The organism is Sphingomonas sp. PAMC26645 (genome assembly GCF_004795835.1).
Taxonomy (GTDB): Bacteria; Pseudomonadota; Alphaproteobacteria; order Sphingomonadales; family Sphingomonadaceae; genus Sphingomonas.
In genome coordinates this window covers 972,329-1,895,074 of record NZ_CP039249.1, presented here as the reverse complement: position 1 = coordinate 1,895,074, position 922,746 = coordinate 972,329, and the positions used below count along the sequence as shown (strand labels likewise).

At 65.6% G+C, this 922,746-nt stretch carries 843 protein-coding genes, 11 tRNA genes and 4 pseudogenes (2 of these 858 only partly in view); 395 read left to right on the top strand and 463 right to left on the bottom strand.

Features of this window, described 5'->3' with window-relative positions; translation table 11 throughout:
* Positions 1–45: the 5' end (the start) of a hypothetical protein gene (locus tag E5673_RS08960; protein WP_136189721.1), read on the bottom strand. The gene continues 555 nt to the left of window position 1, outside the view; only the first 45 of its 600 coding nucleotides appear in the window; its start codon is at positions 43–45; its stop codon lies off the left edge, out of view.
* Positions 46–239: 194 nt separating this feature from the next.
* Here E5673_RS08960 and E5673_RS08955 point away from each other — a divergent pair, with 194 nt between their 5' ends.
* Positions 240–2,456, top strand: coding sequence for a phage tail tape measure C-terminal domain-containing protein (locus E5673_RS08955; RefSeq protein WP_136189720.1), 2,217 nt, complete (start codon positions 240–242; stop codon positions 2,454–2,456).
* Between the two features lie 47 nt (positions 2,457–2,503).
* Here the strand turns inward: E5673_RS08955 and E5673_RS08950 are convergent, their stop codons facing one another.
* Positions 2,504–3,130: a hypothetical protein gene (locus tag E5673_RS08950; RefSeq protein WP_136189719.1), complete on the bottom strand. Its 627-nt coding sequence runs from the start codon at positions 3,128–3,130 to the stop codon at positions 2,504–2,506.
* A 187-nt stretch (positions 3,131–3,317) separates the two neighbouring features.
* The gene (locus tag E5673_RS08945) at positions 3,318–3,710 is read right to left on the bottom strand and encodes a hypothetical protein (RefSeq protein ID WP_136189718.1); all 393 of its coding nucleotides are present in this window, start codon (positions 3,708–3,710) and stop codon (positions 3,318–3,320) included.
* A 203-nt stretch (positions 3,711–3,913) separates the two neighbouring features.
* Between E5673_RS08945 and E5673_RS08940 the strand changes: the two genes are divergently transcribed.
* Positions 3,914–4,429, top strand: coding sequence for a hypothetical protein (locus tag E5673_RS08940; protein ID WP_136189717.1), 516 nt, complete (start codon positions 3,914–3,916; stop codon positions 4,427–4,429).
* 511 nt (positions 4,430–4,940) lie between these two features.
* Here the strand turns inward: E5673_RS08940 and E5673_RS08930 are convergent.
* Positions 4,941–5,450: an AlpA family phage regulatory protein gene (locus E5673_RS08930; protein ID WP_247599636.1), complete on the bottom strand. Its 510-nt coding sequence runs from the start codon at positions 5,448–5,450 to the stop codon at positions 4,941–4,943.
* A gap of 144 nt (positions 5,451–5,594) precedes the next feature.
* Here E5673_RS08930 and E5673_RS08925 point away from each other — a divergent pair, with 144 nt between their 5' ends.
* Entirely contained in the window at positions 5,595–7,400 is a 1,806-nt protein-coding gene (locus tag E5673_RS08925) for a hypothetical protein (protein ID WP_136189716.1), read from the top strand.
* A gap of 266 nt (positions 7,401–7,666) precedes the next feature.
* Positions 7,667–8,083, top strand: a complete 417-nt coding sequence (locus E5673_RS08920; RefSeq protein WP_136189715.1) for an HIRAN domain-containing protein — start codon at positions 7,667–7,669, stop codon at positions 8,081–8,083.
* A 21-nt stretch (positions 8,084–8,104) separates the two neighbouring features.
* Here E5673_RS08920 and E5673_RS08915 read toward each other — a convergent pair whose 3' ends face one another.
* Positions 8,105–8,863 carry a molybdopterin-binding protein gene (locus E5673_RS08915; RefSeq protein ID WP_136189714.1) on the bottom strand — a complete coding sequence of 253 codons (759 nt, stop codon included), beginning with the start codon at positions 8,861–8,863 and terminating at the stop codon, positions 8,105–8,107.
* Between the two features lie 51 nt (positions 8,864–8,914).
* Between E5673_RS08915 and map the strand changes: the two genes are divergently transcribed.
* A complete protein-coding gene (map, locus tag E5673_RS08910; RefSeq protein ID WP_136189713.1) occupies positions 8,915–9,742 on the top strand; it encodes a type I methionyl aminopeptidase in 828 nt (275 codons plus the stop codon).
* Between the two features lie 2 nt (positions 9,743–9,744).
* On the opposite strand, the gene E5673_RS08905 is transcribed toward map, so the two are convergent.
* Positions 9,745–10,143 carry a DUF1842 domain-containing protein gene (locus E5673_RS08905; protein WP_056062662.1) on the bottom strand — a complete coding sequence of 133 codons (399 nt, stop codon included), beginning with the start codon at positions 10,141–10,143 and terminating at the stop codon, positions 9,745–9,747.
* A gap of 200 nt (positions 10,144–10,343) precedes the next feature.
* On the opposite strand from E5673_RS08905, the gene purL reads away from it, so the two are divergent.
* The 4 genes from purL (at position 10,344) to bfr (ending at position 15,624) form a co-directional block, all read left to right on the top strand.
* Complete coding sequence (gene purL, locus E5673_RS08900) at positions 10,344–12,572, top strand: phosphoribosylformylglycinamidine synthase subunit PurL (protein ID WP_136189712.1); 2,229 nt, start codon at positions 10,344–10,346, stop codon at positions 12,570–12,572.
* 930 nt (positions 12,573–13,502) lie between these two features.
* A complete protein-coding gene (locus E5673_RS08895; RefSeq protein ID WP_136189711.1) occupies positions 13,503–14,753 on the top strand; it encodes a DUF418 domain-containing protein in 1,251 nt (416 codons plus the stop codon).
* A gap of 81 nt (positions 14,754–14,834) precedes the next feature.
* Positions 14,835–15,005 carry a (2Fe-2S)-binding protein gene (locus E5673_RS19970; protein WP_082441433.1) on the top strand — a complete coding sequence of 57 codons (171 nt, stop codon included), beginning with the start codon at positions 14,835–14,837 and terminating at the stop codon, positions 15,003–15,005.
* A 103-nt stretch (positions 15,006–15,108) separates the two neighbouring features.
* Complete coding sequence (gene bfr / locus E5673_RS08885) at positions 15,109–15,624, top strand: bacterioferritin (protein ID WP_056486959.1); 516 nt, start codon at positions 15,109–15,111, stop codon at positions 15,622–15,624.
* Between the two features lie 71 nt (positions 15,625–15,695).
* Here bfr and E5673_RS08880 read toward each other — a convergent pair whose 3' ends face one another.
* From E5673_RS08880 to secG, 10 genes are all read right to left on the bottom strand, one after another.
* Positions 15,696–16,136 (bottom strand): Hpt domain-containing protein, encoded by a 441-nt coding sequence (locus E5673_RS08880; RefSeq protein WP_136189710.1) that lies wholly within the window; start codon positions 16,134–16,136, stop codon positions 15,696–15,698.
* 84 nt (positions 16,137–16,220) lie between these two features.
* A complete protein-coding gene (locus tag E5673_RS08875; protein ID WP_348769895.1) occupies positions 16,221–16,430 on the bottom strand; it encodes a sulfurtransferase TusA family protein in 210 nt (69 codons plus the stop codon).
* A 14-nt stretch (positions 16,431–16,444) separates the two neighbouring features.
* Complete coding sequence (gene der / locus E5673_RS08870) at positions 16,445–17,830, bottom strand: ribosome biogenesis GTPase Der (protein WP_136189709.1); 1,386 nt, start codon at positions 17,828–17,830, stop codon at positions 16,445–16,447.
* Between the two features lie 191 nt (positions 17,831–18,021).
* Positions 18,022–19,344, bottom strand: coding sequence for a PQQ-binding-like beta-propeller repeat protein (locus E5673_RS08865; RefSeq protein ID WP_136189708.1), 1,323 nt, complete (start codon positions 19,342–19,344; stop codon positions 18,022–18,024).
* On the bottom strand, positions 19,341–20,081 hold the full coding sequence (locus tag E5673_RS08860) for a tetratricopeptide repeat protein (protein WP_133018941.1): 741 nt from the start codon (positions 20,079–20,081) through the stop codon (positions 19,341–19,343). Before E5673_RS08860 ends, E5673_RS08865 begins: the two co-directional genes overlap by 4 nt.
* Before the next feature lie 72 nt (positions 20,082–20,153).
* Positions 20,154–21,014: a 3-methyl-2-oxobutanoate hydroxymethyltransferase gene (panB, locus tag E5673_RS08855; RefSeq protein WP_136189707.1), complete on the bottom strand. Its 861-nt coding sequence runs from the start codon at positions 21,012–21,014 to the stop codon at positions 20,154–20,156.
* Positions 21,015–21,062: 48 nt separating this feature from the next.
* Complete coding sequence (locus E5673_RS08850) at positions 21,063–21,497, bottom strand: hypothetical protein (RefSeq protein ID WP_244186737.1); 435 nt, start codon at positions 21,495–21,497, stop codon at positions 21,063–21,065.
* A 199-nt stretch (positions 21,498–21,696) separates the two neighbouring features.
* Complete coding sequence (locus tag E5673_RS08845) at positions 21,697–24,138, bottom strand: TonB-dependent receptor (RefSeq protein WP_136189706.1); 2,442 nt, start codon at positions 24,136–24,138, stop codon at positions 21,697–21,699.
* A 123-nt stretch (positions 24,139–24,261) separates the two neighbouring features.
* Positions 24,262–25,896, bottom strand: a complete 1,635-nt coding sequence (locus tag E5673_RS08840; protein WP_056050854.1) for a CTP synthase — start codon at positions 25,894–25,896, stop codon at positions 24,262–24,264.
* 85 nt (positions 25,897–25,981) lie between these two features.
* Positions 25,982–26,377: a preprotein translocase subunit SecG gene (secG, locus tag E5673_RS08835; RefSeq protein ID WP_056050855.1), complete on the bottom strand. Its 396-nt coding sequence runs from the start codon at positions 26,375–26,377 to the stop codon at positions 25,982–25,984.
* A 246-nt stretch (positions 26,378–26,623) separates the two neighbouring features.
* On the opposite strand from secG, the gene E5673_RS08830 reads away from it, so the two are divergent.
* From E5673_RS08830 to eda, 8 genes are all read left to right on the top strand, one after another.
* Entirely contained in the window at positions 26,624–26,956 is a 333-nt protein-coding gene (locus tag E5673_RS08830; RefSeq protein WP_136191419.1) for a MarR family transcriptional regulator, read from the top strand.
* Entirely contained in the window at positions 26,931–27,302 is a 372-nt protein-coding gene (locus E5673_RS08825; protein ID WP_247599635.1) for an SH3 domain-containing protein, read from the top strand. Before E5673_RS08830 ends, E5673_RS08825 begins: the two co-directional genes overlap by 26 nt.
* Complete coding sequence (gene argC, locus E5673_RS08820; RefSeq protein WP_136189705.1) at positions 27,299–28,222, top strand: N-acetyl-gamma-glutamyl-phosphate reductase; 924 nt, start codon at positions 27,299–27,301, stop codon at positions 28,220–28,222. Before E5673_RS08825 ends, argC begins: the two co-directional genes overlap by 4 nt.
* Positions 28,223–28,267: 45 nt before the next feature.
* Positions 28,268–29,731 (top strand): glucose-6-phosphate dehydrogenase, encoded by a 1,464-nt coding sequence (gene zwf / locus E5673_RS08815; RefSeq protein ID WP_120299111.1) that lies wholly within the window; start codon positions 28,268–28,270, stop codon positions 29,729–29,731.
* A 171-nt stretch (positions 29,732–29,902) separates the two neighbouring features.
* Positions 29,903–30,607: a 6-phosphogluconolactonase gene (gene pgl / locus E5673_RS08810; protein WP_136189704.1), complete on the top strand. Its 705-nt coding sequence runs from the start codon at positions 29,903–29,905 to the stop codon at positions 30,605–30,607.
* A gap of 2 nt (positions 30,608–30,609) precedes the next feature.
* Positions 30,610–32,424, top strand: a complete 1,815-nt coding sequence (gene edd / locus E5673_RS08805; protein WP_136191417.1) for a phosphogluconate dehydratase — start codon at positions 30,610–30,612, stop codon at positions 32,422–32,424.
* Between the two features lie 116 nt (positions 32,425–32,540).
* A complete protein-coding gene (gene glk, locus E5673_RS08800; RefSeq protein ID WP_056486103.1) occupies positions 32,541–33,509 on the top strand; it encodes a glucokinase in 969 nt (322 codons plus the stop codon).
* Entirely contained in the window at positions 33,506–34,114 is a 609-nt protein-coding gene (eda, locus tag E5673_RS08795) for a bifunctional 4-hydroxy-2-oxoglutarate aldolase/2-dehydro-3-deoxy-phosphogluconate aldolase (RefSeq protein ID WP_136189703.1), read from the top strand. The genes glk and eda overlap by 4 nt, the downstream gene beginning before the upstream one ends.
* Positions 34,115–34,268: 154 nt before the next feature.
* Here eda and mltG read toward each other — a convergent pair whose 3' ends face one another.
* The 6 genes from mltG to fabD all read right to left on the bottom strand — a co-directional run bounded on the left by mltG (position 34,269) and on the right by fabD (position 39,172).
* Positions 34,269–35,237: an endolytic transglycosylase MltG gene (mltG, locus tag E5673_RS08790; protein WP_136189702.1), complete on the bottom strand. Its 969-nt coding sequence runs from the start codon at positions 35,235–35,237 to the stop codon at positions 34,269–34,271.
* 71 nt (positions 35,238–35,308) lie between these two features.
* A complete protein-coding gene (fabF, locus tag E5673_RS08785; protein ID WP_056050875.1) occupies positions 35,309–36,571 on the bottom strand; it encodes a beta-ketoacyl-ACP synthase II in 1,263 nt (420 codons plus the stop codon).
* 121 nt (positions 36,572–36,692) lie between these two features.
* On the bottom strand, positions 36,693–36,929 hold the full coding sequence (locus E5673_RS08780; RefSeq protein WP_031393971.1) for an acyl carrier protein: 237 nt from the start codon (positions 36,927–36,929) through the stop codon (positions 36,693–36,695).
* A 77-nt stretch (positions 36,930–37,006) separates the two neighbouring features.
* The gene (gene fabG / locus E5673_RS08775; RefSeq protein ID WP_136189701.1) at positions 37,007–37,747 is read right to left on the bottom strand and encodes a 3-oxoacyl-[acyl-carrier-protein] reductase; all 741 of its coding nucleotides are present in this window, start codon (positions 37,745–37,747) and stop codon (positions 37,007–37,009) included.
* A gap of 3 nt (positions 37,748–37,750) precedes the next feature.
* Positions 37,751–38,179, bottom strand: coding sequence for a GxxExxY protein (locus E5673_RS08770; RefSeq protein WP_136189700.1), 429 nt, complete (start codon positions 38,177–38,179; stop codon positions 37,751–37,753).
* Between the two features lie 33 nt (positions 38,180–38,212).
* Entirely contained in the window at positions 38,213–39,172 is a 960-nt protein-coding gene (gene fabD, locus E5673_RS08765; protein ID WP_136189699.1) for an ACP S-malonyltransferase, read from the bottom strand.
* Positions 39,173–39,372: 200 nt separating this feature from the next.
* Here fabD and E5673_RS08760 point away from each other — a divergent pair, with 200 nt between their 5' ends.
* From E5673_RS08760 to rplI, 4 genes are all read left to right on the top strand, one after another.
* Positions 39,373–39,732 carry an RcnB family protein gene (locus E5673_RS08760; protein ID WP_136189698.1) on the top strand — a complete coding sequence of 120 codons (360 nt, stop codon included), beginning with the start codon at positions 39,373–39,375 and terminating at the stop codon, positions 39,730–39,732.
* A 169-nt stretch (positions 39,733–39,901) separates the two neighbouring features.
* Positions 39,902–40,336 (top strand): 30S ribosomal protein S6, encoded by a 435-nt coding sequence (rpsF, locus tag E5673_RS08755; protein WP_056050884.1) that lies wholly within the window; start codon positions 39,902–39,904, stop codon positions 40,334–40,336.
* 2 nt (positions 40,337–40,338) lie between these two features.
* Positions 40,339–40,563 carry a 30S ribosomal protein S18 gene (gene rpsR / locus E5673_RS08750; protein ID WP_031393978.1) on the top strand — a complete coding sequence of 75 codons (225 nt, stop codon included), beginning with the start codon at positions 40,339–40,341 and terminating at the stop codon, positions 40,561–40,563.
* Between the two features lie 11 nt (positions 40,564–40,574).
* Positions 40,575–41,171 (top strand): 50S ribosomal protein L9, encoded by a 597-nt coding sequence (gene rplI / locus E5673_RS08745; protein ID WP_056050886.1) that lies wholly within the window; start codon positions 40,575–40,577, stop codon positions 41,169–41,171.
* Positions 41,172–41,572: 401 nt separating this feature from the next.
* Here the strand turns inward: rplI and rmuC are convergent, their stop codons facing one another.
* The 3 genes from rmuC to recR all read right to left on the bottom strand — a co-directional run bounded on the left by rmuC (position 41,573) and on the right by recR (position 44,649).
* Positions 41,573–43,024: a DNA recombination protein RmuC gene (rmuC, locus tag E5673_RS08740; protein WP_136189697.1), complete on the bottom strand. Its 1,452-nt coding sequence runs from the start codon at positions 43,022–43,024 to the stop codon at positions 41,573–41,575.
* A 455-nt stretch (positions 43,025–43,479) separates the two neighbouring features.
* The gene (gene def, locus E5673_RS08735) at positions 43,480–44,004 is read right to left on the bottom strand and encodes a peptide deformylase (RefSeq protein WP_056062589.1); all 525 of its coding nucleotides are present in this window, start codon (positions 44,002–44,004) and stop codon (positions 43,480–43,482) included.
* A 48-nt stretch (positions 44,005–44,052) separates the two neighbouring features.
* A complete protein-coding gene (gene recR / locus E5673_RS08730; RefSeq protein WP_056052820.1) occupies positions 44,053–44,649 on the bottom strand; it encodes a recombination mediator RecR in 597 nt (198 codons plus the stop codon).
* A gap of 52 nt (positions 44,650–44,701) precedes the next feature.
* Between recR and fmt the strand changes: the two genes are divergently transcribed.
* The gene (gene fmt, locus E5673_RS08725; RefSeq protein ID WP_136189696.1) at positions 44,702–45,628 is read left to right on the top strand and encodes a methionyl-tRNA formyltransferase; all 927 of its coding nucleotides are present in this window, start codon (positions 44,702–44,704) and stop codon (positions 45,626–45,628) included.
* Positions 45,625–46,365 carry a tRNA pseudouridine(38-40) synthase TruA gene (gene truA, locus E5673_RS08720; RefSeq protein WP_136189695.1) on the top strand — a complete coding sequence of 247 codons (741 nt, stop codon included), beginning with the start codon at positions 45,625–45,627 and terminating at the stop codon, positions 46,363–46,365. The genes fmt and truA overlap by 4 nt, the downstream gene beginning before the upstream one ends.
* Positions 46,366–46,437: 72 nt before the next feature.
* Here the strand turns inward: truA and E5673_RS08715 are convergent, their stop codons facing one another.
* The 11 genes from E5673_RS08715 to dapA form a co-directional block, all read right to left on the bottom strand.
* Positions 46,438–47,631, bottom strand: coding sequence for a class I SAM-dependent RNA methyltransferase (locus tag E5673_RS08715; RefSeq protein ID WP_136189694.1), 1,194 nt, complete (start codon positions 47,629–47,631; stop codon positions 46,438–46,440).
* A gap of 8 nt (positions 47,632–47,639) precedes the next feature.
* Positions 47,640–49,124, bottom strand: coding sequence for an NAD(P)H-hydrate dehydratase (locus tag E5673_RS08710; RefSeq protein WP_136189693.1), 1,485 nt, complete (start codon positions 49,122–49,124; stop codon positions 47,640–47,642).
* Positions 49,121–49,528 (bottom strand): hypothetical protein, encoded by a 408-nt coding sequence (locus tag E5673_RS08705; RefSeq protein WP_168711591.1) that lies wholly within the window; start codon positions 49,526–49,528, stop codon positions 49,121–49,123. Before E5673_RS08705 ends, E5673_RS08710 begins: the two co-directional genes overlap by 4 nt.
* A complete protein-coding gene (gene ilvD / locus E5673_RS08700; protein WP_136189692.1) occupies positions 49,509–51,230 on the bottom strand; it encodes a dihydroxy-acid dehydratase in 1,722 nt (573 codons plus the stop codon). Before ilvD ends, E5673_RS08705 begins: the two co-directional genes overlap by 20 nt.
* A 248-nt stretch (positions 51,231–51,478) precedes the next feature.
* The gene (locus E5673_RS08695) at positions 51,479–51,829 is read right to left on the bottom strand and encodes a response regulator (protein ID WP_136189691.1); all 351 of its coding nucleotides are present in this window, start codon (positions 51,827–51,829) and stop codon (positions 51,479–51,481) included.
* A gap of 49 nt (positions 51,830–51,878) precedes the next feature.
* A complete protein-coding gene (locus E5673_RS08690; protein WP_136189690.1) occupies positions 51,879–54,254 on the bottom strand; it encodes a response regulator in 2,376 nt (791 codons plus the stop codon).
* 337 nt (positions 54,255–54,591) lie between these two features.
* Complete coding sequence (locus E5673_RS08685; protein ID WP_136189689.1) at positions 54,592–56,625, bottom strand: M13 family metallopeptidase; 2,034 nt, start codon at positions 56,623–56,625, stop codon at positions 54,592–54,594.
* 120 nt (positions 56,626–56,745) lie between these two features.
* Complete coding sequence (locus E5673_RS08680) at positions 56,746–58,812, bottom strand: M13-type metalloendopeptidase (protein ID WP_136189688.1); 2,067 nt, start codon at positions 58,810–58,812, stop codon at positions 56,746–56,748.
* Positions 58,813–58,895: 83 nt separating this feature from the next.
* Positions 58,896–59,390, bottom strand: coding sequence for a DUF2062 domain-containing protein (locus tag E5673_RS08675; protein ID WP_136189687.1), 495 nt, complete (start codon positions 59,388–59,390; stop codon positions 58,896–58,898).
* Between the two features lie 94 nt (positions 59,391–59,484).
* Positions 59,485–59,967 carry an SsrA-binding protein SmpB gene (gene smpB / locus E5673_RS08670; RefSeq protein WP_055879372.1) on the bottom strand — a complete coding sequence of 161 codons (483 nt, stop codon included), beginning with the start codon at positions 59,965–59,967 and terminating at the stop codon, positions 59,485–59,487.
* A gap of 170 nt (positions 59,968–60,137) precedes the next feature.
* Positions 60,138–61,022: a 4-hydroxy-tetrahydrodipicolinate synthase gene (gene dapA / locus E5673_RS08665; RefSeq protein ID WP_136189686.1), complete on the bottom strand. Its 885-nt coding sequence runs from the start codon at positions 61,020–61,022 to the stop codon at positions 60,138–60,140.
* 90 nt (positions 61,023–61,112) lie between these two features.
* On the opposite strand from dapA, the gene E5673_RS08660 reads away from it, so the two are divergent.
* The 4 genes from E5673_RS08660 (at position 61,113) to E5673_RS08645 (ending at position 65,064) form a co-directional block, all read left to right on the top strand.
* Complete coding sequence (locus E5673_RS08660) at positions 61,113–63,110, top strand: lytic transglycosylase domain-containing protein (RefSeq protein WP_136189685.1); 1,998 nt, start codon at positions 61,113–61,115, stop codon at positions 63,108–63,110.
* Between the two features lie 90 nt (positions 63,111–63,200).
* Entirely contained in the window at positions 63,201–63,677 is a 477-nt protein-coding gene (greB, locus tag E5673_RS08655; RefSeq protein WP_136189684.1) for a transcription elongation factor GreB, read from the top strand.
* 231 nt (positions 63,678–63,908) lie between these two features.
* Positions 63,909–64,289 (top strand): DoxX family protein, encoded by a 381-nt coding sequence (locus E5673_RS08650; protein WP_136189683.1) that lies wholly within the window; start codon positions 63,909–63,911, stop codon positions 64,287–64,289.
* A 10-nt stretch (positions 64,290–64,299) separates the two neighbouring features.
* The gene (locus E5673_RS08645) at positions 64,300–65,064 is read left to right on the top strand and encodes an NYN domain-containing protein (RefSeq protein ID WP_136189682.1); all 765 of its coding nucleotides are present in this window, start codon (positions 64,300–64,302) and stop codon (positions 65,062–65,064) included.
* 121 nt (positions 65,065–65,185) lie between these two features.
* Here E5673_RS08645 and E5673_RS08640 read toward each other — a convergent pair whose 3' ends face one another.
* The 6 genes from E5673_RS08640 to E5673_RS08610 form a co-directional block, all read right to left on the bottom strand.
* On the bottom strand, positions 65,186–66,598 hold the full coding sequence (locus E5673_RS08640; protein WP_247599668.1) for an MATE family efflux transporter: 1,413 nt from the start codon (positions 66,596–66,598) through the stop codon (positions 65,186–65,188).
* 575 nt (positions 66,599–67,173) lie between these two features.
* Positions 67,174–70,122: a valine--tRNA ligase gene (locus E5673_RS08630; RefSeq protein WP_136189680.1), complete on the bottom strand. Its 2,949-nt coding sequence runs from the start codon at positions 70,120–70,122 to the stop codon at positions 67,174–67,176.
* A gap of 66 nt (positions 70,123–70,188) precedes the next feature.
* Complete coding sequence (locus E5673_RS08625; protein ID WP_210731825.1) at positions 70,189–70,764, bottom strand: DUF2497 domain-containing protein; 576 nt, start codon at positions 70,762–70,764, stop codon at positions 70,189–70,191.
* 35 nt (positions 70,765–70,799) lie between these two features.
* Positions 70,800–72,329 carry a TolC family outer membrane protein gene (locus E5673_RS08620; RefSeq protein ID WP_136189679.1) on the bottom strand — a complete coding sequence of 510 codons (1,530 nt, stop codon included), beginning with the start codon at positions 72,327–72,329 and terminating at the stop codon, positions 70,800–70,802.
* 10 nt (positions 72,330–72,339) lie between these two features.
* On the bottom strand, positions 72,340–72,993 hold the full coding sequence (locus tag E5673_RS08615; protein ID WP_056063358.1) for a protein-L-isoaspartate O-methyltransferase: 654 nt from the start codon (positions 72,991–72,993) through the stop codon (positions 72,340–72,342).
* A gap of 340 nt (positions 72,994–73,333) precedes the next feature.
* On the bottom strand, positions 73,334–74,356 hold the full coding sequence (locus E5673_RS08610; RefSeq protein ID WP_136189678.1) for an AraC family transcriptional regulator: 1,023 nt from the start codon (positions 74,354–74,356) through the stop codon (positions 73,334–73,336).
* Positions 74,357–75,071: 715 nt separating this feature from the next.
* Between E5673_RS08610 and E5673_RS08605 the strand changes: the two genes are divergently transcribed.
* The 12 genes from E5673_RS08605 (at position 75,072) to E5673_RS08545 (ending at position 85,902) form a co-directional block, all read left to right on the top strand.
* Positions 75,072–75,575, top strand: a complete 504-nt coding sequence (locus E5673_RS08605; protein ID WP_136189677.1) for a hypothetical protein — start codon at positions 75,072–75,074, stop codon at positions 75,573–75,575.
* Positions 75,572–75,781, top strand: a complete 210-nt coding sequence (locus tag E5673_RS08600) for a hypothetical protein (protein ID WP_136189676.1) — start codon at positions 75,572–75,574, stop codon at positions 75,779–75,781. Before E5673_RS08605 ends, E5673_RS08600 begins: the two co-directional genes overlap by 4 nt.
* Before the next feature lie 456 nt (positions 75,782–76,237).
* A complete protein-coding gene (locus E5673_RS08590; protein WP_136189674.1) occupies positions 76,238–78,469 on the top strand; it encodes a prohead protease/major capsid protein fusion protein in 2,232 nt (743 codons plus the stop codon).
* Between the two features lie 162 nt (positions 78,470–78,631).
* Positions 78,632–78,973, top strand: a complete 342-nt coding sequence (locus E5673_RS08585; protein WP_136189673.1) for a hypothetical protein — start codon at positions 78,632–78,634, stop codon at positions 78,971–78,973.
* A gap of 3 nt (positions 78,974–78,976) precedes the next feature.
* Positions 78,977–81,475: a tape measure protein gene (locus E5673_RS08580; protein WP_136189672.1), complete on the top strand. Its 2,499-nt coding sequence runs from the start codon at positions 78,977–78,979 to the stop codon at positions 81,473–81,475.
* Entirely contained in the window at positions 81,472–81,942 is a 471-nt protein-coding gene (locus E5673_RS08575) for an HK97-gp10 family putative phage morphogenesis protein (RefSeq protein ID WP_136189671.1), read from the top strand. The genes E5673_RS08580 and E5673_RS08575 overlap by 4 nt, the downstream gene beginning before the upstream one ends.
* 334 nt (positions 81,943–82,276) lie before the next feature.
* Complete coding sequence (locus E5673_RS08570) at positions 82,277–82,561, top strand: hypothetical protein (protein WP_136189670.1); 285 nt, start codon at positions 82,277–82,279, stop codon at positions 82,559–82,561.
* A 173-nt stretch (positions 82,562–82,734) separates the two neighbouring features.
* A complete protein-coding gene (locus E5673_RS08565) occupies positions 82,735–83,340 on the top strand; it encodes a hypothetical protein (protein ID WP_136189669.1) in 606 nt (201 codons plus the stop codon).
* Positions 83,333–83,596, top strand: a complete 264-nt coding sequence (locus tag E5673_RS08560) for a hypothetical protein (RefSeq protein ID WP_136189668.1) — start codon at positions 83,333–83,335, stop codon at positions 83,594–83,596. The genes E5673_RS08565 and E5673_RS08560 overlap by 8 nt, the downstream gene beginning before the upstream one ends.
* Positions 83,589–84,596, top strand: a complete 1,008-nt coding sequence (locus E5673_RS08555) for a tyrosine-type recombinase/integrase (RefSeq protein ID WP_136189667.1) — start codon at positions 83,589–83,591, stop codon at positions 84,594–84,596. The genes E5673_RS08560 and E5673_RS08555 overlap by 8 nt, the downstream gene beginning before the upstream one ends.
* Before the next feature lie 94 nt (positions 84,597–84,690).
* Positions 84,691–84,764: transfer RNA gene (locus E5673_RS08550), tRNA-Cys, on the top strand.
* Positions 84,765–85,383: 619 nt separating this feature from the next.
* Positions 85,384–85,902 carry a general stress protein gene (locus tag E5673_RS08545; protein WP_136189666.1) on the top strand — a complete coding sequence of 173 codons (519 nt, stop codon included), beginning with the start codon at positions 85,384–85,386 and terminating at the stop codon, positions 85,900–85,902.
* Between the two features lie 205 nt (positions 85,903–86,107).
* Here E5673_RS08545 and E5673_RS08540 read toward each other — a convergent pair whose 3' ends face one another.
* From E5673_RS08540 to E5673_RS08525, 4 genes are all read right to left on the bottom strand, one after another.
* On the bottom strand, positions 86,108–86,344 hold the full coding sequence (locus E5673_RS08540) for a hypothetical protein (protein ID WP_136189665.1): 237 nt from the start codon (positions 86,342–86,344) through the stop codon (positions 86,108–86,110).
* A 196-nt stretch (positions 86,345–86,540) separates the two neighbouring features.
* Complete coding sequence (locus E5673_RS08535; protein WP_136189664.1) at positions 86,541–86,768, bottom strand: hypothetical protein; 228 nt, start codon at positions 86,766–86,768, stop codon at positions 86,541–86,543.
* Complete coding sequence (locus tag E5673_RS08530; RefSeq protein WP_136189663.1) at positions 86,768–86,959, bottom strand: hypothetical protein; 192 nt, start codon at positions 86,957–86,959, stop codon at positions 86,768–86,770. The genes E5673_RS08535 and E5673_RS08530 overlap by 1 nt, the downstream gene beginning before the upstream one ends.
* A gap of 139 nt (positions 86,960–87,098) precedes the next feature.
* The gene (locus tag E5673_RS08525) at positions 87,099–87,503 is read right to left on the bottom strand and encodes a BLUF domain-containing protein (protein ID WP_136189662.1); all 405 of its coding nucleotides are present in this window, start codon (positions 87,501–87,503) and stop codon (positions 87,099–87,101) included.
* A 273-nt stretch (positions 87,504–87,776) separates the two neighbouring features.
* Here E5673_RS08525 and E5673_RS08520 point away from each other — a divergent pair, with 273 nt between their 5' ends.
* Positions 87,777–88,100: a hypothetical protein gene (locus E5673_RS08520; protein ID WP_136189661.1), complete on the top strand. Its 324-nt coding sequence runs from the start codon at positions 87,777–87,779 to the stop codon at positions 88,098–88,100.
* 377 nt (positions 88,101–88,477) lie between these two features.
* On the opposite strand, the gene E5673_RS08515 is transcribed toward E5673_RS08520, so the two are convergent.
* On the bottom strand, positions 88,478–88,915 hold the full coding sequence (locus E5673_RS08515; RefSeq protein WP_136189660.1) for a (deoxy)nucleoside triphosphate pyrophosphohydrolase: 438 nt from the start codon (positions 88,913–88,915) through the stop codon (positions 88,478–88,480).
* A gap of 31 nt (positions 88,916–88,946) precedes the next feature.
* Between E5673_RS08515 and E5673_RS08510 the strand changes: the two genes are divergently transcribed.
* On the top strand, positions 88,947–89,150 hold the full coding sequence (locus E5673_RS08510) for a Flp family type IVb pilin (protein WP_136189659.1): 204 nt from the start codon (positions 88,947–88,949) through the stop codon (positions 89,148–89,150).
* Positions 89,151–89,276: 126 nt separating this feature from the next.
* Entirely contained in the window at positions 89,277–89,450 is a 174-nt protein-coding gene (locus E5673_RS08505) for a Flp family type IVb pilin (protein WP_056063336.1), read from the top strand.
* A 100-nt stretch (positions 89,451–89,550) separates the two neighbouring features.
* Here E5673_RS08505 and E5673_RS08500 read toward each other — a convergent pair whose 3' ends face one another.
* Genes E5673_RS08500 through E5673_RS20160 form a run of 4 tightly spaced genes read right to left on the bottom strand, consistent with a single transcriptional unit; the run spans position 89,551 to position 93,379 of the window.
* Positions 89,551–90,498: an acetyl-CoA carboxylase carboxyltransferase subunit alpha gene (locus E5673_RS08500; RefSeq protein ID WP_136189658.1), complete on the bottom strand. Its 948-nt coding sequence runs from the start codon at positions 90,496–90,498 to the stop codon at positions 89,551–89,553.
* Between the two features lie 31 nt (positions 90,499–90,529).
* The gene (locus E5673_RS08495; RefSeq protein ID WP_281727890.1) at positions 90,530–91,429 is read right to left on the bottom strand and encodes a tyrosine-type recombinase/integrase; all 900 of its coding nucleotides are present in this window, start codon (positions 91,427–91,429) and stop codon (positions 90,530–90,532) included.
* Positions 91,426–93,261: a hypothetical protein gene (locus tag E5673_RS08490; protein WP_136189657.1), complete on the bottom strand. Its 1,836-nt coding sequence runs from the start codon at positions 93,259–93,261 to the stop codon at positions 91,426–91,428. The genes E5673_RS08495 and E5673_RS08490 overlap by 4 nt, the downstream gene beginning before the upstream one ends.
* A complete protein-coding gene (locus E5673_RS20160; protein WP_258191373.1) occupies positions 93,245–93,379 on the bottom strand; it encodes a hypothetical protein in 135 nt (44 codons plus the stop codon). Before E5673_RS20160 ends, E5673_RS08490 begins: the two co-directional genes overlap by 17 nt.
* Positions 93,380–93,480: 101 nt before the next feature.
* On the opposite strand from E5673_RS20160, the gene E5673_RS08485 reads away from it, so the two are divergent.
* The 3 genes from E5673_RS08485 to E5673_RS08475 are packed head-to-tail and all read left to right on the top strand — an operon-like array spanning position 93,481 to position 95,281.
* Positions 93,481–94,044, top strand: coding sequence for a shikimate kinase (locus E5673_RS08485; RefSeq protein WP_120299144.1), 564 nt, complete (start codon positions 93,481–93,483; stop codon positions 94,042–94,044).
* Positions 94,041–95,141, top strand: coding sequence for a 3-dehydroquinate synthase (gene aroB / locus E5673_RS08480; RefSeq protein ID WP_136189656.1), 1,101 nt, complete (start codon positions 94,041–94,043; stop codon positions 95,139–95,141). The genes E5673_RS08485 and aroB overlap by 4 nt, the downstream gene beginning before the upstream one ends.
* Complete coding sequence (locus tag E5673_RS08475) at positions 95,141–95,281, top strand: DUF2256 domain-containing protein (protein ID WP_082444318.1); 141 nt, start codon at positions 95,141–95,143, stop codon at positions 95,279–95,281. The genes aroB and E5673_RS08475 overlap by 1 nt, the downstream gene beginning before the upstream one ends.
* Before the next feature lie 84 nt (positions 95,282–95,365).
* Here E5673_RS08475 and E5673_RS08470 read toward each other — a convergent pair whose 3' ends face one another.
* The 7 genes from E5673_RS08470 to radA all read right to left on the bottom strand — a co-directional run bounded on the left by E5673_RS08470 (position 95,366) and on the right by radA (position 101,146).
* A complete protein-coding gene (locus E5673_RS08470; protein WP_136189655.1) occupies positions 95,366–95,695 on the bottom strand; it encodes a DUF423 domain-containing protein in 330 nt (109 codons plus the stop codon).
* On the bottom strand, positions 95,692–97,455 hold the full coding sequence (locus tag E5673_RS08465; RefSeq protein ID WP_136189654.1) for a cation:proton antiporter: 1,764 nt from the start codon (positions 97,453–97,455) through the stop codon (positions 95,692–95,694). The genes E5673_RS08470 and E5673_RS08465 overlap by 4 nt, the downstream gene beginning before the upstream one ends.
* Entirely contained in the window at positions 97,455–97,886 is a 432-nt protein-coding gene (locus E5673_RS08460; RefSeq protein ID WP_136189653.1) for an iron-sulfur cluster assembly scaffold protein, read from the bottom strand. Before E5673_RS08460 ends, E5673_RS08465 begins: the two co-directional genes overlap by 1 nt.
* The gene (locus E5673_RS08455; protein WP_136189652.1) at positions 97,883–98,464 is read right to left on the bottom strand and encodes a CvpA family protein; all 582 of its coding nucleotides are present in this window, start codon (positions 98,462–98,464) and stop codon (positions 97,883–97,885) included. The genes E5673_RS08460 and E5673_RS08455 overlap by 4 nt, the downstream gene beginning before the upstream one ends.
* Before the next feature lie 59 nt (positions 98,465–98,523).
* Positions 98,524–99,084 carry a YkgJ family cysteine cluster protein gene (locus E5673_RS08450; protein ID WP_136191412.1) on the bottom strand — a complete coding sequence of 187 codons (561 nt, stop codon included), beginning with the start codon at positions 99,082–99,084 and terminating at the stop codon, positions 98,524–98,526.
* A gap of 48 nt (positions 99,085–99,132) precedes the next feature.
* Positions 99,133–99,453, bottom strand: a complete 321-nt coding sequence (locus E5673_RS08445; RefSeq protein WP_210731823.1) for a hypothetical protein — start codon at positions 99,451–99,453, stop codon at positions 99,133–99,135.
* 322 nt (positions 99,454–99,775) lie between these two features.
* On the bottom strand, positions 99,776–101,146 hold the full coding sequence (gene radA, locus E5673_RS08440; protein ID WP_136189650.1) for a DNA repair protein RadA: 1,371 nt from the start codon (positions 101,144–101,146) through the stop codon (positions 99,776–99,778).
* A gap of 103 nt (positions 101,147–101,249) precedes the next feature.
* On the opposite strand from radA, the gene E5673_RS08435 reads away from it, so the two are divergent.
* Complete coding sequence (locus tag E5673_RS08435) at positions 101,250–102,401, top strand: glycosyltransferase family 1 protein (protein WP_136191411.1); 1,152 nt, start codon at positions 101,250–101,252, stop codon at positions 102,399–102,401.
* A 156-nt stretch (positions 102,402–102,557) separates the two neighbouring features.
* Here E5673_RS08435 and E5673_RS08430 read toward each other — a convergent pair whose 3' ends face one another.
* Positions 102,558–102,848, bottom strand: a complete 291-nt coding sequence (locus E5673_RS08430) for a DUF2218 domain-containing protein (RefSeq protein WP_136189649.1) — start codon at positions 102,846–102,848, stop codon at positions 102,558–102,560.
* Positions 102,845–103,432 (bottom strand): PadR family transcriptional regulator, encoded by a 588-nt coding sequence (locus E5673_RS08425; protein ID WP_136189648.1) that lies wholly within the window; start codon positions 103,430–103,432, stop codon positions 102,845–102,847. Before E5673_RS08425 ends, E5673_RS08430 begins: the two co-directional genes overlap by 4 nt.
* Before the next feature lie 233 nt (positions 103,433–103,665).
* Between E5673_RS08425 and E5673_RS08420 the strand changes: the two genes are divergently transcribed.
* The 8 genes from E5673_RS08420 (at position 103,666) to E5673_RS08385 (ending at position 110,492) form a co-directional block, all read left to right on the top strand.
* Positions 103,666–104,985, top strand: a complete 1,320-nt coding sequence (locus E5673_RS08420; protein WP_136189647.1) for a replication-associated recombination protein A — start codon at positions 103,666–103,668, stop codon at positions 104,983–104,985.
* Complete coding sequence (locus tag E5673_RS08415; RefSeq protein WP_136189646.1) at positions 104,982–105,323, top strand: MmcQ/YjbR family DNA-binding protein; 342 nt, start codon at positions 104,982–104,984, stop codon at positions 105,321–105,323. The genes E5673_RS08420 and E5673_RS08415 overlap by 4 nt, the downstream gene beginning before the upstream one ends.
* Entirely contained in the window at positions 105,307–106,182 is an 876-nt protein-coding gene (locus E5673_RS08410) for a hypothetical protein (protein WP_210731822.1), read from the top strand. The genes E5673_RS08415 and E5673_RS08410 overlap by 17 nt, the downstream gene beginning before the upstream one ends.
* A gap of 31 nt (positions 106,183–106,213) precedes the next feature.
* Positions 106,214–106,289 (top strand) — tRNA-Thr (locus E5673_RS08405).
* 13 nt (positions 106,290–106,302) lie between these two features.
* Positions 106,303–107,706 carry an integrase arm-type DNA-binding domain-containing protein gene (locus E5673_RS08400; protein ID WP_247599634.1) on the top strand — a complete coding sequence of 468 codons (1,404 nt, stop codon included), beginning with the start codon at positions 106,303–106,305 and terminating at the stop codon, positions 107,704–107,706.
* A 13-nt stretch (positions 107,707–107,719) separates the two neighbouring features.
* Positions 107,720–108,493 carry a helix-turn-helix domain-containing protein gene (locus E5673_RS08395; protein ID WP_136189645.1) on the top strand — a complete coding sequence of 258 codons (774 nt, stop codon included), beginning with the start codon at positions 107,720–107,722 and terminating at the stop codon, positions 108,491–108,493.
* Positions 108,494–108,789: 296 nt separating this feature from the next.
* Positions 108,790–109,404, top strand: a complete 615-nt coding sequence (locus tag E5673_RS08390) for a hypothetical protein (RefSeq protein WP_136189644.1) — start codon at positions 108,790–108,792, stop codon at positions 109,402–109,404.
* An 11-nt stretch (positions 109,405–109,415) separates the two neighbouring features.
* Complete coding sequence (locus tag E5673_RS08385) at positions 109,416–110,492, top strand: ImmA/IrrE family metallo-endopeptidase (RefSeq protein ID WP_136191408.1); 1,077 nt, start codon at positions 109,416–109,418, stop codon at positions 110,490–110,492.
* Between the two features lie 131 nt (positions 110,493–110,623).
* Here the strand turns inward: E5673_RS08385 and E5673_RS08380 are convergent, their stop codons facing one another.
* Positions 110,624–111,895: an integrase arm-type DNA-binding domain-containing protein gene (locus tag E5673_RS08380; RefSeq protein WP_136189643.1), complete on the bottom strand. Its 1,272-nt coding sequence runs from the start codon at positions 111,893–111,895 to the stop codon at positions 110,624–110,626.
* 65 nt (positions 111,896–111,960) lie between these two features.
* Here E5673_RS08380 and E5673_RS08375 point away from each other — a divergent pair, with 65 nt between their 5' ends.
* Positions 111,961–112,836 carry a hypothetical protein gene (locus E5673_RS08375; RefSeq protein WP_136189642.1) on the top strand — a complete coding sequence of 292 codons (876 nt, stop codon included), beginning with the start codon at positions 111,961–111,963 and terminating at the stop codon, positions 112,834–112,836.
* Positions 112,837–112,956: 120 nt separating this feature from the next.
* The gene (locus E5673_RS08370) at positions 112,957–113,472 is read left to right on the top strand and encodes a hypothetical protein (RefSeq protein WP_136189641.1); all 516 of its coding nucleotides are present in this window, start codon (positions 112,957–112,959) and stop codon (positions 113,470–113,472) included.
* A gap of 138 nt (positions 113,473–113,610) precedes the next feature.
* Here E5673_RS08370 and E5673_RS08365 read toward each other — a convergent pair whose 3' ends face one another.
* From E5673_RS08365 to E5673_RS19640, 27 genes are all read right to left on the bottom strand, one after another.
* Positions 113,611–114,555 (bottom strand): DNA adenine methylase, encoded by a 945-nt coding sequence (locus E5673_RS08365; protein ID WP_348769894.1) that lies wholly within the window; start codon positions 114,553–114,555, stop codon positions 113,611–113,613.
* A 188-nt stretch (positions 114,556–114,743) separates the two neighbouring features.
* Positions 114,744–114,968 carry a hypothetical protein gene (locus E5673_RS08360; RefSeq protein WP_136189640.1) on the bottom strand — a complete coding sequence of 75 codons (225 nt, stop codon included), beginning with the start codon at positions 114,966–114,968 and terminating at the stop codon, positions 114,744–114,746.
* On the bottom strand, positions 114,958–115,371 hold the full coding sequence (locus E5673_RS08355) for a hypothetical protein (protein WP_136189639.1): 414 nt from the start codon (positions 115,369–115,371) through the stop codon (positions 114,958–114,960). The genes E5673_RS08360 and E5673_RS08355 overlap by 11 nt, the downstream gene beginning before the upstream one ends.
* The gene (locus tag E5673_RS19965) at positions 115,368–116,249 is read right to left on the bottom strand and encodes a glycosyl hydrolase 108 family protein (protein ID WP_247599633.1); all 882 of its coding nucleotides are present in this window, start codon (positions 116,247–116,249) and stop codon (positions 115,368–115,370) included. The genes E5673_RS08355 and E5673_RS19965 overlap by 4 nt, the downstream gene beginning before the upstream one ends.
* Positions 116,250–116,288: 39 nt before the next feature.
* Positions 116,289–116,492, bottom strand: a complete 204-nt coding sequence (locus E5673_RS08345) for a hypothetical protein (protein ID WP_136189638.1) — start codon at positions 116,490–116,492, stop codon at positions 116,289–116,291.
* The gene (locus tag E5673_RS08340) at positions 116,489–116,761 is read right to left on the bottom strand and encodes a hypothetical protein (protein WP_136189637.1); all 273 of its coding nucleotides are present in this window, start codon (positions 116,759–116,761) and stop codon (positions 116,489–116,491) included. The genes E5673_RS08345 and E5673_RS08340 overlap by 4 nt, the downstream gene beginning before the upstream one ends.
* Before the next feature lie 129 nt (positions 116,762–116,890).
* Entirely contained in the window at positions 116,891–118,753 is a 1,863-nt protein-coding gene (locus E5673_RS08335; RefSeq protein WP_136189636.1) for an SGNH/GDSL hydrolase family protein, read from the bottom strand.
* An 11-nt stretch (positions 118,754–118,764) separates the two neighbouring features.
* Positions 118,765–119,019, bottom strand: a complete 255-nt coding sequence (locus tag E5673_RS08330) for a hypothetical protein (RefSeq protein WP_136189635.1) — start codon at positions 119,017–119,019, stop codon at positions 118,765–118,767.
* Positions 119,016–120,878: a hypothetical protein gene (locus tag E5673_RS08325; protein WP_136189634.1), complete on the bottom strand. Its 1,863-nt coding sequence runs from the start codon at positions 120,876–120,878 to the stop codon at positions 119,016–119,018. The genes E5673_RS08330 and E5673_RS08325 overlap by 4 nt, the downstream gene beginning before the upstream one ends.
* Before the next feature lie 185 nt (positions 120,879–121,063).
* Positions 121,064–121,381 (bottom strand): hypothetical protein, encoded by a 318-nt coding sequence (locus tag E5673_RS08320; RefSeq protein WP_136189633.1) that lies wholly within the window; start codon positions 121,379–121,381, stop codon positions 121,064–121,066.
* A gap of 151 nt (positions 121,382–121,532) precedes the next feature.
* Positions 121,533–123,266, bottom strand: coding sequence for a hypothetical protein (locus E5673_RS08315; protein ID WP_136189632.1), 1,734 nt, complete (start codon positions 123,264–123,266; stop codon positions 121,533–121,535).
* Positions 123,266–123,700, bottom strand: coding sequence for a hypothetical protein (locus tag E5673_RS08310; RefSeq protein ID WP_136189631.1), 435 nt, complete (start codon positions 123,698–123,700; stop codon positions 123,266–123,268). Before E5673_RS08310 ends, E5673_RS08315 begins: the two co-directional genes overlap by 1 nt.
* A complete protein-coding gene (locus tag E5673_RS08305; protein ID WP_136189630.1) occupies positions 123,697–124,305 on the bottom strand; it encodes a hypothetical protein in 609 nt (202 codons plus the stop codon). The genes E5673_RS08310 and E5673_RS08305 overlap by 4 nt, the downstream gene beginning before the upstream one ends.
* Positions 124,305–124,907, bottom strand: a complete 603-nt coding sequence (locus tag E5673_RS08300; RefSeq protein WP_136189629.1) for a hypothetical protein — start codon at positions 124,905–124,907, stop codon at positions 124,305–124,307. Before E5673_RS08300 ends, E5673_RS08305 begins: the two co-directional genes overlap by 1 nt.
* On the bottom strand, positions 124,904–126,307 hold the full coding sequence (locus E5673_RS08295; protein ID WP_136189628.1) for a phage tail tube protein: 1,404 nt from the start codon (positions 126,305–126,307) through the stop codon (positions 124,904–124,906). The genes E5673_RS08300 and E5673_RS08295 overlap by 4 nt, the downstream gene beginning before the upstream one ends.
* Before the next feature lie 28 nt (positions 126,308–126,335).
* Positions 126,336–126,776 (bottom strand): hypothetical protein, encoded by a 441-nt coding sequence (locus E5673_RS08290; protein WP_136189627.1) that lies wholly within the window; start codon positions 126,774–126,776, stop codon positions 126,336–126,338.
* A 3-nt stretch (positions 126,777–126,779) separates the two neighbouring features.
* Entirely contained in the window at positions 126,780–127,487 is a 708-nt protein-coding gene (locus tag E5673_RS08285) for a DUF6441 family protein (RefSeq protein ID WP_136189626.1), read from the bottom strand.
* Between the two features lie 6 nt (positions 127,488–127,493).
* On the bottom strand, positions 127,494–127,790 hold the full coding sequence (locus E5673_RS08280) for a hypothetical protein (protein WP_136189625.1): 297 nt from the start codon (positions 127,788–127,790) through the stop codon (positions 127,494–127,496).
* 10 nt (positions 127,791–127,800) lie between these two features.
* Positions 127,801–128,073 (bottom strand): hypothetical protein, encoded by a 273-nt coding sequence (locus E5673_RS08275; RefSeq protein ID WP_136189624.1) that lies wholly within the window; start codon positions 128,071–128,073, stop codon positions 127,801–127,803.
* Between the two features lie 69 nt (positions 128,074–128,142).
* Positions 128,143–129,180: a major capsid protein gene (locus E5673_RS08270; protein ID WP_136189623.1), complete on the bottom strand. Its 1,038-nt coding sequence runs from the start codon at positions 129,178–129,180 to the stop codon at positions 128,143–128,145.
* Between the two features lie 77 nt (positions 129,181–129,257).
* The gene (locus E5673_RS08265; protein ID WP_136189622.1) at positions 129,258–129,941 is read right to left on the bottom strand and encodes a head decoration protein; all 684 of its coding nucleotides are present in this window, start codon (positions 129,939–129,941) and stop codon (positions 129,258–129,260) included.
* Positions 129,942–129,999: 58 nt separating this feature from the next.
* On the bottom strand, positions 130,000–131,490 hold the full coding sequence (locus tag E5673_RS08260; RefSeq protein ID WP_136189621.1) for a S49 family peptidase: 1,491 nt from the start codon (positions 131,488–131,490) through the stop codon (positions 130,000–130,002).
* The gene (locus tag E5673_RS08255) at positions 131,487–133,169 is read right to left on the bottom strand and encodes a phage portal protein (protein ID WP_168711590.1); all 1,683 of its coding nucleotides are present in this window, start codon (positions 133,167–133,169) and stop codon (positions 131,487–131,489) included. The genes E5673_RS08260 and E5673_RS08255 overlap by 4 nt, the downstream gene beginning before the upstream one ends.
* 1 nt (position 133,170) lies before the next feature.
* Positions 133,171–133,419 (bottom strand): hypothetical protein, encoded by a 249-nt coding sequence (locus E5673_RS08250; protein WP_136189619.1) that lies wholly within the window; start codon positions 133,417–133,419, stop codon positions 133,171–133,173.
* A gap of 9 nt (positions 133,420–133,428) precedes the next feature.
* Positions 133,429–135,570, bottom strand: coding sequence for a terminase gpA endonuclease subunit (locus tag E5673_RS08245; RefSeq protein ID WP_168711589.1), 2,142 nt, complete (start codon positions 135,568–135,570; stop codon positions 133,429–133,431).
* A 34-nt stretch (positions 135,571–135,604) separates the two neighbouring features.
* Complete coding sequence (locus E5673_RS08240) at positions 135,605–136,207, bottom strand: hypothetical protein (protein WP_136189617.1); 603 nt, start codon at positions 136,205–136,207, stop codon at positions 135,605–135,607.
* A 158-nt stretch (positions 136,208–136,365) separates the two neighbouring features.
* A complete protein-coding gene (locus tag E5673_RS19640; protein ID WP_168711588.1) occupies positions 136,366–136,539 on the bottom strand; it encodes a hypothetical protein in 174 nt (57 codons plus the stop codon).
* A gap of 240 nt (positions 136,540–136,779) precedes the next feature.
* Here E5673_RS19640 and E5673_RS08235 point away from each other — a divergent pair, with 240 nt between their 5' ends.
* Positions 136,780–136,995 carry a hypothetical protein gene (locus E5673_RS08235; RefSeq protein ID WP_136189616.1) on the top strand — a complete coding sequence of 72 codons (216 nt, stop codon included), beginning with the start codon at positions 136,780–136,782 and terminating at the stop codon, positions 136,993–136,995.
* A 107-nt stretch (positions 136,996–137,102) separates the two neighbouring features.
* On the opposite strand, the gene E5673_RS08230 is transcribed toward E5673_RS08235, so the two are convergent.
* The 8 genes from E5673_RS08230 to E5673_RS08195 form a co-directional block, all read right to left on the bottom strand.
* Positions 137,103–137,780, bottom strand: a complete 678-nt coding sequence (locus tag E5673_RS08230) for a hypothetical protein (RefSeq protein ID WP_136189615.1) — start codon at positions 137,778–137,780, stop codon at positions 137,103–137,105.
* Positions 137,777–138,415 carry a DUF3164 family protein gene (locus E5673_RS08225; protein WP_136189614.1) on the bottom strand — a complete coding sequence of 213 codons (639 nt, stop codon included), beginning with the start codon at positions 138,413–138,415 and terminating at the stop codon, positions 137,777–137,779. Before E5673_RS08225 ends, E5673_RS08230 begins: the two co-directional genes overlap by 4 nt.
* On the bottom strand, positions 138,412–138,597 hold the full coding sequence (locus E5673_RS08220) for a hypothetical protein (RefSeq protein ID WP_136189613.1): 186 nt from the start codon (positions 138,595–138,597) through the stop codon (positions 138,412–138,414). Before E5673_RS08220 ends, E5673_RS08225 begins: the two co-directional genes overlap by 4 nt.
* Positions 138,598–138,609: 12 nt before the next feature.
* Positions 138,610–138,999, bottom strand: coding sequence for a hypothetical protein (locus tag E5673_RS08215; protein WP_136189612.1), 390 nt, complete (start codon positions 138,997–138,999; stop codon positions 138,610–138,612).
* Between the two features lie 98 nt (positions 139,000–139,097).
* The gene (locus E5673_RS08210) at positions 139,098–139,622 is read right to left on the bottom strand and encodes a hypothetical protein (protein WP_136189611.1); all 525 of its coding nucleotides are present in this window, start codon (positions 139,620–139,622) and stop codon (positions 139,098–139,100) included.
* A gap of 81 nt (positions 139,623–139,703) precedes the next feature.
* Positions 139,704–140,177 (bottom strand): hypothetical protein, encoded by a 474-nt coding sequence (locus E5673_RS08205; protein WP_136189610.1) that lies wholly within the window; start codon positions 140,175–140,177, stop codon positions 139,704–139,706.
* A gap of 196 nt (positions 140,178–140,373) precedes the next feature.
* Positions 140,374–140,781: a hypothetical protein gene (locus E5673_RS08200; protein ID WP_136189609.1), complete on the bottom strand. Its 408-nt coding sequence runs from the start codon at positions 140,779–140,781 to the stop codon at positions 140,374–140,376.
* Entirely contained in the window at positions 140,774–140,989 is a 216-nt protein-coding gene (locus E5673_RS08195) for a hypothetical protein (protein WP_136189608.1), read from the bottom strand. The genes E5673_RS08200 and E5673_RS08195 overlap by 8 nt, the downstream gene beginning before the upstream one ends.
* A 615-nt stretch (positions 140,990–141,604) precedes the next feature.
* Between E5673_RS08195 and E5673_RS08190 the strand changes: the two genes are divergently transcribed.
* Positions 141,605–142,267 (top strand): hypothetical protein, encoded by a 663-nt coding sequence (locus tag E5673_RS08190; RefSeq protein WP_136189607.1) that lies wholly within the window; start codon positions 141,605–141,607, stop codon positions 142,265–142,267.
* Between the two features lie 36 nt (positions 142,268–142,303).
* On the opposite strand, the gene E5673_RS08185 is transcribed toward E5673_RS08190, so the two are convergent.
* Both E5673_RS08185 and E5673_RS08180 read right to left on the bottom strand, forming a co-directional pair.
* Positions 142,304–142,519: a hypothetical protein gene (locus tag E5673_RS08185; RefSeq protein ID WP_136189606.1), complete on the bottom strand. Its 216-nt coding sequence runs from the start codon at positions 142,517–142,519 to the stop codon at positions 142,304–142,306.
* A gap of 318 nt (positions 142,520–142,837) precedes the next feature.
* Positions 142,838–143,986 carry a hypothetical protein gene (locus tag E5673_RS08180; protein WP_136189605.1) on the bottom strand — a complete coding sequence of 383 codons (1,149 nt, stop codon included), beginning with the start codon at positions 143,984–143,986 and terminating at the stop codon, positions 142,838–142,840.
* 816 nt (positions 143,987–144,802) lie between these two features.
* Between E5673_RS08180 and E5673_RS08170 the strand changes: the two genes are divergently transcribed.
* The 9 genes from E5673_RS08170 to E5673_RS08135 all read left to right on the top strand — a co-directional run bounded on the left by E5673_RS08170 (position 144,803) and on the right by E5673_RS08135 (position 149,180).
* Positions 144,803–145,096 (top strand): YdaS family helix-turn-helix protein, encoded by a 294-nt coding sequence (locus E5673_RS08170; RefSeq protein WP_136189604.1) that lies wholly within the window; start codon positions 144,803–144,805, stop codon positions 145,094–145,096.
* A 256-nt stretch (positions 145,097–145,352) separates the two neighbouring features.
* Positions 145,353–145,841, top strand: a complete 489-nt coding sequence (locus E5673_RS08165) for a hypothetical protein (RefSeq protein ID WP_136189603.1) — start codon at positions 145,353–145,355, stop codon at positions 145,839–145,841.
* Between the two features lie 92 nt (positions 145,842–145,933).
* Complete coding sequence (locus E5673_RS08160) at positions 145,934–146,119, top strand: hypothetical protein (protein WP_136189602.1); 186 nt, start codon at positions 145,934–145,936, stop codon at positions 146,117–146,119.
* Positions 146,116–146,529, top strand: a complete 414-nt coding sequence (locus tag E5673_RS19635) for an XRE family transcriptional regulator (RefSeq protein WP_210731820.1) — start codon at positions 146,116–146,118, stop codon at positions 146,527–146,529. The genes E5673_RS08160 and E5673_RS19635 overlap by 4 nt, the downstream gene beginning before the upstream one ends.
* Positions 146,530–146,564: 35 nt before the next feature.
* Positions 146,565–146,708, top strand: a complete 144-nt coding sequence (locus tag E5673_RS19630) for a hypothetical protein (RefSeq protein WP_168711587.1) — start codon at positions 146,565–146,567, stop codon at positions 146,706–146,708.
* Positions 146,705–146,941: a hypothetical protein gene (locus tag E5673_RS08150; RefSeq protein WP_136189601.1), complete on the top strand. Its 237-nt coding sequence runs from the start codon at positions 146,705–146,707 to the stop codon at positions 146,939–146,941. Before E5673_RS19630 ends, E5673_RS08150 begins: the two co-directional genes overlap by 4 nt.
* Positions 146,938–147,159 (top strand): hypothetical protein, encoded by a 222-nt coding sequence (locus tag E5673_RS08145; protein ID WP_136189600.1) that lies wholly within the window; start codon positions 146,938–146,940, stop codon positions 147,157–147,159. The genes E5673_RS08150 and E5673_RS08145 overlap by 4 nt, the downstream gene beginning before the upstream one ends.
* A gap of 369 nt (positions 147,160–147,528) precedes the next feature.
* Positions 147,529–148,212, top strand: coding sequence for a hypothetical protein (locus tag E5673_RS08140; RefSeq protein ID WP_136189599.1), 684 nt, complete (start codon positions 147,529–147,531; stop codon positions 148,210–148,212).
* The gene (locus E5673_RS08135; protein WP_136189598.1) at positions 148,209–149,180 is read left to right on the top strand and encodes a CHC2 zinc finger domain-containing protein; all 972 of its coding nucleotides are present in this window, start codon (positions 148,209–148,211) and stop codon (positions 149,178–149,180) included. The genes E5673_RS08140 and E5673_RS08135 overlap by 4 nt, the downstream gene beginning before the upstream one ends.
* 68 nt (positions 149,181–149,248) lie before the next feature.
* Here E5673_RS08135 and E5673_RS08130 read toward each other — a convergent pair whose 3' ends face one another.
* Positions 149,249–149,635, bottom strand: coding sequence for a hypothetical protein (locus tag E5673_RS08130; RefSeq protein WP_136189597.1), 387 nt, complete (start codon positions 149,633–149,635; stop codon positions 149,249–149,251).
* A 74-nt stretch (positions 149,636–149,709) separates the two neighbouring features.
* Here E5673_RS08130 and E5673_RS08125 point away from each other — a divergent pair, with 74 nt between their 5' ends.
* The 4 genes from E5673_RS08125 to E5673_RS19960 all read left to right on the top strand — a co-directional run bounded on the left by E5673_RS08125 (position 149,710) and on the right by E5673_RS19960 (position 153,799).
* Positions 149,710–151,260, top strand: coding sequence for a recombinase family protein (locus E5673_RS08125; RefSeq protein ID WP_281727889.1), 1,551 nt, complete (start codon positions 149,710–149,712; stop codon positions 151,258–151,260).
* A complete protein-coding gene (locus E5673_RS08120; RefSeq protein WP_136189595.1) occupies positions 151,257–152,135 on the top strand; it encodes a plasmid partitioning protein RepB C-terminal domain-containing protein in 879 nt (292 codons plus the stop codon). The genes E5673_RS08125 and E5673_RS08120 overlap by 4 nt, the downstream gene beginning before the upstream one ends.
* Positions 152,132–153,016 (top strand): plasmid partitioning protein RepB C-terminal domain-containing protein, encoded by an 885-nt coding sequence (locus E5673_RS08115; RefSeq protein WP_136189594.1) that lies wholly within the window; start codon positions 152,132–152,134, stop codon positions 153,014–153,016. Before E5673_RS08120 ends, E5673_RS08115 begins: the two co-directional genes overlap by 4 nt.
* A gap of 570 nt (positions 153,017–153,586) precedes the next feature.
* A complete protein-coding gene (locus E5673_RS19960; RefSeq protein ID WP_136189592.1) occupies positions 153,587–153,799 on the top strand; it encodes a DUF5818 domain-containing protein in 213 nt (70 codons plus the stop codon).
* 295 nt (positions 153,800–154,094) lie between these two features.
* Here E5673_RS19960 and E5673_RS08100 read toward each other — a convergent pair whose 3' ends face one another.
* Positions 154,095–155,261, bottom strand: a complete 1,167-nt coding sequence (locus E5673_RS08100) for a hypothetical protein (protein WP_136189591.1) — start codon at positions 155,259–155,261, stop codon at positions 154,095–154,097.
* An 83-nt stretch (positions 155,262–155,344) separates the two neighbouring features.
* On the opposite strand from E5673_RS08100, the gene E5673_RS08095 reads away from it, so the two are divergent.
* From E5673_RS08095 to E5673_RS08085, 3 genes are read left to right on the top strand one after another with little or no spacing between them, the layout of a single operon-like run.
* Complete coding sequence (locus E5673_RS08095; RefSeq protein WP_136189590.1) at positions 155,345–156,406, top strand: N-acetyltransferase; 1,062 nt, start codon at positions 155,345–155,347, stop codon at positions 156,404–156,406.
* Positions 156,384–156,806 carry an ASCH domain-containing protein gene (locus E5673_RS08090; protein ID WP_136189589.1) on the top strand — a complete coding sequence of 141 codons (423 nt, stop codon included), beginning with the start codon at positions 156,384–156,386 and terminating at the stop codon, positions 156,804–156,806. Before E5673_RS08095 ends, E5673_RS08090 begins: the two co-directional genes overlap by 23 nt.
* A complete protein-coding gene (locus E5673_RS08085) occupies positions 156,807–157,667 on the top strand; it encodes an AAA family ATPase (protein WP_136189588.1) in 861 nt (286 codons plus the stop codon).
* A gap of 474 nt (positions 157,668–158,141) precedes the next feature.
* Here E5673_RS08085 and E5673_RS08080 read toward each other — a convergent pair whose 3' ends face one another.
* The 4 genes from E5673_RS08080 to E5673_RS08065 are packed head-to-tail and all read right to left on the bottom strand — an operon-like array spanning position 158,142 to position 161,492.
* A complete protein-coding gene (locus E5673_RS08080) occupies positions 158,142–158,756 on the bottom strand; it encodes a peptidoglycan-binding protein (RefSeq protein WP_136189587.1) in 615 nt (204 codons plus the stop codon).
* Positions 158,753–159,835, bottom strand: a complete 1,083-nt coding sequence (gene hxsC, locus E5673_RS08075) for a His-Xaa-Ser system radical SAM maturase HxsC (protein ID WP_136189586.1) — start codon at positions 159,833–159,835, stop codon at positions 158,753–158,755. Before hxsC ends, E5673_RS08080 begins: the two co-directional genes overlap by 4 nt.
* Positions 159,832–161,244, bottom strand: coding sequence for a His-Xaa-Ser system radical SAM maturase HxsB (gene hxsB, locus E5673_RS08070; protein WP_136189585.1), 1,413 nt, complete (start codon positions 161,242–161,244; stop codon positions 159,832–159,834). Before hxsB ends, hxsC begins: the two co-directional genes overlap by 4 nt.
* Positions 161,241–161,492 (bottom strand): hypothetical protein, encoded by a 252-nt coding sequence (locus E5673_RS08065; RefSeq protein ID WP_168711586.1) that lies wholly within the window; start codon positions 161,490–161,492, stop codon positions 161,241–161,243. The genes hxsB and E5673_RS08065 overlap by 4 nt, the downstream gene beginning before the upstream one ends.
* 290 nt (positions 161,493–161,782) lie before the next feature.
* On the opposite strand from E5673_RS08065, the gene E5673_RS08060 reads away from it, so the two are divergent.
* A complete protein-coding gene (locus tag E5673_RS08060; RefSeq protein WP_136189583.1) occupies positions 161,783–162,310 on the top strand; it encodes a hypothetical protein in 528 nt (175 codons plus the stop codon).
* Positions 162,311–162,648: 338 nt separating this feature from the next.
* Here the strand turns inward: E5673_RS08060 and E5673_RS08055 are convergent, their stop codons facing one another.
* Positions 162,649–163,929 carry a three-Cys-motif partner protein TcmP gene (locus tag E5673_RS08055; protein ID WP_136189582.1) on the bottom strand — a complete coding sequence of 427 codons (1,281 nt, stop codon included), beginning with the start codon at positions 163,927–163,929 and terminating at the stop codon, positions 162,649–162,651.
* 178 nt (positions 163,930–164,107) lie between these two features.
* Here E5673_RS08055 and E5673_RS08050 point away from each other — a divergent pair, with 178 nt between their 5' ends.
* The 3 genes from E5673_RS08050 (at position 164,108) to E5673_RS08040 (ending at position 167,903) form a co-directional block, all read left to right on the top strand.
* Positions 164,108–164,848, top strand: a complete 741-nt coding sequence (locus tag E5673_RS08050; RefSeq protein WP_136189581.1) for a phage Gp37/Gp68 family protein — start codon at positions 164,108–164,110, stop codon at positions 164,846–164,848.
* Positions 164,848–166,011 (top strand): three-Cys-motif partner protein TcmP, encoded by a 1,164-nt coding sequence (gene tcmP, locus E5673_RS08045; RefSeq protein ID WP_168711585.1) that lies wholly within the window; start codon positions 164,848–164,850, stop codon positions 166,009–166,011. The genes E5673_RS08050 and tcmP overlap by 1 nt, the downstream gene beginning before the upstream one ends.
* A 92-nt stretch (positions 166,012–166,103) precedes the next feature.
* Entirely contained in the window at positions 166,104–167,903 is a 1,800-nt protein-coding gene (locus E5673_RS08040) for a TniQ family protein (protein WP_136189579.1), read from the top strand.
* Between the two features lie 251 nt (positions 167,904–168,154).
* Here the strand turns inward: E5673_RS08040 and E5673_RS08035 are convergent, their stop codons facing one another.
* On the bottom strand, positions 168,155–171,259 hold the full coding sequence (locus E5673_RS08035; RefSeq protein ID WP_136189578.1) for a TonB-dependent receptor: 3,105 nt from the start codon (positions 171,257–171,259) through the stop codon (positions 168,155–168,157).
* A 246-nt stretch (positions 171,260–171,505) separates the two neighbouring features.
* On the opposite strand from E5673_RS08035, the gene E5673_RS08030 reads away from it, so the two are divergent.
* From E5673_RS08030 to nagE, 6 genes are all read left to right on the top strand, one after another.
* Positions 171,506–172,480, top strand: a complete 975-nt coding sequence (locus tag E5673_RS08030; RefSeq protein ID WP_210731854.1) for a N(4)-(beta-N-acetylglucosaminyl)-L-asparaginase — start codon at positions 171,506–171,508, stop codon at positions 172,478–172,480.
* Entirely contained in the window at positions 172,477–173,277 is an 801-nt protein-coding gene (locus E5673_RS08025) for a copper homeostasis protein CutC (RefSeq protein ID WP_247599629.1), read from the top strand. Before E5673_RS08030 ends, E5673_RS08025 begins: the two co-directional genes overlap by 4 nt.
* Positions 173,278–173,358: 81 nt before the next feature.
* Positions 173,359–174,435 carry an SIS domain-containing protein gene (locus E5673_RS08020; RefSeq protein ID WP_136189575.1) on the top strand — a complete coding sequence of 359 codons (1,077 nt, stop codon included), beginning with the start codon at positions 173,359–173,361 and terminating at the stop codon, positions 174,433–174,435.
* Positions 174,432–175,574: an N-acetylglucosamine-6-phosphate deacetylase gene (gene nagA / locus E5673_RS08015; protein WP_136189574.1), complete on the top strand. Its 1,143-nt coding sequence runs from the start codon at positions 174,432–174,434 to the stop codon at positions 175,572–175,574. The genes E5673_RS08020 and nagA overlap by 4 nt, the downstream gene beginning before the upstream one ends.
* Positions 175,575–175,647: 73 nt before the next feature.
* Entirely contained in the window at positions 175,648–178,143 is a 2,496-nt protein-coding gene (gene ptsP, locus E5673_RS08010; RefSeq protein ID WP_136189573.1) for a phosphoenolpyruvate--protein phosphotransferase, read from the top strand.
* Positions 178,140–179,843 carry an N-acetylglucosamine-specific PTS transporter subunit IIBC gene (nagE, locus tag E5673_RS08005; protein WP_136189572.1) on the top strand — a complete coding sequence of 568 codons (1,704 nt, stop codon included), beginning with the start codon at positions 178,140–178,142 and terminating at the stop codon, positions 179,841–179,843. The genes ptsP (E5673_RS08010) and nagE overlap by 4 nt, the downstream gene beginning before the upstream one ends.
* Positions 179,844–180,006: 163 nt before the next feature.
* Here the strand turns inward: nagE and galA are convergent, their stop codons facing one another.
* Both galA and E5673_RS07995 read right to left on the bottom strand, forming a co-directional pair.
* Positions 180,007–182,919 carry a beta-galactosidase GalA gene (gene galA, locus E5673_RS08000; RefSeq protein WP_136189571.1) on the bottom strand — a complete coding sequence of 971 codons (2,913 nt, stop codon included), beginning with the start codon at positions 182,917–182,919 and terminating at the stop codon, positions 180,007–180,009.
* Positions 182,920–182,940: 21 nt separating this feature from the next.
* Positions 182,941–183,678: a GntR family transcriptional regulator gene (locus E5673_RS07995; protein WP_056062350.1), complete on the bottom strand. Its 738-nt coding sequence runs from the start codon at positions 183,676–183,678 to the stop codon at positions 182,941–182,943.
* Between the two features lie 251 nt (positions 183,679–183,929).
* Here E5673_RS07995 and E5673_RS07990 point away from each other — a divergent pair, with 251 nt between their 5' ends.
* From E5673_RS07990 to E5673_RS07950, 9 genes are all read left to right on the top strand, one after another.
* Positions 183,930–186,251, top strand: a complete 2,322-nt coding sequence (locus E5673_RS07990; RefSeq protein WP_136189570.1) for a family 20 glycosylhydrolase — start codon at positions 183,930–183,932, stop codon at positions 186,249–186,251.
* A complete protein-coding gene (locus E5673_RS07985) occupies positions 186,251–188,836 on the top strand; it encodes a glycoside hydrolase family 2 protein (RefSeq protein WP_136189569.1) in 2,586 nt (861 codons plus the stop codon). Before E5673_RS07990 ends, E5673_RS07985 begins: the two co-directional genes overlap by 1 nt.
* Positions 188,833–191,367 (top strand): glycoside hydrolase family 3 C-terminal domain-containing protein, encoded by a 2,535-nt coding sequence (locus E5673_RS07980; RefSeq protein WP_136189568.1) that lies wholly within the window; start codon positions 188,833–188,835, stop codon positions 191,365–191,367. Before E5673_RS07985 ends, E5673_RS07980 begins: the two co-directional genes overlap by 4 nt.
* An 11-nt stretch (positions 191,368–191,378) precedes the next feature.
* The gene (locus E5673_RS07975) at positions 191,379–192,809 is read left to right on the top strand and encodes a glycoside hydrolase family 125 protein (protein ID WP_136191404.1); all 1,431 of its coding nucleotides are present in this window, start codon (positions 191,379–191,381) and stop codon (positions 192,807–192,809) included.
* The gene (locus E5673_RS07970) at positions 192,806–195,103 is read left to right on the top strand and encodes a GH92 family glycosyl hydrolase (protein ID WP_136189567.1); all 2,298 of its coding nucleotides are present in this window, start codon (positions 192,806–192,808) and stop codon (positions 195,101–195,103) included. Before E5673_RS07975 ends, E5673_RS07970 begins: the two co-directional genes overlap by 4 nt.
* Positions 195,104–195,121: 18 nt before the next feature.
* Positions 195,122–197,044, top strand: coding sequence for an alpha-L-fucosidase (locus tag E5673_RS07965; RefSeq protein WP_136189566.1), 1,923 nt, complete (start codon positions 195,122–195,124; stop codon positions 197,042–197,044).
* Between the two features lie 51 nt (positions 197,045–197,095).
* A complete protein-coding gene (locus E5673_RS07960; RefSeq protein WP_136189565.1) occupies positions 197,096–197,389 on the top strand; it encodes a DUF1330 domain-containing protein in 294 nt (97 codons plus the stop codon).
* Between the two features lie 129 nt (positions 197,390–197,518).
* The gene (locus tag E5673_RS07955) at positions 197,519–197,815 is read left to right on the top strand and encodes a hypothetical protein (protein ID WP_133018882.1); all 297 of its coding nucleotides are present in this window, start codon (positions 197,519–197,521) and stop codon (positions 197,813–197,815) included.
* 77 nt (positions 197,816–197,892) lie between these two features.
* Positions 197,893–198,444, top strand: a complete 552-nt coding sequence (locus E5673_RS07950) for a glycine zipper 2TM domain-containing protein (protein WP_136189564.1) — start codon at positions 197,893–197,895, stop codon at positions 198,442–198,444.
* Between the two features lie 133 nt (positions 198,445–198,577).
* Here E5673_RS07950 and E5673_RS07945 read toward each other — a convergent pair whose 3' ends face one another.
* Entirely contained in the window at positions 198,578–200,707 is a 2,130-nt protein-coding gene (locus tag E5673_RS07945; RefSeq protein WP_136189563.1) for a prolyl oligopeptidase family serine peptidase, read from the bottom strand.
* 58 nt (positions 200,708–200,765) lie between these two features.
* Here E5673_RS07945 and E5673_RS07940 point away from each other — a divergent pair, with 58 nt between their 5' ends.
* Positions 200,766–202,181: an MFS transporter gene (locus E5673_RS07940; protein ID WP_136189562.1), complete on the top strand. Its 1,416-nt coding sequence runs from the start codon at positions 200,766–200,768 to the stop codon at positions 202,179–202,181.
* 341 nt (positions 202,182–202,522) lie between these two features.
* Here E5673_RS07940 and E5673_RS07935 read toward each other — a convergent pair whose 3' ends face one another.
* Positions 202,523–204,262, bottom strand: a complete 1,740-nt coding sequence (locus E5673_RS07935; RefSeq protein ID WP_136189561.1) for a DUF885 domain-containing protein — start codon at positions 204,260–204,262, stop codon at positions 202,523–202,525.
* Positions 204,263–204,387: 125 nt separating this feature from the next.
* On the opposite strand from E5673_RS07935, the gene E5673_RS07930 reads away from it, so the two are divergent.
* Positions 204,388–205,212, top strand: a complete 825-nt coding sequence (locus E5673_RS07930) for an alpha/beta hydrolase (protein ID WP_136189560.1) — start codon at positions 204,388–204,390, stop codon at positions 205,210–205,212.
* A gap of 139 nt (positions 205,213–205,351) precedes the next feature.
* Here the strand turns inward: E5673_RS07930 and E5673_RS07925 are convergent, their stop codons facing one another.
* Complete coding sequence (locus E5673_RS07925; protein ID WP_235518634.1) at positions 205,352–205,636, bottom strand: septum formation initiator family protein; 285 nt, start codon at positions 205,634–205,636, stop codon at positions 205,352–205,354.
* 66 nt (positions 205,637–205,702) lie between these two features.
* Positions 205,703–206,983 carry a phosphopyruvate hydratase gene (gene eno / locus E5673_RS07920; protein ID WP_136189559.1) on the bottom strand — a complete coding sequence of 427 codons (1,281 nt, stop codon included), beginning with the start codon at positions 206,981–206,983 and terminating at the stop codon, positions 205,703–205,705.
* Between the two features lie 142 nt (positions 206,984–207,125).
* Here eno and E5673_RS07915 point away from each other — a divergent pair, with 142 nt between their 5' ends.
* The 5 genes from E5673_RS07915 to E5673_RS07895 all read left to right on the top strand — a co-directional run bounded on the left by E5673_RS07915 (position 207,126) and on the right by E5673_RS07895 (position 209,082).
* Positions 207,126–207,614, top strand: a complete 489-nt coding sequence (locus E5673_RS07915) for a hypothetical protein (protein WP_136189558.1) — start codon at positions 207,126–207,128, stop codon at positions 207,612–207,614.
* 4 nt (positions 207,615–207,618) lie between these two features.
* Positions 207,619–207,972, top strand: coding sequence for a phage holin family protein (locus E5673_RS07910; RefSeq protein WP_243649696.1), 354 nt, complete (start codon positions 207,619–207,621; stop codon positions 207,970–207,972).
* Positions 207,969–208,241 (top strand): hypothetical protein, encoded by a 273-nt coding sequence (locus E5673_RS07905; protein ID WP_056486297.1) that lies wholly within the window; start codon positions 207,969–207,971, stop codon positions 208,239–208,241. Before E5673_RS07910 ends, E5673_RS07905 begins: the two co-directional genes overlap by 4 nt.
* Positions 208,242–208,310: 69 nt before the next feature.
* Positions 208,311–208,790, top strand: a complete 480-nt coding sequence (locus E5673_RS07900) for a hypothetical protein (RefSeq protein WP_056486302.1) — start codon at positions 208,311–208,313, stop codon at positions 208,788–208,790.
* A gap of 64 nt (positions 208,791–208,854) precedes the next feature.
* On the top strand, positions 208,855–209,082 hold the full coding sequence (locus E5673_RS07895; RefSeq protein WP_136189556.1) for a DUF4170 domain-containing protein: 228 nt from the start codon (positions 208,855–208,857) through the stop codon (positions 209,080–209,082).
* A 350-nt stretch (positions 209,083–209,432) separates the two neighbouring features.
* Here E5673_RS07895 and E5673_RS07890 read toward each other — a convergent pair whose 3' ends face one another.
* The 5 genes from E5673_RS07890 to carA form a co-directional block, all read right to left on the bottom strand.
* Positions 209,433–210,083 (bottom strand): rhomboid family intramembrane serine protease, encoded by a 651-nt coding sequence (locus tag E5673_RS07890; RefSeq protein ID WP_136189555.1) that lies wholly within the window; start codon positions 210,081–210,083, stop codon positions 209,433–209,435.
* Positions 210,084–210,088: 5 nt separating this feature from the next.
* Positions 210,089–210,565 (bottom strand): transcription elongation factor GreA, encoded by a 477-nt coding sequence (gene greA / locus E5673_RS07885; RefSeq protein ID WP_056052861.1) that lies wholly within the window; start codon positions 210,563–210,565, stop codon positions 210,089–210,091.
* A 75-nt stretch (positions 210,566–210,640) separates the two neighbouring features.
* A complete protein-coding gene (gene carB / locus E5673_RS07880; RefSeq protein ID WP_136189554.1) occupies positions 210,641–213,973 on the bottom strand; it encodes a carbamoyl-phosphate synthase large subunit in 3,333 nt (1,110 codons plus the stop codon).
* Positions 213,973–214,200 carry a hypothetical protein gene (locus tag E5673_RS07875; RefSeq protein ID WP_136189553.1) on the bottom strand — a complete coding sequence of 76 codons (228 nt, stop codon included), beginning with the start codon at positions 214,198–214,200 and terminating at the stop codon, positions 213,973–213,975. The genes carB and E5673_RS07875 overlap by 1 nt, the downstream gene beginning before the upstream one ends.
* 64 nt (positions 214,201–214,264) lie before the next feature.
* The gene (gene carA, locus E5673_RS07870) at positions 214,265–215,572 is read right to left on the bottom strand and encodes a glutamine-hydrolyzing carbamoyl-phosphate synthase small subunit (protein WP_136189552.1); all 1,308 of its coding nucleotides are present in this window, start codon (positions 215,570–215,572) and stop codon (positions 214,265–214,267) included.
* 141 nt (positions 215,573–215,713) lie between these two features.
* Here carA and E5673_RS07865 point away from each other — a divergent pair, with 141 nt between their 5' ends.
* The 4 genes from E5673_RS07865 (at position 215,714) to rpoD (ending at position 220,594) form a co-directional block, all read left to right on the top strand.
* Positions 215,714–216,166: a GatB/YqeY domain-containing protein gene (locus E5673_RS07865; protein ID WP_136189551.1), complete on the top strand. Its 453-nt coding sequence runs from the start codon at positions 215,714–215,716 to the stop codon at positions 216,164–216,166.
* 65 nt (positions 216,167–216,231) lie between these two features.
* Positions 216,232–216,714, top strand: a complete 483-nt coding sequence (locus E5673_RS07860) for a DUF559 domain-containing protein (RefSeq protein WP_136189550.1) — start codon at positions 216,232–216,234, stop codon at positions 216,712–216,714.
* Positions 216,705–218,567: a DNA primase gene (gene dnaG, locus E5673_RS07855; protein ID WP_136189549.1), complete on the top strand. Its 1,863-nt coding sequence runs from the start codon at positions 216,705–216,707 to the stop codon at positions 218,565–218,567. Before E5673_RS07860 ends, dnaG begins: the two co-directional genes overlap by 10 nt.
* Positions 218,567–220,594: an RNA polymerase sigma factor RpoD gene (gene rpoD, locus E5673_RS07850; RefSeq protein WP_136189548.1), complete on the top strand. Its 2,028-nt coding sequence runs from the start codon at positions 218,567–218,569 to the stop codon at positions 220,592–220,594. The genes dnaG and rpoD overlap by 1 nt, the downstream gene beginning before the upstream one ends.
* A gap of 132 nt (positions 220,595–220,726) precedes the next feature.
* Here the strand turns inward: rpoD and E5673_RS07845 are convergent, their stop codons facing one another.
* Together E5673_RS07845 and E5673_RS07840 are read right to left on the bottom strand one after the other, a co-directional pair.
* Positions 220,727–221,479, bottom strand: a complete 753-nt coding sequence (locus tag E5673_RS07845; protein ID WP_136189547.1) for a hypothetical protein — start codon at positions 221,477–221,479, stop codon at positions 220,727–220,729.
* The gene (locus E5673_RS07840; protein ID WP_136189546.1) at positions 221,476–222,090 is read right to left on the bottom strand and encodes a hypothetical protein; all 615 of its coding nucleotides are present in this window, start codon (positions 222,088–222,090) and stop codon (positions 221,476–221,478) included. Before E5673_RS07840 ends, E5673_RS07845 begins: the two co-directional genes overlap by 4 nt.
* A gap of 176 nt (positions 222,091–222,266) precedes the next feature.
* Here E5673_RS07840 and E5673_RS07835 point away from each other — a divergent pair, with 176 nt between their 5' ends.
* Positions 222,267–222,806, top strand: coding sequence for a pseudouridine synthase (locus tag E5673_RS07835; RefSeq protein WP_136189545.1), 540 nt, complete (start codon positions 222,267–222,269; stop codon positions 222,804–222,806).
* A 962-nt stretch (positions 222,807–223,768) separates the two neighbouring features.
* Here E5673_RS07835 and rplS read toward each other — a convergent pair.
* Positions 223,769–224,161 (bottom strand): 50S ribosomal protein L19, encoded by a 393-nt coding sequence (rplS, locus tag E5673_RS07830; RefSeq protein WP_031395442.1) that lies wholly within the window; start codon positions 224,159–224,161, stop codon positions 223,769–223,771.
* Positions 224,158–224,889 (bottom strand): tRNA (guanosine(37)-N1)-methyltransferase TrmD, encoded by a 732-nt coding sequence (gene trmD / locus E5673_RS07825; protein ID WP_136189544.1) that lies wholly within the window; start codon positions 224,887–224,889, stop codon positions 224,158–224,160. The genes rplS and trmD overlap by 4 nt, the downstream gene beginning before the upstream one ends.
* Before the next feature lie 108 nt (positions 224,890–224,997).
* On the opposite strand from trmD, the gene E5673_RS07820 reads away from it, so the two are divergent.
* The gene (locus tag E5673_RS07820; protein ID WP_136189543.1) at positions 224,998–225,903 is read left to right on the top strand and encodes an NAD(P)/FAD-dependent oxidoreductase; all 906 of its coding nucleotides are present in this window, start codon (positions 224,998–225,000) and stop codon (positions 225,901–225,903) included.
* Positions 225,904–225,930: 27 nt separating this feature from the next.
* Here E5673_RS07820 and rimM read toward each other — a convergent pair whose 3' ends face one another.
* From rimM to ffh, 3 genes are all read right to left on the bottom strand, one after another.
* Entirely contained in the window at positions 225,931–226,497 is a 567-nt protein-coding gene (rimM, locus tag E5673_RS07815; RefSeq protein ID WP_136189542.1) for a ribosome maturation factor RimM, read from the bottom strand.
* Between the two features lie 293 nt (positions 226,498–226,790).
* Entirely contained in the window at positions 226,791–227,219 is a 429-nt protein-coding gene (gene rpsP, locus E5673_RS07810; protein WP_136189541.1) for a 30S ribosomal protein S16, read from the bottom strand.
* Between the two features lie 68 nt (positions 227,220–227,287).
* A complete protein-coding gene (gene ffh / locus E5673_RS07805; protein ID WP_107952269.1) occupies positions 227,288–228,844 on the bottom strand; it encodes a signal recognition particle protein in 1,557 nt (518 codons plus the stop codon).
* A 323-nt stretch (positions 228,845–229,167) separates the two neighbouring features.
* On the opposite strand from ffh, the gene E5673_RS07800 reads away from it, so the two are divergent.
* The 4 genes from E5673_RS07800 to E5673_RS07785 all read left to right on the top strand — a co-directional run bounded on the left by E5673_RS07800 (position 229,168) and on the right by E5673_RS07785 (position 234,101).
* Entirely contained in the window at positions 229,168–230,793 is a 1,626-nt protein-coding gene (locus tag E5673_RS07800) for an EAL domain-containing protein (protein ID WP_136189540.1), read from the top strand.
* 328 nt (positions 230,794–231,121) lie between these two features.
* The gene (gene mtaB / locus E5673_RS07795) at positions 231,122–232,369 is read left to right on the top strand and encodes a tRNA (N(6)-L-threonylcarbamoyladenosine(37)-C(2))-methylthiotransferase MtaB (protein WP_136189539.1); all 1,248 of its coding nucleotides are present in this window, start codon (positions 231,122–231,124) and stop codon (positions 232,367–232,369) included.
* A complete protein-coding gene (gene ftsY, locus E5673_RS07790; RefSeq protein ID WP_136189538.1) occupies positions 232,366–233,301 on the top strand; it encodes a signal recognition particle-docking protein FtsY in 936 nt (311 codons plus the stop codon). Before mtaB ends, ftsY begins: the two co-directional genes overlap by 4 nt.
* A 182-nt stretch (positions 233,302–233,483) precedes the next feature.
* Positions 233,484–234,101: a septation protein A gene (locus E5673_RS07785; RefSeq protein WP_281727888.1), complete on the top strand. Its 618-nt coding sequence runs from the start codon at positions 233,484–233,486 to the stop codon at positions 234,099–234,101.
* Positions 234,102–234,174: 73 nt separating this feature from the next.
* Here the strand turns inward: E5673_RS07785 and E5673_RS07780 are convergent, their stop codons facing one another.
* From E5673_RS07780 to E5673_RS07755, 6 genes are all read right to left on the bottom strand, one after another.
* Complete coding sequence (locus tag E5673_RS07780; RefSeq protein ID WP_136189536.1) at positions 234,175–234,789, bottom strand: superoxide dismutase; 615 nt, start codon at positions 234,787–234,789, stop codon at positions 234,175–234,177.
* Positions 234,790–234,890: 101 nt separating this feature from the next.
* Positions 234,891–235,688 carry an SDR family oxidoreductase gene (locus E5673_RS07775; protein WP_136189535.1) on the bottom strand — a complete coding sequence of 266 codons (798 nt, stop codon included), beginning with the start codon at positions 235,686–235,688 and terminating at the stop codon, positions 234,891–234,893.
* Positions 235,689–235,703: 15 nt separating this feature from the next.
* Positions 235,704–236,468, bottom strand: coding sequence for an SDR family oxidoreductase (locus E5673_RS07770; RefSeq protein ID WP_136189534.1), 765 nt, complete (start codon positions 236,466–236,468; stop codon positions 235,704–235,706).
* 125 nt (positions 236,469–236,593) lie between these two features.
* A complete protein-coding gene (locus E5673_RS07765) occupies positions 236,594–237,637 on the bottom strand; it encodes a phosphotransferase family protein (protein WP_136191403.1) in 1,044 nt (347 codons plus the stop codon).
* A gap of 17 nt (positions 237,638–237,654) precedes the next feature.
* A complete protein-coding gene (locus E5673_RS07760; protein ID WP_136189533.1) occupies positions 237,655–238,737 on the bottom strand; it encodes a Zn-dependent alcohol dehydrogenase in 1,083 nt (360 codons plus the stop codon).
* A gap of 130 nt (positions 238,738–238,867) precedes the next feature.
* The gene (locus tag E5673_RS07755) at positions 238,868–240,151 is read right to left on the bottom strand and encodes an acyl-CoA dehydrogenase family protein (protein ID WP_136189532.1); all 1,284 of its coding nucleotides are present in this window, start codon (positions 240,149–240,151) and stop codon (positions 238,868–238,870) included.
* 156 nt (positions 240,152–240,307) lie between these two features.
* Between E5673_RS07755 and E5673_RS07750 the strand changes: the two genes are divergently transcribed.
* Positions 240,308–241,552, top strand: a complete 1,245-nt coding sequence (locus E5673_RS07750) for a TetR/AcrR family transcriptional regulator (protein WP_136189531.1) — start codon at positions 240,308–240,310, stop codon at positions 241,550–241,552.
* A gap of 98 nt (positions 241,553–241,650) precedes the next feature.
* On the top strand, positions 241,651–241,968 hold the full coding sequence (locus E5673_RS07745) for a hypothetical protein (protein ID WP_136189530.1): 318 nt from the start codon (positions 241,651–241,653) through the stop codon (positions 241,966–241,968).
* 87 nt (positions 241,969–242,055) lie between these two features.
* On the opposite strand, the gene E5673_RS07740 is transcribed toward E5673_RS07745, so the two are convergent.
* From E5673_RS07740 to E5673_RS07730, 3 genes are all read right to left on the bottom strand, one after another.
* On the bottom strand, positions 242,056–243,357 hold the full coding sequence (locus tag E5673_RS07740; RefSeq protein WP_136189529.1) for an MFS transporter: 1,302 nt from the start codon (positions 243,355–243,357) through the stop codon (positions 242,056–242,058).
* 662 nt (positions 243,358–244,019) lie between these two features.
* Complete coding sequence (locus E5673_RS07735; RefSeq protein WP_107952256.1) at positions 244,020–244,751, bottom strand: hypothetical protein; 732 nt, start codon at positions 244,749–244,751, stop codon at positions 244,020–244,022.
* A gap of 93 nt (positions 244,752–244,844) precedes the next feature.
* The gene (locus E5673_RS07730) at positions 244,845–245,459 is read right to left on the bottom strand and encodes a glutathione S-transferase family protein (RefSeq protein ID WP_210731819.1); all 615 of its coding nucleotides are present in this window, start codon (positions 245,457–245,459) and stop codon (positions 244,845–244,847) included.
* 73 nt (positions 245,460–245,532) lie between these two features.
* Here E5673_RS07730 and E5673_RS07725 point away from each other — a divergent pair, with 73 nt between their 5' ends.
* The 5 genes from E5673_RS07725 (at position 245,533) to E5673_RS07705 (ending at position 250,670) form a co-directional block, all read left to right on the top strand.
* Positions 245,533–247,119 carry a class I adenylate-forming enzyme family protein gene (locus E5673_RS07725; RefSeq protein WP_136189527.1) on the top strand — a complete coding sequence of 529 codons (1,587 nt, stop codon included), beginning with the start codon at positions 245,533–245,535 and terminating at the stop codon, positions 247,117–247,119.
* Positions 247,116–247,892, top strand: a complete 777-nt coding sequence (locus E5673_RS07720) for a thioesterase family protein (RefSeq protein WP_136189526.1) — start codon at positions 247,116–247,118, stop codon at positions 247,890–247,892. The genes E5673_RS07725 and E5673_RS07720 overlap by 4 nt, the downstream gene beginning before the upstream one ends.
* Positions 247,893–248,018: 126 nt before the next feature.
* Positions 248,019–248,525 carry an EF-hand domain-containing protein gene (locus E5673_RS07715; protein ID WP_168711584.1) on the top strand — a complete coding sequence of 169 codons (507 nt, stop codon included), beginning with the start codon at positions 248,019–248,021 and terminating at the stop codon, positions 248,523–248,525.
* 68 nt (positions 248,526–248,593) lie between these two features.
* A complete protein-coding gene (locus tag E5673_RS07710; RefSeq protein ID WP_136191401.1) occupies positions 248,594–249,313 on the top strand; it encodes a response regulator in 720 nt (239 codons plus the stop codon).
* A gap of 10 nt (positions 249,314–249,323) precedes the next feature.
* On the top strand, positions 249,324–250,670 hold the full coding sequence (locus E5673_RS07705; protein ID WP_247599628.1) for a HAMP domain-containing sensor histidine kinase: 1,347 nt from the start codon (positions 249,324–249,326) through the stop codon (positions 250,668–250,670).
* A gap of 117 nt (positions 250,671–250,787) precedes the next feature.
* Here the strand turns inward: E5673_RS07705 and E5673_RS07700 are convergent, their stop codons facing one another.
* The 4 genes from E5673_RS07700 to E5673_RS07685 form a co-directional block, all read right to left on the bottom strand.
* The gene (locus E5673_RS07700) at positions 250,788–252,077 is read right to left on the bottom strand and encodes an MFS transporter (RefSeq protein ID WP_136189524.1); all 1,290 of its coding nucleotides are present in this window, start codon (positions 252,075–252,077) and stop codon (positions 250,788–250,790) included.
* The gene (locus tag E5673_RS07695) at positions 252,077–254,209 is read right to left on the bottom strand and encodes a M3 family metallopeptidase (RefSeq protein ID WP_136189523.1); all 2,133 of its coding nucleotides are present in this window, start codon (positions 254,207–254,209) and stop codon (positions 252,077–252,079) included. The genes E5673_RS07700 and E5673_RS07695 overlap by 1 nt, the downstream gene beginning before the upstream one ends.
* Before the next feature lie 103 nt (positions 254,210–254,312).
* On the bottom strand, positions 254,313–254,495 hold the full coding sequence (locus E5673_RS07690; RefSeq protein ID WP_348769893.1) for a hypothetical protein: 183 nt from the start codon (positions 254,493–254,495) through the stop codon (positions 254,313–254,315).
* A gap of 53 nt (positions 254,496–254,548) precedes the next feature.
* Positions 254,549–255,265, bottom strand: a complete 717-nt coding sequence (locus tag E5673_RS07685) for a Crp/Fnr family transcriptional regulator (RefSeq protein WP_056063303.1) — start codon at positions 255,263–255,265, stop codon at positions 254,549–254,551.
* A 131-nt stretch (positions 255,266–255,396) separates the two neighbouring features.
* Here E5673_RS07685 and gntA point away from each other — a divergent pair, with 131 nt between their 5' ends.
* Complete coding sequence (gene gntA / locus E5673_RS07680; protein ID WP_136189522.1) at positions 255,397–256,083, top strand: guanitoxin biosynthesis heme-dependent pre-guanitoxin N-hydroxylase GntA; 687 nt, start codon at positions 255,397–255,399, stop codon at positions 256,081–256,083.
* The gene (locus E5673_RS07675) at positions 256,076–256,663 is read left to right on the top strand and encodes an urea carboxylase-associated family protein (protein WP_136189521.1); all 588 of its coding nucleotides are present in this window, start codon (positions 256,076–256,078) and stop codon (positions 256,661–256,663) included. Before gntA ends, E5673_RS07675 begins: the two co-directional genes overlap by 8 nt.
* Positions 256,664–256,667: 4 nt before the next feature.
* On the opposite strand, the gene E5673_RS07670 is transcribed toward E5673_RS07675, so the two are convergent.
* The 3 genes from E5673_RS07670 to E5673_RS07660 all read right to left on the bottom strand — a co-directional run bounded on the left by E5673_RS07670 (position 256,668) and on the right by E5673_RS07660 (position 259,077).
* A complete protein-coding gene (locus tag E5673_RS07670) occupies positions 256,668–257,339 on the bottom strand; it encodes a cell wall hydrolase (protein ID WP_136189520.1) in 672 nt (223 codons plus the stop codon).
* Positions 257,340–257,426: 87 nt separating this feature from the next.
* Positions 257,427–257,511: transfer RNA gene (locus E5673_RS07665), tRNA-Leu, on the bottom strand.
* 57 nt (positions 257,512–257,568) lie between these two features.
* A complete protein-coding gene (locus E5673_RS07660; protein ID WP_136189519.1) occupies positions 257,569–259,077 on the bottom strand; it encodes a YifB family Mg chelatase-like AAA ATPase in 1,509 nt (502 codons plus the stop codon).
* Positions 259,078–259,261: 184 nt separating this feature from the next.
* Here E5673_RS07660 and E5673_RS07655 point away from each other — a divergent pair, with 184 nt between their 5' ends.
* From E5673_RS07655 to dapE, 10 genes are all read left to right on the top strand, one after another.
* The gene (locus E5673_RS07655) at positions 259,262–259,510 is read left to right on the top strand and encodes a hypothetical protein (protein WP_247599627.1); all 249 of its coding nucleotides are present in this window, start codon (positions 259,262–259,264) and stop codon (positions 259,508–259,510) included.
* 87 nt (positions 259,511–259,597) lie between these two features.
* Complete coding sequence (gene rpmH, locus E5673_RS07650) at positions 259,598–259,732, top strand: 50S ribosomal protein L34 (protein WP_031393806.1); 135 nt, start codon at positions 259,598–259,600, stop codon at positions 259,730–259,732.
* 2 nt (positions 259,733–259,734) lie between these two features.
* Complete coding sequence (gene rnpA / locus E5673_RS07645) at positions 259,735–260,127, top strand: ribonuclease P protein component (RefSeq protein WP_136191399.1); 393 nt, start codon at positions 259,735–259,737, stop codon at positions 260,125–260,127.
* 180 nt (positions 260,128–260,307) lie between these two features.
* Positions 260,308–260,553, top strand: coding sequence for a membrane protein insertion efficiency factor YidD (gene yidD / locus E5673_RS07640; protein WP_056051180.1), 246 nt, complete (start codon positions 260,308–260,310; stop codon positions 260,551–260,553).
* The gene (gene yidC / locus E5673_RS07635) at positions 260,550–262,259 is read left to right on the top strand and encodes a membrane protein insertase YidC (protein WP_136189517.1); all 1,710 of its coding nucleotides are present in this window, start codon (positions 260,550–260,552) and stop codon (positions 262,257–262,259) included. Before yidD ends, yidC begins: the two co-directional genes overlap by 4 nt.
* A 59-nt stretch (positions 262,260–262,318) precedes the next feature.
* Positions 262,319–262,936 (top strand): ribosome biogenesis GTP-binding protein YihA/YsxC, encoded by a 618-nt coding sequence (gene yihA, locus E5673_RS07630; RefSeq protein WP_093399584.1) that lies wholly within the window; start codon positions 262,319–262,321, stop codon positions 262,934–262,936.
* Positions 262,937–263,116: 180 nt separating this feature from the next.
* Positions 263,117–264,568, top strand: coding sequence for a S41 family peptidase (locus E5673_RS07625; RefSeq protein WP_247599625.1), 1,452 nt, complete (start codon positions 263,117–263,119; stop codon positions 264,566–264,568).
* A gap of 263 nt (positions 264,569–264,831) precedes the next feature.
* Positions 264,832–265,737, top strand: coding sequence for a phosphatase PAP2 family protein (locus E5673_RS07620; RefSeq protein ID WP_247599624.1), 906 nt, complete (start codon positions 264,832–264,834; stop codon positions 265,735–265,737).
* Between the two features lie 10 nt (positions 265,738–265,747).
* On the top strand, positions 265,748–266,419 hold the full coding sequence (locus tag E5673_RS07615; protein ID WP_136189515.1) for a glutathione S-transferase family protein: 672 nt from the start codon (positions 265,748–265,750) through the stop codon (positions 266,417–266,419).
* Positions 266,416–267,531: a succinyl-diaminopimelate desuccinylase gene (gene dapE / locus E5673_RS07610; protein ID WP_136189514.1), complete on the top strand. Its 1,116-nt coding sequence runs from the start codon at positions 266,416–266,418 to the stop codon at positions 267,529–267,531. The genes E5673_RS07615 and dapE overlap by 4 nt, the downstream gene beginning before the upstream one ends.
* Before the next feature lie 216 nt (positions 267,532–267,747).
* On the opposite strand, the gene E5673_RS07605 is transcribed toward dapE, so the two are convergent.
* From E5673_RS07605 to E5673_RS07595, 3 genes are read right to left on the bottom strand one after another with little or no spacing between them, the layout of a single operon-like run.
* On the bottom strand, positions 267,748–268,374 hold the full coding sequence (locus tag E5673_RS07605) for a Smr/MutS family protein (RefSeq protein ID WP_136189513.1): 627 nt from the start codon (positions 268,372–268,374) through the stop codon (positions 267,748–267,750).
* The gene (locus E5673_RS07600; protein ID WP_247599623.1) at positions 268,349–269,710 is read right to left on the bottom strand and encodes a murein transglycosylase A; all 1,362 of its coding nucleotides are present in this window, start codon (positions 269,708–269,710) and stop codon (positions 268,349–268,351) included. Before E5673_RS07600 ends, E5673_RS07605 begins: the two co-directional genes overlap by 26 nt.
* An 11-nt stretch (positions 269,711–269,721) precedes the next feature.
* Positions 269,722–270,366 (bottom strand): Tim44/TimA family putative adaptor protein, encoded by a 645-nt coding sequence (locus E5673_RS07595; protein WP_132833291.1) that lies wholly within the window; start codon positions 270,364–270,366, stop codon positions 269,722–269,724.
* Positions 270,367–270,534: 168 nt separating this feature from the next.
* Between E5673_RS07595 and secB the strand changes: the two genes are divergently transcribed.
* Genes secB through trpS form a run of 3 tightly spaced genes read left to right on the top strand, consistent with a single transcriptional unit; the run spans position 270,535 to position 273,655 of the window.
* Positions 270,535–271,047, top strand: coding sequence for a protein-export chaperone SecB (gene secB / locus E5673_RS07590; RefSeq protein WP_056062172.1), 513 nt, complete (start codon positions 270,535–270,537; stop codon positions 271,045–271,047).
* 25 nt (positions 271,048–271,072) lie between these two features.
* Positions 271,073–272,638, top strand: coding sequence for a murein biosynthesis integral membrane protein MurJ (gene murJ / locus E5673_RS07585; protein ID WP_136189511.1), 1,566 nt, complete (start codon positions 271,073–271,075; stop codon positions 272,636–272,638).
* Positions 272,639–272,647: 9 nt separating this feature from the next.
* The gene (gene trpS, locus E5673_RS07580; protein WP_136189510.1) at positions 272,648–273,655 is read left to right on the top strand and encodes a tryptophan--tRNA ligase; all 1,008 of its coding nucleotides are present in this window, start codon (positions 272,648–272,650) and stop codon (positions 273,653–273,655) included.
* 217 nt (positions 273,656–273,872) lie between these two features.
* Here trpS and dnaA read toward each other — a convergent pair whose 3' ends face one another.
* From dnaA to mutM, 3 genes are all read right to left on the bottom strand, one after another.
* The gene (dnaA, locus tag E5673_RS07575; RefSeq protein ID WP_136189509.1) at positions 273,873–275,387 is read right to left on the bottom strand and encodes a chromosomal replication initiator protein DnaA; all 1,515 of its coding nucleotides are present in this window, start codon (positions 275,385–275,387) and stop codon (positions 273,873–273,875) included.
* 427 nt (positions 275,388–275,814) lie between these two features.
* Complete coding sequence (gene rpsT / locus E5673_RS07570; RefSeq protein WP_031394736.1) at positions 275,815–276,078, bottom strand: 30S ribosomal protein S20; 264 nt, start codon at positions 276,076–276,078, stop codon at positions 275,815–275,817.
* 94 nt (positions 276,079–276,172) lie between these two features.
* A complete protein-coding gene (gene mutM, locus E5673_RS07565; RefSeq protein WP_136189508.1) occupies positions 276,173–276,988 on the bottom strand; it encodes a bifunctional DNA-formamidopyrimidine glycosylase/DNA-(apurinic or apyrimidinic site) lyase in 816 nt (271 codons plus the stop codon).
* Positions 276,989–277,044: 56 nt separating this feature from the next.
* Between mutM and E5673_RS07560 the strand changes: the two genes are divergently transcribed.
* The 8 genes and pseudogenes from E5673_RS07560 to E5673_RS07525 all read left to right on the top strand — a co-directional run bounded on the left by E5673_RS07560 (position 277,045) and on the right by E5673_RS07525 (position 284,867).
* Positions 277,045–277,809, top strand: a complete 765-nt coding sequence (locus E5673_RS07560; protein ID WP_056051226.1) for a class I SAM-dependent methyltransferase — start codon at positions 277,045–277,047, stop codon at positions 277,807–277,809.
* A gap of 7 nt (positions 277,810–277,816) precedes the next feature.
* Positions 277,817–279,348: pseudogene (gene ubiB / locus E5673_RS07555) on the top strand (2-polyprenylphenol 6-hydroxylase).
* Between the two features lie 4 nt (positions 279,349–279,352).
* Positions 279,353–280,495: a hypothetical protein gene (locus E5673_RS07550; RefSeq protein WP_136189507.1), complete on the top strand. Its 1,143-nt coding sequence runs from the start codon at positions 279,353–279,355 to the stop codon at positions 280,493–280,495.
* 9 nt (positions 280,496–280,504) lie between these two features.
* Complete coding sequence (gene coaBC, locus E5673_RS07545) at positions 280,505–281,692, top strand: bifunctional phosphopantothenoylcysteine decarboxylase/phosphopantothenate--cysteine ligase CoaBC (RefSeq protein WP_136189506.1); 1,188 nt, start codon at positions 280,505–280,507, stop codon at positions 281,690–281,692.
* Complete coding sequence (gene dut / locus E5673_RS07540) at positions 281,689–282,126, top strand: dUTP diphosphatase (protein ID WP_136189505.1); 438 nt, start codon at positions 281,689–281,691, stop codon at positions 282,124–282,126. Before coaBC ends, dut begins: the two co-directional genes overlap by 4 nt.
* On the top strand, positions 282,123–282,548 hold the full coding sequence (locus E5673_RS07535; RefSeq protein WP_136189504.1) for a hypothetical protein: 426 nt from the start codon (positions 282,123–282,125) through the stop codon (positions 282,546–282,548). Before dut ends, E5673_RS07535 begins: the two co-directional genes overlap by 4 nt.
* Positions 282,545–283,312, top strand: coding sequence for a molybdopterin-synthase adenylyltransferase MoeB (gene moeB, locus E5673_RS07530; protein ID WP_136189503.1), 768 nt, complete (start codon positions 282,545–282,547; stop codon positions 283,310–283,312). The genes E5673_RS07535 and moeB overlap by 4 nt, the downstream gene beginning before the upstream one ends.
* Positions 283,313–283,460: 148 nt before the next feature.
* Positions 283,461–284,867: an exopolysaccharide biosynthesis polyprenyl glycosylphosphotransferase gene (locus E5673_RS07525; RefSeq protein WP_247599622.1), complete on the top strand. Its 1,407-nt coding sequence runs from the start codon at positions 283,461–283,463 to the stop codon at positions 284,865–284,867.
* 60 nt (positions 284,868–284,927) lie between these two features.
* Here E5673_RS07525 and galU read toward each other — a convergent pair whose 3' ends face one another.
* Positions 284,928–285,800, bottom strand: a complete 873-nt coding sequence (gene galU / locus E5673_RS07520; RefSeq protein WP_136189501.1) for a UTP--glucose-1-phosphate uridylyltransferase GalU — start codon at positions 285,798–285,800, stop codon at positions 284,928–284,930.
* A 109-nt stretch (positions 285,801–285,909) separates the two neighbouring features.
* Between galU and wecB the strand changes: the two genes are divergently transcribed.
* Both wecB and wecC read left to right on the top strand, forming a co-directional pair.
* Positions 285,910–287,034, top strand: coding sequence for a UDP-N-acetylglucosamine 2-epimerase (non-hydrolyzing) (gene wecB, locus E5673_RS07515; protein WP_136189500.1), 1,125 nt, complete (start codon positions 285,910–285,912; stop codon positions 287,032–287,034).
* Positions 287,018–288,337 (top strand): UDP-N-acetyl-D-mannosamine dehydrogenase, encoded by a 1,320-nt coding sequence (gene wecC / locus E5673_RS07510; RefSeq protein WP_136189499.1) that lies wholly within the window; start codon positions 287,018–287,020, stop codon positions 288,335–288,337. Before wecB ends, wecC begins: the two co-directional genes overlap by 17 nt.
* Here wecC and E5673_RS07505 read toward each other — a convergent pair.
* Positions 288,294–289,313 (bottom strand): M48 family metallopeptidase, encoded by a 1,020-nt coding sequence (locus E5673_RS07505; RefSeq protein WP_247599621.1) that lies wholly within the window; start codon positions 289,311–289,313, stop codon positions 288,294–288,296. The genes wecC and E5673_RS07505 overlap by 44 nt on opposite strands.
* Before the next feature lie 205 nt (positions 289,314–289,518).
* Here E5673_RS07505 and E5673_RS07500 point away from each other — a divergent pair, with 205 nt between their 5' ends.
* A complete protein-coding gene (locus E5673_RS07500; RefSeq protein WP_136189498.1) occupies positions 289,519–290,313 on the top strand; it encodes a metallophosphoesterase family protein in 795 nt (264 codons plus the stop codon).
* 199 nt (positions 290,314–290,512) lie between these two features.
* Positions 290,513–290,746 carry a hypothetical protein gene (locus tag E5673_RS07495; RefSeq protein ID WP_176501462.1) on the top strand — a complete coding sequence of 78 codons (234 nt, stop codon included), beginning with the start codon at positions 290,513–290,515 and terminating at the stop codon, positions 290,744–290,746.
* Positions 290,747–291,352: 606 nt separating this feature from the next.
* On the opposite strand, the gene E5673_RS07490 is transcribed toward E5673_RS07495, so the two are convergent.
* Together E5673_RS07490 and rpsU are read right to left on the bottom strand one after the other, a co-directional pair.
* Positions 291,353–291,949, bottom strand: a complete 597-nt coding sequence (locus E5673_RS07490; RefSeq protein WP_056486570.1) for an FKBP-type peptidyl-prolyl cis-trans isomerase — start codon at positions 291,947–291,949, stop codon at positions 291,353–291,355.
* A gap of 126 nt (positions 291,950–292,075) precedes the next feature.
* Positions 292,076–292,282, bottom strand: coding sequence for a 30S ribosomal protein S21 (rpsU, locus tag E5673_RS07485; RefSeq protein WP_055878578.1), 207 nt, complete (start codon positions 292,280–292,282; stop codon positions 292,076–292,078).
* Between the two features lie 177 nt (positions 292,283–292,459).
* Between rpsU and cysS the strand changes: the two genes are divergently transcribed.
* Positions 292,460–293,893, top strand: coding sequence for a cysteine--tRNA ligase (gene cysS, locus E5673_RS07480; protein ID WP_136189497.1), 1,434 nt, complete (start codon positions 292,460–292,462; stop codon positions 293,891–293,893).
* A 174-nt stretch (positions 293,894–294,067) separates the two neighbouring features.
* On the top strand, positions 294,068–295,006 hold the full coding sequence (locus E5673_RS07475) for a D-2-hydroxyacid dehydrogenase (protein ID WP_136189496.1): 939 nt from the start codon (positions 294,068–294,070) through the stop codon (positions 295,004–295,006).
* Here E5673_RS07475 and E5673_RS19625 read toward each other — a convergent pair.
* Positions 295,000–295,164 carry a hypothetical protein gene (locus tag E5673_RS19625; protein ID WP_162236723.1) on the bottom strand — a complete coding sequence of 55 codons (165 nt, stop codon included), beginning with the start codon at positions 295,162–295,164 and terminating at the stop codon, positions 295,000–295,002. The genes E5673_RS07475 and E5673_RS19625 overlap by 7 nt on opposite strands.
* 204 nt (positions 295,165–295,368) lie before the next feature.
* Here E5673_RS19625 and E5673_RS07470 point away from each other — a divergent pair, with 204 nt between their 5' ends.
* Positions 295,369–296,742, top strand: coding sequence for a 3-deoxy-7-phosphoheptulonate synthase class II (locus E5673_RS07470; RefSeq protein WP_136189495.1), 1,374 nt, complete (start codon positions 295,369–295,371; stop codon positions 296,740–296,742).
* Between the two features lie 99 nt (positions 296,743–296,841).
* Positions 296,842–296,916: transfer RNA gene (locus tag E5673_RS07465), tRNA-Glu, on the top strand.
* A gap of 382 nt (positions 296,917–297,298) precedes the next feature.
* On the opposite strand, the gene yghU is transcribed toward E5673_RS07465, so the two are convergent.
* Both yghU and E5673_RS07455 read right to left on the bottom strand, forming a co-directional pair.
* Complete coding sequence (yghU, locus tag E5673_RS07460) at positions 297,299–298,192, bottom strand: glutathione-dependent disulfide-bond oxidoreductase (RefSeq protein ID WP_136189494.1); 894 nt, start codon at positions 298,190–298,192, stop codon at positions 297,299–297,301.
* A 226-nt stretch (positions 298,193–298,418) separates the two neighbouring features.
* Positions 298,419–301,799 (bottom strand): TonB-dependent receptor, encoded by a 3,381-nt coding sequence (locus tag E5673_RS07455; RefSeq protein ID WP_168711583.1) that lies wholly within the window; start codon positions 301,797–301,799, stop codon positions 298,419–298,421.
* 153 nt (positions 301,800–301,952) lie between these two features.
* Here E5673_RS07455 and E5673_RS07450 point away from each other — a divergent pair, with 153 nt between their 5' ends.
* The 4 genes from E5673_RS07450 to E5673_RS07435 are packed head-to-tail and all read left to right on the top strand — an operon-like array spanning position 301,953 to position 307,850.
* Positions 301,953–303,455, top strand: coding sequence for a tryptophan halogenase family protein (locus tag E5673_RS07450; protein WP_136189492.1), 1,503 nt, complete (start codon positions 301,953–301,955; stop codon positions 303,453–303,455).
* Positions 303,452–304,852, top strand: a complete 1,401-nt coding sequence (locus tag E5673_RS07445) for a tryptophan 7-halogenase (protein ID WP_136189491.1) — start codon at positions 303,452–303,454, stop codon at positions 304,850–304,852. Before E5673_RS07450 ends, E5673_RS07445 begins: the two co-directional genes overlap by 4 nt.
* Positions 304,849–306,366: a tryptophan halogenase family protein gene (locus tag E5673_RS07440; protein WP_136189490.1), complete on the top strand. Its 1,518-nt coding sequence runs from the start codon at positions 304,849–304,851 to the stop codon at positions 306,364–306,366. The genes E5673_RS07445 and E5673_RS07440 overlap by 4 nt, the downstream gene beginning before the upstream one ends.
* Positions 306,363–307,850 (top strand): tryptophan halogenase family protein, encoded by a 1,488-nt coding sequence (locus E5673_RS07435; protein WP_136189489.1) that lies wholly within the window; start codon positions 306,363–306,365, stop codon positions 307,848–307,850. Before E5673_RS07440 ends, E5673_RS07435 begins: the two co-directional genes overlap by 4 nt.
* 193 nt (positions 307,851–308,043) lie before the next feature.
* Here the strand turns inward: E5673_RS07435 and E5673_RS07430 are convergent, their stop codons facing one another.
* Positions 308,044–309,084, bottom strand: coding sequence for a cupin-like domain-containing protein (locus tag E5673_RS07430; RefSeq protein WP_136189488.1), 1,041 nt, complete (start codon positions 309,082–309,084; stop codon positions 308,044–308,046).
* Between the two features lie 230 nt (positions 309,085–309,314).
* Between E5673_RS07430 and E5673_RS07425 the strand changes: the two genes are divergently transcribed.
* Positions 309,315–309,797: a pyridoxamine 5'-phosphate oxidase family protein gene (locus E5673_RS07425; protein WP_136189487.1), complete on the top strand. Its 483-nt coding sequence runs from the start codon at positions 309,315–309,317 to the stop codon at positions 309,795–309,797.
* 39 nt (positions 309,798–309,836) lie between these two features.
* Here the strand turns inward: E5673_RS07425 and phaZ are convergent, their stop codons facing one another.
* Positions 309,837–311,069, bottom strand: a complete 1,233-nt coding sequence (phaZ, locus tag E5673_RS07420) for a polyhydroxyalkanoate depolymerase (RefSeq protein WP_136189486.1) — start codon at positions 311,067–311,069, stop codon at positions 309,837–309,839.
* A gap of 162 nt (positions 311,070–311,231) precedes the next feature.
* Here phaZ and E5673_RS07415 point away from each other — a divergent pair, with 162 nt between their 5' ends.
* Entirely contained in the window at positions 311,232–313,007 is a 1,776-nt protein-coding gene (locus E5673_RS07415; protein WP_136189485.1) for an ABC transporter transmembrane domain-containing protein, read from the top strand.
* Here the strand turns inward: E5673_RS07415 and E5673_RS07410 are convergent.
* On the bottom strand, positions 313,004–313,342 hold the full coding sequence (locus E5673_RS07410) for a TfoX/Sxy family protein (RefSeq protein ID WP_136189484.1): 339 nt from the start codon (positions 313,340–313,342) through the stop codon (positions 313,004–313,006). The two genes, E5673_RS07415 and E5673_RS07410, sit on opposite strands and share 4 nt — an antisense overlap.
* Before the next feature lie 104 nt (positions 313,343–313,446).
* Here E5673_RS07410 and E5673_RS07405 point away from each other — a divergent pair, with 104 nt between their 5' ends.
* Positions 313,447–314,604 (top strand): saccharopine dehydrogenase NADP-binding domain-containing protein, encoded by a 1,158-nt coding sequence (locus tag E5673_RS07405; protein WP_136189483.1) that lies wholly within the window; start codon positions 313,447–313,449, stop codon positions 314,602–314,604.
* On the opposite strand, the gene E5673_RS07400 is transcribed toward E5673_RS07405, so the two are convergent.
* The 3 genes from E5673_RS07400 to E5673_RS07390 are packed head-to-tail and all read right to left on the bottom strand — an operon-like array spanning position 314,605 to position 317,595.
* The gene (locus E5673_RS07400; RefSeq protein WP_136189482.1) at positions 314,605–314,946 is read right to left on the bottom strand and encodes a hypothetical protein; all 342 of its coding nucleotides are present in this window, start codon (positions 314,944–314,946) and stop codon (positions 314,605–314,607) included. It lies immediately after the preceding gene.
* Positions 314,936–315,232 (bottom strand): hypothetical protein, encoded by a 297-nt coding sequence (locus tag E5673_RS07395; protein WP_056486607.1) that lies wholly within the window; start codon positions 315,230–315,232, stop codon positions 314,936–314,938. The genes E5673_RS07400 and E5673_RS07395 overlap by 11 nt, the downstream gene beginning before the upstream one ends.
* A gap of 50 nt (positions 315,233–315,282) precedes the next feature.
* Positions 315,283–317,595 carry an RNB domain-containing ribonuclease gene (locus tag E5673_RS07390; RefSeq protein WP_136189481.1) on the bottom strand — a complete coding sequence of 771 codons (2,313 nt, stop codon included), beginning with the start codon at positions 317,593–317,595 and terminating at the stop codon, positions 315,283–315,285.
* Between the two features lie 52 nt (positions 317,596–317,647).
* On the opposite strand from E5673_RS07390, the gene glpD reads away from it, so the two are divergent.
* Together glpD and E5673_RS07380 are read left to right on the top strand one after the other, a co-directional pair.
* Complete coding sequence (glpD, locus tag E5673_RS07385) at positions 317,648–319,123, top strand: glycerol-3-phosphate dehydrogenase (RefSeq protein WP_136189480.1); 1,476 nt, start codon at positions 317,648–317,650, stop codon at positions 319,121–319,123.
* Between the two features lie 65 nt (positions 319,124–319,188).
* Positions 319,189–319,458 carry a hypothetical protein gene (locus tag E5673_RS07380; RefSeq protein ID WP_056486616.1) on the top strand — a complete coding sequence of 90 codons (270 nt, stop codon included), beginning with the start codon at positions 319,189–319,191 and terminating at the stop codon, positions 319,456–319,458.
* A 668-nt stretch (positions 319,459–320,126) separates the two neighbouring features.
* Here E5673_RS07380 and E5673_RS07375 read toward each other — a convergent pair.
* The 4 genes from E5673_RS07375 to E5673_RS07360 all read right to left on the bottom strand — a co-directional run bounded on the left by E5673_RS07375 (position 320,127) and on the right by E5673_RS07360 (position 325,519).
* Positions 320,127–320,846, bottom strand: a complete 720-nt coding sequence (locus E5673_RS07375; protein WP_136189479.1) for an SPOR domain-containing protein — start codon at positions 320,844–320,846, stop codon at positions 320,127–320,129.
* Positions 320,846–322,570 (bottom strand): arginine--tRNA ligase, encoded by a 1,725-nt coding sequence (argS, locus tag E5673_RS07370; RefSeq protein WP_136189478.1) that lies wholly within the window; start codon positions 322,568–322,570, stop codon positions 320,846–320,848. Before argS ends, E5673_RS07375 begins: the two co-directional genes overlap by 1 nt.
* Positions 322,571–322,820: 250 nt before the next feature.
* A complete protein-coding gene (locus tag E5673_RS07365) occupies positions 322,821–323,975 on the bottom strand; it encodes a DUF1501 domain-containing protein (RefSeq protein ID WP_136189477.1) in 1,155 nt (384 codons plus the stop codon).
* A gap of 2 nt (positions 323,976–323,977) precedes the next feature.
* Positions 323,978–325,519: a DUF1800 domain-containing protein gene (locus tag E5673_RS07360; protein ID WP_136189476.1), complete on the bottom strand. Its 1,542-nt coding sequence runs from the start codon at positions 325,517–325,519 to the stop codon at positions 323,978–323,980.
* Between the two features lie 216 nt (positions 325,520–325,735).
* Here E5673_RS07360 and E5673_RS07355 point away from each other — a divergent pair, with 216 nt between their 5' ends.
* Positions 325,736–326,029 (top strand): hypothetical protein, encoded by a 294-nt coding sequence (locus tag E5673_RS07355; protein WP_056060211.1) that lies wholly within the window; start codon positions 325,736–325,738, stop codon positions 326,027–326,029.
* A gap of 174 nt (positions 326,030–326,203) precedes the next feature.
* On the opposite strand, the gene E5673_RS07350 is transcribed toward E5673_RS07355, so the two are convergent.
* From E5673_RS07350 to E5673_RS07255, 20 genes are all read right to left on the bottom strand, one after another.
* Positions 326,204–327,370: a deoxyguanosinetriphosphate triphosphohydrolase gene (locus tag E5673_RS07350; protein WP_136189475.1), complete on the bottom strand. Its 1,167-nt coding sequence runs from the start codon at positions 327,368–327,370 to the stop codon at positions 326,204–326,206.
* Complete coding sequence (locus E5673_RS07345; RefSeq protein ID WP_136189474.1) at positions 327,367–329,547, bottom strand: SPOR domain-containing protein; 2,181 nt, start codon at positions 329,545–329,547, stop codon at positions 327,367–327,369. The genes E5673_RS07350 and E5673_RS07345 overlap by 4 nt, the downstream gene beginning before the upstream one ends.
* A gap of 256 nt (positions 329,548–329,803) precedes the next feature.
* Entirely contained in the window at positions 329,804–331,381 is a 1,578-nt protein-coding gene (gene ftsZ / locus E5673_RS07340) for a cell division protein FtsZ (RefSeq protein ID WP_136189473.1), read from the bottom strand.
* Positions 331,382–331,494: 113 nt separating this feature from the next.
* Positions 331,495–332,757, bottom strand: a complete 1,263-nt coding sequence (ftsA, locus tag E5673_RS07335; RefSeq protein WP_056051322.1) for a cell division protein FtsA — start codon at positions 332,755–332,757, stop codon at positions 331,495–331,497.
* Position 332,758: 1 nt separating this feature from the next.
* Positions 332,759–333,733 carry a cell division protein FtsQ/DivIB gene (locus E5673_RS07330; protein ID WP_136189472.1) on the bottom strand — a complete coding sequence of 325 codons (975 nt, stop codon included), beginning with the start codon at positions 333,731–333,733 and terminating at the stop codon, positions 332,759–332,761.
* Positions 333,730–334,683 (bottom strand): D-alanine--D-alanine ligase, encoded by a 954-nt coding sequence (locus E5673_RS07325; RefSeq protein WP_136189471.1) that lies wholly within the window; start codon positions 334,681–334,683, stop codon positions 333,730–333,732. The genes E5673_RS07330 and E5673_RS07325 overlap by 4 nt, the downstream gene beginning before the upstream one ends.
* Positions 334,680–335,687, bottom strand: a complete 1,008-nt coding sequence (murB, locus tag E5673_RS07320) for a UDP-N-acetylmuramate dehydrogenase (protein WP_136189470.1) — start codon at positions 335,685–335,687, stop codon at positions 334,680–334,682. The genes E5673_RS07325 and murB overlap by 4 nt, the downstream gene beginning before the upstream one ends.
* Before the next feature lie 83 nt (positions 335,688–335,770).
* Positions 335,771–337,189, bottom strand: coding sequence for a UDP-N-acetylmuramate--L-alanine ligase (murC, locus tag E5673_RS07315; protein ID WP_136189469.1), 1,419 nt, complete (start codon positions 337,187–337,189; stop codon positions 335,771–335,773).
* The gene (gene murG, locus E5673_RS07310; protein WP_136189468.1) at positions 337,186–338,328 is read right to left on the bottom strand and encodes an undecaprenyldiphospho-muramoylpentapeptide beta-N-acetylglucosaminyltransferase; all 1,143 of its coding nucleotides are present in this window, start codon (positions 338,326–338,328) and stop codon (positions 337,186–337,188) included. The genes murC and murG overlap by 4 nt, the downstream gene beginning before the upstream one ends.
* Positions 338,325–339,506: a putative peptidoglycan glycosyltransferase FtsW gene (locus E5673_RS07305; RefSeq protein WP_136191396.1), complete on the bottom strand. Its 1,182-nt coding sequence runs from the start codon at positions 339,504–339,506 to the stop codon at positions 338,325–338,327. Before E5673_RS07305 ends, murG begins: the two co-directional genes overlap by 4 nt.
* A 71-nt stretch (positions 339,507–339,577) precedes the next feature.
* Positions 339,578–340,954: a UDP-N-acetylmuramoyl-L-alanine--D-glutamate ligase gene (gene murD / locus E5673_RS07300; protein WP_136189467.1), complete on the bottom strand. Its 1,377-nt coding sequence runs from the start codon at positions 340,952–340,954 to the stop codon at positions 339,578–339,580.
* Entirely contained in the window at positions 340,951–342,021 is a 1,071-nt protein-coding gene (mraY, locus tag E5673_RS07295; RefSeq protein ID WP_056051331.1) for a phospho-N-acetylmuramoyl-pentapeptide-transferase, read from the bottom strand. Before mraY ends, murD begins: the two co-directional genes overlap by 4 nt.
* Positions 342,022–343,413, bottom strand: coding sequence for a UDP-N-acetylmuramoyl-tripeptide--D-alanyl-D-alanine ligase (gene murF / locus E5673_RS07290; RefSeq protein ID WP_136189466.1), 1,392 nt, complete (start codon positions 343,411–343,413; stop codon positions 342,022–342,024).
* A gap of 127 nt (positions 343,414–343,540) precedes the next feature.
* Positions 343,541–344,956 carry a UDP-N-acetylmuramoyl-L-alanyl-D-glutamate--2,6-diaminopimelate ligase gene (locus tag E5673_RS07285; protein ID WP_136189465.1) on the bottom strand — a complete coding sequence of 472 codons (1,416 nt, stop codon included), beginning with the start codon at positions 344,954–344,956 and terminating at the stop codon, positions 343,541–343,543.
* Between the two features lie 10 nt (positions 344,957–344,966).
* On the bottom strand, positions 344,967–346,685 hold the full coding sequence (locus tag E5673_RS07280; protein ID WP_056060247.1) for a penicillin-binding protein 2: 1,719 nt from the start codon (positions 346,683–346,685) through the stop codon (positions 344,967–344,969).
* Entirely contained in the window at positions 346,682–347,380 is a 699-nt protein-coding gene (locus E5673_RS07275; protein ID WP_136189464.1) for a hypothetical protein, read from the bottom strand. Before E5673_RS07275 ends, E5673_RS07280 begins: the two co-directional genes overlap by 4 nt.
* Positions 347,377–348,327 (bottom strand): 16S rRNA (cytosine(1402)-N(4))-methyltransferase RsmH, encoded by a 951-nt coding sequence (rsmH, locus tag E5673_RS07270; protein WP_136189463.1) that lies wholly within the window; start codon positions 348,325–348,327, stop codon positions 347,377–347,379. Before rsmH ends, E5673_RS07275 begins: the two co-directional genes overlap by 4 nt.
* The gene (locus tag E5673_RS07265) at positions 348,324–348,851 is read right to left on the bottom strand and encodes a division/cell wall cluster transcriptional repressor MraZ (protein ID WP_247599619.1); all 528 of its coding nucleotides are present in this window, start codon (positions 348,849–348,851) and stop codon (positions 348,324–348,326) included. The genes rsmH and E5673_RS07265 overlap by 4 nt, the downstream gene beginning before the upstream one ends.
* Positions 348,852–349,274: 423 nt before the next feature.
* Positions 349,275–349,514: a hypothetical protein gene (locus E5673_RS07260; RefSeq protein WP_082441338.1), complete on the bottom strand. Its 240-nt coding sequence runs from the start codon at positions 349,512–349,514 to the stop codon at positions 349,275–349,277.
* An 89-nt stretch (positions 349,515–349,603) separates the two neighbouring features.
* The gene (locus E5673_RS07255) at positions 349,604–350,572 is read right to left on the bottom strand and encodes a cysteine synthase A (RefSeq protein ID WP_136189462.1); all 969 of its coding nucleotides are present in this window, start codon (positions 350,570–350,572) and stop codon (positions 349,604–349,606) included.
* A 127-nt stretch (positions 350,573–350,699) separates the two neighbouring features.
* Between E5673_RS07255 and E5673_RS07250 the strand changes: the two genes are divergently transcribed.
* From E5673_RS07250 to aat, 4 genes are all read left to right on the top strand, one after another.
* Entirely contained in the window at positions 350,700–350,912 is a 213-nt protein-coding gene (locus E5673_RS07250) for a hypothetical protein (protein ID WP_136189461.1), read from the top strand.
* 110 nt (positions 350,913–351,022) lie between these two features.
* On the top strand, positions 351,023–351,406 hold the full coding sequence (locus E5673_RS07245) for a hypothetical protein (protein ID WP_056486670.1): 384 nt from the start codon (positions 351,023–351,025) through the stop codon (positions 351,404–351,406).
* A gap of 107 nt (positions 351,407–351,513) precedes the next feature.
* Entirely contained in the window at positions 351,514–352,236 is a 723-nt protein-coding gene (locus tag E5673_RS07240) for a ParA family protein (RefSeq protein ID WP_136189460.1), read from the top strand.
* Positions 352,233–352,964, top strand: coding sequence for a leucyl/phenylalanyl-tRNA--protein transferase (gene aat / locus E5673_RS07235; protein ID WP_056060265.1), 732 nt, complete (start codon positions 352,233–352,235; stop codon positions 352,962–352,964). The genes E5673_RS07240 and aat overlap by 4 nt, the downstream gene beginning before the upstream one ends.
* A 35-nt stretch (positions 352,965–352,999) precedes the next feature.
* On the opposite strand, the pseudogene E5673_RS19955 reads toward aat, so the two are convergent.
* The 5 genes and pseudogenes from E5673_RS19955 to E5673_RS20220 form a co-directional block, all read right to left on the bottom strand.
* Positions 353,000–353,233 (bottom strand): annotated as a pseudogene (locus tag E5673_RS19955) (DUF2155 domain-containing protein); the annotation flags it as partial.
* Positions 353,234–353,430: 197 nt separating this feature from the next.
* Complete coding sequence (locus E5673_RS07225; protein WP_056060269.1) at positions 353,431–353,823, bottom strand: NADH:ubiquinone oxidoreductase subunit NDUFA12; 393 nt, start codon at positions 353,821–353,823, stop codon at positions 353,431–353,433.
* A 327-nt stretch (positions 353,824–354,150) separates the two neighbouring features.
* Positions 354,151–354,579: a DUF192 domain-containing protein gene (locus E5673_RS07220; RefSeq protein ID WP_210731852.1), complete on the bottom strand. Its 429-nt coding sequence runs from the start codon at positions 354,577–354,579 to the stop codon at positions 354,151–354,153.
* Between the two features lie 68 nt (positions 354,580–354,647).
* Positions 354,648–355,235 carry a cold shock domain-containing protein gene (locus E5673_RS07215; RefSeq protein WP_136189458.1) on the bottom strand — a complete coding sequence of 196 codons (588 nt, stop codon included), beginning with the start codon at positions 355,233–355,235 and terminating at the stop codon, positions 354,648–354,650.
* Positions 355,236–355,328: 93 nt separating this feature from the next.
* On the bottom strand, positions 355,329–356,135 hold the full coding sequence (locus E5673_RS20220) for a RecX family transcriptional regulator (RefSeq protein ID WP_348769892.1): 807 nt from the start codon (positions 356,133–356,135) through the stop codon (positions 355,329–355,331).
* Here E5673_RS20220 and E5673_RS07205 point away from each other — a divergent pair.
* Entirely contained in the window at positions 356,122–357,885 is a 1,764-nt protein-coding gene (locus tag E5673_RS07205; protein WP_136189457.1) for a fatty acyl-AMP ligase, read from the top strand. The genes E5673_RS20220 and E5673_RS07205 overlap by 14 nt on opposite strands.
* Before the next feature lie 200 nt (positions 357,886–358,085).
* Positions 358,086–360,413 carry an EAL domain-containing protein gene (locus tag E5673_RS07200; protein ID WP_348769891.1) on the top strand — a complete coding sequence of 776 codons (2,328 nt, stop codon included), beginning with the start codon at positions 358,086–358,088 and terminating at the stop codon, positions 360,411–360,413.
* A 15-nt stretch (positions 360,414–360,428) separates the two neighbouring features.
* On the opposite strand, the gene E5673_RS07195 is transcribed toward E5673_RS07200, so the two are convergent.
* Complete coding sequence (locus tag E5673_RS07195) at positions 360,429–361,718, bottom strand: M28 family metallopeptidase (protein ID WP_136189455.1); 1,290 nt, start codon at positions 361,716–361,718, stop codon at positions 360,429–360,431.
* Positions 361,719–361,887: 169 nt separating this feature from the next.
* Between E5673_RS07195 and E5673_RS07190 the strand changes: the two genes are divergently transcribed.
* The gene (locus E5673_RS07190; RefSeq protein WP_136189454.1) at positions 361,888–362,559 is read left to right on the top strand and encodes a PAS domain-containing protein; all 672 of its coding nucleotides are present in this window, start codon (positions 361,888–361,890) and stop codon (positions 362,557–362,559) included.
* A 12-nt stretch (positions 362,560–362,571) separates the two neighbouring features.
* Here E5673_RS07190 and E5673_RS07185 read toward each other — a convergent pair whose 3' ends face one another.
* Entirely contained in the window at positions 362,572–363,027 is a 456-nt protein-coding gene (locus E5673_RS07185) for a universal stress protein (protein WP_056060288.1), read from the bottom strand.
* 122 nt (positions 363,028–363,149) lie between these two features.
* Here E5673_RS07185 and E5673_RS07180 point away from each other — a divergent pair, with 122 nt between their 5' ends.
* From E5673_RS07180 to E5673_RS07160, 5 genes are all read left to right on the top strand, one after another.
* Positions 363,150–364,502, top strand: coding sequence for a pyruvate dehydrogenase complex dihydrolipoamide acetyltransferase (locus E5673_RS07180; protein ID WP_136189453.1), 1,353 nt, complete (start codon positions 363,150–363,152; stop codon positions 364,500–364,502).
* A 10-nt stretch (positions 364,503–364,512) separates the two neighbouring features.
* The gene (locus E5673_RS07175; RefSeq protein WP_247599618.1) at positions 364,513–364,743 is read left to right on the top strand and encodes a hypothetical protein; all 231 of its coding nucleotides are present in this window, start codon (positions 364,513–364,515) and stop codon (positions 364,741–364,743) included.
* A gap of 44 nt (positions 364,744–364,787) precedes the next feature.
* Entirely contained in the window at positions 364,788–365,129 is a 342-nt protein-coding gene (locus tag E5673_RS07170) for an acyl-CoA thioesterase (RefSeq protein ID WP_107952653.1), read from the top strand.
* Between the two features lie 18 nt (positions 365,130–365,147).
* Positions 365,148–366,542 (top strand): dihydrolipoyl dehydrogenase, encoded by a 1,395-nt coding sequence (lpdA, locus tag E5673_RS07165; RefSeq protein ID WP_136189451.1) that lies wholly within the window; start codon positions 365,148–365,150, stop codon positions 366,540–366,542.
* A gap of 428 nt (positions 366,543–366,970) precedes the next feature.
* Positions 366,971–368,395: a hypothetical protein gene (locus tag E5673_RS07160; RefSeq protein ID WP_136189450.1), complete on the top strand. Its 1,425-nt coding sequence runs from the start codon at positions 366,971–366,973 to the stop codon at positions 368,393–368,395.
* A gap of 18 nt (positions 368,396–368,413) precedes the next feature.
* Here the strand turns inward: E5673_RS07160 and E5673_RS07155 are convergent, their stop codons facing one another.
* The 4 genes from E5673_RS07155 to E5673_RS07140 all read right to left on the bottom strand — a co-directional run bounded on the left by E5673_RS07155 (position 368,414) and on the right by E5673_RS07140 (position 371,583).
* The gene (locus E5673_RS07155) at positions 368,414–369,532 is read right to left on the bottom strand and encodes an RcnB family protein (protein WP_168711582.1); all 1,119 of its coding nucleotides are present in this window, start codon (positions 369,530–369,532) and stop codon (positions 368,414–368,416) included.
* 125 nt (positions 369,533–369,657) lie between these two features.
* A complete protein-coding gene (locus E5673_RS07150) occupies positions 369,658–370,152 on the bottom strand; it encodes a GAF domain-containing protein (protein WP_136189448.1) in 495 nt (164 codons plus the stop codon).
* 270 nt (positions 370,153–370,422) lie between these two features.
* Positions 370,423–370,848 carry an alternative ribosome rescue aminoacyl-tRNA hydrolase ArfB gene (gene arfB, locus E5673_RS07145; protein WP_136189447.1) on the bottom strand — a complete coding sequence of 142 codons (426 nt, stop codon included), beginning with the start codon at positions 370,846–370,848 and terminating at the stop codon, positions 370,423–370,425.
* A 15-nt stretch (positions 370,849–370,863) separates the two neighbouring features.
* On the bottom strand, positions 370,864–371,583 hold the full coding sequence (locus tag E5673_RS07140; RefSeq protein WP_136189446.1) for an RNA pseudouridine synthase: 720 nt from the start codon (positions 371,581–371,583) through the stop codon (positions 370,864–370,866).
* Positions 371,584–371,630: 47 nt separating this feature from the next.
* Between E5673_RS07140 and E5673_RS07135 the strand changes: the two genes are divergently transcribed.
* Positions 371,631–372,377: a M15 family metallopeptidase gene (locus E5673_RS07135; protein ID WP_136189445.1), complete on the top strand. Its 747-nt coding sequence runs from the start codon at positions 371,631–371,633 to the stop codon at positions 372,375–372,377.
* A 157-nt stretch (positions 372,378–372,534) separates the two neighbouring features.
* On the opposite strand, the gene E5673_RS07130 is transcribed toward E5673_RS07135, so the two are convergent.
* Entirely contained in the window at positions 372,535–373,017 is a 483-nt protein-coding gene (locus tag E5673_RS07130; protein WP_136189444.1) for a hemerythrin domain-containing protein, read from the bottom strand.
* Between the two features lie 364 nt (positions 373,018–373,381).
* Here E5673_RS07130 and rpoB point away from each other — a divergent pair, with 364 nt between their 5' ends.
* From rpoB to E5673_RS07110, 4 genes are all read left to right on the top strand, one after another.
* Entirely contained in the window at positions 373,382–377,536 is a 4,155-nt protein-coding gene (gene rpoB / locus E5673_RS07125) for a DNA-directed RNA polymerase subunit beta (RefSeq protein WP_136189443.1), read from the top strand.
* Positions 377,537–377,705: 169 nt separating this feature from the next.
* Positions 377,706–381,992, top strand: a complete 4,287-nt coding sequence (gene rpoC, locus E5673_RS07120) for a DNA-directed RNA polymerase subunit beta' (RefSeq protein ID WP_056060318.1) — start codon at positions 377,706–377,708, stop codon at positions 381,990–381,992.
* A gap of 558 nt (positions 381,993–382,550) precedes the next feature.
* Positions 382,551–383,834, top strand: coding sequence for a glycosyltransferase (locus E5673_RS07115; RefSeq protein ID WP_136189442.1), 1,284 nt, complete (start codon positions 382,551–382,553; stop codon positions 383,832–383,834).
* A 92-nt stretch (positions 383,835–383,926) separates the two neighbouring features.
* Positions 383,927–384,715: a hypothetical protein gene (locus tag E5673_RS07110; protein ID WP_136189441.1), complete on the top strand. Its 789-nt coding sequence runs from the start codon at positions 383,927–383,929 to the stop codon at positions 384,713–384,715.
* Positions 384,716–384,863: 148 nt separating this feature from the next.
* Here the strand turns inward: E5673_RS07110 and E5673_RS07105 are convergent, their stop codons facing one another.
* Both E5673_RS07105 and E5673_RS07100 read right to left on the bottom strand, forming a co-directional pair.
* Positions 384,864–385,646 (bottom strand): metallophosphoesterase, encoded by a 783-nt coding sequence (locus E5673_RS07105; protein WP_247599617.1) that lies wholly within the window; start codon positions 385,644–385,646, stop codon positions 384,864–384,866.
* 1 nt (position 385,647) lies between these two features.
* A complete protein-coding gene (locus E5673_RS07100; protein WP_136189440.1) occupies positions 385,648–386,742 on the bottom strand; it encodes a catalase family protein in 1,095 nt (364 codons plus the stop codon).
* Between the two features lie 123 nt (positions 386,743–386,865).
* On the opposite strand from E5673_RS07100, the gene E5673_RS07095 reads away from it, so the two are divergent.
* The 5 genes from E5673_RS07095 (at position 386,866) to E5673_RS07075 (ending at position 391,752) form a co-directional block, all read left to right on the top strand.
* Positions 386,866–387,540, top strand: coding sequence for a fumarylacetoacetate hydrolase family protein (locus E5673_RS07095; RefSeq protein WP_210731818.1), 675 nt, complete (start codon positions 386,866–386,868; stop codon positions 387,538–387,540).
* A 42-nt stretch (positions 387,541–387,582) separates the two neighbouring features.
* Positions 387,583–389,202, top strand: coding sequence for an OFA family MFS transporter (locus tag E5673_RS07090; RefSeq protein ID WP_136189438.1), 1,620 nt, complete (start codon positions 387,583–387,585; stop codon positions 389,200–389,202).
* A 59-nt stretch (positions 389,203–389,261) separates the two neighbouring features.
* Positions 389,262–390,155, top strand: a complete 894-nt coding sequence (locus E5673_RS07085; RefSeq protein WP_136189437.1) for an SDR family oxidoreductase — start codon at positions 389,262–389,264, stop codon at positions 390,153–390,155.
* Positions 390,156–390,400: 245 nt separating this feature from the next.
* The gene (locus E5673_RS07080) at positions 390,401–391,534 is read left to right on the top strand and encodes a PepSY domain-containing protein (RefSeq protein ID WP_136189436.1); all 1,134 of its coding nucleotides are present in this window, start codon (positions 390,401–390,403) and stop codon (positions 391,532–391,534) included.
* The gene (locus E5673_RS07075; RefSeq protein WP_136189435.1) at positions 391,531–391,752 is read left to right on the top strand and encodes a hypothetical protein; all 222 of its coding nucleotides are present in this window, start codon (positions 391,531–391,533) and stop codon (positions 391,750–391,752) included. Before E5673_RS07080 ends, E5673_RS07075 begins: the two co-directional genes overlap by 4 nt.
* Before the next feature lie 76 nt (positions 391,753–391,828).
* Here E5673_RS07075 and E5673_RS07070 read toward each other — a convergent pair whose 3' ends face one another.
* On the bottom strand, positions 391,829–392,467 hold the full coding sequence (locus E5673_RS07070; RefSeq protein WP_210731817.1) for a hypothetical protein: 639 nt from the start codon (positions 392,465–392,467) through the stop codon (positions 391,829–391,831).
* 110 nt (positions 392,468–392,577) lie between these two features.
* Here E5673_RS07070 and E5673_RS07065 point away from each other — a divergent pair, with 110 nt between their 5' ends.
* Together E5673_RS07065 and E5673_RS07060 are read left to right on the top strand one after the other, a co-directional pair.
* Positions 392,578–393,243, top strand: a complete 666-nt coding sequence (locus E5673_RS07065; protein WP_136189434.1) for a response regulator transcription factor — start codon at positions 392,578–392,580, stop codon at positions 393,241–393,243.
* A gap of 181 nt (positions 393,244–393,424) precedes the next feature.
* Positions 393,425–394,831 carry a HAMP domain-containing sensor histidine kinase gene (locus tag E5673_RS07060; protein ID WP_136189433.1) on the top strand — a complete coding sequence of 469 codons (1,407 nt, stop codon included), beginning with the start codon at positions 393,425–393,427 and terminating at the stop codon, positions 394,829–394,831.
* Between the two features lie 2 nt (positions 394,832–394,833).
* On the opposite strand, the gene araD1 is transcribed toward E5673_RS07060, so the two are convergent.
* Positions 394,834–395,829, bottom strand: a complete 996-nt coding sequence (gene araD1 / locus E5673_RS07055; protein ID WP_136189432.1) for an AraD1 family protein — start codon at positions 395,827–395,829, stop codon at positions 394,834–394,836.
* A 162-nt stretch (positions 395,830–395,991) separates the two neighbouring features.
* Positions 395,992–397,308: a sugar MFS transporter gene (locus E5673_RS07050; RefSeq protein ID WP_136191393.1), complete on the bottom strand. Its 1,317-nt coding sequence runs from the start codon at positions 397,306–397,308 to the stop codon at positions 395,992–395,994.
* Positions 397,309–397,450: 142 nt separating this feature from the next.
* Here E5673_RS07050 and E5673_RS07045 point away from each other — a divergent pair, with 142 nt between their 5' ends.
* Positions 397,451–398,596: an aldose epimerase family protein gene (locus E5673_RS07045; protein WP_136189431.1), complete on the top strand. Its 1,146-nt coding sequence runs from the start codon at positions 397,451–397,453 to the stop codon at positions 398,594–398,596.
* 24 nt (positions 398,597–398,620) lie between these two features.
* Positions 398,621–400,411 carry an IlvD/Edd family dehydratase gene (locus E5673_RS07040; RefSeq protein WP_136189430.1) on the top strand — a complete coding sequence of 597 codons (1,791 nt, stop codon included), beginning with the start codon at positions 398,621–398,623 and terminating at the stop codon, positions 400,409–400,411.
* Here the strand turns inward: E5673_RS07040 and E5673_RS07035 are convergent.
* The 5 genes from E5673_RS07035 to E5673_RS07015 all read right to left on the bottom strand — a co-directional run bounded on the left by E5673_RS07035 (position 400,405) and on the right by E5673_RS07015 (position 406,267).
* Positions 400,405–400,866, bottom strand: coding sequence for a MaoC family dehydratase (locus tag E5673_RS07035; RefSeq protein ID WP_136189429.1), 462 nt, complete (start codon positions 400,864–400,866; stop codon positions 400,405–400,407). The genes E5673_RS07040 and E5673_RS07035 overlap by 7 nt on opposite strands.
* Entirely contained in the window at positions 400,866–402,704 is a 1,839-nt protein-coding gene (locus E5673_RS07030; RefSeq protein ID WP_136189428.1) for an acetyl/propionyl/methylcrotonyl-CoA carboxylase subunit alpha, read from the bottom strand. Before E5673_RS07030 ends, E5673_RS07035 begins: the two co-directional genes overlap by 1 nt.
* Positions 402,705–402,863: 159 nt before the next feature.
* The gene (locus E5673_RS07025; RefSeq protein ID WP_136189427.1) at positions 402,864–403,346 is read right to left on the bottom strand and encodes a nuclear transport factor 2 family protein; all 483 of its coding nucleotides are present in this window, start codon (positions 403,344–403,346) and stop codon (positions 402,864–402,866) included.
* 4 nt (positions 403,347–403,350) lie between these two features.
* Positions 403,351–404,952 (bottom strand): carboxyl transferase domain-containing protein, encoded by a 1,602-nt coding sequence (locus tag E5673_RS07020; protein ID WP_136189426.1) that lies wholly within the window; start codon positions 404,950–404,952, stop codon positions 403,351–403,353.
* 148 nt (positions 404,953–405,100) lie between these two features.
* On the bottom strand, positions 405,101–406,267 hold the full coding sequence (locus E5673_RS07015) for an isovaleryl-CoA dehydrogenase (protein WP_107961668.1): 1,167 nt from the start codon (positions 406,265–406,267) through the stop codon (positions 405,101–405,103).
* A gap of 123 nt (positions 406,268–406,390) precedes the next feature.
* Between E5673_RS07015 and E5673_RS07010 the strand changes: the two genes are divergently transcribed.
* Positions 406,391–407,284, top strand: a complete 894-nt coding sequence (locus E5673_RS07010) for a LysR family transcriptional regulator (RefSeq protein WP_136189425.1) — start codon at positions 406,391–406,393, stop codon at positions 407,282–407,284.
* Between the two features lie 46 nt (positions 407,285–407,330).
* Here E5673_RS07010 and E5673_RS07005 read toward each other — a convergent pair.
* A tRNA-Ala gene (locus E5673_RS07005) sits at positions 407,331–407,406 on the bottom strand.
* 83 nt (positions 407,407–407,489) lie between these two features.
* On the bottom strand, positions 407,490–407,816 hold the full coding sequence (locus tag E5673_RS07000; protein WP_031395784.1) for a TIGR02300 family protein: 327 nt from the start codon (positions 407,814–407,816) through the stop codon (positions 407,490–407,492).
* A gap of 99 nt (positions 407,817–407,915) precedes the next feature.
* Between E5673_RS07000 and aroA the strand changes: the two genes are divergently transcribed.
* A complete protein-coding gene (aroA, locus tag E5673_RS06995) occupies positions 407,916–409,250 on the top strand; it encodes a 3-phosphoshikimate 1-carboxyvinyltransferase (RefSeq protein ID WP_136189424.1) in 1,335 nt (444 codons plus the stop codon).
* Between the two features lies 1 nt (position 409,251).
* Positions 409,252–409,887 (top strand): (d)CMP kinase, encoded by a 636-nt coding sequence (gene cmk, locus E5673_RS06990; RefSeq protein WP_136189423.1) that lies wholly within the window; start codon positions 409,252–409,254, stop codon positions 409,885–409,887.
* A 283-nt stretch (positions 409,888–410,170) separates the two neighbouring features.
* On the opposite strand, the gene E5673_RS06985 is transcribed toward cmk, so the two are convergent.
* Complete coding sequence (locus E5673_RS06985; RefSeq protein WP_136189422.1) at positions 410,171–410,428, bottom strand: SemiSWEET family transporter; 258 nt, start codon at positions 410,426–410,428, stop codon at positions 410,171–410,173.
* 275 nt (positions 410,429–410,703) lie between these two features.
* Here E5673_RS06985 and rpsA point away from each other — a divergent pair, with 275 nt between their 5' ends.
* From rpsA to E5673_RS06970, 3 genes are all read left to right on the top strand, one after another.
* Positions 410,704–412,422, top strand: coding sequence for a 30S ribosomal protein S1 (gene rpsA, locus E5673_RS06980; protein ID WP_056060414.1), 1,719 nt, complete (start codon positions 410,704–410,706; stop codon positions 412,420–412,422).
* A gap of 175 nt (positions 412,423–412,597) precedes the next feature.
* Positions 412,598–412,876: an integration host factor subunit beta gene (locus tag E5673_RS06975; protein ID WP_056060417.1), complete on the top strand. Its 279-nt coding sequence runs from the start codon at positions 412,598–412,600 to the stop codon at positions 412,874–412,876.
* Positions 412,877–412,976: 100 nt separating this feature from the next.
* Positions 412,977–413,060: transfer RNA gene (locus tag E5673_RS06970), tRNA-Leu, on the top strand.
* A 33-nt stretch (positions 413,061–413,093) separates the two neighbouring features.
* Here the strand turns inward: E5673_RS06970 and E5673_RS06965 are convergent.
* From E5673_RS06965 to E5673_RS06955, 3 genes are read right to left on the bottom strand one after another with little or no spacing between them, the layout of a single operon-like run.
* Positions 413,094–414,146: a patatin-like phospholipase family protein gene (locus tag E5673_RS06965; RefSeq protein WP_136189421.1), complete on the bottom strand. Its 1,053-nt coding sequence runs from the start codon at positions 414,144–414,146 to the stop codon at positions 413,094–413,096.
* Positions 414,143–415,159 carry an SDR family oxidoreductase gene (locus E5673_RS06960; protein WP_168711581.1) on the bottom strand — a complete coding sequence of 339 codons (1,017 nt, stop codon included), beginning with the start codon at positions 415,157–415,159 and terminating at the stop codon, positions 414,143–414,145. Before E5673_RS06960 ends, E5673_RS06965 begins: the two co-directional genes overlap by 4 nt.
* 5 nt (positions 415,160–415,164) lie before the next feature.
* The gene (locus tag E5673_RS06955) at positions 415,165–415,830 is read right to left on the bottom strand and encodes an HAD family hydrolase (RefSeq protein ID WP_168711580.1); all 666 of its coding nucleotides are present in this window, start codon (positions 415,828–415,830) and stop codon (positions 415,165–415,167) included.
* Positions 415,831–416,378: 548 nt separating this feature from the next.
* On the opposite strand from E5673_RS06955, the gene E5673_RS06950 reads away from it, so the two are divergent.
* The 4 genes from E5673_RS06950 (at position 416,379) to E5673_RS06935 (ending at position 419,012) form a co-directional block, all read left to right on the top strand.
* A complete protein-coding gene (locus E5673_RS06950; RefSeq protein WP_136189418.1) occupies positions 416,379–417,551 on the top strand; it encodes a zinc-dependent alcohol dehydrogenase in 1,173 nt (390 codons plus the stop codon).
* Positions 417,552–417,631: 80 nt separating this feature from the next.
* On the top strand, positions 417,632–418,090 hold the full coding sequence (locus tag E5673_RS19840; RefSeq protein ID WP_210731816.1) for a hypothetical protein: 459 nt from the start codon (positions 417,632–417,634) through the stop codon (positions 418,088–418,090).
* An 86-nt stretch (positions 418,091–418,176) separates the two neighbouring features.
* Positions 418,177–418,686 (top strand): ferritin-like domain-containing protein, encoded by a 510-nt coding sequence (locus E5673_RS06940; protein WP_136189417.1) that lies wholly within the window; start codon positions 418,177–418,179, stop codon positions 418,684–418,686.
* A 74-nt stretch (positions 418,687–418,760) separates the two neighbouring features.
* A complete protein-coding gene (locus E5673_RS06935) occupies positions 418,761–419,012 on the top strand; it encodes a hypothetical protein (protein ID WP_056060437.1) in 252 nt (83 codons plus the stop codon).
* 48 nt (positions 419,013–419,060) lie between these two features.
* On the opposite strand, the gene E5673_RS06930 is transcribed toward E5673_RS06935, so the two are convergent.
* Positions 419,061–421,160, bottom strand: coding sequence for a phospholipase C, phosphocholine-specific (locus E5673_RS06930; protein WP_136189416.1), 2,100 nt, complete (start codon positions 421,158–421,160; stop codon positions 419,061–419,063).
* A 349-nt stretch (positions 421,161–421,509) separates the two neighbouring features.
* Here E5673_RS06930 and E5673_RS06925 point away from each other — a divergent pair, with 349 nt between their 5' ends.
* The 5 genes from E5673_RS06925 to E5673_RS06905 all read left to right on the top strand — a co-directional run bounded on the left by E5673_RS06925 (position 421,510) and on the right by E5673_RS06905 (position 425,876).
* Positions 421,510–422,946: an NAD-dependent succinate-semialdehyde dehydrogenase gene (locus tag E5673_RS06925; protein ID WP_136191392.1), complete on the top strand. Its 1,437-nt coding sequence runs from the start codon at positions 421,510–421,512 to the stop codon at positions 422,944–422,946.
* A 167-nt stretch (positions 422,947–423,113) separates the two neighbouring features.
* Positions 423,114–423,404: an I78 family peptidase inhibitor gene (locus tag E5673_RS06920; RefSeq protein WP_136189415.1), complete on the top strand. Its 291-nt coding sequence runs from the start codon at positions 423,114–423,116 to the stop codon at positions 423,402–423,404.
* A 28-nt stretch (positions 423,405–423,432) separates the two neighbouring features.
* Positions 423,433–423,789: a hypothetical protein gene (locus E5673_RS06915; RefSeq protein WP_210731815.1), complete on the top strand. Its 357-nt coding sequence runs from the start codon at positions 423,433–423,435 to the stop codon at positions 423,787–423,789.
* 171 nt (positions 423,790–423,960) lie between these two features.
* Positions 423,961–425,445: an ABC transporter substrate-binding protein gene (locus tag E5673_RS06910; protein ID WP_247599616.1), complete on the top strand. Its 1,485-nt coding sequence runs from the start codon at positions 423,961–423,963 to the stop codon at positions 425,443–425,445.
* Positions 425,446–425,450: 5 nt separating this feature from the next.
* Positions 425,451–425,876, top strand: a complete 426-nt coding sequence (locus E5673_RS06905) for a DUF4112 domain-containing protein (protein ID WP_136189413.1) — start codon at positions 425,451–425,453, stop codon at positions 425,874–425,876.
* Positions 425,877–426,011: 135 nt separating this feature from the next.
* On the opposite strand, the gene E5673_RS06900 is transcribed toward E5673_RS06905, so the two are convergent.
* Positions 426,012–427,466 (bottom strand): L,D-transpeptidase family protein, encoded by a 1,455-nt coding sequence (locus tag E5673_RS06900; protein ID WP_247599615.1) that lies wholly within the window; start codon positions 427,464–427,466, stop codon positions 426,012–426,014.
* A 170-nt stretch (positions 427,467–427,636) separates the two neighbouring features.
* Between E5673_RS06900 and E5673_RS06895 the strand changes: the two genes are divergently transcribed.
* From E5673_RS06895 to E5673_RS06850, 10 genes are all read left to right on the top strand, one after another.
* Positions 427,637–428,362: an endonuclease/exonuclease/phosphatase family protein gene (locus tag E5673_RS06895; RefSeq protein ID WP_136189412.1), complete on the top strand. Its 726-nt coding sequence runs from the start codon at positions 427,637–427,639 to the stop codon at positions 428,360–428,362.
* Between the two features lie 35 nt (positions 428,363–428,397).
* The gene (locus tag E5673_RS06890) at positions 428,398–430,686 is read left to right on the top strand and encodes a patatin-like protein (RefSeq protein ID WP_136189411.1); all 2,289 of its coding nucleotides are present in this window, start codon (positions 428,398–428,400) and stop codon (positions 430,684–430,686) included.
* Between the two features lie 105 nt (positions 430,687–430,791).
* Positions 430,792–431,139, top strand: a complete 348-nt coding sequence (locus E5673_RS06885) for a lipopolysaccharide assembly protein LapA domain-containing protein (protein ID WP_056060459.1) — start codon at positions 430,792–430,794, stop codon at positions 431,137–431,139.
* Positions 431,136–431,810, top strand: coding sequence for an orotidine-5'-phosphate decarboxylase (pyrF, locus tag E5673_RS06880; protein ID WP_136189410.1), 675 nt, complete (start codon positions 431,136–431,138; stop codon positions 431,808–431,810). The genes E5673_RS06885 and pyrF overlap by 4 nt, the downstream gene beginning before the upstream one ends.
* 64 nt (positions 431,811–431,874) lie before the next feature.
* Positions 431,875–432,510 (top strand): phosphoribosylanthranilate isomerase, encoded by a 636-nt coding sequence (locus E5673_RS06875; RefSeq protein ID WP_136189409.1) that lies wholly within the window; start codon positions 431,875–431,877, stop codon positions 432,508–432,510.
* Positions 432,511–432,671: 161 nt separating this feature from the next.
* Positions 432,672–433,913 carry a tryptophan synthase subunit beta gene (trpB, locus tag E5673_RS06870; protein WP_056060469.1) on the top strand — a complete coding sequence of 414 codons (1,242 nt, stop codon included), beginning with the start codon at positions 432,672–432,674 and terminating at the stop codon, positions 433,911–433,913.
* Positions 433,914–434,037: 124 nt separating this feature from the next.
* Positions 434,038–434,850, top strand: coding sequence for a tryptophan synthase subunit alpha (gene trpA, locus E5673_RS06865; protein WP_210731814.1), 813 nt, complete (start codon positions 434,038–434,040; stop codon positions 434,848–434,850).
* The gene (accD, locus tag E5673_RS06860) at positions 434,847–435,698 is read left to right on the top strand and encodes an acetyl-CoA carboxylase, carboxyltransferase subunit beta (protein WP_056060473.1); all 852 of its coding nucleotides are present in this window, start codon (positions 434,847–434,849) and stop codon (positions 435,696–435,698) included. The genes trpA and accD overlap by 4 nt, the downstream gene beginning before the upstream one ends.
* Positions 435,699–435,815: 117 nt before the next feature.
* Entirely contained in the window at positions 435,816–437,135 is a 1,320-nt protein-coding gene (locus E5673_RS06855; protein ID WP_136189407.1) for a folylpolyglutamate synthase/dihydrofolate synthase family protein, read from the top strand.
* A gap of 68 nt (positions 437,136–437,203) precedes the next feature.
* The gene (locus tag E5673_RS06850) at positions 437,204–437,680 is read left to right on the top strand and encodes a DUF6628 family protein (protein ID WP_247599614.1); all 477 of its coding nucleotides are present in this window, start codon (positions 437,204–437,206) and stop codon (positions 437,678–437,680) included.
* Here the strand turns inward: E5673_RS06850 and E5673_RS06845 are convergent.
* The gene (locus tag E5673_RS06845; protein WP_136189406.1) at positions 437,670–439,040 is read right to left on the bottom strand and encodes an AmpG family muropeptide MFS transporter; all 1,371 of its coding nucleotides are present in this window, start codon (positions 439,038–439,040) and stop codon (positions 437,670–437,672) included. The two genes, E5673_RS06850 and E5673_RS06845, sit on opposite strands and share 11 nt — an antisense overlap.
* A 52-nt stretch (positions 439,041–439,092) precedes the next feature.
* Positions 439,093–439,524 (bottom strand): response regulator, encoded by a 432-nt coding sequence (locus tag E5673_RS06840; RefSeq protein ID WP_056060487.1) that lies wholly within the window; start codon positions 439,522–439,524, stop codon positions 439,093–439,095.
* A gap of 120 nt (positions 439,525–439,644) precedes the next feature.
* Between E5673_RS06840 and E5673_RS06835 the strand changes: the two genes are divergently transcribed.
* Entirely contained in the window at positions 439,645–441,225 is a 1,581-nt protein-coding gene (locus E5673_RS06835; protein WP_136189405.1) for a pseudouridine synthase, read from the top strand.
* Entirely contained in the window at positions 441,225–441,767 is a 543-nt protein-coding gene (gene rsmD / locus E5673_RS06830) for a 16S rRNA (guanine(966)-N(2))-methyltransferase RsmD (protein ID WP_136189404.1), read from the top strand. The genes E5673_RS06835 and rsmD overlap by 1 nt, the downstream gene beginning before the upstream one ends.
* A 33-nt stretch (positions 441,768–441,800) precedes the next feature.
* On the opposite strand, the gene E5673_RS06825 is transcribed toward rsmD, so the two are convergent.
* From E5673_RS06825 to rpsJ, 26 genes are all read right to left on the bottom strand, one after another.
* Positions 441,801–443,060, bottom strand: coding sequence for an MFS transporter (locus E5673_RS06825; protein ID WP_136189403.1), 1,260 nt, complete (start codon positions 443,058–443,060; stop codon positions 441,801–441,803).
* 171 nt (positions 443,061–443,231) lie between these two features.
* Positions 443,232–444,578: a HAMP domain-containing sensor histidine kinase gene (locus E5673_RS06820; protein ID WP_056486867.1), complete on the bottom strand. Its 1,347-nt coding sequence runs from the start codon at positions 444,576–444,578 to the stop codon at positions 443,232–443,234.
* Complete coding sequence (locus E5673_RS06815; RefSeq protein ID WP_056050249.1) at positions 444,575–445,267, bottom strand: response regulator transcription factor; 693 nt, start codon at positions 445,265–445,267, stop codon at positions 444,575–444,577. The genes E5673_RS06820 and E5673_RS06815 overlap by 4 nt, the downstream gene beginning before the upstream one ends.
* A 442-nt stretch (positions 445,268–445,709) precedes the next feature.
* Positions 445,710–446,360 (bottom strand): adenylate kinase, encoded by a 651-nt coding sequence (locus E5673_RS06810; RefSeq protein ID WP_136189402.1) that lies wholly within the window; start codon positions 446,358–446,360, stop codon positions 445,710–445,712.
* Between the two features lie 52 nt (positions 446,361–446,412).
* Positions 446,413–447,777, bottom strand: coding sequence for a preprotein translocase subunit SecY (gene secY, locus E5673_RS06805; RefSeq protein ID WP_055872627.1), 1,365 nt, complete (start codon positions 447,775–447,777; stop codon positions 446,413–446,415).
* Positions 447,778–448,169: 392 nt separating this feature from the next.
* Positions 448,170–448,712, bottom strand: coding sequence for a 50S ribosomal protein L15 (rplO, locus tag E5673_RS06800; protein ID WP_056047631.1), 543 nt, complete (start codon positions 448,710–448,712; stop codon positions 448,170–448,172).
* Between the two features lie 120 nt (positions 448,713–448,832).
* Positions 448,833–449,009, bottom strand: coding sequence for a 50S ribosomal protein L30 (gene rpmD / locus E5673_RS06795; protein ID WP_055872633.1), 177 nt, complete (start codon positions 449,007–449,009; stop codon positions 448,833–448,835).
* A 6-nt stretch (positions 449,010–449,015) separates the two neighbouring features.
* The gene (gene rpsE, locus E5673_RS06790; RefSeq protein ID WP_060524133.1) at positions 449,016–449,810 is read right to left on the bottom strand and encodes a 30S ribosomal protein S5; all 795 of its coding nucleotides are present in this window, start codon (positions 449,808–449,810) and stop codon (positions 449,016–449,018) included.
* A 3-nt stretch (positions 449,811–449,813) separates the two neighbouring features.
* Positions 449,814–450,170 carry a 50S ribosomal protein L18 gene (gene rplR, locus E5673_RS06785; RefSeq protein ID WP_031393749.1) on the bottom strand — a complete coding sequence of 119 codons (357 nt, stop codon included), beginning with the start codon at positions 450,168–450,170 and terminating at the stop codon, positions 449,814–449,816.
* Positions 450,170–450,703: a 50S ribosomal protein L6 gene (rplF, locus tag E5673_RS06780; RefSeq protein WP_056047628.1), complete on the bottom strand. Its 534-nt coding sequence runs from the start codon at positions 450,701–450,703 to the stop codon at positions 450,170–450,172. The genes rplR and rplF overlap by 1 nt, the downstream gene beginning before the upstream one ends.
* Entirely contained in the window at positions 450,703–451,098 is a 396-nt protein-coding gene (rpsH, locus tag E5673_RS06775; RefSeq protein WP_031393751.1) for a 30S ribosomal protein S8, read from the bottom strand. Before rpsH ends, rplF begins: the two co-directional genes overlap by 1 nt.
* Positions 451,099–451,108: 10 nt before the next feature.
* Positions 451,109–451,414 (bottom strand): 30S ribosomal protein S14, encoded by a 306-nt coding sequence (gene rpsN, locus E5673_RS06770; protein WP_056015537.1) that lies wholly within the window; start codon positions 451,412–451,414, stop codon positions 451,109–451,111.
* A gap of 65 nt (positions 451,415–451,479) precedes the next feature.
* A complete protein-coding gene (gene rplE, locus E5673_RS06765) occupies positions 451,480–452,043 on the bottom strand; it encodes a 50S ribosomal protein L5 (RefSeq protein WP_082441396.1) in 564 nt (187 codons plus the stop codon).
* A 52-nt stretch (positions 452,044–452,095) separates the two neighbouring features.
* The gene (gene rplX, locus E5673_RS06760) at positions 452,096–452,413 is read right to left on the bottom strand and encodes a 50S ribosomal protein L24 (RefSeq protein ID WP_056047623.1); all 318 of its coding nucleotides are present in this window, start codon (positions 452,411–452,413) and stop codon (positions 452,096–452,098) included.
* Positions 452,413–452,781 carry a 50S ribosomal protein L14 gene (gene rplN, locus E5673_RS06755; protein WP_031393755.1) on the bottom strand — a complete coding sequence of 123 codons (369 nt, stop codon included), beginning with the start codon at positions 452,779–452,781 and terminating at the stop codon, positions 452,413–452,415. Before rplN ends, rplX begins: the two co-directional genes overlap by 1 nt.
* A gap of 163 nt (positions 452,782–452,944) precedes the next feature.
* A complete protein-coding gene (rpsQ, locus tag E5673_RS06750; protein WP_031393756.1) occupies positions 452,945–453,217 on the bottom strand; it encodes a 30S ribosomal protein S17 in 273 nt (90 codons plus the stop codon).
* A 10-nt stretch (positions 453,218–453,227) separates the two neighbouring features.
* Positions 453,228–453,434: a 50S ribosomal protein L29 gene (rpmC, locus tag E5673_RS06745; protein ID WP_055872644.1), complete on the bottom strand. Its 207-nt coding sequence runs from the start codon at positions 453,432–453,434 to the stop codon at positions 453,228–453,230.
* 4 nt (positions 453,435–453,438) lie between these two features.
* Positions 453,439–453,873, bottom strand: a complete 435-nt coding sequence (rplP, locus tag E5673_RS06740; RefSeq protein ID WP_031393758.1) for a 50S ribosomal protein L16 — start codon at positions 453,871–453,873, stop codon at positions 453,439–453,441.
* 15 nt (positions 453,874–453,888) lie between these two features.
* Positions 453,889–454,596 (bottom strand): 30S ribosomal protein S3, encoded by a 708-nt coding sequence (gene rpsC / locus E5673_RS06735; RefSeq protein ID WP_055872646.1) that lies wholly within the window; start codon positions 454,594–454,596, stop codon positions 453,889–453,891.
* Positions 454,596–454,973 carry a 50S ribosomal protein L22 gene (gene rplV, locus E5673_RS06730; protein ID WP_136189401.1) on the bottom strand — a complete coding sequence of 126 codons (378 nt, stop codon included), beginning with the start codon at positions 454,971–454,973 and terminating at the stop codon, positions 454,596–454,598. The genes rpsC and rplV overlap by 1 nt, the downstream gene beginning before the upstream one ends.
* Positions 454,973–455,248: a 30S ribosomal protein S19 gene (rpsS, locus tag E5673_RS06725; protein ID WP_031393761.1), complete on the bottom strand. Its 276-nt coding sequence runs from the start codon at positions 455,246–455,248 to the stop codon at positions 454,973–454,975. Before rpsS ends, rplV begins: the two co-directional genes overlap by 1 nt.
* Position 455,249: 1 nt before the next feature.
* Complete coding sequence (gene rplB, locus E5673_RS06720) at positions 455,250–456,089, bottom strand: 50S ribosomal protein L2 (RefSeq protein ID WP_055872649.1); 840 nt, start codon at positions 456,087–456,089, stop codon at positions 455,250–455,252.
* Between the two features lie 4 nt (positions 456,090–456,093).
* Positions 456,094–456,408, bottom strand: coding sequence for a 50S ribosomal protein L23 (locus tag E5673_RS06715; RefSeq protein WP_056047618.1), 315 nt, complete (start codon positions 456,406–456,408; stop codon positions 456,094–456,096).
* Positions 456,401–457,027, bottom strand: a complete 627-nt coding sequence (gene rplD / locus E5673_RS06710) for a 50S ribosomal protein L4 (RefSeq protein ID WP_056047616.1) — start codon at positions 457,025–457,027, stop codon at positions 456,401–456,403. Before rplD ends, E5673_RS06715 begins: the two co-directional genes overlap by 8 nt.
* A 2-nt stretch (positions 457,028–457,029) precedes the next feature.
* Positions 457,030–457,776, bottom strand: a complete 747-nt coding sequence (rplC, locus tag E5673_RS06705) for a 50S ribosomal protein L3 (RefSeq protein ID WP_136189400.1) — start codon at positions 457,774–457,776, stop codon at positions 457,030–457,032.
* A gap of 288 nt (positions 457,777–458,064) precedes the next feature.
* The gene (gene rpsJ / locus E5673_RS06700; RefSeq protein ID WP_007406109.1) at positions 458,065–458,373 is read right to left on the bottom strand and encodes a 30S ribosomal protein S10; all 309 of its coding nucleotides are present in this window, start codon (positions 458,371–458,373) and stop codon (positions 458,065–458,067) included.
* A gap of 211 nt (positions 458,374–458,584) precedes the next feature.
* Here rpsJ and E5673_RS06695 point away from each other — a divergent pair, with 211 nt between their 5' ends.
* Positions 458,585–458,959, top strand: a complete 375-nt coding sequence (locus E5673_RS06695; protein WP_136189399.1) for an endonuclease domain-containing protein — start codon at positions 458,585–458,587, stop codon at positions 458,957–458,959.
* Between the two features lie 88 nt (positions 458,960–459,047).
* Here the strand turns inward: E5673_RS06695 and E5673_RS06690 are convergent, their stop codons facing one another.
* From E5673_RS06690 to E5673_RS06665, 6 genes are all read right to left on the bottom strand, one after another.
* Positions 459,048–459,434 (bottom strand): hypothetical protein, encoded by a 387-nt coding sequence (locus tag E5673_RS06690; RefSeq protein ID WP_136189398.1) that lies wholly within the window; start codon positions 459,432–459,434, stop codon positions 459,048–459,050.
* A 161-nt stretch (positions 459,435–459,595) separates the two neighbouring features.
* Positions 459,596–460,789 carry an elongation factor Tu gene (gene tuf, locus E5673_RS06685; protein ID WP_132741515.1) on the bottom strand — a complete coding sequence of 398 codons (1,194 nt, stop codon included), beginning with the start codon at positions 460,787–460,789 and terminating at the stop codon, positions 459,596–459,598.
* A 213-nt stretch (positions 460,790–461,002) separates the two neighbouring features.
* On the bottom strand, positions 461,003–463,099 hold the full coding sequence (fusA, locus tag E5673_RS06680; protein ID WP_133031704.1) for an elongation factor G: 2,097 nt from the start codon (positions 463,097–463,099) through the stop codon (positions 461,003–461,005).
* Between the two features lie 147 nt (positions 463,100–463,246).
* Positions 463,247–463,717 carry a 30S ribosomal protein S7 gene (rpsG, locus tag E5673_RS06675; RefSeq protein WP_031393769.1) on the bottom strand — a complete coding sequence of 157 codons (471 nt, stop codon included), beginning with the start codon at positions 463,715–463,717 and terminating at the stop codon, positions 463,247–463,249.
* A 134-nt stretch (positions 463,718–463,851) separates the two neighbouring features.
* The gene (gene rpsL, locus E5673_RS06670) at positions 463,852–464,223 is read right to left on the bottom strand and encodes a 30S ribosomal protein S12 (RefSeq protein WP_010164594.1); all 372 of its coding nucleotides are present in this window, start codon (positions 464,221–464,223) and stop codon (positions 463,852–463,854) included.
* Between the two features lie 413 nt (positions 464,224–464,636).
* Positions 464,637–465,635 carry an alpha/beta hydrolase gene (locus E5673_RS06665; RefSeq protein WP_247599613.1) on the bottom strand — a complete coding sequence of 333 codons (999 nt, stop codon included), beginning with the start codon at positions 465,633–465,635 and terminating at the stop codon, positions 464,637–464,639.
* A gap of 181 nt (positions 465,636–465,816) precedes the next feature.
* Between E5673_RS06665 and E5673_RS06660 the strand changes: the two genes are divergently transcribed.
* The 3 genes from E5673_RS06660 (at position 465,817) to nusG (ending at position 467,214) form a co-directional block, all read left to right on the top strand.
* Positions 465,817–465,893, top strand: a tRNA-Trp gene (locus tag E5673_RS06660).
* Positions 465,894–466,466: 573 nt separating this feature from the next.
* Complete coding sequence (secE, locus tag E5673_RS06655; protein WP_056047594.1) at positions 466,467–466,664, top strand: preprotein translocase subunit SecE; 198 nt, start codon at positions 466,467–466,469, stop codon at positions 466,662–466,664.
* 13 nt (positions 466,665–466,677) lie between these two features.
* Positions 466,678–467,214: a transcription termination/antitermination protein NusG gene (nusG, locus tag E5673_RS06650; RefSeq protein ID WP_055872668.1), complete on the top strand. Its 537-nt coding sequence runs from the start codon at positions 466,678–466,680 to the stop codon at positions 467,212–467,214.
* A gap of 262 nt (positions 467,215–467,476) precedes the next feature.
* On the opposite strand, the gene E5673_RS06645 is transcribed toward nusG, so the two are convergent.
* The 3 genes from E5673_RS06645 to E5673_RS06635 are packed head-to-tail and all read right to left on the bottom strand — an operon-like array spanning position 467,477 to position 470,005.
* On the bottom strand, positions 467,477–468,070 hold the full coding sequence (locus E5673_RS06645) for a hypothetical protein (RefSeq protein ID WP_136189397.1): 594 nt from the start codon (positions 468,068–468,070) through the stop codon (positions 467,477–467,479).
* A gap of 11 nt (positions 468,071–468,081) precedes the next feature.
* Complete coding sequence (locus E5673_RS06640; protein ID WP_136189396.1) at positions 468,082–469,239, bottom strand: M48 family metallopeptidase; 1,158 nt, start codon at positions 469,237–469,239, stop codon at positions 468,082–468,084.
* 1 nt (position 469,240) lies between these two features.
* Positions 469,241–470,005 carry a hypothetical protein gene (locus tag E5673_RS06635; RefSeq protein ID WP_247599666.1) on the bottom strand — a complete coding sequence of 255 codons (765 nt, stop codon included), beginning with the start codon at positions 470,003–470,005 and terminating at the stop codon, positions 469,241–469,243.
* A gap of 562 nt (positions 470,006–470,567) precedes the next feature.
* On the opposite strand from E5673_RS06635, the gene E5673_RS06630 reads away from it, so the two are divergent.
* The 7 genes from E5673_RS06630 to rplL all read left to right on the top strand — a co-directional run bounded on the left by E5673_RS06630 (position 470,568) and on the right by rplL (position 475,294).
* Positions 470,568–471,809 (top strand): EAL domain-containing protein, encoded by a 1,242-nt coding sequence (locus E5673_RS06630; RefSeq protein WP_136189395.1) that lies wholly within the window; start codon positions 470,568–470,570, stop codon positions 471,807–471,809.
* Complete coding sequence (locus E5673_RS06625) at positions 471,799–472,083, top strand: hypothetical protein (RefSeq protein ID WP_056060523.1); 285 nt, start codon at positions 471,799–471,801, stop codon at positions 472,081–472,083. Before E5673_RS06630 ends, E5673_RS06625 begins: the two co-directional genes overlap by 11 nt.
* A 171-nt stretch (positions 472,084–472,254) precedes the next feature.
* Positions 472,255–472,686, top strand: a complete 432-nt coding sequence (rplK, locus tag E5673_RS06620) for a 50S ribosomal protein L11 (protein WP_056047586.1) — start codon at positions 472,255–472,257, stop codon at positions 472,684–472,686.
* A 4-nt stretch (positions 472,687–472,690) separates the two neighbouring features.
* Positions 472,691–473,383, top strand: a complete 693-nt coding sequence (gene rplA, locus E5673_RS06615) for a 50S ribosomal protein L1 (protein WP_136189394.1) — start codon at positions 472,691–472,693, stop codon at positions 473,381–473,383.
* Between the two features lie 322 nt (positions 473,384–473,705).
* Positions 473,706–474,062: a GFA family protein gene (locus E5673_RS06610; protein WP_136189393.1), complete on the top strand. Its 357-nt coding sequence runs from the start codon at positions 473,706–473,708 to the stop codon at positions 474,060–474,062.
* Positions 474,063–474,339: 277 nt separating this feature from the next.
* The gene (gene rplJ, locus E5673_RS06605) at positions 474,340–474,855 is read left to right on the top strand and encodes a 50S ribosomal protein L10 (protein WP_055879768.1); all 516 of its coding nucleotides are present in this window, start codon (positions 474,340–474,342) and stop codon (positions 474,853–474,855) included.
* A 64-nt stretch (positions 474,856–474,919) separates the two neighbouring features.
* Positions 474,920–475,294 carry a 50S ribosomal protein L7/L12 gene (gene rplL / locus E5673_RS06600; RefSeq protein ID WP_056047577.1) on the top strand — a complete coding sequence of 125 codons (375 nt, stop codon included), beginning with the start codon at positions 474,920–474,922 and terminating at the stop codon, positions 475,292–475,294.
* Between the two features lie 464 nt (positions 475,295–475,758).
* Here the strand turns inward: rplL and E5673_RS06595 are convergent, their stop codons facing one another.
* Both E5673_RS06595 and E5673_RS06590 read right to left on the bottom strand, forming a co-directional pair.
* Complete coding sequence (locus E5673_RS06595; RefSeq protein WP_136189392.1) at positions 475,759–477,177, bottom strand: hypothetical protein; 1,419 nt, start codon at positions 477,175–477,177, stop codon at positions 475,759–475,761.
* A gap of 286 nt (positions 477,178–477,463) precedes the next feature.
* Positions 477,464–478,735 carry an amidohydrolase family protein gene (locus E5673_RS06590; RefSeq protein WP_136189391.1) on the bottom strand — a complete coding sequence of 424 codons (1,272 nt, stop codon included), beginning with the start codon at positions 478,733–478,735 and terminating at the stop codon, positions 477,464–477,466.
* A 129-nt stretch (positions 478,736–478,864) separates the two neighbouring features.
* Here E5673_RS06590 and E5673_RS06585 point away from each other — a divergent pair, with 129 nt between their 5' ends.
* The 3 genes from E5673_RS06585 to E5673_RS06575 all read left to right on the top strand — a co-directional run bounded on the left by E5673_RS06585 (position 478,865) and on the right by E5673_RS06575 (position 481,884).
* Complete coding sequence (locus E5673_RS06585; protein WP_136189390.1) at positions 478,865–481,249, top strand: hypothetical protein; 2,385 nt, start codon at positions 478,865–478,867, stop codon at positions 481,247–481,249.
* 88 nt (positions 481,250–481,337) lie between these two features.
* The gene (locus E5673_RS06580) at positions 481,338–481,568 is read left to right on the top strand and encodes a hypothetical protein (RefSeq protein WP_056047557.1); all 231 of its coding nucleotides are present in this window, start codon (positions 481,338–481,340) and stop codon (positions 481,566–481,568) included.
* A 28-nt stretch (positions 481,569–481,596) separates the two neighbouring features.
* Positions 481,597–481,884: a hypothetical protein gene (locus E5673_RS06575; protein ID WP_056047554.1), complete on the top strand. Its 288-nt coding sequence runs from the start codon at positions 481,597–481,599 to the stop codon at positions 481,882–481,884.
* 151 nt (positions 481,885–482,035) lie between these two features.
* On the opposite strand, the gene zwf (E5673_RS06570) is transcribed toward E5673_RS06575, so the two are convergent.
* The 4 genes from zwf (E5673_RS06570) to E5673_RS06555 all read right to left on the bottom strand — a co-directional run bounded on the left by zwf (E5673_RS06570) (position 482,036) and on the right by E5673_RS06555 (position 487,731).
* Positions 482,036–483,535: a glucose-6-phosphate dehydrogenase gene (zwf, locus tag E5673_RS06570; RefSeq protein ID WP_247599612.1), complete on the bottom strand. Its 1,500-nt coding sequence runs from the start codon at positions 483,533–483,535 to the stop codon at positions 482,036–482,038.
* Positions 483,536–483,618: 83 nt separating this feature from the next.
* A complete protein-coding gene (locus E5673_RS06565) occupies positions 483,619–485,166 on the bottom strand; it encodes a sodium:proton antiporter (protein WP_168711579.1) in 1,548 nt (515 codons plus the stop codon).
* Positions 485,167–485,410: 244 nt separating this feature from the next.
* Complete coding sequence (locus tag E5673_RS06560; protein ID WP_107952090.1) at positions 485,411–486,196, bottom strand: SapC family protein; 786 nt, start codon at positions 486,194–486,196, stop codon at positions 485,411–485,413.
* Between the two features lie 62 nt (positions 486,197–486,258).
* Positions 486,259–487,731: an FAD-binding oxidoreductase gene (locus E5673_RS06555; protein ID WP_247599611.1), complete on the bottom strand. Its 1,473-nt coding sequence runs from the start codon at positions 487,729–487,731 to the stop codon at positions 486,259–486,261.
* A gap of 76 nt (positions 487,732–487,807) precedes the next feature.
* Here E5673_RS06555 and E5673_RS06550 point away from each other — a divergent pair, with 76 nt between their 5' ends.
* The 3 genes from E5673_RS06550 (at position 487,808) to E5673_RS06540 (ending at position 490,876) form a co-directional block, all read left to right on the top strand.
* A complete protein-coding gene (locus E5673_RS06550) occupies positions 487,808–488,290 on the top strand; it encodes a hypothetical protein (protein ID WP_136189387.1) in 483 nt (160 codons plus the stop codon).
* A 373-nt stretch (positions 488,291–488,663) separates the two neighbouring features.
* Complete coding sequence (locus tag E5673_RS06545) at positions 488,664–490,352, top strand: DEAD/DEAH box helicase (protein ID WP_136189386.1); 1,689 nt, start codon at positions 488,664–488,666, stop codon at positions 490,350–490,352.
* Between the two features lie 5 nt (positions 490,353–490,357).
* Positions 490,358–490,876 carry a thioredoxin family protein gene (locus E5673_RS06540; RefSeq protein ID WP_136191385.1) on the top strand — a complete coding sequence of 173 codons (519 nt, stop codon included), beginning with the start codon at positions 490,358–490,360 and terminating at the stop codon, positions 490,874–490,876.
* Positions 490,877–491,385: 509 nt separating this feature from the next.
* On the opposite strand, the gene E5673_RS06535 is transcribed toward E5673_RS06540, so the two are convergent.
* The 7 genes from E5673_RS06535 to E5673_RS06505 form a co-directional block, all read right to left on the bottom strand.
* A complete protein-coding gene (locus E5673_RS06535) occupies positions 491,386–492,000 on the bottom strand; it encodes a glutathione S-transferase family protein (RefSeq protein ID WP_136189385.1) in 615 nt (204 codons plus the stop codon).
* 163 nt (positions 492,001–492,163) lie between these two features.
* On the bottom strand, positions 492,164–493,033 hold the full coding sequence (locus tag E5673_RS06530; RefSeq protein ID WP_136189384.1) for a dienelactone hydrolase family protein: 870 nt from the start codon (positions 493,031–493,033) through the stop codon (positions 492,164–492,166).
* Between the two features lie 34 nt (positions 493,034–493,067).
* Positions 493,068–494,132, bottom strand: a complete 1,065-nt coding sequence (locus E5673_RS06525; protein WP_136189383.1) for an MBL fold metallo-hydrolase — start codon at positions 494,130–494,132, stop codon at positions 493,068–493,070.
* A 434-nt stretch (positions 494,133–494,566) separates the two neighbouring features.
* On the bottom strand, positions 494,567–495,244 hold the full coding sequence (locus tag E5673_RS06520) for a DUF1013 domain-containing protein (protein WP_056484483.1): 678 nt from the start codon (positions 495,242–495,244) through the stop codon (positions 494,567–494,569).
* Positions 495,245–495,343: 99 nt separating this feature from the next.
* Entirely contained in the window at positions 495,344–496,366 is a 1,023-nt protein-coding gene (locus tag E5673_RS06515; RefSeq protein ID WP_136189382.1) for a glycosyltransferase family 1 protein, read from the bottom strand.
* Between the two features lie 160 nt (positions 496,367–496,526).
* On the bottom strand, positions 496,527–497,411 hold the full coding sequence (locus E5673_RS06510) for a UDP-2,3-diacylglucosamine diphosphatase (RefSeq protein ID WP_136189381.1): 885 nt from the start codon (positions 497,409–497,411) through the stop codon (positions 496,527–496,529).
* 328 nt (positions 497,412–497,739) lie between these two features.
* Positions 497,740–498,720 carry an NAD(P)H-quinone oxidoreductase gene (locus tag E5673_RS06505; protein WP_136191384.1) on the bottom strand — a complete coding sequence of 327 codons (981 nt, stop codon included), beginning with the start codon at positions 498,718–498,720 and terminating at the stop codon, positions 497,740–497,742.
* A 123-nt stretch (positions 498,721–498,843) separates the two neighbouring features.
* On the opposite strand from E5673_RS06505, the gene E5673_RS06500 reads away from it, so the two are divergent.
* The 14 genes from E5673_RS06500 (at position 498,844) to E5673_RS06435 (ending at position 513,221) form a co-directional block, all read left to right on the top strand.
* Positions 498,844–499,038, top strand: coding sequence for a DUF1192 domain-containing protein (locus tag E5673_RS06500; RefSeq protein WP_056060574.1), 195 nt, complete (start codon positions 498,844–498,846; stop codon positions 499,036–499,038).
* 143 nt (positions 499,039–499,181) lie between these two features.
* Positions 499,182–501,500: an ATP-dependent Clp protease ATP-binding subunit ClpA gene (clpA, locus tag E5673_RS06495; protein WP_056060577.1), complete on the top strand. Its 2,319-nt coding sequence runs from the start codon at positions 499,182–499,184 to the stop codon at positions 501,498–501,500.
* 285 nt (positions 501,501–501,785) lie between these two features.
* Complete coding sequence (locus E5673_RS06490) at positions 501,786–503,471, top strand: diguanylate cyclase (protein ID WP_247599610.1); 1,686 nt, start codon at positions 501,786–501,788, stop codon at positions 503,469–503,471.
* Positions 503,472–503,532: 61 nt separating this feature from the next.
* Complete coding sequence (locus E5673_RS06485) at positions 503,533–503,730, top strand: hypothetical protein (RefSeq protein WP_136189380.1); 198 nt, start codon at positions 503,533–503,535, stop codon at positions 503,728–503,730.
* A gap of 73 nt (positions 503,731–503,803) precedes the next feature.
* Positions 503,804–504,043: an exodeoxyribonuclease VII small subunit gene (locus tag E5673_RS06480; protein ID WP_056060585.1), complete on the top strand. Its 240-nt coding sequence runs from the start codon at positions 503,804–503,806 to the stop codon at positions 504,041–504,043.
* Positions 504,044–504,056: 13 nt separating this feature from the next.
* Positions 504,057–504,947, top strand: coding sequence for a polyprenyl synthetase family protein (locus tag E5673_RS06475; protein ID WP_136189379.1), 891 nt, complete (start codon positions 504,057–504,059; stop codon positions 504,945–504,947).
* 22 nt (positions 504,948–504,969) lie between these two features.
* Entirely contained in the window at positions 504,970–505,476 is a 507-nt protein-coding gene (coaD, locus tag E5673_RS06470; RefSeq protein ID WP_136189378.1) for a pantetheine-phosphate adenylyltransferase, read from the top strand.
* A 213-nt stretch (positions 505,477–505,689) separates the two neighbouring features.
* Complete coding sequence (locus E5673_RS06465; protein ID WP_136189377.1) at positions 505,690–506,418, top strand: peptidylprolyl isomerase; 729 nt, start codon at positions 505,690–505,692, stop codon at positions 506,416–506,418.
* Positions 506,419–506,425: 7 nt separating this feature from the next.
* Positions 506,426–507,451, top strand: coding sequence for a tRNA preQ1(34) S-adenosylmethionine ribosyltransferase-isomerase QueA (gene queA / locus E5673_RS06460; protein WP_136189376.1), 1,026 nt, complete (start codon positions 506,426–506,428; stop codon positions 507,449–507,451).
* 8 nt (positions 507,452–507,459) lie between these two features.
* Positions 507,460–507,915: an EF-hand domain-containing protein gene (locus tag E5673_RS06455; RefSeq protein WP_247599609.1), complete on the top strand. Its 456-nt coding sequence runs from the start codon at positions 507,460–507,462 to the stop codon at positions 507,913–507,915.
* Position 507,916: 1 nt separating this feature from the next.
* The gene (tgt, locus tag E5673_RS06450; protein ID WP_136189374.1) at positions 507,917–509,068 is read left to right on the top strand and encodes a tRNA guanosine(34) transglycosylase Tgt; all 1,152 of its coding nucleotides are present in this window, start codon (positions 507,917–507,919) and stop codon (positions 509,066–509,068) included.
* On the top strand, positions 509,065–509,262 hold the full coding sequence (locus E5673_RS06445) for a hypothetical protein (RefSeq protein ID WP_197978314.1): 198 nt from the start codon (positions 509,065–509,067) through the stop codon (positions 509,260–509,262). The genes tgt and E5673_RS06445 overlap by 4 nt, the downstream gene beginning before the upstream one ends.
* An 8-nt stretch (positions 509,263–509,270) precedes the next feature.
* Positions 509,271–512,102, top strand: a complete 2,832-nt coding sequence (locus tag E5673_RS06440) for a pitrilysin family protein (RefSeq protein WP_136189373.1) — start codon at positions 509,271–509,273, stop codon at positions 512,100–512,102.
* A gap of 144 nt (positions 512,103–512,246) precedes the next feature.
* On the top strand, positions 512,247–513,221 hold the full coding sequence (locus E5673_RS06435) for a cell wall hydrolase (RefSeq protein ID WP_136189372.1): 975 nt from the start codon (positions 512,247–512,249) through the stop codon (positions 513,219–513,221).
* A gap of 131 nt (positions 513,222–513,352) precedes the next feature.
* On the opposite strand, the gene E5673_RS06430 is transcribed toward E5673_RS06435, so the two are convergent.
* The 7 genes from E5673_RS06430 to E5673_RS06400 all read right to left on the bottom strand — a co-directional run bounded on the left by E5673_RS06430 (position 513,353) and on the right by E5673_RS06400 (position 517,531).
* Complete coding sequence (locus tag E5673_RS06430) at positions 513,353–513,583, bottom strand: hypothetical protein (RefSeq protein WP_056060610.1); 231 nt, start codon at positions 513,581–513,583, stop codon at positions 513,353–513,355.
* 105 nt (positions 513,584–513,688) lie between these two features.
* The gene (locus tag E5673_RS06425; protein ID WP_031394996.1) at positions 513,689–513,901 is read right to left on the bottom strand and encodes a cold-shock protein; all 213 of its coding nucleotides are present in this window, start codon (positions 513,899–513,901) and stop codon (positions 513,689–513,691) included.
* Between the two features lie 278 nt (positions 513,902–514,179).
* Positions 514,180–514,593: a glycine zipper 2TM domain-containing protein gene (locus E5673_RS06420; protein ID WP_156362209.1), complete on the bottom strand. Its 414-nt coding sequence runs from the start codon at positions 514,591–514,593 to the stop codon at positions 514,180–514,182.
* A gap of 77 nt (positions 514,594–514,670) precedes the next feature.
* Complete coding sequence (locus tag E5673_RS06415; RefSeq protein WP_136189371.1) at positions 514,671–515,117, bottom strand: DUF3597 domain-containing protein; 447 nt, start codon at positions 515,115–515,117, stop codon at positions 514,671–514,673.
* Positions 515,114–516,454 (bottom strand): hypothetical protein, encoded by a 1,341-nt coding sequence (locus tag E5673_RS06410; RefSeq protein WP_136189370.1) that lies wholly within the window; start codon positions 516,452–516,454, stop codon positions 515,114–515,116. Before E5673_RS06410 ends, E5673_RS06415 begins: the two co-directional genes overlap by 4 nt.
* Positions 516,451–516,693, bottom strand: coding sequence for a hypothetical protein (locus E5673_RS06405; RefSeq protein ID WP_136189369.1), 243 nt, complete (start codon positions 516,691–516,693; stop codon positions 516,451–516,453). The genes E5673_RS06410 and E5673_RS06405 overlap by 4 nt, the downstream gene beginning before the upstream one ends.
* Before the next feature lie 508 nt (positions 516,694–517,201).
* Positions 517,202–517,531: a hypothetical protein gene (locus E5673_RS06400; protein ID WP_136189368.1), complete on the bottom strand. Its 330-nt coding sequence runs from the start codon at positions 517,529–517,531 to the stop codon at positions 517,202–517,204.
* Between the two features lie 171 nt (positions 517,532–517,702).
* Between E5673_RS06400 and E5673_RS06395 the strand changes: the two genes are divergently transcribed.
* From E5673_RS06395 to E5673_RS06385, 3 genes are all read left to right on the top strand, one after another.
* A complete protein-coding gene (locus tag E5673_RS06395; protein WP_136189367.1) occupies positions 517,703–517,975 on the top strand; it encodes a BrnT family toxin in 273 nt (90 codons plus the stop codon).
* Positions 517,935–518,234: a BrnA antitoxin family protein gene (locus E5673_RS06390; RefSeq protein WP_136189366.1), complete on the top strand. Its 300-nt coding sequence runs from the start codon at positions 517,935–517,937 to the stop codon at positions 518,232–518,234. Before E5673_RS06395 ends, E5673_RS06390 begins: the two co-directional genes overlap by 41 nt.
* 190 nt (positions 518,235–518,424) lie before the next feature.
* Positions 518,425–519,303: a DUF4365 domain-containing protein gene (locus E5673_RS06385; protein ID WP_168711578.1), complete on the top strand. Its 879-nt coding sequence runs from the start codon at positions 518,425–518,427 to the stop codon at positions 519,301–519,303.
* Positions 519,304–519,519: 216 nt separating this feature from the next.
* Here E5673_RS06385 and uvrA read toward each other — a convergent pair whose 3' ends face one another.
* Positions 519,520–522,417 carry an excinuclease ABC subunit UvrA gene (gene uvrA, locus E5673_RS06380; protein WP_136189364.1) on the bottom strand — a complete coding sequence of 966 codons (2,898 nt, stop codon included), beginning with the start codon at positions 522,415–522,417 and terminating at the stop codon, positions 519,520–519,522.
* Between the two features lie 203 nt (positions 522,418–522,620).
* Between uvrA and E5673_RS06375 the strand changes: the two genes are divergently transcribed.
* Both E5673_RS06375 and E5673_RS06370 read left to right on the top strand, forming a co-directional pair.
* Positions 522,621–523,439 (top strand): energy transducer TonB, encoded by an 819-nt coding sequence (locus tag E5673_RS06375; protein ID WP_136189363.1) that lies wholly within the window; start codon positions 522,621–522,623, stop codon positions 523,437–523,439.
* Between the two features lie 102 nt (positions 523,440–523,541).
* Positions 523,542–524,129 carry a hypothetical protein gene (locus E5673_RS06370; protein ID WP_136189362.1) on the top strand — a complete coding sequence of 196 codons (588 nt, stop codon included), beginning with the start codon at positions 523,542–523,544 and terminating at the stop codon, positions 524,127–524,129.
* 45 nt (positions 524,130–524,174) lie between these two features.
* On the opposite strand, the gene E5673_RS06365 is transcribed toward E5673_RS06370, so the two are convergent.
* The 13 genes from E5673_RS06365 to E5673_RS06305 all read right to left on the bottom strand — a co-directional run bounded on the left by E5673_RS06365 (position 524,175) and on the right by E5673_RS06305 (position 538,275).
* The gene (locus tag E5673_RS06365) at positions 524,175–525,326 is read right to left on the bottom strand and encodes a GGDEF domain-containing protein (protein ID WP_136189361.1); all 1,152 of its coding nucleotides are present in this window, start codon (positions 525,324–525,326) and stop codon (positions 524,175–524,177) included.
* 783 nt (positions 525,327–526,109) lie between these two features.
* Positions 526,110–527,504, bottom strand: coding sequence for a dihydrolipoyl dehydrogenase (gene lpdA / locus E5673_RS06360; RefSeq protein WP_136189360.1), 1,395 nt, complete (start codon positions 527,502–527,504; stop codon positions 526,110–526,112).
* 1 nt (position 527,505) lies between these two features.
* Positions 527,506–527,865 carry a DUF5615 family PIN-like protein gene (locus E5673_RS06355; RefSeq protein ID WP_136189359.1) on the bottom strand — a complete coding sequence of 120 codons (360 nt, stop codon included), beginning with the start codon at positions 527,863–527,865 and terminating at the stop codon, positions 527,506–527,508.
* A 3-nt stretch (positions 527,866–527,868) separates the two neighbouring features.
* Positions 527,869–528,105 (bottom strand): DUF433 domain-containing protein, encoded by a 237-nt coding sequence (locus E5673_RS06350; protein ID WP_056060652.1) that lies wholly within the window; start codon positions 528,103–528,105, stop codon positions 527,869–527,871.
* A gap of 7 nt (positions 528,106–528,112) precedes the next feature.
* Positions 528,113–529,363: a 2-oxoglutarate dehydrogenase complex dihydrolipoyllysine-residue succinyltransferase gene (odhB, locus tag E5673_RS06345; RefSeq protein WP_136189358.1), complete on the bottom strand. Its 1,251-nt coding sequence runs from the start codon at positions 529,361–529,363 to the stop codon at positions 528,113–528,115.
* Positions 529,364–529,464: 101 nt separating this feature from the next.
* The gene (locus E5673_RS06340) at positions 529,465–532,401 is read right to left on the bottom strand and encodes a 2-oxoglutarate dehydrogenase E1 component (protein ID WP_136189357.1); all 2,937 of its coding nucleotides are present in this window, start codon (positions 532,399–532,401) and stop codon (positions 529,465–529,467) included.
* Positions 532,402–532,561: 160 nt separating this feature from the next.
* Positions 532,562–533,446, bottom strand: a complete 885-nt coding sequence (sucD, locus tag E5673_RS06335; RefSeq protein WP_056047458.1) for a succinate--CoA ligase subunit alpha — start codon at positions 533,444–533,446, stop codon at positions 532,562–532,564.
* A 34-nt stretch (positions 533,447–533,480) separates the two neighbouring features.
* On the bottom strand, positions 533,481–533,771 hold the full coding sequence (locus E5673_RS06330) for a GIY-YIG nuclease family protein (RefSeq protein ID WP_136189356.1): 291 nt from the start codon (positions 533,769–533,771) through the stop codon (positions 533,481–533,483).
* 90 nt (positions 533,772–533,861) lie between these two features.
* A complete protein-coding gene (gene mdh / locus E5673_RS06325; RefSeq protein ID WP_056060667.1) occupies positions 533,862–534,824 on the bottom strand; it encodes a malate dehydrogenase in 963 nt (320 codons plus the stop codon).
* Between the two features lie 127 nt (positions 534,825–534,951).
* Entirely contained in the window at positions 534,952–536,043 is a 1,092-nt protein-coding gene (gene zapE / locus E5673_RS06320) for a cell division protein ZapE (RefSeq protein ID WP_136189355.1), read from the bottom strand.
* A gap of 135 nt (positions 536,044–536,178) precedes the next feature.
* Positions 536,179–536,643, bottom strand: a complete 465-nt coding sequence (locus E5673_RS06315) for a PaaI family thioesterase (RefSeq protein ID WP_136189354.1) — start codon at positions 536,641–536,643, stop codon at positions 536,179–536,181.
* Between the two features lie 122 nt (positions 536,644–536,765).
* Positions 536,766–537,560 carry a succinate dehydrogenase iron-sulfur subunit gene (locus E5673_RS06310; protein ID WP_136189353.1) on the bottom strand — a complete coding sequence of 265 codons (795 nt, stop codon included), beginning with the start codon at positions 537,558–537,560 and terminating at the stop codon, positions 536,766–536,768.
* A gap of 133 nt (positions 537,561–537,693) precedes the next feature.
* Positions 537,694–538,275 (bottom strand): ATP-dependent Clp protease proteolytic subunit, encoded by a 582-nt coding sequence (locus E5673_RS06305; RefSeq protein ID WP_136189352.1) that lies wholly within the window; start codon positions 538,273–538,275, stop codon positions 537,694–537,696.
* A 99-nt stretch (positions 538,276–538,374) separates the two neighbouring features.
* Between E5673_RS06305 and E5673_RS06300 the strand changes: the two genes are divergently transcribed.
* Positions 538,375–538,623, top strand: a complete 249-nt coding sequence (locus E5673_RS06300) for a type II toxin-antitoxin system prevent-host-death family antitoxin (protein WP_128454289.1) — start codon at positions 538,375–538,377, stop codon at positions 538,621–538,623.
* Complete coding sequence (locus E5673_RS06295; RefSeq protein WP_133031653.1) at positions 538,610–538,903, top strand: type II toxin-antitoxin system RelE/ParE family toxin; 294 nt, start codon at positions 538,610–538,612, stop codon at positions 538,901–538,903. The genes E5673_RS06300 and E5673_RS06295 overlap by 14 nt, the downstream gene beginning before the upstream one ends.
* A 104-nt stretch (positions 538,904–539,007) precedes the next feature.
* On the opposite strand, the gene E5673_RS06290 is transcribed toward E5673_RS06295, so the two are convergent.
* The 4 genes from E5673_RS06290 to sdhC are packed head-to-tail and all read right to left on the bottom strand — an operon-like array spanning position 539,008 to position 541,878.
* Positions 539,008–539,283: a hypothetical protein gene (locus E5673_RS06290; protein WP_136189351.1), complete on the bottom strand. Its 276-nt coding sequence runs from the start codon at positions 539,281–539,283 to the stop codon at positions 539,008–539,010.
* Positions 539,283–541,085, bottom strand: coding sequence for a succinate dehydrogenase flavoprotein subunit (sdhA, locus tag E5673_RS06285; protein WP_136189350.1), 1,803 nt, complete (start codon positions 541,083–541,085; stop codon positions 539,283–539,285). Before sdhA ends, E5673_RS06290 begins: the two co-directional genes overlap by 1 nt.
* On the bottom strand, positions 541,082–541,468 hold the full coding sequence (sdhD, locus tag E5673_RS06280; RefSeq protein ID WP_120299369.1) for a succinate dehydrogenase, hydrophobic membrane anchor protein: 387 nt from the start codon (positions 541,466–541,468) through the stop codon (positions 541,082–541,084). Before sdhD ends, sdhA begins: the two co-directional genes overlap by 4 nt.
* Positions 541,468–541,878 (bottom strand): succinate dehydrogenase, cytochrome b556 subunit, encoded by a 411-nt coding sequence (sdhC, locus tag E5673_RS19950; protein WP_281727887.1) that lies wholly within the window; start codon positions 541,876–541,878, stop codon positions 541,468–541,470. Before sdhC ends, sdhD begins: the two co-directional genes overlap by 1 nt.
* A 267-nt stretch (positions 541,879–542,145) precedes the next feature.
* On the opposite strand from sdhC, the gene E5673_RS06270 reads away from it, so the two are divergent.
* The 3 genes from E5673_RS06270 to E5673_RS06260 all read left to right on the top strand — a co-directional run bounded on the left by E5673_RS06270 (position 542,146) and on the right by E5673_RS06260 (position 545,173).
* Positions 542,146–543,489: a methyl-accepting chemotaxis protein gene (locus tag E5673_RS06270; RefSeq protein WP_056061736.1), complete on the top strand. Its 1,344-nt coding sequence runs from the start codon at positions 542,146–542,148 to the stop codon at positions 543,487–543,489.
* Positions 543,490–543,558: 69 nt separating this feature from the next.
* The gene (locus tag E5673_RS06265) at positions 543,559–544,248 is read left to right on the top strand and encodes an SDR family oxidoreductase (protein WP_136189349.1); all 690 of its coding nucleotides are present in this window, start codon (positions 543,559–543,561) and stop codon (positions 544,246–544,248) included.
* Positions 544,238–545,173: a 50S ribosomal protein L11 methyltransferase gene (locus E5673_RS06260; RefSeq protein ID WP_136189348.1), complete on the top strand. Its 936-nt coding sequence runs from the start codon at positions 544,238–544,240 to the stop codon at positions 545,171–545,173. Before E5673_RS06265 ends, E5673_RS06260 begins: the two co-directional genes overlap by 11 nt.
* 223 nt (positions 545,174–545,396) lie before the next feature.
* Here the strand turns inward: E5673_RS06260 and phhA are convergent, their stop codons facing one another.
* A complete protein-coding gene (gene phhA / locus E5673_RS06255) occupies positions 545,397–546,275 on the bottom strand; it encodes a phenylalanine 4-monooxygenase (protein WP_136189347.1) in 879 nt (292 codons plus the stop codon).
* A gap of 22 nt (positions 546,276–546,297) precedes the next feature.
* Between phhA and E5673_RS06250 the strand changes: the two genes are divergently transcribed.
* Together E5673_RS06250 and E5673_RS06245 are read left to right on the top strand one after the other, a co-directional pair.
* On the top strand, positions 546,298–546,963 hold the full coding sequence (locus E5673_RS06250) for a TIGR02117 family protein (RefSeq protein ID WP_136189346.1): 666 nt from the start codon (positions 546,298–546,300) through the stop codon (positions 546,961–546,963).
* Between the two features lie 119 nt (positions 546,964–547,082).
* Positions 547,083–547,640: an alpha/beta hydrolase gene (locus E5673_RS06245; protein ID WP_247599663.1), complete on the top strand. Its 558-nt coding sequence runs from the start codon at positions 547,083–547,085 to the stop codon at positions 547,638–547,640.
* 118 nt (positions 547,641–547,758) lie between these two features.
* On the opposite strand, the gene E5673_RS06240 is transcribed toward E5673_RS06245, so the two are convergent.
* Positions 547,759–548,037 carry a hypothetical protein gene (locus E5673_RS06240; protein ID WP_056060708.1) on the bottom strand — a complete coding sequence of 93 codons (279 nt, stop codon included), beginning with the start codon at positions 548,035–548,037 and terminating at the stop codon, positions 547,759–547,761.
* Positions 548,038–549,042 (bottom strand): glycerophosphodiester phosphodiesterase, encoded by a 1,005-nt coding sequence (locus tag E5673_RS06235; protein WP_136191381.1) that lies wholly within the window; start codon positions 549,040–549,042, stop codon positions 548,038–548,040. It lies immediately after the preceding gene.
* 141 nt (positions 549,043–549,183) lie between these two features.
* Between E5673_RS06235 and E5673_RS06230 the strand changes: the two genes are divergently transcribed.
* From E5673_RS06230 to E5673_RS06205, 6 genes are all read left to right on the top strand, one after another.
* Positions 549,184–549,747, top strand: a complete 564-nt coding sequence (locus E5673_RS06230) for a 2Fe-2S iron-sulfur cluster-binding protein (protein WP_082441359.1) — start codon at positions 549,184–549,186, stop codon at positions 549,745–549,747.
* On the top strand, positions 549,744–550,724 hold the full coding sequence (locus tag E5673_RS06225) for a xanthine dehydrogenase family protein subunit M (protein WP_136189344.1): 981 nt from the start codon (positions 549,744–549,746) through the stop codon (positions 550,722–550,724). The genes E5673_RS06230 and E5673_RS06225 overlap by 4 nt, the downstream gene beginning before the upstream one ends.
* A 2-nt stretch (positions 550,725–550,726) precedes the next feature.
* On the top strand, positions 550,727–552,958 hold the full coding sequence (locus E5673_RS06220; protein WP_136189343.1) for a xanthine dehydrogenase family protein molybdopterin-binding subunit: 2,232 nt from the start codon (positions 550,727–550,729) through the stop codon (positions 552,956–552,958).
* 215 nt (positions 552,959–553,173) lie between these two features.
* Complete coding sequence (locus E5673_RS06215) at positions 553,174–555,378, top strand: xanthine dehydrogenase family protein molybdopterin-binding subunit (RefSeq protein WP_136189342.1); 2,205 nt, start codon at positions 553,174–553,176, stop codon at positions 555,376–555,378.
* Between the two features lie 143 nt (positions 555,379–555,521).
* Positions 555,522–556,445 carry an XdhC family protein gene (locus E5673_RS06210; protein WP_136189341.1) on the top strand — a complete coding sequence of 308 codons (924 nt, stop codon included), beginning with the start codon at positions 555,522–555,524 and terminating at the stop codon, positions 556,443–556,445.
* On the top strand, positions 556,432–557,049 hold the full coding sequence (locus E5673_RS06205) for a nucleotidyltransferase family protein (protein WP_133031643.1): 618 nt from the start codon (positions 556,432–556,434) through the stop codon (positions 557,047–557,049). Before E5673_RS06210 ends, E5673_RS06205 begins: the two co-directional genes overlap by 14 nt.
* Here E5673_RS06205 and E5673_RS06200 read toward each other — a convergent pair.
* The 4 genes from E5673_RS06200 to E5673_RS06185 form a co-directional block, all read right to left on the bottom strand.
* Positions 557,024–558,232: an ABC transporter permease gene (locus tag E5673_RS06200; RefSeq protein ID WP_136189340.1), complete on the bottom strand. Its 1,209-nt coding sequence runs from the start codon at positions 558,230–558,232 to the stop codon at positions 557,024–557,026. The genes E5673_RS06205 and E5673_RS06200 overlap by 26 nt on opposite strands.
* Positions 558,233–558,395: 163 nt before the next feature.
* On the bottom strand, positions 558,396–559,052 hold the full coding sequence (locus E5673_RS06195; protein WP_136191380.1) for an ABC transporter ATP-binding protein: 657 nt from the start codon (positions 559,050–559,052) through the stop codon (positions 558,396–558,398).
* 70 nt (positions 559,053–559,122) lie between these two features.
* Entirely contained in the window at positions 559,123–560,505 is a 1,383-nt protein-coding gene (locus tag E5673_RS06190; RefSeq protein WP_136189339.1) for an efflux RND transporter periplasmic adaptor subunit, read from the bottom strand.
* On the bottom strand, positions 560,505–561,977 hold the full coding sequence (locus E5673_RS06185; RefSeq protein WP_136189338.1) for an efflux transporter outer membrane subunit: 1,473 nt from the start codon (positions 561,975–561,977) through the stop codon (positions 560,505–560,507). The genes E5673_RS06190 and E5673_RS06185 overlap by 1 nt, the downstream gene beginning before the upstream one ends.
* Before the next feature lie 658 nt (positions 561,978–562,635).
* Between E5673_RS06185 and otsB the strand changes: the two genes are divergently transcribed.
* The 3 genes from otsB to E5673_RS06170 are packed head-to-tail and all read left to right on the top strand — an operon-like array spanning position 562,636 to position 566,593.
* Positions 562,636–563,415 (top strand): trehalose-phosphatase, encoded by a 780-nt coding sequence (otsB, locus tag E5673_RS06180; RefSeq protein WP_247599608.1) that lies wholly within the window; start codon positions 562,636–562,638, stop codon positions 563,413–563,415.
* Positions 563,412–565,208, top strand: coding sequence for a glycoside hydrolase family 15 protein (locus E5673_RS06175; RefSeq protein WP_136189337.1), 1,797 nt, complete (start codon positions 563,412–563,414; stop codon positions 565,206–565,208). The genes otsB and E5673_RS06175 overlap by 4 nt, the downstream gene beginning before the upstream one ends.
* Positions 565,205–566,593 carry a trehalose-6-phosphate synthase gene (locus E5673_RS06170; protein WP_056060743.1) on the top strand — a complete coding sequence of 463 codons (1,389 nt, stop codon included), beginning with the start codon at positions 565,205–565,207 and terminating at the stop codon, positions 566,591–566,593. The genes E5673_RS06175 and E5673_RS06170 overlap by 4 nt, the downstream gene beginning before the upstream one ends.
* A 132-nt stretch (positions 566,594–566,725) precedes the next feature.
* Here the strand turns inward: E5673_RS06170 and E5673_RS06165 are convergent, their stop codons facing one another.
* Positions 566,726–567,799 carry a mechanosensitive ion channel domain-containing protein gene (locus E5673_RS06165; protein ID WP_168711577.1) on the bottom strand — a complete coding sequence of 358 codons (1,074 nt, stop codon included), beginning with the start codon at positions 567,797–567,799 and terminating at the stop codon, positions 566,726–566,728.
* A gap of 113 nt (positions 567,800–567,912) precedes the next feature.
* On the opposite strand from E5673_RS06165, the gene E5673_RS06160 reads away from it, so the two are divergent.
* The 3 genes from E5673_RS06160 to E5673_RS06150 all read left to right on the top strand — a co-directional run bounded on the left by E5673_RS06160 (position 567,913) and on the right by E5673_RS06150 (position 571,088).
* Positions 567,913–568,653, top strand: coding sequence for a phosphocholine cytidylyltransferase family protein (locus E5673_RS06160; RefSeq protein ID WP_136189335.1), 741 nt, complete (start codon positions 567,913–567,915; stop codon positions 568,651–568,653).
* Positions 568,650–569,765, top strand: a complete 1,116-nt coding sequence (locus E5673_RS06155; protein WP_136189334.1) for a hypothetical protein — start codon at positions 568,650–568,652, stop codon at positions 569,763–569,765. The genes E5673_RS06160 and E5673_RS06155 overlap by 4 nt, the downstream gene beginning before the upstream one ends.
* Before the next feature lie 198 nt (positions 569,766–569,963).
* Positions 569,964–571,088, top strand: coding sequence for a CDP-alcohol phosphatidyltransferase family protein (locus E5673_RS06150; RefSeq protein ID WP_136189333.1), 1,125 nt, complete (start codon positions 569,964–569,966; stop codon positions 571,086–571,088).
* A 137-nt stretch (positions 571,089–571,225) separates the two neighbouring features.
* Here E5673_RS06150 and asnB read toward each other — a convergent pair whose 3' ends face one another.
* Positions 571,226–573,154, bottom strand: coding sequence for an asparagine synthase (glutamine-hydrolyzing) (asnB, locus tag E5673_RS06145; protein WP_247599607.1), 1,929 nt, complete (start codon positions 573,152–573,154; stop codon positions 571,226–571,228).
* 114 nt (positions 573,155–573,268) lie between these two features.
* Between asnB and E5673_RS06140 the strand changes: the two genes are divergently transcribed.
* The 8 genes from E5673_RS06140 (at position 573,269) to E5673_RS06105 (ending at position 579,710) form a co-directional block, all read left to right on the top strand.
* Positions 573,269–574,621 (top strand): lipopolysaccharide biosynthesis protein, encoded by a 1,353-nt coding sequence (locus tag E5673_RS06140; protein WP_136189332.1) that lies wholly within the window; start codon positions 573,269–573,271, stop codon positions 574,619–574,621.
* An 86-nt stretch (positions 574,622–574,707) separates the two neighbouring features.
* Positions 574,708–575,169 carry a DUF2141 domain-containing protein gene (locus E5673_RS06135; RefSeq protein ID WP_136189331.1) on the top strand — a complete coding sequence of 154 codons (462 nt, stop codon included), beginning with the start codon at positions 574,708–574,710 and terminating at the stop codon, positions 575,167–575,169.
* Between the two features lie 85 nt (positions 575,170–575,254).
* Complete coding sequence (locus E5673_RS06130; protein WP_168711576.1) at positions 575,255–576,346, top strand: diacylglycerol kinase family protein; 1,092 nt, start codon at positions 575,255–575,257, stop codon at positions 576,344–576,346.
* Positions 576,343–577,251 carry a hypothetical protein gene (locus tag E5673_RS06125; protein ID WP_136189329.1) on the top strand — a complete coding sequence of 303 codons (909 nt, stop codon included), beginning with the start codon at positions 576,343–576,345 and terminating at the stop codon, positions 577,249–577,251. The genes E5673_RS06130 and E5673_RS06125 overlap by 4 nt, the downstream gene beginning before the upstream one ends.
* Positions 577,248–578,012 carry a nucleotidyltransferase family protein gene (locus tag E5673_RS06120; protein ID WP_136189328.1) on the top strand — a complete coding sequence of 255 codons (765 nt, stop codon included), beginning with the start codon at positions 577,248–577,250 and terminating at the stop codon, positions 578,010–578,012. Before E5673_RS06125 ends, E5673_RS06120 begins: the two co-directional genes overlap by 4 nt.
* Before the next feature lie 93 nt (positions 578,013–578,105).
* Complete coding sequence (gene dapB, locus E5673_RS06115; protein ID WP_136189327.1) at positions 578,106–578,876, top strand: 4-hydroxy-tetrahydrodipicolinate reductase; 771 nt, start codon at positions 578,106–578,108, stop codon at positions 578,874–578,876.
* Between the two features lie 4 nt (positions 578,877–578,880).
* Positions 578,881–579,582, top strand: coding sequence for an endonuclease III (nth, locus tag E5673_RS06110; RefSeq protein WP_136189326.1), 702 nt, complete (start codon positions 578,881–578,883; stop codon positions 579,580–579,582).
* Positions 579,583–579,633: 51 nt separating this feature from the next.
* Positions 579,634–579,710 (top strand) — tRNA-Arg (locus E5673_RS06105).
* Between the two features lie 182 nt (positions 579,711–579,892).
* Here E5673_RS06105 and E5673_RS06100 read toward each other — a convergent pair.
* From E5673_RS06100 to rpiA, 13 genes are all read right to left on the bottom strand, one after another.
* Positions 579,893–581,089 (bottom strand): acyltransferase, encoded by a 1,197-nt coding sequence (locus tag E5673_RS06100; RefSeq protein ID WP_168711575.1) that lies wholly within the window; start codon positions 581,087–581,089, stop codon positions 579,893–579,895.
* A gap of 362 nt (positions 581,090–581,451) precedes the next feature.
* Positions 581,452–581,835 (bottom strand): lysozyme inhibitor LprI family protein, encoded by a 384-nt coding sequence (locus E5673_RS06095; protein WP_168711574.1) that lies wholly within the window; start codon positions 581,833–581,835, stop codon positions 581,452–581,454.
* Between the two features lie 72 nt (positions 581,836–581,907).
* A complete protein-coding gene (locus E5673_RS06090; protein ID WP_136189323.1) occupies positions 581,908–582,369 on the bottom strand; it encodes a YaiI/YqxD family protein in 462 nt (153 codons plus the stop codon).
* Positions 582,370–582,505: 136 nt separating this feature from the next.
* Positions 582,506–584,275 (bottom strand): DEAD/DEAH box helicase, encoded by a 1,770-nt coding sequence (locus E5673_RS06085; RefSeq protein WP_056055171.1) that lies wholly within the window; start codon positions 584,273–584,275, stop codon positions 582,506–582,508.
* Positions 584,276–584,331: 56 nt separating this feature from the next.
* Positions 584,332–585,540: an NAD(P)/FAD-dependent oxidoreductase gene (locus E5673_RS06080; RefSeq protein WP_136189322.1), complete on the bottom strand. Its 1,209-nt coding sequence runs from the start codon at positions 585,538–585,540 to the stop codon at positions 584,332–584,334.
* Positions 585,541–586,007: 467 nt separating this feature from the next.
* Positions 586,008–586,190, bottom strand: coding sequence for a hypothetical protein (locus E5673_RS06075; RefSeq protein ID WP_055881387.1), 183 nt, complete (start codon positions 586,188–586,190; stop codon positions 586,008–586,010).
* Entirely contained in the window at positions 586,190–586,657 is a 468-nt protein-coding gene (locus E5673_RS06070) for a GreA/GreB family elongation factor (protein WP_136189321.1), read from the bottom strand. Before E5673_RS06070 ends, E5673_RS06075 begins: the two co-directional genes overlap by 1 nt.
* A gap of 4 nt (positions 586,658–586,661) precedes the next feature.
* Entirely contained in the window at positions 586,662–587,405 is a 744-nt protein-coding gene (locus tag E5673_RS06065) for an HAD-IIB family hydrolase (protein WP_136189320.1), read from the bottom strand.
* Positions 587,402–588,229: a Cof-type HAD-IIB family hydrolase gene (locus tag E5673_RS06060; RefSeq protein ID WP_348769890.1), complete on the bottom strand. Its 828-nt coding sequence runs from the start codon at positions 588,227–588,229 to the stop codon at positions 587,402–587,404. The genes E5673_RS06065 and E5673_RS06060 overlap by 4 nt, the downstream gene beginning before the upstream one ends.
* Positions 588,226–589,209: a phosphogluconate dehydrogenase (NAD(+)-dependent, decarboxylating) gene (gnd, locus tag E5673_RS06055; RefSeq protein WP_060527244.1), complete on the bottom strand. Its 984-nt coding sequence runs from the start codon at positions 589,207–589,209 to the stop codon at positions 588,226–588,228. Before gnd ends, E5673_RS06060 begins: the two co-directional genes overlap by 4 nt.
* Positions 589,210–589,337: 128 nt before the next feature.
* On the bottom strand, positions 589,338–590,462 hold the full coding sequence (gene tal / locus E5673_RS06045; RefSeq protein ID WP_136189317.1) for a transaldolase: 1,125 nt from the start codon (positions 590,460–590,462) through the stop codon (positions 589,338–589,340).
* Positions 590,462–592,552 (bottom strand): transketolase, encoded by a 2,091-nt coding sequence (gene tkt, locus E5673_RS06040; protein ID WP_136189316.1) that lies wholly within the window; start codon positions 592,550–592,552, stop codon positions 590,462–590,464. Before tkt ends, tal begins: the two co-directional genes overlap by 1 nt.
* Positions 592,553–592,621: 69 nt before the next feature.
* On the bottom strand, positions 592,622–593,302 hold the full coding sequence (gene rpiA, locus E5673_RS06035; RefSeq protein ID WP_136189315.1) for a ribose-5-phosphate isomerase RpiA: 681 nt from the start codon (positions 593,300–593,302) through the stop codon (positions 592,622–592,624).
* 543 nt (positions 593,303–593,845) lie between these two features.
* Between rpiA and E5673_RS06030 the strand changes: the two genes are divergently transcribed.
* The 7 genes from E5673_RS06030 (at position 593,846) to E5673_RS06000 (ending at position 608,741) form a co-directional block, all read left to right on the top strand.
* A complete protein-coding gene (locus E5673_RS06030) occupies positions 593,846–595,072 on the top strand; it encodes an efflux RND transporter periplasmic adaptor subunit (RefSeq protein ID WP_247599606.1) in 1,227 nt (408 codons plus the stop codon).
* Positions 595,073–595,078: 6 nt separating this feature from the next.
* Positions 595,079–598,363 (top strand): multidrug efflux RND transporter permease subunit, encoded by a 3,285-nt coding sequence (locus E5673_RS06025; RefSeq protein ID WP_136189313.1) that lies wholly within the window; start codon positions 595,079–595,081, stop codon positions 598,361–598,363.
* On the top strand, positions 598,360–599,958 hold the full coding sequence (locus E5673_RS06020) for an efflux transporter outer membrane subunit (RefSeq protein WP_136189312.1): 1,599 nt from the start codon (positions 598,360–598,362) through the stop codon (positions 599,956–599,958). The genes E5673_RS06025 and E5673_RS06020 overlap by 4 nt, the downstream gene beginning before the upstream one ends.
* A gap of 133 nt (positions 599,959–600,091) precedes the next feature.
* Positions 600,092–602,746: an EAL domain-containing protein gene (locus E5673_RS06015; RefSeq protein WP_136189311.1), complete on the top strand. Its 2,655-nt coding sequence runs from the start codon at positions 600,092–600,094 to the stop codon at positions 602,744–602,746.
* Positions 602,747–603,126: 380 nt separating this feature from the next.
* Positions 603,127–603,852, top strand: coding sequence for a haloacid dehalogenase type II (locus tag E5673_RS06010; protein ID WP_136189310.1), 726 nt, complete (start codon positions 603,127–603,129; stop codon positions 603,850–603,852).
* A 118-nt stretch (positions 603,853–603,970) separates the two neighbouring features.
* Entirely contained in the window at positions 603,971–606,076 is a 2,106-nt protein-coding gene (locus E5673_RS06005; RefSeq protein WP_210731813.1) for a PAS domain-containing protein, read from the top strand.
* 745 nt (positions 606,077–606,821) lie between these two features.
* Positions 606,822–608,741, top strand: a complete 1,920-nt coding sequence (locus tag E5673_RS06000; RefSeq protein ID WP_136189309.1) for a ribonucleoside-diphosphate reductase subunit alpha — start codon at positions 606,822–606,824, stop codon at positions 608,739–608,741.
* 139 nt (positions 608,742–608,880) lie between these two features.
* On the opposite strand, the gene E5673_RS05995 is transcribed toward E5673_RS06000, so the two are convergent.
* Positions 608,881–609,141 (bottom strand): DUF2171 domain-containing protein, encoded by a 261-nt coding sequence (locus tag E5673_RS05995; protein WP_056055125.1) that lies wholly within the window; start codon positions 609,139–609,141, stop codon positions 608,881–608,883.
* Between the two features lie 56 nt (positions 609,142–609,197).
* Between E5673_RS05995 and E5673_RS05990 the strand changes: the two genes are divergently transcribed.
* From E5673_RS05990 to E5673_RS05980, 3 genes are all read left to right on the top strand, one after another.
* Complete coding sequence (locus E5673_RS05990) at positions 609,198–609,401, top strand: hypothetical protein (RefSeq protein ID WP_132736349.1); 204 nt, start codon at positions 609,198–609,200, stop codon at positions 609,399–609,401.
* Positions 609,402–609,463: 62 nt separating this feature from the next.
* Positions 609,464–610,516: a ribonucleotide-diphosphate reductase subunit beta gene (locus tag E5673_RS05985; protein WP_056060836.1), complete on the top strand. Its 1,053-nt coding sequence runs from the start codon at positions 609,464–609,466 to the stop codon at positions 610,514–610,516.
* Between the two features lie 5 nt (positions 610,517–610,521).
* On the top strand, positions 610,522–612,267 hold the full coding sequence (locus tag E5673_RS05980; RefSeq protein ID WP_136189308.1) for an ATP-binding protein: 1,746 nt from the start codon (positions 610,522–610,524) through the stop codon (positions 612,265–612,267).
* Here the strand turns inward: E5673_RS05980 and E5673_RS05975 are convergent.
* From E5673_RS05975 to E5673_RS05965, 3 genes are read right to left on the bottom strand one after another with little or no spacing between them, the layout of a single operon-like run.
* Positions 612,226–612,726 (bottom strand): hypothetical protein, encoded by a 501-nt coding sequence (locus E5673_RS05975; RefSeq protein ID WP_136189307.1) that lies wholly within the window; start codon positions 612,724–612,726, stop codon positions 612,226–612,228. The two genes, E5673_RS05980 and E5673_RS05975, sit on opposite strands and share 42 nt — an antisense overlap.
* A gap of 24 nt (positions 612,727–612,750) precedes the next feature.
* Complete coding sequence (locus E5673_RS05970; RefSeq protein ID WP_136189306.1) at positions 612,751–613,764, bottom strand: cupin-like domain-containing protein; 1,014 nt, start codon at positions 613,762–613,764, stop codon at positions 612,751–612,753.
* Positions 613,764–614,447 (bottom strand): SapC family protein, encoded by a 684-nt coding sequence (locus E5673_RS05965; protein ID WP_136189305.1) that lies wholly within the window; start codon positions 614,445–614,447, stop codon positions 613,764–613,766. The genes E5673_RS05970 and E5673_RS05965 overlap by 1 nt, the downstream gene beginning before the upstream one ends.
* A 323-nt stretch (positions 614,448–614,770) precedes the next feature.
* On the opposite strand from E5673_RS05965, the gene E5673_RS05960 reads away from it, so the two are divergent.
* From E5673_RS05960 to E5673_RS05940, 5 genes are all read left to right on the top strand, one after another.
* Complete coding sequence (locus tag E5673_RS05960; RefSeq protein WP_210731850.1) at positions 614,771–617,776, top strand: TonB-dependent receptor; 3,006 nt, start codon at positions 614,771–614,773, stop codon at positions 617,774–617,776.
* A 63-nt stretch (positions 617,777–617,839) separates the two neighbouring features.
* Complete coding sequence (locus E5673_RS05955) at positions 617,840–619,381, top strand: tryptophan halogenase family protein (protein ID WP_136189304.1); 1,542 nt, start codon at positions 617,840–617,842, stop codon at positions 619,379–619,381.
* Positions 619,382–619,399: 18 nt separating this feature from the next.
* Positions 619,400–621,352: a sialate O-acetylesterase gene (locus E5673_RS05950; protein ID WP_136189303.1), complete on the top strand. Its 1,953-nt coding sequence runs from the start codon at positions 619,400–619,402 to the stop codon at positions 621,350–621,352.
* A 76-nt stretch (positions 621,353–621,428) separates the two neighbouring features.
* Positions 621,429–624,089, top strand: coding sequence for a glycoside hydrolase family 3 C-terminal domain-containing protein (locus E5673_RS05945; RefSeq protein ID WP_247599605.1), 2,661 nt, complete (start codon positions 621,429–621,431; stop codon positions 624,087–624,089).
* 5 nt (positions 624,090–624,094) lie between these two features.
* Positions 624,095–625,990, top strand: a complete 1,896-nt coding sequence (locus E5673_RS05940; protein ID WP_247599662.1) for an NPCBM/NEW2 domain-containing protein — start codon at positions 624,095–624,097, stop codon at positions 625,988–625,990.
* A gap of 130 nt (positions 625,991–626,120) precedes the next feature.
* Here the strand turns inward: E5673_RS05940 and E5673_RS05935 are convergent, their stop codons facing one another.
* The 8 genes from E5673_RS05935 to E5673_RS05900 all read right to left on the bottom strand — a co-directional run bounded on the left by E5673_RS05935 (position 626,121) and on the right by E5673_RS05900 (position 637,646).
* Positions 626,121–627,686, bottom strand: a complete 1,566-nt coding sequence (locus tag E5673_RS05935) for a glycoside hydrolase 43 family protein (protein ID WP_136189301.1) — start codon at positions 627,684–627,686, stop codon at positions 626,121–626,123.
* On the bottom strand, positions 627,683–628,741 hold the full coding sequence (locus E5673_RS05930) for an alpha/beta hydrolase-fold protein (RefSeq protein ID WP_348769889.1): 1,059 nt from the start codon (positions 628,739–628,741) through the stop codon (positions 627,683–627,685). The genes E5673_RS05935 and E5673_RS05930 overlap by 4 nt, the downstream gene beginning before the upstream one ends.
* Positions 628,742–628,760: 19 nt before the next feature.
* The gene (locus E5673_RS05925) at positions 628,761–631,103 is read right to left on the bottom strand and encodes a glycoside hydrolase family 95 protein (protein WP_136189299.1); all 2,343 of its coding nucleotides are present in this window, start codon (positions 631,101–631,103) and stop codon (positions 628,761–628,763) included.
* 7 nt (positions 631,104–631,110) lie between these two features.
* The gene (locus tag E5673_RS05920) at positions 631,111–632,649 is read right to left on the bottom strand and encodes an alpha-L-arabinofuranosidase C-terminal domain-containing protein (protein ID WP_136191374.1); all 1,539 of its coding nucleotides are present in this window, start codon (positions 632,647–632,649) and stop codon (positions 631,111–631,113) included.
* Between the two features lie 172 nt (positions 632,650–632,821).
* Positions 632,822–634,285, bottom strand: a complete 1,464-nt coding sequence (locus E5673_RS05915; protein ID WP_136189298.1) for a family 43 glycosylhydrolase — start codon at positions 634,283–634,285, stop codon at positions 632,822–632,824.
* A gap of 1 nt (position 634,286) precedes the next feature.
* The gene (locus tag E5673_RS05910) at positions 634,287–635,012 is read right to left on the bottom strand and encodes an acetylxylan esterase (protein WP_247599604.1); all 726 of its coding nucleotides are present in this window, start codon (positions 635,010–635,012) and stop codon (positions 634,287–634,289) included.
* Between the two features lie 23 nt (positions 635,013–635,035).
* Positions 635,036–635,956: an alpha/beta hydrolase gene (locus E5673_RS05905; RefSeq protein WP_136189297.1), complete on the bottom strand. Its 921-nt coding sequence runs from the start codon at positions 635,954–635,956 to the stop codon at positions 635,036–635,038.
* Positions 635,957–635,990: 34 nt separating this feature from the next.
* Positions 635,991–637,646, bottom strand: a complete 1,656-nt coding sequence (locus E5673_RS05900; RefSeq protein ID WP_136189296.1) for a carboxylesterase family protein — start codon at positions 637,644–637,646, stop codon at positions 635,991–635,993.
* A 218-nt stretch (positions 637,647–637,864) separates the two neighbouring features.
* On the opposite strand from E5673_RS05900, the gene E5673_RS05895 reads away from it, so the two are divergent.
* From E5673_RS05895 to E5673_RS05865, 7 genes are all read left to right on the top strand, one after another.
* Positions 637,865–640,426: a glycoside hydrolase family 9 protein gene (locus E5673_RS05895; protein ID WP_136189295.1), complete on the top strand. Its 2,562-nt coding sequence runs from the start codon at positions 637,865–637,867 to the stop codon at positions 640,424–640,426.
* An 8-nt stretch (positions 640,427–640,434) separates the two neighbouring features.
* Positions 640,435–642,078 (top strand): glycoside hydrolase family 43 protein, encoded by a 1,644-nt coding sequence (locus tag E5673_RS05890; protein ID WP_136189294.1) that lies wholly within the window; start codon positions 640,435–640,437, stop codon positions 642,076–642,078.
* A gap of 150 nt (positions 642,079–642,228) precedes the next feature.
* On the top strand, positions 642,229–643,377 hold the full coding sequence (locus E5673_RS05885; RefSeq protein WP_136189293.1) for a glycoside hydrolase family 43 protein: 1,149 nt from the start codon (positions 642,229–642,231) through the stop codon (positions 643,375–643,377).
* Positions 643,377–644,822 (top strand): xylulokinase, encoded by a 1,446-nt coding sequence (gene xylB, locus E5673_RS05880; protein ID WP_136189292.1) that lies wholly within the window; start codon positions 643,377–643,379, stop codon positions 644,820–644,822. The genes E5673_RS05885 and xylB overlap by 1 nt, the downstream gene beginning before the upstream one ends.
* A 6-nt stretch (positions 644,823–644,828) precedes the next feature.
* Entirely contained in the window at positions 644,829–646,139 is a 1,311-nt protein-coding gene (gene xylA, locus E5673_RS05875) for a xylose isomerase (RefSeq protein ID WP_136189291.1), read from the top strand.
* Positions 646,140–646,252: 113 nt separating this feature from the next.
* On the top strand, positions 646,253–648,394 hold the full coding sequence (locus E5673_RS05870) for a right-handed parallel beta-helix repeat-containing protein (protein WP_210731812.1): 2,142 nt from the start codon (positions 646,253–646,255) through the stop codon (positions 648,392–648,394).
* Positions 648,395–648,539: 145 nt separating this feature from the next.
* Complete coding sequence (locus E5673_RS05865) at positions 648,540–649,340, top strand: FadR/GntR family transcriptional regulator (RefSeq protein ID WP_136189290.1); 801 nt, start codon at positions 648,540–648,542, stop codon at positions 649,338–649,340.
* Between the two features lie 9 nt (positions 649,341–649,349).
* On the opposite strand, the gene uxuA is transcribed toward E5673_RS05865, so the two are convergent.
* The 5 genes from uxuA to E5673_RS05840 form a co-directional block, all read right to left on the bottom strand.
* The gene (gene uxuA, locus E5673_RS05860; RefSeq protein WP_210731811.1) at positions 649,350–650,522 is read right to left on the bottom strand and encodes a mannonate dehydratase; all 1,173 of its coding nucleotides are present in this window, start codon (positions 650,520–650,522) and stop codon (positions 649,350–649,352) included.
* A 108-nt stretch (positions 650,523–650,630) separates the two neighbouring features.
* Positions 650,631–651,401 carry a FadR/GntR family transcriptional regulator gene (locus E5673_RS05855; protein ID WP_247599660.1) on the bottom strand — a complete coding sequence of 257 codons (771 nt, stop codon included), beginning with the start codon at positions 651,399–651,401 and terminating at the stop codon, positions 650,631–650,633.
* 133 nt (positions 651,402–651,534) lie between these two features.
* A complete protein-coding gene (locus tag E5673_RS05850) occupies positions 651,535–654,153 on the bottom strand; it encodes a glycosyl hydrolase 115 family protein (RefSeq protein ID WP_247599602.1) in 2,619 nt (872 codons plus the stop codon).
* Positions 654,154–654,405: 252 nt separating this feature from the next.
* A complete protein-coding gene (locus E5673_RS05845; RefSeq protein WP_136189288.1) occupies positions 654,406–657,672 on the bottom strand; it encodes a TonB-dependent receptor in 3,267 nt (1,088 codons plus the stop codon).
* A 510-nt stretch (positions 657,673–658,182) separates the two neighbouring features.
* Entirely contained in the window at positions 658,183–658,935 is a 753-nt protein-coding gene (locus E5673_RS05840; RefSeq protein ID WP_136189287.1) for a dienelactone hydrolase family protein, read from the bottom strand.
* Positions 658,936–659,218: 283 nt separating this feature from the next.
* On the opposite strand from E5673_RS05840, the gene E5673_RS05835 reads away from it, so the two are divergent.
* The 4 genes from E5673_RS05835 to E5673_RS05820 are packed head-to-tail and all read left to right on the top strand — an operon-like array spanning position 659,219 to position 665,248.
* On the top strand, positions 659,219–659,551 hold the full coding sequence (locus E5673_RS05835) for a hypothetical protein (protein ID WP_136189286.1): 333 nt from the start codon (positions 659,219–659,221) through the stop codon (positions 659,549–659,551).
* 55 nt (positions 659,552–659,606) lie between these two features.
* Positions 659,607–660,869: a TolC family protein gene (locus E5673_RS05830; RefSeq protein WP_136189285.1), complete on the top strand. Its 1,263-nt coding sequence runs from the start codon at positions 659,607–659,609 to the stop codon at positions 660,867–660,869.
* Complete coding sequence (locus E5673_RS05825; RefSeq protein WP_136189284.1) at positions 660,866–662,020, top strand: efflux RND transporter periplasmic adaptor subunit; 1,155 nt, start codon at positions 660,866–660,868, stop codon at positions 662,018–662,020. The genes E5673_RS05830 and E5673_RS05825 overlap by 4 nt, the downstream gene beginning before the upstream one ends.
* A gap of 3 nt (positions 662,021–662,023) precedes the next feature.
* Positions 662,024–665,248 carry a CusA/CzcA family heavy metal efflux RND transporter gene (locus E5673_RS05820; RefSeq protein WP_136189283.1) on the top strand — a complete coding sequence of 1,075 codons (3,225 nt, stop codon included), beginning with the start codon at positions 662,024–662,026 and terminating at the stop codon, positions 665,246–665,248.
* A 580-nt stretch (positions 665,249–665,828) separates the two neighbouring features.
* On the opposite strand, the gene E5673_RS05815 is transcribed toward E5673_RS05820, so the two are convergent.
* From E5673_RS05815 to E5673_RS05795, 5 genes are all read right to left on the bottom strand, one after another.
* A complete protein-coding gene (locus tag E5673_RS05815) occupies positions 665,829–666,539 on the bottom strand; it encodes a hypothetical protein (RefSeq protein ID WP_136189282.1) in 711 nt (236 codons plus the stop codon).
* 10 nt (positions 666,540–666,549) lie between these two features.
* A complete protein-coding gene (locus E5673_RS05810) occupies positions 666,550–667,209 on the bottom strand; it encodes a response regulator transcription factor (protein ID WP_247599601.1) in 660 nt (219 codons plus the stop codon).
* A 156-nt stretch (positions 667,210–667,365) separates the two neighbouring features.
* Positions 667,366–672,816 (bottom strand): AAA domain-containing protein, encoded by a 5,451-nt coding sequence (locus E5673_RS05805; RefSeq protein WP_210731810.1) that lies wholly within the window; start codon positions 672,814–672,816, stop codon positions 667,366–667,368.
* A complete protein-coding gene (locus E5673_RS05800; RefSeq protein ID WP_136189281.1) occupies positions 672,813–673,988 on the bottom strand; it encodes a M48 family metalloprotease in 1,176 nt (391 codons plus the stop codon). The genes E5673_RS05805 and E5673_RS05800 overlap by 4 nt, the downstream gene beginning before the upstream one ends.
* Before the next feature lie 519 nt (positions 673,989–674,507).
* Positions 674,508–674,600, bottom strand: a tRNA-Ser gene (locus E5673_RS05795).
* Between the two features lie 285 nt (positions 674,601–674,885).
* Here E5673_RS05795 and E5673_RS05790 point away from each other — a divergent pair.
* On the top strand, positions 674,886–675,671 hold the full coding sequence (locus E5673_RS05790; RefSeq protein ID WP_136189280.1) for a DUF1134 domain-containing protein: 786 nt from the start codon (positions 674,886–674,888) through the stop codon (positions 675,669–675,671).
* Between the two features lie 182 nt (positions 675,672–675,853).
* A complete protein-coding gene (locus tag E5673_RS05785) occupies positions 675,854–676,201 on the top strand; it encodes a hypothetical protein (RefSeq protein WP_136189279.1) in 348 nt (115 codons plus the stop codon).
* 111 nt (positions 676,202–676,312) lie between these two features.
* Here E5673_RS05785 and pyrC read toward each other — a convergent pair whose 3' ends face one another.
* Complete coding sequence (gene pyrC, locus E5673_RS05780; protein ID WP_136189278.1) at positions 676,313–677,347, bottom strand: dihydroorotase; 1,035 nt, start codon at positions 677,345–677,347, stop codon at positions 676,313–676,315.
* A gap of 133 nt (positions 677,348–677,480) precedes the next feature.
* On the opposite strand from pyrC, the gene E5673_RS05775 reads away from it, so the two are divergent.
* Complete coding sequence (locus E5673_RS05775; RefSeq protein WP_247599600.1) at positions 677,481–678,218, top strand: folate-binding protein; 738 nt, start codon at positions 677,481–677,483, stop codon at positions 678,216–678,218.
* 5 nt (positions 678,219–678,223) lie between these two features.
* Here E5673_RS05775 and E5673_RS05770 read toward each other — a convergent pair whose 3' ends face one another.
* From E5673_RS05770 to queG, 11 genes and pseudogenes are all read right to left on the bottom strand, one after another.
* On the bottom strand, positions 678,224–679,042 hold the full coding sequence (locus E5673_RS05770) for a shikimate 5-dehydrogenase (protein ID WP_136189277.1): 819 nt from the start codon (positions 679,040–679,042) through the stop codon (positions 678,224–678,226).
* A gap of 574 nt (positions 679,043–679,616) precedes the next feature.
* Positions 679,617–680,738 carry an OmpA family protein gene (locus E5673_RS05765; protein ID WP_136189276.1) on the bottom strand — a complete coding sequence of 374 codons (1,122 nt, stop codon included), beginning with the start codon at positions 680,736–680,738 and terminating at the stop codon, positions 679,617–679,619.
* 119 nt (positions 680,739–680,857) lie between these two features.
* Positions 680,858–681,361: a DUF2793 domain-containing protein gene (locus E5673_RS05760; protein WP_136189275.1), complete on the bottom strand. Its 504-nt coding sequence runs from the start codon at positions 681,359–681,361 to the stop codon at positions 680,858–680,860.
* A 22-nt stretch (positions 681,362–681,383) separates the two neighbouring features.
* Positions 681,384–683,105, bottom strand: a complete 1,722-nt coding sequence (locus tag E5673_RS05755; RefSeq protein ID WP_247599599.1) for a phage tail protein — start codon at positions 683,103–683,105, stop codon at positions 681,384–681,386.
* Between the two features lie 230 nt (positions 683,106–683,335).
* Positions 683,336–683,482 (bottom strand): annotated as a pseudogene (locus E5673_RS05750) (phage tail tube protein); the annotation flags it as partial.
* 26 nt (positions 683,483–683,508) lie between these two features.
* A complete protein-coding gene (locus E5673_RS05745; protein ID WP_281727886.1) occupies positions 683,509–683,859 on the bottom strand; it encodes a DUF3168 domain-containing protein in 351 nt (116 codons plus the stop codon).
* A gap of 29 nt (positions 683,860–683,888) precedes the next feature.
* Positions 683,889–684,437, bottom strand: a complete 549-nt coding sequence (locus tag E5673_RS05740) for a hypothetical protein (RefSeq protein WP_136189272.1) — start codon at positions 684,435–684,437, stop codon at positions 683,889–683,891.
* 123 nt (positions 684,438–684,560) lie between these two features.
* Positions 684,561–685,562: a phage major capsid protein gene (locus tag E5673_RS05735; protein ID WP_056052664.1), complete on the bottom strand. Its 1,002-nt coding sequence runs from the start codon at positions 685,560–685,562 to the stop codon at positions 684,561–684,563.
* Positions 685,563–685,782: 220 nt separating this feature from the next.
* Positions 685,783–686,135 (bottom strand): annotated as a pseudogene (locus tag E5673_RS05730) (HK97 family phage prohead protease).
* A gap of 39 nt (positions 686,136–686,174) precedes the next feature.
* The gene (locus E5673_RS20155) at positions 686,175–686,297 is read right to left on the bottom strand and encodes a hypothetical protein (RefSeq protein WP_281727885.1); all 123 of its coding nucleotides are present in this window, start codon (positions 686,295–686,297) and stop codon (positions 686,175–686,177) included.
* Between the two features lie 329 nt (positions 686,298–686,626).
* Positions 686,627–687,805 carry a tRNA epoxyqueuosine(34) reductase QueG gene (gene queG, locus E5673_RS05720; RefSeq protein WP_136189270.1) on the bottom strand — a complete coding sequence of 393 codons (1,179 nt, stop codon included), beginning with the start codon at positions 687,803–687,805 and terminating at the stop codon, positions 686,627–686,629.
* Between the two features lie 44 nt (positions 687,806–687,849).
* Here queG and E5673_RS05715 point away from each other — a divergent pair, with 44 nt between their 5' ends.
* The 4 genes from E5673_RS05715 to msrB (E5673_RS05700) all read left to right on the top strand — a co-directional run bounded on the left by E5673_RS05715 (position 687,850) and on the right by msrB (E5673_RS05700) (position 692,008).
* Positions 687,850–688,776, top strand: coding sequence for an ATP-binding cassette domain-containing protein (locus tag E5673_RS05715; RefSeq protein WP_136189269.1), 927 nt, complete (start codon positions 687,850–687,852; stop codon positions 688,774–688,776).
* Positions 688,773–690,008: an ABC transporter permease gene (locus E5673_RS05710; protein WP_136189268.1), complete on the top strand. Its 1,236-nt coding sequence runs from the start codon at positions 688,773–688,775 to the stop codon at positions 690,006–690,008. Before E5673_RS05715 ends, E5673_RS05710 begins: the two co-directional genes overlap by 4 nt.
* 211 nt (positions 690,009–690,219) lie before the next feature.
* On the top strand, positions 690,220–691,458 hold the full coding sequence (locus E5673_RS05705; RefSeq protein WP_136189267.1) for a cytochrome P450: 1,239 nt from the start codon (positions 690,220–690,222) through the stop codon (positions 691,456–691,458).
* Between the two features lie 49 nt (positions 691,459–691,507).
* Positions 691,508–692,008, top strand: a complete 501-nt coding sequence (gene msrB, locus E5673_RS05700) for a peptide-methionine (R)-S-oxide reductase MsrB (RefSeq protein ID WP_247599598.1) — start codon at positions 691,508–691,510, stop codon at positions 692,006–692,008.
* A 338-nt stretch (positions 692,009–692,346) separates the two neighbouring features.
* On the opposite strand, the gene E5673_RS05695 is transcribed toward msrB (E5673_RS05700), so the two are convergent.
* From E5673_RS05695 to E5673_RS05680, 4 genes are all read right to left on the bottom strand, one after another.
* Complete coding sequence (locus E5673_RS05695) at positions 692,347–692,970, bottom strand: CHAP domain-containing protein (RefSeq protein WP_136189266.1); 624 nt, start codon at positions 692,968–692,970, stop codon at positions 692,347–692,349.
* Between the two features lie 137 nt (positions 692,971–693,107).
* Positions 693,108–694,985 carry a M1 family metallopeptidase gene (locus E5673_RS05690; protein WP_136189265.1) on the bottom strand — a complete coding sequence of 626 codons (1,878 nt, stop codon included), beginning with the start codon at positions 694,983–694,985 and terminating at the stop codon, positions 693,108–693,110.
* Positions 694,986–695,228: 243 nt separating this feature from the next.
* Entirely contained in the window at positions 695,229–696,662 is a 1,434-nt protein-coding gene (locus tag E5673_RS05685) for an MFS transporter (protein ID WP_247599597.1), read from the bottom strand.
* Complete coding sequence (locus tag E5673_RS05680) at positions 696,659–697,486, bottom strand: SDR family NAD(P)-dependent oxidoreductase (RefSeq protein ID WP_136189264.1); 828 nt, start codon at positions 697,484–697,486, stop codon at positions 696,659–696,661. Before E5673_RS05680 ends, E5673_RS05685 begins: the two co-directional genes overlap by 4 nt.
* Positions 697,487–697,618: 132 nt before the next feature.
* On the opposite strand from E5673_RS05680, the gene E5673_RS05675 reads away from it, so the two are divergent.
* Positions 697,619–698,407, top strand: a complete 789-nt coding sequence (locus tag E5673_RS05675; protein ID WP_136189263.1) for an SDR family NAD(P)-dependent oxidoreductase — start codon at positions 697,619–697,621, stop codon at positions 698,405–698,407.
* A 161-nt stretch (positions 698,408–698,568) separates the two neighbouring features.
* Here the strand turns inward: E5673_RS05675 and E5673_RS05670 are convergent, their stop codons facing one another.
* A complete protein-coding gene (locus E5673_RS05670) occupies positions 698,569–700,824 on the bottom strand; it encodes an NADP-dependent malic enzyme (protein ID WP_136189262.1) in 2,256 nt (751 codons plus the stop codon).
* 221 nt (positions 700,825–701,045) lie between these two features.
* Here E5673_RS05670 and mutS point away from each other — a divergent pair, with 221 nt between their 5' ends.
* The 3 genes from mutS (at position 701,046) to E5673_RS05655 (ending at position 705,435) form a co-directional block, all read left to right on the top strand.
* Positions 701,046–703,625: a DNA mismatch repair protein MutS gene (gene mutS / locus E5673_RS05665; protein ID WP_136191366.1), complete on the top strand. Its 2,580-nt coding sequence runs from the start codon at positions 701,046–701,048 to the stop codon at positions 703,623–703,625.
* Positions 703,626–703,960: 335 nt separating this feature from the next.
* Positions 703,961–704,923: a cation diffusion facilitator family transporter gene (locus E5673_RS05660; RefSeq protein ID WP_136189261.1), complete on the top strand. Its 963-nt coding sequence runs from the start codon at positions 703,961–703,963 to the stop codon at positions 704,921–704,923.
* A gap of 65 nt (positions 704,924–704,988) precedes the next feature.
* Positions 704,989–705,435 (top strand): hypothetical protein, encoded by a 447-nt coding sequence (locus E5673_RS05655; protein WP_056061027.1) that lies wholly within the window; start codon positions 704,989–704,991, stop codon positions 705,433–705,435.
* 62 nt (positions 705,436–705,497) lie between these two features.
* Here the strand turns inward: E5673_RS05655 and E5673_RS05650 are convergent, their stop codons facing one another.
* Together E5673_RS05650 and E5673_RS05645 are read right to left on the bottom strand one after the other, a co-directional pair.
* Entirely contained in the window at positions 705,498–706,814 is a 1,317-nt protein-coding gene (locus E5673_RS05650; protein WP_093398654.1) for an Nramp family divalent metal transporter, read from the bottom strand.
* A gap of 318 nt (positions 706,815–707,132) precedes the next feature.
* The gene (locus E5673_RS05645) at positions 707,133–707,756 is read right to left on the bottom strand and encodes a DNA-3-methyladenine glycosylase (protein ID WP_136189260.1); all 624 of its coding nucleotides are present in this window, start codon (positions 707,754–707,756) and stop codon (positions 707,133–707,135) included.
* A 60-nt stretch (positions 707,757–707,816) separates the two neighbouring features.
* On the opposite strand from E5673_RS05645, the gene E5673_RS05640 reads away from it, so the two are divergent.
* Positions 707,817–708,134: a 2Fe-2S iron-sulfur cluster-binding protein gene (locus tag E5673_RS05640; RefSeq protein WP_136189259.1), complete on the top strand. Its 318-nt coding sequence runs from the start codon at positions 707,817–707,819 to the stop codon at positions 708,132–708,134.
* A gap of 163 nt (positions 708,135–708,297) precedes the next feature.
* On the opposite strand, the gene rlmB is transcribed toward E5673_RS05640, so the two are convergent.
* Positions 708,298–709,041, bottom strand: coding sequence for a 23S rRNA (guanosine(2251)-2'-O)-methyltransferase RlmB (gene rlmB / locus E5673_RS05635; RefSeq protein WP_056055070.1), 744 nt, complete (start codon positions 709,039–709,041; stop codon positions 708,298–708,300).
* Between the two features lie 161 nt (positions 709,042–709,202).
* On the opposite strand from rlmB, the gene E5673_RS05630 reads away from it, so the two are divergent.
* The 7 genes from E5673_RS05630 (at position 709,203) to E5673_RS05600 (ending at position 719,502) form a co-directional block, all read left to right on the top strand.
* Positions 709,203–709,289, top strand: a tRNA-Tyr gene (locus E5673_RS05630).
* 185 nt (positions 709,290–709,474) lie between these two features.
* Entirely contained in the window at positions 709,475–711,871 is a 2,397-nt protein-coding gene (locus E5673_RS05625) for a glycogen/starch/alpha-glucan phosphorylase (RefSeq protein WP_210731848.1), read from the top strand.
* Positions 711,868–714,030 (top strand): 1,4-alpha-glucan branching protein GlgB, encoded by a 2,163-nt coding sequence (glgB, locus tag E5673_RS05620; protein WP_136189257.1) that lies wholly within the window; start codon positions 711,868–711,870, stop codon positions 714,028–714,030. Before E5673_RS05625 ends, glgB begins: the two co-directional genes overlap by 4 nt.
* Before the next feature lie 87 nt (positions 714,031–714,117).
* Positions 714,118–715,380, top strand: coding sequence for a glucose-1-phosphate adenylyltransferase (glgC, locus tag E5673_RS05615; RefSeq protein ID WP_082441369.1), 1,263 nt, complete (start codon positions 714,118–714,120; stop codon positions 715,378–715,380).
* Positions 715,381–715,585: 205 nt separating this feature from the next.
* Positions 715,586–717,031 (top strand): glycogen synthase GlgA, encoded by a 1,446-nt coding sequence (gene glgA, locus E5673_RS05610; protein WP_136189256.1) that lies wholly within the window; start codon positions 715,586–715,588, stop codon positions 717,029–717,031.
* Positions 717,028–718,647: an alpha-D-glucose phosphate-specific phosphoglucomutase gene (locus E5673_RS05605; RefSeq protein ID WP_136189255.1), complete on the top strand. Its 1,620-nt coding sequence runs from the start codon at positions 717,028–717,030 to the stop codon at positions 718,645–718,647. The genes glgA and E5673_RS05605 overlap by 4 nt, the downstream gene beginning before the upstream one ends.
* An 18-nt stretch (positions 718,648–718,665) precedes the next feature.
* Entirely contained in the window at positions 718,666–719,502 is an 837-nt protein-coding gene (locus E5673_RS05600; RefSeq protein ID WP_136189254.1) for a CoA ester lyase, read from the top strand.
* 213 nt (positions 719,503–719,715) lie between these two features.
* On the opposite strand, the gene E5673_RS05595 is transcribed toward E5673_RS05600, so the two are convergent.
* The 5 genes from E5673_RS05595 to E5673_RS05575 all read right to left on the bottom strand — a co-directional run bounded on the left by E5673_RS05595 (position 719,716) and on the right by E5673_RS05575 (position 723,659).
* Entirely contained in the window at positions 719,716–720,006 is a 291-nt protein-coding gene (locus tag E5673_RS05595; protein WP_056061052.1) for a hypothetical protein, read from the bottom strand.
* Positions 720,007–720,071: 65 nt separating this feature from the next.
* Positions 720,072–720,653: an ABC-type transport auxiliary lipoprotein family protein gene (locus E5673_RS05590; protein ID WP_056061054.1), complete on the bottom strand. Its 582-nt coding sequence runs from the start codon at positions 720,651–720,653 to the stop codon at positions 720,072–720,074.
* An 8-nt stretch (positions 720,654–720,661) separates the two neighbouring features.
* Positions 720,662–721,627 carry an MlaD family protein gene (locus E5673_RS05585; RefSeq protein WP_056484780.1) on the bottom strand — a complete coding sequence of 322 codons (966 nt, stop codon included), beginning with the start codon at positions 721,625–721,627 and terminating at the stop codon, positions 720,662–720,664.
* Positions 721,627–722,550 carry an ABC transporter ATP-binding protein gene (locus E5673_RS05580; RefSeq protein ID WP_136189253.1) on the bottom strand — a complete coding sequence of 308 codons (924 nt, stop codon included), beginning with the start codon at positions 722,548–722,550 and terminating at the stop codon, positions 721,627–721,629. The genes E5673_RS05585 and E5673_RS05580 overlap by 1 nt, the downstream gene beginning before the upstream one ends.
* Positions 722,550–723,659, bottom strand: coding sequence for an ABC transporter permease (locus tag E5673_RS05575; RefSeq protein WP_056061063.1), 1,110 nt, complete (start codon positions 723,657–723,659; stop codon positions 722,550–722,552). The genes E5673_RS05580 and E5673_RS05575 overlap by 1 nt, the downstream gene beginning before the upstream one ends.
* Before the next feature lie 62 nt (positions 723,660–723,721).
* Between E5673_RS05575 and E5673_RS05570 the strand changes: the two genes are divergently transcribed.
* A complete protein-coding gene (locus tag E5673_RS05570) occupies positions 723,722–724,426 on the top strand; it encodes an HAD-IB family hydrolase (RefSeq protein ID WP_247599596.1) in 705 nt (234 codons plus the stop codon).
* A 101-nt stretch (positions 724,427–724,527) separates the two neighbouring features.
* Here E5673_RS05570 and crcB read toward each other — a convergent pair whose 3' ends face one another.
* The 3 genes from crcB to E5673_RS05555 form a co-directional block, all read right to left on the bottom strand.
* Positions 724,528–724,902 carry a fluoride efflux transporter CrcB gene (crcB, locus tag E5673_RS05565; RefSeq protein WP_136189252.1) on the bottom strand — a complete coding sequence of 125 codons (375 nt, stop codon included), beginning with the start codon at positions 724,900–724,902 and terminating at the stop codon, positions 724,528–724,530.
* A gap of 212 nt (positions 724,903–725,114) precedes the next feature.
* The gene (gene mauJ / locus E5673_RS05560; protein WP_136189251.1) at positions 725,115–726,461 is read right to left on the bottom strand and encodes a methylamine utilization protein MauJ; all 1,347 of its coding nucleotides are present in this window, start codon (positions 726,459–726,461) and stop codon (positions 725,115–725,117) included.
* 257 nt (positions 726,462–726,718) lie between these two features.
* Positions 726,719–727,987, bottom strand: a complete 1,269-nt coding sequence (locus tag E5673_RS05555) for a DUF445 domain-containing protein (RefSeq protein WP_247599595.1) — start codon at positions 727,985–727,987, stop codon at positions 726,719–726,721.
* A gap of 207 nt (positions 727,988–728,194) precedes the next feature.
* On the opposite strand from E5673_RS05555, the gene E5673_RS19620 reads away from it, so the two are divergent.
* Positions 728,195–728,335 carry a hypothetical protein gene (locus E5673_RS19620; RefSeq protein ID WP_168711572.1) on the top strand — a complete coding sequence of 47 codons (141 nt, stop codon included), beginning with the start codon at positions 728,195–728,197 and terminating at the stop codon, positions 728,333–728,335.
* 149 nt (positions 728,336–728,484) lie between these two features.
* On the opposite strand, the gene E5673_RS05550 is transcribed toward E5673_RS19620, so the two are convergent.
* Entirely contained in the window at positions 728,485–731,706 is a 3,222-nt protein-coding gene (locus E5673_RS05550) for an efflux RND transporter permease subunit (RefSeq protein WP_136189250.1), read from the bottom strand.
* A gap of 4 nt (positions 731,707–731,710) precedes the next feature.
* Positions 731,711–732,901, bottom strand: coding sequence for an efflux RND transporter periplasmic adaptor subunit (locus tag E5673_RS05545; RefSeq protein WP_136189249.1), 1,191 nt, complete (start codon positions 732,899–732,901; stop codon positions 731,711–731,713).
* Positions 732,902–733,128: 227 nt separating this feature from the next.
* Here E5673_RS05545 and E5673_RS05540 point away from each other — a divergent pair, with 227 nt between their 5' ends.
* Positions 733,129–733,863 carry an SIMPL domain-containing protein gene (locus E5673_RS05540; protein ID WP_136189248.1) on the top strand — a complete coding sequence of 245 codons (735 nt, stop codon included), beginning with the start codon at positions 733,129–733,131 and terminating at the stop codon, positions 733,861–733,863.
* 217 nt (positions 733,864–734,080) lie between these two features.
* On the opposite strand, the gene E5673_RS05535 is transcribed toward E5673_RS05540, so the two are convergent.
* From E5673_RS05535 to E5673_RS05525, 3 genes are all read right to left on the bottom strand, one after another.
* The gene (locus E5673_RS05535) at positions 734,081–734,338 is read right to left on the bottom strand and encodes a GlsB/YeaQ/YmgE family stress response membrane protein (RefSeq protein WP_056484797.1); all 258 of its coding nucleotides are present in this window, start codon (positions 734,336–734,338) and stop codon (positions 734,081–734,083) included.
* 93 nt (positions 734,339–734,431) lie between these two features.
* Complete coding sequence (locus E5673_RS05530; RefSeq protein WP_056061087.1) at positions 734,432–734,731, bottom strand: DUF1153 domain-containing protein; 300 nt, start codon at positions 734,729–734,731, stop codon at positions 734,432–734,434.
* A gap of 103 nt (positions 734,732–734,834) precedes the next feature.
* The gene (locus tag E5673_RS05525) at positions 734,835–735,062 is read right to left on the bottom strand and encodes a hypothetical protein (protein WP_056061089.1); all 228 of its coding nucleotides are present in this window, start codon (positions 735,060–735,062) and stop codon (positions 734,835–734,837) included.
* 195 nt (positions 735,063–735,257) lie between these two features.
* Between E5673_RS05525 and mnmA the strand changes: the two genes are divergently transcribed.
* Together mnmA and E5673_RS05515 are read left to right on the top strand one after the other, a co-directional pair.
* The gene (mnmA, locus tag E5673_RS05520; protein ID WP_136189247.1) at positions 735,258–736,379 is read left to right on the top strand and encodes a tRNA 2-thiouridine(34) synthase MnmA; all 1,122 of its coding nucleotides are present in this window, start codon (positions 735,258–735,260) and stop codon (positions 736,377–736,379) included.
* A 14-nt stretch (positions 736,380–736,393) separates the two neighbouring features.
* A complete protein-coding gene (locus E5673_RS05515) occupies positions 736,394–736,642 on the top strand; it encodes a UvrB/UvrC motif-containing protein (RefSeq protein ID WP_056061094.1) in 249 nt (82 codons plus the stop codon).
* 130 nt (positions 736,643–736,772) lie between these two features.
* Here the strand turns inward: E5673_RS05515 and E5673_RS05510 are convergent, their stop codons facing one another.
* From E5673_RS05510 to pdxH, 3 genes are read right to left on the bottom strand one after another with little or no spacing between them, the layout of a single operon-like run.
* Positions 736,773–737,564: a PhzF family phenazine biosynthesis protein gene (locus E5673_RS05510; protein WP_136189246.1), complete on the bottom strand. Its 792-nt coding sequence runs from the start codon at positions 737,562–737,564 to the stop codon at positions 736,773–736,775.
* Between the two features lie 39 nt (positions 737,565–737,603).
* Positions 737,604–738,551 (bottom strand): cation diffusion facilitator family transporter, encoded by a 948-nt coding sequence (locus E5673_RS05505; RefSeq protein ID WP_056484804.1) that lies wholly within the window; start codon positions 738,549–738,551, stop codon positions 737,604–737,606.
* Positions 738,548–739,126, bottom strand: a complete 579-nt coding sequence (gene pdxH / locus E5673_RS05500; protein WP_136189245.1) for a pyridoxamine 5'-phosphate oxidase — start codon at positions 739,124–739,126, stop codon at positions 738,548–738,550. Before pdxH ends, E5673_RS05505 begins: the two co-directional genes overlap by 4 nt.
* A 110-nt stretch (positions 739,127–739,236) precedes the next feature.
* On the opposite strand from pdxH, the gene E5673_RS05495 reads away from it, so the two are divergent.
* The 4 genes from E5673_RS05495 (at position 739,237) to E5673_RS05480 (ending at position 746,614) form a co-directional block, all read left to right on the top strand.
* Positions 739,237–740,118: a Ku protein gene (locus tag E5673_RS05495; protein WP_136189244.1), complete on the top strand. Its 882-nt coding sequence runs from the start codon at positions 739,237–739,239 to the stop codon at positions 740,116–740,118.
* Positions 740,119–740,229: 111 nt separating this feature from the next.
* Complete coding sequence (gene ligD / locus E5673_RS05490; RefSeq protein ID WP_136189243.1) at positions 740,230–742,755, top strand: DNA ligase D; 2,526 nt, start codon at positions 740,230–740,232, stop codon at positions 742,753–742,755.
* Between the two features lie 363 nt (positions 742,756–743,118).
* Positions 743,119–745,569: a circularly permuted type 2 ATP-grasp protein gene (locus E5673_RS05485; RefSeq protein WP_136191363.1), complete on the top strand. Its 2,451-nt coding sequence runs from the start codon at positions 743,119–743,121 to the stop codon at positions 745,567–745,569.
* A gap of 151 nt (positions 745,570–745,720) precedes the next feature.
* The gene (locus E5673_RS05480) at positions 745,721–746,614 is read left to right on the top strand and encodes a transglutaminase family protein (protein WP_136189242.1); all 894 of its coding nucleotides are present in this window, start codon (positions 745,721–745,723) and stop codon (positions 746,612–746,614) included.
* Between the two features lie 116 nt (positions 746,615–746,730).
* Here E5673_RS05480 and E5673_RS19615 read toward each other — a convergent pair whose 3' ends face one another.
* Positions 746,731–746,877, bottom strand: coding sequence for a hypothetical protein (locus E5673_RS19615; RefSeq protein ID WP_168711571.1), 147 nt, complete (start codon positions 746,875–746,877; stop codon positions 746,731–746,733).
* A 94-nt stretch (positions 746,878–746,971) separates the two neighbouring features.
* On the opposite strand from E5673_RS19615, the gene E5673_RS05475 reads away from it, so the two are divergent.
* From E5673_RS05475 to E5673_RS05450, 6 genes are all read left to right on the top strand, one after another.
* A complete protein-coding gene (locus E5673_RS05475; RefSeq protein ID WP_136189241.1) occupies positions 746,972–747,910 on the top strand; it encodes a DnaJ C-terminal domain-containing protein in 939 nt (312 codons plus the stop codon).
* An 82-nt stretch (positions 747,911–747,992) separates the two neighbouring features.
* Positions 747,993–748,868, top strand: a complete 876-nt coding sequence (locus E5673_RS05470; protein WP_247599659.1) for a YihY/virulence factor BrkB family protein — start codon at positions 747,993–747,995, stop codon at positions 748,866–748,868.
* A gap of 11 nt (positions 748,869–748,879) precedes the next feature.
* On the top strand, positions 748,880–749,683 hold the full coding sequence (gene fabI / locus E5673_RS05465) for an enoyl-ACP reductase FabI (RefSeq protein WP_133018541.1): 804 nt from the start codon (positions 748,880–748,882) through the stop codon (positions 749,681–749,683).
* A 61-nt stretch (positions 749,684–749,744) separates the two neighbouring features.
* Complete coding sequence (locus E5673_RS05460) at positions 749,745–750,158, top strand: DUF559 domain-containing protein (RefSeq protein ID WP_210731809.1); 414 nt, start codon at positions 749,745–749,747, stop codon at positions 750,156–750,158.
* A complete protein-coding gene (aroC, locus tag E5673_RS05455) occupies positions 750,155–751,222 on the top strand; it encodes a chorismate synthase (protein ID WP_136189239.1) in 1,068 nt (355 codons plus the stop codon). Before E5673_RS05460 ends, aroC begins: the two co-directional genes overlap by 4 nt.
* 56 nt (positions 751,223–751,278) lie before the next feature.
* The gene (locus E5673_RS05450) at positions 751,279–751,737 is read left to right on the top strand and encodes a hypothetical protein (protein WP_136189238.1); all 459 of its coding nucleotides are present in this window, start codon (positions 751,279–751,281) and stop codon (positions 751,735–751,737) included.
* Between the two features lie 58 nt (positions 751,738–751,795).
* Here the strand turns inward: E5673_RS05450 and E5673_RS05445 are convergent, their stop codons facing one another.
* The 5 genes from E5673_RS05445 to E5673_RS05425 all read right to left on the bottom strand — a co-directional run bounded on the left by E5673_RS05445 (position 751,796) and on the right by E5673_RS05425 (position 757,624).
* On the bottom strand, positions 751,796–753,085 hold the full coding sequence (locus E5673_RS05445) for an adenylosuccinate synthase (protein ID WP_136189237.1): 1,290 nt from the start codon (positions 753,083–753,085) through the stop codon (positions 751,796–751,798).
* A gap of 30 nt (positions 753,086–753,115) precedes the next feature.
* A complete protein-coding gene (locus tag E5673_RS05440) occupies positions 753,116–754,216 on the bottom strand; it encodes an ATP phosphoribosyltransferase regulatory subunit (protein ID WP_136189236.1) in 1,101 nt (366 codons plus the stop codon).
* Positions 754,213–754,566, bottom strand: coding sequence for an endonuclease domain-containing protein (locus E5673_RS05435; protein ID WP_247599594.1), 354 nt, complete (start codon positions 754,564–754,566; stop codon positions 754,213–754,215). Before E5673_RS05435 ends, E5673_RS05440 begins: the two co-directional genes overlap by 4 nt.
* 126 nt (positions 754,567–754,692) lie before the next feature.
* Complete coding sequence (serA, locus tag E5673_RS05430; RefSeq protein WP_136189235.1) at positions 754,693–756,270, bottom strand: phosphoglycerate dehydrogenase; 1,578 nt, start codon at positions 756,268–756,270, stop codon at positions 754,693–754,695.
* 199 nt (positions 756,271–756,469) lie between these two features.
* Positions 756,470–757,624 (bottom strand): phosphoserine transaminase, encoded by a 1,155-nt coding sequence (locus tag E5673_RS05425; protein WP_136189234.1) that lies wholly within the window; start codon positions 757,622–757,624, stop codon positions 756,470–756,472.
* 234 nt (positions 757,625–757,858) lie between these two features.
* Between E5673_RS05425 and E5673_RS05420 the strand changes: the two genes are divergently transcribed.
* Positions 757,859–758,512: an extensin family protein gene (locus E5673_RS05420; RefSeq protein ID WP_136189233.1), complete on the top strand. Its 654-nt coding sequence runs from the start codon at positions 757,859–757,861 to the stop codon at positions 758,510–758,512.
* Positions 758,513–758,558: 46 nt separating this feature from the next.
* Positions 758,559–759,443: a TIGR00730 family Rossman fold protein gene (locus tag E5673_RS05415; RefSeq protein WP_056484830.1), complete on the top strand. Its 885-nt coding sequence runs from the start codon at positions 758,559–758,561 to the stop codon at positions 759,441–759,443.
* Positions 759,444–759,566: 123 nt separating this feature from the next.
* On the opposite strand, the gene E5673_RS05410 is transcribed toward E5673_RS05415, so the two are convergent.
* Positions 759,567–760,286, bottom strand: coding sequence for a cytochrome c family protein (locus tag E5673_RS05410; protein WP_136189232.1), 720 nt, complete (start codon positions 760,284–760,286; stop codon positions 759,567–759,569).
* A 146-nt stretch (positions 760,287–760,432) separates the two neighbouring features.
* On the opposite strand from E5673_RS05410, the gene E5673_RS05405 reads away from it, so the two are divergent.
* On the top strand, positions 760,433–761,335 hold the full coding sequence (locus E5673_RS05405) for a prephenate dehydratase (RefSeq protein WP_136189231.1): 903 nt from the start codon (positions 760,433–760,435) through the stop codon (positions 761,333–761,335).
* A gap of 143 nt (positions 761,336–761,478) precedes the next feature.
* Here the strand turns inward: E5673_RS05405 and E5673_RS05400 are convergent, their stop codons facing one another.
* The 3 genes from E5673_RS05400 to E5673_RS05390 all read right to left on the bottom strand — a co-directional run bounded on the left by E5673_RS05400 (position 761,479) and on the right by E5673_RS05390 (position 763,890).
* Positions 761,479–762,789, bottom strand: coding sequence for a HAMP domain-containing sensor histidine kinase (locus E5673_RS05400; RefSeq protein WP_056485281.1), 1,311 nt, complete (start codon positions 762,787–762,789; stop codon positions 761,479–761,481).
* A gap of 97 nt (positions 762,790–762,886) precedes the next feature.
* Complete coding sequence (locus tag E5673_RS05395) at positions 762,887–763,552, bottom strand: response regulator transcription factor (protein WP_056061146.1); 666 nt, start codon at positions 763,550–763,552, stop codon at positions 762,887–762,889.
* A gap of 23 nt (positions 763,553–763,575) precedes the next feature.
* A complete protein-coding gene (locus tag E5673_RS05390; protein WP_056061812.1) occupies positions 763,576–763,890 on the bottom strand; it encodes a hypothetical protein in 315 nt (104 codons plus the stop codon).
* Positions 763,891–764,011: 121 nt separating this feature from the next.
* Here E5673_RS05390 and E5673_RS05385 point away from each other — a divergent pair, with 121 nt between their 5' ends.
* Together E5673_RS05385 and E5673_RS05380 are read left to right on the top strand one after the other, a co-directional pair.
* Positions 764,012–765,793, top strand: a complete 1,782-nt coding sequence (locus E5673_RS05385) for an ABC-F family ATP-binding cassette domain-containing protein (RefSeq protein ID WP_136189230.1) — start codon at positions 764,012–764,014, stop codon at positions 765,791–765,793.
* Positions 765,790–766,134: a hypothetical protein gene (locus tag E5673_RS05380; RefSeq protein WP_247599593.1), complete on the top strand. Its 345-nt coding sequence runs from the start codon at positions 765,790–765,792 to the stop codon at positions 766,132–766,134. The genes E5673_RS05385 and E5673_RS05380 overlap by 4 nt, the downstream gene beginning before the upstream one ends.
* Positions 766,135–766,178: 44 nt before the next feature.
* Here E5673_RS05380 and E5673_RS05375 read toward each other — a convergent pair whose 3' ends face one another.
* The 5 genes from E5673_RS05375 to E5673_RS05355 form a co-directional block, all read right to left on the bottom strand.
* Positions 766,179–766,982, bottom strand: coding sequence for a DUF815 domain-containing protein (locus E5673_RS05375; RefSeq protein WP_136189229.1), 804 nt, complete (start codon positions 766,980–766,982; stop codon positions 766,179–766,181).
* Between the two features lie 62 nt (positions 766,983–767,044).
* Entirely contained in the window at positions 767,045–768,955 is a 1,911-nt protein-coding gene (locus tag E5673_RS05370) for a tetratricopeptide repeat protein (protein ID WP_247599592.1), read from the bottom strand.
* 103 nt (positions 768,956–769,058) lie between these two features.
* Positions 769,059–770,417, bottom strand: a complete 1,359-nt coding sequence (gene prsR, locus E5673_RS05365; RefSeq protein WP_136189227.1) for a PEP-CTERM-box response regulator transcription factor — start codon at positions 770,415–770,417, stop codon at positions 769,059–769,061.
* Positions 770,414–772,453 carry an XrtA/PEP-CTERM system histidine kinase PrsK gene (gene prsK / locus E5673_RS05360; protein WP_247599591.1) on the bottom strand — a complete coding sequence of 680 codons (2,040 nt, stop codon included), beginning with the start codon at positions 772,451–772,453 and terminating at the stop codon, positions 770,414–770,416. Before prsK ends, prsR begins: the two co-directional genes overlap by 4 nt.
* A gap of 19 nt (positions 772,454–772,472) precedes the next feature.
* Positions 772,473–773,861: a TIGR03013 family XrtA/PEP-CTERM system glycosyltransferase gene (locus tag E5673_RS05355; protein ID WP_136189226.1), complete on the bottom strand. Its 1,389-nt coding sequence runs from the start codon at positions 773,859–773,861 to the stop codon at positions 772,473–772,475.
* A gap of 161 nt (positions 773,862–774,022) precedes the next feature.
* On the opposite strand from E5673_RS05355, the gene E5673_RS05350 reads away from it, so the two are divergent.
* Positions 774,023–775,111 (top strand): mannose-1-phosphate guanylyltransferase/mannose-6-phosphate isomerase, encoded by a 1,089-nt coding sequence (locus tag E5673_RS05350; RefSeq protein WP_136189225.1) that lies wholly within the window; start codon positions 774,023–774,025, stop codon positions 775,109–775,111.
* A 45-nt stretch (positions 775,112–775,156) separates the two neighbouring features.
* Here E5673_RS05350 and E5673_RS05345 read toward each other — a convergent pair whose 3' ends face one another.
* A complete protein-coding gene (locus E5673_RS05345; protein WP_132833366.1) occupies positions 775,157–775,336 on the bottom strand; it encodes a hypothetical protein in 180 nt (59 codons plus the stop codon).
* Positions 775,337–775,562: 226 nt separating this feature from the next.
* Between E5673_RS05345 and E5673_RS05340 the strand changes: the two genes are divergently transcribed.
* Positions 775,563–777,377, top strand: a complete 1,815-nt coding sequence (locus E5673_RS05340; RefSeq protein ID WP_136189224.1) for a DUF885 family protein — start codon at positions 775,563–775,565, stop codon at positions 777,375–777,377.
* A 465-nt stretch (positions 777,378–777,842) separates the two neighbouring features.
* Here E5673_RS05340 and E5673_RS05335 read toward each other — a convergent pair whose 3' ends face one another.
* The 8 genes from E5673_RS05335 to mutY form a co-directional block, all read right to left on the bottom strand.
* Entirely contained in the window at positions 777,843–780,146 is a 2,304-nt protein-coding gene (locus tag E5673_RS05335) for a glycoside hydrolase family 3 C-terminal domain-containing protein (protein WP_136189223.1), read from the bottom strand.
* An 86-nt stretch (positions 780,147–780,232) separates the two neighbouring features.
* Positions 780,233–783,772, bottom strand: coding sequence for a hydantoinase B/oxoprolinase family protein (locus E5673_RS05330; RefSeq protein WP_136189222.1), 3,540 nt, complete (start codon positions 783,770–783,772; stop codon positions 780,233–780,235).
* A 7-nt stretch (positions 783,773–783,779) separates the two neighbouring features.
* Positions 783,780–784,844 (bottom strand): PLP-dependent cysteine synthase family protein, encoded by a 1,065-nt coding sequence (locus tag E5673_RS05325; protein ID WP_136189221.1) that lies wholly within the window; start codon positions 784,842–784,844, stop codon positions 783,780–783,782.
* 8 nt (positions 784,845–784,852) lie between these two features.
* Positions 784,853–786,886 carry a M3 family metallopeptidase gene (locus E5673_RS05320; protein ID WP_136189220.1) on the bottom strand — a complete coding sequence of 678 codons (2,034 nt, stop codon included), beginning with the start codon at positions 786,884–786,886 and terminating at the stop codon, positions 784,853–784,855.
* Positions 786,887–786,896: 10 nt separating this feature from the next.
* Positions 786,897–788,303 carry an L-serine ammonia-lyase gene (locus E5673_RS05315; RefSeq protein ID WP_136189219.1) on the bottom strand — a complete coding sequence of 469 codons (1,407 nt, stop codon included), beginning with the start codon at positions 788,301–788,303 and terminating at the stop codon, positions 786,897–786,899.
* A 55-nt stretch (positions 788,304–788,358) separates the two neighbouring features.
* Positions 788,359–789,237, bottom strand: coding sequence for an NAD(+) diphosphatase (gene nudC, locus E5673_RS05310; RefSeq protein WP_136191359.1), 879 nt, complete (start codon positions 789,235–789,237; stop codon positions 788,359–788,361).
* 5 nt (positions 789,238–789,242) lie between these two features.
* The gene (locus E5673_RS05305; protein WP_136189218.1) at positions 789,243–790,595 is read right to left on the bottom strand and encodes a serine hydrolase domain-containing protein; all 1,353 of its coding nucleotides are present in this window, start codon (positions 790,593–790,595) and stop codon (positions 789,243–789,245) included.
* 17 nt (positions 790,596–790,612) lie between these two features.
* Positions 790,613–791,671 (bottom strand): A/G-specific adenine glycosylase, encoded by a 1,059-nt coding sequence (gene mutY / locus E5673_RS05300; RefSeq protein ID WP_247599590.1) that lies wholly within the window; start codon positions 791,669–791,671, stop codon positions 790,613–790,615.
* Between the two features lie 26 nt (positions 791,672–791,697).
* On the opposite strand from mutY, the gene E5673_RS05295 reads away from it, so the two are divergent.
* The 7 genes from E5673_RS05295 (at position 791,698) to E5673_RS05270 (ending at position 800,522) form a co-directional block, all read left to right on the top strand.
* Entirely contained in the window at positions 791,698–792,261 is a 564-nt protein-coding gene (locus E5673_RS05295; protein WP_247599589.1) for a DciA family protein, read from the top strand.
* A complete protein-coding gene (locus E5673_RS05290; protein WP_136189216.1) occupies positions 792,261–792,926 on the top strand; it encodes a thioredoxin domain-containing protein in 666 nt (221 codons plus the stop codon). Before E5673_RS05295 ends, E5673_RS05290 begins: the two co-directional genes overlap by 1 nt.
* Before the next feature lie 26 nt (positions 792,927–792,952).
* On the top strand, positions 792,953–793,693 hold the full coding sequence (locus E5673_RS05285) for a thioredoxin domain-containing protein (protein WP_056051660.1): 741 nt from the start codon (positions 792,953–792,955) through the stop codon (positions 793,691–793,693).
* Positions 793,694–793,957: 264 nt separating this feature from the next.
* Positions 793,958–797,344: a chromosome segregation protein SMC gene (smc, locus tag E5673_RS05280; RefSeq protein ID WP_136189215.1), complete on the top strand. Its 3,387-nt coding sequence runs from the start codon at positions 793,958–793,960 to the stop codon at positions 797,342–797,344.
* 33 nt (positions 797,345–797,377) lie between these two features.
* On the top strand, positions 797,378–797,554 hold the full coding sequence (locus E5673_RS19610) for a hypothetical protein (protein ID WP_165895133.1): 177 nt from the start codon (positions 797,378–797,380) through the stop codon (positions 797,552–797,554).
* A 218-nt stretch (positions 797,555–797,772) separates the two neighbouring features.
* Positions 797,773–799,017 carry a putative DNA modification/repair radical SAM protein gene (locus E5673_RS05275; protein ID WP_136189214.1) on the top strand — a complete coding sequence of 415 codons (1,245 nt, stop codon included), beginning with the start codon at positions 797,773–797,775 and terminating at the stop codon, positions 799,015–799,017.
* A 119-nt stretch (positions 799,018–799,136) separates the two neighbouring features.
* Entirely contained in the window at positions 799,137–800,522 is a 1,386-nt protein-coding gene (locus E5673_RS05270) for a UdgX family uracil-DNA binding protein (RefSeq protein ID WP_136189213.1), read from the top strand.
* A gap of 148 nt (positions 800,523–800,670) precedes the next feature.
* Here the strand turns inward: E5673_RS05270 and E5673_RS05265 are convergent, their stop codons facing one another.
* Positions 800,671–801,468: an aldo/keto reductase gene (locus tag E5673_RS05265; RefSeq protein ID WP_136189212.1), complete on the bottom strand. Its 798-nt coding sequence runs from the start codon at positions 801,466–801,468 to the stop codon at positions 800,671–800,673.
* Between the two features lie 80 nt (positions 801,469–801,548).
* On the opposite strand from E5673_RS05265, the gene E5673_RS05260 reads away from it, so the two are divergent.
* The gene (locus E5673_RS05260; RefSeq protein WP_136189211.1) at positions 801,549–802,181 is read left to right on the top strand and encodes a DedA family protein; all 633 of its coding nucleotides are present in this window, start codon (positions 801,549–801,551) and stop codon (positions 802,179–802,181) included.
* Here E5673_RS05260 and E5673_RS05255 read toward each other — a convergent pair.
* The 12 genes from E5673_RS05255 to E5673_RS05200 form a co-directional block, all read right to left on the bottom strand.
* The gene (locus E5673_RS05255; protein ID WP_136189210.1) at positions 802,172–802,879 is read right to left on the bottom strand and encodes a DJ-1/PfpI family protein; all 708 of its coding nucleotides are present in this window, start codon (positions 802,877–802,879) and stop codon (positions 802,172–802,174) included. The two genes, E5673_RS05260 and E5673_RS05255, sit on opposite strands and share 10 nt — an antisense overlap.
* A gap of 533 nt (positions 802,880–803,412) precedes the next feature.
* On the bottom strand, positions 803,413–803,931 hold the full coding sequence (locus E5673_RS05250) for a hypothetical protein (protein WP_136189209.1): 519 nt from the start codon (positions 803,929–803,931) through the stop codon (positions 803,413–803,415).
* 62 nt (positions 803,932–803,993) lie between these two features.
* Positions 803,994–804,530, bottom strand: a complete 537-nt coding sequence (locus E5673_RS05245) for a demethoxyubiquinone hydroxylase family protein (RefSeq protein ID WP_136189208.1) — start codon at positions 804,528–804,530, stop codon at positions 803,994–803,996.
* Positions 804,527–805,009 carry a disulfide bond formation protein B gene (locus E5673_RS05240; protein ID WP_120299750.1) on the bottom strand — a complete coding sequence of 161 codons (483 nt, stop codon included), beginning with the start codon at positions 805,007–805,009 and terminating at the stop codon, positions 804,527–804,529. The genes E5673_RS05245 and E5673_RS05240 overlap by 4 nt, the downstream gene beginning before the upstream one ends.
* Positions 805,010–805,029: 20 nt before the next feature.
* Positions 805,030–806,418, bottom strand: a complete 1,389-nt coding sequence (locus E5673_RS05235) for a S41 family peptidase (protein ID WP_136189207.1) — start codon at positions 806,416–806,418, stop codon at positions 805,030–805,032.
* A 281-nt stretch (positions 806,419–806,699) separates the two neighbouring features.
* Complete coding sequence (locus E5673_RS05230) at positions 806,700–807,872, bottom strand: peptidoglycan DD-metalloendopeptidase family protein (RefSeq protein WP_136189206.1); 1,173 nt, start codon at positions 807,870–807,872, stop codon at positions 806,700–806,702.
* Between the two features lie 3 nt (positions 807,873–807,875).
* Positions 807,876–808,298 (bottom strand): 23S rRNA (pseudouridine(1915)-N(3))-methyltransferase RlmH, encoded by a 423-nt coding sequence (locus tag E5673_RS05225; protein WP_136189205.1) that lies wholly within the window; start codon positions 808,296–808,298, stop codon positions 807,876–807,878.
* An 18-nt stretch (positions 808,299–808,316) separates the two neighbouring features.
* The gene (gene rsfS / locus E5673_RS05220) at positions 808,317–808,724 is read right to left on the bottom strand and encodes a ribosome silencing factor (protein WP_136189204.1); all 408 of its coding nucleotides are present in this window, start codon (positions 808,722–808,724) and stop codon (positions 808,317–808,319) included.
* Between the two features lies 1 nt (position 808,725).
* A complete protein-coding gene (locus tag E5673_RS05215; RefSeq protein ID WP_136189203.1) occupies positions 808,726–809,340 on the bottom strand; it encodes a nicotinate-nucleotide adenylyltransferase in 615 nt (204 codons plus the stop codon).
* Positions 809,337–809,621, bottom strand: coding sequence for a type II toxin-antitoxin system RelE/ParE family toxin (locus E5673_RS05210; protein ID WP_136189202.1), 285 nt, complete (start codon positions 809,619–809,621; stop codon positions 809,337–809,339). The genes E5673_RS05215 and E5673_RS05210 overlap by 4 nt, the downstream gene beginning before the upstream one ends.
* Positions 809,612–809,827 (bottom strand): CopG family transcriptional regulator, encoded by a 216-nt coding sequence (locus E5673_RS05205; RefSeq protein ID WP_210731808.1) that lies wholly within the window; start codon positions 809,825–809,827, stop codon positions 809,612–809,614. The genes E5673_RS05210 and E5673_RS05205 overlap by 10 nt, the downstream gene beginning before the upstream one ends.
* Positions 809,828–809,903: 76 nt before the next feature.
* On the bottom strand, positions 809,904–811,166 hold the full coding sequence (locus E5673_RS05200) for a glutamate-5-semialdehyde dehydrogenase (RefSeq protein WP_136189201.1): 1,263 nt from the start codon (positions 811,164–811,166) through the stop codon (positions 809,904–809,906).
* Positions 811,167–811,243: 77 nt separating this feature from the next.
* Here E5673_RS05200 and E5673_RS05195 point away from each other — a divergent pair, with 77 nt between their 5' ends.
* Entirely contained in the window at positions 811,244–812,353 is a 1,110-nt protein-coding gene (locus tag E5673_RS05195; RefSeq protein ID WP_136189200.1) for a DUF3667 domain-containing protein, read from the top strand.
* 133 nt (positions 812,354–812,486) lie between these two features.
* Here the strand turns inward: E5673_RS05195 and E5673_RS05190 are convergent, their stop codons facing one another.
* The 7 genes from E5673_RS05190 to ruvB all read right to left on the bottom strand — a co-directional run bounded on the left by E5673_RS05190 (position 812,487) and on the right by ruvB (position 821,802).
* Positions 812,487–812,864, bottom strand: a complete 378-nt coding sequence (locus tag E5673_RS05190) for a hypothetical protein (RefSeq protein ID WP_247599588.1) — start codon at positions 812,862–812,864, stop codon at positions 812,487–812,489.
* Between the two features lie 63 nt (positions 812,865–812,927).
* On the bottom strand, positions 812,928–814,916 hold the full coding sequence (gene ftsH, locus E5673_RS05185; protein WP_136189199.1) for an ATP-dependent zinc metalloprotease FtsH: 1,989 nt from the start codon (positions 814,914–814,916) through the stop codon (positions 812,928–812,930).
* Between the two features lie 100 nt (positions 814,917–815,016).
* Positions 815,017–815,982 carry a tRNA lysidine(34) synthetase TilS gene (tilS, locus tag E5673_RS05180; RefSeq protein ID WP_136189198.1) on the bottom strand — a complete coding sequence of 322 codons (966 nt, stop codon included), beginning with the start codon at positions 815,980–815,982 and terminating at the stop codon, positions 815,017–815,019.
* Positions 815,983–816,175: 193 nt separating this feature from the next.
* The gene (locus E5673_RS05175; protein ID WP_136189197.1) at positions 816,176–817,099 is read right to left on the bottom strand and encodes a tetratricopeptide repeat protein; all 924 of its coding nucleotides are present in this window, start codon (positions 817,097–817,099) and stop codon (positions 816,176–816,178) included.
* Between the two features lie 95 nt (positions 817,100–817,194).
* The gene (locus E5673_RS05170) at positions 817,195–818,163 is read right to left on the bottom strand and encodes a RodZ domain-containing protein (protein WP_136189196.1); all 969 of its coding nucleotides are present in this window, start codon (positions 818,161–818,163) and stop codon (positions 817,195–817,197) included.
* Between the two features lie 108 nt (positions 818,164–818,271).
* Entirely contained in the window at positions 818,272–820,545 is a 2,274-nt protein-coding gene (ptsP, locus tag E5673_RS05165) for a phosphoenolpyruvate--protein phosphotransferase (protein ID WP_136189195.1), read from the bottom strand.
* A gap of 231 nt (positions 820,546–820,776) precedes the next feature.
* The gene (gene ruvB / locus E5673_RS05160; RefSeq protein WP_056061260.1) at positions 820,777–821,802 is read right to left on the bottom strand and encodes a Holliday junction branch migration DNA helicase RuvB; all 1,026 of its coding nucleotides are present in this window, start codon (positions 821,800–821,802) and stop codon (positions 820,777–820,779) included.
* A gap of 108 nt (positions 821,803–821,910) precedes the next feature.
* Here ruvB and E5673_RS05155 point away from each other — a divergent pair, with 108 nt between their 5' ends.
* A complete protein-coding gene (locus tag E5673_RS05155) occupies positions 821,911–822,762 on the top strand; it encodes a 2-hydroxyacid dehydrogenase (protein ID WP_247599587.1) in 852 nt (283 codons plus the stop codon).
* A 235-nt stretch (positions 822,763–822,997) separates the two neighbouring features.
* On the opposite strand, the gene ruvA is transcribed toward E5673_RS05155, so the two are convergent.
* The 5 genes from ruvA to E5673_RS05130 form a co-directional block, all read right to left on the bottom strand.
* Entirely contained in the window at positions 822,998–823,597 is a 600-nt protein-coding gene (gene ruvA, locus E5673_RS05150; RefSeq protein ID WP_136189194.1) for a Holliday junction branch migration protein RuvA, read from the bottom strand.
* An 82-nt stretch (positions 823,598–823,679) separates the two neighbouring features.
* Positions 823,680–824,594, bottom strand: coding sequence for a hypothetical protein (locus E5673_RS05145; protein WP_136189193.1), 915 nt, complete (start codon positions 824,592–824,594; stop codon positions 823,680–823,682).
* Positions 824,595–824,920: 326 nt separating this feature from the next.
* Complete coding sequence (ruvC, locus tag E5673_RS05140; protein ID WP_136189192.1) at positions 824,921–825,427, bottom strand: crossover junction endodeoxyribonuclease RuvC; 507 nt, start codon at positions 825,425–825,427, stop codon at positions 824,921–824,923.
* 201 nt (positions 825,428–825,628) lie between these two features.
* Positions 825,629–826,372, bottom strand: a complete 744-nt coding sequence (locus E5673_RS05135) for a YebC/PmpR family DNA-binding transcriptional regulator (protein ID WP_056051712.1) — start codon at positions 826,370–826,372, stop codon at positions 825,629–825,631.
* Between the two features lie 29 nt (positions 826,373–826,401).
* Positions 826,402–826,947, bottom strand: coding sequence for a DUF1003 domain-containing protein (locus tag E5673_RS05130; protein WP_136189191.1), 546 nt, complete (start codon positions 826,945–826,947; stop codon positions 826,402–826,404).
* Between the two features lie 101 nt (positions 826,948–827,048).
* Between E5673_RS05130 and E5673_RS05125 the strand changes: the two genes are divergently transcribed.
* The gene (locus tag E5673_RS05125) at positions 827,049–828,512 is read left to right on the top strand and encodes an ATP-binding protein (protein WP_121904341.1); all 1,464 of its coding nucleotides are present in this window, start codon (positions 827,049–827,051) and stop codon (positions 828,510–828,512) included.
* A 4-nt stretch (positions 828,513–828,516) separates the two neighbouring features.
* Here E5673_RS05125 and E5673_RS05120 read toward each other — a convergent pair whose 3' ends face one another.
* The 5 genes from E5673_RS05120 to E5673_RS05100 form a co-directional block, all read right to left on the bottom strand.
* Positions 828,517–828,960 carry a nuclear transport factor 2 family protein gene (locus E5673_RS05120; protein ID WP_136189190.1) on the bottom strand — a complete coding sequence of 148 codons (444 nt, stop codon included), beginning with the start codon at positions 828,958–828,960 and terminating at the stop codon, positions 828,517–828,519.
* An 80-nt stretch (positions 828,961–829,040) separates the two neighbouring features.
* Complete coding sequence (locus E5673_RS05115; RefSeq protein WP_247599586.1) at positions 829,041–829,340, bottom strand: DUF1294 domain-containing protein; 300 nt, start codon at positions 829,338–829,340, stop codon at positions 829,041–829,043.
* Positions 829,337–829,765, bottom strand: coding sequence for a hypothetical protein (locus tag E5673_RS05110; protein ID WP_136189189.1), 429 nt, complete (start codon positions 829,763–829,765; stop codon positions 829,337–829,339). Before E5673_RS05110 ends, E5673_RS05115 begins: the two co-directional genes overlap by 4 nt.
* An 86-nt stretch (positions 829,766–829,851) precedes the next feature.
* Entirely contained in the window at positions 829,852–830,094 is a 243-nt protein-coding gene (locus E5673_RS05105) for a DUF2312 domain-containing protein (protein ID WP_197942503.1), read from the bottom strand.
* A gap of 214 nt (positions 830,095–830,308) precedes the next feature.
* Positions 830,309–830,626 (bottom strand): DUF1244 domain-containing protein, encoded by a 318-nt coding sequence (locus tag E5673_RS05100; protein WP_136189188.1) that lies wholly within the window; start codon positions 830,624–830,626, stop codon positions 830,309–830,311.
* A gap of 80 nt (positions 830,627–830,706) precedes the next feature.
* On the opposite strand from E5673_RS05100, the gene pyk reads away from it, so the two are divergent.
* The 4 genes from pyk to E5673_RS05080 all read left to right on the top strand — a co-directional run bounded on the left by pyk (position 830,707) and on the right by E5673_RS05080 (position 835,483).
* On the top strand, positions 830,707–832,170 hold the full coding sequence (gene pyk / locus E5673_RS05095) for a pyruvate kinase (RefSeq protein WP_136189187.1): 1,464 nt from the start codon (positions 830,707–830,709) through the stop codon (positions 832,168–832,170).
* A 558-nt stretch (positions 832,171–832,728) separates the two neighbouring features.
* Positions 832,729–834,783 carry a carbon starvation CstA family protein gene (locus E5673_RS05090; RefSeq protein WP_136189186.1) on the top strand — a complete coding sequence of 685 codons (2,055 nt, stop codon included), beginning with the start codon at positions 832,729–832,731 and terminating at the stop codon, positions 834,781–834,783.
* Positions 834,780–834,968 (top strand): CstA-like transporter-associated (seleno)protein, encoded by a 189-nt coding sequence (locus tag E5673_RS05085; RefSeq protein WP_136189185.1) that lies wholly within the window; start codon positions 834,780–834,782, stop codon positions 834,966–834,968. Before E5673_RS05090 ends, E5673_RS05085 begins: the two co-directional genes overlap by 4 nt.
* Positions 834,965–835,483: a biliverdin-producing heme oxygenase gene (locus tag E5673_RS05080; RefSeq protein ID WP_136189184.1), complete on the top strand. Its 519-nt coding sequence runs from the start codon at positions 834,965–834,967 to the stop codon at positions 835,481–835,483. Before E5673_RS05085 ends, E5673_RS05080 begins: the two co-directional genes overlap by 4 nt.
* Before the next feature lie 2 nt (positions 835,484–835,485).
* Here the strand turns inward: E5673_RS05080 and E5673_RS05075 are convergent, their stop codons facing one another.
* Both E5673_RS05075 and E5673_RS05070 read right to left on the bottom strand, forming a co-directional pair.
* Positions 835,486–835,788 carry a polyhydroxyalkanoic acid system family protein gene (locus E5673_RS05075; RefSeq protein ID WP_136189183.1) on the bottom strand — a complete coding sequence of 101 codons (303 nt, stop codon included), beginning with the start codon at positions 835,786–835,788 and terminating at the stop codon, positions 835,486–835,488.
* A 9-nt stretch (positions 835,789–835,797) separates the two neighbouring features.
* Entirely contained in the window at positions 835,798–836,217 is a 420-nt protein-coding gene (locus E5673_RS05070) for a VOC family protein (RefSeq protein WP_136189182.1), read from the bottom strand.
* A gap of 347 nt (positions 836,218–836,564) precedes the next feature.
* On the opposite strand from E5673_RS05070, the gene lnt reads away from it, so the two are divergent.
* The gene (gene lnt / locus E5673_RS05065) at positions 836,565–838,097 is read left to right on the top strand and encodes an apolipoprotein N-acyltransferase (protein WP_136189181.1); all 1,533 of its coding nucleotides are present in this window, start codon (positions 836,565–836,567) and stop codon (positions 838,095–838,097) included.
* A gap of 58 nt (positions 838,098–838,155) precedes the next feature.
* On the top strand, positions 838,156–839,373 hold the full coding sequence (metK, locus tag E5673_RS05060) for a methionine adenosyltransferase (protein ID WP_136189180.1): 1,218 nt from the start codon (positions 838,156–838,158) through the stop codon (positions 839,371–839,373).
* A gap of 293 nt (positions 839,374–839,666) precedes the next feature.
* On the opposite strand, the gene E5673_RS05055 is transcribed toward metK, so the two are convergent.
* The 3 genes from E5673_RS05055 to E5673_RS05040 all read right to left on the bottom strand — a co-directional run bounded on the left by E5673_RS05055 (position 839,667) and on the right by E5673_RS05040 (position 842,743).
* The gene (locus E5673_RS05055) at positions 839,667–840,743 is read right to left on the bottom strand and encodes an AI-2E family transporter (RefSeq protein WP_136189179.1); all 1,077 of its coding nucleotides are present in this window, start codon (positions 840,741–840,743) and stop codon (positions 839,667–839,669) included.
* A gap of 546 nt (positions 840,744–841,289) precedes the next feature.
* Positions 841,290–841,919, bottom strand: coding sequence for a phosphatase PAP2 family protein (locus E5673_RS05045; RefSeq protein ID WP_136189178.1), 630 nt, complete (start codon positions 841,917–841,919; stop codon positions 841,290–841,292).
* Positions 841,919–842,743: a formate/nitrite transporter family protein gene (locus E5673_RS05040; RefSeq protein ID WP_136189177.1), complete on the bottom strand. Its 825-nt coding sequence runs from the start codon at positions 842,741–842,743 to the stop codon at positions 841,919–841,921. Before E5673_RS05040 ends, E5673_RS05045 begins: the two co-directional genes overlap by 1 nt.
* A gap of 65 nt (positions 842,744–842,808) precedes the next feature.
* On the opposite strand from E5673_RS05040, the gene trmB reads away from it, so the two are divergent.
* Positions 842,809–843,489, top strand: coding sequence for a tRNA (guanosine(46)-N7)-methyltransferase TrmB (trmB, locus tag E5673_RS05035; protein ID WP_136189176.1), 681 nt, complete (start codon positions 842,809–842,811; stop codon positions 843,487–843,489).
* A 22-nt stretch (positions 843,490–843,511) separates the two neighbouring features.
* Here the strand turns inward: trmB and E5673_RS05030 are convergent, their stop codons facing one another.
* The 4 genes from E5673_RS05030 to E5673_RS05015 all read right to left on the bottom strand — a co-directional run bounded on the left by E5673_RS05030 (position 843,512) and on the right by E5673_RS05015 (position 849,560).
* Positions 843,512–844,903 carry an efflux transporter outer membrane subunit gene (locus tag E5673_RS05030; protein ID WP_136191355.1) on the bottom strand — a complete coding sequence of 464 codons (1,392 nt, stop codon included), beginning with the start codon at positions 844,901–844,903 and terminating at the stop codon, positions 843,512–843,514.
* 7 nt (positions 844,904–844,910) lie between these two features.
* Positions 844,911–846,098, bottom strand: coding sequence for an efflux RND transporter periplasmic adaptor subunit (locus E5673_RS05025; protein ID WP_136189175.1), 1,188 nt, complete (start codon positions 846,096–846,098; stop codon positions 844,911–844,913).
* Positions 846,091–849,294: an efflux RND transporter permease subunit gene (locus tag E5673_RS05020; protein ID WP_136189174.1), complete on the bottom strand. Its 3,204-nt coding sequence runs from the start codon at positions 849,292–849,294 to the stop codon at positions 846,091–846,093. The genes E5673_RS05025 and E5673_RS05020 overlap by 8 nt, the downstream gene beginning before the upstream one ends.
* Before the next feature lie 192 nt (positions 849,295–849,486).
* Positions 849,487–849,560: transfer RNA gene (locus tag E5673_RS05015), tRNA-Gly, on the bottom strand.
* Between the two features lie 277 nt (positions 849,561–849,837).
* Between E5673_RS05015 and E5673_RS05010 the strand changes: the two genes are divergently transcribed.
* Positions 849,838–853,077, top strand: a complete 3,240-nt coding sequence (locus E5673_RS05010; protein WP_247599585.1) for a PAS domain-containing hybrid sensor histidine kinase/response regulator — start codon at positions 849,838–849,840, stop codon at positions 853,075–853,077.
* A 234-nt stretch (positions 853,078–853,311) separates the two neighbouring features.
* Here the strand turns inward: E5673_RS05010 and E5673_RS05005 are convergent, their stop codons facing one another.
* Together E5673_RS05005 and acs are read right to left on the bottom strand one after the other, a co-directional pair.
* Positions 853,312–853,935 carry a response regulator transcription factor gene (locus E5673_RS05005; protein ID WP_136189172.1) on the bottom strand — a complete coding sequence of 208 codons (624 nt, stop codon included), beginning with the start codon at positions 853,933–853,935 and terminating at the stop codon, positions 853,312–853,314.
* Positions 853,932–855,887: an acetate--CoA ligase gene (gene acs, locus E5673_RS05000; protein WP_136189171.1), complete on the bottom strand. Its 1,956-nt coding sequence runs from the start codon at positions 855,885–855,887 to the stop codon at positions 853,932–853,934. The genes E5673_RS05005 and acs overlap by 4 nt, the downstream gene beginning before the upstream one ends.
* Before the next feature lie 155 nt (positions 855,888–856,042).
* Between acs and E5673_RS04995 the strand changes: the two genes are divergently transcribed.
* Positions 856,043–857,494, top strand: coding sequence for a DcaP family trimeric outer membrane transporter (locus E5673_RS04995; protein ID WP_247599584.1), 1,452 nt, complete (start codon positions 856,043–856,045; stop codon positions 857,492–857,494).
* Between the two features lie 227 nt (positions 857,495–857,721).
* Positions 857,722–859,389 carry an MFS transporter gene (locus E5673_RS04990; RefSeq protein ID WP_136189170.1) on the top strand — a complete coding sequence of 556 codons (1,668 nt, stop codon included), beginning with the start codon at positions 857,722–857,724 and terminating at the stop codon, positions 859,387–859,389.
* A 127-nt stretch (positions 859,390–859,516) separates the two neighbouring features.
* Here E5673_RS04990 and E5673_RS04985 read toward each other — a convergent pair whose 3' ends face one another.
* The 3 genes from E5673_RS04985 to E5673_RS04975 form a co-directional block, all read right to left on the bottom strand.
* Positions 859,517–860,158, bottom strand: a complete 642-nt coding sequence (locus E5673_RS04985; RefSeq protein WP_056484945.1) for a general stress protein — start codon at positions 860,156–860,158, stop codon at positions 859,517–859,519.
* Between the two features lie 23 nt (positions 860,159–860,181).
* Positions 860,182–860,493 carry a hypothetical protein gene (locus tag E5673_RS04980; RefSeq protein WP_136189169.1) on the bottom strand — a complete coding sequence of 104 codons (312 nt, stop codon included), beginning with the start codon at positions 860,491–860,493 and terminating at the stop codon, positions 860,182–860,184.
* A gap of 86 nt (positions 860,494–860,579) precedes the next feature.
* A complete protein-coding gene (locus tag E5673_RS04975; protein ID WP_056061356.1) occupies positions 860,580–860,849 on the bottom strand; it encodes a GlsB/YeaQ/YmgE family stress response membrane protein in 270 nt (89 codons plus the stop codon).
* A gap of 185 nt (positions 860,850–861,034) precedes the next feature.
* On the opposite strand from E5673_RS04975, the gene E5673_RS04970 reads away from it, so the two are divergent.
* Entirely contained in the window at positions 861,035–862,510 is a 1,476-nt protein-coding gene (locus E5673_RS04970; protein WP_136189168.1) for a helix-turn-helix transcriptional regulator, read from the top strand.
* Positions 862,511–862,516: 6 nt separating this feature from the next.
* Here the strand turns inward: E5673_RS04970 and E5673_RS04965 are convergent, their stop codons facing one another.
* From E5673_RS04965 to E5673_RS04950, 4 genes are all read right to left on the bottom strand, one after another.
* Positions 862,517–863,713, bottom strand: a complete 1,197-nt coding sequence (locus tag E5673_RS04965) for a multidrug effflux MFS transporter (protein ID WP_136191353.1) — start codon at positions 863,711–863,713, stop codon at positions 862,517–862,519.
* Positions 863,714–863,864: 151 nt separating this feature from the next.
* Positions 863,865–864,611: a methyltransferase gene (locus tag E5673_RS04960; RefSeq protein WP_247599583.1), complete on the bottom strand. Its 747-nt coding sequence runs from the start codon at positions 864,609–864,611 to the stop codon at positions 863,865–863,867.
* Between the two features lie 62 nt (positions 864,612–864,673).
* Complete coding sequence (locus tag E5673_RS04955) at positions 864,674–864,946, bottom strand: DUF1488 family protein (protein WP_056061362.1); 273 nt, start codon at positions 864,944–864,946, stop codon at positions 864,674–864,676.
* 76 nt (positions 864,947–865,022) lie between these two features.
* Entirely contained in the window at positions 865,023–868,229 is a 3,207-nt protein-coding gene (locus E5673_RS04950; protein WP_136189166.1) for an autotransporter outer membrane beta-barrel domain-containing protein, read from the bottom strand.
* Positions 868,230–868,365: 136 nt separating this feature from the next.
* Here E5673_RS04950 and E5673_RS04945 point away from each other — a divergent pair, with 136 nt between their 5' ends.
* Positions 868,366–868,857: a hypothetical protein gene (locus E5673_RS04945; protein ID WP_056484954.1), complete on the top strand. Its 492-nt coding sequence runs from the start codon at positions 868,366–868,368 to the stop codon at positions 868,855–868,857.
* A 130-nt stretch (positions 868,858–868,987) separates the two neighbouring features.
* Here the strand turns inward: E5673_RS04945 and E5673_RS04940 are convergent, their stop codons facing one another.
* The 4 genes from E5673_RS04940 to E5673_RS04925 form a co-directional block, all read right to left on the bottom strand.
* Complete coding sequence (locus tag E5673_RS04940) at positions 868,988–871,402, bottom strand: TonB-dependent receptor (protein WP_136191352.1); 2,415 nt, start codon at positions 871,400–871,402, stop codon at positions 868,988–868,990.
* 2 nt (positions 871,403–871,404) lie between these two features.
* Positions 871,405–872,340 (bottom strand): FecR domain-containing protein, encoded by a 936-nt coding sequence (locus E5673_RS04935; protein WP_136189165.1) that lies wholly within the window; start codon positions 872,338–872,340, stop codon positions 871,405–871,407.
* Positions 872,341–872,373: 33 nt separating this feature from the next.
* A complete protein-coding gene (locus E5673_RS04930) occupies positions 872,374–872,886 on the bottom strand; it encodes an RNA polymerase sigma factor (protein WP_136189164.1) in 513 nt (170 codons plus the stop codon).
* Positions 872,887–872,990: 104 nt separating this feature from the next.
* Positions 872,991–874,268 (bottom strand): S1 family peptidase, encoded by a 1,278-nt coding sequence (locus tag E5673_RS04925; RefSeq protein ID WP_247599582.1) that lies wholly within the window; start codon positions 874,266–874,268, stop codon positions 872,991–872,993.
* Positions 874,269–874,393: 125 nt separating this feature from the next.
* On the opposite strand from E5673_RS04925, the gene E5673_RS04920 reads away from it, so the two are divergent.
* Positions 874,394–876,424, top strand: coding sequence for a S9 family peptidase (locus tag E5673_RS04920; protein ID WP_136189163.1), 2,031 nt, complete (start codon positions 874,394–874,396; stop codon positions 876,422–876,424).
* Between the two features lie 247 nt (positions 876,425–876,671).
* Here the strand turns inward: E5673_RS04920 and E5673_RS04915 are convergent, their stop codons facing one another.
* On the bottom strand, positions 876,672–877,607 hold the full coding sequence (locus tag E5673_RS04915; protein WP_136189162.1) for a DUF808 domain-containing protein: 936 nt from the start codon (positions 877,605–877,607) through the stop codon (positions 876,672–876,674).
* 133 nt (positions 877,608–877,740) lie between these two features.
* Between E5673_RS04915 and E5673_RS04910 the strand changes: the two genes are divergently transcribed.
* The 3 genes from E5673_RS04910 to E5673_RS04900 all read left to right on the top strand — a co-directional run bounded on the left by E5673_RS04910 (position 877,741) and on the right by E5673_RS04900 (position 881,976).
* Positions 877,741–878,763, top strand: a complete 1,023-nt coding sequence (locus E5673_RS04910) for an adenosine deaminase (RefSeq protein ID WP_136189161.1) — start codon at positions 877,741–877,743, stop codon at positions 878,761–878,763.
* A complete protein-coding gene (locus E5673_RS04905) occupies positions 878,760–879,740 on the top strand; it encodes a bile acid:sodium symporter family protein (protein ID WP_136189160.1) in 981 nt (326 codons plus the stop codon). The genes E5673_RS04910 and E5673_RS04905 overlap by 4 nt, the downstream gene beginning before the upstream one ends.
* A 79-nt stretch (positions 879,741–879,819) precedes the next feature.
* Positions 879,820–881,976 (top strand): histidine kinase dimerization/phosphoacceptor domain -containing protein, encoded by a 2,157-nt coding sequence (locus tag E5673_RS04900; protein ID WP_136189159.1) that lies wholly within the window; start codon positions 879,820–879,822, stop codon positions 881,974–881,976.
* Here the strand turns inward: E5673_RS04900 and E5673_RS04895 are convergent, their stop codons facing one another.
* Complete coding sequence (locus E5673_RS04895) at positions 881,977–884,271, bottom strand: TonB-dependent siderophore receptor (RefSeq protein ID WP_136189158.1); 2,295 nt, start codon at positions 884,269–884,271, stop codon at positions 881,977–881,979.
* 83 nt (positions 884,272–884,354) lie between these two features.
* Between E5673_RS04895 and E5673_RS04890 the strand changes: the two genes are divergently transcribed.
* From E5673_RS04890 to E5673_RS04865, 6 genes are all read left to right on the top strand, one after another.
* Entirely contained in the window at positions 884,355–884,684 is a 330-nt protein-coding gene (locus E5673_RS04890) for an iron transporter (RefSeq protein WP_136189157.1), read from the top strand.
* On the top strand, positions 884,681–886,240 hold the full coding sequence (locus E5673_RS04885) for a PepSY-associated TM helix domain-containing protein (RefSeq protein WP_136189156.1): 1,560 nt from the start codon (positions 884,681–884,683) through the stop codon (positions 886,238–886,240). Before E5673_RS04890 ends, E5673_RS04885 begins: the two co-directional genes overlap by 4 nt.
* Entirely contained in the window at positions 886,233–886,538 is a 306-nt protein-coding gene (locus E5673_RS04880) for a DUF3325 family protein (RefSeq protein WP_136189155.1), read from the top strand. The genes E5673_RS04885 and E5673_RS04880 overlap by 8 nt, the downstream gene beginning before the upstream one ends.
* An 85-nt stretch (positions 886,539–886,623) precedes the next feature.
* The gene (locus E5673_RS04875) at positions 886,624–887,970 is read left to right on the top strand and encodes an amidohydrolase family protein (RefSeq protein ID WP_210731807.1); all 1,347 of its coding nucleotides are present in this window, start codon (positions 886,624–886,626) and stop codon (positions 887,968–887,970) included.
* Positions 887,971–888,103: 133 nt separating this feature from the next.
* Complete coding sequence (locus E5673_RS04870; protein WP_210731806.1) at positions 888,104–889,234, top strand: alpha/beta hydrolase; 1,131 nt, start codon at positions 888,104–888,106, stop codon at positions 889,232–889,234.
* Positions 889,235–889,560: 326 nt separating this feature from the next.
* A complete protein-coding gene (locus tag E5673_RS04865; protein ID WP_136189153.1) occupies positions 889,561–889,794 on the top strand; it encodes a hypothetical protein in 234 nt (77 codons plus the stop codon).
* A 73-nt stretch (positions 889,795–889,867) separates the two neighbouring features.
* On the opposite strand, the gene E5673_RS04860 is transcribed toward E5673_RS04865, so the two are convergent.
* The 7 genes from E5673_RS04860 to rpmI all read right to left on the bottom strand — a co-directional run bounded on the left by E5673_RS04860 (position 889,868) and on the right by rpmI (position 897,547).
* Positions 889,868–891,436, bottom strand: a complete 1,569-nt coding sequence (locus tag E5673_RS04860; protein ID WP_107963072.1) for a peptide chain release factor 3 — start codon at positions 891,434–891,436, stop codon at positions 889,868–889,870.
* 342 nt (positions 891,437–891,778) lie between these two features.
* Entirely contained in the window at positions 891,779–892,660 is an 882-nt protein-coding gene (locus E5673_RS04855; protein ID WP_136189152.1) for an aldose 1-epimerase family protein, read from the bottom strand.
* 181 nt (positions 892,661–892,841) lie between these two features.
* Positions 892,842–895,256, bottom strand: a complete 2,415-nt coding sequence (gene pheT / locus E5673_RS04850) for a phenylalanine--tRNA ligase subunit beta (protein ID WP_136189151.1) — start codon at positions 895,254–895,256, stop codon at positions 892,842–892,844.
* Positions 895,253–896,377: a phenylalanine--tRNA ligase subunit alpha gene (gene pheS, locus E5673_RS04845; RefSeq protein ID WP_168711684.1), complete on the bottom strand. Its 1,125-nt coding sequence runs from the start codon at positions 896,375–896,377 to the stop codon at positions 895,253–895,255. Before pheS ends, pheT begins: the two co-directional genes overlap by 4 nt.
* Positions 896,378–896,410: 33 nt before the next feature.
* Positions 896,411–896,749, bottom strand: coding sequence for a GIY-YIG nuclease family protein (locus E5673_RS04840; RefSeq protein ID WP_136189149.1), 339 nt, complete (start codon positions 896,747–896,749; stop codon positions 896,411–896,413).
* 209 nt (positions 896,750–896,958) lie between these two features.
* Positions 896,959–897,324: a 50S ribosomal protein L20 gene (rplT, locus tag E5673_RS04835; RefSeq protein WP_056054375.1), complete on the bottom strand. Its 366-nt coding sequence runs from the start codon at positions 897,322–897,324 to the stop codon at positions 896,959–896,961.
* Between the two features lie 19 nt (positions 897,325–897,343).
* Positions 897,344–897,547: a 50S ribosomal protein L35 gene (rpmI, locus tag E5673_RS04830; protein WP_031395289.1), complete on the bottom strand. Its 204-nt coding sequence runs from the start codon at positions 897,545–897,547 to the stop codon at positions 897,344–897,346.
* Positions 897,548–897,715: 168 nt separating this feature from the next.
* Between rpmI and E5673_RS04825 the strand changes: the two genes are divergently transcribed.
* Positions 897,716–899,851, top strand: coding sequence for an AsmA family protein (locus E5673_RS04825; RefSeq protein ID WP_210731805.1), 2,136 nt, complete (start codon positions 897,716–897,718; stop codon positions 899,849–899,851).
* Between the two features lie 283 nt (positions 899,852–900,134).
* On the opposite strand, the gene E5673_RS04820 is transcribed toward E5673_RS04825, so the two are convergent.
* Positions 900,135–900,977 carry an inositol monophosphatase family protein gene (locus E5673_RS04820; RefSeq protein WP_136189148.1) on the bottom strand — a complete coding sequence of 281 codons (843 nt, stop codon included), beginning with the start codon at positions 900,975–900,977 and terminating at the stop codon, positions 900,135–900,137.
* 90 nt (positions 900,978–901,067) lie between these two features.
* On the opposite strand from E5673_RS04820, the gene E5673_RS04815 reads away from it, so the two are divergent.
* Positions 901,068–901,607 (top strand): peroxiredoxin, encoded by a 540-nt coding sequence (locus E5673_RS04815; RefSeq protein ID WP_136189147.1) that lies wholly within the window; start codon positions 901,068–901,070, stop codon positions 901,605–901,607.
* Positions 901,608–901,701: 94 nt separating this feature from the next.
* Positions 901,702–902,757, top strand: a complete 1,056-nt coding sequence (locus E5673_RS04810) for a GGDEF domain-containing protein (RefSeq protein WP_136189146.1) — start codon at positions 901,702–901,704, stop codon at positions 902,755–902,757.
* 413 nt (positions 902,758–903,170) lie between these two features.
* Here the strand turns inward: E5673_RS04810 and E5673_RS04805 are convergent, their stop codons facing one another.
* Together E5673_RS04805 and E5673_RS04800 are read right to left on the bottom strand one after the other, a co-directional pair.
* The gene (locus E5673_RS04805; protein ID WP_136189145.1) at positions 903,171–903,788 is read right to left on the bottom strand and encodes a YbhB/YbcL family Raf kinase inhibitor-like protein; all 618 of its coding nucleotides are present in this window, start codon (positions 903,786–903,788) and stop codon (positions 903,171–903,173) included.
* A 3-nt stretch (positions 903,789–903,791) separates the two neighbouring features.
* Complete coding sequence (locus E5673_RS04800) at positions 903,792–904,304, bottom strand: hypothetical protein (protein ID WP_136189144.1); 513 nt, start codon at positions 904,302–904,304, stop codon at positions 903,792–903,794.
* A gap of 100 nt (positions 904,305–904,404) precedes the next feature.
* Between E5673_RS04800 and E5673_RS04795 the strand changes: the two genes are divergently transcribed.
* Together E5673_RS04795 and E5673_RS20150 are read left to right on the top strand one after the other, a co-directional pair.
* Positions 904,405–904,833, top strand: a complete 429-nt coding sequence (locus E5673_RS04795) for a DUF1810 domain-containing protein (protein WP_136189143.1) — start codon at positions 904,405–904,407, stop codon at positions 904,831–904,833.
* A gap of 66 nt (positions 904,834–904,899) precedes the next feature.
* Positions 904,900–905,025 (top strand): hypothetical protein, encoded by a 126-nt coding sequence (locus tag E5673_RS20150; protein WP_259457500.1) that lies wholly within the window; start codon positions 904,900–904,902, stop codon positions 905,023–905,025.
* A gap of 153 nt (positions 905,026–905,178) precedes the next feature.
* Here E5673_RS20150 and E5673_RS04790 read toward each other — a convergent pair whose 3' ends face one another.
* A complete protein-coding gene (locus E5673_RS04790; RefSeq protein WP_136189142.1) occupies positions 905,179–905,826 on the bottom strand; it encodes a DsbA family oxidoreductase in 648 nt (215 codons plus the stop codon).
* Between the two features lie 103 nt (positions 905,827–905,929).
* Between E5673_RS04790 and E5673_RS04785 the strand changes: the two genes are divergently transcribed.
* From E5673_RS04785 to E5673_RS04735, 11 genes are all read left to right on the top strand, one after another.
* Positions 905,930–906,517, top strand: a complete 588-nt coding sequence (locus E5673_RS04785; protein WP_136189141.1) for an alpha-ketoglutarate-dependent dioxygenase AlkB — start codon at positions 905,930–905,932, stop codon at positions 906,515–906,517.
* A 127-nt stretch (positions 906,518–906,644) separates the two neighbouring features.
* Positions 906,645–907,172 carry a MarR family transcriptional regulator gene (locus E5673_RS04780; RefSeq protein WP_247599581.1) on the top strand — a complete coding sequence of 176 codons (528 nt, stop codon included), beginning with the start codon at positions 906,645–906,647 and terminating at the stop codon, positions 907,170–907,172.
* A gap of 218 nt (positions 907,173–907,390) precedes the next feature.
* The gene (locus E5673_RS04775; protein WP_136189139.1) at positions 907,391–908,266 is read left to right on the top strand and encodes a LysR family transcriptional regulator; all 876 of its coding nucleotides are present in this window, start codon (positions 907,391–907,393) and stop codon (positions 908,264–908,266) included.
* Between the two features lie 149 nt (positions 908,267–908,415).
* Positions 908,416–908,859, top strand: coding sequence for a peptide-methionine (R)-S-oxide reductase MsrB (gene msrB / locus E5673_RS04770; RefSeq protein WP_136189138.1), 444 nt, complete (start codon positions 908,416–908,418; stop codon positions 908,857–908,859).
* Between the two features lies 1 nt (position 908,860).
* A complete protein-coding gene (msrA, locus tag E5673_RS04765; protein ID WP_136189137.1) occupies positions 908,861–909,400 on the top strand; it encodes a peptide-methionine (S)-S-oxide reductase MsrA in 540 nt (179 codons plus the stop codon).
* Positions 909,401–909,468: 68 nt separating this feature from the next.
* A complete protein-coding gene (locus E5673_RS04760; RefSeq protein WP_136189136.1) occupies positions 909,469–910,173 on the top strand; it encodes a glutathione S-transferase N-terminal domain-containing protein in 705 nt (234 codons plus the stop codon).
* A complete protein-coding gene (locus tag E5673_RS04755) occupies positions 910,170–911,138 on the top strand; it encodes a magnesium and cobalt transport protein CorA (RefSeq protein WP_136189135.1) in 969 nt (322 codons plus the stop codon). The genes E5673_RS04760 and E5673_RS04755 overlap by 4 nt, the downstream gene beginning before the upstream one ends.
* Positions 911,129–911,707, top strand: a complete 579-nt coding sequence (locus E5673_RS04750) for a hypothetical protein (protein WP_247599580.1) — start codon at positions 911,129–911,131, stop codon at positions 911,705–911,707. The genes E5673_RS04755 and E5673_RS04750 overlap by 10 nt, the downstream gene beginning before the upstream one ends.
* Positions 911,708–911,768: 61 nt before the next feature.
* Positions 911,769–912,218, top strand: coding sequence for a hypothetical protein (locus E5673_RS04745; protein ID WP_136189134.1), 450 nt, complete (start codon positions 911,769–911,771; stop codon positions 912,216–912,218).
* 61 nt (positions 912,219–912,279) lie between these two features.
* A complete protein-coding gene (locus tag E5673_RS04740; protein ID WP_136189133.1) occupies positions 912,280–912,681 on the top strand; it encodes a RidA family protein in 402 nt (133 codons plus the stop codon).
* Between the two features lie 83 nt (positions 912,682–912,764).
* Positions 912,765–913,055 carry a DUF2218 domain-containing protein gene (locus E5673_RS04735; protein WP_136189132.1) on the top strand — a complete coding sequence of 97 codons (291 nt, stop codon included), beginning with the start codon at positions 912,765–912,767 and terminating at the stop codon, positions 913,053–913,055.
* Between the two features lie 63 nt (positions 913,056–913,118).
* On the opposite strand, the gene E5673_RS04730 is transcribed toward E5673_RS04735, so the two are convergent.
* Both E5673_RS04730 and E5673_RS04725 read right to left on the bottom strand, forming a co-directional pair.
* On the bottom strand, positions 913,119–913,589 hold the full coding sequence (locus tag E5673_RS04730; RefSeq protein WP_136189131.1) for a redoxin domain-containing protein: 471 nt from the start codon (positions 913,587–913,589) through the stop codon (positions 913,119–913,121).
* Positions 913,590–913,631: 42 nt separating this feature from the next.
* Positions 913,632–914,063 (bottom strand): heme-binding protein, encoded by a 432-nt coding sequence (locus E5673_RS04725; RefSeq protein WP_136189130.1) that lies wholly within the window; start codon positions 914,061–914,063, stop codon positions 913,632–913,634.
* 480 nt (positions 914,064–914,543) lie between these two features.
* Between E5673_RS04725 and E5673_RS04720 the strand changes: the two genes are divergently transcribed.
* The 4 genes from E5673_RS04720 to E5673_RS04705 all read left to right on the top strand — a co-directional run bounded on the left by E5673_RS04720 (position 914,544) and on the right by E5673_RS04705 (position 918,047).
* Positions 914,544–915,149, top strand: coding sequence for a sulfite oxidase-like oxidoreductase (locus tag E5673_RS04720; RefSeq protein ID WP_136189129.1), 606 nt, complete (start codon positions 914,544–914,546; stop codon positions 915,147–915,149).
* Positions 915,142–915,888 carry a ferredoxin reductase gene (locus E5673_RS04715; RefSeq protein ID WP_136189128.1) on the top strand — a complete coding sequence of 249 codons (747 nt, stop codon included), beginning with the start codon at positions 915,142–915,144 and terminating at the stop codon, positions 915,886–915,888. Before E5673_RS04720 ends, E5673_RS04715 begins: the two co-directional genes overlap by 8 nt.
* Before the next feature lie 181 nt (positions 915,889–916,069).
* A complete protein-coding gene (locus E5673_RS04710; RefSeq protein WP_136189127.1) occupies positions 916,070–916,564 on the top strand; it encodes a DNA starvation/stationary phase protection protein in 495 nt (164 codons plus the stop codon).
* A gap of 238 nt (positions 916,565–916,802) precedes the next feature.
* Positions 916,803–918,047 carry a DUF2254 domain-containing protein gene (locus E5673_RS04705; RefSeq protein WP_136189126.1) on the top strand — a complete coding sequence of 415 codons (1,245 nt, stop codon included), beginning with the start codon at positions 916,803–916,805 and terminating at the stop codon, positions 918,045–918,047.
* Between the two features lie 95 nt (positions 918,048–918,142).
* Here the strand turns inward: E5673_RS04705 and E5673_RS19605 are convergent, their stop codons facing one another.
* Complete coding sequence (locus E5673_RS19605; protein ID WP_168711570.1) at positions 918,143–918,307, bottom strand: hypothetical protein; 165 nt, start codon at positions 918,305–918,307, stop codon at positions 918,143–918,145.
* Between the two features lie 63 nt (positions 918,308–918,370).
* Positions 918,371–918,454: a hypothetical protein gene (locus E5673_RS20215; RefSeq protein WP_348769897.1), complete on the bottom strand. Its 84-nt coding sequence runs from the start codon at positions 918,452–918,454 to the stop codon at positions 918,371–918,373.
* A gap of 101 nt (positions 918,455–918,555) precedes the next feature.
* On the opposite strand from E5673_RS20215, the gene E5673_RS04700 reads away from it, so the two are divergent.
* A complete protein-coding gene (locus E5673_RS04700; RefSeq protein WP_136189125.1) occupies positions 918,556–919,437 on the top strand; it encodes a polysaccharide deacetylase family protein in 882 nt (293 codons plus the stop codon).
* 172 nt (positions 919,438–919,609) lie between these two features.
* Here the strand turns inward: E5673_RS04700 and gyrB are convergent, their stop codons facing one another.
* Together gyrB and E5673_RS04690 are read right to left on the bottom strand one after the other, a co-directional pair.
* Positions 919,610–922,141, bottom strand: a complete 2,532-nt coding sequence (gene gyrB / locus E5673_RS04695) for a DNA topoisomerase (ATP-hydrolyzing) subunit B (RefSeq protein WP_136189124.1) — start codon at positions 922,139–922,141, stop codon at positions 919,610–919,612.
* Between the two features lie 515 nt (positions 922,142–922,656).
* Positions 922,657–922,746, bottom strand: the final stretch of a protein-coding gene (locus E5673_RS04690; protein WP_247599579.1) for an OmpA family protein. 714 nt of this gene lie beyond the right edge of the window; 90 of the gene's 804 nt are visible here — the last part of the coding sequence; its start codon lies beyond the right edge, outside the window — the gene reads right to left on this strand; it ends in the stop codon at positions 922,657–922,659.

Sequence of the window (922,746 nt, the reverse complement as noted above, 5' to 3'; positions counted from 1 at the left end):
CGGCGAGTCTGCCGGTTGTCTGTTCGCGAGCTTGCTGACGTCCATGATCGACGTCGATCGTCACGAAGCGTGCGCTCGCTGTCGTCGACGCCGAACTGGCCGAAGCCGAGCTCGCGCTCGCAGCCGCACAGCGTCGGGCGGCCGTTGCCGCGACCGCGTCGGCAGCGGCAACGGCCGAGGCCACCATCGCCGCTCGAGCCGGTGCGGCAGCGTCCAAGCTGTTCGCCGGTGGGCTCACGTTGATCGGAGGATCCGTCGCCGGCGGCGCGGCCGTTCTCATCATCGGCGCGCTGATCGGTGCGTATCTGCTGTACCGCAACGCGGCGGCAGAGGCCGAAGAGCGGAACAAGGCGACCGCGGTCTCGATGCGCGATACCGCGGAGGCCAGCCGGCGGCTCAACCAGGGGCTGATCGCTCTCGCGTCGACCGGCGCCGCCGCTGCCTCCGGCATCGCCCAGGCCGGTGGCTCGGCAAGTGCAGCGACCGGCAAGATGCTGACGTTCGCCGGCGCCGTAGGCGAGGCCGCGGAAAAGCTGCGGCAACTCGCCCAAGCGCGGCGTCGCGAACAGGTGCTCAGCTTCGCAGCCGACTCGGTCGCGGCGGAGAAGCGCGCCAACGAAGCACAGGCCCGCATCAATGCCAGGACAAGCTCGGGTCAGGCCGGGACGGCGAAGGGCGAAGTCGTGCCGATCCAGGAGGCCGACCGTCGTGCAAACGCCAATGACGCGCGCATCGTCGCTGAGAACCGGGGGCTGCAGCAGGCGAATTATCAGGCAGCGCAACGGGCCGCGAACATTCCGCTGGCAAGTCGGGTCCGCGAGAGCGACCGCATCGGCGGCCGCGACGTCGACGGCGATCTCGCGCGCGTCACGCGCGACCTGGTCGTGGCACGCCAGCGCGGCATCCGATCGCAGGTCGAATCCCTCGAGGCCCAGAAGTTCGAACTGACGCAGTACAAGGACTATCGGAAGAAGGGACTGTCGCCCCAGGCGGCGCAGGATGCCGCCAGCGCGGACGCCAACTCATTCCGTGGCGCATCGGCGGGTGCGCAGGGCGATCGTGACGCTAAGGCGAACCGTGCCGCCGGGAACAAGGCCACGCGTGAAGCTGCTGCTGCGCAACGCCGGGAGGCAACCGTTGTCCGGGACGCCGCCGCCGACGACCGCGCGTACAGTGCGGCCGAGCGGACGGCGAACAACGAGATCGCTGCTGCGAAGGCGGACCTAGCCAACTCGGCGGACGATCGCGCCAATATCGAGAAGGAGCGCATCGAGAGCGAACGCCGGAACCGCGCGAACGAGATCGCGGCTCAGGCGACTCAAGGGGGCTTGGGCGTCGGCAAGATCGCCGAGACGCGCAAGCTCGAACTGCAGGCCCTGAACGACAAGCGTGCCGAACTCGAAACGCAGGTCGTGGACGCGCGCGAGCGTCAGCGCGTTGCCGATGAAGCGGTGACGCTCGCGTCGGCCGATCGCGGCAACCAGGTCGAGTTGCTCCAGAAGCAGGCCGATCTGGTCACGTCGGCCGGAGCCCGTCGGGATCTCGAACGGCGGATCCTCGACATTCAGTACGACGAGGAACGCGCGAAGCTCGAAGGGGTAATTGCGTCGCGCGACACCAACGAGACGGACAAGAAGATCGCGCGGCGCAGGCTGGCCCTGCTCGGCGAGTTGCAGGCCGCAGACGAGAAGGGCGTCGATCAGAAGAACGCCGGGCCGGTCGCACAGTATCGCGAGCGGTTGAAGAACGCGACCGGCGACATGAAGGAGGCGCTCAACGGCGTCGTCGCCAACGGCCTCGGCAACGTCGAGGACGGCCTGCTCGGCATCGTCAACGGCACTGAGAGCGTCGGGTCGGCCTTCAAGAAGATGGCCGGGTCGATCATCGCGGATCTCGCGCGCATCGCGATCCAGAAGGCGATCCTGTCCGCGATCGGGACGAGCTTCCTCGGCTTTGCGGATGGCGGCTCGCTGTCGGGCATCCCCGGCCGGGCGGATGGCGGTTCGCTAGGCGGGATGATCAGCGGCCCTGGCAACGGCACCTTCGACAGCATCCTCGCGCTGCTGAAGGGTCCGGGCGGCGGGGCGGTCCGACTGTCCAATCGCGAGTTCATTATGAACGAGAGCGCGGTGAACTATTACGGGCCCGCCACGATGGCCGCGATCAATTCGAAGCGCCTGCCGAAGTTCGCGACCGGCGGCTCGCTCGGTGGTCGCGCGATCCCGTCGCTGCGTGCTCCGGCCATGCCGAGCCTTTCCGGGCTGTCGGCGGGTCGGCGGGACCGAATGTCGCTGGACGTCCGTGTGAAGACCGAGGCTTCGCCGCTGCTGGTCTCGACGGTGCAGGAAACCGCCCTGCGCACCGTCAGCGCCGCGGCTGATCCCATCATGGACGGCGCCCAGACGCGGACCATCCGGAAACTCAACCGCCCCGATCTACCTGGAGGATACGGCTGATGCTCGTAGAACTGCCGCGCTAGGCACGTGCAAGGATAGCAGATCTATCATCGTGCGGGCTCCCATGATCCATAAGGCGGTTGGTTGTCGGTGCCGAGCATTTGATCGGGCATCGGTGTTCCTCGAAGCACGTCAGCTAGGTCGTAAATTTCACCATCCCGGATGCCCCGCGAGCGGGTCATAAACGTATTCAGGTGAGCGAGCTCATTCGGCACCAGTTCACCGCGCGCCACGGCGGCGTCACGTCGCGCCGCGTATTCTGGGTCAGTTCGGTGATAGTTGAGGTCCCAGTGGACGGCGTGGGCATCAAGCCACATCTTCGCAGAGTGCCCAGGACGGCTAACCTCGAGCGAGAAATTGGTGACGTAGACAAGGTCGTCGGGGCTCGAATTGCTGCCCTCCTCGAGGTCCCAATCGATAGTCCCGAACCGAACGAGTTGGTCGAAAATCAGCTCAATCGCCGTTCCTAGATTGAACGGAACACCTTGTTCGTCGGTCACGAAATCATGCGGAGGCGCATGGCTGACTGTCCCGCCGCCATAGTCAAACCCGATGCTGCCCTCGCTACGCTGCAACGTTGCCGCCCGCAGATGTGGAACGTTTAATGCGACGGCATCTTGCGCATCATCGTACATCAGACCGAGCAAGAGGTTCGTCGCATCCGTGGGCGTCATATGCGGCGCACCTGGCCCCCTCGGGCCGCTGGTTATCAGCCCCGCCCCTCTAAGTACGGCCGCTGTGTTTCTCACTGTACCAATCGGAACGGTGAGTACCTCGGCAAAGCCGGCAACGAGATCAACGAGCCTTGTCATCTTAGCCACTTGGCCATGGAATGGTTTTGAGGTCAAGCCGCAAAACCCCTCACGTGGGTTTTTCCGGTCCTTCAGATTGTCGAGGTTTGATTGTCGACGGCTCTGGTTTCCGGTGGGGCTGCGTAGGAGTCGCCCTCCCCTTTGCCAGTGCCGCTGTCAGGTTAATGTCACGCGGCACGCCGATGTCGTGACAGATGCGGGCAAACTGAGTGCCGGCCCACGTGACGCGGAAGTTCGGCGGTTGATGATCGCGGCCAAGCAGGGTCAGCCAGAGCGTATCGAACGGATCGCAGTTCTTCGATAACGTGATTGAATAGAGGTACGCCAGCGCCAGGCGGACGCCATGTTCGGGTGGCTTCAGAGGACCGTCGGACTGCAGTTTCCTAATCGCGTTGTCGAGCACCAGCAGAGCGATGAACGTCGTTCGGTTAGGCTTGGACACGGCAACACGGCTCCGACTCGGCAGAGCGGCTATCTACGAAGTTCCGCGTTTGTTCTCAATTCGGAGCGTGTGATGAGGCGCCGGTGATCTCTTCAACCGCAGACGCGAGTCGGCGCATGACCTAGGCGGCGAAGCGATCGTCGCGAACATCGCGCTATGTGCTATTATAGACTCGATCGGCGAGTTCGCTTGGGAGATTTGCTATGTCCGATGAAGATACGCAGTGGCCTGCGCTGTCCGACGTCAATGCAGCGCGCGAGATCGTGCGTCTTGGCGAGATCAAAATGGAAGATCTGTTATCGATGGCGCTGGCGGCTGACACCCGGGCGAACACGCTGGCCTATACGTTCGCTACTGTGTCCGCGGCGCTCCTCGTTACCGCATTGGGTCTTGGAAACGTCGCCACACCCTCGCATCCGGCCGTATGGGCAGCGGGAGCCGCTGCCGCTACTTTTCTCGCCTCGGCCGGAATGGCAATGTGGGCGTCGCGCCCGACGCTGTTCTATACTCGGGGGTTCAACCCGCGCGACCTCGGTCCTCGCGCGCCAACTGAGATCGAGCTCTTGCGATGGGCAGCCGAGGATCTCGCAGATCGGATCGACGTGAACATCGCAGCGCAAACCCTGACGACTTCGCGCACGACGAAGGCGCACTGGTTCGGGGTTGTCGCGACAGCATCGGGACCGGCCGCTGCGCTCATCGCATGGTGCTGCGGCTAACCATTCTTGTGAACTGGTCGGTCTCGGGGTCGGTCGGCTCCTGGATTATTTCTCGGTTGAGACGGTTGAGGCGTTGGACTTGGCGTAGGTCGCGGCGTGGGCCGTGTCGGCTCGCTGGGTGGTCTCGCCATCGGTCACTCCTATTTGATTGGGGCAACCTACGGGGTCGCAGGATAATGTCGAGTCAGCCTGATACGGACGGCTAATGACGCGGCCCTCACGTTCTATAAAGGGCTCAGTTCGATGGGTACCCGATCAACCGAAGTCGAAATCCTCTTCCTGTGGCGCGGCGGTGGAAAACAGCACTGAAAGCGCGGCGTCTAGGTCGGAGCGAAGCGCAATCTTAGCTCCTCGAGGTCCCTTGGGTAAGAATCTCACGGCACCTCTGCGCTCCCACTCGCGCAATTGAACCGACGCTACACCAGTGTAGGCGAGCGCCAACTCGCGCGACATTCCGGCGGGCCAGTTTGGCAAAATCGAAACCGGACCAAACCTTGTCACCGTTTACTCCTCAACCGCGGTAGCCGGTAGGATCAGCGACGAATGCGTTGATGTCACTCTCATACCAAGCCACACACGCTGGTCCGAGACGAACCTTCGTAGGGAACGTCTTCTCCTCTCCACGGCGATAAATCGTGGCGCGAGACAGTCCGGTGCGTCGGCGGACTTCCGGAATGCGCAGAAGATTGTCGCCGCGGCGGTCGCCGGCGATCCGCGCAATTTTTGCCGCATCAACTGGGGCAGGATCTAGCGTCCGTGCTTCCGCGGGCGGAGCGGGGTCTGCACGAGTGCGAAGCGAACGCCGTTCGATCGCGCGCTTCTTTTGCTCAGCCGCCGCAGCGGACATGAGGATGTCCCCCAACCCTACCGCATTAAGCAGGTCGAGTTCGTGATCCGCTAGGCGAATTCCCTTCCCCTTGACCCCTGCGGACGTCCATCTGCGGGAAAGGTCGACAATGCTTCGTAGCAGGTCGTCCCGCGTCTCACCGTCCGTGAATGCTGAGTTGCTCATCGGCGTCATGCATGCCTATTTTGCCAGCGACGATTCTGGCCAGGAAAGCCCGCAGCCTAATCAGGTGGCTCGCTGATTGATACTAGATGGCAACGATGACGCTGATCGGGGGCCGACGGGTTCTCCGGGGCACTGGCTGGGATTAAGCATCGTATGGTTCAGCGGACCAAGAACGAGTTCTTAGATTTATCTGCCGTCATGCGGCGGCGCTTGGCTGCCAGAGTTTGGGTTCCTCTTCGCCTTCACGAAGAGGAGACGGAGGGCGAATACGGGGAGGTCGGGTACAAAACTCGCTTCGACGGCGCTCATTCGATCATGGTACCGGCTGAGCATCGCCAGCACGGTGAGAAATACGGATGGTCGTCAACCAGCGATGCACGCCCTTGGGCGGAAGCAGACTTTTACAAACCGGCCGACATTTACAGCCATAACCGCGAGACCGATGTCGGGATCAAACTCGTGCTTCGGCAAGATGCCGTTGGCGAAGCGGACGTTCACTGGCACCTTCATCAAGATCTCGTGATTGCCCTCCGGCTGACGCGGGAGAAAGATAGCTGGGTCCGGCCAGAAGAAGATTACGCGGAGGTTGTTCGGCTCCGGAGGGGGCAAGACGGGTTACCGTCCGCCATCGAAATCAAGGCCGAATACCTACGTGATTATCTCAACGCGCGAAACGCATCCCTCCGGATCGCATCATACTTTTCGAGACGAACAGTCGATACTGATATGTCTGAGCCACATTTTAAAGACGGCTCCGATATCGAAGAAGCCGATGGTGGACGCTACGAAAGCATGGCCTACGCCGTTGATTCGTCTGGTTCACCGTACGGATCCAAAGTGGCGATGTTCCGCATGTTCCGCACAGACGTCGACGGGGGCGAAGACGTCCCGTTAATGGGACCGGAGACCGGCGAGAATACCGATGGAGAGTCATGGACCCACGAAAGGGGCGGCGATAAATTCTGGAGTTTGAGCACCGAGTTTCTCCGGGACGAGTGGTTTGAGCAGGGGGCCGCAAGCCCTCGGGTACGTGGTGATCATGTACCCTCTCAAGTATCGTTCATTGTTGAAGCAGATGGGACCCGGCTCGGCGCGGACGACTTAGACGATCAAGACATCGGTCGGTGGCTTTGGTTTTCTCCGCAGGTGATAGTTGGGCTTGCTAATCGACGGGGCGGAAACTTACGCTGGTACACCCGCTTCACCGGTGGAATCGGGATCTCTGGCTACAGTCCTGTTCATTTTGGTCTGAACGAGCGAGGCCTAGTGAACATCTACGCCTACGATGTCGCGTCCCTGCCGGAGTGGGAAAGGCGGTACTGGGCCGGCTTCAACGTTGCACCTGAGGGAGGCGTTAGCGCCGAACTTTTGAGCGCGCAGGTCGACGCGGTCGTGGCAAAAACGACGGCACCGGAAAGCGATTTCGCGCCCGCACTGCATGCTGTCGCCGAGAGGTGGAAATCTCGGTACCAAACGGAGCTTCTCCGCGAGCATGACGAGGCGGGTACTATAAGCCGTCAAGTGCATCGTATGCGGGCGCTCGATGCCGCGGGGCTACTGGCGCTCGCGAAGGATATCGCGCGCCTCACGGCGGACTCGATCGATGCTAGTGTTGCTCAAGCGGTTGGACTTCCTCCGAAAGGCAACAAACCAGGCAGCCTGAAGTCTGTGGAACAAGCGCTCGCGACAATTTGCGGGCCGGCCTTGGCTAGGTCGGTGATGGGCCCTTTGTTCGCGGTGTATGAGCTACGGTTGTCGGATGCGCATCTGCCGCGGGCGGATAAAGCTCAGGAGTTTGACCTTTTAAAAATTCACGAGGATGATTTGCCCATCGTCCAAGGCTACAAAATGATCTGGGGCACCGTGGCCGCGCTCAATCAGATTGCAGCCGTCCTCGACGATTTTTATCCAGGATCCGAGAGATTCGAACGAGCGCGTTCCGCAGTTCCGCCCGCGTAGCGTGGGACCGCACCGGGACCGCAAATTGATCGATGTTCTCGACCCGTTCCAGGTAATTGCCTCCTATACGAGGCTGCATCGTCTGCTGTGCCGGTCGGAAAAGTGCAATCGCACTGCAGAGGTCCGGGGTTCGATTCCCCGTGGCTCCACCACGCGGCATATCGACAGCAGTCGACGAGCATCCAACACGTCGCGTGCGGAAGCTGCGCGCCGCGCCTGCCATGCGTGCGCCTTTCATGCGCGCGGTTGGCACGCTATCGTCCGGCATGGACGAATTGACGTGCAACGTGGTCGGCATCGACTTCCCCAACGCGGACAAGAGCAAGAGCAACCGCCGCATGGAATTGATGCTCTGCACTCCCGGCGAACCTGTCGACCTACGCCGCGAGCCGAAGAACCCGTATGATACGAATGCGGTGGCGGTGTTCAGCCAGCGCGCCGTGCAGATGGGCTATCTGTCCGCCGAACGTGCTCCGCTGATCGGACGGCGGATGCAGGAAGAGGAGCATGTCGCCATATTCCAGGCTCTGGTCGGCAGCTACGGCTATGTCCGCATCCGCTTCGGCGGCGGCGCACCGACACTGCCGGATCCCGAGGCATCCACGCCATCACGGTCTAGCCCAGCGTCGTTCGACCCGGATGCCTTCTTTCCCGACCCCGAGGGTCCCGAATCGGGCGCGTGACGCCCCACCCAATGGGATGAACTAGATACCCTGCGCAGTGACCACGCGACCGGTCGCTTCCAGATCGCGCGTCAGGTCCGCGAGGCAGCGGTCGACCAGCGCCTCGTCCGAACTCCGCACCACGAAGTTCGCGCCCGTCCTGCCATCGCGGAAGAACGGATAGCTCCCGATCGCGACGCCCTCATGCGTCTTCTCCGCATCGCGCAGGATATCCGCGACCTCACTCTCTGCGACCCAGCACCCGATCGTCTTAGAGACCACCGGCCGCCCGCCCTCGAGCGTCCCCGTCAGCGCATCGAGCATCCCCGCGGTAATGTGCGGCACGCCCGCCATGATGAAGATGTTGCCGATCCGAATCCCCGGCGCGCCTGACACCTTGTTGTCGATCAGGTCCGCCCCGACCGGCACCCGCGCCATCCGTGCCCGCGCTTCGGTAAGCCCGCCACGCGTCGCGTAATACGCCTCCAGCACCGCCATCGCGCGTGGATGGTGCTCGACCGCGACGCCCAGCGCCTCGGCGATCGCGTCCACCGTGATGTCGTCGTGAGTCGGCCCGATCCCGCCGGTCGTGAACAGATAATCGTTGCGCGTCCGCAAGGTGTTGACCGCCTCGACGATCGCCTCGGTCTTGTCGGCGACCACGCGCACCTCGGCGAGGCGGATGCCCTGCACGTTGAGCCAGGCCGCGATCTGCGCGACGTTCTTGTCCTGCGTGCGGCCCGACAGGATCTCGTCGCCGATGATCGTCAGCGCGGCCGTCCAGATGCGTTCCTCTACCATGCTCTTGGCATAGCCTCGCAAAACCGCGCCCGCCACGCTATATCGCGCGTCATGACCGAATATGTAACCGTCACCTCGGACCAGCCCGACGCGCGCACCGGCGCCATCAAGCTGCACGGCCCCGCCGCGTTCGCCGGCATGATGAAGGCGGGCAGGCTCGCCGCCGAGACGCTCGACATGATCGTGCCGCACATGGTGCCGGGCGTGACCACCGCCGAGATCGACCGGCTGATCTACGACTTCATCGTTGCCGGCGGCGGCGTGCCCGCGACGCTTGGCTATCGCGGCTACACGCACAGCGTCTGCATCTCGATCAACCACGTCGTCTGCCACGGCATCCCGAGCGAGAAGACGCTGAAATCGGGCGATATCGTCAACGTCGACGTCACGCCGTTGCTCGACGGCTGGCACGGCGACACGAGCCGGATGTACCTGATCGGCGACGTACCCATCAAGGCGCGCCGCCTCGTCGAAGTCACCTATGAATGCCTGATGATCGGCATCGAGCACGCCAAGCCCGGCAACCGCATGGGCGACGTCGCCAACGCGATCCAGCGCCATGCCGAAAAGCACCGCTACGGCGTGGTCCGCGATTTCTGCGGCCACGGCGTCGGCCGCCTGTTCCACGACGCCCCCGAAGTCGTCCACGTCGGCAAGCCCGGCACCGGCCCCGAGCTTCGCCCCGGCATGATCTTCACGATCGAGCCGATGATCAACATCGGTCGCCCCGACGTGAAGCTGCTCGACGATGGCTGGACGGCGGTCACGCGCGATCGCTCGCTGTCCGCACAGTTCGAGCATTCGATCGGTATTACGGAAGACGGCTGCGAGATCTTCACGCTCAGCCCCAAGGGCTACACGCAGCCGCCTTACGTATAGCGTCAGCCTGCGGACACGTTCTTCACCGTACAGTCGGTGATGACGTGGCCGCTATATTCGAACGAACCCTTGCCGTTCCAATCCTTCGCCACGGCAAGCGCGGCGCTGAAGTGGGCGAGATACGATCCGATTCCGGGTGGTGGCACCGAGACGACATATTGGCCGGTGACGTGCACGAGCAACGTGTCGTGTCCGAACCCGGTGTGCAGGATCGCACCCGTGACATGGGGAATGACGGTCGTGCCGTAAGGTGGTGGCAATGCTTGCGTGATTTGCGCCGATCCGGAGATTTGTCCGGTCGGTGCATTCACGCCGAGATCGAGATGAAGCGTCGGCGCGCCTGCAAATCCGCCATGCTTGACGTCCAGCTTTACTTGGTAATATCCAACCGGCTCGGTCATGAGTATTTCCTCCTCCAGATCCATTCTGATCCGTTACTGGAGTTCCTCACGGGACGACTGTCGAGTCCAGCGGGATTGGGTCCGAAACGAACCGGTCGAGACGCGTATGGACTGACCCCGAAACCTTTTACGCGGCTCCGCCACAGGAATCTGATGTACAAAGGGTGACGCGGACCGCCGGCACCGCTATCTGCCGCCCCATGACCGAGATCACACCGCAGATCGTCGCCGACCACGGCCTGTCCCCCGAAGAATATGAGCGCGTCCTGCGCGCCATCGGCCGCGAGCCGAACATGGTCGAGCTCGGCATCTTCTCGGTCATGTGGTCCGAGCATTGCAGCTACAAATCCAGCAAGATCCACCTGATGAAGCTCCCCACCAAGGGTCCGCGGGTCATCTGCGGCCCGGGCGAGAATGCCGGCGTCGTCGATATCGGCGACAATCAGGCGGCGATCTTCAAGATGGAGAGCCACAACCACCCCTCCTACATCGAGCCGTACCAGGGTGCTGCGACCGGCGTCGGCGGCATTCTGCGCGACGTCTTCACGATGGGCGCGCGGCCGATCGCGAACCTCAACGCGCTCCGCTTCGGCCGCCCCGATCACCCCAAGATGCGCCACCTGATCTCGGGCGTGGTCCATGGCATCGGCGGCTACGGCAATTGCGTCGGCGTCCCGACCGTCGGCGGCGAGGTGAATTTCCACAGCGCGTATGACGGCAACATCCTGGTCAACGCGATGACCGTCGGGATCGCCGATCAGGACAAGATCTTCTACTCGGCAGCCAGCGGCATCGGCAATCCGATCGTCTATGTCGGCAGCAAGACCGGCCGCGACGGCATCCACGGCGCGACGATGGCTTCGGCCGATTTCGGCGAGGATTCGGACGCCAAGCGCCCGACCGTCCAGGTCGGTGATCCCTTCACCGAGAAGCTGCTGATCGAAGCCTGCCTCGAGCTGATGGCGACCGATGTGATCGTCGCGATCCAGGACATGGGCGCCGCGGGCCTCACGTCTTCGGCCGTGGAAATGGCGTCGAAGGGCGGCGTCGGCATCGAGCTGACGATGGACGACGTGCCGCAGCGGGAGACCGGCATGACGCCGTACGAGATGATGCTCTCGGAATCGCAGGAGCGCATGCTGATGGTCCTGAAGCCCGGCCGCGAAGCCGAAGCCGAGGCGATTTTCAAGAAGTGGGAGCTCGATTTCGCGGTGATCGGCCGCGTCACCGATACCGGCCGCATGGTGCTGACGTTCAAGGGCGAGACCGTCTGCGACATCCCGCTCGGGCCGCTCGCCGACGAAGCGCCGCTCTACGATCGCCCGCACGTCCCGACGCCGAAGCCTGCGCCGCTCGCCAACGCGCCGCATAGCAGCGACATCGCCGCCGACCTGCTCACGTTGATGGGCTCGCCGGACGTCGCCTCGCGCCGCTGGATCTGGGAGCAGTACGACCACATGGTCGGTGCCGACACGGTGCAGCGCCCCGGTGGCGACGCCGCGGTCGTCCGCGTCCACGGTACGCAGAAGGCGCTGGCGATGACCACCGACTGCACCCCGCGTTACTGTTTCGCCGACCCGGTCGAGGGCGGCAAGCAGGCGGTCGCCGAAGCGTGGCGCAACCTGACCGCGGTCGGCGCACTGCCGCTTGCCGTCACCAACTGCCTCAACTTCGCCAACCCGCAGCGCCCCGAGATCATGGGGCAAATCGTCGGCTGCCTCGAAGGGATGAGCGACGCCTGCATCGCGCTCGACTTCCCGATCGTGTCGGGCAACGTCTCGCTCTACAATGAATCGAAGGCAACGGGTGGCGGGTCCGCGATCCTGCCGACGCCGGCAATCGGCGCGATCGGGCTGCTCGCGGATTGGCAAAAGAATGCGACGATCGCGTTCAAGGGCTCGGGCGACATCATCCTCGCGGTCGGCACGCGCGGCGGCCATCTCGGTCAGTCGCTATGGCTGCGCGAATGCCACGGCCGTGAACAGCTCGACGCCGGCCCGCCGCCACCCGTCGACCTCGCTGCCGAGCGCCGCGTCGGCGACCTGATCCGCGAGGCGATCGCGTTGGGTCAGCTGACCGCGGTTCATGACGTCTCCGACGGCGGCATCGCGGTGACGCTGGCCGAGATGGCGCTGGCCGGCGGGATCGGCGCGATGATCGACCGGAAGCAGCCCTTCGACTGCGCGCGCTCGTTCTTCGCCGAAGACCAAGGCGTCTACATCGTTACGGTCGACGACCATTCGCTGCTCGACTTCCTCGGCGCCGCGCATGCGGCGGACGTCGAAGCCGAACCCCTGGGTCGCACCGGCGGCAAGCGCCTGATCTTCGAACGCCCCGACCGCGACGACGTCGTCGCGTTGGATGCGCTGCGGACTGCCCACGAGGGGTTCTTCCCGAAGCTGATGGGCGTGGATGCAGCACTGGCATGAGGTGCTGGGCGGCGGCGATTGAGCGCGCGCGCCCAACAAGGAGGAACCACCCCGGCGAAGGCCGGGGCCCAACTGGGAAAGCCGCAGTAACGAAGCGCTGCCCTTCGCCATAACCGTCCCCCAATTGGGCCCCGGCCTCCGCCGGGGTGGTTGTCCTTGGGGGTAAGGCAGCAACCTCAAACCACAGAATGTTTCCCCGCGAAGGCGGGGACCCAGTCTGGGCTCCCGCCTTCGCGGGAGAACAAGGATGCGAGAGATGTCGTCCGATCGAGCTAAAGCAGAGCTCGGCGACCTCCCCCTCTCCGTCATCCCAGCGAAAGCCGGCATCTCCCGCATCGGGCCACAGCGCTCGCCAACAGCAATACCCCAGCTTCCCCTAGAGTAACGGGAGAGGCGGGCGGCTCGGAGGACAACAGGCGAGGTGCGGCAAGGCATCGCGTAGAAACGACAGGCGGCGGAGTTCACCGACCGGATAGCGGATCCACCAAAACGACACGCCACGCTACCCCAAGATACCCGTCAAACCGCCCTGTCCTACACCACCGCGATATGCCAGCGTCGAACCATGACCGCATTACTCTCCTACCGCGCTACCAAGACGCCGAGCCCGAACCTAAGCGTCGATCAAGCACCGCCCAAGTCCGTCCGACCCACCCAACACCGACCACTCTTACAGTGCAGCCAAACGCGACCACGTCATGGCTCACCCCCTGTAACGTCCCCGCGAAATACTGCGCCAGCGTCTGCACTTCATGCACTTCCGGCGTTCCGCATGACCCCCGCCCCCTCTAAAGTGGCCACGCTCGACGTCCTCCACGGCGCTGACGCAACGACGATTATCGGCGTCGAAAGCCCCCGAGTCCAACCAGCGCAACGCCCCCGCGAAATGCTGCACCAGCGTCTGCACTTCGTGCACTTCCGGCGTTCCGCATGACCCCCGCCCCCACCCGGATCGCCACGCTAGACCTCATCCGAGGCGTCGCCGTCATGGGTATCCTCGCTGCCAACATCGCCGCATTCGGCTTCCCCGAATTCGCCTACATGACCCCCGCCTCGATGGGTTCGCCGAGCACGCCCGACCTTATCGTCTGGACCACCACCTTCATCGTCATCGACGGCAAGATGCGCGGGTTGTTCTCGTTCCTGTTCGGCGCATCGATGCTGCTGGTCATCGACCGGGCCGAGGCGAGCGGCGAAGACCCGGCGACCGTCCACCTGCGCCGCATGGCGTGGCTGTTCGTGTTCGGCATCGCGCATTTGTACCTGCTGTGGTGGGGCGACATCCTTGCGCACTACGCTCTGGTCGGCGCGCTCGCGTACATGTTCGCGCGGTTGCCGGTGCGCTGGCTGATCGGCGTCGGGCTCACCTGCATCGCGCTCCAGACGGTCGAGCTGACGACGCTCGTCGCCTACACGTTCGACCTTCACGCCGCCGCGCACCGGCCCGGTGCAACGGCGCGGATCATCGCCAACTGGCAATCGCTGGCGGATCAGTTCGGCCAGCCCTCCCCCGCCGGTGTCGCGCGCGAACTGGCCTCAGGGCGCGGCGGATGGAGCGATATGGTCGCGTGGCGCTGGACGCACGCGGTCGGGCCGATCACGTCGCTGACCGCCACCGGCCCGGAAACGCTCGGCTTCATGCTGCTCGGCATGGCCGGGTTGCGATCCGGCTTCCTGACCGGCGAATGGTCACGAAAGCGCTATGCCGTCGTGGCCGTCACCGGCGTCCCGATCGGCTGGGCCGCCTACGCCGCCATCGCGACCTTCGACATCGCCCACGGGTTCGACGCACGGTACGTCGCCCTGTCGTGGTTGACGCTTGCCACCCCGCTCAGGCCGCTCACGATCATGGGCTATGCGGCCGCGATCATCCTGTTCGCACGACCCGGCGGCTGGCTGACGACTCGCGTCTCCGCTGCAGGTCGGATGGCGTTCTCGAATTATCTCGGCACGACGGTCCTCTGCACCACCATCTTCTACGGCTACGGCTTCGGACTGTACGGCGACCTCTCCCGCGCCCAGCTATACCTCGTCGTCGTGCCGATCTGGTTGCTGATGCTATTCTGGTCAAAGCCGTGGCTCGACCGCTTCCGCTACGGTCCGCTCGAATGGCTATGGCGCAGCCTCTCCCGCTTCGCGTGGCAGCCGATGCGCGGTTCGGCATTCACGGCCAGCCGATGACGCTATTTGCGAATAAGACGCAAAACAGCTTGCGAGTAGTTCGCATTATCCGTATCCCGTGCTTACAGCTAGGGAGTTCCCATGGTCGTCTGCGTTTGCAATGCCATACGAGAATCCGACGTTCGCAACTGCGCACGCGGCGGTTGCACGACACCGTGCCAGGCATTCCGTTCGATGGGCCGAAAACCCAAATGCGGGCAGTGCACGTCGATAGCGCGAGCGATTATCGACGAGGAACGCGCCGCTGCATAAGCGTCGCAACAGCTAAGAAAGCCCGGAAAACCGCCATTTTTGGGGGTTGTGCTAATCTGTGTCAGCCCGCTACATGTCTGTCAGAGGTGACGGAGATATGGCCATGCGCGGCGACCCACAAGTAATCGAATTCCTGAACGAGGCGCTCAAGAACGAGCTGACCGCGGTCAACCAATATTGGCTCCATTACCGGATGCTCGAGCATTGGGGCGTCTACAAGCTCGCCCAGTACGAGCGGATGGAATCGATCGACGAGATGAAGCACGCCGACTGGCTGTCGGAGCGCATCCTGTTTCTCGATGGCCTGCCGAACTTCCAGCTGCTCGGCCGCCTTCGCATCGGTGAGACCGTCGAGGAGGTCCTGAAGTCGGATCTGGCGCTCGAAGTCGAGGCCACCGTCCAGCTCAAGGGTGCGATCTCGTACTGCGAAGAGGTCAAGGACTATATCAGCCGCGACCTGTTCGCGCGCATCCTCGCCAGCGAGGAAGAGCATGTCGACACGCTCGAGCGCCAGTTCGAGATGATCGCGCGGATGGGTATCCACAACTACATCCAGCTCAACTCGATCTCGGAACATGATTCGCCCAAGGCGGGCGCGGCGCCGTATCTGAAGGGCTGATCCGCCCCCCCTGTCATCTCGCTGAAAGGTGAGATGGCAGGGCTGCGTTGTCCGCCAGTCTGGCGACGAATTTATTCCCCGCCGAACCCGGTCGGTACGGCGCGACGACCAAACCCACCGCCCGCAACGGGCTTGCGCACTGCGACCGGATTGGCCTCGCGCTCCAGCAGCGTCAGCGTCTCGACGAACAGCGGCCGCAACCGAACGATATGCTCCAGCGCCTCGTCGGGCGTGTCCTGCATTTCCAGGCAATCGCGCGCAATCGCCTCGATCGCCTCGGCCAGATCGGCGAGCGGCTCCGCCCCAAACTGCCGCGCTTCACCCTTCAACGTATGCGCGGGGATCACCATCGCTGCCGCATTGAGCGCACGCATCGCCGCCTCGATCGCAGCAACCGACTTCACGCCGTCCTCACGAAAATATCCGAGAATGCGGCCAAATCCCGCGCCGAGTTCGTTGCGCGCCTGCACGAACGCGGGCCAATTGATCAGGGTGCTTCCCTCGAACGCCACTGTCGCCTTCTCCCGTTAAGCAAATAGCGCCATGAAGGTCAGAGCCGTATCATACATAACCTAGGTAAACACAGTGTTGAAAAACTAACGACAAGTTACGACAAAGAATGAAATAGATACATCCAAAACGATTTCTATCGTTGCATTCGCGGACGCCGCGACCGCCGCGAGTTCGGTCGGGGCTTGAGGGTCGTCCGCTATCACCTCGACGCGGGTCGCACCGGCCCGCAACGCGCGGGCGAGCCGTACCGCAGGCCAAGGACAGCGCATGCCCCTGGCGTTGATACGGACCACGCCCGACACCACGCCTAGTGGCCGCCGCCGCCCTTGCCGTCGTCGTACGGATTCTTCGGCGCGCGGAACATGAGTCGGACGGGGACCGCGCCGAAACCGAGATCCTTACGCATCGAATTGACCAGATACCGCTCGTAGCTTGCCGGCAGCTGATCGACGCGCGTGCCGAAGATGACGAAGCTCGGCGGACGCGTCTTGACCTGCGTGACGTAGCGCATCTTGATCCGCTTGCCGCCGGGTGCTGGCGGTGGGGTCGCCTCGATCGCACGCTCGAACCAGCGGTTGAGTTCGCCGGTGCCGACACGCTTCGACCATGCATCACGCGTGTCGAAGCAGGCTTGCAGCAATTGGTCGATGCCCTTGCCGGTCGCGCCGGACACGGTCATCACGGTGACGCCCTTTACCTGCGACAAGCCGTCTTCAAGCGCGCGTTTGACGCCGTTGAACAGCGACGACGCGCTTTCCGCTATGTCCCATTTGTTAAGCGCGATGACGAGCGCGCGGCCCTCCTGCAGCACCTTGTCGGCGATGCGGAGATCCTGCGCCTCGAGACCCAGCGTGGCGTCGAGCAGCAGCACGACGACCTCGGCGAAGTCGACCGCGTGGAGCGCGTCCTCGACCGACATCTTCTCGAGCTTGTCCTGCACCTTGGCGCGCTTGCGCATGCCGGCAGTGTCGATCAGGCGGACCTTCCGCGCTTCGCCGCCGGTCGGATGCCAATCGTAATCGACGCTGATCGAATCGCGCGTGATGCCGGCTTCGGGACCGGTAATCATGCGGTCCTCGCCGAGGATGCGGTTGACGAGCGTCGACTTGCCGGCGTTCGGACGACCGACGATCGCGAGCTTCAGCGGGCCCTCATATTCGTTGTCGGGCTGTTCCTCGGGCGGCTCTTCCTTGCCTTCGAGCAGCGGGAGCAGGCCTTCGAACAGGTCGCCTAGACCTTCGCCGTGTTCCGCCGACAGCTGGACCGGATCGCCGAAGCCGAGCGCCAATGATTCGAGGATGCCGTCTTCGCCAGCGCGGCCCTCGGCCTTGTTGGCGACGAGAAGAACGGGGACGTCGGCGGTGCGCAGCCAGCGCGCGATCTCTTCGTCGAGCGGGACGATACCGGCGCGCGCGTCGAACAGGAACAGCGCGACATCGGCTTGTTCGACGGCGGCTTCGGTCTGCTGGCGCATCCGGCCGGGCAGTGTCTGCGCATCGTGGTCTTCATAGCCGGCGGTGTCGATGATGCGGAATTCGAGGCCGATCAGCGACGCGTCGCCTTCACGGCGATCACGCGTGACGCCGGGCCGATCGTCGACCAGCGCGAGCTTCTTGCCGACGAGGCGGTTGAAAAGAGTCGACTTGCCGACATTTGGGCGGCCGACGATCGCGACCACGGGGAGTTTGGACATGGCGTGCCCTTAGCGCGGGAACGCGCTGGCGTCACTAAGTCCCTCGCCCCTCTGGGGAGAGGGAGGAGCCTTAGGCGACGGAAGGGTGAGGGGTAGTTGGCACGAGCGATCCTAGCCTCGCTCCCCTCTCCCTTCCCACTGCAAGCGCGGCGGGCCCCTTCCCTCTCCCCGGAGGGGCGAGGGAGTCTACGTCACCGGTACGCGGTGACCTTGCCCTTCTGGTCGAGCGTGTAGAGCGTCGAGTTCGCCACGATCGGCGGCAGCGAGAACGGCGTCTTCGTCTCGATCGTCGAGCTTACCGTGCCATCGGTCGGCGAGACGAAATTGATCTCTCCGCGCGAGTTGGTCAGGACGAGGCGGTTGCCGGCCAGGATCGGACCGAACCACGTGACCGCGTTGCTACGCTTCTTCTCGTTCTGAAACCGCTTCAACTGGGCGATCCAGCGAGCCTTGCCATTCGAACGCGACAGGCAGACGAGCTTGGCATCGTCGGTCACAACGAACAGCCACTCGCCCGCGATCCACGGGGTCGAGATTCCCGCGAAGTTCTGCTCCCACAGACGCTGTCCGGTCGACAGTTCGAGCGCGACCATGCGACCGCCCTGCCCGACCGCATAGACGCGGCCCCCGTCGATGACCGGTGCGGCGTCGATGTCCGACAGGCTCGACACCGACGTCGTGATCGAGGTGCGCGACAGCGCATCCTGCCACAGGATACGGCCGTTCTCGTAGCGATACGCGCTGAGTTCGCCGCTGGAGAAGCCGGCGACCACGGTGCCCTGGCTCACAGCGGGTGCCGCGACGCCGAACACGCCCTGTGTCTCGAGCGTGCCGGACTGGACCCACTGGACCTTGCCGTCGGTCTGGTTGAGCGAGAAGACCTGGTTGTCCTGCGTGAGGACATAGACCGCGCCATTGGCGACCGTTGGCGAACCACGGAGCGGCGCGCCGGGCTTGGCGCGCCAGAGGATCTTGCCATCCGCTGCATTCATCGCGACGACGTCGCCGACACCGTCGGTGGCGTAGAGCTTGCCATCGTCATAGCTGACGCCGCCGCCGAAGCGCGCCGCCTTGTTGAGCTTGCCCTCGGTGATCCCCGCGCTCCACAGCGCGGCGCCGGTGTCGGCGGTGAAGGCATGGATCGTCGCGGTGACGTCGGTGACGAACAACTTGCCGTCGGCAACGACCGGGGCTGCGCCGAGACGCTCGCGGTTCGAGCCGCCGTCGATCCCGGCCTGCCAGAGACGCTTGGGCTGATCCGCGAGCGCGAGCTGGCCCATCGACTTGGCGGGGTTGCCGCCGGGCTGGGCCCAGGCGTCGTTGACCGCAGGCGCCGGCAACAGGACCTGGACGTCGGCGATCGTCTTGTCGGTCTCGACCTCGTTCTCCGACACCAGGATCGACACGCGGTCGCCCAGCGTCGGCGTCTTCTTCACGCTGCCCTTGAAAATCCCGCAACCGCTGAGCGCCACCAGCGCGGCGACGGCGACCGTCACCCGATATGTCTTCATCATTGCGCCTTGGTATCCTCGTTTGATGCAGCCGGAGTGATCACCCTGGCAGTAGCGCCCGTGCTGGCAACAGCGTCCACACCCAGTACGCCAGCCATCTGAACCGCGCGTTGACGGATCGTCTCGGGCACGCCGGTATCGCGCGCGACCTGGCCGAACATGGTCCCCGCCTGCTGACGCTGGTTCATACGGAGATAGGAGATCGCGACCATCTCACCCGCGCTACCGAGCCACGGACCACCGGGCACTGCCAGCGGACGAAGCCGCTCGACGACGACCTGCGGCTTCAGCGTGTCGAACTCGGCCGAAGTCTGGCGAACCAGCGCGAGATCGCGGAACGGCTTTGCCAGCGACGTATCCGCGGCGATCGAACCAAGCTTGGCAGCCGCCCCCTTCAGGTCGTCCTTCTGGAGGAGGACGTCGGCCTGCGTGAACAGCGCGAGTGCGCGGTAGCCGTCGCGGTTCGACTTGGCGAGTTCCGCCAGCGGCTTCGACGCGGCCGCAGCGTTGTTCGCACCGAGCGAATCGTAAGCGGCCTGAAGCTGCTCGCCTTCGACACCAGCGGCCTCGCCATTGTGATGCTGCCAGTAGAGAAAGCCGGCGAGAGCCGCGAGTGCGGCGACGACGCCGACTACGACCCATTTGCCCCAGTTCGTCCAGAACCCGGCGAGCTGGTCGCGTCGCAGTTCTTCGTCGACCTCACGCAGGAATGCTTGATCGGTTTTCGGCGGCAGGGCCAAGGAATGCTCCGGGAATAGTGAGGGGGTGGGCGGCGCGGACCTTAGACGCGCCGGAACCGAAACGGAAGCGGATCAATCCTTGGGCGCGTAGACCTGCTCCGCACCCGGAAACGCGCGCGATCGGACGTCGTCCGCATAGGTCTGCGTCGCGGAGGAAATCGTGTCGGCGATGTCGGCGAACCGCTTCACGAACTTCGCGGTCCGCTCGAACATCCCCAGCATGTCCTCGGTCACCAGCACCTGGCCGTCGCACTGCGCCGATGCACCGATGCCGATCGTCGGGCAGTCGATGGTATTGGTGATCTCGATGGCGATCGGCTCGACCACGCCTTCGATCACCAGCGAGAACGCGCCGGCCTCAGCGATGCCCTGCGCGTCGGCGACGATCTTGGCGGCTTCCTCGGGCGTGCGACCGCGGGCACCGTAGCCGCCGAGGATGTTGACCGCCTGTGGGGTGAGTCCGACATGGCCCATCACCGGGATACCACGCTCGGTCAGGAACTTGACGGTCGGCGCCATTGCGGTGCCGCCTTCGAGCTTCACCGCCGCTGCGCCGGTCTGCTTGAGCAGGAACGCCGCGCTTTCGAACGCCTTTTCGGGCGACGCTTCGTAGCTGCCGAACGGCATGTCGATCACGACCACCGCATGATAGCTGCCCCGCACCACCGCCGCGCCGTGCGCCGCCATCATGTCCAGCGTTACGGGCACGGTCGAGGGCAAGCCGTAGATCACCTGTCCCAGGCTATCGCCGACTAGCAGCATGTCGCAGTGCGGGTCGAGCAACTGCGCCGTGCGAACCGTGTAGGCGGTGAGCATGACGAGCGGCGTCTTGCCCTTCTGGCGGCGGATCGCGGGGATCGTCAGGCGCTTGAGCGGCGCGGGCGTCGGGTTGGCGCGACTCGTCGCGGTGTCGAGGGTGTAGGTCGTGGACATGGCGGCGCTAATAGCGTGCGGCGTCGCGCTCGCCCAGTGTCGTGCGCGTCATACTGCCCAGCCCTTTAGCCGCGCATGGCCGACGAGCCAGAGCGTGAACGCCGCGACCGCGATGATGACGAAGGGCAAGCCCAGCGTCTCGCTCGCACCCTTGTGCGCGACGATGTCGGTCGAGGCGAACAACCAGCCGAACTGCGCGATCGTCGCCACCAGCGACGCGATCAGGAACGGACGGGCGCTGGCACGCCGCATGAACAGCAGCACCGCGCCGATCAGGCCGGTAAGGACCGCGACGGCGAACAACGGATCATACCAGTTGGGCAACGCCGCATAGAGCGCCCGGTCATAGGCGCTGGACTGCCCCATCGCGTCGGCGCCGAGTCTAAGCTGTTGCAGACACATGAAACAGCCGACGAGCCCCCAGAGAACGAGCACGCCTGTCGTCATGCGAAACCACAAGGGCCCCTGTCGTACGAAAAACATGTCGCCGCCCCTGAGTGTTTATTGGCAGCAGACTGCGCTCGGCGAGGGCTTTACGCAAGAGGACGTGGGCACGCAGCAAGAAGTCCTGGATCCGGAACCGGAGGGACATCGGAAGCTTCCGACTGCGACGTCCCTCCGGGCCGTATTCAACACCTATCGCACCCAACCTGAACGCGTCGTGACGCAACGCGTGTCGCGATCAGAACGATCGCGACACGGTCAGGCCATAGGTGCGCGGATCGCCGGGCTGTCCGACGACCAGGCCGGTGCTGCCGGACTGTAGCGCGAGCACTTCATAGTAGTTGTGGTCGAACGCGTTACGCAGCCAGCCGAACACGTTCCAGCTGTCCTTCGCCTTGAATCCCAAGCGGAAGTTACTGAGCGCATAGCCTTTGATGTCGGTGTAGAGCGAGCGCGACGGGTTGGACGAGAAGGTCGAGCGGTAGCTGCCGTCATAGCCGAGATACACCTGGCCATCGAGCCCGCCGATCGTGGCTGGCAGATCGTATTCGGCGCCGTAGGAGAACGCCCACTTCGACACGCCGGGCAGGCGCTGACCGGAGATGTCGCAATTGGCCGGGCTGACCGTCCCCGTCCCTGCCGGACCTGGCAGGCTGGTCGCCGTCGGGGCAGACCCTCCCGATAGCTCAGGCGGGCAAGGCGCGTCGACGAACTTCACGTATTTCGCGTCGGTATAGGCTCCGTTCGCGTAGACGCTGAACCGTTCGGTGGGGCGGAAGGCCGAATCGAACTCCAGACCGCGAGTCCGCACCTTGCCGGCATTAGCGAGATAGCCGCGCAACACGCCAAGCTGGCCGTTGGTGACGGTCGCTTGGTAATCGCTGATCTCGGTCCAGAAGCCGGCGAGGTTGAGCGTCAATCGACGATCGAGGAACTGCGTCTTCAAGCCGAGTTCGTAGTGATTGACCTTCTCGGGCTTCACCGTGGCGGCCGATAGGATCGGATTGTTGCTACCGTCGAGCGGCAGGCCGGACAGGTTGATCCCGCCGGATTTGTAGCTGCGCGCATAGGTCGCATAGGCGTGGATGTCGGAGGTCACGGTGTAGGCCGCCGTAATGTCGCCCGACAGGTTCCAGTTGTCGAAATCGGGCCGGTAGCTCTGCGGCGCGAGCACACCGCGCTGGTCGTTGAATCTTGCCTCACCGGTGACGAGTTCGCCGGCACCGGTCGTCACGACCGAGACATAGTCGCCCTTCTTCTTGTCGTAGTTGAGGCGCAGGCCCGGCGTGATCTGGAACCGGTCGCTCACGTTCCAGGTCAGCTTGCCGAACAGCGCCGCGCTGGTGTTCTTGAAGCCGATCGTGTTGCGCGCGTTCAGGCCGTTCAGCGTCGCCGGATTTTTCCCGCCCGTGCTGGTCGGGTTAAGCAGGAACGCGCTTGCCGCGGCCCCCTGGACCTGAAGCCCTTGCGTATCGATCGTCTGGTAGAAGTAGAACGCGCCGAGCACGTAATCGAGCGTGTGCTTGCCGTTCGAGGCGATCCGCAACTCCTGGCTGTACTGCGTCTGCTGCGACGGATTGGCGGACACGGTGGTGATCGGCAGGCCGATGAAGTCGCGATCGTTCGACGGATCCCAATGCCAGAACCGCCACGCGCTGACCGACGTGATCGTCGCCGCGCCGAGGTCCAGGTTGCCGAGCAGCGATACGCCGCCCAGTTCCTGCTTCACGCGCAACGGCGTATCGACGTCGGTCACCCGGTCGAACGCGTTGGTCGACGGTACGACATAGCCTTGGGCGGCAGCGAGCGCGGCATATTGCCGGATCAGCGGCCGCTGAGTCGGGCCGGTGCGCACGTAATATTGCACGCAGCAGTTCGGGTTCTGCTGGCCGTAATCGCCCGACAGCGCCAGATCGAGCGTCTCGGTCGGCTTCCAGTAGAGCTGTCCGCGGACGCTCTTGTTGTCCTGTGCGTTCAGGTTCTTGCCGGTCACGACGTTGTGGATAGTGCCGTCGCGCTCGGTCACCGATGCAGACAACCGGATCGCGAGCTTGTCGGGGATCAGCGGGCCCGACACCGACGCCTTGGCCTGGATAAACTGATAGTTGCCCGTCGTGAGCTCGATCCGTGCCTCGGGCGTAAAGCTGGGCTGGCGGGTCGTGATGTTGATCGCGCCGGCGGTGGTGTTCTTGCCGTAGAGCGTGCCCTGGGGTCCGCGAAGGACCTCGATACGCTCGGTATCGGTGAAGTCGAACGTCGCCGAGGCGATCCGGCTGTAATAGACTTGGTCGACATAGATGCCGACGCCCTGCTCGATCCCGTCGTTGGTCAGGCCGAACGGTGCGCCCAGGCCGCGGATGTTGGCGGCGGAATTGCGCGGGTTGGTCGAGTAGAATTGCAGCGTCGGCTGGAGCTGCGTCAGGCGGCTGACATTGTACGCGCCAGTCTCGGCGAGTGCGGTGCCGCCGATGACCGACATCGCGATCGGGACGGTCTGGATCGTTTCTGCGCGACGGCGCGCGGTAACGACGACATCGCCGCCACCGCCCTGCTGCTGATTGCCTAAGCGACCATTGGCCTGTGCGTCAGCTTGCTCGCCAGCGGGCGTCTGCGGCGGAACGGCCGGCGTTGATACGGTAGCGGCCTGACCGGCAAGCAACAGCGCAAGCGTAAGCGACATGAATGTTTTCCCCTGAACCTTGCCGCGCAAAGTCTAGTAATTCAGGGGATATTCAATGCGAGCATGTCTTGGGTGGCGGAAAGCACGACTTGTCTCCCTCCCCCGCGGGAGAGGGAGCGGTGTTCAGACCAAGCGGCTCTGCTTGACCGCGGCCTCGATGAAGCTGGCGAACAGGGGATGCGGGTCGAACGGCTTGGACTTCAGTTCGGGGTGGAACTGAACGCCGACGAACCAGGGGTGATCGGGGCGTTCGACGATCTCGGGCAGCGTGCCGTCTGGGGACATGCCGGAGAACACGAGGCCGCCCTGTTCGAGCGCTTCCTTGTACCCGGTGTTGACCTCATAACGGTGACGATGGCGCTCCGAAATCTCGGTGCCGCCATAGATCGACGCGACCACGCTGTTGCCGTCGAGCTTGGCGTCATACGCGCCGAGCCGCATCGTGCCGCCCATGTCGCCCTCGGCCGCACGCGTCTCGAGGCCTTCGCGGCCCATCCATTCGGTGATCATGCCGACCACCGGTTCGTCGGTCGGGCCGAACTCGGTCGACGAGGCATTGGGGATGCCGGCGAGATCGCGGGCCCCCTCGACGCAGGCCATCTGCATCCCGAAGCAGATCCCGAAATACGGGATCTTCCGCTCGCGGGCGAACTTCACGGAGGCGATCTTGCCTTCCGCGCCGCGCTCGCCGAACGCGCCGGGGACTAGGATCGCGTCGCACGGCTCGAGCTGGCCAGCGATGTCGCTCTCGGCGTTCTCGAACAGCTCGGCATCGATCCAGCGGACGTTGACCTTCACGCGATTCGCGATGCCGCCATGGACCAGCGCTTCGTTGAGCGACTTGTACGCATCCTGGAGGCCGACATACTTGCCGACCACGCCGATCGTGACTTCGCCTTGCGGGTTGGTCAGCCGGTCCATGATCTCGGTCCAGCGGGACAGATCGGGCGCCTCGGCGGGCTCGATCCCGAACGCGCGGAGCACTTCGATGTCGAGGCCTTCGCCGTGATACTGGAGCGGCACCGCGTAGATGCTCTTCGCGTCGAGTGCGGGGATGACCGCGCTGGCGGGGACGTTGCAGAACAGCGCGATCTTGGCGCGCTCCGATGGCGGCAGCGGGTGTTCGCAGCGGCAGACGAGGACGTCGGGCTGCACGCCGAGCGCCGCGAGTTCGCGAACCGAATGCTGCGTCGGCTTGGTCTTCAGCTCGCCGGCCGCCGCTATGTACGGCACCAGGGTCACGTGGATGCTGATCGCCTTGCCGCGACCTTCCTCGTTCTTGAGCTGGCGAATCGCCTCGATGAACGGCAGCGATTCGATATCGCCGACGGTGCCGCCGATCTCGCAGAGCACGAAGTCGATATCGTCGGTCTCGGCGCGGGCGAATGCCTTGATCGCGTCGGTGACGTGCGGGATGACCTGCACGGTCGCACCGAGATAATCGCCGCGACGCTCGCGCGTGATGATCTGCTGATAGATTCGACCCGAGGTCACATTGTCCGACTGGCGCGAGGGAACGCCGGTGAAGCGCTCGTAATGGCCGAGGTCGAGATCGGTCTCGGCACCGTCGTCGGTGACGTAGACCTCGCCGTGCTGATACGGCGACATCGTGCCGGGATCGACGTTAAGATACGGATCGAACTTCCGAATCCTGACGGTATACCCGCGTGCCTGGAGGAGAGCGGCAAGCGATGCCGCCATGAGACCTTTACCGAGCGACGAAACCACGCCCCCGGTGATGAAAATGTACCGAGCCATGGGAAGAGTCTCGTAGCGTGTGTTGGGGACGAACGACAAGAGCCCCGCGGATCACGCAGGGGCCTTTTATCGGCGAATGGAGTGTTTAGTTGGCTAGCGGGACCGCGCCGTTGTCGGCCGGCTTGGTCGTGCCGGCCGGGACGCCGGCGTTCTCGGCGCCACCGGCGAACGGCGCAGCATCACCCTTGGGCTGCGCGGTAGGAACGGCAGTCGCCGCCGCCGGGGTGCGGGCGAGCGACGTGTCGATCGTGGTGGTGCGGTGATTCGCCGCGAGGACTGCGAGCAGGATCGAGAACAGCACGAACATCGTCGCGAGGACGCCGGTCGCGCGGGTCAGGAAATCGGCCGCACCGCGTGCCGACATGAGGCCCGACGGACTGCCGCCCATGCCCAGACCGCCGCCTTCCGAGCGCTGCATGAGGATCACCGTGACGAGGGCGGCCGCGATGATCGCGTGGATGACGAGCAGAAAGGCGAACATTGCGCGGAAAACCCCGGAACTTTTGCGAAGGCGCGCACATAGGCGACGTCGCGGTTTCGATCAACCGGGCGATCGACCGCGGCACTGCCTCCGCATATCGCAAGGCAATCGCAAAACTACGGAAACATGACGTCCGGGCGGCGTTGAGACCCCGTAATGACGCTCATGACTGGGTATCGTGCACATAAATTCAGATGGCGGATCAACGCTGTGGCATCAATGGCAGCCAATACCTTATCGACCTGGATGACCGCTCTGGTGGATTACGTCCGCTCGGGTGAACCCGATCTGACCAATCGTCAGATGGCGCTTCTTCTGCTCGTTTATCTCAAACCGGGGCCGCATACGGTGCGCGGCTTGGCCCGTGCGCTAAACGTATCGAAGCCGGTCGTCACGCGCGCCTTGAACAGATTGGGTGCCCTCGGCTATCTGCGCCGGCAACGCGACGATAGCGACAAGCGCAACATCTTCGTCGCGCGCACGACCGAAGGGGCAGATTTTCTTGAAGAGTTCGGGCAATTCATCGGCGACGGCCCCGCCCCAGCCAGCTCCAATGGGCGCGCAGCCGCTCACGCTTGAGCCGTTCGACGACCAGGCCCGTACGAGCTTTTCGCTGACGGGCCGCTCGGTCGACCTCGACCCGCGCACCCATGCGGTTCGCCGCGATATCGCCGACATTCGTCTCGCCGAATACGTATTCGCTCCACACTATGCCGTGCCGATGATACGGCCCGTCGCGCGCACAGCTTTGTTGCGCAGCGGACGAGACGAAGCGAGCGATACGATGGTCGACCTCAACCCCGGCGACAGTTTCGAAGTGCTGGAGATTGCTGGCGTTTCCGCCTGGGGCGTTGCCCGTCCTAGTGGGCTGGTCGGCTATGTCGCAGCCGAAGCGCTCGATCTTTCGGCGACGGACGCGGCATGACCACGGTCTTCATCGATGGCGCGGTCGGCACCACCGGGCTCGAGATCCGCGAGCGGCTTGCCGGGCGGACCGACATCACGCTGGCGCTGCTGCCTGAGGATCGTCGGAAGGATCCGGCGGCACGGCGCGAGGCGCTGAACGATGCCGATTTCGTCATCCTTTGCCTGCCGGACGAGGCGTCGCGCGAAGCCGTCACGCTGATCGACAATGCGCGCACCCGCGTGATCGACGCATCGAGCGCGCACCGCGTCGCTGCCGGCTGGACCTACGGCTTCCCCGAGTTGCCGGGCCAGGCGGATAAGGTCGCGACCGCGATGCGCGTGTCGAACCCCGGCTGCTATCCCACTGGTTTCCTCGCGCTCGTCGCGCCTCTGGTCGCGGCCGGTCTCATCCCCGCCGACCTTCCGCTGAGCGTCAACGCGACCTCTGGTTACTCCGGCGGTGGCAAGGCGATGATCGCGGCGTTCGAGAATGGCGAGCCTGCGACGGCCTTCCGCGCCTATGCGCTAGGCCTCGCGCACAAGCATATCGCAGAGATGACGCAGCATGCGGGCCTAACGCACGCACCGATCTTCGCACCCGCCGTGGCGAATACGTATCGCGGCATGGTCGTCGAAGTGCCGTTGCACCTTCATGCCCTGCCCGGCCGCCCGAAGCTCGCGGCGATCGAAAACGTGTTGCGAGGTGCGTTCGATGGCTCGAAGCTCGTCTCGGTTGCCCCCGGCGATATCGGCTTGGTCGATATCGAGGAGAATGCAGGCACCGATCGTCTGACGCTGCGGGTCTGCGGCAACGACGCGGTCGGTCATGCGCGGCTGATCGCGACGCTCGACAATCTGGGCAAGGGCGCCGGCGGTGCCGCGGTCCAGAACCTCAACATCATGGCCGGGGTCGATCCCGTAGCCGGCCTCGTTTTCTAGGACCGGCGTTTTCCGCCCGGTCCATCGCCAAATCCAGGAGCTTTCATGCACCGTAATCCCGTAGCCAAGCTGCTCCTGTTCGGCGCGACCGGCGATCTCGCGCAGCGCATGCTGCTGCCGTCGCTCTATGGCCTGCACGCCGACGGGTTGCTGCCCGAGGAACTGACGATCACCGGCGCCGCGCGTCATGAGCATGACGACAAGGATTACCGCAAGTTCGCCAAGAAGGCGCTTGACGAGTTCCTGCCGGAGGATCGCAAGGACGAAAGCGCGATCGGGACGTTCCTCGACCGAATCTTCTATCAGCCGACCGACCTGTCGGACCCTGCGAGCTTCCAGCCGCTGGCGGACAAGATCGGCGATATCTCGGGCGGTCTCGCGATCTATCTGTCGACCGCGCCATCGCTGTTCGAAGCTGCGATTGAGGGGCTGCACAAGGTCGGCCTGGCTGGCGAGACGGTCCGTGTCGGCCTTGAGAAGCCGCTCGGCTACGACCTGGAGACGAGCCGCGAGATCAACGATTCGGTGGCGAAGGCTTTCCCCGAAGACCGGACCTACCGGATCGATCATTATCTCGGCAAGGAAACCGTCCAGAACATCCTTGCACTGCGCTTCGGCAACTCGTTCTTCGAGCCGGTGTGGAACGCGCAAGGGATCGACAACGTCCAGATCACGATCTCGGAGACGGTCGGGCTCGAAGAGCGCGCCGGCTATTACGAAACTGCTGGAGCGTTGCGCGACATGGTCGCCAACCACATGCTCCAGCTGCTCGCGCTGATCGCGATGGAGCCACCCGCACGCTTCGAGGGCACCGACGTCCGCGACGAGAAGTCGAAGGTGTTCCGCTCGCTGCGCATGATCAAGCCCGAAGAAGTCCCGAACGTCACGGTCACCGGCCAGTATGGCGAAGGCGCGGTGAAGGGGAAGTTCGTCAAGAGCTACTCGGACGAACTCGGCCAACCGTCGACCACCGAGACGTTCGTAGCGATCAAGGCGCATGTCGACAATTGGCGCTGGCAGGGCGTGCCGTTCTACCTGCGCACCGGCAAGCGCATGGCGACGCGTCGCAGCGAGATCGCGATCCAGTTCAAGGCGGTCCCGCATTCGATGTTCGCAGGGCGGGGCGGGCTGCTCCAGCCCAACATGCTGATCATCCGCCTGCAGCCGGAGGAATATATCCAGCTGCTCGTGATGGCGAAGGAGCCGGGTCTCGACCGCGAGGGCGTCCGCCTTCGCGAAGTGCCGCTGAACCTCAGCATGGATGCCGAGTTCGCAGGGTCCCGTCGGCGGATCGCGTATGAGCGGCTGCTGCTCGACCTGATCGAGGGCGACCAGACGCTGTTCGTGCGGCGTGACGAGGTCGAGGCGCAATGGACCTGGATCGACGCGATCCGCGAGGGTTGGAAGGCCAACGCGATGAAGCCCAAGAGCTATGCCTCGGGCAGCTGGGGTCCGTCGGCCGCGATCGCGCTGACCGAGCGTGACGGCGTGACCTGGCAGGACGACTGAGTTTGGTTTTCTCCGTTCGTCCCGAGTAGCCTTCGAACGAAGTCGAGAAGGCGTATCGAGGGATCGGCCCGATTGTGGCATTGTACCTCGATACGGGCTCTCGGCTTCGCTCGATCCCTACTCGGCACGAACGGCATTTTTGACAGCAATTTTCTGAGTGAGTTCAAGTTTATGACCGAAATCGAATGGTGGGAATATGACGACGCGAGCGAGCTCGCCAACGCGGTCGCGGGCGATATCCAGTTCGTCATCGAAAGCGCACTCGACGCGCGCGGCTCGGCGGTGATCGCGCTGGCGGGCGGCAAGACGCCGTTCGCCGCGTATGAGAAGCTCGCCCAGGCGAAGCTCGACTGGAAGAAGGTCACGATCATCCCCGGCGACGAGCGGATCGTGAAGCTCGGCGATCCGCTGTCGAACGTCACCGCGCTGGCGAAGATCTTCCTGCCCAAGGGCGCGCGCGTGAAGCCGATCGTTCCCGAGGCGATGTCGGACTACAAGGCGGCCGGTCGTTCGGCGGATGCGTTGATGCAGGACCTGCACTGGCCGCTCGACTTCTGCCTGCTCGGCATGGGCGGCGACGGGCATACCGCGTCGATCTTCCCCGGCCCCGATTACGACGAGGCGCTGAGCGGTCCCAAGGAACGCCGTGCGCTCGGCGTGATGCCCGATCCGCTCCCGCCCGAAGCACCGCTGGCACGCGTGACGCTGTCTGCAGCGGCGATCGCATCGTCGAAGGCGCTGATGATCATGATCACCGGCGACGCGAAGAAGAAGGTGCTCGAGCAGGCGATCGAACAGGGGCCGTCGTCGTCCTACCCGATCGGCCGCGTGCTGGCCGAGGTCGAGCTGCCGGTCGACGTGCACTGGGCGCCGTGACGATGCTCAACGCCGTCGTCTCCGCGGTGACCGACCGGATCATCGAGCGCTCGCGCGACAGCCGTGCCGCCTACCTTGCGCTGATCGAGCGCGAGGCGGCGGCGCAGGTCCGGCGTCCCGGTCTCGGCTGCGCGAACCTCGCGCACGCCTATGCCGGGACCGAGGAAGACCGCGACGCGATGAAGGCCGATGCCGGGATGAACATCGGCATCGTTACCGCGTATAACGACATGCTGTCGGCGCACGCGGTCTATTATCGCTACCCTGAGCTGATGAAGATTTGGGCGCGCGAAGCGGGTGCGACGGCGCAGGTCGCGGGCGGGGTGCCGGCGATGTGCGACGGCGTGACGCAAGGCTATCCGGGGATGGAGCTGTCGCTGTTCAGCCGCGACACGATCGCACTGAGCACTGCGATTGCGTTGTCGCACGGGACGTTCGAAGGCGCAGCGCTGCTCGGCATCTGCGACAAGATCGTGCCAGGTTTGCTAATGGGCGCGCTGCGCTTCGGGCATCTGCCGATGGTGCTGATCCCCGGCGGACCGATGCCGACCGGCTTGCCGAACAAAGCCAAGGCGGCGGTCCGCGAGAAATTCGCGGAAGGGCTGGTCGGGCGAGACGAGCTGCTCGAGGCTGAGATCGGCGCGTATCATTCGAAGGGCACGTGCACCTTCTACGGCACCGCCAACACCAACCAGATGATGATGGAGGTCATGGGCCTCCACATGCCTGGCGCGGCGTTCGTCAATCCGGGTACGAAGTTGCGGCAGGAGCTGACGCGGGCGGCGGTGCACCGGTTGGCGAAGATCGGCGCGCGCGGCGATTCGTATCGTCCGCTCGGGCATTGCGTCGACGAGAAGGCGATCGTGAACGCCGCGGTCGGCCTGCTCGCTACAGGGGGCTCGACCAACCATCTGCTCCACGTGCCGGCGATCGCTCGGGCCGCGGGGATCATCATCGACTGGGAGGATTTCGACCGCCTCTCCTGCGCGGTCCCGCTGATCGCACGCGTCTATCCCAACGGCTCCGCGGACGTGAATGCGTTCGAGGCTGCCGGGGGCATGCCCTATGTGATCCGCGAACTGCTCGGCGAAGGCCTGCTGCACGGCGACATCATGACGATCGGTGGCGAGGACCTGTCGGCCTATGCGAAGACCGCGGTGGTTGAGGGCAATACGCTCGGCTGGCGCGAGACGCCGGACAGCGGCGACGAGACGATCCTTCGCCCTGCAACCGCGCCGTTCTCGCCGGATGGCGGCATGCGGATCCTCGCGGGCAATATCGGCCGTGCGTGCATCAAGGTGTCGGCGGTCGAGCGCGAGCGTTGGATCGTCGAGGCGCCCGCGATGGTGTTCGACGATCAGCTCGACGTGATCGAGGCGTTCAAGCGCGGCGAGTTGGAGAAGGACGTCGTCGTCGTCGTCCGCTTCCAAGGGCCGCGCGCCAACGGCATGCCGGAATTGCACAAGCTCACGCCGCCGCTGGGGGTGTTGCAGAACCGCGGATTCAAGGTGGCGCTCGTTACCGATGGCCGAATGTCAGGCGCGAGCGGGAAAGTGCCGTGCGCGATCCATTGCTCGCCCGAGGCGCTGCTTGACGGCGCAATCGGGTTGATCCGCGATGGCGATATGATTCGGGTCGACGCGGTTAACGGCACGCTGGAGGCGCTGGTCGATGCGGATGTCTGGGCGACGCGCGAAATGGTCGCGGTGCCGCCGCCGGTAAGCGGCATGGGTCGCGAACTGTTCGGCATGTTCCGTGGGCTCGCCGACGAGGCTGAAAAGGGCGCGTCGGCAATGCTGGCGGGCGCGGGGCTTTAGGATCCCTACCTACCGTTCGTCCTGAGCGAAGTCGAAGGACCGCCCGCTTGGGGCAATGTCCTTCGACTTCGCTCAGGACGAACGGATATAACGATATCGAGGATCGGGAGAGACGAATGGAAATCGTAGCGGCAGATATCGGCGGAACGCACGCCCGCTTCGCGATCGCCGAGGTCGAGAACGGCCGCGTCGTGTCGCTCGGCGAGCCGGCGACGCTGAAGACCGCGGACCACGCATCGCTCCAGACCGCGTACCAGGCGTTCGAGGCGGGGCTCGGACGCCCCCTCCCCCGCGCGCTCGCGATCGCAGTCGCGTCGCCGGTCGCGAACGACGTCATCCGGCTAACGAACAACCCGTGGATCATCCGCAAGTCGCTGATCACCGAGCGGCTGAAGGCGGACCAGTGGGTGGTCGTCAACGATTTCGGCGCGGTCGGCCATGCCGTCGCGCAGGTGCCGAGCAGCGACTTCATCCATCTGTGCGGACCCGATACGCCGCTGCCGTCCGAGGGCATCACGACGATCTGTGGTCCCGGTACCGGGCTCGGCGTCGCGCAGTTGCTGCGGCGCAAGGACGGCTACCAGGTCTTGGAGACCGAGGGCGGGCATATGGACTTCGCGCCGCTCGATGGGATCGAGGATGCGTTGCTCAAGCGGCTGCGCAAGACCTTCACGCGCGTCTCGGCCGAGCGCGTCGTCGCAGGGCCCGGCATCGTCGCGATCTACGAGACGCTTGCTGCACTAGAGGGCCGCGCGGTGCCGAGCCATGACGACAAGACGATCTGGACCGAGGCGATCGACGGGACCGACTCGATAGCGCTCGCCGCGCTCGACCGGTTCTGTCTCGCGCTCGGCGCGGTCGCGGGCGATCTGGCGCTGGCACAGGGTGCGAAAGCGGTCGTGATCGCTGGCGGCCTCGGCTTCCGGATCAAGGATCGCCTGATTCGCTCGGGCTTCGACCAGCGCTTCGTCGCCAAGGGCCGCTTCCAGGGCATGATGGCGGCGATGCCCGTCAAGCTCATCACTCATCCCCAGCCCGGCCTGTTCGGCGCCGCGGCCGCCTTTGCACAGGAACACACCCAATGACCGCCACTATCGCAGACATCATGCAGACCAGCGCCGTCATCCCGGTGCTGGTGATCGAGGACGCGGCACTCGCCCGTCCGCTCGCCGAAGCACTGGTCGCGGGCGGCCTGCGCGTGCTCGAAGTGACGTTGCGCACCGGCGGCGCGCTGGAGGCGATCGCCGAGATGAAGAAGGTGCCGGGCGCGATCGTCGGCGCGGGTACCGTCGTCAACACGCAGCAGTTCGCGCAGGTCCGCGATGCGGGCGCCGAATTCATCGTCTCGCCGGGGCTGACCGAACGCCTTGCAACGCCGATCATCGAGAGCGGTATCCCGTTCCTGCCGGGGATCGCCAATGCAGCGGATATCATGACCGGTCTTGACCTCGGCCTGACGCACTTCAAGTTCTTCCCGGCCGAGGCGAATGGCGGGCTGAAGGCGCTCAAGGCCCTGGCCGCGCCGTTCTATCAGTGCAGCTTCTGCCCGACCGGCGGGATCACCGAGGCCAGTGCGCCCGAGTGGCTGGCGTTCAAGCCGGTGCTGTGCGTGGGCGGTAGCTGGGTGACCGGCGGGACAATGGCCGAGATCGAGATCAAGGCGCGCGCGGCTAACGCTCTGCGGGGGTAGGCTTCCCCTTCCTTTAAAGGGAAGGGCTGTTCTTCTTCACCCCTCCCTGAAAGGGAGGGGCCGGGGGTGGGTCGGCCGCTTGGCGGACGCTCCGGCAGTTGCGAACCGACCCACCCCCTACCCCTCCCTTTCATGGAGGGGAGCCGGACGGTGGCTACATTTCGCCGCGGGCTTTGCGGATGGCGTACCATTTCTTCACGTTGGCGTTGTGTTCGGCCAGTGTGTTCGCGAACACGTGACCGCCGGTGCCGTCTGCTACGAAATACAGCGCTTGGATCTGCGCCGGATCGAGCACCGCGTCGATCGAGGCGCGGCCGGGGTTGGCGATCGGGCCAACCGGCAGGCCCGCTTCAGCATAGGTGTTGTAGCCGTTCTTCGCGTGCAGTTCCGACCGCAGGATGCGGCGGCCCAGCGGGCGGCCTTTGGTGATCGGGTAGATCACGGTCGGATCGGCCTGGAGCGGCATGCCGTTGCGCAGGCGATTGCCATAAACCGCGGCGACGGTGCGGCGTTCGGACGGCTTGCCGGTTTCCTTCTCGACGATCGAGGCGAGGATGATCGCCTGTTCGGGCGTCGTCACCGCGATGCCGGGCTTGCGCGCGGCCCAGGCGGTGGCGAGGTAGGTCTTCATCGCCGCCTGCATCCGCGTGACGACCGATGCGCGGGTGTCGCCGGCCTGGAAGGCGTAGCTGTCGGGGAGGATCGAGCCTTCGGCCGGGACGGGCACTATGCCGGTCAGGCCATCCGCCTTTGCCAGCGCGTCGTGGACGAGGACCGAAGGATAGCCTTCGGGGACGACGACGAGGCGCTGAACGACCTTGCCGCCCTGCATCAGCTTGAGGATGTCCGACTGGCTGGCGTGCGGCGCGATGCGGTATTCGCCGGCCTTGATCGGATCGCCCGAGCCGAACACGCGGGCGTACAGGCGGAAGCGTCGGGCCGAGGGGATCGCGCCGGCCTTTTCGAGTTCGGCGGCAGCGCCGGCCAATGTGCTGCCTTCGCCGATCTGGACGGTCAGCGTGCGCGATGCTGGGCCAGCGCCGCCCCAGCCTTGGACGACCAGGAACAGCGCTACGACTGCCACCAGGCCGATGATCAATCCGAAACAGCCGACCTTGCGCATTGGTACTCCTTGGATCCCCGCGAAGGCGGGGACCCAGTCTGGGCCCCCGCCTTCGCGGGGGAACAAGGTTTTTAGCGGACCTTCGTCATCACTAGCGACGCGTTGGTGCCGCCGAAGCCGAACGAATTGTTCAGCACTGCGCGGACTTCACGCTTCTTGGCGACGTGCGGGACGAGGTCGACCCCCACGCAGCTGTCGCTCGGATTGTCGAGGTTCAGCGTCGGCGGGACGATCTGGTCGCGCAGCGCGAGGATGCAGAAGATGCTTTCGACCGCGCCGGCACCGCCGAGGAGATGGCCGATCGCGGACTTGGTCGACGACATCGACAGACCCGAGATCGCATCGCCGAACAGGCGGCGAACTGCACCGAGTTCGAGCTCGTCACCCAAAGGCGTCGAGGTGCCGTGCGCGTTGATGTAATCGATGTCCTCGAGCTTGAGGCCCGACTTCTTGATCGCCATCTGCATCGAGCGGAACGCGCCATCGCCTTCGGGATGTGGCGCGGTCACATGGTATGCGTCGCCCGACAGACCGTAGCCGATCACCTCGGCATACATCTTCGCGCCACGTGCCTTGGCGTGTTCGTACTCCTCGAGCACCAGCACACCCGCGCCCTCGCCCATCACGAAGCCGTCGCGGTCCTTGTCATAGGGACGCGAAGCCTTTTCGGGCGAGTCGTTGAAGTTGGTCGACAGCGCGCGGGCCTGTGCGAAGCCAGCGATGCCGAGCGGGCAGACCGTGCCCTCCGCGCCGCCCGCGAGCATCACGTCGGCGTCGTCCATCGCGATCATCCGCGCTGCATCGCCAATGGCGTGCGCGCCGGTCGAGCAGGCGGTGACGACCGCGTGATTCGGACCGCGCAGGCCGTACTTGATCGAGACCTGACCGGAGATCAGGTTGATCAGACGACCATGAACGAAGTGCGGCGAGACGCGACGCGGGCCCTTGGTGTGGAGCACGATCGATTCGCTCTCGATACCCGGCAGTCCGCCGATGCCCGAGCCGATCGACACGCCGGCACGCCAGCTCTCTTCAAGCGTCATCTCGGTCAGCCCGGCGTCTTCCAAAGCCTGGCCAGCGGCGTCGATGCCGTAGATGATGAATGGATCGACCTGCCGCTGGACCTTGTGATCCACCCGCTTGCCGGGGTCGAAGCCATATTCGTGGTCGGCCGGCTTCACCTCACACGCAATGCGGCACACCTGATCCGACGCGTCGAAGCGCGTGATCGGGCCCGCGCCCGACTTGCCGGCGAGGATATTCGCCCAGGCCGTTTCAACATCCGCCCCCAGGGGGGTGACCAGGCCTAGCCCGGTTACGACGACACGCCGCATGGCTTCAAACTCCGTCTGCTCTCAAAACGAAACGGCTCCCCGCCCTCTTTGCCCAAGGACGGGGAGCCGCTCAAATCACACCCTTCAGGGCAGGTCCAAAGGTTTGAACCCTAGACCCTGATCAGGCCTTGTGCTCGTCGATGTAGGTGATCGCATCCTTGACGGTCGCAATCTTCTCGGCGGCATCATCGGGGATCTCGACACCGAATTCTTCCTCGAACGCCATGACGAGTTCGACGATGTCGAGGCTGTCTGCGCCCAAGTCGTCGATGAAGCTCGCGTCCTCGGTCACCTTGTCGGCTTCGACGCCGAGATGCTCGACGACGATCTTCTTCACGCGGTCAGCTGTCTCGCTCATGGTAGTTCCCTCTTCAAATCTGGGGGTTTTGGGTATTTCCTGAACGCACCTAGAACGCGGCAGTTCAGCGCGCAAGTTCAGATCATCGCCATCCCACCGTTCACGTGCACGGTTTGTCCCGTGACGTAGCCGGCTTCACGGCTAGCGAGGTACACGATCGCCGCGCCGATGTCTGCGCCTTCGCCGAGGCGACCGGCCGGAATCTTGGCGGTGAGCGCAGTCTTCTGCGCGTCGGGCAGCGCGTCGGTCATCGGCGAGGTGATGAAACCGGGCGCGACGCAGTTGACGGTGATGCCCCGGCTGGCGAGCTCCTGCGCCATCGATTTCGACATGCCGATCAAGCCGGCCTTCGATGCGGCGTAGTTGGCCTGGCCGGGATTGCCGGTGACGCCGACGATCGAGGTGACCGAGATCATCCGGCCGAAGCGTGCCTTCATCATCGGCTTGGCGGCGGCGCGCATGAGGCGGAACGCGGCTTCGAGATTGACGCGGATGACGCTGTCCCACTCGTCGTCCTTCATCCGCATCGCGAGATTGTCGCGTGTGACGCCGGCGTTGTTGACGAGGATGTCTAGCTTGCCGCCGAGTGCTTCTACGGCTTGCGGCACGAGCGCATCGACTGCGGCGGCGTCGGAGAGGTTGCAGGGGAGCGCGACGTGGTCGCCGCCGAGGCTGGCGCGGAAGGCTTCGAGCTTGTCGGCGTTGGAGCCGGATACGGCCAGGCGGGCGCCCTGGGCGGCGAGGGCCTTGGCGATCTCGGACCCGATCCCGCCGGATGCCCCGGTGACGAGGGCGGTCATGCCTGTGAGGTCGAACATTGGTCAGTCTCCAAGAAGGTTGTTCACGCGGAGACGCGGAGCCGCGGAGGGGCGATGGTCGTTTACGATCCGTCGCACGCCTTCTTTCAGCGTTGCGCCACCGAAGTTGATCAGCAGCCCTACGGGCTGGTGAGTTAGGCGTAGGTAGGTCAGCAATTGTTTGCCGTGCGCGGCGTTCAGTTGCTCTACCGATTTGATTTCGACCAGAAGGCGTTCGTCAACGAGTAGGTCGATTCTGAAGGCCGCTTCGAAGCGCATGCCGTCGAACTCGATATCTACCGGTCGCTGCCGCGCTACGTGGTAACCCAGACCGGCGAGCTTACCCGCCAAGACCAGCTCGTAGACGCTTTCGAGGAGACCCGGACCCAGCTCGCGGTGGATGCGAAGTGAGAGATCGAGCACATCACCACTGATCTGATCGATATCTCTCAAATCTTCTCTCCGCGGCTCCGCGTCTCCGCGTGATCACATCTTCTTCACGAGTTCCTCGATGTCGTCCATCGTGATGACGCTCGTCGTCTCGACGTCGGGGGTAATGCGTTTGACCATCGGGCTAAGAACCTTGCCGCCGAACTCGACGAAGTGGCCGACCCCCGCCGCATGCATCGCCAACACCGATTCGCGCCAGCGGACCATCCCGGTGACCTGTTGCACGAGTAGGTGACGGATCGCGCCGGGGTCGGCGACGGCGACCGCATCGACATTGGCGAAGACGGGAACGAGCGGCGCGCGGAGGTCGGCGTCCAGCAGGGCAGCTTCCATCGCTTCGGCGGCGGGTTGCATCAACGGGCAGTGGAAAGGCGCGGAGACGGGCAACAATACCGCGCGCTTGGCGCCGAGGTCTTTGGCCAGCGCGATCGCCTTTTCGATGGCGAGGCGGTGGCCGGAGATGACGACTTGCGACGGATCATTGTCGTTGGCGACGGTGCAGATCAGTTCGGGGCCGCCTTCCGCCAGAATCGCGTCGACCGCAGCGCCGGCGATCAGTTGCGCCTTTTCGAGGTCGGTGCCGAGGAGGGCTGCCATTGCGCCCTCGCCTACCGGTACCGCCGCCTGCATCGCGCGACCGCGGAGTTTCAGGAGGCGCGCGGTGGTCGACAGGTCGAGCGCACCAGCGGCGCACAAGGCAGTGTATTCGCCGAGGCTGTGGCCGGCGACATAGTCCGCCTTGTCGGCGAGGCGGATACCGCCTTCCTTCTCGGCGACGCGCAGGGTAGCGATCGCGTTCGCCATGATCGCCGGCTGCGCGTTCTCGGTGAGGAGCAGGTCGTCCGCTGGACCTTCGCTCATCAGCCGGAACAGGTGCTGGCCGAGCGCCTCGTCGACTTCGGCGAAGACCTCGCGGGCGGTGGCACTGGCGTCGGCGAGCCCCTTGCCCATGCCGACAGACTGGCTCCCCTGGCCGGGGAAGATGAACGCGCGCATGGCCTCTCCTCTGTGTTCGGTCTTCGTTTGAGCGCGGGGCCTATAAAGGTGCGCGTCGAGTTGCAACCTGAACGAACCTCGCGGCCTTGCGACAATATGCGACCATTTCGCCGACCTTGCGACAATCGCCTGCGACAATCGGCTCCCAGATTATGGAGGACGCCGCAGCAACGGCGCCGTGTTTCAAACGGGAGATTATCATGAAAAAGTTCATCCTCAGCGCGCTTGCCGCTACCCTCGTCGCCAGCCCGCTGCTCGCTGCAGCGCCTGCCGAAGCGCAGCAGCGTCGCGAAGTCACCACCGTGCGCCACAACGATAACAACGGCCGCACCGTCGTCACCAAGCGCACCGTCGTCCGCACGCCGCAGTATCGCAACTGGCGCGCCGGCCAGCGCTTCGATCGTCGCCAGGCGCAGAACTACCGGGTCATCACGACGTACCGCAACTATCGCCTCGCCGCCCCGCCGCGTGGCAGCCAGTGGGTCCGCTCGGGCAACGACGCACTGCTGATTAACGGCCGCGGCAACGTGGTCCAGGTTCGTGGCGGCGCGTTCCGGTAAACGGGCCGGTAAACCTGAACACCTTGCCTTTCCCCGATAAACGGGTAAGGCCCTCTGCAACCGGGGTGAGAGATTCGCGTCTCTCGCCCCTGTTTGCATTCTAGACGACAGCCGGAGGGGTGCACGCATGGGGCGTGTATCAGCGATCGGCCAAGACGAAGGACAAGACATGGCTCTTTACGAGCACGTGTTCCTTGCGCGCCAGGATCTGGCACAAGCGCAGGTGGACGCACTGGCGGAAATCGCCACCAAGATCGTGAACGACAACGAAGGTCGGGTCGTAAAGACCGAGAACTGGGGCCTGCGTTCGCTGGCGTACAAGATCGCCAAGAACCGCAAGGCGCACTATGTCATGCTCGAGATCGATGCCCCGGGCAGCGTGATCGCAGAGCTGGAGCGCCAGACCCAGATCAACGAAGACATCATCCGTTACATGACGGTCAAGGTCGACACCCTCGAAGAGGGCCCGACCGTGATGATGCGCAAGCAGGATCGTGACCGCGAGCGTCGTGGCGACCGTGAAGGTGGCCGTGAGGGCCGTCCCGATCGTGGCGATCGTCCGGACCGTGGTCCCCGTCGTGACCGCGAAGAGGGAGCTGAATAATCATGGCACGTCCATTCTTCCGCCGCCGCAAGAGCTGCCCGTTCTCCGCCAAAGACGCTCCCCGGATCGACTATAAGGACGTCCGGTTGCTGCAGGGCTTCGTGTCCGAGCGTGGCAAGATCGTCCCGTCGCGTATCACTTCGGTGGCCGCAAAGAAGCAGCGCGAACTGGCCCAGGCCATCAAGCGTGCGCGTCATCTGGGCTTGCTGCCCTACATCGTTAAGTAAGGAGCGCCCACATGGACGTCATTCTGCTTGAGCGCGTCGAAAAGCTTGGTGCTATCGGCGACGTGGTGAAGGTCAAGGACGGTTACGCACGTAACTTCCTGCTTCCCAACAAGAAGGCGCTTCGTTCGAACGAAGCGAACCGCAAGGTGTTCGAGTCGAACCGTGCGAAGATCGAATCGGACAACGCATCGCGTCGCAGCGATGCCGAGACCGAAGCGAAGACCTTCAACGACGCGACCGTGACCCTGATCCGTCAGGCGTCGAACACCGGTCAGCTCTACGGTTCGGTCGCGGTTCGCGATCTGGTCGACGCGCTGGTGGCCGACGGTCACAAGGTCGGCAAGTCGGCGATCGTGCTCGACAAGCCGATCAAGGCGATCGGTGTTTACACCGTCAAGGTCTCGCTGCACCCCGAGGTGTCGGTGGCCGTCAAGGTCAACGTCGCCCGCTCGCCTGAAGAGGCCGAGATGCAGGCTTCGGGCGTCGACGTGATGTCGTCGATGTTCGAGCGCGACGAGGCTGGCTTCGTCGAGGATTACGATCCGAACGCAGAGCCCGGCGCGACTGCCGAAGCACCGCGCGACCAGGAGGAAGAGGCGCAGGGTTGATCCGTTCGCTTCCCTTCTAGCCGATACAGAAAGGCCCGCCCGGAGTGATCCGGCGGGCCTTTTCTTTTGTGCTTTTGCGGGGGGTGTCAGGGGCAGGTTACGCAGGCGCCGATCATCGCTGCGAAGGGGATGAGGGCGCAGAGGATGGGGACTAGGTGTTTCATGACCGGATGACTCTTGGGGGCGTTATCCGGTTAATGCGCAGGGTCGGGAAAGGTTTCCCGGAGGTGAACGAATTTTGTACCGATCGGTTTTCGGTGCGAGAGAAGCCACCCTCCACCACCACCCCGGCGAAGGCCGGGGCCCAATTGGGAAAGCTAGAGTAACGGATCGCAGCGTCCATCATTCGGGTCCCCCAATTGGGCCCCGGCCTTCGCCGGGGTGGTTCACAACTGCTAGTCTCAGCTTTCGACGCTCTCCGGCTTCTCGATCAGTGCAGGGCCCTCGCCTAGCGCGAGTGCGTCAACAGAGGACACGTCCTCCAAATCCCGCGCGCCCGTCTCGATGTTTAGGTCGCGGAACTTGCGGCCGGTTACCATCAGGCGGCCGTTGAACGAGTTGGTGAAGCCGTTGAAGTTCTTTACCGCGCTGTTGAGACCGACGCCGACCTTCCGCAGATCGTCGGCTACCTTCGCGAGGCGGTCGTGCATTTCCTTGCCGAGTTCGCCGATCTTGCGCGCTTCGTTGGCGAGTTTTTCCTGGCGCCAGACCGCCGCGACCGTGCGGGCGATCGCGATCAGGTTCGTGGGGGTGGCCAGCAACACGCGCTTTTCGAAGGCGAAATCCCATAGCGTCGGGTCGTGTTCGAGCGCGGCGGAGAGGAAGTGTTCGCCGGGGACGAACATGATGACGTAATCGGGCGTGTCGGCGAACTGGCTCCAATAGGCCTTATTGCCGAGGCCGTTGACGTGCGCGCGCATCGAGGCTGCGTGGGCGGCGAGTCCGATCAGGCGCTCGGCGTCGTCGACCGCGCCGAATGCGTCCTGGTACGCATTGAGCGAGACCTTTGCGTCGATCACCAGTGCTCGACCGCCGGGGACGCGGATGATCGCGTCGGGGCGCAGGCGGGCGCCGTCGTCGCCTACTGCGACCGAGACCTCCGTCTGGAAGTCGGTGTGTTCGCTGAGGCCGCAGGTTTCTAGGACGTTCTTTAGTTGTTGTTCGCCCCAGCGGCCGCGGGACTTGGGGGCGTTGCGTAAGGAATTGACGAGTTTGGCGGCTTCGGTCGAGACCTTTTCCTGGCCCAGGCGCATCTGCTCGATCTGGCCCTTGAGATCGCCGAACGCATCGCGGCGCTCGGCCTCGACCTTGGCGACGCCTTCTTCGTACCGTTGCAGGCGGTCGCTGACGGGCTGGAGCATCGACTTGAGGTTCAGGCCGGCGCTTTCCTCCGACTGGCGGAAGCGGGCGTCGGCGCGTTCGAGGAAGGTCTTCTGCGCGTAGCTGAGCAGCTTGTTGGCGACGTCGCCGAACTGCGCGGCCATGACGTCCTTCGCCTCGCGAAGTTCGAGCAGGCGCGCTTCGAACGCCTCGCCTTGCGCTTTCAGCGTGGCGATTTCGGTGCGGGCGGCGTCGCGGTCGGTGCGGATCGTCGTGAGGTCGAGGCGCAGGCGATCGGAGTCGGTGGCGCGCTCGGCGTTCTGCGCGCGGAGCGTGGCGAGGTCCTGCATCGCGGCGTTGCGTTCGCGTTCGACGGCGTCGCGCGCGGTGCGGATGAGGTCGGCGTCGGCGACCTTGGTCTGCGCGACGGCGAGTTCGCTGGCTAGGGTGGCGGCGCGGCGGGAGGCTAGCAGCCAGCCCAAGAGGATGCCGACGGCTAGCGCGAGGACGGCGATGATGGCGAACTCAGCCATTTTGCACCGGCGAATTTAGCTGGAAGTGCACGAAGTGCAGACGCTGGCGCAGCATTTTCTCAGGGGAGAATGTGCACATCGGCGAGCGGGTTTGGGAAGGAGATGGAGACGTCATGCGTGGAACATACGTCGAACGGTTGATGTAGGACAGTCTCAATCTTTTGTTCTCCCGCGGAGGCGGGAGTCCAGGGTTATGGCGGTGTCGTGCTTGGTCCTGAGCCCCCGCCGTCGCGGGGGAACTAGAAAGGGGGCGCTCCGACACCCTCGCCGAATAGTACCACCCCGGCGGAGGCCGGGGTCCAATTGGAAAGGTTTCAATAACGAGGGACTGCGCTCAGTTGGCGACGTTCCCCAATTGGGCCCCGGCCTTCGCCGGGGTGGTTACGTGTTGGGCAAATAAGCCGCGCTCTCAGGGACGCACTCTCAGCACAGAGAGCAGCGACGCCCCCAGCCTCTCACCCCAGCTTGCGCTGCTTCGCCAGCTTCTTCAGCACCATGTCACGCTTGAGGCGGCTGATGTGGTCGATGAACAGCACCCCGTCGAGATGGTCGATCTCGTGCTGCATGCAGGTTGACAGCAGCCCGTCGAAATCCTCCTCGTGCGCCGCGCCGGTCTCATCGAGCCACTTCACGCGGCACCGTGCCGGGCGCGCTACCTCTGCATACTGCTCCGGGATCGAGAGGCACCCCTCGTTGTAGGTGGAGACCTCGTCGCTGACCGACAGAATCTCGGCGTTGATGTACGCCTTGGGGTTCTTGATCGGCTTGTCGTCCTCGTCCTTCTCCTCCTGGAGATCGATGACGAGGACGCGCTTCTGCACGCCGACCTGGGTCGCGGCGAGGCCGATGCCGTTGAAGTCGTACATCGTCTCGATCATGTCGGCGACGAGCGTGCGGGTGGAGTCGTCGACCGTCTCCACCGGCTCGGCGACGAGGCGCAGGCGGGGATCGGGGACTTCGAGAACGGTCATGACGGTCATAGCGCGTCCGCTAAGGTACGCGTGGGCATCACGTCAAGCCGATGGGCGTCAAGCCATTGGCCTTCTGGCCCTTAGTGCCTGCGCCAACGTGCCTTCGTCGAGATAGTCGAGTTCGCCGCCGACCGGCAGGCCATGTGCGAGCTGCGTGACGCGGACGGGGAAGCGTTCGATACGCTCGGCGATATAGTGCGCGGTGGTCTGGCCTTCGAGCGTGGCGTTCATCGCGAGCACGACCTCGTCGATGCCGCCGGCTTCGATGCGGCGGACCAGGCTGTCGATGCTGAGGTCCTCGGGCCGGATACCTTCGAGTGCGGACAGGCGGCCGCCGAGGACGTGGAAGCGGCCGGGGAACAGCCGCGAGCGATCGAGCGCCCAAAGGTCGGCGACCTCCTCGACGACGCAGAGCGAACGCTGGTCGCGACGCGGGTCGGCGCAGATCGCGCACGGATTGGTGGTGTCGACGTTGCCGCAGGTCGAGCAGTTCTCCAGCCGCTCGTCGACCGCGGTCAGCGCCTCGCGCAAGGGACCCAGCGCCGCGTCGCGCTTCTTGAGCAGATGCAGCACGGCGCGACGTGCGGACCGGGGGCCGAGGCCGGGGAGCCGGGCCAGCGCCTGCGTCAGCGCCTCGATCTCGGGGGATGCCATAGGGAACAGATAGGGGGTTGCGCGGCTCCCCGCCAGCGTGTTCGAGAGGACCATGCGGATCATCTTCATGGGAACGCCGGACTTCGCAGTGCCGGTGCTGGAGGCCCTCGTCGCGGCGGGGCATGACGTGGTGGCGGCGTATTGCCAGCCTGCCCGGCCAGGGGGGCGGCGTGGGCGCGAACTGGTGCCGTCGTCGGTGCAGGTTCGGGCGGAGGCCCTGGGCATCGAGGTGCGGACGCCGGTGTCGTTCAAGGCGTCTTTGCCGGAGGGGCTGGAGGCTCGCGAGGCGTTTTCCGCCTTGGACGCGGATGTGGCGGTCGTTGCGGCCTATGGTCTTATTCTGCCTCGCGCGGTGCTGGAGGCGCCTCGGTTCGGGTGCCTGAACGTGCATGGATCGCTGCTGCCGCGGTGGCGGGGAGCGGCGCCGGTGCAGCGGTCTATCCTCGCGGGCGATGCCGAGACGGGCGTCGGGATCATGCAGATGGAGGCCGGGCTGGATACCGGGCCGGTTCGGCTCGAGGGACGGACGCCGATCGTCGGCAAGACCGCGGGGGATCTGACGTCCGAACTCTCCGCGATGGGGGCTCGGTTGATGGTCGAGGTGCTGAGCGATCTCGACGCCTACCCTGCCCGGCCGCAGCCCGAGGAGGGCGTCACCTATGCCGCGAAGATCGACAAGGCGGAGGCGCGGATCGATTTCGACCGGTCGGCGGTCGAGGTCGAGCGGCTGGTGCGGGCGATGAACCCGGCGCCGGGGGCTTGGTTCGAGGTTGCTGGCGAGCGGGTGAAGGTGCTGGCGGCGGACGTGTTGCCGTTCTCGTTTCTTGGGTGTGAAGGGCTGACGGTCAATTCGGAGCTGACGATCGGGTGCGGTGACGGGGCGATCCGGCCGACCTTGGTGCAGCGCGCCGGGCGCGGCGTGACCTCGGCGGAGGAAATGCTGCGCGGATTTCCGATTCGCTCGGGGACGCAGCTTTGACGCGGTTCGCGTTGACGGTGGAGTTCGACGGGCGGCCGTTCATGGGCTGGCAGCGGCAGAAGCATGGGCCGAGCGTGCAGGCGGCGCTGGAGGCGGCCGTGCTCAAGATGACCGGCGAGACCACGTCTGTGCAGGCGGCGGGGCGGACCGATGCGGGCGTGCACGGGATCGCGATGCGCGCGCATGTCGATATCGCGAAGCCGCTCGCGGCATTTCGGTTGATGGAGGGGCTGAACGCTCTGGTGAAGCCGGCACCGGTGTCGGTGCTGGCGTGCGAGGTAGTCGATGACGATTGGCATGCGCGATTTTCGTGCGTCGGGCGGTCGTACGAGTACCGGATCGTCAACCGGCGCTCGCCGTTGACGTTCGAGGCTGGGCTGGCTTGGCAGGTGCCTCAGTTGCTGGATGCGGACGCGATGGCGGAGGCCGCGGGGGCGCTGGTCGGGCGGCATGACTTCACGACGTTTCGGTCCGCGCATTGCCAGGCGGATAGTCCGGTGAGGACTTTGGACCGGCTCGAGGTGGTGCGGGGGGGGGAGCGGCTGTTCGTCTACGCGGCGGCGCGGTCGTTCCTGCATCATCAGGTGCGGTCGATGGTCGGATGCCTGGCGCTGGTGGGTATGGGGCGTTGGGCGGTTGGCGATGTTGCGGCTGCGCTCGAAGCGAAGGATCGGGCGATGCTGGGGCTGAATGCACCGCCTGACGGTCTGTTCTTCGTGAGTGCGGTCTACCCGTAGAAAGCGTGTTCCCCCGCGAAGGCGGGGGCCCAGTCTGGGCCTCCGCCTTCGCGGGGGAACAATCTTCTGAAACTATCGGACGAACTTCGCGGCGAGTTCGACATGCGTCGACCATCGGAACTGGCCGACCGGCTTGATCCAGTCGATCCGCCAACCCGCGTCGCACAACTCCTTCGCATCGCGCGCGAAGCTCGCCGGATTGCAGGACACATAGGCGATCACCGGCGTCTTGCATTCCGCCAGCGCAGTCGCCTGTTCGCGCGCGCCGGAACGTGGCGGATCGATCACCACCGCATCGAAGCGATCGAGTTCGGCCACCGTCAGCGGCCGGCGATAGAGATCGCGGTGCTCCGGGTAGACCGGACGTTGCGTGCGGTGCGCGGCGGCCTTCAGCGAACCGAGCGCGTCGCGCGCGCCTTCGGCCGCGTAGACCTTGGCGGGGATCGCTAGCGTGAAGGTGCCGAGGCCGGCGAACAGGTCGGCGACCGTGCCGGGCTTGCCGATCGCTTCGAGCACGGCGGCGGTGAGCGCGGCTTCGCCATCCGGGGTCGCTTGCAGGAACGAGGCGGGCGGGAGCGGCACGGGGACGCCGCCGAGCGTGATCGTGACCGCGTCGGGCTCCCACCGCGTCTCGGGTCCGAGGCCGTCGTCGAACGCTACGCGGGCGATCTTATGGTCCTCGCAGAATTTGGTCAGCGCTTCGGCGGCGGGCAGGCCTTCGGGGGCGAAGCCGGTGATCAGGATGTCCGCGCCCTGGTCGGCGAGCGTCAGGTGGATGTCGGCGCGGCGGCGGAAATTGAGGCGCTTAAGCAGCTGGCGGAGCGGCTGGACGAGCGCGAACAGGCGCGGATCGAGGATCCAGCATTCCTTGATGTCGACGATCGTGTGCGCTTTCTCGGCGGTGAAGCCGAGCGTGATCTTGCCGCCCTTGGCCTCGGCGTGGAGCGTCGCGCGGCGGCGGCTGCGTTCGGGGGAGATGTGCGGGGTGCGGATCGGCGCGGACAGGTCCTGGCCGTCGAGCGCGGAGGCGATGCGGTCGGTGACGAACTCGGCATAGGCCTGGTCGTCGAGATGCTGGAGCTGGCAGCCGCCGCAGGTCGGGAAATGGACGCAGGGGGGAGTCTGGTGGTGCGGGCCGGGGATCACTGTGCCGTCGGCGGCGAGCGTGTCGCCGGGTGCCGAGAAGGCGGCGTGGCGTCCGTCGGCGGTCATGCCGTCGCCGCGCGCCGCGACGCGGACGATGGTGTTGGTTGTGTCGGAGGTCATTTCAGAAGTCATAGCGACGCTCTGGCCGACCTTAGTGCTTCCGCCAAGTCGTCGGCGATGAAAGCCGCGCCCAATCGGCGGGCAGCGTCACCGTGGAGCCACACTCCGGCGCAGGCTGCGTCGAGGAGATCGAGCTTGGCGGCGAGCATCGCGCCGATCGCGCCGGCGAGGACGTCGCCGGTGCCGGCGGTGGACAGCCAGTCGCTGGCCCCCTGCGCGATGCGGACGCGGCCGTCGGGAGCGGCGATGACGGTGTCGGCGCCTTTGAAAACGACGATGGCATTGGCGCGGGTGGCGGCGTCGCGGGCTCGGGTGATCTTGTCGGCATCGGATTTGCCGAAGAGCGCGTCGAACTCGCCGGCGTGGGGGGTGAGGATGATGGGAACCGTCAGCGCCTTGATGCGATTGGGGTCGACCAGGCGGAGCGCGTCGCCGTCAATGATCAACGGGTGGCCTGCGTTCAGCGCGGCTTCGAGACGGATTTTGGCGGTGTCGTCGCGGCCGAGGCCGGCGCCGATCACGAGTGCGCCGATCCGGTCGTTCGCGAGCGCGTGGTCGGAGAACGGCGTGCGGACGAGGGCGTGCGGCGGGCCTTGGCTGTCGCCGAGCAGCGTTACGTAGCCGGCGCCAGCACGCATCGCTGCAAGGGCTGCGAGGTCCGACGCGCCGGACATGGTGCCGGCGACGATCGCGACCATGCCTCGGGTATATTTGTGGGAGTCTGGGCCCGGGGTCGGGAGGATTGGGGTTTTAAGGACTTCGGCTTGGCTGAGCGTAGGGACGCCGATGTCGAGCAGGCGAAGCTCGCCGCAATAGCGCGCGGCGGGTTGGAGGAGGTGCGCTGGTTTTACCGCGCCGAGCGCAAGGGTGAGGTCGAAGACGGGCGGCCTGCTGAGCGCCTCCCCGGAGTCTGTGGCGAGGCCACTGGGCAGGTCGATGGCGATGCTGAGTTGAGCAGCCTTCGCGAGGGAATGAAGACACTCGACCACAGACCGTTCCCCCGCGGACGCGGGGGCCCAGGATAGGCCGTTAGGTGAGCCCTTGGGATTTAGCTGGGCCCCCGCGACCGCGGGGGAACCATCGGGGTCAGGTGGCGTACCGGCGTCGAGCGGGCGCGTGAGGCCCGTGCCGAACAGCGCGTCTACGAGAATTGGAGCGGGCTTTGCCCCCGTCAGCGTTTCGACCGAGCTTAGCCACCCTGCCCTCGCCGACTTGGCCGCATCCGTCTTGGGTTCCGACAGCGCCGCGACGCGGACCGCCACGCCCATTTCCGCCAGCACGCGGGCCGCGACGTAGCCGTCGCCACCATTGTTGCCGGGGCCGCAGAGGATCAGGACGTCGTTCGTACCCGCGAGCCGGCGGACTACCTCAGCGATCGCGGTGCCGGCGCGCTCCATCAGCGTTTCTACCGAGATGCCAGTGGCGATTACGGCGTTTTCCGCTGCGCGCATTTCGGCGGCAGTGAGGACCGGCTGGCCTTCGATACCGATCATGAGGGCTTGGTCGTACCCTTGACGGTGGCCGGGAGGCGATAGCGGTTGCCGCCCAGCGCAACCTCGATGCCGTCCCCGCCCAAGATCGTGACCTTCGCGACCTCAGCACCGTCCGCCGCGATCACACCACGACCGTCTTGCGTTACCAGCAACCGGCGGAAGGCGCCGTCGGGATGGCGGATCGTCAGGATCAGGCCATCCTTGCCCTGCGCCTGCTCGATCGTGCAGGTCGACGCGAACGCGGCGTCACCTTGCGCGCAGGCGATACGGCTGTCCCCAGCAGTTTCGGTGCGCTGCTTTGCCGCGACCTGTTCGCTGCTCGGCTGCCCCCGCCCGCACGCTGAGAGCGGGAGCGAGAGAAGCGTGGCAACCGCCAGTATTTGCTTAGATATCCGCGTAGACATGGGTTTCGGCTGCGGCTCCAGGGTGCGTGACGGCACCCTTGTACGCGGGGCCGACGGTCTTCGCATAGCGCCAGAGTGCGCCCGAGCCGTAATCGTTGGTGCGCGGCACCCACGCGGCACGGCGCGCGGCCATCACGTCCTCGGGCACGTCGAGGTCGATCGTGCCGGCTTCGGCGTCGATGTGGATGACGTCGCCATTCTCGACCAGCGCGATCGGACCGCCGTCCGCCGCTTCGGGGCCGACATGGCCGATGCAGAAGCCGCGTGTGCCGCCCGAGAACCGCCCGTCGGTGATCAGCGCGACGCTCTCGCCCATGCCGAGGCCGTAGAGCGCGGCGGTGGTCGACAGCATCTCGCGCATGCCGGGGCCGCCCTTGGGGCCTTCGTAGCGGATGACGATGACTTCGCCCTCATTGATCTCGCGCTTTTCGACGGCGGCGAAGGTGTCCTCCTCGCAATCGAACACGCGCGCCGGGCCCGAGAACTGGAGGCGGTGCATGCCGGCGACCTTAACGATCGCGCCGTCGGGCGCGAGACTGCCGCGCAGGCCGACGACGCCGCCGGTGGGGGTCAGCGGGGTCTTGATGTCGTAGATGACCTTCTGGTCGGGGTTCCACGTCACCTGGTCGATGTTCTCGCCCAGCGACTTGCCGGTCACCGTCAGGCAATCGCCGTTCAAGAAACCACCGGCGAGCATCGTCTTCATCAGCATGTAGACGCCGCCGGCCTCGTACATGTCCTTGGCGACGTACTTACCACCGGGTTTGAGGTCCGCGATGTACGGCGTTGTCTTGAAGATCTCGGCGACGTCGAACAGGTCGAATTCGATACCGGCTTCGGACGCCATCGCGGGGAGATGCAGCGCGGCGTTGGTCGAGCCGCCGGTCGCGGCGACGACGCGGGCGGCGTTGATGAACGCCTCGCGCGTGCAGATGTCGCGCGGGCGGATATTATCGGCGAGACAGTCCATGACCTGCGCGCCGGCCGCCACGGCGATCTGTTCGCGCGTGGTGTAAGGTGCGGGCACCATGTTGCTGTTCGGGATCGACAAACCGATCGCTTCCGCGACGCAGGCCATCGTGTTCGCGGTGTACTGGCCACCGCACGCGCCATGGCCGGGGCACGCGACCTTCTCGATCGCGTGGACCTCCGACAGCGGGCACGCGCCAGCAGCGTATTTGCCGACGATCTCGAACACGTCGACGACGGTGACGTCGCGGTCCTGATAGCGGCCCGGCAGGATCGAGCCGCCATAGACGAACACCGACGGGATGTTGAGGCGGAGCATCGCCATCATCATCCCCGGCAGCGACTTGTCGCAGCCCGCGAACCCAACCAGCGCGTCGTAGCAATGGCCGCGGACCGAGAGTTCGACCGAGTCGGCGATGACTTCGCGGCTGACCAGCGAGGCCTTCATGCCCTGATGGCCCATCGCGATGCCGTCCGTGACGGTGATCGTGTTGAACCGGCGCGGCATGCCGCCGCCCTGGATGACGCCGGCCTGCGCAGCGTCGGCCTGCGCGTCGAGCGTGGTGTTGCAGGGCGCGGAGTTGTTGCCGGCGGACGCGAGCGCGACGAACGGGCGCGCGATCTGCTCCTCATCGAGGCCCATCGCGTAGTAATAGCTGCGGTGCGGGGCGCGCTCGGGGCCAACGGAGACGTGGCGGCTCGGCAGGCGCGATTTATCGAATGTGCGGGTCATGGCGAACGCCTATGTCGCGGGAGAGGGTATTTGCGCAAGAGAGTTGCGTCGATTTTTGCGTGCGGCTTGCTCCCTTCTGCGTCATCCCCGCGCAGGCGGGGATTCAGATCGGCAACGGTCGGCAATTTTCACACCAGAATCCAATACCACGAACGATGGGGTGCTTGGCTCTGGGTCCTGACTTTCGTCAGGATGACGGAAGGGCGAGGTCGACCAAACTCTCATCCCATCCCTAATGGGAAGGGGCGTTAGAGGCCTTCGAGGGCCTTCGCGACGCCGTCCATCGTGAAGGGCTTCTGCAACCGGGGGCGGTCGCGGAATTCGGGAGCGACGCCATCATCGCCGCCGCCGGTGGCGAAGACGAACGGGACGCCCTTTGCCGCCAGCGCCTCGGCGACCGCGGTGCTCTTCTCGCCGCCACGCAGGTTCACGTCGAGGATCGCGCCATCTACGCCACCTTCTTCGATCCGCTTCAAGGCATCGGCGACGGTGTCGACCGAGCCTGCGACTCCCTTGTCCAATACCTCGAGGAAATCCTCCAGCATCATGGCGATCAACGGTTCGTCCTCGACGATGAGAATCTGTTGGGTAGCGGTCATATTTCTCGCATAGTCGGGATTGTTACGACTTGCCAACATCTTGTTCGAGTCAGCGTGCGGCAAGCACGTCTCGTGCCGCTTCGGCTAATTCGTGCACCGAGAACGGCTTGGGCAGGAACGCGACGTTGTCCAGATCGATCGACTTGCGCAACTGCTCCTCGGCGTAGCCCGACATGAAGAGGATCGGCAGGTCGGGGAATTTCTCGCGCGCGTGGCGCACCATCGTCGGGCCATCCATCTGCGGCATGACGACGTCGCTTATGAGCAGGTCGGGGCGGCCGTGTTTCTCCAGCACTTCCAGCGCGATCTCGCCGTTTTCCGCGGTCAGCACTGTGTATCCCTGCCGCGTGAGCGCGCGCTCGGCGACGGCGCGGACCATGTCCTCGTCCTCGACCAGCAAGATCGTGCCCGTGCCCCACAGGTCGACTGGCTTCGGTGTGGGCTTGATGACCACGGGGCGAGTCGCGGCGGGCGCCGAATGAACCGGCAGGTACATCGAGAAGGTCGCGCCCTGCCCCGGCTTGCTGTCGGCGAAGATGTAGCCGCCCGACTGCTTGACGATGCCATAGACGGTCGAGAGGCCGAGCCCGGTGCCCTTGCCGAATTCCTTGGTGGTGAAAAACGGCTCGAAGATCTTGGGCAGTACGTCGGGCGGAATGCCGGTGCCGGTGTCCTGGACGATCAGCGCGGTATAGTCGGCGACGGGCAGGATGTCGGACGCCATCTCGCGCACTTCGGACGCGGGGACGGCGCGCGTCGTTATCGTCAGCACGCCGCCGCCGCGCGCGTTCGCCGAGACGATCGCGTCGCGCGCGTTGACCGCGAGGTTGACGACGACCTGCTCCAGCTGGCCGGGATCGGCCCGGACCGGGCCGAGATTGCGGCCGTGCGTCATGTCGAGGCGGACGTTCTCGCCCATCAGCCGCTTGAGCAGGTTGGACACCTCCGACACGACGTCGGGGAGTTGGAGGATCTGTGGGCGGAGCGTCTGCTGGCGCGAGAAGGCGAGCAGTTGGCGGGTCAGGCTGGCGGCGCGGTTCGAGTTGGTGCGGACCTGCTGGATGTCGTCGTAATCGCTGTCGCCGGGCGAATGGCGCATCAGCATCAGGTCGCAGTGGCCGATGATCGCGGTGAGAATGTTGTTGAAATCATGCGCGACGCCGCCCGCGAGCTGGCCGACCGCCTGCATCTTGGTGGCCTGCGCCACTTCACGCTTGAGGCGGCTCTCCTCGCTATTGTCCTTGAGGCTGAGCAGCACGGCGGCGTCGCCGAGCCCGCGTGCGCCGGCGATGGTGAGCGCGACCGGCTCGTCGGGGTGATCCTTGAGGCGGACGGCCATGTCCGCGGAATGCGTCGCGCCGTTCGCGAACTTGCGGATCGCGTCGGCGACCGCGGCCTTGTCCTCGCGGACGACGAGGTCGCCCGGATAGAGCGGAGGGGCGACTGCATTGACGCCGGCGGCGCGCAGGAACGAGTCGTTCATCTGCAGGAAGCGCCCGTCGCGGTCGACCAGCGCCATGCCGAACGGCATCATGCTGACGAGGCTGCGGACGTGTGCGGAGGCGCTGGCGCCTAGTGCGGGGGCGTTCTCCTCCTCGTCGAGCAGCGCGACCAGCACGGGCGCGTCGTCGCCGTCGAGGAACGGGATCTGGAGGACGCGGAGCGGCGTGCCTTCGAGGCCTTCGCGTTCGAAGCGGACGAGGCCGCGGCTGTCGGTGATGAGGAAACGCGCGAAATCGCGGCCTTCGATCGTATCGTATTCGTCGCCGCACGCCCGCGCCCGGAGGACACGGTTGGCGGTGCGGATGCGGCCGTCGGGGGAGAGCAACGCGGCCATGATGCCGCTGCCGCCGAGCCGGTCTCCGGTCGGACCCGTCAGCAGCGCGGCGAGCGTCTCGGCAAGGTCGTGTTCCTGCGCGGTGACAAAGCGCCAGACGAGCATGTCGGCATCGTCGCCGGCGCGCGCGATCTGCGCGGACAGGCAGACGTTGCGGGCGTTCAGCCGCTCGACCTGTGCGGTGCCGTCGCGCCAGGCGGAGCGGCCGGCGTCGGCGAGTGCTGCGTTGCCGGCTTCGTCGAGCGGCAGGCCGGGGGGCGTCGGGAAGCCTTCGAACAGCGCTTCGTAGGCGTCGTTGGCGCAAACGAGGCGCCCGGCGCGGTCGGTGATCGCGAGTGCGTCGGTGCCGGCTTCGGCGACGGTGCGGGTGAGGTCCCAGTCGACCGGGCGCGGCGCGTCTTTGGCGACGGGGTTGAGCAGGCGCCAGGCGATCAGCGCGCCGATGACGATGACAGCGGCGGCGAAGAACCCGGCGGCGGCGATCCAGCTGCCGACGAGCAACAGCACGATCGTGGCGGCGGCGGCGCCCGAGGCTATGGCGACGAGCGCCGCGTTGCGGGCGGGGGTGGGTAGAGCGAGCGATGCCATTGGCGACGTCATCCGCTCAAGCGGGGTTGGGCGTCAAGCGATGCGTGTGATGGGGGTGGCGCTAACTCTGATCCCGCCGCTTCTAGAAACGGCACCACCCCGGCGAAGGCCGGGGCCCAATTGGAAAGGTGGTAATAACGAAGCGCCGTCCGTCGTCAAAACCGTCCCCCAGTTGGGCCCCGGCCTTCGCCGGGGTGGCGGCTATGATAGCTCGGTCACAATCACATCGCCCCTACCGTTCCCCCGCGGAGGCGGGGGCCCAGGGTTACGGGTGTTGGTGTTTGTGATTCCTAGGCCCCCGCCTCCGCGGGGGAACCAGAAGTGTGCGATCCGTCCCTTACCAGATCCGAACGCGCTGCTCCGGTGTCAGGTACAGCTTCTGCCCGGCGGTCGGCTTGTACGCCGCGTACCAGGGGTCGAGGTTGCGGACGACCCACGCGCGCTGCTGCGACGGCGAGTGAGGATCGGTCAGCAAGCGGTTACGAAGGTTGGCTTCCCGGTAGTTGCGACGCCACACCTGCGCCCAGCCGAGGTAGAAGCGCTGGTCGCCGGTGAACCCGTCGAGGACGGGCGCGGTCTTGCCTCCCAATGCCGTGTGGTACGCGTCGTACGCGACAGTGAGGCCGGCGAGATCGGCGATGTTCTCGCCCATCGTCAGCTGGCCCTTCACGTGCATGCCGGGCAGCGGTTCGTACGCGTCATACTGCGCGCCGAGCTTGCCGGTGAGCGCCTTGAAGCCGGCGATGTCCTTGGCCGTCCACCAGTCGGTGAGCTGGCCCTTCGCATCGTATTTCGAGCCCTGGTCGTCAAAATGATGGCTCAGTTCGTGGCCGATCACCGCGCCGATGCCGCCGTAATTGACCGCGTCGTCGGCCTTCGGATCGAAGAACGGCGGCTGCAGGATCGCGGCGGGGAAGACGATCTCGACCATGCCGAAATTGGCATAGGCGTTCACCGTCATCGGCGTCATGCCCCATTCCCAACGCTGCAAGGGCTTGCCGAGCTTGGAGATATTATCCTGGTGCTGCCATTCGTTCGCGCGCCATTCGTTGCCGAACGCATCGCCCGAGGTGATCGTCAGGCCGGAGAAATCCTTCCACTGGCTTGGATAGCCGATCTTCGGCGTGAAGGCGGCAAGCTTGGCGTGCGCCTTGACCTTGGTCTCGGGCGCCATCCATTCGAGCTTGTCGATCCGGCGGCCCATCGCGGCGAGCACGTTCTTAACGAGCTTATCGGCCGCGGCCTTGGTCTCGGGCGGGAAATACTGCGCGACGTAGAGCTTGCTGACCTCGTCATCGAGCGCGCCGGAGGTGAACTGGACGCCGCGCTTCCAGCGGGCCTCCTGCTCGGGCGTGCCGCCGAGGACGGTGCCGTAGAACGCGAACTGCTCGGCGTCGAACGCCTTGGGGAGGACGTCGGCATAGCCGTCGAGCGAGCGGAGGATCAGCTGGTCTTTCAGCACGCCGATCGGCGCGGTCGAGACGAGCTTGGCGATACCGGTGATCGCGGAGGGCTGCGCGACGATGACGGTCGGGACGGGCGTGCCGATGCCCTTGAAATACGCGGCGAAATCGAAGCCGGGTGCGCGCTTGGCGAGATCGGCGACGGTCATCTTGTTGTAGGTCTTGGTGGCGTCGCGGCTGTCGACGCGGGTCCAGCTGACCTTGGCGATCTCGGTCTCGAACGCGAGCAACGCGGTGGCGCGCGCCTCGGCATTGGGTTCGCCGGCGAGGGTGAGCATCTTGACGATGTGCGCGCGGTAGGCGTTGCGCGCCTCGACCAGCTTGGCGTCGGTGCTAAGGTAGTAATCGCGGTCGGGGAGGCCGAGGCCGGACTGGCCGAGCGAGAGCGCGTATTGCTCAGGCTGCTTGTCGTCCTGGCCGACGCCACCGCCGAACGGGCCGCCGATGCCGGCGCGGTCTGCTTCGGCGAGGAGGGCGGGATAGCCAGCGCGGTCGTTCAGCGCTGCGATCTTGCCCAGCCAAGGCTTGATTGGGGCGAGGCCCTTGCCTTCGATCGTGCCGGTGTCGAGGAACGTCGCATAGGCGCGGCCAATCTTCGAGTTGGGGTCCTTCGCGGCGGTGTCGAGGATGCCGCGGGTGCGCGTCTCGGACAGGTCGGACAGGAGATTGAACGAGCCGTAGTTCGACTTGTCGGCGGGGATCGGGGTGTTCTTGGACCAGCTGCCGTTGGCGAAGGTGTAGAAGTCGTCGCCGGGCTGGACGGACTTGTCCATGCCCTTCTCGTCGAAGCCGAACGTTCCGTATTGCGCGCCGGTCGGGGCTGCGGGTTCAGAGGTTTGCGAGATGGCGGCGGTGACGCCGGTGATGGCGGTTGCGGCGAGCAGGCCGGCGACGATGAACGACTTCATGTTTCTCTCCAAACTTCGTCATCCTGACGAAAGTCAGGATCCAGAGCCAACCGCGTGACGTGCGTGGCTCTGGATCCTGGGTCGAGCCCAGGATGACGGGGCTCTATGGAACGGGGTCAGTTACCAGATGCGGACGCGGTTGGCGGGGGCGAGGTAGCTCTTCTCGCCCGGCTTGGCGCCGAATGCGGCATACCAGGGGTCGAGGTTGCGGACTGTCAGGACGCGCTGGTGGCCCGGCGAGTGTGGGTCGGACAGCAGCGTCTGCTGGAGCGCGGCGTCGCGGAACTTGGTGCGCCAGACCCCCGCCCAGCCATAATAGAAGCGCTGGTCGCCGGTGGTGCCGTCGATGATAGGCGCGGGCTTGCCGCCGAGCGACTTGTGATACGCGTCGTAGGCGACCGTCAGGCCCGCCAAGTCGGCGATGTTCTCGCCGAGTGTCAGGCCGCCCTGGATGTGCTGGCCGGGGAGCGGTTCGTACGCGTCGTACTGCTTTACGAGCGCGTCGGTGAACACCTTGAAGCGCGCCACGTCCTGTGGCGTCCACCAGTCGGTGAGCTTGCCGTTGAGGTCGTATTTGCGGCCCTGGTCGTCGAAGTGATGGCTGATCTCGTGACCGATCACCGCGCCGATGCCGCCGTAATTGACCGCCGGGTCCGCCTTCGGATCGAAGAACGGCGGCTGGAGGATCGCGGCCGGGAAGACGACCTCGTTCATCGTCGGGTTGGCATAGGCGTTGATCGTCATCGGCGTCATGAACCACTCAGCCCGATCGATCGGCTGGCCGAGCTTCTTCAGGTCGCGATCATATTCGAACGCGTTGGCGCGCGCGACGTTACCGACGAGATCGCCGCGCTGGATCTGGAGTGCGGAATAATCGCGCCACTTGTCGGGATAGCCAATCTTGGGCGTGAAGGCAGCGAGCTTGGCGAGCGCCTTGGTCTTGGTCTCGGGCGCCATCCATTCGAGGTTCCGGAGGCGCTCGCCCATCGCGGCGATGACGTTCTTGACGAGATCGTCCGCCGCCGCCTTCGACGCGGGCGGGAAATACTTGGCGACGTACTGCTGGCCGATCGCCTCGCCCATCGCGCCCGACACGGTCGAGACGCCGCGCTTCCAGCGGACCTGCTGCTCGGGCGTGCCCGACAGGGTGGTGCCATAGAACGCGAAGTTGGTCTTGTCGAAATCGCTCGACAGATACGGCGCGTACGAGCGCAGCACCTTGAGCATCGCATAGTCCTGCAGGACGTTGATGGGCGTGTCAGCGAAGACCTTCGCCTCGCCGGTCACCGCGCTCGGCTGCGCGACGAGGTAGAACGGACGACCGGTGACGCCCATCGCGGTCATGTACTGCGCCCAGGGGAAGCCCGGCGCTTTCGCGGCGAAGTCGGCGGCGGTCCACTTGTTGTAGGTCTTGTCGGCGTCGCGGCTCTCGATCCGCGTCCAATGCGCGGTCGCGAGGCCCTTCTCCATGTTGAAGACGGCGGCGGCGCGGGTGGCGGCGTTGGGCTCGCCGGCGAGCGTGAGCATCCGCGTCAGATACGCCTGGTACGCGGTGCGGATGGTGGCGAGCTTGGCGTCGTCCTTGAGGTAGTAATCGCGGTCGGGGAGGCCGATGCCGCTCTGGCCGAGGCTGACGACATAGGTGGTCGGATCCTTGTCGTCCTGCTGCACGCCGACGCCGACGAGACCGCCGACGCCCTGGCGCTGGAGCTTGGCGATCTCGGTGACGAGCGCGGTCTTGTCCTTGGTCGCCTTCAGCGCGGCGAGCATCGGGTTGACCGGCGTTGCGCCCTTGGCGTTGACCGCGGCCTCGTCCATGAAGCTGGAATAGAAATCGCCGACCTTGTCGCCGGGCGTCTTCGCGGAGACGTCGAGGATCGTGCGAGTGCGTTCGAGCGACAGGTCCTGAAGGACGTGGAACATGCCGTAGGACGAGCGATCTGCGGGGATCGGCGTCGTCTTCACCCAGCCGCCGTTCGCGTAATCGAAGAAGTCAGTACCCGGCGTCACGCTGGTATCGCGGCCGGCCATGTCGAAGCCGAAATCGCCGATCTGCGGCTTGTTGGCGTCCTTGGCGGCGATAGGGCCTTTGGCAGCCTTGGCGAGGGTCGGCGACGGGGTGTTCGTTTGGGCGAAGGCCGATGCGGCGGACGCGAGCAGGATCACGGTAACAATCGACTTACGCATCAAGAACCTCGGAGAAAGATCTTCAGGATGCGGTGTGTTCTACGCCGATAGGACGGTCCGTCAATTCCAACCGGTGTCAAATGTTACGAAACATTGCTGGCACGATTGTCGTGGCGGTGCCGCCACTTGCGCGCGATCCACAGCCGCCAGCCGAGCGCACTGAGCGCATAGCCACCAACCGAACAGACGACCGTGATGACCAGCAGACCGAGCGCGGTGGCGGGGCCAGCCTGCATCAGCCACGGGATCCACTCGGTGCGCGCCGCGGCATCCGCGACGGGCTGGCCGGGGACATGATCGTCGAGCCGCAGCATCGACGAGCCAATCCAGTAGGCCGCGATCCAGAGCGGAGGCGTCGTCAGCGGGTTGGTGATGAAGGTGGTCAGCGCCGCCGTCGGCACGTTGGCGCGGAACGGGAGCGCGAAGATCGCGGCGACGGGCGTCTGAGCGACCGGGATCAGGATGCCCGCGACCATGCCCAGCGCGACGCCGCGCGGCACCGAGCGGCGCGTGAAACGCCACAGTTCGGGCGCGAGCACGCGGTGCGCGACCGGGCGAAGGAGACGATTTTTCTCCATCGATTCGCGGGTCGGCAGATTACGATGCGACCACGCCGCGAGACGCCCGAATATGCTCAAGACGATAGGATCATCGACACCGGCGCCACGTCGGTTATCCGCGATCCCGCATGATCCGGCCCTGCTCGCGCTTCCAGTCCTGTTCCTTCACCGAGTCGCGCTTGTCGTGGTTCTGCTTGCCCTTGGCGAGCGCCAGTTCGATCTTCGCGCGGCCCTTCGAATTGAAGTAGATCATCAGCGGCACGAGGGTCATGCCCTGGCGCGCGACCGCACCGAACATCTTGTTGATCTCGCGCTCGTGGAGCAGCAATTTGCGCGGGCGCTTGGGCTCGTGGTTGAAGCGGTTGCCGTGGCTGAATTCGGGGATGTTCGAATTCACCAGGACGACGTTCTTGCCCTTCACCTCGGCATAGGCCTCGGCGATCGACCCTTCGCCGCCACGCAGCGCCTTCACCTCGGTGCCGGTGAGCGCGATGCCCGCCTCGAACACCTGCTCGATGTAATAATCATACCGCGCGCGCCGGTTCTCGGCGACGATCTTGGTCTTCTCGAAGGTCGGGGGTTTGGGACGTGCCATGGGACGCACGATGTAGGGGGTCGGAGGGCTTAGGGGAAGCGGTGGTGGTGTTTGCGCTTCCGTTTATTCCCCTGCGCGCCGTCATCCTGACGAAAGTCAGGACCCAGGATACGGAACGGTGCCCTGCTTGGCTCTGGGTCCTGACTTTCGTCAGGATGACGGAGTAGGGTTCAGGCCAGACCGGCGTGCGCCAAGGCGGCATCGACCGCAGCGCGCGAGGCCTCACCGGCGGGGGTCATCGGCAGGCGGAGCGTCTCCGGGAAGCCAGCCCGCACCTTCGTCATCGCGTACTTCACCGGACCCGGCGAGGCGTCGGTGAACAGCGCTTCGTGCAACGGATAGAGCCGATCCTGATACGCCAGCGCCTTGACGAAATCGCTGGCCTGGCACGCCGCCTGGAACTCCGCGCACAGCTTCGGCGCGACGTTCGCGCTTACCGAAATGCACCCGGTGCCGCCCATCACGTTGAACGCCAGCGCGAGGTCGTCATTGCCCGACAGCTGGCAGAAATCCGGTCCGCACGACGCACGATGCTGAGAGACGCGGGCGAGGACGCCGCTGGCATCCTTAACGCCGACGAACACGTCCGGGGACGCCGCGACGATCCGCGCTAAGGTCGCTGGCTGGATATCCGTCACCGTCCGCGCGGGCACGTTGTAGAGGATGATCGGCAGCGGAGTCGCCTGCGCGAGCGCTTCGAAATGGCGGAAGATGCCCTCCTGCCCTGGCCGGTTGTAATAGGGCGGGACCATCAGCGCGGCATCTGCACCGGCCTCTTTCGCAGCGCGCAAATTGGCCGAGGCGACACGCGTGTCGTTCGAGCCCGCGCCGGCGATGACGGGGACGCGGCCCTTCGCCTGGTCGACGCACACGCGGACGACGTGGAAATGCTCGTCGTACGACAGGGTCGCCGCCTCGCCAGTCGTCCCGCACGCGACCAGCCCCGACGAGCCCTCGACGATCTGCCACTCGATGAAGTCGCGATAGGCGGGTTCGTCGAAGCTGCCGTCGGCGGCGAACGGCGTGACGAGCGCCGGAATAGATCCTGAAAACATGCGGTGGCCTGCGGTCCTGTTGCGCCGGATGTCTTGCAAAATCCGGATTTCGTTCAGGACAGATACGGGTTCGGGGCGTATGCTGTCCACATGGTAGCATCGATGTTTAAAACGAGCCTTCTCCTTGCAGTCGTGGCGGGGACGGTCGCCGCGTCGGGAGGTGGGCAGCAGACGCTGGATCGCTACAGCACGCAGTTGGCCAATATGGGGCCCAATGCTCAGCCGATGGCAACGGATGGCGCGATTGCCTCGACCATCGCGCAGTGGCGGGCGTTGCAGCAGACCGACGCACTGCCGTTCGACAGCTATGCGGGCTTCCTGATGGCGCATCCGGGCTGGCCTAACGAAACGGCGAACCGGCGTGCCGCGGAGCGCAAGGCGGCGACCGGATCGCCGACCAGCGTCGTCGCGTTTTTCCGTCGCTATCCGCCGCAGTCCGCGTCGGGCGGCGTTGCCTATGCGCGGGCCTTGCAGGCGACGGGCGCGCGCGATCAGGCCTATGCGGCGGTGCGGACGGCGTGGCGGAGCGCCGGCCTGACGCCGACCGACGAGGCGATGGTCGTGTCGGGCTTTCCGGGTGCGCTGACGCCGGACGATCAGGATGCGCGGATGGATGCGCTGTTGTGGGCTGGCCAGACCGGCGCGGCGCAGCAGCAACTAGTGTGGACGAGCGCGGCGCGGCGACCGATCTTCGAGGCGCGGCTCGCGTTCCGGACGAATGCGCCGAACGCGTCGGATATCTCGGCTTCGACGCAGACCCTCTATGCGAACGACGCGGGGTATGTCGCGGACCGGGCGCAGTGGTTGCGTAATTCGGGGGCGAGCCCGTCGGCGCGGGCGTGGCTGGCGCGGCCCCGGTCATTGGTGACGCGGCCGGGGAATGCCGCCGAGTGGTATGAGGTGCTCGTCACCAACGCGAACGGTGCGGCGAACGACGGCCAGTACCAGGTCGCCTACGACATCGCGCGGCAGATCGACGATGCGTATCCGTATGGCGCGGACATCGCGGCGAAATCCTATGCCGAGCGCGACGAATATACCAATCTCGCCTGGCTCGGCGGACGCGTGGCGATGAAGCAGCTCGGGCGACCGGCGGATGCGATGACGCTGTTCGACCGGTACGCGAAGGGATCGCGCTCGCCTCAGGTCCGGTCGAAGGGGTATTATTGGGCGGGGCGTGCGGCGGAGGCGGCCGGGTTGGCACCTCAGGCGGCGGCGTTCTACGGCCAGGCGGCGGGGTACCGCGATCAATATTACGGGCAGCTGGCGAACGAGCGCACCGGGCGTGCGCTGGTCGCGCCGCCGTCGGTTGCTTCGGTGGCGATCGATCCGGCGACGCGCGCGGCGTTCGATCGGCGCGAGACGGTGCGCGCGGTCAAGTTCCTCGGGCAGATTGGCGACTGGCAGGACCAGACCGCGTTCGTCCGCCAGATCGCAGCGGATGCGACGACCGACACCGATCACTTGCTCGCCGCCGAACTGTCGAAGAGCATCAACCGGCCGGATCTTGGCGTGATGATCGGGCGGAGTGCGCTGGCGAACGGCCTGAGCGATTATTCCGCGGTCGGCTTTCCGATGGTGGCGGTGCCGGCGGGGTATGAGGACAACTGGACGATCATCCACGCGATCTCGCGGCAGGAGAGCCAGTTCGATCGCGCCGCGGTGTCGCATGCGGGTGCGCGCGGGCTGATGCAGCTGATGCCGGCGACCGCGCGTGAGCAGTCGGGGAAGATCGGGCTGGCGTACAACCAGGCGGCGCTGACGACCGATCCGAACATGTCGATCATGCTGGGGTCGAGCTATTTCCAGCGGGTCTACGCCAATTACGGCAGTTATCCGCTGGCGGTGGCGGCGTATAATGCGGGCGGCGGCAACGTGAACAAATGGCTCCGCGCGAACGGCGATCCGCGGACCGGGGCCGTGGACATGGTCGATTGGGTCGAGGCGATCCCGTACCAGGAGACGCGCAACTATGTGCAGCGCGTACTGGAAAATGCGGTGGTGTACGACCTGATGAACCCCGCGCGGGCGAAGAGCCGGGGAGCAGCGCGGTTGTCGTGGTATCTGGGGAAGAACCGGCCGGGTTGAGGTCTCGCTACCGCATAAGATTGTTCTCCCGCGAAGGCGGGAGCCCAGACTGGGCTCCCGCCTTCGCGGGAGAACATGGTAGGCAAGCGCATGGATCGCCCCAACTACATAACCCCCTCCGGCTACGCCGTACTTCGCACCGAATACGAGCAACTCCTGTCGACCGAGCGCCCTGCCTTGGTCGAAGTCATCTCGTGGGCGGCGGGTAACGGCGACCGGTCCGAGAACGGCGACTATATCTACGGCCGCAAGCGCCTGCGCGAGATCGACCGCCGGCTCGGCTGGCTGTCGAAGCGGATGAAGGCGGCCAAGGTCGTTGACCCGGCGGCGCAGGAAGACCGCACGCGCGTCTGGTTCGGCGCGTGCGTGACGGTCGCCGACGAGGATGACGTCGAGCGGGTCCTGAGCTTGGTTGGCGACGACGAGACCGACGCGAGCAACGGGCGGATCGGCTGGAACTCGCCATTCGCACGCGCCTTGCGCGGCGCTGCGATCGGCGACGTGCGCCGGGTGGATTTGCCCGCTGGCGAGCGCGAATATGAGGTGATGGCGATCGAGTATCCCTGACCTCCTGATCCTCCCCCGCAAGGGGGAGGTGGCTGGCCTTTGCCAGACGGAGGGGGAGGAAAGGGCAACGGTCGTTGCGCCTACCTCCCCCTCCGTCACCTGCGGTGCCACCTCCCCCTAGCGGGGGAGGATCGTGAGTTGCCCGTCAACGATGCGTTTCGATCTACGCGAATTGACCTCGGCCCGCCTCCGTGTGACGTTTCGCCCACGCAACGACTCCGAGGATACCCCATGCCGATACCCGCCACCTGGTCCAGCCGCCTGCTCAGCGTCATGCGCATCGTCGTCGCGCTGGTGTTCTTCAGCCACGGCATCTCAAAATTCTTCGGCCTGCCCCCCTTCCCGATGCCGATGAATCCGTTGCTGACGGTCGCCGGCGCGCTCGAAGTCGTCGGCGGCGGGCTGTTGATCATCGGCCTGTTCACACGGCCGGTCGCGTTCGTGCTGTCGGGCATGTCCGCGGTCGCGTATTTCATGGCGCACATGCCGAAGGGCCCCTTCCCGATCGCCAATGGCGGCGAGGCGGCGGTGCTCTACTGCTTCGTCTTCCTGTACCTCGCTGCGGCCGGTGGCGGCGCGTGGAGCGTGGACGCGGCGCGCGCGCGGGGCTAACCTTGCGCGCATGATCGATACCACAACGCGCAACATTGCCCTTCTGATCGACGCGGACAATGCGTCCGCGGCGACCCTCGACCCGGTGCTGACCGTCCTTGCCGAACTCGGCACGGTCAACGTCCGGCGGGTCTATGGCAACTGGTCGAAGCCCGCGCTGAAGGCGTGGAGCGACATGTCGATCAAGCACGGCATCGAGCCGCAGCAGCAGTTCGACCTGACCAAGGGCAAGAACGCGACCGACATGAAGATGACGATCGACGCGATGGACCTGCTGTTCCGCGGGCGCATCGACGGCTTCGGGATCATGTCGTCGGACAGCGATTTCATGCCGCTCGCGACGCGCATCCGCCAGGACGGAATACCGGTGTATGGCTTCGGCACCAGCCGCACGCCCGAGGGATTCCGCCAGGCCTGCACGCGGTTCATCGACGTCGGCGCGCTGAACGAGACGTCGCAGGCTATGCCCGCGCCAGTGCCTGCTCCGGTGGCTGGCGAGAAGCCCGCTACGCCAGCGCCGGTCGCTCGGCCAAAGACCGCGCAGCCGATCGACGAGCAGGTGATCAAGCTGCTGATCGATGCGTACAATGCGGTGAAGCGCGACGAGAAGGGGTATGCCAGCGTCGCCGAACTCGGCCAGCTCGCGGGGAACCGGTCGAGCTTCGATGCGCGCAATTACGGGTTCAACCGGCTATCGGACCTGATCGAGACGATCCCGAACTTCCAGCATGAGCGCCGGGAAGGTGGACGTTCGTTCGTGAAACGGCTGCGGTAGGCTTCCCCCCTGGAAGGGAGGGGTCGGGGGTGGGTCGGCTTCCGCACATCCGAACGTGGGGACACGAGCCGACCTACCCACCCCCAGCCCCTCCCTTTCAGGGAGGGGAGCGCGGTTGGACTCACCCCGTCGGCTGCAACCGCCCGCCTGGCTCGCTCATGCCGTGCGCTTGTTCCTCGCTGTCGTCGGGCAACACCAGCGCGCCCTTGCGCCAGTTCCCATAGCGATAATACCACGCCGCGATCGCCAGCGTCGCGAGCGACCCCAGCGGAAAGCTCCACCACAACGCGTCCGCGCCGAGCCACGGTTTTGCGAGCAGGGCGAAGCCGATCCGCACTGGATACAGCGCGACGATCAGCGCGATCAGCGGCGCGATCACCGCGCCGTTCGCGCGGACGGTCGAGAACAGCACCATCGTCGCGCCAAACAGGATGAAGTTCCAACTCGCGATCAACTGGATATGCCGCGCGATCGGCAGCGCGGGGCTCGCGCCGCCGATGAACAGCGTCATGAACGGACGATCGAAAAGGATGACCACGCCGACCATCGCTCCGGTCAGCGCGATGTTGAAGAGCAGGCCGTACTTCGTGATGTCGCCAACCCGGTCCCAGCGCCCCGCACCGATATTCTGCGCCGCCATCGAACTGACCGCCGCGCCGATCGCGAGCGCGGGCATCTGGATATACGTCCACAGCTGCTGCGACACGGCATAGGCCGCCGCGGTATCGACACCGAGCCGGTTGACCAGCCCGACCATCGCGAGGCCGGCGGTCGACATGACGAGCATCTGCGCGCCCATCGGCAGGCCCTTCCTGACGATCGTGCCGGTCAGCGCGCGCTCAGGAATGAGGTAGCGAAGTTCGTTGCCGCGAAGCCGCAGCGGCAGGTCGCGCCTGTAGATATAGACGACCAGCCCGAGCAGCGAGACGTGGCTGGCGACCAACGTCGCCATCGCCGAACCGGCGATCCCCATCTGCGGGAACGGCCCGATGCCGGCGATCAGCAGCGGGTTGAGCCCGCTGTCGAGGATCGCGCTGAGCAGCATGAACCAGAGCGGCGTCATCGAATCGCCGGTCCCGCGCAGCCCCATCATCAGCAGCACCATCATCATCGAGGCGGGCAACCCGAGGAAGATCACGCGCAGATACGCGAGCGCGAGCGGCATCGCGTCGCCTGGGGTGGCGAGCAGGTGCAGGATCTCGGGCGCGAACACCCAGCCGAGCGCGGCGATCACGATCGCGTTACCGAGGACGAGGCCGACCGCGGACCCGAACGCGCGGCGTGCGCCCTCCAGGTCGTGGCGGCCGAAGCTCTGGCCGACGAGAATAGTCGCTGCCATGCCGAACCCGAACACCGCGCCGAAGGTAAGGAACATGATGATGTTCGCGTTCGAGGTCGCGGCGAGCGCGCCCTCGCCGAGATAGCGCCCGACCCAGATCGCGTTGATCGAGCCGTTGAGCGACTGGAGGATGTTCGAGCCGAGCGTTGGGAGCGCGAAGGCGAGCAGCGTGCGGCCGATGTGACCGGTGGTCAGGTCGCGCTGGCCGGGTTTGCCTCGGGGGCGGTCGGCATTCGGGCTAGAGGCGTCGCGGTGAATGGAGCCGGTCTCGATGTCGGATGGAAGGTCGCTCACACAGTCTCTCCGTCAGGCCGAACTCGGTCCGGCATATACCGGCGAACGGGCAGGCGCCCTGTCATGTCGAGTGCCTAGCCGCGGAGTGAACTCCGGAACAAGCCGGTAGGTCCCGCGCGCGATGCCAGCGGGCCGTGTTTCCCCGCGAAGGCGGGGACCCAGTCTGGGCTCCCGCCTTCGCGGGAGAACAAGAAGGTGGTCGGATACTCTGCACGGCAGAGCCACCCCGCCTCAAACCGTCACCCCAGCGAAAGCTGGGGTGTCCAGGTTATCGGGTGGCGGGTGTGGTTAAGCACTGGGATACCCCAGCTTTCGTTAGGGTGACGGGTGTTTGGTTTGAGTAAGACCGAATTACACTACGCATTCCCCTCCCGCTTGCGGGAGGGGTCAGGGGAGGGTGCGACGTACGTACTGGCGTCCGGCTTCTTGGGGCACGCCCCTCCCCCAACCCCTCCCGCAGGCGGGAGGGGAGCAGGTCAGCCCAAGCGACCGAGCGCCGCCTGCAACCGCGCAGCTTCGGCAGCCTTGTCGGCATGATCCGCCTTCGCCTTCTCCACCGCTTCGGGCTTGGCGCGTTCGACGAAGCTGGCGTTGCCTAGGCGACCGGACAGCGCGTCGCGCTCCTTCTCTGCCGCTGCGATCGCCTTGGTCAGGCGGGCGCGTTCGGAGTCGAGGTCGATGACGCCTTCGAGCGGCAGGACGAACGTCGCTTCGTCGACCACGACCTGCGCCGCGCCGCCGGTGGCTTCGCCGTCGGCGTGCGTGACGCGGGCGAGACGCGCGAGCGCTGGTGCCTGGCGCTCCAGTCGCCCCAAGGTCGCTGCGTTCGCATCGCGGACGTGAAGCGGCAGGCGCGCGCCCGGCGGGACGTTCAACTCATTCCGTGCGGTGCGGATTTCCTGAACCAGGCGGATCAGCCAGTCGACTTCCTTGCTCGCCTCGGGATCGAGCGCGCGCGCGTCCGCCATTGGCCATTTCGCGACGATCAGGTCGTGATCGCGCGGGCCCATCGCGTGCCAGAGTTCCTCGGTGATGAACGGCATGAACGGGTGGAGCAGCACCAGGATCTGGTCGAGCACCCAGCCTGCGACCGCCTTCGATTCGTCATCGATGACGCCGCGCTCGTCGCCGACCATCTGTGGCTTGATGAGTTCCAGATACCAGTCGCAGAACCGGCTCCACGCGAACTGGTAGATCGCGTTGGCGGCGCCGTCGAAGCGGTAGTCGGCGAGCGCGAGGTCGACCGTCTGGACGGTCGCGATCGTCTCGGCGATGATCCACTTGTTGACCGCCAGTTCGGCGCGCGGTGCCTCCAGCGTCGTGCTGGCGACGATGCCGTTGGCCTGTGCGAACCGGGCTGCGTTCCACAGCTTGGTGGCGAAGTTGCGATAGCCCTCGACTCGCTTCTCATCCATCTTGATGTCGCGGCCCTGGCTCTCCATCGCGGCCATGAAGAAGCGCAGCGCGTCGGCGCCGTAGGTGTCGATCAGCCCGAGCGGGTTGACGACGTTGCCCTTCGACTTCGACATCTTCGCGCCGTCCGCCGCGCGGACGAGGCCGTGGAGGTAGAGCGTGCGGAACGGCACGTCCTTCATGAAGTGCAGCCCCTGCATCATCATCCGCGCGTTCCAGAAGAACAGGATGTCGAAGCCGGAAATGAGCACGTCGTTCGGGTAGCGCCCGCCCAACTGCTTCTGCTCCCTCTCCCCTGCGGGGAGAGGGTCGGGGTGAGGGGTCGTACCGGGCGCTGCGCTGCTTGGCTGCCCCTTACCCTGGCCCTCTCCCCGCAGGGGAGAGGGAACGGCACCCTCCTCGGGCCAACCGAGTGTGGCGAAGGGCCAGAGGGCGGACGAGAACCAGGTGTCGAGCACATCGGGGTCGCGGTAAATTGGCACCTTCCCCCGGTTTTGCTCGGCAAGGGCAAAGTTGCTGGAAAGTGCAGTATCCCAATCGAGATAATCGTCCTCCGTCTCGAGAAAAACGAATTCTCGATCTGGCCCATAGTATTCCGCCAGCTGCTGTTTCAGTTCTTCTTCGTCCAGTGCGACGAACGCTCTATCCGAAATAGCCGCCGTCAAGTCGGAATTGTCTGGGTCGTTGGTTGCAAGCGTCGGCCCGAACCACGCCGGAATACGATGCCCCCACCACAGCTGCCGTGACACACACCAAGGCTGGATGTTCTCCATCCAGTTGAAGAACGTCTTCTCCCAGGTCTTGGGCACGATATCGATCGCGCCGGTGCGCACCGCCTCGATCGCCGGCTGCGCGAGCGTCTTTGCGTCGACATACCATTGGTCGGTCAGCCACGGCTCGATCACCACGCCCGAGCGGTCGCCATACGGCGTCTGGATCGTGCGCGGCTCGGCGTCATGCTCTTCGCCGTCCTTGTCGACATGTGCGATCAGGAAGCCTTCGTCCTTCAGCCGCGCGACCACGGCTTTCCGCGCCTCCGCGGTCGTCAGCCCGAGCAGCTCGGCCGGGATCAGCCCGTCCGAAACCTGCACCACCCGCGCCTTCGCATCGAGCATGTTGAGCATCGATCCGGCGGCCATCCCTGCCCGCTTGCCGACCTCGAAATCGTTGAAGTCGTGGCCCGGCGTGATCTTCACCGCGCCCGAACCCAGCTCCGGATCGGCATGGTCGTCGGCGATGATCGGGATCAGGCGTCCGGTGATCGGCAGCTTCACCTGCTTGCCGATCAGCGCGATGTAGCGTTCGTCGGAGGCGTTCACCGCCACCGCCATGTCGGCGAGCATCGTCTCGGGCCGCGTGGTCGCGACCTCGATGAAGCCCGATCCGTCTTCGAGCGGATAGCGCAAATGCCAGAAGCTGCCCTTGATCTCGCGCGTCTCGACCTCGAGGTCGCTGATCGCGGTGCCGAGGCCCGGATCCCAGTTCACGAGACGCTTGTCGCGGTAAAGCAGCCCCTCCTTGTGGAGGTCGACGAACACTTTCAGGACGGCCTTCGAGAAGCCCTCATCCATCGTGAAGCGCTCGTTCGCCCAGTCCATCGAGCAGCCGAGCCGGCGGAGCTGCTGCGTGATCTCGCCGCCGCTCTCTTCCTTCCACGCCCAGACCTTCGCGACGAATTCTTCGCGCGTCATGTCCGTGCGCTTCTGCGGGGGATTGAGCGCGCCCATCTGGCGCTCAACCACCATCTGCGTCGCGATGCCCGCGTGATCGGTGCCGACCACCCACAACGCGTCCTTGCCCTTCAGCCGCGCGTGGCGCGTCAGGATGTCCTGCAGCGTGTTATCGAGCGCGTGGCCGATGTGCAGGCTGCCCGTGACGTTGGGCGGCGGGTTGACGATCGTCCAGGGCTCGGCGTTCGGCCGGTCGGGGCGGAACTGGCCGCTCGCCTCCCAATGCGCATACCAGCGCGATTCGATGGAGGCAGGGTCGAAGGTTTTGGGAAGCTCGCTCATGCGCCGAGCCTTAGCGAGCGCGACGCGAGGAAACCAGCCTCGCGTCCGCGCCCGTGACTGGAGAGCCTAGGTCTGCTGGTTCATGATCTTGGCGATCTCACGCGAAACCATGTCCTCGACCATGTTGGGAAGGTTGGCGTCGATCCATTCGCGCAGCATCGGGCGGAGCATTTCGCGCACCAGGCCTTCCAGCGTGCCGTCATTGCCTGTCTCGGGTTTTACCATCATCCGCGTCAACGCCTCGAGCGGCGCGCGTGTTGCAGCGGCAGTGTGGCGCGAGACGATCGGCTCGGCCGCGGCATCGGTGGCCGGCTGCGGCTTGGCACTCGGCGCGGGCTTTGGCGATGTCATCTGGGGGGCCATTTGCGGCGCAGCGTGGCGTGGCTCGGGCGGGGTATCGGCAGCATTGAGCACCGGGGACTTGGGCGGGCGCGGCGTACGATCGGGCATGGGGTCGCTCAGTTCGAGAATCTCGTCGTCGTCATGGTCGCCGTCGAAATAGGCGGGATCCAGATCGACCGGCGCGGACGTCGCGCGCGAAGGCCGTCGCGACCGGCCGGGCGTATCGCCCTCTTCCGCGATGATGCGTTTGATCGACGAGAGGATTTCCTCCATCGACGGCTCGCCGTTGACATCCCCCATCCGGACCATCCCAAACCCCGTAGCCCCGCGCGCCCCTATTGGCGGCTCGGCGCGTCCTTACCTGTCGTCAAGGCGGGGTTCCTGTCAACCGGCGTATCGAGCAACGGGTCGTACTGCGCCTGGACCGTGGCGTTCTGCGCGGGCGACTGCGCAGTGCGGGTGGCGACCGGCACCGGCTCGCCGTCGCCACCGAAATCCCAGATCTTGTGGCGGACGCGGTTGTAGTTCGCGACCGGATCGTAGAGCACGCCGCCGTCCAACCCGAGGTCGCGCGCCTCGGCCTGGCCCATCGCGGCTAGCAGTGCGAAGCCCGCGACATACGCATCGCGCCGCGCGGTCACGAGCGTGACCTGGCTGTTGAGCAATTCCTGCTCGGCGTTGAGGATGTCGAGGATCGTGCGCGTCCCGACGCTGTTTTCGGCGCGGACGCCTTCGAGGCTGAGCTTGTTGGCGTTGACCGCGGTTTCGGACGACTGGATCACCTGTTCCGACGAGCGCCAGAAAGCATAGGCGGAACGCGCCTGGGCGATCACGTTGCGCTCGGCTGCGGTGACGTTCTCGATCGCGCGCGACTGGTACGCCTCGGCCTGGCGAACCTGCGCGGCGGGGCGCCCGCCCTGGAACAGCGGCAACGTCAACGACAGCCCGGCCTGCACCGCCTTGTTGGCGTTGGGGATGCGGTTGACGTCGTTGGGCACCGACGCGATCGAGCCGAGATAGTTGGTGTAGCTCGCGCCACCGACCGCACTGATCTGCGGAAGCCGGCTCGCACGGGCGACGCCGACATCGTAGCGGCTTGCGTCCCGCTCCTTGGCGGCGGCGATCAGCGCCGGGTTGTTGTCGATCGCGACGGTCACGGCCGAGGCCGGACTGTCCGGCAGATGCGGCAGCGTCGGCGGCGTGTCGAGCGTGCCCGGCGGCGTCCCGACCAACTGGATATAGCTTTCGCGGCTGGATATCAGATTGGCTTGTGCGGACTGAAGCTGCGCGCGGGCAAGCGCGAGGCGTGCTTCGGACTGGGCCACGTCGGTGCGGGTCAGGTCGCCGACCTGGAAACGGTCGCGGCTGGCCTGGAGGTTGACGTCGAGGACGCGGACGTTCTGCGTGTTCAAGCCGACGATCGCCTCGTCGCGGATCACGTCCATGTATGCCGCGACGACGTTGGTGAACAAATCGGCTTCGGTACTCCGCAACGTCGCGCGGCCACCCTCGACACGGGTTTTCGCTGCGGCAACCGAATTGCGGACCTGCCCGCCCTGGTACAGCGGCACCGACACGTTCGCCCGCGCAACGCCCTGACGCGGCGGCGCGAGGAAGTTGTTTTGGCCGGTGACGAGGAATTCGGTGAGATCGCCGGTCGCGTTAGCCGACGGCAGCCCCGCCGCGCGGGCGATCGGCACGTTCTCGTCGGTCGCGCGCAGGGTAGCGCGCTGCGCCGTGATCGTCGGGTTGGTATTGTACGCCTTGACCAGCGCCTCTCGCAGCGTCTCCGCGTGGAGTGGTGCAGCGCTATACGTCAGCGCAACACTCAGGAGCAGACTGCGGAGAAGTGCGGCGCGGGCCATGGTTTTCTGCTCAGAACCGGAAGGGTTTGGGGGCGTCGAAGCCAGGCAGGCTCACGCATTCGACATCGACGAACGCCGAGAGCGCAAACCCGCCATCGGTCTTGCGCCCCGATGCGAGCCGGGTCAGCCCGCGCTCGGCGATCCCTGCGGTGACGCGACCACCCGACTTGACCTGCGCGATCAACGCGTCGGGCACGGTCTCGATCGCCCCGTCGACGATCAGCACGTCATAAGGCGCGCCGGCAGCGTGGCCGTCCTGCATCGGTGCCTCGACGAGTTCGACGTTACCGGTTCCGGCAAGTGCCTCCCGAGCAATCGCCAGCAAGGCAGGATCGCTTTCGACCGCGACGACCGAGCCGACGATCTCGGCCAGCACCGCCGCGGTATAGCCGGTCGCGGCACCGATCAGCAGGACGCGGTCGGTCGCGGTCAGATAGGCTTCGGTGAGCAGACGGCCGGTCGCCATCGGCAGGTTGGCGTAGCGTCCACGTCCCAGCGGGATCGTCGCGTCGCGGTATGCGAGTGCGCGGACGTCGGCGGGCATGAATGCCTCGCGTGGCACGCGTGCCATCGCCGCGACGACGCGCTGGTCGTTCACCGCGTTGGTGCGCAACTGGCTCGCCACCATCGCGTGACGCATCGTGTCGAACGTTGCAGGAGCCATGGACACGGTAGTCCCGCCGATCTCATGGGTATCGGCAGCGAGCGAGGGTGTATCGAGAGTCGTCGTCGTCATGGCGCATCCTGTCGCACAACTGTTTTAGCCACGCAATACACTTGTTTCGGATCGCTCCGATATCGCGCGGCCGGATATGGTCCGTCTGTTATCGCGTGGGCGCGGCAACGCCAAGCATCGGTTGGTCGGATTTCGCCACGATTCACAGGGGCGTCGGCGGGCCCGCGGGGGACCGGGAGACGCCCCGCCCGCCCGTGTGACACCGAGATGCCGCGAACGGGGCGTCGAGGGCGCACGAGAAATCCCGGCAACACCTCTGCGCCTGTCCTTAGCACCCGATCGCGGAACCGTCCCGCGAAATGACCCGCTGTTGCGTCGCGCGGGTCGAGTCGCGCGGCTGCGCATCGCGGGCCGGCGCCTTTTCGATGTCGTGCAGCACCTGCGTCGGCGATCCCAGCACTGCGTTCCGCGCTCGCAGGCTTGCCTTCAGGAACGGCTTGGTCAGCGCCATGAAACGCCGCGGGGTCATTCCCAGGAACGTCGCCGAATCGCGCAGGAAATGCGACGCATCGAAATAGGAGCGGTCGATCGTCGTATAATCCGCCTCGCCGCCGGCCATCATCAACCGGACGAACGATCGCAGGAACCGTGCGCGCAAGAGGAGCATCTTGGGCGGAAACCCGAAATGGCGCACCGACAATCGCCGCAGCGCGTGCGTCGGTATGTCGAGTTGTGCAGCGGCGGACGCGATGTCGGTCGGGCCATCGGTCGCGAGTATCTCCATCAACTGCCGGATCTGCGGCGCATCGGCATGCGGCGGCCCCAGCCGCGCGAGCAACATCGAATCTAGGATGGGCGCGACGGCGGCATCATCCGGCGCGCCCTGCAAGCCCGCTACCAGATCGCGTGTGAAGGCCTTGCCGAGCACGTCTTCCAGCAGCACGATGCGATTGCGGAAATCGCCGGCCGATCGCCGGAACAATCGTGCCCATCCCAGCGCGCTGATCCCGAAGCCGATCATCACGCCGCCATGCGTGACCGCCTTCAACGCCTGGTTGGTCGGCCCGAACAGGCTCGCCACGGGCAGCGGATCATAGGTTCGCCGACCGATCGAGACCGCGATCGGCCCCGCATCGATCGCGATCCGCACGTTGGCGGTCGCCGGCAGGAACCAGTCGACCTGCCCCGCTTCGCTCCCCGTGTCGGTTCGATAGACGTGATAGCCGGTGATATAGTCGGCGAGCGCGGCAGCGGGCCGGTCATACCGGATTGCCATGCCGGACGGCATCGCGAACACCTCGTCATCTACACCCGTCGTATTCGTGCCGCCCGCAATCCTGTCCGTCTTCAAGCGCCCGCCCCCAAAACTCATTAGCGTCGTTGCACTTAACCCTAAGCAAAGACGCTGACGTGTGCGAGTCACGATACGAGGCCAGGGACGAGGCGGGGGGCGGTAGCGCGCGACGCTTACCGCCTGCGGCGACGTGCGAGTCGAGGATAACCAGATTATTCCGCTGCGGACCGCAACTGCCGGTTGACCGCGGCGGAAAAACGAAGCATTTGCGCCGCCTTCACGCAATCGGGGCCCGATGGCGGAGTGGTGACGTAGAGGACTGCAAATCCTCGCCAAAGTCCCACAGAACTGCGGTAGTTCGCACTTTTCAGCCTATTTACGGCTCACCGAAATTCAATGACTTACGGACCGACTGCGAACTATTTCGCCGTCGGTTTGCTTGCGAGCGAGCCGTTGGGACCGCCCGCCCCGCACCCCGGTTGGCGAGCGGCTCGCAGTTTACTTCCGGACTCAAGGCTGAGTTCGGACCCGGACCCGGCGATAGAATGGAAGTACATCGGCTTCCGGTTGGAAGCACGTTTGGAACCACGAAAACGGCTGATTTCCGGGGCTTTGGAATGGGTGGAATAGGTTTGCGGGGTGCCCTCGTACGCATGCGCGCCTGCGCATGTGCGCACGAGACTACCCCTATTTGTCTTTCCACTACTTCCAAAACTCTACTTCTTCATAACTACTCAATCAAAAAAACGGCTGAATTCCGCCGTTATTTGCCATGCTTTGGCTTGCTAAAATGGAAGGTGCACACATGTCTTACGACCTCCGCATGGAAGGACGCCCCCTTCCGATCACGCTCGCGTCACCGTTTGAGCGTTTCTACCGGTCATCTGTCCGCCACGTGGGCGGCTCGCGTATCCGCGCTCGTGAACTCTGGGACAGCTACCATGCGTGGGCAAGGTTGAACGACGAACCGACGATGACCTTCAGCGCTCTTCGTCAGCAGATGGAATTGGCGGGCCATCGGCGTATCCAGAGCAACGGCGTTCGTTATGTCGATGCCGGGTTCGCCGCATCTTACCCGGACATTGCTGATAATCTGCCGAACCCGTTTCGCGGATCACCACAGTCAACGACGACGACGGATGCGAGCCCGCTGTTGAGCAAGCTTGACGCAGCACTCGCGGCGTTGCTCGACCTTCGCCACGCGATCATTGCCAATGGCGACCGGGCGAACCCTGCGGAGGCGGCGCAGCGTGTCCTGGGATTGTTCGAGCGATGACCGCGCCAGCTACCTTGGCAGAGCAACTTGCGCGGGTCGCAGTCGACGCGACCGACCATCCAGCCGACGCAGTAACAGCGCTCATGAAGGCGGGCGGCATCATCCTCCAGCGCACCTTCGGGGCTGACGAGGCGGTGCGGATCATGGCCGAGGTTGAACGCGACTGGACTAAGTTGCGAACGGGCTCCGACGTGGTTCGCCATTGATTGGCCAGCCGACCCCACCCCCAACGGGTCCCTTCCGGGGGCGTACGGCAGTCGCGGGTGGATTGAGCGCGTGTAAACGCTGTTCAACCCCTGTTCCGAATTATGAACTTCATGAACTTGAACTCTGCAAACTGGTGAACTCATGACAATCATAGAAAGAGTCTTTGACTTTGACGAAAAGCAAGCGGCGCGAATACTTGGGATCGCTCCGCGCACTCTTCGAGCTTGGCGGGTCGCCGGCAGGATCGGCCACACTCGGACGCCTACCGGACGCGTCCGCTACAGCACGGATCAACTCCTCGCAGTGGAACGGTCCGGGAGGGTGGCTGCCAAGCTAGGCATGGAGGGTTCGGGGCGCGCCGCTTAATCGGCGCGATGACACATTCAGCCGCTTGTTGCCGCATTCTGCCGCACAACGGTAATCGACGCTCGACCGATCGCGGGCGATTGGTCGGCATGACAGACGCTCCCCGCAATCGAGTACGCACCTTTTCAGGGCATGCCACCGTCGCCAACCCCGGCCGCGCAACCGTCGCTGCTGTCGTCGAGCGACTTTTCCCGGTCACCGGAAGCCCCGCACCTATTAAACTTGAGCGGCTTGTGACCGCCCCGCAGGGGACGCGGCAACTGTCGCTTCAACCCAAAAGCTGGAACGCCGAGGCGCGGACGCTCGATGTGGTCTGGACTACCGGTGCACGAGGGGCGCGGTTCAGTTTCGACACCTTCGATGTGGTTGACGAGGAACTGGCGACCGCCCCTGGCAACGTCCGCCTCGACCGCCTCAACCGGGGTGCGCCGGTCCTGAACACTCATCAATCGGGCGATTTAGGCGGTCAGATTGGGATCGTCGTTCCCGGCACGGCAAGAATGACGAACGGCGAAGGCATCGCCACAATCCAGCTATCGGCCCGCGACGACCTCGCCCCGATCGTCGCCGATATTGCGGCCGGTATCATTCGCAATCTGTCCGTTGGCTATGCCGTCCACGTATTCGAGGTTGATCCGAAAGCCCAACCACGTCCGCTTTACCGGGCCGTGGACTGGGAGCCGACCGAAATCAGCTTCGTCCCGGTCCCGTTCGATGCCGGCGCTCAGGTCCGCGACCTGCCGCACGGCTCCCACACCTGTCTCATTCGCACCACTTCCACAAAGGAAACCAAGCTCATGTCCATGACCAACTGGATTTCGCGTTTCACTGGCACGCGGGCCGCGCCGCCCGTACCACCTGCCCTGTCGGTCGATCCTGCGGGCGGCGCGGCGACGGAAATCTCCTATTCCCGGCAAGCAACGATTCCGTGGCTCCGCGAGTACACCCAGACGGCGAGTGAGCTGATGGATTTGCCATCGGAGCTTTGCGCAGATCTGGCGCTCGAGATCGCTGAGCGGTCGCTGACGGAGGGGCAAGCGCGTGATGCCGTGATGGCGATCGTTGCCGAACGGCAGCGACAGGCAACGAGCAACGTTCGCCACATCCCCGGTGGCGTGGGTAATACTGGGGTCTCAGGCTTCGCTGGGGAGGCGGCGCGTGCGCTCGCATCCGACGGTCTACGCAATTTCGACAACCCGCACTTTCATGCACGCGCGATCGAGGAAGCGCTGTTTGCCCGGATGAGTGGCACGGCGCCGACCGAAGCGGCTCGCGAGTTCATGAATATGAGCATGGTGCAGATCGCGGGCGACCTGGCGCAGCGGCGCGGCCTTCGCGATGTCCATCGCATGAACCCCACTGATGTTCTCAATGCAGCCGCGTGGAATAGTGGCGGTGGTAAGCGTAGCTTTATGCATGACAGCAGCTTCGGGCGCGACATGGCTGGCATGCATACCACGTCGGATTTCCCCGAATTGTTGTTGGGCGCGGGCGAACGCTTCCTACTGACGGTCTTTCAGGCTGCGGCATCGCCACTTAAGCAGATCAGCCGTCAGCGGACGGCACGTGACTTCCGCGCGCTTACCGGAATTCAGCTTTCCGGGTACGGGACTCTGGACGAAACGCTCGAAGACGGCGAGATTAAGTACGGCACTTTCAAGGAACGTAAAGAAACTTACCGCCTCAAGACGTTTACGAAGGGCTTTGCCCTCTCGCGTCAGGCGATCATCAATGACGACTTGGGCGTTTTTAGCGATCCCATGATCATCATGGCTCGCGCGGCCGCTGAAACCGAAGCGACCCTTCTTGCCGATCTTATCAACAGCAATCCGAGGCTGAGCGACAACTTGCCGTTGTTCAGCGCGGCACACGGTAATTTGGCGGCGGTAGGCGGTAAGCCAACGGTAGCAACGCTCGATGCCGGTCGCATGGCGATGCGGAGCCAAAAGGATCTCGACGGGCGGACGCCGATCGCACCCGCTCCAAAATACATCGTTTCGGGGATCGATAACGAGACGACCATTGAGCAGATGATGACGGCACTTCAGACCGGCACCTCCGCTGATGCCAATCCGTTCGCTGGTAAGCTCACGCCCGCAGTCGATCCGCGCCTCGATCCGCGCGCGTGGTTCCTGTTCGGCGATCCCCTTACGGCGCCGACGCTCGAATACGCCTATCTGAACGAGCAGACCGGCCCGAAGGTCGAGATGCAGGACGGCTGGGACGTGCTGGGAACCAAATTTCGAGTTTACATGGATTTCGGGGCCGGCGCCGTCGACCATCGTGGGGCTTACAAGAACCCCGGCGAGGCCATCGAATAACGAAAGCGAAGCGCGGATATCCGCGAACAACCGGGACCGCGCTCGCCTAGGCCAGAGGCGGCATCATCCCGGCGCGGTGGCCTCCGGCAGGCCATAAGCTGGCGGCACGCTACTTCCGTGCGTTGCCGCCAGCAGCCTCCCCAATTCACTGAGAGGCATGACATGAAAAAGCCAACTGCAACTAAGATCGAAAAGCTGATCGGGACCGCGATCCGTGGCACCGGCAAGACGATCTTCCTCGGTAACGCTCGGATTTGCGATCTCGAAACGGAATTCGATTTGCCGTTCCGCCACGTCCTCGAACAGGTCGCCAACAACGTCGACGTGCGGACAATTCGCACGTGTCTCGCGCACGGTCTCCGCAAGCATCACGCCGACGAGGCGACGACCGAGCATGTCGACGCGATCATCGATCAAGTGGGGGTTGCTGCCGTCGCTGCGGCGATCGTGGCGGAGTTCAATTTCTCGATGGGCGGCGCCGCGGCTCGCGCGAAGGCGGCCTAAGCGGTGGCGGGCAACGGCCTGATCGGCTCGCTACGCGTCACGCTCGGCGCAAATACCGCCGAGTTCGATCGTGCCATGGATCGAAGCCGGCGGACCGTTGCCGACACCAGCAAGGGGTTTTCAGGTCTGCAACGGCAGGCGGCAGCGAGCGGTAACGCGCTCAAAGCCGCCTTTGCTGCTGTTGGGGCCGCGTCCGTCACCGTCGCCGCGCGATCGTTCCTGAGCCTCGCGGATGAGTCCAAGAACCTCAACGCGCAGCTTCAGCTAGCCACGGCGCGCAGTGGATCGTTCGCCAAGGCGCAAGAGGACGTGGCAAGGATCGCCGGGGTCACTCGGGAGGGTCTTACCGCTACAGCCGCCCTCTACGGCAATTTCATGCGGGCTACAGAGGCCCTTGGTGCGAAGCAATCGGACGCGGCTCGCGCTACCGAGACGTTCGGCAAGGCTCTCAAGATTGGCGGCGCCGATGCCAACGCTGCGGCGTCCGCCACCTTGCAGTTCGGGCAGGCGTTGGCCTCGGGCGCGCTTCGCGGGGACGAGTTCAATTCGATCGCCGAAGCATCGCCGCGAATCGTGCGCCTCATTGCGGACGCTATGGGCGTCACGCAGGGCGCGGTGCGCGCGCTGGCGGCTGAGGGCAAGCTTACTAGCGATGTCCTGTTCAGGGCGCTCACAGACAAGAAATTCACGGCTGGCATCGATGCCGAGTTCGGCAAGCTTCCCGTGACGTTCGACCAAGCCATGACCCTCGTTCACAATGCGGCGGTCACGACGTTCGGCGCGTTCGATCAAGGCGGGCAATTCTCGACTATGGTTGCCGATTTCATCGGTCGCGGTGCCGATGGATTCGCCAGCCTATCAACATCGGCTGAACAGTTCGGGCAGGATACCCGGTCCGTTATGGCCGGTTTGGGCAACGTCTTTGATCCCCTACAGACGGGTGGCTTTGCCGTGTTCGACGCCCTCGGCATCCGTATTCGCAGCGTGTCCGACCAAATCCACTCGATGCTGCAAAGCTTCGATCGGGTTGGCGCGGCAGCGGCCGGGGTCGCGAATTTCATCAACGCACCTGGGAACGCGGCGCGATCGCTGGCGGGCAAGCCGACGACGACGGTTTACGGATCGAACCTCGCCGGCCGCTTCCAGTCGGGCATGAAGCTATCGGCCGCGCAGCTGCGGCGCGACGCGTCGGCACGACGGCTGGAAGGCATGGGCTACGTCGTTCCTCGGAATGCCGATGGCTCGATCAATGAGGCGGGAATCAAGCGAGTGCCACGCCCGGCGCTGGTACGATCGCCAACGCCGGTCGCGAAGAAAACCAAGGAAGCGAAAACGCCAAAGGGCCGCGACACCTCGGCAGACGATGAAAGCTACGCCGCGAAGCTGGCCGCGATCCGGGCGGCGGGCCTTCGGGCGCAGGCCGATCTAACCGGCAGCTACGAGGCTCAATACCGCGCCGATATGGACAGCCTCGACGCCGATCGCGCCGCCTACGCCAAGCAACTTGCGACCGATGCCCGGTTGACCGACGCGAAACGCGCTGTCCTCATGGCTGCAAAGGATGAAGAACTCGCAATCCGGCGCGCTAGCGTCGAGCAAACGCGTTCGTTCGCAAAGGCTGACGAAACTTATCAGTTATTCTCCGCTGCAAATGAAGCTCAGCAAGACATTACGCGTGCGCAAATAGACTTGGCCGATAGCGCGCAGTCTCGCCGGGATGGTGAATTGCGACTGTTGTCGCTACAGAAGAAGCAAGAGGCAGCGGAACTCGAACGCTTGATCGCTACCACGCGAACGACTGATCCGGATTGGCAGAAGGCGCGGGACAAGCTTGCAAACTTAGATGCAACGTATGACCATAAAGAGGATATGGCCCGACGCCAGCATGCAACACCGGCTGAAAACTACCTATCCTCTTTGAACCAATCCGCCTCAGCGTTGTCGGAGCGAGTAGAGGACATTGGCGTTTCTGCGATGAAGGATCTTAATTCGGAGCTATCCGACGCGATCTTAGGCGCAAACTCGTTGTCCGACGCATTTACCAACATGGGGCGGCAAATCGGTGCGGCGCTGCTCGATATCGCAATTCAACAAGCGGTCATCAAGCCGCTTGCCAATAGCCTGTTCGGCGTTGCGGACGCGGCTGGAAACCGTTCTGGCGGATCATTCGCCGGTATCGGCAAGCTGCTCTCGCAGACGTTCGGCGGTGGCAAGGCGACGGGCGGACCTATCGACCCGTCCAGTTGGTATGTCGTCGGCGAGCGAGGACCGGAGCTATTCGCACCTGGCGTATCGGGAACCGTGATTCCGAACGGCGGGCGCGGCGATCGGGGCGGCGGTGGCGGCGGACGCGTGCAGATCGTGCCGTCGCCCTACTTTAACGCTATCGTCGACGGCCGCGTCGTGAACGGTGCCATGCCGATCGCGCAGGCTACGATGGCAACCGGCATGGCGGAGGCGGGGCGCGCGAACGCTTGGCGCGCGCGGCAGTCGCTCGAATGAATTTCACGATGAAGGTCGAGGGGCTGGACGAGCTAGGCAAGGCCCTCGGGGAGCTAAAGGCATCGTTGGCTAAGCCGGTTATGCGTCGTGCTGCCGTGAAAGCCCTGGGACCGTTCCTAAGCGAGGTGAAGCGGCTTGCGCCGGTATCCGATACGGAGGGCGGCGCACTGCGTGACAGCTACGTCATCGGGACGGCTGCGAAGCTTACCGCGCGCGAGAAGGGCAGAGCGCGCCGGGAGCGCAGTAGCGAAGTTGAAGTGTTCGCTGGCACGTCCAACCCGGCCGGTAAGCTGCAAGAGTATGGAACGCGCTTTCAGGTCGCGCAGCCCCATGCCCGACCGGCTTGGGTCATATCCCGCCAGCAAGTGCTAGTGACGTTTCAGACCGAACTGGCGGCGGACATAGCGAAAACGGCCGCTCGGGCTGCAAAGCGGAAAGCTAAGGCAGAAGCTGCTGGAAGCTCATGACGCGCGAAATCCATCCCCTTGGCGGAGGATGGCTTGCGCTGCACGGTTAATTTGTGCATCTCGGTCCGTGGATGTGAAAGTCCGGACCAGTGAGGCAATGTATCCCTTTGGCGAGGGAGCTTGCCTTAGCAACACGCCTTGGCGGGCAGGTTGCTGAAGAGCGTGGATTGGCGTCCACCGCTCATTGCCGACTTATGTCGGGATGGCGGCGGATATACAAGACCCTTTCGGGGGGAAAACGCTGCACCTGTCTCACTGGCAGGCTTTCACCATCCCGGCACCAAGTCCGCAACTTGGGCATGGCTGTGAAAGGCCGGAACCAGTGAGAGCCACTATGTCCGAGGATAACCTCTGCCGTCTGGTATCAGACGAAGTCGCAAATGAAATTGATGCGCTGAAGGTAAGATGCCGGCGGGTCGATACATTACTTTCCATCGCAGCTTCTAACATCAAACGCTTTCGCGAGAGCCTGACACGCTCCGGAAACCCGGTCGCTGAGTACGGCGACTGGGAAGAGTTCGATGATTTGCTCGGGCTTGCCAACGAACAGGCCTTTGCGATCGAGATTGTAATCGATGCGTTTAACGCGTGCGAATATCGCACGGTGAACGCGTCGTGAGCCCTATTCCGTCAATGCCGGGGGGTTCTCTCCCCGCTCGGCGCCATCGCGACTGTCGGCAGTTTGAGAGCAGCCTTGTAACAAGGGGGCCACCCCTCCCCCTCTGTGACACCATCCTTGCGATTGACATCCATACTCACGCGAGTAAGGCGGTTGCGAGTGGAGATTGGTCGATGAGCGAACTTGCATGGATTGACACGAGGGTTCTGGGCTGGCGGGACATGATCCGTACTGGCGTAGACGATCGCCAGTTGCGGAATGCCATCGATCGCGGAACCCTGAAAATTGGTGAGAAGCATCGCCTAGGCCACCTCACCTTCAGCTTTCGAGAGCGCTTCACCGTCTCTCTTGTCGAAACCCTCACCCGCCTTTGGATGCCTGTAGGCACTGCGGCGATATTCGCGAAGCAAGCCGAGCCGCATCTAGAGCATTTTCTAGATATCGTTCGTAGTAGCTTGACGCCAACGCTTGATGATTTGGGCGATCCGTTAGACTTCCGCTTGATCATATCGCCAATGGAGGGTGGCGCAGGACTTTTCTACCGGTTGAATGGTAAGATGTGGTCCCCTGATCCGAGTAAGGATGCCAACGACCTTCCCCCCTTCTACGATTTGGCAATTACCGCAACCGCAGTGCACGTTTCGATTACTGACGCGATTAGGTCTCAACTACACTTTGTTCTTGAACACGTAGCAGAAGACGGCGCGGAAGTCCTTCCAAATGGAACCCCGGCAAGCTTGGCCCCTGAGACGGGGTCCGGGGGGAAGAATCATGACTGATCGACTAGACCTTCCCGACTGGCCTCGCTGGATGCCCATCAAACTCGCAGCGGCCTATCTCAGCGTCAGCGAGAACACGTTTCGTTCGTTCGGCATCGTGCCGATCGAACAAGGCCGCTGCGTTCGCTACGATCGTCGCTCGCTCGATCTGTACGCCGATCGCGTTGCAGGCCAGCCGATGACGCCGGCCGAAGGCAGGCGCGCCGCGAAGGACGTAGAGAGCGCATTCTTGGAACGCCGCCGAAACCGTGGGTAAGAACCTAAAATACACTTATTTGGCAAAGGGCCGGTATTGGCGTTTCCGCCGCGCAGAACTGGACGTGCCTTTGCCCGGTTCGCCCGGTGATGCCGAGTTTCATGCGCGGTACGCCGTCCTGCTGGCGATGGCTCAAAGCACCCCAAAGGCCGCGCCTTCGCGATCGTCGTGGACGTGGTTGGTTCGGCAATACCTCGCCAGTGCCGAGTACGGCGCGCTCGCCGAACCTACCCGCGATGACTATTCCGGAACGTGCGAGCTGATTATCGAAGAGCTTGGCGAAGAGCCCTTCGCGCTGACGACTAGGAAGATGATCAAGGCCGTCCGTGATTCGTATCGGGCAACGCCGCGCAAGGCCGACAAGATCCGGCAGATGACTAGCCGGCTCTACAGTTGGGCCGACGAGGCAGAGCTAGTTCCGGAGGGCTTCAACCCGGTGAAGGGGCTCAAGAAGCTCAAGCACAAGGTCAATCCTTACGTGGCGTGGTCGGACGAGGAAATCGAACTGTACCTCGCTCGCGCGCCTTTGCATGTCACTACGCCGGTATTGCTGGCGCTCTACACCGGGCAACGCGCGTCGGATGTCGTCTCCATGACGTGGAACGACTACAAGGGTAACACCATCCGCGTCCGGCAGGATAAGACAGACGAGTTTCTAGATATCTACTGTCACCCGCGCTTACGCGACCACCTAGACCGCCTGAAGGCCTCTGGGGGGAAGAAGGCCGTCGTGATGGCTCTGAGCATCGTCGGCAAGTCCTACACTGCTGGGAGCCTGTCCCAAGCGCTCGCACGATCGATCCTCGCGATCGAGGAAATGCCGCATCGAACCATGCACGGCCTCCGATATGCTGCGGCCGCGCAACTGGAAGAGGCCGGATGCACGATCGCGGAGATCGCGGCCGTCCTGGGCCATCGGACCTACCAGATGGCGATGAAGTATATCGAGCAACGCAAGGCCTCGAAACGAGCCGGTGAAAAGCTGGAGGCGCGGGCGTGATTGCGAACCCTCTCCAAAAAAGTGCGAACTATCTTCACACGGGCGTTGACGCGGATGCAGAAACCACGCATTTGCGCCGCCTTCACGCAATCGGGGCCCGATGGCGGAGTGGTGACGTAGAGGACTGCAAATCCTCGCACCCGGGTTCGATTCCCGGTCGGGCCTCCAGTGAATGCCGGTTTTGATCTTGGGCTGCCGAAGATTTCATAACGAGAAATGCCGGCCCCCACCCTGGTGGCGGGGGCGATCGTCCAGACAGCGACGTCACGACCCTTGTCGTTTTGGGACACCCGGACTTCGGCACCCAGGACCGGCGGCACCAGCGGAGCGTCGTCCGCAGCGGCGTCTCGACCTGAATGAACCGCAAAGTCTGTCTTGTTGTTCGTGCCGCAGCCTGAGCGACTTTCAGACAATATGGCTGAGCCCAAAAGCTTGGCCGCGCGTTGAACTGGCAAGGAGATGACCATGATCGACGATCCGAAAACCGACGACTCAACCCCCGCCGAAGAGGCAGAGGAGTTGGAAAAGGTACAGGAGGACGCCGCCAAGGAGCGTGAGGAAAACGGCGGGTACCAATAGGCTTCGACACACTGCCGGCAATCGCCTTACCCCCCATGGGCGGCGATTGCCTCTGCCCTATCCGTGCGACTCACAGACGCGATCCTTGTCGGCCACCTTTCCCGCTTCATTCGAAGTTAACGTGCCGCTAACTCTCAATTTCCGGAACGTTAGTTCTTCGATGCGGCTTCTACGCTCATCTACAACCTGTCCCCGACTGGAACTGATAATGAGCACGAACCTGGTATCCGCGGTTTTCGATAATCATGCAGACGCCGAGCGCGCCGTGTCCGAGCTTCGCGCGGCCGGCATCAACGACAGCGCCATCTCCATCGTTGCCCAGCATGACGGCAAGAACACCACCACGGACGGTAACGGCGACACGCAGGAGTTCGTCGGCAAGGTCGCGGCCGGCGCCGGGATCGGCACGCTGCTCGGCATCGCAGCCCTCGCCATTCCGGGAGTCGGCCCCCTCGTTGCCGCCGGCGCGATTGCGTCCGCGGCCATCCCAGGCGCTGCGATCACGGGCGCGGCGCTCGGTGGCGCCGTTGGCGGGCTGGAGAAGGTTATGACCGATCACGGTGTCAGCCGCGTCGATGCCAGCTACTATGAAGGCCGCATCAATGAAGGCGGCGTGTTCGTCTCCGTCGATACCAGCGCTGCCGGGATCAATGCTGAAGATGCCGCCGACGTCCTCTATCGCTCGGGTGGGCACACATCCACGCGGACGAAGGTTTCGATGGCGTAATCACCGACGTCTCCAACACCGATCTAGCCGAAGGGGCGTTCCGATAGCGGGACGCCCCTTCTGTTTTCGCTTGATAGATCGGTCATCCTACCCTGCCCCAGACGCATTCTTGCGCCCTCGGGGCAACTGCTGACGTGTCGACAATCTCATCCGATACTGCCGCTGATACGGCCCCACCGAACCGCCGAATGACGACCATTGCCGTCTAGACGGCCATCCAATCGCTCTCGGCATCGTCGATCGCGGCGAAGGCGTCACCATCGGCCTGTTGCTTGCGCAAATGTGCGCGCACCGCCTCCGGATCGCCGTTCTTGGGAAAAGTCCGATCCGCACGCGCCGCCTCGGCGATACCGTCGACCCAATCGCCGCGGTCGCGCTGCGTCAGCAGCCACTTGCCAAACGCGGGCTTAGGCTCCTGCTGGTCGTCGTCGTAATCGGCCATGATCGTGTCCTCGAATCGTTGGAACACTCATCGCATTGGATTGATGTTCCCGCAATGTTCTTACGGATCAAACTGGATCAGATTTAGATAGGGACACGCCACAACCGGCAACCCGATAAGCCCGGAGGGAAGCGGCGATCGGAGATGCGGTCCTCGGAATGGACGACCGACATCTCCAAACCCTCAAAATGTGCGCCTAGTTCACGCCCTGTTTGCGCGCGCCGACAATCATGCCCTTTGCGATCTTGCGAACGGCTTCGTCGTCCTTGGTACCGTCAGTCGCCGGATCACCGAGGTGGTCGAGGCTCTGTTCCATGAAATCGAGGAGCCCGGCGTGCCGCGCTTCGACATATTCCATGACCTTGAACAGCAGATGCTCCGTGGCGATCTCGCGCTGCCGGGTCTGTGTCGCGTCGTCGGACATCACGACGCCTCCGTCGGCGTTGGCGCGCCTAATTTCTGCGCGACTCGCGCTACCTCTTCGTCTTTCGGCTCCTCCGGCAGTTCTTCGCCCGGCAAGAGCGCCTCATCGGGAATGCCCGGAGCCGTGCCGGCAATCGGTTCGTCGATGGCGCGCTCGTTCGCACCGTCCGTGATCTTCTCTCTCGCTACCATGTCAGTCTCCTTCGTTGCGCTCAAACGCACAACAGACGGTACGGAGCCACGTCATGACCAAGGATCGTAGATAACGCAGGTTGAGAGATCGATGGCTTGGCGCCGCCGGTGCAGCCCTGAACCGCCGGCATCGGGCGCGTCAGGCGGCGTGCTTCTTGGCGAACTCCGCAAAATATGCGTGCATGGTGGGATCGGCGATCGGCGCGATCAGCCTAGCCACGTCGTCTGCAACCGCACCGTCGCCGCGCAAGGGTCTGCTAGGCTGATGACCCATTGCCCAGTCAGGAAAGCTGCGCTCGGCAATCGGGCGGTTGTCGAGTGTCACGGCGGCGAAGTGGCGTCCGTCGGCCTTGATGCGGTCGTATGTCTGCACAACAGCATCCGCCGGTCCTTCGAGCGCCTGCAGGAACCGACGTCCGCCGACAACCAACAAGCCCGTCACGCCGACAGCCGCATTGTTACGCCGCGACGCGCGCAGCACACCCTCGAGCTCGGCCTTCGACAGCACGGAGCGGGCGGTACTGATGTAGATGAGACGTATCAACGCGAACTCCTTCGAGTCCGACGTAACCGCCGAATCTAAACGTCAAATTAAACAGGAATTGCAGCCGTGTGATCGGGACAGGTCAGCGCATTTGCCCGTAGAAGCACCGCCCCCCGCACCGTCATCCGACCCACCGGACATGGTCGCTGCCGACAGAAATCGAGTATCGACCACGGCGCGAATGGCTGTTTTTCGGTATCACGCCAGTCTTGAGGTAATACGTCGCACGGCCTCATCCTTGCTTTTGATGCCGATCTCGGCTGTTGCCCGGCGATGAATATTCCCGCGCTGTATCATTCGGTTATTCTCTGGATCGGAGACGGCACTGGCCTGCCCGATGCGATCCTCCATATCCATGCCGGGCTTATCATCCTCATGCTGATGCGGCTCGTCAGCGGCCGGTCGTTGGGGACGCTCATCCCCTTGCTGGTCGTCGTCCTGGCGGAACTTGGCAACGAGACGCTCGACTACCTCAACTACGGCATGCGCTGGGCCGACACGCTTTCGGATATCGGCAACACCATATTCTGGCCCCTGGTCATCAGCCTGGGCGTGAGATTGCGCCCCATGGTCCGACGAGATCAGACCGTTCGGTAAGAACGCGGGTGTCGAATCCGACGGTGCACCGTGGTGGTTGGACCGAAGTAGATGCATGGAGCCGGATCGTTCGAGATCGGTGTTCCGTCATCGACGGAAACGGCTCGCTCGAGAAAAGGGAATAACGCGCGCGAGCCGCAGTCCGGATGGCCGGATACGGTCTTGGGACGTAGCCGGCTCGGATTTCATGCGCCTGCAAGCGTCCGGGATCAAGCGCTTTTTTGAACTCGGAGTATGCCGACCCGCCTTGGTGACGAGCCAAAGATTAGGACGAGCCGACATACCCGCGCATCAACCAACGGACGGGCATGTCGGGCGCATTGTTCGAGACATCTGAACGCGTTGCGGCGGATCCCCTTATCGAAGGCACGACACAATCAGATCAGTGCATCCAAGAGGCCGATCAATGGACGATCGGCGGGCGGCATCGGCAGCGCGTGCATCTCGTTCGGCCTCACCCAGCGTAGTGCGGTGGCTTCGAGCGCCCGCGGCACGCCGGTCCATTTGCGCGTGATGTAGAGCAACAACAGCAAATGGCGATCGCCGAGCGGCGCGCTGGCGAACGTGGCGGGCGCGAGGCAGGCGTGCGGCACGGTGATCGCCAACTCCTCCTCGAGCTCGCGGATCAACGCCGCCTCGGGGGTCTCGCCAGGCTCGACCTTGCCGCCGGGGAACTCCCACAGACCCGCGAGCGACTTGCCTTCCGGACGTTGCTGCAAGAGCACGCGGCCTTCGAGATCGACGAGCGCGGCCGCTACGACAAGCAGCAACGGCGCGGCCGGGATCGGTCCCGATACGGACGGATCGTTGGTCATTCCTTAATTTCCCCGCGATTAGACCGCATCCATGAGCCCTATATCCGTCGCGACGCATGCCGTCATCCGAACGATCGCGCGCGTGCTGCGTGAAAACCGGGGTGCGACTGCGATCGAATACGGGCTCATCATTGCGCTGGTCGTGATCGCAATGATCGCCGGCCTCACCGCGCTCGCCGATACGACGACGGGCATGTGGGGCAACGTCAATAGCAAGGTCGCCAACGCGCACTGAGCCGAACAAGAAACGGCGGCCGCCTTAAACCTTTCTCAACAAACCACTTGTATCTCTCAAATCGCTGATCCGGTCCGTCCGGTGCAGCCGGGTGACACAGACGCAATCGAAACGATGGAGACCGGAATGAAGACGATCCGCAAGTTTTTCAAGAATTCCAAGGGTGCGACCGCAATCGAATACGGCCTGATCGCCGCGCTGATCGCCGTTGCCGCGATCGCCGCGATGCAGGGCCTGGGCACCAGCCTGACCAAGACGTTCAACAACGTCTCGACCAAGCTGAACACCTCGACCACGTAATCATCGCGCTGGAGAGCGGCGCATGCGCGACCGCTCTCCAGCACGACTTGCGAGTTCAAAGGGCGGCGGAACCTCGGTTCCGCCGCCCTTTCTGCGTGGCTCAGAGACGGCCCATCTTGAGGAACTTGGCTTGGCGGTCCTTGCGAAGTTCGCTCGGCGTGAGCGGCGCGAGGTCCCTGAGCGCAGACGACAGAGCGTCGGCGAGCGACTCGATCGCGGCTGCACGGTCGCGGTGCGCGCCACCCAGCGGCTCGGGGACGATGTCGTCGATCACGCCGAACGACTTCAGGTCTTGCGCAGTGATACGCATCGCTTCGGCGGCCTCGGGGGCCTTGTCGGCGGTGCGCCACAGGATCGACGCGCAGCCTTCCGGGCTGATCACCGAATAGACCGCGTGTTCGAACATCAGCACGCGGTTGCCCGCGGCGAGCGCGACCGCGCCGCCCGAGCCGCCTTCACCGACGATCGCCGAGACGATCGGGACGCCGGCGTTGAGGCAGGCTTCGGTCGAGCGCGCGATCGCCTCGGCCTGGCCACGCTCTTCGGCCTGGATGCCGGGGAACGCGCCGGAAGTGTCGACCAACGTGACGATCGGCAGGCCGAATCGGTCGGCGAGTTCGACCAGACGGATCGCCTTGCGGTACCCCTCGGGCTTGCCCATGCCGAAATTGTGGCGGAGGCGGCTCGCGGTGTCGTCACCCTTCTCGTGGCCGAGCACCATGATCTTACGCCCACGGAACGTTGCGAAGCCGCCGATGATCGCCTGGTCGTCGCCGAAGGCTCGGTCGCCCGCGAGCGGGACGAACTCGTCGAACAGCGCGGCGACGTAATCCTTGAAGTGCGGACGCTCGGGATGGCGCGCGACCTGCGTCTTCTGCCACGGGGTCAGGCGTGCGAACGTGTCCTTCAACAGCTTGTCGGACTTCGCCTGCAAGCGGGCGATGTCGGTGGCAAGGTCGACGCTGCCTTCGGCGGCGGTGTCGCGGAGTTCGTCGATCCGGCCCTGGAGTTCGGCGATCGGTTTCTCGAAGTCGAGGAAGCTTGGCATCAGCGGCGGTTACGGCGCGGGATCGCTCGCGTCAACGCGGCGGCATATCCGCGAGCGGGTGACGCGTGTTGACGAGTTCGACGAGGCGGCTCGAATCGACGTGCGTGTAGATTTCCGTGGTGGCGATGTCGGCATGGCCGAGCATCGATTGCAGCGCGCGCAGGTCCGCACCACCGGCGAGCAGATGCGTGGCGAAGGCGTGGCGCAGGACGTGCGGGCTGACGCGGTCGGGGGGGATGCCTGCCTCGGCGGCGATCGCCTTCACAAGTTGATACAGGCGGATGCGCGAGAGATGGCCTTTGCCCGAGGGGAACAGCCACAAGCGATCCGCCGCGACGTGGGTGCGCCAGATGGCGACGGCGGCGCGCGCTCGGTCGGAGATGGGGACGAGCCGCTCGCGTCCGCCCTTGCCGCGCAGGATCAGGAACGGGCGGTCGGGATGGACCGCGTTGCGCGGCAGGCTGACGAGTTCGGTCGCGCGCAGGCCGGAGCCGTAGAGAAGCTCGAACAAGGCGGAAAGGCGCAGGTCGTTGGGGTCGAGCGGATCGCGTGCGGCGCGCTCGGCGATCGCGGCGAAGAGCCGGTCGACGTCGGCGTGGCTGAGGATTTTGGGCAAGGTGCGTACTGTTCCCGGCCGCGGGAGCGCCTTGCCGGGATCGTCGGCACGATGGCCTTCGTCGGCGAGGAACGCGAAGAAGCGGCGGAGCGAGGCGGACTTCCGGCCCACAGTCGAGCGGGACAAGGCAGACCACCCGCTCGCCAGCTTGGCCAACGCGTCGGCATCCGCGTCGGCCAATCCGCCTTCCAGCGCCTGCGAGGCAAGCGTCAGGTCGCTGCGATAGGCCGCCACCGTGTTCGCCGCAGCACCCACCTCCGCGGTCATCATTTCCAGGAACCGATCGATCAGCGCGCGATCGCTGGCGTGGCTCACGCGCGCGCGATCGCCTCGGCCGCGATCATCCGCGCTTCGCCGTCGAGACCGACGCCGCGCAACGCGCCGACGATACGGTACAGTGCTTCCGGGGGGATGTCCTTCCAACTCCCCGCCTGCATGCCGACCGCCGCGAGCAGGACGACGGTCCCGGCCTGGCCGTCCCGCGCCGCGCGATCTAGCGCGCGGGTCCAGGCATTGTCCGCGCCGATCCGAACGCCGAGCGACTGTGCCGCACGTTCGATATCGCCCTGGTTGAGGCGACCGAGGCCTGCCAACCCTGCGAACAACATGCGCTGCTTCAACGCCGAGTCGCCTTCGCCACCGGTATAGGACGCAAGGTCGGAATAGCTGAGGCGGCGATACGCGTCGGGATCGCTGAGCATTATCATCGCCCAGGCGTCGCTGCCGGCGGGCACCGAGCTTAGCCAGCGCGCCGCGGTGCGATCGAGTCCGGCGGACAGCATCGATGCAACCAGACGATCGGCGTCGGCTTTGGCGAGATTGGGGTTCAACCGGGACGCCGCCCGCGCGGTCAGCACGAGCCGCGCATAGCTCGGACGCGCGTTCGCCCCGCCCCACAGCTGACGCAGCGCGGTTAGCCGCGAATCAGGGTTGCGGTCGGCATAGGCCGTCTGGAGATCGTTGGCGGTCGCGGTCGCGCCACTCTGCGTATCGTCGTCGGTCGCAGCCGCAGCGTAGAGATCGACGAGCGCGGCGCTGGACAGCACCCCCTGCCCCGCGGCAGCCTCAGCCGGGGCCAGTCGATCGCCGAGCGCGACGGAGGGCGACAGCGCCTGCCAATATTTCACCTGCGGCCCCGCCGTACCGTACAGCTCGTCCGGCACGGTGACGCCGGTCGCCATCGCGAGCCCGAACCGCCACGCGGTCAGCCGGTCGACGCCGTCCCATTCGATCGTCACGGCCTGACGCCCCTGCGCACCGGCGCCGACTACCTTCTGGGCGAGCAGCAGGTCGACACCGCTGGCGACATTGCGGCGCTTGGCGGTCGCGATCAGCGGGCTGGCCTGAGCGGGATTGCCCGACAGCCCGGCACACATCGCCTGCGCCATCGTCCAGCCCCGCGCTGGGGCAAAGCGCATCGCACCCGTCACCAGCGGACACAGGCCCGCCGGATCGCCGGTCGCCAGCGCGGTGTTCATCGCGACCTGATAGAGTTTCGGCGTGTAGTTGTCGGTGTCGACGTTCTGCGCAACCGCACGCGCGGCGACCGATTCGCCCATCCGCAGCAACAGCCACGCGCGCTCGGCGGCGAAGTCGGCGCCGTTGGTACGGCTTGGCGTATCGACATGCGACACCAGCGCGCGCCGCAACAGGATCGACATCCAGCGCGACGGCAACGGCGCACTCAGGCGGCGCATCAGCGTCTCGACATATTGGCCGTCCGCCTCACCGAACGCATCGGTATCAAGCCCGCCTTCGCTCGCCGTGACCGGGCCGACCGTCGCAAGCGAGCGCCGCGCGGACGCCGGCATCTCGTACTGCGCGAGCACCGCCGGATCGACCGGAGCAGGCGTCGCGACAGGGGGCACCAGCGGCGCGTCGCCCGGCGTCGTCGGCGGCAAAGGCTGGATCATCGCGCCTGGCTGTACGGGTGCCGGAACCGGAGCGGTCGGTTGCGCGGGATCGGTCGGACGGGTCGGCTGCGTACCGGCAGGCGGCGCTGGTCGTGGTGCAGGAGCGGGCGTCGGTTCGCCGAACCCCGGCGGCAGGATCGATTCGGGGCGATCCTGGCCGGTTGCGGGTGCCAGCGCGACCAAGGCTCCGACGGCAACCGCCGCCGCTAAGGATGCCTTAAGAGAGGTTCGCAAGCGTCACGGCCTTTTCGACGTGGCTCTGCGGACGCTCGGTCGCGCGCCCTGCCAGCAGGAACAGGCCGCCGACCACGACCACAAGAACGACGACGACCGAGACGATGAAACGGGACATACGACGTAACCTTGTAGTGGACGGGGGTAGTGAACGGGGCAGAAAATCGCGCGCCAAGAGCTTTTGCCCTCGCGCGGTGCCGCTGTATAGCGCGGGCTACGATGTTGCAAAGCCACAACCCTTCCGGCGGACCTTCGGGCGGTCGCCGCCCTGCCCCGATCGATCGCCCGATCGTCCTCGTCGGGCTGATGGGCGTCGGCAAGACCACCGTCGGCCGCCGCCTCGCGCTGCGCATGAACCTGCCGTTCGTCGATGCCGACCACGAGATCGAGGCCGCGTCGGGGATGACCGTCGCCGAGATCTTCGCTAAATACGGCGAGGACTATTTCCGCGACGGCGAGCGCCGCGTGATCGCGCGGCTGATCGACGGTACGCCCAAGATCATCGCGACCGGCGGCGGCGCGTTCATCAACGACGACACGCGGGCGCTGATCCTGCGCGACGCGGTGTCGGTGTGGCTGAGTGCACATCCCGACATTCTCGTCGAACGCGTGGGGCGGCGCGACACCCGCCCGCTGCTGCGTAACCGCGACGCGGGGAAAGTGCTTGCCGAACTGGCGCGCGTGCGCAACCCGATCTACGCGCAGGCGCATATCCATATTGTCAGCAACAAGACGCCGCACGAAGCGACCGTCGCCGCTATCCTGAGAGCGCTTGGCCGATGAAGACCGTTACCGTTGAACTGGGTGCGCGGACCTACCCCATTCATATCGAAGCGGGGTTGATCGCGCGGGCCGGCGAGTTCCTTGCGCCGCTTGCGAAGGGCCGGCGCGTGACAATCGTCACCGACGAGAATTTGTCGGTGCATCTGGCGACGCTGCAGGCTTCGCTGACTGCGGCGGGGATCGCGTCGGAGGCGATTGTCCTTGCGCCGGGCGAGGGCAGCAAGAGCTGGGCGACGCTGGAGATGCTGTGCGACCGGCTGCTCGAACTCGGTGTCGAGCGCGGCGATCACGTCGTTGCGCTGGGTGGCGGTGTGATGGGGGACCTGGTCGGGTTCGCCTGCTCGATCCTGAAGCGCGGGTGCAACTTCGTCCAGATTCCGACGAGCCTGCTGGCGCAGGTCGACAGCTCGGTCGGCGGCAAGACCGCGATCAACACGAAGGCCGGCAAGAATTTGATCGGCGCGTTCCACCAGCCCGTGATGGTGCTGATCGATCCGCAGGTGCTCGACACGCTGCCGATCCGCGAGTTGCGCGCGGGCTATGCCGAGGTCGTGAAATACGGCTTGATCGACGACTTCGCGTTCTTCGAATGGTGCGAGGCGAATGGCGCCGCATTGCTGGCGGGCGACATCGGCCTGCGCGAATACGCGATCGCGCACAGCGTTTCGGCGAAGGCGCGGATCGTCGCTGCGGACGAGCACGAGACCAACGGGACGCGTGCGCTACTCAATCTCGGCCACACCTTCGGCCATGCGCTGGAGGCGGAGACCGGGTTCTCGCAGGCGCTGATCCACGGCGAGGGCGTTGCGGCGGGCTGTTCGCTGGCGTTCGGGTTTTCCGCGGCGCAGGGGATTTGCTCGGGTCAGGACGCTCAGCGAGTAGCGGCGCACTGGCGCGACGTCGGGCTGCCCGACGGTCTCGCAGCGGCGAAGATCGGCGCGAACGGTGCTCGGCTCGTCGATCACATGCGACACGACAAGAAGATGGCGGCGGGCACTTTACCCTTCCTGCTCGCGCGCGGGATAGGCCAGACGTATCTCGACAAGACGGTCGACCTCGCTGACGTCGAGACCTTCCTCGACGCGCAGCCCCGCTGATGCCCAACGGTGTCGCCAAGCAAAACCTGCCGACCAAGGTGTGTCCGGCTTGCGAACGGCCGTTCACGTGGCGAAAGAAGTGGGCGCGCGACTGGGACAGCGTGATCTACTGTTCCGACGCCTGCCGGAAGAAGCGGTAGCGCCAGAGTACCAGCAGGAAGATTGTTCACCCGCGAAGGGGGGTGCCCAGTCTGGGCACCCCCCTTCGCGGGTGAACAATTCTGCTAAGAGCGAGCCGCACTCCACGCCAGCCACAACCAACCGCCGATCAGCAACGCCCCGCCGATCGGTGTAATTGCACCAAACCAGCGCGGGGTGCCCAGCGCCATCGCGTACAACGTCAGCGCGAAGATCGCCGCGCCGACCACGAACAGCCATGCCGGCCCGCGCGCTTCCATCCGGATCGCGACCAGCGCCGCGACGACGTGGACCAGTTGATACTGCGCGCCGGTTTTCAGCCACTCCGCCGCCGACCCGCTCGCGCCATGCGCACCGAAAGCTCCCGCCGCAACCGCGATCGCGCCCGACAAGGCCGCAAGAATGGCGATGATCATTGCGTATCATTCCCCCAGGGAAAGCGTTTCGCGGTCTCGGCACGTGCCGCGCGCATGTCGCCGGAGTCGATCTGCAACTGCAACCGCTCCTTGTCGCGCGACCGGTATTGCTCCTCCGCGCGATCGATATCGGCCGGCGACACATCCAGCCCGCGCAACGCCAGGCGCGCCATCTTCACCGCGGACTCCATCACTTCGCGCACCACCGCCGTCGCCGACGTGTTCTTCAACTTCACCAGCGCGCGGCGATCGAACGCTCGGACGTAGATCGCGGCGTCGGGGAAAGCCTCGTGCACACCCTCGATCGTGTCAGGATCGAGCTGATCGCCGTCCATGCAGAAGCAGATGATCTCCGCCTCCGCCGCGCCTGCCTGCCGCAACAGGTCGAGCCGCGTGCCGTCGCCGTAATAGACCTTAGCGCCGAACTCGCCCGCGATGTCTATCATCTCGATATCGGTGTCGATCAGCGTCACCGGGATATCCTGCGCGAGCAGCATCTGGCCGACCGTCTGGCCGAACCGCCCATAGCCGACGATGATCGCATTCGCGCCGTCGACCTTGGGCCCGTCGCGCTCCTGCCCCTCGGCGATCGGTTCGGTCCGGAAGCGGCGGGTGATGCCCATGAGGAACGGCGTGGTCGCCATCGACAGCGTGATGATCGCGCCGAACAGGCTCGCCGCCTGCGGTTCGATCAGCAGCCCGGCCTGCGCCTGCGCGAACAGCACGAAGCCGAATTCGCCGCCCTGGCTCAGCAACAGGCCGAGCGCGAACGCCTGCCGCCACGTCATCTTGAACGCCATGCCGATGAGCATGATGACGCCGGTCTTCGTCGCGATGAGCGCGGCCGCCATCGCCATCACGAAGAACGGGCGCTCGGCGATCGCGCCCAAATCGAGCACCATGCCGACCGCGAGGAAGAACAGGCCGAGCAGGATCGAGCGGAACGGCTCGACATCGGCTTCGAGTTCGTGGCGATACGGGCTGTCCGCGAGCATCACGCCGGCGATGAACGCCCCAAGCGCGGTCGATAGCCCGAGCCATTCCATGATCGCGGCGCTGGCGATCACGGTGAAGAGGCCAGCGAACACGAACATCTCGCGCTCGCCCAGATTGCCGATCAGCCGGAAGAACGGGCGTAGAAGGAAGCGCCCTGCGACGACAAGTCCGACGACCGCGAGCACGGTATAGATCGCGAGCAGCCACCCGGGAGGCGCGTTGGCGTCCGCCGGGTTGCGGCTCATCGCCGCGACGATCGTGATGAGCGGGACGATCGAGAGGTCCTGGAACAGCAGGATCGAAAACGCGCGCTCCCCGAACGGGGTCTTCATCCGCCCCGACGAGCGCAGCATCGGCAGCACCTGCGCGGTCGACGACAGCGCGAGCGGCAGGCCGAGCGCGAGCGCGGCGGGGAGCGAGAACTTCGCCCCGACCCAGACAATCGCGGTGATCGCCAAGCCACAGATCGCGACCTGAAGGAGCCCCAATCCGAAGATCTCCTCCTTCATCTTCCACAGGCGTGACGGGTTCAGTTCGAGCCCGACGATGAACAGCAGCAGCGTGATGCCGAGTTCGGCGAATCCGAGCTTCGACTCAGCATCGCCGACCAGGCCGAGCACATGCGGCCCAACGACCGCGCCCGCGACCAGATACCCCAGCGTCGCGCCGAGCCCGAGCCGGCGGAACAGCAGCACGAACATCAGCCCGAACCCGAGCAGTACGACGCCGTCGCGCAGCAGCGACGGCGACGTGCCCTCCGCCATCAGACCTTCGCCTTTGCAGCGGTATCGGCAGCCTCGGCGGCGGCTTCGAACGCCAGCCGGATCGACGGGTGGCGCGCGGTGTAGTCGAGTGCGGGGGTGAAGATATCCATCCCCGGCCAATCGGGCGCATCGCCCTCGCGCGCAAGCCACGCCGTCAGCGCGTCGCGCGTCGCAGCGAGTTCGGCGGGGGTGCGGCCGAGGATATTGGCGGCGAGCAGCGACGACGATGCCTGGCCGAGCGCACAAGCACGGACCAGCAGGCCGACCTCGCTGACCTTGCCCTCATCGTCGACCGCGACGTCGATCGTCACGCGGCTGCCGCAGATCGGCGAGCGTCTTTCCGCGGTCGCCATCGGCTCGGGCAGGCGTTCATGGTGCGGGATCGTCGCGGCGAGGCGCAGGATCTCGGCATTATAGAGGGGCGCGCTCATGGTTTCGGCTCGCTTGCACTATCGGATCGGGAGGGGTCGGATCGGGAAGGCGGCGTGGTCGCGCCGAAAACGGGTTTGCCGCGGCGGCGGCGGTCGACGAAATCGGCGATCCCCGCGCTGGTCGCGTTGAGCAGCGGATAGGTGCGTGACGTCGTCATCCAGCCGGGCCGCCGCGACGGTCCGCCACTCATCGTGTCGATGACGAGCGTCGCGAGCAGGAAGACGAGGCTGGCAAGGATAAGCCCTTTCAACGCGCCGAACCCGAAGCCGAGCGCGCGGTCGACCGGCCCCAAAATCGACGTCCGGGTCCGCGCGCCGATTGCGTTGGCGACCAGCCGCCCGCCAATATACGTCACGCCCGTGATGATCGCGAACGCGAGCACCGCCGCACCACCGACGGTCCCAACCATCGGCGACAGCGCGGCGGCGAGCGGGATGTGGAACAGCTTCAACATCGCCACCATCGCCACCCAGGCGAACATCGACAGCACTTCGGTGACGAACCCGCGGATCAGCCCGAGCACCGCCGACCCGGCGACGGCGATCAGGACGACGATGTCTAGGGCGGTCAGGTTCATGCTCTCTGGAATAGGGACGCTAGGCGCGAACCGCTAGTGCGCGCGGCGACCGACGCGCTCTAGTGGTTCAAACCGAACACACCGTAGCGCTCGCGCCACGCGGCGACTTCGTCCTGCAAATGCGCGGGTGCAGCCTCGCCCGAGAGCACGCAGCGGGCGACGTCGGTGTCGGGGTGCATCAGCATTTTCTTCGACCCGTCGCTGAACCAGACGGGGACCAGCTGGTCGCAGACGCTGTCGAGCACGGTGGCGGCCATGCCGTTCGCGATCGCGTCGCTGCCGGCGAGGACGCGGACGTTGATCGAGACGCCTTCGAGGCAGTTCTGCGGTTCCTTGACGAAATTGAGCGAGACGAGAAGCCCGGACCTGTCGGGCCGCGCCTCGTCGGGCAGGCTCGCGACCCGTCGCCAAGCGCAGAACCACGTCCGGCAGATGCGTGGGCGGACGGCGTGGATGCCGCACCCCTTATTGGAGAGGTGGATGCACGGCGTTCCCGCGGGTTTGCCGAACTCGGGGGTGTCCACGGTCAGTTCGGTGCAGCACGCGGTGCAATCTCCGCACTCTCGATCGGGCAGGATCGGCCCCAGCAGCGCGGTTTCCACGTCGGTATGGGGTTGCATCTGCGTGCGCGCGTCCGGCGGGGTCGGGGTGTCACGCCGATCCACGGTTCAATTCCCTTCGGGATCCACCGTGAAGACCATCGGCTTGCCGCGCGACATCGGCTCCCAACCCGCGGCCAACGCCGCCCGTACGCCGCGAGAGATCGTCGCGTCGTCGATCTGGAGCCGTCCGCGCGGCAAGCCCTTCAACAGGCGTTTCGGCGCAGGGAACTCGAGCAGGGCTTCGCGTTTGGCATCGTCCTGCAACAGCGAGATCGTCATGCCCTTCCAGCCTTCGGCATCCGTGTGTTGCGGTTCGCGCTGGAGGTGCCAGTCGTATCGGGTGCCATCGACCTCGACGGTACCGGTATTGCTTTTCGTGTTCGCCATGCCGGTGGCCATAGCATGGCTGTCGCGAGAGGCCATGCGTTCGGGGGTGGCGGATTTGGCGCGCGCGGTGCTTTTGCATGGTTCGATCAATCGGTGCCTGACGATCGCAGCTTGCGCACCACCCCGGCGGAGGCCGGGGTCCAGTTGGAAAGGTCGCAATAACTACGCGCAACGGATGCCAGCCACGTCCCCCAACTGGGCCCCGGCCTCCGCCGGGGAGGTGCCTCTCTGGCATAGGTAACGACCCGCGAGCTTGTTCTCCCGCGAAGTCGGGAGTCCAGTCTGGGTCCCCGCCTTCGCGGGAAAACAAGGTTTGGAGCGCCTACCCCCGCCCCATCATGTGATCCACGAACGACGCCAGCGTCTTGAACCCCGACAGCTTCATCCCGCTCTTCTCCCCCGTCATCGACGCCGGCACCAAGGCGCGTTCGAAACCGAGCTTGCTCGCTTCCTTCAACCGCAACGGACCATGCGCGACTGGGCGGATTTCACCCGACAGCGCGACTTCGCCGAACGCCACCGCATCGACCGGCACCGGCCGCTCCGACATCGCCGAGATCAGCGCCGCCGCCACCGCGAGATCAGCCGCCGGATCCTGCACCCGGTAGCCGCCGGCGATATTGAGATAGACCTCGGCGTTGGAGAAGCTCAGCCCGCAGCGCGCCTCCAGCACCGCCAGGATCATCGCAAGACGCCCCGAATCCCAGCCGACCACGGCGCGCCTTGGTGTGGCCCCCGACGCCAAGCGGACGGTCAGCGCCTGAATCTCGACCAGTACCGGCCGGGTCCCCTCCAGCGCCGGAAACACCGTCGCCCCCGTCATCGCATCGTCGCGGTGCGTCAGGAACAGCGACGACGGATTGCCGACCTCCGCCAGCCCCTCGGTCTGCATCGAGAACACGCCGATCTCGTCGGTCCCGCCGAAGCGATTCTTGATAGCGCGGAGGATGCGGTACTGGTGGCTACGCTCTCCCTCGAACGACAGCACCGTGTCGACCATATGCTCCAGCACGCGAGGGCCCGCGATGGAGCCGTCCTTCGTCACGTGCCCGACCAGCACCACCGCCGTCCCGCGCTCCTTGGCGAAGCGGATCAGCTCCTGCGCCGATGCGCGGACCTGGCTGACCGTGCCGGGTGCGCCTTCGATCAGGTCGGAGTGCATCGTCTGGATCGAATCGATCACCAGCATCGCCGGCGGCCGCGTCTGCAACGTCGTCAGGATGTCGCGCGTCGAAGTCGCCGCCGCGAGCTGCACCGGTGCGTTGCCGAGCCCGAGCCGCCGCGCGCGCAGGCGGACCTGGTCCGCAGCCTCCTCGCCAGAGACGTACGCGACCGACTGCCCCGCCAGCGCCATCTTCGCCGCCGCCTGCAACAGCAGCGTTGACTTACCGATGCCCGGATCGCCGCCAATCAGCGTTGCCGAGCCTTCGACGAAGCCGCCGCCCAACGCACGATCAAGTTCGGCGATACCCGTCGCCATCCGGTCGGGCAGCTTGATCTCCGCATCGAGCCCGACGAGCTGGATCGCGCGGCCGCCGGTCTGAAGATTATGCTTCGAATGGAACGGCGTAGCGGCGGTGTTCGCCTCCTCGACCAGCGTGTTCCACTCGCTGCAGTCGCTGCATTGCCCAGCCCAGCGGTGCGATACCGATCCGCAGGCCTGACACACATAACGCTTCTGGGGTTTCGCCATACCGCCGATGTACGAGAACGATACGGGAACATCAATGGCTGGCGGCCAGCCTATGTTGCGGATTTAGTGGCGCTTGACGGCACACGGCGTTATCCGCGCGACGATGAATGCCACCGACCTGCGCGTTGCCCTGTTCAGCGGCAACTATAACTACGTTCGCGACGGCGCGAACCAGACGCTGAACTTGCTTGTCGGCCATCTGCTATCGAAGGGCGTGACGGTCCGCGTCTATTCGCCAACCAATTCAAATCCTGCATTTCCGCCTGTCGGCGACCTGGTTTCGGTTCCATCGCTACCGTTGCCTGCAGGCCGCGGCGAGTACAAGATGGCACGCGGGCTGCCGGCCGCGATCCGGCGCGACCTAGATGCGTACGCGCCGAACATCATCCACGTGTCCGCGCCCGATTTCCTGGGTCATCGCGCGGTCAGCTATGGCCGCCGCCGTGGTCTCACGACGATCGCGTCGTTTCACACCAGGTTCGAGACGTATTTCCGCTACTACAAGATGGCGTTCTTCGAGCCAGTGATGGTGAAGATCCTCACCCGCTTCTACAACCGGGTCGACGAAGTGCTGGTGCCGGGGCGCGGGATGGCGGAGATCGTGCGCGACTGGGGCGTGACGACGCCGACCGCGATCTGGTCGCGCGGGGTGAACCATGACCGCTTCACGCCGACCCGCCGCGATCTCGAATGGCGTCGCGCGCGCGGAATTGCCGACGGCGAGGTTGCGGTCGGGTTTCTCGGGCGGCTGGTGAAGGAGAAGGGGCTCGACGTCTTCGCCGACGTGATCCGCGAGCTCGAGCAGCGCGGCGTGCCGCACAAGGTGCTGGTGATCGGCAAGGGTCCGGCGCGCGACTGGTTCGCGAGCCGCGTGCCGGGTGCGGTGTTCGCGGGGTTCCAGTCGGGCGACGATCTCGGCCGCGCGGTCGCGTCGATGGACGTGTTCTTCAATCCAAGCGTGACCGAGACGTTCGGCAACGTGACGCTGGAGGCTATGGCGGCCGGTGTGCCGGTCGTTGCCGCCCGCGCGTCGGGTGCGGTCGGACTGGTCGATGACGGCGTGACGGGGTTTCTGGTGCCGCCGACGGATATCGCCGGTTACGCGGATGCGATCGGGCGGATCGTCTCGGAGCCGGGCCTGCGCGAGACGATGGGCTGGGCCGGGCACGACAAGGCCGCCGGGTATCTTTGGGATACGATCAACCAGACGGTGCTGGATACGTATCTCGAGGTGATGGCGCGGCGGGGGGCTTAAGGCCGAGATTCAGGTTACCGGCCGGGCGATCCTCCCCCGCCAGGGGGAGGTGTCGCCGAAGGCGACGGAGGGGGAGGATACGAAACAGCGGTGTCGCTTGCCTCCCCCTCCGTCAGGCTACCGCCTGCCACCTCCCCCTGGCGGGGGAGGATTGATTCAAGCAGTCGCCCAGTCGAACGTCAGCGGCGCCTCGCGGAAGGCGAAGCGGTCGAGGTGGCTCGACACAACCTCGCGCATCCGGTCGACGTCGTCGCCCTCCGGCACCGTCAGCGCGACGTCGAGCGTTTCGCCGTCCGCACGCATCTCCAGAACCGCACCGTTCGGGAACGCGATGCGGCCCTCTTCCTCCGAGAAGGTGACCTCCATCTTGTGGCTCCAGTGCTTGGCCAGCTGCTGGAGATACTTGCTGGCCGAATGCGTCGGCACGCGTGCTACCGAGACACTCACCGGAGGCGCTCGATCTTCTGCGCCGCCTCGTCGAGCAACGCCGCGACTTCGTGCAGCGTGTCCTCGTTGACGTCCTCGCGCATCAACCGGTGCTGAAGCACCTGCCGCAGATTGCCCATCGCCCGCCGGATCGGCGCGCCATCGGTCCGCTCGGACTCCGCCCCAACCGCAGCCAATCGCGCGAACAGGCCGTCCACTACGGCCGCATTCTCGGCCAGATGCGCGCGACCCTCGTCGCTCGCCGCAAAGCGCTTCTTCGCGCCCTCCGACTGTTGCTCCTCGATCAGCCCCATCTCGTCGAGCATGCTGAGCGTCGGATAAACGACGCCCGGGCTCGGCGCATAGCCCCCCCCGGTCAGCCCCTCGATCTCGCGGATCAGGTCGTAGCCGTGGCGCGGTGCGTCGGCGATCAGCTTCAGCATGACGAGCTTGAGTTCGCCGCCATCGAACAGCCGCCGCCGACCACCGGGGCCGCCGCGTCCATGCCCGTGTCGACCGTGGCCTTCGTGGCCGGGGCGACCGCGGCCTTCGCCGTCAGCCCGCGGACCACCCGTCCAGGCTCCATATCCCATACCAAAACGCATTTGAGTGTTCTCCGATATATCTTCATTCATGAGATGCGATATATCGCAGACTGTTTCTGGTTCAAGTGGTGGGTGAGAAAAATTCGTCACCCCGGACCTGTTCCGGGGTCCACTGGTCGGCAAACTCGCCGTCGAGGAGTATGCGGACCGGTGGATGCCGGAACGAGCCCGGCATGACGGAGAGTAAGTGGCAACGGATGGGCAAACCGGCCCCCCGCGCCTATCTTCCCCCCATGGCCGATCTCTTCGCGGGCTTCGAACCCGCCGCCCCCACCGAAACGCATCCCGAAAACGCGCCGCTCGCCGACCGCCTGCGTCCGCGCACGTTGAGCGAGGTGGTCGGTCAGGATCACATCACCGGCCCCGAAGGCGCGATCGGCAGGATGGTGTCGGCCGGACGCCTGTCCTCGATCATCCTGTGGGGCCCGCCCGGCACCGGCAAGACGACGATCGCGCGATTGCTCGCCGACGCGGTCGACCTGCGGTTCGTCGCGATCTCCGCGGTGTTCTCCGGCGTGGCGGACCTCAAGAAATCCTTCGCCGAGGCGCGCGAGCACGCCAAGATCGGCAAGCGCACCTTGCTGTTCGTGGACGAAATCCACCGCTTCAACCGGGCGCAGCAGGACGGCTTCCTGCCCTATGTCGAGGACGGCACGGTGACGTTGGTCGGCGCGACCACCGAGAACCCGTCGTTCGAGCTCAATGCCGCGTTGCTCAGCCGCGCGCAGGTGCTGATCCTGGAACGCCTCGGCCGCGGTGCACTCGAACAGCTGCTCGACCGCGCCGAAGCAGAAATGGAGCGCCCCCTGCCCCTCACCCCGCCCGCCAAGGACGCGCTGATCGCCAGCGCCGACGGCGACGGTCGCTTCCTGCTCAACCAGGCGGAGACGCTGTTCTCGGTCAACCTGCCCGAGCCACTCGATCCCGCCGGGCTGTCGAACTTCCTGCAACGCCGCGTCGCCGTGTACGACAAGGATCGCGAGGGGCATTACAACCTCATCTCCGCGCTCCACAAATCGATCCGCGGGTCGGACCCGCAGGCCGCGCTCTATTATCTCGCGCGAATGCTGACTGCGGGCGAGGAACCGCTGTTCCTGCTCCGCCGCCTGACGCGCGCCGCGGTCGAGGATATCGGCCTCGCCGACCCGCAGGCGCTGGTCCAGTGCATCGCCGCCAAGGATACCTACGACTTCCTCGGCAGCCCCGAAGGCGAACTGGCGATCGCACAGGCCTGCGTCTATCTCGCCACCGCGCCCAAATCGAACGCGGTCTACAAGGCGCAGAAGGCGGCGTGGAAATCGGCGCGCGAGACGGGCTCGCTGATGCCGCCAGCGTCGATCCGCAACGCACCGACCAAGCTCATGCGCGATATCGGGTACGGCAAGGGCTATGCGTACGATCACGACGCCGAGGATGCGTTCTCCGGCTCGGATTACTGGCCCGACGAGATGACCGCGCAGACCTTCTACACGCCGACCGAACGGGGGTTCGAGAAACGCCTGTCGGAACGGCTCGCCTATTGGGATGCCTTGCGCGCGGAAAAGCGGTCGTGAAGGATTGGGCTGCGGTCGCGCAGTATGCGCTGTTGCTGCCCGAGACCGAGGCATCGACCTCGTACGGCCAGCCCGCGATCAAGACGCGCGGCAAGATGTTCGTCAGCGCCGGCCATGTCGATGGCAGCTTCCACGTCCGCAGCCCGCATGACGAGAAGGCGGTCCTGATCGATACCGACCCCGACGGTTTCTGGCAGACGGCGCATTACGAGACCTGGCCCGGCCTGCTGGTCCGCTACGGCGCGCATGATGCCGAGCGCGTCGCTCGCGTGATCGCCCGCGCATGGTGGGATCAGGCATCGGCCAAGCAGCGGAAGGCGTATGGCGATCGCCCCTGACCGCTTCGGCCATTTCGCCGCGATCGACTGGTCGGGCGCGGTCGGTCCCCGGCAATCGGGGATCGCCGTCGCGATCTGCGCGCGAGGGGCCGCTGCACCGACGCTGATCGCAGCCGAGGGCGGCTGGTCGCGCACCGCCGCGCTCGATTGGCTGGCGAACGCGATGCCACCGGATACGCTGGTCGGGCTCGATCTCGGGCCATCGCTTCCGTTCATCGACCAAGACGCCTTCTTTCCCGGCTGGGCAGAGAGTCCGTCAGATGCGCGCGCGCTGTGGGCGTTGGTCGAACGGATCTGCGCGGACGATCCGCATCTGGGGGCCAGCAGCTTCGTCGATCATGACGAGGTCGCGCGGCATCTGCGTCGCCACGGCGGGCGCAAGGGTGAGTTCTTCAAAGGGTTCGGCCGCCTCCGCGTGACCGAGGAGGCACAGCGGCGGCAGGGATTGAGTCCGACCAGCAACCTCAACCTCGTCGGCGCGGCGCAGGTCGGCAAGTCGAGCCTCACCGGCATGCGCGTGCTGCATAGGCTGGCCGGCCGCGTACCGGTCTGGCCGTTCGACCAGGTGCCGTCCGAAGGTCCGCTGATCGTCGAGATCTACACCACGATCGCCGCACGCGCCGCCGGCATCCGCAAGGGGCTCAGCAAGATCCGCGACGCCGCCGCACTCGACGTGGCACTGGCCGCGATCGGCAGCGACCCGCACGCACCGCTTGCGCGCTACGACGACCACGCCACCGACGCGATCCTCACCGCCGCGTGGCTCCGCGCCAACGCTGATCGCCCCGAACTCTGGCACCCGGCGGTGATGACAGCGCATATCGCGCAAACCGAGGGCTGGACCTTCGGCGTATCTTGAAGCATGGGGCGATTACGCCTGACGCGAACGGGCCGGTTTAGCTCAGTTGGTAGAGCGCCAGTTTTGTAAACTGGATGTCGCGGGTTCGATTCCTGCAACCGGCACCATTATTTACCGCCATTGGCCGTCAAGGCCCGTCAAAAACCGCAGAGAACAGCCATTTTCGGGGGTTTCTGTTACCGTCAAAAGCCGCCATTGTCGGTCAGGACTGGCGGGGGCATTCGGGGGCATTATGGGGGCACGTTTCATCGGCAGTGGGGGCATCAGATGCTGACCGACCTGCAGTGCAAATCACCGCCGACGGATGGGAAGACGAAACTCTTCGACGGTCACGGCCTCTATCTCGAGATTTTGAAGTCCGGTGCTCGGTCCTGGCGGTGGAAATATCGCATCCACGGGAAGGAAAAGCGACTGACGTTCGGCCTCTATCCGGACGTATCGCTGAAGAAGGCGCGAATCGCACGGGAGCAGGCCGCGGCGCTGCTTCGGACGAGCGTGGATCCGTCAATCGATCGAGTGCTGCAGGCGGCACAGGCTGCAGCTGCGGGCGAACATACGTTCAAGTCGGTAGCGATGACGTGGCACGCCAGTCAGGTCCCACTCTTCAAACCGCGTCATGCGGCGCACGTGCTGCGTACCTTAGAGAACGACGTATTCCCCGCAATTGGCAAGATGCCGATATCGCAGGTCACGTCGCCGCAGATCGTCACGCTGCTTCGGAAGATCGAGGCGCGGGGTTCGGCGGACGTCGCGCACCGCTGCCGGCAGCGGATCTCCGACATCTTCGTACATGCGATCGCCAGCGCGATCGCGACCAACAATCCGGCCGCGGAGATGGGCAAGGCGCTCGGCCGGGTTCGGCACCGTCATTACCCCGCGGTCCAAACGATCGCTCACGCGCGAGAACTGCTGAGGGTTGTCGAGGTGCGACCGGCCTACCCGCTGACGCGCCTATCGTCGCGCCTACTGGCGTTGACGGCGGTAAGGTCGGGGGTGCTGCGATTGGCCGAGGTGCACGAGTTCGAGGACTTGGACGGCGATGCACCGATCTGGCGCATTCCGGCTACCAAGATGAAATTGGCGCAGGAACGTCGCAACGATCCAGCATTCGAGTTTGTCGTTCCGCTGTCGCGGCAGGCCGTCGAGATCGTGAAGGTAGCGATCAGCTTCAGCGGTACGACTGGTCTGATTTTCCGATCAATCAGGTTTGCCAAGCGTCCGCTCAGCGACAGCACGATCAGCAAGCTGTATCGGGAAGCCGGGTACGCCGCGATCCACGTGCCGCACGGTTGGCGCGCAACGTTCTCTACCGTCATGAACCGGCTCGCGGCCGAGGAGGGGCGGAAGGGCGATCGAGAGATCGTCGACCTTATGTTGGCGCATATCGATGGCAGCACGGAAGCGATCTACAATCGATATGCCTACATGCCCCGGCGTCGCGAGATCGCGCAGGAATGGGCGGACTTGCTGACCGTCGATCTGTTGGAGCCAGCCCAGCTGCTCGAGGGGCAGCGGCACTCGTAATCGGCGGTGCAGCGTGAGCGCCGGTGGCAACCGCCTCGCGGCAGCGAATGCGGCCCGCGCGGCACGGCATCAGCTTCGACAGACCAGCTCGGCCCTGCAGGGCCTACGCCGCGGCACCAGCTCAGACGTCCGCCGCAACAGCTACCACGCGGGCGATCACGAGAAGCGAAAGTGGGCTACGCACAACACGTTCTCGGCCGCAGTGCGCAACGAGCGTGTGCGGCAGGTTCGCGCCTGGTCGATGAGCCCAGCGCAGAAGAAGGCAGGGAGCCGGCGGGGGCCGCTGAGCTTCCGTACGCCACATATCTACGACGTCATCATGAGCTTCCGAAACTTTGAGAACGGCGCATGCTTCCCGTCGATCAAGGGCATAGCGCGCCGCGCGAACGTCGCGATCGCGACCGTCGACAAAGCAATCAAGGAGTTGGTCGACGTCGGCCTGCTCGGAAAGCTGCTGCGCACACGCCCGGTGGAAGATCCCGACCCCAAGGGCCCGCAGGTCGAACAGATCACGACCGCTTACTGGTTCCTAGTCCCGACGTGGCTGGCAAAGGCGCTCAAGGCGAAGTTCGGATCCGCGCCGAAGCCAGACGACCAGGTCCAGCGTGAGCAGGACGACGCAGAGCACGTTCAGCGCATGCTCGACACGTTGTCGGCCGAGGATCTGGCGGCGTTCCGCCTCGGCGATCAGAGCATCCTAGCGAAGGCTCTTGCTAGCTACGGCCGCGCGCATGATCGAATAGCGCGATTCCAATCTGTCGAAACTATCAGGGACGCGAAGATATAATAATAAGGAATGGGACCGCTTTCGCGGCCCCATGCTCCAGTATGTTGCTCCCCCAGTGCCGAAACGGCCCACCTCAAGGACCCTACCGCCAAAACCCGGCTGTCGGAACGAGGCGGCTTGCGCCGCCCCGGGCTGGCGAGGGGGAGGAGCACGAACGGTGCCAACTGCCTCTCGCGTCGCTTATGCGGCGCAGGTCCTCGCCCGAGAACAAGAAGGAAACATCTTCAGCGGGCCACTTGACGTCGCGGCCAAAGCGGCTCACGAACGGATTAGAGAAAATCAACATGGGGGTGAGCATGCCGGTACTGCTCGAAGCATCAGAAGTTGAAACGCGCCTCGAGCAGATCGGGGTAACTGTTGCTGACATGATTACGATCGCTCGGGCAGCGGTTGGAGCTCGTCGTTCCGCAACTCTCGACCATCCTGCCACGGCCGGCGGCTTGCTCGCCTGGATCGAAGGCACTGGAACGATGCGTCGCGTGTTGGGTGATCGTGGTTTTCGCCGCAGCCGTGACGCCGGTATCGAGAGCGTTTACAATCCCGACACGGGGGTGCGCTTAGCCTACCAAAGCGCAGAACGTGCGGGTGACCCGGACTTCGACCCTCTCGCAGCATCAGATAAGGGGCCGGCGTCGGCACAGTATGTAGCGTCAAATCAGGGTGAGTTGTTCCCGGAGATCGCCGCGGAAGAGGAGCGGGAAGCGAAAGCTGCCTGCTACTATCTATTCGTTCAGGCGCACGGCGATGATGTGCGCCTGGAACTCTCGTTTCCGCGCGCAATTGAAGATCGGCAGTTCGCCGGTTTCCGTGAACGCATAATCATCGTTGCCGCCGGTGGCTGGGATTTTGTCGAGGCGCTAGATGATGACCGTGGCCCAGACTTCGAGATCGAGATTTCTCGCAAGGCCTAGTGACCGTGAAAATGTTTAATCCACAGCGCCTCATAGTCGCGAGGCAACGGCGACACTTGTCCGCGAAAGAACTCGCGGCTCGTATCGGCCGCGTGCCCCTTACAATCACTCGCCTTGAACAAGGGACATCCGAACCCGAGCCCGAAACAATGGCGGCGCTTTCCGAGGCCCTAAGTTTTCCAGAGCATTTCTTTTATGGCGAAGAATGTGAGCGGCTGACCGACGGGGCTAGTTTCCGCAGCCTAACGTCTATGAGAGCGCATGAACGAGATGCTGCTTTGGCTGCTGGCTCGTTGGCGTTCATTTTCTGCGACTGGATCGGGCAGCGCTTCAATCGCCCAAGCTGCGAGTTGCCGCTTTTGGATCCGGCCACGAAACCGGACCAGGCTGCGCGGATGGTTCGGCAGGAATGGGCGCTTGGCGAGGCGCCGATCTCCGACATGATGAAAATGCTCGAAGCAAAAGGCGTTCGGGTTTTCTCCCTGGCCGAGACTACTCAAACGGTCGATGCATTCTCATGCTGGCGCGGCGATACGCCGTACATCTTCCTGAATCTGCATAAATCGGCTGAGCGGACCCGCTTCGACGCGGCGCATGAACTTGGACACTTGGTGCTCCATCGTCATGGTGGGGGCGTTGGGCGCGCGGCAGAGATGGAGGCCAACTCCTTCGCATCGGCGTTTCTCATGCCCGAAGCTGACGTGCTCGCGCGCATCCAGAGCATCACTAGCCTCGCTCAGATTGTGAAGCTCAAGCGCCGCTGGAGAGTGTCGACGGCAGCGCTAGCCTATCGTCTGAACCGGCTGCGCCGCGTCTCGGACTGGCAATACCGGGGCCTCTGTATCGAGATGCAACAGAAGGGTTATACCAAGCAGGAACCAGATCCGATCGAGCGGGAGAAGTCGGTGCTTTGGCAGAAGATATTCAGCCAGCTTTGGGCTGAACGGTGCTCGCGCGAGCATATCGCAGCAGATCTTGGGCTGCCCGTCGTTGAGATCGACAACTTGGTATTTGGCCTGACCGGGGCCGGTGAGCGTGAACAATCCGGCGTCGATCCTTCTAAACCGCGTTTGGTCGCGGTCAGCTGATAGTGCTCACTCGGCACGCTGCGGCTGCCGCGTGAGCCCAATCTTTTTACCCCAGAACACCTCGCAGTGCGCACGAACCCCCTATGCGGTGTCCGGCACCCTGCCCTGTCCACTTTCGACCCCCCGGGGGGTCAGGCCGCCGCCGCGGCGGCCGCGGCGATCGGCGCCGCCCCGGCGAGGACCTCGGCCCAGGCGTCGAACAACTGCCGCCGTCGCGGCATGTGCGTCGACCGGTTGTAGGCGCCCTCGACCTTCCGGTTGATCCCCTGCTCTTCCTCGTCCTTCCCGCCGCCGACATGGCCGAGCGCTCGGTCGATTGCGGCGCGCTCGTCGGGCAGCTGCTCGTTCAGGATCGTCGAGAAGCTGGCGCGCCATCCGTGCGGGACGTGGCGATCGCCGAAGCCGGCGCGCTGGTAGAGGATACGGATGGCGCCCTCGCCGATCGCCGCGCCGGCGCGGCCGGGGAAGATGAGCGCAGCGCCGTCTAGATTTGCAGCTTGTGGGTGCAGATCGCGACGCGCTGCGCGTAGGACGTCGACCGCTGCCGCGCTCAACGGGACCAGGTGATCGTTCGCGGCATTGAGCTTCTTCGCTGCCGCGAGCTTCATCCGCGCCGCCGGCACGCGCCACGTCGGCGCCGTCCCATTCAGATCCTCGATCTCATTCCACCGCGCCTCACGTACCGCAGCCAGGCGCACGGCCGTCAGGGCTAGGAACCGGGAAGCGAGCTTCACCGATGCAGCGACGTCGACGAGCTCGGCCGCCGCCAGTAGCGCGCGCAGCTCGGCGGCATCTATCAACGCCGGATGATGCCGAGGCGCGCGACCACGCGCCATTGCCTCTGCCACGCCCTCGGCCGGGTTCGCATCGGCCCAGCCTTCGGAGCAGGCGTACTTGAACACGCGCGAGATCCGCTGTTGCAGACGTCGCGCCGATTCGACGCTGCCGCGCCGCTCGATCGCGCGCAGAACCTGCAGGACCAATGGCGGCCGGATATCGGCGAGCGGCGTACCGCCCAGCATCGGGAAGATGTCCCGCTCGAGGCTGGCGATGACGTCTGCCGCGTGCACCGGCGTCCAGTCAGCAAACCGGTGTGCGTGCCAGGCGCGGGCGGCCGGTTCGAAGGTTGATGGGGCGATCATCGCGTCCAGCGCCGGCGCCCGCGGATCCTCGCCGCGGCCGAGCTGCTCGCGCACCTGGTTGCAACGGACCCTCGCGGCGTCGAGCGTCACCTCGGGAACGGCGCCGATCGTCAGCAACTGCTCCTTACCGCCGAAGCGGAAGCGCATCCGGAAGGACTTACGTCCGGTCGGGACGACGTAGAGGTGCAGGCCGCCCTGGTCGAACAGCTTGTAGGCGGCCGTACGCGGCCGCGCGGCTTTCACCGTAGCGTTGCTTAGCATAGTCATGTCCTATGGTTTGAGCGCCGACGGCATCGCGATGCCAAGTCGAGCGAGCGGAGAAAACGATGGCGAAGCAGGTACGACCGGCCGATTTTAAGGGCATTGCGTACGACGGACTGGTTCGTGTTGATTACGGATCTTGGCTTGTGATCGGCGAAGACGCGTTTCCGGAGCAAAGTGCGGAATTTCATCGCGAGCGCATTGCCCGTATCCGGGGAGACTTCCTCGGCGGCGGGTTCTTGATCGACAACGAACTCGTCCTGATCCTTCTATTGGATCAATTCGGCACGCTCGAAGCGGCGACCGGCGGCACGCCGTTTGACGACTTAGAGACTAGCTTTCGTAAGAAGACGCTTGGGCAGCTGATGCATCTGGCCAACCCCATTGCCCTGCGATTATTCGAAGGCCCAGAGCGCGAAGCTTGGTCGGGGGAAACGGCAGAACTTCTTCAAGTGCGTAACGCACTGGCACACCAGACGTTCTGGCTGCACCCTGTGAACGATCCGGATGCCGGTACTATTCCGGGCAGCCCGTTCCTCCGGACAACTTCGTTTGTACCTATGATCGCTGACCGAGATGCCATTTGGACCGTCGACGACGAGCAGGTGACCTATTGGAACGCCCTACGGAATAGCGTCCTTACACGGGCGAGGCAGCTACGCGCGAAGTTACCGCTAGCCGAACCCTCAGAGACACCTGCTGCGCCCGACAATCGACCTCCGCTTGGTATCTTCATTCCAAACGGTCGACCAATTCCCAACCCGGAGAGCAAACTGATCATGTTTTATCATGGGGCCGATGATCCGGATTTGCGTCGAGTGCCGGGACCCAAGATGAAGGAACGGATATGGCAACGCTTGACGGTAGACCCTCATGTCGAAACGCGGCTAGGTACCGATAGCGCGGGAAACCCGCCGCCTGAACCCGGAAATCAAGGGTAAGAGGCGGAGGATCCCTCCGCCGCAGTGACACGTTCCCGCAGCTCCGCTGGGTGGCCACACCCCTATCTTACCCACACGATACCCCATGTAGAACGTGGTAGTTGTGCTATGCGGCGACCCATGGCGCAGTCTGATTTAGTATCGTTACTCGGTGCATTGGGCGTGGGCGGATTGTTCGGAACGGGAACAACTCTGTGGATCCAAGGGCGCCGCGAGCGCATGAAAGCTACGATCGCACTGATCGATGGCTTTTCAACCTTAGAAGCTCACAAACTCCGGCGACAGTTCTGGAACACTGTCCATAACCCGGAGATCAAGCTGGCTTCGTTTGATGACGTTGGAAACGTCCCCGACGAGAACGACCGGTTCGCAGTGCTGTACGTCATCAGCTTCTTCACGACTGCCGGTTCGCTAATGATCGAAGGCGCCCTGGTGAATCCGGTTTTCTTCCGATTGGCTGAGCGTTGGTTTTCCGAGATCTTGGAGAAGCACCTTATTGCAATGGGCCACAATACTGACCCCAGCGGTCCCTACCGGGTACATACGCACGCAATCCGATCGCTCTATGAGCGGTGGTGGAATATGCATCCCTCACCGCGGTACCGCGCCCGCCCGATCAGTCCCAACGGCGGATAAGTCCTCCGCCGCAACAACGGTTTTCCGCGGCTCTCGACGGGCCATGTACCCCGTTTTTGGGTAGGTGATACCCCCGCAGCGCGTGCCCGAAAGCACGTGCTGCGGGGGTTTTCCGAGTCATAGCACGAAGGCGGAATGTCACCGCCGGTTGCGTATTATCAGCTCCGTCACTTTCGATGGCGCACCGGTCGACTGCATTCCAAGCGACCAGGAGGTGTCGACCTCCTGGATCTCGAACGCTGCGAACGCCTCCCGAATAAACGGCGTGTTGTTGATCGACATGATGAAGTCGCCGGCGATCGCCGCCAGCTGGTCGGCCATCGCCAGGTAGTCGGCGCGGCCGAACTCGACGCCGTAGCCTGCCGTCTCGTCATAAGGCGGATCGAGGTAGAACAGCGCCCCGGCGTGATCGTACCGGCGGATCAGATCTGCGTAAGGTAGCTGCTCGATCTGAACCGGCTCGAGGCGCTGACTGAGAAGCTTCAGCTCGCCACGTAGCTTCGCAAGATTGAAGCGCGAAGGATTGCGGGCTGTCACGCCGTAGCTTCGGCCGACGACACGGCCCCCGAACGCCTGGCGCTGAAGATAGAGGAAGCGGACCGCGCGCTCGATATCGGTGAGCGTGTTCGGATCCATCGCCTTTTGCCGGTCGAACTCAGCCCGACTGGCGATGAGCCAGCGCAGCTCGTCGACGAAAGGCTCGTAGTGCCGGCGTACAACGCGGAAGAGGTTTGCGACGTCGCCAGACAGGTCGTTGATGATCTCGACGGCCGGTCGGCGCGATCGGCGCAGGAAGACGCCGCCCATGCCGACGAACGGCTCGATATACGCCTTGTGGGGCGTGGTATCGATCATGGCGCACAGACGGGACGCCAGGTTGCGCTTGCCGCCCATGTAAGCCGCAGGCGGGCGAGCAACGATTACAGGACTCATGTGGAGGTAGACCTTCATGACGAGGCACGGGCTACGCGCGCCATGATGGCCGCCGATCGACGATCGGCGGAGCCCCGGCCAGGTGGCCGCGGGATGGGTGGAGCGGCGATCGCCGCGAAACTGTTGGAGAGGTTGCTGCGCGGCAACCATCCGGACGGACCGGGTGGTTAGCCGCGCAGGCTCTGGGGTCTACGCCCCGCCTATTCCCCCGAGGGGTCTTCTATTGAGCGGGCCACCCGGCGAACCGGTGACCCAGAGCAAACCGCGCGCGCGGGCTGTCCTTACGGCTAAGCTTGGAGCAGCGCTCGAGCTATGCCACGCGTTATAGCGGCCTGCAATCAGTGCGGCGCTGGCGCGCAGCCGGCGGGTTGGACGCCAGTCCGCATGATCGCGTCGACGCAGGTCCAGAGCGCCTTTACGCCCCCTGCCCGGTTGTTGCCGCGCTCGACGGCGCCGATCGCCTGGGCGAAGCGCTCGAGCAGCTCGTCGAGCACACCTTTGTCGATCGAGACCAGTTCGCCGGCCGGCTTGCCGGCAATCGGCGCCAAGTGCTCAGTCTTCACCAGCTCCGGAGGCAGTGCCGGCATCGTGGCCCGCTCGGTTCGCGCGAGCGATACCGGCGTTGAGGCTGTCGCGCACGCGGTCGACAGGAGCGGCAGGCAAAGCAGCGCCAGGAGCTGCAGGCGGAACATCGGCAAGCGCATTGTGAAGATCCTCGATCGTGGCTTGGACATAGGCGTCGGTCTTGGCGTCGATCCGGACGGTTCGCTCGGCGATCGACTGGGTGACTGCCGCGGCCGCGCGCTCGTCGGCGCGCGCTTCGGTGACGCCGGCAGCGTGCGAGACGTTGGCCTTCGCGGTGACCTTGGCCGCGCCGGCGGTCTCGCCGCCGTGGCGGATCCACACGACGCCAGCGACGATCGCGACCAGGGCGGCGATCGCCAGGATGATGCGGAACCGCGTCATGCCTTCACCGTCGCGCACTTGCGGCGATCGACGTTGCCGATCCGGTTGGCGATCCAGCCCTTCTGGAACACTTGCAGCTTGGGGTTCGCACCGATCAGCCGTGCGTACTCTCCACTCTGCCACGCATCGAGGATACCAAGGGTGGCAACGCAAAGCGGCGCGGCGCCGAGTTTCGCCTGGCACGATTGGTAGGCGGCGATCGAACCAGGTCCAAGCCGGCCGTCGATCGTCAGCGTGGTACCGCATAGCGCGTTGGTCGAACGCTGGAACCAGGCCGACGGCCGCGACGCGCCCATGTTGACGCTGGTATCGAACAGCTCCTCGGTGACCGCGGCGTCGATCGAGATCAATGCCGCGTAACCTGGCGCTACCAGGTACCGGGCGTAATAGATGCTCTCGGCAACGCCACGCGGCAGCGTGCGCATCGGACCGACATACCCGTTCGCAACCGCAACCTGCTTCGTGATCCCCATGTTCGTCTCGCCGCCCGGGTCAGCGGGATGATTCACGTAGCCGCCTTCGACAGCGATGACGCTGGCGATCATGGCGATCGCGGCCGCGGTGAGACCTGCCTTTGGTCCGACCTTTCCGCTGATCGACTTCCACAGGCTGCGTCGCTCGGCCGCCGGCGTCTGCGGGATCAGGCGGACGACGATCGTCGCGACGAACAGCAGCGTCGGGATGACGTGAGCGAGCGAGGCGGGAAAGAGGCTGCGGATCTCGTCGGGCAGCGCGTTCCAGATCTGCAGCAGCGTATCCGGTGCAGCAGCTGCAAGCCCGGTGAGGATGGCGCCGATCGCGGACATGCGAACGGACCACAGCGACCAGGCCCGAAGCGCATGGCTACGGACCCGACGCATGGCGTCGAGTGGGGTCATCGGGATCTCCTAGGATGGCGGCAGCCGGCCGCCGGCGGATCAGCGGTCGGGAGCGACCGGCGCGGCGACCGTCGAGACCATCGCGTACTGAACAGGCTGAGGGTGCTGCATGGGTGCAAAAGCGATCGATGCGAGGACGCCCGACCCGCGAAGTCGCAGTCCCAGAGCTGCGACGGCGATCCGAGCTGGGACCGCCGCCTGCGCAGCGACGCCAACGATCATAAGAGTGGTACCGTCGATCATGGCTGCAGCGCTCCTTTGCTCGGTACGATCATCTCGAGCTTTGTCTCGATGCGGATCGTACGTCCGTCGATCTTGGTCAGCACTTCGGTCTTGGCAGCGTCGGCCGCCTCGAGCTTGGTGATGCGCTGCGCGTTGACGTCGAGTTTTTCTTTCAGGCCGCCATACCCAACGATGGGGCTGGCAATCAGAGCGGCGAGACCGGCTGCCGAACAGGCCATCATGAAGATGTCTTTGAAGGCCAGGCCACCGCCAGGTTGCGCGTTGCTCACGTGAAGATCCTTCCCGCGGTCGCCCGGGCCGCAAAGCTGCTGTCAAACATGGTGGAAGCCTCCGGCATGCGTGGAGATCTCCGCGCCACGCGCGCTACCAGGGTAGCGTTCGGCATCCTGCCGGTATGGTCAGTCGAAGAGCTGCGACACGTCGAGGCGCAGCTGCGCAAGCAAAGCAGCGTGGCCGGCATCGATCGGGTGTACGAGGTCGGCGTGAAATTTGGCCGGGTCTGCGGCCGCGCCCATGCCATCAATGCTAAGCGCTCGGTTCCACTGCCAGATGTAGACGTCGTCGGGATAGGCAGCTGCAAACGCCAAAGCTGCCGTGTTGATCGCGTTGTAATTGCCCTGGCTGTCGCCGTACGCCGTGTTGAGGAGCGTCGTCAGAATAACTTTGGCGCCATAGCTTTTTGCAAGCATGATGATGTTCTCGACATACGCTTTCCACAGCGTCGTACCGATCACACCGCCGCTGCTATCGCCTGGTGCGGACAAGTTCGTGCCAACCGCGACGATGACCCATTTCGGTCTCAGCGCCGGGATCTCGTTGACCGCGCACATATAGGCGCCTCGGGCGCGCCCACCGCCCATGGCCGAGATCGCGACCGCACCGCCAAGCTCGGCATCAAGCATGCGGCTGACCGTCATCGCCGCCAGCTGCTGGTCGCCCTGCCCGATGCTGTCGGCCAGGTAGAGCACCTTCGCTTTGGCGCGCGGCCGATCATACATCACCTTCAGATGATTGACGGTGAACTGGCCAGCGATGGCGAGGAAGGCGAGCGCATCGTTCATGTTCCCGGCCGGGTTGCCGGTATCGATCTGGGTGTTGCGATCGTCGATGATCGTCGTACGCGCCTGGCTGACTGCATCGATCAACGTCAGCGTCATGGCCCGCACGTGCCAGCCCCATTCGACGATGTGCGGGTTGATCGCGCGATGACCGGCCGCAAGCGGCGCCGAAACGACGGTCCCTGGATCGCCTGCGCCGTTCGGCTGCCCCTTGATCGCGATCGTACGGCTGGCGAAATCGACCGTCACCATGGAGGGACCTCGGCCATTGCCTTCGTACAGCGGCGCGCCCTGGTCGGGGGCGAGCGCGGCAAGTCCGACGATCGTCGCAGCCGTCATGCCGGTGAGTCGTGCGCGGATGAGGCGCTGTTCGAGCCGCGTGAAGATCGCGGTCTGGATATACGTGTTCCAGCCTTGCCCCGCTGCCGGCGAGGTCATCCCGTTCGGCCCAAACGTCCAGGCAGCGTTGTTCGCAAACCAGTTGTCGGGCTGCGCCTGCAACTTGCTCGAGGCGATCGTCACCCGGGCGGAAGTCAGATCCGCCATGCTGGCCATCTCGTCGTCGGCCGCCAGCGTGAAGCCTGCGGCGATCGTGACGCCGGGGGCGACACTGAGCGACGCGGTCGCGACGCCCGCCGCGATGGCAGGACCATTTAGCGCATAGCCGTAGTTGGAATAGCCGATGAGACCGCTGTCGAGTGCCCCATCGGAGATTTGGCCGAAGAGCCAGCCGGCGCGCACTATCGCCGCGGGGACCGCAACGGATTGACGCCCCAGGGCCGTGAAGGTGATGATAACGCGCAACTGCACGGCACCGTCGCGGTTGGCAAAGCCGAAGATCACGCGCCCGACCTGCTTCACATTCGCGTTGATCGTCCGCAGGACGCCACTGCGCGGCACAGGTTGCGGGTTCAGCCAGACTTGGCGGGATAGCGCTGAGTCGGACAAGGCCAGGCTCGTGCCCGGGCCGCCGAAGACACCGGTACCGTCGGCAAACACGACGTCGACGGCCGCGGTCGCCTGTGCTGCATACACAGCGACCTGCGCAGTGCCGTTGATGACGACCTGCCGCGCAGTCTCAAGCGACGTTGCGGCGTTTTGAGCATAACCCTGCGCCATCTGGACGATGGGCATCAATAGCTCAGAGCCTTCGACGACGAGCTCGACCTTGTCGTCGACGACGTTCAAAATAGCGTCAGCCATAGTGGTTCGCCTCAGGCCCAGACGCGAGCAGGCTGCTCGGGCGTCACGATGAAGGGATCGAGCGCGGACAGATCGCGATCGTCGGTGCAGCGGATGTTAACGTGCCAGCCGCGCCGCGCGCGGGTCAGCTGCTCGCCATCGTCCGTCCATTGCTGGATTGGGATGCGGACAACGCCGACGACGTCGACGAGGAAGGCCTCGTCGGCCGACGGGACGGCCGCCAGCGCGGCCGCCTCATCAGCGAAGCGGAGATAAAGATCGATCATGCGGTGTACGCCTGCATTTCAGCCACCGTGAGGAGGCGCGGGAACTCGGTGGCATCGAGCAGCGGGTTGGTCGGGTGCGGCAGGTAAGGAATGATAAAGCAGTTCGGCTGACTGCCCGACGCGCCGTTGTTGCCGAACCTGCGGGTCGTGATCGGCGGAAGCCCGGTTAGAGCAGCGTCAGGATACGCCGTGCCGTTGACGACCAGGCGCAAGATCCGGTTCGTAAACCCGAGTGCGATCTTGTAGTCTGTACCTGCTACCGGCGTCGGACCATTCACCTGGCCGATCGATATGCCACCGCTCATAACACGAGCGATCAGGTTCCCTGCGGCTGTCAGATCCACGATGATGCGGTCGTTATCAGATCCGCCATCCCAACCGCCGATCCGCGAGGCACGAAGGGTGCCATCCCATCGCGCGCGCAATAGCATGGTCTGGGCAGCTGGATTAAACTCGATGCCGACAGCCTTGGAGTAGAAGTCGGGCCCCCTCGTCGCCTGTGCGTTGCTGGTCGGAATGTAGGACGTGGCTACGGAGCCAAGCTCTGTCTGCACACCTCCGATGCGTATGGTAAAATCGTACGCGGTCCCGCTGACGAAGGTGAGCTGGTAGTAATACTGAAACTGTGTCGGCGCCGCCATCGTCAGTGTTCGAGAATAAAAGCGCCGGGTGAACTGTAACGTCAGCGCCATTGCGCGGTTTTGATAGACGGTATTGGTCCCGTCGGTTTCGAAGATGACCTCGTTCAATTTGCTTGCGTCGCCAGCAACGACGGAAGCAAACGATGAACCGGTCCAGGTCTGACCTGCCGTGGTCGACGCGCGACCAAAGGAGAACACAAACGAGCCGTTGGCGGTTGCCGTGCCGGAGACCCGGAACTCCGTGTACGGCACGCCGCCCGACACGCCCACACCGGTGACTTCGCGGTTCAAACCATTGGTCGCGGTAGGGACAGACCACCCCGTCGGCGCACTGCCTGGGCTACCCACCACCGCCCCGGTATTGCCGCCATTGGTGATGATGTTGGTCGACTGCATTTCGACCAACAGGCCGGCTAGCACCCACGCAGCGGACGCAGTGTCGAAGAGGGCCCCCAATCGAGCCGTTCCGCTTGCCGCCGTCTGCAGCACCCCGCCTGCATCGTAATACGTAGCCGTCGTGGCGCGCGCGACATCGGTCACGTCAGTGAAGCCCCGCAACTGGCGGCGTAGGCCGTCGAAGCTCGAATAGAGGGACTTCCTCCCGGTAAAATAGGCATCGGCGATCGCCGGAAAGGTGCCGGTACCAGGCTTGATCAGCAGCGAAGGACCACCCTCGGGCACGATCTGCGCGGCCGCGGTGTTCGCGGCGGTAGCGCCGGCGTTCGCAGCGTTGCCCGCGATCACGGTCAGCGCGGTCTTGGCGACGCTGTCATCGGTTGCGACCTTAGCCGCGGTCGTTGCCGTATCGGCCTTGCCCGTCGCCGTTACCGCCAAGGCGGTCTTTGCCGTGCAGTCGGCCGTCGCAGCGGTCGCCGCCCCCGTCGCGGTCACCGTCGCGGCCGTCTTGGCGATGCTGTCAGCTGCGGCGGCATTCGCAACCGCGGCCGCGGCGATCGCTTCGGTGCTCGAGCCAGGCGCGCCCTGGGCGGACACGATCAAGGTACCAGTCCCAGCCATGACCGTCAGCGTGTCCGCACCAGCAGTGCCAGCGGCACCGAGCAGGAACGGCGCGCCGTCGTCGATCGATGCCGTGCCGCCGTGAAGCACAACGCGGCCGGTCGCGGTCAGCATCGCGATCTCGAAGCTGGTTACACCGCCCTTCCGGAGCGCCTCAGTCATGGCGCCGGTAAAGGCGAAGGTTGCGGTCGCTCCGTTCACGGTCGCTGCGATCGGCAGGCCGACAACAGCACTGCGCGCGTCGAGGAAACGCCAGACGATCGACCGGCCGGTTAGATCGGATGGCGTGCCGGACGCGCCGACGATGCCGAAGACGGGTTGCGCTTCGACGCCGGCAGCGACGCGAAAGCTGCCGAACCGATCGAACAGCGCTCCAGACTGGATTATCATGGGACGGACACTCCGGGCTCGATGATGAAAGAGCCGCTGATCAGCGGCAGAAGTGGCAAACCCGGCAGGGCGATCAGATGATCGAAGGCCAGGACGACGTCCTGCCCGGGCTCGGTACCGTTCGTCAGGAACGGCAGCATTTTCTGGATGGTCGCGCGATCGATCTGGATCGTGATGGTCGCGACGGGAAAGGTCGCGATCGCGGTCCCGACCAGGCCCGTGACCGCCGGTTCGAAGGCAACCGACAGACCCTGACTTCCTGCGGCCGCTGGCAGCAGCGAGAGCTGCGGATCGCCAGGCGCGTCGGGGTGCACTCGCAGCTCCATGACTTGGGGCTGGTTGCGCAGATCATAAAACGGGACCCGTACAGTACGGACGAAGATTGCGTTGCGCGGTGCACGCCAGACATGCGTGGCCGGCCTCACAGGGCGGTGTCCATGATACGTCTCCGATATCGGAAGAGGGTTAGGCAGCCGCGCTCTCAAGCATCACGATGCGCTGCTTCAGCGCGTCGAGGTCCGCCTTTGCATAGGCACCGCCGACGCTGTCGGCGTTCGTTGCCGACGTCGCAGTCCCAGCGGTCGCGGCATATTCGACCCCGCCTGGCAGTTCGAACTCCCAGGCATTGGCCGGCAGGCCAGGCGAGCTGGGCGGCGTGGCCGTCTGCCCAAGCGCGAACCCATGCTTGGCGTCGGTCTCCGATCGCGCGGTGATCGTGACGACACCGCTGCCGGCGTCGAGCGACCTGGTGAGGATCATCACCGTCTGGTTGAGCAGTCCCGCTTCCGGCAGGTCTACCGTCACGACGTCACCGGGTTTGTAGCCGAGCCAGCGGATCTTCAGCGGCAAGGTTATCGGTCCGAACTCGCGCGAGTTCTCGATGTCGTAGCGGGCAAGCGTTGCGACCTGCGCCAGGTCCTCGCCGGCGAAGCACTGCACCAACGGATACGACGCTTCCTTGCGGACCTGCCGGCGATCCCGGGCGACATACGCGTCGACGACGATCGGCGCGGCCGCAACCTCTGCCCAAGTCGTCGTGGTCGTGCTGGTCGCCGGATCCGTGCTGATCTCCTCCGACCAGTAGCGCGGCACCAGCGTGTTCAGACGGTCACGCCGCGCCTGCATCGCCACGACCGTCACGTCGCCTTCGGCGCGTGCGTTGCGGTCGATCGTCGCCAGGCTGACGCGCGGCGTGGAAACGATGCAGCCGAGCAATGCACCGAGGCGGAGCGGCTCGCCGGCGCCAGCCTGCAGAATGTCCTTCAGCACGTCCCACTTGTCGTCGGTCGTCGATTTGACGCCGCCTACCCGCCATTGGTTCAGTTGCGCGATGTTGGCGCCCTCGACAAATTGCTCGAGGATCAGGCCGGACGCCGGCAAGCCGACGCCGGCGACAAGCTTGCCACCGTTCTGGCGCCAGCCAATGCACCACGTGATCGCGACGATGTACGGGTTGTCGCTCCATACCGAGGTCGACTGATCATTGGCGCGCTGGGGACCGTTGCCGCCCGGATACGTGCTGTCTTTGCGCGGATCGTAGCAGAGCACGCCTTTACCACGCCAACCGCACGTCGGCATCGAGGTGAAAGTGTTCTTGCCGTCCGCGTCATACTCGAACGTCGCGATCGACGCCGCCTTGCCCGAAAGCTTGTGCTGCGCGCTCCAACCGAACGGCATGCCGGTGCTGAGCGATAGCGCGACGGGTTCCGGACAAAGGCCGAGCTGACGCGCCTCGTGCATGTAGGCGCGTGCGCCGATCGTCACCGCATCGCCGAGCTTGGTCCGCGCGATCTGGTCGACGTAGAGCGTGTCGAGCGACTGAATTGGGCCGATCGACCATTCGGTGACGATCGACTGAAACTTGTTCTTCGGGCCGTAGGCCTGGCGATAGATGATGTGACCGCCGCTATACGCATCGCCGAACACGATATCGATGCCGGCGTTGGGATCCGCCTTCCACTGATCCGGGGATCCGCCACCGGTCGCCTTCGAAGCGCTAAGCGAGCTGGTCGCCATCAACGCAGCCGCGGCGAAGCCGGCGACCTTCGCAACGGTCGCGGCGGTCGCTACAAAAGCGGCGGTCCCGCTGCCAGCGACATATGATCCAAGCAAACCTGCCGATGCGGCAGCGCCAACACCGGTCGCAAGAAGAGCGACGCCGCCAACGACCATGGCGGCGGTAGCCAGATACTTCGACATCAGGCTTTGACCTCGACCCGCCAGGCGAGCTTGAGATCGACCTCCTGAAGAACTGCAGCGCCGACGGCATGCTCGTGATAGCCGAGCAGCCGGCCGTTGCCGAGTTTGACGCCGAGCGCGCCGAACACGTCGCCGGACTCGCCCTGGACGATATCGCCGACCACCGCCTCAATCGGCGCGATGCGCTCGAGGCCGATCGCGTCAAGGGCTTCGGCCATGCTCTCGAAGCCGCGGGCACGTAGCGCCTTGAGCGCCGATCGCGCGCTGGCGTAGCTGCCGGCCGACGGTACGCGGACCGTATAGCCGAGGCGACGAAGGTGGGCGGCAACCAGGCGAGCGCAGTCGCTGCGCCCCCAGCGGAACGGCTTGCCGACGAACTCATCCAGTGTCGCCTGCGTGGCGGCCGTACGGCGAACCATGACATGATCGGTCATCGCTTCACTCCGTCCGGGCTCGAGGTGCCCCAGTAGATTTGCTGGGCGACGTAGGTGACGAAGGCGCAGCCAAGCTCACCCGGCCACAAATACTGGTGGAACGTGTCCGACAGACGCGCGCCATCGTCCGACAGGAAGAAGTCTTCGAAGATCGAGGTGACTTCGTAATCGACGCTGGTCTTGCCGTCGGCGCCGGCCTTCAGCGTGGCGACGTCGAGCAAGCCGTTGAACAAAAGCAGCGGATCCCCGAGCACGGTCCCCGTCATCTGATCGATCGCGCCGAGCCATAGCCGTACCGGCGAGCCCTGCATTTCGACTGAGGCGAGCTGTGCTGCGGCAACGTCCCCGGCTGGCATGAATGTCAGCGACAGCGCTGGCGCTTCATCGCCCAGCCCATCGGTCAGCGTGTCGATCGCCGAGAAGACGCCGAGCAACTCGTCGCTACCGGTGAAGGTCTCGAGAACGCCGTCGACGTAGAACTTCACGACGCCGGAGCTGACGAGCAACCGGACGATGCGACCGGGCAGGTCCATCCGGATGGCACCAAAGATCGTTGCACGATCCTGCGCGAGCGCGGCGTCGAGCGCCGGCGACATCTGCGACATCAGGCAATCTCACGAATCGTGAACGACAGACCGCGCACGCGCGCCGGGATCATGGTCCAGCCGTTGGCGTCGCCGGAAAGCTTGCCCTCGATCATGGGCTTGGCGAACTCGCACTCGTCGCCGTCTGCCGGCGTCACGCGGAGCATGGGGCCGATCGGAAGGGTCGCGAGACCGTCGTTGCCGACCGTCGTCTGCTCGAGAACATAATGAAGGTAGCGCCGGCCGGCGTGGCGGAGCGAGAAGAACTGGCGACGACGGAAAGTATAGTTCGGCGTTGCTGCCCGGATCCGCAACATCATCCCGGCCTGGTCCGCGCCGTCGACGACGACCTTGCCGACCGGACCGATCATCAGCCCTGGCTGCGGGAAGTAGCACGCCACCGTTTCACCGGTCAGCCACGCGTCCAGGAGCGCGGCCGTCCAGAGCCGCCCGTCCGGTTCGGGCAGCAGGTTCGGCGTCTCGATCGCCATCGACATGCGCGACCCCATGAAGCCGAGCCATTGCTCGATGCCGCCGTTGGGTGGTGTCTGCCACCCACCGAATACGATCGGCGACGGGCTGGCCGACTTCGGCAGCGGTTTGGGAGGGAGGTAGATGGTCAACCTGGACGCCTCCCGAGCTGCCGGCGTCGTGCGCGGCCCATTTCCATCTTGCCGAGCTGCGCACCGCCGGCAGCGATGCCAGGTGCGGCAGCGCCGACGCGCTGGTCCGCGACACCGGAAACGGTTGCGGTGAACAGATCCGTGTTCAGGGCGATGTCGATCCGCGACCGGCTGGAACCGGTATCGTTCGCCGCCTGCATCATCCGCCGGCTCTCCGCAGCTGGGTAGATCCGCGTGCCGGTCGGCAGATCCATGATCTCGCCGCCATTCTCGTTGACGTAGCTCAAACCGCCCGAGAAGTGCTCGGTACCGGTCGCGTTGCCTGGCGGCCCGATCGTGCTCGCCGTCACGGCTGTCGAACCGCCGAACAACTTGCCGATGCTGCCAAACGCGCTGGTTATCGTCGGCAGATCACTATTGCCGTTGATCAGGTTCTTCAGCGGATTGAGCAGTGCCAGCTTGATGAACTCGGACTTGATGCTGCTCAGCACCGTCTTGCCGGCGTTGCCCCAGCTCGACCACGTATCCTCATTGAGGACGTCGTCGACGAACTGGTTGCCGTAGCCGCGAACCTCGCCAAGCGCCGCTGCCGTAACCTTCAGCTTCTCGTTGACCGCCTGCTGCGCGTCGACGCCGCTGAGGATCTGCGAGACGTCGGCTGCTGCCATGTCGGGGAACTGCCGGCGGATCTCCAACGCCAGGCGGAGCTTTTCGAGCTCGCTGTTGCGCGTGTTGTCGTTAGCGCCAGCGAGCTGACCGTCCGAACGGATCACCTCGAGCTTTTCGAGATTGTTCGTGTAGCCGAGATCCGCCGAGACAATATCGCCGGCCGCAACGCCGTCGATCAGGATCGCGCCGGTCGCCTGAGCGAAGCGCGGACCGGTCAGCGGACTTGCTGCGCCGGCGATGCTGACGACGCCGGGATCGGACTCGCCCTGGGCAATCATCGACAGCGCCGCGTTCAGCTCGCCCGAACGTGCCAGACCGATCTTGAGCTGGTTCACGCCGGCACCGTAGTTGGTGCTGAAGATTGGGCCGTCCGGATTGCCGTACTCGATCGAGATCGAGGGAATGTTGCCACCGCCCGACTTGAACGTGTGCGTGTACTTACCGTTCACCGGACCGGACGTCACCGGGGCGCCGAACGTCGCACGCAACCAAAAGCCGATGGCCTTGGTGTCGACGGGGACAACGACGTCGCCATCGTTGGTGATGACGTCGTACGTCGGATCGAGACCTTCGCGACCGAAGCCGAGCTGATCGTCCTCGAGGAGCGGCTGCTCCTCGCCCAAGCCATGGCTGACCATGGGCAGCTTGAAGAAGCCTGCTGCTGGCGTTGCACCATACGTCGTTTCGAACGCGGCGTTCTGCACCGTGTTGATACCAAGGGGGCGGCCCATGGCGGTCTCCTGTTTTGAGAAGGAAGGATCAGCCCAGCGGGCTGGTGGTCGAGTAGGAAGCGATGATCGCGAAGTCGGCCCAGCCAACCGCCTTGCCGCCCGTGACCTCGCTTTCGCCGTCGCTCGGGGCTTCGGCGTCGAGGTACAGGCACAGCCCGCCTAGCGTCCGATCGGCGCGAAGCTCGCGATCGAAACCGGTCAGCATTTCGTCCAGGACCTGCTGGCTGGTTCGTGCCGGCGTCGCATAGGCGGCAAGCTCGATCGGGATCCTGTGCTCCCACCAGTAGGTCGGAGGGCAAAGGTCGACCTCCGGATCGCCGGGATCGCCGGAACGGACGATGACCATGCCAAGCGGGTCGACCGCCATCGGCTTGGCCTCGTCGGTCGACATACCCCGCACGACGGCATGCGGTACCGCACGTTTGGCCAGCGCCTTTACGGCGTCCAGAACATCAACCCGCTTGGACATAGGCTATCTCCAGCGAGCGTTGAGGTTCGCCTCGAAACGCGTGTCAGCGACCTGAGCGGGGACCGACAGATCGACCTTCTTCGGCTTCTTCACCGCGCGAACGAGGGTGAACATGATGACCGATTGCACCGGCCGCGGGTTGCGCGTCTTGCCGCCACGCTCGCGTTCGGTGGCGTTGCGCCACCGCCCGGTTGCCTTGCGGATGACCAGCCCCTTGAGCACCAGGTAGGCGACACCGCGCCCTCGCTGGCTTGGCGTTCGGAAGCCCTTGTCGTTCGGGCTGATAAACTGGAGCCGACGACCGAAGCGCTGCTCGACCTCGTCGGGGGTCAGGGCGTTACCCGACCGTTTCTGCGGCACATCCTCGGTCGGGATGGCCAGGAACCGCTTACCGGCGCGCGCGACAATGTTGGCGCCGGTCGCATAGCTTTCGATGATGGCAGCAGCACCCCGCCCGTCTTTCGATGGCTGCGCGTAGACCCAGCCACCCGGGTCGAGGCTGACCCGGCCGGACCTGTTCGGGTAACTGACGCCGCGCACGGCGTTGGCGAGGCGTTCGCCGAGGCCTGCTGCGCGCACCTGGTCGCGAAAGGCTTCTTTCACGTCGACGGTCGTGTCGGCCATTGCGGCCGTCATGAAACCGGCGACATCCTTTTCTGCCTCGGTAAAGATCTTGTCGAAGTCTGGACCGGTGAGCGACGTGCGGAGCATCGGGCCTTACGAGACCTCGCAAGTCCAGATAGTGCCATCGCCGTTCAGCCGCGGCTCGCCGTCGATTGTGAACTGCTCAAGCGTGCGCACTACGGTGATCGTATCGCCAAGGACCGGTCTGGCTACCTGCGTGATAGGCAACAGGAAGCTGTTCGTCGCGACGACGAAGCTGGAGCCGTTGGCTTCCAGAACACCGCTGGGACGGTTCCAGATCGCGGAGATTTCGCCGACGCCGTTGTAACGGATCGCCTCGCCATGCTCTTCGGGATTGAAGAACACGGCGAGGTCGTCGGCGAAATTCATCGGCACTGGATCAGCCCTGCGACGCCAGCGCGGTCGTATAGACCTCGATCATCTTGACGTGACCGGCCTCGACCAGGTTGTCGATGTCTTCCTCGTCGAAGCCGGCAAGCTCGGCGATTTCCTCGGTGATGACCGTATTCGCCGGGATGACGTCGTCGGGCGATACGTGGATCTCCGACACCGCCTGCGGCAGCATGCGGGTGGCGGGCTTGGCGACGTCTGCACCAAGAATGTTCTTCGTGATCGCGGCAGTGGCTGCGGCGAGTTTCGACTTTGCGGCCATGATGGCTCTCCGTGGAGTTGGGCCCGGCATGTCGCCGGGCCACAGGTCGTGAGGGTCGGGCGATGCCGCTTAGCGAACGGTGACACGCATCGAGGCGTTGGACCGCTTGGGGATCGGCAACGGCGCCGACTGGGTCATCACCCATTCGGCAGCCGGGTTCTGATCGATCCAGTTCTTGGGGAACCAGGGCGTCGCAATGTAGCCCGCTTCCGGATCGAGGATCGCGCCATAGGTAGGCGTGCCCTCATAGGCACCCGGCGCACCGATGATCAGCGTGAAGTCGGGGATCAGCTGCTTGATCGTGCCGTCGACGTCTTCGTACGTGTCGTTGTACACGTAGAGCTCGACCGTGCCGATGCGGCCCTTGTAGACCGGCGAGCCTGGCGCGCCGGGCTGGAAACCCAGCTGCACCGCGCTGACTGCTTGACCGAGCGTAGTGTCGATGACGTCCTTCAGCGTGGGATCTGCGGCGAACAGGGCCCAGGCCTTGCGATCGTAGATCACATGGCTCGGCGCGGCGCCGACGATCGTCGCGACCTCATCCAGCCAGCCGGCAACGTTGGCAACCGGCGAAACACCCGACTCGCCCCAGCGGGCCGCCAAGGTCAGCAGCTTGGTCAGGCTGCCGTCGCGCGCGAAGTCGACCGTCGCGGTCGGATAGTCTTCGCCGGTGATGACGACGCGGCCGGTCAGCAGGATTTCGGCCGCCATGACTTCGTCACGACGCTCGAGCTGCGTCTTATGCGCGAGCATGTAGTCGACCATCATCAGGTCGCGGCGATCGGCGAGCGTCAGTTCGCCGCCGATCGCTTCGCCCGGACGGCGACGGGTGAACTTGGTCGGATCGACGCGGTCGAGCGGCTTCAGATAGCCCGGGGTGAAGCTTTCCGTCTGGAAGCCCTTGTCCTGGCGCGGCTTGCCGGGGCTGTACGGGCTGACGAACGGCGCAATACGCAGATCGTCGAAAACGCGGTCCCACTTGATGTCGGGCGTGTCGAAAAGGATCGGTGCGGCCGAGAAGAACAGGCGGCGCAGGAAGTTGCCGGGCGTACGGATCGGCTCGATGATGCCGACCAGCTCGGTCGTGTCGTAAAGGGAAAAGGCCATGAAGAATCTCCGAATGCAACCAGGTGGCGCGCGCTGCGCTCACCACCTGGTGCGAGTGCTGATGCGGGTTCGGCTGCTCAGCCGAGAGTGATGTTGCGTCGGCGCAGCACCTCGCGGGCATTTTCAGCGGTGAGGCCGGCCCCGAAGATCAGCTGCTCGCGTACGAAGTCGCCGCTCTCGTAGGCGATCGCCTCGACATCGCCGTTCGTCGCGTCGACGTCGTAGGCGAGGATGAGGCTCGGTTCCTGACTGCCGTCCGTGGAAGCGGCTACCGCCAGCTTGGACTTGTCGAGGCCGTTGACCTTCGCGGCCGCGCTGACCGTGATGTCGAAGCCGTCGCCTACCGCGAAATCGGTTGCCGCGTCGCTGAGGACGCCCTTGATCTGCTCCGCGATCGTCAGCGTGCCGCCTGCGACACCTGGCAGCGCAAAGTCACCGAGCACCCGGCCTTCGGGATCCTCGAGGCGGAACGTACCGCCGTTCGCGGCAGCGGCGATGCAGCGCAGCGAATAGACGCCTGGGGTCGCACGCGAGAGTGCCGGCGACGTCGCGTCGAGCACGAACGTGCCGTTACCGGTGTTGCCGCCGGCCTTTGCGGCCGATGCCACGGCGCCGATCGTCAGCACACCGAGAACGGTTGCCGCCAGATATACGGTGCCCGCGAGCAACACGACTTTGCGGGTGCGCAGGAGCGCCTGGCCGCGGATGAACGTCTTGGGCGCAGAGCTGCCCTCAAGCGTGCGGGATGCACGTTCGTACATGGATCATTCCTTTTAGAAAGCGCAGCCCGCACGGGCGGCGACGGGAGGGTTGGCTGAATCAGCCCTTGGAGTTGAGATGCGCGAGGGCGGAGTGGCCAAGCCCTGCGGCTTTTGCGACGATCGCGGCGCCGCGTGCCTGCCCGGTCGGCGCCTTCCCACCGCCCTTGGCGCCGGTCTTGGTGCCGGTCGGCACCTGATCGGGCTGCACAGCCCCTGCCCGCAGAGCGTCGACGGTAGCACCGCGGCCCTTCGCAGCCTGGGCAAGCCCGATGGCAAAGTCGCCCGCCGCCTGACCGCTGTCGATTGCCGACGTCAGCGATGCCGACATCGTCGTTTCGGGGCACAGGTCGGCAAGCGCCATGATGCGGCTGCGCTCGCCTTCGGCCGACGACTCGCCCGAGGGGGCCGTGGCTACTGCGTCGACGACGATCGCACCGAAGCCCTCGGCCGCCAACGCTGCCTGAAGGGCGGTCGCCTGATCGGCCGAGCCGAGAATGGTGATCGCGGTGATGCCGGCCAGCGCCGACGTGTTGGTATCGGGCTCGCCCGGCATTGCAGTCTCCATGGATGCGCGGGTGCCCGTCGATGGGCCCCGCAGGGTTTTGGCCGGCTTGCGGCCGTTCACGGTGGCGACGAACTCAGCCTGCGAGTCCGCCCAGCCCATGACCTTGTCAGCGAGGCCGGCTTTCACCGCCTCCTCGCCTCGATAGACCCGCGCCTCGGTCGCGCGGACCGCCGCGTCGGTCATCCCGCGGGCAGTCGCGACATGGGCGACGAAGCGCCCATAGGCGTGATCGATGTCCGTCTGGATCGATGCGCGAACAGCGTCAGGCAATGCCTCGAACGGATTGCCGTCGGCCTTGTGCGCACCGGCGTGGATCAGGGTGACCTTGATGCCTTCCTTCTCGAGTTGCCCCGAAAAGTCGGCATGCATGGTGATGACGCCGATCGAGCCGGCGTAGCCGAGGTCCTGGACCGTGATCTCATCGCAACAGCTGGCGATTGCGTACGCGGCAGACGCGCCCACGCCGCGGATGATCGCGCGGCTCGGCTTCTTGCCGCGGTCCGCCATCATGCGGGCACACAGCTCCATGAGGTCGGTGACCTCGCCGCCGGGGCAATCGATATCGACAATCGTTCCGCGGACGTTGGTGTCGCGTTGAGCAAAGCCCCACGCTGCCGCGATCGCATCATAGCCGGTAAAGCCAGAGCTGGGGCTAACCCCGCCGCCATTCTCCGCGACGAGTTCGCCACGAACATTGATATGCGCGACGCCCTCCTGGACATCGAGCACGTCGCTAGCGGTTAGATCGGTCCGGCGATCGTCAGCGTTTCGCTTTGCGTCGATCGACGCCTTGGCGTTTGCCGCGCGCAGCTCGAGCTCGCCAATATCGAGCTGCTCACTGCCGGCGTGCATCAGCAGCTGGCTGACGTCGAAGCGACGCCCGACGACGCCGAGCACAATCGCGGCGGTCGATGGCAATACCGCAAGCGGCGTGTTGAACAGGCGCCGCGTCACACTGGCGCGGCTGAAGGAGCGGAAGCTCATTCCTCGTTTTCCTTCTTTTCGTCGCCGTCGCCGGCGGGTTCTGGCTGCGGGGCCTTCGCGGCCCCGGCCTGTGTCGGCACCGTCAGGCCCTCGGCGACGAAGGCGCGATGTTCGGCGCCGCGCTTGCGGATATTCTCGCGGTGGCTACCGCCCGTCAGCTCGGCGGTGATTTCCTCACCGGTCTTCCAGGCATGCGCTTCCTGGATCTCGTAGCCCTTGGCTTCCTGCAGCGGGTTCAGCGTGATCTTGCCATCACCACGCCAGCCAACGCCCGCCCAGGCTGCACGCCGGCGCAGGTCGGTAAAGAACCCGGGCATGTCATAGTCGCCGCGGGCAATCTTCTCGGCGAGCCAGCACACATACTGCCAGACAGCAATATCGCCCTCGAGCCAGGCGCGTTCGGCGCGTACCTGCAGGTAGAATACTTCGAGTTCGGCCTTGCTCGCGGTGTACGAACTGTTGAACATCAGCATCAGCACGCCGGCGGGAATGCCAGTCGCCGCACCGATCTGACGGCAGATCGCCTGGAAAAACGGATCGAAGTTGCTGTTCGGCCGTCCGGGCGACTTGATGTCGACCTCCGCGTCGCTGTCGATCTCCATTACGGATCCAGCTTCGAACCGGTATTCGTTCGGTGCCTCGGGCGGTACCATACCGCCTTCCCCGCCGACTGCGCCCTCTTCGCCCTCGTCACCGAAGTCGGGCATCGGCATCGGGCTCGCGCCCTTCGACTTGTAGACGACGGCGATCATTGCCGACATCACGGTCGCATAGAGTTCGGCATCGCTCGCGTCCGAGATCATCTTCAGCGGTTCGATGACCGTCGCGAGCAAACCGACGCCGCGATCCTGCTCGGGCCGCTCGCGGTTGAAGATATGAACGACGCGGGGCAACTGGTGATCGCGGTCCCAGGCCTCGATACGCTCCGGGATCAGCGTATGCCCCGGGCGTAGGACCAGATCCCCCGGGTGTTGCTTCAGGACGTGATAGGCAACCGGCGAACCATAGCCGTCAACCTCGACACCGCCTGCAATCTTGTTGCCAGTGGTAGGATCGATAGCGCCATCGATCACACCAGGCGGGTTACGCAGGCGGTCGGCCTCGATCAGCTTCCAGGCGGTCCAGGTCAGCCGGCCGGGCTGATCTGCCGGCATGACGCGCAGCGCTAGCATATCGCCCGACGTGATCGCGCCGCGGTACGACACCGCCTGTAGGCGGTAGCCGGTCGACTTGCGCTCCGCATCGACGTCCTTCGACGTCATGTACGCGTCGTAGTCGGTGGCGATACGCCGTTGCCAGGCTTCCACCTGCTCAGGCGTGAGACCAAGAACCTCGCCGTCGATCGCCGGCAGCGCCATGAGCCCCGATCCGACGACGAACGTCACCATGCGATTGATCGCAGCCGTCGCGATCGGCGCGTTCATCACCGCATCGCGCTGCTCGGCGCGCAGGCGTTCCGATCCAGGCAGGACGTCGGCGTTGGCCGATCGCGCCCGGGCAAACCAGCCGCGGCGCTTGCCGCGTTCACCGCGACCACCGCGATAGCCGCCGCTGCCACCGCCAAAGATGCTGGCGGTTGCGGAGATGCTCGTTCGTGCCGCCAGCCGATCAGCACCAGCCTTCGGCGAGAAGTACGATATGGCGCGATCGAGGAGGTTCTGGCGGGTGTCGACTTTCACCTTAGCGCATCCGGTACCGACCGCCACGGACCCGGCCGACGGCGCGAGGGATCGGCAGGATGCGCTGCACGGTGTTCAGCTTCTCGACCCAGTCCGACCAGTATTCGATGCCCGAGCGGATCGCGTCGAGATCCGCTCGGGTCATCTCACGATCGTCGATCTTGTACGCCTGGCTCGACAGTACGGCCGTTTCTGCGGCCATGTACTGGGTCAGCCGTGCGTCGGCGATCTCGAGTGTAATGCCTGCCATGCTGGCTCCTCATCGTTGCCGGACGATCCTGACGCCGCGCCGCGGCCCTTGCGGCGTTGGTCGGGCGGGCGTTGCCTGTCGGCTCACGCGCGGCCCGGCAGGGCGCGGTGGCTGTGGAGCGGGATCGTCGTCAGTGGGTGGCGGCAGCGCGATCGTCGGCGCTGCGGTTCGTGGTGGCCGCGCCCAGGCGGGCACGGCGGTAAGGTTCGGATCGCGGCCGACCATCTTCATGATGACGACCAGGGCGTAGACGAACAGATCCCAGGTCTCGTTACGAACGCCTTCCGGCTTCACCCAAAGCCCTTCGATCTGTTCCTCGGCGCGCAACTCAGCGATCCAGGGGTTGACCAGGCGGCCAAGCGGCAAGTCTGCAAACTCTTGCGGCAGGTCGATGAAGGCAGGACCCGGTACCGTCCGGCGGAGCCGGTAATCGGCGGTCGTCTTGAAGCGGTTGACGTTCGGGACGACCAGTTCGCATTCGGGTGCGTCTGCGATCTGCCGCTTTGCATCGACGGTCGGGGGCGGGATCAACTTGCCACTCGGCCTGTTGCCGCCCTTCAGCAGCATGATCGACGTCGCCGGTAGTGCCGGGCGGCGCTCCGCCAGATTGCCCGCCACCATGTCATGCCACCAGGCATAAGCGTTGTCGGTTGCGTCTTCGGCACCACCGGTGTCGACGCCGGTGCACATCACCCGCATCGATAGCGTCGGATCGCGCTGAAGCGGATAGCGCTTGGCCAGCACGCGCTTGTAGAGCACCTTCCAATGTTCGCGCCGGCGGAAGGGTTCGACCTTGGTGATCCCGTCCTCGAGCGTCAGGATATCGAAACGGTCGAGGATCCACGCACGGTTGTTCAGGCCGTGGCCGACTGCCATCACCGAGAAGCTGTTGACGCCGAGATCGACCGTCATGGTGATGGCGATGACGCCATCGGGCACCATACCCATCCGGTAAGTCGAGGCCTTCGCGCGGTCGGTCAGCGCGTCTTCGGTCACCGGCGCGTCGCCACGTCCGCGCCCGGGGTCGTTGCGGCCGACCTTGGTCTGCCAGAACGACTTGATCGGCCCCTCATCCTGGTGCTCCTCGAACCGTAGCTCAGCCGAGCGATACTGCCGGGCCAGCGAGGACCAGGGCGCGAGACCGAAAACGCCGTCCCAGTAGTAGGAGTCGATCGTATTCGCCTCGAGAGCACCGACCTTGCCGGTGTTGGTACCGGTCGAGAACGGCACGGCGGTTTCGCCTTTGCCAACCCATCGGCCGGTCGCCATCAGCGCCGGCTTGTCGGTCTGTTTGTGCACGCCGCCGCAACCTTCGTGCGGGCAGACCATGATAGCGGACTCGGCCGCATCGACCGGGGTGCTGTCCTGCCTGAAAGTTAGCCGCTCCCACGCCATCTCGAAGGGATCGCCGCACATCAGGCAATCGACCCACCAGCGGTTGCCGGTACCTGACGCCACCAGGGCCTCGATGCCCCGCTTTGGTCCCTTCTTCGGGCTGGAATTGACGTAGAGCTTCCAGCCGTACCCTTGAAAACTGGTCGTACGCCCTTCGAACAGCGACACGGCATCGCCCTGCCCGCCGATGTCGTCGTCAAAGTCGTCGAGATCGTCGAGGCGGCCGCGCGAGAATGGCCGGGCACGGAAGTTGGAACCGGTTGGCCAGAGGAAATGCCAGTCGCACCCGCGGAACTGCTTGAGATGAATGTTGTCGGCCGACGATCCGCTCAACTGGCGAGCCTTCACGTCCGGGCATTCATCGAGCAGCTTGTCGATCTGTGTCGTGACGTAGCTGTGAATGAGGTTCTTGTCGCAGAGCCAGAAGCCGATGTCCGCCGGGTCGTACATGACCGAGTGGACCTGCCAATTGTTGCCGATCTCCGACTTGCCCATCTGCGACGGGCCCATGATCGCAATGACGTTGTACGAGCACGTCATCGCAAGGTTGTTCGTCGGCTGCGCCAGGTGCTGCATCGGCTCCGGGCTGTCACGCCAGGGACCGCTGTATGCGCCCGGGTTGCGCAGATGCCGGTGACGGTTGGCGGCCTCTACCGGCGTCACCTTCTCAGGGAACGCGACCTCGGCAAAAGCTTTGACGATCGCGGTACCGGCGTCTGCGAACTTGGGTGGCTCCCGACGTCGCTCCAGGAGCATCGCCAGGGCACCCAGTCGGGGCGCCTGTACTTCCTCAGTTTCCTGCTGCGACATCGACGCCAAGCTTCGTCACGAAGGCCGCCAGGCGGTCGCTGATCTTTTCTTCGATCGCCAGCTCGGCGTCCTTGTCGAGCCCAAGCTCGCGCCGGATTTCGGGGGCAACGCGCAGCAGCTGCCGGCGGAGCTCGATCACAGCGTTGACGGTCTCCTCATAGATCGTCGCCGCCTTGACGAGTTCGCCGATCGCCTCGCGATATTTGAGTTCGACGATGCCGGCCTGGAACTCGGCCGACCGTTCACTGCCGGTCATCCGGAAGCCTTCGTCGTCCCCGCCATCGCCGAGCGCCATCAGCCGCCATTCGGCTAGGTGCGAGCGGCGCTCGTCGTCCTCCGGGTCGCCGCCAGTGGATCGGCTCTTCCACCAGGCCACGGCGCCCGGTGCCGCGATCTTGAAGCTGACGCCTCTGCGACCACGCTCGATCATCCACGGCGCGTCGGCCGGCGCGTCGACCAGATGCTTGCGCATCGTCTCCGGCGTTACGCTACAGATCGATGCGAATTCGTCGAGGCTGACGATCAGCTCAGGCTTGGCCCGCTTCTTCTGCTGGCGGCGCGGCGGTACGGGCGTGCGCGGCATGTAACCTCCCGCCTCTGTCCAGCGGCTCGGCCGACCAAGTCAAAACACGAATAATAAGGCGTAGCCCCGAAAAATACGGGGAACGTGCACGCGTCGCGCTGTCGCCCCCCGTATTGGTACACCCCCCTCAGGGGGGACCCAAAGGGGGTGCTACGGCCTCAGGCCAGGCCGATCCGCCGGGTCTGGAGGATCGAGCGCGGCGCCCGCGGTCGGAGATGCAGGTGATCGCGACCATGTCGCGGCAGGGCATGGGCGAGCGCTGTGCTTACCATGCCAACCATCGAGGCGGTGAGCAGGCAGGCGAGTGCGAAGAGGCCGCGGAAGATGCGCATGGTCAGTCCTTTGTGATGCGCTCATGGCGCGGGGGAAGGCGGAGACAGGGAGAGCAGCGTGCTGGCGTGCAGGAAGCTGCCGGGAACGGGTGCGGCCGAGCCCCCGGGGGAAGGGCTCGGCCGAGACAGCTTGGCTTGCGCTCGAGCCGTCTTACTGGTCGCTTGGCGCTCAGCTAACCCGATGAGCAGCGGCGCAAGCATGCCAGATCTTTGAGTGGGTGTGCCGTCGATCCAGATCAGATGCACGGCAGGCTAGCGACCACCGGAACCGCGAACGACCGCGCGGGCATCAGCGACGGCTGTCTCGACATCGTCGTGCAGATGTTGACGGACGGCGATGCTGCGGGTCTCTGTGTCCCACCGTTCGCCGGCGTCGATGAGTCGCTCGCCGGCATCGCGAAGGCGCTGACCTTCTGTGCGGGGCTTGAGTGCGGCCATGGCCACCTCCGGAGTTAGACATGCTTACGACTTCCTCCGCGACAGATCGCGTGGAAGTAATGAAGGGCGCGCAAGAGCAAGTGCTCCAGATCGACTGTCCCGATGGCTGCTCGAGCAGCGAGGCCTTATGCGGCCTGATATTTGTCTGAGTCCGCAGGCAGTACCCGCCAACCCTCAATTTTCCATGAATGGGCGCCGAACCGCACCCGGGCGTATGGTCCTTCCACTTCCTCGAACACGCCGGTCACGCCGACGAAGGCAGGTGCCTCGATCAGCTGGACCTGTTTGCCGGCCTCAACCGTGCAGCGCTGGGCTCGTAACGCGTTACGCTCCTCCCGCTCGCGTGCCTTCTCGGCGCGACGTCGGGCAGAGGCCGACTGGATCGCGGCGATGCGGATGGCTTCTGCCTCGGCGTAGGTTTCGGCGTCCTGGATCGCCTTGATGTCAGCGGCCCTGTCAGCCTCCTCCTGGCGGAGGCCCGCGATGGACTGCTCGCCAAAGAACGGCACTCGCCGCCCGCCATGGCGATCGACGTATCGAAAGATCGAGAACGCGGGGTGCGGGCTGATCGATTGCAGCATGAGGCCCTGCAGGGTCTCTACGTCTGCTTCCCGAGCGAACACGAACGTTGGCAGGATCGGAGCTTCCACCTCGATCTGCCGCGTGCCCATCAGCGTATTGGCCCGGATCGTCTTGCGGAACGTCTTCGCCGGCGTCCACACATCGAAGCCCGCCTCGCGCAGCGATCGCATCAGCGGCAGCGTTTGCCCACCGCTGGTACGAAGTATCGTCCAGCGGCTCACGCCGAAGCAAGGTCCAGAGAGATAGCACGCCATGATCCGTCCGGCGTGGGACGATGGTAGAACCGGACGTACGTGCGCGAGCCAATGACCCGCATACTGTCGCGGATTGCCTTCATTCCACGCAGCCAGCGCTCGTCGGCGATGGGCACGCGCAACAGCATGAACAGTCCGGACAGGCTGATCGGTCCCTCCTTATCCACTGCGAATGCCCGGTCGACCACCACCCGGATCTCGTCACGTCCCTCGGCGGTCCACTCACGTAGGCACTCGTCTATCAGCGACTTGGCAACCTGAAGTTCAGGCCCGAGTTCGACGCGATCGGATACGGCCACCTGAAGTTTCATGCAGCCGTCGTACGACGTGAGCGTGATGTTGCCCTTCTTGCCGCCAATCTTGGCGTCGTATTGCTGGGCGAGAAGAGCTTGGAACTCCCCAACGGTTTCGAAGGCGTGTTGCTTAAAGGCGCTCAACGCTGCCGACAGATCGTGCGCTTTGCCGACCATCGAACGGACCAGCTCGTCCATGAGCAGATCCTCGGTCTTCACCATGGCGATCGGGACGAGACTGGCCTTGGCATCGCTCAGATACCAGGCGCCGGCGACGTCGATCGCGGAAGGATGCGGCTTGTCGCTCATGCCGCGAGAGCCATCACCGAGGACGACATCGCGGCGATCGTGTGAATACGACGCAGCGTGCGCTTTGCAATCTGCCCAGTCTCGAGCTCGTTCAGGAGCTCGTCGATCTGCGCCCGTGGTATGATCAGGCTATTGCCGGGGATTGCTGCAATTTCCGCCTTGTACTGCGCAACGTCGATCATGTTCGCCCCGAGCTATTCAATGTCGGGCAGATGCCTAAATGGCGGGGAGATCGGCAGTGGGTAAAATGTGGGTGTGGCCGCATTGGCCTCAGTATCCATGACGATCACGCCCGCCTCGCGAAGCCGCTCAAGCATTTCGGCCGCCTCGCTCGGGCAAAGCCGGCTCTGCACTCCTGCGGGCTTCACGACGCCTTTGCGTGAACCCCGCTCTCGATAGAGCAGGCCGTCACGCACCGCCCGCTTGACCGCATCACGCGCCGTCGACGAGTGTATCCCCATCGCGCCACCGATCTCGCCGTAGCTTGGCCATTGTCCCCAACGGCTGATGTACTGTTTGACGAAGCTGACCACCTGCAGCTTTCGCGAGTTCATGTCAGGCGTCAGCCGGTATTCGTTCTGCACAGTACAACCTTCCCCCCCGCAGGGAAGAACATAGCCTGAACTAGAATCAGTAGGAAAGTATTCCGCGCGGGGGCATGTCCAGGCATGAGCGCCTACCTTTAAAGACCTTTCCTCCGCGCCGAACTCGTTTCGATCTGCCCCTCCCCGTTCTGCATCCGGTACGTTCCTAGACCTTCGGCGTAGAGCTGATCGAACGTCAACAGGGCAGCGCGTTTTCCCAAGGGGCCTTTAATCATCTGCCACCGGTCGGGCCCATATTTGTCGATAAACCAGTGGTCCGGCCTGCCGTTCTCTCTTTCAATCGATGAATGTGGAATGACCTGGCTGCGAACGATCCAGTCCCTGCCGTACATGCTTCCACCAATCGTTATGCCGGACTCACGTTCATCATGTCGGCGCAGCGTCATTTGGTAGCGGGCGCCGTCGTTGATCATCAGGACCGCGCTTGCAGGACCAGTGGATTCGACCAACGCTTCAACCCATCCCGTCGACGTCTCAATGTCGATCGGATGAGTACCAGTCAGTTGAGGTTCCGGTTGTCCAGTAATTTGGCCATTAAGATAGACACACAGTACGGTTCCGATGTTGACCGAACTGAAATTGGTAAGTGCACGCCATCCCATACAGGCCTCCAGGTAATATGTTTACGGCGAATATTCCGTCCCCGGCGGCAACGGTTAATCCGTAGTAGCTGCTCGGATCATCTACGGCTGAGTTACGCGAGTAGGCTTCTCTCGCGCCGAAGGGCCTACAGCATTCCGCGGATAGCTGATCGATTGGTCGCCTGTCGGCCGACAGCCAAATGCGGAAAACATTGCGGCGTCATCCGCCCTGCCAACCGCCGACATTAGCATATGATGCTGGATCGCCGCACATCGGCGCTCGTTAGCAAACAGCCTATCTCCAGCATTGAGAAATGCCGATGCTAGAAAACCGATACCCGCGAGCCCGACGACAGCGTTTGCCGCCAGACGAACGCGATCGCTGTTCATTTCAGCAGCACTGAAACCTATCACTGCACTGCTCAGCATGAGCGCGCTGATGATCGTGTTGCCCGGTAAGAAATTTACGTACGGCTGCAGAACGTATGCGAGCAACGCAGCGGAAGCAAAGATGCCTAATTTGGCCGCTTGGATATAGGCTGCGTAGCGTTCCAGCGAGTCACCGATGATCTTCATCGGAGAAGGTTACCCAGATTTTTACTGCAAAGGGAAGTGAGCCCTAGGCGCCCATCGCATCACACGCCGGACATCGTTGTCGCCAGAATGCGTCGCTGCGGCGGATATCCCCTCCGCCGCAATCCTTTCAAACCGGCAGAAATCCGTCGATTTACGGCGTGCGCTTTCGAGAAGTACCCCGCTGATACCCCCGGATTTATCGGGTCTTACGTGCCGATCGCTCAAGCAACAGGTCCAGCTTAGCGTTCGTTTTTGCTTGCTCGACTGCTAGGACGTTGACCTTACTTTCGACTCCGACAATGCGGGTTTCGACGATATCGAACTTGGCGCTGACAGCATCGAATTTTGTTCCTGTGTAGACATACAAGCCGATGACCGCGAGCAACGGGCCAGCAACGCCGACCACGATCCAGTTGCGTACCTGCTGCACGTCCTCTCGGAGGTGCTTCAGCTGAGCGTCAACGCTGGCTTTCCAATCATCAGTCACGCCGCCTGAGGTGCCCCCTCCGTTACCATGACGCAAGTGCTGACGATCTACGAGAGCCTCCCGGCCTCGTTGGAGGTCTGCCAGCAAGGCTTTTGCGCTCTCATCGACGTCACCCACGCTCAACTAGCCCTGCGTTGTGAGCGAGCATGGCAAGCGACCACTGCGATTCTTTCGCCAACTCGGCGACCTCCTTGAGGGTGTCCCGAGCAAGGAGCGTGTCGCCGATTGCCAGGTGGGACACCGCCAATGCTAACGCGTTCGTCACCTTCTGAGATTTAGCAAGCACGTCAAAGAGATCGCGTGACGAGACGGCTTCGTTACCCATGAGAATACCTCCAATACGACATTGCCCTATCCGCCATCGCCCTCCGCCTTAGCGCCGATTGCAGGCAGGTTCTCGATGTTTGGCTTAGCTTTGTTCAAGCAGCGGATATACCCTCCGCCGCAAGCATGCATCACCCGCTTAAGTGTTTGGTTTTTGCTCGGCCGGCTTGAGCGCATACCCCGTTGATACCCCGGTCAGTTCGCTGGAATTAATACGCGCGCCACGATTGTGACCGTTGCTTTGCGACAGTGCGGGATCGCCCGAGCAGTAAAGTCCCTCGAAATCCAGACGGCGCAACATATAAAATCACAAACGCCGTGGACATGTCATGACGCCCCTTCGATAACGAACTGAATAAACTGAGGGGCGGAAATGACGAAGCTACGGGCAACGCTAAATTGGAGAAGCGCGATTGGCGCGCTCGCTGTTTCCCTATCTCTGACTGGCTGCGGCGGAGACGACGGAGTTAGTACGCCAATCGTTGTTACGCCGACACCGACACCGACACCGACACCGACACCGACACCGACACCGACACCGACACCGACACCGACACCGACGCCGTACGCGCGCGCATTCGACTTTACGGAAGATCGTTACTTCTCAGCTATCGCCGTGTCGCTGGCATACAGCGACGGGTTGTCTCCGAACGCCGTCGCACTCACGACTGCTAGTGAGGATCAAATCCACATCACCCCGCAAGGCTCGGTTTTCGTCATCTCGAGTCCGACGATCGGCGTGTCGACCTTGAATTCCAGTTCGGTCACTGCAGACTCGCTGACGGGATCGAGCGAAAATAGAACGATCGCGCTCACTAGGCCGAGTTCCAGTTACACTTACCTCTACAAAGGCGAGTACGCCTCCGGCAGCGGTGCGAACCTACAGCGTACCTATCTTGCTTTCGGTTCACCGACAGATGCAGCAGCGCGTGTGAATGCGGTCTCGGGCACCTACGCCATCGCTTTGTTCGGCGAGGCATTTACCCTTAGCAACAGCAACGGATCATTGACATTCAACCCCGCTGCCGACCGGTTGTCATTCAGCTTGCTACTCAATATCGCGAAAAATAATACATCGGAGCTGTTCTTCTTCGACGGCACATTCATTAACGCCAGCAACCGTTTTGAGGGGACCATATCGACGAAGAGCGGGTCCTATACTGGTGCTTTCCAAGCACGAGCCTTCGGGCCCGGAGGCAAGGAGCTTGGCTTTGTTATTAAGCTAACAGGATCGGATTTTCAAAATTACCGAGCTCTGCTTGTTGGCGTCGCCAGTTAGTTGATGCTCAGATAACCGAGGCACAGTTATCGCGCACTATGCGGCGGAGATTCCCTCCGCCGCGACCCGCTGGCCGCTATGGCGGGCGCGCTCCTCACCCTCTAGGATACTTACTAAGGCGGAAAGCAGCCCAAGAGTGAGCACCGCGTCCTCGCGCGATAGCTGCACAAAATCAGCATCAAAGGGTGAGAGCGCCGCCTGGAAATGCGCCTCCATGCCTTTCGCAACAGCCATTACGTCAAGCTCTTCCACGCTGATCTCTCCTTGTGCGGCGGATACCCCATCCGCCGCAACCTTCTGAAAGCCGCAGAAAAGGGAACGATTTCGGCGAATAGTTGTAGGATGTACCCCGGCGATACCCCGCCTCGCCAAGAATAAAGCTAACCCTACTTTTGACGCTCTATCCATGCCACAAAATCTGCCGCCTTTGCCCGTAGCGGCACCAGCGAGGTTATGCCGTCAACTGTGTACAGCACGTCGTCGCCTTCGATTGCTGCTACCCGGCGTTTACGCATCCCACGACCGTATGGGACTCGAAGTCGGAGGTCGTCGACGCGCATCGTTTACCCCTCAGCCTTTCGTGGGGTTGGTCGGATATGCCGGATGAGGCATCTGTACTGGCGGTGCGAGGGTACCGCCCCGCTTTAACGTATCAAGCTCGGAATGCATTTTCGCCCAATTGGCCTCCCACAGTTTGATACGAGCTGACCTTGCAGCGGCGACGGCCTCTTTATCGGGAGCCGCGTGATCTTTCCGAACTTGAAAGGTCAAATCCAACGTTGTTGTAAATTGCTTCATCGCCGAACTGATTACCGGTACGAAAGCGATTTCCGGCTGTCCCGTTCGATATGATAACACGTGTGCCATCATATCGATCATGCTCATCATCCGGAAGCGCGCGTGCGGATGTGTTCGAGGCGCCGGGTCGAGAATGTCGGGATTATCCGCACCTAAGGCAAAAAAACCGCAGACCATTTGAGATATTAACGCAATGTGGATCGCGTCATCTCGCGTGCCGATCCAGTTGTTTTCCGGCAAAGTCCAAACATCTCTACCTCCGACAACTCGTTTATCGGCCCGGGTTGCACAAGCAAGCACCTGCTCGGAGGCGGTGCTGTCGGCATCCCATTCCAATGTTTCCCGCTCGTATGTCGCCGGAGACGGGAGCGACTCACCTTGGACTTCAGCGACAAGGGTGAGGCCCAAGTGCTTTTCCAAATAGTCTGCATGTCCGTTATAAATATGAGCAAATTCGTGGCCTAATATGAATAGGCAAGCTAAGGCCGCAATTTTCTTCGCAAGATCTTCCCTTTTAGGGTCCGCTAACGCTTGAACCTCCCATACGCGAACGGAACTTAGAAGCTCGGCATAACGCCCGGGCACAGCAAAAGGCTCGAGTTTTACCGATTCTGTGCGAATATGCGAAAGTATGATGCCGTGGGACACCATCGATCGAGCAATCTTGAGAAGCAATAACGGAACGTCCCGAAAAATTGCGATTACGTCGGCGTCTGCAAAGCTGCCAGCGAACGCATTGAAACCGGGGCGGTCTATGAGGTGGACGTCGAGGATCATAGGCGCACCATTGCGCTGTCCCATTGCCAAACTCTGTCCATAGTAGCCGTGGAACATCGCGATCACGTCCAGCGCGAGATCATCATCTTCCCAACTGATTGTGTCCAAACCAGCGGCGTCCGCATATTCAGCGAATGTCTCCACGCGAAATCTCCCATAGTCGTTGACCGCCGCGCGGTTCGCTTCCCCGGACACCACTCACGGCCGCGGCCGTCGTCCACCGATCCACAGGAGTAAAAGGGACAGCGGCACATCCCCATTTAGTGACAAGGGCGCATGCATCGCTCGTGCCGTAGCCGGCACGGGAGCCTGAAAGTCTATGAGCGAATCATTATATCGAAGTACGCCGGGTTGCATTGAAGGATGCAGCCCTTGCGAGATCATGTGTGCCGTCATGGCCGCGGTCCAGGAGCAGTCGTGGCGAGAGCTGGAGGCCGTTCTACTGACTGCGGAACCGAAGGGGCGGTGTCGGGGAGCAGATCGCGCAGCTGCGACAGCCCAATGGGTAACCGCTTCGCGAGCAGCTGCGCTTGCACGTCCACCGGGGCGGAGAGATCCATTGATCGCAACAGCCCCTCAAACATCCGCGTCAGAGCACGCTCGCTAGGTAACGCGACTTGCATCGTCACGAAGTGGACAGCCGGTGCCGTTGGCGCCGGTTGGTCTAGCCCGGGATCGTTAGTTTCTCCGAGCAACCATGGAAGCGACGATCCGAGGTAGTGAGCGATACGCGGGAGATGGCGGGAGTTCGCCGTCTTTCCCTGCAGGATCTTACTAATCGCGCCCTGCGTGATGCCTATGGCGCGAGCGAGCGAAGACTGGTCCTCGCCAGCTATTCTCATGGCTTCAGCCAAACGGCTTGCGGTTACAGTCACGGGTCCACGAGTTAGACCAATCCCTATTCCAGGCGGATTAGATATTGGGATTGACCATCTATGACTTTGGGAATACCCAGTGTTCATGGGCAGGCTGACCTCGCTTCAGGAAACCGATTCCTCACCTATCGCTCTCGCGGCTTTGCGGGAGGCAGTGGACGCGATTGGTTCCCAGTCTGCGACTGCCCGACTGCTTGAGGTCACTCAAGGCGCAGTATCGAAGTGGTTGAGCGGCCAGAGGCCGCTGCCTGCTGAACACGTCCTCGCGGTCGAAGCCGCTACCGGCGTATCGAAGCACCGTCTGCGGCCGGACATCTACCCCGCGGTGGCTGAGAGCGCGCTGAGCCAGCTTCCTGCTAATTTGGAGCCGACGCGATGACGTCGAATTCCACAGCAATTTCTCTCGGCCGTCACCCCGACGGCGAGCGTCGACGGCAGCTATTGTCTCCCTGGCTGTCGTCGACGTCCACACCATCACACCCTTTCGGCCGCTGGCAGACCGGTCGGAACCCTCGCGTCGGGTCTCCCGACCTCGGCGTGGAAGCCCCCTGTCTGCCACTCCCTAGCCTTGGTAATGGCACACCTGGCGCCGATCGTCGTTTCCGATCGGCGCCACTTTTCGGAAGGGCGGCAGCATGACGAAGCTGCGTGAACCCATCACGATCGAGAACAAGCTCAGCGAGGTGCTCGGCATCCTCAAGATCGGCCGTGCCGCCGAGGCGACGGGCCGTCAGGTCGGCTACCTGCATAGCATGACCGACCCGCTGAAGCCTGGGCAGCTGACGATTAAGGACGTCGTTGCGCTCGACCTCGAATGGCGCGCCGCTGGCCATGCCGGCTATCCTTTGACGGATACGATCCTTCGCATGATCGAAGCTGCTGCAGCCGAACGATTTGCCGAAGAGCATGCCTACGGTCAGCTGGCCCATTCGTGGCTGAAGGAGTCGTGCGAGGCTACGCCGCTTGTCGTCGAGGCCATGCATCCGGGCGCGACTGTCCAGATCATGGAGTCCGCTCTGCGTGAACTCGAGCACGCCGACGGTGCCATCGCGCCGCTCTCGGCCAGCTTAAAGAAGCGCATCCGCCATGCCCGCGAGGGTCCGCTTTCCCCGCCTGACGGCTGACACCGCCAACCGACTGACATCGCCGCCCACCCCGCCCCGCCCGCTGATCATCGTGATCAACGGGGCGGGAAACTGCTGCCTGGACACTTTGCATGCCCGACCGACGCGAAGCTCTCACGAACATTTCAAGTTCCCTGAAACAGACTGTGCTCGCCCTCGAGGCGCTGACGCAGCCCGATGATGAGCATCTGCCCATCGGGATGCGCCACCTGCTGCACGCGATCGATCGCGTCGATGTCGCCGCGACTGCGCATCTCGATCGGAGGGCCGCGCAATGACGCTCACCCCCGGCCAATACCTCCGCAAGCGGCGCGAAGCGTCTGGCTTGTCGATCGACGACGTCGCCGAGCGGATCGCGACTGTGCCGCGCTGGGCGCAACACCTCCGCCGCGGCTGGCTCGAGCAGATCGAGAGCGACCAGATGCCGGCATCGTTCAACACGATCGTCGTGCTGCACCAGGTGATGCAGTTCGACCTCGGTGTGCTCGTGGCGCTCTCGGTCGAGGGACGCGATGAGCCCCGCCTGTGCGTCGTCTGTGCCTGCACCGAGACGGATCCTTGCGTCGGACATTCCGGCCCTTGCTCCTGGGTCGACGTGGATCTGTGTAGCGCTTGCTTCACTCACGAGCCGGCCGATCGCATCGCGATCATCCGGTCCGCCGCGGCCGCGCGTGATGTGGCGGCATGAATCGCCTGCGCATTGTTCACGCGATCGCCGCCGTCATGAGCGGCTTGGCGCTTGCCCTGGTCCTCTTCGGATCGGTCGGCCGCGCGATCGGCGTGCTCGCGATCGTCACCATCCTGCTGACGTGGAGCCTCGAAGTTCTCCGCGTCGCCATTCAATCCCGTCCGGAGAACAGGTCATGATGCCTCAACCGAAGATCGAGCGCACGTTAGGCATGCGCGAGCCGCAGATGCGCCTTATCGAGATCCACGACCACGATTGCGACTGCTCGTCCTGCGCCCCCGACAGGTTGACCGCGACCGACATGGGTAAGCTCGCCTGCCTCGGTGCCGCCGTCGGATCCGCGATCATGTTCGCGATCGATCCGGCCGGCGCTGCTGCCGCGCTGCTGGCGACGATCGGCGTCACCTCATGAACGCCGGCCTCGCTGTCAGGTCGAAGCCTGCGTACATCATCGTCGAGAACTCCGGCATGGTCGGAGAAAAGGACGTGGCCAAGTTCGGCACGCAAAATGCGGCGTGGGCTTGGCTCAACCGCACCTACAGCGACGTCGAGCGTGATCACGAGTCGCCGCACTGCTTATTCCCTGACGTCTGCCTGGAGCAGGACGGCAGTCGGACGTACGACATATGAGCGCCGAGGGCGGCGATGAACGCCAGCACGGCATGGGCGGCGGCAAGGTCGCGGCCGACGAACTCCCAGTCGTGGCGCTTCGCGATGGATGGAAGGGAAGGTGATCGCAAGGTGCCGGAGGAAAACCGGCCCGCGTCCACCCGCGCACAGCGCGCATCCAATGCAGGAGCAGGCACATGAAGGAAGCACGACGGCGACGGAACGCCGAACGTCTCCATGCGGAGATCGACGTCGCATCGCGACGCGATAACGAGCGCGACGCGGTCGGCGGATAAGCACGAAGGCCTTCACGTCGCCGAACGCGACACAGACCGCGTTCTGACACCCTGGTCCCGCCTGCGAATGGGACCTTCGAGACAGGAATGAGACATGGACCGACTCCACATGGAGGACGGGCAGCACCCGTTCGTCCTCTCCACGACGCACATAGCCACCCTAAACCGCAGGGCGTCGCGATGCGACCACCCGCTCGCCAAACTGACGACGATCGCGACCCTCGTGCCCATAGCCGCGCACGTGCTGACCGCCTCGAAGGTTCGCGGCTTCGACAGACGCACGGACGTGCTGACCACCGCCGCGCCGAATGGCTGGTTGACCAGCATCTCGCTGGGACAGGCCGCCGCAGCCGCGATGCGCGCGGCGATCGAAGGGAGGACGTCCGGCGTCCTGTTCGAAGATATCCATGGTGCGCCGATCGCACCCGATGCCGACGCAGTGGCCTACGTCGACGATCTGCTGCTTGAGGACGGAGAAGGCCCCCTGCCCTTCGCCTGGTCGTTCCGCAGTCTGCGGGAAGGCGTGTTCGCCGGCATGGCTGACGGTGGCGTGCGTCGGGACATCGTGGAGGCCCAGGCGGGCCTGCGCCACATGACCGACGGAAAGTTCTCCGACACGTTCCTCCACTTGCACGAGCGCGCGGCGTCCGACTGGTGGGCGGCGCAACTCGGCGTGCCGGTCCCCGCCACCATCGAGGTCATCCGGTCGAGCCTCCGCCAACTGAGGTGGAAGGACGGGCCAGCGAAAAGGACCAAGGATCGCGGAGGTGCAGCATGACCGGCGCAAGACCGCTGCCAGCCAGATACCTGGACGCGAAGGGCCGGATCGACATCGCCCGCCTGAAGGCAGAGACCTCGATCACGAAGATCGCGGCGGACGTCACCGACCTGAAACCGTCGGGCGATGAGATGAAGGGGCTCTGCCCCTTCCACGCGGAGGACACCGCCAGCTTCTTCGTGAACGAGAGCAAGAAGGTCTTCCACTGTCACGGCTGCGAAGCCGGCGGCGATGTGATCGACCTCCACCAGCGCATCCACAACGTCGACTTCCGGCAGGCCTGCCTCGATCTTGCAGGCGCGGAGCACATCGTCCCGACCACGCTCAAGGACCCCATCATCATCGCGCTGCGTCGCGCGGAGTCGGTGAAACGGGCGCGCAGGATCTGGCAGGAGGCCACGCCGATCGGCTGGTCGCTGACCGAGACATACCTGACAAGGCGCGGCGTCTGCCATGCCGTGCCAGGATCGATCCGCCACGCGCATGTCTCGCGCTGGTGGGACGCGCACGGGAGGGAGGGCCGCCGCGAACCGGCGATGCTGGCGGCGCTTCAGGACCGCGAAGGCGGGGTCTGCGGCATCCAGCGCACCTTTCTCGACAATGAGGGCCGCAAGTCTTCCCGCGGCACGCCGAGGCTGTCGCTCGGTAGGGTGCGCGGATGCGCCGTCCGCTTCGGCCCTGTCGCCGACACGGTGATGCTCGCCGCGAGCGTCGAGGATGGCTTGGCGGTAAGGCTCATGTTTCCAGGCGCCAGCGTGTGGGCGGCGGTCGGCGACGGCAACCTGCCGAACGTCCGCTTCCCGGATGCGGTCAGGCGCGTGATCGTGTGCGGAGACGCGGACGACCCGGGCAGGATCGCTGCGGCAGCGGCGGTTACCGCATACGCGGCCGCCGGACTCGTCGTGGAAGATCTAGTGCCGAAGGCAGGCAAGGACTTCAACGAGGAGTGGCTGCTCCTGCACGCCTGAGCAGCGGAAGCGAACCCCGTCAACTTCCCGGTTCCCGACCAGCCACGTCATCGCGACCGTTATATCGATCATTCAGGTCCGATGTGATCGAGGAGGGAAATCGCTAGCGTCCGGAGTTCCGTGATGAGCCGATCGCTTTTCGCAAAGCGCTTGGCGTTATGACGATCGGCCAGTTCGAGCACAGCCTCCGTGACAGCGTCCGAGTGGCGCATCAGGACGACCAGTCCCGCGCCGCTCGGACCATTCCGAGCATGCAGCCAGTTCTGAACCGTTCGGGCGTTGGTTCCGGTCAAACGCGCGATGTGCTTCACCTTTGCCGGGGTCGTGCCGAAATCACGTCTGAGGGCGTCAGCGATAACGCTGGCAAACACCTCCATCGTGTCGGCGGCTGGGTCCATGGGAAACCGATTTCCGGCTTCCGCTCGAAGATTTCGGTTCTTGCCGGACAACGACATTCCGCCCTCCCTCGAATAGAAAGCCTCTGTCGGACACGGACGCGACACGCCCGTGACAAGCGTCAGGAAAACCGGTGCCAGCAGAGCCTCCAGACAAATCGGCGACCCGTGCTGCGCAGTATGTGCGCATGTCGACGGACCTTCAGAAATATTCGACCGAGAACCAGGCCGAAGCCATCGCCGACTATGCTGCGCGCAGGAACTTCGAAATCGTCCGCACCTACGCCGACGAAGGCCGCAGCGGTCTCAACATCGCGGGACGCGATTCGCTCAAACGCCTGATCAACGACGTGCAGGACGGCGATGCTGACTATGAAGCAATCCTCGTATACGACATCAGTCGCTGGGGCCGGTTCCAGGATGCGGACGAAAGCGCGTATTACGAATTTATCTGTCGCCAACGAGGGATACATGTCCACTATTGTGCGGAGCAGTTCGAGAACGACGGAAGCTTCCAGGCCGACATAATAAAGACTGTCAAGCGCATGATGGCCGGCGAGTATAGCCGAGAGCTGTCGACCAAGGTCTTCGCCGGGCAATGCAGGCTCATCACGCTCGGCTATCGTCAGGGGGGGCCCGCGGGATACGGACTGCGGCGACGTCTCGTGAACGAGCATGACGAACCGAAGGCCATGCTGGCGGCCGGCGAGCAGAAAAGCCTTCAGACCGATCGCGTCATCCTAGTGCCGGGACCCGTCGCTGAAATCGATACCGTCCGCCGCATGTATCAAATGTTCGTGATCGAACGCCGTTCGGAACGCGAGATCGCGACGCTTCTCAACAAGGAGGGTCTAGTCACAGATCTCGGCAGGCCGTGGAACCGCGCGGTCGTCCGCCAGATCCTGACCAACGAGAAATACATCGGCCATAACGTCTACAATCGGGTTTCGTGCAAGCTGAAGAAGAAGCGCATCGTCAACACGCCGGACATGTGGATACGTAGGCTCGGTGCCTTCGAGGCGATCGTCGACCCTGGACTCTTCGAAGCGGCGCAGACCATTCTCGCGGAGCGCGCCCGCCGGTTCTCTGATGCGGACCTTCTCGGGATGCTGTCCGAACTGCTGTCGGTCAGAGGCGCTTTGTCCGGCATGATCATCGACGAGGTCGAGGCGATGCCGTCAACTGCGGCCTATCGAAACCGTTTCGGCAGCCTGCTCCGCGCATACCAGCTGATAGGCTACGCCCCAGTCCGCGACTTTCGTTACGTCGAGACCAATCGGCAGCTCCGCCTCATGCATCCCGACGTTTTGGCGAGCACCATCGCGGACATCGAAGCGATCGGCGGACATGTCGCAGTAGACGGGAGCACGGATCTGCTCTTCGTCAACCACGAGGTGACGATCGCGGTCGTCATCGTCCGGTGCCAGACGACCGCGGCCGGATCGTTGCGCTGGCGAGTCCGCCTCGACGCCGGTCTCCGCCCCGACATCACCGTCGTCGTCCGCATGGCGCCAGACAACGGGTCGGTCCGAGACTACTACCTCCTACCTTGGCTAGACCGTGGGTCGGATCCGCACATCGGCATGGCAGAGGAGAACGGCATCATGCTCGACGCCTATCGAACGGAGGATCTGGCGCCCCTCTATCACCTGCTGCGACGTCATGCGGTGGAGTATGCGCTGTGACCCCTGATATCATCGACATCCCCATCGTCGCGATAGAGGTCCTCAATCCCCGAGCGCGCAACCGTAAGGTGTTCGACGAACTGGTCGAGAGCATCCGCGCGGTCGGCCTCAAACGCCCCATCACGGTCAGGCGGGGCCCCTCCGGGAATGGCTACGAACTGGTCTGCGGACAGGGCCGCATGGAGGCCTTCGTCAAATTGGGCGAGACGTCCATTCCCGCCGTCATCATCGAAGCGACCCGAGAGGAATGCTACGTGATGAGCCTCGTGGAGAACATGGCCCGCCGAAACCTGACGCCGCTCGAACTTATCCGCGAAATCGGTGCGCTCAGGGAGCGTGGCTACGGTCATACGGAGATAGCCCGCAAGGTCGGCTTCAGCCCGGAATACGTCTGGACGATCAACTTCCTTCTCGACAGGGGCGAGGAGCGATTGCTGGATGCGGTCGAGCGAGGCGTCATCCCGCATACGATCGCTGCCGAGATCGCTCGTGCCGACGACACGCAAGTGCAGCGAGCGCTGACGGAAGCCTATGAGGCCGGATCGCTGCCGGGCACACAGATCCTGGCGATCCGCCGGATCGTCGATCAGCGAAATCTGATCGGAAAAGGAATCAAGTCGATCAGAACCGGCGCGAGGCGCAGTCAGCCCACTACGGCTGCGTCCCTAGTCCGCGCCTATCAGAAGGAGGTGGAACGCCAGCGGCTGCTCGTGAAGAAGGCCACACTGACGGAAGGACGACTGACGTTCATAGTGGGCGCCATGGGCAAGCTTCTCGCCGAAGACCATTTCGTCACGCTTCTCCGGGCGGAGGGCATGGCGAACCTTCCTCAACCGATCGCGCGGCGTCTGGGCAAGGCCGGCGACGCAGCATGACGGAACCCGTGCACATATCGTTCGAACGCAAGGTGTTTGAGCTGCCGCTCGATACGATCCTTCCGCTCCGGCCGATGACCGACCGCATCACGGAGTCCAAACGGTATGCGAGGATTGCCACGTCGATAACCGAGGTCGGCATCATCGAACCGCTCGCCGTGACCGTCGCGGGCAAGAACGGTCGACACATGCTGCTCGACGGACACCTTCGTCTTCATGCGCTGCGAGCGACCGGCGCCGCTTCTGCCCCCTGCATAGTCTCTGACGACGACGAGGCATTCACATACAACAAGCGTGTCAATCGACTTGCCACGGTCCAAGAGCACTACATGATCACCCGCGCTATCGATCGGGGAGTGCCCGCCAGACTGATAGCGGCGGCGCTGGGCATGGACGAAGCTCTCGTGGCACGACGCCGCACGATGCTCGACGGCATATCAGCGGATGCCATCGAGATCCTGAAGGACAAGCAGGTGACCGCGGTCGTCTTCGACGTCCTCCGCAAGCTCAAGCCCGAGAAGCAGTTCGCCGCAGCGGAGATGATGGCGGGAATGAACAACTTCACCGCAAGCTACGCACGCGCGATGCTCGCGGCGACACGGCAATGCGATCTTGCGAAACCTGATCAGCCCAAAAAAATACCTGGGGTGACGCCCGAGCAGATGGCTCGGATGGAGCGCGAACTGGAAACGCTCAACGCCGATTTCCGTGCACGCGATTCCACGTTTGGCGACGACGTCCTCGAACTCGTGCTGTCATCGCGCTATCTGAAGCGCCTGATCGAAAACGACAACGTCGCAGGCTATCTTACGTCCCGGCATCAGGAAATCATGAACCAGTTCCGGGCAATCGTAGATGCGACGTCACTGGATGCCACCTGACGCGCCAGCTGTCCTACAAGGAACATAACGGATACGCAGAACTGCCACGAGCCGATGGAGTCGCGTAATGATAGTCCTGGATCCCCCGCTTCTGCTCGCCGTCGCCGCGTTGATCGGCAGCCTGTCCTCCCTGGTCTGGGCGTTCCGACGATCTCGGTCGAGTCGATAGACGGCAGGCGGGGCGATCGTTGAGATGCCTTCGCTTGATTTCGGGGCTTTAGGATAAGATGATCATTCAACCCGCCTGATGAGATAGACCAGCTTTGTTCAAGTATCGAAGTGGTGTCAAATCGCACCGTAATCCAAAGACGCTGCGTTGACAGCCGAAGGGTGTTTGATAGTTTGGAATAGCCCCATACCTGGGACGGAGATCGTCATGCATCAGCTGTTGTTCGCCATTGCAACCCTTGCTTTAGTCGGTGCGCCCGCTCCGGCGTTCTCTACACCTTGCAAGGACGCAAAGGGCAGATTTGCGAAATGTCCCAATAAGCCCCCCCCGAAATCAGTCCGCTGCAAGACTGCCAATGGCAAGTTCGCAAAGTGCGGATCAGCTGGCGCAAAACCAGTCTAATGCCCATGGGTTCGAAGCACGAGGAGACCGGCCGGCTAGACCTGGAGAATGGAAATCTCGTGTTTCGACGGGATGCAGGAGGCACTTGGCGGCTCGACGCCTCACGTCGGGCTCAAGAGTTAGCCGGGGAAAGGGTAACCGTCGTTGGCACGCGCGTCGATTTTGATCTGCTGCAAACCATATCCGTCGAACGGCTCCGAAGCCCAATATAGAAACATCATTCGACTGTGTCGGCCTCGCACGGAATATCAACGCTTCATTCGGCCAAGCTGATGCCGAAAAACACAGACTGGGCACCCTCCCAAGCACCACATCGAACGATTTACGGGTTGGGAAGCCGCTCGTCGGCTTTCGGCCTCAAACAAGCGTGACGGCCGGTCTCCTTAATGAAGCAAGATAGGAAGGTTAATGCCTCCTCACACGCGGATGCGTTCGATTTTCAGTCCGTTATCCAAACGCCCTCTTGACCAAGAGCGGCCTAGGCGTGTGCCTTTATGGTCGATCCGCCTAGGACTGGGCGTTCCGTTTCAGGCGTGTGCCGATGCTTTGCACGACGCGGCGAGCGAGAGCTTTCAGTCTAGCTCCCAAGGCACGCCAAGGCATCGCAACAACCAGCCAGTATGCAAGGATGCACCCCGCGACGGCGGCGGCGGCTAGCAGGTCAGCGTGCAGCTGCGTCGAGGGGATCGGGTGACTCAGCCTCGCAGAGATGATTGCGGCCAGCAAGCTACCCATTGCCCCAAACAGCACGATCGCCACTGCATAGATACCGAGATGAACGCGAGCTGCCCGAAAGCTTGCAAACGCCGTGAAGGATTCCACAAATGCGTCATCCTTAGCTTTGGATGACCAATGATAGATCGCGAGACGACGGACCACCCCCGCCGGCGCTCGCCACGTGCTAGTGCGTGTTGGTTCGCCCTGCAGGTAGGGCGTCCATAGCCCAGCTTCGAGACGACGGACGTTCCTGAGCGGGCTGTGCTGGCTGGTGAGCTGTTGCTCGATGTCCCGGATCAGGAAGTAATGGATCTTCTCGATCCTGAAGGCGCCTTCGCCGACGCGTCGAGCTACCACGTCCGGATAGCTCCGCCGCTCGTTAAATCGGAACTCGGTGGTTTCAGTGATGCTGGTTGCGGTCGTCAGTCGCCAGTCGCCAGCGGCGATCTCGCTGCTGAAAAGGTCGCGAGAACGGCCGTGCAGGTGAATGCGCAGCCGAACATAGTGTCCGCCAGCGCCAACGGATCGCATTCTGTCGCAGAGCGACTCGCCGAAGGTTACAATGGTTCCGTCCGACGCTGGCATAGCTACGGGCTCGAGGCTGAGATCTCGGTCGATGTCGAGCATCTGAACGGTGAGGTGCGGTTTGCCGTCCAGCTCCGTGCCGTAGAAACCCGAGTCGCCGCTCCCCGCCGTGACCAAGTCATTGAATACCGCCTTGAGAGTGTCTGCGTATCGAAGCGTTTCACCGAGGTCGGACATGCAGTCCAGTCGTAAAGGAACCGGAAAAAAGAGATGGAAGCGGCGTAGATTTTCGATTTCGGAAAGCCGAAAACCAACGTCGAAGAAGTTGAAGTCCGCAGATAGGTCGCGCCAGAGATTCACGTGCAGCTCAAGGCAGGGCGCCTGCCGATCTGGCTCGAGCGGGTCGAACCACAATGCAATTGTGCCTTCCATGTGGCTCCCCGGCGATCGCCGCGAAAGACGGCCGTGAGAAAGTAGCGGGTTGAGGGTGTCGTGGCCACCGGCTAGTGGGGGATATGGCTCAAACGCTCCAACTCGTAGGCTTCGACAAGGTGGACCTCGCAGACGCCTTCTTCGACTCGCTAAAGAAACAGTATTCTGAGTTCCCTCAGTGGTTTGCGAAGAAGAGCGCCGCGAAGGAGCCCGTCTACGTCATAGAAAAAGCGAAGAGCGGCGGACTTCGCGGCTTCATTTACCTCAAGGTAGAGACTGGCCCGCTTGACGACGTTCAGCCTCCACGTCCGGCTGCGCGGCGCCTCAAAGTAGGCACGCTGAAGATCGACGCTCACGGGACCAAACTCGGCGAGCGCGTCATTAAAAAGATTTTCGATCATGCGGTCAGCGAGGCTGTTGAGGAAATCTACGTGACCGTCTTTGATACGCACGCGAAGCTCATCGCGCTGTTCAAGCGCTATGGCTTTGCTGAGCAGGCCGCGAAAAAGACGCCAAACGGCACCGAGATCGTACTTGTCCGCGAAATGTCTGCTGCGACGGGCGATGCTGTAGCTGATTATCCATTTGTCCATACTGCTGAACGCAAATTCTGGCTTCTGGCGATCTATCCTGAGTATCATTCTAATCTATTTCCGGACTCGATCCTCAATACGGAATCTCCGGACATCCTCCAAGACGTGTCGCACACCAATACCATTCATAAGGTATATGTTGGCGGTGTCCCACTCACGCGAATGAAGCGCGGGGATGTGGTGATCCCGTATCGGACAACCGATATACCCGGTCGCGCCCGTTATCGTTCGGTCGCGACCTCAATCTGCGTAGTCGAGGAAGTCCAGAGCAGAAAGCAGCTCGGGAACGCAGAAGCTCTGGTTGCCTTCGCCGAGGAGCACAGCGTCTTCGATGAGAAGGAACTGCGCGACCTTTTTGGCGCGGGAAAGCCGCTCTATGCGGTGAAGATGACTTACAACTTGGCGCTACCAAAGAGGCCGAATCGGGAAGCCTTGCTTGAAGACGTTGGCGTCAGCGAGCAGCCTCGGTGGCAGCTTCGCGAACTCACCTTGGGCCAGTTTGAGCGCATCATTGAATTGGGCGAGGTAGATGAAGGTCTTATTGTCGATTAAACCCGAATTTGCGGAGCGCATATTTGATGGCTCCAAGCGGTTCGAGTTCAGGCGTTCGGTCTTTCGCGACCGGTCGGTGCAAACGGTCGTCTTATACGTAACGCGGCCGGTCGGGATGATAATAGGCGAATTTGACGTCGCCCGGATCATAACCGCGACGCCGGACGGTCTATGGGAGCATACCTCCGAATATGCCGGAATTAGCCGCGAGTTTTTCGACAGCTACTTCGACGGGAGGCCCAGCGCCAACGCCATCGAAGTTGCGGAGGCTCGACGTTTTGCCAGTCCTATCGAGCCTGCTTCCGCGATCGAGAACTTCACACCTCCCCAATCCTACATGTATGTGAGCGACGACTTAGGCCGGGTCAAAGGCGACGATCGACAACTGGAACTGCTTTGAATGACAGCTGAAGGCGAACGCCCCGGCGTCGCGTGCGCGCGGGCAGGCCCCGTCGCCGGCCTCTTCGGCATTTCCGGGGTTGGCAAGACTTGGCTGGGATCTGGATTAGTAGCAGCAATGCCAAATATCCTGCATCTGCAGGCGAGCACCTTGCTGCGGCAGGCTCATGGTATAACCGACGAGGCTCTGCGCACTTCATCGGCCGAAGATCTCAGATCTAACCAGGTGGCACTAGCGCTGGCGATGCGTGACGCCAGACTGGGACAGCAAAATCGACCGGTCTTGATCGATGCGCACAGTGTGATCGACAACGACAAGGGGCTGGTCTGGATTCCATACGAGGCAATAGAGCCTCTATGTATAGGTCATTACCTCTTCCTGTCCGCCGACCCTGAGACGATTGCCCATCGTCGTGCCTGCTCTGATCGGGTGAGGCCAATTAGGTCGGTCGAGGTGCTGCGCGATCAGCAGCAGCAAGCACTTGCCGCTTGTAAAGATTATGCACAGCAAAGCGGCGCCCCGTTAACGGTGCTGGAATCGACGGACGGGGCAGAGAACCTGACCTCGGCTCTGTGCGTATTCCAGGAGCTCACAGATACGACAGCACAATCGGGCGGGACGGGCATGAACATCCGGCAAATCACCCAAGCGATCAACGGTCTCGATGCGCAGGGCCATGCTCGGATTTGGATTGCGCTCCGCGACGGCGAAGGTGTGGAGGTGCCTTTGGGTGAAGACAACGCCGCACTAACCTTCGACGATAAGGATGGTGCTGTGACATTCAGTATCGGAGGCAAGCCGCGAACGACGGCGATACGTCTCGAAGATATAGATGCGATCCGGGCATCTGGCGAAGATTGATCCGGCCGATCAAATTGCACGACCGAAATCGTCGGCTGCCCGGTATAGATGCACCCTACAGTCCGACGTATGCCATTAGACGCCGTCGCTTGCTACTCAGTCCGTGAACGAGGGCCGCGTCCACTTTTTTCGTCCAATACATATTTCGGCTGCCGCCTGCTGATCTATAAACCCGAATGATTGAATGTCATAAATTGGGAAACGCGGGGAAGCGGCTGAATGTCAACTTATGGGTCATGCCGCCCTGCTGGCAGGCAGTTCCCCAACAAGCTGACGTCGTCGTCAAGAAACATCGAATATCGAAGCTCCACGCCGGTTGCGTAGGTCGCGCGATCAGGGAGATACCGTTCGAGCTCTAGGCACATCAGAAACAGGACGTCCGCGTGTCGCCGCGATTAGGTTCGCAACAATTACGTAAACCTCATTCCGCGAAGCCTCCTGGCTGCGGCATATCGCCGCGGTGAGTAAGACTTTTCAATCACTGGAAACCATCAGCGCGTCGAGCGTCTGTGGCGTGATCGTGCCCGTCACAGCCAGCGACCGCTGCCCTTGGAACTTGCGAAGTGCAGCCCTCAGCCGGGGTCCGACGATCCCGTCGATCGGCCCGACATACAGCTCGCGGGCCAGCAGGGCGATCTGCACCCGCCTCACGATCGAGGCGAACCGCTTCGTGCGTCCCGACAGCGTCTTCGCGGCCGGCTCCACCGCAGCGGCCCGTTCGGTGGGCGAGAACAGCGGCGAAGGCTGAGTTGGCGCAATGGGCTCGGATCGAACTGCAGGAGGCGTGTAGACGGGACGGACGGGAGCAATCGTTTCGCCGTAGTATCCGCCTCCGGTGCTCGACCTATGGCTGGTATGACTGTAGTGCCCGCCGCCGCCGTAGCCAGAGCGGTGGCTGGAGTGGCTGGAGTGGCTGCGATGGTCCGCCAGGACAACGGTGTGATCCTGTCGGAAGACGTCCATCAGCGTGCCATTGTCCTGATCGTCGCGGGGCCCCGTGAGATTGCGGACATACAACGCCTGCGCCGGATCGACGCCACCGAAACCCGCCGCCAGGAGTCCCGAAACAAGGTATTTGATGCGTCTCAAAGCGGTCTCACTCCTGCCTCAGCCTGTTCCGTGGGGTGCCATTCGAAAAAGCCGCTGCATGCGTCGCGCTCGCGGCAGGGCGAGCAGGCATCGGCATAGCGCCTCTTCCAGTCCGAGATGGACGCGCGCGCCAGACCCCGCCATGCGACCGGCACCGTGCAGCGCGGAAAGTTGAAGAGCTGGGCACGGACTCCGCGGAGCATCGCCTGATCGATGGCCTCCCCGATCGGCGCGAAATCGGCGGCATGATCCACGAACAGCGACGCCCAGCGCGTGCGGGCGAAGCCGATGTGCTCCAGCTGCATGATCGACCAGACCTCCACGAAGCGAAGACGTCTTGCGATGTAGCTCGCCAGGATCGGAAGAGCCTGGACGTTGTCGGCAATCAGCACCGTTCGGAGCTCGATCCGAGCCCCTGCTCGAGCAAGCACCGCCATGCTCGTCTCGAGCCGATCGAAGGCACCGTCCTTTCCGACGATGCGGTCGTGCAAAACGGCTTCGGCCGCATAGACCGGTATGCCCCAGGTCACCCGGCCATAGCGGGGATCTCGAAGCCGGACGACGTCCGCGTCGTCGAAGAACTGGCCGTTCGTCAGGACGTGGAACTCTATGTCCGACCGCTCGCCGAGGACGCGCTCCATCATGCCGAGCAGATCCGACTTGTAGAGCGTCGGCTCGCCGCCCGAGACGCCGATCAGACTTCCAGGCTCCGCTAGCAGGCAGGCCTCCTCGAACAGCGCGAACCGGTCGACATGGGTCTTCTTGGGTGGCTGCGAACACATCAGGCACAGCTGGTCGCAGCGCTCGGTCACCAGCAGGGTGTTGTGCGTGGACCCTCGGCGCAGGATGCGTTCGGCCCGTCCGCCCGCAGGGTCGACTATGATGACGTCGCCCTCGAGTTCGGCAGCCGTTGCGCCATCGATCGCGACCAGGCCGTTACGTCCCACATACGTCGCGCCATCGACGTCCTCGCCGATCAGTTCGAAATCGTGAACACCATTCGAGCTGCCAGTGCGGCCGAGTCGCGCCACATAGGGGCGCTCCGCATCCGACATGGCGGGAAGCGTCAGTCTGATCATGACAGGACCTCTCCGAACCTGCCAGGCGTTCCGGTCAGCCGCAGCCAACGCGCGAGGGAATGACGGACGGCGGGTTCATCGGAATAGATAAGCTCGAAGACGAGGTCGAACATCGCGAGGTGCCGGCGACAGAACTCCGTTTCGTGACGCGGCATGTCGATCCGACCGTAGCGCGACAGGTCGTCGATCAGATCCCTTCCGCAGAAAGGCTGATACGCACACCGCTGACATGTCGGATCGAAACGGTTGGTCGCATGAGCGTTCAGCTGGTCCCGCATATCGCCCTGCCAACCCTGGATCACGTCGCCCATCGCGAGATCGATGACACCTGACCGGGTCAACATGCGTGCCTCGTCGGTCGGATAGACATGACCGTCATAGTCCACGACCACGTAGTCGACGCCGACCGGGTTGGGATCCCGAAGGTCGACGTGGCGATCCGCCCCGGGCTGGAAGACGCGGCGGAGGCAGATGCTGAAGTAGGTCTCCTCAAGCACCCGACTCCGATCCGTCCAGTTCCGCTCGATCAGCCGCCGGACGAACGCGGCGTGATAGTCTCGCCATGCCGCATCCAGCTCGCGGACCTCGGCATGTCGCTTGCGGGCGAAGCCCTGATAGTTGATCGGCCTGAGGAAGACGCTGTCGATGCCGTGCGCCACGTAGCTGTCGATCAACGCGTCCATGTCCGGCAGACAGGCGGGATCGACCGTCGGCAGCGCGGACACCTTGGTGGCCCCGTATCGATCAACGACGAACCGCAGGTTCTCGAGGAACGTGTCCGTCGTGGCGGCGTCGCCCGTGCGCTGCCGCGCGTGCGTCGACACGTCGCCATCGAGCGACGTGCTGATGAACACGTCCGGCCGGTCGAACAGCGCGATCACCTCGTCGCCGAGGCGCTGCAAATTGGTGCAGATCACGAACTGGCGCCTGGCGAAGCGTTCGCATCGCTCGATCACCGCGCGGATCAGATCCGGTCGCAGGGTTGGCTCGCCGCCCTGGAACTCTATCTTGACCTGGTCGACCTCCAACGCGTCGATCACCTCAAGGACCGCCGTCAGCGTGCGGTCGCTCCAGTCGAAGCCCGTGCTGCGCTCCGCCACGCGAGAGACCTGGCAATAACTGCAGCTCAGATTGCATCGGAGCGTGGGAACGAGGATCAGATAGTCGAGAGCCCCCGCACCGCCGACCCGGCGCGCAATTGCGTGGCCGTGCGCCACCTGTCCGAGAGCGTCGCCTTCGGCCACGAGCAGGCCTTCTCGGGCAAGCGACTTCCGGTCTTCACGCGTCAGCGCGTCGGTGCCGAGCCGCTCTACGATCGACCGTGGGCCCACCGCGAAGGCGCCGGAATCGCCGACCAGCAGCATCCGACCGGGCGATATGGGGCGCGCCTTGACGGGGAGAAACGTCACGCGATCAAGCTCGAAAGCACGGCTTCACGGCCTTCGGCGTTTTCTGCCAGAAGCCGCTCGTTCGCGAGCGCGCAGGCCCACGCGTCCTCCATCTGACTTCGGCTGAGCAGCGAAGATCGCAGCACCATGACGCCGTCTTCGGCACCATCCGCCGAAATCGAAGGATAAAACGCGATCAACCAATATAATGCCGCCTCGAACGGACCGGCGGCGCCTATCCGCAGCTCTTCGATGTGATCAGTCCCCAAGCAATGCACCCTCCCCCAGAGTGCAAGTGCTGAAGGCTACGCGTGACACAACAGCGACACAAGCGCCGATACATCGATTTCGAGGCGAACAAGCCGGTTGAGCACTTCTGCAGGACCGCTATGTTCGACACCGGAAAAGGGGAACTGCCATGCCGGGGAGAACAACGCCTGCGTCGTCCAAGACGTCGAAAACAGGCGTAGGCTGGCTGATTGCGATTGTCGGCGGACTCTTCCTGATCGGAAACATATCGAAGTGCTCGTCGAGGACTTCGACGCCCAGCGCTGCCGACGTGGCCATCAGCGATTCGCCGATAAAGACGCTCAATTCAGCTGTTGCCGCTCAGACCCCGCCCCCCATAGAGGCCCTGAACGCTGCGGGCGCGTCGATCGGTTTTGCAAACATGCGCAAGGCCGTCTCTGCCGAAGGCCTGTCGGGAGCGATGATCTACAGCCAGAACTGCTACGACGCGCTGTCGCGAGCTTTCAGCTGGCGACGCCTCGACGTCTGTGGGGCTGCTGACCTCAAGGCGATCGCATCCGTGCCGGAGGACGACATCACCGCGATGAGCCGAGAGATCGCCTACTTCCAGAGCGAAGTCGCAGCCGCCAGGTATCTGGGTGCCGTCACTGGAGCGGGCGCTTCGGCGGCGGAAGCAGACGAACGCATCGCGGCGATGCAGGCCAGACTCCCGGCGGCGAAACCAGCCGAGGCAGTCGAGGTCATACCTATCGATCCGGATGTCACGTCGCCTGATCTCGAAACACCCGCGAACGCAGATGCCGTAGAAAGTTTCAATCAATCCCCTCAAGAAACGTAGCGCGCGGTGATCCACGGCGCGATTCCGCTCTGTTCCGTCGCGCCCACAAGGACTTTAACGACGAATCGCTGCTACTCCACACCTAAACTATCTGCATTGATCGGGGCCCGCTCAGAGTAGCGCGAGGCAGGGCCGGCAGACGTCGCGAAGACCGTCACGGGTCGAGATCGTCGAAAACGTCGATGAAGTCGCACGGTGCGATCCGCTACCAGTTCTTGGTCGCCTTCGGACCTGTCGTGGCGATGGCGCTTCGCTTCACGCATCCAAGCTTCTACACCCAGATAGCCACGGCTTTCAAAGCTGCGCTCAATGACGAGAAGCCACCGGATAGTCCCGGGCTACGCGGCCTGTCGATCGAAGACCGAGAACAGTCCAGGCTGCCTAGACAGGCTGATCTCGTCGTTCCAATCGAACTTCCTGACCGACCGACGCAGAGCGCCGGTCGGTGCGGCTATCATGACGTCCTTCGCCTCGCGGAGCTGCACCAATGCCGCGTCGACGATGCTGGCTATCACAGGCGCCTCGTTGCAGTGCGACGCGAAGAGCGCCTTCTTGGTCAACGGCCCTGCGCCGGCAAGCGCGCGAGCATGAAGCATCCTGGCGAGCTGATCGACCACCGCCACCTCGGATCTGGTCCGAGCATTGTCGTTAAATCCGAAATCCAGCATGTCCTCGCGGACGTCCTGGTCAGGTTGGAACCCTAGCGAATTGAACCCGGCTCGCCCGAAATGCTCGAACGTGTTCTCCATCGACCAGTGGATCTTGCCCATCTCCTCGCGTGCCTGGTGATGCTTCGACAGATGCAGCAGCCAGTAGTCCCGGTTCGATCCGCCGTCCGGATGGATGAAGAAGGGCGTGTAGTAGTCCGCGCCGGTATTGCGTTGGATGTGCTCGTAAAGCGTGTTTTGGATGAGCCTCTTCCAACCACGCATCTCCTTCATCTGAAGCATGTCTCGGACGTCATCGCGGTCCAAATCGATGGCGGCGAGCCCGGCAGTGCCTATCATCCGGTCGTTGAGCAGGTTCACGAGATTGTCGACCATGAAGGTCAGGACGACTTCCGGGTTCAGAAGCGCGCCCATGATGCCGCGGATCGTCGCGAACGTGACCGCGCTCCAACCGTATTGATCTAGGAAGAACAGCGACCGGTGTGCGGTTCCCTTCTTCCGGATGCGTTCGATCACTTCGCCGGCGACATCCTCGAACTTTGACGGCACGATGTGGATGTCGCGCCCGATACGCGCGCCATGCCCTTCCCGCTCCAGCAGATCCCTCAGGAAGTCGACGTGGTTGCTATTGGCGTCTACGAATACGAAGTCGGCCTTGATCTCGACGCCCCTCGCCCGTGCCGCCGCGACCTCGAGCTGCGCCCGCTCGACGGATGCAAGCATCCGCAAAGGAGATCCATCCACTTCCGATCCATCTAGCAGATACCGACCGCCGCCGCAGAAGCCGTCAACGATCGTCAGATTGAGTTCCCGGACGCGGTGGCTCTTCGTCAACGTTTGAATGTAGGCGCCGACATATCGGTCAAAGATCTCGTGCTTGGCAACGCTATGTCGCCCCAGCTCAGGGAGAGCGCCACCTACGATCCAATCATATCCCAGACTTGCCGCCATCGAGATTCACCTCTCCGACGTCCAGTCGTCGCGAACCAAGCTTATGGGTGCTTTGTTCGACTTCTGTCCAGCCCCCGGCCCTTCACGCTTCTCGCTTTCGCCACGATCGAAGCGCATTGTCGTTGCGCCTTGAGTCGCGATATGGCAGATTCACGGTTCGTTCCGGAGATGCGTGACTATGGCCGACGGCAGTGCAATCGAATGGACCGACGCAACGTGGAACCCGGTGACGGGCTGCACGAAGATCACGGCTGGCTGCGACAATTGCTATGCGGCTCGCTTCTCGGAGCGCTGGCGCGGCATACCCGGACATCCTTTCGAGAACGGCTTCGATCTGACGTTGCGGCCTGAGCGCATCGAGCAACCGCTCGCGTGGAAGCGGTCGAGGATGATCTTCGTCAACTCGATGAGCGACCTGTTCCACAAGGATGTCCCTCGGGAGTTCATCGATCGCGTGTTCGACACCATGGAGAAGGCCGACTGGCACGTGTTCCAGGTGCTCACGAAGCGGAGCTCGCTAATGCGGGACTACCTCAAGCGTCGTTACCGCAATGCGACGCCGCCGGACCACATGTGGTTCGGCGTCTCCGTTGAAGACAGCCGTTCCAGCGCACGCGTAACGCACCTCCGTCAGGCACCCGCCGCCGTCCGCTTCCTTTCAGTGGAACCGCTCATCGGTGCCGTCGGCGAGATCGACCTGTCGGGCATCCACTGGGTGATCGCTGGTGGCGAGAGCGGGCCCGGTGCCAGACCCATGGCGATCGAATGGGCTCGCGAGATCCGCGACCAGTGCGCGCAGCAAGGCGTGGCGTTCTTCTTCAAGCAATGGGGTGGCATCAGGCCAAAGACGGGCGGGCGGGACCTGGACGGGCGAGAATGGAACGAGCTGCCCGTTCCGGTGGCGTCCCGAGCAGCCTGATGCGACCGGACATCGCGAACTACGGCGGCCGCGAGCAGGCCTACGTCAAGCACCACTTCCTCGCGGACTACGTTGAGAAGCTCGTGTTCAAGGTCGCGAGCCATCGCGACGTAGTCTACGTCGACGGGTTCTCAGGGCCCTGGAAGGATCAGGGCGAGAATTTCGAGGACACCTCGTTCGGCATCGCTCTCGAAGCTCTTCGTCGTGCGAAGCAGGCCTGGGCCCGGCTCGGTCGTGGCGACCGGAAGATGACCGCCCTACTGGTCGAGAAAGACCCGCAAGCCTACGAACGCCTCCAGGAGATCATCCCTCGATACCCAGACATTACGATCACAACCTTCAACGATGACTTCGTGAAGGTCGTGCCGGATCTGCTCGCGGCGATACCCGACGACGCGTTCTCCTTCGTTCTAATGGATCCCAAAGGGTGGAAGATCGACATGCACGCGGTTGCGCCGCTGCTTAGTCGATCGAACTGCGAAGTCGTATTCAACTTCATGTTCACGATGATCAACTGGTCGGCCTCAATGCCGAACGCCGCCATCCAAGCCGGCCTTGAGGCCTTAATGCCAGCGACCGCTTGGAAGGCGAAACTCGACGACCTTGAGGTCGTGGCCGGCGAGACAGTCGCAGAAGCCCGCAAGCGGGTGCTCGTGTCGGCGATCAGTTCCGTCGTCGAACGCCTAGGCGGATACCCCTTCGTGATGGAGACCCCGGTCCTCTTCCCGACCAAGGACCGAACCTTCTATTCGCTGATCTACGCGACGCGCAGCACCAAGGGCATCGAAGTGTTCCGAGACTGCCAGCACGCCACTCTGAAGGCGCAGGATCAGGTGCGTGCCGATCTGCAGACGGCCAAGCGAGACGACCTGTTCGGCACCGCCGACATGTTCGGCAGCCCCATGACCGGAAACGAGTTCGCTGGGCGATGGATGGCGGAACAGGAAGCTTTGGCACGAGAGGCTCTGTTGAACAGGGTGCCGATAGGTCCGCAGTCGATCGCCTACGGTGCTCTATGGCCACCGATTCTAGCCCAGTATGGCGTCCGAAAGACGCGGCTCGGGCGCATCGCGGCCGAATTGAAAGACCGAGGAGACATACGCTTTCTTGACTGGGGACATCGCAAACAGGTCCCGGACGATGGGTATCGGGTCACGCGCTGACGCGAGCGCGCCGCCGCGTTCTCAAGCCTACGAACAGATAAAGACATTCGCTAACGCGACCTTAGCATGCGCCCTGCAATGAAATTGCCGATATGCTCGGCAAAGCTCCACATCCATACCCGGACGAACATCTGGGAAGCTATCTCCGGCGGCTCGTCACCCTAAACGGGTTGATCACGATCGGTCAGCTCCAGACCTTGATGGGAACCGGCAAGGTCTTCACCCCGCGCAGCGACAACGGGGTTTGGAATAGATTCGCCGAGGTCACTGGCCTGCCGGACACGGTGCTGGCGCCGATGAGGTGGGACCTGCACGGCGAAGGCGACGATCGGTGGGTCGTCATGTCGGGCGCTCGAGTTCGCGCCACCTACCTGAACTGGTCGTTCCTGAGGATCTGTCCGGCCTGCCTGGCGGAACATGGCTACTCGCGTCAGAGCTGGTCCTTGCAACCCGTGACGGCTTGCGCCGAGCACGGCGTGCGGCTGAGCGATTGCTGCCCGTGCGGGAACCCGATCTCGACGGGCGCCACCAACTTCGTGTGGAACTGCCCGAAATGCGGCACGCATCTCGCGGACGCGCCTCGCACTCCCGCCAGCATCGAGGAAACGAACATGGCGGCGGCGTTTGCCCCTACCCCCGCCCAAGCCGCATATGGCTTTTCGCCCTTTCCCCAGGCTTTCATGTCGCTGGACCTGAGCGACAGGATCTCAGTCGTGGAGCGCCTGGGCAATATACACCGCCTAGCCCTCGTTTCAGAAGCAGCGCCTCCGATCAGGCCCGACAGGATCGCTAAAGTCGATCAGATATCGAAGCGCCGCCGACTTGACGACGCGAGGCCCATCACGATCGGGGCGCATCGACTGCTGAAGCGGTGGCCGGAAGCGTATATCGAGCTGCTGTTTCTGATTTCAGACAGGCACGGTCCGCCCATGCCCGGCGACCGGTTGATCAGCCGATTCGGAACGCCCGCTGGCGTCCTCGCGATGTCGAAGCTGCTGGGTCTCGACGGAACGCCCATAGGATTCGTCGACCAGCCCACTTCAAACTTCATGGTTCAGATAGGGGGATCAACGACGCGGCGAAACCGCACGCTCGGAGCGCAGGCCACACTGGCTAGACATGCTCCCAAGGCGAGTGGGATGAGCAGCATTGCCGCAGACGAGGCCATTTCCACCGGGCAGGCCGTGGCGCTGCTTCAAGGCACCGCCGCCAAGGTAAACTCGCAACGGATCCGACCTTGGGTGAAAACGGGCCTCCTGCCTGTCCATAAGCTGGCAGATGATATCCTGGTGGTGCGACGCGCGGACGTTGCTGACGTTGTCCGCAGGATCGAGGCGCTAAGGGCTGAAAACGATCACGACGACTGGTTGGAGATCGCGGAAACGTTACGTCTCGTCCGTCCGCCGTATAGACCCGAAGACCTAGTGCTCGATCTTTTGTGTGGCGACGTGACCGCGACTAGGATGCACCCCACCCGTTCAGGTCTGGCCTCGCTCGGGGTATCACGCTCCAGCCTGCAGCGACGACGACGCGTGGCGATCGTCGCTGGGTGGCTGATGGGAGACGAATACCAACCCATAAAAAGGCTTTCGGACGAGATCGAGGCTATTTGGGGCAAGTATCTTCGGCTCGGCGTCGCGCAGGCCGACGCGATGGTCGACAAGGCTCTATGGCACAGAAGAATCGTCATGTGGACCGGCCCGAAATACGATATGCCCCAGAAGCATTACCGAGTGCGCGACGTCATTGAATGGGTGCAACAACAGGAAAGCGATCAAATTTTCCGTATCTCGCCTGAAGTGACGATCAAGGAAGCTGGATGGCGCAACGCCCTCGCGACGCCCACCACCCCCAACCAAAATGACAGCTTTTGGCCCGATTTTTCTATGTAATCACAGCTTATGCCGGATGCGGTTGACAGGTCGATGTGTGCGTAGGCAGTTTGGTAAGAGGGCGACGCTCAATATAGTTCACAGCTTATGCCCCGAGTTACAATGTCGCCGCCACCTGCATGGCATTGATCCTTAGCGCTCGAGTTCGAACCCCAGCATCCCCGACATGAAAAATCCTCCGCGCCATGGGGCACGGAGGATCTTCATTCGACACCGTTGGCTCGCGTCGACCGACACGAGCCAGCGTTGGATCAGAACCGGACGGTCGCACCCACGGCCAGGTTGCGGCCCAGCGAGTCGTAGCGCTGCGGGATCGTGTTCGTGCGCGCGAGGGCGACGTTGTACGAGTCCGGAACGATCGGCGCGCTCTTGTCGAGCAGGTTGTTCGCGATCAGGCGCAGCGAGAACTGCTTGTCGATCGCGAAGTTGAGCGCGAGGTCGAAATAGCTCTTCGGCGAAACGCGGTAGTAGCTGGTCCGCGCGCGGGCGTCCGTGCCACCGATCGCGGGATCACCCGAATTGTCCGCGTTGGTCAGCGAACCGACATAGCGCCAGTTGAACGAGGCGCTGAAGCCGCGGTCGAGCGTGGTGTAGGTTGCGCGCAGGCCGTGCGACCATTTCGGGATCAGCTGGCCGCAGCCGTTGCCGTAATAGCCTGCGCAGTTGCGCTCCGGCTGGACCGGCGAGTCCTGGCCGCCCGCGAACGTCGTCAGCGACCCGTTGAAGTTCCAGTCGATCTTGCCGGCGCTGGCGAGGTCGAGCGTATACTGTGCCTGGAAATCATAGCCGCGTGCGATCGACGTGTAATAGTTCGTCGTGCCCTGGCGAATGAAACCAGTCGATGGGTTGCTCCCGGCCGTCGAATACAGGGTACCGGTACCCGGATTGCGGACGATGCCCTGACAGAAGAACGCATCGCCGTTCGAACGCTGGCAGCCATCGGTGTAATAGCTGTAGTCGTTATACCCGAGCGAGTCGTTGATCTTGATCTTGTAGCGATCGACCGAGAACACCAGCCCACGCACGAACCGTGGCTTCACGATCAGGCCATAGGTCTGCGTGTAGGCGGTTTCCGGATCGGCTGTGTAGCCGCCCGAGCGTACCGTGCATGCCGCCGAGCCGTTCGGGGTGGTGCCGTTGCTGCACAGCAGAGTCTGGCTGCCGTAGAGCGCATCGGACAGGCCGGTTGCCCGACAGACATCACGCGAAGCGGTTGGTGCACCGTATTGGATCGTACCATTCGCATTTTTGACGGCAGTACCGTCGGCGTTCCGGACGACCGTCGGTGCGCAGAAATCGTTGAACGTGCCTGCGCCGCCCGACGCGAAATCGACGTTGGTCGCCTGGCGGATTTCGGTGACAGTCGGTGCGCGCTGCGCCTTGTTGAACGAGGCGCGGAACGTCAGATCGCTGACGGGGGCGTAGATGCCCTCGACCTTCCACGTGTTGAACGTGCTCGGATTGCTGCTGTACTTCGACACGCGGTAGCCGCCGTTCACCTGCAACAGGTCGGCGAAGCGCTTGTGCTCGACCAGTGGCGCCTGGACCTCGATATTGGCCTCCCAGACGTCCTGCTTCAGGTAGCTGTCGGTGCCGCCAAGACCTGCGCGATACACGCTGTCGGCAGTCGATTTGAGCGTATCCTTGCGATATTCCGTGCCCAGCGCGATCGCGACGCCCTGCTCCGCGAACGGCGAGGTGATGCCGTATTTGCCGAGATCGCCGGTAACGTTGGCCTGTACGTCGTACAGCGTGCCGGTAGTCGCAGACGTGCCCTGGTTGTAGAGATAATCGATCAGCGCAGGGTTGGTGTTGCCGGCGCTGAAGATATCGAAGGGAACGCAGGCGGCATCCGTCGTGGTGGCGCAGGTCGGGGCTGCGCGCGTGCCACCGACGTTGATCGAGTTCTGCAGGTTGGCCGAGTTGACGAAGCTTGGTGAGTAATCCTGATGGTTGCGGGCGTAGACGCCGCCGACATCATAGGTCCACGCGCTGCCGACCTTCCCGCGAACGCCGCCGGTCAGGCGAACGCCGGTGTTCAGATAGGCGTCGGGCTGGTCGTTGCCCTCGCCGAGACGATAGCGCAGGTCGATCGGAACGGACGTCCCCGTGCCTGCATTAGTACCGCAAAGCGCGGCAGCCTGACCGCCCGAAAGGAACGGGTTGTTGCAGCTGACCTGAACCTTCCCGCCCGCGATCGCCGGATAGTTGTTGTACGACTTGTCGCGGAACCAGATGCCCGATGCGTACAGTTCGGCGTCTGGTGCGATGTCCAGGCTGACGAAGCCGCCTGCGTTCACGCGCTCCGACGGACGCTGATAGGCGTAGTTGCTGAAGTAGTTCGACGCATTGCCTACGCCTTGACCGTAAGGCACGAAGGCCCGCGTTCCGTTCGGATTATTGACGTACTGTGGCCCGAGCTGATTGCCCTTCGCGTCCAATGGCGAAATGAGGCCGCTCGTCGAGCTGCTCGGCGTCAGGCCGCACGACAGCGGCGCGTTCAGGCTGGTCTGCGTCAGGTAGCAGCCCGAGTTCGAGCGCGCCGACAACAACACTTCGTCGGTATGCTTGTAGTTGACGAAGCCGTTGATCCGCAGCGCGCCGTCGAACAGCTTCTTGCCCGCGGTCAGCGTGACGTCGGCACGACCGCCATCGTTGGTCAGGCCGCGCGGGCTGCTGAAGCCCGACGAACGCGCCAGCGACGACACGACCGTGTCCTTGTTGTTGTGGTTGTAGAAATTATAGTTGCCGTCGAGCTGGATGCCTTCGAAATCCTTCTTCAGGACGAAGTTGACGACGCCCGCGACCGCGTCCGACCCGTAGACCGACGATGCACCGCCGGTCAGCACGTCGACCCGCTCGAGCAGCGACGGCGGGATGATGCCGACGTCCTGGCCGTTCTGCGTGCCGAGGCGCTTGCCGTCGATCAGGACCAGCGTCCGCTCGAACCCGAGGCTGCGCAGCTTGATGCGCTGGCGACCGTCGGAGTCGTTATAGGTCTGCTGGCTGTCCGGCGCGATCTGCGGCAGGCGGTTCAGCACGTCCTCGACGTTGACCGCCGCCTGTGCGCGGATGTCCTGCGCGGTGACCGAGGTGATCGGGGCCGCCGACGTCATGTTCGGACGCTGGATGCGCGATCCCGTAACGACGATCGTGTCGTCCTTCGGCGCGTCGCGATCGACGGCAGTGGTTGCGGTGGTGGCATCCGCCTCGACCTTGGCTTCGGCGGGCGTGCTCGCGGCAGCCTGGGCGGGCGTCACGGCCTGCGCGGGCACATCCTGTGCAAAGGCCGTGGTAGCGGAAAACACGAGAGATCCGACGAGCGCGATCCGCGAAACAGAATGGCCGAAGTTCATACCTACCCCTAAAAAAGCCCGGTTGCGTGATAGCGCTATACCGGTTGCCCGTACTGGTTTGGTCAAAACACGTCGCCAGTCAATGCCGAAGCAATACCGGTCTAGAACATTTGCGTTGGAATGTTGCAAATCGGCGTCACTACTGGCGGTCGCCATCTCCTTGCGATAGCGTGCACACAAGAACGCAAGGGGGATCTGATGGAGAACACGCGACGGTCGTTGCTCGCCGGCTTGGGCGGCCTGGGCATGATACCATTCGTAGCGACTCGGGCGGCTGCCCGATCAGGTGCCGCGGCTGACGCTTCGGCGACCGGCGCGATGGTCCTGTCGACCTGGGACTTCGGCGCCGCCGCCAACGCGGTGGCCTTTGCGCAACTCGCAAAGGGCGGCTCCCTGATCGACGCGGTCGAGGCCGGCGCGATGGTACCCGAAGCCGACCCGACCAATCATAGCGTCGGCTATTCCGGCTATCCCGATCGCGACGGCCACGTCACTCTGGACGCGGTCATCATGGACGATGTCGGCGGCGTCGGGGCCGTCGCCGCGCTGGAGAACACGGTGCATGCGATCTCCGTCGCGCGCCGCGTCATGGAGCGGACGCCGCATACCTTCCTCGTCGGCGAGGGCGCGACACGGTTCGCGCGCGACCAGGGGTTTCCGCAACAGTCGCTGCTCACCCCGGAATCGGAAAAGGCATGGCGCGACTGGCTCAAGACCGCAAAATATCAGCCCGAAGCCAATAGCGAGAACCGCATCACCCGCACGCCCGGCGGCGCGCTCGACCATGACACGATCGGCCTGCTCGCGCGGACGGCCGACGGGCGAATGGCGGGCGCCTGCACGACCTCCGGCATGGCGTTCAAGATGCGCGGCCGGGTCGGCGATTCGCCGCAGGTCGGGTCGGGGCTGTACGTCGAGGCAGGCGTCGGTGGTGCCACTTCGACCGGGCTTGGCGAAGAAGTGACTCGCGTCGCAGGCTCGGCCCGCGTCGTCGCGTCGATGCGTGGCGGGTCGACGCCGCAACAGGCATGCGAAGAGGTCGTCCGGCATATCGCCAAGCTGCGCGGCGATGCGATCCGCGGCATCCAGGTCGGCTTCCTCGCGCTCGACACGAAGGGCAATGTCGGCGCGTTCTGCCTGTTGCCGGGCTTTACCTATGCGGTCACCGACGCGCGCGGCAAGACGACGGTGCTGAAGGCGCGGTCGCTGTTCCAGGCGTGAGCGTACCGGAAGACATGGTACGTCGTACGCGACCGATGCTCGAAGTCTGCGTCGAGGATCTGCACGGTATCGACGCGGCCATCGCTGGCGGGGCGGATCGCATCGAACTGTGCGCGGCGCTCGGCGTCGGCGGACTGACGCCGCCTGCGTCGCTGATTCGGGCAGCGGCGGCGTCGTCGCAGGCCTCCGGCGTACCCGTCCACCTCCTGGCCCGGCCACGCGAAGGCGGCTTCGTCTATACGCCGCGTGAGCAGGCGCTGATCGCCGACGACATTCGCACGGCAGCCGAAGCCGGATTGGCGGGAATCGTCATCGGCGCGCTCGACGCCGACCACCGGCTCGACGTGCCCGCCCTCGCCGCTTGGGTCGCACACGCCAAGTCGTTGGGCGATGCTCGCGGACGCCCACTCTCGCTGACGCTGCACCGCGCCTTCGATCTGTGCCGCGACATGCCCGAAGCGCTCGAGTCCGCCGTCACGCTTGGCTTCGACCGAATCCTGACCTCGGGCGGCGCCCCCAAGGCGATCGACGGCGTCGCGATGCTGGCGGCACTGCACCAGCAAGCCGCAGGACGGATCATTGTGCTAGCGGGAAGCGGGGTCTCGCCGGAGACCTTGCCCACGATCCTCGCAACCGGTGTCCGCGAAGTCCACGCCTCGTGTCGCGCGCCCATGACGACCGCCGCCGATCCCGCCGAACTACGCTTCGGCTTCGCCTCGCCGGCGCGCGCAGCCACGAACCGCGACGCGGTAGAGCGACTGGCGAACATGGTGGCCGGACATCCGACGCTTGAATAATACCAATCCATAACTTACTCAAACCGGTCTGGGTCGGGGGGCCTCTCGCTCCTCGCAGAACGCCAATCGAAGCGAGCCGCCATGCACGACGCCACCCCGCCTCCGCTAACACCGCCGCCGATCGCGGAAACGGCAACGCTGATGTTCCGCGAGGCTGCGGAATCGTCCGAGGCCGTCGCGCGGATGCTCGCGACCAACGCCGCGGCGTTCGCGGCGCTCGGTGCGCGTCTTCGTAGCGCCCCGCCCGCGGTCGTCGTGACCTGCGCGCGCGGCTCTTCGGATCACTCGGCGGTTTACGGCAAGTATCTGATCTGGACGAAGACCGGCATCCCGGTCGCCGCCGCGGCGCCGTCGGTCGTGTCGATCTACGACGCACCGCTCGGCGCGCGGAACACGCTGTGCATCGCGGTATCGCAGAGCGGTCGCAGCCCCGACCTGCTCGCCGCAGTCGCCGCGCAGAAAGCCGCCGGCGCGCATGTCGTCGCGTTCGTCAACGACGAGACCTCGCCACTCGCCGAAACCGCCGACACGCTGATCCCGCTGTGCGCCGGACCGGAAAAGTCGGTCGCGGCGACCAAATCCTATATCTGCTCGCTCGCCGCCTTCGCCGCTTTGACCGCGGAATGGGCCGACGACGACGCATTGCGTAGCGCGGTCACGGCCCTTCCCGCCGACCTCGCACGCGCCTGGGCGCTCGACTGGTCGGCCGCCGTCGCACCGCTGCGCACCGCGACCAATCTGTTCGTGATCGCGCGCGGCATGGGCTTCGGCATCGCCAACGAGGCGGCGCTGAAGATGAAGGAAACCTGCGCGCTGCATGCCGAATCGTTCAGCTCGGCCGAGGTCCGCCACGGCCCGATGCAGCTGGTCGAGGACGGCTTCCCGTTGCTGGCGCTCGCGACCTCCGATGCAGCCGGCGACGGCGTGCGCGATGCGGCGCGCGAGTTCGCCGAGCGTGGCGCAGGCGTGTTGCTCGCCGATGCGGGGCTCGACGGCAGCAGCGACGACGGCGTCCTGCCCGCCTTGAAAGCGCATCCGGCGATCGAGCCGATCCTGATGATCCAGAGCTTCTATCGCATGGTCAACGCCCTCTCGCTCGCGCGCGGGTTCAACCCCGACGCTCCGTCGCATCTCAGCAAGGTGACGCGCACGTTATGACGATCTTCCGGTTTTCGAATGGCCATGTGGTCACCCCAGCGGGCGTCCTGAACGACGCGACGATCGTCGTCGAGGACGGGCGGATCGCCCGGATCGACGACGCAACCACCGATCTAACTGCCGAGCACGCGATCGATCTCGATGGCGGCTGGCTGATGCCGGGCTTCGTCGATACGCAGGTCAACGGCGGCGGCGGCGTGCTGTTCAACGACACGCCCACGGTCGAGGGCATCGCCGCGATCGGCGCGGCGCACCGGCCGTTCGGCACCACCGCGTTTCTGCCGACGCTGATCAGCGACACGCCCGACGTGATCGCGCTCGCACTCGAGGCCGTCGACGCGGCGATCCTCGCGGGTGTCCCCGGCGTGCTGGGCATCCATATCGAGGGGCCCGTGATCAGCCCGGCACGCAAGGGCATCCACGACCCGACGCGCTTCCAGGATCTCGACGACGACCTGCTCGCGCTGCTGACCCGCCCCCGCCTCGGCCGGGTCATGGTGACGCTCGCCCCCGAGCGCGTGACCGCGGCACAGATCGCGACGCTGACCGCCGCGGGCGTGCTCATCAGCATCGGCCATAGCGATGCGGATCACGCCACCGCGAGCGCCGGCATGGCCGCCGGGATCACCGGCGTGACGCACCTGTTCAACGCGATGTCGCCGCTGGTTCACCGCGCACCGGGCGTGGTCGGCGCGGTTCTCGACGACCAGGCGGTGTATTGCGGGATCATCGTCGACGGCTTCCATGTCGACGATGCGGTGCTGCGGATCGCGTTGCGCGCACGGCCGCACGACCGTTTCATGCTGGTATCCGACGCGATGCCCTGCGTCGGCGCGGCCGAGAAGTCGTTCGTGCTGCAGGGCCGCGAGATTCATGTCGAAGGCGGCCGCTGTGTGGGTGCCGACGGCACGCTGGCGGGCTCCGATCTCGACATGGCCGGTGCGGTCCGCAACACGGTAGACCGGCTCGGCGTTGCCCCCGAGGTCGCCGCGGCGATGGCGGCGACCTATCCGGCGGCGTTCCTGCGGCTGTCGCAGGAGCGCGGCACGTTGCAGGTCGGCCGTACCGCCGATTGGGTCATGCTCACCCGCGACCTGCATCCGGTCGGCACATGGATCGGCGGGGCGAGCGCGGCCTGACCGCCTCCACCCTGCTTTTGCGCCCTTCCCTTTTGGGATCGAGCCCATCCCTTCTGGTATCGAGAACGCACCCATGGCCTCCATCCTCCTGACCGCGCCGATGCAGGGCTGGGCAACGCCGATCGACGAGGTGCCCGACGCGGTGTTCTCGGAGCGGATGCTGGGGGACGGCGTCGCGATCGATCCGACCGGCGACTGCCTCTATGCTCCTTGCGCCGGCACCGTGCTGACGCTGTTGCCGAGCGGCCACGCGATCACGCTCGCCACGCCCGAGGGTGCGGAGATCCTGATCCACATCGGGCTCGACACGGTCGCACTCGGCGGACGCGGCTTCACCCCGTGCGTCGCGGTCGGCGACACGGTCGAGCGCGGCGCACCGCTGATCCGCTTCGACCTAGACCTGCTCGTGCAAGAAGCTCGCGCGGTCGTCACGCCGATCGTCATCGTGAACCCCGACCGGTTCAGGATCGTCCACGCCGTTTCCAGCGAACTGGTCGCGGTCGGCGATCCGCTGATGACGCTCGAACCCAGCGACGCGGTCGCACGCCGCGAGACGAGCCAGGACGGCGCGACGCACACACGCACCGTCGTCGTGCCCCTCCCGCACGGCATCCACGCCCGCCCGGCCGCGCGCCTTGCCGCGACCGCCAAGCGCTTCGACGCCGACGTGACGCTCGCATCCGACGACAAGACCGCCAACGTCCGCAGCCCGATAGCCTTGCTAGCCTTGGCGATCCGCCACAACGAGACGATCGTCGTGACCGCAGCCGGCGCCGATGCCTCTGCGGCACTCGCTGCCATCTGTGACCTGATCGAGAGCGGCATGGACGAGCCGGCCGAAGCCCCCGTCCGCGCACCCGCCATCGCCCCCTCGCCAGCCCGCCCCGCAGTCGACGGCGCGCTGACCGGCGTCACCGCGGCGCCCGGCCTGGCAATCGGCCGGGCACGCTGGTTCCGCCCCGCCGACATCGTCGTCCCCGAACAGGGCGAAGGCATCGCCGCCGAGGAGGCTCGCTTCGATGCGGCCGTCACGACGCTGTCGACCCGTTTCGCGGACCGCGCCCGCAGCGCGACCGGTCCCGAACGCGCGATCGTCGAGGCGCATGCGGCGATGCTCGACGACCCCATGCTCCACGAGACGACGCGCAGCGGCATCGCCAGCGGCGAGAGCGCGGGCCATGCCTGGCGCGCCGCGATCCGTCCGCAGGCCGACGCGTTGCGCACCAGCACCGACCCGCGGCTTGCCGCGCGCGCCGACGACATGCTCGATCTCGAACGCCAGTTGCTCGCGCTGATCGCCGGGGTCGAGACCACGCCGCTGTCGTTCCCGCCCGACACGATCCTGCTCGCGGACGATCTGCTGCCGTCGCACGTCCTGTCGCTCGACCGCGCGAACATAGTCGGCTTCTGCGTCGAGCGCGGCGGTCCGACCTCGCACGTCGCGATCCTCGCCGCGACGATGGGCCTCCCCGCGCTGGTCGCGATCGGGTCGCCGTTGAACGCCGTCACCGACGATACGCCAGTGATCCTCGACGCCAGCGAAGGCCTGTTGCGGATCGATCCCGACGCCGACACGCTCGTCGCCACGCAAGTCCGGATCGTCCAGGCGCAGGTCCGCCGCACCGAAGCGCTCGCGCGGGCCGGCGAACCTTGCCGCATGGCCGACGGCACCCGGATCGAGGCGTTCGCCAATCTCGGCGCGCTCGGCGATGCTCATCTCGCGGTCGAGAACGGCGCGGAAGGCTCGGGCCTGTTGCGCACCGAATTCCTGTTCCTCGAACGCGACGCCGCACCGACGGTCGCCGAACAGACCGCCGATTACCAAGCGATCGCCGACGCGCTCGACGGCCGCCCGCTGATCGTCCGACTGCTCGACATCGGCGGCGACAAGCCCGCGCCGTATCTGCCGATGGCGCCGGAAGAGAACCCCGCACTCGGCCTGCGCGGCATCCGCGTCGGCCTCGCGCACCCGCAGATCCTGGAGGACCAGGTCCGCGCGATCCTGTCGGTAAAGCCCGCCGGGCAATGCCGGATCATGGTGCCGATGATCGCCAGCCTCGACGAACTGCGCGCCGTCCGCGCGGTGGTCGACCGCGTCGCCGCCGAGATCGGCATCGGCGACCGCGTTCCCGTCGGCGTGATGATAGAGACCCCGGCCGCCGCCGTCACCGCCGACCTGATCGCCGCGGAAGCAGATTTTCTGTCGGTCGGGACCAACGACCTCACGCAATACGCGCTGGCGATGGACCGCGGCAACGCGGCGGTCGCGAGCGGGATCGATGGGTTGCACCCCGCCGTCCTCCGGCTGATCGCGCAGACCTGCAAGGGCGGCGCGGTGCATGGCCGCTGGACCGGCGTGTGCGGCGGGCTCGCCTCCGACCCGCTTGCCGTTCCCATCCTGATCGGGCTCGGCGTCACCGAACTCTCGTCCGCACCCGCGCTGGTGCCCGAGATCAAGGCACTGGTCGCGACGCTGACGATGGAGGCGTGCCGCGCGCATGCCGCCGCCGCGCTGCAATGCGGGTCCGCCGCCGACGTCCGCTCGCTCGCCCGGGAGTTCACCGCATGAAATCGATCCTCGAAGCCCTCCAGCCGCTCGGCCGCGCGCTGATGCTGCCGATCGCGGTGCTGCCGATCGCCGGCCTGCTGCTCCGCCTCGGCCAGCCCGACCTGCTCGACATCGCCTTCATCAGCGCGGCCGGCGACGCGATCTTCTCGCACCTCGGCCTGCTCTTCGCGATCGGCGTCGCCACCGGGTTCGCCCGCGACGGCAACGGTGCCGCGTGCCTCGCCGGCGTCGTCTGCTTCCTGGTCGCGACCGAAGCGGGCAAAGTCCTGATCACCGTTGCACCCGAAGTCTCCGCAGGGCTGACCGGCGTCTCCGCCGACCTCGCGATCGCGGCGTGGAAGGCCAAGGCGATGGCGCGGCTCGACGTGCCGATCGGCATCCTGTCGGGACTCGCCGGCGGCACGCTCTACAATCGCTATTCGACGATCAAGCTGCCCGAATATCTCGCTTTTTTCGGTGGACGCCGGTTCGTGCCGATCGTCAGCGGCGTGGCCGGCCTCGTGCTCGCGGCGGTGTTCGGCTTCGGCTTCACACTGCTGAGCCAAGGCGTCGACCAGTTGAGCGTCGCGATCACCGGCAGCGGTGCGATCGGCGTGTTCGTGTTCGGGCTGCTCAACCGCCTGCTGCTCGTCACCGGGCTTCACCATTTGCTCAACAACATCGTCTGGTTCGTCGCCGGCGACTACCACGGCACCTCGGGCGACCTGCGCCGCTTCTTTGCGGGCGATCCGTCGGCGGGGATCTTCATGGCCGGCTTCTTCCCGGTGATGATGTTCGGCCTGCCCGCCGCGTGCCTCGCCATGTACCATTCCGCGAGGCCCGAGCGCCGGAAAGCGGTCGGCGGCATGCTGCTCAGCCTCGCGCTCACCTCGGCGCTGACCGGCGTCACCGAGCCGATCGAGTTCAGCTTCATGTTCCTCGCGCCCGTGCTCTACGCGGTGCACGCGGTGCTGACCGGCCTGTCGATGGCGCTGATGGACGTGCTCGGCGTCAAAATGGGCTTCGGCTTCTCGGCGGGGCTGCTCGACTACGTGCTGAACTTCGGCAAGGCGACGCGACCGCTCGTCCTGCTGCCGGTCGGTGCGGTGTATTTCGTGCTGTATTACGGGCTGTTCCGCTTCTTCATCCGCAAGTTCGACCTCGCGACGCCCGGGCGCGAAGCCGAGACCGTCGCCGCGGTAGCGACCCCCACGGCAGGCGGGCGCGGTGCGGCGTTCGCGCAGGCGCTGGGCGGCGGGGCGAACCTGACCACGGTGAGCGCGTGCACGACGCGGTTGCGGTTGATCGTCGTGGACCAGTCCGCGGTCGACGACGCCGCGCTGAAGGCCCTCGGCGCGCGCGGCATCCTGCGCCCGTCAAACTCCGCGCTCCAGGTCGTACTTGGGCCGATCGCCGATGTCGTCTCGATGGAAATCCGCGATGCGTTGGCGCTGGGTGGCAATGTGGCGATCAAGCCTGCCGCGACTGTCGCTGAGGATATGATCAGCCTGTCGTCCGCAACCGAGGGCGCGCTTGGCGGGGCAGCGAATGTCCTTCGCGCTAGCCGCCATACCGGTCGACTGCGCCTCCAACTGGGCGATCTAGCGCTGGCCGACGATGCGGCGCTGGCAAAGCTCGGTATCCGCGCGATCGCCCGCCCCGCGCCAGGCCAGCTTCACGTGCTCGCGACCGACGCAGTCCTGACGACGCTGGCCCGCTAGACGACGCTGGCTGATCCTCCCCCGCAAGGGGGAGGTGGCTGGCGCTTGCCAGACGGAGGGGGAGGAAAGGAAAACGCCTGTTCCGTATCCTCCCCCTCCGTCACCTTCGGCGATCCTCCCCCTTGCGGGGGAGGATCGCAAAATCACGGATCGGTCGACTGCCTTAGCGCGCTAACGGCTCCATCGTTACCGCGCCGACGATACCCGAAACCCCGTCCGCGGCAGCTTCCACCACCAGCACGATCTGGCGCACGCCGCCGCCCGCCGGCAACGCCGCCTCCAGCGGCCCAGCCTCCACCCCGGTCTTCGACGCAAGCCGCCGGCCATCCACCCACAGCTCGGCCTTCCCCGCGATCGACGCGAAACGGATCATGCCGCCCTCCGCACCGATCCGCCGCCACGGCGTCACGCTAGCCCGGTAGAGTCGCCAACGGCCCTCCGCCGCAGCCTGGACCGGCGTGCCACTCCGCACGAATGCCCAGCTGTTATTGTCGCCATCGATCGGCGCCAGCGCAGGATCGGGCCGCGCAGCGAACGCCGGCGAGCGACGCCACTCCCGGATCGCCTGCCCGCCATAGGTCGCGGCCATCTGCGCCCGCGGTGCGATCGCCGCCCGGTCGATCACCAGCCGCGCCGGCTTCAATCCCGGCGCAGTCGCGGTCATCACGATCCGCCCCCGGCCCGTCCCCGCCTGCACGATCACCTGCGCCAGCCCGTTGAACAACGACCGCGCGTTGCCCTTCTCCGGTTCGTGGCTGTTCGGGTCGCCATTACCGACACCGATGATCGCCGCGCCCTCGACCGAGAACTGCGTCGGCAGGTTCGCGGTCGGTACGTGACGCCCGGCGGCATCGATCGCGTCGATCGTCACCGGCTGCGTATCCTCGTCGTCGCCCGCCATTACGGTCCGCGCCGGCGTCAACCGCAGCGCAATTGGCTTGCCCACGGTCTCGTGCGCGGCGGTCGCGACGACCTTGCCGCCGCGCAACGCGATCACCTCGATCCGCCCCGGCGCATAGGGCACGCTGAACTCGTTGCCCATGATCCGGTCGACCGCCTGCTCGCCGACCTTCCGCCCGTTCAACCGCAACGCGACGCGCTCGGCGTTGCTCATCACCAGCACCACGACCGGCTGCCCCTCGCGTCCCGGCCACGTCCAGTGCGGCGTCAGGCCGACGACCGGCGCATCATCGACCCAATGCGCGCGGTGGATGTCGAACGCAGTCTTCGGGAACCCGCACAGGTCGAGGATGCCGAAGAAACTGGAGATCGTCGGCCATTCATGCGGCGTCGGTTCGCCGTGATAATCGAACCCGGTCCACACGAACCCGCCCGCGACGAACGGACGATCGGCGATCTTCTTCCACGTCGCGCGGTGCGTATCGCCCCAGCTCGCCGCCTCGACGTCGTAGGACGACTGGACATGCGCGGCCGGATCGCTTGCGAACGCGCCGCGCGTTTCATAGGCGCTGGTATCCTCCGAGCTCGTCATCGGCTTGGTCGGGTTGAGCTGGTGGAACCGGTCGTAATCGCCCTGATAATAGTTGAAGCCGACCACGTCGAAAATGCTCGACACGTTGATCGGATCGAAGAACGCGCCGTTCATCGCGCCCGTCACCGGCCGGCTGTCGTCGAGCGCATGCGCCGCGTGCGCCATCCGCCGCAGCATCTCGACGCCCGCCTCGGTGCCCTGCATCGGCTCCTCGTTGAACACCGACCACAGGATGACGCTCGGATGGTTGCGATCGCGGCGGACCATCCATTCGAGCTGCGCCATGTAATCGGGCGCGGGATTGAACTGGCGGTTCTCGTCCATCACGACGAAGCCCATCTCGTCGCACAGGTCGAGCAGCTCGGCGGCCGGCGCATTGTGCGAACAGCGGATTGCGTTGCAGCCCATCGCCTTCAGCCGCTCCAGCCGCCAGCGCAGCAGCGCATCGGGGATCGCGGTCCCGACGCCGGCATGATCCTGATGCAGGCACACGCCCTTCAGCTTCACCGACTTGTCGTTGAGCAGGAAGCCACGGTCCGCATCGAACCGGATCGTGCGGAAGCCGACCGGGATGCGCCGCTCGTCGACGATCGCGCCGTCGCGCAGGACGTGCGTCACGACGGTATAGAGCGTCGGCGTCTCGATCGACCAAATGCGCGGCGCAGGCACGGCCAGCGTCATCGTCGCGGTCGCGCGCTCGAGCGACAGCACCGTCGCGGTCGCCTGCGCCCCCGCCACGCGCTTGCCGTCGGGATCGAGCAGCGCGACGTCCACCGTGACGCCGACCGCCGCGCGATCGATGCTGCCGAGCTTCACTTCGACCGGCACGCTCCACGCGCCATTCGCGGCCCGCCTCGGATCGCAGTGCACGCCGTCCGTCACGATCGCCACCGGCGCACGGCGGATCAGCCACGCATGGCGATAGATCCCCGCGCCCTCATACCACCAGCCCTCCATCGCCTGCGCATCGACGCGCACCGCGATCACGTTGAGATCGTCGCCGAACCGCGCGAACGGCGTCAGGTCGATCTCGACGCTGTTATACGCCGACCAGTTGTGCGCGACGACGCTGCCGTTGACCCAGACCGTCGCGTTGGTCGCGATCCCGTCGAACTGCAGCCCGATCGTCTTGCCGCGGTCCGCCGGATCGAGCCGCAGCGTCCGCCGGTACCAGCCGATCCCCCGCGCGCGAAAGCCCTGCGACACGCTTGCGGTCTTCACGAACGGCTGCGCGGAGGCCCAGTCATGCGGCAACCGCACGGACTGCCAGTCGGAATCGTCGTACGCCATCGCGGCCGCGCCCAGCGCATTGCCCGCCTTGACGCTCAGATACGTCGCGTTGTGGCCGTCGGGCGCAGGCGCGATCACGTCGCCCTCGTGGAACAGCCACCCCCGCTCGATCAGCGTCCGCGATGGGTCCTGCACCAACGCGCGCGACGGCAAGGTCCGCAACGGCTGCGGCATGGGCAGCGCACCGGCACTGCCCTGTTTCGCTACGCCAGCCGCGAACCCGGCCTCGATCGGCCCCACGAACAGAGAAGCACCGGCGCCCGCCGTGCCAACAAGAAGCTCACGTCGGTTCATCGGTACTCTCGGTAGTGGAGGTCAGATATCGGCGAGTTCGGCGACGAAGTCGTACGCATCGCCGCGGTAATAAGAGCGAGTGAACTCCGCGGCCCGGCCATCGCGCAGGAAGCCGCGGCGCTCGATCAGCAGACCGGCATGGCCCGCGTCGACGCCCAGCATCCGCGCATGCTCGCCCCCGAACGGCACCGCACGCAGGCGTTGCAGCGCGCGTACCGGGCGGCTCCCGGCGTTCTCGAGCGCGGTGTAGAGCGAGTCATCAACCACCTCGACCGACGGCAGGCAATATCCCGCGATCGTCGAGAATTCGAGCGCCATCGCCTCTTCGTCGGCATAGCGGATGCGGTTGAAGCGGAACACTGCCGCGCCCGGCGACAACCCCAGCGCCATCGCCTCCTCCGGGTTCACCTGCCCCGCCGAGCGCGAGATCCAACTGCTGCTCGACGTGCGCCCGCGTGCCGCCATGTCTTCGCTGAACGACGACAGCTTCGAGAAGCTTTTCTCGACGCGCCCGGCGACGAACGTCCCCGCGCCGCGCCTGCGCGTGAGCAGCCCCTCCTCGACCAGTCCGCCGATCGCTTTGCGCACGGTGATCCGCGATACGTCGTACTCGATCGCGAGATCGCGCTCGGCCGGGATCGCATTGCCTTGTACCAACAGCTTCTCGCCGATCGCGTTGCGGATCAGTTCCTGCAACTGGAGGTAGAGCGGCGATGGATTTCCCTTGCGAAAGCGTCCGATGTCATCGGAAAACGCCATGTATTCCCCCTCCGACCGGCAGCTCAAAGCGAGCCTTGCCGCGTCCCTTATGGTAGCGTAGCCAAGGACCGCGTGGTCGGCAACCAGACTAAATCCATGGGCCATATTGGTATGTCCCCTGACCGCCCCACGCCCGATCCCTTGTCAGAGCAGGACAAGCTTGCTGTCAAATGACGGGGTTGTGTCTGGACTTATATTGGTTACATTCCTCGACCAGCGGCCGTCAGGAGCCGATACAGGGAGCAGTCGACATGCGTGCAACCGCGAACCGAAATGCCGGGCGCTGGCTGACGGCAACGGCGCTGCTTCCCGCCGCCTTCTGCGCGATCCCGGCCCAGGCGCAGGACCGCCTGCCACTGGTACCGCAACCTTCGGCAATCACTCGCACCGCCGGCAGCTTCACGATCGCCAACGGTGCGACGATCGCAGCTGATCCATCCGACGCGGGTGCCACAGCCGCCGCGCGCCTGCTCATCGCGCATGTGAAGACGGAGCGCGGGCTCGCTCTCCAGACGTCGCCTAACGGCAATATCCGCTTCGTCCGCGATGCCGCGATCAAGGGCGCCGAAGCCTACCGGCTGGTCGTCGATGCTTCGGGGGCCAAGATCGCCGCATCGGGCGACGCCGGGCTTCTCTACGGAGCGATGACGCTCGCCCAGCTCATCAGCCCCGATCGCGCGTTCGGCCAGCCCGTGCGCATCCCGGCGGTGACGATCGACGACGCCCCCCGCTTCGGCTGGCGTGGGCTGATGGTCGACACCGCACGGCATTTCCAGTCGCTGCCCTCGATCTACGCGATCGTCGACCAGATGGCGTCGGTGAAGCTCAACACGCTCCACCTCCATCTGTCGGACGACCAGGGCTGGCGGTTCGAGGTGAAGGCCTATCCCAAGCTGACCGAGATCGGCAGCATCCGTACCAGCCCGTCGACCGGCGAAGCCCCCGGCACGCGCGTCGGCGGTTTCTACACGCAGGACGAACTGCGCAAGCTCGTCGCCTACGCCACCGAGCGCGGCATCGTGATCGTCCCCGAGATCGACCTGCCCGGCCATGCACAGGCACTCGTCGCGGCCTATCCCGAGCTCGGCGTGATCGGCGATACGCCGCAGGTCAGCAACGCGTGGGGCGTCAACCCGTACCTCTTCAACCCCGGCCCCAAGGGCATCGCCTTCGTCAAGACGGTGCTCGACGAACTGATGGCGGTATTCCCCGGCACCTATATCCATCTCGGCGGCGACGAGGCGGTCAAGGACCAGTGGGAACGCAGCCCAGAGGTGCAGGCGCAGATGGCGAAGCTCGGCATCAAGGACGAGAACGGCCTGCAAAGCTGGATGATCGACCAGTTCGGCACCTATCTGGCCAGCAAGAAGCGCCGCCTGATCGGCTGGGACGAGATTCTCGAAGGCGGCCTACCCGCATCCGCTTCGGTGATGTCGTGGCGTGGTGAAAAGGGCGCGGTCGATGCCGCCAACCAGAACCACGACGTCGTGCTGTCGCCCGCTCCGACGCTGTATTTCGACAATTTGCAAAGCGATCGCCGCGACGAACCACCCGGCCGCCTCGCAATCCAGTCGCTCGCAACCGTCTATAACTACGAGCCGATGCCAGCGGGCATCTCGGCGGACAAGGCGCAGCACGTGCTCGGCGCGCAGGCCAATCTGTGGAGCGAGTACATCGTCACCCCGTACCAGATGCAGCACCTGATCTTCCCGCGCGCCGCAGCACTCGCGGAGATCACGTGGTCGGGCAAGGACAAGCGCGACTTCGCCGGCTTCCTCGACCGGGTCCAGCCGCAGATCCGGCGCTGGCGCAAATCGGGGCTGGAGGTCGCGGATAGTGCGTTCGCGGTCGGCTACACGCTCGACGGCACGCGCGGCGATGCGCTCCGCACCAATCGCACGAAAGTCGTGCTCGCCACGCAGGCGCCTTACGGCACGATCCGCTACACGCTCGACGGCAAGATCCCGACCGCACGCTCGCCCGCCTACACCGCACCGATTTCGGTCAAGCCCGGCGTGTCGATCCGTGCCGCCGCGTTCGATGCGAGCGGCCAGCCGGTCGCCGAACCCCGCCTGTTCGAGACCGGGCGCCAGGCGCTGCTGACCCGCACCGCGTCCGACATGATCGCTTGCCCCAAGGGGTCGCTCGGCCTGCGCCTGCCGCTGACGTCAGAGGCACAGGTCAATGCGCCGGTGTTCAACGCCGACATCTTCGACACCTGCACCGCTTACCCCGCCGCGCCGATGGACGTCGCCAAGGGGTTCACGATCGATATCGCCCGCCTGCCGCGCAACTGGGGCCTCGCGCATGACGTCACCAAGGTTCGACAGCATTACAACGTGACGCCGCACGGCGAACTGATGGTGCTGGTCGGCTGCACCGTGACGGGCTCGAAACCGGTGATCGCCGGCACCTTTCCGCTGCCCGATCCGAAGACCGCGCCGACCCGCTTCAGCGTGAAGGGGATTTTGCCGACGATCACCGGAGACCGCGACATCTGCCTGCAATTCACCTCCCCCACGTCCGACCCGTTCTACGCGGTCGAGCGCATGACCCTGTCGGAGACACGCTGATGCGTCGCTGGTTCGTCCTTCCCCTGATCGCGCTCGCCGCGCCCGCCTTCGCCTCGCCCAAGACCGTCGTGCCGCTCGACGGCGCGTGGCAGGTGCGGATCGATCCGACCGACACCGCCGCGATTGCCGCGCACAAGCGCGAGGCCACGTGGCTGCCGGCGGCCGTCCCCGGATCGGTGCAGCAGGACCTGATCGCGGCGCACCGTGTGCCCGATCCGTTCAAGGGTACCAACGAGGCGGCGATCCAGTGGGCCGGGCTGACCAAATGGCAGTTCCGTCGCGTGTTCGACGTCACCCCGGCGATGATGCAGCGCAATCACCTCGACCTCGTGTTCGACGGGCTAGACACGTTCGCGACGGTCAGCGTCAACGGCACGGTCCTGCTGACCACCGACAACGCGCACCGGCGCTGGCGCGTGGATGCGCAGCCGGTGCTGAAGGTCGGACGCAACGAGGTGCTGGTGACGATCGCCTCGCCGATCCGCACCCTCCAGCCGATGGTGCTCGCCGAGAAGAACCCGCTGCCCGGCGAATATGACAGCGCGTTCGGCGATGAGCCCAAGGGCAAGCAGACCTCGCCCTATATCCGCAAACCCAAATACAATTATGGCTGGGACTGGGGTCCCCGCATCGTCAACACCGGCATCTGGCGGCCGGTGCGGCTGGAGATCTGGGACGACGCGCGGATCGACACGCTGCGGGTCGACCAGGAGGCGCTGACGCCGACCGAGGCGCGGCTGACGGCAAAGCTCGACATCGCCGTCGAGACGCCCGGCGTCGCGACGATCCGCGCCGCGGTTACCGGACCGGACGGCAAGACGGTCTCGGTCGACCGGACGGTGACGCTCGTCAAGGGCACCAACGCGGTCTCGATCCCGCTGGCGATCGCGGATCCCAAGCGCTGGCAGCCGGTCGGCTACGGCGCGCAGCCGCTCTACACCGTCACCGCCTCGCTGGGCGGCGCGGAGCCCACGCCCGAGGATAGCGTGACCAAGCGGATCGGCCTGCGCACGGTCGAACTGATCCGCAAGGACGGCAGTTTCGGGTTCAAGGTCAACGGCACGCCGATCTTCGCCAAGGGCGCGAACATCATCCCGTTCGACAGTTTCCCGGCGCGCGTCACCCCCGCCTATATGGAGACGATCCTGAAGGGCGCGCGCGACGCCAACATGAACATGGTCCGTATCTGGGGCGGCGGGACCTATCTGGACGACGCGTTCTACGACATCGCCGACCGGATGGGCCTGATGGTGTGGCAGGACTTCATGTTCGGCGGCAGCGTCACGCCGCCCGACGCCGCCTTCCGCGAGAACGTTCGGATCGAGGCCGAGGAACAGGTCGCTCGGATAGGATCGCATCCTTCGGTCGTGTTGTGGGCCGGTGGCAACGAGGTCCTGTCGGGCTGGGAGAACTGGTCCGACCGGAAGGCGTTCAAGAAGGCGGTCGGTGCCGACGAGCAGGAACGCATCGGCGCCGGCATGGCCGTGCTGTTCGACCGCGTGCTGCGCGAAGCCGTCACGCGCAACGCCCCCGGCACGCCCTATTGGCCGGGCTCGCCCTCGACCAATTACGAGGGGCCGGTCGACACCGACAAGGACGGCGACCGTCACTTCTGGGACGTCTGGTCGGGCTCCAAGCCGGTCGAGAACTATCTCGACAGCTGCCCGCGCTTCATGTCCGAATATGGCTTCCAGGCGATGCCGGACCTGTCGACGATCCGCGAATTCGCCGGCAAGGGCACGCTCGCCGCGGACAGCCCGGTGATGAAGGCACACCAGAAGTTCCTCGCCGGCGAAGGCAATGAGCGGCTGATGATGTACCTGCGGGATCGGTTGCGTCCCGCACGCGATTTTGCCGATCTCGTCTACCTCACGCAGGTCAACCAGGCCGAGGCGATCCGCATCGCCGCCTCGCATCACCGCGCCTGTCGCCCGGTGACGATGGGCTCGCTCTACTGGCAGCTCAACGACGTCTGGCCCTCGATCAGCTGGGCGAGCATCGATCATGCCGGCCGGTGGAAGCTGCTCAACTACGCCGCCCGGCGGTTCTTCGCGCCGCAAGCGATCGTCGCCGAGCGCAAGGACGGCGCGACGGGTATCTCGCTCATCTCCGACGCGACCACGCTGGTCGACTCCCGCTGGCGGGTCCGGACGATGACGATGGACGGCAAGGTGTTGAAGGACACCACCGCCGCGCTGATGCTCGAGCCGCTCTCGTCGAGACTGGTCGCAACGCTGTCCGACGACGCGCTGTTCGGGGCTGCGGCCCCCACCGCCAGCTACGCAGTCGCCGATCTGCAGCTCGATAACGGCGGCACGAGCCGGGCGATCATCGAACGCTCCCTGCCCAAGGACATGGCGTATCCCGACCCCGGCCTCAGCGTTCGCTGGACCGGCACCGACGTCAAGATCACCGCGACCAACCTCGCCCGCGCAGTGATGCTCGATTTCGGCGCGGTCGCGGCCCAGCCCTCCGACGACGGCTTCGACCTGTTGCCGGGCGAGAGCGTCACCATCCATGTCGTCTCCGACGCCTCCGCCGCTACCTTGCGAAAAGCGCTTACCTTGAGGACCCTCGCCCGATGATCTGGCTCCTGCTCGCATCCGCCGATCCGGTGGCGACCGCCGTCGCGCAAATGTCGCTCGAACAAAAGGCGGCGCAGTTGCAGAGCACCGTCCCCGCCGATCCGAAAGCCGGCCTGCCCGCGTACGACTGGTGGAACGAGGGTCTCCACGGCCTCGCGCGCAACGGCCACGCCACCGTCTTTCCGCAGGCGATCGGCATGGCCGCGACCTGGGACACCGCGCTAGTCGCGAAGATCGGCGATGTCGTCGCGACCGAGGCGCGCGCGCGCTTCAATGCGCAGGACGTCGGCGCGAACCGCAAGATCTACGAGGGGCTGACGATCTGGTCGCCCAACATCAACATCTTCCGCGATCCACGCTGGGGCCGCGGGCAGGAGACGTATGGCGAGGACCCGTATCTGACCGGCCGCCTCGGCGTCGCGTTCATCGGCGGGTTGCAGGGCCCCGACCCCCTCCACCCTAAGGTTATCGCCACCCCCAAGCATTTCGCGGTGCACAGCGGCCCCGAAGCCGGGCGCGACAGCTTCGACGTCGATCCCAGCCCGTATGACCTGGAGGCGACTTACTTCCCCGCGTTCCGGCTCGCCGTCACCGAGGGCAAGGCGCAGTCGCTGATGTGCGCGTACAACTCGATCCACGGCGTCCCCGCCTGCGCGTCATCGGCGTTGATGATCGACCGGCTGCGGCGCGACTGGGGGTTCAAGGGCTTCACCGTGTCGGACTGCGACGCGGTGTCGAACATCAGCCTCTACCACCATTACCGCCTCGACGCCGCGGGCGCCGCAGCCGCTGCGATACGAGGCGGCACCGACCTCAATTGCGGTAGTGCCTATGCCGCCCTCCCCGCCGCGGTCCGCCAGGGTCTCGTCACCGAAGCCGAAGTCGACACCGCGCTGATCCGCGCGCTCGAAGCACGCCGCGCGCTCGGCACCGTGTTCGGTGCGGCCAATCCGTGGCGCAGCATCGGCACCGACCAGGTCGACACCCTCGCCCACCGTGCGCTCGCACTCGACGCGGCACGGAAATCGATCGTCTTGCTGAAGAACGACGCGAACCGCCTGCCGTTGAAACCCGGCAGTCGGATCGCGGTGATCGGTGCGGACGCCGACGATCTCGGCGTACTGCAAGGCAATTACCACGGCACCGCGGTCGCGCCCGTCACCCCGCTGGAGGGCATCCGCAAGCAGTTCGGCACCGCCAACGTCCGGTACGCCCAAGGTTCGTCGCTCGCCGACGGTGCAGCCGTCCCCGTTCCCGAGACCGTCTTCGCCGGCGGCCTGAAGACCGAATATTTCGCCGCGCAGGCCGGCGTCGGCGCGCCGACCCTGACGCGCACCGATCGCCACATCGACATCGACCACAACCGTGCGAGCCCCGCGCCCGGCCTCGCCAAGACGTTCGGCGTCCGCTGGACCGGGACCTTCACGCCCCCCGCCGCCGGTACCTATCCGCTGGTCGTCGACGTCCCCGCCTGCTGGAAGGATTGCTCGACACACGACGCGGTCCGGCTCTGGATCGGTGATCGCCAGCTCTCGGCGGGCGAGGTCAAGAAGGGCCGCGTCGAGGTCACGTTGACCAGCGACGGCAAGCCCGTCCCGTTCCGCCTCGAACTCGATCACCGCAGCGACGACGAAGGCGTCCGCCTGCTCTGGAGCCCACCCTCACAGCCATTGCTCGACCAAGCCGTCGCCACCGCTCATGACGCCGATGTCGTGGTCGCGGTGATGGGCCTGTCGCCCGATCTCGAAGGCGAAGCACTCTCGGTCAGCGTCCCCGGCTTCGTCGGCGGCGACCGTACCGACATCGGCCTGCCTCCAGCGCAGGTCCGCCTTCTCGAAGCGCTGAAGGCGACCGGCAAGCCCATCGTCCTCGTCCTCACCAGCGGCAGCGCGGTCGCGGTCGATCCGGCATCGGCCGACGCGATCCTCGCCGCCTGGTATCCCGGCCAGGCCGGCGGCACCGCGATCGCCGAGACGCTGGCGGGGCTCAACAACCCGTCGGGCCGCCTGCCGGTCACCTTCTACAAGACCACCGGCGACCTGCCCGCGTTCACCGACTACACGATGAAGGAGCGCACCTACCGCTACTTCACCGGCACGCCGCTCTGGGGCTTCGGCCACGGCCTGAGCTACACCAACTTCGCGTATGCTGCGACCAAGCCCGTGCTCAGCGTCGCCGCCGGACAGCCGCTCACCGTCACCGCCAAGCTGTCGAACGCCGGCAACCGCGCCGGTGAAGAAGTCGTCCAGGCCTACCTCGTAGCACCGCCAGCAAAGGTCGGCGGCCCGACCACGCCCGTCCTCCAGCGCCAGCTCGTCGGCTTCGGCCGCGTCGCGCTGAAGCCCGGCCAATCGCGCACCGTGCCGATCACGATCGATCCGCGATCGATGAGCAGCGTCGCGCGCGACGGGACGCGAACCATCGTCCCCGGCGCCTACCGCCTCTATATCGGCAGCGGCCAACCCGGCGACGGCGCGGGCCAGTGGAGCGACCTGACGATTACCGGCGCAACGGTGGAGCTGCCCAAGTGAGCGCCACCAACATGGACCGCCGCACCGTCATGGCCGGCGGCGTAGCCGGGGGCCTCGCGCTGGTCGGCACGCCCGCCTTCGCCGCCCGCCCCTCGCTGCCGAGCAAGCGCCCCGCGCTCGCCGACCGCAACTTCACCAGCCGCTCGGTCGAACGCGAGATCGCGCGCGTCTCGGCCCGGATCGGCGACCCGAAGCTGCGCTGGATGTTCGGCAACTGCTACCCGAACACGCTCGACACCACCGTCCGCATGTCGACCGCCGGCGGCGCGCCCGATGCGTTCGTCATCACCGGCGACATCCCCTGCCTGTGGCTCCGCGACAGCTCCGCGCAGCTTCGCCCCTATCTCCACCTCGTCCGCGAAGACCCCGCGTTGCGCACGCTCTTCCGCGGCCTGATCGCACGCCAGTCGCGCTCGATCCTGATCGACCCCTACGCCAACGCGTTCATGGAAAGCCCGACGGCGAAGACCAACCTCAGCTGGGCGCTGAAGGACCAGACCGAGATGAAACCCGGCGTCGCGGAGCGCAAATGGGAGATCGACTCGCTCTGCTATCCGATGCGCCTCGCCTACGGGTATTGGCAGGCGACGCGCGACGCGACGCCGTTCGATGCGACCTGGGCCGAGGCCGCCCGCGCGAGCATCCGCACCTACCGCGAGCAACAGCGCAAGGACGATCGCGGCCCCTACAGCTTCCTGCGGTCCTCGAACCGCAACACCGAGACGATGGCGCTCGAAGGCTGGGGCAATCCCGCCAAGCCCAACGGCCTGATCCAGTGCGGCTTCCGCCCCTCCGACGATGCCTGCGTCTACCCGTATCTGATCCCGTCCAACCTGTTCGCGGTCACCACCCTGCGCGAACTCGCGGTCGTCGCGAACGAAGCGCGCCACGACACCGCGCTCGCCGCCGATGCCACGGCGCTGGCGAACGAAGTCGAGGCGGCACTGGTCGCGCACGGCCGGATGCGCCTGCGCGACGGCAGCGAAGTCTGGGCTTTCGAAGTCGACGGCTTCGGCAACGCGGTCTTCATGGACGACGCCAACGTGCCGTCGCTCTCCGCCCTCGCCTATATGGGCTGCGTCCCCGCCACCGATCCGCTCTGGCACCGCACCGCGCAGGCCGCCTGGAGCGACGCGAACCCGTATTTCTTCAAGGGCGCCAAGGCCGAGGGGATCGGCGGACCGCATGTCGGGCTCGGCCAGATCTGGCCGATGTCGCTAATCGTCCGTGCGCTCGCAGGCGCAGACGATGCCACTGTCCGCGCGTGCCTGCGGATGCTGCGCGACACCGACGCCGACACCGGCTTCATCCACGAGGCGTTCGACAAGGACGATCCCGCCAAGTTCACGCGGTCCTGGTTCGCCTGGGCCAACGGGCTGTTCGGCGAACTGATCGTTCAGCTTGCGAACACCCGCCCCGCACTATTGGCGAGCGCCTTATGAAGATCACGCGACGCGCCCTGCTTGGCTCCAGCGGTGCGCTGGCGATCACCGGCGCAATCCCCGCGATCGCACGATCTCCAAAAGCAGCGCCCAACCTCTGGATCGGCACCGGCGGCGACGGCCATACCTATCCCGGCGCGACGATGCCGTTCGGGATGGTTCAGGTCAGCCCCGACACCGATACCGAGAATTGGGCCAACTGCTCAGGCTATCATCACGGCGACCCGACCATGATGGGCTTCTCGCACACGCATCTGTCGGGCACCGGCATCGCCGACCTGATGGACGTGCTGGTCGTCCCCGGTCGCGGCGCGGTCAAGCTGCTGCCCGGCGCACCCGACAAGCCGGGCGATGGCTATCGCCAGACCTACACGCAGGAGGTCACCGAGCCCGGCTATTACGCCGTCACGCTCGGCAACGGCGTCCGCTCCGAACTGACCGCGGAAACCCGCGTCGGGTGGCATCGTCACCACTTTCCCGCCGGCCCCGGCCACCTCCTGGTCGATCTCGGCAACTACCGCGACAGCCGCCCGGGCGAAGGTCCGCTGATCGACGACAGCCGGATCGAGCTCGACACCGACGGCACGCTCACCGGCAGCCGCCGGACGTTCCGCTGGGCGAAGGGTCGCCGCATCCACTTCGCGATGCACGTGTCCCCTAAGCCCGACCGGATCACGCTCTACGCCGACACGCAGAGCGTCAACGGCGCGATCGTCACCGCCGACCGCGTCCGCGCGGTGCTGCATTACGACAATGCAGGCGCCGCACCGATCGTCGTCCGCACCGCCGTCTCCGCGGTCGACATGGCGGGCGCGCGGACCAACCTCGCCGCGTCCTATTTCCGCGAGTTCGACGTCGCGCGACGCCAGGCGATCCGGAATTGGGCCGACACGCTCAAGGTCGTGCGGGTCGAGGGCGGCACCGACGACGCCCGCGTCATCATGACCACCGCGCTCTATCACGCGATGATCGCCCCGACGCTCTTCTCCGACGTCGACGGCCGCTATGTCGGGCTCGATCGCGAGGTCCACAGCGTCCCCGCCGGCGAGCAGGCGTACAGCACCTATTCGACCTGGGACACGTATCGCACGCTTCACCCGCTGCTCACGCTGGTCGCCCCCGATCGCGCGAAGTCGCTGGTCCGCGACCTGATCCGCCAGACGCAGCAAAGCGCATACGGCCCGCCCTGCTGGCCGCTCCAGGGGGTCGAGACCGGCACGATGATCGGCTGGCACTCGGTCGCGATCATGGCCGAGGCCGCAGCAAAGGGCATCGACGCCGATTATGCCGCGGCATGGCCCGCGATCCGAACCCGCGCGTTCGATCCCGCCGCACCCGACCTCGTCAACAGCCGCGCGCGCGGCACCTATATCGAGCGCGGCTATCTGCCCGCGGACGTCGTCGACGAGTCGGTCAGCCGAACGCAGGAATACGCCTATGACGACTGGGCGATGGCCACGCTCGCGCAGAAGGCTGGCGCTAAAGAAGACGCCGATCGCCTGCGTCTCCGCAGCCGCAACTACCGTAACGTGCTCGATCCCGCGATCGGCCTCGCCCGACCGAAGCTCGCCGACGGCAGCTGGCTGACGCCCTACGACCCGATCCAGCTCGGCCACACCAAGCGCTACCGCGACTTCACCGAGGCGAATGGCTGGCAGACGACCTTCCTGAACCAGCACGACCTCTACGGCCAGATCGCGCAATTCGGCGGCGACGCGAAGTTCGCGAGCCGGCTCGACGCGCTGTTCGCCGCACCCTCGACGCTGCCCAAGGACGCGCCGCCCGACATCTCCGGGCTGCTCGGCCAATATGCGCACGGCAACGAGCCCGACCAGCATGTGCCCTATCTCTATGCCTATGTCGGACAGCCGTGGAAGACGCAGGCGCTGGTCCGCAAGCTGCTCGACACGATGTACCGCAACGCACCCGACGGGATCATCGGCAACGACGATTGCGGCCAGATGAGCGCATGGTTCGTGATGTCGGCGCTCGGCTTCTACCCGGTCGATCCGGTCGCGGCGGTGTACGTGTTCGGCTCGCCGCTGTTCACCCACGCCGAGGTCCGCGTCGGCAAGGGTCGCAAGCTGGTCGTCGAAGCCCCCGGCAACCGCGCCGACACGCCCTACGTCGCGGCGGTCCAGTGGAACGGCAAGCCGTGGACGAAAAGCTGGATATCACACGCCGATCTCGCGGCTGGCGGCACGCTCCGCTTCACGATGTCCGCCACGCCGAACCCTGCATTCGGCGCCAAGCTCGCCGACCGACCGCCCTCGTTCGGCCAGCCCGCTGCCTGATACCTCCCGGAGACGATGATGACCGATGTTTCCCGCCGCCTGCTGCTCGCCTCGGGTCTAGCCGCCACCGCCACGCCCGCGATCGGCGCCGGCCGCGAAACCGCGCCGAAACCCTGGGGTGCGACGCCCTCGAAGCGGCAACTCGCCTGGCACGCGCGCGAGCAATACGCGTTCGTCCATTTCTCGATCAACACCTTCACCGATCGCGAATGGGGTTATGGCGACGAGGATCCGAAGCTGTTCAACCCGACCGACTTCTCGCCCGACCAGATCGTCGCCGCGGCCAAGGCAGGCGGCATGCGCGGCATCATCCTGACCGCCAAGCATCATGACGGATTCTGCCTCTGGCCGACGATGCTCACCGAACACTGCATCCGCAACAGTCCCTACAAGGGCGGCAAGGGCGACATCGTCGGCGAAATGGAGCGCGCCACCCGTCGGGCCGGGCTCGATTTCGGCCTGTATCTCTCGCCCTGGGATCGCAACCACGCCGAATATGGCCGCCCCGCCTATGTCGAGTATTTCCGAAAGCAGGTGGTCGAACTCTGCACGCGCTACGGCACGCTGTTCGAATTCTGGTTCGACGGCGCGAACGGCGGCGACGGCTATTATGGCGGTGCGCGCGACACGCGGAAGATCGACGCGCCGAAATACTATAACTGGCCGTCGATCGTCGCGCTGGTCCATGAGCATCAGCCGATGGCCTGCACCTTCGACCCGCTCGGCGCGGACCTGCGCTGGGTCGGGAACGAGGACGGCGTCGCCGGCGATCCGTGCTGGCCGACCATGCCGAACCATCCCTATGTCCAGTCCGAGGGCAATTCGGGCGTGCGCGGCGCGCCGCTCTGGTGGCCTGCCGAGACCGACGTCTCGATCCGGCCCGGCTGGTTCTATCACGCCGACGAGGATTCGAAGGTCAAGACGCCCGCGCGCCTGATCAAGCTGCACGACGAGTCGGTCGGTCGCGGCACCAACCTCAACCTCAACCTGCCGCCCGACCGTCGCGGTCGCCTCGCCGATATCGATGTTGAGACGCTGAAGTCGTTCGGCGCTGCTCAAGGAGCGACCTTCGCCACCGATCTCGCCAAGGGCGCCGTCGCATCGGCCAGTCACGTCCGCGGGAAGACCTATGCCGCCAGCACGGTGCTCGACGGCAACAGCGACACCTACTGGTCGACGCCCGACGCCGTCACCACGCCGACGCTGACGCTCGACCTCCCGCCGGGTCGCGCGTTCGACCTCATCCGCCTCCGCGAGTATCTCCCGCTCGGCATACGCGTGACCCGGTTCGCGATCGACGCCGAGATCGGCGGACAATGGCGCAAGCTCGCCGAGCATTCGGGGATCGGCTCGCAACGGATCGTCCGCCTCGAAAAACCGATCGCCCCCCGCCGCCTCCGCCTGCGCATCCTCGAAGGCACCGCCTGCCCCGCGATCAGCGAAGTCGAGCTGTTCCGCCAGGTCGCGCCCGCTCCCGTCGCGCCGGTCCGCAACACCGATACGACGACCGTCATCACCAGCCGCTGGTCGATCGTCACCGCGACCGCGCCGAGTGCCAAGGCGCTGCTCGACGACGACAGCGCGACCGCCTGGACCATGCCCGCGCCTGCGCCCGGCACACCCGCCTCGGTCACGATCGACCTGGCCGCGACCGAGACGCTCGCCGGCTTCGTCCTGATTCCGTCGCGCGCGGTAATGGCAAAGACGGCCCCGCCGAAAGGCTACCGGGTCGAGGCGAGCACCGATGGCAAGACGTGGCAGGACATCGCCAAGGGCGAACTCCCCAACATCGCCTACGCGCTCGCCGCCCAGCGCATCGCCTTCGCCCGACCGACCACTGCGCGCTACCTGCGATTCTCGTTCGCCGAAACCGCGATCCCCGCACAGCGGCTGGCGATCGCAGGCCTCGGCGCGTTCAGGCCGAAACCAGGCGCATCTTGACGGGCATAGGTATATTCGCTGCCACCCTGCCGCCGCAGAAGGAGAATGTAGATGACCGCCTATGTCGTATTCGTGCGCAACGAAGTTACCGATGCCGAAGAGATGAAGCAGTACCAGGCTAAGGCACCCCTGGCCCGCGAAGGCCGCACGCTGAAGCCGCTCGCGTTCTACGGTGCCGTCGAGACGCTCGAAGGTCAGGCTGTCGAGGGCGCCGTGATCCTCGAATTCCCCGACGTGGCCGAGGCGCATGCCTGGTATGACAGCCCGGCCTATCAGGACGCGTTGCAGCACCGTCTCAAGGGTGCCGACGACCGCGTGTTCGTGATCGAGGGGCTACCCGGCTAACATAGGGCCAACCGATCCCCGGCTGGCGCACCCAACCTGTACGCCAGCCAACAACCCCGTTCAGGAACGATGTCTCTCGATAGCCGTATCAACGGCACATCCCGATTGTCGGGTTCGAGAGGACATCTCATGAAGTTTACGCATCTCATCGCTGCCGGGTTGGCCTTCGCGACACTCGGCCTCGGCGCCGCAGCTCCCGCAGAAGCACAGCGCGGCTACAGCCAGCAGTATCGCGACAACGATCATCGCGGCGACCACCGCGACCATCGTGGCGACCGCCGCGACTATCGCCACAACGACCATCGCGGCGATCGTCATGACGACCGTCGCTATCGTGGCCGCGATCATGATCGTCGCAACTGGAACAACAACCGCCGCTGCCGCACCGAATGGCGCCACAACCGCCGCGTGCAGATCTGCCGCTGATAATTCTTGAAATCGAGTGGGCGGTGGCGCGATGCTGCCGCCCACTCTCGTTGTGACCTCTTAGAAGGATCCGGATCATGAAGCGTTTTCTCGGTACGGCTGCACTGATCGCCGCGACCTGCCTCTCCGCCGCCACCCCCGCGCTCGCGCAGTCGCAGGCCGACGACGCGCGCTTCGCCGCCGCCCAATCGCGCCTCGACAGCGAATTGCAGATCTTCCGCCAGGAATTCGATCGCTACCAGTCGGTCCGCGGCAACCGCGGCGGCTACGCGCCCCAGGGCGGCTATCGCACCGCGCCAGATCGCAGCGGAGGCTATCAGGAAGCCTATCCGGACGAGCGCGACGAGGGTAACTACGACCCCTCGCGCTACTATCGCGCGGGCCCGAACTACCAGGAGCGGACGCTGGCGACCAACGACCGCGTCTATGCGGGCCAAGACGGCAAATATTACTGTAAGCGCAATGACGGCACGACCGGGCTGATCATCGGCGCAGCGGGCGGCGGCATCCTGGGCAACGTCATCGACGGCGGCCGTTCGCGGATCGTCGGCTCGCTGCTCGGTGCAGCAGCCGGTGGTCTCGCCGGGCGTGCAGTCGAGCAGAGCAACAGCCAGGTCCGCTGCCGCTAGGTTCATGCCGCGAGCTAACTGTTCCCCCGCGAACGCGGGGGCCCAAGATCACAAGCGATACCGTTCGTGACCCTGGGCTCCCGCGTTCGCGGGAGAACGGCAGGGAGTAGCGGGAGACGGCAGGAGCCCCCCCCTACTTCGCCACCCCGACCAGCTTCTGCGTGAAGTACGTCATCTGCAAAGCCTGCAACCGAGCCCCCTGCTCGATATCCGCATCGCCCGAATGGCCACCCGCCGTGTCCTCATAATACAGATACGGCAGCCCATATTCCTTCAACCGCGCCGCGAACTTCCGCGCATGCTGCGGCCCGACGCGGTCGTCCTTGGTCGTCGTCCAGATATACGGCTCCGGATACGCGACGCCCTTCTTGATGTTCTGATACGGCGAGATCGTCTCGAGGAACGCCTTCTCCGCCGGCACCGTCACCGACCCATATTCGTCGACCCACGACGCCCCTGCCGCAATCCCCTCATACCGGATCATGTCGAGCAACGGCACCTGGATCGTCACCGCCTTCCAAAGCTCTGGATGCTGGTTGAACTCGACCCCCATCAGCAACCCGCCGTTCGAACCGCCATAGATCCCCAACTTGGCCGGGCTCGTCAGCTTCCGCGCAAACAGGTCCTTCGCCAGCGCCGCGAAGTCGTCATAGATCACCTGCCGCTTCGTCTTCCGCCCGGCGTCATGCCATTTCGGCCCGAACTCCCCGCCCCCGCGGATGTTCGCCAGCACATACGACCCGCCCCGCTCCAGCCACAGCTTGCCGGTGCTCCCCGAATAGCTCGGCGTCATCGACACCTGAAAGCCGCCATACGCCGTCATGATCGTCGGCGTCGTCCCGTCGAGCGCGATGCCCTTCTTGTGGACCACGAAATACGGCACCTTCGTCCCGTCGGTCGAGGTCGCCTCGAACTGCTCGACGACATCGTTCGACGCATCGAACTTCGCCGGCAAAGTCTTGATCGGCTTCGGCGCAGCGCCCGTCGCGGCATCCAGCGAATAGAGCGACGTCGGCGTCAGGAACCCGGTCACCGTCAGATACGCGTCGTCGCTGCGATCAGTCGTGCTCGCGACATCGATCGAGGCGTTGTCAGGCAACGCGATCGGCTTAGCGGTCCAGCCGTTCGCGCCATGCGAATAGACCGACGCACGGCCGCGGACGTTGTCCGACACGACGAGCAGCAACTTCGACTTGGTCAGCGCCATCCCGTCGACCGACTGGCGCGGCCCCGGTGCGAACACGATCGTCGGGTTGATCGTCCCCTTCTCCACCTCGGCCAGCGGCGCGGAAGCAACCGCCCCCTCCGGGATCTTGCCCCACGGGTCGCTGGTCGAGAAGATCACCTGTCCGTCAATCATCCCCGCCGGAAACGTCCGGTCGGGCAACGCGAGCGGCCGCGTACCCGCCGGCGTCCACACCAGCTTGTCCGCGCCGAAGAACGTCTTCCGCCGCTGGATCACGATCAGGCGATTACCCTTCTCGTCGGTCAGCACGTCCGCCCCGGTCGCCCCCTGGTCGGTCGCCGCGCCGCGATACACCTCGGTCGCGGCGGTCAGCGGTGCCCCACGCTTCACCTGCTTCAGCACGAACGCATAGCCCGACTGCGTCGTCGTCCCCGCCCCCCAGTCGCGCGCGACCAGCAGCGTGTCCTTGTCGACCCAGCTCGCATCCTGCTTTGACTTCGGCAGCATGAAGCCACCCTCGACGAACGCGCCGGTCGACAGGTCGAACTCGCGATACGTCACCGCATCCTCGCCGCCCTCCGACAGCGCGACCAGGCACAGCCGCTCCTCGGGCTGCAGGCAGGTCGACCCCTTCCACACCCACTGCTTGCCCTCGGCCTTGCCCAGCGCATCGAGGTCGAGCGCGGTCGTCCATTTCGGCGTCGCGCTCGCGTAATCGGCAGCGCTCGTCCAACGCCAAAGCCCATGCGGATGCTCGGCATCGCGCCAAAAATTGTAGATCCGCCCGAACATCTGGTTCGGCATCGGGATGCGATCCTTCGCCGACGCGATCGCCAGCGCCTCGGCATAGAAAGTCTTGTAGCGCGGATCGTTCTGGAGCCGCGGCAACGTCTTCGCATTCTCCGCCTCGACCCAGGCGAGCGGCTTCGCGCCATCCTTGTCCTCGAGCCAGATATACGGGTCGGCGGCGGTGTTCGTTTTGGTCATCGGTGCGACTTGGGCAAGCGCGGCACCGCCCGCAAGGCCGGCGCCACCGCTCAATATCGTCGCCGCAAGCATCGAAGCCAGAACCCGCATCGTCGTATCTCCCTGATTTGCTTGGCGGGATACATGACGAGGTCTATCGCGGTCCGCAATGCAACCGGACCAGATATCCGCGGCCGACGGCCTGCCCAAGCCCCGCCGCTTCGTCGCGATCGCCGCGATCTCGGCAGGGACCGCGCTGACGATCATCGACGGCGGCATCGCCACAGTCGCACTCCCGACGATCGCGCGCGACCTGCACGTAGGCAGCAGCGCGGTGGTGACCGTGGTCACGGTGTACCAGCTGATCCTTGCGATGGCGCTGCTCCCGTTCTCCGGGCTCGGCGACCGGATCGGCCTGAAGCGCATGTACCAGTACGGCCAGCTGCTGTTCACGGTCGCGACGTTGCTCTGCTTCTTCGCCAAGAGCCTGCCGTTCCTGCTCGTCGTCCGCGCCGCACAAGCTTTGGGTGCCGCGGCGGCACTGAGCGTCTCGTCGGCACTGATCCGCTCGATCTACCCGACCAAGCAGCTCGGTCGCGGCCTCGGGATCAACTCGGTCGTCGTCTCCAGTTCCGCGGCACTCGCCCCGACGATCGGCGGCCTCGTCCTCGCCATCGCCCCCTGGCCCTGGGTGTTCGCCAGCGCCGTACCGTTCGCGATCGCGTCGCTCTTGCTCGGCCGCGCGCTACCCGAGCCACGGAAGCACGACGAACCCTTCGACGTGCTGGGTGCGGTGATGTGCGCGGCGATGATCGGCCTCGTCATCGGCGGCGCGGAGAGCGCGGTCCACGGCGACAGCCCGATCGTCTCGGCCGCGATCGTGCTGACCGGCGTGGTGATCGGCTGGTTCTTCGTGAAACGCGAACAGGGCGAGACCAAGCCGATCCTGCCGATCGACCTGCTCGCCCGGCCCGTCCTCGCGCTGTCGGCGATCGGTGCCTACACCGCGTTCATCGCACAGATGACGCTGCTGCTCTCGACCCCGTTCCGCCTGACCCACGCCTACGGCTTCAGCGCGGCGGAAGTCGGCGCGGCGATCGCACCGTGGCCGCTGGCGAACATGTTCGTCGCGCCGCTCTCCGGCTGGTTGTCGGATCGCTATCCGGCCGGGCTGCTCGGCGGGATCGGCATGGGCGTGTCGATCTGCGCGCTGCTGCTGATCGCATACATGCCGGCGGACCCCGGCTATTTTGACATCGCATGGCGAATGGCGCTGTGCGGCTCTGGCTTCGGAATGTTCATGGCGCCGAACGCGCGGTTGATCATCGGCAGCGCCCCCCGCGAACGCGCCGCTGCAGCTGGCGGCCTAGTCTCGACGGTGCGCTTGGTAGGCCAGACCACAGGTGCCACCCTGGTCGCCGCCCTCCTCGCCATGGGCGTAGGCGCCGGCATGACCCCGCCCCTCGTAGCTGCCGGCCTAGCACTAGTGGCAGGCCTATGCAGCCTAAGCCGCCTCCGCCCCTCGATCCGCAACCCGCCGACCGAAGAAACGCAGGACGTCCAACCCGCCCAGCAGACGCGCTAACTGCTGCTCCCTCTCCCCTCCGGGGAGAGGGTCGGGGTGAGGGGCAGCCAAGCAGCGCTCCGCCCGGAACAGCCCCTCACCCCAGCCCTCTCCCCGGAAGGGGGAGAGGGAGCAGGAGAAGAATGTTCACCCTGCTATTCCTCCCCGGCAAGGGGAGGGGGACCGCCGCTCGCAGAGCGGGGGTGGAGGGGGATCACCCGGAGCGTACCGCTTCGAAGAACGAATACGGCAACCGCTGACAGCCACAGGTAGCAACCCGAGCATTTACGACCGCAACTCTCGGGGTGAGCCCCCTCCACCAGCTTCGCTGGTCCCCCTCCCCGTTCCGGGGAGGATACCCCTCAGAAAGCAGCCGTCGCCTTAGCCTCCCCCATCATCGCCGCCCGCACCAAGGGGATCGGCGGTCCACCATAACTCAGAAACTGATCATGGAACGCCTTCCAAGCCTTCCGCCCACCCCGCGTCGCAGTCCAATCCCACCGCAACTTCCGGATCATCAGCTTACCCATCGTATAATTCAGATACGCCGGATCATACGTCCCCCGAGCAGCCTGCTGCTTCGCATTCCCCTCGTCCTGGTAACATTCGTTGACGAACATCCGGAACGACTGCTCCTGCGTCATCCCCTTCGCATGCATGCGGATCGCCGACAGATACCGGCAATCCCGCAGCAGTGCGTTCGAAATCTGCCCGACATGCGTCTCCGGATCGCCGTTGTTGAGCCCCGCCTCCCACATCATTTCCTCGGCATAATGCGCCCACCCCTCGGCAAACGCATATCCCACGAACAGTCGTCCGAAGAGCGACGGCGAGCGGTTCGCATGGAGGAACTGGACGAAATGCCCCGGCATCACCTCGTGCACCGACGTGAACAGCAGGTCGTTCTTGCCCGGCACGAACGCGTCCTGCACCGCCTTGGTCCACGCGGGATCGGGCGGCGAGATATAGTAGATCGACGGCACGCCCTTATCGAACGGCCCCGGCGGATCGATATACGCCGAGTTCTGCCGGTTATACGGCGGCGACTCCTCGACCAGCGCCTGCTCGGTCCCCGGGATCGTCACCAGATCATGATCAACGACGAATTTCCGCAAAATCGGGATCTGGCGTCGTGCTTCGGCAACCGGGCCGCCGACCGGCTTGTTCGCGTTCATCTTGTCCATGCACGCGAGGATCGTCTGCCCCTTGGCGAACACCCCGCACGCCTGCGCGAGCGCCGCCTGGTTGCGCTTGAGGTCGGCAACACCGGCCGCCTCGAGCTGGTCGAGCGGCGTATCGACGCCCTCGGTCATCGCCACCATCCGCGAAAACTTGTCCGCCCCGAGCGCAAAGTCCTGCGTCGCGGTCGCGCGCTGGCCCTCGGTCCACGTCCCCAGATCGCGCATCGCCTTCGACGCCGCCTGCGCCGCATCGGTGAGCTGTTTCTGCGCCGCCGCATCCTTCACGCCCGCAAACGCCTTCACCGCGTCGCCCGCATAATAGTCGGCAAAGCCATTGAACGCCGCCGTCCCGTAATTGACGTAGCTCAGCGGCATCGGCGTCTTGAGGTTCGCCTTGATGTTCCCCGCCGCCGCCGGGATCTTCTGCAGGAACGCGGTCAGCGCCTTCATCCGCGTCGGCGCATCGGCATAGTTGCGCGCGATATACGTGTTCGGATCGAGCCCCGCGCTGACATACCAGGCCGGATTATGGTGCGGCTGGTCGGCATCCTCCAGCCAGAAGAGCTTGCCCTTGGAGACCTGCACCAGATAGTCGCGCTCGAACGCCTCGGCGGGCTTCAGATCCTTGAACGCGCCCGCCTTGTCGATCGCGCCATGCAGGAAGTCCGCCTGCCGCTTCAGCCCAGCCGCGCTCCAGTCGCCCAAGCCGCCGTCATATTCGTGCTTGCCCTGATAGACCGCGTTGGCCGGATCGATCTTGAACCAGCCGTCGATGAAGCCATCGCGGAACCCCGCCCAGTCGCCCGTCGCAGCAGTCGTCGGCGCGGCAGGAGCCTGCGTATTCGCGGTCGTCTGCGCAGGGCCGCACGCGCTCAAGGCGAGGACCGCGCCGAGCGCCGTCGTCAAAAGTCCGATCCGCATCCTGTCTCCAATTCCGATTCGTCTGGGACCATGCTGCCAGTCGAAGTCTTGGTACGCCAGCGTGCGGAACGGCGCGCACGATGAGCCGTTGAACGTGCATCTGCCAAGACAGACCGGAGACTTGCATGCCCTACGTAAAAACCCGTGACGGTACAGACATTTACGTCAAGGACTGGGGCACGGGTCGCCCGGTGATCCTGACGCATGGCTGGCCGCTCAACGCCGACAGCTGGGACGCGCAGGCGATGGCGCTCGCGCACGCCGGCTTCCGCGCGATCGCGTATGACCGCCGCGGGTTCGGTCGCTCGGGCCAGCCCTGGACCGGCTACAATTACGACACGCTGACCGACGATCTGGCCGACGTCATGGAAGCCACCGGCGCGAACACCGACGCGACGATCGTCGGCTTCTCGATGGGTGGCGGCGAGATCGCGCGCTACATGAGCCGTTACGACGGCAAGGGCGTGGTCGCCGCCGGGCTGATCTCGTCGGTGGTGCCGTACATGCTCAAGACCGATGACAATCCCGACGGCGTTCCCGAAGAGACGCTCGCCAGCATCGGCGCGGGTATCGAGGACGACCGCCCGGCGTTCTTCAAGACCTTCCTCCAGCAATTCCTCGGCGTCGGGTTCATCACCTCGCCGGTCAGCGACGAGGTGGTAGACTGGGTCTGGAGCCTTGCGATGCAGGCGGGCCTTCACCCGACACTGGAGTGCGCCAAGGCGTTCGGCCACACCGACTTCCGCCAGGATCTCGCCGCCTTCCGCGTACCGACGCTGGTCGTGCACGGGACGAGCGACAAGACGGTCCCGATCGACGCCACCGGCCGCGCCGCCGCCAAGGGCATCGCGGACTCGCAACTGGTCGAATATGACGGCGCCCCGCATGGCCTAACGATCACGGAGAGCGATCGCTTCACCAACGACCTGCTGACGTTCCTGGGTCGGTAATTCTTGAATCCTCCCCCCCGCAAGGGGGAGGTGGCAGGCTCTTGCCTGACGGAGGGGGGAAACGGGAAACACCTGTTTCGTATCCTCCCCCTCCGTCACCTGCGGTGACACCTTCCCCTGGCGGGGGAGGATCGAAACACTAGTTCCCCAAGGGCACGATAACCTCGTCCGGATGCGCGACGTTAAGCTCCTTGCGGACCATCTCGTCGACCATATCCGGGTTCGCATGATCCGGGTTCAGCAACGCCACCCGGTTCTTCAACACCTCCCGCTTGCGATCGAGCGCGGCATAGTCCTGCTCACGCTTCGCAAGCTGGCGCTTGTAATCGCCATACGCGAACATCCCGTTCGGCCCGAGCACGGCATACGCGCCGAAGAACGCCATCAGCGTCAGCCCCAGCGCCGGCCACGCGGCCTTGCGCATCGTCTTCCGCAACTTGCTGGTCTTCGTCGTCACGCGTGCCATGTCGTCCTCCGGTTTCCGAACCTATCACCCCCCGATCAAGATGTCGCGGCCGGCATAGCGCGCCGCATCGCCCAGCTCTTCCTCGATCCGGATCAGCTGGTTGTACTTGGCCAACCGGTCCGACCGCGCCAAGCTGCCCGTCTTGATCTGACCGCAGTTGGTCGCGACCGCCAGGTCGGCGATCGTCGAATCCTCGGTCTCGCCCGAACGATGCGACATCACCGCGGTATACTTCGCGCGCTGCGCCATCGACACCGCCTCGAGCGTCTCGGTCAGCGTGCCGATCTGGTTGACCTTCACCAGCAGCGAGTTCGCGATACCCTGGTCGATCCCGCGCTTCAGACGCTTCGGGTTGGTCACGAACAGATCGTCGCCGACCAGCTGGACCTTGTCGCCGATCAGGTCGGTCAGCGTCTTCCAGCCCTCCCAATCGTCCTCGCCCATGCCGTCCTCGATCGAGAAGATCGGGTAGCGGCGCGTCAGGTCCGCGAGATATTCCGCCATCTCGGCGCTCTCGAGAATCCGGCCCTCGCCCGAGATTTCGTACTTGCCGTTCTTGTAGAACTCGGTCGCCGCGCAATCGAGCGCGAGCATCACGTCCTCGCCGGGCTTGTACCCCGCTTTCTCGATGCTCGACATGATGAAGTCGAGCGCTTCGGTGGTGCTGCCGATGTTCGGTGCGAAGCCGCCCTCGTCGCCGACGCTGGTCGACAGGCCCTTCTCGCTCAGGCCCTTCTTCAGCGTGTGGAAGATCTCCGAGCCACAGCGGACCGCTTCGAGGATGTTCGACGCGCCGACCGGGACCACCATGAACTCCTGGAAGTCGATCGGGTTGTCGGCATGCTCGCCGCCGTTGATGATGTTCATCATCGGCACCGGCAGCAGATGCGCCTGCACGCCGCCGACATAGCGGTACAGCGGCAAACCGCGTGCTTCGGCCGCGGCCTTGGCGACGGCGAGGCTGACGCCGAGGATAGCGTTCGCGCCCAGCCGGCCCTTGTTCTCGGTGCCGTCGAGTTCGATCATCGCGCGGTCGAGGTCCGACTGGTCTTCCGCATCCATGCCGAGCACGGTGTCGGTGATCTCGTCGTTGACCGCGTCGACCGCGCCATCGACGCCCTTGCCGCCCCAGCGGGTCTTGTCGCCGTCGCGGCGCTCGACCGCCTCGTGTGCGCCGGTCGAGGCGCCCGACGGCACGGCGGCGCGGCCGAAGCTGCCGTCTTCGAGCAGCACGTCGACCTCGACGGTCGGATTGCCGCGGCTGTCGAGGATCTGGCGTGCATGAAGGTCGATGATTGCGGTCACGTAACGATGCTCCTACAAATCCCGGTGCCGGGTCGTTCGCGCCGCCTCTACCGTCTCACGCCATATCGGGCAATCGCGCGCGCTTCGGGAACCGCGCTCCAACGACGGTGTTGAGTGCGTAACAATTCTGAAAGGGACCGTCATGGCCGACACCAGCGTAAACGACACCGTCAACGACCTGAAAACGACCGTGAACGAGGTCGGGACCGAGCTCAGCAAGACGATCGATAACGGCGATGTCTCGGCCAAGGCCGGCGACGCCAAGCAGGCGATTAAGGACGGTGCGAACAAGTACACCGCACAGGCGACCGACAAGGTCCGCACCTTCGCCGAGGACGGCAAGGCACGAGCAAGTGGCGCGCTGGAGCAGGTCGCACAGTTGCTGACCGACGCCGCAGGCCAGGTCGATGAGAAGCTCGGGTCTCAGTATGGCGGTTATGCCCGCAGCGCCGCCGACAGCGTCTCGGGTTTCGCCGACCAGGTGAAGGCAAAGGACATCGACGAGCTGTTCGACGACGCGCGCGAACTCGTTCGCAAGTCGCCGGCCATCGCGGTGGGTGCAGCAGCCGCCATCGGCTTTGTCGTCGCGCGACTGGTGCAGTCGGGCGTCGATGCCAATTCGAAGGTCTGACGTCTTGTCCGACCCACTGACGTTCGCGACCGGCGAAGACGAGAGCCTTGCATCCATCGTCGGTCGTCTGGCGACCGAAACTAAGAGTCTCGCGACCGCGGAAGTCGCTGTCTACAAGGCGAAGTTCGGTGAGACCGCCAGTGCGTACAAGTCGGCCGCGATGTTCTTCGCGGTCGCCGGCGTGCTGGCTTTGGCCGCACTGATCGCACTGCTGGTCGGTGCGATCTTGACGGTGGCGACGCTGGTGGGGCCAGGATGGGCGACCGCCATCGTCGTGGTGGCCGTCCTCGCAGTGGCGGCGATCCTGGCGATGATCGGCAAGTCGAAGCTTCAGACGAAGAGCGAGCCCGTATCATGACATCCGCCAAAGTCGCCGCCGCAGAGATCGAATCGGCCCTCGCCCGCCAGCGCGTCATGATGACGCTCGGGCAGTTGCAGGACCGGCTCAATCCGCGGAAGCTCGCGCTGAACGCCAGCCGCGACGTCGCCGATGCCGGCACCGCTGCACTCAGCGCCAGCGTCGAGACGGTGAAGCGCAATCCGGGGCCGACCGCGGGGTTCGCCGCGGTCGCCGGGCTGTTCCTCGCCCGCCACCGGATCGTCGGACTCTTCCGCCGCGGGCGGTGACCGCATTGAAACCTTGAAGTCCCAGCTCGCGTTGAATGACGAGCAGCTTGCCACCAGAAGGACATTCCCATGACCGACGCAAAGACCACCGCAAACGAAGCCGCCCACGAGACCGAGAGCCGTCTCCGCGAGGGCCTCGACACCGTCCGCGAGACCGCATCGAAGGTCTATCACGACGCTGGCGACAAGGCCTCCGAGGTTCTCGAAGTCTCGCGCGAGAAGACCAAGCGCGTCGTCAACAACCTCGAATCCAACCCGCTCGGCATCCTGGTCGGCGGTCTCGCTGTCGGCGCGCTCGCCGGTGCGCTGCTCCCGCGTTCCGCGCGTGAGAAGGAACTGCTCGCCCCCGTCGGCAAGCGTCTCAGCGAAACGCTCGTGGCGGCGACTGCCGCAGCGAAGGATGCAGGCCGCTCGGAACTTGGCGAACTCGGCCTGACCAAGGACAATGCGCGCGACCAGGCCAAGGGCTTGCTCGAGGGTATCGTCAAGGCGGTCACGACGGCCGGTACCGCAGGTGCGAAGGCGGTTTCGCAAAAGCCTACTGTCTAAGGGTTCAAACCGCGGGTCGAACACGCTAGGGAGGCGGCAACCCCCTCCCTAGGAAAGCAAGCGCATGAGCAAGCTCCACCTCGTATTCGGCGGCCGCGTCAGCGACCCGCGCACCCTGGATTTCAACGATCTGAGCAAGATCGAATTCGTCGGCGTATTCCCCGACTACACCAGCGCCGAGAAGGCTTGGCGTGCTGCGGCGCAGCGTACCGTCGACGATGCCGAGATGAAGTTCGTGGTGGTGCATCTGCACCGGATGCTCGAGCCGAACTTGGGTGCGACTGTAGCCTGAACTACTCCGGAGCCGTCATTCCCGCGGAGGCGGGAACCCATAGTGGCTGTCGTAGCAATCCGATCGCAACGACATAGGCTATGGATCCCCGCCTTCGCGGGGATGACGGATTTGACGGTACTTCTCTGACCATCAATTTCGTATAAAACTGCGCCTCCCCACTCCTGTTCGGGAGTGGGAGAGACGCCAAAGGCGGCCCCCCCTTTCCGTTCGTGCTGAGTAGAGACCGAGTAGGCTCGAAGAGCCGTATCGAGGGCTCGTATCGAAGCACAGGTCCCGCGCGCCAACCTGTCCTTCGATGAGCCGCTTCGACAAGCTCAGCAGCTACTCAGGACGAACGGTGTGGCCGCCTAAGCAGCCCGGTAATGCCAGAGCAACAAAGGCCGAGCCAGCACCAGCCCCGCCAAGAACCCCCCGATATGCGCACCGATCGCAATAGGCCCACTAGCCCCAACCGAAGCCCCAAACCCGGCCAGCCCCATCAGCAGCTGGATCCCGATCCAGGCGGCAGCCAGCCAGACGACATGCACGACCCCAGCCGGCACCGGCCCGATCGCCTGCGCTCGCCGCTCGCCATACAAAAGCGCATAAGCCCCAACAACCGCGGAGATCGCACCCGAAGCGCCAATCATCGGCGCGGTGGACTCAGGCCCGAACGCCCAATGCCCCGCCGCCGCGGCATACGCGCCCAGCACGTACAGCACGGCCAACCCGACAGTCCCCAGCGCCTTCTCGACGAACTGACCGCAATACACGAGCATCACGAGGTTCAGCGCGATGTGCGCCCAACCGCCATGGATCAGGGTCGCAGTCAGCGGCGTCGCCCAGGACGGCACGACGAACATATGCTCGCTAGGAATACCGAGATCGGTCATCCGCAACGGGATGAACCCGGCGTTCACCGCCCAGTAGCCAAGCGACCCGCTCAGCACCAAGAATCCCGAGACGATGACCGTCACGATCGTGATGATCGCCGTCGCCCGCGTCTCGAAGAATTGCATAAGGCTCAGATGAACTCGATCTTGGAGACGACGTAGTAACGCTCGCCGGCCGGCACCGTGACCTCGACCTCTTCATCGAGCTTGCGCCCGATCAGCCCGCGACCCAGCGGCGAATTGTACGAGATCCGCCCCGTCTTCGCGTTAGCCTCGGTCTGGCCGACGATCTGATACTTCACCGGCTTGTCGTTCTCGTCGAGCAACGTCACCGTCGCGCCGAACACGACCTTGTCGCCCGACAAATCCTTCGGATCGATGATCTGCGCGCGGCTCAGCTTGTCCTCGATGTCGGAGATCGATGCCTCGACCTGGCCCTGACGCTCCTTCGCGGCATGATATTCCGCGTTCTCGCTCAGGTCACCGTGTGCGCGCGCCTCTTCGATCGCGTCGACGATCGTCGGACGTTCGGCTTTCAGGCGCTTCAGATCCGCGCTCAGCGTCTCATAGCCTTCCTGCAGCATCGGCATCTTTTCGACGGTCGCCATCATCTCGTCCCCAAATCCATTTCCCCGCGCGAGGCCCTGTACCAGCCCCGCCCACACATCATTCTCATGTCGGGATCAGTCGTGCGACTGCGAATAATAGGATTGCAGCGGCCGTACTTCAAGGCTGTGCGTCGAAAGCTTGGCGATCGCCTTCGCCGCCTCGAGCGACGCCGGCGCGGTCGTGAAGTACGGAATCCGCTGGCCGAGCGCTGACGCGCGGATCGGTTGCGAATCCTTCAGGCTCTGCCACCCCTCGGTGGTGTTGAAGATCAGCGCGATATCGCCGTCCTTGATCCGGTCGACGATATGCGGCCGACCTTGGGCCACCTTGTTGACCTTCTCGACCGGCAACCCGGCGCGCGCCAGATGATCCGCCGTCCCACCGGTCGCGACGATCGAGAAGCCGGTGTCGACCAGCGCCTTCACCGCCTCGACGATCATCGCCTTGTCGCCGTCCTTCACGCTGACGAAGACGTTGCCCTTGGTCGGCAGGATCGTCCCCGCGCCAAGCTGCGCCTTGGCAAACGCGATCGTGAAATCGGGATCGATCCCCATGACTTCGCCGGTCGACTTCATTTCCGGTGACAGCACCGGATCAACGCCGGGGAACTTGTTGAAGGGGAACACCGCCTCCTTCACCGCATAATAGTCGATGTGCCGGTCGATCTTCGGGAGGTTGACCAGCTTCTCGCCCGCCATCACGCGCGCGGCGATCTTGGCGATAGGCGCACCGATCGCCTTCGCGACGAACGGTACGGTGCGCGACGCGCGCGGGTTGACCTCGATGAGGTAGACCAGCCCGTCCTTCACCGCGAACTGGATGTTCATCAGGCCGACCACCGACAAGGCATGCGCGAGCGCCACCGTCTGCCGCTCGATCTCGGCGATGATCTCCGCCGACAGCGAGTAAGGCGGGATCGAGCACGCAGAGTCGCCCGAATGGACCCCCGCCTCCTCGATATGCTGCAACACGCCCGCGACGACCACATCGGTGCCGTCGCAGATCGCGTCGACATCGACCTCGATCGCATCGCGCAGATACTGGTCGATCAGAACCGGCGAGTCGCCCGACACCTGCACCGCGGTCGCGATGTAATGCTCGAGCTGCCCGATCGTATCGACGATCTCCATCGCCCGTCCGCCGAGCACATAGGACGGCCGCATCAGCACCGGATACCCGATCCGCTCCGCCGCCGCGACCGCCTCGTCGCGGCTCCGCGCCAGGCCATTGGCCGGCTGAAGCAACCCGAGCTTGGTGATCAGCGCCGCGAACCGCTCACGGTCCTCCGCCAGATCGATCGCGTCGGGCGTCGTACCCAGAATCGGAATGCCCGCAGCCTCGAGCGAGCGCGCGAGGTTCAGCGGCGTCTGCCCACCGAACTGCACGATCACGCCCACCAGCGTGCCGTTCTGCTGCTCGACATGCAGGATCTCCAGCACGTCCTCGGCGGTCAACGGCTCGAAATACAGCCGGTCCGACGTGTCGTAATCGGTCGACACCGTCTCCGGGTTGCAGTTGACCATGATCGTCTCATAGCCAGCATCCGCCAGCGCGAAGCACGCATGGCAGCAGCAATAATCGAACTCGATCCCCTGCCCGATCCGGTTCGGCCCGCCGCCCAGAATCACGATCTTCTTGCGATCGGTAGGCTCGGACTCGTTCTCGGGCTCGCCGAAGCTCGGCGCCTCGTAGGTCGAGTACATATACGGCGTCTTCGCATCGAATTCGGCCGCGCACGTATCGATCCGCTTGAACACCGGCCGCACGCCCAGCTTCAGCCGATGCTGGCGCACCTCCTCCTCGGTCACGCCGCCGGTCATCGCCTTGACGACCTCGTGGATCAGCCCCGAGCCGCGCGCGATCCCGCGGTTCATGCCCCGCAGATTGGCCGATTGCAGCGCCAGCCATGCAAGCCGCTTGTCGCTGAACCCCATGCTCTTCAGGCGGCGCATACCCGGCGCGTCGATCGGCAGGCCGTCCTTCATCACCTCGGCCTCGGCCGCGATGATCTCGGCGATCCGCTCCAGAAACCACGGATCATACTTGGCGATCGCATGCACCTCGGCGACCGTGAAGCCCTCGCGCAGCGCCTGCGCCGCGACCAGCAACCGGTCCGGCGTCGCGACGGCCAGCGCCGCCTCGATCTCCGCCCGCGGCGCACCGACCAGATGATCGACCTGGTTGAACCCCGACAAGCCCGTCTCAAGCCCACGCAACGCCTTCTGCATCGATTCGTGGATGTTGCGACCGATCGCCATCACTTCGCCGACCGACTTCATCGCGGTGCCGAGCGTGTTCGACGCGCCCTTGAACTTCTCGAACGCGAACCGCGGGATCTTCGTCACGACGTAATCGATCGTCGGCTCGAACGCTGCGGGCGTTGCGCCGGTAATGTCATTCTCGATCTCGTCGAGCGTATAGCCGACCGCCAGCTTCGCCGCGACCTTCGCGATCGGGAAGCCGGTTGCCTTCGACGCCAGCGCGGACGAGCGCGAAACACGCGGGTTCATCTCGATGACGACCAGCCGGCCGTCCTTCGGATTGACCGCGAACTGGACGTTCGAACCGCCTGTTTCGACACCGATTTCACGCAACACCGCGATCGATGCGTTGCGCATGATCTGGTATTCCTTGTCGGTCAGCGTCAGCGCCGGCGCGACCGTGATCGAGTCGCCGGTGTGGACGCCCATCGGATCGACGTTCTCGATCGAGCAGATGATGATGGCGTTGTCGTTGCGATCGCGCACCACCTCCATCTCGTATTCTTTCCAGCCGAGCAGCGATTCCTCGATCAGCACCTCGGTGGTCGGCGACAGATCGAGCCCGTTGCGGACGATCGCGATGAACTCCTCGCGGTTGTACGCAATGCCGCCGCCCGAGCCGCCCATCGTGAAGCTCGGCCGGATGATCGACGGAAGCCCGGTCTTCTCAAGACCTTCCAAGGCTTCTTCAACAGTATGGGCGATCGCCGAGCGCGCGCTTTCCAGCCCGATCCGGTCCATCGCATCGCGGAACTTCAGCCGGTCCTCCGCCATGTCGATCGCATCGGCATCCGCCCCGATCATCGTCACGCCGAACTTCTCCAGCGTACCGTCATGGAACAGCGCGAGCGCGGTATTCAGCGCGGTCTGCCCGCCCATCGTCGGCAGGATCGCGTCCGGGCGCTCCTTCTCGATGATCTTGGCGACGATCGCCGGCGTGATCGGCTCGACATAGGTCGCGTCGGCCAGCTCGGGATCGGTCATGATCGTGGCGGGATTCGAATTGACGAGGACGATACGATAGCCCTCCTCCTTCAACGCCTTGATCGCCTGCGTGCCCGAATAATCGAACTCGCACGCCTGGCCGATGACGATAGGTCCTGCGCCGATGACGAGGATCGAGGAGATGTCGGTGCGTTTTGGCATTACTCAGTCCATTCCCAGATATAGCTGACGTGCTTCGCGCCAGCCGCCGTTAGCGCCTCATCGACCTTGTTAAGGGCTGCATTGAAGCAGCGATGCGCGTTACTCGGCTGTGTCTCTTTGGAAAAATTGATAAGTGGCTCGTCGAGAAACAAGCCATCTCTACGGAGATAAGTCGTCTGCTTAAGGCCGCAGATGTTCACGGCCTTCTTGAAGATCGTTTCCGGCATTGCAGGGGCGCTCTGACCGCAAGCTACTAAAAATAGCGAACCTGATGTCACGAGCGCCCCGCTCTTAAGCACGCGGGAGTTGTCCGACGAACTTCTCGAACAGGTACAAGCTGTCCTGCGGCCCCGGGCTAGCCTCCGGATGATACTGTACGGAAAACGCGGGCTTGTCGGTCAGTTCCAGCCCAGCGTTCGACCCGTCGAACAGCGACACATGCGTCTCGCGGACGTTCGCCGGCAGGCTGTCGCGCTCGACTGCGAATCCGTGGTTCATGCTGGTGATCTCGACCGCGCCGTCGGACAGGCGCTTGACCGGATGGTTGGCGCCGCGGTGGCCCTGGAACATCTTGGTCGTGGTCGCGCCGACCGCGAGGCCGAGCAACTGGTGGCCGAGGCAGATGCCGAACAGCGGCTTGCCCGTCTCCAGTAGCTGGCGGATCACCGGCACCGCGTATTCGGCGGTCGCGGCGGGATCGCCGGGGCCGTTCGACAGGAAGATGCCGTCGGGGGCGAGCGCCATCACGTCGTCGAAACTCGCGGTGGCGCTGACGACCGAGACTTTCGCGCCGGCCGCGACGAGGTTGCGGAAGATGTTGCGCTTCGAGCCATAATCGATCGCGACGACGTGGGGGCGCGTCTTCTGCTCCCCTCCCGCATCGCGGGAGGGGTTGGGGGAGGGCATGGCCTCAGGCGGGGTCGGCGCTGATTGGCCAGCCCCTCCCCCGACCCCTCCCGCTTGCGGGAGGGGAGCAGAAGCGCCCTCTGCTGCTTGCGAGCTGTCCCCATAGCCGAAGCCCAGCTTCCAGACACCGCCGGGCGCATCCTCACCCCAGCCATAATGCATCTCGGTCGACACGTCCTTGGCGAGGTCCATGCCCTCAAGCCCCGGCCACGCGCGCGCCATCGCCAGCAACGCAGCCACGTCGAACTCGCCGCTCGCCGAATGCGCGATCACGCCGTTAGGCACGCCCGCCACCCGGATCCGCCGCGTCAGCGCACGCGTGTCGACGCCCGACAGACCGATCCGCGCATGCCGCTTCATCCAGCCATCCAGCCCCTCGACCGCGCGGAAGCTCGACGGCTGCGTCACGTCCTCGCGGACGATGATGCCGAGCGCATGCGGGTCGTCCGCCTCGACGTCGTCGGGGTTCGCGCCGACATTGCCGATGTGCGGGAAGGTGAAGCAGATCATCTGCCCGGCGAACGACGGGTCGGTCAGCACCTCCTGATAGCCGGTCATCGCGGTGTGGAAGCACACTTCGCCGACCGCACTGCCCTCTGCGCCGAACCCGCGACCCCAGATCACGTCGCCATTGGCGAGGACGAGGACGCCTGTTGCACCGGCAGGCATGGCTATAGGCTGGGCGTCGGCCATCAGGCTGGGCACTCTCTTTACGTTGACGATGTCGCTAAGTGGTGTCCGCTAAGGCCGGCGTGCCGCAGCGTCAATCTGTTAAACGGACGGCGGACGCGCTATCCCGTCGGGCTACGCACGAACCACCTGAAAGACCAGTACATGATTCGCGACGACATCAAGGCTGCGCAGCTGACCGCCATGAAGGCCGGCGACAAGCAGAGCCGCAACGCTATCTCGTTGATCCAGGCCGCGATCAAGAACCGCGACATCGAAGCGCGCACCGGAAAGGCGCCCGAGAGCGACGACGCGCTGGTGGTCGAAGTGCTCCAGAAGATGGTGAAGCAGCGCCGCGAGTCGATCGAGATGTTTACCAAGGGCGGCCGCCAGGAACTCGCCGATGCGGAGACCGCCGAGGTCGCGGTGATCGAACGCTTCCTCCCCCAGCAGATGAGTGAGGCGGAAACATCGGCGGCGATCGAGGCGATCAAGGCGGAACTCGGCGCGACCGGCATGAAGGACATGGGCCGCGTGATGGCGGAGCTGAAAGCACGCCACGCAAGCGAGCTGGACATGAGCAAGGCAAGCGGCCTGGTAAAGGTAGCGCTGTCGTAAATTCTGCTCCCCTCCCGCCTGCGGGAGGGGTCGGGGGAGGGCTTGGTCGCAAAGGGAACGGAGCATTGGAACAACGCACCCAAATCCGAGACCTCCGCGCCCACCCCACGCGGGCCGAAAGCGCGCTATGGCAGCATCTGGCCGCGCGTCGGACTTCCGGCGTGAGGTTCAACCGCCAAGTCCCGATCGGCCCGTTCATCTGTGACTTCGTTTCCCGCGCAACGAAGCTCGTGATCGAGGTCGACGGCGGACAGCATGACTGGCACTCCGACGATGACGCCCGGCGCACGCGCTTCATCGAACAGCAAGGCTACCGTGTGATCCGGTTCTGGAACAACGACGTGCTGGAGCGGACGGAGGGCGTGGTGGCCGAGATCGGGCGCGTGCTTGCGGAACGCCCCTCCCCTAACCCCTCCCGCAAGCGGAAGGGGGACTTGGTTGCGTCCGGTGATAGCCCTGCCCCCCTTCTGCTCCCCTCCCGCCTGCGGGAGGGGTCGGGGGAGGGCAGCGCCGCAAACACCCCCACCAAAGTTACCCCATGGCGCTAACCCCACAATTCCTCGACGAACTCCGCGCCCGCACCTCGCTCTCGGCGCTCGTCGGCAAGACCACCAAGCTCACCAAGGCCGGGCGCGAGCACAAGGGCTGCTGCCCGTTCCACAACGAGAAGACGCCCTCGTTCTACGTCAACGACGACAAGGGCTTCTACCATTGCTTCGGCTGCTCCGCGCACGGCGACGCGATCAAGTGGATGACCGACCAGCGCGGTCTCCCTTTCATGGACGCGGTGAAGGAGCTCGCGCAGGCCGCCGGGATGGACATGCCGGCGATGGACCGCCAGTCCGCCGCCAAGGCCGAGCGCGCCAAGGGCCTGCACGAGGTCATGTCGGACGCCGCCGACTGGTTCACGGAACAACTCAACGGCCTCCCCGGCACCGACGCGCGCGCGCTCCTCGACCGCCGCGGGATCAGGCCCGAGACGGCGCGCGCGTTCGGCATGGGGTTCGCCCCGGACTCACGCGGCAAGCTCAAGACCGCGCTGAAGGAGTACGGCGACCCCATGCTGGTCGAGTCCGGCATGCTCATCAATGTCGAGGGCAAGGACCCGTACGACCGGTTCCGCGGCCGCCTGATGATCCCGATCCGCGACCCCCGCGGGCGGACGATCGCGTTCGGCGGGCGCGTGCTCGACGGCGGCGAGCCGAAATACCTCAACTCCCCCGACACGCCGCTCTTCGACAAGGGCCGCACGCTCTACAATCTCGACAAGGCCGCCCCCGCCTCGCGCAAGTCCGGCCGCGTTCTGGTGGTCGAAGGCTATATGGACGTCATCGCGCTCGCCCAGGCCGGTTTCGGCGAAGCGGTCGCCCCGCTCGGCACGGCATTGACCGAAGCGCAGCTCGAGCGACTGTGGCGGATGGTCGACGTCCCCCTGCTCTGCTTCGACGGCGACGGCGCCGGCCAGAAGGCGTCGCTCCGGGCCGCCCACCGCGCGCTCCCGCTACTGGCGCCCAGCCGCAGCCTCGCCTTCGTCACGCTCCCGCAAGGCCAGGACCCCGACGACCTCGTCCGCGCCGGCGGTCCCGCCGCCTTCGAGGCGTTGCTGAAAACCCCCGAACAGCTCGTCGACCGGCTCTGGGCGTCCGAAGTCGCCGCCGAGGCGCTCGACACCCCCGAACAGCGCGCCGGCCTCAAGCGCCGCCTCCACGAACTCGCGGAAGGCATCGCCGACCCGTCGGTGAAGCAGCAATATCACGCCGAGTTCAAGAACCGCTTCTACGAGCATTTCAAACCCGTCCGCGCGCCCTTCGTCCCCCGCGGTGAACGCCCGAAAGGCGGCTGGAAGCCCCCCGCCGCGCCCGTCACCGAAGACGCGAAGGCCTTCCTCGCCACCGGCATCGACCGCGTCCTGGCGAAGGCCGTCCTCGCCGGCCTGATCCGCCACCCGGTCGAGATCGCGCGCCACATGGAGGTGCTAGGCTCGCTGCAAATGATCGACGGCGCGCTCGGGCGATTGTTCGAAGCGGTCGTAGATGTTGCACTTGAGGACCAGAAGCTTGATAGCGGGCGCTTGCTCACCATATTGGCGAGGTCCGGTTTCAATTCAGTCGCGAGTGACCTGTTGAGAGCCGATACGATGCCCTATTCGTTCACGCAGACCACGGCCGATCCAGCCCGCGTCCGTGCCGACCTCGACGAGGCGATCGCGATCATGGTCGCCCGCCCTGAGGTAGACGCGGCACTCAAGCAGGCGACCGCGGCGATGCAGACGCACTTCACCGAAGATGCGTTCGAACGACAAGTGGCTATGGTAAGAGAGAAACAGGCGTTGGAAGTCCGACTTGCAAATCTTGTACAGTCGAACGAAGACGCCCGAGCGTTGGGTACCGAGGGCGATTGATGGCTAAGGCGAACATGGCGGAACCCGCCGAGACGAACGAAACCGGCGATGCGCCGCTGATCGACATGAACGATGCGTCGATCAAGAAGGTCATCGCGCGCGCCAAGAAGCGCGGCTACATCACCTATGAGCAGCTCAACGAAGCGCTGCCGCAGGGCGAGATGTCGTCGGACCAGATCGAGGACATCAGCGCCGCGCTGAGCGAGATGGGCATCAACATCGTCGAGAACGACGAAGCCGGCGAGGACGGCGAGACCGAGCCCGCCAAGGACGACGAGGACGAGCCGGAGGCCGCCGACGCGGATGCCGACACAGGCCCCGCGATCGAGAAGAAGAAAGAGACGATCGATCGCACCGACGATCCGGTCCGCATGTACCTGCGCGAGATGGGCGCGGTCGAGCTGCTCAGCCGCGAGGGCGAGATCGCGATCGCCAAGCGCATCGAGGCGGGTCGCGACACGATGATCCTGGGTCTGTGCGAATCGCCGATCACCTTCAACGCGATCATCGACTGGTCGACCGCGCTGAACGAGGGCACGATGCAGCTGCGTGAGATCATGGATCTCGACGCGATGCTGTCGAAGGACCCCGCCCCCGAAGCGATGGCCGAGGACGGCGAAGCCGACGACGGCGAGATCAGCGAAAAGAACGCCGGCCCCTCGTTCAAGGAAGAGGCTGAGCCCGAAGAGCCGTCCGCCGACGAGGACGAGGACGGCGAGCGCCGTGCCCCGCGCGCATCGGACGACGAGGAGGAGGACAACACCCTCAGCCTCGCGCAGATGGAAGAGCAGCTGAAACCAATCGCGCTCGAGCGGTTCGCCAGCATCACCGCGCTCTACAAGAAGTTCAGCAAGATCCAGCAAGCCCGCGTCGACGCGATGGGCATCGGCGGCGATTTCTCGGCGGCCGACGAGCGCAAATACCAGAAGCTGCGCGAGGAACTCACGGCCGAGGTCGAGAGCGTCCAGTTCCACAACGCCAAGATCGAATATCTGGTCGATCAGCTCTATGCCTATAACCGTCGCCTGACCGCGCTGGGCGGCCAGATGCTGCGCCTCGCCGAGCGCCACAAGGTGCCGCGCAAGGACTTCCTTGATCGCTATATCGGTCACGAGATCGACGAGAACTGGCTGACCACGGTCAACAAGGTCGACAAGAAGTGGACCGCGTTCGTTGCGAACGAGGGCGAGGCGGTCGAGCGCATCCGTGCCGAGATCGCCGACATCACGCAGCAGACCGGCATGGCGCTCACCGAGTTCCGCCGGATCGTCAACATGGTCCAGAAGGGCGAGCGCGAGGCGCGTATCGCCAAGAAGGAGATGGTCGAGGCGAACCTGCGGCTGGTGATCTCGATCGCCAAGAAATACACGAACCGCGGCCTGCAGTTCCTGGATCTCATCCAGGAGGGCAATATCGGCCTGATGAAGGCGGTCGACAAGTTCGAGTATCGTCGCGGCTACAAGTTCAGCACCTATGCGACCTGGTGGATCCGCCAGGCGATCACCCGCTCGATCGCGGACCAGGCGCGGACCATCCGCATCCCGGTCCACATGATCGAGACGATCAACAAGCTGGTCCGCACCAGCCGCCAGTTCCTCCACGAGCAGGGCCGCGAACCGACCCCGGAGGAGATGGCCGAGCGCCTCTCCATGCCACTCGAGAAGGTGCGCAAGGTGATGAAGATCGCCAAGGAGCCGATCAGCCTCGAAACGCCGATCGGCGACGAGGAGGATTCGCATCTCGGCGACTTCATCGAGGACAAGAACGCGATCATCCCGGTGGATGCCGCGATCCAGGCGAACTTGAAGGAGACGGTCACGCGGGTGCTGGCGTCGCTCACCCCGCGCGAGGAGCGCGTGCTGCGCATGCGCTTCGGCATCGGCATGAACACCGATCACACGCTCGAGGAAGTCGGCCAGCAGTTCTCGGTGACCCGCGAGCGCATCCGCCAGATCGAGGCGAAGGCGCTGCGGAAGCTGAAGCATCCGTCGCGTAGCCGGAAGATGCGGAGCTTCCTCGACCAGTAAGGGTTTGAGATGCTGATCGAACGAACGGGCCGCGGTGGAAACACCGCGGCCCTTTTTCTTTAGTCGAACCAGGGAGAGATTCGTAGCTTAGTAATTTATGCATCGACGTTCTGCGCGGAGTAGCTGTGAATTTCAGCGGAGAGCGAGAACCACGTTTGTGACGAGATCACTAATTGTATCGTCAATTTGGTGCTGACCAATTACCACCTTGGAAGGATGTGCGGCGGCATTTCTTCTCTTCAACTTTTCTTGCAAAATTTCTGTCTGATTTTTATCAATCAGTCCGCCGACTTGACAGCAATCAACGACGGTGCGCTCGTTCAGCGCAATAAGGTCTTCCTGCCCTTTTACTACGACAGCCTTACCCTGCATCTTTCGCTTTATACCGTCGTTCAGCGCATCGAGGCGGTCCGGGGAAGACACCGCCCATTTGGTCAAGTGATCGTATGCTAGATTCCATGCCATCACTGTTGCCGCACGAAACGCACCGGCTCGGTAGCAGCTTAGCGTCTCATTTAGAAAGATACGCTCATCTATATTTGGAACTTGGGCAGGGAGAGCAGCTAGCGTTTGGGTAATAGCTCGGATAGTTACATCACCATTGAACCGTTTGTCGAAATCTCGACGCAATGTTGCAGCTAGCCGATAACCACCTTTTTCACAGATTAGCTGAGGTGGCTTTTTCGCTGCAAGTCGCGGCAGGTAAACGCTCATATCCGGTGCGTCAGCCCCACTGTCCCGGAAACACTGACGCATGTATGCACCGTCAAAACATGATTTTTGACGGCGCGCTTCAACGAACCACGCCAAGAGCAGCAATTGATCCACCCCGTTTTTCTTATAGAAACCGGGAACTGAGTTAGCGAAATCCTCAATTTCGCTCACGCAGTCTTGCTCAGCTTTTTCGCCTTTGCCAGACCAAGGTGGTTTATTTCAAACTCACCACGCGTCGTGCTGCCCAAGAATTTTTGTTTCTTAAGATACCTAAAGGGCCATCCAAAGTCTTCAATTCCAGCCGGCCATTCTAACGTCCGGTAAGCAGTATAGATGTGGGATGTGGTAACTGCCGATACATCCCTATGGTCTTTGAACCAAGCCGCGATTATCAGATACCGGTCAGGTTCGTTATCAACATCAACATGACGATCTGCGAAATCCTGAAGCGATAATTCCGAGAGGAAATCGAATTCGAGAACATCTGGCGTGGTCGGTTTCCGGACGCGGACGGACGGAGTTCGCTTTGGAGTAGTTGTTGCAACCTCATCCGGCTCAGGCGAAAAATCGTCGTCGGCGTCCTCAACGTCGGTGGATGCCTGCTCGATAAATGTCGCTGAATTGCTTGGTGCAAGGCGCTGCTGAATGATCTGGGTTGTCGGCTTTACCGCGCTTTGAATCGCCGCGAAGATTTGACTCAAGTCGCTTTCCGACCCCTCCGCCTCCAGCATTAGGAAACGTACCTTGGTAACACCCGCTTTCGGTACAGACTGTTTAGCCATCTTCACCCCCGTTTGACGTCAACTTAAGAGGACGATGAACGGAGCGCAACTTATGCGGTGGTGTCGGACTGGTCTCTGAGCGAAAGACTGGAGCGGCCCTTCAGTTTCGTAATCCATATCTCGTAAGGACAGGAATTACAGTCGAAGCTTATCGACAATCCCTCTAAAGCCCCGGCATGCCCCGGGTAATCCTGTTCAACAAACCGTACGACGTCCTCAGCCAGTTCACCGACGTGAACAGTCCGACCCCGCGCGCGACGCTGTCGCAGTTCGTCGATGTGCCGGGCGTCTATCCGGCGGGGCGGCTCGACCGCGATAGCGAAGGGCTGTTGCTGCTGACCGACGACGGCCGCCTCCAGGCGCGGATCGCGGACCCGAAGTTCAAGCTGGCCAAGACCTATCTCGTGCAGGTCGAGGGCGATGCCGGCGAGGACGCGCTCGATCGGTTGCGGGGCGGCGTCCTGCTGAAGGATGGCCCTGCCCGCGCCGACGTCGAGCGGATCGCCACACCCGACCTCTGGCCGCGCGTGCCGCCGATCCGGGTCCGCGCGAGCATCCCCGATTGCTGGCTGAAGATAACGATCCGCGAAGGCCGCAACCGCCAAGTCCGCCGCATGACCGCGGCGATCGACCACCCCACGCTGCGGCTGGTCCGGTGGAGCATCGGCGACTGGACCGTGGCAGGTCTGGAGCCCGGCGCGTGGCGCAACGCCTGACGGGTGCTTGAGGCGGGCTGGCGGGTGCGGGCGGCCATAGGAGGCGCGTACGCTCCATGGGCACGCCCTACAGACGGCAGCGTTCGTGATTACAAGCAGAAGGCCTCCCCACCCACGCCGTCATCCTGACGAAAGTCAGGACCCAGAGCCAAGCAGCATGGCGTTCGTGATCCTGGGTCCTGACTCTCGTCAGGATGACGGAGAAGGGCATGTTCACGCGAAGGCGCTAAGGCGCGAAGAGAAGCAGCTTATTAGCGCACTTGCCCGGTCTTCTCTTCGCGCCTTAGCGCCTTCGCGTGAATCCATTCCTTGAGCTGCGCTCCGTGGCGCAATGTGATCATAAGTCCGGAGGAGAGGGCTCCCCGCCCGCGCGGGGATGTCAGTACGTTGCGTGACGCGCCGAAATTGCATGGTGGTACGACGAAAACTCCCTCCCCTTCAGGGGAGGGTCGGGGTGGGGCAAGTCCACGCGAGCGCGCTCAGCGTGGCAAGGTCCGTACAGCCCAAGCAGGCGGCGATCCCAATCCGCCAGCAAGAGTTGTTTCCCCGCGAAGGCGGGGACCCAGACTGGGCTCCCGCCTTCGCGGGAGAACAAGGAAGCGCAAGTCGCGCCTACGGAGAAATGTGCGCCCCTGTCCGACCAAATCACCGCCCCCATGCTCCGAAGGACAGAGGAGGCGTGCAGGCACCACCACAGCGCCGCCAGCCGACGTGCTAATCCGCTGTCCTACACGCGCCTCGGAGCGCACCCTCAGCGGATGCCCAACCTCGCCTATCCCGCATACATCATCTCGGCCCAAAACGCCCCTATCGGCCCCCATATCGGGCGATGTGTAGAACGCTGTGAGACTGTGAACTTCCGCACTGCAGCATCGGCGCAAGACACTGATTTCAGGCGCACAACGAAAAAGGGCGCGGGGACCATCGCCCCCGCGCCCTTCTCCAACTCCAGCAGGCTCCGATTACTCGGCGGCTGCGGTGCCCTTGGCAGGGCGCATGTCGCGACGCTCGGCGATACGTGCTGCCTTGCCGGTACGGCCACGCAGGTAATACAGCTTGGCGCGACGCACGGCGCCCTTGCGGACGACTTCGATCGAATCGACGTTCGGCGAGTAGAGCGGGAAGACGCGCTCGACGCCCTCGCCGAAGCTCATCTTCCGCACGGTGAAGTTCGAGCCCATGCCCTTGTTCGAGCGCGCGATGCACACGCCCTCGTAGTTCTGAATACGCGTGCGCTCGCCTTCGACGACCTTCACGCCAACCTTCAGCGTGTCGCCGGGGCGGAAATCGGGGATCGTCTTATTGGCCAGGAACTTCGCGATGTTCTCGGCTTCGATCGTCTGCAACAGGTTCATGTCTCGTCCTCGTGTCGCTGCGCGCCAGAGGGCGACTGGACCCGAACGCCCTCATGGCGCTCCCAAAGGTCCGGTCGCCGTGACCGTGTATCGATCTCCGCGCGGCGTTTGCGCCATGCAGCGATCTTCGCGTGATCCCCCGATCGCAGCACCTGCGGGATCGCGCGCCCTTCCCATATCTGAGGTCGGGTATAGTGCGGATATTCGAGCAGCCCCGTTTCGAAGCTCTCGTCATCCCCACTAGAAGCCGCGCCCATTACGCCGGGCAGCAGCCGAATGCAAGCATCGAGCAGCACCAGCGCGCCCATCTCGCCACCCGACAGAATGTAGTCGCCGATCGAGACCTCCTCGATCTCCCGCGCCTCGAACAGCCGTTCGTCGAACCCCTCGAACCGGCCACAGAGAATGGTAACTCCGGGGCCCTGCGCGAGCTCGCGCACCCGCTCCTGGGTGAGCGGCTTCCCCCGAGGAGTCATCGCCAGCACCGGCCGCCCATCCGTAACGCTGTCGATCGCCGAGGCCACCACGTCAGCCCGCAGCACCATCCCCGCCCCGCCCCCCGCTGGCGTATCATCCACCGACTTGTGCTTGTCGGTAGCAAAGTCCCGGATCTGCACCGGCGAACAAGACCACCGCCCCTCCCCCAGCGCCCGGCCCGCAAGCGACGTCCCCAGCGGCCCCGGAAACATCTCCGGATACAGCGTCAATATCGTGGCAGCGAAAGTCACAGCGTCCAATTCTCTATGCGTTTGCGCCAGCACGTGGCGCCGAATGCGCCCAGCACCTATACGGATCGGAGCGACGGAACAATTACGCTGCCGAAACGCTCGCCGCGGATGGACGATTGCATCATCATCGGCGCCGGCCCGGCAGGCCTGACCGCAGCCATCTATCTCGCCCGGTTCCACCTCTCGATCCGCCTGTTCGATTGCGGCAGCAGTCGCGCCGCGCTGATCCCGTGCACGCACAACCATGCCGGCTATCCCGAAGGCATCCGCGGCACGGACCTGCTAGCACGGATGCTGGCACAGGCGGAGACTTACGGTGCAGTGCGCGAGGGCATGAGGGTCGATGCGATCGAGGTCGACGACGACGGCTTCACCGTACGGCTCGGCGACCGCCGCGCGCGAGCCCGGAGCGTGCTGCTCGCCACCGGAGTCGTGAACAACCGCCCCGACATGCCCGACGCGATCCACGACGAAGCGCTAGAAGCGGGGTTACTCCGCTACTGCCCGATCTGCGACGGCTACGAAGTCACCGACAAGCGCGTAGGCATCATCGGCACCGGCGACCACGGCATGCGCGAGGCCCTGTTCCTGCGCGGTTACACAAAGGACGTGACGCTGATCGCGCCCGAGGGGAGCCACGATCTCGATCCGGCATGCGAAGCGGCGCTAGACGAAGCCGGAATCGTCCGCGTCGGTGGTCCCTGCGGCAACTATGCGATAGAGGCCGACAAGCTGGCGCTCGACACGGTCGAAGGGCGGTTGTCGTTCGACAGCATCTATCCAGCGCTCGGATCTGTCATCCGTTCGGAACTGGCCGTCGCAGCAGGCGCACGCGCATCCGAGGACGGGTGCCTGGAAGTCGACTCGCATCAGCGCACCTCGATCCCCGGCCTGTTCGCAGCCGGAGACGTGGTGAAGGGGCTCGACCAGATCAGTCACGCGATGGGCGAAGCCGGCGTTGCCGCCACGACGATCCGCAACATGCTCGCCGAGCAGCGACCACTGCGGCGATAATCGCTGCTCGACTTGGGAGAACAAGGCTTACTCAGCCGCGAACGAAGCCTCGACGATAAGCCGGTCGGCATCCCATTCGGGAACCGCTTCAGGGCGCATCGGTATCATGAAGCGCTTGCCTGGCTTGTCGTCCACAGCGGGGCGTTCGATCTCGATCACGTCGCCCGCACCGAAATTGTCGATAGCAACGACGCGCCCGATCGCCTCGCCATCGGTCGAGACGACATCGAGCCCAATCACATCCGTGTGATAATATTCGCCGTCTTCCAGCGGCGGCAGCGACGACCGTGGCACCGTCAGCTCGGTTCCGCGCATCGCCTCGGCAGCGTTGCGATCGGCGACCTCGGCGAAGCGCGCGATCATGCCGTTGTTACCGTTGCGCGCGGACTTCAGCGACAGCGCGCCATTGTTGAAGCTCTTATAGCTGCCGAAATTCTCGGCGAAGACCTTGAGCCGCACTTCGCCACCGATGCCGTGCGCACCGATGACGACGGCGAGCGTCACGTCAGCCTTGCGCGGAGCCTTGATCGCGACCGGGAGTGTCGTCGGAGCCTTCGGCGGGGTCGTCGGCGGAGACGCCTTGGTTGGTGGCATCTTCGATGTCCTCGGGTGCGGGGGCTGTGCGGGGGTGGGATTCGGGGGCCATCATGCGCTCCTGTTCGGGGTTACCGAGGAAGAACGCACGAACGGCCGATCGGGTGCGGTTTGCGACCCGTAGTCGGAGCGGAGGTTGCCTCCCGCCCGTCGTCACCCCGGACCTGTTCCGGGGTCCACCGTTCCGCGTACCCCAGTCTATCGGGTCCGCGGACGGGTGGATGCCGGAACAAGCCCGGCATGACGGAGAGGGATAGGACGATCACGCCCTGCCCCACTCCAGAAGCGCTGTCTTACGAAGCGGCTTCTTCGGTCTCGGTAGCAGCAGGAGCTTCTGCTTCGGCAGCAGGTGCAGCCTTCGCAGCGGCCTCAGCCTCGGCAGCTTCAGCCGCCTTGGTCGCACGCTCTTCAGCGCGCTCGGTGGCCTTCTCGCCGGGCTTGCCCTTGTTCGGGTTGTTTCGAGCCGAACGCTCGAGCACGCCAGCCTGGTCGAGGAAGCGCGCGACGCGGTCGGTCGGCTGCGCGCCGACGCTCAGCCAATGCTTCGCGCGGTCGGCGTCGAGCTGCACGCGCTGCTCGTTGTCCTTGGCGAGGAGCGGGTTGTAGTTGCCGATCTTCTCGATGAAGCGGCCATCGCGCGGCGAACGCGCATCGGCAACGACGATCTTGTAGTAAGGACGCTTCTTGGAGCCACCGCGCGCGAGGCGAATGTTGATTGCCATGATATTTTCCTTCGTCTTCTAGATAGAGTCCCCGGCGCGAGCCGAGGTGTCGTGGTTGGATAAGGAGGTTATTTCTTCTTCAGAAAATCGTCGAAACCAGCAGGCATCTGCGGCATCTTGGGGCCACCAAGCCCCGGCAGACCGCCGCCGCCCATACCGCCGCCACCGCCCGGGAGGCCACCAGCGCCAGCCTTGTTGAGCATGTCGCCCATCTGCGGCCCGCCGATCGCATTGCCGATGCCGCCAAGACCGCCGCCCATGCCACCCTTGCCGAGCATCGCCATCATGCCCTTCATGCCGCCCATCTTCTTGATCTTCTTCATGGCGGTCGACATTTCGAGGTGCATCTTGAGCAGCTTGTTGACCTCCTGGACGGTCGTCCCGGAGCCCTTGGCGATGCGGATCTTGCGCTTGGCGTTGATCAGTTCGGGCTTGTTGCGCTCCTTGATCGTCATCGATCCGATCATCGCGTCCATGTGCACCAGCACCTTTTCGCCACCGACCGACGCGACCGCGCCCTGCGCCTTCTTCATGCCGGGGATCATCCCCGCCAACGCGCCGAGCCCGCCCATCCGCTGCATCTGCGCCAGCTGGGCACGCAGGTCGTTCATGTCGAACTGACCCTTGGCCATCTTGGCGGCCATGCGCTCGGCGTCTTCGGCCTGGATCGACTCCGCGGCACGCTCGACCAGGCTGACGACGTCGCCCATGCCGAGGATGCGCCCGGCAACGCGCTCGGGATGAAACGCCTCGAGCGCATCGAGCTTCTCGCCGGTCCCTGCGAACTTGATCGGCTTGCCGGTGACCGCGCGCATCGACAGCGCCGCGCCGCCTCGGGCATCGCCGTCCATCCGGGTCAGCACGATACCCGTCAGCGGCACCTGATCGCTGAAGTTCTGCGCGACGTTGACCGCATCCTGGCCGGTCAGCGAGTCGACGACGAGCAGAATCTCAGCCGGGTTCGCAACGTCGGCGACCGCCTTCATCTCGTCCATCAACGCCTGGTCGACATGGAGTCGACCCGCGGTATCGAGCATCAGGACGTCATAGCCCTGCAGCTTGGCCGCCTGCATCGCGCGACGGGCGATATCGACCGGCTGCTGGCCCTGCACGATCGGCAGAGTCGCGACGTCGATCTGCGTGCCGAGCGTCGCCAGCTGCTCCTGCGCGTTCGGGCGATTGACGTCGAGCGACGCCATCAGCACCTTCTTGCGCTCGCGACCGGCCTGTCCGAAATTGGCCTGCCCCGCCGCCAGCCGCTTGGCGATCTTGGCGGTCGTGGTCGTCTTGCCCGAACCCTGGAGACCGACCATCATGATCACGGCGGGCGGCGTGACACCCAGCTCCAGCTCGACGGCATCCGAGCCGAGCATCTCGACCAGCGCATCGCTGACGATCTTGACGACCTGCTGCCCCGGCGTGACCGAGCGCAGGACGTTCTGGCCGATCGCCTTCTCGGTCGCCTTCTCGACGAACTCGCGCGCGACGGGCAACGCGACGTCGGCTTCGAGCAACGCAACGCGCACCTCGCGCATCGCCGCACGCACGTCCGCTTCGGTCAGCGCACCCCGGCCGCGAAGGCGGTCGAAGACGCCGCCAAGTCGATCGCTCAGGCTTTCGAACATCGAAATACTCCCATACACCGTTACCAAACGCAAAAGCGCCGGCGGGCGAAACCTCGCCGGCCAGCGTGCATCCTTGGATGCTCGTCCAATGCGCCCCGTAACGGAACGTGGCTGGCCCACTACTGGAAACCGGGTGGAAGCGCAAGACTGGTCCCGGCTTGCCCTGATTCCTCCGTCACCCCGGACTTGTTCCGGCATGACGAATGCCCGCAGTCAATCGCGCCCGTGGCTCGCCCCGCCCCGCCTATACGGCTTCTTAACATATCCTACACGTGTCGCATGCCACACCGCCACCCAAGCAAGAGACCGAACAGGCCAACCCCATGACCGTAAAGTCGGCGGCGACATTTTCGCTCCGCAACATCAGTCGGGAATTCATGACCGGCGCCGTAACAGGCGCCGCGCTGCTTCTGTTCGTCGGCACCGCCGGCACTGCCATCGTCAAGGCGCTGGCACATTGGCACGGCAGCGATGCGGTAATCGATCACGGCCTGGTCGCGGCGCTGTTGTTGAATGCGGCGCTGATCCTGTTCGGCTGGTTCCGATATCGGGCACTATCGGAAGAACTGAGCATTCTGTCCGACGCCGGCCGCCATGCCCACGCGCTGGCGCAGCGCGATCCGCTCACCGGCTTCCTCAATCGCCGCAGCTTGTCTGAAGACGGCGCGGCACTGTTCGCCAGTACCCGCCGCCGCGGCAAGGCTATGGCCATGCTGACGATCGACATCGATCACTTCAAGAGCGTCAACGATCTGCACGGCTATGCGGTAGGCGACCTGTTGCTCGCTCATGTCGCGGAAACGATCGCAGCGATCGCGCCCGGTACCAGCCTGCTCGCTCGGCTGGGCGCAGATGAGTTCGCCTGCGCATTCGTCTTCGACTCCGCGCACGAGAACGTCGCCGACCGGATCGCCGAGCGCATGGTCGCTGGCCTCGCCTTGCCGTTCCGCACCAACGGCGTCGATATCCATACCAGCGTCTCGATCGGCATCGCCCGGTCCGATCGCGACTGCGCGTCGGTCGACGCCTTGCTGCGCAACGCCGACATCGCGCTCCACGCGGCCAAGACTGCCGGGCGCAGTCGCCATGCGTGGTTCGACACCTCGATGGAGCGATCGCTGCAACTCCGTGGCGAACTCGAAGCGGGTCTCCGCAGCGCGATCCCGGCGCAGGAGGTCGTTCCGTATTTCGAGCAGCAGGTCGACCTGACTACCGGCCTCATCACCGGTTTCGAGGTGCTGGCGCGCTGGGAACATCCGACGCGCGGCATGATCGCGCCCGACGTGTTCATCCCGATCGCGGAGGAAACCGGGCTGATCGGCGACCTGTCGCTATCGATCATGCGCCAGGCGTTCGCCGCCGCGCGGGATTGGGACGCCGGACTCACCTTATCAGTCAACGTATCGCCGCTGCAGTTGCGCGATGCGTGGCTCGCACAAAAGATCATCAAGACGCTGGTCGAGACGGGCTTTCCCGCCAGCCGGCTCGAGATCGAGATCACCGAGAGCGCGCTGTTCGACAATCTTCCCCTCGCGCAGTCGATCGTGGGCAGCCTGAAGAACCAGGGCATCCGCCTCGCGCTCGACGATTTCGGCACCGGCTATTCGAGCTTGGCGCATCTGCGCGCGCTGCCGTTCGACCGGATCAAGATTGACAAGAGCTTCGTCTCGTCGATCCTGGATAATCCGGAGAGCATGGCGATCGTGAATACGATCGTGCGGCTGGGGGACAGCCTCAACCTGCCGACGACCGCCGAGGGGATCGAGGACGCCGCGATCGAGGAGCGCCTGCGCGGCATGGGATGCGCGAAGGGCCAGGGGTATTTGTACGGGCGACCGCTCGGTGCGGCGCAGGTTCGGCGGCTGCTGGCGGAGAAGCGCTTGCTGGCCCAGCGCCCCGACCGGAGCGTGCCACCACCTCGCGGCATTGCGCCGCGGTTGGCGGGGTAACCGCGAGCGCCGGTATTAGTTGCCTGTCTCTCGCTTCCCAACCTAAACACCACCCCGGCGAAGGCCGGGGCCCAATTGGAAAGGTCGAAGTAACGGCGCGCCGTCCGTCGTTAGCGACGCCTGCCAATTGGACCCGGCCTCCGCCGGGGTGGTATTAGATGGAGGGCGGCTCCCCAATCCGTTCTCCCGCGAAAGCGGGAGCCCAGGGCCAAGCAGCGCACCGGCTGATACCCTGAACTCCTGCGTTCGCAGAAGAACACGGCGTCGAGCACACCCCCAGCAACACCAACCGTGGACTTCCCCCCCCGCCCCTCCTAAATCGCGCGCCATGCCATCTGCCCCGCAGCCAGAGGTCATCAGCCTCGGCTGCCGCCTCAACATCGCCGAAAGCGAGACCATCCGCGCGCTCGTCGCCGGGCGGGACATGGTCGTGGTCAACAGCTGCGCCGTCACCAACGCCGCGGTGAAGGCAACGCGCGTCGCGATCCGCCGCGCCAAACGCGACCGCCCCGAAGCACAAATCGTCGTCACCGGATGTGCTGCGCAGATCGACCCGGCCAGCTTCTCGGCAATGCCCGAAGTCGACCGCGTCATCGGCAATGCGGACAAGCTCACGTCGCAAGCGTGGCAAACCGAAGCCCCGGTCGTCGTCTCCGACATCATGCAGGTCCGCGAGACCGCCCCGCATCTCGCCGCCAGCTTCTCAGCGCACGCCCGCGCGTTCGTGGAAGTCCAGAACGGCTGCGACCACCGCTGCACCTTCTGCGCGATCCCGTTCGGCCGCGGCCCGAGCCGCTCGGTCCCGGCGGGCGCGGTCGTTGACCGGATCGCCGGCCTCGTCGACGCAGGCCACCGCGAGATCGTCCTCACCGGCGTAGACCTCACCAGCTACGGCCCCGACCTCCCCGGCGCGCCCACGCTGGGTCACCTCGTTGAACGCATCCTACATCACGTGCCCGCGCTCGAACGCCTGCGTCTATCCTCGCTCGACGGCATCGAGATCGACGACCGCCTCTTCGCGCTGCTGACGACCGAGCGCCGGATCATGCCGCACGTACACCTCTCATTGCAGGCCGGCGACGACATGATCCTCAAGCGCATGAAGCGCCGCCATTCGCGCGCCGAAAGCGTCGCGCTCGTCGAGCGACTCAAGACCGCCCGCCCCGACATCGCGATCGGCGCGGACCTGATCGCCGGCTTCCCGACCGAGGACGCGGCAATGTTCGCCAACACGCGCGCGCTGATCGACGACTGCCACATCGTCCACCCGCACATCTTCCCCTATTCGCCGCGTGCAGGCACCCCCGCCGCGCGGATGCCGCAGGTCGAGCCCGAAGTCCGCCGCCACCGCGCCGCCCTCCTGCGCGACGCCGGCGAAACGGCGCGAGCGAACTGGCTCCAAACCCTGGTCGGCACGTCGCAGGATCTACTTGTCGAACGCCCCGGCGACCGCGGGCACATCGGCAATTTCGCAGAAGTCATGCTGGACGAACCCGCCATACCCGGCGACATCGTCCGCATCACGATCACCGGCGCCACGGCCGACCGCCTCAGCGCAACACGAGAACCATCATGAGCACCACCCCCACCTGGCACGACAAGCTGATCGGCGGCTTCAAGCGCACCTCCGACCGGCTCGTCGGGAACCTCGCCGGCCTCGGCGGCGCGCGGCTCGACGATTCGACGCTCGACGACATCGAGGAGGCGCTGATCGCGTCCGATCTCGGTCCCGAGACCGCCGGCCGCATCCGCCGCCGCCTGTCCGAAGGCAGCTTCGAGCGCAACATGGAAGAACTCGGCATCCGCGTGATCGTCGCGGAGGAGGTCGAGAAAGTGCTTGCCACGGTCGCCAAGCCGATCGAGATCGACGCGTTCCCGCGTCCGCAGGTGATCCTCGTCATCGGCGTCAACGGCTCGGGCAAAACGACGACCATCGCCAAGCTCGCGCATCTGTTGATGGAGCAGGATTACGGCGTGATGCTGGCCGCGGGCGACACCTTCCGCGCCGCCGCGATCGGCCAGCTCCGCACCTGGGCCGAGCGCGTCGGCGTGCCGATCGTCACCGGCCCCGAGGGCGGCGACGCGGCGGGCGTGGTGTGGGACGCGGTCAAGAAGGCGACCGAGACGGGCATCGACGTACTGATCGTCGATACCGCCGGCCGCCTCCAGAACAAGCGCGAGTTGATGAACGAACTCGCCAAGATCCGCCGCGTGCTGGGTCGCATCAACCCGGAGAGCCCACACGACATTGTCCTCGTGCTCGACGCCACCACCGGCCAGAACGCGCTCCAGCAGATCGAAGTCTTCAAGGAAGTCGCCGGCGTCACCGGCCTCGTCATGACCAAGCTCGACGGTACCGCGCGCGGCGGCGTTCTCGTCGCGGCGGCGGAAAAATACGGCCTGCCGATCCACGCGATCGGCATCGGCGAGGGCATGACGGACCTGCGGCCGTTCGATGCGAACGAGGTGAGCCGGATCATCGCCGGGGTTGAGAGCGTCCGGAAGTAACGCTCGGAATGTCCTTCGATACGCCATCTCGACAAGCTCGACGGCTACTCGGGACGAACGGCGTGGGCTGATAGCTGCCCTCCCGAACCCACCCCGTTCGTGCCGAGTAAGGATCGAGCTTGTCGAGGGCCTGTATCGAGGTACATGCCCGCACGCACCCGCCCCCAGGAAGCGAAAACCCAGTGACCCCAACCAAGCCCCCCCTATCCCCCGGCCTCCGCATGGCGGTCGACTACGGCCCGCTCGCGATATTCTTCGCGGTGAACTTCCTGACCCCCGGCCTGCCGATCGTCCGCGTCGTCGCCGCGACCACCGCGTTCATCATCGCCACGATCGCCGCGATGATCGTGTCGAAGCTCAAGACCGGGCATATCTCGCCGATGCTGTGGCTGTCGGGCGCGCTGATCGTCGTGTTCGGCGGGCTAACGATCTATTTCCACGACCAGCGCTTCATCCAGATGAAGCCGACGATCATCTACGCCATGTTCGCGGCGATCCTGACGTTCGGGCTCGTCACCGGGCGCCCACTGCTCCAGTCGCTGCTCGCCACCGCTTACCCCGGTCTGTCCGCCGATGGCTGGCGCAAGCTGACGCGCAACTGGGCGGTGTTCTTCGTGTTCATGGCGGTGCTGAACGAGGCTGTGTGGCGCAACACGACCTGGGATTTCTGGGTCGGCTTCAAGCTCTGGGGCGCGATCCCGCTGACGCTGCTCTTCGCGTTTGCCAACATTCCGATGCTGCTCAAGCACGGATTGCAAACGGGCGACAGAGCCGTGACCGACCTGCCGCCCGAAGGGTAACTTCTTGTTCTCCCGCGCAGGCGGGATTCCAGACTGGGCCCCCGCCTTCGCGGGGGAACAATCTTAGCTCGGCTCAGCCCGCAACCTTCGCGTAACGCTCACCGACGACGTCCCAGTTCACGATGTCCCACCAGGCCTTCAGATAGCCCGGACGATCGTTCTTGTACGTCAGGTAATAGGCGTGCTCCCAGACGTCGTTGCCGAGCAGCGGCGTGCCGGGCTCCTTGGCGTCGTCCATCAGCGGGTTGTCCTGGTTCGGCGTGCTCGTCACCTTCAGCTTGCCGCTCGCATCCGCGATCAGCCACGCCCAGCCCGAGCCGAACTGCCCCGCACCCTTGGTGTTGAACTCTTCCTTCAGCTTGTCGAGGCCGCCGAAGTCGCGATCGATCGCCTCGGCGAGCTTGCCCGACGGTGCCTGGCCGTTCTTGGCCGCCATCGTCTTCCAGAAGAAGTCGTGGTTCCAGAAACCGCCGCCATTGTTGCGGACCAGCGGCGGCTGCGACGAGATCATGCCGAGGATGTCCTCGATCGACTTGCCCGCCAGCGCGGAATCCTTCTCGACGCCTTCGTTCAGCTTCGCGGTGTACGCCGCGTGATGCTTGTCGTGATGAAACTTCATCGTTTCCTGGTCGATCACCGGCTCGAGCGCGTCATAGGCATACGGCAGCGGTGGGAGTTCGAAAGCCATGGGGGTTCTCCTTTATGGGGTCGGACGCTCAACGCCCGCAGGCTCCAAATGCTCCCGGCGAAGTCGTTACGCAAGCGTACCCCGCGTCTTCGCGAGCGGGATCAGGCGGCGGTCTTGCCGTATTCCTGCCGCGTGACGGGATGGCTCGACGAGAGACCGCCATCGACCGCGATGGCCTGACCGTTGACGTAGCTCGCGTCGTCGGAGGCCAGGAACAGCGCGACCTTGGCGAGCTCCTCGGGCTGCGCGCCACGGTGGAGCGGGTTGAGGCGGCCGACGCGGTCCATCTTGTTCGCCTCGCGCGCGTAGTCGAACACGGGCTTGGTCATGCCGGTTTCCGTCAGGCCGGGGCAGATCGCGTTGACGCGGACGTTCGAGCCGGTGAGTTGTTGCGCCGAGACGGCGGCTAGGTTGATGACGCCGGCCTTCGACGCGGAATAGGCGGGCGAGCCGGCGCCCGAGCGGATCCCGGCGACGCTGGCGGTGAGGACGATCGCGCCCTTCCCTCGCTCGGCGATGCGCGGCGCGGCGTATTTGATCGCGAGGAACGGACCGATCAGGTTGACGCGCAGCACTTCGGTGATGAGCGCGACGTCGGTGTCGAACAGGTTCGCCATGCCGCCCGAAATACCCGCATTGGCGAAGATCACGTCGAGCCCGCCGAAGCTGTCGCAGGCGAGCGCGATCGTGCGGATCACGTCCTCTTCGAGCCCGGCGTCGATGCGGATCGCCTTTGCCGTGCCGCCGGCCTGCGTGATCAGGTGCGCGGTTTCGTCCGCACCCTCGGTCTTGTCGGCGACGACGACCCTGCCCCCTTCGTGCGCGAACAGGAGTGCGGCGGCGCGGCCTATGCCGGAGCCTGCGCCGGTGACGATGATGGATTTGTCCGTGAAGCGCATCGCATGGTCCTTCGGTTAGATCGTGACGCCGCCGTCGATGACCATCGTCTGGCCGGTCATGAAATTGCTTGCCGACGACGCCAGGAAGACGACCGCGCCAGCGATCTCCTCGGGCTCGCCGATCCGGCGGAGCGGCACGCTGGTGTTCGCCGCCTCGATCCGTTGCGGATCCTCCCACAAGGCGCGCGCGAAGTCGGTCTTGATCAGACCGGGCGCGATGCAGTTCACGCGGACGTTGGACGGGCCGAACTCGACGGCGAGGTTGCGGGCGAGCTGCATGTCGGCGGCCTTGCTGATGCAATAGGCACCGATCACCGGCGAGCCGCGCAGGCCGCCGATCGACGAGATGATAATTATGCTGCCACTGCGGCGCTCCAGCATCTCGGGCGCGACCATCTGGATCAGCCAGTGGTTGGAGACGATGTTGTTGTCGAGGATCTTCCGGAACTGGTCGTCGGCGATGCCGGCTTGTGGGCCGTAATAGGGGTTCGAGGCGGCGTTGCAGACGAGGATGTCGATGCGGCCGAACTTGGCGCGGGTCTCGTCGACGAGGTTCTGGAGGCCAGCCTTGTCGGAGATGTTGGCAGCGATGGCGATCGCGGTGCCGTCGCCATGCCTGGCGTTGAGTTCCGCCGCGACGGTGTCGCAGGCGTCCTGCTTGCGGCTTGAGATCACGATCTTCGCGCCGTGCTCGGCCAACTCTCGTGCGGAAGCGAGGCCGATGCCCCGCGACGATCCCGTGACGATGGCGACCATGCCGGTCAGGTCGAACTGCGACATTCTTGCTTCTCCCCTCCCGCATGCGGGAGGGGTCGGGGGTGGGCCCCCGGCCAGCCACAAACGGTATCGGTTATGGTGAGCGCGAGCCCACCCCTAGCCCCTCCCGCATGCGGGAGGGGGATGAATTAAGCCCCCGCCTTCACCGCAAACCCCCACGCCGCGTCCGCCAACCCGTGGATCTTGGCCACCGTCTTCTCCGCCTGAGCACTCGACGCAGTGCCGTCGATGATGCGCTTCTTGATGCCCTGGACGATGCCGGTCAGGCGGAAGAGGTTGTAGGCGAAATACCAGTTCAAATCAGGCACGCCATCGCGGCCGGTGGCAGCGCAATAGCGCTCCACGACGTGCTCGATCGTTGGAATGCCCGTCTCGGGACCGGTCATACCGAGTACGCCCGAGCGCCCCTCGGGTTCGGTCACCCAGCTCATCAGCAGATATGAGAAGTCCGCCAGCGGATCGCCCAGCGTCGACAACTCCCAGTCGAGCACCGCGATGACCTTCGGCTCCGACGGCGCGAAGATCATGTTGTCGATCCGGTAGTCGCCGTGGACGATCGAGGTGCGCGTCTGCTCGGGGAGTGTACGCGGCAACCATTCGATCAGCCGCTCGACCGACTCCATATGCTCGGTTTCGGCCGCGCGGTATTGCTTGGTCCAGCGGCCGACCTGGCGCTCGAAATAATTGCCGGGCTTGCCGTACTCGCCGAGCCCCGCCGCTGCGTAATCGGTGTTGTGGAGCGCGGCGAGCGTGTCGACCATCGCCTCGTAATGCGCGGTGCGCTCGGACGGAGTCGCACCCGGCATCGAGCCGTCCCAGATCGTCCGGCCCTCGACCATCTCCATGACGTAGAAGGCCGAACCGATGACCGCCGCGTCCTCGCAAAGACCATAGGGCCGAGGCACCGGGAAGCCGGTCGGATGGAGCCCGGCGATCACGCGATATTCGCGGTCAACCGCGTGCGCGCTCGGCAGGATGGGGCCGAACGGTTTCCGGCGCAGAACATAGGCGCGGGTTGGCGTGTCGAGGCGGTAGGTCGGGTTGGACTGGCCGCCGGCGAACTTGGCGTAAGTCAGCGGGCCAGCGTAATCGGGCACATTGGCAGCCATCCACGCGCCGAGCTTGTCGAGGTCGAGCTTGTCACGCTCGCCGACGGCGATCGTGCCGACCATGCTGGTCGAAGCGTCACTCACGAGAAGGTGATCACGCTGCGGGTCGTGTCGCCGCGGCGGAGTTCGTCGAACGCGTCGTTGATGCGCTCCAGCGGCATCCGGTCGGCGATGATGGTGTCGAGATCAAGCAGCCCGCGCATGTAGAAATCGACCAACCGCGGGATGTCGATCGGGAAGCGGTTCGAGCCCATGAAGCCGCCCTGCAGGCGCTTGCCCGACAGCAGGTCCATCGCCGACAGCCCAACCTTCTCGCCGAGCGGCATCATGCCGAGGATCGTGGCGGTGCCCCCGCGACGCAGGACCTTGACCGCGGTGGCCGCGGATTGCGCGCGGCCGACCGCTTCGATCGCGTGGTGCACGCCGCCCTTCGTGATCGCGACGACCTCGTCCGCTGCGGTGTCGGACAACGCATCGATGCTGTGCGTCGCGCCGAGCTTCTCCGCCATCGCGCGCTTTTCAGGCACCGGATCGAGCGCAATGATCTTCCCCGCGCCCGCGATCTTGGCCGCGTTCACGGCCGCGAGCCCGATGCCGCCGCAGCCGACCACGCATACCGTCTCGCCCGGAGTCACGTCGGTAGTGTTGAACACCGCCCCTGCCCCCGTCGTGATCGCGCAGCCGAGCAGCGCCGCACGGTCCATCGGCATGTCGCGGTCGATCGCGACGCACGCGTGTTCGTGGACCAGCATCATCTCGGCATAGGCGCTGAGGTTGAGCATCTGCGCGATCGGTCGGTCGCCGAGCATGAGGCGGGGGGCCGCACCCTTGGGACGGCGAACGCTGGCGTCGATGCACAGCGACATCCGGCCGGTGACGCAGAACTCGCACTGGCCACAGAATGCCGACAGGCACGTGACGACATGGTCACCAACCTTCACGCCGCGCACTTCATCGCCGACCGCCTCGACTATCCCGCAAGCCTCATGCCCTGGAATCGTCGGCATCGCGTGTGGATAGGCGCCGTCGACGAAATGCAGGTCGGACCGGCACACGCCGACCGCGACCGTACGGATCAGCACTTCGTGCGCGGTCGGCTTCGAGATGGTGACATCCTCGATGCTGAGCGGGGTGTTGGCTTCGAAAAGGACTGCGGCTTTCATGGGTAGGTACGCTCCGAAACGAGACCGTCATCCTGACGAAAGTCAGGACCCAAAGCCAAGAGCGCTGCCCTTGTGGCTCTGGGTCCTGGGCCGAGCCCAGGATGACGAAGAAAGAAGGACGAACGGGGGTTTACCGGCTCACCCCGACATCCCCACTTGACACGCCACTCTTGCGGAAGTCCCCGTACTTCCCGAACTCGTTGCGCGCGATCGAGCGGTTGTGGACTTCATCCGGGCCATCCGCGAACCGCAGCGTCCGCATCGCCGCCCAGTCGTGCGCCAACCGGAAATCGCCCGAGACACCGCCGCCCCCATGCGCCTGGATCGCGTCGTCGAGGATGCGGAGCGCCATGTTGGGTGCCGCGACCTTGATCATCGAGATCTCGATCTGCGCGGACTTGTTGCCCGCCTTGTCCATCATGTCGGCGGCCTTGAGGCAGAGCAGCCGCGTCATCTCGATGTCGATGCGCGCGGTCGCAATGCGCTCTTCCCACACCGAGAAGTCCGCGATCCTCTTGCCGAACGCGACGCGTTCGAGCAGCCGCCGCGCCATCGCTTCGATCGCGGTCTCGGCCACGCCAATGGTGCGCATGCAGTGATGGATACGCCCCGGTCCAAGCCGCCCCTGCGCGATCTCGAACCCGCGCCCCTCGCCGAGCAGCACGTTCTCGACCGGCACGCGGACGTTCTCCAGCACGACTTCGCCATGCCCATGCGGCGCGTGGTCATAGCCATAGACGGAGAGCATGCGCTTGATCGTCACGCCGGGCGTATCCATCGGCACGAGGATCTGGCTCTGCTGCTGGTGCCGCGATCCCTCGAACGACGTCTTGCCCATCACGATCGCGATCTTGCAACGCGGATCGCCGACGCCGCTCGACCACCACTTAGTCCCGTTGATGACGTAGTGATCGCCGTCGCGCACCATCGACGTCTCGATGTTGGTCGCATCCGACGACGCCACCGCAGGCTCGGTCATCAGGAACGCCGAGCGGATCTCGCCGCGCATCAGCGGGCCGAGATAGGCCTCCTTCTGGTCGCGCGTGCCATAGCGGTGGAACACCTCCATGTTGCCGGTATCGGGCGCCGAACAGTTGAAGCACTCGCTCGCCCAGCCGACCTTGCCCATCTCTTCCGCGCATAACGCATATTCGAGATTGGTGAGCTGCGTGCCCTCGAACACGAACGAATCGTCGACGTGGGTCTGGCCCGAATGTGGCGGCATGAAGAAATTCCAGAGCCCGGCGGCCTTGGCCTTCTCCTTCATCTCCTCGATCACCGGAATCACCTTCCAGCGCTCGCCCTCATGCGCCTGCTGGTCGTAATCGGCCTGACGCGGGCGGATATTCTGGTCGATGAAATCCCGGACCCGATCCCGGAAATACGTCTCTCGTTCGCTCAGCGTGAAATCCATGCGGGCTCTCCGTTCGTCGTCGCTTTGAAGGCGGGGTAGACCATACCGCACATTCGGTAAAGCGTGTGGAGCGGTCCGGAAAGCATGTTTTCAACTCCGCCCTGAAACCGCCTAAAAAGCACTGTATCTTCAAATCGAAGCTGTTAGGGTGTTTCGATGAAGGTTCCGGCAGAGGCCAGCGACGAGAGCGAACAGGGGACCAAGCGCTTCCGTGCGAAGCGTGATGCGATCCTCGCCGCGGCGGCAGAAGCGATCAACGAGCAGAGTGCCAAGGGCATGACGTTCGCGGACGTGGCGCGTCGCGTCGGGCTCAATACCACGAGCGTTACCTATTATTTCAAGCGCAAGGAAGACCTTGCAGCAGCGGCGTTCGAGAACACCCTCGAATCGCTGATCGCGATGCTCGACGTCGCGGCGGAAGAAGCGACGCCGGAGGAACGCGTTCGGCGCTATCTCGCGCTCAACATGGACCGGCTCGGGCGGATCCAGCGCGGCGAGGAGAAGGCGTTCGCGGTCCTCTCCGATCTGCGCGCCACCGAGGAGCCGATGCGCGGGCGACTGATGGCGGGCTGGCGCGAGGTATTCCGTCGCACGCGGCTGCTATGGGGTCCGACCGCGTCGCGTGCGCAAACCGATCTCAACGGCGCGCGCGCGCATGTGCTGCTGGAAAACACGTTCTGGCTGCCGATCTGGCTGACGCGGTACGAGCCCGACCAGTACGGCCGTGTCGAGGAACGCCTGATGGACGTGTTCGCACACGGCATCGCGGGCAAGGACGCCAAATGGTCCCCCGCCCTGCTTGATCTCAGCCATGACGAAGCGGAGCCGGGCCGCGAGGCGTTCTTGCTCGCCGCGACGCGTTTGATCAATGAACTCGGCTATCGCGGCGCTTCGGTGCAGAAGATCGCTTCCGAGCTGAACGTCACCAAGGGCAGTTTCTACCACCATCTCGATGCGAAGGACGACCTAGTCATCGCGTGCTACCGCCGTAGCTTCGACACGATCGCCGATGCGCAGAGCCGCGGCGAGGCCGAGGGCGGCAGTTACTGGCACAAGCTGTCGAGCACCGTTGCGACCTTGCTCGACGTGCAGTTCGCCGAACGCGGGCCGTTGCTGCGTACCACCGCGCTGAGCGGATTGCCGGTCGGCGTACGCAACGCGATGGTCGATCGCTCGAACGGCATCGCGCGACGCTATGCGGGCATGATGATGGACGGCATCGGCGAAGGCTCGATCCGCGCGGTGGATGCGCTGATCGCGGCACAGGCGTTGATGGCGCTCCAGAACGCAGCGTTCGACATGCGCAAATGGGCGTCGACGATGCCGCGCGAGCGGGCAATCGCGATGTACGCCTCGACGTTGATGTTCGGCCTGTTCGACGATCGGATGGCGAAGGCCTGATCCGCCGTCACAAGCCGAACGACAATCGCACTCGTAACGGTTTGGTTACGCGGCGTTAACGCCGAGCGGCCGATCCCGACACCTCCACGGAGGGCGTCATGCACACGATCACGACCGATCTCGAGACTGGCATCATCGAGGTCGAGGCATCGGGCTTTTGGACCGTCCCGCATGTCGAGGGCTTTCTTCGCGATCTGGAGCGCGAAGCCCGACGCGTGCTGGCAACGGGCAAGCGTCATATGCTGTTGGGCAATTTCTCGCAGTCCGCGATCCAGCCCCAGGAGGTGGTCGCGATGCTCCAGCGCGTCGCTTTGACTATCCCCCTGAAGTCCCGCAAAGTCGCACAACGGCAAGCTCGCGCGGTTGCAGGTGAAGCGGATCGTCGCGGTGCGCGACGACATGGCGGTGTTCGATGACCGGAAAAGTGCGATGGCGTGGTTATTGGGCGATGCGCCAGCCTACGGTGACGCCGCCGCCGCTTCGCCAGCCTGACGAAGAGGCGACTACCTCGCAGCATCCTCCGCTCGCTTGAGCAGAACCCCTGCGCGCCAATAGTGGAACAGTGCCCAGGGGGTCATCAGCACGATGATGATCAGCGCGTAGCGCAGCGAATCCTCGCCGAACCCGGGCTTGAGCAGATCGCTGAGCCACCCGACCAGCGTCGGCCCGAGCCCCAGCCCGACCAGGTTGATGACGAGCAGCGTGATCGCCGCCCACATCGCGCGGATTTGCAACGGGGCAAGGTGCTGGATCAGTGCGAAGCTCGGCCCGAGATACGAGTTCGCGAAGATCAACGACACGAAATAGCTGCCGATCGCGACTACCGGCGAATCGATCAGGTAGAATGCGAGCGCGAACGGGAGCGACAGGCCCTTCATCACGAGGACGACCCAAGCCTGGACGTGGAGCCCGTGACGCTTGGCGAGCACGTCGGCTATCTTGCCGCCTGCGAGCGCAGAGATCGCGCCGAACAACGCACCCGGCAACGCGATGTAGCGTGAGATATCAAGCATCGAGATGCCAAGTGATCGCTGGATATAGCTCGGTCCCCAGCCGGTCAGCGCGTAGCCGATCATCGAGGTCAACGTCACGCCGACCACCAGATGCCGCGCCGGTGCACTCGCCCACATCGACGCAAACCCCTGCGCGACGCTCGGCATCGGCTTCGCCACTGCGCGCGCCGCATCGGACAGGCCGCGGCGGGGCTCGACCATGAACAGGCGGACCAGCAGGGCGAGCACGATCCCCGGCAGACCGACGGTCATCATCGCGATCCGCCAGCCATAGCTATGCGCGACGACTCCGCCGATCAGCGTCCCGAACCCTGCACCGAGCACCACGCCGAGCGAATACACGGCCATCGCGCTCGCGCGCTTCTCGGGCGGGTAGAGATCGGCGATGATCGAATGGCTTGGCGGGCTCGACCCCGCCTCGCCGATGCCGACGCCGATCCGGAACAGCATCAGCTGCGTGAAGTTCTGTGCGAGCCCGCACAGCGCGGTCATCGCGCTCCAGATCGTCAGGCTGGCGGCAATGATGTTGCGACGGCTGGTCCGATCGGCCAGCCGTGCGACCGGAATGCCCAACGTCGCATAGAAGATCGCGAACACGAGTCCGGACAGCAGCCCGAGCTGCGTATCGGTCAGCAGCAGGTCCGCCTTGATCCGCTCGAGCAGGATCGCGAGAATCTGGCGGTCCATGTAGCTGAAGAAATAGGTGAAGGTGAGCAGCGCGAGCGTCAGGCCCCGTCGCTTCATCGCCAATGCGTCGGCGATCTCGGGATGGGACTGATACGCTGCGGCCATCGGCAATACCTCGAAGTCGAAACAGGCCTTACGCTAGGGCAATTGAGGCGTACCAGACAAGCTAAAGCTGCATTCCTGGCCGACCTGCGACGAGCGAACGGTATGTGGATGACGAGGGACATTACCGCTGCGACGCAATGTCTTATGGGTTTGAAGGCGTTACCGGTGTTTCGTGAGAAGGACGGCGGAAGATGCGTCCTCGTTTGGGTCGCTCTTCCGCCTTATCCCCTCTCCAACGTCGTGGCCGGCTCGTCTCCGCGTCATCAGTGGAGCGGAGCGTCCGGGCAATCTGAATACTGGGTATGCGGCTCCCCTCGCATAGATTCGCGACGTTGCAAAGCGTATTTTCCTTATCGCTCCCGCCAGGGATGGAATCCCTCGTGGCGTCCAGCTTGCCCGCCACGGCCCCTGCCTCGCCTCCCACGCAACACAATCGCTGGAGCATTCCGAAGACTGACTTATTTAATCGGCCCCCGCCAAACGCGGCGAGATCCCACTGCTTCTAAAAGAAGCCCGGTCCGACCTCACGATCAGGGCGAGTGCGGCTTGGCCGGCGGCGATCGCCGCGTACGAGAGGGCAAGGCAATCGACGACAGCATCAAGCCCAGCACCGACGAAGCGAAGAATCCGCTGCTCGGGCAGACGGCGGTGAAGGCCGGACGTTAGTCGCTGATCGTCCACCCCAGCCGCGGATCGCCACCGCGAACGGGTTGGGCGGCAGCCAATCTTTGGGCGAAACTGCCATCGGCTACGTAGGCTGGTGGAGCGGCCATCGCGGCCGGTGGACTATAGGCCACGGTCGCGTAGGATGGCGACACTAGGGCCGGACCTCGCGCGAACGACGCGGCAGCGGGCGGGATCAGCGGTGCGTACCGGGCCATCCGTATCGCTGGACGCGCGATCCGGGTCGCCTCACCGGTGAACGCGGTGAACTGGCGCCCTTCCTCGAACACGGCGTTGTGCCCGGTGACGAACGCCCCCGCGACGACACCGCCGACGATGATCGTCCCGATCGTCTCGCCGGTCCGGCCATCTCCGGCGGCGTGATAGCGACCAACGACGGGTACGCTACGACCGCCGACTTCGACCGAGCGCAGTTCGATATCGAGCTTGCCGGATTTGCCGAACGCGCCCTTGCCGGTCCTGAAGGTGACCGCGCCGACGCCGGGAGCCCCGCGCGGGATCAACACCGCGCCATCGACGATCACGTCCCGCGCGACCGATACAGCGACGGTTTGCCCGACGCGTGCGCGATCCGACGCGATCTCCTCGTCCAGGCGCAATACCATCTCGGTATGCGCCGGCACGACGATCGCCGCATCCGTCGGCGCTTCCTGAGCGGATATGGCGGTGGGTAGCGTGCACAATGCCGCAACGACGATCAGCTTGTGCACTCGGTTTCTCCCCTGCGGGCACGGTCTGTCCCGCGCCGGAGATAGCCGAGGAAGGACTTCTATCGTGTGAAACGAGTTGGTTAACTGCGCCGGTTACGCTTGGGCACTCGGTCGGGCGGAGGCACGAGCGTGCCATGCCCTTAAATGTTCGAGATCGTCGGGCATCGCGACGCCGACGAACTTGGCGAAGTCGATCGTCGTGAGCAGGACGATATCGGCAATCGTGTAGCGCTCGCCATCAAGCCAGTCGCGACCGGCAAGCGCGCGATCGAACTCCGCCATCGCGGCGAGCACGCGTGGGCGCTGGCTTTCGCCGAACTCGGTATATTGCGGCTGGACGATCCGTGCGGTCCAGGGATGCGTATGCAGCCAGACCATCGACAACGGCGTCATCAGCCGCAGTTCGATCCGCCGTGTCCACATGTCGATCTCCGCAATGTTGTGCGCGCCGTGGCCGAACATTGGCGGGTCGGGATGGAGAATCTCGAAGTAGCGACAGATCGCGACGCTCTCGGTCAGCACGCGGCCGTCGTCGAACGTCAGCGCAGGCGTCTGGCCGAGCGGATTGACCGCCAGGAACGGCTCGGCCTTGTGCTCGGCCTTGGGGATCGAGATCTGCGCCATCGGTACGCGGACATGCTTTTCGGCGAGGAAGATGCGGACGCGGCGCGGGTTGGGCGCGGGCAGTGCGCTATCGTAGAACAGCAACGGCGTCTCCTGACATCGGTTTTCGAATATACCGTATGGCATTGCCAGGCGCGTTCGCCTAGCGATGCGTCGCATGACGACCGCTGCAGACATGCTCGCCACGGGCTTTGCCACCCTCCCCGATCTGATCCGCGCGCATGCGTTGGAACGGGGGGATCGGGTCGCCGTTGCCGATGCGCAGGGCAGCATCGACTATCGGACGCTCGACGGGATGATGGACCGGGTCGCGGCGGCGTTGCAGCGCCATGGGGTTGCGCCGGGGACGGCGGTGGCGATCGTTGCCGCGCCGACGACGGAGTATGCGGCGGTATTCCTTGGTGCGGTACGCGCGGGGTGTGTCGCGACGCCGATCGCACCGTCCGCTACGCCGGCTGCGATTGCGGCGATGATTGCGGATAGCGGCGCGCCGGTGGTGTTTCTCGATGCGGAGAATGCTCGGGCTTTGGAAGGGCAAACGCTTACAGCCCTGCCTGTCATGTTCCCCCGCGAAGGCGGGGGTCCAGACTGGGCCCCCGCCTTCGCGGGGGAACAAGCTTTCTACCGTCTTGAGGACTGGCTCGCGCCCGATGATGCAAAGCCAACCCCCGTCGAGATAGCTCCCCAAGACCCGTTCAACATCATCTACTCGTCCGGCACGACCGGCACGCCAAAGGGCATCGTCCAGAGCCACGCGATGCGCTGGGCGCATATCGCGCGCAACACTGCCGCAGGGTTCGACACCGCCGTCACAATGATCGCGACACCACTCTATTCGAACACCACGCTGGTCAGCTTCCTGCCGACGCTCGGCTGGGGCGGTACCGTCGTCCTGATGGGCAAGTTCGATGCGCGCGCCTATCTCGAACTCGCGCAGCGATACCGCGCGACGCACACGATGCTGGTCCCGGTGCAGTATCAGCGGATCATGGCACTCCCCGACTTCGATGACTTCGACCTGTCGACGTTCCGCTTCAAGACCAGCACCAGCGCGCCGTTCTCCGCGGCGTTGAAGGCCGATGTCGTCGCGCGCTGGCCGGGCGTGCTTGTCGAATTCTACGGCATGACCGAAGGCGGCGCGAGTTGCGCGCTGAATGCGACGGCGAACCCGACCAAGCTCCACACCGTCGGCCAGCCGATGCCGGGGCACGAAATCCGCCTGATCGACGATGACGGCGTCGAGGTCACGCCCGGCGAGATGGGTGAGGTCGTCGGCCGCAGCCCGGCGATGATGAACGGCTATCACGGCCGATCGGAGGCGACACGCGACGCCGAATGGCATGACGGAGACGGCAACCGCTACATCCGCCACGGCGACGTCGGGCGGTTCGACGAGGACGGTTTCCTGACGCTGATGGACCGGAAGAAGGACCTGATCATCTCGGGCGGCTTTAACATCTATCCGTCCGACCTGGAGACGGTGCTGGCGCAGCACCCGGCGGTGGCGGACTGCGCGGTGATCGGCGTTCCTTCGGAGGCGTGGGGCGAAACGCCTGTGGGATTCTACGTCCCCCGTGTCGATGCGGCCGAAGATACCCCCGCGATCCTCGCTTGGGTGAACGGCCAACTTGGCAAGACGCAACGCCTCTCCGCGCTCCATGTCACCGACGAGCTACCCCGCAGCGCGATCGGCAAGGTTCTCAAGCGCGAACTCCGCGAGCGGTTGGGAGCTGCCGCCGCATGACCAGTTTGAAGCAGGCGATCGACGCGCTGGAACCGATCGACGGTGGCTGGCGCGGGACAGTGCCCGAGAACTGGCTCCAGGGCCGTACCGCGTATGGCGGCTTCTCCGCCGCACTCGCGCTGCATGCCGCGCAGAAGTCGGACGTCGACCTGCCGCCGCTCCGGTCCGCGCAGGTATCCTTCATCGGGCCCCTCTCCGGCGAAATCGTGATCCGCGCGAGCCGGTTGCGGCGCGGGCGCAACGCCGCGTTCGTGCAGGCGGATGTCGAGAGCGCGGCCGGACTGGGCTTGCGCGCGACGTTCGTGTTCATGGGGGCGGTCGCCTCGCGCGTCGATCACCAGGCCGGCAGCGCGCCGGATTTCCCGATGCCCGGGCCAGAGACGCAGACGTTCCGTGGCCACAGTGCGGTGGCATTCTCGCGGAACTTCGACTTGCTCGATCGGCGGGATGACGGCGTCGGGCCGGCGGAGTGGCTGCGGTGGGTGCGGCTGGCCGAGCGTGACGGGCTCGATCCGATGGTCGAGCTTATCGCGGTCGCGGACTGCCTACCGCCGTCGGCGCTGAAACTGCTGGGCGGCCCTGCCCCGCTCAGTTCGATGACGTGGCTGCTCAACATCCTCGGTCCGCAGCCGGTGACGCGCGATGGCTGGTGGCTGCTCCGCGCGACCACCGATTACGTACGCGAGGGTAGTTCGAGCCAGCAGATGGCGATCTGGAACGCGGACGGCACGCCGGTCGCCGAACAGATGCAGAGCGTCGCGATCTTCGCCTAGTCCGACTAGCACGCGCCTGACATATCTTGCGACACATTGGTGGAGGGGCGGCAAAACCCTGCGACAACCGGGGTTTAGATCGATGGTCATTCGATGGGAATTCGTCCCACTCCGCCGGAGACCGACATGCGCAAGACCGTCCTCACCCTGATGCTCGCCGCCAGCGCGGTTACGTCCACAGCTAGCACCGCGCAGACACCTACTACGCCACCTGCGCCAATGCGCCAGGATGCGAACCGCGTTTCCACGCGCGCGGAGGCGATCGCGCAAGCCGATGCCCGCTTCGCACAGATGGATACCGATCATGAGGGCCGGATCACCGCCGGCGAGATGCGCGCCTATCGCGAAGCGCTACACGACCGGATGGTCGCCAGCGGTCGCGACGTCCCCGTGCCGCCGCCGGGCGGCCGGAAGCATGACGGCGTGGGTCGGCGGATGGATCCGAACGGTGACGGCAGCGTGACGCGCGAGGAGTTCGAGGCACGCGCGCTGAAGCGGTTCGATCGGATGGATGCCAACCACGACGGCACGATCGACGCGACCGAGCGCGCCAACGCCGCCGAGATGCGCCATGTCGATCGGCGCGAACGCCGTGAGGGCGTGACCCCGCCCGCATCTGCACCTGCTCAATAATTCGGAAGAGGGGAAGCATCGGGCGTCGGTGCTTCCCCTGGACAGCCGCCATGCTAGACACTGCCCCGATGGGAGATATGCCGCACCTGTTGCTCGTCGACGACGAGCGCTCGATCCGCGAGCCGCTGGCCGTTTATCTCACCAAGCAGGGGTTTCGCATCACGCAGGCGGGCGATGCGGAGGCGGCGCGGACGCGGCTGACGGCATATGCGATCGATCTCGTCATCCTCGACATCATGATGCCGGGCGAGGACGGCTTATCACTGTGCCGGCATATCGCCGCGACCAGCGACGTGCCGGTGATCTTGCTGACCGCTCGCGCGGAGGAGACGGACCGGATCGTCGGGCTCGAGATGGGCGCGGACGATTATGTCGTGAAGCCGTTCTCGCCGCGCGAACTGGCGACGCGTGTGAAGGTGGTGCTGCGGCGCGCGACCGCGGGCGGATCGCGCCAGCATGCGCCGGAGAGCAGTTCCTACGGGTTCGCCGGCTGGGTCCTGAAATCGGGTGAGCGCGCTCTAATCGATCGCGAGGGCGTCTCGGTGCCGCTGTCGACCGGCGAGTACAACCTGCTGCTCGCGCTGGTGACGCGCCCGCGCCAGGTGCTCACGCGTGACCAGTTGCTCGACCTGACCCAGGGGCGCGAGGCCGCTGCGTTCGACCGTGCGATCGACAACCAGATCAGCCGGTTGCGTCGGAAGATCGAGGCGGATGCAAAGACGCCCGAGCTGATCAAGACGGTCTGGGGTGGCGGCTATACGCTGGCGGCCGAAGTCACGCGCCTGTGATCCGGTCCGTATGACGCGGTTCAAGCCCTGGCCGCGCAGCCTCGCCGGCCAGATGGCATTGCTGATCGCGCTCGCGCTGTTGGTGGCGCAAGTCATCAACTTCGGCATGATCCTGCACGATCGGTCCGAGTTCCGCCTTGCCCAGGCAACGCGGCCGGTCGCGACGCGGATCGCCGACGCGTTGGACCGCGAGGCACATGGCGGCCGCGCGCTGAGCCCCGACCGCGGCCGCGTACGCCGCTTGCCCGCCAATCCGATCTCACCCGCGATGTTCGAGCGCCATCCCGAAGTCGCCACCGAACTGCGCCGGCAATTCGCCGATCTTGGACTGATTGTCGGGCGGATCGATACCGGCCTTCGCCCCGCCACCGACGAGACGAGCGATGCGCACCGCCGCGACGGGCTGCGACGTGGCGATCGGCAAGGCGCGACGCTACTGATCGCGATCGAGCAGCCCGGACGCGGATGGCTGGCGATCACCGCGCCTTGGCCGCAGCCCGGCTGGCGGTTGTTGCTCGCGGTGCTGACGCAGACCGCGATCCTGTACATCATCGTGTTGCTGCCCGTGTTGTGGATCGTCCGACGGATTTCGCGCCCGCTCCAGGATTTGCGGCGCGCGGCGGAGAGTTTTCGGCCGGGCGATCTGGGCGCACCGATGCCGCCGCATGGGCCCGATGATGTCGTCGCGTTGATCGCGGCGTTCAACGCGTTGCGATTGCGCGTTACGGGGATGCTCGACGAGAAGGACCGGATGCTCGGCGCGATTGGCCACGACCTGCGTACGCCGCTGGCGGCGCTAAGAGTGCGCATCGAGTCGGTCGAGGACGATGTCGATCGGGCGCGGATGATCGATACGGTGGCGGAGATGAACCGGACGCTGGACGACATTCTCTCGCTGGCGCGGCTCGGGCGACCGAGCGAGCCTCTGACCGACGTCGATCTTGCTGCGCTGGTCGATGCGGTGGTCGAGGATTTTCGCGATATCGGTAGCGACGTCAGCTTCGTCGAGACGGAGCGGCTGCGGATGCATCTGCGCCCCTCGCTGATCCGCCGAGCGGTGCGCAATTTGATCGAGAATGCGATCAAATACGGCGTGTCGGCGGAGGTACGTGTCGAGGCGGGGGCGAAGACCGTGGCAATCGTCGTAGCGGATCAGGGGCCCGGTATCCCGGAGGATCGGATGGGCGACGTGTTCGACGCGTTTACCCGGCTAGAGAGCTCGCGGAACCGGGAGACGGGAGGGATCGGCCTGGGGCTGGCGCTGGCCCGCGCAATCGTGCGGGAAGCTGGTGGCGAGATTCGACTGGTGAATCGAGTGGGCGGCGGTCTCGACGCGATCATCGAGCTGCCGCGCTAGTTCCTTCTCCCTCTTCCCTCCGGGGAGAGGGTCGGGGTGAGGGGAAGCCAAGCAGGACACCACCTGGAACAGCCCCTCACTCCAGCCCTCTCCCCGCCGGGGAGAGGGAGCAGAGGCTCAATCCTCGACGATCTGACTGTTCGTCCGCGTGTCCTTCATGCGCAGATAAACCACCAGCGACACCGCGATCATCGCCGTCACGTACCAGTAGAAGCCGCGTTCGAAGCCGGCGCCCTTGAACTTCAACGCGACGAATTCCGCGGTCCCTCCGAACAGCGTGTTGGCCAGCGCATAGGGCAGAGCGACGCCCAGCGCTCGGATATGCGCCGGGAACAGTTCCGCCTTCACGACCGCGTTGATCGACGTGTAGCCCGTCACGATCACCAGCGCCGCCATCACCAGCAACCCGGCATAGATCGGGTTGGTCGCGGTCTCCAGCGCGGTGAAGATCGGATAGGTGAACAGCACCCCGGCAATACCGAACCCGACCATCAGCGGTTTCCGCCCGATCTTGTCCGAAAGCCCGCCCGCGATCGGCTGCAACAGCATGAACACGAACAGCGTCGCGGCGTTGATCTGGCTCGCCACCTCGCGGCTGAACCCGCTGGTGTTGACCAGGAACTTCTGCATGTAGATCGAGTAGGCGTAGAAGGCGAGCGTACCGCCAGCGGTCAGCAGCATCACCGTGATCGTCTCACGCGGATGCTTGGTGATCAACTGGATGAAGCCCGACTTGGGCTTGCCGTCGCCCGCATCGGCCTTGGCATTCTCGAAGCTCTGCGTCTCGGCAAGGCCATGGCGAATATAGAACACGACCACGGCCAACACCGCGCCGATCGCGAACGGAATGCGCCAGCCCCAGGAATCGAGCGCCGCCTCGCTCATCGTCGACTGCAGCACGAGCAGCACGCAGATCGCGAGCAGCTGGCCCGAGATCAGCGTGACGTACTGGAACGACGAGAAGAAGCCGCGGCGGTTCTTGCCCGCCATCTCGGTGAGATACGTCGCCGACGCGCCATATTCGCCGCCGACCGACAGACCCTGCATCAGCCGCGCGATCACCAGCATCGTCGGCGCGAACACGCCGATCGTCTCATACCCCGGCGTACACGCGATGATCAGCGAACCGGCACACATCAGCGTGACCGACACCGTAAGCCCCGCCTTGCGACCATGGCGATCGGCATAGATGCCCATGATCCACGCGCCGATCGGCCGCATCAGGAAGCCGACCGCGAAGACCGCCGCCGTGCTCAGCAACTGCGCGGTGCGATCGGTCGACGGGAAGAAATGCGGCGCGAAATACAGCGTGAAGGCGGAATAGACGTACCAGTCGAACCACTCGACCAGATTGCCCGTCGATCCACCGATGATCGCCTTGAGGCGCGTTTTCTGATCGGGTGCCATTACTTCGTCCCCTGCGGCGCTTGCGTCGGAAAGCCGCGCTTCTTGAGCAGCGCGTTCACGTCGGGATCACGCCCCCGGAACGCGCGATACGCCTCGGCGCGATCGGTCTCGTTGCCGGTCGACAACAGGATCTTGGCGAACTTGTCTGCGGTCGGCTTGTCCCACGGACTGCCCGCCTCCTCGAACGCCGCGAAGGTGTCGGCGTCCATCGTCTCGGACCAGAGGTAGCTGTAATACCCCGCCGAATAGCTGTCCGATGCGAACAAATGCTGGAACTGCGGCACGCGGTGACGCATCACCAGCTGCTTCGGCATGCCGATCTCGGCGAGCGTCGCGGCCTCGAACTTGTCGGGATCGATGACGCCGTCGGGGACGGTGTGGATCTTCATGTCGACGATCGCCGACGACAGGTATTCCGCGGTCTTGAAGCCCTCGCTGAACTTGCTCGACTGCTCGATCTTGTCGAGCAACGCCTGCGGCATCGCCGCCTTGGTCTGGTAATGCCGCGCATATTTGTCGAGCACGTCGCGGGTCAGCAGCCAATGCTCGTTCACCTGGCTCGGATATTCCACGAAGTCGCGCGGCGTGCCCGCGAGCCCCGGATAATAGACGTTCTGGAGCATCGCGTGGATCGCATGGCCGAACTCGTGGAACAGCGTCTGTGCATCGTCGAGGCTGATGAGGATCGGCTCGCCCGGCAAGCCCTTGGCGAAATTGTTGTTGTTCGACGACAGCACGAGCTGCGCCGGCGCGAGGCCTCGCTGCCCACGATACGTGTTCGCCCAAGCACCCGATCGCTTGCCGGTCCGCGCGAAATCGTCGCGATAGAACAGCCCGACGTTCTTGCCGTTCTTGTCGGTGACGCTCCACACGCGCATGTTCGGCTCGAACACGGGAACGGTGCCGGTGATCTCCTTGAAGTTCAGCCCGTACAGCCGGTTGGCCGCGTACAGCGACCCCTGGATGATGTTGCCGAGCTCGAAATACGGCTTCAGCTGCGCCTGATCGAGGTCGTACCGGGCTTTACGCACCTTCTCCTGGTAGAAGCGGTAATCCCACGGCTCGATCGTCAGCGAAGTGCCGGCGACCTGCTGCATGTCCGCGACTTCCTCGGCCACGCGTGCCTTGGCGGCGGGCCAGACGCGCATCATCAGGTCCATCGCCGCGGCGGGCGTCTTCGCCATCGTGTCCTGCATCCGCCAATCGGCATGCGTCTTGAACCCGAGCAGGTGCGCGCGGTCGGCACGCAGCTTGACGATCTGCGCGATGGTCGCGTTCGTGTCGTTCGCATCGCCATTGTCGCCGCGGTTGACGAACGCGCGCCATACCTTCTCGCGCAGAGCACGATCGGTGGCGTAGGTCAGCACGGGATCGACCGCCGACCGCGTGTTGACGATCGCGAAGCCCGGCAGCTTCCGCTCGGCCGCCGCGGCCTTGGCGACCGCCTTCACGCTGTCGGGAAGACCGGCAAGTTGCGCCTCGTCGGTGACCGAAATCGCTTTGCTCTCGTCTGCGAGCAGCTTTTCGCCAAATGTTGAGAACGCCGTCGCGAGCTGCTGGTTATACTGCGACAGCTGCGTCTTCTGCGCGTCGGTCAGCTTGGCGCCCTGGCGTACATAACTGTCGTAGATCCGCGTCACGAGCCGGGCCTGCTGCGCGTTCAACCCGCTGGAATTGCGGCCTGCGTAGATCGCCTGGATGCGCGCGAACAACGACTTGTCGAACGTGATCGCGTCCGATGCCGCGGAGAATTTGGGCGACCATTCGCGGTCGAGCTTCTGATACGCCGGGGTGTTCATGTTGCCGGTCATCACGCCGAACAGCGTCATCACCTGACCATAGCGCTTGCCGGCCAACTGCATCGGCACGATCGTGTTGGCGAAGGTGGGCTTGGCAGGATTGTCGGCGATCTTGCGGTATTCGACGGTCCGCTCGGCCAACGTCGTCTCGAACGCCTGCGGGAACAGCTCGGGGCGAACCCTGTCCCACGGCGGCACTCCGCCCAGCGGACCGGTCCAGTCGGCCAGCAACGGGTTCGCGGCGGGTGTCGTGGACGTCGCACCAGTCTGCGCGGCGATCGACGTAGACGCCATCAACGCAACGGCGCTGGCGGCGAGGTATAGAAACTGCACATGGATCTCCCGGTCAATGTGCCGGGTAGCATAGTGATAAAGTTACGTAGCGGAAGGCGTACGCATTGATCAGCGCGTAGCGCCGGTCGTACGCGCCGTAAGATCAGTCGCCGGATCGATCGTCGCGCGGCTGGCTCGCAGCCACTTCCGCCGCCGCAATAAGCCTACGCCCCGTCTCAGCGGCGGCCTGCGGCGTGAAGGTGATCGCCAGGCCGTCGACGCCGTCCAGCGTCACCAGCCCATTCTCGGCGGCGGCGATGCCTGCGAGGGTTTCCGGCGTCATCATGGTCTCACTCCCCCGACCGTTGATCCTGCCATGGGTCACGCGCCGGCTACCCGTCACTCGCCCCTGGAACCGTAAAGATATTGTGGTTCGAATTCAGCAACGGCTGCAAGTGCTTTACGATCCACGATATTTACCTCGCCAGCCTTGAACGTCAGCAGGTTTTTCTCGCGAAGCGCTCTCAACACGCGGTTGACGTGAACGCCGGTCAACCCGGTCGCCTCTGCCAGATCGGGCTGCGTCATCGGCAGCATGAACCGCCCGTCCTCCGCCATCCCGATCATCTCCAGCCGCGCGTTCAGTTCGCAGAACAGATGCGCGATCCGCCCTTCCGCGCCGAGCCGCCCCAGCCGAAATATCCATTCGCGGTGCATCGCTGCGTCGAGCAGCGTGCTGAACCACAGTTTCTGCGTCAGATGCGGATAGCGCTCGGTGATGGACTGCAACGTACGGTGTTCGAAGCAGGCGATCTTCACGGGCCCCAGAGTCGCGATATCGTGATCGAGGCGCTTCATCGGGAATGCGTGTAGATCGACGAAATCGCCCGGTACGTGCACGGCGACCAGCTGACGCTGACCCTCGCGGTCGTCCATGTAGCGACACACGAACCCCTCGATCAGCAGCGTGCTCGTCTCGATGAGGTCGCCCGCCCGGACGATCTGCTTGCGCCCGGGCACCTGCCGCACGGATTCGATGCCGTCCTCCAGCACCTGCTTTTCTTCGTTGCTCAACTCATGGCGACCACGGCCCATGAGGAATTTTTCCGAGATCATCGACACCCCTTCATCACCCGGCCTCGTACCGCCCTCCGCGATAGAAGAACAGATCGGGATTCGTACTGATCAATATCAAAGGTTATGTCGGACGCGAAACATTGCAGCGGTTCGCGGGTTCCTCCCCGACCATGTACCAGCCAATTTTCCAGAACGACCACCCGCTCGCGCGCAAGTTCATCGAGACTGTGCAGGCGCCGCAATTCCCCTGCGTCGGCGCAAAATCCGCGCTCGCCAAGGGACAGATGGACATTCTCGTCGCCCGTGATGTGCGATCCGCTTGGGACGACATGAGAATTTCTCCGGCGCTCGGCGAGACCGTCCGCAAATACCGTGAGGATCGCGCAATCTTCCGCACGCTTATCATATTGTTCGAAGCGCCTGCTTTGTTGTCGGAAGAAGAGTTCGAGGCACATCTTTGGGCCCGCGCTCAGTCACTTAGCGACAAGGACGAGTGGCTTGGCTACCGCCCCGACCCGTCGGTAAGCAGCGATCCCGACGATCCGCATTTCTCGCTGAGTTTCGCGGGCGAGGCATTCTTCGTCGTCGGCCTCCATCCCAATGCGAGCCGTCCGGCGCGAAAGTTCGAATCGCCGGCGATAGTGTTCAACCTGCACGACCAGTTTGAGGTGCTGCGCGACCAGCAGCGCTACGACAAGTTGCGTTCGTCGATCCTCGCGCGCGACCTCGAATATGCCGGCTCGATGAACCCGATGCTGGCGCGCCACGGTGAATCGAGCGAAGCGCGACAATATAGCGGGCGCGTCGTCGACGAATCCTGGAAATGCCCTTTCAAGCGAGGCGAAGCACGTGGCTGACATCAAGACGATCCCGCCGCGCTCGGGGGCCGGTTTCACGCTCGACAAGGGGCAGACGCTCACCGTGATCGATCCAGAGGGCCGCCAGGTATCGGACTTGCTCGCCTATAACCGCGCGGATGTGCGTGAGGCGATCTCGTCGGGGCGAACGCTCGATTATGCGAGCCGGTTGTACCTGACGACCGGCGACCTGCTCTATTCGAACCGTAGCAACGTGATGCTGGAGATCGTCTCGGATGATGTGGGCCGGCATGATTTCCTGCTGACGCCGTGTTCGAAGGAAACCTTCGCGATTATCTATGGCGACACCGACCCCCATCGCGGCTGCTTCGGCAATCTCGCGGAGGCGCTCGCGCCGTGGGACATCGAGCCGGACCATATCCCGGTCGCGTTCAACTGCTTCATGAACGTGCCGATCAACGGCGAGACGGGCACGTTCACGGTCGAACCGCCGCTGAGCAAGGCCGGCGACACCATCGTCTTCCGCGCTGCCATGGACCTCGTCATCGGCATGACCGCCTGTTCAGCGCTGCAATCGAACGGGGGCAGCTTCAAGCCAATCCAGTACCGGATCGACTGAGCGCTCAGCGGCGCTGGTAGAAGATGTGCGACTCGACGGTAGCCACCTTGACGAGCGAACTGCGCCAGTACGGTACGAGCCAGTCGGTGTGGTAATGGGTTGCGCGGCCGACCGGCGTATAGACGTAGCCGTTCATCGCCCGCAGTGCCGCGTGCCTCGCCTGTTCCCAGCCCTCGTGCTCGGGCCGCCGTGTCTGCGAGCCGTCGCAGGTGAACGAGAACTGGCATCCCGTCTTCCGGTTCGCACCTTGATAGACGACCCCGCAGACCGACTTGGGGAAGCCACGCGCGCCGACCCGGTTGAGCACGACCTGGATGACTGCACGTTGTCCGTCACGGTCGGCGCCAGCCTCATAGAGCGCAGCGGTGGCGAGGCATTCGGTCGCCTGGAGGCGCGCCGCAGGACCGCCACGAAACCGGAACGGCTCCGCTCGCTTGCGCTTTTCGGCAACGATCGGGACCAGCGCATTGGAAGCGCGCGCCTGCGCCATCGTGAGACGTGGCTTGCGGTGCGCCGTGGTAGTTTCGGTCGGCCAGGGCAAATCGGTCAGCGATCCGAAGATCGCCGCGAACGCGACCACTGCGCCGAGGAGAAGAAGCCAATGCTCGGACGATGGTCTCAGCCCGGATCGATTGCGCCGCCGCGATGAGACATATCGGGCCGGTCGCTTCGCCATCCCGTGTCCTTACCGGCGAAATTTTCGCAAGGAAACGATCCGTATGCGGCTCGTCCCGAAGGTGGACGCGCAATCGTTGGAAAGAGATGGTGCCCCTGGCCGGAATCGAACCAGCATGCCTTGCGGCAACCGATTTTGAGTCGGTCGCGTCTACCAATTTCGCCACAGGGGCAGCGGCGGGTTGGCTAGACGAAGCTTTCGTCCGCCGCAAGCGGGTTTAGTTGCGCCTTTAGCTTCGGGGCGGCTGACGGCGGTAACTTAGCGCCTCGGCAATGTGGATACGACCGACGGTATCGCTGCCCGCGAGATCGGCGATGGTGCGGGCGACGCGGAGGATGCGGGTGTAGCCGCGCGCGGTCAGGCGCATCGCTTCGGCGGCGTGGGCGAGGAGTTTGCGGCCGGCTTCGTCGGGCGTGGCAACGGCGTCGAGCAGCGCGCCATCCGCCTCCGCATTCGTACGAACCGGGTGGTCGCGGTATCGCTCGGTCTGGATCGCTCGGGCGGCGGAAACGCGGGCGGAAACCTCTGCCGAGCCTTCGGTCGGCGGCGGAAGGATCAGGTCGGCGGCGCTGACCGCCTGGACGTCGATGTGCAGGTCGATTCGGTCGAGTAGCGGACCCGACACCTTCGCCTGATAATCCGCGGCGCATTTCGGGGCCCTCGCGCAGGCCAGGCTCGCGTCGCCGAGGTGGCCGCACCGACACGGGTTCATCGCGGCGATCAACTGTACGCGCGCAGGAAAGGTGACGTGCGCGTTGGCACGGGCGACGCTGACCGTGCCCGTCTCAAGCGGTTGGCGCAGCGAATCGAGGACGGCGCGCTGGAACTCCGGGAGTTCGTCGAGGAAGAGCACGCCGAGATGTGCGAGGCTGACCTCCCCCGGCTTCACCTTCAGCCCGCCCCCGGTGAGTGCCGCCATCGAGGCGGAATGGTGCGGGGCACGAAAGGGACGCGTGCGGGTCAGGCGGCCGCCGGAAAGCGTGCCCGCTACCGATTGCACCATCGACACCTCGAGCGCCTCGGCGGGGTCGAGCGGTGGCAGGATGCCGGGCAGGCACGAAGCCATCAGCGACTTGCCCGAGCCAGGGGGCCCAACCATCAAGAGATTATGCGATCCGGCGGCTGCGATCTCCAGCGCGCGCTTGGCGGTTTCCTGCCCCTTCACCTGCCGCAGGTCTGGACCGTGGTCGGCGTGCTCTGCGATTCCCGGCTTGGGTGGGCTGAGCAGGCCGTGGCCCTTGAAGTGGTTGAGCAATGACAGCAGGTCGGGTGCAGCGATAACCTCGATTTCGCCTGCCCATGCCGCTTCCGAACCTTGCGCGGCGGGGCATACGAGCCCCTTCCCCACCTCCGACGCGTGCAATGCCGCGAGCAGGACTCCCGGCGACGCCGTGATCCGCGCATCAAGGCCAAGCTCGCCAACGATCACATAGTCCGCCAGCGCCTCAGCATCGGCCACCCCCATCGCCGCCAGCAACGCCAGCGCGATAGGAAGATCGAAATGCGATCCTTCTTTCGGCAGATCGGCGGGCGACAGGTTCACCGCGATGCGCTTCGGCGGCAGCGACAGCCCCATCCCGGCGATCGCACCGCGTACGCGTTCGCGGCTTTCACCGACCGCCTTATCCGCCAGCCCAACCACGTTGAACGCAGGAAGTCCCGGAATCAGTTGGACTTGCACCTCGACCGCGCGCGCCTCCAGCCCAAGATATGCCACCGTCGCTACGATCGCCGCCATGCCCGCTCCCCTGCGACATGACGTCACGCCTTATTCATACCCGATTTGCCATGTCTGCAAGGACGGGCGGCACGGAACTCTCCGATCACGCCGTCTTGCGAACCTAATACACCGGACCCACATGCCTTCCGTGAAAGCAGTCCGCTCCCCCGTTCTTCGCTTCGGCCAATTGGTGCTCGGAATAATGTTGATCCTGAGCGCGCCGCTGCTCGCACCGCTGCCGGGGCCTGCGGGGATATTCCTGTTCGCGGGTGGAATGGTGCTGATCCTGCGCAATTCGCGCTGGGCGCGGCTCAAATGGGCGCGGTTGAAGCGGCGTTGGCCCCGCACCGGGCATTTCGTCGACCGGATGATGCGGCGGCAGAGCGCGATGCGGCGGCATGAGCGGGCCAAGGCTGCCAAAAACGCGACCGTTACGACGGGTGCGAATTGACTTACCGCCGCCCTTTCCGTAAGCGCCCAGCCATCAAGGCCGTCCCCGTGGCGGCCGTTTTCTATTTGATGACCTAGGGAATGACCAATGAAGCGGACCTTTCAGCCGAGCAACCTGGTACGCGCACGCCGTCACGGCTTCCGCGCACGGATGGCGACGGTCGGCGGCCGGGCAGTGATCCACGCACGCCGCGCCCGCGGTCGCAAGAAGCTGTCGGCCTAACCATTCTAGACAAACGCCGCGATTTTCTCGCGGCGAATGCGGGGAAGCGCGCACCGATGCCAGGATTCGTCCTGCTCATGCGACCCCGCGATGACGGTGACGAGACGATGCGAATCGGCTTCACCGTCACCAAGAAGATCGGCAACGCCGTCGTCCGGAACCGCATGAAACGGCGGTTGCGGGCGTTGGCGCGTGAGCTGTTGGCGGAGCGCGGCGTTGCCGGGGCTGACCATGTGTTGATCGGGCGCAACGGCGGGGTCGAGCGGGATTACGCTTTGTTGCGGACCGAGCTCGGTAAGGCGTTCCGTAAGGTCACGCCTCAACCTGCTTCCGCGACGCCAGAGCACCCCACCACCCCGGCGAAGGCCGGGGCCCAATTGGGAAAGCGGCCGTGATGACGGGCCGCCATCTGTTACCACTGCCCCCCAATTGCGCCCCGGCCTCCGCCGGGGTGGTTAATATTTGCCGAAACGTTTCATCCTTACCCTTGTTCTCCCGCGAAGGCGGGAGCCCAGTCTGGGTCCCCGCCTTCGCGGGGAAACAGTCTTGTGGCGTGGGCGAACGTCAGTTTTGACATGCTAGCCCGCCTACTCATCCTCCTCGCTCGCGCTTGGCAACTCGGGCCCTCGCTCGTTCTGCCATCGAGCTGCCGCTACGATCCTTCGTGTTCCGCCTATGCAATCGAGGCCGTTGGGCGCTATGGCGCGCTCAAGGGGGGCTGGTTGGCGGCGAAGCGTATCGCGCGTTGCCATCCGTGGGGCGGGTACGGCCCCGATCCGGTCCCAGATATCGACAAGAAACTGAAAGACGCCGCCCTGTGAAAGACGACAAGCAGAATTTCGTGCTGTTCGCGGTGATCGCGGCGCTGATCCTGTTCGGATGGCCGCTGATCCAGGGCAAGTTCTTCCCGACCGCGAATCCGCCGGTCACGCGGATCGAGGGCGGCAAGACCAAGGCCGTCGCGAACCCCGCCGCCGATCCGGCCGCAGACGGTGCCGCCGCGATCGGCGATCGCAACGCCGTGATCGCCAGCACCCCGCGCATCCGCATCGAGACGCCCCGCGTGTCCGGCTCGATCAACCTGAAGGGCGCGCGGATCGACGATCTCGTGCTCAAGGGCTATGATGAGACGGTCGCGAAAAACTCGCCGCCGATCCGCCTGCTGTCGCCCGCCGGTGCGCCCGACGCGTATTTCGCAAGCTTCGGCTGGCGTGCGCAGGGCCTGACCCCGCCTGCCGCTGATGCCGTCTGGACGCCCTCGGGCGCGACCACGCTGACGCCGACCACGCCGGTCACGCTCGACGCGACCAACGCTACCGGCCAGCGCTTCCGTATCCAGATCGCGGTCGACCAGGATTACATGTTCACGGTACGCCAGACCGTCCTCAACGCCGGCACCGCGCCCGTCCCTGTAGCCACCTACGGCCTCGTTAACCGCGTCGGAATCTCGAAGGATCCGTCGTCGATGACGATCCATGTCGGGCCGATGTCGGTCGACAATGGCGGCGCGCATTATCGTCCGAACTACAAGGACATCGACGAGGCCGCGCAGAAGTTCACGACGACCGGCGGCTGGCTCGGCTTCACCGACAAATACTGGCTGACCGCGATCACCCCAGACCAAGGTCAGGCGTTCGACGGCCAGTTCCGCGCCGGCGCCAACAAGTCGTACCAGGCCGATTACGCGCTCCAGCCCAAACAGGTCGCACCCGGCCAGTCGATCACGCAGGTCTCGCGCTTCTTCGCCGGCGCCAAGGAAGTCCGGCTGCTCGATCGCTACACCGATCAGGCCGGCGGCGTTGCCAAGCTCGATTACGCGATCGACTGGGGCTGGTTCCGGATCGTCGAGAAGCCGATCTTCTACTATCTCGACTGGCTGTTCCGCATGGTCGGCAACTTCGGCGTCGCGATCATCCTGCTGACCGTGACGATCCGCGGCCTGCTGTTCCCGATCGCCCAGCGCCAGTTCAAGTCGATGGCCGCGATGCGCGCCGTCCAGCCGAAAATGAAGCTGCTGCAGGAGAAGTATAAGGACGACAAGGTCCGCATGCAGCAGGAAGTGATGGCGCTGTACAAGGCGGAGAAGGTCAATCCACTCGCCGGTTGCGCCCCGACGCTGCTGCAGATTCCGATCATGTACGCGCTGTACAAGGTGCTCATGCTGACGATCGAGATGCGTCACCAGCCGTTCGTCGCGTGGATCAAGGATCTGTCCGCGCCCGATCCGCTGACGCCGCTCAACCTGTTCGGCCTGCTGCCGTTCACGCCGCCGCACATGATCGCGATCGGTGTCGTGCCGATCATCCTGGGCATCAGCATGTACTTCCAGTTCAAGCTGAACCCGACGCCGATGGACGATACGCAGAAGCAGGTCTTCAAGCTGCTGCCATGGGTGCTGATGTTCGTCATGGCGCCGTTCGCGGTCGGCCTCCAGGTGTACTGGATCACGTCGAACTGCCTGACGATCATCCAACAGAAGCTGCTCTACGCCCGCCATCCGGGCCTGAAAGTGCCGGTGACCAAGTGAACGACGTTCCCAACTTAGGTCCCGATCTCGAGCAGACCGACGCGCCGTTTACGCCGGAGATGCTGGAGCATGCGCGGAAGCTGTTCGCGGGCCATGTGGGCTTCCTAAAGTCGGCGCCGACGCTTGAGTTCCTGCCCGACGCGTCGGTGCCGGAAGTAGCGTTCGCCGGTCGCTCGAACGTCGGCAAGTCATCGCTGTTGAACGCGCTGACCGGGCGCAATTCGATGGCGCGCACGTCGAACACGCCGGGCCGCACGCAGGAGCTGAACTTCTTCGACGTCGGAGCGCCGCTCGCGTTTCGCCTGGTCGACATGCCCGGCTACGGGTTCGCCAAGGCGCCCAAGGACGTCGTCAAGAAATGGCGTTTCCTGATCAACGATTTCCTCCGCGGGCGTGACGTGTTGAAGCGCGCGCTCGTGCTGATCGACTCACGCCACGGCATCAAGGACGTCGACCGCGAGATTCTCGAGATGCTCGACAAGGCCGCGGTCAGCTACCGCATGGTCCTGACCAAGGCGGACAAGATCAAGGCGTCCGAACTGGTCGACGTCACCGAGCGCACCGCGATCGAGGCGCGCAAGCGTCCGGCCGCACATCCCGACATCCTCGTCACGTCCAGCGAGTACGGCATGGGCATTCCCGAACTCCGCGCGGCCGTCGTCGAAGCGGTCAGCTAACGGCATAGTCTGCAGACTCGGGCCCTTCCTACCCCGTCATAATGGCGATGGCAGGTGACGCTGGCGGGTATACTGCCAGCCGCACCGTCAAAATCTGCCGACATCGGATCAATCTTCGATTTCCTGCTAGCATCGTACGGCGAATTCCGTAGCCTCCGTCGAACGGGTGGAGATTAGGCAATGCGGGCACGGTTCGGGACAATGCTGGCGATAGCTGCGATGCTGTCGGGCTGCGGAGGTAGCGACGGCAATACGAACTCGACCGGTGGTGGTGCCGGTGGCGCCATTGGCGTTACGCCGACACCCACGCCGACCGCAACCGCGGGCTGTTCGTTGCGCGAACGCCAGGACTGGGCCGCCGCACAGCTGCGCGAATGGTATCTGTTCCCTGATACGCTGCCTGCGACCTTGAGCCCTGCGGGGTACACGACAGTCGATAGCTATATCGATGCACTAACCGCGACCGCGCGGGCGCAACGCAAGGATCGGTTCTTCACCTACCTGACGTCGATCAAGGAAGAGAACGCCTATTACGCCTCGGGATCGAGCGCTGGTTTCGGTATCCGGTTCGCGCTCGACCGGACCGGCCAGCGGCTCTTCGCGGCGGAATCGTTCGAGGGCGCTCCCGCCCTTGCCGCCGGGATCGACCGCGGTGCCGAGATCCTCGCGATCGGTACGACATCGAGCAATCTGCGGACCGTTAGTGCCATCATTAGTGCCGAGGGCACGGCCGGGCTGACCACCGCATTCGGTCCCGACACGACCGGTACGGCGCGCGTTTTTCGTGTCTCGGACGCTGCCGGTACACGGGACGTGACCGTCGCCAAGGCCGACTTCTCGCTGCTGCCGGTCTCGTCGCGGTACGGCGCGAAGATCATCGAGGATAGCGGTCAGCGCGTCGGTTACATCAACTTGCGCACGTTCATCTCCACGGCCGAACCCCCGCTGAAAACAGCGTTCGCGAATTTCCGTGCGCAGGGCGTGACGAAGGTCATCATCGACCTGCGCTACAATGGCGGTGGCCTCGTCGCGACGTCGGAGTATCTCGGCGACCTCCTTGGTGGGGGGCGATCAACGTCCGAGGTGTTCGACTATACGACGTTCCGCACGGAGAAGGCCTCGAACAACGAGACGCGGTTCTTCGCGCCACAACCCGAGTCTATCGCGCCGACGCGGATCGCATTCATCGGCAGCGGCGGTACCGCATCGGCGAGCGAACTTTTGATCAATGCGTTCACACCGTATCTTCACGGCAATTCCGCGCTGATCGGGACGAACACATACGGCAAGCCTGTCGGCCAGATCGCCCTGGACAAGCCCGCCTGCGACGATCGTCTGCGCGTGATTGCGTTCGCGACGCAGAACGCGGCGCGCAACGGCAATTACTTCGACGGCCTCGCGTCGACCGTGGAAGCTACCTGTCGCGCGACCGACGATATCGGCTTCCCACTTGGCGACGCGCGCGAGGCGTCAACGCGTCGCGCGCTCGACTTTCTTGCGGGACGCAGTTGCTCAGCGATCACCAGCGACGTCAACGCGCAGTCTGCACGAACCACGGCTGGCACCCGCCAAGACTTGCTGATCCCCGCAGTACCGACCACTGCGCAACGGATGGTCCCCGGTTCGTTCTGAAGCCAGCGACCGAGAACGTGAAACCGTGGCTATAGCGAGCGTTGTCCGACGGCAGGGCAACCCTCGTCGTTCATTACCATTCAGCCAAGCGAAAGCCGATTCAGCCGACGAGGGTCGCTTGTTCCCCCGTATGTGATACGCGTTCGCCGACCATGAATGACGTTTCGATTGCAACTACCCCGCGGCTGCCCGCCGACATCCACCGCGGGGCGCTGCCTGCACACGATAGCGTGCCCGATTATGGATGGTGGATCGGAGGTGGGATGATCCTCAGCCTGGCGATGTTGACGGTACTGATGCACGTCGCCGGCCTGTCGATCGATCCGTACGACGCAGACAATATCCCGTTCTACTTTAGCGGAATCGTCCTCCTGGGGCTTCGCTTCGGGCTCCGCGACCGACCTTGGCGACATGCACGTGCAGTCGCCGACTGCGCCGAGTATTTTGGCGTCTTCACCATGCTGGCACTGATGGGCGCGGTGGCGAGCTACCCGGTCGCGGCGCTGACGCATGGGTTCCACGATGCGGCACTCCAGCGGATCGATGCGCTGCTGCATTTCGACTGGCTTGCATGGTATCGGCTTGTGGCAGAGACCCCGGTCCTGCAAACGCTTGGTCTAGCGGCATATCGCAGCATCTACCTGACGCCCGCGATCCTGTTCGCGACCTTTGCCTACACAGGTGACCGCGTCGCCGCGCACCGGTTCCTCGCGACGTTCTGGCTGACCGCGATCGGTACGCTGATCCTCTACGCCTTCATGCCGGCGATCGGTCCGTTCTCGTATCTGTGGCATCAACCAATCGCCTATATGCCCGAGAGCGAGCAATGGCAGCATGGGCTGATACCTGCACTCCGCGATCACAGCGTGCGGGTGGTCGACCTCGGCCATCTGCGCGGCATCGTGTCGGCACCGAGCTTCCATGCCGCCGCTGCGACGCTCTACATTAACGCCGCGTGGCGCCTGCCGCGGCTGCGCTGGCCGGTGCTTGCCCTGAACGCGGCTATGCTGCTGTCGACGCCCGTCGAGGGTACGCATTACCTGATCGACATCCTGCTTGGCACGATCGTCGCGCTGGCGGCGATCGCGACACTGCACCGCCTCATGCCACGTAGCACCGCACGTCAAACCAGCGCCAATGGCGTTGCCGCGACCCGCCTGCCCCGCTAGTCCACACCCCATGAAACTGATCATCGGCAACAAGGCCTATTCGTCCTGGTCGCTCCGCGGCTGGCTCGCCTGCAAGCAATCCGGTCTTCCCTTCGAGGAGGTGGTCGTGCCGATGTACGATTCCAACTGGGAAAAGCGCCGCTCAGGCGACGAGTTCGCGCCGTCGTCCGGCAAGGTGCCGATCCTGTGGGACGGCGACGCGGTGGTATGGGACAGTCTGGCGATCGTCGACTATCTCGCCGACAAGGTCGGGCGCGAGCGTTTCTGGCCCGAGGACAACGCGGCACGTGCGATGGCCCGGTCAATGGCGGCCGAGATGCATTCGAGCTTTGCCGCGCTGCGTCGCAAGCACAGCATGAACGTCCGCCAGGTGTTCCCAGCGCAGACGCCCGACGACGACGTGCTCCTCGAATTGCAGCGGGTCATGGAAATCTGGGCGCAGGCACGCGCACGCTTTGGCGGCGAGGGCGATTTCCTGTTCGGCCAGTTTGGGGCGGCAGATATAATGTTCGCGCCGCTCGTGACGAGGATCGTCACGTACCAGCTGCCGATCGCGCGGTTTGCGGCGGGGTACATGCAGGCGATGTTCGAGCATCCGTTCATGCAGGACTGGATCGCCGCGGCGCAGGAAGAGGAATGGGTCCTCGAACAATTCGAGCAGCCGGTGCCGACGCCTGCATGATCGATCCGGTTGCGCTCACGCAGGCGCTGCTTCGCGCCGACAGCGTCACGCCTGCGCGCGGTGCGGTGTTCGATGTGCTTGAAGCGGCGCTCGTCCCGCTGAAGTTTGCGGTCGATCGGTTCACGGTCGGCGAAGCGCCCGACGGTCCGGTCGAGAATCTGCTGGCCGTGCGCGGCGATGGACCGCGGCATCTGGCGTTTGCCGGGCATGTCGACGTGGTCCCCCCCGGCGAAGGCTGGACCGGCTCGCCCTGGTCTGGCGAAATCCGAGACGGGTTGCTCTACGGACGCGGCGCTGTCGATATGAAGGGTGCGGTTGCTGCCTTCGTTGCGGCCGCGAGCCGGAGCGATGCCGGGACGCTCTCGCTCATCATCACCGGTGATGAAGAGGGACCCGCGACCTACGGCACCGTTGCGATGATGGAGCGGATGGCGGTGCGGGGAGTCGTGCCCGATCTATGTCTGGTCGGTGAACCGACCTCGACCGTGCGGCTGGGCGACATGGTGAAGATCGGGCGGCGTGGGTCGGTCAACATCTGGATCGAGGTGCCGGGGCGGCAGGGGCACGTCGCCTACCCGCATCTCGCCGACAATCCGATCCCGCGGCTGATCGCCATCCTGGCCGAGATCGAGACCGTGGTACTCGACAAGGGGACCGACTGGTTCCAGCCGTCGAACATCGAGGTCACCGACATCGCGGTCGGCAACCCGGCGCACAACGTCATTCCCGCCAAGGCTTCCGCGCGGTTGAGCATCCGGTTCAACGATCGCCACCGCGGGGCGGACCTCATCGAGCGTATCCGCGCGATCGCCGAGCGTCATGCGCCCGGCGTGGTGGTGACGGGCAAGGTGTCGGGCGAAGCGTTTCTTACCGAGCCGGGTGCGTTCTCGACGCTGTTGTCGGACGCCATCGTGGGCGCGACCGGGGTCACCCCGGAACTGTCGACCACCGGGGGCACGTCCGACGCGCGCTTCCTGTCGAAGCTTTGCCCGGTGGTGGAGTTCGGGTTGATCAATGCGACGATGCACAAGGTTGATGAGGCGGTCGCGGTCGAGGATTTGCTGGCGCTGACGGATATTTATGCGGACGTGATCAGGCGGGCGCTCGACTAGCGCCTTACTAGAAGGGGTGGTTGGGGTTGGGTAGGCCCGCTTGAGCCGCACCGTATGCATTCGCGGAAGCCGACCCACCCCCTGCCCCTCCCTTCCAGGGAGGGGGGAAGTAGATGTGCCGAAACTTACTCAAATCCACAGGCTGCCGATCACCATATGATTGCCAAACTGCGGTAACGATCGTGGGGACCGAACCTCACCAATCCTATCCCCGAGCTAATCCCGCCCCCGCCTCAGGACGATATACAGCGCCCCCTGCCCGCCATGCCGCGGATGCGCGCCACGTACCGCAGCGATCGAGTCGGCATGTCGCGAGCCGGCCAGCCAGTCGGCGACTGCGGACCGGATGGCGCCTCTCGCGTGCGGGCGTTCGCTTTCGGGGCGGGGCGGCTTGCCCGTCACCAGCAGCAACACGCGGTCGCCGCGCGCGATCGCCCGGCCCAAGCCGACGTCGAGCAGTGCATGGGCGGACGCCAGCGTGTGGCCATGCAGGTCGATCGAGCTGTCGGGACTTACTACACCCCGCGTGAGCCTCTTGTCCCAGCCGCCATCTAGCGTGTTGGCCGTGATGGGTTTGGCTACAGGCCGCGCAACCACGGGCTCGCCCCCCGCCCGCGCCGCGTACGGCGTGACCACGGTACGGACGAGCGGCTTTACCCGCCCCATCGGCGCAGGCGGTGCGGGCACGATCTTGCCGTTGGGACCGATGATCGGCTTGGGTGGAGGCGGCAACGGCGGCGCGCGCTCGGGAATACGCACGGCGACCGCACGCATCGGACGCACGCTCGCCATCACGCGCGCCCAGAGCTGCGCCTCATCAGGGTTGAGCGGACGGCCCGCCATATCGCGCCCCATTCGCTTGGCCGTTCAGGCGCGCCACAGTGCCGATTGGCAGCAGCAGGTACGCGGTGCCGCGTCCGGCCATGCCGCCGGCGGTCGCCTCTGCCGCCGCGCCCGCACCCCAGAACGTGTCGAAACGATTGCTGCCCTTGATCGCGCCGCCGGTATCCTGCGCGATCCACAGGCCGCTCGCGTCCTGACGATCGAGCGACAGGAACACGGGCGCGCCGAGCGGCACGAACTTGACGTCGGCGGCCGCGCTGACCTGGCCAGTGACCGGCAAGCCAAGTGCCCCCAGCGGTGCGCCCTCGAGTTCGCGAAAGAACACGAAGCTCTTGTTCTCGCGCATGATCGCCTGCCCCTCGGCCGGATGCGCGTGGAGCCATGCGACGATGCCCTGCATCGAGGTCTGACCCGGCTGGAGCAACCCGCGCGACTTCATCAGCGCGCCGATACCGGTATAATCGCGGCCGTTCTGTGTCGCGTAACCGATCCGCAATATCTCGCCGTCGGGCAATCGCAGCCGCCCCGAGCCCTGGATCTGAAGGAAGAACAGCTCGACCGGATCGCGCGCCCAAGCGAGGATCGGCGCCTTGCCCGATAGCGCGCCCTGCTCGATCGCAGTGCGATCGTAATAGGGCACCAAGTTGCTGCGATCGACGCGACCGCGGATCTTCTTGCCCTTGAGACTGGTCGAGAATGCGCCGAGATCGACGTCGATGAGGTCGTTCGGACGCGCATAGATCGGCGCATAGCCGTCACGCCGCTCCAGCGAACCGGCGATCTCGGGCTCGTAATAGCCCGTCGCGAACGCCTTGCCGTCGCCGACCTGCGCGGCCTCGAACCACTGCGCAAAGAATGTCCGAGCATCGCGGCGATCGGTCGATGCCGCTGCGGTACAGGCCGGCTGCCAATCCGCGCCGCGCGTCAGCCCGGACGCGTCGTTACGACGCACCAGCGACGGACAACTCGTGACAAACGCGGAGAACGCCGCCTGCGCCTGCACATCGTCGATCGGGAGGCTCGCGATCGGCGGACCCGGAATTATACCGGCAGCGGCAGCGTTCGCAGGTTCGATCGCCGGCACGACCGGCGATGCTAGCATCGGCACCGCACCGACGATCCGGGCGGGCGACTGGATACCGCGAATGTTAGGCGATGCGCCGGTATCGCGCGACGGATGCACGCGAACGGATTCGCTTGGTCGATCATCCGACCGATCATCTGTCCGGTCCACCGGTGGCGGACCCGACCGTGGTGGTTCGACACCACCAACACACGCACTCAAAAGCGTCGCCATAAGCATCGGCAGTCCTAGACCGCCGAGCCTTCCCCCCATGCCCCGACCCATCAGGCTTCGTCGGTGTCCGCAAGCTTCCAGTTCGGATCGCTGCTCTTCAGCGTCCGAGCGAACGTCCAGACGTCGTGCGTCTCGACCGCATCGGTCAGCGACCCCGCAAGGACATTGCCCTCCGCGTCGCGCGTGACGGCTGCGATGTCCGCATCGAACCGGACCGTGATACGCGCCTCGCGACCCGTGAGAGTTGCATCGGCGATCAGCGCACGCTCGATCGACACGAGACGGTTGTCGAGCACTTCCCCAGCCTCGCGCCGCGCTTCGATCGCCTCGACGAACGCCGCACGGACATCGTCAACTGCGAGATCGGCCAGCGCGTCCTCGTCACCCTTCCAGAAGGCTTCGAGCACCATGCGGTACGCGGCCTGCGCACCTTCTAGAAAGCGCGCGACATCGAAACCGGGCTCGCCGGCGACGATCGCCCGCAGACCAGGCTCCGCCTTGGGCTCCAAGTTGCGATTGGCGACTTCGCGCGCATCTGGAACCGCCTCGACGGTTCGCGGCACGGCGGCGAGCGCAGGACGGTCCTCGGCCGCACGCGGCAGGGGCTGCTCATGCCCTGTCCGCTTGCCGAGCACGCTGTAGAGTCGCATCGCCAAGAAGCCTGCAACCATCGCGAGAAGAACTACGTAAAACAACCGTGCCTCCGATCTTCGCTTCAACATAGGGCAAACCCGCAGCTATTCAAACCCGCGCCCGTTGAAACGCCCCTTCGGCACTGCTACTCGCACCACCTCGATCGAACAGAACGCGCAAGCGGTCCGCTTCGGTCCCAATTTTCCGCTTATTCTCTAAGGACACGACGAATGGATGATCAGGACAACGGCTTCACCATGCCCGACCAGGCTCTTGCGAACGGTGAAGACACGGTCCCCGCTGCCGGGCTGATCTCGCAATACGTCAAGGACCTGTCGTTCGAGAACCCGAACGCGCCGGCCGTCTACCAGAATCAGACCCCGCCTGCGATCGACGTGCAGTTCAACATCGGCGCGGCGCAGGTGGGCGACGAAGTGCACGAGGTCGTGCTGAAGATCGACGTCCGCGCCGAGAGCGAGGGCCAGGTCGCGTTCATCGTCGATCTTTCGTACGCGGGCCTGTTCGGACTGCGCAACATCCCGGCGGAGCATGTCCAGCCGTTCCTGCTGGGCGAGGCACCGCGCCTGCTGTTCCCGTTCGCGCGCCGCGTGCTGTCGGATGCGGTGCGTGACGGTGGCTTCCCGCCGCTGCTGCTCGAGCCGATCGATTTCTCGCAACTGTACCTCCAGCAGTCCGAGCAGCAGGGCATCCAGCCCAATGTCGGCGATTTCGGCCAGGCCTGATCGACCGGAGGCGGAGCGCGTTTAGATGAATCTTGCCAAGGCGCTGGGATCGGTCGGCGGGCTGACGCTCGCCAGCCGCATCCTGGGGCTGGTGCGCGACTCGCTGTTCGCGCGGTTCGTCGGTGCGGGATTTGCGTCCGACGCATTCCTGATCGCGTTCCGCCTCCCCAACATGTTCCGCGCGCTCTTTGCCGAGGGCGCGTTCTCTGCGGCGTTCATTCCGATGTTCAATCGGAAGGTCGGCGACAAGGATGGCCGCGGGCTGCCCGACGGGATCGCGTTCGCCGAGGACGCGCTGTCGGTGCTGCTGCCGACGCTGATCCTGATGACCGCGATCTTCGAACTCGCGGCGTGGCCGATGACGTGGCTGCTGACCTTCGGGTTCAATGGCGCGAGTGCTGAGCGGTTCGACTATGTCGTCCAACTGTCGCGGATCACCCTGCCCTATCTGCTGCTGATCAGCCTCGTGTCACTGCTCGGCGGTATCCTCAATTCGCTGCATAAATTCTGGATCAATGCCGCGGCACCGATCCTGCTCAACGCGACGCTGATTGCGGCGCTGCTGCTGTTCCACGAACACCAGCCGCTGTTGACCGCACGCAACCAAGCGATCGCGGTAACGGTATCGGGGGCATTGCAGCTCGGATGGTTAATATGGGCGTGCCGGGCGTCGGGCGTGAAGCTTCGGTTGAAGCGTCCGCAGCTCAACCCCGACGTGAAGAAGCTGATGTCGCTGATCTGGCCTGCCGCCGCGGGTGCCGGCGCGGTGCAGATCAACCTCGTTGTTTCGACCGCGCTTGCCGCTGCGCTGCTGCCGGCCGGCTCCGTCTCGTACATCTATTTCGCTGATCGGCTGAATCAGCTCCCGCTGGGCCTGATCGGCATCGGCCTCGGCACTGTCCTGCTCCCCACCATTTCGCGTCAGCTCGGTCGCGGCGAGGACGCCGAGGCAATGGCGACGCAGAACCGCGGCATGGAACTCGCGCTGTTCCTGACGCTGCCCGCGACGGTCGCGCTGATCGTCTGCGGCACGCCGATCGTCGGCGCGCTGTTCCAGCACGGCAAGTTCGCGCTGCAAGACAGTGTGCTGACGGCGCAGGCGCTTGCCGCCTTCTCAATCGGGCTGCCGTCGTACATCCTCGTGAAGGTTCTCACGCCCGGCTATTACGCGCGCTCCGACACCCGCACGCCGGTGCGGTATGCGACGATGTCGATGGTCGTGAACCTCGTGCTCAACCTCGCCTTCATCAAGCCGCTGGGCCATATGGGCCCGCCGCTCGCCACCGCGATCGCCAGCACGGTGAACGTCGCGATGCTGTACCGCACGCTCGTCCGGCGCGGCCACTTCACGCCCGACGCGCGGCTGCGACGGCGGACGTGGCGGCTGCTGGTCGCTGCGCTGATCATGGGTGTCGTGATGTATTTCCTCAACGACCTGTTCCAGCCGTTCGTAACGGGGGCCAGCGTCGAGCGCTGGGGGGCGATGCTCGTGCTGGTCGCGACCGGCGGTGTCGTCTATGCGATCGCGACATTGCTCACCGGCGCGTTCCGGCTGGGCGACATCTCCACGCTTCTGCGTCGTTCCAAGTAAGGTTTTTCCATGCGCGTCGTCTCCGGCATCAAGCCCACCGGTAATCTCCATCTCGGCAATTACCTGGGGGCGGTGAAGCAGTGGGTGACGCTGCAGGACGACGTCGCGGCGCAGGGTGGCGAGTCGATGTTCTTCATCGCCGATCTCCACGCGCCGACCGAATGGATCGCGCCGGCGGAGTTGTCGGCGCACACGATCGAGGTCGCAGCCACCATGATCGCCGCCGGGATCGATCCGGCGAAGTCGATCCTGTTCAACCAGGCGCGTGTGCCGGCGCATAGCGAGATGGCGTGGCTGCTCAATACCGTCGCGCGCGTCGGCTGGCTGAACCGGATGACGCAGTTCAAGGACAAGGCGGGCAAGAACCGCGAGGGCGCGAGCGTCGGGCTGTACGACTATCCGGTGCTGATGGCGGCCGACGTGCTGCTCTACAACGCGACGCACGTGCCGGTCGGCGAGGACCAGAAGCAGCATCTCGAACTCGCGCGCGACATCGCGACGAAATTTAACGGCGACTACGGCGTGGACTTGTTCACGCTGCCCGCCCCCCTGATCAGCAATGCCGCGCCGCGGATCATGTCCTTGCGCGATGCGTCGGCGAAGATGTCGAAGTCGAACCCGTCCGAGCAGTCGGTGGTCAAGCTGATCGACAGCGACGACACGATCGCCGACAAGTTCCGCAAGGCGAAGACCGACCCGGACGTGTTGCCGGCGACGGTCGAGGAACTGGGCGACCGGGCCGAGGCGCGCAACCTGCTGACGATCTACGCGGCGTTGGCGGATAGCGACGTGGCGACGGTGCTCGGCGAGTTCGGCGGGAAAGGCTTCGGCGCGTTCAAGCCTGCGCTGGCGGATCTGGCGGTGGCGAAGCTCGGGCCGATCCGTGATGAGATGGTGCGGCTGCTCGATGACCGCAGCGCGGTGACGGCGGTGTTGCAGGCGGGCGCGGAGAAAGCGCGCGCGCTGGCAGCACCGGTGTTGAAGCAGACGCAAGACGCGATGGGGTTGCAGGTCTAACCCCCATTCCGTCATCCTGACGAAAGTCAGGATCCAGAGCCATAAAGGGCAGCGTCCGTAACTCTGGATCCTGACTTTCGTCAGGATGACGGGGGAGTTTTTGGTGTGCCGGGTCACGCTGCTACAGGCGCGATATCGCGCACACTAGCGTGTTCCCCCGCGAAGACGGGGGTCCAGTCCGGGCTCCCGCCTTCGCGGGAGAACACGGAGGGAAAGCCTAGCCTTCCAACTCGCGCATCAGCACGCGGACCGCAGCGTCGATATCGCGGTCCGAGTCGCGCAGTTCCTCGATCTTCCGCACCGCATGGATCACCGTCGAGTGATCGCGGCCACCGAACTTGCGCCCGATTTCCGGCAGCGACCGCGTCGTCAGCCGCTTCGCCAGATACATCGCGATCTGCCGCGGCCGCGCGACAGCCCGCGCGCGCCGCGCCGAAATCAGGTCGAGCGGCTTCAGTTCGAAGTGTGCGGAGACGAGCTTCTGGATCTCGTCGATCGTGACGCGCTTCTGCGCGCCGCGGAGAACTTCGCCGAGCGTCGCCACCGCGAAGTCGAGGTCGATCGTGTCGCCGGTCAGCTGCGCATACGCGACCACGCGGTTCAGCGCGCCTTCCAGCTCGCGAATGTTCGCGTGGATACGCGCCGCGAGCAGGTCGAGCACGTCGGTCGGCACGCGCATGTCGGGCAGGTCGACCAGTTTGCGGTCGAGGATCGTCCGACGCAGCGTCAGGTCGGGCGCCTTGATGTCCGCGACGAGACCGACCGACATCCGGCTGATGATCCGCGCCTCGACGCCTTCGAGCGCCTGCGGGCAGCGATCGGCGGAGATCACCAGCCGCTTGCCCGCCGCCATGATCTCGTTGACGGTGTGGAAGAATTCTTCCTGGGTCGCGTCCTTGCCGGCGATGAACTGGAGATCGTCGATCAGCAGCAGGTCGGCCCCGCGCAGCCGCTGCTTGAACGCATGCGTATCGCGCGCGCGCATCGACGCGACGAAATCGTACATGAAGCGCTCGGCGGACATGCACAGCACGATCGCGTGTGGGTTATGCTCGAGGAACGCGTGACCGATCGCGTGCATGAGGTGGGTCTTGCCCTGCCCCGTGCCGCTGTGGAGGAACAACGGGCTGAACCGGACGGGGCCAGGCTCGGCGAGCACCTTGGCCGCGTTGAACGCCACCTTGTTGGACGGATCGACGACGAATCGCGCAAAGGTGTATCGCGGGTCAAGCGGTGGCCGCTCGGCGGGCACGCCGACCGGCGCCAACGTCACGACGGGCGCCGGCGCTGGCTTCAGCGACGGATCGACGCCGAACTTCATTGTTGCCTGCACAGGCTCGGCAACCGGCTTGGGAGTCGGCTTGGTTTCGACCGGTAGCGGATCGGCAACGGCCTTCGCGGGAATGGCGTCGGCCACCGGTTCGATCGCCAGCACGACGGCTGCGCGACCCGGTGCCCGGGTCTCGATCTGGACGGTGCGGACGTTGGGCAGGATCTGCTTGAATTCGAGCACCAGCCGGTCGGCGTAGTGATTGCGGACCCAATTGGTCATGAACGCCGATGGCAGCGCGAGCCGGATCGTGTCGCGGTCCTCGCCCGGGATCAGCTCGATCGGCTTCAACCACTGTTCGAACAACCGCGCACCCGCCGACTCGCGCAAGGACGTACGAACGCGGGCCCAGGCCTTTTCGGCCTCGCTCGCATGCGTCACAGATCCTTGCCACTTCGTCACGCGCACACTTCTCCGACCCCGCAAGATTGCTCGCGCGGGTGATATAGTCCCGACAGAAAATGGTCCCCCTGACGACCCCAAGGGTCATCCGGCATCTTCGCCCTGTTTGTTGATGCAGCGGTGGAAACCACCGTCGCTGTGAGCCCCGTTATGAAGCGATCGACGATCCTAGCAAGGCCCCGACGCGTCACATTTTCGAAATAAAGCGGGTTGACTTGACCAAGCCGCGGAAATGCGTCGATATTTTTATAAGTCGCTGTCTTTACGCATTTTTTGCAATTTCCGCGATTGCGTGACGTGATTCTCGACCACACGAATCGTGGCGAATCCTAGGGTTATGCGGACTCCCCGCCGGTTCCCTTCGCAGACGCAAAAAACCCGCCGGGAAGGTCCCGACGGGTGATCAGCTTCGACAATGATCGGTCGCTTAGGCGAGCCCGGTCACGGCCTTGGTCAGACGCGCGAACTTGCGGCTCGCGGTGTTCTTGTGCAGCACGCCCTTGGCGACGCCACGCTGAAGCTCAGGCTGTGCCGCTGCGAGTGCGGTGGTCGCTGCGCCCTTGTCGCCCGATGCCAATGCGGCCTCGACCTTCTTGATGAAGGTACGGATACGGCCGACGCGGTTGCCGTTCACTTCCGCGCGACGGTCGTTGCGACGGATACGCTTTTTCGCCTGCGGCGTGTTCGCCATGAAGCCCTCTGGATGTTCGAATGAATAAAAAGGGGCGCCGGATTGCTCCTACGCCCTCTCGAAGCCGCGGCCCTACCCACTTTGTCCTAGATCGTCAACCGCGTTGGCACTTCGGACACCAGAAGGTCGAGCGCCCGCCCTCCGTCCGCCGCTTCACGGTAGCACCGCATTCGCACGGCTCGCCCTCACGCCCATAGACGCGCCACTGCTTCGAGAAATAGCCGAGTTCGCCATCGGGCCGGACGTAATCACGCAGCGACGAGCCACCCGCGAGGATCGCGGCCGTCAGCACCGTACGAATCGCCTCGACGAGTCGCTCGAGTCGAAACAGCGAGATCCGCCCCGCCGCGCGCGACGGCGCGATCTTCGCCATGTGCAGCGCTTCGCACACATAGATGTTGCCGAGACCCGCGACGATTCGCTGGTCGAGCAGCATCGCCTTGATCGACGCCCCCCGCCCCTCAAGCACTTCCAGCAAATACGCGGCGGTTAGATCGGGCCCGAGCGGCTCCGGCCCCATGCTGAGGAACGGCGGGTAGTTCGAGATGTCGTCCGTCGCCCACAGATCGAGAAAGCCGAAGCGTCGCGGATCGTTGAGCGCCACCGTCCGCCCCGCCGCGGTGCCGATCAACAGATGGTCGTGCGCGAGGAGTTCACTCGGATCGACTCGCCATCGCCCCGACATGCCAAGATGGAAGACGAGCGTGTCGCCGCGATCGGTATCGATCAGCCCGTATTTGGCGCGGCGGCCCAAGTGCGTCACGGTCGCGCCCGTCATCCGCTGGCGCAGATCGACCGGGATCGCTTTCCGCAGGTCGGCACGACGCGGCTCGACCGAGGTCAGGCGCTGGCCCTTCAGCACGGGCTCCAGCCCGCGCACGGTGGTTTCGACTTCTGGTAATTCTGGCACGGTTTGCAGCTAGGTTGCGTTTGCTCGCGCCACAAGGCGCGGCTAGAGCGCAGGATATGAACGACTTGATCGCGCCCGCGCCCGCACTCACGCCCGATACCGTCTCCTTCGGCTACGAAGACATCCCCGCCACCGAGAAGACCGCCCGCGTCGGCGGCGTCTTCTCGAACGTCGCAGGGAAATACGACCTGATGAACGATGCGATGTCGGGTGGCATGCACCGGCTGTGGAAGGACCGTTTCGTCCGCCGCGTAAAGCCGCGCGAAGGCGAGCAGATCCTCGACATGGCCGGCGGCACGGGCGACATCGCCTTCCGCATGGAGCCGTCGGGCGCGTCGATCACGGTCGCCGACATCAACCCGCAGATGCTCGAAGTCGGCATGCAGCGCGCGCAGAAGCGCGGGATCGACGGCCTGGTCTGGACCGAAGCCAATGCCGAGACGCTGACCTTCCCCGACAAGTTCTTCGACGCGTACACGATCGCGTTCGGCATCCGTAACGTGACGGATATCCCCAAGGCCTTGCGCGAAGCGCACCGCGTCCTGCGCCGCGGCGGGCGGTTCTACTGCCTGGAATTCTCGACTACCGTGTGGCCCGGGTTCGCCGAAGTGTACGATGCCTATTCGCACAAGATGGTCCCGAAGCTTGGTCAGCTTCTGGCGCAGGATGCGGACAGCTATCGCTACCTGATCGAATCGATCCGCCGCTTCCCGGACATGCCCAAGTTCAAGGGCATGATCGCGGATGCCGGCTTCGTGCAGACCAAGGTCGAGCCGTTGCTGGGCGGGCTCGTTGCGATCCACAGCGGCTGGAAGATTTGATCCAACTGTGACGGCTTCAACCACGCACGTCTGGCGCCTCCTCAAATGGGGTCGCATTCTCGCACGCCACGGCGCGCTGCGCGGGATCGAACGCGACCCGAACACCCCAGCCCCGGTCCGTCGCCTCGCACGGATCGCGCGGTTCGGTGCGCGCGTCCCCGCCGTGCCGCGCTACGCCGATGCGTTCCAGGCGATCGGGCCCGCGGCGATCAAGCTCGGGCAGACGCTCGCCACCCGCCCCGATCTTGTCGGCGAAGAGGCCGCGCAGGATCTGCTCCGGCTCCAGGACCAGCTCTCCCCCGTCTCCTACGAGACGATCGAAGCGGCGATGCTGGCAAGCTTCGGCAAGCCGCTCGAGACGTTGTTCTCGCGGATCGAACCGATTCCGGTCGGCGCCGCGTCGATCGCGCAGGTCCACCGCGCCGTCACCACCGATGGCCGCCAGGTCGCGGTCAAGGTTCTCCGCCCCGGCGTCGAGGACGATTTCGCGCGCGCGATCGACACGTACAGCTGGGCCGCTGCGCAACTCGAGGCGCTCAGCCCCGAGGCGATGCGCCTCCGCCCCCGCCTCACGATCGAGACGTTCAAGCGCTGGACGCTTCGCGAACTCAACTTCCGCCGCGAAGCCGCGTCCGCCTCGGAACTCGCGGAGGGCATGACCGCCGAGCCCGATTTCGTCATCCCCGCGATCGACTGGGCGCGCTCGACAGCCAAGGTCATGACGATCGAGTGGATCGACGGCATCAAGCTGTCCGACCGCGCGGCGCTGGTCGCCGCCGGCTACGACCTCCCCGCGCTCGCGCAGACATTGGTCCGCGCGTTCCTGCGTCAGGCGATCGCCGACGGGTTCTTCCACGCCGACATGCACCAGGGAAACCTGTTCGCACTCCCCGGCAACCGCATCGCCGCGATCGACTTCGGCATCATGGGCCGAATCGACCGCCGCGCACGCGTCTGGCTCGCCGAGATCCTCTACGGCCTGATCACCGGCAACTATAAGCGCGTCGCCGAGATCCATTTCGAGGCGGGCTACGTCCCTGCGCACCATGATGTCGCCGAATTCGCCACCGCGTTGCGCGCAGTCGGCGAGCCGATGCGCGGGCTGCCGGTCAAGGACATGTCGATCGGCATGATGCTCGACAGCCTGTTCTCGATCACGCGCGATTTCGACATGGTGACCCAGCCGCATCTGCTGCTGCTCCAGAAGACGATGGTGATGGTCGAGGGAGTCGCGACCAGCCTCAACCCCGACATCAACCTGTGGGAAGCCGCCGAGCCGTTCGTCCGCGACTGGATCCGCGGCGAACTGGGGCCCGAGGCGATGATCGCCGACCGCCTGATCGCGGACTTCCAGACGCTGACTCGCCTGCCCGAACTCGTCCGCCGGATCGAGGCGCATTACCCCGCCCCCGGCGGCGCGCCTCCGACGATGCCGTTGCGCGAAATCGAAGTGATTCGGATCGGTGGGGGTGGCGTTATGGCCTGGTCGCGGTGCTCGCGGCCGCCGCCGGGATCGTGACGACGCTGCTGTTTGGTTGAGGGCATGAAAACGCGCCGCGGCGCTCCATTATGGACGACCCGCGCGACCCGGTTCGCGGGCATGCCGTCGGCGCAGGCGCGGATCGGGCTCGTGCTGTTCCTGGTATTCCTGGCGGCCTGCCTCAGCGCGATCGTCTCGCCCGGCCCGCGACCTAGCGTCGATGCAGGCGCCTCGACCTCCATCGCATCCGACGCCCCGCCACCCGGACGGACCGACCTGCTGCTATACGATACGATCGTCGCCGGCGTGCGTGGCGGTTCGCCCTATTACGCCGTCGCCGCCGAGACGCAGCGCATGGGACATTATCCGCTGAAGCCGTTCTTCGCGGTCCGCCTGCCGACCTTAGCAGTCATTCAAGCGGCGTTGCCCGCGCTACTGGTGAACCTGCTGCTGTTGGCGTTGTGCGTCGGAACGATCCTCGCCTGGGTCGTGCGACTTCGTCCGGAAATGACCGGCCTGGTGCCGCTCGGTGTGGCTGGCTTGCTGGTCGTCGCCGGGCTTTCCGTGAACCTCGATCCCAGCTTCGTGGTGTTTCACGAAGTTTGGGCGGGGCCGTTGATCGCGCTATCGCTGGCGTTGCGCCGTCCGGGCCACTGGCTACCTGCGGTCGCGTTCGGGTTGTCGGCGATGCTGATCCGCGAGACGGCATTGCTGTACGTCGCGATCATGGCGGTGTTCGCGTGGGTCGAGGGCGAGCGGCGCGAGACGCTGGGGTGGCTCGGGGCGATCGGGGTCTTCGCCGTGGTGCTTGCCGCCCATGCGCACGCGGTGTCGCTGGTCAGCGGTCCGCTCGACCGCGTGTCGCAAGGGTGGAGCGGTCTCGAGGGGTTCGGCTTCTACGTCAGGCTTGCGACGATCTCGTCGGGGCTCGACATCCTGCCGCAATGGCTCGCCTCGCTTGTTCTTGGCACAGCGCTGTTCGGCTGGCTCGCGTGGCGCGATGCGATCGCGACGCGCGCGCTGGTCGTGTTCACCACCTATGCCGCGCTGATCTCGCTATTCGCGCGGAGCGACAATTTCTACTGGGCGCTGATGACCACGCCGGTGTTGCTGGTCGGGCTGGTGTTCGCGGTCGACGGCCTGCGCGACATGATCGCTGCTGCCAGCGATACGCGGCGCATTACGGTGACGCGCGTTATCCGCTAGAGCTGCGGCATGAAACGCATCCTCCTGATCGTCGGTGGCGGGATCGCCGCCTACAAGGCCGCCGAACTGATCCGCCTGCTCAAGACGCGGGGGTACGCGGTGCGGTGCGTGATGACCGAGGCGGCGCATCATTTCGTCACGCCGATGACGCTCGCCGCGCTCAGCGAGGACAAGGTCTATACGACGCTCTGGGATCTCAAGGACGAGGCGGAGATGGGGCATATCCAACTCAGCCGCGAGGCCGACCTGATCGTCGTCGCGCCCGCTACCGCCGACCTGATGGCGCGGATGACGGCGGGGCTCGCGAACAATCTCGCGACGACCCTGCTGCTCGCGACTGACACACCGGTGCTGGTTGCACCGGCGATGAACGTCCGCATGTGGGAGCATGCCGCGACCGTCCGCAACGTGGCGCAGCTTCGTGCCGACGGCGTGACGGTGATGACGCCGGACGAAGGCATCATGGCGTGCGGCGAATATGGTCCCGGCCGCCTGCCCGAGCCGCCCGCGATCGTCGCCGCGATAGAGGGAATGCTCGCCCCTGCCCCGCCAAAGCGACTGGAAGGGCGTCACATCCTCGTCACCGCGGGGCCTACGCACGAGCCGATAGATCCGGTTCGCTACATCGCCAACCGCTCGTCGGGCAAACAGGGCTTCGCGATCGCCGCGGCACTGGCACGGCTCGGCGCGCGCGTGACGCTGGTCGCTGGCCCTGTGACGCTGCCGACTCCGCAAGGCGTCGACCGGGTCGATGTCGAGACGGCGCAGGAGATGTCCGACGCAGTCGACCGCGTACTTCCCGCCGACGCCGCCGTCATGGTCGCCGCGGTCGCGGATTGGCACGTCGAACCCTCGCAGCAGAAGATCAAGAAAGGCGATGCAACGCCGACGCTGATGCTTGCGGAGAACCCCGATATTCTGGCGACCCTGGCGCGCAGCCCGCACCGGCCTCGCCTGCTGATCGGGTTCGCCGCCGAGACCGAGCGCGTGATCGAGTACGCCGTCGCCAAGCGTATTCGCAAGACCGCGGACTGGATCGTCGCCAATGACGTCTCGGGCGACGTCATGGGCGGCGCGAACAACAGCGTCCACCTCGTCACCGAAGCCGGCGTCGAGAGCTGGGAACGCCTGCCCAAGGACGCGGTCGCCGCACGACTGGCGGACCGCATCGCCGATGCGCTAGAAGCCGCGTCATGATCCGTATCGAACTAAAGCGCCTGCCGCACGGCGAGGGCCTGCCGTTGCCTGCCTATGCGACCGAGGGTGCCGCCGGGATGGACGTCGTCGCTGCCGAGGAACTGACGCTCGCCCCCGGCGCCCGCGCCGCCGTCGCGACCGGCTTCGCGATCGCCATTCCCGTCGGCCATGAGGTCCAGGTCCGCCCGCGCTCCGGCCTCGCGCTGAAGCACGGCGTGACCTGCCTCAACACGCCGGGCACGATCGACAGCGACTACCGCGGCGAAGTGAAGGTGATTCTCGTCAACCTCGGCCAGGAACCGTTCGCGATCGCGCGCGGCGACCGGATCGCGCAACTCGTCCCCGCAGTCGTGCTCCGCGCGACGCTCGACGAAGTCGCGACGCTCGACGACACCTCGCGCGGCGCAGGCGGCTTCGGATCGACCGGCCGATGATCGCCGCTCTTCTCCTCCTGCTCCAGACCGCTGCGCCGCCACCCCCGGTTCCCACCGCGCCAACGCCGCCGGTGGCCAGCACGCTGCCGCCACAGGACTGGAGCACGCTTCCGGTCCTGCGCATCCGCGGCCAGGCGACCACGCTCGCCAACACTTCGGCGTATGTACACGGGGAGGTCGTCGCCGGTCGCTGCGCGCATGTCATACGCACGACGCAAGGTTGGGCGCTGACCGTCGACCTGGCCGTGCTGATCAACCCTGACGGTCGCGTCCGCCGGGTGACGCCGCGCGCGATCGACTGTCCGACGGTCGAGCAATATGCCGCCGGCGTCATCCTGGGCGCGCGCGACTCGATCGACGTTGCGGGTGAGGACGCGGACACCTGGTACCGCACCAGCCTCACGTTTACCTGGGGCGCATGACTCTCTCCGACGACGAACTCGACCGGTATGCACGGCATATCGTCCTCAAGGAATTCGGCGGCACGGGACAGGCGCGGTTGAAGGCGGCGACCGTTGCGATCGTCGGCGCTGGCGGGATCGGCTCGCCTGCGATCCAGTATCTCGGCGCTGCCGGGGTCGGTCGCCTGAACCTGATCGACGACGACAGCGTCGAACCGTCCAATCTGCAGCGTCAGACGATCTTCACGACCGCGGATACCGGCATTGCCAAGGTTCAGGCCGCCGCCGCCGCCGTGCAACGGATCAACCCACACGTCTCGGTCGAGACCCACCGCGTGCGCATTGGTGCGGACAACGTCGTTGCGCTGCTGGCGGATGTGGATGTCGTACTCGACGGCTGCGACAATTTCGCAACGCGCTTCTGTGTCGCCGATGCCGCGCATGCCATGAAGATTCCGCTCGTCTCGGCCGCAGTAGGCCAGTTCGAGGGACAGCTCGCCACCTATCGCGGCTGGGAAGCGGACAAGCCGTGCTACCGTTGCTTCGTCGGCGAAGACCCTGAGCGCGCAGAGACCAGCTGCGCAGAAGACGGCGTTCTTGGCCCCGTCACCGGCGTGATCGGCAGCTTGGCTGCGCTCGAGGTACTCCGGGCGATCGCGCCGTTCGGCGACGATCCTGCCGGTAAATTGCTGCTGATCGACCTGCTCGCGCTACGATTTCGTACGATTCGCCTGCCCAAGGATCCGGGGTGTACGGCGTGCGGCAAAAGCGTGCCTTCGCGGTGAGTTAGTAGCAGTTCTGGTTTTCGACGCTGACCAAATTGGAAAATTAACAACTAAAGGTTTGTGCCCGACGAACAGTAGTTCTTTTGCATTGCGGCATTTCGCGGTATCGCTTTGCGCAGGGGGGACTGCGCGTGCGTCCGACAAGTTCATGAATGTAGAGAGCGGCGTTCTGAGCCGTGCTATGGCGCCATCGCGCGGCAAGAAGCCTGCCCGGACTTGGCGCCCGAGCGCGTCCTCGCTACGCGTTCGCCTGATTCTCGGCATGCTGACGGTAGATACCGGTTGCATTATTGCGAGTTATCTGGCGGCGGCTGGTCTGCGCGGGGTATTCGCGAACGACACGGCCTGGATCGTAATCCTAGCGATGTTGATCCCGGTCTTCGTTATTACGACGCTAAATAACGACAGCTATGCAGCCGCAAATCTTCGCGACCCCTTCCGCTCGATAGCGCGAGGGTTGCAGGCCTATGCGCTCGCGATCTCCGCAGTCATCTTCATCGCGTTCTGTCTGAAGGCCAGCGATACCTTCCCGCGTCTTGTCGTCGCGATAGGTTCGGCATTTGCCATTGTTTCCTTGGCATTAGGACGGTTCCTGTTCGTCCGGCACATGCCTGCGATCATCGGCGGGAATCCGTTCAGCATCGTCCTTCTGTACGATTCCGGTCAGCCGATCCCGCGCGGGGACTTCTCGGTCGTTATCGCCGCGGACTCCTATTTCGATCCCGATCACCATGATCCCGTGATGTACGACCGCCTCGCGCAATCGCTGTCGGGCGCCGACCGCGTGATCGTCGCGTGCAGCCCGGAGCGTCGGATCGCCTGGGCGCAGGCTTTGAAAGGCGCGAACATCCAGAGCGAGATCTTCATGCCGGAACTGAACGTGCTGGCGCCGCTCGGCATCAGCGCGCACGGCGACACGCCGACAGTCATCATCGCCAACGGCCCGCTGGTCCTGTTCGACCGCTTCGTGAAGCGTAGCTTCGACGTGATGCTCGCTAGCTGCGCGCTGGTGACGCTGATGCCGATCTGGATCCTGATCGCGCTGTCGGTGAAGGTCGATTCGCGCGGGCCGATCTTCTTCAGCCAGATCCGGATCGGTCGCAGCAACCAGATGTTCCGCCTGATGAAGTTCCGCAGCATGCGCGTCGACCACAGCGACGGCGCAGGTGCGCGCTCGACGTCGCGCGACGACGATCGGATCACGCGCGTCGGCAAGTTCATCCGCAGCACCAGCATCGACGAACTACCGCAGCTGTTGAACGTCCTGAAGGGCGACATGAGCATCGTCGGCCCGCGCCCGCACGCACTCGGGTCGCGCGCGGCGGACAAATTATTCTGGGAAGTCGACCAGCGATACTGGCATCGTCATGCCGCCAAGCCTGGTTTGACGGGCCTAGCGCAGGTGCGCGGCTATCGCGGTGCGACGTTGTACGAGGACGATCTGCGCAACCGGCTCCAGGCGGATCTCGAGTATCTCGAGCATTGGTCGATCTGGCGCGACATCAAGATCATCCTCCTGACCTTCCGCGTCCTGCTACACCGGAACGCCTTCTGACGTTCCGGTGAGCGGGCCGGCGAGCGGGCCGGCGAGCGGGCCGGCGAGCGGGCTGCTAGCTCAGCTCGCCAGCAGCTTCGTTGCGAAGTCGCGGATGCCGGGCCCGATGTCGTCGCGGGCCAGTGCGATCGCCAAATTGGCCTGGATGTAGCCGGCCTTGTCGCCGCAGTCATAGCGCTGGCCATCGAAGGTGAAGCCGTGGAACGACTGGTTGCCGATCAACTGCGCCATCGCGTCGGTCAGCTGGATCTCGTCGCCCGCGCCCTTTTCCTGCGTCTCCAGGATCCGCATCACCTCGGGCTGCAGGATGTAACGCCCCGGGATCATCAAATTCGACGGTGCGGTGCCGCGCTTGGGTTTTTCGACGAGTGCGGTCACTTCCGTGAGTCGCCCATCGATCGCGCCCGGCGAGATGATGCCGTATTTGTCGGTTTCCGAATCGGGCACTTCGAGCGCACCGATCACGTTGCCGCCGACTTGGTTATAGGCCTCGACCATCTGCTTCATGAAGCCGGGCTTGCCGACCATCAACTCGTCGGGGAGCAGGACCGCGAACGGTTCGTCACCGACGATCTCTCGCGCGCACCAGACCGCATGGCCCAGGCCGAGCGGCTCCTGCTGCCGGACATAGACCGGCGAACCGGGCTTCATCCGGATATTGCTGATCGCGTCCAGCGACTTGCCGCGCGACCGCATGGTATCCTCTAGCTCGTACGAGATGTCGAAATGATCCTCGAGCGCGCTTTTGCCGCGCCCTGTCACGAAGATGATCTGCTCGATCCCAGCCTCGAGTGCTTCCTCGACCGCATATTGAATCAGCGGTTTGTCGACGACGGTGAGCATTTCCTTCGGCATGGCCTTGGTGGCCGGAAGGAAGCGCGTACCCAGTCCTGCCACCGGAAACACGGCCTTGCGCAGCGGCTTTATGGTCATTCGATGCTCCCTTTGATCTCGCGGGACCGTCTACCGATCGTTACGCCTGCGCGCAAATTGTCGCATTGAATTAGCGCGTCGTTAAAGACGTTGATCTAGGGACTGCATCATGCCCAAAGTTCTCGTCATCTTCGGCACGCGACCCGAAGCGATCAAACTCTTCCCGGTGATCCGGGCGCTGGCTGCGATCCGCGGCCTGACCGTCCGCACCTGCGTCACCGCGCAGCACCGCGGGCTGCTCGATCAGGTGCTCGCGATCGCTGATCTCGTGCCCGACATCGATCTCGACCTGATGGAGCCGGGACAGACGCTCGATCGCCTTACCGCGCGGCTGCTGGTCGGTCTCGGCGACGTCATGGATGCCGAGCGGCCCGACCTCGTCATCGTGCAGGGCGACACCGCGACCGCGATGACGGGAGCGCTTGCCGCCTATTACCGCAAGGTCCCGGTCGCGCATGTCGAGGCGGGGCTGCGGTCTGGCGACATCTACCATCCCTGGCCGGAGGAGGTGAACCGGCGCATCGTCGCGCCGATCGCCACGCTGCATTTCGCACCCACCGACACCGCCGCTGAGGCACTGCGACGTGAGACGATCGCCGAGGACACGATCCACGTCACCGGCAACACCGTGATCGATGCCCTGCACTGGACCGCGGACCGCGTCGCGGCGGACCCGTCGCTGGCGGCCGGGCTCGACGCGATCGCCGCGCGCTTCGCGGGCAAGCGGATCATCCTGGTCACGACGCATCGGCGCGAGAATTTCGGCGACGGCATGGCCGCGATCGCGCGCGCGATCGGGCGTATTGCGGAGCGCGATGACGTCGCGGTGCTGTTCCCGGTCCACCCGAACCCGAACGTCGTATCGGTGATGGACGCGATCCTCGGTACCCGCGCCAACGTCGCGCGGATCGAGCCGCTCGATTACCCGCACTTCGTCCGCGCGCTCGGCATGGCGGACATCGTCCTGACCGATTCGGGCGGCGTGCAGGAGGAGGCACCTGCGCTCGGCAAGCCGGTCCTCGTGATGCGCGAGACCACCGAGCGGCCGGAGGGCGTCGCGGCTGGCACCGCGAGGCTGATCGGCACCGACGAGGACCGCATCGTTTCCGAAATCTTCACCCTGCTCGACGACACGTCGCGCTACTCCGCGATGGCCCGCGCCCATAACCCGTTCGGGGATGGCCATGCCGCCGCCAAAATCGCAAAGGTCGTCGCGCATGCTGTCGGACTCTAACCTCACCGTCGTCGTCCTCGGGCTCGGCTATATCGGCCTTCCCACCGCGGCGATCATCGCGCGGACGGGGGCGCAGGTGCTCGGTGTCGACGTGACCGAATCGGTCGTGGAGACGGTCAATTCCGGCCGCGTGCACATCGAGGAGGTCGATCTCGACGGCCTCGTCTCGGGTGTCGTTGCGCGCGGCACGTTGCGCGCCTCGACCGCGATCGAGCCTGCCGACGTGTTCGTGATCGCGGTACCGACTCCATTCGACGCCGATCACGCACCCAACATCCGCTACGTCCTCGACGCCGCGACCACGATCGCGAGCGTGCTGAAGACGGGCGATACGATCATCCTCGAATCGACCTCGCCGGTCGGCACCACCGAGAAGGTTCGCGACCTGCTGGCAAGCCTGCGCCCCGACCTGCGCGTACCGGGGAAGACAGGCGACCAGGCGGATGTCGCGATCGCCTATTGCCCGGAGCGCGTGCTGCCGGGCCGCATCCTAGTCGAGTTGATCGACAACGACCGCGTCATCGGCGGCATCACGCCGCGGTGTGCGCGTAAGGCGCTGACCTTCTATCGCCGCTTCGTGCGCGGTGCCTGCGTGACCACGACCGCGCGCGCTGCAGAGATGACCAAGCTTACCGAGAATGCGTTTCGCGACGTCAACATCGCGTTCGCTAACGAACTGTCGCTCATCGCCGACACGATGGGCGTCGACGTGTGGGAGGTGATCCGCCTCGCCAACCGCCATCCGCGCGTCAACATCCTGCAACCCGGCCCCGGTGTCGGCGGGCATTGCATCGCGGTCGATCCGTGGTTCCTCGTCCACGCCGCCCCCGACCAGACGCCGCTGATCCGGACCGCGCGCGAGGTCAACGACGGCAAGACCGACCACGTCATCGCGCAGGTCGCGGCCCTGGTCGAGGCGTCACCCGAGGCTACGGTCGCGTGCCTGGGCCTCGCGTTCAAGGCGAACATCGACGACTTCCGCGAGAGCCCTGCCCTCAAGGTCGCGGAAGCCGTGGCGCGCCAGTTCGGCGACCGGGTGCGGATCGTCGAGCCCTATGCGCAGACGCTGCCCGCCGTGATGGCGGACACCGGCGCGACGCTGATCGACGTAGACACCGCGATCGAGACGTGTTCGATCATGATCGTGCTGGTCGACCACGACGTATTCAAGTCAATCCCGCTCGAGGAGCGCATCGATAAGGCGGTGCTCGACACGCGCGGCATCTGGCCGGATCAGCCGCGGGCGTCGCCGCCTGCGGTCAGCGCAACGGCACGTTACGAGTCGCAACGACTGGCGGGATGATCGGCCGCGTCGCGGTCGCCGCGATGTCCCGCGCGGCGGCTTCCAGCGCTTCGGCACGCGCCTTGGACGATGCGTGCGTGCGACTACGGAACAGCCCGCCGTCGATCGCGCCGCCCTTGCTCCGCCAGAATTTAGGGGCCGACATCGGATCGTAACCGGCGTTGGCGAGCAGGTAGATGCCGAGCAGGTCCGCCTGATCCTCGGTCTGGCGAATCAGGCGGCCGTTGCGACCGAGTTCCGCCAGCAGGCCGCGATTGATCTTCGCCGCATCGAGCCGGGCGCGGTGACGTAGGATGTTGTGCGAGAGTTCATGCGCGACGACGACCGCGATCTCCTCGTCGGTATAGCCCTCGAAGAACCGCTCGCCGAGCTGCACGATCGAACCGTCCGCGCTCGCATCCAGGCCAGTGCCGAGCAGGATCTCGAACCGCGACCGGCATCCGGCGACCGGCGTGATCGTGATCGGCACGCGCTTGCCGTCGCGCAGCACCGTCAGTCGCAACGGCTTTCCGACCGGCGCATCGGTGATGATCGCTTCCGCAGCATCGCGCACTGCCGCGCTTTCGGGCGCATCGGCAGACGGCAAGCCCGGTTGTGATCGATCGTCGATCGCGACGATCGAATCGTTGGGACGAACTCCCGCGCGGTCAGCTGGACCGCCAGCGACGACCGCCTCGACACCGATCGTCGATTGGAACCCGAAGGTGGCCGCTGCGGCCTTGCGCGCGCCGGGGCCATATTGCGTCAGCGCATGGATCGGCATGCCGATCTGTGGCTGGAGGCGGTCACACAACGCCGCATTGCCAGTAGTCAGCCGGTAGGCGATCGTCGCCAGCCGGAGATCGGCAGCGCGCAACGTGTCGAAGAACGCAGCCGTCGGCGGCGCATCCGCTACGGGCATCGGTGCGGCAGGCAAAGCCGTGGGCGTAGCGGCCGTGAGCATCAGGAACGGCGCGAAGCGGGAGATCATCGACATGGCGTCCCCATAGCTGTCGTGCGCCCCCGCGTCATGCTGCACGACCGCAAGCCCCGCGCGCCCTATCGCGGCGATGCGTTGCGCCCGGACACGGCGATGCGTTGCGACGCCTGTCCGAACATCCTATGCGATCGCATGCGCCCGCGCGATCGAGTGACGCGTTCAATCAGGTCCCGTACATCTTCCTCCCCACATCGATTGCAGCATGATTTCAAAGCTTTTCAAGTCCCGTAGCGTTGCCAAGCTGACTCAACCGCAGGTTCCTCCCGGTCGCCGCGTTTATGCCGTCGGCGACATTCACGGTCGCGCCGACCTGCTCGACGAACTGATTGGGTTGATCGAGGCGGACGAACGCGACCGCGGTGCAGCGGAAACGACCTTGATATTCCTCGGCGATATCGTCGACCGGGGCCCCGCCTCCGCGGCAGTGATCGATCGGTTGCGCGGGCTTGCCCATGCCCGCCCCGACCACCCCGACATCCGCTTCCTGCTCGGTAATCACGAAGAGATCTTCCTCGGTGCGCTCGACGGCGAACCCAAGGCACTCCGGTTGTTCTGCCGCATCGGCGGGCGCGAGACCGTGCTGAGCTACGGCATGGAAGCCGCGGAATATGAGCGGCTCGACTATGAAGAGCTGGTGCAACGCCTCGAAACGCTCGTTCCAGACGAACACCGCGAATTCTTGCGCAAGTTCGAGGACATGATCGTGATCGGCGACTACGCGTTCGTCCACGCCGGCGTACGCCCTGACACGCCGCTCGGTCTACAGCGCACCTCCGACCTGCGGTGGATTCGCGATCCCTTCCTCGATCATCGCTCGACGTTGGAAAAGACGATCGTCCATGGCCACACCATGACCGACGAAATCGAACGACGCGGGCACCGAATCGGCATCGACACGGGCGCCTACGCTTCGGGTCGCCTCACTGCACTGGGGATGGAAGGCGCGGAAACCTGGACGCTCCAGACCGGCACCACCATAGGGCCAAAGACGAACTGACGCGTCTCACCGCGAATATCATGCGGTTTGCACGCGAACGCTTTCTTCGTGGCGCGCCTCCGCTATAGAGAAACAGCGGAAGTGTGTGTTGCACTGCCGCAACAGTGCGATCCTCTTCGCGTTGTTACAAAGGGCCTTAGTTGCGTTGGGTAAGGTTATATGCCATTGCCTGCCGCGACGAGCACAAAGGGAGTTCATCATGCGTCTTGGGAAGTATCTCCTGACCGCAGCAGCAGCCACGATGGCAGTTGCTCCGGCCATGGCAGCACCGGCAAATCTGTCGGTTGCACATTCGGTCCGTTCGGGTTCGGTTTCGGCTGACAAGAACGAGCTCGCTGGCGGCGGCATCATCGTTGCGGTTCTCGCAGCAGCTGCAGTTATCGCCGGTATCGTTATCGTTGCAGACAACGACGACGATTCGGACAGCAACTAAGTCTTACGACTTTAGTTCGAGAAATAGCGGTCTTCGGGCCGCTATTTTTTTGCCTGCCGTTCTGAGGACAGGCGGGCCAGCGCGTGCCGAAGCACAATGTGCTGCCGTGTCACGTGCACAACTCAGCTTCCGGTCAGCTCGATACCGTCGATGGCCAAAGACGTCCGGTAGGCTGCGGCTGCGCCATTCCGTGCAAAGTGGACTTAAATCCGCGCTTTCTCAGAATGGCTGAGCATGAGATGGCATCGGCTTTAGCGCCGGGCGCCGAAACAATACCTGCAATAGGGTATCGCCGCGCTAGTCATCCGAAGGACGGCTGAACTCACCGACCTTGCAGCACGCGATTGCCGGGCAGGTTAGCCCGAGTCCCTCTGCGCCACCCTCCCCTGCGGAAGCCTCGCACCCCTAGGGCGGCCGATCCTCTACGGAATCAGGCCAGCCTTCTTATCGGCAGACGGCTTGCGCCGCTGGCCGACCGAGCAAGTTCACGCATAATTAGCGCGACGCATCGCCTCAACGCAAAACGCGCCTCGCAATGAAGCGAGACGCGTTGCAAAGCCAATATCATGGCGCGGTACGAGTTCAGACCCATACCCCCACCATCACTTACTGAGACGGCGGCGTCTGCGTGCCACCGGGCATGCCGCCCGGCGCACCGCCTGGCATGCCACCAGGAGCGCCGCGACCCATCTGCGCCTGCGCCTGCATCTGCTGGACCACGCTCTGTGGCAGGAAGTCGAGCAACTCGACGTCGAACACCAGCGTCGAATTCGCCGGGATCGGACCGTTAGCCTTGTCGCCATAGCCAAGCGCCGGCTTCATCCAGAAGCGGTACTTCGACCCCTTCGGCATCAGCTTCAGCGCCTCGGAGAAACCGGGGACCACGCCGGTGACGGGCATCGGCGTCGGCTGCTGCGACTTGTCGAAGGTCGTGCCGTTGAGCAGCTTGCCCTCGTAATTCACCAGCGCGACATCGGCGTCGGTCGGCTTGGCCGCCCCGGGCTTGCCGGGCGCGATCACCTTGTACTGCAGGCCGGATGCGGTAACGACCACGCCCCGCGCGCGCGCATTGCGGGCCAGGGGATCATCACCCTGACGCGCCAGCGCGACTGCGGCGATCAGCGCGAGCGCGATACCGACCCAGAGATAGACGAGGTAGCTGCGCTTGGTTGGCTGCAGCGGCACTGCGGTGACGGTCGACATCGGATCAGGCCCCGGTCATCTGGTCACGCCGGAGCGCCGCGCGTGCCGTTGGAAAGCAATTGGGGTGCCGATCACGACACCCCGAACTATCGACCCACCCGCTTGCCGGGTACGGCCGACAAAATCTTAGCGTGCGCCGTCGCGCTCTGCGCGCTTGCGGTCGAGCTTGCGCGAGCGACGGATCGCTGCTGCACGCTCACGTGCGCGCTTCTCGGACGGCTTTTCGTAATGCCGGCGCAGCTTCATCTCGCGATACACGCCCTCGCGCTGCAGCTTCTTCTTAAGCGCGCGAAGGGCCTGGTCGACGTTGTTGTCGCGTACGATGATCTGCATAAACCCGATAAGCTCCGGACGAATAGATTTTTGCCGTCGCGAACAGGTCCGCGCCGCATGAACTGGGGCCCCTATCAGCGGAGCGCCGTCTTTTCAAGCCAAACCACTTGTTCCGGCGGGTCTGCCTGACATGTGAGCGCCTTTGCGGGAGGGCCCGTGCAGCGCTAAGAGCAGGCCATGACCCGTATACCCCTGACACTGTATAACAGCCTCTCGCGCCAGCTCGAGACCTTCCAGCCGATCGATCCGACCGACGTCGGGCTCTACACCTGCGGGCCGACCGTCTATAATTACCAGCATATCGGCAACATGCGCGCGTTCCTGTTCGCGGATACGCTGGGTCGCGTGCTCCGGTGGAAGGGGTGGCCGACGACCCACATCATCAACATCACCGATGTCGGCCACCTGACCTCCGACGCCGATGTCGGTGACGACAAGATGGAGAAGGCAGCCGCCGCGCAAGGGCGCTCGATCTGGGAGATCGCAGCCTATTATACCGACGTGTTCAAACGCGACGTCGCGCGCCTCAACATCGTGCCGCCGGCCCGCTGGGCGGTCGCGACGGATCACATCGCCGAGATGATCGCGTTCGCCGAGCAGATCGCACCGAAGCATTGCTACACGCTCGACAGCGGGCTGTATTTCGACGTGGCGACGGTGCCGGACTATGGCCGCCTCGCGCGGGCCGGCAACGATGATATCGAGAGCCGGATCGAGCCGGTCGAGGGCAAGCGCAACCCGCAGGACTTCGCGATCTGGCGTACCTCCGCGCCCGGCGAGAACCGCCAGATGGAATGGGATTCGCCCTGGGGTCGCGGGGCGCCCGGCTGGCATCTCGAATGCTCGGTGATGAGCAAACATTACCTAGGCGCGCATTTCGACATCCACACCGGCGGGATCGACCACCGCGAGATCCACCATCCCAACGAGATCGCGCAAAACCAGGCGCATTGCGACTGCGCGGATACCGGCGCGAGCGTCTGGATGCACAACAACTTCCTGGTCGAGCGCGCGGGCAAGATGTCGAAGTCGACCGGGCAGTTCACGACGATGCAGACGATCGTCGACCGCGGCTTCCACCCCCTCGCCTACCGGCTGATGTGCCTCCAGGCGCATTATCGGAGCGAGCTGGAATTCTCTTGGGAGAATCTGGCCGCGGCGGCGATCCGCCTGAAGCGCATGGTGCAAGCGGTCGAGACATTGCGCGCTCGCGAGCCCGGCGGTCCGTCGGGTAGCGCGCATGCCTATGCCGACCGGCTGGAGGAGGCGGTCTCGGACGATCTCGCCACGCCGCGCGCGCTGCCGATCCTCGACGAACTGCTCGCGGACAAGCGGGTCGCGCCTGCGGACCGTGTCGCTGCGCTGGACGATTTCGACGCGGTACTGGGGCTGGACCTGGCGACGATCAGCCGCGAGGACCTGCGGATCCGGCCGGTCACGGCGACGATCGACGAGGATGCGATCGCCGCACGACTGGCGGATCGCCGCGATGCGCGCGCTGCGAAGGACTTCGGGCGATCGGACGCGATCCGCAACGAACTCGCCGCCGCAGGTGTCGAGGTGATGGATGGCGATTCGCTAGGTTGGGACTGGAAGATCGCGGTGGTGTGAGCCCGCCGGGTAGGTCCAAGAACTAGGGCCACAGGGAAAGTCTATCGTCATTCCCGCCTTCGCGCGGACAACGAGACCATTGTGGTAAAGTGTTACTGCAGGGGAACGCGGGACCGATCCGTCGCAGAGCGCTGCACAACTTGACATGCCCCGCCGCACGCCGATGTTCTCCGGATGAAAGCCGTCCTCCCAGCCGCCGCCCGCCCGCTCCTCGAACCGCATCTGCCTGCGGACCTAGACGTCGCCTGGTTCGCCAAGCCGGACGAGGCCAACGCGATGATCGCAGACGCGGATATCGCCTGGGTGGACATGCAGCCGACCGAACTCGTCGCCGACGCGATCCGCCATGCCGGGCCAAACCTCAAATGGGTCTCGACGATCTATGCCGGGCTCGACGCGTTCCCGCTCGACACACTGCGTGAGAACGGCGTCACTTTGACCAACGGCGCCGGCATCAACGCCGTCGCGGTCGCCGAATATGCGGTGATGGCGGTGCTCGTCGCCGCCAAGCGCTTCGATACCGTCGTCCGCGCGCAGGACCGTCATGAGTGGTTGAAGGACGCGCCCGGCAAGATCGAACTCGCCGGAACCAAGGCACTTGTCATTGGCTATGGCACGATCGGCAAGATGATCGGCGATCGCTTGACCGCGTTCGGGGTCGAGGTCACCGGCGTCACGCGCACCGGCCGCGATGGCACGATCACCCCCGACGCTTGGCGGGATCGGCTCGATGCGTTCGACTGGGTCATCCTCGCCGCGCCCTCGACCGACGCGACGCACGCGATGATCGGCCGCGAAGAGTTACACCGGATGAAGCCGTCCGCCTGGCTGATCAACATTGCGCGCGGCGACATGATCGACGACGATGCGCTGATCGCGGCATTGACCGACGGGACGATTGCCGGCGCCGTACTCGATCCGACCAGCCCGGAGCCCCTGCCCGCGGATCATCCGCTTTGGTCGACGCCTAACGCGATCGTCACGATGCACCTGTCGGGCCGCAGCCAGACGACGATGTTCGCTCGCGGGGCGACGCTGTTCCTCGACAACCTCGCGGCGTTCCTCGCCGGTCGCCCGATGAAGAACGTCGCCGATCTCGACGCGGGTTACTGACCGGTCTGGGTCGTGGCCGGGCGGGGGCTGCGATTATAGCTCTTGATTCCGCGGCGACGAAGTTTGTCGGCGCGACGACGACGCGAGTACATGATCAGGATCGGTACGCCGACCAAGATGCCCCCGCCGATGATCGAAAGCGCGATGATGATACGCATTGGCATGTCCATGTGTGGACCATGCCGATTGGACAGCGAAGACGCCATATATTTTTTAATCCGGGATGAATGGATTTAACCACTACATCCGGTTGAACCGACCTGTGCAGCATTTCGCCGCTGCCGGCCAAGCTTTACTTCGTTGCGCAAAAAGGCGTTTTCGCGCATTGCCATCGTCACAATTCACCAATCGGACGACATGATATGGCCGCGAACTGGGCCCCCGACAGCTGGACACGTCACGAAGCGCGGCAGCTCCCCACTTATCCCGACGCAGCAGCGCTGACCGCCGCGACCGACCAGCTTGCGACCTTCCCGCCGCTCGTCTTCGCTGGTGAAGCTCGCAACCTGACCGCGTCGCTCGCCGAAGTCGCAGCCGGCAAGGCGTTCCTGCTCCAGGGTGGCGACTGCGCCGAGTCCTTCGCGGAGCACAGCGCCAACAACATCCGCGACACGTTCCGCGTCATCCTTCAGATGGCGGTCGTCCTGACCTTCGCATCGAAGCTCCCCGTCGTGAAGCTTGGCCGCATGGCGGGTCAATTCGCCAAGCCGCGCTCGACCGATACCGAGACGATCGGCGGCGTCGAGCTGCCGTCGTACCGCGGCGATAACGTCAACGATATCGCCTTCACCGCGGAATCGCGCGCGCCCGACCCTCAGCGGATGATCCGCGCCTATTCGCAGTCGGCGGCGACGCTCAACCTGCTGCGTGCGTTTGCACAAGGCGGCTACGCGAACCTGCATCAGGTCCACCGCTGGACGCACGACTTCATGGGCCGCAGCCCCTGGTCGAAGAAATACGCCGAGACCGCGGACCGGATCGGCGAGGCGCTCGAGTTCATGGCCGCGTGCGGGATCGATCCCGAGACCGTGCCGCAGCTTGCGCAGACGCATTTCTACACCAGCCACGAGGCACTGCTGCTCCAGTACGAGCAGGCGCTGACTCGGCAGGATTCGCTGACCGGCGACTGGTACGACACCAGCGCGCATTTCCTGTGGATCGGCGATCGCACCCGGTTCGAGGGATCGAGCCATGTCGAATACCTCCGCGGCATCGGCAACCCGATCGGCATAAAGTGCGGCCCGAGCCTGGAGCCCGACGCGCTGCTGCGGATGCTCGACACGCTCAACCCAGGCCGCGTACCCGGCCGGATGACGCTGATCACGCGCTATGGCTACGACAAGATCGAGGCGAACCTGCCCCGCCTAGTCCGCGCCGTCACGCGCGAGGGCCATCCGGTGGTGTGGAGCTGCGACCCGATGCACGGCAACGTCGTCAAGGCCGCCAACGGCTACAAGACGCGCCCGTTCGACCGTATCCTCGCCGAAGTCCGCGGCTTCTTCGCGGTCCACCGCGCGGAAGGCACGCACGCCGGCGGCATCCATGCCGAGATGACCGGCCAGAACGTGACGGAGTGCACCGGCGGCGCGGTCGACGTGACCGAGCAGTCGCTTGCGGATCGCTACCACACCCACTGCGATCCGCGCCTCAACGCCAGCCAGAGCCTCGAACTCGCCTTCCTGCTGGCCGAGATGCTCAACGAGGAAATGGCCGAGCGCAAGAAGGCCGCCGCGTAACAAAATGGGCGCCGGAAAAAACGGGCGGGCATCTACGGAATTATCGGCAAGCGTCTTGACGCCTGCCACCCCATTCCGTAGACGCCCGCTTCTGCTAACGGCCCCTTCGTCTAGCGGTTAGGACGACGCCCTCTCACGGCGTAAGCACGAGTTCGATTCTCGTAGGGGTCACCAGCTACCGCTTTTGTGGCGGGAACGTGCAGCGAGCCTCACTGTCCCCGTTTAAAGCAAGGTTTTGCCCTTACCGTTGATCGTCGTCGGCGTAGGTGACGAAACGCAGCGAGTTGGTGTGAAGTAGGGACGTCGATCGATCGATGGCCCGCGTCTCACCGCTCCAACAGTTTCGACCGGCCGCCTGCGTGCTGTCATCGAACGCCTCTCCGCCGCGGTGATCGAGAGCGAAGTCGGATTCGAGCGGCGCGTCATTCAGGGCATGGCAGACGGCTAAGCAAAGCCGACCCAGATCGATGCCGCAGCAGGCATCGATCTGGGTCGCTCTGATTGCGTCGCGAAGGCGGTGACCGGGTAACGACCGCTCAGTGCCTTGAGCGAAGCGTCACCCTGTCGCGTTGTCAGCCGCTGCGGCGTCGAGCCTGTCCTGCGTCCGCGTATCGAAATCCCCAGCGTCGTGGCGCTCGGGGAGCTGACTGGAAGGATCACCCATCACGCGGTTGACCATCCGCCCACGCGCCACTGCGGGCCGTGCAGCGATCAGGTCGGTCCAGCGCAGGACGTTCTTGTAGTCGTTTACCTGAAGGAACTCCGCGGCGTCGTAGACCAGCCCCTTCACCAGAGCACCGTACCAAGGCCACACCGCCATGTCGGCGATCGAATACTCGTCGCCGCCAAGATACTCGCTCTCGCCCAGGCGCCGGTCGAGAACGTCGAGCTGCCGCTTCACCTCCATCGCGAAGCGGTCGATCGCATATTCGATCTTAACCGGCGCATACGCGTAGAAATGCCCGAACCCGCCGCCAAGCATCGGCCCCGCCCCCATCTGCCAGAACAGCCACGAGAGCACCTCGGCGCGCTTGGCGACATCGGTGGGCAGGAACGCACCGAACTTCTCGGCGAGATAGACCAGGATCGAGCCAGACTCGAAGACCCGGATCGGGCTTTCGCCACTGCGATCCACCAGTGCGGGAATTTTTGAGTTCGGGTTGGCCTCGACAAAGCCGCTGCCGAACTGGTCACCGTCCATGATCTTGATGAGCCAGGCGTCATACTCGGCACCCGTGTGACCAGCCGCGAGTAGCTCCTCGAGCATCACCGTCACCTTCACCCCGTTGGGCGTCGCCAGCGAATAGAGCTGCAGCGGATGCTTGCCCGCCGGCAGATCCTTGTCATGCGTAGCGCCGGCGATCGGGCGGTTGATGCTGGCGAACCTGCCCCCGCTCTCCTTGTTCCAAGTCCAGATCTTCGGCGGCGTGTAATCGGCGGTCTCGGTCATTAGGATTCTCCGCGTGGGTTATTCCTTGTCGGCGCCGTGAGCCGTTGCGGAATATGACGCAAGTGCGGAGTACATTTGGCGAGCTGGTTTGCACCTGCCCCGATGGGCGCCGCGGTGCCGCCACCACGAGCGTTGCGCCGCTGACGCCACAAGAGGCGCCCCGCACGACCGGGACGCCCCAAGGGAGGATATCAAGCCGACCAAACCAGCCGGCCGGTTTTTCGCCTTACTTGATCGCGACGCGGATCGAGAAGGTGAAGCGGCGATCGTTGATGAACCAGTTGCGCGGTCGGGTCAGCAGATCGTCGTTGATCACGTACGACGTCCGCGTCACCGAGTTCGTCAGGTTCACGCCCTGGAAGCCCATCCGCACCGCCGGCGTAATCGCGTAGAAGACCGACGCATCGAGCTGCCCGTATGACTCCGCATAGACCGGCGCGAACGGCGTGATCGCATCGCGGATCGTCAACAGGTTCCGCGACCGCCAGTTATACGCGGCGCGCAGTTCCAGGCCATTGCGCTGATAGAACGGCCCGATGTTGAACTGGTACTTCGACAACCCCTGCAACGGCAGTTTCCCGGTATCGACCGAGGAAATGAAGCCCGCCGCGATGTTCGCATCGTTCGGGTCCAGCTGTTGCTGCGACACACCCGTAGAGTGCACATAGGTGAAGTTGGCCGAAAGCCCGAGGCCGCCGAGCACCGACGGCAGGAAACCGTACGTCTGCTGATACCCTACCTCGAACCCGCGCACCTTACCCGTATCCGCCGAGTTCAGCGGCGTGGTGACGATCGCATCGAACGTCGAGCCATTGTTGGTGAACGACAGGCGCTGTGTACCGACGGACTGTACGCCGTACAGGTTCTTCGCGAACGCTGAGAAGGTCAGCTGACCCACGCTCGAAAAATACCATTCCGCAGTCAGATCGTAATTGTCGGCACGGACCGGCTTGAGGTTCGGGTTGCCGACGTCGAAGATCGCCACCGGACCGCCGTTGAACAGGATCGTCTGATCGCTGGTCGTCAGGCCGACATTGTAGAACGACCGGGTCTGGCCGAAATCGGGCGGTGCTACGCTCTTGTTGAACGCGGCACGGAACTGGAGCCCTCCACCAACCGCCAGCTTCACGTTGAAGCTGGGCAGGAAGTAGTCATAGGTCAGCTTGGCGTTGTTGGGCACGAGATTGCCGTTCTGGAACGCTGCGGCCGCCGCCCGTGTTGCGTCAGGCAAGGCGCAGAACCGCGAGATCGCGGTGCCGTCCGTGGGCGCAACGCAATTGAACGACTGGTTCGGGAACGAGAAGAAACCCGACGAGACGCGCCGCGTCTTGGTATATCGCACGCCGACGTTGCCGCTGAGGTTCCACCCGTTCGACAGGTCGTTGCCAAAGCGGACTTCGGCATAGGCGGCGTTGTTGCGCTCGCTGACCGGATTGACCTCGCCCGGCAGGAAAGGCGTCCCGGCGATCGCACCCGTACGCTGGGCAAGTGGCACCCAACCATCGGCGCCCGAATTGGTCGACGTGAAGTTGCGCCATTCGCGTCCGATCTGGCTGATCTGCTGGACCGCGGTCCCGTAATCCTGAAGCTGGCTGCCAGGATAGAATACCCGGCCACCGTTGGACGCGTCGTTGGCCTGCCCACGGAAGAAATTGTCGTAGGTGAAGGCCTGTTGCGGTCCCGGCGCACCCGCGTCGCGGGTCGTCGGATTGCCATCGATCGGGCGGTCGAACCACACCGGTCCGCCGGTCGATCCCGGTGCGGTCGTGCTGCCATCGCCGCCGCCCCAGATCTCGCTTAACACGCCCCAGTTATACGCCGTCGACCGCGCTTCGTTCTGGCGATCGGAGAAGCGATAGCCGGCGCGGATCGACGTCAGCCAGCTCTCTTCCGGGAACGAATAGTCCAGATCGATGCGCGCGGCGTCTTCGTTACCCTTGCTGTCCTCGATATGGTCCATCGCAGACCGGTAGAAGTTGTTATACGGGTCTGCGTAGCTCGGATGTGCCGCGTTCTGGTAGTTGTTGGCGCCGTTGGTGACGGGAATAAAGTTCACATAGGCCGGGTCGCTGCCGTTCAAGCGAATGTCGGCATTCTGGTAGGTCGTCCCCCAGACGGTGAGATCCGTAACGTTAACCTTCGACCAGACGTGCTGGTAATCGACGGTTACGCCCAGACGCATAGTCGGCTGCCACTTGAAGTTGAAGCTGGCGTCGTTGGTGATGTAACGTGCCGTGTTGCCGCGCGCGATGTTGTTGCTCTGCAAGCCATTGGTCGGCGTACGCATGTCGCCACCCTGATCGGCGCGATAGCCGTTCGGACCGGTGATGAGGCCACTGGTGAACGCATTGTCGTCGTCATAAGCGAAGCTGGTCCCGGGGAATGGTTGCGAATCGCCCGCTGCCAGCACGTTGTCGGTCGCGACTTCGATCGAATTCTCGGTCCACGCCTCACGCGAGTCCGACCGCAGGAACTGCGCAGTCGCCGTCATCTTCTCGTCGTTGCTCCGCCACTGGCCGGCGGCCGAATAGCCGTACCGCGTCCGGTTGAATTCCTGGCTGCGGATCGCCGCGCCGCGGGGCACGTAAACGGTCGTCCCCACATTCGGGACGTTGTTCGCGCCAAGCGGCTGCAACAGGTCACCCGACGCCGTCAGGACGCGCTGACCCCAGTTCGAGATCTGCACGCTGTCCGCGCGCGAGCGAACCTGAGACCGCACGAAGCTGCCGAGCAGGCCGAACTGGCCGATACCAGTGTGCCAGCGATCACTGGCAAGGACGGAGACGGTCGGCGCCGACTTCTTGACGAAATCGCCGTAGTTGTTCTCGAGCGTGCCGCCGAGCGTCAAGCCCGTCGAATCGAACGGCAGGCGGGTCCGCAGATTGACCGTGCCGGCGATGCCGCCCTCGATCATGTCCGCCGACGGGCTCTTGAACACATCGACGCCGCCGAGCAGTTCGGACGGCACGTCGGCGAACGACAGGCCACGACCGTTATTCGCACTGAACGAATCGCGTCCGTTGATCTCGGACCGTGTGTAGGTCAGGCCGCGCACGACCACGCCCGACCCTTCGGTCGAGAAATGGTCCGGGTCGACGCCGGCCGAGAAGTGGCTGATCGACACGCCGGGAACGCGCTGCAATGCTTCGGTGACCGAACGGTCCGGCAGTGCACCGATATCCTCGGCCGAAATCGAGTCTACGACGACTTCTGAATTCTTCTTGATCGCCTGCGCGCTCTGCAGGCTACGACGAATGCCGGTGACCACGATGTCCTGGTTGGCGGCCTCGTCCTGCGGGGTCGCAGTCGACTGCTCGGCCTTCGTCGGCACGGCGCCACCCGACGGAACCTGCGCGTTTGCGGAGGGCTGTGCCAGCCCGAACGAGGAGGCGTCGACGCTCGCCGCTGCAGCCCGATCTGAAGGTGCGGTACGGCCGAGCGCCGCCGGGGTCGGCGTGCTCTGCGAAGGAAGTGTGTCTGCTTGCTGGGCATGCAGCACCTGCGGCAACGCGGCCAGGCACAGCGCGATCAACGATGCCCCGCCTTTCAGCGCACCAATACGAGTCGACGCAACTAAGATATTCGCAGTGGCCATGACGTTCTGCATCCCCTTTATAGATAGCGCTATCATTCTTTGGCGCGCTTTATCTGCCGGGCGAGGTAGCGTCATCCGAATGTAACAGCTACATAAAAGGTTAAGAACGCTCGGAAATGAGCAAGTCGTGTCTTTGATACAACACAGAGGGGATGAGGTTTGGCGATGGGTGCCGGGATGCAAGTGGTAGTCGTTGGTGGCGGTACCGCTGGTTGGATGACCGCGGCAACATTGGCCATGAGTTTCGCCGGCCGGCTTGCCGACGTAACCCTGATCGAGTCTGAGGAGATCGGCACAGTCGGCGTCGGCGAAGCGACGGTTCCTCACATCCGATTCTTTAATCAAAGATTGGGTATCGACGAAGCCGACTTTATTCGTCGTACAAATGCGACGTTCAAGCTTGGCATCGAATTTCGCGATTGGGGCCGTGTCGGCGACAGCTACATCCATCCCTTTGGCGATTTTGGGCACGACGTCGATGGCCTGCCTTTCCACCAGCATTGGGCACACGCAACGCGCGGTGGCACTGACGGCCTACCGGCTTTGGAAGACTGCTCGCTGCCGATCGTCGCCGCGCGCGAAAATCGTTTTACGCCGCCGCTCGAGGACCCGCGCTCGATCGGGTCGACCTATTCCTACGCCTATCAGTTCGATGCGACGCTCTACGCGGCCTATCTGCGCGACTATGCCGAAGCGCGCGGCGTCGTCCGGATCGAAGGACGCGTCGATGCGGTCGAGCAAAGCGCAGGCGGTATAGACGCCGTTCGCCTTGCCGATGGTCGGAGGATCGCGGGTGACCTGTTCATCGACTGCTCCGGCTTTCGCGCACTCCTGATCGATGGCGCACTCAAGATTAAATCTGAGGATTGGTCACACTGGTTGCCGTGCGATGCCGCATGGGCCGTTCCCACCGCCAATGCCGGCGCATTGACGCCGTACACCCGGGCAACCGCGCGTGAAGCCGGATGGCAATGGCGCATCCCGCTGCAGCATCGAACGGGGAATGGCCATGTCTTCTCGACACGGTTCACCGACCCGGAAACCGCACGTGCGGTGTTGATGAATAACCTGGAGGGCGAGGCGCTTGCCGAACCGCGCATGCTGCGCTTTCGTACGGGCCGGCGAGATCGGCAATGGGTTGGGAACTGCGTCGCGATCGGCTTGTCCGCGGGGTTTCTCGAACCACTTGAATCGACCAGCATCCACCTGATCCAGCTCGCGATCGGCAAGCTCATCGAACTGTTTCCATCCGGTGGCGTGTTCGACCCAGCCGATGCGGCGGAGTTCAACCGCGCGATGGCGCTCGAATATGACCGGGTCCGTGACTTCCTGGTGCTGCACTACTGTGCCACGGAACGCGACGACACGCCGTTCTGGCGCTACATGCGAACCATGACCCTGCCCTCGTCGCTGACCGAGAAGATCGCCGAATTCCGCGAGCGGGGCATCGTCGCATCCTATCGAGAGGGCATGTTCCTGCCGGCGAGTTGGCTTGCCGTCTATTACGGCCAACGCATCATGCCGGACCGCGTGAATCCGCTGATTGCGGATATTCCGTCAGCGACTTCGCGAGCTCACGTCACCAGGGTCGCCGCCGCCTGTGCGAGTGCAGCCAAGACAATGCCCTTGCACGAAGACTATATCGCGCGGATCAAGGCCGCGGCATGAGCCGGGTCGTCGCAATTCTCGGCGCGAACCTGTGCGGCTGGATGGCCGCGGCCGCGCTCGCGCGTCGCCTGCCTCGTGACGCCTATCATGTCGTCGTGATCGACCATGGCACGACTGGCGACGGACTGGGGGATTTTGCACCGGTAATCACGGTGCCGCCGGCGCTCGGCGGGTTTCATGCCGATCTCGGTATCGAGCCGACGGCGCTTGTCCGCGCAACCGGCGGAGGCCATGCGCTCGGGGTCGCGTTCGGTGGCTGGCGCAAGGACGGTGCCGCAGCGTTCCTGTCGTACGGCGAAACGGGCGCGCCGCTTCAGGGTATTGCGTTCCACCAGCTTGCCGGCCGGCTGCGCAAGGACGGGATCCATGTCCGTCTGGCCGACTATGCCCTGTCTGCCGTTGCCGCACAGTCCGGCCGGTTCGCTCTCGAAGCCCCGATCGCGCATGCGTTGCATCTGCCGGTCGAAAGCTACACTGCGGTGCTACGCGCGGCCGCGATGAACTTCGGTGCGTCTTGCGCGAACGCATCGTTTGCCGACGCACGGATCGATGCGAACGGCATCGTCGAGATACTGAAATTGACGGACAGTACCTCTATCGCACCGCTGCTCGTGCTGGACTGTTCCGGCAGCAGCGCGCGCATCGCGAGCTGGACGGCGCCGGCATTCGAGGACTGGTCTGCTTGGCTGCCGTGTGACCGAATGCATACGCAAACGCTGTCGGCAACGGGCGCACCGCCACCCTATACGCAAGTCGATGCGCAGGGTTCGGGCTGGACCGCAACCTGGCCGCTCGGTGGCGCCGACGTGCGTTTGACCTGCACCGCGGGTGGCGAGGGCACGCCGTTCCGCGCCGGTCGCCGCATTGAGGCTTGGCGCGGCAACTGCATTGCCCTGGGCGCCGCTGCGGGGCTTATCGAGCCATTGCACCCGACCGCGCTGACGGTGCTGTTGCGGTCGCTCGCGCAGCTCATACAGCTTTGGCCCGCGGAACGCCGAGCGCCGGTCGAAGCCAAGGCGTTCAATCGATTTACGGCAAACGCCATGACGGGCGCCCGCAACTTCGTCATCGCGCAAAAGGCCGCAGGCCGTGGCGTGGGTGCATCCAGAGACGAGCCCGGCGGCACGATGCTTCCCGATGCCGTCGAGGCGAAACGCACCCTGTTTGCCGCACGCGGACGTCTGCCGATGTTCGATGACGAACCGTTCGAAGAGGAGGACTGGGCCGCAATGTTCGACGCGATGGGTCTCGTGCCACGGCGGTACGACGCGCGCGCCGATGCGCTACCCCTGGCAACGATCCAGCAGCATTTCGCCGATCATCGCGCGCGGATCATCGCGCAGGTCCGAGCGCTTCCGCCCTACGCGCACGCCATGGCCGAACTGGCTGCTGCATGACGCTGGGTTCACCTGTCCGTCGCATCGTCATCGTCGGCGGCGGCACCGCGGGCTGGATGGCGGCCGCCGCGCTGGCGCGACTGATCCCGACGGGGGCCAGCGTGACCCTGATCGAGTCCGATACGATCGGCACCGTCGGTGTCGGCGAAGCAACGATCCCGCCGATCCGAGCCTTCAACGCGATGCTCGGCATCGACGAAGCGGCGTTTCTGGCGGCAACGGCGGGCAGCTTCAAGCTCGGCATCGAGTTCGTCGACTGGGGTGCGATCGGCGAACGCTATCTCCACCCGTTTGGCGGGTTCGGATTCGATATCGAGGGCGTCCGCTTCCACCAACATTGGCGACGTCGGCGAGCAGCAGGCGTGGTCGAGGACATCGACGCCTACTCGCTCTGCGCGGTCGCCGCGCGGGCCGGGCGGTTCGCCCCCCCCTCGCCCGACCCGGCATCCATATTGTCACAGATGGCGCATGCCTATCATTTCGACGCCGGCCTTTATGCCCGATTCCTGCGAGGTCGTGCGGAACGCGACGGCGTCACCAGGATCGGGGGCGAGATCGGCGATGTCGCGCTCGACGGCGATACCGGGCACGTCCGTTATGTCACGCTCGCCGGCGACCGCCGGATCGAAGGCGACCTGTTCCTCGACTGCTCCGGCTTCCGCGGGTTGTTGATCGAGCAGGCACTCGGTGCCGGTTACGAGGACTGGACGCGCTGGTTGCCCTGCGATCGGGCCGTTGCGATGCCGACCGCGAATATCGGCACCGCGATCGCGCCGTACACCCGCTCGACCGCGCAAGCGAGCGGCTGGCAATGGCGCATTCCGCTGCAACACCGCACCGGCAACGGCTATGTCTACAGCAGCGCTCATTGCTCGGACGACGAGGCCGCCGCGACCTTGCTCGACGGTGTAGATGGGCCACCGCTTGCCGACCCTCGCGTTCTTCGCTTCACAGCCGGGCGGCGGCGAAAACAATGGATAGGCAACGTCGTCGCACTCGGCCTAGCCTCCGGCTTCACCGAGCCGCTCGAATCGACCAGTATCCACATGGTGCAGACCGGCATCTCGAAGCTGCTGGCGTTGTTCCCCGACCAAGGTTTCTCGCCGGTCGAGATCGATACCTATAATCGTCTTGCCGAAACGCAGTTTGACCAGGTTCGCGACTTCCTCGTGCTTCACTATCATGCGACCCGCCGGACCGACTCTCCGTTCTGGCGCGAGGCCGGCGCGCGGGCGATCCCCGATAGTATCGCCGAGAAGATTGCCCTGTGGCGACGTCGTGGACGGCTGTTCCGATGGGAGGACGATCTGTTCGCCGAAGCAAGTTGGGTCGCAGTGTTGCTGGGTCAGGGCATCGTCCCCGAGGGCTGGGACCGCCTCGCCGATGCGGTCGACGCCCGGGACGTGGACGCCCGGTTTGATCGTTTGCGCGCGATGTTCGCCGACGCCGCAGCCCGGATGCCGCGTCACGAAGACTATCTCGCCCGTACCAGCCCGACGCGCGTGCGCGCATGACCGACGCTCTACGATCTGTAACGATTGTCGGTGGCGGTACCGCGGGCTGGATGGCGGCGGTCGCGTTCGGGCGGCTGCTCGGCCCCGCCGGCACGCGCGTGACGCTGATCGAGTCGGACGATATCCCCACGGTCGGCGTCGGCGAAGCGACGATTCCCCCGATCCGTACCTTCCACGCGATGCTCGGGATCGACGAGGACGCCTTCCTGCGCGCGACCGGCGGCAGCTACAAGCTCGGCATCCGCTTCGAAGGCTGGACGCGTCCAGGCGAGTCCTATGTCCATCCGTTTGGCCAGATCGGTACCGACATCGCCGGCGTGCCGTTCGCCGCGCAATGGCTGCGTGTGCGCCAGGCAGGCGCGGCAGAACCACTGGGCGCCTATTCGCTTGAGGCATGCGCAGCGGAGGCCGGCCGTTTCTCGCGGCCGATCGCGAATGGAAACTCACCCCTGTCGCGGATCGGCTATGCCTATCATTTCGACGCCGGGCGCTACGCCGCGTTCTTGCGCGTGCAGGCCGAGGCATACGGCGTCGTCCGCCATGAAGGGCTGGTCAAACGCGTCGAGCGCGGCCCAGCGGGTATCGCGGCTGTACATCTCGCCGATGGCAGCCGCATCGCCGGCGACCTGTTCCTCGACTGCTCCGGCTTTCGCGCACTTTTGATCGAAGGCGCAATGGAGGCAGGATGGACCGACTGGTCCGAATGGCTGCCCTGCGACCGTGCCGTCGCAGTGGCTTCGGTTGCCGACGCCGCACCGCTGCCGCTCACTCGGGCGATCGCCGAACGCGCCGGCTGGCGCTGGCGTATCCCGCTGCAGCACCGCACCGGCAACGGCCATGTCTTTTCCAGCCGCAACATGAGCGAGGACGAGGCGACCGCAACGTTGCTGGCCGGGGTGGAAGGAGAGACCCTTGCCGAACCTCGCGTGATCCGCTTCGCAACGGGCCACCGCAACTGCTTCTGGGTCGGTAATTGCATCGCTCTTGGTCTGGCGGCGGGGTTCATGGAGCCGCTTGAATCCACCAGCATTCATCTGGTGCAAAGCGGATTGCAGCATCTGCTCAGGATGTTGCCGACGGGCGCCCCTCCCGCCCCGGCAGTGGTCGAGCGCTACAACCGCATCATGACCGCGGAATATACTCGCATCCGAGACTTCCTCGTCGCACATTACCATTTGAATGCGCGCGCAGAACCGTTTTGGCGCGACCGCGCTGCTGCAGCGATCCCTGAAGGCCTGGCCGAAAAGCTCGCATTGTTTCGCGCCGGCGGCCGCATCTTTCGAGAGGCCGACGAACTGTTCAATGAAACTAGCTGGCTTGCTGTGTTGACCGGACAGAACGCCCCCGTCTCAGGCTACGATCCGATCTGCGACGGCATACCGATCGAGACCGCCGCCAATCGGTTGGCTCAGGTCGAACGCGTAGTCGCTACTTCACTAACGCATATGCCATCCCATGCCCATGCGCTCGCCAGGTTGGCGTGAACCAGTATCGGCTAATGCCGTGCCGCTCGCCATCGTTGCGGCCGCGACTAAACTCGACCCACGCGGCTTGCGTTTCGATGGTCCCGAACGGGTCCGCAAGACGTCCGGTCGTCCCGAGCATCGTCGATGACGGCGGCAAGGCGACCAAATGGAACCCGCCGCCTGCTGAGCCGGCTTCATCGACGGCACTCGGTCAGCGTCGCTGTAGCGCTTTCAACAGATAGCCGCGGATCCGCTCGGTACGATCTGGCGAGGCTGGCCCGAGCACGCCACGCGCTGCCGTGGGCAAATGATCGCCAGCCGCGGCCGCATCGTCGCCGAACACATAATGCTCGAACCAAGCCCGCCACCCCGCCTTCTCCGCCGGTGGACGATCGCGCACCGCCATCATCGCATGGACCATCGCGTGAAACGCCGAAACCGTCGGGTCGAACGCCCACCAGTAATTGCACAACACATTGAGCGTCCCGAACGCCTGGACGTGATGCCACCAGATCGCCGGAATGAACAACGCATCACCCGGCCCTAAATCGGCGACCAGTGCGTGACGCAGCGCCTCGGCATATCGCGGAAACTGGTTCAGGTCCGGCGCCAACGGATCGACCATGCTGGACGGCGGGCCGGCCAGCGTCCGGTCGAGTGGCCCGATATACAGATTGCCGACCTCGTCCGGCGGGAACAGCGTGAAGCGGCGCCGGCCGGCGACTACGCAGGCAAGGTTCGTCGAGCCGTCATAATGTGTCGCGGTCTGCGATCCGTTGCCGATCCACAGCCTTGGCGTCGCTCCGCCCAGCGGCAGGTTGATCGGATTGGCTGCCAACCATCCCGGTAAATGCTCAGGCGCGGTTGCCGCGTTGGCATACAGGAAATGCCGCTTCTCCTCGGGCACGCTGGACAGTCGCAACAATTCGCTCAGCAAGACCGCCAAGGGGGCCTTCTCGCGGTGAAAGTTGAAGCCTTCCAGATTATCGCCGCGATAGAAGAAGCGGCCACCGAATTCGGGACCGCCGATCAGCACGTCCATCGGCTTGCCGCCATCACCGAGGCCGGCCAGATACGTTGCGGTCGCGTCAACGCCACCTTCCGCCGCCCGCACGCTAGCCCAGTGGGCAACCTGCCCGCGCAACACCACCGGAGTAGCGCGCCCCGCCACTTCGGCAGCGAAGGTCTGAGCGTCGACGACGGCGCGCTCTTCGACGCGAACGTCCGTTGCGGCGGGATGAATGCTCTCCATAGTCCTGCAATAGCAGTAAGATGCGCCTCACCAAATCCTGTTTGAGGCATGGATCGGCAAAACGCATTCACCGTATTTTTCGTGGTGCTGCAGAACCGCAGCAATCGTCGACATGGCGCGTTGGCCACGGTTTTATCCAGCAACAGCGCGTGTGCCGACCGCAGATCCTGCGCAACCAACCCCCGCCCCACCCGTTCTCAGTGGCAATCCAAGCCAATAGGAGAATGACGATGGCCGACAAGGATACCCCGCAGGAAGTCGCAGCGAAGTTCATCGAGAAGCTGAAGTCGAGCCCGTTCGTGATGATCGGCCTTAACGATGGTGAGCATTCGGAGCCGATGACTGCGCAGATCGACGACGATCAGCCCAACACGCTGTTCTTCTTCGCCGGTCGCGACAACCGTATCGCCAAGGGCGGCGCGGCGATGGCGCAGTTCGTCGGCAAGGGCCATGATTTCTTCGCGTGCATGGCCGGCGACGTCTCGACGTCGAACGACCGCACGCAGATCGACAAGCTCTGGAACAACCAGGTCGAGGCATGGTTTCCGGGCGGCAAGGAAGACCCGAACCTGACGCTGCTGCGCTTCGACATCGACAGCGCCGAGCTGTGGGAAACCGACATCTCGATCGGCGGCCGCCTCAAGATGCTGTTCGGCGGCACGATCCATTCGGACGAGTCGAGCAGCCACGCGGTGGTCAACTCGATCGCCTGAGCCGATTTTGGGCAGCCCGTACTGGGCTGCCCATTTTTCTTACCCGTTCGCGGTGATGAACTCTTCCACCACGGGCGCGATTTTGTCCCGCCAGCGCGAGCCGTTGAAGATGCCGTAATGACCGGCCCCTTCCGCCATCAGATAGCGCTTCTTCTCGTCGGGTAGCGCGGTTGCCAGCGTCAACGCAGCCTTGGTCTGCCCCAAGCCCGAGATATCGTCACGTTCGCCCTCGACCGCGAGCAGACCGATATCGGTGATCGCCGCCGGATCGACCAGCCGGCCGCGATGCGTCATGATCCCCCGCGGCAGCGCATGGTTCTGGAATACCACATCGATCGTCTGGAGATAGAATTCCGCGGTCATGTCGCAGACCGAGCGATATTCCTCGTAGAAATCCTGGCTCTGTGACGCGCTCTCGCCATCACCCTGGACGAGATGTTTATACATCTCCCAATGCGAGACCATGTGGTTGCCCAGATTCATCGACATGAATCCGGCAAGCTGCAGGAAGCCGGGATACACCTTCCGCCCCGCACCCGGATAATTGCCCGGCACGGTCGCGATGACGTTCTGCTCGAACCACGCATGCGGCCGCTCGGTCGCCAGCGTGTTCACCGCGGTCGGTGCCTCGCGCGTATCGACGGGACCACCCATCATCGTCAGCGTCTTCGGACGGCACGGGTTCTTGTCTGCGCTCATCAGCGCAACCGCGGCGTAACACGGCACCGATGGTTGGCAGACCGCGAGCATGTGCGTGCCCCCCTGCCCCTCATTCGCGCCGATCGTCTCCAAATATTCGATCAGATAATCGATGTAATCGTCGAGATCGAACCGCCCAGCCGACAGCGGCACGCTGCGCGCGTCTCGCCAGTCGGTGATGTAGACGTCGGCGAACGGCAGCATCCGCTCGACCGTTCCGCGCAGCAAGGTCGCGTAATGCCCCGACATCGGCGCGACGATCAGCAGCTTCGGACCGCCCTCCACACCCTCGCGCACGAAGCGCTTCAGCTGCCCGAAGTCCTTCCGCAGCACGATCTCCTCGCGGACCGCGACCTCGCGGCCGTCGATCGTCGTCGTGTCGAGCCCGAACGCCGGTTTGCCGCGAGTCGCATTCGCGTGTGCGAACACTTCGAGCGCCGAGGCAACCACCGTGCCGCCGCCCAAATAGGCGAACGGGTTTGCCGGATTGTTGAGCATATCCGCGCCGAAGCTCGCCATCTTGCTGGCGCCGGCCATCATCGAACGCTGGAATTCATAGGCATCGTAGAGCATGCGGTATCCTCTCGCCTCATCGGGCTTTGCACGGTGGTAACGCAATTTTGCCGCAGTGCAACGCGCGATCGACCGCCGCTCCGTCCCGCGCGACCGGATCACCGCGCTCTGCGACGCCCGGTTCTCGTTGAGCGCCACCCCCGCCACTGCTAGGCACCGCGCATGGCCAAGCCGATACCCGAAGAGAAGACGTCCCGCCGGATCGGCGATCTCGCGATGGTGTGGCGTCACGCCTCCCAATACCCCCGCCAGATCGCGTTCGCGGGGCTCGCGCTGATGATGACCTCGGCCGCGACTATCGGCATCCCATACGGATTCAAGCGAGTGATCGACCGCGGCTTCGGCCCCGGTGCAGGCGGGTCGGTCGCCAACTCCTTCCACTACCTGCTGATGATTGTCGTCGTACTCGCGCTCGCGACCGCGGTGCGCTTCTATTACGTGTCGTGGCTCGGCGAGCGCGTCGTCGCGGATATCCGCACCAACGTGCAACGCCACCTACTCCGCCTGACGCCGCGCTTCTTCGAGGAGAACCGCCCGTCGGAAATCGCCTCGCGCCTCACGTCGGATACAGCGCTGATCGAACAGGTCGTCGGCAGCACCGTGTCGATCGCGCTGCGCAACACCTTCACCGGCATCGGTGGGCTGATCTACCTGTTCGCGATCTCGCCCAAGCTTGCCGGCATGCTGATGATCGGCATCCCGCTGATCATCCTGCCGATCGCGCTGCTCGGCAAGCGCGTGCGCAACTACTCGCGCACGTCGCAGGACCGCGTCGCCGACGTCGGCTCGATTGCCACCGAGACGCTGGGCGCGATGAAGGTCGTGCAGGCGTTCGGGCAGGAAGACCGCGAGGCCGCCCGGTTCGCGGACGCGGTCGGCGCGACGTTTGCGGCGGCTCGCGCGCGGATTATGTTGCGGGCGGTGATGACCGCGATCGTCATAGGGCTCGTGTTCGGGTCGATTACGTTGGTCCTGTGGGAAGGCGCGATCGACGTCGCGGCGGGGCGGATCAGCGGTGGCGCGATCGCCGCGTTCGTCCTGACCGGAGGGATCGTCGCGGGCGCGTTCGGCGCGCTCACCGAAGTCTATGGCGACCTGTTGCGCGGCGCCGGTGCGGCCGGACGCCTGTCCGAACTGCTGCGAGAAAAGCCCGAAATCGCCGCGCCCGCCAACCCGGTCGCCCTGCCCCAGCCGCCACGCGGTGCGCTCGCGTTCGAGAGCGTGCAATTCCACTACCCGACGCGACGCGACGTCGCCGCACTCAACGGCTTTTCGCTCGACGTGAAGCCGGGGGAGACGGTCGCCGTGGTCGGTCCCTCGGGCGCGGGCAAGACTACCTTATTCCAGCTGGTACAACGCTTCTACGATCCCGACGCCGGCCGCGTGACGCTCGACGGCATCGACCTGCGCGATGCTGACCCGGCCGAAGTCCGCGCCCGCATCGCGATGGTGCCGCAGGAAACGATCATCTTCGGCGCCTCGGCCCGCGACAACCTTCGCTACGGCGACTGGTCCGCGACCGACGATCAGCTCTGGGCCGCCGCCGAAGCCGCCAATGCCGCAGAGTTCCTGCGCAAGCTGCCCGACGGTCTCGACACGTTCCTCGGCGAAGGCGGCGCGCGGCTTTCGGGCGGTCAGCGTCAACGCGTTACGATCGCCCGCGCGCTCCTCCGCGATGCGCCGATCCTTTTGCTCGACGAGGCGACCAGTGCTCTCGATGCGGAAAGCGAGCGGCTGGTGCAAGAAGCGCTTGAGCGCCTGATGGCGAACCGCACCACGCTCGTCATCGCACACCGCCTCGCCACCGTGCGCGCGGCCGAGCGGATCATCGTGATGAACGACGGACAGATCGTAGAGGAAGGATCGCACGGGTCGCTGATGACCAACAGCGGTCTCTACGCGCGGCTGGCGAGCCTGCAGTTCAACGGGGCCGCTTAGACCTTCTTGGGCTTGGGCTTCTTCGGTTTTGGCATCGGCAGTTCCGCGGTCGAGATACGGACGAGTTCCGCCAGCCACTCGGCATCGTCCCGGCGATCGGCATCGACCAGTAGGCACGGTTTCGCGCCGGGATAGGGCGGCGCTTCGTCGATCGCCCCGACGAACGCGCGGCCGCCCGGTGTCGGTTTGACGAAGAGCTGCTCGTCACAGATCAGCGCGACCATCCTGCCGTCGCAATAGACGCCGTATTCGCCGAACATCGGCTTTGCCGAGACATCCCCCGCCGCGGCGAGCTGGTCGACGATGAACGCGACGGTTTCTGGATCGGATGCCATCGGGCGATACTCGCAGATCGATGCGCGCATGGCGAGCCGCGCAACGGCGTTTCGCTTGCGATGGTACGGTCGCGCGCGCAAAGTCTTCGAAAGAGGAGATGGATATGCGCGACTTCGACATCGTCATCTACGGCGCGACCGGGTTCACCGGACGGCTCGTGGCAGAGTATCTCGTCCAGACCTATCCGACTGGCGTTCGGTGGGCAATGGCCGGGCGTTCGCTGTCGAAGTTGCAAGAGGTCCGCGACCTGATAGGCGCGCCTGCCGATACGCCGCTGATCACTGCCGACTCGGACGATCCCGCCAGCCTCCGCGCGATGGCCGAACGCGCCACCGTCGTCATCTCGACCGTCGGACCGTATCAGCTCTACGGCACCGCACTCGTCGCCGCCTGCGCCGCAACCGGCACCGGCTATGTCGACCTGTGCGGCGAGCCGGCATGGATGCGCCACATGATCGACGCGCATGAGGGCGAGGCGACGCGGACGGGCGCGCGGATCGTCTTCTCGTGTGGGTTCGACTCGATCCCGTTCGATCTCGGCGTGCTGACATTGCAGGATGCGGCGAAGGCGAAATACGGCATCCCAGCACCTCGCGTGAAGGGACGCGTGCGGAAAATGCAGGGGACGTTCTCCGGCGGCACCGCGGCGAGCCTAAAGGCGACGCTCGCAGCCGCGGCGCGCGATCCCGGCATCGTCAAGTTGCTGACCAGCCCGTTCGCGCTCACCCCCGGCTTCCAGGGACCGCACCAGCCGACCGGGCTGATCCCCGAATACGACACGACCATATCGGCCTGGGTCGCGCCGTTCGTGATGGCGCCAATCAACACCAAGAACGTCCACCGCACCAATTTCCTCCTCGGTGAAGCGTATGGGGCGGACTTCGTCTATGACGAGATGATGGTCGCGGGACTGGGCGATCTCGGCAAGGTCGCGGCCGAGGCGATCGCCAAGTTCAATCCGTTCTCGGGCGACAAGGGGCCAAAACCCGGCGAAGGCCCGTCGAAGGAGGAGCGCGATGCCGGCCATTACGACCTGCTGTTCGCAGGCATCATGCCCGATGGCGAGCGCATCGACACGGTCGTAACCGGCGACCGCGATCCCGGCTATGGATCGACCAGCAAGATGATCGCCGAGGCGGCGTTGTGCCTCGTCCAGGACGTGGAAGGCGATGGCGGGATCTGGACGCCGGGTGCGCTGATGGGGGTGAAGTTGCGCGAACGGCTGGTAGCGAAGGCGGGGCTGACCTTCAGGGTCGGGTGATCAACCGCGAAAGAACCGCGTGGCGATCCAGGCAATCAGCACCGACACGATGATGGCGATCGGCACGGCGAGACGTCGGCGTCGCTCGACGGCAGCATAATGCGCGTCGAGATCGAAATAGAAGCGACCTAGTGCGGTTTCGCGGACGATGCCGTTGGCGCGTAGCCGATCGAACGTCGCCTGCTCCCGAGCGTCGCGAGGTAGGAAGGCGATCGCATCGTCGGGTGCGATCGCGTGTCGCGCCAGGAACAGCACCGGGATGACCCCGCGGATCCGATGCGGCCGCAACGCCATCGGCATGCCGGCTGGGCTTGGCCTTTCCGGCGAGAGCTTATTCGGCAAGCGTGAAGACCGTCGCCGCAGCCGCCACGCTTGCAGCGACGCCCGATACCCCGACGATCGCTGCGGCTCGAAGTCGCACCGAAGCGCGAAATGCGCCGAGCTTTCGCGCATCGAGATGATAGCGCCCGGCCCCGTCGTCGACGATCGCGCCATAGACGCGAAGTTGGCGGAATATCCGCGCGTCCTTCGCTACATAGGCGATTGCCCGATCAGCCGACGTGGCCCGTGCCGCGACGAAATCCTTGACGATCCGTCGACGCGATCGGCCTAGAATAAGTCCCCGCATACTCTTCCCCCCGCGCCGATCTCGCATAGCGCGGGGGGTTTGCGCAATTCCTAACGCCGCTTGCCCTGATGGCGGATGTTCGTTGGGCGACCACGCCGCTTGATCTCGCGCACCGGCTTGCGTCCGCCACGCGGAGGCTGGGCCGCACCCTTCCCCTCGGGCATCTCGAACCTCAGTGCACCCGACACCGGGTTCGCCTCTGCCAGCCGCAGTTCCAGCGTCTGCCCTTGCGCGAAAACGTCGCCACTATGCTCGCCGGTCAGCGTCCGCGCGCCTTCGTCGAAGCGGAAATACTCGCCGCCCAGATCGCGCACCGGCATCAGCCCGTCGCCACCGATCCCCTCGACCGTCGCGAAGAAGCCGAAATTGGTCACGCCGGTGATCCGCACGTCCATCACTTGGCCCACGCGTTCCGACAGGAATGCCGCGACGTAGCGGTCGGTGGTGTCACGCTCGGCCTCCATCGCGCGACGTTCGAGCCGGCTGATGATCTCGCCGACCGACTCCATGTTGGCTGCGTCGTCGGCCGGCAGCCCGCCTTCGCCAAGGCCGTACGCCGAGACCAGCGAACGGTGGACGAGCAGGTCGGCATAACGCCGGATCGGCGAGGTGAAATGCGCGTAGCTGCCGAGACTGAGCCCGAAATGCCCGTGATTGCCGGGCGCATAATAGGCCTGGGTCTGGGTGCGAAGGATCTGCTCCATCACCTGCGGACGGAAATCCGCATCGCCGATCCGCTCGATGATATGGTTGAACGTGGCCGGCCGCACGACCTGCCCGAGCGCGAACGGCACTTCGAACGTCTCGAGATATTCCTTGAGCGCCGCCAGTTTCTCGCGGCTCGGCGGCTCGTGGATGCGGTACATGACCGGCGCCTTTTTCGCCTCCAGTGCCTTGGCGGCGGCGACGTTGGCGGCGATCATGTAATCCTCGATCAGCCGGTGCGCGTCGAGGCGCTCACGCGGGGAAACGGACATGATCCGCCCCTGCTCGTCAAGCACCACACGCCGTTCGGGGAGGTCCAGATCGAGCGGTGCGCGTGCGTCGCGCGCCTTCGCAAGCGCGTGCCAGCAGGCCCAAAGCGGCTGTAGCACGCTTAGCATGTCTCCTCTTCCGTCTTCGGGAGGGGTTGGGGGAGGGGCTGGCTGACTCACAACCGGGTCGAGCGCGGCACCGCCCTCCCCCGACCCCTCCCGCAAGGCGGGAGGGGAGGAGGCGTCGATGATCGCCTGCGCCTCCTCATACGCAAGGTTCGCGGCGATCCGCACCACCGCGCGCGTGAAGCGCCACGACTTGAGCGAGCCGTCCTTGCCGATCCGCAGATGGCACGCAAGTGCCGCGCGATCCGCGCCTTCCTTCAGCGAACACACTTCCGCCGACAGGATCTCGGGCAGCATCGGCACGACGCGGTCGGGAAAATACACCGAGTTCCCGCGCCGCCGAGCCTCGCGATCGACCTCGGATTTCGGTCGCACGTAGAAGCTGACGTCCGCGATTGCGACGATCGCCTTCCACCCGCCGGCGTTCGAGGGATCGTCATCCGCCTCCGCCCAGACCGCGTCGTCGTGATCGCGCGCATCTTCTGGGTCGATTGCGACGATCGGCAGGTCGCGCAGATCTTCACGTCCCTCGCCCAACGGCAGCTTCGAGACCCGCTCCGCTTCGTCGAGCGCCTCTTGCGAGAAAACGTCGGGAATGCCGAGCTTGTGGATTGCGATCAGTGAGAAACTCCGTGCTGCGAACGGATCGCCGAGCTTCTGCACGACACGGGCGGCGATCTTGGGCGGCTTGCCCGCCAATTCCGCCAGCACGAGATCGCCCGGCGCCGCGCCGCCCGCATCCGCCACGGCGAACTCACGCCGCTCGCGCTTGTCGACACCCGTCAGCCAAAGTCGCCCGGCCTCTTCGCGCAACACGCCGAGCACCTGCTCGGATGCCGGCGCAAGCACCTTCATCGGATGCGCGATCCAGCCGTTCCCAGCCTCCTCGGTTCGCGCGAGGATTCGCTCGCCGACGCCGAGTGCACCGCGCTTCCGCTCGCGCACGCGCAACCGCGGCGGTGGCACACCGTCCGCCTCCCAGCGCTCGGGCACCGCCCAGACGTTGCCGCCGTCGTCGACGTCCGCGATCCGCAGCACCGTCACCTTCGGAATGCCGCCCATCTTGTGGAACGCGCGACCCGGCGCGCTGTCGATCAGCCCCTCGTCGGCCATGTCCTTCAACAGGGCTTTCAGCCCGATCTTGTCTTGCGCGCTGAGCCCGAACCCCTTGGCGATCTCGCGTTTGCCCGCAGGCACGTCGGAAGTGGCGATGAAGTCGAGGATCTGCTCGCGCGTGGGAAGACCGGCTTTTGGTTTGTACATGGGACAGAGATAGTCGGTAGGCCCGCCATTACCAAACGGCTAAGCTACGGGCATGACGCAAAGTTACGACATCCTCATCGTCGGCGGCGGCATCAACGGCGCCGCGATCGCCCGCGAGGCGGCACTGAACGGCTTGTCGGTCCTGCTCGTCGAGAAGGGCGACCTCGCCGGCGCGACCTCGTCGGCCTCGACCAAGCTGATCCATGGCGGACTGCGCTATCTCGAATATTACGACTTCAAGCTGGTCGCCGAAGCACTGCGCGAACGCGAACGCTTGGTGAAGGCCGCGCCGCACATCATCCGCCCGATGCGGTTCGTCCTGCCGCAAGAGAATGCGGTGCGGCCCTGGTGGATGGTCCGGCTCGGGCTGTACCTGTACGACTGGCTTGGCGGCCGCATGACGCTGAAACGATCGCGCGGCCTGCGCAGGAGCGACAACGCGTACACCGCGCCACTGAAGAACGGCGCGCGCGGCTTCGTCTATTCCGACGCGTTCGTCGATGACTCCCGCCTTACCGTGCTGAATGCGATGGACGCGTACGCCAACGGCGCGGAGATCGCAGTCCGCACCGAACTCGTCACCGCTCGCCGTGACGGCGCACTATGGCGCGGGACGCTGTCGGATGGCCGTGACGTCACCGCGCGCGCGCTCGTCAACGCCGCCGGCCCGTGGGTCGCCGAATTGCTGGGCCGGCTTGGCATCAATGCCAGCGCCGGCGTCCGGCTGGTCAAGGGCAGTCACATCGTCGTGCCCCGACTGTACGAGGGCGCCCACGCGTATATCCTGCAGCTTGCCGACCGCCGCATCGTCTTCGCGATTCCGTATCAGGGCCAGACCGAGATCGGCACAACCGACATTCCCGTCGACCGGCCCGAAGACGCGGTGATCGACGCGGGCGAGATCGCGTATCTCTGCGATGCCGCGAACCAGCATTTCACGCGTCAGATCGCGCCAGCCGACGTTACCTCGACCTGGTCCGGTGTGCGCCCGCTCTACGACGACGGCGCCAGCGAGGCCAAGGCGGTGACGCGCGACTATGTCCTCGAACTCGACACGCTCGGCGATACGGGCGCGGCGCCTCTACTGTCTGTGTTCGGGGGGAAGATCACGACGGCCCGCCATCTCGCCGAGGAAGCGCTAGAAAAGGTCGCCCCCGCGCTGGGTACGACCGTCCGCCATATGACTCGCGACCGTGCTTTCCCGGGCGGCGCCATCCCACCTTTCGCGACCTATCTCGCGCAGGTCCGCGCGCGATGGCCGTTTCTCGGGGATGCCCGAAGCGAACGGATGGCGCACGCTTACGGGGTGCTGCTCGATGACATGCTCGCGAGCGTCACCGACGCAGCAGGGCTGGGCCTGGAACTTGGCGGCGGCCTGACCGAGATCGAAGCACGCTGGATGCACGATCGCGAATGGGCGAGGATACCCGAAGATGCATTGATGCGTCGCAGCAAGATCGGACTGACCTTGAACCGCGCGGAGACGGACGCATTCTGGACATGGTGGACCACGGCATTCCCCTCGTAAGCATGGGGCTTGCATGTTTTAGGATTGAGCATATCCTCGCGGCATATCCATCGAGGAAACCTCCAATGGCCACATACCCGGACCTCCAAACCGATCCTGAAGACAAGAACCTGGTGATCCTGCAAAGCCTGATCTGCCTGTTGCGCGAGAAGAACATCCTGTCGCGAGCGGACATCGAGGAGCTTTGCGACACGGTGAAGCGCCGCGCGAGCGACCATGCGAGCGATCCGCTTCCCTGCCAGATGAACGGCGCACGAGCAGCCGCTACCGAAGTCGCGCAGATTGGCGATTATATTGGCCGCAAGTACGGCGGAAAGCACCGCCGTTCGATCTGAGTCCATGCGTTGCGCGCGAGACGGCGAAGAATGGTCTTTTTGCGCGGTTTGCGTTTGATGAAGTGGGTGCCTAACGAATGTGGTTGAGACGTGAGTTTCGCGATGCCGGGCATTACGGGCTGGACTGCAACCTGCGGCGTTGACTACTCGTGAAGAGCGACATGCGATTTTTCGGGACGCGATAGTCTGCTGTCCTCGAATATAGTATCACAGGCCGTACGATGAGACCGGTTGCCGAAGAACGGTTCGACGCCGTGTTTGTTGTACGGGGTCGTGACGTCACTTTACCAAAAGTTCTGATTGCCGGCGCTATTACTACCGTCACGTGCATAGTTGCGACACGCAGTTGTTGCGACCACCATCATCGCTCTATATCCCGGTGTCGGCCACCAACGTCCCGGTAAGTCTGCAACAGCTAATTGTCGACGTGACAGGCTCCACGAACTTGCCTCTGTCTCACATCAAAATCGTGGTCTTACTCTCGGCAGCGCTCCCTCTCTTGAGGGCGCTGTTCGTCGGAGTTAATCGCCCCGCGCCATTCAAGGTCGCGAGGCGCGTAGGCCGCCAACCGGTGCGCTAACAAACGAAGTATCAACGAGGCGCAAAGCAGGCGGGCAACCGCGGGCGCGATTGCTGCGAGCCTCGCCTTCGCTCACCGCATCGCCCGATCAGCTTGCGACGAAGCATGTCTCGCCGGCGACGCGCAACCGGCCACAGATATCCGCCGCCTGGTTTGCGCTGCCCGCGTTCACGCGTAGGCGATACAGGGTACGGCCACCGGCTGCGACTGGCTGGACCGACTTGCCTAGCGCGCCGACATACGCGAATCGCTTCGAGAAGTTCGCCCAGGCGGCGTTGGCGACGGCCTCGCTGGGATAGGCACCAAGCTGGACCAGCGACCCGCCGGTAGCCGTGCCGGCACCATTGGGCTTCGATGGTGCCAAGGGTGCCGCAGCGACCAGTCGACCACCCGAGGCCGGAACCTGCGCGACCGCATTGCGCCCCGCGGCGTCATCGGGCTTGGCCGCAACCGCACGCTTACCCGCGACCGGTGCTTCCGGCACGCCGCGCAGGTCGATCGCGCCGTTGCCCGATTTGCCCGCGCTGGTCGCGATCGCCGAGTCGCCCTCGCCCTTGACCTTCAGGCCGCCGGCGTCGTCGGGCTTGACCTTGTAGTCGCCTTCCTGTGCGGCGATCATCTGGCCGTCGCCCGTCGGGGCGCGCTGTTGCAGCTTGTAGATGCCGAAGATGATCGCGGCGAGCACGGCCAGGCCGAGCACGACGAGCGCGATGACGCGGCCGATGCCGACGGTTTCCTGCTCGTCCGGCTCGACGGTTTCGAGCCAGGGGAGCCGGTCTTCCTCGCGCAGATCCATATCTTCGGCCATCACTTCATCTCCGAAACCGCTTCGACACCCATGATGGCGAGGCCGTTATGAATAATCTGCCCTATAGCGGACGCCAGGAATAGCCGCGCCGCGGTCGCCTGTGGATCCTCGATCACGAGGAAACGACGATCGGGACGGTCGTTCCCGACATTCCACAGCGCATGAAACGCAGCCGCCAAGTCATAGAGATAGAACGCAATTCTATGCGGTTCGCGCGCCGTCGAGGCGATCTCGACGAGCCGCGGGAACTGCGCGGCAAGCTGCACGAGCGCCAGTTCGTCCGTATCAAGCCGGGACAAATCCGCGGAAATAGGCGTAATTCCCGCCTCGGCCGCGCGCCGATGCAGCGATGCGATACGAGCATGCGCGTACTGGACGTAGAAAACCGGGTTGTCCTTCGACGCCTCGACCACCTTGGCGAAGTCGAAATCCATCTGTGCATCGGACCGTCGCGTCAACATCGTGAAGCGGACGACGTCCTTGCCGACCTCGCGCACGACATCGGCCAGCGTGACGAAATTGCCCGACCGCTTCGACATCTTGACCGGCTCGCCGTTGCGCAAGAGCCGGACCATCTGGACGAGCTTGACGTCGAACCGCGTCTTGCCGCCGGTCAGCGCCGCAACCGCTGCTATGATCCGCTTGACCGTGCCGCCATGATCCGCGCCCCAGATGTCGATCAGCTGATCGGCACTCTGGCTCTTTTGGAAATGATAGGCGAGATCGGCACCGAAATAGGTCCAGGACCCGTTCGACTTCTTGATCGGGCGATCCTGGTCGTCGCCGAACTGCGACGAGCGGAACAGCGGTAGCTCGACCGGCTCCCAATCGTCAGGCGTCTCGCCCTTCGGCGCTTCGAGCACGCCGTCATAGACGAGATCGCGCGCGCGCAGTTCCGCCTCGGCCGCTTCGGGCTTCCTGGCGGCCTGAAGTTCGGCTTCGGACGCGAACACCTCGTGCTCGATCCCGAGCAGCGCGAGATCGGCGCGGATCATCACCATCATCGCGGCGACCGCCTGCGTGCGGAAGACGACCAGCCATTCGCTCTCGGGCGCGCCTACGTAGCGGTCGCCGAACTCCTTCGCGAGCGACTGGCCGACGGGGACGAGGTAGTCGCCGGGATACAGCCCCTCGGGGATCTCGACGGTCTCGCCGAGCGCCTCGCGGTAGCGGAGGTGGACCGAGCGCGCGAGCACGTCGACCTGCCCGCCGGCATCGTTGACGTAATATTCGCGGATCACCTTGTGGCCGGCGAATTCGAGCAGGCTGGCGAGCGCATCGCCGACCACCGCGCCGCGGCAATGGCCCATGTGCATCGGGCCGGTCGGGTTGGCCGAGACATACTCGATGTTGACCGTGATCCCGTCGCCCTGCTTCGAGCGGCCATAGTCCGCGCCGGCCTCAGGAATCGCGGCGAGCTCGGCGCGCCATGCGTCGTCGGTCAGCTTCATGTTGATGAAGCCGGGGCCCGCGACGTTTGCCGAGGCGACGTCCTCGAGTTTTGACAGTTCGACGACCAGCGCATCGGCAAGGACGCGCGGATTGGTCTTGGCGGGCTTGGCGAGGACCATCGCCGCGTTGGTCGCCAGATCGCCGTGGCTGGTGTCGCGCGGTGGCTCGACCGTGACGTTCTTGCGATCGAGACCGGCCGGCAGCATCCCCGCCGCGGTCAGCGTGTCGAGCGCCGCATCGATATGCGCGGCGAAACGGGTGTAGAGCGTCATGGCAGTCCCGGTACGTCAAGGAAACGCGCGCTCTAGACCATCGCGGCGCGGCGCTCAATTTTAATCCCGTCGGAGGGGGCGGCCGCCAGCACCGCCTGGCTAGATCCGCCACATCGGAAAGCCAACCCCGTTCCCCCGCGGGCGCGGGGGCCCAGCTAAACCAAATTTATCGCCCAAGATCCTGGGCCCCCGCGTTCGCGAGGGAACAGCAGTGTATTGAGACGAGAATCTTGGGAAACGGAGGCGAACCTCAAACCCGAACCAGTCCCTCGATCGCCGCCGTCTTCGCGCTCGCCGGAAACAGCGCGGCCATCGCGCGGGCAGGCTCGACGCCGAAATGCGATGAGACCGCGCCGCCGATGAACGCGTCGAGCTGCATCGTCGGCTTCAGATCGCGCGCCTCGTACAGAGCGGCGGGGGCGAGGCCGGGCCAGTCGGACACCACCCTGCCCCCCTTCACGGCGCCGCCGAAAAGCATCGCAGAGGTGCCGGTGCCGTGATCGGTGCCGCCGGTGCCGTTCACCGCTACCGTCCGTCCGAACTCGGTCGCGACCAGCACCATCGTGTCCGCCCATAACGGCCCCAGCCCCGCCTGTAGCGCCGCGACCATCGCATCGAGGCCCTTCAACTGCGCGGTCAGTCGGCCGCGTTGGCCGGTGTGCGTATCCCAGCCGCCGGTCTCGATCATCGCGATCCGTGCGCCGGTGTCGGGCTTGAGCAGCCGCGCGGCGAGCGCGCCGGTCGCAGCCGCATTGCGCCCGCCGTCCTGCGCGAGATCGCTGGTGAGTTGCCGCGTCGCCATCGCCTCGCTCCAAAGGCTGTGGAGTTGCTGGTCGCCGTCGTAGAGCATTGCGACGCGTTGCAGCAGGTCGTCGGACGCGTCGGGCAGGCTCGACGGCGCATAGGACGCCACCTCGCGCCGCCCCCGCAGCGCCATCGGCACGGTCGCCGCGACCGCGATAGCGCGCGCCTCGTCCGCCGGCAGCACGCCGAGCAGCCGGTTCAGCCAGCCGTCGCGGACCTGGTACGCACTCGCGCCCCCCGTCTCGAGCACGTTCTGGCCGTCGAAATGCGAGCGATCGCGGTAGGGCGAGGCGATCGCGTGCGCGAACAACGCCTGTCCCTGTTTATAGAGCCCGGCACTCGCGGTCATCGCCGGGTGCAGCGTGAACATGCCGTCGAGCTTCGCACCCGTTGCGAAGTCGGCCGCGAGATCGCCCCGTGCGCTCGCAAACGCCGGATCGCCGACCGCGCCGATCGTGCCGAGACCATCGGCCGCCCCACGCTGGATGATGAACACGAAGCGCTTGTCGGTCGCCGCCCGCGCGAAGGCGATGCGCGGCGCGAAGGCGGATGCCAGCACGCCGAGCGTACCGGTCGAGATAAAGGAACGACGGTCGAGCATGACTATCTCCGCAGCGATTCGGGGGCGACGAGCAGCAGCGCGAGCGCCTGTGCCGGGCTCTCCGCGCGTGACAGCCCCTGCGCGGTGGTGGGGCTAAGCGATGCGGGGAACAGGGTCGGCGCCAACGCCCGCGCATCGACTGGCCCAGCGCGTGCAGCGAACCGCTCCGCCGCCTCGACACGTCGCATGATCGCGTCGGGTCCGGCCCAGGCCGCGGCGACGTCGTCATACCCGATCGGCTGCCCCGGCTGCCAGATCGGCTGGCCAAGCTGGTTCATCATCCCCACCGTCACCCCGGGCTGGACCGTCGTCGTGCCGAGTGCGCGCTGGGTAGAGACATACCATTCCCATGGCGACTTGAACTTCACCGGCCGGGTCACCCACGCCTCGGGCGACGCAACCAGCGCGCGATAGAGCGTCGGCAGGTCGCCGCCCGATTTCAGGAAGGCCGTCTTCAGCCGCGCCACCATCGCCGGCGGTGGCGTATCGCCGGCAAAGTGCCGCGCGAGCTTGGTTGCGATGTGCGTCGCGGTCGCAGGGTGGACGGCAAGGTCGGAGAGAACCGCCTGTGCCTGCGCCTCCCCCGCCGCGGGATAGAGCTTGCCCATCACGGTCCGATCGCCAGGCTGGTGAACGTCGTCGAGAAACAGGAAGCTGCCCGCGCGCGAATCGTCCTGCACGCGCGCGCCGGGGCCACGACCGATGCCCGCGACCGTCCAGCCGGTCATCGCACGCGCGAATTCGGTGACGTCGGCCTGGCTGTAGCCACTACGGACGCCGAGCGTGTGCAACTCCATGATCTCGCGCGCGAGGTTCTCGTTCAGCCCGGTGCGCCGCTTGGTCTTCCGAACGGCGAACGGACTGTCCGGACCGATCGACACCGCCTGATCGAGATACAGCAGCATCGCCGGATGCCGCTCGACCGCGTTCAGCATGTCGGCGAACGTGCCGAGCACATGCGGGCGGATCGCCTCGAACTCCATCGGCCCGGCAAGCGCCATCACCTCGAACTTCTCGGTCGAAACCGCGAAATGGTTCGCCCAGAAATGCACGAGCCGCTCGACGAACGGCGCGTCGCCGGTGAACGCCGCCGTCGTTCGCGCCGCGACCGCCGCGCCGTAATCGTTGCGACTCTGCTTGCCGATGACTTGTCGCGCTTCCTGTCGTGCGGTTGCGCCTGGATCGATCGCCCCCGGCGCCATGGGGGCCTGAGCCATGCCGGAGGGTGCAACGCCCGGCGACACGGGTGCGGGGCTCATCGCGCCGGACATCGTTGGCACGGCAACCGCGGGTTTCCCGTTCATGCCGAGCGCGGCTTTCGCCGTGCGCGGACCGAATTGCGCCCTGATCGCCTTCTCCTGTGCGTAATAGGCGACGAGACCTGTCGAAATGCCCGCCGTGGCCGGCGCGCTCGCGATGACCGGCGGCCGCGGCTCGAACCGTTCGCACTGCGCCATCACCCACTTCGCCGGATCGCCGACGATAGTATCACCCGGCCTTGCGCCGAGGCCGAACCGATTGAGCGCGATACTGGAAGCAGACACGACATTTCTCCTTCGCGTTCGAATGTACGCGGCAAATGTCGTGGAAGTATGTCACCCGCCGCGCTGGTCGCATGCAGGGGGCCGTTCGTCGTTGCGGTTGATGCAATCGCGACGGATGGGTTTGCAATTGCAACTCATGCTGCACCGCAATATTTCACTGACTCGAGAGTTGGGTGGAGACCTGATCCGGCTCGACGCACTTCGGGAGATACGATCATGCGCACGACCATCAAGATCATCGCAGCAGCAGCGGCCGCCCTCACCTCGACGATCGGCATGGCCGCCGACGCAAAGCAGAGCTTCGTCCATGAGGGCAGCACGTACGTCTATACCTCGACGCAGGACCATGGCCGCCAAGTCATCGACGGCCGTCGCTATCCGTCGGGCCAGAAGTTCCACCTGATCGTTCGCGGCGACCGCGTATCGGGTGTCTCGGCCGGCGTCCCGGTCGCGTTCAAGACCAACGAGGCCAATGGCGCGGCTGGCGGCATCGCTTCGGTTACGCGTTGAGCTAGTAAATTGCAGCGGCGGTCGGATTTCGGTCCGGCCGCCGTTTTGCGTTTGGTTTCAAACACCCCCGTCATCCTGACGAAAGTCAGGATCCAGGGTAACGAGCGATGTCCCTAGTAACTCTGGATCCTGACTTTCGTCAGGATGACGGACGAGCGCAACAATGTGCCTGCTTCAAAACCCTTCGGGCAGGTCGATCGGGCCGACCAAGTCGCGGTAGCGCGATACCGCATACCGATCCGTCATCCCCGCGATGAAATCCGCGATATGCCGGCTGCGGTCGGGATCCTCGGTCGGCAGCCGCTCACGCCATTCCTCGGGGATCGTCAGCGGATCGTCATGGTAGACCGCGAACAGACCGGAGACGATCCCGTGCGCCGCATCCGCCGCCGCGAGCTGGCGCGGGTGATGATAGAGGTTGGCGTACATGAAGCGCTTCAGGTCGCGCTCGGCGTCGCGCATCTCGGGCGAGAAGCCGACCAGGCACTGGCCCGCATCGCGGACGTCGTCGACGCTGGTGACGCCGCTCGCCGCGATCCGCTGGCGCGTCTCGGCGATCAGGTCGTTGACCATCGTCCCGATCTGCGTGCGGACGAGTTCGCCGACCAGGCGCTTCGGGTCGATGTCGGGAAAGCGCCGCCGCACGTCGTCCCAGCCGCGAGCGACCAGAGGTACGGCCAGCATCTGGTCGAGCGTCAGCAGCCCGGCGCGCAGGCCATCGTCGATATCGTGATTGTCGTAGGCGATATCGTCGGCGATCGCCGCGACCTGCGCCTCAAGCGACGAGAAGCTAGTGAGCGCGAGACCGAACTCGGCATCCGCCGTCGCCAGCGCCCAGCCCGGATGCCGCACCGGTCCATTATGCTTGGCCAGCCCTTCGAGCGTTTCCCAGGTCAGGTTCAGCCCATTCCACAACGGGTAAGGCCGCTCGATCGTCATCAACGTGCGCAGCGTGTGGCCGTTGTGATCGAAGCCACCTTGGCCAGTAAGCGCCGCCTTCAGCGCATCCTCGCCGGCATGTCCGAACGGCGGATGGCCGATATCGTGCGCGAGACACAGCGCCTCGGTCAGGTCCTCGTTCAGCGCCAGCGTCCGCGCGATCGTTCGGCCGATCTGCGCGACCTCCAGGCTGTGCGTCAGGCGGACACGGAAATGATCGCCGTCGGGCGCCATGAACACCTGCGTCTTGTGGCGCAGGCGACGGAAGCTGATCGAGTGGATGATCCGGTCGCGATCGCGCTGGAAGGCATCGCGGGGCCCACGAACGGACCCGTTCTGTTCCCCGTGAAGTCGTCCTTGGCTGCGCGCCGGGTCCGATGCCCAGGGCGCGCGGTAGCTCACTTGGCCGGCAGCTTCGTGATGATTTCGCCCGGATCGCTGGTGAAGGTGAACGTCGGGACGCCTTCCTTGGCGAGCTGATTGACGAACGTGCGCGCCTCGGCATCGGTCTTGAACGGGCCGGCGAGCACGCGGTTGGTCGCCTTCCACGGTGCGGTCCAGCCGCCGCGAGCGCCGAACACGGTCGGTGCCTTGGCCTTCGCCTTCTTCCACGCCTTAGGCAGGTCGCCTTCGGTCGCGCCGGTCGACACCTGCACCCAGGTCCGCGCAGGATTGGCGCGGGCGATCCGCTTTTCCTCGGCCGCGGCCTTGTCGGCGGCAAGCTTCTCGGCGGCGGCAGCCTTCTTCTCGGCCAGCGCCTTCTTGTCGGCAATCGCCTTTTTCGCCGCGGCCTTCTTGTCGAGCGCCGCCTTCTTGTCGGCGGCGAGCTTGTCCGCGGCCAGCGTCTTGGCGGCGATCGCCTTAGCCGCTGCGTCGCGCTCGGTCTTGGCCTTCGCTTCGGCGAGCACGCGCTCGGAATCATCCGGGACGGGGATGGCGGCGGGGGTCACGACCGGTACGGGATGCATCGGCGCGACGTCGAGTTCGGACGCGGGGATCGACAGGCCCGCGACGATCCGCGCGAGGATCGAGTCTTCGCTCGCTGCCACCGCGTGGGTGCGTGGCGACGATGTGGCGGCTACCGGTGCGGGCGTGGACGAACTGGTGAAGCCGGGCGTCGGCGTCTCAGCGCTGGCGCTCTGCGTCGGGGCGACCTGCTGAACGGGCGCCTGCTGTATCGGAGTCGGTAGCGGCGAAACCGACGGCGCCGCCGTCGCCGACGCTGCGAGCGCATTTGCCGCGCGGGTCGGATCGGGTTTTGCTTGTCCCAGCGGGATCGCCGCCATCTGCGTGGCTACACTCTGCGGAAGCGTTCCCGTTGTCGATGGCGCCGGGACGGTACGGGCGACAGACAATGGGCTAGGCTGGATAGTGGCCGAGACTACCGAGTTCGTTTCCGCAGCCGGGTTGGTACGAGTGCTCTGAGCCGCAACGTTCGGTGCTGAATAGCTTGGTTGCGAAGGCTGAACAGTACGCGCCGGAAGTGGCTGCACCGTCTGCATCGGCGCTGCCGCGAGCTGGACGGGGGCGGCGTACGGGCTCCGAGCCGGAACCGCGGCGAGCGTACGTGGCGCGGTGGTCGTCGGCGGGACCGGTGCCGACGTCGTCACGGATACTGGTGTTGACGACGGTCGCGTCACCGCGGCCATCTGGACACGGTCTCGGCTCGAGTCGCGGTTCGAGCGGCGATCGCGCTTGTCCTTCTTGCCGGTTGTCGCAGCCACTGTGGGTTGCGGCGTTACGGCTGCCATCATTACCGGCGCGGTCGGATCTGCGGCTAGCATGCCCAAGGGTGGTGCCATCCGTGCATCCGCGAGGCGTGCCGGCGTTGCATGGACTTCGCCGAAATGGACTGCGAAGGCACGGTCGCTTGCCGGAAGGTTGGGCAGGCGCTGAAAGAAGGGTTGCAGGCCTTGCGCGGTGCCTGCGGGCATCATCGTGGTGGCGATCTTCTCGGCACCGGCGACGTCGCCGTTCATGGCGAGGATGAACGCGCGCGACCGCCATGCACCACGATCGCTCTTGAGCAGGAGCGGATTGAGCTGCTGGACCGCGAGCTCGGGCTTGCCCGAGATACCGAGCGACAGCGCATAGCGCCGCGTCGTCTCGTCGTCGGGCGCATCGCGGAGTGCCACGCGGTAGTCGCGCTGCGCCCGGTCCTGCTGGCCGATCAGGTCGTAGGCGAGGCCGCGATCGGCGGCGAAGTTGCGCGGATCGAGGCCGAGACCTTCCGCCTGCGCGTAATAGCGGAGCGCTTCGCCAGGTCGCTCGGACCGGACGAGGATCGATGCCATGCCCGCCTTGGCGCGACCATCGCGCGGGTTCACCTTTTCGGCGCGCGCGAACAGGGCGGCGGCACCGCTAAGATCGCCGAGGCCCATCGACAAGTCGCCGGCCTTGATCAGCGCGTCGATGTTGCGGGGGTTGCTCGCGAGCTGGCGCATCACGTCGCCGAGCTTGTCCGCATCGGTCGTGCCGGGGATCGCCTGGACGACGGCTTGCGCGGACGCGGCGGCTGGCACGGCCGCGAGCACGAGGGCCAGCGCGACGGTCAGGAGATGATGGGAGGACCGGGTCATGAGGATCATCTGTCTAGACGCCAGCCCGACCGAACCGGCAATGTCTCGCACGCATGTGCGCGGCGAACTGGGCTGGGGCGGCGACGAATGCAGGGTTTTGCGTACGCAAGCGCGGTAGCCCTGCTTGGCGTGCCCTCACCCTTCGCCGCCTTTGGCGTCTCTCCCTCTCCCGGTGGGAGAGGGATTTGAGCCGCGACCGTGTGGCCGTGAGGACGAACTTCCAGCAAAGTATTGAGGAGCTTCGGCTATTCCCGGCTTACTGGTTGTTCTGGCGATGCAGGAAGCGGGGGATGTCGAGCGGGTCCTGCGGAGCCGCCTCGCCGTCTTCCTTCGCAGCACCCCGTGCCGCGTTCGACATGCGCTCGAACAGCGTACCGCCGAGCTTCACGCGCGGTGCGGCCGGAACCGCCTCGGGGGCAGCTTCTGCACCCGGAGCGAGCCAGCGACGACGTGCACCACCTTCGTCAGCAGCCGGCGTCGGCACCGGAACAGCCGGCGCGATTGGCGCGCGAGCGGGCTGCACCGACGATGCCGAAGCCGGACGCGCGATCGGACCACGGCCGTAAGGCTCTTCGCCATAGGTGCGCGGCGCGGGCGCTGGCTGCGGAGCAGGAGCTACCGGAGCAGGCGCGGCCTGCGGCACGATCGTCTCGGTACCGAGCACCAGCTCGTCATCCGACTTCGACGCCGATGGCTCGACTTCCGACGACGCGTTCAGGTCGAGCGGCTCTTCGTCGGCGGACGAAGCAGCAGGCGCGGCCGACGAAGCGGCAGGCTCGCTCGGACGGAACGAGGTGTTCTCGTCGGTCTTGCGCGATCCGAAGCTGAACGAGCGGGTCGGCTCGGGTGCAACTTCCGGAGGACGCGCATCGGCGTCGATCCCGGTCGCGACGACCGAGACGCGGATCTTGCCCTCGAGCTCCTGGTTGAACGCCGAGCCCCAGATGATGTTCGCATCGGGATCGACCAGGTCGCGGATGTGATTCGCGGCTTCGTCGACTTCGAGCAGGCGCATGTCGTCGCCGCCGGTGATCGAGATGATGACGCCCTTCGCGCCGCGCATGCTGACGCCTTCGAGCAACGGGTTCGAGATCGCCTTCTGCGCGGCCTCAAGCGCGCGGTTGTCGCCGCTTGCCTCACCGGTGCCCATCATCGCCTTACCCATCTCCTGCATCACCGAGCGGACGTCGGCGAAATCGAGGTTGATGAGGCCCGGCATCACCATCAGGTCGGTGATGCTGCGGACGCCCTGCTGGAGCACCTCGTCCGCCATCGTGAACGCTTCCTTGAAGGTCGTGTTCGCGTTGGCGATGAGGAACAGGTTCTGGTTCGGGATGACGATCAGCGTGTCGACGTACTTCTGCAGCTCGTCGATGCCGCCCTCGGCCGACTTGGCGCGACGATTGCCCTCGAACGCGAACGGCTTGGTCACGACACCGACGGTCAGGATGCCCATGTCGCGCGCCGCCTTGGCGATGACCGGCGCTGCGCCCGTCCCCGTGCCGCCGCCCATGCCGGCGGTGATGAAGCACATGTGCGCGCCCTCGAGCATCTTGGCGAGCTGGTCGATCGTCTCTTCGGCGGCCGCGCGACCGATCTCGGGACGGCTACCGGCGCCGAGACCTTGCGTGATCTTGGTGCCGAGCTGGATCCGCTGCGGTGCGGTCGACTGCTTCAACGCCTGCGCGTCGGTGTTCGCCACGAGGAAGTCGACGCCCTGGACGTCGGCCCGCATCATGTTTGCGATCGCGTTGCCGCCCGCGCCGCCGACGCCGATCACCGCGATGCGGGGGGCCAGATCGTCCACTTCGGGACTAAGGAATTCGATGCTCATCGCCGTTCTCCGCACAACCCGGTAGATACGCTACGGCCGGGCCCCTGATTAATCTGTGTGCACCAACGTCACGGCCTGTTCCAGCCGAAATAACGCCAGCGCCCTCGAAACTCTTAATAATTCGCGCGTGCCGCCTGAATCAACTTGCGCATCATGCCCATACCCTTTGGCCGATGCACCGTCGTCCGCTGTGGCGCGAGCCCGCGCAGGTCGATCGGGTTGGTCGCCGCATAGAAGGCCAACCCCGCTAGCGTCGCGAACGCCGGTCCGCCATGCGCTTCCGGCAGCGCGGTCAGACCACGCGGTCGACCGATCCGCACCGACCGCCCGAGCGCCTGTTGCGCATAGTCGGCGATGCCCTTCAGTTCGGCACCGCCGCCGGTCAGCACGACCTGACGCCCGACCGGCCCCTCGAACTTCAGCTTGGTGAGCGCGTTGCGCACTTCACCCATCTGATGCTCGAGCCGCTGGCGGATCACGCCAATCAGCTGCGCCTTGGTGATCTGCGCACCCTCGCCCGCGCCGTCCTCCGCAGAGATCGGCATGACCGGGATCATGTCGTGATTGTCGCGAGGGCTGGCGTTGGCCGACCCGTGGAAGCACTTCATTCGCTCGGCATTCTGCCGCCGCGTCCCGAACGCGCTGGCGATGTCGTCGGTAATGTCCTGCGCACCGATCGGGATCGAGGTCAGCCCGACCAGCATGCCCCCTGCGAACAGCGACACGTTGGTGATCCCCGCCCCCATCTCGACCAGCGCGACGCCAAGCTCGCGCTCCTCGTCGCTCAGGCACGCCAAGCCCGTCGCAACCGGCGAGGCGATAATCGACTTCACTTCGAGATGCGCCGACCGCACGCAGAGATCGAGGTTCCGCACCGGCGAACCGTCCGCCGCCACGACATGGATATGCACACCGAGCCGATCGGCATGCAGACCGAGCGGCGTCTTCACCCCCGTCAGCCCGTCGAGCGTATAGAGCGCCGGCTGCGCGTGCAGCACCATGCGCCCCTGCGGATCGATCGAGTTGCGCCCCGCGGCGAGCAACGCATCGATATCCTGCTGTTCGACGCGGTGGCCGCCAAGCTCGAACTCGACCTCGGCGACATCGGACACGAGACCGCCGGCCGAGAACCCGACCCAGACATTCTCGATGTTGATCCCCGCGATCCGTTCGGCCTGCTCGACCGCCTCGCGCACCGCCGCTTCGGTCGTCGCCATATCGGCGATATAGCCGCGCTTGACGCCCCGGCTCTCGCGCTGGCCGGTGCCGAGCACGATCAGCTCGCCCCCGTCCCCCTTCTGCGCGATCATCGCCGAAACCTTCGACGACCCGATATCGAGCGCCGTGATCAGCCCTTCCGGTGCCACCTTCGCCATGTCATCCCTCCCCGCCCGTTACGTTCGCGCCCGCCGTTTGCGACGGAGTATTCGTAGTATCGCCCGTTGCCGGCACGCTCGCCCCCGCGCTCGCAGGTGCCGGCACGTCGACGCTGTGCGCCAGGCTCGCGCCCGGTTTGCGCGCGACCAGCTTGGTCGGATCGCGCATGTCGAACCGGATCCAGCCGCGCCCCAGCAGCGGCCTCGCGCCATCCAGTTCGGCGAACTTCACCAGCGCGCGCGGCGCACCGTCTTCCGGCAGTGCCAGCGTCTCGCCGCTCTCGAAGGTAAGATCCCAGCGTCGATTGCCGACCCAGGTCGCCGCCTTCACGCGCGGCTTCAGCGCCGGCGCGGCGGCGAGCAGCGTCTGGTACGACGCCTCCTGCCGATCCGCGCCCGGCCCGATCACCAGCGGCAAATTCGGGATCGCATCGGGCTGCACCGGCTCCAGCAGCACGCCCGACGAGTCGATCAGCGTCAACTGCCCATTGTCCTGCCACACCGCGGCGGGCGTGCGCTCGACGATATCGACCAGCATCGTGTTGGGCAGCCGCCGCGACACGTGCGCGTCCGCGATCCAGCCATAGCGCAGCAGTTTCTGGCGCACCGCCTCCAGGTCGACCGACAACATCGACGTCTGGTTCTGCTTGTCCTCCAGCGCGACCGCATAGACCGACATCCGGTCCATCCGCTTGAGGCCCGTCACCTCGATCTGCTCGACCTTGAAGCCCGCGCGCCCGGCACCCTCGGCCACCGCCGCACCGATCATGCCCGGAATGCCGACCCACGTCGCCGCCGCGATGGCAACCGCACCGCCCGCGCCGAGGATCGACCACGTCGCGATTTTCCGGAGCGTGTCCTCGCTGACCGGGAGCATCCCGACCAGCCGGTCCATCACCGACACCTTCTTGACCGCGACCTTCCGGCGCGGGGCGGGCCGCTTGGGCGGCGGACCGCGCTTGATCGTGCGGCTCATGGGACCCCGTTTTTAGTAGGGGGATGGTCCTGAAGCGCCTCGTCGACGATCGCCTGCACCAGCTCGGCATAGCTCATGCCGATATGCCGCGCCTGTTCGGGAACGAGGCTCAGCGGCGTCATCCCCGGCTGCGTGTTCACCTCGAGCAGGAACAGCCCGTCGACACCGCGCTCGTCATCCCAACGGAAGTCCGACCGCGACGCACCCTTGCAGCCGAGCAACCGATGCGCTTCGAGCGCGAGGCTCTTGCAGGCGTCGGTGATCTCGTCGGGGATTTCGGCCGGACAGACGTGGACCGTCATCCCATCGGTGTATTTCGCGTCGTAATCGTACCAGCCGCTCTTGGGCTTCAACTCGGTCACCCCAAGCGCCTTGCCGCCGAGCACCGCGGTCGTCAGTTCACGCCCACGGATATAGGGCTCGGCGAGCAGTTCCTCGAACTCGCCCCACGGTCCGACGCTGTCGCGCGCGATCGGATTGCCGTAATTGCCGCTGTCGGTAACGATCGCCACGCCGACCGAGGAACCCTCGTTGACCGGCTTCAGCACATACGGCCGCGCCATCGGATCGCCCTCGAACAGCTCCGCCGACTTGACGATCCGCCCGCCCGGCATCGGTACGCCGGCGGGGACGAGCAGCAGCTTGGTCAGCACCTTGTCGATCGCGATCACCGACGTAGCGAGCCCCGAATGCGTGTACCGCAATCCCATCAAGTCAAGCAGCCCCTGCACCGACCCATCCTCGCCCGGCGTCCCATGCAGCGCGTTGAACACGAGATCGGGCTGAGCCTCGGCGAGCTTGGCGGCAACATCCCGCCCCATATCAATCCGCGTAACCCGGTGCCCCAGCGACTCCAGCGCATCCGCACAGCCGTTACCCGACATCAGCGAAACCTCACGCTCCGCCGACCAGCCGCCCATGAGCACCGCGATGTGAAGTGGCGATGTCATAGCCTTGTCCCCTCCGGGGAGAGGGTTGGGTGAGGGGCAGTTCCAGACGCAGCACTGCTTGGCTGCCCCTCACCCCGACCCTCTCCCCGAAGGGGAGAGGGAGCAGCGATGCCAACCCGCTGGATTTCCCATTCCAACGTCACCCCCGAATGCGCCTTCACTCTGTCCCGTACCTCTTCACCCAGCGCCTCGATCTCCGCGCTCGACGCGGACCCGAGGTTCAGCAGGAAATTGCAATGCTTCTCGCTGACCTGCGAATCGCCGCGAGTCAGCCCCCGACACCCGGCCGCGTCGATCAACGCCCACGCCTTGTGTCCCTCGGGATTCTTGAACGTCGACCCACCCGTGCGCGAGCGGAGCGGCTGCGAAGCCTCGCGCTCGGCGGCAATGCGATCCATCTCCGCACCAATCACGGCAGGCTCGCCGGGCGTGCCGGAGAATACCGCTTCGACCACGACGGCGCCAGTCGGCAGGTCAGAATGGCGGTAGGTGAACCCGAGGTTTTCAGCGGACCAAGTCTCGACCGAACCGTCGCGCGTGACAACGGTAGCCTCGACCAGAATATCGCTGACATCGCGACCATAAGCCCCCGCGTTCATCCGAACCGCTCCGCCGACAGTACCCGGTATCCCACGCAGAAACTCAAGCCCGGCAATCCCAGCATCCCGCGCGGCACTGGCAACGGTAATCCCCATCGCCCCTGCGCCTGCTCGAACGCGCCCGTCCTCAACAGAAACCTTCGCCATAGCCTTGGGAAGCCGCACGACGACCCCCGGCACGCCGCCATCGCGCACGATCAGGTTTGAGCCGACCCCGACTGGAAGCACTGGCGTGGAAGAGTCGAGGTCCCGCAAATACGCAGCCAGATCGTTCGCCGTATCGGGGCGGACCAGGGTCTCCGCCGACCCACCAGTCCGAAACCATATGAAAGCCGCCAGCGAAGCCCCCGTCTCGACCTTGATTCCCCTCCCGCTTGCGGGAGGGGTTAGGGGAGGGACTGGCATAGCCGCGCCCGTGCCGTCAGAAGAGGCCACAGCCCCTCCCCCGACCCCTCCCGCAAGCGGAAGGGGAGCAGAAGCGCGACCACTCACGCCAGCACCTTCGCGCGCTCGACCGCAATCGCATCGGCCAACCCAGCCGCCCACTTCGTAATGTCGCCAGCCCCCAGGCAAACGACCATGTCGTCCGCCTCGACAGTCGCCGCAAGCTCCACCGCCAGCGCATCCGCATCCGCAACCACACCAGCAAACCGGTGCCCACGCCGCTTCAACCCCTCGACCAGCGCCGCCGCGTCGACACCCTCCACAGGCGCCTCACCCGCGGCGTAAACCGGCGTCACCAACACCCGGTCCGCATCGTTGAACGCAGTCTGGAAATCCTCCATCAGATTGCCCAACCGCGAGTAACGATGCGGCTGCACGACCGCGATCACGCGTCCCTTCACGCCCTCGCGAGCCGCCGCCAAGACGGCGCGGATCTCGACCGGGTGATGCCCGTAATCGTCGATGATCGTCACACCGTCCACTTCGCCGACGTTGGTGAACCGCCGCTTCACGCCGCCGAACTTGGCAAACCCCTGCTGGATCGTCGCATCCGCGATCCCGAGTTCCAGCGCCACGCCGATCGCCGCCAGCGCGTTCTGCACGTTGTGCCGCCCCGGCATCGGCATCTCGATTCCCGCAATCGTCCGCGTCGCGCCATCACGTTCGCGCACCACGCAATCGAAGCGATTGCCGCCCGGGATCGGCGTGACCTCGACGCCGCGCACATCCGCCTGCGCCGAGAAACCGTACGTCACGACCCGCCGATCACGCACCCGCGGCAGGATCCCCTGCACCTCCGGGTGATCGAGACACAGCAGCGCGGCGCCATAGAACGGCACGTTCTCGACGAACTCGACGAACGCATCCTTCACCGCGTCGAACGAGCCGTAATGATCGAGATGCTCGGGATCGATGTTGGTCACCACCGCGATCGTGCCGTCGAGCCGCAGGAAGCTGCCGTCGCTCTCATCCGCTTCCACGACCATCCAGTCGCTCGCACCCAGTCGCGCGTTCGAGCCGTACGAGTTGATGATCCCGCCATTGATGACCGTCGGATCGACCCCGCCCGCATCGAGCAACGCCGCCACCATCGACGTCGTCGTGGTCTTCCCGTGCGTACCGGCAACCGCAACGGTGGACTTCAACCGCATCAGTTCGGCCAGCATTTCCGCGCGCCGCACGACCGGCACGCGAGCATTCAACGCCGCCTCGACCTCGGGGTTCGAGCGCACGATCGCGGTCGACACGACCACCACCGCGGCATCGCCGATGTTCGACGCGGCGTGGCCGATCGCCACCGGAATGCCCTTGTCGCGCAACCCCTGCACGACATAGCCCTCGGCCACGTCCGACCCCTGCACGCGGTAGCCGAGGTTCTTCATCACCTCGGCGATGCCCGACATGCCGATCCCGCCGATCCCGACGAAGTGGATCGTGCCGATATCCGTTGCGACGCCCTTCATGCGAACTGCGCCTTGGGCTTGGAGGGCGCGCCCACCGGAATGCGCGACAATGGCGCATCCAGGCTCTCGACCAGATCGGCGAGATCGCTCGCCGCATTCGGCCTTCCGCAACTCCGCGCGCGGCCCGCCGCATTCTGCAACGCCGCCGGATCGAGCCCTAGTTTCTGCATCTGCTTGGCCAGTTCCACTGCGGTAAAGTCTCCCTGCGCGATCGTCCGCGCGCCGCCCGCCCGCGTGATCTCGCGCGCGTTCGCGGTCTGGTGGTCGTCGGTCGCACCCGGCAGCGGTACCAGGATCGCAGGGCGCCCAGCCGCGGTCAGCTCCGAAATCGTCGACGCCCCCGCGCGTGCGATCACCAGATGTGCCCACGCCAGTTGCTCGGGCATATCGGGGAGATATGTCGCCAGCTCGGCAGGGATGTGATGCTCGGCGTATTTGGCGCGGACCGCATCGATATCCTCGATCCGCGCCTGATGAGTCACCTGCAACCGCCGCCGGAACGTCACCGGGAGCATCGCCAGACCGTCGGGCACGACCTGAGACAGGATGCTCGCCCCCTGGCTGCCGCCGGTCACGAGCACGCGAAAGATGCCGTCTTCCTCCAGCAGCGGATACGGCCGCGAGCGCAGCGCCAGCACCGCCTCCCGCACCGGATTGCCGACCAGATGCGCCTTCCCCAGCAGCTTCGGCGCGAGGCGCTCGGTCGGCTCGGACGAGGTCGCGATCGCGTCCACGCGCCCCGCGACGAACCGGTTCACGCGCCCCAACACCGCATTCTGCTCATGCACCGCGGTCGGGATCTTGTCCGCGAACGCCGCCAGCAGCGCGGGCAACGCAGGGTATCCGCCAAAGCCGATCACCGCAGCCGGCTTGAACGTCCGGTATAGCTCGCGCGCCATCGCCCGACCGCGCCACATCTCCCGCGTCGCTCTCGCCCAACCCAGCGGCCCGCCGGTAAAGCGTCCGGCCGGCAGGACATGCGTCTGAATATCCTCGAACAGCCCCGGAAAGCGCACGCCCCGCGCGTCGCTGACCAGCGCGACGCGGTGGCCACGCTTGGTCAGTTCGGCCGCGAGCGCCGCCGCCGGAACCATGTGTCCGCCCGTGCCACCGGCGGCCAGGACATAATGCTTACTCATTCACCACTCCAGCGGACGACATAGGGGCTCCGCGTGAGAAACGGATTGCGCCGGGTAAACGCCAGCAGCAACCCCATGCCGACCGACAACGCGATCATCGACGACCCGCCATAGCTGATGAACGGCAGCGTCATACCCTTAGACGGCGCGAGGCCGGTGTTCACCGCCATGCTGACCAGCGCCTGCGCCCCGAACTGCGTTGCGAGGCCGGCGGAGGCGAGCAATTTGAATTCGTCCTGCTCGTCCAGCAGCTTGACGAATACACGCACCACGATCGCAAGGAAAATCACCGCGATCACCGAACACGCGATCAGCCCGAATTCCTCGCCGATCACCGAGAAGATATAGTCGGTATGCGCCTCGGGCAGCCCGAACTTCGCCGCACCCGCGCCCGGCCCCGTCCCGGTCCAGCCACCCGCGGTCAGCGTATTATGCGCCGCATTCGTCTGGAAATGGTCGCCTGCACCCTCGCCCTCGACGCCCGGAAACAGGAACGCATCGATCCGCGACCGCGCCACGCCGTAGAAGACATAGGCGGCAACCAGCCCCGCCGGCGCCATCGCGACGAGTCCGAGCATCACCTTGGCCGGCGTCCCCGCGATCATCAGCAGCGCCATCCAGACCGAGCAGAAGATGATCGTCTGGCCGAAATCGGGTTGCAGCATCAGCAGCACCGCGACGCCCGCGGTCATCGCGCCGGTGATCAGCACCGTCGGCAGCTCGGCATCCTTCGCGCGCAGCGACAACAGCCAAGCGACGGTAACGATGAACAGGGGTTTCAGGAACTCGGAAGGCTGGAACTGCGCGAACCCGACGCCGAGCCAGCGCCGTGCGCCATTCGCCTCGACCCCGACGAACGGCGTCACCATCAGCATCAGCACGAACACCGCGCACCCGCCGATCGCCAACCGCCTAGCCATCGCCACCGGCATCATCGACACGCCGAACAGCACCGGCAGCGACACACCGACCCACATCAACTGCCGCCAAAAATAGTAGAGCGGCGTGATCTTGTGGTGCTCGCCCGAATAGCGAACCGCGCTGGCCGGCGACGCCGCCGCAACCGCGATCAGGCCGATCGCGATCAGGAACAGCGTCAGCAACAGCAGCATCCGGTCGATATCCCAGAACCACGTGCCGAGCGGCGACTGATCGCCCCGCCCGCCGCGCCGCTTCATCTTGGCGACGATGCTGGTCTTCGGTGTGCCCATATCGCCCCTAACGTCGATCCTTCCAGCGCGGATATCGGTCATGCCAGCGACTCCACCGAAGCGCGGAACGCGGCCCCGCGCGCTTCATAATCGCGAAACTGGTCGAAGCTAGCACAGGCGGGGGATAACAAAACAGTGTCGCCGGGCTTGGCGTTTGCGGCGGCAGTACGGACCGCTGCGTCGAGCGTGCCGACGTTCTCGACGGGCATGGAGCCCTTCAGTATTTCGGCGAACTTCGGGCCAGCCTCACCGATCGTGTAGGCGTGGACGACGTGACCGAAGGCGGGCTTGCAGGCGTCAAGGTCGTCCCCTTTCGCGCGGCCGCCGACGATCCAGTGAACCCGGTCGAACGCAGCCAAAGCCGGCGCAGTGCTCTCGGGATTGGTCGCCTTGCTGTCGTCGACATAGGCAACGCCGCCGTACGAGGCGATCTGCTCCATCCGGTGCGGCAGGCCGGTGAAACTCGTGAGGCCGCGGTCGATATCGACCTCACTCACACCCAGCGCCTTGACCACGGCGATCGCGGCGAGTGCGTTCTGGGCGTTGTGCGGGCCTTGGAGCGTCGGCCAGTTGCTCTGATCCATGCACACGCCCGGGGCGATCTTGGTGAGGTGCTCGCCCTTCGCCGACAGCCCGCGCGCGATCTCGGCGGACGGCGTATCGCCAATGCCGATGACCGCGTCATGCTCGGCCGACTGCATCGCGAACAGCCTCGCCTTGGACGCGGCATAGCCGTCGAAGCCGTCATACCGGTCGAGATGATCCGGCGTGATGTTGAGCAACACCGCGACGTCGCAATCGAGCGTCTGCGTCAGGTCGATCTGGTAGCTCGACAGTTCGAGCACGTAGACGCCGCCCTCGGGGAGCGCATCCTGCTCGAGGATCGGCAACCCGATGTTGCCGCCCATCAGCGTGGGGATGCCGGCGGTCTTGAGGATGTGGTGGACGAGTGCGGTGGTGGTGGACTTGCCATTGGTGCCGGTAATGCCGACGACCTTGTGCGGGGGGAGGTCCGCACGGGCTTGGGCAAAGAGCTCGATATCGCCGATCACGGGGACGCCCGCGGCGCGCGCGGTTGCGGCTAGCGGATGCGTGTTCAACGGCACCCCCGGCGATACGACCAAAGCGTCAAAGCCCGAGAGATCATCGAGCGGCGCGACTTCTAAAAGCCCTCTCCCCTCCGGGGAGAGGGTTGGGTGAGGGGCTGTTCCAGGCGCAGCATTGCTAGGCTGCCCCTCACCCCAACCCTCTCCCCGCAGGGGAGAGGTAGCAAAGACAGCACGCTTCGACTCGTCGGAATCCCACGCAACGACCTGCGCTCCGCCAGCCACCAACGCCCGCACAGTCGCAGCGCCCGACCGCGCCAGTCCCAGCACCGCATAGCGTTTCCCGCGCCAGGCCTGCGCAACAATCACCGCAGCTTCAACGTCGAGAGACCGACCAGCGCCAGCACCAGCGCAATGATCCAGAAGCGGATCACCACCGTCGCTTCGGCCCAGCCGAGCTGTTCGAAATGATGGTGGATCGGCGCCATCCGGAACACGCGCTTGCCGGTGCGCTTGTAGAAGAACACCTGGATGATCACCGACAGCGCCTCGATCACGAACAGCCCGCCAATGATCCCCAGCACGATCTCATGATGCGCGACGACCGCGATCGTCCCCAGCGCGCCGCCCAAAGCCAGCGACCCGGTATCGCCCATGAACACCGCCGCCGGTGGCGCATTGAACCACAGGAACGCGAGCCCCGCGCCGACGATCGCCCCGCAGAATATCGCCAGTTCACCCGCGCGAGGGACATGCGGAATACCGAGATAATCCGCGAACTTGACGTTCCCGACCAGGTACACGATTACCATGAACGCGACGCTGGCGATGATCACCGGCATCGTCGCCAGCCCGTCGAGCCCGTCGGTCAGGTTCACCGCATTGCCGAACGACACGATCGTGAACGCCGCGAACACCGGGAAGAACCAGCCGAGATCCAGATACATGCGCGACGTGAACGGCAGATACAGATGCGGCCCGTTCTGCGACATGATGATCGTCGCGGCGACGCCGGCGATGATGAATTCGAGCAGCAACCGCGTGCGCCCGCTGATCCCCGCGGTGCTCGCCTTGCGCACCTTATCATAGTCGTCGAGGAACCCGATCGTGCCGAAGCCGAGCGTCACGAACAGGCACGCCCAGACATACGGGTTGCTCAGGTCCATCCACAGGAAGATCGCGAGGCACATCGAGGTCAGGATCATCAGCCCGCCCATCGTCGGCGTCCCGCGCTTCGACAGATGCGACTGCGGGCCGTCGGCGCGGATCGGCTGGCCCTTGCCCTGCCGCACGCGCAGCCAGCCGATGAACTTCGGCCCGATGATCAGGCCGATGATCAGCGCGGTCGCCACCGCGCCACCGGTCCGTACCGTCTGATAGCGGATGAGGTTCAGCAGGCCGGGAAACCCCAGATGCTCGGCGAGCCAGTACAACATTCAGTTAATCCCGCCTTTGAGGCCAGCCTGGAGACCCGCTACGACGCGCGCGAGGCCAACCCCGTTCGATCCCTTGACGAGCACGACATCGCCGGGCGCCAGGATCGTCCGTAACGTCGCGAGCGCGGCCGCAGCGTCGCCCACATGGACGGTTTCGATCTGTCCCTCAAGCACCTGCGCTAGCGGTGCCATCGCTTCACCGACGAGCAGCGCCATTTCGACGCGCGCGGCGAGGATCGGCTCAGCGAGTCCAGCGTGATAGTCGTTGGAGACCTCGCCCAGTTCGCGCATTTCACCGAGTACCGCGACGTGGCGGCCGGGTTCGTGGCCGAGGACGCTTAGCGTCGCGCGCATCGAGGCGGGGTTGGCGTTGTAGCTCTCGTCGATCACCAGCGCCTGGCCTTCGCCGACGGTCACCAGCGACCGTGCACCGCGACCTTGCAGGCCACCGAGTTCGGCCAGCGCGAGGCCGGCGAGTCCCAGATCACTGCCGGCCGCCTGCACGCAGGCCAGCACGCCAAGCGCATTGGACACCCAGTGCGCGCCGGGCTGCGCGATCGTGAAGCTCAGTTCGTGCTCCGCCCCCTGCCCCATCCGCGCGGTGACGAACGTCCCACCGGTCGGCAGCCGCATCGCCTCGATCGCGCGGACATCGGCACCCTTTTCGCTGCCGAACGTCACGATGTGCGCCGCATGCGGAGCGGTATGGCCGAGCAGCCGCTCACGGTGAGGGCTGTCGTAGGGGACGATCGCCGTTCCGTCCGGTTCGAGGCCCGCGAAGATCTCCCCCTTGGCATCGGCGATCGCGCTTTCGTCGGGGAAGAACGCGGTATGCGCAGGCGCGATCGCGGTGATCATCGCGATGTGCGGCCGCACGAGTTGGGTCAGCTCGGCAAGCTCACCGGCGTGGTTCATCCCCATCTCGAACACACCGAACTTCGCGTCGCGCGGCATGCGGGCGAGGCTGAGCGGGACGCCGGTGTGGTTGTTGTAGCTTTTGACCGAGCGGTGCACGTCGCCGGGTGCGGCGCGGTCGAGGCAGGCGAACAGCGCTTCCTTGGCGCTGGTCTTGCCGACGGAGCCGGTGACGCCGATGATCTTCGCTCCGCTCCGAGCCCGGCTCGCCCGCCCAAGCGCCTGCAACGCGATGAAACTGTCCCCAACGAGGACGTGCGGGTGGTCGCAAGGCTCGGACACGATCGCCCCTGCCGCACCTTGTGCGAAGGCCTGGTCGAGGAAGAGGTGCCCATCGCTAGCCTCGCCCTTCATCGCGACGAACAGGTCACCGGGGCCGACTTCACGCGAGTCGAACGCAACGCCAGTGACGGCGAAGTCACCAGACGCCACACCACCGGTAGCGACAGCGATCTCCGCGGAAGTCCACAAGCTCACTGCTCCCCTCCCGCTTGCGGGAGGGGTCGGGGGAGGGGCTGACCAAACAGAGCGGACGCCAGTACGTACGTCGCGCCCTCCCCTAGCCCCTCCCGCAGGCGGGAGGGGAAAGAAGACATCGCCGTCCTCACGCCGCGCACTCCCGCGCTACGGTCACGTCGTCGAACGGCAAGACCATGTCGCCGACGATCTGTCCCTGCTCATGCCCCTTGCCGGCGATCAACACGATATCCTCGGGCCCAGCCTCGCGCACCGCGGAGCCGATCGCCGCCCGCCGGTCACCGATTTCCTCAGCCCCCCGCGCACCCTTCAGGACGTCGCAGCGGATCGCCCGCGCGTCCTCGGTCCGGGGGTTGTCGTCGGTCACGATCACGCGGTCGGCGTGTTGCACCGCAACCTGACCCATCGTCTCGCGCTTGCCAGTGTCCCGGTCGCCGCCGGCACCGAATACGACGATCAGCTTGCCGCCAGCATGCGGCTTGAGCGCAGCGATTGCTGCTTCGAGAGCGTCGGGCGTGTGCGCGTAATCCACGTACACCGGCGCACCCGACTTCGCGATCACGGCGCGTTCCAGCCGCCCGCGGACCGGCTGCAACCGCGCGAGATTGGCGATCGTCGCGGCCACATCGCCGCCTGTGGCAATTACCAACCCGGCCGACACCAACGCGTTCGCCGCCTGGTAGGCGCCGATCAGTGGCAAGGTGACCTTGTACGTCTGGCCGTCAGCCTCGATCGTCAGCCCCTGCCCGAGCAAAGTCGGATCGCGGCCCACGAGCCGCAAAGTCTCGCCTTGCGTCCCAACCGTGATCAGCCGGTTGCCGCGCTCGCGAGCCAGGTCAATCACGCGTGCCGATTGAGGATCGTCGGCCCAGACTACCGCCGCACCATCCGTCGAAAGTACTTCCGAGAACAGCCGGATCTTGGCAGTGAAATACGCCGCCATATCGCCGTGGTAATCGAGATGATCGCGGCTGAGGTTCGTGAACGCCGCGGCGGCCACCTTCAGCCCCTCGGTCCGATACTGCGTCAGCCCGTGGCTCGACGCTTCGAACGCGAGGTGAGTCACGCCTTCACGCGCGAGCCCCGCCACATTCGACAGGAACGTCACCACATCCGGCGTGGTCAGCCCGGTCGTCACACGCTCGTCGGCCGTCGTAACCCCCAGCGTCCCGATCGATGCCGCATGAAACCCGGCCATCCGCCACAACTGCCGCGTCATCTCGACGCACGACGTCTTCCCGTTCGTCCCGGTGATCGCCACCGACGTTTCGGGAAACGGCGCGAAGAACTTCGCGGCGAGTTGCGCGAACCGCTCGCGGGGGTTGTCATCGGCAATGTAGGTGGCGCCCTCGACCGTCAGTCCCGGCCGAGCCACCACCGCGATTGCGCCCGAGCGAATCGCGTCATCGATATAGTCCTCGCCGTTGACGCGCGCGCCTTCGAATGCGCCGAACACCGTGCCCGGCGCGACCTTGCGGTGATCGATCGCGAACCCCGTCACCTGCGCCTCTTCCGTCCCGTCGGTCAGCGCTGCGAGTTTCATGCAATAGTCCTCATTGCCCGGTCGGCTGTGTACGCGACGGGTCCTGCCACAAAGTCGGCAGGATGTCAGACACGTCGATGTCGCGGTGCGCATCGGGCACCACGCCCAGGATCGCCCCGACGCGCGAGATCGTCCGGCCCACCACCGGCGCGGTATTCCACGCCGCGGTCTTCCACCCGGCGGTTTCCTTCGTGCCGAGCGGTGAATCGAGCATCGCCAGCACGACATAGCGCGGCGCATCCATCGGGAATGCCGCGGCAAAGGTCGCGACGTTGCGCGAATGATCGTAGCCGCCGGACACCGCCGCCTCGGCCGTCCCGGTCTTGCCGCCGACGCGGTAGCCCGGCGCATCGCCCTTGCGACCCGTACCGCGCTGCACGATCAGCCGCAGCATCTGCCGCATCCGCGCGCTGGTCTGCTCGCTAATCACCCGACGCCCCGCAACCGCGTGCCCCGGCGCGACCTTCAGCAACGTCGCCGGCCGCCAGATCCCGCCATTGACCAGCGCCGCATACGCGCTCGCCAGATGCAGCGGGGTCACCGCGATGCCGTGGCCATAGGCAGTGGTCATCGTCGTCGTCCGCGCCCAGTATTTCGGCCACAACGGACGGCCCTTCTCGCGCAGTTCGATATCGGGCTTCGTATCAAAGCCCAATTTCTTGAACATCGCCTGCATCTTCGCGGGCCCGACCTCGTCGGCCACACGGGCGGTGGCGATGTTGGACGAATAGATCAGCGTCTCGGCCATGTTGAGCCAGCGCTTCGGATCGCCGCGCTCGTCATGGATCGTGAAGCGCCCGACCTGAAGCGGATGCGTCGCGTCGAAACGCCGCGCGAACGATGTGACGACACCCGTGTCCATCGCGGTCGCCATCGTGATCGGCTTGAACGTCGAGCCAAGCTCGAACACGCTCTGCGTCGTGATGTTGCGAAGCTGTTCGCTGCCCGACATGCCGACGCGGTTGGGGTTGAAGGTCGGCAGCGAGACCATCGCGATCACCTCGCCGGTCGCCACGTCGAGGACGATACCGCCAGCGCCGCGTGCCGAAAACGTCGTCATCGCGCGGCCGAGTTCGCTCTCCATCGCTGCCTGGACGCGGTTGTCGAGCGACAGCGCGACCGGCGTACCGTTGAGCGCCGGGTTGGTCAGCCGCTCGTCGAGCACGCGCTCCATCCCGCTCATGCCGTGGCCCGCGGTCGACAGGAAGCCGAGCGCATGCGCCGCCATCGTCGACTGCGGGTACAGCCGCTGCGTATCGCGGTCGAACACGATCGCCGGCTCGCCGATCGCATTGACCTGCTCGACCAGCGCCGGCGATGCGCGCCGCTGGAGATAGATGAAGCTCTTGCCCGACGTCAGCAGCGAATAATAATGCGCCTGGTCGCCCGCCTCGGGCATCAACGCGGCGAGCTTGCTGGCGATCTCGGTCGGATCGCCGATCAGCTTCTTCGGGTGCACCGCGATCGTCCACGCATCGATCGTCCGCGCGAGCGGCGCACCGTTACGATCGACGATGTCGCCACGCGCCGCGATCGCCGCCGAGCGCGCCTGCGGATCGGCGAGCGACGCCTGCACCGCCAGCATCCCGAGCCGTCCGACCACTACCAGCACCGCTGCTCCGAACAGGAACATCAGCATCATCAGGCGCGTGTGCGCCGTCGCCACCAGTGCATGACGCTGGTTGGCGCTACGTTGCTGCGATACGGGCCGGGCGACCAAGGCGGTCACCGCCGCTTACGGCTCTCGGAGCGCGCGCCGCTCATGATGTCACCCAGCGTCGTGTCGGACAGCAGCTTGCGGTCGAGCATCGCGACTGCCTGCGGGCGGACCTTCGCGACAGCGGCGAGGCGCTCGGTCTTGGCGGCGCGGACCAATGCGGCCTCGGCCGAGCGCGGCGTCGATACCGAGGCGCGGATCACGACCGGCTTGAGCGCGGTCTTCGACGCAGCCTGGATCGCGACGTTCATCGCACGCGGTGCGCTAACCTGCGCCATCTGCACTGGAGCAACAGGGACAAGTTTCACGACTGGCGGAGCGGCAGTGACCGGGACGATCGACGTGGAGATGACGGACCCCGCCCCCGACGGCACCAGCAGCGCGGCGGTCTGGACCCCGTCCGCGCGCAGGCTGTTGACGTCGAGCGCCGCGAGCGCGGCCTCGCTCACGACGAACTGGCCCGCCGTCGGTGCCGACAGTGCCAGCGTATCGCCATTCCAGCGCTCGAGCTGGGCCAGATTGCCCCGCGTGTCGAACTCGGTTTCCAGCGCGCGGATGTCGCGCTGCGCCGAGCGGATCTGACCATTGACCGCCTCCAGCTTCTTGCGCTCGGCGGCGACCTGCAGCGACACGAGGTAGAAACCGAGCACGACGGCCACGCAGCCCCCGAACCAGCCCACACCCTTCATCCGATACGCCGCCGTCATGTCGTCACCTCTTCCGTCCAGGGTTGCGCGGAGGTCCGCCGCGCCGTCCGTAATGTCGCCGAGCGCGCGCGCGGGTTGCGTGCGATCTCGGCCTCGCCGGCGCGAACACCGCGGCCGACATGAGAAAAACTAGGTTCCGCAACGGCTTTCACCTGCGGAAGATGACGCGAACCTGAAGGCGACCCACCAGAGCGCGTGCGCAGGAAGCGCTTCACCATCCGGTCCTCGAGGCTGTGGAACGTCACGATCGCGAGCCGACCACCGGGCTTCAGCACGCGTTCGGCCGCCAGCAGCCCGTCGGCGAGTTCGCCAAGCTCGCGGTTCACGTGGATCCGGATCGCCTGGAACGCGCGCGTCGCGGGGTCCTTCTTGTCGTGCGCCTTATAGCCGAGCGCGCGGCGGACGATGTGCGCCAGCTCGCCGGTCCGCGTCAGCGGGCGCGCCGCGACGATCGCGCGCGCGACACGCCGCGACTTGGGCTCGTCGCCATATTGATAGAGCACGTCGGCGATCTCGTTCTCATCCGCTTCGTTGACGAAGTCCGCCGCCGACATGCCGGCCTGCGCCATCCGCATGTCGAGCGGGCCGTCCGACTGGAACGAAAAGCCGCGCTCGGCTTGGTCGAGTTGCATCGACGACACGCCGATATCGAGCGTCACGCCGTCCACCGGGGCGAGGCCACGCGATTCCAGTTCGGACGCCATCGCCGAGAAGTCCGCGGCGATCAGCGTGAGGCCTTCTTCGGCTTCTTCCATCGCGCGACCATTGGCAATCGCGTCTGGATCGCGGTCGAACGCGACGATCCGCGCGCCCGACTTGAGCAACGCCAGCGTGTAGCCGCCCGCACCGAACGTGCCGTCGACCATCGTCTCGCCGGGCTCAGGGGAAAGCGCGGCCAGGACTTCGTCGAGGAGTACCGGGATGTGCGGTGCGTCGGGGTTGCTCACAGCTGAACCCCCTTCTCGGCCATGTAGAAGCGCGCCATCTCCTTGACGACGGGGGGCATGCCGTCGGTGGCGATCAGCGTCGCGGGGTCCCAGATCTCGATGTAGTCGAGCACGCCGTAGAAGAACGCATGCCCCTTGATGCCCGCATAGAAGCGCGGGAACGCCGGCATGATGAAGCGACCGGAGCCGTCGAACGGCACCGCTTCGCCGGACGCGGCGGCGCGCTTGATGTTGTAGTCGTACTCGCCGTTCTCGGACGTGTTCTCGGATTCGCGGCGATCGAGGCGCTCGGCGAGAATGTCGACGTAACCGGGATCGTACGCGACCAGGCAGCGATTCTTCTGATGCGCGCCGATGATGATGGTCCCGCCGTCCTTGCCGTTCGCCTTGGGCGCATTTGCCGAGAGCGTGGTGCGGAGCGCCGAGGGGATGGCTACCCGGCCCTTGTCGTCGACAAGGCCGATACCGTCTCCTTGATAGCGACCCCGTACCGACACGCCAAAACCCTTCGAACTGGCGCGCACGCTTCACCGCTTCGAAAAGCAGCCATCGCTACGTTTCGACCGCGTTTTCAGCGAACGATGAAAATGCCCCTGTATTAACCTCCATCTACCATAGCGCTTCGGGGACGCAACGGGATTTTTGGGGATTGGACGGATTTCACCGCAATTTCGATACTCAGTCTGGGGGGATTTGCGGGCAGGCTGGATGTGAAAGCGCTGCCGACTGTTTTGACTACTGGGGATATGCGGGGATGAAGTGCGGAAGCTCCTCAGCTGGTCGAAGCCAACGCACGCCAGACCTTACTGAGGGGTAACGCTCTCCCCTCCCTCGAAAAGAGGGGTCGGGGGTGGGTCGGCCCGATCGAGCCACTCGCGTTCAGGTATGCGGAAACCAACCCACCCCCAGCCCCTTCCTTCCAGGGACGGGAGCAAGGAGGCAGCAGATTACTGCGCGGGCGCCTGCGCGTTGGCGCTCGGCGCCACGCCCATTTCCGCGAGCGGCTCGCCCGCTCCGGCGGCTTCGGTAACGTTCGAGACGCCCATGTTCGCCACTACGTCCGCCTGCGCAGCACCCGCGGTCGCGACCGGTCGCTCGCGATTCGTCGAACCGATGATCGCGCTGGCGAGGCCGATCAGCAGCACGACCGCGGCGAGGCCGATCATGCCGACCTTGATGCGCTGCATGGTCTGGGAAGGTTCCTGGCGTAACTTCATCTTGCCCTACCTCGATACCCGACTACCGCGCTTCTGTCGATTCTCGGGAACCATGCCGCTCAGACCAGACCCTTCGCCTGACGCCATTCGGGATCGTACAGCGTCGAGAGATAGCGGAATCCGGTGTCGCACAGGATCGTCGCGATCCGCTTGCCAGGTCCCAGATGCTTCGCCAGCGCCACTGCACCGGCGACGTTGATCCCGGACGACAATCCGAGGCAGAGCCCTTCCTCGTCGAGTAACCGTCGGACCCACGCATAGCCCTCCTGATCCGAAATCCGAAACTGCGTATCGATCGGCGCGCCCTCCAGATTGGCGGTGATGCGCCCCTGCCCGATCCCCTCGGCGGCCGAAGAGCCCTCCGCTTTCAGTTCGCCGTGTGCGTAATAATTATACAGCGCCGCGCCATGCGGATCGCTGAGCGCGATGCAGACGCTTTCGTCCTTCGCCTTGAGCCCGAGCCCAACCCCGGCGATCGTCCCACCGGTGCCCGCAGCGCAGGTGAAACCGTCGATCCGCCCGTCCATCTGTGCCCAGATCTCCTCTGCGGTCCCGACAATATGCGCGCGGCGATTGGCGGTGTTGTCGAACTGGTTTGCCCAGATCGCGCCCGGCGTCTCGTCGGCGATGCGGCGCGAGGTATGGACGAAATGGCACGGCGACGAGAATGCTGCGGCGGGGACTAATACCAGTTCGGCACCTAGAGCCCGCAACGTGTCCATCTTTTCGCGACTCTGCGTCTCGGGCATGACGATGATCGTCTTGTAGCCCTTGGCATTGGCGACCAGAGCGAGGCCGATCCCGGTATTGCCTGCCGTGCCCTCGACGATCGTGCCGCCGGGCTGGAGCAGTCCGCGCTGCTCCGCATCCTCGACGATGAACAAAGCGGCTCGATCCTTCACCGACGCGCCGGGGTTCGTGTATTCGCACTTGCCGAAGATATCGCAGCCGGTGGCCTCGCTGGGACCTCTCAGACGAACAAGCGGCGTGTTGCCAATCAGGGCGAGCGTGTCGGGTGTCGTATGCATGCGCGCTATGTGGCGTGGTGCCCCGCCCAGAGCAAGCGAGCGAAAGTTTGCACGATTAAACGCCGCCAACGCCGAGCGTTCAAAGCGGATGACATGCTTTTCATGTCGTGTTCATTACAACCAATATATGATCTATGTTAGTAAGTTCGAAACTGGCGGGAGCGGGATGATGGAACAGTATCGGCAGGCCCTGGCCTTATTGTCGGAAGCGTCAGACCTGATGGAAGGGCTCGGCGACACTTTGATCGCCGCGCATATCGCGACTCCGCTGGCGATGGTCGAAGAACGACTTCAGTCGCAGGATGACGTAGCCAAGCAGGACCGTCCGCTGCACGAGTGAGCGCGGACATCTTACCCGTCATACATACTGCCCTATTCGCCGCTATGCGATGGTACCGCAAACCATAGCCCTTGACGCTCCATGCTGCATGCGCGAAGCGAGGTCCCGCTATGAAAATCCTCCCCATGACCGCCGTCGCCGCGCTGCTCGTGCTGGCAGCCTGCAACTCCAAGCCCGCCTCGCCAGAGGTGCTGGACAGCAATCCCGATCCGATGGCGAACACGCTCGCCAACGCCGCGCCGGTCGAGCTGCCGCCTGCGATCAAGTCCGAGAAGACGCTGCGCTGCAAGGACAACAGCCTGCTCTACGTGACGTTCTTCCAGGGCGACAAGCAGGCGGTCGTCAAGACCAAGAAGGACGGCCCCGCGACGACGCTGAAGTCGGACGTTGCTGGTTCGCCGAAGACCGCCGAGGGCGGCTGGTCGATGACCGGCGACGAATCGAGCGTCACGCTGACCGCGCCCGGCAAGTCGGCGCAGACCTGCCACGCGTAAGTTTCTACGTTTAGGAATGGCGAAACGGCCGGCGGATCATCCGCCGGCCGTTCTTCTTTGCGCCGCACACTCTTGCCCTCACCGCCGCGGACCGGCACGCTAGTCTGATGGCAACCGTTGCGATCTACAGCCTCAAGGGTGGCGTCGGGAAGACGACGCTTTCGGTGAACCTGGCGTGGTGCGCCGCGACATTGTCGGCGCGCCGCACGCTGCTCTGGGATCTGGATCCGCAGGCGGCGTCCACGTGGGTGCTCGGCGGACCCCATGGAGCCGGGGGTAAAGTCGATCAGGCGCAGGCGATGTTCTCGAAGGATGTCGCGGTCGCCAAGCAGGCGCGGCCGACCGCCTACCCGCATCTCGACCTGATCGCCGCCGACGCGTCGCTGCGCGGGCTCGACCAGCTGTTCCACGAGATGGACAAGAAAAAGCGGCTCGCCAAGCTCCTGTCCGAACTTGCCGCCTATGACCGCGTGATCCTCGATTGTCCGCCGGGACTGACCGAGACCGCGGACCAGGTAATGCGCGCGGCCGATCTTATCGTAATTCCCGTCATCCCCTCGCCGCTGTCGACCCGCGCCTACGACGCGGTGGTCCAGCATCTGGGCGGCCGCACGCCGCTGCTCCCGGTCCACGTGATGGTCGACAAGCGACGGGCACTGCATGCCGAGGCGCTGGCCCGCCACCCCGACTGGCCGGTGATCCCGATGGCGAGCAACATCGAGTCGATGGCGGCCAAGCGCTCGCCGGTCGGCGTGTTCGCACCGAAGTCCGCCGCGGCGCAGGCGTTTGCGGACCTCTGGCGCCGGATCGAACACCGGCTCACCGCATGAGCGACGTTTTAGACCCTCAACTCGTGCTCGGCGCCTATTCGGTCGGCGTGTTCCCAATGGCGGACAGCCGCGACGCCGCCAGCGTGTACTGGGTAGAGCCGCGCCGCCGCGCTGTCCTGCCACTCGACGGGTTCCAGCTCTCGCGCTCGCTGAGGAAGACGATCGCCGCGGACCGGTTTCAGGTCACGGTAGACACGGCGTTCGAGCGTGTCGTCCAACTGTGCGCCGAAAGCGTAGAGGGCCGCCCCGAGACGTGGATCAACGACGGCATCGAACGAGTCTTCCAGACGCTCCACGCGATGGGGTTCGCGCACTCGGTCGAATGCTGGGACGGCGGCAAGCTGGTTGGGGGGCTCTACGGCCTGTCACTCGGGCGCGCGTTCTTCGGCGAAAGCATGGTCAGTCGTGCCACCGACGCCTCGAAGGTCGCGCTCGCGCACCTCGTCGCGCGGCTGAGAACGGGCGGGTTCACGCTGCTCGACTGCCAGTTCCAGACCTCGCATCTCGCCTCGCTCGGCGCGATCGAGATCGACCGCAAGGACTATGTCGCGTTGCTGGGCGCGGCACTCGAGGGAGCGCTCAAGCCATCCTCCGGCGGCGGAGTATCGTCGGCAGCCGGCGATTTCCGCGCGCTCGATCGCTTGGCCGGCAAGGCTTCGGCGGGCGGCGCGGTATCGGGGCCAGTCTCCGGGAAGGTCATCGCGCAGCTCTTGGTCCAGACGTCGTAGACCGGATGCTGGACCGCGTTCAGCGCGGGGCGCTCCTTGTACAGCCAGCCCGAGAACGTCCGCCGCCAATGCGTGTCTACGCCGCGCACCAGCACCTGGACGAACGCGCCGGTCAGTTGCTCCTGCTCCCAAGGCGCGGTCTGCTCGCACGCGCGCAGCCGCAGCACGACGTCGCCCATCCGCGTCGCCTGACCGGGCTTGAGCGTTACTTCGCGGGTTTCGCCGTTACGCTTGTTGAGCAGCCCGAGCACCGCGACGCGCTGCGCCATCGGCGTGCCGCCATTGGCGATCGCCGCGGCACCGGTGTCGATCGTCTCTATCGAGGAATTGCCCTGCTCGTCAGCGCCCGGCAGGTCCTGCTGGACCGCGGCTACCTTCGTCGCGGGCGTGGTGAGCGCGCCGTATCCGAACCAGCCGCCGACCGCCAACGCCACGACCAACACGGCCGCGGCGAGCCAGCGCATGATCACCCTTCGGGCGTCCAGGCTTCGTAATCGCCCGTCGCGGCGGCACGGTGGCCACCCTTTTCAAGCGCACCGGCAGGGCGATAGGCGAGCGCGGTACCGGTCATGTTCGGCACGGCGGGCTTCTGCCACGCACGGATCGGCGGCAATGCGCGATCGGGCACGTCGTCGACCTGGTGATGCAGCCAGCTAAACCACGCCGGCGGCACGCGGCTCGCGTCGGTCGCGCCCTGGTAGATAACCCAGCGGCGCGGGTTGCCGGCGGTGTCCTTGCCGCCTTCGTAATAGACGTTGCCGAGCGCGTCCTCGCCCTTCTTCGCCATGCTACGCAAGCCGAATTTGGTGCCGAGGGTGGCGCCGTTCCACCACGTGAAAGTCGATGCGAGAAAGCCCATGGTTGGCGCTTACCGCGAGTGGGGGCGGGCTTCAACCTTGATGATGGGGGAAGGCGTCGCCACGGGGGAGGATCGTAAAGGTCCACAGTTAAGACGTCGCCCCGCCCTCCTTGTTCTCCCGCGAAGGCGGGAGCCCAGACTGGGTCTCCGCCTTCGCGGGGAAACACGTGGCTGGAGGCGTCGCCTAGTCAGATATCCCACCCCGGCGGAGGCCGGGGCCCAATTGGGGAACGTCGCTAACGAAGCGTTGTCCGACATTACAGCGACCTTCCCAATTGGGCCCCGGCCTTCGCCGGGGTGGTGGCATTGGTCGAACGGTTCGCGCGCCTACTTCGCGCCCTTGTCCCACGTCACCAGATCACCCTCGGCAATTCCCAGTTCCGAAGCGCGGCCGCCCATCAGTTCCAGCACTGCGCCGACCGGCTCGCCCGACGGGATCGGCGCTTCCGAAAACGGCACCGCATTCTCGGCGATCCTCGCGATCGTCCCGTCCGCGCGGATGTAGATGATATCCAGTGAGCTCGGCGTATTCTTCATCCAGAAGTTCGCCGCCACGGGTTCGCCACCCTTGGCGGGATACGGCCAGAACAGCATGCCGCCGTCGGGCTTCAGGTCGGTGCGGAACATCAGACCCCGCGCCTGTTCCGCCTCCGTCTTCGCGCTCTCGACCTTGAACGCATGCGTCCCGTTCGCGCTCTTGATCGTCAGCGGCAGCGTAGCGACCGCGGCCACGTCCGAGTCCGCCCGGCTATTCATGTACGCGACACCCCCGGCGCCGACGCCCAGCGCCAGCACCCCGGCCAACACGGCCTTCGCAACGAATGTCATCCCAAATCCTCTTCGACCGCGACGGCAAGCGGCCCCTTACGCCCTTCGACCACGCGCGCGCGGAGCGGCTGGTCGGGTTCGACCGTCTCGATCCCGGCGCGACGCAGCGTTTCCATGTGGACGAAGATGTCGCTGCCATCGGCACCCCGTACCAGAAAGCCATAGCCCTTCAACCGGTTGAACCATTTCACCGACGCTGCCTCGAACGGTCCCGCCGCGTCGATCATCGCGATCGGATCGATCCGATCGGGCGAAACCGGCGCCCTGACCTGCTCCTCGACCGCGTTGGTCAGATCGATCGAGAGGATCTCGCGCGCCTGGAACCCGCGGCCGCGCTGGACCGACAGCGTCTCGACGCGCGCGCCTTCGGGGAGGCTGCGGCGGCCGTGCGCCTGCAGGACGGAAAAGTGTACGAGAATATCGCCGACGGTCTCGTCGTCCGCCACCGCGAAGCCGAACCCGCGCGTGACGTCGAACCATTTGATGACGCCGCCGATCGCGCGCGTTTCGGCCGCGCCGACACCCTCGCCGACACCCGTGAGCGTCGTCGTTTCCGCTTCCACTGGCCCCACCTCTACCGGCATGTCAGCACCTGCTGCGTGTCGTTACGCATTGTTACACCCCTGAACGCCTTGCTAGCACGGTTCGTCGCAGTCGCAATGAATCCGTTGCGATGCTCAGTCGAAATCCATCGATTCGGGGCTGTCGGACGGCGGTGCAGCAACAATTTTGCGTGCAAGATCGAACCGGTGCCCCGCCCGCAGCATCGCCGCGAGCTGTTTCTCGTGAAGTTTCCGGTCGCCGTCCCCGGTGCCGTAGGGGCCGATTCGCTTGCGCCGTGCGAAGGCGAGAGCTGATTCGACGGCGCGGTCGGCGATTGCGGGCGCTACGGACTCCGCATCGCCTTCATCGATACCGGCCTCGCGGAACGCGCCGGCGACTCGGCGAGCGCCGAGGCCGCGTCGCTGCATCGCAGCAGCGCGATGTTCGGCAAAGGCACGGTCGTCGACATAACCGAGATCGGCCATCCGCTGCGCCAGTTCACCAGGCTCGGCCAGCGCCGCGCCGGTGCCCCCGTCCCAGCCCCGCTCGCGGATTTTCCGCATCAGGTAATCGGTCAGGCGGCCCCGCGTGGTCGCGAACCGCTCGACATAGCGCAGCGCCATCTGTTCAAGCGCCGCAGCATCGAGCGGTTTTGGCGCAGGACGCTCGCGCGAACGCTCCTTGCTGCCGCCGCCCTTACCGCCGCCTTTGCCCCAGCTCTTGCCGCTGCTTCGCTTCGTGCCGCTGCTATCGTCGAACGCGCCGTTTTCCCGGTCGCCGGCATCCAGCGACGGGGGAAACGCGTTGCTTTCGCTGTGGCTATCATCGGTCACGCCATCATTGTGCCACACTGGCACCCGAAGTTGAACGGCTAGACTGAAGATAGGCGTGGTGTGTTCGAGCGCCGCGACGAACCAAGGAACTGCGATGACGACCGACACGGCTAACAAGGACGGCATGACCGTAGCGTCAATCGTTGCGACGCCGACCCAAGACGCCCTGCCGCGCCGTTTCGCCGATTTTGGTACCTTGGGCGAAGCGCTTGATTACGCAGCCAGCGGTAACCGCGGGCTTAACTTCCACGACGCTCGCGGCACTCTGTCGCAGCCTTATCCTTATTCGCAACTCCGGGACGACGCGCGTGCGATGGCAGATCGCCTGATCGCCGCCGGTGTCGCTCCTGCCGACCGTATCGCACTCGTCGCCGAGACCGGCCCCGAGTTCGCCGCACTATTTTTCGGCGTCGTCTATGCCGGCGCATGGCCCGTACCGCTGCCGCTGCCGACCTCGTTCGGCGGTCGCGACTCGTACATCGAACAGCTCCGCGTCCAGCTCGCCAGCTGCGATCCGAAAATGCTGATCTTCCCGCCCGAACTCGCGCAGATGGCGGGCGAGGCCGCGCGCCTGTCGGGCACCGTCGGGATCGACTGGTCCGAATTCGCCACGCGCGAGGCACCCGTCGCAACGCTGCCCGAGGCAAAGCCGGACGATATCGCGTACCTGCAATATTCGAGCGGCTCGACGCGCTTCCCGCACGGCGTCGTCATCACGCACGCCGCGCTGCTCAACAACCTCGCCGCGCACAGCCACGGCATGGAGGTCTGCGACACTGATCGCTGCGTCTCGTGGCTGCCCTGGTATCACGACATGGGTCTGGTCGGCTGCTTCCTGTCGCCGATCGCGAACCAGGTCTCGACCGATTACCTCAAGACCGAGGATTTCGCGCGCCGTCCGCTCGCCTGGCTCGATCTCATCAGCCGCAACGAAGGCACCACGCTCAGCTATTCGCCGACCTTCGGCTACGATATCTGCGCGCGTCGCATGTCCTCGCAGACCAAGGCGAGCGACCGCTTCGACCTGTCGCGCTGGCGAGTCGCCGGCAACGGCGCCGACATGATCCGTCCCGACGTGATGCAGTCGTTCGTCGACGCGTTCGCCGATGCAGGCTTCAAGGCCAGCGCGTTCCTGCCGAGCTACGGCCTTGCCGAGGCGACGCTCGCGGTCTCGCTGATGCCGCCGGGCGAAGGCATCCGCGTCGAACTGGTCGAGGAAACGCAGCTTTCGGGTGGCTCGCGCGGCGGTGACCGTCCCCAGCGCTACCGGGCGATCGTCAACTGCGGCAAGCCGGTGCGCGACATGCGAATCGAGATCCGCGAAGAGGACGGCAGCCCCCTCCCCGAGCGTGCGATCGGGAAAGTCTGGTGCAGCGGCAAGTCGGTGATGGTCGGCTATTTCCGCGACGACGCCGCGACCGAGGCGTGCATGGCCGACGGTTGGCTCGATACCGGCGACATGGGCTATATGTCCGACGGCTACATCTACATCGTCGGCCGCGCCAAGGACATGATCATCGTCAACGGCAAGAACCACTGGCCGCAGGATATCGAATGGGCGGTGGAACAGCTCCCCGGCTTCAAGGCCGGCGACATCGCTGCGTTCGCGATCACCACGCCCGGTGGCGAGGAGACCCCTGCCGTACTGGTCCAGTGTCGCAGCTCGGACGAAGCCGAACGCCTGCGCCTGCGCGACGAGATCCGCGAGCGGGTGCGGTCGGTGACGGGCATGAACTGCCTGATCGAACTGATCCCGCCCCGCACGCTGCCGCGCACCTCGTCGGGCAAGCTCAGCCGGGCCAAGGCGCGCAACCTGTATCTCAGCGGCGACATCAAGCCGTACGACATCGCAGCCTGAGACCGCCCTGCCTGAGACGGGCGGCGGGTCACGCCGCCACCGCTGACACGCGAATGAAACTATGCAAGGACGTCACGACGGCGTGGATTGATCCAGATCGAACTAAATTACAGTCACGCTGGTCGATAAGAACGATCTGATAACCAAGCGGACCTATGACCGACGCCGTGAGCTCTGCACCGCCTTCTCCGTCACGCCGCGTGACCGTCGATCTCTTTAGATTGATGGGGCTTCGCGGTGGCGGGGCGGACCATGTCGAATGGAGCCGCATCCGTGCCGCGCAGTTGTTCGCCGGGCGCAAGATGGCACTGGTCCTGCTCTCCACCAATCTGGCGGCGATACTGGCGACCGGGTTCCTGGTCAGCGCGACCGTCCCTGCTTGGCAGGTCACGACATGGTCCGCGTTGCTCGTCGCGATCGCCGTCGCGGTCGCGTTCCGGCGTCTCGCCGTCCCGCACACTGGTGAAAGCCAGGCGAGCGTCCACGACCTGCGCAAGACCGGGTGGGAGGGCCTGGCGCTTGGCCTTGGCTGGTCGTGCGTACCGATCCTGTTCTGTACGCATGCTCCCTCGGGCACGACCGCCGGGCTTGGCATCACGCTGACCCTGTTGATGACGGCCGCGGCGTTCGCGATGGCGCCGCTGACGCTCGCGACGCTGATCTTCCTTGGATATCTCGGCGCGTCGATGGTCATCCAGCTGCTGATCGCCGGTACGACATCGGCGGCGATCGGGATCCTCGGCTTCACGCTGGTGCTGATGGCGGGATGCATCAGCCGTGCACGCGCACTCGTCCTGATCCGCGCCAACGAGATCGCGCTGAACGAACGCGACGAGACCGTGAGCCTGCTCCTTCGCGAGTTCGAGGATACCGGCGCAGACTGGCTGTGGGAGACCGACGCGATGCGCCGGATCGTTCGCGCGTCGTCGCGATTCGCGGTCGCGTGCGGGCTCGATCCCGGTGAGGTCGACGGGATGCCGTTGCTGCAATTGCTGGCCGGCCCGAGCTGGGACAGTGGGGAGTTCGCACCCGAACTCCGTACGCTTGCCGAGAAATTGCGCCGGCGCGACAGCTTTCGCGACGTCCGCCTGCCGGTGACGATCAACGGTGACCTACGATGGTGGGAAATCGCCGCCTCCCCCCGGTTCGGAGACGATGGCGAATTCTACGGATTTCGCGGCGTCACGTCGGACATTACCGAGTTGCGCGCGTCGGAAGACCGGATCAACCGGATGGCGCGGTTCGACGTGCTGACCGGGCTGCCCAACCGGCTGATGATCAACGAGACGCTCGTCAGGACGATGGCCGAGGCCGACAGCTGGGGTGGTCGCTACGCGTTCATGATGCTCGATCTCGATCGGTTCAAGGCGGTCAACGATACGCTCGGCCATCCGATCGGCGATCGCCTGCTCGGCTGCGTGTCCGAACGGCTCGAGGGCTTGATGGGGGACGGCAGCCTATGCGGGCGGCTTGGCGGCGACGAGTTCGCGGTCATCGTGCGGGGCGCGAGCGATGCGGGTGCGATCGACGACCTTGCGCGACGGATCATCGAGACGCTGTCGCGCCCCTATGAGATCGACGCGCACACGCTGTACATCGGCGCCAGCGTCGGCATCGCGATCGGCCCGCGCGACGGCCGCACCGCGGAAATGCTCGTCCGCTCCGCCGATCTCGCGCTCTACCGTGCCAAGGACGCCGGCCGCGGGGTGTATCGCACCTACGAGCCGGAACTGCACGTGAAGGCGGAGGAGCGGCGTGTCCTCGAAATGGCGCTTCGCACCGCGCTCGAGAATGGCGAAATGCACCTCGACTACCAGCCGGTCGTCGATGCTCGCGGCGAGACGCTGGTCGCGTTCGAAGCGCTGCTGCGCTGGACCAGTCCACGCTTCGGTATCATTGCGCCCGAAAAGTTCATCCCGCTTGCCGAGGACGCGCGCCTGATCGCGCCGATCGGGGCGTGGGCGCTGAGGACGGCGTGCGAGGAGGCCGCTAAATGGCCGTCCGACATCCGCGTTGCGGTCAACGTGTCCGCCGACCAGCTCCAGAACCCCAATTTCGTGACGACGGTGACCTCCGCGCTGGCGAACACCGGCCTGTCCGCGGATCGCCTCGAACTCGAGGTCACTGAGAACGTATTCCTGACCGAGGCGCTGGGCGCGACCAAGGTCCTGGAGCGGCTGCTCGACATGGGCGTGCGGCTTAGTCTCGACGATTTCGGCGTCGGTCATTCGTCGCTGGGGTATCTCAGCCGTACGCGGTTTTCGTCGATCAAGATCGACCGGAGCTTTGTCCGTGATGCCGCCGCCGGGACGCGCGAAGCGGTTGCGATCGTCCACGCGGTGATCGCGCTCGCCCGTAGCCTCGACATCGACACGACGGCGGAGGGCGTCGAAACCGAAGCCGAGCACCGCATGGCGCAGGCGTTCGGTTGCACCAACGTCCAGGGTTTCTATTTCGGCCGCCCGATGCCCGTCGAACAAGCGCGCGCGCTTGCGAATGGTCGTTGGAAAGCATCGGCCGCCGCCTAGGCGACCGATGGGCGGTTACCGGGTCGGTCGGCGGTCGCGTCCGGCGAAGCTGACGAGGCTTTCCGCGCCCGTCGCCGACAAAGCGGACACGCCGACGAAATTGTCGTCCACCGGCACCTGCGTCAGGACCGTGCCGGTCCCGGTAACGTCGCGGGTCTCCGCCCAGCTCTGCGCATCGTTGCGACGCCACCGCACGCGGTAGCCGGCAGCGCCTGGCACCGCAGTCCACTTCACCGTCGTATCGCGGGACAATGCCCCGGCGATCGACACGTCTTCAGGGGCCGCGGGAGCGCTGGCAATCCGCGACAACGTCGCGACGTTGATCGCGGTCACCTTGGCGAGATACGGAAAGTCCATGCCCTCGATCGTGTCGCCGTAGACCACGCCCTTTTCGGTGCGCAGGTCCTGATGCTGGCGATCCCAATTCTCGGCCGCGACCGAGAACCGCACCGCGGGGTAGCCGAGCTTCAGGAACGGCTCGTGATCGCCGCCACGCCCGAACCGGTCCGGCCGGCGATCGATCATCACGTCGAGGCCGCCGGGAATGTCGCGCGCGATACCGTCGATCGCCTTGGCCAGCGCGCGGCTGGGGCCGTCATCCTCGCCGCCCTCGGCCCGGCGGCCCTGCTGGGCGACCAGATCCTCGGATGCGCGAATGCCTTCGGAGAAAACCCGGACCTTGTCCGCGACACGTACGCCGCCCTGCCCGACCGTGTTGCCGACGATATCGTTGTTGAGCATCGCCGACACCTGCCAGCCGCGCGCCTTGGCGGTATCGGCGAGCAGTTCGGCGCCCCACAAGCCCTGTTCCTCGCCGGAGAACACCGCGTAGACGATTGTCGCGTCGAACTGGCGTTGAGACAGCAGTCGCGCCGCCTCCAGCACCAGCGCGACGCCCGAGGCATTGTCGTTGGCGCCGGGCGCATCGGAGGTGACGTTCATCACGTCGGTCACGCGGCTGTCGATATGCGCACCGACGATCACAACGCGATTCGAATCGCGCCCCTTCTGGATGCCGAGCACATCCTCGACCACCACGCCGGTCGGTGCGCGTGGTCCGGTAAAGCGGCGCGCGATGCGATCGACAGTGATGCAACCGCCACACGTCGCCGCAATTTCCTGGAACCGGCTCGCGGCCCAGTTTCGGGCGGCACCGATACCGCGTTTCGGGTCGGTGGTGATCGACGCAGTGTGACGCGTACCGAAGCCAACCATCGCGGTGACGTCCGCCTTCAGGCGAACCGAAGACGGAGCAGGATAAGGGGCGGCGGCGGCAAGTAGCAGCGGGACGGCAAAAATAGGCATGAGCGGATCGTGGCCTGATCTCGCGCCACGCTCAAGAGGGTAGCGTCACAATCGTTCCCGGCGGGCAATTTTGTGTGCCGACAAGATGTTATGCAAAATGGACCGATCAAATGTTTGAGACTTTTTAAGCCAACCGCTATTATACGATCAAGAGCGCGAGGACCATAAGATGATCATTGGCCATTCTGTTTCAGACGGCGACGGCGTTATCCTCGCGATAGACGAACCGGTCGCGGCGGTGTTGCAACGCACGCAGAAACAGCTTGTGGGCCTTTCCTACCTATCGATAACGCACCCCGACGACGTCGCGCGTAACCTGAGCCACGTTGCGGCATTGCAACCCAATGGTAATTCAGCTCGAATCCGGAAACGTTACATCGGCGGCGAAGGCGATATCATCACGCTGGAAGTCCAGGTTTCGCGACTGGGCAACGGCAAGCCGGGCAGACTAATCGGCACCTTGTGCACCGCTCCTACGCTCGCCGACACAATCAGTGGCGATGCCATGCCGCATCATCTTTGGCGCCGGGCCAAGGACTTGCTGGGAATTATCCGTGCGCGCGACGCGGTACTCGGGTCCGATCTTTTCGCCGATCATGCGTGGACGACGTTGCTGATCGTGTACGTCGCAGAAGCCGAGAGCCGAATCGCAAGCGTCGACATGGTTGCCGACCAGCTACGCCTGTCGCGGTCGACGCTCGGTCGCTGGATTCGCGTGCTCCAGGCGAAGTCGCTCATTGAACCGCCAGACAGCAATCTCGATGCATTGCAGCTCACGCAGACTGGCATCAACAGCGTGGAGCGCCTGCTGGCCACGCATTCGGCAATGGCTGTCAGTTGAAGTACGCCTCACTCAACTGAGCCGGTCGATTGCCTCGCGCGTGAGCGATCCGGGAATGATCATGACCGGCACCGGCAGCGAACCCGCGTCGGTCCCCGCGAAATGCGCGATAAGTTCGCCCGGGGCACCAGTCGCCGCTGCGCCGAGAACCAGCGCGGCAATATCGGGATTTGCCGCGATCATCTCGCGGATGATCTTGGCGCTTTCCCCCTCGCGCACCGTGATAGACGGACGCAAGCCGGACTCCTCCAGCAACGTACCCGCAGCCCCCGCTACCAACCCCTCGGCATGCAGGCGCGCTTCTTCCTCGATCGTCGCCTGGACGCCGCCGAACGCGATGAACTCCTGCGGCGGGATCACCGTGAGGATTTCGACCCCGCCGCCGGTCTTCACCGCACGCCGGGCGGCGAAACGCAACGCGATCCCAGCTTCCGGACTGTCGTCGATAACCACCAGATAAATGCGCATTTCCGCCCCCGTTATCGCCGGTAATTGGGCCGCAGCGGGTCGATACGCAAGTGCGTCGGGGTTGACCCGAGCGGACGAGGGCGCGAGTAGGCATGCCGTTACGTCACGCCCTGGGGAAATCCATGTCGATCGAGATCAAGATGCCTGCGCTGTCCCCGACCATGGAGGAGGGTACCCTCGCCAAATGGTTGATCAAGGAGGGCGACGTCGTGAAATCCGGCGACCTGATGGCCGAGATCGAGACCGACAAGGCGACGATGGAATTCGAAGCCGTCGACGAAGGCACCGTGGTCAAGATCCTCGTCGCCGAGGGTACCGACAACGTGAAGGTCGGCACGGTCATCGCGATCATCGCCGAAGAGGGCGAGGATGCGTCTTCGGTTTCATCCGCGCCTACCAAGAGCGAGACGCCCGAGCCGGCCGCGAAGGAATCGGAAGCGAAGCCCGATCCGACGGACCCGAACAAGACCGGCACCGAGGCCAAGCCGGTCGAGCGGACCAAGGCTTCGGCCGAGGATCACGGTCGGCCGGATGACGCCGGTGCAGCCCAGCCTGCCGCCAGCGGCGACCGCGTGAAGGCGAGCCCGCTCGCGCGTCGTCTCGCCGCCGACAAGGGTATCGATCTCGGCGCCGTGTCGGGTTCGGGGCCGAAGGGTCGGATCGTAAAGGCCGACGTCGAAAGCGCGAAACCGGGTGCCGCACCCGCTGCTGCGAAGAGCGAAGCTCCTGCGCCGACCGCCGCTGCGGCCCCCGCGCCTGCCGCGAAGCCTGCGGCCGTGCCGGACATTCCGCACGAGGCGACCAAGCTCAGCAACGTGCGGAAGACGATCGCGCGTCGCCTGACCGAGTCGAAGCAGACCGTTCCGCACATCTACCTGACCGTGAACGTCCGCCTCGACGCGCTACTCAAGCTGCGCGGCGAACTGAACAAAAGCCTCGAATCGCGCGGCGTGAAGCTGTCGGTCAACGATCTGCTGATCAAGGCGCAGGCCGTCGCGCTGATGCAGGTGCCGAGCTGCAACGTGATGTTCACGCCCGACCAGCTCATCACCTTCCAGCGTGCCGACATCTCGGTGGCGGTGAGCACGCCGTCGGGTCTGATCACGCCGATCATCGTCGGTGCGGATACGGCCTCGCTGTCGTCGATCTCGACGCAGATGAAGGATCTCGCCGCCCGTGCGCGCGACGGCAAGCTGAAGCCCGAGGAATATCAGGGCGGCACCGCCTCGATCAGCAACATGGGCATGTTCGGCATCACGCAGTTCGATGCGGTCATCAATCCGCCGCAGGCGATGATCCTCGCGGTCGGTGCCGGCGAGAAGCGCCCGGTCGTGATCGGTGACGAACTGGCGGTCGCGACGGTCATGTCGGCGACCGGCAGCTTCGATCACCGCGCGATCGACGGTGCCGACGGCGCGCAGTTCATGAAGGCGTTCAAGCACCTCGTCGAGAACCCGCTGGGCATGCTCGCCTGAGATGGGCCTGGTGTCGTCGTTCAGGTCGCTTTCGGGCACCACCATCGAGATCCTGCACATCCTCGGCGGGCTCGTGGCGGCGGTGGCGATGACCTGGGCGGCGGCATGGTCCTACCCGCTTGGGCAGGACGTGATCTGGTCTTGCGGGGCCGCAGCGATGGTCGCGACCGTGCTGATGGGCGTGGGACCGTTGCGCCGCGCTCGGCGTCTCGACCGAACGACCCGCAGGATTGAAGCGTGACCGACCTGCCCCCCAACACCGCACCGACGATCCGCGTCACCGCGATGCCCGCCGACGCCAACCCGTATGGCGACATCTTCGGCGGCTGGCTGATGGGCCAGATGGATTTGGCCGCCGGTTCGGTCGCCTCGCGGCGTAGCGGCGGCCGTGCCGTCACGATCGCGGCGGACGCGATGAAATTCCACATGCCCGTCGTCGTCGGCGACGAGGTGTCGGTTTACGCCCACCTGATCGCGGTCGGCCGCACGTCGATGACGATCGAAGTCGAGGCGTGGCGTCGCGCGCGTCACAGCAACGATAGCTGCAAGGTGACCCAGGCTCGCTTCATCTTCGTGGCGGTCGGCGACGATCGCAAACCGCGGCCTGTGCCGCCCGAAACCAACTGATTTTCAAAGGACTCTACCGTGGCTGATACCTATGATCTCGTCATCCTCGGCTCGGGCCCCGGCGGCTACGTCGCCGCGATCCGTGCGTCTCAACTCGGCCTCAAGGTCGCGATCGTCGAGCGTGAGCGGTTGGGCGGCATCTGCCTCAACTGGGGCTGCATCCCGACCAAGGCACTGCTCCGCACGTCCGAAATCTATCATTACATGCAGAACGCCGAGAGCTACGGCCTCAAGGCGGACAATGTCGGCTTCGACCTCGCCAAGATCGTCGACCGCTCGCGCAAGGTTGCCGGCCAGTTGAACGCGGGCGTCAAGGGCCTGATGAAGAAGAACAAGGTGACGGTCGTCGAGGGCGTCGGCACTGTCACGGCCAAGGGCAAGCTCAGCGTCAAGCAGGGCGACAAGACGGTCGAACTCGAAGCCAAGAACATCATCGTCGCGACCGGCGCCCGCGCGCGCGACCTGCCGTTCGCGAAGGCCGATGGCGAGCGGATCTGGACCTATCGTCACGCGATGGTCCCGACCGAGATGCCGACCAAGCTGCTGGTGATCGGCTCGGGCGCGATCGGCGTCGAGTTCGCCAGCTTCTACAACGACATGGGCGCCGACGTGACGATCGTCGAGATGCTTCCGCGGATCCTCCCCGTCGAGGACGAGGAAGTCTCTGCGTTCATGGACAAGGCGCTGTCGAAGCAGGGCATCAAGCTGCTGACCCAGACCGGCCTCGAAGGTCTCGCGCCCTCGGCGAACGGGGTCACGGCCAAGATCAAGGCGAAGGACGGCAAGGTTTCGGAAGAGACCTTCAGCCACGCGATCATCGCGATCGGCATCGTGCCGAACACCGAGAATATCGGGCTCGAGGCGCTCGGCGTCGAAACCGACCGCGGGCATATCAAGACCGACGGCTATGGCCGCACCAACGTCGACGGCATCTGGGCGATCGGCGACGTCACCGGCGCGCCGTGGCTCGCGCACAAAGCCAGCCACGAGGGCATCATTGCGGTCGAGAAGATCGCCGGCGGGTCGCCGCACCAGATGGACAAGGCCAACATCCCCGGCTGCACCTATTCGCGCCCGCAGGTCGCGTCGGTCGGCATGACCGAAGCGAAGGCGAAGGAGGCCGGCTACGAGCTGAAGGTCGGCAAGTTCCCCTTCATTGGCAACGGCAAGGCGATCGCGCTGGGCGAAGCCGAGGGCTTCGTGAAGACGGTGTTCGACGCGAAGACCGGCGAACTGCTCGGCGCGCACATGGTCGGCGCGGAAGTGACCGAGCTGATCCAGGGCTATGTCGTCGCGCGCCAGCTCGAGACGACCGAGGCCGAGCTGATGGAGACGGTGTTCGCGCACCCGACGTTGTCCGAGATGATGCACGAGAGCGTGCTGGCGGCGTACGGCCGGGCAATCCACTACTGACCTTGCGATCCTCCCCCGCCAGGGGGAGGTGGCAGGCGTTAGCCTGACGGAGGGGGAGGTAAGAGACACAGCTGTTCCGTGTCCTCCCCCTCCGCCGCCTTCGGCGCCACCTCCCCCTGGCGGGGGAGGATTTGAGGTTGGTACGCCGCGCTTTTCCGTCATCCTGACGAAAGTCAGGATCCAGGATACCGCCCGCAGCCCGTTGTAACTCTGGATTCTGACTTTCGTCAGGATGACGACGTGTGATGGCAGGGATGCTAGCGGCCCTGTACCAGCGATATCCGGCCGACCGACCGATCCGGGCAAACCATCCCGTTTCGGCCCTATCCGTCTTGACCGTCGCGTGTGACGCACCGAAAGGTCGCGCCAGCCATCAGGTCCCGCTGGAAGGATCTTGCGGCTAAGACCTCAACGTGCAGGACCCGCGAATGTCGATCGAACCTGCCGCTCGCTCCCAACAGCGCTACATCGCCATAGCCGCAGCCACGCTGTGCATCGCATCGCTCGCCCTGTTCTGGCCGGGCACGGCGATGTACGACACCGTCGCACAATACCGGCAGGTCCTGTCGGGCGTGTACGACGACTGGCACCCGCCGGCGATGGCGCGCGTCTGGGCGCTGCTCGCGGCGTTCGGCCCCGGTGCGACGCCGATGCTGGTCCTGCAACTCGTCACCTATTGGCTGGGCCTTGGCATGATCGCGGCCGCGCTAGCCCGACTAGGGCGTTCGCGTAGCGCCATCGCCATTCTCGCGATCGGCCTGCTGCCGCCCTTCCTCGGTTGGCAGGGCGTCGTTCTCAAGGACGCGCAACTCGCCGGTGCGCTGCTCGCGGCAGTCGGGATCATCGGCTGGTGGCGGCTTGCGCGCCGTCCGCTGCCCGGCGCGATGTTGGTTCCGGTCGCGCTGCTGCTCGCCTACGCCGTGCTGATCCGCGCGAACGCCGTCTTCATCGTCGTCCCATTGCTCGTCACTCTCGCCCCGCGCCCGATTCGCCCTGTGGCAAAGCTTGCAACCGGCTTCATTGCGGTGGTGCTCGTGCTCGGAGTCGCGCCTGTCGTGAACCACCGTCTGCTCCGCGCGCAACCTAGCGGCGTCGAGGCGACCCAGGCGCTCTACGACATTGCCGGCATTGCCGCGCGTGTCCCGACCAGCGACACCACCGGCCTCACGCAGTCAGAGGCTGCGACCGTGATCGCCCGGGGTTGTGCGAAACCGTTCTTTTGGGATCCGCTCGGCGACGAGGCGCATTGCGGGACGGCGATGGCACGGCTGCGCGCGCTGCCGACCGGGGCGCTGTACGTCACGCTGGCTTCGGCGGCGCTGCATCATCCGATCGCCTATGCCGGACACCGTCTCGCGCACCTGAACTCGACCGTCCGCTGGCTGGTCCCATTCCACTGGCCGAGCGCAGCACCGCCTGCAGCGTCCGAGCCGAACACGCTCGGGCTCGCCAATCCCGGTGCCGGCGCGCGCGCGTGGGAGGCGCTGACCGCGGTCGTCGTCGAGACACCGCTGGGCTGGCCGATCGCCTGGGTCGTCGTCGCGATCACCGCGCTGGCCGCCAGCCCGTCGCGTCCGCGCGATCCGGTCCGCGATCTCGCTACCACGTTGCTCGTATCCGCGCTGGCACTCGAGGCGAGCTTCGCGGTGTTGAGCATCGCGTCGGACCTGCGTTATCACCTGTGGCCGATGATCGCGACCGCGGTGGCCGTCGTGCTGCTCGCCGATCGCGCGCCGCCGCGAAGGATACTCGCGGTCGGCGCGAGTGCGCTCGTTCTCGTCGTCGCCAGCGGGACCGCTGCACGCGTCATGCTGCCCCAGCCGCCGCAGACCTATGCAGGCATGCTCGGCTGAGGGCTCCCAAGCCGCAGGTCAGCGCCGCCGACGCACCGTGCTGCGCGGACGGGACACGGTGTCGTAATATTCGGTCGTGGTCGTCGTCGTGGTCACCGGCACAGATTGCACGATCACGGTCGTCGAACCGGCAGGATACGCCTGGCCACTGGTCGTCGTCACCGTCGTAACGCCGTCGGGCGATGTCCAGGTGCCGCCCGGTGCCACGGTATAACGACCGGGTTGCGGGTATCCGGCATCATAGGACGGCTGTGGCGGCGGGTAGTCGGCCGCATAGGACGGCGCGGCATAGTCCGGGGCATAATCGACCGCATCCGTTGCATAGGCCGGCGGCGGTGCATAGCCGGCGCCATAACCACGAACCGGTGGCGGCGGTGCTCGGCGACCGCGATCTTCGGCCTTATCGATCGCATAGCCGGTCGCAGTACCGACTCCTGCACCGATCAACGTCCCGCCGAGTCGATTGCCACGACCACCGATGACGTTGCCGGCGGCGCCGCCCGCGACCGCGCCAATCGCGGCGCCACCCAGACCCGTGTCACGGCGCGGCGCCGGACGATCTGCGTAGGGCTGGACGTAGCCGCGGTCGCTCGGGCTCGCATAGACGGTGTCGTTGCGCGAATAGGCGCGTGGATCGGCTGCGACATAGCCGCCACCGCCGGTCCGATCCCAGTCGATGTCGCTCGTCGTATCGTAGACCGACCCCCGCGCGTCGATCAGCACGGCATCGTCGTAGTAGCGCGTCCAGTTATAGCCCTGCGGTGGCTGTGCGAGGCCGTAGTTCGACCAGTCGCCGACGTGGAAGCGCGGCGCATTCCAATAGGCGGGTACGGCCCAGCCGCGATGCGGGCGGCGATAGCCTGCCCAGCCACCGGGGGCGTTGGCACCTGCCCACCAGCGCCCGCCGACCTTGCTGCCCCAGCGCGAGGACCGCGGCGCAGCGACCGGCCGGGTCGGCGCCTGCACGACGGGCATCTGCGCGGCGATTGGACCGGGATCGCCGGGACGGGCCATCGGCGCCTGCATTGCAGTGCCGGGGGCGGTACCGGGCGCGGGATAGCTTGCGCCGGGACGTTGCGCGTCCGCGACACCGCTTGCCAACACCAGCCCCGCGCTCGCGATCAAAAGCCTCCGCATGTCCATCTCCCTGGTTTGCCACCCGATCCAGCGCAAACGCCGGATATCTTAACGCGTTGCTTACCAAGTGTGCGGGGGAGTCGCCAGAAGGCGTGCTGTCCCGAAACGGGGCGCGTCAGTACGTGCTAGGCAAGCCGCTCGGCCAGCAATGCCGCCAGCGCCTCGCACCCCGCCGCATCCTCGGCATCGAATCGCGCGGGTTCGGGGCTGTCGAGGTCGAGCACTGCGATCAGGATGCCGTCCTTCGTCACCGGCACCACCAGTTCGGAGCGGCTGGCGGCATCGCAGGCGATGTGGCCGGGGAAGGCGTGGACGTCCTCGACCAGTTGCGTCGTCAGTGTCGCGGCGGCGGCACCGCAGACGCCCTTGCCGACCGGGATGCGGATGCAGGCGACCTTGCCCTGAAACGGGCCGAGGACGAGTTCACCCCCCTGCGCATCGGGTACGAGGCGGTAAAAGCCCGCCCAGTTGAGGTCGGGGAGATATTCCCACACGAGTGCGGCGGCGTTGGCCATGTTGGCGATCGGGTCGGTCTCGTCTGCGGTCAGCGCGTCGAGTGCGGCGAGGAGGTCGCGGTAGAGATCGGCCTTGGTGCCGGCGGAGATATCGAACTGGTACATCTGTCTTCCTTGATTGAGAGGCAGCTAACGCTCCCCCAAATCCGTCACCCAGCAAAAGCTGGGGTGACGCAGCGGCAATGTGACGATCCTCCCCCACCAGGGGGAGGTGGCGCCGCAGGCGACGGAGGGGGAGGACACGGAACACTCGACATCGCGTGCCTCCCCCTCCGTCTGGCTAGCGCCAGCCACCTCCCCCTGGCGGGGGAGGATTACAAGGTCGTGCGCTAGGCTGGCCGACGGACGTTAGCGAGACGGCCATAGGTGGCGCCCTCAGTCGTCGCGGACCTTGCCCCGCCCCGCCTTGACCCCGCTCCGCACCTTCTTCGTATCGACCCGCCGCGCCTTCGCCGCCTTCGACGGCTTGGTCGCTCGGCGTGCCTTCGGGACGATTGTCGCCTCCCTGATCAAGGCGACTAGGCGTTCGCGGACTTCCTGGCGGTTGAGCAGTTGCGAGCGCGAGCCCTCGCTGCGCAGCACCAGGACGCCGTCGCGCGTGAGGCGCGATCCGGCGAGCACGGCGATACGGTTCTTCACCGCCAGCGGCAGGCTGGGCGACAGGCCGACGTCGAAGCGCAGGATGACCGCGCTGTCGGTGGTGTTGACGTGCTGACCGCCGGGACCGCCCGAGCGCGTCGTGCTCTCGATCAGTTCGCTGTCGTCGATCGAGATCGATCGGGTGATCGGGATCGCCACCATCGGTCCCTCGCCCGCTCAGTCGTCGGCGGAGTCGGGCGTCGTTGCCGCATCGGCAGCCGGAGCGACGTTGGTAACCGAAGCCGCCTCGTCGGCAAAACCTGCCATGGCGAACCGCTCGGGGAGCGGTGCTTCGGCTAGCACGTCGGGTTTGCCCGGGCGCGGCACGATCAAGCGTTGCGCGTGCAGCATCATGCCGAGGCCGTCCGCCTTGCCGTACACGCCGTCGCCGACCACCGGCGCACCGAGGCCGCTCGCAGCATGCACGCGAATCTGGTGCGTGCGGCCAGTCTCGGGCAGGAACTCGACCAGCGAGCGGCCGTCCTTGATTTCCAGCACGCGCCAGTTGGTGCGCGACTTCTTGCCGTTCGGGTCCTCGACCATCCGCCAGCCGGTCTCGGCCGTGCTGACCTTGCCGAGCGCCATCTCGATCAGGCCGGACGTCCCCTCGACCACGCCGTCGAGCAGCGCGACGTAGCGTTTCGAAACGAGGCCCTGCTCGAATGCCTGCTGCAACCGGGCATGCGCCTTGGGGTTGCGCGACAACAAGAGGCAGCCGCTCGTGTCGCGGTCGAGCCGGTGCACCGCCTTCGGCCAGCGCTGGAAGCCGAACTTCAGGCTTTCGAGATGATTTTCGAGGCTCAGCGAGCCATCGCGGGGCGGATCGACCGGCAGCCCTGCGGGCTTGTCGATCACCAGGGCCTCGCCGTCGAGGAAGAGTACGCGTTCACCATGCATGCCGCCGCCCTTGCCATCATTAGCGCCTGCGTGCCAGAGCCGCGTCGATGTTGCACCGCACGCTGGCCCTCGCGCTCCTCTTCGCCCCCACGATCTCGGAAGCACAATTGTGCGAGGGACAGAGCGCGGCGATCGCGCCGGACGGTCGTGCGTTCGGGCATTTGCCGTACGGCGATGCGCCCGAAACCGAGCTGGTGACGCTGCCGTCGGCGTATTCGGTCGGCAATCCTTGCGTCGTACGTGCCGACATATTGCCCGACCTCCTGCGGCTGTTCGCGGCGGCGCAGGGCGATCCCTCGGTAATGGGCCAGCTTCGTGCGCTGTCGTGCCAGCGGTCGATCGCGCGCCAACGCAGCGTCTTCTGTCGCGGCGAGACGAGCAGCCCGGCGGACCGCGCGATCTCGGTCGCCCCGCCGGGGTATAGCGAGCACTCCACCGGCTATGCGCTGGATTTCGCGGTGCGTCCGGCGAACGGGTGTCCCGATGCGGAGGCGTGCATGGCCGCTACGCCTGCGGCGCGCTGGCTGCGGATGAACGCGCCGCGGTTTGGGTTCGAGCAGAGCTTTCCAGGTGGGAACAAGCAGCATGTGAAGTGGGAGCCGTGGCACTGGCGCTGGGTCGGCGCGAGCGAGAGTGCGCCCGGTGCGGCGAAGGCCCGGTTCGTGTTTGCGCGGGCTCGGCGGGAGTATCCGGCGGATCCGGGGGTTTTGCCGCTGGTGGTGAAGGTTACGGTTCAGCCGCCGTTGCCGGTGGCGCCGGTGGTGGTCGTGCCTTCGAAGAAGAAGCGGCGCTAACGCTCTTCCGATCCTCCCCCGCCAGGGGGAGGTGGCACCGATGGTGACGGAGGGGGAGGAACACGCAACAATCGTTGCTCTTACCTCCCCCTCCGTCTGGCGAGTGCCAGCCACCTCCCCCTGCCGGGGGAGGATCGATTCAATTCATCGCCACCAATCAGTGCAGCACCAGCCCACCCGGGCGCACGACGCCATCACGCAGCGCATGATCGTACAGCAACTCAGTCTCCAGCTTCACCTGATGCGACAACCGATCGAGCATCGACTCCGCCTGCACCCCGAACGCGGCCCAGTCCTTCGGCGAGATCGTCGGCAGCCAGCGACCGATAAAGGCCTTCCAGTCCGAACGGAGGATGTCGAGGTCCTCTTCCATCATCGCAATCGTGTCGGCCGAGCAATGCGCCTCCATCGCCACGACGGTGCGATCGATGATCTCGTCCTCGACGCCGAGGTGATCGGCAACTGTAACGGCAAGTTCGATCAGCTTGCGCGAGGCAAGCGCGCTCTGTGTGCTCGGCTGCCGCGCGAGCAGGACGAGGTCGGCGCACTGCCCCGCGATCTTCTCGTGATCGTCGATCAGCCGTGTCCAGTTCGCGCGATCCTGGTCGGATACTGTCCGCACTGCGATCCTGTCGTTCATGACGCCGCCTACTCCTTGCGAAGGCCACCCGGTGATACTGGAAATACGCGTTACATCGTGTCAGGGATGCAGATAGCGTTGGCCAGCACCTGGTATCTATAGTATTTCCGGCAGTGCGCCCGTGTCGAAACGACCGTTTGACGCGGGCCCCTTTGACATCGGGCCGTGCCACGCCTATATCCGCCTTTCACCACAGCATCCGGGAAATGACATGCCGTCGCGCAGCGTGTCGATCGTATTGGATACCGAGGTTTCATACGCTGAAAGCCGCCGCACCTGATGCGCGCGGCCTTTTTGCGTGAACGTGCGTCCCGCTCGGGGGTTCCCGAGCACGAATTTTCGGCTGACGAGGCAAAATAAACCTATGGCATCCAAGGCGATCGAACACGGCACTGCAAAGCGCCGTATCCGCAAGGTTTTCGGCAACATCCACGAAGTCGTGCAGATGCCGAACCTGATCGAAGTCCAGCGCGAGAGCTACGAGCAGTTCCTGCGCTCGGACAAGTCGATCGGCCACGTCTCGGGTCTCGAGAAGACGCTGCGCAGCGTGTTCCCGATCCAGGATTTCGCCGGCACCGCCTATCTCGATTTCGACGATTACGTCCTTGAGCCGCCGAAGTTCGACGTCGAGGAATGCCGCCAGCGCGGCATCACCTACGCTGCGCCGATGCGCGTCACGCTGCGCCTGACCGCGTTCGAGGTCGATCCCGATACCGAGGCCAAGTCGGTCATCGATATCAAGGAGCAGGACGTGTACATGGGCGACATGCCGCTCATGACCGAGAACGGCACGTTCTTCATCAACGGCACCGAGCGCGTCATCGTCAGCCAGATGCATCGTTCGCCGGGCGTGCTGTTCGATCACGATCGCGGCAAGACGCACGCATCGGGCAAGTACCTGTTCGCGGCGCGCGTGATCCCGTATCGCGGTTCGTGGCTCGATTTCGAGTTCGACGCGAAGGACATCGTCAACGTCCGCATCGATCGCAAGCGCAAGCTGCCGGTGACGGCGCTGCTCTACGCGCTCGGCATGACGTCGGAAGAGATCCTCAACTATTTCTACAACCGCGTGACGTTCGTCCGCGGCCAGGGTGGCTGGATCGTTCCGTTCCAGGTCGAGAACTGGCGTGGCCAGAAGCCGATGTTCGACATCGTCGATGCGAAGACCGGCGAAGTCGTGTTCCCGAACGGCCAGAAGATTTCCCCACGCGCTGCCAACAAGGCGTTCAAGGATGGTCTCACCGACCTGCTGATCCCGACTGAAGAAATCTTCGGTCGCTACAGCGCCTATGACCTGATCGACGAGTCGACCGGCCGCATTTACATCGAAGCCGGTGACGAAGTTACGTCCGAGAACCTCGAACTGCTCGACCAGGCAGGCATCGAGCGTCTCGACCTGCTCGACATCGATCACGTTGCAACGGGTCCGTGGATCCGCAACACGCTCAAGGTCGACAAGGCCGAGGAGCGTGAGCAGGCGCTGTCCGACATCTACCGCGTGATGCGCCCCGGCGAGCCGCCGACGCTGGAGACCGCCGAGGCGTTGTTCTCGGGTCTGTTCTTCGATCCGGATCGCTACGACCTGTCGGCCGTCGGCCGCGTGAAGCTCAACATGCGTCTCGACCTCGACGTCGAGGACACCGTGACGACGCTGCGCACCGAGGACATTCTCGAGGTCATCAAGACGCTCGTGAACCTCAAGGACGGCAAGGGCGAAATCGACGATATCGACAACCTCGGTAACCGTCGTGTCCGTTCGGTCGGCGAGCTGCTCGAGAACCAGTACCGCGTCGGCCTGCTCCGCATGGAGCGCGCCGTGAAGGAGCGTATGTCGTCGGTCGACGTGTCGACGGTCATGCCGAACGACCTGATCAACGCGAAGCCTGCGGTTGCCGCGGTCCGCGAATTCTTCGGCTCGTCGCAGCTGTCGCAGTTCATGGATCAGACCAACCCGCTGTCGGAAGTCACCCACAAGCGTCGCGTGTCGGCACTTGGACCAGGTGGTCTGACGCGTGAGCGCGCTGGCTTCGAAGTCCGCGACGTTCATCCGACGCATTACGGCCGCATCTGCCCGATCGAGACGCCGGAAGGCCCGAACATCGGTCTGATCAACTCGCTCGCAAGCTTCTCGCGGGTGAACAAGTACGGCTTCATCGAGACGCCATACCGCAAGGTCGTCGACCACAAGGTCACCGACGACGTCGTCTATCTGTCGGCGATGGAAGAGGCCAAGCACACGATCGCGCAGGCCAACGCCGAGCTCGACTCGTCGAACGGCTTCGTCGAGGAGCTGGTGTCGTCGCGTCAGGCTGGCGAATTCCTGATGGCGCTGCCCGACAACATCACGTTGATGGACGTCAGCCCCAAGCAGCTCGTCTCGGTCGCCGCATCGCTCATTCCGTTCCTGGAAAACGATGACGCCAACCGCGCGCTGATGGGCTCGAACATGCAGCGTCAGGCCGTGCCGCTCGTCCAGGCCGAGGCGCCGTTCGTCGGCACCGGCATGGAAGAGACGGTCGCGCGTGACTCTGGTGCTGCGATCTCGGCAAAGCGTGCGGGCATCGTCGACCAAGTCGACGCAGCGCGTATCGTGATCCGTGCAACCGGCGAGATCGATGCCGGCAAGTCGGGCGTCGATATCTACACGCTGATGAAGTTCCAGCGTTCGAACCAGTCGACCTGCATCAACCAGCGTCCGCTGGTGAAGGTGGGCGATGCGGTTCGTGCAGGCGACGTGCTCGCCGACGGTCCGTCGACCGAGTTCGGCGAGCTGGCGCTGGGTCGCAACAGCCTCGTCGCGTTCATGCCGTGGAATGGCTACAACTACGAGGATTCGATCCTGATCTCCGAGCGGATCGTGAAGGACGACGTGTTCACGTCGATCCATATCGACGAGTTCGAGGTGATGGCCCGCGATACGAAGCTTGGGCCTGAGGACATCACGCGCGACATCCCGAACGTCGGCGAGGAAGCGCTTCGCAACCTCGACGAAGCGGGCATCGTCTACATCGGTGCAGAGGTCGAGCCGGGCGATATTCTCGCCGGCAAGATCACGCCGAAGGGCGAATCGCCGATGACGCCGGAGGAGAAGCTTCTCCGTGCGATCTTCGGCGAGAAGGCCAGCGACGTGCGCGATACGTCGCTGCGCCTGCCGCCGGGCGTGTCGGGTACGGTCGTCGACGTTCGCGTCTTCAACCGTCACGGCATCGACAAGGACGAGCGCGCGATGGCGATCGAGCGCGAAGAGATCGAGCGCTTGAAGAAGGATTCGGACGACGAGCGTTCGATCCTGAACCGTGCGACCTGGTCGCGTCTTCGCGAGATGCTGCTCGACCAGACCGCCACCTCGGCGCCGAAGGGCGTCAAGAAGGGCGTCGTGATCGACATGGATCTGCTCGACAGCGTCGACCGCCACGAGTGGTGGAAGTTCGCGGTCGCCGACGACAAGATCCAGAGCGATCTGGAAGCGGTCAAGATCCAGTATGACGATGCGTCCAAGCTGATCACCGACAAGTTCCACGATCGTCGCGAGAAGCTGGAGCGTGGTGACGAGCTGTCGCCGGGCGTGCTGAAGATGGTCAAGGTGTTCGTCGCGGTGAAGCGCAAGCTGCAGCCGGGCGACAAGATGGCCGGCCGTCACGGCAACAAGGGCGTCATCAGCCGCATCCTGCCGGCGGAGGACATGCCGTTCCTCGCCGACGGTACGCCGGTCGATATCGTGCTCAACCCGCTGGGCGTGCCGTCGCGCATGAACGTCGGGCAGATCTTCGAGACGCATCTGGGCTGGGCCGCACGTGGCCTGGGTCAGTCGATCACCGCGGCTCTCGAGACGTGGCGTGAAGAGAATCCGGACGCCAAGCCGGGTGCGATGCCCGAGGCGGTCCGTGATCGTCTCAAGACGGTGTACGGCGAGCAGTATCACGCCGAGATCGACGCCCGCACGGGTGACGAGATCGTCGAGCTGGCTAAGAACCTGAAGGGCGGCGTGCCGATGGCGACGCCGGTGTTCGATGGTGCCCGCGAAGCCGATGTGTCGGCGATGCTGGCGCTGGCGGGCCTCGACACGTCGGGGCAGTCGGACCTGTTCGACGGCCGCACCGGCGATCAGTTCGATCGCAAGGTGACGGTGGGCTACATCTACATGCTGAAGCTCCACCATCTGGTCGACGACAAGATCCACGCACGGTCGATCGGGCCGTACTCGCTGGTCACGCAGCAGCCGCTGGGTGGTAAGGCGCAGTTCGGTGGGCAGCGCTTTGGCGAGATGGAGGTCTGGGCGCTCCAGGCCTACGGCGCGGCGTACACCTTGCAGGAAATGCTGACGGTAAAGTCCGATGACGTTGTCGGCCGCACCAAGGTCTACGAGGCGATCGTCAAGGGCGACGACACGTTCGAGGCCGGCATCCCGGAGAGCTTCAACGTGCTCGTCAAGGAAATGCGCTCGCTCGGCCTGAATGTGGACCTGAAGCAGTCGGAGCCCGGCTTCGACAGCGACGGCATCCAGATCGCGGCGGAGTAGTTCCTTTGCCCTCCCCTCCCGCTTGCGGGAGGGGACCGAGGGGTGGGCTCCCGGCCGGCAGCGAAGCGCGACGTCGATGCCGGGCGCCCACCCCCTCCCAGCCTGAAGAGGCTGGGCCCCTCCCCCTCCCGCAAGCGGTAGGGGGGAAGATTTTTCCTAAGGACAGCTCATGAACGAGATGACCCCCTTCGCCAATCCGGTCGCCAAGACCGAGACGTTCGACCAGATCCAGATCGGCATCGCGTCCCCGGACAAGATCCGTTCGTGGTCGTTCGGCGAGATCAAGAAGCCCGAGACCATCAACTACCGCACGTTCAAGCCCGAGCGTGACGGTCTGTTCTGCGCGCGCATCTTCGGTCCGATCAAGGACTATGAGTGCCTGTGCGGCAAGTACAAGCGCATGAAGTACAAGGGCATCGTCTGCGAGAAGTGCGGCGTCGAGGTCACCGTCTCGAAGGTCCGCCGCGAGCGGATGGGCCATATCGAGCTCGCCGCCCCGGTCGCGCACATCTGGTTCCTGAAGTCGCTGCCGTCGCGCATCGGCCTGCTGCTCGACATGCAGCTGAAGCAGCTCGAGCGCGTGCTGTACTTCGAGGCGTACATCGTCATCGAGCCGGGCCTGACCCCGCTCGAGAAGTACCAGTTGATGACCGAGGACGAGCTCCTCGACGCGCAGGACCAGTATGGCGAGGACGCGTTCTCGGCCGGTATCGGTGCCGAAGCGGTCCGCATCATGCTCGAATCGCTCGACCTCGTCGGTGAGCGTACCGCGCTGCTCGAAGAGCTCGCGGTCACCAAGTCCGAGCTGAAGCCCAAGAAGATCATCAAGCGCCTGAAGGTCGTCGAGAGCTTCATCGATTCGGGCAACCGCCCCGAGTGGATGATCCTCGAGGTCGTTCCGGTCATCCCGCCCGAGCTGCGCCCGCTGGTGCCGCTGGACGGTGGTCGTTTCGCGACGTCGGATCTGAACGATCTGTACCGCCGCGTGATCAACCGCAACAACCGCCTGAAGCGCCTGATGGAGCTCCGCGCGCCGGACATCATCGTCCGCAACGAGAAGCGCATGCTCCAGGAGGCCGTCGACGCATTGTTCGACAATGGTCGCCGCGGTCGCACGATCACGGGCGCGAACAAGCGTCCGCTGAAGTCGCTGTCCGACATGCTCAAGGGCAAGCAGGGCCGCTTCCGTCAGAATCTGCTCGGCAAGCGCGTCGACTATTCGGGTCGTTCGGTCATCGTGACCGGGCCTGAGCTGAAGCTGCACCAGTGCGGCCTGCCGAAGAAGATGGCGCTCGAGCTGTTCAAGCCGTTCATCTACGCACGTCTCGATGCGAAGGGTCTGTCGATGACCCTGAAGCAGGCGAAGAAGTGGGTCGAGAAGGAGCGCAAGGAAGTCTGGGACATCCTGGACGAGGTGATCCGCGAGCATCCGGTCATGCTGAACCGTGCGCCGACGCTTCACCGTCTCGGCATCCAGGCGTTCGAGCCGGTTCTGATCGAGGGCAAGGCGATCCAGCTTCACCCGCTGGTCTGCTCCGCGTTCAACGCCGATTTCGACGGCGATCAGATGGCCGTGCACGTCCCGCTGAGCCTCGAGGCCCAGCTCGAAGCGCGCGTCCTGATGATGTCGACGAACAACATCCTGTCGCCCGCCAACGGCAAGCCGATCATCGTTCCGTCGCAGGATATGGTCCTCGGTCTCTATTATCTGTCGATGATGAAGGAGAACGAGCCGGGCCAGGGGATGCTGCTCGGTGACATGGCCGAAGTGCATCAGGCGCTGAACGCCCAGGCGGTCACGCTGCACACCAAGGTCATCAGCCGCGTTCCGCAGACCGACGAGAAGGGCAAGCAGTACCTCAAGCGGTACGAGACGACCCCGGGCCGCATGCTGCTGGGCGAGTGCCTGCCGCATAGCCACAAGGTGCCGTTCGACACCGTCAACCGCCTCCTCACCAAGAAGGACGTGGGCGACGTGATCGACGAGGTCTATCGTCACACCGGCCAGAAGGAGACCGTGCTGTTCGCCGACGCGATCATGTCGCTCGGCTTCCGCCACGCGTTTCGCGCCGGCATCTCGTTCGGCAAGGACGACATGATCATTCCGGACGCCAAGGTTGGTCTGGTCGACGACACCAAGGCGCTCGTGAAGGACTTCGAGCAGCAGTATCAGGACGGTCTGATCACGCAGCAGGAGAAGTACAACAAGGTGATCGACGCCTGGAGCCGTTGCGGCGACCAGGTCGCGAACGCCATGATGGACGAGATCCGTGCGGTGAAGGTCGACGAGGAGACCGGCCGTGAAAAGCCGATCAACTCGATCTACATGATGGCCCATTCGGGTGCTCGTGGTTCGCAGGCGCAGATCAAGCAGCTTGCCGGTATGCGTGGCCTGATGGCCAAGCCGTCGGGCGAGATCATCGAGACGCCGATCATCTCGAACTTCAAGGAAGGCCTGACCGTCCTCGAGTACTTCAACTCGACCCACGGCGCTCGCAAGGGCCTCGCGGATACGGCGTTGAAGACGGCGAACTCGGGTTACCTGACGCGTCGTCTGGTCGACGTGTCGCAGGACTGCGTCATCATCGAACCGGATTGCGGCACGACCCGCGCGCTGGAGATGAAGGCCATTCTTCAGGGTGGTTCGACCATCGCATCGCTCGGCGAGCGCATCCTCGGTCGTACGACCGCGGAGGACATCGTCGATCCGAAGACCGGCAAGGTCGTCATCCCGTCGGGCACGCTGCTCGACGAGCCGATGATCACGACGATCGAAGGCCTGGGTACGCAGTCGTGCAAGATCCGCAGCCCGCTGGTCTGCGAGTCGAAGATCGGCGTCTGCGGCAAGTGCTACGGGCGCGATCTCGCCCGCGGTACGCCGGTCAACATCGGTGAAGCTGTCGGCGTCATCGCCGCGCAGTCGATCGGTGAGCCGGGCACGCAGCTGACGATGCGTACGTTCCACATCGGTGGTGCGGCGCAGCTCAACGAAACGTCGAACCTTGAGGCGCATGCCGACGGTACGGTGCAGTTCCGCGATCTGCGTATCATCGTCGACCAGCGTGGCCGTCGCGTGGTGCTCAGCCGCTCGGGCGAAATCGCGATCGTCGACATGGACGGCCGCGAGCTCTCGGTCGATCGTATCCCCTACGGTGCGTATGTGCTGTTCGACGATGGTCACATCGTGTCGCGCGGCGATCGGATGGCCGAGTGGGATCCGTTCACCATGCCGGTGATCACGGAGAACCCGGGCACGATCAAGTATGTCGACCTGATCGAGGGCAAGACGCTCACCGAGCAGACCGACGAAGCCACGGGCATCGCGCAGCGCGTCGTGATCGAATATCGTGCGGCGACCAAGTCGAAGGAGGATCTGCGTCCGCGCATGACCCTGCTCGACGAGACGTCGGGCGAGACCGGTCGTTACATGCTGGCGATCGGCGCGACGTTGTCGGTCGAGGACGGCGCACAGGTGTTCGGCGGCGACGTCGTGGCCCGCGTCAGCCGCGAAAGCGCCAAGACGCGCGACATCACCGGTGGTCTGCCGCGTGTCGCCGAGCTGTTCGAGGCACGCATCCCCAAGGACTCGGCGATCATCGCCAAGATCTCGGGCCGCGTGGTGTTCGGCAAGGACTACAAGGCGAAGCGCAAGATCGGCATCCAGCCTGAGGATGGCGGCGACGTCGTCGAGTATCTGGTGCCGAAGTCGAAGGTGATCGACGTCCAGGAAGGCGATTACGTCAAGCGCGGCGATAACCTGATCGGCGGCTCGCCCGATCCGCACGACATCCTCGAGACGATGGGCATCGAACCCCTCGCCGAGTATCTCGTGTCGGAAATCCAGGAGGTCTATCGTCTCCAGGGCGTGAAGATCAACGACAAGCACATCGAGACGATCGTTCGTCAGATGCTGCAGAAGGTCGAGATCACCGACGGCGGCGACACCACGCTGCTGAAGGGCGAGCAGGTCGATCGCGAGGAAATGGACGCGACCAACGAGAAGCTCGAGAAGAAGCAGACCCGCGCACAGGGCAAGCCCATCCTGCTCGGCATCACCAAGGCGTCGCTGCAGACCCGCAGCTTCATCTCGGCGGCGTCGTTCCAAGAGACCACCCGCGTCCTCACCGAGGCAGCGGTCCAGGGTAAGCAGGACATGCTGATGGGCCTGAAGGAGAACGTGATCGTCGGCCGGCTCATCCCGGCAGGCACCGGTGCAGGCCTCAACCGCCTGCGTGTCGTGGCCAACAGCCGCGACGCCGCGATGCGCGTCCAGCAGCGCAAGATGGCGGAGGTGTCGATCGTGGCACCGATGTCGGCTGCCGACGAGCATGCTGCCGAGTTGGCACGTTCGCCGCGCGATGCAGGCGGCACGGGTGAGGATCCGCTCGCAGCGGTCGTCACCTCGGGCACCGGCACCGACGCGGATGCCGGCGAGTATCTGAACGAGACCGAGTAATCGGTTTCGTCAGACGCCTTCGGCGCTGACTAAGGGAAAGGCCGCCGTCGGGGACACCGGGCGGCGGCCTTTTTCGTTTTGGGGCGCAGATGCAGAGAAGGACCGATCGACCTTCAGGACTTTTGAAGAGCTTCAGTCCAGAATTTCCCGGTCGGTTTGATGGGTTCGGAGGGTACAGCTGTAAGGCAAGCTGTTTCCCCGCGAAGGCGGGGATCCAGACTGGGCTCCCGCCTTCGCGGGAGAACAAGAAGGTGCCGCCGTCGAACTGCGGGGCGGCTCTTACTCGAGAGGGATACCGACGCGGTCCGGCGTTCACCTCCGCAAGACAAAGTCTTTTGGTTTTGCGCCACCGTGGGTGCCGGAACTTGTTCGGCATGACGGGGAAATATGATCTTGCGGTTCGAACTGACCGTAGATCGGCCCTACCCCCAGCGCATCTGGCTTCATGCCCCGCGCCACGGCACCGGCAATTCCCCGCAACAAAGGAGTCGCATTCCCGCTGTACGGCTGCGGCGGGTGCCGTGGAAATTCGCGACCGGGAAGGACAACACAGAGCCGATGCGAAAGATCGTCCTCGCCACGATCGGCTCGCTCGGCGACCTGCATCCCTTCATCGCGATCGGCCTTGCGCTGAAGGCCAGAGGGTTCACGGTCGTGCTGGCGGTTCCTGCCGATCACGTCGCCAAGGTCCAAGCCGCGGGCCTCACCGGCGTAGCCATCGTCGGTGGCTTCGACGCGCTGACCGAGACGTTGGGCATGCCGCCCGACCAGGTCGCAAAGCGGATCATGTCGGATCAGACTTATCTGATGAACCGCATCCTGATGCCGTGGCTGGCCGACAGCACGACGGCGCTGGACGACGCGATGGAGGGGGCAGTCGCGATGGTCGCCTCGCTGTTCGTGTTCGCCGCGCCGATCGTTGCGGAGACGCGCCGCGTGCCGCTGGTCAACGTCCTGCTCCAGCCGATGGCGACCTTCTCCGCCCATGCGCCACCCCGCACGCCCGACTTCGCGATGATGGCCCACGCACCGACCGGACCGATCGGTCGCGCCTGGAACCGGTCCGTGTACCGGGTCATGCGCGGCGTCCTGCGACATCGGTATGGACGCCCCGTCGATGCGGTTCGCAAGACACGCGGCCTGCCGCCGTCACGCCAGGCGTTGCTGCTCGAGACGCCTGCGAGCGCAGACCTGACCTTGTGCTGCTATTCGCCGGCCATCGCGCCGCGCCAGCCTGATCTGCCGGACATCGCGCGCGTTACCGGCTTTGCGATATTCGACAGCGATACGGGCGCCCCCGAAACGCTCGATCCCGCACTCGAGGCGTTTCTCGCTGCCGGCCCATCGCCGCTGGTCTTCACGCTGGGATCCTTCGCGACGTTTGCGCCGGGCGACTTCTACGCCACTGCAGCCTTGACCGCGCGAACGCTCGGGCTGCGCGCGGTACTACTGACCGGTAGCGACGATCAGGCAGCAGCGAGCGAACACGTCCATGTCTGCCGCTATGCGCCGCACTCAATGCTGTTCCCGCTAGCCTGCGCGATCATCCATCATGGCGGCGCGGGCTCCACCGGCCAGGCGCTACGGGCAGGCAAGCCGCAACTCGTCGTCCCGCATATGGGCGATCAATACGACAACGGGCACCGCATCCAATCGATCGGGGTCGGCAAGACGCTGTCGTCGAAGCACTTCACGATCGCGCGTGCTGGTGCCGCGATCACCGCCATCCTGACCGACCGGATGCGCGAGAAGGCCGCGCAGGTCGGCGCGCAGGTTGCGCTGGAGAACGGTGCAGAGGCCGCCGCGGACGCGATCGCGGCGCTCGTCGATGAGCGCGGCTGACTTCGTCGACAGTTCTCAGTGACCATGGTGACAAAAAGATCATCGACGCCGGGCGTTGCCGTCGCGCCTTGCCGCGGCTAGGCGGACTGCCGATGCGGTCGGCGTACCATCCTTCGTCGATCGAGACGCGCGGTTCGACCCGTCGGCGAAGCGGCGCGTTCGTGCTGACCGTCATCGCGCATGTCCTGATCCTGCTACTGCTGTTGCGACTGGCGCCCTCGGTTACCTCGAAGCCCGAGGAACGCCGCGAGCCGGTCACCTTCCAGATCGCCCCGGATCAGACTGCGCCTACTCCTCAGAAGCGGACGCCCTCACCGACCAAAGCAAAGCGTGCGAGCGGCGGTTCGCCGCAGCGCGCCGCACCCAGAGTCCCGTCCGCGCAGGCGCCGCCTGCCCCGCCGACATCGCCGCCACCGCTGCCGATCAAGATGCTCGGCGGGATGGAAATGTTCGAAGCTGCGGATATCTCGAAGATGCCGTCGCACCCCGACGACCAGCTTGCGGGCGGTGACGGTGGCAGCGGTTCGGGCAAGGGCAAGGATAGCGGTGCGGCCTATGGCCCCGGCGAAGGCCCGGGTGGCGAGCGGCTCTACAAGGTCGAATGGTATCGCCGGCCGACCGATGCGGAGCTCAACGGCTATTTGAAGAGCCCGCCACCGCCGAACAGCTGGGCGAAGATCGCCTGCCGCATGATCGCGAACTACCAAGTCGAGAATTGCCGGGCGCTCAGCGAGTCGCCGGTTGGTTCGGGGCTGGCGCGCGCGATGCGACAAGCCGCTTGGCAGTTCCGCGTCCGTCCCCCGCGCGTCGGCGGGAAGCAGATCCTCGGCGGTTGGGTCGAGATCGATATTGAGTTCAATTCCGGCAGAGCGCCGGACTAGGCAAGCTCCTGATCCTCCCCCGCAAGGGGGAGGTGGCACCGAGAAGGTGACGGAGGGGGAGGACCCGGAACAGCGGTCGGCGCTTACCTCCCCCTCCGTCTGGCAAGCGCCAGCCACCTCCCCCTTGGGGGGAGGATAAGAGCCTCAGTCATATCTCACTCGTGATCGAGTGCTTAGCCTCAGGCGACAACGTCCGTGCAAGCGTCTCGAACTGCCCGCCCTCGACGCGGATTTCGTTGAACGCCGGGGGACTGCCGCGCGTGCGCTTCGATAGCGTGCCCGCACCGATCATTCGGATGATCCGCCCTGCCCGCTCGACCGGCACGTCGAAGGGATCGTGGACGTGCCCCGACAACACGGCATGCGCGCCAGCCTCGGCCAACGCCGTCAGCGCCTCGTTGCCATTCCGCGTCTTGGCCGTCCCCGTCGTCCCCCCCTCGATCAGAGGGTGATGCGCACCAATGAGGATAAGGTTACCCTTCGGCGCATTCGCAATCATCGCCAGCGCGCGCTTGAGCGAGCCGGAACTCACGCGCCCCTTAGACCAGTTCCATCGCCATTGCGCCCGCGCCGTCGTCTTCAACGGCACGACGGTGACGCCCGGAAGCTCCAACGGCTTTTCGATCATCTGCTCGACCGCCGCATAACGCTGGTAAGGCGCGAACAGCCGGCGGAACGGATCCCAGTAATAGGGGATGTCGTGATTGCCGACTTCCAGCGTCACTGGCACGCCCAACGAGCGCAACCAGTCGCCCCCCTGCTGGAACTCGTCCTTCGTCGCGCGCATCGTCAGGTCGCCGGTCATGATGACCGCGTCCGGCTTCTCCTCGGCAACGCGTTCGGAGAACCAGGCGATCGCCGCCGGGTCCTCCGCGCCGAAATGCACGTCGCTGACGTGGAACAGCTTCAATCCGGCGCCCCCCATCATCATGTCAGGCGAGTTCGGACAGCTTGGCGGGTTCGTGCATCGGGCAACCGTTGAACTTGCCGCGGAAGTCCGCCGACTGCTTGTACGTATCCTTGCGCGTGCGGTTCACCCCGCCGAGTGGCTGATGCGCGGTGATGCCGTGCCAGATGCTGTACGACAGCGCGTCGTCGGTATGATCGGTGACACCCTGCTCCCAAGACAGCTGCGCCGGCACTTCGAGCGTCGCGACCGTCACGAACGGGCTCTCCACCTCGTCCCAGACCACCGAAGCGTCCTCAATCGGCATCTTTTCGACATCGGTGTTCAGCTGTACGCGGAACTCCCATTTGCCGCCATGCTCGACCAGCTCCTCGCGAACGACTTCGCGCAAAGCATCCGGGCGTGCGGTAATGTCGACCAGATCGCCGGTCAGTCGCGTCAGTTCGGGCGATACCGGGAATAGCGCCACCTTCGCGATGTAATCGCCGAAGCGGAACGGCGTCTGCGAATAATAGGTCTCGCCGAGCGGGTGGACGGGCTTGGCACCGCCGAGCGTGGTCAGCGTCGCCGACTGGCCGCCGACCGCCTCGAGCGCGGACTCGACGACGCGGAAGGTGGCGGACATCGCCTTTTTCACACCTTCGAAGCGGTCGGTGGTCTTCGCGAGCAGCTTCAGGTTCTTGGCGAAGGCCTTTGGGTCGGACGCCGAGAAGGCCGGACCATTGACCATGATGAAGTCCTGCGTCGTGTCGCCTTCCGAGCCTGGCAAGCGCGCACCGTCGACATCGAGGATCTTCAGCGCGAGACCACGCGGCAGGCTGATGCTGTCGTCGAGGATATCGCCGGCGTTGGTCGAGATGCGGATGATCGCCTCGTGGCGGCCGGGCGTCGCGAAGATCCCCTGTGCGAGTTCGTGCGGAAGGTTGTCGGCAATCGTGAAGGTGCCGCGCGCGATACCATGCGCCTTGGCATGGACCGAGCGGACGGCATGGCCATAGTCCTGCGACGTCGTCTCCAGGATCTCCTGGAACGAGTCCTTCATGCCTTGCAGAGTCTCCTGCTCGTCGGGAGCGATCGTTTCGACGGACGGGTCGAAACGGACGGGCTGGTTGCTGGGCATTGGGTATCTCCGGTTAGTGCCTAGCCGTAACCCGTTGAGTCGGCAGACGTTCCGGTTCGTTGCCGCGAGCGGCCGTTGCAAAGCATGCGTCCGCGGTCGATGAGAGCGCGCGAAGGAGCCATCATGCAGATTCCCACGATCACCGCGCCGACCGTCGCCATCGCCGGTACGTCCGACCGCTTCCCCGTCCGCCGGATCTTCTGCGTCGGCCAGAACTATGCCGATCATGCGCGCGAAATGGGCTCCGACCCCGACCGGCAGGAGCCGTTCTTCTTCTCCAAGCCTGCCGACGCGGTCGTCGCCAACGGCAGAGCGATCCCCTTTCCGCCACAGACCGAAGACCTGCACCACGAAGTCGAGTTGGTGATCGCGCTCGTTAAGGGCGGCAAGGATATCGCGGTCGAGGATGCCGCTGCGGTGATCTTCGGTGCGGGCGTCGGCATCGATCTCACGCGGCGCGATCTCCAGGCGGCGGCGAAGAAGGCCGGCCGGCCGTGGGACATGGCGAAGGGCTTCGATCGCTCCGCCCCCGTTGGCGCGCTCACGCCGGGCGTGCCCGCCACCAAGGGCAGCATCGCGCTCGCAATCGACGGCGAGACACGCCAGTCCGGCGACCTCTCGATGATGATCTGGAGCGTGCCCGAGATCATCGCGACGCTGTCGACCTCCGTCGAGCTGGCCCCTGGCGATTTGATCTTCACCGGCACCCCCGCCGGCGTCGGCCCGATCCGACGCGGACAGACCGTGCACGCCACGATCGACGGTTTCGAAACGCTTATGGTGACATTCGCCGACTGATCGTCCACGCTGCCGCCAATACCGATAATAAGCGGGGGTTGGATGACGAACACGATCGACACAGGGGCCACCGGGTTCTTGAGCAGGGCGCGAACCGTCGCCGCGCCAGGCTTCAACCGCTGGCTCGTGCCCCCCTGCGCGCTCGCTATCCACCTGTGCATCGGCATGGCGTACGGGTTCAGCGTGTTCTGGTTGCCGCTGTCGCGCGCGATCGGGATCACCGATCCGGTTGCCTGCCCCAACCTCTCGCTGCTCGGCGCGCTGACCACCACGACCTGCGACTGGCGGGTCAGCGACCTGGTCTGGACGTACACACTGTTCTTCGTCGTGCTCGGCGCCGCCGCCGCGATTTGGGGCGGCTGGCTCGAGCGCGCAGGCCCGCGGAAAGCCGGCGTCGTCGCGGCGTTCTGCTGGTGCGGCGGCATGGGCATTGCCGCGATCGGCATCGCGACGCATCAGCTCTGGCTGATCTGGCTCGGGTCGGGCGTCATCGGCGGAATCGGGCTTGGGCTCGGCTACATCTCGCCTGTCTCGACGCTGATCAAATGGTTTCCCGATCGGCGCGGCATGGCGACCGGGATGGCGATCATGGGCTTTGGCGGCGGCGCGATGATCGGCGGACCGCTCGCCGACTTGCTCATGAAGCATTTCGCCAGTCCCAATGGCGTCGGCGTGTGGCAGACGTTCCTGGTACTAGCGAGCGTCTATTTCGTGTTCATGATGGCCGGCGCGATCGGTTACCGCGTGCCCGCCGAGGGTTGGGCACCGGCGGGCTGGACCGCGCCGACCAGCGCCAAGGCGTCGATCAGCCGCTTCAACGTCGCGCTGTCGGACGCGCACCGCACGCCGCAATTCTGGCTGGTGTGGCTGGTGCTGTTCTTCAACGTCTCCGCCTCGATCGGGATCATCGGCATCGCCTCGCCGATGTTGCAGGAGCTGTTCGGCGGACGGCTGATCGATGCGCCTACCGTGCTGTTCACCGCGTTCGATGACGACCAGAAGAAGGCGGCCGCAGCGGTCGGCGCAGGGTTCGTTGGTGCGATCAGCCTGTTCAACATCGGCGGGCGGTTCTTCTGGGCGTGGCTGTCCGATCGGATCGGCCGCAAGCCGCTGTTCGCGACGATCCTCGCGGCAGGCGCCGTGCTCTACGGGTTCGCGGCACCGGCACTGGCGGGCACCACCCTGGGCCTGTTCATCCTGGTCTTCTGCATCCTCGCGTCGATGTACGGCGGTGGTTTCGCGACCGCGCCGGCGTATCTCGCCGACCTGTTCGGGACCAAGTATGTCGGCGCGATCCACGGGCGGTTGCTGACCGCCTGGTCGACCGCGGGCGTGGTCGGGCCGTTGCTCGTCGCCAACATGCGTGACCGCGCGATCGCGGCGGGTGTACCCCGCAGCGATATCTATCCGCCGATTTTCCTTGTGCTGGCGGCGATGCTGGTTGCGGGGTTCGTCGCGAACCTGTTCGTCCGGCCGGTCGCAGCGAAGTTCCACATGGCGGCGGATGACCGGCCGATCACGGTCGACACGATCGCTGGCGGTACGGCGGCGGCGGCAACCGGCACCTCGCCGATCGTCGTCTTCGCATGGCTCGCGGTCGGGTTGCCGATCCTCTGGGGGATCTACATGACGCTGTCGAAGGCGTTGATCCTGCTCAAATAGCACGCAACCTATCCGCGCCGGCATGGGTTGCTCCTGCTCAATCGACACAGGAGCACCCCATGGCCGACCGGCTCACGATGCAGGATCCGCGCACGCAATATCCGCAGCCCCCCTTCCCGCAGCAGCCGCAGGAAGCGCCGGGGATCGCGTCGAAGATGGATCCGAAACCCGATCATGGCGAGACCAGCTACAAGGGTTCGGGCAAGCTCGCGGGGCGCAAAGCGCTCATCACCGGCGGCGACAGCGGTATCGGCCGTGCCGCGGCGATCGCCTATGCCCGCGAAGGTGCCGACGTCGCGATCGTCTATCTCCCCGCCGAAGAGGCCGATGCGAAGGAAGTCGTCGCACTGATCGAGGCGGAGGGCCGCAAGGCCCTCGCGCTGCCGGGCGACGTGAAGGACGAGTCGTTCTGTCGTACGGCCGTGCAGCAGACGGTGGATGCGTTCGGCGGCCTCGACGTGCTGGTCGTCAACGCCGGGCGCCAGCAGACGCGGCCGACCGTCGCCGACATCTCGACCGACGATTTTGACCAGACGATGAAGACCAACGTCTATGCTTTGCACTGGTTCGTGCAGGCGGCCGTCCCGCATCTTCCCGTCGGTGCGGCAGTGGTCACGACGGCGTCGGTGCAGGGCTATGATCCGTCGGACAATCTGCTCGACTATGCGACCACCAAGGCGGCGATCGTCGCGTACACCAAGGGTCTCGCCAAGCAGCTGATCGAGAAGGGCATCCGCGCCAACGTCGTCGCGCCGGGCCCGTTCTGGACGGTGCTTCAGCCCAGCGGTGGCCAGCCTCAGGAAACGCTCGAGACGTTCGGATCGAAGAGCCATTTCGGCCGTCCCGGCCAGCCGGTGGAGATCGCCCCGGTGTACGTGCTGCTCGCCTCGCAGGAGGGCAGCTACATCACGGGTGAAGTCTACGGCGTCACCGGCGGCGCAGGGGTGGCTTAACCTTTAATCCTCCCCCGCCAGGGGGAGGTGGCACCGAAGGTGACGGAGGGGGAGGAACGCGCAACCACTGTAACCCTAACCTCCCCCTCCGTCTGGCAATCGCCAGCCACCTCCCCCTGGCGGGGGAGGATCAGCTGGTAAGCCCCTAGCCCCAACGCCGCTATTGCACATCGTTATCAAATCTGTACCTGTGCGCTGGTGACCGCCCGGCAGATCATACCCCTCGTCAAGACCACTCCCCGCGCATGACTCGCGGTACGATCAAGACCTGGTATCTCGTCCACAAATGGACGAGCCTGATCTGCACTGCATTCCTGCTGATGCTGTGCGTGACCGGCCTGCCGCTGATCTTCGACGAGGAGATCGACGGCTGGCTCGACCCGCCCGCGCCCATGGCAACGCTGCCGGCAAGCACGCCGTCGCTGTCGCTCGATGCCATTCTCGGCCGCGCTGCAAAGGCCGCCCCCGGCGAAATTCCTCTCTACATCAGCTTCGACGACGAACGCCCGATCGTCTACGTCACGACCGGCCCAACGCCCGATGCCGCCCCCGCAGCGATGCACTTCCTCGCCTTCGAAGCGCGCACGGGCACGAAGATGCCGCCCTATGTCCCCGGCGTAATGGCGTTCATCCTGAAGCTGCATACCGACATGTTCCTCGGCTTCTGGGCGGAGATCTTCCTCGGCGTGATGGGCCTGCTCTTCTTCGCGGCGATCGTCTCCGGCGTGGTGCTCTACGCACCGTTCATGGCCAAGCTCGACTTCGGCACATTACGTCGCGGACGCAGCAAGCGTCTCGGCTGGCTCGATCGCCACAACCTGCTCGGCATCGTCACGCTCGCCTGGGCGAGCGTCGTCGGCGTGACGGGCACGATCAACACGTTCGTCGTGCCGATCACCGGCATCTGGAAAGCGAACGGCCTCGCCGAGATCATCGCCAGCGAAGCGCGCACGCCACTGCCGGCCCAGCGCGCCTCGGTACAGGCCGCGCTCGACGCCGTGCTGCGCAAGGCGCCCGACATGAAGCCGCAGTTCATCGCCTTTCCTGGCGTCGTCTTCAGCAGCCACCATCACTACGCCGTCTTCCTAAAGGGCGCGACGCCGCTGACGTCTAAGATGTTGCTGCCCGGCTTCGTCGATGCCGCGACCGGACGGCTCGACGCGGTCGTGCCGATGCCGTGGTACATGCAGGCGATGCTGCTCGCACAGCCGCTGCATTTCGGGAATTACGGCGGCCTCGCGATGAAGATCGTCTGGGCGCTCTTCGACATTTTAACGATCATCGTGCTCGGCAGCGGGCTGTATCTTTGGCTGCGTCGTCGCGGCGGTCCGAGCGACCAGCGCGTCCGCGAAGTCGTGATGGCGGGAGAAATCGCATGACTCACAAAACCAACGGCCAGATCTTCGCGTTGCCAATCCTGCTTGGCGTGTCGACCGTCGCGGGGCTCGGCGCGGGGTTGATCGGTGACGGCGTCTGGGATGTCGGCGCAGGCCTGCTGCTCGCGCTGCCGCTGGTCGTGACCGGCCGCTACTGGGTCCGCCCGCCCGAACCCGCACAGCGCCGCCAACAACTCCGGACCGCACCGATACGGCGATAACGCGGAGCCGGCATGATACCGGCTCCGCACTAGTATTGTGATCGTCAGGCGGACGGCATCAGGTCGCCGGCGTACCCTAGCGGGCCGGCGCGGTCGTCGGAACCCCGATCGGAGGAGCAACAGGTGCGGGAGCGACTGCACCGTTAGCCATTGGCGGCGGCGGGGGTGCCATACCCGCCGGCGGCGGCGGAGGAGCACCCGGACCGCCGGGAGCATTCGGACCGCCCGGTCCACCAGGGCCGTCGCGACCCGGACCGTCGCGGCCGGGGCCACCAGGACCATGCGGACCACGCGGCGGGCCTCCGACCGGGCCGAGCGCCGTCACCTTGCCACCGGGCGCGACCAAGAACGAGGCGTGGACGAAGCCATCCTCGAACCGGCCCTGGATCGTCACGGGCTGACCGGCCGCGACTAGGTTGCTGCCATCGCCTTCCCGACCGAGATCGACCAGCGCGCGACCGGTGCGGTCGGCCATCACGAACTTGTTGCCGTAGGTCTCCGCGACGGTGCCGCGGATCGTGACGATGCCGTCGGACTGGAGCGAACGGATCGCGGTTGGCGTGACGGGCGCCATCGTCACGCTCGGACGGGTCGCGGCGACGGTGACGGCACCGGCTGCACCACCGACCACCAGCAAACCGGCCGCAGCGAGTGCCAAGCGGTTGCGGCGGAGATTGAAGCGCTTGTTCGGCTCGATATGGGAATGTTCGGTCATTCGTCGTTCCTCTCATTGGTTGACGAATCACCGTCTAAGCGCACGCTGCCGACGCCCGCTGAACCAAGCCGTTCAGTTTCCGTTGTGGTCATCGACATAGGGACACACGCATGCGGGTATTATTGGTCGAGGACGATGCGGCGATCGCCGACGGGCTGGCGCGAGCGTTGCGCGCGGAGCATTTCGCGGTCGACGTCGCGACCAACGGCGAGGATGGCGGCCATCTGGGTGCAACCGAACTGTACGACGCGGCGGTGCTCGACCTTGGCCTGCCCAAGCGCGATGGACTATCGGTCTTGCGCGACTGGCGCGCGGCGGGACGCGACCTGCCCGTCCTGATCCTCACCGCGCGCGACGGGTGGTCGGAAAAGGTCGAGGGGTTCAAAGCCGGAGCCGACGATTATGTCGTGAAGCCGTTCCGTGTCGAGGAGGTCGTGATGCGGCTGCGCGCGCTGGTTCGCCGCGCGGCCGGCCATGCGGCGGCGCGAGTCACGTGCGGGCCGCTGACGTTCGACGCGCAACTCGGTACGTTCGAGTTGAACGGCTTGCCGCTGAAACTCACCGCGTTCGAATGGCGCGTACTCTCCGCCCTGATGCTCCGCCGCGAAGTCGTCATCGAGCGCGCCGACCTGATCGAGCGCGTTTACGAGGGCGATGCGGATGTCGACTCGAACTCGATCGAGGTTATTATCGGCCGGCTGCGGCGAAAGATCGGTGCGCAGATGATCGAGACGGTGCGGGGCCGCGGGTATCGGCTGACGGCGGATGGGTCGTGATGACCGGACAAACCATTCGCCACAACAAAGACACCACCCCGGCGAAGGCCGGGGCCCAATTGGGGATGAATAGTAATGGCGCGTCGTCCATCATAATCGAAACCTCTCCAATTGGGCCCCGGCCTTCGCCGGGGTGGTATGTGACGGGCGGTTCACTCTACACCAGCGCGCGAAGCCGGCGATGACCCGCCTCCGCCTCATCCCCCGCTCGCTCTTCGGCCGCATGCTCGCGATCGCCGCGTTCTCGACTGGAATCGCGCTCTTGTTCGCGGGCGTCACGATCGGCCACGTCCTCGAACGCTTCGTCACCCGCGGACTCGACGAGCGCCTCGACGCGCAGGTCGCGGTGCTCGCGCGCGCGGTCCGCCCCGATGCTACGCTTGATCGCACCCGAGCGATCGACCTGCCCGAGTTTGGCGAACCCGGCTCCGACTGGTCCTGGCACATCGATGGTCCCGCTGGGCGCGTCGACAGCGGGGCGACGCCGACCGCCACCACCTTCCCGCCAGCCTCGATCGCTCCCCCGCCGCCGCCGCAACTAGCCGTAGCGCGCGATGACGAACGCTCGCGTCCCCCCGGCCCCGGTGGCCCCAACGATCACCAACTCCACCCCGGCGAGTCCCGCGACCGCAGTGGCGAACGCCTCCACTCGCGCATCATGGACGTCGCCACCCCGCGCGGCACGGTGACGATCACCGCGATCGGCCCCCGCCGGATTGTCGAGGAGCCCTGGCGCGAGGCTATGATCCCCCTGCTCGGCTCGCTCGCCCTGCTCGGCGCCGGACTCGCACTCGCGACCCTCGTACAACTCCGCTTCGGCCTGCGTCCCCTCCGCGATCTCCGCACCGCGCTTTCCGCGGTCCGCGCCGGCACGGAACGCCACGTCCCCGCGGACCAGCCCGGCGAACTGCAACCGCTCGTCACCGAACTCAACGCACTGATCGACCAGAACGCGGCCGGGCTCGCGCACGCCCGCCAACACGTCGCCAACCTAGCCCACGGGCTGAAGACCCCCCTCGCCGCGCTCTCGCTCAAGCTAGCCGAAGCGAACGCCGACGCAGACGTCCGCGACATGGTCGACCAGATCGATCGGCGAGTCCGCCATCACCTCGGTCGCGCTCGCGTGGATGCGACCGGCGGCGCGCGCACCCGGACGCCGATCGCCCCCGCCGTTGCCGATCTCGTCGGGGTGTTGAGTCGCATCCATGCCGATCGCCCGATGACGGTCGACATCACAATCGCCGACGAGCTTGCCGTCGCAATCGACCCGCAGGATCTCGACGAGATGATCGGCAACCTCCTCGACAACGCTTGGCGTCACGCGCGCGCCGCGCTTTCGATCACTGCGAACCCGATCGACGGCACGGTCACGCTGGAGATCGCCGACGACGGCCAAGGTCTCGACGACACGGCCATGGCACAAGCCGTCCTGCCCGGCCGTCGTCTAGACGAACGCGGCGACGGTCACGGGTTCGGACTGTCGATCACGCGCGAACTCGCCGAACTAAATGGGGGCACGGTGACGCTCGACCGTTCCCCCGTCCTCGGCGGCTTGTTAGTCCGCCTGACGCTACCTCAGCGCCGCTGACATCACAGCGCGCGGACGACGACCGGCGACGGCGGTGCCTTGGCCAGCATGTTGCGCAGCGGCAGCGTAAACGGCGGCGCCTCGATCTCGAACACATCGCCCTCCTGCGTCGTCACGCCTTCGCTGAACGACAACGTTGCCGTCCCAAAGAAATGGACGTGGACGTCGCCAGGCCGGCGAAACAGGTCGTATTTGAAATGATGCGCCTCGAGGTTGGCGATCGTGTGGGACATGTTCGCCTCGCCCGAGAGGAACGGCTTTTCCCAAAGCAACGCACCGTCGCGGTGGATGCGGCTCATGCCCTCGACATGGTCGGGAATTGGGCCGGTCAGCAATTCCGGACCGAGCGCCGCCTGACGCAGCTTGGAATGCGCGAGCCAGAGGTAATTGTGCCGCTCGGTCACGTGATCGCTGAACTCGTTGGCAAGACAGAGGCCAAGGCGGAACGGCGTACCGTCCGGGCCGATCAGATAGATGCCGGCGAGTTCGGGCTCCTCGCCGCCGTCCTGCGCGAACGCGGGGCTGGTAAGTGCGCCGCCGGGCCCGACGAGACCGGATCCGTCGCCCTTGTAGAACCATTCGGGCTGCTGGCCCGTCTCGCCCACCGCCGGCTTGCCGCCCGCGACTCCGTCGAGGAACATGCGCATCGAATCCGTCAGGGTTTCGGCTGCGGCCGCAGCGCGGTGCATCTTGTCGCGCCCTTCCGCCGAGCCGAGATGCGTCAGTCCGGTGCCGGTCATGATGAGATGTGCGGAATCGCCATGATCGATCGGCGACAGCAGGTGGCCGGCGGCAAGTTCGGCGGCGATGTCGACTGCCGCGCCGGTCCCGCACGCCCGAACCGCCGTCGCAAGATCGGTGCCCGCTGCGATCGCGCGCGTTGCGAGTTCACGAACGCTGTCCACGCCCGGGACGAGGCTTGCGCCCTTGTCGGTAGCGGCGATCACCGACCGCGTGCCGTCCGCTGCGCGATGCTGCAATAGGCGCAAACTGCTCACTTCTACTTCTCCTGCTAACGAGCGAAGGACATACCTGATTACTCGGACTGATTACAGCCGCTAGCGATGCCGATCGTGCTACTTTCGACCTTGCTCAACTACGCAACAGACACTAACCGGCCGGCTAATTGTCAGACCACGAAAATCGGAGAGTTTGGCCCTTTAGCGCGCCGCTTGTTCCGGCAACGCGTTGGTTGTCCGCGATCCCCACACCGCGTAGAACAACACGTAAAGTTCGCACGCCGCAGTCAGCAGGAACGAGTTCTGGAGACCGTAGGTATCGGCGAGCCAACCCTGGACGATGACCAGCGCCCCACCCGCGATCGCCATGATGAGCAGACCCGACCCTTCCTCGGTCAGCGGCCCAAGCCCCTTGATCCCGAGCGTGAAGATCGTCGGGAACATGATCGAGTGGAACAGCCCGACCGAGATCAGCGCCCACATCGCGACGTGCCCTGTGGTGAAGGTGGCGATAAGCATCACGACGCAGGCGCCGATGCTCGCAAATGCCAGCACGCGCTCGGCAGGGATCTTGCGCATCACGACGCTGCCGATCAGCCGGCCGACCATCATCCCGCCCCACAGGATGAACAGGTAATGCGATGCCTGCTCGTGCGTCAGGTTGCCGATGTTCGGCTGGCTGACGAAATTGATGAACAGGTTGGCGACACCAATTTCGGCTATCAGATAAATGAAGATTGCCGGGATGCCGAATACGAGGTTGCGATGTGACCAGAGCGACTGGCCCTTGCGATCCGCCTTCGCCGAACGCTGCGTCGCAGACCCCATCGCGGGCAGCGGGAAGCGCGCGATCACGATCGCCAGCACGACCAGCACGGCCGCGACGATCAGATAGGGCAGCATGACCGATTGCGCGTCGGCAATCCGCTCGGCCTGCGTCAGCACCGCGGTGGAGCCGGCGGCAGCAGTACCCGAGGTCGAACGACCCAGGATCAGATACCCACCGAACAGCGGCGCGAGTGTCGCACCCGCCGAATTGAATGCCTGCACGAGGTTCAGCCGCGACGACGCTGTCTCGGGCGGACCGACGACGGCGACGTAGGGATTCGCCGCAACCTGCAGCAGCGTGATGCCACTCGCGATCACGAACAGCGCGACCAGCGTCACGCCGTACGACGGCAGCCGCGCGGCGGGCACCATCATCAATGCGCCGACCGCCATCAGGCCGAGCCCGAACACCATTGCGCGCTGATACCCGACACGCTCGATCAGCTTGGCCGACGGGATCGAGGCGAAGAAATACGCGATGAACCAGACGCTCTCGATCAGTGTCGTCTGCGTATAGCTGAGGTCGAACACGCTGCGCAGGTGCGGCAGCAGCGTGTTGTTGATGACCGTGATGAAGCCCCACATGAAGAACAGGCTGGCGAGCAACGTGAGCGCGGATCGATAGCTCGGCGCGCCTCCCGCGGCATGCACCGCCCCGGCGTCAACGGGCTTTTGCGTCTGTATCGGCATCGCCATAGTCGTTTCATCCTCCGTGCCCTGTCGGTGACTGCAACAGTCTTTTCCCGCAAGGCTTGCCCAGAAATATATTGTCCGACTATATAGCCACACAAGGCGCGTCAACGGCGTCGGACGAATAAGGACGGGAACCGGAATGCGCGCAATCACAAAGTCGGGGATCATCGTGGCAACCTTGCTGGCAGCGCTTTCCGCGCACGCAGCCGACGCGGCAGAGGCGAAGCGCACGCCTGCCGGTACGCTCAAGGACGGTACCGCGATCGAGGCCGTGACGCTCAGCAACGCGCATGGCGTCTCCGCGCGCATCCTGTCGTACGGCGCGACGCTGCAATCGCTGATGGGCCCGGACCGCAACGGAAAGATCGCCGACGTCATGCTCGGCTATGACGATCTCGCCTCCTACGTCGACCATCCCAATTTCTTCGGCGTGACGGTCGGCCGTTTCGCCAATCGCATCGCCGGTGGCCGCTTCACGCTGGACGCCAAGGCGTACCAGTTACCGCTCAACGACAAGGTCAATTCGCTGCACGGCGGCGGCAAGGGCTTCGACAAGGTCGCCTGGAAGATCGTCTCGGCGACGAATGGCCCGACCGCGACGCTCGTGCTGGGCTACCGCAGCCCGGACGGTGATTCCGGCTATCCCGGCAACCTGGACGTCACCGTCACCTATACGCTCGACGAAGCCGGCAATCTCAGCATCGCGTATGACGCGAGGACCGACAAGCCGACGATCGTGAACATGACCAACCACGGCATCTTCGATCTCGGCGGCGAAGGCTCGGCGATGGGCGCGTATGGCCATCGGCTGACGATCCCCGCCAAGGCGATCACGCCGGTCGACGACAAGCTGATCCCCACCGGTACGCTGCAGCCCGTCGCCGGCACGGTGTTCGATTTCCGAAACGGCCGCATCGTCGGCGAGGGCATCCGCGACGGCCGCGACCAGCAGATCCGCTACGGCCATGGCTACGATCACAATTTCGCGCTCGATAAAGGCTTGACCGCCGAGCCCGAACTGGCTGCGCGGCTGGAGGATCCTGTCTCGGGCCGCGTGCTCGAAGTCCTAACGACCGAGCCCGGCGTGCAGTTTTATACCGGCAATTTCCTCGACGGCACGTTCATCGGCAAGAAGGGTCATCTGTACCGGATGGGCGACGGCATCGCGCTCGAACCGCAGAAATTCCCCGATGCGCCGAACAAGCCGAATTTCATCTCCGCGCGTGTCGATCCGGGCAAGCCGTATCATCACGCGATGATCTACCGCCTTTCCGTCGCCCGCTGATATTCGATCTCCAGAAAGCTCCTCATGACCGACATGCCTAAGCTCCGCTCGCGCGCGTGGTTCGACAACCCCGAAAACATCGACATGACCGCGCTCTATTTGGAGCGCTATCTGAACTTCGGGCTGTCCCTGGAGGAACTACGCTCTGGCAAGCCAATCATCGGCATCGCGCAGACCGGCAGCGACCTGTCGCCGTGCAATCGCCACCATCTCGTGCTCGCCGAACGTCTGCGCGAGGGCATCCGTGAAGCCGGCGGCATCGCGCTCGAATTCCCGGTTCACCCGATCCAGGAAACTGGCAAGCGCCCGACCGCCGGGCTCGACCGCAACCTCGCCTATCTGGCGCTGGTCGAGGTACTGTACGGCTATCCGCTCGACGGCGTCGTGCTGACGATCGGCTGCGACAAGACCACGCCGGCGTGCCTGATGGCCGCGGCGACCGTGAACATCCCGGCGATCGCGCTGTCGGTGGGGCCGATGCTCAACGGCTGGCACAAAGGCGAGCGGACTGGCTCCGGCACGATCGTGTGGAAGGCGCGTGAACTGCTCGCGACCGGCGCGATCGACGATGAGGGCTTCATCAAGCTTGTCGCCTCGTCCGCGCCGTCGACCGGTTACTGCAACACGATGGGCACCGCGACGACGATGAACAGCCTTGCCGAAGCGCTCGGCATGCAGCTGCCCGGCTCGGCTGCGATCCCCGCGCCGTACCGTGATCGCCAAGAGGTCGCGTATCGCACCGGCAAGCGGATCGTCGACATGGTTTCGGAAGATCTGAAGCCGTCGGACATCCTGACCAAGGAGGCGTTCCACAACGCGATCGTCGTCAATTCGGCGATCGGCGGCTCGACCAACGCGCCGATCCATCTCGCCGCGATCGCGCGCCACATCGGCGTCGACCTCCCGATCGACGACTGGCAGACGCACGGCCACAAGGTGCCGCTGATGGTCAATCTCCAGCCCGCCGGCGAATATCTCGGCGAAGATTATTACCATGCCGGCGGCGTGCCCGCGGTGGTTGCGGAGCTGATGAAGCAGGGGCTGATCCACGAGGACGCGATGACCGCGAACGGCAAGTCGATCGGCGACAATTGCCGGACCGCGACGATCGAGGACGAGCGCGTCATCCGCCCGTTCGCGACGCCGCTGCTCGAGGACGCTGGCTTCATCGTGTTGCGCGGCAATTTGTTCGACTCGGCGATCATGAAGACCAGCGTCATCAGCCCCGAGTTCCGCGCGCGCTATCTGTCCAACCCGGACGATCTCGAAGCGTTCGAGGGCCCCGCGGTCGTGTTCGACGGCCCCGAGGATTATCATGCGCGGATCGACGATCCCGCGGTTGGTATCACCACCGATACGTTGCTGTTCATGCGCGGCGCAGGGCCGATCGGCTATCCGGGTGCGGCGGAAGTCGTCAACATGCGGCCGCCTGCATACCTGATCCGCGAAGGCGTCCACGCCCTTCCCTGCATCGGCGACGGGCGGCAGTCGGGGACGTCGGGCTCGCCCTCGATCCTCAACGCCTCGCCGGAAGCCGCGGCAATGGGCGGGCTCGCGCTGATTCGGACCGGCGACCGTGTCCGCATCGATCTTGCCAAGGGCAGCGCCAACGTGCTGATCTCTGACGAGGAACTCGCCGAGCGCCGCCGTGCGCTGACCGAGGCGGGTGGCTATGCCTTCCCGCGCTCGCAGACGCCGTGGCAGGAGATCCAGCGCGCCACTGTCGGCCAGATGGAAACCGGCGCGATCCTCGAGGGTGCCGAGAAGTACCAGCGGATCGCGCAGACGATGGGCCTACCCCGCGACAATCACTGAGTCGTGACCGCGCGCCGCTCGATCAGGGCGGTGCGCAGGCATTGGCACACGATCTCGTCGCGCTGGTTGATCAGCCGGTGCGTGAAGGTGACGATGCCCGCGTTCGGGCGCGACTTGCTGGGTTTCAGCTCGGTAACTTCGGTCTCGCAGCGCATCGTGTCGCCGATGAAGACCGGCTTCGGGTGTACCAGCTTGTCGTAGCCGAGATTGGCGACGAGCGTGCCGAGCGTCGTCTCGCCGACCGACAGCCCAACCATCAGCGCGAAGGTGAAGGTGCCGTTGACGAGGATCCGGCCGAACTCGCTCGCCTTCGCCGCCTCGATATCGAGATGGAGCGGCTGCGGGTTGTGCGTCATCGTCGAGAACAGCAGGTTGTCCGTCTCGGTCACCGTGCGGCGGATCTCGTGCTCGATCCGGTCGCCGATACTCCAATCGTCGAAATAGCGGCCGGCCATTAGCTATCCTTCTCGATGCGAACGAGCATGGTGCCCTCGGTCACCTGCCCGCCCTCGATTGCGTTCAGGTCCGCGACGATGCCGTCGAACGGCGCGGTCAGGGAGTGCTCCATCTTCATCGCCTCGAGCGTGACCAGCTTCTGGCCCTTGACGACGGTATCGCCCGCCGCGACGTCGACCGCGATGATGCGGCCGGGCATGGGAGACAGGATCGCGCCGTCCGCTGCTCCGCCCGCAGCGACACCAGATGCACGCCAAGGCTTGAGCTGCCAGGTCTGGCCGGCTTCGGAGATCAGGACGTCTTCGAACGCCGACGTCGTTCCGGCCTGTCCGTCGAGTTCGACCTCGACCGGTTCGCCGTCGAGCAGGAACGTCGCGCTACGGCCCGGCGCCGCATTGAGACGGAAGCCCGAGATCGGATCGGTAGAGACGAGCGCGCCCGCGGCCTCGGCCAACGCCTCTTCCGTCGGGTGCGTCGGCGGCATGAGCGCGTCGCCTTCGCGCGCGATCAGACCGGTGTCGAGCGTGCCCGCCACGAAGTCGGGATGGTCGAGCGCCTCGACGAGGAACCCCGCGTTGGAGCGTACCGGCCAGACGACCGCGCCGTCGAGCGCATGCGCCAGGGCTTCACGCGCGGTCTCGCGGTCTTCGCCCCAGGCGATGACCTTGGCGATCATCGGGTCGTAGAAGGGCGAGATTTCAGCGCCCTGCTCTACCCCGGTATCGACGCGTGCGGTGGTGCCGAGATCGAAGCGTTCGAGCGTACCGATCGACGGCAGGAACCCCTTGGCGGGATCCTCGGCATACAGCCGTGCCTCCATCGCCCAGCCGTCGATTACCAGTTCGTCCTGGCGCTTGGGCAGCGACTCGCCCGACGCGACGCGGAGTTGCCATTCGACGAGGTCCTGGCCGGTGATCTCTTCGGTGACCGGATGCTCGACCTGGAGCCGCGTGTTCATTTCCATGAACCAGATGCGGTCGGCGCGGAGGCCTTCGCTGGCGTCGGCGATGAACTCGATCGTGCCGGCTCCGACGTAATCGACTGCCTTGGCAGCCTTGACCGCGGCGGCGCAGATGGCGTCGCGGGTGGCGGCGTCCATACCGGGTGCGGGCGCTTCCTCGATCACCTTCTGGTGGCGGCGCTGGAGCGAGCAGTCGCGTTCGAACAAATGGACGACGTTGCCGTGGCTGTCGCCGAAGACCTGCACCTCGATATGGCGCGGCGAGAGGATGTATTTCTCGATCAGCACGTCGGTGTTGCCGAACGACGAGGCCGCCTCGCGCTGGCACGAGACGAGCGCATCGGCGAACTCGGCGGCCGTATCAACGCGGCGCATGCCCTTGCCGCCGCCGCCGGCTACCGCCTTGATCAGGACGGGGTAGCCGATCGCGTCGGCCTCCGCCTTCAGACGTTCGGGGGACTGGTCCTCGCCGAGATAGCCGGGCGTGACGGGCACGCCAGCGGCGATCATGCGCTGTTTCGCGGCGTCCTTCAGGCCCATGGCACGGATGCTGTGGGGGTTGGGGCCGACCCAGATCAGGCCGGCGTCGAGCACGGCCTGGGCGAAGTCGGCATTCTCGGACAGGAAGCCGTAGCCGGGGTGGATCGCCTCGGCGCCGGTTTGCTTGGCGGCAGCGATGATGCGGTCGCCGACTAGGTAGCTTTCGCGTGCCGGGGATGCGCCGATATGGACGGCTTCGTCGGCCTGGCGGACGTGGAGCGCATTCGCGTCAGCGTCCGAATAAACCGCTATCGTGCGGATGCCGAGCGCCCTTGCGGTGCGGATGATGCGGCAGGCGATCTCGCCGCGATTGGCGATCAGGAGGGACTCGATCATCGATTCGCTCCGCGGAAGTGCACAAAGTGCAGACGCTCCAGCGATGTGCACATCGGGCTCGAAAGCCCCTCGACGGCAGCAAGATCGGCGGAGAGGATCGACTGTTTCATCATGGTCATCCCGGCATAAGCCGATGCGGGCGGTGTAGGACAGGCCATGTCAGTTCGCGCAGCCGGTGGTGCGCTTCGACCAGGTGAGGTTGGCGATCTTCCAGCGGCCGGCGTCGCGGACCATGTCGAAATGGTCGGTGCCGCAATGCGAGACCTTGCCGTCGATCGTGAAGACGTAGGGCGACCAGACCATCGCGATGTCGCCGTCGATGTCGACCGCGGGATCGGTGAGGCGTTCGGCGTAGCGTTCGGGGCCGGGCTTGATCGATGCGGCGAAGTCGGGCCAGCTGGTGCGGCGGACCGAGTGCGTGCCGTCTGGCTTTTCCTCGGCGACGGTGGCGCTGCCTTCGGGGCGGACCTGGGTAAGGATGGCCTGCCCGTCGCGCGCGGCGAGCGCGGCGAAGAGCGCGTCGATCGGGACCATGACGCCGGCCTCTTCGGTCATTGCCGCTGGCGGCAGGCCGGTGCCCTTGACGATCGGCTGGACCGGGGTGATCTGTCCGGCGGCGAGGAGAAGTGACAGCAGGATCATCGAGTTACATCCTGAACACGCCGAACGCGGGGCGTTCGGGGATGGGAGCGTTGAGCGTCGCGGCGAAGGCCAGGCCAAGCACGTCGCGGGTCTGGGCGGGATCGATGATGCCGTCGTCCCAGAGGCGCGCGGTGGCGTACCAGGGGTTGCCCTCGTCCTCGTATTTCTGCCGGACGGGTGCCTTGAAGGCTTCGGCCTGTTCGGGCGTCCAGCCGTCCGCGTCGCGGTGGACGGTGGCGAGGACGGATGCCGCCTGTTCGCCGCCCATCACGCTGATCCGGCTGTTGGGCCAGGTGAACAGGAAGCGCGGCGAATAGGCGCGGCCGCACATGCCGTAATTGCCCGCGCCGAAGCTGCCGCCGATCAATACCGTGATCTTCGGGACGGTCGCGGTGGCGACGGCGGTGACGAGCTTGGCGCCGTGCTTGGCAATGCCCTCCGCCTCGTACTTGCCGCCGACCATGAAGCCGGAGATGTTCTGGAGGAACAGCAGCGGGACCTTCCGCTGGCAGGCGAGTTCGATGAAGTGCGCGCCCTTCTGTGCGCTCTCGCTGAACAGCACGCCGTTGTTGGCCAGGATCGCGACCGGGATGCCCCAGATGTGCGCGAACCCGCAAACGAGCGAGGTGCCGTAGAGCGCCTTGAACTCGTGGAACTCGCTGCCGTCGACGAGGCGCGCAATGACTTCGTGGACGTCGTAGGGCGCGCGGACGTCGCTGGGGACGATGCCGTACAGTTCTTCGGGAGCGAATTTCGGCGGCTTGGGCTGCTGGAGGTTCACCGCGGTCTGCGCCTGCGGTTGCAGCGTCGAGACGATGTCGCGGACGATCGTCAGCGCGTGCTCGTCGTTCTCGGCGACGTGATCGACCACGCCCGATCGGCGACCGTGCGTATCGGCGCCGCCCAGTTCCTCGGCCGAGATGACTTCGCCGGTCGCGGCCTTGACCAGCGGCGGGCCGGCGAGAAAGATCGTCCCCTGCCCGCGAACGATGATCGTCTCGTCGGACATCGCGGGGACGTACGCGCCGCCCGCGGTGCAGCTGCCCATGACGCAGGCGATCTGCGGGATGCCGAGCGCGGACATGTTGGCCTGGTTGAAGAAGATGCGGCCGAAATGATCGCGGTCGGGGAAGACTTCGGCTTGGTGCGGCAGGTTCGCGCCGCCGCTGTCTACGAGGTAGATGCAGGGGAGCCGGTTCTCTTGCGCGATCTCCTGCGCGCGGAGGTGCTTCTTGACGGTGAGCGGGTAGTAGGTGCCGCCCTTCACCGTCGCGTCGTTGCAGACGATCATGCACTGGCGACCGGAGACGCGGCCGATACCGATGATCAGGCCGGCGCCGGGGACTTCATCGTCGTAGAGGCCGTTGGCGACGAGCTGGCCGATCTCGAGGAAGGGCGAGCCTGGGTCGAGCAGGCGCTCGACGCGGTCGCGCGGGAGGAGCTTGCCGCGCGACGTGTGGCGCTCGCGGGACTTGGCGTTGCCGCCTAGCGCGGTGCGGGCGACGTCCTCGCGGAGGGTTTCGGCGAGCGCGCGGTTGTGGGTCGCGTTCGCGCGGAAGGTCTCGCTGTCGGGGGACAGCGCGGAGGTCAGGACGGGGGCGGTCATGCCAATCCTCCCCGGCACGGGGAGGGGGACCGTTCGTCCGCTTGGACGAAGGGTGGAGGGGGGCTTCCGCCGGCGTTGCGCGCGGGGTGAGCCCCCTCCACCGCTACGCGGTCCCCCTCCCCGTGCCGGGGAGGATTTGCGGTGGCCGTCACTGCGCCACCTTGGGGGCGGCACCTATCAACTCGCGCCCGATCAGCATCCGCCGAATCTCGTTCGTCCCCGCGCCGATGTCGAGCAACTTCGCATCCCGCATGAACCGCTCGACCGGCCAGTCCTTGGTATATCCTGCCCCACCCAGCGCCTGGATCGATTCGAGCGACACCTTCACCGCGCTCTCGCTCGCCAGCAGAATCGCGCCCGCCGCGTCGAACCGGGTCGTCTTGCCCGCATCGCACGACTTCGCCACCGCATAGACGTACGCGCGCGCCGAACTCAGCGCGACGTACATGTCGGCGACCTTCGCCTGGATCAGCTGGAACTGGCCGATCGCCGTCCCGAACTGCTTCCGCTCACGCACATAGGGGATCACGACGTCGAGGCACGCCTGCATGATGCCGAGCTGGATCCCGGCCAGCACCGCGCGCTCATAGTCGAGGCCCGACATCAGCACGCCGACGCCGCCATTCTCGGGGCCCATCACGTTCTCGAACGGGACCTCGCAATCGGTGAAGACGAGCTCCGCCGTGGGCGAGCCACGCATACCCATCTTGTCGATCTTCTGGCCGATCGCGAAGCCCGGCATGTCCTTCTCGATCAGGAACGCGGTGATCCCGCGCGAACCCTCGCCGGTCTTCGCATAAACGACCAAAGTGTCGGCATAGGCCGCGTTGGTGATCCAGAACTTCGTGCCGTTGAGGACGTAGCCGGTGTCTGTCTTCACCGCTTTCAGCTTCATCGAGACGACGTCGGAGCCGGCGCCCGCCTCGGACATGGCGAGGCTGCCGACGTGCTCGCCGGACACTAGCTTGGGCAGATACTTCGCCTTCTGCTCGGGATTGCCCCAGCGGCGGATCTGGTTGACGCAAAGATTCGAATGCGCGCCGTAGCTGAGCCCGATCGAGGCGGACGCGCGCGAGACTTCCTCGACCGCGACGACGTGCTCGAGATAGCCAAGGCCGAGACCGCCAAACTCTTCCTCGACGGTGATGCCGTGGAGCCCGAGTTCGCCCATCGCCGGCCACAGCTCGCGCGGGAACCAGTCGTCGGCGTCGATCTTCGCGGCCAGCGGCGCGATCTTGTCGGTGGCGAAGCGGTGCGTGCTCTCGCGGATCATGTCCGCGGACTCGCCGAGCGCGAAATCGAAATCGGGTATCATGCAGCCTCTCCAGACCTTGTGTTGCTGGCATGATACTCGGTCGCTGCGTCCAAGAGAAATTGATACGACCGAACACATGCGATAGACACCGTCTATGGCTCCCCCCGCTATGATCAGACACGCATGATCGAACGTTATGTGTTGCGCTACTTTCTGGCGGTCGTCGACCAGGGCAATTTCACGCGTGCCGCCGCGCAGTGCCGGATCTCGCAACCGACGCTGTCGGTCGGCATCGCCAAGCTGGAGGCTTCGCTCGGACAGACGCTGTTCCTGCGGACCAACCGGCGGATCGAACTTACGCCCTCCGGCACGCGGTTCGCCGTGCATGCGCGTCGGATCGAAGCCGAGTTCGCCGCCGCCGAACGGGATTTGCAGGACACAGCGCCTACCAAGCTCGTCCGCCTCGGGATCGCAACGACGTTACCGCCGTCCTGGATCGCTGCCGCATTAAGCCGGGCGCGACGCGCCTCGACCACCGAACGCCTCGAAGTCGTCGAGGGACGGAGCAGCGAACTCGTCGCGCTGCTCGATCGCGGGCGGATCGACGTGATGCTCGGCGCGATCGGCGACGATGCGCGCGGTCGCGTACTGTTCGAGGAGGGATTCGCAGTCGCGGTGGCGAGCGACCACCGGCTGGCCGGACGCGCCACGCTCGCGGTCGCCGACGTCGCGGAGGAAACGATGATCGTCCGCCGCCACTGCGAAGCGCTGGCCGAAACGAGCCGCTTCTTTACCGCGCGCGGCGTGCGCCCGTTCATGGCCGCCCGCACCGTCAGCGACGACCGCGCGCTGACCTATGTCCGCGCAGGGCTGGGTATGACGGTCATGCCTCTGAGTTTCGCGAGCGAGGGCATCGCGATGATTCGGTTGACGGGCTTCGATCCGACGCGCCGCGTAGGCGTGTTGGTGGCGAACGATTCCGCCTCGCGGATCGAGGGAAGCGTCATGGTCGCGGCGATCGAGGAGACGTTCAGGGACCTACACGCGGCCGCAGCCGGTGCCGACGATCTCGACTGACGTTATATAATAAGCTGCCCCGGCGGACCGGTCATCAACGGAGGAATGGTGGAGCCGAGGGGGATCGAACCCCTGACCTTTCGCATGCCATGCGAACGCTCTCCCAGCTGAGCTACGGCCCCATTCCCGTTGGGAGGCGGGTCACTAACCGGACCCGCCCGGGTTGGCAAGCGGCGTAAATGCCGCCTGCCAAAAATATTCAAACTTAACGCTCGTGCTCGTCCTGCGGCGTCTCGACGCCGAGGTCGTCGTCGCCGCCCAGATCGACTTCGTCGTCCGCCGAGGGCTCTTCGTCCTCGCCGGTGATCGAGGCGATGTCCTCTTCCTCGTCACCCTCGAGATCCGCGTCGGGCTTCTTGGTGTCGGGCTTGGCGACCTCGAACGGCAGCGGCTGCTTCGACTTCAGGATGGGCTCGGGCTCCCAGGCATACCCGCATTCGATGCAGGTCACAGGGTCGGCTTTTTCGAGGTCGTAGAAACGCGTCGCGCATTTCGGGCACGAACGCTTCGTGCCCCATTCCGGCTTGATCATGCCGATAGAACCTTTCGGATGAATGGATTGCGGGGGGATACCCTCGCAAAGTGGGCGCGCCTTGCCATAGCGCAAGGCCACTGTCAAAAGCCCGGCCCCATGGCACACCCCCTCCCCACTTCGATGGACGTCGTCGCGCGCGGTCCTTTGACCGGTTCGATCGCAGTCCCCGGCGACAAGTCGATCAGCCACCGCGCGTTGATGTTCGCGAGCTTAGCTGTCGGCACCAGTCGGATCGAAGGGTTGCTGGAGGGCGAGGACGTGCTCGCCACCGCGGCTGCGATGCGCGCGATGGGGGCGACGATCAAGCGTGGTGAGGACGGAATCTGGACCGTGGACGGTGTTGGCGTGGGCGGGTTGCTCCAGCCCGAGACTGCGCTGGAGATGGGCAATTCTGGCACGTCGACGCGGCTGCTGATGGGCCTCGTGTCGAGCCATCCAATCACCTGCACCTTTACCGGCGACGCTTCGCTGTCGGGTAGGCCGATGGGGCGCGTGATCGAGCCACTGTCGCAGATGGGGGCGGACATCACGTCCTCGCCGGGCGGGCGCTTGCCGCTCATGGTGCGCGGGATGTGCCCCGCGGTGCCGATCGAATACACGCTGCCGGTCGCGTCGGCGCAGGTAAAGTCAGCGATTTTGCTGGCTGGGCTCAACACGCCGGGGATCACGCGGGTTATCGAGCCGGTCGCGACGCGCGATCATAGCGAGCGGATGCTGACGGGGTTTGGCGCTAAGCTGACCGTCGAGGAGACGAACCAGGGCCGCATCATCTCGATCACCGGCGAAGCGGACCTGAAGCCGCAGGATATCGTCGTGCCGGGCGATCCGTCGTCGTCGGCATTCTGGCTCGTCGCGGCGTCGATCGTGCCGGGGTCGGATATCGTCGTGCGCAATGTCGGGCTGAACCCGACGCGGATCGGGATCGTCACGGCTCTGCGCATGATGGGCGCGGATATTACCGAGCTCGACCCGCGCACCGTCGGTGGCGAGCCGGTCGCCGATCTGCGCGTCCGCCACGCGCCCCTGACCGCGATCGAAGTGCCTGCCGATCTCGCGCCGAGCATGATCGACGAATATCCCGTGCTGTTCGTCGCCGCGGCTTTCGCGACCGGTACGACGATCGCGCGTGGCGCGCATGAGTTGCGCGTCAAGGAATCGGACCGGATCACGACGATGCGGATCGCGCTCGAAGCGTGCGGCGTGGTGTGCGAAGAGTATGAGGACGGCATGGCGATCACCGGCTCGGGCGGCGCGGCGATTCGCGGTGGCGCTCGGGTGGCCTCGAAACTCGACCACCGCATCGCAATGAGCATGGTCGTGGCTGGACTTGGCGCCGTTCAGCCCGTCACGATCGATGATGTATCGCCGGTGGCGACGAGCTATCCCGTGTTCTTCCGGTCGCTCGACGCGCTTACCGGCCGGGGGAATTAAGATGATCATCGCAGTCGACGGTCCGGCAGCATCGGGCAAGGGCACGATCGCGCGCGCCTTGGCCAAGCATTACAAGCTGCCGTATCTCGATACCGGGCTGCTCTACCGTGCGGTCGCGTTGAGCGTGGCGCGGATGGGACTCGATCCGGAGACCGAGGCCGACGCGGTCGCGGCGTGCGATTTCAGCGATGCGCTGTTGAGCGATCCGGCGTTGCGCGACGACGAGATCGGCGCGCTCGCGTCGGTGGTGTCGGCGCATCCGCTGGTTCGGGCGGCATTGCTGCACCGGCAGAAGCGGTTTGCGGCGCAGGAGGGTGGCGCGATCCTCGATGGACGCGACATCGGTACCGTGATCGCGCCGGATGCTGATGCGAAGCTGTTCGTGAAGGCTACGCCGAATATCCGGGCGCAGCGGCGGCATGCGGAGTTGCAGGCTCGGGGTGGGACGGCGAGCAAGGATCGGGTTCTGGCGGATATCCGGGCTCGGGATGCTCGGGATAGTGGGCGGTCTACCGCGCCGCTGGTGATGGCGGCGGATGCTGCGTTGCTGGATACTAGTTTTTTGTCGATCGAGGCTTCGGTGCAGCGGGCTGTTGCGTTGGTTGAGGCGCAGCGGGCGAAGAAGGTTTCGGTTTAAGCCTTTCGCCTTCCAGAAAAGCTGTGCCACCCCGGCGGAGGCCGGGGCCCAGTTGGGGGACGTTGCTAACTGAGGGCAGCGCTAAGTTACTGCGACCTTTCCAACTGGGCCCCGGCCTTCGCCGGGGTGGTTGCCCTGTTGGGGTAAGCTAACGTGAACCAATACTGTTCTCCCGCGAAGGCGGGGACCCAGACTGGGCTCCCGCCTTCGCGGGAGAACAAGCAAGCGGGGGTTGCCGCCCGCCATAATCCCCCCGCCTACAACTCAGTTACCCCCCCCTGCCCTAAAGCGCAGTAACCAGCGCTACCGCCCCGAACACCACCCCCGGGAAGTTCGCCACGACGATCGGCCAGTCCCGCTTGCTCTTCAAAAACCCATACCCCACCCACAGCGCGCAATTCACCATCGTCGCGAACGGCTGGACCACCGATCCCTTCTGACCTGAAAGGTTCAGCATGATCTGGTCGATGTACGACAGGTACATCACGATCGCCGTCACGGTGGCGACCCAGCCCAGCACGAGAATGCCGCGTTCGTTCAAATCTTCGCTCCTGTTGTGAGCGGCCCCTAACGAAGCAGCGGCGAACTTGCTCCGAGACCCGGTTTCGGCTATACGGAGCCGTCCGGCGAGCGATGCTCGTGGAGGAAGGCGCGGAGACCCTCGAGTCTCACGCGCCGTTTTCGCATTCAGCGTCTACGTCCTCCGCGCCTCGTGCCGTCCGGATGCCGCGCCGGCGTTCGGTCGTCGCGGCAACGAAGGCCAAGACCAGCGGACCCAACCGCTTGGCCGGAAACAGACTAGGATTACTGAATTCTATGGCAACCCAGGTAATGCCGACCCGCGACGATTTCGCGGCGATGCTGAACGAAACGCTCGGCGACGCCGACAGCTTCGAGGGCCGCGTGGTGCATGGCACCGTGACCGGCATCGAGAACGACATGGCCGTCATCGACGTCGGTCTGAAGTCGGAAGGCCGCGTGCCGCTTCGCGAATTCGCAGCGCCGGGCCAGAAGGCTGACCTCAAGGTCGGCGACGAAGTCGAAGTCTATGTCGACCGCGTCGAGAACGTCCACGGCGAAGCGATGCTCAGCCGCGATCGCGCCCGTCGCGAAGCCGCATGGGACAAGCTGGAAACCGAATTCTCCAAGACGACCCGCGTCGAAGGCGTCATCTTCGGCCGCGTGAAGGGTGGCTTCACCGTCGACCTGAACGGCGCCGTCGCGTTCCTGCCCGGTTCGCAGGTCGATATCCGCCCCGTGCGCGATGTCACCCCGCTGATGGACATCCCCCAGCCGTTCCAGATCCTGAAGATGGACCGCAAGCGCGGCAACATCGTCGTATCGCGTCGTGCCGTTCTCGAAGAGACGCGCGCAGAGCAGCGTTCGGGCCTGATCCTCAGCCTGGCCGAGGGCCAGATCATCGACGGCGTCGTCAAGAACATCACCGATTACGGTGCGTTCGTTGATCTCGGCGGCATCGATGGCCTGCTGCACGTCACCGATCTCAGCTACAAGCGCGTCGGTCACCCGAGCGAAGTCCTGAACATCGGCGACACCGTCAAGGTGCAGATCATCCGCATCAACAAGGACACCCAGCGCATCAGCCTCGGCATGAAGCAGCTGGAGAGCGATCCCTGGGATGGCGCGATGGTCAAGTATCCGGTCGGCGCGAAGCTCACCGGCCGCGTCACGAACATCACCGAATATGGTGCGTTCGTCGAGCTGGAAGCGGGCATCGAAGGCCTCGTCCACGTGTCGGAAATGTCCTGGACCAAGAAGAACGTCCATCCGGGCAAGATCGTGTCGACCTCGCAGGAAGTCGACGTCATGGTCCTCGAAGTCGATTCCGAGAAGCGTCGCATCTCGCTCGGCCTCAAGCAGGCTCAGGCCAATCCTTGGGAGGCATTCGCTGCCGCTCATCCGATCGGTTCGACCGTCGAAGGCGAAGTCAAGAACGCGACCGAGTTCGGTCTATTCATCGGCCTCGACAACGACGTCGACGGCATGGTCCACATGTCCGACATCGCCTGGGGTGTTTCGGGCGAGGACGCGCTCAACCTGCATCGCAAGGGTGAGACCGTCGAGGCCGTCGTGCTCGACATCGACGCCGAGAAGGAGCGCATCTCGCTCGGCATGAAGCAGCTCGAGCGCGGCGGGCCATCGGCCGGCGGCATCGCAGCAGCAGGCGACAAGCTGAACAAGAACGCGATCGTTACCGTGACCGTTCTCGAAGTCCGCGATGCGGGCCTCGAAGTACAGCAGGGCGACGATGGCGCGACCGGCTTCATCAAGCGCACGGATCTGGGTCGCGATCGCGACGAGCAGCGTCCGGAGCGTTTCCAGGTCGGCCAGAAGTTCGACGCGATGGTCACCGGTTTCGATCGTTCGAAGAAGCCGACCTTCTCGATCAAGGCTATGCAGATCTCGGAAGAGAAGCAGGCTGTCGCTCAGTACGGTTCGTCGGACTCCGGCGCGACTCTGGGCAACATTCTGGGCGAGGCTCTCAAGGCCCGCACGGATGCCGAGAAGAAGTAAGTGTTAAGAAAAGCCTAACGGCTTATCGATGAAAACGCCCGGCATGTCTCGAACATGTCGGGCTTTTTGTTGTCAGATCCACTTTGGTTTTTGACTGTTCGGTAATAAGTGCTAATGCCTCGCAGGTTGACCTGTATCAATCTGTACGCGTTTTTTTAGATGGGCGGGGGCTCGAATGATCCGATCTGAACTGGTCCTTAAGATCGCCGAGGCGCATCCGGACCTACAGCCTAACGAAGTGGAGCTGATCGTCAGCACCTTCTTCGATGAGATATCCAAGCGACTGGCCGCCGACGGTCGGGTCGAACTGCGCGGTTTCGGTGCATTCTCCACGCGTGCGCGCGATGCCCGGACTGGCCGCAACCCGCGTACCGGCGAAGTCGTCGAGGTCGAGGCCAAGCGCGTGCCCTATTTCAAGCCGGGCAAGGAAATGCGCTCACGCCTGAACGTGTGAGCGGTACCACTGCGCGGAACCGTAGACAGTCGAAGAATATGCTGCCGGCCTGGCAAGATGGGTTGACGCTGCGCGCGACCTCGTCTTGTTGGGCGCGTGTGCGGACGTGGCGAAACCGGTAGACGCAGGAGACTTAAAATCTCCCTCCCTAGGAGTGCGGGTTCGAGTCCCGCCGTCCGCACCAATCCTGTCTATCTCACCGGACCTGCCTGACCGCTCATCGGTTGGCGCCGCCGGGTCGTCGGGAATCCAGCGTGGCGATGTTGAAGCCAGGGACGCCGATCGCCAGCGTTCCGGCCTTTACGCCTTCGACGGCCAGCATCCCGGCGCGACGACCTGCCGACCAGCGCTGTTCGATCGTGGGCCCTGAAAAGTCGAGCGCCTTGCCGGCGACTTCATCGGCCTGCTCGGTATAGGCGAGTCGGACCAGCGCCAGCGCGAAGTCCTGGCAGCCGGCGTGCGCGGCTTGCCACCGTTCGATCGTGCGGCGGGATTGCGCGGCGAAGATCAGGTCCTGCATGCGGCTCGTCGCCTCGCCCAACGTCGTCGGGCGTGGACCGTGGAGCGGCAACAGGTCGACCGCGATGCACAGCGTCGGTCGCTTTGGCGGATCGCTAAGGACCGGGTCGAGCGGCAGGTTTGCGGACAAGCCGCCGTCGACCAGCCAGCGGCCGTCGATCTCGACCGGCGGGAAGGCGACCGGCAGTGCGGCGCTGGCGCGGACGTGATCGGGTCCGATCTGCATCGCCGCGCTGTCGAATACGACATCGTCGCCGGTTTCGAGATCGACCGCAGTCGCGGTGTAGCGGCACGGGCCGGCATTGAGGCGCTCGAAGTCGACCAGCGTTTCCAGTGTCGTGCCAAGTTGATTGGTTTCGAAGATCGACGGCCGGCTGTCGGTCCACAGTGTCAAGGCGGAGAGCATGGGGCCGAAAATACCGGGGCGGCCGAGTGTTGCGGACCAGCCGACTGCGTTCGTACGGCGGCTGGTTTCGAGCGCACCTAGCCACGGAAACGCCGGGGCGCCGGACGGTGTGGGTCGCCAGAACGTTCGCAACGTCTCGATCCGGCGATCGGGTGCGGAACCAGCGATGAGGGCCCCGTTGATCGCGCCGATCGAGGCGCCGATGATCCAGTCGGGCTGGAGGCCGTGCGCGTGCAGCGCTTCGTAGGCGCCGGCTTCGAATGCGCCGAGCGCGTTGCCGCCGCTGAGGACGAGCGCGACGTCGAAGTCGCGCAAGGCCCCTGCCCGTTCGGCGTCCGGTGTCACCGGCTGGTATCCTTCGGCCAGCTTAGGGCAACCGAGATTCCGGCTCCGACGACACCGAGCACCAAGATGGCGGGGTGGAGTTTCTGTGCCTGCAATACATTGCTCGATTTCCGCGCATGGACGTCCTGGCTTCCGCGCAACGCGTCGACCCTCGGCGCATAGAGGTTATCGCGGCGCGCCGGGTCACCGGGATCTTCCGGCTTTTGCTGCGCGACGGTGCCGACCAGTTCCATGATCTTGTCGCTCAACCGTGGCGCGGCGCGCGAAAGGAGCGAGGACAGCAGCCCCCCGCCGCCTGCATACAGCGTGCGTCGCGGCGTTCCGCAGGCGAACAGCACCGCGTCGGCGACGACCGACGGTGCGTAGAGCGGCGGCGGCAGGCGGGGCGGCTGGTCCATGAAGTTGCGCGCATGCTCGGGGAATGGCGTATCGATCGCGCCGGGCTTGATCAGCGTGACCGAAATGCCCGCGCCCTCCTGCTCCAGTTCCATCCGCAGCGTGTCGGTCAGCGCCTGCACCGCATGCTTGGTCGCGCAATACGGCCCCTGCTCGACGATCGCGCGGTCGCTGAGGATCGAGCCGACGTTGATGATGGCGCCGCCGCCGCGGCCGCGCAGATGCCGCGCGGCGACCAGCGATCCGTGCAGTACGCCGAAGTAATTGACGTCGAATACCCGGCGGTGGTCGGCAACGGGAACCTGCTCGAGCGTGCCGTAGGTCCCGGTCCCGGCGTTGTTGACCCAGCTGTCGAACCCACCGAACGCTTCGATCGCGACGGCGGCGACACGCTCGACCGCGGCCATGTCGCTGACGTCGGCGACGCAGATCGCGATGCGTCCGCCATCGGCTGAGAGGCGATCGCGCAGCGCCTCAAGCGCCGCTTCGTTACGCGCGGTCGCGACGACGGCGACACCGCGGCGCACGGCTTCCTCGACTATGGCGAGACCATTGCCGCTGGTTGCGCCGGTGACGACGATGATCTGATCGCGGAGGGGTTTCAGGGTGATGGCCATGGCGATCAGCGCCCCAGTGGCGAGGTTGCGTAGCCGGCGAGCAAGGCCGCCACGTCGTCGTAGATCGCGATCGCGCCTGCCGCGTGCAGTTGCTCGTCGTTGAACTTGCCCGATCGGACGGCGACGGCGGCGATCCCGCATTTGGCCGCAGCCTCGATATCATAAGGCGTGTCGCCGACGACGATCACCTCGGCGGGGTCGATCCCCGGCAGCTTCTTGAGCGCGGTCGCGAAGATGTCGGGTGCGGGCTTGGTCTTCTCGACGTCGTCGCTGCTCGTCGTCGCGGCGATCAGGTCGCGGGCGTCGAGCAAGTCTATGTAATGGTCGAGTTCTGCCTCGGAGGCGGACGATGCCAGTACGACCTGCTGCCCGAGACCATGCGCGTGGGCCAGCAGGTCGTGCGCCTGCGCGAACGGCTTGGCGGTCTCCAGGTATTTTGCCTTGAAGATCGCGCCGTGCGTGTCGCCGAGCTTTTCCTGCTGATCCTCGTCCGCGTCTGGCAGCAGCGTCGGCACGAGCATGTCGGTCCCCTTGCCGATCTGGTCGTGGATCGCCTGGCGGTCGAACGACGCGCCGACGGTCGCGAACGCCTCCTCCCAGGCGAGGACGTGCATGTCGTTGGTGTCGACCAGCGTACCGTCGATATCGAAGAGAATGGCTTTGAGCTGCATGAGGTTATCCCGGGCCTGAAATCGTGCACCCGCCCGTCGGAACGCCGCAACGCCGTGCAAGGCGTGGCGGACGAACGGCGTCGGCAGACTGCGATAGCGTCCTAACGGTCCACACTCCGAATTGGCCCCGGCGTCCGCAAACTTGGTAAGGCAATCGCCGTTGCGCAGAGGAAGCCGCAGCATCAATGTCGCAACCGCAACGATGTCGCAGAGCGATCAGGCTCGACAAGTCCTTACGATCTATGGATTTTCATTGGAGTATCTCGATTTAGTTTAAGTTCATCGATATTGATCGCAATCAACATGAAATTTTAACTGCGGATATTGGCGTGACTCAGGAACGATGACGCCACTTTGATCGCTATACTCCCCAGGATATGTTCACGCTGACGGCGGCGACGCGGAAACGTCGCGACCGAGACTTCGTGGCGACAGTGCATGGTGTCGATGATGATCAGGCGGCGTTTGCGCCATTGCCGAGTCATGTCTGACGCGATGTCGTGTCGTGCGTGAGCACTAGGCTGCAATTCTATGACGGAGATCTTCTGATGCGCGCACTTGTTTGGCATGGAAAAGGCGATGTTCGGGTCGATACTGTTGCAGATCCCGAGATCAAGCATCCGCGCGATGCGATCATCAAGGTCACGGCCTGCGCGATCTGCGGGTCCGACCTTCATCTGCTCGACGGATACCAGTCGACGATGCAGGCGGGCGACATCCTCGGACACGAGAACATGGGCGTAGTCGTCGCGCTCGGCTCTGAAGTCACCAACCTGAAGATCGGCGACCGTGTCGTCGTGCCGTTCACGATCAGCTGCGGTGATTGTTTCTTCTGTCGCAAGGGGCTGTTCTCCGCGTGCGAGCGGACCAATCCGAACTCTGAGATGGCGATCAAGGCGATGGGCCATTCGCCCGCCGGCCTGTTTGGGTTCAGCCACATGCTGGGCGGTTATTGCGGTGGCCAGGCCGAGTATCTGCGCGTGCCGATGGCGGATATCGGCCCGATCAAGGTGCCCGACAGCGTCACCGACGAGCAGGCGCTGTTCCTCTCCGACATCTTCCCGACCGGCTACATGGCCGCCGAGAATGCGCAGATCGAGCCGGGCGACACCGTGGCGATCTGGGGCTGCGGTCCGGTCGGCCAGTTCGCGATCCGATCGGCGCTGATGCTCGGCGCGGGCCGCGTGATCGCGATCGACGAGGTGCCCGAGCGACTGGCGATGGCCGAGGCTGGCGGTGCGGAGACGATCAATTTCACCGAGGTCGACAGCGTCTATGACGAGCTCCAGTTCCGGACCAAGGGCCGGGGCCCCGATAGCTGCATCGACGCGGTCGGTGCAGAGGCTTCGGGGCATGGCGCAATGGATGCGGTGATCGACAAGGTGAAGGCGGCGACGTTCCTCGCCACCGACCGCGTGCACGTGCTGCGCGAGGCGATCATGAGCTGCCGGATGGGCGGCACGGTCTCGATCCCCGGCGTCTATGTCGGGATGGGCGACAAGATCCCGATCGGCGCGATGATGAACAAGGGGCTGACGATCAAGACCGGCCAGACGCACGTCCAGGCCTATACCAAGCCGCTGCTCGCACGGATCGAGGCGGGCGACATCGATCCGAGCTTCGTCGTGACGCACCCGGCCAGCCTCGAGGATGCGCCCGAAATGTACCAGAAGTTCCGCGACAAGCAGGACGGCGTCATCAAGGTCGTGCTGCGGCCGTAACCCCTCCCCGACCCGGTTCGCTCCTGACGAGCGGATCGGGCCGATTTGTTTTGATCCGCTACATTCAGAAGGACGTACCGATGAGTGACAAGGTTCATACCCCCGTTCCCGGTAATCCCGGCAGCAAGGGCGCGCCGGACGGCGTTTCGGACTCGCCCCGCGGCAACGACGATGTTCACGGCCGCAGCGAAGGCGGCGAAAGTGGCGGCGGGTCCTATCCCAACCCGCATGCCGGCAAGACCGAGACGAACACCGGTTTCATGGCGCATGGCGGCCAGACCGACATCGCCTATCACGGCGGCGGCCAAGCGGGGGAAGACGGCGGCGATGCCGGAAACGGTGTCGCAGGCTCGGACGGCGGTGACCGCACAACGATCGCCGCCGACCCGGATGCGGACCGCGAGCCGCATGCGATCGCTGCCGAAGGTAGGACGATCGAAGTGGTCGAGACGTCGGGCATCGCCGAAGCCGAGGCCAACGGCAAGATCGGTACCGATGCCGACTACGAGGACGAGCAGAAGCAGCCCGGCGCCGGCTGAGGTCGCCGCGCTCCGATCCGCATCTCCCGAATAAATTCAAAACCAGCCGCCGCGCATTCCGCCGGTGAGCCCATAAGGATGATCCGATGTCTGCACCCGAAGATCTCCAGGAAATCTACACCGACGAGCTGAAGGATCTGTGGTCCGCAAACGACCAGATGAAGAAGGTCCTCAAGAAGATCACGTCGAAGGCGAGCGATGCATCGCTGAAGGAGATGTTGACCAAGTCGCAGGCGGATATCGAGAAGCATACCGACCTGCTCAAGGACCTGATCGCGTCGAACGACGAGAAGGTCTCGAAGGAGCATTGCAAGGGCATGGAAGGCCTTGTCGTCGAAGCTACCAAGCATGTGCTTGAAGAAGGTCCGGAGAAGGGTCCGCTGCTCGATGTGATGATCATCGCGCAGTATCAGCGGATGACGCATTACGGGATCGCCGGGTTCGGTACGGCGACGGCGTACGCCAAGGCGCTGGGTCTCAAGGACGACCACAAGAAGCTGAGCGCGGCCACCAAGGACATCTATGGTGGCGACGAATATATGACCAAGCTCGCCGAGACGACCGTCAACATCGACGCCGAAGACGAAGACGAATGACGTCGAATGCCCGCCGGCATGCAGTCGGCGGGCATCCACATCCCATACAGTGCTGGACGGAAGAGACGAATTCCATGACGACCTATCCGCTGAGCGAGCCAGCTACGATCTATCGCACCGACAAATCGGGTGGGGAGCGGAAGAGCGTTGCGCGCGGGTCTTTGGCCGATTGTGCCGACATCCTCGCCGGTTGGTCGTCGGAGGATCGCGCTACGGTAGAGATTGAGGTGGACGACATGGCGTTGCGCTATGGGTCGGACGAGATCGAGGAGCTTCTCCAGTTCCTGCGCGAGGAAGACGCCGATCGGAAGTCTCCCGCCGGATGACGCGTTTGCGGCTGTGCGGTCGCGTTGGCCTCGCTGGACCGATCAGGTCTATGCGTGCGCGTCAGGCGGAAATGGATCGCTGCACGTGATCCGGCCCGGCGCATCGACGCGATCGGACACGCGACGCCGAAATCGGGGAGCCGTCGCTGTGGACACCGTGACGTCGTACCAGCCGAAACTGTCGCGGAGAGGCCAGCGATAGCGTGTGTCGGCCAATGGTATCACCTTGGGTGGCATGCCGATCGCCGCAACGCTCGCCACCAGACCATGATCGCGCTGGCTGCCAGGCAGTCGCAGAACGAGATCGTCCGCGGTGGTGATCCACTGCATCCGGTACAGGTGCGCTGGATCGTTTCCGCTGCCGGCGAAATGGCGGTGGAAGCCGTTCGGGCCGAGCACCCATAGATCGTAAAGGCCCGCGTCGTCGAACGACCAACGCCCGTCCAACGCGTGTCCGGGTTCGACGGTGAAGCGGCGCGGCGCTTGGGCCAGGGCGGTGCGGTCGTAGACGTGGAACACCGCCGCCTGCGTCCCTTCCGTTTCAAAGCGTAGATGGAGCGCGCCATCCGCGATCCTCTCGCCGACGGCCAAGACATAGGGCAGCGGACGAGCGCGGCGGATGCCGGGTTCCTGCCATGGGTGCTGTGACCCGGCTGGCGCTTGAGGGCTTATCTGCTTGGGGATCGCCGCGGCCCGGACGGCATCGGGCCGTGGATCGGGCATCGCGGCGAACGGCGCAGGGTCGGCCGCGGTGAAGTCGAACGCGGACGTCAGATCGCCGCAGACCGCGCGGCGCCACGGCGCGATGTTGGGTTCGTGGAAGTCGAACCGGCGTTCGAGGAAGCGGATTACCGAAGTGTGATCGAATACCTGCGAGTTGACCCACCCGCCCCGGCTCCACGGCGAGACGACGTACATCGGCACGCGCGGGCCCAGCCCATACGCCCGGCCGCGATAGGCGGGCAGATCGAGCGCGGCATCGCTTTTGCTCGGGTGGAGGTGATAGCTGCCATGGAGATCGACCGTCGATCCGCCGAGCAGCGTGCCGTCGGCGGCGTGCGAGGGTGGCGCCGGCGGCGGGACGTGATCGAAGAAGCCGTCATTCTCGTCGAACATCACGAGCAGCACGGTTCGCGCCCAAACCTTGGGGTCCGCGGTCAGCGCGTCGAGTACGTCGGCGGTATAGGCGGCGCCTTGCGCAGGGCTCGACGGACCGGGATGCTCGGAGCCTTTCGCGGTGGCGATGACGTAGGACACTTGCGGCAGTCGCCCGGCGAGCACGTCGGCGCGCAAGACGTCGAGCCCGCGGGTCGTTAGCGCGCGCTCTCGTAATGCAGGATCCCCATCACCCCGGTGCGCGTCCCGGAACGCGGCGAAGCCGACCAGCGGGTTGTCGGTGAAATTGTCGGCCATGTCCTGGTAGATGCGCCAGTCGACACCCTTCGCCTGCAACCGCTCGACCACCGTCGTCCAGCGATACGGATCGGCAGCGCCGCCGTCCGCGGGAAAACTGTCGTGCGAATTGCCGATCGCAGGACCGCCCAGCGTGCCGCCGGGATCGTTGGTGCCGCTCCACAGGAACAGGCGGTTTGTGTTAGTCCCGGTCTGGACCGAGCAATGATACGCGTCGCATACCGTGAACGCCTCCGCGAGCGCGAACTGGAACGGGATGTCCTCGCGTCGATAATGCCCCATCGCGCGCTGGCTCTTCGCTTCGGGCCAGTGCGCCATCCGCCCCTCGTCCCAGCCACGTTGCGCATCGGGCCAGCTATGCGGCGTGCCCTCCATCCGCATCAGATCGAAATTCGTCCGCGTGGCGAGGTGGAACGGCAGGACCGTCCGCGCGCCGCCGGGGGCGGTTCGATCGCCCTGGTACCAGACCGGCGCCGGCTTCGTCGCGTCGGCCTCGGACGGGACGGGGATCGGCAACCGGTCCGCAAACCCGCGGACGCCGCGCAGCGACCCGAAATAATGATCGAAGCCGCGATTCTCCTGCATCAGGATGACGACGTGCTCGACATCCATGATCGAGCCCGTCTTCACGTCGGGTGCGATCGCCGCCGCCCGCGCGATCGCCGCGGGAAACGCGGACAGCGTCGCACCGGACAGGCCGGCGGCGAGCAGCGTGCGACGAGAAACTTCTGTCATGGCCACGATCCGAATGATTAACGCGCACGATCCGCAAACGCGCGGGATCGCACAAGGTACTGCGCGCCTGCTCCGTATGCCCGATGCGTGTCATGTCCGCGACACGAGGCGTCGCGCGGGGCGGGACGTCCGCACCGATGATGGGCACGACGATCGCATCGCTCCAGTTGAGCCTGCGGACCCGCTGCCATATGCTGCGGTCGCCATGCCGGGCGACCCCAGCATTTCGCTCGATCGACCCGGCGATTGCCACGTACGATCCCTCGATCGCGCCTTGGGTCTTACCGCGGCGACGATCGACGACGACATGACGGTTCAGCCGGACGCGACGCCAACAACGGAGACGATTATGACCACCGCCTATGACACCAAGCTCGGGCTCTACATCGCCGGCGAATGGCTGAGCGGCGACGGTCGCGAGACTCGCGACGTGCTGAACCCGGCGACCGGTGCGGGACAGGCGGCACTGCCGCTCGCCAACGCCGCGGACCTCGATCGGGCGCTGGAAGCGACGCAGCGCGGCTTTATCGCATGGCGTGCGACCCCGCCGGAAAAGCGCGCCGCGATCCTGGTCCGGACCGCGCAACTGCTGCGCGAGCGCGGCGATCACATCGCGCGCATCGCTACGCTCGAGCAGGGCAAGATCCAGGCCGAGGCGAAGGGCGAGGTCGCGTTTGCCGCCGCGCTGCTCGATTTCCATGCCGCCGAGGGCCTGCGCGTCTATGGCCGCGTGCTGCCTCGCCCATCGGGTACGCGCAGCCTGGTCCTGCACCAGCCGGTTGGCCCGGTGGCGGCGTTCTGCGCATGGAACTTCCCGATCATGAACGTCGTGCGCAAGATCGCGCCAGCGGTCGCGGCCGGCTGCTCGATCATCATCAAGCCATCCGAGGAAACCGCGGGTAGCGCGGTCGAGGTCATGCGCTGCTTCCAGGACGCCGGATTGCCCGGTGACGTCGCGCAATGCGTGTTCGGCGTGCCCGACATGGTGTCGCGCCACCTGCTCGCCTCGCCGATCACGCGGAAACTGAGCTTCACCGGATCTGTGCCGGTCGGCAAGGCGCTGATGAAGCTGGCCGCCGATACGATGATGCGGACGACGATGGAGCTGGGCGGGCACGGCCCGGTGCTGGTGTTCGACGATTGCGACCTGGAGAAGACGCTCGATACGCTGGTCGCGCACAAGTTTCGCAATGCCGGCCAGGTCTGCGTCGCGCCGACGCGCTTCCACGTACAGGACGGCATCTATGACCGGTTTGCCGCCGGTTTCGCCGAGCGAACGCGCGCGCTGAAGATCGGCGACGGCATGGATGCGGCGAGCCAGATGGGCCCGATGGCCAACGCCCGCCGTCCCGATGCGATCGCCGAGCTGGTCGGCGATGCGACCGGGCACGGCGCCAAGCTGCTCGCCGGCGGCGACTATGGCGGCCAGGGCGGGTTCTTCTTCCAGCCGACCGTGCTGGCCGACGTACCCCTGTCGGCGCGCGCGATGAACGAGGAGCCGTTCGGCCCGGTCGCCCTGCTGAGCCGGTTCGCGACGGACGAGGACGCGGTGACCGAAGCCAACCGCCTGCCGTTCGGTCTGGCGGCGTATTGCTTCACCGAGAATGGCCGTCGCCAGAACATGCTCGGCGACGCGATCGAGGCGGGAATGATCGCGATCAACAACGTCCGGCTGAGCTATCCCGACAGCCCGTTCGGCGGCGTGAAGGAAAGCGGGCATGGTTCCGAGGACGGCCCCGAGGGCATTGCCGCGCATCTGGTCACGAAGGCCGTTCATATCAGCTGACCGGGCGGTGCAAGGCCTTCCGCGGACGGTCGGCCTTGCACGCCGTTGCACTGGATACCGGGGCACGCCCCCGCCCGTTCGATCAAGGCTATCCGCCGTCGGCACCGTCTACCGTTCAGGTTCGGCTCGCTAATCAGGGCGTGGCTTACGGTGACGGGGATGTGACGATGACGACGATCAAGGGAAGCATGCTGGTGTCAATGCTTGGGCTGGCGTGCCTCGGAGCCTGCGCCTCGACCGGCACGAACGACCGGCTAAGTACGGGACGATGCCGCGCCGATGCCGCCGCGGCGCTTGCCGGGCAGACCGCGCCTAGCGACACGGATATTCTTCGCCGGACGGGAAGCGCCGTGGTCCGTCGGCTCGCGCCGGGCGATCCGATGACGCGCGATTACCGGCAGGAGCGCGTGACCGTCGTCGTCGCGGACGGCCGGGTAGTTTCCGCATCCTGTGGTTGAGCGCGCAGTCTTGAGGCGGGCGGCAATCTTGGCATTGGCCGGGACGTTCATCACGGGTTGCACGGCGCATGTCCCGGTCGAAGGTCCGATAACGCTTGGCCAGACCGCGTTCGTCAACGGACCGAAAGTGCGCGCGGACCGGGTCATCGAAGACAGTCGCTGCCCAACTGATGCGCAGTGCGTCTGGGCGGGGCGGCTCGTGGTGCGCGCGACCGTCATGGGCGGCGGCTGGTCCAGGCAGATCGATCTGACGGTCGGCATCCCCGTCAACGTCGCGGACGGCGCGCTGACCCTGGTCGCGGCCAGCCCGGTGCGGCGGGTGGATGCTCGTCCCGCAAAGGACGGCGCCTATCGCTTCACCTTCGAATTTCGAGGCGGCCGGTAACGTTGCGAGGCGTTTATCGGGTGGTGCGCGGTGCCCTCTGCGTTGCCCCGCGGGACGTCCGGGCCTACACCGTCGAGGATGCTGACGTCGACGATCCACCAGATTCTTGTGCTGCGATCGGATTCAGGCGGTCGACCCGGTTTGCAACCGGGCGCTGAACGCAGACGACGCTTGCGGCTTACGGCGAGCGTCGCGCTATTCGCCGGGTGCGCGGCGCTCGCCGGATGCGATCGGCGGCCGGATACCGGCGCGGTGGTCGTCAGTGCGATCGGCGGAGTCCCGCACGTCGCCGATGCGAGCCGGGTCGCGCTCGACACCCCTGCCCGCCTGCTGATGGACTCGACGGCGCAAGGGCTGGTGCGGTTCGATGCCGCCGGACAGATCGAGCCGGGGATCGCCGAACGCTGGATCGTGATCGACGGCGGGATGAGCTACATCTTCCGCCTGCGCGAGGGCGACTGGGGCGATGGTACGCCGGTGACCGCCGAACAGGTGGTGACGATGCTCCGGCGACAGATCGGCGGCCCCGATACCGCACGGGCAGCGGCGGGCGCACGCAATCCGCTCGCGCCGTTCCTGACCGCGATCGACGAGATCGTCGTGATGACGCCGCAGGTGATCGAGGTGCGGCTGTCGCGGCCGCGCCCCGACCTGCTCAAGCTGTTCGCGCAACCCGAACTCGCGTTGCTGCGGCTTCGACCGACCGGCGGGACCGGACCGTTCCGCGTGGCACATCGCGGTCGTGCACCGTTGCTGCGCCCGGCGTTCGATCCGGGTCAGGCCGATCCCGACGACCAGCGCGAGGCAAAGCCGCAGGAGGACGTCCGGCTGATCGGCGAGCGTGCGGCGCGGGCGATCGCGCGCTTCGCCAATCGCGACTCCGATCTGGTGAGCGGCGGCAGTTTCGTCGACTGGCCGTTGCTGGCGGTGACCAGTATCGCGCCGGCGAACATCCGCGTCGATCCGGCGGTGGGGCTGTTCGGCCTGGCGATCGTCCGGCGCGACGGGTTCCTGACCGATGCCGCCAACCGCGCCGCGGTGTCGGAGGCGATCGACCGGTCGGCGGTGACGGGGGCGGTTGCGCCGAACTGGGACGCGGCGGATCGCATCCTGCCAGATATCCTCGACTCCGCCTCGCTGCCGCAGGTGCCGGCATGGACGCTGTTGACGCAGGACGAACGTCGCGCTGCCGCGCGCCAGCGGGTCGCGAGCTGGAAGCAGCAGATTCCGGGACCGATCGAATTGCGGATCGCGCTGCCCGCCGGGCCGGGGGCGACGTTGCTGTATGCGCAGGTCGCGGCGTCGCTGATGGCGATCGGTATCGTCCCCCGGCGAGTCGGGATCGACGACACGGCCGAACTGAAACTGGTCGATGCGGTCGCGCCCTATGACAGTGCCCGCTGGTATCTGGCGGTGGCCTGCGTCGCGTGCGGCGATGCGGCATGGACGGCACTCGAAGAGGCACGCGAGGCGCCGACGCTCGCCGAACGCGGTGCCAGAATCGCCGCCGCCGATGCCGCGATGAACGAAGACGTGGCGTTCATCCCGCTGGCGCGACCCTTGCGCTGGTCGCTGGTCTCTACTCGCCTCAGCCAGTGGCAGGCGAACACCCGCGCGTGGCACCCGTTGAACCGGTTGCGCGCCGATACCAACTAAGGTCGATGAACCCGCGCACCACCCGCATCGCCCCCGGCGAGATCTTCCAGACGCTGCCGCTCGGCAAGGACGCGCTATCGGTGCGCCGCCGCGTCGAGGCGATGGAGCGCGTGATGGAGGGGTTGTTCGTCATCCCCGGCACCAACCGCAAGGTCGGCATGGACGTCGTGCTCGACCTGATCCCGTTCGCAGGCAGCACGATCGCGGCGGCGGTCGGCGCGTGGATGGCATGGGAAGCGCGCAACATCGGCATGTCGAAGATCCAGATGGCGCGGATGTTCGGCAATGTCGGGATCGACTGGGCGTTCGGGATGATCCCGTTCGTCGGCGCGATCCCGGATTTTTTCTTCCGCTCGAACACGTGCAACCTGCGGATTATCAAGCGCCATCTCGACAAGCATTATCCGTCGACGACGACGCTTCAGGGGTAAGACACTCTATACGGGTCACTCCCGCGGAGGCGGGAACCCATACTGGCTGACTGCACGAATGACCCCGAATATCAGCCGGTATGGATCCCCGCCTGCGCGGGGATGACTACCAAAGGCATAGATTAGGTCAGGCTATTACGGCCCGACGTCGGCATCGCGCGCCGCGGGCTTGTAGCTCGCACTTGTCCCAAGCCCCAGCGCGACCGCGACGCGGTCGTTCCAGCCATAGGGATCGGCACGGATGACGGGCTCGCCGGCGTCGTCGAACAGCACGGTCTGGTACAACAGCCGCACCGGTATTTCCTTCGGCAACTTGACGAACGTCTCCTTGCCGGTCGCGCGGGCGGCATGCCACTGATCGGTCACGCCCTCGTCCTTCGCGAGCAGCTCGGCGAACCCGAGCGCATCCTCGACGCGGACGCAGCCATGGCTACGCTGGCGCTGGATCTCGGCGAACAGCTGCTTCGCGGGCGTGTCGTGCAGGTAGATCGCGTGCTCGTTGGACATGTCGAACTTGACGAGGCCCAGCGAGTTCTTCGGCCCCGATTGCTGGACCAGCCAGCCGTTCTTCCACGCCAGGTTGTTGGCGCGCAGATACCCGGCGCCCTTGCCCGCCATCTCCTTCTTCTCGACCGAGCGCGGCACCGTCCAGGTCGGATTGGCGACGAGCCGGAAGATCGGCGACCCGAGCTGCGGCGTTTCCTTGTCGGGCTCGCCAACCACCACCTTGCGGCTGTCGACCAGCTTGCCGTCGCGCCAGTAACTCAGCCGTGCCGCCGCGAGATTGACGTCGATCCGCGTGGTGGGCGCATTGCGATCGAGCCAACGGAGCCGCTCCATGTTGACCGCGATCGCGCGCGCGCGGTCCGCGTCGGACAGGTTGAGGATGCCGAGCGCTGCGCTGCCGATCATGCCGTCCGGCTTGATCCCGTAGTCCGCCTGCATCTTCTTGATCGCGAGGATCATCGCGGGGGTCAGGCGATCGCCCTGCGCCGCCACCTTGTCGAGATAATCGAACGCGACGAGCTGGTGCGCGATCGCAGGGACGCGCGGATCGGCTTCGCCCGGCTTGATCGGCTTGCCGGTGTCGGGGATCGCGGACGCCGGAGTCTGCTCCCATTTCGGCGTCGCGAGATAGGCCGTCGACAGGCGCGCGTAATTCTCGTCCTGCGGTGCCAGTCCGGCGAGCCACTTGCCAATGTCGCCCGCTTGGAGCGCCGCGGCGAGGCCACGGCCGAGATCGACCTGCGGGCGCGGTACGGTGTAGACGTCGAACAACTTGGTCGGATCGGTCGCGCCCTGCGACAGCGCCTTGCCATATGCCAGCGCAGCCTTGGTCAACGCGTCGTCGCCGGCACCGGGCTGCGCGCTCGCATCGAAGCTCATCCGGTCGAGGCCGTGAGCGCCGCGGGCCGCGATCGCCTTACGCAACTGCCCGGCGGTGGTCGTGGTCCACCCGGTCGACGCAGCCGCCGGAGCCGCCGCCGCAGCGGGCTGCTGCGTGTTCGAGGCGGTCGTCGTCTTCACCTCGCACGCCGAGAGTGCACACGTCATCGCCAGCAGCGATGCACCGATCAAACCAAGACGCACCAGCAATTCCCCCACAATCTGGACATACAACGCTCGGGTGTCGGTCTCCGCTCCACGACGGAGGAGCGGAGACGTAATTCTTCCACAAGATCGACCGCCCGTGCCTTTTGCATGTCACGCACCGTCATTCTGCAACCCGGATCGCGCCCGTCGCGTTATAGGGGCCACGCATGATCAAGGTCGCCAGCTACAATATCCACAAGGGCATCGGGCTCGACCGTCGGCGCAATCCCGAACGCGTGGTCGAGGTACTGCGCGAGATCGATGCCGACGTGATCGCGCTGCAGGAAGCGGACCGACGCTTCGGGGCCAAGGCCTGCGTGCTGCCGCATCACCTGCTGGAGGAGCATAGCGACTGGAAGCCGGTCGACTTCGGCCTGCGCGCGCTCAGCATGGGCTGGCACGGCAATGTCATCCTCGTTCGCAAGTCGGCGCGGGTGGTCGATAGCGAACCGCTCCACCTCCCCTCGCTCGAACCACGCGGTGCGGTGATGGCCGACGTCCAGTTCGCGGGCGGCATGTTACGCGTGCTCGGCATGCATCTCGATCTGTCCGGACTGTGGCGGCGCAAGCAGGCCGCCGCGATCATGAACCACGTCGATACCTGCGCGCAGGGGCATCCGACGGTGATGATGGGCGACCTCAACGAATGGAGCGCGGGCGCCGGGTGCCTGCGCGATTTCAGCCGCGACTATGCGTTCGCCGAGACGGGAGCGAGCTTCCATTCGCGGCGCGCGGTCGCTCGGCTCGACCGGATCATGGTGTCGTCGGACTTGAACGTGGTCGAGTGCGGCGTGCATGCGAGCCCGGCGGCGCGGAAAGCCTCGGATCACCTGCCGATCTGGGCTATTCTAGAAACAAAGACACCGACGAACCGAACCGGGGTCACCGGATAAAACCCCGAGCGATACCGTCGGCATGAGGATGTAGAATGCGCGAGAAGGAACTGCGACTGGCGCTCGTCTGCTATGGCGGGATCAGCCTTGCGGTCTACATGCACGGCATCACCAAGGAGATCTGGCGCCTCGTCTGCGCCAGCCGCGCCTTCCATGACGGCGACACGCCGAAGGGCGGCAGCGAGGGCGTCTATCACACGCTGCTTCAGGAGATCGAGGCGCATGGCGCGATCCGCGTCCGCGTCCTCGCCGACATCATCGCGGGCGCCAGCGCGGGCGGGATCAATGGCATCTTCCTCGCACAGGCGATCGCGACCGGGCAGAGCCTCGACCCGCTGACCGACCTCTGGATGACGTCGGCGGACGTCGAGGCGCTGATCGACACCGAGGCGGCACCGAAATCGCGATTCTCGAAGGCGTGGGCGATGCCGCTAGCGTGGATGGCGGCGGGGCGCAGCACCGACAAGGTCGACGCGCTCGACGATCCCACGCGTGAGGAGGTGCGCACCAAGCTGTCGCATTTCATCCGCTCGCGCTGGTTCGAGCCGCCGTTCGGGGGGAAGACCTTCACCAACCTGCTGCTCGATGCGTTCGATGCGATGGCGGCGAGCGAACGCGGGCCGCGCCTGTTGCCGCCGGGCCAGCCGCTCGACCTGTTCGTGACGGTCACGGACTTCTCCGGGCATCCGGAGCGGTTACAGCTCAATTCACCGGCGGAAGTGGTCGAGACCGAGCATCGCCTGGTGGTCGACTTCACCGACAATGGCGGGGCGTGCGATACGCTCGCGCCACCTGCGGAACTGGCGTTCGCGGCGCGTGCGACGTCGAGCTTTCCCGGCGCGTTCCCACCGTTCACCGTCGCCGAACTGGACGGCGTGCTTAAGGATCGCACGATCGATTGGCCGGAACGTCCCGCGTTCCTCGCGCGCGTCCTGCCGCGACATACGGCCGCCAACGCAGCGGAAAGCGCGGTGCTGATCGACGGATCGGTGCTCGCCAACGCGCCGTTCCGGCCCGCGCTCGACGCGCTCAAGGAGCGACCGGCGCGGCGTCAGATCGACCGGCGCTTCATTTACATAGACCCCTCCCCCGACATCAAGCTGCGGCTCAACCGCGGTGGCGGGACGCCCGGCTTCTTCCAGACGATCATCGGCGCGATCAGCGACATTCCCCGGCAGCAACCGATCCGCGACAATCTGGAGGCGATCGCCGAACGTTCCGCGAGAATCGATCGGATGCGCGGTATCCTCACCGCGATCCGTCCCGAGGTGGAAGCCGATGTCGAATCGTTGTTTGGCCACACATTGTTCCTCGACCGGCCGACCGCACCGCGGCTGATCGCGTGGCGGCGGCGCGCGCAGAAGGCGGCAGCGACGAGCTCGGGCTATGGCTTCGTCGCGTACGGCCATTTGAAGCGCAGCGCCGTGATCGAGACACTGGCATTGCTGTTGTTCGACGCGGGGGAGCACCACCGGCCGCGCCGGCTTGCGCAGATTCGAGCGGCGATTGTCGCGCATGTCACCGCTTCGGGTGCGGACCAGCTCGGGTCGGGGCATGCGGGCGGGGCCAGTGCGGCGTCGATCGCGTTCCTGCGGACCTTCGACATCGGCTTCCGCATCCGCCGGCTGCGGCTGATGGCGCGGCGCCTGTCGGAAGTTGAGACCGCCGCCGACGAGCCGGAACTGGGGCCGATGCGCGACGCGATTTACGAATCGCTGTCGCCGTATCTCGATCGGTTGCGCGCCGAGCTGCACGCCGGGCTGCACGATGCGGTGCGGGCGATGCGCGGCGATGCGACCGCGGTGCTGGAGACGCTCGGCCGGACGTTCGACCTGGAGCGCCTCGATGCGGAGACCGACCAGCGGCTGGCCGAGGCATTCGCCGCGCTCGCCAAGCCGACGCGGCGCACGCTGTTGCTGGCGTATCTCGGCTTCCCGTATTTCGACACCGCGACGCTGCCGCTGTTGCAGGGCGAAGGGCTCGACGAGTTCGATCCGATCAAGGTCGACCGGATTGCGCCCGACGATGCGACCTCGATCCGCTCGGGGGGTGCGGAGGCGACGTTGAAGGGAATCCAGTTCGGCACGTTCGGCGCGTTCTTCAGCCGTGCCTACCGCGAGAACGACTATCTTTGGGGGCGGCTGCACGGGTCGGAGCGGATGATCGACATCACCGTCTCGACGCTGCCGTCGACCGTGCGGATGAAGCCGGGTCGCGTCGCGGCAATCAAGCGCGCCGCGTTCCTCGCGATCCTCGACGAGGAGGAGCCACGGCTGACCGCGATCCTGCCGCTGATCGCGCAGCTACGGACTGAGATCGGCTAAAGCCCCTCTCGCTAGGTAGAAGACTGGCCAAAAGGCGGATGTGGCGGTAGCTCTGCGTTTCCAACCGCGTTTCGACGCGATGGGGGTATGATAAAGGGTCGCCGCATGCAGTTCCTGAAAATCCTGTTCTGGTGCCTGCTGGCGTTCATCGCCGCGGTCTTCACCATCAGCAACTGGAACGCCGTCCAGATCCAGCTCTGGGGCGGGCTGATCGCGGACGTGAACCTGCCGCTGCTGCTCTTCGTGACGTTCCTGATCGGGTTCGTGCCGACGATGCTCTACAATCATGCGATCCGATGGCGGCTGCGCCAGCGGCTGTCGACGTGCGAGCGCGAGTTGCTGGACCTGCGCACGCCGCGGCCGGAGCCAGTGGCGTTCGTACCCGCCGAGACTCCCGCAACGATCGCACCGACTGTTGTGCCGACCGCTACGCCGCCGGGGTCGCTCCTGTGAGCAACCGTATCTACGTTGCACTCGACACGCCGGACCTTGCCCGCGCGAAGGCAATGGCGACGCGCGTTCGCCACCATGTCGGCGGGATCAAGCTGGGGCTCGAATTCTTCTGCGCGCACGGCCAGTCCGGCGTGCATGCGATGGCGGAACTCGGCCTGCCGATCTTTCTCGACCTCAAACTCCACGACATTCCGAACACGGTGGCCAAGGCGGTGCAGGCCTTGGGCGCGCTGAAGCCGGCGATCCTGACCGTGCATGCGAGTGGCGGGCGGGCGATGTTGGAGGACGCGAAGGCGGCTGCCCCGCTCGGCACGAAGGTGATCGCGGTGACGATGCTGACGAGCCTCGACGCGACCGATCTCGCCGCGACGGGCGTCATCGGCAACGCACACGATCAGGTTTCGCGGCTCACCGAACTCGCCTGCGAGGCGGGGGTCGACGGCATCGTCTGCTCGGGCGCGGAGGTTGCCGCGGCCAAGGCGATCTGGCCGAAGGGGTTCTTCGTGGTGCCGGGCGTGCGCCTTCCCGATGGCCATATCGGCGACCAGAAGCGCGTCGTCACCCCGCGCCAAGCGATGGACGCCGGCGCCTCGATCCTGGTAGTCGGCCGCCCGATCACCCAGGCCGAAGACCCAGACATCGCGGCCCGCGCGATCGGCGCGACGCTATAAGCCTGCTCCGTCACCCTGATTTTCGTCAGGATGACGGGGCGTGTTGCTCCCCCAAGGAACCCGAATGACCACCGCCAAGATCTGTGGCCTATCCACTCCCGCCACGCTCGACGCCGCGATCAAGCACGGGGCGAGCCATGTCGGGTTCGTGTTCTTCCCCGCCTCCCCGCGTCACGTGACGTTCGCGAAAGCCGCCGAACTCGCCGCTCGCGTACCGCGCCACGTCGCGAAGGTCGGCGTGTTCGTCGATCCCGAGGACGACATGCTCGAACAGGCGGTCGGCTCGGCGGCGCTCGACGTGTTGCAACTCCACAAGGTGTCTCCGCCACGCGTCGCCGCGATCCGCGCGAAGTTCGGGATCGAGACCTGGGTCGCAGTCGCGGTTCGCACGCGCGGCGATCTCGATGCCGCACACGGCTTCGTCGGAGTCGCCGACCGCATCCTGTACGATGCGAAGACGCCGGACTCGGCGGCGCTGCCCGGTGGGATGGGCTTGCGGTTTGACTGGGACTTGCTCGACGGGTTCCGGCATCCGCTGCCCTGGGCGCTATCGGGCGGGCTCGATCCGACGAATGTCGCGGAGGCGATCCGGCGGACCGGGGCGGAACTGGTCGACGTGTCCTCGGGCGTGGAAAGCGAACCGGGCACCAAGGATGAGGCCAAGATCGCGGCGTTCCTGAAAGCAGTCGCCACGCGCTAGCACCACCCCGGCGAAGGCCGGGGCCCAATTGGAAAGGTCGAGGTAACGGAGTATCCGGCTCGCCAAAAAGCCTTTCCCAATTGGGCCCCGGCCTCCGCCGGGGTGGTAGTAGCGGAAACGGAAGGGGTGACAGCGATTTACGAAGTGCTAAACGCCCAGTCATGAACGCTCCAACCCTCGCCCCCAACTCTTACCGCGCCCAGCCCGACGAGCGCGGCCATTTCGGCGATTTCGGCGGCCGCTATGTCGCCGAGACGCTGATGCCACTCGTCCTCGAACTCGACGAAGCGTATCGCGCTGCCAAGGCCGACCCCGCCTTCAAGGCGCAGTTCGACGATTTGCTCGAGCATTATGTCGGCCGCCCGAGCCCGCTCTATTACGCCGAACGGCTGACCGAGGCACTGCGCGAGTCCGCCCCCGAGGGGATGGGCGCGCAGGTCTGGTTCAAGCGCGACGAGCTGAACCACACCGGCGCGCACAAGATCAACAACTGCATCGGCCAGATCCTGCTCGCGATGCGGATGGGCAAGACGCGGATCATCGCCGAGACCGGCGCGGGCCAGCACGGCGTCGCCACCGCCACGGTCTGCGCGCGCTTCGGCCTGCCGTGCGTGATCTACATGGGCGCGAAGGACGTCGAGCGGCAGGCGCCCAACGTGTTCCGCATGAAGCTGCTCGGCGCCGAAGTCCGCCCCGTGACCAGCGGCGCGCACACGTTGAAGGACGCGATGAACGAGGGCATGCGCGACTGGGTCGCCAACGTCCACGACACCTTCTACATCATCGGCACCGCCGCCGGCCCGCACCCGTATCCCGAGATGGTCCGCGATTTCCAGAGCGTGATCGGCACCGAGGCGCGCGCACAGATGCTCGAGCGCATCGGTCGCCTGCCCGACATGCTGGTCGCGGCGATCGGTGGCGGCTCGAACGCGATCGGGCTGTTCCATCCGTTTCTCGACGATGCCGACGTGCAGATGCTCGGCGTCGAGGCAGCGGGTCATGGTCTCGACAAGCAGCACGCGGCGAGCCTCGCGGGCGGCTTCCCGGGCGTGCTCCACGGCAACAAGACCTATCTGTTGCAGGACGAGGACGGCCAGATCACCGAGGCGCATTCGATCTCGGCGGGTCTCGATTATCCCGGCATCGGCCCCGAGCATGCCTGGCTGCGCGACATCGGCCGCGTCCAGTATGACAGCGCGACCGACACCGAAGCGCTCGACGCCTTCCAGCTGTTGTGCCGGACCGAAGGCATCATCCCCGCGCTGGAACCATCGCACGCGATCGCGACCGTGACCAAGAAGGCGCGCGAAATGCGGCAGGACCAGATCATCCTCGCCAACCTGTGCGGCCGCGGCGACAAGGACATCTTCACGGTGGCCGAAGCACTCGGGGTGGCGATATGACTTCGCTTCTGCTCCCCTCCCGCTTGCGGGAGGGGTCAGGGGAGGGCCTGTTCGCTCCTCAGACCTTGGGTGTGCGGCTATGCCAGCCCCTCCCCCAACCCCTCCCGCAAGCGGGAGGGGAGCTGTGAGCCGCCTCGCCGCCACTTTCGCGCGCACCGCCGCCGCCGGGCGCGCCGCGCTTGTCGCGTTCGTTACCGCGGGTGATCCGACCACCGAGGCGACCGGCCCGATCCTCGACGCGCTCGTCGCGGGCGGGGCGGATGCGATCGAGCTTGGCATGCCGTTCACCGATCCGATGGCCGACGGCCCCGCGATCCAGGCGGCGAACATCCGCAGCCTCGCGCAAGGGACCCGCACCGCGGACATCCTCGCCACCGCCACCGCGTTCCGCGCGCGCCACCCGGACGTGCCGCTGGTCCTGATGGGCTATGGCAACCCGATGCTCCGGCGTGGTGCCGACTGGTTCGCCGAGGCAGCTGCCAACGCCGGCGTCGACGGCGTGATCTGCGTCGACGTGCCGCCCGAGGAGGACGACGCGCTCGGCCCGCAACTGCGCGCCGCCGGGATCGACCTGATCCGCCTCGCCACCCCCACCACCGATGCCGCCCGCCTGCCGACCGTGCTCGATGGTGCGAGCGGGTTCCTCTATTACGTCTCGGTCGCCGGCATCACCGGACTCCAGCAGGCGCAGCAATCTTCGATCGAGGACGCCGTCGCCCGCCTGAAGGCACAGACCGACATCCCGATCGCGGTCGGCTTCGGCATCCGCACGCCTGAGCAGGCCGCCAACGTCGCCCGCGTCGCCGACGGCGTCGTCGTCGGCTCGGCGATCGTCGAACTGGTCGCACAACACGGCGCCGCTGCGGCCGAGCCGGTCCGCGCCTATATCAAGTCTCTCGCCGACGCCGTCGCGAGCGCACGAAAGGTCCCCGCATGAGCTGGCTCAACAGCGTCCGCAACGTCTTGCCCTTCGTCGCGAAGCGCGAGACGCCCGAGAATCTCTGGCACAAGTGCAAGGGCTGCGGGCAGATGGTCTTCACCAAGGAGCTTGAGGACAATCTCTACGTCTGCCCGAAATGCGATCACCACGACCGCATCGGGCCGAAGATCCGCTTTGCGCAGCTCTTCGACGAGGGCAGCTGTTCGGAACTGCCGGCGCCTAAGGTCCCCGAGGATCCACTCAAGTTTCGCGACCAGAAGCGCTACACCGATCGCCTTAAGGCGGCACGGACGGATAACAGCGAGCAGGATGCGCTGATCAACGCACGCGGGGCGATCGATGGCCACCGTGTCGTAGTCGGCGTGCAGGACTTCGGCTTCATGGGCGGCTCGATGGGCCTGGCTGTCGGCGAGGCCTTCGTGCGCGGCGTCGAGGCGGCGATCGAGGACCGCGTACCCTACGTGATCTTCACCGCGAGTGGTGGCGCGCGCATGCAGGAAGGCATCCTCAGCCTGATGCAGATGCCGCGCAGCACGGTTGCGATCCAGATGCTGCACGATGCGGGCTTGCCGTACATCGTCGTGCTGACCGATCCGACATCGGGCGGCGTGATGGCGGCCTATGCTATGCTCGGCGACGTCCAGATTGCGGAGCCGAAGGCGACGCTGGCGTTTACCGGTCGCCGCGTGATCGAGAGCACGATCCGCGAGAAGCTGCCCGAGGATTTTCAGACGAGCGAATATTATCTAGAGCATGGGCTGATCGACATGGTCGTCCACCGGAAGGACCTGCGCGAGCAACTCGGCACGGTCATCGGGTATCTCAGCGCGCGCGAGGCCGCGTAACGCACTCCCTCTCCCCTCCGGGGAGAGGGTCGGGGTGAGGGGCAGCCCAGCAGCGCATGCCCCGGTATAGCCCCTCACCCCAGCCCTCTCCCCGGAGGGGAGAGGGAGCCTAGAAGAATGCCCGACCACGCGACGTCCTCGTCCCCCGCAGTTCAGGCCCAGCTCGACCGCCTTACCGCGCTGTCGCCCGGCGCCGACATCCTCGGCCTCGAGCGCATCACCGCGCTCCTGAGCCGCCTCGGCGACCCGCATCTCAACCTTCCCCCGGTGTTTCACGTAGCCGGCACCAACGGCAAGGGCTCGACCTGTGCCTTCCTCCGCGCCGCGATCGAGGCTGCCGGGCACAGCGTCCACGTCTATTCCTCGCCCCACCTCGTCCGCTTCAACGAACGCATCCGCCTCGCGGGCAACCTGATCGAAGACGACCTGCTCGCCGCGTTGCTGGCCGAAGTTCTCGACCAAGCCTCAGACCTGCAAGCCAGCTTCTTCGAAGTCACCACCGCCGCCGCGTTCCTCGCCTTCGCGCGCACGCCGGCTGCCGCGACGATCGTCGAGGTCGGCCTGGGCGGCAGGCTCGACGCGACCAACGTCATCCCCAACCCAGTCGTCACCGGCATCGCCGCGCTCGGCATCGACCACCAGTCGTTCCTCGGCGACACGTTGCTAGAGATCGCCGGCGAGAAGGCAGGCATCGCCAAGCCCGGCGTGCCGCTGGTCACGATGGACTATCCCAAGGCCCTCCGCGCGAAGATCGCCGCCGTCGCCGATGCCGTTGGCGCACCGGTGTTCGCCCGCGGCACCGCCTGGACCAGCGAAACCGCGCGATCGACCGTCCGCTACGAGGACACCGGCTTTTCGGTCGTCACCAACCGCCCCCGCCTCGTCGGCGCGCACCAGTCCCGCAACCTCGCGCTCGCGATCGCGATGCTCCGTCACCAGGGCGCGCTGCACGTTCCCGAAGCAGCGATGCGCGCCGCCGCCGACTGGGCGCACTGGCCCGCGCGGATGCAGCGATTGTCGGATGGCTCGCTTCTCGCGCGATTGCCCAAGGGCAGCGAGCTATGGCTCGACGGCGCACATAATCCCAACGCCGCGCAACCGGTCGCGCGCGCGCTGAGGACGCTAGCCAAGGGCCGCCCGGCTACGTTGATCCTCGGCATGCTCGCGAACAAGGATGCGGACGCCGTGATCCGCATCCTGTCGCCTTCGGTCGGCCACGTCATCGCCATCCCCGTCCCCGGCCACGCCCATCATGCGCCCGAGGCACTTACGACGCTCGCACGATCGTTCGGAAAGACCGCTGGAATAGCCGCGAGTCCCAGTGAAGCGCTAGCCTCGATCGCCGCGCAAACCGACCAACCGCAACTCGTGCTGATCGCCGGCTCGCTCTACCTTGCCGGTGAAGTGCTCGCTGCAAACGACCAACCGCCGGACTGAGTTCTTATTGCTATTGACTATCAATAACCAACGGGCGAGTTTGTGGCCACCACCACGGAGTCGCGTGAATGACCGATACCCGCCCCAATTCGACGACCAACTCGACGGCCGCCTCGACACAGACCATCGCCAGCGCGACCTCGCTGCTGCCCCACGCGCTACCGCCTTGTGAAAACGCGCGAATCGCCTTGTTCGCGATGCGGCGGATGGGCGCGCACGGCCTCGCCGATGCCCGTGCCTCGCACACGATGTTCACCGCGTTCGGGCAAGGCTTCCGTCGCCCGCTGGTTCTGCTCAGGGCACTGATGGCGGACCTTGCCGGCACCTCGGCGGGTACGATCGCGATAGCCCCATGCTGCTGCGCGCGGATGACGCCGGCGGAATCGGCGATGCTGTCGGTACTCGCGCGCGTCGAGACCGCGCCCGAGACCGCACGCTATCTGATGGCCGACCTGCTCGGCGTCCGCCGCATCGATGGCGTCCTCGCCAGCGCCGCCGCGGTCGCCGCAGCCTTCGCCGACGAGGGTCGCCCGATCACGGTGTAGCGGCGGGGGCGCCCGGGGTTTCGTCTGCGCGCGCCCGGCGGACGCTCTCGACCACGAACCCTTGCCGCCACAAGATCCACAGCAGCACGAGGCCGGGGATCGCGACGACCATCGTCAGCATCCAGAACCCCGGCCACCCGAGCGCGGTGGCCGCATAGCCGGCAGGGGCCGCCAGCCACGTCCGCCCGACCGCGGCGAACGAGGACAGCAGCGCGAACTGGGTCGCTGTGTAGGCGAGGTTCGACAGACCCGATAGATACGTCACGAACACGGTCAGGCCGATCCCGCTGGTCACCTGCTCCGTCGCCACCGCGATCGTCAGCCACGTGTTCGAATGGCCGTGCCAGGCGAGGATCACGAAGGTGAAGTTGCTCAGCATCATCAGCACGCCCGAGACGAACAGCGCGCGGCCGAGACCGAGCCACGCCATGAACGGCGCGCCAAGCGCGGTACCGACGATCAGCCCCCAGAAACCGACCAGCTTGTTGATCGCGATGAACTCGGTGTCACTGAACCCGAGCTCGACGATCATCGGGTTCAGCATCCCCTGCCCCATCGCGTCGCCGAGCTTGTAGATCAGCACGAACAGCAGGATCAGCACCGCACCGCGCCGCTGGAAGAATTCGCGGAACGGGCCGATGATGGTATCTTCGAGCCAGCGCCCGCCGGTCTCGTGCGGCTGCTTGGCCAGCACGCGATCGTGGAGGCCTCGCCCGGCCCAAAGAGCGGCAAGCGCGCCAGGAATGACGCAGAACGCGGTCAGGCCGTAGCCGAGTGCCCAGCCCAGCCCCAGGCCTTCGGACGACGCGATCGCGATCGTGCCGACGCCTGCGGCCAGATTTCCGAGGCGGTAGCCGAACTGGTTGTTGGCGGTGCCGTGCGGCAGTTCGTCCTCCGGCAGGATCTCGATGCGATAGGCGTCGATGACGATGTCCTGGGTCGCGCCGAGGAACGCGGTGACGATCGCCCAGAACGCGAAGACGCCGAGATGCTCCTGCGGCGCGCTGAACCCGAGCATCCAGACCGATCCGAACAACAGCGCCTGGACCACGAACAGCCATGCGCGGCGCTGTCCAACCAGCCGCGTCAGGATCGGGATCTCGAACCGGTCGATGAACGGCGCCCACAGGAACTTCAACGTGTACGGGGTGGTCAGGCCGATCGCGAACCCGATCGTCTTCTTGTCGATACCGACCTTCGACAGCCAATAGCCCATCGTCCCGAGCAGCAAGGCCAGCGGAAAGCCGCTCGATATGCCGAGCAGCAACGCGGCGATCGGCCTCGGCCGAAGATATGGTGCGAGCGTGGCCAGAACGGAGCGGCGTTCGACAGGATCGGGGGCTACGGTATCGGTGGACATGCGCCGACCATAGCGCGCTGTCCGGGCGAGGGAAGACGTTAGCCGATCAACGTCACGCCGTCCGCGGAAACAACGTGAAGCCAGACGGCACGCGCGTCGGCTTACCACCGCCAAGCATAGCCTCGATCGCCTCGATCGCCGCAATCAGGTCGCGCGGCATGTACGGCTTGGCCATGCAGCCGGCGGCGAGCGTGGTCGCTTCGACCGGGCAGCTTCCCGTCACGAACATCACCGGCACGCCACGGGCCTGTGCCGCGCGTGCGACATCGATGCCCGAACCGTCCGCGAGGTTCACGTCGACCAGCACCAGATCGATCACCGTGTCGCTCGCCAGGATCGGCAAGGCCTCAGCGACCCGGTCGATCGTTGCGACGATCGTGAACTTCGCGTCGGTCAGGAAATATTCGGTGTCGAACGCGACCAGCGGTTCGTCCTCGACCACGAGGAGCCGGACGATCTGCCGCTTCTTCTTCCCGAACAACATCGCCGAAAGACCCCCGGACGCGAACGAAAGGTCGTTACGCTCGCGAGTTCTAACGCACCGCCGCACGAACGGTCGCAAATATTTTCGCGCTGGACGCCGATCCATAGTATCAGCCGCGCCATGACGACTTCAAAAGACGATAACCCGACTGCCAGCCCGTCGAACGACGCGCCCGCAACCTCCCCCGAAACGCCCGCCGCACCGATCAAGGGCGACCGTATCGCCAAGCTGCTCGCACGCGCCGGGATCGCCTCGCGCCGCGATATCGAGCGGATGATCGCCGAGGGCCGCGTCGCGCTCAACGGCAGCATTCTCGACACGCCGGCGACGATCCTGCGCAACCTCAACGGCGTGACGGTCGACGGCGACCCGGTCGAGGCACCCAGTTCGGCTCGGCTGTTCCTGTATCACAAGCCGACCGGGCTGCTCGTCACCGAGCGCGATCCCGCCGGGCGCACGACGATCTACGACCGCCTGCCGCGCGAACTGCCGCGGCTGGTGCCGGTCGGACGGCTCGATCTTAACACCGAGGGGCTGTTGCTGATGACCACCGATGGCGGTCTCAAGCGCCAGCTCGAACTGCCCGCAACGGGTGTCGAGCGCGCCTATCGCGCACGCGCATACGGCAACATCACGCAGCCGCAGCTCGAGGAACTGATTGAGGGGATCGAGATCGAGGGCGTGCGCTACGGCTCGATCAATGCGAATATCGAGCGGCGCACTGGTGCCAACGTATGGATCGAGATGATCCTGACCGAGGGCAAGAACCGCGAAGTCCGCCGCGTGCTGGAGCATCTCGGGTTGCAGGTCTCGCGGCTGATCCGGACGCGCTATGGCCCGTTCGTGCTCGGCGATCTCGCACCGGGGCAGATCGGCGAGGTGCTGCAGCACGATGTCGTCGCGTTCCAGAAGGAGCTGGCGAAAGGCAAGCCCGAGGGTCCGGGTGCGCGTGCGAACATCGGGATCAGCGCGAGTGCCGGTGCGGGGGCCGGGATCGGCGCGCGCTCTAGCCAGCGGGGCAGCAATGCGCCGCGACCTGCTCCGACGACGCGGCCGGCGCCGGGTGCGCGTCCGGTTTCGGGTGCGCGGCCTGCTGTTGGTGCGCGTACGCCGGTTCGCAGTCCGTACGCGGCACCTGCAAGCTCTGGCTTTTCGAACGGCGCGGTACCGACCGATCGGCCTTCGCGACCGGCACGGCCCGAGCGGATCCGTCCGACCGCGGCGATGCAGCGCGGCGACGTCAACGATCCCTGGGCTCGGCCCGACACACGCAACGCGGCGCGGCCGAGCGGGACGCATCACGCCCGGCCGACGAGTGGCGAGATGTCCAAGCCCTATGTGCGGCAGGAGCGTGCGGACCGCGGCGAGGAACTGAGCACGAGCCCGAAGATCAAGCATTTCCGCGCCGCAAAGCCACCGCGGGAGCGCGCTGCGCCGTCGCGCGTCGGCGCGGGCGCTACCGTGCAGCGTCAGGAGCAACCGCGGGGCTTCCGTCCGCAGGCCGACGATACGCGGGGACGCAGCTCGCTCGACAAGCGTGCGGCGCGGAGTGCCACCGGGCGTCCGGGTGCGGAGCCACGGCCCGTACGCTCGGAGGGTCCGGCGCGGCCTGAACGCGGCAGTCGTCCTACGGCACCGGGCAAGGGTCCGTCGGGAGGGCGCGGTCATCCGCCCCGTGCACCACGTGGAGGGAAGCGCTGATGCGGATCATCGCAGGACTGTACCGCGGCCGTCAGATCGCCGCACCGAAGGGTGACACCACCCGTCCGACCGCCGACCGGATGCGCGAGACGTTGTTCTCGATGCTGACCAGTCGGGTCGGAAGCTTCGAGGGATTGGCGGTCGCCGATCTCTTCGCCGGCTCGGGCGCGCTTGGGATCGAGGCACTCTCGCGCGGTGCGGCGACGTGCATGTTCGTGGAGTCGGACAAGCTGGCGGTCGATGCGTTAAAGGCGAACCTCGCCAAGCTCGAGATCCGCGGGGATGTCCGCGCGACGTCGGTAATGGCGCTCGGGCCCGCGCCGGCGCCGCTCGACGTGATCCTGATGGACCCGCCGTACAGCACCGGTGCCGGACTGGTCGCGCTCGACAAGCTGTCGCGACTGGGTTGGGTCGGGCCGGCGACGTGGATCAGCCTGGAGACGGCGAAGGCCGAGGTCGTCGAACTGGCCGGCTTCGAGATCGACGCCACGCGCGTGCACGGCAAGGCGCGGCTGACGCTCTTGCGGCCAGTCTCCGCGTAAAAGAATGCTCTCCCGCAGAAGCGGGAGAGCATTCTATTTGTCGGTCGTGCGGCCGAGGATCAACAGCCCGCCAAGGCTCAGCACCCCGGCCGCCATCAGATACCCACCGACCAGCCACAACCCATGCGGGGCCAGTGCCTCCGCGACGATCGGCGCCAGCGCACCGCCCAGCACGCCGCCAAGGTTGAACGTCATCGACACGCCGGTGTAGCGCACCCCCGCCGGAAACAGGCTTGGCAGCCAGCCACCGAGCGGGCCGTAGGCGAACCCCATCACGAACAGCGCGCCCGACAGCCACAGCCACACCGTGAACAGCGATCCCGAGCCCAGCATCGGCCCCATCAGCGCGCCGACACCGATGCACCCGGCAAACCCGATCGCGAGCATCCGTGCTGCTGAATGCCGGTCCGCGAGCACGCTCGCGACGATCACGCCGCCCGCCAAGAACCAGATCGCGACGAGTTCAACGCCGAGGAAAGCCTCGCGTGAATAGCCGAGCGTCTTGGTGCCGTAGCCAAGCGCGAAGGCGGTCGCGAGATAGAACAGCGCGAAGCATGCGATCACACCGAACGTGCCCGCCAGCGTCGCGCGGAGGTGCTGCGTCAGCAACGTCGCGATCGGCACCTTGGGCAGTGCCTCGGTAGCCTCCGCTTCCAGGAACGCTGGCGTCTCGGTCAGCTTGAGCCGCACCCACAGGCCAAGCCCGACCAGGATCGCGCTGAGCAGGAACGGGATGCGCCAGCCCCAGGCGATGAACTGCGCCTCGTCGAGCACGAGGCCGATGATCAGGAACAGCCCGTTCGCGGCCAGGAAGCCGACGGGCGCACCGAGCGGCGGGAACATGCCCCAGGTGTTCTTGCGGTGCGGCGGCGCGTTCTCGACCGCCAGCAAGGCCGCCCCGCCCCATTCGCCGCCAAGCCCGAGCCCCTGCCCCAGCCGCATCAGGCACAGCAGCGCGGGGGCTATCCAGCCGACCTGCGCATAAGTGGGAAGGAAGGCAATCCCGACGGTCGATCCGCCCATCAGCAACAGCGACGCAACGAGCGTGGACTTGCGCCCGATCCGGTCGCCGAAATGCCCGAACACGATCGCGCCGACCGGGCGCGCAACGAAGGCCAAGCCGAACGTCGCATAGCTCAGCAGCAACTGCGCCGACGCGGACTGGCCCGAAAAGAACAGCGGCCCGAACACCAGTGCCGCGGCGGTCGCGTAGATATAGAAATCGTAGAACTCGACCGCGGTGCCGACCAGGCTGGCGGCGAGGATGCGGCGGTGGGAAGCGAGCGTCGTCATGGATACGGTCTCGCCGCGGTCGTCCTCGGGGTCAACCGATTGCGGCTTACAATCCTCCCCCGCCAGGGGGAGGTGGCGCGTAGCGACGGAGGGGGAGGACACCCGACCGGGGTTACCCTCTCCTCCCCTCCGTCTGGCAAGCGCCAGCCACCTCCCCCTTGCGGGGGAGGATCAGACTGGGAGGACTATGCGTGCGACCAAGCCCGGCGCGTTATCGGCGAGTTCGAAGTGGCCATCGTGGAGCCGCGCTACCGCTTCGATCAGCGCCATGCCGAGGCCGGCACCGGGGGTGGACCGCGCGCTGTCGAGGCGGCCGAAGCGCTTCAACGCCTGGGCACGGTCGGAGGCGGCGATACCGGGGCCGCGGTCCTCGACCTGAATCGCGACGCCGTCGGTGCGGTGGACGATCCGCAGTGTGACTTCGCCACCGCCAGCGCCGTGGCGTAGCGCGTTGTCGATCAGGTTGGTGATCGCTTGGCTGATGAGTTCGCGGTGCAGCTTCATCGGCGGTGGGCGGTCGTCGATCGCGATCGTGAAGACGAGGCCGGCATCCTCTGCGACGGGCGCGTAGAGTTCGCCGATCTCTTCGAGCAGGTTCGCGGGCGAGACCTCGATGAAGCGATCGCGCGATACCGAGCCCGAACGGCTGATCTCGATCACCATCGTCAGCATTCGCATGACGAGGTCGGTCTCGACCAGCAGGCCACCCAGCGCCGCTTCCCGAGCGTCGGGGTCGGCGATCAGGACCGCCTGCTCGGTCTTGGTGCGCAGGCGTGCGAGCGGGGAGCGGAGGTCGTGTGCGAGGCTGTCGGTAACGATCCGCAGTTCGGCCATCACGCCTTCGAGCTTGCCCAGCATGACGTTGAGCCGTGCGGCGAGGCGGTCGAACGCGTCGCCTCCGCCCGCGATCATGTCGACGCGGCGCGACAGGTCGCCTTCGCCAGCCGCCTCGATCGCCTTGGCGATGCCGTCGAGACGGCGGCTAACGTATCGCGTGAGGACCAGCCCGCCGACCACACCGAGCGCCAGCGACAGGAAAACGGCGACCGCGAGCGCACGTTCGATCGCGCGCTCCTCCGCGGCGATCAGGTCGAGATTTCGACCGGTCAGGAGCCAGTAGCTGCCTAGCGGATGGAGCGCGTACCCCGTCTCGCGTGCGGACCAAAGTTCGTCTGCTCCGAGTCGCGCGATGCGAAACTGCGTGATGCGGAGCGGGACTGCGAGGCGCTCGGGCGCGATGCCGACGACTGCCCTGCCCTTCGGGTCGACTACCGCGAGGACGAGCGAGACGTCGCCGGGGACGACTGCGCTGTCGATCGCCTGACGGATCGCGGGGAGGCCACCGTTACGCCAGACCGCGCGCAGGGCTTCGGATTGTTCGGTGGTCTCGCGCCGGATCGCGTCGATCGCGTCCGCGCTGGTGGTCTTCCAGACGAAACCGACCAGCGCGAGGTTGGAGATCAGCGCCAGCGCGATCGAGAGCAGCGCGATTCGGGCTGTTACCGAAAGGCGAATCACCCTTCTACGGCGAGCCGGTAGCCTGCGCCGCGGACCGTGTGGAGGATCGGCGTCGGGAAGCCTTCCTCGAGCTTGCGGCGGAGACGGCCGATATGGACGTCGACAACGTTCGAGCCCGGGTCGAAATGATAGTTCCAGATCTTCTCGAGCATCATCGTCCGCGTCACGACCTGGCCGGCATGGCGGGCGAGGAATTCGAGCAGGTTGAACTCGCGGGCGCCGAGCGGGATCGAGCGGCCGGCGCGGGAGACGGCGCGAGCGAGCAGGTCGATCTCGAGGTCACCGACCGAGAGCTTGGTCTTCTGCGGCTCGGTCGCGGCACGGTCGGAGCGACGGAGCATGGCCTCGATCCGCGCCGAGAGTTCGGCGAACGAGAAGGGCTTGCACAGATAGTCGTCGGCGCCGGCCTTGAGGCCATCGACCCGGTCGTCGACGGCGGCGAGTGCGGACAGGATCAGGACCGGCGTCGCGATGCCCGCGGCGCGGATCGCGCTGACCATCGACAGGCCGTCGAGGCCCGGCAGCATGCGGTCTGCGATGATGAGATCGAAAATGCCTTCGCTGGCGAGGAACAGGCCGTCGCGGCCGTCTGCACACGCTTCGATTGCATGGCCGGCCTCGGCCAAGCCCTTGGCAAGATAGGCGGATGTCGAGGCGTCGTCCTCGACGATCAGGATCTTGCGGCTCAACGCGGTATCACCTTCCCTGCCACCGATTTCGGTCACCATCTCCTGCCCTTATAAACGGAAAGGCCGGCGGAAAGAACCCTTCCCGCCGGCCCCCACGGTACCCCCGGGAGTGACGGGCACCGATCTCTGGAAACTCATGCGGCCGTTGCTGGCCACGTGTTGGTTCTAGGATCGGGCGGGGGTCAGGGCGATGACCGAGGGGTGACAATTTCGTCATGTTAATGGTTGTTGTGGGGCTCGATACGAAACCGTCCGAGAAATCTACCCCACCCCTACCCCGTCATCCCGGCGAACGCCTGGACCCATGGTTGCGGAGTGGGGGGTGGTAGCACGCTCTCGCTTGGTCCACCGTATCCGTGGGTCCCGGCGTTCGCCGGGATGACGGATGAGGGGGCGAGGGCGCGGCCCATAACTGGGGCCCCGCTTCCGCGGCGGAACACACTTACTTCTCGTCGAGGATCGCTGCGATTGCGGCGCCCACATGCGCGATGTCGGCCATGCCGTCGACACGGTGGACCAGGCCCCGTGCGTCGTAGATCGGCAGGATCGGCGCCGTCTTAGCGCGGTATTCGGCCATGCGGTTGTGGACCGTTTCCGCATTGTCGTCGGGACGGCGCTTGAACTCGGTCGAGCCGCATACGTCGCAGACGCCGGCCACGGCCGGCTTCTTGTAGCGATCGTGATAGCCAGTGCCGCATTTGGCGCAGGTGTAGCGGCCGACGACGCGGTCGATCAGCGCGGCTTCGTCGACGCCGAGTTCGATGACATAATCGAGGGTCCGGCCACGATCGGCGAGCAGACCGTCGAGCGCTTCCGCCTGTGCCGCGGTGCGCGGATAGCCGTCGAAGATGACGCCGTTGGCCGTGTCCGGCTGGTTGAGACGCTCGCCGATGATGCCTGACACGATCTCATCAGACACGAGACCGCCCGATTCCATGACGGACTTCGCCTGAAGGCCGACCGGCGTTCCGGCGGCGACCGCTGCGCGCAGCATGTCGCCGGTCGAAAGCTGGACCATGCCACGCTCGTTGACGAGCGTGGCGGCTTGCGTGCCCTTGCCCGCGCCGGGCGGTCCAAGAAGGATGATATTCACGAAACGCACTCCCCTCGTTCGTGCAGGATTTTTACCGCGTTAGACGCGCGGCTTAGCGAAGTCGATTGCCCTTGAGCTTCGCCTTCTTGATCAGGTCGCCATACTGGTGCGCCAGCAGGTGCGACTGGATCTGCGTCACCGTGTCCATCGTCACGTTGACGACGATCAGCAGGCTGGTGCCACCGAGGTAGAACGGGATCTGCAACGCGGTCACCAGATATTCGGGCAACAGGCAGATGATCGTCAGATACGCCGCGCCGATGACGGTGATGCGCGTCAGCACGTAATCGAAGTAATTCTCGGTGTTCTTGCCCGGGCGGATGCCGGGGATGAACCCGCCATTGCGCTTCAGGTTGTCGGCGGTTTCCTCGGGGTTGAAGACGACCGCGGTGTAGAAGAACGAGAAGAAGATGATGCCGGCGCCGTACAGCAGCATGTACACAGGGCTACCGTGCTGCAGGTACTGGTTGAGGGTGATGATGAAGTCACCCCACTTCGACTCGCCCGCGACGCGCTGACCGGCGAACTGCGAGATCGTCAGCGGCATCAGCAGCAGCGACGACGCGAAAATCGGCGGGATGACGCCGGCGGTGTTGATCTTCAGCGGCAGATGGCTGCGATCGGCCTGCATGCCGCGCTGCGTTTGACGCTTGGGATACTGGATCAGGATGCGGCGCTGCGCGCGCTCCATGAAGCAGATGAAGAGGATCAGCACGACCACCGCGACGACGATGCCGATCAGCTTGATCGGATCGAGCGAGCCCGAGCGGCCGCCTTCGAGCAGGTTGACGAGCGTGACGGGCAGATGCGCGACGATGCCGGCCATGATGATCAGCGAGACACCGTTGCCGATACCGCGGCTGGTGATCTGCTCGCCGAGCCACATCAGGAACATCGTACCGCCGATCAGCGAGATGACCGCGGCGACGCGGAACATCATGCCGGGCTCGATGACCGCCTGGATGCCCTGTGCGGCACCGAGCGTCTCAAGGCCGACGGCGATGAAATAGCCCTGCACCGCGGTCAGACCGACGGTGCCGTAGCGCGTGTACTGGTTGAGGCGCTTGCGGCCCGATTCGCCGTCCTTCTTGATGGCGGCGAGCGTCGGCGACAGCGACGTCGCGAGCTGCACCACGATCGAGGCGGTGATGTAGGGCATCACGCCGAGCGCGATCAGCGACATGCGGCTGAGCGAGCCACCCGAGAAGGTGTTGAAGAAATCGAGCACGCCGCCCTGCGTCTGCTGCGAGAGCAGGCCGAGCGCGGTCGGGTCGACACCCGGCAGCGGGACATAGCTGAGCAGGCGGAAAATGATCAGCGCACCGATCGTGAACCACAACCGCTTCTTGAGGTCGGTCGCCTTCGCGAATTTCGAAAGGCTGATGCTTTGCGCCATCTGGTCGGCTGCGGATGCCATGCGTGTGATCGTCCTGGAAACAAAGAAGGCGGGATGCGTTGTGACCGCCCCCGCCGCTCATATAGGCGCACGGGCGCGCTTGTCTAATGGCTAGGTGGCCTAAGTGCCCACTCCGTTCGTCCTGAGTAGACGCTGAGCTTGTCGAAGCGGCGTATCGAAGGACCCGCTCGCTTGGGACAGATCCTTCGATACGGGTCTTCGGCTTCGCTCAGCCCCTACTCAGGACGAACGGGGATGAGGGTCGCCCCTACCCGTTCGTCGTGAGCGAAGTCGGAGGATAGTGCCCCGAAGGAGGTACACTTCGACTACGCGAAGAGCGAACGGAAGAGAGGAGCACTCCGGGCAAACAAAAAGGGGGCGGGTGCATCAGCACCCGCCCCCTTTAGTCCGGCTTAAGCCTTGAACGACGCCTTGTGCGCCGCACGCTCCTTGTACTTCACGCCCTTCTTGGCGGCAGCCTTCTCGGCTGCGGGGACGAAGTGGATCACCTCGACCTTGCCGCCGATCTTCTCGACCGCCTCGATCGCGCCCTTCGACGCGCCGTCGACGGTGAACGAGAGGACCGTGGTCAGCTCGCCCTTGGCGAGGAGGCGGACGCCGTCCTTGCCGCCGCGTGCCAGGCCAGCGGCCTTCAGCGCGTCGTGGTCGAGCGTGGCGTTAGCCTCGATCTTGCCGGCGTCGACCGCGAGCTGGATCGCGCCGAGGTTGACCTCTGCGAAGTCCTTGCGGAAGATGTTGTTGAAGCCGCGCTTAGGCAGACGCATGTGCAGTGGCATCTGGCCGCCTTCGAAGCCGGCGATGGAGACGCCCTCGCGGCTCTTCTGGCCCTTCTGGCCGCGGCCTGCGGTCTTGCCCTTGCCCGAGCCGATGCCGCGTCCGACGCGCATCTTGGACTTACGGGCACCTTCGTTATCGCGGAGTTCGTTGAGCTTCATGGTAATGCACTCGCTTTCGCTTGTTACGCGCTGGTTTGAAATCGCCGGGTTCGAATCCGGAAATGAGGAAGGGGGCCGTTAGCCCCCTTCCCGGTATTTGTCACTAGGTAGCGAGAAGGCTCAGCCTTCGACCGACACCATGTGCTGCACCTTGCGGATCATGCCGCGGACCTCTGGGCTGTCTTCCAGCTCGCGGGTCTTGTGCATCTTGTTGAGACCGAGACCGATCAGCGTTGCGCGCTGGTCCTTCTCGCGGCGGATCGGCGAACCGGTCTGCGTAATCTTGATGGTTGCCATGATCGCTTACTCCGTGATCGCAGCTGCATCGGCCTCGGCGGTCTTCGAACCACCATGGCCGAGCAGGTCGGCGATCTTCTTGCCGCGACGCTGTGCGACGGCCTTGGGCGAGGTCTGCTCGCCAAGGGCCTCGAACGTGGCGCGGATCATGTTGTAGGGGTTCGACGTGCCGACCGACTTGGTCACAACGTCCGCAACGCCCAGCGATTCGAAGACTGCGCGCATCGGGCCACCGGCGATGATGCCCGTACCCTGAGGCGCGGACCGCAGCGTGACCTTGCCGGCACCGAAGTGACCGTTGCCGTCATGATGCAGCGTGCGACCGTCCTTCAACGGAACGCGAACCATCTTCTTCTTGGCAGCAGCCGTCGCCTTCGAGATGGCTTCCGGCACTTCGCGTGCCTTGCCATGACCGAAGCCTGCACGACCCTTGCCGTCGCCGACGACGACGAGCGCCGCGAAGCCGAAGCGCTTACCGCCCTTGACCGTCTTCGAGACGCGGTTGATGTGCACCAGCTTCTCGATCAGCTCTTCGCCGCCATCGTCCGCACCGGGACGACCGCCACGATTGTCGCGACCGCGACCGCCGTCGCGACCACCGCGGTTGCCGCCTGGGCCACCGCTGCGGTTGCCGCCGGGGCCACCACGACCACCGCCGCCGCCGCCACCGGGACCGCCGCGACCGCGACCGCCACCGTTGTTGCCCTGGTAGCCAGTGCTCTGCGGGACATTCTGAGCCGTGACGTCCTGGGCGGTCGTCTCGGGAGCGATTACTGCCGGCGTGTTGTTTTCGTCAGCCATGTCTTAGAACTCCAATCCGGCTTCGCGCGCGGCATCGGCAAGAGCCTTCACGCGACCGTGGTAGAGGAAGCCGCCGCGATCGAACACGACCTGGGTCACGCCCGCTGCCTTGGCAGCCTCGGCGACGCGCTTGCCGACCGAAGTCGCCGCGTCGATGTTGGCGCCGGACGTGCCGCGCACGTCCTTCTCCAGCGTCGAGGCCGATGCGACCGTCGTGCCGGCGGCATCGTCGATCACCTGAGCATAGATGTGCTTGCCCGAGCGATGCACCGACAACCGCGGACGGGTGCCTGCACGTGCGCGGAGCGCGGTACGGTTGCGGCGACGCCGCTTGGCGAAAAGAGAAAGTCCCTTGGTCATTACTTCTTCTTCCCTTCCTTGCGGAAGATGAACTCGCCGTCGTACTTGATACCCTTGCCCTTGTAAGGCTCAGGCTTGCGCCACTGACGAATTTCCGCGGCCAGCTGACCGACCATCTGCTTGTCCGAACCCGAGATCTCGATCGTCGTGTTGTCGGGGGTCTTGACTTCGATCCCCTCCGGCACGTCGATGTTGACGTCATGGCTGTAGCCGAGCTGCAGCTTGAGGTTGCGACCCTGTGCTGCGGCACGATAGCCGACGCCGGTGATCAGCAGCTTCTTGGTGAAGCCTTCCGACACGCCGGTGACCAGGTTCTGCACCATGGTCCGCTGCATGCCCCAGAACGCGCGAGCGCGCTTGGTGTCGTTGGCCGGCTGCACCGAAATGCCGCCGTCTTCGATCGTGTAGCTGATCTCGTCGCGAAGCGGCATTTTGAGGGTACCCTTGGGACCCTTCATCGTCAGCTGCTTGTTCTCGATGGTCGGCGTGATGCCTGCCGGTACGGTGACCGGCTTCTTACCAATGCGGCTCATCAGAACACCTCCGCGAGGACTTCGCCGCCGACGTTCTGCTCGCGTGCTTCGGAATCCGAAAGCACGCCGCGGGGCGTCGAGACGATGGTGATGCCGAGGCCGTTACGGACGCGCGGGAGTTCCTGCGAGCCGGAATAGACGCGACGGCCGGGCTTCGAGACACGCGCGACATGCTTGATCGCAGGCTGGCCCTCGAAATACTTCAGCTCGATGCGAAGGCCGGCCGCGGGGCCCATCTGCTCTTCGCTATAGCCACGGATATAGCCTTCGCGCTGCAGAACGTCGAGCACGCGGACGCGCAGCTTCGACGCCGGCGTCAGGACGGAGTCCTTCTTCGCGCGCTGGCCATTACGGATACGGGTGAGCAAATCACCCAGGGGATCGGTCACTGCCATGATTTAGTCCTTACCAGCTCGACTTCGTGACGCCGGGGATGAGGCCCTTGTTGGCCAGATCGCGCAGCTGAATACGGCAGAGCCGGAACTTGCGGTAATAGGCGCGCGGGCGACCGGTCAGCTCGCACCGGTTACGGATGCGGGTCGGGTTCGCGTTGCGCGGCAGTGCCGCCATCTTGAGGCGAGCGATCAGACGCTCACCGTCGTCGAGCGTCTTGTCCGCTGCGATTGCCTTCAGTGCCGCGTACTTCGGGGCATACTGCTTGACCATGCGCTTGCGGCGCTCGTTCTTGTTGACTGAACTCAGTTTCGCCATCGACTTAAGTTCTTTCTTTCCTGAAGCGCCGCCCGTGACACGAGGTCAGGGGCGGCGGTTGGTAGTTAAGCTGCCTTCTTCTCGTCGGCAGCGTCGTCTTCGATCGGGAACGGGAAACCGAACAGACGAAGAAGCTCGCGAGCCTCGTCGTCGGTCTTTGCGGTCGTCGTCACGATCACATCCATGCCGCGGACCTTGTCGACCCGGTCATAGCTGATTTCTGGGAACACGATCTGCTCCTTGATACCGCAGGCATAGTTGCCACGGCCATCGAAGCTCTTCGGGTTGAGCCCGCGGAAATCGCGGACGCGGGGAAGAGCGATCGTGATGAAACGGTCGAGAAACTCGTACATGCGCTCGCGGCGAAGGGTGACCTTCACGCCGATCGGCATGCCTTCACGCAGCTTGAACTGCGCGATCGACTTCTTGGCCTTCGTCACGACAGGCTTCTGGCCGGCGATCAGCTCCATTTCGGAAGCAGCCTGGTCGACCTTCTTCTTGTCCTGCGTGGCTTCGCCGACGCCCATGTTCAGCACGATCTTGTCGAGCCGCGGGATCTCCATGACGTTCTTGTAACCGAACTTCTCGGTCATCGCCTTGATGATCGTCTCGTCGTACAGCTTGCGCATGCGCGCAACGTAGACGGCCTCGGTGCCGGTGTTCTCAGCGCCAGTGTCCTGATCAACCATTGATCTTCTCCCCGGTCTTGACGGCGACGCGGACCTTCTTGCCGTCCTGCTCCTCGAAGCGGACGCGGGTCGGCTTGCCGTCGGCGGTCACGTGCGCAACCTTCGAAACGTGCATCGGTGCTTCCTTGCGGATCAGGCCACCCTGCGGGTCACCCTGAGTCGGCTTGGTGTGGCGCACGGCGATGTTGACGCCCGATACGACGACCTTATCGGTCTTCGGCATGGAGACGGTGACTTCACCGGTCTTGCCCTTGTCCTTGCCGGACAGGACGATGACCTTGTCACCCTTCTTGATACGCTGCGACGCCATTACAGCACCTCCGGCGCAAGGCTGATGATCTTCATGTGCTTCTTGCCGCGCAGCTCGCGAACGACTGGGCCGAAGATACGGGTGCCGATCGGCTCCTCGTTCTTGTTGACCAGCACCGCGGCGTTGCCGTCGAAGCGGATGACCGTACCGTCTGCACGGCGGATATCCTTGGCGGTACGCACGATCACCGCGCGGTGAACGTCGCCCTTCTTCACACGGCCACGTGGCTGCGCTTCCTTGATGCTGACGACGATGATGTCGCCAACGCCTGCAACACGACGCTTGGAACCCCCAAGCACCTTGATGCACTGCACCCGCTTCGCGCCGCTGTTGTCAGCGACGTCGAGATTGGACTGCATCTGGATCATGGATCCGTATCCCTTCTCTGTCTCTGGGGTCGATACCGACCGAACCCCGCCTAAAAAATCACCCCGCCACGGACGAACCGCAGCGGGGAGGAGCGGCCGCTTAGCCGTTCCAGTTTACGAAAACAAGAGCGCAGGGAGTTGCCCCCCTGCCCTCGTGTTTGATTCAGCCCTCGGCCGAAGCCCGCTCCGGCGTCGCGTGGGTGTTGACCCGCTCGATCACCTTCCAGGTCTTCAGCTTGGAGATCGGTGCGGTCTCTTCGATCCGCACGGTCTCGCCCTGCTTGAACTCGTTGCTCTCGTCATGAGCATGATACTTCTTCGAGCGACGGATGATCTTCCCGTAGAGCGGGTGCTTCACCTTACGCTCGACGTTCACGACCACCGTCTTGTCGCCCTTGTCGGACACGACCAGACCGGTCAGCACGCGCTTCGGCATGATACGTTCCTTACTTCGCGGCTTCAGCGCTGGTGCGCTGAGCCTGCAGGGTCTTGATGCGAGCGATGTCGCGGCGGACCTCACGAACGCGGCTCGGCTTTTCGAGCTGGTTCGTGGCGGCCTGGAAGCGCAGGTTGAACTGCTCGCGCTTCAGTTCGCCGAGCGACTCCGACAACTGGTCGTCGCTCTTGGTCTTCATGTCGTCGATACGAGCCATGATCTTACTCGCCTCCCAGATGCGAGGTGTCGCCCAGGCGGGCAACGACCTTTACCTTGATCGGCAGCTTCATGGCCGCCCGCTCGAACGCCTCGGCGGCGATCTTGCCGTCGACGCCGTCGAGCTCGAACAGGATCCGACCCGGCTTGACGCGAGCGGCCCAGTATTCCGGCGCGCCCTTGCCCTTACCCATGCGGACTTCGGCTGGCTTCCCCGAGACCGGAAGGTCTGGGAAAATGCGGATCCACAAACGCCCCTGGCGCTTCATGTGACGCGTGATCGCGCGGCGGGCCGCCTCGATCTGGCGTGCGGTGATCCGGTCGGGTTCCATAGCCTTCAGGCCGTAGGAGCCGAAATTGAGCGAGAAGCCACTCTTGGCGTCGCCCGAAATCTTGCCCTTGAAGGCCTTCCGGAACTTGGTCTTTTTTGGTTGCAGCATGTCTGTTCCTGCCCCTTAGCGACGATCGTCGCGCTGCGGCCGCACGCCGGAGGTCTGAGCCTCCATCATGATGCGGTCGTACGACGTCGGATCGTTGCCGAGAATCTCGCCCTTGAAGACCCAGACCTTCACGCCGCACACGCCGTAGGACGTGTGCGCCGTAGCCTCGGCATAATCGATGTTCGCGCGCAGCGTGTGCAACGGAACCCGACCCTCACGATAGCTCTCCGACCGTGCGATCTCGGCACCGCCGAGACGGCCACCGCAGTTCACCCGGATGCCCTCGGCACCGAGACGCATCGCCGACTGGACCGCACGCTTCATGGCGCGACGGAAGGCGATACGACGCTCGAGCTGATCGGCGATGCCCTGCGCGACGAGACGCGCATCGACTTCCGGCTTGCGGATCTCGACGATGTTCAGCGACACGGTCGACGACGTCATCTTGCCGATCGTCGAACGCAGCTTCTCGATGTCCGCACCCTTCTTGCCGATGATCACGCCGGGGCGTGCAGCGAAGATGGAGATGCGGGCCAGCTTGGCCGGACGCTCGATGACCACCTTGGAGATCGCGGCCTGCGGCAGCGTCTTCATGATGAATGCGCGGATCTTGAGATCCTCGAGCAGGAGCCGACCATAGTCGGCGCCTTCGGCGTACCAGCGGCTATCCCAGGTACGGTTGATCTGCAGACGCAGACCGATGGGGTTGCTCTTCTGACCCATTATGCTTCTTCCTGCTCGCGCACGACGATGCGCAGACGGCTGAATGGCTTGAGAATGCGGGTCGACTTGCCGCGGCCGCGGGTAGCGAAGCGCTTCATCGTGATCGACTTGCCGACCGAAGCTTCGGCGACGACGAGAGCGTCGACGTCGAGGTTATGGTTGTTCTCGGCGTTGGCGATGGCCGAGGCCAGCACCTTGCGCGCTTCGATCGCCATGCCCCTGGTCGAGAAGGCGAGGATGTTCATCGCATCGCCGACCTTCTTGCCACGGATCAGCGCAGCCACGAGGCCGAGCTTCTGCGCGGAACCACGAATCTGCGTACCGACCGAAAGCGCCTCGTTGTCCGCGACCTTGCGCGGGCTGACTTGCTTAGACATCAGCGCTTGCCCTTCTTGTCGGCGGAGTGGCCGGGGAAGTAGCGCGTGGGCGCGAACTCACCGAGCTTCATGCCGACCATGTCTTCGTTGACCGAGACGGGCACGAACTTGCGGCCGTTATAGACGTTGAACGTGAGACCCACGAACGACGGCAGGATCGTCGAGCGACGCGACCAGGTCTTGATCGGCGAACGCGCGTTGGTGTCCTGGGCGGTTTCTGCCTTCTTGAGCAGATGAAGGTCCACGAAGGGGCCCTTCCAGACTGAACGAGCCATGTTAGCCCTTCCTCTTCGTCGAATGACGCGACCGGATGATCATCTTGTCGGTCGACTTGTTATGACGCGTGCGCGCACCCTTCGTCGGCTTGCCCCAAGGCGTAACCGGATGACGGCCACCCGAGGTCCGGCCTTCACCACCGCCGTGCGGATGGTCGACCGGGTTCTTGGCGACGCCGCGCGTCAGAGGACGGATACCCATCCAGCGCGAACGGCCTGCCTTGCCCAGGTTCTGGTTCTGGTTGTCGGGGTTCGAAACCGCGCCAACCGTCGCCATGCAATCGCTACGGATGTAGCGCTGCTCGCCCGAGTTCAGGCGGACCATCACCATGCCCTTGTCGCGACCGACGACCTGCACGTACGTGCCGGCCGAACGGGCGATCTGGCCACCCTTCATCGGCTTCATCTCCACGTTGTGGACGATGGTGCCGACCGGCATCTGACCGAGTTCCATGGCATTGCCTGGCTTCACGTCGGTCTTCTTGGCCGCGAGGACCTTGTCGCCGACGGCCAGACGCTGCGGCGCCAGGATGTAGGCGAGTTCCTCGTCCGGGTACTTGACCAGGGCGATGAACGCGGTGCGGTTGGGATCATACTCGATCCGCTCGACAGTGCCTTCGACGTCCCACTTGCGACGCTTGAAGTCGATGTAGCGGTACTTCTGCTTGTGACCGCCGGCGATGCCGCGCGAGGTCACATGGCCCTTGTTGTTACGACCGCCGGTCTTGTGCTTACCTTCGGTCAGCGCCTTGACGGGGCGACCCTTCCAGAGCGACGACTTGTCGACCAGGATGAGACCACGGCGTGCCGGCGATGTCGGATTATAATGCTTGAGTGCCATGGCCTCAGATCCCCGTCGTCACGTCGATGGACTGACCGTCCTTCAACGTCACGATTGCCTTTTTCATGTCGGAGCGCGAGTAGTTCGTGCCCTTCCACTTCTTGGTCTTGCCCTTCTGGACGAGCGTGTTCACGCCGACGACGTTCACGTCGAACAGCGCCTCGACGGCCGCCTTGATCTCGGGCTTCGTGGCATCGTTCGATACCTTGAACACAACCGCGTTGAACTCCGACAGGGTCGTCGTCTTCTCGGTGATGTGCGGGGCCAGGATAACGTCGTAATGACGATTATCGATGCCCGCCTTCTGCTTCTTAGCCATGGAAGCGCGCCTCCAGCTTTTCGACAGCGGCGCGCGTCAGCACCAGCGTGTCATGCTTCAGGATGTCGTAAACGTTCGCGCCGGCGGCCGGCATGACGTTCACTTCGTACAGGTTGCCCGCAGCGAATGCGAAGCTGGTGTCGACCATGTCGCCGTCGATGACGAGCGCACGCTTGCCGAAGCCGAGCTTTGCGAGATCGCCCTGCAGCGTCTTGGTCTTGCCACCCTCGACAGCCAGGCTGTCCATGATGACCAGCGAACCCGCCTTCGCGTGGCTGCTGAGAGCCATGCGCAGGCCGAGCGAGCGAACCTTCTTGTTCAGCGACGGGTTGAAGTCACGGACGCGTGCGCCGTGTGCCTTACCACCACCGATGAACACAGGTGCGCGACGATCGCCATGACGAGCCGTACCGCCGCCCTTCTGGCGACCGAACTTCTTGCCGGTGCGTGCGACGTCTGCGCGCTCACGGGTGCCACGAGCCGTCTCGCGACGCTTCTCGAGCTGCCAGGTGACGACACGGTGCAGGATGTCGGCGCGCGGATCGAGACCGAAGACCTCGTCGTTGAGCTCGATGTCCGCTGCGTCAGTGCCGGCGAAAGATGAAACCTTGATCTTCACGCTCAGCCCTCCTGGCCGTCGGCTGCAAGTGCGTCGGTCGTTTCGGCCGGCGTGTCTGCTGCGGTGTTGCTGTTTGCGGTCTTGAGACCGGCGGGGAACGGTGCGTCGGCGTGGCGCGCGACCTTCACCGAGTCCTTGACGAAGAGCCAGCCGCCCTTGGAGCCAGGAACCGAACCCTTGACGAACAGGAGACCACGCTCGACGTCCGTCGATACGATCTCGAGGTTCTGCTGGGTGCGATACTTGTCGCCCATGTGGCCGGCCATCTTCTTGTTCTTGAAGACCTTGCCCGGATCCTGGCGCTGACCGGTCGAACCGAGCGAACGGTGCGAGACCGACACGCCGTGGGTTGCCCGCAGACCGCCGAAGCCCCAACGCTTCATGCCGCCCTGGAAGCCCTTACCCTGGGTCTTGCCCTGGATATCGACGATCTGGCCTGCGACGTAATGGTCGGCCGAGATCTCGGCGCCGACGTCGAGCAAGCCGTCTGCGTTCACACGGAACTCATGGACGACAGCCTTGGGCTCCACTTCGGCCTTGCCGAAATGGCCGCGCTGCGGCTTTGCGACATTCTTCGACTTGGCGACACCTGCACCAAGCTGGACGGCAGTGTAGCCGTCACGATCCATTTCGCGAACGGAAACGACCTGATTGCCTTCGAGCGCCAGAACAGTGACCGGCACGTGCCGACCATCTTCCTGGAACAGGCGGGTCATCCCCATCTTCTTCGCGATCACGCCAGTACGCATGATCTTGTCCCTTCCTAGACAGAGGCCCCGTCGGACTATTCCTCGGGGGCTTGCGGACCATGTCCGGAGCGAGCTCCATGATGCGTCCACCTGACCCCATCCCCGGCAAAAGCCCTGAATGGAGTCGGTTCAACCCGGTAAATACGAAACGTGCCCCCGTCCCGGGCTGGTGCTCCCGCGAGTGCGGAAGCGTGACGGGGGACGCTGCCCCGTCGGTTTTCACCGACGGCGGTATCCCAATGTAGAGCGGCGCGGGACCATTGCTGGTCAACCGCGCCGCGCCAGCCCTTAGGCCAGCTTGATCTCGACGTCCACCCCTGCTGCGAGGTCGAGCTTCATGAGCGCATCGACCGTCTGCGGCGTCGGCTGGACGATATCCAGCATACGCTTGTACGTGCGCACCTCGAACTGCTCGCGCGACTTCTTGTCGATGTGCGGGCCGCGGTTCACGGTGAACTTTTCGATGCGCGTCGGAAGGGGAATCGGACCGCGGATGAGCGCGCCGGTGCGGCGTGCGGTGTCGGCGATGTCGCCAGTGGCCTGATCGAGCACACGGTGATCGAACGCCTTCAGACGAATGCGGATATTGCTGTCCATAGTCCCTACCGATGCGAAAGAGCGGGCCCGTTTCCGGGCTCTTGCTGGTTGATGTTTAAACCGAAGGCGGGCCATTACGGGATAGTCGGGCGAAATGCAACCGGGGGGAGCGGGTTTTCGGGCTCAGTTCGTCCGCCCGCGATGCTACTCATCAATCCTCCCCCGCCAGGGGGAGGTGGCACGCGAAGCGTGACGGAGGGGGAGGAAAGCGATGCGGCTCGAAGGATCCCTACACGACCACAGCAACGCCAAGCGCTTGCGAAAACAGATGACCCCACCGGAGATCGCCCTCTGGCTGGCGCTCCGAGGTAACGAAGAAGGCCTACGGTTCCGAAGACAACATGCAGCAGGCCCGTACGTCCTGGACTTCTACTGCGCCCCAGCCCGACTCGCAGTCGAAGTCGACGGCGAAGCCCACAACCACGGCAACCGCCCCGAACGAGACGCAACGCGCGACGCCTGGCTAGTCGCCCAGAACATCCAAGTCCTCCGCTACCCAGCCCGCGAAATGCTGGCAAACCTCGACGACGTCGTTCGCCAGGTCACGTCCATCGCACTCCAACGCCGAACCATCTTCGAGAGCTAATCGCCCCCTCCCCCTCCGACGCCTCCGGCGCCACCTCCCCCTAGCGGGGGAGGATTGAGCTGGAAGCTGAATGGCCGGGTTGGAGAAATTAGCGGAGGTTACGGCGTACGAAAGTGTAGGATGGTGCGTTGCTTCGATCCATCACCTCAATGCTGGACGGATCGCGCTCCCGATCAAGTCGTAACTTGAGCGGATATGCACTGCGATCGATATCGAGCCGGTTGCTGGCGACGCTTACAAGGGCTTTTGGCAGGACGTAAACGCCGCCCTTATCCCGCTCGATAACATAGGAGACAGCTTCGTTCCCGCCCCGCAATTCCCCACCTTGCAGGGCCAAAACGCCACAGCAGGGATTGTAATAAATCCCATCTGCACTGGTTGCAGGCAATCGTGACTCATCAGTCGAGAGAATGATGATCCACGCAGCTACGATGACAAGCACCAGTGCGATCGATAAAGATTTGCGAGTTGCCATAGGCCCTCATGCCAAAGTGGGGATGTCCGCCATTGGGCGGAAGCGGACCACGTCGATCACGCTGCCGAGCCACTTTGCGTCCCGCCTAATCAAACACGAAAAAGCCCGGCCTCTCTCGCGAGAAGCCGGGCTCTTCGATCAACTCCTGAGGGAGAGGATGCTTACTTGTCGATCTGGCTGACGACGCCTGCACCGACGGTACGGCCGCCTTCGCGGATCGTGAAGCGCTGGCCCACGTCCATGGCGATCGGTGCGATCAGCTTGATGCCGAGCGACACGTTGTCGCCTGGCATGACCATCTCGGTGCCCTCAGGCAGCTCGACGGTGCCGGTCACGTCCGTCGTACGGAAGTAGAACTGCGGGCGGTAGTTGGCGAAGAACGGCGTGTGACGGCCACCCTCTTCCTTCGACAGCACGTACACTTCCGAGTTGAAGTCGGTGTGCGGCTTGATCGTGCCTGGCTTGCAGAGCACCTGGCCACGCTCGACTTCGTCGCGTGCAACGCCGCGGATCAGTGCGCCGACGTTATCGCCAGCCTGGCCTTGGTCGAGCAGCTTGCGGAACATCTCGACGCCCGTGACCGTGGTCTTGCGGACGGTCGGGTGGATGCCGACGATCTCGACTTCCTCGCCAACCTTGACGATGCCGGTCTCGACGCGGCCGGTGACGACCGTACCACGACCCGAGATCGAGAACACGTCCTCGATCGGCATCATGAACGGCTTATCGAGCGGACGCTCTGGCTGCGGGATGTACTCGTCGACAGCCTGCATCAGCTCGGTGACGGCGTCGGCGCCGAGCTTCTGATTCGAACCCGACAGTGCGCAGGTAGCCGAACCCTTGATGACGGGGATGTCGTCGCCCGGGAAGTCGTACGAGCTGAGCAGCTCGCGGATTTCCATCTCGACCAGCTCGAGGATTTCCTCGTCGTCGACCAGATCGACCTTGTTCATGAACACGACCATGGCGGGCACGCCGACCTGGCGTGCGAGCAGGATGTGCTCACGGGTCTGTGGCATCGGGCCATCGGTCGCCGAAACGACGAGGATCGCGCCGTCCATCTGGGCTGCGCCGGTGATCATGTTCTTCACATAATCGGCGTGGCCCGGGCAATCGACGTGCGCGTAGTGACGGTTGGCCGTCTCGTACTCGACGTGTGCGGTCGAGATCGTGATGCCGCGCTCGCGCTCCTCGGGAGCCTTGTCGATGTTGGCGAAGTCGACGGCGGTACCGCCGGTCGTCTCTGCCAGAACCTTCGTGATCGCAGCGGTGAGCGACGTCTTGCCATGATCGACGTGACCGATGGTGCCGATGTTGAGATGCGGCTTGTTCCGCTCAAATTTTGCCTTGGCCATTGTTTCCTACCTTCTGATTCGTATTCCGGTGCCACCCCGGGAACCGCGCGAACGCGGCCCAATAGCGGCTGTTAAAGCGTTGCGCCAGCCCCTGCTTGGGGAGAGGCCGACGCGGAAGTGAATTCCGCGTCGTCGAACTTCGGTCGCTGACCGAAGCCGGCCGGCCCGTCGGCGTCTCCGAGCCAGAAAAACCTGGCTCGGTGCGCCTCGGGCTTACGCCAGCTTAGCCTTCACCTCGTCAGCAACGTTCTGCGGCACTTCGTCATAGTGCGAGAACTGCATCGAGTAGTTCGCGCGACCCTGCGTGAACGAGCGGAGCGAGTTCACGTAGCCGAACATGTTCGCCAGCGGGACCATCGCCTCGACCGTCTGCGCGTTGCCGCGGCTGTCGGTGCCCTGGATCTGGCCACGACGGCTGTTCATGTCGCCGATGACGTCGCCCAGGTAATCCTCCGGGGTAACGACCTCGACCTTCATGACCGGCTCGAGCAGCGTGATGCCCGACTTCTGTGCGACTTCGCGCATCGCGCCACGTGCACAGATTTCGAACGCCAGTGCCGACGAGTCGACGTCGTGATACGCGCCGTCATACAGCACGATCTCGAAATCGATGATCGGGAAGCCGACCAGCGAACCCGAAGCAGCGGTTTCGCGGAAGCCCTTCTCGATCGCAGGCAGATATTCCTTCGGAATGTTGCCGCCCTTGATCTCGTCCTTGAACGTGATGCCCGAACCACGCTCGCCCGGCGTGACCTTGACCTTAACGCGACCGAACTGACCGGTACCACCCGACTGCTTCTTGTGCGTGTAGTCGACGTCGACCGGCTTCTTCAGATACTCGCGATATGCGACCTGAGGAGCGCCGACGTTCGCCTCGACCTTGAACTCACGCTTCATGCGATCGACCAGGATCTCGAGATGGAGCTCGCCCATGCCCTTGATGATGGTCTGGCCCGACTCGGGGTCCGACGACACGCGGAACGAAGGATCCTCGCGGGCGAGACGATTGAGCGCGACGCCCATCTTCTCCTGGTCTGCCTTGGTCTTCGGCTCCACCGAAAGCTCGATCACGGGCTCGGGGAATTCCATCCGCTCGAGAATGATCGGTGCGTTCATCGCGCAGAGCGTGTCACCGGTCGTGGTATCCTTGAGACCCGCGAGAGCGACAATGTCGCCAGCGAAAGCCTCCTGGATGTCCTCACGGCTGTTCGCATGCATAAGCAGCATGCGACCGACCTTTTCCTTCTTGTCCTTGACCGAGTTGGTGACCTGCGATGCGGTCTCCAGCTTGCCCGAGTAGATGCGGGCGAAGGTCAGCGTACCGACGAACGGATCGTTCATAATCTTGAACGCCAGCGCCGAGAACGGAACGTCGTCCGACGAAGGACGCTCGTCCGGCGTCACGCCGTCGAGCTTCAGGCCCTGAATCGCGGGAACGTCGAGCGGCGAAGGCAGATAGTCGACCACTGCGTCGAGCAAAGGCTGAACGCCCTTGTTCTTGAACGCCGAACCGCAAACGACGGGGACGAACGCCATGCTCAGCGTACCCTTGCGGATCAGCTTCTTGAGGTCGGCGACGCTCGGCTCGTTACCTTCGAGATACGCCTCCATGAGGGCATCGTCCTGCTCGACGGCCATCTCGATCAGCTCGCTGCGATACTTCGCGGCCTTCTCGACCAGATCCTCAGGGATCTCGGCATATTCGAACTTCGCACCCAGACTCTCTTCGAGCCAGATGATCGCGCGGTTCTCGACGAGATCGACGAGGCCCTTGAAGCCGCCTTCCATGCCGATCGGAAGATACAGCACGGCCGGACGCGCACCGAGACGATCGATGATCGAGTTCACGCAGAAGTAGAAATCGGCACCGGTGCGATCGAGCTTGTTGACGAAGCACATGCGCGGCACGCCGTACTTGTCGGCCTGACGCCACACGGTCTCGGACTGCGGCTCGACGCCGGCAACGCCGTCGAAGCATGCCACTGCACCGTCGAGCACGCGGAGCGAACGCTCGACTTCGATCGTGAAGTCGACGTGGCCGGGCGTATCGATGATGTTGATAAGGTGCTCTTCGCCCTTACCTTCTTCGGCGCGCCACTTGCAGGTGGTCGCAGCCGACGTGATCGTGATCCCGCGCTCCTGCTCCTGCTCCATCCAATCCATCGTCGCGGTGCCTTCATGCACTTCGCCGATCTTGTAGGACTTGCCGGTGTAATAGAGGATGCGCTCGGTCGTCGTCGTCTTACCGGCGTCGATGTGCGCCATGATGCCGATGTTGCGGTAACGGTCGAGCGGATGGCTGCGGGCCATGATCGTGCTTCCTTAAGGATATGGGGAGCCGAACGTGCCGGCTCCCCAATATATAGGTGTTTGCGTGACAGGCGAAAGACCGCCCGTCACACGGATAGCAATGCTAGGCTTCAAAGCCCGCTGTTACCAGCGGCAGGAAGCCCGCTGTTACCAGCGGTAGTGCGAGAATGCACGGTTGGCTTCCGCCATCCGGTGCGTATCTTCACGCTTCTTGACCGCGTTGCCACGGTTGTTGGCGGCATCCATCAGCTCACCCGACAGCCGTGCGGCCATCGTGTTCTCGCTGCGCGAACGCGCCGCACCGATCAGCCAGCGAATCGCCAGCGCCTGTGCACGCTCGGGACGAACCTCGACCGGCACCTGGTACGTTGCACCACCGACGCGGCGCGAACGGACTTCGATGCCCGGCTTCACGTTGTTCAGCGCATCGTGGAAAACGCCGATCGGATCGCGCTTGGCGCGGCTCTCGACGGTTTCGAATGCACCGTACACGATCAGCTCTGCGACGGACTTCTTGCCGTCTAGCATGACGCTGTTCATGAACTTCGACAGAACCTCATCCCCGAACTTGGGATCAGGCAGGATGACCCGCTTTTCGGGACGACGACGACGTGCCATTTCAATTTCCTTGTAGACTTCAGCCGGTTCCGGAACACGTCCGGGGCTTACTAAGCTTCGTAACTTCCGAGGCGTGGATCCCGGATAAGATCGCCTAGAGAGATCTTTCCGGGATGATCATGCCCCCGGCATGATCACTTCGGACGCTTGGCGCCGTACTTGGAACGCGACTGACGCCGGTCCTTCACACCCTGTGTATCGAGCACGCCGCGCAGGACGTGATAGCGAACACCGGGAAGATCGCGGACACGACCGCCACGGATCAGGACAACCGAATGCTCCTGAAGATTGTGGCCCTCGCCCGGGATGTAGCTGATGACTTCGCGCTGGTTGGTCAGGCGAACCTTGGCCACCTTGCGCAGAGCCGAGTTCGGCTTCTTCGGGGTCGTCGTGTAGACGCGCGTGCAAACGCCACGCTTCTGCGGATTTGCTTCCATCGCAGGGACCTTCGACTTGGCCTTCTGCGGATCGCGGCCCTTGCGGACCAGCTGGTTGATCGTCGGCATTGAAGCCTTCACCTTTCAAGTGGTTACTTTGCTGGAGCCATGAGGCGCCTGAGAATACAAAAAGAACCATAGGAACGCGGGAGCGCCCCTCAGGTCCTGGAATGCATCCAGCAATGTTCAAGCATGCCCGGCGGGAAACACTCCCGAAGAACAGGCCGCGCCTATAGGTCAGGACGGGGTCCGGGTCAACGGGGCGGAATCGGTTTGGGTGCGGGTAGGTTATTGAGTTCGGGTGGACACGAACGCCGACCTGACACCGTCGATGGCCCTTACTAATCCTCCCCCGCAAGGGGGAGGTGGCACCGAAGGTGACGGAGGGGGAGGAACACGCAACGACTACTGCCCTTTCCTCCCCCTCCGTCTGGCAAGAGCCAGCCACCTCCCCCTGGCGGGGGAGGATCGCAGCACCTCCTCTACCGCGAACGCGTCCCGAGCACCGCCAGCAGCGTCTTCTCGAATCGCGCGGGGTCCTCGACCTGCGGCGAGTGACCCAACCCCTCGAGCATCACCAGATTCGCATTCGGCATCTGCTTCACCGCGCGCGGCGCCACCTTCGGCACCGGCTCGAGGAACTTGCGCAAGTTCGCCGGCGCCTGCGCCCGGCCGAACGCGGTCTTGTCCAGCGTCCCGACGATCAAGGTAGTCGACGGCGTGATCCGGTACAGCTCATGCGCGACCGATTGCGTCTTGATCATCTCGCTCGTCTTGGCCTGCGCGAGCGCCACGGTGTCGCGCCCTGCCCCTTGGTACATGCCCGCCTGCATCCAGACCCAACGATCATAGGATGGCTTCCACACACCGTGATAATAGTTCTCGAGCTGATACGCCTTGATCGACGCGTAGCTCGTCTTCTTCTCGTTCGCCCACAGCGTGTCGACGTCGGTATAGGGCACGCCCTCCTCGCCGCGATCCTTCAGGCCGAGCGGATTGACGAGCACCAGCTTCTCGACCGACGCCGGATAGAGGATGGCGTACCGCATCGCGAGCATGCCGCCCATCGAATGCCCGACGAACGTGGCCCTCGTGATGCCACGCGACTCGAGCAGCCGCTTGGTGAACGTCGCCAGCATCTCGAAGCTATACTGTGCCGCGCGGGGCTTGGACGATTTGCAGAAGCCGATCTGGTCGGGGACGATCACCCGGTAGCCGACCTCGCTCAGCGCCCGTGCGGTGCTGCCCCAGGTCGCGCCGCAGAAATTCTTGCCATGGAGCAGGACGACCGTGCGGCCATTGGGTCGCTGTGGCGCGATATCCATGAACGCCATTTGCGCCGACGTGCCGACGATATCGACTTCCATCGTCTGAACGGGCCACGGATAGGTGAAGCGTTCGAGCTGCGGCCCGAGGTCCGGCACCTGCGGAACTGGCCCCGCCCCCATGAGCAACGCCGCGACCGGCAGCGCCAGCATCATCAATCCCGCCCTCATAGTATTACGCTTCCCACATCCAACGAGACGGCTTTAAGGTTAACGAGCAAATCACACATCGCGCAACGCATCATCCTTACGATGATCGCTAGAGATGCTCGCGGGACGAATTGCACGCGAGACGCTTGCCCTTCGCGAAAACGCTGGGTAAGGGGCGCGTCCGTGTAGGAGTGTAGCTCAGTTGGTTAGAGCGTCGGTCTCCAAAACCGAAGGCCCTCGGTTCGAATCCGAGCACTCCTGCCACCCCCTTTAAATTCTTGGCAAAAATCGCGGGGATTGCGCTCGCCGCTTTAGCGCGTCCATCACGATTGCAGAAATTGCATTTCATAATGCAATTTTCGCAATTGATCTATGATGTGCTGCGATGCACAACGATCAGGCCTTTCAGGCATCCTCTCCTAAAAACTTTCACGGCCGGTCTTGTACCGGCCTTTTTTTTCGTCCGCGTTCGGCGTACACCTCGGGTGCCGTCGTCAAGCCGAACGATAAATAGAAACCGTGGGAGCGGAGCCGCCGGTCAAACCGGCACCGGCAAGACGATCGTGCGGGGGATCGAGTGACCCAAGCGCTCTCCCCCGCCACTTCTCTGGCCCATACGCCACTTCTCCGGTCGCCACTTGTCTGCCCGCCCCCTCCTCTCTTCCGGCAGCCGCCCTGCGCCTCTCCTGCCGCGCACTTGCTTTCACCTGTGACGGCAGCTATCTGCCGCGCTTCCGACAGCGAGGACGGACCTGCCGCCGCGCCCCTTCACAGGGAGCGGCTAGTGGGTCTATGCCTCGCATCTCAGTTTCTCAATCAGCGGGTTCGAAGAACATCGTGGCGAAGACGTCCCCCCTCGAATTCATCCAGCAGGTCCGCAACGAGACCGCGAAGGTCACGTGGCCGACGCGTCGCGAGACGGTCATGACCGGCGTGATGGTGGTGATCATGACGACGATCCTCGCGCTGTTCTTCCTGGGCGTCGACTCGATCCTGCAAGCGATCGTCTCCGCCCTCCTCAAACTCGCTCAGTAAGCAAGGTTCCGTCATGGCGCGCTGGTACATCATTCACGCCTATTCGGGCTTCGAGGGCAAGGTCCGCGACTCGATCATGGCCGAGGCGACCCGGATGGGTCTCGAACAGCTCGTCGAGCAGATCGAAGTCCCGACCGAAACCACCACCGAAGCCCGTCGCGGCAAGAAGATCGCGGTCGAGCGCAAGTTCATGCCGGGCTACGTGCTCGCCAAGCTGAACATGAACGACGACGTGTATCACCTGGTGAAGAACACGCCGAAGGTCACCGGCTTCCTCGGCAGCATGGGCAAGCCGCAGGCGATCAGCGAGGCGGAAGCCACGCGTATGCTCAACAGCAAGGAAGAAGCCGCCGCTGCGCCCAAGCAGAAGGTCAAGGTTGACTACGAGATCGGCGATCAGGTCAAGGTCCTCGACGGCCCGTTCGCGACCTTCAACGGTCTCGTCGAAGAACTCGACTTCGACCGCAGCCGCGTCAAGGTTTCGGTGTCGATCTTCGGGCGTGCGACGCCTGTGGAGCTCGAGTTCGAGCAGGTCGAAAGAAGCAAGTAAGGCCAAGCCGCACGCGATTAGCCCAAGGGCTGCTCGCGAGACGTCGCCAGCCCGGCCGGCGGGCCAACGGCCCGGCCGACGACGCGGGATTTAATCCCGCGTCGCGTTACCGTTTAGTTCGTGTCGACACATAAGGCTTGTTTCCCCGCGAAGGCGGGGATCCAGACTGGGCTCCCGCCTTCGCGGGAGAACAACGCAGCCGTAGTGATCGCCCTAGACCGTGCCAATGTCCGGTCGGGATAACTGCCAACCGAGCCCGTCCTCAAAACCGAACGCTATCGGCCACCACCCGAGCAGCAGCCGCGCTACGGTCGTAGTAGTACAAGCTCGGCGCCTCGTACGTCACCAGATACAGCTTCCCACCGATCACCGCCCCACGTGCTTCGCCACGCCGCTGCAACGTCTCGTTCTGTTTCGAGAAGGTGTAGGTGAAGCGCACGCCCTTGCTGCCGGCGAACTGGATCGGCGCGATCGTGTCGATCGCCATCGACGATGCGTCGCGCGCGATGCGGTAGCTGTTTTCGAGTAGCACCGGGATGTCGGTGATCAGCATCGTCGCCGAGACCTTCGGCAACGGCTTGTTCTTCTTGTCGACCTCGCGGAACAGCGGCCGGCCGGACTCGATGCCGCCATAGAAGCTCAGATCATTCAGTTCGTCGCCGTCCTGCGTCCAGGTTTCGGCATTGCGACCGGGGCGCTCGGACAGCTTGTTCCATTCCGTGCCCGGCTGCACCGTCATCGCCGATTTGGCGACCGCGGTGCGCTGGCCGGCGGAGATGAGCTTGTTGCCGGCCGCGACGGGGGCTGCGAGCGAGAGCGTTGCGACCGCGGCGAGCAGGGCGAGTTTCTTGGACATGGTCGTCCTCCTTACGAAATCAGCGTGGCGATGAGCGTGGCGTCGGTCGCGGCCGGCTTGAGACGGAGATACGTCGCGAGCGCGGCCTGGCCTTCGGCAACCTGCTGGCTGCGGAGCAACGCCAGCCCGAGGCCGCGATACGCCTCGGGCGGCGCGTCGCCCTTGCCGATCGCCTCCTGGTAGAATTGCGCTGCGCTGACGAGGTCGCGCGGATTGCCGCGCTCGCGGTACAGGTCGCCGCGGGCACACAGCAACGGTGTCGACCATCCGGTACCGTCCGCCAGATTGGCGAGCAGATACTCGCTGCCGCCGAAGTCGTTGAGCTTGATCTGGTCGTTGAGGAAGACCGGCAGCCATTTCGCCATCGCCGCCTGATGCGTGTCGACGACCGCACGCTTGACGTCGTGCGCCTCGATCGACGCGGCGCGCAGATACGTGGCGCGCGCGAGATCGGTCGGATGCGTGGCGAAGACACCGGCGACGTATTTGTGTTGCGCCCTGCCCCTGCGACCGATCGCGGTCGCATCGGCTTCGCCCATGACGTGCTCCCAGACGTCCGCGGCGGCCGATGACGGGTATTGCGAACGTGCGAGATACTGGAAGCCCGTCATGTCGGCCTCGCGTTCCTGGTCGCGGCTGAAGGCGTACATCTGGCCCACCACGGAGTATTGGATGTTGGCACTGTTGCGGATGAGGATCGACGCCCACGCCATAACGTCGGTGCCGGTGCGGTGGCTCTTGAAGTCCTTGAGCGAATGCCGAAGCTCGAAATGGCCGAACTCGTGGCCGAGGATCGCCCCCAGCTCGGCTTCGCTCCGGACACGAAGCAACAGTCCGGTCCAGACGACCATCGCGCCATTGGGTGTCATGTATGCGTTGAACGCCGGCACCTCGTCGATATAGAGCCGGACCGATCGACACCGGTCCTCGCCGACGGTCCGGCACAGCACGCCGCGGACATAGGCATTGAGCGCCGGATCCTTGACCAGCGACCGGGAGTCGCGCTGCACCCGCTCGCGTTCGTCCGCCTCCATCCATATCCCGCGCTCGTCGACCGTCGTCGGGGTGTAGGCCTGCATATAGGTCGGAAGCGGCGGGCGCTTGTCGGCGGCGACAGCAGACGTACCGATCGCGGTCGCTAGCAGAAGGCCGACCACGGGGATCCGCATGTCAGTGCGCCGAAGCGATGGCGGGCGCGGCGGCGATCGGAGCCTCGATCGGTTTCCCCGGAAAGCCTTCCAGCAACTGCCTCACGCGCTTGTCGGCGCCCTCCGCGTCGCGGACATCCCCGCCCATCTGCATGTCGGCGTTCAGCCAGACGAGTTCACCGGTGCGAAGATCGACAAGCCCGGCAAAGCCCTTGTGGACGCCCGCGGTGATCGGAACGCGTGCCATCGCCGCAAAGACTTGCAGCATCTTTCGGCCGGTCGAACCGAAATGATCCTCCGTCGTGATGAACAGCGCGTAGTCCGCTTTATCGAGCCCAGGCAGCGTGCGGACGTCGGGGCCAAGCCCCCATTCGAACTGGTCCTTGCGCTTCTTGGTAGGCAGGCGATTGCCCTTGAAGAACTGATACTCGATCACCGACGACGCGACCGCCCCGAACAATTCCTGATATTCCGCGACCTTCGCCGAACCCGCACCGACCGGCTCGACATACCCGACGACGCTGTTGCCGAGACCGGTCTGGGCCTTGGCGAGCGCGGTGGCGATGTTCTCCTTCGCCTGATCCGTCCAGTCGGCGTTCGGCTCGTACATCCCGCCAGTCGACTGCGCGCCGACCCGGATCGACGGCCGCATCAACACGATCCGCGCCGTACCGGGCGCCAGGACGAAACCAGGCTTCAGCCCAGTCTTCTCCTGCGCATACGCGGGCGCGATCGCCGTAACCGCAAGCATCAGCGCGACCAGCGTCGCACGGCACAAAATGATCATACCCACCCCTGTTCCCGGATGCCCCCATCCGATCCAGGGCATATTAGAGCCGGAGCAGCCCATCGTCCGAGAATTATTTAGTTCAAAACGAGTGCTTTCCGACCTCCAAGGGCCAAACTCTTGCTCTGTGCATCATGGCCGGCTCGACCTGTTTACTCGGGCGGATAAAAATGTTCGCCTACCAGCCATATATGTCGCTTCGAAGAAGAGTACCGGATCGATACCTTTACTTGCGCCGCAATATCATTCGGCGAATCAAAATATATTTCACTCGCGAGGCGCAATAACTATTGGTCGAAATGGCATAGATTTGTTCATTATCATCGGGTTGACCTGCATACCTCCTACACCCGAAACGATACCATATTTATTTTACGTTTGGTTAACCATAACTAGTTATATTGCGCTAACATTTGTAGGACATCCGCGTACAAGACGTTGCGTAGTTACCAATACGCCAAACGAATATGACGTCCGGCGTTATCGGTAAACTCTATGTACCCCATGACCAGCTCGACACGCATGCAACCGTATTCAGCGATCCGCCTACAGGAAATGACTGATGCCCCTGACGACCACGGCCTTAAAGAAATCGCTCGAGCATGGCGATCACTTGCGTTCAGGGATTGCGACGGCTCGCCCGTCCCCGGATTCAAAAGACGCCGGTCATCGTATCTTGTTCCTCGACCTTGAGAATGCAGCCGCCAACGGTGTTCGTCGTGAACTCGAAGAGATGGGCCACAAAACCGCGTGGATCGGCTTGGCCAGCGAAGAACGCGCCGGGCTGGTGTTTCAACCAGACCTGATTGTGATCAACCCTGAGGCCTCGATCGGCAATCGTCATGCGTTCATCGCCTTGTTGGACAAAGAACAGTTTTCCGGGACACTAACGCTGTTGCGGCCCAGCGTGCATTTCCGGGATGCGATCGCCCTGGCGGAACAGTCCGGGATCGATCACGTCGACTGGCTCGATGCGCCCTATAGCGCGCAGGACATTGTCGACCGCCTGGCTCATATCGCCCGACAACCGCATGACGGCGACACCGGCGACCGTCATTTCCTGTCATGGCTGATCCAGCAAGGCCGGTTGCTGCCCAATCTCACGCATGAATTCCATGAGAAACGCAGCCTGCACGACGACGGCATCGCCGGCTACGAAACACTCACGCGGTTGCGCAATCGGCCGTCGCTCAACCCCGAGCACATCTTCGCCCCGTCGACGATCCTCTCGCTGGAGGTCGCCGCGACGTCGCTTGCAGTGGAAGCGGCTGCCCGCCTGCTCGCGGCGCTGGAGGTCGAGGGCAGGCCAGTGCCTATCGCGGTGAACTGCAGCGCCGCCGTGCTCGCGCATCCGGATTTCCTCGCCGCGATGCCGATCCTGCTGCGACGCCACAACGTCGCCCCCGGCATGCTCGGGATCGAACTCACCGAGATCAGTTATTCAGGACTCGACGGTCGCCTGCTGGAAAACATGCGGGAGCTTGGAACGATGGGAATACCCATCTCGCTCGACGATTTCGGCAAGGGCGCGACCAACTTCGATCGCATTTCCGACCTCCCGGTGTCCGAGGTCAAGATCGACCGGAAGATCTTCCAGAAGTGCCGCAAGGGCGAGTTCCCGCCGTCGCTGCTGAAGGAAATCATCGATTATTGCCGAAGCCGGTCGATCGGAACCGTGATCGAGGGCATCGAGACCGCCGACGATCTCGTCCTGGCGAAATCGCTCGGTGCCGACTGTGGGCAAGGCTTTTACTGGGGGAAACCCGTGCCGATTGAATCGATCGTACCCCGTCATGGTGCCTGACAACAGGTTCGGCCGCTTCATAGGCCGGACGCTCGACGAGGCTGAGCCCGTCGCCACGAACCCGGTCGAAGGTGAGCGGCCCTCGATGCGGCTCGAACTCCGCGAGGTCGAGGGGCTCGACCTTTCGCCACCCCTCGTGCTCGCGGGTGCCTGGGCCTGGTTGTTGTTCCACGAAGCTGGCGGGCTGATCAGCTATTCCGATGGATACGCCACGCGGTCGGCCTGTTACGCCGCAGCCAAGCAGATCGCCTGGCCAGTCGACGTCTTCGAATAAACCGCGGTCGATCGCGCAGCCTCCCAGGCCCGCGCGCGACGACGCGAACGCCGGTTGCCGCGCCCCGCGTTTTCGGCTATGCGCGCCGGCTTCCACCTTCATTGATGGAATTTGCGGGAGGCTGTCGCGAGACGGCCGCCATCACCGCTAGGCTCACATAAAGAGAGTGACATGGCTAAAAAGATTACCGGATACATCAAGCTGCAGGTCCCTGCAGGCGAGGCAAAGCCCGCGCCGCCGATCGGACCTGCGCTGGGTCAGCGCGGCGTGAACATCATGGAGTTCTGCAAGGCGTTCAACGCCGGCACGAGCGAACTGAAGAAGGGCATGCCGATCCCGACCGTCATCACGGTCTATGCGGATCGCTCGTTCTCGTTCGAGACGAAGACCCCGCCAGCCTCGTACCTGATCAAGGAGGCCGCTGGTCTCAAGTCGGGTTCGAAGGAGCCCGGCAAGGTCGTCGCCGGCACGATCAAGCGCAGCCAGCTGAGCGAGATCGCCACGACGAAGATGAAGGACCTCAACGCCAACGATATCGACGCTGCGACGAAGATCATCGAAGGCAGCGCCCGCGCAATGGGCCTCGAAGTGGTGGAGGGCTGAGATCATGGCTAAGCTGAGCAAGAAGCAGAAGGCCGTCACGGTCGACCTCGTCAAGCTGCACGGCATCGACGAGGCCATCGGTCTCGCACGGTCGGGCGCCACGTCGAAGTTCGACGAGACGATCGAAGTCGCGCTGAACCTGGGCGTCGATCCGCGTCACGCAGACCAGATGGTCCGCGGCGTGGTGACGCTGCCTAAGGGCACCGGCAAGACCGTCCGCGTCGGCGTGTTCGCCCGCGGCGCGAAGGCTGAAGAAGCGCTCGCAGCAGGCGCAGACGTGGTCGGCGCCGAAGACCTGATGGAAATCATCCAGGGTGGCACGATCGATTTCGATCGCTGCATCGCGACCCCGGACATGATGGGCATCGTCGGTCGCCTCGGTAAGGTGCTGGGTCCGAAGGGCCTGATGCCGAACCCGAAGCTCGGCACGGTGACGATGAACGTCGCAGCCGCCGTTCAGGCAGCCAAGGGCGGCCAGATCGAATACCGCGTCGAGAAGGCCGGCATCATCCATTCGGGCATCGGCAAGGCGTCGTTCCCGGCAGAAGACCTGCGCGCGAACTTCGACGCACTGGTCGACGCAGTGGTCAAGGCCAAGCCGACCGGCGCCAAGGGCAAGTACGTCCAGAAGGTCGCGATCTCGTCGACCATGGGTGCAGGCATCAAGGTCGACACGGCCGAGGTTGCTGGCGCGTAAGTCGCACGTGGCTAGCGCAAGCTAGCCACGAGACGGCGAGCGCCCGGCCGGCGCGGGCAACCGCGACCGACGTGGACGGGATTTACTCCCGTCCTACCGCTACAGTTAAGAAGGGCCGGGAACGATCCCGGCCCTTTTTGCGTGTTGGCGATACCGGTCGTTCGGCGAAGATCGCCCCTACCCCACTCCGTCATCCTGACGAAAGTCAGGATCCAGGGTTACGGACGTCGCCCCTCTGGCTCTGGATCCTGACTTTCGTCAGGATGACGGGGTCGTGGGAAAAAACGTGAACCGCGCGCCATTATGGTCCACGTCATGACGCATGATCGAAGCCTCCTGCCACTGTGGCGCGGTAACGCTGGCCATCGACCTACCGCCTGAATGGGTAGCCGACTGCAACTGCTCGATCTGTCGCAGCTACGGAGTCCTGTGGGCGTATTACCGGGCAAGTGACGTGCGCGTCACGGCATCCGTTCCGATCGACGTCTACAGTTGGGGTGCCAAGACATTGCGCTTCCATCGCTGCAGCGAATGCGGATGCGTAACGCACTGGACGAAGGTCGACCCGGCGATCGACCGGATCGGCGTCAACGCCCGCCTGTTGCTGCCCGACATCCTGGCGGCGGCCCGCATACGCCAGCTCGATGGCGCAGATACCAGGCAATACCTCGACGCCTGACACTCTCCGCAATTGACTCCGCCGCCAATTCCGCTAAGGCGCGGCTTCGTTCGGCGGGCTTGCTCGTCGAACTCCGTCCGAGACAGTGGGTGCAGCGGGTTTGCCGGTGCTTAATCTCCCACCTAGACGGGGAATGAGATTTTGCGGAGCGCCTCGTGCGCCTGCCCTCTCCCATGCCCCATCGACGAGACACCCGGAAGCGCGGGTTTGTCTGCGCCTCCGGTTAGTAACCGGGTCCACTGCGTAAGCGGTGAACTCGTAAAACGTGGAGAATGGCATGGATCGTGATCAAAAGACCGCGGCCGTAGCCGAGCTGAACCGCACCTTTTCCGAGGTCGGCGTCGTCGTTGTCACGCGCAACCTCGGCCTGACCGTCGCACAGTCCACTGTGCTGCGGAACAAGATGCGCGACGCCGGCGCGACCTACAAGGTCTCGAAGAACAAGCTTGCCAAGATCGCAATGGACGGCACCGACTACAGCTCGCTGGGCGACATGCTCACGGGTCCGGTCGGTCTGGCCAGCTCCATCGATCCCGTCGCGGCCGCCAAGGTGGTCGTGGAATTCGCGAAGACGAACGACAAGTTCGAAATCGTGGGTGGGGCGATGGGCGCGACGACCCTCGACGTCGACGGTGTGAAGGCGCTCGCAACGCTGCCCTCGCTGGACGAACTGCGTGCCAAGATCGTTGGCCTCATCGTGGCACCTGCCACGAAGCTGGCAACGATCACGCAGGCTCCGGCAGCGCAGCTCGCGCGCGTGCTTTCCGCCTACGCGGAGAAGGAAGCCGCCTGATCTTGCAGGCCTTTCGTTACCTTTTTGAACTGATGGGGCATGAGCCCCGAGATGGAGATTTATCATGGCAGACCTGAACGCGCTCGTTGAGAGCCTGAGCGAACTGACCGTTCTCGAAGCAGCTGAGCTTTCGAAGCTGCTCGAAGAGAAGTGGGGCGTTTCGGCCGCAGCAGCGGTCGCAGCACCGGCAGCAGGCGGCGGCGCCGCTGCTCCTGCAGCAGAAGAGCAGACCGAATTCGACGTCATCCTGACCGGCGACGGTGGCAAGAAGATCAACGTCATCAAGGAAGTCCGTGCGATCACCGCGCTCGGCCTGACCGAAGCAAAGACGCTGGTCGAGTCGGCTCCCAAGGCCGTCAAGGAAGGCGTGTCGAAGGACGAGGCAGCCAAGATCAAGGCTCAGCTCGAAGCAGCTGGCGCCACGGTCGAGGTTAAGTAAGCCGCAGCTGGAGAGACGATTTAGCGTAGCCTAAATCGCACTCCAGCAAGGCCGGCCGGCGGCATTTATGCCGACCGACGAAGCAGGGGCTTTGCCCCTGCTGGCCGCAGCTAAGAAAAAGGGCGGCCCCAGCAATGGGGTCGCCCTTTTTTGTTGTGCGGGAATATCGCGTTGCTCATTCCAGCAGGGCTCGCTTCACGCCGGTTCCGATGCGCATCCAAGGTTCCGCGACCACTCGCGCGTGTAGTGATGGGCGTCGGACCAAAGCAGTCAGCCTTCTGCGGCATAGCTGCGCTGTCCAGCCTCCGCCGCAACCGCGGCATTGTTCTCCCGCGAAGGCGGGAGCCCAGTCTGGGTCCCCGCCTTCGCGGGGAAACAAGTTTTACGTGTACGCCCGGTGTTACCGCTCGAAGCAAGGACATGACCGGGTGTCGAAGGTCAGCACGCCGCGCGAGCCCCCCCACCTACCGATCGAACGTCACCGCATGCGGCCGCGCGGCAACCGTCGTGTACATCCGCGCCGGTGCATCGAGCCAGAACGGCGCGAGCTTGGCGGAATCTACGCGCTCGATGCCGACCACCCACGCGCGCGCTGCCTGCGCCTCGTCGCCAGCCGTCACGTACAGGATGTTGGTCGCGACGACCGGCACGAACATCGGCCGGTTGGCAGCAGTCATCGTCCGGATCGCCTCGCGGGCGATCGCCGTGACGGTGCGGATGGTTCGCGTTTCGCCCGGCGCCAGCGCGAACGGCGGGGCGACGGGCCGCACGACGGGCGCCGCGTTGAACTGCGCAAGATCCTGATCCTGATCGGCGTGCGCGGTGAGCAACGCGACGCCGGTGCGGATCGCTTCGGCCGATGCGGTGCCCGTGTTGGTTACGACGAGTTCGCACTCGACGGTGGCGCTCAACAGGTTGAGACCAGCGCGCAATGGGCGCAGTTCGCAGGTCAGCCGGGCACGCGCGGCGACTGGCGGCGTAGGTGGCGCCTTGCCCCTAGGCTCGAGAAATTTGGGCGCGGCCATTGGCACCGCAGCAACGGGTGCGACCGCAGACGCCGTGGCAGCGGTGACAGCCGCCGGGGTTTCGGCCGGTTCGGAGACGACCGGCCTGGGGGCGACTGGCTGGGGGGCAATAGGCTGGGCGACGACCGGCTTCGCCGCAACGGGCGGCGGAGTCGGCTCGACATAGGCTTCGGGTTCGACGCTCTCGTACCGGTGGCTGCGCGGCTTGCGGCGGAGCGCCCACAGCGCGCCGAGCACCACGACGATCGCTGTCAGCGAGAGCCACAGCGGCATCGCGCTGCCCTTTTCCGGCGTCGAGAGCGTGGATTCCGGGGTTGGGGATGGCGTCGTTGCTGGCACCGACGCGGTGGGCTGCGACGCGGTGGGTTGCGGCGCCACTTCGGTGGTCGGGGTCTGCGATGGCGACGATTGGAGAGTGGGGTCGGACGTGGGCGTGGCGACGGGCGCCGGTTCGGCCGATGTCGGCGGACGTGTTGGCTCGTCGTCCGAAGCACGTGGTCGGGTCGTGGATTCCGGCGTTGTTCGGATGGCTGCCGGTCCTCGCGTAGGCGCTTCGGTCGTCGGGCGCTCGACGCCTGCACGTTGCGTGGTCGCGCGATCCGTGGCGGGCTTTGCCGCAGCGGTCGAGCGGGGAGTACGACGGGGGGTGGGCGTGGTGTTCGGCAGGACGATCGTCGGCGCGGCGGGCACCGGTATCGTGGTCGCGTCGGGGTTCGCCTGCGTGCCGGGGGTCTGGAGGCGCTCCAGGCCGCGCACGGGTGCGGCCGGCTCGGTTTGCGCGGCCGCCGGGGTCGCTGTGGCGGCCAGGACGGTCATGGTGGCGAGCAGAGCGGCCAGCGCTCCGCGGTCGGTCGTCATCGTCGAAATCCCCTGCGCGCGGTCGTCGCGGCGTTGTGGGCGGGGGAGGCTGAACGTGGCCCGACGGCAACCCGTGATGCGACGAGTTGCGGCTGCGTAGCGGCGAAGCGTTAGTTGTTAGAGAACTACTGAAGCAGCCTTATTAACAATCCTCCCCCGCCAGGGGGAGGTGTCGCCGAAGGTGACGGAGGGGGAGGAACACGAAATAGTCGTTTTCCTTGCCTCCCCCTCCGTCTGGCAAGGGCCAGCCACCTCCCCCTTGCGGGGGAGGATCAAGACGCCTCAATTACTTCGGCGATACGACCACTGCGCCGCCCTTCATCACGAAGACGGGGTGTTCCAACTGGCGGACATCGGCGAGCGGATCGCCGTCGACCGCGACGAGATCGCCGAAACGGCCCGGCTGGATCGCACCGACGTCCGCGGTTCTGGCCAACGCGATCGCGGCACTGGAGGTGGCGGCCTGGATCGCCTCCATCGGCGTCATGCCCCATTCGACCATTTTGGCGAACTGGAGCGCGTTGTTGCCGTTGGGGTAGACCCCGCCGTCCGTGCCGAACAGCATCTTCACACCGGCGGCGTGCGCCGCGCGGAAGGTCTGGCGCTGCTTGAGGCCGACCTGACGCTCCTTCTCCAGGCTCTCCGGGAAGACGCCGTTCTTGGCACCCTCGGCAAGGATATAGTCGTCGTCGTAGATATCCATGTCGAACCAAGCCCCGCTCGCCTTGGCCAGCTTGAACGATTCGGCGTCGGCGAGGCTGGCGTGTTCGATCGTGTCGACGCCTGCGCGCAGTGCGTCGTTGATGCCCTCCGCGCCGTGCGCGTGGACCGCGACCTTCAGCCCAAGCATATGCGCTTCCTCGACGATCGCCTTCATCTCGGCGAGGCTGATCTGCTGCGCGCCGACGGCGTCGGTCTTCGACAGGACGCCGCCGGTCATGCAGACCTTCACCACCTCGGCGCCGTATTTTCGGATCGTTCGCACGGCGCCGCGAAACTCGTCGGGCGTGTTGGCGATCTGCGGGTGCGGCACCTGGATCGAGGGCGGGAACTCGGTCGCGTCGCAGTGGCCGCCGGTGGCACCGAGCGCGTAGGTGGCGGGGACGATGCGTGGGCCGGGAACATAGCCGCGCTCGATGCCCTGTTTCAGCGCGACGTCGTCGTAATTGGCCGAGCCGACGTTGCGGACGGTCGTGAAGCCCGCATCGAGCGTCTTCCGCGCATTCGCAACGCCGACGACGGTCCAGAAATTGTCGGTGAATTCGAGCTGACGATAGCCGCTGAGCGTCGGGTCGCTGGGCAGATGGACGTGCATGTCGATCAAGCCCGGGAGCAGCGTCCGCTCGCCCAGATCGACGCGTTCGGCGCCGGCGGGCACCGCGTCCCCCTTGCGGCCCACTGCGGTGATGCGGCCATCGACGATCGTCACCTGCGGGTTGTCGACTCGCTTGCCCGCAAGGACGTCGACCATGTGCGCTGCGGTGACGACGACGGTCTTCGCATCGGCATTGGCGGCGGTCGTCGCGAGTAGCGTCGCGATGAGAATGCGCGCGATCATGTAGGTCCCCTTCCCCGTGTTCCGCGCTGTGTGCGGTACCGCGAGCGATCGGGCAAGTGCCGCGTCTTGCCCTATTGTCGACACCGGTACAGGCCATCTGTGATGCTTCCGACGACGAGATCGCCCGTGATGATGCTTCAATTTCTTCCGTTCTGCGCGCTGGCTGCTGCGCTGGTGCCCTTGGCTGCGCGCGCCGATCCGGCGCCGTTCGACCTGACCGGGCCCAGCCTGCGCGTCGGCGTGACGCATGGGACGACGACGTTGCCGATCGCGCAGGTGCCGAGACTTGCGACCGGCGACCGCGTGTCGATTGCGGCGGACCTGGCCGTCGGTAAGAAGGACGACGGCGCGCGCTACCTGCTGGTCGCGGCGTTCCTGCGCGGCGCGACCGAGCCGCCGCCGAAATCGTGGTTCTCCAAGGCCGAGACGTGGAAGGCGAAGAAGAACGCGCTGGCGTTGACGGTACCGGAAGGCGCGCGGCAGATGGTGGTGTTCCTGGTGCCCGAAAGCGGCGGGTTCGATGCCGTCGTGTCGGCGGTGCGCAAGCAGCCGGGGGCGTTCGTGCGCGCGGTGCAGGATCTCGACCAGGCGTCGCTCGATCGCGCGCGGCTCGATGCGTTTCTCGACGGGATCCATGCGCTGGAGCGGACGCGGCCGGAGCGGATCGAGGCGGTATCGCCATTGTTGTCGCGCAGCCTGGCGATCAAGCTGAAGGCGGAGTGCCTCGATCTCGCGGCGGATCTGCAAGCCTCCTGCCTGACGCAGAGCCGCGATTCGCTTGTGCTGGCGGATGGGCAGAGTTCGACGCTGGCGGATACGCTGGTGGGAGCGCCGACCGATCTGGCGCTGCAATTGAGCGCGACGCCGGAGGGCGGGCTTGGCTATTACAGCCCGTATATCGGCGTGGTCCGCGATCTGGCGAAGATCTTCGGCGCGTTTCAGACGACGCAGTTCCGCTATATTCCGGCACTGGCGCGGGCGCATGACGATCGGCTGGCGCTGCTGCTGAACGCGGCGCCGTCGTTCGCCAGCCCCAAGTCGGTGATGGTCGTGGCGATGCCGGTGATCGAGACGGGTGCGCCGCAAACGCCGACGATGCGGCGCGCGGAGGCCGACCGGCTTGTGTGTGCGGCCAAGCCCGATCTGGTGCTGCCGGTCGAGGGCGCACCGCTGATCTATGCGACCAAGTTCGCACACGACATGAGCTTGCGGGTGACGACGCCGCAGGGGGGCGTGGTCGAACTGCCCGTGCAGGCGGATGCGGAACGCGGCGGCTATGTGCTCGATCAGGTCGGGATGCGGACCGCGGGGTTGAGCAGCGTGACCGATGCGACGTTGCACGGCCGCTGGGGCTTCACGCCGTTCGATGGACCGCGGTTTCGGTTGCAGGTGCCGCGCGCTGGCGGGTGGCAGATGGTCGATACCGATCCCGAGAGTCTCGTGGTCGGGCGCGACAATGCGGTCTCGCTGGCGGGGCCGACGCCGAGTTGCGTGGAGTCGGTGACATTGGTCGGTGCTGCGGGCGACGTGCCGCTCGCGTGGACGTCGACCGGCGAGCGCATCGGGCTGACCTTGCCGTTGGCCAAAGCCGCGCCGGGGAAACTGTCGCTCCTTGTGAAGCAATACGGGGTCGAGGGGCCGGACAAGATTGCGTTGACCGCACTCGCAGAGGCAGGGCGGATCGACGGCCTGACGCTGTATGCCGGCGATGCGTCTGGGACGTTGAGTGGGACGCGGCTCGATCTGGTGGCGTCGATGACGATCGACGGGGTCGCGTTCAAGCCGGGTGACGTCGTGCGGGCGGACAAGGCGGATCGACTGGCGCTGGCGGCGGGTACGGTGCCGACGTTCGCGGCGGGCCAGGCGAAGACGGCGCTCGTGACGCTGACCGATGGACGGAAGCGGTCGGTAAAGTTCGTCGTCGCGGCGGCGCGGCCCAGGGCGACGCTGATCGCCAAGAGCGTGGTCGTGCCACCCTCCCCTGGCCTGCCGGTCGTGCTGGCCGGTGATACGGCGATCGCGCAGGATGCCCGCCTGACCTTCTCGCTGCGTGCGGAGGGAACGCGATTTTCTGCGGGCGACAGTGTCGAGATCGCGACGGCGGATGGCGCGATGACGACCAGTGTCACGTCGGGGCGCGGGCTGACGGTGCAGGACGACCGCATCGCTGTCGTGTCGGTGGAGCCGGGCAAGGCACTCGGGGTTTCCGCGCATGGGCCGCTCAAATGGCGACTGGTGCAAGGCGGCGTTGCGGGGGATTGGGTGCCGCTCACGACGCTGGTTCGGACGCCGGCATTGGCGGGGGTGGCGTGCAAGGAGACCTGTACGCTGACCGGGACCGACCTGTTCCTGATCGAGTCGATTGCGGCGAACGCAGGGTTTGCCGAAGCGATTCGCGTGCCGGACGGGTTCACCGGGGCTTCGCTCGCGGTGCCGAAGCCGGTCGGCGGGACGCTGTTCCTGCGGCTGCGGGACGATCCGGGCGTGACGGCGTCGATCGCGGTCGGTTCGTAGCGTTCGCCGTTTGTTGCTAGACCAGTCGTGACCATCGCTGGCCCGTTTGCGGTGGCGGCGGGCGGGCGATTGTCGCTATGGGGCGCGGATGACCGCATCGGATCTCCAGAGCCTGTTCGTCACCAACCTCGTCCGGTACAATAGCGGCGACCGGCGACGATGGCGGCTGATCGTTGGCGACGTGAAGGTCTACAGCCTCGCGACGCACGCGCATTGCAACTGGGCGGTGACGCCGTCGGGCAGCGCGAGCGAGGTCGACGCGGTCGAGCGACTGGCGGACCGGCTGCGCGAGGATCACCCTATTATCACTGCCGGCTGACGGCTTTTTATCTACGCAGGAGCATCACATGGCGAAGCAATATTGGGCGCAGATCATCGAACTCGACGAGGAAATGACCGCCGCGACGATCCCCGGCGCGACTGATCACGAGGATGCGGCGGATTCGCTCGTGGCGGATTTCGTCGGCGCGATGGGTGGCGAGATCACCTCGGGCGCGGTGCGCGTCTGGGTGCAGGGCGGGGTCGAGAAGGTCTATGACTGGAAGGCGGACTTCACGATGCCAGACATGGACGAGATGGGCGACGAGGACGAGATGGAGGTCGAGGGCGAGATCGAGCTGACCGAGCGGGTTTGAGCACGAACCGCATGTGAATAAGCACACCACCCCGGCGAAGGCCGGGGGCCAATTGGCAAGGCCGGCATAACGGACCGCTGCCCCGCGTTAGCGACGTTGCCCAATTGGGCCCCGGCCTTCGCCGGGGTGGCGCGCAACTAGCGGTTAGGAGTTACGGGACGGTCTGGCCCGCTGGGGCGAGTTCGTGCCAGGTATGGTCGTCGTGTGCGAGCAGGGCATCGGCCGCGGCGGGTCCCAGCGTTCCGGCCTCGTACGGCTCCGGCATCCCGGCATCATGCGCCCAGAGGTCGAGGAACGGTTGTACCGCGGCCCAGCCCGCCTCGATCGCATCGGCACGCTGGAACAGCGTCTGGTCACCGACGAACAGATCATAGATCAGCGACTCATATCCGGTCAGGTGACCGATATCGAATTCGTCGGCATACCGGAAATCGAGCGCGATCGGCGCGGTGGCGACTTCCAGACCCGGGCGTTTGATGTTGATATCCATGCTCAGCCCCTCGTCGGGCTGGATCTGGATGATCAGGCGGTTGGGCGGCAGCATGTCGGCGGCGGCGCCGGGGAACGACGCGAACGGGACCGGCTTGAAGGTGATCGCGATCTCGGTGTCGCGACAGGTCATCGCCTTGCCGGTGCGCAGGTAGAACGGCACGCCCGCCCAGCGCCACGTGTCGACCATCAGCTTCAGCGCGACATAGGTCTCGGTCCGGCTGTCCGGCGCGACGTCGGGCGAGGCGGTGTAGGCGGGAACATCCACCCCCTTCACTTTCCCCGCGGTATATTGGCCGCGGACGCCGTTACGCTTCGCCTTGCCGGGCGAATAGACGCGGACGGCTTTGAGCACCTTGCCCTTTTCGTTGCGGATCGCCTCGGCATCGAAGCTCGCGGGCGGCTCCATCGCGACCATCGCGAGCAGCTGGAACAGGTGGTTGGGGACCATGTCGCGGAGCGCGCCGGTACCGTCGTAGAACTTGCCGCGGGTGCCGACGTCGACCGTCTCGGCGGCGGTAATCTGGACGTGCGCGATGCAGTCCGAATTCCAGACGCGCTCGATCATCATGTTCGCGAACCGCGCGGTCATGATGTTCTGCACCGTTTCCTTGCCGAGGAAATGGTCGATCCGGTAGATTTGCGCCTCGGACACGCGGGCGAGGATGCGTGCGTTGAGATCGCGGGCGGAGGGGAGGTCGTGGCCGAACGGCTTCTCGATCGCGATCCGGCGAAAGCCATGCGGCGTCTCCGCCATCAGGCCGTGGTCGGCGAGCTTGTCGACGATCGTGCCGAAGAACTTGGCGGGCACCGCGAAGTAGAACGCCACGTTGCCCTTCACGCGGGCCTTGAGCTGTTCATAGACGTCGTCGTGCGTGAAATCGCCCTGGAGATAGCCGACGCGGTCCTTGAGCCGCGCCCATGCGTCGCCCTTCTCGCCGGCCCCCTCGCCGCCCTTTGCGTCGAACGTGCCGAGTGCCTCGCGCAACGACTGGTCGTTCCCTTCGTCGATGCCGACGCCGAGGACGTGGAAATCGTTACCGACCAGCCCGAGCCGGGTCATGTTGATCAACGCCGGCATCAGCAGCCGGCGGGTCAGGTCACCGAAGGCGCCGAAGATCACGAGCGTCGTCGGCGGGGCGGGCTTGACGGACTTGCTCACGAATTCGCCTCGGACATGCATCGACCCTTTCTGCGGTGGTTCCTTCAAACAGCGTAGCGTGTGTCGATGTTCCCCGCACGCCCTCAGGTCGCCGTGAGGATGTTGTCCCCGAACGCACGCGCGTCGACCTCCGCCCAGTCGAGTTCCTCCTGAAGGCGGCGATAGACGTCCTCGGCCACCTCACCCTTGTCGCGCATTTCGTGGAGCACGACGCGCTGGCAGGCGATCATTTCCAAGTGGAGTTCGTCGAATTCGGAGGTCGCCTGCGGATCGTCCGCCTCGGCGGTGACCTTGCCCGCTGCGCCACAGCGGAAGCGCAACGCATCCGCCGCCGCGCCCTCGCGTGCCGGCAGCACCGCAAGCCCAGCATCGATCAGCCGCTTGCGCGCGGGTGCGATCTCGTCGGCCAGCCCGGTATCCTCGCCGAGATCGAGGCGGCGGATCAATGGGCCGAGAGTAAGCCCTTGCAGCACCAGCGTGCCGATCACGACGCCGAACGCCGCGAGCACGATCAGGTCGCGGCCCGGCACCGATCGTGGCAGCGCGAACGCGGTCGCGAGCGTCAGCAGGCCGCGCATGCCCGACCAGGACAGGATGATCGACGCATTCCAGGGGGGCGGCTTGGGCAGCCAGGACGGTGCGTAGCGGTTGGCGATGACGCCCTCGACGAACCGTACGAAGAACACCCACGCGATACGCGTCACGAGCACGGTCGCCAGCACCGCGGCGGCGAACCCGATCGCTGGCCAGCGCTCGGCGGCGGGCAGGCCGACAAGCACGTCGCGCGATTGCAGCCCCATCAGCGCGAACGCGATGATGTTGAGGACGAGCACCGCCGCCGACCATACCGCCGCGCCCTGCAAACGATCACGCGCAGGCTGGCCGATCGGGCGGCGCTGCGACACGATCATCCCGAACGTGACGACCGCGAGTACCGTCGAGATGTGCAGCCGCTCGGCGAGCAGCCAGATCCCGAATGTCACCGCGAAATCGGCGAGGCTCGCGCCGAGTGTCCGTGCAAAGAGAGGCGTCACGCGGAGGTAAAGCCATGAGGCAATGACGCCGAGGACGATCCCGCCCGGGACCGCGGCGGCGAGCGCGAGTGGCGTCACTGGCGTGTCGGAATGCGTCGCGAAGGCCACCGCGAGCCCGAACAACAGCAGCGCCGTCGCGTCGTTGAGAAGGCTCTCGCCCTGAAGGAGCAATAGGCCGCGGCGGGGGATGCCAACCTCGCCCAGCACCGCTTCCGAAGCGGCGGCATCAGGCGGTGCGACGATCGCGCCGAGCGCGAACGCGGCAGCAAGGGGCAGTCCGCCGAGCGTCACGCCGACCAATGCAACCGCCGCGGCCGTGACGAGTACCGCGAACACGGCGAGGCTCAGCAGCGGGAACCAGTGTCGCCGCAAGGCGCGCGGGCTGGTGTGATACGCGGCGTGGAGCAGCGCGGGTGCGATGAACAAGGCCAGCGCCAGATGCGGCTCGACCGTGATCTTCGGTGCGAATGGCAATGCGGCAAAGGCGATCCCGGCCACCGCCAGCAAGGTCGGGTACGGCACGTTCAACTTGCGCGCCAGGACCAGCAGGACCAGCGCGGCGAGCAGGATGACGTCGAGGCTTTCGAATAATTCCACGGGCACGCAACGGGTGGGAGGAAAGGACGGGCCCACCGCATCGCGCAGGCCAAAAAAAACCACCCCGTGCATGTCGCACGGAGTGGCCTAGGTTCAGGGAGGAGGGACGCTAGAAGCGTCCCGTACGGCGCCGCGAAAGGGGGGGACACGATGCCGTACAGGACCTAAATGGGTGAGCGCCGTTTTGGTTCAACCCCTGCTGCACCGCACCCCAAATATTTTTCGCGCCCTCCCGGTTTCGCTATCAGACGTTGAACTGCGCGGGGGCGGGCATCTGCTGCTGCGGGGTCATGCCGAGCTGGGCCTGGCGCGCGAAGATGTCGCGCATCAGCGAGAGCGAGAACAGGTGCGCATACAGCAACGGCAGCATGCCCGACTTGCTCATCTTGCGCAGCGCATCGCCGCGCAGGTCGATCAGCTTTTCCTCATTGATCATCTGGAAGCCGCGATAGACGAACGGCTGGTCGGCGCCGTCGGGCTGGATCGTGACTTCGCCGTCCATCAGCAGCTCGAGCTCGCGCAGCTCGTTCATGAAGTTCTGCGTGCGCGCGCCAGCCTGTTCGAACGACTCGTTGAAGCCGAGGATGTTCTTGGTCAGCTCGGTCGGCTGGCCGTTCTCGAACAGCGCATCGCCGTCCTCGAAATCACCGATCGCCTGCGAGGTCGGGTCGAAGCAGAGCGACAGCTCCTGTGCTTCCGGGTGCAGGCGCGCGAGCATGTACGGGTAACGGCGGACATACGCCGGCACATAGAAGGTGTTCTCGGTCAGCTTGCCGTCTTCGCCGACGAACACGTTGACGCCCTCGTTCAGGCCCATCAACGCGAGCGGGATGGCGTCGTCACCGACCGAGAAGACGATCGGCATGTGACGCTGGACCAGCGGGAACTCGTCGACGGTGATCGGGATCGCGTGCTGGCCGACCAGGAACGGCGCGCTGTCCTGCGGACGGACCTTGTAGTTCGCGTGCGTGTCGCTCGAAAGCGGCTCGAGGCCATTATAGAAAAGCGGAAGCTGGGCGGTGCTGGCCATGTTACTCTCCGGATCGGTCGGTCGAAATGCCGGTGGCTCATGCCACCGATTGGGGCGAGGCTCTATGGTGCGCCGGGCGGGCGTGCAAGTGTGACGAGCTTGCCGGGGTTGAGGATGCCCAGCGGATCGAGCGCGGACTTGATCGCCCTGAGCGCGGTCATCCGCGCGGTCGACGAGAGGCGTTCGAGTTCGTCGCGCTTCATCTGGCCGATGCCGTGCTCCGCTGAGATCGAACCACCGGCCGCAACGACGAGGTCGCCGACGAAGCGCGTGACGACCGGCGCGTCCTCGGCATACCAATGCGAAGGGTCGGTGCCGGGCGCGGCGCGGACGTGGAAATGGACGTTGCCGTCGCCGAGATGGCCGAAGCCGCTCGCGTGCGTGCCGGGGAAGCGCACGTCGCACGCCGCCGCCGCCTCGATCATGAAGCGCGGCATCGTCTCGACGGGGATCGAGATGTCGTGCTGCGTTGCGGGACCGAGCGCGCGTTCGGCGGCGGATAGCGAATCGCGCAGCAGCCAGAACGCCGTGGACTGGGCTTCGCTGGTGGCGATCGTCGCGTCTTCGATCGCGCCGTCTTCGAGGGCTTTGCCGAGCAGGCGTTCGAGCAGCGCGCTCGGGGATTCGCCTTCGATGGCGGCGGAGGTGGCCTCGATCAGGAGGTGCCAGGGGTGACGGCCGGCGAGCGGCGCGCGGGCGTTCGGGAGGTGCGCGATGGCGGCGTCGAGCGACTCGGCGGGAAGTATCTCGAAGCTTTCGATCGCGTCGGTCTTCGCCTGCATCGTCCGCAGGAGTTTGAGTGCCGCCTGGGGGGACGCGATGCCGACCCACGCCGTGCCGCGAGCCGCGATTGCGGGCGCGAGGCGAAGCGTGGCGGCGGTGACGATCGCCAGCGTGCCCTCCGCGCCGATGAACAGCTGGTCGAGATCGTAGCCGCGATTGTCCTTCTTGAGCGCGGACAGGCCGTCGTAGATGCTGCCATCGGCGAGCACCGCCTCGACGCCCGCGACGAGGCCGCGCATCGTGCCGAACTTGAGGACCTGCGTGCCGCCGGCGTTGGTCGAGACGAGGCCGCCGATCGTCGCCGTCCCGCGTGCGCCGAGCGTCAGCGGGAAGCGCCACCCCTTCCCTTGCGCGGCGCCGTCGAGTTCGGCGAGGATCACCCCGGCTTCGGCGATCGCGAGGCCCGCGTCGGCATCGAGGCTGCGGATGCGGTTCAGGCGACGCAGCGACAGGATCAGCGCGCTGCCGTCGGCGGGGGCGGTCGCGCCGCCAACCATCGAGGTGTTGCCGCCTTGCGCGACCAGCGGCACGCGGTGCTCGGCAGCGGCCGCGACGATCAGCGCGACGTCCGCGGTTGAGGTTGGCGCCAGCATCGCAGGCGCGACGCCGTGGAACCTACCGCGCCAGTCGTGCAGCCATGGGTCGATGTCGGCGGGGTCGGTGACGATCGCCTTCGCGTCGAGCCTTGAGGAAAGCGATTCGAGCATTGCCGCCTGCGAAGGCGTCAGGATTGCTGACTGAATTTCGGCCATGTACGCGGCGCTAGACAAAATTCATCGCGCGTTCAACGATGGGCGCTAACGATTACGTCAGCATGATCCAGACACCATGATTCACCCCGCGATACCCGCCACCCTGCTCGCGCTCGCGGGTCCCTTTGCTGTGGCATTGCGCGATGTACCGTCATCCGGCCTGTCTTCGGGATTCGAACTGGACGGCATGCAGATCGCGCAGGTCTCGATCCACGAGCGGATCATCATCCGTGTGCCCCGGATGAGCCGAGCCCCGATCCGCACCTACGCGCCGCCGACCGAGTGGAAGGAGCATAAGGGCCCCAAATGCATCGCCGTCGACGAGATCGCCGGCGCCATGCTCAACAAGGACGGCGCGGTCGACCTGGTGATGGACGACACGACGCGGTTGCGCGCGCGGCTCGACGGCGACTGCAAGCCGCTCGATTATTATTCGGGGTTCTATCTGCGGCCGGGCCCGGACGGGATGATCTGCAAGGACCGCGATGCGATCCGGATGCGATCGGGTGCGCGTTGCGAGATCGAGGGGTTCAAGAGCTTGCGGGCGAAGAAGAAGTAGGTCGGTCGCTTCGGCGTCCGTCGACTGCCCGTTGGTCTAATTCTATCCAGATCCCCTGGGCTCCCCATTCCGATAAGCACCTCCCCGGCGAAGGCCGGGGTCCAGTTGGGCGACGTTGCCAACTCCGCGTTGCCGTTCGTTATTGCGACCTTTCCAACTGGGCCCCGGCCTCCGCCGGGGTGGTGCATCTGGTGAATAGATGCACCAGCACGTCGTTCAGAGTATGCGGACGCCACGGGTAATTGGTATTTTCCACCCCAAGCCCCCTCCCCATCCTCCATTCGCCGCGTTTCCTTGACATTTGTCGCCAAATCGGCGAGCGCCGGAACGCTTGAGGGCAGTGCATTTCACCCTCCATTTACCGGACATTTGCATGAGTTTTGCCGATCTCGGCCTCTCCGACGAACTGCTGAAAGCAGTCACCGACTCCGGCTATACCGAGCCGACCCCGATCCAGGCCGGTGCGATCCCGTCCGTGCTGATGATGCGCGACATCATCGGCATCGCCCAGACGGGCACCGGCAAGACCGCGTCGTTCGTGCTGCCGATGATCGACATCCTTGCGCATGGCCGTAGCCGCGCGCGGATGCCGCGCTCGCTGATTCTCGAGCCGACGCGCGAACTCGCTGCGCAGGTGGCGGAGAATTTCGAGAAATACGGCGTCAATTCGAACCTCTCGATGGCGCTGCTGATTGGCGGCGTGTCGATGGGCGACCAGCTCGCGGCGCTCGAAAAGGGCGTCGACGTGCTGATCGCGACGCCGGGCCGGCTGATGGACCTGTTCGGGCGCGGGAAGATCATGCTCAACGGCTGTTCGATGCTGGTGATCGACGAGGCGGACCGGATGCTCGACATGGGCTTCATCCCCGACATCGAGGAAATCTGCACCAAGCTGCCGAAACAGCGCCAGACGTTGCTGTTCTCGGCGACGATGCCGCCGCCGATCAAGAAGCTGGCGGACAAGTTCCTGACCAATCCCAAGACGATCGAGGTATCGCGCCCGGCGTCGACCAACCTCAACATCAAGCAGTATCTGGTGCCGGTGCCGAGCCAGACCGCCAAGCGCGATACGCTGCGCCGTATACTCGCGCAGGAAGAGGTGACCAACGCGATCATCTTCTGCAACCGCAAGACGACGGTGCGCGACCTGAACAAGGTGCTGAAGCAGGCGGGCTACAAGTCGGGCGAGATCCACGGCGACATGGAACAGCCGCAGCGGCTTGCCGAGCTCGAGCTGTTCAAGACCGGCGCAGTGACGATCCTCGTTGCCTCCGACGTCGCGGCGCGCGGGCTCGACATCAAGGGCGTGTCGACGGTGTTCAACTATGACGCGCCTTGGCATCCGGACGATTACGTCCACCGGATCGGTCGGACGGGTCGCGCCGGGGCGACCGGGACGGCGTACACGTTCGTCGCGCCCGACGATGCCGAGAATATCGTCAATATCGAGAAGTTGACGGGTCAGACGATCGAACGGCTGAAGGTTGCCGAGCCGAAGACGGCCCCGGCTGCCGTGGCGGAGGACGACGAGGTCGCGCCGCGTCGCGATCGGTCGCGGAACCGTCGTAGCGGGCGTTCGGAAGATGTCGCGCCGGTTGCTGCTGCGGACGCTGGTCGCGAGCGGTCGCGGACGCGTCGCGTTCCGCGCGAAGACACGGTCGCACCGGCGGTCATCGCCGAGGTGTTGGCTGCGGTCGAGCCAGTGGTGGCGAAGCGGCCGCGCTGGGAGCGGACGCCGATCGACGAGCCCGTGCCCGCGGTCAAGCCACGCGTTACGGAGCCCACACGGGTCGAGCCGGTGCAGGTCGAGCCCGCGTATGTCGAACCGGTCCGCGCGGCGCCCGTTCGGTCTGAGCCGGCGCAGACGGAGCTTGCGCGGTCGGAGCCGGTTCGCTTGCAACCTGTTCGTTCGGAAGAGGCAAAGGTCGAGCCGCCACGGACGGAGCGCATTCCTGCGGATCCAACCGGTAGTCGCCGCCAACCGGTCGCCGATACGCCAGCGGATGGCTGGAACGGACCATTTCCGAGCTTCCTGAATGCCGTGATCGGAGGATATGAATGATGTCGATGCGCCGTCTCGCCGCGCTTGCCTTGCTCGCCACTGCGGTAGCCGCGCCGGCAGCGCCCCGCGCGAAGGTGGCAGCGCCGCACGTCAACACCACGAGCTTCGACAAGCTGCCCCAGCCCTTGCCGCTGCCGTATAATGAGTCGGCCAACGCCAATGCGCAGGTCGCCGCGGCGCGCGCGCGGGCGCTGAAGACGCACAAGCGGTTGCTGATCGATCTCGGCGGCAACTGGTGCCTCGACTGCCGGCTGCTTGCGGGGACGATCGACCTGCCGGAGATGAAGCGGTTCGTGGACAGCAAGTTCGTGGTCGTGACGGTCGATGTCGGCCGATTCGACAAGAACGGCCAGATTGCGGCGCGTTACGGGATCAAGGGCCGCCTGAAGGGCGTGCCGGCGGTACTGGTGGTCGATCCGCGGAGCAACAAGCTGTTGAATGCGGGACATGAGACCGAACTGGCGGATGCCCGGTCGATGGGGCCGCAGGCCTTGGCCGACTGGCTTGCGAAGTGGGCAGCCTGACTTCGGTTTGTAAGGGTCTGCTAGCGGCTGAGTAATAGATACTGGTTCAGCTTTGATTGGACATTGTTAGTCAGGCGCCTAGCCCACGATTTTAGCGTCCAAGATTGCAATCGGTGACGTGCCCTCACTTATCGCCGCCTTCGCGTCTCTCCCTCTCCCCCACGGGAGAGGGAAAGGGCCTGCAGCCATTTGGCCGTGGAAAGGGTGAGGGCAAGGTTTGTACGGGCCATCGCTACGGGTCGTGTTCGCGAGTGCCCCTCTTTCTAGCCGGAAGCATTCAATGCCTCCTGCCCGTGTGACGTCGATCTGGTGTGCGCCAACGGGCGGCGAACGCAACTAGTTCTGCCATGAAGTTGATTTCAACAGGCCCCATGCCGGCCCAATCCCCGCAGTCATCCTGACGAAAGTTAGGGCCCAGGATACTGACAGCTAGCCTCCGTGGCTCTGACCCCCGACTTTCACCAGGATGACGTGGTCAGGTATGACCGGTCGCACGCCGTCGGCTGACCTCAGGCTGCGGCAGCGATCAGGGCGTCGTCCAGATTCCCAGCCCGCTTGTACGCCGGACGCTCGATCAAACGGGCGGCATAGTCGGTGAAGGTCGGGCGCTTTGGCAGCCAGCCGAACTGCATGCCCCAGACGACTTGCGATCCGACGTAGACGTCGGCGGCGGTAACACGGTCGCCAGCGATGTATTGGTGCGCGGCAACTGCCTGTTCGAGAACGTCGATGACGCGGTCGAGGCTGCCATAGCCGATCATCCGCTGTTGCGCGGCGTCCGGCACTACACCGAGTGCGCGGTTACCGACGGCTGCTTCGACGGGGCCGGCAGCGTAGAATAGCCAGCGGTAATAGTCGGCGCGTTCGTCATCGCGTGGCGCGAGGCCGGCTTCGGGGAATGCTTCGGCGAGATAGGCGCAGATCGCAGCGCATTCAGTGATGGTCTTGCGGTTGTGGACCAGCGCGGGGACCTTGGCCATCGGGTTGATCGCGCGATACGCCTCAGCCTTCATCGATTTGTCGTAGTCGAGGACGACGGTCTCGTACTCGGCGCCGACCTCTTCGAGCATCCAGCGCGCGATGCGACCGCGCGACATCGGGTTGGTGTACAGGGTCAGGGCCACGCGACTCTCCTTGAGAACGGATCGTGAACGATGGTCTCATGGAGCGGGAGTGCGGTCAAGGGCGTGCAGAATGTTTCCCCGCGAAGGCGGGGAACCAGACTGGGCTCCCGCCCTCGCGGCAGTACAAGGAGAAGGCGGGCCGTACAATTAAGCCCCCGCGCCCTTATACCAGCGCCTTGTCGAACAGCGCGAGCATGCGGGCCCAGGCCTTGTCCGCCTGGACCGGATTGTAAACCTTCGAGTCGGGCGGGCACCACCCGTGCATCGTGCCGGCGTACACCTCGATCTCGGCTGGGAGTTTCGCCGCGGCAAACGCGGTGCGGAGCGTGTCCTTCTCGGTCGGTGCGCGCGCGTCGTCGTTCGCGGCAATCGCGATGAGGTATTGCGCCTTCATCTGCGGGATCAGGAGGTGCGGGCTGTCGGGCTTGTCGGTGACGAAGCCGCCGCCGTGGAAAGTCGCGCCTGCCCGGATGCGGTTCGCTACGGCGGCGGCGGTGCGCATCACCATTGGGCCGCCCATGCAGTAGCCGGTGGTGGCCATGCCGCGTTTGCGATCGACCTGCGGTTGCGCGTCGATGAAGGCGGTGAAGGCTTTCGCGTCGCGAACCGTCCCTTCGGACGTGAGCGCTTCCCGGAATGGGGCGATGCGACTTTTGACTTCGGGTTGGTCGTAGGATTCGCCGGGCTTCAGGAACGGCGCCTTGGTCGAGCGGTAGAACTGGTTGACGACGAGTACCGCGTAGCCCGATTGCGCAAGGCGGTCGGCCATCTGGCGGAAGGCGGGGCGCAGGCCCATGATGTCGGGCCAGACCAGCACGCCGGGGTGCTTGCCGGTGGCGGGCGCGACGAAATAGGCGTCGGCCTTGCCGTCGGGCGTGACGATCGAAACGTCGCGGCCCTTGATGACGGCGGCGTTCGCGGGGGCGGGGAGTAACATCGTCAGGCCCATCGCGCCGGTCATCACGCCGAACTGGCGGCGCGAGACGCCGGCCAGATAGGCTTCGTTATCGTCTGCGGTATGCTCGTCGCACATGGGCCTATCCTCTTGAATTTGGCCGCATGCTAACTCAGGCGGCGCGCCACCACCATACGACATCTTGGATGTCGCGGGTCGCTCGGCCTTCGACTTCGAGGCGGCGGAGATGCGCGAGCGCTTCGCCGGTCGCCATGCCGAGCACGTCGGGACCGATCGCGCGGCGGAACAGGCGGCCGAAACAGTCGACCGCGCGGCGGGGTTCGGCGAGGAAGACGGCGAGCTCGTCGAGCCGTTCGCGGTGTTCGCGGTCCATCGCGTCGAGACGGGTGTGGAGGCCGGTGAACGGGTCGCCGTGGCCTGGGAGGACGAGCAGGTCTGCTGGCAGCGTCTTTAGTTTGGTGATCGAGGCGAACCATTCGCCCAGCGGGTCGGCGTTCGGTTCGATGACGCCTAGTGAGACGTTGGGGCTGATGCGCGGGAGGACCTGGTCGCCGGCGATGAGGATGCCGCCGGCTTCGTCGTACAGGCATGCGTGTTCGGGGGAGTGGCCGGAGCCGGCGACGACGCGCCAGTTGCGCGCGCCGATGGTGAGCGTGTCGCCGTCTTCGATGCGGGTATAGCTGAGCGGGAGCGGCGTGATGATCTTGCGGAAGCCGGCCCAGCCCTTGGCGGTGGCGTGGTCGATCTGCGCGGCGTCCCAGCCTGCGCCCTGCCAGAAGGCGAGCATTTCGTGCGGGACCGAGTCGCGGGCGTCGGCGGCGAGCATGCGCGCGGTCAGCCACTCGGCGCGGGTCATGATCAGGGGGGCGGCATGGTGGTCGCACATCCAGCCTGCCAGGCCGATATGGTCGGGGTGGAAGTGCGTGCCGATCATTTGCGTGATGCGAACGTCCGCCTTGGGGCCTTTGAAGATGGCCTTCCAGGCGTCGCGCGCGGCCGCGGTGTTCATGCCGGTGTCGACCAGCGCTTCGCCGTCGGTGTCGGCGAGGAGCCAGCAGTTTACGTGGCGCAAGGGGCCGGGAATGTGGAGGCGGACCCAGTCTATGCCGGGCGCGACCTGCATCGTGCCGCCTACTTCAGGTTCTGCGCCACCAAACGGGTAGGTCAGCCCTTTGTGACTGGTCGGCGCGAAATCTGTGTCGGATGCGGTTGCCATCCGTTGCAGTTAGCAACTGGATGTGGCGGGAGATAGTGCTGTAGGGCAGCTGACCTTCTCTCGATCCTCCCCCGCTAGGGGGAGGTGGCACCGCAGGTGACGGAGGGGGAGGACACAGAGCCGAGGTGGTCGCTCTGGCCAGCGCCAGCCACCTCCCCCTGGCGGGGGAGGATCGCGTTGGACTACACAAATTCGCACGTGCTCAGTCATCCGACCGTGGACGGCACGTCTCAAATTCAGACGAAGGAAGCTTGTTTCCCCGCGAAGGCGGGGACCCAGACTGGGCTCCCGCCTTCGCGGGAGAACATGGAGGCGCAGACTGTTCGACATCACGGCCGCCGCCTTGTGCGTCGGCTAATCTCGCTAGCCGTATCGCAGGAGGACAGCGCGAGCCCACCCCCTGCCCCCTCCCGCTTGCGGGAGGGGAAGGAAGATCAGCGCTTGAAGGGGTCGTCGAAGAGCGGCTTGACGGGGAGGACGCCACCGTCTGCCACGAACTGTGCGTCCGCAGCCGCCTGGGTGCGCTCGGCACGGAGCTGCTGGAGGAGCACTTCGCGGTCGCCTTCGAGGCGCGTGTCGGTCGGCGCTTCCATGCCCGCTGCCTTCGCCGCCTTCGCCACTGCCGCATCGAGTTCGCGCTGCGAGGTCAGGCCCAGCGTAACTGGGTCCTTCGGCGTGATGTTGGCGATATTCCAGTGGCTGCGATCGCGGATCGCGGCGATCGTCGTGCGGGTCGTGCCGATCAGCAGCGAGATCGCGCCGTCGGTGATCTCCGGATGGTTGCGGATGATCCACGAGATGCCGTCAGGCTTGTCCTGGCGCTTCGAGACCGGCGTGTAGCGCGGACCCTTGGTGCGGCGGACCTGCTCGGGGCCCTTGATCATCTTGAGCTGGTAATCGGGATCGGCGGCACCCTTGTCGATCTCTTCCTGCGTCACTTCATGCGCGCGGACCGGATCGCGACCGGTGAGCTTGGTCGAGGTGGTGTCGTCGGCGATCGCCTGGATCTCGAGGATGTGCAGGCCGCAGAAGTCCGCGATCTGCTCGAAGCTGAGCGCGGTATTGTCGACCATCCAGGCGGCGGTCGCGTGGGGCATGAGCGGCTGGGCCACGGCGGAAACTCCGTAAAAATAGAAAGGGCCGCCCCTTTCGGAGCGGCCTGACATGAGAGAGACTTAGTGCGCGCGGTGGCAACAGGCAAGCGAACAAGCTCAGGCGGCCATGAGCTTTCCTTCGAGGGGGACGAGCGCGTGGAGGAACTGGCGTGCGCTGGCGGGCCAGCTGTAGCGCGCAGCATAGGCGGCGCAGGTGACGCTTTCGCGGGTCAGCGCGGTGGCGATCGCGGTGTCGAGGTCTTCGTGCATGGCGCCGACGCGGTCGTCGAGGACGTCGATCGGCCCGGTGACCGGGTACGCCGCGACGGGAGTACCGCAGGCGAGCGCTTCGATCATGACGAGGCCGAACGTGTCGGTGCGGCTTGGGAAGACGAGGACGTCTGCTGTGCGATAGGCGGCGGCTAGATCGAGGCCGGAGCGCTGGCCGAGGAAGACGGCTTGCGGGAAGCGGCGGGCGAGCGTCGCTCGGGCTGGGCCGTCGCCGACGACGACCTTCGTTCCGGGATGTGCAGAGGACAGGAATGCCTCGATGTTCTTCTCCACCGCGACGCGCCCGACATAAAGAAGGATCGGGCCGGGCAGCGCTGCCATCTCGGGATCGCGCGCGCCGTCGAGGCCGAACTGCGCGAAGTCGACGCCCCTGCCCCATTCGCGGACCTGATGCAGGCCTTGGGTTGCGAGCGTTGCCGCGACCGAGGGCGTTGAGACCAGGATCGACTGGGCGGGGCGGTGGAACCAGCGGATGTAGCGCCAGATCCAGTCTGGGTTCGCGCCAGTGCGGGCGGCGATATAGTCGGGAAACTGCGTGTGATACGCGCTGGTGAACGGGAGCGCGCGAGCAAGGCACCAGTTGCGGGCGGCGAGGCAAACGGGCCCTTCGGTGGCGAGATGGATCGCGTCGGCGCCGAAGGCGGCGAGCATGCGGCCGACGGCACCCGAGCGCGCGAAGGCGAGGCGGATCTCGGGATAGGTCGGGCATGGCATCGAGGCGAAACGTTCGGGGGAGACTACCAGGACCTCGTGGCCGATGGATTCGAGCTCGCGCTGGACCGACTGGAGGGTGCGGACGACGCCGTTGACTTGCGGGCTCCAGGCATCCGTGACGATTGCGATACGCATCGTGTCTTCTCCGTTTTGCCCCTCTCCCATCGGGAGAGGGAGGGGCCCGCCGCACTTGCGGCGGGAGGGTGAGGGCACGCGCTGAACGCCGTCGGGGATCGTGCCCTCACCCTCGCCGCTACGCGGCTTTCCCCCTCCCCGACGGGGAGAGGGTTATAGGTCAGGCTGCCATGGATATGACCTTGTCCTTCTCGCGGGCGGCGATCTCGTCGCCCCAGTGGAGGAGCTCCATGCGGCCGTCGAAATGCTCGACCAAGGCCGTGCAGCCTTCGACCCAGTCGCCGTCGTTGTAATAGGCGATGCCCGCGATCTCGCGCATTTCGGCGGTGTGGATGTGGCCGCAGACCACGCCTTCGACACCGCGGACGCCGGCGGCGTGCGCGACGACTTCCTCGAAGTGCGAGATGAAGGCGACCGCGTTCTTGACCTTGGCCTTGGCGTGCTTCGACAGAGACCAATAAGGCATGCCCATGCGGCGGCGGGCGCCGTTGACCCAGCGGTTGAGGCCCATCAGCATCGTGTAGGCGGCGTCGCCGATATGCGCGACCCAGCGGTGCGCGAGCGTGATCGCGTCGAACTCGTCGCCGTGGAGGACCAGCAGGCGGCGACCGTCCGCCGTCTCGTGGATCGCGTTGCGACGGATCGAGATGCCGCCCAGGTCGAGGCCCGAATATTGGCGGAACACCTCGTCGTGGTTGCCGGGGATGTAGACGACGCGGGTGCCGCGCTTGGCGCGCTTGAGCAGGCGCCAGATCACGTCGTTGTGCGCGGCGGGCCAGTAGAATTTCTTCTTGAGCCGCCAGCCGTCGATCATGTCGCCGACGAGGTACATCGTCTCGCTGTCGACGTGATCGAGGAAGTCGTTGAGCATCCCGGCGTTGCAGCCGCGCGTGCCGAGATGCACGTCGGAGATCCAGATCGTGCGATACTGGCGGCGTTCGACGACCGGCTCCGGTACGGCGGGCCGGGAGTGGATGAAGTCGGCGATGTCGGTGATATCGGCGCCAACGAAGCTAGATGGCGAAAACGTCGTGATGGCGTTCATGAGCCTGCCCCCGCAAAACTATCCTTGTCGCGAGTATTAGGCGAGTATTGTTACAGGGTGGTCGCAGTCCGGTGACTGTTCGAAGTCATGGACGAGGCTAGATTGTTTTCCCGCGAAGGCGGGAATCCAGACTGGGCTCCTGTCTTCGCGGGAGAACAAGCTTTTGGTCGGGTAGCGCTTCGAGGCCCCCACCCCGGCGGAGGCCGGGGCCCAGTTGGGGATGCCGAGTAACGGCGCGATGTCCGTCGTTACCGCGACCTTTCCAACTGGGCCCCGGCCTTCGCCGGGGTGGTGGCCTAGTCGGGTTCGTTGAAAGAGCGGGTGCCTCTCACTCCATCGTCAGCACGATCTTTCCGACGTGGTCGCCTGCTTCCATCCGCGTATGCGCGGCGGGTGCGTCCGCGAAGGCGAAGGTGCGGTCGATCACGGGCTTCAGCTTGCCGGCCTCGACATGCGGCCATACCGTCCGGGCGAGTTCGTCCGCGACCAGCGACTTGAAAGCGGTATCGCGCGGGCGCAGCGTCGAGCCGGTCAGCGTCAGGCGACGGCGCATGATCTCGAACAGGGGGACGGTCGCCGTCGCGCCGCCCATGACCGCGATCGAGACGTGACGGCCGTCTTCCGCAAGGCACTGCAGGTTGCGCGGCACGTAGTCGCCGCCGACCATGTCGAGCACCGCCGCGACGCCCTTGCCGCCGGTGATCTGCTTCACGCGCTCGACGAAATCCTCGGACTTGTAGTCGATCGCATGGGTCGCGCCGAGGCTGAGCGCCGCCTCGCACTTCGCCTTCGAGCCGGCAGTGACGATGATATCGATGCCGAACACGTTACACAGCCCGATCGCCATCGTACCGATGCCGCTGGTGCCGCCGTGGACAAGGACGGTGTCGCCTTCCATCGCGTAGGCGCGCTCGAACAGGTTGGTCCAGACGGTGAAGAGCGTCTCCGGCATCGCCGCCGCCTCGACCATTGTCAGCGCCTCGGGGACGGGCAAGCACTGGCCGAACGGCGCGACCGCGTATTCCGCATACGCACCGCCCGAGATCAATGCGCAGACAAGCTGGCCGACCTGTTCGTCGCCGACGCCGTCGCCGACCGCTACGATCGTGCCGGAGATCTCCATCCCGAGGATCGAGGGGGCACCCGGCGGGGGCGGATACTTGCCCTGGCGCTGCATGACCTCCGGGCGGTTCACGCCGGCGGCCGCCACCTTGACCAGCACCTCGCCCTGCCCCGGCCGCGGCACGGGACGGTCCACGAGGACCAGCACTTCGGGACCGCCGGGCTGTTCCGGATCGATCGCCTTCATCACGTCGGGTACACGTAAGTTACTGGATTGGTTTTCGGGTATCGCGGTCATTGCTCGTCACGTCCCTTTAGATTTCCGCGCCTTATTGACATCACTCTGGTGCGGGTCAACGTTACAGAAACTATGGAACCGGACGACACCCCCTCCCGTCCCGACGATCTGCTCGACGCGCTCGTGCGACAGGACCTCGATCCGTTGTCGGTCGCCGAGCTCGATGCGCGGATCACCGTGCTGCAGGGCGAGATCGCGCGCTGCCAGCTGAAGAAGGACCGCGCGGTCAGTCACCGCGCCAGCGCCGACGACCTGTTCAGGCGGTGATCGCGCTGCCCGCCTCCACAAGCGTCGCATTTAGGCAGCGCAGGAACGGACGGGGCCGGGTTCAAGTGCTTGATGCGACCGATATCAATTCCGACATAGTGGCAAAGGGCTCGCGTTCTCGCGGCTCGACAGGAGTATTGTAAATGCCATCATTTGCACCCGCCCTCGAGACCACGCTGCACAAGGCGCTCGAGGCGGCATCGTCCCGGCGTCACGAATATGCGACGCTGGAGCATCTGTTGCTCGCGCTGATCGACGATGAACATGCGTCGAAGGTCATGACCGCGTGCAACGTCGAGATCGGCGATCTGAAGAACACCGTCTCGCATTACCTCGATAGCGAACTCGATGCGCTGAAGGTCGATGCGGCGACCGACCCCTCTCCCACCAGCGGGTTCCAGCGCGTCGTCCAGCGCGCGATCCTCCACGTCCAGTCCTCGGGCCGCGACGAAGTGACCGGTGCCAACGTGCTCGTCGCCTTGTTCAGCGAGCGTGAGAGCTATGCCGTCTATTTCCTGCAACAGCAGGACATGAGCCGCCTCGATGCGGTCAGCTTCATCAGCCACGGTGTCGGCAAGGGCGGGCAGCAGGCGACCGAAGCATCCACGCCAAAGGGTGCGGACGACGAGAAGCCGGCCAAGGGACAGGAGAAGGGCAAGACGGAAAGCGCGCTCAAGCAATTCACGGTCGACCTCAACGAGAAGGCCAAGAACGGCAAGGTCGATCCCCTGATCGGGCGCGGGCCGGAGGTGGATCGCACGATCCAGATCCTGTGCCGCCGGTCGAAGAACAACCCGCTCTATGTCGGTGATCCCGGCGTCGGCAAGACCGCGATCGCGGAAGGCCTGGCGCGCAAGATCGTCGAGGGCGACGTGCCCGACGTGCTGTTGCCTGCCGTCATCTACTCGCTCGACATGGGCGCGTTGCTGGCGGGGACGCGGTATCGTGGCGACTTCGAGGAGCGCCTGAAGGCGGTCGTCAACGAGCTCGAGAAGCTGCCCGACGCGGTGCTGTTCATCGACGAGATCCACACCGTGATCGGTGCGGGTGCGACGAGTGGCGGCGCTATGGATGCGTCGAACCTGCTCAAGCCGGCTTTGTCGGGTGGCACGATCCGGTGCATCGGTTCGACGACATACAAGGAGTTCCGCAATCACTTCGAGAAGGACCGCGCGCTGCTGCGGCGCTTCCAGAAGATCGACGTGAACGAGCCGACCATCGAGGATACCATCAAGATCCTCGCTGGTCTGCGCTCGGCGTTCGAGGATCACCACAACGTCAAGTACACCCCCGATGCGATCAAGTCGGCGGTCGAGCTGTCGGCGCGGTACATCAACGACCGCAAGCTGCCGGACAAGGCGATCGACGTGATCGACGAGGTCGGCGCGATGCAGATGCTGGTGCCGCCGAACAAGCGCAAGAAGACGATCACCCCCAAGGAGATCGAACAGGTCATCGCGACGATGGCACGCATCCCGCCGAAGTCGGTCTCGACCGACGACAAGCTTGCGTTGGCTACGCTCGAGACGGATCTGAAGCGCGTGGTGTTCGGGCAGAATGCGGCGATCGAGAAGCTGTCGTCGGCGATCAAGCTGGCGCGGGCGGGTCTGCGCGAGCCGGAGAAGCCGATCGGCAACTATCTGTTCACCGGGCCCACGGGTGTCGGCAAGACCGAAGTCGCCAAGCAGCTCTCGACGATCCTCGGCATTCCGCTCCAGCGGTTCGACATGTCCGAATATATGGAGCGGCATTCGGTCAGTCGTCTGATCGGTGCACCCCCGGGCTATGTCGGGTTCGACCAGGGTGGCTTGCTGACCGATGCGATCGACCAGAACCCGCATTGCGTGCTGCTGCTCGACGAGATCGAGAAGGCGCATCCGGACCTGTTCAACATCTTGTTGCAGGTGATGGATAACGGGCGGCTGACCGACCAGCACGGCAAGTCGGTCGATTTCCGCAACGTCATCCTGATCATGACGACCAACGCGGGCGCCAGCGACATGGCGCGCGAGACGGTCGGCTTCGGCAACCTGTCGCGTGAGGGCGAGGACGAGGTGGCCGTGACGAAGATGTTCACGCCGGAATTCCGCAACCGTCTCGATGCGGTGGTGCCGTTTGGGTACCTGCCGACCGAAGTGGTGGCGCGGGTGGTGGACAAGTTCATCCTCCAGCTCGAGCTCCAGCTCGCGGACCGCGGCGTGCACATCGTCCTCGACGACGAGTCGAAGGCGTGGCTCACGACCAAGGGCTACGACAAGCTGTACGGCGCACGACCGATGGGTCGCCTGATCCAGGAGAAGATCAAGCAGCCGCTCGCCGAGGAACTCCTGTTCGGCAAGCTCGTCCACGGCGGCGAGGTGACGGTGAAGATGAAGGACGGCGCGCTGTCGTTCGCGATCGAACCTGCCGCGCCGAAGAAGCCGAAGAAGAAGGGCAAGACCGAGACGGTCGACGCCAGCTGACGACTATCAACCTGGTTCAGCGAGAGCTGGACCAGGTTTGATTTGGAAAAGCTGGATGAACAGCACTCCAAATTCTACCAATCCGCTTTCGGCTCGCGCCCGGTTCTGTCGTTGAGACACGATCGGCGGTGAGGACGAAGCGACTTCACGAAGCCGATAGCGTGGTTCGAATTGCGAGCCAAATTGGCATAAATCGATCCAGTATGGTCGAAATTCGATTGATTACGCCGTCGTACGGGCGCCTCTTTACCATTAATTGGCGAAGGCGGCTTAGACGGTGTCTGCATGACGTTCGGGTTTCGTATCACTTGGCTCATCGGCATCGTTGCGACGGCGTTGGCGATGCTCGGTGCTGCACCGGCCGAGGCCCGGACCGGGCAACTGCTCGATGTCTGTATTATGCGGGCTACCCCAGGGCTTTCCGTGCCTGCCTTGTTTCGAACGCCTTCACGGTTCGACTGCATCACGCCCCAGTCGGCCTATGGGTCCGGCGATTTCTGGGTTCTGTCGCAGGCTTTGCCGACGAACCTGACGCACATCCCTGATCTGCGTGCCCTGACCGCGAGCGTCTGGCAGGATCGCGTCACGCTCTTCGTTCTTTATGCAGACGGCGCAATCCGCCGTACCGGGTTCACCAGTCGCACGTCCGGCCGCCATCTCATGATCGGCGCAACCCTGTCTCTGACGCTGCCGCCGCACGTTGCGCCCCCCGTCCGCCTGCTTTGGCACGTCGAGGGTTCGGCGAATTTGCGGGGCGTCGTACTCGGGCCGACACTCGCAACGGCCGCAGAAGCCGCAGAGAGCGAGATCATCCTGTCGGCGCTGTATGCAAGCTTCGGCGGGATGGCGATCGCGTTGATCGTCTACAATCTCGCGTTGTGGGGTGCGCTTCGACAGTCGTTCCAGCCGGTCTACTGCCTCCTGGTACTGTGCTTGCTCGGGTACGCCTTTTCGTCGTCGGCTGCGCTGGGCCAGCTTGTGCCGTCGCTCGACAACAACGTCCGCTTGAAACTCAACGTATGTTTGCTGGCGATCTGTGCGGGAATGGTCCTGGTCTTCGCACGCGCTTTCTTCGAGCGTGCGGTGTTCGATGGTTGGCCGCGCCCTGCCAGCAACGTGGCGCTCGCGACGCTCGCCACGTCCGGAATTGCGTTCGCGATCCTGGCGCCGTGGCAGATCTACTGGCTCGATCGGTTGCTGACGCTCAGTTACATCCCGCTGATCGCGCTGGTTCCGCCGGTGCTGTACCGAGCTTGGCGGGTCCGGAGCAGCTACCTCTGGATGTTCACGCTCGCCTGGGGCGCGCCCATCGTCTTTGCCAGCCTGCGGATCGCCGGTGCGCTGGGGCTGATGTCGTGGAGTTTCTGGATCGATAACTCCACGATGATCTCCATGATGCTGGAGGCGCTGCTGTCCAGCCTGGCGATCGCGTACCGGATTCGCCTGCTCAGCGTCGAACGCGACGACGCGCGCGAACAGGAGATCGCGGCGCGGTTGCTGGCGGATACCGAGCCGCTGACAGGGTTGCTGAATCGCCGTGCATTCCTGGATCGCGCGATCGGACGGTCGGGCGATCAGATGCTGCTGATCGCCGACGTCGATCACTTCAAGCACGTCAACGATACGATAGGCCATGATGGCGGCGACGAAGTCCTGCGGGTCGTGGCGCGTGTGTTGCGCAACGCGGTGCCGCCCGACGCTCTAGTCGCGAGGATCGGCGGCGAGGAGTTCGCTATCCTCATCGACGCGACGACGCCGGTCCTGCCCGACACGATCCTCGAGCGATTGCGCAGCCAGCGCATGCCGTTCGACATGGCGATAACCGCCAGCATCGGCTGCTGTACGGGGCCGCTGCAGCGCGAATCGGACTGGAAGGCGCTATATCGCAGCGCCGATCGTGCCTTGTTCGCAGCCAAGGGCGCCGGGCGCGATCGGTCGCGCGACGCAGGCATACTGCCGATTGCCGCTTAAAGCCGGTTCGCTTGCGAAACGGCAACGTGTGAGCCATGATCGCACGCCTGGGAGATCGACGATGCGGAACCGGAAACTTGTGCTGGCAGCGGCGGGACTCGCTCTCGTGACGCTCGCCGTGCGTCATCCGACCACCGAGTTCCGGCTGATCACGCACGAAAAGAGCGACCCTTCACCGCATCGGATGCAGGCCGTCGTCGATTTCGGACTGGTCGGTGTCTCGGTCTTGTACACCTGGACCGTCAACCGCCTGCGGTAAGCGCGTGCCGCATATCCGGCGCCCTCTCGCGCGTCCTTGACCCTCGTCGCGTGCCTGCGCCATAGCGGCCGGCATGGACACGCCGATCGAAGACCTCGCGTTCGAGGATGCACTGAAGGAACTCGAGCTTATCGTCGGGAAGCTGGAAAGTGGCGACACGCCGCTTCAGCAGGCGATCGAGCTGTACGAGCGCGGCAACAAGCTGCGCCAGCGTTGCGCCGACCGGCTCGATGCGGCGCAGGCACGGATCGAGGCGATCCGGCTTGACGGCGACGGCAAGCCTGCCGGCGTCCGCCCGTTCGCGGCGGGCTGACGCGGTGAGCGGGATGCCCGTCACGCTTGATGCCGCGCTTGCCGAGGTCTCCGCGGAGATCGACCGGCAATTCGACCAGCTGCTGACCATTCCGGACGATCCGCGCGGCGACCTGTACCGCGCGATGCGGCATGCGGCGATCGGTGGCGGCAAGCGGCTGCGGCCGCTGCTGGTGTTCGCGACCGCCAACCTGTTCGACGTGGCACGCGACTGTTCGGCACGGGCTGCGACCGCGATCGAGGCGATCCACGTCTATTCTTTGATCCACGACGATCTGCCGTCGATGGACGACGACGACATGCGCCGCGGCAAGCCCACCGTGCACAAGGTGTTCGACGAGGCGACGGCGATCCTGGCGGGCGATTGCCTGCACGCGATGGCGTTCGAGATCCTTGCCGATCCCGCAACGCACGCCGATCCGTTCGTCCGCATCGAACTGGTCATGGACCTCGCGCGGGCGTCCGGGCCGAACGGCATGGCCGGTGGCCAGAAGATGGACATCGAGGCGGAGAATACGCGCTTCGACCTCAATACCGTGACCCGGTTGCAGCAGATGAAGACGGGTGCGCTGATCTCGGCGTCTGTCGAGGCTGGCGCGATTCTCGGGCGGCTGCCGCCGGAAGGCCGCGTGGGACTTCGCGGCTATGCGCATGACCTGGGGCTCGCGTTCCAGATCGCCGACGACCTGCTCGATGCCGAGGGCGATGAGGCGGTCGTGGGCAAGTCGCTGCGCAAGGACGAGGTGGCGGGCAAGGAGACGTTCCTTTCGCTGCTCGGGCCCGAGCGTGCGCGCGAACAGGCGCGGATGCTGGTCGATCAGGCGGTCGCGCATCTGCACAGCTATGGCCAAGAAGCCAACCTGTTGCGGGATATCGCCCGTTTCGTGCTCGAACGCGACCGCTAAGTCTATCACCGGGGAGTTCAACATGACCGCACGGATTGGCGTTTACCCCGGGACTTTCGATCCCGTTACCTTGGGTCACATGGACATCATCCGGCGTGGCGCGAAGCTGGTCGACCGGCTGGTGATCGGCGTGACGACCAATCCGTCGAAGTCGCCGATGTTCACGATCGAGGAGCGGATGGCGACGGTGCGCCGCGAGGTCGCGGACGTCGACGGCGATATCGAGGTGGTCGCGTTCGATTCGCTGCTGATGGATTTTGCCGAGCGGCAGGGGGCGAAGGTGATCGTCCGGGGCCTGCGCGCGGTCGCCGATTTCGAGTACGAATATCAGATGGCGGGGATGAACCAGCAGATCAATCCGCGCGTCGAGACGGTGTTCCTGATGGCCGACGTCGCGCTGCAGCCGATCGCGAGCCGGCTGGTCAAGGAGATCGCGCTGTACGGCGGGAATATCGCCAAGTTCGTGCCGGAATCGGTGCGCGACGAGGTGGTCGCCCGGGTCGAGAAGATCGGCCGCAAGGGTAGCTGACTTTCTTTGCCCCTCCCTGGAAGGGAGGGGTTGGGGGTGGGTCGGGTTCCGCTTGGCCGAACGTTTGTGGCTCAAGCGAGCCTACCCACCCCCGGCCCCTCCCTTTCAGGGAGGGGAGCAGTGATCCCCATCACGTTCAGATTGGCGCAAGCGGGGATTTGCTCTAAGTGGCGGCAGCCTGGTTGCGCCGGGCCTCTTTCGAGTGGGAATTTGATGCGCTTTTTCGTCGGAATGTTCGCGTTGCTCGGGTGCCTGGTCACGGTACCGGCTGGTGCAGCGCAGAAGAAGGAAGTCGTGGCGCCTGCCGTTCGCGCGACCCCGCCCCTGACCACGGATACGCAGAACCTGCTGCTGCTCGATCTGTCGACCGGTGGGCGTGTCACGATCTGGCTTCGGCCCGACGTCGCGCCGTTGATGGTCGAGCGGATCAAGACGCTGACCCGCCAGCATTTCTATGACGGCCTCGCGTTTCACCGCGTGATCGATGGCTTTATGGCGCAGGGTGGCGATCCCAAGGGCGACGGCACCGGCGGTTCGACGCTTCCCGACGTGAAGGCCGAGTTCAACTACTTGCCGCACGTCCGTGGTGCCGTCTCGGCGGCGCGGTCGGACAAGGAGGACAGCGCGAACAGCCAGTTCTTCATCGTGTTCCAGCCGCGGCTGAGCCTCGACAAGAAGTACACCGTGTTCGGCCGCGTGCTCGACGGGATGCAGTATGTCGACGCGATCGAGCGTGGCGAGCCGCCGGCGAACCCGTCGCGGATCGTCCATGCGTATATCGCGGCGGACAATCCTCCGGCGTATATGGCTGGGCCGCCTGCTCCGGCGCTCGGTGCACCGGTGACGTTGCCGGGTACCGCTACGGGTCCGAACGCGGCCAAGCCGAAGCTCGCGCCGGCCGCTCGCAAGGCGCCGGTAAAGAAGGCTCCTGCAAAGAAGTGACTCCACGTTGAACGTCGACCTTTTCGACTTCGACCTACCAACCGACAACATCGCGCTCCGCCCCGCGGCGCCGCGCGATGCTGCGCGGATGCTGGTGCTCGAAGGTGATGCGACCCGGGATGCGGGCGTGTCGGACCTGCCATCGCTGCTGCGGCGTGGCGACATGCTCGTGTTCAACGATACGCGCGTGATCCCGGCGCAGCTCGACGGGCGGCGCGGCGATGCCAAGATCGGCGCAACGCTGCACAAGCGCGAGGGGCCACGGCGGTGGCGCGCGTTCATTCGCAACGCGCGGCGATTGCGCGACGGCGACGTGATCGAGTTCAGCAATGGCGTCAGCGCCGCGGCAGTCGATCGCGAGGACGACGGGAGTTACGCGCTAGTGTTCGCGGGCGACGAGCCGGTCGAACTGCTGCTGGAGCGCGCGGGCCACATGCCCCTGCCCCCGTATATCGCTGGCAAGCGTCCGACCGACGAACGCGATGCAGACGATTACCAGACGATGTTTGCTTCCGAGCCGGGTGCGGTGGCGGCGCCGACCGCGGCACTGCACTTCACGCCGAAGCTGATGGCGACGCTCGAGGCGGCGGGGATCGAGCATGCGACGCTGACGCTGCATGTCGGCGCGGGGACGTTCCTCCCCGTGAAGGCGACCGACACGACCGAGCACAAGATGCACGCCGAGTGGGGCCGGATCGACGCCGCCACCGCGGATCGACTCAACGCGGTCCGCGCGAACGGTGGGCGCGTGATCGCGGTGGGGACGACGTCGCTGCGGCTGATCGAAAGCGCGACCGGCGAGGACGACGTGATCCGCCCGTTCGACGGCGACACCGCGATCTTCATCACGCCGGGATACCGGTTCCGCGGCATCGACGGGTTGATGACCAATTTCCATCTGCCGCGCTCGACGTTGTTCATGCTCGTGTCGGCGCTGATGGGCCGTGAGCGGATGCAGGCGGCGTATGCGCATGCGATCGCTGAGAAGTATCGTTTCTACAGCTATGGCGACGCCTCGCTTCTGCTGCCATGACGGGCGGCATGCTGCTCGCCCTTGCTCTGCTCCAGGCTATCACGGCCGCACCGCCTCCAACCGGTACGCCGCAGCCGCCCGCGACGATCTTCGCCGAGCCTGCCGCCCTGTTCATCGCCGCCTGCGATGCGAACGGTGATGGCCGCGTGACGCAGGCCGAACTAACCGCGGGCATCGTGCGGAGTTACGCCACGGCTGAAGGCGCCGCGTCGGGCTCGATCGGGTACATCGCCTTTGCCGACTGGGCGCAGGCGTGGCTCGGCGATCGTAACGCGTTGCCGAGCCCGTTCGAGGTCGACCGCGATGGCGATAACCGGATCACGCTGGCCGAACTCCAGGCGCGGTTTACTCAGTTCTTCGCGCGGTTCGATCGCGACAAGGATGGCGTGCTGACTCGCGCCGAACTCATCACCATCCGCGGCGCGCCGGCCGGCGATCGCTACGGCATCCGTAAGAAAAAGTAACATGACCACCCGCCCCCGCTTCGACTTCACCATCTCCGCCACCGACGGCAAGGCGCGTACCGGCGTCATCGCGATGCAGCGCGGCGACATCCGCACGCCTGCGTTCATGCCGGTCGGCACCGCGGCCACCGTCAAGGGGATGAAGCCCGCCGATGTGGTCGGTGCGGGCGCGGACATCATCCTCGGCAACACCTATCACCTGATGCTACGGCCGGGCGCCGAGCGGGTCGCGCGGCTGGGCGGGCTGCACGCGTTTTCCGGTTGGTCGAAGCCGATCCTGACCGACTCCGGCGGCTATCAGGTGATGAGTCTTGCCGATTTGACCAAGCGGTCAGAGGAGGGCGTGTCGTTCAAGTCGCACCTCGACGGCACGCGACATCTGCTGAGCCCCGAGCGGTCGATCGAGATCCAGCGGCTGCTCGGTTCGAACATCGTCATGGCGTTCGACGAGCTCGTGCCGACGACGTCGACGCGAGAAGTACAGGCCGCGGCGATGGAGCGATCGATGCGCTGGGCGAAGCGGTCGCGCGCCGCGTTCGATGCAGGCGAAGAGCATGCCGAGAACAATGCGATCTTCGGGATCCAGCAGGGCGCGCTGAACGAGGGCTTCCGGAAGTCTTCCGCGGATGCGCTGATCGATATCGGCTTCGACGGGTATGCGGTCGGCGGGCTCGCCGTCGGCGAGGGCCAGGAGGCGATGTTCGGGTGTCTCGACTTCGCGCCGGACCAGCTGCCGGTCGACAAGCCGCGCTATCTGATGGGCGTCGGCAAGCCGGACGACATCGTCGGTGCGGTCGAGCGCGGGATCGACATGTTCGATTGCGTGATGCCGACCAGGTCGGGTCGCACCGGCCAGGCCTTTACGCGGACCGGGCCGATCAACATCCGCAATGCTAAGTTCGCCGAGGATATGGGGCCGCTCGATCCAACGTGCCCCTGCCCGGTCTGCGCGACCTGGGGTCGGGCGTATCTGCATCATCTAGTACGGTCAGGCGAAATGCTTGGCGCAATGCTCATGACGGAGCATAACATCTGGTTCTACGAAACGCTGATGGCGGATCTGCGGGCGGCGATCGCCTCGGGGACGCTGACGCAATTCGCGAATGATTTCCGTGGCGTGTATGCCCGGAAGAGTGAAGGAGAGCCCAAGTGACGATCAAGATCGACAGCGACACCCCGAACGAAATTCTCGCCGCCGCGAAGGAGGCCAAGCTGCAGGCCGAAGCCGCCGCGCACAACGCCGCCGAGAAGGCCAAGAGCTGGCCGCTCGCGAAGATCGGCTTGGGCGTTGGCATCGGTTCCGCGGCGATCGCGGGCGCAGTGCTGTTCGCGAACCGCAACAAGTAAGGATCTAGATGCGCCTCCTCCGCTCCGCTTTGCTGCTGACCGCAGCTTCTTTCCCGGTAGCGGTGGGGGCGCAGACCGCACCTGCCCCGACGCAGGTTTCGGTCAAGCCGATCGCCTATACCGAGCGCACCCTGCCGAATGGCCTGCGGGTGTATGCGATCCGTGATACCGGCACGCCGAACGTGTCGGTGCAGGTCTGGTACGACGTTGGCTCGAAGGACGACCCCAAGGGCAAGTCCGGGTTCGCGCACATGTTCGAACATCTGATGTTCAAGTCGACGCGCAACCTGGTGTCGGAGCAGATGGACCGGCTGACCGAGGACGTCGGTGGCTACAACAATGCGTCGACCAACGACGACTATACCAATTATTACGAGGTGATCCCGGCGAACCACCTCCAGCGGCTGCTGTTCGCGGAAGCCGACCGGATGGCGAGCCTCGTCGTCGAGCCCAAGAGCTTCGGGTCGGAGCGCGACGTGGTGAAGGAGGAACTGCGCCAGAGCACGCTCTCGCGGCCGTACGGCAAGCTGTTCTCGCTATATTACCCAGCACTTGCGTATACGACGCATCCCTATGCGCGCGGGACGATCGGCAGCCTGGAAAATCTGGAAGCCGCCGGGATCGACGACGTGCGCGCGTTCCATGCGACCTATTATCGGCCGGACAACGCGATCCTGGTGGTATCGGGCAATTTCGATCCGGCGCAGTTGAACAGCTGGGTCGATCAGTATTTCGCGGGGATAAAGAAGCCGGCGGCGGCGATCCCGCGCGTGACGGTGGCCGAGCCTGCGCGAACCCAAGCCGTGACGCGCACGGTGTACGAGCCGAACACGCCGCTGCCTGCGGTGCTGGTCAGCTATCATGTGCCGGCGGACCGCGATGCGGATATCGCCGCGTTGACGGTGCTGAAGGCGGTGCTGGCGACCGGCGAGAGTTCGCGGCTGTACGAGAGCGTCGTGTACCGTGACCAGCTTGCGCAGTCGGCCGAGGCGTTCCTCGATACCAAGCAGGCGACCGGCAACATGGTCGTCTATGCGATCCTGGCGGGCGGCAAGACAGTCGAGGCGGGTGAAGCCGCGTTGAAGCGGGAGGTCGCGCGGTTCCGCGATGCGCCGGTGACCGCCGCCGAACTGGCGGAGGCGAAGAACGAGATCCTGACCCAGTCGATCCAGTCGCGCGAGACGGCCGAAGGCAAGGCGAGCACGCTGGCGTCTGCAGTGCTGGTCGACGGCGATCCGCAGGCGGCTGACAAGCAATTGGCGGCCATTGCGCGGGTGACGGCGGCAGATATCCAGCGGGTTGCGCGGAAATACCTCGGCGACAACCAGTCGGCGACGATCCGGTACATGCCGCTCACCGCCAAGCCTGCGGGCGACGTCGTAGATACGATCGCGGTTGCGCCGACGGTACAGGTCGCCGACCTGAAGGCACCGGCGAATATCGAGATCGTGACGCCTGCGCAGGAAGGGCAGCGCGTCCAGCCGCCAGCGCCAAGCGCGCCGGTATCGCCAACGATCCCTCAGCCGGTCGAAACGCGTCTAGCGAACGGCATGCGGCTGGTGACGGTGGAGCGGCACGACCTGCCGATCGTCACCGCGTATCTGGTGACTGCCGGTGGTGCAGCGACCGATCCGGCAAATCGTGCGGGTGTCAGCAGCCTGTCGGCGGACCTGCTCACCAAGGGCACGAAGACACGCTCGGCGACACAGATCGCGCGTGCGGTCGAGGGACTTGGCGGGGCGATCGGCAGTTCGGCTGGCAGCGATGGCGCCGCGGTCGACGTGACGGTGAAGTCGGACCAGCTCGCGCCGGCGATGGCGATCCTCGCCGACGTCGCGATCAACCCGGCGTTCGCCCCCGAGGAGATCGAACGTGCGCGGACTCAGCAGGTCGACGCGGTGACGCTGGCGTTGAAGGACCCGGCGCAGGTCGCGGGGCTGGTTGCGGATCGTGCAGTGCTCGGCGCGTCGCCTTACGGTGCGCCGAACGGAGGCACGCCGCTGTCGTTGAAGGCGATCACGCGCGCGGACATCACGGCAGCGTATGCGCGGAGTTTCCAGCCGGGCCAGGCAACGCTGATCATGGTCGGTGACGTTACCGCGGCGCGCGCCAAGGCGTTGGCGGAGGCGCAGTTCGGTTCTTGGAAATCGACCAGCACGGCAACCGCAAGCGCGCCGCAGGTCACCTACCCGAAGCCTCGTGTCATCGTCGTCGACATGCCGGAAGCGGGTCAGGCGGGCGTCGTGGTTGCGCGTCCTGCGATCGCGCGTTCGGATGCACGCTATTATCCGCTCGCGGTCGGCAATACCGTCCTGGGCGGCGGCTTCTCGTCGCGGTTGAACCAGGAAATTCGGATCAAGCGCGGACTTGCGTACGGCGCGGGTAGCGGGCTCGACGCGGGGAAGACGCAGGGCACGGTCGCGGCGCGGACTCAGACCAAGAACCCGACCGCTGCCGAAGTCGTCACGCTGATCGCGGCCGAGATGACGCGGATGGGGACGTCCCCCGTGCCCGCCGCGGAACTCGACACGCGCAAGGCCGTGCTCGTCGGCAATTTCGGGCGCGGGATCGAGACGACGTCGGGCGTTGCCGGTATCCTCGGCGCGTATGTCCAGAACGGCGTGCCGCTCGGCGAACTGCAACGCTATACCGGTGCGGTCGGCGCGGTCGATCCGGCGGCCGTGCAGGCGGCGGCCGTCGCGCTGCTCGATCCGAAGGCGGCGAGCATTGTCGTGGTCGGTGACGCCAAGCAGTTCATCGAACCGCTGCGCAAAGCCTATCCGAACGTCGAGGTCATCCCCGAAGCCGCGCTGAAGCTCGACACCGCAACCTTACGGTAAGCGATTGCTGCTACGGATCCAGTTCGTCCCGCGGTGGGACGCGCTGAATCCGTGCGCGATCGGTCTGTCCAGATCGGCTATGCCCGGCACGACAGGCAAGTACGAGGAAAGCGATTGCGCGTTAGGTTGCAGACGGTTCGGTTGATGAAACGCATCTGGGCGGCGATGGTCGTCACGTTGTTGATCATAGGTGCCGGAATCTCTGCGCATGCCGCGCTCCGAGCGATGTCGGCGCGTGAAGCAGCGAAAGACCGCGCGAGTGCCGCGTCTTCGATAAAGGTTTCATCCCCTGCCCCTACGCTGGCCGAGCAGGAAATCGCCGCCCCTGCTGCTGGTGTCACGGGAACCATCGACCTGCCCGACCTGCCGATCCCGGCCGGTGCAATGCTCGACGCGGGCATTGTTCCCGCACGGCCCTTCTCGATGACGAGCGCATCGGCACTGGACCGCAACCGCGCGCTGCAATGCCTCACCGCGGCGATCTATTACGAAGCCGCATCCGAGCCCGATGCCGGCCAGCAGGCGGTCGCACAGGTCATCCTCAACCGCGCCCGGCATCCTGCCTTCCCGGGAACGGTGTGCGGGGTGGTGTATCAGGGCTCGGAACATGCCGGCTGCCAGTTCAGCTTCGCCTGCGACGGCGCGATGACGCGCGTGCCGGCGCGTGGCGCGTGGGTCCGCGCCGCGCGCGCGGCCGGCACGGCGTTGGCCGGCTATGTCTACGCGCCGGTCGGGTTGGCGACGCACTATCATACCTATGCCGTGACGCCTGCGTGGAACCGGAGCATGGTGATGACCGACGTCGTCGGCGCGCATTTCTTCCATCGGTGGAAGGGGTATTGGGGTACTTCGGCCGCGTTTAACCAGCTTTATGCTGGCGGCGAACCGGTACCTGGGCCGCATATGTCCGTACAACCGATTGCGCCGCCGACGCCGCAGATGATCGCAGCCGCCACGGCGGGCGCTGTCTCCGTCCCGGTGCCGGCTACAGTGGTAGCGACTGTTGCGCAGGCCAAGCCCGCTAATCCGGCACCGGCAATACCGGCTGCTTCCGACATGCCGCCGCCAGAATCGCAGATCCTCGACCGGTGGAAGGATACGGGTAAGCCGCTGAAGTAAGTCGCCCCTACCGCTTCCACGATACTGCGTGAGCGGTATCAGAAGTTGTTTCACACAGAGGCACGAAGAAAAACCCGGGTGCATCGCTGCATCCGGGTTTCCGTCAAATCATCGCATCTCGGCGATCCGGCCTATTCGGCGGGGACCATCGACGGGGTGCCGATCATCATGCGTTCGCCACCGGGGGGGGCGGCTTCGCGAGCGGCGCGGAGGATCTGAGTGCGTTCGGCGCGCGAGGCCATGTCGTCCCAGGCCTTTTCGGCCCGGCGGCAGCGATCGCGGACGTTGTCGAGGAGGGCGGCATCGCCGTTGCGACGCTCTTCATCAGCGCGGGCCCGGTAAAATTCTGGATTATCGGCCATGCTGGTGCGCTCCTGCAGGAAATTTCAAAGGGGTGATGCGGCGGCCATGATAGCCGCCGCATCGCAACCGAGATCAGGTTGGCGGACCGAAATCCGCCAGCGAGATCAATCGGCTGGCTGGAGGTTCACGGCCGACTGCTTGCCACGCTTGTCGGGCTCGAGCTCGTAGGTGACGCGCTGGTTCTGGTTCAGCGTCGGCATGCCGGCGCGCTCAACCGCGGTGATGTGCACGAATGCATCGTTGCCGCCGCCATCCGGCGCGATGAAGCCATAGCCCTTGTCGGCGTTGAAAAACTTGACGGTTCCGGTGATAGCCATGAAGTGGCTCCTTCTTAGTAGAGAGTAACCCGACGTTCGGGCGACCCGTGCCGCGGAGCAGGGAAAGAAGGAGAAAGGTGCCGCAAAGCGCCAAGAACCGTCGATATGCGACTGTAGCTGAGCGCTATATGGGCCAAGACCGCCCGAATTGCAAATCTTGCCGGTAAAATGGGTCAAGAACTGCGTCGATTTACGCAGATAATATTTTCGCGCGAGCCGCCATCGACGGCGAGAATTTAAAACGACCGGCGCCGATATTTCGGCGCCGGTCGGGGGATTTAACGGCAGCGGGTGTCGTTGCTGGAGCGATCCACCGCACGCCCTGCGAGCGCGCCGCCGGCCGCACCGAGGACGGTGCCGAGCAAGCCCGAGCCACCGGGGGCGATGACGTTGCCAAGCACGCCGCCCGCGACTCCGCCCACGATGAGCCCGGTGGTACCGTCGTTGCGGCGGCAATAATACCGGCCGTCATTGCCACGATAGACGCGGTCGTTGCGAGAGAGGCGGCGCTCGCGATACCGTGCATCGTCGCGGTAGTAGCGACCTGCATCGTAGCCGCCGTATGCGGGATCGACCCGGTTATAGTCGTAGGAACGATAGCGCGGGTCGACGCCGTAGCGGCTGCCCCCGTCGCCAACGCAACCGGCGACCATGGTGGAGGCGGCCAACAGGCCCAGCATCGCAACGCGCATTTCGTGTCCTTTCAGTAGGTTGATACTGGAAGCGTAATGATCGGCGCCGGCATTTGGTTGCCGACACCTATCCTAGATCAATCCTTGAGGTTGGCGGGCACGGTGCCGCCGTTCTTCTCCAGCTCGCGCATCACGGCCTTGATCAGCCACATGTTCATCTCCGCGCTGCCGTCCTTGGCGCCGGTATAGCCGAGCTCGGTGGCGAGCTCCTTGCGGTTGTCGAGGCTCGAATCGAGATCCAGCAGCTTCATCAGGTCGACGATCGAGGTGCGCCAGTTGAGATCGGAGCCCTTCTTCGATGCGATGCCCGAGAGGACGGCCTCGACGTCGACCGCCTGGGCTGGCGCGGCGGGTGCGGCCTGCGGAGTCGGGGCGGCGGGCGTCGGTGCAGGCTGGGCGGCCGTGGTCTGCGGCGCGGGTGCGGGTGCCGGTGCGGGCGCGGCCTTGGGCGTGCCGAAATGGCCGCTGCCGAGCGGGCCGTGCTCACCGAAGATGGCGGACTTGATCTTGCTGAAGATGCTCATGGGGGTACTCCGTTGACTATGCGTATGGCGGGAGAACGCCCGGTGGCGGATTTGGGTGCAGCGTCCGCAGGCGTCGGCGCTAGATTGGGTTCGGCGTGCGATTGGCTGGGCGACTGGCCAGGCGACCGGCCGGGCGACTGGCCGGGACCGGCGCCGGACGAAGCGGCGTTACCGGGTTCTGGGTCAGGCTTTCTCGGGCGATCCGGATCGAAATCACGGGCCAGCGCAGCGACGCGCGCCATATCGGTCGCGGCGACCGCATCGACCTCGTCATCCTCGATCAGCCCGCAGCTCACCGCATAGCCGATGAACCAGCTGTCGCGGTCGGCGCCCTCGACGACGACGCGCTCGGCGGTCTCTCGGTCGTACGGCGCATCGAGGATGATCGCCTCCTCCCGGGAACATTCGCGGCTGTAACCGTCGCCCCCGAAAGTGCCGCCATTGCCTTCGTCGAAGTCGCTCAGCGGCGGGAAGCGGGTGCGCCAGGCACTGGTGAACTCGTCCCACCAGACCGGACATTCGCCGTCGGGTCCGCCCGGTTCGACGGCCGGAAGTGCAGAAAGTGCAGACGCTGGCGCAGGTGTCGGGGGCGCAGGTTTCGGGGGCGCAGATTTGGCGACAGGTTCGGGTGCGAGACTGAGCAGCCCGGCGGCCTCGGCGCGTGCCCATTGCTCGGCGGTCCAGCCGGCGCGGGCGGCGGGATCGAGATCGGCGACGTCGATCTCCGACGCGAGACCGGCGTTGCTGCGCAGCCAGCGGTCCGCGCGGGCCAGCGCCACGATCGGCGCCATCCCCTCCCCTGCGTCGGACGATCGGACACGCTCGCCGAGGAACAGGCCGGCGCGGGCGGGCCCTGCATCGCGCTCGACGAGGTCGAGGAATGCGTCGAACTCGGTCGCGATCAGGCGTGCGGCGGCATTGGTGGTCTCGCTCTCCTCGGCGTGGCGATCGAGCCGGGCGAGCAGCGACATGGCGAGGCGGTTGTCGAAGCGGTGGCGTTCGATCACGTCGCCGTCGGGCTTCGTGAGACGCTCGATCTGGCCGACCATCGCGCGGCAGAACAGCGCCTCGGCGACGATCGGCCGCGCGACGAGCTTGGCGGCGTCCCAGCCGAGCGCGAACGCCGCGCCCGCTGCACGGCGGCGCAGGCTGTACGCGGCGCGGGGCGACAGGCCGACGCTGGCGGTGGCCTCGTCGACGGTGGCGCCCTCGGCGATGCGTTCGAGAAAGCCGCGCTGGCGCTCGGGGGACCAGCCGTCGATGCGCTGGCGATTTTGCCGCGTGAAGGGGTCGATGGGCGGCACGTCGACACCCTGGTCATGGAGAGCGGCGGTCACTTGCGCATGGTCCGGGCGAGCGCGGTCCAGCGGTCGCGGTTGGCGGCGATCTCTGGCGAGACGGGGATGCGGGTGCCGATGCGGCCGGCGTCGACATGCGCTTGCCAGGCCATGACGTGGCGGACCGCGTCGGGGAGATGATCGGGGATTGGGGGTTCGTAGCGTGGCCGGGGGGCGGGCGCGGCGCGCTTGGCCAAATGGCAGGGTCGTGGATCGGCCGGGGTGGGTGCGTTTGCCATGATCGATCCTCGCCTTGAAGAGAGGACCGATCAGGTATGCCGGATCGGGGTGTGTAGGACAGCGGTTTCGGGGCGTGGGCGCGGGATGACGTGGCGGGTTGGAGCTGCTGCCGTGTTCCCCCGCGAACGCGGGGGCCCAGGAGCCACGATCGCTGTCCTGCTTGGTCCTGGGCTCCTGCCTTCGCAGGAGAACACGGGGGGAGATGATGGCCCCTCTCCCGTCATACCGGACCCTTCGGCTTTGCTCAGGAGAGCCTTGGTCCGGTATCCACCGTTCCGCACGCTGCCGCTATCGAGTTCGCGGAACCGTGGGCCCCGGAACCAGTCCGGGGTGACGGAGCGCGGGCGGTGGCTTGAGAGCCGACGTCGACCGTCGGGCCGTTCCGATCCTCCCCGGCATCGCAGGTGACGGAGGGGGAGGACACGGAACCTGTGTGGTCGCCCCCTCCCCCTCCGTCTGGCAAGCGCCAGCCACCTCCCCCTTGCGGGGGAGGATCAGGAAGGCGCTTTAACCAAGCGTCGAACCGCGATCCGCGGCGAACGACGGGGCCGGGCCGGTGGCGGGGCGGAGCGACTCGCGCTCGGCCTTGGTGGGGACCGCGGTGGGATCGGGGCGGAAGGCGTCCGGCGCGCGATCGGTCGCACCCGGGCGGGGCTTGTCGAGCGCGAGATCGGGCGCGGCATGCTCGGCGGGGTTGGCCTTCGACCGAAGGAACACCGCCAGCAACGCACCCCCGAGACCGATCGCCGCGGCCCCGATCGACAGCGCGTTGATACCGAACGTCTTGGCGTTTGGCTTGGGTTTCGGGGCGGACTTGTGCGGGTGAGGCTTGGTCATGGGAATGTCCTTTGATGCAGCCTCGGAAACGGACGGTCGGTGGCAGGGGTTCCGCTTTGCGCTGGCGACCGAGACGCTTCCGTTACGGATGCGATTGCCGTTGCTCACCGGGATGCCGCGCTATGCTCAGCTTGACCGGGACATTGTTGTAGTTACATAAAAGGGGCGGATGTGGAGATCAGCTTCGACCCGGTGAAACGCGCGTGGACGCTGGCGGAGCGAGGTCTGGACTTCGCCGATGCGGGCAAGGTGTTTGCGGGGACGGTGTTCGAATTCGAGGACGAGCGCATTGCGTATCCCGAGCGGCGATACTCGACGATCGGCATGCTCGAAGATCGCATGGTCGTGGTAATATGGGTCGATGCCGAAGACGGTCGGCGCGTCATATCTATGAGGAAGGCCAATGCCCGAGAACGCACGCGATTCGAACGCTACCTCGCTTGATCGGAACGACGACGCGCCGGAGTGGACGGACGAGATGTTCGAACATGCAGAATTAGCGATCGGCGGGAAGGTGATCCGGCCAGCGACGGGCTATCTGGGACCGAATGGCGTCGTGAAGGGCCGCCCGCCGTTGCGCGACCGGGCCAAGCAGCAGGTGACGTTGCGGTTGGACCCGGACGTGCTGGCGAAGTTTCGCGAGGATGGGCCGGGATGGCAAGGGCGAATCAATGCGGCTTTGCGGGCGGCATCGGGAATTTAGAGATAGCTGGTGGGACGTCAAGAAGACCATATTTCGCAACTGAGCTTGAGATCTCCGCTTCGGGTATTTTGATTTTGAACGATATTGGGACAGGTTATCGCTAGTAAGCTGCAAATATCTAATTACTATTTTAGGGCTGAGCTATGCATCATATGATGCCTTAAGAATGCCAAAGTCGTTAGGATCCCTAATGCCCATTATTGCATCAAGCCATCTCTTGGAGGCACGAGCAATTACGCGGGTTCAAAGCATTTTAGCCGAATCCGATGCCTTAAGCGAAGTCGTTAAGAACGACTATGGCGAAGATCTAATTGTGCAAACTCATCATAAAGGAGAAGCCGATCCATTCCAAATATTAATTCAGGTTAAAGGATCGGGAAAATGCAAATATATCGACGGAAATCTTACTTATCGATTTTCTACCGACCATCTTTTTAGATGGGTATCGCAAACGGGATCTGTTTTAGTATGTGTTTACGACGATCTTAGTAAACGGGTATTTTCCTTCTCGCCCAAAGAGCGCTTCTCCTTATGGAAGATTCTCTCGGCAAAAACTAAGACATTGTCTGTCAAACTAACGAACTCAGACGAGTTGACATCATCAACCGCGAAGAAGCTCATTTGGAAGGCTAGAATAGAGCACTTCTCTACGCTAATTGCGCTGAGTGAAAACCGTCAAAGATACGGATTAATTCACCAGACTCCCAAAACCATTAAATCCGCGATTCAACAAGAAATCGGCTTGATCTGCCTTCTTTTTCTGAAAAGTATCGGAATGATAGTTGCAGACGAATTTGCCGACTCCGTTCGGAAGCAAATCAGGAATGGAGCGCCTTATTTTGCAGAAACATGGCCTGACGAAGATTGGAGCCTTCGCCATATCATGATGTTTGCACTAATAGGTGAGGTAAATGAGGTTACCGGATGCGGCGTCCCTGGAAATATTATGGAACAAGTTACCGAGACTGCTGGACATTTTTACAAGATATTCCACTGCAGTGAGTGGAATAATGCTGAGAAAAACATGAAACTTGTATGGAATCCGTATCGCAAACTCAAGAAGCGCTAGGAATACACCGCCTCTATACTTTCTTACTAAGCCACGATCGGGCTCCTCCTGCAGACTTCGGGATTGGTAGAGAGGCGTAGGCTCAAAGGTAGAACATGCGAAGCAGGCCGCAAGATGTCGTGAGCGCCTTCAATTTGCGGACTGGGAGCGGACCCAACTGGTATGCCCTCACCCTTCCGACCCATGTTGTTTGCCTCTCCCCCAAGAGAAGTAAAATCACTTCTCCGCCGCCACCCGCTTCTCCAGCAACGGAGCCAGATACTTCCCCGTAAAGCTGCCCTTGGCCTTCGCGACCTTCTCCGGCGTCCCCTCTGCGACGATCTCGCCGCCCTTGACGCCGCCTTCGGGGCCCAGGTCGAGGACCCAGTCGGCGGTCTTGATGACGTCGAGATTGTGTTCGATCACGACGACCGTGTTGCCTTGCTCGACCAGCGCGTGGAGGACCTCCAACAACTTGCGCACGTCCTCGAAGTGGAGGCCGGTGGTGGGTTCGTCGAGGATGTAGAGCGTGTTGCCGGTGGCGCGGCGCGAGAGTTCCTTGGCGAGCTTGACGCGTTGCGCTTCGCCGCCCGAGAGCGTCGTCGCCTGCTGGCCGACCTTGACGTAGCCGAGGCCGACCTCGACCAGCATCGCCATCTTGTCGCGGATCGGGGGGACCGCCTTGAAGAACTCGGCGGCGTCCTCGACCGTCATGTCGAGCACGTCGGCGATCGAATGGCCCTTGAACTTCACCTCGAGCGTCTCGCGATTGTAGCGCGCGCCGTGGCAGACGTCGCAGGTGACGTAGACGTCGGGGAGGAAGTGCATCTCGATCTTGAGCACGCCGTCGCCCTGGCACGCCTCGCAGCGGCCGCCCTTGACGTTGAAGCTGAAGCGGCCGGGCTTGTAGCCGCGCGCCTGCGATTCCGGCAGTCCGGCGAACCAGTCGCGGATCTGCGTGAAGCTGCCGGTGTAGGTGGCGGGGTTGCTGCGTGGGGTGCGGCCGATTGGCGACTGGTCGATGTCGATGACCTTGTCGAGATACTGGAGGCCGGTGATCTTGTCGTGCTTGCCCTGGACGATGCGCGCGCCGTTCAGCTCGCGCGCGGCGGCGGCGTAGAGCGTGTCGATCGTGAAACTCGACTTGCCCGAGCCGGAGACGCCGGTGATGCAGGTGAAGGTGCCGAGCGGCAGGCTTGCGGTGACGCCGCGCAGGTTGTTGGCGACCGCGTTGTGGACGGTGAGCTTCTTGCCGTTGCCTTTCCGTCGCGTGGTTGGGACCGGCACCTCGCGCGTGCCGTTGAGATAGTCGGCGGTGATGCTGCCCTTCGACTTGAGGATCTGCTTCAGCGTGCCCTGCGCGACGACCTGACCGCCGCGGACGCCGGCGCCGGGGCCCATGTCGATGATGTAGTCGGCGGTGCGGATCGCGTCCTCGTCATGCTCGACGACGAGCACGGTGTTGCCGAGATCGCGCAGACGGCGGAGCGTCTTGAGGAGCATGTCGTTGTCGCGCTGGTGCAGGCCGATCGAGGGCTCGTCGAGGACGTAGAGCACGCCGGACAAGCCGCTGCCAATCTGCGATGCGAGGCGGATGCGCTGGCTCTCGCCGCCGCTGAGCGTGCCGGAGGTGCGGTCGAGGTTGAGGTAGTCGAGGCCGACGTTGTTGAGGAAGCCCAGACGCTCGACGATCTCCTTGAGGATGCGTTCGGCGATCGCGTTCTGCTGGTCGCCGAGATGCTGGGGCATGTCGGTGAAGAACTGGAGCGCGTCGACCACCGAGAGATGCGTGGCGTAGGAGATGTCCTTCATCGCGATCTTGACCGCGAGCGCTTCGGGTTTCAGCCGCGCGCCGCCGCAGACTTCACAGGGGGCGGCGGACTGGTACTTGCTCAGCTCCTCGCGCATCCAGGCGGAATCGGTCTGGAGCATGCGGCGGTTGAGGTTGCCGATGACGCCCTCGAACGGCTTCGACACGTCGTATTTCTTCTTGCCGTCGATGAAGGTGAGCGTGACGGGCTTGCCCTTCGAGCCGTGCAGGATGGTGCTCTGGACCTCCGGCGGGAGGTCGGACCAGGGCGTCTCGATGTCGAACTTGAACTCGCGCGCGAGGCTGCCAAGGACCTGCATGTAATAGGGCGACGGCGGGTTGGATTTCGCCCAGGGCACGACCGCGCCCTTCTTGATGCTGAGCATGTGATTGGGGACGACGAGGTCTTCGTCGAACAGCAGCTTCTCGCCGAGGCCGTCGCAGGCCGGGCATGCACCCTGGGGGGCGTTGAACGAGAACAGGCGTGGCTCGATCTCGGAGATGGTGAAGCCGCTGACCGGGCAGGCGAATTTTTCGCTGAAGACGATGCGGCCGTCGGGGGCGTTGTTGCCTAGGATTTCCGATTTCGGTGTGTGCGGTTCGACCGGGTCGGCGGGGTCGACATAGGCGAGGCCGTCGGCGAGTTTCAGTGCGGTTTCGAAGCTCTCGGCCAGACGCGTGGCGATCTCGCCGCCGACGACGAGGCGGTCGACGACGACTTCGATGTCGTGCTTGTACTTCTTGTCGAGCGCGGGGGCTTCGTCGATGTCGTGGATCGTGCCGTCGATGCGGACGCGCGCGAAGCCCGCCTTCTGCCACTCGGCGAGTTCCTTGCGGTACTCACCCTTGCGGCCGCGAACGACGGGGGCGAGCAAATAGAGGCGCGTACCCTCGGGGAGCGCCATGACGCGGTCGACCATCTGGCTGACGGTCTGCGCCGCAATGGGCTCGCCGGTCGCGGGCGAGTACGGGATGCCGACGCGCGCCCAGAGCAGGCGCATATAGTCGTAGATTTCGGTGACGGTGGCGACGGTCGAGCGCGGGTTGCGGCTGGTCGTCTTCTGCTCGATCGAGATCGCCGGGCTGAGGCCCTCGATGTGGTCGACGTCGGGCTTCTGCATCAGTTCGAGGAACTGGCGGGCGTAGGCGGACAGGCTCTCGACGTAGCGGCGCTGGCCCTCGGCGTAGATCGTGTCGAACGCCAGGCTCGACTTGCCCGAGCCCGAGAGGCCGGTGATCACCGTGAGCGTGTCGCGGGGGATGTCGATGTCGACGTCCTTGAGGTTGTGCTCGCGCGCGCCGCGTACGGAAATCTTTGTCAGCATGAGGCTGGTTCTACTTCTGTTCTGATCGGGAGACTAGTGGGAGAGATAGGAATGCATGAGGCCGGGTGCCAGTTCATCCGGGACGATCGATTGCGCAACGGGCGATCTGGGCGTCGACTCGGCTTGCAACCGTGCGGCGTATTTTGGAGAACCGACGAACGGGACGCGGTGCAAGGGTATGATGCGATGACGAGTATTTTTGGATGCCGCTGATGCTGGGACTGGCCGCTGCGGCTGCGCTGGCGGAGCCCACGGCCGCGCCGTTGACGCCGGCGGGCAAGTGGAACGTCGATTATGGCGCGACCGCCTGCATGCTCGGCCGCACCTATGCCACCGGCAAGGCGGAGACGATTCTGGCGCTGCGTCGGCTGCCGCTGGCGTCGACGCTCGAGCTGATGGTCTACACCAATGGTCGTAGCGTAACGATGCGGCTGGGCCAGGCGAAGATCGGCATAGTCGGCGGGGGATCGGATGACAGCCGGTACGAGAGTTATCCGACCCAGGCTTCGGGCAAGCGGATGACGCGCATGCAGGTCGATGCCACGCTGTTCGAAACGCTGCCCGCCGATGCCGTGTTGCGCATCACCCCGGACAAGATGTCGGGCTGGGCGTTCGCGATGCCAAATGCGAAGGCGGCGTTCGAGGCCTTGGCCAAATGCAATGATTCGACGGCCAAGGAGTGGGGCATCGACCCGACCGAGCGCGCGAAGATCGCCCAGCCTGCCAAGGCGACGACGCGGCCCGAATACTGGGTCGGGCCCGACGATTACCCGAGGACGATCGTCGGCAAGGGTGCGCAGGGGACGTCGACGGTCCTGTGGACGATCGGCCTCGACGGGCGGGTTGCGGATTGCCGGCCCGTGGTGACGAGCGGCGAGGTCGAACTCGACAAGGCGGCCTGCAGCGCGATCATGCGGCATGCGCGCTACACACCCGCGCTCGGCTTCGACGGCAAGCCGATGGTCAGCCACGCGACGCAAAAGGTGACGTGGCGATTGCCGGGCGCCTGGTCCGGCAACTGATCGACCATCACGGGTGGACAGGCCAAGCCGCCGGGGTTGCACTCCGGTATCGGTGTATTATCTTGTTCGTACACACTGACGCGGAATGGCACAGAGGACGACATGGGCAAGAAGAAGGACGAGAGGAAGCGGCGCGAGCGCGAGGCCGAGATGGCGGCGGCTCAGGGTCAGTCGGGTGCTGGGCATGAGGGCCATGGGCATGACGCGCACAAGCATGACGCGCACAGGCATGAGGGCCGGAAGCACGAGGGTCGCAAGCATGAAGGCGGCGCGCCGTTCGCGGGGATCGCTGCTACCATCGCGCGACAGATGGGGACGCCGGTCGGGCGGCAGATGATCGCGGCGGGGCTGATGGCCGCGGCGACGGCGATCTCGAAGCATGATGCGAAATCGAGTGCTCGGCCGACGCCGCCTACGCCTCCGACGCCCCCTGCCCCGCCTTCCCCTGCCTCGTCCTCGGCACAGGCTGAGCCTGCAGCATCGAAGGTCGAGCCGGACGTGGCGGCCGAGCCTACCAAGCCGCAGGGCAATGGTCCGTTTGCCGGGGATACGCCGGAGCCACCGCGGAGCGAGACGAACGCGCTGCCGCCCGAGTTCGCGAAGGTGCTGGACTCGGTCACGGTGGGACTCGAGCGGTTGTTCGTCGGGTTCGGCAAGCCGACCGCGAAGAAGGACCCGCCTGCCGCTTAAGTGTGCAGGACCGCGACGCCGCGCGCGGCGTTGCGGTCCTGCGGCTCAGGCTGCCTTTATGTAGATGGCGGGTTGGCGGCGGTCGCCCTTTGCGAGGTACATCGCGCGGTCTGCACCGGCGATGAGGTCGACGATCGGTGTGTCGGGGTCGCCCTCGACGACGCCGATGCTGACTCCGAGCGTGCCATGGGCGGCCATGCGCGGCGCCATGGTCTGCGCGAACCGCGTCGCGATGCGATCGCCGATGATGCTGGCCTGCTCGGTCTGGACGTCGGGCAGCATGCAGACGAACTCGTCGCCGCCCCATCGGATCAGGTGGCCTTGTTGGCCGACGGCCTCGTGCGCGATCTCTGCGAAGGTGCGGAGTGCGGCGTCGCCGGCGGCGTGGCCTAGCGTGTCGTTGAGCGCCTTGAAGCGATCGAGGTCGAGCATCATCACCGTCAGCGTGCGCGGCGCGTGGCGGCCGGCGAAGGTCTGCGCGATGCGGTCCAGGCCGGCGCGGTTGAACGCGCCGGTGAGCCAGTCGCGCTCCATCTGATCGAGCAGCTGGCTTTGGCCACGCTCGGCCTGGAGGATCAGCAGCGAGAAGGCGCGGAAGATGATGAAGGCGATCTGGCCCGCCGCGAGCCAGGCACCGAGATCGTCGTGACGGCCGGTCAGCTGCGTGCCGATGCGGTCGCCGTAAGCCAGCCACGCGCGGCCGAGGAACATCGGCACGGTGACCGCGAACAGCGCGGCGACGATCCAGCCGGTCTGTAGCGAGTCACGACGCGCGAGACGGACGGCGACGATCACCACGACGAGGTCGAACCCGGCGCGGATGACGCTGAGATAAGCGACGCGGAGGTGGAAATGCGCCGGGTCGTGCGTGAACCAGAGGGGCAGGCCAAGGACCGCGGCGGTCGCCAGCATCGACGTCAGGCGCGCGTCGGGACGGCTGAACTTCACGACCGCGCCGGCGATCAGCGCATAGCCCATCACCACCGCGGGATTGCCGATGCTGGGCGCCCAGGGGAGGCCGATCCGATCGTTGAGCACCGCCATCAGCGCGCCGCACCCGGCGATCAGGTGGCCGGCGCCCCATAGCCCTGCCCACGATCCGAACCGACCGGTTGCCAGCGGGATGAGGTGAATGAACCCGGCGACCAGCATGCCAAGGCCTGCGACGACGTAGAGAGTAGAGAGATCGAGCGCCACGGGGACCTGCTTGTTCGTTCGTTAGGCGGACTAATAGGTTGGCTTTGCTAAGGATTGGTTCCGGTTGGGGGGTGGGGGCGGAAGTTTGCTTTTTGGGTGGGGTGGGTTGGGGGTGGCGCGATGAGGAGCCGGACGCCGAAGGTGATAGGCGATGCGGAGGGCGGATGTGGTGGCGTGCCAAGAATGTTTCCCCGAGAAGGCGGGGACCCAGACTGGGCTCCCGCCTTCGCGGGAGAACAAGAAGGCGGCCGGTATCGTTTGGGGCGGAGTGGCTCTGGCTTGACCGACGTTGTCGGGCGTTGTCGGGCGTTTCGTGCACGCCACCCCAGATTGCGCCCAGTTGTTGCGCTCCTCCCCCGTCATTCCGGCGGACGCCCGCACCCATGGTCGCGAACCGGGTCATGCTAGCGTGATATCGCTGGGGCCACCGTAACCGTGGGTCCCGGCGTTCGCCGGGATGACGGGAGGGGCTGTGTTGGGCTTTGCGGGTGGACGGGGCGTGGGCGAACTGGCGAACTGCGGCAACATCCATCCCCCCCGATCGAACTCAACCTTTGCCCCCTTGCCTTCGCCTTCGCCTTCGCCGCCCTCGCGCTGCACCTTCAACTCTCTCGCTGCAAACGCAGAGAGGGCGCCGGTGGATTGCCACCGACGCCCTCTCAATCCTACTTCACTTGCGGAAGCTGCGCCCTGCTTGGCCGGACAGGGGCTAAGCCCCTGTCGTCGGACGGCGCTGGAGCGCCCCCGGCCGGGCACGCCCTTTGGATCCATATCTAGCAATTGCTAGATATGGATGGGCTTGCCTTGCACAGCCATCGCGGCTTCCTTGATCGCCTCGGCATGCGTGGGATGCGCATGACAGGTGTAGGCGATGTCTTCGCTGGTCGCGCCGAATTCCATCGCGATGGCAGCTTCGGCGATCAGCGTGCCGGCGAGGCTGGAGACGATCCAGACGCCGAGGACGCGGTCGGTCTTGGCGTCGGCGATGATCTTCACGAAGCCGTCGGTGTCGCGGTTGGTCTTGGCGCGGCTGTTCGCGGCGAACGGGAACTTACCGACCTTGATCTCGGTCTTGTCGCGCGCCGCCTCCTCGGTGAGGCCGACGCCGGCGATCTCGGGCATCGTGTAGACGACGCTCGGGATGACGTCCTCGTTGACGATGCCGGTCTGGCCGGCGATGTTTTCCGCGACCGCGACGCCCTCGTCCTCGGCCTTGTGCGCGAGCATCAGGCCGGGGATGCAGTCGCCGATCGCCCAGACGCCGTCGACCTTCGTGCGGAACGAGTGGTCGGTTTCGATCTGGCCGCGCTTGTTGAGTTCGAGGCCGATGGCTTCGAGGTTGAGGCCGTCGACGTTGGCCTTGCGCCCGATCGAGACGAGCACCGCGTCGGCGGTCAGCGTCTCGGATGCGCCACCGGCGGCGGGCTCGACGGTGACGGTCGCGACGCCGTCGGCGACCGTCACACCGGTGACCTTGGTCGAGAGCTTCAGTTCCATGCCCTGCTTCTTAAAGAGCTTGGCGGTCTCGCGGCGGACTTCGCCGTCGAAGCCGGGGAGGATCTGGTCGACGAACTCGACGACGGTGACCTTCGCGCCGAGACGGCGCCAGACCGACCCGAGTTCGAGCCCGATCACGCCGCCACCGATGACGACCATGTGCTCGGGGACCTTGGGGATCTCGAGCGCGCCGGTGCTGTCGACGACGGTCTTCTGGTCGACCTCGACGCCGGGGAGCGGCATGACGCTGGAGCCGGTGGCGATGACGATGTTCTTCGCGGTGACTTTCTGGCCGGCTACGTCGACGGTGTGCGCGTCCTCGAACGCGGCCCTGCCCTTGAGCCAGGTCACCTTGTTCTTCTTGAACAGGAATTCGACGCCGCCGGTCAGTTCCTTGACGGCCTTGGCCTTCTCGGCGTGCATCTGGTCGAGGTTCAAGGTGACGCCCTGGAAGTCGATGCCGAACTTCGTCATGTGGCCGCCCTTGGCCTCCTCGTAGATCTCGGAGGCGTGGAGCAGCGCCTTGGACGGGATGCAGCCGACGTTGAGACAGGTGCCGCCGAGCGTCTCGCGGGACTCGGCGCAAGCGGTGCGCAGGCCGAGCTGCGCGGCGCGGATCGCCGCGACGTAACCGCCGGGGCCCGCACCGATCACGAGGACGTCATAGTCGTAGTCAGCCATGTTATGCTCCAGCGGGGAACGGCTTACTGCGTTCGCCGTCCTTGGTTATCGTTGTGATGTGGCCTTCGAAGCCACCACCGGCCAACACTGCGATCAGGCGGTCGGCGATGGCATCCGGATGCACGCGGTTCAGTCGATTATATAGTATCGCGCAGGGCGCAGGGTAACCACGGTTGAAGATCAGGTCGCCGAAGTCACGGTCGTCCGTGACCAATATGAGCGCCGCGATATCGCCTCGCGCCAGTATCTCCGGGTCCTTGGCGCCGCGCGATGTTTCCCGGATCCATTCGACGGCGTGACCCGCACTGCGCAACCGCGCGACGACAACCGGATGCTGGTTTTCGTCGGCGAGCAGATGCACCCGTCAGGCCGCTTTGCGCTGCGCCGCGACCGTCGAGTCGACCAGCAGGTCTCGCGCGAACGCAATCGCTGCACGGACGTCTTCCTCGGTGATATGGTCGAAGGCGGCGAGAACGTCGGTGATGCTCGCACCGTCTTCGAAATATTCGAGGATCAGCTCGACCGATATCCGCGTACCCTTGACCACGGGCTTGCCGCCCAGGATCTCTGGGTCCGAATGGATATGGTCGCGCCAGTTCATCGCTACCTCACAGGTCGATCAGGATACGGGTCGGATCCTCGATAGCATTTTTCAGCGCCACCAGGAACGTCACGGCTTCGCGGCCGTCGATCAGGCGGTGGTCGTAGCTGAGCGCGAGGTACATCATCGGGCGGATGACGATCTGGCCGTTGACGACGACCGGGCGCTCCTCGATGCGGTGGAGGCCCAGCACGGCGGACTGCGGCGGGTTGATGATCGGGGTCGACATCAGCGAGCCGAACACGCCGCCGTTCGAGATCGTGAAGGTGCCGCCCTTCATCTCATCCATCTTGAGCGCGCCTTCCTTGGCGCGCTTGCCGAAGTCGCCGATCGTCTTCTCGATCGTCGCGACCGACATCTGGTCCGCGTCGCGGATCACGGGGACGACGAGGCCGCCGGGCGACGAGACCGCGACCGAGATGTCGGCATAGTCGTGATAGACGATGTCGTCGCCGTCGATCGACGCGTTGACCGACGGGATGTCGCGCAGCGCCATGGTGGCGGCCTTCACGAAGAAGCCCATGAAGCCGAGGCGGACGCCGTGCTTCTTCTCGAACAGGTCCTTGTACTTGGCGCGTGCCTCGATCACCGCGGTCATGTCGACGTCGTTGAACGTCGTCAGCATGGCCGCCGTGTTCTGCGCTTCCTTGAGGCGCTTGGCGATCGTCTGGCGGAGGCGCGTCATGCGCACGCGTTCCTCGCCACGACCCGATGCGGCGGCGGGGGCTGCGGCCGGAGCGGGTGCGGCGGCGGGCGCAGGCACGGGCTTGCTCGACGCGGCGGCGGTCACGTCTTCCTTGGTGATGCGACCGTCGCGGCCGGTGCCCTTGACGGTGCCGGGGTCGACGCCGTGCTCGAGCACCGCGCGGCGGACCGACGGGGAGAGCGCGGCGGGCGAGTCGCTGGTGCCGGCACCGGGCTGGTCGCCGTACCCTGCGCCGGACTCGTCCTTGGCGGCGGGAGCAGCGGGAGTTGCCGTCGCGGCGGGCGCGGGTGCAGGGGCCGACGCGGCGGCGCCGTCACCCGAGTCGATCGTGGCGAGCATCGCGCCGACCTGCACGGTGTCGCCGACGGCGACCGCGTGCTGGCCCATGACGCCGGCGACCGGCGACGGGACCTCGACCGAGACCTTGTCGGTCTCGAGGCTGGCGATCGGCTCGTCGACCGCGACGGGATCGCCGGGCTGCTTCAGCCACTCGCCGAGGGTGGCTTCGGTGATCGATTCACCCAGGACGGGGACGGTGACTTCGGTTGCCATGTTTGCTTCTACCTTTTGTGCTCCTGCGGACGCAGGGGCCTAGGGTTACTCTGCCGCACCCTGGGTTCCTGCTTTCGCAGGAATACAGAGAGCGGGTTCAATCAGTTTGCGCGGGTGCGGCGGATTTCGTCGCGGACGGAGTGGCCGAGCGCGTCGGCGACGAGCGCGCCCTGTTCGGCCTGGTGACGCTTCATCAGGCCGGTCGCGGGCGATGCCGAGGCGTTGCGTCCGGCATAGCGCGCGCGCTTCACGCGAGAGTCGACCGTTGCCAGCGCCTCCTCGATCAGCGGCTCGACGAAGAACCAATAGCCGTTGTTCTTCGGCTCTTCCTGCGCCCAGACGATCTCCTCCAGGTTCGGCATCCGTGCGACGCGCTCGGCGATCGGGTTGCCGGGGAAGGGATAGAGCTGTTCCACGCGGACGATCTGCGTGTCGGTGTCGCCCGCCGCGTCGCGTGCCTCGATCAGGTCGTACGCGACCTTGCCGGTGCACAGGACCAGACGCTTCGTATCGACGTCGGCGGCCGGATTGGTATCCGACAACAGGCGGCGGAAGTGGCTGTCGCCCTGGAAATCCTCGGCGTTCGACACCGCCAGCTTGTGCCGCAACAACGACTTCGGCGTCATCACGATCAGCGGCTTGCGGAAGTTGCGGTGCATCTGCCGGCGAAGCAGGTGGAAATAGTTCGCCGGGCTGGTGCAGTTCGCGACCTGGATGTTGTCGTCCGCGCAGGACTGGAGGAAGCGCTCGGGACGTGCCGAGCTGTGCTCTGGCCCCTGCCCTTCATAGCCGTGCGGGAGCAGCATCACGAGGCCGTTGGCGCGGAGCCACTTCGACTCGCCGGACGTGATGAACTGATCGATCATGATCTGCGCGCCGTTGACGAAATCGCCGAACTGCGCCTCCCAGAGGACCAGCGTCTTCGGATCGGCGAGCGCGTAGCCGTACTCGAACCCGAGCACGCCGTATTCGCTGAGCGGGCTGTCGAGCACCTCGAAGCGGCCGTGCTCGATCTCCTGCAACGGCACATACTTGTGCTCGTCGGTCTGGTCGACCCAGACCGCATGGCGCTGCGAGAAGGTGCCGCGGCCTGAGTCCTGGCCGGACAGACGGACGCCGTACCCTTCCGAGAGGAGGCCGCCGAATGCGAGTGCTTCGCCGGTCGCCCAGTCGAAGCCCTTGCCCGACTTGAACATCTCGCGCTTCGCATCGATCACGCGGTTGAGCGTCTTGTGGATCTTCACGCTGTCGGGGATCGTCGTCAGCGTGCGGCCGAGCGAATCGAACAGCTTCGTGCTGAGACCGGTCTCGACGTTGCGGCGGGCAGAGCCGCCGTCCGTGGGCGCGCTGAGGCCGGTCCAGCGACCGCCGAACCAATCCGCCTTGTTCGGCTTGTACGACGACCCGGCTTCGAACTCACCCTCGAGACGGAGCGTGAACTGCTTCACGTTCTCGTCGATCCAGGGCTGGTCGATCACGCCTTCCTTGATCAGGCGATCGCCGTAGACCGAGCTGACGCCGGGGTGCTTGCGGATGATGTCGTACATCAGCGGCTGCGTGAAGGACGGCTCGTCGCCTTCGTTGTGACCGAAGCGGCGATAGCACCACATGTCGATGACGATGTCGCGGTGAAATTTCTGGCGGAATTCCATCGCCATCTTGGTCGCGAAGGTGACCGCCTCGGGATCGTCGCCATTGACGTGGAAGACCGGCGCCTGGACGCCCTTGGCGACGTCCGACGGGTAGGGCGACGAGCGCGCGAACTGCGGCGAGGTCGTGAAGCCGACCTGGTTGTTGATGATGAAGTGAACACAGCCGCCGGTGTTGTAGCCGCGGATACCCGAGAAGCCGAGGCACTCCCAGACGATCCCCTGCCCCGCGAACGCCGCGTCGCCGTGGATCAGCACGGGCAGGCTAGCCACGTGATCCTTGAGATCGTTGCTGAGCGTCTGGATCGCGCGCGTCTTGCCGAGCACGACGGGATCGGCGGCTTCGAGATGCGACGGGTTGGCGACCAGGCTCATATGAACCTTGTGGCCGTCGAACTCGCGATCGGTGCTGGTGCCGAGGTGATACTTCACGTCGCCCGAACCGCCGATGTCGTCGGGGTTGGCCGAACCGCCGGCGAATTCGTGGAAGATCACGCGCAATGGCTTGGCCATCACGTTCGCCAGCACGTTGAGGCGACCGCGATGCGCCATGCCGATGACGAGCTCGCGCACGCCCATCTGGCCGCCATATTTGATCACGCTCTCAAGCGCGGGGATCATCGATTCGCCGCCGTCGAGCCCGAAGCGCTTCGTGCCGACATACTTCTTGCCGAGGAATTTCTCCCACTGCTCGGCCTCGATCACCTTGGTGAGGATCGCCTTCTTGCCGTCGATGGAGAATTCGATCGCCTTGTCCTGGCCCTCCATGCGCTCCTGGAGGAAGCGGCGCTCCTCGACGTCGGAGATGTGCATGTATTCGAGGCCGACATTGCCGCAATAGTTCTTGCGCAACGTGTCGACGAGCTCGCGGATCGAGACCCATTCGAAGCCCATCGTGCCGCCGAGATAGACCTTCCGGTCGATGTCGCCGTCGGAGAAGCCGTGATATTCGGTCTTCAGATCTTCGGGCATCTCGCGCTTCGAAAGGCCGAGCGGATCAAGGTTGGCGGCGAGGTGACCGCGGACGCGGTAGGTGCGGACGAGCAGTTGTGCGCGGATCGCGTCGGCCGCGGCCTTGGCGATCTCTTCTTTCGAGACGGGGGCTGGCGCTGCTGCGGCGGGAGCGGGCTTGCCGCCCTTGGCGGGCTTGGGCGCGGGCTCCATCTGGGTCGGATCGAGTGCCGCGGTCAGGTCGTCCGTGGTGGTGAGCGGCCAGCGGGCGCTCTCCCAGCTCGGGCCCTGCGCGGAGCCTTCCAGACCCTCGAAGAACGCGCGCCAACCGGATTCGACCGAGGCCGGGTCCGCGTTGAACTTGGCGTAGAGCGTCTCCACGAACGCCGGGCTGACGCCGGCTGCGATATCGCTGAAATCCTGGCCTTCGTAGCCCATCGTTCTCGTCCTCAGTGTCCCTCTCCCCGCGGGGGAGAGGGAGGGGCCCGCCCGCACTTGCGGGTGGGAGGGTGAGGGCACGGGCGGTCACGTGCCCTCACCCTTCCGCCGCTAAGAAGCGGCTCCTTCCCCCTCCCCGAACGGGAGAGAGGTAGTCAGTTCAGCCCTTCAACACGCTCAGCAGCGTCTCGCCGAGCAGGCTGGGGCTTTCCGAGACCTTGATCCCGGCAGCTTCCATCGCCGCGATCTTGCTCTCCGCGTCGCCCTTGCCGCCCGACACGATCGCGCCGGCATGGCCCATGCGACGGCCCGGAGGCGCCGTACGACCGGCGATGAAGCCTGCCATCGGCTTCGACCGACCGCGCTTGGCTTCGTCGCGGAGGAACTGTGCCGCCTGCTCTTCTGCGTCGCCGCCGATTTCGCCGATCATGATGATCGACTGGGTCTCGTCGTCGGCGAGGAACAGCTCGAGCACGTCGATGAAGTTCGTGCCGTTGACCGGATCGCCACCGATGCCGACCGCGGTCGTCTGACCAAGGCCTGCGTTCGACGTCTGGAACACTGCTTCATAGGTGAGCGTGCCTGAACGGCTGACAACGCCGACCGAGCCCTTCTTGAAGATCGAGCCGGGCATGATGCCGATCTTGCACTCGCCGGGGGTCAGCACGCCGGGGCAGTTCGGGCCGATGAGCCGCGACTTGGAGCCCGACAACGCGCGCTTGACCTTGACCATGTCGAGGACGGGAATGCCCTCGGTGATCGCGACGATCAGCTCGATCTCGGCGTCGATCGCCTCGAGGATCGAGTCGGCGGCGAAGGGGGGCGGCACGTAGATGACCGACGCGGTCGCGCCGGTCATCGCCTTGGCTTCGGCGACGGTGTTGTAGACGGGCAGGTCGAGGTGGGTCGTACCGCCCTTGCCGGGCGTGACGCCGCCGACCATCTGCGTGCCGTATTCCAGCGCCATCTTCGTGTGGAAGCTGCCGGTTTCGCCGGTCATGCCTTGCGTGATGACCTTTGTGTTCTTGTCGACGAGGATGCTCATCTAGTGCTCCTTGTGTCCCCGTTGGGGAACAGGATTAAAACAGTGACTCGAACAGGTCGTTCCAGTCGGGGTTCATTCGTTCGATCTCGGACAGTTTCCACTGCCGGTTCCACTTCTTCATCTGAAGTTCGCGCAGGCGCGCGTTGTCCAGATCGTCATGCACTTCATACCAAACTAGAAGTTTGCAGTGGTGCGTTTTCGTGAAACCGATGATCAGGCCGTTACGATGCTGGTAGGATCGTGCGGCGAGGTCGCTGGTCACACCGAGATAAATCGTTCCGTTGCGCGGGCTAGCCGTCATGTAGACGTAGCCGGCTATGTTCACCGTCCGCTTCCTTGTTTCCCCGCGAAGGCGGGAACCCAGTCTGGGCACCCGCCTTCGCGGGTGAACAAGGAGGCAGGGCGGGAGGTCACCTTAGTTCAGCGAACCATCGATACCCTTGCAGGCGACGATCAGCTCCTTCACCGCGTCGACCGACACGGTGAGGTTCTGCTTGGCTTCGTCGTCCAGCTTGATCTCGACGATCTTCTCGACGCCGCCAGCCCCGATCACCACCGGCACGCCGACGTACAGATCGGTAAGGCCGTACTCGCCCGAAACATACGCCGCCGCCGGCAGCACGCGCTTCTGGTCGTACAGATACGCCTCGGCCATCGCGATGCCGCTGGTCGCCGGCGCGTAATAGGCCGAACCCGTCTTCAGCAGTGCGACGATCTCGCCGCCGCCGCCGCGCGTGCGCTTGACGATCGCGTCGATCTTTTCCTGGCTCGACATGCCCATCGCGATGAGGTCGGGAACCGGGATGCCCGACACGGTCGAGTAGCTGATGACCGGGACCATCGTGTCGCCGTGGCCGCCGAGCACGAAGCTGGTGACGTCCTTGACCGAGACCTTGAACTCGTCGGCAAGGAAGTGGCTGAAGCGTGCCGAGTCGAGTACGCCGGCCATGCCGACGACCATGTGGTGCGGCAGGCCCGAGAATTCGCGGAGCGCCCACACCATGGCGTCGAGCGGGTTGGTGATGCAGATCACGAACGCGTCGGGGGCGTTGGCCTTGATGCCCTCGCCGACGGCCTTCATGACCTTCAGGTTGATGCCGAGCAGGTCGTCGCGGCTCATGCCGGGCTTGCGCGCGACACCGGCGGTGACGATGATGACGTCCGCGCCGGCGATGTCGGCGTAGTCGTTCGATCCGGTGATCTGCGAGTCGAAGCCTTCGACCGGGCCGCACTGCGACAGGTCGAGCGCCTTGCCCTGGGGGATGCCCTCGGCGACGTCGAACAGGACGATATCGCCAAGGCCCTTGAGTGCTGCGAGGTGCGCGAGCGTACCGCCGATGTTACCGGCGCCGATCAGCGCGATCTTCTTGCGAGCCATTCCAATCCGTCTCCGTCTGATGTGCGGGGTGATTGGTGACGCCGGTTACGCGCATTATCCCGCTACGGCAACCGCTAAAAGGACAAAAGCGGGTTGTTATTGCGAGTGGTTCGCATGTGCAATAAGCTTAGAGGTGGCCTTCTGCGAGATAGTCCTCGGAGCGCATCTCTTCGAGGCGGCTGATCGTGCGGTCGAACTCGAACCTGCCGTCGCCGCTTTCGTAGAGGTCGCCGGGTTGCGCATCGGCGGCGGCGAGCAGCTTGACCTTGTGCTCGTACAGTGCGTCGATCAACGCCACGAACCGCGCCGCCTCGTTGCGGTTCTCGGGGCCGAGCTTGGGGATGCCGACGAGGATGACGGTGTGGAATTTCCGCGCGATGGCGAGGTAGTCGGCCACGCCGCGGGCTTCTCCGCACAGCTTCTTGAAGCTGAACACCGCGACGCCCTTGAGCGATTTCGGGACCCGGAGCGTGCGGCCCTGGACGATCAGGTCTTCGGCGGGGACGTGCTCGCTGTCGTCGGTCGAGAAGTCGGTGAGGCGGAAGAATGCGGCGGAGAGTTGCGCGGTGGCCTCGGGGCCGTTGGGGACGAGCCACGTGTCCTGGCTGCCGAGCCGGTCGCGGCGGTAATCGACCGGGCCGTTGAGCGGGAGCACGTCGAGGCGCTGCTCGATGGTCGCGATGAAGGGCAGGAAATGCTCGCGGTTGAGGCCGTTCTTGTAGAGATCGGCGGGCGGACGGTTCGAGGTGGTGACGATCGTCACGCCGGAATCGAGCAGCGAGGTCACCAGCCGCGACAGGATCATCGCGTCGGGACTGTTGGTGACCATCATCTCGTCGAACGCGAGCAGGCGGGTCTCGTCGGCGATCGCGGTGGCGACGGGGACGATCGGGTCGCCGACTTCCTTGCGACGTTCGGCGGCGATGCGCGCGTGGACCTCGAGCATGAACTCGCCGAAGTGGACGCGGCGCTTCTTCTCGACGGGCGCGTTGGCGAAGAACAGGTCCATCAGCATCGACTTGCCGCGGCCGACGCCGCCCCAGAGGTAGACGCCGCGGGGGTCTGGTTTCTTGGAGAAGCGGGCGAAGAAGCCGGTGGATTTGGGGGTAGCGAGTTCGGTCGCGAGGGTGTTGAGGCGCGCGGCGGCGGCGGCCTGTTCGGGGTCGGGGCGGAGTTCGCCCGAGGCTACGAGCGCCTCATAGGCTTTGAGTACCGTCACGCCGCTAACCCTTTACCACCCCGGCGGAGGCCGGGGCCCAATATGAAAGGTTTCGATAACGGAGCGGGGCGCTTCAACACTGATCGTTTCCCAATTGGGCCCCGGCCTTCGCCGGGGTGGTGATAGCGGCCGGGGTCAGCCCTTTGGCGGCTTAGGCGACGGCTTGCGGATCGTGGCCGAGAAGGCGGCGATCTTCGTTTCGTCGTCCCCTTGCACCACGAGACCCCGCAGGAACAAGAGGCGGCCGGTTTCCTTGAGGACTTCGACCTGCGCCTCGATCGGCTCACCGACGCGACCGCCTCCGATGAATTGGGTGTTGAGATCAAGCGTGACCGCGGTGCCGGCGGTGATCAGGCCGAAACCTCTGGCGGCCGCGAACAGCGCGACGTCGATGAACGCGAGGAGCGCGCCGCCGTGGACGTTGTTCTGGAGGTTGGAGTGGCGGTGCTCGGGGGTGATGCGGACGCGGACGGTGTGACCGTCGACACGGTAGAGCATGGGGCCGAGCAGGGTGTTGAAGCGGGTGGGGTCGGAGAGCGACCAGCTGCGCCAGCCTGGGTTGGCTGGGTCTTCGGCTTCTACGAAATGGGGGGTGGTCAACAACCTGTCCTTCGATACGCCGCTTCGACACGCTCAGCGGCTACTCAGGACGAACGGAAATTTACACCCCCCGTTCGTCCTGAGTAGGGGCTGAGCGAAGTCGAAGGCCCGTATCGAAGGGATCAGACGATCCGTTCAGCTTCCATCTTCTTGATTTCGGCGATCGCCTTGGCCGGGTTCAGCCCCTTGGGGCACGCGTTCGCGCAGTTCATGATGGTGTGGCAGCGATACAGGCGGAACGGATCTTCCAGCTCGTCGAGGCGCTCGCCGGTCATCTCGTCGCGGCTGTCGGCGATCCAGCGATAGGCCTGCAACAGGATCGCGGGGCCAAGGAACTTGTCGGCGTTCCACCAATAGCTCGGGCACGAGGTCGAGCAGCACGCGCACAGGATGCACTCGTACAGGCCGTCGAGCTTCGAGCGGTCTTCCGGCGACTGGAGGCGTTCCTTGCCCGAGGGCGGCGGGGTGACGGTCTGCAGCCACGGCTTGATCGACGAATATTGCGCGTAGAAATGCGTGAAATCGGGGACCAGGTCCTTGATCACGTCCATGTGCGGCAGCGGCGTGATCTGGACCTCGCCCTTGCAATCCTCGATCGCGGTGGTGCAGGCGAGGCCGTTCTTGCCGTTGATGTTCATCGAGCACGAGCCGCAAATGCCCTCGCGGCACGACCGGCGGAAGGTGAGCGAGGAATCCTGCTCGCTCTTCATCTTGATCAGCGCGTCGAGCACCATCGGGCCAGTGTCGTCGAGATCGAGCTCGAAATTATCGTAGCGCGGGTTCTCGCCGCTGTCGGGATCGTAGCGGTAGACCTTGAACGATTTGAGACGCTTACCCGCCCCCGAGCCCTGGCTGGTCGAGGCGTGCTTGACGCCCTTCTTGACGACGCTGTTTTTCGGGAGCGAGAATTCGGCCATTGCGAGCGGTCCGTCCGTGGTGTGATTATAGGTTGTCAGAGCCGATACATGACAGGGGCCCTCCCCGCAAATCCTTAGCTTCGCGGGTGCAACATGCGTCACACCCGCTGTCGCGTTGCCTGCGCGTGCCGGGTCAGATGATGTCGAGGACGAGCCCGAGGTCGCGGGCTTCCTCGGCTTCGATATACCAGTTGGAGGGGGCTTTCTTCTTCAATTCCTCGAGCGATACCTTCGAACCCTCGACGATCGCGCGGAAGCCTTCCTCCTGGATGTTGATCGAGTCCTCGATCTCGTGGAGCTTGGCCTTGAGCGTGTAGGAGAGCGTGTTGAGCGGGCCGTTGAGTTCGATCGTGCTCTGCATCTGGCGCTCGTGGATCATGATGCGGCTGTTGCGCGTGAGGAAGCGGCTGTCGACCGGGAAGGCGGACATGAACGTCGCGCCGGCGGAATAGACCGCGACCTTGCCGAGGAAGAGCGTCTCGCGGCCGGTGTATTCGCGGAGCAGGCGGATGTTGTCGCCCATCGCACGCGCGACTTCGGGATCGCCGCCGAGCGTGGTGATCGAGACGACCAGCGGGCCTTCGGTGGGGGCAGCGACGAGCTGCGATTTGAAAGTATCGTACATCGCGTTGTCGACGGGGCCGTGGAGATGGATGTGTGGGGCGGCCAGCAGCGGGTAGTTGCGGGCGTTCGAGGCGGGGGATGTGTCGGTCATGCCGCGGCAAACTTCTGCGGGGGCGGTGGGTTCCTGATGAGTTGCGGCATATCAGCACAGTGATTTGGCGTGACCTGTTCGACGTGCTACAAAGCGGTCATGATTGAAACCATCCATGCCGGCGCGACGGTTAGCATCAGCGACCTGAAGAAGAATCCCTCCGGAGTCATCGAGGCTGCGGGCGGATTCCCAGTGGCGGTGCTTAATCGGAATACGCCCGCCGCGTATCTCGTGCCGGCAGCGGCGTGGGAGGAATTGATGGACCGTTTGGAAGACGTCGAACTGGCGGAACTGGTGCGCGCGCGTGCCGACGAGGTGCCGGTCGCGGTGTCGCTTGGCGACCTATAGTCTCGCTTTCCTGCCGAGCGCGCTGCGGGAGTGGGAGAAGCTTGGCGCCAATGTTCGCGAGCAGTTCAAGGCGAAGCTGACCGAGCGGTTGGGCGAGCCACATATTGCGAGTGCGCGGCTGAGCGGAATGACCGGGTGCTACAAGATCAAGCTTCGGGCCGCGGGGTATCGGTTGGTGTACCGGGTCGATGATGGCCTGGTGACGGTGATCGTCGTGGCGGTCGGGCGGCGGGACCGAAATCTGGTGTACAAGATCGCGGCTGGGCGGATCGAGCGGTAGCACATCTGTCACAGCCGCCCGTTCTCCTGCGAACGCAGGAGTCCAGGGTTACGGAACGTGGCGTTTGTGATTCTGGGCTCCTGCGTTCGCAGGAGAACGGGGCTTTAGTTTACCTGCTTGGCCGAGCGCTTGTACTGGAGGATCCAGCCTACGAGGCCACCGGGGACGCCGCCTACTAGCGAGAACAGCGCGTAGAAGGTGATCGCTATCTTCTGGGGTTCTTCGCCGATACCGCGGGGTTCGATGGCGAAGACGTAGATCGCGGTCAGGATCGCCACGACCGCCGGCCATAGGAAGCCGGCGATCATCGGTTGGAAACGCGTCAGGAGCCCCACCGCGACGGGCACGAGGAACCCGATCGCGATGATGGCCCAGGTCATCAGTATACCCGCTTCTTGGGCTTGATGTAGTCGATGTCGTCGGTGAGCGTGTAGTCGTGGACCGGGCGGAAATCGATCTTGGTCTCGCCGCCCTTGCCGCCCCAGCCGTTGAAGGTGGTGATGGTGTGCTTCATCCAGTTCGCATCGTCGCGCTCGGGGAAGTCCTCGTGCATGTGTGCGCCGCGCGACTCGGTGCGGTTGGCCGCCGAGGTCATCGTCACGACCGCCTGGCCGATCAGATTGTCGAGCTCCATCGTCTCGACCAGATCGGTGTTCCAGATCATGCTGCGATCCTTCACGGCGACGTCGGTCATCCGGCTGTAGATCCCGGCCATCTTCTCAACGCCCTGGTTGAGCAGTTCGGTGTCGCGGAACACGGCGCAATGCTTCTGCATGGTCTGCTGCATGTCGAGACGGATCTGTGCCGTCGGCGAACCGCCGCTCGCGTTGCGGAAATGGTCAAGACGCGTCAGCGCGAGATCTTCCGACCCCTTGGGCAACGGCGCGTGGGGGGTACCGGGCTTCAGCGTGTCCTTGATGCGCAGGCCGGTCGCGCGGCCGAACACCACGAGATCGATCAGGCTGTTAGAGCCAAGGCGGTTGGCACCGTGGACCGAGACGCACGCAGCCTCGCCGACCGCGAACAGGCCGGGGACGACCGCGTCGGGGTTGCCATCGACGAGGTTGACGACCTCGCCGTGGAAGTTGGTCGGGATGCCGCCCATGTTGTAGTGCACGGTCGGCGTGACGGGCAGCGGCTGGCGCGTGAGATCGACGCCGGCGAAGACCTTGCCGGTCTCGGTGATGCCCGGCAGACGCTCGGCCAGCACCTTGGGATCGATGTGATCGAGGTGCAGGAAGATGTGGTCGCCGTTCTTGCCGACGCCGCGGCCTTCGCGCATTTCGAGCGCCATCGAGCGGCTGACGACGTCGCGCGAGGCGAGGTCCTTCGCCGACGGAGCATAGCGCTCCATGAAGCGCTCGCCCTCGGAGTTGGTCAGGTAACCGCCCTCACCGCGTGCGCCCTCGGTGATGAGCACGCCCGCGCCGTAGATGCCGGTTGGGTGGAACTGGACGAACTCCATGTCCTGCAACGGTAGCCCGGCGCGGAGCACCATCGCGTTGCCGTCGCCGGTGCAGGTGTGCGCCGAGGTCGCCGAGAAATAGACGCGGCCATAGCCACCGGTGGCGAGCACGGTCTGGTGGCTGCGGAAACGGTGGATCGAGCCGTCTTCCATGCACAGCGCGATGACGCCGCGGCAGACGCCGTTCTCCATGATCAGGTCGAGCGCGAAATACTCGACGAAGAAGTCCGTGTTGTACTTCAGGCTCTGCTGATACAGCGCGTGAAGCATCGCGTGGCCGGTGCGATCGGCGGCAGCGGCGGTGCGCTGGACCGGAGGCCCCTCGCCCATGTTCTGCATGTGGCCGCCGAACGGACGCTGATAGATCGTACCGTTCTCGTTACGGCTGAACGGCATGCCGGCGTGTTCGAGCTCGTAGACCGCCTGCGGGGCTTCGCGGCAAAGATACTCGATCGCGTCCTGGTCGCCGAGCCAGTCGGAACCCTTGACGGTGTCGAACATGTGCCAGGTCCAGTGATCCGGCGAGTTGTTGCCGAGCGAGGCGGCGATGCCGCCCTGTGCTGCGACAGTGTGGCTGCGGGTCGGGAAGACCTTGGTGATGCACGCGGTCTTCAGGCCGCTCTCGGCGATGCCCATCGTCGCGCGCAGGCCGGAGCCGCCGGCACCGACGACGACCGCATCATAGGTATGATCGATGATCTTGTAGGCAGACATCAGGCGGGGGCTCCGGAGAAGGCGACCTTCAGGATCGCGAACAGGGCGATGCCGCCCAGCGTGAAGGTGAACAGGTTGAGGAGGATCATCGTCACGACACGGCTCTCGCCATGCTGGTAATCCTCGATCACGACCTGCAGACCGAGACGGAAGTGATAGAAGACCGACAGGATCAACAGCGCCATCGGCACCGCGACCCAGGCCGATTGCAGCCAGAGATGGACAGCGGCGTAATCATAGCCGGGCATCCGCGCGACCGAGATCATCAGCCACAGCATGAGGAACAGGTTCGAGCCCGCCGTCAGACGCTGCTGCCACCAGTGATGCGCGCCGTGCTTGGCGCTGCCCAGGCCGCGGACGCGACCGATTGCCGTACCCGAACCCATTACTTGATCCCCATGTAGAGCCAGAACACGACCGTCAGCGCGACCGAAGCGACCATCGTCGCGATCGCGCCCATCTTGTTGCGCTTCAGTTCGTAGCCGGCGCCGATATCGAGCACCATGTGGCGGATGCCGGTCATCATGTGCTGGAACAGCGACAGCGTCAGCCCGACCGCGACGACATAGCCGAGGATGTTGAGCCGGCCGGTGTCGGTGGTGAACACGTCGACGAAGGTCGCGTACGCCTGATCGCCCGACGCGATCGCGGCGAGCCACCAGACGAGCAGGATGCTGCCGACGGTCGCCATCCCGCTGCCGGTCACGCGGTGCAGGATCGAGACCAGCATGTGCGGGCCCCATTTATAGACCTGCAGATGGGGAGAAAGCGGGCGTGCCGGGTTGCGCGATGCCAAGGGCGGAGTCCTCGAACCAGAAGATGACGAACCAAGAACAGCTTGGTCCAGAATATATAGATTGGGCGACCTATTAGCCACCGCGTGCTGCGATGCAACCCATTGGGGCCGGTCCGATAACCCATGACACCGCGCGCGCGATGCCTGTGCGACACGACCGACCCTGCACATCACGACGCGTCGATCCCTAACCAGCCCTTAAGACATGGCGTGTAGCGATGGCGTCGTACATTCGATCCGGAGTTCACCGTCTTGACCACCAACGACCTGCCGGCCCCCGGCTCGATCGCGGCCTCCGTCGACCTGATGGCGCGGCTGCGGGTGTTCGATTTCGACGGATCACTGACCGGCGCGAGCCGCGAAGTCTGGGCCGCGCTGGCGCCCGAGATCACGCATGTGTCCAGGGCGTTCTGGGAACAGTGGCTGCAGTGTTTTTCCGACGAACGGATCTGGGCGCCGCACGAAACCGACCAGATGATCGAGATCGGCTGCACGTTCCTGCGCAATCGCTTCCTGGACACGAGTGGACGCGCCTGGATCGAATCGATCGAGCGGTCGGTCGCAACGGCCTATGTCGCCGACGTATCGCCGATGGCGCTGCTGTCGATGATCAGCGCGAGCGACCGCGCCGCGCTCGACGTGCTGATGCGGCGGGTCGATCGGTCGGATCCGAAGCTGCCGGTGTTCATCGACACGCTGATGCGGCTGTCGGCGCTGGAGGGCGAGATCACCGTCGCGATCTATAACCGGTACCAGATGCATACCGCGCAGGTCGCGCGCGATACGCTGGCGGCGGAATTTCGCGACGGCATCGCGGCGATGGTCGAGACCGCGACCGACGAGGGGCATATGCTGCGCGAACAGGCGTTGCGGAGTTCCGCCTCGACCCGCGCGGTGCTCGGCAAGGCGAGCGAAGTCGCGGCCGCCGCAGAGCAGTCCGCGGTGGCGATGCGCGAAGCCGCGCAGACCGCCGCCGGCCTGATCCGCGCGATCGAGGACGCGCGGACCGAAGTGGAGGCTGCGGCCGAGATCGCCAATCGGGCATCGGCGCAGGCTGGACAGGCGGTCGGCATGTCGGAAACGCTGAGCGATCATGCGAAGTCGATCGAGTCGATCCTGGGGCTGATCCGCGACATTGCCGGGCAGACCAACCTGCTCGCGCTGAACGCGACGATCGAGGCGGCGCGCGCGGGGGATGCCGGGCGCGGGTTCGCGGTGGTGGCGCAGGAGGTGAAGAGCCTCGCCAACCAGACCGCGCGGGCGACCGACGACATCGCCGCGAAGATCGCCGCGATCCAGTCGGCGACGCGCTCGACCGTGGAGACCAATGCGTCGATCAAGTCGACGGTAGCGGAGGTGCAGGAGAGCGCCGACCGCATCCGCTACGCGATGGAGGCGCAGGCGCAGACGGTGACCGCGATCACCGCGGCGGTGGACGAGACCGCGCTGGCGGCGGATTCGATGTCCAACACGATCGCCGCGATCCGCGAGGATACCGAGACGGTCGCGACCGAGATCGACGGCGTGGGTCGCGGGTTCGACGTGCTCGACGGGCGGCTCAGCAACCTGAAGAACAGCGCGGGCGATTTCGTCGCGAAGGTTGCGGCCTAGGCGCGGGCTATCGTCCGTGGGTGCGGGATTGGCGTGACGAGGCGGCGTAGCGCGCGCTAGAGGTGCGGCATGACCATTCTTCTTACAGGCTCCAGCCGCGGTATCGGCGCGGCCATTCATGCGGCGCTGACCGACGCGGGCGCGACCGTCATCGGGCATGGGACCGCCAGCGGTATCCCGGCCGACTTCAGCGATCCTACGGGGCCGACTGCGTTGTGGAACGCTGCGCTCGAGCAGGCGGGCGGCGCGATCGACGTGCTGATCAACAATGCTGGCGTGTTCGAGGCGGCACCGCTCGCCGATGACGACTGGACCGCGCAGTGGGAGCGGACGATGCGGATCAACCTGACCGCGTCGGCCGAGCTTTGTCGGTTGGCGGTGCTGCACTGGCAGGCTCGCGGGGTTGGCGGGCGGATCGTGAATATCGCGAGCCGGGCGGCGTATCGCGGGGATTCGCCGGCGCATTGGCATTATGCCGCGTCGAAGGCCGGTATGGTGGCGATGACCAAGACGATCGCCCGGGGGTATGCTCGGGAGGGCATCCTCGCGTTTGCGGTGTGCCCCGGGTTCACGATGACCGGGATGGCGGAGGACTATCTGTCGAGCCGTGGCGGCGATGCGTTGCTGGCGGACATTCCGCTTGGGCGGGTCGCGGCGCCTGACGAGATCGCGGCGGCGGCGAAGTTTCTGGCGTTGGAGGCGCCGGCCTCGATGACGGGGTCGGTGATCGACGTGAATGGGGCGAGCTATGTCCGATAGTTGGAAACTCACCCTCCCCTGCACGCGGGCGGAGGCGGAGGCGATCGATGCGAGCGACGATCTGACGATCGACGGCGTGTTGATGACGACCGAGGAGATCGAGGACGACGTGGAGTCTTGGCGGCTCGATGCGTATTTCGAGCATGAGCCGGCGGCGGATACGGTCGCCGCCGTGCGCGCGCTGGTGCCTAGCGCGGCGGGGGCCGAGATCGCGGTCGAGCGGCTGGGGGATGCGGACTGGGTGACGATGAGCCAGGCGGGGCTGGAGCCTTTGTCGGTCGGGCGGTTCTTCGTGCATACCGGGGCGCATTCGGGCGCGGTGCCGGCGGACCAGCGGGCTTTCCTGATCGAGGCGAGCCGGGCGTTCGGGACGGGGCATCATGAGACGACCAGCGGGTGTCTTGCTATGCTGGACGGGTTGGCGGAGGCGTCGTTTGCGAACGTGATCGATATCGGGACGGGGACGGGGTTGCTGGCGTTTGCGGCGGCGCATCTTTGGCCTGGGGCCAAGGTGATGGGGACGGATATCGATCCGGTCTCGATCGATGTGACGGTTGAGAATGCGGCGCTCAACGGGGTCGAGGGGATCGATCTGGTGGTTGCGGACGGCACGCTGGACGATGCGATCGTGGTTCGTGCGCCGTATGATCTGGTTATCGCTAATATTCTTGCCGGGCCGCTGGTGTCGATGGCGCCGGAGATCGCTTCGATTTCGGATGTGGGGGCGACGATTGTTCTTGCCGGGTTGCTGGAGACGCAGCGGGCTGGGGTTGTCGCGGCGTATGAGGCTTGCGGGTGTTCGCTGGAGGCGGTCGACCGGCGGGGGGATTGGAGTGTGCTTCGGTTGCGCGCTGGGGCGGTGAGGTTCGTGGCGGAGGGGCCGTTCGATCCCAAGGGGCGTGATGGGTGGGCGCTCGATATTTGAGGGCTGCCCTCCCCCGAAGAAGGCTGTTCCCCCGCGAAGGCGGGGGCCCAGTCTGGGCCCCCGCCTTCGCGGGGGAACAAGTTGGGAAGGGTTGCCCTCACCCCATCTCTGCCGCCACCCCGGCGGAGGCCGGGGCCCAGTTGGGTGAAGCTTTGAGATAGAACCGCACCGCTATCCCAACTGGGCCCCGGCCTTCGCCGGGGTGGTGGCTTCTAGAGGATGCTTATGCGGTCTCAGCGGACGCCTTCGACGTCGCGTAGTCCTGCGTACCCTCGGTAATCACCACATCGCCGGGCTCGATCCGCGCGACGGGAATATCCGGAAGCGTCTTCAGTTCCTCGTACAGCGGCGCGAAGTCCGTCTCTACCGTCAACCGCAACAACTCCTCGAAGCTCGGAATGACGAAGTAGTTCTGCTGGAAATCGTCGATCCGGTATTCGGTCCGCATCACCCGGGCGAGGTCTAGCGCGATGCGGTTCGGGCTCGGGTCGTCCAAGGCAAACCGCGTTTCCGCATAGCTGGAGACGATGCCGGAACCGTAGATGCGCAGGCCTTCGGGTTCTGCGATCAGGCCGAACTCGACCGTGTACCAGTAGAGCCGGCCCAGATACTTCAGCGCGTCGAGGCCCAGCGCACGCTGGCCACCACGGCCGTAGGCGGCGAGGTAGTCGGCGAAGACTGGGTCGGCGAGCATCGGCACGTGGCCGAACACGTCGTGGAAGACGTCGGGTTCCTGCAAATAGTCGAGCTGGTCGGGGCGGCGGATGAAGTTGCCGGCGACGAAGCGCCGGTTCGCCATATGGTCGAAGAACACGTCGTCGGGGACGAGGCCGGGAACCGCGACGACCGACCAGCCGGTGAGCTTGGTCAGGCGCTCGGACAGCTCTTCGAAATCGGGGATGCCGGGTTTCGAGAGCTTCAGCACGTCGAGCCCGCGCAGCCAGGCGTTCGAGGCGCGGCCGGGGAGCAGCTTCGATTGGCGCGCGAACAGCGTGTCCCAGGTTGCGTGATCCTCCGCGGTGTAATCCGCCCAGTTCTGCGGGATCGTCCAGTCGGGCGCGCCTTCGGGCGGGGTGCTCAGTACGTGTGTGTCATTGGCCATGCGGCTGGTCTAGCATGACGGAATGAAGACGGAAACGCGTTGGGTTACATGGATTTTACGGGCGATCGCCGCCGTGTTCGGAGTGGTCGCGAGCTATGCGGTGGCGGGGCTGGTCGGCGGGTCGATCCCGAGCAATCGCGATTGGCGGGCGCCGGTCGAGGGCGTGCATATCTTCGTCGAGAGCAACGGCGTGCATACCGGGATCATCGTGCCGAAGGTCGCGGCGGGAGTGGACTGGCGCGGGGTGGCTCGGGCGGAGGATCTGCGTGATCCGCGGTTTGGCGCGTTCGATCATGTGTCGTTCGGGTGGGGGGAGAAGACGTTTTATCTAGAGACGCCGACCTGGGCGGACGTGAAGCTGCGGACGGTGATTGCTTCGGCGGTCGGGAGTAATCGGACGTTGATGCATGTCGATCATCTGCCGAGGCCGCGCGCGGGCGATGGGGCTCGGGAGATCGTGGTGACGCCCGCGCAGTATCGGCGGTTGGCGGCGTATATCCGGGCGAGCTTTCGCGACGGGGGTGCGCGGTATCCGGGGTATGCAGGGTATGATGCGTTTTATGATGCCAACGGGCGCTATAGCGCGGTGCGGACGTGTAACAGCTGGACGGGTGATGCGCTTCGGTTTGCGGGGGTGAAGGTTGGAGCTTGGACGCCGTTTCCGGTTACTGTGATGGGGTGGTTTTGAAGCCGCCGTCAAAAGCGCTTTGGGCGGCAGAGTTGCCGCGCGCGGCGTGGACGGTTGCAACATGGTGGCGCCATCGTCCGGCGCTGGCTGCGGTACCTCGCGGTGACGGGAGGGCGGTGATGGTGCTTCCGGGGCTGTTCAACACCGACCGCTCGAACTTCGTGATGCGGGGCTATCTGAAAAGGCTCGGCTACCGCGCGACCGGCTGGGGATTGGGGCGCAATCTCGGCGTGCGGACGGTCGGCGTGGAGGCCGAGCACTTGATAGCGCGGATCGCGGCGCTGGCAGCGCAAACCGGGCCGGTCACGCTCGTCGGGGTGAGTCTCGGAGGGATCATGGCGCGCTTGGTCGCGCACCAACGTCCCGATCTGGTTCGGGCCGTGATCACGGTCAGCTCGCCTTTTGCGGGCTCTGCCAAGGCGACCAACGTCTGGCGAGCGTTTGAATGGATGACGGGCGAGCGGCTCGACGATCCGGCGGTGATCGCGCGCAGCGCGGCGATTGCCGCGCCGCTGCCGATACGGTCGACCGCGATCTGGAGCCGGTCGGACGGGTTGGTCAACGGGTTCATATGCCACGACGCGGCGGGGCGTGCCGTGGAGGTTCGGAGCGGGCATCTCGGCGTGCAGCTGAAACCGGCGGTGCTGATCGCGGTGGCGAAGGCTTTGGCGGACTAGGCCATTTTCCGTGCAGAGGCCGGGGTCCAGTTGGGGGACGTTGCTGACTGAGCGCAGCGCTAAGTTACTTCTGTTTCCCAACTGGGCCCCGGCCTTCGCCGGGGTGGTAGAAGGGAGCTTAGTTGCCGGCGCGATAGCCTTGGTACTGGCCGCATTCCGAGCGCTGCGGGTCGCGCTTGCAGCGTTTAGCCAGTTCCTTGCGCTGTTTGCCCTCTTCGGCTTCCTGCTTGCGCATCTTCTTGCCGTAGTTGCGGTCCGATTCTTCCTGGCTGGTCGTCGTCCAGTCGACCGCCTTGCCGGCGACCTGGAACGGTGCCTTCACGATCGAGGTTGCCGTGCTGATGCAGCCACTTACGAGGAACGGCAGCACCGCGAGTACGGGAAGAACCTTACGCATTTACTTCACTCCTGCGCGGGACCGATCGCGCGCCTGGCTCCCGTATAGCGGAAAGTCGGTGAAGAAACCGTCGATACCTTGTCCAAGACCTGCGTCGATCTCCGCGGCGATGTCGCCGTGGGCGGCGGGGTCGGTGCCGCGGCGGAAGCGGGTCGGTTCGAAATAGTTTTCGGCGCGGTAGGTCCAGGGGTGGACCCGCAGGCCGGCCGCGTGCGCGTCGGCGACCAGCGTGGTGGGGGTCGCGTCAGTCCACAGCATGCTCTTGTTGGGGCCGATGCCGTAGGCGTAGGAGGCGACCGCCTTCAGGCCCTCGGGCGTGATCATCGCCTTGTAGCTCGGCTGCGCGCCGTCGGCGGGACCGCCCTCCCCGTCCATGAGCTGGATCAGGCGGACCTTCGTCATCTTGTGCAGGCGCTGGAGGTTGGCGACCTCGAACGACTGGATGAACACCGGCGCCTTGGCCGAATCCCAGCCGGCCTCGCGCAGTTCGGCGACCAGTTTCGCGTCGGTCGGGTGGCCGATCTTGGCGAAATAGGTCGGGTGCTTGGTCTCGGGATAAATGCCGATCGTCCGGCCCGTCTCGGTGGTGCGGCGCTTGGCGAGTGCGATGATCTCGGCGAGCGTGGGGATCTGGAACTGGCCGTCATAGGCGGTGTTCGCGGGGCGGAGCTTGGGCAGGCGCTCCTTCGCGCGCAGCGTCTTCAGTTCGGCGAGCGTGAAGTCCTCGACGAACCAGCCGGTCATCGTCTGGCCGTCGATCGTCTTGGTGGTTTTCCGGCCTGCGAACTCGGGATGGTCGGCGACGTTGGTCGTTTCCGCGATATTGTTCTCGTGGCGCGCGACGAGAACGTCGTCCTTGGTCGGGACAAGATCGGGCTCGATGAAGTCCGCGCCCTGGTCGATCGCGAGCGAATAGGCCGCCAGCGTATGCTCGGGGCGAAGACCGCTGGCGCCGCGATGCGCAATGACGATCGGGGGCGACAATCGGGGAGAAGCTGGCGTCATCGCGGCAGCTTGCCCGCTTGCCGCGACGAGCGCCAGCGCGCCGATGTGTGAGAGCTTGTCGCAATAGGAAACGATCGGTCGCATCGGCGTTGAGTCCTCGAAATCCGTACATTCCCGGCACATTCAACCAGGGGCACCGCCATGCATTTCACGATCAATGGTCAATCATATGACGCCGAGCCCGATATTCGCACGTCGGTGCTCGACCTGTGCCGCGAGCATCTCGGGCTGACGGGCTCGAAGAAGGGCTGCGATCACGGCCAGTGCGGCGCGTGCACGGTGCTGATCAACGGGCGCCGCGTCAATTCCTGCCTGACGCTTGCGGTGATGCACCAGGACGACGAGATCACGACGATCGAAGGTATCGGCCAGCCGGGCAACCTGCACGCATTGCAGGACGCGTTCGTGCGGCATGACGGCTATCAGTGCGGATATTGCACGCCGGGGCAGATCTGTTCGGCGGTCGGCATGCTCGACGAGGTCAAGAAGGGCTGGGCCAGCCATGCGTCGGGCGACCTGACCGATCCGAAGTTCGACGATGCCGAAATTTCCGAGCGGATGAGCGGCAATCTGTGCCGTTGCGCCGCGTATCCGAACATTGTCGATGCGATCCGCGAAGTCGGTGGTGCCGAGCCCGCAGGCCGGACCGCGGACGAGAAGGACGCCGCGATGGAAGCCAACGCGCGCGGGGAGCTGGTGGCATGAAGACCTTCACGTACGAGAAGCCCGCTACGCCCGAGGCTGCGGTCAAGGATATCGATACTGTTGGTGCAAAGTTCATCGCGGGCGGTACGAACCTGCTCGACCTGATGAAGTTGCAGGTCGAGACGCCGGACAAGCTGGTCGACATCTCGCGGCTCGATCTCGCGAAGATCGAGGAGCGCGAGGATGGCGGGCTGACGATCGGTGCGCTGGTGCCGAACAGCGATCTCGCCGCCGATCGCCGCGTCGTCGCGAGATACGAGGTACTGAGCCGCGCGTTGCTGGCGGGTGCGAGCGGGCAGTTGCGCAACAAGGCGTCGACCGGGGGCAATCTGCTCCAGCGGACGCGGTGCTATTATTTCTACGACACGGCCGCGGCCTGCAACAAGCGCGAGCCGGGCAGCGGCTGTTCGGCGATCGGTGGCTTCAACCGCATCCTCGCCGTGCTGGGGACGAGCGAGCACTGCATCGCGACGCACCCAAGCGACATGGCGGTGGCGATGCGCGCGCTCGACGCGACGATCGTGACGCTGAAGGCGGATGGCGATCGTCGGCGGATCTCGATCCACGACTTCTATCGCCTGCCGGGCGATACGCCGCAGATCGAGAACGCGCTCGAAGCGGGTGAACTGATCACGCACATCGAGCTGCCGGCACCGGTCAAGGGCAAGCAGGAATACCGTAAGGTCCGCGATCGTGCGTCCTATGCCTTCGCGCTCGTCTCCGTTGCAGCGATCGTCGACGTGCAGGACGGCGTGATTGCGTCGGCCTCGCTCGCGTTCGGTGGGCTCGGGCCGATGCCGTGGCGCAACCCGGCGGTCGAGGCGGCCCTGGTCGGCAAGGCGCCGTCCGATGCCGTGTTCGAGGCTGCGGCGACCGCGCTGCTCGCCGACGCCAAGGGCTATGGCTCGAACGACTTCAAGATCCCCCTCGCCCGTCGCACGCTGATCGCGACGCTGCGCAACGTCACGGGAGCATAAGCATGTTTGGTCTTGGCACTACGAATAGCCTGACGATGGACAAGCCGCATCCGGACAGTCTTCTGGATACGGGCGTCCAGGGCGTCATCGGCAAGCCGCTCGACCGGATCGACGGGCCGCTGAAGGTCACCGGGACGGCTACCTATGCCGCGGAATACCAGTTCGCGAACATGGCGTATGGCGTGCTGGTCGGCACGAAGATTTCGGCGGGCAAGGTCGTCTCGATCGACGTCGACGCGGTCAAGGCGATCCCCGGCGTAATCGACGTCGTCACCGATTTCGACCAGTTCATCCGTGTCTCGGCGCAGGGCGGCGCGACCGATGCACCTACGCAGGGTGTGAAGGACATCGCGTTCTTTGGGCAGATCGTCGCGATCGTGCTCGCCGAGAGCTTCGAGGTCGCGCGCGATGCCGCGGCGCGCCTGCCGATCGAATATGACGAGGCCGAGGGACAGTACGACTTCGCCGCGTACCGCGACGAGACCCGGACGCCGCCGGACGATGCGACGCCGGCGCATTTCAAGCAGGGCGATGTCGACAAGGCGATGGCCGAGGCGGCGGTGAAGATCGATTCGACCTATGTCACGCCGAGCCAGAATTCGGCGGCGATGGAGCCGCATGCCTCGACCGCGGTGTGGGAAGAGGACGGCTCGCTGTCGCTGTACGGCGCGTACCAGATGCCGACGTCGGACGCGCAGCAGCTGGCGAAGTCGCTGGGGCTGTCGGAGAAGAAGGTGCGGATCATCGCGCGCTATATTGGCGGCGGGTTCGGATCGAAGCTCGGCATCGCACCCGAGAGCGTCGCGGCGGCGATCGCGGCGAAGCAGCTTGGCCGTCCGGTCAAGGCGGTGATGTCGCGACCGCAGGTGTTCGAGGCTACCGTGCGTCGGTCGAATACCGAGCAGCGTGTGCGGCTGGCGGCGGATGCGGACGGCAAGCTGTCGGCGATCGGTCACGAGACGCTGACGTCGAACCAGTCGACCGAGGATTATTTCGAGCCTGCGGGCATCGGCACGCACATGCTGTATGGCGGCGAGAACCGGCTGATCACGCATGAGGTGGTCGATCTGAACTTCGTGCTGTCGGGCTCGATGCGCGCGCCGGGCGAGGCGGTCGGGATGCTCGCGCTCGAAGGCGCGATGGACGAACTGGCCGAGAAGCTCGAGATGGATCCGATCGAGCTGCGCAAGCGCAACGATCCGAAGATCGACCCCGAGAAGGACGTGCCCTATTCGTCGCGCAACCTGACGCGCGCGCTCGACGAGGGCGCGAAGAAGTTCGGTTGGGACAAGCGGCAGAAGGCCGGCACGCGCCGCGAGGGCGAGTGGCTGATCGGCATGGGCGTCGCCTCGGCGGTGCGCGGCAACATGATGCAGGAATCGTCCGCCAAGGTCGAGATCCACCCGGACGGCTCGGCGACGGTGTCGTCGGCGATGACCGACATCGGCACCGGCAGCTACACGATCCTGGCGCAGATCGCGTCGGAGATCCTGGGCATCCCGGTCGAGAACATCACGATGTCGCTGGGCGATACCAACGATCCTCCCGCCGCTGGTTCGGGTGGTTCGTGGGGTGCGGCGTCGTCGGGGACCGCCGTGTATCTCGCGTGCGAGATGCTGCGCGGGAAGCTGGCCAAGGCGGCGGGAGTCGATGAGGACGGCCTTACGCTCAAGGACGGCAAGGCGATCGGCGACAATCGCTCGACGCCGATCGGCGAGCTGGTCGGTAAGGGTCTCGAGGCTATTGGGCATATCAAGCCGGGCAAGCAGGAGAAGGAGACGACGCAGGCCGGGTTCGGTGCGCACTTTGCCGAGGTCGCGGTCAATGTGGTTACCGGCGAGACGCGGGTGCGGCGGATGCTCGGGTCGTTCGCGGCGGGGCGTGTTCTCAACGCGAAGACCGCACGGTCGCAGTGTCTGGGCGGGATGACGTTCGGGATCGGCGCGGCGCTGACCGAGGACCTGATCCACGATACGCGGACCGGCAAGCTGGTGAACCACGATCTGGCAGAATATCACGTGCCGGCCAATGCGGACATTCCGCAGATGGACGTCCACTTCGTCGACGAGCGCGACATCCACGCGAACCCGATCCACGCGAAGGGGATCGGCGAGCTGGGAATTTCGGGTGCAGGTGCTGCGGTGGCGAACGCGGTGTATAATGCGACGGGAATCCGGGTGCGCGAGTTCCCGATTACGCTGGACAAGCTGCTGGATCAGTTGCCGGCTGTTTGAGGGCTGACGATACCATAAACAGGTACCACCCCGGCGAAGGCCGGGGCCCAGTTGGGGGACGAAGATAACGAAGGATCGTCCTCCGTTATCAAGGCCTTTCCAACTGGGCCCCGGCCTTCGCCGGGGTGGCGGCGAGGTGGAGGGCGTCTCACTCCCAACCCTCGTCAAACGCCCCTGCCCTACCCATATCCTTCCCTCCACCCGAGGACCGCAGAATGAACGAACACGTGATGGATGCGGCGTTTCGGCCGGGTGGTCTCGACCGCGCGAAGCAGGGCGTTCTCGGGCTTGGGCTCGACCGTATCGAGGGGCCGGCTAAGGTCACCGGCGTTGCGGACTATGCGTATGAGGGTACGCCCGACGGCATCGCCTACGCCGCGATCGTCGGCACGCCGGTGGGCAGCGGGCGCATTCTCGGCATCGACGTCAGCGCCGCCGAGGCGTTGCCCGGCGTCATCGCCGTCATTCATAACGACGCGCGCATGCCGGCCGGCGAATCCAACTCGCGCGCGATGCCGCTGTTCGATACCGACGTCATCCTCCACCTCGGCCAGCCGGTCGCGATTGTCGTCGCGGAGGACCAGGCAATCGCGCGCGATGCCGCTGCGCTGGTCGTGGTTCGTACCGAGGCGGGGGAGGATCGGTTCGACGTCGAGGCGCAGCCGGTCGATACCGCGCCGAAAATCGGCTTCCTGCCGCCGATCGACAATGGCGATCTCGACGCGGTGATGGCGGACGCGGCGGTGACGTTCGACCGGACCTACACCACCCCCGTGCATTTTCCCGCCGCGCTGGAGCCGCACGCGACCACCGCGTGGTGGGACGGCGACAAACTCACCGTGCGGTCTAGCAACCAGGTTATCGGTGGTGCGCGGAAGACGATCGCGAAGGCGCTGAAGATCGATGCGGACAAGGTGCGTGTCCTCGCGCCCTATGTCGGCGGCGGGTTCGGCGGCAAGACCGGTGTCGGGCCCGAGGCGATCCTCGCGGCGATCGCGGCGGAGGTCGTCGGGCGGCCGGTGAAGGTTGCGCTGCCCCGCCGCCAGACCGCGTATATGGTCCACCACCGCTCGCACACGACGCAGCGGATCCGGATCGCCGCCGACGCGAACGGCGTGATCCTCGGCATGGGGCATGAGAGCGTCGTCGCGCAGAATGACGATGGCGAGTTTCTCGAGCCGGTGCCGTTCGGGACGCTGCCGCTGTACCGGGGCGACACGCGGCGGTTCAAGACCGACCTGGTGCGCGTCGACCTGCCCGCGAGCGGTGCGGTGCGCGCGCCGGGCGAGGCGGTCGGGACGTTCGGCGTCGAGTGTGCGATGGACGAACTGGCCGAGCAGCTTGGGATCGATCCGATCGAACTGCGGCGGCGCAATGAGCCCGAGGCCGATCCGGTGAGCGGCAAGCCGTTCTCCACGCGGCGGATGCTCGATTGCTATACGCAGGGCGCCGAGCGGTTCGGCTGGCCGGCGAGCGTGCCGGCGCCGGGGTCGGTGCGCGACGGCGAGTGGCTGGTCGGGATCGGCATGGCGGCGAGCCTGCGCGGCAACTTCACGGTCGAGGCGCAGGCGCGCGTACGGCTGGAGGCGGATGGCCGCGCGACGGTCGAGTGCGACATGACGGACATTGGTACGGGGACGTACACCATCCTCGCGCAGACCGCGGGCGAGATGCTCGGGCTGCCGGTCGCCGAAGTAAACGTGCGGCTCGGCGATACCGATTTCCCGCCGAGCGCGGGGTCGGGCGGGTCGTTCGGCGCTGGCAGCGCGTGTTCGGCGGTGGTGCTGGCGTGCGAGGATATCCTTGGCGAACTGGCGCTCAGGATGAATGCGGCGCCGGAGGATCTGAGCCTGCACGATGGCTGCGTGAGTGCTGGCGGACGGTCGGTGAAGCTGGCGGACCTCGTCCGCGGCGAACCGATCGTGGCGATGGGCAAGACCGGGCCGGGTGCCGAGAGCAAGCGCACCAGCCAGGCGAGCCACGGCGCGCATTTCGTCGAGGTCGCGGTCAACGCGGTGACGGGCGAGACGCGCGTGCGGCGGATGCTGGGCGTGTTCGATGTCGGGCGCGTGCTCAATCGCAAGACGGCGACGAGCCAGATCACCGGCGGGATGGCATGGGGGATCGCCTATGCGCTGAGCGAGGAGGGCATCGTCGACACGCGAACGGGCGCGTTCGTGAACCCCGATTTCGGCGAATATCATGTCGCGGTGAATGCCGACATTCCGCAGCTGGAGGTGCATTTCATCGAAGAGATCGACGACTCCGCGAACCCGGTCGGAGCGAAGGGCGTTGGGGAGCTTGGGATCTCCGGCGCGGGGGCTGCGGTGGCGAATGCCATCTACAACGCGACGGGGGTGCGGGTTCGGGACTTTCCGGTGACGCTCGACAAATTGCTCGAGGGTTTGCCCGCCGTCTGATCCTCCCCGGCACGGGGAGGGGGACCGCGCCCCTCGGCGTGGTGGAGGGGGGCGACCCCAAGCGTAACGTTTGCGGCTGGCCCCCTCCACCAGCTGCGCTGGTCCCCCTCCCCGCGTGCGGGGAGGAATAGAAGAGAGACAACATGGCTGAAAACGATAGCGTGCTCGCTGCTGCGAAGACCTGGAAGGGCGAGAGGATGGCGATCGCTACGGTCGTCTCGACCTGGGGATCCGCGCCGCGGCCCAAGGGAAGCCATATGCTCGTCCATGCCGATGGTCGGTTCGAGGGATCGGTCTCCGGCGGGTGCGTCGAGAGCGACATCCTCGCCACCGCCGCCGAGGTGATCGCGGGGGCGCCGTTCCAGGTGCGCAACTACGGCGTGGCGGACGCCGCGGCGTGGGAAGTCGGGCTGCCGTGCGGCGGCGAGATCGCGGTGATGGTGCAGCCGGTTTCGGCCGAGGGGTTCGATCCCGAACTGTTCGACCGGATCGCCGATGCGCGCGACCAAGGCGATGCGCTGACCGTGACCACCGACCTTGTGACCGGGCACAGCGACGCGCGGCCGCTGGAGACGGGCGAGGTGTTCGTCAACCGCTACGATCCGCCGCGTTGGCTGCTGATCGTCGGCGCGGTGCAGATCGCGCAGGCGCTGGCGGGGCTCGCGCGCGAACTCGGGATCGAGACGGTCGTGATCGATCCGCGCGCGCGCTTCCTGACCGAGGAGCGGTTTCCGGGCGTGACGCTCGACGATCGCTGGCCCGACGAGGCGATCGCCGCGCTCCGCCCTGGCCCGTCGACCGCGGTCGTGACGCTGAGCCACGACATCAAGATCGACGACCCCGCGCTGATCGCCGCACTCGCAACCGATGCCGCGTATGTCGGCGCGCTCGGCAGCCGCAAGAGCCACGCGGCGCGGCGCGAGCGACTTGCTTCGGAGGGCGTTACGGCGGAGAACATCGACCGGATCGATGCGCCGGTCGGGCTCGACATCGGCGCGATCGGACCGTCGGAAATCGCGCTGTCAGTCGCGGCGGCGATGATAGGAGCGTTCAATGATCGCCGCTGAAAACGTCTTCCTCATCCTCCTCGCGGCTGGGCGCTCTGAGCGGTTCGGCATCCCCAACAAGCTCGAGGTGCCGTTCCTCAACAAGCCGCTGGGCATGCACGTCGTCACCGCGTTCGAGAACATTCCGTTCAAGCGGCGATTGGTGGTCACCGACGGTTGCAAGCTCGACTTCATCAGCCATCATTTCGAGGTGGTGCATAACGACGATCCGTCGTCGGGGATGTCGCAGTCGGTGAAGCTCGGCGTGCAGTGCGCCAAGGACGAGGGTGCGGAGGCGGTGCTGATCGCGCTGGCGGACATGCCGCGCGTGACCGCCGCGCATATCTACCGGATGCTCGATGCCGCCGACAGCGCGGACGCGGTGGTCGCGTCGAGCGATGGCGAGAAGCCCTCGCCCCCTGCCCTGTTCGGGCGCGAGCGGTTCGATTTCCTGCTGACGCTGGACGGCGATGCGGGTGCGCGCGATCTGGTGCAGGCGGGGCGGCACGTCGTCACCGCGCCGGCCGAACTGATCGATATCGACACGCCCGAGGATCTGGACCGGCTGCAGGCGCTGGTCCGTGATCCCAAGGCGGCGATCACTCGTGCCTTAACGCGTCGATAGGGTTCATCGCGGCCGCGCGCCGTGCCGGGAAATAGCCGAAGACGACGCCGATCACCGCGGAGATCGCGAACGCGAAGATGTTGATCTCGGGCACGAACAGCCACTGAACCTTGATCAGCGGCGCGATGATCGCGATCGCGGCCTGCGCGACGATCAGCCCGATGACACCGCCGAGGCACGACAGCGCGATGGCTTCAACGAGGAACTGCAGCAGCACCTCGCGCGCGACCGCGCCGATCGCGAGGCGGATGCCGATCTCGCGCGTGCGCTCGGTCACCGACACCAGCATGATATTCATGATGCCGATCCCGCCGACCACCAGGCTGATCCCGGCTACCGCGGCGACGATGCCCGTGAGCAGGGTCGTGGTACCGGTTAGCGTGTCCGAAATCTGCTTGGTGTCGAAGATGTTGAAGTCGTCGGGCTTGTCGCCGGTGATGGTGCGACGTTCGCGGAGCAGGTCGGTGATCCCGGCCTGGACGGTGCTGGTCGAGAAACGCTCGTCGACGCCGACCAGCATCAGGCGGATATCGCGGTTGCCGGTGAAGCGCCGCTGGACCGCCTTGATCGGCATGACCACGGTGTCGTCCTGATCGCCGCCGAACCCGGCCTGGCCGCGCGTGGTCAGCACGCCGATCACGTCGCAGCTGATCGGTCCGATACGGAACCGGTGGCCGACCGGATCGCCGCCGGGGAACAGGTTTTTCGAGACGGTATTGCCGATGATGCAGACCGCGGCACCGGCGCTTTCCTCGACCGGCGTCCAGCGGCGGCCCGCGGCGAGCGGCCATGGCTGGACCTGGAAGATGGCGTCGGTGGTGCCGTTGATCGTGGTCGACCAGTTGGCGCCTTCGTAGATCGCGGTGGCGGTCGCGCTGGCTTGCGGCGCGACCGCGGTGACGCCGGCGATCTGGTTGGCGATCGCGGCGACGTCCTCGGGCTTGAAGTCGGGCGGACGCGGGCCCCCGCCGCCACGACCGAAACCCTGGCCGGGGCGGACCTGGAGGATGTTGGTGCCGAGCGCGGAGATCGACTGCTGGACCGCGGCGGTGGTGGCCTTGCCGAGCGTGACCATCGTCACGACCGCGCCGACGCCGATGACGATGCCGAGGATGGTGAGGAACGACCGCAAGAGATGGCGGCGGATCGAGCGGAGCGCGAGGACTAGGGTTGTGCCGAACATTATCGCGTCGCTCCGGTATCGAGGACGCAGTCTTGCTGCTCCCCTTCCGCTTGCGGGAGGGGTCGGGGGAGGGGCTGACCAAACAGACCGGACGCCAGTACGTACGTCGCGCCCTCCCCTGACCCCTCCCGCAAGCGGGAGGGGAATGCTTCGCGGACGCCGCTCACGACTCCACCCTCTCACCTTGGCGGTGCTGGCTTTCGATGCGTTCTACCAGGCCGTCCTTGAAGTGGACCACCGTCCTGGCGAAGGCGGCCATGTCGGGTTCGTGCGTGACCATCAGGACCGTGATGTTCTTCTCTGCGTTAAGCCGCGTGAGGAGTTGCATGATCTCCACCGAGCGTTCGCTGTCGAGGTTGCCGGTCGGTTCGTCGGCGAGCAGTACGTCGGGGCTTGTCACCAGCGCGCGGGCGATCGCGACGCGCTGTTGCTGGCCGCCGGAGAGCTCGGCCGGGGTGTGATCCCACCAGTCCGCGAGGCCGACGGTGTCGAGGCTCGCCATCGCCGCATCCCTGCGCGCGCGCTTTTCATCGCCGCGGTAGAGCAAGGGTAGCTCGACATTCTCCAGCGCCGATGTGCGGCTGAGCAGGTTGAAGCCCTGGAACACGAAGCCGAGATATTTCCGGCGGAGCAGCGCGCGCTGATCGCGGTCGAGCGTCTCGACGTGATGACCGCGGAACAGGAATGTCCCGTCGCTCGGCACGTCGAGGCAGCCGAGGATGTTCATCGTCGTCGACTTGCCCGACCCCGACGGCCCCATCACCGCGACGAAATCGCCCGCCGCGATGTCGAGGTCGACGCCCTTGAGCGCCTGGAACATCGTCGCGCCCTGCCCGTACGTCTTGGTGACGCCGCGCAGGGAGATGAGCGGTTCGGCGGTGAGCGGCGCGTTACTGGCCACCGCCCCCACCCTTGCTCGCGCCGCCCGAGCGACGTGAGCCGCCGCTGCGCTTGGCGTCGTCGCCGCCGCTCGCCAACTGCCCGGTGATGACCTGCGCGCCGGGCTGGAGATTGCCCGACAGGACTTCGGTCATCGTGCCGTTGGTGTCGCCGGTGGTGATCTGCACGGGTTGCGGCGTGCCGTCTGCGCCCTTGACGTAGATCGTCTGCTGCGCGCCGCGAGCGACCGTCGCGGTGCGCTCCGCACCGCCGCCACGACGCGGACGGAAGGTCAGCGAGCCGGCGATACCGCCGCCTGCATCGCCGGACGCCGCGGTCGGCTTGAAGCGCAACGCGGCGTTGGGGACGAGCAGGACGTTGCGCTTGTCCGACGTCACGATGTCCGCGGTCGCGGTCATGCCGGGGCGCAGCGTCAGCGACTGATTACCCACCGTCAGGTCGGCCGCGTACGAGACGACCTGCCCAGTGGTCGAGGTCGCGGTGGTCGAGGTCGACGAGGTGGCCGAGCTGACGGTCAGGTTCGAGCCGAGATCGACGCGGCTGATCGTCGCGGGGAAGGTCTGGCCGGGGAACGCATCGACCGTGAAGCTGGCCTTCTGGCCGATCTTGACCTCGCCGACGTCGGCTTCGTCGATCGCGACCTCGAGCTTCATCTTGGTGAGGTCTTCGGCGATCACGAACAGCGTTGGGGTGTTGAACGACGAGGCGACGGTCTGGCCGGGATCGATCTGGCGCGCGAGCACCACGCCGGTGACGGGCGACCGGATGATCGCACGGGCGCGCTGCGTCTGGTTCTGCGCGAGCAGCGCGCGGCTGGCGACGACGTTGGCTTCGGCGACCTTCTGCGCCGCGACGGCGCGCGCGTAATCGGCGCGGCCGGTCTGGAGCTCGGTCTTCGACGGCACGCGACCACCCGACAGGCGCGAGACCTCTTCGAGGCGGTTCAGCTGTGCGCGCGATTCGGCGACGGTGGCCTGTGCCTGCGCGACCTGCGCCTGGTTCGCCGCGAGCTGTGCGCTGGTCTGGCGGATCTGGTCGTCGAGCTGTTCTGGGTCGATCAGCGCGAGCGGTTGCCCTGCGGTGACGCGGTCGTTGACGTCGACGACGACCTTGGTGACGAGACCCGACAGCTGCGAACCGACCGTGACCTGCGTGGTCGGCGCGAGCTTGCCGGTTGCCGAGACGCTGACGGTCAGGTTACCGCGCTGGGCGGCCTGCGTCGAATATTGCGTCTGCTCCTTCGCGCCAAAGCACTTCGCGAGCAGGAGGCACAGCAGGACCACGCCGACCGCGATCACGACCCACTTCACATAGCGTTTCCAGGGGGCCTGCGGCTTTACGCCGAGGAAGTCGTCGATCGATGCGTCGGCCATCAGCGTGCCTCTGGATTGGATATGGGCGCTTGCGGGATCACGGTGGAGTCCCAGCCGCCGCCGAGTGCGGCATAGAGTGCGATCAACGCGGTGGCGGCGTCGGCGCGCGCCTGCGTGGCGCCGTTGCGCGCGGACAGGAGCGCGGTTTCCTGCTGGTTGAGCGTGGTGAAATCGGTGAGGCCGGTGCGATACTGGCTGCGGCTGAGGATCGCGGAATTGTTCGATGCGTCGAGCGCGATCGCGAATTGCCGCTCGCGTTCCTGCGCGGTCTGGAGCGCCACGACGGCGTTCTCGACATCTTCGAGCGCGGTGAGGACGGTGGACTTGTAGAGCGCGAGCGCGCCGTCGGCGGCGGCTTCGCTGGTGCGGACCTGGCTGCGCAAACGGCCGCCGTTGAAGATCGCCTGGGTCAGGCCGGCGAACAGGCTGCCGGTGATCGCGTCGCCGATGTTGCCGATCGAGGTCGCGTTGGTGTTCAAATTGCCGGTGATCGCGAGCGCGGGGTAGAGTTGCGCCTTGGCCACGCCGATCCGCGCGGTGGCGGCGGCGAGCGCGCGTTCGGCGGAGCGAATGTCGGGACGCTGGCGGAGCGTGTCGGCGGGAATGCCGACGCCAACCGCGGCGGGGCCGGTCGGGATCGCCTTCGCGGGCGCCATCAGTGGGCGGAGCGCGCCGGGGGCCTGGCCGGTCAGCACGCCGATCCGCGCGACGGCGGCGGCGTATTGCTGGTCGAGGCTCGGGATCGTCGCGGCGGTCTGTGCGCGCTGGGCCCGCGCCTGTTCGGCGTCGACGCTGGAGACAAGCCCGGCCTGGACGCGGAAGCCGGCGATCTCGAGATTGTCGTCCTGGATCGCGAGCGAGGCGCGGGCGTTGGCGAGCTGCTGCTGGTACGAGCGGGCGAGGACGTAGTTGCGCGCGACCTCGCTTTCGACCGAGATCAGCACGGTGGCGTAGTCGTAGCCCGACGCGGCGTAGTCGGCGCGGCTTGCCTCGACGGTGCGGCGGATCTCGCCGAAGACGCCGACCTGGTAGCTGGCGCTGGCGCCGACCGTGAAGCTGTTGGCACCGCCGCCGCCGGTATCGATGACGGTGCCGTCGGGCAGCGTGAACGAGCGCCCGCCGCCGCGGACATTCTCGTTGCGTTGATAGCCGGCCGAGCCGTTGACCGTCGGGAGCAGCGACGCGCGGTTCTGGAGCAGGCTTTCGCGGGCCTGGCGGAGCCGGGCTACCGACTGTGCGATGTCGAGATTGGCGGCGGCGGCCTGCTCGACGAGCTGGCCGAGGACGGGGTCGTCGAACTTCTGCCACCAGCGGGTGAGGTCTTCGGGCTTGGCCTCGGGAGTGACCGAATAGGCGTCGGGGATGCCCAGCTCTGCCGCGGCCTTGGGGTGGTAGTCCGGGCCGACGGTGCAGCCGGCTAGCAGGACGGCCGCGGAGACGGGTGCGATGAGGAGGGCGCGGACGCGGGACATGGGCGGCAGGCATGACCAAGCGGCTGGGGCTAGTCCAGCGGTTTTGTGTCGCGAGGTGTCGCAGGTGGGGTGGATTGGCGGGGTCTCTGTTTTGGGATCGGTGTCGATACGCGATTGCCGCGTGGCCATCTCCAGACACTGAAGTGCCCCCCGCATAAACTTTCGTCATCCTCGCGAAGGCGGGGATCCAGATGCTCGAGCGTCAGCGAGCTTGCGGTAAGGCCTGCCGATATGGGTTCCCGCCTCCGCGGGAATGACGGGAGAAGATCTGGGTCCGCATCCGCCACACACCACCACCCCGGCGAAGGCCGGGGCCCAATTGGGCGGACCGGGCTGATGAATGACTGTGGGCTATTACAACTGCCTTTCCTATTGGGCCCCGGCCTCCGCCGGGGTGGTGGTGGGTGCGGTGACGTGAATGATGAAAGATTATGCCACGCCCCCCCCCAACCTTCTCGCTCTGCCTCTACTTTCTTGTTCCCCCGCGGAGGCGGGGGCCAGGGTTACGGGCGCCGTGCTGCTGGATCCTGGGCTCCCACCTTCGCGGGAGAACAGGAAGGGTGGTCGCGCTAACCAAGCCCCCACCCCGAAATTCGAACCGCACCCGTTCCAATTTTGCAGTGCAGCGGAACGGAGCGGTGGCGCTAGGGGTTCAGGGATGATGCTAGCCGAACGCCAGCCCGCGACTGATGTCCTCGCGCCGCCTCTTGCCGTGCCCGACGCCGTGAGCCTGTTCTTCGATTTCGACGGGACGCTCGTCGACTTAGCCGCAACGCCGGATGCGGTTGTGGTGAGCCAGATGCTGCTCGATACACTCGATACGCTCGCCGAGCGCTTCCCCGGGCGCGTGGCGATCATCAGCGGGCGGGCGATCGCGCAGCTCGACGCGATGCTCGGTCGCCACGCGCATTTGTTCGCGGTCGCGGGCAGCCATGGGGCCGAGACGCGCACGCCGGATGGCGGTCATGTCGCCGCTGAGCGCCCCGCCTCGCTCGAAGCCGCCGCCGCCTCGTTTCGCGACTTCGCCGACGCCAATGGCCTCGTCTACGAAGCCAAGAGCCTTGGCGCCGGGTTGCATTACCGGATGGCGCCGGACTTCGAACCCGCTGCCGTTCGCCTCGCCGAAGACCTCGCCCTCACGCACGGCCTCACGCTCCAGCGGGGCAAGATGATGGTCGAACTGCGCACCCCCGGCGACAAGGGTGCCGCGCTCCGCAAACTGATCGATGCCCCGGCAATGGTGGGCAGCGTGCCGTATTTCTTTGGCGACGACGTCACCGACGAGGACGGATTCGAAGCCGCGCGCGACCTTGGCGGGGCGGGCGTGCTGATCGGCGAGCAACGGCCTACCGCCGCAACCTACCGCCTGAACGACGTTGCCGCACTTCGCGTCTGGATTGCTGCCATATTGGAAACACCCAAGTTGGAAACACGATGACCGCACCTACCCAAAAAGCCGACATGAACCTGTGGCCGATCGGCAATTGCCAGGTCTCCGCGTTGATCGACAAGACCGGCACGTTCGTCTGGGGCTGCGTGCCCCGCGTCGACGGCGACCCGGCGTTCTGCGCGCTGCTCGGCGGCGATGCGCCCAGGACCGGGTTCTGGGCGATCGAACTGGAGGGCGGTGCGAAAACCACGCAGGCCTATATCCGCAACACGCCGATCCTAGTCACCCGTCATGAGGACGAGGCGGGCAACGCGGTCGAGGTGATCGATTTCTGCCCGCGCTTCGTGCGCGAGGGGCGGACCTATCGCCCGACCAGCTTCGTCCGGATCGTCAAGCCGGTCGCGGGCTCGCCGCGCATTCGCGTTAGGATGCGGGTCGCGACGAACTGGGGGAAGCCGACCGAGCACACGCAGGGTTCGAACCACATCCGTTTCCTGATGGACGACCAGACGCTGCGGCTGACCACCGATGCGCCGGTCGGGCATATCGTCGGCGAGAACTGGTTCCGGCTCGAACGCCAGATGCACCTGTTCCTCGGCCCCGACGAGAGTTTCGCGGGCGTGCTGCACGAGGCGGCGGAGGCGATGCTGTCGCGGACCAAGGACGAGTGGCGGCACTGGGTGCGTGGACTCGCGACGCCGGTCGAGTGGCAGGATGTCGTCATCCGCGCGGCGATCACGCTGAAGCTGTGCCAGCACGAGGAGACCGGCGCGATCGTCGCCGCGCTCACCACCTCAATCCCCGAGCATGAGGGGTCGGAGCGCAACTGGGACTATCGCTACTGCTGGATCCGCGACGCCTATTATACCGTGCAGGCGCTCAACCGGCTGGGCGCGCTCGACGTGCTCGAAGGGTATCTCGAATATCTGCGCAACATCGTCGATGCGTCGAAGGGCGGCCATGTCCAACCGCTCTACGGCGTCGGCGGCGAGGCGACGCTGATCGAGCGGATCGAGAGCGACCTGCCCGGCTATCGCGGGATGGGCCCGGTGCGCGTTGGCAACCAGGCGTACGAGCAGATCCAGCATGACGCGTACGGCCAGATCATCCTGTCCGACGTGCAGGCGTTCTTCGACAAGCGATTGTTCCGGATGTCGAGCGAGGAGGACTTCAAGAGCCTCGAACTGGTCGGCGACCGCGCGTGGGAGACGTACGACAAGCCCGATGCTGGCCTGTGGGAGCTGCGCACCAAGGCGCACGTCCACACCTACTCCGCGGCGATGTGCTGGGCGGCGTGCGATCGGCTCGCGAACGCCGCCGAGGTGCTTGGGCTCGAGGATCGTCGGACGTTCTGGGAAGAGCGCGCGAACACCATTCGCACGACGATCGAGCAATCGGCGTGGCGCGAGGATACGCAGCGTATCTCGGCGACGTTCGGTGGCGACGATCTCGACGCGAGCCTGATCCAGCTGCTCGACCTGCGCTTTTTCGCACCCGACGATCCGCGGTTCCAGTCGACGCTGAAGGCTGTCGAGGAAGGGCTGCGGCGTGGTAGCCACATGCTGCGCTATGCGACCGAGGACGATTTCGGCCTGCCGCACACCGCGTTCAACGTCTGCACGTTCTGGCTGATCGAGGCGCTGCATGCGACCGGCCGCACCGCCGACGCACGCGCGCTGTTCTGCGAGATGGTCGCGCGGCGGACACCTGCCGGACTGCTGTCGGAGGATATCGACCCGTATACCGGCGAGCTGTGGGGCAATTATCCGCAAACCTATTCGCTGGTGGGGCTGATCAACTGCGCGGTCCTGCTCAGCAAGCCGTGGAGTGCCGTCCGATGAGCCGCCTCGTCGTCATCTCGAACCGCGTCCAGTCGGTCGACGCACCCTCGGGCAACCAGGGTGGCCTCGCGGTCGCGCTGCTCGCCGCCCTGCGCGAAAAGGGCGGCGTGTGGTTCGGCTGGTCGGGTTCGACCACCGAGACCTTCACCGGGCACATCAATTTCCAGCAGGGCAAGGGCGTCACCACCGCGACGATCGACCTCGAAGAGCAGGATTTCGACGAATATTACAACGGCTATGCGAACCGCACGCTGTGGCCGCTGTTCCATTACCGGATCGACCTGACCGAGTTCGAGCGCGACTTCTCCAGCGGCTACGCGCGCGTCAACAAGCGGTTCGCGGAGACGGTGCTGCCGTTGATCGAGCCCGAGGATCTGGTGTGGGTCCACGACTATCATCACGTCCCACTCGGCCAGGAACTGCGCAAGCTCGGCGTCGAGAACAAGATCGGGTTCTTCCTCCACATTCCGTGGCCGCCGATGGCGATGCTGCTGTCGCTGCCGAGCCACCGCGCGCTGGTCGAATCGATGTTCGCGTACGACGTGATCGGGTTCCAGACGCAGGACTGGCTCGACAGCTTCCTGCATTACGTCACGAGCCAGCTCGACGGCGTGGTCGGCGAGGATGGCTGGGTGACGGTCGGCGACCGCACGATCAAGGCGATCACGACCCCGATCGGGATCGAGACCGCCGACTTCGAAAAGTCGGCGAACAGCGACGCGGCGCGGCATGCCAAGGAGCGGATGTACATGTCCGCAACCGGGCGCAGCCTGATCGTCGGGGTCGACCGGCTCGATTATTCGAAGGGGCTCGCGGAGCGGTTCGCGGGCTACGAGCGCTTCCTCGGGTCGCATCCGGATCGGCGCGGGCTGGTCTACATGCTGCAGATCGCGCCGCCGAGCCGCGAGAAGGTCGATACGTATCAGGAGATCCGCGCGAACCTCGATTCGATGTCGGGGCGGATCAACGGCGAATATTCGGACATCGACTGGACGCCGATCCGCTACGTCAACCAAGGCTTTCCGCGCGATGTGCTGGCGGGGATCTACCGTGCGGCACGTGTCGGGCTGGTGACGCCTTTGCGCGACGGGATGAACCTTGTCGCGAAGGAATATGTGGCGGCGCAGGATCCCGAGGATCCGGGCGTGCTGGTGCTGTCGCACTTCGCGGGCGCGGCGACGCAGTTGAAGGACGCGGTGCTGGTCAATCCGTACAGCCCCGAGGAAATGTCCGACGCCATCGACCGGGCGCTGAAGATGCCTCTCGCCGAGCGGAAAGCGCGGTGGGAGAAGCTGATCGACAACGTCCGCAAGGAGGACGTGATGTGGTGGTGCGAGCTGTTCATCACCGCGCTAGAGGCTGTGCCGGAGCACGTCGAGGCGTAGCTAAGAATCCTCCCCCGCCAGGGGGAGGTGGCTGGCACTTGCCAGACGGAGGGGGAGGACACGGAACGCACGTGGCGCGTGCCTCCCCCTCCGTCGCCTTCGGCGCCACCTCCCCCTGGCGGGGGAGGATTCTTAGGTCCGCGTTACCGGATCCGCCGCCATCAGCAGGCGGTTGCGCGGGATCGCCTCGGGCATCTCCTCCCGGATATACTTCAACAACGCTTCCCGCACGTCACAGCGCAGATCGAACGCGATCGCCGCATCCTTAGCGGTCATCAGCCCGCGCAATTCGATGCAGTCCGTCTTCACGTCGGTCACCTGAAGGTTGTAGAACCTCTTGTCCCAACGCGGGTTCGAGGTGACGATCTCGCCCAGCTTCTCCCGCAGGCGCGGCACATCCGCGGACGGATCGAGATACCAGAACACCGACCCCATCAGCTGGCTCGTCTCGCGCGTCCAGTTCTGGAAGCTCTGTTCGAGGAACTTCGACACCGGCACCACGAGGCGGCGCTCGTCCCAGATCTTGATGACCACGAACGTCAGGTTGATCTGCTCGACCCGCCCCCATTCGCCGTCGACGATCAGCACGTCGTCGATCCGGATCGGCTCGGTGAACGCCATCTGCACGCCGGCGATGAGATTTTTCAGCGCAGGCTGCGCGGCGGCGCCGACGACGAGGCCGGCGATACCTGCCGACGCCATCAGCGTGACGCCGATCGAGCGGATGCCGGGCACGCTGAGCAGCATCAGGCAGACGCTGACGAAGATGATGAAGAACGTCCCGATGCGTCCGAGGATCGCCGCGCGGGTACGCTTGCGGCGGGCGCGGAGATTGTCCTCGACCGAGATGTCGGCGCGGATCTCGATGACGTCCTGGAACGCGCGCAGCGCCGCGACCGCGAGCCAGCCTAGCAACCCGGGGACGAGGAAGCCGAGCAACTGTTTCCACAGATCCTCGATGTCGTTGTCCATCGGCAGGATTCGCGAGACGAACGCGACCGCGACCGAGACGAACACCGCGCGCAACGGGCGGCGGACGCGGGCGAGGACGAGGCCGTCGGTCTTGGCGGTCGAGCGACGCTGGGCGTGGCCGCCGATCCGCATCGTCAGCCAGTGCGCGACTAGCGCGACGAGGACGGCCGCCGAGACGACGGCGACGCTCTCCAGCCAGACCCATTCGGGGGGTATGTGGAGCGATCTGAACATGCGCATCTTAGCGCAACGGCCGGGTGGGCATGCGAGTTCCGCTGCAGTGCAGCATAATCGCGCGATACATAGCAGCTTTTTTCCTGCCACACTTCGTGCGTAAGTCCGCGCCCATGAAGGCCATCATCCTTGCTGCCGGTCACGGATCGCGACTGCTGCCGTTGACGCTGACGACGCCGAAATGCCTCGTGCAGGTCGGTGGCCGCGCGATCCTGGATCATCAGCTCGACGCGGTGGCGGAGGCCGGGTTCGAGGGGGCGGTGATCGTCGGCGGCTACCGGATCGAGCAGGTCGCGGCGCATCTGGCGGCGCGCGACGGTGCCGTACCCACTGAGCTCGTGTTCAATCCGTTCTGGGCGATCGCCAACAGCATTGGCAGCGTCTGGGCGGCACGCGGATATTTGGAAGCGCCGTTCGCGCTGATGAACGGCGACACGCTGTTCGATGCGGCCATTTTGCGCGCGGCGCTTGCGGATCGGGAGCCCGGCGTGAAGCTGGTCATCGAGCCGCTGGTTACGCCGGGGCTCGATGACATGCTGGTCGAGGCGGACGGCGACGCTGTCGTCGCGGTCGGCAAGCATCTGGTCGGGCACCAGGCGACCGATCGATCGCTCGGGCTGATCGTGTCGACCGGCGGCGGCGCGTATGCCGAGGCGTTGCGCGCGGTAATCGGCGAGGAGGATGGTATCCACGCCTATCATCATGCGGTCGTCCGCCGCGTCGCGGAGACCGTCGGCGTCCGCCCGGTGCGGATCGCAGGGAATGTCCGCTGGCAGGAGATCGACCGGCCGGAGGACATCGCGCTGTGGCAGCACGATCATGACGCGCCTGCGGAGAGTTTTTCGGGATCATGACCGGGAAAGTCGCGTTCCTGTTTCTCGGCGAGACGCTGCTGATCCCGCATCTCTATCCGATCGTCGAGGGACTGGCCGCGAGGTCGGACGTGCCGATCGAGTTGTGGGTCAGCACGTCGGTGCACGAGACGTTGCTGACGCGGTGGACGGCGCGCTTCCCTACCGTCCGCATTCGGCGCGCGCCGGGGTTTCGCGTGGTTGCGGACGATGGGACCGGGCGCAATCCGGTGCTGCCGTCGAAGATGCCGATGCTGCTGCGATTGCTGCCGTATCTGCGCAGCGCGACCGTCGTCGTGTGTGCCGAGCAGACGAGCCTGTGGCTGCCGCGGCTGTTTCCGATGCGCGCGAAGTTCGTGAAAACCTCGCACGGGGTCGGTTCGATGAGCGCGCGCGACGATCCGCGGCGGCGGGCGGCGGCGTTGACTCTGGTGCCGAGCGAGTTGGAGCGGCGGACCTATCTCGACCGGGGGTTTGCGCCCGAGCGGTTCGTCGCGACGGGCTATGTGAAGGCCGACTTCACGCACCGGACGCACGCCGCGCCGCCGTTCGCGGATACGCGGCCGGTCGTCCTGTATACGCCGCATTGGCAGCAGCATCGCTCGTCCTGGTGGCGATGGGGGGCGGAGGTGGTGCGGCGGCTGGTCGCGGACGGGCGCTACAATCTGATCTTCGCGCCGCATCAGCGACTGGTCGAGCGCGCGCCCGAGGTGGCGGATCTGATGCGCGAGATAGGCGACTTGCCGCATGTGCACTGCGACATCGATGGGTTCGCGATGGTCGACGGGAGCTATACCGGCGTCACGGACGTGTATCTGGGCGATACGTCGAGCCAGGTGATCGAGTTTCTCATGCGGCCGCGGCCTTGCGTGTTCTTGAATGCGGGGGGGGCTGCTTGGGCGGGCGATCCGAATTACGCGATGTGGGCTTGTGGGGAGGTGGTTGGCGACGTTGCGGATGTGGTGGCGGCGGTGGATCGGTCGGCTTTGAGGCACGCGGAATATGCGCGAGTGCAGGCGGACTTCGCCGCACGGTCGCTTGGGGCGGTCGAGGGAGGCGCAGCGCGTGCCGTGGGGGAGATCGTTCGATTGCTGGAAGCTGCGCCCGCCCGCTAAACCCCCACCACCCCGGCGAAGGCCGGGGCCCAGTTGGAACGTCCTGAGTAACTGCGCGCAATCCCATATTAGCGACGTCCCCCAACTGGGCCCCGGCCTCCGCCGGGGTGGTGGACTTGGGTAGCGCTCTCTCCTTCGCCGTACGCTCTCGCCCCCACCCCTCTCGCTTTCACGACCAGATCGGGTAACGGGTGCGGCATGGTAGATTCGACAGCCCCTACGCCAGCGCTCCGGACCGTCCGGGCGAACGACACGCTGCTCTGGGGCATGACCAATGCCGAGCGGATCCGGCGGATCGGCGTCGCGCAGGGTCTGGCCACCGACGGCGACGGGGACACCGGCCCGGTGATCCTCGCCAACCTCGCCTATGCGTTCGACCCGATGTGGATCGCGTATCTAAAGACGCGGCCGGGCACCGTCGTGACTCGCACCGGCGTGCCCGTGCTCGCGCATGTCCGGGATGCCGACGAGCGTGCGCGGATGACCGCGGCGATGCTCGGCGAGGCGCCGCTGGTGACCGGGCTGACGGTGATCGCCGCCGAGGCCGAGGAAGGCATCTTCAACGAGGCGTTGCGCAAACGCGAGCGGCCGTTCGCGGAATTGCTGACCCCCGCGGCGGTGCCGGCCATCGAGCGTGCGAGCTATGTCGGCGCGTACAAGGGCGTCACCGACCTGCTGACCAAGTATCTGTGGCCGGAATGGGCGCTGGCGATCACGCGGGTCTGCGCGCGCGCCGGGATCACGCCGAACCAGGTGACCGCGCTCGGATCGGTGCTGTGCATCGTTGCAACCGTGGCGTTCTGGTATGGCTGGTTCTGGACGGGCCTCGCTACTGGGCTCGTGTTCATGGTGCTCGATACCGTCGACGGGAAGCTCGCCCGGTGCACGATCACCTCGTCGAAGCTTGGGAATGCGTGGGACCACGGAGTCGACCTGGTGCATCCGCCGTTCTGGTGGTGGGCCTGGGCGGCGGGGTGCGCGCCATATGGGCGACCGCTTGAGGACGGCGTGTTCTGGGCGGTGATCGGGACGATGCTGTTCGGCTATGTCGCGCAGCGGCTGATCGAGGGGGCGTTCATCGTTCGGTTCGGGATGCATATCCATGTGTGGGAGCGGTTCGACAGCTGGTTCCGGCTGATCACCGCGCGGCGCAATCCGAACATGGTGATCCTGTTCGCGGGGCTGCTGGTGACGCGGCCGGACTGGGGGATCGTCGGGGTCGCCGCGTGGACTGCGATCTCGTTGGTGGTGCATCTGGTAAGGCTGGTGCAGGCGATGGTGCGCAAGGCCAAGGGTGAGACGCTGACGAGTTGGCTGGCGTAAAGCTCTCCCTACAATCCTCCCCCGCAAGGGGGAGGTGGCACCGCAGGTGACGGAGGGGGAGGACACACAACATCGGTGATCGTGTGCCTCCCCCTCCGACTGGCAAGGGCCAGCCACCTCCCCCTTGCGGGGGAGGATCAGGAGATGCGCAAGGCTTTGGGCCGGCCGATCCACCAGAGGCAGTAGATCGCCAGCGCGTACAGGAAGCGGCTGTGGTCGCGCTTGCCCGCGCGATGATCGGCGAACACCTTGTCGACCGCGGCGGCACGCCAGATGCCCTGCTCGCGGACGCCGCTGTCGCGCCAGAGTTGCTCCGCATACGCACCGAAATCGCCGGCGAACCACGCGGCAAGCGGCATCTGGAAGCCCTGTTTGCGGCGATCGAGGATCCCTTCCGGCAACCACGGCGCGATGGCCTGGCGGATGACGTATTTGCCGATTTTGCCGTGCAGCTTCATGTCGGCGGGCATCGACAGCGCGAGGTCGACCATGCCCTGCCCCAGCATCGGCACGCGCACCTCTAAAGAATGCGCCATGCTCGCGCGGTCGACCTTGGTGAGCATCGCGCCGGGGAGGTTGAGCGCGAGGTCCGCCAACCCGAACTGTTCGAGCGTGTCGGTCGAGATCGCATCGGGATCGGGGAAGTATTCCGCGACCAGTGCGGCGATCCCGCCCTCCTCCTCGGCGATGAACTCAGCCGAGAAGATTTCGCGACGGAACGCTTCGTTCGTGATCTGCGTCTTGGCGAAAAACCGCGCGATGCCGTTCGGGAGTGCGGCGCTGCCGGTGGTCTTCCGCCAGCGTTGCAGCACTGCATTGGCGTGACGCGAGGGCAAGGTCGGCACCGCGTCGAGCGCCCGCGCCAGTCGACGCAGCGGCGCCGGCAGCGCGCCGATCCGCCGCTCGGTCGCATGACGCTTATACCCGAAGAACAGTTCGTCGCCGCCATCGCCCGACAGCGCGACCTTGACCTCCTGCGCGGCGATCTGGCTGACATACCAGGTCGGCACCGCGGACGGGTCGGCGAACGGCTCATCGTAACAATGCTGGACCTCGGGGAGCATCGCCTGCGCATCCGCCAGTTCCAGCGTGCGCGTGACGTGGTGGCAGCCGAGATGCCGCGCGATCGCCTCGGCATGCGGCGATTCGTCGAAGCGCGGGTCGGGGAAGCCGATCGTGAAGGTGCGCACCGGCCGATCCGAGACCTGCGCCATCGCCGCGACCACCGCGGACGAATCCACGCCGCCCGACAGGAATGCGCCGACATCGACATCCGCCACCATCTGCTTGCCGATCGTGTCGAGCCACTCGTCGCGGAAACGCTCGATCCACTGCGCCTCGGACCGGGGTTCAGAGGGATGATAGGCCGGCGTCCAATAGGCGCGCATCGTCGGCGGACCGCTCGCCTCGACGGTCATCACGTGGCCCGGCGGCAGCGTGCGGACCTGCGCATAGATCGAGCGCGGGGTGCGAATATGGCCGAAGCTGAAATAATCGTGGAGTGCACGCCGATCGACATCGAACGCCATGCCCGGCAGCAGCGTCAGCGTCTTCAGTTCGGAGCCGAACGCTAACCCGGCGCCCTGGTCGGTATAATAGAGCGGCTTGATCCCGATCGGATCGCGCGCCAGCGTCAGGCGACGGGCGTGCGTATCCCACACCGCGACCGCGAACATCCCGTCGAGCCTTGCCCAGACGTCGTCGCCCCAGCGTTCATAGCCGGCGAGGATGACCTCGGTATCGCCCGCGCTCTCGAACACGCGGCCCAGCGCCTGCAACTCGCGGCGCAATTCGCGGAAATTGTAGATCTCGCCGTTGAAGACGAGCGCATAGCGGTGGTCGGGCGAATGGAACGGCTGGTGGCCGCCCTCGATGTCGATGATGCTGAGCCGGCGCATCCCGAAGCCGAAATCGCCATCGGTCATCACGCCCTGGTCGTCGGGTCCGCGGTGCAGGATCGTGTCGCACTGCGCGGTAACGAGGCGGGGCGAGACGACACCGCCACCTCGTGCGTAAAGGCCGGCAATTCCGCAGATGACGAACGATCCCTCGCATGACGGCAGCACCGCCGCCCGATCGCGCGGTCTAGGAGCCGACCGCCGCTTTGTCACCTCCGGGCCACCCTAGTACCGCCGGGCATCTTGCCGCCCTCGCCATCGCGCTCTAGGGGCCGGTCGCAGATGGTTCAGGACCCCGCGCCCATTCCGGTTACCACCGGCTCGACCGGGATTTTCCGGGCGGCGGCGCGCAACCTCGGCTGGCTGCTCGCCAGTCGCAGCGTGCTGGCGATCCTGTCGCTGTTCTATCTCGGGTTCGCGACACGCACGCTGGGGGTGGTCGATTTCGGCCGGTTCGCGCTGATCTCGGGAGCCGCGCAGGCGCTGGCGACCTTCGTCGGCTTCCAGACGTGGCAGATTATCGTCCAATACGGCGTCGAGCCGATCCAGCACGGCGACACGCCCCGGCTCGCGCGGCTGCTCCGGTTGTCGGCGATCCTCGACATGTGCAGCGCACTGGTCGGCGCCGCGCTGACCGTGGCGATCCTGTTCGCGTGGAGCGACGGGTTCGGCATTCCGCCCGACCTGATGCGCGACACGCTGATGTTCGCGGTGGTGCAGCTGATCACGATCCGATCGACCCCGCTCGGCATCCTGCGGCTCCGCGACAAATTCTCGTTGTCGGCGGTGGCGGACAGCATGACGCCGATCATGCGCTTCGTCGGCGCGGGCGCGGCGATGATCTTCGAACCGACGATCCGCGGCTTCATGCTCGCCTGGGCGGTCGCCGAGATCGTCACCGCCGCGACCTATTGGATCATGGTCGCGAAAAGCGGTGACCTGCGCCTGCTCGCGAGCGGCCGGGGCAGCTGGCAGCAGGTACGTGATGAAAATCCCGGCATCGTCCGCTTTTCGCTCAGCACCAACGCGAGTGCGACATTGGGCCTGTCGAGCAAGCAGATCCCGCTACTGCTGGTCGGCGCGTCGATCGGCCCGGCCGCGGCGGGTGCGTTCCGGCTGGCGACTCAACTGGCGCAGGCGCTGGCGAAACTGTCGCAGATGCTGTCGCGCGCCGCCTTCCCCGAGATCGTCCGCGCAGTGCGCACTGCCGAGCCGTCGCGCCTGCGCCGCATCCTGATCCGGACGATGCTGGCCAGCACGGCTGCTGCACTCGTCATCCTCGCCATCGTCGCGCTGGTCGGCGAGCCGATCCTGAAGGTCGTCGGCGGCAAGTCGTTCGTCGGCGCGTACCCGGTGCTGTTGTGGCTCGCCGCCGCCGGGTGCTTCGACCTCGCCACCGTCAGCCTCGACACGGTGATGACCGCGCTGCACCGCGCCGGCACGGTGTTCGCGATTCGCGCGGTCGGGGTGCTGTTGCTGTTCGTCACCGCGTTCGCGCTGATGCCGACCTATGATTCGACCGGAGTCGCAGCCGCGGTCGCGGTCGGTTCGGTCGCGGTGGCGATCCTGCTCGGATTCGCCGCCGCGCGGATGACGCGTACGCCCTCCGCGCCGCAGGCGATCGACGGAGCGTAGCGCGCGAACGACGAACGCCCCGTTCGCGTCGCAAATGTCATCTGGGCGCCGCGCTCCGGCCATCTTTTCCGCGCTTAAGTCCTGTCATGAAGACTGTGGTTTCCCTTAGCCTGGGCGCGGCGGCGCTGCTGATGCCCGTCTCGGCGCAGGCTGCCGAGGCGTGCGAGGGCACGCCCGGCGGCGGCAACGCCAAGCTGATCGTCGAGGCAACGGCGATGCACAACGCCGTCGGCGAGGTCGCGTTCACCGTCTATCCCGATGACAAGAAACGGTTTTTGGCGAAGGGCGGCAAGCTGGCGCGGGCGCGCGTGGCGGCAAGCAGCCCGAGGGCGTGCTTCTGGCTGAAGCCCGGTCACTATGCGGTCGCGCAATATCACGACGAGAATAGCGACCATGATTTCAACCGGACGCTGTTCGCGCCGAAAGAGGGATTCGGCTTTTCCAACGATGCGCCGACCTCGATCGGGTTGCCGTCTTTCGAAGCAGCACGCACGGCCTTGGCCCCATCCGGGACCGTCGTGCGTATGAAAATGCGGTATCGCCGGTGATCCCAAATCCGCTGGTCGAAGCGGAACGGAAATCTTCCTGACACAAATTTGTAGCGGTTATGTACCGCGACGGGTATCTTATATCGTGGCCGATGCTGTTTCGAACTTCCATGCCTTTGGCGGGCACCCTCTTTCGCCACCGGCGCCGCCGGCGTGGCTGCCCGAAGGCGTGTTCGATCCGTCGGCATCCGAGCGGTACGGCGTGAGTCCGCGCGACGCGGCGGCGAAGATCCGTACCGGCATCATCTGCAACCCGAAAAGCCACCGCAACCGCAGCAGCGTCGAGGCGACCAAGCCGTTCCTGTCCGGGACGGTGCTGGCCGTGACGCCGCGCACGCAGGCCGAACTCGCCGAAGTGCTGACCGATTTTGCGCGTCACGGCATCGAACTGCTGGTGATCGACGGCGGCGACGGCACGATCCGCGACGTGATGACCGCGGCTGCGCGAGTCTGGACCGGTGCCGCGCCGCGCGTGGCGATCGTGCCGTCGGGCAAGACCAACGCGCTCGCGCTCGATCTCGGCATTCCTGACGACTGGACGCTCGACCAGGCGCTGACCGCGGCGCGCGCCGGCAACGTCAAGATTCGCAGCCCGATCGAGGTCGTCCGCAAGGATACCGGTGCGCGGTTGCACGGCTTCCTGCTGGGTGCGGGTGCGTTCGTCGATGCCACCGCGCTGGCTCAGCGCACGCATCGCGCGGGCGCCTTCAACGGCGTCGCGGTCGGTCTCGCGCTGTGCTGGGCGATCCTCCAGACGCTGTTCGGGGGCGCGAACAGTTCGTGGCGCGCCGGCAACCGGATGCGGATCCGTTTCGAGTCGCGCGGCGACGAAGGCGTTCATGCCGCGGGTCGGAATACGGACAGCGATCGCGCCCGCTACATCCTTCTCGCGTCGACGCTGAAGCGGATGCCGATTGGGATACGACCTTTCGGCGTGCCGCGCGCGGGACTGAAGACCTTGCTGGTCGATGCGCCGCCGCGCTGGCTGGCCGCCGCGACGCCGCTGATCGTCGCCGGTTCGCCGGCCGCGTGGCTTGATCGTGCGGGGTATCACCGGATCGATTCGCCGAGCTTCGACCTGTCGATGGACTCGGGCTTCATCCTCGACGGCGAAGTCTATCCGGGCGGCGACCTGACCATCCGCGAGGCACGCGCGCTGCGTTTCGTCGTTCCGTGATCACTCTCGGCGACGTCGTCCGCCGCCAGTTGCACGTCCCGACCATCGCCGCCGTCCGTGACGTCGCGGCGATACTCGCAGGGGATGCGCCCGAAACCGCGGCGGTTCTGTTCTACGGTTCCAACCTGCGCACCGGCGAGACCGAGGGCGTGCTCGACTTCTACGTGCTGACCGCCGGCCCGCCCGAGCGGGGCCTGTGGCCGACCGTCAGCTACCGCGAGTTCGACCTCCACGGCGAGACGTTGCGCGCGAAGATCGCGACGATGCGAATGGCTACCTTCGCGAAGGCGGCCGCCGCGCAGACGCTCGACACGACGATCTGGACGCGTTTCGTCCAACCCTCCGCGCTTGTCTGGGTCCGCGATCCCGCCACCGCTACGAAGGTCGCAGTGGCGATCGGCGATGCGGCGAAGTCCGCCGCACGCTTTGCCGCCGCGCTCGGACCAGAGTCGGGTACCGCCGACGATTATTGGCGGGCGCTGTTCCGCCAGACCTATGCCGCCGAACTCCGCGTCGAGCGCAAGGGTCGCGAGGGCCAGATCCTCGGCTTCGATCCGGGTCGCTACGCCGAACTCCTGCCGCTTGCCTGGACCGCCGACGGGATTGCCTATCGCGACGAAGCCGGCATGTTGAAACCCGACCTGTCGCCAGCGCGACGAAACGCGTTGCTGCGCGCGTGGGGCCGTCGCCGACGTGCGGGCAAGCCGCTCAACGTCGCACGATTGGTGCGGGCGGCGTTCACCTTCGAAGGGGCCGCGCGCTACGGTGTGTGGAAGGTCGAGCGGCATACCGGCGTCGCGGTGCCGCTGACGCCGTGGCGCGAAAAGCATCCGATCCTCGCCGCGCCGGGCGTGTTCTGGCGGGTCTGGCGGGCGCGTGCGCAAACCGGGCCGAAGACGGTATGAGCGCGGACGTGCGAGGCTTCAACGCGCTGATCCTCGCCGGCTCACGCGGCGGCGTCGATCCGGTCGCGGCCTATGCGGGCGTGTCGCACAAGGCGTTGATCGTGCTCGACGGCGCGACGTTGCTGGCCCGCGTCGCGCAGGCTTTGCGAGAAGCCGGCGCGCGTACGATCGCCGTATCGGTCTCCGACGACGCGGTCCGTGCCGCGGCATATGCGCTCGGCCTCATCGTGCTCGACGCGGCATCCGGTCCCAGCCGCAGCGTCCGCGACGGCATCGAAGCGCTCGGCGCGCCCCTGCTGGTCACGACCGCCGATCATGCGCTGTTACAGCCCGAATGGGTGACGCGCTTCCTCGCCGACGTCCCCGCACAGGCCGATGTCGGTGCCCTGCTCGCACGCCAGGACGTCATCGAGGCCGCTGCGCCGGGCACGCGCCGCACCTATCTGCGCTTTGCCGACGGGGCGTGGTCGGGGTGCAACCTGTTCTACTTCGCAACGCCGCGCTCGGTCGCCGCACTCGATCTCTGGGCGCAGGTCGAGGCGGACCGCAAGCGACCATGGCGGATCGTTCGGCGGCTCGGGATCGGCACGCTGCTCCGGTATCTGTCGGGTCGTCTGACGCTGGTCGCGGCGATCGCGCATCTCGGTCGCCTCGCCGGCCTCGACGCAACCGCCATCGCCAGCCCGTTCGGCCTGGCCGCGGTCGACGTCGACAAGCCCGCCGATCTCGACCTCGTCCGGACGCTCGTCGAAAAGGCTTGAGCCGCCAACCGCCTGCGCCAATTCCACGAAGAAATGCCTCGGCCTGCCGTTCGCCCCTGTTTCCGAAGGCCGGGTTGGTGCAAAGCGCCGCGCATGCAAACGCTCGCGCCCCAACCCGCCTCATCCGCCATCACGACGACCTCGATCGGCATCTATGGTAGCGCAGGACGCATGGGCCGCGCGATCGTCGAGGCGATCGAGGCGGCCGGCGCATCGCTCGCCGGCGGCGTCGATGCGCGCGAGGACCCGAACCCGCTCGCCCGAACCGCCGACGTGCTGGTCGATTTTTCGACGCCCTCCGCGGTCGAGGCGCATCTCGCCGCCGCGCGCGCCGCTGGTACCGCTATCGTCATCGGTACGACCGGCCTGTCGCCGCAGCACCAGTCGATGATCGACGACGCGGCCAAGGATATCGCGATCCTGCAGACCGGCAACACCTCGCTCGGTGTTACGCTGCTCGGCATCCTCGTCCGCGAGGCGGCCACGCGTCTCGGGTCCGACTGGGACGTCGAGATCGTCGAGATGCACCACAAGCACAAGGTTGACGCGCCGTCGGGCACCGCGCTGCTGCTCGGCGACGCGGCTGCGAAGGGCCGCGGCACGACGCTCGCCGAACTCCGCGTCGACAGCCGCGCGGGCCTCGTCGGCGCGCGCACCGAGGGCACGATCGGCTTTGCGTCACTGCGCGGCGGATCGGTGATCGGCGACCATAGCGTGATCTTCGCGGGCGAAGGCGAGCGGATCGAACTCAACCACCGCGGCGACGATCGCTCGATCTTCGCGCGCGGTGCGGTGCGTGCGGCGATCTGGCTCGCTGGGCAGCCCGCCGGACGCTACCGGATGGGCGACGTGCTCGGGCTGTAAGGGCGTGAAGAAGGCCGACGTCATCGAGTTCTACGCGCGTCTGGCGGAAGCCGATCCGCACCCCGAGACCGAGCTGAAATTCGTCAATCCGTACACGCTGGTCGTCGCGGTCGCGTTGTCGGCGCAGGCGACGGACGTCGGCGTCAACAAGGCGACGCGCGCGCTGTTCCGCGAGGTCGACACGCCCGAGAAGATGGTCGCGCTCGGGCTCGACGAGCTGAAGCGGCACATCAAGACGATCGGGCTGTTCAATACCAAGGCGAAGAACGTCATCGCGCTATCGCAGATGCTGATCGACGACTATGGCGGCGAGGTCCCCAACGACCGCGCCGCACTCGAACGCCTGCCCGGCGTGGGTCGCAAGACCGCGAATGTGGTCCTCAACGTTGCGTTCGGTGCGGAGACGTTCGCCGTCGACACGCATATCTTCCGCGTCGGCAACCGCACCGGCCTCGCCCGCGGCAAGACCCCGCTCGCGGTCGAACTGAAGCTCGACAAGGCCACCCCGCAACCGTTCCGCCTGCACGCGCATCACTGGCTGATCCTGCACGGCCGCTACGTCTGCAAGGCGCGGACGCCCGAATGCTGGCGGTGCATCGTCAGCGATCTGTGCGCGTACAAACCCAAGACCCCGCCGCCTAAGGGTAGATCGCTTGCAGGCTCGGCTCCCCAGGCGGACCCCGATCCGGCAACCGGCGAGGCCTGATCGCGAAAACGTCTGGCGCACCCCGGTTTGCTTTGCTAGGCGGACCGTCCGGCACCCGTAGCTCAGCTGGATAGAGCGCTGCCCTCCGAAGGCAGAGGCCACTGGTTCGAATCCAGTCGGGTGCACCAAACTTCAATTCGAGGTCAGCCAGAAGCCCTGTTGCTGCGGTGTCGGCGAGCGTGCGCTGGTCGACTGCCGCCCGGTGTATCGCGCAACCTCGCTTTAGGTCGTATGCGCGGTCCACGCGTTGATCTCTTGGTTCAAACAACCGGTTTCTGTGGATCGTCGTGCAGCGGCTTTTCGAGACCTGCTAGCGGAACTCCGTCTCGACGAAGATCGGGCCGACCGTGGGGGTCGCGAGGATCGGCTCTGCCAGACCCGGCGCTTGCGCTGGTACAGGTCGCCGGATCATGCGGTGGCCTAGTCGCACCATCGGCTCTTCGACGGCATGATAGACGACTGCCGCGATGAGTATCGTCGCGCTCAGCACGACCGCGACGTAGCGTAATGCCGACCCCGGATCGCCCGCGATCAGGATCGTCCCGCACGCCAGGATCACCGGTCCGTGGAACAGATAGACGGAATACGAGATGGTCCCGAACCACTTTGCCACACGCCGGTAAACCGAACGGCCGCCAACCGCGCGGGTGCTATCCGAGCCAGCGCCGACGACCCCCACGAACAGCAGCAGTGCGCCAATATACCCTAAAGTCGGTGCCAGATTGAAACCTGGGGCACCGACCGGCGGGACCGTCATGAACTGGACGACCGGCACGATCGCGAGGAATAGGCCGCAGAGAATCCCCGCCAGACGCACCGCGATCGCATTGCGCTCCAGCATCGCCAGTCGCAGCATCGTTCCCAGCAACATCAGCCCCAAATTCAGCGGCAGGTCGGCGGGCAGCCGCTTGTCGACCAGATGCGATGCCAGTGCGAGCAACAGCGCTGCACCGAACAGCGCGACGATTCCTCCGGCCAAGACGAACGGCGCACGCAGCACTCCCCAGGCAACGAGGCAGGCCGCCAGCACGTAGAACGCCAGCTCCGTTGCAAGCGTCCAATAGGCGACGACGATATCGGGCTGACCGACATAATGCTGGACCATGGCCACATTGGCCACGATCGTCACCGGCGCAGGGGCAGGCGCGCCTGTCATATGCAGCACCAGCAGCGCGACCCCCAGCGACAGCCAATAGGCGGGATACAGACGAAATGCGCGGCTGATCGCGAATCCGCGGACCGGACGATCGGTGCGAAAACTGAACGGGATGACGAACCCGCTGATCAGAAAGAACAGCGCGACGCCAAACCGCCCGAAGTGAAAGATGCCGTCGAACAGCAGCACGCCGGCCTGTTCGATCGGAAGGGGAAGCGCGTGCGTCGCTATGATGGTCTCGGCAAGGTGCTGAAACAGAACGAGCAACGCGGCGAACCCGCGCAGCATATCAAGCGCTTCGATCCGGCCTGAGCGAGGAAGGCGCGAGCCGTCGAAGGGGATGCGCCCCATGCCAGCTGCTGTCATTGCTCCCCCGCTTCCAAGACACTTGTACGCGGCGAAACTTTTTCTAGCAAACTCGGTATCTTACAATGGCCCCAAAACGGGTCAATCAGTTCAGCTTACCGCTGGCATACTTTGCGTTTGAGCATCTTACGCGCTTACCGGTCGTCGCTGCTGGCGCGAACGGTTAGCCAGTTTGCCGGAAGCCCACAGGTTTGTCTGGTCGCCCATCATCTTCATTCGGACCTAATGTTACCGCTCGGGGGGCAGCCTCTTGGTTGGGCCGCTTGTTGGCAACGACGGCTGATAGGATAGCGGACCGGGCTCGATCCACCCACGCCCGCTCCCCGTCATGCCCCCGCGGAATGCCGTTAGAAGCGGATCTTGCGTTCCAGTTCATTGGCGCGGGTTGCGGTTTTTGAAACGAGGCAAGCGGTGTCGATCGTTTCTCCATCGATCTTGCACTCATAGTCGCGCGCCTTGAGCCAGGATCGCTGTTCGTCGCGCAGCGCGATACGTTGCGCCGGTCGGCTCGCGAGTTGCCGCATGACCTGCTGATAGGCCTTGTTCAGCCGCGCGTCCTGCGACGCCATTTCGGTCTGCGCGCAGATACCGCCCTGCACTGTGTTGCCGCGGGCCCGCGCCTGGCACGCCGTGTACCGGTCGGATATCCCGGCGGGTGCCACCTGGGCGAGCACAGGCGTCCCGGCCGAAACCACAACCGCCGCCGCCGCCGCCAACATCTTCAACTGCATCGCACTCTCCCCCTGCCGCATGATCGGTGGCGGGAGTGTAGCGACGGGCCAGCCGCTCTGTCTACGCTCCGGCTAGCGGCGCTTCAGCCGGACCAGCGCGGCATCGAGCGCGGAGAGGAAGCTCGACCGGTCGGCTTTCGAGAACGGTGCGGGGCCGCCGATGATATCGCCGCCCGCCCGCAGGTCGGCCATGATCGCACGGGTGGCGATCGCGCCGCCGATCGAGCTGGTGGTGAACGGCTTGCCGGTGTTGGCGAGTACGGTCGCGCCGGCTTTCACGCAGCGATCGGCGAGCAGGATGTCGGCAGTGATCACGACCGACTTCGCATCGGCCTGTTCGGCGATCCAGTCGTCTGCCGCGTCGAACCCGTCGCTGACCACGATGCGCGAGATCAGCGGGTGGACGGGGATGCGGAAATGGCTGTTGGCGACGATCGTCACGGGGACTTCGTGACGCCACGCGACCTTGTAGATCTCGTCCTTTACCGGACACGCATCGGCGTCGACGAGAATTCGGATTGGGGCGTCAGTCATTCAAATCCTCCCCCGCCAGGGGGAGGTGGCAGGCGTAGCCTGACGGAGGGGGAGGCATCCACCACATCTGTCGCGTATCCTCCCCCTCCGTCACCTTCGGCGACACCTCCCCCTTGCGGGGGAGGATCGTACTAGCTTAGCTACGCTCGCGGTTGCCGCGGTACGGGGGCTTGCGCGCGGGAGCCGGACCGCCACGAGGGGCCGCACGGTGCAGCGTCGAGCGGGGGCCGCTCGCATTGCTGCGACCACCGCCACCGCCGTCATGCCGCGCACCGCTCTCCGGCGCGCCCTGCATCGCCTCGATCGCCACGCCGCTCTCTTCCTCGCCAGCCTGTGCCGTACGCTGGATCGCCGCCGAGAACCGCGAAGCAACCGCCCGCGGTATCTCGAACGCCGTCTCGTTCGGGCCGATACGGATCGCACCGATCTCGGACTTCGTGATGTGCCCGCGACGGCAGATCAGCGGCAGGATCCAGCGCGGATCGGCGTTCTGGCGACGACCGATGTCCATCCGGAACCAGACGGTGTCCTCGAAGCCCGCGCGCGGACCCTGCGAACGCTCGTCCTGCGTCGGCTGCTTGCTCTGGTCGATCAGGTCCTCGGCCTGCGGCATCGTCGCACGGTGCATGTGCACCAGCGCGGCGGCGATATCCTCCGGCGTCTTCTCGGCCATCAGGCGGACGGCGAGTGCGCGATCCTCCTCCTCGACCTCGACTGGCTGCAACAGCATGCCGATCAGGCGCTCGTGGTCGTTCTTTCGGATGTCCTCCGCGGTCGGGGCGTTGACCCACTCCGCGTTGATCTTCGCACCACGGAGCATCATTTCGACACGACGACGACGCGGGAACGGCACGATCAGGACGGCGGTGCCCTTCTTGCCCGCACGACCGGTACGGCCCGAGCGATGCTGAAGCGTCTCGGCGTCACGCGGCAACTCGACGTGAACGACGAGGCTCAGCGTCGGCAGATCGATACCGCGCGCCGCAACATCGGTCGCAACACAGACGCGCGCACGACGGTCACGCAGCGCCTGAAGCGCCGCGTTACGCTCGTTCTGCGAATGCTCGCCCGACAGTGCGACAGCGGCAAAGCCACGCTCGACCAGGCTCGCGTGCAGGTGACGCACATTGTCACGCGTGGCGCAGAACAGCATCGCCGTCTCCGCCTCGTGGAAGCGCAGCAGGTTGATCACCGCATGCTCGATCTCGGACGGCGAGACCGTGACGGCCTGGTACGAGATATCGCCATGACCGCGATCCTCGCCGACGGTCGAGATCCGCAGCGCGTCCTTCTGATAGCGCTTGGCCAGCGCGACGATCGGCCGCGGCATCGTCGCCGAGAACAGCAGCGTACGACGCGCTTCGGGCGACGCATCGAGGATCTGCTCGAGGTCCTCGCGGAAGCCCATGTCGAGCATCTCGTCGGCTTCGTCGAGCACCGCGACCTTCAGGGCCGACAGGTCGAGCGCGCCACGCTCGAGGTGATCGCGCAGACGACCCGGCGTGCCGACGACGATATGCGCGCCGTGCGCGAGCGAACGACGCTCCTTCGAGGCGTCCATGCCGCCGACGCAGGTCGAAATGCGTGCACCGGCCTTGGCATAAAGCCACATCAGCTCGCGGCTGACCTGGAGCGCGAGCTCGCGAGTCGGCGCGATGCAGAGCACGAGCGGCTTGTGCGGTGCGGGCAGGCGCTGGACTCCGTCCTCGCCGGCTTCACCGAGCAGCTCGCCGGCCATCGCCAGGCCGAACGCCACGGTCTTACCCGAGCCGGTCTGCGCCGACACGACGAGATCGCGACCGATCGCATTGTCCTCGATCACATGAGCCTGGACGGGGGTGAGCGCGGTATAGCCGCGCGCTTCGAGCGCCTCGGAAAGAAGCGACGGAATATTTGTAAAAGGCATGTACGTCCTAATTGGTGGCCGGCTTACGCAACGGCAAGGCACTGGCGTGGTGGTCCCTACAGGACTTGACCCGCGGCCCACCCGCTCGCCCATGCCCATTGGAAGTTGTAGCCGCCGAGCCACCCTGTGACATCGACCGCTTCGCCGACTGCATACAGCATTGGTACGCGTTTGGCTTGCATTGTTTGCGAGGAGAGTTCCGCGGTGCTGATTCCGCCAGCGGTAACTTCGGCCTTGGCATAGCCTTCGGAGCCGTTTGGCGTGAATTGCCAATGGCTTAGCGCGCGTTCGGCGTCCTGGAGCTTGCGGTCGGTGAGCGTGGAAATCTCGCTCGTCATGCCTAAACGGTCGCTCAAAGTCTCTGCGAGTCGATCCGGGAGCGTGCTGCCGAGCAATTTTCGCAGAGTCGCGCGCGGCGTGGTACGCTTGGCAGCGGGGAGCCAGCCGGACTCGCGATCGGGGAGGAAATCGATCCCGACGGGCTGGCCGTTGCGCCAATAGGACGACACTTGCAGGATCGCGGGGCCGGACAGGCCGCGATGCGTGAACAGCGCCGCCTCGCGGAAGGCGGTCTTGCCGGCGGTGGCGACGACCTCAGCGGCGACTCCGGACAGTTCGCGGAACAGCGTCTCCTCGCCGCCGAGCGTCAGCGGGACGAGCGCGGGGCGCGGCTCGACGACCTTCAGGCCGAACTGGCGGGCGAGGTCATATGCGAACCCGGTCGCGCCCATCTTCGGGATGGAAGGCCCGCCGGTCGCGATGACCAAAGCGGGCGCGATGACGGTGCGACCGTCGAGCGAGACGCGGTATCGCCCGTCTGCGTGGTCGACTCCGGTGACCGCGCGGCCGAGCGACAGGTCGACGCGGCCCTTATCGCATTCGTCGAGCAGCATCTCGACGATCTGCTTCGCGGAGCCGTCGCAGAAGAGCTGGCCGAGCGTCTTCTCGTGCCACGCGATGCCGGAGGATTCGACGAGCGCGAGGAAATCCTGCGCGGTGTAGCGGCCGAGTGCGGACTTGGCGAAATGCGGGTTGGCGGAGATGTAGCGGTCGGCAGCGGTGTGAACGTTGGTGAAATTGCACCGTCCACCGCCGGAGATCAGGATCTTCTTGCCCGCCTGGTCGGCGTGATCGACGAGCAAGATTTTTCTGCCGCGCTGGCCTGCGACCGCGGCGCACATGAGGCCGGCGGCGCCTGCGCCGAGGATAATCGCGTCGTATTCGGACAAGTGTAGCTCCGTGCGGCTCAGGTCAGCGGCCGCCATTTAAGATTGTTTCCCCGCGAAGGCGGGGACCCAGACTGGCCTCCCGCCTTCGCGGGAGAACAAGAGGGGATGGTCGCTGTAGCGCGTTCGGGATTGGCCACATAGGTGGCGATCTGCTGTCGGTGTTATCGTGCCGATCCGCCGGGTAACACCACCCCGGCGAAGGCCGGGGCCCAATTGGGGGACGGCAATGACGCATGTCGCGGACCGTTACTCCGACCTTTCCAATTGGGCCCCGGCCTTCGCCGGGGTGGTGGCATTTCGGAAGGGTGTCATATGGAAGAGCGATAGCCTCCGACGATCTCGTAGAGCGCGATAACGCCAGCCCCTTCTGCTCCCTCTGCCCTTCTGCTCCCTCTCCCCTCAGGGGAGAGGGTCGGGGTGAGGGGCAGCCAAGCAGTGCATCGCCCAGAACAGCCCCTCACCCAACCCTCTCCCCGGAGGGGAGAGGGCTAAGCCCGCACAAGCTACCGCAGCTTCGCGATATTTAGCGAATCCTCCTTCGCCCGAACCTTCACCGACTCCTCGCTCCGAGTCAGCGCCTTGGCGATCGCCTTCAACGCCATGCCCTTCTTCGCCAGCGTATGCAGCTTCTGGATTTCGTCCTGCGTCCACGCCTGACGATGCCGTTCGAATTTCGCTTCAGCCATCAGCCGTCATCCTTGTCGATCGCCAGAACCTCGATCGCGTCCGGCTTGTCCGCAAACGCCACCGTCTCGCCAACCGCCGCGCCCATCAGCGCGCGCGCCAGCGGTGCCGAGAACGCCAGCCGGTCCTCGCCGGGCTCCGCCTCGTCGCCACCGACGATCGCGATAACCCGCTCAACCCCGTTCATCCGAACACGAGCGCGCGAACCGATCCCGACCTCGTCCTCTTCCGGCGAAGGCGCGAGTTCGGCGGTCGTCTGACGCGTGTGCCAATACCGCAAATCACGCAGCAGAAGCTTGCGCGCCTCCTCGTCCGTCTCCGCCGCAACCGCAGCCTCTATCTCGGTCACCCGCTCGCCGAGCAGCCGCAGCCCCCGCGCCGTGACCAGATTAGGCCCCGGCGCGATCGGCTGTTCGAACTTGGGTTCGAGATGTTCCTCGTCACTCTCACGACGAAAGGCGACGCTCATGCCCTTACTTCAGACACGCGACGATCCCGGCGATCGCCGCCAGCGTGCCGTCGACGTTCTTCACCTTCACGACGTCAAGCCCAAGCTGCTCGGCGGGATAATCATTGCCGCCCGGGAAGATCGCGTCGCCGATGAACATCATCTTGTCGAGCGCGATGCCGCTCGCCTCGTTGAGCTTCTTCAGGCCATACGCCTTGTCGACACCCTCACGCGTGATGTCGATCGAGGTCGCGCCGCCCATGTTGATCGACAGCCCCGGCAGCCGCTTCTGCAAGTCCGCCTGGATAACCTTGCGCTTGGCGAAATCCGGATCCCAGCTGTGCTTGGCATCGATCGGCGCTTCCTGGCCGAGTGCGGAGAACGTGATCTGGCTACCACGATCCTCGATCCGCTCGCCCCAGGTCTTCTCCGGCACGAACCCGGTAGCCTCGAGCGACTCGTCGAACGCCGTGAGGATCTTCTGCTTCTCGTCATCCTCGAACAGCTCGGCGTACACCGCGCGCCATTCGCCATCGAACCGGTACAGCTTCGTGCCCGTCGTCGGCATCAGCCAAAGCTTGGTGCGATCGGCCCGCTCGGGCAGGCGCGACGCGACCTGCTTCTCGAATTGCGGCCAGTCGCCGCCCGAGATCACCGCGACATGCGCGACGTCGAGCAGGTTCGCCAGCGCCTCGCCCATCGGCTCCTGCAAGGGCTGCTTGCTCTCGGCCAGCGTTCCATCGAGGTCGAAGGCAACGAGGTCTTTCATGCGGAAACTCCGGTAAGGATGAAGGTGTCGATCGCGTGCGCGACGCCGTCGGCATCGTTCGCGCTGGTAATCTCGTGCGCGACGTCGCGGACGGCTTGCGGTGCGTTGCCCATCGCGATCGCCAGCTTGGCGCGCTTGAGCATCGCGATGTCGTTGGCCTGATCGCCGATCGCCGCGGTCTCGGTCAACGAGATACCGAACGCGTCCGCCAGTTCCTCGATCCCGCTGCCCTTGTTGCCGGCCACCGGCGTGATGTCGAGATAATAGGTCTGCGACTGGACGATCGTCGCCTGCGTGTCGAACTTGGCGGCGACCTTCGCGTGCAGGTCGCGCAACAGGTCTTCGTCATCGCTGACGAAGGTCACCTTGTCGGCCTTGGCGAGCAGGTCGGTGAAGTCGGAGACGATCACCGGGTCCTGCGCGGAGGCCTTCTTCTCGCTGCCGACATGCCCGCCCTGGTCGGTGCTGGCATACCAGACGTCATCCGCGAAGAACCACGTGTCGACCGGCGCGTCACCGATGATCTCCATCGCGCCGCGCACGACGTCGACGTCGATCATGTGGTGCTCGATCACGGTGCCGTCGCGCTTGAACACGATCCCGCCGTTGAACGCGCCCATCGGCTCGTCGATGCCGAGCAATTCCGCGATCGGCATCATCCCGGAGCGCGGCCGCGCGCTGATGATCGTGAAGCCGAGGCCGGCCGCCTTCAGCCGCTTGACCGCGTCGACGGTGGCGGGCGTGACCTTCTTCTCCTTGTCGACGAGCGTGCCGTCGACATCGGAGACGAGGAGCTTGATCGCCCCGCTCATCTCGCCGCTCACTGCGGCATCTCGACATGCCCGCCAAAGCCATAGCGCATCGCCGACAACAGCTTGTCGCCGAACGTGTGGTCCACGCGGCTGCGATAGCGCGCATACAGCGCCGCGCTCAGCACGTTGGCCGGCACCTTCTCCTCCATCGCCGCGTCGATCGTCCACTGGCCCTCGCCCGAGTCCGCGACGCTGCCGCTGAAGCCTTCGAGCGTGCCGTCCTTTGCCAGCGCGATCGCCGACAGGTCGAGCAGCCACGACGAGATCACGCTGCCGCGACGCCAGACTTCGGCGACGTCGGTCAGGTTGATGTCGAAGCGCTCCTCCTCGACGACATGTTCGCCCGACTTGCCCTTGAGGATGTCGAAGCCCTCGGCATAGGCCTGCATCAGGCCGTATTCGATGCCGTTATGCACCATCTTGACGAAGTGGCCTGCACCCGAGGGGCCTGCGTGGATATAGCCCTTCTCGGCGCGCGGATCGGCCTGGCCTTCGATGCGGCCCGGCGTGCGGACGATCGTTCCCATGCCCGGCGCGAGCGTCTCGAAGATCGGATCGAGCAGGTCGACCGTTTCCTTGTCGCCGCCGATCATCATGCAATAGCCGCGCTCGAGGCCCCACACGCCGCCCGACGTGCCGACGTCGACATAGTGGATGCCCTTTTCGGCCAGTTCCTTCGCGCGACGGACGTCGTCCTTGTAGAAGCTGTTGCCGCCGTCAATGATGATGTCGCCCGAATTCGACTTCGCGGCGATCGCCTGGACGGTACTCTCGGTTGGCTCGCCTGCGGGGACCATGACCCACCAGATCGCCGGGGTGTCGAGCTTGGCGTGCATGTCGTCGAGCGAATCCGCCCCGATCGCGCCATCAGCGGCGAGCTTCTTCACGGCTTCGGCATCGCGGTCGAATGCGACGACTTCGTGGCCGTTCTTCATCAACCGGCGCGCGATGTTGCCGCCCATCCGGCCGAGGCCGATCAGTCCGATCTTCATGGTAAAATCCTTGTCTTCTCCCTCTCCCCTCCGGGGAGAGGGTCGGGGTGAGGGGCAGTTCCAGGCGGAGGCGCATGTGGCAGCCCCTCACCCCAGCCCTCTCCCCGAAGGGGAGAGGGAGCAGTTCGTTACGCCGTCGCGGGCTGCTTCTTGGCGATCGAGCCAAGCAGGTCGTCGAACGCCTTCACGAACGAGGCGACGCCCTCCTCGACCAGCTTGCCGGTCACGCCATTGAGGTCGAGACCCAAGCGCTCGGCTTCGGCGAGCGTGTGCTTCGCGCCCTCGACGTCCTGCGTGATCGTCTCCGCCGCAGTGCCGTGGTCGCGGAACGCGTCCATCGTCTTCGGTGGCATCGTGTTGACCGTATCCTTGCCGATCAGCGTGTCGATGTAGAGCGTATCCGGGTAACTCGGATCCTTCACCCCGGTCGACGCCCACAGAAGGCGCTGCGGCTGCGCACCCTTGGCGGCGAGCGCCTGCCAGCGGTCCGACTTCAGGAAGTCGAGATACCATTGATACGCCATCTTCGCGTTGGCGATCGCGACCTTGCCGCGCACTGCCTTCAGCGCCTCGGCATCGGCGTCGCCCTTCTCCAGGCGTGCATCGATCTCCTTGTCGCTCGACGAGTCGATACGGCTGACGAAGAAGCTCGCAACGCTGGCGATCTTGTCGATCGGCTGCCCCTGCTTCACGCGCTCCTCGAGCCCCGCCGCATACGCCTCGGCAACGCGGATGTACGCATCGAGCGCGAACAGCAGCGTGACGTTGACGTTGATCCCGCTAGCGATCGTCGAAGAGATCGCCGGACCGCCTGCGAGCGTCCCCGGGATCTTGATCATCAGGTTCGGCCGGTCGACCATCCCCCAAAGCTTCTTCGCCTCGGCGATCGTCGCGTCGGTGTCGTCCGAAATGTACGGCGACACCTCCAGGCTGACATAGCCATCCTTCGCGTCGAGCTTGTCATAGACGGGCTTCAACGTCTCGGCCGCCGCCTTGATGTCCTGGATCGCGAGATGCTCGTAGCGGTCGATCGTCGCGGCGCCGGCATGCTGCTTGTCGTATTCGGCGAGCGTCGAGTCATAGGCATCGCCGTGACCCATCGCCTTTTCGAAGATCGACGGGTTCGACGTGACGCCGGTCAGGCCATCCTCATCGACCAGCTTCTGGAGACCACCGGCCTCCAGGAACTTCCGGTCGACGAAATCGAGCCATACCGCCTGGCCGAAGCCTTCGAGATCGTTGAGCGCACCCATCACTTGGTCTCCATCACTTGGCGGGCGACCTTGACGACATTGTCGACGGTGAACCCGAACTTGTCCTGCAGCTTGGCGAGCGGTGCCGAAGCCCCGAAGGTCGACATCGTCACGGTCGCGCCGTCGAGCCCGACATAGCGGTCCCAACCGATCGACCCGGCCATCTCGACCGCAACGCGCGCCCGCACTTCGCGCGGCAACACGCTTTCCTTGTACGCAGCGTCCTGCAGTTCGTAGCGATACCAGCTCGGCATCGACACTACCCGGCTCTTCACGCCGTCCGCGGTCAGCTTCTCGTGCGCCTCGACGACCAGCGACACTTCGCTGCCGGTCGCGATCAGGATCACGTCGGGCGTGCCGTCGCTGTCGGCGAGGACATAGCCGCCCTTTTCGAGCCCATCGGCGCTTGCGTACTTGGTCCGGTCGAGCGTCGGCAGAGCCTGGCGCGACATGATCAGCGCGGCTGGCGTGCTGGCGTCCTTGAGGACCGCCTTCCATGCCGCGACGACTTCGTTCGCGTCGCTCGGACGGATCGTGTCGAGGCCGGGGATCGCGCGCAGCGTGGCGAGATGCTCGATCGGCTGGTGCGTCGGGCCGTCCTCGCCGACACCGATCGAGTCGTGCGTGAACACCCAGATCGCGCCGACCTCCATGATCGCGGACAGGCGCACCGGCGCGCGCATGTAGTCGGCGAACACCAGGAAGGTGGAGCCGTACGAACGCAGGTGCGACAGCGCCATGCCGTTGACGATCGCGCCCATGCCGTGTTCGCGAATACCGAAATGGAAGTTCCGGCCGGCGTAGTTCTCTGCCTCGAACGAGGGCTGGCCCTTGATGTCGGTCTTGGTCGACGGCGCGAGATCGGCCGAACCACCGATCAGCCACGGCACCTTCGCCGCAATCGCGTTGAGCACCTTGCCGCCCGAATCACGGCTGGCGACACCCTTGGCATCCGCCTCGAAGGTCGGGATGTCAGCGTCCCAACCCTCGGGCAGCTCGTCCTTGAGCAGCAGGTCGAGCTCGGCGGACAGCTCGGGATAGGCGCCGCGATACTTGTCGGTCAGCGCGACCCATTCGTCACGCAGCTTGGCGCCACGCTCGGCGATCGCACCGTTGAAATGCTCGATTACACCGTCCGGCACGAAGAACGACTTGTCCTCGGGCCAGCCATAAGCCTTCTTCGTGATGCGGATATTCTCTTCGCCGAGCGGCTCGCCGTGGGCCTTCTCGCTGCCCGCCTTGGGGCTGCCGTAACCGATGACCGAATGCACGACGATGAAGGTCGGCTTGTCGGTGGTCGCCTTGAACGTCTCGATCGCGCGGCTAAGCGCGGCGGTGTCGTTCGCGTCGTCGATGTGGATGACGTTCCAGCCATAAGCGTCGAAGCGCAGGCCGACATCCTCGTCGAACGCGAGATCGGTCGCGCCCTCGATCGAGATGTGGTTGCTGTCGTAGATCCAGCACAGGTTGCTTAGCTTGAGGTGGCCGGCGAGGCTCGCAGCCTCGGCCGAGACGCCCTCCATCATGTCGCCGTCGCCACAGATCGTGTAGACGTCATGGTCGAACAGCGTGAAACCGTCCTTGTTATAGCGGGCCGCGAGCCAGCGCTCGGCGATCGCCATACCGACCGAATTGCCGCAGCCCTGGCCGAGCGGACCCGTGGTGGTCTCGACGCCTGTGGTGTGACGATATTCGGGGTGGCCGGGAGTCTTCGACGACAGCTGGCGGAACTGCTCGATGTCGGCGAGGCTGACGGCCTCCTTGCCGGTCTTGTTACCCTCGGCGTCGATCTCTTCGATCTTGGCGAGGTGGATCAGCGAATAGAGCAGCATCGACGCATGGCCGACCGACAGCACGAAGCGGTCGCGGTTGGGCCAGTCGGCGTGCTTGGGATCATAGCGCAGGAACTTCGACCAGAGCGTGTAGCCGACCGGCGCGAGCGCCATGGGGGTGCCGGGATGGCCCGAATTGGCCTTCTGCACCGCGTCCATCGACAGCGTGCGGATGGTATCGATCGCCAGACGCTCGGGGGAGCCGTCCTCGTGCAGCTTGGGGTCCGCCTTGGTGGGGGCGGTTGCGGTATCGGTCATGGAAGAAGCCTCGCTCTAGACGGTGACCGAACGCCGCGCATCCGATCTGGTTGCCAACATAGGATGCCTTTAGTCGGATGCACCCATCCGTTCCAGTCGCGTAACGACGCCGTTCGTTGCAATATACGCGGCATCGACCTCGTCGAGGAACAGGCCGTGGCCGAGAATGCCGGGGATCGCGGCGAGCGTGACGGCGGTTGCACGTGGGTCGTCGAGGGTGGCGAAGTGGCAGTCGATGACGAGATTGCCTTGGTCCGTCCGGTAGTTGTCACGGATGACGGGCGCGGCGCGGATGTCGGTTAGGGCGCGCATGACGTAGGCGCTGGCGAAGGGGAGCACTTCGACCGGCAGCTTGGCGGCGCCGATCCGGTCGACTCGCTTGGAGCCGTCGGCGATCACGACCATCCGTGCCGAGGCTGCGGCGACGATCTTTTCGCGCAACATCGCCCCGCCTGCGCCCTTGATCGCGAAACACCGCGAGTCGATCTCGTCCGCGCCGTCGATCGTGAGGTCGACATGGGCGACGGTGGCGAAGTCGAGGATCTCGATGCCGAGTTCGCGGGCGAGTTTGCCGGAGGCTTCGGAGGTGACGACGGCGTGGATTTGCAGGCCTTCGGCGACCCGGTCGCCGAGCGCCTGGATTGCGAACGCCGCGGTGGATCCGGTGCCAAGCCCGACAAGCATCCCGTCCTGTACCTCGGCCACAGCCGCAATGGCAGCCGCCTTCTTGTCATCATCGATCGACGCCATCAGCCCACCCCATCCGTCATGCCGGGCTCGTTCCGGCAACCACTGCTCAACGTCCTCGCGACAATTTGGTTTGAAGGACTCCCACACAAAGCACCACCCCGGCGGAGGCCGGGGCCCAATTGGGGGACGTTGCTAACGAAGCGCAGTCCCTCGTTACCGCGACCTCTCCAATTGGGCCCCGGCCTCCGCCGGGGTGGTGCCGTGGCTCTAGGGTGGTGCCGTGGCTGTATGGTCGTGCGTGTGGATACGGGAGTGCGCCCCTTCCTTGTTCTCCTGCGAAGGCGAGTGCGGGGTTGTGCATGCCCCGCATGCACAAGGATCGTCCGGCGGACGATCCGACCCCGCACTCCCAGTCTGGATCCCCGCCTTCGCGGGGAAACAATCTTCTTGGTCTGCCGGGGCGCTTCCCCCCCAAACAATCAAACAGGTTACTCTTTCTTCCCTATTTCCAACCCTTACTTTTCAACTGACATACTTCTGGTACATCCTCGTGGTTTAGGCCGACCAACAGCTGCCACCACCGATCGCGAGCGGATACCAAACTTGATAGCCACACGATTTTCTGCGCGGCAGTGCGCCATCCTGCTGGTGCCCGCACTGGCGCTCGCCGCCTGCTCCGGCGGCGGCGACAAGGCGCAAGGCAAGGCAGGCCGCGGTGGCCAGCCGGGCCAGGGCACGCCGACCGTCGGCTACGTCGTCGTCCAGCCGACCAGCGTCGCGATGACCACCGAACTCAGCGGCCGCACCACCGCGTTCGAGAGCTCGGACGTCCGCCCGCAGGTCACCGGCATCATCCGCCGCCGCTTCTTTACCGAGGGTACGCTCGTCAAGAAGGGCCAGCCGCTCTACGAGATCGACCAGCGCCTCTATCGCGCCGCCGCCAACGAGGCGCAGGCCAACCTCCAGAGCGCGCGCGCCAACCAGCAGGCGCAAAACATCCTCGCCCAGCGCTACAAGCCGCTCGCCGAGATGGAGGCGATCAGCAAACAGGATTACACCAACGCGGTCGCCACCTCGCGCCAAGCCACCGCTTCGGTCGCGCAGACCCGCGCCGCGCTCGAGACCGCGCAGATCAACCTTAAGTTCACGACGGTGCCGGCACCGATCACCGGGCGCATCGGCCGCTCGCTGTTCACCGTCGGCGCGCTCGTCTCGGCGACGCAGACCGATCCGCTCGCGCAGATCCAGCGGCTCGACCCGATGTTCGTCGATATCCAGCAATCCTCCGGCGACCTGCTCGCGCTCCGCCGGTCGCTTGGCCAGAACGGCATCGTCGCGACCCGCGCCGAGGTCCGCCTGACGCTCGAGGACGGCAGCGAATACGGCGCCACGGGCACGGTCGAATTCGCCGAAGCGCTGGTCAACACCGAGACCGGCACCGTGACGTTGCGCGCGCGCTTCCCCAACCCGCAGGGGCTGCTGCTCCCCGGCATGTTCGTCCAGGCAAAGTTCGCCCAGGCGATCAACCAGCGCGCGTTCCTCGTGCCGCAGGCTGGCGTGTCGCGCGACGCGAAGGGCAATGCGACGGTCTATGTCGTCGGTGCGAACAACAAGGCGGTGCAGAAGAAGATCAAGGCGGACCGCACGCAGGGCGCGTTCTGGGTGGTCACGAGTGGGCTCAACCCCGGCGACAAGATCATCACGCAGGGCCTGTCGAAGATCGCGCCGAACCAGGGCGTGAAGCCGGTGCCGGAAAACACCGCGCAGAAGATCGAAGCGCCCAAGGGTGACTCCTCCGGTGGCGACTCCAGCCAGAAAAAGGCCGGCTAAGCCCTTATGTTATCCCGTGTCTTCATCGATCGCCCGATCTTCGCCTGGGTGCTCGCGATCATCGTGATGCTTGGCGGCATTGGCGCGATCATGAGCCTGCCGATCGCGCAGTACCCCGACGTCGCGCCGCCGCAGGTGACCGTCCGCGCGTCCTTCCCTGGTGCCAACGCGCAGACGATCCAGAACAGCGTCACGCAGGTCGTCGAGCAGTCGCTGACGGGTATCGACGGGCTGATCTATTTCAGCTCGTCCTCGTCGTCGCGCGGCTCGGTGAACATCACGGTGACGTTCGAGAAGGGCACGGATCCCGACATCGCGCAGGTCCAGGTCCAGAACCAGGTCCAGCAGACGCTGTCCCGCCTGCCGCAGCAGGTCCAGCAACAGGGCCTCGTCGTCCGCAAGTCGAATCCGGACAACCTTCTGATCGTCGGCGTCTATGACGAGACCGACAAGCTGACCAACCAGGACGTCTCGGACTATCTCGTCTCGAACCTGCAGGACCCGCTCGGCCGTATCCCGGGGATCGGCGACAGCAACGTGTTCGGCGCGCAATACGCGATGCGGATCTGGCTGAACCCGAACAAACTCGCGAGCTACCAGCTGATCCCGAGCGACGTGACCACCGCGATCCAGGCGCAGAACACCGAAGTCGCCGCCGGCGAGCTCGGCGGCCAACCCCAGCCCGACACGCAGATGCTCAACGCGACCGTCACCGCACAGTCGCGCCTCCAGACGCCCGAGCAGTTCGCCAACATCATCCTGAAGACCACCAACGACAGCGCCGTGGTCAAGCTGCGCGACGTCGCCCGGATCGAGCTGGGCGCGGAGAACTACAATGCGCGCAGCCGCGTCAATGCGCATCCCGGCGCCGGTATCGCCGTGCTGCTCGCGCCGGGCGCCGACGCGCTGAAGACCGCCGAACTGGTCAAGGCGTTCGTCGCCAAGTCGGCCAAGAGCTTCCCGCCCGGCCTGAAGTTCGCCTACGCCAACGACACCACCGACTTCATCAAGCTGTCGATCGACGAAGTCGTGAAGACGCTGATCGAGGCGGTCATCCTCGTCGTCATCGTCATGTTCGTGTTCCTGCAGAGCTGGCGTGCGACGCTGATCCCGACGATCGCGGTCCCGGTCGTGCTGCTCGGCACGTTCGGCGTGTTCTATCTCGCGGGCTTCTCGATCAACACGTTGACGCTGTTCGGGCTCGTGCTCGCGATCGGCCTGCTGGTCGACGACGCGATCGTCGTGGTCGAGAACGTCGAGCGCCTGATGGAGGAAAATCCCGAGATGACGCCTCGGGAGGCAACGATCGAATCGATGAACGAGATCACCGTCGCGCTGGTCGCGATCGCGCTCGTGCTGTCGGCGGTGTTCCTGCCGATGGCGTTCTTCGGCGGATCGACCGGCGTGATTTACCGCCAGTTCTCGCTGACGATGGTCTCGGCGATGGTCCTGTCGGTGCTCGTCGCGCTCATCCTCTCGCCTGCCCTCACCGCGACGCTGCTCAAGCAGAAGCAGAAGGACGCCGAGGGCAACACCGAGAAGAGCTGGGGCGAACGCAAATTCCCCAAGGTCGCGCACTTTTTCACGCGCGCCGGTGACAAGTTCAACGACGGGTTCGAGAAGGGCACGCAGAAATACACCAGTGCGGTCCAGTCGGTGATCGACCGGAAGTGGCTGTTCCTGCTGATCTACGCGGTGATCGTCGCGGTGCTCGCGGTGCTGTTCCTGCGGCTGCCGACGGGCTTCCTGCCGACCGAGGACCAGGGCTCGGGTATCGTCCAGTTCCAGCTTCCGGCGGGCGCCACGCAAGGCCGCACCTTTGCGCTGCAGAAGCAGATCGAGCAATATTACTACACCAACGAGAAGGCCAACGTCCGCACGATGTTCACCGTCAGCGGTGGCGGCGGCGGCGGCGCAAGTGGCCAGAACACGGGGCAAGGCTTCATCGCGTTCGCGCCTTGGGACGATCGCAAGGGCAAGGAAAACACCGCGGAGGCGATAACCGGTCGCGCATCGAAGGCGTTCGCCGGCTTCCGTGACGCGCAGGTCTATTCACTGGTGCCACCGGCGGTGCGCGGTCTCGGTTCGTCGAACGGCTTCACGATGGAGTTGCAGAACGCCGGCGGGCTTAGCCAGATCGAGTTCAACGCCGCGCGCGACAAGCTGCTCGCGCTCGCCCGCGCCGACTCGTCGCTGACCGCAATCCGCCTGACCGAGCTGCCCGATGTCGCCACCTTGCGTGTCGATGCCGACCAGCAGAAGCTGTCGACGCTCGGTCTCACACAGGCGAACGTGAACTCGACGCTGTCGACCGCCTGGGGTGGGCAATACGTCAACGACTTCATCGACCGCGGCCGCGTCAAGCGCGTCTATGTCCAGGGCGACGCGCAGTTCCGTGCGCAGCCATCGGACCTCAGCCAGTGGTTCGTGCGCGGATCGAACGGCCAGATGGCGCCGTTCTCGTCGTTCGCGAAGACGAGTTGGGGCCAAGCGCCGACGACGCTCTCGCGCTTCAACGGCATCGCCTCATACGAGATCCAGGGCTCGGGCGCGCCAGGCGTCAGCTCGGGCGATGCGATGAACCGGATCGCCGAGCTTGCTGGGCAGATCCCCGGCACGTCGGTCGCATGGTCCGGCCTGTCGTATCAGGAACGCCTGTCCTCGGGTCAGGCACCGATCCTTTACGGGCTGTCGCTGCTGGTCGTGTTCCTGTGCCTCGCCGCGCTGTACGAAAGCTGGTCGATCCCTATTGCCGTGCTGCTGGTGATCCCATTGGGCCTCGTCGGCGCGATCCTCGCGGTCACGCTGCGGGGGTTGATCAACGACGTGTATCTCCAGATCGGCCTGCTGACGACGATGGGGCTGGCGGCGAAGAACGCGATCCTGATGATCGAGTTCGCCGAGCAAGAGGAGAAGAAGGGCAAGCGCGTCATCGAGGCGGCACTGTCCGCGGCGAAGATCCGATTGCGCCCGATCCTGATGACGTCGTTCGCGTTCATCCTCGGCGTGTTGCCCTTGGCGCTGTCGACTGGTGCGGGCGCGAACAGCCGTATCGCGATCGGGACCGCGGTGGTCGGCGGCATGCTGACCGCGACGATCCTCGCGATCTTCTACATCCCGCTGTTCTTCGTTCTCGTCCGCCGCGGCGCGCGCGACGGCATCGCCAAGCTGCGGGGCAAGCCGACCGGCTTCCAGGGCCATGACGACCACGACCATGATGGCCACGGATCTGATGGCGATCACAACGGACCACCCGAACCACAGGGCCCTCACCGGCCGGAGCCCGCATGATGCGCTCGCTAGTCCTGATCCTCGCCGCGTCGACCGCGCTCGCCGGCTGCTCGCTCGCGCCGAAATACGCGCGCACCGAGCTTCCCGTGCCGCCGTCGCTCCCGGTCGGCGACGCGTATCTGCGCCAGTCCGAGGCAGCGCTGCCCGCGATCACCTACCGCGACGTCTTCAAGGACCCGCGGCTCCAGCAGATCATCGTCCAGGCGCTCGCCAACAACCGCGATCTCCGCGTCGCCGCCGCCAATATCGCGTCGACCCGCGCGCAATACCGCATCCAGCGCGCCGACCTGTTGCCGCAGGTCGATGCGAGCGGGCGGTACAGTTATTCAGGGGGCGGCAGGGGTACCCGCAACACCGTTACGAGCGGCGGAACGGGCGGTACGGGAACAGGCGGGACCGGAACAGGCACCGGCAACACTGGAACCGGGACTGGCACGGGCACCGGGACCGGTACAGGTGGGACCGGCACCGGCACCGGATCGGTGGTCAGTTCGTCGAGCTCGAACAGCGCCTTCTCGGTCGACCTCGGCACCACCGCGTTCGAGCTCGACCTGTTCGGCCGCATCCGTTCGCTGACCAGCGCCGCGCTCGATCGCTATTTCGCGACCGAAGCCGCCGCGCGCGCCACCCGCCTGACGCTCGTCGGCGACATCGCCGATGCATGGCTGACCTACGCGTCGGACCAGAGCCTGCTCAAGATCGCGCAGGACACGGTGACGAGTTCGCAGCGCAGCGTCACGCTGACCAACGCGCGGCTGCGCGGCGGCGTCGCCCCGCGCACCGATCTCCGTCAGGCGCAGCAGATCCTGTTCACCGCGCAGTCCGACCTCGCGCAGCAACTCACCGCGCTCGCGCAGGACGTCAACGCGCTGCAACTGCTGGTCGGCGCGCCGGTCGACGCCAGCCTGCTGCCCGCGTCTATCGAGCAGGCTTTGCCGACCGTCGCCACGCTGCCGGCCGGGCTCGACAGCAGCATCCTCCTGCGCCGACCCGACGTCGTCGAATCGGAATACCAGCTCCGCGCCACCAACGCCGAAATCGGCGCAGCGCGCGCGGAACTGTTCCCGAAGATCTCGCTGACCGGCATCCTCGGGTTCGCCAGCACGTCGCTGACCTCGCTGTTCAGCGGCGGCGCGTTCAACTATTCGGTCGCGCCCTCGGTCAGCTACCCGATCTTCCGCGCCGGTGCCGGGATCGCCGGCGTCGCCTATTCGAAGGCGCAACGCGACGCCGCGCTCGCGACCTACGAGAAGACGATCCAGACCGCGTTCCAGGAAACCGCCGACGCGCTCGCACGCCAAGGCACGATCGCCGACCAGTTGAAGGCGAACCAGAACTTCTCCGAAGCGGCGCTGGACACGTATCGCCTGTCCGACGCGCGCTATCGCGGCGGCATCGACACCTTCCTCAACTCGCTCGACGCGCAACGCTCGCTCTACACCGCGCAACGCAACCTCGTCGCGACGCAGCTCGTCGGCGCGAGCAACCGCGTGACGCTGTACCGCGTGCTGGGCGGCGATTCGACGCTTGAAGCCACCGCCGGCGGGCCGCAACCGGTGACCATGAGCGGCGCACCGCGGCCGGAAACGGACTGAAACGTGGGAGGGAACGGAAGAGCCAGACGCAACTCCGTTCCCTCCGCCTTTATAACGCACTGAGCGGGCGAAGTTTTTTTCGCGTCGCGCCGATCTTACCGTATCAGCAAGATATTCCAGTCAGAACGGTTGGATGTACGCCCCCCTCCCCGTCGCGGATCGCCGCGCGCGCGATCGATCGCCAGCCCCCGCCGTGTTCGGGCTTGGCGAGGATGCGCGCGAACAGGTTGCCGAACTCCTCGATCGCAAGCTCGCGCAGGTCGCGGAAACCTGGCCGATCGCGATCGCCACGCAGATGGTCGCCTGTGCCCTCCTCGTCGCGCTTGCGCTGATCGCGCCGCCCGCCGCCGGTCTTGGCACCATCGTCCCGTCGATCGGCATCCATGCCGCAATCCTGGCCGCGCTGTCCGCAGGCGTGTTCGGCGTGTTGCGACTGCCGGGATTGCGCGAATGGCCTGCCTATAAGCGCAACCGCGCGCTTACCGTTGGGGTCGCGGGGGTCGCAGCGCTGTCCCTGTCACTTCTGTGGACCGTCGCGCGCGCCCCGTCGGGGTCGCTGCAACTCGCCTGCTGCGTCGCGGTGCTGGGCCTAATCGCCGTGACCGCGGTCAGCGTCCATGCGGTCCGCGCGGCGACGCTCGGGCTCGGCGTCGGGATCGTCGTGATGCTCGCGATATGCGCGGGGATCGGTATGCCGCTGCTGGTCGCGATCGTCTTCCTCGGCTGTCTGGGGATCGTCGCGCACCGCCTCGCCCGGATCGACGTCGCGCAGGAACTGAACCGTGCCGAGAACGCGAACGAAGGCCGGCTCGCGATCCGGATGGTCGCCGAATTCGAGGACCAAGGTACCGGCTGGTTCTGGGAAGCCGACCGCCAGGGCCGCCTGACTTATCTGTCCGCCAAGGTGACCGACGAACTCGGCCTCGCCGACGACGCGGTCGGGCAACCGCTCACCGACCTGTTCCGCATGGACAACGACGCGCCGGGCACCGAACGGACGCTCGCCTTCCACATCGCCTCGCGCACGTCGTTTTCGGACTATTCGGTGTGCGCCGCGACCTCGCCCGATTGCGAACGCTGGTGGTCGATCTCGGGGAGGCCGGTGGTCGACGATCTCGGGCGCTTCCAGGGGTTCATCGGCTCCGGCCGCGACCTGACCGAACAACGCAAGTCCGAGGCTGAGATCACGCGGCTGGCGCTGTTCGACGGGCTCACCGGGCTCGCCAACCGCCAGCGGATGCGCTCGTCGCTCGACGAGACGCTCGCGCAGAAGACCGGTCCGTACCGCGCGACGTCGCTGTTCCTGATGGATCTCGACCGGTTCAAGGCGGTCAACGATACGCTTGGTCACCAGGCGGGTGACACGCTGTTGAAACAGGTCGCGCAGCGGCTCCAGCGCGGGATTGCGGACGCGGGGCTGGTCGGGCGGCTTGGCGGCGACGAGTTCCAGGTCGTGCTGCCCGGCATCGCCGACCGCGACACGCTCGCCGCGCTGTCCCGCGAAGTGATCGCCTCGCTGTCCGAACCCTATTTCATCAGCGGGACGTCGGTCACGATCGGCTGCTCGATCGGCATCGCGATCGCACCCGACGACGGCGACGATGCCGAGACGCTGGTCCGCAACGCTGATCTCGCCTTGTACGCCGCCAAGGCCGACGGCCGCGGTGTCCACCGCTTCTATTCGGACGACATGCTAACCGGCGCGCGCACGCGGAAACTGCTCGAGGACGATCTGCGCGCGGCGATCTCCGACGGCGCGTTCCACCTCTGCTATCAGCCGATCGTCAGCACGAAATCGGCGCAGATCGTCGGCTACGAAGCATTGATCCGCTGGAATCACCCTACCCGCGGGCTGGTCTCGCCCGCCGACTTCATCCCGGTCGCGGAGGAATGCGGGCTGATCGAGGCGATCGGCGAATGGGTGCTGCGGACCGCGTGCCTGGAGGCGGCGCGCTGGCCCGGCTCGGTGCGCGTCGCGGTCAACGTCTCGCCAATCCAGTTCGCCAACCCTGCTTTGCCTTCGCTCGTCACCAGCGCGCTCGCCCAGTCTGGGATCGCCGCGGGCCGCCTCGAACTGGAGATCACCGAAGGCGTGTTCCTCGACGAGACGCGCTCGTCGGAACAGATGTTCAAGGCGCTGAAGGGGATCGGCGTGCGGCTTGCGCTGGACGATTTCGGCACCGGTTATTCGTCGCTCGGCTACTTACGCAACGCGCCGTTCGACAAGATCAAGATCGACCAGTCGTTCGTGCGCGGTGCGGCCGAGCCCGGCAACCGCAATGCCGCGATCATCAAGGCGATCGTCACGCTCGCCGACACCCTCGGCATGGAGACGACCGCCGAAGGGGTCGAGGTGCAGGACGAGATCGACCTGATCCGCGACCTCGGGTGCAGCCATATCCAGGGCTATGTCTATGGCCGCCCGGTCCGCGCGGACGAGGCTTTGCGGCAATTGGGGGTCGAGAACGGCACCGCCGCCGCGAGCGGCTTCAAGGTGAGCCGTGCGCCGCGCACCAAGATGCTGCGCTCCGCCCGGATCGCGATTGACGGGGTCCGCGGCGACGTCCGCATCCGCGACATCTCGACCTCGGGCGCGATGCTCGACGGGCTGCGGATCGACGGCAACCCCGACGGCGTCGAACTGGAGATTGAACTGGTCGAGGACCAGATGTTCGGCGCCCGGATCCGCTGGGCGCGCGCCGGCAAGGCGGGCATCGAGTTCCACGAGGCGTTCAACCTGGAACGACTGAACCAGGGCCACTCCGCGCGTCTTCGCCGGGCTGGGTGAGTTAGGCAAAACGGCGTTTGAGTTCCCCTACGGGTAGGGACATATCAAACGAGGCGGGTACGTCTGCTTTCTAGTTCCCCCGCGAAGGCGGGGGCCCAGGATCAAGCAGCGCGACCGCTTGCGACTCCTGGACTGCCGCCTTCGCGGGAGAACGGTAAAAGTCCACCACCCCGGCGGAGGCCGGGGCCCAATTGGAGAGGTCGTCGTAACAGCGAACGACGTTCGCCAATCCACGTTTCCCAATTGGGCCCCGGCCTCCGCCGGGGTGGGTCAACGTAAGGGACCGAGCGTAAGAATCCCCGCTCAACGACGGCCTGCGCAAGAGCCCGGAAGTCTCCCGTTCCCGGGAACCAACCGCCGCCTCCCACCGTCTCACCCCCATGGTACATCGCGCCCCGAACAAAGCCCTCGCGTTCGACGTGTTCGGCACCGTGGTCGACTGGCGCTCGGGCATCGCGCGCGACGCCGCGCCCGTGCTCGCGCGCCTCGACCGCACCGATATCGACCCGCACCGCTTCGCCGACGGCTGGCGCAAACGCTATCAACCGGCGCTCGAGGAGGTCCGCAGCGGACGGCGGCCGTTCGTCATTCTCGACACGCTCCACCGCGAGGCACTTGAAGACCTGCTCCGTCACCACGGCGTCGACCCGGCCACGCTGGACGAGGCCACGCTCACCGACCTGACTCACGCCTGGCACCGGCTCGATCCCTGGCCCGACTCGGTCGAGGGTCTCACCCGCCTCAAGGCGCGGTATCCGATCGTCACGCTGAGCAACGGCAACATCGCGCTGATGCTGGACATGGCGCGCCGCGCCGGTCTGCCCTGGGATGCGATCCTCGGGGCCGAAGTCAGCCGCGTCTACAAGCCGCTTCCAGAATCCTACCTCGCCACCGCGCGGTTTCTCGGCATTGCCCCGGGCGAACTCTGCCTGGTCGCCGCGCACCACAGCGACCTCGCCGCGGCGCGCGCCGCCGGCCTGCAGACCGCTTATGTCGACCGCCCGCATGAATATGGCGGCCGCCCTGCACCCGACGCGGATGCAGCACAGGACTGGGATTACAGCGTCGACAGCCTGACGCGATTGGCCGACGAACTGTGCCGATGACCCGCCGACCTGCCCGCGAACCGGTGGAAACGCGCGACGCGTCCCCGTATCGACCGCCCGTATCGAACCCGCACCGGCGTAAAATTCGGCCCGGCGTGCGACCCGGCAGGAATTTGAGATGACCACACAGACGGCCGAGGCCGATTTCCTGACCGGTGGCGGCGAGATGGCCGCGATGATCCGCGCGCATGACTGGTCGACGTCGCCGCTGGGGCCGATCGAGCACTGGCCGCAGTCGCTGCGCTCGATCGTGTCGCTGATGCTCGCGTCCGAATTCGCGATGTGCCTCGCCTGGGGCCCGGAACTCGGCTTCCTCTACAACGACCATTATGCCCGCATCATGCACGACAAGCACCCGCAGGCGCTCGGCCAGCAGTTCGCCGACGTGTGGGCGGATGTCTGGAGCGATATCAGTCCCCTGGTCGATAAGGCGCTGGCGGGCGAAGCGTCGTTCTTCGAAAACCTGCCCCTCGTCACCAACCGCAAGGGCTATGACGAGCATGCCTGGTTCACCTTCTCCTACTCGCCCGTCCGCGATGAAAGCGGTGCGATCGCGGGCATGTTCTGCTCGACCTACGAAAGCACCGAGCGCGTCCAGACCGAACGCGCGCTGCGTGACGAGCGCGAGCGGATGAGCCAGATGTTCGCGCAGGCGCCGACCTTCATGGCGATGTTGCGCGGGCCCGAGCACCGGTTCGAGCTGACCAACCCCGGCTACGACAAGCTGGTCGGCCACCGAGAGATGCTAGGCCGAACCGTTGCCGAGGCGTTGCCCGACGCGGTCGAACAGGGGTTTCTGGACCTGCTCGACGATGTGTATGCGACAGGCGAAGCGTTCACGGCGGTGGGCATGCTCTATGCGGTTCAGGCTGAACCCGGCGGTTCGGTCAACGATCGCTACGTCGATTTCGTCTACCAACCGATCCGCGACGCGACCGGTGCGGTCGTCGGCATTTTCGTCGAAGGCGCGGACGTCACCGACCGCAAGCGGCTCGAACGCGACCTGCAATCGCTCAACGCCGACCTCGAACAGCGCGTGCGCGATCGCACCCAGGAACTGATCGAGGCGCAGGAGGCCCTCCGCCAGGCACAGAAGATGGAGGCGGTCGGGCAACTCACCGGCGGCATCGCGCATGACTTCAACAATTTGCTGCAAGGCATCACGGGTAGCCTGGAGATCGTCCAGCGCCGCGTCGCGCAAGGGCGTGTCGGCGAGCTCGATCGCTTCATCACCGGCGCGACCGCCGCCGCGAACCGCGCCGCCTCGCTGACCCACCGCCTGCTGGCGTTTTCCCGCCGCCAGCCGCTCGATCCACGCCCGGTCAAGGTCAACCCGCTGGTCGCGTCGCTCGAGGACCTGCTCCGTCGCACCACGGGTGAGCAGATCGAACTCGAGATGGTGCTCGCCGGTGGTCTGTGGACGACGCTGTGCGATCCCAACCAGCTCGAGAACTCGTTGCTCAACCTCGTCATCAACGCGCGCGACGCTATGCCGCACGGTGGCAAGCTCACGATCGAGACCTGCAACGCGCACCTCGACGACCATTTCGCCGCCAGCCAGCGCGACGTCCGGCCGGGCCATTACGTGTGCATCTGCGTGTCGGACACCGGCACCGGCATGTCCGCCGACACGATCGCCAAGGCATTCGAGCCGTTCTTCACGACCAAGCCGATCGGCCAGGGTACCGGCCTCGGCCTGTCGATGATCTACGGCTTCGCGCGCCAGTCCGAAGGCTATGCGAGAATCTATAGCGAGCTCGGCCAGGGCACGACGATCAAGCTGTATTTGCCGCGTCACTACGGCGAAGCGGAGCAGGACGAAGCGCTTCCCGGCCTGACGCAGGACCACGTCACCGATGCGGGCGAGATCGTGCTGGTGGTCGAGGACGACTCGGTCGTCCGCGCGCTGATCGTCGAGGTATTGGGCGAGCTCGGTTACCGGGCAGTCGAGGCGCACGACGGTCCGGCCGGACTCGACAAGCTGCGGACGATGGAGCGGATCGACCTGCTCGTCACCGACATCGGCCTACCAGGACTGAACGGTCGGCAGGTTGCGGATGCTGGTCGTGCGCTGCGTCCGGGGCTCCGCGTGCTGTTCATGACGGGCTATGCGGAGAACGCTGCGCTGGCGTCGGGCTTCCTGGAGCCGGGTATGTCGATGATCACCAAGCCGTTTGCGATGGAAGCGCTGGCGACGCAGATCCGGACGATGATCGAGGGGTAAGGCGATCGAAAGATAGCGGGCCGCCAAGCGCTGCCCTCCCCACGCCCCACTCCAACGATCACCACCACCTCACGATTGCCACCACCCCGGCGAAGGCCGGGGCCCAAGTGGAAAGGTCGCAGTAACGACGCGCTACGCTCAGTTGGCGACGTTTCCCAATTGGGCCCCGGCCTCCGCCGGGGTGGTGAGGCTTTGGCGGGGTGGTGCTCTTATTCGGAAAAGGACGAACGCCCTATGCCGTTCCCCCGCGAAGGCGGGGGTCCAGGAATCGAGCAGGACGACGTTCGTGGCTCCTGGGCCCCCGCCTTCGCGGGGGAACTAGAGCGGTCCCCCCATATCTAGCCCCACTCCCACCCCCCCCCGAAGCAACATTTGCCATCTTCCCCGCCGAAATAATTTTTCGTTCCCGCTTCGCCCCCTTGCACATCTTGAACCCCGCAGAAGTCCACGCGTCGCGAATATCCCGCCCGGCCAACCCGCACGCGAACGCGACGAACCGAGCCCCCGACCACCCCCGCACCCCCTTGCGTCTCTTCGCGCTTTGGCACAATCTCTTGGGGTTGCGTTCGGGGGCGGACCCAATCGCTGGTAGAACAACCCTCGCATAGCCATATGCGATATGACCGTAAGCGCGCCTTCCACCGCCGCGATGGTCACTTTTTGTTCTCCCGTTAGGGGCCGTCCGATGGTAGCATGGCGACATGACGCCGATTCGAACGAATACAGAACACTAGGAGCGGTTTCGATGGATTTCAGAGACAGCAGCCGGGATAGCGACATGACCACAGACACGATCGAACAGACCATCGCAGCGCCTGAAGCCGAGGCCCCCAAGGCCCCGCGCCAGGCGCAGGACAGCCACTCCGTGCGCGCGCAGATCTACCCGGTCGAGGTCGATCACAGCCGCGACGCGCTGCTGACCGAGTTCGGCAAGGACACGCTGAAGGATCGCTACCTGCTTCCGGGCGAGAGCTACCAGGACCTGTTCGTCCGTGTCGCCTCGGCCTACGCCGACGACGCCGGCCATGCGCAGCGCCTGTACGACGCGATCTCGAAGCTCTGGTTCATGCCCGCCACCCCCGTTCTGTCGAACGGCGGCACCGGCCGCGGCCTGCCGATCTCGTGCTACCTCAACTCGGTCCCCGACAGCCTCGGCGGCATCGTCGACACCTGGAACGAGAATGTCTGGCTCGCCTCGCGCGGCGGCGGCATCGGCACCTATTGGGGCAACGTCCGCGGCATCGGCGAGCCGGTCGGCCTCAACGGCAAGACCAGCGGCATCATCCCGTTCGTCCGCGTCATGGATTCGCTCACGCTCGCGATCAGCCAGGGCTCGCTGCGCCGTGGTTCGGCGGCGGTCTATCTCGACGTCTCGCACCCCGAGATCGAGGAATTCCTCGAAATCCGCAAACCTTCGGGCGATTTCAACCGCAAGGCTTTGAACCTCCACCACGGCGTGCTGATCACCGACGACTTCATGGAAGCCGTGCGCAACGGTGAGGAATGGCATCTCCGCTCGCCGAAGGACCAGGCGATCCGCGCCACCGTCGACGCGCGCTCGCTGTTCCAGAAGCTCGTCGAGACCCGCCTCCAGACCGGCGAGCCGTATATCGTCTTCGCCGATCACGTGAACAAGGCGATGCCCAAGCATCACCGCGAGCTCGGCCTCAAGGTCTCGACCTCGAACCTGTGCTCGGAGATCACGCTGCCGACCGGCAAGGATCACCTCGGCAACGAGCGTACGGCCGTGTGCTGCCTGTCGTCGCTGAACCTCGAGACGTGGGATCAGTGGAAGGACGAGAAGGGCCTGATCGAAGACGTGATGCGCTTCCTCGACAACGTGCTGCAGGATTACATCGACCGCCACGAACCCGGCATGGAGCGCGCCGCCTATAGCGCGGGCCGCGAGCGCTCGGTCGGTCTCGGCGTGATGGGCTTCCACTCGTTCCTTCAGGCCCGCGGCATCCCGTTCGAGGGCGCGATGGCGAAGTCGTGGAACCTGCGCATGTTCAAGCACATCAGCAGCCAAGCCAACGAAGCCTCGATGCAGCTCGCGATCGAGCGTGGCCCCTGCCCCGATGCCGCCGACGTCGGCGCGATGGAGCGGTTCAGCTGCAAGATGGCGATCGCACCGACCGCGTCGATCTCGATCATCTGCGGCGGCACGTCGGCGTGCATCGAGCCGATCCCGGCGAACATCTACACGCACAAGACGCTGTCGGGCAGCTTCTCGATCAAGAACCCGTATCTCGAAAAGATGCTGAGCGAGAAGTCGAAGAACTCGGACGCGGTGTGGAACTCGATCCTCGAACAGGGCGGCTCGGTCCAGCATCTCGACTTCCTCTCGGTCGAGGAAAAGGACTGCTACAAGACGTCGTTCGAGATCGACCAGCGCTGGCTGCTCGAACTCGCCGCCGATCGCACGCCGTACATCGACCAGGCGCAGTCGCTGAACCTGTTCATCCCGGCAGACGTCGAGAAGTGGGATCTGCTGATGCTCCACTTCCGCGCCTGGGAGCTCGGCATCAAGTCGCTCTATTACCTCCGCTCGAAGTCGGTCCAGCGCGCGGGCTTCGCCGGCGGCGTCGAGGCGGACAACACCATCGACCTGCGCCAGATCGACGTCGAGTCGAAGGATTACGATGAGTGCCTTGCCTGCCAGTAAGGCCTCTCGGCGTTCAAGCGTGACCCCGGCCCGTGCATCACGGACCGGGGCGCGCCTGACGCAAAAAACCCCGGCCCGCGCGAAGCGGACCGGGGTTCGGGCAGGCTATGCGGCGCGCTCGATGCGCACCGCGTTCGCGTCAGGCCTCTTCTTCGAACGTCACCGCCACGTCGGCGTTGGCGGAAAGCCGGACCTTGCCGTCCTCGATATCCGCGACCAGCCCGAGCGAGATGAAGTGATGATGCCCTTCATGGCTGCCCGTGCCCTCGACGACCTGCGCGCCCGAGTCCTTCTTGGTCAGCTTGATGCGGTTGCCTTCGACCTTGTCGACGGTACCGACATGGACGCCGTCCGCGCCGATGACTTCGGCATGTTCCTGGATCTTGGTTGCATCGACCATGGTCGTTCTCCTGTGTTGGGTTCGGGTGCTGAACGCGCGCCGGGCGAGTTGGTCGCATGACGTATGGTTCAGCTATCATGTTCGTGGTCGCAGGCGTGCTCGGAATCGTCGGCACCGCGATGCTGCTCCGGTTGCGCAGCCCGAGCATCACCGAGCAGCAGACCTACGCGTTCCGCATGATCGGCATCATGCTCACCTCCGGCGCGATCGTCCTCGCGATGTCCGCCGCCGCGATGTGGCAATGGAGCACCGAGACATGAAACACGCGACCTGATCCCCCCAGTTTCTCGATATAAAACCAATCTCCCGAAAGGCTTACCCCATGTCCCTCCTTCACGCCTCCAAGCAGTACAAGCCGTTCGAATACCCCTGGGCGTTCGAGTTCTGGAAGCGCCAGCAGCAGCTTCACTGGCTCCCCGAGGAAGTGCCTCTGGGCGAGGATTGCCGCGATTGGGCGCAGAAGCTCAGCGATCACGAGCGCAACCTGCTCACGCAGATCTTCCGCTTCTTCACGCAGGCCGACGTCGAGGTGCAGGATTGCTACCACGAGAAGTACGGCCGCGTGTTCAAGCCGACCGAGATCAAGATGATGCTGACCTCGTTCAGCAACATGGAGACGGTCCACATCGCCGCCTACAGCCATCTGCTCGACACCATCGGCATGCCCGAGAGCGAGTACGGCGCCTTCCTCGAATATGCCGAGATGAAGGAAAAGCATGATTACATGCAGCAGTTCACCGTCGACAACGACGAGGACATCGCGCGCACGCTCGCCATGTTCGGCGGCTTCACCGAGGGCGTCCAGCTGTTCGCCTCGTTCGCGATGCTGATGAACTTCCCGCGCTTCAACAAGATGAAGGGCATGGGCCAGATCGTCACCTGGTCGATCCGCGACGAGAGCCTCCACTGCGAGGGCATCATCAAGATGTTCCACACCTTCTGTCAGGAGCGCCAGTGCCTGACCAAGGCGGTCAAGGACGACATCGCCGACGTCTGCCAGACGACGATCCGCCTCGAGGACAATTTCATCGACCTCGCCTTCGAGATGGGCCCGGTCAACGGCATGACCCCCAAGGAGATCAAGAAGTACATCCGCTTCATCGCCGACTGGCGCATGACTCAGCTCGGCCTGAAGCCGATCTACATGATCGACGAGCACCCGCTGCCCTGGCTCGCCCCGATGCTCAACGGCGTCGAGCACGCCAACTTCTTCGAACAGCGCGCGACGGAGTATTCTAAGGCTGCGACGAAGGGCCAGTGGAACGACGTCTGGGACTCGTTCGACAAGCGCCAGACCGCGAAGAAGGGTCCGGCGGCGAATGTGGACCTGAGTGAGGTTCGGGACATGTTCAGCGACTCGGTCGCGGCGGAGTAGTATAAGTGATAAAGTCGGTAGTGCTTAAAAACTTTCGGGGATTCAAAGATCACACTATCGACTTCACCCCATTCTGCCTTCTTATAGGCCAAAATAACGCGGGCAAGACGACCCTTATTGAAGCGCTACGTATCGCTTCTGCAGCGGTGAAGAAGTCCCCGTCCGCCGTTTTCGAAATGGCACCGGACCATTTAGCGCCGGATATAAGCGGACCCGTATTTCGGTTTTCAGTCGAGACACTAGATATTGAGCATCGTGGAATACACTATAATTATGAATCCCACGATCCTGCGATCATAAAAGTTCGCTATAATAACAACTGCTCGATAACTATTGCAATCGGATCCGACGCATCGGAGATATATTGCCAGATGAGCTTACCCGGCGGTAAAAAAGTAAACCTAAGATCGCAAGCATCATCGAAGAAATTTACAGATATATTTGTGATGCCACCCGTCGGCGCACTTTTGTCTGAAGAGACGCAAAGAGATAAAAAATATCTCAAGAAACATATAAATGGATATTTATCTTATCGCCATATCCGGAACCAAATGGCAGACATGCCCGCTGAGTTTGCCAGATTTCAAGAACTTCTAGTCAACACTTGGAGTAGCAATCTTCAAGTTAGCGATATTGAGTACGGACTTGGCGACAAAAAGAATAACTACGGTGTCACCATAAGAGATGGCCCATTTGTAAGCGAAATGGCCTTAGTGGGATCCGGCCTTCAAGCTTGGATACAAACAATATGGTTTCTGTCCCGCGTTGATACAGACTCCATTGTCATACTAGACGAGCCGGACGTTTATCTGCACGCCGATTTGCAGCGGAAATTGATTAAACTGCTATCCGCCGAATGTTACAGGCAGACGATAGTAGCGACACACTCAATGGAAATGATAGCGGACGTTTCACCAAGTGAAATCGTTTCAGTTAGAAAGCGAGAATCTCGATCGCGTCAATTGTCGTCTGATGCCCAGGCTCAGGGCGTCGCGGAGGCAATTGGAACAAACCTAAATATTCAACTTTCAAAGCTTGCGTCGTCAGGTCGCATACTGTTTGTTGAGGGTAAAGACTACCCATTCATTGATCAAATAGCGTTCAAAATGGGTAACGCGTTTTATGATCGGTTCTCGCGAATTCCTCACTTTTCAATCGGAGGAATGAACAATTGGCCTAAAGCAGCTATGGCTTCAAAGGCATTCCACGATACGTCAGCAGGCAAAGTCGCCGGCGTGATGTTTATGGACAGAGACTATAAACCTGATATTTTATTTGCAGAACTTATTTCTGAAGCAAAGAAAGACGCGCTTTTTGTCACCGTCTGGCAAAAAAAGGAAATCGAGAATTTTTTTCTAGATCCGGCTTTAATGCATTCTTACATTGAAAACAGAGCGCGAGAGCCTGTTCGCTATGAAGATGTCGATGAAATGTTCAAAAGAGTAATGGCCGAAATGGCAGAGAGCCTCCCGGAACTGATTGCTGATTCATATCAGAAGCATGATAGAAGCCTTGCACTTCAGACAGCAATGGCGAAGGCAAAGCAATTCATAGAATCGAGAGTTAGAGAGGGGGTAGAAATAAGAGATCTTGTCGGCGGGAAAAAAGCAATATCTCTTTTATCTGCAAAATCACAAGAAATGTGGTCAACGCAATTGTCCCCGATGAGTTTATGCAGACACCTTAAGCTGGGTGATACGCCACTCGAACTAGTGAGGGCGATCCGCAGCTTGGTAGACTCGGCCTGCTAGATGTTTTAGCACACCGGGGCGAGCGCTTGCTGCCATAGTGCCGCGCGAGTCCGTGGCCAACCAGTACCGCGTCCAGCGACTCCGCGCCCCGCTCGACGATAAGCAGTTTGCGGCCGTGCGGTCGACGTCGCGCTTGATCGGGGTCAACGTGGAGGAGCCGGCGCTGAGCAGCGCCTGCATCTTCGGCGTTGCCGTCTGCCCCAGACGGGCTTTGCAGGCGCAGCGCGGCGGGTGGGTCTTCGGCGTGTCGATGTCGGCGATGCGGATCTTCATGCCCGCCATCCAGACCGTGTGGCCGTCGACCATGCAGTCGACCCGCTTGGTGTGGCCGCATATCGTGATGCGTGCGGAGACCGCCTTGCCGCCCGACAGTGCGGAGGTGATCGCAACTGTGGACGCCGCACGGGCAACACTTGCCGTGACTAATAGTTCGTCGCCGATCCCACGTACGAACTCCACACGACCGCACACGACCCCGCACTCTCAACCGCCGCGCAGCAGGCGCATCACCAGTGTTCGGATACGCCCGTAATTCTCCTTCGACGCGCCGAGCACGCCGTGGCGTTCGGGCGGGAGGAATGCGAGCGGGTGGCCGTCGGGGCGGAACACGTAATGATCGAACCACGCGCGCCACGCTGCGCGCTCGGCCGGCGGGCGTTCGGCGATCGTCAGCAGCGATAGCAGCATGGCGGTGTAGGGCTGGTCCGGGCCTGAGCTGAACCCGTCCCACCAGAAATTGACCAGGACGTTGACGTCGCCGACCGCCTCGACCTGATGCCACCAGAGTTTCGGCACGTAGAGCGCGTCGCCCGGCTCCAGCTCGACCACCAGTGCGCGGTCGCGGGCGTTTTCGAAGCGGGGGAAGCGCGGGTCGCCGGGCTCGCTGCCGACCGCGAGGCTGATCGGCTGGCCGGCGAGCGTGTGGTCGATCGGTCCGACATACAGGTCGCGGATCGCGTCGGGCGGGAACAGCGTGAAGCGCCGCCGCCCCGCCGCGACGCACGCGACATTGTCCATCGTGTCGTAATGGCAGGCCACCGTCGATGCGTGCCCGACCCAGAACCGGGGGCGCACCGCGGGCGGGACGAACGGCAGGCGGGTGGTCTCCTCGATACCGGGGAAATACGTCTCCGCGGTCATCGATCCCATGTACATGCTGGTCCGGCCGGGGTCCGCCGCGCTGTCGAGGATTCGCGTCAGCGCCTCGCCGAACGGCACCACGCTGCGCTCGAAATTGAACCCGGCGAGCGTCGCGTCGTAAGTGTACCGCGCGCCGATCTCGGGCTTGCCGACGAACACTTCCGCAAGCTTGCCGCTATCGAAGCGGCGAAGCTGCGCCACCACGCGGTCGAGTGCAGCACTTGGCGTCGTCGCGCCCGTCAGCATCGGCCAATCCCGCGCCGCGCCGCGCAGCACCGCGGGCTCGCACCGGGCCATCACCTCGGCCTGGAAAGTGTCCGGATCGCGCAACGCGCCGGCGGGCGGCTCATGCAGCATCAGCCGATGTCCGCCAGCCGGTTGTTCCGGATCCGGCCGAGCGTCCGCAGGTGGCGGATCGATCCGGCTTGCGCATAGGCGAGTTGCAGGTCGCCGCGGCGAAACAGATCGAGCACTGCGGCATCGGGCAATGCGTGCAGCGCGTCGAGGCTGATCGTGTAGAGCCCTTCGAGCGTCAAATGTTCGCCGTCGTCGAAGCCCATCGTCACGTCGATCGGCTCGAGCAGGCGATGCGCGAGGAAACGCTCGATCAGCGCATCGGTCTCGGGAATGCCCGACTGGAGGACGTGCAGCGCCTGCTGGATGCGCTTGAGTGGTAGCGCTGCCTCACCGTTCATGTCGAACAAAAGCTGGCCGTCAGGCTCCGCAAAGACACCGTGTTCGCGGTCGACGACCAGTTGCCCGTCGGTGATGTAGAAGCCCTGGCGTTCGAGGTCGGCGGGTCGATAGTCGGGCAACGCCCCCTTTACCGCCATCAGGTTGCGGCCCGGTTCCAGGCCCATCACGACGCCTGCGTAGAAGGCGCCGGTTTCCGGGTGTTTCGTGAACAAAATCGCATAATACGGGGCGGCCTGGAGAAATTCGTCCGCGACGATCTGCGCGAATTGCCGCCCTCCGTCATGCGCGCGCGATACGCGCAACGCCGCGTGCTGCGCATGGCTCAGCATCTCCCAGATCGGCATCCATCTCTCTCCGTACAGTCTTCTTGGCCAAGAGATCGCACATGGCGCCCCGGTTGCAAAGCCTCGCCGCGACCACTCATACAAATGCTTGCATTGATTGTTAGCCTGAGTATTGTGAGCGCTATCGTAGATGGTCGAGACGGTGCGGAAACGCGCATGATTCGATCGTCGAAGCAGTTTTGCCGTGGACGCCTCTCACAAGAAGGGCGGTGCGGCGCCGCATGAGGGGATGTTTGACCGTGACCACCACGACGCGCGCTTTAGGCTTTCGAGGACTGGCCCACCCATCGAGCGCACTCGCCTGCGCGACCAGCGTACTGGCGATGATGTGGTCGATCCCGGCGATGGCGCAGGATCAGGGCAATCTTCAGAACAGCACGACCACGCAGCCGTCCGCGCCGCAGCCAGCCGTGCCGACGACCGCGAACACCACGACCGCGTCGGAAGCCGGACAGCCACAGGACGCAGCGACCGCGCCAGACGTGTCGCAGGGTAACACGGTGCAGGGCGGTACAGCGCAGAGCGACGACATCATCGTCACCGGCCTGCGCGGATCGCTCCAGCGCAACCTCGACCTGAAGCGCACTTCGTCAGGCGTCGTCGACGTCATCTCGGCGGAAGACATCGGCAAGTTCCCGGACTCCAACGTCGCGGCGTCGCTCCAGCGCCTGCCGGGCGTGTCGATCCAGCGTTCCGGTTCGCGCGGCGAGCCGATCGGCATCACGGTTCGCGGTTTCGGCGGCGATTTCAACACCACGTTGTACGATGGCCGCCGCATCTCGACCGCAACCGGCAACCGCCAGATCGACTTCAGCACCGTCGGCGTCGATTTCATCGGCCAGCTGAGCGTCTTCAAGACACCAGACGTGACGGTGGCATCAAGCTCGATCGGCGCGACTGTGGATATCCAGTTCCCCAAGCCGTTCGACCATCCCGGGTTCCGCCTCGCCGCCACGGGTTCGGGGTCGATCCAGGATCGCTCGGGCAAGATTGTGCCGACCGCCGGCCTGTTGATCAGCAGCACGAACAAAGACGAGACATTCGGTGTCCTTGCCGACGTGATCTACACGCGGCGTGATACTGATACCAACCGCGTCTATGTGTCGGGTTGGCCGGGCGGCAATTTCGCGCCGTGCCAGCTGACCGGTAACGCCGGGGCGGCAAACTGTGCGCCGACCAGCGATCCGAAGTCGGCAAACTACGCCAATCCCAACAATCGCCAGAACCTGCCCGGCTGGTTCCCGCAGCAATATGGCGCCGAGCAACAGCGCGTGAAGGATGAGCGCGTCGATGCGCGCGTCGCGTTCCAATATCATCCGACCGACGACCTGATGGTCACGCTGGACAACAACTTCTCGCGCCAGACGATCAACCAGGACAATTACGCGTTCGGCGTGTGGTTCAGCCAGGGCGATCTGCGCAACGTCACGGTCGACAAGAACGGCACGGCGGTCGACTTCACGCAGGCCGGCAGCCCAACCGATTTCACGGCTGCAGAAAACAAGCAGATCCTGCAGACCAACCAGACCGGCCTGAACGTCAAGTATGACGTGACGGAAAATCTGACGCTGGAAGCAGACGGCTCGTATGCGAAAAGCTGGCTGAACCCCGGCAACGTGATCGGCAGCAAAAACGGCGACATCGGGTACGGCAACGCGCTCGGCAACGCGCTCGGCAACGTCCTGCGCTTCAAGGTCGACGGCAAGAGCAGCGACGCCTTCCCGACCATCAGCAACTTCGGTCCCGCCGGCGATGGCGCACGCTGGGCCGATCAGTCGGTGATCGGTACGCACGTCACGGTCAACCAGACGCAGCACAATACCGATGAACTCGCCCAGTTCCGCGGCAACGCCACCTGGAAGCAGGACAATTTGACGCTCAAGGCCGGTGGCCAATATTATCAGGACACGTTCAACTTCCGCAACCAGAGCACGTTCACCAACAACTTCTGGCAGGCCTATGCCGGTTATGGCGGCCCATCGGGGCGGACGACGGGCATCTCGCCGGTCCCCGCGAACATCTACCAGGGCTCGGTCAGCCTCGACAACTTCATTCCCGGTTTCAACGGCAGCCTGCCGCCGTCGGTATTCGTGTTCAGCCCGACCGCATATCAGAACTACCTGACGAGCCTGGGCAACCCGTACGCGAAGAACATCCCGGGCTTCAATTATCCGAGCCCGACGAGCGGCGATGGACTACTTGGCTTCCGCGGGAATTTCGACGAAGCGGTCGATCCGGGCAGCGTGCTGAACGTGCGCGAGCGGACCTGGTCGCTCTACTTCAGCGCGAACTTCAAGGCGGACGTCGGCGGCATGCCGTTCACGATGAATGCGGGCGTTCGCAACGAAACGACGAACCTGCGCGCGACTGGCCAAGGTCGCCTGCCGACCTCGATCACGACGAGCACCGCCGATCCGTCGTTGCTCGGCATCCCGACCTACACCGCAATCGTGCCGAACACGACCAACAGCTCGTATTCCTACCTGTTGCCCAGCCTTGATGCGAAGCTGGAAATCACCAACACGCTGCTGGTGCGCTTCGACGCGTCACGTACGCTGACCCGCCCGAGCCTCAGCGTACTCAACCCAGTGCTGAACGTCGGCAACGGCCAGCGCGTCGGCGCCCTGACGGCCAGCGGCGGCAACCCGAATTTGAAACCGTACCTGGCGGACAATTTCGACATCGCCGCCGAATGGTATTATCAGCGCAACTCGTATTTGTCGGTCGACTTCTTCCTGAAGAACGTCAGCAACTTCATCATCGGCGGCGTGACGCGGCAGTCGATCAACGGGCTGATCGATCCGACGACGGGCATCCTGGCGAGCTTCGCCGTATCGCAGCAGGTCAACGGACCCAACGCGACCGTCCGCGGTGTCGAACTGGCGTGGCAACAGGTGTTCGGCAACTCGGGCTTCGGGTTCCAGGCCAACGCAACCTTCGTCAACACCAACCGGCCCTATGACGACAAGAACATTTCGCAGACCGGCTTCGCGGTCACCGGGTTGGCGAATTCAGCGAACTTCGTCGGCTTCTATGACAAGGGTGGGTTCCAGTTCCGCACCGCTCTCAACTGGCGCGACAAGTATCTCCTTCAGTTCGGCCAGAACCAGAACACCGGCGCCTTCGGGTCGGAGCCGACCTTCGTCGACCAGAGCTTCCAGGTCGATCTGTCGACGAGCTACGACATCAACAAGCAGTTCAGCGTCTTTGCCGAAGCGTTAAACGTCAACAACAACCAGCAGAGCACGCACGGGCGCTACGACAACCAGTTGCTCGACGTGTTCGATTACGGCCGCCGCTACACCGCGGGCGTCCGCTTCCACTTCTGATCCCCCTCCCACTGGCGGAGCACGACCTGTTCGTGCTCCGCCTTTTTTCGATTACGCTGCACCATGCACGAAATTCAGAACATCGTTATCGTCGGCGGCGGCACCGCAGGGTGGCTGACCGCGGGCGTGATCGCGGCCAAGCACCAGGCACGGCGCCAGCACGGATTCACCGTCACTTTGGTCGAATCGCCCAACGTGCCGACGATCGGCGTCGGCGAAGGGACGTGGCCGACGCTGCGTTCGACGCTCAAGAAGATGGGCGTGTCGGAAACCGAGCTGTTCCGGCAGTGCGACGCGTCGTTCAAGCAGGGCGCTCGGTTCAATCGCTGGACCACCGGTGCGCCGGACGACGGCTATTACCACCCGCTAATGCTCCCGCAGCACTTCGGGCAGTTGAACCTCGCACCGCACTGGTTGGCGGACGAGGGTAGCGCGACGTTCTGCGACACGGTCACGCCGCAGGGCCGGATCTGCGACGAAGGGCTCGGCCCCAAGACGATCGCGACGCCCGAATATGACGGCCATGCGAACTACGCGTATCACCTCGATGCGGGGAAATTTTCGCACTTCCTCCAGCGGCATTGCTGCGACACGCTCGGTGTCCGCCATGTGAAGGCCGACGTCACCGAGGTGCATCTCGACGAGAGCGGCGACATCGCCAGCCTCGATACCGAACAGGGCATATCGATCGCGGGCGACCTGTTCATCGATTGCACCGGCTTTGCCGCGCTGCTGATCGGCGGCGCGATGAACGTGCCGTTCCGCAGTTGCACCGACATATTGTTCTGCGACACCGCGCTGGCGATGCAGGTGCCCTACGACGTGCCCGACGCACCGATCGCGAGCCACACGATCTCGACCGCGCAGTCGGCCGGCTGGATCTGGGACATCGGCCTGCCGACGCGGCGCGGGGTCGGCCATGTCTTCTCCAGCGGCCACATCAGCGCGGACGCCGCCGAGCAGGAGTTGCGCGACTATATCGGGCCCGCCGCGCGTGACCTGACCGCGCGACGGCTGGCGATCCGCGCTGGCCACCGCGAGCAGTTCTGGGTGCGCAACTGCGTCGCGGTCGGGCTCGCCGCGGGCTTCCTCGAACCGCTGGAAGCCTCCGCGATCGTCCTGATCGAGCTGTCGGCGAAGATGATCGCCGAGCAGATGCCGGCGTGCCGCGAAGTGATGGACGTCGTCGCGCATCGCTTCAACGACACGGCCCATTACCGATGGGGGCGGATCATCGATTTCCTCAAGCTGCATTATGCGCTGACGAAGCGGACCGACACCGCGTTCTGGCGCGATAATGTTCGGCCGGAGTCGATCCCCGACCGGCTCGCGGGCCTGATGGAGCTGTGGCGGTTCCAGTCGCCCTGGGTCCATGACGAATTCGACCGCGCGGAGGAGGTCTTCCCGTCGGCGAGCTATCAATATGTGCTGTACGGCATGGGGGCGCGGACCGCGGTGATGCCGGGGTCGATCGACGACGATGTCCGGCTGGCTCGGCGCGCGCGGCACGACAACCAGGTGCAGACGCAGCGGCTGGTGAGCAGCCTGCCCGGCCACCGCGATCTCATCGACCGTATCAAGCGCCACGGCCTCCAGCCGATCTAGCCGACAGGGGAATACAACATGCGGACCGTCACAGCGTGCCTGGCCATCGGCGCGATCCTCACCATCGGCGCTACCGCCGCGTCGGCGGCTCCGCGCCTCGACGGCGTCATGGGCGATCATGCGGTGATCCAGCGCGGGCAACCTATCGTCCTGACCGGACAGGCCGCAGCGGGCGAGACCGTGATGATCACGCTGGCGGGGCGCAGCGTCACCGCAAAGGCCGCGCGCGACGGGAGTTTCTCGGCGAGCCTGCCCGCGCTCCCCGCTGGCGGTCCGTACGACCTGACGATCGCCGCCCCGAGCGGTGCGGCCGTCCTGCGCGATATCCTGATCGGCGACGTCTTCCTGTGTTCGGGCCAGAGCAACATGGAATTGCGCGTCGAGCAGGGACAGGGTTTGTTTCCCGACGCGCACCCGGAGGTCGACGACAAGCTGCGCCTGCTGACGATCGCCAAGGTCTCCGCCGCCACACCGGTCGCGCGATTTGCCGAACAGCCGCGCTGGACGGTGTCTGGCCCGACCACGGCGCCAAGCTTCTCGGCCGCGTGTTTCTACATGGTCCAGGCGCTGCGCCGTACGTCCGGCGTACCGATCGGCGCGGTGCATTCGAGCTGGGGCGGGTCGCGGATCAGCGCGTGGATGAGCGATACCGCGTTGCGCCAGGCCGAGCTCGGCGCCCCCGCCGACCTGCTCGCGCTCTATGCCCGCGATCCCGCCGCCGCCAACCGGCAGGCATCGACGATCTGGGAAAGCTGGTGGCGCGACGGCTCGGGCGACGCTGCCGGCCGCGAGCCGTGGCAGCCCGATACCGCGCTCGACTGGCATCCGGTGCCCGCGATGACCAATTTCGAGACCTGGGGCGTGCCTGCGCTCACCGATTATAACGGCATGATCTGGTACCAGCACGAGGTCCAGCTGACCGCCGAACAGGCACGCGGCGCGGCGACGTTGGTGCTGGGCATGATCGACGACGCGGACCGCACCTGGGTCAACGGCGTGGGCGTCGGTGGCAGCAGCCTCGCGTCGCAATCGCGGGTCTACGCGCTGCCCGCCGGCAGCCTGAAGGCCGGGCGGAACGTCATCACCGTCAACGACGACGACGTCTATGCCTATGGCGGGATGACCGGCCCGGCGGATTCGATGCGGCTGTCGTTCGCCGACGGGAGCAGCGTGCCGCTCGGCACCGGCTGGCGCTATGCGATCGCCAAGCGGCTCGCAGGCGCCGCACCGCGCGTGCCGTGGGACGACATCAACGGCGCGGGCACGCTCTACAACGCGATGATCGCGCCGCTGGGCAGCACGAAATTCGCCGGGATGGCCTGGTACCAGGGCGAGTCCGACACGGGCATCCCCGGGTACGACCGCCGGATGACCGCGTTGATCGCCGACTGGCGCCACCGCTTCGGCACGCCCGAGACCGGGTTCGGCATCGTCCAGCTCGCCAATTACGGCAGCCCGGCGATCGCGCCGAGGGAGAGCGGCTGGGGCGACGTCCGCGATGCGCAACGACGCGTCGCGGCGGCGGACCAGCATGCCGGCATCGCCGTCGCACTCGACCTCGGCGATGCGCTCGACATCCATCCCGGCGAGAAGCACCAGGTCGGGCAAAGGCTCGCCCGCGTGATGCGCGCCGCGGTGTACGGCGAGAAAATCGCGCCGTCCGGCCCTGCCGTCGCGGATGCGCGGCGCACCGCGGATGGCGGCGTCACGGTGCGGTTCAGCGGCGTGACGGGCGCGCTGCATGCCCGCAGTGCCGCGCAGGCGATCGGCTTCGAACTGTGCGGCGCCGCGATCGGTACCTGCCGCTACGCTCCGGGCAAGGTCGCGGGCTCCGAGGTGATGCTGCCCGGCGATGGCCAACCCGTCACACGTGTCCGCTATGCCTGGGCCGACGCCCCGGCGACCAACCTTGCCGACGACGCACCGCTGCCCGTCGGCACGTTCGAAGTACCGGTGTTACCGGCGCGATAAGCCCCGAACGGGTGCGAAGAACAAGAACGGCCGCCAACGCGCGCCGCAACGGGAGAGACTGACGATGCGCATGACCATGAGGGCGAACGCCCTGGCGACGGCCGGGCTCGCGCTCGCATTCTCCCCGGCGATCGCGCGCGAGCCGGCCGCTGCACCGAGCCAGCGGACCGCGACCGATTCCGCCGAGCAGATGGCACGGACGATGGTGTCGCGGATGACGCTCGACGAGAAACTGCCGCAGTTGCTCAACGTCGCGCCCGCGATCCCTCGGCTCGGCGTGCCCGCATATAACTGGTGGACGGAATCGCTGCACGGCGCGCTGGGGCCGCTCGCGACCACCAATTTCCCCGAGCCGATCGGCCTCGCCGCAAGCTTCGACGCGCCGATCGTCCACGACGTCGCGGGCGCGATCAGCGCGGAGGTGCGCGGGCTGCACACGCTCGGCCGCGAGACCGGCAGGAACGGGCATATCGGCACCGGGCTCGACACCTGGTCGCCCAACATCAACATCTTCCGCGATCCGCGCTGGGGCCGCGGACAGGAGACGTATGGCGAGGATCCGTATCTGACCGCGACGATGGGCGTCGCGTTCGTGACCGGGATGCAGGGGCCCAACCCCGATCGCCCGCAGGTGATCGCCACGCCCAAGCACTTCGCGGTGCACAGCGGTCCCGAGGGCACGCGCCACCAGGCCAACGTCTACATCTCCGCGCATGATCTGGAGGACACCTACCTCCCCGCCTTCCGCGCCGCCTTGGTCGACGGGCATGCAGGCTCGGTGATGTGCGCGTACAACCGCATCGACGGCCAGCCGGCCTGCGCCAGCGACCTGTTGCTCAAGGAGCATTTACGCGGTGCGTGGGGCTTCAAGGGCTATGTCGTGTCCGATTGCGACGCGGTGAAGGACATCGCGGACAACCATAAATACGCCCCCGACAGCGCCGCCGCGGTCGCCGCCGCGATGCGCGCGGGCGTCGACAACGAGTGCAACGGCGAGACGCTGGGCGATACCGCGGGCCTGGAGACCCGGTACCGCGAGGCGCTCGGCCGCGACCTGATCACCGAGGCGGACGTCGACCAGAGCCTCGTCCGCCTGTTCACCGCGCGGTATCGCAACGGCGACCTGCCAGGACTCGCCGGCGCCCCCAGGGCGTTGCCGACCAGCGTCGTCGGTGCCCCCGAGCATCGGCGACTGGCGCTGGCGGCGGCCGAGCGGTCGATGGTGCTGCTGAAGAACGACGGCATCCTGCCGCTCAAGCCCGGCGTGAAGCTCGCCGTGATCGGCCCGCTCGGCGATGCCACGCGCGTGCTGCGCGGCAATTACTCGTCGCCGCTGTCGGGTCAGCCGGTGTCGGTGCTGGAGGGGCTGAAAACCGCGCTCGGTGCGAGCCAGGTCACGCTCGTGCCGTTCGGCGAGTCCGTCACCGACGGCGACCGCGTGCCGACGTCCGCGCTGCTCACCCCCGACGGCAAGCCCGGCCTGCTTGCGCGCTACTATAATCCAACGACGCCCATGCCCGCGCAATACGCTCGCGGCGCGCGCGAGAAACTCGTCGCCGCCGCCAAGTACCAGACGCAGCCGGTGGTCACCCGCATCGAGCCCGATGTCGGCGATCGCAACCTCGATCTCGCGCGCGTCACCGACGTCCACCGCACCGAATGGACCGGCTTCCTGGTGCCCCCCGAAAGCGGCACCTACCGCGTCGGCCTGTCGGGATCGGGCGGTACGCTGACACTCGACGGCAAGATGATCTCCGACCGGCGCAAGGCTCGCTGGAACGACCTGCCCGGCATGACGACGCTGAAACTCGAAGGCGGCAGGCGTTACGCGATCCGCGCCGAGGGCAGCGGGATCGACCTGGTGTGGAAGCGCGTGTCGGATGCGCCGTCCGCCGAGCTTCGTCGCGCGGCCGCTGGCGCCGACGTACTGGTCGCGGTGGTCGGCCTCACCTCCGACCTCGAAGCCGAGGAAACCGGCGTGACGGTGCCGGGCTTCTCGGGCGGCGACAAGACCACGCTAGACCTCCCCGCGGACCAGATCGCGATGCTCGAACAGGCCAAGGCGACCGGCAAGCCGATCGTGCTCGTCACGATGAACGGCAGCCCGATCAACCTCGCCTGGGCGAAGGACAATGCCGCCGCCGTGCTGGAGGCCTGGTATCCGGGCGAGACCGGCGGGACGGCTGCAGCGAACATCCTGACCGGGCGGACCAACCCGTCGGGCCGCCTGCCGCTCACCTTCTATCGCAGCGTCGGCGACCTGCCGCCGTTCGGCGATTACGCGATGAAGGGCCGCACCTATCGCTACTTTGCGGGCACGCCGGTCTATCCGTTCGGCCACGGGCTCAGCTACACCAAGTTCGGCTATGCGCCGCTGACCGTCACGCCCGCCCGCGGCGGCGCCGAGAACGGCCTGCGCGTCACCACGCGACTGACCAACCAGGGCGACCGGCCGGGCGAAGAGGTCGCGCAACTCTATCTCGACTTCCCCGACCGGCCCGGCACCCCGCGGATCGCGCTGCGCGGGTTCCAGCGCGTCGCACTCCGCCCCGGCGAAGCGCGCAGCGTGACGTTCGACCTGTCACCGCGCGATCTCAGCTCCGTCGCGTTGGACGGTGCACGCTCGGTCGCCGCCGGCACCTACCGCGTGACGGTCGGCGCGGGACAGCCCGGCACGGGGGTCGCAGGACAGACCGCAAGCTTCACGGCGCGCCAGTCGGCGGAGCTGCCGAAGTGAGCCGCATCCGGACACTCGCGACGCTCGGCACCGCGCTGGTCGTGCTCTGCACGCCGATCGCGGCGCTGGCGGATCCGCTGACCCCCACCGGCAAATGGAGCGCCAATACGGACGGCTCGGCCCCGGTGCCGCCGATGGGCTGGAGTTCGTGGAACGCCTTCAACAGCGACGTCGACGAGGAGAAGGTCCTCGCCTCGGCGCAAGCGCTGATCGACACCAAGTTACGCGACATCGGCTATCGCTACGTCAATATCGACGATGGCTGGTGGCTGAAGCGTCGCCAGCCCGACGGCCGGCTGCTGATCCGCACCAGCCACTTCCCGTCCGCTGCGACCGGTGCGGACACCAGCTTCCGCCCATTCACCGACCGGCTCCACGCGATGGGTCTCAAGGTCGGCATCTATTCGGACATCGGCCGCAACACCTGCGGCCAGATCTACACCCCCGATTTCAAGAACCAGCCCGAGGGCAGCGTCGCCGAGCGCGAGGTCGGGCTGTACGGCCATGTCGACCAGGACATCCGGCTGTTCTTCGCCGAATGGAACTTCGATTTCCTGAAGGTCGACGGCTGCGGCGCACGTGGCCTGCCGGTGGACGCACCGCGCGTAAAGTCCGGCCTGTACCGCGCGTTGACGCCCCTCGTCGACATGCAGTCGCTCGGCGGATCGGACATAGCCGGCATCCGCCGCCTCTACGAACAGGTCCACACCGCGTTGCACACGCACGCCGGCGACCGCCCTTATGTCTATTCGCTGTGCCTATGGGGCGCGGGCGACGTGCGCGCCTGGGGCAAGGACGTCGGCAACACCTCGCGCACGAGCGACGACATCCAGCCGGTATGGCCGCGGATGCTGACCAACCTCGACACCGTCACGCACCGCGCGCTCTATGCGCATCCGGGATCGTGGAACGACCCCGACATGCTGTTCGTCGGCACCGGCGATTTCGACGCGGCGCACAGCGCGGAGGCACGCTCGCACTTCGCATTGTGGGCGATGCTCAACGCGCCGCTGATCATCGGCTACGATCTCCGGAAACTGACGCCGGAACTGCTCGCGATCTTCGGCAACGCGGATATCGTCGCGCTGAACCAGGATGCGGCGGGCAACCAGGCCGTGCTGGCCTATGATTCGTCGGAGGTACAAACCTTCGTCAAGACGCTCGCGGACGGCAGCAAGGGCGTCGCGCTCTTCAACCGCACGGCCTCGCCCGCCAAAGCGGTGCTGACCGCCGAGCAGCTCAAGATGCTGCCGACCGCCGACGTGCGCCTGAAGGACCTCTGGACCAAGAAGGAGCAGAGTTTCCGCAAGGAGATCGCGGTGACGCTCGCGCCGCACGAGACGCTGGTCTTCCGCGCGACCGGCACGCGGCGGTTGCCGGGCGGACTGTACCTTTCGGAGCAGACCGGCCGCGTCAATCCGGCAACCGACGGCGTGGTCGTGCCGCAGCCGGATCCGACGATCTACCAGTCGATCACGCCGTGGACGGGCACCCGCGGCGGTGGCGAGCACCCGCAATATGGCGGCTGGGGCGGCGCCGAAGCCGACCGCGCACCGTATGGCAAGCTGTTGCGCGTGGCCGGCACCGACTTCGACACGGGGATCGGCGTACTCGCAAACTCCCGCCTCGAAGTCCGCAACCAGGGTTACGCGCGGTTCTCAGCCAAGGTCGGCATCAACGATTCCGGCCAACCGCAGTCGGGCACTACGGTGTTCGAGGTATGGGGCGACGGTCGCCTGTTAGCCAAGTCCCGGCCGATGGGGTTTGGTGAGGCAGCGGTACCGCTGGAGGCGAAGGTGGCGGGTGTACGGATCGTCGAACTGGTGGCGCGGGGGAGTGGTGCGGCGAATGCCGGGGCGCCGCAACGTGCGACTTGGGCGGACGCTGCGCTCTACAAATAGCGATGGGAGAGGCCCCCCCTGGAGGCAGCCCCCCCCCCCGTTCGCCCTGAGCGTAGTCGAAGGGTACCTCTCCACGCGCGTACACGCCCGTTGAGAGAGGTGCTTCGACTTCGCTCAGCACGAACGGGAGTTAACGCACCCGCTCCGGCGCCCCCGGCGGCAACGCCGACAGCGTGAACCGGTCGACATCCAGCCACCCCCGGCTCGCCGTCGGCGCGTAGCAGAACACCGCGAGCTGCTCGCCCTGGAACGTCCCCGTTCGCCACGCGAACGCTAGCGGGAAATCGCCACCCAGCCCGGTCCAGCGCCGCCCATCCACGCTATACGCCACGCGCGCCCGGTCGGTCGTGAAGTCCATGTCGGTCCGCAACCACAGCGCTTCCGTCCGCGGCAACGGCGCGGTGGCGCGATCCTCCGTCCGGGCACCGGCGACCGTGTCTTCGGTCACCTCCATCGCCAGCGTCGCCTTGCCGCCTGCCGCGCCCTGCAGCGTGATATTCCCGCTGAACTGCCCGAACGTCCCGAACCCACAGCGATCGCCCTGCGCCAGATGGCGGATGTCGAGCTTCACCTCGCCGCGGCTCGCAGGCCCCTGCCCCTTCTGCACCAGCGTATTGCGCGCGCTCCAGAACCCACTCGCGAAGGTCGGCTTCAGCCGCAACCACCCCGGACGCTCGGACAAAGACCAGCGCGAAGGCTCCGGATTGTGGTTCCACTGCCACTGCAACCCGAGCGTCGGTTTGCCGAAATCGTCCGACGTCGCCGGCTCCGCGAAGGCCCCACCCAGGATCGGTTTCGCGGCACGCTGCGGCACGCGACCGGGTGCCTCGCGCGTGCCCCATACCGGCCAGTCGTCCTGCCAGAACACGGGGCTAAGGTTCGTCATCCGCCCGATCGCGCCGCTATCCTCCATCACGAAGCCGAACCAGCGACCATCGGGCAGGTCGACCAGCGCACCCTGGTGCCCGCCGGTCTTGTCGTCGATCTGGTCGCGCGTTTCCCACGGCCCGAACAGGCTGCGCGACCGCGACACGGTCAGCCCCAGCCGCGGCGGCAGCGCGTTGAAGAGGTAGTAATACGCACCGCGCCGAATGATCTTCGACCCCTCCGCGCCCTTGATGTAATGGACTTTCTGCGACGCGGTGACATGCGCCAGTTGCTTGTCGAGCGTCAGCAGCGTGATCGTCCCGTCCGCGGTACTCGCGGTCGCCAGATACGCGCGCCCGTCCGGCTCGATGAACAGCCCCGGATCGAACGCCTCGCGCTCCAGTTCGTGATAGCGCCATGGCCCGCGCACGTCCTTCGCGTACCAGATCCGCGTCTTCTGCCCGACCGGCGTGTTGGCGAGATAATAGGTGCCGGCGTGGTAGCGCAAGGACGAGGCGTAGAGCCCGTGCCGGTACGCGTTGCCGCCCCTCAGGTCGTATTCGGGCTTGCCCTCCAGCCGAGCGACGAGGTGCGACGCGAGCGTCCAGTTGATCAGGTCGCGGCTGTGCAGGATCGTGATGCCGGGCGTGTTCGCGAACGTCGTCGTCGCGAAATAATAGTCGCTGCCGACGCGAATGATGTCGGGATCGGGATAATCCGCGAACAGCACCGGATTGCGGAAGCTCCCGTCGCCCTGGTCCGATCGCCACACCTGCGCCGACGCGGCGGTCGCCAGCAGCCCCAGCGCGACCGCCACCGCGATCCTCATTTGCCGAACGCCAGCGCGCGCGAGAAGAACGGCATCATCGTGTCCTGCACGCGGCCGGCGACGCCGCTGGTATGATCGCCCGGATACACCTCGAAGCTGTTCGCGATCCCGTAGCTGTCGAGCGCGGCGTGGAGCTTGCCGGCATCGTCCTTCAGCCCGTCGCGGTCGCCGACGTCGATCCCGATCGCCGCATAGCGCCGCAGATTGCCGATATATTGATCGAGCATCGCCAGCGGCGCATTGGCCGCCCAGCGCGCCACCACGTCGGGCTGCGGCGCGCCGTCCTTGACCGGGAGATCGAGGTACAGCGGCGGCGCCTTGGGGTTGGGCGACCATGCCGCGGCGGTCGCGAGTTGGGCGCGCTGTCCCCAAGAGAGCGTAGCGCTATCCGCTGGCGACCGGAGCGCGCGGATCGCCGTCTCGGTCGCCGCATCCGGCGTGCCGAGCGCGCGCGTCGACAGGCAGCACGGGCTCATCATGTAGAGCGCGCCGAACACATCGGGATGCTTCATGCCGATCCGCGCGGTGCCGTAGCCGCCCATCGAATGCCCCGCGAGCCCGCGGCTGCGGCGGTCCGCGATCGTCCGGTAATGGCCATCGACATAGCCGACGAGGTCGCGCGCGACGAACGTCTCGAAATCGCCGACCGTTACCGAACTCGAATAGAAGGACCCATTATGCGCGGTCTTGCTGTCGGGGATCACGACGATCATCTCACGTGCGCCCTTGGCGAACGCACCCTCGATCGTCTGCGGCACGTGGATCTCGCCGATCCACTGCTCCGCGCCGATCGAATAGCCGTGGAGGGCGTAGACCACCGGAAAGCGCCGCGTCGGGTTGGCGCGATAGCTTGGCGGCAGGACCACCAGCACCGCGCGGTCCGGGCTCTCGCCTTCGAGATTGCCTTCGATCGCGGGCGAGTGGACGGTGATCCGCTCGATCGTCACCGGCTTCGCACCGGCAACGGGCGGCGGTCCTGGCGTCTTGACCTGTGCTGGAGCGGGTCCGGTCGACAGCATCAACGCAGTGCCGAGTGCGACGAGAAGCTTGTTCACGGACATCCCCTTTTGTTGTTCAAGCGCGCGCGAGAGCGTTGCCGCGAAGCCTCACCGCTTTCCCCGGGGTCAGCACGACCTCGACCCGCCGCGTGCCGAGCCGGATCACGCGGCGCCCCGGCATCTCGCCACGAACCACTGCCTCGACCAGTTCGCCCTTCTGCCAGCGCAGATCGACCGAACATCGCCCCCGCGCGCGCAACCCTGTGACGGCCCCGGTCGGCCAAGCGCTCGGCAGCGCGGGCAACACTAAAATCTCGTCGCCCCGGCTCTGCATCAGCATTTCTGCGATCGCGCGCGTACCGCCGAAATTGCCGTCGATCTGGAACGGCGGATGCGCGTCGAACAGATTGGGATAGGTGCGCTCGGGGCCGAGCAGGAACGCGAGGATGCGGTGCGCATGATCGCCGTCGCGCAGCCGCGCCCACAGGTTCGCGCGCCACGCGGTCGCCCAGCCGGTCGATTCATCGCCGCGCAGTTCGAGCGACCGCCGCGCCGCCTGTGCCAGCGCAGGCGTGCGGTCGAGATCGATCTGGTCGCTCGGGAACAGCCCGTAGAGATGCGAGACATGGCGATGATGCGGCTCGGGCGCCGCCGCGTCCCAGTCGCGCTGCCATTCCTGAAGTTGGCCCTGTGCGCCGATATGATCGGGTGCGAGGCGTGCGCGCGCCGCTGCCACTTCGGCCGCAAACGGCGCATCGATCTTCAGCAACGCCGCCGCTTGCCCGACCTGGTCGAACAGGTCGCGCAGGATCTGCATGTCCATCGCCGGCCCCGCGCAGATCGACGCGCCCGCCGGATGGATGTTCTCAGGCGACAGCGACGGATTGGTCACCAGCGCGCCGCTCGCCGGATCGGTCTGCAGCGTATCGAGGAAGAACAACGCCGCGCCGCGCATCAGCGGATAGACCGAGCGCAGATAATCGAGGTCGCGCCCGTAATCGTAGCGATCCCACAAATGCGTGCACAGCCACGCGCCGCCGGTCGGCCACAGCCCCCATTGCGCCCCGTCGATCGGCGCCGTCGCGCGCCACAGATCGGTGTTGTGATGACACACCCACCCGCGCGCACCGTACATGGTCCGTGCCGTGCGCTCACCCGTGATCGCCAGTTCGCGGACCATCTGCACCAGCGGTGCGGTGCACTCGGCCAGCGCGGTCACCTCCGCCGGCCAATAGTTCATCTCGGTGTTGATATTGACGGTGTATTTGGATTCCCACGGCGGCTTGATCGCGTCGTTCCAGATACCCTGGAGGTTCGCCGGCTGCGTCCCCGGTCGCGACGACGTGATCAGCAGATACCGGCCATACTCGAAATACAGCGTCGCCAGTGCCGGATCGTCGCCGGCACGGTTGGCGCGGACGCGCTCGTCGGTCGGCTTGTCCGCCGCCGCCGTGCGTCCGAGATCGAGCGTCACGCGACGGAACAGCGCACGGTGCGCGGCGCTCGTCTCGGCGCGGATCCGCTCGACACCGCGACGGCTCGCGCGATCGAGCGTGGCGAGCGTCGCCGCTTCCGGGTCGCCGCTCACATCGTCGAACCGGCGATAGCTCGTCGCCATCGCCACCAGCACGGTGACCGCGCGTGCTCCCGTGATGCGAACCCGGTTGCCATCCTTCGAGACGACACCACCCACCGTCGAAACCCGCGCCCGCGCCGCGAACCGCAACCGGCCCGCAATCCCAGCCCGCTCGCCGTTATGCCCGGCCAGCGTCACCATCGCACCGTCGACCGAGACGCTGGCACCAAGCTGCGGCGACTGGAGGCCTACCAGCAGGTCGAACGGCCGATCGCCGACAAGGTGCACCGCGATCACCTGATCCCCGGGCGACGCGAAGACGTCGCGCCGAAATCGCGTGCCGCCCATCGTGAAACTGGTAGTCGCCACCGCCGCGTCGAGATCGAGCTGCCGGACATAGTCGCCGACCGCTCCCGATACGCCGGGCATCTCCAGCAACAGGTCGCCGACCGGCTGGTACGCCATCTGAGTCTTCGGCAATCCCATGACCTGCGCGTTGGCGAGCGCCTGCGCCTCGGCGAACTTGCCCGCGTCGATCAACCGCCGCACCTCTGGCAGCGCCGCATGCGCCGCCGGGTTGACCGGATCGTACGGCCCGCCGGTCCACAGCGTATCCTCGTTCAGCTGCAACCGCTCGCTGGCGGTCCCGCCGAACACCATCGCGCCGAGCCGGCCATTGCCAACCGGCAACGCCTCGGTCCAGGCGACCGCCGGCTGCCGATACCAGAGCCGCGAGCCATTGGCGGGTGCCGCCGCCCACGCCTGCCCCGTTCCGGCAAGCGCAGCGACGGCGACCGCCGCTGCGCCTTCCAGCATGTCGCGACGCGTGGGTTCGACGGTCATCGCCCAATCAGCGCAGGTCGAGGACCAGCACCGACTTCGCCGGCACCGTGAGCGTCAGATTGCCGCCCGTCACCTGTGCGCCCGCGAACGGCTGCGGTACGACCGTATCCGGCGCGTCGAAGCTGTTATGCGCGTCCATCGCGGTGCCGGTGATGATCCGTCCGCTCGCCTGCGTCGCCTGCAATCCGGCGAGCGCGACCGACACCGGCATCGCGCGGTTCGGATCAAGGTTGACCAGCGCGACATGCACCTGCCCCGCGGTATCGCGCACCGCAGACGCGCTGACGGCCGGTACCGCTACCTCGTCCTTATGATACCAGGGCGAGGTCACCTGGATCGGCAACGACGTCGCGCCCTGCCACGGCTTGTAGAGGTCGAACACCCAATAGGTCGGCGTCTTCACCATCTTCGCGCCGTCGGTGAGCAGCATCGCCTGCAACACGTTCACCATCTGCGCGATCGCCGCCATCCGGACACGGTCGGCATGATGCGCGAAGATGTTGAGGTTGAGCCCGGCGACCACCGCATCGCGCAACGAATTCTGCTGCTCGAGGAAACCGGGATTGCTGCCCGGCGTCGGATCGTACCACGTGCCCCATTCGTCGACCGCGAGCATCACGCGCTTGGCCGGATCATATTTGTCCATGATCGCCGAATGTTTGGTGATGAACTCCTCCATCTCCAGCGTGTGCGACATGGTGGTCGCCCATTCGCGCTCGGGAAAGCCGATCGCCGCGCCCTTGTCCTTCCAGTCCTTGTCGCGCGGCCGCGTGTAGTAATGCAGCGCCAGACCATCGATGTTCTTGCCGGCGATCCGCATCATCGCCTCGGTCCATTCGTAGTTCGAGTCGCTCGGGCCGCTCGCGATCTTGAGCATCGGGCCGTTCGCGGATTTGGCGAACTGCGCATAGCGGTTGGTCAGGTCGGCGGCATATTCGGCGCGCATGTTGCCGCCGCAGCCCCACAGCTCGTTGCCGATGCCGAGATACTGGATCTTCCACGGCGCGGCGTGGCCGTTGCGCTCGCGCTCCTTGGCCAGCACGGTCGTGCCTTTCGCGGCGGTCATGTACTCGACCCATTGCGCGGTCTCGGACGGCGGTGCGCTGCCGACGTTGGCGGAGACGTAGGTGCTGGCACCGAGACGGTCCATCAGCCCGAAATATTCGTGCGTACCGAACGCGTTGTCCTCGTTGACGCCGCCCCAGTTGGTGTTGACCTTGGTCGGGCGCGACTTGGTCGCGCCGATCCCGTCGCGCCAATGATATTCGTCCGCGAAACACCCGCCGGGCCATCGCACCATCGGTACGTTGATCGCCTTCAACGCGTCCAGCACGTCGCGACGATAGCCGCCGTCGTTGGGAATGCGCGAGCCCTTGCCGACCCAGATCCCACCATAGATGCCGTGGCCGAGATGCTCGGCGAACTGCCCGAATACGTCGCGGTGGACGACTGCACCCGGCTTGTCCGCCTGCAACGTGGCCGTCACGGTCGGTCCCGCGGCGTCCTGCGCAATGGCCGACGTCGCGAAGCCAGCCCCCGCGAGCATCAATACGGCGATCGCGCGCTGGAGGCCGCGCGTCTGGCCGGAACCCGACTGTGAAGTGCGGTGCGTGAACAGGTCCATACTCTCCCTTTCGGCCACCATGAGGCAGCCCCATCTTTTCGATACTTGTAGGAGTAGTTCAATCTCGGCCGGCGTCAACGTCGGCCGGGATCGACTACGGCCGCTTGAAGGTCCAGCGCCCGGCGGGGCTGGCCGGATCGAACGCGGCAAGCGTCGGCGTGCTGGCGCCAATCGCGACGAGCGCTAGGTTTGCGCGACCACCCGGTACGGACTTCGGCATGATGCGGTAGGTGCCGTCGGTCAGCTGGTCGATCCGCCACATCTGCTCGGTCGCGCCCGTGAACGCTGGCACCGTCTCGACCTCGCCCTGCCCGGTCGCCGCGAGGACGCGCGCGGTCCCGGCGATCGTGATCGTGTAATAGGGCGCACCGAAATATCCGCCGCCGCCCGGCGCCGGCGCGATCGTCCACAATTGGTGCGGGCGGTTCATATAGTCGGCGAGATCGACGCGGATGCGGCCCTGCGGCCAACCCGCCGAATTCTGCGCCAGTGTCTGGTCTGGGATCGGGCTGACCGGATCGGTCGGCTTGGCCATGAAGGCGCGGCGCGGGTCGAACGCGATCCTGACGACATCGGTGGCGAGACCGAGCGCGTAGCCGCTGCGTTCGGAGGCGACTTCATAGGTGCCGGGCACGACGTTCTCCCCCGCGACCGGCCAGCCGTCGGTCCAGCGGAGCGGCTCTATCCCCAGCACGCTGCGGCCGCTGCGATCCATGTCCGCCTCGTAATGCATCGAGAATTTTTCGACGCCGCCGTCGAGTTCGATCAGCCCGAAATGGCCGGGGCCGATATTGCGACCACGCGCGCTGACGACCAGCTTGCCGCCGCCGCGGAGCAACGGCGTCCCCATGTGATCGACATACGGTCCGAGCGGACTGCGCGATCGGCCGACGCGGATATGGTAGGTCGAATTCGGCCCGTCGCAGCACGTTCCGTGCGTGCCGAGCAGGTAGTACCAGCCGTCGCGGTGCATCATCGCGGTGGCTTCCATGTCGATCGCGACGTCGACCGGCTGGTTGCCTGCGACGCGTAAGCCCGTCTTTGGATCGAGTTCGATAATGCGGATCGGCCCAAAATAGGTGCCGTAGGTCAGCCACAAATGGCCGTCGACGTACAGGAATGCAGGGTCGATCGCGTCGGCGGTCTCCACCCCGTCGCTCGACGCGACCACGCCGACGTCGTGATATTTGAACCGCGGCGATTTCGGATCGAGCGACAGCGTCCACATGATCTTGACCTGGCTCGCATGCCCGCCGGACATGCCGCCGCCGCCGACCGCATAGGCGACGTAATAACGATCGCCGATCTTGATCACGTCGGGCGCGACGCCGCCGCCGGGACGCTCGGGACCGCTGCGCCACGTCCAGCCGTCGTCGGAGACCAGACCACCGCCGCGCGTGCCGAACGTATAGTATTTGCCGTCAGACTCGGTGACCGTCGACGGATCGTGGATGAACGTCTCCCCCTGCAACTGCGCGGTGGCGGGCGGCGCCCCGGCGGCGAGGATCGCGGACAGCCCGAGAGCGGCGGCGGCAAGACGCGTCATGAGGGTCTCCATGCTAGCGGACATCGGTCTTGAGGTCGGTGATCGGCCGGCCGGCCTCGTCGACGAAGCGCACGCAGAAGTCGCTCAGGCCGGGCCCGTTGATCACCGCGCCACGCAGGACGTTGCGGCCCTTGCGCAGCGTCACGCGGTCCGACAGCACGTCGTCCATCACCATGCGGCGATCGTTGAACAGCCCGACCGTCTCCTTGCCGTTCAGCCACCAGATCGACGCCGAGTTCGACCCGACCGCCAGCCGCACGTCGCGCATCTCGCGCGGACTGTCGACGATCGTCACCGCCCAGAAGATCACGCCGTAGGTCGGCTTGCCGAGCCCCTTGGCGAAGCTGAACAGCTTGACGTCGAACGCGCCGGAATCGAGCGCGTGCCAGCGTAGCGGTTGAGCCGCTTTCACGACCTGGCCGTCGCGCGGGATCGCGGCGAACTGGCCGGGGAAGTACTGCGTGGTCAGCGCCTGCCGGACATAGGTGGCCGTGAAGCCCGTATTGCTGCGGTTGGGCTTGTCGATCGGCTCGAGCAACAGCCAGCGACGCAGGAACCCGTCGCTGTCGGTCGTCGTGGCCCCTTGCGTCACCGGCTGGAAATACGGCGCAAGACCGGTCGCCGGTGCCGCCGCCGTATCCTGCCCGTTCGCGCCGGACGACATCCCGGCCAGCGCCCCCAACGCCAGCAGCGGCGCAGCGCGCAGCCCGATCGCCCGAACCCTCGTGAAGCGCATCATACCCGTCTCCCCCTGCATCATTGTCATCGCCGTACGAGCATGCCGTTGGCGTCGAGCCAGTGCATGAAATCCTCGAACCAGCCGGTGCTGGTCGTGCCTTTCTTGCCCAGCCCGAAGCCGTGGCCGCCCGCCTGGTAAAGGTGGAACTCGACCGGCTTCCCCGCCTTCTGCCAGGATTCGATCAGGCCGAATCCCTTGTTGGCGAACAGCGGGTCGTTGGCGGCGAGCACCGCGAACAGCGGTGGCGCGTCGGCCGGCACCTTCACCGTCTCCATCGATCCATAGATCGGCGCGATGAAGGCGAGATGCGTGTCGGGCGCGGCCAGCGCGGTCGCCATCGTCGTCATCGCTCCCGCTGAAAAGCCGACCATGCCGACGCGGGCGGGGTCGACCTTCCACTCGGTCGCGCGCGTCCTCACCAAAGCAACCGCGGCTCGCGCATCGGCGATCTGGTCGCTTAGCCCGGCGATCGCCTCGTCCGGGCTTATCCGGCGTTGCGGCTGCGCGGCGCCCGCGAACATGGCCGTGACCGACCGTTCGAACCCGCCCATGTCCGCCGGCGTCGGCTTCAACCGGTATTTGAGCACGAACGCCGCGATGCCCCGGTCGGCGAGCGCCTTCGCCACGCGCCAGCCTTCATTCTCCATCGACAGCATCAGGAAACCGCCGCCGGGCGCGACAATCACCGCCGCTCCGGTCGCCTTGGCGGGATCTGGCAGGAACGGCGTCAGCGTCGCGGTCGTGACGTTGCGCGTCATCGCCACGCCGTACTGCTGGAACCACGCCTCGGGCGCGGCCTGCCCTTTCACGCCGCCGGTATTGAGCGGGATCGCGGTCGGCTCGGCGGGAGCCGCCGTCGCGGTCATCTTCGCGTCCTGCGCCAGCACCGGCGACGCCAGCGCCAGCGCGCTAGCAAACAGCCCAAATCCGATCGACCAACGCATCGTCTTCTCCCCCAGATTGTCCGTCACATCCCGCTCACGACAGCAGGATACGCCGCGCGGCGCCCTCGGGATCGTCGACCATGCGGCTTGTGGTATCGAACACCATCGTCTGGCAGCGCTGAGGATCGGTCGGTGTCCAGGTCAGGCCCGGCTGGCTCGGATTGCCGGTGTGCGCGAAGTTCGCCCACGCGGTCGACATGGTCCGCGCGACGTTTTGTGCGTCGGGCGCATTGCCGGTGCCCTGGTCGCAGAGCGCGGTGTTGTCGAAGCAGAAGGCGAGATCGGCGGTGTGCCACGCGCCAGCGACGCCGCCCAGTTGCGGCGACTGCCACTGGAACAGATACTGGTACACCGGCGCGCCGCGCTGCGCATGCTTCAGCCGCACCATGTCCTGCACGCGGTTGCGGTTCTGCAGGCCCTGCACGCCGTACGCCAAGGTCCGCACCGCCTTTTCCGGGTGCGCCTGCTTCATCGCCGCGATCAGCCGCCCGGCCTTGTCGCCCCCCATCTGCGTGGTGAGATCGGTCCGCCACTGCGCCTCGCTCGGATTATAGCCCCAGCGCATGCCCTCCTCGCTGACGTTGCCGATCATCACCGGCACGTCGCGCGACACCTCGGGCGCAATGTCCGAGTATGAGCGGACGTCGATCACCTTGCCGTCGAGCGTCGGGTTCCAACCCACGCGCGGTGTCAGCGAAGGTCCCATCGGCCCGCGCGGACCGTTGATCTCGGTCGCGACCTTGTTGCCGGCGTCGAACAGCGGCTTCCACGCGATCCGCTGGAGCGCACCGAGGTCCTTCGGCCCGATGTTCAGTTCGCGCAGCACGCGCCGCGAGAAATCGCGCGACTGTTCGGCGGTGGGCAGCGACCCGCCGCCACCCGACTGCACCGCGGCACGGTGGATCAGGCGCTTGCCGGCCGCCATGCCGAGCAACGTCGTCACCTTCGATCCGCCGCCCGACTGACCGTAGATCATCACGGTGTCGGGATCGCCGCCGAACCGCGCGATGTTCTCCTGCACCCAGCGCAACGCCGCGACGCAATCGGTCATGCTGACATTGACCGACGTGTCGTACGCGGCGCCGCCGACCTCGGTCAGGTCGAGGAACCCGAGCACGTTGAGCCGATGGTTGATCGATACCTGCACGACGTCGTGATGCCGCGCCATCTGCGCGCCGTCGTGCGAGGCGAGTTCGTACGACGAGCCGAACGCGAACCCGCCGCCGTGGAAATACACCATCACCGGCCGCTTGCCCGACAGCGACGGCGTCCAGACGTTCAGCTTCAGCATGTCCTCGCCAATGAACCCGTCGGTCCATTGCTGGAGGAACGTGTGCTCTACAGCACTAAAGTCGTGGAGCGTCTGCGGGCAGTTCGCGCCGTAGGACAGCGTGTCTCGCGCCTCGGTCCAGCACTGCGGAGGCTTGGCGGGCAGCCAGCGGTTCTCGCCGCCGGTATCCGCGCCGTAAGGCACGCCCTTGAAGGTGTAGACGCCGTCCGAGACATAGCCGCGGACCGGCCCATATTGCGTCCGGGCGATCGCGGATTGCGGCGTCGAGCAGGTGCCGGTGCGCGATGCGGACGATCCGGGCGCAGCACGCGCGCGACCGATAGCGGGCAGCATCAGCCCCGCCCCGGTGGCGATCGATGCAAGCATCGCACGACGACGATCGACGGTTGGCCCGGTCATCCTCTTCTCCCTATCGGTCGCGTGCAGGCTGTTCTCCGACGTCCCGAAACCGGAACCGTCGCGTGCCCTTTGCAACCTTGTATGAGTATTAGGTTGATACCGCTATCCTGTCCATATGGGAACAGCGGCAGCGGGTGGCGTATGCGATTGTTAGCGCTATAGTCGCGGGAATAGCAGGCGAATCCAACGCCGCATGACGATATCGGAGAGGAAAAACCATGGCGGCCAAATCCGCATTCTGCCTGATCGCGACCCTGCTCGCGAGCGCCGCACCCGCAATCGCTCAGACAAGCGCGCGCACCCCGTCGACCGACCTGACGCTCAACGCCGCGGGTTATTACGAGGCGCCAGCCGCCAACGTGCTCGTCTTCTCCAACTGGTATGACGGCCTTTTCGCCGATTCGAAAATCAGCGGCGTCGAGATCATCCAGCAGGGCGAACGGATCGCCACCAACGGCGACGTCCGCCTGTCCTCCACGCCCGGCCAGTGGGATGCGATCGGACGCCTGGTCGATCGCAAGATCGACGCCGCGACCGGCGCGATCATCGTTACGCTCGAATATCCCGACTATAAATGGCGCTACCGCGTGCGCTCGGAGAAGCGCGGCGGCGCGGTCGCCGTCTCGGTGATCCTCGACCAGCCCGTGCCGGCCGCGCTCGCGGGGAAGGCTGGGTTCAACCTCGAATTCCTCCCCGCCGCCTATTTCCACCACAGCTACATGGCCGACGGAGTGAGCGGCGCGTTCCCGGTCTATCCGGCCGACGCGATGATCCAGACGCCGCAGCGCAACGCGGCAAGCGGTCGCGCCGAGGGCCCAGGTGCAGAACCGACCGCGATCGCCAAGGGCAGCCGCTTCGTGCTCGCACCCGAGGATCCCGCACGCCGCGTGACGATCCGCTCGACCGCCGAGGTGCAGCTGCTCGACGGCCGCAACCAGGCGCAGAACGGCTGGTTCGTGCTCCGCTCGCTGCTTCCGGCCGGGCGCACCGGCACCGTGCTCGAATGGACGATCCAGCCCAACAGCGTACCCGGCTGGCTGCGCGCGCCGGTGATCGCGCATTCGCAGCTCGGCTATACGCCCGACGCGCGGAAGGTTGCGACGATCGAGCTCGATCGCAACGATCGCCGCATGCTGCCTGCACGCCTACTGCGCGTCGGCGAGGATGGCAGCATGACGCCGGTGCCGACCGTGCCCGCCAAGCGCTGGGGCGACTATCTCCGCTACAGCTATCTGCAACTCGATTTCAGCGCGGTCCGCCAGCCCGGCACCTATGTGCTCGACTATGGCACCACGCGCACCGCACCGTTCCGGATCGCCGCGGACGCCTATGCCGGCGCGTGGCACCCGACGCTCGACGTCTATTTCCCGGTCGCGATGGACCATATGTTCGTCAACGAAGGCTACCGCGTCTGGCACGGCGATGCGCATCGCGACGATGCCCGCCAGGCGCCGACCGACCACGAGCATATCGACCTCTATGCGCAGGGGCCGACCACCGACACGAAGTTCAAGTCGGGCGAGCACATCCCCGGCCTCGCGGTCGGCGGCTGGTTCGACGCGGGCGACTACGACATCCGCACCCAGTCGCAATATCAGGTGATCCGCTCGCTGGTCGACTGCTGGGAGCGCTGGCACCCGATGCGCGATACGACCGCGATCGACTGGACGCGGCGCAAGACCGAGATCCACGTGCCCGACGGCACACCCGATCTCGTCCAGCAGATCCGCCACGGCACGCTGCAACTCGTCGCGCAGTTCGATGCGGTCGGCCACGCGATCCACGGCATCGTCGAGCCGGACGTCGCGCAATACACGCATCTCGGCGACGCCTCGACCAAGACCGACGGGCTGGTCTACGATCCTGCGCTGAAGCTCGGCGAGGAAAAGAACGGCCGCAGCGGGACGCCCGACGATCGCTGGGCATTCACGACCAAGGCATCCGCACTCAACTACGGCTCGATCGCCGGCCTCGCGGCCGCATCGCGCGCGCTCGCCGAGGTCGATCCGGCGCTGTCGAAGAAGGCGCTCGGGATCGCAACGCGGACTTGGGCGGAGGAACAGTCGCACGCGCCCGATCTGTACCAGCACGGCAATACCACCGGTGGTCCGCTCGATGCCGAGCGCTTCTCCGCCGCGGTCGAGCTGCTCCGCACGACGCGCGATCCGCGCTACGTCGCGGCAGTCCAGTCGCTGTGGCCGGCGATGGAAAAGACCTTCGCCTTCAATCTGCGCGATGCGGTCGCGGCGATTCCGTTCATGCCGCCGGCCTATCGTGCGGCGATGATCCCGGCGGTGCGCGCCTATGCCGCCGCCGCCGAGACCGCGGCCAAGGCCAACCCGTTCGGCGTGCCGATCACCACCGGCGGCTGGGCGGGCAGCGGCACCGTGCTCGGCTATGCGATGAACGCGTACACGCTGCACAAGGCGTTCCCGGAGATCATGCCCGCCGACGCCGTGTTCCGTGGGCTCGAGTTCCTGGTCGGCAACCACCCCGCGTCCGACGTGTCGTTCGTCTCCGCCGTCGGCACCGTCTCGAAGGAAGTCGCCTACGGCAACAATCGCGCCGACTTCTCGTTCATCGCCGGCGGCGTCGTGCCGGGCGTACTGATCATCAAGCCCGACTTCCCCGAGAACCATGAGGACTGGCCGTTCTTCTGGGGCGAGAACGAATACGTCATCCCCGAAGGCGCGATGTGGATCGAACTCGCGCAGGCCGCGCAGGAGCTTGCCGCGACGGCTGCATCCGGGCCAAACCAGACCGCGAGCGCAACCAAGTGAGAACCGCCATGAAAATCCAGACGCTCGCGCTGCTCGCCGGTCTCGCCCTCGGAACACCCGCCTTCGCCAGCGACGCACCGCGGTTCAGCAGCTTCAGCTATGACGGCCACACGCAGGAGAAGGTTAGCGTCGGCCCCAATCAATATCGCAACCCGATCCTGTCGGGCTATTATCCCGATCCGTCGGTGACACGCGTCGGCGACGACTATTACCTCGTCCTCTCCTCGTTCGCGCATTATCCCGGCCTGCCGATCTTCAAGTCGAAGGATCTGGTGAACTGGACTCAGATCGGCAACGCGATCGACCGGCCGGAGCAGCTCGACTTCACCGGCATGCGCACGTCGCAGGCGGTGTTCGCGCCCGACATCTCGTATCACGACGGCGTCTTCTACATCGTCAACACGTGCGTCGAGTGCAGAGGCAATTTCGTCATCACCGCGAAGGACCCGGCGGGGCCGTGGTCGAACCCGATCTGGCTGCCGTTCGAAGGCATCGACCCATCGATCTATTGGGAAGGCGACGAGGCGTATATCGTCAACAATCGCGCGCCCGCCGAGCCGGCGCGATACGATGGCCACCGCGCGATCTGGATCCAGGAATATGACTGGCGCGCCGGGAAAATGGTCGGCGACAGCACGCAGCTAATCAATGGCGGCGTCGACATCTCCAAAAAGCCGGTGTGGATCGAGGGACCGCACATCTTCCGCAAGGACGGCTATTATTACCTGACCGCAGCCGAGGGCGGCACCAGCGTGAACCACTCGCAGGTCGCGCTGCGCTCGAAGTCCCTCCTCGGGCCCTATGTCCCGTTCGCAGGCAATCCGATCCTGACTCAGCGCGATCTCGATCCAGCGCGGCCCAACCCGGTCACCTCGACCGGCCACGCCAAGCTCGTCGAGACTCAGAACGGCGACTGGTACGCGACCTTCCTCGGCGTGCGGCCGTACGAGGGCGACTATTACAATATCGGCCGCGAGACGTTCTTGTTACCGGTAACATGGAAGGATGGCTGGCCGATCATCCTGCCGAAGGGCCAGCCGGTCCCGTTCGTCGGCACCAAGCCCAGGCTGCCTGCGAGCCCGCCCAGCCGCATCCCGACCAGCGGCGATTTCGGCTATGTCGACAGCTTCGACGGCAGCAAGCTGGCGATGCAATGGGTCGGCGTACGCACGCCCAAGACGCCCTTCTATCGGCTCGACCACGGCGACCTGATCCTCGACCGCGGCGGATGCATCGGCGATCTTTCCAAGGTGCCGTCGTTCGTCGGACGCCGTCAGCAGCATCACGTCGCGACGATGTCGACCACGGTCCGCTTTACCCCCGACACCGATGGCGACCGCGCTGGCTTGGTCGCGATGCAGAGTGACGCGAACTACCTTTTCTTCGGCATTACCCGGATTGCCGGCAAGCCCGTCGTCGCGCTCTACACTGCCGACAAGGGCAAGGAGCAATTGGTCGCCTCCGCACCCGTCGCCGGCACGGGCCCCGTCACGCTGACGATCCGCGCGAACGGCGGCACGATGGCGTTCGATTATGATGGCGCCGGCGGCAAGAAGACCCTCGCACGCGACGTCGACGCGCGCATTCTCAGCACCAGGACCGCGGGCGGCTTCGTCGGCACGCTGGTCGGTCCCTACGCGTGGAGGAAGTGAGCCGAGTAGGCCCACAGGCGACTAAGGTCATGTCGACAGTCGTCCGCCCGGCGTGCTAAGAGTTGACACGTTTCGTACGGTAGCGCTACCCAAACACATCGAAGCTCGACACCACATCAGATGGTGAACATTAGGAAGGACCACGGACCGATGCGTTTCAGCCTCGCGCCTACGCTCGTCATTGCCGCACTTGCCGCAACGGGGACGATCGCCCTCGCCCAGACCAATGGGGGGAACGCCCCCTCGACGCCCGGGGCGAAAACCACGTCCGCCGGCAAGGAACCGCGCAGCCCCGACGGCAAGCGCTATCTGTCGCAGCCCCTGGTCACCAGCATCTACACCGCCGACCCCTCCGCGCACGTCTTCGGCGGCAAGATCTACGTCTATCCGAGCCACGACATCGACGTGAAGATCGCCGACGACGATCTCGGCAACCAATATGCGATGCGCGATTACCGCGTGCTGAGCATGGACCGCATCGGCGGCCCGGTGAAGGTCAACGGCGTCGCGCTCGACGTGAAGGACGTGCCCTGGGCGTCGCAGCAGATGTGGGCCCCCGATGCCGCCTACAAGAACGGCACCTATTACCTGTACTTCCCGGCGCGCGACAAACAGCTCGACAAGAACGGTCTCGGCACGTTCCGCATCGGCGTCGCCACCTCGAAGAGCCCGGTGGGTCCGTTCAAGGCCGATCCCAAGCCGATCGCCGGCAGCTTCTCGATGGACCCCGCAGTGTTCACCGACGCGAACGGCGCGAGCTACATGTATTTCGGCGGCATCTGGGGCGGTCAGCTCCAGCGCTGGAAGGACGGCAAGTTCGACGCCAACGGTTCGGACACCGATCTCGGCAAGGACGACCAGCCCGCGCTGTCGGGCAAGATCGCCAAGCTCAATCCCGACATGAAGAGCTTCGCCGAGACCCCGCGCGACGTCCAGATCCTCGACGAAGCCGGCAAGCCCGTGCTCGGCGGCGACCATGAGCGCCGCTTCTTCGAGGCGTCCTGGGTCTTCACGCGCGGCGGCAAATATTACTACACCTACTCGACCGGCGACACGCACTTCCTGAACTACGCGACCGGCGACAACCCGTACGGCCCGTTCACCTATCGCGGCCATATCCTGAAGCCGGTACAGGGCTGGACCAGCCACCATTCGATCGTCGAATGGAACAAGAAATGGTGGCTGTTCTATGCGGACACGCAGATGAGCAACAAGAACCACCTGCGCAACGTCAAGGTGACCGAACTCAAGTTCGCGCCCGACGGCTCGATCCCGACCATCGATCCGTTCGTCAACTGATGTTCCTCGGAATCGATATCGGCACCTCGGGTGTCAAGGCCGTGGTTCTCGACGAGCATGGCAGCGTGGTGGGCCAGGGTACCGCCGCGCTGACCGTGCAGCGGCCGCATCCGCTCTGGTCCGAACAGGATCCCGATGCGTGGTGGAAGGCGACCATCGCCGCAGTGCAGGCGATCGACCCGAGCGTCCGCCGCTCGGTGCGCGGCGTCGGGCTCGCCGGCCAGATGCACGGCGCGACCTTGCTCGACGCCGACGACAAGCCGCTGCGGCCCGCGATCCTGTGGAACGATGGGCGTTGCTTTGCCGAATGCGAGGCACTGGAGCGCGCCGTTCCCGACCTGCGCACCATATCGGGCAACATCGCGATGCCGGGCTTCACCGCGCCGAAGCTGCTGTGGGTGCGCGAGCATGAGCCCGAGGTCTTTGCGAAAATCGCGACGGTGTTGCTGCCCAAGGACTATGTCCGGTTGCTGATGACCGGCGACAAGGCATCGGACCTGTCGGACAGCGCGGGCACCTTGTGGCTCGACGTCGGTGGCCGCTGCTGGAGCGACGAGATCCTCGCCGCGTGCGGACTGACACAGGCGCAGATGCCGTCGCTGTACGAGGGCACGGAGATCACCGGCACGCTTACCGCCGAGGTCGCCGAACTGTGGGGCATGCCGCAAGTCCCGGTTGCCGCAGGCGGCAGCGACAATGCTGCGGGCGCGGTCGGGGTCGGCGTCGTCAAGGACGGCGATGCGCTGCTGTCGCTCGGCACGTCGGGCGTCATCTTCGTCGCGACCAACGACTTCCGCCCCAATCCGGCGCGCGCGGTCCATGCCTTCTGTCACGCGCTACCCGGTATGTGGCACCAGATGTCGGTCCATTTGTCCGCCGCATCGTGCATCGACTGGGTCGCGCGGATCACCGGTGCCGCCGGTGCTGCAGACCTGTTTGCGCGCGCCGAGGCGGCTGGTCCCGCCAGTGGCCCCGAGATCTTCCTCCCCTACCTCTCGGGCGAGCGCACGCCGCACAACGATCCGGAGGTGCGCGGCGCCTTCCTCCGCCTCGACAACGACACCGACGCCGGCCGCCTGTCGCAGGCGGTGCTCGAAGGCGTGGCGTTCGCGCTAGCCGACGGTCTCGACGTGTTGCGGGAGGCCGGCACGACGGTCGAGCGCCTCGCGGTGATCGGCGGCGGTGCCCGCTCGCGCTATTGGGGCCAGGTGATCGCCGCGGCGATGGAGGTGGAACTCGTCTACCTCCAGGGCGGCGAGGTCGGCCCCGCGCTGGGCGCCGCACGGCTTGCCCAGCTCGGCGTCGACGGCGGCGACCCCGCCGAGATCTGCGTCGCGCCTCCCGTCTCGCACACCATCGTCCCCGACCCTGCCCTCGTCTCGGCGCTCGCCGAGAAGAAGGCCGCGTTCCGCCAAGCCTATTCCCGCATCACCCCAAAATCGTAGGAAGCTTTGATGTCCGACTTCTTCGCCGATATCCCCCAGATCAAATATGAGGGCCCCGACAGCACCAACGAGCTGGCGTACCGCTTCTACGACAAGGACAAGATGGTCCTCGGCAAGCGCATGGAGGATCACCTCCGCTTCGCCGCGTGCTTCTGGCACACCTTCTGCTGGCCCGGTTCCGACGTGTTCGGCGGCGGCACGTTCGATCGCCCATGGCACCGCGGCGCCAACGACAGCGCCGCCGCGGCGATGAAGCGCGAGGTCGCGTTCGAGTTCTTCAAGACGCTCGACGTGCCCTATTACTGCTTCCACGACGTCGACGTGATGGCCGACGCCGCCAACATCACCGAGCACCGCAAGTTCTTCGCCGAAGCCGTCGATCATCTCGAACAGCTCCAGGCCGCATCGGGCCGCAAACTCCTCTGGGGCACCGCCAACCTGTTCAGCCACCCGCGCTTCGCCGCTGGTGGCGCGACCAACCCCGATCCGGAAGTGTTCGCGTTCGGCGCGATGCAGGTCCGCGATGCGCTCGAGGCGACACACCGCCTCGGTGGCCAGAACTATGTGCTGTGGGGCGGTCGCGAGGGTTACGAGACGCTGCTCAACACCGACATGAAGCGCGAGCTCGACAATTTCGGCCGCTTCCTGAGCCTGGTCGTCGAGCACAAGCACAAGATCGGCTTCACCGGCACGATCCTGATCGAGCCCAAGCCGTTCGAGCCGACCAAGCACCAGTACGACTTCGACACCGCTACGGTGTACGGCTTTCTCAAGCGCTATGGCCTTGAGAACGAGGTCAAGGTCAACATCGAGGCGAACCACGCGACGCTCGCCAGCCACACGTTCGAGCATGAGATCGCGACCGCCGCGGCGCTCGGGATCTTCGGTTCGATCGACGCCAATCGCGGCGATCCGCAGAACGGCTGGGATACCGATCAATTCCCGAACTCGGTCGAGGAACTGACGCTCGCCAATCTCGAGATCATCCGCGCCGGCGGGTTCACCACCGGCGGCTTCAACTTCGACGCCAAGGTGCGGCGCCAGAGCATGGACCCGGCCGACCTGTTCTACGGTCATGTCGGCGCGATCGACGTCGTCGCGAAGGGCCTGCTCAATGCCGCCAAGCTGATCGAAGACGGCCGCATCGATGCGATCAAGACCAAGCGCTATGCCGGTTGGGACGGCGAATTCGGTGGCGCGATCGGTGGCCTCGACCTCGCCGGCATCGCGGATCTGGCCGTCGAGCGCGACATCGACCCGAAGCCGGTCTCCGGCCAGCAGGAGCGGATCGAGAACCTCATCAACCGCGTCCTCTGATCGACGACCGCCCGATCCTGCGCTGCGGCGCGGGATCGGGCATGTCCCGACAGCGCGGCGATGCGCGTCGGCTGCCGACGCCGGCGGCATTCTGACCGACCGGGAGAGACGCGATGCCGACCCTGACACGTGCGGTATCGGCGATGATGCTGATGGCGACGGGATTCGCGACCCGGCCATCCTCCGCGCTCGCGCAGCTTCCGCCGCAACCGACCTTTCCCGTGATCGCGCCGCCCGCAGCGCCTGCGCGCCATCACATCGTCATCCCAAACCGCCCCGCTCCCGTGCCGGTCGTGCTCCACCTGTCGCCGAACGGATCCGACGCAGGCGACGGATCGACCGCGCATCCGTTCGCGACGCCCGCGCGCGCGCAAGCCGCGGTGCGACGCCTCAACCCGGATCACGACGTCACCGTGCGGATCGCGCCGGGCACCTATCGGCTGACCGCACCGCTCCGCTTCACCGCCGATGATGGCGGTCAGAACGGCTTCACCGTCCGCTGGGAAGGCGAGCCCGGCACGCGTCCGATCCTGTCGGGCGGCATGCCGATCGACGGGTGGCGGCTCGCCGATCGCGCGAAGGGCATCTGGTCCGCCGCCGTGCCGAAGGGCGCCGATCCGCGGCAACTGATGGTAAACGGCCAGCTCGCCAGCCGTGCCCGCATCGAGATTCCGCGCTCCGCCGTCACGTTCCAGACCTGGGGCCTCGACATCAAGGACCCGGCGTGGCGCGAACTCGCCTCGCTCCCCGACCAGCGCCGTATCGAGATCGAGGGCATGAGTTGGTTCACGCACCGCCACGCCGTCGTCGACCGCATCGAAGGCGGGTCGGTCGCAGCGGGATCGATCGAAGGCGCGCGCATCGTCATGCAACAGCCGGGCTGGCGCAATAATCTGATCGGCTACGACACGATCGCTCGGCCGGTCTCGGCCGAGGTCGCGCGCCTGTTCCTGGTCAATGCGCTCGCCTTCCTGCGCGAGCCCGGCCAATGGTATGTCGATCCCGAGGCGGGGCTGCTCTACTACAAGCCGTTGCCGGGCGAGGACATGCGCCGCGCCGAGGTCGTGATGCCGATCCTCGAACGACTCGTCGCGATCGGCGGCAGCTATGATCGACCGGTCCGCGACCTCCAGTTCCGCCACCTCGCGTTTCGCCACACCAGCTGGCTGCAGCCCTCGGGCCCGCAAGGCTATGCAAGCCAGCAGAGCGGTGCCTATCTGGCGGGCGACGTGACCGGTTATCCCGCTGATCCGATCCGCGATTGCAGCTGGGGATGCCCCGCGTTCGAGGCGATGCGCAACCGCTGGAACCAGCAGCCCGCCGCAGTGCAGGTGGCTGCTGCGACCCGTATCGTGTTCGACGACGACCAGTTCTCGCAACTTGGGCAGGTCGCGCTCGGCATCGGCAACAATCCCGACGCGAACGACGGCGACGTCGGGCTCGGCGCCGCGGCGATCGAGGTGACGCGCAACGGCTTCAGCGACCTCGCCGGCGGTGCGATCATGGTCGGCGGCATCCGTCCCGACGCGCACCATCCCTCGCGCCCCGAAATGGGCCTGCGCGACATCCTGATCCGCGACAACCGGATCGCCGGCGTATCGCGCGACTACAAGGAGCAGTCGGCTATCCTCGTCACCTATGCATCGGGGACGGTGATCGCGAACAACGACGTGTCGGACGCGCCGTATGACGGGATCGACATCGGCTGGGGATGGGGCACGAACGACCCCGGCGGCAGCGCGGAATATTGGCGGCAGCAGCGCGGCTATTACGACCAGCCGGGCAATCTGGTCTACGACACGCCGACGACGCTGCGCGACACGGTCGTAGTCGGCAACCGTGTGACCCGGGTCAAGCAGTGGTTTCCCGATGGCGGCGCGATCTATCATCTGTCCGCCGATCCGGGCGCGCTGATCGCCGACAACTACATCGCCGACGTCGCGGGTGCTGGCGGGATCGCGGTCTACCTCGACGAGGGATCGCGCTACGTCACGATCCGCAACAACGTGATCGACCGCGTCGGCGGCGTCTGGCTGAACCTCAACTCACAGGATTTCATCGCGCCGAAACGCACCGCGCTGGACAATCTGGCGATCGGCAACTGGTACAATTCCGGCCGGCTGCAGGGGTCGTGGACCGACTATCTGAACAACCGGGCGGTCGACAATATCAAGGTCGAGGGCGATGCCTGGCCAGCCGCCGCGCGCAGCGTGATCGACCACAGCGGCGTCCAGCCGGTGGACAAACAGCCCTGACGATCGCGGCCACCCACGCGGGTCGCACTATGCCGCGATGTATCGATTTCGGCCCGAATCCGCGCCTTCTGGGCCCCAGGACAGAAAATCTCTTATCGTCTCGCGATTGTCACGCGGCTATCACCCCGGTGATGGGAGCTTACCAATGACGAACTTCAATCCCGATCAGACGAGCCCGTCGTCGGATACGCCAATCGCGTCGGACGCGGCGATACCGTCGGAAAGCGCTACGCCGCCACGCCCGCCACGCGGTACGGGACGGCGGCTGCACGGCGCGATCGCGCACAAGCTGGGCACCGCGATCCTGTCGGGCGAGTATCTGCCGGGCGACACATTGTCGGGCGAAGTCGCGTTTTCGGAGGCGCTGGACGTGTCGCGCAGCGCCTACCGCGAGGCGGTCCAGGTGCTGATGGCGAAGGGATTGGTCGAAAGTCGACCCAAAACCGGTACCCGCGTGCTGCCGCGCAGTCGCTGGAACCTGCTCGATCCGGACGTGCTCGCCTGGGCGTTTGCGGGCGAACCCGACATCGACTTCGTCCGTGGACTGTTCGAGCTGCGGGCGATCGTCGAGCCCGCCGCCGCCGCGCTGGCCGCGGAGCGACGCGATCGTGCCGACCTTGCCGTGATGAAGGAATCGCTCGCCGCGATGCGCCGCCACACGCTGGCCACCGAAGCCGGCCGCGCTGCCGACCGCGAGTTCCACAACGCCGTGTTGCAGGCGACCCGCAACGACGCGCTCGTCGTGCTCAGCGCCAGCATCGGCGCGGCGGTCAGCTGGACGACGCAGTTCAAGCAGCGCACCCGGTCGCTGCCGCGCAACCCGATCCCCGACCACGTCCGCGTGTACGAGGCGATCGCCGCGAGCGACCCAGCGGCCGCCAACGCGGCGATGCGCAAGCTGGTGGACCTGGCGCTCGACGATACGCAGCTGGCGATGACGCGGTAGGCTCGGTTCCTACGCGGCGCCCCGGCCATGCGCGATACCCGTTTCCAGTCCGCGCAGTTCCGCCAGCCCGCGCAGCCGGCCGATCAGTGAATAGCCGGGGTTGGTCCGCTTGTTGAGGTCGTCCACCATCTGGTGCCCGTGGTCGGGACGCATCGGCAGCGACCGTCCGGTGCGTGCCTGCAACGCGACCAGCTCGGTCATGATCGCGGGCATGTTCGCATCGCCCTCCAGATGCGCCGCCTCGTGAAACGCGCCACCGGGTTCACGCTGCACCGATCGCAGATGCACGAAGCCGATGCGCTCGCCGAGCCGCCGGACCATCCCCGGCAGGTCGTTGTCCGCGCGCACGCCGAACGATCCGCTGCAAAAGCACAGTCCGTTGGCGGCCGACGGCACCGCGGCGAACAGCGCGCTGACGTCCGCCTCGGTGCTCACCACGCGCGGCAGGCCGAAGATCGGGAACGGCGGATCGTCGGGGTGCACCACCAGCCGGATGCCCTCCGCCTCGGCGACCGGACACACCGCCTCGAGGAACGCGACATGGTTCGCGCGCAACCGGCCTGCGTCGATGTCGGCATAGGTTCCGATCTGTTCGAGCAACTGCGGCGAACTGAAGCTCTCCTCGCTACCCGGCAGCCCGGCGATGATCGTCCGCTCCAGCGTCGCGCGCGCGGCATCGTCCATCGCCGCGAACCGCTCGGCGGCGATAGCGACGATATCGGGGGCGTAGTCCTGCTCGGCGCCCGGGCGACGCAGGATGTGGATGTCGTAGGCGGCGAGCGTATGCAGCTCGAACCGCAACGCCCGCGCGCCGTCCGGCAACGCCCAGCTCAGGTCGGTCCGCGTCCAGTCGAGCAACGGCATGAAATTATAGGTTACCACCTCGATGCCCTGCCCCGCCAGATTCCGCAGGCTGGCGACATAGGCCTCGATCAGCCGATCCCAGTCGCCCGAGCGCCGCTTCAGATCCTCGACGACGGGCAGGCTCTCGACCACTTTCCAGTCGAGCCCGGCGTCCTCGATCATCACGCGACGCGCGGCGATGGCATCGACGGTCCACACGTCGCCATTGGCGACCTTGTGCAGCGCCGTGACGATCCCGGTCGCGCCGGCCTGACGGATGGCGTTTAGCGGCACCGGGTCGTTCGGGCCAAACCATCGCATGGTCTGGGTCATCTTCATCAGCCGCTCATCCCCGTTTTCCCATGGCGATGCAGCCACATGCTCTCGATGTCGATAGCAACGATCGAATTGGTCTGACAACCTATAAGCGCGCGGTCGCCATCTGGATCAAATGGTCGGGACGCCGCCGTAACGCTGGCGAGTCGTCGCAAGCGCTAGTCGAGCCTGTTCCATCGCCATCTCTTCGGTCTGGAACAGGAGGTGGTCCATCACCGACGTCAGGTGCGCGCGCATCGCGCCCCGCGCTGCCGCCGCATCGCGCGCGCGCAAAGCATCAACGATTGCAGCATGTTCGGCGACGACCGGGCGCACCTTGGCGTTGCGCGCCTTGGCATGGAGAAGCGCGCATTCGGGCGACGTCGAGCGTAAATGCCACAGATCCTCGATCGTCCGGACAACGCCCGAATTCCGCGTCGCCTTGGCGATTGCCATGTGGAAATCGCGATCGGCGATCTCGGTGACTTCGGTCAGCAAATTCTCGGTCGTCATCGCCTCGACCAGTCCGTCGAGTAGGTCGATCTCGGCATCGGTGATCTGGACTGCTGCGAGCGCTGCCGCCTCACCCTCGAACATGATCCGCGCTTCGGTCAGTTCGAACGCGGTGATCGCGAAACCCGGCTCTTCGCCCTGCCCCGGCAGCCGGCAGACATACGCCCCGGAGCCGACACGGACTTCGATAAAACCTTGCACTTCCAGCGCGATGAGAGCTTCACGCACCGCCGGGCGACTGGCGCCGTAATCGATCGCCAGCTCGCGTTCGGCGGGCAGCCGATCGCCGATCGCATAGGTGCCGGCGACCAGTTCCTCGAACAGCCGCCGCGCCAGCCGCTGATACAAGCGATCGTTCGCGGGAGCGTCGTATTTTCCGACCGCGAACAGCGCGTTCTGGGAGGCGGGCTTTGCCACTGGACTTACCAATCTAATGTCTGCGTATTTGATGCTACTACGTCGCCCTTCCCAAGGAAACAGGCATCGTCGAATACCCTGAGGGATAGGCGCGCGGCGCGTTCCGTCAGGCGACGGGAACCGCACCGAGATAGGACATCGGTACCGGGATGGCCGCAAGTACCAGCTTCTGGAGCACCATATTGTCGTCCAGCCGCCAGATCTTGATCGTGTGACGGCCGCTAGCGACATCACCAAGGGCTGTCGACAATCGTACGCCATTGTCACGCACCGCATCCGCCCAGCGCTCCTTGGCGGCATTGTCCGTATCGCCTCCGGTCGGCTCGAGCACCGCGCGCAGGATCTGAACCGCACCGCCGTCGATCGACACGCCGATGCGCGATCCGTCATGACCGAACGTGTCGAGCGTCGGTACGAGGTACAGCGTCACGGTAGCTCGTCCCGCCTTCGCCACGGCGACATCGTATTCCAGACAGACGCCGTCACTCGCCAGCGTTGCAGGTCGACCTTGCGGCATCGCGATCATCGCCCCTGCCGTACGACCCAGATGCGGGATCGTCGTCCAGCGCAGCCCCTTGCCGTCGCGTGCGCGACTGAACGCGGGTGCTTCGAGGGCGACGATACCGGCCTGCGTCGCGGGCGTCGGAACGAAGACCGGCTGCTGCCGACGCTTTGCCTCAGGCGTATCGGCACCGACCCGGATGATGCTCGGCATGGTCTGTTTGGTGGGATCGTTCCAGATGACATAGCTCATATGGACCTGCGCCATCATGCCATCCCACTTGCCGCCGTTGATAGCGTGATACCGCTGCGTCAGTTCGCCGTCGCGGCGGAAAGCGGTTTCGACCTGGTCGGCAAAATAATTGGCGCGGGCGTCGTTCTTCGAGGCCAGCAGCCGGTTCCACGCGGTGCCGTAATACATCCGGTACAGGTTCGCGACCGCCGCCACGGGAAACTCGACCAACTGGTAATAGGCATCACGCTGATCCGGCCGCAGCGTGGTGCGAACTGTGATCATCCGTGCCTCCAGCGCGTCCCACCCTTCAACCATCGCGCCGAACTCGCCGCCATCGAGGCCCTTGGGGGTGACTCCGCCTAGCGGGAAACTGTCCTGGTCGATCAGTTCGGGCTTTCGGCGTGCGACATACTGGCTGTACTGCGTGACGATCTCGCCGATCGCGCGCGCCTGTTCGGGGCCGAACGTCGCCGTCGCCCATGCGCGCGGATAGTCGGCAACCGCAGCGGGGGTCATCGCATCCGGGTTCCAGGCCTGCGCCAGGAAGAAGCTCAGCGGATATTCCATCGGCTTGATATCGCCGACGTTGACGATCCAGATCTGCGCCGCACCACGCCGGTACGCGAGGTCCATCTGCTGCCAGGTCTTCTCGATCTGGTTGGTATTGATCCACTTGTAGTTGCGCGGACCGCCGACATAATCGAAGTGGTAATAGACACCGTAGCCACCCTCGCGCGGGCGCGCAGCAGGATCGGGCAGGCGGCGGATCTGACCCCAATTATCGTCCGAGAACAACAACGTGACGTCGTCCGGCACCTTCATGCCGTGATCGTAATAGTCCTGCACTTCCTTGTAGAGCGCCCAGACCTGAGGCGTCTCGGTCGCCGGTTTGCCGGTCACGTTGGCGATGATCTTGCGCTGGTCGGCGACGACGCGTTCGAGCAGCCCGGTCGCGGTGCCCTCGGCCATCGCCTCGTCGCCATCACCGCGCATGCCGACGGTCACGACGGAGTCGTAATGCTGGCCGCCGCCCTTCGCCATCATGCGCTCGATCCCGCCGCGCCAGAATTTTCGCAGGTTGGCGCCGTTCCTGTCGTAATCCCACGCACCGCCGGTGACGCCGCCATCTTCGTGACGATGCCATTCGGCCTGCGCGCGCAGCATCGGCTCGTGGTGCGAATTGCCCATCACCACGCCCATCGCGTCGGCCAGCACCATGCTCGCGGGGTCGTCGTCGGCGAACGCCTTGCCCCACATGGCGGGCCACAGATAATTGCCCTTCATCCGCAACAGCAGTTCGAAGACGTGCACGTACATCGCTGCGTTCACGCCACCGAACGCCTTCTTCGCCCATCCGCTGAGGCAAGGATCTTCGTCGTTGATGAAGAACCCGCGATAGCGGACCTTGGGCTGGTCACGCCTCGAGCCGGCAGGGATCAGCACGTCGCGCTGACGACGGACGGGCACGTCGGCGAACCAGTACCACGGCGAAACGCCGATCCGCTCGGATACGTCGTAGGTACCGTACACCGCGCCCCGCCGGTCGGACCCGACGATCACCAGCGCACGCGACACGCCCGGCATCGGGTCGTCGACCACGATCTGCCGAAACGCTTCCCATTCGCCGTGCAGGTCGGCAGCCGCGATCTTGCCCGCCGCCACGAGACGATCGATCAAAGCGCTGTGGCCCAGCACGCCTATCACGACGACGGGTCCTCGCACTGCTCCGCTCGTGCCTTCAATCAATCGCGCAGCAGTGCCGCTGACCCTCTCCAAATCTGCCGCAAAATTGGTCGCGACGTGCCGAACCGCACTGTCGGCGTCGGCATCGATCATGACTGTCGCCGGAATGCCCTTTTCGATCAAGGCAAACGCGGTCCGTGGGTCGGGCGCCGCATGTGCCTCGACAGCGAGCAAGGGCAGCGTCGCCAGCGCAGCGCCACATGCGGCACCACCCATCAGCGTACGGCGTGATACGGCCTGTGACATCGTCGTCTCTCCTGTCGTGAGCAGGCGGACAGCCCCATGTGAAACCCGCTGACTGCGCTTGGCGGACCTCGCATCGGCTATCCGTAGCCCGACCGCGCCCCCGTCGGGTCTTACCTGCTAAATCTCGCCGGCTGCGCTAGTATCGTCGAACCGATCTTGTCGATCATAGGTGCGATCGTAGACCCGGTCGCGACCACGTCTTGAGGTAAATACTAACGGTGCGATCGCATCACGACCGCACCGTCCGGTCTACTAGAAGGTCCCGCGCAGACCGACCAGGAACTGACGACCCGGCTTGTACTGCGTGAAGGTCGCATTCTCGAACTGGAAGTACGACCGCAACGTCGCATTGGTGAAGTTCGCGACATTGACCGTCAGCTGAGGCGCCCCGGCAAAACCGAAGATCTTGTCCAAGTCGAACGACGATGAGAAATCATACGTCGTATAGTCCGTACCGAACAATGCCGCTGCCGGAATGCCGTTCTGCGCCGCGCCGCTGTTCTGCGAGCCCTCGCGCGAGGTGGTCGACACCCGCAGCATCACACCGTGCTTTTCGTAATAGCCCGTGATGTTGTAGGTAAACGGCGCCACACCAAACGCGGTTGCCGCACCCTTGCTGGTCTGGTCGACGACCGTCGCATTGGCGTTGAAGCCGAACCCGGTAATGCCGATATTCTTGGTCAGGAAGTCGAGTGGCTGGACCCACTGGAATTCGAGCCCGTTGATGGTCAGCTTGTCCGCCACGTTGACCTGCGACGTGACCTGGACCTGCGCCGTGCCGGGGCCGCCGCGCGAGTTGATCGCGATCTGCTGCGTCGGGTTCAGCGTATCGTAGGTGATCCCGTATTGCGACAGGTTCGAGAACGGAACCGTGCTGATCGCGGTGTTCGTGAAGCCCTTGATCGACTTGCGGAACGCATTGAAGCTGACCACGCCTTCGCGGCCGGTATAATATTCGAAGCCCAGATCGATGTTCGTCGACATGTACGGCTCGAGCGCCGGGTTGCCGATCGACGCCTGATCCGCCGACGGTGCGCCGAAGTTCACGCCCGGCAACTGCGCCGACGGATCGGGACGCGTCATGGTACGCGATCCGGCGACGCGCACCACCGCGTGCTCGCTGACGTCGTAAGCGAAGGTCGCGGCGGGCAGCCACTTCGAATAGACGTTGCGCGTCGACACGATGCTGACGAGGTTCGGATAGCGGCTACCGTCCGGCAACGCGACGCCGGTCGCGGTCGTATTGCGGGGATCGGGCAACGACACGCGACCCGTGATCGTCTGGATCGTGTTGACGTAGCGCACGCCGACGTTGAACCGCAGCATGTTGCCGCCAAGGTCCTGTTCGCCGTTCACCGTGGCGAACGCAGACTTCACCACTTCGCGAATGCCGCCGCCGCTTGCGCCCGTGGTGGACGCGCCGCTTTCCGGCGAATTGTCGTGGTAGAAGTCATAGTTGGTCGCGGCTGCGAACTTCGGCCAGTCGACCGTCACGAAACCGGCCGGCCCTGGTGTCAGGTAGCTTGGGGCCGCCGAGTTGGGAACGAGCGAACCACCATAGGTTACCGGGCCGGTCATGCCCGCGGTCGATCCGGTGCCTAAGCCCGGATAGGTCGGGTAGCCGGCTGGGATCACGCCCGGCGCATTCAGGCCTTCGCAGGGCGGCTGCGAATTCGGCGAGGCTACGAACACGCTGGGATTATTGCCGCAAACCGCGTTCTGGTACGCCTGGCTGTTGTCGTTGCTGCTGATCCGGCGCGACACGTCGTCGAACGCGCCGCCGACCTTCAGGTTGAGGGCCGGCTTGCCCCAGGTCAGGTCGCCGCGCGCGCCCTTGCTCTTGTTGAGCCGGCGTTCGTCGGAGATGTTGACGCGGCTACCGGGATTCCAGCCGAAATTCGCCGGATCGTTCAGGTCCAGCGCGCTCTGGATCGTCGGGATGCCGCTGCCGTCGTTGGAATAGGTCACGGTGTTGCCGATACCCAGCGGGGTCGTCAGGCCGACCGATGGATTCTCGCGGTGGAAGGTCGAGCGCGCGTAGTTGCCCTGCAGGTTCAGCTTGAGCGTGTCGGAGATTTCCCACTCGCCGCCGGGGTTGATACTGAAGAGCTTCGTCGTCTCGGTGTAAGGACGGAATTCGTTGAAGAACTGCGCGTTGGCGAACGTCCCGCCGGTGACGACGCAGCCGATCGTGCAGTCGGCCTTGTCGAACGTCAGGTTGGTCGGGATAATCGCGCCGTTGCGGACGATCCACGCCATGTTCTCGCGCGTCAGGTCGTTCTTCTTGTAGCCGTACAGGCCATCCACGTAGAAATGCAGCGTATCGGACGGCTGCCATTCCGCACTGAGAATCGCGTTGATACGGTCACGCGGACCGCGAATGCTGGTCGAACGCCCGAGCCGCGGCAGCAACGCGTTGTCAATCTGTTGGATCGTCGCACCTGGGTTGTTCGCGAGCAGGAAATCCTGATTAATCACCGTGCCAGCGACCAACCCGGCGCCAGCGCCGGCCGGGACCAACCCGGGGATGGTCCAGTTGCCCCCGCCGGTGCCGTTGCAGCTCGCATTGTTGGCACGGCACTGGGCAGCAAGTGTTTGTGCAGCGGTTGGCGTGTTCTGCACGCCGTTGGTCGTACCGGCGATGCCGTTGGGCGTCGTCAGCGCTGGATTGGTATAGCCAATCGTCTCGAACCCGCGCGTGTCGGTGAACAGGCGCTGGGCGGACACGCCTGCGAGGATACCGACCTTGTCACCGCGCCAGCTGCCGATCAGCGAGCCGCGAGCACCGATCCGGTCCTCGGGCGACTGCTTCGTACCCTGCACGTTATACGCCAGGAACGAGGTCGCGCGATCGAACGGCCGCGCCGAACGGAGGTCGATGTTACCCGCCGCACCACCTTCGAGCAGGTCCGCGGTATAGCTCTTGTTGACCGTCAGCTTGGTGAACAGGTCGGTCGGGAAGAAGCTGAGATCGACCGAGCGATCGGTGCCCTGCGCATCGGTCGCGCCCGACGACGCCACCGCGATCGTCGCGCCGTTGAGCGTGACGTTCGTGAAGTTCGATCCGAGGCCACGGATCGCGACGTTCGTACCTTCGCCGGTCACGTCGCGCGTGATGGTGATGCCGGGGATCCGGTTGAAGGATTCGGCGATGTTGGTGTCGGGGAACTTGCCGATGTCCTCGGCGAAGATCGAATCCGTGAAGCCGGTCGCTGCGCGCTTCGCGTTCGTCGACTTGGCCAGGCTCGAACGATAGCCGGTGACGACGATGTCGCCGCTATCGGCCGCATCGATCGTGCCGGGGGTCTGGTCGGAGTTCGGCAGGGCCGCTGCTGGCGACGCGGCAGGCGCGGTCGGCCCGGCGGCGGCGGGCGCGGCACCTTGCGACGCCGCGGGTGCAGGGTCCTGCGTTGGCGGAATGGTCTGCGCCGCCGCAACGGTCGCCGACAGCGCTACCATCGTCGTCGCGCACAAGAGCGCAGCGCGCGTAAGACGAGGGGCCATTTTGAAAGGCGTCATGTTCAGGATCCTCTTGGAACCTCGCTGTCCGACTGGCGGCAGGAAGCGTCTCGTTGTTATGAAAGCTTGAAAAACGTCAGGTGCCGGGCGCTAGGTACTGCGCGACGTACTCCACCGGCTCGACCAACTGGCCGACGGGCATGCGACATCAATAGCGTTAAAAGCCATCCCCATTCCTCGTCACGCCCGTCTGTGCGGGTCCGTTGATAGCGCTATCTCACTGCTATTGGTCGACGAGTCAAGATGGTTCGGTTTTGCCAATATTACGGGGTCGGCTCTACCGGTTCGAGGCCTTGGACAGTCTTCAGCGACTTTTCAGCGGGTTAAGTCGTGGTACGACCGCCGAACGCGCATCGTCATCGTGTCGCAAATTCATAAATCGCTCCATCGACGGTTTACGGACGAAGCGTCGCAGAGAACGGCTCAGTCCAACTGGGGCACACCCGGCAGACAGCCGTCTTTCAATAGCGAAATCACGCGATCGCTACCGGTACACAAGGCGCTGGACCCTCAGTAGGAGGCAGACAGAACCCGCTGGAACAATGCGAACATCCAGCCGGTCGCCTGCGCGAACAGCGCCGCGTCGTACCGTGGTCCCTCGTCGCGCAGGAACGCGTGCGCGGCGTTGACCTCATGCCATTCATAGCGCGCACCGACCTCTTCCAAGCGCGCACGGATGAGTGCCCGGCCGGCAAACGGCACATGCGGATCGGCGCGACCGAAGACGAACAGCGTCTCCGCCTTCAGGTCCGCCATCCGCGCTAGGCTGTCGTCATCCTTGCCGAGCCCGAGCGATCCCGCATGGATATCGGTCGGATAAAAGCATGCCGCCGCCTTCACCCGTGGATCGAGCGCCCCGCGGTACGCCAGATGCCCGCCCAGACAGACGCCCACCGTCGCGAGCCGTCCCGTGCAGGCCGCGTGTCCGGCCAGAAAATCCAGTCCGGCGGTCGCATCGGCATCGAACGCCGCAACCGGCTTGGCGATCTTCAGCGCGTTGCCGCGATCCGTACCGGCGGTGTCGTACGCCAGCACGGTCCCGGGCGCTTCATACTCGTGATACACCTCGGGGACCGCGACACAGTAGCCGTGCCCCGCGATATACGCCGCCAGTCGCCGGATCGGCGCCGTCACCTGATAGATTTCCGAGAACAGCAAAACCCCGGGAAACCGCCCCTCGATCGCCGGGCGAAACACATGAACCCGCATCACGCCGCCATCGGCTGAGGGCAGATCGACGAATTCGTCGCTGGAGATGATCATGGCGCGGTATCCCGATAGAGCTGCCCAGCCGCGCTACCGCATCGCCGGGGCTCGTTCACGGGAAATCCGGCGTACGCCGCCAATGCACGCGGCCGGTGTCGATGCTTCGACCGGAATTTGGCGAGATGGGTCTCGTCGATACCCATCACGGCACCAGAAGAGCCGAATTCGAAATCTGCAGCAACTATGCCACGCATCTCGTGTCCAGGCGTAACGCCTGCTCCGCCACCGCTTCACCACGACGCCCGTTACAGCGGCGCAGGCATCTGCTATTCGGTCGGCGATGCGTAGGCTCCTGCCCTTCCTTGCCTGTCTGATGCTCGTACTGACCACATGGGTCGGGGTGGCGCATGCGGCCGAGGTTGGCGGTTGCATCGAGACCAGCCAGTACGAAGCTGCTTTGCATATCGATAGCGATGGCGATCAGGTCGCGGCCGATGCCGACAAGGGCTATCCGCATCATCACGGCAGTTGCCACGCGCACCATATGAGCGCGCCGGACTCCGACGCATTGGACGGCATAACCGGTCCAACCGGCGCCACGCTCGCGTCCTCCGACGGCGCGGCGCTGGTCGGGCGGAACGCCGACACCGCGCTGAGACCGCCCCGGGCCTGACACGTCGATCAGGTGCGCGATGCGCGCCCGCGTCTACTTCGTCAGGAGCATTCCCATGCATCGTATTCTCGCGGCTATCGTGGCCGCAGGCGCCTGCGCATCGTCGCTGCAGGCCCAGACCCGTCCGCCGGTTTTGGCGGAACCGGTCCTTACGCTCGCCGAGGCGCTTGACCGCGCAGGCGCGTCGTCGCCCTTCCAGGATGCCGCATCCGCCGGCGTTCGCGCGGCCGAAGCGCAGCGCCGGGTCGCTGCGCTTCGGCCGAACCCGTCGATCGTCGCCGAGACCGAGAACGTCGCGGGGTCCGGGATCTATCGGGGCCTGCGCTCGTCCGAAACGACGCTGGGGTTGGCGTTGCCCCTGGAACGCGGCGGCAAGCGGCAGGCGCGGATGGCACTCGCCGACGCGCAGATCGGCCGCGCAGGTATCGCAGCAGCGATCGCGCGCGCCGACCTCCGACTGCGGGTCACGCAGGCGTATGTCGTCGGGGTAACCGCGCAACGTCGTGTAGCGGTCGCGCGCGATCAGATCGGGATTGCCGCCGAAGTGCTCCGCGCCGCCAAGGTGCGGGTGCAGGCGGGGCGCGCCTCACCACTGGAGGAACAGCGCGCAGACGTAGCGCGCCTTGCGGCCGAGGGCGTTTTGGAACGGGCGGACCGTTCAGCCGCCGTTGCCGGGACGAACCTTGCCCGGCTTATTGGAATGCCGGTCGGCGCGCTCGACGACTCCTGGTTCCAGCTGGTGGACGCGCTGGGCCCCCTCCAGCCATCCCGTTCGACGGGCACACTCATCGCCGCGGCAGCCCGCGCGGATCTCGACACCGCGACCGCGCAGGTGCGGCTCGCGCGCAGCCAGCGGGTGCCGGACCTGACGCTCAGCGCCAGCGCCCGACGGCTCGAACAGACCAACGACACCGCCGCCGTCTTCGGCGTCTCGATTCCGCTAACCGTCTTCAACGGCGGCCGATCTGCGGTTGTGGTCGCAGACGCGCAACGCGACCAGTCGGACGCGCTGCGCCGCGTGGCGTTGCTCGATGCCGAGCAGGACATCGCCACCACGCAGGCTGAGGCCGCGAACGCCGCGACTACGGCGCGCAACGCGACCGGGCCGGCGCTCACAGCCGCCGTGGAAGCTGTGCGGATCGCGCGCATCGGCTACCGCGAAGGCAAGTTCGGGCAGCTCGACCTGCTCGACGCGGAGCGGACGCTTCTCGACACACGGACGGCCGCGATCGACGCGCTTGCCGCCTATCACGACGCACGTGCGCGCCTCGAACGGCTGACTGCCGAAGCGCCGATTGCCAAGGACACCGACCGATGAACCGCACCATTTTGCGCGCGATCGCGCCTGCCGCTGCCGCCTTGGCATTCGCAGGCTGTGGCCCCTCCCCCGACCCGGCGCCCTCTGCCAACGCGGTGGCAGGCGAGGATCGAGAGAAGGCTTCCGGCGATCCCACGGTCGCGACCCTGTCGGCACAGCAGATCGCCGACGCCGGTATCGAGGTCACGCGCCCGACCGTCGGCGGCGTCGCCGGCGCGATCGAACTGCCCGCGACGATCGAGGCCGATCCGCAGGGCGTTCAGGTCGTGGCCGCGCCGATCGGCGGCAGGCTGGTCTCGCTCACCCGCAACCTCGGTCAGTCCATCGGCCGCGGCGGGACACTGGCGATCATCGAGAGCCGCGAGGCAGCCTCGCTCAACGCCGAGGTCGAGGCGGCCGGTGCGCGGTCCGCGCTTGCCCAGTCGAACCTACGCCGCGAACAACGGTTGTTCGCCGAACGCGTGTCACCTGGGCAGGATCTCGTCGCCGCCCGCACCGCCGCAACCGAAGCCAACATCGCGCTCCGACTCGCGCGGCAGCAGCTGTCGGCCACGGGTGGCGGAGGCGGCGCACTCAACCGCATTGCGGTACGCTCGCCGATCGCCGGCCAGGTGATCGCCCGGTCGGCCACGCTCGGGCAACAGGTCGCGGCCGACGCCGAAATCTTCCGCGTCGCCAACCTCGCCAAGGTGTCGGTGACGATGTCGCTCATGCCCGCTGATGCCGGCCGCGTGAAGCCGGGTGCACGTGTGGAAGTCACGTCCGCCGGCCGCCGCCAGGATGGACGCGTGACCTTCGTCTCGCCGATCCTCGACGAAACCACGCGCCTCGTCCCCGTGATCGCGACGATCGACAATGCAGGCGGCCTCTGGCGCGTCGGCGAGAATGTCGGCGTGTCGGTGCTTCTCCCCGCTAGCGGGGACCGCAGCATCGTCGTGCCCTCGGCCGCCGTGCAGATGATCGGTGACCGGCCACACGTCTTCGTCCGCACCGCGACCGGCTTCCGGGCGACGCGGGTGACGCTCGGCCGCACCAATGGCGGCGCGGTTACCGTGACCGCGGGCCTGACCGGCGAGGAGCGCATCGCCTCGACCAACTCGTTCACGCTCAAGGCCGAACTCGGCAAGGGCGCGGCGAAGGACGAGGACTAGACCATGCTCTCGCGTATCGTAACGCTCGCCGTCGAGAAGCGCTGGCTCGTCCTCCTGCTGACGCTCGCCGCCGCGCTCGCCGGAATGTTCGCCATCCAGCGGCTGCCGATCGACGCCGTCCCCGACATCACCAACAACCAGGTCCAGATCAACATCCGCGCACCCGCACTGTCGCCCGACCAGATCGAAAAACAGGTCGCCTTCACCGTCGAGACCGCGCTCGCCGGCATCCCCGGCCTAGACTACACGCGGTCCTTGAGCCGCAACGGCTTCGCGCAGGTCACTGCGGTGTTCGACGAAAAGACCGATATCTACTTCGCGCGGTCGCAGGTGGCGGAGCGGCTGCGGACCGCCGAGGAGGACCTGCCGGACGACGTGGTGCCCGAGATGGGACCGATCGCCACCGGTCTCGGCGATATCTTCATGTGGACCGTCGAATACCGCGAGCTCGATCAGGTCCGCCACCGCAACGGCGAGCCCGGCCTGCAGAAGGACGGCAGCTACATCACGCCCGAAGGCGACCACCTCGTCAGCGAACCCGACAAGGCGACGTATCTGCGCACCGTGCAGGACTGGATCGTCACCCCGCAGCTGAAGAGCAGCGCGGGCCTTGCGGGGGTCGACAGCCTCGGCGGCTATACCAAGCAGTATCTCGTCGTCCCCGATATCCAGCGGATGGCGGCGATGAAGATCACGCTGAACGACCTCGCGATTGCGCTCGAACGCAACAACACCAGCGCGGGTGCGGGGGTCGTTGACCGTAACGGCGAGGGTCTCGCCGTCCGCGCCGACGGTCGGATCCGCAACGCCGACGAGCTCGCCCGCACCGTGGTCGCGACGCGCGAGAGCGTGCCGATCCTGCTCAGCCAGATCGCCACCGTCCGCACAGGCCAGGCATTGCGGATGGGCTCGGCGTCGGAGAACGGCCACGAGGTCGTCGTCGGCACCGCAGTCATGCGGATCGGCGAGAACAGCCGCACCGTCTCGACCGGCGTCGGCACGCGGCTACAAGAGATCGGCCGGGCCCTGCCCGTCGACGTCGTGGTGAAGCCGGTGCTTAACCGCACCGACCTCGTCAATTCGACGATCGCGACCGTCGCCCGCAACCTCGCCGAGGGCGCGGTGCTGGTCATCGTCGTGCTGTTCGTGCTGCTCGGCAATTTCCGCGCCGCGCTGATCGCCGCGCTGGTGATCCCGATCACGATGCTGCTGACAAGCACCGGCATGCTGAAGGCCGGCGTGTCGGCGAACCTGATGAGTCTGGGCGCGCTCGATTTCGGGCTGATCGTCGACGGCGCCGTCATCATCGTCGAGAACGCACTCCGCCGTTTGGGCGACGCGCAGCACGGCCGCAGCGAGCCACTGCCTCTGCGACAAAGGCTCGATCTGGTCGCGGCATCGGCGCGCGAGATGATCCGCCCCTCGGTCTACGGGCAGGCGATCATCATTCTCGTCTATGCGCCGCTGCTCACCTTCACCGGCGTCGAGGGCAAGATGTTCGAGCCGATGGCGCTGACCGTCATCATCGCGCTCGTCTTCGCCTTCATCCTGTCGATGACGTTCGTCCCCGCGGCGATCGCGATAGCGCTCAGCCGGCCCGTCGACGAGAAAGAGAGCCGGATCATCGGCTGGCTGCGTCGCCGCTACGAACCGGGTCTCGGCAAGGCGATGCGCCGCCCGAATATCACATTGGGCATCGCCGTCGGCGCGCTGGCGCTGGCGGGTGTCGCCTTCACCACGCTCGGCCAGGAGTTCCTGCCGCAGCTCGACGAGGGCAACATCCTCGTCCAGGCGGTCCGCATCCCCGGCACCTCGGTCGACCAGAGCCAGGCGATGCAGTTCCAGGTCGAGAAGCTGCTCGCGCGCCAGCCCGAGGTCCGCTTCGCCTTCTCGCGCACCGGCACGTCCGAGATCGCGAGCGATCCGATGCCGCCGAACGCCACCGACACCTTCGTCATCCTGAAACCCAAGGCGGAATGGCCAGACCCGAGCCTCGCCAAGGAAGCGCTCGTCGCGCGAATGGAGCGGCAACTCTCGGCGCTACCGGGCAACGCGTACGAGATTACCCAGCCGATCCAGATGCGTTTCAACGAACTGATCGCCGGCGTGCGCGGCGACATCGCGGTGAAAATCTTCGGCGACGACTTCGGCGGCATGAACGCCGCCGCCGACCGTATCGCCGACATCCTGCGCAAGACCCGCGGCGCGGTCGACGTGCGCGTCGAGCAAACAGAAGGCCTGCCGATGCTCGACATTCGCCCGAACCGCATGGCGATGTCACGCATCGGCGTCACCGCGGGCGATGTGCAGGACACCTTGGCCGCCGCGATCGGTGGACGCGAGGCCGGCATGATCTTCGAGGGCGATCGACGTTTCCCCGTCGTGATCCGCCTGTCCGAAGCGTCGCGATCGGACCTTACCCAGGTCGCGCAGATCCCCGTCCCGACGTCGGCAGGTGGGTTCGTGCCGCTGTCGACCGTCGCCGACATCGCAGTCGTCGATGGACCCAACCAGATCAGCCGCGAGAACGGCAAGCGCCGCGTGGTCGTCCAGGCCAACGTCCGCGACCGCGACGTCGCCGGCGTAGTCGCCGACGCGCGCGCCGCGATCGACGCGCTGGTGACGATGCCGCCCGGTACCTATGTCGAATGGGGCGGGCAGTTCGAGAACCTCGCCTCCGCGCGCGACCGCCTTATGCTCGTCGTGCCAGTCTGCTTCGCGGTCATCATGCTGCTGCTGTACGGCGCGCTCGGCTCGGTCCGCGACGCTGCGATCGTGTTCACCGGCGTGCCGCTCGCGCTGGTCGGCGGTGTGCTCGCGCTCGTGGTTCGCGGCATGCCGTTCTCCGTCTCTGCTGCGGTCGGGTTCATCGCACTGTCGGGGATTGCCGTGCTCAACGGTCTGGTGATGGTGTCGTCGATCCACGACCTGATGGCGCGCGGCATCGACAGGGCACGCGCCGCGCACGACGGCGCCTTGGCACGACTGCGACCGGTGGCGATGACGGCACTGGTCGCCAGCCTCGGCTTCGTACCGATGGCTCTGGGACATGGAGCTGGCGCCGAGGTGCAGAAGCCGCTCGCGACCGTAGTGATCGGCGGCCTGATCTCGGCCACGCTGCTGACGCTGTTCGTCCTGCCGACGCTCTATGCCCGCTTCGGCGGCTGGACGGCGAGACTAGAAGGTTCGGATGCTCCGACGGTGCGAACACAGACATCATCGGGATAGCTCTGCTCGCAATCTAGTCGCCGAGTTGCGGGATGAGGTCGGGCTCGGCGACGACGAGATCGCGGTAGACGCCGAACTGCGCCTGTTCCCGACACTGGCACGACGTCACTGCCGCGCTCCAGCGTGTAAAGTACCGTCCGCACTCGCGCGCCTGGCCAACGCACAATGCCTGCGCAATTCTCGGCGGACAAAGTCTTCGTGCGGTCTGATCCAGACCAAATGGAAGGCGTTCGATGAAGATCACATACCTGGTCACGAGTATATGCGCGGCGATATCTCTACCTGCCGTGGCGCAAGTCCAGCAGCACGCACCGGAACCAACACAGATGGAGTCCCAGGACACGCCTGCTGAGCCGAGATTCAGCGGCTTCAAGATCGGTGCTGATACCGACTGGAGACGAACAACGGTTCACTATGACCTGCCACACCTATCCTCTGTCATCGATCGCAGGAAAGACGGCATTGGGTATAGCCTGCATTTGGGCTACGATAACCAAGTGGGCCAAAGCTTCGTCATAGGGTCCGAAGTTGCGATTGGACGCAGCGATACCAATCTCTCGGCCGACGAGGCATTGGGCGTCTACACGCTGAAACCGCGCTGGTCGCTCGATGTTTCGAGCCGTGCAGGATTACTCGTCGAACCACAGATACTGCTGTACGGCCGCGTCCAGCAGCGACGATGGGCATCGATCCGTCCCGCCTCCTCCGCGATCCGGTTCACCCCCGCGAGCGATCGCCTGACGATCCACGGCGTGACCACCAGCGAGACCAGCGCCAGCAGGACGATGACCATGATGCTGAAGAGATTGGACGCGATGAGTATCGAGACCGTCAGTTCGGCCAGCTTGCCGTGCGCAAGGATCGTCAGCTTGCCCACCGGCGAAACCTCCTGTCGAATGACCGCGGACAAGCCATAGGGTGGCGCCCGGTCCCGGATCTGCATGTAGGAAAGCCGGTGCAGCGCACCACCGAAATGCGCGTATGGCGGCGGTACCTGGCCAAGGGTGACGTTGCGCCCGCGATCGTCTTCCGCGACGAACCAGAGACCGGGCGTCTCCACGCGCAGTCGCGCCAGTTCCGGTGTCGGGCGCAACGTCATTCGGCCATCGGCGTGGCGAACGATCGACTGCGCGATTACGCCGGTGATCGTCTTCTCGGTATACGCGACGTTGCTGCTCATCCGCATGAACACGAGGATGATCACCGAGAGCATGATGGTCAGCGTCGCGAACTGGATCAGCATCGGCTTGACGATCAGCGCGCGCTTCAGCGACGGTGGCCGCGCGTTCACGACGACGCCTTCAACAAATAGCCGACGCCTCTGATCGCGTGGATCTCGACTCCCGCACCCGCTTCGGCCAGCTTTCGACGAAGACGCGATTGTGGGAGTCGAGCGTGTTCGACTGTACCTCGTCATCGAACCCGTAGACCCCCTGCTCGAGCGACTCCCGCAGCACCGTTCTGCCGCGACGCTTGACCAAGGTCGCAAGGACGCGAAGTTCGCGCCGGACGAGGTCGAGCCTGACGCCTGCAACAACGGCCTCGTCGTTGGCGACATCGAAGACGAGCGCGCCCACCCGGATTTGCTCGACGGCCAAGTCCGCGGGGCGACGCCTGACCGCGCGAATGCGGGCGAACATTTCCTCAAGCGCGAACGGCTTGATGAGGTAGTCGTCGGCGCCCTCGTCCAGTCCGGCAACGCGGTCCGATATTTCCCCGCGCGCGCTCAGCACGATAATGGGAAGTCTGGGATTGCCGGCTCGCAGCGACGGGACCAGCGAGAGCCCGTCGCCGTCCGGCAGGGTCCTGTCCAGCAGGACGAGATCATAGGCCACCGACCGCGCCGCCTCCCGGGCCATCGTCAACCGATCGACGTGATCGACGACAAAGCGTTCTCGGGTGAGAGAGCGACACAATGCCGCAGCGAATTCGACTTCGTCTTCGACGATCAGGATTCTCACCAAGGGACCTTATGAAGACGGGCTGCGACGCCGAACCGCCGCTCTACGCGTTCCCACCAGAAGATGGCGCATCAACCTCCGATATGGTCCCCGTGTATTGCCGCAACATTGCGTTCGCCGTGACGGCCCGGTTCAAACAGCATCAGGCAAAAGGCCTCAAGAGGTCTCGACATACCCCTTGCGCGTCTTTTCCAGCGTCAGCTTGTTCGCTTCGCGGGCGGCGCGTTCGGGCGTCTCGTAGGTCTTGACGACAGAACTGCCCTTGGTGCCGCGCCGGCCGTAGACGACGGTGACTTCGGCGCCGTTCACCGCGATCTTCCAGAACTTGTCGGACGACCCTTGCGTGAACTCGAACGTGGTGAAGCCCTCCGCCGACGTCTCTGCCGCAGGCGCTTCCGGGACAATGGACGGTACCGGTACGACGGGTAGCGGCAATGCCGACCCCGGCTCGAACGGATCGTCATCGACGGCGTTCTCGTCGCCGCGCAACGCGGCCTCGATCTGCGCGATCACCGCCTCGGGTTGGCGGAGCCAGGCATGCGAGGGAATATCGATCACCCGCCAGCCGAAGCGCCGCAGGATCGTCGGCTGGAACACGTAGCGATCGGCGATCGCATCGCCGGCGTCTCCATCGAGCAGGATGGCGAGCGCGTGGCTCCTGCCGTCCGGCGCGACGATCGCGAGGTCGCAGCGGAAGCTGGCGCTGCCGACATATTCCTGGACGACATGGCCACGCGCGCGCAGCGCCGCGGCAAGGGCATCGCGCAGCGGGTCCGGCGCCGGCGCGCGGGAAAAGACGCGCTGCGCTTCGGGATTGAGCGTGGCGAGAATGGCCTGGCCGTGCGGTCCGTCGCCCCGCGCCTGCGCTTCGGCGAACGACAGGAACGTCCGGAGCGCACGCGCGCCGTCGTTGTGCGTGTTCGTGATCGCCTCGGCGCGGATGGTGGACACGATCGCCATGTGATGCCGCGCACGGCTGAAGATGACGTTGAGGCGCTTTTCGCCGCCGCGCTGGTTGATCGGGCCGAAGTTCATCGCCATCCGCCCAGCGCGATCGGGCGCGTAGCAGATGCTCAGCAGGATCACGTCGCGCTCGTCTCCCTGGACGTTTTCCAGATTCTTCACGAACAGCCCGTTCACCTGGCCGTCGTCTTCCCGGACATATTCCGCCTCGATCAGCGCGGCGAACGCCGGATCCTCCGCGGCAAGCGCATCGAGCGCATTCTCGATTTCGGTCTGCTGCGCCTCGGAAAACGCGACGATGCCGATGCTCAGTCCGGTTTCGCGGCCGAGCAGGGCACGGACCATCGCCGCGATCAAGCGCGCCTCGGGAAGGTTCGCGCGCTTGTCGTACAGCCCGTCGGCGACCGGGTGATAACTGATCGCGCGCGCCAGCAGTCGATCGACGCTATCGACCGGCGCGCTCTCGTCGTCCGATCGCACTGCCGTCGGCGACGCGCCGGTCTCGGCGATCGTCCGGTCGGGAATGGTGACCAGCCGGCCATCGTAGAACGCCGCATTGGAAAAGCTGATGAGCGCTTCGGAGCGGCTGCGATAATGCCAGGCAAGCAACGTCGCCGGCAGGCTTCGCGCGGCCTGGGCGAGCAGGCTGGCGGCATCGAGCAGGATCGCCATCGTCTGGCCGTCTTCTTCCGCCGTGACCTGCATCTCGTCCTCGTCGCGCGCGGCGGCGAAGAAGCTGGTGGGCGGCAGCTGCATCTCGTCGCCGACGACGACGATCTGCGGCGCGCGACTGAGCGCCGGCACCGCCTCCTCGATCGGGATCTGGCTGGCTTCGTCGAAGATCACGACGTCGAACAGGTCCGCCTGGAGCGGCAGCGTGTCCGATACCGATAGCGGACTCATCAGCCATACCGGCTTCAAGTCGTTGACCACCACGCCGGTCTCGTCATCGGACAGGTCGCGGATCGAACGATAGCGCATGGTCTTGCCGAACTCGTGTTCCAGCTCGCGCCGCCCGGTCGCGTATATCTTTTTCGCCTCGCGCCCGGCGCCATCGAGCTGCGTCACCGACAGCGTCGATTGGCGGACGTGATCGCGGAACTTGCGCTGCGCGGTGGCGCGGATGCAGGCGGCGTTGTCGTCCTGGAGGATCTCGCCGGCACGCGCAGCCCGGCGCGCGCTCGACGCGAGTTGCGCGGCGTCGAACCGGTGCAGAGCCGGCTCGGCTCGCAACGCGCGGGTGATCGCCTCGTCGAGCACGAGCGCTTCGATACGCGCCGGATCGAGCGTCATCGTTCGCAAGGCGAAGGCCACCCGCGGCCCCGCCTGGTCCGCCGCCCGTAGCAGTGGCAACAGGTCGGGCAGGTCGTCGAGGCCCTCGCGCATGTCGCGCATCGCCTCGGCCAGCGCGCTCAACGTCATGGCCTGGCCATCGACGAGATGACGATCGCATAGCGCGGCGAGCGCTTCGATAGCGGTGGTAGCGCGCGCTTCCCGTAAGAGAGTTGCGGCCGGATCCGCGGAAGCCTGCGCATTAGCGACCAGGCGGCGGACGAGCACCGGCGCCGCATCGTCGGACCACCTGTCACGCAGTGCGGCCAGCGCATCGGCATCGTCGGTTCCGAACCGCGCGTTCAGCGCCGTGCGCGCAGCGGCGTCCTCCGCCGCCGCGGCTTGGCGTGCCACCAGCCGTTCGAGCACGACGGTGATGCTGGGTTCGACGGCATGCGCCGAGAAATCGTAGCGATCGTGGATCGTGCGCTTGAGGCGGTTCCAGCTTCCGCTCAGGAACTTGAAAAAGCCCGGCTCCTGTCGACGCGCCTGATCGAGCGCGGCATCCGCGTCCTCGGGGAATAGCGGATCGGTCCAATGCCCTGCCGCGTCCGCCGCCGCGGCATGTTTCGACGCAGCTGCGGCACACGCGGCGCTGGCGTCGCGAAACTCGCGCGACGCGGCCGAGGTCGGGTCGAGCAGATCGAGGTTGCCCGCAAGGTTCGTCTGCACCGCCGCCGATGCCGATTGCACCACGACGAGCGCATCTGCCAGGCTGGTATCCCCCGACACCAGGGTGCCGTCGTCCTCCAGCATCGGATCGATCCGGTCGAACAGCTGCTCGCCGTCCGCGACCATCGCCGACACCTGCGCATAGCATCGCTCGTCGGCGACCGTCGCCGGGGACAGTCTGGCGAACGGATGCTCGGCGAGGCTGTCGAGACCAAACGCGTCGCTGACCGTCCGGTGGATGCGATCCGCCAACGCACGATGTGCGTCCCATCCCGCCAATGTCGGCAGGCGCTCGCGGGTCACGGGATCGGCCTCGGTCGGCTCGGGTAGCGCGAGCATTCGTCGGATCGTCGCCCGCAACGTGACCGTCGAGTCCGTCGGCAGTTGCGCCATCGCCCGATCGAACGCTGCAATCCGGCCGAGATGCTGCGACAGCGCCGCGACCGTCCGATCGCGGGTGGCGCGATGACGATCGATCGCATCGTCGGCCTTGTTCCAGCTTTCGTAGCAATCCTTCAGATCGAGGACGAAGCTCTTCTTGTCCTCCTGCGAATCGTGGATCAGGCACGCCAACCGGTCGAGCCCGGCCTGTTTCAACCGGTTGAACACCACGTCGAGCGCGGCGCGCTTCTCGCACACGAACAGCACGCGTTTGCCGCGCGCGGCATAGTCCGCGATCAGGTTGGTGATGGTCTGAGACTTGCCGGTGCCGGGCGGCCCCTGGATGATGAAACTGCGCCCGGTCCGCGCCATCGAGATGGCCGCCTCCTGCGTCGCATCGGCAGGCACCACGCTCCACAGGTCGGATGGTGCGAGCGGTGGCGATGCCTCGATCGGGCGCGGCTCGATCGAGAACACCGTGTCGAACGACGGCGGCGTGACCCGGTCGTCGATCAACTGGGTATAGTCGCGCACCAGCGACATCTTCTTGTAGTTGAAATTCGCTAGCGTGACCTGCGTCAGGTCGATCTCCCACGAGAACCGGTGACCCTCGCCGCCGGCCAGCGCGAAGGACGTCGCTTCGGCCTCCGCCGCCATGCGATCGGGCCGTGGCGGCATCGCCGCCCCCACCGCAATCCGTTGGGGCAGCGGGCTCGGCTTCACGTATTTCTCGAACAAGGCGAGCCCGAGCGGCCGGTAATCGTCGCGATCGTAGCTGAACTCGGGTCGCGTGATCCCCTCGCTGCCGGACGTTGCGCCGCGACGACGCTGGAACACACGCAACCGCTGGACGGCCTTCTGGTGGATCAGCTGAATTTCCGGCTTGGTCTTCAACGCGAGCGCCACGCCGGGCTCGGTGCGCTGGATCTGCGCGAGCAGGTCCGCCTGGATTTCGGCAATCGACGTCTGCGACAGGTCGACCCGCTCGGGCAGCTGGATGTCGTAGAGCTGCCGCAGGTAATGGCGAAGCGCGGGGTTGAACTCGGCCTCGGTGTCGGCAATCTGCAGCGAATATTGATCGCGAACGCCCTTCTGCTTGGCGACCTCGACCGGCAGCCACAGCAACGGCGACTGGATGCGCTCGTCCGGCGACTCCTTCAGATTGTGCCAATGCAGATAGGCGACGACGAGCCTAAGATGGCTGAAACCATATTCGGCGCGGTCGCGTCGCGTCTCCTGAATGACTCGCTCGAACGCCGCCGGCAGATAGGGCTGGTCCTCGAACCGCAACCATTTCGCGAGGCTGATCTTGCCGCCGCCCAGCACCTCGGCGGCGAACTTGCCATCCCAGGTGCAGAGCTGTTCGGCACGAATCGATTCGAGGCGTATCACCATCGGTACGCTGGCGACGGTCAGGTTCACCGTCGCCTGGGTCGGGCGGAAATGGATCAGCCGGTTGCGACGCGAAAGGTCGAACAGCCGATCGCGCAGATGCGAGAGGACCGCCGCGCGGCGGCTCGGCACGCCGGTCGCCCCCGCCAGAACGCGGTTCACATCCAGCCCGACCGGCTGATCGCGATAGTCTTCCAACCGGCTTGCCGCCGCCATCAGGTCGCTGGCGCGTTCGTGCCGGTTGAGCGCGGTCATCTCGCCGATCAGCGACGCGATCACCGGATGCAACGCGCCGTTGAGCCTGAACAGATTGCCCTGGTCGGCGGAGAAGCGCCTGACGTCGGTCTCGTCGTTGAAGTCGAGCCCGCATGCGAGGCTGGCGAGAATCAGTCCGATCGAGAAGATATCGGTCTGCTCGTCGTGATGGCCGACCTGGTCCTCCCAGCTCCGATAGCCGACCCGGTATGCGGGGTTCACCGCTTCCCGCAGGTCGGCATCCGGCCTTTCCCTATCCGGGCTGCCGGCGCGCAGATCGTTGACCTGCGATCCCGTATCGATGTCGGTGGTCACGCGGTATTCGCCGACCACCCGCAACGCCGACGAGACGCGTGGCTGCGCAGCACGGATGCCCGCTTCGTTCAGTTGCGGCGGGCGCCCATCGGGACGGGCGAGCGCGAGTTCGCCATCGCGATCGACCACCGCCTCGTCGCCAAGCTCCGCGACCAGTCCGCGCGCGTGCAGCGCGCCGACCTCGCGCATCAACGGCAGCACCGCGCGCAACAGATCCTCGGACGGCACGTTACCGCCATCGGCGGCCAGACGCTGGCACAGCGTAACGACGGGCTGCATCGAGACGGGCTGGGTCATGCGGAAACCTTGTCGAGCGGCGCGAGGAGGCGGGTGATCGCTTGCCGGTTCATCTTGAGATCGCGCTTGAGCGCCTCGCGAAACGCAGCCAGCCCGTCATAGTCCTGGGCGAGCCGGGCACCGGTCACGAGCATCGCATCGCGGTCGTCGGGATCGGCCATCGCCAGATCGAAGCTGAGCGCGATCAGATACTCGCGCGTTGCCGCATCGATCCTAGCCGGTGCCAGCGCGGCGGCGTCGATCGGTGTCTCGTCGGGTCCCCAGTCTGGAAAATAGCGCCGCAGCTGCGCCGCTACCGCCTCGCCCCTCGCCGCCGGGTCCTTGGCAAGCCTGGCGAGGACGGCGCGCGTCATCGCGGTCATGTCCTGCTGTCGCAGCAGGTCCAGCGTCGCGATCGACAGCGGCCCGCGGATACGATCGGTCAGCCAATCCTCCAGGTCGACGTCCGCCCGCCACCATTTGTCGAGCGCCTGCGCGCGCAGAAATATCTCCGGATGCGTGACGCCCTCCGCCACCGGCTTGGTCGCCTCGAGTTCGGCCGCCTGTCGCAGATACGCCTCGGCGTCGACGCTCAGCAAGCCGGTCATCGTCTTGACCAACGTCGCGATCGCCGGCGCAGTCGCGTTTGCGGCAACCGCTCCGCCGCGATCGGCATAGAGCTCGGTGGTCAGCCGGTAGATTCGCGCTGTCTCCGCATGGCTGGGGGCCGCGTTCGGATAGGCCAGCACATGATCGAGAACCGTGGTGGCGACGTGATAGATCCCGCCCTCGATCGACCAAAGCTTGTAGTGCGCCAGTTCGTGACCGAACAACGCGACACGTTCCGCGCGCGACAGTTTTTCCAGCACGGGGCCGTACAGCACGAGGTGGATTTCACCGGGCACATACCAGAGCGCCGCGTTCATCGTGCTGTCGGGTGCCTGATAGATCGTCACCGGCGCCTCGACCGCCAGCACTGCCAGCACGGCGCGACAATCCTCGTAGATCTCAGGATGCGCCGCGGCGTCGAGCCGGTAATTCTGCCGCAACAGCGTCGCCCGCACCTCTTCGACCTGTTCCCCACGCGCCTCCTGCGCCATCGCCCAAGCCCAGATCTCAGGCTCCGACGTGGTCAGGTATCCGACGACCGCACGATGATACGCAAGCGGCTCGAGTGTTGGTACAACGGTCAAATTCAGTCCCCCGGCTGCCGCCACCCTAGGTTCCTGCGAACGTTCGTCCAGCCACGTCTTTCCCGGACCGAACGTTTCCGGTGGGTAAGGGATTTGCGGGAGCTACCAGTTTTTATTTTCGGTTAGATTTAACGCGCTGATTTGCCGCAGCGTCGTTCCCTCACAACGATGCATGGTTCGAAGAAATCCGCGTCTGGAACCGTCCGGCAGTGCCAATCCCTCGACGAGGCAGCATCGCCAACGAATGGCGCGAAAACGTTCAAAAGAGCGAGTCAGCCAATGGCCGCCGTCTGATCACCAGCGCCGACAAACGTACCTGACCGACATCCGCCATCTGTCCTCGGCAATAAGTCGATCCAGTTACGGACATGCAACGTCAGAAAACGGAGTGGACCAGTAATAGGTGTACGCCGCAAAACGATCACAGCCCCGCAATACGTGGCGTTACCAATAGCCGCCACCGCAGCATTCGAGGCTCGGCGAGATCGCCAGCTAGCAGGGTCGATGCGTTGGCAAAAATGGCGGAGACGGAGGGATTCGAACCCTCGGTACCAGTAAACCCGGTACGGCGGTTTAGCAAACCGCTGGTTTCAGCCACTCACCCACGTCTCCGGCTGCAGCAGATGCGGGGCTATAGCGAGGCTGGGCGGAAGGGGCAACGCCTGTAATAGCGTCCAGCGCGTTATTCGTCATTCTCTGGATTCACGCAGCTCTTCGTCCCGGCCTACCCGGCCATTCACTCGAATTAGCTCGAATTCGACAGGCTCGCGCCCATCGTTCATTGCACGGCAAGCCCTGCGCTGGTTAACTCGTTGCTTAGGGGTTAACCCGTGGCGCAGCGGTTGACGGCCCTGCTTCGGGGCGCCTTCTGTGTTTGCGATGGGTTTGGGGATCGACATGCGTAGCTTCTGGCTTGGCCTTGGTGCCATTGCGACGGCCGTTTGCGGGAGTGCCGTGGGTGGCGCGGCGAGCGCGTCCGCGCAGGTCCGCACGATCGATCCGAACCAGGCGATCGATGGCGATCTCGCGCCGCGCGCCTATCAGCCTCCCTCGCGTCCGCAGGCGACCACGCAGCCGTCCCGCCCGGCCGCGCCTGACCCCGCCTATCCGGAGACCCCGGTCCAGGACTCCGCGCCGCCCGTCACGACGACCACCGCACGCCCCCCGGAAACGCGGGCCGAGGCGACGATGCAGGCCGCCGACACCTATGAGCGCGACGATCTGCTCGCGGCAGGCGAAGGCGTGTTCGGCAAGGGCGCCGCCGGGCTGGGCGGCCTCCTCGAAAAGATCCTCAAGGACCAGGGCCGGCCCAACGCGTACATCGCCGGGCGAGAGGCGTCGGGCGCTTTCATCCTCGGCGTCCGCTACGGCTCGGGGATCATGAGCCACAAGGTCGAGGGGCAGCAGCCAGTCTACTGGACCGGTCCGTCGGTCGGCTTCGACGTCGGCGGCGACGCGAACAAGGTCTTCGTGCTGGTCTATAACCTGTACGACACCGAGGAACTCTACAAGCGCTTCCCAGCAGTCGAAGGCCGCCTGTACTTGGTCGGCGGTTTCGCCGCGACCTATCTCCGCCGCGGCAACGTCGTCCTCATTCCGATCCGCCTCGGCGTAGGCTGGCGCGCGGGGGTGAACGTTGGGTATATGAATATCACGCACAAAAGCAGGTGGCTGCCGTTTTAGGCGCAGTCGGGCAGCCGGCCACCCCCGGCTGATTCCGACAAGCCCGGCCGGCGGGGCAAGGCCCCGTCCGACGACATGGGCTTTGCCCACGGCGCGCGCCCAAACAACGACATCGCTCGTGGCACAACGCCAAAGCCAAGCCCAAAAGTTGACGCCCCCACCAGGCACGCTACGCCCAACAGATGGCAAAACCAGACCGCCTCGCCCGTTTAGACGCCCAGCGCGAAGACCTCGAAACCGACTACCGCGATACCCTCCTCGCAGCGCTCGAGAAGACCGCCGCCGGTTCGCTGGGCCTGTTCGACCGCACCCCGGACCGCCGCGTCCGCGCCGCGATCGCTCCAACGATCGACGCGCTCACCGAGATGGGCAGCGACATCGATTCGATGCGCGAACGCCTGATGCTCGAACCCTTCGCCCTCCACCGCGACTTCTTCGCCGCCCGAGGCCCGGTAAGCGCCAGCGCAGTCGGCGAGCAGAAGGAAGCGCGGCTGTGGCTCGATCGGCTCACGGCAGACCCACGACCATAAATCTCAACCGTCCGTCATCCTGACGAAAGTCAGGATCCAGAGCCAAATTGACCTGTACTCATGGCTCTGGATCCTGGGTCGAGCCCAGGATGACGGATGTCTAGGCGCGCCCTACCCCTCGAACCGCCACCCGACATTGGTCCCGGCAAGGAACGGCACGACCGCCGTCTCCCCCGTCCCGATCGAAGCCGGCACCTCGGCATCGCCGCGCACCAGAGTCACGGTGCCCTCGTTCAACGGCAACCCATAGAACCGCGCACCATGCTCCGACGCGAACCCCTCGAACTTGTCGAGCGCGCCCTCCTCGTCGAACACGCGCAGATACGCCTCCAGCGCAAACGGTGCGTTGAAGATCCCCGCGCACCCGCACCCGGACTCCTTCGCCCCGACGACATGCGGCGCGCTGTCCGTGCCAAGGAAGAACCGCGGCGACCCCGACACCGCCGCTGCGCGTACCGCCAATCGATGCGTCTCGCGCTTCAGCACCGGCAGGCAATACGCATGCGGCCGCAGCCCCCCGTCGAACAGCGCGTTGCGGTTGATCAACAGATGCTGCGGCGTGATCGTCGCCGCGATCGGATGATCCGCCTCGGCCACGAACGAAGCCGCCTCCGCGGTCGTGATATGCTCCAGCACGATCTTCAGCCCCGGATAATCGCGCACCAGCGGCGTCAGCACGCGCTCGACGAACACCGCCTCGCGGTCGAAGATGTCGATCGACTTGTCGGTCACCTCGCCGTGGATCAGCAGCGGCATGCCGATCCGCTGCAACGTCTCCAGCACAGCCGTCAGCGCACGAATATCGGTGACGCCGTGCGCGGAGTTGGTCGTCGCATGCGCGGGGTACAGCTTGCACGCGGTGAACACGCCCTCGACATAGCCACGTTCGAGCTCGGCCGGATCGGTACCGTCGGTGAGGTAGCACGTCATCAGCGGCGTGAACGCGGCATCGCCAACCGCCGCCATAATCCGACCCCGATACGCCTTGGCGGCCTCAATCGAGGTCACCGGCGGGGTCAGGTTCGGCATGATAATGGCCCGCGCAAACTGCCGTGCGGTATACCCCGCGACCGCCTCCAGCATCGCGCCATCGCGCAGGTGGACGTGCCAGTCATCGGGGCGGCGGATCGTGAGGCGGTCGGTCATACCGCCTTCCTATCGGCGCACGTGCCCCGACGCCAGACGGACCAGCCCAGGTTTTCGTCGCGTCGACCGATGCGCGCTAGGGGTGAAACCATCCCTTGGTTGGAAATCGCCCCGCACGCACTAGGTGGTACGGATGAACACTGATCCCCCCGGAACGATGCTCGCCGACCGCAGCGTGATCCGCGTCGCCGGCGAAGACGTACGCGGCTTCCTGCAGGGGCTGGTCACCGCCGATACGGCGCTGCTGACGCCGGGCGCACCCGCCTGGGCGGCGTTGCTGTCGCCGCAAGGCAAGGTGCTGTTCGACTTCATCCTGTGGGCGGACGGTACCGACGTGCTGATCGACGTCGAGGCCGCGCAAGCCGAAGCGTTGACCAAGCGTCTCTCGCTCTACCGCCTGCGCCGTGCGATCACACTCGTTCCCGACGATCTTGCAGTCCATTGGGCGCCGAAAGGTGACCGCGGCGTTCCCGATCCTCGCCTTGCGGACCTGGGCCGCCGTTGGCTGGGACCGCCCGCCGAGCCGGCAACCGACTGGCACGCGCACCGACTGTCGCTCGGCGTGACTGAAGGCGTCGGCGAACTCGGGGCGGGCGAAACACTCTGGCTCGAATGCAACGCGCGCGAACTGAACGGCGTCAGCTTCACCAAGGGGTGTTACGTCGGCCAGGAGAACACCGCGCGGATGCACCACCGCTCAAAGGTCAATCGCCGGCTGATCGTCGCGCCGTTCACCGAACCGAGCGGACGGACACGCGTGACCTATCCCGAACTCGGCCTGATGGTAGAGCATCGCCGCATCGAGTCGCTTGGTGACGCCATCGTTCCGCCTTGGCTGGCCACGGCGCTAACTGGAACGCCCACCGACTGACTCGCTCACGGATGCGCGCGCGCGCAGTCGGCTGCGTCGGCCACCTGCTCGAATGACGGCGTCACGCCCGTATACAGCACGAACTGCTGCAACGCCTGGAGCGTGGCTACCTCCGCCCCGGTGATGCAACGCTTGCCGGCCTCGGCCGCAGCTTTCAGAAACGGCGTCACGACGGGATATTGCACCACCTCGAACGCCACGGTGCAGGCTGCGATCATCGCCTGCGGAAAGGCCAGTACGTCGGCATCCGGCCCGGTCATCCCGCGCGGTGTGGCATTGACGAGCAACGCCCCCTTACCCTCCGGTTCCGCCGCCCAGGCAAAACCGTAGCGATCCGCGATCGCGCGCCCGGCCGCTTCGTTCCGCGCGACGATGGTGCCACCCCGAAATCCGCTGTCGCCGAGCGCCGCCACGACCGCCTTTGCCATCCCGCCGGATCCCTGCACCACGAACGACATCGCCCGATCGAGATCCGCGACCAGATCGACGACCGCGCCATAATCGGTGTTGTGCCCGGTCAGCACGCCGCCGTCGTTGACGATCGTGTTCACGCTGTCGATCGCGCTCGCCGACTGCGCCAACCCGTCGAGCAGCGGAATCACCGCCTCCTTGAACGGCATCGAGATCGCGCACCCGCGAATGTCGAGCGCCCTGATCCCGCCGATCGCCGCTTCCAGGTCGGTGGTCGAGAACGACTTGTAGACGAAATCGAGCCCAACGAGGTCATAGAGCCGGTTATGGAACCGCGACCCGAAATTCCCCGGCCGCGCCGACAACGACATGCACAGCCGCGTGTCCCGTCCGATCAGCGGTTTCATCTGCATCTCCTTGCTAAGTCCGCTCTCACTATAGTCGCGAGCCGCCACGGTGAAGCGTCGATAGATGCGTTTACGCGAAGGCGCGAAGGAGCAAAGATGTCGGCCCCAGCCAAGTGCGGCGCCTGCCGCCCTCGCGACAGTACTGAAAAATCCCATGAGAAGGCGACCAACGCCGCCACCGGCAAACCCTCTTCGCGCCTTTGCGCCTTCGCGTGAATACATCGACGTTCCGCCAAACACCGCCGTCGCGAAAGGCCCAGGCGTTGGTTTTGTTCGCGCGGAGGCGCGGAGCCGCGGAGAGTAAGAAGCCGGCTTGGTTAGCGCGTTCCGCCATCGCCCCGCCTTGGCGAAGCCGATCATCCAAAGCCGCATCCGCGGATGCGCTTACCCGGAACGATTCATCTCCGCCCTTACTCTCCGCGGCTCCGCGCCTCCGCGCGAACAAAATCGACACTCGCTCAATCCACGAACTTTCGTGATTGCCCCCCCCCGCAAAGCACAAAAGAAAAGGGAGGCCAGCTTGCGCCGACCTCCCCGATCTTCATTCCGTAACCGACCCGAGAGCCGGTTGGCGAAAGTCTTACTGGCCCGAACCCGGACCGTAGGTGACTTCCACACGACGGTTCTGCACTTCGCGAACGCCATCGGCGGTCTCGACGCGCGGACGGCTCTCGCCGAATGCTTCCGTCGAGATGACGCTGTCCGGGATGGCATGCGAAGACAGGTATGCCTTCACGCCATCTGCGCGGCGCTGCGACAGACCGACGTTGTACGATGCCGAACCCGACTTATCGGCGTGACCTGCCAGCATGACCTGTGCGTTGCCGCACGACTGGTACTGCGTGACGGCGTTGTCGAGGATCGACGCTGCCTCAGGCGTGATGTCCGACTTGTCCCATTCGAAGAACACGATGAACGGACCAGGCGAGCAGACGACTTCGACCGGCGCAGGCGGCGGAGGAGGAGCGACTGGCTCAGGCGGCGGCGGCGGCGGCGGCGGCGGCGGAGCAGCAGGCTCGCCGAAGTTGTACGTCACACCACCAAGGATGCTGTGCGAACGATAGCGACCGTCGAACACGCGGTTCGAAACGTCGACCAGCTTGACGTTCTCGGCGTTGAAGAAACGATACTTCAGCGTCGCGTCGATGTGGTCGGTCAGCGGTGCGCGGATACCGGCCAGGCCCTGATACGCGAACACGGTGTCCGAGTCGTTCAGGAAGTCGCCGTTGTTGTTGAGAGCGTACTGCGCCTTGACGCGAGCAACACCAACACCACCGCCGACGAAGCCCTGGATGCCATCGTCCGGACCGAAGTCCAGAAGGCCGTTCAGCATGAAGCTGAGCGCCGACGACGAACCACCAGCGTAGTCGTAATTACCTGCACCCGCGTCGCCGCGAACGCCGGTTGCACCGAACACAGGCGTGGTCGTCGACGACGAGTAGCCGTCCACGGTTGCCTTGCGGTAGCCAACTTCGGTTTCCAGACGGAAACCACCAAAGTCATAGCCCATAACCGCATCGACGTCATAACCATAGTCATGATCGACCGAACCGGCCTTATTCAGGTTGCCGATATCATAATCGATATCTTCAACGATCATCGCACCGCCTTCGACGCCAACGTACCACGACTTGTCGCGGGCGAGGGCGGGAGTGGCAAGTGCGGTGGAGGCGAGTGCCAGAACGACGGCAAGCTTCCGCATATAAATCCCCTTTCATGAGTGTCACACGGACATCGCAAACTCCCTATCCTCGGGCTTGTTTCCACGCAAGCTGACAAAAGTTAGAAGTGTTGCTGGAACGACACAGTTTTCAGGCTGTTCTAGACGGAAATCAATCCGTGCCCCCGCAATGCTGCCAATATGGCACCAATCGTCGCTCTCGACTGCACGTCGACGACGGTGCCGCCGGTCGGGTCGGGAACCGCCGGACGACGCGAACCCACCACGTCGACTCCGCCGATCGAGACCTTGGTTCCAGCCAGTACCCCCAGCGTCCACGCGCCCGCACCGAACCGCGCCGACTGTCCATCGGCAATGCTCCACACCGTCATGCCCTCGAGCGGCACCAGGAACCGCCACCCGCTTGCCGTCCACCCGGCGATCGCTCGCGCCTGCCCCGCCCAACCACCGGTGGGCGCAGTCCCGACGATCCACGCGCTGCCCGCGGTCGGCGCGACCGGCGGCACGTTGGTTCCCACTGCCGTCACGCTCGCCAGCACCGCGAGATCCAACAATGTCAGCGCCTCGTTATGCGTCGCTTCCTTTTGCGCCTGCCCAGGCTGCAACAACGGCAGTGCCAGACGTGCTGTGCGGTCGTCGCTCATAATTCGTTCCCCCGTTGGTGAATCACGCCGGTACGATCAGTTCCGGTATGATCAGGTTGGCCGCGAGCGACTCCCCGAACACGCCGCGCTGCCGGACTGCGATGCCCACGGAACCAGTGCGTTCCGCCGCCGTGATCGATGCAAAGGGTTCCGCCACATCGACATCGCGCGAGGTTCCGCCGTCCGTCACGGTCACCCGGTACGCCTCGACCTCCTCGGCCAGCGGCGCATCGACCCCGTCTATCCAGCGCCACCCCGCCCTGCTCCGCCGCGTCCACCGCACTGTCGCACTACCATCGGCTTCGGTCGCAAATCGCAGATGCACCGGCGAAGGCGGAACCACCGACGCCCCGCGCATCACGCACCGCGTCTCGACCGGCGCATCATCGCCGACTCCGGACGCGATCACGCGAACCTCGCGCCCCAGCACCGACACCGGTAGGTCGAACGCCCGAGCCGCCCCCGCCTCAAGCAATACGAACCGATCCCCAACCGTTTGCACGCCAGCCGCCGCCTCGGTTCCCCGCCGCCCACGCAGCAACTGGCTCAACCGCCACCGCGCGCCACCCAGCGGTTCCGCCCGCCCGAACTGCATCAGCTCGTCGCCCAGCAGAGCCAAATTCACGCCCCGGTCGAGCGCCGCCGCATCCGCATCGCCCAGCTCCATTCCCGCATGCGCAAGAACCACCTCGAACGCCCCGCGCAGATCAACAAGCGTCGCCGGCGCCCCCGGTGCAACAACCGCGATCGTCCCAAGCACCCCAGGCGCAGCCGTCACTCCGGCCGCCACCCAACTCACCCCATCATCAACGCTGTAAAGCAAGGCCGCCTGCCGCCACGCCGCCCCCGTACCGCCCGCAACCACCGTCATCCGCGGCGCACTCAACGGAGCCTCCTCCAACCCAGGAACCTCGAACGCGCGCACGATCGTAGCCCCGACGACCGCATCCACAGCTCCCGAAACCCGCCCGCTCGTCGCAGTCGCCGGCAACGAAGCCGCCACCAGCGGCACGAGGCCCAGCGTCGTCACCATCCCCTCGATGCTGCCATCGGACACCCGCCAGACGCCACCCTCGCCCGCAATCGTCACGCAAGCTCCCGGCGCAATCACCATCGCCCCGAACCCGGCGGCAATCGTCCGCCGCACCCGCCCAGCCTCCGCCCGCGCGAGCATCGCCTCCGCCACAGTCTTCGCCGCGCCCGCCTCCAGCACCGCCGGCACCTCGACGCGATCGTCACGCACACCAGCCCCCGGCCGCCGCGCCCGCTGCACGCCAGCCTGGTAATCGCGCGCCGCATCATAATATCCGACCGTCACGGTCCGCGGCACCGTCTCGATCGCCGCGACAGCCCGAGTCCGCCGAACACCCTTCCCTTCGACAGCGAACCCCTCGTCCGCCACAACGACGGTAGCGCCCGCGACATCGCGCATCACCAACCCCGCCCCGGAAGGCGCAAACCACGCCCCGCCAGCCTGCCCCAAAATCTCCAGCACCGCGCGAACGCTCCCGCCCGACGCCGCGAACCCGCCGACCGCCAGCGCCGCCGTCCCCGAAACTTCCCCCGCGAGCACCTTCGCGATCGTCGACACCAGCACCGAACCCTCGTCCGCAATCACCTCGAACGTCAGCGAAGGAATCCGATTCCCGAAATCCGCCAGCTGCAACATCTCGAACACGGCATAGGCCGCCCCCCGATACGCCGGCGTCGCCAGCCCCTCCGCAGATGCGATCAAAGGATCCACCGCCTGGTCCTCACCCCCAAGGTGCAACCGAAACCCGGCCGCCGTCTTGAAGTCCCCTGCCGCCCCCCGCAGCAGCTTCCCCTCCGCCCAGATCCGCCCCACGCCAAGGATAGCCCGAGCCGACAACAGCACCGCGAACGACGCCGCATAAGAGTAAGTTGACGTACTCGGCTGCCCCTTCCCACTGCGAGACGAAGCCCGAGTCTCGATCAGATCGGTCGCCCAAATCACCCGCCAGAGTCCTTCGTCGTGACAACGATAGCCTCCCCATTCACCGACATCTGCGTCGTCCGCAGCCCCGCCACCGTCGCGTAGACCACAGGCACCGCCCCGTTCCCCACCTTCAGCAGGAACGCACTCCCCTTCTCCACCGCCATGTCCGTCTCCCCCAAAACCGCGCCACTCAGCTCTCGCGGTACATCCGCACCAGAAACTCCGACGTCCCGCGCCACCGATCCCCGACCCGCAGCACCCGAGACCGCACCAGCGCCAGCCGAACCACCCGCCACCCCTCACCAAGGTCAGGCGGCAGCGCCTCCAACCCCTCCTCCCCCACCGCCAACAGAGCCCGCAACCGAACCGGCCGCTCCCCCCCATCGAATAGCGTCACCAGGACGCGTCCTTCCCGCCCGACCCAGGTCTTAGTGCTCCAGTCCGACAACACCGGCTCGTCGACCACCGCATAAGGCAGCCCCCCGCGCACCGGCGGCGCATCAAACACGCTAACATCCAGCACGGTATTTAGCCGAGCCACGACCGCGGCTTGCAAGACCACCCGCCCACTCACGAATGCACCTCAAAACCCAACCGCATCCGCCTATAAGGACGCCACAAAGCCGCCACCGCAGCCGGCGGCGCGACATCGCTCTCCCGATGATCGAACAGATGCGCGACCAGCATCGCCACCCCCTGCGCGATCGGCGCCGGCACCGCCTCGAAACTCAAGGCCAGCCCAGCCGAATACGCCACCGCCACCCGCCCAGCCGATCCCGCGGCAAGAACCCGAACCCACCCGACCCCATCCGCATCGATATCGACCGCATACGCCCCGACCGCCAACACGAAGGGCGCTCCCTCGCCAGGCAACCCGGTCAGTCCAGAAATCACGGTGACGGGCGCGACCAGCAACCGCCGCCACCCCGCCGCACTGGTCACCACATCCTCGAACGGCCGCACAATCACCGCCGCCCCCAGGAACGCCTCCCCCAGCAGCAAAGCCGTCGACGCCAACCGCGAGAGCACCAAATCCTCCCCCGTCTCCACCCGCAACAAAGCCCTAGCCGCGACGACCACCTCAGCGATCACTCCGGCAGAAATTGCCGACCCCGTCATAACGATGTCTCCAAAACTTCCCTCGCCCCTCCGGGGAGAGGGAGGGGCCCGCGCGCCCTTGCGCGTGGGAGGGAGAGGGGTGTTGGGACAAACACCCCTCGTCCCAAACCCTCCCGCCGAAACTCAAGCCACCGAGAACTTCAGCAACTTGATAGCCTCGGAATTCGTCACGCACCCACCGACCCGCTTGGTCGCGTAAAAGTTGACGAAAGGCTTGTTCGAATACGGATCGCGCAGGATCCCCGTCTCGGTCCGCTCGGCGATGATATACCCCGCGCGGAAATTCCCGAACGCGATCGCCAGCGCATTCGCCGCGATATCCGGCATGTCCTCAGCCTCCACCACCGGATACCCGAGCAGCGTAGCCGGCACCCCGGCCGCCAGCGAAGGCGCCCAGACGAACGCGCCATCCGTCGTCTTGAACTTCCGGATCCGCGCCAAGGTAGCCGCATTCATGACAAAGCTGGCCCCCTGTCGATAAGGCCCGCGCAAGGACTGAACCAGATCGATCAACCGCTCCTGCGGGTTCGCCGAAAAGTCCCCAGCCGTACCGCTAGCCAGATACTGCAAAGTCCCGAAAGCCCGAACCCCATCCGCAGTCGCCGCAGTAGCCGAAGTCAAAAACCCCTTCGGCCGCGACACGCCCGACCCCGACACGAACGCCGCCCCCTCGGCCTTAGCAAACTCCATCGCGATCTCGCCCGCCAGCCACTCCTCGACATCGAACGCCGCGTCATCGAGCATCGCCTGGCTGGCCGAAGGATTGGCATACAGCTCCCCCGTAGGCGGCGCGATCTCGACGAACACCGGCGAAGCCGTCTCCGGCCGCGCCGCATTCTCCGCCGCCCAACCGGACGGCGTACCCCCGGTCGTAACCAGCTTGCGATACCCCGCCGACCCCACCTTCACGACATTGGCGATCGACCGGATCGGCGACACCGCCTTCAGCAAAGTATCGATCTGAGCATCGATCTCCCGCGGCACCGCAAACCCGCCGGCATCCCCCGTAACCCCGGTAAAAGCCTTCATCTCCAGCGTGGCGCCAGTCCGAACGAACCCCGCAAACGCCGCATTCTGCGCCAAGGGGGAAGCCCCCGCCAAAACCGGCCGGTCAACAACACTCATATCCATCTCCTCGCATGAAACGAAAAAAGGCGCCCCGCAGGACGCCCAATGAAACTCTCTGAAAACCCTCGCCCCTCCGGGGAGAGGGAGGGACCCGCACGCGCTTGCGTGTGGGAGGGTGAGGGGCGTGAGGCTAGGAACGCCCGCGCCAAAGCCCCTCACTCTTCCGTCGGCAAGCGGCTCCTCCCTCCCTCTCCCCGACAGGGAGAGGGACAAGCCGCTAAGGCACCACCTCAACCCGAGCCAAAACCTGCATAGGCACGGCCACCAGACTAACCTCCACCAACTTGACCTCCAGCAACTCCCGCCGAACCCCCTGCCGCACGGACGTCGCCCGATACCCAACCGACAACCCAGCCACCGCACCAGCCGAGCCAGCTCCAAATCGGAAACCACCCCCTCGACCCGCAACCCCCGCGCATCCTCCGCAACGACGGACAAAGACCCAACCGCCCCCCCGCGATGCTGCCACAACAAAGGCACCACCCCAGCCCCGGCAAAAGCCCCCCGCCGCATCACATCCCCAGCCCGATCCACAACATCGAACACCGCCGCATACCCCGCGAACGCCACCGCGCCGGGCGTCACTTCAACCACGCAGCAAACCCCAGCTTACCCGCGCGACAACGCCGCCTGCCATGCTGCGGCAAACGCAGGATCGTGCGAGCGGCGGTGATAGGCTCCGCCGAGCGACATCCCCACCACGACGACAGACGTGGTCACGTTGCCGGTCATCGCCAATTCCTCGAGAAACGTGGCTTGCCGCTCGAGTGTCCATTCCTTCGCCCGGGGTTTCCGGGCCACAAGAACCCGGTTCTTCCCACCCGTGATGACCATCCTGCCGACCTTCGCGTTCCCGGCCGCCTTGCTCTTGATTCCCATGCCGCGCCCCCGCTTGCCTGCACCGCACCGCCAAACGCAGAAAGCCGGCGACGGCAAAGGCTCCCGCCCCGATCGTCCCGGCTTCCCCGAGAGCCAGACCGTCCGGCCCGACTCGCTAGTTTTCGATGTTCCCGTTATGTGCCAGATGAGCGTGACGATGTCAAGGTAATTAACCCGTTTGGTTACTCACCCGCGGGTGGATCGACCAGAGGCACGACACGATCGACCGCGGCCGCCCCCCATTCATCCAGCACGCTCTGATCGCCCTCGTCCGCCAACCGACGTCCGCGCTCGCTGCCCCAGCGCGCGCTATCCAGTCGCCGCAATGCCCATATCGCCGCGCCCCGGACGACCGGCGAGTCGTCGCCCAACAGTCCGACGACGGCCTCGACGAGGCCAGGATCGCTACTGTTCCCCGCCGCCATCAAGGCATTGCGGATCATCTTGGCGCGGCCGATGCGCTTGATCGGAGAGCCGGCGAAGACTTGGCGGAAGCTGGCGTCGTCGAGCGCTAAGATGTCTGCGAGTTCGGGCGCGATCAGCTCCGCCCGGGGATGAAAGGCCAGGTTCGCGTTCGCAGCGGCGGCAAACTTGTTCCAGGGGCACACCGCCAGGCAGTCGTCGCAGCCGTAGATGCGGTTGCCGATCGCGGTGCGGAACTCGTGCGGGATCGGGCCGGCATGCTCGATCGTCAGGTAGGAAATGCAGCGGCGGGCATCGAGCTGGTAAGGCCGCGGGAAGGCCGCGGTCGGGCACGCGGTCTGGCACGCGTCGCAACTGCCGCAGGTGTCGACGCCGCCCTTATCGGGTTCAAGATCGAGCGTCGTGTAGATCGCGCCGAGGAACAGCCAGCTGCCATGCTCGCGACTGACGAGATTGGTGTGCTTGCCCTGCCAGCCAAGCCCGGCGGCTTCGGCAAGCGGCTTCTCCATCACCGGCGCAGTGTCGACGAACACCTTCAGGTCGAACGGCGGCAAGTCCCGCCCCGCCTCCGCCGCCAACCACCGCCCCAGCGCCTTCAACTGCCGCTTCACGACATCGTGATAATCCGGCCCCTGTGCATAGACCGAGATCCGGCCCACCCCGCCCTCGTCCGCCAAGCGCAACGGATCGTCCTTCGGCGCATAACTCATGCCGAGCGCGATGACGCTGCGCACCTCGGGCCACAGGCCGGCGGGACTCTCGCGGTGGTGCTTGCGCTCCTCCATCCAGATCATGTCGCCGTGGCGGCCGTCGGCAAGCCATTGGTGGAGGCGTTCGCCCGCGCGCGGCGCCGCCCCCGCATGCGCGATCCCGCAAGCGACGAAGCCCAGTTCCGCCGCTTTGGCCTTGAGCCTGTGTTCCAGCTTGTCTTGCGCCACGTCCGCCCGCTACCACGACGCCACCCTCGGGAGGAAGATTGCGCGTGAACGATGAATGGGCGGTCACCGCGAACGGGATCGTGAAGCGGTTCGGCGATCGGCGCGTGGTCGACGGGGTGGACATGATGGTGCCGCGCGGCTCGGTGTACGGCGTGCTCGGGCCCAACGGCGCGGGCAAGACGACCACGCTGCGCATGCTGCTCGGGATCATCGAGCCCGACGAGGGTAGCCGCACGCTGCTCGGCTACGACAATCCGCGCGATGCGAGCGACCGGGTCGGCTATCTTCCCGAGGAGCGCGGACTGTATCCGGCGATGAAGGCGCGCGAGGCGATCGCGTTCCTGGGGGCGTTGCGCGGGCTCGACTGGAAGACCGGCCGCGAGCGTGCCGTGGTGCTGATGGAAGCCGCCGGCCTTGGCCATGCGGTCGACGAGAAGATTCGGAAACTGTCGAAGGGCATGGCGCAATTGGTGCAGTTGCTCGGCTCGGTGGTGCACCAGCCTGACCTGCTGGTGCTCGACGAGCCGTTTTCAGGGCTCGATCCGGTCAACCAGGAGCGGCTCGAGAAGCTGATCCTCAACGAGCGCGATCGCGGCGCGACGATCCTGTTCTCGACGCATATCATGAGCCATGCCGAACGCCTGTGCGACCGGCTGGCGATCATCGCCGGCGGCAAGCGGCGCTTCGAAGGCACCGTGGCCGATGCGCGGGGGATATTGCCGCAACGCGTCCACTACACGCCGCACCGCCCCGATCTGGCGATCCGCGGCGTGCTCCCATCGGACGCGGTAGCGGACGGGGACAGCTGGCGGTTCGAGCTACCGAACGAGGGAATCGAGAGCTTGCTCGTGAGACTGATCGACGCGGGATACGGGATTTCAGGGTTGTCGATCGAGCGGCCCGGCCTGCACGAGGCGTTCGTAAGGATCGTTGGGCAGCATGCCGACGTCGCGAAGGAGGACGCGGCATGAGCCGGTTCCGTCGCACCCTTCGCCAGACGTTCACGATCGCGCGACGCGACTTCATCGCCACGGTGTTCACCCCGATCTTCCTGCTGTTTTTGTTCGCGCCCCTGATCATGGGATCGTTCGGCGCGATCGGCGGACTGGGCGCGGCGAGCGTCACTGATGGTGCCCAGGACAAGACGCGGATCATCGCGATCGTCCCTGCCTCCACCGCGCGACCGATCGACGAGGCCGACGAGCGTCTGCGCGGCATGTTCCGCAGCGACGAAGCGCCCCCCGAACTGTCGATCGTCGCGCCGACCGCCGATCCAGGTGCCCAGGCGCGCGCGGCGTTCGAGACCAAGGACGTCGACGCCTCCGCGGTGCTGTACGGCCCGCTCGACGCGCCGCAGATCCTTTACGGACCGCGCGGCAAACGCTCGGCCGATTACCTCGGGTTGCTCGCGCAGACGACGCTGGCGGCGGAGAAGCTTGGCGGTACACTGCCGACGATCGCCGCGACCAAGACGCAGATCAAGCGTTCGACCACCTCGGTCGGTGGGCAGCACCAGTCGGCCTTCTTCGCGGTGTTCGGGATCTTCTTCCTGACGCTGTTCCTGTCGGGGCAGGTCGTGGGCACGATGGCCGAGGAGCGCAACAACAAGGTGATCGAGGTGCTCGCCGCCGCCGTGCCGCTCGAATCGGTGTTCTTCGGCAAGCTGATCGGGATGTTCGGAGTCGCGGTACTCTTCGTCGCGTTCTGGGGCACCGTCGTCACGCAGATCACGTCGCTGATGCCCGCGGGCGCGGCGGTGGCGCTGGGCGACCTGACGCCCGCGGTCGGCGCGCCGATGTTCGCGCTGCTGTTCGCGGCATATTTCAGCATGGCCTACCTGTTGCTCGGCTCGGTGTTCCTCGGCGTGGGCGCACAGGCGACGACGATGCGCGAAATCCAGATGCTGTCGCTACCGATCACCATCCTGCAGGTCGCGATGTTCGGGCTGTCGTCGGCCGCGGTTTCCCACCCCGGCAGCTGGCTCGCCACCGCCGCCGAACTGTTCCCCCTCTCCTCGCCATTCGCAATGGCCGGCCGCGCGGCAAACTCGCCCGAACTGTGGCCGCATGTCGCGGCGCTGGCATGGCAGGCGCTTTGGGTGACGATTTTTATAACGGTTGGGGCCCGCCTCTTCCGCCGTGGGGTGCTGCAATCGGGGAGTGCTAGGCCGTTCTGGCGGCGCAAGGCCAAGGCGGCAGCGTAGGCGTTTACGATCCTCCCCCGCCAGGGGGAGGTGGCTGGCTCTTGCCAGACGGAGGGGGAGGAAAGGGATTACCTCTGCTCCGTGTCCTCCCCCTCCGTCGCCTTCGGCACCACCTCCCCCTGGCGGGGGAGGATCATTCGGTTACGATCCCTACTCTATTGACATAAGTGTCAGCAAAGCCTCTCCTGCGGCAAAACAGGGGAGAGAAACGATGGCGACTCTGGTAAGAGACGTGGCGCAACAAATAGTCGATCCGCTCGACGTGAGCCGCGCCGAACTCTACCGCGACGACCTCTGGCAGGCGCCGTTCGCGCAACTCCGCGCCGAGTCCCCCGTCCATTACGTCGAGCACTCCGACTACGGCCCCTATTGGTCGGTCTCCACCTACAAGGGCATCGTCGAGGTCGAATCTCTCCCCGATCTCTATTCCTCCGAGGCCGGCGGGATTACGATCGCCGATTTCGTCGCCGAGCGCGACGTCCGCATGCCGATGTTCATCGCGCGCGATCGCCCCGTGCATACCGGCCAGCGCCGCACCGTCGCACCCGCCTTCACCCCCAGCGAGATGACCCGGATGTCGGGCGATATCCGGAGGCGGACCGCCGACATGCTCGACAGCCTGCCGTGGAACACGCCTTTCGACTGGGTCGATACCGTCGCGATCGAACTCACCACGCAGATGCTCGCGATCCTGTTCGACTTTCCCTGGGCGGACCGACGGAAGCTGACCCTATGGTCGGACTGGGCAGGCGATATCGAGATCGTCAAGAACGAGGAACTCCGCGGTCAGCGGCTCGCGTACATGTTCGAATGCGGGTCGTATTTCAAAGGCTTGTGGGACGCAAAGATCGACAAGAATCCGACGCCCGACCTGATCTCGATGATGATCCATTCGGACGCGATGAGCCACATGGATCACAACGAGTTCATCGGGAACCTCATCCTGCTGATCGTCGGCGGCAACGACACGACGCGCAATTCGATGTCCGCGCTCGCCTATGGCCTCGACAAGTTTCCGGAGTCGCGCGCGAAGCTGGAGGCGGACCCGACGCTGATTCCCAACGCCGTGAGCGAGATCCTGCGCTGGCAGACCCCGCTCGCGCACATGCGCCGCACCGCGACCGCGGACGCGGAATTGATGGGCCAGCAGATCAAGGCCGGCGACAAGCTCGCGCTCTGGTATATCTCGGCGAACCGCGACGAGGGCGTGTTCGGCGACGATGCGGACGCCATCGTGGTGGATCGCCCGAACGCGCGGCGGCATCTGGCGTTCGGCCACGGCATCCACCGCTGCGTCGGCGCACGGCTGGCGGAGATGCAGATCGCGATCCTCCTGGAGGAGATGGCCGCGCGGCGGATGCGGATCAACGTGCTCGCCGAACCGACGCGGGTCGCGGCGTGCTTCGTCCACGGCTATCGCACGCTGCCGGTGGAAATCAGCAAATACTGACGGCGAGCGTAACCTTATCGGGTGGTTCGGCCGTACCTATATCCGAACCATGGAGACGAACATGACCCAGGACCGCCGCGCTTTCCTCACGCTTGCCGGAGCAGGCGTCGCCGGCTTCGCACTCTGGGGATGCACGTCACAACCCGCGCAGGCCGCCGAGCGGTTCGAGGTCACGCTGACCGACGCGCAGTGGCGCAAGAAGCTGTCGCCGGACGCGTATAACGTGCTCCGCAAGGATGGTACCGAAGTCCCGTATTCGAGCCCGCTCAACGCGGAGCATCGCGCGGGTATCTTCTCGTGCGGCGGGTGCGCGCTGCCGAACTTCTCGTCGAAGACGAAGTTCGAAAGCGGGACGGGGTGGCCGAGCTTCTGGCAGCCATTGCCGAACGCGGTGCGGACGCGGGTGGATTCGACGATGGGGATGGGGCGGACCGAGGTGCACTGCCGCCGGTGCGGCGGGCATCTCGGGCACGTTTTCGATGATGGACCTAAGCCGACGGGGAAGCGCTATTGCATGAACGGCGATGCGCTAACGTTCAAGGCGGCGTGAGGGCGTTCATTTGAAGGTGTTCGACGCGTGACACTGTTGAGCAAATAGAGTGTTCCCCCGCGAAGGCGGGGGTCCAGACTGGGCTCCCGCCTTCGCGGGAGAACAAGAAGCTAGCAGAGCAGTGTTCGCCTTATGCCACCTCCCCGGCGAAGGCCGGGGTCCAGTTGGGGGACGTCGTCGACGGAGGTGGCGGTCTGTTACCGCGACCTTTCCAACTGGGCCCCGGCCTTCGCCGGGGAGGTCGCCTAACGGGACGGTCGGGGAGCTATCAGTAGCGAAACGTTGGATGTAGCGCGTAAACTGTCGCGGACGTCAGGCATCACGCGGAAGTGAAAACCTCAGTTCGCCTCGTTCACCAGCGTGAAGATGCCGCGGGGGTCAGTCGGGCCGTGCTGGATCGTCGCAAGCTGCGCAGCATTGGCGCGCTGCGTTGCAGACACGGTGTGGGTCGCGCTCGCCATCTGGTACGAAGGCTGCACCGGCGCATCAAAATTATCGCCAGCAGGCGCGTGGCCCGAATAGATGAAGCCCTTGGTCGGATAGGCCGAAGTGCCGAGGTCGCCCTGCGGACCGTACCAGACCTTGACCATGCTCCAGTCACCGGCCGCCGAGACGTCGACCGCACGGACGTTCGTCTCGATCGCACCAGGGCGTGACCAGTTGGCATGCGTAAGGAGAACTTCGCGGTCGCTGACGACCTTCGAGACCATCGCGACATGGCCGACGCGCATCCGCGAGGTCGGCGAGAAGGCGAGGACCGAGCCGGCCTTCGGGGTGTGGCCACGCTCGTAGCGACCCTCGGCCTGGCTCCACCAGGTGTTGGCGTTGCCGCGGATTTCGATGCCCGACACCGAGCGGGCGAACGTCACGCACTGCCAGAACTGAGCCGCAGCAGGGGTGGCCGTCATCAGGCCGCACGATACCACCAGCGCAAAACGCGCTGCTAACGCCTTGAAATTCATCGAGACCCCCCGGCCAAAACCCGTTTGTCGCATTCTGGCTACGGGAGGTTCGATTTAATTGAAACCCGTGCGGGAACCATATCCGACGAAGCGTGTTACCGCGCCGACCAACGCCCCGAATGGGCGCTCAGGGCGGCTCAGTTCATGAGTTTCCAACCGGTTATGCGGTCCACGGTGACCTGCGTGACCGCATGATAGCCCGGCCGCGCCTTGCCGTAGATGTCCATCGCCAGCTTGTGGCCCCAGTCGCCCGAGTCCATCATCTGCTGGAACAGCGGCGCGACGAACTTCCGCCGGCCCTGCGAGGTCAGGAACTGCTCCGCCGAGGCGTCGGCGGGCGCATAGTGATTGGCGAGCGCGAGTTGCAGCCAGGCGAAGCGGATTTCCGCATTGCCCGTGGTGTTCCAGCCGAACGCGTCGTCGAGCGTCTTCAACCGCTCGGCCGAGAGTTTGCGCGGGAGCTGCGTGATGAACCGCGTGATCTCCTGCGTCGTGGCCTTGCCGGGCACGCCCGAGACGGGACCGCCGGCCGCATACGCCTTCGCCGCCGCATCGACAGCGGGGAACGCAGCCGACGTGACATGGACTGCGTTCGCCGGGATACCGGGTTGGTAGACCCACGCATCGACGCCGATCGTCCTGGCTTCGGCGGGAGTCAGCAGCTTCGACTTGAGATCGGCGAGGAAGCCCGCACTGGTCTGCGGCTGGAAGGCGTGGCGGTCGAAATAGCTGCGGAGATACGCGTCCCAGCGCGCACGGCCGACCTGCTTCTCGATCGTGCGGAGGAACGCCGCGCCCTTGTCGTAGGCGATCTGCGTCATGCCGTCGTCGGGATCGCGCGCCGCGTCGAGATCGAGGTGGAGCTGCGTGTCCTTCGCGGCGGGGCCACCGGCGTCCTTCACCGCGGCGAGCATGTCGGTCCAGGCGAGGTCGGCCTCCATGTCGGCGCGGCGCTTGCCGTAGAGCGCCTCCATGATCCGGTTCTCGAAATAGCTGGTAAAGCCTTCGTTAAGCCAAAAATCGTCCCACGTCGCGTTCGTCACGAGGTTGCCCGACCAGCTGTGCGCGAGTTCGTGCGCGATCAGCGAGACGAGGCTGCGGTCGCCGGCGATCGCGGTCGGCGTCGCGAAGGTGAGCGTCGGGTTCTCCATGCCGCCGAACGGGAACGACGGCGGCAGGACCAGCACGTCGTAGCGGCCCCAGCGATACGGGCCGTACAGCCCCTCGGCGGCGGCGACGAACTTCTCAAGCTCGCCGAACTCGTACGCGGCCTTGGGCAGCGTCGCGGGCTCGGCCCAGATGCCGGTGCGGGGCCCGGTCGACTTGAACGCGATGTCGCCCACCGCGAGCGCGATCAGGTAGGGCGCGACGGGCTTGTCCATCTTGTACTGGAACGTGCAGCGATCGGCGACGCACGCTGGCTTGCCGGTCGCGAGCCCGCTCATCACCGCGGTGAGCTGCTTGGGGACCGCGATCTTCGCTTCCCAGGTCTGGCGGATACCGGGGGAGTCCTGCGTCGGGATCCAGCTGCGGTTGAGGATCGCCTCGCCCTGGCTGAACAGGAACGGCTGCTTTTTGCCCGCGGTCTGCGCGGGGGTGAGCCATTGCAGCGCCTTCGCGTCGGGCGACGACGCGTAGGCGATGCGGATTGTCTTCGCGCCGTTGAGCGTGACGGTCAGCGGCGCGCCATGAATCTTGTCGACCGCGCCGACCGAGTAGGGGAGCGGCTTGCCGACGGCGTCGGTGATGTTGACGATCTTCAGCCCGTTGTCGTCGAGGACAAGTTTCGCGCCCGGTTTCGCCAGGACGTCGAGCGTGGCGATGCCGCGGATGACGTGGGTGTCGAAGTCTGCGGCGAGATCGAGCGCGACATGCGTGACGCGCGCCTCGGCGGGGCGGGCGTAGCTGTGCGGGTCGTGCGCGTCGGGGGTGGTGAGGACCGGTGCGACCGTCTGCGCGACGGCGGGGGATGCGAGGACGAGGCCGAGGGCAGTGGCTAGAGCGGGGATACGCATGGGAACTCCGATGTCGCCGTTCCTCGATATCGGGACGGCCATGCGTCGGTCCTACCGCGCGGGTCCCCTTGCTGGAAGAGTAGGGTTAGCGCGACCTCTCGATCCTCCCCCGCAAGGGGGAGGTGTCGCCGAAGGTGACGGAGGGGGAGGACACGGAACGCACGTTTCGCATGCCGCCCCCTCCGTCTGGCAAGGGCCAGCCACCTCCCCCTGGCGGGGGAGGATCATTGGAAGCCGTGGCTCCTAGCTCTCGTGAACTGTGTTCGTTGCCAATCGCGCCAACCGCGCCTCATGCTCCACTCGCCCGAACGGAAACCGCGAGAAGAAGAACGCCGAGACGCACGCCAGCACGATATAAAGGCCCGCGTAAATCAGCGTCAGCCGGTCGATCGTCTCCACCGGCACCGTCCCCGGCGTCGCCTTGGCCGGGAACCCCGCCACCGCGAGGATCATCCCCGCGAAGAATATCCCGATCCCGCTGGTGCATTTCTGCACGAAGAACGACCCCGCGAAGAACACCCCTTCCGACCGCCTACCCGTCTTCGCCTCCGAATCCTCGACCACGTCGGCCATCATCGACGCGCCGAGGATGAACCCGGTGACGTTCGACGCGGTGCCGAGGATGAAGAACCCGAACAGCATCGGCAGCAGCGTGGGCTCGCCAACCTCCGGAAACACGCCGAGCATCCGCAACCAATAGGGCGACGTGTTGAGCGCCGCGCCCAGCAGCACCGCGCCCATCGCCGCCTTGGGCTTGCTGCCCGTCCTGCCGAGCCGGGGCGCGGCGAGGAACGCGAGAAACACACCCGAGAACAACGCGATCGTCAGGTAGACGAACACCGGCCCCTTGAAGCCCCACACATAGGTGTAGAGGTAGTTCGACATCGCATAGCTGATGCCCTGGATCGTGTACGCGCAGACGCCCGCCGCCATCAGGATCGCGAATGCGCGATTCTTAACGGTCTGGCGGAGTTCGGCGAAGGACTCGCGCAAGGTCTGCTTGGCGATCGGCGGGTTCGGCAGATGCCTGATCTCGTGATGCGTGCCGAGCGCGGAGACGAGGATCGCGACGCCGATGAAGATCGCCCCCGCCAGCGCGAAGCCGCCATAGCCGGCGCGGTTGAGCAGGCCGTTCGGGAACGCCGCGGTGGGCGCGAGGAAATACTGGTACGCCGACAGCAGCATCAGCAACCCGCCGACCCAGCCGAACAGATAGCGATACGCCATGATCCGCGTGCGCTCGTCATAGCCCGACGTGAGCTCGGGCGTCAGCGCGACCGACGGCACTTCGTAGCAACTCACCGCGCTGCGCACGATCACCGCCATGACGAACAGCCAGACGAGCGTCTGCGGCTCCGACATCACCGAGGGCGGGTTCCACAGCAGCAGCCAGCCGATCATGATCGGCAGCGCGGACGCGTACATCCACGGGTGCCGACGGCCCCATCTGGTCCGCGTGCGATCGGAGAAGAAGCCCACCGCCGGATCGACGAACGCATCGATCAGCAGCGCCATCATGATGACGAGCCCGACGGTGGCGGACGGGAGCCCGACGACCTGGTTGTAGAACAGCAGCAGGAACGTGCCGAACCCGGCATCCTTCACTCCGTACGCGACCGCGCCGAAGCCGTAACTCGCCATCGTTCCGGTCGAGAGGCGGCGGGCGGGTGCGGTCATTTCAGTTTGTCGAGCAGCGCGAACAGCGAGGGTTGGGCGGGGTCCCAGCTCGGCCGCGTGCCGATCGTCATACCGCCATCGACGAGGATGTGCGTGCCGGTGATGAAGCTGGCATCGCCGCTCGCGAGGAACGCGACCGCGGCGGCGATGTCCTCGCTGGTGCCGGGGCGACGGATCGGCTGCGCGTCGGCGGCGATATGCGCGATCATCGCATCGGCCTGCGTCGTCTTGGCGGCGTCGAGTTCGAGCGTGCGCGTGAAGATATTGGTGACGATGAAGCCGGGAACGACCGCGTTCACGCGGATCTTGTGCTGCGCGAGATCGGCGGCGGCTTGCTTGGTGAGGTGGAGCACGCCGGCCTTGGCGGTGGAATAGGCGGTCGGCGCGTAACCGGTGCCGAGCGCGGACACCGACGAGGTGTTGACGATCGCGCCGCCGCCGCGTTTCGCCATCAAGGGTGCTGCGTAGCGGATGCCGAGCGCGACCGAGCGGAGGAGGAGCGCCTGCGTGCGGTCCCAGTCCTCGGGCGAAATCTCGCCGATCGGGTCGCGCGAGCCGCCCGCGCCGGCGTTGTTGAACAGGATGTCGAGCCCGCCCGCATCATCGGCGGTCTGCATCAGCGCCTCAATATCGCCCGCCTGGAGCACGTCGGTGCGCTGGAACAGGATGCGGCCGCCGGAGGCGTCGGCGAGCGCGTGGCCGCCGGCCTCGTCGATGTCGCCGATCAGGACGGTGGCGCCTTCGTCGGCGAGTCGCAGTGCGGTCGCTCGGCCGATGCCGGACGCGCCGCCGGTCACAACGGCACGCTTGCCTGAAAACCTCACACGCTCTCTCCTGCTCTTTTTTGCGAGCATAGTACGGGCTTTGCACTCGTCAATGACGCCTCGTTCGAAAAACGGGTTTGCGGCGGGCAGCGCTCGGCGATACCAAGCGGGCAAACATTCGGAGGATGCGTGATGGATACGACCAACCTGTTCCGGCTCGACGGCCGCGTCGCGCTGATCACCGGCGGCAGCCGCGGGATCGGCAAGATGATCGCCGCCGGCTTCATCGCGCAGGGGGCCAAGGTGTACATCTCGTCGCGGAAAGCCGATGTGTGCGAGGCCGCGGCGGCGGAGCTCGGACCGAACTGCATCGCGTTGCCGCAGGACGTCTCGACGGTGGCAGGGTGCAAGGCGCTGGCCGCGCAGTTCGCCGAGCATGAGTCGAAGCTCGATATCCTCGTCAACAACGCGGGGGCGGCATGGGGCGTGCCGTTCGAGGAGTTTTCGGAGGTCGGCTGGGACAAGGTCATGGACCTGAATGTGAAGTCGCCGTTCTTCCTGACGCAGGCGCTGCATGCGGCGCTGAAGGCGTCGGGCTCGCGAGAGCGGCCGGCGAAGGTGATCAACATCACGTCGATCGACGGCCAGCGGCTGAACCCTTGGGAGACGTACAGCTATCATGCGTCGAAGTCGGCGCTGATCTATCTGACGAAGCGGATGGCGGCGCGGCTGGTGACGGACTCGATCAACGTCACCTCGATCGCACCGGGGGCGTTTGCGAGCGACATGAACAAGGCGGCGCGCGATCATGGGGACGCGGTGGCGCAGGGGATTCCGGCGAAACGGGTCGGGGTGGACGAGGATATGGCGGGCGCGGCGATCTACCTGGCGAGCCGCGCGGGGGATTATGTGATTGGGGAGACGATCACGGTGGACGGCGGGCTGGTGCACGCGTCGCTAGGCACAAGCATCGACGCGTGAGCCAATTCCCTCGCCCCTCCGGGGAGAGGGAGGGAGGAGCGCTTGCGACGGAAGGGAGAGGGGCGTTGGGACGAACCGTCCCGAGCCTCACTCCCCTCTCCCTTCCCACGGCAAGTACCGCGGGCCCCTTCCCTCTCCCCGGGGGGGCGAGGGACCTTTAGTTAACGCGCTATGCCGCCGGCAGCGAGAACGGCCAGGGTTACTAACTCGCTGGCCGTGCTCGTCATCGGCGCAACCTGTACCGGCTTTTCCATCCCGATCAGCATTGGCCCGATAACCGAGTCCCCGCCCAGCTCCCGCAACAGTTTCGCCGAGATGTGGGCGGACTGAAGCCCCGGCATGATCAGCACATTCGCCGGCCCGGACAGCCGCGCAAACGGATAGTTTGCCAGCTGCTTCGGGTTCAGCGCTACGTCGGGCGCCATCTCGCCCTCATACTCGAACCCGACCTTCCGCCCGTCGAGCACCGTCACCGCGTCACGGATGTTGTTGAGCCATTCGCCCTTCGGATTGCCGAAGTTCGAATAGCTCAGGAACGCCACGCGAGGCTCATGCCCCATCCGCCGCGCAACCGCCGCGGTCTGCTCGGCAAAGTCGGCGAGTTGCTCGGCGGTCGGGCGCTCGTTGACCGTGGTGTCGGCAATAAACACCGTGTGGCTCTGCCCTACCAGCAGATGAATACCGAACGGCGTCTTCCCCGCCGCCGGATCGATCACGCGATAAATCTGGCGCATCGTCTCGCCATAGGTGCGCGTGATGCCGGTAATCAGCGCGTCGCCCTCACCGAGCTGGAGCAGCAGCGCGCCGAAGATGTTGCGGTCCTGGTTGACCATCCGCTCGCAATCGCGGCGCAGATAGCCGCGCCGCTGGAGCCGCGAATACAGAAAGTCGACCATCCGGGGCACGAGCGGCGAGACGCGGCTGTTGTGGAGTTCGAAGCTCTCGGGATCGGTGACGCCAAGCGCGCGCAACCGGTCGGGCACGTCGTCGCGGCCGACCAGGACCGGGGTGCCGTAGCCGCCTTCCTTGAACGCGATTGCCGCGCGCAGGACGACTTCTTCCTCGCCCTCCGCGAAGATCACGCGCTTCGGGTGCGCGCGGGCGCCTTCGTACGCCATCGACAGGACCGAGGTGGTCGGGTTGAGGCGCGCGCGCAACGAATGGCGATACGCTTCGATGTCGAGGATCGGCTTGGTCGCGACGCCAGACGCCATCGCCGCCTTGGCGACCGCGACGGGGACGACTTCCATCAGCCGCGGATCGAACGGCGCGGGGATGATGTACGCCGGGCCGAAGCTGTGGCTGACGCCGTACGCCGCCGCGACTTCCTCGGGCACGCGTTCACGCGCGAGTTCGGCAATCGCGTTGGCCGCGGCGATCTTCATCGCGTCGTTGATGCCGGTCGCGCGGACGTCGAGCGCTCCGCGGAAGATGAACGGGAAGCCGAGCACGTTGTTGACCTGGTTCGGATAATCCGAGCGGCCGGTCGCGACGATCGCGTCGGGGCGCGCGGCCATCGCGAGTTCGGGGCGGATCTCCGGCTCGGGATTGGCCATCGCGAAGATGATCGGCGCGGGGGCCATGTCCTTGACCATCTCCGGCGTCAGCGAGCCCGCCGCAGAGAGCCCCAGGAACACGTCGGCGCCGACCAGCGCCTCGGTCAGCGTGCGCGTTTCAGTCACCGCAGCGTGCGCGGACTTCCACTGGTCGACGCCCTCGCGCCCCTGGTAGATCACGCCCTTGCGATCGCACAGGATCACGTTGTCGCCCCGCACGCCCATCGCCTTGACGAGCTCGGTGCAGGCGATCGCCGCGGCACCGGCGCCGTTGACGACGATCTTGACCTCGGAGAGTTTCCGCCCGGTCAGCAGGCACGCGTTGATCAGGCCGGCGGCGGTGATGATCGCAGTGCCGTGCTGGTCGTCATGGAAGACGGGGATGTTCATCCGCTCGCGCAGGGCCTGCTCGATGATGAAGCATTCGGGCGCCTTGATATCCTCGAGGTTGATCCCGCCGAAGGTCGGCTCCATCAGCTCGACCGCGTCGATGAAGCGGTTCACGTCCTCGGTCTTCAGCTCGATGTCGATCGCGTCGACGTCGGCGAAGCGCTTGAAGAGGACGGCCTTGCCTTCCATCACCGGCTTGCTGGCGAGCGGACCGAGATTGCCCATGCCGAGGATCGCGGTACCGTTCGAGATCACCGCGACGAGGTTTCCCTTCGCGGTGTAATCGTAGACGGTCGCGGGATCGTCATAGATCGCCTGCACCGGCACCGCGACGCCGGGCGAATAGGCGAGCGCGAGATCGCGCTGCGTCGCCATCGGCTTCGACGCGATGATCTCGATCTTCCCCGGGCGGCCTTCCGAGTGGAAGAGCAAGGCTTCGCGTTCGGAGAATTGCAGCGTTTCGTCGGACATGGGCGGGGCCTCTCTCTGTTGCCTGTGTCTTTACGCAGACGATGCCGCTTCGTCACCCCGGACACTTCGCCCATGTTCTCCTGCGAACGCAGGAGCCCAGGATCAAGCAGCGCTGTCCCCTCGAACCCTGGACTCCTGCGTTCGCAGGAGAACGGCACCGGATGACGCGGCGACAAACTCCCGCTAGATCGCCGCCGATGTCGCACCCCGCCCCTACCCCCATGATGACGCAGTATCTCGGCCTGAAGGCGGAGGCGCAGGATTGCCTGCTGTTCTACCGGATGGGCGATTTCTTCGAACTGTTCATGGATGATGCGCGGGTCGCAGCCGGCGTGCTCGACATCGCGCTGACCGCGCGCGGCGAGCATGAGGGCAAGCCGATCCCGATGTGCGGCGTGCCGGTGCATGCGGCGACGGTGTATCTGCAACGGCTGATCAAGGCCGGCCACCGGGTTGCGATCGCCGAGCAGGTCGAGAGCCCGGCGGAAGCCAAGGCGCGCGGCGGATCGAAGGCGCTCGTCGCACGCGCGATCGTGCGGGTCGTGACGGCGGGCACGCTGACCGAGGAAGCGCTGCTCGACGCGCGCTCGGACAATTGGTGCGTGGCGATCGGCGAGGCGGGCGGGTTGGTGGCGATCGCCGCCGCAGACGTGTCGACCGGGCGCTTCGAGATCGTCGAGGTTGCGGGTGACGCGGTCGAGGCGGAACTCGCAAGGCTCGGTGCGGCCGAGGTTGTTGCGTCGGAGGCTAGCGCTTTCGAGGAGGCAGCGACGACGCTGCGCCCGAAGATCGACTTCGACAGCGGCGCGGGCGAGGCTCGGTTGAAGCGGCTATACGGCGTGGCGACGCTCGACGGGTTCGGGCAGTTCGGCCGCGCAGGGCTCGCCGCAGCCGGAGGCCTGGTCGCGTATCTGGAGCATAATGCGAAGGGCACGATGCCCTTCCTCCGCCCCCCGCGGATCGGCCGAGCGGCGGAGACGATGGCGATCGACGCCGCCACCCGCGAGAGCCTCGAGCTGACCTGCACCACCGGTGGCGTACGCAAGGGGAGCCTGCTCGACGCGGTCGACCGGACCGTCACCGGGGCCGGCGCGCGGTTGCTCGGCGCGGACCTCGGCGCGCCGTTGATGGACAAGGCAGCGATCGATGCGCGGCTCGATCTGGTGCGGCTGTTCCATGACGACCAGGCGGCGCGCGAGCGATTGCGGTCGACCTTGCGCGCGCTGCCTGACATCGGCCGCGCGCTCGGACGGCTGGCGGCAGGGCGTGGCGGCCCACGCGATCTCGGGCAGTTGCGCGACGGGCTCGACGGCGCCTGGAGCCTAGGCGAGCGGATGGATGCGATCGTCGATCCGCCGGTGCTGCTCCGGGACATCGCGCCAAGATTGCGCGGGCACGGCGCGCTGATCGACCTGCTCAAGCGCGCGCTGGTGCCGTCGCCGCCGATCGAGGCATCGGACGGCGGCTATATCGCGGCAGGCTATGACGCCGCGCTCGACGACCTACGCGATGCCGGCGCTGGCGGACGGCGCGCGATCGCCGCGCTGGAGGCGGAGTTCCGCACCGCGACCGGCGTTACCGCGCTGAAGATCCGCCACAACGGCGTGCTCGGCTATCATGTCGAAGTGCCGGCGCGGGCCGCGGATCCGTTGATGAAGCCCGAGAGCGGCTTCACGCATCGCCAGACTCTCGCCGGCGTGGTCCGCTTCAATACCCCTGCGCTGCACGAGGTCGCGGCGAAGGTGTCGCAGGCCGGCGCGCATGCACTGGCGGCGGAGGCAGCGCATCTCGAGGAACTCACCGCGCAGGCTCTCGCCGGGCGCGATGCGATTGCCGCGACCGCGGATGCGCTCGCGCGGCTCGACGTCGCAGCGGGGCTAGCCGAGCGCGCGGCGGAAGGCGCCTGGGCGCGGCCGTCGCTGGTCGATCATGCGTGTTTCGAGATCGAGGGCGGCCGGCATCCGGTGGTCGAGGCGGCGGTGGCGAAGTCGGGCGATCGGTTCGTCGCCAACGACTGCAATCTGTCGGAAAGCTCGCGACTGTGGCTCGTCACCGGCCCGAACATGGGCGGTAAATCGACCTTCCTCCGCCAGAACGCGCTGATCGCGGTGCTCGCGCAGGCCGGGTCGTACGTGCCCGCGACCAAGGCCACGCTGGGGCTGGTCGATCGCCTGTTCAGCCGCGTCGGCGCGTCGGACAACCTCGCCCGCGGCCGCTCCACCTTCATGGTTGAGATGGTCGAGACCGCGGCGATCCTCGCGCAGGCGACGCCGCGCTCGTTCGTGATCCTCGACGAGGTCGGGCGCGGCACGTCGACCTATGACGGCCTCGCGATCGCCTGGGCGGTGGTCGAGGCGATCCACGAGGACAATCGCTGCCGCTGCCTGTTCGCGACACATTACCACGAACTGACGCGGTTGGCGGAGCGGTGCGAGGCGCTGTCGCTACACCACGTCCGCGCGCGCGAGTGGAAGGGCGATCTGGTGCTGCTCCACGAACTCGCCGACGGCCCGGCGGATCGGAGTTACGGGCTCGCCGTCGCGCGGCTTGCGGGGATGTCGCCGGTGACGGTGGCGCGCGCGAAGGCGGTGCTAGCGAAACTCGAGGCGGGACGCGCGAAGACTGGTGGGCTCGCGGCCGGGCTGGACGACCTGCCGTTGTTCGCCGCGGCGGCACAGGTCGAGGAAGCGGCGTGCGACGTGCTTCGCGAGGATCTGGCGAAACTCGATATCGACGCGATGAGCCCGCGCGATGCGCTGGACGCGCTGTACCGGTTGAAGGCCTTGGCGAACGAGGGCTAACTCTCCGTCATGCCGGGCTCGTTCCGGCATCCACCGTTCCGCACATTCGAGAGAATTGCGTGCGCGGGACGGTGGGCCCCGGCCTCCGCCAGGTGACAGAGTGGGTTGGTGGCAAGGTAAGCTGCTCCCCTCCCTGGAAGGGAGGGGTTGGGGGTGGGTCGGGTTCCGCATGTCCTTGCGGTTGCGACATAAACCGGCCGACCCACCCCCTGCCCCTCCCTTCCAGGGAGGGGAGACTGTTTCGGGATTGGCGACGTGCGAGAATGTCTCTCGCGTCCTAGTATCTCACGATACGTCAATGCTAGGCGGCGGCCGGATTTAGCGGAGCGCGGGCTTTGGGCGGACATCATCACGGGCACGATCATGGGCATTCGCATTCCAGCGGGCATGCCGGCCATTCGCACGGCGGCCACAGCCACGCCCCGGCCTCGTTCGACCGCGCCTTTGCGATCGGCATCGGTCTCAACATCGTCTTCGTCGTCGTCGAGGCGATCGTCGGCCTGCGGATCGACTCGGTCGCGCTGCTCGCCGACGCCGGCCACAACCTATGCGACGTGCTCGGCTTGGTCGTGGCATGGGGCGGCACGATGCTCGCGCGCACGGCGCCGACCAAGCGCTACACCTACGGGCTGAAGGGCTCGACGATCCTCGCCGCGCTGGCCAATGCATTGCTGTTGCTGGTCGCGCTCGGCGCGATCGTGCTGGAGGCGTCGCAGCGCTTCTCTGACCCCGCCCCGACCGCCGGCCTCACCGTGTCGATGGTCGCCGGCATCGGCATCGCCGTCAACGCGTTCACCGCGTGGATGTTCGCGCGCGGCCGCAAGGGAGACGTCAACATCCGCGGCGCGTACCTCCACATGGCCGCGGACGCGCTCGTGTCCGCGGGCGTGGTGATCGCCGGCTTCGTGATCTGGCGCACCGGCCTCACCTGGATCGACCCCGCAGTGAGCATCGTCATCGCGATCCTGATCTTCTGGCAGACCTGGGGCCTGCTCCGCGAAACCGTCGAGATGTCGCTGTCCGCCGTCCCCCGCGGGATCGAATTTGACCATGTCGACGAGGCGCTGTGCAGCCTGCCCGGCGTCACCGAGATCCACGATCTACACATCTGGCCGATGAGCACCACCGAACCCGTCCTCACCGCGCATCTCGTAATGCCCGCCGGCCACCCCGGCGACCAATTCCTCAGCAACGCCAGGACGATGCTCCACGACAAATTCGGGATCGGCCACGCCACGTTGCAGGTTGAGACCGGCAACGGCCACGACTGCTCGATGGCGGATAAGGCTACAGTCTGAACTTGGCCGTTTGAACTTTTCCGGTGCGGCACGGGTTACCGTGTCACGCATCAGGAGATTATCCCATGAAGAAGCATCTTATCGCAGCATTGATGTCGGTCGCCGTCGCAGCGCCGGCCATGCTGCCGACCGCCGCGACCGCACAGCGTTACGACGATCGCCGCGACAACAACGACCGTCGCGATCGTGACGATCGCCGTTTCAACAACGATCGCCGCGGCAACGATCGCAACTGGCGTGGCGACGACCGCAACTGGGATCCGTCGAACAGCTATCGTGACGGCAAGTACCGCGAGCGCCGCCTCAGCCGCAATGACCGCATCTATCGTGGTCGCGACGGCCGCGCCTATTGCAAGCGCAACGACGGTACGACCGGCCTGGTGATCGGCGCCCTCGGCGGCGGCGCGCTGGCGAACCTGATCGGTGGCGGCACGCTCGGAACGCTGGCGGGTGCCGGTGGCGGCGCCTTGCTCGGCCGCTCGGTCGACCGCGGCAACGTGAAGTGCCGCTGAGCTTCAGCCGAAGCTAGCGAACAAGGAAGCGGCGGCCGAGCGATCGGCCGCCGTTTTCGTATCTACAGCATGCCGTACAGAAGCGTGCCGTTAAGCCCGATGATCACCGCGGCGATCACCCAGGCGAGGATCTTCAGCCAGGCCGGGCTGACCAGATCGCCCATGATCGTGCGGTCGCCGGTGAACTTGACCAGTGGCACCACCGCGAACGGAAGTTGCAGGCTCAGCACGACCTGGCTCAGCACCAGCAGCTTGGTCGCCCCCGCATCGCCCGACGCACCGACCACGAATACCGCGGGCACGATCGCGAGCAACCGCGTCACCAGCCGCCGCGCCCAGACCGGCATGCGCAGGTTGAGGAACCCCTCCATCACGATCTGGCCGGCAAGCGTTCCCGTCACCGTCGAGTTCTGGCCCGACGCCAGCAGCGCAACCGCGAAGAGCACACTCGCCGCGCCCATGCCGAGCATCGGGGCTAGCAGCTGGTATGCCTGGTCGATCTCGGCAACGTCGGTGCGCCCTGCGACGTGGAAGGTCGCCGCCGCGAGGATCAGGATCGCCGCGTTGATGAAGAACGCCAGCCCCAGCGCCACGGTGCCGTCGATCGTCGCCATCGTGATCGCGTCGCGCTTGCCCGCCGTGTCCTTGGCGAACGCACGCGTCTGGACGATCGACGAGTGGAGATACAGATTGTGCGGCATCACGGTCGCGCCGAGGATGCCGATCGCGATGTAGAGCATCGCCGGGTTGGTCACGATCTGCGTCGTCGGGACGAGCCCGCCGAGCACGCCCGCCCATTCGGGCCGCGCCAGGAACAGCTCGAAGACGAAGCAGCCAGCGATGATCACGAGCAAGGCGACGACGAACGCCTCAAGCTTGCGGAACCCGAAGCGTTGCAGCGCGAGGATCAGGAACACGTCGAGCGCGGTGAGGACGACGCCGTAGACCAAAGGCAGCCCGAACAGCAGCTTCAGCGCGATCGCGGTGCCGAGCACCTCGGCGAGGTCGCAAGCGATGATCGCGATCTCGCACAGAAACCAGAGCGCGACCGAGACCGGCTTCGAATAATGCGCGCGGCAGGCCTGGGCGAGGTCGAGCCCGGCCACGATGCCGAGGCGCGCGGAGAGGGCTTGCAGCACCATCGCCATGAGGTTCGACAGCAGCACGACCGACAGCAACGTGTAGCCGAACGCGGAGCCGCCGGCGATGTCGGTCGCCCAGTTGCCGGGGTCCATATAGCCGACCGCGACGAGATACCCCGGCCCGACGAATGCGAACAGCCGCCGCCAGAACGACGCGCCTTCGGGGACGACGACGGTGCGGTGGCTCTCGGCGAGCGAGTTGGCGAAGCCGGACGCGGGGAGATTGGGGGCTGACATCGGGGGGTGCTTTGCCGGAACGAGGGGAAGGGGACAAGGCATGGCTGGCGAGTCGGGCGACAACGCGTTCACCTCCGTCCCGTCACTCCAGGGATAACTGGGGTATTCCGGTTGGCGGGTGTAGCCATTCGAATGGAGAGATGCCGGCTTTCGCCGAGCCGACGTGTGCGTGCGCACACAACGAATATATGGGAAGCGTCTCCCCTCCCTGAAAGGGAGGGGCTGGGGGTGGGTAGGCCCGCTCGAGCCCCAACCCGTCGAACACGTGGAAACCGACCCACCCCCGCCCCCTCCCTTCCAGGGTGGGGAGCAAGGAAGTCAGATGACCTTCATGTCCGCCTGATAATGATGCCAAGCGAAGATCGCCGCAGCTCCACGGTGAGGGCGCCAAGCCTCCGCCACCTCGCGCGTCAGTTTCTCGCTCGGCCGAGTCTCGTGACCCAATATCCGCCCGACCTCGATCTGGATCGCAAGGTCGCCCGCCGGCCAGATGTCCGTCCGCCCTTCCGCGAACAGCAGATAGATCTCCGCCGACCAGCGGCCGATCCCCTTCACGCGGACCAGCGCCGCGATCGCCTCCTCGTCGTCCTCGGGCAGGTTGGTGAGGTCGAGCCGCCCGCTCGTCACCTCGTCGGCGAGGCTGCGGGCATAGCCGAGCTTCTGGCGCGACAGGCCGGCACTCTTCAGCAACTCGTCGCTGGCGGCGGCGATCTTTGCGGGGTCGCCTGCGCCGCCGACCACCGCGTCGAGCTTGTTCCAGACCGCCGCGGCCGAGGCGACGCTCACCTGCTGCCCGACGATCGTGCGCAGCAACGTCGCGAAGCCGCGCTCGCTGATCCGCCGTGCGGGGTGGCCGGCATTGCCGACCGCGACCGCGAACGCCGGCTCGATTTCGCACAACGCCGCCATCGCGGTTTCGAGTTGCTCTGCGCTCAGGCCCATGATGCTTGATCCCTGGCGCGCGCAACGGCATGAACGCACAGAAGTTTTTCGGAGAATGACATGCCCAAGCTTATCGTCGTGACGCGCGAAGGGGAAGAACGCGAGATCATCGGCGAGGCGGGCCTATCGGTGATGGAAGTCATCCGCGACGCCGGGATCGACGAGATCCTGGCGCTGTGCGGCGGCTGCTGCTCGTGCGCCACCTGCCACATCCATGTCGACCCGGACTTTGCGGCCAAATTGAAGCCGATGGGGCCTGACGAGGATGACCTGCTCGATTCGACGAGTGATCGGGATGAGTTTTCACGCCTGTCGTGCCAGATCGAGCTGACCGAAGGGTTGGATGGCCTGAAGGTAAAGATCGCAGCGGAGGACTGATTCCCCCTGTCCCTCGCCCCTCCGGGGAGAGGGAGGGAGGAGCCTTAGGCGACGGAAGGGAGAGGGGCGTTGGGATGAACCGTCCCGAGCCTCACTCCCCTCTTCCTTCCCACCGCAAGTGCGGCGGGCCCCTTCCCTCTCCCCGTAGGGGCGAGGGAATGACTTACCGCGTCGTTATCGCATACAACGCGATCGCCGCCGCATTCGACACGTTCAGGCTCTCCACCTTCTCCGAGATCGGCAGTTTCGCCAGCTCGTCGCAATGCTGCTCGGTATTCTGCCGCATGCCCTCGCCCTCGGCGCCAAGCACGATCGCGATCCGCTGCGTCCCCATCGCTTCCGACAGCGTCTGCGTCGCATGGCCGGTCAGCCCGATCCTCCAGAACCCCGCCGCCGCAATCTCCTCCAGAGCGCGTGCCAGGTTCACCACCCGAATCCAAGGCACGCTCTCAAGCGCCCCGGACGCCGCCCGAGCGATCGTCCCCGATTCCGGCGGCGCATTGCGATCCGGCGTGATGATCCCCAGCGCATCGAACGCCGCCGCCGAGCGCAAGATCGCGCCGACGTTATGCGGATCGGTCACGCCGTCGAGGATCACCAGCGGGCGATTGTCGTCCTTGCCGTGCTCGAGCAGGTCGGCGAGCCACATGTCCTCGAGCGGCTCGACCTCGATCACCACGCCCTGGTGCGGCGCGTCGCCCGGCACCAGCCGCGCCAGATCCATCGCCTCGGCATAGGTCACCGGCACGTCGGCCGGCAGGTCGAACCCGGCCAGCGCCTCGCGCGTGCCGAGGATTTTGCGCACCGTGCGCTCCGGATTGGCGAGCGCCGCCCCTACCGCGTGCTTGCCCCAGAAGCGGGGGCGGCCTGCCGGTGCCTTGCTCGGCCTGTGTCCCTTGCGTGCCATATTCGCTCTCTATCGTGTCTGTGTATGCGGCGTCCTTGTCGGCATTCGTCCTCTGCGGCAACACCGAACCACGAAACTTCGCAAAACCTGCGTTGACACACCGAGCGCGCTTCGCCATTGAGCCGCCTCGCTTGAAAGAGCGGCGCTTGCAAAAGCGGCCTGGACAGGTGGCCGAGTGGTTAAAGGCAGCAGACTGTAAATCTGCCGGAGTTTCTCCTACGTAGGTTCGAACCCTACCCTGTCCACCACCGCCCCAGCGCGGTGATGGATCATCCCAAATTCAAAGCATTGATCGACAACCTTCTTTTCCATCACGGGAAGGAAGTCCGCGTGACATCGGCTCGCGGGAGGCTAGGATCGCCGCGACCGTAACGATTTCGGAAACCGCGTGACCTCAGATCCTGCCGTACAGCCGCCCGTTCAAGCACCCGTCATCCAGGATCTGGCCGACTCGATCCTCGACACGCTGGTCCACCGCATCGGCAAGGATGCGCAGGCCGCCCGCCCGCACGACTGGCTCGCCGCGACGATCCTCACCGTCCGCAACGACATCGTCGAACGCTGGATGGCGTCGACCAAGGCGGCACACGCGGCCGGCGCCAAGCGCGTCTATTATCTCAGCCTCGAATTCCTCATCGGCCGGCTGCTACGCGACGCGGTGACCAACCTCCAGCGCAACGACGAGGTCACGCAGGCGCTGAAGCTCCACGGCGTCGACCTCGCCGAACTAGAGGAGATCGAGCCCGACGCGGCGCTCGGCAACGGTGGACTGGGCCGGCTCGCCGCCTGTTTCATGGAAAGCATGGCGAGCCTCGCGCTGCCCGCCTACGGCTACGGCATCCGCTATGTGAACGGCATGTTCCGCCAGCGGATCGACGATGGCTGGCAGGTCGAGATGCCCGAGAACTGGCTCGCGCACGGTAACCCCTGGGAGTTCGAACGCCGCGAGAGCGCGTATTTCGTCGGCTTCGGCGGCGAAGTGACGGTCGCAGATAACGGTCAGGTCCATTGGAGCCCCTCCGAGGCGGTCGAGGCGACGGCCGTCGATACCCCTGTGGTCGGCTGGCGCGGCAAGCACGTCAACACGCTCCGCCTCTGGACTGCCAGCGCGTTCGATCCGATCAAGCTCGACCGCTTCAACGCCGGCGATTTCTCGGGCGCGCTTGCCGATCAGACGCGCGCCGAAACGCTCACCCGCGTCCTCTATCCCAACGACTCAACCGCCGCCGGCCAGGAACTCCGGTTGCGGCAGGAGTATTTCTTCTCGTCCGCGTCGATCCAGGACATCGTCCGCCGCCACATCCAGTATTTCGGCGACATCCGCACGCTACCCGACAAGGCCGCCATCCAACTCAACGACACGCACCCCGCGGTATCGGTCGCAGAACTCATGCGGCTGCTGATCGACCACCACGAATTCGCGTTCGACGAGGCGTGGAAGATCACGCGCGCCACCTTCGGCTACACCAACCACACGCTGTTGCCCGAGGCGCTGGAGATCTGGCCGCTGCCGCTGTTCGAACGCCTGCTCCCGCGGCACATGCAGATCGTCTACGCGATCAACGCCAAGCTGCTGCGGGAGGCGCGCGGCACCGAGGGTATCGACGACCGCGCGATCTCGGCGATCAGCCTGATCGACGAGGGCGGCGAGCGGCGCGTGCGGATGGCGAACCTCGCCTTTGCCGGGTCGCACAGCGTCAACGGCGTCGCCGCGCTGCATACGCAGCTGATGAAGAAGACGGTCTTCGCCGATCTGCACAAGCTCTACCCGACGCGGATCAACAACAAGACCAACGGCATCACGCCGCGTCGCTGGTTGCAGCAGTGCAACCCCGGCCTCACCGCGCTGATCCGCGATGCGATCGGCGACGGCTTCCTGGACGATGCCGAAAAGCTCGTCGATCTGGATGTTTTCGCGGACGATTCCGGTTTCAGGGAGCGCTTTTCGAGCGTGAAGCGTTCGAACAAGGTGGCACTGGCTAATCACATCAAGGAGACGATGGGGCTCCGCGTCGATCCGGATGCGATGTTCGACGTCCAGATCAAGCGCATCCACGAGTATAAGCGCCAGCTGCTCAACATCATCGAGACGGTCGCGCTCTACGACCAGATCCGCAGCCATCCGGAACGGGACTGGACCCCGAGGGTCAAGCTGTTCGCAGGCAAGGCGGCGTCGAGCTATCACAACGCCAAACTCGTCATCAAACTGGCGAACGACGTCGCGCGCCGGATCAACGCTGACCCGTCGGTCGGTGGCCTGCTCAAGGTGGCGTTCCTGCCCAATTACAACGTGTCGCTGGCGGAGAAGATCATCCCCGCCGCCGACCTCAGCGAACAGATCTCGACCGCCGGCCTCGAGGCGTCGGGCACCGGCAACATGAAGTTCGCGATGAACGGCGCGCTGACGATCGGCACGCTCGACGGCGCGAACATCGAGATCAAGGACCGCGTCGGCGACGACAACATCTTCATCTTCGGCATGACCGCGGACGAGGTCGAGGCGAAGCGCGCCAACGGCTATGATCCGCGCAGCGTCATCGACGGCTCTAACGAACTGCGCCAGGCGGTCTACGCGATCGCGTCCGGTGTGTTCTCGCCCGACGACAAGACGCGCTACGCCGGCTTGATGGGCGGGCTGTACGACGGCGACTGGTTCATGCTTGCCGCCGATTTCGATAGCTATGCCACCGCCCAGCGCGCTGTCGACACGCGCTGGAACGACCGCGATGCGTGGGTCGCCTCGACCGTCCGCAACGTCGCGCGGGTCGGCTGGTTCTCGTCCGACCGCACGATTCGCGAGTACGCGCGCGAGATCTGGACGGTGATGTGAAGCCACCCGAAGGCGCCATCGTAGCCCTGTTGGAAGGGCGTCACGACGATCCGTTCTCGCTGCTCGGCGTCCACAGCGGCCCGACCGGCGTGTTCGCACGCGTCTGGCTGCCCGGCGCGGATAAGGCCGAGGCGCACGCACTCGACGGCACCGCGCTCGGCACGCTCCCCCGCATCGACGATCGCGGCCTGTTCGAGGGCCCGATCGACGGCACGCAACAGCCGGTGAAGTATCATGCGGAGGCGGGCGACATCTCGTGGTGGGTCACCGACCCCTATAGCTTCGGCCCCGTACTCGGCCCGAGCGACGACCTGCTGATGGCGGAGGGAACGCACCGCCGCCTTCACGACAAGATGGGCGCGCACCTCATCGAGCACGAAGGCGCGCACGGCGTCCACTTCGCGCTATGGGCCCCCAATGCGCAGCGCGTATCGGTGGTCGGCGACTTCAACGACTGGGACGGCCGCCGCCACGCGATGCGCAAGCGCGGCGACGTCGGCGTGTGGGAGATCTTCATCCCCGACATCGCCGAATACCGCGCCTACAAATTCGAGATCGTCGGTCCCGACGGCCAGTTGCAACCGCTCAAGGCCGACCCGTTCGCGTTCGCGGCCGAACTCCGCCCCGCCAACGCCTCGATCACGCGGAAACTTGCGCACGAGTGGGCCGATACCGATCACCGCAAGCATTGGGCCTCGGTCGATCCACGCCGCGTGCCGATCAGCATCTACGAGGTGCACGCCGGATCGTGGGACCGCGACGCCGACGGCTGGTTCCTGACCTGGGACGCGCTCGCCGACCGCCTGATACCTTACGTGGTCGAGATGGGCTTCACGCACATCGAATTCCTGCCGATCAGCGAACACCCGTACGATCCGAGCTGGGGCTACCAGACCACTGGCCTCTACGCGCCGTCCGCGCGCTTCGGCGACGTCGAAGGTTTCGCGCGGTTCGTCGATGGCGCGCATCTCGCCGGGATCGGCGTGCTGCTCGACTGGGTGCCGGCGCATTTCCCGACCGACGCGTTCGGCCTCGCCAAGTTCGACGGCACCGCGCTGTACGAGCACGAAGATCCACGGCTCGGCTTCCACCCCGACTGGAACACCGCAATCTACAATTTCGGGCGGCGCGAAGTGACGTCGTTCCTCGTCAACAACGCGCTGTTCTGGGCCGAGCGCTATCATATCGACGGCCTGCGCGTGGATGCGGTCGCGTCGATGCTGTACCGCGATTACTCGCGCAAAAGCGGCGAATGGATCCCCAACGAGGACGGTGGCCGCGAGAATTGGGAAGCCGTAGCGTTTCTCCGCGACATGAACCGCGAGATCTACGGCCAGCACCCCGGCGTCTTCACGATCGCCGAGGAATCGACCTCGTGGCCGGGCGTCTCCGCGCCGGTGAGCGACGATGGCAAGAGCGGTGGCTTGGGCTTCGGGTTCAAGTGGAACATGGGCTTCATGCACGACACGCTCCAGTACATGGCGCGCGATCCGCTGCACCGGAAACACCATCACGGCGAGATCAATTTCGGCCTCGTCTACGCGTTCAGCGAGAATTTCGTCCTGCCGCTCAGCCATGACGAGGTCGTCCACGGCAAGGGCTCGCTGCTGACCAAGATGCCCGGCGACGACTGGCAGCAATTCGCCAATCTGCGCGCCTATTACGCGTTCATGTGGGGCTATCCGGGCAAGAAGCTGCTCTTCATGGGGCAGGAATTCGCGCAGCGTCGCGAATGGTCGGAAGCGCGCGCGCTCGACTGGGATCTGCGCAACGCGCGCAGCCATGAAGGCATCCGCAACCTCGTCCGCGACCTGAACACCGTCTACCGCGAGAAGCCGGCGCTGCACGCGCGCGACTGCGAGGCGGAGGGCTTCGAATGGCTGGTCGCCGACGATGCCGCCAATTCGGTGTTCGCCTGGTTGCGCAAGGCCCCCGGCGCCAAGCCGATCGCGATCGTCGCCAACATGACGCCGATCGCCCGCGCGCCCTACCGCGTACCGCTGCCGCTCGACGGCCGCTGGTGCGAGATCATCAACAGCGACGCGCACGACTATTGGGGCAGCGGGCTCGGCAATCTCGGTGGCGTCGTCGCGAAGGACGGTGCGGCCTGGGTCACGCTGCCCCCGCTCGCGACGATCATGCTCGAATACGAAGGCTGATCGAGTTCGAAGACCGATCCGGCGCAACGACGGAACAACCGGCGGGTGACGGCGCGTTATACTGCTGACTATTAGGGAGAGACGGACATGGTGGAACGGCGGGGACAGCCATTGGCGCGCGACGCGATGGCGTATGTGCTGGCCGGCGGCCGCGGCAGTCGCCTGATGGAGCTGACCGATACGCGCGCGAAACCCGCGGTGTATTTCGGCGGCAAGGCGCGCATCATCGATTTCGCGCTGTCCAACGCGATCAACTCGGGCATCCGCCGGATCGGCGTCGCGACGCAGTACAAGGCGCATTCGCTGATCCGCCATCTCCAGAGCGGCTGGAACTTCCTGCGCTCGGAACGCAACGAGAGCTTCGACATCCTGCCCGCGTCGCAGCGGATCAGCGAGTTTCAATGGTACGAGGGCACCGCCGATGCCGTGTACCAGAACATCGACATCATCGAGAGCCACGCGCCCGAATACATGGTCATCCTGGCCGGCGACCACATCTACAAGATGGATTACGAGCTGATCCTGCAACAGCATTGCGAGACCGGCGCGGACGTCACCATCGCCTGCCTCGAAGTGCCGCGGATGGAGGCGGTCGGCTTCGGCGTGATGGCCGTGGACGAGCACGACAACGTCACCGCGTTCGTCGAGAAGCCTGCCGATCCACCCGCGATCCCCGGCAACCCGGACATCGCGCTGGCATCGATGGGGATCTACGTCTTCACGACCAAGCTGCTGTTCGAGGAGCTTCGTCGCGACGCCGCAACCCCCGGTTCCTCGCGCGATTTCGGCAAGGACATCATCCCGTACCTCGTGAAAAACGGCAAGGCGGTCGCGCATCGCTTCTCCGACAGCTGCGTCCGCTCGGGGCTCGAGGTCGAGGCCTATTGGCGCGACGTCGGCACGGTCGACGCCTATTGGGAGGCGAATATCGACCTCACCGACGTCGTGCCCAAGCTCGACCTCTACGACCGCAGCTGGCCGCTCTGGACCTATTCGGAGGTCACGCCACCCGCGAAGTTCGTCCATGCGGACGATGGTCGTCGCGGCGAGGCGGTATCGAGCCTCGTGTCGGGCGACTGCATAATCTCCGGCTCGTCGATCCACCGTAGCCTGATCTTCACCGGCACGCGCGCGCACAGCTATTCGATGCTCGACCAGGCGGTGATCCTCCCGCACTGCGTGATCGGCCGCGGCGCGCGCCTGTCGAAGGTGGTGGTGGATCGCGGCGTCGAAATCCCCGACGGCCTGATCGTAGGCGAAGACGCGGAATCCGACGCCCAACGCTTCCGCCGCACCGACAACGGCGTCGTGCTGGTGACCAAATCCATGATCGACCGGCTGACGGCGTGATGACCAACGCAAATCCTCCCCGGCACGGGGAGGGGGACCGTTCGCCATCGGCGAAGGGTGGAGGGGGCTCACCGCAAGCGTACCGCCTGCGACCGCGGGCGTGCCGCCTTCGAGCATATCGTCTGCGATCGCAGGCAAACCGCCTGAGGAAGCCCCCCTCCACCATGCGATGCATGGTCCCCCTCCCCGTGCCGGGGAGGATTTGATGCGCGTCCTCTCCGTCGCCTCCGAAGCCTACCCCCTCATAAAAACCGGCGGTCTCGCAGACGTCGTCGGCGCGCTCCCGGCCGCGCTCGCGCCGCACAACGTCGCGCTCACAACCTTCCTCCCCGGCTACCCCGCGCTCGCCGCCGTCACCAAGCGCGCGAAAGTCGTCCACCGCTACACCGACCTGCTCGGCACCGAAGCCCGCATCCTCAAGACGAAGATCGGCGACCTCCCGCTGCTGGTCCTCGACGCCCCGACGTTATTCGCCCGAGGCGGCGGCCCCTACGGCGATGCGACCGGCGCAGACTGGTCCGACAACTGGCGCCGCTTCGCCGCATTCAGCCGCGCAGCCGCCGATCTCGCTTCGGGCGCGGTCCCCGGCTACGACTTCGACATCCTCCACGCGCACGACTGGCAGGCGGCGATGGCCCCCGCCTACCTGCGCTACGCCCCCGGCCCCGGCGCCCCCGCGAAGACGGTCGTCACGATCCACAACATCGCGTTCCAGGGACGCTACGGCCACGACATCTTCGCCGACCTCGCACTCCCCGACGGAGCGTTCGCGCTCGACGGCGTCGAATATTACGGCGGCGTCGGTTTCCTGAAAGCCGGTCTCGAAGCCGCCGACGCGATCACCACCGTCAGCCCGACCTACGCCGCAGAAATCCGCCGCGGCGAATTCGGCATGGGTCTCGAAGGCCTCATCAACGACCGCGCCGGCCGCGTCACCGGGATCGTCAACGGCATCGACCCCGCCGTCTGGAACCCGGAAACCGACGCGTCCCTCCCCGCCCGCTACACCGCGCGAACGCTTGCCCGCCGCCGCACCAACAAGCGCGCGGTCGAAACCCTGTTCGGCCTCGACACCAGCGACGGCCCGATCTTCACCGTCATCAGCCGCCTCACCTGGCAGAAGGGCATGGACGTCCTCGCTGGCGCGCTCGACGAACTCGTTGCGCTTGGCGGCCGTCTTGCGCTGCTCGGCTCGGGCGATACCGCGCTCGAACTCGCCTTCCTCGCCGCCGCCGAACGCCACCCCGGCCGGATCGGTGTCCAAATCGGCTATGATGAACCTGTCTCGCACCTGCTCCAGGGCGCCGCCGATGCGATCCTGATCCCGTCGCGGTTCGAACCCTGCGGCCTGACGCAGCTCTACGGCCTCGCATACGGCTGCATTCCGGTCGTCGCGCGCACCGGTGGACTTGCCGACACCGTGATCGACGCCAACGAAGCCGCGATCGCCGCGGGGGTCGCCACCGGCGTCCAGCACGACGGCGTCACGCCCGAAGCGCTCAGCCACGCGTTGCGCCGAACGATGGCCCTCTATGCACGCCCCGATCGCTGGGCCATGTTGCAGCGCAACGCGATGCGCGCGGACTTCTCATGGGACGAGAGCGGCCGCCGCTACGCAGACCTTTACGCAAGCCTGACGGGGACCGCATGATCCGCACCGTATCGACCACGCCGTACACCGACCAGAAGCCCGGTACCTCAGGCCTGCGCAAGAAGGTGAAGATCTTCCAGCAGTCGAACTACGCTGAGAACTTCGTCCAGAGCGTGTTCGACGTGGTCGCGGACAAGGCCGGCGCGACCCTGGTCATCGGCGGCGATGGTCGCTTCCTCAACCGCGAAGTCATCCAGGTCGCGATTCGCATGGCGGCCGCGAACGGCTTCGGACGCGTGATCGTCGGCCGCAGCGGTATCCTCTCGACCCCCGCCGCCAGCCACATGATCCGCAAGCGTGGCGCGATCGGTGGCCTCGTCCTCTCGGCAAGCCACAACCCCGGCGGTCCCGACGAGGATTTCGGGATCAAGTACAACATCGCCAATGGCGGTCCCGCGCCCGAGTCCGTGACCGACGCGATCAACGCACGCACGCTCGAGATCGATCGCTGGCTGACCGTCGACGCCGACGATATCGACCTCGATACCGACGGCGAGGTCACGGTCGGCGATATGCCGGTCGAGGTCGTCGACCCGGTCGAAGATTACGCCGCGCTTATGGAAACGCTGTTCGACTTCGACGCGATCCGCGCCGCGAAACTGACGATGGCGTTCGACGCTATGAGCGCGGTCACCGGGCCGTATGCGACCGAGATCCTCGAACGTCGCCTCGGCTTCGCGCCCGGCACCGTCCGCAACGGCGAACCGCTTCCCGACTTCGGCGGTCACCATCCCGACCCCAACCTCGTCCACGCGCACGCGCTCTACGAGACGATGATGGCGCCCGACGCACCCGATTTCGGCGCAGCGTCGGACGGCGACGGTGACCGCAACCTGATCATCGGCAAGCACCGCTTCGTCACCCCCTCGGACAGCCTTGCGATGCTGGCTGCCAACGCTCACCTCGCGCCCGGCTACGCAGCCGGCCTCAAGGGCATCGCCCGCTCGATGCCGACCAGCGCCGCCGCCGACCGCGTGGCCGAAGCGCTCGGCATTCCCGCCTACGAGACCCCGACCGGGTGGAAGTTCTTTGGCAATCTGCTCGACGCCGGCATGGCGACGATCTGCGGCGAGGAAAGCGCCGGCACCGGCTCCGACCATGTCCGCGAAAAGGACGGCCTGTGGGCGGTCCTCCTGTGGCTCAACATCCTTGCGGTGCGCGGTGAAAGCGTCGACACGATCGCGCGCGATCACTGGGCGAAGTTCGGCCGCAACTACTATGCCCGCCACGATTACGAAGGCGTCGAGACCCCGCGCGCCGACGCGTTGATGGCGGCGTTGCGCGCCAGCCTCTGCACCCTCCCCGGCCAGCAGTTCGGCGACCTCACCGTCGAGACCGCGGACGAGTTCGCCTATACCGACCCAACCGACGGCTCGATCAGCCGCAACCAAGGCGTCCGCATCCTGTTCGAGGGCGGCAGCCGAGTCGTGTTCCGCCTGTCGGGGACCGGCACCACCGGCGCGACGTTGCGCGTGTACCTCGAACGCTACGAACCCGTCGGCGGCAACCTCGACCGCGACACCGGCGAGATGCTCGCCAGCATCGTCGCCGCCGCGGAGTCGATCGCGGGGATCGCCCAGCACACCGGCCGCACCGCCCCCGACGTCGTCACCTGACCCGCAACGGCCGATAGGATGACGACCAGACGCCGCCGCAGCGCGCTCTACATGCCCGCCTCGAACGCCCGCGCCATCGCCAAGGCGCGGACGCTCGATTGCGACGTCGTCATCCTCGACCTGGAAGACGCCGTCGCCCCCAACGAGAAGGCCGCAGCACGGGACCGCGTCATCGAGGCGGTCCGCGAAGGCGGCTTCGGCGAGCGCGAACTGGTAGTCAGGGTCAACGGCCTCGACACCCCCTGGTATGCCAACGACATCGCCGCGATCCGCGCAACCGGCGTCGACGCGGTGCTCGTCCCCAAGGTCTCGTCGGTCGCCGACCTGCTCACAGTCCGCGCATCGCTCGGCGAGGACGGCCCACCAATCTGGGCAATGATCGAGACCTGCGCCGCGATCCTCGCCCTCCCCGCCCTATCCGCAGCAGCAGCCGAAACGCGCCTCACCGCGCTGATCGCCGGCACCAACGATCTCGCCAAGGAGATGCGCTGCCGGCTCGGCGCCGATCGCATGCCGCTGATCCCTGCTCTCACCGCAACGATCATGGCCGCCCGTGCTGCCGGGATCGTGGCGCTGGACGGCGTCTGCAACGCCCTCGACGACCCGCCCCGCTTCACCGCCGAGTGCGCGCAAGGCGCGACGCTCGGGTTCGACGGCAAGACGCTGATCCACCCCTCCCAGATCGATGCGGCCAACGCCGGTTTTGGCCCCAGCGAGGAGGAGTTGGCATGGGCGCGCCAGGTCGTGGCAGCGTTCCAGGATCCCGAAAATGCTGACAAAGGCGCGATCCGCCTGGATGGCCAGATGGTCGAGCGTCTCCATTTGGCTGAAGCGGAAGCGATGCTAGCCCTCTAAATCCCTCTCCCCTTGAGAGAAAGGCAGAGGCACGACTGCATCTAGCCAAAGCAGAAGCCTCTCTCGCCGACTGAAACTTCGACAAGCACAGTCGGAAACACCGTCCGTCATCCTGACGAAAGTCAGGATCCAGAGCCATGAAGCGCACCGCAAGTAACTCTGTACCCTGACTTTCGTCAGGATGACGGACCGCTTCGATGACGTCCTGCGGCTTTACCCCGCCTTCTTCCGCCGGGTCTCCCAACCCTTCTTCGCAGCCGCAGACTTCGCCGCCGCGCTACGCCCAGCCGCCTGCTTCCCGCCCTCATGCGAAGACGCATGCGTATCAGGCTTGCCGCGACCCGAGCCGGACAGGTTACCCCCGCCAGAATCCTTGTTCACCGCAGCCCAGGCCCGCGCCTCGGCTTCCTTCTCGGGAACGCCGCGCTCTTCATAGCCATCCGCGATATGCGCGGCCTTGCGCTTCTGCTTGTCGGTATACGCGCTCTTGTCGCCCTGTGGCATCGTCGCTCTCCTCGTCAGAGACCGTCAACGCTCAGGTCGACGCCGCGTTCAGAACGAAGGGGCGTTCACCGACCGATCCAGTCCGCCACCTGCGTCGCGACCTGGTTCGCTGCCTGGTTGATCCCGGCCGCTGCCGAAGGTGCGTCGATCGCCGACACCGGCACGCGCGCTTCGAAGCGATGCTTCTCGACCGTCGTCTTGCCGACGCGGGTCAGCGACGCATCGAACGTCACGACCGCCTCGCGCGTCGTCGCATCGAGACCGAACGACCGCAGCTCACCACCGAGCAACCCGCCGGGATCGCCGACCGACTGCGCGGTCGACAGCACCACCAGCCCGGTGCGCGCCGCGACGGTATCCGACACCAGCCGCGAGAACAGACGCGCCGGGGGCTCGGCCCACTGCGCGTCGGTGACGTACGCGATCGAGGTCGGCGTCGCCTGCACGGGCACGCGCGCGGTCGCCAGCGACTGCGGCACGACCGGAACCTGGATCGTGATCGACTTCGCGGTCGCCGAATCCTGGTTCTGGCCGACCGGCACCGACGATGCACTCGTCAGCGTCAGCAATGTGGGGGGCGGTTTCGCGCCGAAGCTGATGCACCCGGCGAGTGGCAGCATCGCGATCAGGATGAGCGGTGTCTTCATGGCGTGCCTCACTTACCCTTGTAATCCGGGAGCTTCTGCTGCCCGATCAGCGAACTCGCACCCTGCTGGTCGACCTTCTCGGCGACCGACGACAGCGCCGCGGCGGTCGTGCGGAGGTCGCGGACCAGGCGGTTCGCCTCCGGGATCGTCGTCTTGGAGAAGGCCTGCAAGCCTGGCCGTGCATCGCCGATCGCGGCGTTCAACGTCTCCGCGCTCTGCTGTGCGGAGGTGATCGCCTTGTTCAGGTTCGCCATCGCCGGCTTCACGTCCTCGGACAGAACGCCGTTGGTCGTCTTGGCGAGCACACCGAACTGCTGCGCGGCATCGCCAGCCTGCTGGATCGCGACCCGTGTCTGCGCGAGCGTCGCGGCAATCTCCGGCCCGCGATCGGCGAGCGCATCGGTCAGGCGGTTGGTGTTCTCGAGGATACCCGCGATCGACGCCTGGTTACGATCGGTCAGCAAGCCCGTCAGGCGCTCGGTCAGCGTCGACAGACGCTCAAGCAACTGCGGTGCCGAGTTCAGGATCGCGCCCAGGCCACCGAGCTTGGTCGGGATCACCGGCACGCCGTACGGGCATTCGGTCGGCGTCTTCGTGTCGGGGCAGCCGATCGCCGGCGCACCCTTGCGCGCGCCGTCGAGCGAGATCTGGCTGACGCCCGTGAAGCCGACGCCCGAGATCGACGCGGTCGTGCCCTGCAGCACGGGCGTCTCGTCGTTGACGCTGATCCGGACGCGGACGAACTGCGGATCGTTCTTCCACAGCGAGATCGTCTTCACCTGACCCGACGGCACGCCCGAGAACACGACGGCAGAGCCGCGCGCGAGCCCGTCGACCGACTGGCGGAAGAAGATGTCGTATTCCTTCTCTTCCTTGCCGCCGATCCGCGCGATCCACACGGTGAACAGCGCTAGCAGGGCCAGCAGGATCAGCACGACGGCGCCGACTAGGACGTGGTTCGAACGGGTTTCCATCAGCGCGTCCTTGCTTCTTTCTCGGCGTATGTCGCGTCGGCGTCGTCCGGCGCGGACTGCTTGGACTGGACTTCGCCCCTCTTCTCGGGGGTAGGATGTCGGGCAGCTTGCTCGTCGGCGCGCTCGTGCGCCTCCTGCGTCGCGACCGCGGCACGGCCGCGTGGCCCCTTGAAATACTCTTCGATCCACGGATGATCGAGCGCGATCAGCTCGTCGATCGTCCCTACCGCGATGACCTTCTTGTCGGCCAGCACCGCAACCCGGTCGCAGATCGCATACAGCGTATCGAGATCATGCGTGATCAGGAACACGGTCAGCCCCAGCGTCTTCTGCAACGACTGGGTCAGCCCGTCGAACGCCGCCGCCCCGATCGGATCCAGACCCGCGGTCGGCTCGTCGAGGAACAGCAGTTCCGGGTCAAGCGCCAGCGCGCGAGCAAGACCCGCACGCTTCTTCATGCCACCCGACAGCTCGGCGGGAAACTTGTTCGCGGCATCGGCGGGCAGGCCCGTCATCACCACCTTGTAAGACGCGATCTCCGCGAGCAGCGCCGGCGACAGATCCGGATAGAATTCGCGCAACGGCACTTCGACGTTCTCGGCCACGGTCAGCGTCGAGAACAGCGCGCCACCCTGGAACAGCACGCCCCAGCGCTTGCGGATCTCGGTCGCCTCGGTTTCCTCACGGCCGATATTGGGTTCGCCGAACACCGTGATCTCACCCGCGACCGGCGTCTGCAGCCCGATGATCGAGCGCATCAGCACCGACTTGCCGGTACCCGACCCGCCGACCACGCCGAGGATCTCGCCGCGCCGCACGTCGAGGTCGAGCCCCTCGTGCACCACCGAATCGCCGAACGCGTTCTTCAGCCCCTTCACGGAGATGATGAAATCGTCTGTCTTGTTGTCCGTCTTGCGGGGCATCAGTCCCAACCCAACCAGGTGAAGAACACCGCGAAGAACGCGTCGAGCACGATCACCAGGAAGATACCCTGAACGACGGCCGACGTGGTGCGCAGCCCGACCTGCTCGGCATCCGATTCGACCTGCATCCCCTGGAAGCAGCCGGCGATCGCGATGATCGCGCCGAACACCGGTGCCTTGATCAGCGAGATATACAGATCCGTGATCGGCACCACTTCGCGGATGCGCGCGATGAACGTCACCGGCGGAATACCGAGCTGCACCCAGCACAGCAGCCCACCGCCGATGATCGCGATGATCGACGCATAGAAGCCGAGCAACGGCATCATCACGATCGCCGCGAGCACGCGGGGCAGCACGAGCGCCTCCATCGGCGACACGCCGATCGTCCGCATCGCGTCGATCTCTTCGGTGAGCTTCATCGTGCCCAACTGCGCCGCGAACGCCGAGCCAGAGCGGCCGGCGACCATGATCGCGGTCATCAGCAGGCCAAGTTCGCGGATCGTCAGGCGACCAACGAGGTTGATCGTGAACACTTCCGCGCCGAACTGCCGCAGCTGGACCGCGCCCTGTTGCGCGATGACCATGCCGATCAGGAAGCTCATCAGCCCGACGATGCCGAGCGCGGCGACGCCGACGACCTCGAACCGCTGGACCACGGCGTTGAACCGGAAGCGGCGCGGGTGCCGGATGACGCTGCCGAACGCGATCGTCGTCGCGCCGAGAAACCCGAGCAGGCCTAGCATCGTCTTGCCCGACAGCACCACCGCGTCGCCGATCTCGCCGACCACGCGGGACAGCGCGCCGACCTTCGCAGGCCGCGCCGCGATCGGCTGATCGGAAGCGACGACCTGGTCGAACAACGCCTGGTCGTTCTCGTCGAGCCCGTCGATCGTCGCGTCGTTGCGCGCCGCGAACCGGTGGACGACCCACGCGCCGATCGTGTCGATCCGGTCGACCCCGCTCAGATCGACATGCTTCACCGAAGCCGCATCGATCGCCTCGAGCCGATCGGGCAGATTGCCGATCTTCGCGAGCGACAGATCGCCGGTAAAGCGAAGCGTGCCGGTATCGGCACCGTCCTGCTGGAAATCGGCCATCGCGCTCATCGGGGGCACCTTTGCGGCAAAGTGACTGGATCGGCAAGATGAATGCGGCGTAAGCGACGACGATGATCGAAATGCCTTCCGCCTCCCCGTCCGTCCGTCTCGCGATCTACGACATGGACAAGACGATCACGCACGCGCCGACCTGGACGCCGTTCCTGCTCCACACCGCGAAGAAAGGCGGCGCGCCGTGGCGGTTGGCGCTCGTCCCGTTCGCCGGAGTCGCAGCACTCGGCTATGTCGGCAAGCTGATCAGCCGCGGCCGGCTCAAATACCTGATGCAGCGCATGATGCTCGGCAAGCGCATGACGCCCGCCGAAGAACGCCGAGCAGCCGAAGCCTTTGCCGACCGCGTGATGCGCGATGGAGTCTTCGCCAGCGCCCGCGCGCAGATCGAGGCCGACCGCGCCGCAGGCTACCGACTGGTGATGGCGACCGCATCGTACCGATTCTACGTCGAGGCGATCGCGCGGCGACTGGGCTTCGACGCGGTGATCGGCACCGAGAGCCTGCGCGACCGCGACGGCGTACTGCTCGCCGGCATCGAAGGCGAGAATTGCTACGGCCCGGCCAAACTGCGAATGATCCAGGCCTGGATGGACCGCGAAGGCATCCCCCGAGACCACGCCCACATCCGCTTCTATTCCGACCACGTCTCGGACGCCCCGACCTTCGAATGGGCCGACGAACCCTTCGCGGTGAATGCGCATGGGCCGCTGCGGTTGTTGGCGAAGGCCAAGGGCTGGGCAATGCCGGATTGGGAGCGGTAGCTCCGTTGCGCCATCGGTGACAGCGGCCGAAACCTACTTAATCACTATCGCTCAAAATAGGACCGCATCGTTGAAGTGCTGAAGTCTTTGATTAGACGCACTCAGGCCCACCGTCGGACGAGCATCATCGTCAATGCAAGCACCGAGAGAGACAGGATCAAACTCGTGCTCACATAGGCAAGTGACTCGACGTATTGCCCACGCTCCCAAAGCATCACCGAGTCCAGAGAGAAGGTAGAGAATGTTGTGTAACCTCCCAGTATACCCGTAGTAAGGAAAAGACGGAGGTCATTGCTTTGAATATTCCGGGCCTCGAAAACGCCAATTACGAGACCCATTATGGCAGATCCAGTCACATTGATTAGCAGCGTGCCGTACGGAAAATCTGGCCCGAGCGCTTTCGTGACAGTCGATCCTAAAGCTTGCCGAAAGACCCCTCCCACTCCAGCCCCGAAGAACACAATTAGGTAGCCCATGTAGTTGTCATCCGCAGCTAGTGATGCGCATGATACGGATCGGTAACGCGGATGACATCATACTTCGGTATGGATCATCTCGTGAACGACCGCTTTCCACCCATCCCAGCTATTCAACCTACGCCCAAAATGGCGGCAGTAACTTCAGCTTTAGCGGTGTCCGAAATCGGCCGCTGCTTCATGTGCGATTTTAACGGTCGATCTAAGGCAAATTAATTTTGCGGGGTTAGGTTGGCACGATGCTCCGCGGCTTTGAGCCATTTGGCGATCTCAGACTCAAACCACTCGTGATTGCCCCAATTCACCGGTATAAAAGCATCAACGCGGGAGAGCAGCGCCCTCGTGTCAGTATCATAAACGTGCAGCTCCCCATTGCCTAAATAATCGAGCTGGAACCGCCGCAGGTCGGCAATGTTGCGCGCGGAGTGCGCCGACCCGTCGTCCCGAATTGTCAGTCCACAGTCGAGGTCGAACACAAGCCGTTCACTGTCAAAGTGCAGCTCAAACTCGAAGTCGATGAGGTTGTCAGGTGAACGATAGAGCAGCTTCAACGTTGCTTCCGCGATGTCGACGGCAACGGGGAGCATACCGCGCAGCGCCGAGAACGGCTCACTCCGGCGCAACTCGATATCGAGCAGCGGTACATCGATTGTGCCGCTGATACCTTCCCATGGTCCCTCCATGATTTGTGTCATGAGGTCCGGCGGCATGATGAGGCGAAATCCGGCCAACTCGTAGAGGTGTGCTCGGTAAATCGACGACGGTGTCGGAATGCCAAAGATTTCCTCAATCGCCCGTTCGGCCAGTCCCTGGATGAGGGGCCGCTCTTCATAAAGTTCGTGCACGACGCTGTAGTCGTCAGGATCCATAATCGGCTGCTTGGCGGCATGCGCAATCGCCTGCCGCCGGGCGAGCTGGATATGTACGCCGACATCATTAACGCCGCGCGCCCTGACCTTGGCCAGCGCCTCTTTGGCTTGCCCCTCTAGTTTATCGAGCGCATCAGTAATCCAGGCGCCCCGCGCCTGACCCTGGGGCAATGCCGCTTCCAACACGCGGTAGAAGGTCAGAAACGAATAAGCCGAATGGTCAAGTCCGCGGGCCTCTCGCATGAGAGCGAGTGCGAGCTGACCAGACGCATCCGGTTCCGGCAGGTCGCGCACAACAAAGTCGGCTGTGAGCGTGTGACCGCCCGTTCCTCTACCCGAGGACAGGAACGGCATACTCCCGCCGCCGAAACCGCTGACCCTGACCCCGTATCCCTGCGTCCAGGACAGCGCACTCAGAAACCGCATCATCTTCGTTCGATGATCGCTGGTCGCATCGCGCTCCATACGCATAGCGACTGCAGGACTTGCATTCTGCGTCGGGGGAATAATCCAAAAATCCTGCCCCAGATATACGACTTTGTGCGTCTTTACCGGCCATGGTATGCCGGTCGCCAACGTGGCGACGATCCAGTGTCCCCGTTTCGCCAGCTCACCGACCATGATCGACGCGCGATCGGGCAGCTCGAGTTGCCACGGTGGCCGCGCGGTCGTGTCTGCCGATTCACTCATGGCCTGATGATAGCGGACGATACCTGGCGCTACCACTGAACGAGCGGCTTCTGATGGGCCGTCGCCTATCAAAGGCGGCCTGTCGGCCTTCCCTTCTCAAACCAGACACTCGATGTCGGCAAGCGCCATTGCATCTCGATCTGTTTTCGAACCCAACCCCTCCAGGTCTTGCTAAACTCAGACAGCCACAAACGACCGGACTATACCTGTAAAACTGCCGTTCCGCGTGCGATCTAAAAGATCCTATGCTCTACCCATCATAGCAAAACATCGACGCTGTGGATCACCAGCCCGACCAGCCCGCCGACGATCGTGCCGTTCACGCGGATATATTGCAGGTCGCGGCCGACGGCGTTTTCCAGGCGGCGGGTGATCGTGTCGGCGTCCCAGCTACGGACCGTTTCCGAGACCAGCTTGACGATGCCGTCGCCGTAATCCGCCGCCGCGCCGACCGCCGCGCGCCTCACGAACCGGTTGATCGTCCGCGACATGCGCGGATCGTGCTGCAACGTCTCGCCGAGCTGGCGCAGGATGTCGCCGAGCTTGCCGGCCATTGCCCGCTCGGGGTCGCGCGCGATCGCGAGGAGCGCGCCGCGTGCCTGCTCCCACAGGCCGTCGAGCCAGCGCTGCATTGCCGGATTGTCGAGCAGGTCGTTCTTCATCGTCTCGACGCGCTCGCGCATCCGGCGGTCATATTGCAGATCCCAGGCGAGCCGATCGAGGCCCTCCTCCGCCTTCAGGCGCAACGGATGCTCGGGGTCCTCCGCCATCTCGGCGAGCAGCTTGTCGAAGCCGTTGATCAGCTTGTCCGCGACGGTCGTGTCGAGCCCGGTCCAGCGCAGGATCGAACCGGCCTTGTCGTGGACCATCGCGCGGACGAGGTGGTCGTTCGCCGCCAGCGTCTTTGCCGCCCAGCGGATCGCGCTTTCGAGCAGCGGCGCGTGGCGGCGCTCGGCGATCGCGGCCTTGAGCAACTGGCCGAGGATCGGCGACACCTCCGTCGCGCGCAGGCGGGCGCCGATCCCGGCCTTGACCATCCCGCCGAGCCGCGCCGGATCGAGCCCCTCGAGAACCTGCGCGACCAGCTTCGACGCGCCCTGGCGAAAGCGCCCCCCTGCCCCCTCGGGTGGATCGGTCAGCCAGCGTGCGATCGCGCCCGCCACGTCGAGGCGGCGGGTTCGCCTGGCGATGACGACGGGGATCAGGAAATTCGCGCGGAGGAACTGCGCGAGCGTGTCGCCGATCCGGTCCTTGTTGCGCGGCACTATGGCTGTGTGCGGGATCGGCAGGCCGAGCGGATGGCGGAACAGTGCGGTCACCGCGAACCAGTCCGCGAGGCCGCCGACCATCGCCGCCTCGGCGAACGCGCGGACGAACGCGAAGGCGGGGTGGACGGGGACCAGCGCGCGACTGACGAAGAAGGTCGCGGCCATGAACACGAGCAGCCCGGTCGCGACGATCCGCATGCGGACGAGGGCGGGCGGCGTTGCTTCGCTCGCCGGGCGCGTGCGGGTTGAAACTGTCATGCCCGAAACAATCCCCCAGCGCGGGGATAGTTCACGAGCGGGGCGGACGATCCGGCTTTCGCCTGACGTGCGCTCGATTCAGATGCGCTCGGCTGGTGGAATTTTGCCACCCCCGCGCGTGATTGGCTGGATCGCGAGCGGTCCGCGCTAGACTGCCACCCGGCTTGCGACCGATGCCGGCATGACCAGCCCACGCTCAACCGCCGCGTGTCTGACTCGCCCGTGCTCGACCAGACGGCTCGCGCTGGTGACGTTCGTGCCGTATTCCTCGACGCCAGGCCGACGCGCGATGCTTTTGGCCCGCCCGCGCTCGACTGGCCCATGCTCGACCGGCCGACTTTCGACTGACTCCGGCATGACCGGTCTGCGCTCGACCGGCACGCGCTCGACCTCCCCATGCTCGACTCGACGGCACGTGCGCCGTTCGTGCCGTATTCCGCGACGCCCCGCCATCGCGCGGAGCTCCAACGTCGCTTAACACGAGGGGCGCGATGGCGTCACTCGGCTGGCTGTGTGCCATCGCCGAGCTTGGGGGTTGCCGGTCCGAGCCGTGGCCCCGACGGTCCAGCGAGCCCAATCACTTCGCTGCCGTCGTCGCCGGGGCGATAGGTGAGCAGGCTGCGGCCGAGGCGTGGGCCGATATACCGCTCGATCCCGACTGCGAGGCTGAACGCCGCGGGGACGATCAACAGCGTCAGGATGGTCGACAGGACGAGCCCGCCGATCACGACGATGCCCATCGGCGCGCGCCACGATCCGTCGCCGCCGAGCGACAGCGCGGTCGGGATCATGCCCGCGACCATTGCGACCGTGGTCATCACGATCGGCTGCGCGCGCTTGTGGCCGGCATCGACCACCGCGGTCCACACGTCGACGCCCTTGCCCATCTCCTCCAGCGCGAAGTCGATCAGCAGGATCGAGTTCTTCGCGACGATGCCGAGCAGCATCAGGATACCAATGAACACCGGCATCGATACCGGGTTGCCCGTCGCCCACAACGCGATCAACCCGCCCAGCGGCGCGAGCAACAGCGACCCCATGTTGACGAACGGCGGCAGCGCGCGGCGGTACAACAGCACCAGCACCGCAAACACCAGGAACGTCCCCGCTATCACCGCCAGGATGAAGTTGTTGATCATCTCCGCCTGGAACTTCGACTGCCCCAACACGAGTTTGTTCACGCCTGTCGGCAGGTTCGCCATCGTCGGCAGCGCGTCGATCTGCTTCTGCGCGACGCCGGAGACGATACCGGGCGCGAGATCGGCGCCGATCGTCAGCTGACGCTGTTGATTGACGCGGTCGATCTTGGTCGGGCCGGAGCCGAGCGTGATCTCCGCCACCAAGTTGAGCGGCACCGAACCACCCGACGCGGTCGCCACCGGCAGGTTCTGGATCGTCGAGAGCTCGCTACGTGCGCCCTGGTCGAGTGCCACGCGGATCGGGATCTGGCGATCGGACAGCGAGAAGCGCGCCGAGTTCTGGTCGATATCGCCGAGCGTCGCGATCCGGATCGCCGACGACAGCGCCTGCGTCGTCACGCCGAGATTTGCGGCGAGATCGAAGCGCGGCTTGATGACGATTTCCGGGCGCTGCATGTTGCCGGCGACACGCGGCGCGACCAGCGTCGGCAGGCGCGACATCTCGGTCACGATCTTCTGCGCGGTCGCATCGAGCAGCTTGGGATCGTCGCCGCCGAGCGTCACGCTCATGTCGCGCGTGCTGCCACCCCAGCCATTCTGCGAGCGGAACGAGACACGCGCATCGGGGATCGCCGCGAGCTGGGGCGCGAGACTACGTTCGAACTCCGTGCTCTTCATCTTTCGATCGTCCTTGAGCGTCGCGGTGACGCGGCCGGCGTTGACCGAACCGTTGGCCCCGCTGCGCGCATAGACCGACTGAACGTCGGGCTGCGATCCGATCAGCGCCGCGACCTTGGTCACGACGGCTTCGGTCTGCGCCAGCGTCGTGCCCGGCACCATGTCGATCACCGCCATCGAGGTGTCGTTGTCCTGCGCGGGCTGGAACGTCATCGGCAAGACCGCGAACATCACGATAGTCATCAGGAACGCGAACACGCCGAGCCCGAGCACCCAGAAGCGGTGATCGCGGAAGCGGCTGGTCAGGCGGTGGAACCCGCCGCGTGCCGCCGACGCCTTTGCCTTGCCGGTCTCCAGCGTCCATTTCAGCGTCGCCATATAGCCGTCCATCAGGACTCCCTCACCGTGCACGGCGGGGCCGGCGGACTTGAGGAAATACGCTGCGAGCATCGGCGTGACGAGACGCGCGACCGCGAGGCTCATCAACACCGAGGCGACGACCGTCAGGCCGAAATTCTTGAAGAACTGCCCCGATATACCCGGCATCAGGCCAACCGGCAGGAACACCGCGACGATCGCCATCGTCGTCGCCAGCACGGCAAGACCGATCTCGTCGGCGGCGTCGATCGAGGCCTGATAGGCGGATTTGCCCATCCGCATGTGCCGGACGATGTTCTCGATCTCGACGATCGCGTCGTCGACCAGCACGCCCGCGACGAGGCTGAGCGCGAGCAGCGTCATCTGGTTCAGGTTGAAACCGAGCAGGTCCATGAACCAGAAGGCCGGGATCGCCGACAGCGGGATCGCCAGCGACGAGATCACCGTCGCGCGCCAGTCGCGCAGGAACAGGAATACCACGATCACCGCGAGCACTGCGCCCTCGATCATCGCGTGGATCGCGCTCTCATACTGCATCTCGGTGTATTTGACGCTGTTCGAGCGCAGCACGAAATGCACGTTCGGATTGCGCTTTTCCATCGCCGCGAGCTTCTTCACCGCCTCGTTGAAGACGGTGACGTCGGACGAACCCTTGGAGCGCTGGAAATCGAAGCTGATCGTCTGGCGGCCGTCGATCGCGGCACGGCTGCGCTGTTCGGCATAGAGATCGCGCACCTGTGCGATGTCGGCAAGGCGCACGGTGCGGCCGTTGCCAACGCTGATCTGAGTCTGGGCGAGTGCGACCGCGTCCTTCGCGTTGCCGAGCACGCGGACCGACTGTTCGGACCCGGCGATCTCGGCGCGACCACCCGCCGCATTCAGATTGACCTGCCGGAGCTGGGCGTTGACCTGGCTCGCGGTCAGCCCCTGGCTTTGCAGCTTGAGCGGATCGAGGATGATCCGGATTTCGCGACTGACGCCGCCGTTGCGATTGACCGCAGCCATGCCGGGGACCGACAGCAACTCCTTCGCGACGTTGTTGTCGATGTACCAGCTCAGCTGTTCGACCGTCATGTCCTTGGCGATCACGGAATAGCTGGCGAGATCGTTGTCGGTGGTGTTGGCGCGGAACACCTGCGGCTCAAGGATACCCTCGGGCAGGTCGCTGCGGATCTGCGCGATCGCGTCGCGGACGTCGGTGACGGCACGGTCGATCGGCGTGCCGATGCTAAGCTGGACGACGGTCTGCGACTGGCCCTCGGTCACGGTCGAGGTGATCTCGTCGATGCCCTGGAGCGAACGCACCGCGGCCTCGACGCGCTGCGTGACCTGCGTCTCGAGCTCGGTCGGCGCAGCACCCGGCTGGTTGATGACGACGATCGCGATCGGAAAATCGATGTCCGGATCGTTGTTCACGTCCATCCGCATGAAGCTGACGATGCCCGCCAGCGTCAGTGCGATGAACAGCACGATCGGCGGCACCGGGTTGCGGATCGCCCAGGCCGAGATGTTGCGAAAGTTCATGAGCTCAGCTCGCTTTCTTCGTGACCGGCTTCACCTTCTGCCCGGGCGCCAGGAACCCGCCTGCAGACAACACTACTCGCTCGGTCCCGTCGAGTCCGCTGAGGATCGTCACGCCCGCGTCGGAGACCTGGCCGATCTTGATATCGCGGCGCACCGCCTTGTTATCGGCGCCGATGATATAGACGAAGCTACCCTTCTCGTCGCTCTGAAGCGCCGAATCAGGGAGCAGCGGTGCCTGGGTCGCACCGCCGACGATCGTCGCCGCAGCGAAACCGCCCGGCCGCAGCGCGGGGTCATAGGCGACCGCGATCCGCGCAATGCCCTGCCGGCTCTGCGGGTCGATCACCGGCGAAACCTGCCACACCTGGCCCGGGAAGCCCTGAGTCGTGCCGACCGGAACGACCGTCGCGCGCGCGCCGGCGTGGAGCCCGGCGAGATCAGCTTCGCTCAACTGTGCGCGCATTTCCATCTGGCCGTCCGCGGCCATGCGGAACAGCACGCCGGTACCCGCGCCGACGACCTGACCCGATTCGACGCCGCGCGTCAGCACGAGGCCGGCGGCGGGCGCACGGATATCGAGACGACCGTTGCGCGCGCGCGCCTCGCCGAGCGTCGCCTGCGCCACCTTCACGCGCGCGGCGGCGGCGTCGCGCGTCGCGGCCTTGCGCTGGAGATCGGCCTTCGAGATGAAGCCGCGATCGACGAGCTGCTTGGCGCGATCGAGTTCGGCTTGCGCGATCGTCTCGTCGGAACGGGCTACGCTGACCGAGGCGGCGAGCGAGGCGGCGGTCTCGGTCTGCACCGAGCGATCGACCGTCGCGAGCACCTGACCCGCGGCGACCCACTGGCCCGGCTCGACCAGCACGCGCGTGATCATCCCGCCCTCGCCTGCGACGCCGACCGGCATTTCGCGCCGCGCGGCGATCGTGCCGGTCGCGGAAATCGTGCGGTCGACGGTCTTGCGCCCCGGTACCATGACCGAGACGGTCGGCACCTGTTCGACGACCGGACCGGCGGCGGCGTCCTTCTTGCCGCCCTTGAACGCGAAGACGGCGCCGAGAATCGCCAGCACGACGACGACCGCGATGATGATGTTGCGGCGGCGGTGCGACGGCGCGGTGTAATCGGGGAGCACGAGCTGGTCTTCGTGCTCGCCACCGTCAATCTGGCCGACGGTTTTCGTCTCGTAGTTCATGCGCGTCACAATCCCAATTTCGACCGGTCTTGTCTCGACCCGCTTCGCCATTCGCAAGCTGTATTATCTGAATAAGTCACCGTGCTCAAGCCCCTCGACGAGCGCAGGACGCAGACATGCTTCGATTTCGATCTATTCGCAATAAGCTTCGAAGAGTTGGAAGACGTTCAGCTTGTGTTGAGCCGATCCGGGCGACACGCACGGACAGTTCAACGGGAGACACCATTATGAAGACCGCATCGTTCCTCACCATCCTGGCGAGCGCCACCGCGATTCTTCCCGCCGCCGCCAATGCCCAGGCCGCGCCGACCACGGTCGAGCCGATGGTGCCCGCCGCCGGGACCGTGCTGGACGTGACCGCCGAGGGCCGCACGACGCGCGTGCCCGATCTCGCGACGATTCGCGCGGGGGTCGTGTCTCAGTCGCCGACTGCCGCCGCGGCGCTCACCGACAATGCGCAGCGGATGGCCAAGGTGCTCGACGCACTCAAGCGGGCGGGCGTCGCACCGCGCGACGTCGCTACCTCGAACGTCCAGCTGTCGCCGCAATATCGCTACGCCGACAACCAGCCGCCGGTGATCACCGGGTATCAGGCGACCAACACCGTCTCGATCCGCTTCCGCGACGTCGCCAAGTCTGGGACGATCCTCGACGCGCTGGTGGCGCAGGGTGCGAACCAGATCGACGGGCCGAACCTGTCGATCGACAAGCCCGACGCGGCGCTCGACGAGGCGCGGGCCGACGCGATCGCGCAGGCCAAGCGTCGCGCGGATCTCTACGCCAAGGCGGCGGGGCTGCGCGTGTCGCGGATCGTGTCGATCGCGGAATCGGGCCAGGATACGGGTGGTTCGCCGCAGCCGATGTTCATGGCGCGCGCGGCGATGGCCAAGGACAGCACGCAGATCGCACCCGGCGAGAAGGACGTGACGGTCACGCTGTCGGTACGCTTCCTGCTGAACTGACCCTCTCTACTGCTCCCCTCCCTGGAAGGGAGGGGCCGGGGGTGGGTAGGCTCGCTCATGCCGCGACCGTTTCGACACAGGGAACCCGACCCACCCCCAACCTCTCCCTTTCAGGGAGGGGAGACCGTCGGAATTCACTAACACGGCCACGCACGAAAAAAGGGCCGCCCGGTTGCCCGGACGGCCCTTCTTCAACTTCGCGTGACGAAGCGAACTCTTAGCGGACGCTACCGCGACGCACGAGGTTCACGATCGCGAGCAGGACGATGGCGCCCAGCAGCGACACGATGAACGAGGTCAGCGTGAGCGGTGCGTTGTTGATCGAGCCACCCGACAGGATCAGGCCACCGATGAACGCGCCGACGATGCCGACGATGATGTTCAGGAAGATGCCCTGCTGCGCATCGGTGCGCATGATCATGCTAGCGATCCAGCCGATGACGCCGCCGATGATCAGCCAAAGAATGAGACCCATGATATTTTCCCTCCGTTGAACCCGTATCCGGGCGATGGCGGAAAGACGTGCGAACGACGTTTTTTGTTCCGCTCGCGTTTTGAGTTTTGCCGCTCAATACTTTTGTTGGCGCTCGTACAGCGACTTATAGTGCTGGATCCGCGTCACGCGCAGTCCGGGCATTCCCGACCGATCGATCGCCCGCTGCCATCCGGCGAACTCCTCGACCGTCAGGCCGTAGCGCGCACAGACATCGTCGACGCTCAACAGTCCGCCATTCACCGCGGCGACAACTTCGGCCTTACGCCGCACGACCCAGCGCGTGGTGCTGGGCGGTGGCAGGCTGTCCAGCGTCAGCTGCTCGCCCAATGGCCCGATGACCTTGCCGGGACGGATTTTCTGGTTCTCGATCATTTGAAACCTCTGATCGGGGCGGGGGGCCCCCTCTCGATACGCACACACGACCTGTAATCGCAGGTCTTGAAGATCGGCTGAAACGCCGCGGTAAACAGCATCTTCATTCCTCCTTCCAACGGGTCAACGCCGCGGCCATCGGCCCGTTGAACGCACCGTGGAGCGGCGCAAACAACTTCGGATCGATCGTGGCGCGAGCAAATCCCGCCTGCACCGCCGCTGTCGGGCTCGCCGCCTGTCGGGCGGCGATACCGACGATCAGGACGGCCAGGTCACCCGGAAGAACGGTGACCTCTGCGTCGCGATCGAAACGGGGAAAACTCAGGTCCAACGGGATACTCGCTTCACTCTCGGAAGCCCCTGTCTAGGGCAAGGGGATGAAGACTGCGTAAAACACCCGCCGCGCAGTGGCCGATTTGTTGCATTGCGACGTTCGCCGGTCGCATTTTTCACTCGCTTCGGCCTGATCGAGGTTAATCGACGCATCTTTTTGCAACGCGGTGCCTCCGCGCTTATGTAGCGCCGCATGGATCAGACCGATTTTCAGCTCGGGGCCGGCGCCGATACGGGCATGGCCGGAAAGCGCATCGTCGTGGCGATGTCGGGCGGCGTCGACAGTTCGGTCGTCGCCGCGCTCGCGCACGCCACCGGCGCCGAGACCATCGGCGTGACGCTCCAGCTCTACGATCACGGCGAGGCGGTCGGCCGCGCGGGCTCATGCTGCGCCGGCCGCGATATCCGCGACGCCCGCGCGGTCTGCGATCGCCTCGGCATCGCGCATTATGTGTTCGATCACGAAACCAGCTTCCGCGAGCAGGTCGTCGACAAGTTCGCCGACGAGTATCTGGCAGGCCGCACGCCGATCCCGTGCGTCCAGTGCAACATGGGGCCGAAGTTCACCGACCTGCTGAAGCTCGCGCGCGATCTCGGCGCAGACTGCCTGGCGACGGGGCATTATGTCCGGCGAGTCGAGGGCATCAACGGTGCAGAACTCCACCGCGGCGCCGATCCGGCGCGCGACCAGAGCTATTTCCTGTTCGCGACCACGCAGGCGCAGCTCGACTATCTGCGGTTTCCGTTGGGCGGTCTGCCCAAAGCGCGGGTGCGCGAGATCGCTGCCGAACTCGGGCTCGGCGTCGCGGCCAAGCCCGACAGCCAGGACATCTGCTTCGTCCCCGATGGCGATTACGCAGGCTTGGTGAAGAAGCTGCGGCCCGAGGCGGCGGAGACGGCCGGCGATATCGTCGATCTCGGCGGCACTAAGCTCGGCGAGCATCGCGGGTTGATCCACTTTACAGTGGGACAGCGTCGCGGGTTGGAGATCGGCGGCAGTCCGGAGCCGCTCTATGTCGTGCGAGTCGAACCGGCGACGAAGCGGGTCGTCGTTGGCCCCCGTCGCGCGCTGGCGGTCGAGGCTGCGCGGATGACCGACATCAATTGGTTGGGCGGCGACTTCACCGGGCCGCTGACGGCGAAGGTTCGGTCGATGGCAAAGCCCGTCCCTGCCCGTCTGGTCGGCGACCGCGTGGTATTCGACGCGCCCGAATACGGCGTCGCACCGGGCCAGGCCGCGGTGCTCTATGCGGGCGAGCGCGTGCTCGGCGGCGGCTGGATTGCGGACACCGAAGCGGCACTCGTCGCCGCCTGACGCGTTCAGGGCGAATGGATATCGAAGATCTACGCCGCCAGATGGAAGCCGCCGCCGCGGCGATGGATTTCGAGACCGCAGGCAAGTTGCGCGATCAGATCAGCGTGCTGCGCGGTGGTGGTGAGGTGGCGGACACCGCGGGACTGACTCGCCAGCAGCCCGGCGCAATGGGTCTCGGCACCAGCCAACAACGCATGACCCCGCCGCCGGGTTGGGTGAAACCGAAGAAGCCCGATCCGATGACCAAGGGGCGGAAGCGGTAGGGTCCCCTCCCCGACGTCATCCTGACGAAAGTCAGGACCCAGGGTAACAACCGACGACGTTCGTGGCTCTGGATCCTGGCTTTCGCCAGGATGACGGAAGTGTTGGCTGCGCGTGCGAACTCCGGCACGCTCAAGGCAGGAGGAACGTGCCTTCGATCGTCGTCACGCACGATCCACCCAGCACCACGCGGTCGCCATCAAGACGGCACGTCAGCTTCCCGCCGCGCGAACTCGCCTGATAGGCCGTAAAGCTGTTCCCCAAGGTCGGCGCCCAATACGGCACCATCACCGCATGCGCCGAGCCCGTCACCGGATCCTCATTGATCGCGTAATACGGCGTGAACACGCGGCTGACGATATCGGCCGCCTCGCCCTGAGCCGCGACGATCGCGACGATCGGGAACTTCGCCAACGCCGCGAAGTCCGGCTTCAACTCGCGCACCACGGCCTCGTCCTCGACGATCACGAGCGCATAGCCCTTCTCGTGCCACAGCGTCTCGACGGGCGCCTCGATGTTCAGAGCCGCGACGATCTCCGGGATCGCCTTCGGGCTCGGTCCCCATGCGGGCAGTTCCAGCGTGTATCCGCTATCCGCCCGAGCAACCTCGAGCATACCCGCCTGCCGCGTCCGGAAGCGCACCCGATCGAGCGCGGTATCCGACGACAGCACGAAATGCCCGCTCGCGAGCGTCGCGTGCCCGCACAGCGCAACCTCCGCACCCGGCGTGAACCAGCGAAGATCGAAATCGACACCCTCGTCGTCCGACGCGACGATGAACGCGGTCTCGCTCAGGTTGTTCTCCTGCGCGATGTCCAGCAGCACGGCGTCGTCGAGCCAGACCGACAGCGGCATCACCGCGGCCTGGTTGCCGCCGAACGGCGTGTCGGAAAACGCATCGATCTGCGCGAACGGTATTCTCATGCCTGAATCCTCAAACGCGTTTGCCGAATCTCGAACGGACTATACCCGCTTGCCGAACCAATGCGGCGTCACATCCGCCTCGACCAGCGGATTGTCGGTGTCGACATGCCCCTCCGGATCGAGGTGAATCAATACCTCCACCTTGGGGAACGCGGTGCGCAGGTTCCGCTCGACCGCCTCGACGATGTCGTGCGCGTGTTCGACGGTCAGGTCGCGCGCGACCTCCATGTGGAACTGCGCGAAGTCGTGGCTGCCCGAGCGCCGCGTGCGGAAATCGTGGATGCCGCGAATGCCGGGCTGGCGCGCGGCGACGTCGAGGAATTGCGCGCGGAAATCCTCCGGCCATTCCTTGTCCATTAACTGGTCGATCGCGTTCGACGACGCCTGGAACGCGCCCCAGGCGAGCCACAGCGCGATGACGATGCCGAAGATCGGATCCGCACCGCTCCACCCGACATATTGATCGAGCACCAGCGCAACGATCACCGATCCGTTGAGCAGCACGTCGGACTGGTAATGGACGTTGTCCGCGAGGATCGCGACCGAGCCCGTCTGACGGATGATCTTGCGCTGATAGGCGAGCAGGAACACCGTCGCCGCGATCGCGATCACCGACACGCCAATGCCGAACTCGGCGCCGGTGGTCGGCTGCGGATCACCGAATGCGAGGATCGCGCGCCACGCGATGCCGACCGCCGACGCGGTGATCAGCATGACCTGGAACAGCGCGGCGAGCGCCTCCGCCTTGCCGTGGCCGAAGCGGTGGTCGTGATCCGCCGGCGTCGCCGCCAGCCGCACGCCGTACAGCGTGACCAGCGACGCGAGCAGGTCGAGCGCGGTATCGGCAAGCGACCCAAGCATCGCCACCGAGCCCGTCGACCATGCCGCAAAGCCCTTCAGCAGCAGCAGGAAACACGCCATCGCAACGCTGGCGAGCGCCGCCCGGGTTGCCAGGGGTATGACCTTGCGGCGTTCGTCCTGCGTCATGGGAACAACAGCCCCTCGCTCCAATTGCCGTCTTCGCGCGTGAACAGCCGCCGTTCGTGGAGACGATGCGCGCGATCCTGCCAGAACTCGATCCGCGTCGGCGTAACACGGTAGCCACCCCAATGCGGCGGCCTCGGCACGTCCTGGCCTTCGAACTTCGCGGTCATTTCGGCAAAGCGCTGCTCGAACGTCTCGCGGCTGTCGAGCGGCCGGGACTGCTCCGACGCCCAGGCGCCAAGCTGCGAATCACGACCACGCGAGGCAAAATAGGCGTCCGACTCTTCGTCCGTCGCCCATGATACCGGACCCTCGATCCGGATCTGACGGCGCAGCGACTTCCAGTGGAACAGCAGCGCGCCCTGCGGATTGGCGGCGAGTTCGCCCGCCTTGCGGCTTTCGCGGTTGGTGTAGATCACGAAACCATCGGGGCCGTGGCCCTTCAACAGCACCATGCGCACTGACGGCCGCCCCTCGGCATCGGCAGTCGCGAGCGCGACCGCGTTCGGGTCGTTCGGCTCGGACTGCTTGGCTTCGGCGTACCAGCTATCGAACAGCGTGAAGGGATCGTCTGACATGCCGCGCGCCATAGCGGGATTTGAGGCGGAACGAAACTTTGGAACGACTCTACCGTGCCGATGATTGACCCAGGTAATCGAATCGTTTCCGCAACGAAGGAACACGCAAGGTGGCAGCGCGCGCGTATTGGCAGGGGCAGATCCGTCTCGCCCTCGTCTCGATCCCGGTCGAGATCTATTCCGCGACGAAATCCGGCGCGGCGGTGTCGTTCAAGCAGATCCACGAACCCTCCGGTCAGCCGATCCATTACGACAAGGTCGTCACCGGCGTCGGCCCGGTCGATGCCGACGAGATCATGAAGGGGTATGAGGTCTCGAAGGGCGAATACGTCCTGTTGGAGCAGGACGAGATCGATGCGGTGAAGCTCGAGTCGAAGAAGACGCTCGAACTGACGCAGTTCGTCGACGCGAGCGAGATCGACGTGCTCTATTACGAGAAGCCGTATTTCGTGGTGCCGGCGGATGATCTCGCGGAGGAGGCGTTCATCGTTCTGCGCGAGGCATTGAAGCGGACGAAGAAGGTCGGGCTCGGCCAGCTCGCGATGCGCGGGCGCGAATATGTCGTAAGCCTGAAGCCGTGCGGGCGCGGGATGGTGCTGGAGACGCTTCGCTATGCCGACGAGGTGCACAAGGCGCAGGGGTATTTTCGCGAGATACCCGACGACAAGCCGTCCGAGGAACTGCTCGAACTCGCCGAGGCGCTGATCGAGAAGCGCAGCGCGGACTTCCATCCGCAGGAATTCCATGATCGCTACGTCGACGCGCTGAAGGATTTGATCGAGCGCAAGCGGAAGTCGAACGGGAAGAAGATCATCGAGGACAAGGATACGGGCGGAAAGACCGGCTCGAACGTGGTCGATTTGATGGCGGCGTTGAAAAAGTCGATGGAGAAGAGTGGGGGCGCGACAGAGAAGACGCCGGCGAAGAAAGCTCCCGCCAAGCGCGCGCCGGCAAAAACGGCGGCCAAAGCGCCAGCCAAAAAACGTGCATAAGCTCCCATCCCTGGAAGGGAGGGGTTGGGGGTGGGTCGCTCACCGTAATAGCGCCCCGCCCGCCAAGCGGCCGCCCCACCCCCGACCCCTCCCTTCCAGGGAGGGGTGAAGATGGTCGACGATCCCCTCGCCCTATACAATGCCAAGCGGAACTTCACGAAAACCGCCGAACCCGCGGGCACGCTGGACCCCGGCAACGGCAACAGCTTCATGGTCCAGAAGCACGACGCCACCCGCCTCCACTGGGATTTCCGCCTCGAAATCGACGGCGTCCTGAAAAGCTGGGCAGTCACCCGCGGCCCCAGCCTCGACCCCAACGAAAAACGTCTCGCAGTCCGCACCGAAGATCACCCGCTCAGCTACGCCACATTCGAAGGCACGATCCCCGCCGGCGAATATGGCGGCGGCACGGTGATGCTGTGGGACCGCGGCACGTGGTCGCCGATCATGGGCAAGTCGGCGAAGGACCTCGACAAGGGCCATCTCCACTTCGTCCTCGACGGCGAGCGGATGAAGGGCGAATGGCTGCTGATCCGCCTGAAGCCGCGCGCAAAGGAAAAGCGCGAGAACTGGCTGCTCAGGAAGATCGACGATGCCGCGGCCGGCGGCACGGACACGCTAGTCGAGGAGGCGCTGACGAGCGTCTCGACCGGCCGCACGATGGCGGAGATCGAGGAAGGCAAATCCTCCCCGGCACGGGGAGGGGGACCAGCGAAGCTGGTGGAGGGGGCGGCCCGCAAGAGTACCGCCAGCCGTAAAGCCATCGCCAGCGCCAAGCCCCCCTCCACCACCGCAAAAGCTAACGGCGGTCCCCCTCCCCGTGCCGGGGAGGATTTTCAGGACCTGCAACTCTGCACCCTCGTCGACGCCGTCCCCACCGGCTCCGCCTGGCTCCACGAAGTCAAATATGACGGCTACCGCGCTTTAATTTCCGTCGCCAACGGCAAGGCCAAGGTCTTCACCCGCACCGGCCTCGACTGGACCGACAAGTTCGCCGCGATCGCCGACGCCGCCGCCAAACTGCCGATAAAATCCGCGCTGATCGACGGCGAGATCGTCGCGTTCAAGGACGGCCACCCCGATTTCTCGACGCTGAAGGACGCGATCTCCGCCGGCGGCGACATGACGCTGTTCGCGTTCGACCTGCTCGCACTCGACGGCGAAGATTTGACCGGCCTCTCCAATCTCGACCGCAAAGCGCGCCTGCAACCGCTCATCCCCGAGAACGAGGACCGCCTCCGCTACTCCGACCACGTCATCGGCGCGGGCGAGCAATTGTTCGAGACGATGTGCCGCGAAGGCCTCGAAGGCATCGTCTCGAAACGCGCCGACGCTCCCTATGCGGGCAAACGGACAAAGGCGTGGCTCAAGGTGAAATGCACGCACCGCCAGGAATTCGTGATCGTCGGCTGGCTGCCCTCGACCAAGAAACGCGGGTTCAAGTCGCTGTTGCTCGGCGTCCGCGAGGGCAAGGGCTATCGGTATGCAGGTAAGGTCGGCACCGGGTTCGACCAGGCGCTGATGGACGAGATCCGGGACAAGCTCGACGCGCTCGATCGCAAGACGCCGACCGTCGAGGCGCCCAAGGCGGCGGTCCGCGGCGCGAAATGGGTGACGCCGAAACTGGTCGCGGAGGTCGCGTTCGCCGAGGTCACGCCCGACGGCGTGCTCCGCCATTCGAGCTTCATCGGCCTGCGCGAGGACAAGGCGGCGCAGGACGTCGTCGCCGAGACGCCCGCGCCGCTGCCCGATGTGGAGGAACCCGCGGCGCCTGCGACCAGCATAAAGGTCAGCAGCCGCGACCGCGTGATCTTCGACAAGTCGGACGTCACGAAGGGCGATCTCGCGGACTATTACGTCGCGGTCTCGGGCATCATGCTGCCGGTCGCGGGCAACCGCCCGATCAGCCTCGTGCGGTGTCCGCAAGGTCGATCGCGCGCGTGCTTCTTCCAGAAACACGATGCCGGGAGCTTCGGCGACGCTGTCCACAAAGTGCCGATCCGCGAGAAGGACGGCTCGACCGAGGACTATCTGTACGTCGACGATGCCGACGGGCTGGTCGCGTGCGTGCAGATGGGGACTATCGAGTTCCACGGCTGGGGCTCGTCGAACGCGACCTTGGAGAAGCCGGACCGGCTGATATTCGATCTCGACCCGGACGAGGGGCTCGACTTCGGCGACACCAAGAAGGCTGCCGAGCATTTGAAGAACCAGTTGGCGGAACTGGGGCTGGTCAGCTTCCCGATGCTGTCGGGAGGCAAGGGCGTGCACGTGGTGGTGCCGCTGACCCCGGAGGCGGAATGGCCGGCGGTGAAGGACTTTGCGGATCGGTTCGCTAGGGCGATGGCGGGGGCTGATCCCGAGCGGTTCGTTGCGACCATGGCCAAGGCGAAGCGCAAGGGGCGGATCTTTATCGACTGGCTCCGCAACCAGCGCGGCGCGACTGCGGTGATGCCGTACTCGGCGCGGGCTCGGGCGGGGGCGCCGGTTGCGGCACCGGTGTCTTGGACCGAGCTGCGGGATATCGAGACTGCGGCGCGGTGGGGCGTGAAGGATGGGGCCGAGTTGATTGAGAGGGCCGGGTCGCGGGCGCTGGCGGGTTGGGGAGTGGCCGATCAGGTGTTGCCGGATCTTTGAGCCTTCCCCCGTTCACTGGCACCCCCCCGGCGGAGGCCGGGGCCCAGTTGGGGAACGTTGCTAACGAAGGGTAACGCTCCGTTACGACCACCTTTCCAACTGGGCCCCGGCCTTCGCCGGGGTGGTGGTAATGATGGGGCCGCGCGCGCCTGACTGTTCCCTCGCGAACGCGGGGGTCCAGGGTAACTGCACGCAGCGCCTTGGATTCCTGGGCCCCCGCGTTCGCGAGGGAACAAGAGTAAGGTATCGCCCCCGCGACAATTTATGTTGCACCGCCGCGTCGAAAGGTGAAACACCGCCACCTGTATTCGGGGGCTTAAGGCATTGGACACGGCGACGCAAACCGCGCCCCTTTTCGACGCGATGATCCATGCCGAGCGCTGGATCGCCGACTATTGCGCGCGCACCACCGGCGTCGACGTGCTGTGCCCCGCTGAAGACGGTAGCGCCGACCCCGCCTGGGCGGCGATGTTCGCCGAGCTCGCGATGGTCGCCTCGGACGACCTCGGCCACATCCGCGAACGCGTCCAGCGGCATGCGGTCGACATCGGCACCGGATTCCGCATCGCCGACGAACCCGACGAGCGCCCCTGGCCCGTCTCGCCCGTCCCGCTGCTGATCGAGGCCGGCGAATGGGCGGGGATCGAGCGCGGCGTGATCCAGCGCGCGACGTTGATGGAGACGGTGATCGCCGACCTCTATGGCGCGGGCAAGCTGGTCGCCGACGGCCATATCCCCGCCGCGCTCGTCACCGGCAGCCCATTCTTCCTGCGGCCGATGGTCGGGCTCGACCCGCCCGGCGGCCGCCATCTCGATTTCATCGCGATCGACCTCGGCCGCGGGCCGACCGGCGAATGGCGCGTGCTCGCCGATCACCTGCGGGCGCCCGCCGGCGCCGGGTATGCGCTGGAGAACCGTATCGCGGTCAGCCGTACGCTCGGCGGGTTGCAGGATCGGCTCAACGTCCAGCGGCATGCGCCGTTCTTCGCCGCGTTTCGCGCCGGGATTGCGGCGATGTGCAAGCGGACCGACCCGCGGATCGGGCTGCTCACCCCCGGCCGGTTCAACCCGAGCTATCCCGAGCAAGCGCACCTCGCGCGCTATCTGGGGCTGCTGCTGGTTGAGGGCGCCGATCTCGCCGCGCTCGAGGACAAGGTCTATGTCCGCACGATCGGTGGGCTCAAGCGGATCGATGCGCTGTGGCGGCGGCTCGACCCGCGGCTGCTCGACCCGCTGGCGTTCGACACGCATTCCCAGATCGGCGTACCCGGGCTGATCGACGCGTACGCCGCCGGCAACGTCGTGCTGTCGAACGCGCCGGGCTCGGCCGTGCTGGAGGCGCCGGCGTTCTCGGCGTTCCTGCCGCAGCTTGCGAAGTCGCTGCTTGGTGAAGACCTGCTCCTCCCCAACATCGCGACGTGGTGGTGCGGGCAGGACGGCGCGCGGGCGCAGGTCGAGGCGAATTTCGACCGTCTGCTGATCGGTCCGGCGTTCCATTCGCGACCTCTCGGCATGACCGGCGGCCCGGTTACGGGGGCCGACATCACCGGTGAAGACCGGGCGCGCCTGCTCACCGACATGGCGAATCGGCCGCAGGATTACGTGGGGCAGGAGCTGGTCCAGCTCTCGACGATGCCGGTCGTGGTCGGCGATGCGCTCGTCCCCCGCCCCTTCACCCTGCGCGTGTTCGCGGCGCGTGGCGGCGACGGCGAATGGACCGTCCTCCCCGGCGGCTTCGCGCGGATCGGCGAGCATCCCGATGCGCGGGCGGCGGTGATGGGCGAAGGCATCTGGTCCGCCGACGTCTGCATCTATGGCGCCGAGCCAGTCGCGCCCGTGTCGCTGCTCACCGCCGCGGACTCGCTCCAGGTGCGGCGCAATCCGGGGACGTTGCCAAGCCGGGTGGCGGACAATTTCTACTGGCTCGGGCGCTATCTGGAGCGCGGCGAAGCGCTGCTCGGCGCGATCCGCGTGATGCTGGGCAATTCGATCGACGTCGACGGCGGCGCTGTTTTGTCCCCTACCACGGTCGGCAAGCTGGTCGGGCTGATCGTCGGTGCTGGCAGTGCGCCGCACCCGCCATCGCTGCGCCGCGCCGATTTGACCGCGCTCGCCCGCACGGCGATGGAAGACGAACGCTGGCAGTCGATCCTCACGCTCAACCGCCATGCGCGCGAGATCGGCGAAGGCTCGCGCGACCGGTTGTCGGCGGACATGGTACGGCTGCTCGAAGCGCCCTTCCCTACGCACCGCGGGATGCTGGAGCGCGCCGGTTCATTGCAACGGCGGTACGCGGCGATCGCGGGGCTGTCGGCCGAGCATATGGGGCGGACAGCGGCGTGGCGCTTTCACGATCTCGGGCGCAGGATCGAGCGCGCCATGGCGATGGCCCGCGCGATCCGGTTGTTCGGGATGCCGGGAGCGTCGCCGGATGACCTGTCGGTGCTGCTCGACCTGGCGGATAGCCAGATCAGTTATCGGCAGCGCTATCCGACCGGGATCGCGCGCGTGCCGGTGATGGATCTGGTGGCGCTCGATCCGGGCAATCCTCGGTCGTTGGCGTTTTCAGCGGAGCGGATCGCGGCGCGGTTGGCGGAGTTGCCGGTGCTCAGCGACGACGAGATGGCGGAGCCGCAACAGGCTCAAGCGACCGGGTTGCAGGCGATCGTGATGACCGCGACGGCCGCGGAGTTGGATGCGGAAACGCTGGGGGATATCGAGCGGCGTCTCGGCGCGGTGTCTGATGCGCTGGCGCGGCGGTATTTTTTGCAGGGTGCGGAGCCGTTGCGGACTAGCGGGCTGACTTTGGCGTGAGGGGCATGACCGTGCAAATCCTCCCCGGTACGGGGAGGGGGACCATGCAGCGCATGGTGGAGGGGGCTCTCCACCAGCGCACCGTTCGTGGCGCCCCCCCTCCACCACCAGCAAGCTGGCGGTCCCCCTCCCCGTGCCGGGGAGGATTTTCATGATCTACGACATTCGCCACGTCACGACGTTCGATTACGGCGCGAGCGTCAAGTTCGCGCGCTGCAACCTCCGCCTAAAACCGATCGACTGGCCGGGGCAGCATCTGGATAGCTATGCGCTGTCGGTGCATCCGGCCGGGCGTACCAGCGCGGCGCGGGCGGAGGCGGGGCTGGCCAACGTGACGCGATTGGTCGTCGACAGCCCAGTTCGCCACCTAACGATCGAGAGTCAGTCGCGGATGACGGTGGATCGCCTCGTGCCCGTCCCCGACGCGAGCGATCCGACGCTGGGCGAGATCGCGGCGATGGCGCGAGCGAGCACCGATCTCTCCGCGGCAAGCCCGGCGAATTATATCTATCCCTCGCCGCTGATCCCGCTTGACCAAGCGATCGCAGACTATTGCGCGGTGGATCTCGATCCTTCGCGGGGAGCGCTGGAGGCCGGAATCGCGCTCGCGCGGCGGATTCAGGTGGAGTTCGAATTCGACGCCGACGCGACGCTGGTCGATACACCGCCGCACGAGGCGTTCCTCCAGCGCAAGGGCGTGTGCCAGGATTTCGCGCAGATCATGATCACCGGCTTGCGCGCGACGGGGCTGCCAGCGGCGTATGCGTCGGGCTATATCCGGACGATCCCGCCCGAGGGCCAGCCGCGGCTGGTCGGGGCGGATGCGACGCATGCGTGGGTGCTGCTGTGGTGCGGGCCGGTGCGTGGCTGGGTCGGAGTCGATCCGACCAACGGGATCTGGATGGCGAGCGATCACATCGTGATGGCGGTCGGGCGGGACTATGCGGAGATTGCGCCGGTCGACGGGGTGGTGCTCGGGTCGGGGGCGCAGAATATGGATGTCAGCGTCGATGTCGCGCCGCTGGATGAGACAGTTAAGGCGTAAACTTCCGAAATCTGTTCTCCCGCGAAGGCGGGAGTCCAGGGCCACGAACGTGATCCATCGTTACCCTGGGCTCCCGCTTTCGCGGGAGAACACGGTGGATCTGGATTGTAGCTGTCTTAATTCTCGTCGTCGTGCGGGTTCGGATACGAGCCGCCGCCACTCTCGCCGCCCTTGTCCTTGGCCGGCGCGTTGTTGACGCCGTCCTTCTCCTTCGCGCCGTCGTCGTTCTTCGGCACGCCCTGCATTGGTTGCTTGTCGGTCATGATCGTTCCTCTCGTGCAACCAAACACCCCGCGCGCAATTGCGTTGCGCTGCGCACCGCCCCACATAGACGCGCAAGTTAGCATGGGGACGTAAGTGGCCGATCCGTACAAGACTCTGGGTGTAGCGCGCGACGCGACCGAAGCCGACATCAAGAAGGCGTACCGCAAGCTCGCAAAGGAGCTTCATCCCGATCGCAACAAGGACAATCCGAAGGCGTCGGAGCGGTTCAGCACCGTCACCAACGCGTACGACCTGCTGAACGACAAGGACAAGCGCGCGCGGTTCGATCGCGGCGAGATCGACGGCGACGGCAACCCGGCGTCGCCGTTCGGGTTCGGCGGCGGTGGTGGCGGGCGACCCCAGCCCGGCGGCGGCTTCCGCAGCGAGGGCTATGAGAGCGGCGCCGGCGGTGCCGACATGAGCGACATCTTCGAAGGGCTGTTCGGCGGCGCGCAGCGTGGTGGCGGCGGCGGGTTCTCCGGCGGCTTCGGTCGGCGCCCGCAGCCCAAGGGCGAGAATGCCGCGTATCGTCTGCAAGTCCCGTTCGTCGAGGCGGCGACGCTGGAGCCGCAGCGCGTGACGCTGGCGGACGGCAAGACGCTCGACTTGAAGCTCCCCGCCGGGGTCGAGACCGGCACGCAGATGAAGCTCGCCGGCAAGGGCGAGCAGGGTCCGGGCGGCGCGGGCGATGCGATCCTGACGATCGAGGTCCAGCCGCACAAGTTCTTCACGCGCGACGGCGACGATGTCCGCCTCGACCTGCCGATCACGCTCGCAGAGGCGGTGCTGGGTGGCTCGGTCAAGGCGCCGACGGTCGACAAACCGGTGATGCTGACGATCCCCAAGGGTACGACGTCGGGCAAGACGTTGCGCCTGAAGGGCAAGGGTTTCCACAAGAAGGGCGGCATGCGAGGCGATCAGTTGGTCACCCTCATGATCGACATTCCCGCCAGCGATGCGGCGCTGACCGCGTTCGTCGAGAGTTGGGAAGGTCGCGAAGCCGGGAACCCGCGGGGGGCCATGGGCGTCTGAACCCGTTGTGAATGACAATACCCTAACGCCCGAAGCGCGCGCGCACGATCATGGTGCGACGCGCGCCCGTCTCACCCGCGGCATGGCGAAGGTCAGGCCAGGCAGTTACGCGTTCGAGATCGTCAAGCGGGCGGCCGTCGGCGTGTTCAACGACGGCTTCATCCACGCGGGGAACCTCGCCTATCTCGCATTGATGACGGTGTTCCCGTTCTTCATCGTCGCCGCCGCGATCCTGTCGATCTTCGGACAGAGCGTCGAGACAGTGCGCGCGGTCGAATCGTTCCTCAACGTCCTGCCGCCGAACGTCGGCGACCTGTTGCGCAAGCCGATCGCCGACGTGCTCGCCGCGCGGACCGGGTCGCTGTTGTGGCTTGGTGCGCTCGTCGGGCTTTGGACGGTCGGCAGCTTCGTCGAGACGATCCGCGACATCTTCCACCGCGCCTATGGGATCAAGGCGACCGCGCCGTTCTGGAAATCGCGGCTCGGCTCGTCGGCGGTGATCATTCTGTCGGTGGTAATCGCGTTGCTGTCGTTCCTGGTGCAGGGCATCCTCACCGCAGCCGAGCAGTTCATTTATCGCCTCCTCCCCTTCGCGCAGGACGCCGCCGGCTGGGTCGGTCTCTCCCGTCTTATCCCCGGCCTGCTCATGTTCGGCGCGCTGTACCTGCTGTTCTATTCGGTGACGCCCTCGCGCTATCGTTATTCGAAGTGCCGCAAATGGCCGGGCGCGCTGTTCACCACCGCCTGGTGGGTCAGCGCGACCGCGTTGCTGCCGGTGATCCTGTCGCGTCTCGGTGGTTACGACCTCACCTATGGCAGTCTGGCGGGTGTCGTCATCATGCTGTTATTTTTCTATGTCATCGGGCTCGGTCTCGTATTTGGCGCGCATCTCAACGCAGCACTGGCGGAACCACCCGAAACAACGCTAGAGCAGCCTGCTACGGATATGCAGGTATAGGCGGGGACGGCGTGAACGGTTTGATGGCGGGCAAGCGTGGGCTGATCATGGGCTTGGCGAACGACAAGTCGCTGGCCTGGGGGATTGCCAAGAAGCTGTCCGAGGCGGGCGCGGACCTCGCGTTCAGCTACCAGGGCGAGACGATGGAGAAGCGCGTCCGCCCGCTCGCCGAGCAATTGGGCGTGGCGCGGCTCTTCGATTGCGATGTGTCGGACATGGGCGCGCTCGATGCGACCTTCGACAAGCTGGCGGAGGAATGGCCGACGATCGACTTCGTCGTTCACGCGATCGGCTTTTCGGACAAGAACGAGCTGCGTGGGCGGTTCGTCGATACCAGCCTCGACAATTTCCTGATGACGATGAACATCTCGGTCTATTCGTTCGTCGCGGTGGCGCAGCGGGCGGCCAAGATGATGACCGAGGGCGGCGCGATGCTGACGCTCAGCTATTACGGCGCGGAGAAGGTCATTCCGCATTACAACGTCATGGGCGTGGCGAAGGCGGCGCTGGAGACGAGCGTGCAGTATCTCGCGGTCGACCTCGGCCGCGACAATATCCGCGTTAACGCGATCTCGGCGGGGCCGATCAAGACGCTGGCCGCAAGCGGCATCGGCGATTTCCGCCTGATTTTGAAGTGGAACGAGCTGAACTCACCGCTGAAGCGCAACGTGACGATCGACGACGTCGGCGGCGCGGGGCTGTATCTGCTGAGCGACCTGGCTTCGGGCGTGACCGGCGAGACGCACCACGTCGACGCCGGCTACAACGTGATCGGTATGAAAGCCGAAGACGCCCCCGATATCGCACTGGCATAACCCCTCTCCCCCTCCGGGGAGAGGGAGGGGCCCATGCGAAGCATGGGAGGGTGAGGGCAAGGTGAGGCAACACGACGGCACCGAACCACTGGATCGAGCCCGAGGTTTGCGTCGGAACGCGACCAAAGCGGAGGACCGGCTGTGGTACCGCCTCCGCAGTCGTCGTCTCGGCAACTTCAAGTTCCGCCGCCAAGTATGGATCGGCCCCTTCATCGCCGACTTCCTCTGCATGGACGCCATGCTGGTCGTCGAGGTAGACGGTAGCCAACACATCGACGAAGCGGCGTACGACGACAATCGAACCGCCTTCCTCGCGACCAAGGGATATCGTGTGATCCGTGTCTGGAACAACGACGTGATGCAGCGGATGGACGGTGTGCTCGCCGCGATCCTTGATGGACTTACGTGCGTGCCCTCACCCTCCCATGCTTCGCACGGGCCCCTCCCTCTCCCCGTCCGGGAGAGGGGCCAGTGAGCTTCAATACATTTGGACGGCTGTTCCGCTTCACCACCTGGGGCGAGTCGCATGGGCCGGCGCTGGGGGCGATCGTCGACGGGTGCCCGCCTGGCATCTCGCTGACCGAGGCGGACATCCAGCCCTGGCTCGATAAGCGTCGCCCCGGCACCTCGCGCTTCACCACGCAGCGGCGCGAGCCGGATACGGTCCGTATTCTCTCGGGCGTGTTCGAGGGGCGCACCACCGGCACGCCGATCAGCCTGATGATCGAGAATGTCGACCAGCGCTCGAAGGATTATTCCGACGTCGCCAAGGCCTATCGCCCCGGCCACGCCGACTATGCCTATGACGCCAAATACGGGTTCCGTGATTTCCGGGGCGGCGGGCGCTCCTCCGCGCGCGAAACCGCCGCACGCGTCGCCGCCGGTGCGGTCGCGCGGCTCGTCGTGCCGCAGGTCCGCGTCCGCGCATGGGTCGAGGCGATCGGTGGCGATGCGATCGATCCGGCAAATTTCGACGATACGCAGATCGACCAGAACCCGTTCTTCTGCCCCGATGCCGAGGCAGCGCTCCGCTGGGAAGCGCTCGTCGACGGAGCGCGGAAATCCGGCTCGTCACTCGGCGCGGTGATCGCGTGTGAGGCGACCGGCGTGCCGGCAGGCTGGGGGACGCCGCTCTACGCCAAGCTCGATTCCGAACTCGCGTCGGCCTGCATGAGCATCAACGCGGTCAAGGGCATCGAGATCGGCGACGGATTCGCCGCCGCCGAATTGTCGGGCGAGGCGAACGCCGATCCGATGCGACCGGGCGTCGATGGCCCAGAGTTTCTCGCCAACCACGCAGGTGGGATCGCTGGGGGCATCGCAACCGGCCAGCCGATACGCCTCCGCGTCGCGTTCAAGCCGACCAGCTCGATCCTCACCCCGGTCGAGACGATCAGCCCGACCGGTGAGGCCGCGACGATCGCCACCAAGGGGCGTCACGACCCGTGCGTGGGCATCCGCGGAGTCCCCGTGGTCGAGGCGATGGTCGCTCTCGTGCTGGCCGACCAGGCGCTGCTGCATCGGGGCCAGTGCGGCTGACGTCGGAACCTATGCAGGACTGAAGCGCTTGCTCTTCAATAACATAGGAGAGCGAAATGCGTATTCTGACTTCGATCGCAGCGGCAGCGCTAATCATTCCGGGCGTGGCAGTGGCACAGACGAGCACCGGCGGCTCGATGGGCGGCACCACGGGTGGCACGATGAGCGGCGGCACCATGGGCGGTTCGACCGCAGGCAGCACGACCGGCGGAATGTCGACGGGCACGATGGATCAGGCCAGCCCTTCGACCAGCACCCAATCGACCACGACGACGCGCACCCAGCGTGGCACCAAGGCCCGCAGCCGTACGCACGGCACGACGTCGGGCACGATGAGCGGCACCGGTACGACGGGCAGCACGATGTCGGGCACGACGGGCAGCACGATGGGTGCCGACACGATGGGTGGTACTACGGGTACCATGGGCGGCACCACCGGCACGATGGGTGGCACGACCACTGGGACGATGGGTTCGACCACGGGCGGGAAGACCGGCACGACCAGCCCGCGCTGATCCCTCCGTCTTAGAGTAACTGAAAAGCCGGGCGAGCGATCGCCCGGCTTTTTTCGTATCAGTCCGAGAACGGATCGCGGACGAGGATCGTGTCGGCACGCTGCGGGCTGGTCGACACCAACGTCACCGGGCAGCGGATCAGCTCTTCGATTCGGCGAATATACTTGATCGCCTGCGCCGGCAGGTCGGCCCAGCTGCGTGCACCGGCAGTCGTTTCCTGCCAGCCTTCCATCGTCTCGTAGATCGGCTCGACCAGCGCCTGGTCCGCCGCATGCGCCGGGAAATAATCGAGCGTCTCGCCGCGCAAGCTGTAGCCGGTGCAGATCGATACGGTCTCGAACCCGTCGAGCACATCGATCTTGGTCAGCGCGATCCCGGTGATGCCCCCGACCGCCACCGCCTGACGCACCAGCACCGCGTCGAACCAGCCGCAGCGGCGCTTACGCCCGGTCACGGTACCGAACTCATGCCCGCGTACGCCGAGTCGCTCGCCGGTCTCGTTCTCGAGTTCGGTCGGGAACGGCCCGGAGCCGACGCGGGTAGTGTATGCCTTGGCGATGCCGAGCACGAAGCCGACTGCCGATGGGCCAAGGCCCGAACCGCCGGCCGCAGCGCCTGCAATGGTGTTCGACGAGGTGACGAACGGATAGGTGCCGTGGTCGACATCGAGCAGCACGCCCTGCGCGCCCTCGAACAGGATGCGCTTGCCCGCCGAGCGCGCGGCGTTGAGGTCGCGCCACACAGGCTTGGCGAACGGGAGGACGAAGCCGGCAATCTCGCGCAGCTCGGCAATCAGGCGGGCGCGGTCGATCGGCGGCTCGCCGAAGCCGGCACGCAGCGCATCGTGATGTGCGGTGAGGCGATCGAGCTGCGGGCCGAGATCGTCGAGATGCGCGAGATCGCACACGCGGATCGCGCGACGGCCGACCTTGTCCTCATACGCAGGCCCAATGCCCCGACGCGTGGTACCGATCTTGCCAGCGCCGCTGGCATCCTCGCGCAGGCCGTCGAGATCGCGGTGGAACGGCAGGATCAGCGCACAGGTATCGGCGATCCGCAGCGTCTCCGGGGTCGCGACGACGCCCTGTGCACCCAACCGCGCGATCTCGTCCTTCAGCGCCCAAGGATCGAGCACCACGCCATTCCCGATGAACGACGGCGTCCCGCGGACGATACCCGACGGCAGCAGCGACAACTTATATACGTTATCGCCGACGACCAGCGTGTGGCCGGCGTTATGCCCGCCCTGGAACCGCACGACCATGTCGGCACGCTCGGCGAGCCAGTCGACGATCTTGCCCTTGCCTTCGTCGCCCCATTGCGCGCCGATGACTGCTACGTTGGCCAAACTCTATCTCCTGAGGATTACGCGCAGCGCCTACAGCGCGCGGGGCTCGCCCGCCACCCATAGATGCGTGCAGACTTGTGCTTCGGGGGTGTCGCCGGCGTCGAGTGCGGCGACGGTAACCCAGCCTTTCGCGCGCATTGCTGCGCCTTCGATGGCGGGCGTACCGAACGGCAGGAAGAGGCGGCGGCGATCGACAGTAGCGACGCGTTCGACGAGCGCATCGGCGAACAACGAAAAACCGGTCGCGGCTTCCTCGGCGCCATTTTCATGAACGACGGTGTAGGTGCCGCCGCGGCCGACTTCGCGCGCGCTACCGTCGGCGAAAAGCGAGAAGCCGAGCCATGTCTGGTATTCGAAGCCATGCCGCTCGGTCGGATCGAGCGTGAGCGCGACGCGGCCATCGAGCGCCTCGGCGATGCGCGCGAGGCCGTCGAGGCGCGAAGCGAGTGCGCCGGTGGTATCGAAGGCGCGGAGGCGGTCCATCGCCTGGTCGAACGGTCCGGCGGCCTCGATCAACGGAAGATAGGCGGGGGCGAGCGCAGCGACGGCACCGGCGTCCTTCGCATCGAGCCGATCGCGCAAGGTTGCGACGAGGTCATCCGCCACGGGGAGAGGTCCGGCGGCCAGCGTCGGCACGAGGTCAGGGAGCGTGAAGTCGATCGACGCGCCGGTGACATCGGCGGCGGCGATCATGTCGACCGCGACCGCGACCAGTTCCTGCGCGGCGGCAACCGAGTCGAGCCCGATCAACTCACACCCAATCTGCCGGGTCTCGCGCGCGGGCGCGAGCTGCGACGCGCGCAGTTTCAGCACGGAGCCAGCATAGCTCAGCCGAACCGGCCGAGGGTGGTGCCCCATCCGCGTGGCAGCGATCCGCGCGACCTGTGCGGTAATGTCCGGCCGGATCGCGAGCGTGCGCTGCGACACCGGATCGACGAAGCGCACCGCGTCGTGCAGCCCGCCGGCCTTCAGGCGCATCTCCAGCCCGTCAGCGAATTCGGCGAGCGGCGGATCGACGCGCTCATAGCCGTGGAGACGCGCCGCTTCGAGCACGCGGGCTTCCAGTGCCGCGGCCGAATCGGCAAACGGGGGGAGGCGATCTCGGAAACCTTCGGGGAGGAGTGCGGTCACTTTGCAGACTCCGCTGTGAGAGCTGCCGATATAACGTGCCAGACCCCGTCCATCCCGGACATGATGTCGGCGTTGCTGAACCGTATCACGCGATATCCCTGTCGTTGGAGCCAATCCGTTCGGCTTGCGTCGCGCGCTTGGTCACTATGCGTATCGCCGTCAACCTCGATGACGAGTTTCGCGTCGCGGGCGGCAAAGTCGGCGACGTAGGGGCCGATGACGAACTGGCGGGTGAATTTAGTGTTGGCGATCTGCCGGTCACGGAGGTGGCGCCAGAGTTTCGCCTCTGCCAGAGTAGGCTTGCGCCGCATCCGCTTGGCGCGATCCAGCAATAGGTCGTCAACCTTCACTGCTCCCTCTCCCCCTTCCGGGGAGAAGGTCGGGGTGAGGGGCGCCGCGGGCGCTCTCCTTCCCAACTGCCCCTCACCCAACCCTCTCCCCGGGGGGGGAGAGGGCTTTAGAAGAGCGTAGCAGGGTTAGAAGTTGAGGCCCATTGCGGTCTTCACGCCTGGCAGCGCGCGGACCTTGGTGAGCAGGTCGGGCGTCACGGCTTCGTCGACCGAGAGGAGCAGCACAGCCTCGCCGCCCGCCGACCGACGCCCGAGGTGGAACGTCCCGATATTCACCCCAGCCTCGCCAAGCGCCGTCCCGAGACGACCGATGAACCCCGGCGCATCCTCGTTGACGACGTACAGCATCGGCCCCGCCAGATCGGCCTCGATCTTGATCCCCAGCAGTTCCACCAACCGCGGCGCCGAATCGCCAAACAACGTGCCGGCAACAGACCGCTCGCCATCCTCGGTCTTCACCGAAACGCGCAGCAGCGTGTGGTAATCCGCCTCACGCTCGGTGCGGACCTCACGCACCTCAAGACCACGCTCCCGCGCCAGCACCGGCGCGTTGACCATGTTGACGGTCGCGGTCTGCGTCTGGAGATAGCCGGCGAGCACCGCGCTCACGATCGGCTTCGCGTTCAGATCCGCCGCAGCACCTTCGGTATGCACCGAGATCCGCGACACCGCGCCCGTCGTCAACTGACCGACCAGCGACCCAAGCTTCTCCGCCAGCGCCATGTACGGCTTCAGCTTCGGCGCCTCCTCGGCCGACAGCGAAGGCATGTTGAGCGCATTCGTGACGCCGCCCGACATCAGGAAATCGGCCATCTGCTCGGCAACCTGGATCGCGACGTTGACCTGCGCTTCGGTCGTCGACGCGCCGAGATGCGGCGTGCTGACGAAGTTGGGCGTGTTGAACAGCGGCGATGCCTTGGCGGGTTCCTCGACGAACACGTCGAGTGCGGCGCCGCCGACCTGCCCCGAATCGAGCGCCGCCTTCAGCGCGACCTCGTCGATCAGGCCGCCGCGTGCGCAGTTGATGATGCGCACCCCCTTCTTGGTCTTGGCGAGCGCCTCGGCCGACAGGATGTTGCGCGTCTGGTCGGTCAGTGGCGTGTGCAGCGTGATGAAGTCGGCGCGCGCGAGCAGCTCGTCGAGCGTGACCTTCTCGACGCCGATCTCGATCGCGCGCTCGGGCGTCAGGAACGGATCGAACGCGACGACCTTCATCTTGAGGCCACGTGCACGGTCGGCGACGATCGAACCAATATTGCCCGCGCCGATCAGGCCGAGCGTCTTCGACGTCAGCTCGACGCCCATGAAGCGGTTCTTCTCCCACTTGCCGGCCTGCGTCGAGGCGTCGGCTTCCGGGAGTTGCCGGGCGAGCGCGAACATCAGCGCGATCGCGTGCTCGGCGGTAGTGATCGAGTTGCCGAACGGCGTGTTCATCACGACCACGCCCTTCGCCGACGCGGCGGGAATGTCGACGTTGTCGACGCCGATGCCTGCGCGGCCGACGACCTTGAGGTTGGTGGCGTGCTCGAGGATTTCCTTGGTCACCTTGGTTGAGCTGCGGATCGCGAGGCCGTCATACTCGCCGATGATCGCCATCAGCTCGGCGGGCGTCTTGCCGGTGATCTCGTCGACCTCGACCCCGCGCTCGCGGAAGATCTGCGCCGCACGGGGATCCATTTTGTCGGAAATGAGGACTTTTGGCATGGGATTGCTCCTGGGAATTTCGGTGAATTGGGATGCCGCGTTCCGTTCCGATCCTGCCCCCCGTCATCCCGGCGGAAGCCGGGACCCACGGTTGCGGTCCGCATCATGAGCGGGCGCTCCGTGTCCATGGGTCCCGGCGTGCGCCGGGATGACGGATGGGGTGGTTGTGGAAGAAGGGCGGAAAAGACGCGGTAGCTGGTTAAGCGACCTTGGCAGTCGCGTAGGCCCAGTCGAGCCAGGGGCCGAGCGCCTCGATATCGGCGGTATCAACGGTCGCGCCGCACCAGATCCGCAAGCCCGGAGGCGCGTCGCGGTAACCCGCCACGTCATACGCCGCGCCGGCCTTTTCGAGCGCCGACGCCATCGCCTTGATCAGCGCCTCGTCCGCACCCTCGACCGTGAGGCACACGCTGGTCTTCGACCGCGTCGCCGGATCGACCGCCAGATGGCCGAGCCAATCGCGCTCCGCCACGATCTTGTCCAAAGCCGCAGCATTCGCGTCCGACCGCTTGATCAAGCCGTCTTCGCCAAGCGACTTCGCCCATTCGAGGCTGAAGATCGCATCCTCTACGGCCAGCATCGACGGCGTGTTGATCGTCTCGCCCTTGAACACGCCCTCGGTGAGCTTGCCCTTCGAGACGAGGCGGAACACCTTCGGCAAAGGCCAGGCGGGAGTGTACATCCCGAGCCGCTCGACCGCGCGCGGCCCGAGGATCAGCACCCCGTGTGCGCCCTCGCCTCCGAGCACCTTCTGCCACGAGAAGGTGGCCACATCGATCTTCGTCCAGTCGATATCGTACGCAAATACGCCCGACGTCGCATCGGCGAACGAGAGACCCTCGCGGTCGTCCGGGATCCAGTCCGCGTTCGGCACGCGCACGCCGCTGGTGGTGCCGTTCCACGTGAACAGCACGTCGTTCGACCAGTCGACCGCGTCCAGATCGGGCAGCTGGCCGTAATCGGCGCGTACGACGGTCGGATCGATCTTGAGCTGCTTCACGGCATCCGTGACCCAGCCCTCGCCGAAGCTTTCCCACGCGAGCGCGGTGACGGGCTTGGCGCCCAGCATCGTCCACATCGCCATCTCGTACGCGCCGGTGTCGGAGCCGGGGACGATGCCGATGCGGTGCGTGTCGGGGAGATTCAGCAGTTCGCGCATCAGGTCGATGCTGTACTGCAGACGGGTCTTGCCGATCTTCGAGCGATGCGAGCGACCGAGCGAGGCGGTGGCGAGCTTGTCCGCGGACCAACCCGGAGGTTTCGCACAGGGACCGGAGCTGAAAAAGGGACGTGCCGGCTTCGTAGCGGGCAGTGCAGGCGCATTTGTAGCGGGTGCGTAGGTCGTATCAGTCATGTATCTCTCCTCACAGAGAGCACGCGCGGCGTTGGGACCGCGTGGCCCGTCGCCGGCCCTAACGGTGTTAGCGGGGGTGTCAACCGCGTTCGACCGCGAGCGCGTGGCGGCGAGACTCGCCCTACCGTGCGCCAAACTCGCTCCGTCACCCCCGGCTTGTCCGGGGGTCCACCGTGCCGCACGGCCTTAGGCATGGGGGACAAGACGATAAGGGGATGCCGGAACAGGCCCGGCATGACGGAGTGGGTGGTAGTAGCGACTCTCGCACTGACTTTAGCCGGCTGCGGACGCGCCGACCGCCCCACGGCACCGACCAAGACTCGCCCCAATCTGTCCGTCCCGAGCAACCGCGAAACCGCGCAGTGTCTCGCCGACCTGCGCGAGTTGCACGTGTCCTTCCAGGTCCTGCCCGACCGCGAGATCGGCCCTGGTTGTGGGCTCAATGGCACCGTGAAGCTCGTCGATATCGGCGTACCTGTTGCCAATCTCACCGCGGTACGTTGCGGTGCCGCGCGGGCGTTCATCGGCTGGACGCGCAATGCGGTCGCGCCGGCCGCGTACCAGATGCTTGGCAGCGAACTCGCGAGGGTCGACAGCATGGGAAGCTACGCGTGCCGCAACGTGGTCGGCTCGACGCGCGGTCCCACCCGCCGCTCGGGCCACGCGATCGCCAACGCGATCGATATCGGCGGGTTCGTACTGAAGGACGGACGGCGAATCACCGTGCTGAACGACTGGAACTCGGCCGATCCGCAGGTTCGGCAATTCCTCCAGACGATCCGCGCGTCGGCCTGCAAGCGGTTCGGCACGGTGCTTAGCCCCGACTACAACGCCGCGCATCGCAACCACCTCCATCTCGAAGACGATCACGCCAATTTCTGCCGCTAGCGCACCGCTCTAGCCCTCCCCCCGCGTTTCCTCTAATCGCGCCTGAATGACCGATACACGAGTACCATCGCGCGTTTTTCCGAACGCCAGCCAGGATGCCGAGTCCGCCCGCGACTCCGTTTCCACACCCCAGACGCAGCACCCGCATTACCGGCTCGCCTTCCAGGACATGGATTTCCTGTTGCGCGAAGACCTGCGGCCGGTGCGGTTCCAGCTCGAACTGCTGAAGACCGAACTCGTCCTCGACGAGGCGAAGATCGGCTCGACCTTCGTGTTCTACGGCTCCGCGCGTATTCCCGAGCCGTCGAAGGCGCAGGCGTTGTTGAAGCTCGCCACCGATGAGAAGTCGAAGAAGATCGCCGAGCGGCTGGTCGAGAAGTCGAAATATTACGACGTCGCGCGTGAGTTGGCCGCCAAGGTCAGCGTGTTGCCGCGCGACGAGCGTGGCTGGCGGCAGTTCGTGGTATGTTCGGGCGGCGGTCCGTCGATCATGGAAGCCGCCAACCGCGGGGCTGACGACGTCGGGGCCGAGTCGATCGGGCTGAACATCGTCCTGCCGCACGAGCAGGCGCCGAACCCGTACGTCACGCCGTCGCTGTCGGTGCAGTTCCACTATTTCGCGCTGCGCAAGATGCACTTCCTGCTCCACGCCCGCGCGCTCGCTGCGTTTCCGGGTGGGTTCGGGACGTTCGACGAGCTGTTCGAGCTGCTGACGCTGATCCAGACGGGCAAGATTCAGCCGATCCCGGTGCTGCTGTTCGGGCGTCAATTCTGGGAGCGGGTCGTGAACTTCGACGCGCTGGTCGAGGAAGGCGTCGTCAGCGAGAAGGACCTGGGGATCTTCCGCTACGTCGAGACCGCCGACGAGGCCTGGGACGCGGTGCAGTCGTTCTACCGCGAGCGGGCGGAGAAGGAAGCCGCCGAGGGCTGAACCTTCTGCTCCCTCTCCCCCTTCCGGGGAGAGGGTCGGGGTGAGGGGCTGTTCCAGGCGCTGCACTGCTTGGCAGCCCCTCACCCCGACCCTCTCCCCGCAGGGGAGAGGGAGTTGGTCGCCCTACTTTTCCGAGCGGGCGCCCTTGCGGGCTGCTTCCGGATCGACCGACGGCGCACCCGAAGCGGGCGTTCCGGTGTTGGCGATGTCCGCAGTCGGCGCACCTTCTGTAGCCGCCGCTTCCGCCGCATTCGCCGTCGCCGGCTGATCCTTCGCCGCAGCATCCTTGCCAGCCGCCGGAGCAGCGCCAGCCGCAGGCGCCGCCGGCAACGGCAGGTTCGAACCCTGCTGGTTCAGATACAGGATCACGTTCGCCCGGTCCTGCGCATTGCCGAGCCCGGCGAACGTCATCTTCGTCCCCGGCGCGAACTTGCGCGGCGAGGTCAGCCACGCGTTCAGCTTGTCGAAGTCCCACTTGCCGCCGATCCCGGCCAGCGCCGACGAGAAAGCGTACCCGGCCTTGCCCTTGGCGATCTCCTCGCCGACCGTGCCGTACAGGTTCGGGCCGACGCCGTTCGCGCCACCCTGGTTGATCGTGTGGCAGGCGGCGCACTTCTTGAACACTTCGGCGCCCTTGGCGGCGTCGGCGGTCGGCAGCAACGAGGCGATCGGCACTTCGGCGGCGGCACCTTCGCCGCCCTCCGCGACGACGCCCTCGATCGCATAGCCCATCTTCTCGGGACGCTCGCCGTGGAACATCATCCCGCCGACGATCGACAGCCCGAGCGCCGCACCACAGCCTGCGAGCACCCAGCCGGCGATCGTATTGGTCCGATTGTCCATCTTGTGCATCCGCCCTGTTCTGTTTGGGATAGCCATAGAAAACGCGAGCGCGCACCGCAAGCCGCGCTTGAAGGGCGGGTGTATGGCGGGCGGCGGCGCTTTACGCGGCTTGAACAGGCAGGCAGCGCGCTTTAGGCGCCGGACGCATGGAAAACTTCGCCGCACCCGCCCGCCCGATCGTCGCGCGGATGACCGAGGCCGCCGTCGCCGACCCTGCGCGCGCCGTCGCGTTCCAGGGCGCGCCAGGCGCGAACAGCCATGTCGCCGCGGTCGAGGCGTTCCCCGATGGCCTGCCCCTGCCCTGTTTCGATTTCTCCGACGCGATCGACGCGGTGAAGGACGGCCGCGCCGATTGCGCGATCATCCCGATCGAGAATTCGCTCCATGGCCGCGTCGCCGACATCCATTTCCTGCTCCCCGAATCGGGCCTCGTCATCACCGGCGAGCATTTCCTGCCGATCCGCCACGCGCTGATGGCCTGCGGCCCACGCGACGGCATCCGCAAGGCGATGAGCCATCCGCAGGCGCTCGGGCAGTGCCGCCATTGGCTGAAGGCACACGGGATCGAGCCGGTGAGCTATCCCGATACCGCGGGCGCGGCGGCAGTGGTGGCGGAGTTGGGCGACCCGGCGATCGCCGCACTCGCACCGCCTGCCGCGGCCGCGCTATATGGTCTCGATCTGCTCGCGACCGACATCGCCGATGCGGATCACAACACGACGCGGTTCGTCGTGCTGGCACGCGGCGGCAAGCCTCCCGCGGCGCAGGAGCCGGTCGGCGGCGAGTGGATGACCACGCTGATCTTCGAAGTGAAGAACGTCCCCGCCGCACTCTACAAGGCGGTCGGCGGCTTCGCGACCAACGGCGTGAACATCACCAAGCTCGAAAGCTATCAGCGCAACGGCAGCTTCTCCGCGACGGAATTCTATGCGGACGTGGTCGGCAAGCCGGGCGACGCTAACCTCGACCATGCGCTGGAGGAACTGGGGTTCCATTCGAAATGGCTGCGCGTGCTGGGGACGTATCGGCAGGCGAGATCGCGGGGGTGATGTGACACTGATCCTCCCCCGCAAGGGGGAGGTGGCTGGCCCTTGCCAGACGGAGGGGGAGGCAGAGGACAACGTGTGTTCCGTGTCCTCCCCCTCCGTCGCTTCGCGCCACCTCCCCCTTGCGGGGGAGGATCGAAACGGCGTCAGTTAGCAGCCGGCAACCGCAACCGCACCAGCAACCCACCAAGATCCTCGCTCTCCTCGAGCGCAACCGTCCCCTCGTAGATCTCCGCCACATCACGCACGATCGCCAGCCCGAGCCCCGTCCCCGGCTTGCCCGTATCCAGCCGCACACCCCGATCGAAGATCCTCACCCGCTCCTCTTCCGGAATGCCGACCCCGTCGTCCTCGACCAAAAACTCGACGAAGCCCGACTGCGCGCCGACCGTCACGAACACGCTACCGCCACCATATTTCGCGGCGTTCTCGATCAAATTGCCGAGCATCTCGTCGAGATCCTGCCGCTCGACATGGACCTGCAACCCACGCGGCCCGGTCACGTCGATCCGGACGTGCCGATACAGCCGACCGACTGCGCGCTCGACCGACTCCAGGCTCGGCCACACGTCGGCGCGGCTGTGCGCCGACCCACGCCGCCCGACCGCCCGCGCCCGCGCAAGGTGATGGTCGACCTGCCGCCGCATCGTCCGCGCCTCGCGGATGACCGTGTCGGCGAGGTCGTCCGACTGCGCCGTCGCCGCGTTCATGATCACCGTCAGCGGCGTCTTCAGCGCGTGCGCGAGGTTGCCAGCATGCCGCCGCGCCTCCTCCGCCTGCCGCTCGTTATGCTCGATCAGCGCGTTCAGTTCCTCGACCATCGGCGCGACCTCGACCGGCATCGCGCTCGACACGCGGTTCGACTGACCCGCCCGCATCCGCGCGATCTCCTCGCGCACCCGCCGCAGCGGCCACAGCCCGTAGAACGTCTGCAGCGCCGCCATCACGATCAGACCGAGCGCGAGTAGCGCGAAACTGCGCACCAGCGTCCGCCGCAACGTCGTGATCTGCGCATCGAGCCCGTCGCGGCTCTGCGCCACCTGGAACCGCCAATGCACCTTCGACCCGGGGATCACCGCGTCCCGCTCGACGACGCGAAGCTTCTCGTCCGGAAACTGCGTGCTGTCGTAGAAATGCGCGTTGCGGTCGTCATGCGTTCCGCCGAACGCGAGCCGCCGATCCCATAGCGAACGCGACGGGAAATCCTCGCGACCCTTGCCCGACACCTGCCAGTAAAGCCCTGAATACGGCTCGACGAACCGCTGGTCGGCCGCCGCCTCGCGCGAGAAGATCACTTCGCCGTCGGGGCCGATCTCGGACGAATTGAGCAGCGACCGCAGCACATATTCCAGCTGGTCGTCGAAATTACGCGTCACCGCCGCCGACAGCACCCGGTCGAGCGCGAACCCGCCGCCGCTGAGCAGCACGCCGATCCACACCGCCGCGATCAGGATCATCCGCCGCGACAGCGATCCCTTGACCGCGGCGGGCACGCGGATCGGCCCGTCCGCTATCGGCGTGTCTGTGACCGGCGCGCTGTCCATCGTCAGCCGATCAGGCGTCCGGATCTTCGAGGCTATAGCCGAGCCCGCGGATCGTCGTGATCACGTCCTGGCCAAGCTTCTTGCGGATCCGCGTCACGAAGACCTCGATCGTGTTCGAATCGCGATCGAAATCCTGGTCGTAGATATGCTCGATCAGCTCGGTACGGCTGACGACCTTGCCCTTGTGATGCAGCAGGTAGCTCAGCAGCTTGTATTCCTGCGCGGTCAGCTTCACCGGCTCGCCGGCGCGCGTCACCTTGCCGCTGCGCGTGTCGAGGCGAATGTCACCCGCAGTCAGCTCGGACGAAGCATTGCCCGAAGCACGACGGATCAGCGCACGAAGACGCGCGATCAGCTCCTCGCTCTGGAACGGCTTGGCGACGTAATCGTCCGCGCCCGCATCTAGGCCCGCGACCTTGTCCGACCAGCTGTCGCGCGCGGTCAGCACCAGCACGGGCATCGTCTTGCCCTCCTTGCGCCACCGATCGAGCACGGTCAGCCCGTCGATCTCGGGCAGCCCGAGATCGAGCACGACCGCGTCGTAATTCTCGGTGGAGCCAAGGAAATGCCCTTCCTCGCCATCGACCGCGAGGTCGATCGCATAGCCGGCCCCTTCCAGAGTATTCTTCAATTGCTGGCCGAGATTCGGCTCGTCCTCGACGATCAGAACGCGCATGACAATCCTCTCGATTACAGTGTTCAGCGACCCGTGCGGCCGACGATCTGGCCGTTACGACCATCGACGTCGACCCAGATGACGGTTCCATCGCGCAGGAATTTCAGCGTGTAAATGGCGCTGCCCGAATCATAGTCCGAGCCGAGATACTGCGCGCCCCGCATCGTCGGGATCACACGGGACTCGATCTCGCGCAAAGACGGCGCTCCGGTCTTGCGCGCCTGCAACGCCGACATCTGGTCGCTGCGACGCTGCGGGGGCTCACCCGCCAGCATGGGTGCGGCACCCATCAGGAACGGCGCAGCGGCCAGGGTTGCAAGGAAAAGCAGCATCTTCATGGCGGTGGCATAGGCCTCCCGCATTGAACAGCCTGTGAATGATCGCGACAGGCCGCGGACAGCACGAAGCCCGCGCGGTGTAACTTGCCTGCATCACTTCGCCCCCCTACGTGGCGCGGACATGGCAGCACCAATCTTAGCATTCGAAGGCCTCGGACTCGTCCAGGGCTCGGGATGGCTCTTTCGCAATCTCGACATCCATATCGGACCGCGCGACCGGCTCGCGCTGATCGGCCGCAACGGCGCCGGCAAGACGACCTTGCTCAAACTGCTCGGCGGCAGCGTCCAGGCGGACGAGGGACGCAGGACGATCGTCCCCGGCACCCGCGTCGTCATCCTCGAACAAGAGCCCGATCTGCGCGGCTTCGCGACGTTGCGCGATTACGTGATGGCGGGCGACGATGCGCCGGTGAACTACGAAGCGGATTCGATCGCCGACCAGCTCGGCATCGACCTGTCGCGCGAGGCGGCTTCCGCGTCGGGCGGCGAGCGGCGTCGCGCGGCGATCGTCCGCGCGCTGTCGCAGGACCCCGACGTGCTGCTGCTCGACGAGCCGACCAACCATCTCGACATCGGTGCGATCGAATGGATCGAGGACTGGCTCAAGCGCTTCCGCGGTGCGTTCGTCGTGATCAGCCATGACCGCACCTTCCTGACTCGGCTCACCAAGCAGACGCTGTGGCTCGATCGCGGTGCGATCCGGCGCGCGGAAATCGGTTTCGGCGGGTTCGAGGCCTGGACCGAGCAGGTCTATGCCGAGGAACAGCGCCAGGCCGAGAAGCTCGACGCGCGGCTCAAGCTGGAGGAGCATTGGCTGCTTCGCGGCGTCACCGGGCGGCGCAAGCGCAATCAGGGCCGCCTCACCAAGCTGCACGAGATGCGCGCCGAACGCGCCTCGATGATCGGGCCGCAGGGCTCGGCGAACCTGACGACCGCCAGCGACGACACGAAGTCGAAGGTCGTGATTGACGCCAAGAACGTCACCAAGGTCTACGGCGACCGCACGATCATCGGCGACCTGACGCTCCGTGTAACGCGGGGCGACCGCATCGGCATCGTAGGCCGTAACGGCGCGGGCAAGTCGACCTTGCTCAAGCTGCTGACCGGCGAGATCCAGCCCGACAGCGGCTCGATTAAGCTGGCCCAAACCCTGGATGCGGTCGTGATCGACCAGCAACGCAGCCTGATGGCGCCCGAGAAGACGGTGCGCGAAGTCGTCGTCGACGGCGGCGAATGGATCGACGTGCTCGGCGTGCGCAAGCACATCCACGGCTATCTGAAGGACTTCCTGTTCGACCCGAACATGGTCGACGCGAAGATCGGCTCGCTGTCGGGTGGCGAACGCTCGCGCCTGCTGCTGGCACGCGAGTTCGCCAAGCCGTCCAACCTGCTGGTGCTCGACGAGCCGACCAACGATCTCGATCTCGAGACGCTCGACCTGTTGCAAGAAGTGATCGGCGATTACGACGGCACCGTGCTGATCGTCAGCCATGACCGCGACTTCCTTGACCGCACCGTGACGATCACGCTCGGTCTCGACGGTTCGGGCACGGTCGACGTGGTCGCGGGCGGCTACGAGGATTGGGAAAAGCGTCGCGTGTCGACGACCACAGGCAAGCGCGCTTCGAAGAAGGTCGCGGCGACCGCCCCTGTCGCTGCCGCCCCCCGCGCGAAACTGACCTACAAGGACCAGCGCGACTATGAAATGCTGCCGAAGCGAATCGAGGAACTCGACGCGCAGATGGCAGCCGATGCGGTCAAGCTGGCGAAGCCCGACCTCTACATGCGCGACAATGCGACGTTCGCGAAGCTGACCAAGGCGATGGATGCTGCCCGCGCCGAAAAGGAGGCCGCCGAGCTGCGTTGGCTCGAGCTTGCAGAAATGGTTGAAGGCACATCTTGAACTATATTTCGCTGGACGTTTCTGTCTTAGGTCAATACGGGAACCACCGTGCAATTGCTGCGTTGCGGCAGTTCTGTTTGTTTAATGCGGAGATGTATATGAAGCTCAAGGCCCTTACCGGCGGCGCACTTGCCGTTGCAATGATGACCACCTCGGTTGCAGCGTCGGCTGCTCCTGCCAGCCTGTCGGTTGCGAACGCACGCGTTGGCTCGGCAACGTCCGGCAAGAACGAGCTCGCAGGCGGCGGCGGCATCTTCGCCCTCCTGATCGTAGCTGGCGTTGCAGCGATCGGCGTTATCGCCATCGTCAACGACAACAACGACGATTCGGACAGCAACTGATGTTGCCGGGCCGGTGCTTCGGCACCGGCCCACCGTTTTTGAGATTACAACGCCTTGCCGGCCCGACCGGCTAGATCGACTATATATTGCCACGCGACGCGGCCCGATCGGCTGCCCCGACGTGTAGCCCAACCGATGGCCTCGCCCGGTTCGAACTCCAGATCATGTGTCACCGCATAGGCCGCAACGATCGCAAGATACCCTTCCTGATCAAGTGCATGAAAGCCAAGGCTGAGGCCAAAGCGATCCGACAGCGCCAGATGATCGTCCGCCGCATCGCGCGGATTGATCGCACTTTCCTGTTCGGCGATGTCCCGCGGCGCCAGATGCCGTCGATTGGCGGTCACCAGCAATCGGACATTGGCAGGCCGGGGTTCCGCCCCACCCTCCAGCATCGACCGAAGCGCCCGCGCCTCGGCCGGAACGTCGAACCCAAGATCGTCGACGAATACGACGAACGCGCGCCTCACCTGCGTCAAGGCCGCGAACAGCGTCGGCAACCCGGCAAGCTCGGTGACCTCGACCAACGCGATATCGCCGCCCGAACCCTGGACGTCCGCCACCGCACTTTTGACAAGCGCCGACTTGCCGGTTCCCCGTGCGCCCCACAGCAGGACGTCCTGCGCGGCATGACCCGCCGCGAGGTGGCGCAGATTGGCCAGCAGCGACGCCTTCTGGCGATCGACACCGATCAGCATATCGAGCGGCAACGGCGCAAACCCGCGCGCGGGCTGGAGCACCCCACCACGCCACACATACGCAGGATGCGCGCGCGGATCGGCGGCCGGCGGCGGGGGTGGCGACAGGCGCTCGAGTGCGGCGGCGATGCGGTCCAGCGGATCGGTCATGCGCGGCTTCTGACGACACGCCTTCCCAGAGGCAAGGGTTCCGAAGGCAGGACCGGTAGCGTTCAGCCAAGCTGGCGGCGGTGGCCTGCAATCACCGCATCACCCGGGGCGAGTCGGACCGCCTTGTCGAGCAACTGGCGCGCGCCACCGACGTTCCCGCTCGCCGCCAAGGCGATACCGTAGGCATCCGCCGCAGCTGCATTCATCGGCGCGAGACTATACGCAGCGTTACCGTAGCGAGCCGCAATGGCGCCGTCGTCGCTACCCGCATAGGCGAGCGCAAGGTCGCTTAATATGCCACCATCCCGGTTGCCGACCCTTCGCCGCACCCCCTCCAGCGTCTCGATAGCCTTGTCCCAATCCCCGGACGCGACCTGCCAGTGGCCCAGGAGACGGAGCCCGGTCAGGCTTTGCGGGTTCTGCGACAGATACAGCGCCAGCGAAGCCGCAGCGTCCTGCGTGCGCCCGGCTCGACCAAGCGCATCGACCAGACGCAACATCGTCGGTTCGTCGAACGATAGATCCGCTGCACGCGCATAGACGCCAGCCGCCTCGGGATAGCGCCCGGCAACAACCAGTGCGTCCCCAAGTGCCAGTTGCGCGGCAGGTGCGCCGGGGCTCGCCGTGACGAGCGCACGCGCCCGAGCAATCGCGCCGGCAGTATCCCCACGCGCGATCTGGCCGCGGATCACCCCCAGCACATAGGTCGGGTCGTTCGACGCAGCATCGGCAACGGCCAACAATGCGCCGACCGAATCGTCCGTACCGAAGATCCCACTGGGCGCCGTCCGCCCCCCCGCTTCACGATCAAGGAATTGCGCCGCGGTCGAGGTATCCCCGGTCGCGTCAAACGCCCGCGCGATCGTCGTCAGCGCGTAACTGTCCGCGTCGGCGCGCAGCCCGATCGGCCTCAGCACGCCTAGCGCGGCCTGCGCGTCCCCAGACCGAAGCAGCGCCGCGCACAGCAGTCGGCGCGCGGTCACGTTGAGTGGCTGGATAGCGACCAACTGTCGCCACGTGACCGCCGCCTGTTCGAACTTGCCTTCCGCATAGTCGAGACTGCCCGACAGCAGCATCGCACCCGGCAGGCCGGCAACCGCGCTACCGGTTCGTTGCAGCAGCCCGCGCGCCAGATCGATTCGTCCGGCGCGCGCCGCCAATACCGCCTGGAGGTACAACGCCTGCGGGCTGCCCGGCCGCGCCAACAGCGCGCGACGCGTCGCCGCCAGCATGTCGGCATTCCGACCCGCCTCGCCCAGCGTCGCCGCATATTCGATCAGCGCGGGGTGATAATACGCGTCGCGCTGCAACGCCGCCTCGAACCACGGCAGCGCGGCAACCAGGCCGTAGCGGCTGCGAATGACCTCCCCCTGCAACGTCAGCGCCGCAGGTTCGCCCCGCGCCAGCGTCACCGCGCGCGCCGCCGCGACCGACGCGCCGCCGACATCGCCCGCCGTCAACCGGATACGGCCGAGATCCGTCCACGCCGCGCCATCGGTAGGCGCCTGCTCGAGCAGCGCCCGAAGCACCGCCTGCGCCTCTACCGGCTTGCCTTGCGACGCCAGCGCCCGTGCCTGAATTCGCGCAGCGTACCCAGCATACCGCGGTTGCGCCTGCGCCGCCTCGTCGATCGCGCCATCGGGGTCGCCCTGCAGCAATCGCGCATGTGCCTGAAGCTGATGCAGGCGATCCGCGGGCAACCCCGCGTCGGTCGCCCGCGCCAGTTCCGCCTCCGCCGCAAGCCCGTCGCCCAGTTCGAGATACGCGCGCGCCAGTACCGCATGCGCGATCCCCAACGTCGGGGCAGCCTTGATCGCGGCCTGCGCGTTGGTGCGGGCGGCACTGTAGTTTCCTGCTGCCAGCGTCGTCAGGCTGTCGACTAGCGACCGACGGGCATCTGGCCGCGGCGGACGAGTCGCGAGGGCGATCGCGATACCGACGATCAGCAGACACAGGACGCCGATCGCAACCAAGCGTGTATATCTCGCGGTAACGACGCCGCGCATTTTCAGGCGCCGACGCCGGCCCCGGCTCAGCAACGGATAACGATGCGTGTGCGTCGCCGCGGATCCGGTCTCAGGCATGGAGATCATAGCTTTTCAGGAGGTCGTACAAGGTTGGACGGCTGATCCCGAGCAACCGCGATGCGCCGGAGATATTGCCGTTGGCCCTCGCCAGCGCCTGGCGGATCGCCTTCCGGTCGGCGAGTTCGCGGGCGGCGCGCAGGTTGAGCGCGGCGGCCTCCTCGCCCTTGCCGTCGAGGTCGAGATCGGCCGCCGTGACGAGCTTGCCATCGGCCATGATGACCGCGCGCTTGATCCGGTTCTCCAGCTCGCGGACGTTGCCCGGCCAACCCCAGCCGTCGATCGCGGCACGCGCATCGGGGGCCAGGCCGGTGACGACGGGGTTCATCGTGCGAGCATAGCGCGTGACGAAGTGCCGCGCGAGCAGCACCGCGTCGCCGGTCCGCGCGGCCAATGCCGGTATCCGCACGACGATCTCCGCGAGCCGGTAATACAGATCCTCGCGGAACCGCCCGTCCGCGACCATCGCGTCGACATTCTGGTGAGTCGCGCAGACGATCCGCGTATCGACCGGGATCGCTTTGCGCCCGCCGACCCGCTCGATCACGCGCTCCTGGAGGAACCGCAACAGCTTCACCTGGAGCGCAAGCGGCACGTCGCCGATCTCGTCGAGGAAAAGCGTGCCGCTGGCGGCCTGCTCGATCTTGCCCTCGGTTGTCTTCACCGCGCCGGTGAACGCGCCCTTCTCATGACCGAACAGCTCGCTTTCGAGCAGCGTCTCGGGGATCGCGGCGCAGTTGATCGCGACGAAATTCCCCCGCGACCGTGGCGACGCGTCATGCAGCCCACGCGCGAGCAGCTCCTTGCCGGTACCGCTCGCGCCGAGCAGCATCACCGAGACGTTGGCGGGCGCGACTCGCTCCAGCGTGCGCGTGACCACCGCCATCTCGGGCGAAGCGCTGATCAACCCGCCGAACCCGCCCGCGTCGATCCGCGCGGCAAGCCTGCGGTTCTCGGTCGCCAGCGCATGGACATGAAACGCACGGCTGACGATCATCCCGAGCGCATCGATGTCGATCGGCTTGGCATAGAAGTCCCAGGCGCCATCCGCGATCGCCTGCAACGCACTTTCGCGCGCGCCGTGCCCGGAGGCGACGATCACCTTGGTATCCGGCTTCATCGCGAGGATGTCGCGCAGGGTGGCAAACCCTTCGGTGACTCCGTCCGGATCGGGCGGCAGGCCGAGGTCCAGCGTGACGACCGCAGGCTCATGCGCGCGCACCGCGTCGAGCGCCTGCGCCCGATCGCTCGCGACGACGATCTCATAGCCCTCATACGCCCAGCGCAATTGCCGCTGCAGACCGAGGTCGTCCTCGACGATCAGCAGGACGGGGCGCTCGTTTCCGCTCACGCCGCCACCTCCAGCGCCGCGACCGCGGGCAGCAGGATGCGGAAGCGCGTGCCCTCTCCCTCCCGGCTGGCGACGTCGAGCGCGCCACCCATCGCGTGCACCAATTGTCGTGCCTCGAACGCGCCGATCCCGAAGCCAGCGGGCTTGGACGACACGAACGGCTTGAACAGCTGGTCGCGGACAAAGCCCGGCGTCATGCCACAGCCATGGTCGATCACGTCGATCGCCACCTGCTCGCCGATCGTCTCGACTGCCAACAGGATGGGCGCATCCGCAGCGCTAGCCTCGACCGCGTTCTGGACGAGCTGTCCCAACACCTGTTCGAGTCGGGCCGCGTGCCCCAGCGCGCAGGCCGGACCGCCGCGCGCGACAATGGGGTGCTGCGACTTGCGATCAGCCGCGACTCGCTCGACGATGGTGGCGACGTCGATCGGCTGAAGCGGTTCGCCCCGGACGGGTCCGTGCTGCGAAAGGCGGGCGAGCAACGCGTTCATGCGATCGGACGAGTCCTTGAGGGTGGCGACCATGTCGACGCGGAAATCCGGATTGTCGGCGTGCCGCTCTGTGTTGCGTGCAACCAGCGTCAACTGGCTGACGAGGTTCTTGATGTCGTGCAGGATGAACGCGAACCGTCGATTGAACTCATCGAACCGCGCTGCATCCGCCAACGCCGCATGCGCGCGATCCTCGGCAAGGTAACTCGCCGCCTGCCGACCCGCGACCCGAAGCAGGTCGAAATCCTCCCAGTCGAGCGCCCGGTCGACCGGTGGGCGCGCCAGCACGATCGCGCCAACCAGCGCGCCGCCGTGCACCAGCGGCACGATCGCCCACGCCTCGGGACAGTCGCGGAGCCAATCGGGAACGCTCGTCACGTCGCCGCCTGGCGCGGTGCCGGCGCGGACGCGGTCCAGTTCGACGATCCGCGCGTCCTGCGCGAGATACCGCGCCAACGTCTCATCGCGTGGACCATCGGCGGCTCCCGCCCAGTTCCACGTCGCGCCTGGCCCCAACGATGCCCCGTCGGGCACCAGCAACAGCCCCCCGGGCGAGTCGGTCAGGTCGGCGATCGACTTTACCACGCGACAGTCGAGCGACTCCGCACCGGAATCGGGTCGGCCCAGCGTATCGGTGAAGCGCTGCCACTCGGCGCGGTAGTCATAGCGATGGCGAAACAGATGCTTCGCCACCTTTACCTTAGCCCATGCCCGCAACCAGGGCGTCGACAGCAGCGCCACCACCATCGCCGTCGCGCCGAACACGATCGCCGTCTGCGCCACCCGCGCATAGGGCCCGGCAAGGCTGGCGACGATGGCGGTCGCAAGCGCGGTGATGCCCGCGTAGAGGACCAGCGCGATCGCCGACAATGCACGCACCGCGATCGGCCGCGACAAGGCGAGCGTCCACTCGCCGCTGCGATGCACGCCGACGACGAGCATAGCCGCGACGCCGATCATCACGACACCCCGCGCGACGAACGCGGTCGGCGCCGCCACCGTCGAGGCATAGGCCAACGCCGCCACCAACAGGTCGACGCCCCACATCGCCGCAAGCGCCAGCATCACCAGCCGGACGCCGCCCCGCGATGCCGGCGCGGCCTGATACAGGTGATGCGTGAGGACCAGCGCGCTCACCGCCCCCATCATGCCGAGCATCGCGCGCGCGGACGCGACCGCAGCGAACGCCTCGTCGTGTAGGACGGCAACTTCCACGAAGGCGAGCAGCGCCGCCGCACCGGCGAGCGTCATCACCACCAGATACACCGCGTCTAGCGCCCGGTTGCCCGTATGATCGCGCCGCACCATTGCCAGCATGAACCCGAGCCAGGCGACATCGCGAACGCTCGCCGCGACGCGAGTCGCGATGTCCTGCGCCCCGATCCCCGCGACCGCGAGCGCCCACAGGCTGGTCGCGACCAGCGCCACCAGCAACGCGCGATGCGGCCAATGCCCGCTCGGCCGCCGCATCTGCCCAAGCGCCACCGCGCCGAACAGCAACGCGGCAAGCGCATGGCTCCACAGGACCAGGGTCGCGATCACGCGCGGTCAGCTACAAAGATCACCGCGCGCCTGCCGGCCACAACACCACGCGGAGCGTCTGCAACAGGATCAGCATGTCGAGGAACGGCGAATAATTCTTCGCGTAATACAGGTCGTATTCGAGCTTGTGGCGCGCATCCTCGATCGACGCGCCATACGGATAATTGATCTGCGCCCAGCCGGTGATCCCCGGCTTCACCATATGCCGCTCGGCGTAGAACGGCAGTTGCTCCTCCAGCTGCTGGACGAACTGCGGCCGTTCCGGACGTGGGCCGACGAAGCTCATCTCGCCCTTCAGCACGGTCCAGGTCTGCGGCAGTTCGTCGATCCGCACCTTGCGGATGAAGCGACCGATGCGCGTGATCCGCGGATCGTCCTCCGCCGCCCAGACCGCCTTGCCCGCGACCTCCGCATCCTGCCGCATCGACCGCAGCTTCAGGATATCGAAGCCCTCATTGTAGAGCCCGACGCGACGCTGGCGATAGAAAGCGGGACCCTTCGACTCGAGCTTGATCGCGATCGCGGTGAGCAGGATGATCGGCAGCGTGACCACCAGCAGCAGTCCGCTGGCGACGATGTCGAACGCGCGCTTGAACACGCTCGACAGCATTCGGCTGGAGGCGAACCCATCGGAGAAGATCAGCCAGGACGGGTTGACGCTCTTCAGGTCGATGCGTCCCGTCTCGCGTTCGAGGAAGCTCGATATCTCGCTGACCTGCACGCCGGTGGTGCGAACCCGGAGCAGATCCTTCATCGGCAGGGCGTTGCGGCGTTCGTCGAGCGCCAGCACGACCTCGCTCGCATTCTGGTCGACGATATGCGCGGCAAGATTGGGGATGTCGGCCCGCGGCATCGCATTCTGGACGACCGGCTCGACCTCACCCATGCGGACGAAGCCGGCGACGACGAAGTTCACGCCGGGTTGTGCGGCCAGCGTCTCGATCCGCGCGGCGCGCGTGCCGGCGCCGAGCACGACGATCCGCCGCTTGAACGTCTCGCCGCCGAGCGTCTTGCCAAGCACCGCACGAACCGTGACGAGCAGGACGGTGGCGATCACCGTCGCGTACAACAGGTTCGATCGCCACAACGCGAGCGGGGGGACGAGGAAGAAGATCAGCGACAGGAACATCACGCCCAGCGACAGCGCCACCGCAAGCCGCGCAGCGGCAAAGCGTAGCGACAGGAACGATGCGACGCCGTACGCCCCGACCGCGACCAGCGAGACCTGCAATGCGAGCGCGAACGTCAGCAACTGCGCGATCCGGGTGTGGATCGGCCCGACCTCCATGCCGATCTGATGCGCGCGGACGATCCAGCCGATCTCCGCAGACGCGATCAACAACACCGCATCGACAAGGCCGAGCAGGAGGACCGCATAGGGTACGTAATGCTTGAAGAGCCGTATCATCGTCCGCTATCCCGACGCACCAGTGTAAACGCTTCCGACACCTGAACGCCACGTTTCGCAGTAAAACACCAAAAAAGCCTGAAGACAGCATAGCAATCCGATCATTCGGCGATTGGCGTGCGAAATTGCCACGTTATAGCTCGGCGCCAGCAGGAGGCTTCATGACCGCACGTAAGATCGTTCCCGTTATTCTTTCAGGCGGTTCGGGCACGCGCCTTTGGCCGATGTCGCGCCCTGAGATGCCCAAGCAGATGCTGGCGCTGACCGCGGACGAAACGATGCTGCAGCTGACCGCGGGCCGCGCGTTCGGCGAGCGCTTCGCCGCACCGATCGTCGTCGCCAATGCGCGTCACGCGGACCTCGTCGAGCAGCAGTTGGCCAATGCCGGCGCGACCCCACAGGCGTTGATCCTCGAGCCGATCGGCCGCAACACCGCGCCCGCCATCGCGCTCGCCGCGATTGCCGCCGGTGGCGGCGGCGACGCGCTGCTGGTGATGCCGTCGGATCACGTCATCGGCGATGTCGCGGCCTTCCACGCAGCGATCGAGGCGGCGATGCCGCTCGTCACGCAAGGGTGGCTCGTCACGTTCGGGATCGCACCCGATGCGCCCGAAACCGGCTATGGCTGGATCCAGATCGGCGACGAGCTTCAGCCCGGCGTCAACCGCGTCGCGCGGTTCGTCGAGAAGCCCCCGCTCGACAAGGCGCAGTCAATGCTCGCCAGTGGCGATCACGCCTGGAACGGTGGGATCTTCCTGTTCCTCGCCGACGCCTACCTCGAGGCGCTCGCACAGTTCGATCCGGGCATCCTCACCGCCACGCAGGAGGCGATGGACAAGGCACGCACGCAGGGCACGCGCATCTATCCCGACGCAGCCGCCTTCGCCGCCTCGCCCGACGACTCGATCGATTACGCAGTGATGGAAAAGGCCGACCGGGTCGCGGTCGTGCCGGTCGCGATGGGCTGGAACGACGTCGGCAGCTGGGACGCGCTCCACGCGATCAGTGACACGGACGGCGACGGCAACGCGCACCGCAGCCACGGCGACGGCGATGTGCTCGCGATCGACACGAAGAACTGCTTCGTCCGCAGCGACGGCGTCCGCGTCTCGCTGGTCGGCGTCGAGGACCTGATCGTGGTCGCGAGCGGCAATGACGTGCTGATCATGCCACGCGGCCGCAGCCAGGAAGTGAAGAAGCTCATCGAGGCGATGAAAACCGCTGCGAAGAACGCCGCGCCGACCAACTGAGGTCAGGATACAGGATCGGTCCGGCTGCACGCCGGGCCGATCATATTACGGTTTCTTGCGGGTCTTCGGCACCTGCGACAGGCGCGTCAGCAGCGTCGGGATGTCCTCGGTGATCATCGTGTCCGTGGGAGTCTGCCAGGACGAGCGCAATCTTTCGCCGACATCATGCAATCGTGCGCCGGCTTCACGCCTGCCGGCTTCACGCCTGGATGTCTCGTCTCGCACGTCTACCTCACCTACGCATACACCCGACGGCATCCTTCGGGGGGTAAGGACACCGCCGGGCTCTCGGGTCAAACCGACGATATCCGCGCTTGTTCCGGCAGTTTCCCGCGGTTTTGCCATATGCGCATGTTCCGGCCGCAGACGCGTCGAAATTCCAGTTTCCGAAGCGCTGGCGATCCGGGCGGAGATCGGCTTAGATGCGCGAAAGTTCACGGGAGAATTCGTCATGGATCGTCGCCAGTTCCTCGCATCGGGGGGCGTCGCCGCGCTCGCCACAACGCTGCTGCCGTCGTCGGCCTTCGCGCAGTCGAGCGGCGACACCGCGCTCAACGCCGATTTCGAGCGAATCTTCCAGGCGAGCGTCGCGCGCTCGCCCGAACTCGCGACGTCGCTTGGCCTCGACAAGGGACCGCTAGCATCGCTGAAGGGGCAATTGTCGCCACGCACACCCGACAAGCGCGCGCGCGACGTCGCCGAGACCAAGGCCGCGCTTGCCAGTCTCGCTCGCTACGACGGCACAGGCCTGTCACCTGCCGCCAAGCTCAACCTCGAAGTCGTGCGCTATTCGCTCAATACGCAGATCGCCGCGCCCGAGAAATTCGGCATGGACAGCCCGATCCGTCCCTACCGGATCTTCCAGCAGGGCGGCGCCTATTTCCAGGTGCCCGACTTCCTCAACACCGCGCACACGATCAACGCCACCCCGGATGCCGAGGCGTATCTGTCGCGGCTCGACCAGTTCGGCACGGTGCTCGATCAGGAGAGCGCGATGCAGCAGGCAGAGGCGGCACGCGGCTTGCTCGCACCCGGCTGGTCGCTCGACCTGACGCTGGGCCAGATGCGAAAACTGCGCGGCCAGCCGGCGGCGACGTCGAGCATCGTCCAGTCGCTGGTAAAGCGCGCGGCGGCGAAGGGCCTGACCGGCGACTGGCAGGCGCGCGCCGCCAAGATCGTCGACGCGAAAGTGTATCCCGCGCTCGATCGCCAGATCGCGCTGATCGAGCGGCTGAAACCGATTACCAAGCCCGGCGACGGCATCTGGCGCGTGCCCAACGGCGACGCGATCTACGCGATGGCGCTCAACCAGGCGACCACCACGACGATGAGCCCCGACGAGGTCCACCGCATCGGCCTAGCGCAGGTGGCGGAGATCACCGCGCAGCTCGACACCATCCTGAAGTCGCAGGGCTTCACGACCGGCACGGTCGGTGAGCGGCTCGCGAAACTGAACGTCACGCCGGACCAGCTCTACGCGAACACCGCGGAGGGCCGCATCGAACTGATCGCCGGCCTGAACGACGGCATCAAGGCGATGTACGCCAAGCTGCCCCAGGCCTTCTCCGAAGTGCCGACGCAGCCGCTCGAGATCCGCGCTGTCCCGGTCGAGATCCAGGACGGCGCATCGAACGGCTATTACAACCGCGCCTCGCTCGATGGCAGCCGTCCGGCGATCTACTTCGTCAATTTGAAGGACGTCGGCGACTGGCCGAAATACACGCTCCCATCGCTGACCTATCACGAGGGCGTACCGGGGCATCACCTCCAGATCAGCCTCGCGCAGGAATCGAAGGACATCCCGACGCTTCGGAAGATCGGCTTCTTCTCGGCCTATTCGGAAGGCTGGGCGCTGTATGCGGAGCAACTCGCCGACGAACTCGGTGCCTATGCGTCGCCGCTGGAACGCGCCGGCTATCTCCAGTCGTTCCTGTTCCGCGCAACGCGTCTGGTGGTCGATACCGGCATTCACGCGAAACGCTGGAGCCGCGAGAAGGCGACCGACTACATGGTCGCGACGACCGGCTTCGCCCGGCCCCGCACGCAACGGGAAGTGGAACGCTACTGCACGCAGGCAGGCCAGGCCTGCAGCTACAAGGTCGGCCACATGGCCTGGACGCGCGCACGGATGAAGGCAAAGGCGGCGCTGGGCGACAAGTTCGACCTGAAGCAGTTCCACGACATCCTGAAGGAAGGCGCAATGCCGCTCACGATCCTGGAACGCCGCGTCGACGAGCGGATCGCGGCGCTCCGAGGGCGGGCTTGACATCTGTCGGTTGATCCTCCCCCTCCAGGGGGAGGTATCGCTGAAGGTGACGGAGGGGGAGGACACGCAACCCCGGTGATTCCTTACCTCCCCCTCCGTCTGGCAAGCGCCAGCCACCTCCCCCTGGCGGGGGAGGATCAGGTGGATCGATCGGGATCGCTTCGACCCTTCCCTCTCCCAACGAGAGAGGGGACGAATACGGTACGACGTAAGGGGGGTCTTCGCCCGGCGACGGACCCTTCAACCTATGCCGCTTTCCGGCAGCGTCGCCTCACCCGATCTGCGTCGAGTCATGCACCCTGCCCCACACCGTTCGTGCCGAGTAGAGACCGAGTAGCCCCCTTGGGCGTATCGAGGGCTCGTATCGAGGTACAGGTTCCGCGCGACACCCCGTCCTTCGATACGCCGTCTCGATACGCTCCTATGAAGCTACTCGCCGCCTGCTCAGGAGGAAACGACGAGCCCTCACGTCCCCCCACGATCCAGCGTCTGCGCCGCAACCCGCACCGTCACCGTCTTCACGACATCCGCCGCCGACGTCGCCAACATCACCTTGTAATCCCCACCAGCGATCTTCCACCCACCGCTCGCGACATCGAACGTCGCCAACAATCGCGGATCGATCGTCACCGAAACAACCTGCTCGGAACCCGGCGCGAGATCGACCTTGCGGAAAGCCCCGAGCCGCTTCGGCGCCTCCCAGCCAGCACCCGACACATAGACCTGCGCAACCGCCTTGCCCTGCACCGCACCAATATTGTTCACCGAGAACCCGGCCTTGATCCCCTTGCCCTGCGGCGCGGCGGTCAAACCACCCATCGCGAAATTCGTATAGGAAAGCCCGTAGCCGAACGGAAACAGCGGCTTCGCGCCGGTCTTGTCGAACCACTTATAACCGACTGCCGCACCCTCGATGTCGTAATTGCCCATCGGATGCGAATCGCGGTCGAGCTTGGGATCACCTTCGAGCTTCGGGCGCGGGATCTGCGCGAGCGACGCCGGGAAGGTCGCGGGCAGATGCCCCGACGGGTTGACCTCGCCGGTCAGCACGCGCGCGATCGCCTCGCCGCCAGCCGTACCCGGATACCACGCCTCCAGCACCGCCCCGACCTTGCCCAGCCAGGGCATCACCACCGGCCCGCCGGTTTCGAGCACCACCACCGTCTTGGTGTTCGCGCGCGCAACCGCATCGATCAGCGCGTTCTGGCCAGCCGGCAGGTTCAGGTCAGGCACGTCGAACGACTCGCCGGTCCACTGCTCACCGAACACCACGACGACGTCCGCTTTCCGCGCCGCCGCGGCAGCCGCCTTGACGTCCTTGCCGTCGAGATACGTCACCGTCGCGCCGGTCCGCGCCTGCAACGCCTTCATCGGCGACGACGCGTGATACGTCTTCGGCCCCGGGAACCCGCTCGGGAACTCGTCTGCCACGATCAGGCCATTGGTCGGGGCATTATGCGAATAGACCTGCGAAGACCCACCACCCGACAGCACGCCGACATCCGCGTGCGCGCCGATCAACAGGATCGACTTGGCCGTCTTGGCGATCGGCAACAGCCCCGCGGTGTTCTTGAGCAGGACGATGCCCTCCTCCGCATCCGCGCGCGTCACCGCGGCATGGGCGGCGTAGTCGATCTTCGTCGCCTGGTCGCCGTTCACGACGGTGTCGAACGCGCCGACCGAGACCATCCCCCACAGGACGCGCCGCGCCATGTCGCTCGCGCGCGCCTCGGTCACGTGTCCATTGTTGACCGCCTCGCGCAGCGCATCCGCAAAATAAGCCGAGCGATCGAACGCCCAGCCCGATTGCTGGTCGAGCCCGGCATTGGCCGCCTCGCTGGTCGAATGCGTCGCGCCCCAGTCGGACATGACATAGCCCTTGAAGCCCCAGTCGCGCTTCAGCACCGTGTTGAGCAGCCAGTCGTTCTCGCACGCATAATGGCTGTTCACGCGGTTGTACGAGCACATCACCGAGCCGGGCTGGCCGACTTCGTTGGCGATCTCGAACGCGAGCAGGTCGGACTGGCGCGCAGCCTGTTCGCCGATCTTGTGATCGATGTTGTTGCGGTTCGTCTCCTGCCCGTTGAACGCGTAATGCTTCATCGTCGAGACGACGTGCTGCGACTGGATCCCCTTGATCTCGTGCCCGGTAATGACGCCCGCCAGCAACGGATCCTCACCGCCATATTCGAAATTGCGGCCGTTGCGCGGCTCGCGCGTCAGGTTCATCCCGCCCGCAAGCTGCACGTTGAAGCCCGACAGGAACGCCTCGTTGCCGATCATCGCGCCACCGGCCTGCGCGAGTTCGGGGTTCCAGGTCGCCGCGGTAGCGATCCCCGAGGGCAGCGAGGTGCGCAGGCGCGGCGTCGGCCCGCGCTGGCTGGCGACACCGACGCCAGCATCGGTCTGCCACTGGCTGGGGATGCCGAGCCGCGGGATACCCGGCACGATCCCGGCGGACGCGGCCAGCCCGTCCTTCGGATAGACCCAGTTCTTGATCGGCGTTTTCAGCCAGTCTGCATTGGTCGCAAAGTAACCAAAGGTGAGCTGCAGCTTCTCGTCGAGCGTCATCTCCTTGAGCAACAGGTCGACGCGCGCATCGGCCCCCAGCGCAGTGTTCATCCACGGCCGCGCCTTGGGAGCCTCGGTCCGCGCCGCCGCCGCACCGGGTGCGTTGTTGGTCGTCTGCGCCACGGCGGGCGCAGCGATCGCCAGCACCGATCCCGCGAGCAAACGGACGAACAGGGCGCGGGAACGAAATGCGGTCATGGCTTCACTTTCACGGTGATCTTGTGCGGACCGTGTGTGACGCGTCCGTCCCGTCGCTGCAACCAGTCGTCGTATCGGGCGACGGATCAAATGGGTCCGAAACCACCGCCACCGGGTGTTTCGATCACGAACACGTCGCCCGGCCGCATATCGACCTTGGCGGTGGAGCCAAGGTGCTCGACGTGGCCGTCAGCTCGCTCGACGGTGGCAGAACCCAGCCCACCGTCTTTGCCGCCCGCCATCCCGAACGGGGCTACGCGACGGCGGTTGGCGAGGATGCAGGCAGTCATGTCCTTGAGGAACCGGACTCGTCGCGTCGCGCCGTCGCCGCCGTGGTGCGCGCCTGCCCCGCCCGAGCCGCGGCGGATCGAGAATTCCTCCAGCAACACCGGGAAGCGCGTCTCAAAGATTTCGGGGTCGGTGAGGCGGCTGTTGGTCATGTGCGTCTGGATCACCGACGCGCCGTCGAAGCCGGGGCCAGCACCTGCTCCTCCCGCAATAGTCTCGTAATATTGGTGCGTGTCGTTGCCGAAGGTGAAGTTGTTCATCGTCCCCTGGCTCGCCGCCATCGCACCGAGCGCGCCGAACAGCGCGTCGGTGACGACCTGGCTTGTCTCGACGTTGCCGGCGACGACCGCGGCGGGATAGCGCGGGTTGAGCATCGAGCCCTCGGGCACGCGGATCGTCACGCCCCGCAGGCAGCCGTCGTTGAGCGGCACGGCCTCGTCGATCAGCGCACGGACGACATAGAGGACGGCGGCACGGACGATCGAGACGGGGGCGTTGAAGTTGGTCGGGCGCTGATCGCTGGTGCCGGCGAAGTCGACCTCCATGGTCGCAGCTTCCCGGTCGACGCGGACCGCCACGCGCACGACTGCGCCGTCGTCCATCTCGTAGGCAAACGCGCCGTCATCGAGCGTTGCTATCAGGCGCCGGACGGCGGCGTCGGCATTGGCCTGGACGTGTTCCATGTAGGCCGCGACGACGTCGGTGCCGTACTCGTCGGCCAATCGCGTGAGGCCGGTCGCACCGCGCGTGCAGGCCGCCAACTGCGCGGCGAGATCGGCTATGTTCTGGTCGATATTGCGCGCGGGATAGGGGCCGGACGCGAACACCGCGCGCATGTCGGCTTCGAGGAAACGTCCTTCGTCGACCACCAGCACGTCGTCGAGCAGCACGCCCTCTTCCTCGACCGAGCGGCTTTCGGGCGGCATTGATCCTGGGGTGATGCCGCCGACGTCCGCATGATGACCGCGGGCTGCGACGAAGAACGCGGGCGCATCGTCGTCGCCTGCGAAGACCGGCATGATCACGGTGATGTCGGGGAGATGCGTGCCGCCACGATACGGCGCGTTGAGCGCATAGGCGTCGCCGCGGCGGATACCGCGGCCGTCTGCGCCGCCGCCGCGTGCGTCGATGATCGTGCGGATGCTTTCGCCCATCGACCCCAAATGGACCGGGATGTGTGGTGCGTTGGCAACGAGGTTACCGTGCGCGTCGAACAGCGCGCAGCTAAAGTCGAGGCGCTCGCGGATGTTGACCGATGCGGCGGAGCGCTGGAGTGCGGCGCCCATCTCCTCGGCGATGCTCATGAACAGCCCGGCGAAAATCGCGAGGCGCACCGGATCGGATTCGGTGCCGATACTCGCGCCGACACGGGGCGCGATGCGGTCGAGGATCAGGTTGCCGATCGGGTCGACGCGCGCGCGCCAGCCCGGCTCGACGATGGTGGTCGAGACGCTGTCGAGGATCAGCGCAGGTCCGTCGATGGCGTGTCCGGTGGGCAGGCCTTCGCGGGCAAGGACGGGCGTGTCGTGCCATACACCGGCCATATAGACGGGGGCGACGGACAGGGGCGCGGCTGGCTCTTCGGGGAGCGCGACGAGCGCGGCGGCAATCGGCGGACTCTCGGCGATGGCTTCGGCAACGATACGGTCGGCGATCAGCGGTGCTTCGCTGGCGAACCCGAACTGGGCGATATGTGCGGCATCGAACGCGGCGATCATCGCTGCCGGTTCGTCGAGATCGAGTTCGATGGTGTGGTCGGTCTGGCCTCGGCGCAGATGCACGCGGCGTTCGATCCGGACGTCGTCCGCCGTGACGCCCTGGGCTACCAGTGCTTCGCGCGCAGCCTCCGCTAGCCCGTCCAACGCTTTGACGATCTCAGCGTAATTCGCGAACGACGCACCCGACGTAGCCTCGCGAAGGATCCGGCGATCGGCCAGCCCCATGCCGTACGCCGACAGCACCCCGGCCAGCGGGTGGATCATCACGCGGCCCATCGCCAACGCATCGGCGACGAGGCACGCATGCTGCCCCCCGGCTCCACCGAAGCAGGCGAGCGTATAACGCGTCACATCATGCCCGCGCGCGACGGAAATCGTCCGGATCGCATTCGCCATGTTCGCCACCGCGACCGCGACGAACCCTTCGGCCGCGATGTGCGGATCGAGTGGCAATTCCGCGAACCGCGCCGCTACCGCCTCGGCATCGAGCGGCTGGTCGCCTGCCGGCCCAAACAGCGCCGGGAAGAATTCGGGGCGCACTTTGCCGAGCATCACGTTGCAGTCGGTCACCGTCAGCGGCCCGCCGCGGCGATAACACGCCGGCCCCGGCACCGCGCCCGCGCTCTCGGGGCCGACGATCAGCCGCTCGCCATCGAACCGGCAGATCGAGCCGCCGCCTGCCGCAACCGTGTGGATCCGCAGCATCGGCGCCCGGATGCGGGCGCCTGCAATCAGCGTCTCGGTGTCGCGCTCGTACGTCCCGGCGTAGTGCGAGACATCGGTCGAGGTGCCGCCCATGTCGAAGCCAATGACGTGCTCGAACCCGGCCTCGCGCGCGGTCGCGGCCATGCCGACGATGCCGCCCGCCGGCCCCGACAGGATGGCGTCCTTGCCGCGAAAGCCTGCGCCGTCGACCAGTCCGCCCGACGACTGCATGAACAGCGCGCCCTGCCCCAGCGCGTCGCTCAAGCCTGCGACATAGCGATCGACGACCGGCGACAGATACGCATCGACGACGGTCGTATCGCCACGCCCGATCAGCTTGATCAACGGCGCGACACGGTGACTGACCGAGATTTGCGTGAAGCCGATCTCGGCCGCGATTGCCGCCAGCGCTTCCTCGTGCGCGGTGAAGCGATAGCCGTGCACAAGAACAATTGCGACAGCGCGCAAGCCGCTATCGAATGCCGCCTGCAATCCCACGCGCGCCGCATCGACGTCGAGCGGACGGAGCACGTCGCCCTCGGCCCCGACCCGCTCGTCGATCTCCACGACATGCGCGAACAGCGGCGGCGGCCGGTTCACGTCGCGCGCGAAAATATCGGACCGCTCTTGATGACCGATCAGCAGCGCATCGCCGAACCCGCGGGTGATCGCGAGGCACGTCGGCTCGCCCTTGCGCTCGAGCAGCGCGTTGGTCGCGACCGTCGTCCCGATCCGCAGTTCTAGGGTTACATCCGCCCCGTTGGTCAGCCGCCGAATCGCCTCGACCGCCGCATCACCGTAGCGTTCGGGATCTTCCGACAGCAGCTTGGCGGTGACGATCCGCCCGTCCGGTCGCCGCGCGACCACATCGGTGAACGTGCCGCCGCGGTCGATCCAGAACTGCCATGCGGTCATCGGTTACTCAGCCCAGAAAAGCGGTCATCCGTGCGGCGGCATCGGTCCACGCCACCTGGCGCTCGTCGAGCCATGCATCGTTGTAATAAGTGCAGCCATAGCGGTCGCCGCCATCGCACAACAGCGTGACGATGCTGCCCGTCTCGCCCGCCGCGGCCATCTCCTCGACGATCTGCGCGCAGGCCCAGAGGTTGGTCCCGGTCGAGCCGCCGACGCGCCGCCCGAGCCGGTCGGACAGCGCGCGCATCGCCCCGATGCTGTCGGCATCCTCGACCGCGATCATCCGGTCGATGACGCTCGGCACGAAGCTCGGCTCGACGCGCGGCCGCCCGATCCCCTCGATCCGCGACGCGCACCCTTCGGGCAACGCGACCACCGAGCGGTCCTCGAAATGGCGATGGAACACCGAGTGCACCGGGTCCGCGACGCACAATCTGGTGTCGTGCCGGCAATAGCGGATGAAGCGCCCGATCGTCGCCGACGTGCCACCGGTGCCCGCGCCGCAGACGATCCAGGACGGACACGGATGCTCCTCCTCGGCCATCTGCGCGAAAATGCTTTCGGCGATGTTATTGTTGCCGCGCCAGTCGGTCGCGCGCTCGGCATAGGTGAACTGATCGAGATAATGCCCGCCGGTCTCCGCCGCCAAGCGGTGCGAGACCGCGTAGACGGTGCGCGGATCGTCGACCATGTGGATCTCGCCGCCGTGGAAGCGGATCGCGTCGAGCTTGGGCTTGGCGGTCGTCGCGGGCATCACTGCGATGAACCGCAGCCCCAGCATCCTGGCGAAATACGCCTCCGACACCGCGGTCGATCCCGACGAGGATTCGATCACCGTCGTCTCCGGCCCGATCCATTCGTTGCACAGCGCGTACAGGAACAGCGAGCGCGCGAGCCGGTGCTTGAGGCTGCCGGTCGGATGCGAACTCTCGTCCTTCAGGTAGAGGACGATACCGGGGTAGCGCGGCAAATCGACGCGGATCAGGTGCGTGTCGGCGGACCGGTTATAGTCTGCCTCGATCCGCCGCACCGCCTCCGACAACCAGCGCCGGTCGACGCGTTTCCCCGTCATTGCAGGCGTCATTGCAGCCCGTGACGGACCAGCATCGCGGTCGGCTCTGGGTCACGCCCACGGAATGCACGGAAGCTGTCCGCCGCCGGACGCGTTGCCCCTCGCGTGAGCACTTCCTCGCGGAACCGGTCGCCGGTCTTGCGATCGACCAGGCCGGCCTCGGCGAACGCCTCGAAGCCATCGGCCGCCAGCAACTCTGCGTAGAGATAGCTGTAATAGCCCGACGCATAGCCGCCAGCGAAGATGTGGCTGAACGCGTGCGGGAAGCGGTGCCATGCTGGCGGGCGGATTACCGCCACCTCGTCGCGCACCGCCTCGATCACCTCGATCGGATCGCTGCCCATCGTGCCCAGATGCAGCAGCAAGTCGAACAGCGCGAACTCGACCTGGCGCAGGATGAACATCCCCGCCTGGAAATGCCGCGCCTTCACCATCCGCTCGAACAGGTCGGCGGGGAGCGTCTCACCGGTCTTGTAGTGGCCGGACATGCCGGTCAGCACGTCCTTGTCCCAGGCGAAATCTTCCATCAGCTGGCTCGGCAGCTCGATCGCGTCCCACTCGAAGCCGTTGGTGCCGGCGATGCTCGGCCGGTTCACCTTGGTGAAGAGGAGGTGGATGCAGTGGCCGGTCTCGTGCAGCAGCGTGGTCACGTCGTTGTGGCTCAGCAGCGACGGCGTCTCGCCCCCATCCGGCGCAAAATTGCAGACGAGATACGCGACCGGCACCGTCACGGTGTTGCCGTCGTGCAGCCGTGGCCGCGCCTGCGCCATCCACGCGCCACCACGCTTGCCGGTACGCGCGTGCAGGTCGAGGTAGAGCCCGGCAAACACCGTCCCGCTCTCGTCCACCACGTCGAAGAACCGCGCATCGTCATGATACAGCGACACGTCGTCGCGCTCGACGAGCTTGATGCCGAATAGCCGCTGCATCAGCGTCTGCCAGCCCTCCATCACGCGCTCGACCGGGAAATACGCCTTTACCACCTGCGCATCGACCGCATAGCGATCCTGCCGCAACCGGTTCGACACGAAGCCCGCATCCCAAGGCTCGAAATCGGCGATCCCGAGCTGCTCGGCCGCAAACGTCTTGAGCTCGGCAAGGTCGCGCTCCGCCGCCGGCTTCGCGCGCCGCGCCAGATCGCGCAGGAACGCGATCACTTCGGCGCCGTTCGGAGCCATCTTGGTCTCCAGCGACCACGCGACCGGATCGGTGAAGCCGAGCAGCTTCGCACCCTCATGCCGCAGTTCGAGGATCCGCGCGATCCGGGCGCTGTTATCGAACTCGCCCGCGTTCGGCCCCTGATCCGACGCGCGCGTCGCGAACGCGCGGTACATGCGGGCGCGCAACTCACGGTTCTCGGCGAAGGTCAGCACCGCGTTGACGCTCGGCTGTTGCAGCGTGACCAGCCAGCCTTCCTGCCCCTTCGCCTTGGCGGCATCCGCGAACATCGCCTTGTCCGCATCCGAGATGCCGGCAAGATCGGCCTCGTCCGTCACCAGCTCCGACCACGCGTCGGTCGCATCCAGCACCGCGCTGCCGAACTCGTTCGACAATCCCGACAGCTCGACCGAAATCTCGCTGAACCGGTCGCGCGCCTCGGGCTCCAGCGCCACGCCCGACAGCGTGAAGTCGCGGATCGCCTGCTCGACCGCTACCCGATCCTCGACGGCCAAGTCGGCAAACTCGGGCGACACGCTCAGCGCCACGAACACCTCGTACAAATCGCGGTTCTGCCCGACCTTCATGTCGTTCTCGACGAGCCGCTTCTGCCCCTCCGAATACGCCGCGCGCAGTTCGGGCGTGTCCGCGACGCCGTGCAGATGCGACACCGCCGACCAGATCGCGCCGATCTCGGTATTCGCCCGCTCGTACGGCAGCCACGCGCCCGCGAAATCGGTCGGCCGCGCGGACGTCAGCGCTTCGACCATCGCCTCGTGCCGCGCGATCGCCTCGTCGAGCGCAGGCGCGATCTGGTCGGGCGACAGTTCGGCGAAACGGGGCAGCGACAGCGTATCGAGAAGCGGGTTCGTCGGGGCAGTCATGGGAAATCCTTCAGCATTCGACGACGTTGACGGCCAGGCCACCAAGCGACGTCTCCTTATATTGCGAGCGCATGTCCTCACCGGTCTGGCGCATCGTCTCGATCACCGCATCAAGGCTGACGATATGGCGACCGTCCCCCCGCAGCGCCAGATACGCGGCGTTGATCGCCTTGATCGCACCCATCGTATTGCGCTCGATACACGGGATCTGGACCAGCCCGCCGATCGGATCGCAGGTGAGGCCGAGGTTATGCTCCATGCCGATCTCCGCCGCATTCTCGATCTGCGCATTGGTCCCGCCGAGCGCGGCGACCAGCGCGCCCGCCGCCATCGAGCACGCCACGCCCACTTCACCCTGGCAGCCCATTTCCGCCGCGGAGATCGAGGCGCGCTTCTTGTAGAGGAACCCGATCGCCGCCGCGGTCAGCAGGAAATCGTGTGCGCCCTTCGCCGTCGGGTCCTTGGTGAACGTCTCGTAGAAGCGCAGCACCGCCGGCAGCACGCCCGCCGCGCCATTGGTCGGCGCGGTGACGACGCGGCCACCCGCGGCATTCTCCTCGTTCACCGCGAGCGCATACAGGCTCACCCACTCGAACACCGCAGAAGGATCCGCCGCGGTATCGCGTGCCTGCAACCCCTCGAATAGCGCCTTCGCCCGCCGCGGCACCTTCAGCCCACCAGGCAGGATACCGCCCTGCCGACACCCGCGATCGATCGACGCGAACATGGCGCCACGCACCGCATCGAGGAACGCATCGGTCTCGCTCTCCGGCCGCCACGCGATCTCGTTCTCGCGGACGATGTCGGCGATCGTCATACCCGTCGCATCGCCGGTCGCAAGCAGTTCCGCCCCCGACGAGAACGGTCGCGGCAACAGGATGTTCGCCTTCACCGGCCCCGAGCCAGCCTCGACGATCGCGCCGCCACCGATCGAGAAATAGGTCCGCTCGACAGTGCGCCCGTCGCCGAGCGAGGCGGTGAACGTCACCGCGTTGGGATGTCCCGGCAGGAACGTCTGCGCATGAAACAGGAGGTGCTGGCTCTCCTCGAACCCGATCTCCACCCGCTCGGCCAGCATCAGCCGCCCGCTCGACCGGATCGCCGCGAGCCGCACCGGGATCAGGTCGGGATCGATCGTCTCGGGCTGCGCGCCACTCAGGCCCAGCATCACCGCACTGTCGGTCGCATGCCCCCGCCCGGTCAACGCCAGCGAACCAAACAGGTCTACGCGTACCGCCACTGGCTTCTCGTCCGCGACCAGATCCGCGAACAGCCACGCCGCGCGCATTGGCCCGACGGTATGCGAACTCGACGGCCCGATCCCGATCGTGAACAGGTCGAGGATGCTGATCGCCTGGTGGCAATCGGGACGAGCGCGAGTCTGCTCGTCCGGGCGATCAAAGGTCAGCGGAGTCATGCATCGCCGTTACGAGACTATACCCCGCGCCGTCCATCCGAAGCTGACGCAGCGCCTATTCCCCCGCCCATTCCTTCAGCAGCGTGTACGCGATCGCATAAGGCGGCGGCGCCACGAACGGCCCGTCCTCCCCGCGCAATACCGCACGCACCATCTCGCGCGGCACCCACATCGCATCCTCGAGCTCGTTCACGTCGAGCGTGATTGCATCATCCTCGGCCTCGGCGACACACGCCATCATCAGCGAAGACGGAAACGGCCAGGGCTGGCTCGCGACATAGCGCACCTTCCCGACCCGCACGCCCGATTCCTCGAGGATCTCGCGCGCGACGGCTTCCTCGATCGACTCGGCCGGCTCGACGAAACCGGCCAAGGCGGAATACCGCCCCGGCGGCCACCCCTTGCCCCGCCCGAGCAGCGCACGCCCATCATGCTCCGCGATCATGATCACCACCGGATCGACCCGCGGGAAATGCTCGGTCCCGCAGTTCGGACATTTCCGCGCCCACCCGGCGCGGAACATTTCGGTCGGCGATCCGCACTTAGCGCAGAAGCTATGACGCACATGCCAGTCGATCACACTCCGCGCACCAGCGTACGTCGCCGCCTCACCCGGCGCGAGCGCGGCCAGCACCGCCATCAGCGCAGGCGACCGCATCGCCGGCGCGTTGTCGACGCGCATGCCCGCCAGCAGCGCCGCGAAATGCGGCCGCCCGGTCTCGTCGAGCCCAAGTAGGATCGGCTCGGCATCGTCGGGCATATCCGCCATCGACGTCCAGGCAAGATGCCCGTCGTCGGTCGTGCCCGGCAGCAACCCGTCAAGCACCAGCAACCGCGCACGCCAATCGCGCTGCGCCGCCGCCAGCCCTTCCGGATCGTGGCGCAGCGCATCCGACCGGTCGAGCGTCCCACCCGTGAACCCAGGGGCCTCCATCACGCTCATCGGCGCAACCTCGCCGCATCCTGGAGCAGCGCCGCGACCACCTGCTGGCGGAGCGGTATCCGGTCCGCCGGGAAGTAATTGACCATCACGTTGCCGCGCGAATGCTTCGACGGATCGACCCATGCGATCGTGCCCGCCGCACCACCCCAGGCATAGGTGCCCTTGCCCGGCCCGTTCGGCGTATCCACGAGGACCACGGAGCCGCCCGCGCCGAAGCCCATGTTGCTCCCCTGCGTTCCCCCGGTGCCGCCACCGACTCCGCCGAACACGACGCCCGCCGGCAGCAGGTTCGATGTCGCCAGCGCGATCGTCTCGGGCTTCATCACGCGGACGCCGTCGAGCGTGCCGCCGTCCTGGATCATATGCAGGAACCGGTCGTAATCGCGCGCCGACATCACGAGGCCGGCACCGCCATACGGGAAGCTCGGCTTCTGTAGGAACACCGACGTCGCCGCCGGATCGAGCGGCGTCCGCGTGTCGCCGACGAACGCATAGTTGGTCGCCAGCCGCCCGACCTCGCTCTGCGGCACCTGCCAGAAGCTCGACTTCATCTTGAGCGGATCGAACAGCCGCGTCTGCACGAACCGCTCGAAGCTCATACCGCTAGCGACCTCGATCACGCGGCCCATCACGTCGAGCCCGATCGAATAGCTCCACTTCGTCCCCGGCTCGGCGATCAGCGGCAGCGTCGCGACGCGGTTCGCGAACTCCTCGAGCGATTTCGGCCGGACGGGCCGCATCTTCTCTTCCATCGCCGCGCTGACCGACAGCGGCAGGATGCCGAGCCGCTCATATTCCTTGAGCAGTGGCCCCTTGGTGACGATCGTGTAGCCGAGCCCAGCCGTATGCGTCAGCAGGTTGCGGATCGTGATCGGCCGCGTCGCCGGCCGCGTGGCGAGCGACGTGTCGGGGCTGGTCGCGACCCTCATGTCCTTGAACGCGGGGATGTATTTGCTGACCGGATCGTCGAGGTTGAGCTTGCCGTCCTCGACCAGCATCATCGCCGACATGCCGGTGATCGGCTTGGACATCGAATAGACGCGCCACAGCGAATCGGGGCCTGCCGCCGGAGCATTGGGGGCGTCGCTGATCTTGCCCGCCGACGGAAACAGCGTCGGCCCGTCGCCAGCCCCGAACGCGCCAACGATCCCGGGCATCTTGTTCTGCGCGACATAGCTGTCGAACAGCGCGGACGTGGCAGGCAGCAGCGCATTGACCGGGATCGTCATCCGCGGCGTCGGCCGAGCCTGCGGGCTGACCTGCGGACGCGGCTGCGCCTGCTGGGCATAGGCCGTGGCGGCAGCCAATGCGGCAAGGCCCCCCGTCGAAATCCAGTGCACCAGTTTCATGCAGCTCTCCGTATGGCCTAGTTTCGTATGGCCCAGTTTCGAATGGCCTTACCGGCCTTGGCGAAAACGGTCGGGAGCCCGGCAGTATCCAGCTCGTCGACCGGCCACCATTCGCTTGCCGTTGGAACGCGCGGTTGATGCGCCTCGACCGTCGCCACCGCAAGCGTCAGTTGCAGATCGAAATGCGTAAATCCGTGTGCGACGGTCGCGTCCAGCATCCGCCAATCCGCCTGCGCCGGCGCGTCCTCGAAACCGAGCGCAACCTCACCCCAAGGCCCGGTCGGAAACGCCCGCATCCCGCCCAGCAGACCCTTGTCCTGCCGCCGCACCAGCAACACCTGCCCGTCGCGCTCCAGCCAGAAGATCGTTCCGTACCGCTGAGGCTTGGCCGCCTTCTTCGCCTTCACCGGCAACCGCTCGGGCGCGCCCTGCTTGAAGCCTTCGCAAAACGTGCGGATCGGACACAGCAGGCACTTCGGCGCGCGCGTCGTGCAGATCCCCGACCCCAGATCCATCATCGCCTGCGCGAAATCCCCCGCGCGAGTATCCGGCGTAATCGAATCCGCCGCCACCCGAATCGCAGGACGCGCCGCGGGCAAAGGCGTCTGAATCGCGAACAGCCGCGCAACCACCCGCTCGACATTCGCATCGACCACCACTGCACGCTCGCCAAACGCGATCGCCGCCACCGCTGCCGCAGTATATGCGCCGAGCCCCGGCAAAGCGCGCAGCTCCACCTCGGTCCGCGGAAACTCCCCGCCATGCTCGGCGACCACAGCCTTCGCCGCCTTCACCAGATTGCGCGCCCGAGCGTAATAGCCAAGCCCCGCCCAAGCCGCCATCACATCGGCATCGTCCGCCGCCGCCAGAGTCGCAAAATCCGGCCACCGCGCCGTCCACGACAGGAACCGCGGCGTCACCGCGGCCACCGTAGTCTGCTGCAACATCACTTCCGACAGCCACACCCGGTACGGATCGACCGCATCGTCCGGCTTCGCACGCCACGGCAGGTCGCGACGATGCGCGTCATACCAGTCGAGCAGGGCCCCGGAGACCGAAGAGCGCTTGGCGTTCACGCATCGCCTATGGCATGGGTTCGCAGATGAGCAAGCCGCCCGTTTCTGCGCCTAAACCTGCAACGCCCAAGCCGGCGACGAAGCGCGTGAAAGGCAGGACCGACCCCGACGCCCCGCGTGAGAACCGCTCGCGCGCGGTCGCCGAGCTGTTGCCTGCGATCGGCGGCGCAGCATTCCGGCGATTCGGCTTCGTCCAGTCGTCGATCGTCAGCCGCTGGCCAGAGATCGTCGGCGCCAAACTGGCGGGCGCGAGCATCCCCGAATCGATCCGCTTCCCGGTCGGCAAGAAACAGGACGGCGTCCTCACGCTCACCGTCCGCGGCGCGCACGCCCCGATGATGCAGCACATCGCGCCCGAGATCATCGAGCGCGTGAACCGCTTCTTCGGGTACGCCGCCATCGTGAAGGTCGCGATCCGCCAGGGCGAGGTCGCCGCACCCGTCCCACGCAAGGCGCCCCCTTCGTTGCGCCCAGTCCCCGTCGATCTCGGTATGAGCCTGAAGGGCATCGCCGATCCGGAACTGCGCGCCGTCCTCGAATCCCTCGCCGCCGGCGTCGCCTCGACGCACGGCCTTCCCAGGATCAACTGATGCGCGTCCTCCTTGCCGTCTTCGCCCTCTTCCTGCTGACCGGTGCCGCGCCCAAGCGCGACTGGTCGCAAACCGCGCGTATCCTCCCGTCGGGCGCGTACCTGATCGGCAACCCCGCCGCGCGCGTGAAGCTGGTCGAATATGCGAGCTACACCTGCTCGCACTGCGCCGACTTCTCGGTGAAGTCCGAACCCGTCTTGAAGCGCCAGATGATCGCATCGGGCTCGACCAGCCTCGAAGTCCGCCACTTCATCCGCGACCGGCTCGACCTGTCGGCAGCAATCCTCGCCCGCTGCACCGGCCCGAAAGGCTTCTCCGCCACCTCGTCCGCGATCTTCGCCGCGCAGCCGCAATGGCTCGAGCGCGGAATCGAATTCCAGCAGGGCAACGCCGCGCGCCTCGCCATGTACCCCGCCGCGGCCCAGATCCGCGCCAACGCCGACGGCTCCGGCCTGACCGCGTTCGTCAAGGCGCGCGGGCTCTCGGACGCCGCGATAAACGCGTGCTTCGCCAACCAGCCCGAGATCGACCGCATCGTCAAACTGACCGCCGACGCGCCGAAGGAGATCGACTCGACGCCGACCTTCTACCTCAACGGCAGACTCGTCCCGCATGTCGGCTGGGAACAGCTCGAACCCGCGCTCCGCAAGGCCGGCGCCCGCTAATTCACGTGATCCACTGGAGTAACCCGATGAAGTTCCTGACCACGCTCGCCGTCCTGCCGCTCGCGCTCGCCGCCTGCTCGAAGAACGATTCGACCGGCAACGTCGACCAGCCCGCCGCCGCACCGGTAGCAGCCGCCGCAGCCCCCGCCGGCCAGAACTGGACCGAGACGGTCGTGAAGACCCCCGAGGGTTACCTGATGGGCAACCCGAACGCGCCGATCAAGCTCGTCGAATACGGCGCACGCTCGTGCCCGACCTGTGGCGCGTTCGGTCGCGAAGCGTACAAGCCGCTGACCGAAAAGTACGTCTCGACCGGGAAGGTCAGCTTCGAATTCCGCGACTTCCTCGTCCACGGCGCACCCGACGTGGCGCTGACTTTGCTCGGCCAGTGCGGCGGCGTCGCGCCGTTCTTCCCGATCCTCGAGCAGATGTACGGCAACCAGATCGCCTTCCTCGACAAGCTCCAGGCGATGACCCCCGACCAGCAAAAGGCGCTCGCCAACCAGCCGCCGACGGTCGTCGCGACCAAGCTCGCCGAACAGATGGGCGCGATCGATTTCGTCAAGCAGCGCGGGATCCCGGAAGCGAAGGCGCGCGCGTGCCTCGCGGATCAGAAGCAGCTCGAAGTGATGGCCAAGCCGACCGAAAACGCGATGCAGGCCGGGACGGTCACGGGTACGCCGACGTTCCTGATCAACGACAAGAAGCTCGATCAGGTCGTGAGCTGGGATCAGATGGAGAAGGCACTGAAGGCGGCTGGGGCGTAAGCATCCTCCTACCCCACGGAACCACCACCCCGGCGAAGGCCGGGGCCCAAATGGAATGGTGGAAATAACGAAGCGCAACCTTCGTTAGCACCGCCCCCCAATTGGGCCCCGGCCTTCGCCGGGGTGGTGGAGTTTTGACTAGCGGCAGCTCCTTATTGTTCTCCCGCGAAGGCGGGAGCCCAGTCTGGGTCCCCGCCTTCGCGGGGAAACAACAGCGCAACGGTCCGGGATAACAGCAACATCAGTCGTCGGGGGGCGCAAGAAATGCAGATCAAGCGCCTCCGCATCACCGGCTTCAAGAGCTTCGTCGACCCGGCCGATCTCCGCATCGAACCCGGCCTAACCGGCGTCGTCGGCCCCAACGGCTGCGGTAAATCCAACCTCCTCGAAGCGCTCCGCTGGACGATGGGCGAGGCCAGCGCCAAGTCGCTGCGCGGCGCCGGCATGGAAGACGTCATCTTCGCCGGCACCGCCACCCGCCCCCCGCGCGACTTCGCCGAAGTCTCGATCCTCGCCGAAATAGCAGGCGACGAACGCGAGATCGTCCGCCGGATCGAGCGCGGCGCCGGCTCCGCCTACCGGATCGACGGCCGCGACGTCCGCGCAAAGGACGTCGGCCTGCTCTTCGCCGACGCCGCCACCGGCGCGCACTCCCCCGCGCTCGTCAGCCAGGGCAAGATCGGCGCGGTCATCGCCGCCAAACCGGCCGACCGCCGCGCGATGCTCGAGGAAGCCGCCGGAATCGCCGGCCTCCACGTCCGCCGCAAGGACGCTGAGGGAAAACTCCGCGCCACCGAAGCCAATCTCGCCAAGCTCGACGAGATCATTGCCGACCAGGACGCGCGCGCCGCCACGCTGAAACGCCAGGCCCGCGCCGCCGAACGCTACCGCCTGATCTCCGCGCAGATTCGCGTCGCCGAAGCGCGCACGCTCTTCGCCCGCTGGCGCGAAGCCGCCACCGCAGCCGACGCCGCCAAGGCCGAAGCCGCCGCTGCCGAAACCCGCGTCCACTCCACCACCGCAGCCGAACGCGCAGCCGCCGAAGCACAGCATCGCGCGATCGAAGCCGTCGCCACCGCGCGCACCGCAGCGCTCGCCGCGCGCGACCTGGTCGGCGATCTCGCCCACCGCCTCGCCGCACTCAAAACCGAGAAGGCCAGTGTCGAGCGGAGGATCGCCGACCTCACCGACGCCCGCGCCCGGATCGCCGACGACCGCGCGCGCGAAGGATCGCTCGCCAGCGACGCCGCCGCCGCGCTAGCCCGCCTCGCCGACGAGGCGAAGGCGCTCGACACCGCGATCGCCGATGCCACCGCCGCGATCCCCAATCTCGACGCCGCACTCGCCGAAACCGAACGCAGCGCCCGTGACGCCGAGGTCGCGCTGGCCCAGGCGCTCGCCACGCAAGCACGCGACGCCGCCGAAGTCCGCGTCGCCAGCGCAGCCCTCGCCGCCGCCCGCACCCGCGCCGACCGCGCCGATCGTGACGCCGCGCAGATCGCCGCCGCCCTCCGTGTCCTCGGCGACCCCGCGCCGCTAGCCGCAGAGCGCGAAACCGCCGCCGAAGCCCGACGCACCGCGACCGCCGCCGCAGAGTCCGCTCGCCAGGCCATCACACAAGCAGACACCGACGAAGCCACCGCGGCCAACGCGCGAGACGCCGCCGAAACCACCCGCGCCACCGCCCGCGCAGACCTCGCCGCAATCGACAGCGAAGTGACCGCGCTCACCAAGGCAACACAGCGCAGCGGCCGCGACCGGCTGCTCGACCACGTCTCGGCCAGCACCGGCTACGAACGCGCGCTCGCCGCCGCGCTCGGCGACGATCTCGACACCAACCTCGATGCATGGGCGGGCGCCGAGCCTCGCGAAGACGACCCCGCCGCGCCCGCCGACGCCGAACCGCTGGTAAAACATGTCGACGCGCCCCCCGCTCTCGCCCGCAGGCTTGCGCAGGTCTTCGTCGTCGACACCGACGGCCAGCAACCCCTCGCCGTCGGCCAGCGCATCGTCACCCGGGACGGCCACCTCCGCCGCTGGGACGGCTTCACCGCGACCGGGACCGGCGCGGCCGCCGCCGAACGCCTCGTCCGCCGCAACCGCCTCGCCGCACTCCAGGCCACCCGCCCCGCTGCGGCCAAAGCACTAGACGACGCCGAACGAACACGCGCCGCGATCGACGAGCGGATCGCCAATGCCCGAGGCCAGTCGCAAACCGCCCGCGCCGCCCTGCAGCGCGCCGAAACCACCGCGCGCGACGCCCTCCGCCAGGAAGACCGCGCCGCCGCCGCGCTCGAACGCCTCGCCACCCAGCGGGCAGACCTCGACGTCCGCGCCCACCGCATCGCCGACGACGTCGCCGACGCGCACGCCGACCGCACCCGCGCCGAAGCCGCGATGGCCGCCGTCCCCGACGGCACCGCCAACGCGCGCGAGGTCGCCGCGCTCCAATACGATGCCGAGCGCGCCCGCGCCGCGGTCGCGCAAGCCCGCGCCGATCGCACCACGTTAGACCGCAGCGTCGCCACCCACCGCGAACGCCTGTCCGCAGCCCAAGCCGACACCCGAAGCTGGCGCGCCCGCGCCGGTGAAGCCGCCAAGCGCATAGCCGCCATGGACTCACGCGAAACGACGCTGGGCGCGGACCTCACCGCGATCGCCGCTCGCCCCGCCGCCCTCGACGCTGAAATCGAGACGCTCGACGCCGAACACCAAGAAGCGCGCACAACCGCCGACGCGCTCCTCGCCACCGAACGCACCGCGGAAACCACTGCCCGCACCGCCGACGACGCCCACCGCGCCGCCACCGAAGCGGTTGCCGTCGCCCGCGAAGCCCGCGCCGGCGCGATCGCCCGCGCCGAAAACCACGAGGCGCGCCGCCTCGATCTCGGCCGCCTCTCGGGCGAGCGCTTTCAGTGCCCCGCCCCGGTGCTCCCCGAACGCCTCGGCTTCGCGGTCGCCGACGTCCGCGCGCCAGCGGAAGAGTCCGCCACGCACGACCGCCTCACCACCGACCGAGAGCGGATCGGCCCGGTCAACCTCGTTGCCGAAACCGAACTCGCCGAACTCGAAGATTCCGCGCGGGGCAATGCGGTCGAGCGCGACGAACTCGGCCAAGCCGTCAACCGCCTGCGCGGCTCGATCGGCACGCTCAACCGCGAAGGTCGCCAACGCCTGCTCGCCGCGTTCGAAGCCGTGAACGGCCATTTCCAGCGCCTCTTCACCACGCTCTTCGACGGCGGCGCCGCGCATTTGGAACTGATAGACTCCGACGACCCGCTCGAAGCCGGTCTCGAGATCATGGCGCAACCACCCGGCAAACGCCTCCAGTCGCTCACCCTCCTGTCCGGCGGCGAGCAGGCGCTGACCGCGGTCGCGCTGATCTTCGGCCTGTTCCTCACCAATCCCGCGCCGATCTGCGTCCTCGACGAGGTCGACGCGCCGCTCGACGATGCGAATATCGAGCGCTTCTGCGACCTGCTCGACCGGATGTCTCGCGACACTGACACGCGCTATCTCGTCGTCACGCACAACGCCGTCACGATGAGCCGCATGCACCGCCTGTTCGGCGTAACGATGATCGAACGCGGCGTCAGCCGGCTGGTCTCGGTCGACCTACAAGGCGCGACCGGACTCATTGCAACGGCGTAGGGAGACAATCCCCGTTCGCGACGTTGATCCTCGATGTTCCTCGACGAATCCAGCATCTGGCCGCGCAAGGAGGACCTGCCTCCCCGCAAGCCCGTGTATCGTCACGAGAAAGCACTGACCCGCCTGATCTTCGTCTATCTCTTCCTGTTGCTGCTCCTGCCCGTGAGCCTCGGCGGCATGGTCGACCTGATCCGTTATCTGTTCGGCTGACTTTCGGGTGTCCTACACAACCCGATCCTGCCACCGTCGTGAATCCGCAATCGTCCACGTCTGGGCTTAAGTGCAGACATCGGAAAAATGCTCCCAGCGTCTGCACTTTGTGCACTTCCAGCATCGGGGCCGACCCGAAAGGTGGCGAGTACAACGACATAGCGACAAGTTGATCTCCATCACTCGACACCCCTTTTCGCGGAACGTAAGACGAACGAATGGCCCAACTCGACACCCGTGAAAAGCTCGAGATCCTCGCCGACGCGGCCAAATACGACGCGTCGTGCGCGTCGTCGGGCACGACCAAGCGCAATTCGAAGGATGGCAAGGGGCTCGGCTCGACCGAAGGCATGGGCATCTGCCACGCCTATGCGCCCGACGGCCGCTGCATCTCGCTGCTGAAGATCCTGCTGACCAACAGTTGCATCTTCGACTGCCATTACTGCATCAACCGTAAGAGCTCGAACGTCCGCCGCGCCCGCTTCACGGCGAAGGAAGTCGTCGATCTCACCATCGCGTTCTACAAGCGCAATTATATCGAGGGCCTGTTCCTCTCGTCCGGCATCATCGCGTCGTCGAACTACACGATGGAGCAGATGGTCGAGGTGGCGCGCAGTTTGCGCGAGGATCACCATTTCCGCGGCTACATCCACCTCAAGACGATCCCCGACGCCGATCCCGAACTCGTCCATCAGGCCGGGCTGTACGCGGATCGCGTCTCTATCAACGTCGAACTCCCGACCGCAAACGGCCTCAAGCGCCTTGCCCCGGAGAAGGACGGCGTCCGCATCGAGACCGCAATGGCGGAGGTGAAGGCCTCGATCATCGACGGCAAGGACGCCAAGGCTAAGTACAAGTCCGCGCCGAAGTTTGCCCCTGCTGGCCAGTCCACCCAGATGATCGTCGGAGCAGATGCGGCTACGGACGGCGACATAGTGCGGAAGGCGTCGACCTTGTACGACCGCTTCGGCCTGCGCCGCGTCTATTATTCCGCATTCAGCCCGATCCCCGACGCGAGCGCCGTCCTCCCGCTGCAACGTCCGCCGCTGATGCGCGAGCACCGGCTGTACCAGTCCGACTGGCTGATGCGGTTCTACGAATTCCAGCCGCACGAGGTCGTCGCCGCCGCCGATGACGCCACCGGCATGCTCCCGCTCGACATCGACCCCAAACTCGCCTGGGCGCTCAAATTCCGCGGCTCTTTTCCGGTAGACGTCAACCGCGCCCCCCGCGAAATGCTCCTCCGCGTCCCGGGACTGGGCGTAAAGGCAGTCAACGGCATCCTCACCAGCCGCCGCTGGCGCCGCCTGCACCTCGCCGATATCGCAAGGTTGACGGTATCCGTGGGTAAGCTCCGCCCCTTCATCATCGCCGAGGACTGGCGCCCGGTAGCACTAGCGGACAAGGCCGAACTCCGCCCGATCGTCGCCCCGAAACCCAAGCAAATGGAAATGTTCGCGTGACCCGCGCGCACGACCTGCTCCCCTCCCTGAAAGGGAGGGGTTGGGGGTGGGTCGGCCCGAGGCACGCGCAGCATTCCCTCAAAAGCAGCCCGCCCCCTTCCTTCCGGGGAGGGGTGTAGATGCGCGTCGTAACCCTATCCGAACCAGACGACTTAGACGGCTGGCGCGACGCAGCGCGTGGCCTGATCGCCGAGGACGTCCCCCCCGACGACGTCGTCTGGCAAGTCGGCGACGAGCCAGTCGACCTGTTCGCAACCGTCGCCGAACCCGCCCCTGCCCCGCCCCCCGGCGCGTTCTCCGTCCCCCGCGCCTTCATAGACCTAGCCCGCAGCGCCATCCTCGGCAGCGACCCAGAACGGTTCGCCCTGCTCTACACGCTGCTTTTCCGCCTCCGCCGCGAACAAAAACTGATCGAGGACCGCGCCGATCCGCTCGTCCGCCGCCTCGACCGGATAGCCAAGGACGTCCGCCGCGACATCCACAAGATGCGCGCCTTCCTCCGCTTCCGCGAGGTTGAGGAGGACGGCGGAACCCGCTTCGTCGCGTGGTTCGAACCCGACCACCACATCGTCCGCGCCAACGCAGCCTTCTTCGTCAACCGCTTCGCCAGCATGCGCTGGTCGATCCTAACGCCCGAAGTCTCGATCCACTGGGATGGCAAGGCACTCAGCGAGGGCCCCGGCGCGAGCAAGGCCGACGCCCCCGACGGCGACCCGACCGAGGAAGTCTGGAAGACCTATTACGCCAGCATCTTCAACCCGGCGCGCGTCAAGATCGGCGCGATGCTGAAGGAAATGCCCAAGAAATACTGGAAGAATATGCCCGAAACCGCACTGGTGCCGGGCTTGCTTGCAGCGGCGCAAGCAAGGGAGAGCGGCATGATCCAGAAGGCGCGCGACAACGTTGGCGGCAACAGCTTGATCGCATGGGAAGCCCTGCGCGACGAGGCCGCCGGCTGCACCCGCTGCCCACTCTACAAGCCGGCGACGCAAACCGTGTTCGGCGAAGGCCCGGTCGACGCCCCACTGATGTTCGTTGGCGAGCAACCCGGCGACCAGGAGGATATCGCCGGACGCCCATTCGTCGGCCCCGCTGGCCAGATGTTCGACAAGGCGATGGCGGAAGCGGGCGTCGACCGCTCGCGCGCCTACGTCACCAACGCGGTCAAACACTTCAAGTTCGAACAACGCGGCAAACGGCGGATTCATGCCAAGCCCGGGGCGGGCGAGATCGACGCCTGCCGCTGGTGGATCGAGCAGGAGCAGATGCTCATCAAGCCGAAGGTAACGGTGGCGCTGGGTGCGACGGCAGCGCGGTCGCTGTTCGGTAAGGTCATGACGATCGGGCGGGAGCGTGGCCGGGCGTTGCAGTTGCCGGATGGCGGCGAGGCCTGGATCACGGTGCATCCAAGCTATCTGCTCAGATTGCCGGATCCCGCGCAGGCGGCGGAGGAATATGCGCGTTTCGTCGAGGACTTGCGGACGGTCGGCGGCCGGATTGCTTGATCATCGAATGAGCAAACTTCACGCTCCTTATCTCCGTCATCCTGACGAAAGTCAGGATCCAGAGCCACACAGCGCAACGCCCGTTACCCTGGTTCCTGACTTTCGTCAGGATGACGAGCTTCTCAGTCGAGCCGCCTCTTCATCCTCATCACATGCTGTTCGGCTCAGGTCCCAACCGGCCCGCAGGATCGTCGAGCGCTTCGATCGCGGCCATGTCCTCGTCGTCCAGTGTCAGGTCGAGTGCTGCGAAATTGTCCGCGAGATGCTCTACATCCGAAGCCTTCGGAATCACCGAAAACCCGTTCGCCAGATGCCACGCCAAGATAACCTGCGCCGCACTGCGACCGTGCTTGTCCGCAATCCGAACGATGGCCTCGTCCTGCAACAGCGTCTTGCCCTGTCCCAGCGGGCTCCAGCTCTGCGTCACGATGCCATGCGCTTCATGATAGGCGCGCTGTTCGCGCTGCTGGAAATTCGGGTGGAGTTCGATCTGGTTTACCGCGGGTGTCACGCCGGTCGCCGCTACAATCGCGTGGATATGTTCGGGCAGGAAGTTCGAGACGCCGATCGATTTCGCCTTGCCGGCGTCGCGCAGTGCGATCATCGCCTTCCATGCTTCGACATACTTGTCCTGCTTCGGCACCGGCCAGTGCATCAGGTACAGGTCGACCGATTCGACACCGAGCAATGCAAGGCTCTCGTCCATCGCCGCTTCGGCATCGCCCTGGCGATCGTTCCAGAGCTTGGTCGTCAGGAACGCGTCCGAGCCCTTGTAGCCGTCGCCGACGCCGCGTTCGTTCTCGTAGATTGCCGCGGTGTCGACCAGCCGGAAGCCGATATCGAGTCCGGAGCGAACGATCGCCGCGGCTTGGCTGTCGGGAATCTGCCACGTACCCATGCCGAGCTGTGGCATCGTGCGGCCGTCGTTGAGTGTGAGATCTGTCATGCCGCACCAGCGAACGAAGCGCGCAGCGGTTCCTCTTTAGGGCTTCCCTTCGCCGCCCGGTTCGCGCAATCGACCGAGCCATGTTCGAAAAGATCCTGGCCGTGCTGGCCACCTTCACGATCGGCGTCATCTCGTCGGGTGGCTATGTCGGCATCGCACTGCTCATGGCGATCGAAAGCGCGTGCATCCCGTTGCCGTCCGAGATCATCATGCCGTTCGCCGGCTACCTCGTCTCGACCGGACGCTTCGACCTGTATCTCGCCGCCACCGCGGGCGCGATCGGGTGCAACCTCGGCTCGATCGTCGCGTACGAGATCGGCAAGCGCGGCGGCCGACCGATGGCCGAGCGCTGGGGCAAATACCTGCTGATCGGGCCGGGCGAGCTCGATGCGGCGGACCGGTTCTTTGTACGTTGGGGCTCCATGGCGGTGCTGATCGGGCGCCTGCTCCCGGTGATCCGCTCGTTCATCGCCTTCCCCGCCGGCGTTGCGCGGATGAAGCTGGTGCCGTTCCATGTCTACACCTTCGTCGGGTCGTGGCCGTGGTGCTTCGGGCTCGCCTGGGTCGGCATGAAGCTCGGCGACAAATGGGACAGCGATCCACGCGTAAAGGCCGCCTTCCACAGCGCCGACCTGCTGATCGGGGTCGTCCTGATCGCGCTGGTCGGCTTCTACATCTGGCACCGGGTGCGCGGGCTGAAGCGTCACTCGTAAGTCTCTCTGGGGTAACCTCGGCGTTTTGCCAGCGCGCGCAGATCGTCATCGCGCGTTGGCATAAGCTGCGCCGTTCTTCGCTTCACTACGGCGAGGATGTCCGCGTCGGCCTTCTCCGGCGAGCCGCTGTCGAACGGCGGCGCAGGATCATATTCCAGGCTTAGCTGTACCGCCTTCGCATGCGCCTCGCCCCGGATCATCGCGGTCAGCGTCAGCGCAAAGTCTATCCCGGCGGTGACACCGCCACCGGTCACCCGGTTGCGATCGACCACGGTCCGCGCATCGACCGGGATCGCGCCAAACAGCGGCAGCATGTGGCGTTGCGCCCAGTGGCAGCCGGCGCGGTAGCCATCGAGCAATCCCGCCGCGCCGAGGATCAACGAGCCCGTGCACACGCTCGTGACCCACGTCGCTTCGGCCCCAACCGGCTGGACCCACGCCATCGCCTCGTCGTCGGCGATCACGCCGTTTATGCCGAAACCGCCGGGCACGCAGAGAATGTCGGCATACGGCACGTCCGCAAAGGTCGCGGTCGGCACGATCGAGAAACCGGCGTCGGTCGGGACCGGCTCCAGCGTCTTCCAGACAAGATCGAGCCGAGCGTTGCCGAGCCGCGACAGAACCTGCGCGGGGCCGGTCAGGTCAAGCTGCGTCACGTTCGGGAACAGCAGGAAGGCGATGCCCAGCGGCTCGGTCATGTGATGACTCCTTGCGATAGGTTCTTACGATCAAGAATCGCGAAATCGCTCCGAATCGGCCTAACTCGCTGAAAAACAGCGCGAGTCCGGCAACGTGCAATGACCGCGCTCGCCCGAAGTGCAGAAAGTGCAGACGCTGGTGCAGCATTTTCCGCTGCGCCCGACGCACCGTAGGGGCAGTTTTAGCGAATGCACTCCGGATGGCTGCCGACGTCATTCGCGCATCATGCCACTCCCTCCGCCTGTAGGACAGTTACGTCTAAAACAGCACGCGCGGGTGTCAGGCGAACAGCCACGTCCCGAGCATCAGCGCGTCATGACGGCAGCAAGAAGAATTGCAGAGTAGGCGAGAAGTCTTGTTCGTAACCATCGACGCGGATCGGGCGCGGACGGTTTTCAATTTCCGGATGTTAGCCCATCCGTTTGCCCCCTTTTGAGCGCCAGGGGACGGTAAGCGGTGCGAAAAGCCGACCCACCCCTGCCCCTCCCTTTTAGGGAGGGGGGAAGTAGAGGCGCTGCCGCTTACGACCGCTTTATGGGAGGACGGGGACTTCTGCCGCGCGCGTCTTGTTCTCCAGGCGCGATTCCTTGACGCGCTGGTTGAAGCAGCCGGAGGCGCCGCCGGGGCCGACCGCGGAGCAGCTGCCGATCGTGTTGACGCCGACGCCTGCGTCGAGCGTTCCCTGTGCCTTAGTCGCCCAGCTGGCATTTTCGGGAGTCACGACAAATTCGCGGAGTTCCTTGGGGACGCGGTATTGCTCCTGCGCGCTGCGACGGACGCAGACGACGATCTCTTCGCCGTTCTGGTTGGTCGGGCAGCGTTCGTTGCCGAATAGCGTCAAGACGCCGTTGACAGGCGCACTGCGCGAGACTTCGCCGGGGGCCGAAATCGGCTTCGACTTGCCGGTAGCGCCGGGCAGAGCCGGTGCCAGCGTGGGTCCCTTAGCAGGCATTTGCGCCAGCGTTGGCGGCGCTACGGGGCGGGCAGGTTGAGGCGTCTGCGCCGCAACGGGTCCGGCGACGAGCAACGCCGTCGCAAAAAGCATTTTCATACGCATCACTCCCACAATCCGTACTTCATTCACTGGCCGTATCTCATTGTATCGGCCGCATCTCAGATCCGCTTGGCGGTCGCGATCGCAACCTTGCAGCCGAGCCGGATCGCCGCGCTCAACACCGGATAGCCCGGAGTCTCTTCGGCCCCCGCGGCGATCGCGGTCGCCTTGTGTTCGAGTTCCTCGGCCTGGAAATCCAGGATCGCTGCCGATAGCTCGGGGTCGCTGGCGCCAAGCTGAACGAGCTGCTCTTCGTAATGCTTGTCGATCTCGGTCTCGACCGCCGCCGTGCACGCCATGGCAGCCCGCGGGCTGATCGCGGCCGTCACGGCACCTAGCGCGAAGCCCGCAACTTTCCAGATCGGCTGCAACACCGTCGGGCGCACGCGGCGCTCGGCGATCATCTTGTCGAAGAAGGCGCGATGCCGCTCTTCCTGTTGCGCCATGTGATGGATCGAGCGCGACGCCGGGTGACGGTCGCCGAGTACGGCAAGCTGGCCCGCATAAATGCGGATCGCGCCGTATTCGCCGGCCTGGTCGACGCGAATCATCGAATCGGTGGCGCGCTTGGCGTCTCCTGGTTTCCAGCCGCTCATCTCGTCTTCCTCATGAGTGCGAATATGGTGAACGCACCGACGAGGGAAAAGATCGCGTTGAACCCGGCGAGCGAGATTCCAAGCAGCTTCCATTGCGGTGAATCGCAGCGCACCATCGGCGCGTTCATGATCGCGGCGAGACGCTCGGCGGCGGTCGTGCCCGCCATCGAGACGGTCGTGGTGCAGGCGGTGAAGCCGTTCCACCAATGATATTCGACGCCGGCATGCGCAACGCCGATCAGCCCGCTGAGACCGATCAGCAACCCAGCGATGATCACCAGCGACGCCCGCAGCGAACGGCCAGGGACGAAGAACGTCGCGCCCGCGATCAGCACCGCGGAATAATGCGGCCAGCGCTGCCAGTGGCACATCTCGCACGGATACAGCCCGCCGAGATATTGCGAGCCGAGCGCGCCAAGCAGCAGGAACGCCGGCAGCAGGAGCGCGATGGCGCGCGCGATCTCTTCGTTCTTGGTCATACCCAACCCGCGACGCACACTCACTTGGCGGGCGCCTTGGTGGTATCCGTGGGATCGGGCTTGATCGGGCGCGGCTTGGTCGCGGCAGCAACCTGGACCGGACCGCCGAGGCGCGCGACGGTCTTCAGCGCGTAATAGAGCTGGAAGTCGTCGATGCCCTGCTTCTTCAGCTGATCAGGCGTCTGCGAGAAACGGGGGTCCGTCTTGGTATCCTCCTCAAGCACCGCGTTGTCCGCCTTCACCTCGTTGATCAGATGCTTGCGCAGGTCCGCCTCGCGGAACACCGGGCGCGACTTGTAGTCGGGATCGGTGAGCTGCGGCACCTTGATGTCGGGCTCGATCCCGCCCTCCTGCACCGACCGGCCTGACGGCGTGAAGTAGCGCGCGGTGGTAAGACGCAGCGCGGTCTCGGGGCCAAGCTGGAGCACGGTCTGGACCGAGCCCTTGCCGAAGCTTCGCTCGCCCATGATCAGCGCGCGGTGATGATCCTGGAGGGCGCCGGCGACGATCTCGGAGGCGGACGCGGTGCCGGGATCGGTGAGGACGACGACCGGCAGGCCGTGCGCGTCGTCGCCCGGCTTGGCGTAATAACGCTCGATATCGGTCTTCTCGCGGCCACGCTGCGAGACGATCTCGCCGTGGTCGAGGAATGCGTCGCTTACCTCGATCGCCTGGGTAAGCAAGCCGCCGCCATTCTCGCGGAGGTCGACGACATAGCCAAGCGGGCGGTGGCCGAGCGACTTGTCGATCGCCATGATCGCCGCGCGGGTATCGGCGCCGGTATTTTCGCTGAACGTGTTGATGTTGATGTAGCCGACGTCGCCGCGGACTTCCCACTTCACCGGCTTCTGGACGATGATCTCGCGCATCATCGTCACCTCGAGCGGCTTGTCGCGGCCGGGACGGACGAGGCCGAGCGTGATCTTGCTGCCGGGTTTGCCGCGCATCTTGCCGACCGCCTCATCGAGCGAATCGCCATAGATCAGTTTGCCGTCGATATGCGTGATGTAGTCGCCGGATTTAACGCCCGCGCGGGCGGCGGGGGAATCTTCCTGCGGAGCGACAACCTTGATCGCGCCGTCCTCCATCTGGACCGTGAGGCCCAGGCCGCCGTAATTGCCCTCGGTCATGATCCGGAGATTCTCGTAGTCGAGCGCGTCGACGTACGAGCTGTGCGGATCGAGGCTGGCGAGCATGCCCTGGATCGCGCCCTTGATCAGCGTCTTGTCATCGACCTTGTCGACATATTCCGCCTTCACGCGGTTGAACACGTCGAGGAACTGGTCGAACTCGCGGTAGGTGTCGGTGTCGACTGCCGCCATCGCGGAGGTGGCCAATGGGATCAGCGTCAGCGCGCCGACGATGGCGGTCGCGGCAAGCAACGGGGTACGCAGTATAGGACGAGGCATCGATGGTCCTGCAACCTGAGAAATGACGTGTCGTACGGTCGTGACGGCGTAGCGTAGCGGAACGCTGGCGGCAACGCGCGGAGCAAAGCGAGGCCGGGGTTAATGGTGGCTGACTGGGGGGCTTTCGATCCTCCCCCGCCAGGGGGAGGTGGCTGGCACTTGCCAGACGGAGGGGGCGGTAAGAGATTACCGCTGCTCCGTGTCCTCCCCTTCCGTCACCTTCGGCGACACCTCCCCCTTGCGGGGGAGGATCGAAAGCTGCGCCCATCGGATTTGGCTGATCAGCTGGGTCCTATCAACGAAGCGATATCGACCGGGCGACCCCGGCGGCGGAGTTCGACGGTGATGCGCGGGTCTTGGCGGGGGGCGGTGCCGAGCGGGGCGCCCATCGTGACACGGTCGCCGGGCTTTGCGGAGGTTGCGGCGAGGCCGGTGACGAGGCTGGTCCAACCATCGGCGTGGTCGACGATGACGATAACCCCGTAGTCGCGAAAGCGGCGGGCGTAGCGGATCGTCCCTGCAGCAGGCGCGACGACGCGCGCACTGGGAGCGGTGGCGAAGGTCAGGCCGCGCGATCGGACTCCGGCGTCCGAGACTTCGTCGAAACCGGTGACGAGCCTGCCCGCTACCGGCATGCGGTACACGCCGCTCGGTGGCGCCGGGGGCGTGGTGCCGGGCGCGATCGGGCGGGGGATCGGACCGGCGAGCGCAATCAGGCTGGCTGCGGTCGCCTTGGCGTTGGTGGTGGCGGCCATGCCGTCGACGAGATCGCGCGCGCGTTCGCCGAGCGCCAGCGCGCGATCGGACTCGCCGAGCGCGCCGCGGCCGAGCGACTGGCTGCGCTGGCGATGGCGCGCCTCCAAGGTGGCCAGCGCGATGCGGTCGTTCTCCAGACGCGCACGGCCGTCGGCGAGCGCCTTGGCGGCGAGCGTCGCGCTGGCCTGCAAACGCCGCGTCTCGGCGAGTTCGGTGCGAACGGCCTCGGTACGCTGGCGCACCACGGGAAGCGCGCTGCCGAGCACTGCGCGGACATGGACGAGGTCGTCGACCGATCCCGGCTGCGCGACCGCGACGATCGTCGGGCGGCGGGCCAGCGATTCCAGCGCCGCGAGTAGGCGGGCGACGGGGGCTTGCGCGCGGCCGAGCTTGGCGCGCTGATCGGACAGGAGGCGGTCGACTAGCGCCACGCGGGCGCTGGCGGTTGCGAGGTTCGCTTCGGCGGCGGTCACGCGTGCAGCGAGCGCCAGTTCCTCACGGCGCGCCTTGTCGGCCGCGTTGCGTTCCCGCGTGGCTGCGGCGACGAGTTTGGCGGCACGGGCAGTGGCGATTACCGCATCGCGTTTGGCAGCGACCAAGCGTTGCTGTTCGCTCGCCAACTCGGGCGCATCAGTCTGTGCGGCTACCCCCGCCGCCGCGAACAGCGCCGCGATCGCCAAGACGCCCCCTGCCCTCATGCATCACCCTTCGCGGTGATAGGGATGGTTGGCAAGGATGCTGGTGGCGCGGAAGAGCTGTTCGGCAAGCATCGCGCGGGCGAGCAGATGCGGCCATGTCGCGCGGCCGAACGAGAACAGCAGGTCCGCCTCGTCGCGCGCCGCGTCGTCGAAGCCGTCGGCCGCGCCGATCATGAACCGCGCCTCGCGGACGCCGTCGTCGCGCCATCGCTCGAGCTTCTGCGCGAACTGCGTAGACGACAGCGTTTCGCCCTTCTCGTCGAGCAGGATACGCCTGGTCTGCTCGCCGACGAGCGGAATCTTGCCGCCGGTGTCGGGGAGCTCGCTGACCTTAGTCGGCCAGACGATCCTCTTCAGATAGCGGTCGACGAGGTCGGCCTCGGGCGAGCGCCCGATCCGACCGCGGGCGACGATGTGGAGCAGCACCGCCGCCGTCTCGGAGGTCTAGTCTTCGTCGGTGAAGGTCGGCACGGGCGATGGCGCCGGCGCGTCGCCGAATGCCCACATCCGCTCAAGATTGTAGAAGCTGCGGACTTCGGGGCGGAACAGGTGGACGATGACGTCGGTCGCGTCGATCAGTACCCAGTCGGCGGTCGGCAGGCCTTCGATCTTCACCGGACGCTTAAACTCGGCCTTGATCCGCTCAGCCAGCTTCTGCGCCATCGAGGCGACCTGGCGGGTCGAACGACCGCTGGCGATCACCATGTAATCGGCGATGCTGGTCTTGCCCGCGAGCGGGATCGAGATGGTCTCGACCGCCTGGTCGTCGTCGAGCGACGCGAGGATCAGGCGATGCAGCGCCTCAACCTCTTCGGGGTCGGTCGCGCGAGGGGCAGTAGGGGAAGTGGCCAAGTCAGCTCCTGGGTAAGACTACCGAGCCAGCAACGTGCTGAGCCCAGTCGGGATTTTTGGCACGCAGGCCGGTTGCGGAGGTCGGGTCGGGTCGGAAGCGCAACAGCACGAGGGCCGGCAATCTCCACGTCGTCCAGCTCTTCGCATGGTCTGTGCGCCGTTGGAAGCGCCGCAGCCAACCCATCGCGGGTGCCGCGAGGGCGCGCCCGTCATATCCCGGACGCGCGATTACCGCAATCGGAACCTCACGGGCGATCTGCCGCCAGTTCTTCCACCGGTGAAAGTCGGCAAGATTGTCCGCCCCCATCAGCCAGATGAAGCTGATTTTCGGGTAGCGCCGCTTGAGCTTGCGGATCGTGTCGAGCGTGTAGCGGGTGTGGAGCCGCGCCTCGAGATCGGTCGCACGTATGGGCGCACGGCGCGCCATTTTCCGCGCGGAGGCGAGGCGCGCAGGGAGCGGCGCCATGTCGTTGGCCGCGTCCTTGAGCGGGTTGCCGGGAGACACCAGCCACCACGCCTCGTCGAGCGCGAGCGCGTCGATCGCTGCGAGCGTGATACCGCGGTGGCCACGGTGGGCGGGATTGAACGACCCGCCAAGGATACCGACGTGGGTCAAGGCTCGATGAACCAATTCTCACGTTCATGATACACCCGAACGACCTGCACCGCATTGCCGACTAAGCGATATCGGATGAGATAGGGCGTATTGAACACGCGCAGGATACGGTAGCCGTCGCGATGCGGGCGTCCTCCTCGCGGAAAATTCTTGAGAAACCTGGACCTGAAGCGGATAGCGACCAATATTCGCAGCGCCCATTCGGGATCGGCTTCGGCGGTCAGCCAATCATCGACACCTCGCAAATCGTCCAGCGCAGGCGTCGTCCAGTCTATCTGCACCGAGTTTGATGCCGTTCGATCATCTGATCGAGTTCGGCCATCACCTGCTCATGGGGCACGACATCGCCCCGATCCGCGGCATCGATGCCGACCTGAATGAAAGCGCGATAGTCCGCTTCGCTTTCGGCGACCCGCCTGATCGCCTCGGCCGCGAACTCCGCACCCGTGATACCTTTCGACGCTGCCAAGCTGTCGACGATCGCCATCGTGTCGGTATCGAGTTCCGCCGTAATTCGCAGGGAAGCGCTCATGACGAAACGCTACTCCTTCGACGCAACCACATCAACCGCGCACCTGGCCGGTGCCGCGGCCGATCCATTTGTAGGTGGTGAGGCCTTCGAGCGCGACCGGGCCGCGGGCATGGAGGCGGCCGGTGGCGATGCCGATCTCCGCACCTAGGCCGAATTCACCGCCGTCGGCGAACTGGGTGGAGGCGTTCCAGAGGACGATCGCGCTGTCGACTGCGGTCAGAAAGCGCTCGGCGACCGCGGCGTCTTCGGCGACGATCGCGTCGGTGTGGTGCGAGCCGTGGCGGGCGATGTGCGCTACCGCGCCTTCAAGTCCGTCGACGACCGCTACCGAGGCGATCGCGTCGAGATACTCTAAGTCCCAATCGACCGCCGTGGCGGCGACGATCTCGGAAACGAGGGCGCGCGCGCTTGCGTCGCCGCGGACTTCGCAGCCGGTTGCCGCGAGGCTTCGGATCAGGTTCGCCGCGTCGGCGTAATCGCGGTCGATCAGCAGCGTTTCCATCGACCCACAGACACCGGTGCGGCGCATCTTCGCGTCGACGACGACGCCTTCGGCCATCGCCGGATCGGCCGATGCGTGCACGAAGACGTGATTGATACCGTCGAGATGCGCGAGGACGGGCACGCGCGCTTCGGCCTGGACACGGGCCACGAGGCTCTTGCCGCCGCGGGGAATGATCAGGTCGATCATCCCGTCCGCCTTCAACATCGCGCCGACCGCCGCGCGATCGGTAGTCGGTACGAGTTGCACCGCGTCGATGGGCACCCCGCCAGCCTTCAGCCCCGCGACCAATGCCGCGTGGATCGCGCGATTGCTCTTTACCGCTTCCGAGCCGCCGCGCAGGATCGCTGCGTTGCCGGCCATCACGCAGAGCGCGGCGGCGTCGGCAGTGACGTTGGGACGACTCTCGTAGATGATGCCGATCACGCCGATCGGCACGCGGACGCGCGAGAGCTTGAGGCCGTTCGGGCGCTCGCTCGAGTCGATCACCTGCCCTACCGGATCGGAGAGCGCCGCCACGGCTGCAACCCCGTCCGCCATCGCCGCGACCCGCGCTTCGTCGAGCCGCAACCGATCGAGCAACGCACCCGACAGACCCGCCTCGGCCGCGCGCGTCATGTCTTCCGCGTTCGCCGCAACGATTTCGGACGATGCCGCACGGATCGACTCCGCCGCCGACGTTAGGGCGGCAGCCTTCCGCTCGGATGGCATCGCCGCGAGCACCAGCGCGGCGGAGCGTGCGCGGCGGCCCATTTCGGCAATCATTTCGGTCGGATTTTCTGCGTCGGCCATGGCCTGCGCGTTAGCATGCGAAGCCCCTCGCGCCAACGTCGCGAACTCGTTACGCTACCGGTATCGCAGGGGGACGCATGACCGGGGATATCGAAGCAACGGCGGATATCGCCACGGGTACAGTCGTCGGGCACGCATTCGAACCGAAGGCGGGCGAAGCTCGTCACGCGGCTGCAGGCCACGGCCTGGATGATGCGCTGTGCCTGAATTGCGGGACGCGGTTGCTGGGCGAGCATTGTCACGCATGTGGGCAATCGGCGCACGTCCACCGCTCGCTCGGCGGGATCGGGCATGAGATCGCGCACGGGGTTTTCCATTTCGAAGGCAAGATATGGCGGACCTTGCCGCTGCTGGTGCTGCATCCGGGGGCACTCACGCGGCGGTACGTCAATGGCGAGCGGGCGCGGTTCGTGTCGCCGCTGGCGCTGTTCCTGTTCACCGTCTTCCTGATGTTCGCGACGATCGGCGCGGTCGGCGGTGAAATGACAAAGGACTTCATCCGGGACGATCGCACCGGCAAGACGTCCGACTATGCACACGAGGCCGCCAGGGCTCGCCTCGCGCTGAACAATGTCGAGGCGCAGCAGGAGGTTGCGAAGCGTGCGCCCGCCAAATATTCGGGGGAACAGCTTGCCACTCTCGATCGGCAGGCGAGCGCGCTCCGTACCACTGTCCGTGCACTCGGGGTCGCGGCCGATATGCAAAATGGCGGCGCCAACGGTACGCTGGTCGACCTAGGCGATTTCAAGACCGGCTGGGAACGGCTGGACCACGGAATCGCCAAGGCGAACGGCAATCCGGGCCTGATGTTCTACAAGCTGCAGACCAGCGCGTATAAATACAGCTGGGGGCTAATTCCGTTATCCGTGCCGTTCATGGCGCTTCTTTTCCTCTGGCGACGCCAACATCACCTCTACGACCACGCGATCTTCGTGACCTATTCGTTCGCGTTCATGATGCTGCTGACGATCGTGTTGATCATCGCGGGCGTGATCGGCGTCGCGGAGGGCTGGATCGTGATGGCCGCGATGTGCGTGCCGCCAGTCCATATGTTCGCGCAGCTTCGGGGCGCTTATAAGTTGCGGAAGTGGTCGGCGGCTTGGCGAACGGTGGCGCTGTTGACGTTCGCGTTCACAGTTTTGCTGGCGTTTATCGTGCTGCTGTTACTGCATGGGCTGACGGACTGATTGTTATTAAGCGGGTCCTGCCAACTCCCGTTCGTGCTGAGAGAAGTCGAAGCACCTGCGTGCGGGGCATACCCTTCGACTTCGCTCAGGGCGCACGGATGAAAGAAGACCTCTTCAACCTCCCCCAGCCACCTCAGCGGCAGGGGTAGAGGTTCGCCAGGACGCGGGCGTAGCCGTCCTTGAGGGGGCGTTTCTGGTAGTTGGCGGGGAGTTCGTTGAGGCCGTCGAGCATGTCCATGATACCGACCGACTCACCTTCCGGAACGCAGGCGATCGGTGGCTTGCCAGCGGCGGCGCGGGCGGCGCGTTCCGCCTTCAACTGATTGGTCGCCGCCTTGGCTTCGGCCTTCAGGGCGGGAAGGTCGGGGGACATGAGCGCCATCGGGCCCTGGTCGCGCAGCGCGTTGGCGCGGGCCAGGAAGGTGCCGACGGTCATCGCCGCGCTTGCCGGCATTGCCGCGCCGACCATCAGTAGCGCAGCGACTACAGCCTTGGAACGCGAATACGACATGGGCGGCCTTTCCGAGAAAAGACCGCCCATAGAGCTACTTAAGTGACTGTCCGGTGAACCGGATCACGCCCCCAAAGGGGTTGGCGTCCCGAAAGGTCCCGACGGACGGCGGGTCTTGGGGATCGAAGTCCCCGCACGCGGGACGGTCGACGCCTTAGCACCCGGATCCGGACGATCGAGATCCTCGCCGGCGATCAGCTTCTTGATTTCGTCACCGGTCAGTGTCTCGAATTCGAGCAGCGCGCCGGCCACAGTGTGAAGCTGGTCGACGTGATCGCTCAGCACCTGCTTGGCGCGGTCGAGACCGCCTTCGACGATCCGCTTGATCTCGTCGTCGATCAGCTGCGCGGTCTGGTTCGACATGCGCGACGGACGGCTCGACGAGTAGCCGAGGAACGACTCACCCTCGGGCTCCCCGTATTCCAGCGGTCCAACCTTGTCCGACATGCCCCAACGCGTGACCATGTCGCGTGCCAGACCCGTGGCGTACTGGATGTCGCCCGAGGCGCCGCTCGAAACCTTGTCGTAGCCGAAGATGACTTCCTCGGCGACGCGTCCGCCCATCGAGACCGCGAGGTTCGCGTACATCTTGTCGCGGTGATAACTGTACGAGTCACGCTCCGGCAGACGCATGACCATGCCCAGCGCACGACCGCGCGGAATGATCGTCGCCTTGTGGATCGGATCCGACGCAGCCTCGTGCATCGCGACGACGGCATGGCCGGCCTCGTGATACGCGGTCATCCGCTTCTCGTCGTCGGTCATGACCATGCTGCGACGCTCTGCGCCCATCATGACCTTGTCCTTGGCCTCCTCGAACTCGGCCATCGCCACCAAGCGCTTGCCCTTGCGCGCCGCATGCAGCGCCGCCTCGTTGACGAGGTTGGCGAGATCGGCACCCGAGAAGCCGGGCGTGCCGCGTGCGATGACGCGTGCATCGACGTCGGGTGCGAGCGGCACCTTCTTCATGTGGACTTCGAGGATCTTGATGCGACCCTCGATATCCGGCCGCGGCACGGTCACCTGGCGATCGAAACGGCCCGGACGCAGCAGCGCGGGGTCGAGCACGTCAGGACGGTTGGTCGCAGCGATGATGATGATGCCTTCGTTTGCCTCGAAGCCATCCATCTCGACGAGCAACTGGTTCAGCGTCTGCTCCCGCTCGTCGTTACCGTTGCCGAGACCGGCGCCACGGTGACGACCGACCGCATCGATTTCGTCGATGAAGACGATGCACGGTGCGGACTTCTTGGCCTGCTCGAACATGTCGCGGACACGGCTCGCGCCGACGCCGACGAACATCTCGACGAAATCGGAACCCGAGATCGTGAAGAACGGCACGCCGGCCTCACCCGCGATCGCGCGAGCGAGCAGCGTCTTGCCGGTACCGGGGGAACCGACCAGCAAGGCGCCCTTGGGGATCTTGCCGCCGAGGCGTGCGAACTTGGTCGGGTCCTTCAGGAACTCGACGATCTCCTCGAGTTCTTCGCGAGCCTCGTCGATGCCGGCGACATCCTGGAAGGTGACCTTGCCTTCTTTCTGCGTCAGCATCTTCGCGCGGCTCTTGCCGAAGCCCATCGCGCCCGAACCCGAATTCTTCTGCATCTGCTTCAGCACGAAGAACGCGATGCCGAGGAACAGCAGGAACGGCAGCGACTGATAGAGGAGCAGCGCCAGCATCGACGGGCCCTCTTCGGGCTTCGCGCTGATCGAGACGCCCTTCTCACGCAGCTTCGGCACGAGCGTCGAGTCGGGAATCGGATACGACTTGAACTTATCGCCGGTGGACAGCGTCCCCGAGATCATATCGCGTGAGATGTTGACGTCCTTGACGGTGCCCTCGTCGACCTTGTCGAGGAACGCCGAATAGGCGATCGTGTTACCACCCGACGCAGCCGTGCGGCCGTCGAACATGGTCACGAACAGCGCCAGCGCAAGCAGGATGCCGACCCAGATCAACAGGCTCTTCATCCAAGGATTGCCGCCGCCATTCTCCGGGCCGCCGTTTCCGGGGCCCTGGGGCTTCTGACCGCGGTTGTCGTTGTCGCTCATGGGTGCACGATACCTTTCACCGCACAAGATAAGCGTGCGCGGGTTAATGGCAATGGAACAACGCGCGACTTGCGTTGATCAGTGTGAACGGACGGGCGCGCTAAGCGGTTCTGCGCGGTGGTGCCTCGCGGAAGCGCCAGACGTCGCCGCGAACGCTGGCGATGATCCCGGCTTGGGTGGTCCGTTTGCCGGCCATCAACGAGTCGAGCAGGCTTTCGATGTTCGCGGCTTCGGTCCATTCGGGCGCGACGATGCCGGCGTCTGTGCGGACCGTGCCGATCGCGCGGCGGGCGAGGCGGCGGAGGATTTCGCGGGGCAGCTTCTCGACCGCGAGCTTCACTTCGCCGCCGCCGACCTTGGCGCGTTCGGTCCAGATCCAGTCGACCATCGCGCGGACGTCGGTGTCGGTCTCGGCGAGCGCCGCTGCGGCGCGCGCGAGGTTGGGCGTGCCGAGCCATTCGTTCTGGTCGAGCAACCGGCGGAAGCGGGTGCGATCGTGGCGGTCGTCGTGGTTCGAGGGGTCGTCGAAGAACGGTACTTCGGCACGGCGGACGATCGCGCGGAGTTCGGCGCGGCGCCAGTCGAGCAAGGGGCGGATAACCGTGACGCCGTGGACTTCGGTGCGGGCGCGGACTCCGGCGAGGCCGGCAAGGCCGGAGCCGCGGGCGGCGCGCATGAGAAAGGTTTCGGCTTGGTCGTCGGCGTGGTGACCGGTGACGAGCGCCCCTGCCCCGATCGCGCGGGCGTGGTCGGTGAGTAGGGCGTAGCGCGTGGTGCGGGCCTGCGCCTGGATGCTGGCACCGGTGATCGGTTCGCTGGGGGCGAGCGTGGCGTGGGCGATGCCGAGCGTTGCGCAATACGCGGCGACCATGGCGGACTCTTCCACCGCTTCGGGGCGGAGGCGGTGGTCGATGCTGGCGACCGTGAAGCCGGTGGGGAGCGCTTCGTGCGCTAGGGTGAGCATGGCCATGCTGTCGGGGCCGCCGGAGACGGCGAACAGCGGGTTGGTGATGTCGCTGGCGACGCGCGCGAAGTCGGCGGCGAAGCGGCGTCCTTCTTCGGTCATGCGAAGACAGTCCTGACGGTCGAGCGGTCACCACCCCGGCGGAGGCCGGGGCCCAATTGGGGGACGGTGATGACTAAGCGTAGCCCTTCGTTACGACGACCTTGCCAATTGGGCCCCGGCCTCCGCCGGGGGGGTGGTAAAGTGCGACGTGAGATCACGGACAGGCAGGTACGCGTGCGCACTGGAAGATGCCTTACTTGCACTTCGCCGCGCTGCGCCCGGCGGCAACCTGCCCCTTCATCGCCGACGCCATCTTGGCGCCGTAGACGTCGTTCAGCTCGTCATACACCTTGCAGGCATCGGCGGGCTTGTTGAGCTTGGTCAGCGCCTGGCCGAGATACAGCAGGCTGTCCGGCGCGCGCTCACCCTCGGGCATCTTCTTGTAATTGTCGTAGAACGCCATCGACGCGAGGCTCGGCTTGCCCTCGTCGAGATACGACCGGCCGAGCAGGTTCTGCGCATAGCTGGCGCGCTTGCTCTTCGGGTATTCGGCGACGACCTTCTTCAGCTGGGCCTCGGCCTGCGGGTATTGCTTGGCCGCCCAGAGGCGATAGCCGTACATATACTCGTCCTCCGCCGGATCGCCGGTCGAGGGCTTCTCGACCGAGACCTTGGTCGGTGTGGCAGCGCCGGGCTTGCTCGCCGCTTCGGGGCGCGTCGTCGGGCGCGAAGGACCGCTCGACTGGTCATCGGATTCGATCGGACCGCCGGCCCCCGCCCCCGTCGCGATCGGTGCAGGGCCGGTCTCGATCGTCTTCATCCGCGCGTCGTTCGAACGGCGGTAATTGTCGAACGCGTCCTGCAACTGGCGGGTGCGGTTCTGGTTCTGCTCTATCTGCTCGGTGAGCGAGGTCATCTGCTGTTCGAGCGACGTGACGCGCTGGTTCACGTCGGCGAGCGCGCTGGTCGCGGGCGAGCCAGGTCCGGGGCCCTGCTCGCTCTGTGGCGCGCGGACTTCAGGCTGGAGCATCTGGCCCGCGCCACCGGGGAACACCTTGCGCTGGACCGCGCGCATTTCGCTTTCGAGCTTGCCGACGCGGCCCTCGACATTTTGTGCCTGTACGGCAGCGGGCAACAGCGCCGCGAGGCAGACGCCGACAAGAATTGACTTACGCATGGGCCACACCCCCCGGTGGATTGGTTAATCGTCCGGGTATAGCTGCACTACCCATCCTGTCGCCAGCCTTAAGACCCTGGCGATAATCGCCGGCTTTACGGATTGGGCGTTGCCGTAGCGGCAGGCGGCGGGTTGGCGGCTGCGTCGAGGTTCGCGCGCTGCGTTTCGCTCAGCGCACGACGCGGCGTACGAGGACGGTTTGCAGTACGCGACCGCTCGGACGACCGGGTCGGCGTTGCTTCGGTCGCGGTGGGCGCGGCCTGAGGCTCGGGCGTGCCGGCGATCCGCGCGGCGATGGCCGGTGCACCCACGGACACGTCCTTGATCGCGCGCTCGCCCGTGCCGAGCGCAGGGGCCGCGGCGCCGTTGAGCGTCACAGCCAGCTTGTCGGCGCGACCGATGTTGATCTTCGGGTCCTTGGCATCCTTCGGCACGTCGAACTTCTCGCCGGGCTTCATCGTGCCCAGGTACAGCGTCTTGTTGTCGGCATCGTAGACGCGCATCCACACCTCGTCCGAGGCAGTCAGCGTGACCTGCCCGTTGGCGGGCGTGGCCGGCGCAGGGACCGGTTGCGCGGTCTGGGCGGCAGGGTTCGGCGCGGTCTCGGCGATCGGTGTCGTGGTCGAGGCGTTGTTCGAACCACGGAACATGTCGGTGCCGTACCACAGACCGACCAGCACCAGCACCGCGATCGCGATGCCCAGCGCGACGATCGCCAGCCCGCGCGAGGGCACACGCGACGGATCGGTCATCTCGTACGGTTCGTATTCGGGCTTCTTGCTGCCGAGTTTCGCGACGTCGCTGCGGACGATGTTCGCGATCTGCACCTCGTCGATGCCCATCGCACGCGCATAGGCGCGGCTGAAACCAACTGCGTAGGTCGAGGACGGCAGTGTGGAGTAATCGGACGCCTCGATCGCTTCGAGGTGACGCAGAGGCACACGGGTACGCGTCGCGATATCCGCGACGGTCAGGCCCTGCGCCTCGCGCGCCTTACGGAGAATGTCGCCAGCACGCTCTGGTTGAGCGGGTGCTGCGTTCTGGCCGGTTTCGACCTCGTCCATTCTTATCTCCGAGCGCGGGCGCGTAGCGTTGCCCGCCATGGCACCCGTCTTTCAGAGGCCCTTAGCCGTGTCAACGCACCGAACGTCTTAACCGCAGCTTTCCGCCGATCAGACGATTTCGACGCCGTTTTCAGTCGCCCAGCTGGTCAACGCGCCGCGCATGTCGCGCGGCGGGTTGGCCAGCAGTCCTGCCATGTATGCGATGAGCGCAGCGCGATCGAGCGAGCGCGTCATGGCCTTGATCGGGCCGACGGCGGCGGGGGTGATCGACAACCTCTCGATACCGAGCCCGATCAGCGCCATCGCCTCCAGCGGACGCCCGCCCATTTCGCCGCAAACCGCCAGGTCGACCGAGGCGTCGCGGACCGGTGCGACCAGCCGCGCGATGAAGCGCAGGATCGACGGGCTGAGCCAGTCATAGCGCTCGGCGAGCTTTGGATTGGCGCGATCGGCGGCGAACAGGAACTGCGTGAGGTCGTTGGTGCCGATCGACAGGAACTCGATCTTCGGCAGCAGGATGTCGAGCATCTCGGCGAGCGCCGGTACTTCGAGCATCGCACCGTAGCGGATCGCCAGCGGCATCTTCCGCCCGCGCCCTTCGAGCCAGGTCCGCTGTGCCTCGAACAGCGCGCGCGCCTCGTCGAACTCCCACGGCTCGCTGACCATCGGGAACATCACGTTGAGCGTGCGGCCAGCGGCGGCTTCAAGCAACGCGCGCGCCTGCACCTTCATCAGCCCGTCGCGTTCCAGGCCGAGCCGCAGCGCGCGCCAGCCCATCGCCGGGTTCTCTTCGTCGGAATCTTCCTTGTTCAGATAAGGCAGCGCCTTGTCGCCGCCGATATCGACGGTGCGGAAGATGACCGGGCGATCGCCCGCCGCGTCGAGCACTTCGCGGTAGAGCCGCTGCTGGCGCTCGCGTTGCGGCAGCGTGGCGGAGACGAGGAACTGGAACTCGGTGCGGAACAGGCCGATGCCATCCGCGCCGGTCACGTCGAGCGCGGCGACGTCGTCGCGGAGGCCTGCGTTGACCATCAACGTCAAGCGGTGGCCGTCCTTGGTGATCGGCGGCACGTCGCGCAGCGCCGCGAACGCCGCCTTGCGCTTCTGGCGCATCGCGAGGCGCGCCTCGAACGCTTCCTCCATCGCCGCGGAGGGGCGGGCGAAGACGTTGCTCTCGGCGCTGTCGAGCAACAGCATGTCGCCCTCCGCCACGAGGCGTCGGATGTCGCGGACGCGGCCGAGTACCGGCACGCCCATCGCCCGCGCGACGATCGTGACGTGGGCGGTCAGCGATCCTTCTTCGAGGATCACGCCCTTCAGTCGCCGCTTGTCGTATTCGAGCAGTTCGGCCGGGCCGAGGTTGCGCGCGATGAGAATGGTGTCTTGGCGCAGGCCCATCTGCGCGGCGGTGCCCATCTGGCCCGAGACGATGCGGAGCAGTCGGTTCGACAGGTCCTCCAGATCGTGCATCCGGTCGGCGAGCAGGGGATCGTCGATCTGGCGCATGCGCTGGCGGGTGCGTTGCTGGACGCGTTCGATCGCAGCTTCGGCGGTGAGGCCGGAGTCGATCGCTTCGTTGATGCGCCGCGCCCAGCCCTCGTCATAGGCGAACATCTTGTAGGTCTGGAGCACCTCGACATGCTCGCCGCCGACGCCGAACTCGGCCTCGCGCGTCATCCGGTCGATGCCTTCGCGCATCTTGTCGAACGCCGCGTAGACGCGGTGGCGCTCGGCGTCGGTGTCTTCGGCGACGGTATGCTCGATGTGGATACGCGGCTGGTGATAGACCGCGAAGCCCGCGCCCATGCCGTCGACGAGCTTCTGGCCGGGGATGCGCATCGCCGCGGTCGACTGCGGGCGGTCCGCGCCGCCCCCGGTGGTGTCGATCAACCCGGCATTAGCGATCAGTTCGGAGAGCACCATGGCCACCGTCTGCAACGCCTCGATCTCGACGTCGGCATATCGGCGACGGTCGGTGTGCTGGACGGCCAGGACGCCCACGGAGCGTTCGCGGCGGATGATCGGCACGCCGGCGAAACTGTGGAAGCGGTCCTCGCCGGTCTCGGGCTTGTAGGCGAAATCGGGGTGGCTGGCGGCTTCGTCGAGATTGAGCACCTCGACGTCCTCGGCGATCGTGCCGACAAGGCCCTCGCCCAGCGCGAGCTTGGTGACGTGGACCGCGGCCTGGTCGAGGCCGCGCGTGGCGAACAGTTCGAGCACGCCTTCGCGCAGGAGGTAGATCGAGCAGACTTCGCTGTCGATCGCGGTCGCGATGATGCCGACGACGGCGTTCAGCTTGGCTTGCGCGGACGTGCGCGACGCCATCACGTCGTGAAGGCTGGTGAGGATTTCGCGGGCGGAGGCGGCGGCCGAAAGGGGCATTCGCGTTGGCTATCAGATGAAACGCTTGGGTGCCACGCAACAAAAGCAGTGTTGGGGTGAAGTTCGATCGATCTGGAGGTGGGGATTCTTACAAGTGTTTGTTGATTATGGCTTCTCCCCTCCCTGGAAGGGAGGGGTTGGGGGTGGGTCGGCTCGTTTGAGCCGCCGAGGTCTGGAAAATGCGGAAGCCGACCCACCCCCTGCCCCTCCCTTCCAGGGAGGGGTAAGAAGTCAGGCGTCGAACAGGCCGTCCTGGCTGCCGGCCGGCGGGTTCAGGCCGAGGTGCTTCCAGCCGCCCGCGTTCAGGAACCGGCCGCGTGCCGTTCGTGCGATCAGGCCGAGCTGGATCAGGTACGGCTCGATCACTTCTTCGATCGTATCGCGCGGTTCGCTGAGCCCTGCCGCCAGCGTCTCCACGCCGACCGGGCCGCCGCGGTAAATGTCGGCGATCATCATCAGGTAGCGACGGTCCATCGCATCCAGCCCGAGCGAATCGACCTCCAGCCGGTTGAGCGCCGCGTCCGCGGCCCGCGCGTCGACCGTCTCGTGCCCCGCGACATTGGCAAAATCGCGCACACGCCGCAGCAATCGCCCGGCGATGCGCGGCGTACCGCGAGCCCGGCGAGCGATCTCCATCGCGCCGTCCTTGGCGATGCCTAGCCCGAGCAACCCGGCCGCGCGCGTGACGACACGCTCCAGTTCCTCGACCGTATAGAATTGCAGCCGCACCGGGATGCCGAAGCGATCGCGCAACGGCGTCGTCAGCAACCCCTGCCGCGTGGTGGCGCCGATCAGCGTGAACCGCGGGAGGTCGATGCGTACCGATCGCGCGCTCGGGCCCTCACCGATCATCAGGTCGAGCGCACGGTCCTCCATCGCGGGGTACAGCACTTCCTCGACCGCAGGCTGCAACCGGTGGATCTCGTCGATGAACAGCACGTCGCCATCCTCGAGATTGGTCAGCAGCGCGGCGAGATCGCCCGACTTGGCGATCACCGGGCCGGAGGTGGCGCGGAACCCGACTCCCATTTCGCGCGCAACGATCTGCGCGAGCGTGGTCTTGCCGAGCCCCGGCGGGCCGAAGAACAGCACGTGATCGAGCGCATCGCCGCGCGACTTCGCCGCCTGGATGAAGATGCGCAGGTTCTCGCGTGCGGCCTTCTGCCCGACGAATTCGTCGAGCGTCTTCGGGCGCAGCGCGGCGTCGACGTCTTCGGGACGCTTGGCGGCGGTCAGGATGCGGTCTGTATCGGTCACATCCTGCGATAGCGCGCTCGCGGTGAAGGGGGCAAGGCGGCTATGGGTGTGGGATGACCAACGAAACCTCGCACCCCGATTTGTATCTTCTGGGCGGAATCTCGCCCCTTGGAGGCGACGCTTGCCGAGCGCTTCACGTTGCACCGTGCGGATCCGCCAGCGACTACGCGCGCGATCGTCGGTGGCGGGAGCAGCGTGGTGGATGCGGCGCTGCTCGATCGCCTTCCCGCGCTGGAGATCATCGCGATCCATGGGGTCGGCTATGACGGAATCGACCTCGCCGCGACCAAGGCGCGCGGCATCGTGGTGACGACGACGCCCGACGTGCTGACCGACGACGTCGCGGACCTTGCGATCGGGCTGATGTTGGCGGTGCAACGGCGGATCGTCGCGAATGACCGTGCCGTGCGGGACGGCGGGTGGCAGGTCGATCTCGCGCGCCGGGCGAGCGGGCGACGGATCGGGATCTTCGGGCTGGGACGGATCGGCAAGGCGATCGCGAGGCGTGCTGCGCCGTTTGCGCGCGAACTCCATTATATGGCGCGATCCGCAAAGCCGGATTTCGAAGGCGTGTTTCATGCCGACATCGCTTCGCTGGCGGCGGCGTGCGACGTGCTGATCATCGTAGCACCGGGGGGCGAGGCGACGTCGCATATCGTGGATGCGAGTGTTCTCGGGGCGCTTGGCGAGGACGGTATCCTCGTTAATATCGCTCGCGGTAGCTTGGTCGACGAACCGGCGTTGGTGGCGGCACTACTGGACGGGACGATCGCCGGGGCGGGGCTCGATGTGTTCGCTGACGAACCTGCGGTTCCCGACGCGCTAAAGACGATGGATCGGGTGGTACTGTCACCGCATCAGGGTAGCGCGACCGTCGACGGGCGGGCGGCGATGGGGGCGTTGGTGGTTGCGAACCTCGACGCGCATTTCGGGGGGAAAGCGTTACTTACGCCGCTCTAAGGACGAGGCGACCGTAGTACGGATACCGCCCGAGTCATCTTCGTCATCCTGACGAAAGTCAGGATCCAGGGTTATTGGCGTTGCCGATTGCGGCTCTGGATCCTGACTTTCGTCAGGATGACGGACTAGTGGCGGTCGATAGCGTTCTCCTGCGCACGCAGGAGCCCAGGGTAACGGAGCGCGAGGATTTTGATCCTGGACTCCTGCGTACGCAGGAGAACCCCAAACGCGTACTCTAAGTCTTAGACGCCTTGCGCAATGCCAGCCGCACCAGCGCATCGAGCGAAGCGCCCGGTCCAAGTTCTTCGTCCGCCGCCGCCACCGCGACGCTCGCCTCGTTCGGGCGGAACCCGAGGTTGAGCAGCGCCGACACAGCATCCGCAGACGCGCCCGGCGCGGCGTTGACCACCGCCGGCCCGAGCCCAAGCGCAATCCCGCCGACCTTGTCCTTCAATTCCATCACGATGCGCTGGGCGAGCTTGGGTCCGACGCCGTTCGCGCGCGCGACCATCGCCTTGTCGCCGCTCGCGATCGCGCGTGACAGGTCGACCGGCTCAAGCGCCGACAGGATCGCGAGCGCAACGCGAGCGCCGACCCCCTGCACGCCCGTCAGCAACCGGAACCAGTCGCGCTCGTCTGCACTCGAAAAACCCACGAGCCGCTGGAAATCCTCGCCTACCAGCAGTTCGGTGAACACCGTGCAGGCCTCGCCGATCGGGCCGAGCGCCGACAGCGTGCGCGCCGAGGCGCCGACCAGATAGCCGACGCCGCCGACGTCGATCACGGCATGGTCGATGCCGGTCGAGTCCAGCCGTCCTTTGAGATGCACGATCATTGGATCAGGCGGTAGAACATCGACGGCGCGGCGTCATCCCGTCAAAATACGGGCGTTCCGGCTCGATCGACCCGCACGCCGGTCAGGCGTTCGGTTGCGGACGACCCTGCTCGCCCGTCGGACGGTTCTGGACGGGCGCAGCGGCCTTCGCGGCTTCGTGCAGCGCCTGGGTCGGCGCGCCGATCACCATCGCGCGGGCACGCAGGCTGGCGCGCAGGAATACGGTGTCGGACGCGATGAAGCGGCGCGGGGTCGTGCCGAGGAACGTGCCGGCATCGCGGAGGAAATGCGAGGCGTCGAAATAGCTGCTGTCGATCTTCGAATAGTCCGCCATGCCGTCGGTCCTGATCAGGCTGATGAACGATCGCAGGAACCGCGCGCGCCTCAGCAACAGCTTTGGTGGCATACCGAAATGGCGCGTCGCCATACGTCGCAGTTCATGCGTCGGGATGTCGAGGCGGTCGGCGACGTCCTTCATCTCGATCACGCCGTCGGTGACCGTCAACGCGGTGAACGCGCGGATCAAATCCTCGCGCGGATGTGGACGAGTGAAAAACGCGCCGAAGACGGCATCGAGCAAGGGCTTGATCATCGTATCGTCGTCGAGCGCGTCGAGCCCTTCGACCAGCCGCGCAGAGAGATCCGATCCCAGCGCCGAACTGAGCGGCACGACGCGGTTGTGGAATTCGCCGGCCGACCGCGCGGTGAGCCGCGACCAGCCGAGCGCGCTGAGGCCGATGCCCACGGCGATCCCGCCACGCGTCTCGGTCCGGAAGGCGCGGCTGGTCGGGCCGTAGAAACTTGCGCGGTCGAGCGGGCCGAAGCGGTGGTTGCCGACTGACACGGTCAGCGGCCCGGCGTCGACCAGCACGGAGATCATCGCCGGCGCCGGCAGATACCAGTTGAGCATCGGCGCGCGGTCGTTCGAGGCGTAGATCGCGTACCCCGTCAAATACTCGGACAGCGCAGGATCGGGGAGGTCGTACCGCATCGTCATGCCCGCAGGCATGGCGAACGCCGAGGCCGGAACATTGTTGCTGTTCGTTCCACCTCGTACGTGTTCGACAAGCATCGCGCCGCCTTTAATCTAAATTAAAAAAATCACGGGCGGCGCTGCCACAGCAATGCAGGCTTGGCTATCAAAACTTGATTGAGGTGTAATTATAGCACTCAGGCGCCGATCTCATTCAAAATGAACCAAGTTTTGTCCGAGCGAATATTGGCTTGGGTTGAGATTTGTGACGCGGCTAGCCGTGGCGCACGTCTTCGGATGCTACGCCGGAGAAACGGCGTTGCCTCGCGTTGGTCGGATCGCCGGAGAGGTCAGGCGCCTACGCCGCTGCGTCGTGCCAGGGCAGCGGCACTCGCGACGTGATGCGCATGCGTGATCGCGACCGCGAGCGCGTCGGCCGCATCGGGGCCGGCGAGTTTCGCGCCTGGCAGCAGCACGGCCATCATCGCCTGGATCTGTTTCTTGTCCGCGCCGCCGGTGCCGACGACGCTTTTCTTGACGGTCGACGGGTGGTATTCGCCGATATGCAGCCCTGCACCAGCCGCGGCGAGCAGGACGACGCCGCGCGCTTGTCCGAGCTTCAGCGTCGACTGCGCATTGGTGTTGCCGAGCACTTCCTCGACTGCGGCGCCGTCGGGGCGTTCGGTGCGGATGACGTCGATCAGCGCGTTGTACAACGCGGTGAGGCGGCGGGGGAGCGCCATCGACGGATCGGTCTTGATCTGGCCGTTGGCAATATGGCTCAGGCGGTTGCCATCGGCGCGGATGACGCCCCAGCCGGTGGTGCCGAGGCCGGGGTCTAGTCCGAGGATGATCATGCGGAGGTAGAAGGAGAAGGTTGGTTCGCGCGGAGACGCGGAGACGCGGAGGGGGTGCGTTCTTGGCGATCGTCTCGCGTTAGCGGGACTTTCAATTCTCCGGGCTGTCCGAACAATGCGAGGCCGCTGGCGCGGAGGACGTCGCCGCGAAGCACAACTCTCCGCGTCTCCGCGTCTCCGCGTGAACCAACCTTCTTCATCTCAACCGAGCGTCTCCATGATCTCGTCGGAGATCTCGTAATTGCCCCACACCGTCTGCACGTCGTCGTCGTCGTCGAGCGCGTCGATCAGCTTGAACAGCGTCGCCGCATCGTCCGCACCGACCGCGACCATCACCTGCGGACGCCAGGCGAGCTTGGCGCCTTCGGCCTCGCCGAGCTTCGCTTCCAACGCCTTGGCCACCTCGTGCAGGTCGCCCTGCGCGGTCCAGACCTCATGGCCGTCCTCGCTCGACGTGACGTCCTCGGCGCCTGCTTCGAGCGCAGCTTCGAACACCGTGTCGGCATCGCCCGCGCTCGCCGGATACGAGATCAGCCCGACGCGGTCGAACGCGTGGCTGACCGAGCCGCCCGCGCCGAGGTTGCCGCCGTTCTTGCCGACCGCGACGCGCACGTTGGTCGCGGTGCGGTTGCGGTTGTCGGTCAGCGCCTCGATGATCAGCGACACGCCGCCGGGGCCGAAGCCCTCGTAGCGGATTTCCTCATAATTCTCGGCATCGCCGCGGCTCGCCTTGTCGATCGAGCGCTGGATGTTCTCCTTGGGCAGCGACGCCGCCTTGGCCGCATTGACCGCCGCACGCAGGCGCGGGTTCATGTCGACGTCGGGCAGGCCCATCTTGGCCGCGACCGTGATTTCCCGGCTGAGCTTGCTGAACGCCGACGAGCGCTTCTTGTCCTGCGCGCCCTTGCGGTACATGATATTCTTGTATTTGGAATGGCCTGCCATCGGTGCCTCTTTAGCTGATGGCCCCGCTCTTAGGCGTCAGGCGCGGATTTCGCCAGACCGTCGATCTTCCGCTCGATCGCGTCGAGCCGGGCCAGCACCAGATGATCGATCTTGTGATGCACGCGCAGGATGTCGAGTTCGGCGCGGAGGTTGGTCTCGTAGTCGAGGCTGGCGGCCAGGCGGTCCTTCGCCGATTGCCGGTTCTGGCTCATCATGATTACCGGCGCCTGGATCGCCGCGACGGTCGACAGCAGCAGGTTGAGGAAGATGTAGGGATACGGATCGAACGCGCGCCCGAAATGCGCGAGGATGTCCGAATTCAGCAGCATCCAGCCGATCAGCACCGCACTGAACGCGATGATGAACCCCCATGACCCACCGATCGCCGCGACCCGGTCCGACAGTCGCTCGCCGAACGTGGATCGCTCGTCCGAGACGTCGGCAGCGTCGCGACTGACCGTCGTCCCGGCCTCGATGCCGGCGAGGACGCGGCGCTCCTCGTCATCGAGGTCGCCCGGCGCCTTGCCGAGCAGTCGCTGCGAGAGATCGGCGAGCAGGGATTGTTTCGTGGCCATGAGTCGCGCCCTAGCCGGGAATGCCAGCGCAAAGCCCGGCTTGCGACGCAAGCGACAAAGACTCCTTGCTCCCACACGCCCGCACCTGCCAAACGCGCGGCATGACGGTTAGCGTGAATATGGGCACCGACGGCAATGGTACTGCCGTCGGCGTCGACCTGGAGGAACTACTCGCCACCCGCCTGTTGGTGCAGGGCAATTCGGGCTCGGGAAAATCGCATCTGCTGCGCCGCCTGCTCGAGCGATCGGCGGGCCACGTCCAGCAGATCGTGATCGACCCGGAGGGCGATTTCGTGACGCTGGCCGGGCCGCATGGTCATGTCGTGATTGAGGCGGGCGACTATAGCGAACGTGAGATTGCGCGGATCGCGACGCGGTTGCGCGAACATCGGACGTCGGCTGTGCTGAGCCTCGAAGGACTCGAGGTCGAGGGCCAGATGCGGTGCGCCGCGTCGTTCCTCTCCGCGCTGTTCGATGCGCCGCGCGAGCATTGGTATCCGGTACTGGTGGTGGTCGACGAAGCGCAAATGTTCGCGCCGGTGACGGGCGGCGAGGTCTCGGAAGAGGTCCGCCGTGCCTCTTTGGCGGCGATGACGAACCTGATGTGCCGTGGGCGTAAGCGCGGCCTCGCCGGGGTGATCGCGACGCAGCGTCTGGCGAAGCTTGCGAAGAACGTCGCGGCGGAAGCGTCGAACTTTCTCATGGGCCGCACCTTCCTCGACATCGACATGGCCCGCGCGGCCGACCTGCTCGGGATGGAGCGCCGCCAGGCCGAAGCGATTCGCGATCTCCAGCGCGGCACGTTCATGGCGCTCGGCCCCGCGGTGTCGCGGCGTCCGATCACCGTGAAGATCGGCGACGTCGCGACGTCTGCGCGGAGCGGCAGCCCGAAGCTCACCCCCCTCCCCAGCGCCGCGCCGATGGACCTGCAGGACCTGCTGTCCGAGCCGGTGGTCGACGCGCCCGAACTCGGCCTGATGTTCGATTCGCGCCCGCGTCGCGTGCCGGCGGAGGAACTGCTCGACGGCATCGCCCGCCCGCCCGAGCCACGTACCGCCGCGCCGCCGCCGCCCGAGAAGACCGACGACGAGGTCGAGGCGGTCTACGCCGACGTGTTCCGTGCGATCGTCGAGGATCCGGAGTCGACGCTCCGGCCGCCGTCGGTGCTGTTCCAGGATTTCCAGGTGCGGTGCCGGATGGGCGGGCTGGCGAAACCACCGCTAGACCTTCCCGGCTTCGTGCGCCGCCTGAGCTGCGCCCGCGCCGGCATCTTCGACATGACGGACGAGGCGTGGACGGCGGCACTCGACGTGGCGAGCGGCCTGCCCGACGACATGCTCGGCGCGTTCCTTTTGGTGGCCCGCGCGGCACGTGAAGGCGAGCCCTGCCCGTCTGACGCGCGCATCGCAGCGACGTATGGGACGAGTTCGATCGGCCGGGTGAAGCGGCTGATCGGCTATATAGAAAGCCGCGAACTGATCGTGTGCCGCACCGATCTCGCCGGCAAACGCTCGATCACGATCCCAGGGCTGGGCTGGACGACGCTGCCGGCGGAGGCGGCGTAGATCGTCATCCGCGGATCGGGGTGAACTGCAACGACACGAACTGCCAGTCGCCCTTGATCCGTCGCGCGACGAAGCCGGCCCGCAGCGCGCGCGTCTGCATCTGACCGTCCTTGCCGGGCATGGTGTAGGCGATCCGCATCGTGACGACACCGATCGTGCCAGCGGGCCGCGCGACGGTTTCGGTAATCGTCATGGGCGGTGCGGCTGATTTCTTGTCGGCTGCGTAGAACCCGATCACGCGCTCGCGGGAATCGACCTCACCGACGGGCGATACTTCCTGATATTCGGGCGCCATCATCGCGTTCATCGCCGCCTGATCGAACTGGTTGCGGACCCGGACGAACGCCTCGGCACGCTGACCGAGTTTTTGGATGTCGACCTCAACCGATTGCGCCGCGACAGGAACACTAACCAATGATGCCGACGCAATCCCCAGAAATACCCGCATGCTTGCCCCCCGATGCAATGTAGCATAACGGCAATACACCTAAGTTTCAGGTGCAGCAATGACGCTGCCGGTCGCCGAACCTAGAATGCGAACGCGATGGCGAGACCTGCGATGACGCCGACTTGGACCATCGCGATCATTTGGAGATGGCCGACGAACGGCTGTTTGCGCGTCTTGTGGCGAAAGCGACCGCGCGCCCAGAACGCGCCCGGGCTGCCGCCAAGTGCGGCGAGCCAGAGCAACCGCGCTTCAGGAATGCGCCACGCGCCAGTCGATGATCGCCGCTTGTCGAGCGCGAACGCGGCGACCGTGATGACGTTGACCAGCACCAGCAAGAGGACGCCCATGACGACAGCAAGCGCACTATTCGGCGCGGTCAACGGTCCTCGCAACGGATCCGCATTTTAACCATGCGGACCTCTGCACGCTCGCCCGCATTCGCGCGCATCTTGACCATGTGGTCCTTCACGCCAATCTGGAATTCCGCCGGCCCGGTGACAGTGCATACCATCCCGTTGGCGACGCTGGCACACGCATCGACATATTGGCGTGCGTTAGTGATGACCGAGTCTTCAGCCGGACCGAGCCCCATCGAAACATAGCTCGATCCACCGAACAGCGCGGTACCCAGGCCGCCGAGCGTCTTCAGCTCCCATGCGGCGTGGCCTTCAAACGGTTTCGCCGTCTTCATACCGAGCTCGGTCGCGATCCGCTGGCAGAAGCTGGCGTTGGCCGCCCCCTCATCCGACTGGGCGGGAGCGGCCATAGTAGCCAGCGCGAGGGCGGCGAGAAAACGGATGGTCATAGCCGGACACTAGGCCGCAACCGATGACAGTTTTGTTAAATACGTCGAAACCGACGCGTTTGGCCGTCTCACCGCCCTGGCGATCCTCAGATCATCCCCAACGCCTGGAGGTAAACTTCGAGGATCGCTTCCTCCTCCTGATACTCTTCCTTCTTCTTCTTCCGGATCGACAGGATTTTCCGGATCGCCTTGGGGTCGTAACCGCGGCCCTTGGCTTCGGCCATCACGTCCTTGATGTCGTCCGAAATACCCTTCTTCTCTTCTTCGAGACGCTCGGCGCGCTCGATCAGCAGGCGCAGTTCGTCCGCTGCGACCGCGCCGCCGCCCATGCCGTGTTGCCGTTCGTCAGACATCGAAAATTCCCCACTCGCCAGCGCCCACGCGCCGGTCAAAAGCCAATCAAGATACAAGCCCGCACCGGTGATCGCCGTCCGGAGACGTCCTGAATCATGCCGAATTGGGTGCGGGCCAGCGTCTAGGCGTTTACCGTGTTCGGCTCAAGCGACCCTGCGGGGGATCGTCGCGAATCCGTTGCAGCCGTTCTCAGACCACCGCGTTCTTCGCAACGCTCGCCTTCATCCGTTCGAGCTGCTCGGGCGTCGCGTCACCCTGATGGTGCGCCTTCCACTCCGCATACGGCATCCCATACACCGTCTCCCGCGCGGCATCCTTCGTCATGCCGCCCGCTTCCTCGACCCAGTCGGACAGGCAATTGCGACAGAAACCGGCGAGCCCCATCAGGTCGACGTTCTGCGCGTCCTCGCGGTGGCGGAGGTGGCGGATCAGACGGCGGAAAGCCTGCGCCGCTACGGCATCGTCGAGCGTATCGAGCGTATCGAGCGAGTCGGTTTCGGGGTTCATTCATGTGCTCCGTGGTTGATCCCGCGGAGATAGGGTTTAAGGCCCGTCGCGGCAAAGACCTCCCCCAGGAAACGCACCGCATGACCCACGCCATTGCTCCCCGTTTGCGGAAAGTCCGCATCCTCGCGACGCTAGGCCCTGCCAGCAGCACGCCCGAGATGATCGCGACGCTATTCCGTACCGGCGCTGACGCGTTCCGAATCAACATGAGCCACGGCGACCAACAGTCGAAGATCGCCGTGATCCAGGCGATTCGCGCGCTGGAGAAGGACTATGGTCGCCCGTCGACCATCCTCGCCGATCTTCAGGGACCGAAGCTGCGCGTCGGCAAGTTCGATGGCGGCCGGACCGTGCTCGAAACCGGCTCCACCTTCGTGCTCGATCGCGACCCGACGCCGGGCGACGCGACGCGGGTGGAACTGCCACACGACGAGATCTTCGCGGCGATCGAGCCGGGCGCCCGCCTGCTGCTCGACGACGGCAAGCTCGTCCTTCGCGTCGTGTCGCATAGCCCGCGCGAGATCACGACGCGGGTCGAGGTCGGCGGCGCGTTGTCGAACAGCAAGGGGCTGAACGTCCCCGACGTCGTGCTGCCGATGGCGGCCCTGACCGAGAAGGATCGCAGCGATCTAGACTTCGCAGTCGACCAGGGCGTCGACTGGATCGCGCTGTCGTTCGTTCAGCGCCCGGAAGATCTGTGGGAAGCGCGGAAACTGATCGGCGGCAAGGCGGCGCTGATGGCGAAGATCGAGAAGCCGGCGGCGATCGAACGGCTCGAGGAGATCGTCGAGGCGTGCGACGGCGTGATGGTCGCGCGCGGCGATCTCGGCGTCGAGCTGCCGCCGCAGCAGGTGCCGCCGTTGCAGAAGCGCATCGTCGAGGTCTCGCGCCGGATGGGCCGCCCGGTGGTCGTGGCGACGCAGATGCTCGAATCGATGATTACGTCGCCCTCCCCGACGCGGGCGGAAGTGTCGGACGTCGCGACCGCGGTGTATGACGGCGCGGATGCGATCATGCTGTCGGCGGAGAGCGCGGCGGGCGCGTGGCCGGTCGAATCGGTGGCGATGATGGACGCGATCGGCGTGTCGGTCGAGGGCGATCCCGAGCACGGCGACCGGATGCACTTCACCGTGATGAAGCCAGATCCGACGACCGCGGATGCGCTCGCCGAGGCCGCAAAGAACATCGCCGCGACGGTGTCCGCGGTGGCGATCATCTGCTTCACGACCTCAGGTTCGACTGCGCGCCGAATCGCGCGTGAGCGGCCTTCGGTGCCATTACTGGTGCTGACGCCGAGCCATGAGACCGCGCGGCGGCTCGGGCTGCTGTGGGGGACGCATGCGGTGCACACGCGCGACGTCGAGTCGTTCGAGGACATGGTCGCGAAGTCGAAGCGGATGGCGTTGCGGCACGGGATGGCCACGGCGGGGGATCGGGTTATCGTGCTGGCGGGCGTACCATTCCGGACGCCTGGCTCTACCAACGTGCTGCATGTGGTGCGGATCGTGGGCGATGAGCTCAAGGGGCATCATTCGCAGGTTTGAGTTTGGGGGGCTTGAACTGGCAGCGCGCGCGACTTGCCGGTCGTTGCCATGCAGGCACAGCCCGGTGATGGGGAAAGTGGACCCCGCCCCAACTGTTCCCCCGCGAAGGCGGGGGTCCAGGGTACCGGTGCGCTACGGTATTCCGCTGGGCCCCCGCGTCCGCGAGGGAACGGTCTTGGTGTAGGTACGTCCGCCTCGTATCAGCACTGCATTCAGGCTGGGGCACCAACGAACGCCACCCTGCCCGTCATGCCGGACCGTTCTGGCGTCCACCGTTCCGCATGCTGCGCGCGCTTTGCAGGCCAACCGTTCCGATCGAGAACGCGAACCGGCAGCGCGCTATCATACTACCAGCAACCACCCCGGCGAAGGCCGGGGCCCAATTGGGGAACGGCAACGGCGACGCTCTCCGCTCCGTTACTGCGACCTTTCCACCTGGGCCCCGGCCTTCGCCGGGTGGAGTTCGCCGCCGGAGCCGAACGTAATCCAATCTAGGCTAGCGCTCCCCGCCCGAATACGCGATGCCGCGCAAACGGACCGCACGGGAGGGCGAACGCTATGACTTTACGCGAGAAGATCGGTTGGGGCGCACTTGCCTTGCTCGCGGCCTGCGCGCTCGCGGTCGTCGCGTTCGAGCGGGGCGAGCATGTCAACGCGCTGTGGATCGTGACCGCCGCCGTCTCCGTCCAGCTAATCGCGTACCGCTTCTACGCGCGCTATATCGCGCGGCATGTGATGCAGCTCGACCCGAGCCGGCCCACGCCAGCGCTCCGCCGCGCCGATGGCCTCGATTACGTCGCGACCGACCGCAACGTCCTGTTCGGTCACCATTTCGCGGCGATCGCCGGTGCAGGCCCGCTCGTCGGCCCGGTGCTCGCCGCGCAGATGGGCTATCTCCCCGGCACGCTCTGGATCCTCGCCGGCGTCGTGCTCGCGGGGGCGGTGCAGGACTTCATGATCCTGTTCATCTCGATGCGGCGTGACGGGCGGTCGCTCGGCGAGCTGATCCGCATGGAGATGGGCGCGATCCCCGGCGTGATCGCGCTGATCGGTGCGTTCGCGATCATGGTCATCATCCTCGCCGTGCTCGCGCTGATCGTGGTGCGGGCGCTCGCGGGTAGCCCATGGGGGCTGTTTACCGTCGCCGCGACGATCCCGCTGGCGTTCCTGATGGGCATCTACACGCGCTGGGTCCGGCCCGGTAAGGTCGGCGAAGTCTCAGTGCTGGGCGTCATCGGGCTGCTTGCCGCGATCGTCTATGGCGGCACCGTCGCCGCCTCGCCGACGCTTGCACCGCTGTTCACGCTGACCCCGGTGCAGCTCTGCGTGCTGATGGTCGGCTATGGCGCGGTCGCCTCCGTCCTGCCCGTGTGGCTGCTGCTCGCGCCGCGCGATTACCTGTCGACCTTCCTCAAAATCGGCGCGATCGTCGCGCTGGCGATCGGTATCGCGGTCGTCGCGCCACCGCTGCGGATGCCCGCGCTGACCCCGTTCATCGACGGCAGCGGCCCGGTCTGGTCGGGCGGGCTGTTCCCGTTCCTGTTCATCACGATCGCATGCGGCGCGGTGTCGGGCTTCCACGCGTTGATCGCCAGCGGCACGACGCCCAAGCTGATCGCCAGCGAGGGCGACGCGCAGTTTATCGGCTACGGCGCGATGCTGATGGAGAGCTTCGTCGCGATCATGGCGCTGGTCGGCGCGTCGATCCTCGATCCCGGCGTGTATTTCGCAATGAACAGCCCGGCGGCGGTGGTCGGCACCGACTTCGCCTCCGCCGCGACCGCGGTGACGGCGATGGGCTTCCCGATCACGCCGGAGCTGCTCGCGCAGACCGCGAAGGACGTCGGCGAGACCACGATCGTCAGCCGCACGGGCGGCGCGCCGACGCTGGCGGTGGCGATGTCGGAGATCTTCAGCCACCTTGTCGGCGGGCAGGCGATGAAGGCGTTCTGGTATCACTTCGCGATCCTGTTCGAGGCGCTGTTCATCCTCACCGCGGTCGATGCGGGGACGCGTGCCGGGCGGTTCATGTTGCAGGATTTGATCGGGCTCGCGGTGCCGTCGTTCCGCAATGCCTCGGCGATCGTGCCGGGGCTGATCGCGACTGCGCTGTGCGTGATCGCGTGGGGGTTCTTCCTGTACCAGGGCGTCACCGATCCGCTTGGCGGGGTGAACACGCTGTGGCCGCTGTTCGGGATCTCGAACCAGATGCTCGCGGCGGTCGCGCTGGTGCTGGCGACGGTGGTGCTGTTCCGGATGAAGCGGCAGCGGTACGCGTGGGTGACGATCTTGCCCGCGGCGTGGCTGTGCCTGTGCACGATCACCGCCGGGCTGATGAAGCTCTTCGCGAGCGATCCCAAGGTCGGCTTCCTCGCGCATGCGTCGAAGTTCGCGGATGCGGCGGCGCGGGGCGAACTGCTTGCGCCGGCCAAGACGATGGCGGAGATGCAGCGGATCGTGCTCAACGACCGGATCGACGCCGGGCTTTGCGCGCTGTTCCTGGCGGTGGTGTTGTCGATCGTGTTCTTCGGCATCCGTACCTGTCTGGCGGCGCTGAAGATCGACCGGCCGACGGTGACCGAAGTCCCGCCGCAGCTGGTGGCCGCGGAATGATCCGTGCGCTCTATGCAAAGGTGCGCGAGACCGCGTTGCTGATGGTCGGCGTGCCGTCCTACGCCGCGTATCGCCAGCACATGGCCGAGCGGCATCCGGATCACCCGCCGATGGACGAGCGCGCGTTCTTCCGCGATCGGCAGGAGGCTCGGTACGGCAGCAAGGGCGGGGGACGCTGCTGTTGACCGATGTGGTTTCCACCGTTGCGCGACTGCGGAGCGCGACGGCGAGCGATCACGACGCGGTCGATGCCGGGTTCGGACGCTACGACCTGACCGATGCGGATGATTATCGCGCGTTCCTGATCGCGCATGCCAGGGCTTTGCCGGCGGTCGAGGCGTGGCTTGCCGCTATTCCGGGGCTGGCGGCGGTTCGGTCGCGGAGGGCGGCGCTGGCCGAGGATCTTGCCGCGTTGGGTGAGGACATGCCCGCGCCGATGGCATTCGACGTCCCGGCGAGCACGGCCGCCGGTTGGGGCGCGATGTATGTGGTCGAGGGCTCCCGGCTCGGCGGCATCATGCTGTCGCGCTCGGTACCCGACGGGATGCCCTTGGCGTATCTCGGTGCGAAACATCTGTCGGGCGAGTGGCGCGCGTTGCTCGCCGCAATCGACGGGGAGACCGCCGACGAAGCCTGGGTCGAGCAGGCCATCGTCGGCGCAAAGGCGGCGTTCGAGCTGTATCGACGCGCGCCGGCCTGATCTCAGCGCAGGAGTTTGGGCGCTTCCTTGCGGATCATGTCCTGCACCTTGCCTGCGAACAGGCCGAGGATGCCGGGCAGGTCGACGACCGCGTGGACATTGGTCTCGAACACGGTGACCGCGCTGGCGATCGTCTGTCCCATTGCCTGGACGGTGAAATGCAACGTGTCGCCCTCCCAGCGCTGCTCAGTCACCGACCCGCCGGGGATCTTGTCGCTGATCTTGCCGATCCCCCCGTCGAGCCGCGCGCGGACCGCGGTCTTGCCGAGCTGATGAGGGACGTCGACGGTGATGGGAGTGCCCATGTCTATTCCTTAAGTCGCGAAAATCATGTCGTCGTTGGCGAACGCCTTGAACTCGAGTGCGTTGCCGCTGGGATCGAGAAAGAACATCGTCGCCTGCTCGCCGGGCTCGCCCTTGAAGCGGATGTACGGCGCTATCCCGAACTGGACGCCGGCGGCGGTGACGCGTTCGGACAGCGCGGTCCAGTCGTCCATCGTCAGGACGACGCCGAAATGGGGGACCGGGACGGCGTGGCCGTCGACTGCGTTCTCGACCGCGACGGGTTTGGCGGTGGGGTCGAGATGTGCGACGATCTGGTGGCCGAACAGGTCGAAATCGATCCACTGGTCGCTGGAGCGTCCTTCGCGGCAGCCGAGGGTGGCGCCGTAGAAGGTGCGTGCGGCGGTGAGGTCGTGGACCGGGAAGGCGAGGTGGAAGGGGCGTAGGGTCATTCGGGGAAGATAGGTCGGGCGATCCGGTTCGTCACCCTTGGGTTTTTGCGCTTTGCCTGCGGTACGTGGGACAGCCCTTCCTTGTTCTCCCGCGAAGGCGGGAGCCCAGACTGGGCTCCCGCCTTCGCGGGAGAACAAACTTTGATACGAGGGCCCTACCCAACACGGCCCCACCCCGGCGAAGGCCGGGGCCCAGTTGGGGGACGTCGCTGACGAAGGTCCGCGCTCCGTTATTATCACCTTTCCACCTGGGCCCCGGCCTTCGCCGGGGTGGCGCCAGGTAGGGTTCAAGGCCCCAACGAGGCTAAGACATTGCCCGGCCCCTTCCGCCACGCCATAGCGCGAGCGTGAACCGTTACCCTGCCCTCGCCTGCCTCGTCCTCGGTGCGCTTGCCGCGACCGGGTTCGCTCCACTCGATCTCTGGCCGCTGACGCTGATCGCGTTCGCGCTCTGGATGAAGAACGTCCACGACGCGCCGACCCTGCGCGGGGCGCTGTGGCGCGGGTGGGTGTTCGGGTTTGGGCATTTTACCGTGAACAACAACTGGTTCCAGCACGCGTTCGACTTCCAGGACGCGATGCCGCCGGTGCTCGGGTACTTCGCGGCGGTCGGTCTCGCGCTGTATCTGGCGGTGTTCCCGATGCTTGCAGGAGGCTTGGCTTGGCGGATCGCACGACGGCCCGGCACCCCCGATGCGACGTTCGTGTTCGTCTTCGCCGCGGCCTGGATCGCGACCGAGTGGCTGCGCGCGACGCTGTTCACCGGCTATGCGTGGGATCCGCTGAGCGTCGTCTGGCTCCCCGCGATCGGTGTCGCGCGGCTGTCCGCCTGGATCGGCACCTATGCGCTGTCGGGTGTGACGATCCTTGCCGCGGGCGCACTGTTGATGCTTGCGGTACGCCGTTGGACACTGCCAGCCGTCGCCCTTCCAGCGTTCGGCCTCGCAGCACTGTCCGCGCTCTGGACGAATGCACCGCCGCCCGCTCCCGGCACGCCTCTGGTCCGCGTGGTCCAACCCGACATTGGCCAGGAAGACCGCAGCGAGACCGATGGCGAGCGCGTCCTTACCGCGCTCGAAAAGCTGTCTGGCCAAGGTGGCGCCACCCCACGCCTCGTCGTCTGGCCGGAGGGCGTCGTCCGCGATTACGTCGAGGATGGCTACCCGTTCTACGCCTATGGCTGGTCGAGCCCGCTCTACCTCCGCCGCCGCATGGCACGATTGCTGGGTCCAGAGGACATCCTGCTGATCGGCGGCACTGCGCTCGAGTTCAACGCCAAGGATCAGATCTCGGGCGCGGCGAACTCGGTATTCGCGCTCGACGCACAAGCGCGGTTGCGCGGCCGCTACGACAAGGCGCACCTCGTGCCGTATGGCGAATATCTGCCGATGCCGTGGCTGCTGAAGCCGCTCGGGCTTGCGCGGCTCGTCCCCGGCGACATCGACTTCACCTCGGGCAAGGGCCCTGCGAACCTGACGCTGCCGGGCTTCGGTTCGATCGGGATGCAGATCTGCTACGAGATCATCTTCTCGGGCGAGGTCGTGGATCGCGCGCATCGTCCGCGCATCCTTTTCAATCCCTCGAACGACGCGTGGTTCGGCAAATGGGGTCCGCCGCAGCATCTCGCCCAGGCCCGGATGCGCGCGATCGAGGAAGGGCTGCCGATCCTTCGCGCCACGCCGACCGGTATTTCCGCGATCATCGCTGCCGATGGTCGCCTCGTCGCGACCGTCCCGCACGAGACCGCCGGTGCGATCGAGCAGCCAATGCCGTCCGCGCTGCCTCCCACGCTGTTCTCGCGCGTCGGCAACGCGATGGCGGCGATCGTCGCCATACTCATGCTCGTCACTGCGGTTGCCCTGCGCCGTCGCCAGCGCTAGGGTCATATAAAGCTTTCCTTATATGACGCTCGCTTCAGAGCATGGCAAAGAGGCCCGCATGCGCAAGTCTTTCCTCTTCACTTCCGAATCGGTCTCCGAAGGCCATCCCGACAAGGTCGCCGACCAGATCAGCGACACGATCGTCGACCTGTTCCTCGCCAAGGACCCGCAGGCGCGGATCGCCTGCGAGACGCTGACGACCACGCAGCTCGTCGTCCTCGCCGGTGAAATCCGCGGCAAGGGCATCTACGAGAACGACCAGTGGGCCGACGGCGTGCTCGAAGAGATCGAGGCGGCGGTGCGCAACACCGTCAAGGAAATCGGCTACGCGCAGTCGGGTTTCCACTGGGAGACGTTCCGCTTCGAGAACAACCTCCACGGCCAGTCCGCGCACATCGCGATGGGCGTCGACGAGAGCGGCAACAAGGACGAGGGCGCCGGCGACCAGGGCATCATGTTCGGTTACGCGACCGACGAGACCCCAGGCCTGATGCCCGCGACGCTGTATTACAGCCACAAGATCCTCGCCAAGATGGCCGAAGATCGCCACTCGGGTGCCGCGCCGTTCCTCGAGCCCGACGCGAAGAGCCAGGTCACGCTGTCGTACGAGAACGAAGTGCCGGTCGGCGCGACTGCGTTGGTCGTCTCGACGCAGCACGCGCCGGGCTATTGCGAGAAGGGCGACAACGCCGATCCCGCCAAGTACGCCGTGCTGCGCGATTACGTCATGGGCGTGTTCAAGGACGTGCTGCCCGACGGTTTCATCACCGACGAGACCGCGATCTATATCAACCCGACCGGCCAGTTCGAAATCGGTGGCCCTGACGGCGACGCCGGCGTGACCGGGCGCAAGATCATCGTTGACACGTACGGCGGCGCTGCGCCTCATGGCGGCGGCGCGTTCTCGGGTAAGGATCCGACGAAGGTCGATCGTTCGGCGGCTTATGTGGCACGGTATCTGGCGAAGAACGTCGTCGCTGCGGGCCTCGCGCGTCGCTGCACGATCCAGCTCAGCTATGCGATCGGGATTGCCGAGCCGCTGTCGGTGTATGTCGACACGCATGGCACGGGCACCGTCGAGGAGGCCAAGCTCGAGGCGGTCCTGCCGAAGCTTGTTCGCCTGACGCCGAAGGGCATTCGTGAGCACCTCAAGCTCAACGCGCCGATCTACAAGAAGACTGCGGCGTACGGGCACTTTGGTCGCGAGCCTGAGGGTGACACGTTCACCTGGGAGAAGACCGACCTGGTCGATGCGCTGAAGGCTGCCGTCGCCTGATCGCGACGCCTTTGGGGTTACGAAAAAGCCTCCCGCGGATCGGTCCGCGGGAGGCTTTTTATTGTTTCGAGCGTCCAGTCCCTCTCTCCGCCGGGGAGAGGGAGGGAGGAGCCGCTTGGCGACGGAAGGGTGAGGGGTTTTGGAGGAGAGAGTCCGAGCCTCACTCCCCCTCACCCTTCCACCGGCTTCGCCGTGCGGGCCCCTCCCTCTTCCCGAGGGGAGAGGGTTATCGAGGACAAGGCGCGTTCCACTCGCCAACTGTCCTTCGTAAGCTGCTTCGACAGGCTCAGCAGCTACTCGGGACGAACGGGGGAAACTTGAGCATGCCGCTGCTCGGTGAGGATCTGCCATGCGGTCAGGAACAGCGCCGCCACCAGCGGGCCAACGACGATACCGCTCAGCCCGACAACCTCGATCCCGCCCAGCGTCGTGACCAGCACGATATAATCCGGAATCCCCGTGTCACGCCCGACCAGGATAGGCCGGAGGATATTGTCGGCCAGACCGATCACTACCACGCCCGAGACGATCACGACCACGCCCTGCCAGATCGCGCCCGTCGCCAGCAGGTACACTGCAACCGGCACCCACACGATCGCAGGCCCGAGCGCAGGCAGCAGCGACGTGAGCGCCATCAGCAGGCCCCAGAGCAGGGCTGCCGGTACGCCGACGATCCAGAAGGTCAGGCCCCCGAGCGCACCCTGGACGAGCCCGACGATTACCGATCCCTTGATCGTCGCGCGCACCACCGCGACGAACTTGTCGACGAGCTTCACCGCCACCGAATGCTCGAACGGCAGCGCTCGGCGGATCGCAGGGCCGACCTTGTCGCCGTCGCGGAGCAGGAAGAACGTCACGTACAGCCCGACACCGAACGACAGCAGGAATGAAGCCGCATTGCGCCCGATCGACAAGGCCTGGCCGGCGATCGAGCGGACGCTGTTGCCGAGGATGGTCGACACACGCGACTGTGCCTGTTCGAAGCTGTTGAGCCCGGCCTTGTCGAGCGCACCCTGGATCCGGTTCGGCAGCGCGTCGTGGATCTGCTGGAAATACGCGCCGAAGTTGATCTGGCCGCTCTGCAGCTTGGCGTAGACCGAGGCGGACTGGTCGATCATCAGGCTGCCGATGAACAGCGTCGGCACGATCACCGCGACGAAGATGATCAGCAGCGTCAGTGCCGCCGCTAGGTTGCGGCGGTCGGGCCAGCGCTTGAGCAGCCACTGGTACAGCGACTGGAACAGGATCGCCGCCAGCGCACTCCACAACAGCGCCGCCGCGAATGACGACACGACCACGCACAACGCGATCGTGATCGCCACCAGGAAGGTGATGAAGCCCCCCGTTTCCAGTCGACGCCTGTCGATCATTGCCGTGTCCCCTGTCGTCGTATTGGCCGGTCGAGCCGGTTCGTTTCAGAACGTCAAAACCGCCCCCCGGTGTGTACCGGAAGGCGGCCAAGACGCCGGCGCTGGTGTGCGCCTACAAGATCAGCGGAGCTTTTCGCTGCCGTTGACCAGTGCGTCCTTCTGCGCCTGCGGCATCGCCTGCGCGTTCACGTCCGCATCGTCGATCGCGTCCGACTGGCGGTCGCCGTCCTTGCGGACTGCCTTCGCCTGGTCCTCGAGATTGTCGGCGGTCGCTTCGAGCGCGTCGGCACGGTTGTCCGCGGCCTTCTCGACTTAGCTGCCGAGCTTGTCATCGCCCTTGCCGCCGCAGGCTGCGAGCGAGACGGCCATGGCGGCGAGCGTGACGGCGATGGAAAGCTTCTTCATGGGGATAGTCCGTTCTGGTTACGATGCGGTGGCAACCGTCACGCGGGCGTAACGGTTCCGCTATCCCCTTGCCGATCCTTACAAATATAGATTTCGCCGCAATCTGTGGTCAACGGGTAACACTCGGTCGCGTCGAACCATTCAGGCCTTGGCATGCTCGATCAACACCGGCGCCTTGTTCGCCACGGCCGTCTCGACCGCGGGCGCGACTCGGTCGAACACCGCGCTGACGAGCGCTTCGGCGATCCAGCCGACCGCGGCGCCGACGACGAGATCGGAGAGGTAATGCTTCCCGTTCACGGGTTGCGCCGCCGCGACCGCGCCGGAGATCAAAGCGGCCGGACCGCCAGCGCCCGTGATATCGCGTGACGCGGCACGTGCGACCGCAACCGCACCCGCGGTGTGGCCAGACGGGAACGAGGTCTGCTCGTGATCGTCGCTCTTGCCGGGCTCGAATCGCGCCTTGCCGTCCTCGATCGCCTTTTCGGGGCGGGTGCGGTCGACTGACGCCTTGATCGCGGACTTGACGAAGGTCGCCGCCGCATGCGCCGCCAGCATCCGCACGCCGCCACGGATCACGTCTGGCCTGCGCGCGATCAGGCCGATCACGACCGTGCCGATCGACGTCGCCACAAGCTGCGGCTGGTCGCCGATCTCGGCGAGGAACCCGGTCGCCTTGACCAGCGGCTCGTCGCGGTGCTCGGCAGCCTTGTGCGTCGCCTTGCGGTCCGCCTTTTCGACGGCCTTTGCGGCGTCCTTGGTCTTGCCCATCAGTTTTCGCCCTGTCCGTCCATTTCACCGCGCACCTGTGCATGCGCGAGCAAGGCGAACAACCCCGCACCGCCCAGCAAGTTGCCGAGGATCGCCGGCATCATCAGGCCGCCAAGCGCCTCGGCGACGCCGACCTTACCCGAAAACACCAGCAGCCACGCCTCCACCGATCCGACGATCGAATGGCTGAACGCGGCGATCGCGACGACATAGGTGATCGCGACGATCACGAGGAACGACTGTTCACGCGCATTCGGCAGCGACCAGGCGAGGATCGCGATCATGAATCCGGCCGGGATCGCATTGACGAACGTCGCACCCGGCGAAAGTTCGGTGATCGCCATCGACACCTCGATCATCGCGGTACGAAGCTCGCTGCCGCCGAGCAGGCCCGCGGCGATCATCCCGCCGGCCAGCGCCGTCCCGATGAGGTTGGCGCCCAGCACCACGCTCCAGAGCCGCAAGGTGCGCCGCAATGCCCAGCCCGACGGCTTCGTCACCAGCGGCAGCATCGCGGTGATCGTGCTCTCGGTAAACAACTGCATCCGCCCGAGGATGACGACCAGGAACCCGATCGGATAGCCAAGCGAGACGATGATCGTCCGCCACGGCGTATCCGGCAGCGCGTGGTGCAGCGCGCCTTCCGCGATCAGCGAACTGGCGATCGCCATGCCCGCGGCCAGCCCGGAGAAGAACAGCGACGATACCGGACGATCGAGTTCTTCCTCGCCCTCCTCGCGGACCGCCTTGTGCAGGTCCTGCGCATCGGCGGCCTTGAGATCCTCGACGTCTTCGCCGGGCGGATTGGAAGCGTTATCGACCACTACGAGAGTGCAACGGTCCGCGTCGCGCTTTGCTCCGGCGCAATCGCCCGCTAGAGCGCGCGGCGATGAACGATCCTTCTGTTATCCGCCGCCTCTATGGCCGTCGCCAGGGCCACAAGCTGCGCCTCGGCCAAGCCGCGCTCGTCGAGGAAACGCTCGCCGACCTGTCGGTGCCCGAGGAAGGACCGATCGATGCGATGACTTTGTTCGGCGACAACCGCCCGCTCCACGTCGAGATCGGCTTCGGCGCAGGCGAGCATCTGGCGGGACAGGCCGCGATGAACCCCGACGTCGGCTTCATCGGCTGCGAGCCGTTCCTCAACGGCGTCGTCGGCGCACTTGCGCACATCCGCGACGGCGAGCTGACCAACGTCCGGTTGCACATGGGCGATGCGCTGGAGGTGATCGAGCGCCTGCCCGACGCGAGCCTCGACCGGCTGTACCTGCTGCATCCCGATCCCTGGCGGAAGGCGCGCCATGCCAAGCGCCGCATGGTCAACCACGGCCCGCTCGACACGATCGCCGCCAAGCTCAAGCCCGGCGCGGAATTCCGGCTCGGCACCGACGATCCGACCTATTGCCGCTGGTCGATGATGATCATGAACGCGCGGCGCGATTTCGAATGGCAGGCGAAGACCCCGCACGACTTCCTGACCCGCCCCGACGACTGGCCCGAGACGCGGTACGAGCGGAAAGCGCGGCGGCAGGGCCACGAGGTCTGGTATTATCGCTACCTGCGGGTCTGACCCCGCGGCGGCGATCCGGCAGTCAGGTCGTGACGCCGCCGCCGATCGCGCGGACGGTGTCGACCGCGATCTGTAGCCGCGTGCTCTGCACTTCGAGCAACAGGCGTTGCGCGTCGAGCGCCGCGGTCTGTGCGGTCACCACGTCGAGATAGTCGGACGCGCCGTCGCGGTAGCGGATGAGCGCAAGGTCGCGCGTGCGCTCGGCGGCGCGGGTCGCGGCCAGCTGATCGCGTTCTTGATCCACCAGTGCGCGCGAACGGGCGAGGTCGTCCTCGACTTCGCGGAAGGCGGTGAGAACGGTCGAGCGGTAGGACGCCGCCGCCTCGTCATATTGCGCGCGACTGATGCGCACGCGCGCCCGCCGTGCACCGCCGTCGAAGATCGCGAGCGCGGCGGACAGTGGCCCGAGTGCCCAGAAGCTGTTCGAGGCGCGGAGGATGTTGCCGTTGCCCGCCTCGAACCCGCTCGACCCGCCGAGCGTGAGCGACGGGTATTGTGCCGCGCGGGCCACGCCAATCTGGGAATTGGCGGCGGCGATCCGGCGCTCGGCCGCGACGATGTCGGGGCGGCGTTGCAACAGTGTCGACGGTACGCCGACGGGGATGGCGGGCGGACGCTGCAACGTGTCCGCAACGGGGATCGCGAAGGTCGAGGGGGTCTCGCCGACCAGCGCGGCGATCGCGTGCTCGAACGCCGCACGCGCACCCGCAACCGCCGACAGTTCCGCGCGTGCGCTCGACAGCAACGCGGCCGAGCGGCTGACGTCGATTCCCGAGGCTATGCCGCCGGTATGACGCGTGTCGGTCAGGTCGTAGGCGCGCTGGAACGCCGCGACGGTCTGGCGCAGCAACACCGTACGCGCATCGAGACCGCGCATCTGGAAATAGGAATCCGCGAGCGACGCCTGGAGCCCGAGACGGACCGCGACCACATCCTGCGCGCTGGCCTGCGCCGAGGCGGCATCGGCGCGGACCGAATTGCGGACGCGGCCGAACAGGTCGATCTCGTACGCCAGCGACGCGCCGACCGAGAGATTGTTGTACGTCGCGGCGTTACCCGGCGAGAGCGGCCGGCCGGCGGATACGCGCGAACGGCCGCCGTCGGCCCCTACCGATATCGACGGCAGTAGCGCGGCACGGGACTCGCCGAGCAGACCGCGCGCCTGGTCGTAGCGTGCCACGGCGGCGGCGAGATCGGGATTGCCCGCCTCGATCCGCGCTTCGAGTGCGGTCAGCGTCGGATCGTCGAACGCGGTCCACCACGCGGCGGGGAGCGACGTGTCGGTGGCGGCTGGCTGCCAGGGCCCCTGCCCTTGCGGTCCTAGTTCCTTGTACGCCGCCGCAGCCGGGCTCGGCGGGATGCTGTACGGCGGTGCGAGCGAGCACCCGGCCAGGCTTGCCGCCGCCGCCGCCATACCCAGCCTAGCGCTTCGCACGGGCGGGTCCTGTCGAAGGCGCGATACGGACCGGGTCGCCGGTCTGGAGCGAGTCCGGCGGGCTGTCGATCACGCGGTCGCCGGCGGTGAGGCCTGCGCTGATCGCGACGCTGTCGCCATCGTCGCGGCCGATCGTGATCGTCTTGAGATGCGCCTTGCCGTCGCTGCCGACGACCGCGACCTGCGTGCCCTTCGCGCCGATCACCAGCGCGCTCGACGGCAGCCGTACGCCGGTGCCGCCCGCACCGACCGGGAACTTGACCTGCGCATAGGCGCCCGGTTTCAGCGCGCGATCGGTGTTCGCCGCCTGCAACTCGACCAGAACGGTGCCCGACTGCGGATCGACCGCGTCGGCGCTACGGGTCAGCGTCACGTCGAAGGCGCGTCCCGGATATTCGGGCACGGTCAGCGTCGCGTGGATCCCCTGCCGGGTCTGCCCCGAATATGCCTGTGGCACGCGGACATAGATGCGCATTCGGTTCACGTCGGCGATCGTGAACAGCGGGGTGGACGCGGCCGTCCCTGCGGTCACCAGTGCGCCGACCTGAGTCGAGCGGCTTGTAACGACGCCCGAGAACGGCGCGGTCAGGCGGGTGAAGCCCTGCAACGCACCGAGCCGGCGGACGTTGGCCGACGCCGCGTTGGCGATCGCGGACTTCGCAGCGAGGTCGCCGATCTTCTCGTCGGTCTCCTGCTTCGACACCGCATCCTTGGCGAGCAGATCGCGCCAGCGCGTCGCGGTCGAGGCGGCGAGCGAGCGGTTCGCGCGCGCGGTCTGGAGATCGGCCTGTGCGGCGGCGACCTGCTGGTCGACTTCTGGCGCGTCAAGAATGGCCAGTGCCTGGCCGGCGCGGACCGGATCGCCGATGTCGACGAACCATTTGCGGATATAGCCCGTGGTCCGCGCGTAGATCGCGGCGCTGTTATACGCCTGGACGTTGCCCGGCAGCGTCAGCGCATCGCTCGCGCCCTCGGCGGTCGGGCGGATCACGGTGACGATCGGCGTCGACTGTGCGGTCGTCCATGTCGCCAACTGCGAGTCCGAGCGGTGCCGCGTGAAGATGCCGAACGCCACCAGCGCCAGCGCGATCACCGCCGCGACGATGCCGATTTTCTTCAGCGACCCGCGCTGCGGTTCGGTGGCGACGGGATCCGAATGAACGATCTCAGACATGCGCTTCCTCTAAAATCTCGTCGCGGCGGGCTTTGGCGGCGGCGCGCTCTGCGTCCTTGCGGTGCACGAGGCTGAAGATCACCGGCACGAACATCAGCGTGGCGAACGTCGCGACGATCAGCCCGCCGATCACCGCACGGCCGAGCGGCGCGTTCTGCTCGCCGCCCTCGCCGAAGCCCAGCGCCATCGGCAACATGCCGATGATCATCGCGAGCGCGGTCATCAGCACCGGGCGGAAACGAGTCATCCCCGCCTCCATCGCCGCCTTGTGCGAGTCCCCAAGTTCGGCGAGCCGCTCGCGCGCGAAACTCACCACCAGGATCGCGTTGGCGGTCGCGACGCCCATGCACATGATCGCGCCGGTCAGCGCCGGAACGGACAAGGGCGTGCCGGTCAGGAACAGGATCCAGACGATGCCGGCGATCGCACCGGGCAACGCCGTGATGATGACGAACGGATCGAGCCAGCTCTGGAAGTTCACGACGATCAGCAGGTAGATCAGCACGATCGCGCCGATCAGCCCGAAGAAGAGGCCTGAGAACGCGCTGTTCATCGTCGCATACTGGCCGCGCAGTGCGACCGTCGTGCCCTTCGGCGCTGAGGCCTTCGCATCCGCCAACACGCGCTTGATGTCGCCCGCCACCGCGCCGAGATCGCGGCCGTTGGGGGTCGCGTAGATGTCGATCGCCTGCGCGATGTTGTAGTGCGAGACGACCGCGGGGGAGGTGCCGCGGACGACGGTGGAAAGCCCGCCGAGCACCTGCGACGTGCCGCCTGCATTGGTGCCGGTGACGGGGATGTTCGACAGGTCGCTCATCGATCCGACGCGGTATTCGGGGGTCTGCGCGACGACGCTGTACGACACGCCGTTCTCCGGGTTGAGGTAATAGACCGGCGCGGTCTGGATCGTGCCGGCGAGTGACGATCCGACACTGGCGGTGACGTCGCGCTCGGTCAGCCCGAGTTGGCCGATCCGGCTGCGATCGATGTTGACGCGCAGTTCCGGGTAGCGCGCCGATTGCTGGATGCGCGCATCGGCAACGCCCGGGATCGCCGCGATTTTCCGCAGCAAAGTCCGGGCATAGGCGTAGTTGCCCGCCGCATCCTTGCCGGTGATCTGAACGTCGATCGGCGCGGGCGCACCGAAGTTCAGGATCTGGCTGGTGATGTCCGCGGGCAGGAACGAGAAGGTCGCGCCGGGGAACGCACCCGGCAGCGTCTCGCGCAGCTTGCGCACGTAATCGGCGGTCGGCGCATGCTCGTGCGCGAGCTGGATCAGGATGTCGCCGTCCTGCGGGCCGATCGTGCCCGAATTGTTGTAGGTCGCGTTGATCGAGCTGACCGGCAGGCCGATGTTGTCGACTACCGAGACGAGTTCGTTGGCGGGAATGATCTGGCGGACGCGCCGCGCGATCCGGTCGAACTGGGCCGACGTGCTCTCGATCCGGCTGCCGATCGGCGCGCGGACGTGCATCGTGATCTGGCCCGCATCGACCGCGGGGAAGAAGTTCTGGCCAAGGAACGGGATCAGCAGCATCGACAGCGCGACCACCGCGAGGAAGCCGAGCAGGAACGGCTTTCCGGTCGCCAGCGCACGTTCCAGCAACCGGCCATAACCGCCACGGAACCGCTCGAACCGTGCCTCGAACCCGCGCTGGAACCGGACCAGCGGATTGCGCGAGGTCGGCGTGCCCGCGGCGTGAACGTCGCCTGCATGCGGCTTGAGCAGGTACATCGCCATCGTCGGCACCAGCGTCCGCGAGAGCACGAACGACGCGATCATCGCGAACACCACCGACAGCGCGAGCGGCACGAACAGGAAGCCCGCGACGCCCGGCAGGAAGAACATCGGCACGAACACGATGCAGATGCACAGCAGCGACACGAACGCCGGGGTGACGATCTGCGCGGCGCCGTCGAGGATCGCCTGGCGGACGCTCTTGCCCTGCTCCAGATGCCAGTTGATGTTCTCGATCGTCACCGTGGCATCGTCGACCAGGATGCCGACCGCCAGGCTGAGGCCGCCTAGCGTCATGACGTTCAGCGTCTGCCCAGTCGCCGACAGCGCGATGATCGCGGCGAGGATCGCGAGCGGGATCGAAATCGCGATGATGACGGTCGATCGCCACGATCCGAGGAACAGCAGGATCATCAGGCTGGTCAGTGCGGCGGCGATCGCGCCTTCCTTGACGACGCCCTCGACCGCGGCCTTCACAAACAGCGACTGGTCGCCGATCGGCACGATCTTGAGGCTGTCGGGCAAGGTCGCCTGGATCGCCGGCAGCGCATCCTTGATCCCCTGGACGATCGCCAGCGTCGAGGTCGATCCGTTCTTCAGGATCGTCATCACCACCGACCGCGACCCGTCGACATGCACCACGTTGGTCTGCGGTGCGCTGCCGTCGCGGACATGCGCCACGTCGCGCATGTAGATCGTCGCGCCGTTGACGACCTTCACCGGCAGGTTGTTCAGCTCGTCGATCGAGCCCGGCGCGTTGTTGAGGCGGACATTATACTGAAACCCGCCGATCTTCGCGAAGCCGGCCGGGTTGATCTGGTTCTGCGCTGCGATCGCGAGGCCCACGTCCTGCGCGGACAGGCCCTTCGATTGCAGCGCCTGCGGATCGAGATCGATCTGCACCTGACGCTGGCGCCCGCCCGACGGATACGGGATCGCCGCGCCCGGCACGGTGACGAGACCCGGGCGGATCTGGTTCACCGCAGTGTCGAACAGCTTGCCCTCGGACAGCCCGACGCCCGACAGCGCAAGCTGCAGGATCGGCACGGTCGAGGCGCTGTAGTTGAGGATCAGCGGCGGGGTGACGCCCGGCGGCAACTGGCGGAGCACGGTCTGCGACACCGACGTGACCTGCGCGGTGGCGGTGCGGATGTCGGCGCCCGGTTGGAAATAGATCTTCACGACGCCGATGCCGGGCATCGACTGGCTCTCGATATGGTCGATGTCGTTGACGGTGGTCGACAGCACCCGCTCGTACGGGGTGATGATGCGCCCCGCCATGTCGTCGGGCGACAGGCCCTGATACGTCCAGGCGGCCGCGATCACCGGCACCTTGATGTCCGGAAAGATGTCGACCGGGGTCCGCACGGCCGCCAGCACGCCGACGACCGCGACCAGGATGGCCATGACGATGAAGGTGAGCGGGCGCGATAGGGCGACCCTGACGATACCGATCACGGAGAGACTCCAATCCGAACGCGGCACGACTGGTGGCGACTCCCGGAGCCGCCAGACCTGCCCGACGATTCCCCTTTGCGGCAGCGCAGCAGGGAAATGCAAGGGTCAATGTTGCTTACATTTTCGGCGTGATGACCGCGAACGCACGCGTGCTTGTCACTGCTGGCGCGGTTCGATGGTTTCGACTGAGGGTGGAGCGGGTAACGGGAATCGAACCCGTGTATTCAGCTTGGAAGGCTGCTGTACTACCATTGTACTATACCCGCATGCTATTGAAACCATTGGGTTTCCAAGCAGGCTCCCGGTAGTGTTCCAACCCGGGAGCGGTGCGGCGATAGCGCGGGCGGATGATCGGTGCAAGCCGCTAGCCGTCGCGGCGCGCCACATACCGGTCGACGACGCGCGCGCGTCCTGTGCTAGATCGTCCGCTCAATCCTGAACCGGAGCGCTGCCATCGTCGGGCCAAGTGTCATCGTCGCGATCCTGACCTATGGCGCGCTGCTGTTCGGGATCGCCTGGATCGTCGACCGGCGCGGGCTGTCGGTGCGGCTCCAGCGGATCGCCTATCCGCTTTCGCTGGCGGTGTATTGCAGCAGCTGGACGTTCTTCGGCGGGGTCGGCACCGCGGCGACGCGGGGGTGGGATTACCTCGCCATCTATCTCGGCCCGGCACTGGTGTTCCTGCTCGCGCCGAAGTTTCTCGCGCGTCTGGTGCGGCTGGCGCGTGAGGAAGGGTCGAGTTCGATCTCCGACTTCATTTCCGCGCGTTACGGGCGGAGTCGCGGGACGGCGGCGATCGTCGCTGGGACGGCGTTGCTCGCGTCGGTGCCGTATATCGCGCTTCAGCTGCGATCGGTGACGCTGAGTTTTGGCGCAATCGCGGGCGTGGGGAGTTCGGCGGAGGTCGGCACGTTCGTCGCGCTGTTGCTGGCGGTGTTCGCGATCGTCTTCGGCGCGCGGCGGTATGAGGTCGCCGGGCGCAACCCCGGCGTGGTCGCGGCGATCGCAGCGGAGTCGCTGATCAAGCTGCTGTGTTTCGTCGTGCTCGGGGTGGTGACGGTGGCGCTGCTCGCCGACGTGCCGGCGGAGATACTGGCGCCGCCGATGGCGCGGCTTCGGTCCGGCTTTACCTGGGGGGCGCTGACGTCCGATTTCTGGGTTCGGACGCTGCTGTCGGCGCTCGCGATCCTGTGCCTGCCGCGGCAATTCTATGTCGGCGTGATCGAAGCGCAGGGTCCGGACCCCATCACCCGAGCGCGCGCGCCGTTCATCGCGTACATGGTCGTGATCTCGCTGCTCGTGCTGCCGCTGGCGCTCGCCGGGATGACGCTGTTGCCGGATGGTGCAGAGCCCGATCTGTATGTGCTGGCGGTGCCGTTGCAGCAGGAACATCACCTCGTCGCGTTGCTCGCGTTTTTGGGTGGCTTCTCGGCGGCGACGGCGATGGTGGTGGTCGAGACGATCGCGCTGTCGACGATGGCGACCAACGACCTGCTCGCGCCGCTGCTGCTGCGGCGGCATGGCGACGCGGGCGAAGGCGAGCTGGGGCGGCGGATGCTGCGCGTGCGGCGGGTGATCATCGCGGCGATCGTCGCGATTGCGCTGGTGTATGGCCGGAGTCTTGGTGCGGACCTGCCGCTTGCGTCGATCGGGCTGATCGCGTTCGCCGGGGTCGCTCAGTTCGCGCCTGCGCTGGTCGCAACGGTGGGGTGGAACTTTGCCAACCATACGGCCGCACGTGCCGGCCTGATCGGTGGGGTGATCGTCTGGATCTATTGCCTGCTGCTGCCGTCGATCGGCGAGGGTGTCGGGCCGGCGCTGGCGCAGTTCACGCGGGGTTGGCTCGATCCCGATGCGTTGCTCGGCTGGCGGATCGGCTCGCCGTTGGTCAATGGCACCGTGTGGAGCCTTGGCGTCAACGTCGCGCTGATGGCCGGGCTGCATTTGCGCGAGCGGCATCGGGGGAACGCGGCGCTCGATCACGTCACGACGTTGGGCGAATTGCGAATGCTGGTCGCGCGGTTCGTCGGCGATGGCGAGGCGGAGGCGATCGGCGTCGCGTCGCCCGATCTACGTGCGCCAATCGACGGCCCGGCCGCGCGCACCGCCGAGCGGTTGATCGCGGGCGTAATCGGCGCTCCGTCGGCGCGGAAGATCGTCGCGTCGAGTATTGCCGGGTCGGCGATCGACGTCAGCGACGTGGTCCGCCTGCTCGACCAGCGCGGGCGCTCGCTGCGGTTCTCACGGACGCTGTTGTCGGCGACGCTGGAGACGATCGATCCGGGGGTCAGCGTGATCGACGCTGATCTGCGGCTGGTCGCGTGGAATCCTCGCTATGTCGAGATGTTCGATTATCCCGAAGGGTATGTCGTGGTCGGGCGCTCGATCGCCGACCTGATCCGCTACAATGCCGAGCGCGAAGGTATCGCGGGCGATATCGCGGCGCATGTCGGGCGGCGGGTGGCGCACCTTGCGCGCGGGACGCCGCATAGTTTCGAGCGGCAACGGCCGTCGGGACGGTGGATCAAGATGGTCGGGCGGCCGATGCCGGGTGGCGGGTACGTCCAGAGTTTCACCGACATCACCGCGGAGAAGGAGGCGCAGGCCGATCTCGAGGCGCGGGTGGCGGCGCGGACACAGGATCTGGCACGGTCGAACCACATGCTGGGCGAGGCGCGCGCGATTGCCGAGACCGCGACGCGTGACAAGACGCGGTTCCTGGCGGCGGCGAGCCATGACCTGTTGCAGCCGTTGCATGCGGCGCGGCTGTTCTGCGCGGCGCTGGCGGAGGACAGGGCGCCGCATCAGGCGGAACTGGTGCGCGCGATCGATGGCGCGATTGGGTCGGCGGACACGTTGCTGCGTGCGCTGCTCGATGTGTCGCGGCTCGATGCGGGGGGCGTCGTGCCGAAGGTCGAGCGGTTTGCGCTGGGGGCGTTGATCGAGGAGCTGGCGGTGCAATTCCGGCCGTTGGCGGGGGAGCGCGGGCTGGTACTGGCGGCGCATCCGGGGGCGTTCAGCGTGGCGACGGATCGGTCGCTGCTGCGGTCGATATTGCAGAATTTCCTGTCGAATGCGGTGCGCTATTCGGCTGATGGTCGGATCTGGATTGGGGCGCGGCGGAGGGGCGACGATGTGTTGATCGAGGTGCGCGATAACGGGCCGGGGATCGCGGCGGGTGACCGCGAGCGGATCTTCGAGGAGTTCGAGCGGCTGGAGAGCAAGGGGAGCGCGGGCGGCGGCGTCGGGCTGGGGCTGGCGATCGTTCGGCGGATCGCGCGGTTGCTCGGGTCGGCGGTGGAGTTGCGGTCGGACTTGGGGCGGGGGACGACGTTTGCGGTGCGTGTGCCGCTTGCGCCTGCCGGGCTGGATGTTGTGTTGCCGACGCCTCTGGCCAGCCGTGCGCTGGTGCCGGGGTTGCGGGTGCTGTGTCTCGACAACGACGCGACGATCCTGGCGGCACTCGATGCGGCGTTGCGGGCGCGGCGGTGCGTGCCGTTGCTGGCGGCGACGATCGCCGAGGCGATGGAACTGGCGGCGGACGAGGAGCCGGACGTGGCGCTGGTCGACTTTCATCTGGACGAGGCGGAGGACGGCCTGGATGTGGTTGCGCGGTTGCGGGCGATGGTGCCGGCGCCGGCGATTGCGCTGGTGACGGCGGATCGTGCGGTTGCCGACGATCCGCGGTGTGTTGGGCTGGTGGTGTTGACGAAGCCGGTGGTGCCGGCGAATTTGTGGCGGTTCATCGAGGATGCGTCTGCTGCCGCGGCGCGGGGGAGTTGAGGCTCCCCCGCAAGGGGGAGGTGGCAGGCGTTTGCCTGACGGAGGGGGAGGAAAGAGGGAACTGCTGTTGCATGTTCCTCCCCCTCCGTCGCCTCCGGCGCCACCTCCCCCTTGCGGGGGAGGATCAAGCCGCGGACACAAGCCGTCATCCTGACGAAAGTCAGGATCCAGAGCCACGATCGGGGCGGGTGGTATCCTGGGTCCTGACTTTCGTCAGGATGACGTTGTCCGCGGCTAATCGGCGAAATGTATGTCCATCGCTCTTGCCGCGAGTACGGCTTGCGTGCGGTTCTGGACGCCGAGTTTGCGGAGGATGGCGGTCATGTGACCTTTTACTGTGCCTTCGGAGATGCCTAGGTCGAAGGCGACTTGCTTGTTCAGGCGACCGGCCAGCACGCCGAGCAGGACCTTGAGTTCGGTTGGGGTGAGGCTTGCGACGCGCGCGGACATTTCGTCGACAGGGGCGCCTTCGGTTGGCGCGTCTCGTTCGCCGGCCAGGGCTCGGGCTACGGCGTTTTCCAAGGTGGCGAGGTCGGCGGTTTTCGAGACAAAGCCGACGGCGCCATACGCCCGCGCACGCGGTGCCGCCTCGGCTTCGTCGGCCGAGGAGATCACCATGATCGGCGTGTCGGGGCGTTCGGCGTGGAGGAGCGCGACGCCGGCAAAGCCTTCAGACCCCGGCATGCGCAGGTCGAGGAGGATCAGGTCGAGCCGTTCCGCCCCCCGCACCGCATCGACCGCTTCGCAGAGCTGCCCCGCCTCGATCACCACTGCGTCGGGCGCGGCGCGGCTGACCGCCAGTTTGAGCGCCTGGCGGAACAGCGGGTGGTCGTCGGCGATGAGGATCGTGCGGGTCATGCCGGTACGGGAGCGGCCTCCTCGCGACCCGCGATCAGCGCGTCGACGACCGCGGGATCGGCGAGCGTCGAGGTGTCGCCGAGCTGGTCGAGCTGGTTCTCCGCGATCTTCCGCAGGATGCGGCGCATGATCTTCCCCGAGCGCGTTTTCGGGAGCGCCGGCGCGAACTGGAGAATGTCGGGGGTCGCGATCGGGCCGATCTCGCGGCGGACCCATTGGACGAGTTCCTTGCGCAGCTCCTCGCTCGGCTCGGCGTTCGCGTTGAGCGTGACGTAGGCGTAGATGCCCTGGCCCTTCACGTCGTGCGGCATGCCGACGACCGCGGCTTCGGCGACCTTCGAATGCGCGACGAGGGCGCTCTCGACTTCGGCGGTGCCCATGCGGTGGCCGCTGACGTTGATGACGTCGTCGACGCGGCCGGTGATCCAGTAATAACCGTCCTCGTCGCGGCGGCAGCCGTCGCCGGTGAAATACTTGCCGGGATAGGTCGAGAAATAGGTCTGGAAAAAGCGCTCGTGATCGTTCCACACGGTGCGCATCTGGCCGGGCCAGCTGTCGGCGATGACGAGGTTGCCCTCGACCGCGCCCTCAAGGACTTTCCCGTCGGCATCGACCAGTTCCGGAAGCACGCCGAATAGCGGCTTGGTCGCGCTCCCGGGCTTGAGTGCGGTCGCACCGGGCAGTGGCGAGATCATGTGGCCACCCGTCTCGGTCTGCCACCAGGTGTCGACGATCGGGCAGCGGCCGTCGCCGACGACATTGTGATACCAGTTCCACGCCTCGGGATTGATCGGTTCGCCGACCGAGCCGAGCAGGCGCAGCGACTTGCGGCTGGTGCGCGTCACCCAGTCGTCGCCCTCGCGCATCAGCGAACGCAGTGCGGTCGGTGCGGTGTAGAGGATGTTGACCTGGTATTTGTCGACGATCTGCCAGAAGCGGCTGTGATCGGGGTAGTTGGGCACGCCCTCGAACATCACGGTGGTCGCGCCGTTGGCGAGCGCGCCGTACAGCGAATAGGTGTGGCCGGTGACCCAGCCGACATCCGCCGCGCACCAGAAGATCTCGCCGGGGCGGTAGTTGAAGACGTATTCGTGCGTCATCGACGCCCACACCAGATAGCCGCCGGTCGAGTGGAGTACGCCCTTGGGCTGGCCGGTCGAGCCGCTGGTGTAGAGGATGAACAACGGGTCCTCGGCGTTCATCGGCTCGGGTGCGCAGTCGGTCGACTGTCCCTCGACGCACTCCGAATACCAGCAGTCGCGGCCTTCGGTCATCGTGACCTTGCCGCCGGTGCGACGGACGACGATGACGGTCTCGACCGCGAGATCGCCGTGGTCGAGCGCGGCGTCGACATTGGCCTTCAGCGGCACGGTCTTGCCGCCACGCAGACCCTCGTCGGCGGTGATGACGATGCGGCTGTCGCAGTCGTGGATGCGGTTGCACAGGCTCTCGGGCGAGAAGCCGCCGAACACCACCGAATGGATCGCGCCGATCCGCGCGCAGGCGAGCATCGCGAACGCCGCCTCGGGGATCATCGGCAGGTAGATGGTGACGCGGTCGCCCTTCTTGACGCCCTTCGCCTTCAGCGCATTGCCGAGCTTCGAGACCTCATCGCGGAGTTCGGCGTAGCTGATCTTGCGGTCGTCGGCGGGGTCGTCGCCTTCCCAAAGGATCGCGGTCGCGTCGGGGCGAGCGTCGGCGTGGCGATCGACGCAGTTGGCGGCGACGTTGAGCTGACCGTCCTCGAACCAGCGGATGTGGAAGTCGCTCTCGTCGAACGAGGTATCCTTGATCTTGGTCGGCGGCACGATCCAGTCGAGGCGCTTGGCCTCCTTCGCCCAGAACGCGTCGGGATCGGTCGCGGCCTCGGCATACATCCGGTCATAGGCGGCGGCGTCGATCAGGGCGTCCTTCGCCCATTCCGCGGGGACGGGATAGCTGGCCTCGGTCATCTGGCTCTCCTTTTGCCGCGCTGTACGCGGTCGCGTTCGGGCGATCATCCCTAACCAAAGTAAGGGATGGACGCAGGTTCGCAATGCGCCATGATGACGGCGCTGCTATCCACGCGTCAGATCAGTGGAAGAGAGCAGAGACGGGGATGACACGTATGGCGTTTACGAAACGGCTGGCCTTGACGGCCTTGTTGGCTGGTACCGCGCTGGTGCCGGGCATGGCGCAGGCGCAGACCGCGCGTGAGGTCGAACTCGAGACGCGGTTGAAGGCGCTGGAGGCGGCTGTGCAGGATCTGCGCGGCGAGCTGAACGCCGCGCGGGCGACGGCAGCGACCGCGTCCCAGCCTGCTGCTCCGGCGACATCGACCTCCGCACCGACCGCGGTCGCGTCCGCGCCGAACGATCTGCATCCGTCCGCGCCGATGGGCCCGACCGCGCCGACCGCGCTCGCCGAAGCGAAGGCACCAGGCGCGGCGCCGTCCACCGACGGGTTCAAGGTCGCCGGGACGACGGTCAAGTTGAACGGCTTCATCAAGACCTGGGCATCGGTCAGCCGCTACAGCGGCGGCAACATCGCGCCGGAATCGGTCGGTCGCGACTTCTATTTCCCGAGCATGACTCCGGTCGGCGGCCGCAACGAAGGCAACAGCGTCGAGGCGCATGCCAAGCAGACGCGCATCGTACTGGGCACCGAAACGCCGATCGCCGGGCATACGCTGAAGGGCCTGCTCGAAGTCGATTTCCAGGTCGTGCCGGGGACCCAAGGCAACCAGCGCGTCGTCAACGGTTACAACCCGGGTTTACGCCGTGCGTTCTTCACGTTCGACAATTGGCTGTTCGGGCAGGAGTGGACCAACTTCCAGTATATCGGTGCCCTGCCCGAGACGACCGACTTCATCGGACCGTCGGAGGGCACCGTGTTCGTCCGCCAGGCGCAGATCCGCTATACGCGCAAGCTCAACGACACGCTGTCGCTGTCAGTCGCGGCCGAAAACCCGGAGACGGCATCGACCAGTCTGGCTTCGGCGACGATCGTCGAGAATGCCGACGATCGCCTGCCCGACGTCACCGCGCGCCTCAACTACAAGACCGCGTTCGGCGAGTTCTCGCTGGCCGGCCTCGCGCGCCAGCTAACGATCGATACGGGTGCGCTCAAGGACAGCGCCACCGGCTGGGGTGTATCGTTCGCGGGCAAGGTGCCGCTCGACGCCAAGGGCCGCTCGGACATCCGCTTCATGGTCACGCATGGCGACGGGATCGGCCGTTATGTCGGCCTCGATCTCGCCCCCGACGCGGTGTTCGTGCCGGTAGTCGGCGCGCGGCTGTATACGCCGAGCCTGACCGCAGGGTTCGCGGCGTTGAAGCTCGGCTGGACCGACAAGCTGCGCTCGACCTTCATCGGTAGCGTCCAGTCGATCGACTATCCGACCGGCGGCGAGCCCGTCGGCGCGAGCGACTCGGCGTGGAGCGCGTCCGCCAACCTGTTCTACTCGCCGATCAAGAACATCGATCTCGGCGTCGAATTCCGTCACGCCGAGCGCGAACTGGTCGACGGGCAGGTCGGCAAGATGGACCGCGGCGAGCTTGCGGCGCGGTACTCGTTCTAAGGCGTGATTTCACGATCCTCCCCCGAAAGGGGGAGGTGTCGCCGAAGGTGACGGAGGGGAGGATGCGGAACAATGGTCATCGCGTTCCTCCCCCTCCGTCAGGCAAGCGCCTGCCACCTCCCCTGGCGGGGGAGGATCAGCAGGCCGCTTGGCCGGCATTTCTAGTTTTTCATAAGTCGGCGGAGATCGGCTGTTCCATCCAATTTTCCTTCTGAGAGGACACTGCCATGGCGACTACAACAGGGGATGCTTCGCCCCTCGGGCACGTGAAGCAGAGCCAGCCGCTCATCATCATCGCGTCGTCGCTCGGCGCGGTGTTCGAATGGTATGATTTCTACCTCTACGGCCTGCTGGCGACGATCATCACCGCGCAGTTCTTCTCGGGCGTCAACGAGACTACCGGGTTCATCTTCGCGCTCGCGGCGTTCGCGGCCGGGTTCGCGGTGCGGCCGTTCGGTGCGCTGGTGTTCGGGCGGATCGGCGATGTCGTCGGGCGCAAGAACACGTTCCTCGTGACAATGGCGATCATGGGCCTGTCGACCTTCCTGGTCGGCCTGCTGCCAAGCTACGCCTCGGTCGGCGTCGCCGCGCCGATCGCGCTCGTCGTGTTGCGCCTGTTGCAGGGCCTCGCGCTCGGCGGCGAATATGGTGGCGCTGCGACCTATGTCGCCGAGCACGCGCCCGACAAGAAGCGCGGGCTGTTCACCAGCTTCATCCAGACCACCGCGTCGCTCGGGCTGTTCGCAGCGTTGCTGATCGTCATCGGCGTGCGTACGCTGGTCGGCGAAGAAGCATTCGCGGCCTGGGGCTGGCGTATCCCGTTCATCGTCTCGATCGCGCTGCTCGCGGTGTCGCTCTGGATCCGCATGCAGCTCGAAGAGAGCCCGGTGTTCCAGAAGATGAAGGACGAGGGCAAGACCTCGAAGGCGCCGCTGACCGAGGCGTTCGGGCAGTGGAGCAACCTCAAGGTCGTGCTGATCGCATTGTTCGGTGCGGTCGTCGGCCAGGGCGTCATCTTCTATACCAGCCAGTTCTACGCTTTGTTCTTCCTCGAGAAGAACCTGCGCGTCGACGGACCGACCACCAACATCCTGATCGCGATCGCACTCTTGATCGCGACGCCGGCGTTCATCTTCTTCGGCTGGCTATCGGACAAGATCGGGCGGAAATACATCATCCTTACCGGCTGCGCGCTTGCGGCACTGACGTACATGCCGCTGTTCCATGCACTGTCGAAGGCCGCCAACCCGGCGCTCTATGCGGCACAGGCGAATTCGCCGGTGAGCGTCGTCGCCAATCCCGACGAATGCTCTGTGCAGTTCGATCCGGTCGGCAAGAACAAGTTCGACAGTAGCTCGTGCGACATCGCCAAGGCGTATCTGGCGAAGGCTGGCATCTCCTATGCCAACGTGATCGCACCTGCAGGCACCGTCGCGCAGATCCACATCGGTGGCACGACCATCCCGGTCGTCAACCCCGCGGTCGTGTCTGGCCCTGACAAGGCGGCGGCGATCAAGGCGTTCGGTGCGGAAGTGAAGACCGCACTGACCGCAGTAGGATACCCCGAAAAGGCGGACCCGGCACAGATCAACAAGCCGATGGTCATCGCGATCCTCGTCCTGCTCGTGCTGTACGTGACGATGGTCTACGGGCCGATCGCCGCGCTGCTGGTCGAGCTGTTCCCGACGCGGATCCGCTACACTTCCATGTCGTTGCCTTATCATATCGGCAATGGCTGGTTCGGCGGGTTCCTGCCGACCGCGGCGTTCGCGATGGTCGCGGCGACGGGGGATATTTACTACGGCCTTTGGTATCCGATCGTCGCCTGCGCGGTGACGGTGCTGGTCGGGCTGGTGTTCCTGCCCGAGACGTTCCGTCGGTCGCTGCACGGCTAAAGTCTTCGGCCTGTAGTTGAACGACGAAGGGGTCGGTTTGGTTGAACCCAAACCGACCCCTTCGCTATTCCGACACTGTCACACCCGCCGCCCGATACGCTGGTGGCAAGGATCGCAACGGCGTCGTTTAGTAGGTCGACGCGTTCGTCGACGATACCGAACCATAGCGGCCACGCTCGGCAACGACTTCGTCGCGCGTGTACGCGGGCGCTGCCTCGTCGAAGCGCGTCCAGCCGTCCTGGCGATACGCTGCACCGCGGGTCGTCGCGTCGACCGAGCGATGACGATCGAGAACCGCTTCGGCCTCGGTCGCGAGGCTGTCGTCGACGCGTGCGCTGAGCAACGTGCCGCCGCGACGGACGCCTTCCGAATAAACATGTGCCTCGTCATCGGTGTGACCGGCGTCCTTCAGTGCGCCGACGATCGTGCCGGTTGCAGCACCGCCCGCTGCACCGATACCGGCACCGACGACGGTCGACGCGAGCCAGCCGGCGGCGACGATCGGCCCCAGGCCCGGGATCGCTAGCAGGCCGAGACCGGCGAGCAGGCCGCCGACGCCGCCGACGGCAGCACCGGTCGAGACACCGCGGCTGACATCGCCACGATCGTTGACGTCGTCCAGCGACGTGTCGTGATCGCCATGCGCGCCATCGGCGTTGTTGGCGACGATGCTGATCGAGTCGTGCGGCACGCCGAGACGCTCGAGATCGTTCAGGGCAGACTTAGCATCCGAATAATCGTCGAACAGGCGGGTAAGGGTCTTGGTCATCGTTTCTCTCCTGGAAAAATGGATCAGCGTGCGGTCACGTTGCCCTTGTAGTCGAGCCCGACATTGACCTTCTTGCCGGCCTTGATCGCGCTGCCGCGCCAGACGCCGTCCTTGTCCTTCGCCAGGCGCGAGACCGACTGGTAGCCGGCCTTGGTCAGTCGACCGCGAGCCTGGTCCTCGGAGAAGGAATTGGCGCCCTTGGCCGGTGCCGCGACATGGGCTGCATCGTTGTTCTTGACGGCGGGGTTGTGCGCGCCGGCATGCGTTGCGGTCTGCGCGACGGCGCTGGAGGCCAGCAGCATTGCGCCGCATGCCATGAATGCTCGAACGGTCATGATACTCTCCTGAGTTTCTGGTTTTGAAAATGGGGACAGTCGCCGGGTGGGAGGCGGCATGTCGACCACGCCGCCTCCCGGCCAGATCAGCGAACCGTACCGCGACGAAACATGTTGACGATCGCGAGCAGGATCACCGCGCCGACCAGCGAGATCAGGATCGACTGGATGTTGAGCGCGCCGTCCATGATCGATGCACCACCGATCAGCGGCGTGATCAGGAAGCCGGCCAGCAACGCGCCGACGATGCCGACGACGATGTTGAGGAAGATGCCCTGCTGCGCATCGGTACGCATGATCATGCTGGCGACCCAACCGATGAGCCCGCCGACGACGAGAAGAATGATGAGGTTCATGATGAGGCTCCTGGACGATGATGATACTGGGTGATGGTACAGGGGGCTCAACAGTCGGGATCGCCGATCCGTTCAGTTTCGGCGCCGCGCCAGGATTTTGCGATTGGTGCTCACATACCGGTCGTATTGGTACAAATGTAGCGCCAGGCACGGAACCGGAGCCCCCTTTTGGTCGCTGGACAGGCATGACCAAGACCAACGGCAAGCCGCTTCATGCCCCGACGCTGCATCACCTGGAACAGCTCATGACCGGGTTGCTCGAAGGCGTGATCCTGATGGATCCGACCGGCATGATCCTCAGCGCGAACCCGGCTGCGTTGCAGATGCACGGGGTGAAGGCGTTGGCCGACCTGGGCGAGACTGCGGACGATTACGCGGCGCGCTTTCGGCTGCGGTACCGTGACGGTCGCAAGCTGCCGCGCCGCGAATATCCGTTGATGCGGCTGCTCGCCGGCGAAAGCTTTCCCGACCTGATCGTCGAGGTCTCGGCACCGGATGCGGACGAGCCGCGCTGGGTGCATCAGGTCCGCGACATCGTCATGGACGAGGATGGCGGCGATCCCGATTGCCTGGGGATGGTCATCAACGACGTCTCCGAACGGTTCGATGCGGAGGACCGGTTCCAGGCGATGTTCCATGCGAACCCCGCCCCTGCCCTGATCATGCGGGTCGCCGACCAGCGCTATGTCCTGGTCAACCAGGGGTTCCTCGACCTGTCCGGCTACGACCGCGACCAGATCGTCGGCAAGACGCTGTTCGATCTCGACTTCCTCGCCGAGGTCGAGCGCAAGCCGTTCGTCAAGGAAAGGGTGGCGGCCGGCAAGACCGTGCCACAACTGGAGGCGGAACTGCCGCTCGCGGGGGGCGACAAGACGCTGGTCATCCTCGCCGGCCAACCGATCGAACTCGCCAACGAAGACTGCCTGTTGTTCACCTTCGCCGACCTAGAACCCCGACGGCGCGCGCAACTGGCGTTGCAGGCGAGCGAACGGCATTTCGCATCGGTGTTCGAGATGGCGCCCGTCGCGATGGTCATCACCAAGGGCGACGAGAACCGCATCGTGCAGGTCAACGCCGCGTTCAAGAGCCTCACCGGCTACACCGATCATGCAGTCGTCGACCGGATCGCCGACGATCTCCAGCTGTGGAACGACGCCGCACAGCGGGTGGCGCTGGAAACCGAAATCCGCGAGCGGAACGGTATTCGCGGCCACGATGTCCGCCTGCTGCACAAGAACGGCGAAACGCTGGACTGCCTCGTCTCCGCCGAACGGATCAGCGTCGACGGCACGCCCTGCGTCCTGTGGCTGTACCAGGACATCACGGCGCGCCGCCGCGGTGAACTCGAACTGGTCGAGGCGATCGACGCAGTGATGAAGGACGCCAACTGGCTCAGCCGGTCGATCATGGACAAGCTGGCGACACTGCGAAATCCACGCGCCGGCTCGGGTGTCACGCCCCCCACCACCGAACTCAGCAAGCGCGAGCGCGAGGTGCTCGAACTCATCTGCCAGGACCTCGACGATGCGGCGATCGCCACCCGGCTCGACCTATCGCGCAACACGGTGCGCAACCATGTCGCGCGGCTTTACGCGAAGATCGGCGTCAACCGACGCAGCGCCGCGATCGTGTGGGCGCACGAACGCGGCGTCGGGGCGTAACGCGTATCAGGCCTTGTGGTGCGCGTGGAACAGCTTGCCGCCCTCGACCACGTACACGACCGCCAGCACGCCCAGTCCGATCGCCAGATAACCGATCGCCAGCGGATAGGTGGTGCCGTTGTACGACTGGCCGATCAACGAGCCGACGATTACCGCGCCGACGCTGGTGATGAACCCCTGGATCGACGATGCGGTGCCAGCGATGTGCCCAACCGGCTCCATCGCCATAGCCCCGAAATTGGAACCGCAGAGACCAATGCACGTCATGCTCAGCGCCTGGAACAGCATGTAGGTCCAGAGCGATTCCGACCCTGCCGCGATCACGCCGATGTGGACCACCGACAGCGCGATCAGCCCCAATACGGCAGCCTGCGATATGAGGCGCGTGCCGAGGCGCTCGACCAGCCGGCTGTTGGCGAACGACGCGCACCCCATCGAAAACGCGCAGACCGCGAACAGGATCGTGAACCGCTCGCCGGCATGGAACTCGTCGACGAAGATCTGTTGCGCCGACGAGACGAAGGCGATGATCCCGCCGAACGTCATCGACGCCGCGACCGCATAGCCTGCCGAATAGCGGTTGGTCAGCGTCAGCGTGTACGCCTGGCGAAGCGATGCGAACGACAGTGGCGACCGGCGCTCAACCGGCAGCGACTCGCTCAACCGCATTACCGACCAGGCGAGGACGAACGCCGCAAAGCCTGCCAGCGCGTAGAAGATGAAACGCCACGGACCGAACTGGAGCAGCACCTGCCCCAGGCTGGGCGCCATGATCGGCACCAGGAAGAAGATCATCTGCGCGACCGACAGCGTGCGCGCCATCTGGCGACCCGAATACCGATCCCGCACGATCGCGACCGCGAGCACGCGCGTCGATGCGGACATCAGCCCTTGGAGAACGCGCGCGCCGAGCAGCGCGGCAAAGGTCTGCGATCCGGCCGCGAAGATACTCGCCGCGACGAATCCCGTGAGCGTGACGAGCAGGATGATCCGGCGGCCGTAGCGATCGGCGAGCGGCCCGTAGACGAGCTGCCCTGCGCCGAAGCCGAGCATGTACGCGGTGATGATCCACTGGCGATGGTTCGCGGTAGCGATGCCAAGCTGGTGGCCGATATCGGCGAGCGCGGGCAGCATCAGGTCGACGCCGAGCGCGTTGACCGCCATCAGCGCGGCGATGAAGGCGACGAACTCGCCTGGACGCATCGATGGGGCAGCAATTTTGTCGTTCATCGACGTCGCTTAGGACTGTCCCGGCTCGAACGCCATGCCCGAGCGCTGGACTCGATCGCGATGACGGAAAGGCGATGGCGACTGATCGAACGACGAGGATGCCGTCGACCAGTCGCCGGTGCGCTTACGGCTTCTTGAACTTGTAGACGAACTGGTCGGTCGTGCCGCGGATCGCAGGGTCGAACACCGGCTTGGTGTGATCGTCGGCCGGGTTGCGCAGTGCGGTGGACTCGCCAACGAACTTGAACCCTGCCGCCTGGACCTGTGCCTTGACTACCGCCGGGTCGATCCGGTGCCGCGTCTCGGTCCCGCCGAGGCCACTGCCGGGGGCATCCGCATGATCGATCACGACGTAGATGCCGCCGCGCTTGAGCATGTTGAACACCGCCTTGTCGAACGCCTTCAACGCGCCCTCGCCGCCGCCGTTGTTGGCAATGTCGTGGTAGTTCTGCACGGTCCAGAACAGGTCGACCGGCTTGGGCGAGGTCGGCAGGTTGGTAGTCTGGACGACGGCGGTGACGTTGGCGAGATTGCGCGCCTGAAGTGCGGGCAGCGTCTTCTCGGCGTATTTCGCGCCGGCAGCGGGCCAGACCGCGTAGACATGGCCCTTGGGTCCGACGACGCCGGTGAGGATGCGGGTCCAATAGCCCGCACCCGGCAGGTAATCGACGACGACGTTGCCCGGCCGCACGCCGGAGAAGGCGAGCACGTCGGCGGCCTTGCGGCGGGCATCGTCACCTTGCTGGTCGGCGCGCGCCGGACTGGCAAGCGCGCTGGTGACCGCGGGGCTGACCTTCTGCGCTTGCGCCGTCGGCGCGCCCACCGCGATCGTCATCGCCACTGCAACGCTCGTCCAGATCGTTTTCATCATCCGTCTCCCACCGTCCGGACGACAATGCCGGCTCGGTGGGGAGGATCGGCCGGAAGCCGGCGCTAGTCCAGATCGTTTTCACTGATGACGACGATCTCCTGGTCGGGATCGCGCGCCAGCGCGACGACGCCGAGTTCAGCGATCTCTTCGGCGTGCTGCTTGAAGATCGCCACGGCGTCGCCTTCGGGCGATACCGTGCTCAGCGCTTCGAGCACGTCGTACTGGACCGCGAACTGATAGCGTTCCTCGCTCACTTCGGCCTCGAACTCGACCTGGCGCAGGTCGCTATTGTCCTCGAGGGTCTTGGTATCGATGTTCAAACGGTCTTCGGCCATATCTTCGCTCCTGCTATGCGCCGACAACAGTCCGGGGGCGGATTCGAGCCATTCGGCCCCCGAAAAGTGCGGTTGCTTAAAGCCCGATTTGGAGGTTGGCGCGCAACGACAGCGCCACGCGGCCCTGTTGCTGCTCGGCGTTGAACTCGCCGCCCATCCGGAAGATGCCGTTGCCGCCGACGCCGCGCAGCTTGCCGACCCAGCCGCTGGTGCGCTTGTCGGGGGTCAGCGTGAACGACTGGCCGCCTTCGAACGACGCGGTGGTCGCGCCCAGGCCGCCGCCGACGATCTGGCGACGGCCGCCTTCGGCTTCGACGCGGAACCAGCCATTCTCGAACTTGGGTCCGCCGAAGTTCAGCCCGAGTGCGCCGCTGCCGGTGACCGCGAGCTCGTCGCTGGTCCGCGACCGGACGACGAGGTCGATCGCCTTGCCGCCGCCGGTCTCGCTGTAGCCGTCCTCCTTGAGCTTGTAATAGTCGATCGCAAGGACCGGGCGGAAGGTGAGCATGCCGGTGCCCGCCTCGTACGACAGGCCGCCGGACGCCGCGTACAGCGTGCCGTCCCAGTTGCCTTTTGCGGTCCGGGCGACGGCTTCGCTGCCGATCGCGCCGGTGAACTGCCGGACGCCGTCGAACTTCACCTTCGCCCCCGAAACGCGCGCATTGGCCTGCAGGCCGCCCCAATGCCCGCGCCAGTATCCGGCCAGCTCATACTGGTCCGAATTCACCTCGTTGTCCGTGCCGTCATCGGCATCCTGGCCGTGAAGATAGGCGAGCGAAGTGCCGAAATTGCCGACGCCCGTCTTGTATTCCGCGCCTGCCGAGACGCCCCAGCCGCTGATGTCGTAGCCCGCCGTGTCGGCGACGCTCTTCGACGTGCCCCACGCGACCTGAGTCACCCAATAGCCCCATTTGCCTTCGTCCTTGAACGGGCCGTGCGGGTCGGCGAGCAGGCGGGCGGTGGCGCGCGAGCCCATCGTCACGGTCTCGAACGTGCCGCCGGCATGGTCGGGCAACATCTGGCGGACCGAGCCGCGGAACGCGTCGGCTTCGGTGATGTTGAGGAACGCGCCACCGACCTTCGCGTCGTTGCCGAGCGCCTTGTAGATCGCGTCATACGCCGACGCCTGCGAGCGGTTGAGCCCAAGTTCGGTCGACGATTTACGCGCGATGTCGACGGCCAGGTCGTTGCCCGTGCCGGTCGCGATGCTGCCCTTGTAGAGGAACGGGAGCAACGTCGTGGTCGCGGTCAGGTTTGCGGCACCCGTCAGCGTGCCCGCGCGAAGGACGGTGTAGCGGCCTTCCGCATCGACGACGCTGGTGAGCTTCAGGGCGAGCTTCGAATCCTTGTCGAACGATGCCGTGCCCGCGACCTGGATCATCGTGCTGGTGCCGCCCGCCTTGTCGAGCGTCACGGCGAGGATACCGCCGCCGCCGACCGACAGCGACGCGATCGACGCAGCCTTGGTGATGTCGAGCGTGCCGCCGTTGACCGCGACCGCGAGGCCGCCCGAATTGGCGAGCGTGCCGGAGAAGCGCGACGTCCCGCCGAGCGTCAGCGTGTCGGTACCGCCACCGAAGTCCGCCGCGCCGCTGAACACCGAAGTCCCTGCGAGCGTGAGCGCGTCGTTGCCAGCGCCGAACACTGCGCCGCCGGAGAAATTGGCATCGCCCGACAGCGCGAGGCGGTTGTTGCCGCTGCCGAAGCGCGCAGTGCCGGTGACGGTACCGTCCGCGACGTCGAATACGTCGTTGCCGCTGCCGAAGCGGACGTCGCCGACGATCGCTGGCGCCGCGATGCCGGTCGCGACTGCGGTCTGGCGAACGATCGTGCCAGTGGTGTTCGCCGAAAGGTCAATCGCGACGTTGCGCTCGGACGTCGCAAGCGCGCCCGACGCGCCGATGCCGCCGCTGTTCTCGACCAGCGTCACGGTGCCCGAGCGATCGAGGATGGCGATCGCGGTGCCATCGGCGGCCTGTGCGGTCGCCTTGATCGTGCCGCTGTTGCGGACCGTGGCGACGGATGCGCCGGTGTCGACCAGGACCGCCGTCGAGCGCGATGCGGTCGTGCCGCCGCCTGCCGCGGAGATCGTGCCGGCATTACGGATCTCGGGCGCGGACGCGCCCGTGCCGAGCTTCAATGCCGTCGCACTTGCGCCGTTCGCTACGGCAGCGACCGTGCCGTTGATGCCGATCCCGCCCGCGATCGTCACCGCGCCGCCAAGGCCACCGATCGCCAGGCCGTTGCCCTCGATGCCGCCATAGACGCCACTGCCTGCAATGCCGCCGTCGACGATCAGGCCGAAGCCGGTCCCGGTGCCGGCGACCGCGCCGATCGCAACCGCGCGCGTGGCCGATCCGATCTGCACTGCCGGCGCAGCGCCGAACGAAGTGATCGCCGCCGAGCCTTCGGTGGCGTCGGGAAGACCGTCCTTGTCCTCGTCGGTGTCGGTCGTGCTCGCGTCCTTCGGCGGGATCGCGAAGATGATCCCGCCCGAGACGTTGCCCGCGACGACCAGTGCGGATCCGCCCTGCAACAGGTCGTCGGCGTCGAGCTTCGAGACGTCGGCCGGCGCCGTGGCATAGCGATAGCCGGTCGAGCCGAGCGCGCCCTGCACTACCAGCGCACCCGCGATGTCGCCATCGACGCGTGCGGCGACCGCGCCCTGCCCGATCGCCGCGATCGTGCCTGCTAGCCGGACGTTGCCGGTGACGTCGGCGATCCGCACGCCGGTCGATCCGTTGCCGGTGACCGAGGTCTGGCCGTCGTGCGTGAAGGCGCCGGTCAGCGGTCCGCCGAGCCAGATGCCGGCGGAGTTGTTGCCCTTCACCGTGATCGCGCCGCTGTTGACGATCGCGCCCGTGTACGCGCCCGCGGTGCGGATGCCGGTGCGTCCGGTGCCCGCCGCGAACGGGCCATCGAGGTCGCCGTCCTTGTCGGTGTCGGTCGCGACATAGCTTTCGTCGATGATGATCTTGCCGCTCGCCGCGTTGGTGATCCCGCCGCCGGTGCCGGCGTTGGCGAGGATGCCGGTCGATCCGTCGGCGTTGGTGACCTGGATCGTGCCCTCGTTGGTGACCGAGTTGACGCTGTCGACGGTGACCGCCGTGCCGGTGGTCGGCGTCACCGAACCGGCGGCGGCGATGCGGATATTGTCGGGCGCACCGGCCTTGATCGTCGAGGTCCGCACCGCGTCGGTCCGCTTGGTGTCGATCACGGTCTGCGCCTGGGCGCCCGTCGTTACCGCGAACAGGCAGGTGGTGGTCAGCAGGAGACGACGCATACGGAACCCTTTTCGATGTGTTTTCGAGAAGAGGACGGAGACGCTGCTCGCGAACCTTTAACGTTGATGCAGCATGGCGCGGCACCAGGACCGCGGCGGCGCGTTATCGGCCCAACATCTTCAGGGAAACGCCAGCATGATCACCACCATCGCCGAACTCGACCGCATCCGCGACGACAGCAAGCGCCTCGTCACGACGCGCTCGGTGATGTCGGCGGGCGCGGCGGTCGTGCCGATCCCCGGCGCTGACATCGTCGCGGATATCGGCCTGCTTACCAAGCTGCTCCCCGAAATCAGCAAGCGCTTCGGGCTCGATCACGAACAGGTGCAGAAGCTCGAGCCACAGCTTGCGCAACAGGCGCTCGTGATGGCGTCGAGCTTGGGCAACACGATGATCGGCCGGATGGTGACCAAGCGCATCGTCGTCGCGCTCCTCCGCCGCGTCGGCGCCCGCATCGCGGTGGGGTCGATGGCGAAGTTCGTGCCGTTCGCGGGCTCGGCGGTGGCGGCGACGATCAGCTTCGGCGCGATGAAGCTCGTCGGTAATTCGCACGTGGAGGATTGCTACAAGACGGCGCTGGCGTTGCTGCCGGCTGACCAGCGCGCATTGGTGAACGCGAAGGGGTGAACTAACGCCTTCTGGCTCCCCTCCCTGGAAGGGAGGGGCTGGGGGTGGGTCGGCCCGCCTGAGCCACCACCATTCGAACATGCGGAAGCCGACCCACCCCCTACCCCTCCCTTCCAGGGAGGGGGGAAAGTTAGAAGGCTGCGTCCAGGCCTATGCGGATCGCCCGAGGACGCTGCGGCGTGATCTGCCCACTCCCGACCTGGAACGGCGTTCCCAGCGCGAACCTGTTGCCGACGCTGTCGGTCAGATTCGTGACCCCGAGCGTCACGCCCAACGCAGGCCGCCCGATCCGCGCGGTCAGCGCGGTATCCAGATAATCCCCCTGCTCCTCGCCCAGCACCGGGCCGACACCCAACCGCGACCGCCCGACATAGCGCGCCCAGCCATACACCCGCAGTTCCAGATCCCGCCCGATATCACGCCGGTAATCCGCCCCCAGCCGCCCGGCATAGCGCGCGATGTTCGGCACTTGGCTCATCCGCGCGAGCGCCACAAACAGGGCCGCGCTCGGTTCGGTCACGCGGCTGTCGTTATAGGTGAAGCCCGCGTCGAGCGTCAGCCCGGCAACCGGCTTCCACCCGCCCGCCGCGCTGAACGTCCAGATCCGCCCGTCACCGATATTGGCGGTACTCGGCAGGCCCGTAGCGTCGATGAAGTCCGCCTGGATATCCTGCCAGATCGTGTGCGAGACGCTCGCCGTTAGGTACGCACGATCGACACCAGCGAGCCCGAAGCGCATGCCGGTCTCCAGCGTCCGCACGCGATCATTCTCGAACCGCCGCACGAAATCGCTCTCGATCGCGAGCCCACCGGGCCGAAACCCCTGCTGGTAGCGGCCGTACAGCGACACCTTCGGCAACACCGCCGCGATCAGCGAGGCGGACGGCAGCACGCTCGTTTCGATCCGGTCCGCGGTCACGCGCGAACGGGCGAGCGCGACCGCCTCCAACCGCGCCGGTGCGATGTCCTCGCCGGTCCCCGCGAGCGATGCCCGCGTGACCCGCGCGCCGGCGGTGGCGGTCAACCCGCGCACCAGTTGCACGCTCCCCTCGCCGTACAGCGTCGCCTCGTCGATGCTGTTGGTCACGCCCGTCACCGGCGCGGGCGCATCGACCGGGCCGAGCGAGCGCGACAACCGCGTGCGATTATGCGTGTAACTGCCGCCGACTATCCAGCCGAACCCGTTGCGCATCGGCCGCCATACCCGCGTCTCGTTCGCGATCATGTCGGTCGCATTGCGCTGCGCGAACACGCGCGGGCTGCCAGGGGCTGTCGTCAGGGGACTACCGAATGCAGGCCAGTTGGTAATCGGTAGCGTCGGATCGACTGCCGGCAGGGTCGCGTCGTACCGCTCGGTCAGGGCCTGGCTGACGATCCCGGTCGAGGATTTGACCTTCAGCCCGCCGATCTCGCCCGACACGACGACCTGCCCCATCGTATAATCTGCGGAGAAGCCCTGCACGATCGCGCTCGACCGTGTCAGAGCAGGCGCATCGCGGTCGGCATATTGGCTGTCGTCGCCCTTGGTCCATTGCCCGATCCCACCGAGATCGACCGTCCAGCCATTCCCCGCATCGAACCGCAGCGCCGCCCTGCCACCACCGATCCGCGTCCGGTTGACGTCGCGCCGGTCGAGCAACGGGTTGTCGATATAGCCGCCCTCGCTAACGCCGTAGCCGACAACGCGCAGCGCCACGCGCTCGCCGAGCGGCACATTCAGCGTCGCTCCCAGATCGGCGCCGGGATCGCCGTGCCACGTCGCCGAGAGTCCGCCTGCGATCGACGCCGATACCGCGCCGATTTCCGGCGCGTTCGGCACCGTCCGGATGATGCCACCGAGCGAACCGGCGCCGTACAGCGTCCCCTGCGGTCCCTCCAGCACCTCGACCGAGGCAATATCGTACATCCGCAGATCGGGGTCGGGCGCGTTGTAGCTCAGCCGCAGGTCGCCGAAATACTGGCCCACGGTGGTCTGGGTCGGCCCGGTGAAGCTGGAATCGGCAATGCCGCGGATGAACAGCTTGTTGCGGCCGGCGCCGAGATGCGTCGACGATACGCTGGCCAGCCGCGCGAGGATCGCCTCGGTCCCGCCCGCGCCGCCGAGCGCGAGGTCGACGCCGTCGAGTAACGCCACCTGCCCTGCGAAATCGCGCAACCGGACATCGCGCTTGCTGCCGGTGACGACAATGTCCGCGCCCTGGACCGCCGGTGGAGCGGCGATCGGAACGACTTTCGGCCGCTTCACCCGAACGACGCGGGGCGTGCGGGCAGTCAGCCGCCACCCGAATGAGCCCGCTGCGACGACGTCCGCATTCGCCGCAGTCGCCAGCCGGTCCAGAGCCTCGCGCGCGGTCATCCGCCCGCGTACCGCCGGCACGCGACGCGCCCACAGTCCCGGATCGCCGACGACGATACTTGTCCCCGACTGCCGCCCGAGCGCCAGCACCGCATCCCCAAGACGCCCCGCCGGCAAGTCGACCGCCCCCTGCCCCGCCTGCGCAGGAGAGGCGACGGCGAGCGCCGCGACGACCAGACATCCGCGCATCCTCACGAGCGGGAGGACATCACCCAGTGACCGCCACGCTTGCGGATCGAGACACCCAGCAACGGCGCGGCAAGCCGGGGATCGCCTGACAGCTTGGCGGTCGCGATGCTGCCGCTGAACGCGCGCTTCGCGACGCCCGGATCGGCGCGCAGGTCGACGCCGAGTGCGCGCGACAGGTCGTCCGCGACCTCCGCCAGCGTCGCGCCTTCATACGCCAGCACGCTGTCGCGCCACGATCCGACGCTGGCGACATCGACCGCGGTCACGGTCGCCTTGCCGTCGCGCACGACCAGCCCCTGCCCCTTCACGAGCCGGATGCCGCCCTGTCCCGGATTATAGTCGACCGCGCCTTCCGACACCGCGACACGCGTTTCGCCGCGCGCGTGCTTCACGTCGAACGCGGTGCCGACATCGACAAGCCGCGCGCCGCCGACGCTGACCTCGAACGGATCGCTGTCGTCGTGTCGGACCACGAACATCGCCTCGCCGCGCTCCAGCGTCGCGATCCGCGGATCGTCGCGATCGAGCATAAGGCGCGTCGCACCACCCATCGCGATCGTGCTGCCATCGGCGAGCCGAACCGTCCGCATCGCTCCTGCCGCGGTTTCGACGGCATAGGGATGCGCGCGCGTCTCAAGTGACTCATACCCCACGAACAGCGCCAAGGAGGCGGCGATCGCTCCACCGGTCCAGACCGGCCAGCGCCTCCGCGCAGGCTGCATCGCGATCGGCGCGACCTGCACGGGCGGCACCGTCGCCGCCATCTCCTCGATATCCATCGACATCGCATGATACGCCGCAGCATGGCGCGGGTCCGCCTCCAGCCAGGCGTGGAACGCCGGCCAGTCGTCGAACGCATCGCTGCCGGTCCGGACGACCCAGTCCAGCGCGGTCTCGTTCAGCGTGCGTGCTTCGATGTCGTCATGCTCCACCATCATGGCCTCCTATAGCCGAAGACGGAGACGTTGCGATCAAGCCTCATCGTAACGTCGCTTCGCATCGATCATCGCGCGATACGCCTTCCGCAGATCGCCCTCGACCGTACTAAGACTCACCCCGAACTCCGCCGCGACCACGCGCTGCTCGACCCCGTCGATCCGGTGGCGCCGGAATATCCGCGCCGCCCGGTCGCCGACCGACTGCAACGCCGACTCCGCCAGCGCCGCCTGCTCGCGCGCGATCACGACGCGTTCGGCGGATGGCTCCTCGGATCGGTCGAGCGACGGTCCCCCCGTCGCCTCGGTCCATTCGCGATCGCGCTTCTCCGCCTGCCGCACCGCGCGGTGGCGATCCAGCATCAGGTTGTTCGCCATCCGGTAGAGGTACGATAGCGGCGACGCGATCGGTCCGGTCGGGGCAGTCTGAATCCGCACCCACAGTTCTTGCACGAGATCTTCCGCATCGGTCGCGCCGAGCGAGCGGATAAACCGAAGCAGCGTATCGCGATTTGCTATGAAAACGGCCTCAAGGCCCGAGGAGTCCATGTCATGCCCGTGTCGATAGGCCGCCGATCGGCGCTCGGCGGCACCGTGTTCCCGGCGGGACGTACAGCGCTTGGCGGGGCGACACAATCGACCCGCCTCGCCACCTATCGATGCAGCAGCGTCCAGCCCTGCGGCAGATAGTCGGTCGACATGTAATAATAGAACAGGCACGTCCCGTCGCGGCGATAGGTGCCGCCCTTGACGAGGCCCAGGGCGGTGCTGCCCTCGAACACCGGCGCGCCGCTGTCGCCGGCCTTGCACGTCGGCCCCTCGACCGCGACCCAGGTCGGCAGGCACGCGCCGCCGCACAGATCGCCCGCCGGCGCGAAATCGACCATCGCGATCACCGCGCAGCTATACCCGGTCCGCTCGCCGCGATGACACACGAAGTCGCCCGCGCGCGTGCTCGTGCGGTAGCGCCACGTCGCGACGGGCCGCGCGAGCGTCTTGGCGGTATCGGCATAAAACAGCGGCGCGTAGCCGACGTCAGGGGCCGTCGCGACGTTGACCTGTACGTCCTGATACCCCCAGCCCCATTGCCCGACGAACGCCAGCGGCCACTCCTCGCGGCTACCGTCCGAAGGACGCTTGCCGACATAGGAGAGCGTGTCCGGGCAATGCGCTGCCGTAACCACGCCATTGCGCACGCCGTCGGACACGACGAAGCCGGTCGTGCAGGCATAACGCTTGCCATCGACCGTCCCGACGACGCGCCCGCCACCCTCGATCGCGCCGCTTTCTACCGGGGTGGGTATGAGCGTGGAATCCGGAACGACCTGATCCTGCGCCATGTTCGCAGACGACTTATCAACGGCTTCGATCCGCACCGGAACGCCGGTCATCGTCGCAATTCGGGTGCGCAGCGCGCCATCGCGGTCGAGATCGGCATCGCCCGATGCGATCATCACGACCAGTTCGCCCGTCCGCTGGTCCACGCCGAGCCCGGGCGGGTGCGGCAGGGACTCGCGTATTTTCGCCTGATACGCCGTGATCGCGGCAAGCACCGCTTCGCGCGTCGCAGGTGCGCCGGTGCGGAAGACGATCGGCACGACCATCCCGCCCGCTGTCACCGACTGATCCGCGACCGGATCGGTGCCGGTCAGCAGCACGACGATGCGGTAATTCGGCTGATGCTCGATCGCGATGCCGGCCCAGCGATCCTTGTAGGTTTCGCGCAGCGCGTCGGTTGCCGGCACGCTGTCGCCCTGCGCGCGCATCCGTCGCAGCGCCTCGTCGAACGGCACGCCGAACCGGGTCGCATACTCTCCCGCATCCTGCATCAGCGCGTCGACCGGCAGTTGCACCTGCGCCGCCGAGGCCGGCCCAGCCCCGAATGCGAGCAACGTCGCCGCCAGAAACCACCGAACAGATATAGTGAACATGAACGACGAAATCCTGGGCGCGCGGGTCATCTGAGGCGTCATACCGCCATGATCTGAGCCGGTGCTTTCACACAAGCGATCGAGGTGATTGCGCGCGATCTCGCAAGCGTCCTATCAAGCACGCCATGAAGATCATGCTCTCCGCCAGCCTCGCCGTGCTCGCCTTTGCGAGTGCCCCTGCCGCCGCCCGGCAACTCACCATCGACGACGTGACGATGCTCAGCCGCGTCGGTGCGCCGACCGCGTCGCAGGACGGGCATTGGCTAGTCTGGGCGCAGCGCGAGACCGATCTCGCGGCAGACAAGGGGCGGTACGATCTGTGGCGGCTCGATCTGACCACGCCGGGTGCGGCGCCGGTGAAGCTGCTCGCCGATCCGCAGGTCAACGAGAACGATCCGCAGATCGTCGGCAGCACGGTGTATTTCACCTCTGACAAGGGCGGCGAGGATGCAGTCTGGTCGGTGCCCGTTACTGGCGGCACGCCGCGCAAGCTCACCAGCTTCAAGGGCGGGTTCAGCGGCTTCAAGGTCGCGCCGACGGGCGACAGGCTGCTCGTCTGGGCGGATCGCAAGCCGGGCGCGCCGAGCCTTGAGCCGGCGATGGTGAAGAAAGATCCGAACGCGGGCGCCGGGCGGACGTACGACCAGCTGTTCGTGCGGCATTGGGATACGTGGGCCGATGGCACGCGCTCGCAGCTGTTCGTGTTGCCGCTGACCGCCGCAGGTGCGACCGGAAACGGCGTTCCGCTGGTCGGCGCGTTGGTCGGCGATACGCCATCGAAGCCCAATGGCGGTGGCGAGGAAATCTCGTGGAGCCCGGACGGCCGCACCGTCTATTTCGCGCTGCGCGAAGCCGGCCGGATCGAGGCGCTGTCGACCGATCTCGACATCTTCTCGGTGCCCGCGGACGGCTCGGCGGCACCGGTCAACCTGACCGCGGCGAACAAGGCGACCGACAACCTCCCGACCGTGTCGCCCGATGGCCGCACGCTCGCCTATTTCGCGATGCGCCGGCCGGGGTTCGAGGCGGATCGCCAGGTGCTGACGCTGCGCGACATCGCCAGCGGCAAGACGGTGTCGCTGACCGAGCGCTGGGACCGGTCGGTCGGCTCGATCGCGTGGGCGCCGGACTCGAAGTCGCTCTACGTGACGGCGGACGACACGCAGGAGACGCCGCTGTTCCGTGTCGATGCGACAAGCGGTGCGGTCACGCGGCTGACGCAGGAAGGGCATGTCGCCGCGGTCGCGATCACGCCGCGTGGTCCCGTAGTGGCGATCGACAGCCTCACCGCACCAGCCGATTTCTTTCGTGTTGGCACTGGCGCACCGCAGCGGCTGACGCAGGTCAACGCCGCCAAGCTCGCCGGGATCGACATGCCGACGGTCACGCGGTTCAACTTCAAGGGCGCGAACGCCGACACCGTTTGGGGCTATGCGGTGAAGCCGTACGGTTCCAGCGGGAAGGTGCCGATCGCGTACATGGTCCACGGCGGCCCGCAGGGATCGAGCAACAACAGCTGGTCGTATCGCTGGAATCCGGCCGTGTTCGCGGGCGCGGGCTACGGCCTGGTCGCGGTCGATTTCCACGGGTCGACCGGCTACGGCCAGGGTTTCACCGATGCGATCAGCAACAATTGGGGCGGCTGGCCGCTCGAGGATCTGAAGAAGGGGCTGGCTGCCGCGACGGACAAGTTCGCATGGCTCGACGCCGACAATGCGTGTGCGCTCGGTGCGTCGTACGGCGGCTACATGATGAACTGGATCGAGGGGCAGTGGCCCGATCGGTTCAAGTGCATCGTCCAGCATGACGGCGTGTTCGACGCGCGCGCGATGGCGTACGAGACCGAGGAGCTCTGGTTCGACGAATGGGAGCATGGCGGGAAAGCCTATTACGAGGACCCGCAGGCGTTCGAGAAATGGAACCCGGTCAATTATGTGGCGAAGTGGAAGACGCCGATGCTGGTGATCACCGGCGAGAAGGACTTCCGCATTCCGTACACGCAGGGGCTGGCGACGTTCACGGCGTTGCAGCGCCGCGAGATCCCGTCGCGGTTGCTGGTGAACCCGGGCGAGAACCACTGGGTGCTGAAGCCGAAGAACTCGCGGCAATGGTATGGGGAAGTGCTGGGATGGATGGGGAAGTGGACGGCTAAGTAGGGAATCAACCCCTTCTGGATGCGTTACCACCCCGGCGAAGGCCGGGGCCCAGTCGGAAAAGTCACCGTAACAGAGCGCATCTTTAGTTAGCCACGTTCCCCAACTGGGCCCGGTCTCCGCCGGGGTGGTGCTAGGTGTTGGTAGCGTTTCATACCCAACCGCGACGTGTTTCCCCGCGACGGCGGGGACCCAGACTGGGCTCCCGCCTTCGCGGGAGAACAAGGTAGGGCGGACAGTGCTCTCCCGGTCAGTGCGCCTTCGGCTTCTTCACCGCATGCAAGCCCAGCGCGATCGCACCACCCAGGATCAACCCGACGATCCCCGAGAAGAACGCGCTCATCACCCAACTCACCGCGCCCTTGGCGAACGGCACCGCATGCGACGCAGCCTCCGCCGTATCGTGGATCCAGTGCGGCAAGGCGGTGAACCCGAACTCCTCGATCCCGTGAACGATGATCTGCCCACCGACCCACACCATCGCCGCGGTGCCGATCACCGACAGCGCCGACATCACGATCGGCATGCCCTTCACCAGCCCACGCCCGATCGCCTGCACGACCGCGCTGCTGCGCTGCGCCAGATGCAGGCCGATATCGTCCATCTTCACGATCAGCGCGACCACGCCGTAGACGCCGATGGTGATGACGATCCCGACCAGCGCCAACACGATCGCCTGCTCCCAGATCGGCTTGGTCGCGACATCCGACAGCGCGATCACCATGATTTCGGCGGACAGGATGAAATCGGTGCGGATCGCGCCCGAAACCTTCTGCGCCTCCAGCGTCGCGGCATCGACCGGCTCGGCGACGACCTCCTCGGCATGACCACCGCCGAATGCCTCGAGGATCTTCTCCGCGCCCTCGAAACACAAATACGTGCCGCCGATCATCAGCAGCGGTGTTAGCAGCCACGGCGCGAACGCGCTCAACGCCAACGCGGCGGGCAGGATGAAGACCAGCTTGTTGCGGAACGACCCGAGCGCGATCTTCCAGATCATGGGGAGTTCGCGCTTCGGCTCGAACCCGACCATGTAGCGCGGCGTGACCGCGGCATCGTCGACCACCACGCCGATCGCCTTGCTGCCCGCCTTCCCGGTGGTCGCGGCGATATCGTCGAGGCTGGCGGCGGCAAGCTTGGTGATCCCGGCAATGTCGTCGAGCAGTGCGACCAATCCTGTCGGCATCGATGGTGTCCTTCGCGTAAGTATCGGCGCTCGGTAACGTGACAGGATTGTCATGCAACGGCTTTCGCACTTGCGGTAGTGCGTGGCGGGCGGAATGGTTGCAGTCGACGCGACCCAAGCGACAGGACGGACCATGACCCCCTTCCCGAACGACGACTTCATCACGAACCTGCCCAAGGCGGAACTCCACCTCCACATCGAGGGTAGCCTGGAGCCCGAGCTCATGTTCGCGCTGGCCGAGCGCAACAAGGTCGCGATCCCGTTCAGGAGCGTCGAGGACGTCCGCGCGGCGTACAGCTTCACCAATCTCCAGACCTTCCTCGACATCTATTACGCGGGCGCTGCGGTGCTCCAGACCGAGGAGAACTTCCGCGATCTGGCAGTCGCCTATTTCGACCGGGTCGCGCAGGACGGCGTTGTCCATGCCGAAATCTTCTTCGACCCGCAGACGCACACGCACCGCGGCATACCCTTCGATGTGGTCGCACGCGGGCTGTTCGCGGGGATCGACGAGGCGCAGGCCAAGCACGGCATGTCGGTCGGGCTGATCATGAGCTTCCTGCGCCATCTCGACGAGGAGGACGCGTTCAAGACGTTCGCGCAGGCGGAGCCGTGGCTCGACCAGTTCATCGGCGTCGGGCTCGATTCGTCCGAAGTCGGCCATCCCCCGTCGAAGTTCGCGCGCGTGTTCGCGGCGTCGGCGGATGCCGGGCTGATGCTCTGCGCACATGCCGGCGAGGAGGGACCGCCCGCCTACATCCACGAGGCGCTCGACATCCTCCAGGTAGACCGCATCGATCACGGCAACCGCGCGCTGGAGGATCCGGCGCTGGTCGCGCGGCTTGCTCGCGACGCGATGACGCTGACCGTGTGCCCGTTGTCGAACGTCGCGCTGCGCAACGTCGACAAGCTGGAGAACCATCCGATCGACCGGATGCTCGACCTCGGCCTGCGCGCGACGATCCATTCGGACGATCCGGCGTATTTCGGCGGCTATATCGGCGAGAATTTCCGGCAGACAGCGCGCGCGAAGAGCCTGTCGCGCGAGCAGGTCGTGACGCTCGCGCGCAACAGCTTCCTGGGCAGCTTCCTCGACGACGAAGCGCTCAGCGGCCATCTCGCGACGCTCGACGCCTATGTGAAGGCGCATCCGTGATCGGACGTTTCCTCGCGGTCTTCGAGCCGTTCATCCTGATGCTGCTCGGCACCGTCGTGCTGGCGAGCATTCTGCCGGCACGCGGTGAGATGGCGACGATCGTCGGCTATGCGGCGGATATCGGCATCGTCCTGCTGTTCTTCCTCCACGGCGCGAAGCTGTCGCGCGATGCGATCTGGGCGGGGCTGCGCAACTGGAAGCTGCATCTCGCGGTACTGGCCATCACCTTCGTCGCGTTCCCACTCTTCGGGCTCGGGCTGACCGCGTTGCCGTTCGTGACCGGACCGCTCGCCGCCGGGTTGTTGTTCCTGACGCTGCTCCCCTCGACCGTGCAGTCGTCGATTGCCTTCACCGCGATTGCGCGCGGCAATGTCGCGGCGGCGGTGTGCAGCGCGTCGTTCTCGAACCTGCTCGGTATTCTCGTCACGCCGGCGCTGGTCGCGCTGCTGATGAACACTTCGGGCAGCGGCGGGATCTCGATCGAGAGTATCGAGGCGATCGTGCTGCAACTGCTGGTGCCGTTCGTCGCCGGGCATCTGTTGCGGCCGTGGATCGGTGCGTGGGTGACGCGCAACAAGGGGCTGCTGACCGTGGTCGATCGCGGTTCGATCCTGCTGGTCGTCTACAGCGCGTTCGGCGCCGCGGTGGTCGAGGGGCTTTGGACCAAATTATCGATCGGCGACCTGATCCTGATCGGACTGCTGTGCGCCGCGCTGCTCGCGTTCGTGCTCGGGCTGACGTTTGCCGTTGCCCGCCTGATGAAGCTGCCCCGCGAGGATGCGATCGTGCTGCAATTCTGCGGTTCGAAGAAGAGCCTCGCGTCGGGTGTGCCGATGGCGGGCGTGCTGTTCCCGCCCGCCCAGGTCGGCGTGATCCTGCTCCCCGTCATGCTGTTCCACCAGTTGCAGCTGATCGCCTGCGCGGTGATCGCGCGCCGCTATGCCGAGTCCGCGCCGCGCGATATTGCTCCAGATTAATATCGTAACCCGCTGCGGGTATTTGCTTTGTTCCGCTGGGGGCTGCATGATCGAGGCTCGATAGGAGAGTTTCGGGTAGATGAACGCGTCGAGCGATATTGCCGGTTCCACCGATGGCGTGGGGCTGGACCTCAATGCGTGCGACCGCGAGCCGATCCACATCCCCGGTGCGATCCAGCCGCATGGCCTGCTGCTCGTCGCCGATGCGACCAGCCTGACCGTCGTCGCGGGCGCGGGCGATCTCGAGTCTCGCCTGACTCCCGACTGGCTCGGCAGCGACCTGTCGGCGCTGTTGGCGCAGGACATCGGTGCGACACTCACGGCCAACGACACGGTCGCCGGCGTCGCGCTTGCCGGACTGCCGGTAGCGGGCCCGACCGAGCGGTTCGATATCACCCTCCACCGCACCGCTGAACACGTGCTGGTCGAACTCGAACCCGTCGAAGGTGAGCCGGTCACTGCGGCCGGCATGCTCGGTCGGCTCAACGCGATGGCGATGACGTTCGAGCGCGCGAGCAACCTCCAGGCGTTGTGCGAGCGCGCCGCGACCGCGTTTCGCCAATTGACCGGTTTCGACCGCGTCATGGTCTATCGCTTCCTCGACGACGAGGCGGGCCGCGTGATGGCCGAGGACAAGGCGACGGGGCTCGGCACCTTTCTCAACCACCATTTCCCCGCGTCGGACATCCCGAAACAGGCGCGCGCGCTGTACGTGCGCAACCGGACGCGGACGATTCCGACGATCGATTACGTGCCCGCAGTGCTCCGCCCGGCCGGTTTCGAGACGCTCGACCTGAGCGACGTCGCGTTGCGCAGCGTGTCGCCGATCCATCTGCGCTATCTCGCCAACATGGGCGTGGCAGCGTCGGCGTCGATCTCGATCGTCAAGGACGGGCTGCTCTGGGGCCTGATCGCCTGCCATCACGGGACGCCGCGGGGCCTGACTCCTGACATCCGTGCGGCGTCGGCGACTCTGGCCAGTGGGCTCGCGCGCCAGATCCGGGCGAAGGAAGAGGCGGAGACGTACCGCGAACGGCTGCGGCTGCGCGCGGCGGAGGATGCGGTCATCCCCAAGCTCGCGACCGAACCGGCGCCGCGCAGCATCGTCGCCGCTTTGCGCGACGATCTCCGGCGGATGCTCGATGGCGACGGCTTCGCCTATGTCGAGGGCACGATCGTCGATACCGATGGGCCGTGTCCCGGCAAGGATGACATTCTCGATCTCGCCGCATGGGCTCGCACGAGGGGCGTGATCGAGCCGTTCACGACGCATGAACTGTCGGCACTGTTGCCCCGCGCCGAAGCTTACCGTGCGCAGGCGAGCGGCTTGCTCGCGCTGCCGCTGGTCGACGAGGGAGCGGTGCTGTTGTGGTTCCGTGCCGAGCAGATCGAAGAGGTCGAATGGGCCGGTAATCCGCACAAGGCGGTGTCGGTCGATCCCAACGCCGTGCTGACCCCGCGCACGTCGTTCGAATCGTGGACACAGGCCGTCAGCGGTCGATCGCGGCGCTGGACGCGGGAGGAGATCGAGGCGGCGCACCGCCTGCGCCGCGCGTTCCACGACGCGCATATCAACCAGCGCCTGCGCCTGCTCAACGCCGACCTGCAACGGACGCTCGCCGACAAGGATGCGTTGATCGCGCAGAAGGACGTCCTGATGAAGGAGGTCAATCACCGCGTGCAGAACAGCCTGCAACTGGTCGCGGCATTCCTGTCTCTTCAGGCGAAGTCGTCCGACGACGCGAAGGTGAAGGAGCATCTTGCCGAGGCGCAGGCTAGGCTCGCCGCGGTCGCTCTCGTGCATCGCCGGCTGTACCGCGACGACCAGGTCGAGTCGGTCGACCTGTCGCGCTATATCGAGGAACTCGCGGGCGACATGCAGACCTCGCTCGGCGAGGACTGGGCGGCGCAGATGACGCTCGATCTCGCTCCCGTGCTGGTCGCCACCGATCGCGCGGTGAACATCGGGCTGGTGCTGACCGAACTCGTCATCAACGCGAGCAAATACGCCTATCGCGGCGATGCCGGCCCGATCCACATCATTCTCGAACAGCATCGCAACCGGCTGCGTCTGATCGTCGCGGACCAGGGCGTCGGCAAGTCGGGCACGCGGATCGGCTTCGGCAGCCGGATGATGAACGCCATCGTCGCCGGGCTGTCGGGCACGATCGAGCAGGACGACAACATGCCCGGCTTGCGCGTGATCCTGACAGCGCCGGTCGACGACGTCCGCTGATCACCAGTTGAAGCGGAGCGATCCGACGACGGTGCGCGAGGCGCCGAAGTAACAGCTGTTGACGAAGAAGCAGCTGGCGATGTGGCGCTTGTCGAACAGGTTGGCGACGTTCGCGGTCAGGCTCAGGCCCTTGAGCGACTCGTCGAACTTGCCGAGATCGTAGCCGAGCACCGCATCGACCAGCACATAGCCCGGTGACTGGAACCGCGTGGTGAGCGTCTGGTTCGCCTCCACGCGGGTCGCGGTGCCGTCGGACTTGCCGACATATCGCACGCCGCCGCCGATATTGAAGCCGGACAGCGCGCCGCCGCCGGTACGTGACAGGTCGTAGTTGACGAAGCTCGACGCGCTCCACTTGGATATGCCGAGCGGCTTGGTGCCGGTGACGCCGCTCAGCTGGTCGCCGGTGCCGACGACCGGCGTACCTCGCGTGACTTCGGGGACGGTATAAGTGCCGGCGACCGTGACGGTCAGGCCCGGCGTGATCTCGCCCCGTCCGTCGAGTTCGATGCCCCGCACCGCGACCTCGCCGATCTGAATCGAGAAATTAGGGTTGTCCGGATCGGTCGTCGGCACGTTCTGGCGGCGCAGGTCGAACGCGGACAGCGTGAACAGTGCGTTGGTGCCGCGTGGCTGGTATTTCAGTCCGGCCTCGTACTGGCGCCCGGTGACCGGCACGAACGATGCGCCGTCGAAGCCGGTGCCGGTCTGCGGCTCGAAGCTTTCCGAATAGCTGACGAACGGCGCGAGGCCGAACTTGGTCTCGTACAGCACGCCGAGGCGTCCGGTGAACGCGGTCTGGTGGAGCCGCGTCACGCCGCTCGCCGCCCCTGCCGCGGCGTTGCGGTTCACCGTCGTCTGGTCGTACCAGTCGTAGCGGCCGCTCGCGATCAGTTGCAGCCCGCCGATCGCGATCTGGTCCTGAACATAGGCGCCGACCTGGTCGATCTTGCGGAAGCTGCGCGTCTGGGTGAGCGGGAAGCTCGGCTGCACGCCGCCATAGACGGGCGCGAACAGGTTCAGGTTCGGGATGCTGGTCGCCGGATTGGTCGTGACGCCGGTGTTGAACTGCTGGTCGTTGTTACCCTGGTTGTTCTGCCAGTCGACGCCCGCGAGCAGCGTGTGCTGCAACGGTCCGGTCGCGAACTTGGCGGTCGCGTGGTTGTCGATTGTGATCGTCCGGAACGATTCGTCCGACCCGCCGCCGCCGCGCACGATCGTCGAGAAATCGGTGTTGCGATTGGCGCCCGTACCGGTCGTCGCGAACGCCGAGAGGTAGATCTGGCGATAATGGAGGTCGACGTTGAGGTAGCGCGCGCTGGTCACCCAGCTCAGCTTGTCGTTGAAGTCGTGGCGGAACAGCAGCGTGGCCGATTTCTGCTTGCGATCGAATGCCTCGTACGCTGGCTCGCTCACGTTGAAGTCGGTCGCGAACTGGCCGAGCGGGTTGGCCAGCGCGGAGCCGTAGACCGGCACGCCGCTGTACGACGCAGATTCCGGATCGCGCTGGTAGTTGAGGATCAACGTCACGCTCGTCGCCTCGTCCGGCGCGAAAGTCAGCATCGGCCGCGCGTAATAGCGCCGGTTGCCGGTCATCGCGACGAACCCGTCGGACCGTTCCGCGCCGGCGATGACGCGGAACAGCCATTTGTGATCCTTGTCGAGCGGCTGGTTCACGTCGATGGCCGATCGCAACAGGTCGAAATTACCGCCCGCAAGTTCGATCCGCCCACCGGACTCCGCATAGGGGACCTTGCTGGAGAGGTTGACCAGTCCGCCTGGCGTCGAATTGCCATAGAGCACCGAGGCGGGCCCCTTGATCACGTCGACGCGCTCGACGAGGTGGAAGTCGATCTGCGGCGTGGAATAGACGCCGCCTAGCAGTCGCATCCCATCCATATACTGGCCGGGGGCGAACCCGCGGACGTAGAGCTGATCGTAGCGGGTAGCGACGTTGCCGCGCTGGTTGGGCGAGACACCTGCGACATAGCCGAGCGCCTGGTTGATCGACAGCGCGTTGCGGAGCGTCAGTTCCTTCTCGTCGATGCTGGTGATGACCTGCGGCGTGCGGATCAGCGGCGTCTCAGTCTTGGTGCCGGTGCTGCCGGTCTTGCGGATACGCTCGCCGTTGACGACGATCTCGTCCTTGCGGGTCTGGATGTCATCGTCCGTCGGCGCGGGGTCGACCGCGTCAACGACTGCCGGGGCAGGCACATGCTCGGCCGCGAATGCCGGCGCCGCGATGCTGCCCAACGCTGTTCCCAACAGCATCCCGACCATGAAACGTCCCCGCATAAGCGATACCCACTTTGATATTGATAATGACTCGCAAAGCCCGCTAAAGGCGGTTTGGAAGCGCGGCAAGGAAAAATGACGAAATGTTCATGCACGGCCGGATCCTGAAAGCCGGCCCTTTTTCGTCGGGTCGAAAAGTGCGTCCGCTCGTCTGGAGCATGACGTTCCGGAGCGTGACGGCACTGGTCGGCGGCTATGTCGCGGCGGCCGTGCTGGCGACGTTGATTGCCCGTCTGCTGCCCATCGCGCGCGTCGAAGCGACGAGCTGGGGCATGATCCTGTCGTTCCCGATCTATGCCGGCATCGGCTTATGGTGCTTCCACGAACACCGGCTTTTGCGAGTAGCGGCCGCAGTGTGGAGTATTGTGATCGTCGGCGGCGGATTGCTCTGGCTGCTCGGCGTTCGTCCATGACCTCGGCGGTCGGAACCACGTTGCGCCAGAGCATGGCGTGGATCCACGGCTGGCTCGGGTTGCTGGCGGGATGGATACTGTTCGCGATGTTCCTGACCGGCACCGCGAGCTATTTCCGGCCCGAGATCACGCAGTGGATGCAGCCGGAATTCCACGCGACGCCCGTCTCGACCGCACACGCCGCGCAGACTGCGGTCACGCATCTGCAGCGCGTCGGCGCGGACGACATCCAATGGTATATCTATCTCCCCGATGCGCGGACTACGGTCACGCGGATCTTCGAACAGCGCAAGCCGGACCCCAAGGCCGCCAAGCGTCGCGCGCCGGAAATCGTGCTCGATCCCGCGGCCGGTGACGACGTGCACGCACGCGAGACCCGCGGCGGCGAGCATTTTTATCGCTTCCATTTCCAGCTGCAATTGCCGCATCCCTGGGGACGCTGGCTGGCCGGGTTGTGCGCGATGTTCATGCTCGGCGCGATCGTGTCGGGCGTGATCACGCACAAGCGCATCTTCGCCGACTTCTTCACGCTGCGCTGGAACAAGGGGCAGCGTAGCTGGCTCGACGCGCACAATGTGTCCGCGGTGCTGGCGCTGCCCTATCACGCGATGATCACCTATACCGGGCTGATCACGCTGGTGGCGATGTACATGCCGTGGCCGGTCGTCGCGAACTACGCGAAGCCCGCCGATTTCGCGCAAGCCGCGTTCGGCACGCCGACCGAGCGCGACGCAACGGGTACGCCGGCTCCGCTGGTCGCGATTGGCCCGCTCGTCGCCGACGCGGAGCGGCGTTTCGGTGCGTCCGTCGCCACTGTCGTGGTGCGCAACCCGAACGACGCCGCGAGCACGGTCACGCTGTACCGCCATTCGAGCGCATCGCTCAACGGACGCGGGCCGTCGGTCACTTATGCCGGCAGCGACGGACGGTTCCTGGAGGGTGCTGCCGATGTCGGGCCCGCGCTCGCCACCGCAGGCGTGATGCTCGGGCTGCACGTCGCGCAGTTCGCGGGCCCTGCGTTGCGCTGGGCGTATTTCGTGCTGGGGCTGACCGGCGCGGCGATGGTCGGCACCGGGCTGCTGCTGTGGACCGCCAAGCGTCGCAAGCCGGGGGCGACGCCGTTCTTAGGACTGAAGCTGGTCGAGCGCCTGAACATCGGCGTCATCGCCGGCCTGCCGATCGGGATGGCCGCCTATCTGCTCGCCAACCGCGTGATCCCGGCCCACGCCACGAACCGCGCCGATGCCGAAGTCGCAACGATGTTCTGGGTATGGGGCGGCGTTGCGGTCCTCCAGTTGCTACGGCCGGCGCGCCGCGCGTGGACCGAGGGGTTCGCGATCGGCGCCCTCGCGTTCGCGGCGATCCCGGTGGCCGATACGCTCACCACCTCGCGCGGGCTGCCCGGATCGGTGCTGTCCGGCGACACGCTGTTCGCAGCATTCGACGTCGCCATGCTCGCGGTCGCCGCCCTCCTCGCACTCGGCGCATGGCGCTCGGCCCGAAGCAAACCCGCCGCAAAGATCCGCAAAACACTTTCGGAGACCGTTCATGCTTGAAGCCACGATGTTGTGCTTCTTCGGCTGGCTGCTGCTCGCGGCGACCGCGTTCAAGTACCGGCGGGACCTCGGGATCGTTGCGCCGTCCGCGATCCGCGCACTGCGCATTGTCGCGGCGCTCGTGCTCGCGGTGGCGCTGTTCCACTGTGGCGCGCCGCTGACCGGCGAGCGGTTCGTGCGGTTCCTGGGCGCTGCGTCGATCGCTGGCGTCGCACTGGTGATGCTGCTGTCGTTCAAGCCAGTCGAGACGATGCAGCCGGTCCGGATCGCGCTGAAGGCCGTACGCCCACGACGCTGACATCATGGATCGGAACGGGCGCGATCCACTGACGTTTCAGGGGGATAGCGTCCCGCCGGCGCATCCTCCCGAGAAGGACATCATCGTGCGCCGAACCAAAATCTCCGCTCGTCTCTGCACGATCGCCCTCGCTGCGTCCGCGCTCACCGCCGGATCAGCCACCGCGCAGACGATCGCGCTGACCGGTGTGCGGTTGATCGACGGCCGCGGCGGCGCACCGGTGGACGACGCAACCATCGTGATCGCGAACGGACGGATCGTCGCGGCGGGAAAGGTCGCGGTTCCGCCGGGCGCAGAACGGCGCGACTATCGAGGGCGCACCGTGTTGCCCGGCCTCGTCTCGGACCACAGCCACGTCGGCCAAGTGAGCGGCACCGAGACGGGCGCGAAGAACTACACGCGCGCCAACATCGTCGCGCAGCTCGCCCAGTATCGCCGCTACGGCGTGACGACGGTGACGGCGCTCGGCAACAACGGTCCGGCGTTCGTCGGGATACGCGCCGACGCGCATGCCGGGCGGATCGAAGGCGCGGACCTGTTCGGCGTGATGCAGGGGATCGGCGTCCCCAATGGCGCGCCACCGCAGGCGATGCTCAAGGTCGGGCCCGACCAGTTGTTCCGGCCCTCGACGCCGGAAGAAGCCCGCAAGGCGGTGGCGATGATGGCCGCGGAGAAGACTGACCTCGTAAAGTTGTGGCTCGACGATTTCGGCGGCAGCGTGCCGGTCAAGATGAGCCCTGCCGTCTACCGCGCGGTGATCGCCGAGGCGCACGCGCGCGGGCTGCGCGTGGCGGCGCATATCCACGATCTCGCCGATGCGGAGGCGATCGTCGCGGCGGGTGCGGACATTATTGCGCACGGTATCCGCGACACGCCGGTGCCCCCTGCGTTCGTCGCGACGCTGAAGGCGAAGGGCATCTGGTACATCCCGACGCTGCAACTCGACGAAGCGACGTTCGCCTGGGCCGATCGCGCGCCGTGGACGCAGACGCCGTTCGCCCGCGCGGCGCTGTCGCCTGCCCTCGCGCAACAGGTCGACGATCCGGCGTGGCGTGCCAAGATACTGGCCGATCCGAAGACGGCCGATGCGCGGAAATCGCTGGCGATGAACCTGCGCAACCTAAAGATGCTGTACGACGCCGGCGTGAAGATCGGGTTCGGCACGGACAGTGGTGCGAGCGCGGTGCGCGTGCCGGGCATCGCCGAACACCGCGAGCTGGCGCTGATGGTCGAGTCTGGACTAACTCCGGCGCAGGCCGTGCAGGTTGCCACGGCTGCGGGTGCGGACCTGCTCGGATTGCGCGATCGCGGCGTTATCGTGGCCGGAACGCGTGCCGATTTGCTGGTCGTCGATGGCGATCCATCCCGCTTGATCGCCGACGTCGATAGAGTCGTCGAGACTTGGGTCGTAGGACGCGCTGCGCCATTCTGATACGTCGAAGAGTCGCTTCGGCGGCCAGAAACACGTGTGAAAAGCGTTGGTTACGCGAGCCTGCGGGAACGGAAACCCGATCACGCGGTTCTAAGCGGCGAGTGGGGGCACTCGAAACAGGATACCATACCGCATGACCAACCGTTCATCGCGCATGCTGATGGCGCTCGCCACCGCGACCTTGATCACGACATCAGGTATTGCCCTGACGAGCGGCGCGATCGCGCAATCCGCACGGTCGGTCGATGCGCCACCACCGCCGCCGCCCGCACCGACCGCGACCCAGCCGGCAAAGGCCGCGCCCGACATGCAGGTCGTGCTCGACCAGCTCGCCGCGCTCGGTGGCAAGCCGATCGAGACGCTCACGCCAGCCGTCGCGCGGATGCAGCCGTCGGCAGCCGATGGCGCCAAGCAGGTCATGATCAAGCATGGCCTGTCGGCAACGCCCGATGCGACCGTGACGACGCGCGACGTGGCCTATGGCAGCGACGCGAACCAGTTCGCCCGGATCTACAAGCCGGCATCGCTCGCCAACGCCAAGAACCTGCCGGTCGTCGTCTATTATCACGGCGGTGGCTGGGTGATCGCGACGGTCGACACCTACGACGCGGCACCACGTTTGCTCGCCAAACAGCTGGGTGCGATCGTCGTGTCGGTCGAGTATCGCCATGCACCGGAATTCAAGTTCCCGGCACAGCATGACGACGCAGCAGCCGCCTATCGCTGGACGCTGCAGAATGCGGCAAGCTGGGGTGGCGATCCGCGCAAGATCGCGGTCGCAGGCGAGAGCGCCGGCGGCAACCTGGCGGTCGCGACGGCAATCTACGCGCGCGACAATCGCCTGACCACGCCGCTGCATATCGTGTCGGTCTACCCAATCGCGAACAGCAGCATGACGCTGCCGTCGCGGATGGATTCGGCGAATGCGAAGCCGCTGAACGGCGCTATGCTGAAGTGGTTCGGTTATTATTACCAGACCACCCCTGCCGATGCGCAGGACCCGCGGCTGAACCTCGTGAAGGCAAACCTGCGCGGCCTGCCGCCAACGACGATCATCAACGCGCAGATCGATCCGCTGCGCTCCGACGGCGAGACACTCGCAGCGGCGATGCGCGCGGCGGGCGACAAGGTCGAGCAGCGCACCTTCCCGGGTGTGACGCACGAATTCTTCGGAATGGGCATGGTCGTCCGTGGTGCGCAGGATGCGAACACGCTAGCAATCGCGCGGCTCAAGGCAGCATTTGCCGCCAAGCCTAAGCGTTGATCAGGATGGGCTGGGGTGAAGCGGATCACCTCGGCCCTTCTGTTGCTGCTCCGATCAAGCCGGTTGGCCAGTTGCGAACTCCGCAAGTTACCCGCACAACTATTGATAAGTACCCGTTATCAACGCCTTTCGGCTCACCAAGTTCGTTAATGTAGGATAGTTTTATCTACATAACACGGTTAGTTGATATTTCTCAGCTATCGTTATTCCGACAATATTAGGGCAGCCTACTCAGAGAGTTACGTCTTAACTTGAGCATGAAGCACAATTTAATTACAAATCGGCCTGATATTTGATACTCAGTCTATTGGAAGCGGGGCCGATAGATGAACGTTCAAGTCATGGTTGCGGGCGTTATACTCGTTGCTGCCATTGCAGGCGTGGTGCGGTGGCAACAAAAGCTTGCGCGTACCAGACGTTACGGCGCGCGGCGCCATCGGCATCGCAAGCCGATCAAACGCGACAATTGGGCAACGAAGTTGCTGCGGGAAAATCCCGCGAGGCGTCTGATGGAGCGGCGCCATTATCGGTCGCCGGGCAAGACGGACCAGACATTGTGATCTTGCAACCGCGGCCGACGAGGATCGAAGACTTCTAGCAGTCTTTGAAGACCTTGCCGGCCGATCCGGTATCCTACCGCTCGCGTGTCGCGGCGAAGCGGATCTTCGCGTAGCGCTCGGCGATGTAGTTTACTTCCCAGGCGCTCTTGGCGAGGAAGACGGGGTTGCCGTCGCGGTCCTTGGCCATTGCGCCGCGATTGATCTCGGCGAAGGTTTTCAGTTCGAGCGGGTCTTCCGCCGTGATCCAGCGTGCGGTCTCGTAGGGGGCGGGTTCGAGCCCGGCCGCGACCTTGTACTCCGCGTCGAGGCGCGACAGCAGCACTTCGAGCTGGAGCTGTCCCACAACGCCGATGATCCAGTTCGAGCCGATGTCGGGGTAGAACACCTGCGTGACCCCCTCCTCGGCCATGTCGTCGAGTGCCTTGCGCAACTGCTTGGTCTTGGTGAAATCCTTCAGCACGACGCGGCGCAGGATTTCGGGCGCGAAGTTCGGCAGGCCGGTGAAGCGGATCGCCGCCTTTTCACTCAGCGTATCCCCGACTCGGAGCGTGCCGTGGTTGGGGATGCCGATGATGTCGCCGGGGAACGCCTCGTCCGCCAGCTCGCGGTTCTGCGCGAAGAACAGGATCGGGGAATGCACCGCGATCGGCTTGCCGTGGCCGGTGGGCGTAAGCTTCATGCCGCGCTTGAACACGCCCGAGCACAGCCGCATGAACGCGATGCGGTCGCGGTGGTTGGGGTCCATGTTCGCCTGCACCTTGAACACGAAGCCGGTGACTTCGGGCTCGTCCGGCGAGACGGGCGCAGGCTCGGCGGGCTGCGCACGTGGTGGCGGGGCATAGTCGGCGAGCGCGGCGATCAGCTCGGCTACACCGAAGTCCTTGAGGGCCGAGCCGAAATAGACCGGCGTCAAATTGCCCGCGCGATAGGCCTCGGGGTCGAAGCTCGAATAGCCGCCCTGTGCGAGTTCCGCCTCGTCGTTCAGGCGGACCATCGCTTCGGGGCTGAGGATCTTGGCAAGTTCGGGATCGTCGATGCCGGTGAAAGGAATCGCCTTGCCCATGAATTCCCGGCTGTCGCCTTCGGGGCGGCTCAGCGTGTTGGCGTAGAGATCGTAGACGCCCTCGAACTCGCCGCCCATGCCGACCGGCCAACTCATCGGGCAGACGTCGAGCTGGAGCATCTCCGCCACCTCGTCGAGCAGCGAGAACGGGTCGCGCCCCTCGCGGTCGACCTTGTTGACGAAGGTGATGATCGGCACGTTGCGCAGGCGACAGACCTCGAACAGTTTCCGCGTTTGCGGTTCGATGCCCTTCGCGGCGTCGATCACCATCACCGCCGAGTCGACTGCGGTCAGCGTGCGATACGTGTCTTCGGAGAAGTCTTCGTGGCCCGGCGTGTCGAGCAGGTTGAAGGTGATCCCCTGCCGCTCGAACGTCATCACCGACGAGGTGACCGAGATACCGCGCTGCTGCTCGATCTTCATCCAGTCGGAGCGCGCGCGGCGGGTCTGGCCGCGCGCCTTCACTTCGCCGGCGAGATGGATCGCGCCGCCGAAGTAGAGGAGCTTCTCGGTCAGCGTGGTCTTGCCGGCGTCGGGATGCGAGATGATCGCGAAAGTGCGGCGGGGAAATTGGGTCATGGCGTGGGTCCGGTGCGCCGAGTCTGGGCTCGGAAGGTAAGGAAGTTCAGGCTACGTGCCGCTCGCAATCCCCTTCCCGCGCGGGACGCGGCGGGATCGGGAGGAGGAGGCATGCAGCGATCATCGCGTGCTATTGGCAGATGCGGGGCGTGTAGGACAGAGGGGGCTTGGAGCGGGATGCTGTCGCTGTGCGGCAGGAGCGCCTCGGCTCCCCCAAACGCAACGCTCTCCCCTCCCTGAAAGGGAGGGGTTGGGGGTGGGTCGGTCAGCTTTGGTCGCAACCGTGCCGTGATGCGGAAACCGACCCACCCCCTGCCCCTCCCTTTCAGGGAGGGGAGTTCGTCAGTGCTCCTGGACCAGCGTCACGCTCATTTCGATGCGCTTCGTGCCGCCGGCGGGGATCTCGAACACGCCGGGTTTGTCGCGGTAGTCGCCGGTATAGCCTTCGGGGTCGGCGATCCCGTGCCAGGGCTCGACGCAGACATAGGCCGCGCCGGGCTTGGTCCAGATGCCGAGCTTGCGCGTGTCGGGGAAGGCGATCTTCAACTGCGGGCCGGTCTTGGCGCCGTAGGTGACGGCGTCGGAGTGGATCGGGTCCCAGACCAGCGCATCCTTGGCGAACAGCTCGTCACGCAGGGCGATGACGCGGTCCTCGACCGGCGAGGGGCGTTCGTCGACGGCGATCTGGCCGTCGGGGCTGATCGCCTTCAGCTTGCCGGGTTCGTCGGCGTCGAACGTGATGCGGTGGTCTGCGCGGGGCTCGCCGTACGGCAGCGGCCACGCGAAGGCGGGGTGGAAGCCGAAGCTTGCCGGCATCGCCGCGTCGGTGCGGTTGTGGATGTGCGCCTCGAGCGTCAGCGTCGCGCCGTCTAACGTGAAGACGATGTCGAGTGCGAACGCGAACGGGTAGGCCTTCCGGGTTTCCTCGCTGTCGGTGAGGCGGAAGGTGGCGGAGGTTTCCGACTGCGCGACGACGTCGAACGTCGAATGGCGCGCGAAGCCGTGCTTCTGCATCGGGTAGGCCTGGCCGTCGAGGCGGATGACGCCTTCGTTGACGACGCCGACGACGGGGAAGAGGATCGGGGCGTGACCGGTCCAGAAGGCCGGGTCGGCGTTGGTCATCAGCTCACGGCCATCGGCGTCGTGGAGGTGGGTTAGCTCGGCACCGTGCGGGTTGATCTGCGCGGCGAGGTGGTCGTTGGCGATCGTGATCAGGTCGGTCATGGGGTTCCTTCCGTGGGCCTCAAACGCGCGAGGTCTCAAAACGCTCACCACACCATCCGCACACCACCCCGGCGAAGGCCGGGGCCCAATTGGGGGAGGGTGATAACGAAGGGCATCGCTCCGTTACACCGGCCTTTCCATTTGGGCCCCGGCCTTCGCCGGGGTGGTGTTTCGGGGAGCGTTATCCCCGAAGGCTCGCGCCCTGCTTGGCGGCGGCCGCTACCACCTTGTCGGCGATCGCCTTGATCTCTTCGTCGGTAAAGCTCTTGGCGGTCGGTTGCAGGACGACCTCGACCGCGACCGACTTGTGCCCCTCTTCGACGCCCTGCCCGGTGAACACGTCGAACACGCGCGCCGAGACGATCGCGACCTTGTCGGCGCCCTTGACCGCGCGGACCAGCGCGTCGGTGGCGAGCGCCGCCGGCACGAGGAACGCGAAGTCGCGGCGGACGGCTTGCAGCGCCGGCGGCGTGTAGGCCGGGCGGGTGAAACCAGACGCGCGCTTGGGCGGGATCGCATCGAGGTAGAGTTCGACCGCGGCAACCGCGCTGTCGAGGTCGAACGCCTTCAGCACCGACGGGTGCAGCATGCCGAAGCTCGCCAGCACCGTCTTCGGCCCGAGGCGGAGCGTGCCGGACTGGCCGGGGTGCCATGCGTCGCCCGCTTCGCCCATCACTTGCAGGTTGTCGACGGGTGCGCCCGAGGCGGCGAGGAGGGCCAGTGCTTCGGCCTTCGCGTCGTACGCATCGAAGGTCGCCGCTTTCCCCTCGCGCCAGCCGCGGGGACGACGGTCGCCGGCGAGGACTACGCCCAGCGTCGCGCGCTCGGCTTCCGCCAGGTAGCGGCGGCCGATCTCGAACAGGCGGACGCTCTGCTGGCCACGCTTGAGGTTGCGGCCGGTCGCTGCGAGCAGGCCGGGGAGCAGCGACGGACGCATTACTTTCAGGTCTTCGCTGATCGGGTTGGCGAGCGTCCATGCGCCGCCGCCGAAAGGCGCGGCCTCGGCTTCGGAGAGGAAGCTCCACGTCACCGCCTCGTCGAGACCACGGGCAGCGGCCGCCCTACGCGCGCGACGTTCGAGCTTCTGCTCGAGCGTGGCGGTCGGCTTGGCGACGCCTAGCATGCGGGGGAGCGGCGTCGAGGGGATATTGTCGATGCCCTCAATGCGGACGACCTCCTCGACGAGATCGGCGGGGCCGTCGACGTCGCGCCTCCAGCTCGGGACCGTGACCGGCCATTTGCCCTCGATCGTCGAGAACAGCGCGTCGCTGAACGCATCGGCGGACTTGATCGCGCCGATCGTGAAGCCGAGCGACAAGAGGATGCGCGCCTGGCGTTCGGGGGCGACGTGGAGGCCGCCGAGGTCGGCGCTGAGGCGGGGGTCGTAATGGATCACGCGGGGTTCGAGCGGGGGTTCGCCCGAGCGGGTGACGTCGCTGGCCGTGCCGCCGCAGATGTGGAGGACGAGGGCGGTGGCGATCGCGAGGCCGTCTTCGAGGAACGCCGGATCGACGCCGCGTTCGAAGCGGCTGCGCGCGTCGGAGGTGAGCGTGAGCTTCTGACCGGTGCGGGCGATGTGGTCGGGATCGAAATAGGCGCATTCGATCAGCACGTCGGTGGTGTCCGCGGAGACGCCCGAATGCTCGCCGCCCATGATGCCGCCGATGTCGTGCACAGCGGTGTCGTCGGCGATGACGGTCATCGTCGCGTCGAGCGCGTAGGTCTTGCCGTTGAGCGCGACGACCTGTTCGCCGGGCTTGGCTTTCCGCGCGACGAGGCCGCCGGAGAGTTTGGCGCGGTCGTAGACGTGCAACGGGCGGCCGAGGTCGATCATCAGGTAATTGGTGATGTCGACGAGTGCAGAGATGGGCTTCTGGCCGATCGCGATGAGGCTGCGGCGCATCCACTCGGGGGACTCGCCGTTGGTTACGCCGGTGACGGTTTGGGCGAAGAACGCGGGGCAGCCGGCTGTGTCGTCGGTGCGGACGTCGGGACCTGCGCCCTCGCTCGTGAACGCGTCGAACGTCAGCGGCGTGAGCGTGCCGAGGCCGGCGGCGGCGAGGTCTCGGGCGATGCCGCGGACGCCCATGCAGTCCTGGCGGTTGGGCGTGATCGCGACGTCGATGACCGGGTCGGTGAGGCCCGCATAGTCCGGATAGGCGGTGCCGATCGGGGCGTCTTCGGGCAGTTCGATGATGCCGTCGTGATCCTCGCCGAGTTCCAGTTCGCGGGTCGAGCACATCATGCCGTTGGATTCGACGCCGCGGATGCTGGCGAGCTTCAGCGTCACGTCGAGGCCGGGGACGTAGGCGCCGGGCGCGCCGAATACGCCGACCAGCCCGGCGCGTGCGTTGGGGGCGCCGCAAACGACCTGGAGGGGTCCGTTACCGGCGTCGACCGACAGGATCTGGAGCTTGTCGGCCTGCGGATGGCGTTCGGCGCTGAGCACCTTGGCGATCTTGAACGCGGCGAGCTTCTCGCCAGGGTTCTCGACGCCTTCGACCTCAAGGCCGATGCGGGTCAGCGCTTCGACGATCTGGTCGAGCGTGGCGGTGGTTTCGAGGTGCTGCTTGAGCCAGCTGAGGGTGAACTTCATGCGCCGACTCCGCCGGACAAGGTGGGGACGTCGAGGCTCGAAAAGCCGTAATGCTTGAGCCAGCGGATATCGCCGTCGAAGAACGGGCGTAGGTCGTCCATGCCGTATTTGAGCATCGCGAGGCGGTCGATGCCGCAGCCGAACGCGAACCCCTGCCATTCGTCGGGGTCGAGCCCGCAGGCCTCGATCACCTTGCGGTGTACCATGCCGGAGCCGAGGATCTCGAGCCAGCCATCGGGTTCGGCGCCGCCGACGACGCGCTTGCCCTTGACCAGCGTGTAGCCGACATCGATCTCGACCGACGGCTCGGTGAACGGGAAGTAGCTGGGGCGCAGGCGAAGCACGATGTCGTCGCGCTCGAAGAACGCCTTCACGAACGTCTCGAGCGTCCACTTCAGGTGGCCGAGCGTGATGCCCTTGTCGATCACGAGGCCCTCGACCTGGTGGAACATCGGCGTGTGCGTCGCGTCGGAGTCCGAGCGGTAGGTGCGGCCGGGGGCGATGATGCGGATCGGGGGCTTCTGGCTCAACATCGTGCGGATCTGGACCGGCGAGGTGTGCGTGCGGAGCAGCGTCCGCTTCGTGCGGGCCGCGTCGTCGGCAAAGCCGTCGCCGTCGGACGACGGGCTTTGCCCGTCGCCGGCCGTTCTCGGTTCCTCGAAATAGAAGGTGTCGTGCATCGCGCGCGCGGGGTGCGTCTCTGGAATGTTGAGCGCGGTGAAATTGTGCCAGTCTGTCTCGATCTCGGGGCCGGTCGCGACCGCGAAGCCGAGGTCGGCGAAGATCTCGGCGAGTTCGTCCATGACCTGGCTGACCGGGTGGATCGTGCCCGCGGGCGTCGCGTCGGCGGGGAGCGTCATGTCGAGCTTCTCGCTGGCGAGGCGCGCATCGAGCGCGGCGCGTTCGAGCGTGGCCTTGCGCTCGGCGATGCCGTTGGCGACGGCTTCGCGGAGGCCCTGGATCTGCGGGCCCTGCACGAGGCGTTCTTCCGGCGTCATCTTGCCGAGCGTCTTCAGCAGCGCGGTGATCGTGCCCTGCTTGCCGAGCGCCTCGACCCGACACGCGTCGAGCGCGTCGAGGCCGGATGCGGCGGCGATCGCCGTCAGCATGTGGTCGCGCATCTGGTTCAGGTCTTGCGTCACGTTTTCGCCATCCTAACTTCGTTCGTCATCCCCGTGGTCATGGGGCTGGCTGAGCGGAGGGAACCCGAGACCGATCGCGAGATCATCCCAATCAAGATTGCCCTCTTCGATCAGCCGCAGCTTCCAGTCGCGGTTCCACTTTTTCAGCTGCTTTTCGCGCGTGATCGCCGCTTCCATCGTGTCGGCCATTTCGTAGTGCACCAGCCGATGGATGCCGTAGCGGGAGGTGAAGCCCTTGATCAAGCCTTCGCGGTGCTGATGAATGCGACCGAGCAGGTTGGAGGTGACGCTGATGTAGAGCGTACCGTGCCGACCGCTGGCGAGGATGTAGACACATGGCTGCCAGTCCATCCGCTATCCTCACCCGCCATTCCCGGTTTAGTCATCCCCGCGGAGGCGGGGACCCATACTGGCTGACGTTTGGGGTAATCACAACGGTTCGGAGTTTATGGGTTCCCGCCTTCGCGGGAATGACTAACATTAGAGTTCAAACCCCAAAACGCAGAAAGGGCGCCGGTGGTCTCCACCGACGCCCTCCCGAAACTCACCTCAGTCGCGAATTACGCGGCCTGGGGGAGAGCCGCCTTCACCTGGGCGACGATGGCGCTGAATGCTGCGCCCTCGTGCATGGCGATGTCGGCCAGGACCTTGCGGTCGAGTTCGATCCCTGCAAGCTTCACGCCGTGCATGAACTGCGAATAGGTCAGACCCTCGGCGCGGACGCCGGCGTTGATGCGCTGGATCCAGAGGCCGCGGAACGTGCGCTTCTTAACCTTGCGGTCGCGGTAAGCGTACTGTCCGGCCTTCTCGACGGCCTGACGGGCGATGCGGATGGTGTTCTTGCGACGGCCATAATAGCCCTTCGCCTGAACCAAAATACGCTTGTGCTTGGCGCGGGTGGTAACACCCCGTTTTACGCGTGCCATTGTCTAATTCCTTCTCAGCTCAACGCAGGCCGTAAGGCGCCCAGGCCTTCACTGCTGCGGTATCGGCCTTCGACAGCAGCTTGGTGCCGCGGTTCTGACGGATGTACTTGCCGTTGTGATGCGCCAGACGGTGACGCTTGCCGGCGACGCCGTGCTTGAGCAGGCCGGTGGCGGTGAGCTTGAAGCGTTTCTTGACGCCGCTCTTGGTCTTCAGCTTGGGCATTTTTATCCTTTCGGTTACGAAGGAGGACGCTGAAATCGCCGCGGCAGCCCACACTGGCCGGGCGATTCGTAGAACGCGTTCCCTTCGAGGAAGCGGGCCGCATAGACGCATTAATGCGGCATATCAACCGTTGTGGAACTGACGCGCCCGTCGTGCGATAGGCCAAGCATGGACGACAGCCCGACGCAGCCGATCGAGACCCCTCCCCCGGCCCCTGCGCCGGTCGATGCGCAAAAACGTCGCAAGCGGCGGATACTGCGCAACATCCTGCTCGGGATCGTCGCGGTCATCGTCGCGATCTGGCTGGTGCTGTACATCACCAAGGGACGCTTCCTGAAGCACCCGTTCGAGCGTGTGGTCGGGTCGCTGACGCACCGGACGCTGACCGTGCGCGGCGATTTCCAGCTCTATTTCGCGCCGTTCCGCATCAAGCTGTACGCGGAGAACTTCACGCTCTCGAACCCCGACTGGGCGAGCAGGCCGAACCTGTTCCAGGCGGACAAGCTCGACACGCGGATCGCGCCGCTGTCGCTGCTGTTCGGCAAGCGGCGGCTCTACTGGCTCGATCTCGTCAACGGCGCGGTCGATCTCGAGTGGAACGCAGCGCACTCGGCCAACACCTGGACGTTCTCTAACAAGAAGGGTGGCAAGCCGCTCGAATTCCCGCGGATCGACGTCGCTACGGTGACCGGCACGACGGTGCGCTATCTCGATCCGCGGATGCGCGTGCTGGCGGATCTCAAGGTCGCCGACATACGCTCGGTCGACGCGACGATCGGCCGCGCGGTCGGGCTGACCGGCAAGGGGCGGTTGCGCGAGACGCCGTTCACAGTGACCGCGCAGCTCCTGTCGCCCGACGCGACCGCCAATCGCGGGCAGAACAAGCTGGTCGCGCGGGCGCGGGCGGCGGGGAACATCATCGAAGTCGCGGGCACGCTGCCGAGCATTGCCGATGTCGAGAACGTGCCGCTCGCCGTCACTGCTCGCGGCGCCAATCTGTCGACGTTGCTGGGCGTGATCGACGTCGCGATCCCGAATACGCGGACCTACAAACTGCGCGCGCAGCTCATCAAGCAGGGCGACGAATACGCCTTCACGCACCTGCGCGGCTTTGCGGGCCGGACCGATCTCGCGGGCAAGCTGACGATTACCAACGGCGAGCGCATCCATCTCGATTCGGTCCTCACGACCAAGAGCCTCGACATCATCGATGCGGCCCCGTTCATCGGGTTCAATCCCGACATCGTCGAAACGCGTGGCGCGGTGGCCGCCGCCGCCGCCACGGGCGCCGCACCGCAACGCCTGTTGCCCGACGGGAACCTGCCGGTCGCGACGATGCAGATTTTCGATGCCGACCTGAAATGGACGATCGGCACGGTGAAGTCGCGCAACCTGCCGATCTCGAACATCGACCTGACACTCGACCTGGAGCGGGGGCGGTTGGCGCTGTCGCCGCTGACCTTCTCGATGGCACGCGGCAACGTGGCCTCGGACGTCATCTTCGATACGCGCGCGCGGCCGAGCGCGGTGTCCTACGACATCCGCCTCGCGCCGACACCGTTGGGTCGACTGCTCAAAGGCTATGGCCTGACCGAGGCCGGGACGACCGGGACCGTCAAGGGTCGCATCAAGCTTGATGGCCGGGGCGACTCGATCCACGATTCGCTGGCGTCGTCGCGTGGCCGGATCGCGTTCGTGCTGCCGTCGGGCGCGCTGTCGGTCCGCAACGTCCAGCTCGCCGAACTCGACATCGGCACGTTCGCGCAGCGGATGTTCCAGGGGAAGCTTGATGAGCCGGTACAGATCAATTGCGGGTTGATCGGCTTTACCGTGCGCGGCGGCGTGGCGGCGGCGGACCCGATCCTGATCGACACGCGCAAGAACGTGATCGTCGGCCGCGGTGGGTTCAGCTTCCGCAACGAGGCGGTGGATTTGGCGTTTCGGGCGGATTCGAAGAAGTTCAGCCTGTTTGCCGGGCAATCGCCGGTCGGGGTCGGCGGGATGTTCGCGGCTCCGAAGCTCAGCGTGATCTCGAAGGATCTGCTTGCGCGGGTCGGCAGCGGACTCGGGCTCGCGTTGGTGGCGACGCCGGTCGCGGGAATCCTGGCGTTCGTCGATGTCGGCGATGCGAAGTCTACCGCGTGCGGGCCGGTGCTCTCCGGGGCTACGGCGGCGGCGCAGCGAACGACCAAGGGCCAGCCGCGCGATGACGTGGGCCATGGGACGACCGCCAAGGCTGAGGACGGGAAGACGTCTGACGCGGAGCGGAAGGGGCAGCGGAAGAAGTTCCTGGGGATCTTCTGAGGGCGCGGGGAGATGGTACGCCCCCCTTCCCCACCTTGCTCATGCCAGCGTCAGGGGGGCGCCGTTGCCGATGGTTGAGCGCGTAGATGGCAGCGTTCCGCGTCCATGGGTCCCGGCGTCCGCCGGGATGACGGAGAGGAGTGATGATGTGGGGGCGTTGCGGTTTGCGGTGACGTCTTTTGCCCCTCCCGCTTGCGGAAGTGGGGAGGGCTGATCGCGTGCCGGACGCCAGTACGTACGTCGTACCCTCCCCTAGCCCCTCCCGCGGGCGGGAGGGGAATTTTTAGCCGTGATCGTGGCCGTCATGCGTATCGTGATCGTGCCCGTCATCCTGCAACCGGTGCATTGCCTCGAGCACGTCGTCCATTCGCGCCGGATCGCCGATCGCCAGCACGTGACCTTCGCTGTCCGCGGTCAGCGGGTCGCCATTCCAGTCGCACATGCGGCCGCCAGCGCCTTCAACCACCGGCACAAGCGCCGCGAAGTCGTAGAGCTTCAGGCCTGACTCGCAAACCACGTCGAGATGGCCGCTCGCGAGCAGGCCGTAATTGTAGCAGTCGCCACCATAGACCGGCCCTTGCCGCGGGTTGCCGCCCGAGATTGCCGCCACCAGCGCCAAGTAATGCGGGACGTCGACCTCGTCGAAGAGATGCGGGCTGGTGGTGGCGATCGTCGAGCCTGGCAGTTCGCGGCAGGTACGCGTGCGGACCGGTACACCGTTGAGCGTCGTCGGACGCCCCGCTACACCGACCCAGCGTTCGCGCTGGATCGGCTGGTCGATGATCCCGAGCACCGGCCAGCCATCCTCGACCAAGGCGATCAGCGTCCCGAAGATCGCGCGCCCCACAGTAAAGCTGCGCGTGCCGTCGATCGGATCGAGCACCCATTTGCGGTTGGTGACGCCCGCCTTCTCGCCATACTCCTCGCCGACGATGCCATCGCCCGAGCGCTCGGCGTCGAGCAACCGGCGCATCGCCGATTCGGCCTCGCGGTCGGCGCGGGTAACGGGGGACTGGTCGTCCTTGACCTCGACGCCGTGCTCGTGGCGAAAATAGGGTCGGATGACGTGGCCCGCGGCATCCGCAAGGCGGTGCGCGAGATCGATATCGGCTTGGGTTACTGGCATATTTCCAGCCTATCGAGCGCGGACGTCACGGGCAATGGACGGATCGATCACGCCAGCGTAGGTCATTGCGATCTAAACGGAGTATCATCCATGCGCCTCGTCTCGACACTTGCCACCGCCGCTGCCCTCCTCGTCGCGGCGCCTGCGCTGGCGGCACTCGCGCCCGGCGCCAAGGCTCCGGATTTCACCACGCGCGGCGCAATCGCCGGCAAGGTGTTCACCGTCCACCTCGCCGAACAGCTGAAGAAGGGCCCGGTCGTGCTCTACTTCTTCCCGGCGGCCTACACCGGCGGCTGCAACGCCGAGGCGCATGCGTTTGCGGAAGCGATCCCGGCGTTCACCAAGGCAGGCGCGACCGTGATCGGCATGTCGGCCGACAATGTCGAGACGCTCAGCAAGTTCTCGGCCGAGAAGTGCGCGGGCAAGTTCGCGGTCGCCAGCGCCGGGCCGAACGTGGTCAAGGGCTACGACGTCGCGCTCGGCAAGCAGATGGGTGGGCGCGACATCACCAAGCGCACCAGCTACGTCATCGCCAAGGACGGCCGCATCGCGTTCGTCCATGACGAGATGAACCCCGAGGCGCATGTCTCGACGACGCTTGCTGCGGTCCAGAAGCTGACGGGCAAGTAATCGATCGAAACCGGACCGGCAAATACCTGCCGGTCCGGTGACATTATGATAACGCTTTCGGGTCTATCGCTTTGGCGGGGACGCGGGGGATGACATGCGCGACGTACGAGTGGCCGGATCGATACGGGGCGCAAGACCTGACACGACGCTGTTTGAGCGGATCGGCGCGTTCCTCGACGAACAGAAGTTGAGCCCCGATCCCGCGCATTACGCGTTTGCCTATGCCGTGATGTCGGCTCCCGGGAGCGAGTTGGCCGCGCAAGTCGCTGCGCTGACGCAGGACGGCGTTCGTCTCACCCGATCGGATATCGAGCGACTCGGGGGAACGGTGATAGACCGGCCGCCGCCAGGCCGGTCGCGACGACCGAACGGCGTTGCGGACACCAATCCGGATTCCGTGCCGGATACCGCGATTGCCCTCGTGATCGAAACGCAGCAGCAGGTCGATGGCTTCGTGCAGATCGTGCGGACGATCCAGGCCGAGACGCATGGCTTCGGCCGCGAACTGGCCAGGAGCGCGGCATCGATCACGCAATTGGCGGAGATCGACGAGATCGCCGAAATCACCAGTGCGATGATCGCCCGTATTCACGACAGCGAAGTGCGGCTGGCGGCGGCGACCGCAGAGACGGATTCGCTGCGGTCGAAGCTGATCGAAGCGCGCGATACGGCACGTCGCGACGTACTGACCGGCCTGCCCAATCGACGCGCGTTCGAGGAAGCATTCGCGACGCGCGATCGGGATGCGGGGCCCTATTGCCTCGCTTTGTGCGACATCGACCGGTTCAAGCGGATCAACGACCTGCATGGCCACGGGGTCGGCGACCGCGTGCTCACCGCGATCGGCCAGACGATGACGGCCGAATGCGCCCCGCACCTCGTCGTCCGCCACGGAGGCGAGGAGTTCGCGGTTTTGATCGGCGGGATCGCATTGGCCGAAGCTGCGGACATGCTCGATGCCGTACGCTCGACCGTCGCTAGCAAGCGCTTTCGCAACCGGGAGACAGACACCGCGCTCGGCATCATCACCGTCTCGGCGGGCGTGACCGCGATCCATGCGGACGAGGCCGCCGAAACCGCGTTCCAGCGGGCCGACCAGTTGCTCTACACCGCGAAGAAGGACGGGCGCGATCGGGTCTGCGCGGGTTGATCCCGAGGGTTGGCGCGATTTGCGACGTAGAATTGGTGCGTTCCACCAACTCGATCTTCGCCGAAACAAGAAATCACGCAAAATCAATGATCTAAGAAACTGGCACGCGCCATGCAATTCATTCGATATCGGCAGCCGGATGGTCCGGCGCCCGACCATCGAAGGAAAATCTCATGTCGATCCGTTTCGAAACCGCTCAGCGCATTGCCTTCTCGCTCGTCGGCGCACTGTTCTTTGCAGCGATCGCAGTCGGCACCGCCGTCCCGATCATCCCCATCGCCTGATCAGGACGCTCATCATGAACCGCAGCATCCTCATCGGCCTCATCGCCTTTTCGACCACCATCCTGCTGATCGCAACACAGACCGGCGGCGCGCTCGCCTGAACGACGAGGCGCCTGCCGAGCGTCACGGTCAGGCGGGTGAGGCTAGTCCCACCGGCCCTACGGGAGCCTCTTCTTCGCGCGAATAGGTCCCGATCAACAGCCCTGCCGCCAGCACGTGCCCAGTGATGGCCTCGATCACCGCGGAGCGCCCGGGTGTCGCGCCGACATCCCCTGCCCCCGCGCCGATCGCGAAGACCTGGAACGCATAGCGATGCTCGCCGTGACCGCTCGGCGGATCGGGCGGCAACCAACCTTCGCGCAGATAGGAATTACGACCGACATCGCGACCTTCCGCGTCGCCTTCGCCGTCTGCAGCGATCGCGCCTTCGGCTAGTTGTCCCGCATCCGCCTCGAGTCCCCAGATGATTGCGTGCACCAGGGGTTGCGGGGCCGGAGCATCGGCATCCTCGACGATCAGCACCATGCGTTCGGTCCCGGCCGGCGGTTCGCTCCAGACAAGCGGTGGCGACACGCCTTCCCCGTCCGCAGTGAAGCGCGGCGGCATCCGTGCTTCGTGCGCGAACGCCGGGCTGGTCAGGGTCAACGTCTCGAAGTTCTCGCCCAACTGGACGATCGCAAGCTTGTCGATCCCGGCACGAAGGCCGCTCATCGCGTGGCCAAGCCAGGCGGGGATGTGTTCGAGCATAGCTTATCCTTCCGACGGGCAGGTTTCGGCACGACGGGCGGGGGCTGCGCCGTCATACCAGTCGCTCTGTGGGCCCATCTTGGCTGCGTCGTGGTAGCAGACCTGGGTCTTGCCGCGCTTCGGGTCGACGATCACCGTCCAGTTGTGGTCGCCGCAATTATGCTCTTCGCAGCCCCAGGATGCGACGCGGTCGCCCATTTTGAAAACGGGCGTTGCGGGTCCCGATCGACCGCGGATCATCTCGCGCAGCTTCGCGTCGCCGACCGCGTTGACGAGGCCGGTCGCAACGTCGGTGCGGTCGAAGAAATCGACGCCGTCGACCGCATCATGCGGGTATTTACCGACATAGGCGGTGATCGGCGTGGTCTGCGCCTGGCCTGCGATCGGCGCGGGGGCGCGGGTTTCGGGCGGGGTGAAGCCGCTGGGCGCGGCGGTCTTGGTGGGATCGTCGTTACGTCCGCATCCACCGACGAGAAGCGGCGCCGCGAGTAACGCGACCGCGATTGCCGTCCTCATGATCGCACCGTCGTCATCACCTGATCTCCTCAACCCCCTTTGCAACGCATCGACCGGCATCGTGGTTGCGGAGGGGGGCCGATGCGACCATCTCGGGTCCATGGAGCATGATCTCGATCGTTTCGTCGCGGCGCAGGACGGCGTCTATCCGCAGGCGCTGGCGGAGTTGCAGCGCGGGGCCAAGCGCACCCACTGGATGTGGTTCATCTTTCCACAGATCGCCGGACTGGGGCAGAGCGCCATGGCGCAAACCTACGCGATTGCCGGGGCGGACGAGGCTCGGGCGTATCTCGCGCATCCGGTACTCGGGCCGCGACTGATCGAGGTCACGCAGACGGTGACGGCCGCGCCCGGATCTGCCGAAGCGATTCTGGGCGGGATCGATGCGGTGAAGCTGCGGTCGTCGATGACCCTGTTCGCTGCGATAGCCGACGATCCCGCACCGTACCGCGCGGCGCTCGACCGGTTCTTCGGTGGCGAAGACGACCAAGCGACATTGGACCTGCTGCGCCGAACGCCGAACCGATAAGATAGGGGCATTGGCGGCAACGCGTGTAGTGTGACCGCGGGGCCTTCCGCCCCATGAGGTGCCGTGATGGCGAAGAGCCAGAAGAAATCGAGCAAGGAAGTCCGCAAGCCCAAGGCCGAAAAGGCACCCAAGGCGAACGCGTCCAACCCGACCACCAAGGGCAAGCCCGTCGAGATGACGACGCTGAACTGAGGCGCGCCGGGGCGGGTACCGCGCCGGGAAGATCTTCGACCGGGCGATGACGGAGCGTCTTCCGTTGTTCCGGTCGATCGGGCGCAGCGCAGTATGCCCGAGACAATTACGCGTCAGGCAACTCAACCCCGCTGCCTGACCACCCGATCCAGATCAGCCCGCTGCGGCGATCTGCCGTAGTGCCTGTTCGAAGACTTCGACCGGTTGGCCGCCCGAGATCAGATGCCGGTCGTTGATCACGATCGCCGGCACTGCATTGATCCCGCGAGCCCGCCACAGTTCCTCCGCCGCGCGAACCTCGTCCGCGTAGCGTCCCGACCGAAGCACCTCTTCCGCGGCGACGGGATCAAGTCCGGCCTTTGTCGCAGCATCGACCAGCACGCGGTGATCGCCTGGATCGACATTATCAGTGAAATTCGCGGTGAAGAGCGCATGCTTCAGCGCCGCTTGGCCCCCTTCGATCTGCGCCCAGTGCAACAGGCGGTGCGCGTCGAACGTGTTGTAGATCCGGGTCGTCTCGGTCATCGCCATCGTGAAGCCGAGGTCGGCCGCGCGGTCGACGATCATCGCGCGGTTCGCCGCGGACTGCTCGGGCGTGGACCCGTATTTCTCCGCGATATGCTCGCCGATATTCTGGCCGCCTGCGGGCATTGCCGGATTGAGTTCGAACGGCTGGAAGACGATCTCCGCGTCGAGCGCATCCGCCGCGCGGGCCAACGCCTCTTCCAGCGCGCGCAGGCCGATGATGCACCAAGGACACGCGATGTCCGATACGAAATCGATCTTGAGATGGGCGGTCATATCAGTCTCCTGCAAGCGCACACCGCGGTAGATGGCGGCGGTCTGATGAGCAACCGCGGCGCTTTCGGCTGGTCATGGCCGCCCGCCTCCCTACATCCGCTCGATGGCCAATCCGACCGCAGACCTTTTCGGCACGCCGCTCCTCCCCGGACTCGCGTACCGCGACGCATTGATCGACCGGGATGAGGAGGCGATGTTGATCGCCCGGATCGACGAACAGGATCTGGCGCCGTTCCAATTCCAGGGTTGGCTCGGCAAGCGGCTGACCCGTTCGTTTGGCTGGCATTACGACTTCGACACGAGCCGGTTCGGCGAGACCGATCCGTTGCCCGACTGGCTGGTGCCGATCCGCCGGCGCGCCGCCGCGTTCGCGAAACTGCCGGAGGAGGCGCTCGTCCAGGCGTTGCTGATTCGGTACGATCCGGGGGCCGGGATCGGCTGGCACCGCGACCGCCCGGTGTTCGAGCATGTCGTCGGTATTTCGCTCGGCGTGCCGGCAACGATGCGGTTCCGGCGGCGCAAGGCAGGCGGCTTCGACCGCGCCGCCGTGCCGCTTGCGCCGCGGTCGGTGTACCATCTCAGCGGCGAGGCGCGGCATGACTGGGAGCACAGCATCGCCGAGATGGAAGTGACGCGCTGGTCGATCACCTTCCGCAGCTTTACCGACCGCGCACGGCAAGACCGGCGCTGACGTTTCTGCGGTTCGGCGCGGTTAAGTTGACGGCGTACGAGGCTGGCGGTCTCGCCCCGTTTTATTGGACACAGTCCGATCGGGGTATCGCTTGCCCTATATGCTTCGCGCACATATGGATCTGGCGATGGATAGTCCTCGAGATCGCAATATCTTCGGCGCATTCGCGCTCATGATCAGCGACGACATCGTGCGTGCGACGTCCTTGCAAGCGCCGGAAGCTGGCCCTGCGGCATCGGCGCTCGCGTTGCTTGCGCACCAACCCGGGCTCTCGATCCGCATGCTGGCAATCGGAGTCGGCCTTTCACATGCAGGGGCCGTTCGCCTGGTCGATCGGCTGGCGAGCGATGCGTTGATCGAGCGTCGGGAGCATTCGACGGACGGCCGTACGCGTTCGCTCTACCTTACGCCCGCTGGCAAGATCTCCAGCGACAAGGTCTTGGCCTCCCGCGATCAGGTCATTGCCGAAGGGCTGACGATCCTCACGCCGGACGATCTGAAGATCCTGTCCGACATCGCCGAACGCGTCCTGCGCGACCGCCTCGAAAACCTCGATCACTCCTACCGCATCTGTCGCCTGTGTTGCCACGAAGGGTGCACGAACTGCCCTATCGATGCCGAATTGCTTGAGCGAGGCGTAGACCGCGAGGCGTAGGACGAAGCGCAGGAAGTTCGCGATCGTGCCCGCTTGACGCCAGCTATCGAACAAACAGCGAGGAACCAGCGCATGTCGCTGCGCCAATAATATATATGCGCCATGCATATAGCAATGGCCTTGAACCGCAACTATATGCCTCAAGCATACTTATACAGGCTTCTTACCAACCGCGCACTCCGAGGACGAAGAAGCAGTCAGGCTGAGGGGTCGAGGCTATGGAACTCAATCAAGTCCGCTACTTCATCAACTTAGCCGAGACGCTCAATTTCACGGCGGCAGCACGGCTGAGCAGCGTGTCACAACCCAGTCTGACCCGCGCGATCCATCGCCTGGAGGAGGAGCTCGGCGGGAGACTGATCCACCGCGACGGGAAGAACAGCCGCCTTACCGGCCTCGGTCAGGACGTCGAGGCGGAATTCAGGCGCATGGCGGCGGCGGTCAGGAGCGTCCGCGATCATTCCGAGAACTGGGCGATGGGACGGCACCGCGTATTGGACGTCGGCGTCGCGCCAACCGTCGGACCAAAGGAATTCTCGGCGTTTTTCGAGAGCGCGTTGGCGGAGGTGCCGTCGGTCGAAATCAAGCTGCACTCGTTACAGTCGAACGAGGACGCATCGGAGGTGCTGTCGGGAAAATACCATGCCTGCATCCTGCCGCGTGAAACGCGGCCCGACCTCAAGTTGAGCGTGCACCCGTTATTTCGCGAACGCTTCGTCCTCGGCTGTTCCGCGACCCATCCCCTGGCCGCCGGCGAGGTCGTGCGTGGCGAAGATCTGGTCAGGTTTCCGTTCGTCGACCGGTTGAAATGCGAGTTTCGCGACGAGATCCGCGATCACTTCGCGCGACGGGACGTGCTCGTGCAGCCTCGCTTTCGATCCGATCGCGAAGACTGGGTGCAGCGGGTCGTCGCCGACAGCGACGCGATATGCATTCTTCCGGAACGATCGGCCACGGCGCACGGCCTCGTCACGCGTCCGATCGACGGGTTCGTCCTGGAGCGCGAAGTCGTGATCGCGACGGTCTCCGGCTCCACCGCGCCAGTCGAAATACGCAAGATCGCGCAAATGGCGGCCCGGTACGCGTGGAATTGAGTCACGGCATGAACAGTATCGGTGGTATGGAAACTATACGTCCGGCGTATTGGATAATTCCAGGAGGTACTGCGATACACTGCATGATGACGAATACTATTTTCTGAACGTAGATCCTTCGTTCCTCCTGAAAAGTATTGAGTGATATCATGAAGTTTGAAAGATCGCAGGACGCAGTCGATCGACTGACCCCGGAGCAACGCCGGGTGACGCAGCACTCGGGTACCGAGCGGCCCTTCACCGGAGAGTATGACGGCAACAAGGAACCTGGCATCTATGTCGACGTCGTATCGGGCGAGCCGCTGTTCGCCTCGACCGACAAATACGAGTCGGGCTCCGGCTGGCCGAGCTTCACCAAGCCGATCGTCCCGGCAAACGTGAACAAGGTCCGTGACACCACGCACGGGACGGTCCGGACCGAGGTCAGGTCGGTACACGCCGACAGCCATCTCGGCCACGTGTTCCCGGACGGTCCCGCCGACCGCGGTGGCCTGCGCTACTGCATCAACTCGGCGTCGCTTCGCTTCATTCCGCGCGATGAGATGGAGAGCGAAGGCTACGGCGAATATCTCGATCAGGCAGAGGAGGCTTAATATGCACGAGCGCGCCATTCTCGCAGGCGGATGCTTCTGGGGCATGCAGGATCTGATCCGCAAGCGGCCCGGCATCATCTCGACCCGCGTCGGCTACACCGGCGGGGATATTCCGAACGCCACCTATCGCAACCACGGCACGCATGCCGAGGGGATCGAGATCGCCTTCGACCCGGCGGTGACGAGCTACCGGGCGATCCTCGAATTCTTCTTCCAGATCCACGATCCCACCACCAAGAACCGCCAGGGCAACGACATGGGGCTCTCCTACCGGTCGGGCATCTATTACGTCGACGACGCGCAGAAGCGCGTTGCCGAGGACACGATCGCCGACGTCGATGCCTCCGGGCTGTGGAATGGCAAGGTCGTGACCGAGGTCGTGCCGGCCGGCGATTTCTGGGAGGCCGAGCCGGATCACCAGGATTATCTGGAGACGCGGCCGAACGGCTACACCTGCCACTTCGTGCGTCCCGGCTGGGTGCTTCCGAAGCGCCAGACGGCTGACGATACGCAGCCCGCGACCGGGATCGCCGCGGAATAGACGCCACCACCGTTCAGCGCCGGTCTGGTCCGCAATCCTCCATGACCGCAGCACCAGGATCGCAGATTATGACCGACCTCTCGTCCTTCCCGATCACGCAGCGCTGGCCGGCATCGTATCCCGATCGCATCCAGCTCTACGCCACGCCGACCCCCAACGGCGTCAAGGTCTCGATCATGCTGGAGGAAACCGGCGCGGCGTACGAGCCGCATTTCGTAGACATCTCGAACAACGAGTCAAAGGACCCGGCGTTCGTGGCGCTCAATCCGAACGGCCGCATCCCCGCGATCATCGATCCGGCGGGGCCCGACGGTAAGCCCCTGGCGCTATGGGAGTCCGGGGCGATCCTTCTCTACCTCGCCGAGAAGACGGGCCGGTTCATGCCCGTCGACCCTGCCCGACGGTACGAGACGCTTGCCTGGGTCTTCTTCCAGATGTCGGCGATCGGACCGATGTTCGGTCAGCTCGGCTTCTTCCTGCGATTTGGTGGTAAGGATTTCGAGGACAAACGGCCTCGGCAGCGCTTCGTCGACGAAACCAAGCGTCTCCTCGGCGTCCTGGACCGTCAGTTGGACGGCCGCGACTGGATCGTCGACGACTATTCGATCGCGGACATCGCGACGATAGGCTGGGTGAATGCGCTGGGCGAATTCTACGCTGCCGGCGCCATTCTCGGTCTCGACGACTATGCGAACGTCCAGGCGTGGCTCGAACGCGCGCTGGCGCGACCCGCGGTGCAGCGCGGACTGCATATCCCCGCGAAGCCGGCATGAGCGTAATCGCCGCCTATTATTACCACGAAGGCAAGCGGATCCGGGCAATCGCGCTCGATGAAAGCATCGAACTTGGCGAGGATCGCACGGGCTTCTGCTGGATCGCGCTCGGCGAGCCCACCGATGACGAACTCAGCAAGCTCCAGTCGACCTACGACCTTCATCCGTTGGCCATCGACAACGCGATGCACCCGCTGTGCCCGCCCAAGCTCGAAGTCTACAATGACGAACTCTACATCGTTGCGCAGACCGCGGCGCTGGTGGGCGACCGGATCATCTACGGCAAGATGGCGATCTTCACCGGTCACAATCATCTCATCACCGTGCGGCACGGCACCGCGGGCGCGCTGGGCAACCTTCGCGCGCAACTCGAGGGATCGACCACCTTGTCCCGAAAGGGTGTCGACTATGTCCTGCACGCCATCCTGCACCGCATCGTCGACCAGTACCTGCCGATCTTCGAGATGATCGAGGACGACGTTCTGGCGATGGAGAGACGGTCGCTCGACGACTTCCTCGAGCGGGAAGACGTCGTCCGCATCTTCGAACTGAGGTCAGAACTCACACGATTCCAGCGCACGCTCGGCGCCATGGGGGAGCTGGTGGGGAAGCTGGTTCGGGGCCATTTCCCCTGCATCAGCGCCGACGTGACACCCTATTTCAGCGACGTCGCGGACCATCTCCACCGCGTACAGTCGATGGTCGACGGCCTTCTCCACGTCCTGTCCACGGTCTTCGAGGCGAGCAGCCTTTTGGAGGCGCAGCGGATGGGCGTGATCACCCGCCAGCTCGCGGCGTGGGCGGCGATACTGGCGGTCCCGACCGCGATCGCCGGAATTTACGGCATGAACTTCAAGAACATGCCGGAGCTGGACGCGACCTACGGATACTTCATCGTGCTCGGCGTGATCGCAGTGTTCTGCCTGCTGCTGTTCGTGCGCTTCAAGAAGGCCAAATGGCTATGACGACCCAACTGACCGACATCCTCGAAGCGGTGCAGGCGTTCGTCGCCAAGGGCTACGACCACGAGTACCGCGTCAAGGACGGCACTCTCGTCGATCTCGAACTTGGATCGACCATCGAGGCGTGCACCATTCGCGTCGACGCGGCGTTGCGGCTCGAAAGCGGCGATGACGGCGAAGACGCCTCCAACATCTACGCGATCACCGACCCGGCAACCGGGCACCGCGGCCTGTTGATCGACGCGTTCGACGTCTTCCACGAAATCTGTCCCCGGGACCTGTCCGAGCGGCTCGTCGCGGATCGGGAAACGGTGGCGACACGCGACCGGGACGCGCCGACCAAGCACGGGCTGCGCAAGGTCTTCAAGGACGAGTTCCACCGCGATCCCGAGCGCTACGTTCTGCGCGAGGGCTTTCCGGACTTTCCGTCATGCCCGTTCGGCGGCGGTTTCAGCATCCTCGGCTTCGACACTGCCGAGCAGGACTATGTCTGGCTCGTCACGAGCATCATCCGGGGATCCCGGCTGATCCGCGTTCCCTACCAGGGCGAAGACGTCATCAGCGACGAATAGCGACGTCACTGGAGCACGAGTCCGCCGAACTATCGAAGCACCGTAACGCAAGGACGTCATCATGGACTGGAACAAGGCCCATATCCGAGACACGATGCTCTCGCTGGAGACCGCAGCGCTGCAGAGCGCTCGGGAGAACTACCTCGACTATGTCTTCACCGCCAAGGTCGATCAAAGCGAACCGGTCGAGAACGACGAGCTGGCCCAGGCCGAGATCGCCAGCGACCTAGCCGAAGCGCTCGACGACACGCTGCACGATTACGCCGACAAGATCGACAAGCTCAGGATGATCGATTTCGGCCCCAAGTCGACGGTCGAGGAAGGTTCTGTCGTCAAGCTGTCCGGCCGCTACTTCGCGATCGCCGTATCGACCAGCCGGTTCACCTGTCAGGGGCGTGAGGTGATGGGCATTTCGACGATGGCGCCGATCTTCGAGGCGATCGAAGGCGCGCGAGAAGGCGAGACCGTGCAGTTCAATGGCCGCGACCTCATTGTGGAAGACGTGGAATAGGGTCCGGCTACCGGCCGCAGCGCCGGTGCCGAACGCCGTTCATCTCATCAAGGGCAAACTCATGACGACACCGTCGTTCTTCATCACCCCAGGCTACGGAACGCGCCTGCATGACGCGCTGCATTACTCCCAGGCGATGCGCATAGGCGACCGCGTGGAGATTTCCGGACAAGGCGGCTGGAACGACGATCTCGTCATTCCCGAGGCGATCGAGGAAGAAATCGCGCAGGCGCTCGAGAACGTGGAACGGACGCTCGCGACGGCTGGGGCAAGCTGGCGGCACGTCGTCCACGTCAATTCCTACCACGTCGGCGGCTTCCCTCCCGTCATCAACGAGACGATGGCCAAGCTATACCGCCACTACATGCCCGACCGCGCGCCGATCTGGACGCAATTGGGGGTAGAGGCGCTGGGGCTTCCCACCATGCGCATCGAAATTCGCGTGACGGCGATCATAGCGTGATCCGCCTTTGATCCGTGGCGTGACGCGTATCTCGGGAAAATTCCACATTTTTCATCGAAGCACAAAGTCTACGGGAGCACTTCATGTTCGAAGCCGAAGCACGCATCGCCACGATCGATGGCAGCCGCTATCTGACCGAGATCGCCGAGGCGTGGGTACACACCTATCCGGTTCGCTACGATGCGCTGACCGCGGAGATCGAGCTTCCCGGTGGTCAGCTTATCATGACAGCCGATGGCGATAGCTTGTCGCTCCGGCTTGTGGGCACGGATCATGGTCCCTTCGATGCCGCAAAGGAGGCCGTGGCCAAACACGTGGATCGCGTGGCTGAACACGATACCGGGGTGCGCTGCGTCTGGCATGAGATTTCCTGATCGCACGCGGGACGATCGAACCGCCCAAATCTAGCAGTCAGGATTGAGCCCTCGCTGCATAAGCTATGCCTGACCCAAGTCCGCGATGAGCGTGTCCGCATCGAGATGGAAATCCGAGAAGACGATATGGCCGCGTTCATCAATCACTGTGAACCAGGGTGTTCCTCGCGTGCGGTAGTCTTCCATGAAGGTCGGCAGCGCCTGCCCGGTCGGTGGCTCATCGTGACCGAAAGCGAGGGGAAGGTCATATTTGCGCTGGTTCACGCGCAACGTCTCGAATGTGTTCTCGTCCGCGCCTTCGAAGACGGTCTGGATCACCGCAAACCCCACGCCCTGGGGGCTCAATGCGCGATGTAATTTTTGTAGCGTCGGAAACCCGTGAAGATGGCAGCCGGGGCACCAATGCTGGAAGGCGAACAGGACCTTCGGGCCGGGCCCGATATCCGACAGCGTAAGCGGCGCGATCGCTCCTCCGTCGCCGCCGATCCATTTCTGCACCCGCAGCTCGGGGGCTTGGCGTTGGTCGATGTTCATTTGCTACTCCAATTACAATGCGGATCGTCGGCTGGGCGGTCGTCAGGCCGGTAGCTCGAACCCGATTTGCTTGAGTGCCGCTACGCAGGCATCCTGGTCCTGCTGATAGTTGCCGCCGGAGATGCCGATCCCGCCGATCAACTTGCCGTCCTCCAGGATCGGGTATCCGCCGCCGACCGCCACCATCCGCGGACGATAGGCAAGCGGCGCCACTTTCGAATCGTTGGTCACATACTCGTTCCAGACATGCGTCGGGAACCCGAACGAGGCGGAGCTCCAGGCCTTGTCGATGGCAACGTCGACCGTGAGAAACGGCGCGTCGTCGGTGCGCTCGAACGCGCGCAGATAGCCGGTGGCGTCGACGACAGCGACGGCAGCCGGGATGCCGATCGCGCGTGCCGCGGCGAGGGCCGCGTCGATGAGGGCGACCGCAGTCTCGCGGTTGATCGACGCGGTGGCGATGGATTTGCTCATGGGATTTCCTTCGCCGAGGCGCGATCCGTCGGCATTTGTGAGGTTGGAGATGAGTTTCTCGGCAACGATCATTAGTCTACGACTATGGCTGCGTGGCCAGCGCAATTCAAATAGCTGCTGCGTATAGTTTCCATAGGGAACGACTTGGCACGTACCAGATTAACTTCGATGCGTATCGGCCGAATAATTCAGAACCGACCGATCGATCGTAAGACCCGCGCCTAGCCACGCACATGACAAAACTACCGAAACGTATTAAAACTATAGCGACAGGGTATTGGATAGTCAGACTGGGTGGGCGCTAAACCCCATTTGCAATCATCGGGCGTCATAGCAGGTCAAGATCATGGCCGTTCCATCAGGCCACCCTGCTTATTTTCGAGTCAAACAACTCGTTCGACAGTTGCAGCCACAAGGATGTAGCATCAGCTTCTGAACTCAAGCCCGATCCGTTCCATCAGCCAACCCAAGGGATTCATCATGGTCACCAGAGGATTCTCCGGCCGCGGTTCAAGCGGCGATGACTCCGGTCGAGTTCCGCCAGGTCAGCATCTCGTGGAAGATTTTCCCGTCCTGTCCGCTGGCCCTACGCCGCACGTAGAGCCTTCCGATTGGAAATTCACGGTCAAGATCGGTCCGAAGCCCGTCAAAGTCTGGAACTGGAGCGAGTTCAACGCCCTGCCGAAGACGAAGGTGACCAAGGACATTCACTGCGTCACCTCCTGGTCCAAGCTCGACACCGCCTGGGAGGGCGTGCTCATCGAAGACATACTTGCCGATGCCGGGCTCGACCCGCCCACCGATTTCGTGTTGGCGCACTGCTACGATAAGTATTCTACGAACGTACCTTTGGCGGATCTGCTGTCAGGCAAGGCGATGGTCGCCCTCACCTATGCGGGCGAGCCGCTTCCGCGCGATCACGGCGGGCCCGCGCGCCTCCTGGTCCCGCACCTCTACTTCTGGAAGTCCGCCAAATGGGTGAACGCACTGCAGTTCACGACGCGCGACGAACCCGGATTCTGGGAAGGTCACGGCTACCATATCTACGGCGATCCATGGCGCGAACAGCGATACACCAATGACTGAGGGCGGCGCGCAAACCGTGGCATGGCAGTCGTGCGTGATCGAGGACATCGTCCAGCAGACACCGAGCATCAAGAGCTTCTTCCTGCGATTGAGCAAGCCGTTCGCGCACATCGCAGGGCAGCATGTCGATGTCCGGCTGACCGCGCCCGACGGCTACAGCGCGATGCGAAGCTACTCGATCGCGTCCGCGACGACGTCGTCCCCGATCCTTGAACTCGCGATCGAGCGACTGCCGGACGGTGAAGTCTCGTCGTTCTTCCACGACGTGGCGGCGATCGGCGACGATATCGAGCTTCGTGGTCCGCTTGGGGGTCATTTCCTGTGGCCGGATCCCGCCGTGGATGCGGTGTTGTTGATCGGAGCGGGCTCCGGCCTCGTGCCGCTGATGGCGATGATCCGGCACCGCCATACGCTATCCACGACCGTCCCGACGGCGCTGTTGCTATCCGCACGCACCGAGGCGGACGTTCTCTTCTCGGAAGAGCTGCATGCGACCGAAATGGGCGACGCGGCATTCGTCCTGGCGCTGACGATCACCCGAGAAGCCCCGGTCCGCCCGTCGGACTTCGGGCGACGGATCGACGGCGCGATGGTCCAGGAGGTCGTGGCGCGACTTCACCGAAAGCCCAGCCAAGTCTTCGTCTGCGGATCCAACGGTTTCGTCAACATCGCGACCGAGGGCGCCTTACTGGCCGGCCTGCCCCCCTCCATTATCAAGACCGAGCGCTACGGCGGCTAGTGATTGCGGACGTGCAGCCCAGACTTGGTTAGTCGGCCGTCGGATCCGCTTTGCTCGTAGTCATCAAAACTATAGCCTGTGGTCATTGGACATCGTCCGGCGATCAACTCATCCTCCTTCAGCGCTACTTGCGGAAAACCGGTGCCAACTACCGCGCGAGTCACGATTGAGGAACCGACCGATGACGAACGCCCATGTTGCCGCTAATCCGACACCGTCCGACCTCGACGAATGTGCAACCATGACTGTCGCCGACACCCTGAAGATCATATTGGCTGACAGCTATGCAATTTACCTGAAGACGAAGAACTTCCACTGGCACGTCTCCGGACCTTATTTCAGAGACTATCACCTGCTTCTCGATGAGCAGGCCGCACAGATTCTCGCTGTCACCGACGCGATTGCCGAGCGCGCCCGAAAGACCGGCAACACGACCATCCGGTCGATCGGCGATATCGCGCGGCATCAGACCATAATGGACAATGATGCCGAGTTCGTGACGCCGCAGGACATGCTGAGCGAACTCCGTGCCGACAATCTTCTCCTGGTCGAGTCGCTTCGCCGTGCCAAGGACGTCGCGGACGTCGCCAGAGACAATGCGACGTCCGGCCTGATCGATACTTGGACCGACGAGGCGGAACGCCGTGCATGGTTCCTCTTCGAAGTCAGCCGCTAGGTCCGCGCGCCATGCTCCGCCCCATGCTCGCGACCAGCATCCTCACCGGCGTCGCATCGTCTCTATGGTCGTGGATGATGAGGCTCGAGCTGGGTCTGGGGTATCGCCGGAGCACTAATCGCAGTGCCGCTGGCCACGGCAATCGTGATGATCTGCGGCCAGTTCGATCTTAGCCGCTGGATTGCCAAGCCGTTGTGGTCATAATGATCGTGGATAACGACCGTTTGAGAGACGCAGCATGAGGCAATGGTCGTGGATCCTGAAGCGGATCATCCGGCAAATCTGGTTCCGCGCGGCGATCATCAGCCTGCTCAGCGTCGGGCTGGCGATCGTCGCCGGGCTCGTCACGCCGTATCTGCCCTACACGTTCGATGCGGATATCGGGCAGCGATCGGTCGGTACGATCCTTCAGATCATGGCCTCCAGCATGCTGGCGGTCACGACCTTTTCCCTGACCGCGATGGTCAGCGCCTATTCCTCGGCGACGCAGCTCGCGACACCGCGGGCGACCCAGCTGATGGTGAGCGATCCGACTTCGCAAAACGCGCTGTCGACGTTCCTTGGCGCCTTCGTCTTTTCGATGGTGGGTATCGTCGGGCTGAACACCAGCGCCTACGGCCATGACGGCCGGATCATCCTGTTCGCGGCGACGGTACTGATCATCCTGCTGGTGGTCGGCACCTTGTTGCGCTGGATCGGGCATATCACGGCCTTCGGACGGATGGCCGACGTGATCGACCGCGTCGAGGAGGCTGCGACCGAGGCCATGCTAGATTTCGCCGCGCATCCGTATCTCGGTGGGCGGGCTCCTGTCGCCATCCCCGCCGATGCCGTGGCACTGAGTGCGCCGCAGACCGGCTACATCACGCATATCGACGTCGCCGCGCTCGGCACCATCGCCGACCGCCACGATCTGACAGTGTATGTCGACGTCCTGCCCGGCACGATGATGCACCCCGCGCGTACGCTCCTGCAGGTCAAGGGGGAGGCGAACGACGCTGTCCGTACCGCGCTGGTGAAGACCTTCACGATCGAGCGACATCGCTCGTTCGATCAGGACCCGCGGTTGGGGTTGATCGCACTGTCCGAGATCGCGAGCCGCGCGCTGGCCCCGGCGACCAACGACCCGGGTACGGGTATCGAGGTCCTCAACGCCTTGCTTCGTGTATTCCTGACGCTCCGGCCGGGCGCAGCGAATGTCGAGGACACGGTCAAAACCCATCCGGTTCACATCGGCAAACCGACGATGGACGATATGCTGACGGACGCGTTCGGGCCGATCCTGCGCGAAGGTGTTCAAGAGGTCGAGGTATCGCTGCGGCTGACAGCGACGCTGGCGGCGCTGCACGCGAACCTGCCTGGTTCACATGCCGCGATCGAAAGCTGGGCGCACCGCCACGCAAAGCGGGTGGCGACGACGATGGCGGATCCGGATGACCTGACGGCATTCGACACGGCCTATAGAAAGCTCTGGCGTGCTTGAGGCTGGGGCATAACCCCCGATTGCCGGGCAACCCCTTCGAAATACGGCGTCACAAGCAGATGCGGCATCGCCAGTGCCGCGATGCCGGCAAATAGCTACCGCACGCCTGAAAGGTCCCACCGCAGCAGCAGCCCGCCCACGATCCCCACCATCATCACGGCCGCGACGAGGACTGGCGCGGTGGCACGCAGGTACGCGGTGGTAGTGACGCACTGCAGGCGATCACGATGCTCTTTCGTCTGTGGCACCGCGTGCAGCATCAGGAACCCGACTGAATATCAGGCTGGTGACGATCATCAGGACATCAAGGACGATGACCGATGTCAGATACCCGCCAACTTCCCCGCCTTCCCGTGCTCATGAACTACCAGCAGCACCAACCCCGCCAACAATATCGGCGTCGTCACCGACCAATCGACATAGCGTGCCAGCGGCAGAGCATTTCCCAGAAATCGACGCAGCGTGAGATAGCAGCGATGCCATTCGCTAGTTTGTGCGTTGCATCGCCATGAGCAACTCGAACCATGACCGCTATGACTACCGCCCCATCACCGACCGGCCGGACTACGACTGGCCGGACGGACGTCGCCTCGCAATCTATCTCGGCGTAAATTATGAGGTCTTCGACTTCGGTGGCGGTTTGGGGCCAAAGTTAGCGCCGTCCCAGACCGAACCTGACGTGATGAACTATGCATGGCGCGACTATGGCAATCGCGTTGGGGCATGGCGGCTTTTTGATCTCTTTGATCGATTGCAGCTGCGGACCACTGCACTCCTGAATGCTGACGTGCTCGAGCGTTGCCCCGGCCTGGCAGAAGCATGCCGTGATCGTGGTGACGAGATTGCGGCTCACGGCAGCAGCAATGCGAAGGCGCAGGGGAACATGGTCGGCCTGCGCGAGGATAGCTTGATCGCAGACGTTACCGAGAGACTGGCGACACTCGGCATACGACCGTCCGGCTGGTTGGGGCCTTGGATTTCGGAAAGCCAAAACACGCCGGATTTGCTGGCCAAGAACGGCTATCGCTACGTGCTCGATTGGGCGCACGATGATCAGCCCACCCGACTGTCGACCAAATATGGCGGGCTTCTCTCCGTTCCTTACTCCCAGGAGATCAACGACCTCCCCGCGATCATCGAGCGCCACCAGGAGGCAGAAACGTTCGCGGCCATGATACGCGCAGGCGTGGAACAGCTGTTGTCCGAATGCGACCGACGGCCGCTCGTCCTTGGTATCGCGCTTCACCCCTTCATCATGGGGCAGGCACACCGCGTTCCAGCACTCGCCCGCGTCCTGACGGAGCTTCGGGAAGCGGACGACCCACGTATCTGGTGGACGACCGCCGGCGATATCGCCGCCCATGTCGAAGCGAATGACATGGCGGTCTGACCGGCTCGTATCGAACTAGCTCACGACACGCGCGTCGAGTGCTCGGACCTCGTCAGCGACATCCGGCGGTGGACTAGGACTGCGAGCACACGATTCGAACTGAAAAACGATGGACCTTTATTGCAACGCATCCTGCGAAAACTGCAGGATATGTTGCAATGTGAGGTGCGGCTCAGACGTCGAGGTTGGCGACGTTCAGCGCATTGTCCTGGATGAACTCGCGGCGGGGTTCGACGACTTCGCCCATTAGCTGGGTGAAGATCTCGTTCGCGCTCTCGGCGTTGACCGCGGTGACGCGGAGCATCGAGCGGACCGACGGGTCGAGCGTGGTTTCCCAGAGCTGTTCCGCGTTCATCTCGCCGAGACCCTTGTAGCGCTGGATTGCAAGACCTTTCCGCCCGGCGGTCAGGATCGCATCGAGCAGGTGGCTCGGACGCGAGACCTGCGTCGAGCCGCGTGCGGCGACGGCGGTGACCGAGCCGATCACGCCGGCACCGGCCTCCGCACCCTCTTCAGCCTCAGGCTCTTCGGCCGCCGCCGCCTTGCTGGCGGGGACGAGGTTCGAGGTGTGGGCGTAGCTCTCGGAATGCTCGCCGGACAGAGCGTGCAGCTTGCGCGCCTCGGCCGACACTAGGAAGCTGGCCTCGATGATGTGGTGGTCGGTGACACCGCGCCATGCGCGCTGGAAATGAATGCCGCCGTCCTCGGTCAGCACCGCGGTCCAGCGGGCATCGCCGTCGTCGAGTTCGAGACGACGCGTGACGATCTCCAGCCGCGACGTGCGATCCTCGACCGACGCTTCCGGATCGAACACGCCGCCGAGTGCCAGCGCCTCGATCATCCCGGCATCATAGCGCTTGGGGACGTAGCGCATCAGCGTCCGCATCCGGCGCGCGTGATCGACCAGATCCTTCAGGTCGCGACCCGAACGACCGCCACCGGGACCGTCGAGCACCATCGTATTGACGCCCGCATCGACCAGATATTCATCGAGCGCCGCGTCGTCCTTGAGGTACACTTCCGACCGGCCCTTGGTCGCCTTATACAGCGGCGGCTGGGCGATGTAGAGATAGCCGCCCTCGATGATCTTGGGCATGTGACGGTAGAACAGCGTCAGCAGCAGCGTGCGGATGTGCGCGCCGTCGACGTCTGCGTCGGTCATGATGACGATCTTGTGGTAGCGCAGCTTGTCCGCGTTGAAGTCGTCGCGGATGCCGGTGCCCATCGCGGTGATGAGCGTGCCGATCTCGCGGCTCGACAGCATCCGGTCTTCGCGCGCGCGCTCGGTGTTGAGGATCTTGCCGCGCAACGGCAGGATCGCCTGGAAATGGCGGTCGCGGCCCTGCTTTGCCGAGCCGCCTGCCGAGTCACCCTCGACCAGGAACAGTTCGGACTTGGCGGGATCGCGCTCCTGGCAGTCGGCGAGCTTGCCGGGCAGCGAGGCGATGTCCATCACGCCCTTGCGACGCGTCAGTTCGCGGGCGCGCTTGGCGGCTTCGCGCGCGGCGGCGGCGTCGATGATCTTAGCGACGATCGCTTTCCCGTGCGCGGGGTTCTCTTCCAGCCATTCCGCCATCTTGTCGGCCATCAGGCTTTCCAGGGGCTGGCGAACTTCGGACGAGACGAGCTTGTCCTTGGTCTGGCTGCTGAACTTCGGATCGGGCAGCTTGACCGAGACGATCGCGGTCAGGCCTTCGCGCATGTCCTCGCCGGTGAGCTGGACCTTTTCCTTCTTCAACATGCCCGATTTCTCGGCATAATTGTTGAGCGTGCGGGTCAGCGCGGCGCGGAACGCGGCCATGTGCGTGCCGCCGTCGCGCTGCGGGATGTTGTTCGTGAAGGCGAGGACGTTCTCGTAATAGGAATCGTTCCACTGCAGCGCGACGTCCATCGTGACGTCGTCACGCGTGCCGCTGATCGCGACCGGCTCGGGCATCAACGGCACCTTGGCGCGATCGAGATACTTTACGAACGCGGCGATACCGCCCTCGTAATAGAGCTCGACGGTCTTCATTTCCTCGTGTCGCGCGTCGCTGAGGAACAGGCGGACGCCCGAGTTGAGGAACGCGAGCTCGCGATACCGGTGTTCGAGCTTGTCGAAGTCGAAATCGGTGATCTTGAAGGTGGCGGGCGACGGGAAGAAGGTAACGCGCGTGCCTTTTTGACCCTCGGTTGCGGGTCCGACGACCTTCAACGGCGCGACCGCATCGCCGAATGCGAAGCGCATGTAATGCTCCTCGCCGTTGCGCCAGATCGTCAGGTCGAGCCATTCGCTGAGCGCGTTGACGACCGAGACGCCGACGCCGTGCAGGCCGCCCGAGACCTTGTACGCGTTCTCGTCGCTGGTGTTCTCGAACTTACCGCCAGCATGGAGCTGGGTCATGATGACCTCGGCTGCGGACACGCCTTCCTCGGTGTGAATGCCCGTGGGAATACCGCGGCCGTTGTCGGTGACGGAGACCGATCCGTCGGCGTTGAGGACGATGTCGATCCGGTCGCAGTGCCCGGCGAGCGCCTCGTCGATCGCGTTGTCGCTGACCTCGAACACCATGTGGTGGAGGCCCGAACCGTCGTCGGTATCGCCGATATACATGCCGGGGCGTTTGCGGACTGCGTCGAGGCCCTTCAGGACCTTGATCGAGTCCGCGCCATAGTCGCCCATGTTCGGGAGGTTGGGATTGTTGGTTTCGGGGTTGGATGCCATGCCGAGTATATAGGCATTCGAGGGCCGAAACGGAAGCGAAATGGCCTGTAGGGGCGAGGCGTGCCGCGCCGGAAGTGCACGAAGTGCAGACGCTGGGAGCGTTTTGCGGCGCGTGTGCACTTCGAGGGTCGGGCGGGCTGGTTTCGAGGGGGTTGGGATCACCATGCGGGGATGGTGACAGAGGTGGGCTGTGTAGGACAGCGCGCACCCTAGCACCGCGCCGGCGAAGGTAGCACCGCGCCGGCCGAGGCCGGGGTCCAATTGGAAAGGTTGCGGTAACGACGAACTGCACTTCGTCAGCAATGTCCGCCAATTGGGCCCCGGCCTTCGCCGGGGTGGTACAGGTTGGGTCAGGCTTGTCCCTCTCCCTCTGGGGAGAGGGAGGGAGGAGCCGTAGGCGACGGAAGGGTGAGGGGGAGTTGGGATCAGCCTTGCGAGCCCCACTCCCCTCTCCCTTCCCACCGCAAGCGCGGCGGGCCCCTTCCCTCTCCCCGGAGGGGCGAGGGAGACCGGCTTCAGAAGCGGTCGGCGCGCTGGCCTAGTAGGGTCACTTCGACGCGGCGGTTGAGGCGCATGCCAGCCGGCGTTGCGTTGGTCGCGACGGG

Bases quoted from the DNA above. Each gene is read 5' to 3' on its own strand.
- pgl (WP_136189704.1), top strand. From the start codon at position 29,903: ATGACCGAAATCGAATGGTGGGAATATGACGACGCGAGCGAGCTCGCC.
- ftsA (WP_056051322.1), bottom strand. From the start codon at position 332,757: ATGGCGAAGGTGGCACCGGAAGGGCTGATCACGGCGCTCGATATCGGG.
- E5673_RS05025 (WP_136189175.1), bottom strand. From the start codon at position 846,098: ATGTCTGAGATCGTTCATTCGGATCCCGTCGCCACCGAACCGCAGCGC.
- E5673_RS04870 (WP_210731806.1), top strand. From the start codon at position 888,104: ATGACCAACCGTTCATCGCGCATGCTGATGGCGCTCGCCACCGCGACC.
- E5673_RS05395 (WP_056061146.1), bottom strand. From the start codon at position 763,552: ATGCGCGTTCTGATCGTCGAGGACGAGCCGAATCTCGGCCAGCAATTG.
- E5673_RS08715 (WP_136189694.1), bottom strand. From the start codon at position 47,631: ATGACCTCCGACACAACCAACACCATCGTCCGCGTCGCGGCGCGCGGC.
- E5673_RS05350 (WP_136189225.1), top strand. From the start codon at position 774,023: ATGACCGCACGTAAGATCGTTCCCGTTATTCTTTCAGGCGGTTCGGGC.
- E5673_RS05775 (WP_247599600.1), top strand. From the start codon at position 677,481: ATGAACACTGATCCCCCCGGAACGATGCTCGCCGACCGCAGCGTGATC.
- smpB (WP_055879372.1), bottom strand. From the start codon at position 59,967: ATGGCACGTCCCAAACCCCCGACCTTCGAGAAGACCAAGATCGTCGCC.
- E5673_RS06595 (WP_136189392.1), bottom strand. From the start codon at position 477,177: ATGACGACCGACCGCGGAGCGCTGGCCGCTCTGCTCGCCACCATGACC.
- E5673_RS07390 (WP_136189481.1), bottom strand. From the start codon at position 317,595: ATGTACAAACCAAAAGCCGGTCTTCCCACGCGCGAGCAGATCCTCGAC.
- E5673_RS05790 (WP_136189280.1), top strand. From the start codon at position 674,886: ATGCGTAGCTTCTGGCTTGGCCTTGGTGCCATTGCGACGGCCGTTTGC.
- E5673_RS05260 (WP_136189211.1), top strand. From the start codon at position 801,549: ATGTTCGAAAAGATCCTGGCCGTGCTGGCCACCTTCACGATCGGCGTC.
- E5673_RS05175 (WP_136189197.1), bottom strand. From the start codon at position 817,099: ATGCGTAAGTCAATTCTTGTCGGCGTCTGCCTCGCGGCGCTGTTGCCC.
- rplK (WP_056047586.1), top strand. From the start codon at position 472,255: ATGGCTAAAAAGATTACCGGATACATCAAGCTGCAGGTCCCTGCAGGC.
- E5673_RS05005 (WP_136189172.1), bottom strand. From the start codon at position 853,935: ATGACCCGCACGATCCTCATCGCCGACGACCACCCGCTGTTCCGCCAG.
- E5673_RS20155 (WP_281727885.1), bottom strand. From the start codon at position 686,297: ATGACCGGCAACGTGACCACGTCTGTCGTCGTGGTGGGGATGTCGCTC.
- E5673_RS07495 (WP_176501462.1), top strand. From the start codon at position 290,513: ATGCGTCTTGGGAAGTATCTCCTGACCGCAGCAGCAGCCACGATGGCA.
- E5673_RS07225 (WP_056060269.1), bottom strand. From the start codon at position 353,823: ATGGGCTTTCTCGCATCGACTTTCACGTGGTGGAACGGCGCCACCCTC.
- E5673_RS08305 (WP_136189630.1), bottom strand. From the start codon at position 124,305: ATGTCGCAGATGTCGCCGGCGCTCGACGCCGCGCTCGCGCAGGATCGT.
- tal (WP_136189317.1), bottom strand. From the start codon at position 590,462: ATGGGTGCGCTCAACGATCTCGAAGGCTTCGGCCAGGCGGTATGGCTC.
- dut (WP_136189505.1), top strand. From the start codon at position 281,689: ATGATCCGTATCGAACTAAAGCGCCTGCCGCACGGCGAGGGCCTGCCG.
- E5673_RS08195 (WP_136189608.1), bottom strand. From the start codon at position 140,989: ATGGGTAACGAAGCCGTCTCGTCACGCGATCTCTTTGACGTGCTTGCT.
- E5673_RS06225 (WP_136189344.1), top strand. From the start codon at position 549,744: ATGAAGACCTTCACGTACGAGAAGCCCGCTACGCCCGAGGCTGCGGTC.
- rpsC (WP_055872646.1), bottom strand. From the start codon at position 454,596: ATGGGTCAGAAGAGCAACCCCATCGGTCTGCGTCTGCAGATCAACCGT.
- E5673_RS06090 (WP_136189323.1), bottom strand. From the start codon at position 582,369: ATGACTGACGCCCCAATCCGAATTCTCGTCGACGCCGATGCGTGTCCG.
- E5673_RS04790 (WP_136189142.1), bottom strand. From the start codon at position 905,826: ATGACCGCCCATCTCAAGATCGATTTCGTATCGGACATCGCGTGTCCT.
- E5673_RS07710 (WP_136191401.1), top strand. From the start codon at position 248,594: ATGGGAGATATGCCGCACCTGTTGCTCGTCGACGACGAGCGCTCGATC.
- E5673_RS07900 (WP_056486302.1), top strand. From the start codon at position 208,311: ATGACCGACGCAAAGACCACCGCAAACGAAGCCGCCCACGAGACCGAG.
- E5673_RS07625 (WP_247599625.1), top strand. From the start codon at position 263,117: ATGCGGGCACGGTTCGGGACAATGCTGGCGATAGCTGCGATGCTGTCG.
- E5673_RS08905 (WP_056062662.1), bottom strand. From the start codon at position 10,143: ATGACCGAGCCGGTTGGATATTACCAAGTAAAGCTGGACGTCAAGCAT.
- E5673_RS07185 (WP_056060288.1), bottom strand. From the start codon at position 363,027: ATGCGCATTTATCTGGTGGTTATCGACGACAGTCCGGAAGCTGGGATC.
- E5673_RS08170 (WP_136189604.1), top strand. From the start codon at position 144,803: ATGGGCAGGCTGACCTCGCTTCAGGAAACCGATTCCTCACCTATCGCT.
- E5673_RS07685 (WP_056063303.1), bottom strand. From the start codon at position 255,265: ATGATCTCGGAAAAATTCCTCATGGGCCGTGGTCGCCATGAGTTGAGC.
- E5673_RS06300 (WP_128454289.1), top strand. From the start codon at position 538,375: ATGATTGAAACCATCCATGCCGGCGCGACGGTTAGCATCAGCGACCTG.
- E5673_RS05570 (WP_247599596.1), top strand. From the start codon at position 723,722: ATGATCGAAATGCCTTCCGCCTCCCCGTCCGTCCGTCTCGCGATCTAC.
- E5673_RS07275 (WP_136189464.1), bottom strand. From the start codon at position 347,380: ATGACGGCGGCGTATCGGATGAAGGGTGTGGGCTGGTTCGGGGGCTGC.
- rpsH (WP_031393751.1), bottom strand. From the start codon at position 451,098: ATGGCAGTGACCGATCCCCTGGGTGATTTGCTCACCCGTATCCGTAAT.
- E5673_RS06405 (WP_136189369.1), bottom strand. From the start codon at position 516,693: ATGGCAAACGCACCCACCCCGGCCGATCCACGACCCTGCCATTTGGCC.
- E5673_RS06550 (WP_136189387.1), top strand. From the start codon at position 487,808: ATGATTCACCCCGCGATACCCGCCACCCTGCTCGCGCTCGCGGGTCCC.
- E5673_RS07130 (WP_136189444.1), bottom strand. From the start codon at position 373,017: ATGAACGACAGGATCGCAGTGCGGACAGTATCCGACCAGGATCGCGCG.
- E5673_RS04715 (WP_136189128.1), top strand. From the start codon at position 915,142: ATGACTGAGGGCGGCGCGCAAACCGTGGCATGGCAGTCGTGCGTGATC.
- E5673_RS05250 (WP_136189209.1), bottom strand. From the start codon at position 803,931: ATGAAAATGCTTTTTGCGACGGCGTTGCTCGTCGCCGGACCCGTTGCG.
- trmB (WP_136189176.1), top strand. From the start codon at position 842,809: ATGAACGATCCTTCTGTTATCCGCCGCCTCTATGGCCGTCGCCAGGGC.
- E5673_RS07605 (WP_136189513.1), bottom strand. From the start codon at position 268,374: ATGGCGGGCCGTCCGCTCAACCCTGATGAGGCGCAGCTCTGGGCGCGC.
- E5673_RS06610 (WP_136189393.1), top strand. From the start codon at position 473,706: ATGATCGAAGCCTCCTGCCACTGTGGCGCGGTAACGCTGGCCATCGAC.
- E5673_RS05470 (WP_247599659.1), top strand. From the start codon at position 747,993: ATGGCGAAGGTCAGGCCAGGCAGTTACGCGTTCGAGATCGTCAAGCGG.
- rplV (WP_136189401.1), bottom strand. From the start codon at position 454,973: ATGTCTAAGCAAGTCAGCCCGCGCAAGGTCGCGGACAACGAGGCGCTT.
- E5673_RS08145 (WP_136189600.1), top strand. From the start codon at position 146,938: ATGAACGCCGGCCTCGCTGTCAGGTCGAAGCCTGCGTACATCATCGTC.
- E5673_RS05850 (WP_247599602.1), bottom strand. From the start codon at position 654,153: ATGTCACAGGCCGTATCACGCCGTACGCTGATGGGTGGTGCCGCATGT.
- E5673_RS05105 (WP_197942503.1), bottom strand. From the start codon at position 830,094: ATGGGCGGCGGCGCGGTCGCAGCGGACGAACTGCGCCTGCTGATCGAG.
- E5673_RS05960 (WP_210731850.1), top strand. From the start codon at position 614,771: ATGATGTGGTCGATCCCGGCGATGGCGCAGGATCAGGGCAATCTTCAG.
- E5673_RS05195 (WP_136189200.1), top strand. From the start codon at position 811,244: ATGACCGGGGATATCGAAGCAACGGCGGATATCGCCACGGGTACAGTC.
- map (WP_136189713.1), top strand. From the start codon at position 8,915: ATGACCGAATATGTAACCGTCACCTCGGACCAGCCCGACGCGCGCACC.
- murG (WP_136189468.1), bottom strand. From the start codon at position 338,328: ATGAGTAAGCATTATGTCCTGGCCGCCGGTGGCACGGGCGGACACATG.
- E5673_RS05145 (WP_136189193.1), bottom strand. From the start codon at position 824,594: ATGACGATGCGGTACGACCTCCCCGATCCTGCGCTGTCCGAGTATTTG.
- carA (WP_136189552.1), bottom strand. From the start codon at position 215,572: ATGGCCGACGCCCAGCCTATAGCCATGCCTGCCGGTGCAACAGGCGTC.
- phaZ (WP_136189486.1), bottom strand. From the start codon at position 311,069: ATGCTCTACGATGCCTATGAATTCCAGCGTTCGATGATGGCCGGCGCC.
- E5673_RS04725 (WP_136189130.1), bottom strand. From the start codon at position 914,063: ATGAGCAAATCCATCGCCACCGCGTCGATCAACCGCGAGACTGCGGTC.
- E5673_RS07905 (WP_056486297.1), top strand. From the start codon at position 207,969: ATGACATCCGCCAAAGTCGCCGCCGCAGAGATCGAATCGGCCCTCGCC.
- E5673_RS06070 (WP_136189321.1), bottom strand. From the start codon at position 586,657: ATGAGCGTCGCCTTTCGTCGTGAGAGTGACGAGGAACATCTCGAACCC.
- tilS (WP_136189198.1), bottom strand. From the start codon at position 815,982: ATGACCGAAGAAGGACGCCGCTTCGCCGCCGACTTCGCGCGCGTCGCC.
- E5673_RS08115 (WP_136189594.1), top strand. From the start codon at position 152,132: ATGACGGAACCCGTGCACATATCGTTCGAACGCAAGGTGTTTGAGCTG.
- E5673_RS06230 (WP_082441359.1), top strand. From the start codon at position 549,184: ATGCATTTCACGATCAATGGTCAATCATATGACGCCGAGCCCGATATT.
- E5673_RS05285 (WP_056051660.1), top strand. From the start codon at position 792,953: ATGAAGTTCCTGACCACGCTCGCCGTCCTGCCGCTCGCGCTCGCCGCC.
- E5673_RS05805 (WP_210731810.1), bottom strand. From the start codon at position 672,816: ATGACCCAGCCCGTCTCGATGCAGCCCGTCGTTACGCTGTGCCAGCGT.
- E5673_RS04855 (WP_136189152.1), bottom strand. From the start codon at position 892,660: ATGACCGACCTGATCACGATCGCCAACGACCACCTCGCCGCGCAGATC.
- murJ (WP_136189511.1), top strand. From the start codon at position 271,073: ATGAATCTTGCCAAGGCGCTGGGATCGGTCGGCGGGCTGACGCTCGCC.
- E5673_RS07705 (WP_247599628.1), top strand. From the start codon at position 249,324: ATGACGCGGTTCAAGCCCTGGCCGCGCAGCCTCGCCGGCCAGATGGCA.
- E5673_RS05405 (WP_136189231.1), top strand. From the start codon at position 760,433: ATGGAAAACTTCGCCGCACCCGCCCGCCCGATCGTCGCGCGGATGACC.
- E5673_RS07740 (WP_136189529.1), bottom strand. From the start codon at position 243,357: ATGGCCGCAGCGTATCAGTCCCATCCCGAGATCGCCGACGCATTGGCG.
- E5673_RS06645 (WP_136189397.1), bottom strand. From the start codon at position 468,070: ATGTCCAAGAAACTCGCCCTGCTCGCCGCGGTCGCAACGCTCTCGCTC.
- rsmD (WP_136189404.1), top strand. From the start codon at position 441,225: ATGCGGATCATCGCAGGACTGTACCGCGGCCGTCAGATCGCCGCACCG.
- E5673_RS19615 (WP_168711571.1), bottom strand. From the start codon at position 746,877: ATGACCGACAAGCAACCAATGCAGGGCGTGCCGAAGAACGACGACGGC.
- E5673_RS05820 (WP_136189283.1), top strand. From the start codon at position 662,024: ATGCTCTCGCGTATCGTAACGCTCGCCGTCGAGAAGCGCTGGCTCGTC.
- E5673_RS05540 (WP_136189248.1), top strand. From the start codon at position 733,129: ATGAAGACCGCATCGTTCCTCACCATCCTGGCGAGCGCCACCGCGATT.
- rplS (WP_031395442.1), bottom strand. From the start codon at position 224,161: ATGAACCTGTTGCAGACGATCGAAGCCGAGAACATCGCGAAGTTCCTG.
- E5673_RS05400 (WP_056485281.1), bottom strand. From the start codon at position 762,789: ATGATCCTGATCGCGGCGGTGTGGATCGGCGTGCTGCTCAGCGGCGGC.
- E5673_RS08930 (WP_247599636.1), bottom strand. From the start codon at position 5,450: ATGACGCCGATGAGCAACTCAGCATTCACGGACGGTGAGACGCGGGAC.
- E5673_RS06170 (WP_056060743.1), top strand. From the start codon at position 565,205: ATGAGCCGCCTCGTCGTCATCTCGAACCGCGTCCAGTCGGTCGACGCA.
- E5673_RS05085 (WP_136189185.1), top strand. From the start codon at position 834,780: ATGATCCGTGCGCTCTATGCAAAGGTGCGCGAGACCGCGTTGCTGATG.
- E5673_RS07660 (WP_136189519.1), bottom strand. From the start codon at position 259,077: ATGGCGGCGATCGTAGCGACGGTGGCATATCTTGGGCTGGAGGCGCGC.
- E5673_RS06120 (WP_136189328.1), top strand. From the start codon at position 577,248: ATGAGCGCGGACGTGCGAGGCTTCAACGCGCTGATCCTCGCCGGCTCA.
- E5673_RS05270 (WP_136189213.1), top strand. From the start codon at position 799,137: ATGCGCGTCGTAACCCTATCCGAACCAGACGACTTAGACGGCTGGCGC.
- E5673_RS07600 (WP_247599623.1), bottom strand. From the start codon at position 269,710: ATGGGGGGAAGGCTCGGCGGTCTAGGACTGCCGATGCTTATGGCGACG.
- uvrA (WP_136189364.1), bottom strand. From the start codon at position 522,417: ATGCTGACAAAGATTTCCGTACGCGGCGCGCGCGAGCACAACCTCAAG.
- E5673_RS07975 (WP_136191404.1), top strand. From the start codon at position 191,379: ATGGACCGCCGCACCGTCATGGCCGGCGGCGTAGCCGGGGGCCTCGCG.
- E5673_RS04975 (WP_056061356.1), bottom strand. From the start codon at position 860,849: ATGAACCTCATCATTCTTCTCGTCGTCGGCGGGCTCATCGGTTGGGTC.
- E5673_RS05585 (WP_056484780.1), bottom strand. From the start codon at position 721,627: ATGGAAACCCGTTCGAACCACGTCCTAGTCGGCGCCGTCGTGCTGATC.
- E5673_RS05705 (WP_136189267.1), top strand. From the start codon at position 690,220: ATGGCGACTCTGGTAAGAGACGTGGCGCAACAAATAGTCGATCCGCTC.
- glk (WP_056486103.1), top strand. From the start codon at position 32,541: ATGGAAATCGTAGCGGCAGATATCGGCGGAACGCACGCCCGCTTCGCG.
- pheS (WP_168711684.1), bottom strand. From the start codon at position 896,377: ATGCGCGACCACATGCTGACGGCGATCGCCGCCGCATCCGGCCTCGAC.
- E5673_RS04925 (WP_247599582.1), bottom strand. From the start codon at position 874,268: ATGTTCACTATATCTGTTCGGTGGTTTCTGGCGGCGACGTTGCTCGCA.
- E5673_RS04970 (WP_136189168.1), top strand. From the start codon at position 861,035: ATGACCAAGACCAACGGCAAGCCGCTTCATGCCCCGACGCTGCATCAC.
- E5673_RS04885 (WP_136189156.1), top strand. From the start codon at position 884,681: ATGACCTCGGCGGTCGGAACCACGTTGCGCCAGAGCATGGCGTGGATC.
- E5673_RS06310 (WP_136189353.1), bottom strand. From the start codon at position 537,560: ATGGCCGAATTCTCGCTCCCGAAAAACAGCGTCGTCAAGAAGGGCGTC.
- E5673_RS08950 (WP_136189719.1), bottom strand. From the start codon at position 3,130: ATGACGCCCACGGATGCGACGAACCTCTTGCTCGGTCTGATGTACGAT.
- E5673_RS06025 (WP_136189313.1), top strand. From the start codon at position 595,079: ATGTTATCCCGTGTCTTCATCGATCGCCCGATCTTCGCCTGGGTGCTC.
- E5673_RS19630 (WP_168711587.1), top strand. From the start codon at position 146,565: ATGAGCGGCTTGGCGCTTGCCCTGGTCCTCTTCGGATCGGTCGGCCGC.
- E5673_RS06930 (WP_136189416.1), bottom strand. From the start codon at position 421,160: ATGACAGAAGTTTCTCGTCGCACGCTGCTCGCCGCCGGCCTGTCCGGT.
- E5673_RS07100 (WP_136189440.1), bottom strand. From the start codon at position 386,742: ATGCCCAGCAACCAGCCCGTCCGTTTCGACCCGTCCGTCGAAACGATC.
- E5673_RS06635 (WP_247599666.1), bottom strand. From the start codon at position 470,005: ATGATCATTTTGTGCCGTGCGACGCTGGTCGCGCTGATGCTTGCGGTT.
- E5673_RS08435 (WP_136191411.1), top strand. From the start codon at position 101,250: ATGAATGCCACCGACCTGCGCGTTGCCCTGTTCAGCGGCAACTATAAC.
- E5673_RS08925 (WP_136189716.1), top strand. From the start codon at position 5,595: ATGGTTCAGCGGACCAAGAACGAGTTCTTAGATTTATCTGCCGTCATG.
- E5673_RS07070 (WP_210731817.1), bottom strand. From the start codon at position 392,467: ATGACCGAACATTCCCATATCGAGCCGAACAAGCGCTTCAATCTCCGC.
- eda (WP_136189703.1), top strand. From the start codon at position 33,506: ATGACCGCCACTATCGCAGACATCATGCAGACCAGCGCCGTCATCCCG.
- E5673_RS07620 (WP_247599624.1), top strand. From the start codon at position 264,832: ATGATCCTCAGCCTGGCGATGTTGACGGTACTGATGCACGTCGCCGGC.
- E5673_RS05760 (WP_136189275.1), bottom strand. From the start codon at position 681,361: ATGAGCGACGACCGCACAGCACGTCTGGCACTGCCGTTGTTGCAGCCT.
- E5673_RS06020 (WP_136189312.1), top strand. From the start codon at position 598,360: ATGATGCGCTCGCTAGTCCTGATCCTCGCCGCGTCGACCGCGCTCGCC.
- E5673_RS06530 (WP_136189384.1), bottom strand. From the start codon at position 493,033: ATGTGCGACGAGCATACCGCAGACGATAACGAAGCCTATCTGGCCGGC.
- ffh (WP_107952269.1), bottom strand. From the start codon at position 228,844: ATGTTCGAAAGCCTGAGCGATCGACTTGGCGGCGTCTTCGACCGCCTT.
- pyk (WP_136189187.1), top strand. From the start codon at position 830,707: ATGACCCACGCCATTGCTCCCCGTTTGCGGAAAGTCCGCATCCTCGCG.
- E5673_RS06585 (WP_136189390.1), top strand. From the start codon at position 478,865: ATGATGCTTCAATTTCTTCCGTTCTGCGCGCTGGCTGCTGCGCTGGTG.
- E5673_RS08865 (WP_136189708.1), bottom strand. From the start codon at position 19,344: ATGATGAAGACATATCGGGTGACGGTCGCCGTCGCCGCGCTGGTGGCG.
- E5673_RS07970 (WP_136189567.1), top strand. From the start codon at position 192,806: ATGAAGATCACGCGACGCGCCCTGCTTGGCTCCAGCGGTGCGCTGGCG.
- E5673_RS07255 (WP_136189462.1), bottom strand. From the start codon at position 350,572: ATGCATACGACACCCGACACGCTCGCCCTGATTGGCAACACGCCGCTT.
- secB (WP_056062172.1), top strand. From the start codon at position 270,535: ATGGATGATCAGGACAACGGCTTCACCATGCCCGACCAGGCTCTTGCG.
- E5673_RS06425 (WP_031394996.1), bottom strand. From the start codon at position 513,901: ATGGCTATCACCGGAACCGTCAAGTTTTTCAACGCCGACAAGGGCTAT.
- E5673_RS07060 (WP_136189433.1), top strand. From the start codon at position 393,425: ATGACCCGCCTCCGCCTCATCCCCCGCTCGCTCTTCGGCCGCATGCTC.
- rpoD (WP_136189548.1), top strand. From the start codon at position 218,567: ATGGCTAAGGCGAACATGGCGGAACCCGCCGAGACGAACGAAACCGGC.
- E5673_RS19625 (WP_162236723.1), bottom strand. From the start codon at position 295,164: ATGCGTATCATCATCGCGCTTTCGATCATCGGCGGGGGCATCTTGGTC.
- rplT (WP_056054375.1), bottom strand. From the start codon at position 897,324: ATGGCACGCGTAAAACGGGGTGTTACCACCCGCGCCAAGCACAAGCGT.
- E5673_RS07050 (WP_136191393.1), bottom strand. From the start codon at position 397,308: ATGCCGATACAGACGCAAAAGCCCGTTGACGCCGGGGCGGTGCATGCC.
- tcmP (WP_168711585.1), top strand. From the start codon at position 164,848: ATGCGACCGGACATCGCGAACTACGGCGGCCGCGAGCAGGCCTACGTC.
- E5673_RS08565 (WP_136189669.1), top strand. From the start codon at position 82,735: ATGAGCGAACTTGCATGGATTGACACGAGGGTTCTGGGCTGGCGGGAC.
- rpmC (WP_055872644.1), bottom strand. From the start codon at position 453,434: ATGGCTCGTATCGACGACATGAAGACCAAGAGCGACGACCAGTTGTCG.
- E5673_RS07260 (WP_082441338.1), bottom strand. From the start codon at position 349,514: ATGCAGCGCATCAAGGTCGGCATGATCGGCCTCGCCGCGGTCGTGCTG.
- E5673_RS04785 (WP_136189141.1), top strand. From the start codon at position 905,930: ATGGCCAATCCGACCGCAGACCTTTTCGGCACGCCGCTCCTCCCCGGA.
- rplI (WP_056050886.1), top strand. From the start codon at position 40,575: ATGGACGTCATTCTGCTTGAGCGCGTCGAAAAGCTTGGTGCTATCGGC.
- E5673_RS07250 (WP_136189461.1), top strand. From the start codon at position 350,700: ATGATCTATGTTAGTAAGTTCGAAACTGGCGGGAGCGGGATGATGGAA.
- E5673_RS06000 (WP_136189309.1), top strand. From the start codon at position 606,822: ATGGATTTCAGAGACAGCAGCCGGGATAGCGACATGACCACAGACACG.
- E5673_RS06665 (WP_247599613.1), bottom strand. From the start codon at position 465,635: ATGATGCTGGCGCTGCCGGTCGCGGCGTTGCTCATGGGGGCGGGGCCA.
- E5673_RS05245 (WP_136189208.1), bottom strand. From the start codon at position 804,530: ATGAGCGGCTGGAAACCAGGAGACGCCAAGCGCGCCACCGATTCGATG.
- E5673_RS05100 (WP_136189188.1), bottom strand. From the start codon at position 830,626: ATGAACCCCGAAACCGACTCGCTCGATACGCTCGATACGCTCGACGAT.
- E5673_RS08355 (WP_136189639.1), bottom strand. From the start codon at position 115,371: ATGACGCGGTTCCGCATCATCCTGGCGATCGCCGCCCTGGTCGCGATC.
- mnmA (WP_136189247.1), top strand. From the start codon at position 735,258: ATGGATCAGACCGATTTTCAGCTCGGGGCCGGCGCCGATACGGGCATG.
- E5673_RS20160 (WP_258191373.1), bottom strand. From the start codon at position 93,379: ATGTCCCGTTTCATCGTCTCGGTCGTCGTCGTTCTTGTGGTCGTGGTC.
- E5673_RS05885 (WP_136189293.1), top strand. From the start codon at position 642,229: ATGCGTTTCAGCCTCGCGCCTACGCTCGTCATTGCCGCACTTGCCGCA.
- rplJ (WP_055879768.1), top strand. From the start codon at position 474,340: ATGGATCGTGATCAAAAGACCGCGGCCGTAGCCGAGCTGAACCGCACC.
- E5673_RS06155 (WP_136189334.1), top strand. From the start codon at position 568,650: ATGACCGGGAAAGTCGCGTTCCTGTTTCTCGGCGAGACGCTGCTGATC.
- E5673_RS04810 (WP_136189146.1), top strand. From the start codon at position 901,702: ATGCGCGACGTACGAGTGGCCGGATCGATACGGGGCGCAAGACCTGAC.
- E5673_RS04910 (WP_136189161.1), top strand. From the start codon at position 877,741: ATGACCCCCTTCCCGAACGACGACTTCATCACGAACCTGCCCAAGGCG.
- E5673_RS08260 (WP_136189621.1), bottom strand. From the start codon at position 131,490: ATGAGCTTCCGCTCCTTCAGCCGCGCCAGTGTGACGCGGCGCCTGTTC.
- E5673_RS08210 (WP_136189611.1), bottom strand. From the start codon at position 139,622: ATGGGATGGCGTGCACTTACCAATTTCAGTTCGGTCAACATCGGAACC.
- E5673_RS05325 (WP_136189221.1), bottom strand. From the start codon at position 784,844: ATGACGGGGAAACGCGTCGACCGGCGCTGGTTGTCGGAGGCGGTGCGG.
- E5673_RS07945 (WP_136189563.1), bottom strand. From the start codon at position 200,707: ATGCGGGTTCTGGCTTCGATGCTTGCGGCGACGATATTGAGCGGTGGC.
- E5673_RS06590 (WP_136189391.1), bottom strand. From the start codon at position 478,735: ATGATCGCGCGCATTCTCATCGCGACGCTACTCGCGACGACCGCCGCC.
- E5673_RS06490 (WP_247599610.1), top strand. From the start codon at position 501,786: ATGACGTTCGGGTTTCGTATCACTTGGCTCATCGGCATCGTTGCGACG.
- nagA (WP_136189574.1), top strand. From the start codon at position 174,432: ATGACGATCTTCCGGTTTTCGAATGGCCATGTGGTCACCCCAGCGGGC.
- rplP (WP_031393758.1), bottom strand. From the start codon at position 453,873: ATGCTGCAACCAAAAAAGACCAAGTTCCGGAAGGCCTTCAAGGGCAAG.
- E5673_RS07205 (WP_136189457.1), top strand. From the start codon at position 356,122: ATGACGACCGACACGGCTAACAAGGACGGCATGACCGTAGCGTCAATC.
- secY (WP_055872627.1), bottom strand. From the start codon at position 447,777: ATGGCATCCGCAGCCGACCAGATGGCGCAAAGCATCAGCCTTTCGAAA.
- E5673_RS05595 (WP_056061052.1), bottom strand. From the start codon at position 720,006: ATGCCACAGGGCGACAAGAGCGCGTATACCGACAAGCAGAAGCGCAAG.
- rpiA (WP_136189315.1), bottom strand. From the start codon at position 593,302: ATGGCGTCGATCGATGATGACAAGAAGGCGGCTGCCATTGCGGCTGTG.
- tgt (WP_136189374.1), top strand. From the start codon at position 507,917: ATGACCACCCGCCCCCGCTTCGACTTCACCATCTCCGCCACCGACGGC.
- coaD (WP_136189378.1), top strand. From the start codon at position 504,970: ATGACCGCACGGATTGGCGTTTACCCCGGGACTTTCGATCCCGTTACC.
- E5673_RS05090 (WP_136189186.1), top strand. From the start codon at position 832,729: ATGACTTTACGCGAGAAGATCGGTTGGGGCGCACTTGCCTTGCTCGCG.
- E5673_RS08825 (WP_247599635.1), top strand. From the start codon at position 26,931: ATGGGCGCGCAGCCGCTCACGCTTGAGCCGTTCGACGACCAGGCCCGT.
- E5673_RS07955 (WP_133018882.1), top strand. From the start codon at position 197,519: ATGAAGTTTACGCATCTCATCGCTGCCGGGTTGGCCTTCGCGACACTC.
- E5673_RS07615 (WP_136189515.1), top strand. From the start codon at position 265,748: ATGAAACTGATCATCGGCAACAAGGCCTATTCGTCCTGGTCGCTCCGC.
- E5673_RS07395 (WP_056486607.1), bottom strand. From the start codon at position 315,232: ATGCGGGGACTTATTCTAGGCCGATCGCGTCGACGGATCGTCAAGGAT.
- E5673_RS05375 (WP_136189229.1), bottom strand. From the start codon at position 766,982: ATGACCGATCCGCTGGACCGCATCGCCGCCGCACTCGAGCGCCTGTCG.
- E5673_RS07965 (WP_136189566.1), top strand. From the start codon at position 195,122: ATGACCGATGTTTCCCGCCGCCTGCTGCTCGCCTCGGGTCTAGCCGCC.
- trpS (WP_136189510.1), top strand. From the start codon at position 272,648: ATGCGCGTCGTCTCCGGCATCAAGCCCACCGGTAATCTCCATCTCGGC.
- E5673_RS05550 (WP_136189250.1), bottom strand. From the start codon at position 731,706: ATGAACTTTCGCAACATCTCGGCCTGGGCGATCCGCAACCCGGTGCCG.
- E5673_RS05485 (WP_136191363.1), top strand. From the start codon at position 743,119: ATGATCCATGCCGAGCGCTGGATCGCCGACTATTGCGCGCGCACCACC.
- E5673_RS04950 (WP_136189166.1), bottom strand. From the start codon at position 868,229: ATGCGTCGTCTCCTGCTGACCACCACCTGCCTGTTCGCGGTAACGACG.
- fusA (WP_133031704.1), bottom strand. From the start codon at position 463,099: ATGGCCCGCAGCCATCCGCTCGACCGTTACCGCAACATCGGCATCATG.
- E5673_RS05535 (WP_056484797.1), bottom strand. From the start codon at position 734,338: ATGGGTCTCATTCTTTGGCTGATCATCGGCGGCGTCATCGGCTGGATC.
- E5673_RS06555 (WP_247599611.1), bottom strand. From the start codon at position 487,731: ATGGCCGAAATTCAGTCAGCAATCCTGACGCCTTCGCAGGCGGCAATG.
- bfr (WP_056486959.1), top strand. From the start codon at position 15,109: ATGCGCGGCGACCCACAAGTAATCGAATTCCTGAACGAGGCGCTCAAG.
- E5673_RS06540 (WP_136191385.1), top strand. From the start codon at position 490,358: ATGCGCCGTCTCGCCGCGCTTGCCTTGCTCGCCACTGCGGTAGCCGCG.
- ruvA (WP_136189194.1), bottom strand. From the start codon at position 823,597: ATGATCGTGCATCTCAAAGGACGGCTGGACTCGACCGGCATCGACCAT.
- E5673_RS04800 (WP_136189144.1), bottom strand. From the start codon at position 904,304: ATGAGGACGGCAATCGCGGTCGCGTTACTCGCGGCGCCGCTTCTCGTC.
- ftsZ (WP_136189473.1), bottom strand. From the start codon at position 331,381: ATGAGCATCGAATTCCTTAGTCCCGAAGTGGACGATCTGGCCCCCCGC.
- E5673_RS06975 (WP_056060417.1), top strand. From the start codon at position 412,598: ATGATCCGATCTGAACTGGTCCTTAAGATCGCCGAGGCGCATCCGGAC.
- E5673_RS06465 (WP_136189377.1), top strand. From the start codon at position 505,690: ATGCGCTTTTTCGTCGGAATGTTCGCGTTGCTCGGGTGCCTGGTCACG.
- E5673_RS07020 (WP_136189426.1), bottom strand. From the start codon at position 404,952: ATGACCGCCCCCGTCCTGACCTCCGCGCTGTCCCCCGACAGCGAGACC.
- E5673_RS07405 (WP_136189483.1), top strand. From the start codon at position 313,447: ATGCGCGACTTCGACATCGTCATCTACGGCGCGACCGGGTTCACCGGA.
- E5673_RS19635 (WP_210731820.1), top strand. From the start codon at position 146,116: ATGACGCTCACCCCCGGCCAATACCTCCGCAAGCGGCGCGAAGCGTCT.
- E5673_RS05645 (WP_136189260.1), bottom strand. From the start codon at position 707,756: ATGGGCCTGAGCGCAGAGCAACTCGAAACCGCGATGGCGGCGTTGTGC.
- E5673_RS07475 (WP_136189496.1), top strand. From the start codon at position 294,068: ATGAAAGCCGTCCTCCCAGCCGCCGCCCGCCCGCTCCTCGAACCGCAT.
- rpsE (WP_060524133.1), bottom strand. From the start codon at position 449,810: ATGGCTGACGAAAACAACACGCCGGCAGTAATCGCTCCCGAGACGACC.
- E5673_RS07670 (WP_136189520.1), bottom strand. From the start codon at position 257,339: ATGGCGAAGCGACCGGCCCGATATGTCTCATCGCGGCGGCGCAATCGA.
- arfB (WP_136189447.1), bottom strand. From the start codon at position 370,848: ATGGTGGCGATCCCGATCACCCGATCGATCTCGATCGACGACAGCGAA.
- E5673_RS05995 (WP_056055125.1), bottom strand. From the start codon at position 609,141: ATGGTCGATGCAACCAAGATCCAGGAACATGCCGAAGTCATCGGCGCG.
- radA (WP_136189650.1), bottom strand. From the start codon at position 101,146: ATGGCGAAACCCCAGAAGCGTTATGTGTGTCAGGCCTGCGGATCGGTA.
- ruvC (WP_136189192.1), bottom strand. From the start codon at position 825,427: ATGATCATCCTCGGACTAGACCCCGGCCTCGGCACCACCGGCTGGGGC.
- E5673_RS07285 (WP_136189465.1), bottom strand. From the start codon at position 344,956: ATGAAACTCGCAGCGCTGACCGACGGGACGGAAGAGGCGCAGGTGACG.
- E5673_RS07155 (WP_168711582.1), bottom strand. From the start codon at position 369,532: ATGCGGAGGCTTTTGATCGCGAGCGCGGGGCTGGTGTTGGCAAGCGGT.
- E5673_RS06940 (WP_136189417.1), top strand. From the start codon at position 418,177: ATGTCTGCACCCGAAGATCTCCAGGAAATCTACACCGACGAGCTGAAG.
- E5673_RS05950 (WP_136189303.1), top strand. From the start codon at position 619,400: ATGCGGACCGTCACAGCGTGCCTGGCCATCGGCGCGATCCTCACCATC.
- E5673_RS06080 (WP_136189322.1), bottom strand. From the start codon at position 585,540: ATGGCGGCCGCTGACCTGAGCCGCACGGAGCTACACTTGTCCGAATAC.
- wecC (WP_136189499.1), top strand. From the start codon at position 287,018: ATGCTGTCGGACTCTAACCTCACCGTCGTCGTCCTCGGGCTCGGCTAT.
- E5673_RS07445 (WP_136189491.1), top strand. From the start codon at position 303,452: ATGAGCCGGGTCGTCGCAATTCTCGGCGCGAACCTGTGCGGCTGGATG.
- E5673_RS08280 (WP_136189625.1), bottom strand. From the start codon at position 127,790: ATGAATTTCGCCGACGACCTCGCCGTGTTCTTCAATCCCGAAGAGCAT.
- cmk (WP_136189423.1), top strand. From the start codon at position 409,252: ATGATCATCGCAGTCGACGGTCCGGCAGCATCGGGCAAGGGCACGATC.
- zwf (WP_120299111.1), top strand. From the start codon at position 28,268: ATGCACCGTAATCCCGTAGCCAAGCTGCTCCTGTTCGGCGCGACCGGC.
- E5673_RS07960 (WP_136189565.1), top strand. From the start codon at position 197,096: ATGACCGCCTATGTCGTATTCGTGCGCAACGAAGTTACCGATGCCGAA.
- E5673_RS08220 (WP_136189613.1), bottom strand. From the start codon at position 138,597: ATGATCGACGTTGCGCAGTACAAGGCGGAAATTGCAGCAATCCCCGGC.
- gntA (WP_136189522.1), top strand. From the start codon at position 255,397: ATGTACCAGCCAATTTTCCAGAACGACCACCCGCTCGCGCGCAAGTTC.
- recR (WP_056052820.1), bottom strand. From the start codon at position 44,649: ATGGCATCCCCCGAGATCGAGGCGCTGACGCAGGCGCTGGCCCGGCTC.
- murC (WP_136189469.1), bottom strand. From the start codon at position 337,189: ATGAAGGGCGTCGCAACGGATATCGGCACGATCCACTTCGTCGGGATC.
- rpmH (WP_031393806.1), top strand. From the start codon at position 259,598: ATGAAGCGGACCTTTCAGCCGAGCAACCTGGTACGCGCACGCCGTCAC.
- wecB (WP_136189500.1), top strand. From the start codon at position 285,910: ATGCCCAAAGTTCTCGTCATCTTCGGCACGCGACCCGAAGCGATCAAA.
- tkt (WP_136189316.1), bottom strand. From the start codon at position 592,552: ATGACCGATACCGCAACCGCCCCCACCAAGGCGGACCCCAAGCTGCAC.
- E5673_RS07190 (WP_136189454.1), top strand. From the start codon at position 361,888: ATGATCATTGGCCATTCTGTTTCAGACGGCGACGGCGTTATCCTCGCG.
- E5673_RS05240 (WP_120299750.1), bottom strand. From the start codon at position 805,009: ATGACCAAGAACGAAGAGATCGCGCGCGCCATCGCGCTCCTGCTGCCG.
- E5673_RS07940 (WP_136189562.1), top strand. From the start codon at position 200,766: ATGCAACCGGACCAGATATCCGCGGCCGACGGCCTGCCCAAGCCCCGC.
- E5673_RS08310 (WP_136189631.1), bottom strand. From the start codon at position 123,700: ATGACCGATCATGTCATGGTTCGCCGTACGGCCGCCACGCAGGCGACA.
- E5673_RS08240 (WP_136189617.1), bottom strand. From the start codon at position 136,207: ATGCCGCGCACGCCCGTACCGCCGCGCCGCCAGCAGAAGAAGCGGGCC.
- E5673_RS19970 (WP_082441433.1), top strand. From the start codon at position 14,835: ATGGTCGTCTGCGTTTGCAATGCCATACGAGAATCCGACGTTCGCAAC.
- rpoB (WP_136189443.1), top strand. From the start codon at position 373,382: ATGGCATCCAAGGCGATCGAACACGGCACTGCAAAGCGCCGTATCCGC.
- E5673_RS06250 (WP_136189346.1), top strand. From the start codon at position 546,298: ATGAAGACGGAAACGCGTTGGGTTACATGGATTTTACGGGCGATCGCC.
- E5673_RS08245 (WP_168711589.1), bottom strand. From the start codon at position 135,570: ATGCTCCTGGAGCGACGTCGGGAGCCACCCAAGTTCGCAGACGCCGGT.
- E5673_RS05895 (WP_136189295.1), top strand. From the start codon at position 637,865: ATGGCGGCCAAATCCGCATTCTGCCTGATCGCGACCCTGCTCGCGAGC.
- E5673_RS07930 (WP_136189560.1), top strand. From the start codon at position 204,388: ATGCCCTACGTAAAAACCCGTGACGGTACAGACATTTACGTCAAGGAC.
- crcB (WP_136189252.1), bottom strand. From the start codon at position 724,902: ATGGGCTACCTAATTGTGTTCTTCGGGGCTGGAGTGGGAGGGGTCTTT.
- E5673_RS06840 (WP_056060487.1), bottom strand. From the start codon at position 439,524: ATGTTGTTCGGGAAGAAGAAGCGGCAGATCGTCCGGCTCCTCGTGGTC.
- E5673_RS08130 (WP_136189597.1), bottom strand. From the start codon at position 149,635: ATGTCGTTGTCCGGCAAGAACCGAAATCTTCGAGCGGAAGCCGGAAAT.
- E5673_RS06015 (WP_136189311.1), top strand. From the start codon at position 600,092: ATGTACGCCCCCCTCCCCGTCGCGGATCGCCGCGCGCGCGATCGATCG.
- E5673_RS04940 (WP_136191352.1), bottom strand. From the start codon at position 871,402: ATGCGCGGATGTCTGGTCGTCGCGGCGCTCGCCGTCGCCTCTCCTGCG.
- E5673_RS06440 (WP_136189373.1), top strand. From the start codon at position 509,271: ATGCGCCTCCTCCGCTCCGCTTTGCTGCTGACCGCAGCTTCTTTCCCG.
- greA (WP_056052861.1), bottom strand. From the start codon at position 210,565: ATGGCGACCGTCGAAAAGATGCCGATGCTGCAGGAAGGCTATGAGACG.
- E5673_RS05305 (WP_136189218.1), bottom strand. From the start codon at position 790,595: ATGAAACTGGTGCACTGGATTTCGACGGGGGGCCTTGCCGCATTGGCT.
- accD (WP_056060473.1), top strand. From the start codon at position 434,847: ATGAGCTGGCTCAACAGCGTCCGCAACGTCTTGCCCTTCGTCGCGAAG.
- E5673_RS07355 (WP_056060211.1), top strand. From the start codon at position 325,736: ATGCGCACGACCATCAAGATCATCGCAGCAGCAGCGGCCGCCCTCACC.
- E5673_RS06485 (WP_136189380.1), top strand. From the start codon at position 503,533: ATGCGGAACCGGAAACTTGTGCTGGCAGCGGCGGGACTCGCTCTCGTG.
- E5673_RS04840 (WP_136189149.1), bottom strand. From the start codon at position 896,749: ATGGACTGGCAGCCATGTGTCTACATCCTCGCCAGCGGTCGGCACGGT.
- E5673_RS08410 (WP_210731822.1), top strand. From the start codon at position 105,307: ATGGCGATCGCCCCTGACCGCTTCGGCCATTTCGCCGCGATCGACTGG.
- E5673_RS05590 (WP_056061054.1), bottom strand. From the start codon at position 720,653: ATGAAGACACCGCTCATCCTGATCGCGATGCTGCCACTCGCCGGGTGC.
- glpD (WP_136189480.1), top strand. From the start codon at position 317,648: ATGACGCAAAGTTACGACATCCTCATCGTCGGCGGCGGCATCAACGGC.
- rpsA (WP_056060414.1), top strand. From the start codon at position 410,704: ATGGCAACCCAGGTAATGCCGACCCGCGACGATTTCGCGGCGATGCTG.
- E5673_RS05840 (WP_136189287.1), bottom strand. From the start codon at position 658,935: ATGATCATCTCCAGCGACGAATTCGTCGATCTGCCCTCAGCCGATGGC.
- E5673_RS05295 (WP_247599589.1), top strand. From the start codon at position 791,698: ATGAGCAAGCCGCCCGTTTCTGCGCCTAAACCTGCAACGCCCAAGCCG.
- rplR (WP_031393749.1), bottom strand. From the start codon at position 450,170: ATGACCAAGGGACTTTCTCTTTTCGCCAAGCGGCGTCGCCGCAACCGT.
- E5673_RS06305 (WP_136189352.1), bottom strand. From the start codon at position 538,275: ATGACCGACACATCCCCCGCCTCGAACGCCCGCAACTACCCGCTGCTG.
- sucD (WP_056047458.1), bottom strand. From the start codon at position 533,446: ATGAGCATCCTCGTCGACAAGAACACAAAGGTCATCACGCAAGGCATG.
- glgC (WP_082441369.1), top strand. From the start codon at position 714,118: ATGGTGGAACGGCGGGGACAGCCATTGGCGCGCGACGCGATGGCGTAT.
- E5673_RS07895 (WP_136189556.1), top strand. From the start codon at position 208,855: ATGAGCAAGCTCCACCTCGTATTCGGCGGCCGCGTCAGCGACCCGCGC.
- E5673_RS05315 (WP_136189219.1), bottom strand. From the start codon at position 788,303: ATGACTCCGCTGACCTTTGATCGCCCGGACGAGCAGACTCGCGCTCGT.
- E5673_RS07105 (WP_247599617.1), bottom strand. From the start codon at position 385,646: ATGATGATGGGGGGCGCCGGATTGAAGCTGTTCCACGTCAGCGACGTG.
- E5673_RS07195 (WP_136189455.1), bottom strand. From the start codon at position 361,718: ATGCCTATTTTTGCCGTCCCGCTGCTACTTGCCGCCGCCGCCCCTTAT.
- pdxH (WP_136189245.1), bottom strand. From the start codon at position 739,126: ATGTCAGACGATCCCTTCACGCTGTTCGATAGCTGGTACGCCGAAGCC.
- E5673_RS07715 (WP_168711584.1), top strand. From the start codon at position 248,019: ATGCGCAAGACCGTCCTCACCCTGATGCTCGCCGCCAGCGCGGTTACG.
- rpoC (WP_056060318.1), top strand. From the start codon at position 377,706: ATGAACGAGATGACCCCCTTCGCCAATCCGGTCGCCAAGACCGAGACG.
- E5673_RS05420 (WP_136189233.1), top strand. From the start codon at position 757,859: ATGACGGAGTGGGTGGTAGTAGCGACTCTCGCACTGACTTTAGCCGGC.
- E5673_RS06095 (WP_168711574.1), bottom strand. From the start codon at position 581,835: ATGCAGTTGAAGATGTTGGCGGCGGCGGCGGCGGTTGTGGTTTCGGCC.
- E5673_RS06240 (WP_056060708.1), bottom strand. From the start codon at position 548,037: ATGCGTAAGGTTCTTCCCGTACTCGCGGTGCTGCCGTTCCTCGTAAGT.
- E5673_RS05205 (WP_210731808.1), bottom strand. From the start codon at position 809,827: ATGGCGATCGTCGACAGCTTGGCAGCGTCGAAAGGTATCACGGGTGCG.
- E5673_RS08450 (WP_136191412.1), bottom strand. From the start codon at position 99,084: ATGCAACCCCATACCGACGTGGAAACCGCGCTGCTGGGGCCGATCCTG.
- E5673_RS07380 (WP_056486616.1), top strand. From the start codon at position 319,189: ATGGCCACATACCCGGACCTCCAAACCGATCCTGAAGACAAGAACCTG.
- E5673_RS05740 (WP_136189272.1), bottom strand. From the start codon at position 684,437: ATGACGGGGTCGGCAATTTCTGCCGGAGTGATCGCTGAGGTGGTCGTC.
- rpsT (WP_031394736.1), bottom strand. From the start codon at position 276,078: ATGGCGAACACGCCGCAGGCGAAAAAGCGTATCCGTCGCAACGACCGT.
- E5673_RS05670 (WP_136189262.1), bottom strand. From the start codon at position 700,824: ATGTCCGACGAAACGCTGCAATTCTCCGAACGCGAAGCCTTGCTCTTC.
- E5673_RS04745 (WP_136189134.1), top strand. From the start codon at position 911,769: ATGGACTGGAACAAGGCCCATATCCGAGACACGATGCTCTCGCTGGAG.
- E5673_RS05355 (WP_136189226.1), bottom strand. From the start codon at position 773,861: ATGATACGGCTCTTCAAGCATTACGTACCCTATGCGGTCCTCCTGCTC.
- E5673_RS04755 (WP_136189135.1), top strand. From the start codon at position 910,170: ATGAGCGTAATCGCCGCCTATTATTACCACGAAGGCAAGCGGATCCGG.
- pheT (WP_136189151.1), bottom strand. From the start codon at position 895,256: ATGAAGTTCACCCTCAGCTGGCTCAAGCAGCACCTCGAAACCACCGCC.
- E5673_RS08035 (WP_136189578.1), bottom strand. From the start codon at position 171,259: ATGAACTTCGGCCATTCTGTTTCGCGGATCGCGCTCGTCGGATCTCTC.
- E5673_RS07490 (WP_056486570.1), bottom strand. From the start codon at position 291,949: ATGTCGACCGTCACCGCAGTGCCGCTGCAGCCAACCAAGCGCAGCTAC.
- coaBC (WP_136189506.1), top strand. From the start codon at position 280,505: ATGAAACGCATCCTCCTGATCGTCGGTGGCGGGATCGCCGCCTACAAG.
- E5673_RS05055 (WP_136189179.1), bottom strand. From the start codon at position 840,743: ATGATCGACAGGCGTCGACTGGAAACGGGGGGCTTCATCACCTTCCTG.
- E5673_RS08335 (WP_136189636.1), bottom strand. From the start codon at position 118,753: ATGGCTGACGCTATTTTGAACGTCGTCGACGACAAGGTCGAGCTCGTC.
- E5673_RS08675 (WP_136189687.1), bottom strand. From the start codon at position 59,390: ATGGAGAAAAATCGTCTCCTTCGCCCGGTCGCGCACCGCGTGCTCGCG.
- E5673_RS07840 (WP_136189546.1), bottom strand. From the start codon at position 222,090: ATGGCTAAACAGTCTGTACCGAAAGCGGGTGTTACCAAGGTACGTTTC.
- E5673_RS07025 (WP_136189427.1), bottom strand. From the start codon at position 403,346: ATGATCCTGCTGTCACTTCTCCTCGCCGCCGGACAGATCACCCCGGTC.
- E5673_RS05825 (WP_136189284.1), top strand. From the start codon at position 660,866: ATGAACCGCACCATTTTGCGCGCGATCGCGCCTGCCGCTGCCGCCTTG.
- E5673_RS08455 (WP_136189652.1), bottom strand. From the start codon at position 98,464: ATGAACCTGACCGCCCTAGACATCGTCGTCCTGATCGCCGTCGCCGGG.
- E5673_RS05675 (WP_136189263.1), top strand. From the start codon at position 697,619: ATGGATACGACCAACCTGTTCCGGCTCGACGGCCGCGTCGCGCTGATC.
- E5673_RS08225 (WP_136189614.1), bottom strand. From the start codon at position 138,415: ATGAGCGACAAGCCGCATCCTTCCGCGATCGACGTCGCCGGCGCCTGG.
- E5673_RS06435 (WP_136189372.1), top strand. From the start codon at position 512,247: ATGAAACGCATCTGGGCGGCGATGGTCGTCACGTTGTTGATCATAGGT.
- E5673_RS06140 (WP_136189332.1), top strand. From the start codon at position 573,269: ATGGTTCAGGACCCCGCGCCCATTCCGGTTACCACCGGCTCGACCGGG.
- E5673_RS05965 (WP_136189305.1), bottom strand. From the start codon at position 614,447: ATGCCGATCTGGGAGATGCTGAGCCATGCGCAGCACGCGGCGTTGCGC.
- E5673_RS04900 (WP_136189159.1), top strand. From the start codon at position 879,820: ATGAACGCGTCGAGCGATATTGCCGGTTCCACCGATGGCGTGGGGCTG.
- E5673_RS06370 (WP_136189362.1), top strand. From the start codon at position 523,542: ATGGGCAAGAAGAAGGACGAGAGGAAGCGGCGCGAGCGCGAGGCCGAG.
- E5673_RS06895 (WP_136189412.1), top strand. From the start codon at position 427,637: ATGATCAAGGTCGCCAGCTACAATATCCACAAGGGCATCGGGCTCGAC.
- E5673_RS07535 (WP_136189504.1), top strand. From the start codon at position 282,123: ATGATCGCCGCTCTTCTCCTCCTGCTCCAGACCGCTGCGCCGCCACCC.
- rpsP (WP_136189541.1), bottom strand. From the start codon at position 227,219: ATGGCAATCAACATTCGCCTCGCGCGCGGTGGCTCCAAGAAGCGTCCT.
- E5673_RS05945 (WP_247599605.1), top strand. From the start codon at position 621,429: ATGAGGGCGAACGCCCTGGCGACGGCCGGGCTCGCGCTCGCATTCTCC.
- E5673_RS07455 (WP_168711583.1), bottom strand. From the start codon at position 301,799: ATGCAGAACGTCATGGCCACTGCGAATATCTTAGTTGCGTCGACTCGT.
- E5673_RS04705 (WP_136189126.1), top strand. From the start codon at position 916,803: ATGAGGCAATGGTCGTGGATCCTGAAGCGGATCATCCGGCAAATCTGG.
- E5673_RS05765 (WP_136189276.1), bottom strand. From the start codon at position 680,738: ATGCGGAAGCTTGCCGTCGTTCTGGCACTCGCCTCCACCGCACTTGCC.
- E5673_RS08705 (WP_168711591.1), bottom strand. From the start codon at position 49,528: ATGTCTACGCGGATATCTAAGCAAATACTGGCGGTTGCCACGCTTCTC.
- E5673_RS08605 (WP_136189677.1), top strand. From the start codon at position 75,072: ATGCTTTGGCTTGCTAAAATGGAAGGTGCACACATGTCTTACGACCTC.
- E5673_RS07450 (WP_136189492.1), top strand. From the start codon at position 301,953: ATGGGTGCCGGGATGCAAGTGGTAGTCGTTGGTGGCGGTACCGCTGGT.
- E5673_RS08630 (WP_136189680.1), bottom strand. From the start codon at position 70,122: ATGAGCGAGCTTCCCAAAACCTTCGACCCTGCCTCCATCGAATCGCGC.
- E5673_RS06075 (WP_055881387.1), bottom strand. From the start codon at position 586,190: ATGGCTGAAGCGAAATTCGAACGGCATCGTCAGGCGTGGACGCAGGAC.
- rplL (WP_056047577.1), top strand. From the start codon at position 474,920: ATGGCAGACCTGAACGCGCTCGTTGAGAGCCTGAGCGAACTGACCGTT.
- E5673_RS08095 (WP_136189590.1), top strand. From the start codon at position 155,345: ATGGCTCAAACGCTCCAACTCGTAGGCTTCGACAAGGTGGACCTCGCA.
- E5673_RS08140 (WP_136189599.1), top strand. From the start codon at position 147,529: ATGGACCGACTCCACATGGAGGACGGGCAGCACCCGTTCGTCCTCTCC.
- E5673_RS07525 (WP_247599622.1), top strand. From the start codon at position 283,461: ATGAATGTAGAGAGCGGCGTTCTGAGCCGTGCTATGGCGCCATCGCGC.
- E5673_RS04980 (WP_136189169.1), bottom strand. From the start codon at position 860,493: ATGACCGTTCGAGCATTCATGGCATGCGGCGCAATGCTGCTGGCCTCC.
- E5673_RS07040 (WP_136189430.1), top strand. From the start codon at position 398,621: ATGACCGACATGCCTAAGCTCCGCTCGCGCGCGTGGTTCGACAACCCC.
- aroA (WP_136189424.1), top strand. From the start codon at position 407,916: ATGGCACACCCCCTCCCCACTTCGATGGACGTCGTCGCGCGCGGTCCT.
- clpA (WP_056060577.1), top strand. From the start codon at position 499,182: ATGCCATCATTTGCACCCGCCCTCGAGACCACGCTGCACAAGGCGCTC.
- E5673_RS05340 (WP_136189224.1), top strand. From the start codon at position 775,563: ATGGATCGTCGCCAGTTCCTCGCATCGGGGGGCGTCGCCGCGCTCGCC.
- E5673_RS06165 (WP_168711577.1), bottom strand. From the start codon at position 567,799: ATGTTCAGATCGCTCCACATACCCCCCGAATGGGTCTGGCTGGAGAGC.
- E5673_RS06850 (WP_247599614.1), top strand. From the start codon at position 437,204: ATGACCGATACCCGCCCCAATTCGACGACCAACTCGACGGCCGCCTCG.
- E5673_RS07425 (WP_136189487.1), top strand. From the start codon at position 309,315: ATGGCCGACAAGGATACCCCGCAGGAAGTCGCAGCGAAGTTCATCGAG.
- E5673_RS05510 (WP_136189246.1), bottom strand. From the start codon at position 737,564: ATGAGAATACCGTTCGCGCAGATCGATGCGTTTTCCGACACGCCGTTC.
- E5673_RS07890 (WP_136189555.1), bottom strand. From the start codon at position 210,083: ATGCAATTCTTCGAGACGCGGGCGACGGCGATCATCACGATCGTGACG.
- E5673_RS06210 (WP_136189341.1), top strand. From the start codon at position 555,522: ATGGCTGAAAACGATAGCGTGCTCGCTGCTGCGAAGACCTGGAAGGGC.
- E5673_RS05970 (WP_136189306.1), bottom strand. From the start codon at position 613,764: ATGCTGCATGAGCCGCCCGCCGGCGCGTTGCGCGATCCGGACACTTTC.
- otsB (WP_247599608.1), top strand. From the start codon at position 562,636: ATGATGCTAGCCGAACGCCAGCCCGCGACTGATGTCCTCGCGCCGCCT.
- E5673_RS06065 (WP_136189320.1), bottom strand. From the start codon at position 587,405: ATGAAAGACCTCGTTGCCTTCGACCTCGATGGAACGCTGGCCGAGAGC.
- mraY (WP_056051331.1), bottom strand. From the start codon at position 342,021: ATGTTGTACTGGCTCGCCGAGCATCTGGGGTTTCCCGGCCTGCTGAAC.
- greB (WP_136189684.1), top strand. From the start codon at position 63,201: ATGGATCGCCCCAACTACATAACCCCCTCCGGCTACGCCGTACTTCGC.
- E5673_RS08505 (WP_056063336.1), top strand. From the start codon at position 89,277: ATGAAGACGATCCGCAAGTTTTTCAAGAATTCCAAGGGTGCGACCGCA.
- ptsP (WP_136189195.1), bottom strand. From the start codon at position 820,545: ATGCCCCTTTCGGCCGCCGCCTCCGCCCGCGAAATCCTCACCAGCCTT.
- E5673_RS05925 (WP_136189299.1), bottom strand. From the start codon at position 631,103: ATGACCGTCGAACCCACGCGTCGCGACATGCTGGAAGGCGCAGCGGCG.
- mdh (WP_056060667.1), bottom strand. From the start codon at position 534,824: ATGGCTCGCAAGAAGATCGCGCTGATCGGCGCCGGTAACATCGGCGGT.
- E5673_RS06430 (WP_056060610.1), bottom strand. From the start codon at position 513,583: ATGGCCGATAATCCAGAATTTTACCGGGCCCGCGCTGATGAAGAGCGT.
- E5673_RS06875 (WP_136189409.1), top strand. From the start codon at position 431,875: ATGACCACCGCCAAGATCTGTGGCCTATCCACTCCCGCCACGCTCGAC.
- E5673_RS08445 (WP_210731823.1), bottom strand. From the start codon at position 99,453: ATGGCGAACACGAAAAGCAATACCGGTACCGTCGAGGTCGATGGCACC.
- E5673_RS06415 (WP_136189371.1), bottom strand. From the start codon at position 515,117: ATGAGCATCTTCAGCAAGATCAAGTCCGCCATCTTCGGTGAGCACGGC.
- E5673_RS06575 (WP_056047554.1), top strand. From the start codon at position 481,597: ATGGCGAAGCAATATTGGGCGCAGATCATCGAACTCGACGAGGAAATG.
- carB (WP_136189554.1), bottom strand. From the start codon at position 213,973: ATGCCAAAACGCACCGACATCTCCTCGATCCTCGTCATCGGCGCAGGA.
- yidD (WP_056051180.1), top strand. From the start codon at position 260,308: ATGCTAGCCCGCCTACTCATCCTCCTCGCTCGCGCTTGGCAACTCGGG.
- E5673_RS07990 (WP_136189570.1), top strand. From the start codon at position 183,930: ATGCGTGCAACCGCGAACCGAAATGCCGGGCGCTGGCTGACGGCAACG.
- E5673_RS07080 (WP_136189436.1), top strand. From the start codon at position 390,401: ATGACTCGCGGTACGATCAAGACCTGGTATCTCGTCCACAAATGGACG.
- E5673_RS06455 (WP_247599609.1), top strand. From the start codon at position 507,460: ATGCTGCTCGCCCTTGCTCTGCTCCAGGCTATCACGGCCGCACCGCCT.
- rplO (WP_056047631.1), bottom strand. From the start codon at position 448,712: ATGAAGCTCAACGAACTCCGCGATAACGAAGGTGCCCGTAAGTCCAAG.
- ligD (WP_136189243.1), top strand. From the start codon at position 740,230: ATGGTCGACGATCCCCTCGCCCTATACAATGCCAAGCGGAACTTCACG.
- E5673_RS07430 (WP_136189488.1), bottom strand. From the start codon at position 309,084: ATGGAGAGCATTCATCCCGCCGCAACGGACGTTCGCGTCGAAGAGCGC.
- E5673_RS05045 (WP_136189178.1), bottom strand. From the start codon at position 841,919: ATGGGCAAGACCAAGGACGCCGCAAAGGCCGTCGAAAAGGCGGACCGC.
- E5673_RS06505 (WP_136191384.1), bottom strand. From the start codon at position 498,720: ATGAAGGCGATCGATCCGGAACAGCCCGGCGGTCCCGAAGTGCTGGTC.
- E5673_RS08150 (WP_136189601.1), top strand. From the start codon at position 146,705: ATGATGCCTCAACCGAAGATCGAGCGCACGTTAGGCATGCGCGAGCCG.
- E5673_RS08850 (WP_244186737.1), bottom strand. From the start codon at position 21,497: ATGTTTTTCGTACGACAGGGGCCCTTGTGGTTTCGCATGACGACAGGC.
- E5673_RS07180 (WP_136189453.1), top strand. From the start codon at position 363,150: ATGTCGATCGAGATCAAGATGCCTGCGCTGTCCCCGACCATGGAGGAG.
- E5673_RS08030 (WP_210731854.1), top strand. From the start codon at position 171,506: ATGATACCATTCGTAGCGACTCGGGCGGCTGCCCGATCAGGTGCCGCG.
- E5673_RS08345 (WP_136189638.1), bottom strand. From the start codon at position 116,492: ATGATCGACGGTACCACTCTTATGATCGTTGGCGTCGCTGCGCAGGCG.
- E5673_RS08385 (WP_136191408.1), top strand. From the start codon at position 109,416: ATGTTTAATCCACAGCGCCTCATAGTCGCGAGGCAACGGCGACACTTG.
- E5673_RS06580 (WP_056047557.1), top strand. From the start codon at position 481,338: ATGACCGCATCGGATCTCCAGAGCCTGTTCGTCACCAACCTCGTCCGG.
- E5673_RS07305 (WP_136191396.1), bottom strand. From the start codon at position 339,506: ATGAAGCGGCGCGGCGGGCGGGGCGATCAGTCGCCGCTCGGCACGTGG.
- E5673_RS08475 (WP_082444318.1), top strand. From the start codon at position 95,141: ATGCCCAACGGTGTCGCCAAGCAAAACCTGCCGACCAAGGTGTGTCCG.
- E5673_RS05735 (WP_056052664.1), bottom strand. From the start codon at position 685,562: ATGAGTGTTGTTGACCGGCCGGTTTTGGCGGGGGCTTCCCCCTTGGCG.
- E5673_RS08460 (WP_136189653.1), bottom strand. From the start codon at position 97,886: ATGAGCGCGCCCCTCTATAATGCCGAGATCCTGCGCCTCGCCGCGACG.
- E5673_RS06525 (WP_136189383.1), bottom strand. From the start codon at position 494,132: ATGGCAACCGCATCCGACACAGATTTCGCGCCGACCAGTCACAAAGGG.
- E5673_RS07800 (WP_136189540.1), top strand. From the start codon at position 229,168: ATGACCGTAAAGTCGGCGGCGACATTTTCGCTCCGCAACATCAGTCGG.
- E5673_RS07980 (WP_136189568.1), top strand. From the start codon at position 188,833: ATGATCTGGCTCCTGCTCGCATCCGCCGATCCGGTGGCGACCGCCGTC.
- E5673_RS07745 (WP_136189530.1), top strand. From the start codon at position 241,651: ATGCACACGATCACGACCGATCTCGAGACTGGCATCATCGAGGTCGAG.
- E5673_RS05785 (WP_136189279.1), top strand. From the start codon at position 675,854: ATGGCAAAACCAGACCGCCTCGCCCGTTTAGACGCCCAGCGCGAAGAC.
- E5673_RS08520 (WP_136189661.1), top strand. From the start codon at position 87,777: ATGAATATTCCCGCGCTGTATCATTCGGTTATTCTCTGGATCGGAGAC.
- E5673_RS05265 (WP_136189212.1), bottom strand. From the start codon at position 801,468: ATGACAGATCTCACACTCAACGACGGCCGCACGATGCCACAGCTCGGC.
- E5673_RS08645 (WP_136189682.1), top strand. From the start codon at position 64,300: ATGATCGATACCACAACGCGCAACATTGCCCTTCTGATCGACGCGGAC.
- E5673_RS05600 (WP_136189254.1), top strand. From the start codon at position 718,666: ATGACGACCAGACGCCGCCGCAGCGCGCTCTACATGCCCGCCTCGAAC.
- E5673_RS05505 (WP_056484804.1), bottom strand. From the start codon at position 738,551: ATGACGCAGGACGAACGCCGCAAGGTCATACCCCTGGCAACCCGGGCG.
- E5673_RS08680 (WP_136189688.1), bottom strand. From the start codon at position 58,812: ATGCGTAAGTCGATTGTTACCGTGATCCTGCTCGCGTCCGCCGCATCG.
- E5673_RS08510 (WP_136189659.1), top strand. From the start codon at position 88,947: ATGAGCCCTATATCCGTCGCGACGCATGCCGTCATCCGAACGATCGCG.
- E5673_RS08530 (WP_136189663.1), bottom strand. From the start codon at position 86,959: ATGGTAGCGAGAGAGAAGATCACGGACGGTGCGAACGAGCGCGCCATC.
- E5673_RS05030 (WP_136191355.1), bottom strand. From the start codon at position 844,903: ATGGCGGCGGCGGCGGCAAGCCTGGCCGGGTGCTCGCTCGCACCGCCG.
- E5673_RS05985 (WP_056060836.1), top strand. From the start codon at position 609,464: ATGTCCCTCCTTCACGCCTCCAAGCAGTACAAGCCGTTCGAATACCCC.
- E5673_RS08575 (WP_136189671.1), top strand. From the start codon at position 81,472: ATGAATTTCACGATGAAGGTCGAGGGGCTGGACGAGCTAGGCAAGGCC.
- E5673_RS08625 (WP_210731825.1), bottom strand. From the start codon at position 70,764: ATGGGGGATGTCAACGGCGAGCCGTCGATGGAGGAAATCCTCTCGTCG.
- msrA (WP_136189137.1), top strand. From the start codon at position 908,861: ATGCACGAGCGCGCCATTCTCGCAGGCGGATGCTTCTGGGGCATGCAG.
- E5673_RS05120 (WP_136189190.1), bottom strand. From the start codon at position 828,960: ATGCGGGTATTTCTGGGGATTGCGTCGGCATCATTGGTTAGTGTTCCT.
- E5673_RS05545 (WP_136189249.1), bottom strand. From the start codon at position 732,901: ATGAACTACGAGACGAAAACCGTCGGCCAGATTGACGGTGGCGAGCAC.
- E5673_RS07010 (WP_136189425.1), top strand. From the start codon at position 406,391: ATGATCGAACGTTATGTGTTGCGCTACTTTCTGGCGGTCGTCGACCAG.
- E5673_RS04730 (WP_136189131.1), bottom strand. From the start codon at position 913,589: ATGAACATCGACCAACGCCAAGCCCCCGAGCTGCGGGTGCAGAAATGG.
- E5673_RS05110 (WP_136189189.1), bottom strand. From the start codon at position 829,765: ATGACCATCCGTTTTCTCGCCGCCCTCGCGCTGGCTACTATGGCCGCT.
- E5673_RS07035 (WP_136189429.1), bottom strand. From the start codon at position 400,866: ATGGCCGGCCGCTATTTCGACGATTGGAGTATCGGCGACCGGATCGAG.
- E5673_RS08375 (WP_136189642.1), top strand. From the start codon at position 111,961: ATGGCGAAGCAGGTACGACCGGCCGATTTTAAGGGCATTGCGTACGAC.
- E5673_RS05130 (WP_136189191.1), bottom strand. From the start codon at position 826,947: ATGGCCACGAAACAATCCCTGCTCGCCGATCTCTCGCAGCGACTGCTC.
- E5673_RS08780 (WP_031393971.1), bottom strand. From the start codon at position 36,929: ATGAGCGAGACAGCTGACCGCGTGAAGAAGATCGTCGTCGAGCATCTC.
- E5673_RS05575 (WP_056061063.1), bottom strand. From the start codon at position 723,659: ATGAGCGCGATGGCCGATTTCCAGCAGGACGGTGCCGATACCGGCACG.
- E5673_RS06290 (WP_136189351.1), bottom strand. From the start codon at position 539,283: ATGACCTGGGCCATCATCGCGATCGGGTTCCTCGTGCCCGTCGCGGTG.
- E5673_RS07835 (WP_136189545.1), top strand. From the start codon at position 222,267: ATGCCCCGGGTAATCCTGTTCAACAAACCGTACGACGTCCTCAGCCAG.
- E5673_RS04920 (WP_136189163.1), top strand. From the start codon at position 874,394: ATGAAGATCATGCTCTCCGCCAGCCTCGCCGTGCTCGCCTTTGCGAGT.
- E5673_RS07865 (WP_136189551.1), top strand. From the start codon at position 215,714: ATGATTCGCGACGACATCAAGGCTGCGCAGCTGACCGCCATGAAGGCC.
- E5673_RS05275 (WP_136189214.1), top strand. From the start codon at position 797,773: ATGGCCCAACTCGACACCCGTGAAAAGCTCGAGATCCTCGCCGACGCG.
- E5673_RS07770 (WP_136189534.1), bottom strand. From the start codon at position 236,468: ATGTCGCAGTTCGACCTGACCGGCATGGTCGCCATCGTCACGGGATCG.
- E5673_RS05555 (WP_247599595.1), bottom strand. From the start codon at position 727,987: ATGACAGTTTCAACCCGCACGCGCCCGGCGAGCGAAGCAACGCCGCCC.
- E5673_RS06245 (WP_247599663.1), top strand. From the start codon at position 547,083: ATGGTGCTTCCGGGGCTGTTCAACACCGACCGCTCGAACTTCGTGATG.
- E5673_RS08845 (WP_136189706.1), bottom strand. From the start codon at position 24,138: ATGTCGCTTACGCTTGCGCTGTTGCTTGCCGGTCAGGCCGCTACCGTA.
- E5673_RS05580 (WP_136189253.1), bottom strand. From the start codon at position 722,550: ATGCCCCGCAAGACGGACAACAAGACAGACGATTTCATCATCTCCGTG.
- galA (WP_136189571.1), bottom strand. From the start codon at position 182,919: ATGAACCGACGTGAGCTTCTTGTTGGCACGGCGGGCGCCGGTGCTTCT.
- E5673_RS05190 (WP_247599588.1), bottom strand. From the start codon at position 812,864: ATGTCGTATTCGCGTTCCAAGGCTGTAGTCGCTGCGCTACTGATGGTC.
- E5673_RS08290 (WP_136189627.1), bottom strand. From the start codon at position 126,776: ATGTCCAAGCGGGTTGATGTTCTGGACGCCGTAAAGGCGCTGGCCAAA.
- rlmB (WP_056055070.1), bottom strand. From the start codon at position 709,041: ATGGCACGCAAGGGACACAGGCCGAGCAAGGCACCGGCAGGCCGCCCC.
- E5673_RS05410 (WP_136189232.1), bottom strand. From the start codon at position 760,286: ATGGACAATCGGACCAATACGATCGCCGGCTGGGTGCTCGCAGGCTGT.
- E5673_RS05290 (WP_136189216.1), top strand. From the start codon at position 792,261: ATGCGCGTCCTCCTTGCCGTCTTCGCCCTCTTCCTGCTGACCGGTGCC.
- E5673_RS08915 (WP_136189714.1), bottom strand. From the start codon at position 8,863: ATGGTAGAGGAACGCATCTGGACGGCCGCGCTGACGATCATCGGCGAC.
- E5673_RS06855 (WP_136189407.1), top strand. From the start codon at position 435,816: ATGCCCGACCACGCGACGTCCTCGTCCCCCGCAGTTCAGGCCCAGCTC.
- E5673_RS08315 (WP_136189632.1), bottom strand. From the start codon at position 123,266: ATGTCGAAGTATCTGGCTACCGCCGCCATGGTCGTTGGCGGCGTCGCT.
- E5673_RS06260 (WP_136189348.1), top strand. From the start codon at position 544,238: ATGTCCGATAGTTGGAAACTCACCCTCCCCTGCACGCGGGCGGAGGCG.
- E5673_RS19605 (WP_168711570.1), bottom strand. From the start codon at position 918,307: ATGCTGCACGCGGTGCCACAGACGAAAGAGCATCGTGATCGCCTGCAG.
- E5673_RS08365 (WP_348769894.1), bottom strand. From the start codon at position 114,555: ATGGTTGCCGCGCAGCAACCTCTCCAACAGTTTCGCGGCGATCGCCGC.
- msrB (WP_136189138.1), top strand. From the start codon at position 908,416: ATGAAGTTTGAAAGATCGCAGGACGCAGTCGATCGACTGACCCCGGAG.
- phhA (WP_136189347.1), bottom strand. From the start codon at position 546,275: ATGGCCAATGACACACACGTACTGAGCACCCCGCCCGAAGGCGCGCCC.
- E5673_RS08370 (WP_136189641.1), top strand. From the start codon at position 112,957: ATGGCGCAGTCTGATTTAGTATCGTTACTCGGTGCATTGGGCGTGGGC.
- rpsU (WP_055878578.1), bottom strand. From the start codon at position 292,282: ATGCAGATCATCGTACGCGACAACAACGTCGACCAGGCCCTTCGCGCG.
- E5673_RS06920 (WP_136189415.1), top strand. From the start codon at position 423,114: ATGACGACGATCAAGGGAAGCATGCTGGTGTCAATGCTTGGGCTGGCG.
- E5673_RS05075 (WP_136189183.1), bottom strand. From the start codon at position 835,788: ATGGGCACTCCCATCACCGTCGACGTCCCTCATCAGCTCGGCAAGACC.
- E5673_RS07245 (WP_056486670.1), top strand. From the start codon at position 351,023: ATGAAAATCCTCCCCATGACCGCCGTCGCCGCGCTGCTCGTGCTGGCA.
- E5673_RS06185 (WP_136189338.1), bottom strand. From the start codon at position 561,977: ATGTCCCGCGTCCGCGCCCTCCTCATCGCACCCGTCTCCGCGGCCGTC.
- moeB (WP_136189503.1), top strand. From the start codon at position 282,545: ATGACTCTCTCCGACGACGAACTCGACCGGTATGCACGGCATATCGTC.
- E5673_RS04945 (WP_056484954.1), top strand. From the start codon at position 868,366: ATGATCACCACCATCGCCGAACTCGACCGCATCCGCGACGACAGCAAG.
- E5673_RS07755 (WP_136189532.1), bottom strand. From the start codon at position 240,151: ATGGATTTCACGCTGAGCGAACGAGAGACGTATTTCCGGGATCGGGTC.
- E5673_RS06195 (WP_136191380.1), bottom strand. From the start codon at position 559,052: ATGTTCCAGGCGCTCAAGGGCGTCGACCTCGACATCGCGGCGGGCGAT.
- E5673_RS06340 (WP_136189357.1), bottom strand. From the start codon at position 532,401: ATGGGCTACGAAGGCCAGGATTTCAGCGATATCGCAGCCGGCGTCAGC.
- E5673_RS19840 (WP_210731816.1), top strand. From the start codon at position 417,632: ATGAGTGACAAGGTTCATACCCCCGTTCCCGGTAATCCCGGCAGCAAG.
- E5673_RS08040 (WP_136189579.1), top strand. From the start codon at position 166,104: ATGCTCGGCAAAGCTCCACATCCATACCCGGACGAACATCTGGGAAGC.
- E5673_RS07095 (WP_210731818.1), top strand. From the start codon at position 386,866: ATGCAGATTCCCACGATCACCGCGCCGACCGTCGCCATCGCCGGTACG.
- E5673_RS07220 (WP_210731852.1), bottom strand. From the start codon at position 354,579: ATGAATAGCCGGGCGGACTCGGACGTGGCCGCGGTCGCTACGCTGCCG.
- E5673_RS08420 (WP_136189647.1), top strand. From the start codon at position 103,666: ATGGCCGATCTCTTCGCGGGCTTCGAACCCGCCGCCCCCACCGAAACG.
- E5673_RS05650 (WP_093398654.1), bottom strand. From the start codon at position 706,814: ATGTCAGCCCCCAATCTCCCCGCGTCCGGCTTCGCCAACTCGCTCGCC.
- E5673_RS05335 (WP_136189223.1), bottom strand. From the start codon at position 780,146: ATGACCGCATTTCGTTCCCGCGCCCTGTTCGTCCGTTTGCTCGCGGGA.
- E5673_RS05170 (WP_136189196.1), bottom strand. From the start codon at position 818,163: ATGGACGAGGTCGAAACCGGCCAGAACGCAGCACCCGCTCAACCAGAG.
- mtaB (WP_136189539.1), top strand. From the start codon at position 231,122: ATGCCATCTGCCCCGCAGCCAGAGGTCATCAGCCTCGGCTGCCGCCTC.
- E5673_RS07725 (WP_136189527.1), top strand. From the start codon at position 245,533: ATGACGACCGCTGCAGACATGCTCGCCACGGGCTTTGCCACCCTCCCC.
- E5673_RS07985 (WP_136189569.1), top strand. From the start codon at position 186,251: ATGCGTCGCTGGTTCGTCCTTCCCCTGATCGCGCTCGCCGCGCCCGCC.
- E5673_RS05530 (WP_056061087.1), bottom strand. From the start codon at position 734,731: ATGATCGAGAACCAGAAAATCCGTCCCGGCAAGGTCATCGGGCCATTG.
- E5673_RS04865 (WP_136189153.1), top strand. From the start codon at position 889,561: ATGAACGTTCAAGTCATGGTTGCGGGCGTTATACTCGTTGCTGCCATT.
- E5673_RS07560 (WP_056051226.1), top strand. From the start codon at position 277,045: ATGAACGACTTGATCGCGCCCGCGCCCGCACTCACGCCCGATACCGTC.
- E5673_RS05710 (WP_136189268.1), top strand. From the start codon at position 688,773: ATGAGCCGGTTCCGTCGCACCCTTCGCCAGACGTTCACGATCGCGCGA.
- E5673_RS06925 (WP_136191392.1), top strand. From the start codon at position 421,510: ATGACCACCGCCTATGACACCAAGCTCGGGCTCTACATCGCCGGCGAA.
- E5673_RS06200 (WP_136189340.1), bottom strand. From the start codon at position 558,232: ATGTTCGGCACAACCCTAGTCCTCGCGCTCCGCTCGATCCGCCGCCAT.
- E5673_RS05870 (WP_210731812.1), top strand. From the start codon at position 646,253: ATGCCGACCCTGACACGTGCGGTATCGGCGATGATGCTGATGGCGACG.
- E5673_RS07780 (WP_136189536.1), bottom strand. From the start codon at position 234,789: ATGGCTTTCGAACTCCCACCGCTGCCGTATGCCTATGACGCGCTCGAG.
- E5673_RS08425 (WP_136189648.1), bottom strand. From the start codon at position 103,432: ATGCGTTTTGGTATGGGATATGGAGCCTGGACGGGTGGTCCGCGGGCT.
- E5673_RS06845 (WP_136189406.1), bottom strand. From the start codon at position 439,040: ATGTCCACCGATACCGTAGCCCCCGATCCTGTCGAACGCCGCTCCGTT.
- E5673_RS08940 (WP_136189717.1), top strand. From the start codon at position 3,914: ATGTCCGATGAAGATACGCAGTGGCCTGCGCTGTCCGACGTCAATGCA.
- E5673_RS06375 (WP_136189363.1), top strand. From the start codon at position 522,621: ATGCCGCTGATGCTGGGACTGGCCGCTGCGGCTGCGCTGGCGGAGCCC.
- def (WP_056062589.1), bottom strand. From the start codon at position 44,004: ATGACCGTCATGACCGTTCTCGAAGTCCCCGATCCCCGCCTGCGCCTC.
- E5673_RS05990 (WP_132736349.1), top strand. From the start codon at position 609,198: ATGACGTATGGTTCAGCTATCATGTTCGTGGTCGCAGGCGTGCTCGGA.
- E5673_RS05835 (WP_136189286.1), top strand. From the start codon at position 659,219: ATGCGTAGGCTCCTGCCCTTCCTTGCCTGTCTGATGCTCGTACTGACC.
- E5673_RS05320 (WP_136189220.1), bottom strand. From the start codon at position 786,886: ATGACTGCCCCGACGAACCCGCTTCTCGATACGCTGTCGCTGCCCCGT.
- E5673_RS06135 (WP_136189331.1), top strand. From the start codon at position 574,708: ATGAAGACTGTGGTTTCCCTTAGCCTGGGCGCGGCGGCGCTGCTGATG.
- pyrC (WP_136189278.1), bottom strand. From the start codon at position 677,347: ATGACCGACCGCCTCACGATCCGCCGCCCCGATGACTGGCACGTCCAC.
- E5673_RS05480 (WP_136189242.1), top strand. From the start codon at position 745,721: ATGATCTACGACATTCGCCACGTCACGACGTTCGATTACGGCGCGAGC.
- E5673_RS07550 (WP_136189507.1), top strand. From the start codon at position 279,353: ATGAAAACGCGCCGCGGCGCTCCATTATGGACGACCCGCGCGACCCGG.
- E5673_RS05830 (WP_136189285.1), top strand. From the start codon at position 659,607: ATGCATCGTATTCTCGCGGCTATCGTGGCCGCAGGCGCCTGCGCATCG.
- E5673_RS06640 (WP_136189396.1), bottom strand. From the start codon at position 469,239: ATGCGGATCCCCGTGGTCGGCCTTCTGCTAGCGACCGCGATCGGTACG.
- E5673_RS08920 (WP_136189715.1), top strand. From the start codon at position 7,667: ATGGACGAATTGACGTGCAACGTGGTCGGCATCGACTTCCCCAACGCG.
- E5673_RS04880 (WP_136189155.1), top strand. From the start codon at position 886,233: ATGCTTGAAGCCACGATGTTGTGCTTCTTCGGCTGGCTGCTGCTCGCG.
- E5673_RS05385 (WP_136189230.1), top strand. From the start codon at position 764,012: ATGGCAGCACCAATCTTAGCATTCGAAGGCCTCGGACTCGTCCAGGGC.
- fabF (WP_056050875.1), bottom strand. From the start codon at position 36,571: ATGCGGCGTGTCGTCGTAACCGGGCTAGGCCTGGTCACCCCCCTGGGG.
- E5673_RS06350 (WP_056060652.1), bottom strand. From the start codon at position 528,105: ATGAACTGGCGCGACCATATCCATTCGGACCCAGAGATCCTGGGCGGC.
- ptsP (WP_136189573.1), top strand. From the start codon at position 175,648: ATGGCCTCCATCCTCCTGACCGCGCCGATGCAGGGCTGGGCAACGCCG.
- argS (WP_136189478.1), bottom strand. From the start codon at position 322,570: ATGACGCTCTACACCCGTTTCGCCGCGCATATCGATGCGGCGCTCGAC.
- E5673_RS05515 (WP_056061094.1), top strand. From the start codon at position 736,394: ATGGATATCGAAGATCTACGCCGCCAGATGGAAGCCGCCGCCGCGGCG.
- E5673_RS07015 (WP_107961668.1), bottom strand. From the start codon at position 406,267: ATGATACCCGATTTCGATTTCGCGCTCGGCGAGTCCGCGGACATGATC.
- E5673_RS04740 (WP_136189133.1), top strand. From the start codon at position 912,280: ATGACGACACCGTCGTTCTTCATCACCCCAGGCTACGGAACGCGCCTG.
- hxsC (WP_136189586.1), bottom strand. From the start codon at position 159,835: ATGATCAGACTGACGCTTCCCGCCATGTCGGATGCGGAGCGCCCCTAT.
- serA (WP_136189235.1), bottom strand. From the start codon at position 756,270: ATGCCAAAAGTCCTCATTTCCGACAAAATGGATCCCCGTGCGGCGCAG.
- lpdA (WP_136189360.1), bottom strand. From the start codon at position 527,504: ATGGCTGACTACGACTATGACGTCCTCGTGATCGGTGCGGGCCCCGGC.
- E5673_RS05955 (WP_136189304.1), top strand. From the start codon at position 617,840: ATGCACGAAATTCAGAACATCGTTATCGTCGGCGGCGGCACCGCAGGG.
- E5673_RS06905 (WP_136189413.1), top strand. From the start codon at position 425,451: ATGAACCCGCGCACCACCCGCATCGCCCCCGGCGAGATCTTCCAGACG.
- E5673_RS08540 (WP_136189665.1), bottom strand. From the start codon at position 86,344: ATGGCCGATTACGACGACGACCAGCAGGAGCCTAAGCCCGCGTTTGGC.
- E5673_RS07215 (WP_136189458.1), bottom strand. From the start codon at position 355,235: ATGCCGGTAGAGGTGGGGCCAGTGGAAGCGGAAACGACGACGCTCACG.
- E5673_RS08685 (WP_136189689.1), bottom strand. From the start codon at position 56,625: ATGAAGTCGTTCATCGTCGCCGGCCTGCTCGCCGCAACCGCCATCACC.
- rplA (WP_136189394.1), top strand. From the start codon at position 472,691: ATGGCTAAGCTGAGCAAGAAGCAGAAGGCCGTCACGGTCGACCTCGTC.
- E5673_RS08470 (WP_136189655.1), bottom strand. From the start codon at position 95,695: ATGATCATCGCCATTCTTGCGGCCTTGTCGGGCGCGATCGCGGTTGCG.
- rpsL (WP_010164594.1), bottom strand. From the start codon at position 464,223: ATGCCGACGATCAACCAGCTGGTCCGCAAGGGCCGCGATCCGCAGAAG.
- fabG (WP_136189701.1), bottom strand. From the start codon at position 37,747: ATGTTCGACCTCACAGGCATGACCGCCCTCGTCACCGGGGCATCCGGC.
- E5673_RS06515 (WP_136189382.1), bottom strand. From the start codon at position 496,366: ATGCGTATCGCAATCGTCACGGATGCCTGGAGCCCGCAAGTCAACGGC.
- E5673_RS04805 (WP_136189145.1), bottom strand. From the start codon at position 903,788: ATGCTCGAACACATCCCCGCCTGGCTTGGCCACGCGATGAGCGGCCTT.
- E5673_RS08205 (WP_136189610.1), bottom strand. From the start codon at position 140,177: ATGAAGATCATCGGTGACTCGCTGGAACGCTACGCAGCCTATATCCAA.
- rplX (WP_056047623.1), bottom strand. From the start codon at position 452,413: ATGGCGTCGCAGCGTATCAAGAAGGGTGACAAGGTCATCGTCCTGTCC.
- E5673_RS08090 (WP_136189589.1), top strand. From the start codon at position 156,384: ATGAAGGTCTTATTGTCGATTAAACCCGAATTTGCGGAGCGCATATTT.
- ilvD (WP_136189692.1), bottom strand. From the start codon at position 51,230: ATGACCCGCACATTCGATAAATCGCGCCTGCCGAGCCGCCACGTCTCC.
- rpsJ (WP_007406109.1), bottom strand. From the start codon at position 458,373: ATGGACAGCAATATCCGCATTCGTCTGAAGGCGTTCGATCACCGTGTG.
- E5673_RS07240 (WP_136189460.1), top strand. From the start codon at position 351,514: ATGGCAACCGTTGCGATCTACAGCCTCAAGGGTGGCGTCGGGAAGACG.
- rplC (WP_136189400.1), bottom strand. From the start codon at position 457,776: ATGCGTACTGGCGTGATCGCGAAGAAGATGGGGATGACCCGCCTGTTC.
- E5673_RS07325 (WP_136189471.1), bottom strand. From the start codon at position 334,683: ATGACATCGCCACTTCACATCGCGGTGCTCATGGGCGGCTGGTCGGCG.
- mauJ (WP_136189251.1), bottom strand. From the start codon at position 726,461: ATGAGTGAATCGGCAGACACGACCGCGCGGCCACCGTGGCAACTCGAG.
- E5673_RS07345 (WP_136189474.1), bottom strand. From the start codon at position 329,547: ATGACCCGGTCCTCCCATCATCTCCTGACCGTCGCGCTGGCCCTCGTG.
- E5673_RS07150 (WP_136189448.1), bottom strand. From the start codon at position 370,152: ATGTACCAGTTCGATATCTCCGCCGGCACCAAGGCCGATCTCTACCGC.
- dapE (WP_136189514.1), top strand. From the start codon at position 266,416: ATGATCGATCCGGTTGCGCTCACGCAGGCGCTGCTTCGCGCCGACAGC.
- E5673_RS20150 (WP_259457500.1), top strand. From the start codon at position 904,900: ATGGCGAAGAGCCAGAAGAAATCGAGCAAGGAAGTCCGCAAGCCCAAG.
- E5673_RS07925 (WP_235518634.1), bottom strand. From the start codon at position 205,636: ATGCGCAAGGCCGCGTGGCCGGCGCTGGGGCTGACGCTGATGGCGTTC.
- E5673_RS06190 (WP_136189339.1), bottom strand. From the start codon at position 560,505: ATGGCCGACGCATCGATCGACGACTTCCTCGGCGTAAAGCCGCAGGCC.
- E5673_RS04815 (WP_136189147.1), top strand. From the start codon at position 901,068: ATGCGCCTCGTCTCGACACTTGCCACCGCCGCTGCCCTCCTCGTCGCG.
- E5673_RS08020 (WP_136189575.1), top strand. From the start codon at position 173,359: ATGCACGACGCCACCCCGCCTCCGCTAACACCGCCGCCGATCGCGGAA.
- E5673_RS06220 (WP_136189343.1), top strand. From the start codon at position 550,727: ATGTTTGGTCTTGGCACTACGAATAGCCTGACGATGGACAAGCCGCAT.
- galU (WP_136189501.1), bottom strand. From the start codon at position 285,800: ATGACCATAAAGCCGCTGCGCAAGGCCGTGTTTCCGGTGGCAGGACTG.
- smc (WP_136189215.1), top strand. From the start codon at position 793,958: ATGCAGATCAAGCGCCTCCGCATCACCGGCTTCAAGAGCTTCGTCGAC.
- E5673_RS08250 (WP_136189619.1), bottom strand. From the start codon at position 133,419: ATGGCAGGCATTACACTCGAGATCGCCGACGCACGGCTGACCCAGTAC.
- E5673_RS07470 (WP_136189495.1), top strand. From the start codon at position 295,369: ATGGCCGCGAACTGGGCCCCCGACAGCTGGACACGTCACGAAGCGCGG.
- E5673_RS08515 (WP_136189660.1), bottom strand. From the start codon at position 88,915: ATGACCAACGATCCGTCCGTATCGGGACCGATCCCGGCCGCGCCGTTG.
- E5673_RS08840 (WP_056050854.1), bottom strand. From the start codon at position 25,896: ATGGCTCGGTACATTTTCATCACCGGGGGCGTGGTTTCGTCGCTCGGT.
- E5673_RS07655 (WP_247599627.1), top strand. From the start codon at position 259,262: ATGTTGATCCTGAGCGCGCCGCTGCTCGCACCGCTGCCGGGGCCTGCG.
- rpsF (WP_056050884.1), top strand. From the start codon at position 39,902: ATGGCTCTTTACGAGCACGTGTTCCTTGCGCGCCAGGATCTGGCACAA.
- E5673_RS07440 (WP_136189490.1), top strand. From the start codon at position 304,849: ATGACGCTGGGTTCACCTGTCCGTCGCATCGTCATCGTCGGCGGCGGC.
- E5673_RS08560 (WP_136189668.1), top strand. From the start codon at position 83,333: ATGACTGATCGACTAGACCTTCCCGACTGGCCTCGCTGGATGCCCATC.
- msrB (WP_247599598.1), top strand. From the start codon at position 691,508: ATGGAGACGAACATGACCCAGGACCGCCGCGCTTTCCTCACGCTTGCC.
- xylB (WP_136189292.1), top strand. From the start codon at position 643,377: ATGTTCCTCGGAATCGATATCGGCACCTCGGGTGTCAAGGCCGTGGTT.
- E5673_RS05230 (WP_136189206.1), bottom strand. From the start codon at position 807,872: ATGAGGGCAGGGGGCGTCTTGGCGATCGCGGCGCTGTTCGCGGCGGCG.
- metK (WP_136189180.1), top strand. From the start codon at position 838,156: ATGCGCAAGTCTTTCCTCTTCACTTCCGAATCGGTCTCCGAAGGCCAT.
- E5673_RS07410 (WP_136189484.1), bottom strand. From the start codon at position 313,342: ATGGCATCCGATCCAGAAACCGTCGCGTTCATCGTCGACCAGCTCGCC.
- rpsS (WP_031393761.1), bottom strand. From the start codon at position 455,248: ATGGCTCGTTCAGTCTGGAAGGGCCCCTTCGTGGACCTTCATCTGCTC.
- E5673_RS08660 (WP_136189685.1), top strand. From the start codon at position 61,113: ATGGTAGCATCGATGTTTAAAACGAGCCTTCTCCTTGCAGTCGTGGCG.
- E5673_RS08535 (WP_136189664.1), bottom strand. From the start codon at position 86,768: ATGTCCGACGACGCGACACAGACCCGGCAGCGCGAGATCGCCACGGAG.
- E5673_RS08830 (WP_136191419.1), top strand. From the start codon at position 26,624: ATGACCGCTCTGGTGGATTACGTCCGCTCGGGTGAACCCGATCTGACC.
- E5673_RS08620 (WP_136189679.1), bottom strand. From the start codon at position 72,329: ATGGCCCGCGCCGCACTTCTCCGCAGTCTGCTCCTGAGTGTTGCGCTG.
- E5673_RS04700 (WP_136189125.1), top strand. From the start codon at position 918,556: ATGAGCAACTCGAACCATGACCGCTATGACTACCGCCCCATCACCGAC.
- argC (WP_136189705.1), top strand. From the start codon at position 27,299: ATGACCACGGTCTTCATCGATGGCGCGGTCGGCACCACCGGGCTCGAG.
- E5673_RS04965 (WP_136191353.1), bottom strand. From the start codon at position 863,713: ATGCGTCCAGGCGAGTTCGTCGCCTTCATCGCCGCGCTGATGGCGGTC.
- E5673_RS05890 (WP_136189294.1), top strand. From the start codon at position 640,435: ATGAAAATCCAGACGCTCGCGCTGCTCGCCGGTCTCGCCCTCGGAACA.
- E5673_RS19960 (WP_136189592.1), top strand. From the start codon at position 153,587: ATGCCCATGGGTTCGAAGCACGAGGAGACCGGCCGGCTAGACCTGGAG.
- trpB (WP_056060469.1), top strand. From the start codon at position 432,672: ATGAACGCTCCAACCCTCGCCCCCAACTCTTACCGCGCCCAGCCCGAC.
- E5673_RS07690 (WP_348769893.1), bottom strand. From the start codon at position 254,495: ATGATGACGCCGGAAACCCTCGCAGGCATCGCCGCCGCCGAGAATGGG.
- gyrB (WP_136189124.1), bottom strand. From the start codon at position 922,141: ATGGCATCCAACCCCGAAACCAACAATCCCAACCTCCCGAACATGGGC.
- E5673_RS06950 (WP_136189418.1), top strand. From the start codon at position 416,379: ATGCGCGCACTTGTTTGGCATGGAAAAGGCGATGTTCGGGTCGATACT.
- E5673_RS06480 (WP_056060585.1), top strand. From the start codon at position 503,804: ATGGACACGCCGATCGAAGACCTCGCGTTCGAGGATGCACTGAAGGAA.
- E5673_RS07935 (WP_136189561.1), bottom strand. From the start codon at position 204,262: ATGCGGATCGGACTTTTGACGACGGCGCTCGGCGCGGTCCTCGCCTTG.
- E5673_RS05415 (WP_056484830.1), top strand. From the start codon at position 758,559: ATGACCGATACACGAGTACCATCGCGCGTTTTTCCGAACGCCAGCCAG.
- E5673_RS06175 (WP_136189337.1), top strand. From the start codon at position 563,412: ATGACCGCACCTACCCAAAAAGCCGACATGAACCTGTGGCCGATCGGC.
- E5673_RS07140 (WP_136189446.1), bottom strand. From the start codon at position 371,583: ATGCATGGTGAACGCGTACTCTTCCTCGACGGCGAGGCCCTGGTGATC.
- fabD (WP_136189699.1), bottom strand. From the start codon at position 39,172: ATGCGCGCGTTCATCTTCCCCGGCCAGGGGAGCCAGTCTGTCGGCATG.
- yihA (WP_093399584.1), top strand. From the start codon at position 262,319: ATGCTGGAGCATGCGCGGAAGCTGTTCGCGGGCCATGTGGGCTTCCTA.
- gnd (WP_060527244.1), bottom strand. From the start codon at position 589,209: ATGAAGATCGGACTGATCGGCCTCGGCCGGATGGGCGGCAACATCGCG.
- E5673_RS06890 (WP_136189411.1), top strand. From the start codon at position 428,398: ATGCGCGAGAAGGAACTGCGACTGGCGCTCGTCTGCTATGGCGGGATC.
- E5673_RS05070 (WP_136189182.1), bottom strand. From the start codon at position 836,217: ATGACCCTACGCCCCTTCCACCTCGCCTTCCCGGTCCACGACCTCACC.
- E5673_RS06630 (WP_136189395.1), top strand. From the start codon at position 470,568: ATGCCCCTGACGACCACGGCCTTAAAGAAATCGCTCGAGCATGGCGAT.
- tuf (WP_132741515.1), bottom strand. From the start codon at position 460,789: ATGGCCAAGGCAAAATTTGAGCGGAACAAGCCGCATCTCAACATCGGC.
- E5673_RS06545 (WP_136189386.1), top strand. From the start codon at position 488,664: ATGAGTTTTGCCGATCTCGGCCTCTCCGACGAACTGCTGAAAGCAGTC.
- E5673_RS07375 (WP_136189479.1), bottom strand. From the start codon at position 320,846: ATGGCCGAAGATATGGATCTGCGCGAGGAAGACCGGCTCCCCTGGCTC.
- E5673_RS04750 (WP_247599580.1), top strand. From the start codon at position 911,129: ATGGCTATGACGACCCAACTGACCGACATCCTCGAAGCGGTGCAGGCG.
- E5673_RS08710 (WP_136189693.1), bottom strand. From the start codon at position 49,124: ATGATCGGTATCGAAGGCCAGCCGGTCCTCACTGCCGCCGAAATGCGC.
- fmt (WP_136189696.1), top strand. From the start codon at position 44,702: ATGCGGATCATCTTCATGGGAACGCCGGACTTCGCAGTGCCGGTGCTG.
- E5673_RS05640 (WP_136189259.1), top strand. From the start codon at position 707,817: ATGCCCAAGCTTATCGTCGTGACGCGCGAAGGGGAAGAACGCGAGATC.
- mltG (WP_136189702.1), bottom strand. From the start codon at position 35,237: ATGCGCAAGGTCGGCTGTTTCGGATTGATCATCGGCCTGGTGGCAGTC.
- E5673_RS06085 (WP_056055171.1), bottom strand. From the start codon at position 584,275: ATGCCTTTTACAAATATTCCGTCGCTTCTTTCCGAGGCGCTCGAAGCG.
- E5673_RS06265 (WP_136189349.1), top strand. From the start codon at position 543,559: ATGACCATTCTTCTTACAGGCTCCAGCCGCGGTATCGGCGCGGCCATT.
- rplN (WP_031393755.1), bottom strand. From the start codon at position 452,781: ATGATCCAGATGCAGTCCAATCTCGACGTCGCTGACAACAGCGGCGCG.
- E5673_RS05605 (WP_136189255.1), top strand. From the start codon at position 717,028: ATGATCCGCACCGTATCGACCACGCCGTACACCGACCAGAAGCCCGGT.
- E5673_RS08100 (WP_136189591.1), bottom strand. From the start codon at position 155,261: ATGGAAGGCACAATTGCATTGTGGTTCGACCCGCTCGAGCCAGATCGG.
- edd (WP_136191417.1), top strand. From the start codon at position 30,610: ATGCTCAACGCCGTCGTCTCCGCGGTGACCGACCGGATCATCGAGCGC.
- E5673_RS04995 (WP_247599584.1), top strand. From the start codon at position 856,043: ATGGCGTTTACGAAACGGCTGGCCTTGACGGCCTTGTTGGCTGGTACC.
- E5673_RS07915 (WP_136189558.1), top strand. From the start codon at position 207,126: ATGGCCGACACCAGCGTAAACGACACCGTCAACGACCTGAAAACGACC.
- E5673_RS06475 (WP_136189379.1), top strand. From the start codon at position 504,057: ATGCCCGTCACGCTTGATGCCGCGCTTGCCGAGGTCTCCGCGGAGATC.
- E5673_RS08275 (WP_136189624.1), bottom strand. From the start codon at position 128,073: ATGGCCGCAAAGTCGAAACTCGCCGCAGCCACTGCCGCGATCACGAAG.
- E5673_RS05685 (WP_247599597.1), bottom strand. From the start codon at position 696,662: ATGACCGCACCCGCCCGCCGCCTCTCGACCGGAACGATGGCGAGTTAC.
- E5673_RS06715 (WP_056047618.1), bottom strand. From the start codon at position 456,408: ATGGCTAAGAAGCAGAAGGCGGGCATCGATAATCGTCATTACGACGTT.
- E5673_RS05900 (WP_136189296.1), bottom strand. From the start codon at position 637,646: ATGACCGGGCCAACCGTCGATCGTCGTCGTGCGATGCTTGCATCGATC.
- E5673_RS06960 (WP_168711581.1), bottom strand. From the start codon at position 415,159: ATGGCCATCACCCTGAAACCCCTCCGCGATCAGATCATCGTCGTCACC.
- E5673_RS08270 (WP_136189623.1), bottom strand. From the start codon at position 129,180: ATGGCCTTTTCCCTTTACGACACGACCGAGCTGGTCGGCATCATCGAG.
- E5673_RS05255 (WP_136189210.1), bottom strand. From the start codon at position 802,879: ATGACCGAGCCGCTGGGCATCGCCTTCCTGCTGTTCCCGAACGTGACG.
- E5673_RS06955 (WP_168711580.1), bottom strand. From the start codon at position 415,830: ATGCAGCTCAAAGCCATTCTCTTCGATATCGACGGTACGCTGGTCGAC.
- E5673_RS06150 (WP_136189333.1), top strand. From the start codon at position 569,964: ATGGTAGATTCGACAGCCCCTACGCCAGCGCTCCGGACCGTCCGGGCG.
- dapA (WP_136189686.1), bottom strand. From the start codon at position 61,022: ATGTTTTCAGGATCTATTCCGGCGCTCGTCACGCCGTTCGCCGCCGAC.
- ftsY (WP_136189538.1), top strand. From the start codon at position 232,366: ATGAGCACCACCCCCACCTGGCACGACAAGCTGATCGGCGGCTTCAAG.
- rplE (WP_082441396.1), bottom strand. From the start codon at position 452,043: ATGCGCAAGCTGTACGACGAGACGATCATCAAGGCGATGACCGAGAAG.
- E5673_RS08330 (WP_136189635.1), bottom strand. From the start codon at position 119,019: ATGATCGATCTTTATCTCCGCTTCGCTGATGAGGCGGCCGCGCTGGCG.
- nusG (WP_055872668.1), top strand. From the start codon at position 466,678: ATGGCGCGCTGGTACATCATTCACGCCTATTCGGGCTTCGAGGGCAAG.
- E5673_RS08600 (WP_136189676.1), top strand. From the start codon at position 75,572: ATGACCGCGCCAGCTACCTTGGCAGAGCAACTTGCGCGGGTCGCAGTC.
- E5673_RS06420 (WP_156362209.1), bottom strand. From the start codon at position 514,593: ATGCGCGTTGCGATGCTGGGCCTGTTGGCCGCCTCCACCATGGTCGCC.
- E5673_RS08485 (WP_120299144.1), top strand. From the start codon at position 93,481: ATGTTGCAAAGCCACAACCCTTCCGGCGGACCTTCGGGCGGTCGCCGC.
- rpsQ (WP_031393756.1), bottom strand. From the start codon at position 453,217: ATGCCGAAGCGCGTGCTGACCGGTCTGGTCGTGTCCGACAAGGGCGAC.
- E5673_RS05920 (WP_136191374.1), bottom strand. From the start codon at position 632,649: ATGCTCGCGGGGGCTGGCTTCGCGACGTCGGCCATTGCGCAGGACGCC.
- rpmI (WP_031395289.1), bottom strand. From the start codon at position 897,547: ATGCCCAAGCTGAAGACCAAGAGCGGCGTCAAGAAACGCTTCAAGCTC.
- E5673_RS06390 (WP_136189366.1), top strand. From the start codon at position 517,935: ATGCCCGAGAACGCACGCGATTCGAACGCTACCTCGCTTGATCGGAAC.
- E5673_RS06835 (WP_136189405.1), top strand. From the start codon at position 439,645: ATGACGACTTCAAAAGACGATAACCCGACTGCCAGCCCGTCGAACGAC.
- rimM (WP_136189542.1), bottom strand. From the start codon at position 226,497: ATGCCACCAACCAAGGCGTCTCCGCCGACGACCCCGCCGAAGGCTCCG.
- E5673_RS07160 (WP_136189450.1), top strand. From the start codon at position 366,971: ATGTCGATCGAACCTGCCGCTCGCTCCCAACAGCGCTACATCGCCATA.
- E5673_RS08585 (WP_136189673.1), top strand. From the start codon at position 78,632: ATGAAAAAGCCAACTGCAACTAAGATCGAAAAGCTGATCGGGACCGCG.
- E5673_RS08650 (WP_136189683.1), top strand. From the start codon at position 63,909: ATGCCGATACCCGCCACCTGGTCCAGCCGCCTGCTCAGCGTCATGCGC.
- E5673_RS04795 (WP_136189143.1), top strand. From the start codon at position 904,405: ATGGAGCATGATCTCGATCGTTTCGTCGCGGCGCAGGACGGCGTCTAT.
- E5673_RS04985 (WP_056484945.1), bottom strand. From the start codon at position 860,158: ATGACCAAGACCCTTACCCGCCTGTTCGACGATTATTCGGATGCTAAG.
- E5673_RS05390 (WP_056061812.1), bottom strand. From the start codon at position 763,890: ATGAAGATGCTGCTTTTCCTTGCAACCCTGGCCGCTGCGCCGTTCCTG.
- E5673_RS08055 (WP_136189582.1), bottom strand. From the start codon at position 163,929: ATGGCGGCAAGTCTGGGATATGATTGGATCGTAGGTGGCGCTCTCCCT.
- E5673_RS07330 (WP_136189472.1), bottom strand. From the start codon at position 333,733: ATGAGCCGCACGATCAAGCGCGGTCCGCCGCCCAAGCGGCCCGCCCCG.
- rmuC (WP_136189697.1), bottom strand. From the start codon at position 43,024: ATGGCTGAGTTCGCCATCATCGCCGTCCTCGCGCTAGCCGTCGGCATC.
- murB (WP_136189470.1), bottom strand. From the start codon at position 335,687: ATGCCAGTCCCTCCCCTAACCCCTCCCGCAAGCGGGAGGGGAATCAAG.
- E5673_RS04895 (WP_136189158.1), bottom strand. From the start codon at position 884,271: ATGCGGGGACGTTTCATGGTCGGGATGCTGTTGGGAACAGCGTTGGGC.
- cysS (WP_136189497.1), top strand. From the start codon at position 292,460: ATGACCCGTATACCCCTGACACTGTATAACAGCCTCTCGCGCCAGCTC.
- E5673_RS07075 (WP_136189435.1), top strand. From the start codon at position 391,531: ATGACTCACAAAACCAACGGCCAGATCTTCGCGTTGCCAATCCTGCTT.
- E5673_RS06160 (WP_136189335.1), top strand. From the start codon at position 567,913: ATGAAGGCCATCATCCTTGCTGCCGGTCACGGATCGCGACTGCTGCCG.
- E5673_RS07775 (WP_136189535.1), bottom strand. From the start codon at position 235,688: ATGCGCTTCACGGACAAATCCATCATCGTCACCGGCGCAGGCTCCGGC.
- E5673_RS08570 (WP_136189670.1), top strand. From the start codon at position 82,277: ATGTCCGAGGATAACCTCTGCCGTCTGGTATCAGACGAAGTCGCAAAT.
- E5673_RS19610 (WP_165895133.1), top strand. From the start codon at position 797,378: ATGTTCCTCGACGAATCCAGCATCTGGCCGCGCAAGGAGGACCTGCCT.
- E5673_RS07085 (WP_136189437.1), top strand. From the start codon at position 389,262: ATGGCCGACCGGCTCACGATGCAGGATCCGCGCACGCAATATCCGCAG.
- E5673_RS19965 (WP_247599633.1), bottom strand. From the start codon at position 116,249: ATGACCCCACTCGACGCCATGCGTCGGGTCCGTAGCCATGCGCTTCGG.
- E5673_RS08615 (WP_056063358.1), bottom strand. From the start codon at position 72,993: ATGGCTCCTGCAACGTTCGACACGATGCGTCACGCGATGGTGGCGAGC.
- secG (WP_056050855.1), bottom strand. From the start codon at position 26,377: ATGTTCGCCTTTCTGCTCGTCATCCACGCGATCATCGCGGCCGCCCTC.
- E5673_RS07115 (WP_136189442.1), top strand. From the start codon at position 382,551: ATGCGAAAGATCGTCCTCGCCACGATCGGCTCGCTCGGCGACCTGCAT.
- E5673_RS08590 (WP_136189674.1), top strand. From the start codon at position 76,238: ATGACAGACGCTCCCCGCAATCGAGTACGCACCTTTTCAGGGCATGCC.
- E5673_RS04915 (WP_136189162.1), bottom strand. From the start codon at position 877,607: ATGCCGACAGGATTGGTCGCACTGCTCGACGACATTGCCGGGATCACC.
- E5673_RS07760 (WP_136189533.1), bottom strand. From the start codon at position 238,737: ATGAAAGCCGCAGTCCTTTTCGAAGCCAACACCCCGCTCAGCATCGAG.
- E5673_RS06510 (WP_136189381.1), bottom strand. From the start codon at position 497,411: ATGAACGCCATCACGACGTTTTCGCCATCTAGCTTCGTTGGCGCCGAT.
- E5673_RS06100 (WP_168711575.1), bottom strand. From the start codon at position 581,089: ATGGGGCGCATCCCCTTCGACGGCTCGCGCCTTCCTCGCTCAGGCCGG.
- E5673_RS06695 (WP_136189399.1), top strand. From the start codon at position 458,585: ATGCGGCTCGAAGGATCCCTACACGACCACAGCAACGCCAAGCGCTTG.
- nudC (WP_136191359.1), bottom strand. From the start codon at position 789,237: ATGGAGGCCCCTGGGTTCACGGGTGGGACGCTCGACCGGTCGGATGCG.
- E5673_RS07110 (WP_136189441.1), top strand. From the start codon at position 383,927: ATGCGGTCGGCGTACCATCCTTCGTCGATCGAGACGCGCGGTTCGACC.
- E5673_RS04860 (WP_107963072.1), bottom strand. From the start codon at position 891,436: ATGACCCAATTTCCCCGCCGCACTTTCGCGATCATCTCGCATCCCGAC.
- E5673_RS19640 (WP_168711588.1), bottom strand. From the start codon at position 136,539: ATGCGCATCTTCCGCGGCCTCTTCGCACTCGCCTGCCTGCTCACCGCC.
- der (WP_136189709.1), bottom strand. From the start codon at position 17,830: ATGTCCAAACTCCCCGTGGTCGCGATCGTCGGCCGCCCAAATGTCGGC.
- E5673_RS05905 (WP_136189297.1), bottom strand. From the start codon at position 635,956: ATGCGTTGGTCGATCGGATTTGGGCTGTTTGCTAGCGCGCTGGCGCTG.
- E5673_RS08380 (WP_136189643.1), bottom strand. From the start codon at position 111,895: ATGCTAAGCAACGCTACGGTGAAAGCCGCGCGGCCGCGTACGGCCGCC.
- E5673_RS04720 (WP_136189129.1), top strand. From the start codon at position 914,544: ATGGTCACCAGAGGATTCTCCGGCCGCGGTTCAAGCGGCGATGACTCC.
- ftsH (WP_136189199.1), bottom strand. From the start codon at position 814,916: ATGAGCGACAACGACAACCGCGGTCAGAAGCCCCAGGGCCCCGGAAAC.
- E5673_RS08760 (WP_136189698.1), top strand. From the start codon at position 39,373: ATGAAAAAGTTCATCCTCAGCGCGCTTGCCGCTACCCTCGTCGCCAGC.
- E5673_RS07090 (WP_136189438.1), top strand. From the start codon at position 387,583: ATGACGAACACGATCGACACAGGGGCCACCGGGTTCTTGAGCAGGGCG.
- E5673_RS08295 (WP_136189628.1), bottom strand. From the start codon at position 126,307: ATGGGCCGCCCCCTTGGTATCAACACGGTGCAGAACGCCGCGTTCGAA.
- E5673_RS08390 (WP_136189644.1), top strand. From the start codon at position 108,790: ATGCCGGTACTGCTCGAAGCATCAGAAGTTGAAACGCGCCTCGAGCAG.
- E5673_RS05655 (WP_056061027.1), top strand. From the start codon at position 704,989: ATGAAGAAGCATCTTATCGCAGCATTGATGTCGGTCGCCGTCGCAGCG.
- E5673_RS08160 (WP_136189602.1), top strand. From the start codon at position 145,934: ATGCCCGACCGACGCGAAGCTCTCACGAACATTTCAAGTTCCCTGAAA.
- E5673_RS06205 (WP_133031643.1), top strand. From the start codon at position 556,432: ATGATCGCCGCTGAAAACGTCTTCCTCATCCTCCTCGCGGCTGGGCGC.
- E5673_RS05425 (WP_136189234.1), bottom strand. From the start codon at position 757,624: ATGACTGATACGACCTACGCACCCGCTACAAATGCGCCTGCACTGCCC.
- E5673_RS07415 (WP_136189485.1), top strand. From the start codon at position 311,232: ATGGCCAAGCCGATACCCGAAGAGAAGACGTCCCGCCGGATCGGCGAT.
- E5673_RS06560 (WP_107952090.1), bottom strand. From the start codon at position 486,196: ATGGCCAGCACCGCCCAGCTTCCGCTTTTCTATAATGGCCTCGAGCCG.
- E5673_RS06825 (WP_136189403.1), bottom strand. From the start codon at position 443,060: ATGACGACGCTCGCTTCCCACCGCCGCATCCTCGCCGCCAGCCTGGTC.
- E5673_RS05235 (WP_136189207.1), bottom strand. From the start codon at position 806,418: ATGCCTCGTCCTATACTGCGTACCCCGTTGCTTGCCGCGACCGCCATC.
- aroB (WP_136189656.1), top strand. From the start codon at position 94,041: ATGAAGACCGTTACCGTTGAACTGGGTGCGCGGACCTACCCCATTCAT.
- E5673_RS08895 (WP_136189711.1), top strand. From the start codon at position 13,503: ATGACCCCCGCCCCCACCCGGATCGCCACGCTAGACCTCATCCGAGGC.
- E5673_RS06400 (WP_136189368.1), bottom strand. From the start codon at position 517,531: ATGACCAAGCCTCACCCGCACAAGTCCGCCCCGAAACCCAAGCCAAAC.
- E5673_RS08050 (WP_136189581.1), top strand. From the start codon at position 164,108: ATGGCCGACGGCAGTGCAATCGAATGGACCGACGCAACGTGGAACCCG.
- rpmD (WP_055872633.1), bottom strand. From the start codon at position 449,009: ATGGCAACCATCAAGATTACGCAGACCGGTTCGCCGATCCGCCGCGAG.
- E5673_RS04990 (WP_136189170.1), top strand. From the start codon at position 857,722: ATGGCGACTACAACAGGGGATGCTTCGCCCCTCGGGCACGTGAAGCAG.
- rplB (WP_055872649.1), bottom strand. From the start codon at position 456,089: ATGGCACTCAAGCATTATAATCCGACATCGCCGGCACGCCGTGGTCTC.
- E5673_RS07950 (WP_136189564.1), top strand. From the start codon at position 197,893: ATGAAGCGTTTTCTCGGTACGGCTGCACTGATCGCCGCGACCTGCCTC.
- E5673_RS08165 (WP_136189603.1), top strand. From the start codon at position 145,353: ATGACGAAGCTGCGTGAACCCATCACGATCGAGAACAAGCTCAGCGAG.
- odhB (WP_136189358.1), bottom strand. From the start codon at position 529,363: ATGGCAACCGAAGTCACCGTCCCCGTCCTGGGTGAATCGATCACCGAA.
- E5673_RS07365 (WP_136189477.1), bottom strand. From the start codon at position 323,975: ATGCTCGACCGTCGTTCCTTTATCTCGACCGGTACGCTCGGCGTGCTG.
- E5673_RS06935 (WP_056060437.1), top strand. From the start codon at position 418,761: ATGACGACCTATCCGCTGAGCGAGCCAGCTACGATCTATCGCACCGAC.
- uxuA (WP_210731811.1), bottom strand. From the start codon at position 650,522: ATGAAGATGACCCAGACCATGCGATGGTTTGGCCCGAACGACCCGGTG.
- E5673_RS06690 (WP_136189398.1), bottom strand. From the start codon at position 459,434: ATGGCAACTCGCAAATCTTTATCGATCGCACTGGTGCTTGTCATCGTA.
- E5673_RS08465 (WP_136189654.1), bottom strand. From the start codon at position 97,455: ATGGCGGAGGGCACGTCGCCGTCGCTGCTGCGCGACGGCGTCGTACTG.
- E5673_RS07030 (WP_136189428.1), bottom strand. From the start codon at position 402,704: ATGATCGAGTCCCTCCTGATCGCCAATCGCGGCGAGATCGCCTGCCGC.
- E5673_RS08085 (WP_136189588.1), top strand. From the start codon at position 156,807: ATGACAGCTGAAGGCGAACGCCCCGGCGTCGCGTGCGCGCGGGCAGGC.
- yghU (WP_136189494.1), bottom strand. From the start codon at position 298,192: ATGACCGAGACCGCCGATTACACGCCGCCGAAGATCTGGACTTGGAAC.
- rpsR (WP_031393978.1), top strand. From the start codon at position 40,339: ATGGCACGTCCATTCTTCCGCCGCCGCAAGAGCTGCCCGTTCTCCGCC.
- E5673_RS08285 (WP_136189626.1), bottom strand. From the start codon at position 127,487: ATGCTCCGCACGTCGCTCACCGGTCCAGACTTCGACAAGATCTTTACC.
- panB (WP_136189707.1), bottom strand. From the start codon at position 21,014: ATGTCCACGACCTACACCCTCGACACCGCGACGAGTCGCGCCAACCCG.
- E5673_RS08265 (WP_136189622.1), bottom strand. From the start codon at position 129,941: ATGTACGAACGTGCATCCCGCACGCTTGAGGGCAGCTCTGCGCCCAAG.
- E5673_RS08545 (WP_136189666.1), top strand. From the start codon at position 85,384: ATGAGCACGAACCTGGTATCCGCGGTTTTCGATAATCATGCAGACGCC.
- E5673_RS06005 (WP_210731813.1), top strand. From the start codon at position 603,971: ATGACCACACAGACGGCCGAGGCCGATTTCCTGACCGGTGGCGGCGAG.
- E5673_RS04890 (WP_136189157.1), top strand. From the start codon at position 884,355: ATGTTCATGCACGGCCGGATCCTGAAAGCCGGCCCTTTTTCGTCGGGT.
- rplF (WP_056047628.1), bottom strand. From the start codon at position 450,703: ATGAGCCGCATTGGTAAGAAGCCGGTCACCGTACCGGCAGGCATCACG.
- rpsN (WP_056015537.1), bottom strand. From the start codon at position 451,414: ATGGCGAAACTGAGTTCAGTCAACAAGAACGAGCGCCGCAAGCGCATG.
- dnaG (WP_136189549.1), top strand. From the start codon at position 216,705: ATGGCGCTAACCCCACAATTCCTCGACGAACTCCGCGCCCGCACCTCG.
- rpsG (WP_031393769.1), bottom strand. From the start codon at position 463,717: ATGGCACGTCGTCGTCGTCCCGAAAAGCGGGTCATCCTGCCTGATCCC.
- E5673_RS07435 (WP_136189489.1), top strand. From the start codon at position 306,363: ATGACCGACGCTCTACGATCTGTAACGATTGTCGGTGGCGGTACCGCG.
- E5673_RS07500 (WP_136189498.1), top strand. From the start codon at position 289,519: ATGATTTCAAAGCTTTTCAAGTCCCGTAGCGTTGCCAAGCTGACTCAA.
- E5673_RS06010 (WP_136189310.1), top strand. From the start codon at position 603,127: ATGGTACATCGCGCCCCGAACAAAGCCCTCGCGTTCGACGTGTTCGGC.
- E5673_RS05450 (WP_136189238.1), top strand. From the start codon at position 751,279: ATGCGTATTCTGACTTCGATCGCAGCGGCAGCGCTAATCATTCCGGGC.
- E5673_RS04735 (WP_136189132.1), top strand. From the start codon at position 912,765: ATGTTCGAAGCCGAAGCACGCATCGCCACGATCGATGGCAGCCGCTAT.
- E5673_RS05695 (WP_136189266.1), bottom strand. From the start codon at position 692,970: ATGAATTTCAAGGCGTTAGCAGCGCGTTTTGCGCTGGTGGTATCGTGC.
- E5673_RS04825 (WP_210731805.1), top strand. From the start codon at position 897,716: ATGGACGACAGCCCGACGCAGCCGATCGAGACCCCTCCCCCGGCCCCT.
- E5673_RS04710 (WP_136189127.1), top strand. From the start codon at position 916,070: ATGACGAACGCCCATGTTGCCGCTAATCCGACACCGTCCGACCTCGAC.
- E5673_RS07700 (WP_136189524.1), bottom strand. From the start codon at position 252,077: ATGGCACCCGATCAGAAAACGCGCCTCAAGGCGATCATCGGTGGATCG.
- E5673_RS05915 (WP_136189298.1), bottom strand. From the start codon at position 634,285: ATGGAGACCCTCATGACGCGTCTTGCCGCCGCCGCTCTCGGGCTGTCC.
- E5673_RS06500 (WP_056060574.1), top strand. From the start codon at position 498,844: ATGGAACCGGACGACACCCCCTCCCGTCCCGACGATCTGCTCGACGCG.
- sdhD (WP_120299369.1), bottom strand. From the start codon at position 541,468: ATGGGTTCGGGTACGGCAATCGGTCGCGTCCGCGGCCTGGGCAGCGCC.
- E5673_RS08235 (WP_136189616.1), top strand. From the start codon at position 136,780: ATGCACGGCAGGCTAGCGACCACCGGAACCGCGAACGACCGCGCGGGC.
- aat (WP_056060265.1), top strand. From the start codon at position 352,233: ATGAGCGACGTTTTAGACCCTCAACTCGTGCTCGGCGCCTATTCGGTC.
- E5673_RS05770 (WP_136189277.1), bottom strand. From the start codon at position 679,042: ATGCAGATGAAACCGCTGATCGGACGGGACACGCGGCTGTGCATGTCG.
- E5673_RS05910 (WP_247599604.1), bottom strand. From the start codon at position 635,012: ATGATGCGCTTCACGAGGGTTCGGGCGATCGGGCTGCGCGCTGCGCCG.
- acs (WP_136189171.1), bottom strand. From the start codon at position 855,887: ATGACCGAGGCCAGCTATCCCGTCCCCGCGGAATGGGCGAAGGACGCC.
- E5673_RS07000 (WP_031395784.1), bottom strand. From the start codon at position 407,816: ATGATCAAGCCGGAATGGGGCACGAAGCGTTCGTGCCCGAAATGCGCG.
- E5673_RS06215 (WP_136189342.1), top strand. From the start codon at position 553,174: ATGAACGAACACGTGATGGATGCGGCGTTTCGGCCGGGTGGTCTCGAC.
- glgA (WP_136189256.1), top strand. From the start codon at position 715,586: ATGCGCGTCCTCTCCGTCGCCTCCGAAGCCTACCCCCTCATAAAAACC.
- E5673_RS05935 (WP_136189301.1), bottom strand. From the start codon at position 627,686: ATGAGGATCGCGGTGGCGGTCGCGCTGGGGCTGCTGGCGACCGCCGCG.
- E5673_RS07170 (WP_107952653.1), top strand. From the start codon at position 364,788: ATGCCCGCCGACGCCAACCCGTATGGCGACATCTTCGGCGGCTGGCTG.
- E5673_RS05125 (WP_121904341.1), top strand. From the start codon at position 827,049: ATGACGGTTAGCGTGAATATGGGCACCGACGGCAATGGTACTGCCGTC.
- E5673_RS04930 (WP_136189164.1), bottom strand. From the start codon at position 872,886: ATGGACTCCTCGGGCCTTGAGGCCGTTTTCATAGCAAATCGCGATACG.
- mutS (WP_136191366.1), top strand. From the start codon at position 701,046: ATGATGACGCAGTATCTCGGCCTGAAGGCGGAGGCGCAGGATTGCCTG.
- E5673_RS04780 (WP_247599581.1), top strand. From the start codon at position 906,645: ATGGATAGTCCTCGAGATCGCAATATCTTCGGCGCATTCGCGCTCATG.
- E5673_RS05330 (WP_136189222.1), bottom strand. From the start codon at position 783,772: ATGACCGCATGGCAGTTCTGGATCGACCGCGGCGGCACGTTCACCGAT.
- E5673_RS07135 (WP_136189445.1), top strand. From the start codon at position 371,631: ATGTTGCACCGCACGCTGGCCCTCGCGCTCCTCTTCGCCCCCACGATC.
- E5673_RS07875 (WP_136189553.1), bottom strand. From the start codon at position 214,200: ATGCCGGAAACGATCTTCAAGAAGGCCGTGAACATCTGCGGCCTTAAG.
- E5673_RS05690 (WP_136189265.1), bottom strand. From the start codon at position 694,985: ATGCGTATCCCCGCTCTAGCCACTGCCCTCGGCCTCGTCCTCGCATCC.
- E5673_RS08695 (WP_136189691.1), bottom strand. From the start codon at position 51,829: ATGACCGCTACCCAACAGATTCTCATCGTCGAGGACGAACCGTTGATC.
- purL (WP_136189712.1), top strand. From the start codon at position 10,344: ATGACCGAGATCACACCGCAGATCGTCGCCGACCACGGCCTGTCCCCC.
- E5673_RS07750 (WP_136189531.1), top strand. From the start codon at position 240,308: ATGAAGGTTCCGGCAGAGGCCAGCGACGAGAGCGAACAGGGGACCAAG.
- E5673_RS08500 (WP_136189658.1), bottom strand. From the start codon at position 90,498: ATGCCAAGCTTCCTCGACTTCGAGAAACCGATCGCCGAACTCCAGGGC.
- E5673_RS07765 (WP_136191403.1), bottom strand. From the start codon at position 237,637: ATGGTCGGCACGATCGCCGTCGGCGAGCGTGACAAGCTCGACCTCGAC.
- E5673_RS07045 (WP_136189431.1), top strand. From the start codon at position 397,451: ATGCGCGCAATCACAAAGTCGGGGATCATCGTGGCAACCTTGCTGGCA.
- E5673_RS05845 (WP_136189288.1), bottom strand. From the start codon at position 657,672: ATGACGCCTTTCAAAATGGCCCCTCGTCTTACGCGCGCTGCGCTCTTG.
- E5673_RS07820 (WP_136189543.1), top strand. From the start codon at position 224,998: ATGGACGATTGCATCATCATCGGCGCCGGCCCGGCAGGCCTGACCGCA.
- nagE (WP_136189572.1), top strand. From the start codon at position 178,140: ATGAAATCGATCCTCGAAGCCCTCCAGCCGCTCGGCCGCGCGCTGATG.
- E5673_RS08690 (WP_136189690.1), bottom strand. From the start codon at position 54,254: ATGGCATCGCTCGCTCTACCCACCCCCGCCCGCAACGCGGCGCTCGTC.
- E5673_RS04775 (WP_136189139.1), top strand. From the start codon at position 907,391: ATGGAACTCAATCAAGTCCGCTACTTCATCAACTTAGCCGAGACGCTC.
- E5673_RS04820 (WP_136189148.1), bottom strand. From the start codon at position 900,977: ATGCCAGTAACCCAAGCCGATATCGATCTCGCGCACCGCCTTGCGGAT.
- dapB (WP_136189327.1), top strand. From the start codon at position 578,106: ATGCAAACGCTCGCGCCCCAACCCGCCTCATCCGCCATCACGACGACC.
- E5673_RS04955 (WP_056061362.1), bottom strand. From the start codon at position 864,946: ATGGCCGAAGACCGTTTGAACATCGATACCAAGACCCTCGAGGACAAT.
- E5673_RS04960 (WP_247599583.1), bottom strand. From the start codon at position 864,611: ATGATGAAAACGATCTGGACGAGCGTTGCAGTGGCGATGACGATCGCG.
- E5673_RS07995 (WP_056062350.1), bottom strand. From the start codon at position 183,678: ATGGCGTTTTCCGATGACATCGGACGCTTTCGCAAGGGAAATCCATCG.
- E5673_RS06885 (WP_056060459.1), top strand. From the start codon at position 430,792: ATGCAGTTCCTGAAAATCCTGTTCTGGTGCCTGCTGGCGTTCATCGCC.
- E5673_RS06235 (WP_136191381.1), bottom strand. From the start codon at position 549,042: ATGACGCCAGCTTCTCCCCGATTGTCGCCCCCGATCGTCATTGCGCAT.
- E5673_RS07505 (WP_247599621.1), bottom strand. From the start codon at position 289,313: ATGTCGATGATCTCCCGCTTCGCGCCGTTCCTGATGCTCACGGCCGCT.
- E5673_RS07720 (WP_136189526.1), top strand. From the start codon at position 247,116: ATGACCAGTTTGAAGCAGGCGATCGACGCGCTGGAACCGATCGACGGT.
- E5673_RS06625 (WP_056060523.1), top strand. From the start codon at position 471,799: ATGGTGCCTGACAACAGGTTCGGCCGCTTCATAGGCCGGACGCTCGAC.
- E5673_RS05200 (WP_136189201.1), bottom strand. From the start codon at position 811,166: ATGGCCGACGCAGAAAATCCGACCGAAATGATTGCCGAAATGGGCCGC.
- E5673_RS05865 (WP_136189290.1), top strand. From the start codon at position 648,540: ATGACGAACTTCAATCCCGATCAGACGAGCCCGTCGTCGGATACGCCA.
- E5673_RS08135 (WP_136189598.1), top strand. From the start codon at position 148,209: ATGACCGGCGCAAGACCGCTGCCAGCCAGATACCTGGACGCGAAGGGC.
- E5673_RS06385 (WP_168711578.1), top strand. From the start codon at position 518,425: ATGCCCATTATTGCATCAAGCCATCTCTTGGAGGCACGAGCAATTACG.
- E5673_RS04760 (WP_136189136.1), top strand. From the start codon at position 909,469: ATGACCGACCTCTCGTCCTTCCCGATCACGCAGCGCTGGCCGGCATCG.
- E5673_RS04935 (WP_136189165.1), bottom strand. From the start codon at position 872,340: ATGATGGTGGAGCATGACGACATCGAAGCACGCACGCTGAACGAGACC.
- E5673_RS05135 (WP_056051712.1), bottom strand. From the start codon at position 826,372: ATGGCAGGCCATTCCAAATACAAGAATATCATGTACCGCAAGGGCGCG.
- E5673_RS07065 (WP_136189434.1), top strand. From the start codon at position 392,578: ATGCGGGTATTATTGGTCGAGGACGATGCGGCGATCGCCGACGGGCTG.